813 protein-coding genes, 11 tRNA genes, 1 other RNA gene, 4 pseudogenes, 4 riboswitches and 1 other annotated feature (2 of these 834 only partly in view) are annotated in these 922,746 nt (G+C 65.9%); of the genes and pseudogenes, 390 read left to right on the forward strand and 439 right to left on the reverse strand.

What is annotated here, in order from left to right; translation table 11 throughout:
• Both paoC and HMP09_RS03990 read left to right on the forward strand, forming a co-directional pair.
• Positions 1-242: the end of an aldehyde oxidoreductase molybdenum-binding subunit PaoC gene (gene paoC / locus HMP09_RS03985; RefSeq protein ID WP_176499286.1), read on the forward strand. 1,951 nt of this gene lie to the left of the window's left edge; 242 of the gene's 2,193 nt are visible here — the last part of the coding sequence; the start codon falls outside the window, past its left edge; its stop codon occupies positions 240-242.
• A gap of 90 nt (positions 243-332) precedes the next feature.
• The gene (locus tag HMP09_RS03990) at positions 333-1,292 is read left to right on the forward strand and encodes an NAD(P)H-dependent flavin oxidoreductase (RefSeq protein WP_176499287.1); all 960 of its coding nucleotides are present in this window, start codon (positions 333-335) and stop codon (positions 1,290-1,292) included.
• Between the two features lie 30 nt (positions 1,293-1,322).
• Here HMP09_RS03990 and poxB read toward each other — a convergent pair whose 3' ends face one another.
• Complete coding sequence (gene poxB, locus HMP09_RS03995) at positions 1,323-3,071, reverse strand: ubiquinone-dependent pyruvate dehydrogenase (protein WP_176499288.1); 1,749 nt, start codon at positions 3,069-3,071, stop codon at positions 1,323-1,325.
• Between the two features lie 208 nt (positions 3,072-3,279).
• Between poxB and HMP09_RS04000 the strand changes: the two genes are divergently transcribed.
• The 4 genes from HMP09_RS04000 to HMP09_RS04015 all read left to right on the forward strand — a co-directional run bounded on the left by HMP09_RS04000 (position 3,280) and on the right by HMP09_RS04015 (position 8,051).
• Positions 3,280-5,841 (forward strand): glycoside hydrolase family 3 protein, encoded by a 2,562-nt coding sequence (locus tag HMP09_RS04000; protein WP_176499289.1) that lies wholly within the window; start codon positions 3,280-3,282, stop codon positions 5,839-5,841.
• 159 nt (positions 5,842-6,000) lie between these two features.
• Positions 6,001-6,372 (forward strand): hypothetical protein, encoded by a 372-nt coding sequence (locus tag HMP09_RS04005; protein WP_232090653.1) that lies wholly within the window; start codon positions 6,001-6,003, stop codon positions 6,370-6,372.
• A gap of 142 nt (positions 6,373-6,514) precedes the next feature.
• Positions 6,515-6,655, forward strand: a complete 141-nt coding sequence (locus HMP09_RS04010) for a hypothetical protein (RefSeq protein WP_176499291.1) — start codon at positions 6,515-6,517, stop codon at positions 6,653-6,655.
• Positions 6,656-6,668: 13 nt separating this feature from the next.
• The gene (locus tag HMP09_RS04015; protein ID WP_176499292.1) at positions 6,669-8,051 is read left to right on the forward strand and encodes a PepSY-associated TM helix domain-containing protein; all 1,383 of its coding nucleotides are present in this window, start codon (positions 6,669-6,671) and stop codon (positions 8,049-8,051) included.
• 8 nt (positions 8,052-8,059) lie between these two features.
• Here the strand turns inward: HMP09_RS04015 and HMP09_RS04020 are convergent, their stop codons facing one another.
• The 6 genes from HMP09_RS04020 to HMP09_RS04045 are packed head-to-tail and all read right to left on the reverse strand — an operon-like array spanning position 8,060 to position 18,334.
• Entirely contained in the window at positions 8,060-9,151 is a 1,092-nt protein-coding gene (locus HMP09_RS04020) for a glycosyl hydrolase family 8 (protein ID WP_232090654.1), read from the reverse strand.
• A complete protein-coding gene (gene bcsD, locus HMP09_RS04025) occupies positions 9,141-9,587 on the reverse strand; it encodes a cellulose biosynthesis protein BcsD (protein ID WP_176499293.1) in 447 nt (148 codons plus the stop codon). The genes HMP09_RS04020 and bcsD overlap by 11 nt, the downstream gene beginning before the upstream one ends.
• 5 nt (positions 9,588-9,592) lie before the next feature.
• Positions 9,593-12,979 (reverse strand): cellulose biosynthesis protein BcsC, encoded by a 3,387-nt coding sequence (locus HMP09_RS04030; RefSeq protein WP_176499294.1) that lies wholly within the window; start codon positions 12,977-12,979, stop codon positions 9,593-9,595.
• Positions 12,976-17,328 carry a UDP-forming cellulose synthase catalytic subunit gene (bcsA, locus tag HMP09_RS04035; RefSeq protein WP_176499295.1) on the reverse strand — a complete coding sequence of 1,451 codons (4,353 nt, stop codon included), beginning with the start codon at positions 17,326-17,328 and terminating at the stop codon, positions 12,976-12,978. The genes HMP09_RS04030 and bcsA overlap by 4 nt, the downstream gene beginning before the upstream one ends.
• Positions 17,325-18,041: a cellulose synthase operon protein YhjQ/BcsQ gene (locus tag HMP09_RS04040; protein ID WP_176499296.1), complete on the reverse strand. Its 717-nt coding sequence runs from the start codon at positions 18,039-18,041 to the stop codon at positions 17,325-17,327. The genes bcsA and HMP09_RS04040 overlap by 4 nt, the downstream gene beginning before the upstream one ends.
• Positions 18,041-18,334, reverse strand: a complete 294-nt coding sequence (locus HMP09_RS04045) for a hypothetical protein (protein WP_176499297.1) — start codon at positions 18,332-18,334, stop codon at positions 18,041-18,043. The genes HMP09_RS04040 and HMP09_RS04045 overlap by 1 nt, the downstream gene beginning before the upstream one ends.
• 753 nt (positions 18,335-19,087) lie before the next feature.
• Here HMP09_RS04045 and HMP09_RS04050 point away from each other — a divergent pair.
• Genes HMP09_RS04050 through HMP09_RS04060 form a run of 3 tightly spaced genes read left to right on the forward strand, consistent with a single transcriptional unit; the run spans position 19,088 to position 24,154 of the window.
• Positions 19,088-20,677 carry a ShlB/FhaC/HecB family hemolysin secretion/activation protein gene (locus HMP09_RS04050; RefSeq protein ID WP_176499298.1) on the forward strand — a complete coding sequence of 530 codons (1,590 nt, stop codon included), beginning with the start codon at positions 19,088-19,090 and terminating at the stop codon, positions 20,675-20,677.
• A 56-nt stretch (positions 20,678-20,733) separates the two neighbouring features.
• Positions 20,734-23,451: a two-partner secretion domain-containing protein gene (locus HMP09_RS04055; RefSeq protein WP_232090655.1), complete on the forward strand. Its 2,718-nt coding sequence runs from the start codon at positions 20,734-20,736 to the stop codon at positions 23,449-23,451.
• Position 23,452: 1 nt separating this feature from the next.
• A complete protein-coding gene (locus HMP09_RS04060) occupies positions 23,453-24,154 on the forward strand; it encodes a L,D-transpeptidase (RefSeq protein ID WP_176499299.1) in 702 nt (233 codons plus the stop codon).
• A 137-nt stretch (positions 24,155-24,291) separates the two neighbouring features.
• On the opposite strand, the gene HMP09_RS04065 is transcribed toward HMP09_RS04060, so the two are convergent.
• Positions 24,292-24,867: a prolyl hydroxylase family protein gene (locus tag HMP09_RS04065; RefSeq protein ID WP_232090842.1), complete on the reverse strand. Its 576-nt coding sequence runs from the start codon at positions 24,865-24,867 to the stop codon at positions 24,292-24,294.
• 624 nt (positions 24,868-25,491) lie between these two features.
• Between HMP09_RS04065 and HMP09_RS04070 the strand changes: the two genes are divergently transcribed.
• Positions 25,492-25,935, forward strand: a complete 444-nt coding sequence (locus HMP09_RS04070) for a hypothetical protein (protein WP_176499301.1) — start codon at positions 25,492-25,494, stop codon at positions 25,933-25,935.
• A 208-nt stretch (positions 25,936-26,143) separates the two neighbouring features.
• Here the strand turns inward: HMP09_RS04070 and HMP09_RS04075 are convergent, their stop codons facing one another.
• On the reverse strand, positions 26,144-27,058 hold the full coding sequence (locus HMP09_RS04075; RefSeq protein WP_176499302.1) for a hypothetical protein: 915 nt from the start codon (positions 27,056-27,058) through the stop codon (positions 26,144-26,146).
• Positions 27,059-27,150: 92 nt separating this feature from the next.
• Positions 27,151-28,380 carry an MFS transporter gene (locus tag HMP09_RS04080; protein WP_176499303.1) on the reverse strand — a complete coding sequence of 410 codons (1,230 nt, stop codon included), beginning with the start codon at positions 28,378-28,380 and terminating at the stop codon, positions 27,151-27,153.
• A 100-nt stretch (positions 28,381-28,480) separates the two neighbouring features.
• Here HMP09_RS04080 and HMP09_RS04085 point away from each other — a divergent pair, with 100 nt between their 5' ends.
• From HMP09_RS04085 to HMP09_RS04095, 3 genes are all read left to right on the forward strand, one after another.
• Positions 28,481-29,389, forward strand: a complete 909-nt coding sequence (locus tag HMP09_RS04085) for a LysR family transcriptional regulator (protein WP_176499304.1) — start codon at positions 28,481-28,483, stop codon at positions 29,387-29,389.
• 69 nt (positions 29,390-29,458) lie between these two features.
• Complete coding sequence (locus HMP09_RS04090) at positions 29,459-30,232, forward strand: glucose 1-dehydrogenase (protein WP_176499305.1); 774 nt, start codon at positions 29,459-29,461, stop codon at positions 30,230-30,232.
• Positions 30,232-31,128 carry a glycosidase gene (locus HMP09_RS04095; RefSeq protein WP_176499306.1) on the forward strand — a complete coding sequence of 299 codons (897 nt, stop codon included), beginning with the start codon at positions 30,232-30,234 and terminating at the stop codon, positions 31,126-31,128. The genes HMP09_RS04090 and HMP09_RS04095 overlap by 1 nt, the downstream gene beginning before the upstream one ends.
• 45 nt (positions 31,129-31,173) lie before the next feature.
• On the opposite strand, the gene HMP09_RS04100 is transcribed toward HMP09_RS04095, so the two are convergent.
• Complete coding sequence (locus HMP09_RS04100) at positions 31,174-31,395, reverse strand: hypothetical protein (RefSeq protein WP_176499307.1); 222 nt, start codon at positions 31,393-31,395, stop codon at positions 31,174-31,176.
• Between the two features lie 232 nt (positions 31,396-31,627).
• Between HMP09_RS04100 and HMP09_RS04105 the strand changes: the two genes are divergently transcribed.
• Positions 31,628-32,125 carry a DUF2141 domain-containing protein gene (locus HMP09_RS04105; protein ID WP_232090656.1) on the forward strand — a complete coding sequence of 166 codons (498 nt, stop codon included), beginning with the start codon at positions 31,628-31,630 and terminating at the stop codon, positions 32,123-32,125.
• Positions 32,126-32,129: 4 nt separating this feature from the next.
• Here HMP09_RS04105 and HMP09_RS04110 read toward each other — a convergent pair whose 3' ends face one another.
• Positions 32,130-32,270 carry a hypothetical protein gene (locus HMP09_RS04110; RefSeq protein ID WP_176499308.1) on the reverse strand — a complete coding sequence of 47 codons (141 nt, stop codon included), beginning with the start codon at positions 32,268-32,270 and terminating at the stop codon, positions 32,130-32,132.
• The gene (locus HMP09_RS18350) at positions 32,267-33,460 is read right to left on the reverse strand and encodes a TonB-dependent receptor domain-containing protein (protein ID WP_232090657.1); all 1,194 of its coding nucleotides are present in this window, start codon (positions 33,458-33,460) and stop codon (positions 32,267-32,269) included. The genes HMP09_RS04110 and HMP09_RS18350 overlap by 4 nt, the downstream gene beginning before the upstream one ends.
• 75 nt (positions 33,461-33,535) lie before the next feature.
• Here HMP09_RS18350 and HMP09_RS18355 point away from each other — a divergent pair, with 75 nt between their 5' ends.
• Positions 33,536-33,976, forward strand: coding sequence for a sensor histidine kinase (locus tag HMP09_RS18355; protein WP_232090658.1), 441 nt, complete (start codon positions 33,536-33,538; stop codon positions 33,974-33,976).
• 21 nt (positions 33,977-33,997) lie between these two features.
• On the opposite strand, the gene HMP09_RS04120 is transcribed toward HMP09_RS18355, so the two are convergent.
• Complete coding sequence (locus HMP09_RS04120; RefSeq protein WP_176499310.1) at positions 33,998-34,801, reverse strand: SirB1 family protein; 804 nt, start codon at positions 34,799-34,801, stop codon at positions 33,998-34,000.
• Between the two features lie 111 nt (positions 34,802-34,912).
• Here HMP09_RS04120 and HMP09_RS04125 point away from each other — a divergent pair, with 111 nt between their 5' ends.
• Complete coding sequence (locus HMP09_RS04125) at positions 34,913-35,497, forward strand: glutathione S-transferase family protein (protein ID WP_176499311.1); 585 nt, start codon at positions 34,913-34,915, stop codon at positions 35,495-35,497.
• A gap of 180 nt (positions 35,498-35,677) precedes the next feature.
• Positions 35,678-37,639, forward strand: a complete 1,962-nt coding sequence (locus HMP09_RS04130) for a putative bifunctional diguanylate cyclase/phosphodiesterase (RefSeq protein ID WP_176499312.1) — start codon at positions 35,678-35,680, stop codon at positions 37,637-37,639.
• Positions 37,640-37,647: 8 nt separating this feature from the next.
• Here the strand turns inward: HMP09_RS04130 and HMP09_RS04135 are convergent, their stop codons facing one another.
• From HMP09_RS04135 to HMP09_RS04175, 9 genes are all read right to left on the reverse strand, one after another.
• Positions 37,648-38,559 carry a crotonase/enoyl-CoA hydratase family protein gene (locus tag HMP09_RS04135; protein WP_176499313.1) on the reverse strand — a complete coding sequence of 304 codons (912 nt, stop codon included), beginning with the start codon at positions 38,557-38,559 and terminating at the stop codon, positions 37,648-37,650.
• A gap of 43 nt (positions 38,560-38,602) precedes the next feature.
• On the reverse strand, positions 38,603-39,886 hold the full coding sequence (locus tag HMP09_RS04140; protein WP_176499314.1) for an aminotransferase class V-fold PLP-dependent enzyme: 1,284 nt from the start codon (positions 39,884-39,886) through the stop codon (positions 38,603-38,605).
• On the reverse strand, positions 39,886-42,294 hold the full coding sequence (locus HMP09_RS04145) for a TonB-dependent receptor plug domain-containing protein (RefSeq protein ID WP_176499315.1): 2,409 nt from the start codon (positions 42,292-42,294) through the stop codon (positions 39,886-39,888). Before HMP09_RS04145 ends, HMP09_RS04140 begins: the two co-directional genes overlap by 1 nt.
• Before the next feature lie 132 nt (positions 42,295-42,426).
• Positions 42,427-44,580, reverse strand: a complete 2,154-nt coding sequence (locus HMP09_RS04150) for a TonB-dependent receptor (protein ID WP_176499316.1) — start codon at positions 44,578-44,580, stop codon at positions 42,427-42,429.
• 109 nt (positions 44,581-44,689) lie between these two features.
• Positions 44,690-45,658 carry a FecR family protein gene (locus HMP09_RS04155; protein ID WP_176499317.1) on the reverse strand — a complete coding sequence of 323 codons (969 nt, stop codon included), beginning with the start codon at positions 45,656-45,658 and terminating at the stop codon, positions 44,690-44,692.
• 140 nt (positions 45,659-45,798) lie between these two features.
• Positions 45,799-46,323 carry an RNA polymerase sigma factor gene (locus tag HMP09_RS04160; protein WP_176499318.1) on the reverse strand — a complete coding sequence of 175 codons (525 nt, stop codon included), beginning with the start codon at positions 46,321-46,323 and terminating at the stop codon, positions 45,799-45,801.
• 257 nt (positions 46,324-46,580) lie between these two features.
• The gene (locus HMP09_RS04165) at positions 46,581-46,844 is read right to left on the reverse strand and encodes a hypothetical protein (RefSeq protein ID WP_176499319.1); all 264 of its coding nucleotides are present in this window, start codon (positions 46,842-46,844) and stop codon (positions 46,581-46,583) included.
• Positions 46,835-48,025 carry a glycosyltransferase gene (locus HMP09_RS04170; protein ID WP_176499320.1) on the reverse strand — a complete coding sequence of 397 codons (1,191 nt, stop codon included), beginning with the start codon at positions 48,023-48,025 and terminating at the stop codon, positions 46,835-46,837. The genes HMP09_RS04165 and HMP09_RS04170 overlap by 10 nt, the downstream gene beginning before the upstream one ends.
• On the reverse strand, positions 48,012-48,803 hold the full coding sequence (locus HMP09_RS04175) for a DUF2334 domain-containing protein (RefSeq protein WP_232090659.1): 792 nt from the start codon (positions 48,801-48,803) through the stop codon (positions 48,012-48,014). Before HMP09_RS04175 ends, HMP09_RS04170 begins: the two co-directional genes overlap by 14 nt.
• Before the next feature lie 236 nt (positions 48,804-49,039).
• Between HMP09_RS04175 and HMP09_RS04180 the strand changes: the two genes are divergently transcribed.
• From HMP09_RS04180 to HMP09_RS04200, 5 genes are all read left to right on the forward strand, one after another.
• Positions 49,040-49,963 (forward strand): hypothetical protein, encoded by a 924-nt coding sequence (locus tag HMP09_RS04180; RefSeq protein ID WP_232090660.1) that lies wholly within the window; start codon positions 49,040-49,042, stop codon positions 49,961-49,963.
• Positions 49,960-50,466, forward strand: a complete 507-nt coding sequence (locus HMP09_RS04185; protein WP_176499321.1) for a DUF2141 domain-containing protein — start codon at positions 49,960-49,962, stop codon at positions 50,464-50,466. Before HMP09_RS04180 ends, HMP09_RS04185 begins: the two co-directional genes overlap by 4 nt.
• 101 nt (positions 50,467-50,567) lie before the next feature.
• Positions 50,568-51,596 (forward strand): endonuclease/exonuclease/phosphatase family protein, encoded by a 1,029-nt coding sequence (locus HMP09_RS04190; RefSeq protein ID WP_176499322.1) that lies wholly within the window; start codon positions 50,568-50,570, stop codon positions 51,594-51,596.
• 94 nt (positions 51,597-51,690) lie between these two features.
• A complete protein-coding gene (locus HMP09_RS04195; protein ID WP_176499323.1) occupies positions 51,691-53,673 on the forward strand; it encodes a beta-N-acetylglucosaminidase domain-containing protein in 1,983 nt (660 codons plus the stop codon).
• A 36-nt stretch (positions 53,674-53,709) separates the two neighbouring features.
• Positions 53,710-54,042 carry a GCN5-related N-acetyltransferase gene (locus tag HMP09_RS04200; protein WP_176499324.1) on the forward strand — a complete coding sequence of 111 codons (333 nt, stop codon included), beginning with the start codon at positions 53,710-53,712 and terminating at the stop codon, positions 54,040-54,042.
• 64 nt (positions 54,043-54,106) lie between these two features.
• On the opposite strand, the gene HMP09_RS04205 is transcribed toward HMP09_RS04200, so the two are convergent.
• A complete protein-coding gene (locus HMP09_RS04205) occupies positions 54,107-54,799 on the reverse strand; it encodes a DsbA family oxidoreductase (RefSeq protein ID WP_176501565.1) in 693 nt (230 codons plus the stop codon).
• A gap of 164 nt (positions 54,800-54,963) precedes the next feature.
• On the opposite strand from HMP09_RS04205, the gene HMP09_RS04210 reads away from it, so the two are divergent.
• Positions 54,964-55,308 (forward strand): MmcQ/YjbR family DNA-binding protein, encoded by a 345-nt coding sequence (locus HMP09_RS04210; RefSeq protein ID WP_176499325.1) that lies wholly within the window; start codon positions 54,964-54,966, stop codon positions 55,306-55,308.
• A 260-nt stretch (positions 55,309-55,568) separates the two neighbouring features.
• A complete protein-coding gene (locus HMP09_RS04215) occupies positions 55,569-57,005 on the forward strand; it encodes an NAD-dependent succinate-semialdehyde dehydrogenase (protein ID WP_176499326.1) in 1,437 nt (478 codons plus the stop codon).
• Positions 57,006-57,068: 63 nt separating this feature from the next.
• Here the strand turns inward: HMP09_RS04215 and HMP09_RS04220 are convergent, their stop codons facing one another.
• Both HMP09_RS04220 and HMP09_RS04225 read right to left on the reverse strand, forming a co-directional pair.
• Complete coding sequence (locus tag HMP09_RS04220) at positions 57,069-57,338, reverse strand: DUF3253 domain-containing protein (protein ID WP_176499327.1); 270 nt, start codon at positions 57,336-57,338, stop codon at positions 57,069-57,071.
• A 17-nt stretch (positions 57,339-57,355) separates the two neighbouring features.
• The gene (locus tag HMP09_RS04225) at positions 57,356-58,366 is read right to left on the reverse strand and encodes an SDR family NAD(P)-dependent oxidoreductase (protein WP_176499328.1); all 1,011 of its coding nucleotides are present in this window, start codon (positions 58,364-58,366) and stop codon (positions 57,356-57,358) included.
• Positions 58,367-58,457: 91 nt separating this feature from the next.
• Between HMP09_RS04225 and HMP09_RS04230 the strand changes: the two genes are divergently transcribed.
• The 14 genes from HMP09_RS04230 (at position 58,458) to HMP09_RS04295 (ending at position 71,718) form a co-directional block, all read left to right on the forward strand.
• Positions 58,458-59,345, forward strand: coding sequence for a LysR family transcriptional regulator (locus HMP09_RS04230; RefSeq protein ID WP_176499329.1), 888 nt, complete (start codon positions 58,458-58,460; stop codon positions 59,343-59,345).
• Positions 59,346-59,549: 204 nt separating this feature from the next.
• On the forward strand, positions 59,550-60,365 hold the full coding sequence (locus HMP09_RS04235; RefSeq protein WP_232090661.1) for an MIP/aquaporin family protein: 816 nt from the start codon (positions 59,550-59,552) through the stop codon (positions 60,363-60,365).
• Between the two features lie 28 nt (positions 60,366-60,393).
• Positions 60,394-61,881 (forward strand): glycerol kinase GlpK, encoded by a 1,488-nt coding sequence (gene glpK / locus HMP09_RS04240; RefSeq protein WP_176499330.1) that lies wholly within the window; start codon positions 60,394-60,396, stop codon positions 61,879-61,881.
• Positions 61,878-63,371 (forward strand): glycerol-3-phosphate dehydrogenase, encoded by a 1,494-nt coding sequence (gene glpD / locus HMP09_RS04245; protein WP_176499331.1) that lies wholly within the window; start codon positions 61,878-61,880, stop codon positions 63,369-63,371. The genes glpK and glpD overlap by 4 nt, the downstream gene beginning before the upstream one ends.
• A gap of 160 nt (positions 63,372-63,531) precedes the next feature.
• Complete coding sequence (gene rpsU / locus HMP09_RS04250) at positions 63,532-63,732, forward strand: 30S ribosomal protein S21 (RefSeq protein WP_031393196.1); 201 nt, start codon at positions 63,532-63,534, stop codon at positions 63,730-63,732.
• A 787-nt stretch (positions 63,733-64,519) separates the two neighbouring features.
• On the forward strand, positions 64,520-65,227 hold the full coding sequence (locus HMP09_RS04255; RefSeq protein ID WP_176499332.1) for a response regulator transcription factor: 708 nt from the start codon (positions 64,520-64,522) through the stop codon (positions 65,225-65,227).
• Positions 65,196-66,779 (forward strand): sensor histidine kinase, encoded by a 1,584-nt coding sequence (locus HMP09_RS04260; protein WP_176499333.1) that lies wholly within the window; start codon positions 65,196-65,198, stop codon positions 66,777-66,779. Before HMP09_RS04255 ends, HMP09_RS04260 begins: the two co-directional genes overlap by 32 nt.
• A gap of 72 nt (positions 66,780-66,851) precedes the next feature.
• Positions 66,852-67,220, forward strand: coding sequence for an HPr kinase/phosphorylase (locus tag HMP09_RS04265; RefSeq protein ID WP_232090844.1), 369 nt, complete (start codon positions 66,852-66,854; stop codon positions 67,218-67,220).
• 10 nt (positions 67,221-67,230) lie between these two features.
• Positions 67,231-68,145: an RNase adapter RapZ gene (rapZ, locus tag HMP09_RS04270; protein WP_176499335.1), complete on the forward strand. Its 915-nt coding sequence runs from the start codon at positions 67,231-67,233 to the stop codon at positions 68,143-68,145.
• Positions 68,146-68,160: 15 nt separating this feature from the next.
• On the forward strand, positions 68,161-68,568 hold the full coding sequence (locus tag HMP09_RS04275; RefSeq protein WP_176499336.1) for a PTS sugar transporter subunit IIA: 408 nt from the start codon (positions 68,161-68,163) through the stop codon (positions 68,566-68,568).
• Positions 68,565-68,840, forward strand: a complete 276-nt coding sequence (locus HMP09_RS04280) for an HPr family phosphocarrier protein (RefSeq protein WP_176499337.1) — start codon at positions 68,565-68,567, stop codon at positions 68,838-68,840. Before HMP09_RS04275 ends, HMP09_RS04280 begins: the two co-directional genes overlap by 4 nt.
• 107 nt (positions 68,841-68,947) lie before the next feature.
• A complete protein-coding gene (locus tag HMP09_RS04285) occupies positions 68,948-69,763 on the forward strand; it encodes a TrmH family RNA methyltransferase (RefSeq protein ID WP_176499338.1) in 816 nt (271 codons plus the stop codon).
• Between the two features lie 105 nt (positions 69,764-69,868).
• Positions 69,869-71,368, forward strand: a complete 1,500-nt coding sequence (locus tag HMP09_RS04290) for a L,D-transpeptidase family protein (protein ID WP_232090663.1) — start codon at positions 69,869-69,871, stop codon at positions 71,366-71,368.
• A gap of 11 nt (positions 71,369-71,379) precedes the next feature.
• A complete protein-coding gene (locus HMP09_RS04295) occupies positions 71,380-71,718 on the forward strand; it encodes a hypothetical protein (protein ID WP_176499339.1) in 339 nt (112 codons plus the stop codon).
• Between the two features lie 40 nt (positions 71,719-71,758).
• On the opposite strand, the gene HMP09_RS04300 is transcribed toward HMP09_RS04295, so the two are convergent.
• Both HMP09_RS04300 and HMP09_RS04305 read right to left on the reverse strand, forming a co-directional pair.
• Positions 71,759-73,231: a SulP family inorganic anion transporter gene (locus HMP09_RS04300; RefSeq protein WP_176499340.1), complete on the reverse strand. Its 1,473-nt coding sequence runs from the start codon at positions 73,229-73,231 to the stop codon at positions 71,759-71,761.
• A 68-nt stretch (positions 73,232-73,299) separates the two neighbouring features.
• Positions 73,300-73,355 (reverse strand) — a sequence feature (sul1 is cis-regulatory element that is thought to sense ions involved in sulfur or methionine metabolism; They are found in Alphaproteobacteria).
• Positions 73,356-73,519: 164 nt separating this feature from the next.
• The gene (locus HMP09_RS04305; protein WP_176499341.1) at positions 73,520-73,951 is read right to left on the reverse strand and encodes a DUF488 domain-containing protein; all 432 of its coding nucleotides are present in this window, start codon (positions 73,949-73,951) and stop codon (positions 73,520-73,522) included.
• Positions 73,952-74,039: 88 nt separating this feature from the next.
• Between HMP09_RS04305 and trmFO the strand changes: the two genes are divergently transcribed.
• Positions 74,040-75,407 (forward strand): methylenetetrahydrofolate--tRNA-(uracil(54)-C(5))-methyltransferase (FADH(2)-oxidizing) TrmFO, encoded by a 1,368-nt coding sequence (gene trmFO / locus HMP09_RS04310; protein WP_176499342.1) that lies wholly within the window; start codon positions 74,040-74,042, stop codon positions 75,405-75,407.
• Here trmFO and HMP09_RS04315 read toward each other — a convergent pair.
• Both HMP09_RS04315 and HMP09_RS04320 read right to left on the reverse strand, forming a co-directional pair.
• Entirely contained in the window at positions 75,343-75,810 is a 468-nt protein-coding gene (locus HMP09_RS04315; protein ID WP_176499343.1) for an EF-hand domain-containing protein, read from the reverse strand. The two genes, trmFO and HMP09_RS04315, sit on opposite strands and share 65 nt — an antisense overlap.
• A gap of 66 nt (positions 75,811-75,876) precedes the next feature.
• Positions 75,877-76,530 carry a hypothetical protein gene (locus HMP09_RS04320; protein WP_176499344.1) on the reverse strand — a complete coding sequence of 218 codons (654 nt, stop codon included), beginning with the start codon at positions 76,528-76,530 and terminating at the stop codon, positions 75,877-75,879.
• Between the two features lie 151 nt (positions 76,531-76,681).
• On the opposite strand from HMP09_RS04320, the gene HMP09_RS04325 reads away from it, so the two are divergent.
• From HMP09_RS04325 to HMP09_RS04335, 3 genes are read left to right on the forward strand one after another with little or no spacing between them, the layout of a single operon-like run.
• Positions 76,682-78,400, forward strand: coding sequence for a TadE/TadG family type IV pilus assembly protein (locus HMP09_RS04325; RefSeq protein ID WP_176499345.1), 1,719 nt, complete (start codon positions 76,682-76,684; stop codon positions 78,398-78,400).
• 5 nt (positions 78,401-78,405) lie between these two features.
• The gene (locus tag HMP09_RS04330; protein WP_232090846.1) at positions 78,406-78,996 is read left to right on the forward strand and encodes a TadE/TadG family type IV pilus assembly protein; all 591 of its coding nucleotides are present in this window, start codon (positions 78,406-78,408) and stop codon (positions 78,994-78,996) included.
• On the forward strand, positions 78,993-79,646 hold the full coding sequence (locus HMP09_RS04335; protein WP_176499347.1) for a TadE/TadG family type IV pilus assembly protein: 654 nt from the start codon (positions 78,993-78,995) through the stop codon (positions 79,644-79,646). Before HMP09_RS04330 ends, HMP09_RS04335 begins: the two co-directional genes overlap by 4 nt.
• A 37-nt stretch (positions 79,647-79,683) precedes the next feature.
• Here the strand turns inward: HMP09_RS04335 and HMP09_RS04340 are convergent, their stop codons facing one another.
• Both HMP09_RS04340 and pdhA read right to left on the reverse strand, forming a co-directional pair.
• Complete coding sequence (locus HMP09_RS04340; protein WP_176499348.1) at positions 79,684-81,111, reverse strand: pyruvate dehydrogenase complex E1 component subunit beta; 1,428 nt, start codon at positions 81,109-81,111, stop codon at positions 79,684-79,686.
• On the reverse strand, positions 81,111-82,163 hold the full coding sequence (gene pdhA / locus HMP09_RS04345) for a pyruvate dehydrogenase (acetyl-transferring) E1 component subunit alpha (RefSeq protein ID WP_056048766.1): 1,053 nt from the start codon (positions 82,161-82,163) through the stop codon (positions 81,111-81,113). The genes HMP09_RS04340 and pdhA overlap by 1 nt, the downstream gene beginning before the upstream one ends.
• Before the next feature lie 395 nt (positions 82,164-82,558).
• Here pdhA and HMP09_RS04350 point away from each other — a divergent pair, with 395 nt between their 5' ends.
• From HMP09_RS04350 to HMP09_RS04360, 3 genes are read left to right on the forward strand one after another with little or no spacing between them, the layout of a single operon-like run.
• A complete protein-coding gene (locus HMP09_RS04350) occupies positions 82,559-83,911 on the forward strand; it encodes an MFS transporter (RefSeq protein ID WP_176499349.1) in 1,353 nt (450 codons plus the stop codon).
• Positions 83,908-84,828, forward strand: a complete 921-nt coding sequence (cysK, locus tag HMP09_RS04355) for a cysteine synthase A (RefSeq protein ID WP_176499350.1) — start codon at positions 83,908-83,910, stop codon at positions 84,826-84,828. Before HMP09_RS04350 ends, cysK begins: the two co-directional genes overlap by 4 nt.
• Positions 84,825-86,141, forward strand: a complete 1,317-nt coding sequence (locus HMP09_RS04360) for a cell wall hydrolase (RefSeq protein WP_232090666.1) — start codon at positions 84,825-84,827, stop codon at positions 86,139-86,141. Before cysK ends, HMP09_RS04360 begins: the two co-directional genes overlap by 4 nt.
• 76 nt (positions 86,142-86,217) lie before the next feature.
• Here the strand turns inward: HMP09_RS04360 and HMP09_RS04365 are convergent, their stop codons facing one another.
• From HMP09_RS04365 to hisI, 4 genes are read right to left on the reverse strand one after another with little or no spacing between them, the layout of a single operon-like run.
• On the reverse strand, positions 86,218-88,020 hold the full coding sequence (locus HMP09_RS04365; protein WP_176499351.1) for an acyl-CoA dehydrogenase C-terminal domain-containing protein: 1,803 nt from the start codon (positions 88,018-88,020) through the stop codon (positions 86,218-86,220).
• Between the two features lie 3 nt (positions 88,021-88,023).
• Positions 88,024-88,476, reverse strand: coding sequence for a MerR family transcriptional regulator (locus tag HMP09_RS04370; protein WP_055876115.1), 453 nt, complete (start codon positions 88,474-88,476; stop codon positions 88,024-88,026).
• A 32-nt stretch (positions 88,477-88,508) separates the two neighbouring features.
• Complete coding sequence (locus HMP09_RS04375) at positions 88,509-88,994, reverse strand: hypothetical protein (RefSeq protein WP_176499352.1); 486 nt, start codon at positions 88,992-88,994, stop codon at positions 88,509-88,511.
• Positions 88,991-89,353, reverse strand: a complete 363-nt coding sequence (hisI, locus tag HMP09_RS04380) for a phosphoribosyl-AMP cyclohydrolase (RefSeq protein WP_176499353.1) — start codon at positions 89,351-89,353, stop codon at positions 88,991-88,993. Before hisI ends, HMP09_RS04375 begins: the two co-directional genes overlap by 4 nt.
• Before the next feature lie 133 nt (positions 89,354-89,486).
• On the opposite strand from hisI, the gene purF reads away from it, so the two are divergent.
• Both purF and HMP09_RS04390 read left to right on the forward strand, forming a co-directional pair.
• Positions 89,487-90,944, forward strand: a complete 1,458-nt coding sequence (gene purF, locus HMP09_RS04385) for an amidophosphoribosyltransferase (protein WP_176499354.1) — start codon at positions 89,487-89,489, stop codon at positions 90,942-90,944.
• Positions 90,945-90,960: 16 nt separating this feature from the next.
• Positions 90,961-91,671, forward strand: a complete 711-nt coding sequence (locus HMP09_RS04390; protein WP_176499355.1) for an SDR family NAD(P)-dependent oxidoreductase — start codon at positions 90,961-90,963, stop codon at positions 91,669-91,671.
• Positions 91,672-91,755: 84 nt separating this feature from the next.
• Here HMP09_RS04390 and HMP09_RS04395 read toward each other — a convergent pair whose 3' ends face one another.
• The 3 genes from HMP09_RS04395 to HMP09_RS04405 all read right to left on the reverse strand — a co-directional run bounded on the left by HMP09_RS04395 (position 91,756) and on the right by HMP09_RS04405 (position 95,538).
• Positions 91,756-93,039: an SAM-dependent methyltransferase gene (locus tag HMP09_RS04395; protein WP_176499356.1), complete on the reverse strand. Its 1,284-nt coding sequence runs from the start codon at positions 93,037-93,039 to the stop codon at positions 91,756-91,758.
• Between the two features lie 199 nt (positions 93,040-93,238).
• The gene (locus HMP09_RS04400; protein WP_176499357.1) at positions 93,239-94,600 is read right to left on the reverse strand and encodes a cryptochrome/photolyase family protein; all 1,362 of its coding nucleotides are present in this window, start codon (positions 94,598-94,600) and stop codon (positions 93,239-93,241) included.
• Between the two features lie 20 nt (positions 94,601-94,620).
• Positions 94,621-95,538, reverse strand: coding sequence for a histone deacetylase family protein (locus tag HMP09_RS04405; protein ID WP_176499358.1), 918 nt, complete (start codon positions 95,536-95,538; stop codon positions 94,621-94,623).
• Positions 95,539-95,596: 58 nt separating this feature from the next.
• On the opposite strand from HMP09_RS04405, the gene HMP09_RS04410 reads away from it, so the two are divergent.
• The 5 genes from HMP09_RS04410 to HMP09_RS04430 all read left to right on the forward strand — a co-directional run bounded on the left by HMP09_RS04410 (position 95,597) and on the right by HMP09_RS04430 (position 99,632).
• A complete protein-coding gene (locus HMP09_RS04410) occupies positions 95,597-96,091 on the forward strand; it encodes an RNA pyrophosphohydrolase (RefSeq protein WP_176499359.1) in 495 nt (164 codons plus the stop codon).
• Between the two features lie 84 nt (positions 96,092-96,175).
• Positions 96,176-97,045: a DUF481 domain-containing protein gene (locus HMP09_RS04415; protein WP_232090668.1), complete on the forward strand. Its 870-nt coding sequence runs from the start codon at positions 96,176-96,178 to the stop codon at positions 97,043-97,045.
• 40 nt (positions 97,046-97,085) lie between these two features.
• Positions 97,086-98,291, forward strand: coding sequence for a hydrolase (locus HMP09_RS04420; protein WP_176499360.1), 1,206 nt, complete (start codon positions 97,086-97,088; stop codon positions 98,289-98,291).
• Positions 98,288-99,304 (forward strand): arginine N-succinyltransferase, encoded by a 1,017-nt coding sequence (locus HMP09_RS04425; RefSeq protein WP_176499361.1) that lies wholly within the window; start codon positions 98,288-98,290, stop codon positions 99,302-99,304. The genes HMP09_RS04420 and HMP09_RS04425 overlap by 4 nt, the downstream gene beginning before the upstream one ends.
• A 109-nt stretch (positions 99,305-99,413) precedes the next feature.
• Entirely contained in the window at positions 99,414-99,632 is a 219-nt protein-coding gene (locus HMP09_RS04430; protein ID WP_176499362.1) for a hypothetical protein, read from the forward strand.
• A gap of 9 nt (positions 99,633-99,641) precedes the next feature.
• Here the strand turns inward: HMP09_RS04430 and HMP09_RS04435 are convergent, their stop codons facing one another.
• Together HMP09_RS04435 and cobU are read right to left on the reverse strand one after the other, a co-directional pair.
• The gene (locus tag HMP09_RS04435) at positions 99,642-100,379 is read right to left on the reverse strand and encodes a Crp/Fnr family transcriptional regulator (protein ID WP_176499363.1); all 738 of its coding nucleotides are present in this window, start codon (positions 100,377-100,379) and stop codon (positions 99,642-99,644) included.
• 323 nt (positions 100,380-100,702) lie between these two features.
• Positions 100,703-101,257, reverse strand: a complete 555-nt coding sequence (cobU, locus tag HMP09_RS04440; RefSeq protein ID WP_176499364.1) for a bifunctional adenosylcobinamide kinase/adenosylcobinamide-phosphate guanylyltransferase — start codon at positions 101,255-101,257, stop codon at positions 100,703-100,705.
• A gap of 94 nt (positions 101,258-101,351) precedes the next feature.
• Here cobU and HMP09_RS04445 point away from each other — a divergent pair, with 94 nt between their 5' ends.
• The 3 genes from HMP09_RS04445 to HMP09_RS04455 are packed head-to-tail and all read left to right on the forward strand — an operon-like array spanning position 101,352 to position 104,720.
• A complete protein-coding gene (locus tag HMP09_RS04445) occupies positions 101,352-102,326 on the forward strand; it encodes a threonine-phosphate decarboxylase (protein ID WP_176501570.1) in 975 nt (324 codons plus the stop codon).
• The gene (gene cbiB, locus HMP09_RS04450) at positions 102,319-103,263 is read left to right on the forward strand and encodes an adenosylcobinamide-phosphate synthase CbiB (RefSeq protein WP_176499365.1); all 945 of its coding nucleotides are present in this window, start codon (positions 102,319-102,321) and stop codon (positions 103,261-103,263) included. The genes HMP09_RS04445 and cbiB overlap by 8 nt, the downstream gene beginning before the upstream one ends.
• The gene (locus tag HMP09_RS04455) at positions 103,251-104,720 is read left to right on the forward strand and encodes a cobyric acid synthase (RefSeq protein ID WP_176499366.1); all 1,470 of its coding nucleotides are present in this window, start codon (positions 103,251-103,253) and stop codon (positions 104,718-104,720) included. Before cbiB ends, HMP09_RS04455 begins: the two co-directional genes overlap by 13 nt.
• On the opposite strand, the gene cobS is transcribed toward HMP09_RS04455, so the two are convergent.
• The 5 genes from cobS to cobO all read right to left on the reverse strand — a co-directional run bounded on the left by cobS (position 104,685) and on the right by cobO (position 108,545).
• Positions 104,685-105,398 (reverse strand): adenosylcobinamide-GDP ribazoletransferase, encoded by a 714-nt coding sequence (gene cobS / locus HMP09_RS04460; protein WP_176499367.1) that lies wholly within the window; start codon positions 105,396-105,398, stop codon positions 104,685-104,687. The two genes, HMP09_RS04455 and cobS, sit on opposite strands and share 36 nt — an antisense overlap.
• Positions 105,395-105,964 carry a histidine phosphatase family protein gene (locus HMP09_RS04465; RefSeq protein WP_176499368.1) on the reverse strand — a complete coding sequence of 190 codons (570 nt, stop codon included), beginning with the start codon at positions 105,962-105,964 and terminating at the stop codon, positions 105,395-105,397. The genes cobS and HMP09_RS04465 overlap by 4 nt, the downstream gene beginning before the upstream one ends.
• On the reverse strand, positions 105,961-106,974 hold the full coding sequence (cobT, locus tag HMP09_RS04470; RefSeq protein ID WP_176499369.1) for a nicotinate-nucleotide--dimethylbenzimidazole phosphoribosyltransferase: 1,014 nt from the start codon (positions 106,972-106,974) through the stop codon (positions 105,961-105,963). The genes HMP09_RS04465 and cobT overlap by 4 nt, the downstream gene beginning before the upstream one ends.
• Entirely contained in the window at positions 106,971-107,378 is a 408-nt protein-coding gene (locus tag HMP09_RS04475) for a DUF1636 domain-containing protein (RefSeq protein WP_176499370.1), read from the reverse strand. Before HMP09_RS04475 ends, cobT begins: the two co-directional genes overlap by 4 nt.
• A 172-nt stretch (positions 107,379-107,550) precedes the next feature.
• A riboswitch (cobalamin riboswitch) is annotated at positions 107,551-107,746 on the reverse strand.
• A 193-nt stretch (positions 107,747-107,939) separates the two neighbouring features.
• Complete coding sequence (gene cobO, locus HMP09_RS04480) at positions 107,940-108,545, reverse strand: cob(I)yrinic acid a,c-diamide adenosyltransferase (RefSeq protein ID WP_176499371.1); 606 nt, start codon at positions 108,543-108,545, stop codon at positions 107,940-107,942.
• Positions 108,546-108,600: 55 nt separating this feature from the next.
• Here cobO and HMP09_RS04485 point away from each other — a divergent pair, with 55 nt between their 5' ends.
• Positions 108,601-110,217, forward strand: a complete 1,617-nt coding sequence (locus tag HMP09_RS04485; RefSeq protein WP_176499372.1) for an NAD(P)/FAD-dependent oxidoreductase — start codon at positions 108,601-108,603, stop codon at positions 110,215-110,217.
• 354 nt (positions 110,218-110,571) lie between these two features.
• On the opposite strand, the gene HMP09_RS04490 is transcribed toward HMP09_RS04485, so the two are convergent.
• From HMP09_RS04490 to HMP09_RS04525, 8 genes are all read right to left on the reverse strand, one after another.
• Positions 110,572-111,249 carry a peptidylprolyl isomerase gene (locus tag HMP09_RS04490; protein WP_232090670.1) on the reverse strand — a complete coding sequence of 226 codons (678 nt, stop codon included), beginning with the start codon at positions 111,247-111,249 and terminating at the stop codon, positions 110,572-110,574.
• 374 nt (positions 111,250-111,623) lie between these two features.
• A complete protein-coding gene (locus HMP09_RS04495) occupies positions 111,624-111,929 on the reverse strand; it encodes a UBP-type zinc finger domain-containing protein (protein ID WP_176499374.1) in 306 nt (101 codons plus the stop codon).
• Positions 111,926-113,584: an FAD-dependent oxidoreductase gene (locus HMP09_RS04500; RefSeq protein ID WP_176499375.1), complete on the reverse strand. Its 1,659-nt coding sequence runs from the start codon at positions 113,582-113,584 to the stop codon at positions 111,926-111,928. The genes HMP09_RS04495 and HMP09_RS04500 overlap by 4 nt, the downstream gene beginning before the upstream one ends.
• Entirely contained in the window at positions 113,581-114,963 is a 1,383-nt protein-coding gene (locus tag HMP09_RS04505) for an FAD-containing oxidoreductase (protein WP_176501571.1), read from the reverse strand. Before HMP09_RS04505 ends, HMP09_RS04500 begins: the two co-directional genes overlap by 4 nt.
• Positions 114,960-115,589, reverse strand: coding sequence for a DUF4126 domain-containing protein (locus HMP09_RS04510; protein WP_232090672.1), 630 nt, complete (start codon positions 115,587-115,589; stop codon positions 114,960-114,962). The genes HMP09_RS04505 and HMP09_RS04510 overlap by 4 nt, the downstream gene beginning before the upstream one ends.
• A gap of 20 nt (positions 115,590-115,609) precedes the next feature.
• The gene (locus HMP09_RS04515) at positions 115,610-116,137 is read right to left on the reverse strand and encodes a RidA family protein (protein ID WP_176499376.1); all 528 of its coding nucleotides are present in this window, start codon (positions 116,135-116,137) and stop codon (positions 115,610-115,612) included.
• Positions 116,138-116,205: 68 nt separating this feature from the next.
• The gene (locus HMP09_RS04520) at positions 116,206-118,776 is read right to left on the reverse strand and encodes a TonB-dependent receptor plug domain-containing protein (RefSeq protein ID WP_176499377.1); all 2,571 of its coding nucleotides are present in this window, start codon (positions 118,774-118,776) and stop codon (positions 116,206-116,208) included.
• A 259-nt stretch (positions 118,777-119,035) separates the two neighbouring features.
• Complete coding sequence (locus HMP09_RS04525) at positions 119,036-120,643, reverse strand: flavin monoamine oxidase family protein (RefSeq protein ID WP_176499378.1); 1,608 nt, start codon at positions 120,641-120,643, stop codon at positions 119,036-119,038.
• Positions 120,644-121,041: 398 nt separating this feature from the next.
• Here HMP09_RS04525 and htpG point away from each other — a divergent pair, with 398 nt between their 5' ends.
• Positions 121,042-122,946, forward strand: a complete 1,905-nt coding sequence (htpG, locus tag HMP09_RS04530; RefSeq protein ID WP_176499379.1) for a molecular chaperone HtpG — start codon at positions 121,042-121,044, stop codon at positions 122,944-122,946.
• A gap of 46 nt (positions 122,947-122,992) precedes the next feature.
• On the opposite strand, the gene HMP09_RS04535 is transcribed toward htpG, so the two are convergent.
• The 8 genes from HMP09_RS04535 to lepA all read right to left on the reverse strand — a co-directional run bounded on the left by HMP09_RS04535 (position 122,993) and on the right by lepA (position 133,654).
• On the reverse strand, positions 122,993-123,604 hold the full coding sequence (locus HMP09_RS04535) for an ATP-binding cassette domain-containing protein (protein WP_176499380.1): 612 nt from the start codon (positions 123,602-123,604) through the stop codon (positions 122,993-122,995).
• The gene (gene modB, locus HMP09_RS04540; RefSeq protein WP_176499381.1) at positions 123,594-124,283 is read right to left on the reverse strand and encodes a molybdate ABC transporter permease subunit; all 690 of its coding nucleotides are present in this window, start codon (positions 124,281-124,283) and stop codon (positions 123,594-123,596) included. Before modB ends, HMP09_RS04535 begins: the two co-directional genes overlap by 11 nt.
• A complete protein-coding gene (modA, locus tag HMP09_RS04545) occupies positions 124,284-125,042 on the reverse strand; it encodes a molybdate ABC transporter substrate-binding protein (RefSeq protein ID WP_176499382.1) in 759 nt (252 codons plus the stop codon).
• Between the two features lie 79 nt (positions 125,043-125,121).
• Complete coding sequence (locus HMP09_RS04550; protein WP_176499383.1) at positions 125,122-128,490, reverse strand: polysaccharide deacetylase family protein; 3,369 nt, start codon at positions 128,488-128,490, stop codon at positions 125,122-125,124.
• 245 nt (positions 128,491-128,735) lie between these two features.
• Positions 128,736-131,021, reverse strand: a complete 2,286-nt coding sequence (locus HMP09_RS04555; RefSeq protein WP_176501573.1) for a TonB-dependent receptor domain-containing protein — start codon at positions 131,019-131,021, stop codon at positions 128,736-128,738.
• 212 nt (positions 131,022-131,233) lie between these two features.
• Positions 131,234-131,521: a type II toxin-antitoxin system RelE/ParE family toxin gene (locus tag HMP09_RS04560; RefSeq protein WP_197942481.1), complete on the reverse strand. Its 288-nt coding sequence runs from the start codon at positions 131,519-131,521 to the stop codon at positions 131,234-131,236.
• Positions 131,503-131,691: a type II toxin-antitoxin system RelB family antitoxin gene (gene relB / locus HMP09_RS18655; protein WP_443026441.1), complete on the reverse strand. Its 189-nt coding sequence runs from the start codon at positions 131,689-131,691 to the stop codon at positions 131,503-131,505. Before relB (HMP09_RS18655) ends, HMP09_RS04560 begins: the two co-directional genes overlap by 19 nt.
• Before the next feature lie 142 nt (positions 131,692-131,833).
• Positions 131,834-133,654 (reverse strand): translation elongation factor 4, encoded by a 1,821-nt coding sequence (gene lepA, locus HMP09_RS04565; RefSeq protein WP_176499384.1) that lies wholly within the window; start codon positions 133,652-133,654, stop codon positions 131,834-131,836.
• A gap of 122 nt (positions 133,655-133,776) precedes the next feature.
• On the opposite strand from lepA, the gene HMP09_RS04570 reads away from it, so the two are divergent.
• A tRNA-Pro gene (locus HMP09_RS04570) sits at positions 133,777-133,853 on the forward strand.
• A gap of 114 nt (positions 133,854-133,967) precedes the next feature.
• On the opposite strand, the gene HMP09_RS04575 is transcribed toward HMP09_RS04570, so the two are convergent.
• Both HMP09_RS04575 and HMP09_RS04580 read right to left on the reverse strand, forming a co-directional pair.
• The gene (locus HMP09_RS04575; protein ID WP_176499385.1) at positions 133,968-134,402 is read right to left on the reverse strand and encodes a DUF1465 family protein; all 435 of its coding nucleotides are present in this window, start codon (positions 134,400-134,402) and stop codon (positions 133,968-133,970) included.
• A gap of 142 nt (positions 134,403-134,544) precedes the next feature.
• The gene (locus HMP09_RS04580) at positions 134,545-134,706 is read right to left on the reverse strand and encodes a DUF465 domain-containing protein (protein WP_176501575.1); all 162 of its coding nucleotides are present in this window, start codon (positions 134,704-134,706) and stop codon (positions 134,545-134,547) included.
• A gap of 298 nt (positions 134,707-135,004) precedes the next feature.
• Between HMP09_RS04580 and HMP09_RS04585 the strand changes: the two genes are divergently transcribed.
• Entirely contained in the window at positions 135,005-135,160 is a 156-nt protein-coding gene (locus HMP09_RS04585) for a YdcH family protein (protein WP_176499386.1), read from the forward strand.
• Between the two features lie 62 nt (positions 135,161-135,222).
• On the opposite strand, the gene HMP09_RS04590 is transcribed toward HMP09_RS04585, so the two are convergent.
• The 4 genes from HMP09_RS04590 to HMP09_RS04605 form a co-directional block, all read right to left on the reverse strand.
• Positions 135,223-135,612 carry a PilZ domain-containing protein gene (locus tag HMP09_RS04590; protein ID WP_176499387.1) on the reverse strand — a complete coding sequence of 130 codons (390 nt, stop codon included), beginning with the start codon at positions 135,610-135,612 and terminating at the stop codon, positions 135,223-135,225.
• Positions 135,613-135,675: 63 nt separating this feature from the next.
• Positions 135,676-136,146, reverse strand: coding sequence for an RNA polymerase-binding protein DksA (dksA, locus tag HMP09_RS04595; protein WP_176499388.1), 471 nt, complete (start codon positions 136,144-136,146; stop codon positions 135,676-135,678).
• Positions 136,147-136,820: 674 nt separating this feature from the next.
• The gene (locus HMP09_RS04600; protein ID WP_176499389.1) at positions 136,821-137,501 is read right to left on the reverse strand and encodes a hypothetical protein; all 681 of its coding nucleotides are present in this window, start codon (positions 137,499-137,501) and stop codon (positions 136,821-136,823) included.
• A 91-nt stretch (positions 137,502-137,592) separates the two neighbouring features.
• Positions 137,593-138,033: a host attachment family protein gene (locus HMP09_RS04605; protein ID WP_176499390.1), complete on the reverse strand. Its 441-nt coding sequence runs from the start codon at positions 138,031-138,033 to the stop codon at positions 137,593-137,595.
• 253 nt (positions 138,034-138,286) lie between these two features.
• Between HMP09_RS04605 and serS the strand changes: the two genes are divergently transcribed.
• From serS to HMP09_RS04630, 5 genes are all read left to right on the forward strand, one after another.
• A complete protein-coding gene (gene serS, locus HMP09_RS04610; protein ID WP_176499391.1) occupies positions 138,287-139,564 on the forward strand; it encodes a serine--tRNA ligase in 1,278 nt (425 codons plus the stop codon).
• Entirely contained in the window at positions 139,564-140,328 is a 765-nt protein-coding gene (gene surE, locus HMP09_RS04615) for a 5'/3'-nucleotidase SurE (RefSeq protein WP_176499392.1), read from the forward strand. The genes serS and surE overlap by 1 nt, the downstream gene beginning before the upstream one ends.
• A complete protein-coding gene (locus HMP09_RS04620) occupies positions 140,328-141,476 on the forward strand; it encodes a M23 family metallopeptidase (protein ID WP_176499393.1) in 1,149 nt (382 codons plus the stop codon). Before surE ends, HMP09_RS04620 begins: the two co-directional genes overlap by 1 nt.
• Before the next feature lie 238 nt (positions 141,477-141,714).
• Positions 141,715-142,953, forward strand: coding sequence for a tyrosine--tRNA ligase (gene tyrS, locus HMP09_RS04625; protein WP_176499394.1), 1,239 nt, complete (start codon positions 141,715-141,717; stop codon positions 142,951-142,953).
• A 107-nt stretch (positions 142,954-143,060) separates the two neighbouring features.
• Positions 143,061-143,378 (forward strand): PilZ domain-containing protein, encoded by a 318-nt coding sequence (locus tag HMP09_RS04630; RefSeq protein WP_176499395.1) that lies wholly within the window; start codon positions 143,061-143,063, stop codon positions 143,376-143,378.
• Positions 143,379-143,382: 4 nt separating this feature from the next.
• Here the strand turns inward: HMP09_RS04630 and recG are convergent, their stop codons facing one another.
• Entirely contained in the window at positions 143,383-145,434 is a 2,052-nt protein-coding gene (gene recG, locus HMP09_RS04635) for an ATP-dependent DNA helicase RecG (protein ID WP_176499396.1), read from the reverse strand.
• Positions 145,435-145,506: 72 nt separating this feature from the next.
• Here recG and HMP09_RS04640 point away from each other — a divergent pair, with 72 nt between their 5' ends.
• Positions 145,507-145,773 carry an FAD assembly factor SdhE gene (locus HMP09_RS04640; protein ID WP_176499397.1) on the forward strand — a complete coding sequence of 89 codons (267 nt, stop codon included), beginning with the start codon at positions 145,507-145,509 and terminating at the stop codon, positions 145,771-145,773.
• Between the two features lie 120 nt (positions 145,774-145,893).
• The gene (gene mfd, locus HMP09_RS04645; RefSeq protein WP_176499398.1) at positions 145,894-149,364 is read left to right on the forward strand and encodes a transcription-repair coupling factor; all 3,471 of its coding nucleotides are present in this window, start codon (positions 145,894-145,896) and stop codon (positions 149,362-149,364) included.
• Positions 149,365-149,533: 169 nt separating this feature from the next.
• On the opposite strand, the gene HMP09_RS04650 is transcribed toward mfd, so the two are convergent.
• The 5 genes from HMP09_RS04650 to HMP09_RS04670 form a co-directional block, all read right to left on the reverse strand.
• Positions 149,534-150,160: a CC0125/CC1285 family lipoprotein gene (locus HMP09_RS04650; protein WP_176499399.1), complete on the reverse strand. Its 627-nt coding sequence runs from the start codon at positions 150,158-150,160 to the stop codon at positions 149,534-149,536.
• A gap of 123 nt (positions 150,161-150,283) precedes the next feature.
• Complete coding sequence (locus HMP09_RS04655; RefSeq protein ID WP_176499400.1) at positions 150,284-150,700, reverse strand: secondary thiamine-phosphate synthase enzyme YjbQ; 417 nt, start codon at positions 150,698-150,700, stop codon at positions 150,284-150,286.
• A gap of 304 nt (positions 150,701-151,004) precedes the next feature.
• Positions 151,005-153,743, reverse strand: coding sequence for a preprotein translocase subunit SecA (gene secA / locus HMP09_RS04660; RefSeq protein WP_176499401.1), 2,739 nt, complete (start codon positions 153,741-153,743; stop codon positions 151,005-151,007).
• A gap of 98 nt (positions 153,744-153,841) precedes the next feature.
• Positions 153,842-154,132, reverse strand: a complete 291-nt coding sequence (locus tag HMP09_RS04665) for a hypothetical protein (protein ID WP_176499402.1) — start codon at positions 154,130-154,132, stop codon at positions 153,842-153,844.
• Positions 154,133-154,146: 14 nt separating this feature from the next.
• Positions 154,147-155,001: an energy transducer TonB gene (locus tag HMP09_RS04670; protein WP_176499403.1), complete on the reverse strand. Its 855-nt coding sequence runs from the start codon at positions 154,999-155,001 to the stop codon at positions 154,147-154,149.
• A gap of 74 nt (positions 155,002-155,075) precedes the next feature.
• Between HMP09_RS04670 and argJ the strand changes: the two genes are divergently transcribed.
• Positions 155,076-156,302, forward strand: coding sequence for a bifunctional glutamate N-acetyltransferase/amino-acid acetyltransferase ArgJ (gene argJ, locus HMP09_RS04675; protein WP_176499404.1), 1,227 nt, complete (start codon positions 155,076-155,078; stop codon positions 156,300-156,302).
• Positions 156,303-156,357: 55 nt separating this feature from the next.
• On the opposite strand, the gene trxA is transcribed toward argJ, so the two are convergent.
• From trxA to HMP09_RS04710, 7 genes are all read right to left on the reverse strand, one after another.
• The gene (gene trxA, locus HMP09_RS04680) at positions 156,358-156,681 is read right to left on the reverse strand and encodes a thioredoxin TrxA (RefSeq protein WP_176499405.1); all 324 of its coding nucleotides are present in this window, start codon (positions 156,679-156,681) and stop codon (positions 156,358-156,360) included.
• A gap of 64 nt (positions 156,682-156,745) precedes the next feature.
• A complete protein-coding gene (gene addA / locus HMP09_RS04685; RefSeq protein ID WP_176499406.1) occupies positions 156,746-160,189 on the reverse strand; it encodes a double-strand break repair helicase AddA in 3,444 nt (1,147 codons plus the stop codon).
• Positions 160,173-163,133, reverse strand: coding sequence for a double-strand break repair protein AddB (addB, locus tag HMP09_RS04690; RefSeq protein WP_176499407.1), 2,961 nt, complete (start codon positions 163,131-163,133; stop codon positions 160,173-160,175). Before addB ends, addA begins: the two co-directional genes overlap by 17 nt.
• The gene (locus HMP09_RS04695) at positions 163,126-163,881 is read right to left on the reverse strand and encodes a nucleotidyltransferase family protein (protein WP_232090679.1); all 756 of its coding nucleotides are present in this window, start codon (positions 163,879-163,881) and stop codon (positions 163,126-163,128) included. Before HMP09_RS04695 ends, addB begins: the two co-directional genes overlap by 8 nt.
• Positions 163,878-164,858 carry an aminoglycoside phosphotransferase family protein gene (locus tag HMP09_RS04700; RefSeq protein ID WP_176501577.1) on the reverse strand — a complete coding sequence of 327 codons (981 nt, stop codon included), beginning with the start codon at positions 164,856-164,858 and terminating at the stop codon, positions 163,878-163,880. The genes HMP09_RS04695 and HMP09_RS04700 overlap by 4 nt, the downstream gene beginning before the upstream one ends.
• Entirely contained in the window at positions 164,855-165,298 is a 444-nt protein-coding gene (gene tsaE / locus HMP09_RS04705) for a tRNA (adenosine(37)-N6)-threonylcarbamoyltransferase complex ATPase subunit type 1 TsaE (RefSeq protein ID WP_176499408.1), read from the reverse strand. The genes HMP09_RS04700 and tsaE overlap by 4 nt, the downstream gene beginning before the upstream one ends.
• Positions 165,299-165,422: 124 nt before the next feature.
• Entirely contained in the window at positions 165,423-167,798 is a 2,376-nt protein-coding gene (locus HMP09_RS04710; protein WP_176499409.1) for a PAS domain-containing sensor histidine kinase, read from the reverse strand.
• A 315-nt stretch (positions 167,799-168,113) separates the two neighbouring features.
• On the opposite strand from HMP09_RS04710, the gene HMP09_RS04715 reads away from it, so the two are divergent.
• Positions 168,114-171,155 carry a TonB-dependent receptor plug domain-containing protein gene (locus HMP09_RS04715; RefSeq protein WP_176499410.1) on the forward strand — a complete coding sequence of 1,014 codons (3,042 nt, stop codon included), beginning with the start codon at positions 168,114-168,116 and terminating at the stop codon, positions 171,153-171,155.
• A 388-nt stretch (positions 171,156-171,543) separates the two neighbouring features.
• Here the strand turns inward: HMP09_RS04715 and ahcY are convergent, their stop codons facing one another.
• Together ahcY and HMP09_RS04725 are read right to left on the reverse strand one after the other, a co-directional pair.
• Positions 171,544-172,965, reverse strand: a complete 1,422-nt coding sequence (ahcY, locus tag HMP09_RS04720; RefSeq protein WP_176499411.1) for an adenosylhomocysteinase — start codon at positions 172,963-172,965, stop codon at positions 171,544-171,546.
• Positions 172,966-173,188: 223 nt separating this feature from the next.
• Entirely contained in the window at positions 173,189-173,749 is a 561-nt protein-coding gene (locus tag HMP09_RS04725) for a YqgE/AlgH family protein (RefSeq protein ID WP_176499412.1), read from the reverse strand.
• Positions 173,750-173,858: 109 nt separating this feature from the next.
• On the opposite strand from HMP09_RS04725, the gene HMP09_RS04730 reads away from it, so the two are divergent.
• The 3 genes from HMP09_RS04730 to HMP09_RS04740 all read left to right on the forward strand — a co-directional run bounded on the left by HMP09_RS04730 (position 173,859) and on the right by HMP09_RS04740 (position 176,553).
• Positions 173,859-174,338 (forward strand): peroxiredoxin, encoded by a 480-nt coding sequence (locus tag HMP09_RS04730; protein WP_176499413.1) that lies wholly within the window; start codon positions 173,859-173,861, stop codon positions 174,336-174,338.
• 185 nt (positions 174,339-174,523) lie between these two features.
• Positions 174,524-175,975, forward strand: a complete 1,452-nt coding sequence (locus tag HMP09_RS04735) for an AMP nucleosidase (RefSeq protein ID WP_176499414.1) — start codon at positions 174,524-174,526, stop codon at positions 175,973-175,975.
• A gap of 77 nt (positions 175,976-176,052) precedes the next feature.
• Positions 176,053-176,553: a hypothetical protein gene (locus HMP09_RS04740; RefSeq protein WP_176499415.1), complete on the forward strand. Its 501-nt coding sequence runs from the start codon at positions 176,053-176,055 to the stop codon at positions 176,551-176,553.
• Between the two features lie 240 nt (positions 176,554-176,793).
• Here the strand turns inward: HMP09_RS04740 and HMP09_RS04745 are convergent, their stop codons facing one another.
• The 3 genes from HMP09_RS04745 to HMP09_RS04755 all read right to left on the reverse strand — a co-directional run bounded on the left by HMP09_RS04745 (position 176,794) and on the right by HMP09_RS04755 (position 184,261).
• Positions 176,794-177,570, reverse strand: a complete 777-nt coding sequence (locus HMP09_RS04745) for an alpha/beta fold hydrolase (protein ID WP_176499416.1) — start codon at positions 177,568-177,570, stop codon at positions 176,794-176,796.
• Positions 177,571-177,712: 142 nt separating this feature from the next.
• The gene (locus tag HMP09_RS04750) at positions 177,713-182,698 is read right to left on the reverse strand and encodes a beta strand repeat-containing protein (RefSeq protein ID WP_176499417.1); all 4,986 of its coding nucleotides are present in this window, start codon (positions 182,696-182,698) and stop codon (positions 177,713-177,715) included.
• 537 nt (positions 182,699-183,235) lie between these two features.
• On the reverse strand, positions 183,236-184,261 hold the full coding sequence (locus HMP09_RS04755) for an aspartate-semialdehyde dehydrogenase (protein ID WP_060525559.1): 1,026 nt from the start codon (positions 184,259-184,261) through the stop codon (positions 183,236-183,238).
• 476 nt (positions 184,262-184,737) lie between these two features.
• Between HMP09_RS04755 and HMP09_RS04760 the strand changes: the two genes are divergently transcribed.
• Entirely contained in the window at positions 184,738-185,241 is a 504-nt protein-coding gene (locus HMP09_RS04760; RefSeq protein WP_197942457.1) for a YcxB family protein, read from the forward strand.
• Between the two features lie 83 nt (positions 185,242-185,324).
• Here HMP09_RS04760 and HMP09_RS04765 read toward each other — a convergent pair whose 3' ends face one another.
• From HMP09_RS04765 to HMP09_RS04770, 3 genes are read right to left on the reverse strand one after another with little or no spacing between them, the layout of a single operon-like run.
• Entirely contained in the window at positions 185,325-185,816 is a 492-nt protein-coding gene (locus HMP09_RS04765; protein WP_269473608.1) for an MgtC/SapB family protein, read from the reverse strand.
• Positions 185,783-185,992, reverse strand: a complete 210-nt coding sequence (locus tag HMP09_RS18530; protein WP_269473609.1) for an MgtC/SapB family protein — start codon at positions 185,990-185,992, stop codon at positions 185,783-185,785. The genes HMP09_RS04765 and HMP09_RS18530 overlap by 34 nt, the downstream gene beginning before the upstream one ends.
• Positions 185,993-186,046: 54 nt before the next feature.
• Complete coding sequence (locus HMP09_RS04770) at positions 186,047-188,383, reverse strand: S9 family peptidase (RefSeq protein WP_176499419.1); 2,337 nt, start codon at positions 188,381-188,383, stop codon at positions 186,047-186,049.
• Positions 188,384-188,600: 217 nt separating this feature from the next.
• On the opposite strand from HMP09_RS04770, the gene HMP09_RS04775 reads away from it, so the two are divergent.
• Both HMP09_RS04775 and HMP09_RS04780 read left to right on the forward strand, forming a co-directional pair.
• Positions 188,601-189,278 (forward strand): DUF6975 family protein, encoded by a 678-nt coding sequence (locus HMP09_RS04775; protein WP_232090681.1) that lies wholly within the window; start codon positions 188,601-188,603, stop codon positions 189,276-189,278.
• Between the two features lie 67 nt (positions 189,279-189,345).
• Entirely contained in the window at positions 189,346-190,200 is an 855-nt protein-coding gene (locus HMP09_RS04780) for an AAA family ATPase (RefSeq protein ID WP_128452841.1), read from the forward strand.
• Between the two features lie 50 nt (positions 190,201-190,250).
• Here the strand turns inward: HMP09_RS04780 and HMP09_RS04785 are convergent, their stop codons facing one another.
• Positions 190,251-190,679, reverse strand: coding sequence for a hypothetical protein (locus tag HMP09_RS04785; RefSeq protein ID WP_176499420.1), 429 nt, complete (start codon positions 190,677-190,679; stop codon positions 190,251-190,253).
• A gap of 385 nt (positions 190,680-191,064) precedes the next feature.
• Here HMP09_RS04785 and HMP09_RS04790 point away from each other — a divergent pair, with 385 nt between their 5' ends.
• From HMP09_RS04790 to HMP09_RS04805, 4 genes are all read left to right on the forward strand, one after another.
• Positions 191,065-191,628: a CHAP domain-containing protein gene (locus HMP09_RS04790; RefSeq protein ID WP_176499421.1), complete on the forward strand. Its 564-nt coding sequence runs from the start codon at positions 191,065-191,067 to the stop codon at positions 191,626-191,628.
• Between the two features lie 175 nt (positions 191,629-191,803).
• Positions 191,804-193,717, forward strand: a complete 1,914-nt coding sequence (locus tag HMP09_RS04795) for a CocE/NonD family hydrolase (protein ID WP_176499422.1) — start codon at positions 191,804-191,806, stop codon at positions 193,715-193,717.
• Positions 193,718-193,729: 12 nt separating this feature from the next.
• Positions 193,730-194,908, forward strand: coding sequence for a vWA domain-containing protein (locus HMP09_RS04800; RefSeq protein WP_176499423.1), 1,179 nt, complete (start codon positions 193,730-193,732; stop codon positions 194,906-194,908).
• Between the two features lie 84 nt (positions 194,909-194,992).
• Positions 194,993-195,313 (forward strand): hypothetical protein, encoded by a 321-nt coding sequence (locus HMP09_RS04805; protein WP_176499424.1) that lies wholly within the window; start codon positions 194,993-194,995, stop codon positions 195,311-195,313.
• Positions 195,314-195,582: 269 nt separating this feature from the next.
• On the opposite strand, the gene HMP09_RS04810 is transcribed toward HMP09_RS04805, so the two are convergent.
• A complete protein-coding gene (locus HMP09_RS04810) occupies positions 195,583-196,671 on the reverse strand; it encodes an anhydro-N-acetylmuramic acid kinase (RefSeq protein WP_176499425.1) in 1,089 nt (362 codons plus the stop codon).
• Between the two features lie 94 nt (positions 196,672-196,765).
• On the opposite strand from HMP09_RS04810, the gene rimO reads away from it, so the two are divergent.
• Positions 196,766-198,118: a 30S ribosomal protein S12 methylthiotransferase RimO gene (rimO, locus tag HMP09_RS04815; protein WP_176499426.1), complete on the forward strand. Its 1,353-nt coding sequence runs from the start codon at positions 196,766-196,768 to the stop codon at positions 198,116-198,118.
• Between the two features lie 94 nt (positions 198,119-198,212).
• On the opposite strand, the gene HMP09_RS04820 is transcribed toward rimO, so the two are convergent.
• The gene (locus HMP09_RS04820; RefSeq protein WP_176499427.1) at positions 198,213-198,359 is read right to left on the reverse strand and encodes a lmo0937 family membrane protein; all 147 of its coding nucleotides are present in this window, start codon (positions 198,357-198,359) and stop codon (positions 198,213-198,215) included.
• A 163-nt stretch (positions 198,360-198,522) separates the two neighbouring features.
• Here HMP09_RS04820 and HMP09_RS04825 point away from each other — a divergent pair, with 163 nt between their 5' ends.
• Both HMP09_RS04825 and HMP09_RS04830 read left to right on the forward strand, forming a co-directional pair.
• Positions 198,523-199,914: a serine hydrolase domain-containing protein gene (locus tag HMP09_RS04825; protein WP_176499428.1), complete on the forward strand. Its 1,392-nt coding sequence runs from the start codon at positions 198,523-198,525 to the stop codon at positions 199,912-199,914.
• A complete protein-coding gene (locus tag HMP09_RS04830) occupies positions 199,911-201,293 on the forward strand; it encodes a leucyl aminopeptidase family protein (RefSeq protein ID WP_176499429.1) in 1,383 nt (460 codons plus the stop codon). The genes HMP09_RS04825 and HMP09_RS04830 overlap by 4 nt, the downstream gene beginning before the upstream one ends.
• A 119-nt stretch (positions 201,294-201,412) precedes the next feature.
• Here HMP09_RS04830 and HMP09_RS04835 read toward each other — a convergent pair whose 3' ends face one another.
• Both HMP09_RS04835 and tpiA read right to left on the reverse strand, forming a co-directional pair.
• Positions 201,413-202,111, reverse strand: coding sequence for a hypothetical protein (locus tag HMP09_RS04835; protein WP_176499430.1), 699 nt, complete (start codon positions 202,109-202,111; stop codon positions 201,413-201,415).
• A 154-nt stretch (positions 202,112-202,265) separates the two neighbouring features.
• On the reverse strand, positions 202,266-203,009 hold the full coding sequence (gene tpiA, locus HMP09_RS04840) for a triose-phosphate isomerase family protein (protein ID WP_443026442.1): 744 nt from the start codon (positions 203,007-203,009) through the stop codon (positions 202,266-202,268).
• Positions 203,010-203,214: 205 nt separating this feature from the next.
• Between tpiA and HMP09_RS04845 the strand changes: the two genes are divergently transcribed.
• Positions 203,215-205,167 (forward strand): peptidylprolyl isomerase, encoded by a 1,953-nt coding sequence (locus HMP09_RS04845; protein WP_176499432.1) that lies wholly within the window; start codon positions 203,215-203,217, stop codon positions 205,165-205,167.
• 7 nt (positions 205,168-205,174) lie between these two features.
• Positions 205,175-206,665, forward strand: a complete 1,491-nt coding sequence (locus HMP09_RS04850; protein WP_176499433.1) for an anthranilate synthase component I family protein — start codon at positions 205,175-205,177, stop codon at positions 206,663-206,665.
• 111 nt (positions 206,666-206,776) lie between these two features.
• Here HMP09_RS04850 and HMP09_RS04855 read toward each other — a convergent pair whose 3' ends face one another.
• The gene (locus HMP09_RS04855) at positions 206,777-207,181 is read right to left on the reverse strand and encodes a hypothetical protein (RefSeq protein ID WP_176499434.1); all 405 of its coding nucleotides are present in this window, start codon (positions 207,179-207,181) and stop codon (positions 206,777-206,779) included.
• A 200-nt stretch (positions 207,182-207,381) separates the two neighbouring features.
• Here HMP09_RS04855 and HMP09_RS04860 point away from each other — a divergent pair, with 200 nt between their 5' ends.
• The 4 genes from HMP09_RS04860 to moaC are packed head-to-tail and all read left to right on the forward strand — an operon-like array spanning position 207,382 to position 210,209.
• Positions 207,382-207,978 (forward strand): anthranilate synthase component II, encoded by a 597-nt coding sequence (locus HMP09_RS04860; protein WP_176501579.1) that lies wholly within the window; start codon positions 207,382-207,384, stop codon positions 207,976-207,978.
• On the forward strand, positions 207,975-208,967 hold the full coding sequence (gene trpD / locus HMP09_RS04865) for an anthranilate phosphoribosyltransferase (RefSeq protein WP_176499435.1): 993 nt from the start codon (positions 207,975-207,977) through the stop codon (positions 208,965-208,967). The genes HMP09_RS04860 and trpD overlap by 4 nt, the downstream gene beginning before the upstream one ends.
• Before the next feature lies 1 nt (position 208,968).
• Complete coding sequence (gene trpC / locus HMP09_RS04870) at positions 208,969-209,745, forward strand: indole-3-glycerol phosphate synthase TrpC (RefSeq protein ID WP_176499436.1); 777 nt, start codon at positions 208,969-208,971, stop codon at positions 209,743-209,745.
• Positions 209,742-210,209, forward strand: coding sequence for a cyclic pyranopterin monophosphate synthase MoaC (gene moaC / locus HMP09_RS04875; protein WP_176499437.1), 468 nt, complete (start codon positions 209,742-209,744; stop codon positions 210,207-210,209). Before trpC ends, moaC begins: the two co-directional genes overlap by 4 nt.
• Positions 210,210-210,321: 112 nt before the next feature.
• Here the strand turns inward: moaC and HMP09_RS04880 are convergent, their stop codons facing one another.
• Positions 210,322-211,056 carry a TonB family protein gene (locus HMP09_RS04880; protein ID WP_176499438.1) on the reverse strand — a complete coding sequence of 245 codons (735 nt, stop codon included), beginning with the start codon at positions 211,054-211,056 and terminating at the stop codon, positions 210,322-210,324.
• A 424-nt stretch (positions 211,057-211,480) separates the two neighbouring features.
• Between HMP09_RS04880 and HMP09_RS04885 the strand changes: the two genes are divergently transcribed.
• A complete protein-coding gene (locus HMP09_RS04885) occupies positions 211,481-212,662 on the forward strand; it encodes a molybdopterin molybdotransferase MoeA (protein ID WP_176499439.1) in 1,182 nt (393 codons plus the stop codon).
• Between the two features lie 68 nt (positions 212,663-212,730).
• Positions 212,731-213,402, forward strand: a complete 672-nt coding sequence (gene lexA / locus HMP09_RS04890) for a transcriptional repressor LexA (protein WP_176499440.1) — start codon at positions 212,731-212,733, stop codon at positions 213,400-213,402.
• On the opposite strand, the gene HMP09_RS04895 is transcribed toward lexA, so the two are convergent.
• Entirely contained in the window at positions 213,393-215,507 is a 2,115-nt protein-coding gene (locus tag HMP09_RS04895) for a ComEC/Rec2 family competence protein (protein WP_176499441.1), read from the reverse strand. The two genes, lexA and HMP09_RS04895, sit on opposite strands and share 10 nt — an antisense overlap.
• Positions 215,508-215,647: 140 nt before the next feature.
• Between HMP09_RS04895 and gltX the strand changes: the two genes are divergently transcribed.
• Genes gltX through HMP09_RS04910 form a run of 3 tightly spaced genes read left to right on the forward strand, consistent with a single transcriptional unit; the run spans position 215,648 to position 218,590 of the window.
• Positions 215,648-217,078 (forward strand): glutamate--tRNA ligase, encoded by a 1,431-nt coding sequence (gene gltX, locus HMP09_RS04900; RefSeq protein ID WP_443026443.1) that lies wholly within the window; start codon positions 215,648-215,650, stop codon positions 217,076-217,078.
• A 25-nt stretch (positions 217,079-217,103) separates the two neighbouring features.
• Complete coding sequence (locus HMP09_RS04905; protein ID WP_176499442.1) at positions 217,104-218,387, forward strand: citrate synthase; 1,284 nt, start codon at positions 217,104-217,106, stop codon at positions 218,385-218,387.
• Positions 218,387-218,590: a hypothetical protein gene (locus tag HMP09_RS04910; RefSeq protein WP_176499443.1), complete on the forward strand. Its 204-nt coding sequence runs from the start codon at positions 218,387-218,389 to the stop codon at positions 218,588-218,590. Before HMP09_RS04905 ends, HMP09_RS04910 begins: the two co-directional genes overlap by 1 nt.
• On the opposite strand, the gene HMP09_RS04915 is transcribed toward HMP09_RS04910, so the two are convergent.
• From HMP09_RS04915 to HMP09_RS04925, 3 genes are read right to left on the reverse strand one after another with little or no spacing between them, the layout of a single operon-like run.
• Positions 218,552-219,946, reverse strand: coding sequence for a sensor histidine kinase (locus tag HMP09_RS04915; protein ID WP_176499444.1), 1,395 nt, complete (start codon positions 219,944-219,946; stop codon positions 218,552-218,554). The two genes, HMP09_RS04910 and HMP09_RS04915, sit on opposite strands and share 39 nt — an antisense overlap.
• On the reverse strand, positions 219,943-221,040 hold the full coding sequence (locus HMP09_RS04920) for a DUF2336 domain-containing protein (RefSeq protein ID WP_176499445.1): 1,098 nt from the start codon (positions 221,038-221,040) through the stop codon (positions 219,943-219,945). Before HMP09_RS04920 ends, HMP09_RS04915 begins: the two co-directional genes overlap by 4 nt.
• 35 nt (positions 221,041-221,075) lie before the next feature.
• Positions 221,076-222,257 carry a hypothetical protein gene (locus tag HMP09_RS04925; protein ID WP_176499446.1) on the reverse strand — a complete coding sequence of 394 codons (1,182 nt, stop codon included), beginning with the start codon at positions 222,255-222,257 and terminating at the stop codon, positions 221,076-221,078.
• A gap of 456 nt (positions 222,258-222,713) precedes the next feature.
• On the opposite strand from HMP09_RS04925, the gene HMP09_RS04930 reads away from it, so the two are divergent.
• Positions 222,714-224,834, forward strand: coding sequence for a hypothetical protein (locus HMP09_RS04930; RefSeq protein WP_332103265.1), 2,121 nt, complete (start codon positions 222,714-222,716; stop codon positions 224,832-224,834).
• A gap of 97 nt (positions 224,835-224,931) precedes the next feature.
• Complete coding sequence (locus HMP09_RS04935; protein WP_176499448.1) at positions 224,932-225,711, forward strand: SDR family oxidoreductase; 780 nt, start codon at positions 224,932-224,934, stop codon at positions 225,709-225,711.
• A 34-nt stretch (positions 225,712-225,745) separates the two neighbouring features.
• Here the strand turns inward: HMP09_RS04935 and HMP09_RS04940 are convergent, their stop codons facing one another.
• The 29 genes from HMP09_RS04940 to gap all read right to left on the reverse strand — a co-directional run bounded on the left by HMP09_RS04940 (position 225,746) and on the right by gap (position 252,956).
• The gene (locus HMP09_RS04940; RefSeq protein WP_176499449.1) at positions 225,746-226,027 is read right to left on the reverse strand and encodes a DUF1467 family protein; all 282 of its coding nucleotides are present in this window, start codon (positions 226,025-226,027) and stop codon (positions 225,746-225,748) included.
• 4 nt (positions 226,028-226,031) lie between these two features.
• Positions 226,032-227,669 carry a ribonuclease J gene (locus HMP09_RS04945; protein WP_176499450.1) on the reverse strand — a complete coding sequence of 546 codons (1,638 nt, stop codon included), beginning with the start codon at positions 227,667-227,669 and terminating at the stop codon, positions 226,032-226,034.
• 62 nt (positions 227,670-227,731) lie between these two features.
• Complete coding sequence (locus HMP09_RS04950) at positions 227,732-228,508, reverse strand: type III pantothenate kinase (protein ID WP_176499451.1); 777 nt, start codon at positions 228,506-228,508, stop codon at positions 227,732-227,734.
• 10 nt (positions 228,509-228,518) lie between these two features.
• Positions 228,519-229,250: a biotin--[acetyl-CoA-carboxylase] ligase gene (locus HMP09_RS04955; protein ID WP_176501581.1), complete on the reverse strand. Its 732-nt coding sequence runs from the start codon at positions 229,248-229,250 to the stop codon at positions 228,519-228,521.
• Between the two features lie 2 nt (positions 229,251-229,252).
• Positions 229,253-230,698 (reverse strand): NADH-quinone oxidoreductase subunit NuoN, encoded by a 1,446-nt coding sequence (nuoN, locus tag HMP09_RS04960; protein WP_176499452.1) that lies wholly within the window; start codon positions 230,696-230,698, stop codon positions 229,253-229,255.
• The gene (locus HMP09_RS04965) at positions 230,698-232,230 is read right to left on the reverse strand and encodes an NADH-quinone oxidoreductase subunit M (RefSeq protein WP_176499453.1); all 1,533 of its coding nucleotides are present in this window, start codon (positions 232,228-232,230) and stop codon (positions 230,698-230,700) included. The genes nuoN and HMP09_RS04965 overlap by 1 nt, the downstream gene beginning before the upstream one ends.
• A complete protein-coding gene (nuoL, locus tag HMP09_RS04970) occupies positions 232,230-234,335 on the reverse strand; it encodes an NADH-quinone oxidoreductase subunit L (protein ID WP_176499454.1) in 2,106 nt (701 codons plus the stop codon). The genes HMP09_RS04965 and nuoL overlap by 1 nt, the downstream gene beginning before the upstream one ends.
• A 5-nt stretch (positions 234,336-234,340) precedes the next feature.
• A complete protein-coding gene (gene nuoK, locus HMP09_RS04975) occupies positions 234,341-234,598 on the reverse strand; it encodes an NADH-quinone oxidoreductase subunit NuoK (RefSeq protein ID WP_055878754.1) in 258 nt (85 codons plus the stop codon).
• A gap of 175 nt (positions 234,599-234,773) precedes the next feature.
• Positions 234,774-235,385 (reverse strand): NADH-quinone oxidoreductase subunit J, encoded by a 612-nt coding sequence (locus HMP09_RS04980; RefSeq protein WP_176499455.1) that lies wholly within the window; start codon positions 235,383-235,385, stop codon positions 234,774-234,776.
• A gap of 119 nt (positions 235,386-235,504) precedes the next feature.
• Positions 235,505-235,990, reverse strand: a complete 486-nt coding sequence (gene nuoI / locus HMP09_RS04985; RefSeq protein WP_176499456.1) for an NADH-quinone oxidoreductase subunit NuoI — start codon at positions 235,988-235,990, stop codon at positions 235,505-235,507.
• Positions 235,987-237,033, reverse strand: a complete 1,047-nt coding sequence (nuoH, locus tag HMP09_RS04990) for an NADH-quinone oxidoreductase subunit NuoH (RefSeq protein ID WP_176499457.1) — start codon at positions 237,031-237,033, stop codon at positions 235,987-235,989. Before nuoH ends, nuoI begins: the two co-directional genes overlap by 4 nt.
• A complete protein-coding gene (gene nuoG / locus HMP09_RS04995; protein ID WP_176499458.1) occupies positions 237,030-239,024 on the reverse strand; it encodes an NADH-quinone oxidoreductase subunit NuoG in 1,995 nt (664 codons plus the stop codon). The genes nuoH and nuoG overlap by 4 nt, the downstream gene beginning before the upstream one ends.
• Positions 239,024-240,325 (reverse strand): NADH-quinone oxidoreductase subunit NuoF, encoded by a 1,302-nt coding sequence (nuoF, locus tag HMP09_RS05000; protein ID WP_176499459.1) that lies wholly within the window; start codon positions 240,323-240,325, stop codon positions 239,024-239,026. Before nuoF ends, nuoG begins: the two co-directional genes overlap by 1 nt.
• Positions 240,325-240,993, reverse strand: a complete 669-nt coding sequence (locus tag HMP09_RS05005; RefSeq protein ID WP_176499460.1) for a complex I 24 kDa subunit family protein — start codon at positions 240,991-240,993, stop codon at positions 240,325-240,327. Before HMP09_RS05005 ends, nuoF begins: the two co-directional genes overlap by 1 nt.
• On the reverse strand, positions 240,993-242,222 hold the full coding sequence (locus tag HMP09_RS05010; RefSeq protein WP_443026461.1) for an NADH-quinone oxidoreductase subunit D: 1,230 nt from the start codon (positions 242,220-242,222) through the stop codon (positions 240,993-240,995). The genes HMP09_RS05005 and HMP09_RS05010 overlap by 1 nt, the downstream gene beginning before the upstream one ends.
• A 2-nt stretch (positions 242,223-242,224) precedes the next feature.
• Complete coding sequence (locus HMP09_RS05015; protein ID WP_176499462.1) at positions 242,225-243,073, reverse strand: NADH-quinone oxidoreductase subunit C; 849 nt, start codon at positions 243,071-243,073, stop codon at positions 242,225-242,227.
• Positions 243,070-243,633: a NuoB/complex I 20 kDa subunit family protein gene (locus tag HMP09_RS05020; protein WP_056478875.1), complete on the reverse strand. Its 564-nt coding sequence runs from the start codon at positions 243,631-243,633 to the stop codon at positions 243,070-243,072. Before HMP09_RS05020 ends, HMP09_RS05015 begins: the two co-directional genes overlap by 4 nt.
• Entirely contained in the window at positions 243,624-243,998 is a 375-nt protein-coding gene (locus HMP09_RS05025) for an NADH-quinone oxidoreductase subunit A (RefSeq protein WP_176499463.1), read from the reverse strand. Before HMP09_RS05025 ends, HMP09_RS05020 begins: the two co-directional genes overlap by 10 nt.
• A 566-nt stretch (positions 243,999-244,564) precedes the next feature.
• Positions 244,565-245,377 carry an inositol monophosphatase family protein gene (locus HMP09_RS05030; protein WP_176499464.1) on the reverse strand — a complete coding sequence of 271 codons (813 nt, stop codon included), beginning with the start codon at positions 245,375-245,377 and terminating at the stop codon, positions 244,565-244,567.
• Positions 245,378-245,478: 101 nt separating this feature from the next.
• Positions 245,479-246,042 carry an elongation factor P gene (gene efp / locus HMP09_RS05035; protein ID WP_176499465.1) on the reverse strand — a complete coding sequence of 188 codons (564 nt, stop codon included), beginning with the start codon at positions 246,040-246,042 and terminating at the stop codon, positions 245,479-245,481.
• A gap of 87 nt (positions 246,043-246,129) precedes the next feature.
• Positions 246,130-246,735 (reverse strand): M23 family metallopeptidase, encoded by a 606-nt coding sequence (locus HMP09_RS05040; RefSeq protein ID WP_176499466.1) that lies wholly within the window; start codon positions 246,733-246,735, stop codon positions 246,130-246,132.
• 4 nt (positions 246,736-246,739) lie between these two features.
• Positions 246,740-247,753, reverse strand: a complete 1,014-nt coding sequence (locus HMP09_RS05045) for a L,D-transpeptidase family protein (RefSeq protein ID WP_443026444.1) — start codon at positions 247,751-247,753, stop codon at positions 246,740-246,742.
• A 64-nt stretch (positions 247,754-247,817) separates the two neighbouring features.
• A complete protein-coding gene (thiE, locus tag HMP09_RS05050) occupies positions 247,818-248,507 on the reverse strand; it encodes a thiamine phosphate synthase (RefSeq protein WP_176499467.1) in 690 nt (229 codons plus the stop codon).
• Positions 248,508-248,582: 75 nt separating this feature from the next.
• Entirely contained in the window at positions 248,583-249,503 is a 921-nt protein-coding gene (locus HMP09_RS05055; RefSeq protein ID WP_176499468.1) for a class I fructose-bisphosphate aldolase, read from the reverse strand.
• Between the two features lie 20 nt (positions 249,504-249,523).
• The gene (locus HMP09_RS05060) at positions 249,524-249,850 is read right to left on the reverse strand and encodes a type II toxin-antitoxin system PemK/MazF family toxin (RefSeq protein WP_176499469.1); all 327 of its coding nucleotides are present in this window, start codon (positions 249,848-249,850) and stop codon (positions 249,524-249,526) included.
• Complete coding sequence (relB, locus tag HMP09_RS05065) at positions 249,847-250,110, reverse strand: type II toxin-antitoxin system RelB family antitoxin (protein WP_176499470.1); 264 nt, start codon at positions 250,108-250,110, stop codon at positions 249,847-249,849. Before relB (HMP09_RS05065) ends, HMP09_RS05060 begins: the two co-directional genes overlap by 4 nt.
• Before the next feature lie 48 nt (positions 250,111-250,158).
• Positions 250,159-251,349 carry a phosphoglycerate kinase gene (locus tag HMP09_RS05070; protein WP_176499471.1) on the reverse strand — a complete coding sequence of 397 codons (1,191 nt, stop codon included), beginning with the start codon at positions 251,347-251,349 and terminating at the stop codon, positions 250,159-250,161.
• Entirely contained in the window at positions 251,346-251,813 is a 468-nt protein-coding gene (locus tag HMP09_RS05075) for an MOSC domain-containing protein (protein WP_197942482.1), read from the reverse strand. Before HMP09_RS05075 ends, HMP09_RS05070 begins: the two co-directional genes overlap by 4 nt.
• Positions 251,814-251,945: 132 nt before the next feature.
• Positions 251,946-252,956 (reverse strand): type I glyceraldehyde-3-phosphate dehydrogenase, encoded by a 1,011-nt coding sequence (gene gap / locus HMP09_RS05080; protein WP_176499472.1) that lies wholly within the window; start codon positions 252,954-252,956, stop codon positions 251,946-251,948.
• Positions 252,957-253,100: 144 nt separating this feature from the next.
• Here gap and HMP09_RS05085 point away from each other — a divergent pair, with 144 nt between their 5' ends.
• The 4 genes from HMP09_RS05085 (at position 253,101) to HMP09_RS05100 (ending at position 254,595) form a co-directional block, all read left to right on the forward strand.
• A complete protein-coding gene (locus HMP09_RS05085) occupies positions 253,101-253,349 on the forward strand; it encodes a hypothetical protein (RefSeq protein ID WP_232090685.1) in 249 nt (82 codons plus the stop codon).
• The gene (locus HMP09_RS05090) at positions 253,349-253,657 is read left to right on the forward strand and encodes a cell division protein ZapA (RefSeq protein ID WP_176499473.1); all 309 of its coding nucleotides are present in this window, start codon (positions 253,349-253,351) and stop codon (positions 253,655-253,657) included. The genes HMP09_RS05085 and HMP09_RS05090 overlap by 1 nt, the downstream gene beginning before the upstream one ends.
• Before the next feature lie 207 nt (positions 253,658-253,864).
• On the forward strand, positions 253,865-254,398 hold the full coding sequence (locus tag HMP09_RS05095) for a 5-formyltetrahydrofolate cyclo-ligase (RefSeq protein WP_176499474.1): 534 nt from the start codon (positions 253,865-253,867) through the stop codon (positions 254,396-254,398).
• Positions 254,395-254,595, forward strand: a complete 201-nt coding sequence (locus HMP09_RS05100) for a DUF2842 domain-containing protein (protein ID WP_176499475.1) — start codon at positions 254,395-254,397, stop codon at positions 254,593-254,595. Before HMP09_RS05095 ends, HMP09_RS05100 begins: the two co-directional genes overlap by 4 nt.
• A 239-nt stretch (positions 254,596-254,834) precedes the next feature.
• On the opposite strand, the gene HMP09_RS05105 is transcribed toward HMP09_RS05100, so the two are convergent.
• From HMP09_RS05105 to HMP09_RS05120, 4 genes are all read right to left on the reverse strand, one after another.
• A tRNA-Asp gene (locus HMP09_RS05105) sits at positions 254,835-254,911 on the reverse strand.
• A gap of 85 nt (positions 254,912-254,996) precedes the next feature.
• Positions 254,997-255,073 (reverse strand) — tRNA-Asp (locus HMP09_RS05110).
• A gap of 54 nt (positions 255,074-255,127) precedes the next feature.
• Entirely contained in the window at positions 255,128-256,276 is a 1,149-nt protein-coding gene (locus tag HMP09_RS05115) for an AI-2E family transporter (RefSeq protein ID WP_176501584.1), read from the reverse strand.
• 475 nt (positions 256,277-256,751) lie between these two features.
• Positions 256,752-258,458 carry a class I adenylate-forming enzyme family protein gene (locus tag HMP09_RS05120; RefSeq protein WP_176501585.1) on the reverse strand — a complete coding sequence of 569 codons (1,707 nt, stop codon included), beginning with the start codon at positions 258,456-258,458 and terminating at the stop codon, positions 256,752-256,754.
• 193 nt (positions 258,459-258,651) lie between these two features.
• On the opposite strand from HMP09_RS05120, the gene HMP09_RS05125 reads away from it, so the two are divergent.
• From HMP09_RS05125 to HMP09_RS05145, 5 genes are all read left to right on the forward strand, one after another.
• Positions 258,652-259,872, forward strand: coding sequence for a serine hydrolase domain-containing protein (locus HMP09_RS05125; protein ID WP_176499476.1), 1,221 nt, complete (start codon positions 258,652-258,654; stop codon positions 259,870-259,872).
• 97 nt (positions 259,873-259,969) lie between these two features.
• Entirely contained in the window at positions 259,970-262,000 is a 2,031-nt protein-coding gene (locus HMP09_RS05130; RefSeq protein ID WP_176499477.1) for a 3-hydroxyacyl-CoA dehydrogenase NAD-binding domain-containing protein, read from the forward strand.
• Between the two features lie 127 nt (positions 262,001-262,127).
• On the forward strand, positions 262,128-263,309 hold the full coding sequence (locus tag HMP09_RS05135) for an acyl-CoA dehydrogenase family protein (RefSeq protein WP_176499478.1): 1,182 nt from the start codon (positions 262,128-262,130) through the stop codon (positions 263,307-263,309).
• Between the two features lie 94 nt (positions 263,310-263,403).
• Entirely contained in the window at positions 263,404-264,531 is a 1,128-nt protein-coding gene (locus tag HMP09_RS05140; RefSeq protein ID WP_176499479.1) for an acyl-CoA dehydrogenase family protein, read from the forward strand.
• A 73-nt stretch (positions 264,532-264,604) separates the two neighbouring features.
• Complete coding sequence (locus tag HMP09_RS05145) at positions 264,605-265,492, forward strand: acyl-CoA thioesterase (RefSeq protein ID WP_176499480.1); 888 nt, start codon at positions 264,605-264,607, stop codon at positions 265,490-265,492.
• Positions 265,493-265,510: 18 nt separating this feature from the next.
• Here HMP09_RS05145 and HMP09_RS05150 read toward each other — a convergent pair whose 3' ends face one another.
• Both HMP09_RS05150 and HMP09_RS05155 read right to left on the reverse strand, forming a co-directional pair.
• Positions 265,511-267,193 carry an amidohydrolase gene (locus HMP09_RS05150; RefSeq protein WP_443026445.1) on the reverse strand — a complete coding sequence of 561 codons (1,683 nt, stop codon included), beginning with the start codon at positions 267,191-267,193 and terminating at the stop codon, positions 265,511-265,513.
• A complete protein-coding gene (locus tag HMP09_RS05155) occupies positions 267,193-268,047 on the reverse strand; it encodes an NAD(P)-dependent oxidoreductase (RefSeq protein ID WP_176499481.1) in 855 nt (284 codons plus the stop codon). Before HMP09_RS05155 ends, HMP09_RS05150 begins: the two co-directional genes overlap by 1 nt.
• 57 nt (positions 268,048-268,104) lie before the next feature.
• Between HMP09_RS05155 and HMP09_RS05160 the strand changes: the two genes are divergently transcribed.
• Together HMP09_RS05160 and HMP09_RS05165 are read left to right on the forward strand one after the other, a co-directional pair.
• A complete protein-coding gene (locus HMP09_RS05160) occupies positions 268,105-269,364 on the forward strand; it encodes a threonine ammonia-lyase (protein ID WP_176499482.1) in 1,260 nt (419 codons plus the stop codon).
• A 127-nt stretch (positions 269,365-269,491) separates the two neighbouring features.
• Positions 269,492-270,268 carry an arginyltransferase gene (locus HMP09_RS05165; protein ID WP_176499483.1) on the forward strand — a complete coding sequence of 259 codons (777 nt, stop codon included), beginning with the start codon at positions 269,492-269,494 and terminating at the stop codon, positions 270,266-270,268.
• Between the two features lie 72 nt (positions 270,269-270,340).
• Here the strand turns inward: HMP09_RS05165 and HMP09_RS05170 are convergent, their stop codons facing one another.
• The 4 genes from HMP09_RS05170 to HMP09_RS05185 form a co-directional block, all read right to left on the reverse strand.
• The gene (locus tag HMP09_RS05170) at positions 270,341-271,150 is read right to left on the reverse strand and encodes a transglutaminase family protein (protein WP_176499484.1); all 810 of its coding nucleotides are present in this window, start codon (positions 271,148-271,150) and stop codon (positions 270,341-270,343) included.
• Positions 271,150-272,085 (reverse strand): alpha-E domain-containing protein, encoded by a 936-nt coding sequence (locus tag HMP09_RS05175; protein ID WP_056048449.1) that lies wholly within the window; start codon positions 272,083-272,085, stop codon positions 271,150-271,152. Before HMP09_RS05175 ends, HMP09_RS05170 begins: the two co-directional genes overlap by 1 nt.
• Positions 272,085-273,605: a circularly permuted type 2 ATP-grasp protein gene (locus HMP09_RS05180; protein ID WP_176499485.1), complete on the reverse strand. Its 1,521-nt coding sequence runs from the start codon at positions 273,603-273,605 to the stop codon at positions 272,085-272,087. Before HMP09_RS05180 ends, HMP09_RS05175 begins: the two co-directional genes overlap by 1 nt.
• Before the next feature lie 226 nt (positions 273,606-273,831).
• The gene (locus tag HMP09_RS05185) at positions 273,832-275,880 is read right to left on the reverse strand and encodes a protein-disulfide reductase DsbD family protein (RefSeq protein WP_176499486.1); all 2,049 of its coding nucleotides are present in this window, start codon (positions 275,878-275,880) and stop codon (positions 273,832-273,834) included.
• Between the two features lie 165 nt (positions 275,881-276,045).
• Between HMP09_RS05185 and HMP09_RS05190 the strand changes: the two genes are divergently transcribed.
• Complete coding sequence (locus HMP09_RS05190; RefSeq protein WP_176501587.1) at positions 276,046-277,626, forward strand: alkaline phosphatase family protein; 1,581 nt, start codon at positions 276,046-276,048, stop codon at positions 277,624-277,626.
• A 76-nt stretch (positions 277,627-277,702) separates the two neighbouring features.
• Here the strand turns inward: HMP09_RS05190 and HMP09_RS05195 are convergent, their stop codons facing one another.
• Complete coding sequence (locus HMP09_RS05195; protein ID WP_176499487.1) at positions 277,703-278,623, reverse strand: right-handed parallel beta-helix repeat-containing protein; 921 nt, start codon at positions 278,621-278,623, stop codon at positions 277,703-277,705.
• Positions 278,624-278,862: 239 nt separating this feature from the next.
• On the opposite strand from HMP09_RS05195, the gene HMP09_RS05200 reads away from it, so the two are divergent.
• The gene (locus HMP09_RS05200) at positions 278,863-280,071 is read left to right on the forward strand and encodes a cation:proton antiporter (RefSeq protein WP_176499488.1); all 1,209 of its coding nucleotides are present in this window, start codon (positions 278,863-278,865) and stop codon (positions 280,069-280,071) included.
• A gap of 131 nt (positions 280,072-280,202) precedes the next feature.
• Here HMP09_RS05200 and pspF read toward each other — a convergent pair whose 3' ends face one another.
• Complete coding sequence (gene pspF / locus HMP09_RS05205) at positions 280,203-281,240, reverse strand: phage shock protein operon transcriptional activator (protein ID WP_176499489.1); 1,038 nt, start codon at positions 281,238-281,240, stop codon at positions 280,203-280,205.
• 171 nt (positions 281,241-281,411) lie between these two features.
• Between pspF and HMP09_RS05210 the strand changes: the two genes are divergently transcribed.
• The 10 genes from HMP09_RS05210 (at position 281,412) to HMP09_RS05255 (ending at position 284,899) form a co-directional block, all read left to right on the forward strand.
• Positions 281,412-281,555: a hypothetical protein gene (locus HMP09_RS05210; protein WP_176499490.1), complete on the forward strand. Its 144-nt coding sequence runs from the start codon at positions 281,412-281,414 to the stop codon at positions 281,553-281,555.
• 52 nt (positions 281,556-281,607) lie between these two features.
• Positions 281,608-282,273 (forward strand): phage shock protein PspA, encoded by a 666-nt coding sequence (gene pspA / locus HMP09_RS05215; protein ID WP_176499491.1) that lies wholly within the window; start codon positions 281,608-281,610, stop codon positions 282,271-282,273.
• Between the two features lies 1 nt (position 282,274).
• Complete coding sequence (pspB, locus tag HMP09_RS05220) at positions 282,275-282,571, forward strand: envelope stress response membrane protein PspB (RefSeq protein WP_176499492.1); 297 nt, start codon at positions 282,275-282,277, stop codon at positions 282,569-282,571.
• A 1-nt stretch (position 282,572) separates the two neighbouring features.
• Complete coding sequence (gene pspC, locus HMP09_RS05225; RefSeq protein WP_176499493.1) at positions 282,573-282,953, forward strand: envelope stress response membrane protein PspC; 381 nt, start codon at positions 282,573-282,575, stop codon at positions 282,951-282,953.
• 65 nt (positions 282,954-283,018) lie between these two features.
• Complete coding sequence (locus tag HMP09_RS05230) at positions 283,019-283,261, forward strand: hypothetical protein (protein ID WP_176499494.1); 243 nt, start codon at positions 283,019-283,021, stop codon at positions 283,259-283,261.
• Positions 283,262-283,278: 17 nt separating this feature from the next.
• Positions 283,279-283,584, forward strand: coding sequence for a hypothetical protein (locus HMP09_RS05235; protein ID WP_232090856.1), 306 nt, complete (start codon positions 283,279-283,281; stop codon positions 283,582-283,584).
• Positions 283,585-283,617: 33 nt separating this feature from the next.
• Positions 283,618-283,929, forward strand: coding sequence for a hypothetical protein (locus tag HMP09_RS05240; RefSeq protein WP_332103266.1), 312 nt, complete (start codon positions 283,618-283,620; stop codon positions 283,927-283,929).
• Positions 283,926-284,168: a hypothetical protein gene (locus HMP09_RS05245; RefSeq protein WP_176499496.1), complete on the forward strand. Its 243-nt coding sequence runs from the start codon at positions 283,926-283,928 to the stop codon at positions 284,166-284,168. Before HMP09_RS05240 ends, HMP09_RS05245 begins: the two co-directional genes overlap by 4 nt.
• 12 nt (positions 284,169-284,180) lie before the next feature.
• Positions 284,181-284,420: a hypothetical protein gene (locus HMP09_RS05250; RefSeq protein ID WP_176499497.1), complete on the forward strand. Its 240-nt coding sequence runs from the start codon at positions 284,181-284,183 to the stop codon at positions 284,418-284,420.
• A 71-nt stretch (positions 284,421-284,491) separates the two neighbouring features.
• Entirely contained in the window at positions 284,492-284,899 is a 408-nt protein-coding gene (locus tag HMP09_RS05255) for a SufE family protein (protein ID WP_176499498.1), read from the forward strand.
• 16 nt (positions 284,900-284,915) lie between these two features.
• On the opposite strand, the gene HMP09_RS05260 is transcribed toward HMP09_RS05255, so the two are convergent.
• Both HMP09_RS05260 and HMP09_RS05265 read right to left on the reverse strand, forming a co-directional pair.
• Positions 284,916-285,320 (reverse strand): (2Fe-2S) ferredoxin domain-containing protein, encoded by a 405-nt coding sequence (locus HMP09_RS05260; protein WP_232090687.1) that lies wholly within the window; start codon positions 285,318-285,320, stop codon positions 284,916-284,918.
• The gene (locus HMP09_RS05265) at positions 285,305-285,844 is read right to left on the reverse strand and encodes a J domain-containing protein (RefSeq protein WP_176499499.1); all 540 of its coding nucleotides are present in this window, start codon (positions 285,842-285,844) and stop codon (positions 285,305-285,307) included. Before HMP09_RS05265 ends, HMP09_RS05260 begins: the two co-directional genes overlap by 16 nt.
• 215 nt (positions 285,845-286,059) lie before the next feature.
• On the opposite strand from HMP09_RS05265, the gene HMP09_RS05270 reads away from it, so the two are divergent.
• Both HMP09_RS05270 and HMP09_RS05275 read left to right on the forward strand, forming a co-directional pair.
• Positions 286,060-287,640: a SulP family inorganic anion transporter gene (locus HMP09_RS05270; protein ID WP_176499500.1), complete on the forward strand. Its 1,581-nt coding sequence runs from the start codon at positions 286,060-286,062 to the stop codon at positions 287,638-287,640.
• The gene (locus tag HMP09_RS05275; RefSeq protein ID WP_176499501.1) at positions 287,637-288,275 is read left to right on the forward strand and encodes a carbonic anhydrase; all 639 of its coding nucleotides are present in this window, start codon (positions 287,637-287,639) and stop codon (positions 288,273-288,275) included. Before HMP09_RS05270 ends, HMP09_RS05275 begins: the two co-directional genes overlap by 4 nt.
• A 46-nt stretch (positions 288,276-288,321) precedes the next feature.
• Here HMP09_RS05275 and HMP09_RS05280 read toward each other — a convergent pair whose 3' ends face one another.
• The 3 genes from HMP09_RS05280 to HMP09_RS05290 form a co-directional block, all read right to left on the reverse strand.
• The gene (locus HMP09_RS05280) at positions 288,322-290,355 is read right to left on the reverse strand and encodes an energy transducer TonB (protein ID WP_176499502.1); all 2,034 of its coding nucleotides are present in this window, start codon (positions 290,353-290,355) and stop codon (positions 288,322-288,324) included.
• A 58-nt stretch (positions 290,356-290,413) separates the two neighbouring features.
• An RNA gene (gene rnpB, locus HMP09_RS05285) (RNase P RNA component class A) lies at positions 290,414-290,803 on the reverse strand.
• An 84-nt stretch (positions 290,804-290,887) separates the two neighbouring features.
• Positions 290,888-291,577: an N-acetylmuramoyl-L-alanine amidase gene (locus HMP09_RS05290; protein WP_176499503.1), complete on the reverse strand. Its 690-nt coding sequence runs from the start codon at positions 291,575-291,577 to the stop codon at positions 290,888-290,890.
• A gap of 253 nt (positions 291,578-291,830) precedes the next feature.
• On the opposite strand from HMP09_RS05290, the gene dcd reads away from it, so the two are divergent.
• Complete coding sequence (gene dcd, locus HMP09_RS05295; RefSeq protein WP_055878967.1) at positions 291,831-292,385, forward strand: dCTP deaminase; 555 nt, start codon at positions 291,831-291,833, stop codon at positions 292,383-292,385.
• Positions 292,386-292,865: 480 nt separating this feature from the next.
• On the opposite strand, the gene HMP09_RS05300 is transcribed toward dcd, so the two are convergent.
• The 5 genes from HMP09_RS05300 to HMP09_RS05320 all read right to left on the reverse strand — a co-directional run bounded on the left by HMP09_RS05300 (position 292,866) and on the right by HMP09_RS05320 (position 296,039).
• Positions 292,866-293,225: a tetratricopeptide repeat protein gene (locus HMP09_RS05300; RefSeq protein WP_176499504.1), complete on the reverse strand. Its 360-nt coding sequence runs from the start codon at positions 293,223-293,225 to the stop codon at positions 292,866-292,868.
• 243 nt (positions 293,226-293,468) lie between these two features.
• Positions 293,469-293,897, reverse strand: coding sequence for an ExbD/TolR family protein (locus tag HMP09_RS05305; RefSeq protein WP_176499505.1), 429 nt, complete (start codon positions 293,895-293,897; stop codon positions 293,469-293,471).
• Positions 293,898-293,943: 46 nt separating this feature from the next.
• Complete coding sequence (locus HMP09_RS05310) at positions 293,944-294,420, reverse strand: ExbD/TolR family protein (RefSeq protein ID WP_176499506.1); 477 nt, start codon at positions 294,418-294,420, stop codon at positions 293,944-293,946.
• Between the two features lie 93 nt (positions 294,421-294,513).
• Entirely contained in the window at positions 294,514-295,308 is a 795-nt protein-coding gene (locus HMP09_RS05315; RefSeq protein WP_107961979.1) for a MotA/TolQ/ExbB proton channel family protein, read from the reverse strand.
• Between the two features lie 53 nt (positions 295,309-295,361).
• Positions 295,362-296,039 (reverse strand): energy transducer TonB, encoded by a 678-nt coding sequence (locus HMP09_RS05320; RefSeq protein WP_176499507.1) that lies wholly within the window; start codon positions 296,037-296,039, stop codon positions 295,362-295,364.
• 274 nt (positions 296,040-296,313) lie between these two features.
• Here HMP09_RS05320 and HMP09_RS05325 point away from each other — a divergent pair, with 274 nt between their 5' ends.
• Positions 296,314-297,159 carry a hypothetical protein gene (locus HMP09_RS05325; RefSeq protein ID WP_332103267.1) on the forward strand — a complete coding sequence of 282 codons (846 nt, stop codon included), beginning with the start codon at positions 296,314-296,316 and terminating at the stop codon, positions 297,157-297,159.
• An 80-nt stretch (positions 297,160-297,239) separates the two neighbouring features.
• Here the strand turns inward: HMP09_RS05325 and HMP09_RS05330 are convergent, their stop codons facing one another.
• Both HMP09_RS05330 and HMP09_RS05335 read right to left on the reverse strand, forming a co-directional pair.
• Complete coding sequence (locus tag HMP09_RS05330; protein WP_176499509.1) at positions 297,240-297,515, reverse strand: Rossmann fold domain-containing protein; 276 nt, start codon at positions 297,513-297,515, stop codon at positions 297,240-297,242.
• 5 nt (positions 297,516-297,520) lie between these two features.
• Positions 297,521-297,892 carry a dihydroneopterin aldolase gene (locus HMP09_RS05335; RefSeq protein WP_176499510.1) on the reverse strand — a complete coding sequence of 124 codons (372 nt, stop codon included), beginning with the start codon at positions 297,890-297,892 and terminating at the stop codon, positions 297,521-297,523.
• 171 nt (positions 297,893-298,063) lie between these two features.
• Here HMP09_RS05335 and HMP09_RS05340 point away from each other — a divergent pair, with 171 nt between their 5' ends.
• Genes HMP09_RS05340 through HMP09_RS05355 form a run of 4 tightly spaced genes read left to right on the forward strand, consistent with a single transcriptional unit; the run spans position 298,064 to position 300,975 of the window.
• Positions 298,064-298,591 (forward strand): GNAT family N-acetyltransferase, encoded by a 528-nt coding sequence (locus tag HMP09_RS05340; protein ID WP_176499511.1) that lies wholly within the window; start codon positions 298,064-298,066, stop codon positions 298,589-298,591.
• A gap of 43 nt (positions 298,592-298,634) precedes the next feature.
• Entirely contained in the window at positions 298,635-299,201 is a 567-nt protein-coding gene (locus HMP09_RS05345) for a DUF1285 domain-containing protein (RefSeq protein ID WP_176499512.1), read from the forward strand.
• Positions 299,198-299,794: a CoA pyrophosphatase gene (locus tag HMP09_RS05350; RefSeq protein ID WP_176499513.1), complete on the forward strand. Its 597-nt coding sequence runs from the start codon at positions 299,198-299,200 to the stop codon at positions 299,792-299,794. Before HMP09_RS05345 ends, HMP09_RS05350 begins: the two co-directional genes overlap by 4 nt.
• Positions 299,785-300,975, forward strand: coding sequence for a CCA tRNA nucleotidyltransferase (locus HMP09_RS05355; RefSeq protein WP_176499514.1), 1,191 nt, complete (start codon positions 299,785-299,787; stop codon positions 300,973-300,975). Before HMP09_RS05350 ends, HMP09_RS05355 begins: the two co-directional genes overlap by 10 nt.
• On the opposite strand, the gene HMP09_RS05360 is transcribed toward HMP09_RS05355, so the two are convergent.
• Positions 300,972-302,645: a putative bifunctional diguanylate cyclase/phosphodiesterase gene (locus HMP09_RS05360; protein WP_176499515.1), complete on the reverse strand. Its 1,674-nt coding sequence runs from the start codon at positions 302,643-302,645 to the stop codon at positions 300,972-300,974. The genes HMP09_RS05355 and HMP09_RS05360 overlap by 4 nt on opposite strands.
• 65 nt (positions 302,646-302,710) lie before the next feature.
• Entirely contained in the window at positions 302,711-304,960 is a 2,250-nt protein-coding gene (gene parC, locus HMP09_RS05365; protein ID WP_176499516.1) for a DNA topoisomerase IV subunit A, read from the reverse strand.
• A 125-nt stretch (positions 304,961-305,085) separates the two neighbouring features.
• On the opposite strand from parC, the gene HMP09_RS05370 reads away from it, so the two are divergent.
• From HMP09_RS05370 to purQ, 6 genes are all read left to right on the forward strand, one after another.
• On the forward strand, positions 305,086-306,006 hold the full coding sequence (locus HMP09_RS05370) for an alpha/beta hydrolase family protein (protein ID WP_176499517.1): 921 nt from the start codon (positions 305,086-305,088) through the stop codon (positions 306,004-306,006).
• Positions 306,003-307,217, forward strand: a complete 1,215-nt coding sequence (kynU, locus tag HMP09_RS05375; RefSeq protein WP_176499518.1) for a kynureninase — start codon at positions 306,003-306,005, stop codon at positions 307,215-307,217. The genes HMP09_RS05370 and kynU overlap by 4 nt, the downstream gene beginning before the upstream one ends.
• Positions 307,218-307,504: 287 nt before the next feature.
• Positions 307,505-308,140, forward strand: a complete 636-nt coding sequence (locus tag HMP09_RS05380) for a hypothetical protein (protein WP_232090692.1) — start codon at positions 307,505-307,507, stop codon at positions 308,138-308,140.
• Positions 308,141-308,323: 183 nt separating this feature from the next.
• Positions 308,324-309,103 carry a phosphoribosylaminoimidazolesuccinocarboxamide synthase gene (purC, locus tag HMP09_RS05385; protein WP_056050712.1) on the forward strand — a complete coding sequence of 260 codons (780 nt, stop codon included), beginning with the start codon at positions 308,324-308,326 and terminating at the stop codon, positions 309,101-309,103.
• Positions 309,104-309,334 (forward strand): phosphoribosylformylglycinamidine synthase subunit PurS, encoded by a 231-nt coding sequence (gene purS / locus HMP09_RS05390; protein WP_176499520.1) that lies wholly within the window; start codon positions 309,104-309,106, stop codon positions 309,332-309,334.
• 13 nt (positions 309,335-309,347) lie between these two features.
• Positions 309,348-310,016: a phosphoribosylformylglycinamidine synthase subunit PurQ gene (purQ, locus tag HMP09_RS05395; protein WP_176499521.1), complete on the forward strand. Its 669-nt coding sequence runs from the start codon at positions 309,348-309,350 to the stop codon at positions 310,014-310,016.
• A 103-nt stretch (positions 310,017-310,119) separates the two neighbouring features.
• On the opposite strand, the gene HMP09_RS05400 is transcribed toward purQ, so the two are convergent.
• Positions 310,120-310,875, reverse strand: a complete 756-nt coding sequence (locus tag HMP09_RS05400) for a queuosine precursor transporter (RefSeq protein WP_176499522.1) — start codon at positions 310,873-310,875, stop codon at positions 310,120-310,122.
• Positions 310,876-310,936: 61 nt separating this feature from the next.
• Between HMP09_RS05400 and HMP09_RS05405 the strand changes: the two genes are divergently transcribed.
• The 5 genes from HMP09_RS05405 (at position 310,937) to HMP09_RS05425 (ending at position 315,699) form a co-directional block, all read left to right on the forward strand.
• A tRNA-Arg gene (locus HMP09_RS05405) sits at positions 310,937-311,013 on the forward strand.
• A 360-nt stretch (positions 311,014-311,373) separates the two neighbouring features.
• Positions 311,374-312,543 carry a fumarylacetoacetate hydrolase family protein gene (locus HMP09_RS05410; RefSeq protein ID WP_176501588.1) on the forward strand — a complete coding sequence of 390 codons (1,170 nt, stop codon included), beginning with the start codon at positions 311,374-311,376 and terminating at the stop codon, positions 312,541-312,543.
• A gap of 21 nt (positions 312,544-312,564) precedes the next feature.
• The gene (locus HMP09_RS05415; protein WP_176501589.1) at positions 312,565-313,332 is read left to right on the forward strand and encodes an SDR family NAD(P)-dependent oxidoreductase; all 768 of its coding nucleotides are present in this window, start codon (positions 312,565-312,567) and stop codon (positions 313,330-313,332) included.
• Position 313,333: 1 nt separating this feature from the next.
• Positions 313,334-314,224 (forward strand): SMP-30/gluconolactonase/LRE family protein, encoded by an 891-nt coding sequence (locus tag HMP09_RS05420; protein ID WP_232090694.1) that lies wholly within the window; start codon positions 313,334-313,336, stop codon positions 314,222-314,224.
• Between the two features lie 59 nt (positions 314,225-314,283).
• Positions 314,284-315,699, forward strand: a complete 1,416-nt coding sequence (locus tag HMP09_RS05425; protein WP_176499524.1) for a sugar porter family MFS transporter — start codon at positions 314,284-314,286, stop codon at positions 315,697-315,699.
• A 770-nt stretch (positions 315,700-316,469) separates the two neighbouring features.
• Here the strand turns inward: HMP09_RS05425 and HMP09_RS05430 are convergent.
• A complete protein-coding gene (locus HMP09_RS05430; RefSeq protein WP_443026462.1) occupies positions 316,470-318,182 on the reverse strand; it encodes an IlvD/Edd family dehydratase in 1,713 nt (570 codons plus the stop codon).
• Between the two features lie 154 nt (positions 318,183-318,336).
• On the reverse strand, positions 318,337-319,422 hold the full coding sequence (locus tag HMP09_RS05435) for a LacI family DNA-binding transcriptional regulator (RefSeq protein ID WP_176499526.1): 1,086 nt from the start codon (positions 319,420-319,422) through the stop codon (positions 318,337-318,339).
• Between the two features lie 453 nt (positions 319,423-319,875).
• On the opposite strand from HMP09_RS05435, the gene HMP09_RS05440 reads away from it, so the two are divergent.
• Entirely contained in the window at positions 319,876-321,429 is a 1,554-nt protein-coding gene (locus tag HMP09_RS05440) for an aldehyde dehydrogenase (NADP(+)) (protein ID WP_176499527.1), read from the forward strand.
• A gap of 260 nt (positions 321,430-321,689) precedes the next feature.
• Positions 321,690-324,833: a PAS domain-containing protein gene (locus tag HMP09_RS05445; RefSeq protein ID WP_176499528.1), complete on the forward strand. Its 3,144-nt coding sequence runs from the start codon at positions 321,690-321,692 to the stop codon at positions 324,831-324,833.
• A 470-nt stretch (positions 324,834-325,303) separates the two neighbouring features.
• Here HMP09_RS05445 and HMP09_RS05450 read toward each other — a convergent pair whose 3' ends face one another.
• Positions 325,304-326,899: an isocitrate lyase gene (locus HMP09_RS05450; RefSeq protein ID WP_176499529.1), complete on the reverse strand. Its 1,596-nt coding sequence runs from the start codon at positions 326,897-326,899 to the stop codon at positions 325,304-325,306.
• A 258-nt stretch (positions 326,900-327,157) separates the two neighbouring features.
• Between HMP09_RS05450 and HMP09_RS05455 the strand changes: the two genes are divergently transcribed.
• From HMP09_RS05455 to HMP09_RS05475, 5 genes are all read left to right on the forward strand, one after another.
• A complete protein-coding gene (locus HMP09_RS05455) occupies positions 327,158-327,739 on the forward strand; it encodes an SRPBCC family protein (protein WP_176499530.1) in 582 nt (193 codons plus the stop codon).
• Positions 327,739-328,917, forward strand: coding sequence for a zinc-dependent alcohol dehydrogenase (locus HMP09_RS05460; protein WP_176499531.1), 1,179 nt, complete (start codon positions 327,739-327,741; stop codon positions 328,915-328,917). The genes HMP09_RS05455 and HMP09_RS05460 overlap by 1 nt, the downstream gene beginning before the upstream one ends.
• An 11-nt stretch (positions 328,918-328,928) precedes the next feature.
• Complete coding sequence (locus HMP09_RS05465; protein WP_176499532.1) at positions 328,929-329,714, forward strand: SDR family NAD(P)-dependent oxidoreductase; 786 nt, start codon at positions 328,929-328,931, stop codon at positions 329,712-329,714.
• A gap of 35 nt (positions 329,715-329,749) precedes the next feature.
• Positions 329,750-330,235, forward strand: coding sequence for a DUF4142 domain-containing protein (locus HMP09_RS05470; protein WP_232090695.1), 486 nt, complete (start codon positions 329,750-329,752; stop codon positions 330,233-330,235).
• Positions 330,236-330,358: 123 nt separating this feature from the next.
• Positions 330,359-332,029, forward strand: a complete 1,671-nt coding sequence (locus HMP09_RS05475; protein WP_176499533.1) for a formate--tetrahydrofolate ligase — start codon at positions 330,359-330,361, stop codon at positions 332,027-332,029.
• A 139-nt stretch (positions 332,030-332,168) separates the two neighbouring features.
• Here the strand turns inward: HMP09_RS05475 and HMP09_RS05480 are convergent, their stop codons facing one another.
• The 12 genes from HMP09_RS05480 to HMP09_RS05535 form a co-directional block, all read right to left on the reverse strand.
• A complete protein-coding gene (locus tag HMP09_RS05480; protein WP_176499534.1) occupies positions 332,169-334,055 on the reverse strand; it encodes an XrtA/PEP-CTERM system amidotransferase in 1,887 nt (628 codons plus the stop codon).
• Complete coding sequence (xrtA, locus tag HMP09_RS05485) at positions 334,056-335,531, reverse strand: exosortase A (protein WP_176499535.1); 1,476 nt, start codon at positions 335,529-335,531, stop codon at positions 334,056-334,058.
• Entirely contained in the window at positions 335,528-336,805 is a 1,278-nt protein-coding gene (locus HMP09_RS05490) for a glycosyltransferase (protein ID WP_232090696.1), read from the reverse strand. Before HMP09_RS05490 ends, xrtA begins: the two co-directional genes overlap by 4 nt.
• Positions 336,802-337,839: a FemAB family XrtA/PEP-CTERM system-associated protein gene (locus HMP09_RS05495; RefSeq protein WP_176499537.1), complete on the reverse strand. Its 1,038-nt coding sequence runs from the start codon at positions 337,837-337,839 to the stop codon at positions 336,802-336,804. The genes HMP09_RS05490 and HMP09_RS05495 overlap by 4 nt, the downstream gene beginning before the upstream one ends.
• Entirely contained in the window at positions 337,836-338,663 is an 828-nt protein-coding gene (locus HMP09_RS05500; protein ID WP_176499538.1) for an XrtA system polysaccharide deacetylase, read from the reverse strand. Before HMP09_RS05500 ends, HMP09_RS05495 begins: the two co-directional genes overlap by 4 nt.
• Positions 338,664-338,727: 64 nt before the next feature.
• Positions 338,728-339,801, reverse strand: a complete 1,074-nt coding sequence (locus tag HMP09_RS05505) for an ExeA family protein (RefSeq protein ID WP_176501591.1) — start codon at positions 339,799-339,801, stop codon at positions 338,728-338,730.
• A 13-nt stretch (positions 339,802-339,814) separates the two neighbouring features.
• Complete coding sequence (locus HMP09_RS05510; RefSeq protein WP_176499539.1) at positions 339,815-341,491, reverse strand: hypothetical protein; 1,677 nt, start codon at positions 341,489-341,491, stop codon at positions 339,815-339,817.
• Positions 341,491-342,567 (reverse strand): AAA family ATPase, encoded by a 1,077-nt coding sequence (locus HMP09_RS05515; protein ID WP_176499540.1) that lies wholly within the window; start codon positions 342,565-342,567, stop codon positions 341,491-341,493. Before HMP09_RS05515 ends, HMP09_RS05510 begins: the two co-directional genes overlap by 1 nt.
• Before the next feature lie 3 nt (positions 342,568-342,570).
• Positions 342,571-344,094 (reverse strand): XrtA system polysaccharide chain length determinant, encoded by a 1,524-nt coding sequence (locus HMP09_RS05520; protein ID WP_176499541.1) that lies wholly within the window; start codon positions 344,092-344,094, stop codon positions 342,571-342,573.
• A gap of 10 nt (positions 344,095-344,104) precedes the next feature.
• Entirely contained in the window at positions 344,105-344,749 is a 645-nt protein-coding gene (locus HMP09_RS05525; protein ID WP_176499542.1) for an XrtA/PEP-CTERM system exopolysaccharide export protein, read from the reverse strand.
• 140 nt (positions 344,750-344,889) lie between these two features.
• Positions 344,890-346,116: a pyridoxal-dependent decarboxylase, exosortase A system-associated gene (locus HMP09_RS05530; RefSeq protein ID WP_176499543.1), complete on the reverse strand. Its 1,227-nt coding sequence runs from the start codon at positions 346,114-346,116 to the stop codon at positions 344,890-344,892.
• Positions 346,113-347,636 (reverse strand): acyl-CoA ligase (AMP-forming), exosortase A system-associated, encoded by a 1,524-nt coding sequence (locus tag HMP09_RS05535; protein ID WP_176499544.1) that lies wholly within the window; start codon positions 347,634-347,636, stop codon positions 346,113-346,115. The genes HMP09_RS05530 and HMP09_RS05535 overlap by 4 nt, the downstream gene beginning before the upstream one ends.
• A gap of 77 nt (positions 347,637-347,713) precedes the next feature.
• Here HMP09_RS05535 and HMP09_RS05540 point away from each other — a divergent pair, with 77 nt between their 5' ends.
• The 3 genes from HMP09_RS05540 to HMP09_RS05550 are packed head-to-tail and all read left to right on the forward strand — an operon-like array spanning position 347,714 to position 349,433.
• Positions 347,714-347,992 (forward strand): acyl carrier protein, encoded by a 279-nt coding sequence (locus HMP09_RS05540; protein ID WP_176499545.1) that lies wholly within the window; start codon positions 347,714-347,716, stop codon positions 347,990-347,992.
• An 11-nt stretch (positions 347,993-348,003) separates the two neighbouring features.
• Positions 348,004-348,660, forward strand: coding sequence for a hypothetical protein (locus HMP09_RS05545; protein ID WP_232090697.1), 657 nt, complete (start codon positions 348,004-348,006; stop codon positions 348,658-348,660).
• Entirely contained in the window at positions 348,657-349,433 is a 777-nt protein-coding gene (locus tag HMP09_RS05550) for a hydrolase 1, exosortase A system-associated (RefSeq protein WP_176499546.1), read from the forward strand. Before HMP09_RS05545 ends, HMP09_RS05550 begins: the two co-directional genes overlap by 4 nt.
• 135 nt (positions 349,434-349,568) lie before the next feature.
• Here the strand turns inward: HMP09_RS05550 and trxB are convergent, their stop codons facing one another.
• Positions 349,569-350,537 (reverse strand): thioredoxin-disulfide reductase, encoded by a 969-nt coding sequence (trxB, locus tag HMP09_RS05555; RefSeq protein ID WP_176499547.1) that lies wholly within the window; start codon positions 350,535-350,537, stop codon positions 349,569-349,571.
• Between the two features lie 125 nt (positions 350,538-350,662).
• On the opposite strand from trxB, the gene HMP09_RS05560 reads away from it, so the two are divergent.
• Genes HMP09_RS05560 through fdhD form a run of 3 tightly spaced genes read left to right on the forward strand, consistent with a single transcriptional unit; the run spans position 350,663 to position 354,251 of the window.
• The gene (locus HMP09_RS05560) at positions 350,663-352,951 is read left to right on the forward strand and encodes an FdhF/YdeP family oxidoreductase (RefSeq protein WP_176499548.1); all 2,289 of its coding nucleotides are present in this window, start codon (positions 350,663-350,665) and stop codon (positions 352,949-352,951) included.
• A 23-nt stretch (positions 352,952-352,974) separates the two neighbouring features.
• Positions 352,975-353,463, forward strand: coding sequence for a molybdenum cofactor guanylyltransferase (gene mobA / locus HMP09_RS05565; RefSeq protein WP_176499549.1), 489 nt, complete (start codon positions 352,975-352,977; stop codon positions 353,461-353,463).
• Complete coding sequence (gene fdhD / locus HMP09_RS05570; RefSeq protein ID WP_176499550.1) at positions 353,460-354,251, forward strand: formate dehydrogenase accessory sulfurtransferase FdhD; 792 nt, start codon at positions 353,460-353,462, stop codon at positions 354,249-354,251. Before mobA ends, fdhD begins: the two co-directional genes overlap by 4 nt.
• A gap of 31 nt (positions 354,252-354,282) precedes the next feature.
• Here fdhD and HMP09_RS05575 read toward each other — a convergent pair whose 3' ends face one another.
• From HMP09_RS05575 to HMP09_RS05600, 6 genes are all read right to left on the reverse strand, one after another.
• Positions 354,283-355,071 carry a formate/nitrite transporter family protein gene (locus tag HMP09_RS05575; protein WP_176499551.1) on the reverse strand — a complete coding sequence of 263 codons (789 nt, stop codon included), beginning with the start codon at positions 355,069-355,071 and terminating at the stop codon, positions 354,283-354,285.
• Positions 355,068-357,440 carry an FdhF/YdeP family oxidoreductase gene (locus tag HMP09_RS05580; RefSeq protein ID WP_176499552.1) on the reverse strand — a complete coding sequence of 791 codons (2,373 nt, stop codon included), beginning with the start codon at positions 357,438-357,440 and terminating at the stop codon, positions 355,068-355,070. The genes HMP09_RS05575 and HMP09_RS05580 overlap by 4 nt, the downstream gene beginning before the upstream one ends.
• 180 nt (positions 357,441-357,620) lie before the next feature.
• Positions 357,621-357,697, reverse strand: a tRNA-Met gene (locus HMP09_RS05585).
• Positions 357,698-357,763: 66 nt separating this feature from the next.
• On the reverse strand, positions 357,764-358,273 hold the full coding sequence (locus HMP09_RS05590) for a 2'-5' RNA ligase family protein (protein ID WP_176501593.1): 510 nt from the start codon (positions 358,271-358,273) through the stop codon (positions 357,764-357,766).
• A 187-nt stretch (positions 358,274-358,460) separates the two neighbouring features.
• On the reverse strand, positions 358,461-360,359 hold the full coding sequence (locus tag HMP09_RS05595; RefSeq protein WP_232090858.1) for a potassium transporter Kup: 1,899 nt from the start codon (positions 360,357-360,359) through the stop codon (positions 358,461-358,463).
• 258 nt (positions 360,360-360,617) lie between these two features.
• Positions 360,618-361,058 (reverse strand): Lrp/AsnC family transcriptional regulator, encoded by a 441-nt coding sequence (locus HMP09_RS05600; RefSeq protein WP_176499553.1) that lies wholly within the window; start codon positions 361,056-361,058, stop codon positions 360,618-360,620.
• 127 nt (positions 361,059-361,185) lie between these two features.
• Here HMP09_RS05600 and ald point away from each other — a divergent pair, with 127 nt between their 5' ends.
• The gene (ald, locus tag HMP09_RS05605; RefSeq protein WP_176499554.1) at positions 361,186-362,292 is read left to right on the forward strand and encodes an alanine dehydrogenase; all 1,107 of its coding nucleotides are present in this window, start codon (positions 361,186-361,188) and stop codon (positions 362,290-362,292) included.
• A gap of 50 nt (positions 362,293-362,342) precedes the next feature.
• The gene (locus HMP09_RS05610) at positions 362,343-362,561 is read left to right on the forward strand and encodes a DUF3072 domain-containing protein (RefSeq protein ID WP_056405507.1); all 219 of its coding nucleotides are present in this window, start codon (positions 362,343-362,345) and stop codon (positions 362,559-362,561) included.
• A gap of 105 nt (positions 362,562-362,666) precedes the next feature.
• Here HMP09_RS05610 and HMP09_RS05615 read toward each other — a convergent pair whose 3' ends face one another.
• The 20 genes from HMP09_RS05615 to HMP09_RS05710 form a co-directional block, all read right to left on the reverse strand.
• Positions 362,667-363,392: a tetratricopeptide repeat protein gene (locus tag HMP09_RS05615; protein ID WP_232090703.1), complete on the reverse strand. Its 726-nt coding sequence runs from the start codon at positions 363,390-363,392 to the stop codon at positions 362,667-362,669.
• A complete protein-coding gene (locus tag HMP09_RS05620; protein ID WP_176499555.1) occupies positions 363,308-363,724 on the reverse strand; it encodes a cytochrome c-type biogenesis protein in 417 nt (138 codons plus the stop codon). The genes HMP09_RS05615 and HMP09_RS05620 overlap by 85 nt, the downstream gene beginning before the upstream one ends.
• Positions 363,725-363,825: 101 nt before the next feature.
• Positions 363,826-364,353: a DsbE family thiol:disulfide interchange protein gene (locus HMP09_RS05625; protein ID WP_176499556.1), complete on the reverse strand. Its 528-nt coding sequence runs from the start codon at positions 364,351-364,353 to the stop codon at positions 363,826-363,828.
• Positions 364,350-366,263 carry a heme lyase CcmF/NrfE family subunit gene (locus tag HMP09_RS05630; protein WP_176499557.1) on the reverse strand — a complete coding sequence of 638 codons (1,914 nt, stop codon included), beginning with the start codon at positions 366,261-366,263 and terminating at the stop codon, positions 364,350-364,352. Before HMP09_RS05630 ends, HMP09_RS05625 begins: the two co-directional genes overlap by 4 nt.
• Entirely contained in the window at positions 366,260-366,706 is a 447-nt protein-coding gene (ccmE, locus tag HMP09_RS05635; protein ID WP_176499558.1) for a cytochrome c maturation protein CcmE, read from the reverse strand. The genes HMP09_RS05630 and ccmE overlap by 4 nt, the downstream gene beginning before the upstream one ends.
• A gap of 97 nt (positions 366,707-366,803) precedes the next feature.
• Positions 366,804-367,529: a heme ABC transporter permease CcmC gene (gene ccmC, locus HMP09_RS05640; RefSeq protein WP_176499559.1), complete on the reverse strand. Its 726-nt coding sequence runs from the start codon at positions 367,527-367,529 to the stop codon at positions 366,804-366,806.
• 170 nt (positions 367,530-367,699) lie between these two features.
• Complete coding sequence (locus tag HMP09_RS05645; protein WP_176499560.1) at positions 367,700-368,749, reverse strand: Leu/Phe/Val dehydrogenase; 1,050 nt, start codon at positions 368,747-368,749, stop codon at positions 367,700-367,702.
• Between the two features lie 112 nt (positions 368,750-368,861).
• A tRNA-His gene (locus HMP09_RS05650) sits at positions 368,862-368,938 on the reverse strand.
• A gap of 64 nt (positions 368,939-369,002) precedes the next feature.
• Entirely contained in the window at positions 369,003-369,728 is a 726-nt protein-coding gene (gene gspN, locus HMP09_RS05655; protein ID WP_176499561.1) for a type II secretion system protein N, read from the reverse strand.
• A complete protein-coding gene (gene gspM / locus HMP09_RS05660; protein WP_176499562.1) occupies positions 369,725-370,201 on the reverse strand; it encodes a type II secretion system protein GspM in 477 nt (158 codons plus the stop codon). The genes gspN and gspM overlap by 4 nt, the downstream gene beginning before the upstream one ends.
• Complete coding sequence (gene gspL / locus HMP09_RS05665) at positions 370,198-371,292, reverse strand: type II secretion system protein GspL (protein WP_176499563.1); 1,095 nt, start codon at positions 371,290-371,292, stop codon at positions 370,198-370,200. The genes gspM and gspL overlap by 4 nt, the downstream gene beginning before the upstream one ends.
• Positions 371,289-372,287 carry a type II secretion system minor pseudopilin GspK gene (gene gspK / locus HMP09_RS05670; protein WP_232090704.1) on the reverse strand — a complete coding sequence of 333 codons (999 nt, stop codon included), beginning with the start codon at positions 372,285-372,287 and terminating at the stop codon, positions 371,289-371,291. Before gspK ends, gspL begins: the two co-directional genes overlap by 4 nt.
• Entirely contained in the window at positions 372,274-372,969 is a 696-nt protein-coding gene (gene gspJ, locus HMP09_RS05675) for a type II secretion system minor pseudopilin GspJ (protein ID WP_176498636.1), read from the reverse strand. The genes gspK and gspJ overlap by 14 nt, the downstream gene beginning before the upstream one ends.
• Positions 372,966-373,301: a type II secretion system minor pseudopilin GspI gene (gene gspI / locus HMP09_RS05680; protein WP_232090706.1), complete on the reverse strand. Its 336-nt coding sequence runs from the start codon at positions 373,299-373,301 to the stop codon at positions 372,966-372,968. The genes gspJ and gspI overlap by 4 nt, the downstream gene beginning before the upstream one ends.
• 40 nt (positions 373,302-373,341) lie before the next feature.
• Positions 373,342-373,812, reverse strand: a complete 471-nt coding sequence (locus HMP09_RS05685) for a GspH/FimT family pseudopilin (protein ID WP_176499565.1) — start codon at positions 373,810-373,812, stop codon at positions 373,342-373,344.
• On the reverse strand, positions 373,787-374,239 hold the full coding sequence (gene gspG, locus HMP09_RS05690) for a type II secretion system major pseudopilin GspG (RefSeq protein ID WP_443026446.1): 453 nt from the start codon (positions 374,237-374,239) through the stop codon (positions 373,787-373,789). The genes HMP09_RS05685 and gspG overlap by 26 nt, the downstream gene beginning before the upstream one ends.
• The gene (gene gspF, locus HMP09_RS05695) at positions 374,236-375,462 is read right to left on the reverse strand and encodes a type II secretion system inner membrane protein GspF (protein ID WP_176499566.1); all 1,227 of its coding nucleotides are present in this window, start codon (positions 375,460-375,462) and stop codon (positions 374,236-374,238) included. The genes gspG and gspF overlap by 4 nt, the downstream gene beginning before the upstream one ends.
• 120 nt (positions 375,463-375,582) lie before the next feature.
• Entirely contained in the window at positions 375,583-377,124 is a 1,542-nt protein-coding gene (locus tag HMP09_RS05700; protein ID WP_176499567.1) for an ATPase, T2SS/T4P/T4SS family, read from the reverse strand.
• A gap of 98 nt (positions 377,125-377,222) precedes the next feature.
• Complete coding sequence (gspD, locus tag HMP09_RS05705) at positions 377,223-379,442, reverse strand: type II secretion system secretin GspD (protein WP_176499568.1); 2,220 nt, start codon at positions 379,440-379,442, stop codon at positions 377,223-377,225.
• Positions 379,439-380,221: a type II secretion system protein N gene (locus HMP09_RS05710; protein WP_332103268.1), complete on the reverse strand. Its 783-nt coding sequence runs from the start codon at positions 380,219-380,221 to the stop codon at positions 379,439-379,441. The genes gspD and HMP09_RS05710 overlap by 4 nt, the downstream gene beginning before the upstream one ends.
• A 179-nt stretch (positions 380,222-380,400) precedes the next feature.
• On the opposite strand from HMP09_RS05710, the gene HMP09_RS05715 reads away from it, so the two are divergent.
• Positions 380,401-381,057: a prolyl hydroxylase family protein gene (locus HMP09_RS05715; RefSeq protein WP_176499570.1), complete on the forward strand. Its 657-nt coding sequence runs from the start codon at positions 380,401-380,403 to the stop codon at positions 381,055-381,057.
• Positions 381,058-381,249: 192 nt separating this feature from the next.
• On the opposite strand, the gene HMP09_RS05720 is transcribed toward HMP09_RS05715, so the two are convergent.
• Together HMP09_RS05720 and HMP09_RS05725 are read right to left on the reverse strand one after the other, a co-directional pair.
• Entirely contained in the window at positions 381,250-384,057 is a 2,808-nt protein-coding gene (locus tag HMP09_RS05720) for a TonB-dependent receptor domain-containing protein (protein WP_176499571.1), read from the reverse strand.
• 130 nt (positions 384,058-384,187) lie between these two features.
• Entirely contained in the window at positions 384,188-385,816 is a 1,629-nt protein-coding gene (locus HMP09_RS05725; protein ID WP_176499572.1) for a hypothetical protein, read from the reverse strand.
• A 318-nt stretch (positions 385,817-386,134) separates the two neighbouring features.
• Between HMP09_RS05725 and HMP09_RS05730 the strand changes: the two genes are divergently transcribed.
• Entirely contained in the window at positions 386,135-386,470 is a 336-nt protein-coding gene (locus HMP09_RS05730) for a DUF6481 family protein (RefSeq protein ID WP_176499573.1), read from the forward strand.
• Between the two features lie 291 nt (positions 386,471-386,761).
• On the opposite strand, the gene HMP09_RS05735 is transcribed toward HMP09_RS05730, so the two are convergent.
• The 7 genes from HMP09_RS05735 to lon form a co-directional block, all read right to left on the reverse strand.
• Positions 386,762-388,225, reverse strand: coding sequence for an efflux transporter outer membrane subunit (locus HMP09_RS05735; protein WP_176499574.1), 1,464 nt, complete (start codon positions 388,223-388,225; stop codon positions 386,762-386,764).
• On the reverse strand, positions 388,225-389,841 hold the full coding sequence (locus HMP09_RS05740; protein ID WP_176499575.1) for a DHA2 family efflux MFS transporter permease subunit: 1,617 nt from the start codon (positions 389,839-389,841) through the stop codon (positions 388,225-388,227). The genes HMP09_RS05735 and HMP09_RS05740 overlap by 1 nt, the downstream gene beginning before the upstream one ends.
• A 1-nt stretch (position 389,842) precedes the next feature.
• On the reverse strand, positions 389,843-391,015 hold the full coding sequence (locus tag HMP09_RS05745; RefSeq protein WP_176499576.1) for an HlyD family secretion protein: 1,173 nt from the start codon (positions 391,013-391,015) through the stop codon (positions 389,843-389,845).
• A complete protein-coding gene (locus HMP09_RS05750) occupies positions 391,012-391,650 on the reverse strand; it encodes a CerR family C-terminal domain-containing protein (protein WP_176499577.1) in 639 nt (212 codons plus the stop codon). Before HMP09_RS05750 ends, HMP09_RS05745 begins: the two co-directional genes overlap by 4 nt.
• A 358-nt stretch (positions 391,651-392,008) precedes the next feature.
• Positions 392,009-392,083: transfer RNA gene (locus HMP09_RS05755), tRNA-Val, on the reverse strand.
• Positions 392,084-392,297: 214 nt separating this feature from the next.
• On the reverse strand, positions 392,298-392,570 hold the full coding sequence (locus HMP09_RS05760; protein ID WP_055872709.1) for an HU family DNA-binding protein: 273 nt from the start codon (positions 392,568-392,570) through the stop codon (positions 392,298-392,300).
• 129 nt (positions 392,571-392,699) lie between these two features.
• The gene (gene lon / locus HMP09_RS05765; protein WP_176499578.1) at positions 392,700-395,093 is read right to left on the reverse strand and encodes an endopeptidase La; all 2,394 of its coding nucleotides are present in this window, start codon (positions 395,091-395,093) and stop codon (positions 392,700-392,702) included.
• Between the two features lie 251 nt (positions 395,094-395,344).
• Here lon and HMP09_RS05770 point away from each other — a divergent pair, with 251 nt between their 5' ends.
• The 3 genes from HMP09_RS05770 (at position 395,345) to HMP09_RS05780 (ending at position 397,766) form a co-directional block, all read left to right on the forward strand.
• Positions 395,345-397,069 carry a M1 family metallopeptidase gene (locus HMP09_RS05770; protein ID WP_176499579.1) on the forward strand — a complete coding sequence of 575 codons (1,725 nt, stop codon included), beginning with the start codon at positions 395,345-395,347 and terminating at the stop codon, positions 397,067-397,069.
• Positions 397,070-397,185: 116 nt separating this feature from the next.
• Positions 397,186-397,383, forward strand: coding sequence for a hypothetical protein (locus tag HMP09_RS05775; protein ID WP_176499580.1), 198 nt, complete (start codon positions 397,186-397,188; stop codon positions 397,381-397,383).
• Positions 397,380-397,766, forward strand: coding sequence for a c-type cytochrome (locus HMP09_RS05780; RefSeq protein WP_176499581.1), 387 nt, complete (start codon positions 397,380-397,382; stop codon positions 397,764-397,766). Before HMP09_RS05775 ends, HMP09_RS05780 begins: the two co-directional genes overlap by 4 nt.
• 4 nt (positions 397,767-397,770) lie before the next feature.
• Here HMP09_RS05780 and HMP09_RS05785 read toward each other — a convergent pair whose 3' ends face one another.
• Positions 397,771-398,895 (reverse strand): calcium:proton antiporter, encoded by a 1,125-nt coding sequence (locus HMP09_RS05785; RefSeq protein ID WP_176499582.1) that lies wholly within the window; start codon positions 398,893-398,895, stop codon positions 397,771-397,773.
• 99 nt (positions 398,896-398,994) lie between these two features.
• Between HMP09_RS05785 and HMP09_RS05790 the strand changes: the two genes are divergently transcribed.
• Entirely contained in the window at positions 398,995-399,453 is a 459-nt protein-coding gene (locus tag HMP09_RS05790) for a hypothetical protein (protein WP_176499583.1), read from the forward strand.
• 717 nt (positions 399,454-400,170) lie between these two features.
• Here HMP09_RS05790 and clpX read toward each other — a convergent pair.
• The 5 genes from clpX to HMP09_RS05815 form a co-directional block, all read right to left on the reverse strand.
• Positions 400,171-401,436 (reverse strand): ATP-dependent Clp protease ATP-binding subunit ClpX, encoded by a 1,266-nt coding sequence (gene clpX, locus HMP09_RS05795; protein ID WP_031396414.1) that lies wholly within the window; start codon positions 401,434-401,436, stop codon positions 400,171-400,173.
• Positions 401,437-401,559: 123 nt separating this feature from the next.
• Complete coding sequence (locus tag HMP09_RS05800; RefSeq protein WP_056411324.1) at positions 401,560-402,249, reverse strand: ATP-dependent Clp protease proteolytic subunit; 690 nt, start codon at positions 402,247-402,249, stop codon at positions 401,560-401,562.
• A 258-nt stretch (positions 402,250-402,507) separates the two neighbouring features.
• On the reverse strand, positions 402,508-403,434 hold the full coding sequence (locus tag HMP09_RS05805) for a glycosyltransferase family 2 protein (RefSeq protein ID WP_176499584.1): 927 nt from the start codon (positions 403,432-403,434) through the stop codon (positions 402,508-402,510).
• 324 nt (positions 403,435-403,758) lie between these two features.
• Entirely contained in the window at positions 403,759-405,414 is a 1,656-nt protein-coding gene (gene tig / locus HMP09_RS05810; RefSeq protein ID WP_176499585.1) for a trigger factor, read from the reverse strand.
• A gap of 69 nt (positions 405,415-405,483) precedes the next feature.
• Positions 405,484-405,568, reverse strand: a tRNA-Leu gene (locus HMP09_RS05815).
• A 123-nt stretch (positions 405,569-405,691) separates the two neighbouring features.
• Here HMP09_RS05815 and HMP09_RS05820 point away from each other — a divergent pair.
• Positions 405,692-405,847 carry a hypothetical protein gene (locus HMP09_RS05820; RefSeq protein ID WP_176499586.1) on the forward strand — a complete coding sequence of 52 codons (156 nt, stop codon included), beginning with the start codon at positions 405,692-405,694 and terminating at the stop codon, positions 405,845-405,847.
• A 9-nt stretch (positions 405,848-405,856) separates the two neighbouring features.
• Positions 405,857-406,087 (forward strand): hypothetical protein, encoded by a 231-nt coding sequence (locus tag HMP09_RS05825; protein ID WP_176499587.1) that lies wholly within the window; start codon positions 405,857-405,859, stop codon positions 406,085-406,087.
• A gap of 16 nt (positions 406,088-406,103) precedes the next feature.
• Here HMP09_RS05825 and HMP09_RS05830 read toward each other — a convergent pair whose 3' ends face one another.
• The gene (locus tag HMP09_RS05830) at positions 406,104-406,760 is read right to left on the reverse strand and encodes a hypothetical protein (protein ID WP_176499588.1); all 657 of its coding nucleotides are present in this window, start codon (positions 406,758-406,760) and stop codon (positions 406,104-406,106) included.
• A 170-nt stretch (positions 406,761-406,930) separates the two neighbouring features.
• Between HMP09_RS05830 and HMP09_RS05835 the strand changes: the two genes are divergently transcribed.
• Positions 406,931-407,578 (forward strand): retropepsin-like aspartic protease family protein, encoded by a 648-nt coding sequence (locus HMP09_RS05835; protein ID WP_232090707.1) that lies wholly within the window; start codon positions 406,931-406,933, stop codon positions 407,576-407,578.
• A gap of 215 nt (positions 407,579-407,793) precedes the next feature.
• On the opposite strand, the gene gatB is transcribed toward HMP09_RS05835, so the two are convergent.
• From gatB to gatC, 3 genes are read right to left on the reverse strand one after another with little or no spacing between them, the layout of a single operon-like run.
• On the reverse strand, positions 407,794-409,275 hold the full coding sequence (gene gatB / locus HMP09_RS05840; protein ID WP_176499589.1) for an Asp-tRNA(Asn)/Glu-tRNA(Gln) amidotransferase subunit GatB: 1,482 nt from the start codon (positions 409,273-409,275) through the stop codon (positions 407,794-407,796).
• A 1-nt stretch (position 409,276) separates the two neighbouring features.
• Complete coding sequence (gene gatA, locus HMP09_RS05845) at positions 409,277-410,761, reverse strand: Asp-tRNA(Asn)/Glu-tRNA(Gln) amidotransferase subunit GatA (RefSeq protein WP_176499590.1); 1,485 nt, start codon at positions 410,759-410,761, stop codon at positions 409,277-409,279.
• Positions 410,761-411,063, reverse strand: coding sequence for an Asp-tRNA(Asn)/Glu-tRNA(Gln) amidotransferase subunit GatC (gene gatC / locus HMP09_RS05850; RefSeq protein ID WP_128453046.1), 303 nt, complete (start codon positions 411,061-411,063; stop codon positions 410,761-410,763). The genes gatA and gatC overlap by 1 nt, the downstream gene beginning before the upstream one ends.
• 387 nt (positions 411,064-411,450) lie before the next feature.
• Between gatC and HMP09_RS05855 the strand changes: the two genes are divergently transcribed.
• Together HMP09_RS05855 and ruvX are read left to right on the forward strand one after the other, a co-directional pair.
• Positions 411,451-412,560 carry a DUF3089 domain-containing protein gene (locus HMP09_RS05855; protein WP_176499591.1) on the forward strand — a complete coding sequence of 370 codons (1,110 nt, stop codon included), beginning with the start codon at positions 411,451-411,453 and terminating at the stop codon, positions 412,558-412,560.
• Positions 412,557-413,024 (forward strand): Holliday junction resolvase RuvX, encoded by a 468-nt coding sequence (gene ruvX, locus HMP09_RS05860; protein ID WP_055872724.1) that lies wholly within the window; start codon positions 412,557-412,559, stop codon positions 413,022-413,024. The genes HMP09_RS05855 and ruvX overlap by 4 nt, the downstream gene beginning before the upstream one ends.
• Here ruvX and HMP09_RS05865 read toward each other — a convergent pair.
• On the reverse strand, positions 413,021-414,505 hold the full coding sequence (locus HMP09_RS05865; RefSeq protein ID WP_176499592.1) for a hypothetical protein: 1,485 nt from the start codon (positions 414,503-414,505) through the stop codon (positions 413,021-413,023). The genes ruvX and HMP09_RS05865 overlap by 4 nt on opposite strands.
• A gap of 186 nt (positions 414,506-414,691) precedes the next feature.
• On the opposite strand from HMP09_RS05865, the gene HMP09_RS05870 reads away from it, so the two are divergent.
• On the forward strand, positions 414,692-415,678 hold the full coding sequence (locus HMP09_RS05870) for an aspartate carbamoyltransferase catalytic subunit (RefSeq protein WP_176499593.1): 987 nt from the start codon (positions 414,692-414,694) through the stop codon (positions 415,676-415,678).
• Positions 415,675-416,895 carry a dihydroorotase gene (locus HMP09_RS05875; RefSeq protein WP_176499594.1) on the forward strand — a complete coding sequence of 407 codons (1,221 nt, stop codon included), beginning with the start codon at positions 415,675-415,677 and terminating at the stop codon, positions 416,893-416,895. Before HMP09_RS05870 ends, HMP09_RS05875 begins: the two co-directional genes overlap by 4 nt.
• A gap of 72 nt (positions 416,896-416,967) precedes the next feature.
• Here HMP09_RS05875 and HMP09_RS05880 read toward each other — a convergent pair whose 3' ends face one another.
• The gene (locus HMP09_RS05880; RefSeq protein ID WP_176499595.1) at positions 416,968-418,284 is read right to left on the reverse strand and encodes an SPOR domain-containing protein; all 1,317 of its coding nucleotides are present in this window, start codon (positions 418,282-418,284) and stop codon (positions 416,968-416,970) included.
• A gap of 212 nt (positions 418,285-418,496) precedes the next feature.
• On the opposite strand from HMP09_RS05880, the gene HMP09_RS05885 reads away from it, so the two are divergent.
• The 3 genes from HMP09_RS05885 (at position 418,497) to HMP09_RS05895 (ending at position 420,388) form a co-directional block, all read left to right on the forward strand.
• Entirely contained in the window at positions 418,497-419,522 is a 1,026-nt protein-coding gene (locus HMP09_RS05885; protein WP_176499596.1) for an SPOR domain-containing protein, read from the forward strand.
• Positions 419,523-419,546: 24 nt separating this feature from the next.
• Positions 419,547-419,759, forward strand: coding sequence for a hypothetical protein (locus HMP09_RS05890; protein WP_176499597.1), 213 nt, complete (start codon positions 419,547-419,549; stop codon positions 419,757-419,759).
• Between the two features lie 146 nt (positions 419,760-419,905).
• Positions 419,906-420,388 carry a hypothetical protein gene (locus tag HMP09_RS05895; RefSeq protein WP_176499598.1) on the forward strand — a complete coding sequence of 161 codons (483 nt, stop codon included), beginning with the start codon at positions 419,906-419,908 and terminating at the stop codon, positions 420,386-420,388.
• Positions 420,389-420,535: 147 nt separating this feature from the next.
• On the opposite strand, the gene serB is transcribed toward HMP09_RS05895, so the two are convergent.
• The gene (gene serB, locus HMP09_RS05900) at positions 420,536-421,417 is read right to left on the reverse strand and encodes a phosphoserine phosphatase SerB (protein ID WP_176499599.1); all 882 of its coding nucleotides are present in this window, start codon (positions 421,415-421,417) and stop codon (positions 420,536-420,538) included.
• Between serB and miaA the strand changes: the two genes are divergently transcribed.
• The 6 genes from miaA to leuA all read left to right on the forward strand — a co-directional run bounded on the left by miaA (position 421,410) and on the right by leuA (position 428,823).
• The gene (gene miaA / locus HMP09_RS05905; RefSeq protein ID WP_176499600.1) at positions 421,410-422,339 is read left to right on the forward strand and encodes a tRNA (adenosine(37)-N6)-dimethylallyltransferase MiaA; all 930 of its coding nucleotides are present in this window, start codon (positions 421,410-421,412) and stop codon (positions 422,337-422,339) included. The two genes, serB and miaA, sit on opposite strands and share 8 nt — an antisense overlap.
• A gap of 82 nt (positions 422,340-422,421) precedes the next feature.
• On the forward strand, positions 422,422-424,182 hold the full coding sequence (gene ilvB / locus HMP09_RS05910; protein ID WP_176499601.1) for a biosynthetic-type acetolactate synthase large subunit: 1,761 nt from the start codon (positions 422,422-422,424) through the stop codon (positions 424,180-424,182).
• Entirely contained in the window at positions 424,182-424,697 is a 516-nt protein-coding gene (gene ilvN / locus HMP09_RS05915) for an acetolactate synthase small subunit (protein WP_031395186.1), read from the forward strand. The genes ilvB and ilvN overlap by 1 nt, the downstream gene beginning before the upstream one ends.
• A 96-nt stretch (positions 424,698-424,793) precedes the next feature.
• Positions 424,794-425,813, forward strand: a complete 1,020-nt coding sequence (gene ilvC, locus HMP09_RS05920; RefSeq protein WP_176499602.1) for a ketol-acid reductoisomerase — start codon at positions 424,794-424,796, stop codon at positions 425,811-425,813.
• A gap of 552 nt (positions 425,814-426,365) precedes the next feature.
• Positions 426,366-426,971 (forward strand): YceI family protein, encoded by a 606-nt coding sequence (locus HMP09_RS05925; RefSeq protein WP_176499603.1) that lies wholly within the window; start codon positions 426,366-426,368, stop codon positions 426,969-426,971.
• A 193-nt stretch (positions 426,972-427,164) separates the two neighbouring features.
• Positions 427,165-428,823: a 2-isopropylmalate synthase gene (gene leuA, locus HMP09_RS05930; RefSeq protein ID WP_176499604.1), complete on the forward strand. Its 1,659-nt coding sequence runs from the start codon at positions 427,165-427,167 to the stop codon at positions 428,821-428,823.
• Positions 428,824-428,865: 42 nt separating this feature from the next.
• On the opposite strand, the gene HMP09_RS05935 is transcribed toward leuA, so the two are convergent.
• The 4 genes from HMP09_RS05935 to folE all read right to left on the reverse strand — a co-directional run bounded on the left by HMP09_RS05935 (position 428,866) and on the right by folE (position 431,347).
• Entirely contained in the window at positions 428,866-429,543 is a 678-nt protein-coding gene (locus HMP09_RS05935; protein ID WP_176501600.1) for a type 1 glutamine amidotransferase domain-containing protein, read from the reverse strand.
• Positions 429,544-429,649: 106 nt separating this feature from the next.
• Positions 429,650-430,006: a dihydroneopterin aldolase gene (locus tag HMP09_RS05940; RefSeq protein WP_176499605.1), complete on the reverse strand. Its 357-nt coding sequence runs from the start codon at positions 430,004-430,006 to the stop codon at positions 429,650-429,652.
• Positions 429,999-430,757 (reverse strand): SDR family NAD(P)-dependent oxidoreductase, encoded by a 759-nt coding sequence (locus HMP09_RS05945; RefSeq protein ID WP_176499606.1) that lies wholly within the window; start codon positions 430,755-430,757, stop codon positions 429,999-430,001. The genes HMP09_RS05940 and HMP09_RS05945 overlap by 8 nt, the downstream gene beginning before the upstream one ends.
• A complete protein-coding gene (gene folE, locus HMP09_RS05950) occupies positions 430,757-431,347 on the reverse strand; it encodes a GTP cyclohydrolase I FolE (protein ID WP_176501601.1) in 591 nt (196 codons plus the stop codon). The genes HMP09_RS05945 and folE overlap by 1 nt, the downstream gene beginning before the upstream one ends.
• Before the next feature lie 250 nt (positions 431,348-431,597).
• Here folE and HMP09_RS05955 point away from each other — a divergent pair, with 250 nt between their 5' ends.
• Complete coding sequence (locus HMP09_RS05955; RefSeq protein ID WP_176499607.1) at positions 431,598-434,558, forward strand: TonB-dependent receptor; 2,961 nt, start codon at positions 431,598-431,600, stop codon at positions 434,556-434,558.
• 1,530 nt (positions 434,559-436,088) lie between these two features.
• Here the strand turns inward: HMP09_RS05955 and fghA are convergent.
• From fghA to HMP09_RS05970, 3 genes are read right to left on the reverse strand one after another with little or no spacing between them, the layout of a single operon-like run.
• A complete protein-coding gene (fghA, locus tag HMP09_RS05960) occupies positions 436,089-436,922 on the reverse strand; it encodes an S-formylglutathione hydrolase (RefSeq protein ID WP_176499608.1) in 834 nt (277 codons plus the stop codon).
• Positions 436,922-437,305 carry a VOC family protein gene (locus HMP09_RS05965; protein ID WP_176499609.1) on the reverse strand — a complete coding sequence of 128 codons (384 nt, stop codon included), beginning with the start codon at positions 437,303-437,305 and terminating at the stop codon, positions 436,922-436,924. The genes fghA and HMP09_RS05965 overlap by 1 nt, the downstream gene beginning before the upstream one ends.
• Positions 437,306-437,314: 9 nt before the next feature.
• On the reverse strand, positions 437,315-438,421 hold the full coding sequence (locus tag HMP09_RS05970; RefSeq protein ID WP_176499610.1) for an S-(hydroxymethyl)glutathione dehydrogenase/class III alcohol dehydrogenase: 1,107 nt from the start codon (positions 438,419-438,421) through the stop codon (positions 437,315-437,317).
• Between the two features lie 119 nt (positions 438,422-438,540).
• On the opposite strand from HMP09_RS05970, the gene HMP09_RS05975 reads away from it, so the two are divergent.
• From HMP09_RS05975 to HMP09_RS05985, 3 genes are all read left to right on the forward strand, one after another.
• Positions 438,541-438,744, forward strand: coding sequence for a DUF2945 domain-containing protein (locus tag HMP09_RS05975; protein WP_176499611.1), 204 nt, complete (start codon positions 438,541-438,543; stop codon positions 438,742-438,744).
• Positions 438,745-438,791: 47 nt separating this feature from the next.
• Positions 438,792-439,052, forward strand: a complete 261-nt coding sequence (locus tag HMP09_RS05980; RefSeq protein WP_133031946.1) for an SWIB/MDM2 domain-containing protein — start codon at positions 438,792-438,794, stop codon at positions 439,050-439,052.
• 171 nt (positions 439,053-439,223) lie between these two features.
• Positions 439,224-439,300, forward strand: a tRNA-Arg gene (locus HMP09_RS05985).
• Between the two features lie 36 nt (positions 439,301-439,336).
• Here HMP09_RS05985 and HMP09_RS05990 read toward each other — a convergent pair.
• Entirely contained in the window at positions 439,337-440,002 is a 666-nt protein-coding gene (locus tag HMP09_RS05990) for a UPF0149 family protein (protein WP_176499612.1), read from the reverse strand.
• Positions 440,003-440,232: 230 nt separating this feature from the next.
• Here HMP09_RS05990 and treF point away from each other — a divergent pair, with 230 nt between their 5' ends.
• From treF to HMP09_RS06005, 3 genes are all read left to right on the forward strand, one after another.
• Complete coding sequence (gene treF, locus HMP09_RS05995; protein WP_176501602.1) at positions 440,233-441,774, forward strand: alpha,alpha-trehalase TreF; 1,542 nt, start codon at positions 440,233-440,235, stop codon at positions 441,772-441,774.
• Positions 441,775-441,846: 72 nt separating this feature from the next.
• Complete coding sequence (locus HMP09_RS06000) at positions 441,847-442,731, forward strand: exonuclease domain-containing protein (RefSeq protein ID WP_232090708.1); 885 nt, start codon at positions 441,847-441,849, stop codon at positions 442,729-442,731.
• Between the two features lie 131 nt (positions 442,732-442,862).
• Positions 442,863-444,482 carry a carboxylesterase/lipase family protein gene (locus HMP09_RS06005; protein ID WP_197942458.1) on the forward strand — a complete coding sequence of 540 codons (1,620 nt, stop codon included), beginning with the start codon at positions 442,863-442,865 and terminating at the stop codon, positions 444,480-444,482.
• A 15-nt stretch (positions 444,483-444,497) separates the two neighbouring features.
• Here HMP09_RS06005 and HMP09_RS06010 read toward each other — a convergent pair whose 3' ends face one another.
• Together HMP09_RS06010 and HMP09_RS06015 are read right to left on the reverse strand one after the other, a co-directional pair.
• Entirely contained in the window at positions 444,498-445,610 is a 1,113-nt protein-coding gene (locus HMP09_RS06010) for a lactonase family protein (RefSeq protein WP_176499613.1), read from the reverse strand.
• Positions 445,611-445,676: 66 nt separating this feature from the next.
• Entirely contained in the window at positions 445,677-448,754 is a 3,078-nt protein-coding gene (locus tag HMP09_RS06015) for a glycosyl hydrolase family 28-related protein (protein ID WP_176499614.1), read from the reverse strand.
• 170 nt (positions 448,755-448,924) lie between these two features.
• On the opposite strand from HMP09_RS06015, the gene HMP09_RS06020 reads away from it, so the two are divergent.
• From HMP09_RS06020 to HMP09_RS06035, 4 genes are all read left to right on the forward strand, one after another.
• Positions 448,925-449,539 (forward strand): gluconokinase, encoded by a 615-nt coding sequence (locus tag HMP09_RS06020; protein ID WP_443026447.1) that lies wholly within the window; start codon positions 448,925-448,927, stop codon positions 449,537-449,539.
• Positions 449,540-449,610: 71 nt separating this feature from the next.
• Positions 449,611-450,495, forward strand: coding sequence for an alpha/beta hydrolase (locus HMP09_RS06025; protein ID WP_176499615.1), 885 nt, complete (start codon positions 449,611-449,613; stop codon positions 450,493-450,495).
• Positions 450,495-451,592: a Gfo/Idh/MocA family protein gene (locus HMP09_RS06030; protein WP_176499616.1), complete on the forward strand. Its 1,098-nt coding sequence runs from the start codon at positions 450,495-450,497 to the stop codon at positions 451,590-451,592. The genes HMP09_RS06025 and HMP09_RS06030 overlap by 1 nt, the downstream gene beginning before the upstream one ends.
• Entirely contained in the window at positions 451,592-452,083 is a 492-nt protein-coding gene (locus HMP09_RS06035) for a cupin domain-containing protein (protein ID WP_176499617.1), read from the forward strand. The genes HMP09_RS06030 and HMP09_RS06035 overlap by 1 nt, the downstream gene beginning before the upstream one ends.
• Here the strand turns inward: HMP09_RS06035 and HMP09_RS06040 are convergent.
• From HMP09_RS06040 to bla, 3 genes are read right to left on the reverse strand one after another with little or no spacing between them, the layout of a single operon-like run.
• The gene (locus HMP09_RS06040; RefSeq protein ID WP_176499618.1) at positions 452,062-453,003 is read right to left on the reverse strand and encodes a DUF979 domain-containing protein; all 942 of its coding nucleotides are present in this window, start codon (positions 453,001-453,003) and stop codon (positions 452,062-452,064) included. The two genes, HMP09_RS06035 and HMP09_RS06040, sit on opposite strands and share 22 nt — an antisense overlap.
• Positions 453,000-453,653, reverse strand: a complete 654-nt coding sequence (locus HMP09_RS06045) for a DUF969 domain-containing protein (protein ID WP_176499619.1) — start codon at positions 453,651-453,653, stop codon at positions 453,000-453,002. Before HMP09_RS06045 ends, HMP09_RS06040 begins: the two co-directional genes overlap by 4 nt.
• Positions 453,654-453,658: 5 nt before the next feature.
• Positions 453,659-454,495: a subclass B3 metallo-beta-lactamase gene (bla, locus tag HMP09_RS06050; RefSeq protein WP_176499620.1), complete on the reverse strand. Its 837-nt coding sequence runs from the start codon at positions 454,493-454,495 to the stop codon at positions 453,659-453,661.
• A gap of 139 nt (positions 454,496-454,634) precedes the next feature.
• Here bla and HMP09_RS06055 point away from each other — a divergent pair, with 139 nt between their 5' ends.
• From HMP09_RS06055 to HMP09_RS06070, 4 genes and pseudogenes are all read left to right on the forward strand, one after another.
• Positions 454,635-455,903, forward strand: a complete 1,269-nt coding sequence (locus tag HMP09_RS06055; protein WP_176498995.1) for an IS256 family transposase — start codon at positions 454,635-454,637, stop codon at positions 455,901-455,903.
• Between the two features lie 257 nt (positions 455,904-456,160).
• Positions 456,161-456,598 (forward strand): thermonuclease family protein, encoded by a 438-nt coding sequence (locus tag HMP09_RS06060; RefSeq protein ID WP_197942459.1) that lies wholly within the window; start codon positions 456,161-456,163, stop codon positions 456,596-456,598.
• 247 nt (positions 456,599-456,845) lie between these two features.
• A complete protein-coding gene (locus HMP09_RS06065; protein WP_176499621.1) occupies positions 456,846-457,085 on the forward strand; it encodes a hypothetical protein in 240 nt (79 codons plus the stop codon).
• Positions 457,086-457,313: 228 nt separating this feature from the next.
• A pseudogene (locus tag HMP09_RS06070) lies at positions 457,314-457,967 on the forward strand (ArdC family protein); the annotation flags it as partial.
• Positions 457,968-458,048: 81 nt separating this feature from the next.
• On the opposite strand, the gene HMP09_RS06075 reads toward HMP09_RS06070, so the two are convergent.
• The 3 genes from HMP09_RS06075 to HMP09_RS06085 are packed head-to-tail and all read right to left on the reverse strand — an operon-like array spanning position 458,049 to position 461,196.
• Complete coding sequence (locus tag HMP09_RS06075; RefSeq protein ID WP_176499623.1) at positions 458,049-459,044, reverse strand: tyrosine-type recombinase/integrase; 996 nt, start codon at positions 459,042-459,044, stop codon at positions 458,049-458,051.
• The gene (locus HMP09_RS06080) at positions 459,041-459,985 is read right to left on the reverse strand and encodes a tyrosine-type recombinase/integrase (RefSeq protein WP_176499624.1); all 945 of its coding nucleotides are present in this window, start codon (positions 459,983-459,985) and stop codon (positions 459,041-459,043) included. The genes HMP09_RS06075 and HMP09_RS06080 overlap by 4 nt, the downstream gene beginning before the upstream one ends.
• The gene (locus HMP09_RS06085; protein WP_176499625.1) at positions 459,985-461,196 is read right to left on the reverse strand and encodes a tyrosine-type recombinase/integrase; all 1,212 of its coding nucleotides are present in this window, start codon (positions 461,194-461,196) and stop codon (positions 459,985-459,987) included. The genes HMP09_RS06080 and HMP09_RS06085 overlap by 1 nt, the downstream gene beginning before the upstream one ends.
• Positions 461,197-461,323: 127 nt before the next feature.
• On the opposite strand from HMP09_RS06085, the gene HMP09_RS06090 reads away from it, so the two are divergent.
• From HMP09_RS06090 to istB (HMP09_RS06125), 8 genes and pseudogenes are all read left to right on the forward strand, one after another.
• Positions 461,324-461,968 carry a hypothetical protein gene (locus HMP09_RS06090; RefSeq protein ID WP_176499626.1) on the forward strand — a complete coding sequence of 215 codons (645 nt, stop codon included), beginning with the start codon at positions 461,324-461,326 and terminating at the stop codon, positions 461,966-461,968.
• Positions 461,969-461,973: 5 nt separating this feature from the next.
• Entirely contained in the window at positions 461,974-462,411 is a 438-nt protein-coding gene (locus tag HMP09_RS06095; protein ID WP_176499627.1) for a hypothetical protein, read from the forward strand.
• Between the two features lie 215 nt (positions 462,412-462,626).
• A pseudogene (locus tag HMP09_RS18250) lies at positions 462,627-462,923 on the forward strand (zincin-like metallopeptidase domain-containing protein); the annotation flags it as partial.
• Between the two features lie 119 nt (positions 462,924-463,042).
• On the forward strand, positions 463,043-465,148 hold the full coding sequence (locus HMP09_RS06105) for a ParB/RepB/Spo0J family partition protein (protein ID WP_176499628.1): 2,106 nt from the start codon (positions 463,043-463,045) through the stop codon (positions 465,146-465,148).
• Positions 465,149-465,236: 88 nt separating this feature from the next.
• On the forward strand, positions 465,237-465,479 hold the full coding sequence (locus tag HMP09_RS06110) for a DUF6117 family protein (protein ID WP_042441029.1): 243 nt from the start codon (positions 465,237-465,239) through the stop codon (positions 465,477-465,479).
• A gap of 87 nt (positions 465,480-465,566) precedes the next feature.
• The gene (locus HMP09_RS06115; RefSeq protein WP_197942460.1) at positions 465,567-469,250 is read left to right on the forward strand and encodes a strawberry notch-like NTP hydrolase domain-containing protein; all 3,684 of its coding nucleotides are present in this window, start codon (positions 465,567-465,569) and stop codon (positions 469,248-469,250) included.
• Between the two features lie 105 nt (positions 469,251-469,355).
• Entirely contained in the window at positions 469,356-470,879 is a 1,524-nt protein-coding gene (gene istA, locus HMP09_RS06120) for an IS21 family transposase (protein WP_176499629.1), read from the forward strand.
• The gene (gene istB / locus HMP09_RS06125) at positions 470,869-471,648 is read left to right on the forward strand and encodes an IS21-like element helper ATPase IstB (protein WP_176499042.1); all 780 of its coding nucleotides are present in this window, start codon (positions 470,869-470,871) and stop codon (positions 471,646-471,648) included. The genes istA (HMP09_RS06120) and istB (HMP09_RS06125) overlap by 11 nt, the downstream gene beginning before the upstream one ends.
• 82 nt (positions 471,649-471,730) lie before the next feature.
• Here the strand turns inward: istB (HMP09_RS06125) and HMP09_RS06130 are convergent, their stop codons facing one another.
• The 11 genes from HMP09_RS06130 to mutL all read right to left on the reverse strand — a co-directional run bounded on the left by HMP09_RS06130 (position 471,731) and on the right by mutL (position 482,100).
• Positions 471,731-472,006, reverse strand: coding sequence for a tyrosine-type recombinase/integrase (locus HMP09_RS06130; RefSeq protein WP_443026448.1), 276 nt, complete (start codon positions 472,004-472,006; stop codon positions 471,731-471,733).
• Between the two features lie 164 nt (positions 472,007-472,170).
• The gene (gene istB, locus HMP09_RS06135; RefSeq protein ID WP_176495471.1) at positions 472,171-472,911 is read right to left on the reverse strand and encodes an IS21-like element helper ATPase IstB; all 741 of its coding nucleotides are present in this window, start codon (positions 472,909-472,911) and stop codon (positions 472,171-472,173) included.
• A gap of 13 nt (positions 472,912-472,924) precedes the next feature.
• The gene (gene istA, locus HMP09_RS06140; RefSeq protein WP_176495470.1) at positions 472,925-474,451 is read right to left on the reverse strand and encodes an IS21 family transposase; all 1,527 of its coding nucleotides are present in this window, start codon (positions 474,449-474,451) and stop codon (positions 472,925-472,927) included.
• A gap of 187 nt (positions 474,452-474,638) precedes the next feature.
• On the reverse strand, positions 474,639-475,202 hold the full coding sequence (locus HMP09_RS06145; RefSeq protein ID WP_443026449.1) for a tyrosine-type recombinase/integrase: 564 nt from the start codon (positions 475,200-475,202) through the stop codon (positions 474,639-474,641).
• 247 nt (positions 475,203-475,449) lie between these two features.
• On the reverse strand, positions 475,450-477,006 hold the full coding sequence (guaA, locus tag HMP09_RS06150) for a glutamine-hydrolyzing GMP synthase (protein ID WP_176499630.1): 1,557 nt from the start codon (positions 477,004-477,006) through the stop codon (positions 475,450-475,452).
• 164 nt (positions 477,007-477,170) lie between these two features.
• Positions 477,171-477,593 carry a 50S ribosomal protein L17 gene (gene rplQ / locus HMP09_RS06155; protein WP_176499631.1) on the reverse strand — a complete coding sequence of 141 codons (423 nt, stop codon included), beginning with the start codon at positions 477,591-477,593 and terminating at the stop codon, positions 477,171-477,173.
• 171 nt (positions 477,594-477,764) lie between these two features.
• The gene (locus HMP09_RS06160) at positions 477,765-478,835 is read right to left on the reverse strand and encodes a DNA-directed RNA polymerase subunit alpha (protein WP_176499632.1); all 1,071 of its coding nucleotides are present in this window, start codon (positions 478,833-478,835) and stop codon (positions 477,765-477,767) included.
• Positions 478,836-478,932: 97 nt separating this feature from the next.
• Positions 478,933-479,322 carry a 30S ribosomal protein S11 gene (gene rpsK, locus HMP09_RS06165; RefSeq protein WP_031395237.1) on the reverse strand — a complete coding sequence of 130 codons (390 nt, stop codon included), beginning with the start codon at positions 479,320-479,322 and terminating at the stop codon, positions 478,933-478,935.
• Positions 479,323-479,406: 84 nt separating this feature from the next.
• On the reverse strand, positions 479,407-479,775 hold the full coding sequence (gene rpsM / locus HMP09_RS06170; protein WP_056015521.1) for a 30S ribosomal protein S13: 369 nt from the start codon (positions 479,773-479,775) through the stop codon (positions 479,407-479,409).
• A 154-nt stretch (positions 479,776-479,929) separates the two neighbouring features.
• The gene (locus HMP09_RS06175) at positions 479,930-480,175 is read right to left on the reverse strand and encodes a hypothetical protein (protein WP_176499633.1); all 246 of its coding nucleotides are present in this window, start codon (positions 480,173-480,175) and stop codon (positions 479,930-479,932) included.
• 122 nt (positions 480,176-480,297) lie between these two features.
• Positions 480,298-482,100, reverse strand: a complete 1,803-nt coding sequence (mutL, locus tag HMP09_RS06180) for a DNA mismatch repair endonuclease MutL (RefSeq protein ID WP_176499634.1) — start codon at positions 482,098-482,100, stop codon at positions 480,298-480,300.
• 151 nt (positions 482,101-482,251) lie between these two features.
• Here mutL and HMP09_RS06185 point away from each other — a divergent pair, with 151 nt between their 5' ends.
• The 6 genes from HMP09_RS06185 (at position 482,252) to HMP09_RS06210 (ending at position 488,220) form a co-directional block, all read left to right on the forward strand.
• Entirely contained in the window at positions 482,252-483,295 is a 1,044-nt protein-coding gene (locus HMP09_RS06185; RefSeq protein ID WP_055878614.1) for a rod shape-determining protein, read from the forward strand.
• A 106-nt stretch (positions 483,296-483,401) separates the two neighbouring features.
• Positions 483,402-484,274 carry a rod shape-determining protein MreC gene (gene mreC / locus HMP09_RS06190; RefSeq protein WP_176499635.1) on the forward strand — a complete coding sequence of 291 codons (873 nt, stop codon included), beginning with the start codon at positions 483,402-483,404 and terminating at the stop codon, positions 484,272-484,274.
• Positions 484,271-484,801, forward strand: a complete 531-nt coding sequence (locus tag HMP09_RS06195) for a rod shape-determining protein MreD (protein ID WP_232090709.1) — start codon at positions 484,271-484,273, stop codon at positions 484,799-484,801. The genes mreC and HMP09_RS06195 overlap by 4 nt, the downstream gene beginning before the upstream one ends.
• Positions 484,798-486,867: a penicillin-binding protein 2 gene (gene mrdA / locus HMP09_RS06200; RefSeq protein WP_176499636.1), complete on the forward strand. Its 2,070-nt coding sequence runs from the start codon at positions 484,798-484,800 to the stop codon at positions 486,865-486,867. Before HMP09_RS06195 ends, mrdA begins: the two co-directional genes overlap by 4 nt.
• A 13-nt stretch (positions 486,868-486,880) precedes the next feature.
• Entirely contained in the window at positions 486,881-487,987 is a 1,107-nt protein-coding gene (gene rodA / locus HMP09_RS06205; RefSeq protein WP_176499637.1) for a rod shape-determining protein RodA, read from the forward strand.
• 157 nt (positions 487,988-488,144) lie between these two features.
• Positions 488,145-488,220, forward strand: a tRNA-Lys gene (locus tag HMP09_RS06210).
• Between the two features lie 114 nt (positions 488,221-488,334).
• On the opposite strand, the gene HMP09_RS06215 is transcribed toward HMP09_RS06210, so the two are convergent.
• From HMP09_RS06215 to HMP09_RS06245, 7 genes are all read right to left on the reverse strand, one after another.
• Entirely contained in the window at positions 488,335-489,369 is a 1,035-nt protein-coding gene (locus tag HMP09_RS06215) for a tyrosine-type recombinase/integrase (protein ID WP_176499638.1), read from the reverse strand.
• A gap of 4 nt (positions 489,370-489,373) precedes the next feature.
• Positions 489,374-489,721, reverse strand: coding sequence for a MarR family winged helix-turn-helix transcriptional regulator (locus tag HMP09_RS06220; protein WP_176499639.1), 348 nt, complete (start codon positions 489,719-489,721; stop codon positions 489,374-489,376).
• Between the two features lie 150 nt (positions 489,722-489,871).
• Positions 489,872-490,150, reverse strand: a complete 279-nt coding sequence (locus HMP09_RS06225; protein ID WP_176499640.1) for a hypothetical protein — start codon at positions 490,148-490,150, stop codon at positions 489,872-489,874.
• 8 nt (positions 490,151-490,158) lie between these two features.
• Complete coding sequence (locus HMP09_RS06230; protein WP_176499641.1) at positions 490,159-490,362, reverse strand: hypothetical protein; 204 nt, start codon at positions 490,360-490,362, stop codon at positions 490,159-490,161.
• Between the two features lie 4 nt (positions 490,363-490,366).
• Entirely contained in the window at positions 490,367-491,335 is a 969-nt protein-coding gene (locus HMP09_RS06235) for a hypothetical protein (RefSeq protein ID WP_176499642.1), read from the reverse strand.
• Positions 491,335-491,892, reverse strand: a complete 558-nt coding sequence (locus tag HMP09_RS06240; protein ID WP_176499643.1) for a collagen-like protein — start codon at positions 491,890-491,892, stop codon at positions 491,335-491,337. Before HMP09_RS06240 ends, HMP09_RS06235 begins: the two co-directional genes overlap by 1 nt.
• Complete coding sequence (locus HMP09_RS06245) at positions 491,892-492,338, reverse strand: phage adaptor protein (protein WP_176499644.1); 447 nt, start codon at positions 492,336-492,338, stop codon at positions 491,892-491,894. The genes HMP09_RS06240 and HMP09_RS06245 overlap by 1 nt, the downstream gene beginning before the upstream one ends.
• A 79-nt stretch (positions 492,339-492,417) precedes the next feature.
• On the opposite strand from HMP09_RS06245, the gene HMP09_RS06250 reads away from it, so the two are divergent.
• Positions 492,418-493,568, forward strand: a protein-coding gene (locus tag HMP09_RS06250; RefSeq protein ID WP_176499007.1) for an IS3 family transposase whose coding sequence is annotated in 2 segments (ribosomal slippage) — positions 492,418-492,682 and positions 492,682-493,568 — 1,152 coding nt in all. Because the reading frame shifts where the segments join, the coding sequence is not laid out codon by codon here.
• Positions 493,569-493,995: 427 nt separating this feature from the next.
• Here the strand turns inward: HMP09_RS06250 and HMP09_RS06255 are convergent.
• Complete coding sequence (locus HMP09_RS06255; protein WP_176499645.1) at positions 493,996-495,306, reverse strand: toprim domain-containing protein; 1,311 nt, start codon at positions 495,304-495,306, stop codon at positions 493,996-493,998.
• A gap of 161 nt (positions 495,307-495,467) precedes the next feature.
• Positions 495,468-495,917 carry a hypothetical protein gene (locus tag HMP09_RS06260; protein WP_176499646.1) on the reverse strand — a complete coding sequence of 150 codons (450 nt, stop codon included), beginning with the start codon at positions 495,915-495,917 and terminating at the stop codon, positions 495,468-495,470.
• A gap of 580 nt (positions 495,918-496,497) precedes the next feature.
• Here HMP09_RS06260 and HMP09_RS06265 point away from each other — a divergent pair.
• Positions 496,498-496,644 (forward strand): hypothetical protein, encoded by a 147-nt coding sequence (locus HMP09_RS06265; protein WP_176499647.1) that lies wholly within the window; start codon positions 496,498-496,500, stop codon positions 496,642-496,644.
• A gap of 651 nt (positions 496,645-497,295) precedes the next feature.
• Here HMP09_RS06265 and HMP09_RS06270 read toward each other — a convergent pair.
• Positions 497,296-497,616: a hypothetical protein gene (locus tag HMP09_RS06270; RefSeq protein WP_176499648.1), complete on the reverse strand. Its 321-nt coding sequence runs from the start codon at positions 497,614-497,616 to the stop codon at positions 497,296-497,298.
• A 593-nt stretch (positions 497,617-498,209) separates the two neighbouring features.
• Between HMP09_RS06270 and HMP09_RS06275 the strand changes: the two genes are divergently transcribed.
• From HMP09_RS06275 to HMP09_RS06295, 5 genes are all read left to right on the forward strand, one after another.
• Positions 498,210-498,608 (forward strand): hypothetical protein, encoded by a 399-nt coding sequence (locus HMP09_RS06275; protein WP_176499649.1) that lies wholly within the window; start codon positions 498,210-498,212, stop codon positions 498,606-498,608.
• Between the two features lie 136 nt (positions 498,609-498,744).
• Positions 498,745-498,915: a hypothetical protein gene (locus HMP09_RS06280; protein ID WP_176499650.1), complete on the forward strand. Its 171-nt coding sequence runs from the start codon at positions 498,745-498,747 to the stop codon at positions 498,913-498,915.
• A 1,460-nt stretch (positions 498,916-500,375) separates the two neighbouring features.
• Positions 500,376-500,600, forward strand: coding sequence for a hypothetical protein (locus HMP09_RS06285; RefSeq protein WP_176499651.1), 225 nt, complete (start codon positions 500,376-500,378; stop codon positions 500,598-500,600).
• A gap of 69 nt (positions 500,601-500,669) precedes the next feature.
• Entirely contained in the window at positions 500,670-500,891 is a 222-nt protein-coding gene (locus tag HMP09_RS06290) for a hypothetical protein (protein ID WP_176499652.1), read from the forward strand.
• 267 nt (positions 500,892-501,158) lie between these two features.
• On the forward strand, positions 501,159-501,368 hold the full coding sequence (locus tag HMP09_RS06295) for a hypothetical protein (RefSeq protein ID WP_232090710.1): 210 nt from the start codon (positions 501,159-501,161) through the stop codon (positions 501,366-501,368).
• 179 nt (positions 501,369-501,547) lie between these two features.
• On the opposite strand, the gene HMP09_RS06300 is transcribed toward HMP09_RS06295, so the two are convergent.
• The 7 genes from HMP09_RS06300 to HMP09_RS06330 all read right to left on the reverse strand — a co-directional run bounded on the left by HMP09_RS06300 (position 501,548) and on the right by HMP09_RS06330 (position 511,619).
• Complete coding sequence (locus HMP09_RS06300; protein ID WP_232090712.1) at positions 501,548-503,830, reverse strand: TonB-dependent receptor; 2,283 nt, start codon at positions 503,828-503,830, stop codon at positions 501,548-501,550.
• Between the two features lie 175 nt (positions 503,831-504,005).
• Complete coding sequence (locus tag HMP09_RS06305; protein ID WP_176499654.1) at positions 504,006-505,133, reverse strand: nucleoside hydrolase; 1,128 nt, start codon at positions 505,131-505,133, stop codon at positions 504,006-504,008.
• Positions 505,134-505,220: 87 nt separating this feature from the next.
• Complete coding sequence (locus HMP09_RS06310; RefSeq protein WP_176499655.1) at positions 505,221-507,557, reverse strand: xanthine dehydrogenase family protein molybdopterin-binding subunit; 2,337 nt, start codon at positions 507,555-507,557, stop codon at positions 505,221-505,223.
• Entirely contained in the window at positions 507,554-508,540 is a 987-nt protein-coding gene (locus HMP09_RS06315; protein ID WP_176499656.1) for an FAD binding domain-containing protein, read from the reverse strand. The genes HMP09_RS06310 and HMP09_RS06315 overlap by 4 nt, the downstream gene beginning before the upstream one ends.
• Positions 508,537-509,043, reverse strand: coding sequence for a 2Fe-2S iron-sulfur cluster-binding protein (locus HMP09_RS06320; protein ID WP_176499657.1), 507 nt, complete (start codon positions 509,041-509,043; stop codon positions 508,537-508,539). Before HMP09_RS06320 ends, HMP09_RS06315 begins: the two co-directional genes overlap by 4 nt.
• Before the next feature lie 133 nt (positions 509,044-509,176).
• On the reverse strand, positions 509,177-510,442 hold the full coding sequence (locus HMP09_RS06325; protein WP_176499658.1) for an arsenic transporter: 1,266 nt from the start codon (positions 510,440-510,442) through the stop codon (positions 509,177-509,179).
• A gap of 52 nt (positions 510,443-510,494) precedes the next feature.
• A complete protein-coding gene (locus tag HMP09_RS06330; protein ID WP_176499659.1) occupies positions 510,495-511,619 on the reverse strand; it encodes a metallophosphoesterase family protein in 1,125 nt (374 codons plus the stop codon).
• Between the two features lie 271 nt (positions 511,620-511,890).
• On the opposite strand from HMP09_RS06330, the gene HMP09_RS06335 reads away from it, so the two are divergent.
• The gene (locus tag HMP09_RS06335) at positions 511,891-513,174 is read left to right on the forward strand and encodes an MFS transporter (protein ID WP_176499660.1); all 1,284 of its coding nucleotides are present in this window, start codon (positions 511,891-511,893) and stop codon (positions 513,172-513,174) included.
• Between the two features lie 12 nt (positions 513,175-513,186).
• Here the strand turns inward: HMP09_RS06335 and HMP09_RS06340 are convergent, their stop codons facing one another.
• Positions 513,187-514,743, reverse strand: coding sequence for an amidase (locus tag HMP09_RS06340; RefSeq protein ID WP_176499661.1), 1,557 nt, complete (start codon positions 514,741-514,743; stop codon positions 513,187-513,189).
• 121 nt (positions 514,744-514,864) lie between these two features.
• A complete protein-coding gene (locus tag HMP09_RS06345; protein ID WP_176499662.1) occupies positions 514,865-515,770 on the reverse strand; it encodes an SDR family oxidoreductase in 906 nt (301 codons plus the stop codon).
• A 97-nt stretch (positions 515,771-515,867) separates the two neighbouring features.
• Between HMP09_RS06345 and HMP09_RS06350 the strand changes: the two genes are divergently transcribed.
• Positions 515,868-516,707, forward strand: a complete 840-nt coding sequence (locus HMP09_RS06350) for a helix-turn-helix transcriptional regulator (RefSeq protein ID WP_176499663.1) — start codon at positions 515,868-515,870, stop codon at positions 516,705-516,707.
• Positions 516,708-516,735: 28 nt separating this feature from the next.
• Here the strand turns inward: HMP09_RS06350 and HMP09_RS06355 are convergent, their stop codons facing one another.
• On the reverse strand, positions 516,736-519,369 hold the full coding sequence (locus HMP09_RS06355) for a PAS domain-containing protein (RefSeq protein ID WP_232090714.1): 2,634 nt from the start codon (positions 519,367-519,369) through the stop codon (positions 516,736-516,738).
• A gap of 585 nt (positions 519,370-519,954) precedes the next feature.
• The gene (locus tag HMP09_RS06360; RefSeq protein WP_176499664.1) at positions 519,955-520,239 is read right to left on the reverse strand and encodes a CsbD family protein; all 285 of its coding nucleotides are present in this window, start codon (positions 520,237-520,239) and stop codon (positions 519,955-519,957) included.
• A gap of 399 nt (positions 520,240-520,638) precedes the next feature.
• On the opposite strand from HMP09_RS06360, the gene cysD reads away from it, so the two are divergent.
• Genes cysD through HMP09_RS06375 form a run of 3 tightly spaced genes read left to right on the forward strand, consistent with a single transcriptional unit; the run spans position 520,639 to position 524,239 of the window.
• A complete protein-coding gene (gene cysD / locus HMP09_RS06365; RefSeq protein ID WP_176499665.1) occupies positions 520,639-521,544 on the forward strand; it encodes a sulfate adenylyltransferase subunit CysD in 906 nt (301 codons plus the stop codon).
• Positions 521,544-523,493, forward strand: a complete 1,950-nt coding sequence (cysN, locus tag HMP09_RS06370; protein WP_176499666.1) for a sulfate adenylyltransferase subunit CysN — start codon at positions 521,544-521,546, stop codon at positions 523,491-523,493. The genes cysD and cysN overlap by 1 nt, the downstream gene beginning before the upstream one ends.
• Positions 523,490-524,239, forward strand: coding sequence for a 3'(2'),5'-bisphosphate nucleotidase CysQ (locus HMP09_RS06375; protein WP_176499667.1), 750 nt, complete (start codon positions 523,490-523,492; stop codon positions 524,237-524,239). The genes cysN and HMP09_RS06375 overlap by 4 nt, the downstream gene beginning before the upstream one ends.
• Before the next feature lie 13 nt (positions 524,240-524,252).
• Here HMP09_RS06375 and HMP09_RS06380 read toward each other — a convergent pair whose 3' ends face one another.
• The gene (locus tag HMP09_RS06380; protein WP_176499668.1) at positions 524,253-524,510 is read right to left on the reverse strand and encodes a hypothetical protein; all 258 of its coding nucleotides are present in this window, start codon (positions 524,508-524,510) and stop codon (positions 524,253-524,255) included.
• A 39-nt stretch (positions 524,511-524,549) separates the two neighbouring features.
• Positions 524,550-525,431: an aldo/keto reductase family oxidoreductase gene (locus HMP09_RS06385; protein ID WP_176499669.1), complete on the reverse strand. Its 882-nt coding sequence runs from the start codon at positions 525,429-525,431 to the stop codon at positions 524,550-524,552.
• Between the two features lie 94 nt (positions 525,432-525,525).
• Between HMP09_RS06385 and HMP09_RS06390 the strand changes: the two genes are divergently transcribed.
• The 4 genes from HMP09_RS06390 to HMP09_RS06405 all read left to right on the forward strand — a co-directional run bounded on the left by HMP09_RS06390 (position 525,526) and on the right by HMP09_RS06405 (position 529,454).
• Entirely contained in the window at positions 525,526-526,434 is a 909-nt protein-coding gene (locus HMP09_RS06390) for a LysR family transcriptional regulator (protein ID WP_176499670.1), read from the forward strand.
• A 58-nt stretch (positions 526,435-526,492) separates the two neighbouring features.
• Complete coding sequence (locus tag HMP09_RS06395; RefSeq protein WP_232090716.1) at positions 526,493-527,215, forward strand: response regulator; 723 nt, start codon at positions 526,493-526,495, stop codon at positions 527,213-527,215.
• The gene (locus HMP09_RS06400; RefSeq protein ID WP_232090720.1) at positions 527,212-528,609 is read left to right on the forward strand and encodes a sensor histidine kinase; all 1,398 of its coding nucleotides are present in this window, start codon (positions 527,212-527,214) and stop codon (positions 528,607-528,609) included. The genes HMP09_RS06395 and HMP09_RS06400 overlap by 4 nt, the downstream gene beginning before the upstream one ends.
• A gap of 80 nt (positions 528,610-528,689) precedes the next feature.
• Positions 528,690-529,454 carry an EF-hand domain-containing protein gene (locus tag HMP09_RS06405; protein WP_176499672.1) on the forward strand — a complete coding sequence of 255 codons (765 nt, stop codon included), beginning with the start codon at positions 528,690-528,692 and terminating at the stop codon, positions 529,452-529,454.
• A gap of 26 nt (positions 529,455-529,480) precedes the next feature.
• Here HMP09_RS06405 and HMP09_RS06410 read toward each other — a convergent pair whose 3' ends face one another.
• The 3 genes from HMP09_RS06410 to HMP09_RS06415 form a co-directional block, all read right to left on the reverse strand.
• On the reverse strand, positions 529,481-529,963 hold the full coding sequence (locus HMP09_RS06410) for a Spy/CpxP family protein refolding chaperone (RefSeq protein WP_176499673.1): 483 nt from the start codon (positions 529,961-529,963) through the stop codon (positions 529,481-529,483).
• A gap of 34 nt (positions 529,964-529,997) precedes the next feature.
• On the reverse strand, positions 529,998-530,174 hold the full coding sequence (locus HMP09_RS18360; protein ID WP_232090721.1) for a hypothetical protein: 177 nt from the start codon (positions 530,172-530,174) through the stop codon (positions 529,998-530,000).
• 174 nt (positions 530,175-530,348) lie between these two features.
• Complete coding sequence (locus HMP09_RS06415; RefSeq protein WP_176499674.1) at positions 530,349-530,957, reverse strand: isochorismatase family protein; 609 nt, start codon at positions 530,955-530,957, stop codon at positions 530,349-530,351.
• A gap of 84 nt (positions 530,958-531,041) precedes the next feature.
• Between HMP09_RS06415 and pncB the strand changes: the two genes are divergently transcribed.
• Both pncB and HMP09_RS06425 read left to right on the forward strand, forming a co-directional pair.
• Positions 531,042-532,346 carry a nicotinate phosphoribosyltransferase gene (gene pncB, locus HMP09_RS06420; RefSeq protein WP_176499675.1) on the forward strand — a complete coding sequence of 435 codons (1,305 nt, stop codon included), beginning with the start codon at positions 531,042-531,044 and terminating at the stop codon, positions 532,344-532,346.
• 158 nt (positions 532,347-532,504) lie between these two features.
• Positions 532,505-535,450 carry a TonB-dependent receptor plug domain-containing protein gene (locus tag HMP09_RS06425; protein ID WP_176499676.1) on the forward strand — a complete coding sequence of 982 codons (2,946 nt, stop codon included), beginning with the start codon at positions 532,505-532,507 and terminating at the stop codon, positions 535,448-535,450.
• A 178-nt stretch (positions 535,451-535,628) separates the two neighbouring features.
• On the opposite strand, the gene HMP09_RS06430 is transcribed toward HMP09_RS06425, so the two are convergent.
• Positions 535,629-535,967, reverse strand: a complete 339-nt coding sequence (locus tag HMP09_RS06430) for a DUF2794 domain-containing protein (protein WP_056057761.1) — start codon at positions 535,965-535,967, stop codon at positions 535,629-535,631.
• A 13-nt stretch (positions 535,968-535,980) separates the two neighbouring features.
• The gene (epsC, locus tag HMP09_RS06435) at positions 535,981-536,673 is read right to left on the reverse strand and encodes a serine O-acetyltransferase EpsC (RefSeq protein WP_176499677.1); all 693 of its coding nucleotides are present in this window, start codon (positions 536,671-536,673) and stop codon (positions 535,981-535,983) included.
• 162 nt (positions 536,674-536,835) lie between these two features.
• Here epsC and HMP09_RS06440 point away from each other — a divergent pair, with 162 nt between their 5' ends.
• On the forward strand, positions 536,836-537,603 hold the full coding sequence (locus HMP09_RS06440; protein WP_176499678.1) for a sulfite exporter TauE/SafE family protein: 768 nt from the start codon (positions 536,836-536,838) through the stop codon (positions 537,601-537,603).
• 115 nt (positions 537,604-537,718) lie between these two features.
• On the opposite strand, the gene HMP09_RS06445 is transcribed toward HMP09_RS06440, so the two are convergent.
• Together HMP09_RS06445 and HMP09_RS06450 are read right to left on the reverse strand one after the other, a co-directional pair.
• Positions 537,719-538,237 carry a carboxymuconolactone decarboxylase family protein gene (locus HMP09_RS06445; RefSeq protein ID WP_176499679.1) on the reverse strand — a complete coding sequence of 173 codons (519 nt, stop codon included), beginning with the start codon at positions 538,235-538,237 and terminating at the stop codon, positions 537,719-537,721.
• A gap of 130 nt (positions 538,238-538,367) precedes the next feature.
• Positions 538,368-538,913 (reverse strand): peroxiredoxin, encoded by a 546-nt coding sequence (locus HMP09_RS06450; protein WP_132738959.1) that lies wholly within the window; start codon positions 538,911-538,913, stop codon positions 538,368-538,370.
• A 148-nt stretch (positions 538,914-539,061) separates the two neighbouring features.
• On the opposite strand from HMP09_RS06450, the gene HMP09_RS06455 reads away from it, so the two are divergent.
• The 3 genes from HMP09_RS06455 (at position 539,062) to HMP09_RS06465 (ending at position 541,569) form a co-directional block, all read left to right on the forward strand.
• Positions 539,062-539,964 (forward strand): hydrogen peroxide-inducible genes activator, encoded by a 903-nt coding sequence (locus HMP09_RS06455; RefSeq protein WP_176499680.1) that lies wholly within the window; start codon positions 539,062-539,064, stop codon positions 539,962-539,964.
• A 160-nt stretch (positions 539,965-540,124) separates the two neighbouring features.
• Positions 540,125-540,760 carry a fasciclin domain-containing protein gene (locus HMP09_RS06460; RefSeq protein WP_232090723.1) on the forward strand — a complete coding sequence of 212 codons (636 nt, stop codon included), beginning with the start codon at positions 540,125-540,127 and terminating at the stop codon, positions 540,758-540,760.
• Between the two features lie 137 nt (positions 540,761-540,897).
• The gene (locus tag HMP09_RS06465) at positions 540,898-541,569 is read left to right on the forward strand and encodes a fasciclin domain-containing protein (protein WP_176499681.1); all 672 of its coding nucleotides are present in this window, start codon (positions 540,898-540,900) and stop codon (positions 541,567-541,569) included.
• A gap of 376 nt (positions 541,570-541,945) precedes the next feature.
• On the opposite strand, the gene HMP09_RS06470 is transcribed toward HMP09_RS06465, so the two are convergent.
• Genes HMP09_RS06470 through pgsA form a run of 3 tightly spaced genes read right to left on the reverse strand, consistent with a single transcriptional unit; the run spans position 541,946 to position 543,203 of the window.
• Positions 541,946-542,395, reverse strand: coding sequence for a molybdenum cofactor biosynthesis protein MoaE (locus HMP09_RS06470; protein WP_176499682.1), 450 nt, complete (start codon positions 542,393-542,395; stop codon positions 541,946-541,948).
• Positions 542,392-542,649, reverse strand: coding sequence for a molybdopterin converting factor subunit 1 (gene moaD, locus HMP09_RS06475; protein WP_176499683.1), 258 nt, complete (start codon positions 542,647-542,649; stop codon positions 542,392-542,394). Before moaD ends, HMP09_RS06470 begins: the two co-directional genes overlap by 4 nt.
• A 2-nt stretch (positions 542,650-542,651) precedes the next feature.
• Positions 542,652-543,203, reverse strand: coding sequence for a CDP-diacylglycerol--glycerol-3-phosphate 3-phosphatidyltransferase (gene pgsA / locus HMP09_RS06480; RefSeq protein WP_176499684.1), 552 nt, complete (start codon positions 543,201-543,203; stop codon positions 542,652-542,654).
• Between the two features lie 115 nt (positions 543,204-543,318).
• Between pgsA and HMP09_RS06485 the strand changes: the two genes are divergently transcribed.
• Positions 543,319-544,641 carry an MFS transporter gene (locus HMP09_RS06485; RefSeq protein WP_176499685.1) on the forward strand — a complete coding sequence of 441 codons (1,323 nt, stop codon included), beginning with the start codon at positions 543,319-543,321 and terminating at the stop codon, positions 544,639-544,641.
• A 45-nt stretch (positions 544,642-544,686) separates the two neighbouring features.
• Here the strand turns inward: HMP09_RS06485 and HMP09_RS06490 are convergent, their stop codons facing one another.
• Positions 544,687-544,851 carry a hypothetical protein gene (locus HMP09_RS06490; RefSeq protein ID WP_176499686.1) on the reverse strand — a complete coding sequence of 55 codons (165 nt, stop codon included), beginning with the start codon at positions 544,849-544,851 and terminating at the stop codon, positions 544,687-544,689.
• A 195-nt stretch (positions 544,852-545,046) separates the two neighbouring features.
• Here HMP09_RS06490 and HMP09_RS06495 point away from each other — a divergent pair, with 195 nt between their 5' ends.
• Entirely contained in the window at positions 545,047-546,165 is a 1,119-nt protein-coding gene (locus HMP09_RS06495; RefSeq protein ID WP_176501612.1) for a DUF47 family protein, read from the forward strand.
• 162 nt (positions 546,166-546,327) lie between these two features.
• On the forward strand, positions 546,328-547,326 hold the full coding sequence (locus HMP09_RS06500; RefSeq protein WP_176499687.1) for an inorganic phosphate transporter: 999 nt from the start codon (positions 546,328-546,330) through the stop codon (positions 547,324-547,326).
• A 123-nt stretch (positions 547,327-547,449) separates the two neighbouring features.
• Here the strand turns inward: HMP09_RS06500 and HMP09_RS06505 are convergent, their stop codons facing one another.
• The gene (locus tag HMP09_RS06505; RefSeq protein WP_332103271.1) at positions 547,450-547,896 is read right to left on the reverse strand and encodes a phasin family protein; all 447 of its coding nucleotides are present in this window, start codon (positions 547,894-547,896) and stop codon (positions 547,450-547,452) included.
• A gap of 131 nt (positions 547,897-548,027) precedes the next feature.
• On the opposite strand from HMP09_RS06505, the gene HMP09_RS06510 reads away from it, so the two are divergent.
• The 7 genes from HMP09_RS06510 (at position 548,028) to HMP09_RS06540 (ending at position 557,132) form a co-directional block, all read left to right on the forward strand.
• Positions 548,028-549,329 (forward strand): UDP-glucose dehydrogenase family protein, encoded by a 1,302-nt coding sequence (locus HMP09_RS06510; RefSeq protein WP_176499688.1) that lies wholly within the window; start codon positions 548,028-548,030, stop codon positions 549,327-549,329.
• A 64-nt stretch (positions 549,330-549,393) separates the two neighbouring features.
• The gene (locus tag HMP09_RS06515) at positions 549,394-550,008 is read left to right on the forward strand and encodes a TetR/AcrR family transcriptional regulator (protein WP_176499689.1); all 615 of its coding nucleotides are present in this window, start codon (positions 549,394-549,396) and stop codon (positions 550,006-550,008) included.
• 348 nt (positions 550,009-550,356) lie between these two features.
• Positions 550,357-550,755, forward strand: a complete 399-nt coding sequence (locus HMP09_RS06520; RefSeq protein ID WP_176499690.1) for a hypothetical protein — start codon at positions 550,357-550,359, stop codon at positions 550,753-550,755.
• Entirely contained in the window at positions 550,752-552,029 is a 1,278-nt protein-coding gene (locus HMP09_RS06525) for an efflux RND transporter periplasmic adaptor subunit (protein WP_443026450.1), read from the forward strand. Before HMP09_RS06520 ends, HMP09_RS06525 begins: the two co-directional genes overlap by 4 nt.
• 132 nt (positions 552,030-552,161) lie before the next feature.
• Positions 552,162-555,341 carry an efflux RND transporter permease subunit gene (locus tag HMP09_RS06530; RefSeq protein ID WP_176499691.1) on the forward strand — a complete coding sequence of 1,060 codons (3,180 nt, stop codon included), beginning with the start codon at positions 552,162-552,164 and terminating at the stop codon, positions 555,339-555,341.
• Positions 555,342-555,352: 11 nt separating this feature from the next.
• The gene (locus tag HMP09_RS06535) at positions 555,353-556,765 is read left to right on the forward strand and encodes an efflux transporter outer membrane subunit (protein WP_176499692.1); all 1,413 of its coding nucleotides are present in this window, start codon (positions 555,353-555,355) and stop codon (positions 556,763-556,765) included.
• 91 nt (positions 556,766-556,856) lie between these two features.
• Entirely contained in the window at positions 556,857-557,132 is a 276-nt protein-coding gene (locus HMP09_RS06540; RefSeq protein WP_176499693.1) for a hypothetical protein, read from the forward strand.
• A 22-nt stretch (positions 557,133-557,154) separates the two neighbouring features.
• On the opposite strand, the gene HMP09_RS06545 is transcribed toward HMP09_RS06540, so the two are convergent.
• The gene (locus HMP09_RS06545) at positions 557,155-557,412 is read right to left on the reverse strand and encodes a hypothetical protein (protein ID WP_056489263.1); all 258 of its coding nucleotides are present in this window, start codon (positions 557,410-557,412) and stop codon (positions 557,155-557,157) included.
• A 161-nt stretch (positions 557,413-557,573) separates the two neighbouring features.
• Here HMP09_RS06545 and HMP09_RS18535 point away from each other — a divergent pair, with 161 nt between their 5' ends.
• On the forward strand, positions 557,574-557,702 hold the full coding sequence (locus tag HMP09_RS18535) for a hypothetical protein (RefSeq protein ID WP_269473610.1): 129 nt from the start codon (positions 557,574-557,576) through the stop codon (positions 557,700-557,702).
• 47 nt (positions 557,703-557,749) lie between these two features.
• A complete protein-coding gene (locus tag HMP09_RS06550) occupies positions 557,750-558,802 on the forward strand; it encodes a lactonase family protein (RefSeq protein WP_232090725.1) in 1,053 nt (350 codons plus the stop codon).
• Here the strand turns inward: HMP09_RS06550 and HMP09_RS06555 are convergent.
• The 7 genes from HMP09_RS06555 to HMP09_RS06585 all read right to left on the reverse strand — a co-directional run bounded on the left by HMP09_RS06555 (position 558,799) and on the right by HMP09_RS06585 (position 565,063).
• Positions 558,799-559,074, reverse strand: coding sequence for a hypothetical protein (locus HMP09_RS06555; RefSeq protein WP_232090727.1), 276 nt, complete (start codon positions 559,072-559,074; stop codon positions 558,799-558,801). The genes HMP09_RS06550 and HMP09_RS06555 overlap by 4 nt on opposite strands.
• A gap of 133 nt (positions 559,075-559,207) precedes the next feature.
• Complete coding sequence (locus HMP09_RS06560) at positions 559,208-560,752, reverse strand: DHA2 family efflux MFS transporter permease subunit (protein WP_176499695.1); 1,545 nt, start codon at positions 560,750-560,752, stop codon at positions 559,208-559,210.
• A 289-nt stretch (positions 560,753-561,041) separates the two neighbouring features.
• The gene (locus HMP09_RS06565; RefSeq protein WP_176499696.1) at positions 561,042-562,205 is read right to left on the reverse strand and encodes an efflux RND transporter periplasmic adaptor subunit; all 1,164 of its coding nucleotides are present in this window, start codon (positions 562,203-562,205) and stop codon (positions 561,042-561,044) included.
• Positions 562,202-563,611, reverse strand: a complete 1,410-nt coding sequence (locus tag HMP09_RS06570) for an efflux transporter outer membrane subunit (RefSeq protein WP_176499697.1) — start codon at positions 563,609-563,611, stop codon at positions 562,202-562,204. Before HMP09_RS06570 ends, HMP09_RS06565 begins: the two co-directional genes overlap by 4 nt.
• Positions 563,608-564,078, reverse strand: coding sequence for a MarR family winged helix-turn-helix transcriptional regulator (locus tag HMP09_RS06575; RefSeq protein WP_176499698.1), 471 nt, complete (start codon positions 564,076-564,078; stop codon positions 563,608-563,610). The genes HMP09_RS06570 and HMP09_RS06575 overlap by 4 nt, the downstream gene beginning before the upstream one ends.
• A 223-nt stretch (positions 564,079-564,301) precedes the next feature.
• Positions 564,302-564,670, reverse strand: coding sequence for a hypothetical protein (locus HMP09_RS06580; RefSeq protein ID WP_176499699.1), 369 nt, complete (start codon positions 564,668-564,670; stop codon positions 564,302-564,304).
• Between the two features lie 243 nt (positions 564,671-564,913).
• A complete protein-coding gene (locus HMP09_RS06585; protein ID WP_176499700.1) occupies positions 564,914-565,063 on the reverse strand; it encodes a hypothetical protein in 150 nt (49 codons plus the stop codon).
• A 130-nt stretch (positions 565,064-565,193) separates the two neighbouring features.
• Here HMP09_RS06585 and HMP09_RS06590 point away from each other — a divergent pair, with 130 nt between their 5' ends.
• Positions 565,194-565,556 carry a hypothetical protein gene (locus HMP09_RS06590; RefSeq protein ID WP_176499701.1) on the forward strand — a complete coding sequence of 121 codons (363 nt, stop codon included), beginning with the start codon at positions 565,194-565,196 and terminating at the stop codon, positions 565,554-565,556.
• Positions 565,557-565,789: 233 nt separating this feature from the next.
• Positions 565,790-568,474 (forward strand): aconitate hydratase AcnA, encoded by a 2,685-nt coding sequence (acnA, locus tag HMP09_RS06595; protein ID WP_176499702.1) that lies wholly within the window; start codon positions 565,790-565,792, stop codon positions 568,472-568,474.
• 550 nt (positions 568,475-569,024) lie between these two features.
• Here the strand turns inward: acnA and HMP09_RS06600 are convergent.
• The 10 genes from HMP09_RS06600 to HMP09_RS06645 form a co-directional block, all read right to left on the reverse strand.
• Positions 569,025-569,894 (reverse strand): S-methyl-5'-thioadenosine phosphorylase, encoded by an 870-nt coding sequence (locus tag HMP09_RS06600; protein ID WP_176499703.1) that lies wholly within the window; start codon positions 569,892-569,894, stop codon positions 569,025-569,027.
• A 10-nt stretch (positions 569,895-569,904) separates the two neighbouring features.
• Positions 569,905-571,296, reverse strand: coding sequence for an amino acid permease (locus HMP09_RS06605; RefSeq protein ID WP_176499704.1), 1,392 nt, complete (start codon positions 571,294-571,296; stop codon positions 569,905-569,907).
• A gap of 228 nt (positions 571,297-571,524) precedes the next feature.
• Positions 571,525-571,878 (reverse strand): HesB/IscA family protein, encoded by a 354-nt coding sequence (locus HMP09_RS06610; RefSeq protein WP_176499705.1) that lies wholly within the window; start codon positions 571,876-571,878, stop codon positions 571,525-571,527.
• Between the two features lie 136 nt (positions 571,879-572,014).
• The gene (locus tag HMP09_RS06615; protein ID WP_176499706.1) at positions 572,015-572,476 is read right to left on the reverse strand and encodes an SUF system Fe-S cluster assembly protein; all 462 of its coding nucleotides are present in this window, start codon (positions 572,474-572,476) and stop codon (positions 572,015-572,017) included.
• On the reverse strand, positions 572,473-573,687 hold the full coding sequence (locus HMP09_RS06620) for a cysteine desulfurase (RefSeq protein WP_232090729.1): 1,215 nt from the start codon (positions 573,685-573,687) through the stop codon (positions 572,473-572,475). The genes HMP09_RS06615 and HMP09_RS06620 overlap by 4 nt, the downstream gene beginning before the upstream one ends.
• Positions 573,684-574,760 carry a SufD family Fe-S cluster assembly protein gene (locus HMP09_RS06625; RefSeq protein ID WP_176499708.1) on the reverse strand — a complete coding sequence of 359 codons (1,077 nt, stop codon included), beginning with the start codon at positions 574,758-574,760 and terminating at the stop codon, positions 573,684-573,686. The genes HMP09_RS06620 and HMP09_RS06625 overlap by 4 nt, the downstream gene beginning before the upstream one ends.
• Complete coding sequence (sufC, locus tag HMP09_RS06630) at positions 574,757-575,500, reverse strand: Fe-S cluster assembly ATPase SufC (RefSeq protein ID WP_176499709.1); 744 nt, start codon at positions 575,498-575,500, stop codon at positions 574,757-574,759. The genes HMP09_RS06625 and sufC overlap by 4 nt, the downstream gene beginning before the upstream one ends.
• Complete coding sequence (locus HMP09_RS06635; RefSeq protein WP_176499710.1) at positions 575,494-575,793, reverse strand: hypothetical protein; 300 nt, start codon at positions 575,791-575,793, stop codon at positions 575,494-575,496. The genes sufC and HMP09_RS06635 overlap by 7 nt, the downstream gene beginning before the upstream one ends.
• 17 nt (positions 575,794-575,810) lie before the next feature.
• Positions 575,811-577,301: a Fe-S cluster assembly protein SufB gene (sufB, locus tag HMP09_RS06640; protein ID WP_176499711.1), complete on the reverse strand. Its 1,491-nt coding sequence runs from the start codon at positions 577,299-577,301 to the stop codon at positions 575,811-575,813.
• A 124-nt stretch (positions 577,302-577,425) separates the two neighbouring features.
• Positions 577,426-577,854 carry an SUF system Fe-S cluster assembly regulator gene (locus HMP09_RS06645; RefSeq protein WP_176499712.1) on the reverse strand — a complete coding sequence of 143 codons (429 nt, stop codon included), beginning with the start codon at positions 577,852-577,854 and terminating at the stop codon, positions 577,426-577,428.
• A 264-nt stretch (positions 577,855-578,118) separates the two neighbouring features.
• On the opposite strand from HMP09_RS06645, the gene HMP09_RS06650 reads away from it, so the two are divergent.
• The 3 genes from HMP09_RS06650 to HMP09_RS06660 all read left to right on the forward strand — a co-directional run bounded on the left by HMP09_RS06650 (position 578,119) and on the right by HMP09_RS06660 (position 583,016).
• Complete coding sequence (locus tag HMP09_RS06650) at positions 578,119-579,162, forward strand: quinone-dependent dihydroorotate dehydrogenase (RefSeq protein ID WP_176499713.1); 1,044 nt, start codon at positions 578,119-578,121, stop codon at positions 579,160-579,162.
• A 95-nt stretch (positions 579,163-579,257) separates the two neighbouring features.
• On the forward strand, positions 579,258-581,000 hold the full coding sequence (ggt, locus tag HMP09_RS06655) for a gamma-glutamyltransferase (RefSeq protein WP_176499714.1): 1,743 nt from the start codon (positions 579,258-579,260) through the stop codon (positions 580,998-581,000).
• A gap of 231 nt (positions 581,001-581,231) precedes the next feature.
• Positions 581,232-583,016 carry an AMP-dependent synthetase/ligase gene (locus tag HMP09_RS06660; protein ID WP_176499715.1) on the forward strand — a complete coding sequence of 595 codons (1,785 nt, stop codon included), beginning with the start codon at positions 581,232-581,234 and terminating at the stop codon, positions 583,014-583,016.
• 155 nt (positions 583,017-583,171) lie between these two features.
• On the opposite strand, the gene HMP09_RS06665 is transcribed toward HMP09_RS06660, so the two are convergent.
• Positions 583,172-586,090, reverse strand: coding sequence for a M16 family metallopeptidase (locus HMP09_RS06665; protein WP_176499716.1), 2,919 nt, complete (start codon positions 586,088-586,090; stop codon positions 583,172-583,174).
• A gap of 274 nt (positions 586,091-586,364) precedes the next feature.
• Between HMP09_RS06665 and HMP09_RS06670 the strand changes: the two genes are divergently transcribed.
• The 12 genes from HMP09_RS06670 (at position 586,365) to HMP09_RS06725 (ending at position 596,980) form a co-directional block, all read left to right on the forward strand.
• The gene (locus HMP09_RS06670) at positions 586,365-587,102 is read left to right on the forward strand and encodes an aspartyl/asparaginyl beta-hydroxylase domain-containing protein (RefSeq protein ID WP_176501616.1); all 738 of its coding nucleotides are present in this window, start codon (positions 586,365-586,367) and stop codon (positions 587,100-587,102) included.
• A gap of 194 nt (positions 587,103-587,296) precedes the next feature.
• Positions 587,297-587,869 (forward strand): NifU family protein, encoded by a 573-nt coding sequence (locus HMP09_RS06675; protein ID WP_056050182.1) that lies wholly within the window; start codon positions 587,297-587,299, stop codon positions 587,867-587,869.
• Positions 587,869-588,462: a malonic semialdehyde reductase gene (locus tag HMP09_RS06680; RefSeq protein WP_176499717.1), complete on the forward strand. Its 594-nt coding sequence runs from the start codon at positions 587,869-587,871 to the stop codon at positions 588,460-588,462. The genes HMP09_RS06675 and HMP09_RS06680 overlap by 1 nt, the downstream gene beginning before the upstream one ends.
• Before the next feature lie 123 nt (positions 588,463-588,585).
• Positions 588,586-589,203: a tRNA (adenosine(37)-N6)-threonylcarbamoyltransferase complex dimerization subunit type 1 TsaB gene (tsaB, locus tag HMP09_RS06685; protein ID WP_176499718.1), complete on the forward strand. Its 618-nt coding sequence runs from the start codon at positions 588,586-588,588 to the stop codon at positions 589,201-589,203.
• A complete protein-coding gene (locus tag HMP09_RS06690) occupies positions 589,203-589,691 on the forward strand; it encodes a GNAT family N-acetyltransferase (RefSeq protein ID WP_176499719.1) in 489 nt (162 codons plus the stop codon). The genes tsaB and HMP09_RS06690 overlap by 1 nt, the downstream gene beginning before the upstream one ends.
• A gap of 74 nt (positions 589,692-589,765) precedes the next feature.
• Positions 589,766-590,188, forward strand: a complete 423-nt coding sequence (locus HMP09_RS06695; RefSeq protein ID WP_055873135.1) for a Fur family transcriptional regulator — start codon at positions 589,766-589,768, stop codon at positions 590,186-590,188.
• A 44-nt stretch (positions 590,189-590,232) separates the two neighbouring features.
• A complete protein-coding gene (locus tag HMP09_RS06700; RefSeq protein WP_232090734.1) occupies positions 590,233-590,910 on the forward strand; it encodes a lysophospholipid acyltransferase family protein in 678 nt (225 codons plus the stop codon).
• Positions 590,911-591,220: 310 nt separating this feature from the next.
• Positions 591,221-592,492, forward strand: coding sequence for a tRNA (N6-isopentenyl adenosine(37)-C2)-methylthiotransferase MiaB (miaB, locus tag HMP09_RS06705; RefSeq protein ID WP_232090735.1), 1,272 nt, complete (start codon positions 591,221-591,223; stop codon positions 592,490-592,492).
• A gap of 408 nt (positions 592,493-592,900) precedes the next feature.
• Complete coding sequence (locus tag HMP09_RS06710; protein ID WP_176499721.1) at positions 592,901-593,905, forward strand: PhoH family protein; 1,005 nt, start codon at positions 592,901-592,903, stop codon at positions 593,903-593,905.
• Positions 593,906-594,028: 123 nt separating this feature from the next.
• A complete protein-coding gene (ybeY, locus tag HMP09_RS06715; protein ID WP_176499722.1) occupies positions 594,029-594,538 on the forward strand; it encodes an rRNA maturation RNase YbeY in 510 nt (169 codons plus the stop codon).
• A gap of 8 nt (positions 594,539-594,546) precedes the next feature.
• A complete protein-coding gene (locus HMP09_RS06720; protein WP_176499723.1) occupies positions 594,547-595,446 on the forward strand; it encodes a hemolysin family protein in 900 nt (299 codons plus the stop codon).
• A gap of 205 nt (positions 595,447-595,651) precedes the next feature.
• Entirely contained in the window at positions 595,652-596,980 is a 1,329-nt protein-coding gene (locus tag HMP09_RS06725) for a PQQ-dependent sugar dehydrogenase (RefSeq protein WP_176499724.1), read from the forward strand.
• Between the two features lie 208 nt (positions 596,981-597,188).
• Here HMP09_RS06725 and HMP09_RS06730 read toward each other — a convergent pair whose 3' ends face one another.
• Positions 597,189-597,749, reverse strand: a complete 561-nt coding sequence (locus tag HMP09_RS06730) for a pyridoxamine 5'-phosphate oxidase family protein (protein ID WP_176499725.1) — start codon at positions 597,747-597,749, stop codon at positions 597,189-597,191.
• 49 nt (positions 597,750-597,798) lie between these two features.
• Between HMP09_RS06730 and HMP09_RS06735 the strand changes: the two genes are divergently transcribed.
• Positions 597,799-598,044, forward strand: coding sequence for a type II toxin-antitoxin system CcdA family antitoxin (locus HMP09_RS06735; RefSeq protein WP_176499726.1), 246 nt, complete (start codon positions 597,799-597,801; stop codon positions 598,042-598,044).
• A complete protein-coding gene (locus tag HMP09_RS06740; protein WP_176499727.1) occupies positions 598,045-598,341 on the forward strand; it encodes a CcdB family protein in 297 nt (98 codons plus the stop codon).
• Here HMP09_RS06740 and tldD read toward each other — a convergent pair.
• Together tldD and HMP09_RS06750 are read right to left on the reverse strand one after the other, a co-directional pair.
• Positions 598,338-599,765: a metalloprotease TldD gene (tldD, locus tag HMP09_RS06745; RefSeq protein WP_176499728.1), complete on the reverse strand. Its 1,428-nt coding sequence runs from the start codon at positions 599,763-599,765 to the stop codon at positions 598,338-598,340. The two genes, HMP09_RS06740 and tldD, sit on opposite strands and share 4 nt — an antisense overlap.
• A gap of 18 nt (positions 599,766-599,783) precedes the next feature.
• The gene (locus HMP09_RS06750; RefSeq protein ID WP_031393477.1) at positions 599,784-600,017 is read right to left on the reverse strand and encodes a zinc-finger domain-containing protein; all 234 of its coding nucleotides are present in this window, start codon (positions 600,015-600,017) and stop codon (positions 599,784-599,786) included.
• Between the two features lie 292 nt (positions 600,018-600,309).
• Here HMP09_RS06750 and HMP09_RS06755 point away from each other — a divergent pair, with 292 nt between their 5' ends.
• From HMP09_RS06755 to HMP09_RS06770, 4 genes are all read left to right on the forward strand, one after another.
• Positions 600,310-601,248 (forward strand): ABC transporter ATP-binding protein, encoded by a 939-nt coding sequence (locus HMP09_RS06755; protein WP_176499729.1) that lies wholly within the window; start codon positions 600,310-600,312, stop codon positions 601,246-601,248.
• Between the two features lie 146 nt (positions 601,249-601,394).
• Positions 601,395-601,808, forward strand: a complete 414-nt coding sequence (locus HMP09_RS06760) for a hypothetical protein (RefSeq protein WP_176499730.1) — start codon at positions 601,395-601,397, stop codon at positions 601,806-601,808.
• 469 nt (positions 601,809-602,277) lie between these two features.
• Entirely contained in the window at positions 602,278-603,855 is a 1,578-nt protein-coding gene (gene nadB / locus HMP09_RS06765) for an L-aspartate oxidase (RefSeq protein ID WP_176499731.1), read from the forward strand.
• A gap of 118 nt (positions 603,856-603,973) precedes the next feature.
• Entirely contained in the window at positions 603,974-605,110 is a 1,137-nt protein-coding gene (locus HMP09_RS06770; RefSeq protein ID WP_176499732.1) for a serine hydrolase, read from the forward strand.
• Positions 605,111-605,228: 118 nt separating this feature from the next.
• Here the strand turns inward: HMP09_RS06770 and HMP09_RS06775 are convergent, their stop codons facing one another.
• From HMP09_RS06775 to hflK, 5 genes are all read right to left on the reverse strand, one after another.
• Positions 605,229-606,458, reverse strand: a complete 1,230-nt coding sequence (locus HMP09_RS06775) for a M20 metallopeptidase family protein (RefSeq protein ID WP_176499733.1) — start codon at positions 606,456-606,458, stop codon at positions 605,229-605,231.
• 175 nt (positions 606,459-606,633) lie between these two features.
• Positions 606,634-608,280: a helicase HerA-like domain-containing protein gene (locus HMP09_RS06780; protein ID WP_176499734.1), complete on the reverse strand. Its 1,647-nt coding sequence runs from the start codon at positions 608,278-608,280 to the stop codon at positions 606,634-606,636.
• A 110-nt stretch (positions 608,281-608,390) separates the two neighbouring features.
• Positions 608,391-609,950: a Do family serine endopeptidase gene (locus tag HMP09_RS06785; RefSeq protein ID WP_176499735.1), complete on the reverse strand. Its 1,560-nt coding sequence runs from the start codon at positions 609,948-609,950 to the stop codon at positions 608,391-608,393.
• A gap of 101 nt (positions 609,951-610,051) precedes the next feature.
• Positions 610,052-610,918, reverse strand: a complete 867-nt coding sequence (gene hflC / locus HMP09_RS06790; RefSeq protein ID WP_176499736.1) for a protease modulator HflC — start codon at positions 610,916-610,918, stop codon at positions 610,052-610,054.
• A complete protein-coding gene (gene hflK, locus HMP09_RS06795) occupies positions 610,915-612,048 on the reverse strand; it encodes a protease modulator HflK (RefSeq protein WP_176499737.1) in 1,134 nt (377 codons plus the stop codon). The genes hflC and hflK overlap by 4 nt, the downstream gene beginning before the upstream one ends.
• 70 nt (positions 612,049-612,118) lie before the next feature.
• Between hflK and HMP09_RS06800 the strand changes: the two genes are divergently transcribed.
• The 5 genes from HMP09_RS06800 (at position 612,119) to HMP09_RS06820 (ending at position 614,894) form a co-directional block, all read left to right on the forward strand.
• Positions 612,119-613,069, forward strand: coding sequence for an Mrp/NBP35 family ATP-binding protein (locus tag HMP09_RS06800; RefSeq protein ID WP_176499738.1), 951 nt, complete (start codon positions 612,119-612,121; stop codon positions 613,067-613,069).
• 98 nt (positions 613,070-613,167) lie between these two features.
• The gene (locus HMP09_RS06805; protein WP_176499739.1) at positions 613,168-613,596 is read left to right on the forward strand and encodes a CoA-binding protein; all 429 of its coding nucleotides are present in this window, start codon (positions 613,168-613,170) and stop codon (positions 613,594-613,596) included.
• A gap of 58 nt (positions 613,597-613,654) precedes the next feature.
• Positions 613,655-613,990 (forward strand): hypothetical protein, encoded by a 336-nt coding sequence (locus tag HMP09_RS06810; RefSeq protein ID WP_176499740.1) that lies wholly within the window; start codon positions 613,655-613,657, stop codon positions 613,988-613,990.
• 9 nt (positions 613,991-613,999) lie between these two features.
• Positions 614,000-614,419, forward strand: a complete 420-nt coding sequence (locus tag HMP09_RS06815) for a hypothetical protein (protein ID WP_176499741.1) — start codon at positions 614,000-614,002, stop codon at positions 614,417-614,419.
• Positions 614,420-614,432: 13 nt separating this feature from the next.
• The gene (locus HMP09_RS06820) at positions 614,433-614,894 is read left to right on the forward strand and encodes a hypothetical protein (protein ID WP_176499742.1); all 462 of its coding nucleotides are present in this window, start codon (positions 614,433-614,435) and stop codon (positions 614,892-614,894) included.
• Positions 614,895-615,137: 243 nt separating this feature from the next.
• Here the strand turns inward: HMP09_RS06820 and HMP09_RS06825 are convergent, their stop codons facing one another.
• Positions 615,138-616,427, reverse strand: a complete 1,290-nt coding sequence (locus tag HMP09_RS06825; RefSeq protein WP_176499743.1) for a homoserine dehydrogenase — start codon at positions 616,425-616,427, stop codon at positions 615,138-615,140.
• Between the two features lie 91 nt (positions 616,428-616,518).
• Between HMP09_RS06825 and HMP09_RS06830 the strand changes: the two genes are divergently transcribed.
• The gene (locus tag HMP09_RS06830; RefSeq protein ID WP_176499744.1) at positions 616,519-619,266 is read left to right on the forward strand and encodes a [protein-PII] uridylyltransferase; all 2,748 of its coding nucleotides are present in this window, start codon (positions 616,519-616,521) and stop codon (positions 619,264-619,266) included.
• A 162-nt stretch (positions 619,267-619,428) separates the two neighbouring features.
• Here the strand turns inward: HMP09_RS06830 and HMP09_RS06835 are convergent, their stop codons facing one another.
• The 4 genes from HMP09_RS06835 to HMP09_RS06850 all read right to left on the reverse strand — a co-directional run bounded on the left by HMP09_RS06835 (position 619,429) and on the right by HMP09_RS06850 (position 626,344).
• Entirely contained in the window at positions 619,429-622,356 is a 2,928-nt protein-coding gene (locus HMP09_RS06835; RefSeq protein ID WP_176499745.1) for a TonB-dependent receptor, read from the reverse strand.
• Between the two features lie 412 nt (positions 622,357-622,768).
• On the reverse strand, positions 622,769-623,299 hold the full coding sequence (gene infC, locus HMP09_RS06840) for a translation initiation factor IF-3 (RefSeq protein ID WP_176499746.1): 531 nt from the start codon (positions 623,297-623,299) through the stop codon (positions 622,769-622,771).
• 100 nt (positions 623,300-623,399) lie between these two features.
• On the reverse strand, positions 623,400-625,391 hold the full coding sequence (gene thrS / locus HMP09_RS06845) for a threonine--tRNA ligase (RefSeq protein ID WP_176499747.1): 1,992 nt from the start codon (positions 625,389-625,391) through the stop codon (positions 623,400-623,402).
• 137 nt (positions 625,392-625,528) lie between these two features.
• Positions 625,529-626,344, reverse strand: coding sequence for an LD-carboxypeptidase (locus HMP09_RS06850; protein WP_176499748.1), 816 nt, complete (start codon positions 626,342-626,344; stop codon positions 625,529-625,531).
• A gap of 52 nt (positions 626,345-626,396) precedes the next feature.
• Between HMP09_RS06850 and HMP09_RS06855 the strand changes: the two genes are divergently transcribed.
• The 6 genes from HMP09_RS06855 to HMP09_RS06880 all read left to right on the forward strand — a co-directional run bounded on the left by HMP09_RS06855 (position 626,397) and on the right by HMP09_RS06880 (position 630,627).
• Entirely contained in the window at positions 626,397-627,806 is a 1,410-nt protein-coding gene (locus HMP09_RS06855; protein WP_176499749.1) for a glutamate ligase domain-containing protein, read from the forward strand.
• 25 nt (positions 627,807-627,831) lie between these two features.
• Positions 627,832-628,086, forward strand: coding sequence for a DUF6356 family protein (locus HMP09_RS06860; protein WP_176499750.1), 255 nt, complete (start codon positions 627,832-627,834; stop codon positions 628,084-628,086).
• Positions 628,087-628,278: 192 nt separating this feature from the next.
• Positions 628,279-628,695 (forward strand): hypothetical protein, encoded by a 417-nt coding sequence (locus HMP09_RS06865; protein WP_232090736.1) that lies wholly within the window; start codon positions 628,279-628,281, stop codon positions 628,693-628,695.
• Positions 628,692-628,901: a helix-turn-helix transcriptional regulator gene (locus tag HMP09_RS06870; protein ID WP_176499752.1), complete on the forward strand. Its 210-nt coding sequence runs from the start codon at positions 628,692-628,694 to the stop codon at positions 628,899-628,901. The genes HMP09_RS06865 and HMP09_RS06870 overlap by 4 nt, the downstream gene beginning before the upstream one ends.
• A gap of 215 nt (positions 628,902-629,116) precedes the next feature.
• Entirely contained in the window at positions 629,117-629,872 is a 756-nt protein-coding gene (locus tag HMP09_RS06875) for an alpha/beta fold hydrolase (RefSeq protein WP_176499753.1), read from the forward strand.
• Positions 629,869-630,627 carry a hypothetical protein gene (locus HMP09_RS06880; protein WP_176499754.1) on the forward strand — a complete coding sequence of 253 codons (759 nt, stop codon included), beginning with the start codon at positions 629,869-629,871 and terminating at the stop codon, positions 630,625-630,627. The genes HMP09_RS06875 and HMP09_RS06880 overlap by 4 nt, the downstream gene beginning before the upstream one ends.
• Positions 630,628-630,671: 44 nt before the next feature.
• Here the strand turns inward: HMP09_RS06880 and HMP09_RS06885 are convergent, their stop codons facing one another.
• Positions 630,672-631,784: a fatty acid desaturase family protein gene (locus HMP09_RS06885; RefSeq protein WP_176501618.1), complete on the reverse strand. Its 1,113-nt coding sequence runs from the start codon at positions 631,782-631,784 to the stop codon at positions 630,672-630,674.
• A gap of 176 nt (positions 631,785-631,960) precedes the next feature.
• Here HMP09_RS06885 and HMP09_RS06890 point away from each other — a divergent pair, with 176 nt between their 5' ends.
• Positions 631,961-633,112, forward strand: coding sequence for a GNAT family N-acetyltransferase (locus HMP09_RS06890; RefSeq protein WP_176499755.1), 1,152 nt, complete (start codon positions 631,961-631,963; stop codon positions 633,110-633,112).
• Positions 633,113-633,156: 44 nt separating this feature from the next.
• Here the strand turns inward: HMP09_RS06890 and HMP09_RS06895 are convergent, their stop codons facing one another.
• From HMP09_RS06895 to HMP09_RS06925, 7 genes and pseudogenes are all read right to left on the reverse strand, one after another.
• Complete coding sequence (locus HMP09_RS06895) at positions 633,157-633,483, reverse strand: hypothetical protein (RefSeq protein ID WP_176499756.1); 327 nt, start codon at positions 633,481-633,483, stop codon at positions 633,157-633,159.
• On the reverse strand, positions 633,484-634,272 hold the full coding sequence (locus HMP09_RS06900; protein WP_232090740.1) for a transporter: 789 nt from the start codon (positions 634,270-634,272) through the stop codon (positions 633,484-633,486).
• On the reverse strand, positions 634,269-635,039 hold the full coding sequence (gene xth, locus HMP09_RS06905; RefSeq protein ID WP_176499758.1) for an exodeoxyribonuclease III: 771 nt from the start codon (positions 635,037-635,039) through the stop codon (positions 634,269-634,271). The genes HMP09_RS06900 and xth overlap by 4 nt, the downstream gene beginning before the upstream one ends.
• Before the next feature lie 6 nt (positions 635,040-635,045).
• A complete protein-coding gene (gene erpA, locus HMP09_RS06910) occupies positions 635,046-635,384 on the reverse strand; it encodes an iron-sulfur cluster insertion protein ErpA (RefSeq protein ID WP_176499759.1) in 339 nt (112 codons plus the stop codon).
• Between the two features lie 234 nt (positions 635,385-635,618).
• Positions 635,619-636,215: pseudogene (locus tag HMP09_RS06915) on the reverse strand (M23 family metallopeptidase); the annotation flags it as partial.
• Positions 636,216-636,669: 454 nt separating this feature from the next.
• Positions 636,670-637,122, reverse strand: a complete 453-nt coding sequence (locus HMP09_RS06920) for a peroxiredoxin (protein WP_176499760.1) — start codon at positions 637,120-637,122, stop codon at positions 636,670-636,672.
• Positions 637,115-639,799, reverse strand: a complete 2,685-nt coding sequence (locus tag HMP09_RS06925; protein WP_176499761.1) for a bifunctional [glutamine synthetase] adenylyltransferase/[glutamine synthetase]-adenylyl-L-tyrosine phosphorylase — start codon at positions 639,797-639,799, stop codon at positions 637,115-637,117. The genes HMP09_RS06920 and HMP09_RS06925 overlap by 8 nt, the downstream gene beginning before the upstream one ends.
• A gap of 76 nt (positions 639,800-639,875) precedes the next feature.
• Between HMP09_RS06925 and HMP09_RS06930 the strand changes: the two genes are divergently transcribed.
• Positions 639,876-640,058 (forward strand): hypothetical protein, encoded by a 183-nt coding sequence (locus tag HMP09_RS06930; protein WP_176499762.1) that lies wholly within the window; start codon positions 639,876-639,878, stop codon positions 640,056-640,058.
• Between the two features lie 32 nt (positions 640,059-640,090).
• Here HMP09_RS06930 and HMP09_RS06935 read toward each other — a convergent pair whose 3' ends face one another.
• The 3 genes from HMP09_RS06935 to HMP09_RS06945 form a co-directional block, all read right to left on the reverse strand.
• Positions 640,091-640,738 carry a sigma-70 family RNA polymerase sigma factor gene (locus HMP09_RS06935; RefSeq protein WP_176499763.1) on the reverse strand — a complete coding sequence of 216 codons (648 nt, stop codon included), beginning with the start codon at positions 640,736-640,738 and terminating at the stop codon, positions 640,091-640,093.
• Positions 640,739-640,834: 96 nt separating this feature from the next.
• Positions 640,835-640,972, reverse strand: coding sequence for a hypothetical protein (locus HMP09_RS06940; protein ID WP_176499764.1), 138 nt, complete (start codon positions 640,970-640,972; stop codon positions 640,835-640,837).
• Positions 640,973-641,045: 73 nt separating this feature from the next.
• Positions 641,046-641,849, reverse strand: a complete 804-nt coding sequence (locus HMP09_RS06945; RefSeq protein ID WP_107953735.1) for a response regulator — start codon at positions 641,847-641,849, stop codon at positions 641,046-641,048.
• A 209-nt stretch (positions 641,850-642,058) separates the two neighbouring features.
• Between HMP09_RS06945 and HMP09_RS18365 the strand changes: the two genes are divergently transcribed.
• From HMP09_RS18365 to HMP09_RS06960, 3 genes are all read left to right on the forward strand, one after another.
• Positions 642,059-642,286 (forward strand): NepR family anti-sigma factor, encoded by a 228-nt coding sequence (locus HMP09_RS18365; RefSeq protein WP_232090744.1) that lies wholly within the window; start codon positions 642,059-642,061, stop codon positions 642,284-642,286.
• Positions 642,287-642,372: 86 nt separating this feature from the next.
• On the forward strand, positions 642,373-643,914 hold the full coding sequence (locus HMP09_RS06955) for a sensor histidine kinase (protein WP_176499765.1): 1,542 nt from the start codon (positions 642,373-642,375) through the stop codon (positions 643,912-643,914).
• A gap of 301 nt (positions 643,915-644,215) precedes the next feature.
• On the forward strand, positions 644,216-644,350 hold the full coding sequence (locus HMP09_RS06960; protein WP_056055798.1) for an entericidin A/B family lipoprotein: 135 nt from the start codon (positions 644,216-644,218) through the stop codon (positions 644,348-644,350).
• Between the two features lie 96 nt (positions 644,351-644,446).
• Here HMP09_RS06960 and tatC read toward each other — a convergent pair whose 3' ends face one another.
• From tatC to HMP09_RS06985, 5 genes are all read right to left on the reverse strand, one after another.
• Entirely contained in the window at positions 644,447-645,229 is a 783-nt protein-coding gene (tatC, locus tag HMP09_RS06965; protein ID WP_176499766.1) for a twin-arginine translocase subunit TatC, read from the reverse strand.
• Positions 645,230-645,302: 73 nt separating this feature from the next.
• Complete coding sequence (gene tatB, locus HMP09_RS06970; RefSeq protein ID WP_176499767.1) at positions 645,303-645,839, reverse strand: Sec-independent protein translocase protein TatB; 537 nt, start codon at positions 645,837-645,839, stop codon at positions 645,303-645,305.
• Between the two features lie 38 nt (positions 645,840-645,877).
• Positions 645,878-646,123: a Sec-independent protein translocase subunit TatA gene (locus tag HMP09_RS06975; RefSeq protein ID WP_056055794.1), complete on the reverse strand. Its 246-nt coding sequence runs from the start codon at positions 646,121-646,123 to the stop codon at positions 645,878-645,880.
• A gap of 35 nt (positions 646,124-646,158) precedes the next feature.
• Positions 646,159-646,785 carry an SMC-Scp complex subunit ScpB gene (scpB, locus tag HMP09_RS06980; protein ID WP_176499768.1) on the reverse strand — a complete coding sequence of 209 codons (627 nt, stop codon included), beginning with the start codon at positions 646,783-646,785 and terminating at the stop codon, positions 646,159-646,161.
• Positions 646,782-647,504, reverse strand: a complete 723-nt coding sequence (locus HMP09_RS06985) for a segregation and condensation protein A (protein ID WP_176499769.1) — start codon at positions 647,502-647,504, stop codon at positions 646,782-646,784. Before HMP09_RS06985 ends, scpB begins: the two co-directional genes overlap by 4 nt.
• A 106-nt stretch (positions 647,505-647,610) precedes the next feature.
• Here HMP09_RS06985 and HMP09_RS06990 point away from each other — a divergent pair, with 106 nt between their 5' ends.
• Together HMP09_RS06990 and map are read left to right on the forward strand one after the other, a co-directional pair.
• Complete coding sequence (locus tag HMP09_RS06990) at positions 647,611-647,817, forward strand: ParD-like family protein (protein WP_176499770.1); 207 nt, start codon at positions 647,611-647,613, stop codon at positions 647,815-647,817.
• A 1-nt stretch (position 647,818) separates the two neighbouring features.
• Complete coding sequence (map, locus tag HMP09_RS06995) at positions 647,819-648,592, forward strand: type I methionyl aminopeptidase (RefSeq protein ID WP_176499771.1); 774 nt, start codon at positions 647,819-647,821, stop codon at positions 648,590-648,592.
• A gap of 150 nt (positions 648,593-648,742) precedes the next feature.
• On the opposite strand, the gene nagZ is transcribed toward map, so the two are convergent.
• From nagZ to HMP09_RS07010, 3 genes are all read right to left on the reverse strand, one after another.
• Positions 648,743-649,744 carry a beta-N-acetylhexosaminidase gene (gene nagZ, locus HMP09_RS07000; RefSeq protein WP_176499772.1) on the reverse strand — a complete coding sequence of 334 codons (1,002 nt, stop codon included), beginning with the start codon at positions 649,742-649,744 and terminating at the stop codon, positions 648,743-648,745.
• 198 nt (positions 649,745-649,942) lie between these two features.
• Positions 649,943-654,034 (reverse strand): translocation/assembly module TamB domain-containing protein, encoded by a 4,092-nt coding sequence (locus HMP09_RS07005; RefSeq protein WP_176501620.1) that lies wholly within the window; start codon positions 654,032-654,034, stop codon positions 649,943-649,945.
• Between the two features lie 74 nt (positions 654,035-654,108).
• Positions 654,109-656,115, reverse strand: coding sequence for an autotransporter assembly complex protein TamA (locus HMP09_RS07010; protein WP_176499773.1), 2,007 nt, complete (start codon positions 656,113-656,115; stop codon positions 654,109-654,111).
• A 132-nt stretch (positions 656,116-656,247) separates the two neighbouring features.
• Here HMP09_RS07010 and HMP09_RS07015 point away from each other — a divergent pair, with 132 nt between their 5' ends.
• Positions 656,248-656,448 carry a hypothetical protein gene (locus tag HMP09_RS07015; RefSeq protein WP_176499774.1) on the forward strand — a complete coding sequence of 67 codons (201 nt, stop codon included), beginning with the start codon at positions 656,248-656,250 and terminating at the stop codon, positions 656,446-656,448.
• Positions 656,449-656,736: 288 nt separating this feature from the next.
• Here the strand turns inward: HMP09_RS07015 and HMP09_RS07020 are convergent, their stop codons facing one another.
• From HMP09_RS07020 to nadC, 3 genes are read right to left on the reverse strand one after another with little or no spacing between them, the layout of a single operon-like run.
• Positions 656,737-657,462 carry a ribonuclease T2 family protein gene (locus HMP09_RS07020; RefSeq protein ID WP_176499775.1) on the reverse strand — a complete coding sequence of 242 codons (726 nt, stop codon included), beginning with the start codon at positions 657,460-657,462 and terminating at the stop codon, positions 656,737-656,739.
• Entirely contained in the window at positions 657,459-657,893 is a 435-nt protein-coding gene (locus tag HMP09_RS07025; protein ID WP_176499776.1) for a hypothetical protein, read from the reverse strand. The genes HMP09_RS07020 and HMP09_RS07025 overlap by 4 nt, the downstream gene beginning before the upstream one ends.
• A gap of 52 nt (positions 657,894-657,945) precedes the next feature.
• Complete coding sequence (gene nadC / locus HMP09_RS07030) at positions 657,946-658,797, reverse strand: carboxylating nicotinate-nucleotide diphosphorylase (RefSeq protein WP_232090746.1); 852 nt, start codon at positions 658,795-658,797, stop codon at positions 657,946-657,948.
• 165 nt (positions 658,798-658,962) lie between these two features.
• On the opposite strand from nadC, the gene HMP09_RS07035 reads away from it, so the two are divergent.
• Complete coding sequence (locus HMP09_RS07035; protein WP_176499778.1) at positions 658,963-659,115, forward strand: hypothetical protein; 153 nt, start codon at positions 658,963-658,965, stop codon at positions 659,113-659,115.
• Positions 659,116-659,184: 69 nt separating this feature from the next.
• On the opposite strand, the gene nadA is transcribed toward HMP09_RS07035, so the two are convergent.
• The 6 genes from nadA to HMP09_RS07065 all read right to left on the reverse strand — a co-directional run bounded on the left by nadA (position 659,185) and on the right by HMP09_RS07065 (position 662,884).
• Positions 659,185-660,168 carry a quinolinate synthase NadA gene (gene nadA, locus HMP09_RS07040; protein ID WP_176499779.1) on the reverse strand — a complete coding sequence of 328 codons (984 nt, stop codon included), beginning with the start codon at positions 660,166-660,168 and terminating at the stop codon, positions 659,185-659,187.
• Between the two features lie 15 nt (positions 660,169-660,183).
• Positions 660,184-660,909, reverse strand: a complete 726-nt coding sequence (locus tag HMP09_RS07045) for a DUF4230 domain-containing protein (protein ID WP_176499780.1) — start codon at positions 660,907-660,909, stop codon at positions 660,184-660,186.
• Entirely contained in the window at positions 660,891-661,748 is an 858-nt protein-coding gene (locus HMP09_RS07050; protein WP_176499781.1) for an MBL fold metallo-hydrolase, read from the reverse strand. Before HMP09_RS07050 ends, HMP09_RS07045 begins: the two co-directional genes overlap by 19 nt.
• A gap of 245 nt (positions 661,749-661,993) precedes the next feature.
• A complete protein-coding gene (grxD, locus tag HMP09_RS07055) occupies positions 661,994-662,317 on the reverse strand; it encodes a Grx4 family monothiol glutaredoxin (RefSeq protein ID WP_056057434.1) in 324 nt (107 codons plus the stop codon).
• Between the two features lie 11 nt (positions 662,318-662,328).
• Positions 662,329-662,559: a BolA/IbaG family iron-sulfur metabolism protein gene (locus tag HMP09_RS07060; RefSeq protein ID WP_056057430.1), complete on the reverse strand. Its 231-nt coding sequence runs from the start codon at positions 662,557-662,559 to the stop codon at positions 662,329-662,331.
• 1 nt (position 662,560) lies between these two features.
• Positions 662,561-662,884: a DUF1476 domain-containing protein gene (locus HMP09_RS07065; protein ID WP_176499782.1), complete on the reverse strand. Its 324-nt coding sequence runs from the start codon at positions 662,882-662,884 to the stop codon at positions 662,561-662,563.
• A gap of 161 nt (positions 662,885-663,045) precedes the next feature.
• Here HMP09_RS07065 and HMP09_RS07070 point away from each other — a divergent pair, with 161 nt between their 5' ends.
• Entirely contained in the window at positions 663,046-663,189 is a 144-nt protein-coding gene (locus HMP09_RS07070) for a hypothetical protein (RefSeq protein WP_176499783.1), read from the forward strand.
• A gap of 23 nt (positions 663,190-663,212) precedes the next feature.
• Here the strand turns inward: HMP09_RS07070 and HMP09_RS07075 are convergent, their stop codons facing one another.
• From HMP09_RS07075 to HMP09_RS07120, 10 genes and pseudogenes are all read right to left on the reverse strand, one after another.
• Positions 663,213-664,211, reverse strand: a complete 999-nt coding sequence (locus tag HMP09_RS07075) for an NADPH:quinone oxidoreductase family protein (protein ID WP_176499784.1) — start codon at positions 664,209-664,211, stop codon at positions 663,213-663,215.
• A complete protein-coding gene (leuD, locus tag HMP09_RS07080; RefSeq protein ID WP_176499785.1) occupies positions 664,174-664,803 on the reverse strand; it encodes a 3-isopropylmalate dehydratase small subunit in 630 nt (209 codons plus the stop codon). Before leuD ends, HMP09_RS07075 begins: the two co-directional genes overlap by 38 nt.
• Positions 664,804-664,915: 112 nt before the next feature.
• Positions 664,916-666,352: a 3-isopropylmalate dehydratase large subunit gene (leuC, locus tag HMP09_RS07085; RefSeq protein ID WP_443026451.1), complete on the reverse strand. Its 1,437-nt coding sequence runs from the start codon at positions 666,350-666,352 to the stop codon at positions 664,916-664,918.
• 191 nt (positions 666,353-666,543) lie between these two features.
• On the reverse strand, positions 666,544-667,425 hold the full coding sequence (locus tag HMP09_RS07090) for an alpha/beta hydrolase (RefSeq protein ID WP_176499786.1): 882 nt from the start codon (positions 667,423-667,425) through the stop codon (positions 666,544-666,546).
• Positions 667,425-668,106 (reverse strand): annotated as a pseudogene (locus HMP09_RS07095) (glutathione S-transferase family protein). Before HMP09_RS07095 ends, HMP09_RS07090 begins: the two are co-directional and overlap by 1 nt.
• The gene (locus HMP09_RS07100; RefSeq protein ID WP_176499787.1) at positions 668,106-668,741 is read right to left on the reverse strand and encodes a 3-oxoacid CoA-transferase subunit B; all 636 of its coding nucleotides are present in this window, start codon (positions 668,739-668,741) and stop codon (positions 668,106-668,108) included. Before HMP09_RS07100 ends, HMP09_RS07095 begins: the two are co-directional and overlap by 1 nt.
• Positions 668,741-669,052 (reverse strand): DUF5076 domain-containing protein, encoded by a 312-nt coding sequence (locus HMP09_RS07105; RefSeq protein WP_176499788.1) that lies wholly within the window; start codon positions 669,050-669,052, stop codon positions 668,741-668,743. The genes HMP09_RS07100 and HMP09_RS07105 overlap by 1 nt, the downstream gene beginning before the upstream one ends.
• Entirely contained in the window at positions 669,052-669,930 is an 879-nt protein-coding gene (locus HMP09_RS07110; protein WP_443026463.1) for an HAD family acid phosphatase, read from the reverse strand. The genes HMP09_RS07105 and HMP09_RS07110 overlap by 1 nt, the downstream gene beginning before the upstream one ends.
• A gap of 53 nt (positions 669,931-669,983) precedes the next feature.
• Positions 669,984-670,694 (reverse strand): CoA transferase subunit A, encoded by a 711-nt coding sequence (locus HMP09_RS07115; RefSeq protein ID WP_176499789.1) that lies wholly within the window; start codon positions 670,692-670,694, stop codon positions 669,984-669,986.
• Between the two features lie 216 nt (positions 670,695-670,910).
• Positions 670,911-671,810 (reverse strand): SMP-30/gluconolactonase/LRE family protein, encoded by a 900-nt coding sequence (locus tag HMP09_RS07120; RefSeq protein ID WP_176499790.1) that lies wholly within the window; start codon positions 671,808-671,810, stop codon positions 670,911-670,913.
• A 122-nt stretch (positions 671,811-671,932) separates the two neighbouring features.
• Here HMP09_RS07120 and HMP09_RS07125 point away from each other — a divergent pair, with 122 nt between their 5' ends.
• Complete coding sequence (locus tag HMP09_RS07125; RefSeq protein WP_176499791.1) at positions 671,933-673,579, forward strand: thiamine pyrophosphate-binding protein; 1,647 nt, start codon at positions 671,933-671,935, stop codon at positions 673,577-673,579.
• A 288-nt stretch (positions 673,580-673,867) separates the two neighbouring features.
• Here HMP09_RS07125 and alaS read toward each other — a convergent pair whose 3' ends face one another.
• Complete coding sequence (gene alaS / locus HMP09_RS07130; protein ID WP_176499792.1) at positions 673,868-676,510, reverse strand: alanine--tRNA ligase; 2,643 nt, start codon at positions 676,508-676,510, stop codon at positions 673,868-673,870.
• A gap of 267 nt (positions 676,511-676,777) precedes the next feature.
• Complete coding sequence (locus HMP09_RS07135) at positions 676,778-678,046, reverse strand: M24 family metallopeptidase (RefSeq protein WP_443026452.1); 1,269 nt, start codon at positions 678,044-678,046, stop codon at positions 676,778-676,780.
• Between the two features lie 72 nt (positions 678,047-678,118).
• Here HMP09_RS07135 and HMP09_RS07140 point away from each other — a divergent pair, with 72 nt between their 5' ends.
• The gene (locus tag HMP09_RS07140) at positions 678,119-679,456 is read left to right on the forward strand and encodes a dicarboxylate/amino acid:cation symporter (RefSeq protein ID WP_176499793.1); all 1,338 of its coding nucleotides are present in this window, start codon (positions 678,119-678,121) and stop codon (positions 679,454-679,456) included.
• Between the two features lie 138 nt (positions 679,457-679,594).
• Here HMP09_RS07140 and HMP09_RS07145 read toward each other — a convergent pair whose 3' ends face one another.
• The 6 genes from HMP09_RS07145 to HMP09_RS07170 all read right to left on the reverse strand — a co-directional run bounded on the left by HMP09_RS07145 (position 679,595) and on the right by HMP09_RS07170 (position 687,569).
• Positions 679,595-680,230 carry a glutathione S-transferase family protein gene (locus HMP09_RS07145; protein WP_176499794.1) on the reverse strand — a complete coding sequence of 212 codons (636 nt, stop codon included), beginning with the start codon at positions 680,228-680,230 and terminating at the stop codon, positions 679,595-679,597.
• Between the two features lie 35 nt (positions 680,231-680,265).
• Positions 680,266-681,102: a class I SAM-dependent methyltransferase gene (locus tag HMP09_RS07150; protein ID WP_176499795.1), complete on the reverse strand. Its 837-nt coding sequence runs from the start codon at positions 681,100-681,102 to the stop codon at positions 680,266-680,268.
• 708 nt (positions 681,103-681,810) lie between these two features.
• Complete coding sequence (gene recA / locus HMP09_RS07155; protein ID WP_176499796.1) at positions 681,811-682,884, reverse strand: recombinase RecA; 1,074 nt, start codon at positions 682,882-682,884, stop codon at positions 681,811-681,813.
• Positions 682,885-683,219: 335 nt separating this feature from the next.
• On the reverse strand, positions 683,220-684,176 hold the full coding sequence (locus HMP09_RS07160) for a 4-(cytidine 5'-diphospho)-2-C-methyl-D-erythritol kinase (protein ID WP_176499797.1): 957 nt from the start codon (positions 684,174-684,176) through the stop codon (positions 683,220-683,222).
• 305 nt (positions 684,177-684,481) lie between these two features.
• Positions 684,482-685,900, reverse strand: a complete 1,419-nt coding sequence (locus HMP09_RS07165) for a tetratricopeptide repeat protein (RefSeq protein ID WP_232090748.1) — start codon at positions 685,898-685,900, stop codon at positions 684,482-684,484.
• A 7-nt stretch (positions 685,901-685,907) separates the two neighbouring features.
• Positions 685,908-687,569 (reverse strand): electron transfer flavoprotein-ubiquinone oxidoreductase, encoded by a 1,662-nt coding sequence (locus tag HMP09_RS07170; RefSeq protein ID WP_176499798.1) that lies wholly within the window; start codon positions 687,567-687,569, stop codon positions 685,908-685,910.
• Between the two features lie 140 nt (positions 687,570-687,709).
• Here HMP09_RS07170 and HMP09_RS07175 point away from each other — a divergent pair, with 140 nt between their 5' ends.
• The 4 genes from HMP09_RS07175 to HMP09_RS07190 all read left to right on the forward strand — a co-directional run bounded on the left by HMP09_RS07175 (position 687,710) and on the right by HMP09_RS07190 (position 691,458).
• Entirely contained in the window at positions 687,710-688,480 is a 771-nt protein-coding gene (locus HMP09_RS07175) for a uracil-DNA glycosylase (protein ID WP_176499799.1), read from the forward strand.
• Positions 688,477-690,348 (forward strand): lytic transglycosylase domain-containing protein, encoded by a 1,872-nt coding sequence (locus tag HMP09_RS07180; RefSeq protein WP_176499800.1) that lies wholly within the window; start codon positions 688,477-688,479, stop codon positions 690,346-690,348. Before HMP09_RS07175 ends, HMP09_RS07180 begins: the two co-directional genes overlap by 4 nt.
• A 4-nt stretch (positions 690,349-690,352) precedes the next feature.
• Positions 690,353-690,880: a molybdenum cofactor biosynthesis protein B gene (gene moaB / locus HMP09_RS07185; RefSeq protein ID WP_176499801.1), complete on the forward strand. Its 528-nt coding sequence runs from the start codon at positions 690,353-690,355 to the stop codon at positions 690,878-690,880.
• A 329-nt stretch (positions 690,881-691,209) separates the two neighbouring features.
• Positions 691,210-691,458, forward strand: coding sequence for a hypothetical protein (locus HMP09_RS07190; RefSeq protein ID WP_176499802.1), 249 nt, complete (start codon positions 691,210-691,212; stop codon positions 691,456-691,458).
• A 71-nt stretch (positions 691,459-691,529) separates the two neighbouring features.
• Here HMP09_RS07190 and HMP09_RS07195 read toward each other — a convergent pair whose 3' ends face one another.
• Complete coding sequence (locus HMP09_RS07195) at positions 691,530-691,712, reverse strand: hypothetical protein (protein WP_176499803.1); 183 nt, start codon at positions 691,710-691,712, stop codon at positions 691,530-691,532.
• A 172-nt stretch (positions 691,713-691,884) separates the two neighbouring features.
• On the opposite strand from HMP09_RS07195, the gene HMP09_RS07200 reads away from it, so the two are divergent.
• Together HMP09_RS07200 and HMP09_RS07205 are read left to right on the forward strand one after the other, a co-directional pair.
• Positions 691,885-692,568, forward strand: a complete 684-nt coding sequence (locus HMP09_RS07200; protein ID WP_176499804.1) for an outer membrane protein — start codon at positions 691,885-691,887, stop codon at positions 692,566-692,568.
• A gap of 43 nt (positions 692,569-692,611) precedes the next feature.
• Positions 692,612-693,682: a PA0069 family radical SAM protein gene (locus HMP09_RS07205; RefSeq protein ID WP_176499805.1), complete on the forward strand. Its 1,071-nt coding sequence runs from the start codon at positions 692,612-692,614 to the stop codon at positions 693,680-693,682.
• A gap of 263 nt (positions 693,683-693,945) precedes the next feature.
• Here the strand turns inward: HMP09_RS07205 and HMP09_RS07210 are convergent, their stop codons facing one another.
• Complete coding sequence (locus HMP09_RS07210; protein ID WP_176499806.1) at positions 693,946-694,305, reverse strand: VOC family protein; 360 nt, start codon at positions 694,303-694,305, stop codon at positions 693,946-693,948.
• A gap of 154 nt (positions 694,306-694,459) precedes the next feature.
• Positions 694,460-695,995, reverse strand: a complete 1,536-nt coding sequence (locus HMP09_RS07215; protein WP_176499807.1) for an aminoacyl--tRNA ligase-related protein — start codon at positions 695,993-695,995, stop codon at positions 694,460-694,462.
• 237 nt (positions 695,996-696,232) lie between these two features.
• Between HMP09_RS07215 and HMP09_RS07220 the strand changes: the two genes are divergently transcribed.
• Positions 696,233-697,093: a DMT family transporter gene (locus HMP09_RS07220; protein ID WP_176501625.1), complete on the forward strand. Its 861-nt coding sequence runs from the start codon at positions 696,233-696,235 to the stop codon at positions 697,091-697,093.
• 131 nt (positions 697,094-697,224) lie between these two features.
• On the opposite strand, the gene HMP09_RS07225 is transcribed toward HMP09_RS07220, so the two are convergent.
• The 7 genes from HMP09_RS07225 to glmU all read right to left on the reverse strand — a co-directional run bounded on the left by HMP09_RS07225 (position 697,225) and on the right by glmU (position 706,142).
• Positions 697,225-697,737, reverse strand: coding sequence for a CcdC protein domain-containing protein (locus HMP09_RS07225; protein WP_176499808.1), 513 nt, complete (start codon positions 697,735-697,737; stop codon positions 697,225-697,227).
• 142 nt (positions 697,738-697,879) lie between these two features.
• A complete protein-coding gene (gene gcvPB / locus HMP09_RS07230) occupies positions 697,880-699,454 on the reverse strand; it encodes an aminomethyl-transferring glycine dehydrogenase subunit GcvPB (RefSeq protein ID WP_176499809.1) in 1,575 nt (524 codons plus the stop codon).
• Entirely contained in the window at positions 699,451-700,821 is a 1,371-nt protein-coding gene (gene gcvPA, locus HMP09_RS07235; RefSeq protein ID WP_176499810.1) for an aminomethyl-transferring glycine dehydrogenase subunit GcvPA, read from the reverse strand. The genes gcvPB and gcvPA overlap by 4 nt, the downstream gene beginning before the upstream one ends.
• Positions 700,822-700,934: 113 nt before the next feature.
• Positions 700,935-701,306 carry a glycine cleavage system protein GcvH gene (gene gcvH / locus HMP09_RS07240; RefSeq protein WP_176499811.1) on the reverse strand — a complete coding sequence of 124 codons (372 nt, stop codon included), beginning with the start codon at positions 701,304-701,306 and terminating at the stop codon, positions 700,935-700,937.
• 1 nt (position 701,307) lies between these two features.
• Positions 701,308-702,540, reverse strand: a complete 1,233-nt coding sequence (gene gcvT / locus HMP09_RS07245; protein WP_176499812.1) for a glycine cleavage system aminomethyltransferase GcvT — start codon at positions 702,538-702,540, stop codon at positions 701,308-701,310.
• Between the two features lie 47 nt (positions 702,541-702,587).
• A riboswitch (glycine riboswitch) is annotated at positions 702,588-702,693 on the reverse strand.
• Between the two features lies 1 nt (position 702,694).
• Positions 702,695-702,798: riboswitch (glycine riboswitch) on the reverse strand.
• Positions 702,799-702,993: 195 nt separating this feature from the next.
• The gene (glmS, locus tag HMP09_RS07250; protein WP_176499813.1) at positions 702,994-704,817 is read right to left on the reverse strand and encodes a glutamine--fructose-6-phosphate transaminase (isomerizing); all 1,824 of its coding nucleotides are present in this window, start codon (positions 704,815-704,817) and stop codon (positions 702,994-702,996) included.
• Between the two features lie 23 nt (positions 704,818-704,840).
• Positions 704,841-706,142: a bifunctional UDP-N-acetylglucosamine diphosphorylase/glucosamine-1-phosphate N-acetyltransferase GlmU gene (gene glmU / locus HMP09_RS07255; protein ID WP_232090861.1), complete on the reverse strand. Its 1,302-nt coding sequence runs from the start codon at positions 706,140-706,142 to the stop codon at positions 704,841-704,843.
• Between the two features lie 179 nt (positions 706,143-706,321).
• Here glmU and HMP09_RS07260 point away from each other — a divergent pair, with 179 nt between their 5' ends.
• Both HMP09_RS07260 and HMP09_RS07265 read left to right on the forward strand, forming a co-directional pair.
• Complete coding sequence (locus tag HMP09_RS07260; protein ID WP_176499815.1) at positions 706,322-707,005, forward strand: HAD-IA family hydrolase; 684 nt, start codon at positions 706,322-706,324, stop codon at positions 707,003-707,005.
• Positions 707,002-707,361 carry a hypothetical protein gene (locus HMP09_RS07265; protein WP_176499816.1) on the forward strand — a complete coding sequence of 120 codons (360 nt, stop codon included), beginning with the start codon at positions 707,002-707,004 and terminating at the stop codon, positions 707,359-707,361. Before HMP09_RS07260 ends, HMP09_RS07265 begins: the two co-directional genes overlap by 4 nt.
• Here HMP09_RS07265 and HMP09_RS07270 read toward each other — a convergent pair.
• From HMP09_RS07270 to HMP09_RS07285, 4 genes are read right to left on the reverse strand one after another with little or no spacing between them, the layout of a single operon-like run.
• Positions 707,358-708,335, reverse strand: a complete 978-nt coding sequence (locus HMP09_RS07270) for a nucleotidyltransferase domain-containing protein (protein ID WP_176499817.1) — start codon at positions 708,333-708,335, stop codon at positions 707,358-707,360. The genes HMP09_RS07265 and HMP09_RS07270 overlap by 4 nt on opposite strands.
• Positions 708,332-709,192, reverse strand: coding sequence for an HprK-related kinase A (locus HMP09_RS07275; protein WP_176499818.1), 861 nt, complete (start codon positions 709,190-709,192; stop codon positions 708,332-708,334). The genes HMP09_RS07270 and HMP09_RS07275 overlap by 4 nt, the downstream gene beginning before the upstream one ends.
• Entirely contained in the window at positions 709,189-709,464 is a 276-nt protein-coding gene (locus tag HMP09_RS07280) for an HPr-rel-A system PqqD family peptide chaperone (RefSeq protein ID WP_232090751.1), read from the reverse strand. Before HMP09_RS07280 ends, HMP09_RS07275 begins: the two co-directional genes overlap by 4 nt.
• A gap of 4 nt (positions 709,465-709,468) precedes the next feature.
• Complete coding sequence (locus tag HMP09_RS07285; RefSeq protein WP_176499819.1) at positions 709,469-709,900, reverse strand: hypothetical protein; 432 nt, start codon at positions 709,898-709,900, stop codon at positions 709,469-709,471.
• 321 nt (positions 709,901-710,221) lie between these two features.
• Here HMP09_RS07285 and HMP09_RS07290 point away from each other — a divergent pair, with 321 nt between their 5' ends.
• The 9 genes from HMP09_RS07290 (at position 710,222) to HMP09_RS07330 (ending at position 719,149) form a co-directional block, all read left to right on the forward strand.
• Positions 710,222-711,448 (forward strand): ATP-binding protein, encoded by a 1,227-nt coding sequence (locus HMP09_RS07290; RefSeq protein WP_176499820.1) that lies wholly within the window; start codon positions 710,222-710,224, stop codon positions 711,446-711,448.
• Positions 711,449-711,494: 46 nt separating this feature from the next.
• Positions 711,495-712,553 carry a substrate-binding domain-containing protein gene (locus HMP09_RS07295; protein ID WP_176499821.1) on the forward strand — a complete coding sequence of 353 codons (1,059 nt, stop codon included), beginning with the start codon at positions 711,495-711,497 and terminating at the stop codon, positions 712,551-712,553.
• 295 nt (positions 712,554-712,848) lie between these two features.
• Positions 712,849-714,225 (forward strand): phosphate ABC transporter permease subunit PstC, encoded by a 1,377-nt coding sequence (gene pstC, locus HMP09_RS07300; protein WP_176499822.1) that lies wholly within the window; start codon positions 712,849-712,851, stop codon positions 714,223-714,225.
• Positions 714,226-714,301: 76 nt separating this feature from the next.
• Positions 714,302-715,516, forward strand: a complete 1,215-nt coding sequence (gene pstA, locus HMP09_RS07305; protein WP_443026464.1) for a phosphate ABC transporter permease PstA — start codon at positions 714,302-714,304, stop codon at positions 715,514-715,516.
• A complete protein-coding gene (gene pstB / locus HMP09_RS07310) occupies positions 715,516-716,295 on the forward strand; it encodes a phosphate ABC transporter ATP-binding protein PstB (RefSeq protein WP_132738279.1) in 780 nt (259 codons plus the stop codon). Before pstA ends, pstB begins: the two co-directional genes overlap by 1 nt.
• A gap of 14 nt (positions 716,296-716,309) precedes the next feature.
• The gene (gene phoU, locus HMP09_RS07315; protein WP_176499824.1) at positions 716,310-716,999 is read left to right on the forward strand and encodes a phosphate signaling complex protein PhoU; all 690 of its coding nucleotides are present in this window, start codon (positions 716,310-716,312) and stop codon (positions 716,997-716,999) included.
• On the forward strand, positions 716,999-717,691 hold the full coding sequence (phoB, locus tag HMP09_RS07320; protein ID WP_055873047.1) for a phosphate regulon transcriptional regulator PhoB: 693 nt from the start codon (positions 716,999-717,001) through the stop codon (positions 717,689-717,691). The genes phoU and phoB overlap by 1 nt, the downstream gene beginning before the upstream one ends.
• A 116-nt stretch (positions 717,692-717,807) precedes the next feature.
• The gene (locus HMP09_RS07325) at positions 717,808-718,137 is read left to right on the forward strand and encodes a hypothetical protein (RefSeq protein WP_176499825.1); all 330 of its coding nucleotides are present in this window, start codon (positions 717,808-717,810) and stop codon (positions 718,135-718,137) included.
• Between the two features lie 97 nt (positions 718,138-718,234).
• Positions 718,235-719,149, forward strand: coding sequence for an SDR family NAD(P)-dependent oxidoreductase (locus HMP09_RS07330; protein ID WP_176499826.1), 915 nt, complete (start codon positions 718,235-718,237; stop codon positions 719,147-719,149).
• Between the two features lie 102 nt (positions 719,150-719,251).
• On the opposite strand, the gene HMP09_RS07335 is transcribed toward HMP09_RS07330, so the two are convergent.
• Positions 719,252-719,884, reverse strand: a complete 633-nt coding sequence (locus HMP09_RS07335) for a S24 family peptidase (protein ID WP_232090753.1) — start codon at positions 719,882-719,884, stop codon at positions 719,252-719,254.
• 114 nt (positions 719,885-719,998) lie between these two features.
• Here HMP09_RS07335 and HMP09_RS07340 point away from each other — a divergent pair, with 114 nt between their 5' ends.
• From HMP09_RS07340 to HMP09_RS07355, 4 genes are all read left to right on the forward strand, one after another.
• Positions 719,999-720,175 carry a hypothetical protein gene (locus tag HMP09_RS07340; protein WP_176499827.1) on the forward strand — a complete coding sequence of 59 codons (177 nt, stop codon included), beginning with the start codon at positions 719,999-720,001 and terminating at the stop codon, positions 720,173-720,175.
• A 2-nt stretch (positions 720,176-720,177) separates the two neighbouring features.
• A complete protein-coding gene (locus HMP09_RS07345) occupies positions 720,178-720,498 on the forward strand; it encodes a hypothetical protein (RefSeq protein ID WP_176499828.1) in 321 nt (106 codons plus the stop codon).
• Positions 720,499-720,565: 67 nt separating this feature from the next.
• Complete coding sequence (locus tag HMP09_RS07350) at positions 720,566-721,750, forward strand: acyl-CoA dehydrogenase (RefSeq protein WP_176499829.1); 1,185 nt, start codon at positions 720,566-720,568, stop codon at positions 721,748-721,750.
• A gap of 130 nt (positions 721,751-721,880) precedes the next feature.
• Positions 721,881-723,032: a CaiB/BaiF CoA transferase family protein gene (locus tag HMP09_RS07355; protein WP_176499830.1), complete on the forward strand. Its 1,152-nt coding sequence runs from the start codon at positions 721,881-721,883 to the stop codon at positions 723,030-723,032.
• A 79-nt stretch (positions 723,033-723,111) separates the two neighbouring features.
• On the opposite strand, the gene HMP09_RS07360 is transcribed toward HMP09_RS07355, so the two are convergent.
• On the reverse strand, positions 723,112-724,407 hold the full coding sequence (locus HMP09_RS07360; protein ID WP_176501628.1) for a sugar MFS transporter: 1,296 nt from the start codon (positions 724,405-724,407) through the stop codon (positions 723,112-723,114).
• A 106-nt stretch (positions 724,408-724,513) separates the two neighbouring features.
• Here HMP09_RS07360 and HMP09_RS07365 point away from each other — a divergent pair, with 106 nt between their 5' ends.
• The 6 genes from HMP09_RS07365 (at position 724,514) to HMP09_RS07390 (ending at position 730,913) form a co-directional block, all read left to right on the forward strand.
• A complete protein-coding gene (locus tag HMP09_RS07365) occupies positions 724,514-725,059 on the forward strand; it encodes a (2Fe-2S)-binding protein (protein WP_176499831.1) in 546 nt (181 codons plus the stop codon).
• Between the two features lie 421 nt (positions 725,060-725,480).
• Positions 725,481-726,494, forward strand: coding sequence for an RcnB family protein (locus HMP09_RS07370; protein ID WP_176499832.1), 1,014 nt, complete (start codon positions 725,481-725,483; stop codon positions 726,492-726,494).
• A 183-nt stretch (positions 726,495-726,677) separates the two neighbouring features.
• Complete coding sequence (locus HMP09_RS07375; protein ID WP_232090756.1) at positions 726,678-727,361, forward strand: prolyl hydroxylase family protein; 684 nt, start codon at positions 726,678-726,680, stop codon at positions 727,359-727,361.
• Between the two features lie 597 nt (positions 727,362-727,958).
• On the forward strand, positions 727,959-729,710 hold the full coding sequence (gene recJ / locus HMP09_RS07380; protein ID WP_176499833.1) for a single-stranded-DNA-specific exonuclease RecJ: 1,752 nt from the start codon (positions 727,959-727,961) through the stop codon (positions 729,708-729,710).
• 47 nt (positions 729,711-729,757) lie between these two features.
• Positions 729,758-729,832 (forward strand) — tRNA-Glu (locus tag HMP09_RS07385).
• A 223-nt stretch (positions 729,833-730,055) separates the two neighbouring features.
• Complete coding sequence (locus HMP09_RS07390; RefSeq protein WP_176499834.1) at positions 730,056-730,913, forward strand: oxygenase MpaB family protein; 858 nt, start codon at positions 730,056-730,058, stop codon at positions 730,911-730,913.
• A 4-nt stretch (positions 730,914-730,917) separates the two neighbouring features.
• Here HMP09_RS07390 and HMP09_RS07395 read toward each other — a convergent pair whose 3' ends face one another.
• Positions 730,918-731,247: a hypothetical protein gene (locus HMP09_RS07395; RefSeq protein WP_176499835.1), complete on the reverse strand. Its 330-nt coding sequence runs from the start codon at positions 731,245-731,247 to the stop codon at positions 730,918-730,920.
• A 169-nt stretch (positions 731,248-731,416) separates the two neighbouring features.
• Between HMP09_RS07395 and HMP09_RS07400 the strand changes: the two genes are divergently transcribed.
• The 4 genes from HMP09_RS07400 (at position 731,417) to HMP09_RS07415 (ending at position 735,866) form a co-directional block, all read left to right on the forward strand.
• Complete coding sequence (locus HMP09_RS07400; protein WP_176499836.1) at positions 731,417-732,145, forward strand: NUDIX hydrolase; 729 nt, start codon at positions 731,417-731,419, stop codon at positions 732,143-732,145.
• A 5-nt stretch (positions 732,146-732,150) separates the two neighbouring features.
• Complete coding sequence (locus tag HMP09_RS07405) at positions 732,151-733,140, forward strand: SPFH domain-containing protein (protein ID WP_176499837.1); 990 nt, start codon at positions 732,151-732,153, stop codon at positions 733,138-733,140.
• Positions 733,140-734,033, forward strand: a complete 894-nt coding sequence (locus tag HMP09_RS07410; protein ID WP_176499838.1) for an NAD(+)/NADH kinase — start codon at positions 733,140-733,142, stop codon at positions 734,031-734,033. Before HMP09_RS07405 ends, HMP09_RS07410 begins: the two co-directional genes overlap by 1 nt.
• Positions 734,034-734,252: 219 nt before the next feature.
• Positions 734,253-735,866 carry a family 43 glycosylhydrolase gene (locus HMP09_RS07415; protein WP_176499839.1) on the forward strand — a complete coding sequence of 538 codons (1,614 nt, stop codon included), beginning with the start codon at positions 734,253-734,255 and terminating at the stop codon, positions 735,864-735,866.
• Positions 735,867-735,882: 16 nt separating this feature from the next.
• On the opposite strand, the gene HMP09_RS07420 is transcribed toward HMP09_RS07415, so the two are convergent.
• Together HMP09_RS07420 and HMP09_RS07425 are read right to left on the reverse strand one after the other, a co-directional pair.
• A complete protein-coding gene (locus HMP09_RS07420; protein ID WP_176499840.1) occupies positions 735,883-736,875 on the reverse strand; it encodes an alpha/beta hydrolase in 993 nt (330 codons plus the stop codon).
• A gap of 78 nt (positions 736,876-736,953) precedes the next feature.
• Entirely contained in the window at positions 736,954-739,956 is a 3,003-nt protein-coding gene (locus HMP09_RS07425; RefSeq protein WP_232090757.1) for a TonB-dependent receptor, read from the reverse strand.
• A 347-nt stretch (positions 739,957-740,303) separates the two neighbouring features.
• Between HMP09_RS07425 and HMP09_RS07430 the strand changes: the two genes are divergently transcribed.
• Positions 740,304-740,645 carry a cupin domain-containing protein gene (locus HMP09_RS07430; RefSeq protein WP_176501632.1) on the forward strand — a complete coding sequence of 114 codons (342 nt, stop codon included), beginning with the start codon at positions 740,304-740,306 and terminating at the stop codon, positions 740,643-740,645.
• Here the strand turns inward: HMP09_RS07430 and HMP09_RS07435 are convergent.
• The 6 genes from HMP09_RS07435 to HMP09_RS07460 all read right to left on the reverse strand — a co-directional run bounded on the left by HMP09_RS07435 (position 740,642) and on the right by HMP09_RS07460 (position 747,626).
• Complete coding sequence (locus HMP09_RS07435) at positions 740,642-742,201, reverse strand: carboxylesterase/lipase family protein (RefSeq protein ID WP_176501631.1); 1,560 nt, start codon at positions 742,199-742,201, stop codon at positions 740,642-740,644. The genes HMP09_RS07430 and HMP09_RS07435 overlap by 4 nt on opposite strands.
• Positions 742,188-743,195, reverse strand: a complete 1,008-nt coding sequence (locus tag HMP09_RS07440; protein ID WP_176499841.1) for a sugar kinase — start codon at positions 743,193-743,195, stop codon at positions 742,188-742,190. Before HMP09_RS07440 ends, HMP09_RS07435 begins: the two co-directional genes overlap by 14 nt.
• 132 nt (positions 743,196-743,327) lie before the next feature.
• Complete coding sequence (gene kduD, locus HMP09_RS07445; RefSeq protein WP_176499842.1) at positions 743,328-744,083, reverse strand: 2-dehydro-3-deoxy-D-gluconate 5-dehydrogenase KduD; 756 nt, start codon at positions 744,081-744,083, stop codon at positions 743,328-743,330.
• A gap of 117 nt (positions 744,084-744,200) precedes the next feature.
• Complete coding sequence (gene kduI / locus HMP09_RS07450) at positions 744,201-745,043, reverse strand: 5-dehydro-4-deoxy-D-glucuronate isomerase (protein ID WP_176499843.1); 843 nt, start codon at positions 745,041-745,043, stop codon at positions 744,201-744,203.
• Positions 745,044-745,055: 12 nt separating this feature from the next.
• On the reverse strand, positions 745,056-746,498 hold the full coding sequence (uxaC, locus tag HMP09_RS07455) for a glucuronate isomerase (RefSeq protein ID WP_176499844.1): 1,443 nt from the start codon (positions 746,496-746,498) through the stop codon (positions 745,056-745,058).
• Between the two features lie 90 nt (positions 746,499-746,588).
• Positions 746,589-747,626 carry a LacI family DNA-binding transcriptional regulator gene (locus HMP09_RS07460; RefSeq protein WP_176499845.1) on the reverse strand — a complete coding sequence of 346 codons (1,038 nt, stop codon included), beginning with the start codon at positions 747,624-747,626 and terminating at the stop codon, positions 746,589-746,591.
• Between the two features lie 94 nt (positions 747,627-747,720).
• Between HMP09_RS07460 and HMP09_RS07465 the strand changes: the two genes are divergently transcribed.
• From HMP09_RS07465 to HMP09_RS07505, 9 genes are all read left to right on the forward strand, one after another.
• Positions 747,721-749,199, forward strand: coding sequence for a UxaA family hydrolase (locus HMP09_RS07465; RefSeq protein WP_176499846.1), 1,479 nt, complete (start codon positions 747,721-747,723; stop codon positions 749,197-749,199).
• A 455-nt stretch (positions 749,200-749,654) separates the two neighbouring features.
• Positions 749,655-750,452 carry a 2-keto-4-pentenoate hydratase gene (locus HMP09_RS07470; protein ID WP_176499847.1) on the forward strand — a complete coding sequence of 266 codons (798 nt, stop codon included), beginning with the start codon at positions 749,655-749,657 and terminating at the stop codon, positions 750,450-750,452.
• A 24-nt stretch (positions 750,453-750,476) separates the two neighbouring features.
• Positions 750,477-751,793 (forward strand): MFS transporter, encoded by a 1,317-nt coding sequence (locus HMP09_RS07475; protein WP_176499848.1) that lies wholly within the window; start codon positions 750,477-750,479, stop codon positions 751,791-751,793.
• 104 nt (positions 751,794-751,897) lie between these two features.
• Positions 751,898-755,725 (forward strand): LamG-like jellyroll fold domain-containing protein, encoded by a 3,828-nt coding sequence (locus tag HMP09_RS07480; RefSeq protein ID WP_176499849.1) that lies wholly within the window; start codon positions 751,898-751,900, stop codon positions 755,723-755,725.
• Positions 755,726-755,879: 154 nt separating this feature from the next.
• A complete protein-coding gene (locus HMP09_RS07485) occupies positions 755,880-757,322 on the forward strand; it encodes a DUF885 family protein (RefSeq protein ID WP_176499850.1) in 1,443 nt (480 codons plus the stop codon).
• Positions 757,323-757,514: 192 nt separating this feature from the next.
• Entirely contained in the window at positions 757,515-758,021 is a 507-nt protein-coding gene (locus tag HMP09_RS07490) for an RNA polymerase sigma factor (protein WP_176499851.1), read from the forward strand.
• A gap of 8 nt (positions 758,022-758,029) precedes the next feature.
• Positions 758,030-758,944, forward strand: coding sequence for a FecR family protein (locus tag HMP09_RS07495; RefSeq protein WP_176499852.1), 915 nt, complete (start codon positions 758,030-758,032; stop codon positions 758,942-758,944).
• Between the two features lie 108 nt (positions 758,945-759,052).
• Entirely contained in the window at positions 759,053-761,968 is a 2,916-nt protein-coding gene (locus tag HMP09_RS07500; protein WP_443026453.1) for a TonB-dependent receptor, read from the forward strand.
• Positions 761,968-763,404: a histidine-type phosphatase gene (locus tag HMP09_RS07505; RefSeq protein WP_176499854.1), complete on the forward strand. Its 1,437-nt coding sequence runs from the start codon at positions 761,968-761,970 to the stop codon at positions 763,402-763,404. Before HMP09_RS07500 ends, HMP09_RS07505 begins: the two co-directional genes overlap by 1 nt.
• On the opposite strand, the gene HMP09_RS07510 is transcribed toward HMP09_RS07505, so the two are convergent.
• The 3 genes from HMP09_RS07510 to HMP09_RS07520 form a co-directional block, all read right to left on the reverse strand.
• On the reverse strand, positions 763,290-764,360 hold the full coding sequence (locus HMP09_RS07510) for a PepSY-associated TM helix domain-containing protein (RefSeq protein ID WP_176499855.1): 1,071 nt from the start codon (positions 764,358-764,360) through the stop codon (positions 763,290-763,292). The two genes, HMP09_RS07505 and HMP09_RS07510, sit on opposite strands and share 115 nt — an antisense overlap.
• A gap of 1 nt (position 764,361) precedes the next feature.
• The gene (locus HMP09_RS07515) at positions 764,362-766,518 is read right to left on the reverse strand and encodes a TonB-dependent receptor (protein ID WP_232090758.1); all 2,157 of its coding nucleotides are present in this window, start codon (positions 766,516-766,518) and stop codon (positions 764,362-764,364) included.
• Positions 766,519-766,711: 193 nt separating this feature from the next.
• Positions 766,712-767,620, reverse strand: coding sequence for a LysR family transcriptional regulator (locus HMP09_RS07520; RefSeq protein WP_176499856.1), 909 nt, complete (start codon positions 767,618-767,620; stop codon positions 766,712-766,714).
• A gap of 86 nt (positions 767,621-767,706) precedes the next feature.
• Between HMP09_RS07520 and HMP09_RS07525 the strand changes: the two genes are divergently transcribed.
• From HMP09_RS07525 to HMP09_RS07540, 4 genes are all read left to right on the forward strand, one after another.
• Entirely contained in the window at positions 767,707-768,741 is a 1,035-nt protein-coding gene (locus HMP09_RS07525) for an aldo/keto reductase (RefSeq protein ID WP_176499857.1), read from the forward strand.
• An 11-nt stretch (positions 768,742-768,752) separates the two neighbouring features.
• Positions 768,753-769,952, forward strand: coding sequence for an MFS transporter (locus HMP09_RS07530; RefSeq protein WP_176499858.1), 1,200 nt, complete (start codon positions 768,753-768,755; stop codon positions 769,950-769,952).
• 305 nt (positions 769,953-770,257) lie between these two features.
• Positions 770,258-771,433 (forward strand): alpha-hydroxy acid oxidase, encoded by a 1,176-nt coding sequence (locus HMP09_RS07535; protein ID WP_176499859.1) that lies wholly within the window; start codon positions 770,258-770,260, stop codon positions 771,431-771,433.
• A gap of 82 nt (positions 771,434-771,515) precedes the next feature.
• The gene (locus HMP09_RS07540; RefSeq protein WP_176499860.1) at positions 771,516-773,003 is read left to right on the forward strand and encodes a CYTH and CHAD domain-containing protein; all 1,488 of its coding nucleotides are present in this window, start codon (positions 771,516-771,518) and stop codon (positions 773,001-773,003) included.
• Between the two features lie 87 nt (positions 773,004-773,090).
• Here the strand turns inward: HMP09_RS07540 and HMP09_RS07545 are convergent, their stop codons facing one another.
• Complete coding sequence (locus HMP09_RS07545; protein WP_232090759.1) at positions 773,091-774,131, reverse strand: alkaline phosphatase; 1,041 nt, start codon at positions 774,129-774,131, stop codon at positions 773,091-773,093.
• A 471-nt stretch (positions 774,132-774,602) separates the two neighbouring features.
• Here HMP09_RS07545 and HMP09_RS07550 point away from each other — a divergent pair, with 471 nt between their 5' ends.
• The 4 genes from HMP09_RS07550 (at position 774,603) to HMP09_RS07565 (ending at position 779,707) form a co-directional block, all read left to right on the forward strand.
• The gene (locus tag HMP09_RS07550; protein WP_176499862.1) at positions 774,603-777,110 is read left to right on the forward strand and encodes a TonB-dependent receptor; all 2,508 of its coding nucleotides are present in this window, start codon (positions 774,603-774,605) and stop codon (positions 777,108-777,110) included.
• Between the two features lie 14 nt (positions 777,111-777,124).
• The gene (locus HMP09_RS07555) at positions 777,125-778,186 is read left to right on the forward strand and encodes a phosphatidylinositol-specific phospholipase C1-like protein (RefSeq protein ID WP_197942462.1); all 1,062 of its coding nucleotides are present in this window, start codon (positions 777,125-777,127) and stop codon (positions 778,184-778,186) included.
• 129 nt (positions 778,187-778,315) lie between these two features.
• On the forward strand, positions 778,316-778,732 hold the full coding sequence (locus tag HMP09_RS07560; RefSeq protein WP_176499863.1) for a VOC family protein: 417 nt from the start codon (positions 778,316-778,318) through the stop codon (positions 778,730-778,732).
• Positions 778,733-779,005: 273 nt separating this feature from the next.
• Positions 779,006-779,707: an OmpW/AlkL family protein gene (locus HMP09_RS07565; protein WP_232090760.1), complete on the forward strand. Its 702-nt coding sequence runs from the start codon at positions 779,006-779,008 to the stop codon at positions 779,705-779,707.
• Between the two features lie 56 nt (positions 779,708-779,763).
• Here HMP09_RS07565 and HMP09_RS07570 read toward each other — a convergent pair whose 3' ends face one another.
• Together HMP09_RS07570 and cydD are read right to left on the reverse strand one after the other, a co-directional pair.
• Positions 779,764-781,389 carry an amino acid ABC transporter ATP-binding/permease protein gene (locus HMP09_RS07570; RefSeq protein ID WP_176499864.1) on the reverse strand — a complete coding sequence of 542 codons (1,626 nt, stop codon included), beginning with the start codon at positions 781,387-781,389 and terminating at the stop codon, positions 779,764-779,766.
• Positions 781,386-783,062 (reverse strand): thiol reductant ABC exporter subunit CydD, encoded by a 1,677-nt coding sequence (cydD, locus tag HMP09_RS07575; RefSeq protein WP_176499865.1) that lies wholly within the window; start codon positions 783,060-783,062, stop codon positions 781,386-781,388. The genes HMP09_RS07570 and cydD overlap by 4 nt, the downstream gene beginning before the upstream one ends.
• A gap of 121 nt (positions 783,063-783,183) precedes the next feature.
• On the opposite strand from cydD, the gene HMP09_RS07580 reads away from it, so the two are divergent.
• The 4 genes from HMP09_RS07580 to HMP09_RS07595 are packed head-to-tail and all read left to right on the forward strand — an operon-like array spanning position 783,184 to position 786,854.
• A complete protein-coding gene (locus HMP09_RS07580; RefSeq protein WP_176499866.1) occupies positions 783,184-784,785 on the forward strand; it encodes a cytochrome ubiquinol oxidase subunit I in 1,602 nt (533 codons plus the stop codon).
• A gap of 14 nt (positions 784,786-784,799) precedes the next feature.
• The gene (gene cydB / locus HMP09_RS07585) at positions 784,800-785,939 is read left to right on the forward strand and encodes a cytochrome d ubiquinol oxidase subunit II (RefSeq protein WP_176501636.1); all 1,140 of its coding nucleotides are present in this window, start codon (positions 784,800-784,802) and stop codon (positions 785,937-785,939) included.
• A 26-nt stretch (positions 785,940-785,965) separates the two neighbouring features.
• Positions 785,966-786,088: a cytochrome bd-I oxidase subunit CydX gene (gene cydX, locus HMP09_RS07590; RefSeq protein WP_176499867.1), complete on the forward strand. Its 123-nt coding sequence runs from the start codon at positions 785,966-785,968 to the stop codon at positions 786,086-786,088.
• Positions 786,089-786,143: 55 nt separating this feature from the next.
• On the forward strand, positions 786,144-786,854 hold the full coding sequence (locus tag HMP09_RS07595) for a Crp/Fnr family transcriptional regulator (RefSeq protein ID WP_176499868.1): 711 nt from the start codon (positions 786,144-786,146) through the stop codon (positions 786,852-786,854).
• A gap of 101 nt (positions 786,855-786,955) precedes the next feature.
• Here the strand turns inward: HMP09_RS07595 and HMP09_RS07600 are convergent, their stop codons facing one another.
• Positions 786,956-788,050 (reverse strand): CaiB/BaiF CoA transferase family protein, encoded by a 1,095-nt coding sequence (locus HMP09_RS07600; protein WP_232090761.1) that lies wholly within the window; start codon positions 788,048-788,050, stop codon positions 786,956-786,958.
• 262 nt (positions 788,051-788,312) lie between these two features.
• Here HMP09_RS07600 and HMP09_RS18370 point away from each other — a divergent pair, with 262 nt between their 5' ends.
• From HMP09_RS18370 to HMP09_RS07630, 6 genes are all read left to right on the forward strand, one after another.
• Positions 788,313-788,588: a hypothetical protein gene (locus tag HMP09_RS18370; RefSeq protein WP_232090762.1), complete on the forward strand. Its 276-nt coding sequence runs from the start codon at positions 788,313-788,315 to the stop codon at positions 788,586-788,588.
• A 182-nt stretch (positions 788,589-788,770) separates the two neighbouring features.
• Positions 788,771-789,163 carry a barstar family protein gene (locus HMP09_RS07610; RefSeq protein WP_176499870.1) on the forward strand — a complete coding sequence of 131 codons (393 nt, stop codon included), beginning with the start codon at positions 788,771-788,773 and terminating at the stop codon, positions 789,161-789,163.
• Positions 789,164-789,299: 136 nt separating this feature from the next.
• Entirely contained in the window at positions 789,300-790,283 is a 984-nt protein-coding gene (locus tag HMP09_RS07615; RefSeq protein WP_176499871.1) for a LacI family DNA-binding transcriptional regulator, read from the forward strand.
• A 111-nt stretch (positions 790,284-790,394) separates the two neighbouring features.
• Entirely contained in the window at positions 790,395-792,896 is a 2,502-nt protein-coding gene (locus HMP09_RS07620) for a TonB-dependent receptor domain-containing protein (protein WP_176499872.1), read from the forward strand.
• A gap of 14 nt (positions 792,897-792,910) precedes the next feature.
• On the forward strand, positions 792,911-794,713 hold the full coding sequence (locus HMP09_RS07625) for an alpha-amylase family glycosyl hydrolase (protein ID WP_176499873.1): 1,803 nt from the start codon (positions 792,911-792,913) through the stop codon (positions 794,711-794,713).
• A gap of 175 nt (positions 794,714-794,888) precedes the next feature.
• Positions 794,889-796,217: an MFS transporter gene (locus tag HMP09_RS07630; RefSeq protein WP_232090763.1), complete on the forward strand. Its 1,329-nt coding sequence runs from the start codon at positions 794,889-794,891 to the stop codon at positions 796,215-796,217.
• Positions 796,218-796,317: 100 nt separating this feature from the next.
• Here HMP09_RS07630 and HMP09_RS07635 read toward each other — a convergent pair whose 3' ends face one another.
• A complete protein-coding gene (locus HMP09_RS07635) occupies positions 796,318-799,350 on the reverse strand; it encodes a TonB-dependent receptor plug domain-containing protein (protein WP_176499874.1) in 3,033 nt (1,010 codons plus the stop codon).
• Positions 799,351-799,731: 381 nt separating this feature from the next.
• On the opposite strand from HMP09_RS07635, the gene HMP09_RS07640 reads away from it, so the two are divergent.
• The gene (locus HMP09_RS07640) at positions 799,732-801,495 is read left to right on the forward strand and encodes a retropepsin-like aspartic protease (RefSeq protein ID WP_176499875.1); all 1,764 of its coding nucleotides are present in this window, start codon (positions 799,732-799,734) and stop codon (positions 801,493-801,495) included.
• 52 nt (positions 801,496-801,547) lie between these two features.
• Here HMP09_RS07640 and HMP09_RS07645 read toward each other — a convergent pair whose 3' ends face one another.
• The 8 genes from HMP09_RS07645 to HMP09_RS07685 all read right to left on the reverse strand — a co-directional run bounded on the left by HMP09_RS07645 (position 801,548) and on the right by HMP09_RS07685 (position 809,739).
• On the reverse strand, positions 801,548-803,224 hold the full coding sequence (locus HMP09_RS07645; RefSeq protein ID WP_176499876.1) for a GMC family oxidoreductase: 1,677 nt from the start codon (positions 803,222-803,224) through the stop codon (positions 801,548-801,550).
• A gap of 63 nt (positions 803,225-803,287) precedes the next feature.
• The gene (locus HMP09_RS07650; RefSeq protein ID WP_176499877.1) at positions 803,288-804,121 is read right to left on the reverse strand and encodes a sugar phosphate isomerase/epimerase family protein; all 834 of its coding nucleotides are present in this window, start codon (positions 804,119-804,121) and stop codon (positions 803,288-803,290) included.
• Positions 804,118-804,699, reverse strand: coding sequence for a gluconate 2-dehydrogenase subunit 3 family protein (locus tag HMP09_RS07655; RefSeq protein WP_176499878.1), 582 nt, complete (start codon positions 804,697-804,699; stop codon positions 804,118-804,120). The genes HMP09_RS07650 and HMP09_RS07655 overlap by 4 nt, the downstream gene beginning before the upstream one ends.
• Positions 804,696-805,868, reverse strand: a complete 1,173-nt coding sequence (locus HMP09_RS07665) for a hydroxypyruvate isomerase family protein (RefSeq protein WP_232090764.1) — start codon at positions 805,866-805,868, stop codon at positions 804,696-804,698. Before HMP09_RS07665 ends, HMP09_RS07655 begins: the two co-directional genes overlap by 4 nt.
• A gap of 13 nt (positions 805,869-805,881) precedes the next feature.
• Complete coding sequence (locus tag HMP09_RS07670; RefSeq protein ID WP_176499880.1) at positions 805,882-806,268, reverse strand: c-type cytochrome; 387 nt, start codon at positions 806,266-806,268, stop codon at positions 805,882-805,884.
• Positions 806,265-807,431: a Gfo/Idh/MocA family protein gene (locus tag HMP09_RS07675; RefSeq protein WP_197942464.1), complete on the reverse strand. Its 1,167-nt coding sequence runs from the start codon at positions 807,429-807,431 to the stop codon at positions 806,265-806,267. The genes HMP09_RS07670 and HMP09_RS07675 overlap by 4 nt, the downstream gene beginning before the upstream one ends.
• Positions 807,428-808,492: a sugar phosphate isomerase/epimerase family protein gene (locus tag HMP09_RS07680; protein WP_176499881.1), complete on the reverse strand. Its 1,065-nt coding sequence runs from the start codon at positions 808,490-808,492 to the stop codon at positions 807,428-807,430. The genes HMP09_RS07675 and HMP09_RS07680 overlap by 4 nt, the downstream gene beginning before the upstream one ends.
• A complete protein-coding gene (locus HMP09_RS07685) occupies positions 808,489-809,739 on the reverse strand; it encodes an MFS transporter (RefSeq protein WP_176499882.1) in 1,251 nt (416 codons plus the stop codon). Before HMP09_RS07685 ends, HMP09_RS07680 begins: the two co-directional genes overlap by 4 nt.
• Positions 809,740-809,864: 125 nt before the next feature.
• On the opposite strand from HMP09_RS07685, the gene HMP09_RS07690 reads away from it, so the two are divergent.
• On the forward strand, positions 809,865-810,878 hold the full coding sequence (locus tag HMP09_RS07690; RefSeq protein WP_176499883.1) for a LacI family DNA-binding transcriptional regulator: 1,014 nt from the start codon (positions 809,865-809,867) through the stop codon (positions 810,876-810,878).
• An 85-nt stretch (positions 810,879-810,963) separates the two neighbouring features.
• On the opposite strand, the gene HMP09_RS07695 is transcribed toward HMP09_RS07690, so the two are convergent.
• The 6 genes from HMP09_RS07695 to HMP09_RS07720 all read right to left on the reverse strand — a co-directional run bounded on the left by HMP09_RS07695 (position 810,964) and on the right by HMP09_RS07720 (position 822,968).
• Positions 810,964-813,291, reverse strand: coding sequence for a GH92 family glycosyl hydrolase (locus HMP09_RS07695; RefSeq protein WP_176499884.1), 2,328 nt, complete (start codon positions 813,289-813,291; stop codon positions 810,964-810,966).
• A 21-nt stretch (positions 813,292-813,312) separates the two neighbouring features.
• A complete protein-coding gene (locus HMP09_RS07700) occupies positions 813,313-814,743 on the reverse strand; it encodes a glycoside hydrolase family 125 protein (protein WP_176499885.1) in 1,431 nt (476 codons plus the stop codon).
• A 14-nt stretch (positions 814,744-814,757) separates the two neighbouring features.
• Positions 814,758-817,127, reverse strand: a complete 2,370-nt coding sequence (locus tag HMP09_RS07705) for a GH92 family glycosyl hydrolase (RefSeq protein ID WP_232090765.1) — start codon at positions 817,125-817,127, stop codon at positions 814,758-814,760.
• Positions 817,124-818,302 (reverse strand): glycoside hydrolase family 43 protein, encoded by a 1,179-nt coding sequence (locus HMP09_RS07710; RefSeq protein WP_232090766.1) that lies wholly within the window; start codon positions 818,300-818,302, stop codon positions 817,124-817,126. The genes HMP09_RS07705 and HMP09_RS07710 overlap by 4 nt, the downstream gene beginning before the upstream one ends.
• Complete coding sequence (locus HMP09_RS07715; protein ID WP_232090767.1) at positions 818,302-821,400, reverse strand: TonB-dependent receptor; 3,099 nt, start codon at positions 821,398-821,400, stop codon at positions 818,302-818,304. Before HMP09_RS07715 ends, HMP09_RS07710 begins: the two co-directional genes overlap by 1 nt.
• A 368-nt stretch (positions 821,401-821,768) precedes the next feature.
• Complete coding sequence (locus HMP09_RS07720) at positions 821,769-822,968, reverse strand: ROK family transcriptional regulator (RefSeq protein ID WP_176499886.1); 1,200 nt, start codon at positions 822,966-822,968, stop codon at positions 821,769-821,771.
• 389 nt (positions 822,969-823,357) lie between these two features.
• Here HMP09_RS07720 and HMP09_RS07725 point away from each other — a divergent pair, with 389 nt between their 5' ends.
• The 7 genes from HMP09_RS07725 (at position 823,358) to HMP09_RS07755 (ending at position 831,000) form a co-directional block, all read left to right on the forward strand.
• A complete protein-coding gene (locus HMP09_RS07725; RefSeq protein WP_176499887.1) occupies positions 823,358-825,676 on the forward strand; it encodes a GH92 family glycosyl hydrolase in 2,319 nt (772 codons plus the stop codon).
• Between the two features lie 73 nt (positions 825,677-825,749).
• Positions 825,750-827,675 (forward strand): CocE/NonD family hydrolase, encoded by a 1,926-nt coding sequence (locus HMP09_RS07730; protein WP_176499888.1) that lies wholly within the window; start codon positions 825,750-825,752, stop codon positions 827,673-827,675.
• Positions 827,676-828,165: 490 nt separating this feature from the next.
• A complete protein-coding gene (locus HMP09_RS07735; RefSeq protein WP_176499889.1) occupies positions 828,166-828,492 on the forward strand; it encodes a hypothetical protein in 327 nt (108 codons plus the stop codon).
• Positions 828,493-828,546: 54 nt separating this feature from the next.
• On the forward strand, positions 828,547-828,912 hold the full coding sequence (locus HMP09_RS07740) for a CsbD family protein (protein ID WP_176499890.1): 366 nt from the start codon (positions 828,547-828,549) through the stop codon (positions 828,910-828,912).
• Positions 828,913-828,922: 10 nt separating this feature from the next.
• Entirely contained in the window at positions 828,923-829,165 is a 243-nt protein-coding gene (locus tag HMP09_RS07745; protein WP_176498637.1) for a PAS domain-containing protein, read from the forward strand.
• Positions 829,162-829,305, forward strand: a complete 144-nt coding sequence (locus HMP09_RS07750) for a hypothetical protein (RefSeq protein WP_176499891.1) — start codon at positions 829,162-829,164, stop codon at positions 829,303-829,305. The genes HMP09_RS07745 and HMP09_RS07750 overlap by 4 nt, the downstream gene beginning before the upstream one ends.
• Positions 829,306-829,428: 123 nt before the next feature.
• The gene (locus HMP09_RS07755) at positions 829,429-831,000 is read left to right on the forward strand and encodes a phospholipase D-like domain-containing protein (protein ID WP_176499892.1); all 1,572 of its coding nucleotides are present in this window, start codon (positions 829,429-829,431) and stop codon (positions 830,998-831,000) included.
• 243 nt (positions 831,001-831,243) lie between these two features.
• Here the strand turns inward: HMP09_RS07755 and HMP09_RS07760 are convergent, their stop codons facing one another.
• Positions 831,244-832,590 carry a DUF3999 family protein gene (locus HMP09_RS07760; protein ID WP_176499893.1) on the reverse strand — a complete coding sequence of 449 codons (1,347 nt, stop codon included), beginning with the start codon at positions 832,588-832,590 and terminating at the stop codon, positions 831,244-831,246.
• Positions 832,587-835,559 carry a DUF2339 domain-containing protein gene (locus HMP09_RS07765; protein ID WP_176499894.1) on the reverse strand — a complete coding sequence of 991 codons (2,973 nt, stop codon included), beginning with the start codon at positions 835,557-835,559 and terminating at the stop codon, positions 832,587-832,589. The genes HMP09_RS07760 and HMP09_RS07765 overlap by 4 nt, the downstream gene beginning before the upstream one ends.
• A 204-nt stretch (positions 835,560-835,763) precedes the next feature.
• Between HMP09_RS07765 and HMP09_RS07770 the strand changes: the two genes are divergently transcribed.
• From HMP09_RS07770 to HMP09_RS07790, 6 genes are all read left to right on the forward strand, one after another.
• The gene (locus HMP09_RS07770) at positions 835,764-836,954 is read left to right on the forward strand and encodes a glycosyltransferase family 4 protein (protein ID WP_176499895.1); all 1,191 of its coding nucleotides are present in this window, start codon (positions 835,764-835,766) and stop codon (positions 836,952-836,954) included.
• A gap of 177 nt (positions 836,955-837,131) precedes the next feature.
• On the forward strand, positions 837,132-839,330 hold the full coding sequence (gene glf / locus HMP09_RS07775) for a UDP-galactopyranose mutase (protein ID WP_176501643.1): 2,199 nt from the start codon (positions 837,132-837,134) through the stop codon (positions 839,328-839,330).
• Positions 839,327-841,390 (forward strand): glycosyltransferase, encoded by a 2,064-nt coding sequence (locus tag HMP09_RS18255; RefSeq protein ID WP_197942465.1) that lies wholly within the window; start codon positions 839,327-839,329, stop codon positions 841,388-841,390. The genes glf and HMP09_RS18255 overlap by 4 nt, the downstream gene beginning before the upstream one ends.
• Entirely contained in the window at positions 841,383-842,483 is a 1,101-nt protein-coding gene (locus HMP09_RS18260; protein WP_197942466.1) for a zinc-dependent alcohol dehydrogenase, read from the forward strand. The genes HMP09_RS18255 and HMP09_RS18260 overlap by 8 nt, the downstream gene beginning before the upstream one ends.
• Positions 842,480-844,738 carry a glycosyltransferase family 4 protein gene (locus tag HMP09_RS07785; RefSeq protein ID WP_176499896.1) on the forward strand — a complete coding sequence of 753 codons (2,259 nt, stop codon included), beginning with the start codon at positions 842,480-842,482 and terminating at the stop codon, positions 844,736-844,738. The genes HMP09_RS18260 and HMP09_RS07785 overlap by 4 nt, the downstream gene beginning before the upstream one ends.
• A gap of 100 nt (positions 844,739-844,838) precedes the next feature.
• Positions 844,839-845,219, forward strand: coding sequence for a hypothetical protein (locus HMP09_RS07790; protein WP_232090771.1), 381 nt, complete (start codon positions 844,839-844,841; stop codon positions 845,217-845,219).
• Positions 845,220-845,282: 63 nt separating this feature from the next.
• Here HMP09_RS07790 and HMP09_RS07795 read toward each other — a convergent pair whose 3' ends face one another.
• Both HMP09_RS07795 and wrbA read right to left on the reverse strand, forming a co-directional pair.
• A complete protein-coding gene (locus HMP09_RS07795) occupies positions 845,283-845,798 on the reverse strand; it encodes a YciE/YciF ferroxidase family protein (RefSeq protein ID WP_176499897.1) in 516 nt (171 codons plus the stop codon).
• A 109-nt stretch (positions 845,799-845,907) separates the two neighbouring features.
• Complete coding sequence (gene wrbA / locus HMP09_RS07800) at positions 845,908-846,510, reverse strand: NAD(P)H:quinone oxidoreductase (protein WP_176499898.1); 603 nt, start codon at positions 846,508-846,510, stop codon at positions 845,908-845,910.
• A 236-nt stretch (positions 846,511-846,746) separates the two neighbouring features.
• On the opposite strand from wrbA, the gene HMP09_RS07805 reads away from it, so the two are divergent.
• Positions 846,747-847,775, forward strand: a complete 1,029-nt coding sequence (locus tag HMP09_RS07805) for an IS110 family transposase (RefSeq protein WP_176498987.1) — start codon at positions 846,747-846,749, stop codon at positions 847,773-847,775.
• A 305-nt stretch (positions 847,776-848,080) separates the two neighbouring features.
• Here the strand turns inward: HMP09_RS07805 and HMP09_RS07810 are convergent, their stop codons facing one another.
• The 3 genes from HMP09_RS07810 to HMP09_RS07820 all read right to left on the reverse strand — a co-directional run bounded on the left by HMP09_RS07810 (position 848,081) and on the right by HMP09_RS07820 (position 851,173).
• Positions 848,081-849,013 carry an IS5 family transposase gene (locus HMP09_RS07810; RefSeq protein ID WP_176499899.1) on the reverse strand — a complete coding sequence of 311 codons (933 nt, stop codon included), beginning with the start codon at positions 849,011-849,013 and terminating at the stop codon, positions 848,081-848,083.
• Between the two features lie 316 nt (positions 849,014-849,329).
• Entirely contained in the window at positions 849,330-850,358 is a 1,029-nt protein-coding gene (locus HMP09_RS07815; RefSeq protein WP_176498987.1) for an IS110 family transposase, read from the reverse strand.
• A gap of 95 nt (positions 850,359-850,453) precedes the next feature.
• Positions 850,454-851,173: a pirin family protein gene (locus tag HMP09_RS07820; protein ID WP_176499900.1), complete on the reverse strand. Its 720-nt coding sequence runs from the start codon at positions 851,171-851,173 to the stop codon at positions 850,454-850,456.
• A 305-nt stretch (positions 851,174-851,478) separates the two neighbouring features.
• Here HMP09_RS07820 and HMP09_RS07825 point away from each other — a divergent pair, with 305 nt between their 5' ends.
• The 5 genes from HMP09_RS07825 (at position 851,479) to dinB (ending at position 857,904) form a co-directional block, all read left to right on the forward strand.
• Positions 851,479-852,384 carry a LysR family transcriptional regulator gene (locus tag HMP09_RS07825; RefSeq protein ID WP_176499901.1) on the forward strand — a complete coding sequence of 302 codons (906 nt, stop codon included), beginning with the start codon at positions 851,479-851,481 and terminating at the stop codon, positions 852,382-852,384.
• Between the two features lie 248 nt (positions 852,385-852,632).
• On the forward strand, positions 852,633-854,351 hold the full coding sequence (gene mqo, locus HMP09_RS07830) for a malate dehydrogenase (quinone) (RefSeq protein ID WP_176499902.1): 1,719 nt from the start codon (positions 852,633-852,635) through the stop codon (positions 854,349-854,351).
• Positions 854,352-854,741: 390 nt separating this feature from the next.
• A complete protein-coding gene (locus HMP09_RS07835; RefSeq protein WP_176499903.1) occupies positions 854,742-855,833 on the forward strand; it encodes an AI-2E family transporter in 1,092 nt (363 codons plus the stop codon).
• 152 nt (positions 855,834-855,985) lie between these two features.
• On the forward strand, positions 855,986-856,687 hold the full coding sequence (ctrA, locus tag HMP09_RS07840) for a response regulator transcription factor CtrA (RefSeq protein WP_176499904.1): 702 nt from the start codon (positions 855,986-855,988) through the stop codon (positions 856,685-856,687).
• 131 nt (positions 856,688-856,818) lie between these two features.
• Positions 856,819-857,904 (forward strand): DNA polymerase IV, encoded by a 1,086-nt coding sequence (dinB, locus tag HMP09_RS07845; RefSeq protein WP_176499905.1) that lies wholly within the window; start codon positions 856,819-856,821, stop codon positions 857,902-857,904.
• Between the two features lie 24 nt (positions 857,905-857,928).
• On the opposite strand, the gene HMP09_RS18375 is transcribed toward dinB, so the two are convergent.
• From HMP09_RS18375 to HMP09_RS07860, 4 genes are all read right to left on the reverse strand, one after another.
• On the reverse strand, positions 857,929-858,705 hold the full coding sequence (locus HMP09_RS18375; RefSeq protein ID WP_232090773.1) for an ATP-binding protein: 777 nt from the start codon (positions 858,703-858,705) through the stop codon (positions 857,929-857,931).
• Entirely contained in the window at positions 858,696-859,778 is a 1,083-nt protein-coding gene (locus HMP09_RS18380; protein ID WP_232090774.1) for a HAMP domain-containing protein, read from the reverse strand. Before HMP09_RS18380 ends, HMP09_RS18375 begins: the two co-directional genes overlap by 10 nt.
• Positions 859,778-861,688: a putative bifunctional diguanylate cyclase/phosphodiesterase gene (locus HMP09_RS07855; protein ID WP_176499906.1), complete on the reverse strand. Its 1,911-nt coding sequence runs from the start codon at positions 861,686-861,688 to the stop codon at positions 859,778-859,780. The genes HMP09_RS18380 and HMP09_RS07855 overlap by 1 nt, the downstream gene beginning before the upstream one ends.
• 87 nt (positions 861,689-861,775) lie before the next feature.
• Positions 861,776-862,690: an ROK family protein gene (locus HMP09_RS07860; protein ID WP_176499907.1), complete on the reverse strand. Its 915-nt coding sequence runs from the start codon at positions 862,688-862,690 to the stop codon at positions 861,776-861,778.
• Between the two features lie 166 nt (positions 862,691-862,856).
• Here HMP09_RS07860 and HMP09_RS07865 point away from each other — a divergent pair, with 166 nt between their 5' ends.
• Positions 862,857-863,465, forward strand: a complete 609-nt coding sequence (locus HMP09_RS07865; RefSeq protein WP_176499908.1) for a Dps family protein — start codon at positions 862,857-862,859, stop codon at positions 863,463-863,465.
• Between the two features lie 99 nt (positions 863,466-863,564).
• Here HMP09_RS07865 and HMP09_RS07870 read toward each other — a convergent pair whose 3' ends face one another.
• Positions 863,565-864,167, reverse strand: a complete 603-nt coding sequence (locus tag HMP09_RS07870; RefSeq protein ID WP_443026465.1) for a hypothetical protein — start codon at positions 864,165-864,167, stop codon at positions 863,565-863,567.
• 158 nt (positions 864,168-864,325) lie between these two features.
• Between HMP09_RS07870 and ispH the strand changes: the two genes are divergently transcribed.
• From ispH to rnhA, 3 genes are read left to right on the forward strand one after another with little or no spacing between them, the layout of a single operon-like run.
• The gene (gene ispH / locus HMP09_RS07875; protein WP_176499909.1) at positions 864,326-865,282 is read left to right on the forward strand and encodes a 4-hydroxy-3-methylbut-2-enyl diphosphate reductase; all 957 of its coding nucleotides are present in this window, start codon (positions 864,326-864,328) and stop codon (positions 865,280-865,282) included.
• 1 nt (position 865,283) lies between these two features.
• Complete coding sequence (gene thrB / locus HMP09_RS07880; RefSeq protein ID WP_176499910.1) at positions 865,284-866,234, forward strand: homoserine kinase; 951 nt, start codon at positions 865,284-865,286, stop codon at positions 866,232-866,234.
• The gene (gene rnhA, locus HMP09_RS07885; RefSeq protein ID WP_176499911.1) at positions 866,231-866,695 is read left to right on the forward strand and encodes a ribonuclease HI; all 465 of its coding nucleotides are present in this window, start codon (positions 866,231-866,233) and stop codon (positions 866,693-866,695) included. Before thrB ends, rnhA begins: the two co-directional genes overlap by 4 nt.
• A 2-nt stretch (positions 866,696-866,697) precedes the next feature.
• Here the strand turns inward: rnhA and HMP09_RS07890 are convergent, their stop codons facing one another.
• Both HMP09_RS07890 and HMP09_RS07895 read right to left on the reverse strand, forming a co-directional pair.
• Positions 866,698-867,783 (reverse strand): NAD(P)/FAD-dependent oxidoreductase, encoded by a 1,086-nt coding sequence (locus HMP09_RS07890; RefSeq protein WP_176499912.1) that lies wholly within the window; start codon positions 867,781-867,783, stop codon positions 866,698-866,700.
• Entirely contained in the window at positions 867,780-868,733 is a 954-nt protein-coding gene (locus tag HMP09_RS07895) for an alpha/beta fold hydrolase (protein ID WP_176499913.1), read from the reverse strand. The genes HMP09_RS07890 and HMP09_RS07895 overlap by 4 nt, the downstream gene beginning before the upstream one ends.
• A gap of 78 nt (positions 868,734-868,811) precedes the next feature.
• On the opposite strand from HMP09_RS07895, the gene HMP09_RS07900 reads away from it, so the two are divergent.
• The 8 genes from HMP09_RS07900 to HMP09_RS07935 all read left to right on the forward strand — a co-directional run bounded on the left by HMP09_RS07900 (position 868,812) and on the right by HMP09_RS07935 (position 876,525).
• Complete coding sequence (locus HMP09_RS07900) at positions 868,812-869,285, forward strand: A24 family peptidase (protein WP_176499914.1); 474 nt, start codon at positions 868,812-868,814, stop codon at positions 869,283-869,285.
• 49 nt (positions 869,286-869,334) lie between these two features.
• Positions 869,335-870,375, forward strand: coding sequence for a Flp pilus assembly protein CpaB (gene cpaB, locus HMP09_RS07905; RefSeq protein WP_176499915.1), 1,041 nt, complete (start codon positions 869,335-869,337; stop codon positions 870,373-870,375).
• A gap of 1 nt (position 870,376) precedes the next feature.
• The gene (locus HMP09_RS07910; RefSeq protein ID WP_232090777.1) at positions 870,377-872,065 is read left to right on the forward strand and encodes a type II and III secretion system protein family protein; all 1,689 of its coding nucleotides are present in this window, start codon (positions 870,377-870,379) and stop codon (positions 872,063-872,065) included.
• Between the two features lie 47 nt (positions 872,066-872,112).
• Positions 872,113-872,748: a CpaD family pilus assembly protein gene (locus HMP09_RS07915; RefSeq protein WP_176499916.1), complete on the forward strand. Its 636-nt coding sequence runs from the start codon at positions 872,113-872,115 to the stop codon at positions 872,746-872,748.
• Complete coding sequence (locus HMP09_RS07920) at positions 872,745-874,034, forward strand: AAA family ATPase (RefSeq protein ID WP_176499917.1); 1,290 nt, start codon at positions 872,745-872,747, stop codon at positions 874,032-874,034. The genes HMP09_RS07915 and HMP09_RS07920 overlap by 4 nt, the downstream gene beginning before the upstream one ends.
• 67 nt (positions 874,035-874,101) lie before the next feature.
• Complete coding sequence (locus tag HMP09_RS07925; RefSeq protein ID WP_443026454.1) at positions 874,102-875,076, forward strand: type II secretion system F family protein; 975 nt, start codon at positions 874,102-874,104, stop codon at positions 875,074-875,076.
• Positions 875,077-875,086: 10 nt separating this feature from the next.
• Positions 875,087-876,079: a type II secretion system F family protein gene (locus tag HMP09_RS07930; RefSeq protein ID WP_176499918.1), complete on the forward strand. Its 993-nt coding sequence runs from the start codon at positions 875,087-875,089 to the stop codon at positions 876,077-876,079.
• Between the two features lie 53 nt (positions 876,080-876,132).
• Positions 876,133-876,525 (forward strand): hypothetical protein, encoded by a 393-nt coding sequence (locus tag HMP09_RS07935; protein ID WP_176499919.1) that lies wholly within the window; start codon positions 876,133-876,135, stop codon positions 876,523-876,525.
• A 75-nt stretch (positions 876,526-876,600) separates the two neighbouring features.
• Here the strand turns inward: HMP09_RS07935 and HMP09_RS07940 are convergent, their stop codons facing one another.
• From HMP09_RS07940 to HMP09_RS07960, 5 genes are all read right to left on the reverse strand, one after another.
• Positions 876,601-876,951, reverse strand: coding sequence for a hypothetical protein (locus HMP09_RS07940; RefSeq protein ID WP_232090864.1), 351 nt, complete (start codon positions 876,949-876,951; stop codon positions 876,601-876,603).
• A gap of 33 nt (positions 876,952-876,984) precedes the next feature.
• A complete protein-coding gene (pnuC, locus tag HMP09_RS07945; RefSeq protein WP_176499921.1) occupies positions 876,985-877,542 on the reverse strand; it encodes a nicotinamide riboside transporter PnuC in 558 nt (185 codons plus the stop codon).
• Positions 877,539-878,672 carry a phosphotransferase enzyme family protein gene (locus HMP09_RS07950; RefSeq protein ID WP_232090779.1) on the reverse strand — a complete coding sequence of 378 codons (1,134 nt, stop codon included), beginning with the start codon at positions 878,670-878,672 and terminating at the stop codon, positions 877,539-877,541. The genes pnuC and HMP09_RS07950 overlap by 4 nt, the downstream gene beginning before the upstream one ends.
• A 1-nt stretch (position 878,673) precedes the next feature.
• A complete protein-coding gene (locus HMP09_RS07955) occupies positions 878,674-880,887 on the reverse strand; it encodes a TonB-dependent receptor (protein ID WP_232090781.1) in 2,214 nt (737 codons plus the stop codon).
• A 144-nt stretch (positions 880,888-881,031) separates the two neighbouring features.
• A riboswitch (TPP riboswitch) is annotated at positions 881,032-881,141 on the reverse strand.
• A gap of 299 nt (positions 881,142-881,440) precedes the next feature.
• A complete protein-coding gene (locus HMP09_RS07960) occupies positions 881,441-881,776 on the reverse strand; it encodes a hypothetical protein (RefSeq protein ID WP_176499922.1) in 336 nt (111 codons plus the stop codon).
• 230 nt (positions 881,777-882,006) lie between these two features.
• Between HMP09_RS07960 and HMP09_RS07965 the strand changes: the two genes are divergently transcribed.
• The 4 genes from HMP09_RS07965 to HMP09_RS07980 all read left to right on the forward strand — a co-directional run bounded on the left by HMP09_RS07965 (position 882,007) and on the right by HMP09_RS07980 (position 885,480).
• On the forward strand, positions 882,007-882,363 hold the full coding sequence (locus tag HMP09_RS07965; protein ID WP_232090782.1) for a GNAT family N-acetyltransferase: 357 nt from the start codon (positions 882,007-882,009) through the stop codon (positions 882,361-882,363).
• A gap of 133 nt (positions 882,364-882,496) precedes the next feature.
• On the forward strand, positions 882,497-882,640 hold the full coding sequence (locus tag HMP09_RS07970; protein ID WP_176499924.1) for a hypothetical protein: 144 nt from the start codon (positions 882,497-882,499) through the stop codon (positions 882,638-882,640).
• Positions 882,641-882,672: 32 nt separating this feature from the next.
• Positions 882,673-884,178 carry a deoxyribodipyrimidine photo-lyase gene (locus HMP09_RS07975; RefSeq protein WP_232090784.1) on the forward strand — a complete coding sequence of 502 codons (1,506 nt, stop codon included), beginning with the start codon at positions 882,673-882,675 and terminating at the stop codon, positions 884,176-884,178.
• A gap of 96 nt (positions 884,179-884,274) precedes the next feature.
• Positions 884,275-885,480, forward strand: a complete 1,206-nt coding sequence (locus HMP09_RS07980) for an MFS transporter (RefSeq protein ID WP_197942467.1) — start codon at positions 884,275-884,277, stop codon at positions 885,478-885,480.
• Positions 885,481-885,497: 17 nt separating this feature from the next.
• Here HMP09_RS07980 and HMP09_RS07985 read toward each other — a convergent pair whose 3' ends face one another.
• The gene (locus HMP09_RS07985; protein ID WP_176499925.1) at positions 885,498-888,524 is read right to left on the reverse strand and encodes a glycosyl hydrolase family 28-related protein; all 3,027 of its coding nucleotides are present in this window, start codon (positions 888,522-888,524) and stop codon (positions 885,498-885,500) included.
• Positions 888,525-888,751: 227 nt separating this feature from the next.
• Positions 888,752-889,012 (reverse strand): helix-turn-helix domain-containing protein, encoded by a 261-nt coding sequence (locus HMP09_RS07990; RefSeq protein WP_232090785.1) that lies wholly within the window; start codon positions 889,010-889,012, stop codon positions 888,752-888,754.
• A 305-nt stretch (positions 889,013-889,317) separates the two neighbouring features.
• Here HMP09_RS07990 and HMP09_RS07995 point away from each other — a divergent pair, with 305 nt between their 5' ends.
• From HMP09_RS07995 to HMP09_RS08005, 3 genes are all read left to right on the forward strand, one after another.
• Positions 889,318-890,664, forward strand: a complete 1,347-nt coding sequence (locus HMP09_RS07995) for a GntT/GntP/DsdX family permease (protein ID WP_232090786.1) — start codon at positions 889,318-889,320, stop codon at positions 890,662-890,664.
• On the forward strand, positions 890,654-891,376 hold the full coding sequence (locus tag HMP09_RS08000; RefSeq protein WP_197942468.1) for a FadR/GntR family transcriptional regulator: 723 nt from the start codon (positions 890,654-890,656) through the stop codon (positions 891,374-891,376). The genes HMP09_RS07995 and HMP09_RS08000 overlap by 11 nt, the downstream gene beginning before the upstream one ends.
• A 192-nt stretch (positions 891,377-891,568) precedes the next feature.
• Entirely contained in the window at positions 891,569-894,553 is a 2,985-nt protein-coding gene (locus HMP09_RS08005) for a TonB-dependent receptor plug domain-containing protein (protein WP_176499926.1), read from the forward strand.
• 284 nt (positions 894,554-894,837) lie between these two features.
• Here the strand turns inward: HMP09_RS08005 and HMP09_RS08010 are convergent, their stop codons facing one another.
• The 6 genes from HMP09_RS08010 to HMP09_RS08035 all read right to left on the reverse strand — a co-directional run bounded on the left by HMP09_RS08010 (position 894,838) and on the right by HMP09_RS08035 (position 905,584).
• Positions 894,838-895,890, reverse strand: coding sequence for an SMP-30/gluconolactonase/LRE family protein (locus tag HMP09_RS08010; RefSeq protein WP_176499927.1), 1,053 nt, complete (start codon positions 895,888-895,890; stop codon positions 894,838-894,840).
• Positions 895,883-897,376, reverse strand: coding sequence for a tryptophan halogenase family protein (locus HMP09_RS08015; protein WP_176499928.1), 1,494 nt, complete (start codon positions 897,374-897,376; stop codon positions 895,883-895,885). The genes HMP09_RS08010 and HMP09_RS08015 overlap by 8 nt, the downstream gene beginning before the upstream one ends.
• A gap of 7 nt (positions 897,377-897,383) precedes the next feature.
• Positions 897,384-898,382, reverse strand: a complete 999-nt coding sequence (locus HMP09_RS08020) for a cupin-like domain-containing protein (protein WP_232090787.1) — start codon at positions 898,380-898,382, stop codon at positions 897,384-897,386.
• Between the two features lie 35 nt (positions 898,383-898,417).
• Complete coding sequence (locus tag HMP09_RS08025; protein WP_232090790.1) at positions 898,418-899,152, reverse strand: SapC family protein; 735 nt, start codon at positions 899,150-899,152, stop codon at positions 898,418-898,420.
• Between the two features lie 347 nt (positions 899,153-899,499).
• Positions 899,500-902,694: a TonB-dependent receptor gene (locus HMP09_RS08030; protein WP_176499930.1), complete on the reverse strand. Its 3,195-nt coding sequence runs from the start codon at positions 902,692-902,694 to the stop codon at positions 899,500-899,502.
• Between the two features lie 520 nt (positions 902,695-903,214).
• Entirely contained in the window at positions 903,215-905,584 is a 2,370-nt protein-coding gene (locus HMP09_RS08035) for a glycoside hydrolase family 3 N-terminal domain-containing protein (protein ID WP_176501656.1), read from the reverse strand.
• A 154-nt stretch (positions 905,585-905,738) separates the two neighbouring features.
• Between HMP09_RS08035 and HMP09_RS08040 the strand changes: the two genes are divergently transcribed.
• Both HMP09_RS08040 and HMP09_RS08045 read left to right on the forward strand, forming a co-directional pair.
• Positions 905,739-907,859, forward strand: coding sequence for an alpha-glucuronidase family glycosyl hydrolase (locus HMP09_RS08040; RefSeq protein WP_176499931.1), 2,121 nt, complete (start codon positions 905,739-905,741; stop codon positions 907,857-907,859).
• On the forward strand, positions 907,831-910,050 hold the full coding sequence (locus tag HMP09_RS08045; RefSeq protein WP_232090792.1) for a GDSL-type esterase/lipase family protein: 2,220 nt from the start codon (positions 907,831-907,833) through the stop codon (positions 910,048-910,050). The genes HMP09_RS08040 and HMP09_RS08045 overlap by 29 nt, the downstream gene beginning before the upstream one ends.
• A 44-nt stretch (positions 910,051-910,094) precedes the next feature.
• On the opposite strand, the gene ppdK is transcribed toward HMP09_RS08045, so the two are convergent.
• The 3 genes from ppdK to HMP09_RS08060 all read right to left on the reverse strand — a co-directional run bounded on the left by ppdK (position 910,095) and on the right by HMP09_RS08060 (position 916,372).
• The gene (gene ppdK, locus HMP09_RS08050; RefSeq protein WP_176499932.1) at positions 910,095-912,758 is read right to left on the reverse strand and encodes a pyruvate, phosphate dikinase; all 2,664 of its coding nucleotides are present in this window, start codon (positions 912,756-912,758) and stop codon (positions 910,095-910,097) included.
• A gap of 91 nt (positions 912,759-912,849) precedes the next feature.
• The gene (glyS, locus tag HMP09_RS08055) at positions 912,850-915,306 is read right to left on the reverse strand and encodes a glycine--tRNA ligase subunit beta (protein ID WP_176499933.1); all 2,457 of its coding nucleotides are present in this window, start codon (positions 915,304-915,306) and stop codon (positions 912,850-912,852) included.
• Positions 915,307-915,532: 226 nt separating this feature from the next.
• On the reverse strand, positions 915,533-916,372 hold the full coding sequence (locus tag HMP09_RS08060; RefSeq protein WP_176501658.1) for a glycine--tRNA ligase subunit alpha: 840 nt from the start codon (positions 916,370-916,372) through the stop codon (positions 915,533-915,535).
• A gap of 215 nt (positions 916,373-916,587) precedes the next feature.
• On the opposite strand from HMP09_RS08060, the gene HMP09_RS08065 reads away from it, so the two are divergent.
• From HMP09_RS08065 to HMP09_RS08080, 4 genes are all read left to right on the forward strand, one after another.
• Complete coding sequence (locus HMP09_RS08065; RefSeq protein WP_176501659.1) at positions 916,588-917,454, forward strand: TraB/GumN family protein; 867 nt, start codon at positions 916,588-916,590, stop codon at positions 917,452-917,454.
• Positions 917,455-917,671: 217 nt separating this feature from the next.
• Positions 917,672-918,370 (forward strand): 50S ribosomal protein L25/general stress protein Ctc, encoded by a 699-nt coding sequence (locus HMP09_RS08070; RefSeq protein ID WP_176499934.1) that lies wholly within the window; start codon positions 917,672-917,674, stop codon positions 918,368-918,370.
• A 224-nt stretch (positions 918,371-918,594) separates the two neighbouring features.
• Positions 918,595-919,164 (forward strand): aminoacyl-tRNA hydrolase, encoded by a 570-nt coding sequence (gene pth, locus HMP09_RS08075; protein ID WP_176501660.1) that lies wholly within the window; start codon positions 918,595-918,597, stop codon positions 919,162-919,164.
• The gene (locus HMP09_RS08080; protein WP_176499935.1) at positions 919,161-919,766 is read left to right on the forward strand and encodes a TIGR02466 family protein; all 606 of its coding nucleotides are present in this window, start codon (positions 919,161-919,163) and stop codon (positions 919,764-919,766) included. The genes pth and HMP09_RS08080 overlap by 4 nt, the downstream gene beginning before the upstream one ends.
• 253 nt (positions 919,767-920,019) lie before the next feature.
• Here HMP09_RS08080 and HMP09_RS08085 read toward each other — a convergent pair whose 3' ends face one another.
• Positions 920,020-921,084 (reverse strand): NAD(P)-dependent alcohol dehydrogenase, encoded by a 1,065-nt coding sequence (locus HMP09_RS08085; protein ID WP_176499936.1) that lies wholly within the window; start codon positions 921,082-921,084, stop codon positions 920,020-920,022.
• Positions 921,085-921,434: 350 nt separating this feature from the next.
• On the opposite strand from HMP09_RS08085, the gene ychF reads away from it, so the two are divergent.
• Entirely contained in the window at positions 921,435-922,532 is a 1,098-nt protein-coding gene (ychF, locus tag HMP09_RS08090) for a redox-regulated ATPase YchF (RefSeq protein ID WP_176499937.1), read from the forward strand.
• 18 nt (positions 922,533-922,550) lie between these two features.
• Here ychF and HMP09_RS18385 read toward each other — a convergent pair whose 3' ends face one another.
• A protein-coding gene (locus HMP09_RS18385; protein WP_232090795.1) for an excalibur calcium-binding domain-containing protein crosses the window boundary here: on the reverse strand, positions 922,551-922,746 show its final stretch. The gene runs 206 nt beyond the window's last position; only the last 196 of its 402 coding nucleotides appear in the window; its start codon lies beyond the right edge, outside the window — the gene reads right to left on this strand; its stop codon occupies positions 922,551-922,553.

The raw sequence follows: 922,746 nt of genomic DNA on the forward strand, positions 1-922,746 counted from the left end.
ATTTCGTCAATCACGACCTCGCCGAATATCATGTCCCCGCGCACGCCGACATTCCGATGCAGGACGTGTTCTTCATGGACGAGCTGGACGAGAAGTCCTCGCCGATGAAGGCCAAGGGCATCGGCGAGCTCGGGCTGTGCGGCGTCGGCGCAGCGATCGCCAACGCGGTCTACAATGCGTGCGGCGTCCGCGTCCGCGAATATCCGCTGACGCTCGACAAGGTGATCGGCAAGATGGTCTGATACCCTGCCCTCCATCCGGCCGGAACACCGGTCGGATGGAGGGCGAAACCGGCTCTGGCGCGCACGATTGGGTTGCGCTAGAAAACCTGCATGACCGTACCCGCCATTCTAAAAAACCTGCGACTCCCCGTCATCGGGTCACCCCTGTTCATCATTTCCGGACCGGAACTGGTGATCGCGCAGTGCAAGGCGGGTATCGTCGGGTCGTTCCCGGCACTCAACGCGCGTCCGCAGACGCTGCTCGACGAATGGCTGCACCGGATCACCGAGGAATTGAGCGCCCACAACCGCGCCAATCCCGATCGCCCCGCCGCCCCCTTCGCGGTCAACCAGATCGTCCACAAGTCGAACGACCGTCTCGAAAGCGACCTCGCGACCTGTGCCAAGTGGCAGGTGCCGATCGTCATCACCTCGCTCGGCGCACGCGAAGACCTGAACACTGCGGTGCACGGCTGGGGTGGCATCACGCTGCACGACGTGATCGACGACCGTTTCGCGCGCAAGGCGATCGAAAAGGGCGCGGACGGGCTGATCGCGGTCGCGGCCGGTGCAGGCGGTCATGCGGGTCGGCTATCGCCGTTTGCGATCATCCAGGAAATTCGTCAGTGGTTCGATGGCCCGCTCGCGCTATCGGGCTCGATTGCGACCGGGGACGCGGTGCTGGCGGCGCAGGCGATGGGCGCCGATTTCGGCTATATCGGCTCGCCGTTCATCGCGACGACCGAAGCGAATGCGGACCCAGCGTACAAGGACGGGATCGTTGCAGGCAAGGCCTCCGACATCATCTATTCCAACCTCTTCACCGGCGTGCATGGCAATTACCTGCGCGCGTCGATCCAGGCCGCGGGGATGGACCCCGACAACCTTCCCGAGGGCGATCTGAAGACGATGGACTTCGGCGGCGGCAACGGTTCGAAGCCGAAGGCTTGGAAGGACATCTGGGGCTCGGGCCAGGGCATCGGCGCGGTGAACAAGGTGGAAAGCGTTGCCGACCGCGTCGATCGCCTCGAACGCGAATACCGTGCGGCGCGGGCCCGTCTTTCGCTCTGACGAACCTGACACCGCCAAATTTCGGCTTGCTCAGAACAGACGCTTGAGCAGGCCAACATTGGTCTTGCCCAGTTCGACCACTTCGTCCCCGCGCCCGCTGATGACCGCCTTCGCCATGTAGAGCGTGAAGCCCCTCATCTGCTCCAGCGTGATCTTCGGCGGCATCGATAATTCGGTCCGGGCGGTAACCGCATCGAGCAACGCCGGTCCGGGATGCGCCAGCACCTCGCGGATACCCGCTTCGACGTCACCCGGATCAGTGACGCGTACGCCGTGCAGCCCGATCGCCCGCGCCATCGCCGCAAAGTCGGGGTTGTCGAGCGCGACGCCAGTCTCGACCAGGCCCGCTGCCTTCATCTCCATTTCGACGAACCCCAGCGTCCCGTTGTTGAAAACGATGATCTTCACCGGCAAGCCGAGTTGGCGGACCGTCAGCAACTCCCCCATCAACATCGCCAGCCCGCCGTCGCCCGACAGCGTCACCACCTGCCGCCCAGGGTAGGCTGCCTGCACGCCGATCGCCTGCGGCAACGCGTTGGCCATCGATCCGTGGTTGAATGATCCGATCAACCGTCGCCGCCCATTCATCTTAAGATAGCGCGCGGCCCATACCGTCGGCGTCCCGACGTCGCAGGCGAACACGGCATCGTCTGCCGCCTGCTCGCTCAGGACGCGTGCGACATGTTGCGGATGAATGACGCCACTGCCCGGTGTTCCGTCCGCGAGATCGTCCAGCCCCTCGCGCGACTTCGCATAATTTTCGCGCGCCGTTTTCAGGAAGCTGCCGTCGCGCCCGCTTGTCAATTTCGGGATCAGCGCGGCAAGCGTCGCCCCGACGTCGCCGACCAGCCCGATATCGATCGCCGTTCGCCGCCCGAGATTTTCGGGGATCAGGTCGATCTGCGCGACCTTGGCGTTCTCCGGATAGAATTGCCGATACGGGAAATCCGTCCCCAGCATCAGCAGCACGTCGCACGCCATCATCGCGTCGTAGCCGCTGGAAAAACCGATCAGCCCCGTCATGCCGACGTCATAGGGGTTGTCGTATTCGACAAACTCCTTGCCGCCCAGCGCGTGCACGATCGGTGCCTGCAAAATTCCTGCAAGCGTGACGAGTTCGGTATGCGCCGTGCGGCAACCGCGCCCTGCCAGGATCGTCACCTTCTGCGCGCCGTTCAAAAGCGCGGCGAGTTCGGCGATGTCGGCGTCCGCTGGTACCGTCACCGAAGGCGGCGGCAAGAGAGCACCCTTCGACCGTGCCAGCGTGCCCGTGGTCGACCGCAGCGCGACATCGCCCGGCATCGCGACGACCGATACTCCGCGGTGACCAACCGCCGCGCGGATTGCTGTCTCCAGCGTCCGCGGCATCTGGTCCGCGTCCGAGATAGTCTCGCAATACACGCTACATTCGCGGAACAGCGCTTCGGGTCGCGTTTCCTGGAAATAGTTGGAACCGACCTCGCCGCTCGGCACCTGCGCCGCGATCGCCAGCACCGGCACGCGCGTCCGATTGCAGTCGTAAAGCCCGTTGATCAGATGCATGTTGCCGGGGCCGCAGGATCCGGCACATACCGCCAGCTTGCCCGTCAGTTGCGCCTCCGCTCCTGCCGCGAAGGCCGCGGCTTCCTCGTTGCGAACGTGGATCCACTCGATCTTGCCCTGTCGCCGCAAGCTGTCGGTCAGGCCGTTTAGGCTATCGCCAACGACGCCGTAGATCCGCTCGACGCCGGCCAGATGCAGCGTCTCGGCAAACAGGTCGGCGATAATGGTCTTGGACATGAGCAACTCCGGACAGTGGCGAAAACCACGCATCGCCGGTGGCGGCAACGGCGGGTGGCACTCAAACGCGCTCCGGTATCATCGGGGTGCAAAACCTAAGTTCGGGCAATCAATGCGCGGTCGCAAAATGCATGATGCGATCGCCCGCGAACCGGGTATCAGGGCAACCGGGGTTGGAACGCGATAACGCGCCATTGGGGAGAGTAGCATGTCGGGAGGTCTATCGCCGTTCGCGATCGCGCTTGTATTGCAGTCGGTCGCAGCGCCGGTCCCGACACGGTCGGCACCAGCATCACCTCCGGCATCGCCCGCCCCATCAGCTACACCATCCGCGATTGCCCACCCTGGCATCTGGCCAACAGCCAGTGCGCGCCCGTTGCGCGACCCAAAGGTCGAGGCGCGGATCGACGCGATCATGAAAACCATGACGGTCGCGGACAAGATCGGTCAGCTGATCCAGGTCGACATCGCCAGCATCACGCCCGCAGACCTGCGCATCTACAAGATCGGCTCGATCCTCAACGGCGGCAACTCGGGGCCCGGCGGCAACGACCTTGCGCCGCCCGTCGAGTGGTTGAAGCTTGCCGACGCGTTCTACGATGCGTCGATGGCGCGCACCGACGGCCGCCCGGCGATCCCGGTGATCTGGGGTACCGATGCGGTCCACGGCAACAACAACATTCCCGGCGCCACGCTCTTCCCACACAATATCGGCCTCGGCGCTGCGCGCGACCGCGACCTGATGCGCGAGATCGGCCACGTCACCGCGGTCGAGACCGCCGCAGCCGGCATCGACTGGACCTTCGCCCCCACCCTGGCCGTCGTCCGCGACGATCGCTGGGGCCGCACGTACGAGAGCTATTCGGAAGAACCACAGATCCAGGCCGACTATGCCGGCGCGGTGATCGAGGGCGTCCAGGGCAAGGTCGGCACCAAGGAATTCCTCGCCCCCGACCGCGTCATCGCGACGACCAAGCACTTCCTCGGCGATGGTGGTACCGGCGGACGCGACCAGGGCGACGCTCGCATCACCGAAACCGTCCTGCGCGACATTCATCTCGGTGGCTATCCCGCCGCAATCGAAGCCGGCACGCAGTCGGTCATGGCCAGCTTCTCCAGCTGGAACGGCGCCAAGATGCACGGCAACAAGAGCCTGCTGACCGGCGTCCTGAAGGACAGGCTTCACTTCGACGGCTTCGTGGTCGGTGACTGGAACGGTCATGGCCAGGTCGACGGCTGCACGAACGAGAGCTGCGCCGCGGCGATCAACGCCGGGCTCGACATGTTCATGTATTCGGGCAGCGGGTGGAAAGCGCTCTACGACAACACGTTGAAGCAGGCGCAATCGGGGGAGATCGCAGCGGCGCGGCTGGACGACGCCGTCCGCCGCATCCTGCGCGTGAAAATCCGCGCCGGTACGTTCGACAGGGGCCGTCCGTCGTCGCGCGCGTTGGCCGGCAAGATGGATCTCATCGGTGCTGCCGACCACCGCGCCATCGCGCGCCGTGCAGTGCGCGAATCGATGGTCCTGCTCAAGAACGAAGGCGGGCTACTCCCGCTGAAGCCCTCCGCCAACATCCTCGTCGCCGGTGGCGGCGCGGACAACATCTCCCAACAGGCCGGCGGCTGGTCGCTGACGTGGCAGGGCAGCGGCACGACCAACGCCAACTTCCCCAATGCCGAGACGATCTGGTCGGGCATCGACAGCGCTGTCAAGGCAGCGGGCGGCACCGCGACGCTGTCGGCAGACGGCAGCTTCGCCAAGAAGCCCGATGCGGCGATCGTCGTATTCGGCGAACAGCCCTATGCCGAGTTCAAGGGCGATCGCCCGAACCTGGAATACAGCCCTGAGGACAAGTCCGACCTCGAACTTCTTCGAAAACTGAAGGCCCAGGGCGTGCCGGTCGTGGCCGTGTTCCTGTCGGGTCGTCCGCTGTGGGTGAACGCCGAACTCAACGCCGCCGATGCGTTCGTCGCGGCGTTCCTGCCGGGCAGCGAAGGCGGCGGTGTGGCCGACGTCGTGTTTCGCAAGAAGGGCGGCAGCGTCGCCAACGACTTCCGCGGAAAATTGAGCTTCTCCTGGCCGAAGCGCCCGGACCAATACGTCCTCAACCGCTCCGATCCCGGCTACGACCCGCTGTTCGGGTTCGGCTACGGTCTCAGCTACGCCAAGTCGGGCACCGTCCCGCGGCTCGACGAGACCCGGCCCGCCGGCATGGCCGCATCGTCCAACGGCACGATTTTCGGCAAGGGGCGTGTCCCCGAAGGCTGGGGGATCACGCTCGTCGAGCAGGGTCAGAAGGTTCGCTTGCTTGGCGTCACCGCGACGACCACGACCAAGCGCCTGACCGTCTCCGCTGCGGATCGCCGCCGCCAGGAAGACGCGCGGGCGTTCGTCTGGACCGGCGGTCTTGCCGAAGCCCGTATCGAGGCGTCCGGCCCGCTCGACCTGACGCGGGAGAGCAACGGCGAGCTCAGCCTCGTGATGGACGTCCGCGTCGATCGTGCCGCAGGCGGCCCCGTTACGCTTGGCATGGTCAGCAACGATGGCAAGGCGGTGATGGTGCCGATCACCAGAGCGTTGGCGGTGGCAAAGCCCGGTAACTGGCAACAGGTGATCGTACCTCTGCAATGCTTCGCCAAGCGCGGCGTCGACATGACCCGCGTCACGTCACCCTTTGCGATCGCCACCGAAGGCAAGCTCGCGCTGTCGATCTCCGATGTAAAGATCGACTCCGCTCCTGTCCCGATGACCACATGCGGTGACTGACATACCGCCTTTACCTGACAACGTCTCCGGCCGGGAGGACCGTTCGTCCACGTGACAGGGCGGCGATCGGTGCGTAGGTCGTCCAGCGTGGTCACCGTCCGTTCCCTTTTACTTAAACATCGCACCTTTGCGACGTGGGTGCTCGTCTGTGCGATGGCAATGCGGATCCTCGTACCCGCAGGATTTATGCCGGTCGTCTCCGCAAGCGGCGTGATGATCGAGATTTGCGTCGGCACGGTACAGGCGCCGATCGGCGTAACCAAGGCGATGCCAACGGCGATGGTACCCGCCATGACGATCCACGGCATGGCGCATCATTCGGACAAGTCGGATCGCTCGGCTGCGGACATGCCTTGTGCTTTCTCCGGCTTGACCGCACCGTCGATGGCCGCCGCCGACCCGGTACTACTCGCGATCGCGATCGCGTTTATCACTGGTATCGTCTTCCGCTTGAGAACCGCAGCGTCGATCGCTGCGCATCCGTATCTTACACCCCCTTTGCGAGGTCCCCCGCCCTTCCCCGCCGGCTGATCCGTCGGTCTGCGTACAGGCTCGATCACGACGCTTCGGCTGATCCGTCACGTCGCCGGATCGACCACGGCCCGCGCAGCACCGCACGCGAGGCGGCCACCAGTGTCTTCATACAATGGTCGATGCGTCGATCAGCTATCGGATGACGGCGCAAGCGTCGGTCTCGATCCATTGCCGCACCCTGACCGACGCGTTCTACGGCGCGTATTTCCGATACCCGACGCCCAACGTGTACGTCGGCTCGCCACGCGGCGGCGAAATCGCGCTTTCCACGCAATTCTGAGCAAGGGTCCCAGATGGCATTTACCAGTTCGGTCGATCCGAAAGCCTACCGCGCGCTGTGGCGTTGGCATTTCTATGCCGGCCTTATCGTCGCGCCCTTCCTGCTGATCCTGGCCGTCACCGGCTCGATCTATTTGTTCAACGACGAGATCGACGATGCGCTGTATCCGGCGCAACGCTTCGTCGCGGTCCATGCGGTCCAGGTGCCGCCGTCACTGATGATCCATGCCGCGTTGAAGGCTCATCCGGGGACAGCGACGCGCATCGACCTGCCGGGCGCGCCCGACCGTGCGGCGGTCGTCTTCGTGACGCCCGACCACGGCGAGCCGCTGCGCGTGGCAGTAGATCCGGGAACGAGCCATGTGCTCGGCGCGACGATCTATGCCCGCACGCTCGTCGGTTTTGCGGAGGCGATACACGGATCGCTGACGCTCGGCACGGTCGGGGACCGGATCGTCGAGCTTGCCGCGTGCTGGGCGCTCGTCCTGATCGTGACCGGGCTGTATCTGTGGTGGCCGCGAGGACGCGGCGGGCTTGGCGGTATCGTCTATCCCCGGCTCAGCGCCAGTGGACGCCTGGTCTGGCGCGACCTGCACGCGGTGATCGGGGTCTGGTCGGTCGCCTTAATCGGGTTCCTGTTGCTGACCGGCCTCCCCTGGGCCGGTATCCAGGGCGAGCTGCTCAACCGCGGCACCGCGGCGCTCGGTATCGGTTATCCCGCATCGAACCGCACGCAGAATACGCCGGTGAGCGTGTCGATGAAGACCGCGCTCGGCGAAGCACCCTGGACGATGGAACGCGCGCCGATGCCGACAACCGCCGCGACGGCGGCACATGCCGGGCATGCGGGCCACGAGATGACGATGGCGGTCCGCGACGACGCGGCAGTGGCAGGGATCGACCGGATCGCAACCTCCGTGAGGCGCGACCACCATATCGCCGGTGCCTATCGCCTGTTCCTGCCAAGCGGCCCGACCGGCGTCTACACCGCCTACACCTATCCCGATCAGCCGCAGGGGCAGCGTACGCTGTACTTCGATCGCTGGACCGGCGGGCTGATCCGCGAAGTCGGCTACCCCGATTATGGCTGGGCGGCGAAGGCGATCGAGCTCGGCGTCCAGCTACACATGGGCAATTACTTCGGGCTCGCGAACCAGCTCGTGATGCTGACGACCTGCATCGCGATCGTGCTGCTGGTCATCAGCGGCGTCGTGATGTGGTGGAAACGCCGCCCCAAGGGCCGCCTTGCCGCGCCCGCCCGCGTGCCCCCTACGAGGATCAAGGGCGCGGTCGCCATCCTGACCGCCGCAGGGGTGCTATTCCCGATTCTGGGGGTGTCGGTGATCGTGATCTTCCTGATCGACCGGCTGGTCCTGCTGTTTGTCGCGAAGCGATAGCCGAACGATCAGGGGAACGCCGCGGCGAGGCATTGCAACGCCGCCGCGTAATAGTCGCTCGCGAGCGTACCGGGAGCCCGCGTACCGAGCGCGCGGCTCACTACCGCGCGACCACCCAGGGACAGCGGGTATTCGGCGGACTGCTCCGACACCACGTCGATCCAAGCCGGGATCCGTTCCACGGGCATCGATCGCCACCAGGTTCGAATCGGCTCGACCAGTGCGGTCCGGCCCGACACGCTGGCGAACAGCGGCACGCGGATGGCGTCGAAGCCGAACCGTGGCGGCTTGTCCGCAGCCGGTGCGATCGCGCCGGTGTTCGAGACGTCGATCCAGTCGGTCGGCAGGCGGTGCGCGCCGAACCGCGCCGCGGCGATCAACGCCTCACCGTCGGTGATCACCCGCCGCCAGACCGCCGCGTTGCCGGTCTTCGCGAACAGATCGAGCGCGGGCCAAACATAGTAGCAGGGATTGATCGTCGTGCGCGCCGCCGTCGAGAACCCGTCCAGCCCCGGCAGCAGGAGCATCCGCCCGCCCACCGTCTTGACGAGTCTGGTGGATATCGCCTCGACGATAGCGCGCGACCGCGCGGCATAGCGGGGATCGCGCCAGCGGTTCGTCGCCTTCGCCAGCGCATAGGCGATGAGCAGGTCGCCATCGGTCGCGTTGTTGCGATCGGCAACGGGATTGGCGGAACGCGGGTCGTAACGCCAGACGTAGAGCGCAACGTCGGGACGAGCGAGTTTCGCTTCGGTCCAGCCAAGAATCTTGTCGAATGCAGCGCGGTCGCCGGCGGCCTGCGACAGCAACAGGCCATAGCTCTGGCCTTCGCTGTGGCTGACGCCGCCATTGCCGTTATCGACGATCCGGCCGTCGTCGGCCATGAACCGTTGCTTAAAGACCGCCCAGTTCACGCCGTTCGCTGCGCCGGTCGCAGGCAGGGTCCCTGGTTCGATTGCCGCGCTGTTCTCGGTCGTGCTTTTCCCGGCCGCGGCGTTTTCTGTGGTAAGTGTTCGGTCGTCCGGTGCGCGTGCCTTGCTGCATCCGGCGATGGCCAGACCGGCCATTCCCGCCATGACGTGTCGACGATCAACGTCCATGCTTCAGTCGTGCCTCCGTATCGCTCCACCACAGGGTGCGCGTCGTAAGATTGGCGCCGCTGCCGAGCGTATGCAACCAGGCGTCATAAGCTCCCTCCAGTAACGGCCTTAGGGTCTGTTCAGTTGCACCGCCGAGCACCGGCGCCAATCGCCGGGCAAAGCCGGTGTGCGTAATCAGCAGGCCGTCCTCGGCAAGCTCGAACCGCACTTCGCCGCAGTCATGCTCGCGCCACAGCCGGTTGATCGCCGCGGCGAGCGCCGCGATGTCCTGCGCGTCGCCGACCGGATGCGCCGCAGCGATCCGTGCGCCGACCGCGCGGAAGAATGCACGTCGCTGCGCGGTGGTGGCGCCGCCGCCGACCTCGGCAACGATGCTGCTCAGCAATAGCGAAGCGGCCGTGGTTTCGGTTGCGTTGTCGGTGGACCATTCAGTCATCGCGTTCATTTGGCTCCCCCCAAGGACTGGCGCAATTCGAAAGTCGATCGGTAGTCGTCATACGTCCCGAACGTGTTGGCGCTGGCCGAGGCGCCGATCCGGGTGTTTGGGTTCAGGCGATAGAACAACGATCCATCCGCCGAAAAGGCGAAACCAGTGTTGCTCAGGCTATCATAGTAAGAGCGCACGTCGGTGTTTCGTGCTTTCAACGCATCGAGTTCGGCCTGTGCTGTTGGGTCGGTCGGATAGATCGGCGCGCGATCCTGTTCGAAGCTCTGATAGCCTGGCGCAACGCCCAGGCGCCCCTCCCACCGCGTCGAATTATACGCGTAGCGGATGGGCAGGCTCATGCTCAGGAAGCTTTGCGGGCTGAAATAGCCGCCATGCCCGTAGGTGAAGTAGTTCTGGTTGTTGTCGAACGCCTGCCAGTTGAGGTTGAGGCCGCCGGTCAGCGTCGAATGCCCGTCGCGGTACAGCGGCAAATAGCCCCCGGCGTTCGCCTGGTACCCGCGGTTCCTGCGGACGTTCTCGCCGGTATAGCGATAGCCGGAGACATCGGCGTAGACGCCAGTGCCTTCGTCATCCCAGGAAAGCGAGGCACCGCCGCCAGTCCGCATGACCTGACCCCAGCGTTCGCCCGTGACGGGATCGCGCGTGCCGGCATAGGATACCACGCTGTCGGTGACGGGCTCGCGCTTCACCCAGCCTTGCGCCGACACCGTGCGCGAGATCTTGGGCTTGGCGGTGAAGCCCCACGTCACGTCGGTATTGTCGAACCCGATCGGCGTCGACCCGACCTCGATCCGAACGCCGGGGCTGTCATACGAGGCGGCGACCGCGACGCCGGACGCATGCTGCGTATCCGCCTGGACCAGTTCGGAAGGCAATGCATTGACGATCCCTCTGGCCTCGGGCGTCGCATTGCGGCCGAACCGAGCAAGCGCAGAGCCGGTCGGGCGGCCGGAGTCGATCACGACCGGTGTTGCCGAGACGGAGACGCGGCCGCCAGCGACGCCGGTGGAGAGCGTCGCGGTACCCGACAATTCGCGCAGTTCGCTCAACCCGGTCTCGCCCGAGCGTTCGCGGAAGCCGAGCTTCATTTCCGCGCGTGGACCCGTGTCGTCGCTCAAACGCGCAATATCGTCGCGCAGGCGGATGAGCGTGGCATCGCCGCCAGCAACGCCGGCCTGCGGCACCGCGCCGTTCGAGGACGCATAGCCGCCCGGCGCGGAGCCGCCCGGTGCAAAGGCTCCGGGCGAAAAAGCCGCCGGTGTCGGAACGCCCGTCGAGCCGGCGCCGTATCCGGGCGCCACAGTGAACGCCATCGGGGCCGAAGACCGTCCGGGCGTCGAAGCCGGGATCGGTCCTGCGCTGAGGGCGAACGGGTTGGTGGCGACGATGGGTGCCTGTTCGGCTTGACGGAAGGGATTGCCCGAGCCCATGCCCGCGGCGAACGGATTGGCGCCGCTCAGCGGGGCACCTGTTCCGGAACGCGCGGCATAGGCAGCCTCGGCGCGACGCAAATAGCGTTTTGCCGCCCCTCGGTCGCCGCGGGCCTGCTCCATCTGCCCGGCAGCGGCGTAGATCTCGTAATCGTCCGGGTAGGCGGACAGCGCGCGGTCGACGGTCGCGGTGGCGACGTCGTGATTGCCGCCCGCACCTGCGCTGCCGATCAGGCCGATCAGCGCGCCCTTGTCCCGCGGATTTGCCGCAAGCACCATCTGGTACGTCTGCGCCGCCTGCGAGGGCATGTTCCCCGACTGGTACAACCGACCGAGCGCGCCCAGCACGTCGGCATTGCCCGGCGCCGCGGTCCACGCCTGTTGCAGCAGGTCGAACGCCTGCGCGTTCTGACCGGCGAGCCGCATCCGGTCCGCCTGCGACGACGCCGCGATGCCCTCGAGCCGGGCAATAGCCGGCGCCGCGGACGCGGATCCGGCCGATGCCGTCCGCGCGCGATCGATCGCGCTGGCGACCGCGGCATCCTGCCCGGTCCGTGCCAGCACGCGGACGATCGGATCGTAATCCGCCGCCGTCGCCGGGCTCGCGGCGAGTGCGCGCTCGGCCAAGGGAACCGCCCCGGCCTGATCGCCCAGATCGTTCAGACCGCCCGCGATCGCTGCCATCGATGCAGCGCTCAGCGACGGGGTCGTACCGATCTGGCGCAGCGTCGCGATCGCTTCGCCGCCACGGCCCTGCGCCGCGATCGCCTTGGCGCGCGCCACGGCAGCGTCGACGGCGATCTGCGCCTCGAAACGGCGGATCGCCGGCGTCTTCTGCGCTTCGGTCAAGCGCGACAACAACGACGTCGCCTGCGCCTGCCGACCACGCTCGTTGTGGAGCATCGCCGCGGCGTAGAGCGCGTCGGCGGTACCGATCGTCTGGATCGACTGGATCAGCGCCTCCGCCTCGGGCGCGCGTCCCTGCCCGATCATGTACCGCGCATATTCGTAGCGGATCCACGGGTCCGCCGGATCGAGCATCAGCCCGCGCTGGAACAGGGCATTCGCCTTGGCAGGATCGCCGTGCGTCGCGGCCTGCAACGCGTCGTTGCGCACCACGCGGCTTTCGAGCTGCGCCGGGCTGCCGCCGGCCGACCCCGCCTGGCGGGCCAGATCAGCCGAATCCGCATAGCGGCCCTGGCGTTCGTAGATGTCGGCCAGCAACGCCAGCGCGGGTCCGCGATCCTTGACGCCGGTACGTGCGAGCGCTTCGGCCTGGGCCTGCGCACCGACGACGTCGCCGGCCGCAAGCCGCGAACGCGCGTCGTCGAGCCCGGCGTAGAATTGCGCGGACGACAAGGCTTCCGACCAGCGCGCCCGGTTGCCGCGTGCCGAGGCTCGCGACAGGAGTTCGGCAGACTCTGCGAAACGCGACTGCCGCAACCGGACGACGCCAAGGCCCCCCGCCGCATCGGCATCGTTGCGGTTGCTGGCAAGCGCGGCCTCGAACTGGCGTTGCGCCTGCGCGAGATCGCCCTGGTCGAGCGAACGGAAACCCGCCGCGCGCGCATCCCCGCCGCGATCCGACGGTGTCGGTGCGGCTGCCCTGCGTGCCGGGGCCGGTACCGTGCGCGATGCGGTCGCTGGCGCGGGTCCGGGGCCGGTCATGCTCGCTGGAGCCTGCGCGGGCGCCGTGCTCGGTCGTGCGGCCGGTGCCGGCGCTGGTGCACTCGATGCCGACAACGCGCGACGGGCTTCTGCGTTCGACGGATCGATCGCGAGCGCGCGGCGATACGCGGTCCGCGCCAGATCGGCGCGGCCTCGTGATTGCCAATACCGCCCCTGCTGGACGAGTGCGCCAACCCCGGCGACCTGTGCCACCACGGGCTGGACGAGGAGCGGCGACGCGATCCCCGCGGTCAGCAGCGCAATCGTCGTGAAACGGATCATGCCTTGTCCTCCGACCCGAGCCGGCGACGCTGCTGACGCACCAGCAGAAGATACAGCGGTCCTGCCAGCAGCAGCGCGATCAGCAGCCCGCTCAAGGCCATCAACAACGGTCGCTCGCTGAACCACCAGCCGATCCGCATCCAAACCGGCAGCGATCCCGACCAATAGGTCTGGCCGACCGCGAAGCTGCGCATGCCCTCGCCATTGGTCACCGACAGGTCGCCTTGCACCTGCGCGTTGATCCGCTGTTCGGCGAGACCCTGGACGAGTTCGGGCAGATCGGCGGTATTGGTGCTCAACACCGCCACCACCGTCCGTGCCGCATCATAAGGCGAGCGGAAACTGACGAACCCGTCGAAACGCTCGGCCGTGGTCAGGAACGCGTTGGTCTCGCCGACATCGTTCGCACCATAGGGCGAGATCAGGCCGAAGACGCGCTCGACCGGCGTGCGCTCGGCCACGCGCAGGCTGCCATTCTCGATCCGCATCGGCGCACCGGCGAACAGCGCGGTCGCGCCCGCGGTCCGCGGAATGCCGATGACCAGCACGTCATGACCCTCGAGCCGGTCGCCATCGGCGGCCTGCGTGACGGTCACGCCCGTCGTCGCGGCCCCCGTCGAGTCGCCGAAGCGCCCCATCATCGCGAGGAACGCCTCGACGATACCCAGGTCGGGCGAAGCGGGCACCACGACGACGGTCTCGGCGAGGTCGGGGCTGATCGTGAACGGATAGCCTGCGTTCGCGAAGGTCGCCAGGCTCGGCATCCGCTGTGCATGATAGGCGTGCGTCAGGTCGATCGCGCTGTCGGGATCGATCGCGACGCGGACGTTCTCGGGCAATGTGCCCTCGCACCTCTTCTTGTTGCCGAGGATCAGGTTGTAATCGAAGATCAGCTCGTTCTGGCCGAACAGATTATAGTTGGGCAGTTCGACTTTGGCGCGCGCCTGGCTCGACGACGCGCCGTCCTGACCGCCGATCAGCGCCGTCCACCACGTCGCACCGGCCAACGGCAACGTCCTGAGATACTGGTTGTTGATCGAGATATCGAGCCGCGACGCGCGCCGATCGAGCCACGGCGCGGACGGATAGCGATAGCGCAGGTCGAGCGACGCGCCGCCCCGCGGCCAGAAGAACAGGTCGGGCGCGGTCCGGAACGCAGCCGTTAGCGGGCCTGGCGGAAGGCCGACGCCCTGCAACGCGCGGGGGTCCATGATTTCGCCCAGTTTGACGGCACGATCGGAGCGGAGCCAGCGCGGTGCGGCGTAGCGCGCATAGGTCGGGATACGGACACCGTCGAACGACGCCCCCGCACCACCGATCGTGCCGCGCCCGGTCGCGAGCGCCGCCGCGGCAAGCTTCAGCTCGCGCTCGTCGCGGCCCATCACCAGCAGCAGCTGGCCGAAACCATCGAACGGATTGCGCATCACCAGCGCCGATGGCCCGGTGATGTTCGGCACGTAGCTACCGACGCGCATGCCGGGACGCAGGAATACGATCGCGTTGCCGCGCGGGATGCGGCCATAGCTCGGCTTGAACGCGAACCCGCGATAGCTGGCCAACTGCCCGAACCACGATGCGACACTGGCCGCGGCTTCGAGCTCGCCGTTGGAGGGCGCCGCGCCGAACACAAACGGCAGGTTGAGCGGCAGATTGTCCGCACGATCGAAGAACGGCGATGGCAGCCGGGCAAGGTCCGGTCCGAGCGGCAGTCGCTGGATCGTCAGGTCGAGCGCCGAACGCGTATTGCTGACGTTCGCCCAGAGCGAGCTGTGGAACGGGTCCTCGCAATCGCGCGTGTAGTGGCCGATCAGGCGCAGGTTGAGCTGGTTGTCGCCCGGCAGGAACAGCGCGGGATTGACCGCCATGGTGAGTTGCTGGCCGCCGGCGCCGTCGGGCGTGAGCCGAACCGTGCGGACGACCTCGCCGTTCAGGATCACGACAAACTGGCTGAGATCGGGCAGCAAAGCCGGCGACCAGGCCAGCGCGAGCGTCAGGTTGGCCGCGGTCACGACCTCGTTGCTGCGAAGGCCGAACGGGATCGCGATCTCGCCGCGGGTGCCCGCAAGGCGGATCGCGCTACGGATACGCAGGTCGCGGAACGTGAGGCGTTCCTGGCGGATACCACCCGTCGTCTCGGGCGCCGATACCGGAACCACTGCCGCCTGCGCGGCCACAGGCTGCGGCAGGCCGACGCTCATCACCAGCGCGGCGGCGGCAAGCGATGCCGTCGCAGCCTTTAGCCGGCTCCGTTCGCGACGACGTTCCGCGCGGTTGATGCCGAGCAGGCGCTTCAGCGTGACGAGATCAACGACCAGAATGTCGCGGAGCGAGCGCAGGGTCGAGACCGGACGCCGCGGCGCCTCGGGCTCCCAAGCATCGTTGCGACCCATGACGGCGCGGACGAGTTGACGTAATTGAAGCATGTCGAGTTCCAGAAACCGCATGGTGGCCATGGTCTTGTCGACGCGTAGCGTCTGGACCGGGAGCGTGAGGATCTCATCACCCATTGGCAACGCGACGTGCGTCACCGCGCGGTCCGCGAGCGTCACGCCGGGGGGCGCCGTAATCGCGAGCCCGCCCATCGACAGATCGATCGTCTCCGAATCGACGACGTGGCCGTCGGCAAAATAGAGCGTCGCCGGCAACTGTACGGGGATGCGGATATATTCGCGGACCTGTCGCGTCTCGCGCGCGACCGACACGGCAGCGAGCAGGATGACGAGACTGAAGACCGCCCACACCGTGTTCAGCACCAGCGTATCGCCCTGGATGTTGAACAGGTGCGCGAAGAACACATATTTGACGACGCCGAACACTATCCCAAACAGCACCAGCCCGATGCAGATCAGGTGCGGACGCGCGGTCGCGGTATCGAAATGCGTCTTGTCGAGCAGCGAGCCCTTGTCAGTGACGTTGAACTTGCCGCCATGCGGCCGGAACAGCGTTACGACGGTCGGCCGGACGAGGTGGAACGCGAGGATCGTCTCGTACACTTCGCCCCAGAACGGCCGGCGATCGCCACCCTGCAACCGCCCGCCCGAAACCTGCGCGCAATAGAGATGTGCTGCGGCATAGGCGAAGATCATGCCTGCAGAAGCGTGGATGATGTTCTCGCCAAGGATCAGGTACGCCAGCGGACTGGTCAGGAAGGCGATGCGCGGCAGCGGAAACTGGAAATGCAGCATCGCATTCAGGTAACAAAACCGCTGTTGCAGGCTCAGCCCGCGGCCGAACAGCGGATTGTCGATGCGCAGGATTTGCGTCATCCCTCGCGCCCAGCGGATACGCTGGCCGATGTGCAGCACGAGCCGCTCGGTCGCGAGCCCGGCCGACAGGCGTATGCCGAGATACGCGGTCGACCAGCCCATGCGTTGCAGGCGCAGCGCGGTATGCGCGTCCTCGGTGACGGTCTCGAACGCGAATCCGTTGGTGTCGGCGAGCGCCTCGCGGCGGATGATCGCGCACGATCCGCAGAAGAAGGCGGCGTCCCACAGATCGTTGCCGCGCTGGACCGCGCCATAGAAAAGGTCGCCCTCGCCCGGCAGGTCGCGGACCGAACCCAGGTTGCGCTGGACCGGATCGGGCGAGTAGAAATGATGCGGTGTCTGGACGAGCGCGAGTTTCTTGTCGCGCTGGAACCAGCCGACCGTCATCTGCAGGAACGCCCGCGTCGGCACGTGATCGCAGTCGAAGATCGCGATCAACGCGCCTTCGGTGTTCGACATCGCCGCGTTGAGGTTGCCCGCCTTGGCATGGTTGTTGTCAGCGCGCGTGATGTAGCCGCAGCCGACAGAGCGCGCGAACGCGCGGAATTCGGGGCGGCGGCCGTCGTCGAGCAGATACACGCTATACCGATCGCGCGGGTAATCCATGTCGAGCGCCGCGATCACGGTCGTCCGGACGATCTCCAGGCTTTCGTTATAGGTCGGGATATAGACGTCGACGGTCGGCCATTCGTGCGGCTCGCCCTGAGGCTCGACCGACTGGCGATCGAGCGGCCATGCGGTCTGGAGCACACCGAGCGCGAGGATCACCCAGGCATAGAGTTCGGCAAGGTACAGCCCTAGGCCGAGTACGGTGCCAAGCGCGCTTTCGAATTCGAGCGTCGCGGTGGTCCGCCAGAACAGATAGCGCGTCGACACGACCAACGACAGCAAGGCGAGCACCAGCGTCCCCCGACGCGATTTCGACCGGCCGAGCACGATCGCGCCCAGGATCGAGACCCCGGCAAAAATCCACTGCGACTTCAGGTCGAGCGGCACCGTCACGACGACCAGCGTCAGCAAGGCAGCGACGACGATGCCGAGCGTATCGGCGCGAAACGCCTTGCGGACCGATCCGCGCGTCATTCCGCTGGCTCCGTGGCCGCGACGAGGCCGCATCGGGCCTCGATCGCGATGGTCATCGCGGCGAGATCGGGGAGTACCACGCTCTGCTTGGCGTAGCGCGCAATCGGCTGGAACGATGACAGCGCCTCGTTCACCGCCTCGTCGCGGCGGACCGTCGCGATCAGAGCGTCGCCGAACAGCGCGCGCAGGAAGATCTGCGAATGGCGCGACAGTTTGCGCGTGTCGTCGACCTGGTTGAGCACGAAGACGGTCTGTTCGAGATCGATCGTCGGCGTCCCCGGCTGGACCTTCGTCAGGGCCGCGAGCGACGTTGGCTGCGGCACGAGCGCGCAAAGATGCAGCGCGGCGTGCGGCAACAGGCTGGTCTTCAGCGCGAGGTCCGCCGAGGCCACGTCGGCCAGCACGATCCGCTGGCTATCGAACGGTGACGCGCCCGAGCGCGCGATCAGGCGCCCGAACGCGCCGCTCTGGACGGCAGCATAGCCCGACAGCAATTCGACGCCATCGACGACGATACCTTCAGTCGTGGCATCGGTCATCGCCGGAATTTCCTGCGCGGGCAGCATCCCGAAGAACAGCTTCAGCGCATCGGCGTGCGTGAAGTCGATCGCGGAGACATCATGTCCCCGTGCGGCCAGGCCGAGCGCAAGACGCGCCGTCAGAAACGTAGTTCCAACGCCGCCGACCGGCGAATGACACAGGATCAACGGCATCAACGGCGCTCCGCATTGTCGTCGGAAAGGCCGGACAGGAACGCGCGCAGGCTGCCGCCCTGTCTCTGGCCGGGCTCGCCGCGGGCCGACATGTCGTCGTAATCGCTCAGGAAATTCCTCACGGGCGCCTTATCCACAGACGCGCGTTCGGCACGGCCGACGACCCGCTCGTCTTCCAGCAACGCGGCGAACAGAGGCCATGGCTCGACATCGGCAATGGGGTCGGCGAACTGGCGATACTGGAAATCACGCTGTCCCAGTCTCGCTAATAGTGCCTTTGCATCGGGTCGCATCTGGAACTCCTTGTCGTCAGACCCTCCCCCAAAAACCCCATCAATTGGTTAATACTCACGATGATTTATCTACAATCAAAAGAATACCATGTGCAGCACGGGTGGAAAAATCACTTAGTATCGAAGCGTTACGGGAATATTTTGAGCAAGATACGAGAGACGGTACCAGCAAAACCTTGGCGCCTCACCTTACGTGCAACCGTTTTTGATCGCGGGACATACGCGCGCTGATCGGTCCTGCGACCGGGTTGGCGATCGATTCGCCTGACCCGGTACGCATATCAATTCTGTTACAACCAAAATTGCTCGCAATTTTTAGGGACCGTCGAGAAATCGAACGGCGGTGAATTGTAATTATATGACCGGTAAATCAGGCATTTAACGCGCCTCCAATTTAAAATTTAACTTGCGGTTAATCTGAATCAGGTACACAGATCAAGAGAGTTGGAGCTGATCAATCGGCGCGACCGCCGCGACGGACCATTTGAAGTCCGAGCTAGCTAGTCGCACGCAGATACCGTGGGACCGACAATAGTCGAGCCATATCAGCTTCCAAGTCTTCGTCCTCGCTTAGGGCGCACTAACCTTTCCTCGAACGGCTCCCGCTGCTGCGGATGGGAGATCCGTGCCTTCCATCCGCGGTGACTTTCGAGGTGTTCATGTACAAGTCGACCCTATGGGCCGCTGCGCTTGCGGCCGCGAGCCCGGCTGCCTTGCTGATTTCGACGCAATCGGCGCTGGCGCAAGGTTCCCGTGGGTGCAGGTGGGCAACTCCAGCAGATTCCTCCGACTCCGCTCAACGACACGCCCGCGCCCGATTTCGGGTTCGAACGCAAGACACCCGTCGTCGTTGCTGCCACGGGTGGCCCCAAGACGCTCGTCCGGTTGCTGCGCGTGACCGGTGCGACGCTGTTTCCCGAAGCCGACTTGATCGCCGCGTCGCAGTTCACGCCGAACAGCGAACTCGACCTGTCGGACCTGAAGACGCTCGCGGCGCGGATCACGTCCTATTACGCCAGCCGCGGCTATTTCGTCGCGAACGCCTACCTCCCCGAACAGGACGTACGGAGCGGCGCCGTCACGATCGCAGTAATCGAAGGCCGTTTCGGCGCAGTCGGCGTGAAGAACGAGTCGCGCCTCTCGGATAGCGTTGCGAACGGCATTCTCGCCGGGCTCGACGTCGGCGACCCGGTCGCGGTCGCACCGCTCGAACGTCGCTTGTTGATGCTGTCGGACCTGCCCGGCGTACGCGTGCAATCGACGCTGAGCCCCGGTACCGCGGTCGGCACGTCGGACCTGCTGGTCGACATCACGCCCGGCCAGAGCATCACCGGCAGCGTCGAGGCCGACAATGCCGGCAACCGCTACACTGGCGCCTATCGCGTCGGTGGGTCAGTCAACTGGAACAACCCGACCGGCTCGGGCGATGTGCTGAGCCTGCGCGCGCTGACGTCGTTCTCGGGGCTGGCATACGGCCGCGCGTCGTACCAGGCGCCGATCGGCCAGGTCACGCTGGGTGTCGCGTTCGCGCATCTCGACTATTCGCTCGGCAAGGAATTCGACAGTCTCGACGGCAGCGGCAACGCCGACGTTGCCAGCGTCTATGCCAGCTATCCGCTGATCCGGTCGCGCGACAGCAATCTGTACGTGACCATCGGCGGCGACGTGAAATGGTTCGAGGACCGGATCGGCATTGTCGACGTCACCAGCTACCGCCGCGCGCAGGTGATCACGGCTGGGCTCAGCGGCGACGAGCATGATACGCTGCTCGGCGGCGGCTGGAGCGCGTATTCGCTCAGCTATTCGGTCGGCAATCTCGATATCCGCGGCGCCTATGAACGCTCGGTCGACGCGCTGACCGCGCGCACCGACGGTCGCTACGGGAAGCTGCAGTTCAGCCTTGCGCGGTTGCAGACGATCGCCGGCCCGCTGTCGCTGTTCGCCTCGGCGCGCGGGCAGATCGCGTTTAGCAACCTCGACATCTCCGAGCGGATGGAGCTGGGCGGCGCCTATGCGGTGCGCGCCTATCCCGAGGGCGAAGCGTATGGCGACCAGGGTTATGTCGCCACCGCCGAGGCGCGACTGGCACTGCCGCAAGTCGTGCCGGGTGCGCTCCAGCTGTTCGGGTTCGTCGACGTCGGCGAGGTCGATTACGTCAAGCACCCGTATTTCGACGGATCGAACCACGCCAAGCGCAGCGCGTACGGCGCCGGGCTAAGCTGGGCGGGACCCTATGGACTTGCCGCCAAGGCGACCTACGCACGCAAGCTCGGCGACGCGGATGCGACGTCCGCTCCCGACAAGTCGGGCCGTGCCTGGTTCCAGGTTTCGAAGACCTTCTGACCGCACCCTTCGCCCCCGAATTTTGCGGCCATCCGCCGCCACCAAGGATACCGCAAATGACCCCCATCCCCTCGTCGATCAGAAACACCAGACGCCCCGCTCCCACGGCCACGCGCATGCGGCGCGGCGGGTTGTTCGGCACCACCGGTCTTGCGCGGTTCGCATGGCTGATCGGGTTCAGCCTCGCCGGCACCGTGGCGGCACGGCCGGTCGAGGCGCAGACGCTGCCGACCGGCGGTGAGGTCGTGGCTGGCCAGGCGAGCATCGCGACCGGCACCAAGTCAGTGACCGTGACGCAGACCAGCGACCGCGCGGCGATCAACTGGCAGTCTTTCTCGATCGGCAAGGGCAAGAGCGTTGTCTTCGACCAGCCGGGCAGCAGTTCGGTCGCGCTGAACCGCGTGCTGGGTACGGACCCTTCGGTCATTCTCGGGAATCTGTCGGCGAACGGCAAGGTGTTCCTGGTCAACGCGAACGGCATCCTGTTCGGCCAGACCGCGAACGTGAACGTCGGCGGACTTGTCGCCTCGACGCTGAACATCTCCGATGCCGATTTCCTTGGCGGCAAGAATAGTTTTGCCGGCACCAGCAACGCGTCGGTGCAGAACGACGGCCGGATCACCGCAAAGAACGGTTATGTCGCGCTGCTCGGCGCGAACGTCGGCAACGGCGGGACGATCAAGGCGAACTTCGGCACGGTCGTGCTGGCGGGTGGCGAGGCGATCACGCTCGATGTCGCGGGCGACGGGCTGCTCAACGTCGCGGTCGACAAGGGTGCAGTCGGCGCGCTGGTCCGCAATGGCGGGCTGATCCGCGCGGATGGCGGCAAGGTCGTGATGACCGCGCAGGGCGCCGGCGACCTGCTCCACACCGCGGTCAACAATACCGGCATCGTCGAGGCGCGCACGCTGCAGAACCGCGGCGGCACCATTCTCCTGCTCGGCGACATGAAGACCGGCACCGTCAGCCTCGCCGGGACACTCGACGCGAGTGCCCCGGTCGGCGGCAATGGCGGCTTTATCGAGACGTCGGCGGCCACCGTCAACGTGGCGGACAGCGCCAAGGTATCGACCTTCGCACGGTCCGGCGCGACCGGCATGTGGCTGATCGATCCGCAGGATTACGTGATCGGCGCAGGCGGCAATATCTCGGGCGCCACGCTGTCGGCGCAGCTCGTGACGACCAGCATCACGATCAGCACGATCCCCGCGGCGGGCGACACGACCACCGGCAATGGCGACATCTTCGTCAACGACGCAGTCGCGTGGACCGCGTCGGGCGTGCCGACGACGCTGACGATGAACGCGTTTCGCGACGTCAACATCAACGCGCCGATCACCGCGACCAACGGCAACATCGTCGCGTGCTGCGGCCGTGACGTAAACGTCAACGCCGACCTGACGACGACCAACGGCAGCATCCTGCTGAACGCCGGGCGCAACGTGCAGGTGTTTCACGCGATCACCACCACTGATGGCAACATCGCGTTGTGCGCAGGGCATGACGTGATGATCGATGCTGCGGTCACGCTCACCCGCGGCACGACGATCCCCGCCCAAAGCCTGGGCTTGCCGGTCGGGCTGACGCTGATCGCCGGGTCCGACGGCACCGGGCCGGGCGTCAACGGCGGCACGATCGTGTTCTCCGCGCTGTCGCCACCGACCACGGTCACCGCGGCGCCGGTGTCGATCAACTACAACCCGGTCTCGTACACGACGCCGACCGACTTCTCGACCGAGTTCGTCCTGACCGAAGGCGCGGCGATTACCCAGCGCATGCTGCTGTTCCCGACCGCCCAGAAGGTCGCCGACGGCACCAATACAGCGGTGCTTAGCGGGTTCAACACCAACGCTACGTCGGGAACGCCGACCGGCGTCTCGCTGGTCGCCGGCCCGAACGCGACCGCGACGTTCGACAGCACCGGCGAAGGCACGGGCATCGGCGTCAGCTTCAGCGGCTACACGCTGACCGGCGCCAACGCGGACCAATATGCGCTGGCGAGCTCGTGCTGTGTCGCCGGGTTCCGGACGACCGGGACGATCACGGCGGCTCCAGCACCGGCCCCGGCTCCAGCGCCGGCCCCCGCTCCGGCACCGTCGCCAGCGCCTGCTCCAGCACCAGCGCCCGCTCCGGCACCAGCGCCCGCTCCGGCACCAGCGCCGGCCCCGGCACCAGCACCGGCGCCCGCTCCGGCACCAGCGCCAGCTCCAGCACCAGCTCCGGCACCGGCACCAGCGCCTGCTCCGGCACCAGCGCCCGCTCCGGCGCCAGCACCTGCTCCGGCGCCAGCGCCTGCTCCAGCACCGGCGCCTGCTCCAGCACCGGCACCGGCACCAGCACCGGCACCTGCTCCAGCGCCTGCTCCGGCACCGGCACCAGCGCCTGCTCCGGCACCAGCGCCTGCTCCGGCTCCAGCACCGGCACCAGCGCCTGCTCCGGCACCAGCGCCTGCTCCAGCACCGGCGCCTACGCCTACGCCTACGCCTACGCCTACGCCTACGCCGACTCCCACACCCGTGCCGGACTTGCCCAACGCCACGCGGCCGCTCCTCGACGTGCCGCCCGTCCCGGTTCGTGTTCCGACGCCGCCGACGATCGATATCGTCGAGGGTGGTGTGACCTATCCGGCGCCCGAGCGTCCCGGGTTCGTAATCGTCGAAACGCCCGACACGCCGCCCGTGCAGCCCGTTCAGCCGCTGTTCGTGCAACCCACGCCGCCGACGCCGACCGCACCAGTCGTCCCGGTCTATCCGCGCAAGCAGGCGCGCCATTGATATGATCGATGGCCAGCGCCGGCGCGTGACGCGGCGAGCAAACCGGCGCGTCCGTCTCGGGCTGCTCGCCCTCGGGATCGCGGTCGCGTCGCCGGTGGTGGCGCAGCCGGCGACCCAGACCACGCCCCAGACCACGGATGGCGCGCAGTTCAAGGGCGAGTCGGTTTCCGCCGACGCGCGCGCTACGGCAAACTGGGTGGCGGCATCGCACGACAATCACGCGCTGCCGTTCGTCATCATCGACAAGGTGAATGCGAAGGTGTTCGCGTTCGACGGCGCTGGCCTGTTGCGCGGTGCGGCGCCCGCATTGCTCGGAATTGCGCGTGGCGACGACAGCGTGCCGGGGATCGGCCAGCGCAAGCTCGCGACGATCACGCCGCCGGAGCGCACCACGCCCGCGGGACGGTTCCAGGCGTCGCTCGGTCGCGATTTCGAGCAGGACATATTGTGGATAGACTATGACGCGGCGCTGTCGCTGCACCGAGTGATCAAGGGGCGGCGCGTGGACGACCGCGCCGGGCGGCTCGCCTCGCCGAGCCCAAGCGACAACCGGATCTCCTATGGCTGCGTAAATGTGCCGCCGGGGTTCTACGACGGGGTCGTGAAGCCGCTGTTCACCGGGACTGTCGGGATCGTCTACATCCTGCCGGAGACGAAGCCGTTGCGCAGCGTGTTCGCCGTGCCGATGCGCGCCGAAGGCTGATCCTCCCTTTGCAAGAGGGTGGCTGGCACTGGCCCGACAGAGGGGAGGACACCAAACGGGCGTGATCGCGCCCTCCCCCTCCGTTGCCTGAAGGCGCCACCTCCCCCTTGCGGGGGAAGATTAATCAGCTTGGCGCTTCACTGGCACCAAGGGCGTTCGCGGTACCATTTCGTCAGAACGTATTTGACGCCCTGCTCGACGGGCATGCCTTGGTGGAGCGACCCCGGGTTCGGCGCACCATAGTCGTCCATATTGTTCCAGATCACGAGATTGCCCGCTTTCGGCGCGATCATCACGCCCGCGGTCGGGTAATTCGTCCGCCCCCCCGCTTCGGGTTCGTTGAGGAACGTCATCGCCGACCAGGTGCGCTGGCCGCCCATCGTCACCTGGTCCAGCCAATAGGGCTGCCCGGTATCGAAGAAGTCGTGATGCGGCTTGAACTCCTGCCCGACCGCATAACGCTGCCCCTGCAAGGCCTCACCATAGCGCGGCTCGAGCCCGGTGAGCAGGTCGAGCTTGGTCTCGACTGCGGTAACGGGCGCAGGACCGGGATAGAGATAACAGGTTTCACTGGTGCGATGCGACGAGACCGGCGCATCGCCCACGACTGGCGACGGCACCCGGTTGGCGTCGATGAGCGCGATCAACGCGGCACATTCGTCGAGCGTCAGAAAGTCGCGGACGATGTAAAGCTCCATGCCGTTCGCGGGCATCCGCACAGCACCGGGATAGCACAGTAGCTGATCGCGAATCTGCGCAGCGGAATCCGCCCTGCCAAGCGCCTCGATCTGACCGTCGCGTCGATCGGGAAATCCGGTGTCCGGGACGGCGCATGAAACGTCGAGATTGGCCATAAAGTCCGCACCGCTCCTGATACTCGGCAGGTAGAGTATGATGCTGATTTTTAAAGTAGATTAAGTTTTTTACAAGCTGCATCCTTTGGCGCGGATCGACGTTTCTCCTGTACGACCAACACAGGTTAGGCCGGTGGCGCGACTACATCGCGAACTGTTGCTCTCATGGATGCGCGTAAGTCGCACCTACCGAAGAGTTCGTAAACATCCCCCTCTGCTGCCGGCGTGAGCTCTGGATGACGCTATTTTATCGACATCGGCGGAGACTAACCATGAACCCGAGATTTCTCGTGGGCGCTGGACCGCGGTTCGGCGTGCATTTTCCCTTGCAGGACCAACGCGTTTCGCAGCGCATCAAGGACCGGCAAACCGAGCGCTTTCGGTAAGCACGCGCGGGTCGCGCGCTGAACGCGAGCCCGACCCACGGAAATCTTATCAATTCTACTCTTACTCGTCCTCGCGCCTCGCGGGGCCCGGATAGTCATGCTTAAAAATCTTCTCGCCGGCGCTGCGGCGTCGCTGCTCGCGGTCCTTCCACAACCCTCGACCGCCCAGACCGTGGTATTGCCGGGTGCGCTGTTGCTCGCGGGCTACCGCGCCACCTGCGGACCGGTCGACACGATGATCCAGCCGATCGACGACATCGCCGCCGCCTATAAGGGCCGCATCATCCTCCACCCGCGCGTCCTCGACTTGCCGCGCGCACAGCAACTCTTCTGGTACACGCACGAATGCGCGCACCAGATCTTCGGGCCAGGCGAAGCCGCCGCGGATTGCTGGGCCGTGCAGCAGGGGAAGATCCAGGGCTGGCTCACGCGAGACGAACTGACGAAGCTGGGCGGGACGATGCGCTATTATCCGGGTGACGCCACACATACCGACGGCGCGGCGCGGGTCGTGGCGATGGATGCCTGCTTCGCACGATAGGCGGAATGGGCACGCGATCGCTCACCGCATATCGAACACGATCATCGTAGAACTTTAGTCGGTCCGCGAATGCTCACGGCAATGGTCGTGCGACTGTCGGGCACTATCGCGGCGGCCGACGATCATCCCGTCCTCCGTGTTACCCACAGGCGCGCCGATCGATCACGATCTGCCGCGCGCCTGAACCCATCCGCTGGCGTCGATGCCTCTAGACCGAGCCGGTCCGCATGAGGCTGCGAACGTCATCCGTAACCTGGTTGTTGGCGCCGAGCCGCTCGATCAACTGCGCCGGACGGCTCCCGCGCAGGCCAGCGGTCGTCAGCTGCGTGTCGCGGACATAGGTGTAGACGCCACTGACCGCGAACGCCTGGACATACGCGATATGCGCCGACTGTGCAGCCTGCGTCGCCACGAACGTCTCGGAGTCGAAGAAGGCACGGCGTGTGAGCGGGGTTTCGAATGCCAGTTCGACCACCGCGATCAAGGCACGTTCGGCAGGCACGCTATGATCGACGTTGGGCGCGGGCGGCGCGGGCGCGGCATTGTCGTAGCGGTCCGGCAGGTGCAGGCGCAGTTTGAGTACCGCCGGGTCCGCCGCCAGCGTCTCGGCGAAATCGGTCATGAACGTGCCGAAGGCGTCCGCATCGTCGCTCGCCGCGCCGAAATGGACGTGGATCCGGTCGAAGCCGTCGTCGCCATTGGGGATGGGATCGGCGATGCGGTCGACCAGCGTGCGCGAACCGTCGGGCAGCGCATAGGCGACGGTAGCCGCGAACATGTTCTGTTCGTCGGCGAACAGGATGTGGCTGGCGGCGTTGAACACGTCCTGATCCGCCTTTGATGCGAAGCCAATCTCGACTCCGCCATCGAGCTCGTAATCCGCAAACGGCGAGATCCCGTCGATGACCGGCCAGAGATGCGCGTCCTGTTCGCGGTCCAGATGGTTCTGGACGTACCAGCCCAACCCCGGAATGCGTGAACACAGGGGACCGTGGACGTCCCGCCAATAGGTCGCGAAAACCTCATGCGGGACGCGGGGACGGCGCAGCACTGTCGTGTAGCTGTTGATGACGATGCTGGCATCGCGCTCGGCATAGTCGGTCGTGGTCGAGACTTTGGGCATGATTGTGTTCCTGATCGCGGAAAAAGATCGAACGTTCGAAGGCGGGGTGCAGGGCCAGCGCGGGAGAGGGAATGTCCGCGTGAACCCGATCGTTACCCGGTGCTGCGCGACTGCAGACGGTTGACCACCGGCGTGACGAGCACCGCAAGGATCGCGATCGCGGCGGCGACATAGCCGACTGCGCCCAGTCCGAGATGCTGGATCACCGAGCCGCCGATAATCGCACCGAGACCGATGCCGGCGTTCGCCATCGACACGTTGAGCGTGCCGGCCAGCGCCTGCGCGTGGCTCGCCGACTGCATCACGCGGACCTGGCAGATCGGGTAGAGCGCAGTATTGGCGATGCCCCAGACGGCGAGCGCCACCGCGAGCCAGGCATGCGAGCCCGCGACCAGCGTCGTCGCCGCCATGCCGACCGCCAGCACCAGCGACGTGATTGCCGTCACCAGCAACGGCCCGCGACCGACGAACTGTCCGCCCAGCCAGTTGCCCGCAAGACCGACGATGCCGAAGCCCATCAACCACCAGCCCACCTGCCCCGCCGGGATATGCGCGATCTGCTCCAGCGTGTCGGCGAGATAGGTATAGGCGGTGAACATCGCGGTGAAGACGATCACCGACAGCACGACGTTGCCGAGGAAATACGGATCCTTCAGGATGCGCGCCTGTTCGGCGAGCTTCACGCGCGCCGGCCGTGCCAGCGTCGGCATCACGACAAGCAGCAGCACTGCCATCAGCAGCGACAGCCCCGACAGTCCCCAGAACGTCCCGCGCCAGCCGAATGCTGTCGATGCGAGCGTACCGAGCGGAATCCCGAGCACCATCGCGCCGGAAATGCCGAGATAGACGTTCGCGACGGCCTTGCCCGCCTTTTCAGGGCCTGCGAGTTCACCCGCGGTTTCGCTCGCCGTGCCCCAGAACACCGGGAGTGCAAGCGCCGGCAGGAACCGCGCGAGGCCCAGGATCCAGATATCGGGTGCCGCCGCGGCCAATGCGTTCGCGGCCGCGAAGATCACGAGGATCACGACGAACAGCCGCTTGCGTTCGAAATGCGACAGCATCGCCGTCAGGAACGGTCCTGCGAGCATCACCGTGAACGCGAAGAGCGTCACGAGCTGGCCGGCGACGGTGATCGAGATGCCCAGGTCGCGCGACAGGCTCGGGAGCAGGCCGACGATGATGAACTCGGTCGTGACGATCACGAAGGCGGAGATCGCCAGCAGCAGCACGGCCAGGCCATGCCCTGCGGACTTCGCGCTGGGTGGTGAGGCGAGCGGTGAGGCGGGCGGCGCGGCATTAAGAGGACGAACGGGGGACGACATGGGCAAGCTCCTGTAGCTGCCGTCTGTACGCGCGACAAAAACAGGCGTCCTGCGGCATGTTTTCGCGTATGGCGGGACAATAATTCCAGAATGGATGCGCATGATCCCCTCCGAACGGCTCAAGGGCATCGAAGCCTTTGTCTCCACCGCCGACGCCGGCAGCTTCACCGCGGCCGGCGTCCGGCTTAACCTGACCAACTCGGCGGTCAGCAAGAGCGTCGCTCGGCTGGAAGCGCGGCTGGGTAGCCGGTTGTTCGAACGCACCACGCGCCGGCTCACGCTTACCGATGTCGGCGCCGCCTTCTACGAAACCTGCGTCCGCGTGCTCGACGACCTTGCCGACGCCGAAGCTGTGCTCGCGGCGCACCGGTCGGAGATCGTCGGGAGACTGAAGGTCGACGTGCCGATCGCGTTCGGGCGGATGCAGGCGATGCCGTTGTTGCTCGCCTTTGCCGAACGCCATCCCAATTTGCGCCCGAGCATCACCTTTACCGATCGGAAGATCGACCTCATCGAGGAGGGCATCGACGTCGCGATCCGGATCGGCGCGTCGGAGCCGTGGGCGGACAATCTCGGTCACCGCCATCTCGGCAGCGAGCGCGTCATCATCTGCGCCGCGCCCGCCTATCTTGCACGGCGCGGGACACCGTTATCGGCGGACGATCTCGCTCGGTTCGACTGCGTCCTCTACGGGCGCAGCGACGGCAGCACGATCAAGTGGCGCTTTGCCGACGGCACCGGCGGTATCGACGAGCGCACGATGGATGGCCGCATCGTCCTCGGCAGCGCAGAGGCTCAGGTCGGTGCGGTCAAGGCTGGTTTCGGTATCGCGCAACTCGCGACCTGGCTGATCGAGGACGAACTGGCGCGCGGCGACCTGGTCGAGGTCCTTCCCGAACTCGCGACCGCCGGGCTGCCGCTGCATCTGGTGTGGCCACGACGGCGGCAACTCAGCCCGAAGGTGGATGCTCTGCTGGATGCGCTGACCAGCGGCCTGCGGATCGCATGACGGCGAGGTGAAAAGCGCGTCATCCCGCCAAATCCTGCAACTCGCAATGCCATCGCCGGTTGAGGACGGATGACCCTCTTCAACGATCAAATCGCCATCGTCACCGGCGGCGAGTCCGGGATCGGCGCTGCCTGCGCCAAGGCCCTGGGCGAGGCCGGCGCGCGCGTCGTCATCACCTATTTCAAGGACGCGGCCGCGGCGCAGGCGGTATGTGCGGCGATCGGCGGCACCGACCGCGCGATCGCCGTCCAGGCCGACGTCAGCGACGAGGCGGCGATCGAACACCTGTTCACGCAGGCGGAAAGCGCGTTCGGCACGGTCACGTTGCTAGTGAACTCGGCGGGCCTGAACATGAGCGGCGTGATGCTCGTGGACATGGAACTCACGCAGTTCGACCGGGTCATCCGCTCCGATCTGTACGGCCCTTTCCTCACCTGCCGCCGCATGGTGCGCGCGCTCGAAGACAAGGATGCCAAGGGTCGGATCGTCAACATCTCGTCGATCCACGAACGCGCACCGCGCCCCGGCGGCGTCGACTATGATTCCGCGAAGGGTGGCCTGTCGCAGCTGACGGCGACGCTGGCGCTCGAACTCGCACCCAAGGGCGTTGCGGTGAACGGGGTCGCGCCGGGCATGATTCTGACGCCGATGAATCAGTCCGCGCTCGACCATCCGCAGGAACTCGCCGCCAAGGAAGCCGCGATCCCGTGGAAGCGCGCCGGACGGCCCGACGAGGTGGCGTCGCTGGTGACGTTCCTGCTGTCGCCCGCCGCGGATTACATTACGGGCACGACCGTGACGATCGACGGCGCGCTGTCGCTGACCGTCGCGCAGGGCGCGTGATGATCACCTACGCCGTCGAGCAACTCGACACCGTCACGATCTCGGCCACATCGGTGATCGACGGCATGGACCTGATGAGCCCGTTCGTGTGGCAGGAAGGCGACCTCTACCGGATCATGGTCCGCGGCGTTCCGCACCCGCTCGGGCCGCACGACCCGACCGGAATCATCGCCCGCGGCGAGAGTCGCGACGGCCTCTCGTTCACGATGGACCCCGGGCTCGCGATCACCCCCGGTCCCGGCGCGGAGGACATGGGTGGGTGCGAAGACCCGACCGTCCTGGTGACGCCCGATCACGAATACCTGATCTATTACACCGGCGTCGATGCGGACCGCGCGCAAGGCTGCATGATCCTTGCCGCGGGCCATGACCTGACCGCGCTGGTAAAAGAGGATCTGGTGCTCAAGGCGCCGCCCGGCGAGGGCAACATCAAGGAAGCCACGCTGGTGCAGACGAGTGCCGGCGACTGGCGACTGCTTTACGAATACGCGGCGAACGGCGCCTCGCGGATCGGCATGGCCGGCGGCCCGACCGCGAAGGGTCCGTGGACCGTGCTGCCCGATCCGTTCGGTATCCGCGAAGACAGCTGGGACAATTGGCATTTGTCGACCGGGCCCATCTGGCAGGCGGAGGGCTCCGACTCGGTCATGTTCTACAATGGCGCGACGCACGATGCGCGCTGGAGGATCGGCTGGATCAGCTTCAGCCCGGACTTCGCGCGGGTCACCGGACGCGGTCTGGAACCGCTGCTCGTGCCGCCGCCTGCACTGAGTCGCGAGGCAACCGATATCGCCTTCGCCGCATCCACCGTCGCGGATGGTGACCGGATCGCACTCTATTATTCGCTGGAGGACAGGATGCTGCGACGCGCGCTGATCGGACGATACAGCCGCTGACCGCATTAAGGGTCGCGGACGGCACGCCGTCCGCGACCCCCCGTTTTACCCGTGGGCGCGGGCGGCGGCCTTCTGTGCGCGCGCCTGCTTGACGTAGTGGTGATGGGCGGCGACGCACCCGATGGCGGCACCGGCAACCGCATGCCCCTTGCCGACGAAATGCCCACCGACGCCACCGGCAGCAGCACCGCGGATGCAGCCCTTCGCCAAGACGGGGGACGCCGTCATCGCGAGGAGCGGGAGAGCAAGCAGGGGAATGAAGCGCATGTGGGTATCCTTGAAAGCACTACAGGGAGACCTGAAATACCGCTCAAGCCGCCATCGTGTTCCGTGAGAAATGCGTCATGTTCGAGATAGGGTCACCGCTCGAACACAGCGCAAGCTGTCCTCGCTAAGATATTGAAGAGCAAGCGATCTTGCTGCGAACGACAAGTCCGCCCGCCCGGACACGCTGCGCTGGCGTTGCATCCCGATCCGAAAAAGCCGAAAGCTCTGAACCATGATTGCCCTGTATCTCGCTGCGTTGTCGATGACGCCGAACGCCGCCATGAAACCGACCGGGCCGGACGCGGCGAAATGCACGGCGGGTAGCACCCATTCCGCCATGCTCGTCGTCGTCGCGGGGTTCAAGGCGCGCACCGGCACCGTGCGCGTCCGCACCTTCGGCGGAGCGCCCTCGACCTATTTCGACAAGAAAACAGCGCTGTTGCGGACCGAAGTTCCGACGCCGCGCGAAGGTCGGGTCGCGATCTGCATGCCCGTCGATCGGCCAGGCATCTACGCGGTCGACGTCCGTCACGACATCAACGCCAACGACAAGACCGATCGCAGTGATGGCGGCGGGGCGTCCGGCAACCCGCACGTCACGCTGTTCGACATGCTGTTCTCGCGCAAGCCCGATCCGAAGATCGTCCAGGTCCGCGTGGGATCGGGCACGACGGTCGTGCCGGTCACCCTCACCTATTTGCAAGGCGGATCGCTGCAACCGATCCGCTGAGCGATCACCAGCCGATCGCGCCGCCCAGCCTGAACGTGCGGGGGCGTAGTGGCGTGTATTCGTTGCGTGCCGCAAGCGCGAACGGGTTGCCGCCGGCAAAGCGATCGCCTTTCACGTCGAACAAATTCTCGACCGTGGCGGTCAACGGGACGGTGTTCCTGGTCCATGTGCCGCCGAGGTGCGTGCTGCCATATTCGCCCTGCGCAATGTCGAGTGGCGCCTGCGTCCCGACGGTCGAGCGCCCGACATAGCGCCAACCGGCATCGACGCTCGCGCGCGCCGCGGTGCCGACCGACCATTCATAGCCAATGTCCCCGAGACCGCGAAGGGCGGCGTGTTGGGCAAGCGAGCGCCGACCTGCCGCCGCAGTGCCGGATCCGGATCGGTGACGCGCGTCTCGTTGAGGAACATCGCCATGTCGATCCGGAGGCCGGCCAGTGGAACCCAGTTGGCGCTCGCCTCCAGCCCGTAGATATGACTGTTGCCGAGATTGGTGGTGAACGGAAAGCCGGATCGATCGACCAGGTCCGCCTGGATATGCCGCCAGTCGGTCAGCGATGCGCCGATCGATGCGGCAAGCCCCAGCGGCCCCTGCCGCTCCCTGCGCAGGCCGATCTCCGCGACGTGGATGGTATCGGGAATGAGGTCGGCAACACGGCCGACGCCCGGCGCCACGGTAACGCCGCCGGTCCGAAAACCCGACTGATAGCGCGCATAGGCCGCCAGCGTCGGGGTCAACAGCCAGGAAGCACCAAATGTCGGATCGAGCCGGGTCGAACTGCGCCCGCGGATGTAGGTCGTCGTCTTCAGCCTCGCGATCGGATCGCCGTCGGTGCGCTGGTGCGTCAGTCGTGCGCCCGCGGTGATGGTCAACGCCGGGCTGATCGCGATCCCTGCTTTGCCGAACACCGCGGCATCCCGCGTCCGGTTGGTGACGCCGACGATGTCGCGCAACCTGTCGGGCGCACCATAGCGGCGCGCATACGCATCGCGCGCGTGAATGAGCGCGACACCGATCAGCCAGCCGGCGCCGTTCGGCCTTGCGCGGGACAGCCGCGTCTCGTGCGAGAACAACCGGCTGCGCTCGTCGGTGTCGTAGGCGATCGGCGTATCCGGCCGGATCGGTCGCGTGGCGTCGAACCGGCTTTCCGCATCGCGGTGGACGAACCCGGTCGCCGAGACGAGGTGCAGCCCGTCTTCCCAACGCCTGTCGACGACGACACGCCCGAGGAAATATTGCTGGGTGAACGGCTGGGCGAGCAGCGACGCGCGCGACAGCGGCGCCATGCCGCGCTCGGCATATTGCAGGTCGGGGGCGGTCACGTTCTGGATCACGGCGCCCGCGTCGATCGTCCACCCGCTTGCCGGAACGACGCGGACGTCCAGGCGTCCGCCCGACGTCGTCTCGCCGTGCTCGCCGAAGCCGTCGTGGCGCAGCGTGCACCTGCCATCCTTGCTGGCGGTCGCAGCATCGCGCTGGAAAACCTGTCAACGCTATCGACACCGCGCCAAGGCTATCCTGGCGCGATCACCCTCGCGCTGGAAAACCTCGTCGACAATGCCGTACGCCATACGCGGACGGGTACGACCATCATCGTCCGCGTGAACCGGGATGGCAGCGTAAGCGTCCTCGACGACGGCGAAGGCATTCCCGTCGAGCATCTGACCCGTCTGAAGGAGCGGTTCTGGCGTGCCGACGGGCCCCGTTCCGAGGGCTCTGGCATCGGCCTGTCGATCGTCGACCGCGTCGCGCGCGCGCGCCACGGCATCCTGAACATCAGCCCGCGGGCCAGTGGCAGCGGACTGGAGTTCCGGATGACCTTGGGGTTGTCCGATCGGCTCGCGTCGTAAAACGCGGGCCGATCGGCATCGCTAGGTGGAGGGCAGAGACCCCAGCGTATCGGTGACGCGTCGCCGCAGATCGGGATCGCGCGTGATCTCCAGCATGGCGCTCAAGCTGCCGCGCGCGGCCGTCACATCGCCATCGACCAGTTCCAACCGTGCGCGCTCCCACCACGCATGCCCATAGGCGGGGGCCATCAAGGTCATCCGCGTATACAGCTCCAGCGCGCGTCGGCCGAACCCTGCCTGCTCGGCGCGCGTCGCCTGGTTCAGCAGCAGCCGCACCAGGATCGCGCGGTTCGGCATCGTCGCGACGTGGTTCACCGCGGCGGCAGGCCCGCTCTGCGATGCGAGCACCAGGGCGGCCAGCGCCTCGCGGTCGACGCGGATCCCGCCCCTAAACGGATCGACGATCACGGGTGACGCTTCAGCGCCGACCATCACCAGCACGTGCCCGGGGACATCGAGCGCGTCCGCCGTCCATCCGACCCGGCGTGCCGCGCCCACATAGAGGATCGAGAGGCTGACCGGCAGGCCGCGACGCCGGTCGATGACGCGGATCAGGTCGGCGTTGGCGGGATCGTCATAGGTCTCCCGGTCGCCGACGAAGCCGAACTCCTCGCCCACCACCTCCGACAGGCTGTCGGCCCGGGCTTCCGCGGTAACGGCGTTGCGGCCGACCGTATCGAGACGCGTCGCCACGGCATCGATCAGCATGCGGTAGGGGGCCGGGTCGACACCTGCATGATCGAGCAGCGCGAGCGACAGTGCGGCCTCGTCGAGAATGATGTCGTCCTCGTCGAGGAGACCGAGGCGGATCAGGTTTTCGTTCATCCACCGGAGATGGGTGCGCGCGCCGACGCTGCAATGCGGCCGCACGAGATTTGACCGGGCGCAGCTATCGGCGCGTTTGCGCGTTCATCAAGACCAACGTGGAGACCATCGATGAAGCTCTATTATTCCCCCGGCGCATGTAGCCTCGCCGATCATATCGCGCTGCATGAGGCCGGCCTTTCGTTCGAGCATGAGAAGGTCGATCTGAAGGCCAAGCGTACCGAAAGCGGTGTCGATTACACGACGATCAATCCGAAAGGGTACGTGCCCGCACTGACGCTCGACTCCGGTGAGACGGTGACCGAGAATATCGCGATCCTCGACTGGATCGCGCATCAGGACACTGCACTCAAGCCCGGCGGCACGATGGGGCATACCCACCTGCTGGTCGCGCTCGCCTATATTTCGACAGAAATCCACAAGAGCTTCAAGCCGTTCTTTTCCGGTGGCAGCGACGCGGAGAAGGCGAAGGCCAGCGAGACGATCGTCAAGCGGCTGGGGTATCTCGCCGACACGATGCAGGGCGAGTATCTGCTCGGCGACACGCTTAGCGTAGCCGACTGCTATCTGTTCGTGATGCTGTTGTGGGCAGCAAAGAACGCAATCGACGTGCCGGCGCCGCTCGAGGCATTCCGCGAGCGGATGAAGGCACGCCCGGCGGTCCAGAAGGCGATGACGCATGAGGGGCTGATCTGATGCAGACGGGCGTCGCGGAAGGCGGTCACGATGTATCGATCGACCCCACGCGATGCCCGTGATCCTCGTCCGGGCGCTTCAGCGTAACGATGCGATCATGCTCAAGAAGATGCGTGCCGGACGACGTCCGCTTATACTTTATTGGTTTCTTTTCCGATTTCGCCGTCCATGGACGGTCGCATGAGTGGCTTAATCTCTCGCCTCAGACAGTTGCGGCATTCCGATCAGGCGATCGCCGCGTCGGTGCGGGCGACTTTGCTCGAATCTCTCTATGCCTCGCCGCAGTCGCTGGTCATCGGTGCACTCACCAGCAGTGGCATCACCGGGATCGTCGCGATCGTCAGCAGCAATCGCTGGCTGATCGCCTGCGCGGTGGCGATCGCCCTCGTTGCGGGGATCCGAGTGATCGACGTGATCAGGCGACGTCGGCAGCCACGCCGAGCGAAACCGTCGAAAAACAGCTGGGCGGGACGGCAGGAGTTTCTCTATCGCTCGGGCGCGCTGGGGTATTCGGCGCTGCTCGGCACGTTCGGGTTGCTGACGCTGATCCATAGCGACGATGGCGTCCTGCAGTTGCTCGCAGTGACGACGACGATCGGCTACGCGGCGGGGATTGCCGGCCGCAACGCCGGTCGACCGTGGATCGCGCTGTCGCAACTGTGCTTTGCCTCGTTACCGCTGACGGTGGGACTGATGATATCGCTGCAGCCGCTCAAGATGGCGCTGGCGGCGGTGATCGTCCTGTTCGTGGTCGCGATGATGGACATCACCTTGCAGACCTATGGCGTCATCCTGAAGGCGACCCTGGTGTCGCGCGAGAAGGCGGCGCTCGCCGAGCATCATGCCGCCATCGCGCGTCGTGACGACCTGACGGGCGTGGCCAACCGGACCGCGTTCCGGGAATGGTTCGAGGCGCGGTTGCAGGCCCTGGGCGACGGCGACGGGCGTCTGGCGATCTACTGGATCGACCTGGACCGGTTCAAGGAGATCAACGATTCGTTCGGGCATCTGGCCGGCAATGCGCTGCTGGCGGGGGTAGCGCAGCGGCTCGATGCGGCGTTCGGTGCGACCGGGATCGTCGCGCGGCTCGGCGGCGACGAGTTTGCGGTGATCCGCGACGTCGACCAGCAGATCGACGCCGTCGCGACGGGCGAGCAGATCATCGGGCTGGTCGAACAACCGGTCCATCACGACGGACGCGCGCTGTGTGTCGGTGCGTCGCTCGGCATCGCGATCGCACCGACCGACGGCATCGACGCGGACACGTTGTTGAAGAACGCGGATCTCGCTTTGTACCGGGCGAAAGACAGCGGCCGTGGCCAGATGCGCTTCTACGAGCCGCTGATGGACGAGAAGATCGAGCGCACTCGCGATCTCGGCGCGGAAATGCAGGGCGCGCTCGAACGCGGCGAGTTCCACCTGATGTTCCAGCCGATCTTCGACCTGACGGGCGAACGCATCCTGTCGTGCGAGACGCTGCTGCGCTGGACCAACCGCCGCTTCGGCGTGATCTCGCCGGCGGAGTTCATCCCGATCGCCGAGGACAATAGCCTGATCGTGGTGATCGGCGGCTGGGTGATCCGCGAAGCGTGCCGGATCGCCAGCGGCTGGCCCGCGGACGTGACCATCGCGGTCAACCTGTCACCGATCCAGCTGCGATCGGCAAACCTGCCGACCGTCATCATGAGCGCGCTGGCCACCAGCGGCCTTGCGGCGGACCGGCTCGAGCTTGAGGTGACGGAGTCCGTTCTGCTCGAAGACATCGATGCGTCGCTGGCGGCGCTGGACGCGATCAACCGGCTCGACGTCCGGACCACGCTCGACGATTTCGGGACGGGATATTCGTCGCTCAGCTATCTGACCAAATTCCCGTTCCAGACACTGAAGATCGATCGATCGTTCATCGCGGACCTGGAGCAAAGCCCGGCATCGGTCGCGATCGTCCAGACCGTGATCGAGCTGGCAGCCAAGCTGGGAATGCAGACGGTGGCCGAAGGGGTCGAGACGCACGCGCAGCTCGACCAGCTGCGGCGTACCCGCTGCGACGCGGTACAGGGTTTCCTACTGGCACACCCGATGCCGGCAAACATGATCGCGAGCATGCTTGCCGGCGCAGGCTTCAAGGCACAGGGACAGTCCTGAACATCTGGTTATGCGGCCTTGTCGAGCAACCGCGTCTGCGCACCGACAAGGCGGCGCATCAGTTTCAGATCGGCCTCGCTAAGCCGCAGCGCGGCGTCCGCCCACAGGTCGACGACGACCTCGAGCTCGCCGAGCGGCAGCGGATTGACTGACCGCGATGCCGCGTAGATTGCGCAGTGGCCGCTGTGACGGCGGCGGTTCTGGCGAATATAGCGTTCCACTTCGGCGCGGCCCTCGCCCGGGTCGGCCAAGGCGTGGACGATACCGAGGTCGTACAGCTCTTCGGCCGTGTACGATCGCCCGCTAAGGATCATCTGTTCGGCCCGTGCCGTTCCCAGGCGCCGGGACAGGAAGCAATGGGCGCCCATCCCCGGGAACAGGCCGAAATTGGTTTCCGGCAGGCCAAAATGCGTGCCCCGCTCGGCGATCACGACGTTGAACGACAGCAACGCCTCGAACCCGCCGCCGAGCGCGTCGCCCTCGACCAGGCCGATCGTGATGATCGGCTGGTCGAGGCTCCGCATGTTGCGGTGCAGGATCTGCACGCATGCGCGGCCATAGCGGACTAGCGCATCGCGGTCCTGGTTGCGGATATGCGCCGCGAACAGATCGAGGTCGCCACCCAGCGAGAAGACCCCTGGAAAGCGCGATCCCAGCACCAGATACCGGATCGGCATGGCGCCCGAAGATCGCGCGGCGGCAATGTCGGTCTGCCACTGATCGAATTCGGCGAGCAGCCTCGGATTGAAACTCGGTCGCGTACTCTGCCGCATATAGGTCCACAGCGTCTCCAGCTCCGGATCGAACCGGGTTTCGAGATCGACGAACTCGAACGGACGCCGCTCGGGAGCGGCCGTCAAACTGTGGATCGAGACCTCATGAGGCTGAGGACCACTGTCGGGATAGGATTTGAGGATCATTACAACGTCCTTTTCACGCGCAGCGGAGTGCTGCGCGAAAAGGTTACGTCGGTTTCGATCCATAAGACGGAGATTCTACGATCGCGCGTACCGCCTTCGCCAACGCGTCCATGTCGGCCATCGTGTTGAAGAGTGCGGGCGTGACGCGGACGCAGGCCCCGCCGGCGGGCCCCTCGCGGTGGACCGTGAATATCCGGAACCTCTCGAGCAGGGCAGCCGACACCGCAACGTTCTCCGCCGTGCTCGTCCTGCCGCGGATCCGAAACGACGTGATGCCGCCGTGCAGCGTGGGATCGTCGGGCGTCAGGATCTCGATGCCCGGTATCGTCCTGACCTGATCGACCCAACGATTGCGCAGCGCGGCGAGACGACCGGCACGACGCGCGCTGCCGATCCGGGCCTGGAAGGCGAGCGCCGCGGGCACGGTAAGCGGCGCGGCGAAATCGACCGTGCCGGTATGGATGCGCGCCTGGATCGTGTCGCGGTCGGACGCCGGATTGGCCGGGTCGCGGTCGATCGCGGACAGCGCGGCGCGCCGAATATGGATCGCGCCGACTCCCAATGGTGCGCCGAGCCATTTGTGGCAGTTGATGCCGACATAGTCACAGTCCAGATCCGCCAGCGTCATGTCGAGCTGGCACCAGCTGTGCGCGGCATCGACGATCGTCGCGATGCCCCGCGCGCGCGCCATCGCGGCGATCTCGCGGACCGGCAGGACGAGGCCGGTGCGGTGGCTGAGATGCGTGAGCAGGATCAACTTGAGGCGCGGGTTCGCCGCCATCGCCGCGGCATAGGCATCGATCAGCGATTGGCGCGTCGCGGGCTGTGGCAACGTGATCCGCATCACCGATACGCCGCGCCTTGTCGCAAAGCTGTCCATGCACGCCTGCATGCTGTCGTAATCAAGGTCGGCATACAGCACGGCATCGCCCGGCGTCAGGCGGTTATAGCCCAGGATCAACGCCTTGAGCGCCTCGGTCGCGTTGCGGGTGAACGCGACCTCGTCGGGCGGGACCTGCAAGGTTGCCGCCAGCGCGTCGCGTGCGCGCATCCAGTCGGCGATCATCCCGCGGCGCGTATAGTAGCTGGTATCGCGGTTCACGCGCTCGACGTTGCGTGCATAGGTATCGAGCACGGGGCGGGCCATCATGCCCCAATTGCCGTTCTCCAACTGGATGACCTCGCGCGTGACGTCGTATTGCGACGCTATGCCTTTCCAGAAGGCCGCCTCGTCGACCGCCTCGGGCGGAGAGGCCCCTGCCCGCGCCGCCATCGGCAAGGCAGCGGCACCCGTCAGGAACACGCGGCGATCGACGAACTGCGCCATCAGAACTTCATCCCGACACGGACGTAATATTGACCGCCATCGGTGTCGTACGGCGCGTTCCGCGAGTAGATCAGCCCGCGAACGGCCTGGTTGGTCGCCTCTGCCGGATAGGTGTTGGCGACGTTCTCCGCGCCGACGCGCAAGGTGAAATGCTCGTCGAACCGGTAGCTCGCCGATACGTCGAACAACGCGATCGAGCCGAACCGCTGGAACAGTTCCCCGGTCGCGTTGCCGGTGACATCGGTCCACGCCCCGTAATAGCGTCCGCGCGCCAGCAACGACACCGCACCGATGTCGTAGCCGAGCGTCGCGGTGCCGTTATGCTGGGGCAGGCGCTCTTCGAAGATGCGGCGTTGGGTGTCGTTCGGGATCGCCGCGCTGACACCGCTGCGCACCTTGGTCTGGTTGTAGTTGTAGGCGAGGCTGAGGCTCGCGCGGCCGGGTCCGACGCCGTGCGCATAAGCGAGTACCGCATCGATCCCGCGCGTGCGCGTGTCGAAGTCGTTGGTGAAGTACGAGACCGCTGTGAAACGCTGCGGGTTGGCGAAACTTGCCGGGACCGCGAACGTCTGCGACTGACTGAAGCGGTTGTCGACGTCGATCTGATAGACGTCGATCGAGCCGGTCAGCCCAAACCGGCTCTGGAAGGTGAGCCCCGCCGTCGCGGTCTTCGACGTCTCCGGCGTCAGCGGCTTGGCACCGAGCGCGATCGCGAGCGGATCGCTGGGCGACAGGCGGCCTTGGTTGAAGATCTGGAGCGTCGTGGTGTCGAGCCCTTGCGTGGTCTGCGACGTGTTCAGCTGTGCCGGGGTCGGCGCGCGAAAACCGGTCGAGTAGGTCCCGCGTGCGGCGATGCCCTTGACCGGTTCGAACCGCGCCGAGAGCTTGTAGTTGAAGGTATCGCCGAACGCCGAAAAATCTTCGTAACGGCCGGCGGCCCCCACCGTCACCATCTCGATCGGCTGCCATTCGAGATCGAGATAGCCGGCATAGCTGGTCTGGTCGAACGTCCCTGCAAGGCTCGGGCTGAAACCAGGAAAGCCGTTCGAATTGGGCGCAAGCCCGCTCGCCGCACCTGCACCGATGGCATAGGATGCCGGATCGCCTGCCGAGACCTGATAGGTTTCGCGACGCCGTTCCGCGCCGAACGCGACGTTGACGGGATGCGCGGTGCCGACCGGCAGGCGGTAGACAAAGTCGGCGTTGAGATTGAACTCGCGCTGTTCGAGCCGGCCAAGATAGAAGCTTGTCGGGCTTGCCGTCCCGAGCGAGGCGTTCAGGCTTTCGGCGAGCGTATAGGCGATGCGGCTACGGCCGACCGCGGCGGAAAGGTCGTAGCTGAAGCGGTCGCTGAGATCGCCGCGAAGCCCGCCATCGGCCTGATAGTCGCTGAACGTCGTGCCGAACCGCGGGGTGAACCCGACCGGGTAGATGCTGCGGAACGAGAAACCGGGAAACGCGCTGCTGGTGTTGTAGACGCTGCCCGTGCCGGCGGGATTGCGCCAGTTGAAGTCGGTGACGCCCTCGCCCTGTTGCGCGGTGCCGAACAGGTAGAGCGTCGCGGCATCGGCAAGTGCGTAATGCGCGTCGATCGCACCGCGGATGCGCTCCTCGTCAGGTTGACCCCAGCGTTGCACGGGGTTGGCCACGACCAGGGTCGGGTTGGCCGCCTGGAATGCGATGGCGTCGGGCCGCTGGCGGGTCCGCGACGTTGCTTCCGAATGATCGTATTCGCCGGTGACGACGATCGCGCCGCGGTCGCCAAGCGCGATGCCACCCCGCGCGCCGGTCTGATATTCCTTGCCATCGCCTTTGTAATATTGCGAGACTTGCCCGAACGCTTCCATGCCGGCGGTGTCGTCGAGGATGATGTTGACGACGCCGGCGATCGCGTCCGAACCATATTGTGCCGACGCGCCATCGCGCAGGACCTCGATCCGCTTGATCGCGAGCGAGGGAATACCGGCCAGATCGGGCGCCTGCGCACCGCGCGTCCCGAGCAAGGCCGACCGGTGATAGCGCTTGCCATTGACCAGGACGAGCGTCTGGTCGGCGGACAGTCCGCGCAACGTCGCCGGGCGGACGAACGCCTGGCCGTCGGCCGCCGGAAGACGCTGGACGTTGAACGACGGCAACAGCTGCGCGAGCGTATCAGATAGGTCGCCCGAGACGCTCGATCGCACCGCGTCGCCCGACAGGACATCGACCGGGGCGAGCGTATCGAACTGAGTCCGCGAGCGATCGCGCGTACCGGTAACGACGATCAGGCTGTCCTCCGCAGCTGTGTCGGTGGCGGCAGCGGCGGGGGACTGCGGTGACCCCTGCGATGTCGTCTGCGGAGACGTCTGCGCAACGGCCGACGAACTGGCGATCAGCGCGATCAACGCGCTGCCGGTGAGAAACTTCATGATGCCCCTGGGGTTGCCGACTTCGATCCGCCGGTTCGCCAGGACAGCTAGGCGCGGGGTTTTTCGTGTTGATGACGGAACGGATGCACTTTGATGACAGCGTCATGGTCGATCAAGGCCGCTTACACACGGTCACAGTCCGACGGAAAGCCGCAGGGTCATGGCCCTTGGCCGGATCGGAACCGTCTGGTTGCTGGTGGCCAGCGTGAACGGGTTGCCGAAGCCGAAGCTGTTGCCGCGGCCGTCGAGCAAATTGGTGATAGTGATCGACCATCGCCACGCGCCGCGGTCGATCGTCGCACCGGTATCGATCGTCGCGTAATTCCCCGCGGGTCGATCGAGCAGCGGGTCGAAGCTCAGGCGCGTACGGCCGGTATAGCGCGCGGCCGCGTAGAGCGTCGCCGGTAAGCCGAACACGACGAGGTTTCGCGTTGCCGCCAGTCGCGCCGATATGTCGGGCACCACGGGCAGCCGTCGGTCGTCGCGGTCGAGGCTGGTGTTCGACGACGGGGATGTCAGCTGCGCACGTTGCAGGGTCGTGCCGAAATCGATCATGGTCTGCGACAGCGTCAGGACTCCACCGAGTTCGATCCCGTAGTTCACCGCGTTACCGGCATCGACGGTACCGAGCAGCCCGTCGGCGCCGACGGTATCGCTGCGCAGATGCTGCCACGCGGACCCGAACAGCGCGCCGTGCACAGCCAGCCGGTCTCCCGCGACCCGCAGCCGCCAGCCAAGCTCCAGGCTCAGGAGTTCGTCACCGGGTATCCGGGCATTGGCCGGGTTCGCGGTACGACTGATCCCGGCGGGGCGTACCGCGCTCGCATAGCGTAGCCAGACGAGACCCAGGTCGTCGCGGTGCCAGCTGAGCGTGCCACTCGGGGTCACGCCGATCCGATTGGCCTTCACCCGACCGGGCGCCTGTTGTTCGAGATGGCTCGAGGTCGAGAAGGCGCGCAGCCCCAGCTTGAAATCGAGCGCGCTGCTCAGACGCTGCGTCCCCTCGCTGAACAGCGCAAGGTCGGTGACGTCCTCCTCGTCGCGCCGCGCGGCGATCGCGTTGCCGAGGACCGACGTGAAGCGGCCGTCGAGCAGGCTCGTCGAATGCAGGATGGTCGCGCCGATGATCCACGGATGCCGCGCGGTCGGATCGCTAAGCCGCACCTCTTGCGACAGCAGGCGCGCCGAACGATCCTCGGCATAGGCGACGGGCGCGGCGACGCCGAGGGTCAGCGCCAGGATGCTGGCATCGTAGGTACTGCCGAACTCCTGGTCGACATACGCCGTCGTGGCCTGCGCCTCGAGCTTGCCGATCGGGCCGCGCAGGGTAAGCGCTGCCGATGTGAAGTCGTTGTCCTGCGGTTCGGCGATCCCGGTGGCGCGCGACAGGCCATTAGTCGCGTACTGGCTGTCACGCGCGTCGATCCGCTGCGCGACGCCGCTCAGGGTCGCGGACCATCCGCTGCCGATCGCCCATCGCAGCGCCGCACGGCCGCCGGTTCGCCGCGTACGGTTCACGTCGCGTCGATCGCGCCCGGTATCGTCGATCCAGCCGGGCATCGTCTCGACCCAGCCCGAGGTTCGCAGCACGACCTTGCCGGTGACGATCGGCAGGTTGAGCATTCCCTCGACCGCGCCACCGACGGCGCCGTTGTTGATGCCCGATCCCTCGACGGCGACGGTGCCCGCAAGGCGATCGAGGTCCGGCACGGCGGTCACGACACGAACCACCCCGCCGAGCGCACCAGTGCCGTAGAGCGTGCCCTGCGGTCCGCGCAAAACCTCGATCCGGTCGACATCGACGAGCCTCAGGTCGGGATCGGGCGAGGAATAGCCGATCCGCGCATCGTCGAGATACAGGCTGACGAGCGACTGGCTCGTGCCGTTGAACGCGCTGTCGGCGACGCCGCGAAGGAAGATCCGGTCGCGGCCCGGGCCGAGGTTCGTGGAGAAGGCACCGTCCGTGGTCGCCATCACGTCGGTCAACCCACGCCGCCCGGCCAGTCGACCGAGCGCCTGTCCCCCGGCGATGCTGATCGACGCGGGAAGATCGGACAATCGTTCGTCGCGCTTGCTGGCGATGACGACGATATCGCCCGTCGCGAGCACTCCGGCGTCCGTGGCCGGCCGTGCGCGCGTGGGGGGCGGTTTTGCCAGCAGGGCTTCGATCCGCCACGTGGTCGGATCCACCTGCACCGCGCGCAGCCTGGTTCCAGCCAGTATCCGGCGCAGGGCCTGCTTGACATCGGTCGCGTGGTCGATGCGGCGGACGTTCAGAACGGGCAAGCCACCGGCCATCCCAATCGATATTCCGGTCTGGCGAGCGAGCGCATCGAGCGCCGAACGCAGCGTACCAGCCGGAATCGTGATCGTACGCCGGGTGGCCGATGGTCGTTCAGCGTGCGCCGGCGGCACCAAGATGCACGACGCCGTCAATTCGACGAGTGCGTATCGGCAGGACCGCCCGAAGCTGCTCGACGAGCCGCGATCCATCACCAATCGTCAACACCCCGGAAAAGCGCAGGTTCGCGGCCGACGGATCGACCGTCAACGGGCTGTCGGCATACCGCGCTATGTCGGCGACAACCAGCGACAATGGCGCGCCGTCGTAATCGAGCCGACCATCGGTCCAATCGGATACACGCGCCGGATCGACCGGTCGCCGCTCGGCGATCTGCTTGGCAGGGACGATGTCCAGTATCTGTCCGCCGTGCACCGTCGTCGCATCGGATGGCGCACCGCCGACCGGCGTGACGCTGACGCTGCCCTCTGCGACCGTGACGGCAACGCGGCCCCGCGCGCTGACGACGTCGAACCGCGTCCCCATGTCGCGGATCTCGTACCCTGCTGCGCGGACCAGCAGCACGCGCGATGGATCGTGGCGCACGGTAAAATTCGCCGCGCCCCGGCCGATCTCGATGACCGGGCTATCACCGCCGCTGACCGAAACGTGCGATCCGCGGTCGATCTGCATCCCGCTGCCATCGGCGAGCGTGACCGATCGGGTTTCGGTTCGACCCGTCTCATACGCTTGCGCCGCATCGTCACCCGACGGTGCCACGAGCAACAACGCCAGCCCGGCCGCCAGCGCACCACTGGTCCCGATCGCTGCCAAGCGCCACCGACCGGAACGCGGGATGGCACCAGCGGCGTTCGCTGAATCGTCGTTGGCGGGCAGACGAGCCGTGATCGCGAGTGCAGCTTGCGCGATCTCCGCGTCGAGCAGCGCGACGTCATCATAGGCGGCGCGGTGCAAAGGATCGAGCGCAAGCCACTGGCCGAACCCGTCCCAATCCATGTCGGGCGCGTCCAGACGCGCATGCCAACGCGCCGCCGTGTCGATTGCAGAGTGCGTATCACTCATGCTTCCTCCTTTCCGGCGGATGCCCCCCGCCTGCGTCAATCCCGGCGCCATGACGCCTGATCGTAAAATATGATTGCCGCGCATATCCGTTCGGCTGATAGACGCCGCCGGGCATCGCGAACCGCAGCCCCTGCGCTAAATCATTCATCGAGCGCCTTTCGCAAATGCCGAAGGGCCACCGCGACGTGCTTTTCGACGGCACTGCGCGAGATACCGAACTCGGCGGCGATGTCGGCATGCGACACGCCGTCGATCCGGTGACGACGAAAGACGCGCATGGCGCCTTCGGGTGGCCCGGACAGCGCGGCTGCCAGACGATCGATCCGTTCGCGCCCGGCCACCGTGTCGAATGCGGAGGGGGCGTCATCGACCGCTTCCGTGCCGACGATCGCCGTCGTCGCCTCGACATAGCCCGAGTCCCGACGCTGGCGGCGACCGTTTGCACGGACCCGGTCGAGCACGATGTTCATGCCGACGCGGTGCAGATAGGCCAGCGGGTTGGCGATCGGTCCGGCCGCCTGTCCCGGCGAGCCTTGCGTTTTGCGTTCGAGTGAAGGCTCACCCACGTGCAGCCAAATCTCCTGGACGACGTCTTCCGCTTCCGCGACGCTGCCGGTCCGCCCGGTGAAGAACCGGACGAGCTGGTTGCGGTTCGCCGCGAGCACCGCCGAAAGGCCTGCGTTCTGGGTCGTGTCGGCGTCGGCTACGGCTCGCCTCCGAAGGTCTTCGGCACTGTTAGACCGCAAGGGCCAGTGAGACGCATGCCATCGACGCCCCACTCCGTGCCGCTTTTGCCTGCGTCTCGAAGAGATGTCGCCCGGAAACAGCCAGATATCGCTCAAGTAATTTCAGCGGCCCGTGCCGACGAGGTAGTCTGGGGTCACCGACATGACCTTCGCCACCATTTTGCGATCCAGCATGGTCAGGACAGCAAACGGCCTATGGCGCCTGTGGCGGCATTAAAACCCCGGACGACGACCACCATGCCGACCAGCAGCGCGGACGCGGGCAAGGCGAGATAGAAGAGCGGGCAATGCCAGGCCGACCGGTCCGCCACGACCGCGCCGACGACCCGCCCGTCGCCGCTGAAGTCGCAACCCGGATCTTCGGCTGCACCCCATGGGCACACGATGCGCGATGCTGCGATCGAGGCGCTTTTGGGCAGCGGGATGGCGATCACCGGCATGAGACCTGCCCCGTCCGACGCTGATCCCCGACATATAGGGACAGTAGCGCATCGAAATGATCGTCCATGGTTCGCACCGGACGGGTCTTGGTCCGCACGAACGCGCTTTGGCGGGGACCGGAGCGGGCGACCGAGAGGATCGCCTCGGACGCCGCCTGTGCATCGCTCGACCAATACAGAACGCCGCCGGATTTGCGCGCGAGGTCGGCAGCGCCACCGCGATCTGGCGCGATCAGCGGCAGGCCCGATGCGATCGCTTCGGCGGCGACGAAGCAGAAGGTTTCCGCCTCGCACCCGTGGATCAACGCATCCGCACTTGCCATCATCCGCGCGAGCGCCGCGCGATCGGTGGTCGGCTCCAGCAGCCGGACGTGCGGATTGCCGTCGATAGCCTCGATCACCGGACGCTGGCGCGATCCGCCACCGACAATGACGAGGCCTACCGGTGCTTGCGCCCCCGCCATGGTGACCGCCTGCGCCACCATCGGCCAGCGCTTTTCCGGCGCATGGCGTCCAACGCCGATCAGCAGCATCGCGTCTTCGGTTAGCCCACACAGCGCCAGCATCTCGCGCCGCACGGCCCTGTCGCGCAGTGCCGGCGAGAACTGGCCGGGCTCGACGCCCATCGGGTCGGTCAGGACCTTTTGCAGGCCGCCCTCGCGCAACCGAGTGCTGAGGCTGTCGCTCGCGCTGACGACCATGTCGAAGCGCTGGTCGAGGCGGCGCAGATGGCGCCAATACCAGTCGAACGCGCGGTCGATCGTCTGCGTCGACGCAACGCCACCGAACCAGCGATAGGCATAGGCCGCCAGCGGATCGGCATGCGCGATCAGTGCGAGGCGAGCCCTGGCGCCGCGTTCGCTCTTCCAGTCCGCAACCATCGACGCGCTCCGCCACGGCGACGATACTTCGACGAGATCCGGATCTTCTTCGTCGAGGACGCGGTGGAGCGCCGGTCGATCGGAGAAATAGCGGTAGGACCGGTCCAGGGGGAACCGCGGCGACCGGATCCAGCGTATCCGCGCGTTCGGCCCGCGACGTTCCTCGCCATCGCGCTCGCCAGGGGCGACGACCACCATTTCGTGCCCGCGGTCCGCGAAGGCGACGAGCTTGCGATCGACATAGGTTCGGACACCGCCTCCGCTGGGCGTGTAGAAGGCGCAGACGTCAACAATCTTCATGGCGGCCCTCCCCTTCCGGCATCAGATCGGCGTAGCGCGACACCGTGCGGCGTCCCGCCAGAGACCGGATCGTCCGATTGATACTGCGCATCAACGACTCCTTCGTGACGTCGCCGGGATGCACCGCCACTCGCAGCGTCGGGAACCAGTCCGGCATGGCCCGAGCCGTCGCGGCAACCGCGAGCGAACTGGCGGTGCGCGCCGGGGAACGGCTGGCCCAGGTGACGACGGGGCCGCGCGCGACGATCGCGTCGGTCGCCGGGCGCCAGACCCGGAAATGGTCCTCCGCGAGCGCGAAATCGCACGCTTTCAACGCCGATATCGCACCCGGACCATAGAGCCAGGCGGGCGCGATGAAGCCGGCGACGGGCCCGCCGATTGCTTGTTCGACCATCTCGCGCCCGGCCCGCATCCGGTACTCGGCCTCGTCTGCGCTGAGCCCCAGGAACTCCCCCTCGCCCGCGGTCATGTAGCGCGCCTTCATCGTCGCCGCCGCGCCGCGATGCGCGCTGGTGTCGCGGTGGAACCAGCCGTGGAGGAACATCTCGACGCCTGCATCTGCCCATTGGCGCAACCGGCGCGCGAACGCCGGCGTCCGGTCGAGCGGCGCTGCACCCCAGTGATCGGGGACGACGAGCATCGCGAAACGCGGACCGCCAAGGATCCCGCCGATCATCTCGGCGAGCCGCTCGACGGGCTCGGCAAACGCTGGCGAAACGTCATGGATCGACACGATGAGGCGCCGGTCGGCCGAAGGGGGGCGCAGGGCCATCGCCATGGCGTTCACGATACGGGTCCGAGCGGCTTTGGTACACACATGCCCCGGAGACGGCACCGGACGATCCGAACCGCAGTCCGCCAGAATTATTTTTTGTGACGCCTCATTCGGGCTGCGGATGCCGCGATGCGGTGACGTCCAGAGCCCATGACACATCCTGGCTCTTCCGCCGTCGCTGCATCGCTGCGCCCTGGAAACCCCATCGCCGGTCCGACCGCCGTTCGATGGAGAATGACATGAGCGACGCGCTTCACCGCGTCGCCCTGCCCGCCTCCACGCTACCGCTGAAGACGATCGAGGTCCGCAAGGGGATCGTCGCCTGCGGCCTGACGCCGCTGTTGTCCGCGGCGATCCTGGTCGCGGCGTTGTGGCAGCTTCGGTATCTCGACGTCCGCGGCGTGATCGCGATGGTGCCGCGGTCGCCGCTGTTCTGGCTGCTGTTCGCAGCTGGCTATCTCGCGCTGCCGGCGAGCGAATGGGTGATCTATCGCCGGCTGTGGAACCTGCCGCCGCGCGGTTTCCTCGCGCTGTTGCGCAAGCGGATCAGCAACGAGATCATTGCGGGCTATTCGGGCGAGCTGTATTTCTACGCCTGGGCGAGGCGCCATGCGTCGTTGGTCGGGACGCCGTTCGGCGCGATCAAGGACGTGTCGATCCTGTCAGCGGTCGTCGCCAATGTCTGTACGCTGGTGCTGGCCGCGGTCAGCTGGCAGTCGCTGGTCGCGCTGAACCTCGGCACCGATGCCAAGGTGATGATCGTGTCCGCCGCAAGCATCGCCGTGCCGTCGTTCGTCGCGCTCGTGATGCGCAAGCGGCTCTTTACGCTGCCCCGCGACGAACTGGGTCGGATCGCGATCATCCACCTGTTGCGGATCGTCGCGACGACCGTCCTCGCCGCCGCGCTCTGGGCGGTTGCGCTACCCGCTGCACCGCTCGCCTGGTGGCTGGTGCTGGCGACATTGCGCCTGCTCGTCTCGCGCCTGCCGCTGCTGCCGAACAAGGACATCGTCTTTGCCGGCCTCGTCGCGTTCACCGTAGGGCAGGCCTCGAATGTCGCGGCGATGCTGACGATGATCGCGGCGCTCTGGCTGGTGACCCACCTTCTGCTCGGCGCGACACTGACCGCAGTCGAACTTCTCAATCCGGAACATGACCGATGATCGTCGCTCTTCTGGCGCTGGCCACCACGCCGATCGCCTCGACCCCTGCGCTAGGGACCGCAGCGGCGCAGTGCCGACCGCATGAGACGGGACCCGCGATCGTCGTGACCGTCGAAGGACTGAAGGATCGCGCGGGCAAACTGCGCGCCGAGGTCTATCCCGCGGTCGAGGGCGAGTTCCTGGCCGACGACAATGTGCTGGTGGCGCAGGGCAAGACGTTTCGCCGCGCGGTAATCGCGGTGCCGGCGGCCGGTCCGGCGCGGCTGTGCCTGCGCGTTCCGGCCGAGGGGGCGTACGCACTCAGCGTCGTCCATGCGCGCAGCGGCGGACATGGGTTCAGCCTGCTCCACGACGGAATCGGCTTTGCCGGCAACCCGCGGCTCGGTCACTCCAAGCCGAGTGCGGAGGCGGCGCGGATCGTCGCCCATGCCGGGATCACGCCGACGACCGTGGTGATGAACTACCGAAGCGGACTATTCTCGTTCGCGCCGCTCAAACGCTGACGCGGACATACGCGCGGTCGACGACCGAAATTTCGCCGAGGCCGGTGCGGGTTCGGCCGGGTCGTGGCGTCTCTTACCCAAATACAGGAATTGGATCGCCAATGGTTTCGCGTCGTCTCGGTCGGTTTGCCGTTTCCCTCGGGCTGTTCACAGCGGCCGCGTCGCCCGCGACGGCGAGCCTGCCGGAGTCGACGGTATCGGTCATGACCTACAACGTCCACGGCCTGCCGTGGCCGATCGCGGAGCATCGGACGGCGTCATTGTCGGCTATCGCGGCGCGGCTTCGCGCGATGCGGGCCGCGGGGCATCAGCCCCGGATCGTCGCGCTGCAGGAGGCGTTCGTGCCCGATGCGAAGGTGATCGGGACCGCCGCCGGCTATCGCTACATCGCGTTCGGCGCATCCGCCGACGCCGCCGCGACCGCCGAGACGTCCACCGACCGCAGCTTCGTGTCGGCCGGCAGCATGTTGCGCGGCGAACAGGTCGGCAAGCATGTCGACAGCGGGCTCGCAATCTTCTCCGACTACCCGATCCTGGCGGTGCGCCGGATCAGCTATCCCGTCTGCGCCGGCTACGACTGCCTCGCCAACAAGGGGGCGATGGCGGCGATGATCGCGGTGCCCGGCCTGGCGGGACCGGTCACCGTGATCGATACGCATCTGAACTCGAACGGTGCCACCGGCGTGTCCGAGCCCCGCGCGCTCTACGCCTATAGGCGCCAGATCGACCTGTTGAGCGCGTTCATCGGGTCGATGGAACGCCCGCACGAAACGGTGCTTGTGGCAGGGGACTTCAACGTCGGGCAGGATGTCGCACGGCGGACGTATTTCGCGCGGCACATGTTCGGCGGGCCGATGCAGCTGACCGCCGGCGAGCAGCGGTGCCGGTCGATCCCGACGTGCCTGGTCACGCAGCGCGCCGACGTGGCGACCTCGACCGGTCGCGCAAAGGACTGGCTGATGTACCGGTCCTCGGACGCGCTATCGGTGAAGCCGGTCGCGTTAAGTGCGCCGTTCGGCCGCGCTGGCGACAACAGCATGCTGTCCGATCACATCGGCGTGATGGTCCGCTACAAGCTCGACGGTACCGCCGTCCGCCCGAAAATGGCCGCGATGCTCGCCAGCCGCTGAGGGTCGCGAGCGGCCGTTTGCCGTGCGGCTTGCGGTCGTCCGGTCGCTACCGTATCCCGGGTTTCATAATACCATTATGATACCGGAGATGAGCATGACGCAACAGATGGGCAAGTTCGGCCTTGTGCCCTCGCTGCTGGTTGCCGCGAGCCTGGGAAGTCTGGCAGCGGGGTCGGCATCGGCCGATCCGGTGACGATGCCCGAGGTGTTCCCGGCACCGACTTCGATCGCGCTCGGGTCGGGAACGATCGCGCTGGGGCGTTCGGTATCGCTGATCGCGGCACCCGGCGTCGATCCCGACACCGTCGCGCTCGTCCGCACCATCCTGACGGCATCGGGCGTGGAGACGATCACGACCGCCCGGCGGCTGCCTTCCGCAATCGACGGGGCGTATGTCGTACTCGGCACCGGAGCCGCGCCGATCGTCCGCGATGCGCTCGCCCGCAGCCGCGCGGTGGCCGACGGCCATGCCGAGGGCTACACGATTGCGAGCCTGGCCTCGGCATCGGGCGGCGTCATCACGCTGGCCGGTCACGACGCGGATGGCCTGTTCCATGCTGTGCAGACGTTTCGCCAACTTGCCCGGCGGTCGACGATCCCAGCGCTGGTGATCCAGGATCATCCCGCGATGCCGATCCGGGGCACGATCGAGGGCTTTTACGGTGCACCATGGTCGATGGCGGACCGTACCAAGCATCTCGACTTCCTCGCCACCGTCAAGGCGAACACGTACGTCTACAGCCCGAAGGACGACCCGTATGCGCGCGATCGTTGGCGGGAGGCGTATCCAGCCGCGACGCTGAAGGCGCTGGGAACGCTCGCGATGACCGCGCGGCGCAATCATGTCGACTTCGTCTACGCGGTGTCGCCGGGGCCGTCGGTCTGCTTCTCCGATCCCGCTGACGTGCAGGCGCTGGAGCGGAAGTTCGACGCGATGCGATCGATCGGCGTCGGCAGCTTCTACGTCGCACTGGACGACATCGAATATACCAAGTGGAATTGCGAGAAGGACAAGGCGGCGTTCGGTCCGTCGGGCGCAGAGGCGGCGGGCGTCGCGCAGTCGCACTTGCTGAACGCAGTGCAGGCGAACCTGTCCGCCAAGGATCCTACGGCTCGAGCGCTCATCATGGTGCCGACCGAATATTACGACGCGAAGGAAACCCCGTACAAGGCCGCGCTGCGCAAGCATCTCGATCCGCGCATCGTCGTGCAGTGGACCGGTACCGATGTCGTGCCACCGGCGATCTCGATCCCCGATGCGAAGGCCGCGACCAAGGCGTTCGGCCGCAAGACGCTGTTGTGGGACAATTATCCGGTCAACGATTATGCTCAGACCACGGGCCGGCTGTTGATGGCTCCCTATGCGCGGCGTGAGGCCGGCCTGTCGGGCGAGTTGACCGGCATCCTGTCAAACCCGATGAACCAGGAGGCCCCGAGCCGCCCGGCGGTGACCGGCGTGGCCGCGTTCGGCTGGAACGACAGCGCGTATGACGCGGAGCGGACCTGGCATTTCTCCGCACGCGAACTCGCCGGCGGCGACGAGCGGGCGACGAAGGCATTGCTGACGTTCTTCGATACGCAGCACATGGCGCCGACTTTCGGCAGCCAGCCCTGGCAGGAACAGGCGCCACGATTGAAGTCGGTGCTGGACGGGCTCCGGGAGTCGCTGTCCGGCGGCGATGCGGCGTCGCGACGTCAAGCGATCGCGGACTTGACCGAGCACGCGGACGAGATTGCGACCGCGCCCGACATCATCCGGTCCGGGACGGTCGATCCCGGCTTTGCAGCACAGTCGCGGCCATGGCTGGACGCGATGCAACGTTGGGGGCGTGCGCTGCAGTTGACCGCCGCCGGGCTAGACGCGGCCGACCGTAGCAGCAGCGCCGCAGGACGGTATTTTGCGGATGCCAAGCGGTTGGCGGTCGAGGCCTCGGCGATCCAGAGCATTCCCGGCGCGACGCGGTTCGACGGGCCCATCAAGATCGCCGATGGCGTGCTGGACCGGTTCGTCGCGGATGCGCCGACGCTGATCGCATTCGATCGGGGAGAGGCGACCGCGCCAGCACACGACCGGTAAGAGATACTTTTCCGAGGTTTCAATCGTTCGACGGGAATGGATACAGCCGACCGTCCTGCCACCGAAGCCCGCTGGCTGGAACTGACACGCGAGATACTGCCGGCGGCCGCGCCTGCACGCCGCTGGCCGGTGCGCGCCGATCATTGCTTCCAGCGCATCTTTCTCGACAATGCGTGCGATGGCGTCTGGTACGATCGCGTACCGCGCCGACCGGCCTATGCTTATGCTGACCGCGTCATCCTCGACAAAGCTGTTGCACTCGCCGAAGCAGCGCTGACCGGCAAGACAGACCTAGTCGAGCTGAACCGACGATCGCTCGCATGGCGGCAAGACCGAAAGTCGAAAACCGCTCGAACACAACTGTATTGACCAATGTAGTCGGCACTTGACCCGCCCCCCGGAGCGATCATTCACCCGGGGGGCCGGTCGATCGTCAGGGTCGGGCTGGGCCAGACCCGAGGCTAGGCGATCCGGCCGCAGCAAAGCTGGATGCGATCTGGCGAAGCGCCTCCTCGAACACCGCGACCGACTGGCCGCCGGAGATTAGGTGCCGGTCCTCGATCACGATCGCGGGGACGGCGTTGATCCCGCGCCGACGCCAAAGGTCCTCGTCCCGGCGAACCTCGTCGGCATAGCGTCCCGAACGCAGCACGTCGTCGGCCGCAACGGGATCGAGACCGGCCTTCACGGCGGCGTCGAGCAGGACCTCATGATTGCCGGGATCGACGTTGTCGGTGAAATTCGCGGCAAACAGCGCGTGCTTCAGTCTTGCTTGCCCCCCTTCGATGCCGGCCCAGTGGAGCAGCCGATGCGCATCGAACGTATTGTAGATCCGGCTCTCTTCGGTCATCGCCATCGTGAACCCCAGCTCGGCGGCGCGACCGGCGATCATGGCGCGGTTGGCGGCCGACTGTTCCGGCGTCGACCCGTATTTCTGCGCGATATGCTCGCCAATATTCTGACCGCCAGCCGGCATCGTCGGATTGAGCTCGAACGGCTGGAATGCGATATCAGCGTCGAGCACGTCGGCCGACCGCGCCAGCGCTTCCTCCAACGCGCGCAAGCCGATGACGCACCAGGGGCAGGCGATATCGGATACGAAGTCGATCTTGAGATGCACGGTCATAACGGTCTCCAGCGCGGCGGGGATCGCGACCCCGAACTCTTCGTCCATAGCAGCCTCGCTGGTCGAGCGAACCGTGTTCGCGGCGTGCCGTTCCAACAGCGCCAATGATTGCTGAAGTCGAGGAACCCGATATACCCGTCGATTGCGAAGGATGAGGGTGCGTGATGAGGGATTGGAACGCCGTCGTCGCGGCGGGTCTTGCACTGCCGGGTGTCGAACTCGGCACGACATACGGCCAGCCGGCGTTGAAGGTTCGCGGCAAGATGATTGCCGCCACAACCGCGCCGGAGCCCGGCAGCTTCGTCCTGCACGCTTCCGTCGACGACAAGGCCATCCTGATCGACACCGACCCCATGACGTTTTGGGAAACCGATCATTATCGCTGCTGGCCCGCCGTCCTCGTCCGATATGGGACGCCTGCGACCGACCGTATCGAGGGACTGCTGGCGCGCGCCTGGTGGGATCGTTCGAGTGTCGCCGAACGTAAGAGATACGGCGGGCGCCCCTGATCGCTTCCGCAGTGCCCGGCCCCCCCGGTCCCCTGCCCCCCAGGTCCCCTGCCCCGACGGTCGCCGCGGGAATTCGCTTGAACGACCGATCCCAAGGCATGACATAGCGTCTGCACCGTGCCCGACGGTCATGCGGTATCGCGTTGATCGGTCGACCTGCGGCCTCCGGTGCGCAGTGGTGCGGCGCGGGCTTCGCGCCGACCAGGCGATGCGCGCGTTCGACGTGCCGCGTCGCTACCCGCCATCGACGGAGACGATCAATGACTACCGCCTACGACACGAAACTCGGGCTCTACATCGCGGGCGAATGGCTCGGCGGCGACGGTCGCGATACGCGCGACGTGCTCAACCCGGCGACCGGCGCAGGCCAGGCTGCGCTGCCGCTCGCCAATGCCGCCGATCTCGACCGCGCACTCGAGGCGACGCAGCGCGGGTTCATCGCCTGGCGCGCCACGCCGCCGGAAAAACGCGCCGCGATCCTGACGCGGACGGCGCAGTTGCTGCGCGAACGGGCCGAGCATATCGCGCGCATCGCGACGCTCGAACAGGGCAAGATCCAGGCCGAGGCGAAGGGCGAGGTCGCGTTTGCGGCGGCGCTGCTCGATTTCCATGCTGCCGAGGCGCAGCGCATCTATGGTCGCGTCCTGCCCCGTCCGTCGGGGACTCGCAGCATGGTCCTGCACCAGCCGGTCGGACCGGTCGCGGCATTCTGCGCATGGAACTTCCCGATCATGAACGTCGTGCGCAAGATCGCGCCGGCGCTGGCGGCAGGCTGTTCGATCATCATCAAGCCGTCCGAGGAAACCGCTGGTAGCGCGGTTGAAGTGCTGCGGTGCTTCCAGGATGCCGGGCTTCCGGGTGACGTCGCGCAATGCGTGTTCGGCGTGCCCGACATGGTCTCGCGTCATCTGCTCGCATCGCCGATCACGCGGAAACTGAGCTTCACCGGGTCGGTGCCGGTCGGCAAGGCGTTGATGAGGCTTGCGGCGGATACGATGATGCGGACGACGATGGAGCTTGGCGGCCACGGGCCGGTGCTGGTGTTTGACGACTGCGACCTGGACAAGACGCTCGACACGCTGGTCGCGCACAAGTTTCGCAACGCGGGCCAGGTCTGCGTCGCGCCGACCCGCTTCCAGGTGCAGGACGGCATCTACGACCGCTTTGCCGCCGGTTTCGCGGAACGCACCCGCGCGCTGAAGATCGGCGACGGCATGGATTCGGCGAGCCAGATGGGACCGATGGCCAACGCGCGGCGCCCGGATGCGATCGCCGAACTCGTCGGCGATGCGACGAGCCACGGCGCCAAGCTGCTGGCGGGCGGCGAGCACGGCACGGACGGCGGGTTCTTCTTTCAGCCGACCGTGCTGTCGGACGTGCCCTTGTCCGCGCGGGCGATGAACGAGGAACCGTTTGGCCCGGTGGCGCTGCTCAGCCGGTTCGGCACCGACGAGGAGGCGATCGCCGAGGCGAACCGCCTGCCGTTCGGGCTGGCCGCCTATTGCTTCACCGAGAATGGCCGACGCCAGAACATGCTCGGCGATGCGATCGAGGCTGGCATGATCGCGATCAACAACGTCCGCCTCAGCTATCCCGACAGCCCGTTCGGCGGCGTGAAGGACAGTGGCCATGGATCGGAAGACGGCCCTGAAGGCGTCGCCGCGCATCTGATCACCAAGGCCGTTCACATCAGCTGACGCAAGGCACGGCGGTCGTACGGCGGTGGGTTCGACCGCCGCCGTACGACCGTCGGATGCCATTCATGGATCGCGCGCCCGTCTGATCCGATAGGGTCCGGCGCGAGCTTCGAGCGGTTGCCCTTTCCAGCTCAGTCGGACCCGACCGTCGATGACGAGCTGATCGATCGCCGCGTGGACGGTCGGCATCACGTCCCGCCAGTCTATCTGATCCCCCCCGGCACTGCGCGCGGTGGCGAGAGCCCGCGCGACCTCGCTCGGGCAAACCGTCGCGCCGGGCGCGCGTGCGGCGAGGAGCGCGAGCGTGGCATCCTGTGCTTTGGTGTCGGCCATCTGCGTCATCGCTCCTGCTACCTCCCCATGCCCGTCGCCGCGGCAAGGGCCATATTACCAGCGTCAACGACCTGAGCCGGTGCCAGGCAACGCATGGCAGTCAGTGTTTGACGAACGGCGCGGTCCAACGGCGTGTTCGGTTCGGATCCAAGCACGGCTGTCAACTTTGCATTCATAAGGCGAACCGGCTGGTCCCAGAGATACTTCATCTCCATCACTTCCCGCAGCATCGGCACGAACGGCGAAGCGAGCCGCATCATCCACCACGGGGTTCGCCGGACCGGGACTGCGGGGTCGCCGAGCACGCGGCAGAGCGCGTCGACCATGCGCGTGCCGTCGGGATCCCATATGCCCTCCATGTGGAAGGTCGCGAAGGCGTCGAGACCGTCGGTTTCGATCAGCCGTATCATCGTCTCGGCCACGTCGGGAAGATAGGCCCATTGATGACCGACTCCGCGTCGACCGGGATAGGTAATCGCGGTCGGCCGCTTGCCCTCCGCCACCACCTGGCTGAACCAGGTGTTCGCGGCGTCTGGACCGAAATAGTCGCCGGCGCGCACGATGAGCACGCGCCCCGCCCCGGTTTCGGCAAAGGCGCGCAGACGCTGCTCCATCGCGACGCGAATGGCGCCTTTGCGGGTACGGGGGTGCTGCGGTGCATCCTCCGTCAGGGTAGGGAATGCGTCGGGACCGTAATTATACACGGTGCCCGGCAACAGGATCGTGGCGCCGTTGGCGCGCGCCGCCGCGATCGTGTTGTCGATCATCGGCAGCACCAGCGTGCCCCAGTTGCGATAGCCGGGGGGGTTCACGGCATGGACGATCAGCGAAACGCCCTCGGCGGCGGCAGCGACATCGCTGGCGATCATTGCATCCCCCTGCCGCCAGTCGAAGCCGTGCCTTGCCGTCACGCCTTCCGGGTTCCGGTGCAGCGCGCGCACCTCCCAGCCGCGCGACGCCAGCACTCGCGCGACCGCATTGCCGATCCCTCCCGTTGCACCCAATACCAAAGCGACTTTGCGTTCCATGTTTCGTCTCCACTGCGTGTGAGACAAGAAGTGCGACCGCGGCCGATAAAACGAAATTGCCGATATGCGTGGACCGGCTATACGGCAATGCATGAACGGATCGCCAAGCTGGGATCTCTACCGGACGTTCGAGGCGGTGTTGCGCACCGGCTCGCTATCGCAGGCTGCCCGTTCGCTGGGGCTCACGCAGCCAAGCGTCTCCCGGCATATTGACGCGCTGGAACGCGCTGTCGGGCGCGACCTGTTCGTGCGAACCCAGCGCGGATTGACCCCGACCGCAGCGGCACTCGAGCTCAAGCCCTATGCGGATTCGCTCGCCGCCACCTCGGCCGCGTTGCTGCGTACCGCGGCCGGGACCGCGGGCGCGATAGCAGGGACGGTTCGGGTCAGCGCGAGCGAGGTCGTGGCTGCGGAACATTTGCCGGCCATGCTGGCGCGCCTGCGGTCACGCCATCCTGCGCTGACGTTCGAGATTTCGGCCTCGAATGTGGTCGATGACCTGTTGCAGCGTCAAGCGGACATTGCCGTGCGCATGACCCAGCCCGTCCAGCAATCGCTGATCGCACGGAAGATGGCACCGATCGCGATCGGTCTTTATGCCCATGCCGCCTATCTGGCACGACGCGGTACCCCCGGGACGCTGGGCGACCTTGCCGATCACGACCTGATCGGTTTCGACACCGAGACACCGGCGATCCGTGCCTTTACCGAGAGGTTTCCCGCGCTGCGTCGCGGCGCCTTCGCGTTGCGTATCGACAGCGACGTCGCGCAGCTCGCCGCGATCCGCGCCGGGTTCGGGATCGGCATCTGCCAGACACCCATCGCCGAGCGGCACCCGGATTTCGTGCGCGTGCTGCCCGATGCGTTCGCGATCGACCTTCCCGTGTGGATCGTGATGCACGAGGATCTCAGCACCAGCCCACGCTGCCGCACGGTGTTCGACGCACTGGTCGCCGAGTTCGCATCGCTCCCGCGGTGACGCCGCCGCAGTCCGGCGGGCCGGATCGCGGCCTCGGGAGTATAAATTAACGTTACGTCGCCCCCGGCTGATGCAAGTATGTCCGCAACGAACGCGAGAGGTCGACGGCTTGGCCGATTCGGCGTCCAATCAGGAGAGCAGGATGCCAGTCGACCAGGCGAGACCGTATCCGCGCGATCGGGCGTCGATGTCGAGGATCGGGACATGCCGATGACCCCGCAGGCGAAAGCCTATCTTGGCGAACTCATCTCCGAAGCGGTCGCGATCTGCATCGTCATGACGTTCGGCCTGTCGGTTGCGGCGATGTACACACTCTATGATCCCAGTCCGTACAAGACCGCCTATTGGGGGGTCTGCATGACCTGGGGCATGGCAGTCTCGATCTCGATCTACGTCACCGGCGCGGTCTCGGGAACGCATGCGAACCCCGGCGTTACGCTCGCGCTGGCGCTGTACCGCGGCTTCCCGTGGAAGAAGGTCCTGCCCTATTGGTGTGCGCAGCTGATCGGCGCGTTCCTCGGCGCGGCCATCGTCTATGCGCTGTATTACAACGTCATCGATCACTTCAACGCGACCCAGCAGCTGACCCGGGGCGGCGGCGGCGGTGCGGGCATTTTCTTCACCGCACCCGGTGTCGCTGTGACGACGATGAAGGGCTTCATCGACGAGATCATCCTGACCGCGATCCTGGTCTTCGGGATCTTCGCGATCACCGACGAGTTCAATACCATGGCCCCCCAGGCGAATTTCGGTGCGATCGTGATCGGGCTGCTGGTTGCCGTGATCGGTGCTTCGATGGGCTATCTCGAGGCTTGGGCGATCAATCCGGCCCGTGATCTGGGACCGCGGACTTTCGCGTGGCTGATGGGGTGGGACAAATCGGCGTTTCCCGGCGTCGGCAACTACTGGTGGGCGCCGATCGCAGGCCCCTTAATCGGTGCGGTCATCGGTGGTGGCCTCCAGCATCTGCTGATCCGGCCGTTCCTGCCCCGCGACAAGCCCGTCGCCGGCCCGCAATGATTTCCGTACCGACGAAGGAGTGCAAGGCGTGACCGACACTATCATCCTGGCGATCGACCAGGGCACGACTTCGACCCGGAGCATGACGTTCGGCACCGACGGCGTCCCGCGCCAGACCGTCCGCCGCGAGTTCGCGCAGCATTACCCGCAATCGGGCTGGGTCGAACATGATGCCGAGGATATCTGGCGCGACACGGTCGAGACGCTGAAGGACGCCGCGGACGCGGACGGAGGTAAGGTCGCCGCGATCGGCATCACCAACCAGCGCGAGACGGTGGTGGTGTGGGACCGCGAGACCGGCAAGCCCGTCCACAACGCGATCGTCTGGCAGGATCGCCGTACCGCCAAGCTGTGCGCGGACCTGAAGGCGGACGGTAACGAACCGCTGGTCCGCGAACGGACCGGTCTGATCCTCGACCCCTATTTCTCGGGGACGAAGCTCAAATGGATCCTCGACAACGTCGAGGGTGTTCGTGCTCGCGCCGACCGGGGCGAACTCGCGTTCGGGACGATCGACAGCTTCCTGCTCTGGCGGCTGACCGGCGGCAAGGTCCATGCAACCGACGCATCGAATGCATCGCGCACGCTGCTGTTCGACATCCACAAAGGCGCGTGGGATCCGGATATGCTGCGAATGCTCGACATTCCCGAAAGCTTGCTGCCTGCGGTCAAGAACAACAGCACGATCTTCGGTGAAACCACCCCGGACCTGCTCGGCAGGTCGGTGCCGATCGGCGGGATGGCGGGCGACCAGCAGGCTGCAGTGGTCGGCCAGGCCTGTTTTCAGCGCGGCGATGCCAAATCGACGTACGGCACCGGCTGTTTCGTGCTGCTCAACACCGGCAAGGAGGCGGTGACCAGCAAGAACGGCATGCTGACGACCATCGCCTATCAGCTCGACGGGGAAATTACCTACGCGCTCGAAGGGTCGATTTTCGTCGCCGGTGCGGCAGTGAAGTGGCTGCGCGACGGCCTGGGGCTCATCAACCGCGCCGCGGACACCAACGACATGGCGACCAAGCTCGACGGCAATGGCGGCGTCTACATGGTGCCGGCGTTCGTCGGTCTCGGCGCGCCGCACTGGGACCCTGACGCGCGCGCCAGCATCACTGGCCTCACCTTCGCCGCGACCGGATCGCACATCGCCCGCGCGGCGCTCGAGTCCGTAGCCTATCAGACGACCGACCTGATGAACGCGATGGTCGCCGACGGCGCGCGCGATGCTCGCCAGATCCGCGTCGATGGCGGGATGGCGGCGAACGACTGGTTCTGCCAGTTCCTCGCGGACATGCTCGACACCGACGTGGTTCGCCCGGCCAATATCGAGACGACGGCGGCGGGTGCCGCGTTCCTTGCCGGCATGGCGGTCGGGATCTGGAACGGTCCCGACGACATCGCCGGAGCCTGGAGGGAGGATCGAACGTTCAGCCCGGTGATGAAGACCGACGACCGAACGGCCCTGATGGCGGGGTGGCAGGACGCCGTTGATCGAACGCGTTCGAGGACCAAGGCATGACCAGCAATACCGGATCGGATAGCAACGGATCAAGCGACGTCGACCTTCTGGTCATCGGTGGCGGGGTGAACGGCACCGGGATCGCCCGCGATGCCGCCGGTCGCGGATTGACGGTGATGCTGGTCGAGCAGGATGACCTGGCCGCGCATACCTCGTCAGCGAGTTCCAAGCTGATCCATGGCGGCCTGCGCTATCTGGAAATGTACGAGTTCCGGCTGGTGCGCGAAGCCCTTGAGGAGCGCGAGAAACTGCTCGATATCGCGCCTCACCTCATCCGTGGCATGCGTTTCGTCATGCCGCTGGCGGATGGCATGCGCCCGGCCTGGCTGATCCGGATCGGCCTGTTCCTGTACGATCATATCGGCGGCCGCAGCCGACTGCCCAAGTCGATCGGCGTGCGACTCGATCAGACGGCATGGGGCAACGGACTGAAGCCGGTAAAACGGGGGTTCGTCTATTCGGACGGCTGGGTCGACGATGCACGGCTGGTGGTGCTCAACGCACTCGATGCCGCCGAGCGCGGCGCCGACATTCGCACGCATGTGAAGTTCGAAGGCGCGACGCGCGAGGCGGACCGGTGGGTCGCCACGCTGGGCGACGGCAGCATCGTCCGCGCACGCGCCATCGCCAACACGTCCGGTCCGTGGGTCGGCAAGGTCCTGGACAACATGCCGGCGGCGCACCACGAGCCGCCGCCGCGGCTGGTCAAGGGCAGCCATATCGTCGTGCCCCAGCTGTTCGAGGGGGATCACGCGTTCATCTTGCAGAACGACGACAAGCGGGTGATCTTCGCGATTCCTTACCAGGACAACCTCACGCTGGTCGGCACCACCGACAAGCCGTTCGACAGCGATCCGTCCGCGCCGACCATCGACCCCGACGAGACCGAGTATCTCTGCGCCAGCGTGAACCGGTATTTTACGCGCCAGACGAAACCGGCCGACGTCGTGATGAGCTATTCCGGGGTACGTCCGCTTTTCGACGACGGCAACGCGAACGCGTCCAAGGTCACGCGCGACTATGTCCTGAAGCTCGGCACGGCCGATGCGCCTCAGCTATTGTCCGCGTTTGGTGGCAAGATCACAACCTATCGCCGGCTTTCCGAGCACGCCTTGCAGGAACTTGCGCCATTCCTTCCGCCGATGGCCGAAGCCTGGACCCACGATGCGCCCTTGCCCGGCGGCGACTTGCCGCCCGGCGGGATCGCGGCGTTCGCCGAGTCGGTGGGTAGACGCTGGCCGTTTCTCGATGCCGCAACCGTGCTGCGTATGTCGCATGCGTATGGCACCCGAATCGATGCCGTGCTCGGCGACGCGACCAGTATCGAAAACCTCGGCCACGGCCTTTCGACGCGCGAAGTCGACTATCTCATAAACACGGAATGGGCACGCTCCGTCGATGACATTTTATGGCGACGGACCAAGCTCGGCATTCACGGAGGCGCCGCGCTGCACGACGCCGTTGCCGCGTATCTCGGCCGCCGCGCTTAGGCAAAAGACGCGGTATAGACCATCCACGCATCCGCCATCACGGCGGGAGAATCGTCATGCGGCACGACAAGGTCGATATTTGCGCCTTGGCTTTTGCGCATCCCCCCCATAAAGCGACGCTGACCGTCAAAACACCATGATAGCCGAGAGCCGAATTCGAATGCAGATCATCGTCCGTGACAACAATGTCGACCAAGCCCTCCGCGCGCTGAAGAAAAAGCTGCAGCGGGAAGGTGTTTATCGCGAGATGAAGCTGCGTCGCCATTATGAGAAGCCGTCGGAGAAGCGGGCTCGTGAGCACGCTGCCGCAGTGAGTCGTGCGCGCAAGGCCGACCGCAAGCGCGCAGAGCGCGATAATTAATCAGCCTGAAATAGGTTGATTGCCATGAGAATGGCGGCCGGCGGTGAAGCTTTTTAGGAAGTTCTAACGCCGGCAGTTTTAGATTAGGCATCGCCGCGATCTTCTTTGAAGGTTGCGGCGATCGCGTTTGCTCGGGCATCGCGCGCCGGTTAATCTCGTGTTTCAATCGGTGAGCCGAACAGCAACCGAAACCCTCGACATGGTGCCGACCCCGACCCCTCGGTTGGGAGATCCAGCATAGTCCGCTCGTGCAACGGTAGACCCATGATCCCGGCCCGAATGCGAACGAACGGATTAGCGAACTCCGCTAGTTCCAGCATTGGCATGTTGCCGGGAATCCCGGGATCAGTCGATTGCCAGATCCTTGGTGCGGATAGCGTAGGGCGGGCAGTATACTCCGTTCGGATCGGTGGACTTAGCTAGCACCGATCCTGCATTGACGACGCAGCCTTCGTGCACGGTCACGCCGGGCTAGATGGTCACGTTGGCACCGATCCAGCACTCCCCTCGATCACGACCGGACGTTGGTCCGGAAGCAATGGCCGGGGTCTGGAAGCGATGTCCGGCATCTGGTCGGCAAGGTTGTGGACGCTGGCGTAGAGCGAGGCACGCTCGTTAACCGCGACGTTCGCCTGGACGTCGTGCTGCCAAAGTTCCTTTTACCGGGGACCGAAGAGTTGACCTTGGCTGGACGCCCGCTCGCAAGGCTGGCCGCTACGGTCTTAGTTGAGTAGCGGCGCGGTTTGGCCTACGCCCGCAAGCCAACGACCGAGGCAGACGACCCCAGATGACGGCAACGATCGCGCTGGTCGACGACGACCGCAACATCCTGACCTCCGTGTCGATCGCGCTACAGACCGAAGGCTTCGTCACGCGCGTCTATTCGGACGGCGAGACCGCGCTCAAGGCGTTGACCGACAATCCACCCGACCTTGCGGTTTTCGACATCAAGATGCCGCGGATGGATGGGCTCGAATTGCTTCGCCGGCTGCGCGAGAAGAGCCAGATCCCGGTGATTTTTCTCACGAGCAAGGACGATGAGCTCGACGAGGCGCTCGGGCTCGCGATGGGCGCTGACGACTATATCGCCAAGCCGTTCTCGCAGCGGCTGCTGATTGCCCGGATTCGCGCGATCCTGCGACGTACCGAACTTGCGCAGTCGCCGGGGACGGAAACGGAAGCGGAAGCTGCGGGGCCGCTCGACCGCGGGCGGCTGAGCATGGATCCGGCGCGGCACCGGACGTTGTGGGGCGGCGAGCCGGTCACGCTGACGGTCACCGAGTTCATGATCCTCGAGACGCTCGCGCAGCGTCCCGGCATCGTGAAGACCCGCAACCAGCTGATGGATGCGGCGTACCAGGATGATATCTATGTCGATGACCGGACAATCGACAGCCACATCAAACGACTCCGCCGCAAATTCAGGCAGGTCGATCCCGCGTTCGACGCTATCGAGACATTATATGGTGCCGGGTATCGATTTTCTGAGGAATGAGCTCGGCGTCGACGGGCGCGATCTCACGCTGCGATGGTCGGGACAGATCTCGCTCACGCGACGCATCCTGGCGGTCAACATCTTCGCACTGTTGCTGCTGGCGGGCGGGTTCTTCTACCTCGATTCGTATCGCAGCCGAGTCGTCGACAACCGCGTCGCGCAGACCGCGCGGGAGGCCCGACTTATCGGCGAGGCGATCGCCGCGGTCGATCCGGCGCTGCGCGATCCACTGGTGCTAAGGCTCGCCCGTGACACGGGCTCGCGAATCCGGCTGTTCGACGCGGCAGGACGGACGATCGTCGACAGCCGATCGCTAGGCCTGCGCAACTTCGTGCTGATGGATCCTGACAAGGAGGATTGGGACCAGACGATCGCCCGGTTCCTCGACGCGGCGATCGACGTCGTCGTGATGGCCCCCCGGCCGCCGCTCTACCGCGAGCGTAGTGGTACGCAGCAATGGCCCGACGTGGCCGCGGTACGGGGACGCAGTCTCGTTTCGACGACAGTCTGGCGCGCGCCGGACCGCACCCCCGTGCTGACCGCCGCCGCCCCGCTTCGTGCGGGCGGGGTCGTGATGACCACGGTCAACGCGCGCGACATCACGAAGACCGTGCGGATCGAGCGGTTCCGGCTGAGCATGGTGCTGCTGGGCGTATCGATAGTCTCGATTCTGTTGTCGCTGTTCCTCGCCCGCACGATCGTCCGTCCGCTCCGTCGTCTTGCGCGGGCGGCGGTGAGAGTGCGGTTGGGACGAGCCCGCGAAGTCGTCGTGCCCCGCCTTCCCTCCCGCCGCGACGAACTCGGCATGCTCGCCCGCGCGCTCTCGGACATGAGTCTGGCGCTCAGGGCACGGATCGACGCGACCGAGGCGTTTGCAGCCGACGTCACGCACGAGATGAAGAACCCCCTCGCCTCGCTCCGGTCGGCGGTCGAGGGGCTGTCGCGGGTCAAGGATCCGGCGCTTCAGGCGCAATTGCTCGCGATCGTCCGCGACGACGTGCACCGGCTTGACCGCCTGTTGTCCGATATCTCCGAGGCGTCGCGACTCGATGCGCAGCTGAGCCGCGCGAAGTTCGAGCCGGTCGATATCACCGCGATGATCGATGGGCTGGTCGCGCAGCGCGAAGCCAGGGGGGTCGAGCGCGGCATTCGCCTGAGATTCGACCGCAATCCGGACGGCCGCACGGTCATACTCGGCGAAGGCGCGAGGCTGGAACGTGTGTTCGAGAATTTGATCGACAACGCCCTGTCCTTCTCGCCCGACGCCGGCCTGATCGCGATCTCCACGATCATCGCGGGAGAGGATCTGGTCGTGCGCGTCGAGGACGAAGGTCCCGGCGTGCCCGAGGACGCGCGCGAGGACGTGTTCAACCGGTTCCATTCGGTCCGGCCCGACAGCGAGACGTTCGGCCAGCACTCCGGGCTCGGCCTCGCGATCGCGCGGACCATCGTCGACGGCCATCAAGGTGCGATCTTCGTCGAATCGCGCGAGGACCGCCTTGATGGCGCACGCTTCGTGGTAACCCTACCACTCGCCGACATGCCGGAGTAAGGGGGCGTCGTGGTCGTCCCCCCTTCCGACAGGCTCCACGCCACGACAGTCGCGATCGACGGCGTGGCGGTGATGATCGAAGGCGCGTCCGGGTCCGGAAAGTCCGACCTGGCACTGCGCCTGATCGACCGCGGGGCGATCCTCGTCAGCGACGACCAGACGCTGGTGGTGCGCTCGGGCGAGACCTTGCTCGCGCGGGCACCGACGACGATCGCCGGCTGCATCGAAGTTCGCGGGATCGGCATCCTCGCCATGCCCTGTGTCGAGGACGTTCCGGTCGGCTTGGTCGTTCGCATCGACAGCCCGGTAGATCGCATGCCCGAACGTCGTCTGCGAACCATTGCCGGGATCGACGTTCGCCAGGTCGCGGTCGATCCTGTCGAAGCCTCCGCCCCGATCAAGGTCGAACTCGCATTGCGCAATCCGGAGCCCCTAGAATGACGCATTCAAGATGACACGGCCCAAGGACATCCTGCTCGTCACCGGCATGTCGGGCGCCGGCAAGTCAACCGTGCTGAAAACGCTGGAGGATCTCGGCTGGGAAGTGGTCGACAACCTCCCGCTGCGGCTGCTCGACCGGTTGCTCGACACGCCGCTTCCCGAAGGATCGACCGCCGATTCGCAGCCGCTCGCGATCGGGATCGGCGCGCGGACGCGCGACTTCGATCCCGAACGGATCGTCAGCCGCATTCGGGACCTGCGCGACCAGCATGCGCTCGAGATCGGGATGTTGTTCCTCGATTGCTCGGGCGCCGAACTCGAACGCCGCTATTCCGAGACTCGCCGTCGCCACCCCTTGGCGCTCGACCGTCCTGCGAACGACGGCATTGGTCGGGAACGCGAATTGCTGGCGCCGCTTCGCGACTGGGCGAACCGCCTGATCGACACCACCGACATGACCGCCAACGAACTCGCGCAGCAGATCCGCGCGAGCTTTGCAGGCGGCGAACGCGGCGCGCCGACGTTGTCGATCCGATCGTTCGGATTCGCGCGTGGTCTGCTCCGCAACGCCGATCTCGTGTTCGACATGCGGTTCCTTCGCAACCCGCACTGGGACCCCAGGTTGCGTCCCGGCACCGGGCTCGACGCCGACGTGTCCGCCTACATCATGGACGACCCCGCCTATGAAGCCGCGGTGAGTCGGATCGAGGAACTGCTGATCCTGCTGCTTCCGCGCTACCGGGCGGAAGGCAAGTCGTACGTCACCGTCGCGTTCGGATGTACCGGAGGGAGACACAGATCGGTCCACGTCGCCGACCGCGTGGCGCGACGGTTGCGCGACGCGGGATTTTCGCCCAGTATCGCACACCGCGACCTGGGGGCCGCTCCACAAGATGCGCTCGAAGGATCACCGGTCGTCTTATGAGTATGAAACGCTGACATGATCGGCCTAGTCCTGGTAACGCACGGTCGATTGGCCGAGGAATTCGTTCGCGCGATGATCCACGTCGTTGGTCCGCAGGAACGCGTCGCGCCGATCGCGATCGGTCCCGATGATGACATGGAGGAGCGCCGCGCGGATATTGCGGCCGCCATCCAGGACGTCGATGTCGGTCGTGGCGTGATCGTGCTGACCGACTTGTTCGGCGGTACCCCGTCCAATCTTGCGATCTCGCTGATGGAGCGCGGGCGGATCGAGGTGATCGCCGGCATGAACCTCCCGATGCTGATTCGGCTTGGTTCGGCGCGCAAGTCGATGACTGTCGTCGCGGCGGTGGCAGCCGCGCGGGAAGCGGGACGCAAATATATCTCGGTCGCGTCCGAGGTTCTGGGCGAAGCTGCGGCGTGAACGAGGTTTCGCGCACCGTGCAGATCACCAACCGTCGCGGGCTCCATGCGCGCGCGAGCGCCAAGTTCGTCACGCTCGCATCCGCGCATCCGGTCGAAGTCAGCGTGACCAAGGACGGGTCGGATCACGTCACCGGCACCTCGATCATGGGCCTCATGATGCTCGGCGCGGCGATGGGCGACGCGATCACGATCAGCGCGAAGGGCGACGGCGCGGAGCACACGGTCGCCGCGCTTGCAGAACTGGTCGAAGCAAAATTCGGCGAGGATTGACCGCCTTTCCCCCCGCCCGCTTGCGGGAGGCATCGGGGGAGGGCATGAGCGACGACGTGTTTACAAACCCCGCCCCCAACCCCTCCCGCTCGCGGAAGGGGCGCTAGATGCCCCGCGAGATAACCGCGTTTTCGAACCCGCTGATCAAGTATGTCCGCGATCTGCGCGACAAGCGACATCGGCGTGCGGCCAAGCAGTTTTTGGCCGAGGGCCTGCGCATCCTTACCGAAGCGCGCGAGACGGGACGCCTGCCGCGCACCTTGTTTTACGCCGCGGCAAGCGCAAACCACCCCCTTGTCCACGCGCTGTCAATGGATGTCGAAGATGCCGGTGGCGATTCGATCCAGACCACGCCGGATATCCTTTCGAAGCTGTCCGGCAAGGACAACCCCCAGGCGGTGGTCGGCGTGTTCGACGAGTTCGACGCGACGCTCGAAGACCTGGATCGCACCACCTCCGGCATCTGGCTGGTCGCAGAACGCCTGCGCGATCCGGGCAATCTCGGCACGATCCTGCGCACGGGCGATGCAGTCGGCGCAGGTGGGCTGATCCTGATCGGCGAGTCGGTTGACCCGTTCTCGGTCGAGGCGGTCCGCGCGAGCATGGGCGCGCTGTTCACGATTCCCGTGGTGAAAACCGAGTGGGCGCCGTTCCAGGCCTGGCTGCGCACCGGGCCCGGGCAGCTTGTCGGGCTGAGTCTCGACACCGAAACGGATTACCGGGCGGCGACCTATACCGGCCCAACCTTCCTGCTCACCGGCAACGAAGCGCAGGGCATGCCCCCCGAAATGGCCGAGGCCTGCGACGTGCTCGTGAAGATCCCGATGCTCGGCAAGGCGGACAGCCTCAATGCCGCCGTCGCGACGGCTGTGATGGCTTACGAAGTGCTTGCCCGGCAGGGAAAATCGCAAACTCTCGGTTGAACCGACGAATTTGGCCCGTTTGGCGATGCTTAGCGAGTCCGGTTCAGCTAAGGGAGAGCTATGACGTGCGATAGCGTCGACCAGATACGGCAAGACAGGACGATTATGGCGCGCGGTTTCGACGAAGGACGTTTCAAGAACGGCATGATGCGATCGGCGATTGCGATTGTCGCAACGCCAATGCTGATGGCCACACCGCTGTTCGCACAACAGGTAACGCCGCCCACGGTCGTACCTACAGTACCTACGGCCATGCCGACGCCGACACTGGCTCCTCCGGTCATCACCGTACCGCCCTTGAATGACACGCAGGCAGCCTTGCTCGACAAGCTGTTAAATGGCGACATCGTTGCGCAGGGCCTGAAGTCCGCCGCCACGGTATCGACCAGCGCGCCGAGCAAGGACGAACTCGTCCGTGGGGCGCTCGACCATGCGCGTGCGGTGCATGCCGGTCGTCTCAGCGGTGCCGATTTCCAGAAGGATTGGGGGTTGCGCCCGCCGGCCTATGATCCGACCCCTGCGTTTGCCGACGCCGTCCGGCTTGATCGGATTGCGGCATGGTTCGCATCCTTGCCGCCTCCCTATGCCGGGTATGACGGTCTGCGGAAGGGCCTCCAGAACTACCGCTCGATCGCTGCCGCGGGCGGCTGGTCGCCTCTGGCGTCGGGCCCCGATTTCACGATCGGTGCGTCCGGCCCACGCGTGATTGCGCTTCGCAAGCGTCTCGCGGTCGAGGACAAGGACGTCTCGACCAGTGGCGACGAGTTCGACTCCGCCCTTGTCGATGCGGTGCGTCGTGCGCAACGGCGCTACGGCCTGAACCCCAGCGGCATCGTCTCGACCCAGACGCTGGCTGCGCTCAACGTATCGGCAACCGACCGCGTGCGTCAGATCATGGCAAACATGGAGCGGTGGCGCTGGCTGCCGCAGGACCTGCCGCGTGACCGGATCCAGGTCAATATCGCCGCGGCGGTGCTCACCGTGTTCGACGGCGACACCCCGGTGCAATCGATGCGCGCGGTCACCGGTCGTCCGGGCGACGAGACGCCGATGCTTTCGTCGACGATCCACAGCATCGTCATCAACCCACCCTGGAACGTGCCGACGTCGATCGCGACCAAGGAATTGTGGCCGAAGGAAAAGGCCAACCCCGGCTATTTCAAGCGCAACGGCATCAAGGTGATCGACGGCACGCGGTTGCAGCAGCAGGCCGGCGACCAGAGCGCGCTGGGCCGGTTCAAATTCGATTTCGCCAACGACTATTCGGTCTATCTCCACGACACGCCAAGCCGTGCGAAGTTTGCAAGCTTCAGCCGGCTTGCGAGCCATGGCTGCGTTCGCCTTGAAAAGCCTGCCGAACTTGCCGACCTGCTGCTCAAGGGCGATCCGTCATGGACCCCAGAAATGGTCGACGCCGCAGTGGCGAAGGGCGACACGGTCCGGGCTCGCCTGACCAAGCCGGTGTCGGTATATCTGCTATACTGGACTGCATTTGCCAGCGGCAACGGCCAGATGAACTTCCGCGCCGATCCCTATGACTGGGACGGCATCCTCGCTTCCAAGATCGAGGCGCGTACGGCGCGCCAGACGATCGCCGCTCGCTGAGAGGATCAGACATGACGATTTCCACGCGTACCCGCACCGCCATTGCCGGCGGTCTGCTCGCCGGCATGGCGCTCGCCGGTTGCTCGCGTTCCGAGCCCGAGCAGCCGCCGACGGACTCCAACATGGTCGAGGACACCGGTGTGACCGAGTCCGAGGCGGCAGCGCCTGCGCCGGTCGAAGCCGCGCCGGTCGAAGTCGCGCCCCCCGCGCCGGCAGTGGTCGAACCGCCACGCGAAAAACCGGTCGCGCCGGACGAGCAGATGCTCGACGATGCCGACGCGACCGGCATGACCGCGCGCGTCACGCGCGACGAGGTACCGACCGAGAACGAGGACGCGCCTCAGCAGTAACGGCGGTGGCTCCGGCGGTACCAACCCCGGAGCATCGACCCTAGATCTGGGCGGACAAGCCCGGCGCGTGGCGATCGACCAGCGTTTCGCTTGCAGCGTTCAGGCCGATCACTTCGACCTCACGGCCGTGGCGGCGCAGTTTGCGTACGACTTCCTCCAACGCGCCTACGGCTGTGACGTCCCAGAGGTGCGCATTGGTCAGGTCGATGCGGACGGCGCGCGCCGTCTCTCGGAGATCGAAGCGATCGGAGAAGATGTCCGCGCTAGCAAAGAAGATCTGCCCGCTTACCCGGTAGATACGCGTGTCGCTTACCACGTCGTGGTCGATCTCCACGTCCATCAGCCGCGTCACCTTCCACGCGAAGAACACACCGCTGAGCAACACCCCCACGCCGACGCCGAGCGATAGATCGTGCGTTGCGACGGTGACGACGACGGTCGCGACCATCACCGCGCTCGACATCTTGGGATGCCGCGCCAGATCGCGGAGCGATCCCCAGGAGAACGTGCTTATCGACACCATGATCATGATCGCGACCAAGGCCGCCACGGGTACCTGAGCGACCCACGGTCGCAACGGGACCATGACGATCAGCAGGAATACGCCGGCGACCATGGTCGACAGCCGTCCGGTCCCACCATAGCGGACATTGCCGACGGTCTGGCCGATCATCCCGCATCCGGCGATGCCGCCAAACGCGCCTGCCGCGATGTTGGCGAGGCCGAGGCCGGTGCACTCGCGCGCCTTCGAACTGGTGGTTTCGGTGAGGTCGTCCACCACGCTGGCAGTCATCATCGATTCAAGCAGGCCGACCGCGGCCATCGCGAACGCATAGGGTGCGACGATCCGAAGCGTGTCCCAACTCATGGGAACGTCGGGCAGCCCGAACGTCGGGAGCGAGTCCGGCAAGCGGCCTAGATCGCCGACCGTCTTCAACGGCATCGGGAACCACATTGAGACTGCCGTCAGCACGACGATGCAGATCAGCGGCGACGGGATCGCGCTGGATATCCGCGGGACGAGATAGATGATCGCAAGCCCGGCGGCGATCATCGCATAGGCCTGCCAGCTGACGCCGACCATCTGCGGCAATTGCGCCGAGAAGATCAGGATCGCGAGTGCGTTGACGAACCCGGCATGGACCGATTTCGAGACGAACCGCATCAGCACGTCGAGCTTTGCAAGCCCGAACGCGATCTGAAGCGCGCCCGCGAGCATCGTCGCGACGAGCAGATAGTGCAGTCCGTGCGCATGGACGAGCGCGGCGGCAACCAGCGCGACAGACCCTGCCGCGCCGGAGATCATCGCCGGACGTCCACCGGCAAAGGCGATGACGATGCCGATCACGAAGGACGCGAACAGGCCGACTTCGGGGTCGATTCCGGCAACGAACGAGAAGGCGATGACTTCGGGGATCAGCGCGAATGTGCCCACCATGCCGGCGAGAACGTCACGGCGTGCAGCCGTCCGGCCGCTGAACCATTCGGTCCGGTAACGAGAAAATGAGGTCATAGATATGTCCGCATAGGACGCCGGAACCGTGGCAAGTGCGCGGGCGGTTGATTTCAAAGGCGTCGGTGCGTTGTCCGGCGGATCGGCGGCCGGAATAGCCACCCGGAATTGCACCGGGTCCAAGCGAGTAGGCGCAACCTAGCGCCGGTGGTGCTGCATTGCAATATCACGGGTAGACACCTCCCGCCCTCAGTCATCCTGACGAAAGTCAGGATCCAGGGTTACTCGACGCGCCGCTCCTGGCTCTGGACCCTGACTTTCGTCAGGATGACGGAGGGTTGGTGCGGTCTACGTGAACAGATCCACGACCTCGGCCCCCTCGCCCACCGCCTGCAACAGCAATGTTCGGTGGCAATGACACGGGTCGCGCTCGTAGCAGAGCAGCGCACTCGGCTTCTCCGCCGCGAGCCCGAGCATGATCGCCGCCTGCGCCTGCGCCTCGGGCAATTCGAGTTGCTCGTCGTACACGGCTGTCAGGGTTGCGACGTCGCCCTTCTTCGCCGCATCGCGCCCACGCTTTGGCGTGCCCAGCGCCTTCAGATGGACGTAATCGACCCCCGCCTCGCGCAGCGACGCCGCAAGCGACGTCTTCGAGAACCCCGGTCGCCGCGACAGGGGGAGCGCGCGGACGTCGATCACGCGCTCAACCCCGGCCCGCGTCAGCGCCGCGAGAAAGTCCGTCATCGTGGTGGCTTCATAGCCGATCGTGAAGATCTTCATTAGGACGAAGTGGGAGTCCCCCGCCGTCGAGACAACCGCGGACACGACAACCGCTGACACGACAGGCTTCCCGCGCTATCTGGCCGGAATGACCCATGATATCCATGTTATCGGCGGCGGCCTTGCCGGTTCCGAAGCCGCCTGGCAGCTCGCCGAGGCCGGCCTCAAGGTGCGCCTCTCTGAAATGCGCGGCAGCGGCGAAGAAACGCCTGCCCACCAGACCGACGGCCTCGCCGAACTCGTCTGCTCGAACAGCTTCCGCTCGGACGATGCCGAGAGCAACGCGGTCGGCCTGCTCCACCAGGAACTGCGTACGCTCGGCTCGCTGATTATGCGCCAGGCGGACATCCACCGCGTCCCCGCCGGCTCTGCGCTCGCGGTCGACCGCGACAATTTCTCGAACAGCGTTACGGAGGCGATCGACCAGCACCCGAACATCACGCTCGTCCGCGAACGCATCGACGCGCTCCCCGACGGACCTACGATCATCGCGACCGGCCCGCTGACCGCGGCGTCCCTCGCCGCCGGGATCGGCGCCGAGACCGGGCGCGAGGCGCTGGCGTTCTTCGACGCACTCGCGCCGATCGTCCATCGCGACTCGATCGACATGGACACGGCGTGGTTCGCTTCGCGCTGGGACAAGGGCGAGGGCAAGGATTACATCAACTGCCCGATGGACAAGGACCAGTATCTTGCCTTCCATCAAGGCCTGATCGACGGCGAGAAGACCCCGTTCAAGGAATGGGAGAAGGACACGCCCTATTTCGACGGCTGCATGCCGATCGAGGTGATGGCCGAACGCGGCGTCGATACGCTACGCTATGGCCCGATGAAGCCCGTCGGGCTCGACAATCCAAAGACCGGCCGCTGGCCGCACGCCGTCGTCCAGCTTCGGCAGGACAATGCGCAAGGTACATTGTGGAACATTGTCGGCTTCCAGACCAAGATGAAGCACGCCGACCAGGTCCGCCTGTTCCGTACCATTCCCGGCCTCGAAAACGCCGAGTTCGCGCGATTGGGCGGACTGCACCGCAATACCTTCATTCGCTCGCCGGAACTGCTCGATGAAACGCTGCGACTGAAGTCGCGCCCGAACATCCGTTTTGCCGGCCAGATCACGGGTTGCGAAGGCTATATCGAGAGCTGCGGCATCGGCATGCTCGCGGGACTGTTCGCTGCGGCCGAACTCACCGGCAAGACGCTGAACCCACCACCGTATGCGACGGCGCTCGGCGCGCTGCTGGGCCACATCACCGGCGGTGCCGAGGTCGAGACCTATCAGCCGATGAACGTGAACTTCGGACTGTTCCCGCCGATCCCTGGCCGGACCAAGAAGACCGACCGCAAGCGGATGTACACCGATCGCGGTCGCACAGCGCTCGCAGAATGGCTCAGCTTTCCTCCGCAACAGCCTGAGGCGGTGGACACTTCGCCCGAGCTGGCCCCTTCCGCTTGACCGCCGTCGTGGCAAACTCCGGGGCCGTCATCGCCCCGGATTTGTCGCGGTCGGCGTCCGCGAACTTGGTCGTCGCCTTCACCGCCCATTCGTCGAACGACAGCTTGCCGTCGCCGTCCACGTCCAACCGCGCGTAAGCCTTGCGCCGCTGGACGAGATATTCCTCCCGCGTGATCTTCGCATCGCGATCCTTATCGTAGCGATCGAACCGCTTCTGCTCGCGCGTCCTGTCTGTCGCCTCGGGCGCTGTGTCGGGCAGCGGATCGGATGCCACCGCGCCAGTCACCTGGGCCATCGATTGCGCCGGTAGCACCGGTCCCGGTCGCGCCTTTCCACTGAACACCATGAACCCCGCCGCGATCAACGCGATCAACGCCGCCCCACCCGCCAGATATCGCCACATCGCAACTGCCCCCACCTGCAAAGCCTGCATGCTACGCCTCGGCGACGACGATCCCCATGCGATTGGTCAGTATCCGGTCAGTCTATGCCAGGCCAACCGGCCCACGCGCTGCGGGCTGCCCGGCGGCGGCGGCGGTACGGACATGTCGAACCGCGCGGTCAGGGCCATCGCTCCCAACACGCGGGCGCGCCCCGGCCAACGCCCGTGCATCGCCTCGTCGAGCACCATGATCGCTCGCGATCGTGCAGCCTCCCGGTCGGCGGCGTCGCTCAGCCCGCGCGCCAGGTCCGCGAGCGCCCAGCCCTCGCCGGCCGCACCGATCCGGTCGTCGCTAGTCGACAGCAGCACACCCGCCAGCTCGAACAGCCGCCGCCCGCGATCGCGCGCAAACCGGGCTAGCGCGGCGGCATCGAGTATGGGTTCAAGCAACACGTCCCACCCATCGGTCAGCGTCGCCAGCATCGCGCCCGATACACCGCCAGGCAGGACGGAGCGCTGCAGGGCGCCCAGGACGGGTTCGGCGGGCGCTGGCGCGGTATCGAGCCGTCCGAGTGCCTCGTACCACCAGGTCAGCCGCATCTGTCCCACGAGCGGCTCGCGTGTGGACCGCAAGATCGCCGCGAGCGTGTCATCCAATGCGAACATTGCGTCGAGAGCGGGGCGTACCGCGACGTCGGCATAGCTCAACGCCAGTTGGCGATCGGGATCGAGGCGAGTCATGCCGCGCTCGATAGCGTGGCGGCATGCAAACCGCATCCCCGTTACACCGCCGTCTCGACGGTTAATGTGACGGTAACCATGTATCTTGTGCAGCGCTTACCGGATCGGGGAGCAAGGACGGACGATACTACCGCGTTGAGACAGGACGATAATGAGCGCCAAGCACGGCCAGAGACGATCCCGGCCGACAACCTTTCTTGGGCGGCTGCGCACCGATGTCCGCGGCAATACGCTGATGATCGTAGCCTTCGCCATGATGCCGCTGATCGCGATGGTCGGATCGGGGCTCGACATGGCCCGGGCCTATGTGGCGCGAGACCGGTTGCAGCAAGCGTGCGACGCGGGATCGCTGGCGGCACGGCGACTGCTTTCGGGTCCGACCTTGACGACGGCGGTGGATACGGAGGCCAAGAACTACTTTAATTTTAACTTTCCACAGACCTCGTTCGGCACGGCCGCCTTCACGCCGGTCGTCAGCGTCCCTTCGACGGGTACGGTAAAGATCACTGCCGCGACGACGATCCCGACCACGATCATGAAGCTGTTTGGTTTCAACACGTTGAGCCTGTCGACGAGCTGCTCGGCGACACAGGATTTCGTCGGTACCGACATCATGCTGGTGCTCGACATGTCGGGGTCGATGAACTGTCCGACAAGCCGGCCGAACGATGCCTGTAACGAGATCGAACAGCCCGGGTCGAAGATGCAGGCGCTGCGCGATGCCTCGGCATCGCTGTACGACACACTGAAATCGGCGCAGGATCAGTTGCACGCCAACAACTTGCGTCTGCGGTACGGGTTCGTGCCGTACAACGCCACGGTGAACGTGGGTAAGCAGGTCTACGCCGAAAACCCGAACTACATCCGCGACAGCGCGCCGTATCAAAGTCGGACGCGCACCGCAGGACCGGCGACGAGTTCGCAGGGCACGTGCAACTTGTATGAAGGGAACTGGTCATCCAACGGGTATTGGACCTCGGATGGCACCTGCTCCAACTATTGGACGTACCGGCAAGTGACGCTGGACACGTCGGCGTTCAAGACCGGAGCGTCGGTCCTGACCCCGGGCGGCTCACCAAGTTCGAGCCGATCGCAGTGGGCAGGATGCATCGAAGAGCGCCAGACCGATAATAGCGCGATCGATGGCGGGTCGGCGACGACGGCGCCTGGCAGCGCATTGGATCTCGACGTCACCCTGCCGCCGACCAGCACTGCCAGTCGCTGGATTCCCTGGTGGCCGAACGCCGAATTCAATCCGGACACGCGCGACGAATATACCGATCCGAAATATTGCGCGAGCGCGGCGAGCCGGCTGAAGGAGTATTATAACGACAAGACGGCGTTCATGACGTACATCAACAACCTGAAGCCCTTGGGCGGGACCTATCACGATATCGGCGTGATATGGGGTGCACGCTTCATTTCGCCGGACGGGATCTTTGCTTCGACAAACCCCGTGACTAACGATCAGAATGATCCTGACAACCCAAAAGTGCTTCGTGGGTTTAGTATCCGTAAATACATGATATTTATGACGGATGGTGATCTTTCGCCATACCTCTCCGTCTACACGACCTACGGCGCCGAAGAACGCGACAAGCGTGTGCTGGGAACGTCGACCGGTACGACGGCGCAGCTCGCGGCCGAGCAGTTGCAGCGGCATCTGCAGCGGTTTCGGATGGCGTGCAATGCGGCGAAGAGCGAGGGCATCCAGCTCTATGTCATTGCGTTCTCGACCACGTTGACCGCCGACATGGAGAATTGTGCCACGACCAAGGCCATGGCCTCCGGCATCACGACCGCGCCGGCGTTGATCGCCAAGTTCCAGGAGATCGGCAGCAAGATCGGGTCGCTGAGGATCAGTCAGTGACCACGATGTCGCATCAATTCCGCGCTCTCCGGCGGGACACTCGGGGGGCGACGATCGTCGAGTTCGCGATCATCATTCCGGTGCTGGTCGGGCTGCTGCTGTCGATCCTTGAGATCGGCTATCAGGGCTATGTCACCGCGGTCGTCCAGGGGGCCCTGTCCAAGGCTTCGCGGCAGGTGACGGTCGGCGGCCGGACCGCCGCGGACGTGGTGGCCACGATCAAGTCCGAGGTGCAGGGCGTCGTTCCCGCGCAGTATGTGACGGTGTCGACCCGGCGCTATTACAACTTCTCCAACGTCGGCAAGCCCGAGAAGATCACGTCGGACACCGATCCCAAGGGGGTGTTCAATCTCGGCGACTGTTACGAGGACGCGAACAACAATGGCAACTACGACTTAACGCCCGGCGATACCGGCGTCGGCAGCGCGGACGACATCGTCTATTACACCGTCAACGTCGTCTATCCGAACCTGACTCCAGTCGGCGCGCTCCTGTCCTGGGCCCCGACCCGAAGCGTCGCGGCGACCACCGTGATCCGCAACCAGCCCTTCACCTCGCGTGCGGAACCGACGACGATATGTACCAAGGCACCATGACCCGGCTCCACGCCTTCGCGCGCCGATTTCGGGGCGACGTCCGCGGCCTTGCGCTGATCGAGTTCGCGATCGCGGCGCCGGTGCTGATCACGCTGGGGTTGGCCGGCGCAGAGGTCATGAACATGGCGCTCGCGGTGATGCGCGTGAACCAGATCTCGACTGCGATCTCCGACAACGTCGCCCGGGTCCGCGATTCGATCGACGAGTCGGACGTCAACGAGGCTTTGCTGAGCGCCAAGCTCATTGGCACCGGGATAGGCTTCGGTACCAACGGGCGCGTCGTCGTGTCCAGCGTCGAGCCCAACGGCAAGGACGCACCCAACACGGGTCAGTATATCCGCTGGCAGCGCTGTACGGGAGCGCTGAACATCCCCGACTCGCAGCCGAAATATGGGACGCAAGGCAAGGGCCAGAACGACAATGTGCTCCCTTATATGGGCAGCAGCGCGCGTCGGATCGTCGCTGGCTCCGGGTCCGCGCTAATCTTCGTCGAGGTGACCTACCGGTATCAACCGCTGGTCTCTTCGCAGTTCTTCGGAACGCCAACGCTGCGTTCCGAGTCCGTCTACAACGTGCGCGAGCGCAATACGCAAGTGCTGGCGGCCGTGCCGGGCACTACTGCAAGCGTCTGCACGACCTACGCGGCATAAGGACACCGGCCGGGATCACCCGACCGGTGCGTTAAGATTACTTGTAGGTGACCTTCTTCACCGCCTTCACGACCTTCGCGACGTCGACGAGCATCAGCTTTTCGAGGTTCGCGGCATAGGGCATCGGCACGTCTTCGTTCGTAACACGCAGCACCGGGGCATCGAGATCGTCGAAACCGTGCTCCATCACCACCGACACGATCTCCGACGCGATCGAGCAGGTCGCCCAATTCTCTTCAACAATGATCATGCGGTTGGTCTTGGCGAGGCTTTTCAGCACCGTCTCGGTGTCGAGCGGACGCAACGTGCGTAGATCGATGACCTCCGCGTCGATGCCCTCCTCGGCGAGCTTGTCGGCGGCTTCGAGCGAAATGCCGACTCCGATCGAGTAGCTGACGATCGTCACGTCCTTGCCCTCGCGGACGATCCTCGCCTTGCCGATCGGCAGAACGTGGTTGTCGAGCTTGGGAACGTCGAAGCTGCGACCGTACATCAGCTCGTTCTCGAGGAACACGACCGGATCCTCGGTGCGGATCGCGGCCTTGAGCAGACCCTTGGCATCCGCCGCGTCATAGGGCGCGATCACGATCAGGCCGGGAACGCTGGCATACCACGCCGCGAAGTTGTGCGAATGCTGCGCACCCACGCGCGACGCCGCGCCGTTCGGACCACGGAACACGATCGGGCAGCGCATCTGACCGCCCGACATGTAATTGGTCTTGGCCGCCGAGTTGATGATGTGGTCGATCGCCTGCAACGCGAAGTTGAAGGTCATGAACTCGACGATCGGACGAAGGCCACCCATCGCCGCGCCCGCACCGATGCCGGCAAAGCCGTATTCGGTGATCGGCGTGTCGATCACGCGACGGTCGCCGAACTCGTCGAGCAGCCCCTGCGTGACCTTGTACGCGCCCTGATACTGCGCGACTTCCTCGCCCATCACGAAGACGCGGTCGTCCTCGCGCATTTCCTCGGCCATCGCATCGCGCAGTGCCTCACGGACGGTCGTCTTGACCATCTCGGTGCCCTCGGGGATCGCCGGGTCGGAGATGCCGACCTTCTCGGCTGACGCGACGAGCTGCTGCGTGCCGCTCTCGGCCTTGGCAGGCGAAGCGCCCTCCGGAACCGGCGGCGCTTTGTCGTCCGACGGCGTCTCCTTCGGTGCGGCGTTGACCGCATCGCCCGAGCGTGCCTCTGCAGGCTTGGCGTCGCTCGCGCTCTCGCCCTCTTCGAGGATCGTCGCGATGACGGTACCGACCTTCACATTGTCGGTGCCCTCGGCCACGCTGATCGAGCCGATCGTACCTTCGTCGATCGCCTCGAACTCCATCGTCGCCTTGTCGGTCTCGATCTCGGCGAGGATATCGCCCGACTTGACGCTGTCGCCTTCCTTGACGAGCCACTTGGCCAGCGTGCCCTCTTCCATCGTCGGGGAGAGCGCGGGCATTTTGATCTCGATCGCCATCAGTACTTCTCCACCAGAACGTCGGTGTAGAGCTCGGCAGCGTCCGGCTCTGGGGTCTGTTCGGCGAAATCGGCGGCTTCGTTCACGATTTTCCTGATTTCCTGTTCAAGGGACTTGAGGTCCGCCTCGGTCACGCCCTGCGCGTCGAGCAGCTTCTTCATGTGATCGATCGGATCCGACTTGTCGCGGACCGCCTGAACCTCGTCGCGCGTGCGGTACTTGGCCGGATCGGACATCGAGTGGCCGCGGTAGCGATAGGTCTTCATCTCGAGGATGACCGGACCCTTGCCCGCGCGGACCCAGGCGAGTGCCTCCTCGGCTGCACCGCGGCAGGCCAGCACGTCCATGCCATCGACCTGGATGCCGGGAATGCGGAAGCTCTCGCCGCGGCGATACAGCTGGTCCTCGGCCGAGGCGCGATTGACGCTCGTGCCCATGGCGTACTGGTTGTTCTCGATCACGAAGATGATCGGGAGCTTCCACAGCTCGGCCATGTTGAAGCTCTCATACACCTGGCCCTGGTTCGCAGCGCCGTCGCCGAAATAGGCCATGCAGATGCCGCCGTCGTTCGAATATTTGTGCTTGAACGCGAGGCCGGTGCCCAGCGACACCTGCGCACCGACGATGCCGTGACCGCCATAGAATTTATGCTCGGTCGAGAACATGTGCATCGACCCGCCCTTGCCCTTCGAGATACCCGAATTGCGTCCGGTCAGCTCGGCCATGATCACCTTCGGGTCGATCCCGTAGGCGAGCATGTGGCCGTGATCGCGGTAGCCGGTGATCACCGAATCGGTCTCGCCGTTCAGCGCGGACTGCAGGCCGACCGCGACCGCCTCCTGCCCGATATACAGATGGCAGAAGCCACCGATCAGGCCCAAGCCATAGAGCTGGCCGGCTTTTTCCTCGAAACGGCGGATCAGCAGCATCTGCCGATACATTTCGAGGAGTTCGTCCTTCGACGCCTCGTACGGCTTTGGTTCGGCCGGTCGTTCGCGGTTCGTAATCGGCGGTTCGGCGATTGCGCGTGCTGGTGGGGGGGTCTTGGCCACGATGTGGGAAACCTCGTTTTCCGTAGGGGAGTTGAGGGAGCCTATAGGCGCGGACGGGGCGGAACATCAATTCCCGTCTGGGGTATGTTGGTTTGAGGGGTGCGGGATGTGGTCGAGGCGTGTCGCGTATGATGTTCGCAAGCGTTTCGTCCACATAGGCGCACCTCCCCGGCGAAGGCCGGGGCCCAGTTGGGAGGTCGGAGTAACGACACGCATTTCCCGGTTGGCGACGTTGCCCAGCTGGACCCCGGCCTTCGCCGGGGAGGTACTGCAGTGTTGAGGTGCCAAAGTAGCACGCGTAGTGCGGGGAAGGTGTTCGTTGGGTAGCCACTATCACCACCCCAAGCAAAGCTCCGGTTGCCCTCCCCGTTCGCCGCAGCCTAAAGCCGCAGCCGATGGCTCCCACGACAGACCCGCACCAGCATCCCTTACGGCTCGCCAATTTCCGCGCCTATTGGCTGTCCCGCTTCACCGGCACGATCGCGGTCAGCGCGATGTCGATCGTGATCGGGTGGCAGGTCTATAACATCGCCCGCGAGACGATGGACATCCGCCAGGCGGCCTTCATGCTCGGCATGATCGGGTTCGCACAGTTCGTCCCGCTGTTCCTGCTGACCCCGATCACCGGGCTCGTCGCGGACAGCTTCGACCGGCGTTGGATCGTCCGCGGTACCACGACGCTGCTCGTGCTGACGGCTGCCACGCTCTGGCTGCTGACCTGGACCGGCCACCTGACGCTCGGCGTGCTGTTCGTCGCGGCCGTCGCGTTCGGCGTGGCGCGCGCTTTTTCCGGCCCGGCCTATTCCGCGCTCGCGCCGAACCTCGTCCCCCGCGCCGTCTTGCCGACCGCGATCGCGGTAAGTTCGATCGCGTGGCAGGTCGGCACGATCGCCGGGCCGAGCGTCGGCGGGCTGCTGTACGCGATCCACCCCGAAGTCGCGTACGGCGTCGCGACGCTGCTCTTCCTCGTAGCGCTCGTCTTCATGTTTATGATCGGCCCGGTACCGCAGCCCGCCGCGCAGACTGATCACCGCCCGCTCGCCCGCATCATCGAGGGCTTCACCTATGTCCGCCGCAACCGCCTCGTGCTCGCGACGATCACGCTGGACCTGTTCGCGGTGCTGCTCGCGGGTGCGACCTCGCTGCTCCCGGTCTATTCGCGCGACATCCTGCATGTCGGCTCGCAAGGGCTGGGTGTACTGGCAGCCGGCATGGGCATCGGTGCCGCAGTCACCGCAGTGTGGTTCTCGATCCGTCCGATGAGCACCAATGTCGGCGTGAAGATGCTGATCGCGGTCGTCGTCTTCGGCCTTGCGATCCTCACTTTCGGCGTCGCGACCCCGATCGTAAATCTGCTCGGCCTGACGCCCGGCACGATTGCTGGCATTCCGGTCCAGCCAGCCTTCGTCCTCAGCCTCGTCGCGCTGATCGTCGCCGGTGGCGCGGATATGATCTCGGTCTATGTCCGGCAGTCGCTGATTCAGCTTCACACGCCCGATGCGATGCGCGGCCGGGTCAGCGCGGTGTCGCAGCTCACCATCTCCGCCTCGAACGAACTCGGCGAATTCGAGAGCGGCGTCATGGCATCGCTGCTCGGGCCGGTCGGCGCGGTGGTGTTCGGCGGCGTCGGTGCTATTGCGATCACGATCGGCTGGGCGCGCCTGTTCCCGGAACTAGGGCGCGCGAAAACCTTTGACCCGCCAGAGATACTAGAGACCGAACCTCAGCACGGAGAAGCCAAGCCATGAAGGTCAACTCGATCCTCGACACGATCGGCAACACGCCGCATGTCCGCCTGTCGAAGCTGTTCCCCGACTCCGAAGTCTGGGTGAAGTCCGAGCGCTCGAACCCCGGCGGTTCGATCAAGGACCGCATCGCGCTCGCGATGATCGAGGCAGCGGAGAAGGACGGCCACCTCAAGCCCGGCGGCACGATCATCGAACCGACCAGCGGCAACACCGGCATCGGCCTCGCGCTCGTCGCCGCGGTGAAGGGCTACAAGATCGTCCTCGTCATGCCCGAGAGCATGTCGATCGAACGCCGCCGGCTGATGCTGGCGTATGGCGCGACGTTCGACCTGACCCCGCGCGAGAAGGGCATGAAGGGCGCGATCGAGCGTGCGAAGGAACTCGTCGAGCAGACGCCGGGCTCCTGGATGCCGCAGCAGTTCGAAAATCCCGCGAACATCGCGGTGCATGTCGCTACGACAGCACAGGAAATTCTCGCCGACTTCCGTGACACGCCGATCGACGTGATCATCACCGGCGTCGGCACCGGTGGACATATCACCGGCGTCGCCGAGGCGCTGAAGACGGAATGGCCGTCGCTCAAGGTCTATGCGGTCGAGCCCGCCGCCTCGCCGGTGATCGCAGGCGGCCAGCCCGGCCCGCACCCGATCCAGGGCATCGGCGCGGGCTTCATTCCGGTGAACCTGCACACCCAGGCGCTCGACGGCGTGATCGAAGTCGACGCCGCGGTAGCCAAGGACATGGCACGTCGTTCGGCCACCGAAGAGGGCATGCTGGTCGGCATCAGCTCGGGCGCGACGCTGGCCGCGATCCTGCAGAAACTGCCAGACCTGCCCGACGACGTCCGCGTCCTGGGCTTCAACTACGACACCGGCGAGCGTTATTTGTCGGTGCCGGACTTCCTGCCCGAACAGTGACGACCGCTCTCTCCGCGCGCGGCACCTGGGTGCTGCGCGCCAGCCTCATCGGCATTTCCGGTCTGGCGATCGTCGGGCCTGCGCTCGTCGTCGCCAACGCGCCCATCATCGTCCAGGCGCCCAAGCGGGTGAAGCTCCCGCCGGGTCGGGTCGTGCCGCAAGCCGAACTCCCCGTGGTCGAGCCCGTCAAGTTCGTCGATCTCACCCCCGACGACGCGCGCGCGTTCAACGCGACCGTGCCCTTCTCGACCGATCCCAACCCGGCCGCACGACCGTTCCGCTTTGCCGGCGGCCCGGAGGATCTGGCGCGCGCGACCGACTGCATGGCGGCCGGGATCCTGTACGAGGCCGGCGACGATACGCTTGGCGAGCGTGCGGTCGCGCAGGTCGTGCTCAACCGACTGCATCACCCGGCGTTCCCGAAGACGGTGTGCGGCGTGGTGTTCGAAGGGCAGGACCGTTCGACGGGTTGCCAGTTCAGCTTCAGCTGCGACGGCGCGCTCACGCGATGGCACCCGACCGACGACGCGTGGCGCCGCGCGCGTGAGGTTGCGGCGGCCGCGCTCGGGGGCGCGGTGTTCAAGCAGGTCGGTTATGCCACGCACTACCATACCGATTGGGTCGTGCCCTATTGGCAGTCGAGCCTCGACAAGATCACCGCGGTAAACACGCATCTGTTCTTCCGCTGGTCCGGCTGGTGGGGCACGCCCCGGGCCTTTGGCCGCCATCCCGAGACCGTCGAACCGGTCATCGCTCAGCTCGCTGGTATCTCCGACGCACACAAGACGGGCGCAGCGCTGGCCGAAGTGGACGCCGCTCTGGCCGAGGCATCCGCCGCAATGGGCTTCGCGGCGACCGCCGACTCTACCGGTGCGCCCGCTGCGCCGATCGAGGGCGATACGATCCTCGTGACGCTCCCGCGCGGCCAGACCGCCGAGGCCTTGCCCGCGATGGCGGCGCAGGCGTGCGGCGACAAGCAGTTCTGCCGCTACATGGCGTGGACCGACGGAACCAAGAAGGCGACCTCGATCCCGCTCGATCTCGCGCAGATGGCGGCGCTCAGCTTTAGCTACATGCGCGATCGGGCGAGCGACTATGAACGCCCGCTCTGGAACTGCCGCCAGTTCAAACGCGCGGATACGACCCAGTGCATGCCGATGCGCGCGACGATGACCGCCGTGCCGTCACCGGCCACTGTCGTACCGGCTACCCCTGCCGCGACGGCCGACCTCAACGGGGTCCGGCGCAAACCTGGAGTAGCAGCGCCTGTACCAATGACCCCGCCCGCCCCCGCCGCGGCGGTCGCCAAGTAGGGACGCTCTGCCCCTTCCCGGAGGAAGGGGGGGAAGACAGTAGGGGCGGATCGCGTCAGCGATCCGCCCCTGATCGTTAGGCTGCCATGAACATTTCGGGCGGCAGCGCCATCAGCGACTCGGCACCGCCCTCGATCTTGCGCCGCAGCGCGCCCGCATCCGGCAGGATCCGCTCGGCATAGAAGCGCGCCGTCACCAGCTTGGCATCGAGGAACGCCGCCTCGCCCTCGCCCGCCGCCTTCAGCGTGGTCGCGGCAACCGCCATCCGCAGCCACATCACGCCGACCGCGACGATGCCCATCAGGTGCATGTAGCTGACCGCGCCCGCGCCGACATTCTCGGGGTTCTTCATGCCGTTCGCCATGAACCACATCGTCGCCGCCTGAAGCTGGCCGTTCGCCTTCTCCAGCGCCTCGGCGAACGCCGCCGTTGCCGGATCCGCCTTTGCCGCTGCGACGTCGTCCGCGACCAGCTTGAAGAAGGCCTGGATCCCGCGTCCGCCATTCTGCGCGAGTTTCCGCCCGACCAGGTCCATCGCCTGCACGCCATTGGTGCCTTCGTAGATCATCGCGATCCGCGCATCGCGGACGTATTGCTCCATGCCCCATTCGGCGATGTAGCCGTGGCCGCCATAGACCTGCTGCGCGTTGGTCGCGATGGCATAGCCCATGTCCGTGCCATAGCCCTTGATGACCGGGGTCAGCAGGCTGATGATGTCGCCGGCCAGCTGGCGCTCTTCCTCGGTCTCGGCGCTATGCTCGAGATCGGCTTGGAGCGCGGTCCACAGGATCAGCGCGCGCAGGCCCTCGGTCAGCGACTTGCCCTCCATCAGCATGCGGCGGATGTCGGGATGGACGAACAGCGTGTCGGCCTTCTCCTGCGGCTCCTTGGCGCCGGTGAGCGCGCGGCCCTGGCGACGGTCCGTCGCGTACTGGACCGCGTTCTGGTAGGCGACTTCGGCCACGCCGAGGCCCTGGAGCCCGACGCCAAGGCGTGCCGCGTTCATCATGATGAACATCGCCGCGAGACCCTTCATTTCCTCGCCAACCAGCCAGCCGGTCGCCGAATCATAGTTCATCACGCAGGTCGAGTTCGCGTGGATGCCCATCTTGTGCTCGATCGAGCCACAGGTGACGCCGTTGCGCGCTCCGAGCGAACCGTCCTCGTTCACCAGCACCTTGGGCACCACGAACAGCGAAATGCCCTTCGAGCTGTCCGGCGCGCCGGGGGTCTTCGCCAGCACGAGGTGAATGATGTTGTCGGTCAGGTCATGCTCACCGCTTGAGATGAAGATCTTGGTGCCGGTGATCGCGTAGGAGCCATCGCCCTGCGGCTCGGCCTTGGTGCGGATGAGGCCCAGATCGGTGCCGCACTGCGGCTCGGTCAGGTTCATCGTCCCGCCCCATTCGCCGGACACCATCTTGGGCACGTACATCGCCTTCTGCGCATCCGAGCCCTTAGCGATCAGCGCGGCGATCGCGCCGTGAGTCAGGCCGGGATACATCGCGAACGCCATGTTCGATGAGATCATGTACTCCTGGAACGCAGTCGACACGACGTGCGGCATCCCCTGCCCGCCATATTCGGGCTGATTGCCCAGCGTTGCCCAGCCGCTCTCGACATACTGCTTGTACGCTTCCTTGAAGCCGTCGGGCGTCGTGACCGAACCGTCCTCATGCCGCGTGCACCCCTGCTGATCACCCGACAGGTTCAGCGGGAACAGCACTTCGGCGACGAACTTGCCGCCCTCTTCCAGCACCGCGTCGACGACGTCGGGCGAGGCTGCATCGAAGCCGGGCAGATTGGAATAGCGTGGCAGGCCGACGACATGCTCGAGGACGAAACGCGTGTCACGGACGGGGGGCGTATACTGGGGCATGGTTTATCCTTGGTTATCCTGGGCGCGGCTGACTTCGAGAAGGGCCACGAAACTGGTGAGTTCGTCGATGGCGAGATCGATATCGCGCTTCTGCGCGGTCAACAGCGCGATCCGTGCCTGGCTGCGCTCGATCACGACCTGGCGCTGCGCACGCCGGCCGTCGCCGAGATCGTAGAGATCGATCATCTCGCGGATCTCGCCGAGGCTGAACCCGACCCGCTTGCCGCGCAGGATCCATGCGAGCCGTGCGCGATCGCGATGCGAATAGATACGCTGCGTGCCACGACGCTCGGGGCCGATCAGGCCCTCGTCCTCGTAGAACCGCAACGCGCGCGCGGTCACGTCGAACTCGGCCGACAGGTCGGAAATCGTAAAGCTCTCACGGTCGTGCCGCGGCTCGATCACCGCGTAGGATTCAGGAGAGACCCGGGAGTGAGGAGATGCACGTGTCGCCATCCCCGAATACGTAACTCTCGTTTACGTCAACGTCAATTGCCGCAAAGCAACTTTCCGCCCGATGACCGTAGCGTCGCGGCCTCCGATCGCGATTCGCTCAACCGGTCGACGGTCACCGCCGCCAGCGAGGCGCGCCCGGTGCACAGCGCCTCGCATGCCTCGGGTACGTCGGCGGGAAACACGATCCGGTCGCCGTCGAACCGCGCATCGAACGTGCACGCGCCAAAGGCGAGCTTGAGCGCATTGCCCGACCACTCGACGGTCCCCGACGCCGCGCACGCCTGGTCCTCGCCATACTCGACGCTGACGCCGATCCGGCTCGTCTTACCGGTCCCCACGACACATACGCGGTCGGTATCGCGCGCCCAGGATCCCTGTAGCGGTGCGTTGGGATCCGGCACGATACCCGCCGTCTGCGCGGCCGCCTCGAGCCGCGCACCCGCACTGTCCGCGACCGCGTTCGACGGCTTTGTTCCGCAGCCGCCCAGTGCGAGGCCGAGCAGCAGCACACGCTTCATTCGGCGGGCACCAACCTATCGCCCTCGATCCGGCGGAAGAAGCAGGTGCGCGCGCCGGTATGGCACGCCGGTCCCGCCGCATCCGCGATCACCCACACCGCGTCCTGATCGCAATCGATCCGCAGTTCGGCGACGCGCAGCACGTTCCCCGACGTCTCGCCCTTCCTCCAGAGCGTTTCCCGGCTCCGCGACCAGAAATGCGCCTCGCCGGTCGCCTGCGTCTGCGCCAGTGCCTCGGCATTCATATGCGCGACCATGAGCACGTCGCCCGATACGCGATCGGTAACGACCGCGGTCAAAAGTCCGGCGGAATCGAATTTGGGATCGAGCGTGAGGCCCGTGTCGCGGCTGTGTGTCATGCTGCGGATATACCCGAAACCCGCGTCGATGCGACCGTCCCGCGCGCAACGATCCGCGCAACGTTATTACAAACAGGCGACAAACGCGGGAAGCGCTCGTATAGGGCAGCCTCCGCACGACGTGAGATCCGGCATGCTGACGACAAACCCTTATGACGACGACAAACTTCGCGAAGAGTGCGGGGTGTTTGGCGTCTCGGCCACCGAGGGCGCGGCTGCGCTCGTCGCGCTTGGCCTCCATGCTTTGCAGCACCGCGGGCAGGAAGCTGCCGGGATAACCACCTTCGACGGCGCCAATTTCCACACGCACCGCGCGATGGGCCATGTCGCGGGCAATTTCGATCGCGACGACGTGATCCGTGCCCTTCCCGGCACCGTCGCCTGCGGTCATGTCCGCTATTCGACGACGGGCGAGACTGCGCTGCGCAACGTCCAGCCGCTCTATGCTGAGCTGTCGACCGGCGGCTTCGCAATCGCGCATAACGGCAATATTTCCAACGCGATGCGGTTGCGTCGCGAGCTCGTCCGGCGCGGCTCGATCTTCCAGTCGACCAGCGATACCGAGACGATCATCCATCTCGTCGCGACATCGAACTATCGCACGCTGCTCGATCGCTTCATCGATGCGCTCAAGCAGATCGAGGGCGCGTATTCGCTGATCGTGATGACGCCCGAGGGGATGATCGCCTGCCGAGATCCGCTTGGCATTCGTCCGCTCGTCATGGGCAAGCTCGGCGACGCGGTGATCTTCGCGTCTGAGACCGTCGCCCTCGACGTCGTCGGCGCCACCTTCGTCCGCGCGATCGAACCCGGCGAGCTGGTCATCGTCCAGGGGGCGGAGATCCGCTCGATCCGCCCGTTCGCGCCGATGGCAGCGCGGCCGTGCATCTTCGAGTGGGTGTATTTCTCCAGGCCGGATTCGATCGTTGGCGATCACTCGATCTATTCGGTGCGGAAAGCGATCGGCGCGCAGCTCGCGATCGAATCGCCCGTCGATGCCGATCTGGTCATTCCGGTCCCAGATTCGGGCACGCCTGCGGCGATCGGCTATGCGCAGCAGTCGGGTATCCCGTTCGAGCTCGGCATCATCCGCTCGCATTATGTCGGCCGCACATTTATTTCGCCGGGCGACAAGGTCCGCCACCTCGGCGTGAAGCTCAAGCACAACGCCAACCGTGCGCTCATCAAGGGCAAACGAGTCATCCTCGTCGACGATTCGATCGTCCGTGGCACGACCTCGCTGAAGATTGTCGAGATGATGCGCGAGGCGGGCGCCGCCGAAGTCCATATGCGGATCGCCAGCCCGCCGACCCGGCACTCCTGCTTCTACGGCGTCGACACGCCCGAGCGCGAGAAGCTGCTCGCGGCAAAGCTCGATCTTGGCGGGATGACCGGCTTCATCCACGCCGACAGCCTCAACTTCATCTCGATCGACGGCCTCTACAAGGCGCTCGGCGAGGCGAAGCGTGCGGATGTCCGCCCGAAATATTGCGATGCGTGCTTCACCGGCGATTACCCGACCACGCTGACCGATCATGACGAGGGCGCCGAAGTCGACCAGTTCGCGATGCTCGCCGAACGCGTCATCTGATACTCGCGGAGTTTACATGACGGACAAGCCTCTCGAAGGCCGGCTGGCCTTGGTCACCGGTGCCAGCCGCGGCATCGGCGCGGCCACCGCGATCGCACTGGCAGCAAAGGGCGCGCACGTCGTCCTGACCGCGCGGACGCCGGGGGGCCTCGAAGAGGTCGAGGCGACGATCCACGCGGCTGGCGGCTCGGCAACGATTGCTCCGCTGGATCTGGCGGAAAGCGAAGCGATCGCCCGGCTTGCGACGGCGATCGGCGACCGCTGGGACGCGCTCGACATTCTGGTCCTCAACGCGGGCATGCTCGGCTCGCTGTCGTCGGTCCCGGCGATCGATCCCAAGGAAATGGCGCAGGTCCTGACCCTCAACGTGAGTGCGCAGGCGGCGCTCATCACGGCGTTCGATCCAATGCTGAAAAAGGCGAAATCGGCACGCGTAATCGGCGTGACGTCGAGCGTCGGTCGCAAACCCCGCGCGTATTGGGGCCTGTACGGCGCATCGAAGGCCGCGTTCGAAACTCTGCTAGGCGCTTATGGCGACGAGATGGCCGAGATCAGCGCGATCCGCACCGCGATCGTCGACCCCGGCGCCACGCGTACGAAGATGCGCGCGCGCGCGTATCCGGGCGAGGATCCGAACTCGGTCAAGGAGCCGACCGTGGTGGCCGCCCGGATCGTGGCGTTGGCGATCGACGGCTTCGGGGCCGGCCATTTCGAACGGGTGAACTGATCCTCCCCCGCCAGGGGGAGGTGTCGCCGAAGGTGACGGAGGGGGAGGACACGGAACAGACGTTCCCCGTCACCGCCCGCTCCGTCAGGCTGTGCCTCCCACCTCCCCCTGGCGGGGGAGGACTTTCTTCTTAACCAGCGTGACCTGCGCGACATCGATCCCGCCGCCGAGGAACCCACCCTCGCAATACATCAGATAGTAGCGCCACAACGCCACGAACCGCGCGTCGAACCGCGCCGGCAACCGCCCCTCGGCAACCGCGGCGTCGAACGCGACCCGCCACCGCCGCAGCGTCTCGGCATAGTGGAGACCGAACCCGCGCCGGTCCTCCCAGACCAACCCCCGCGCCTCCGCCAGCGCGCGAAACCGCGGCTCGGACAGCAGCATCCCACCCGGAAACACATAGCGCTGGATGAAATCGACGCTGCGCGAATAGGAGTCGAAGATCGCATCGTCGATCGAGATATACTGCAACGCCGCCCGACCGCCCGGCTTCAACGCGCGCGCGATCGCGTCGAGATAGACCGGCCAATATTCCTCGCCGACCGCCTCGACCATCTCGATGCTCGCGACCGCGTCATACGTCCCGGTGACGTGGCGATAGTCGGTCAGCGCCACGCGAACGCCGTCGAGCCCCGCCGCCGCGATCCGGTTGTCGACCTGCCGTTTCTGCTCGGTCGACAGCGTCAACGCATGCACGCCTACCCCCGCGCGCGCCGCCATTTCTGCAAACGATCCCCAGCCGCAGCCGATCTCGAGGATCGTATCGCCAGCCCGCGCGCCGGTCCGGTCGAGGATCGCGCGCAGCTTCCTCGCCTGCGCCGCCGTATGCGGCTCGGCGCCGTCGATCGGTTCGGCGAAGATTGCGCTCGAATAGGTCAGGCTCGGATCGAGCCACGTCTCGTAGAAATCATTGCCGAGGTCGTAATGCGCCGCGATGTTCCGGCGCGAACCTGTAGGATCGTTGCGCCGCATCCGATGCCAGGCGCGCGCGGCCAGTCGCACCACGCCACCCGACCGCGCCGAACTCCCCAGCGTATGACGGTTGCGCATGAACAGGTCGAACAGCGGCACCGGGTCGGGGCTCGACCAGTCGCCGGCGGCCCAGCCCTCGTACCAGCCGACCGATCCCGCCGTCGCGAGCCGGACCAGCGCGCGCCAGCGATGTACGATCACCACCGGCATCGGCCCCGGCGCGCGTCCGCCGATCAGCCGCCGCGTGCCGTCGGGAAGTCGCGCCTCGATCCCCCCGCTCGCAAGCCCCGCGTCGATCCGGTCGAGCAACCGGTGGAAGACCGGCGCGACTAGGCGCGCGACCGGGGACACCTGCGCGGCAGGAAGATCGTCGAAAGCGGGAACGGCAGTCATCGCGGCGCTCCATGCAACAGGGGCGCGAGCGAGGAAAGAGGGCGGCGTCAAACTGACGATTATGGCGCTGGATGGACGAGTGCCGCCCCCCCTTCATCGTCATCCTGACGAAAGTCAGGATCCACATCCAAGGAGGTCGGCGCCCGTTACTCTGGATCCTGACTTTCGTCAGGATGACGGAAGGGCGTTTGGCAGTCCATCAACGCGCGTGCCGTCCAGCCTCTAGCGCGCGCTCGCGCCCTTCGCGGTGCCCGACAATCTTCGCCGGATAATCGCGCGGTCGACAGCCGGATTGGTCCGGATCATGGATCGCCCCGCCCGAGACTTTGGCTAGTTCGGGCACCCATTCCCGAATGTAATCCTCCGCGTCGAACTTCTCCGACTGCGACAACGGCGCCATGATCCGCCCGAACATGTTCGAATCCACCCCGGTCCCGGCCACCCATTGCCAGTTCACCGCATTATTCCCGTAATCCGCATCGACCAGGCAATCCCAGAACCAGCGTTCCCCCTCGCGCCAGTCGATCAGCAGATGCTTCACCAGGAAGCTCGCGGTGATCATCCGGACGCGGTTGTGCATCCAGCCGGTCGTCCAGAGCTGGCGCATCCCGGCATCGACGATCGGATAGCCGGTCCTGCCCGTCTGCCACGCCTTCAGGTCCGCGTCGGCATCCTTGCCCGATCGCCAGGGCAACTTGTCGAACTTAGGCCGGCCGTTCGCCTCTCCGTAATCGGGCATCGTCAACACGACGCCATCGGTGAAGTCGCGCCACGCCAGTTCCTTGCGGAACGTCGTCGCGTCGCCGTGCCCGTCGACCGCATGCCACACCGTCCGCGGCGATATCTCGCCGAAATGGAGATGCGGTGACAGGCGCGACGTACCCTCGATCGACGGCATGTTGCGATCGACGTCATAGACCTCGACGATCGGCGCCATCGCCTTTGCGTTCTTCAACGCCTGCGCTTCGCCCGGCGTCCAGTCGGCAAACCCCGCCGACCAGTCCGGCTTGGTCGGCAGCAGGTTCCAGTCCGTCAGCGTCTCGCTCTTCGGCCAACTCGACGGCGCCGCGATCGTCCGTGGCACGGGCTCGGGCTCGCCCGGCGGCATCATCTGGTTGAGCGCCTTCCAGAACGACGAATAGACCTTAAACTGGCCGCCCGAGCCCGTCCTTACGTCCTCGACGCGCGCAAGATGATTGCCGTCATGTAGGCACAGTCGATCGCCGAGCGCTGCCTCGGTCTTGCGCCACCATGGTTCGTAATGCCGGATCGCATGAACCTGCGCGGCGCCGGTTTCCTGCATTAGCGCCTTCAGCACCTCGACCGCATCCCCGCGTCGCAGAACAAGCTTCGATCCCTTGTCGGCCAGCGCCTTGGCAAAGGCGTCGAGCGTATGGTGCAGCCACCACCGCTGCGCCCCGCCCATCTTCCATGTCCCCGGCGCGTCGTCATCGAGCACATAGACCGGGATCACCGGTCCGGCGTGCGCGGCTGCGATGAGCGCGGGTTGATCGTGAAGGCGAAGGTCCTGGCGAAGCCAGAGCAGCGAAGGTGTCGTCATCGCATGTTCAATGCACGAAGCTACAGTCCGGCGTCACCCGCGGCGGCAAAAGTTTCGCCCAGCGTCATGATCGCCGCGACATGTCGTTCGGCAATCGCCATCGCATCCTCGCCATAGCCGCCGCCGACCGTACTCGCGAGCGGCACGCCCCGTGCGATCGCCATGCCGGCAACCAGCTGCTCCCGCCGCGCGAGACCGTCCAAGGTGAGCGCCAGCCGCCCGAGCCGATCGCCTTCGAACGGATCCACCCCTGCCTGATATAGGATTAATTCCGGCTGAAACGCGTCAAGCAACGGCAGCAGGGTCTCCTCTAGCGTCGCCAGATACTCATCGTCGCCGACCTTGTCCGGCAACGGGACATCGAGCGTCGATCGCGCCTTTCGGACGGGAAAATTTTTCTCTGCGTGGATCGAATAGGTCGCGATCTCCGGCCGTCCCGCGAGCAGTGCCGCGGTTCCGTCGCCCTGGTGCACGTCGCAATCGACCACAAGAACGCGCGCCACGCGGCCCTCGTCGATCAACCGCGCCGCCGCCACGGCCAGATCATTGAACACGCAAAACCCGGCACCGGTATTCGCCAGCGCATGGTGGCTCCCGCCCGCCGTATTCGCTGCGAACCCGTGCTCCAGCGCAAGGCACGCCGCGAGCCACGTCCCGTGCGGCACGATCGCCGCGCGCGATGCCACCGCCGTGGTCACCGGAAACCCGATCCGCCGCTCCTTTTCCTTCGGCACGCGCGCCTCGAGGACTTCGGCAACGTAATCCTCGTCGTGCACCGCCTCCAGCCACGCAGTCGGCGTAGCCTCCGCACGGTGCCACGCGACCGCATCCTCCTTTTCGAGCAGCAGGTCGCGGATCAGCCCGTTCTTGTTCCAGCGATAGGTCGAGCGCGCGGGGGCCGGTGTGACATAGTCGGGATGGTGGACGACATGGATCATGCTCCGTAGGTAGGAGCGCGCTACCCCAGCCCCAAGCACCTGCGTTGCGGAGACGAATTTGACCGACGTTTCGAGCCTGCCCTACCGCCCGTGCGCCGGGATCATGCTGATCAACGCCGAAGGCAAGGTCTTCGTGGGCCAGCGCAACGATTCGCCGTTGGAGGCGTGGCAGATGCCGCAGGGCGGGATCGATCCCGGCGAGGACGCCGAAGCCGCAGCACTGCGTGAACTCGGCGAAGAAACCGGCGTCATGCCGGACAAGGTGGAACTCGTCGCGGAAGCCCCGGGCGAATTCGTCTACGACCTCCCGCCCGAACTGCTCGGCAAGGTCTGGAAGGGCAAATGGCGCGGCCAGACGCAGCGTTGGTTCCTGTACCGCTTCCACGGCACCGACGCCGACGTGAACATCGCCACCGAGCATGAGGAGTTCCGCGCGTGGCGCTGGAGCGATCCTGCCGACCTGCCGCGATTGATCGTTCCGTTCAAAAAGGCCCTCTACGAACAGGTACTCGCCGCCTTCGCGCCACATCTCGGCGCAACCGGGAAGCGCTGAGCGGTTCCCAATCCGCTACGCTGCCGTTACGGAACGGCTGTGCGCCGCTTATCACCTCTTCTCCCCCTGCTCGTTTGCGCGCCGTTGCTGCTGGCGAACGCGCCCGATCCGCAATCGGTGATGATCCCCGAGACGATCCGCGCGATGCTCGACGCCGCGCTGGAGGCGGGCAACGAGGCCGACGTCAATACGATCGCCAAATACGCACGCGCTGCCGATCCGCTCAGCGGCGATGCGGTGCTGGCGATCGCGGAGAAGTGGAAGGCCGATCGTGCAGCACAGCGCACGCAGGTTATCCGCCAAGCCAGCTTCCTCGACCTATGGAGCGGCAAGGCGGAGGTCGGCGGGTACCTGACGACGGGCAATTCCGACACGGCCGGCGGCACCGCAGTGCTCGATCTCAACCGCGAAGGTCTTCGTTGGCGCCAGAAATTCCATGCACAGGCCGACTACCAGTCGAACCAGAACGTGACGACGCGCGAGCACTATCTCGCCTCGTACGAACCCAACTATAAGATCGACGACCGCGCCTATATCTACGGTGTCGCGCAGTATGAAGGCGATCGGTTCCTCGGCTATTTCAACCGCTATTCGACCTCGGTCGGTGCGGGCTACAGCGTGATCAAGACCGCGGGGACCAAGCTCGATCTCGAACTCGGGCCAGCGTATCGCTACACCGAATTCACCGACGATACCGAGCAGAGCAGCATCGCCGCGCGCGGCACCGCAAACTTCAGCGTGCGGATCCTCAGCGGGCTCTCGATCAGCCAGGTCGCGTCCGCCTATGTCCAGCGCTACAACAGCACGCTCAGCGGCACGACCTCGCTCAACGCCAAGTTGATCGGGCCCCTGTCCGCCGCGCTATCGTACAGTGTGCAGTATGAAAGCGAACCGCCGGTCGGCTCGGTCTCCACCGACACCACCAGCCGCGCATCACTGGTCTACAGCTTCTGACGCTGTTCCCACACGCGCCTGGCATCGCTAGGGTCGCGTGATGAGGGGACTTACACCGATAGAGCGCGATGCCGTCGACGCGGCGGGCGCGGCACCGATGCTGGCACAGGTCGAGGCATGGGCGGCCGTCAACAGCGGCACGCGCAACCTCGCCGGGCTGGCGACCATGGCCGGATTGCTTGGCGACGCGTTCGCGAGCCTGCCGGGCGAGATCACGCTCGTCGAGCCCATTGCGGTCGACAGCGTCGGCACGGACGGCAGCGTGTCGTCGATCGAGCACGGCAAGCATCTTCATCTGATCGTCCGCCCGGAAGCGCCAGTCCGAATGCTGTTCACCGGCCACATGGACACGGTCTATCCGGTCGATCACGCATTCCAGTCACTCCGCTGGCAGGACGATGGTCGGCTCAACGGCCCTGGTGTCGCCGACATGAAGGGCGGCCTGGCCGTGATGCTCGCCGCGCTTCGGGCGGTCGAGGCGAGCCCTGTCGCCGACCGCATCGGCTATGACGTCGTGATCAACTCGGACGAGGAAACCGGTTCCTTTTCGTCCGCCGCTCTGCTGGCGCGCGCGGCGCGCGGAAAGATCGCCGCGTTGACCTACGAACCCGCGCTCGCCGACGGGACGCTCGCCGGTGCACGCGGCGGCACGGGGAATTTCTCGATCATCGTGCACGGTCGAAGCGCGCACGCCGGTCGCAATCCCGAGGACGGGCGCAACGCCATCGTTGCCGCCGCGGATATCGCGGTGCGCCTGGCGAAGGTCCGCGGGCCCCGCCTCGCGGTGAACCCCGCCCGGATCGAAGGTGGCGGCCCCAACAACGTCGTTCCCGACCTCGCCATCCTACGCATCAACTTCCGCCCCGCCACGCTCGACGAGATCGCCCGCGCGCAATCCCACATCGACTCGGCGATCGCGATGGTCGCCGCCGAGCACGACGTCCGCGTCGAAGTCCATGGCACTTTCAACCGCCCGCCCAAACCGATCGACGACGGCGCCGCGCGCCTGTTCGATCTGGTCAAGGCATCCGGCGCGGACCTCGGTCTCGACATCGCCTGGAAAGCTACCGGCGGCGTCTGCGATGGCAACAACATCGCGGCTGCCGGCGTGCCCGTCGTCGACACGATGGGCGTCCGCGGCGGCGCAATCCATTCGACCGCCGAGTTCATGATCCCCGACAGCCTCGCCGAACGCGCGGCGCTGTCGGCGGTCACCATATTGCGTATTGCGGAGGGCCGCTTGTGAGCTTCAGGATCCGGGCCGCGGTCGACGACGACCTTCAGCACCTTTACGAAATGGCCAAGCTCACGGGCGGCGGGTTCACCAATCTGCCCCCCGATCGCCGCGCGCTGACCGCCAAGCTCGAACGCAGCCACGCGGCGTTCGCGCGCACCGACGGCCCGGTCCAGGACGAACTGTTCGTGCTGATCCTCGAGAATATCGAGACGCAGGAAGTCCGTGGCACCTGTCAGATCTTCACGCAGGTCGGGCAGAGCTATCCGTTCTACAGCTACCGGATCGGCCAGCTCACCCAGCATAGCCGCGAACTGAACCGCACCTTCCGCGCCGACATGCTGTCGCTCGCCACTGACCTCGAAGGCGCCAGCGAGGTTGGCGGACTGTTCCTCCACCCGGGCGAACGCGCAGGTGGCCTGGGGCTGTTGCTCGCGCGCAGCCGCTATCTCTTCATCAAGATGCACCGTTCACGCTTCGCGGACCGCATCCTCGCCGAATTGCGCGGTGTGATCGACGAGGCGGGCGGCTCGCCGTTCTGGGACGGACTCGCCGGACGGTTCTTCGGAATGAATTTTCAGGACGCGGATCAGTTCAATGCGATCAACGGCCACCAGTTCATCGCCGACCTAATGCCCAAGCACCCGATCTACACCGCCATGCTGACCGAGACGGCACGCGCTGCGATCGGCTTGCCGCATCCGTCCGGCCGCGCGGCGATGCGAATGCTGGAGAACGAGGGCTTTGCCTTCGAGAACTATGTCGATATCTTCGACGGCGGCCCGACGATGACGGCGCGCACCGATCAGGTCCGCTCGATCGCCGACGCGCGCGACAACCGCGTGGTGGCGATCGGCGGCGATGACGGCAAGGACGCGCTGGTCGCAACGGGCCACCTGGCCAACTTCCGTGCGGCGTTCGGCAAGGTCCGTGCGACGGACGACGGCGTCATGTTGGACGAGCATTGCGCGCGCACACTGGGTGTTCGCGACGCCGACCGGGTCACGCACGTCGCGCGGATCTAACGGCGACGTGGCACAGAAATACGTCGGGTTAATTTACAGTTAACTACGTTCCGCCACGTCGAAACGTTGGATATTCACCGCTGGTACGGATCTTGCTTAGACGTTTGCCATGTGGACCCGGTTTGCGCGCCTCTTCGTCATCAAGACCAAGTTCGAGGCTTTTCTCGTCATCTACGGCCTAGGCGTCGGGGCGGTCGAACGCGGTATGCATTATCTGGAGCAATATCCCGGATACGGCGGCTGGCTCCTGTTCGCGGTCTGCCCGATCGCGGTGTTCATGGCGGGTGGGCGGATCATCGATTCGGTCGACCACGCACGAGATCGGTAGGTCGAGCGGCTAGGTCGTCTGCTGCGCCAGATGCAGGTAACGGCTCGAGAAATCCGCGAGTTCGCGCAGCGCGTCCCATCGCGGAAAGCTGATCCGGCGACGATTGCGACCGATCAGCCCGTCAGCCTCAAGCGACTTGATCGTCCGGTTCACGTGCACCGCCGTCAGCCCTAGCGCATCGCCGAGCTGCTCCTGGCTCATCGGCAATTCATAGCCGTCGGCGCCGGTAAGCCCTTGCGTATCGAGACGGATCGCGAATTCGCACAGGAAATGCGCCAGTCGCGACCGCGCATCGCGCCGACCGATATTGAGGATCCATTCGCGAAAGATCGAGGCCTCGACCAGCGTGTTGACGAAGATCGCGTTGCCGATCGCCGCGCGGTTGCGCGCTAGTTCACGCAACGCCGATCGCGGGATCGTCGCGATCTCCGCGCGGGTGAGCGTCTGGACGTTGTGGTCCGCGACGTCGAGGAACAGGTGCTGGAAGTCGAGCGGCTCGCCCGGGATGTGGAGCGACACGATCTGGCGCATGCCATCGCCGGTCAGCTTCTGGCGATACGCAAACCCCGACAGCAGGACGGCGCATTGATCCGGCGCGTCGCCTTCGCGTACAAGGTAGGAGGACGGCTCGAACGTGCGGATCGTGTACGGCAGCGCGAGCAATGCGTTGCGGTCACCGTCGCCCAGCACCGCGTGCGTTTCCAACTTCCGAACCATCAGCGCCAGGGGGCTAGGCGTCGTAGCCATAAGTGTAATCCCGCAGAAATCGGGGCGGGAGCACATGCATCTCTCGGTCGCCAGAGCCCAGAAATCGGCTGGCGATCCGCCCTTTTAACATAGCTCGCGCAAAATGGGATAATTAATGTTTGAGACGCTCGATCTGACCCAATTAATTTTCGGATTGCGTAAATAAAAGATAGATTATTTATTTGGCGGTTGGCTGAACACGATAGCGAAGTTTGGCCAATCAGAAACGAGATCAGGTTTTTCCAGCAAACAAATGGTTATTTTTATTCTCAGTGAATAGCCGATATTCCGAGCAATGCCGTCCGATAGTCGCCGCGAGATACTCAATCACTGAGAGGCATCTTCCAGCGCTGCACCAATCCGGCCATGACATTGTCGACAGAATCAACCTGTGCCGCGATCCGCTGATGGAGCGACCCCGCGGCATCCCGGAAACGTCGCGCCAAATGATTGTCCGGCACGATCCCCAATCCGACCTCGTTCGAAACGAGGATGACGCGGCCTTGCAGCCGGGCGATCGTCTCGACCAGATCGTCCACGCGGGCCGCGATGGCCTCGTCAGCGAGAAGCAGGTTCGACATCCACAGGGTCAGGCAGTCGACCAGCATCACCACGTCCACGCCGTCTTCGCGCGCCAGCGCGTCGCCGAGTGCCAGCGGAGCCTCGACGGTCCTCCATCGATCGTCGCGATCGGCGCGGTGGCGCGCGATCCGGTCCTCCATCTCGCCGTCGAACGCCTGCGCGGTCGCGATGTAGACGAGCCGCGTCTGGTCCGTCGCCGCGGCCTCGGCCAAGGCCTGCGCGTGGCGGCTCTTGCCCGAGCGCGCGCCGCCCAGCACGAACAGGCTTTTCCCGAACGGCGTTCCGACCGATTGCATCCCACCATCTCCTTCGTGCTTGCTCCGCATGCCCGGAATGACGATGACGCTCGGAAGATCAAGCGAAAGCCCGCGAGTTCGAGTGAAAGACGGTATGAACGCGCTGCGCATCCACGGTGGACGGATCGACCTTGCCGCCGCCCGCTATCCGAATGCGCCGCGCCCCTGGCTCGACTTGTCGACCGGCATCAATCCGTGCCCCTGGCCGATCGAAATCGCGCCGACGGTCGATCTGCATAGCCTCCCCTCGCCCGCCGCGATCGCCGATCTTGAAGCCACGGCTGCTGCCGTATTCGGCACGACCGCGGACCGGGTCGTTGCGCTGCCCGGCAGCGAACTCGGCCTGAGAACGCTCACCGCGCTCGACCTGCCGACCCCCGCCCGATTCATCGTGCCGAGCTATGCCACGCACGCCGAAGCGATCGACCGCTCCGTTCCGATAGCGCGGGATGCGATCGATACCGTGACGGACGGCACGCTGCTGCTGGCCAACCCCAACAATCCCGACGGCCGCCGCGACGTGCCGCAACGCCTGCTCGATATCGCGCGCAACGGCGCCTTCCTGATCGTCGACGAAGCGTTCGCAGACGTAGCGCCGGACTCGAGCATCATCCCCCTGCTCCGTCCCACGGACCGCGCGATCATATTCCGGTCGTTCGGCAAATTCTTCGGCCTGCCCGGCGTGCGACTCGGGTTCATGATCGCCCCGCCGGAACACGTCTCCGCGATGCGACAGCGGCTCGGCAGTTGGCCTATTTCGGGGCATGCCGTGGCCTATGGCACCGCCGCCTACCAAGACGCCGACTGGATCGCCGCATCGCGAGTCTCTATCCTCGACCGTGCCACCAGGCTGGACGTGATGCTGGCACGCCATGGCCTGCAAGCCCGCGGCGAATGCCCACTGTTCCGGCTGATCGAGACCGACGCGGCGCAAGCGCTGTTCGAACGGCTGGCGCAGGCCGGCATCCTGACGCGCACGTTCGATCACGCGCCGTGCTGGCTGCGGATGGGGATCCCCGGCACCGATGCCGCCTTCACGCGGCTCGACGAAGCACTCGGCGATGGCTGAGCCGGTCGCGGTCCTGGCGATCATCATCGACGCAGCGATCGGCTGGCCGGCACCGCTCTATGCGCGGGTCGGTCATCCGGTCGGCGGGTTCGCGCGCATGATCGGCTGGGCCGAAACTCGGTGGAACCGTCCCAAGCTATCGGACGCGACACGCCGCGCCGCCGGTGTCGTCACGACCGTCGCGCTCGTCGCCGTAGCGACTGCGGTCGCGCTTTGTGCGACCGCAGTCGCGCGCCTCGTGTTCGGTCCGGTGGCGTGGATCGCGATCGGCGCGATGGCGGTGCCTGGCCTCGCGATCCGCAGCCTATACGATCATGTCGCACCGGTCGCGCGCGCGCTGGAAACCGGTGACCTCGAAACCGCGCGCGCGCGCGTCGCGATGATCGTTGGTCGGGACGTCGCAACGCTCGACGAAGCCGGCGTCGCGCGCGCCGCGATCGAAAGTCTGGCGGAAAGCGTTTGCGACGGCGTCGTTGCGCCGCTGTTCTGGCTGCTGGCCGCCGGACTGCCGGGTCTATGGGCGTATAAGGCGATCAACACTGCCGACAGCCTGATCGGGCACCGCGAGGAACGATGGCGCGCGTTCGGCTGGGCTGCCGCCCGCACCGACGATCTTGCCAACCTGATACCGGCGCGGGTGAGCGGCGTAGTGTTGTGTACAGCGGGGTGGCGCGTTGCAGGGTGGCGGACGATGCTGCGCGATGCGGGTAACCACGCCTCGCCCAACGCCGGCTGGCCCGAAGCGGCCATGGCGGGCCTGCTAGGCCTTCGTCTTGCCGGGCCGATCGCCTATGACGGGGTCAGCGTCGCCAAGCCCTATATTGGCGACGGCCGCGTGGACGCGACCGCAGCCGACCTCCGCGCCGCGCTCGGCATCTATCGCCGCGCCTGCGTGCTTTTGCTCGTCATTGCCGGGGGGATCGCATGGGCGCTCTGATGCTTCAGGGAACCGGGTCGGACGTCGGCAAATCGGTGTTGGTCGCGGGATTATGCCGCGCGTTCGCCAATCGCGGGCTGTCGGTCCGTCCTTTCAAGCCCCAGAACATGTCGAACAATGCCGCCGTCACGGCCGATGGCGGAGAGATCGGTCGTGCCCAGGCGACGCAGGCGATCGCGTGCCGCGTCGCGCCCAGCGTCGACATGAACCCGGTCCTGCTCAAGCCTCAGGGCGATCGCACGTCGCAGCTGATCGTCCGCGGCCAGGTGCGCGGCACGCTGGCCGCAGCGCGCTGGCGCGAGGGGCGCGAAGGGCTGCTGGTAAACGTGCTCGACAGCTTCGAACGGTTGTCGTCCGGCTGCGATCTCGTCGTCGTCGAAGGCGCAGGCAGCCCGGCGGAGATCAACCTGCGTGCCGGGGACATTGCCAACATGGGCTTCGCGCGCGCCGCGAGCGTGCCAGTGGTGCTGGTCGGCGATATCGACCGCGGTGGCGTGATCGCGGCGATCGTCGGCACGCGCGCGGTGATCGACCCGGCCGACGCGGCGATGATCCACGGCTTCCTGATCAACAAGTTTCGCGGCGACCCCGCGCTGTTCGACGACGGGTATCGCGCGATCGAAGCGCGGAGCGGGTGGCGGGGCTATGGCGTCGTGCCGTGGCTAGCCGATGCGGTGAGGCTGCCGAGCGAGGATGCGGTGATCCTCGAACGACCTGCCGCCAGTGCGCAGCGCCGGGTCACGATCGCCTGTCCGATCACGCCGCGGATCGCCAATTTTGATGACCTCGATCCGCTTCGGCTCGAACGCGGCGTCGCGGTGGTGATGGTACCGCCCGGCACCCCAATCCCGGACGTCGACATGATCGTGCTCGCGGGATCGAAGGCGACGATCCCGGATCTCGCCTTCGTGCGCGCGCAGGGATGGGACATCGACATCCATGCGCATCATCGTCGCGGCAAGCCCGTGCTCGGGCTTTGCGGCGGGTATCAGATGCTCGGTCGCAGTATCGCCGACCCGGACGGGATCGAGGGGCCGGCGAGCCGCGTCGAGGGGCTAGGGCTGCTCGATGTCGACACGGTTCTTACCGGCCACAAGACGCTGGAGCGAGTTCGCGGCCGGGCACGGGGCGCGTCTTTCGAGGGCTATGAGATGCACATGGGGGCGACCACCGGGCCAGCGACCGCCCGTCCGGTCGGGCACCGTGCCGATGGCAGTCCCGAGGGTGCGACGAGTGCGGACGGGCTGGTGTCGGGCAGCTATGTCCACGGTCTGCTCGCGCTTGCGGAGCAGCGCGCGGCGTGGCTGGCCCGGTTGGGTGTCGCGGGCAGCGGGCCCGATCATGCGGCCTCGATCGATGACGCGCTGGATGCGATCGCCGCGACGCTCGAGCGGCATGTCGACTTGGACGCGCTGCTAGCGCTAAGCGAGCGCGCGGGCCACCGCGAGCGCGACTAACAACCCGGTTTCGACGATCTCGATCCCGGCACCATGCGCGTCGCCAGTCACCCCACCGAGCGTCCGCCGCAACCATGCCGCGACGGCCACCGCTACGAGCGGAAGGGCAAGCAGCGCCGGTACTGCGACGGCAGCGAGCGCGAGTAGCAGGCCCCACCCGAGCAGGTCGCGAGGGCGGACCGCGCCGGCGACCGCTGCGCCGAGGCCACCGGGCCGGAGTGGCGGCAACAGCTTCGACCAGAGTAGCGGCCCCATCCTCGCGGCGAACGGTACGAGGATCAGGGGCCAGTGCGGTCCGATCGCATGCAACAGCACGAGCTTGGCGAGCATCTGCCCTACGATCGCGACGACGCCGAAGCTGCCGATATGCGGATCGGCCATGACCGCGAGCAGCCGCGTCCGATCGCCATGTGCCGCGCCGAGCCCGTCGGCGAGATCGGCGAGACCGTCGAGATGCAGCGCACCGGTGACCGCGATCCACACCAGTAGCGCGGCACAGGCGCCTGTCCACGGATCGACCAGCGCGCCCAGCCAGCCGGCGACTGCGACGATCGCGCCGATCGCCAGGCCGACGACGGGATAGAAACGGATCGCCGCGGCGAAATCCTCGGCGCCGCTATCGACGCGCGGCATCGGCAAGCGAGTGAGGAACCCGAACGCGACGATCAGCCGTCTCACGTCGCCAGCCCGACGATCTGCACGGTCCGCGTCGGGCCCGGCCAGATCCGTAGCGAGACAAGCGCAGCATAAGGGAGGTCGAATGCCCATATCTGCCGCCGATCGAACCCGCACAACGCCGCGAGTGCCGCGCGGATCGTGCCACCGTGCGTTACGACCAACGTCGATCTTGGCGGCACAGCGGCAAGGGCCTGCGCGACACGGGCCTGCAACGCGGACCAGCGCTCGCCGTCGGGGGGCGGCGCGGCGTCCGGATCGTCGTAGAAGGCGGCCAGTCGGGTTGGGTCGATTGCCGCCGGGGCCAGCCCGTCCCACGCGCCGAAATCCAGTTCCCGCCAACGTGGATCGGTCTCGACCGCAACGCCTCGCAGCTCGCCGATGGCCTGCGCACAGCCGCGCGCGCGGATCAGGTCGGATGCCTCGATCCGGTCGATCTCAAGCCCGCTGGCCCGCGCTAAACAGGCTGCGATCCCCGCCTCGGTCGCCGGATCGTCGGTTCGCCCGAGGAGCCGCCCCGCCACCGCCGGCGCACCGTGCCGCATCAGATACAGCATGTGCGCGCTCACGCCGCGGAAACGCCTGCCTCGGCGAAGGTCGCCATCTCGGCGTGCACCGCCAATGCGGCGCGGACAAGCAACGTCGCGGTCGCAGCGCCGCTACCCTCGCCCAGCCGCATCCCGAGCGACAGCAATGGAGCGAGGGCCATGTGCTCCAGCAGGCGCTGGTGTCCCGGCTCGGCCGAGACGTGTCCCGCCAGGCAATGCGCGAGGATGTCGGGGCACGCTGCCGCCAACGGCGCGACCGCTGCACAACAGATGAACCCGTCGAGCATCACCGGCACACCCGCCAACCGCGCGGCAAGCACCGCGCCCGCGATCGCCGCCAGCTCGCGTCCGCCGAGCCGCCGCAGGATCTCGAACGGCGTGCCCAGCCCGTCGCGGTGCAGCGCGAGCCCCTCGTCGACGACCGCGATCTTCCGCGCAATACCCTCGTCATCGACGCCAGTGCCCGGCCCGACCCAGTCGCGTGCCGACCCGCCGAAGCTCGCCAGACACAGCGCGGCGGCAGTGGTCGAGTTGCCGATTCCCATTTCGCCGAGGACGACCAGATCCGGCGCATCGGCGACTGCCGCCGCGCCCGCGTTGATCGCCGCGAGGCACTCGTCCTCCGACATCGCCGGGGCTTGCGTGAAGTCCGCCGTCGGCTGGTCGAGATCTAGCGAAACGATCTTGAGGTCGAGCCCCGCGGCGCGCGACAGTGCGTTGATCGCCGCGCCGCCCGCCTGAAAATTGGCGACCATCTGGGCTGTGACGGAGGCCGGAAACGCACTCACGCCGCGCGCGACGATGCCGTGATTGCCAGCGAACACCACAGCACTGCCGCGATCGAGCCGGGGCAGCGGGTTGCCCTGCCAGCCAGCCATGAACACCGCGATATCCTCCAGCCGCCCGAGCGACCCCGGCGGCTTCGTCAGATCCCCCTGCCGGGCGATCGCGGCGGACCGCGCCGCCGCGTCGGCCCGCGGCAATCCGCGCAACGCCGCCAGAAACGCGGCGGGTGTCGCAAACGCGGTCATTCGACCAGGAACCCCTCCGGCGGAGTCCGCGTGATGAAATGCCCTTTCACACCCTGCGGCCATTGCTTGAACGGCACCTGGCCGAATGCGCTCTCGCCGTAGAGCTTCGCGTAATCGAGGATCGCCCGCGCAGCATCCTCGGTAGCCTCGAACCGGCCGAGCACATAGCCGACCTTGGCAGGCGCGCGCAGGTGGATCGTGCAGAAATCCTGGCACGCGAACAGGCACGGCATCTCCTGCACCGCGACCCCGGCATATGCCGGATCGGTCGCCTGCACGGCCTTCAACGCGCTGACCAGCCGGGCGCCGCCGCGCACGCCGTCACCGTCGTCGCGCGCGTCGGCGGAATGGCGGCACGTGTTGCACGCGACCACCGCGACGCCGTCCTCGACCGGCTTCAGCATGTCCGTTCCCGGATGATCTCAAAACATATCACTATTGGCATAGGAACCCCTTCGGACAGTCGGTCCCGCACCACGCGAAGGGCAAAAGGCGCACGCCTCCAGCCTTTGCGCGACACGAAGCGATGTCGTCGCTCGGGGTGTTACCCGTCCGTTCGGCGCACCCTGGCCGGACGAAAGACGACCGCGACAGGCAGGTCTCCTGGCTCGCGGGTCAACGCCGTCCGCGCCGCCTTCTCGGGAGTATCCCAATGGCATGTGGCACGATGGCTCGCCGCGTACAGTTGCAGGGGCAGCCGGGTGTTTCCCGTTCCCATTTTCATTCCCCTCAGCGTTGCCGCCTCGGGAAAACCTGTCGCGGGTCGAGCGATACGCGGGCGGAAGAGGCGACGCAAGACACGGGCAGTATCCTTAGGACACGCGCCAGCATGTCCCACCCACCCCCGTCATCCTGACGAAAGTCAGGATCCAGGGTAACGAGCGCTACCCTCTTTGGCTCTGGATCCTGACTTTCGTCAGGATGACGGAGGACGGATGACGGACGTCGACGATCGCGGCGCGCCCCTAGAACTCCACCCCCAGCTGCGCCTTCACGCCCGACCGGAACGGATGCTTCACCTGCGTCATCTCGGTCACCAGGTCCGCCATCTCGATCAACGCATCCGGCGCGTTCCGCCCAGTCACCACGACATGCGTCATCTCGGGCTTGGCCGCCAACACCGCGAGAACCTCGTCGACGGGCAGATACTCATACCGCAACACGATGTTCAGCTCGTCCGCCACGACCATGGCATACGACGGATCCGCGATCATGCGCTTGACCTCGTCCCACGCCTCGCGCGCCACCGCGATGTCGCGCGCGCGATCCTGCGTATCCCAGGTGAACCCCTCGCCCATCGGCTTGAATTCGCACAGCACGGGAAACGCGTCGAAGACCGCCTTCTCGCCCGTCGCCATCGCGCCCTTGACGAACTGGACGACGCCGACTTTCCGGCCGTGCCCGATCATCCGCACCGCCATGCCGAAGGCGGCGGTCGACTTGCCCTTGCCCTTGCCCGTGTGGACGATGATCAGCCCCTTCTCGATCGTCTTGGTCGCGACGATCCGGTCATGGACCTCCTTGCGCTTGGCGCTCTTGGCATTCTGCTCGTCATCGGTCCGCATGATCATGTCCTCTCCCGCTCCCCGATGGCGGATCGCGCCGCGCGGCGCTAGAGCGTGCCTCATGCTCCGCATCACCGACCTCAAGCTGCCGCTCAACCACGCCGACGAGGCGCTCCCCGCCGCGATCCGCGACCGGCTGCGCGTGACGCCGCGCGACCTGATCCGCTACACGATCGCGCGGCGCGCGCACGACGCGCGCGACAAAATGGACATCCAACTCGTCTATTCGGTCGACGTCACGCTGAAGAACGAGGACACTGTCCTCACCCGCTTCCGCAAGGATCGCCACGTCCAGCGCACCCCCGACACCGGGTATCGCTTCGTCACCAAGGGCGGCCCGAGCTATACCGGCCCGCGCCCGGTGGTCGTTGGCGCAGGGCCCTGCGGCCTGTTCGCAGGACTCATCCTCGCGCAGATGGGGTTCCGCCCGATCATCCTCGACCGCGGCAAGGTCGTACGCGAGCGCACCAAGGACACATGGGGCCTCTGGCGCAAGAGCGTCCTCAACCCCGAATCCAACGTCCAGTTCGGCGAAGGCGGCGCCGGCACCTTCTCCGACGGCAAGTTGTGGAGCCAGATCAAGGACCCGCGCCATCTCGGCCGGAAGGTCCTGACCGAGTTCGTCAAGGCCGGCGCGCCCCCCGAAATCCTGACCGAAGCGCATCCGCATATCGGCACGTTCCGCCTCGTTACCATGGTCGAGAGCATGCGCGAGACGATCGAGGCGCTCGGCGGTGAATACCGCTTCTCGACCCGCGTCGACGGTCTCGACGTCGTCGAAGAGGGAGGCGTGCGCCAGCTTCGCGGCCTCCACCTGAGCACCGGCGACTATCTGGAGGCCAACCACGTCGTCTTCGCAGTCGGCCACAGCGCCCGCGACACGTTCGAGATGCTGCATGCCAAGGGCGTGCACGTCGAGGCCAAGCCGTTCTCGATCGGCGTCCGCATCGAGCATCCGCAGTCGTGGATCGACGAAGCGCGGTTCGGGCCTTGCGCCGGCCACCCCGATCTCGGTGCGGCGGCGTACAGCCTGTCGCACCACTGCAAGAACGGCCGCACCGTTTACAGCTTCTGCATGTGCCCGGGTGGCACCGTCGTCGCCGCGACCTCCGAGGAGGGGCGCGTCGCCACCAACGGCATGAGCCAATATTCGCGCAACGAACGCAACGCGAACTCCGGCATCGTCATCGGCATCGACCCCGAGCGCGACTATCCCGGCCACCCGCTCGCCGGGATCGAGTTGCAACGCCACTGGGAGTCGCGCGCCTATGTTGCGGGCGGGTCGAACTACAAGGCGCCTGCGCAACGGATCGGCGACCTGCTCGCGGGGCGCGCGTCGACCGCCCTCGGGTCGGTGGTCCCGTCGTACAAGCCGGGCGTGCATATGACCGATCTGTCGGAATGCCTGCCCGAGTTCGCGATCACGGCGTTGCGCGAGGCTCTGCCAGCATTCGGGCGCGAGATTCCCGGCTATGACCACCCCGACGCAGTGCTTACCGGCGTCGAAACACGGACGTCGTCGCCGGTGCGGATCACGCGCGGCGACGATTTCGTAAGCCTGAACACGGCGGGCCTGTTCCCGGCGGGTGAAGGTGCGGGTTATGCGGGGGGCATCCTGTCCGCCGCGGTCGACGGTATTAAGGTGGCGGAAGCGGTCGCGCTTAGCCTGACGGCGTAAGTCGGACGCTGCTTGTTCCCGCGCGTGGGCGAGGTCCACGAGCCACAAACGTTCGCGTTCGCACCCGGAGCTCCCGCCTTCGCAGACGGACGCGGAAGGCTGCGACACTAAGGTTTGGGCCTGATCATCATGACCACACTCACGGCACCTCCCCGGCGGAGGCCGGGGTCCAGTTGGGGTACAGAGGTGACTGCGCGAAGCGTCCGCTAACCTAGGCCTTCGCAACCGGGCCCCGGCCTCCGCGAGCGAAGCGCAGGAGTGTTACGCCGGTTACATTTGAAGGCTGCGACGTCGTTCGAGCCCCTCGACCTTGGCTCTGCCAACGCCCTTAAAACGAAGACCCGCCGCCCATACTTACTTCCGCCGCTGCGGCGCTGTCTCGATCAACCATGCGCGCGGCAACCCCGTCGGCTTTGCCCCCCCGTCGAGCCGTCGCGCACTGACCAAAGCGACCCGCTTCAGGATCATCTGGTCCTTGAACGCATCCATCCCGCCGCCCGTCGGCTTGGCGAGGATACGCTTCACCACATCCATTCCGGCGACGACATGCCCGAACGCCGCATAACCGGGATAGCCTGCGCGCGCGTCCATCGCTGGCGCCGGCCCGACCGTGATGAAGAAATTCCCGCCAGCCGACGCCGGCGTCATTCCCCGCGCCATCGATATCGTCGCGTCGAGATGCTTGATGCCGGTCATCGCAGTGGTCTCGAGCGGGAATGGCGGCAGGATCCGCCGCGCATCGGTGCGGATCCCCGCCTGGATGAAGCCGAGCTTCGGTGCCGACTTCTGGCGGCTTGCGCGGTAGAAGTCGGTCCCGTCGAACCGTCCGTCATCGACATACGCCAGGAAATTCGCGGTCGTCTTCGGCGCGTGGCGCGCGTCGAGCGCCAGCAGGATCGGCCCCTCCGACGTGACGATGCGGACGCGGACAAACCCCGGCTTCGGTCCCGGTTCGACGCGCTGTGCCGACCGTTTTACCGGGCTTGCCGATCCGGCGGTCGCCAAAGCCGCAACGGTCACGAAGCCTATCATCAAACGTCGCATTTCGATCACTCACGCCTTTACCGATCGTGGCCGGCTAGCCGTCCGTCTGCGGAGTGGCAAGCGCATGGGACGTGCGATGATTGGGCCGGACTGGCAATTGCTGACTCAACACGCTGCCGGTTTGGCAGCGTGTTGAGGCTCCCACCAGCCAGCGCCTCCCCGGCGGAGGCCGGGGTCCAGTTGGGAAACGCCGCTGATGGAGTTTTGTGCTATGTCACTCCGGTCGTGCCAACTGGGCCCCGGCCTCCGCCGGGGAGGCGATCTGGTTGAGTGGTGCGTCGCGACATCTTCCATGGGCGATAAATCTGCTCACGACGTTCACTATAGCCGCATCTCTGCAACTGAAGCATCTTCGCGCATCCTCAAACATAGCGCGGTATCGGCCCGACCTGCGGCGTCTGGTCCGGAAGCTCCACCATCGTCTCGTCGACGAAGCACCAGCCCCAGCCCTCCGGCGGGTCGTAGCCCTCGATGATCGGATGCTGCGTCGCGTGGAAGTGCGCGGTCGCGTGGCGGTGCGGGGAGTCGTCGCAGCAGCCGACATGGCCGCACGCGCGACACAGCCGCAGATGCACCCATTCGCTGCCCATCCGGAGGCACGCCTCGCAGCCCTTCGCGCCCGGCGTTACGCGGCGAATCGTTTCCCTATGCGTGCATCCGTCGGTCATCCCGCGCGCCTTTCTGCCATGTCGGCCAATATCGTGTGAATCTGTGCGACCACCGCCGCGCCTTCGCCGACCGCTGCCGCGACGCGCTTGGTCGAGCCCGCGCGCACGTCGCCGATCGCGAACACGCCGGTGCGGCTCGTCTGCAACGACAGCGCGGCGCCGCCGGTGACGATGAACCCCTTGTCGTCCGTATCGACGCAGCCCTTGAGCCAGCCTGCATTGGGGTCCGCACCGATGAACAGGAACAGGTGTCGCATCGCGCACCGCGTCTCCGCGCCGTCGCTGCGTTGGCGGAAGATTGCTGCGGTCAGCCCGGTCGCGCGCTCCCCCTCCAACCCGACGATCTCGGTGCCGACGCGGATCGTCACGTTGGGCAGCGCGGCGATCCGGTCGATCAGGTATTTCGACATTGTCGCGGCCAGCGGCCGGCGCACGATCAGGTGCAGATGCTTCACGCGCGGCGCGAGGAACGCCACCGCCTGCCCCGCCGAGTTGCCACCGCCGACGAGCGCGACCTCTTCGCCCTCGCACAGCCGCGCTTCGATCGGCGACGCCCAATAGGACACGCCGGCGCCCTCGAACGCCGCCAGGTCGGGGATGTCCGGCCGCCGATAGCGCGCGCCCGACGCCACGATTACCGTCCGCGACCGGACCCGCCGATCACCTGGCAATTCGAGCGCGAGCGGATCGCCCGCCGGCCGATCCTCGTCGCAATCGAGATGCGCGACGGTCAGCGGGATCGCGATCTCCGCCCCGAACTTCAGCGCCTGGTTGAACGCGCGGCCCGCCAGCGCCTGCCCCGATATGCCGGTCGGGAAGCCCAGGTAATTCTCGATCCGCGCCGACGCCCCGGCCTGCCCGCCGATCGCGCGCTCGTCGAGCACGATCACCGACAATCCTTCCGACGCGGCATACACCGCCGCCGCCAACCCCGCCGGCCCCGCGCCGACGATCGCGACGTCGTATACCGTGTCCGGATCGAGATCGGGCGTGATCCCAAGGCAGGCCGCGACCTCGATATCCGACGGTTTTTTCAGCACCGTACCATTCGGGCAGACCACGAGCGGCAGATCGCGCGGTGCGACCCCGGTCCGCTCAACCAATGCACGCCCCTCGTCGTCCGATGCCGCATCGAGGACGATGTTCGGATAGCCCGACCGGGTGAGAAACCCTTGCAGCCGGACGACGTCGGGACTGTACGGCAGGCCGACGATCACCGTCCCGCCACTGCCCTGCTCGATCAACCCGACGCGGCGCAGGATCAGGGCGCGCATCACGATCTCGCCGACATCGGCCGAGCCGACCATCAGCGCGCGCAGATGCGCCGGATCGAACGGCAGCGCGGTGCATCCCCCAGGGCCGGCGGTGCCACCCGCGAGCGTCGGGCGACCAGCGAGCTGGTTGACCTCGCCCGTCAGCTGTCCCGGGCCATGCGTGGTGATCGGCGCCTCGTGGCTCAGACCGTCGCGGCGGACGACGTCGATCGTGCCCTCGAGCACCAGCCAGGCGGCGACTCCCTGCTCGCCGATCGCATAGACCTGTTCGCCGGATGCGAACACGCGCGCCGGGCCGCTCGCGAAGCGCTTCGCCGTTTCCAGTTGCTCGGCGTTGAGCACGGGAAACATCTGGTGGTCGCGCGCGCCCAGATCGCTCATGGGCGCGATACCGGTTCGAGTCCGAGCAGCAGCGTCGGGATCAGTTCGGACACGGTGGGGTGGATCGGCACCGCCCAGCGCAGCGCTGACACCGGCTGATCGGCGTTCATCATGTCGAGGATCCCGTGGATCGCCTCGTCGCCGCCCGTACCCAGGATCGCCGCCCCCAGGATCCGCTGTGTCTCCGCATCTGCAACGATCGTCATGAACCCCGTGGTCTCGCCTTTCTCGACGGCGCGGCCGACGCGCGTCATGGGCCGCTTCGCAACCAGGATCGGTCGCCCGGTCTTTGCCGCCTGCGCCTGCGTCATGCCCACCCGGCCAAGCGGCGGATCGATATAGAGCGCATAGCCGACCAGCCGCTGGCTCAGCGTTCGATCGCCACGGTCGAGCAGGTTCGCCGCGACGATCTCGAAATCATTATAGGCGGTATGCGTGAACGCGCCGCGACCGTTGCAATCGCCCAGCGCCCAAACGCCTGGCACGTTGGTCTGCAACATGTCGTCGACGGTGACATAGCCCTTGGCGTCGGTCTCGATCCCGGCGAGGTCGAGACCGAGGTCGTCGGTATTGGGGCGCCGGCCGACCGCGAGCAGCACGTGGCTGCCGATCACCTTCGGATCGCCCGCTCGGCAATCGACCGATACCGCGACACCGTCCGGATGGCGCGCGAACGCGACGCAGTTCGCGTCGGTGCGCACCGTTATCCCTTCGTCCTCCAGGATTTCGCGCACCGCATCGGACACCTCGGCGTCCTCGTGCGCGATCAGCCTTTCGCCGCGCTCGACCACCGTCACCGCTGCGCCGAACCGCCGGTACATCTGCGCGAACTCGAGCCCGATATAGCTTCCGCCGACGACGACGAGATGCTGGGGGATCTGCTCGAGCGCAACCATGTCGGTGTTGTCGAGATGCGGCACGTCGCCGACGCCGGGCATGTCCGGTACGCTCGCCCGGCCACCGACGTTGAGGAAGATACGCGGCGCGGTCATGTCCTCGCCGTCGACCGCGATCGTCCGCGGTCCTGTGAAGCGGGCGTGTCCGCGCAGAAACGTGAGGCCCGCCATGCCCTCGAGCCAGCGTTCGTTGCCCGATCGTGCATCCATCACGACCTTGCGCGCGCGGGCTGCGACCGCGGGCATGTCGACCGTGACCTCGCCGGTGGCGATCCCGAAATCCGACGCGCGCCGCGCCAGATGCGCGGCATAGGCGCTCGCCACCAGGGTCTTGGTCGGCATGCAGCCGGTATTGACGCAGGTCCCGCCGACCAGCTTGCGCTCGATCAGCGCGACCGTCATGCCCGCGGCGGTAAGGCGCCCTGCCAGTGGTGGTCCGGCCTGCCCGGCACCGACGATGATCGCGTCGAACGTCCGCATCAGATCGACACCACCACGAGCACCGCCAGGATGATCGCGACCGCATCCTCGATCAGTGCGGCTGGCCGATCGTTGCCGAACGCCGACGCCAGTCGCGCGCGCGACGCCGCCCCGCCATAGATCCCGACGACCGCACCGACCAATCCGAGCACGAGCCCCGGCACCGGCGCACCGATCCCGTAGCCGACGGCCGCCCCCGACGACCCGCCCGTGAGCAGCCGCGCGGCGAACTGCGACGGCACCTTGCGGCTCGGCGTAGACGGCAGCTGATCGGTGACGAGTTCGATCGCCGCCAAAAGGGTAAATATCCACGGCGTGAACCGGTAGCCAAGGAACGCCAGCCACGTCCCCTGCAAGGGCAGCGTCCCCCTGCTCGCGGCCCAGGCGATCGCGGCCGGCGCCATCATCGCGCGCAACCCCGCGACGATGCCGATGACGACGGCGAGGATCAGCCCGTGCAAGAGCGGGGGGACGAGCATGGCAGTCTCCGATCCGGTGTGTCCGACATCGTCCCACGCACCGCCACGACCGTCAATTCGCGTCGCATCCGATCTGGCATAGATGCCGTCGCCATAGTCTCCGCGATTACAACAGGACCGGAACAACCGCCTGATATCGAACGCGAACACGAGCCGATCCTCGCGCAGTTTTATTTCGCCGCGGTCGCCTCGATCTCGACCAGGAACGCCGGCCCTGCGAGTGCCGCAACCTGCACGGTCGACCGCGCGACGGTGTTCGGGTTCTCGGCCGTCCCAAAATACATCTTGAAGGCGTCGTTCATGCCCGCAAAATCCATCTTGCCGCCGAGCTTAGGATCGCCGGCGACGAACACGGTGAGCTTGATGATGTCGCGCATCGCATAGCCCTGCGCCGCCAGGATCGTCTTGATCTTCGCAAAGACGCTAATCGTCTGCGTCTTGGTATCGCCGAAATCGGCGATCGTCAGTTGGGCGGGCGGCGTCTTGCTGGCCGGATCGATCGGCGCTGCCAGCTGCCCGCTCAGGTACAGCATCTTCGCGCCCGCAGGGACTGTCACGCCCTGGAGGATCAGCCCGGGCGGGGTGTTGGCGTGCCGGACAATCGCCGACTTGGCATCCGCAGCCATCGCCGCGCCGGGCAGTGCGAGCATCGTGCAGGTCACCACAGCCAAGGCAATGGTCTTCGTCGTTATCGTCATAGGTCTCTCTCCCGGTTATCCAAGCACATGGTTCGGGCGCGGCGGGGTGTGGCGCCGCGCCCGATCTCTCAGAAGCTGACGTTCATGCGCGCATAATAATAGCCGCCGTTGATCCCGTACGGGCTGAACGTCAGCGGCGCGTCGAGCTGGTTGCCGCCGCCGACCAGAGTCGCATTGGTCGTACCCGGCACCAGGCCGAGCGTCGGCGATTTCTTGTTGAAGACGTTGTTCGCGCCGATCGACAGTTCGAGGTCGTCTGTCGCCTTGAAGTTCAGTTCGACGTCGCCGATGAACGCGGTCCCGATCGTCTGCTTGTAGAACGTGCCACCGTCCGGGCTGTATCTGGCCGAGCTCTTCCCGTAGACCGTACCACGCAACGTCATCGAGAATTTGTCGATCGAATAGAAGGTCGAGCCGATCACCTTCACCCGCGGCGACGCGGTCTCGATATTGGCGCGCGCGCCCGCGTCGAACAACGGCACCGTGATCGTCTGCCCGAGGACGTTGACCAGCGGTGGCGCCGCCATGACCTTGGTGATCTTGGTCTGGTTGTAGTTGCCCGACAAGGTCCAGGTCGCGTTGCCATAGTCGCCGAAATCGGTCGCATAGCTGGCGACGATATCGACGCCGCGGGTCCGGGTATCCGCACCGTTGGTGAAGATGTTGATGCCGGTCTGCGTCACCGTCGGATCCAGGACGTTGCCGTTCGCGCGGATCGCCGCCGTCACCACGGGGAAGTTGACGTTGACCGGCGCGGTCGCACCACCCCCGCCGAACAGCGACCCCGTGCCGAGAATACGGTCATCGATCTTCACCTGATACGCATCGATCGTGATCGTCAGGCGCGGCACCGGCCTGATGACCGTACCGAGGCTGTAGTTGGTCGATTTCTCAGGCTTCAGATTGGCGAAACCGAGCAGCTTTGCGGCTGCCGAATTGGCCGGCAACTGCACGAACGCGGACGTCGGCGAGACGTTAGTCGCGGAGTAGAACGACTCCGCCAGCGTCGGTGCGCGGAACCCCGTCGAGAAGGTGCCCCGCAGCGCGAACGCGTCGGAGAAGTCGTAGCGCGTCGTCCCCTTATAGATGAACTTGCTGCCGAAATCGGAATAATGCTCGTACCGGCCGGCGACATCGACCTTCCAGCCCTCGATCGGCATCAGCGCAACATCAACATAGGCCGCCTGAGAATTCCGCCCGTTGACGCCCGCATCCGAACTGCGGAAGCCGGGATAGGACTGTCCACCTTCCTTGTAGGTCGAGGCGGCATCGCCCGCACCGATCTGATAGACGTTCTTGCGATATTCGCCACCGAAGGCGAGGTTGATCGGGGCCGCCATCCCGGCCTCGATCTCATGCGTGAAATCAGCGTTGGCGGTGAACTCGGTCGACTTGAAGAAGCCGTTGTAGAAGGTCGTCGGGGTAAAGCCTGTATCCGCATAGAGCGACGCGTTGGCTGAGTTGACAGTGTAGATCTCGTTCTTGTCCTGGCCGAACGTCGTCGACAGGTCGTAATGGAACCCACTGGCGTCGCCGCGAAGGCCGCCGGTGAACGCCATATCCTCTTCGCGAATCTTCTCGCGTGGGGAAAAGCCATTGACCGGGCTGTCGCCTTCGGGATCGAAATAGGTCGTGACGCCGGCCACCGTGCGCGACACGCGGGTCGGTACGCGGACATTCTCGTACGCGCTGGCGATGCGCCGCGAATAGGTGCCGAAGCTGTACGCCTCGATACCGCCGAAATCATAGGCCGAATTATACTGGAGGTTGATGAGGCGGGACTGCGCATCGCCGCTGATCTTGTTGACATAGGGGAAGTCAGACATCCCCGGATAGAGTTGTTGCTGAAGCGCGGTGATCGACGGCGTCGTCGCGCTCGTCAGCAGCTTGCCGTTGATGTCCGTAACGCGGCGATCGAGCCCGCCGACCTGCGTGAAGTCGTGATAGCGATAGAAGCCGGTAACGTTGATGAAGCCGCTTTCGCCGACCTTGGTCGCAAGGTGCAAACTCCCGCCATAGGTGCGGCCGCCGGTGTCGTAATTCTCGCCTGCAGTCACCGAAGCGTCGCCGCCTTCCTTGTCGTCCTTCAGGATGACGTTGATGACGCCGGCGATCGCGTCCGAGCCATATTGTGCGGCGGCGCCGTCCTCGAGCACCTCGATGCGCTTGATCGACGCCGGCGATATGAGGTCGAGATCGGCGGTCGCCGCGCCCTGATACGGTCCGCCGAGAACGGCAAGGTTCGAGGTGCCGTGTCGTCGCTTGCCGTTGATCAGGACGAGCGTGTGGTTCGGGCTGAGCCCGCGCAACCGCGCGGACAGCGTGAGGTTGGCGGTGTCGCCGCCGAACGCCTGCGCGGTGAACGACGGTACGAGCTGAGTCAGCACCTGGTTGAGGTTGGGCTGGCCGACATGGCTCATCAGTTCGGCGTCGAGCACCTTGATCGGTGCGGCACTCTCGGCCGCGGTGATCCCCGTCGCGCGCGTGCCGGTGACGATGATGTCGTCGGGTATTTCGGTCGATCCCGTCTGGGGATCGGTCACGGCGACCGACGCGGTCTGCGCGAAGGCCGTCATATGTCCGGCGCTGGCGAGCGCCACGATGAGGGCGCCGCGTGAAATGGTGGTGACGGTCTTCATAAGGTTTCCCCCCTTATTGTTGAGCGCCTTCAGCCATCCTCTAATAATATGGATGATCTAACGTCATCTCTTCATGTCTATCCGCACCACGAAACGTGGCTTCTTAGTATCTCTATCAACATCTGTGAATTGACGAGCTTGGTAAGGATTGTCCGTGGCGCATCACAAGGCAACTGATTCGGGGATAGCTTCATACCAAGCATGAACTATTGTTCATTGTGTCACCAATATGCAACGTTTCGACACAGGTTGCTCAGACTTAGGCGACACGCCGCGTACGGTCCGACCCCGTTGCGGCCCTGTTGGCGCCCTGTGCCGCGACCCGCCTGGCCAGCGCCATGACCTGGCCTTGGGCGGACTGGATGCCCCCTTCCTGCCAGCCCGGCGTCTGGCTGAGCGCGGCGGACGCGAAATAGACGCGGCCGTCGGGCTTCTGGAGCAGGCGGAACTCGGGCGTATCGATATGCCCTTCCTGCCGCCCGTTCGCGCTGCCCGCATTCCAGTCGGGCCACGGCCCCAGGCTGTACGGAATCTTGTGCCAGTTCACCGCGATGCCGTTGACCAGATCGCCGCCATGCCCCGGATGCAGCCGGTCGATCACGCCGCGGGAGAAAGCGATCTGCTCGGCGATCGGGCGCTTGGCGAACTCGGCGGCATTGGGTCCCGACGAATAACAGCCCAGGATCATCCCGCGTGCAGAATGGAGGCCGGCCGACGGATACCAGATCAGCGTGGTAGGGCCGCCGACGAACGAAATGCCGCCATAGATCTGCTCGCGTTCCCAAAAGCGCGGGCTTTCGAACGCGACCTTGTTCGAATGATCGTAGACGACTCCGGCGATCGTCCTCTTCAGGGCGGGCGAGAAGTCGGTATCGATCGTCGCCAGGACCGGGAAAGGGATCGTGCAGATGACGTAATCGGCCTTCACGGTGTCGACCACGTCGCTCGCCTTGTCGCGGTAGACCACGTCGACGCCGCGCGCGGTGTGACGGATTTTGGTGACTTCGGCGCCGCGGATCGCAGGGCGACGCAGGTTGCGATCGAACCCGGCATGGATCCGGTCCATGCCGCCGACCGGCTCGAACATCGTCGCCTGCATGTAGAGATTGTCCTCGAACAGCGTCATCGGCAACCGCTCGTTCGCCAGCAACTGATCCATCGGTACCGCGCTGCCCGCCGACGAGAAGGTGACGCCCGCCCCCGGTGCGGTCCCGAACCCCGATCGCTCGGTGCCCTCAAACGTATAGTCGGTGCCGAGATCGCCATAGGCTTTCAGAAACGGCAGCAATTTGACCTTATCGGCCGCCGTCACCGACTGATCGAGCGCACCCTGGTTGATTGCCTTCGCCAACAACTCCGCGATGTGGCCGCGCATGTCGTTGATCGCGGTCCGCATGCGAATCTTGCTGCCGTTCTCGCCCATCACATAGGCCGAGCGGCTCGAATTGACCTCCACCTCCAGCGGGACATCGAACTTTTTCGCGTACCCGATCAAGCCCTGGTGAAAGCTCGGGATCCGCGCCGGTCCTGCGTTGAAGTAAATCCCGTCGGAGAATTTTGCGGTCTGCGTCTGTTCCCCGATCATCTCGATCTTGTCGCCGTCGCGCACCGTCCAGGCGCGCCCGCCGACCCGCTCGCGTGCTTCCAGCAACGTGACCTGGAAGCCCACCTGTTCGAGTTCGTAGGCCGCCGTCAGACCGGCGATACCCGCACCCAGCACGACGACGTGCGTCCCCTTGCCCAATGTCGGCGTCAGCGTCGTGAGCGCTTCGGCATGCGACGTTCCGATCAACCCTTCGGTCAAGCCCAGCGCTTGCATCGCGCCGAGCGTCGCCCCCAGCCCTCCCATCAGGCCAAGTCGTCGCAAGATGGTCCTGCGTGTAATCGTGGTGTGTGTAGTCATGAGGCCCCCCGAAACGGCAAGCCTTCCCAGGGCTTGCCGGACGTCAGAACACCGCCGGGTCCAACCCGTCAGCGGCCTCGCAGGAACATCATCCCCCGCTCAATCCCGATGGACGCCGAACCTTAAGCCGAAAGGAACACATCGTTCCTTTCCGCGCCAAAATTCGACACGTTGCATCTTTTGATTGAACGATTCGGATTGAACATTGCTTTGCGATGTAACGCAAATGAAATCTTGGTTGACGGAACCAAACGGTCTTCCCGCGTCCGCGTCATGCCCGGTCCATCTGCGGGCCTTGAATTCCAGTCGTCCGCCGGCCAATTCTCGGACTGATCCTTTCACCACGAGACCTCCCACACCCTATGACCACCGAAACCGCTCCAGCGCCCGAGACGTCCATCCCCGGAACGCATGCCTTCGAGGCCGATGTCGCGCGGTTGCTCCACATGATGGTGCACTCGGTCTATTCGGATAAGACCGTATTCCTGCGTGAACTGATTTCGAACGCAGCCGATGCCTGCGAAAAGCTGCGGTACGAGGCGTTGCGCGCGCCCGAGTTGCTTGGCGACGAGACTCGCCTGGCGATCGCGATCACGCTCGATCCCGAAGCGCGCACGCTGACGATCGAGGATAACGGTATCGGCATGACCGCCGAGGACATGGGCGACGCGCTCGGCACGATCGCGCGCTCGGGCACCAAGGCATTCATGGACCGGATCGCGGCGTCAAGCGGCTCCGACGGCGCACAGCTGATCGGTCAGTTCGGCGTAGGCTTCTATTCCGCGTTCATGGTCGCATCGAAGGTCGACGTGATTTCGCGTCGTGCTGGTGCTGACACCGCCTCGACCTGGTCGTCGGACGGCCTCGGCACCTATACGATCGCGGATGTCGCCACCGCCGACGCCCCTGCCCGCGGCACGCGCGTCGTGCTCCATTTGCTCGAAGATGCGACCACGTACACCGACCGCTTCACCGTCGAGCGCCTGATCAAGGACCAGTCGGGCCACGTGCCCGTGCCGATCACGCTGCGCGAAAAGCCCGACGCGGATCCGGTCGACATCGCCGACGGCGCCGCACTATGGACCAAGCCGAAGGCGGATATCTCGGAAGAGGACTATGCCGACTTCTACCGCAGCGTGTCCGGCCAGTATGACGAGCCCGCGCTGACGCTCCATTACCGCGCGGAGGGGCTGCATGAATACACGGTGCTGGCCTATGTGCCCGGCGCCAAGCCGTTCGACCTGTTCGATCCCGATCGCAACGGTCGGATGAAGCTGTACGTCAAGCGCGTCTTCATCACCGACGATGCCGAGGTCCTACCACGTTATCTCCGCTTCATGCGCGGGCTTGTCGACTCGTCCGACCTGCCGCTCAACGTCTCGCGCGAGATGATCCAGGAAAGCCCGATGCTCGCCGCGATCCGCAAGGGCGTGACGGGCCGCGTGCTTGGCGAACTCGACAAGCTCGCGACGCGCGATGCCGAGGCGTATGCGAAGATCTGGGAGAATTTCGGCGCGGTCCTTAAGGAAGGGCTGTACGAGGATTTCGAACGCCGCGAAGCGCTGCTGAAGCTCGCGCGCTTCAAGACCACGACGTCGGCCGGTGCCTGGCGTTCGGTTGCCGACTATGTCGGGGCGATGAAGGAGAACCAGACTGCGATCTATTACGCGGTCGGCACCGATCTCGACCGCCTCGAAGCCTCGCCGCAGCTCGAAGGATTCCGTGCGCGCGGAATTGAAGTGCTGTTGCTGCCGGACTCGGTCGACGGGTTCTGGGTGACGGCCGGCATCGATCACGACGGTAAGCCGTTCAAGTCGGTGACGCAGGGTGCCGCCGATCTCGGGCTGATCCCGCTGGTCGATGGTGGCGAGCAGCCGACGGCCGATGCCACGCCTGAGGTCGCGGACTTCATCGCATTCGTGAAGACGACGCTAGCGGATGCCGTGTCCGAGGTCCGCGCGTCCGAGCGGCTGACCGACAGCGCGGTCTGCCTGGTCGCGTCGGACAGCGGAATGGACCGTCAGCTCGAACGCATCTTGGCGGCAAGCGGTCAGGCGATGCCGGCGGCCAAGCCCGTGCTCGAGATCAACCCGCGCTCGGCGTTGATCGCCAAGCTGGCAGCGCTCGGCGAGGACGAGACGGCGCTGCGCGAGGACGCGGCGCATCTGCTGTTCGACGAGGCGCAGATCGCCGATGGCGAGCGTCCGATCGATGCGCGGGCGTTTTCCGCGCGGCTTGCGCGGCTGTTCACGCGGGCGCTCGGGTAAGCGGATGACCGTCTCCCCGCCCAGCGCGGTGGGGAGACGGTACGCGCTACATCCGGACGACACGCGTCCCGATCCGTTCCGCCTCGGCAGGGTCGTGCGTCACCATCAGGATCGGCAGCTTCAGCACGTCGCGAACGTGTTCGATCGCCACGAGAACTTCCTCGCGTCGGGCACGATCCAGTGACGATAGCGGTTCGTCGAGAAGCAGGAAGCGCGGGCGGCTGAGCAGCGCGCGACCGATCGCGACGCGCTGCGCCTCGCCGCCCGACAACGTGCGGGGCCAGCGATCGAGGAGGTGGCCGATGCCGAGGAAGCCGATCCGCTCCTCGAACGGGCCGTGCACGCGGCCGGCGCCGTAGAGCAGGTTCGCCCGCACGCGCAGATGTGGGAACAGGCGCGCGTCCTGGAAGACATAGCCGGCCCGGCGGCGCTCGGGGGGCACGTCGACGCCACCGGGCGTGGCTGCATCGAACAGCGTGTCGCCGTCGATCGCGATCCGGCCGCGGTCGGGACGGAGCAGTCCGGCGACCATGTTGAGCACGCTGGACTTGCCGATGCCCGACGGGCCGAACAGCACGGTTGCCCCCTCGCCTGCCTCCAGCGTCAGCGCCACCTGCGCATCGCCGAGACGCTTCTCGATATCGATCTCAAAGGACATGCAGACCCCTCCCGGCACGTCGCGTCAACAGTTCCGACGCGATCAGAGCGACAAGCGACAAGCCTACGGACACGCACGACAATCGCCACACCAGCGCGTCGGCGCCGGGTTGCTGGAGCGCGGAATATATCGCGAGCGGCAGTGTCTGCGTTTCGCCGGGTACATTGGAGACGAAAGTGATCGTCGCGCCGAACTCGCCGATCGATCGCGCGAAGCCGAGTACGGCGCCGGCCAGGACGCCTGGGACGCTGAGCGGCAGGGTCAGCGTCCAGAATACGCGCCATGGTCCTGCGCCCAGCGTTCGCGCAGCATTCTCGAGCCGACGGTCGACTGCCTCGATCGAGATCCGCATCGCCCGCACCATCAGCGGCAGAGCCATGACGCCGGCGGCGATCGCGGCACCGGTCCAGCGAAACAGCACGGTCACGCCGAACCCGTCCTGTAGCCACGCGCCGATCGGGCCATTGGGTCCGAAGGCGAGGAGCAGAAGCCACCCCGTGACGACTGGCGGCACTACCAGTGGCAAATGGATCGCCGCGTCGACCACGAACTTGCCCGGAAAGCGGACGCGCGCGAGCAGCCATGCCAGCGCGAACGCGATCGGCAAGGTCACTGCCATCGCGACGCCGCCAACCTTTAGCGACAGCGCGACGATCCCCCATTCGGTCGGACTGAGCATCTAGCGCGCGGAAAACCTGTAGCGGACGAAGATCGCCTTGCCCGCGGGCGAGACGAGGAAGCGGCGAAAACCCTCGGCGTCCGGGTTCGTCGACGTCTTCAGCCGTGCGATTGGATAGGTGATCGCGGGATGCGTGGCCTCGGGGAACACGCCGGCGATCCGGACCTTGGCGGACGCCTTGGCATCGGTCGCGTAGACGATCGCAAGCGGCGCGGCCCCGCGCTCGACTAGCGCCAGTGTCGCGCGGACATTCTCCGCGCGCACCACCTTCGGCGAAACCTGGGCCCAGACGCCGAGCTTCTCCAGCGACGCCTGTCCGTATTTGCCAGCCGGAACTGCGGTATCGGCCATTGCCAGCGGTCCTGCCGTCAGTACGCGAACAAGAGCGGCAGGCGGGCGCACCGGGATCCGTACCGTGCTACCCACCGGCGCTGCGACGACGAGGCGGTTGCCGAGGAACGTGACGCGGGTGCTGGCGACGATGAGGGTCTTCTTGGCAAGTTCATTCATCCAATCCTCGTCCGCCGACACGAACAAATCCGCCGGCGCGCCGGCCTCGACCTGCCGGGCGAGCGCCGACGACGCCGCGAACGAGATCGTTGGCTTCATATGACCTTTTTTCGCCCAGGCATCGGCAGCCGCAGTCATCGATTCCTGCAACGATGCGGCCGCGAGCACCAGCGGTGGACGCCGCTGTGCGTGCGCTCCCGTCGCCCCGAAGCTGACGGCTACCATCAGTGCCGACGTCAGATACCGCATACCGCTTGCCTCTCGATCCCTGCGCATACCGATATATAGCGCTGGGCCATAACGCTAGCCGGTTCGATATGTTGCGCGCCTAGTTGGCCGTGACCCGCCCGGTTCGCGCGAGCTTCCCCCAGCCGACCAGCGGCCCCCGCAGCGCCTGTGCGATCGCCTTCAGCACGACATAGTACATCACCTGGCGATAACCGATCCGCTGCGGGATCAGCAGCCACAGCAGCCGCCAGCGTTCCTTGCGCTCCAGCGCGAATGCGATGGTCGCGGCGAGCAGGTCGATCGCCGTGAAGATGAGCCAATAGGCCAGCATCGTATAGACGTCGTGGCTGGTCTGCTCCCAGCCATGCGCCTGCACCGCGACATAGGTCGAGGCGAAACTGACCAGCAGCGCGAGGTCGATAATCGGCGAGATCGAGGCGAGGATGATCTGGAACACGATCGCCTGCGGCAACCCGACCCAGCCGAGCCCGCGCGGCTGTGACCGACCGATCGCCGAGCGATGCTTGTATAGGCATTGCAACGTCCCGAACGCCCAGCGAAACCGCTGCTTGGCGAGCGCACGCATTGTCTCGGGTGCTTCGGTCCAGGCGATTGCGAACTGGTCGTATTGCACCGTCCAGCCATGCCGCTGGATTGCGATCGTGAGGTCCTGATCCTCGGCAAGCGTATCGTCGGGATAGCCGCCCACGCTGCGGATCGCCGCCAGCCGCCACGCGCCGACCGCGCCCGGAACAACCGTCATCGCGTTCAGCCGCGCGAGCGCACGCCGTTCGAGGTTCTGCGCGGTGATATATTCGAGCGCCTGCCATTTGGTGATCAGGTTGACGCGGTTGCCGACCTTGGCATTGCCGGCGACCGCACCCAGTTTCGGATCGTCGAACCAGCGGGCCAGACGCGCGATGGTCATCGGCTCGAACTGGGTATCGGCATCGAGCGCGATTACGATCTCGCCGCGCGCCAGTTCGAGGCCGCGGTTGAGCGCGCGAGCCTTGCCGCCATTCTCCAGCGTCAACAAGCGGACACGATCGTCGTCCGCGAACGCCTCGGACACGACGCGGCTGGTGCCGTCGCTCGATCCGTCGTCGATCACGATCACCTCGATCGCGACCTCCGCGGACGCGAGCACGCCTTGTACCGCGCGGACGATCACGCGTTCTTCGTTGAACGCCGGGATCATCACCGTCACGAACCGTGACGGATCGATCGCCGGGAACACCGTCTTCAGTTCGCGCCGGGCCTGGATCAGCGCGAGCGCCGACAAGGCCAAGGCGCGGATGATGCCGATCGTGATCGCGATGCCGAAGATCCAGCGCAGCGCGACGACGATCCCGCCGAGCGCGCTGAACAGGGCAAGATCGGCGACGGCTGCGACGCGATCGCTCGACGAGATCACCGGCATTGCCGCATTGCGCGACAGGCCTGCGAGCGTCGAGACGGGCACGAAGCTGTAGCCCATCGCACGCAGTCGCTCGATGATGATCGGCAACGCGGCGACCGTTTGCGCACGATTGCCGCCGGCGTCGTGGAGCAGGATGACGTTGCCGCTGCGCTCCGGGTTGCCCGCCTCGACGCCCGCGATCGTGCGGTCGATGATCGCCTGCACGCCCGGCCGCTTCCAGTCGTCGGGGTCGACGTGGAGGCCGACCGAGATGTAGCCGCGCTGCTGCGCTTCGAGCGCCGGGACAATCTCGTCCGCGGTGCTCGGCTCGGCGTCGCCGAAATAGGGCGCGCGGAACAGTCGGAGCGAGCGGCCGGTAAACGCCTGGAATAGACGCTGCGTGGTGTTCAGCTCGTACTTCACCTGCCGCTGAGAGACGTTGGCGAGGTTGGGATGCGTATAGGTGTGGCTGCCGATCTCATGGCCTTCGCGGACCATCCGCTCGAGCAGCAGCCGCTCGGTCAGCGCATTCTCGCCGATCACGAAGAACGTCGCGGGCGCATGTTCGCGCTTGAGGATGTCGAGGATCTGCGGCGTCCATTCGGGATCGGGCCCGTCGTCGAAGGTCAGCGCGAGCTGTTTCGGGCGATAGCCGGTTCGCACCACGACATAGGGTGATGGCATCCGCGTGAAGTTAACGTCAGCGATCGTCCCGTCCTTCGCCGGCACGGCGTCGCGGATGCCGGTCACGGGCTCGGCGGCGATCTTCAAGATCTCGCCGCTACCCTCGATATCGACATTGGTGCCCGCCGGCATCGCGTCGATCGCATCGGGGACCGGCAGCTTCCGGTGATCGCGACCCCAGATCAACCAGAGCCCCGGGTCCTCGGAGCCGAGCCGCCACAGCGCGACGCTGCCCAGGCCGGCCTTCTGCAGGAAGGCGATCTGGTTGTACGCCGACGCCGCATCGAGCAGCCAGACCTGGTGCTGCACGCCGCCTTCCGAGTAAGCGAAGCTGCTGTTGCCGCTAGCCTTGTCGAAGGTCGGCATCGTGCCGGAGTCCGCGGCGTTCTGCCACGCCTCCTCGACGTCGAGCGCATCGCCGTTGCCGCTGTCTGCGCCGGCGTGCCAGTCATAAGCGTAGGAGCCGATCGCGACGACGAGCTTGGCTGGCGGGATGCCGCGCGCGGCATCGGCGACCATGCGCGCGAACCAACGCTGCGACGCAATCGGACCCGCTGCGCCGCTCGTCTCGTGCTCGTCATACGCCATCAGAAAGATCTTGTCGGTCACCTTGCCATAGGCAGGCAGGTTCCAGTCGGGGTTCGCCACTGGCGCGGCGATCGCGACGACCCAGCCGCGTGGCGCGAACCGCGCGCGTGTCTCGGCGAGGAAGGCGCGGTAATTGGGTTGTGCCGACGCGGGCAGGTCCTCGAAATCGTAGAACACGCCTCCGGCACGGTTCGCGCTGAGGAACGGGACGAGCTTGTCGAGGAACGCCGCGCGCGCCTTTGGATCGGCGAACAGCGCCGCGCTTCCGGTACCGTCCCAATTCCCGTCGACCGCGTTCTGCACCATCGGCAGGATCATCGGACGGTGGACCGCTTTGTTGAGGATATCCCGGCCGGCCTGGTCGCGGAACACCGTGATCCGGTGATCCTTGCCGGTGATGGAGACCCAGCCGGGAATCAGCCAGTCGAGCTGCTCGACGTGCCGCGCAAGACTGGCCGTACTCGCCTCGTCCCATGGCGCGTGGAAGGCGATCGCGAGCTGCGGGTTGGCGCCGTTGCCGACGCCCGGCTTGGCCGCGCTCGTCCCGAACAGCTGCTTGGCGTAGTAATTCAGGTCGCGCCGGGTCTCGCGAAGGATGCCACCGCGCGGTGCCGGCAGCTTGTGGAGCGCTGGGTGCTCGGGCTCGATCGGCAGCAGCGGCGCGGTCGGCACTGCGCCGATCGAGACGGCAAACACCGCGATCGACAGCAGCAGCAGGGCAATGAAGGCGGCCACGCCAAAGGCGAACCGCCGACGTCGGCGGCCGCTGGCATCATAGAATATGGGATTGAGCGACATGGAGCGAGTATCAACCGGCCGAAGGAAAACGGCAACTCGCCGCAACATTGCGCTACAATGTCGTTCGCACGCGCGCTGCTGAATAATGCGTCACGCGTAGTTTAGAGACGGATGTCGAGCCCGCTCCATCCCCTCCTGCATGCAGGAAGGGGACCGAGGCGTGGGCCCGGCTTGAACGAACGCCGCCGCCGGGGATAGCGCGAGCTTACCCCCGCCCCCCCGCATGCGGGGGGGGAGACGTCAGATCAGCGGAACTTGCCGCTGAGCGACACGCCGATGATGCGCGGTTCGTTAAACACCGCCGCCATGTAGTTCTCGATCACGCCCTTCAGGTTCTTCTCGCCGGTGATGTTGCGCGCGAACACGGCCAGCTCATAGGCATCGTCCGGCGCCGCGTAGCCGATCTTCAGACCACCCTCGAAGTTGCCGTTCGCGGTAAATTCCTTGGTCTTGTAGAGCACGAACTGCGTATAGCCCTGGATATTGAAGTCGCCCGCGATGAACGCGCGACCGCCATTGCCCAGCGGCTGGTCATAGCGCGCATTCAGGTCGACATTGTATTCCGGCGCGTTCGGCAGCGGGTTGCCGTCGATCTGCGCGAACGTGTTGGCGCCCACCTTGATTGTTGGATCCTGGACGGTGCAGACTACGATATTGTTCAGAATGCAGACCTGCGCATAGACGTTCTTGTCGCGGATCTTGCTGTGCAACAGGCTGAGGCCTGCGCCCAGCGTCAGGTTCGGCACCGGCTTCCAGTTCGCCTCGGCCTCCATGCCGTACGCATCCGCCTTGTCCGCGTTGAACAGCACGCCGTTGCCGTTTACGTCGTTGCCGTTAAGCTGGATGTCCTTGACGCGGTAGGCGAAGACCGTCGCGTTCAGGCTGAGCGTGTTGTTCAGCAGGCGGCTCTTGACGCCACCCTCCCAAGACAGGATCGTTTCCGACTTGGCGGTGGTGAAGTCCGAATTGAACACCGCCGACCGGCCCTGGATCGTCGGCCCACGGAAACCTTCGGCGACGCGCGTGTACAGGCTGACGTCCGGGCTCGCCTGATACAACAGGCTCGCATCCCAGCTTGGCTTGGTCGCCTTCAGGGTCACGTCGGTGCGGCCCTTATAAGTGACGCCGTTGGTCACCGTGTTCGCCGTCTTGAGCAGTTCCGTGCGCTTCTTGTCCTCGGTGATCCGTCCACCAGCACTGATCGTCAGCTTCGGCGCGATCTCGTAGCTGACCTGGCCGAAGCCTGCCCAAGACGTATTGACGTCATGCAGGCGCACCCAGTTGTTCGGGTTCGGCTGCGTGCCGTTCAGGTCGGGCGCCGTTAGGAAAAATGCGCGCTGATAGAAGTCGGTGATATCGCGGCTGTCGAAATACAGCCCACCGATCTGCCAGTTGAAGCGTCCACCCGGCGTTCCGGCCAACCGTACCTCCTGCGACCATTGATCGAGGTCGCGGATCTGCCCCTGGCTCTGGCCGTAGGATGGACGACCCGCGAAATTGACCGCCGCACCGCCATCGGTGTCGCCGCGGCTGAAGCCCGAAGTCGTCTCGTATGCAGTGATCGAGGTCAGCGCGGCCGGACCGAAGTCGTAGGTCGCGCGCGCCGAGCCGCCATAGGTGTTGTAGCTCTGCGGGTTGTCGTTCGCTTCGTCGTATGAAACCGTATTGCGCGGCTCGGCCGACACGTCGTTCGAGCCCTTCTTGAGCGCGCCACGGTGAAACAGCGTCGAGGTGCCGTCATACCAGCGCGCGTGGCCCGACAGGTCGAGCGTAAAGCGCTCGCCAGGAGTCAGCGCTAGCTGAACGCGGACGTTGCGATCGTCGAAACCACCCATCGCGTCCTTGCGCGGCGTCGCGGTGTTGTCGAGGCTGGTGCCTGCGAAGACGTTGTCGACATAGTTCTCGCGGTGCTGGATCAGCGTCGACAGGCGGATGGACAGCAGATCCTTGATCAGCGGGCCACCGACACCGGCGTCCAGGCTGACGCTGTTGTACGAGCCGACCGAGGCCGAGGCACGGCTCTCGAAATCGTTGGTCGGCTTGTTCGTATCGAACTTGATGATGCCGGCGGTGGTGTTGCGCCCGAACAGCGAGCCCTGCGGCCCGCGCAGCACTTCTACCTGCCGGACGTCGAACACCGGGTTCGACTTCAGCACGACATGCTCGAGGATCACGTCGTCCTGGATGACCGTGACCGGCTGCGAGGCGCCGAGATAGAAATCGATGTTGCCGAGACCGCGGATGTAGAAGCGCGGGAAGATGCGGCCGGTCGTCGATTCGACGTACAGGCCGGGGACACGACCCGACAGCGCGAGCAGCGTGTCGTCACCGCCGGCGGTGTAGGCGCGCAGGGCGTCGCCCGACGCGACGCCGACCGACAGCGGCACTTTCTGGAGGTTCTCGGAGCGACGCTCGGCAGTCACCACGATCTCGCCGAGCCCTTCCTCGGGTGCGGCCTGCTCCTGAACGGGGGCTGCCTGCGCGAACGCGGCGGATGCACCCACAACCGAACCAAACGCGACGCCGAGCATCAGCGCCGACTTAACGACCGAAATCTTCACGATGATATTCCCCAATCGTGCGGCGCCGTCCCTGACGACCGGCCGCACATCCCAATATGCAACGCCGCAGCGTGTCCTCGACCGCCCTCCCCGGACGGCACGACGACGCCTCGCGACGCTCACTCCCCGGGCCGGCGATTAGGCGGGGATTGTGTTGGTATGATGACAGTTGGTGACGAAGATCACGGGTAGTCGCGACGTGCATGCACGACGTTGACGATCTCGATCGTGTCCGGCGCAATCCGATAAATCATGAGATAATTGGAATGCACGACGGCTTCGCGCGTGCCATCAGCCCTGCCTGGGCGGTACATGGAGGGATGGTCGACGAGACGGGTGGCGCAGGCGTCGATCGATATCGATAGGCGCAATGCCGCGTCCCTATTATGGGTCGCGATATAGTCCAGAATCGTAATGGCATCCTCGATCGCTTCAGGGCGCCAGAGCAGCTTCAGCGATCTCCGCCTGATCGATCGATCGCCGCCAGAGCGGCTTTCATGGCAGCCACCGCCTCCTCATGCGCGATCGATGGGCGAGGGTCCGCCAAGGATCGCGCGACCTTTTCGCGTAGCCAGCGATCATAGGCTTGTGCCGAGATAGCGGGTTCCGACTCCGAAGGTTTGGACGAGACTTGCGCCATAAGCCGAGCTTAGGCCTGTCGCCACGGATTGCAACGCGGAGGCGCCGCGGCAAAGCCGCGTCGTTGGACGACACGACCGAGTACGAGCTCGGTCGGTCGCCGCCCGGCTAGACGCTTATCGTCGTCCAATCAGAGCTTTGCCTCAGGCGTCGTCGCCCATGCGCAGCGCGGCGATGAACGCCTCCTGCGGGATGCTGACCGAGCCGTATTCGCGCATCTTGAGCTTCCCCTTCTTCTGCTTTTCGAGGAGCTTCTTCTTGCGGCTCGCGTCGCCGCCATAGCATTTGGCGGTCACGTCCTTGCGCATCGCGCTGATCGTCTCGCGCGCGATCACCTTGCCGCCGATCGCCGCCTGGATCGGGATCTTGAACAGATGGCGGGGGATCAGTTCCTTCAGTCGCTCGACCATGCCGCGTCCGCGCACTTCGGCGGTGCCGCGGTGGACGATCATGCTGAGCGCGTCGACCGGCTCTTCGTTGACCAGGATACCCATCTTGACGAGGTCACCCTCGCGGTAGCCGATCTGGTGATAATCGAAGCTGGCATAGCCCTTGGACATCGACTTCAGCCGGTCGTAGAAATCGAACACGACCTCGTTGAGCGGCAGTTCATACGTCGCCTGCGCGCGGCCGCCGACATAGGTCAGGTTCTTCTGGATGCCGCGACGATCCTGGCAGAGCTTCAGGACACTCCCGAGATATTCGTCGGGAACATAGATCGTCGCCTCGATCCACGGCTCGCTGATCGTCGCGATCTTGTTCGGCTCGGGCATGTCGGCGGGGTTGTGCAGCTCGATATGCGTCGTGCCCGCAGGATCGGGGTGGGTCAGCTCGATCTCGTACACCACCGACGGCGCGGTCGTGATCAGGTCGAGGTCGTACTCGCGCGTCAGTCGCTCCTGGATGATCTCCAGATGCAGCAGCCCGAGGAACCCGCAGCGGAAGCCGAAGCCCAAAGCCGCCGACGTCTCCATCTCGAACGAGAAGCTCGCATCGTTCAGCCGCAGCTTGCTGATGCTCTCGCGCAGCTTCTCGAACTCGGCGGCATCGACCGGGAACATCCCGCAGAACACCACCGGCTGGACTTCCTTGAAGCCCGCCAGAGCCTCGAGCGCAGGCCGCTTCGCATCGGTAATCGTGTCGCCGACACGAGTCTGCGCGACCTCTTTGATCTGCGCGGTGATGAAGCCCATTTCGCCCGTGCCGAGTTCGGTCAGCTGCTCGATCTTGGGGCGGAAACACCCGACCCGGTCGACCAGATGCATCGTGCCGGTCTGCATGAACTTGATCTGCTGGCCCGTCTTCAGGACGCCGTCGATCACGCGGACGAGGATGACGACGCCGAGATACGGATCGTACCAGCTGTCGACCAGCATCGCCTTCAGCGGCGCCTCGGGGTCGCCGCTGGGCGGCGGGATCTTGGTGACGATCGCCTCGAGGATGTCCTCGATGCCGATCCCCGACTTTGCCGACGCAAGCACCGCGCCGGACGCGTCGATGCCGATCACGTCCTCGATTTCCTTGCGGACCTTCTCGGGCTCGGCGGCGGGGAGGTCGATCTTGTTGATGACCGGCACGATCTCATGATCATGCTCGATCGACTGGTAGACGTTGGCAAGCGTCTGCGCCTCGACGCCTTGCGCCGCGTCGACCACGAGCAGCGCGCCCTCGCATGCGGCGAGGCTGCGGCTCACTTCGTAGGCGAAGTCGACGTGGCCCGGCGTGTCCATCAGGTTGAGGACGTAATCGAGGCCGTCCTTGGCGTGGTACGCAAGACGCACGGTCTGCGCCTTGATCGTGATTCCGCGCTCCTTCTCGATGTCCATATTGTCGAGCACCTGCTCGGACATTTCGCGCGCGGTCAGGCCGCCGGTCTGCTGGATCAGCCGATCGGCGAGCGTCGACTTGCCATGGTCGATATGGGCGATGATGGAAAAATTGCGGATGCGGTCGAGCGGAGTCATGGCGCGCTCCTAGCAGCGACACTGCGCGGGGGATAGATCGCCACGACACGCAACATGCGGCACGCGATAATTGTCTTGCTCGCCACCGATGTCGCGGCTAGGGGGCTCACCGGCAATGTTGTCGGGGCGTGGCGCAGTCTGGTAGCGCACTGGTCTCGGGGTCCAGGGGTCGTAGGTTCGAATCCTATCGCCCCGACCATTGCCGATTTTACGGGGTGAGTTTGCCCCTTCCCCGAACCCAAACTCTCCTTACGATCACCTAGAGACGTCAGCGCCTACGGTCCGGCGGGTCGCCGGAACGACGCTCGACGGTCTAGAACGCGTTTGCGATCCGCTTGTGCAGCGTCCGAACCGGGCTTGCGATGACCGCGGGCCTGCCCTGCGCCTCGTCCATCAACGCCACGCGCCGATGCAGATCCATGCTGGCCCCGATCAGGTCGCGCGCTCGCGCAGGCAGCATCGCCAGCAAGGCAGCGTCGGTCGTCGGCGCATCGCCCAGCCGTCGCTCGGGGTCGAGCGCATCGCGCGCGCGCAACTCGCCGGACTGAACCGCGCGCTGCGTGAGCAACCAGGCGATGACGTGCATCAACCGCGTCGTGACCTTCAGCGATTCACAGCTGAAGCTGACCCGGATCAGTGGATCGAGTGCCTCGCGTTCGACGCGGCCAGCCTCGTCGAAATAGGTTCGCGCCTCGTCGGCCAGCGCCATCGCTTCGGTGTACAGCGCGTCGATAAGCCGGCGCTGCATCTGCGATTCATATCCGGCGTGGGTCATCACGGCGGCAAATGACACACTGACCCAAGACCATCCAGAGTAGTTAACGCGTCGGTAACCATTACCTGTCCCAAAATGCGCCAGTACGTGCACATCCCAGTTCAGCGCGTTGCAATCAGGCGATAATATCCGGGATCAGCAGGTCTTCCAGCGACGCAATCTCGTCGCGCAGCCGCAATTTCCGCTTCTTGAGCCGCGCCATCTGTAACTGTTCAGGCGTCGAAGCCAGCGCCAGCGCAGCGATCGCGTCGTCGAGATCGCGATGCTCGATCCGCATCGAATCAAGTCGAACTCTGGTCTGCGCGTCGTCCACTGGTCCCCCGATCGCTACCGTCGTGTTTGGTGCCCTTAGCAAACGCAGCGCATCGCGCGAGCACGAAACCGCCCTTCCGTGTCGCGCCTGCGCCGAAAACGCCTGAGGCAAGCAACCGCGTTGCACCACGTACGGTTGCCGCTCGAACGGTCCGTCGCGCCAAATCGTTCGACCAATCGATTTGGTCCATTTCCGATGAAGACATTTCGATGACGGAGTGGTTTACTCCGCTCCCCAACCCGAATGCAGGAGGCAACCCACCATGCAGACGACTCATCAGACAGCCCTGGAAACCAAGCATGCCGTGCTGGATCAGCGGATCGCCGACGAAACGCATCGTCCGCTCCCCGACGCGAACCTGCTGGCGAGCCTGAAGAAGCAGAAGCTGCGACTGAAGGAAGAGATCGTCAGCCTGTAACGGTCGCGATACCGCTCCCCCGTCGATCCGCACGGGTCGATCCGGGGAGCGACATGCCGATGCTATCGCGGCTTAGGATTGCGTAAGGCGTACGTGCTGTCCGACGCCTTCGCGATATGGACCGGCGCCAGGGATTTGGCCCCGCTCGACGGTTTACGGACCAGCAGCGGGTCTACCGGCGAATCGAGCGATATGCCCATCCGCCCCTCGGTGCACCATGCGACAGTACCGGCGACGTCGCCAATCCCGCGCAACGTCACCGTGACCGGCGTCCCGACGTCGACGACCTTGGCGAGTTCGGCCATCAGTCCTGTCTCGGACAGGTTACGGACCCTGGCCTCGCGTACAATATCCTCGGTCCCGATCCGCACCTGCGCGACCAGCAACAGGCTGTCGCGCTCGCGCTGTCGCCGGTTCTCGTTACCGCCGGCCGACACGGTGTCCACGCTCATGCCGCGACCGATTTTACCATGATCGAACACAGCATGCCTTCTCTTCCCCGTCAGTGGGCCCGATCAATCCTCGCGCGACACCTTCTCGTTACGCTCGTGCCGTTCCTGCGCCTCGACCGTCATCGTCGCGATCGGACGCGCCTCGAGCCGCGCTAGGCTGATAGGCTCGCCGGTGACTTCGCAATAGCCGTATTCCCCTTCGTCGATCCGGCGAATCGCCGCCTCGATCTTGGAAACGAGTTTGCGTTGACGGTCCCGCGTCCGCAGTTCGATCGACCAATCGGTCTCGCTTGATGCGCGATCGGTGAGATCGGCCTCGCGCAAGGAATCGACCTGCAACTGGGAAAGCGTTTCCTGCGACTCCCGAAGGATCGACTCCTTCCACTCCTGAAGCTTGCGGCGGAAATAGGCCTGTTGCTTCAAGCTCATGAACGGCTCGTCCGCGTCTGGACGATAGCCCTCTTCGCCGCTGTCGTTGGCGGCATCTCGACTGGATTTCCCGGTATCGTCCACACGATTCATTACGGTCGCCATACCACTCTCCCTCTGGCCCCGTCGTATCAGCCTCGCTGATTTCCAGGGACCGCCCCCAAATGGTGAAAGCGCCTATAGTCTCACGCGCTGGGGACCACAAGCGACAGGACTTGCGCATTCTGCCGGCGAACCGACATTTTATTGCGGCCGCGGCGGTATCAATTTCACGCGGGTTGTCGGATCATGCGTGTCGCGGCGGTGGCCCCGGCCCGCGGGCCTGTGTCCCACCCCGGCACGTTAAGCATGAGGGACGCATTCAACGCTAAGTTAACCCTCGTTTAACCAACGTGAATGTGGTTAAGCTACTTGTGCTTAACACTTTGTCTTGCAGTTAGTCGGATAGCAGATTCGAATACTGCGGATGGGGATCCGGCAACACAAGGGTGCCGGCAACAAGAGAGTGACGATATGTCGGTGAGGATGGCCCTGGCGAAATTGTGCGCGTGTGCGTGTGGTGGCGCCCTGATCGGCGGCGGTGCCGTGCATATCGCCGAGCGCCCGCAGCGAACCGCGAATACGAAGCGCGTCCTGGTCAAGCGAGTCGCGCGACCCCAGGTCGCTGCCGTGACTCGACCGCGCGTGCGCCGCGTCGTCACCACGACTCGCCAGACGTGCGCGCCCACGGTGGTGACGGTCGCGAACGCAGCGCCGGTGCCGGTGCCGGTGGGCGATGGCTATATCGGTGGCGGCGGCGCGGGCCCTGCACCGGTCGCTGTCGGCGGCAGCGGCGGGTTCTTCGGTGCGCCTGGCGGCCTTGGCGGCGGTTTCGGTGGTGGCTTTGGCGGCGGCTTCGGGGGAAGCGGCGGCTCGGGCGGGAGCATCGTGATCTCATCGACGTCGAGCGGCGGGTCGACCTCCACCGGCGGATCCTCGACGAGCAGCGGCGGATCGTCGACCAGCACGGGCGGCGCGACGATTTCCAGCACATCGTCGACCGGCGGATCGAGCGGCAACGTGTCGTCGGCGTCGGGCGGATCGAGCGGCGACGTCTCGTCCTCGACCAGCAGCGCATCGTCGGCGTCGTCGGCATCCTCCGCGTCCTCGGCCAGCAGCGGCAGTTCGTCGGGGTATGGATCGAGCAGCAAGGGGTGGGGATCGAGCGGCGGCTGGAACTCGACCGGTGGCTGGAGTTCGAACGGATCGTCGGGCAGCTCCGCGTCGTCGGGAAGCAGCGGCTCGACCGGGAGCGGTTCGAGCGCAAGCAGTGCCAGCAGCGCGTCGAGTGCGAGCAGCGCCAGCTCGGGCGGCAGCACGGGGTCCAGTGGCGGCGCACCTGCGCCCGTTCCCGCACCCCCGATGGTGTTGCTGTTCGGTGCGGCAGCGGCGGCGCTGGTCGCACGCAAGCGTTTCGCCAAGCATAAGGCGGTCGCCGCTTAAAGGCCGGGTTACCGCATAGAAAAGGCCCCGCCGGACATGCGCCGACGGGGCCTTTCTCGTATCTGTAGTTCAGGCGTTCTGGAGCGCCTTCTCGATGTCCTTAATCGGATGCCCGGTCAGGTCCTTGTCGAGCTCGCCCTTGAGACGGCTGCTGACTTCCTTGTGGTAATGCTTGCGCAGTTCGCCGAGCGTCTTCGGCGGCGCGACGATGATCAGCGAGTCGTAGGCGTTCTTCAGCGCACCGGTCTTCAGGAAGTCGGCGGCGTCAGCGGCGAAGCGATCTTCCTCGATCTGGTGGAAATCGGTCGGTTCCACCGAACTCTGCACGCCGCCCTGCGGCGACGAGGCGCGGCCTGCGGAGTCGGTCGCCTGATCGCGCGTGGCGGGGTTGTCCTGCTCCTGCGCCTTTTCGACCACGAGATTGGGGAACTCGTTGTCGCCCTCGTTGCGCAGGAACAGCATTTTCCGGCCGTCCGCGACGAGCACGACGGAGTTGTGGGGAAGATGCATGCGGGTTTCTCCTTTTCGCTATGCGTATGGTGGATGAACGCGCCGCGCCGCGCGGAGGTTGCGCCACGCTTCTGATCCTACCCCGCCAGGGGGAGGTGGCTGGCTCTTGCCAGACGGAGGGGGCGGTAAATGACAACCGGTGTTCCGTGCCCTCCCCCTCCGTCGCCTTCGGCGCCACCTCCCCCTGGCGGGGGAGGATTGCGAGGGTGCACGCCGCCTTGCGTACGCGTGCCCGCCTCGCCATAGCCCGGCCATGCACGACATACGCCTGATCCGCGACGATCCCGCCGCTTTCGACGCCGCCCTCGCCAAGCGGGGTGTGGCACCGCAGTCCGCATCGTTGGTGACGCTCGATGAGCAGCGCCGCGCGACGATCGCGGAGTCGCAGACCGCACAGACGCGGCGCAACGAACTGTCGAAGGCGATCGGCCAGGCCAAGGCTCAGAAGGACGAGGCCAAGGCGCAGGCGCTGATGGCCGAGGTCGCCAGCCTGAAGGACGCGCTGCCTGCACTGGAAGCGGAAGAAGCGCGGCTGGGTGGCGAACTCCAGGCCATGCTCGCCGCGATCCCGAACCTTCCCGCGAACGACGTGCCGCAAGGGGGCGGCGAGGACGACAACGCACTGGTCCACACCCGCGGCACCCCCAAGACCTACGCCTTCGCCGCACGGGAGCACGACGCGATCGGCCCTGCCCTCGGTCTCGATTTCGAAACCGGCGCAACGATGTCGGGCGCGCGCTTCACGCTGGTCCGCGGTGCTGCCGCCAAGTTGCAGCGGGCCCTCGGGCAGTTCATGCTCGATCATGTCGCGGACGCCGGGTTCGAACAAGTCTCGCCGCCGCTGCTCGTCCGCGACGAAGCGGTGTTCGGCACCGGCCAGCTGCCCAAGTTCTCCGAGGACCTGTTCCGTACCACCGATGGTCGCTGGCTCATTCCCACGGCGGAGGTCAGCCTCACCAACATCGTCCGCGAACAGATATTGAGCGAGGGCGAACTGCCGCTGCGCTTCACCGCGCTGACGCCGTGCTTCCGCTCCGAGGCAGGCGCGGCGGGGCGCGATACACGCGGCTATATCCGCCAGCATCAGTTCGACAAGGTCGAGATGGTCTCGATCGTCACCCCCGACATGTCCGAGGCCGAGCATGAGCGGATGACCGCGTGCGCGGAAGGCGTGCTCGATGCGTTGCAGCTGCCGTTCAGGCGGATGCTCCTATGCACCGGCGATATGGGCTTCACCGCAGCACGCACCTATGATCTCGAAGTCTGGCTGCCGGGCCAGGCGCGCTATCGCGAGATCAGCAGCGTCTCGACCTGCACCGATTTCCAGGCGCGGCGGATGAACGCGCGCTATCGGCCCGAAGGCGAGAAGGGCACGCGGTTCGTCCACACGCTCAACGGTTCGGCACTCGCGGTCGGCCGCACGCTGGTCGCGGTGCTGGAGAATTACCAGCAGGAGGACGGTTCGGTCGCGGTGCCGGCGGTGCTGCAGCCGTATCTCGGCGGACTGATCCTGTTGGAGCCGAAGCGCTGATGCGGATCCTGCTGACCAACGACGACGGCTATCATGCGCCCGGGCTCAAGGTGCTGGAGACGATCGCCCGGACATTGTCGGACGATATCTGGGTGGTGGCGCCCGCCGACGAGCAATCGGGCGCCGGCCATTCGCTGACGCTGTCGCGACCGATCCGCGTGCGCAAGCACGGCGAGAAGCGCTATGCGGTCGCGGGTACGCCGACCGATGCGGTGATGATGGCGCTGGCCAAGATCATGAAGGACAGCCCGCCCGACCTGATCCTCTCGGGCGTCAACCGCGGCGCGAACCTGGCCGAGGACGTGACCTATTCGGGTACCGTCTCGGCGGCGATGGAGGGCGCGCTGGGCGGCATCCGGTCGATCGCGCTGAGCCAGATCTACAGCCGCGAAGGCATGGGCGACAGCGTGCCGTTCGAAGCCGCCGCGGCGTGGGGCGAACGCGTGCTGCGCCCGCTGGTCGACGCGCCGCTGGCGCCACGGACGCTGGTCAACGTGAACTTTCCTGCCGGCCCGGCCGATGCGGTCAAGGGTGTGCGCGTCGTCGGCCAGGGCTTGCGCGATTATGGCCGGTTGCAGATCGTCAGCAACACCGATCCGCGCGGCTATGAGTATCACTGGTTTGCGCTCGGCCGGACCGTCGAGACGCCCGCGCCTGCGACCGATCTCGAAGCGACCGCCGCCGGGTATGTGTCGGTAACGCCGCTGCACCTCGACCTGACGCATGTCGAGTCGATGGACATGCTCGCACAGGCCTATCGTTGATGCGGCGTGCGGGTGTCCTGGCTTCTCTGGCGACGCTCGCGCTGACCGCATGCATTCCGAAGGTCGATCACCCTGCGGGCTACGGTACCGCGTCGCAACGTCCCTACCGGGGTCCCACGCCCCGCCGCGACGATCCGCCCCGCGAGCGTGACGATACCCCGCGCGAGAATCGGCCGCGCGACGACAGGCTGCCGCAGGACATTCCCGGACGCGATACCGGCGAGGTCACCACCCTGCCCGCCCCGCGCCCCGCCTGGGAAGCACGGCCGGTCAGTGCAGATGCGAAGACTATTCCCGACACCACCTACGTCGTCCGGCCCGGCGATACACTGAGCCGCGTAGTCGATCGCAGCGGCGCCAGCCTAGAGACGATCGCGCGCGCGAACGACCTCGAATCGCCCTATGCTCTCCGCGCCGGCCAGCGTTTGCAGATCCCCGGCGGTCGCTATCATCAGGTGCGGCGCGGCGAGACCGGCATCGCGATCGCCCGCGCCTATGGTGTCGAATGGTCGCGAATCGTCGCCGCCAACGCGCTCGTCGAACCGTACGTGCTCCGCGCCGACCAGCGCATCCAGATCCCCGGCGAGGCGAACGGCGGCACGGCCAGCGCCTCGGAGCGCGCGCGGGCGTTCACGCTCGACATCGACGACATCCTGACGGGCGGCGAACCCGCACTCGCCAGCAACCAGGCGCCGGCAAGACCGATCGCGACGCCGCGGCGCGTGCTGCCGTCCAACGCCGTCGTCACCGCGCCCGCACGTCTGGCGAGCGGCGGATTCCTGTGGCCGGTCGACGGCAAGGTCGTGAAACGCTTCGGCCATGGTGCAAGCGGCGAGCGCAACGACGGCATCAAGATCGCCGTACCGGTGTCGACCCCGATCCATGCGGCGGCGGACGGCGTGGTCGCCTATGTCGGCGACGGCATCGCCGCGCTGGGCGGACTGGTGATCGTCAAGCACGGTGGCGGCTGGACGAGTGTGTACGGCCACGCGTCCAAGCTGCTGGTGCAGCGCGGCCAGAGCGTCAAGCGCGGCCAGACGATTGCGCTGTCGGGCGATACCGGGTTCGCGGATCGGCCGGAACTTCACTTCGAGCTGCGCAAGGGGCGGACGCCGGTGGACCCGTCGTCGCAACTGCCGCGGAGCTAAGCGGGGCGGAATTTGCTTCCGACGCACTTCGCCAAGGTCCGTCATCCTGACGGAAGTCAGGATCCAGGGTTACAGGCGCCGGCGTTGATGGCTCTGGATCCCGACTTTCGTCAGGATGACGGTTGGGATGCGATGACGGTTGGGATGCGATGACGGTTGGGATGCGATGACGGTTGGGCGTGACGATGACCGCGTAGCCGGGATGACGGACCGGGAGGCGCATGCTAGTCGCGCATCCATGACCTACCAGTCCGACCTGCTCACCACGCTGACCTCGCGCGGCTATGTCCACCAGATGACCGACGCGACCGCGCTCGACGCGCTTGCCGGCAAGCAGGTCGTGCCCGGCTATATCGGCTTCGACCCGACCGCACCGTCGCTCCACGTCGGCAGCCTCGTCCAGATCATGCTGCTGCGCCGGCTCCAGCAGACCGGGCACAAGCCGATCGTCCTGATGGGCGGCGGCACCGGCAAGATCGGCGATCCGAGCTTCAAGGACGAAGCACGCAAGCTGCTCGGCGAGGACGGGATCAAGGCCAACGTCGCCTCGATCCGGCGCATCTTCGAACGCTTCCTGACGTTTGCGCCTGAAGGTGAAGCGGGCGGCCCCACCGACGCGGTGATGCTCGACAACGCCGAGTGGCTCGATGCGCTCGAATACATCCCGTTCCTGCGCGACGTTGGCCAGCATTTCTCGGTCAACCGGATGCTCGCGTTCGACTCGGTCAAGCTTCGGCTCGACCGGGAACAGTCGCTGAGCTTCCTCGAATTCAACTACATGATCCTCCAGGCATACGACTTTCTCGAACTCTCGCGCCGCGCCGAGTGCCGGTTGCAAATGGGCGGATCGGACCAGTGGGGAAACATCGTCAACGGCATCGAGCTGTCGCGCCGGATGGACGGGACCGAAGTCTACGGCGTCACCACGCCGCTGATCACGACCGCGGACGGCGCCAAGATGGGCAAGACGATGTCGGGCGCGGTCTGGCTGCACGAGGACCAGTTGCCGCACTTCGACTATTGGCAGTTCTGGCGCAACACCGACGACCGCGACGTCGGCCGCTTCCTGAAGCTGTTCACCGACCTGCCGCTCGACGAGATCGCGCGCCTGGAAGCGCTCGAAGGCGCGGAGATCAACGCCGCCAAGATCGTCCTTGCCAACGAAGCGACCGCGATGTGCCGCGGACGTGAAGCCGCGGAGCAAGCCGCGGACACCGCGCGGAAGACGTTCGAGGAGGGCGCGTCAGGCGATTCGCTGCCGAGCTACACGGTCGCTGGTGGCTCGATCGGTATCGTCGAGGCTCTGGTCGGCCTGGGCTTCGTCGCCTCCAACGGCGAGGCCCGCCGGAAGATCGCCGAGGGTGCCGTGCGCGTCGATGGCGAGGCCGTCCGTGAGCCTGCCGCGAGCATCGACGTTGCGGCGCCCGTCCGGCTCAGTCTCGGCAAGAAACGACATGGGATGCTAACCCCCTCGTAATAGACGCATTCTCGTTTCAAAGAACGCCGCGTTAAGTATCACGGTTCGTAGCGGGTTCATGCCGCGCCGCGTACACGGGTGGGATGGTTATTCCAGGGGAACGATCGATGCCACGCTACGCAACGGCCGTTCGCGATGCGCGCGGCGAGCCGCGCGACGAAGTCCTGCATCGTACGCATGCGCTGGATGGCGACGGGCATCCGGTGAAGCTCGTGCTCGTCAACATGTCCGCCAACGGCCTCATGGCGCGGTGCGACGGCGATCCGGCCGCGGGTGAGCGATTGCGGATCCGCCTGCCGATCCTTGGCTATGTCGACGCGGTCGTCCGCTGGTCGCTCGGCGGGCGGATCGGCTGCGAACTCGAACGGACGATCCCGCTCGCCGACTATTACACGATGCTCACCGTGATGATGCGCAACAGCTGACGGCTTAGCCAGAGCGGAGCAACGCCACGCCGGCGTCGCGATCGAACAGATAGAGGGCGGTGCGTGCCGCCTGCCCGCGCGGTCCCTCCAACCCGCCGTCGCGATCGATCAGCAGGCGCGCGTCGTCGTGTGCGCATTGCAACAGGTCGGCCATCATGTCGGGCGTCGCGAGCCGGAACGCCATCTCGCCCGACTGCTTCGTGCCGAGCAGTTCGCCCGCGCCACGCAACCGCAGATCCTCCTCGGCGATCCGGAATCCGTCGTTGGTCTCGCGCATCAGCGCGAGGCGTGCGCGCGACGTCTCGCTGAGCGACGATCCGCGCATCAGCAGGCAGATCGACCGGCCGGTGCCGCGCCCAACCCGCCCGCGCAGCTGGTGAAGCTGGGCAAGGCCAAAGCGGTCGGCATGCTCGATCACGATCAGCGTCGCGTTGGGCACGTCGACGCCGACCTCGATCACCGTCGTCGCGACCAGCACGGCGGTGCGCGCGGCGGAGAATTCCGCCATCACCGCGTCCTTCTCGGCAGGCTTCATCCGGCCATGGACAAGCGCCACCTTGTCGCCGAACCGCGCACGAAGGACCTCGGCACGCATCTCGGCGGCGGCGAGGTCGCTCTTCTCGCTCTCCTCGACCAGCGGGCACACCCAATAGGCCTGGCCGCCATCCGCCAGATGTCGGCCGAGCGCGTTGACCACGTCGTCGAGCCGGTCCTCGGAGATCACGCGCGTCTCGATCGGCTGGCGGCCTGGCGGCATCTCGTCGAGACGGCTGACGTCCATCTCGCCATATTGCGCGAGCGTCAGCGTGCGCGGGATCGGCGTCGCGGTCATCGCCAGCAGATGCGGCGGCGCGACGCCCTTGGCCTGGAGCGTCATCCGCTGTGCGACCCCGAACCGATGTTGCTCGTCGACCACCACCAGCGCGAGGTCCTTATAGGCGACCGCATCCTGGAAGATCGCGTGCGTGCCGACGAGGATATCGATCTCGCCGCTCGCCAGCGCCATCAACGTCGCCTCGCGCACGCGGCCCTTGTCGCGCCCGGTGAGCACGCCGACCTCGATCGGCAGGCCGGCGAGCGTCTTTCGGAGCGTTTCGTAATGCTGGCGCGCGAGGATCTCGGTCGGCGCGAGCATCGCCGCCTGCGCGCCCGCCTCGACCGCGATCAGCATCGCCATCGCCGCGACCAGCGTCTTGCCCGAGCCGACATCGCCCTGCAGCAACCGGAGCATCGGCGCGGTCTGCGCCAGATCGCCCTCGATCTCCCCCACCGTCCGCGATTGCGCGCCGGTCAGCGTGTAGGGCAGTTTGAGCATGCCCCGCAGCCGCCCGTCGCCGTGGAGCGCGCGCCCCCGCCGCTTGCGCGTGTCGGCGCGGACGAGCGTCATCGCCAGTTGGTTGGCGAACACCTCGTCATAGGCCAGCCGCTCGCGCGCCTTGGCGTCCGACGGGTCGGCGTGGATACGCGCGAGCGAGTCGTGCCAGCCCGGCCATTCGCGTTTCGCCTTCAGCCCCGGCTCGATCCATTCGGCGAGATCGGGCGCGCGCGCGACCGCCTGCGTCGTCAGCGCCGCCAGCCGCCGCGAGGTCAGCCCCTCCGACAGCGGATAGATCGGCTCGCGCTCGCGCAACTCCTCGTCCTGCTCGACGATGTCGGGATGGACGATCTGGAGTTCCTGGCCATATTCGTCGAGCCGTCCCGAGACGCGCTTGGCCTCGCCGATCGGCAGCAGCTTCTTCGCCCAGCCAGAACTGCCGCCGAAGAAGACGAGGCTGACATAGTTGCCCTGCTCGTCGGTCGCCTGCACGCGCGTCGGACCCCGGCCGGCGCTGACGCGGTGCTCGCGCGCGGTCAGCGTGATCACGATGATCCGCCCGGCATCGCTCGCCATCAGCTCGGTGCGCGGCACCCGATCGACATAGCCGGTCGGCAAATGGAAGGCGACGTCGACGACGCGCGCAAGCCCGAGCCGGTCGAGCGGCTTGGCGAGCGCAGGCCCCACCCCTTTCAGGACGAGGGTTTCGGCGAACAGCGGATTGAGGATTTCGGGTCGCATGACTATCTGCTCCCTATAGCCCAGCCGACGCCCGCCGCCAGCGGTCGCCGGTCAATCGGCGTTGGAGATATGATGGACCACGAAACCCGCCTCAAGCGCCTGGGCTTCCGCAGCTCGCACCGCGGCACGCGCGAAGCCGACATGATGATCGGTGGCTTCTTCGAAACCTATGGACGCACCTGGACGCCCGAACAGCTCGACTGGTTCGAGGCGCTGCTCGAGGAGCAGGACGTCGACATCATGGGCTGGGCGATCGGCTCGATCGCGTGCCCGCCCGAATGGAACGGCCCGATGATGCAGGCGATGCGCGACATCAATTACGTCACCGTCGTGAAGTAACGCCGAGTAGCACCTCCCCGGCGAAGGCCGGGGCCCAAATGGTGGGCGATCGTAATTGACCGCAGTCCGCCGTTACGAACACCTCTCCAATTGGACCCCGGCCTTCGCCGGGGAGGTAATATGCCAGATCTGAACACGATCCTCTCCGCGACGACCCCGCTGACGCTGTCGGGCGTACCGTCGGGGTTCCAGCCGTCACTGCTCGCCGACCTCGCGCGCGCGGCCAAAACGCGCGCGGTGTTCATCGCACCGGACGATGCAGCGATGCGCGCGATTGCCTCGACCGCAGCGTTCTTCGCGCCCGATCTCGAGGTTCTGGGCTTCCCCGCCTGGGACTGCCTCCCCTATGACCGCGCCTCGCCCACGTTGCGTGTCATGGCCGAGCGAGTCGCCGCGCTGCAACGCCTGCAAGGCAAGCCGAAGGGTCCGCAGCTCCTGCTGACCACCGCCAACGCCGCGACGCAGCGCGTGCTGACCCCGTTCCGCATCCGCCAACTCGTCGCGCGGCTCGCGCCCGGCGAGCGGATCGGTCGCGACACGCTCGCCACTTTGCTCCAGGCGAACGGCTATGTCCGCACCGACACCGTCCACGACCAGGGCGAATATGCGGTGCGCGGCGGGATCGTCGACCTGTACCCGTCGGGCGAGGACCACGCGCTGCGCCTCGACTTCTTCGGCGACGAGATCGAAAGCGTCCGCACCTTCGATGCCGCCGACCAGCGCACCACGGGGCGGATCGACGGCTTCGTCCTGCTCCCCGCCTCCGAAGCGCTGCTCGACGAGGACTCGATCAAGCGCTTCCGCACGCGCTACCGCGACTCGTTCGGCGCGACCGCAACGGGTGACCCGATGTATCAGGCGATCTCCGAAGGCCGGCGGATCGCGGGGATGGAGCATTGGCTGCCGCTGTTCGAGGAGAAGATGGCGACGCTGTTCGACCATCTCGGCGCCGACGACGTGGTGGTGCGCGACAACGGCGTCGCCGCTGCAGCGGAAAGCCGGCTCGAAGCGATCGCCGACTATTACGAGAACCGCAAACGCGCCGAGGCCGCGCAGCCCGGCAGCTACCGCCCGTTAACCGCTAAGGCGCTCTATCTCGACGCGCAGGAATGGTCGGGCGCGACCGAGGCGTTCGCCGCGCACGTCACCTCGCCCTTCCACGAGCCGACTAGCGCCACCGTGCTCGACTTCGACGTCGACGGCCCGCGCGATTTCGGTCCCGAACGCGCGGCGCAGGCGAACATCTACGAAGCCGTCGCCGACCACGTTGAGAAACTGCGCAAACAGGGTCGCAAGCCGATCCTTGCCAGTTACTCGATCGGCGCGCGCGAACGCCTGGGAAGCCTACTCGCCGATCATGGGATGAAGGGCGGCAAGCACGCCGAGACCTGGCAGGACGCGCTCGGCATCGCCGACACCGCCAAGAGCTTCGGCGTCGCGCTGATCGTCCTGCCCCTCGATCACGGCTTCACCGCGCCGGGGATCGCGGTTCTCACCGAGCAGGACATGCTCGGCGACCGACTCGTCCACCGCAAGAAGCGCAAGAAATCCGCCGACGCGTTTCTCGCCGAGCTCGCGACGCTGACGCCGGGCGATCTCGTCGTCCACATGGACCACGGCATCGGCCGCTATGAGGGGCTGACCTCGATTCCCGTCGGCCAGAGCCCGCATGATTGCGTCGCGCTCAGCTATGCCGGCGGCGACAAATTGTACGTGCCGGTCGAGAATATCGACGTCCTCTCGCGCTACGGCTCGTCGGAGGAAGGCGCATCGCTCGACAAGCTCGGCGGCGAAGGCTGGCAGCGTCGCAAGTCGAAGATGAAGGAGCGGATCCGCGAGATCGCCGGCGAACTCATCGCGACCGCCGCCGAACGCGCGCTGCATCCGGGCGACGTGCTCGAACCCGACGCCAGCGGCTATCCGAGCTTCGTCGACCGCTTCCCTTACGAGGAAACCGAGGATCAGGACCGCGCGATCGAGGACGTGCTGGGCGATCTGGCGGCGGGCAAACCGATGGACCGTCTGGTGGTCGGCGACGTCGGCTTCGGCAAGACCGAGGTCGCGCTGCGGGCGGCGTTCGTCGCGGCGATGGGCGGCAAGCAGGTCGCGATCGTCTGCCCGACGACGCTGCTCGCACGCCAGCATTACAACAATTTCGTCGCGCGCTTCGAAGGCTTCCCGATGAACATGGGCCGCCTGTCGCGACTCGTCACCGCGAGCGAGGCGAAGGCGACCAAGGAGGGACTGGCGAACGGCACGATCGACGTCGTCATCGGCACGCACGCGCTGCTCGCGAAGACGATCGACTTCAAGCGATTGGGGCTCGTCGTGGTCGACGAGGAGCAGCGGTTCGGCGTGACGCACAAGGAGCGGCTGAAGGCGCTCCGGGCGGATGTCCACATGCTGACGCTGACCGCGACGCCGATCCCACGCACGCTGCAGATGGCGATGTCGGGGATCCGCGAGCTGTCGGTGATCCAGACCCCGCCGGTCGATCGCCTCGCGGTGCGGACGTACATCATGCCGTTCGATCCGGTCGTGCTGCGCGAGGCGTTGCTGCGCGAGCATTATCGCGGCGGGCAGAGCTTCGTCGTCACGCCGCGCGTGGCGGATCTGCCCGAAATCGAGGAGTTCCTGCGTGAACAGGTGCCCGAGATCCGCTTCGTCGTCGCGCACGGCCAGATGTCGCCGACCGAGGTCGAGGAGCGCATGTCGGCGTTCTACGACAAGAAGTTCGAGGTGCTCGTCTCGACCACGATCATCGAGAGCGGGATCGACATCGCGTCGGCCAACACGATGATCGTCCACCGTGCCGACCGCTTCGGCCTCGCCCAGCTCTATCAGCTGCGTGGGCGGGTCGGCCGGTCGAAGACGCGTGCCTATGCGTATCTGGTGACGCCGCCCGAGCGGCAGATGACCGTCACCGCGGAAAAGCGCCTGAAAGTACTTTCCGATCTCGATTCGCTTGGCGCCGGGTTCCAGCTCGCCAGCCACGATCTCGATATCCGCGGCGCGGGCAACATGCTCGGCGACGAGCAGACCGGGCATATCAAGGAGGTCGGGTTCGAACTCTACCAGGCGATGCTGGAGGAGGCGATCATGGACGCCAAGGCGGGCGGCATGACGTCCGGGCGCCCACGCGATTTCTCGCCGCAGATCACGGTCGACGCACCGATCCTCATCCCGGAGCACTATGTCCCCGATCTCGACCTGCGGATGGGGCTGTATCGCCGGCTGAACGATCTCGACGAGGGACAGGAGATCGAGGCGTTCGCCGCCGAGATGATCGATCGCTTCGGCCCGCTGCCGGATGCGACCGAGAACCTCATCAAGGTCATCGAGATCAAGCTGAACGCCAAGAAGGCGTGCGTAGCGAAGATCGACGTCGGCCCGCGCGGCGTGCTGGTGTCGTTCCACAACGACACGCCGCCGAATATCGACAAGCTGCTGGCCTATGTCGAGCGCTTGAACGGCGTCGCGCGGTTGCGGCCGGACAGCAAGCTGGTCCTGCAACGCGCCTGGGGCGACCCGAAGGCGCGGCTGCACGGTGCGCTGCAATTGTCGAAGGGACTGGCAAAGGCGGCGGGGTAACGCCTGCCCGGGCATGGTGCGGCCCGTTCTCCTGCGAACGCAGGAGCCAGGGTTACGCACGCCGCCGTCTGCAATCCTGGATTCCTGCGTTCGCAGGAAAACGGTAGACATGAAAAGAGCCGGCTACCTTCATAGGTAACCGGCCCTTTTCGCCGTCTAGAATAGTGGCTTACTTCGGCAGCACGACACTCGGCCCGATGCTGTCCACCACCTTGCGCGCATCGAACGCACGGATGTTGTCGCGTGGGATCGGACCCTTGCGCATCACGATCTCGGCGGTCGCCTCGTAGCGATCGATCGTGCGGACATCGAAGTCGTTGCCCCATGGTCCGCCACCGAAGCCGCCATAGCCGCCGCCGAACCCGCCGCCAAAGCCACCATAGGGGCTCCAGTTACGCCAGCCGAAGCCGCGGCCGTAATAGCGCCAGGACGGACCCCAATAGCCGCCGAAGCCGCCGTAACCGAACCCGCCGCCGATCCCCGGCGTCGAGTAGGTGCGCGACTGGAGATTGGTGTCGCGGTCGGCCATCAGATAATAATCAAAGCCGTTCTGCAGCGTCAGCTCGGCGGCGCGGAAGAACAGGTACCGCTCGACAGTGTCGCGCGACGTGACGCTGTTGCCCGCGAAGCTGACGAGGAAGCGGCCCGGTTCGACCTGGCGATCGCTATAGCCGGTGCGGCTGAACCCCTGGCCAGTCGCCGGCCGATAGGTGGTCTCGGTCGCGCATCCGGCCAGCAGCAGCGCGCCCGTTGCGAGCGCTGCCAATGCGACCTTGCGACCCGGTGTCTTAAACATGGTGTCGTCTCCGTTCGCGGCGAATGCGGCGAAACGCCGCTTATTAGCCGTCAGTTGTGGAACGGTTGATGAACGACATCGCTCCCATGCGCCATCTCGTTGACGCATTTTTCATGTTCCGCGTCAGGCGCCGATCACGTGAAGCGCGATCGTGCGAAGGTGCGGGCGGCGGCGGTGCTCGAACAGGTAGATGCCCTGCCACGTGCCCAGCGCGAGTCGACCATCGATCAGCGGGATCGAGAGCTGGACCTGGGTCAGCGCGGTGCGCAAATGCGCGGGCATGTCGTCCGGGCCTTCGTCGTCGTGGAGATAGTCGCGGGACTCGGGGGCGATGCGCGCGAAATAGGCTTCGAGATCGGTGCGGACTTCGGGCGCCGCGTTTTCCTGGATGAGAAGCGACGCCGAGGTGTGCCGGCAGAAGATCGTCAGCAGGCCTTCGGTGAGACTCTGGTCGCGGACCCAGCGGGCGATTTGCTGGGTGACGTCGACAAGGCCTTGGCGGGTGGTGTCGATGGTTAGGATCGTGGTGGCTTGGCGCATGGGGTCCTAACGATCGGTCCGGAGGGTTGCTCCGCCGTTCCCCCGCTAAGGCGGGGGTCCAGGAGCCCCGAGCGGCATCGCCCGTAACCCTGGACTCCCGCCTTCGCGGGAGAACGGGAGGGAGGTTGGCATTACATTAACCACCCCAGCGGATATTTCACCACCCCGGCGGAGGCCGGGGCCGAGTTGGGGGACGGCGCTGACTGCCGGTACGCTTCGTTACTGCGACCTTCCCAACTGGGCCCCGGCCTTCGCCGGGGTGGTGCAAGCTGGGACGTTGGAGCGTCCGGTCACTCGGCTTTGCTCAAACAGCCCCGTGGCACTGCTTATACTTGCGTCCCGACCCGCACGGGCACGGCGCATTGCGGCTGACCACGCCTTCCCAGTTCGCCGGATCCTCGCCGATATCGGCCTCCTGCGGCTGCGCGATCTGCAATGGCGGCATCGTCGACGTGATGTGGCCGCGCGTGCCCCCATCGAAATCATTCGAATTGTCCTCACCCGTGAACGGGTCGAAATGCGTCGTGATGAAGTCCGGCAGCTCGGGCAGCCCGACCGGCGCCTGCATCTGGAACTGGGCGTGCGCGATCGTTTTGGTCACATCCTCGCGGATCGTCTCGAGCATCCGCTGGAACAGCGAGAACGCCTCCTGCTTATACTCGTTGATCGGCGTCTTCTGCGCGTACGCGCGCAGGTGGACCACCTGGCGCAGCGCATCGAGCGTCGCCAGATGCTCCTTCCAGTGATGATCGAGATTCTGCAACAGGATCGACTTCTCGACCGACGTCCACGTCTCGGTATCGAGATCCGCGGATTTCTGCGCGACCGCCTCGTCGGCCATCGTGCGGATACGCTCTTCCAGAACCTCGGGATCGACCGACTCCTCGAGCAGCCACGCATCGATCTGCGGCTCGAGGTTGAGCACCTCGGCGAGCCGCGTCTTCATCCCCGCGACGTCCCACTGCTCGGGGTACGAGTTGGGCGGGCATGCGTCGCCGACGATCACGTTGACCGTCTCCGCACGCATGTCGGTCACCACGTCGCCGACCGTATCGGCATCCATGATGTCGGCACGCTGCTCGTAGATGACCTTGCGCTGCTCGTTCATCACGTCATCATATTCGACGACCTGCTTGCGGATGTCGTAGTTGCGCGCCTCGACCTTCTTCTGCGCAGTCTCGATCGCCTTCGACAGCCACTTGCTGCCGATCGCCTCGCCATCCTCGATGTTGTTGCGCATCATCTTGGCGAACAGCGTGTCCGGCCCGAATATCCGCAGCAGATCGTCGTCGAGGCTCAGATAGAAGCGCGACAGACCCGGATCGCCCTGACGCCCCGAACGCCCGCGCAGCTGGTTATCGATGCGCCGGCTCTCGTGCCGCTCGGTGCCGAGCACGAACAGACCGCCCGCGGCGAGCACCGCCTGCTTCTCCGCCTCGATCTCGATCGTGATCCGCGCCGCTTCGGTCTCGTATTCGGGCGTCCCCTCGACCAGCTCCGGATGCTCGTCGAGCATGCGGAATTCGAGGTTGCCGCCGAGTTTGATGTCGGTGCCGCGGCCCGCCATGTTGGTCGCGATCGTCACCGCCGACTTGCGCCCGGCCTGCGCGACGATGTGCGCCTCCATCTCGTGGAAGCGCGCGTTGAGCACCTTGTGATCGACGTTCTCGCCGACCAGGAACTCGCTCAGCATCTCCGACTTCTCGATCGACACCGTACCGACCAGCACCGGCTGGCCCAGCTCGGCGTGATGCTTGATCTTCTTTGCGATCGCCGCGAACTTGTCGCGCGTATCCTTGTAGAACTCGTCTTCCTCGTCGACGCGCTTGACCGCGACGTTGGTCGGGATGCTGACGACGTTGATCTTGTAGATGTCGTAGAACTCGGCCGCCTCGGTCGCCGCGGTGCCGGTCATGCCGCCGATCTTGGGATACATGCGGAAATAGTTCTGAAACGTGATCGAGGCCATCGTCTGGTTCTCGGGCTCGATCTGGACGCCCTCCTTGGCCTCGACCGCCTGGTGCAGGCCGTCCGACCAGCGCCGGCCGTCCATCATGCGACCGGTGAACTCGTCGATGATGATGACCTTGCCGTCCTTGACGATGTAGTCGATGTCCGACTTGAACATCACGATCGCGCGCAACGCCTGATTGAGGTGATGCACGACCTGCGTGTTCTCGAAGTCGTACAAATTCTGCCCCTCGAGCAGCCCCGCCGCCTCGAGCATCCGCTCGACCTTCTCGGTGCCGTCCTCGGTGAGGATGATCGTCTTCTGCTTCTCGTCCTTGTCGTAGTCGATCGGATCGAGCTGCTTCACGACCGCGTCGACCTGCATGTACAGCTCGGACTTGTCGTCGGTCGGGCCGGAGATGATCAGCGGCGTACGCGCCTCGTCGATCAGCACCGAATCGACCTCGTCGACCACCGCGAAGTTGAAGGCGCGCTGCGTCATCGCGCTGCGCTCATACTTCATGTTGTCGCGGAGATAGTCGAAGCCGAACTCGTTGTTGGTGCCGTAGGTGATGTCCGCGGCATAGGCGGCGCGACGTTCCTCGTCCGACAGGTTGGGGATGATGACGCCGATCGTCATACCGAGGAAGGTATAGACCTGCCCCATCCACTCGGCATCGCGCGCCGCGAGGTAATCGTTGACGGTGACGACGTGGACGCCGTCGCCGGGCAGTGCGTTCAGATAGGTCGCGAGCGTGGCGACCAGCGTCTTGCCCTCGCCCGTGCGCATCTCGGCGATCTCACCGCGGTGGAGGACGATGCCGCCGACCATCTGCACGTCATAGTGGCGCTGCCCCAGCACGCGGTGCGCGGCCTCGCGGACCGTCGCGAACGCCTCGGGCAGCAGGTCGTCGAGCTTCTTGCCCTCGGCGAGACGCGCGCGGAACTTGACCGTCTGGCCCGAGAGTTCGTCGTCCGACATCGCATGAAGCGACGGCTCGAACGAGGCGATCTTAGCGAGGATCGGGTTGAGCGACTTGACGTACCGGTCGTTGGACGAACCGAACAGTGATTTGGCGAGGCCACCGAACATGGGCAGAATTCCTGGATATGAGACGCGGCGGCACGCTTTGCGCCCGCACGCGGAAAAATAGGGAGCGGCCCGCAGGCCGAAGGGTCACGCGCCCGACGCTATTCGCGCCGACGGTCCGCCCAGATCGGGGTGTTGCCGACGTCGATAGTGCGCAACGTCGCGGAGACGGCAACGTCCTCGAGCGAAGCGAGCGCCGCAACCGGCCGCACCGCCACCTTCGCCACGGCGACGACGGTGGCCTGCGCGCAGATGCTGCCCTGCGCCACCGCCTGCGCCGACTGCCCACGCACACCGGGTACCGCGCCGGTCAGCGCGGACAGGAGGGCGGAAAGGAGAAGCAGCAGGTTCATGCGGGACCGGCTGTATGCGAACACGTCGTCAAGGTCCATCCGTCGTCAGGTGATCATTTCCCGAAGAGCCGATACGCGACGCGCACGCGGTCCTGCACCTTGATTGGCGCACCCTGATGCTTGGTGAAGCGTTCGCTACCCTCGCACAGGTCGACCGCTTTCGCATCCGCATCGTCGGTCGACGCGTCGACGAGCGTGGACACCGGCGTACAGGCGGTGCGCGTGCCGTCCGGTTGTACCAGGAACTCGCTACCCGTGTCTTGGAAGACCGTCATTCCCTCCGGCATCGGCCCCGACAGCGGCGCGGCCTGGCCGATGATCCGGTCGATCAGGACCATGACTTCAACATCGCCCGGTGGCGATACCGCGGGATCCCCGCCGAACATGGTCGCGAACATCTCACGAAACCCCGCACACATCGTCGTCGCGTCGACCGCGACGTTGGCGGGCAGGTCACGCAGTTCGCAACTTTTGATCGCCGCCTTGTTGGACAGCAGCAATGTCAATTTCTGTGCCGCGTTTTGCAGCGGGCTGATCGGCGCTTCCGGCAGGACCCATCGAACCTTCAGGTCATATGAGCCGGCAACCGGTCTGCCCGCGGCATCGCGCGCCGGAGAAAAAGACGTCGTGCGCCCGGTGATAATCCGACAGGTCGCCGCATCGAGCGACATCGACTTGGAGGACGTTACGATCCGGCAGCCTGTCACCGCACCCTGCGGATCGATCGCCAAGGCCGCTACCACCATGCCGTCTTCCTGCATGGTGGCAGCCGCCGGCGGATACGCGTCCGGCCCGAACAGCGTCGCCAGTTCGGACAGCGGCTTCGGCTCCGCGCGCTCAGGCGCTGCTTCCGCCGGCAGTCCGCCTGCGAACAGCGCCAGGACGGCAAACGCCCAATATCCCCGCACCGACAAATCCCCCAAATGATCCGGCGCGCAATCAAGCCGTTGCGGCGATGCGGCACAAGCGGCAAATGGCGGACATGACCGAGTCCACCTCCCCGCTCGCCCTCCCCTTTCCTTCGGCTCCTGCCATCGACGGCGTCGCGCTGCATGTCGCCCGGGCGCGCTACAAGGCGTGGGACCGCTGCGACCTGACGTTCGTGACGCTCGAACCGGGGACCGTTGTTGCGGGCGTGCTGACGACGAGCAAATGCCCGTCGCCCGAAGTCGAGTGGTGCCGCGCGGCGCTGACGCTGGGGCAGGCGCGCGCGCTGGTAGTGAATGCGGGCAATTCGAACGCGTTTACCGGGTCACGTGGCCGGGCGGCCGTCGAGGCGATCGCGGCGCGGACCGCGGCGCATCTCGGCTGTCAGCCTTCGGACGTGTTCGTGTCGTCGACCGGGGTGATTGGCGTGCCGTTGCCGATCGACAAGGCCGAAGCCGGGCTGGATGCCGCCTTTGCCGCCGAACCCTGCGGCTGGGAGGATGCCGCCGCGACGATCATGACGACCGACACCTTCACCAAGGGCGCGGTGACGACCGCGGTGATCGGCGACCGGACGGTGACGCTGGTCGGCATCATCAAGGGCTCTGGGATGATCGCGCCGGACATGGCGACGATGCTCGGGTTCATCTTCACCGATGCCGCGGTCGAGCCGGAGTTCCTGCAGGCCGCGCTGTCGAAGGCGAACGCGCCGAGCTTCTCGTGCATCACGGTCGACAGCGACACGTCGACCAGCGACACCGTGCTGGCCTTTGCGACCGGCAAGGCAGGGAATGCGGCGTTGGCGGACGATGGCAGCGTCGGCGCCGACGCGTTCCGTGCGGCACTGGCGGACCTCTGCCACCAGCTGGCCCTGCTCGTCGTTCGCGACGGCGAAGGCGCGCAGAAGCTGATCAAGATCCAGGTGACCGGCGCGGAGAGCGACCGCAGCGCACACCGCATCGCGATGAGCATCGCCAACTCGCCGCTGGTGAAGACCGCGATCGCCGGCGAGGACGCGAACTGGGGGCGCGTCGTCATGGCGGTCGGCAAGGCCGGCGAACCCGCCGATCGCGACATGCTGTCGATCCGGTTCGGCGATACGCAGGTCGCGGAAGGTGGCCTAGCGCTCAGCGGCTATGACGAGGCGCCGGTCGCTGCGCACCTCCAGGGCCACGAGGTCGAAATCGGCGTGGATTTGGCGCTAGGCGAAGGCCGCGCTACCGTGTGGACGTGCGATCTGACGCACGGATACATCGCGATCAACGCCGATTATCGGAGCTGATCGCTACCGTGCCGTCACCCGGCGCTAGCCTGAGTGACGGCGTGGCAGCCTTTCCTTAGGCGAGTTCACCCTCGAGCCAGGCCTTGAGCCGGCCCTTGGGCTCGGCGCCGACCTTGGTCGCTGCCGGTGCGCCTGCCTTGAACAGGATCATCGTCGGGATGCCGCGGACGCCGTACTTGCCCGGCGCGTCGGGGTTCTCGTCGATGTTGAGCTTGGCGATCGTCACCTTCTCGCCCAGTTCTTCCGAGATTTCCTCGAGCGAGGGTCCGATCATCTTGCACGGGCCGCACCACTCCGCCCAGAAATCGACGAGCACGGGCCCGTCCGCGTTCAGGACGTCCGCATCGAAGCTGGCATCGGTAATCTGCTTGGTCGCCATCGTGAATTCTCCTTCGTTGAACGCAATCTAGGGTCGCGCGCGTGTCCGCTCAACCACCGAGGCGCTAGCTTTGCTCCGCGGGCCGATAGTGGGGCTTGTTCGCGGCCAGCGTCGCATCGCTCAGCACGATCAGCCGCGGCCCCGCGGTGTACAGCAACGCCGCCTCGACCGACCGCCCCGGAAAGATCACGCCCAGCGCCTCGGCATAGGCCGCCATCTGCTTCAGATGGTAATCGGGCACGTCGTCCAGTCCGCCCGGCGCGCGCCGTCCGGTCTTGAAGTCGACGACCCGGATCCGGTCGGCCTCGATCAGCAGGCGATCGACCGTGCCCGACACGACGATGCCGTTCGGCAAGGTCGCCGCAATCGGCGCCTCGGCCAGCGTATCCGCGCCGAACAGCGCGGCAAACCGCGGATCGTCGAGCACCGCGACGACGCTGCGCACGATGTCCCCGCGCGCCGCCGCATCGTCGACGCCGCCCGCCTTCGCCAACCAGCGATCGGCCGCGGCGACGCGATCGGGGGCGGCAACCGCCGGCAGCCGCTCGAACAGCGCATGGATCAGCCGGCCCCGCTCCGCCGCGACTCGCATCGCAGGCGTCGGCGGCGGATCGGAGACGGCGTCATCGCCCAGCGCGGACGGCGACAAGGGGCGCGGCGGACGCGCCTCGACCGGCGCCGGTTCGTGCGCCCAGGCCGGGAGATGCGCGTCCGCCGGACGTTCCGCCAATGCCGACGCCTTGGCGCTCACCGCCGGCTGAGGCTCGACCCCGACGAAACGCCGTTCCTCGCCGCTACCCTCCGCGGAAGGCGGCACATCAAGCGCGGTCAGCGCACGGTTGGCCGCCGCGTACCAGCTATTCTCCGGCGGCACGCCCTTCGCGCGAGTCCCGAGCGCCCCCGCGATCACCAGCCGCTCCTCCGCGCGCGTCGCGGCGACGTAGAAGAGCCGCCAATGCTCCTCGAGTTCTCGCTGCTCGGCCGCAGACACCACCGCATCCAATGGCCCGCCGCGTTCGGTTGCGCGCGGGCGGAACACGGGGATCGGCGCCGCGCCGGGCTCGGGCGCCCATTTCAGGATCGACCGCGGTGCCGCCGACGGGTCCGCGGTCGCATCGGCGAGGATCACCAACGGCGCCTGCAACCCCTTCGCACCATGCGCGGTCATCACGCGGACCGCATCGAGCGGCGCGGACGGATCGCGGACGATCTCGACGTCGCCGCGATCGAACCAGTCGAGGAAGCGCTGCAACGACGGCGTCGTCGTGCTCTCGAACGTCAGCGCGGCGTTGAGCAACTCCTCGATCGGATCGCGCGCCTCGGTCCCCAGCCGCCGGATCAGTTTCCGGCGACCGTCGAGCGGGCCGGACAGCAGTTCCTCCAGGAACTGATACGGCGTGGCGATGTCGGCGCGCGCGAGCATCGACAGCAACGGCGCGAGCCGCGCAGACGACTGCGTGCGTTGCAGGTGGCGCCAGAGCGGCCCCGCCTCGCGTGGTGCCGCCGCCATGAGTTCGTCCTGCGTCCACCCGATCAACGGCGAGACGAGCAGCGCCGCGACGCTCAGATCGTCCTCGGGCTGCAAAACGAAGCGGATCGTCGCGAGCAGATCCTGCACCGCCAGCGGCGCGTTCAGCCGCAGCCGGTCGACACCCGCCACCGGCACGCCCTCGGCATAAAGCCGCGCGACGATCAGCGAAGCGAGGTCGCCGCGCCGCTTGACGAGGATCATCACGTCCTCGGGCCGAAGCCTGCGCCCCTTGCTCTCCAGCATCAGCCCCGTATCGGACGCGAGCCAGCGCTTCACCGCGCGCGCGATGTCGCTGGCGAGCTTGCGCACCGCGTCGTCGACCCAGCCCTCTTCGTCGTCCTCGCTGCCGCCTGCCGAGACTGGCGGCCATAGCGTGACGGTGCCGGGGCCGGCGACTTCGCTCGCGTGGCGCTCGACCTCGCCCGCGATGCCGAGACCCGGCTCGCCGATCGCGTCGATCGCGGCGTCGACGAACTCCAGCACGGTGCGCGTCGACCGGAACGAATGCCGCAGCGACAACCGCGCGAGGGGCAACCCGCGCTCCTCCTCGGGCCAGTCGTCGTCGCCCAGCGCTTCGCTCGCCCGACCGCCGAAATACTGTTCGGCGGCCTGGAAATTGAGCGGGTCGGTCCCCTGAAACCCGAAGATCGCCTGTTTGTAATCGCCGACCGTGAACAGCGTCCGCGTCGACGGCGCGTAGATGCCGCGGCCGACGAAGAACTCGTCCGCCAGCGCGCGCACGATCCGCCACTGGTGCCCGTTCGTGTCCTGCGCCTCGTCGATCAGCAGATGCTCGGTCGCCTGGTCGAGCTTGTAGCGCACCCATTCGCCGATCCCCGGCTGGTCGAGCAACGCCACCGTCGTCGCGATCAGATCGTCGAAATCGACCGCGCCAGCCCGACGCTTGGCCTGCGCATAGGCGCGCGCGTAATCGCGCCCGACCTCCAGTCCGTCGGCGAGCAGATCGCAATACACCGCGCGCTGGACCATCGACAGGACGTCGGTGCACGCCTCACCCAGATCGCGCGCGAGCACTTCGTAATCGGGATCGGCATCGATCAGCTTCTTCGACGCCTTGCGCTGCGTGCCCGTGCCGGTCAGCACGACGCTGGCGAGATCGGACAAGGTCGCGGCGCGATCCTCGGAGTCGAGCCAGCGCTGCACGGTCGTCGCCGCCGCGAGCCCCGTGGCCGTCCCCCAGGCGCGATTGGCCGCCGCGATCCGCGCGATCGCATCGAGATCGAGCGCGTCGCACCACTCCGCGATCGCCTCGTCGATATCGCCCGACGGCAGGCCGAGTTCGCGACGCAACCACGGCTGGATCCCGACCGGCAGCGCCTCCAGCGCAGGCAGCGCACGAGCACACGCCAGCAGGAACGCCTCCGCCCCGCCCTCACCCATCCGCAGCGACAGGCGGCCGACGATCTCGACCGGGCGTTCGCGGCCGTCGCGCTCGGCGTCGGACAGCATGCCGGCGAGCGCTTCGCGGGCGAGCCCGGCTTCCTCGCGCGCTTCGAGCGGACGGAAGCCGGGCGTGAGGCCAGCCTCGACCGGGAACGCGGCGAGCAACCCCTGGCAGAAGCCGTGGATCGTCTGGATCCGCAGCCCCCCGCCCGGCGCGTCGAGCACCTTGGCGAACAGCGTGCGCGCGCGATCCTGTTGCGCGGGGCTACCCTCTTCCCCCAACGCCTGCAAATCCAGGAACAGTTTCGGCCCCGGCATCCGCACCCACGCGGCCAGCCGCCCGTTGATCCGCTGCGCCATCTCGGCCGCGCCCGCCTTGGTGAAGGTCAGGCACAGGATCGCGCCCGGATCGACACCGCGCAGCAGCAGGCGGAACACGCGCGCCGCCAGCACCTGCGTCTTGCCGGTGCCCGCCGACGCGGAAAGCCAGACGTGCGACGCGGGGTTGCTGGCGTCAGCCTGCGCGCCCTTCAGCCGGGGCAGCGTGGCGAGCGCATCACCGCTCACGGCCATACCATTCGTCGCGGCGCATCAGCTGGTCATACTCGGCATAGGGGGCGTATTCGGGGACGAGTTTCGCGGTGAACGCCGCGCTGCCCGTCAGCCATTCGCCGACGACTTCGGTGAAGTTGTGCGCGGCGATCGACGTGAATTCGGCGGTCGGGATCTTGTCGCGCTTGCCCTCGGGATCGACCGGGCTCTCGATATAGCCGAACGCGTCGCGCTTCTTGCCGAGCGACCAATATTCGAACGCGCCCGCGGTGCCCGACACGTCGGCGAACCCGCCGCGCTCGGCGATGAGGCCCAGAAGCCCGAGCTGCAGGCTGTAACCGGCGCGCACCGCGGTCGGCGACGGCGGCTTGCCGGTCTTGTAGTCGATCACCGCGAGGCGCCCGTCGGGGAGGCGGTCGATCCGGTCATAGCGGCCCGACAGCGTGACGCCGGCAATGTCGATCTTGCCCTTGCCCTCGGCACTCGCGACGGTGCGGCCGTCCTCGCCCTGCGTGACGATCGCGCCCGCGATCCAGTCGATCGCCTCGAGCAGCCGTGGTTGCCACAGCGCGCGCATCATCGGATGCGTCCGCTCGTCGTCGAGCATCGCCTTCGCGCGCAGCCGCAGCGTGTCGACGGTGCAGCCGTCCTGCTTCCACCATTGCTCGAGAATGTCGTGGACCGCGGTGCCGCGCCACGCCGCGCTCGGATCGGCATCGACCGGATCGAGCGGCATCAGCCCGAGCACGCGGCGTGCATAGAAGGCATAGGGGTCGGCCTTCAGACGATCGACCTCGGTGACGGAAATCGCCTTCGGACGGAGCAGCGCCGGCGGCGAAGGCGCGGGGCGATCGGCGGGCAGATGCTCGCCCGGATCGTCGAGCGCACGCGTCCAGCCTTCCAGCGCCGACGCGCGCTCGAACCGATCGCCCGCAAGCGCCTGCAACCGCAGCCAGAGCCGCGACGCCAGCGCCGGCGACTTCGCATCGCGGCGCGCGCGGGTGACGACGGCACGCGGCGCGCCGAGCGCCTGCGCGAAATCATGTGCTGCCGTGCCGACACGCCGTTCGAGACCCGGCAGGCCGAGCTCCATGCGGATCCGCGGCGCCAGCCACGGATCGGGCGCGGGCCGACCCGGCCACACGCCTTCGTTCAGACCGCCCAGCACCATCACGTCGGCGGTCTGCAACCGCGCCTCGATCAGACCGTAGATCGCCAGCCGCGGATGCCCGCCCGGCGCCGGCCGCACCGCGACCTCGTCGAGCAGCGTGCGTAGCAATTGCGGCACCTCGCGCGGATCGACGCGGGGCGGTCCGGCGGGCGCTTCGGCTTCCAGATCCGCGAGGAACTCCGCCGCGGCGCGGCCCGCGAGCCCCGACCAGAGGTTGTCGCCGCACAAGGTCTGCGCCGTCTCGCGCAGGCAGGCGAGCACCGACGCCAAGGGCTGCGGCCCCTGATCGAACGCGCCGGCCAGAGGCGTCAGCAGCGGCTGGACGTCCGCCCACCACGTCGCCGCGGTGCCCTTGCGCTCGTCGAGATGGCCAGCGATCCCGTCGAGCCCGGCCGCGGGTCGCGGCCCGCGCAGCCGTCGGTCGAGCGCACGCGCGCCGTCGAGCCATAGCAACCGATCCTCACCGCTGCGCACCAGCGGATGCTTGAGCAACGCCAGCAACGCGAGCGGCGAAAAGCGCTGCGCCGCCGCCTCCGCGAGCGCGAGCAATAGTGTCCCCGGCGGCAGGATCGACAAAGGCCGCCCCGCGCTGTCGTCGATGCCGATTCCCCACCGCCCGAGATGCGCCGCCACCCGCCGCGCGAGCGCACGATCGGGCGTGACCAAAGCCGCGGTCCGCTCGGGCACTTCCAGCGCCTCGCGCAGAACCAGCGCAATGGCCTGCGCCTCCTCCGCGGGCGTCGCGAGTTCGGCGGCGGTCACGCCCTTCAACCGGCGATCCTCGGCTGCGATCTGCGTCCATTTGCCCGTGAAATCCGCAGGCGCCAGCGCGTTGGCGATCGCCCGCCCGCGCGCGGCGTCGGCGTCGTGCCCGCCGCCCTCGCGCCAGGTCTGCACCTCGCCGCGCGCGACGCTCATGCGCAGGAGCATCAGCTTCGCATCGAACTGCGGATGCGTCTCGATCGAGCGGCGCGTAAGCCCGGTCACCGGATGCGGATCATGCGGGCCGAGCGCGTCCCATTCCTCGTCCGGCAGCGCCAGATCGAGCCCGGCGAACACCACCATCCCGTGGGGCATGTCGGCGATGCAGCGTAGCAGCCGTGCCACCGCCGGCGCGGAATCGGTCACGCCCGCCGCGCACACGATCCCGGCTGGCGGCGCGTTCCGCCAGCGTTGCGCGAGCCGGTCGAGCAGCGCCGAGCGCCGCGTCGCCGCATCGATCCGCTCCAGCCGCGCGAGTTCGCCCGGCCAGCGTTGCAGCACGATCTCGAACGTCGCCAGCGCGCGGCGCCAATGCTCGGTCAGCTCGGGGCCCAGCTCGATATCGCGCAACCTGGTCGGCGGCACCTCCTCGACAAGCAGCTGGTCGAGCGTCCGCGCGAGTTCGCCCGCGAGCCGCACGGCTTCGGCGGCATCGACCGGATGGCCTTCGCGCGCGCGTTCTTCGGACACCAGCCGCGCGAGGATCATCCGCCGCTGATAGGGCGGCACCGCGGGCAGCGGCGGATCGATATCGTCCGCCGGATCGAGCGCGGCGCCGACCGCCTCGCCCATCTCGGGATCGCCCAGCGCCACCAGCCGCGGCAACACGAGGCCACCGCCGCTCGCGCGCACGAACGCCTCGGTCACCGCCTTCACCGCGCGGTTGTTCGGCAGCACGACCAGCGCACGCGCCAGCGCCAGCGGATCGCGCCCCGCCTGCCGCATCAGCCCGGCGACCAGCGCATCGGCAAACGCCCGGTGCGCGGGGATCGTGTACAGCGTCGGACGACCCGCCGTGGCGCTATCAGCCATCCGCGAGGATCGCCTCGGTCCGCGGGATCGCGGCGGGCGTACCAACGTCGAACCACAGGCCCTGATGGACCTGGCCGTACGCGCGGCCCGCCGCGATCGCTCGGTCCCAGAACACGTTGGTCGAGAACGGCCCCTCCGGCCAGTCGGCGATCAGCCGCGGGTGGAGCATCTGGATGCCGGTATAGGCGAACGGCGCGAGCCGGCCGGATTTGCGCCGCCCGCTGATCCGCCCATCGGCGGCGAGATAGAAGTCGCCCGGCCCGCGGTGATTATGCGCCCGCGCGAGCGGCACCATCAGCAGCAGCGCGTCCATCGTCGCATCGTCCCAGCGCGACGCGAGCAGCTTGATCGCGTCGACCGGCCCGTCGATCCACAGATTGTCGCTGTTGACCACCAGCACCGGCGCATCGCCGAGCAGCCCGCGCGCCTGGACGAGCCCGCCGCCCGTCTCCATCAGCATCTTCCGCTCGTCGGAGATCACGACGTCGATCCCGTCGAACCGGTCGGTGACATGCGCCTCCAGCGTATCCGCCAGGTAATGCACGTTGACGACCGCGCGCTTGATCCCCGCGGCCTGTAACCGCTCGAACACGTGATCGATCAACGGCTTGCCTGCGACCTTGACCAAGGGCTTGGGTCGCGTCGCGGTGAGCGGCCGCATCCGCTTGCCCAGGCCCGCCGCCATCACCATCGCCGTCTCAGGCACCGTCCCGCGCGGGACGGGGCGGATCGTCTGCTGGCGGGTCACGCGCCGAGCGCCAGCGGATCGCCGCGCAACGCGGGCGGCACGTTGGCCGCGAACCACGCCTTTACCGGCGCCATCACCGGCTGCGCCAGATCACGCTCCAGATAGGTCCACACCCGCGGGCACATCGTCGCGTAATGCGGCTTGCCGTCCCGCTTCCACAACCGCGTGAAGATGCCGAGGATCTTGGCGTTCCTTTGCGCGCCGAGCACGTGATACGCGTTCATGAAGCCCTCGTCCGTATCGGTGGCGGCGCGGTATCGGTCGAGCATCGCCGCCTCGACCGTCGGGTCGACCGTCCGCCGCGCATCCTGCAACAGCGATACGAGGTCATAGGCCGGGTGTCCCGCGAGCGCGTCCTGGAAATCGAGCAACCCCAGCGACCGCTCCGGCCCGACCAGCATCAGATTTTCGGCATGATAATCGCGCAGCACGGTGACCGGCGTGTCGGCGATCGCGTGGTCGAACACCGCCTCCCACGCGGCGTCCCAGCCTGTGCGATCGGGCGCGATCCCGACCGCCGGGCAATACCATTCGACGAACAGCCCCGCCTCGCGCTTCAGCACCGCCCGATCATAAGGGGGGACGGGTCCAGCCGGCTCCGCGCGCAACCGCACCAGCAGGTCGATCGCCGGCGCGTACAGAGACAGTTCCTCGTCCGGCGCGGCGTCGACCGCCTCGCGCAACCGATCGTCGCCAAAATCCTCGATCAGCACGAGCCCCTGGTCGAGATCGCACGCCAGGATCGCCGGCGCCGCGAAATCGCGCGCGACCAGCCATTCGGCGACGGCGATGAACGGCCGCGGGTCTTCATGCGGCGGCGGCGCGTCCATCAGGATCGCCCGACGCCCCCCCTGCTCGGCGCCATCCACGGCGCGGAAATAGCGCCGGAACGAAGCGTCGCCCGCGACCGGAAGGATCTTCGCCCCTCCCCAGCCATGAGCGTCGAGAAAAGCGGCGGCGCCAGGCGGCGGGGTCATGTCGGCCATCGCGACCTCCAAGCTTCCGGCACGCCGATAGTCAAGCCGCGCGTGCCATCCGGCTCGATCGTCAGGCTCAGCCGAAGCGCATCGGGCCAATAGTCCGGCCCTGCGCGCTCGGGCCATTCGACCAGCAGCAGCGAATCGTAGCGCGCATCGTCGAGCGCGAGTTCCTCGATCTCGGCGGGGTCGTCGATCCGGTACAGGTCGACGTGCATCACGGGAAAGCGGACTTCGGGCGGCTCATAGGGCTGGACGATTGCAAAGCTGGGCGACGGCGCCTCGCCGGCAAGCCCGAGCGCCGAGAGCAGCCCGCGCGCGACACTGGTCTTGCCCGCACCGAGCGTGCCTTCGAGCGTAACGACGTCGCCGGGCCGCACGCGCTCGGCCAGCAGGGCGCCGAATGCTTCGGTCGCTTGTGGATCGGGTAAAAGGATCATGTGCACGAGCCCTCTCCCCCTCGGGGAGAGGGTTGGGTGAGGGGCTGTTCCAAGCGGAGCGCTGCTTGGCAACCCCTCACCCCGACCCTCTCCCCGCAGGGGAGAGGGAGCAGAAGTTGCGCGCTCATCGCCGCGGCAATTCGACGGTGATCAGCGTGCCCGCCCCAGGCTCCGACACCAGTTCGATCGTCCCGCCATGCGCTTCCACGAACTGCTTGGCCAAAGGCAGCCCGAGTCCCAGCGCCCGATCCCCCATCGGCTTCGACTCCGCAAACCGGTCGAACGCATGCGCCACCGCCTCCGCATCCATCCCCACCCCGTCGTCCGACACCACGATCCGCGCCGAGGTCGCATTGCCGTCGGTGTGCAGTAGCACGCGCCCGCCATCCTGCGTCGCCGCCACCGCATGCCGCAGCAGATGCTCGACGACCTCCTTCAACCGCTTCGGATTGCCGTTCACCCGCCCCGTCGACCGCGCCACCTCGACCGCGAAGTCGAGCTTGCGCCGCTTGGCCGACGGCAGGATCGTCTCCGCCGCCGCACGCACCGTGGTGGCCAGATCGACGTCGCTGCGATCCGTCTCCGCGCGGTCGCTCTCCGCGCGCGTCAGGTCGAGCACGTCGTCGACCAGCAACCCGAGCCGCTCGACGGACTCCAGGATCGCCCCGACATAGCCCTCGGCCTGCGGCGTCATCGCGCCCGCATACCCGCCGTGCAGCATCTCCGCGAACCCGCTGATCGACGTCAGCGGCGTGCGCAATTCGTAGCTCATGTTCGCGACGAACGCGGTCTTCACCTTGTCGGCCGCCTCCAGCGCATCCGCACGGTCCCGCAGCGCCTGCTCCGCACGGCGGCTGTCGGTGATGTCGAGCATCGTGAACAGCGCGTTCCCATCGGGCAGCGGCACACCGGCGAACTCGAAATGGCGCCCGTCGGCAAACGCGACGCGCCCGCCGCGCTGCTGTCGCTCGACCGTCGCGGAGCGCACCAGATCGGGGATCAGCGCCGAGCGGCCGGGGGTGAGCAACTTGCCCCCCGCCGCCTCGGCAAACGCATCGACACGCGGGTGCGAGGCGAGGAACTCTTCCTCCAGCCCCCAAAGCAGCCGGAACCGGTTGTTCCAAAGCTGCAACCGGCCATCCGCCGCAAACACACCCAGTGCCTCGAACAGGTTGTCGAACGTCGCCGTGCGCACCCGCAGCAGCGTGTCGCGCGCGCTGGCGAGCTGGACCTGCTCGGTGCGATCCTCGAAGATCAGCAACAGGCCACCATCGGGCAGCGGCTGCGCGACCACGCGGAGGTGCGTTCCACCGCGCAGGTGCCAGTTCTCCTCCATCGCGCCGCCGCCCGGCGAGCCGCCCTGCGCCCCGCCGGTCTGCATGAACCAGTCGCGCCGCTCCGCCTTCCAGCTGGGGAAGTCCCGCACCTCGGGCAACCGGTTCGCCTCGCGCATCCGCTCCAGCACGCGGTCGAACTCGGGCCGGTCTGCGAGCCATTCGCTGCGCATCGCGAACATACGTCGGAACGGCTGGTTGCAGAACACGAGCGAGCGATCGCCGCCGAACTGCGCCACGCCGGCGGACAGGCGGTCGAGCATCGCGCGCTGCGCCTCGGCAAAGCGTTTCGCCCCCGATCGCGCCTGCTCCAGTTCCTCGATATCGATCGCGAACCCGGCGACCCCGCCGCTCGGCAACGGCACGTCGTAGATCTGCAACGACCGCCGCGCGCCGTCGATCGTCGCCGGCAGGACCTGCTGATGCGGCCGTCCCTGCTCGCGCGCCAGCGCGGCACCCGCGAGAGGCCCGCCGCGACCCGAGCCCTCGACCAGTTCCAGGCCGCGCGCGACGACATCCGCCGCATCGCGCCCCTCGACCGCGTCGACATAGGCCGAGTTCACCATTGCCAGCCGCAGGTCGGTCGCGCGGTACCACATCGGCATCGGTGCCGCCTCGATCAGCCCGGTCAGCGAGTCATACGCCGATCCCAACCGGTTGGTCTCGGCGCCGAGCCGCGCAATCTCCGCCTCGCTGTCGGTCGCATCGAACGCCCAGAGCAGCACCGCCCCGGTCGCCCCCATCTCGCCGGGCGCGCGTCCACCCCGAAACGTGATCGCCCGCGTCGAGCCCTGCAACCGCACCGACCGCACGAACGCCCGACCCGACCGCTGCGCCGCCGTGACGTCGGCGATCAGCCGCGCCGCATCGTCGGGGGACAGCCCCGTGCCGCCGGCCGCAAGCTCGGCGATCGACCGCGGCGGCGCCTCCAGCCCCAACCAGTCCGCCATCCGCTGCGTCATCTCGATCCGCCCGCCCGAGCGGATCACTGTGACGAGCGCCGGCGACCCATCGAGGACCGTCTGCAACTGCTTGCTGGTCTCCAATACTCCCGCCGCATCAACACGCGCGCGCAGGCCAAGGAAAACGAGAATGCCGCCGGTAGCGACCAGCATCAGCAAAAGCGCGCCCGTCAGCACTGCCGCTCCGAGGCCGAGCGTGATCATCGTGGAGCGAATAAGAGACGGAGCGAGATCATCTCCCCCGTCTAAGCGCCCCGATGCCGATGGGAAAGACAGATGGCAAATGGCACCCGTATTTCCGACTTCTGTCTGCCCCCGCAGCCGTTCGGCATGCGGCCCCCATCGCCAATGTCTCCAACGTTGCCAAACTGTTGCAAGGAAGAAACACTACGCAATAATCGTTCGCGGCCTACCGCAAGATAATGGCAGAAGTCATGTCCCAGCTCTAGGCAGTCTCGCATTGACGAACGACAGCCTCCTTGTCGTTTCGCCCGAACCGCAAGCCAGGACTTCACTAGAATGCAAACATATCGCCGCCGTTTGCTCGCCACGACGTTGTTCGTGGGTGCCGTTGCCCTCGCCGCTCCTGCAGTTGCTCAGGTTGCCCCGACGGAAGCGCCCGCCACCGACCCGATGGTATCGCAGCCGCCCGTCGATCAGGCGACCGCTGCGCCGCAAGCTGCACCGCAAACCGAAGCGCCCGCGGGCGATATCGTCGTAACGGGTTCGCGCATCGCGTCGCCATCCGCGACCGCCGCCTCGCCGCTGCAGAGCGTCGGCATCACGCAGATCCAGCAGTCGGGCGTGATCAACGTCCAAGACGTGCTGCTCCAGAACCCGGCATTCGGCACGCCCGGCGTCAGCCGCACGAATTCGAGCTTTGCAACGCAAGGCGCCGGCATTGCGACGGTAAACCTGCGGAATCTCGGCGATGACCGCACACTGGTGCTAGTCAACGGCCGCCGCTTCGTTTCGGGCCTGCCTGGCAGCAACGCGGTTGATCTGAACGTCATCCCGACCCAGTTCCTCGAGCGGGTCGACGTCCTCACGGGCGGCGCATCTGCGGTCTATGGCTCGGACGCGGTCGCCGGCGTCGTCAACATGATCTACAAAACCAAGTTCGACGGCGTCCAGCTCGACGGTCAAGTTGGCATGTCGCAATATGGCGACGGCTTTGACCGCCAGCTCAACGGGCTGGTCGGCAAGAACTTCGCCGACGGTCGCGGCAACATCATGCTATTCGGCGGCTATTCCAAGCAGGGCACCGTCTTGAAGCGCGACCGCTATACCGAAGCCGGTTCCAGCGCGGTCGACTCCACCAGCCGCGGCGCCTATGTAACGGGCAACGACGCTGACCTGTTCACCCCCGAGCGGCCGTATCTGTCGGGCTTTGCACCGCAGGGCCGCTATTACGCCGGCGACAGCACCTTCACCTATGGCCAGGACGGCGCGCTGCGTGACTGCGTTTCGACCAATGGCACCGCAGGTTGCGCCAACGCCGATGGCACCGCCGCGGGTCCGGACGGCTTCAACCGGTCGAGCTTCCGCTACCTCGCCGTCCCCGTCGAGCGGTATGTCGCTGCGGGACGCGCCAATTTCGAAGTCGCCCCGGCCCTGAACCTGTTTCTCGAAGGCAATTACGCGAAGACCAAGGTCAGCACGGTGATCGAGCCCTTCCCGCTCGATTCGACCTTCAGCAACCCGCGCAATTCGGGTCAGATCCCGATCCAGACGGTCGTCGGCGGCATCACCTATCGCAACCCCTATGTGCCGACCGCGATCTTCAACGCGGCGACTGACACTGACGGCGATGGCCTGAAGGACATCTACTTCGACCGCCGCCTCTCCGATTTCGGCGCGCGCACCAGCAGCGTCACCCGTGACGTCTTCCGCATCGCGGGTGGCGCGAACGGCAAGTTCCTGGACGATCGCTTCAACTACGAAGTGTACGGCATCTACGGGCAGACCAAGGAAGACCAGATCGGCAGCGGTCAGTTCAACACGGCGAACTTCTTCCAGGCGCTGAACTCGTACCAAGATCCGGCAACCGGCCAGATCGTCTGTGCTGACCCCGCGGCACGCGCCGCAGGCTGCGTACCGGCAAACATCTATGGCGCAGGCGCGCTCTCGCCGGCGGCGTCGTATCTCGCCGTGCCAACTACGCTTAGCACAAAGGTGACTCAGACGGTTGCCGGCGGCAACGTATCGGGCAAGCTGTTCTCGTTGTTCGGTGCGGACCCAATCGGGTTTAGCGTCGGCACCGAATATCGTCGCGAGAGCAGCCGCAACGACTTCGATCTGCTCACGCAGCAGGGCCTGAACGGTAACAACGCGCTGCCGTCCACCGCCGGTCGCTTCCATCTCTGGGAAGGGTTCGCCGAAGTCGTCGCGCCGATCGTTCAGGATCGTCCATTCTTCCAGTCGCTCAGCGTCCGCGGCGCGATCCGGGTGTCCGACTATTCGACCGTGGGCACCACCTACAGCTATAATTTTGGCGGTGAATGGGCACCGATCGACGACATCCGCTTTCGGGTGATGCAGGCGCGTTCAGTCCGTGCACCGAACATCAACGAGCTGTTCCAGGCGCCGCAGCAGGACTTCCCGAGCGTCAACGATCCCTGCATCGGCGTGACCGCCACGACGGCGGGCACGCTCGGCGCCTCTTGCCGCGCGGCACCTGGCGTGCTGGCGAACATTGCCGCCAATGGTGGCAAGTTCACCGCGAACCAAGCCGACGTCCAAGGCGTCACAAGCTTCGGCGGAGGCAACCCAAACCTGAATGAAGAGAAGGGCGATTCCTTCACCGCAGGCGTCGTCATCAACCCGCGTTCGATCCGGGCTCTGCGCAATCTGGTCGTCACGGTCGATTACTTCAACATCCGTATCAAGGATGCGATTGTCCAGACGCCTCTGCAGTACATCCTGAACCAGTGCTACGAGCAAGGTGCCACGGACTATTGCAGCCAGATCACGCGCCGCGCAGGTCCATTGGGGCCGAACAGCGCAGGGTCGCTGGACCAGCTGACCAACAGCTTCCTCAACAGCGGCGGCGTGAAGACTCAAGGCATCGATACGGTCATCACCTATCGCCAGGACCTGACCGATATCGGTCTTGCCGGCACGCTCGGGCTGCGCGGTTCATACACCCATCTGATCTCGGGCTACACCGTACCGCTACCCGAAGCCGATCGCGATTATTTCGCCGGCGAGATCGGCGCATCGCGTGACCGGTTCACGACCAATGCGTCCTACGACATCGACGGCGTCGGCCTCACGATGACGGGTACCTGGATCAGCCAGGCCAGCCTGGACGATCAGCTGACCGGTGCCCGCCCGGGTACCAATCCGCTCTACCGTGTGCGTCCGCAATTTTACCTCGACTCGCAGATCCGTTTCCAGACCAACGACGGGTTCGAATTCTATATCGGTGGGTCAAACCTGTTGAACAATAAGCCCCCCTATCTCGCCGACATCGGCGCGTCGGCAGGTCAGGATACCGATGCCGGCACGTACGATGCGCTCGGCCGTCGCTATTATGCGGGTGTCCGGATCAACTTCTGATCCCTCCGCACGATCATCCTAGGAAGGGAGCCGGAAGCGGCTCCCTTTTTTTTTGTTCTGGACGGCCGACCGGGTAATGCGGTGTAGCGATCGAGCGTCCACCGCGATGTCATCGCGCCAATACCGGTGGACTTCGACGAATTGGAATTAACGCGAAGGCGCGAAGGCGACGAGGCCGACAATCGATCCGCTCGTCCTTGGCATACTGGCGGCTTCGCTTTCGGTTGGTATCGCCTGCAGCGCTGCCTGCCTGCATGCCTCCTTTCCCTGCTTTGCGCATTTGCGTGAACACCCACTTGGTCATCCGCAAGCTAGCTAGCCCGGACGCAAAAAGGCCGCGCCCACCGGATGGTGAACGCGGCCCTTTACGCAGCGATCGTGCGAACGATCAGTAGCGGTAATGGTCCGGCTTGAACGGCCCCTCGACCGGCACGCCGATGTAGCCGGCCTGCTTGTCGGAGAGCTTTGACAGCTTCACGCCGAGCTTCTCAAGGTGGAGCATCGCGACCTTCTCGTCGAGGTGCTTTGGCAGGACGTACACTTCGTTCTTGTAGTTCTCGCCCTTCGTCCAGAGTTCGATCTGCGCGAGCGTCTGGTTGGTGAACGAGGCCGACATGACGAACGACGGGTGGCCGGTGGCGCAGCCGAGGTTCACGAGGCGACCCTTCGCCAGGATGATGATCTGCTTGCCGTCCGGGAACTTCACCAGGTCGGTGCCGGGCTTCACTTCGGTCCAGTCGTAGTTCGACAGCGCGGCGATCTGGATCTCCGAGTCGAAGTGACCGATGTTGCAGACGATCGACATCGGCTTCATCGCCTTCATGTGATCGGCGGTGATGACGTCGGCGTTGCCGGTCGCGGTGCAGAAGATATCCGCGCGGCTGACGGCCTCTTCCATCGTCACGACCTCGAAGCCCTCCATCGCCGCCTGCAAGGCGCAGATCGGATCGACTTCGGTGACCATCACGCGCGCGCCGCCGTTGCGGAGCGACTGCGCCGAGCCCTTGCCGACGTCACCGAAGCCGGCGACGCAGGCGACCTTGCCGGCGAGCATGACGTCGGTCGCGCGACGGATCGCGTCGACCAGCGATTCCTTGCAGCCGTACAGATTGTCGAACTTCGACTTGGTGACCGAGTCGTTGACGTTGATCGCCGGGAACGGCAGCTCGCCCTTCTTCGCGATCTCGTAGAGGCGGTGAACGCCCGTGGTGGTCTCTTCCGAGACGCCCTTCAGGTTCTTGACCGTCTCGGTGAGGTAGCCGGGGTTCTTCGCGACATACGCCTTCAGCGCACGCTGCATCTCGACCTCTTCCTCGTTCTCGGGCTCGGGCATCGTGTGGCCGGCTTCGAGCTTGGCGCCCCAGAGCGCGAACATCGTCGCGTCGCCACCGTCATCGAGGATGATGTTGGCGGTCTGGCCCTCTACGTCGCGATCCCACGAGAAGATGTCGCCGACATAGTTCCAGTAATCCGCGAGGCTCTCGCCCTTGATCGCGAACACCGGCACGCCGGTGGCGGCGATCGCTGCGGCGGCATGGTCCTGCGTCGAGAAGATGTTGCACGTCGCCCAGCGGACGTCGGCGCCGAGCGCGGTCAGCGTCTCGATCAGCACCGCGGTCTGGATCGTCATGTGCAGCGACCCGGTGATGCGCGCGCCCTTGAGCGGCTGCGACGGACCGAACTCGGTGCGCAAGGACATGAGGCCGGGCATCTCGGTCTCGGCGATGTTGATCTCGGCGCGGCCGAAATCGGCGAGGCTGATGTCGGCGACGACGTAATCGGTCTTCGCGCGCTCTAGCGTGGTGGCCACGAGGATATCTCCTGGGAATAATCTTTGATCGGCGAGCCTCATGCCCGTGCCGGATGCCGTGCCCTGTAGGGGATCGGAGGGTTCAAATCAAATATAAAGATATCTTTATATGTTGGGTTGGGCGCGCTGCTTACTCGTGTTCTCCTGCGAACGCAGGAGCCCAGGACCAAGCAGGACAGCGTTCTTTACCCTGGGCTCCTGCATTCGCAGGAGAACGGAAGCGTCAGGCCCGCCCCGTCTCCGCCACCAGCAACCGAGGATCGACCCCGGCCTGCGCGAACGCGTGCGTCCAGCGGTCGTCGGCATCGGTATCGAACAGCAGGCCGGTGTCGCCGACCACGTTGAACCAGCCCGGCCGCGAGAGCTCGCCCTCCAACTGGCCGGCATCCCAGCCGGCATAGCCCAGCGCCACCACCCACTGCGACGGCCCGCGCCCCTCGGCGATCGCGCGCAGCACGTCGACCGTGCTCGACAGCTTCCACCGCCCGGCGACGTCGACGCTATCCTGGCCGCCCCAGTCGGACGAGTGCACCACGAACCCGCGGCGCGGCTCGACCGGGCCGCCGAAATGCACCGGTGCGTTGGGCGCGTCGCCGGGCGCGATCCCGAACTGTTCGAGCAGGTCGTGGAAGCCAAGCCCGTCGATCGTCGCCCCCAGCCCGATGCCGATCGCGCCATTCTCGTCATGGCTGCACATCGCGATCACCGCGCGGGCAAAGCGCGGGTCGCTCATCCCCGGCATCGCGAGCAGGAATTGTCCGGAAAGAAAGGCCGTCTTGTCCATGCGTTGGAACATAGCGGCGCAGACGGGCGCCCGCCACGCTTGAAATACGTACGCCTGAGTCCAAGGTACGGCTCGCGCGCGACCACCGCGCGGCGACAGGAGATTTCAGATGACGATCAGCGTCGGCGACCGGCTTCCCACCACCACCCTCGTCAAGGCAACGGCAGACGGCCCCGACCAGGTCGATACCGACAGCTTCTTCAAGGGCCGCAAGGTCGCGCTGTTCGCGGTTCCCGGCGCGTTCACGCCGACCTGCTCGGCCAAGCACCTTCCCGGCTTCGTAGAGAAGGAAGCCGAGCTGAAGGCCAAGGGCATCGACGAGATCGCCTGCGTCTCGGTCAACGACGCGTTCGTGATGGGCGCCTGGGGCAAGTCGGCGGGCGCCGGCGACATCACGATGCTCGCGGACGGCAACGGCGATTTCGCCAAGGCTGTCGGGCTGACGATGGACGGCTCGGGCTTCGGCATGGGCACGCGCAGCCAGCGTTACTCGATGCTCGTCAACGACGGCGTCGTCGAGCAGCTCAACGTCGAGGCCCCCGGTGAGTTCAAGGTGAGCTCGGCCGAGCACCTGCTCAGCGAGATCTGACCTCTTTGAATCCTCCCCCGCCAGGGGGAGGTGGCTGGCCTTCGCCAGACGGAGGGGGAGGAAAAGGAAACCTCGGTTCCGTGTCCGCCCCCTCCGTCACCTTCGGCGACACCTCCCCCTGGCGGGGGAGGATTTGAAAAAGCCGCAGTCTTGCCACCGTAACCTCCGCCACCTAACACTGCGCGATGACACTCGCATCCGACCTCGTCGCCGACCTCGACCGCCTCTACCGCGCCTCCGTCGACCGCCTCCAACAGGCCATGAGCGCCTATATCGCGGACGGCACCGTCCCCGATCCGGTCAGCCGCACCGATGGCTCGTTCGCCTATCCCGAGATCCGGCTGACCTATAAGGGCGGCGTCGACCGTCCCACCCCGCTGCGCTCGTTCGGCCGCATGGTCACGCCCGGCGAGTACAAGATCAGCGTCACCAAACCTGCGATCTTCGCCGAATATCTGATCGAACAGCTCACCTTGCTGATCGAGGATTACGACGTCACCGTCGAAGCCGTCGAAGGCCGCCAGGAAATCCCGTTTCCCTATGTGATCGAACCCGGTCACGCGCTGAGCCTCGACGAAGTATCCGCCACCGAATTGTCGCGCCACTTCCCCGCCACCGAGCTCGCGCATATCGGCGATGAGATCGCCGACGGTATTTGGGTCGCGCAGGACGATACGCGCCCGCTCGCGCTGTTCGACGGCCTGCGCACCGATTTCAGTCTCGCGCGCCTGCGCCATTACATGGGCACGCCCGCCGAGCACGCGCAGCGCTTCGTGCTGTTCACCAACTATCACCGCTATGTCGACGAGTTCGTCCGCTGGGCCGGGACACAGCTTGGGCCCAAAGCTGATGGAACGCCTAGCCGCTTCACCAGCCTGTCGGGCGCGGGCGGGATCACGATCTCGTCGGGCGACGACATCGACAAGATCATCTCCGACAGCGCCTGGCGCCGCCACCAGATGCCCGCCTATCACCTGATGGCGGACGACCGCACCGGCATTACGCTGGTCAACATCGGCGTCGGCCCGTCGAACGCGAAGACGATCTGCGACCATCTCGCGGTGCTCCGCCCCGAGGCGTGGCTGATGATCGGCCATTGCGGCGGTCTGCGCCCCAGCCAGCGGATCGGCGACTACGTCCTTGCGCACGCCTATCTGCGCGACGACCACGTCCTCGACGACGTCCTGCCGCCCGAAATCCCCGTGCCGGCGATCGCCGAAGTCCAGGTCGCGATGGCCAAGGCCGCCGAGATCGTCTCCGGCCAGTCGGGCGAAGAACTCAAGCGCCGCCTGCGCACCGGCACGATCGTCACCACCGACGATCGCAACTGGGAACTGCGCTATTCGAAGTCCGCACTCCGTTTCTCGCTGTCGCGCGCGGTCGGCATCGACATGGAATCGGCGACGATCGCCGCGCAGGGCTATCGCTTCCGCGTGCCCTACGGCACGCTGCTGTGCGTCTCGGACAAGCCGCTCCACGGCGAGCTGAAGCTGCCGGGCCAGGCCAACCGCTTCTACGAGCGCGCGATCAGCGAGCATCTGCGGATTGGGATCGAGACGTGCGAACAGCTCCGCCTCGAGGGTGCCAAGCTGCATAGCCGCAAGCTGCGTGCGTTCGACGAGCCGCCATTCCGATAAGGCGTTCCGGTAAAAACCGGAGCGGATCGTGCGGGAATGCGTTACGCTTCCGGAATCATTGCTGAGGGAATATAGCCGTGGCCGACACCGACACGCCCGATACGGAAGCAAAGAAGCCCATCACGCGCCGCCGCGCGCCGCGCAAGACCAGCGCGCCGAAGGCGGCTCCGGCGGCGACGTCGTCGACGAAGCCGGTTGCTTCCAAGTCCGTGCCGGCTGCGAAACCGCTCTCGGACAAACCTGTGGCTGCCGCGACGCTAAAGCCCGCAGCCAAGCCTACGCCAAAGCCACGCTCGACCAAGCGCGCTACCCCCCGCCCGGTTCCGGCGCGCAAGGCGACCGCGCCGGTCGTGGCTGCCAAGCCGCCGGAAAAGACTCGCGGCAGATGGGGTGCCGCCGCGATTTTCAGCACCGTTGCCGTCGCGAGCGCGGCAGTGGGCGCGCTCCTGACGTTGCGGGGCAGTACGCCCAGGGCTCCGCTCAAGCCGAAAGGCAAGCATGCGCATCAGGCCGACGGGACGGACTCTTCGAAGTCGTTCGACGCCGGCATCGCCGATCCGGGGACGGTCCCCGAGTAAACCGCTTCTACCTCACCACCCTGCAAAGGCCGGGGGCCAGTTGGAACGTCTTGGGTGGGTAATCGCATCGCGTCTTTACCGCCGTCCCCCAACTAGACCCCGGCCTTCGCCGGGGTGGTGAAAAATGGGGAGTACCGCCCTCTCCCGTTCCCCCGCGGAGGCGGGGGCCCAGCTCAAACCACGGCCATGACGTAAACCCCGCCCCCTCGCCTTCGCAGGTGAACCCAAAGGGAGCAAACCTCAGCGCGCGAGGAAGTCCGCGATCGCCTGGCCGAGCTCCGGCTTCACCACAGCACTCATATGGCCGCCGGGAGTCTCGACATACGTCCCATGCGGCAGGATCGCGGCCAGGTCCGGTGCCGAACCATTGTCCCGATCCTCCCCGCCGCACACCACCAAGGTCGGCTGCTGGATCGCCTTCACGGACTCCAGCGGCGTGTCGACGAAGGTCTCGAGGATGCCGAGCAACGCGACGGGATCGCCCCCGGTGGTTTTCAGGAACGCCTCGGCAAGCCACTCCGGCGTGCCCTGCACATGCTGTCCGAGCTTGGTCAGGATATTCCGAAAATGGCCGGCGCGCCGCGACGTCTGGGTCAGCCCTTCGAGACCCATGCCGGAGAAGATCACCCGCCGCGGTGTCGCCCCCGTCGCCAGCATCCGCGACGTGGTCCGCGCACCCAGCGAATAGCCGCCAAGGTCATAATCCGTCAGCCCCAGGTGCGCGATCAGCGCATGGCCGTCCTGCGTCAGCGCATCCGCCGGATACGCCTCCAGCCCATGCGGCTTGTCGCTGTCGCCGTGCGCGCGCAGGTCCGGCATGATCACCCGGAAGCCCTTGGCGGCGATCTTCGCGGCGTGGCCGTAGCGGATCCAGTTGGTTTTCGCGTCGGAGAAATAGCCGTGGATGAGCACCACCGCGCGCCCCTCGCCGACTTCGCGCCACGCCAACCGCGTGCCGTCGAAGCTTTCGAAAAACTGGGTATCGCTCGGGGTGCTGGCCACGGTCACATCCTGCATTGGTTCGCCGCCAATTCGTAGCCACCGCCGCTCAAGTCAACCCGCGCGCCTTTCCGCGCTGCATTCCAGCGTCGAGCGAACCGGCCCCCCAAACGAAAACGGGCGACCCGAAGGCCGCCCGTTCCAGCGTCGGAGACTGGGATCAGAACTGATAGCCGATCCCGCCCGATGCCCCCGCGCGCCCCTGCGAGTCGTAGGAGCCGCTCAACTTTACGACGGTATGCCCGTCGCTGAACGCCTTGGACATGCCGACCGCGACGGCCGACTGGCCGGCATAGGTGCCGCCGCCCATCGCGATCATTCCCTTGCCGGCTTCATAGGCCTGCGGAAGGCCGGCTGCTGCCAGCGCGTTGGACGTCCCCGCAAAGCTGTCCCGGCGGACGTTGCGAAGGTCGAAGTTGAGCGCCGCGATCCGTCCGTCGGTATAGGCGTTCGCCTGCGTCACCGCGGAGTTGATGCCCGAGTTCAACTGCCCGACATTGACCGCATCGGTGGTCGAGGTCCCCGCCGCGACGTTGCTCAGCAAGGTCGCCTGACCGCCTGCGTTAAACGTCACGTTGGTACGCGAAGGCCCGTATTGCACCGAGTTGCTGCCCAGCGCGAGTGCGCTGTCCGCCGTACCCTGTGCGGTCGCGACCGCCTGGTTGGTGGTGTAGAGCTGTCCACCATTCACCGCCTGCGTGGACCCCGCCGCGACCGTCCCGGCGGCAACGTTGCCGATCGTCACCGGCGCGGCTGCATTCCCCCCGGCGAGCGTCACGGTGTTCGTCCGCACGCCGTTCGCATCGGTATCGTACGACACCGCGTTCACCGCCGTCAGCGCCAGCGCATAGACCTGGCCGCCATTGACCGCGTCGGTCGAACCCGCCGCGATCGATCCGCCGGCGACGTTATGCAGCCCGACCGGTGCCGCCGTCGCACCGACCAGCGTCAGGTCGTTGGTGGGCGTGCCGCCATTGGGCGTCGTCGGGCTGCCGGGGTTCGAATATTGCACCGTGCCGATCGCGCCGTTGTTGATAGCGTCGCCGAGATTGGTGACGGCGGTGCTGACATTGGTCACCGAGGCGTCGAGATTGGCGACGGTATCCCCGAGGTTGGTGACCGTGGTCGAGAGGGTGCTCACCGTATTGCCGAGATTGGTGATCGCTGTGGTGTTCGAGGCGACCGCCTGGTTGGTCGCGTTGAGCTGCGCGCCGTTCACCGCGTCGGTCGATGTGGCGTTGACCGCGCCCGCCGCGACATTGCTGATCGTCGTACCGCCCGCCCCGGCGAGCGTCACCGAGGTCTGTGCGGCATTGTCGTAGCTCACGCTGTTCGCCGCCACCTGGCCGATCTGCCCGCCCACGCCGGCCAGCGCATCGCCGACATTGGTATAGGTCGCGCCATTGATGACGTAGCTCGGGCCGGTGATCGCGCCGGTCGTGACGTTGTACGCCGCACCACCGCCGAGGCTCGTGACGAACGCGCTGCCCAGCGTGTTCGAGACACCGCGCAACTGCGCGACGTTGACCGCGTCGGTATCTTCGCTGCCCGCGCCCACGCCGGTGATCTGGCGTGTGCCGAGCGGTGCGAACACCCCGGTGGCGGGATCGACATAGTTGGCCGTGCGGGCAATCGCGATCTCGCCGATCGAGGATTGCGCGCCGGCGACGCCGAACGCGGTGTAGTTGGCGACCCCACCCCGCAACGTCGAGGAGGCGCTGCCCAGCGCGACGCTGTTGTCGAGATTGGCGATCGCGCCTGCGCCAAGCGCGGTCGAGGCGAAGCCGGTGGCCGACGAGAGCGTGCCGAGCGCGGACGAACCGAAGCCGGATGCAACGGAGCGTTCGCCGACGGCAAGCGTAAAGTCCGCCGTGGCCAACGCGGTCGTGCCCAGCGCCGTCGAGTTCAGCCCGCTCGCGACCGAGTTGTTACCGAACGCCGCGGCAAAGTCCCCGGTGGCGGCGCTGGCGTTGCCGACCACCAGCGTATTGATGCCATTGGTCACGATGTCCGACCCGAAGGCGAGCGAGCCGGCTCCGTTCACCTGGTTGCGGTTGCCGACGGCCACCGCGCCAAGACCGTTGATGACGTTGTTCGTGCCGATCGCGATCGTCCCGTCGCCCGTCGCCTGGTTGGTCTGGCCGATCGATACCGAACCGTTGCCGGTGGCGAAGTTTGTATCGCCCAGCGCCACCGCGCCGATCCCCGTTGCCTGGTTGTCGCGGCCAAGCGCGACCGCGCCGTCGCCGGTCGCAATATTGGGATCGCCGATCGCCACCGCGCCGTCACCGGACGCGATATTGGCGAAACCGATCGCCACCGACTTGCCGGCGATCGTGCTGGATCCGTCGCCGATCGCCACAGATCCCGCGCTGGAGGCGACCGTGTTGCGTCCCGCGGCGATCGAACCATCGGCACTGGCGATGGCGTTCGGACCGATCGCCGTGGAGTCGGTGCCCATCGCCTGCGAATCCGCCATGACCGACGTCGCGTTGAAATAGCGCAGGTCGGTGCCTGGCGACATGCCACCGATCGATGTCTCGATCGCGGACACGGCACCTTGCACGCTGCCATAGGTCGTGCCGCCATAGAGGATGCCCGCCGTCACCGCGCCGGTGCCCGGGTCATAGATCGAGCTCCCGCCGAGTGCGGAGGCAAGGCTGCTGCCCAGCCCGAACAGCTGCCCGCCATTGACCGCATCCAGGCTACCGGCGCCAAGCGCACCCGCAGCCACGTTGGTGATGCGCTGTGCCGCTCCACCACGGTTCGCATTGAACGCCTGAAGCGTGCTGTCGTACAACAAGGCGTCGGTCCGAAGCCCCGTAACGTTGGTATTGAGGTTCGCGATATTGGTCGTGTTGACGCTGACCGCATCGTTGGTGGCCCCGAGCTGTGCGCCGTTCACCGCCTCGGTGCTGCCCGCGCCGAGCGCGCCGGCCGCGACGTTGCCGAGCACCACCGGCGCGGCCCCTGCCCCCCCGAAGGTCACGCGCGAGCGGCTCAGATCGTCATATTGCACCGCCAGCCCGTTCAGCGTGCCGACCTGCCCGGAGACCAGCGCCAGCTGACCGCCATTGACCGCGTCGGTCGAGCCCGTCGCAACCACCCCGTCGGCGACGTTGTGCAGCGCGACTGCGCCGGCTGCACCGCCAACCAGCGTCGCATCGTTCGACGGCACGCCCCCGTTGGGCGTCGTCGGCGTTGCCGCGTTGGAATATTGCAGCGCACCGATCGCGCCATTGGCGATGGTCGTCGTGAGGTTCGTCACGTTGGTGTTGGTTGCGAACAACTGGCTGCCGTTGACCGCATCAGTCGATACCGCGCCGAGCGTACCCGCGGCGACGTTACCGATCGCCACCGGAGCAGCACCGGTGCCGACCCCGCCCAGCGTGACGCGAGCGCGCGTCGCGTCGTCATACTGGACCGACAGCGCCGCAAGGGTGCCGACCTGGCCGGTCACCGTGGCGAGCTGCCCGCCATTCACCGCGTCGGTCGATCCGGCGGCGACGGTGCCGTCGGCGACATTGTGCAGCGCCACCGCGCCCGGAGCCGCACCCACGAGCGCGACGTCGTTGGTCGGCACCCCGCCGTTCGGAACGGTTGGCGTCGCGGCGTTCGTGTATTGCAGCGCGCCGATGCCGCCATTGGTGATGCTGGTCGTCAGGTTGGTCAGCACGGTGTTGGTATTGGTGACATTGGTGTTGGTCGCGAACAGCTGGCTGCCGTTGACGGCTTCGAGCGAGGTCGCGCCGAGCGTACCTGCCGCGACATTGTCCAGCACGACCGGGGCCGCCCCGGTGCCGAGACCGCCCAGCGTCGCCCGCGCGCGCGTCGCATCGTCATACTGCACCGCCAGCGTGGCGAGCGTACCGACCTGCCCGGTTACGGTGGCCAGCTGACCGCCATTGACCGCATCGGTCGACCCGGCGACCACCGTCCCGTCCGCGACGTTGTGCAGACCGACGGCGCCCGGCGCCGCCCCGACCAGCGCGACGTCGTTGGTCGGAATGCCACCGTTCGGCACCGTCGGCGTCGCGGCGTTGGCATATTGCACGGCACCGATCGCGCCGTTGGTGATGTTGGTCGTCAGGTTCGAGACGTTGGTGTTGGTCGCAAACAGCTGGCTGCCATTCACCGCGTCGGTCGAGGTCGCGCCGAGCGTCCCTGCAGCGACGTTGCGAAGCGCGACGGGTGCCGCGCCCGCGCCGACGCCGCCGAGAGTCACGCTGGTCCGGCCGGGATCGTCATACTGGACCGCACCGCTCGCGACCGTGCCGATCTGCGCTTGGACGCCGGTGAGCTGCGCGACGTTGACCGCGTCGGTTGCCGCGGTACCGGCCGCGACGTTGGTGATCTGGCGTTCTGCCCCCGCTGCACCAACCGAGACTTCGCCGGCTGAGTTCTGGGCGGTGGCAAGCCCGATCGCGGTATAGCCCGTCGCGGCCGGGCGCGTCGCGACGCTGCCCGCGCCCAACGCTACGCCGTTCGCTGCGGTCGCCGTGGCACCCGTACCAAGCGCGATCGCGCCGGTTGCGTTGGCGCCGACACGCGACTGGCTGCCAAACGCGATCGCGCCCGAAGCACCCGCTTCCGTCCGTGCCGAATTGCCGAACGCGATGGCGTTGGGATCGGCCGCGAAGGCCTCAAGCCCGGTCGAACCGAGACCGGTGATCCGATTGCCGCCGATCGCGATGCCCGCAGGACTACGAAGCGTGAAACCATCGGCCTGGGAATCGCAGCGGTCCGCGGGACCGACGAGCAGGCCGTTGCTGTTGACCACCTGAAGCGTGATCGGTGCGCCGTTCGCAGCGTTGGTCAGGAGACCGGCCGTATCGATGCTGAGCGGCGGCGTCGTCAACGTCGGCAAGCCGAGGATCGGCAAGGCCACGACACCCTGGACGCTGCCCAGGATCGGATTGATCGTGCCCTGGATGGGCGTGACGATGCCGTTCACCACCGGGCGCAATATGTCCGTCACCACCGACCGCGGCAGGCTGACGCCCGAGCACGCGCCGACGATGTTGGGCGGTGGCGCGACCTGCGCCGTGGCCGACTGCGCCGCGAACAGCGACGTCGTCGCCAACCCGATCAGCGAGACGCCATTCCGCAAGCTCCGCAGGGCGCGGACATGGGTTGGCGACTTCACGGCAGGACATGCAGCGATGGCCTTGGCGCCAAACGGCGTCACGGCGTCTCGATCTTGCGGGCGAACAAACGCGTTGGACATCAAACAACCTCCACTGACGACTGCAACAGCAGTTCGGACTTTCCACATCGCCAAATTCTAGATCCGGCTTTCGGAACGGGAGGATGTTCGCCCCTGTAATACTAACAGTCTGTTACCGTAATAAATAAGATCGGCACGGGAACAGACTTCGCTAAGCCTCGTTATTTGACAGTACTTCAAATCGAAACGATTTTGTTTCAAAACCGTTTTTGTTGTATTGTGCATAATCAGGTTTGAGATGCTCTCATCGACACATGCCCTATCGTTAACGGGTAAACCCAAACTGAGCGCTATCCATATCTGACGCAAAAATCGCAGCAATGTGGTTCGATCGATGCGCCGGCCTGCTGGCGCTTGCCACGCCGCGCGAATCGGAAAACCGCGCCGCCACACTGGGTGACGACGCGGTTTTGATCAGCTTTAAATGAGTGATGAAGGGCAGTTTGCCCCGACCGGTTACGCCTTCTGGAGATGCCTACGCCCGAGCAATTCGGCGATCTGCACCGCATTCAGCGCGGCGCCCTTGCGCAGGTTGTCGCTGACGCACCACAGGTTGAGGCCGTTCTCGACGGTCGGATCCTCGCGCACGCGGCTGATGTACGTCGCGAAGTCGCCGACGCATTCGATCGGCGTGATGTAGCCGCCGTCCTCGCGCTTATCGACCAGCATGATGCCGGGCGCCTCGCGCAGGATATTCTGCGCCTCCTCGGCCGAGATCTCGTTCTCGAACTCGATGTTAATCGCTTCCGAATGGCCGACGAACACGGGCACGCGCACGCAGGTCGCGGTGACCTTGATCTTCTTGTCGAGGATCTTCTTGGTCTCGACCACCATCTTCCACTCTTCCTTGGTCGAACCGTCGTCGAGGAAGCTGTCGATATGCGGGATCACGTTGAACGCGATCTGCTTGGTGAACTTCTTGGGCTCGGCCGGATCGCCGACGAAGATGTTGCGGCTTTGCTCGAACAGCTCGTCCATCCCGGCCTTGCCCGCGCCCGAGACCGACTGATAGGTCGAGACGACGACGCGCAGGATCTTCGCCGCGTCGTGCAGCGGCTTGAGCGCGACGACCATCTGCGCGGTCGAGCAGTTCGGGTTGGCGATGATGTTGCGCACCTTGTAGCCGTCGATCGCCTCGGGGTTCACCTCGGGCACGATCAGCGGCACGTCGGGGTCCATGCGGTAGAGCGACGAATTGTCGATCACGACGCAGCCCGCAGCGGCGGCGATCGGCGCGTAGACCGCGGTCCCCTCGGAGCCGATCGCGAACAGCGCCATGTCCCAGCCATTCCAGTCGAAATGCTCGATGTTCGTGCATTTGATCTGCTTGCCGGTGTCGCCATAGTCGACCATCAACCCCTGGCTGCGCGACGACGCGACGCAGGCGATCTCGTCGGCGGGAAACTCGCGCTCCGCCAGGATATTGAGCATCTCGCGCCCGACATTGCCGGTCGCCCCTGCGACCACCACCCGATAACCCATGTATAAACTCCGATTGGACTTGGCCGCGCAGTACCGACGTTGCGCGGGCAGGTCCAACGGCTTTCGGCTTGTTGCGTGGATAGCCGGGGTTTGGGGTGGCGCGAGCGCGTGCAATGGAGCGTCGTTTGCACGCTCGCTCAAAAATGCCCCCACCCCGGCGAAGGCCGGGGCCCAGTTGGGGGACGGTGCTGACTGAGCGCATCCCATCGTTACTGCGACCTTTCCAACTGGGCCCCGGCCTTCGCCGGGGTGGAGCCGGTTGAGCGGTGAGAGTCTTTGCAACTCGCGCTACCGAATTGGGCTTTCAGCGGGGCGAACGCCTGAGATTGGTGGCAAGCGGACGTTGTCATGAAGCGACTTTGATGCAAACTTAGGTCGACGTGGCAAACGGCTCCTCGCGTTCGCTGCAGAGCCGCGTGGGGGAGAGCAGGGTGGAAACTACGGGCGTTTTGGTTGCCGGGGAAAGCTCCGCCGCAATGGCCTATGTCAAGGCCCGGCGAGGCTTGTCGCCACGGCAGACCATGTTAATCCTCGTAATCTGCATGTGCGCCTTAGGCGTCTCGGTGGGGGCATGGGCGTCCGGTTCATGGCTGGTCGCCGTGTTGCCGGTGGAGTTCGCCATCGTCGGTCTCATGGTGGGAGGGCTCATAGTCCGCCTCGCGTCGGCGCCTTTAATGCGCAGGGCGCTCACCGAGCGGGGTCAGACCTACGAACAGCAACTTACTTTCCGGCTCACGCCCGAAGCCATAGTCTATGATTTGGCAGACCTTACAATGACCGCGCGCTGGTCCTGCGTCACGGACCTCTATCTGACGCGGAAATATTGGGTGTTCCTAGTTCAGAGCAGCGCGATGGTGCTGCCGCGTCGCTTCTTCGCTACTCGCGAGCACGAGCGAAATTTCATCGCCCAAGCCATGTCTCTGATGCCCTCAGCCGCACAAGACCGCAGCCCAGACGCAGCCAAAGTTCTGAAGACTTGATACGAGCCGGTCGATGACCGCTATTGGGCGATTGCAGACTCTGGCAACGTCGCCCCAAACATCACCCAGCCAAACGCCCTCCGTCAGTCATGCGTCCTAGCCTGCAACGTCGCATGCTCCACCTTGTGGACCTTCGCCAGGTAATCCGTAATCGCATCCAGCTCCTCCGAGGGCACGTTCGTCGCCACCAGAGTCACCGCGATCACCACCCGGTCCTCCCCCCGCGCGGTCACGTCCAGTTCCGCGACCTGCAGCTGCGCAGCCTCGAGATGCTCGACCACCAGATCGCCGATCGGCCCGGCATCGGCCGCCGCCGCGGTCACCATCACGCTGTAGGTGGCCTCGATCGTCCGCCCCTCGGTCGGGATCCGGTTGATCCCGTCGACCAACGGCCGGAGCGCGGTGTTCGCCAGCAGCACGACCAAGGTCAGCAACCCCGCCTCCGCAATCATGTCGCTACCCGCGCAAGACCCCACCGCCGCCGAGCACCACAAAGTCGCCGCGGTATTCAAGCCGCGGACGTTCATCCCCTCCGTCATGATCACGCCCGCGCCGAGGAAGCCGATCCCCGACACGACCTGGGCGATGATCCGGATCGACTCGACATCCCGCCCAGCCGCTGCCCGAGATCGACAGACGCCGCCGACCCGAGCGCGACCAGCGTGTTCGTCCGCAATCCGGCGGTCCGCTGGCGATATTGCCGCTCCGCCCCGATCAGCGTCCCGAAGACGAACGCGGCAACGTAACTCACCAGCGTGTCCAGGAACGGCTAAAGGTGAAACGTCTCGACGAACCGCACCGGCGTTTACTTCCCCGAAACGGGTGCCGCGGCCGGTGCAGCCTCCGGAACCGGCTTGTCCTTCACCGTCCGGTCGAGGAAGTTCAGGATCGTCCCCCAGACATGCTCGCTGATCCCCGGCCCCGACACGCGATGCGTGTAACCGGGGTAGAACATCATCTCGAACGGCGTCGCGGTCGCCTGCATCCGCGCGGCAACCTTGGTCGAGTTGTCGAGGAACACATTGTCGTCCGCCATGCCGTGGATCAGCAGCAGCGGATCCACGATCCTGTTAGCGTCCTCGACCGCCGCGGACGTGGAGTAGCTCGCCGGATCCTTCGCCGGATCGCCCAGATACCGCTCGGTATAATGCGTATCGTAGAGCTGCCAGTCGGTCACCGGCGCGCCCGACACGGCGGCGGCATAAACGCCCGGCGTCTTCTCCAGCATCTTGAGCGACATGTATCCGCCATAGGACCAGCCATAGGTCGCGATCTTGCTCGGCTCGACGAACGGCAGCGACTTCAGGTAGTTCGCGCCCGACAACTGGTCCTCGACCTCGACCGTGCCCATCGCATGGTAGATCTGGTCCTCGAACGCCTTGCCGCGATTATACGAGCCGCGATTGTCGATCTTGAAATAGATCCACCCGCGATCGACCAGATATTGCGGCAATCCGCCCTGCCAGCCGCGCGTCACCTGCTGGCCGGTGCCGGGGCCGCCATAATGTTCGAAGAACACCGGGTATTTCTTGCCGGGCTCGAGCGGCGGGGTGATCATCTCGTAATAGAGCGTCATCCCGTTCTTGGCCTTCAGCGTGCCGAACTTGGTCTCCTGATGGCTCGACAGATACGGGTAATAGGGATGCCCCTCGACCACCGCATTCTCGTTTATCCACGAGAGCCGCTTGCCCGTCGCGTCCGCCAGATAGACCTGCGTCGGCTGCTTGGGGTTAGAGCGCGAGATGATGAACCGGCTCGCGGCCGCGTCCATCGTCGCGCTGTTCCACCAGCCCGCCTCGGTCAACTTGGTAATCACGTTCGGCTTGGCGACGTCGACCGAGTAGAGCTGCTGCTCGAGCACGTCGTCCTTGTTGCCGAGGAAGAACAGGCGACCCTTGGCCTCGTCCACGCCCACCAGATCGGTGACGACCCAGTTGCCCTTGGTCAGCGGCGTCCACTTGCCCGCCGCGAACCGGTAGAGCTGGCCGTAGCCGGTCCGCTCCGACCGCCAGATAAGGCTGCCGTCCTTGAGCACATGATAGGCGTCGGACAGGTTGAGCCAGCTCTTCACCCCCGATTTCTCGGTGAACAGCACGGTGGCCTTGCCCGTCGCCGGATCGACGCGGAGCATCTCCAGCAGCTTCTGGTCGCGGCTCTGGCGCTGCACCAGCAGCATGCGACCATCCGGCGTCCAGTCGACCCGCGCGAGATAGATGTCGGGGTTGGTGCCGAGATCGACCTTCACCTGCCCCGAGCCGTCGGGCTTCATGACATAGAGGTCCACCAGCACGTTGGGCGTGCCCGCGGCCGGGTAGCGCTGCTCGTAGACCTTGGTGCCCGTCGCGCCGATCGACGCGCGCGTCGCGGTGTGGACCGGCGCCTCGTCGAACCGCTCGACCGCGACATAGCGCTCGTCGGGTGACCACCAATAGCCGGTGCGGCGATCCATTTCCTCCTGCGCGACGAACTCCGCCTCGCCGAAATGCACCGTGCCGCCGCCGCCCGTCGTCACCGCGCGCGCGTCGCCGCCAGCGAGTGGCTGCACGTACACGTTCTGGTCGCGGACGAACGAGACGAAGCTGCCCTTGGGGCTCACCACCGGGTTCAGCTCGCCGCCGGGCGTGTTGGTCAGCCGCGTCACCTTGCCGTCGAGGCCGGCGAGATACAGGTCGCCATCGAGCGGCACGAGGATCGACTTGCCGTCGGGCGCCCAGTCATAGGCGACGATCCCCTTCTGCCCGCCGATCCGCGCGCGCTCGCGCTGCATCTTCTCGGCCTCGGTGAGTTCCGCGCCGCTGCCGACCGTCTTCGAATCGACCAGCATCCGGGCCTGACCCGTCGCGGTGTCGACCGCCCAGAGATCGAAGCGCTCCTTCTCGTCGGCGCGGTTGCGCAGCGACGTCAGCAGCGTGCCGTCCGGCGACAACCGCACCGCGCGCGGTTGCGATCCCGACAGGTCCGGGTTGCCGAACACGCGCGCCATGGTCAGGTCGCCGGGCTTGGCCGCTTCGATCGGGCGCATGGGCGAAGGGGCCGGCGCCGCGGCGGGGGCAGCGGGTGCGGCCGGCGGCGTGACCTGATCAGCGGCCATTGCGGCGGTTCCGACCGAAGCAAGTGCAAGCCCGAGCAACCATGTGCGCATCCTGTAGTCTCCGTGGAATCATCCCGCCGGATACCGCCCGGCAGACCCGAAAATGTTCGGTCGCGCGTTATCGCGACGCGGCGGGCCGGCGTAAAGGGCACATCCACCGACCACGGGCAGAATGACCGCCGCGTATACTTCGTCTTTACGTCCTTCGTTTACGCAGGGTGCTACATCGTCGCGGATCGAGCTTTCCGTGGTGCAGCACGGCCGGGGAATGATGGTTTCGAACGCGGGCATACACGGCGGGGAGCCGGGTGAGCGGAGCGCGTGGGACGCGCTCGTCGCGCTCGCGGAGGCGGACGGCAGCGCGTCGCACCCGCATCAGGCGCGGCTGATCGCGGGTGGCCCCGGCCAGCGCAACCTGTCCGACGCGGTCCATGCGCTGTGCGCGGTCCACGGCGACCATCCGGGCCTGATCGCCGACGTGCTGGCGCGCGCCGTGCAGCCCGAGGCATCCGACTGGCTCGCCATCGCGTCCAGCGGCTTTGCGGACGAACGCACCTATCTCGCGCACCTCACTGCCGCCGTTGGGCCCCTCCCCTCGACTCCCGGCCAGGCAGAGACCGAGTCGGCTCTGGTCGGGGAACGTCACGCGCTCGAAATGCTGGCCCGGTCGGAGCGCCGCGGGTGCGCCACCGGGGCGGTCGCTTCGCTGCTCCATGACTGGCACGCGATCCGCCGTGTGCTCGATGCCGCCGCCGAGCGGTTCGGGGTCGCAATACCCCCGCTCACGATTCCATCCGAGACCGATACGGCTGCCATCATTGCCGATCTCGGCGCATCGCCTGGTTGCCAGCGTGCGATCCTGTTCGGCGCGCAACAACTCTTCGCGCAGCACCGCTGCCTGTGGTCGCTGCTCGAAGCACGATCGAGCGCCCGCGGCGACCTCTAACCCGCTTGCGTCGACCGGCAGTGTCCCTCTATCCATACCCGGTATTCAGAACCGGACGGGACATCGCATGAAGCGCTTCGAGGGCACCCAGAGCTACGTCGCGACCGACGATCTGAAGGTCGCGGTCAATGCCGCGGTCACGCTGCGCCGCCCGCTGCTGATCAAGGGCGAACCCGGCACCGGCAAGACCGTGCTCGCGTACGAGATCGCCAAGGCACTCGGCGCGCCGCTGATCGAGTGGAACATCAAGTCGACCACCAAGGCGCAGCAGGGCCTGTACGAGTATGACGCGGTCGCGCGCCTGCGCGACGGCCAGCTCGGCGACGAACGCGTTCACGACATCGGCAACTATATCCGCAAGGGCAAGCTGTGGGAGGCGTTCACGCAGCCCGCGCCGCCCGTCCTGCTGATCGACGAGATCGACAAGGCCGATATCGAGTTTCCCAACGACCTGTTGCAGGAACTCGATCGGATGGAGTTCCACGTCTACGAGACCAAGGAAACCGTCCGCGCGGTCGAGCGCCCGATCGTCATCATCACCAGCAACAACGAGAAGGAGCTGCCCGACGCGTTCCTCCGCCGCTGTTTCTTCCACTATATCAAGTTCCCCGATCGCGGCACGATGCAGGCGATCGTCGACGTCCATTTCCCTGGCATTCAGAAGATCCTGGTCAGCAAGGCGATGGACCTGTTCTACGACGTCCGCGACGTGCCCGGCCTGAAGAAGAAGCCGAGCACAAGCGAGCTGCTCGACTGGCTCAAGCTGTTGCTGCACGAGGACATGCCGCTCGAGGTGCTCCAGAACCGCGACCCGACCAAGGCGATCCCCCCGCTCCACGGCGCGCTGCTCAAGAACGAACAGGACGTCATGCTGTTCGAACGCCTCGCCTTCATGGCGAAGCGGCAGAAGAACCAGGGGTAGCTTGGCAAATCGGCGGCGTGCGTTCGCGCCGCCGGTTCGCGTCACCCCGCTCAGCCGACGTTGGCACCGGTCGGGATATAGTCCAACGCGAGATGCGGGATCGTCACCGGACCACGGAAGTTGAACCGCGTCACGGTTGCCGGGTCGGGTATCCACAGCTTCTTGCCCAAAGTCACCAGATACTGGGCGGGCGACGTCACGCTGACCGCGGTAAAGGAACCCGAGGACAGCGCCGGTCCTCGCGGCATTTCGCTGACTAGATAGTCGCTGATGATGATGTCGTTCCAGTTGTTGAAAACGGTGTTGAAGGTCTCCCCGTCGGGAATTGGGAACAGCTGCCCCCACATCGCCAGATATACCGCACCGCCACCGGCGTTCGAGGCGATCCGGCTGCCGTCATATTGCTTCCAGTTGACGGTTCCGGCCAGTAAAGCCTGCGCCGTATCCGCACCCATCTTCTCGCTGATGTCGATAGTCATCGCCGGAATCCCCTTCTGTTCTGATCGCACTATTGCAGATCAGCATTTTCTGGGATCAGCCGATGACTTCGGGAGAGCCGTGCGGTGATCCACACGCGCCTATTAGTCTTCGCGAAGAGTTCGAGTAACGTTCGACTCCACCAGATCGGAGGCAAATCCGGGATGCGACGATCTATTGGCAACGGTGAGGAAATAGAATTGTGCGTTTATCGATAGTGCGACGAAGTCCGGCACCCATGTTTAGTCCGAAGCGGTTGAGTCTCGTGCCGCCTTCCCGCGCACACCTTTTGCGAAACGCGCCGACCTGCCTCAAAACCAAGGTGAGCCCCGCCGTTAACCAAAGCTCGCAACCGACCGGTCACCCGGCACGCGCTACATCCAAGGCATGAAGCGACTTCCCCGAACGCTCCTCAGCCTCGCGATTGCAGCCTTAGCTGCTGCCGGCGCGCAGGCCTCGCTGCTCAATTATGTCGGCGAGTGCGTGCCGTTCGCGCGCGCCGCGTCGGGGATCCAGATCTACGGCAACGCCTGGACGTGGTGGAGCCAGGCGGACGGCAAGTACGAACGCACGCACAAGCCCAAGGAAGGCGCGGTCATCGTCTTCGCCAAGACGGCCCGCCTGCCTTTCGGCCATGTCGCCGTCGTCAGCCGCGTCGTCGAGAAGCGAGTCGTCATGCTCACCCACGCCAACTGGTCTCGCCAGAACGGCGAGCGCGGCCATGCTGAACAGGACGTCACGCTGTTCGACGTCTCGCGCAACAACGACTGGAGCGACGTGAAGGTCTGGTACAAGGACGTCGACGGTCTCGGCGGCGGGATCTACCCGGTCTACGGCTTCATCTACGGTCACGCGCATGCCGCCGCCGAACTCACCAGCCGCAACCCCGATTACGTCGGCGCGCTGATCGACGCCTATGTCCCGGGCAGCGGCGAACCCATCGGGCGGTAGCCCCGCCACGTACTCTCCCACTCCGTCATCCTGACGAAAGACAGGATCCAGAGCCACGAACCGCGCGCCCCTTTACCCTGGATCCTGACTTTCGTCAGGATGACGGCGCGCGTGGTGTTGCCGACACCCGCAAAACCGTGCCACCACCGCACCCGAAAAGACGGTGAGGATGACGATGCGGTTCAAGGCTTTCACGACGATCACGCTGGCACTGCTCGCTACGTCCGCGCCCTCGATCGTCGGGGCGCAGAAGGAAAAGGCCCCGCCCCCCGGCGGCGACATCCCCGCCAAGTTCGTCCCCGCGAACGCAAGCTTCGATTTCGACCGCCGCGAGGTCGACATCCCGATGCGCGATGGCGTCACGCTCCACGCGGTCATCGTACAGCGCAAGGGCCTCACCGACGCGCCGATCCTGCTCCAGCGCACCCCCTACAACGCCGAGAGCGTCGCCAGCCGGTCGTCGAGTTCCAGCGGCGCGATGACCCTGCGCGCGTCCGACGCGATGGTCTTCGACGCGGGGTATATCCGCGTGTTCGAGGACGTCCGCGGCAAGAACGGTTCGAACGGCGCCTATATCAACGAACGCCCACTGATCGGCCCGCTGAACACAACCAAGGTCGACCACTCCACCGACGCGTACGACACGATCGACTGGCTCGTGAAGACCCTCAAGAACAGCAACGGCCGCGTCGGGATCATCGGCGGCAGCTATGACGGCATGATGGCGGCGATGGCGCTGGTGAACCCGCACCCCGCGCTCAAGGCCACGGTGCCGATGAACCCGGTGATCAACACGTGGAAGGGCGACGACGATTTCCACGGCGGCGCCTTCCGCCAGATCGGCTACGATTATTACTACACGCAGGACGCCGCCAAGGGAGAAGCCGGCGACCTGTGGCGCGACTCCTACGACGATTACGACACGTTCCTGCGCGCAGGATCCGCCAGCGCGTTCGTGAAGAGCCGCGGGCTGGAGCAACTCCCCTTCGTCCGCCGCCTCCACGATCACCCGGCGTACGACGCGTTCTGGCAAGGACAGGCACTCGAGACGATCCTCCCCAAGCAGAAGCAGACGGTGCAGACGCTCTGGGTCGCCAGCCAATGGGACCAGGAGGATATCTACGGCGCGATCGCGGCGTATGAGGCGGTGTCGAAGGTCGATCCCGACCACGTCAATCACCTCGCGCTCGGCCCCTGGGCGCATGGCGGCGCGAACGGCGACGGCTCGACGCTCGGCGCGATCCGCTTCGATGCCGACACTGCGCTCTGGTTCCGCAAGAATGTCCTCCTGCCGTTCCTCGACGGCGCGCTGAAGACCGGCGGCACGCCCGCGCCGCTTGCTCCCGTCACCGCATTCCAGACCGGCGCGAACCAGTGGCAGACGCTCGCCGGCTGGCCGAACTCGACCACCACGCAGAAGCTCTATTTCCAGCCCGCCAGCGGCCTCGCGGCCACCGTTCCCACGGCCAACGGCCATGACGACTATATCTCCGATCCCGCCAAGCCGATCCCGTACCGCCTGCGCCCGATCCGCCCGACCTACGCGACCGGCTCGACCTGGCGGCAATGGCTGGTCGACGACCAGCGCCCGTTCTCCGATCGCACCGACGTCCTCACCTACCAGACCCCGCCGCTGACCAGCCCGGTCGCGATCGCCGGCGCGCCCGTCGCGGACCTGATCGCCAGCACCACCGGCACCGACGGCGATTTCGTGGTGAAGCTGATCGACGTCTACCCGGCGGAATATTCCGACAAGCCCGACATGGGCGGCTACCAACTCGCGGTCTCGATGGACATCCTGCGCGGCCGCTACCGTGACAGCTTCGAGACGCCGAAGCCGATCGTCGCCGGCCAGCCGACGCATTTCCGCGTCGTCCTGCCCAACGCCAACCACGTCTTCCTCCCCGGCCACCGCATCATGGTGCAGGTCCAGTCGAGCTGGTTCCCACTCTACGACCGCAACCCGCAGACCTATGTCCCCAACATCTTCGACGCGAAACCCGCCGACTATCGCAAGGCCACGATCAGCGTCTTCCACTCGGCCGCCCAGCCCAGCGCGATCGAACTGCCGATCGCAGTGGCGAAGTGAGGAAATGAACCGATGTTCCTGAACTTCCTCGACGAACTGCGCAGCGCCGGCATCCCCGCCAGCCTCAAGGAGCACCTCATCTTGCTGGAGGCGCTCGACGCCGAGGTGATCGAGCGGACGCCCGAGGATTTCTACTACCTCTCCCGCGCGGTGTACGTGAAGGACGAGGGCCTGCTCGACAAGTTCGACCAGGTCTTCGCCAAGGTCTTCCGCGGCCTCGCCACCAGCTACGGCACCGCCCCCGGCGAGGTGCCCGAGGACTGGCTGAAGGCAGTCGCCGAGAAATTCCTGAGCCCTGAGGAGATGGCCGCGATCAAGTCGCTGGGCTCGTGGGACGAGATCATGGAGACGCTCAAGAAACGTCTCGAGGAGCAGAAGGAACGCCACCAGGGCGGCAACAAATGGGTCGGCACCGGCGGCACCAGCCCCTACGGCAATGGCGGCTACAACCCAGAGGGCGTCCGCATCGGAGGCGAAAGCACGCACAAGCGCGCGCTGAAGGTCTGGGACCAGCGCGAATTCCGCAACCTCGACAACACCAAGGAACTCGGCACCCGCAATATCAAGATCGCGCTGCGTCGGCTGCGAAGGTTCGCGCGCGAGGGCGCGGCGGACGAACTCGACATCGACGGCACGATCTCGGGCACTGCGCGGCAGGGCTATCTCGACATCGTGATGCGCGCCGAGCGCCGCAACGCGGTCAAGCTGCTGCTGTTCCTCGACGTCGGCGGCTCGATGGATCCGTTCGTGAAGCTGTGCGAGGAGCTCTTCTCGGCGGCGACCACCGAATTCAAGAACCTCGAATTCTTCTACTTCCACAATTGCCCGTATGAGGGCGTGTGGAAGGACAATACGCGCCGCTTCGCCGAACGCACGCCGCTGTGGGACGTGCTCCACAAGTTCGGCCATGATTACAAACTCATCTTCGTCGGCGACGCGTCGATGAGTCCGTACGAGATCACGCATCCCGGCGGCTCGGTCGAGCATTTCAACGAGGAGCCGGGCGCGGTGTGGATGCAGCGGCTGACGACGACCTATCCGTCGGCGGCGTGGCTCAACCCGGTGCCAGAGGCGCAATGGGGCTATTCGCAGTCGGTCCGGATCATCCGCGAACTGATGACCGACCGGATGTACCCGCTGAGCCTTGCCGGGCTGGACGACGCGATGCGCGAGCTGACGCGGAAGCGCTGATTTTACGGCTTTACCGTCGACCGTAACGGAACCGTCACGGACCCGATCGGTTAATGTGCATCACTCAATTTCGAGGAATGCCCGATGTCGTCGATCCCCAATTCCGCCATGCCGCACGCCAAGGTCCATCACGACGAGGACGAGCAGCAGCCCAAGGCGGACAAGAACACCACGCCGGCGAGCGACTGGGTCGAGGATGCGACCGACGCAGCCAAGGCCGGCCTCGCGACCGCGACCGACGCCGTGAAGACGCACCCGAAGACCGCGATCGCCGTCGGCGCAACCGTCATCGCGGGTATTGCCGCAGCATTTGTCGCACCGGCATTGCTGGCCAAGGACGCCGACAAGAAGGCGCCGACGCCAGCAGATCCGAAGCCCAAGGGCAAGGGCGGCAAGAAGGCCTGATCTCTTACCCCCGGCGGAGGCCGGGGGCAGGACAAGCGCGGTACATCCGTGCCCCGAAACTCCGGCGCATTATCTACCACCGGCGATGGCCGGGTCCAGGTGGGAAGATCAGCATAACGAGGGACGGTCCTCCGGTACCGCCGTCCCCCAACTGGGCCCCGGCCTTCGCCGGGGTGGCGTGCAGCAAATGCCTGTTCTCCCGCGAAGGCGGGAGCCCAGCCTGAAGCCCCGCCTTCGCGGGAGAACAATCTGGGAAGATTCGGCCCGGCCTAAACCCGGTCCACCACCCCACCGACGATCGCTTCCGGCACCCCCGTCGTCCCCGGAAAGCTGATCGGCAGCCTCCGCAGAGTCCGCACCGCCATATAGGCGAAACCCTCGGCCTCCAGCGCATCGCCGTTCCACCCGAGCGCATCGGTCGGCTCGACCGCCAGCCCGGTCCGCTCGGCAATCATCGCCAGCATCGTCGGATTGTGCCGACCGCCGCCCGCCACCAGCAGCCGCACGGGCCGCGCCGGCAAATGCCGCAACGCCTCCGCCACCGTCGCCGCGGTGAACGCGGTCAACGTCGCCGCCCCATCCGCCGCCGACAGCCCCCGCGCCGGCTGGATCGTGAAATCGTTGCGATCGAGCGACTTGGGCGGTGGCGCATCGAAGAACGGGTGATCGAGCATCGCCGTCAGCACCGTCTCGTCGACCCGCCCCGTCGCCGCCAACGCACCGCCCGCGTCATAGCGCGCACCGGTTTCCGCCTCGACCCAGCTGTCGATCAATCCATTCGCGGGCCCGGTATCGAACGCCACCAGCGCCTCCGCCCCGCCGGGAATGAAGGTGATGTTCCCCACCCCGCCGAGGTTGAGCACCGCGACCGGCCCCTCCAGCCCCGCCGCCAGCGCCGCATGATACACCGGCAGCAACGGCGCGCCCTGCCCGCCCGCCGCCACATCCGCCGAGCGGAAATCCGACACCGTGGTGATCCCCGTCGCGCGCGCCACCGCGGCACCATCACCGATCTGCCACGTCCAGCGCCGGTCGGGTCGGTGTGCGATCGTCTGCCCGTGAAAGCCGATCACGTCGACATCCGCCGCCGCCACACCCGCATCCGCCAGCAATTTGTGCACCGCAAACACATGCGTCCGCGTGACGAGGTCACCCGCGGCCATCACCGGCGGGCTCGCGCGCGGCCGCTCGAACGTCAGCGCCATCCGCGTCGCCTCCGCCAGTTCGGCGCGCGCCGCATCCGAATAGGGCTCGCCGCGAAACGCGATCGGACGGACGAACGCCTCGCCGTCGGTTTCGATCAGCGCGGCATCGATCCCGTCGAGCGACGTTCCCGACATCAGTCCAATGGCCAGCATTCCGGTTCCTTCCCGCGCAATCTTGTTACCCATGCCGGATGCAATTTGGCGCGCCTAGAAAAAACCGAACTTTGCGCCTATGTGCGCGGGCTTCATGGCAACAACACTCCCCTCCCCGCCCAAGATCGGCATGGTCTCGCTCGGCTGTCCGAAGAACCTCGTCGACAGCGAGCGGATCCTCACGCAGCTGCGCGGCGACGGCTATCAGATGTCGCCCGACTATGCCGGTGCCGACATCGTGCTCGTCAACACCTGCGGCTTTCTCGATTCGGCGAAGGAAGAAAGCCTCGAGGCGATCGGCGAAGCCATCGCCGAGAATGGCCGCGTCATCGTCACGGGCTGCATGGGCAAGGAAGCCGACGCGATCCGCGCGCGCTTCCCGCAAGTCCTCGCGATCTCCGGCGCGCATGAATATGAGCAGGTCGTCGGCGCGGTCCACGAGGCGGCCCCGATGCCGCCCTCGGCGTTCCTCAACCTGATCCCCGACGCCGGCCTGAAGCTGACGCCGCGCCACTACAGCTATCTGAAGATCTCGGAAGGCTGCAACCACCGCTGCTCGTTCTGCATCATCCCGAGCCTGCGCGGCGATCTCGTCAGCCGCCGCCCCGACGCGATCCTGCGCGAGGCGGAGAAGCTGGTCGAAGCAGGCACCAAGGAACTGCTCGTCATCAGCCAAGACACGTCGGCCTACGGCGTCGACCTGCGCCACGCCAGCTGGCCGGTGAAGACCGGCGGCCCGATGGCGCGCGGCGAAGCGCGCGAGGTGCGCGCGCACATGACCGACCTGTCGCGCGAGCTCGGCAAGATCGCCCCCTGGGTGCGCCTGCATTACGTCTACCCCTACCCGCACGTCGATCACGTCATCCCGCTGATGGCGGAGGGTCTGGTGCTGCCGTATCTCGACATCCCGTTCCAGCACGCCGCGCCGTCGGTGCTGCGCCGGATGAAGCGCCCCGGCAACGACGCGAAGGTGCTCCAGCGCATCCACAAATGGCGGGAGATCGCCCCCGACATCACGATCCGCTCGACCTTCGTCGTCGGCTTCCCCGGCGAGACCGAGGAGGATTTCCAGTATCTGCTCGATTGGCTCGACGAGGCGCAGCTCGACCGCGTCGGCGCATTCCGCTTCGAACCCGTCGAAGGCGCCGCGGCGAACCTGCTGCCCGACCATGTGCCCGAAGAGCTCAAGGAAGAGCGCTACGCCCGCATCATGGAAAAGACCGCAGCGATCTCCGCGGCCAAGTTGCAGGCGAAGATCGGTCGTACGCTGGACGTGATCATCGACGTAGTCGACGAGGAAGGCGCGACGGGCCGTTCGAAGGCCGATGCGCCCGAGATCGACGGCGAGGTCTTCCTGCGCGACGCCGGTCATCTGACGGTCGGCGATATCGTACCGGTCAAGATCGAGGACGCTGACGACCACGATCTCTACGGCGTGCCGGTATAACTCCACTTACTGTTCTCCCGCGAAAGCGGGAGCCCAGGATACCAAACGCTACCGCCCGTAACCCCGGACTCCTGCGTTCGCAGGAGAACGGAAGTCAGACGACGCTGCGCCCAGTGAACAGCTTGATCAGCACGACGACCACGGCGACGACCAGCAGGATATGGATGAGTCCGCCTGCGACATGGAAGGCGAACCCGGCCAGCCAGAGGATCAGCAGGATGACGGCAATGGTATACAGCATGGTTGAGTCCCCTCAGAAGTGACGGGCTCCCGGCCCCGCCATAAAACGCTGCCGAATTGATCCATGTTCCGTCACTATTTCCGCCATAGTCTAACCCGTTCTACCAGCGCGGAATTAAAATCATAGCGTTGCACCGACGCGCCGCTTCTGCTTCGTTGCGGGGATGTTGATCCGCCTTCTCGCCGTCGCCGCGCTGCTGCCGGCTCCCGCCCTCGCCCAATCACTCACCCCCGCCGAGACCGCGCAGATCGACACGCTCGTCGCCGGCGCGCTCGGTGACACCGGCGTGCCCTCCGCCTCGATCGCGGTGGTGCGCGGCGGGCGGATCGTGTTCGCAAAGGCGTATGGCAAACCCTCCGAATCGATCGCGACGGCGGACCCGAAACTCCCCTATCAGATCGCCTCGATCTCCAAGCAGTTCACCGCCGCCGCAGTCCTGCTGCTCGAGGACGAGGGCAAGCTGCGGCTCGACGACACCGTCGCGAAGTATATCCCCGGCGTCACCGGCGGCGACCGCATCACGATCCGCCAGTTGCTCAGCCACACCTCGGGCCTGCAGGATTACTGGCCGCAGGATTACAGCTTCGCCGCGATGGCCAAGCCCGTCACGCCGCAACAGATCATCGACCGCTGGGCCAAGAAACCGCTCGACTTCGCACCCGGCACGCAGTGGCAATATTCGAACACGGGCTATGTCGTCGCGGGGATGATCGTCGAGAAAGTCTCGGGGCAACCGCTGCTCGGCTTCCTCCAGCAACGTATCTTCAAGCCGCTCGACATCCGCGCGCTCGATCAGGACAAGGCGATCGGCAAGGCCTTCCCACAAGGCTATGGCCGCTTCGCGCTCGGCCCCGTCCGCGCCGAGACGCCCAGCGCCAACGGCTGGCTCTACGCCGCCGGCGAACTGTCGATGAGCGCCGAAGACCTCGCCAAATGGGACGTTGCGCGCCTCAACCGCACCACGCTCCCCGCCGACGACTGGGCCGCGCAGGAAACCCCGGTCAAACTCGCCGACGGATCGAGCAACGGCTATGGCCTGGGCGTCTTCACGGGTGCCGCGAACGGCCGCCGCTACGTCGAGCATAGCGGCGAGGCGGTCGGTTTCCTGTCCGAGAACACCGTCTATCCCGACGACAAGGCCGCGATCGTCGTCCTCACCAACAGCTGGTTCAGCGACGCGACAGGCCGCATCGCTGCGGGCATCGCGAAGATCGTGCTGCCGGCGCCGTCCGCCAGCGTGGAGGATACCGCCGCCCTAACCCGCGCCCGAGCCGTATACGACCAGCTCCGAACCGGCACGCTCGACCGCAAGGGGCTGACCGAAGACGCCAACTATTACTTCAAGCCCGTCGCGCTCGCCGACTACAAGACCAGCCTAAGCGCGCTCGGCGAGCCCACCGCATTCGCACAAACCGGCAAGACCCGCTTGCGCGGCGGCTTCGTCAACCGCACCTATCGGATAACCTATCCCGACCGCACGCTCTCGCTCAGCACCTATGCCGAACCCGGCGCGACCGGCCGATACGAACAACTCCTGGTGGCACCTGCACAATGACCGACTTCGCTCCGATGCTGCAACCCGACCGCGGCCAGCCCGCGCGGACGATCCACGTCGTCCATCCCGACGCGTATGACAGCTGGCTCGGTACGCAGCCGCAGCGGGTCCGCACGACCGTCGCCGCGCACCGGCTGACCGGAAAAGCGGGCGACCGCGCCGTCCTCCCCGGCGACACCGCGGACGACTGGTCGATGCTGCTCGTCTGCAACGAGGCGGTGACGTCGCCGTGGCGGATCGCGTCGCTCGGCGCCTCGCTGCCCGCGGGGACCTATCGCCTCGCCGACGGCCCGGTGGGCGCCGCCGGGCTCGGCTGGATGCTCGCCCAGCATCAGTTCACGCGCTACGTGAAGCCCGAGCCGATGGGCGCACGCGTGCTCCTGACCGCGGACGCCGCACAGATCGACGAGACCGTGCGTCTCGCCGAAGCCACCGCGCTCGTCCGCGACCTCGTCAACACCGGCGCCTCCGACATGGGCCCCGCCGACCTCGAAGCCGCCGCCGAGACGCTCGCCAAGCGCCACGGCGCGACCGTGACGGTCACGCGCGGGGATGCGCTCGCGACCGGCTACCCGATGATCCACGCCGTCGGACAAGCCGCGAGCAAGGACCGCGCGCCGCGCCTGATCGAACTCGAATGGGGCGACCCCGCGCACCCGCGCATCGCGCTGGTCGGCAAGGGCGTGACCTTCGACACCGGCGGGCTCGACATCAAGCCGTCCGCCGGCATGCGGCTGATGAAGAAGGACATGGGCGGCGCCGCGCACGCGCTAGCACTCGCGAGCCTCGTGATGGCCGCAAAACTCCCAGTCCGCCTCCACCTCCTGATCCCCGCGGTTGAGAATTCCATCGCCGGCAACGCCTTCCGCCCCGGCGACGTGCTGGCCACACGCCAAGGCCTGACGGTCGAGAACACCAACACCGATGCCGAAGGCCGCCTGGTCCTCGGCGACGCTCTCACCAAGGCGGGCGAGAGCAACCCCGCGCTGATCCTCGACTTCGCCACGCTCACCGGCGCGGCGCGCGTCGCGCTCGGCCCGGACCTGCCGCCGCTGTTCACCGACGACGAGTCGCTCGCCGCCGACCTGCTCGCATCCGGCATGGAGCAGACCGACCAGATGTGGCGCCTGCCACTCTGGAACGCCTATGACGACATGCTGAAGTCCGACATCGCCGACATGGTCAACGCCCCCGATGGCGGCTTTGCCGGCGCGATCACCGCCGCGCTGTTCCTCCGCCGGTTCGTGCTCAAGGGAACCGCCTGGGCGCATCTCGACGTGTTCGCCTGGCGTCCGTCGGCGAAACCCGGCCGGCCAAAAGGCGGTGAGGCCTATGCGCTGCGCGCCACCTTCGCGATGCTGGCAAAGCGGTTCGGCTAGCCCGTTCCCCCGCGGAAGCGGGGGTCCAGGGTCGCGCGTGTTGTCCTGCGAGATCCTGTTCCCCCACCTCTGAGGCGGAACAGGATCCGGTGCCGAACGCCTCAGCAGAGGCCAAAGCCTTACCCCGCGGCGAACTGCCCGAACGGCAGCAACTTGTCCGCCAGCGCCCTCGTTGCGTTCGCGTCGCCCGCCCGCAGCGGCACCAGCACCGCCGCCGCGGCCTTGCGCACATACCCGTCGATCGCGGTCGGCGCAGGCGCCTTGCTGGCGGTCTCGACCAGCGCCCGTCCCCGCGCATCGTTCGGGTCCAGCTCCAGCCGCAACAGCCCCGCCAGCCCCGCAAACATCGCACGATTGCCACCCAGCGCCACCGACCGATCCAGCGCCTGGAACCCGGTGACCTTCTGAGCGCCCGCCACCGCACGCCCGACGAACCGTCCGAGCTTCGCGATCACCCCGACATGCCACGCACCCAGCGCCGCCTGCGCCTCGGCATTGCGCGGATAACGAACGACCAGCGCCTCATATTGTTTGCGCGCCGCAATCGCCTCGCTCCGGTTGCCAAGCAACTTGGCGCGGTACCCGTTCGCCATCGCCTGCATGATCGCCGCCTCGGCATCGTTCGGCGAACGGCTGAGTGCCTGCCCCGCCGCCGCCGCTGCCCGGTCGATCCGCGCCAGCGCGACGCTGCGATCGCGGTCGACGAACCCGGCTTGCGTCAGCAACTCCCGCGGGGTCTCCGCGTGCGCCGCGATGGGACATACGACCGCGCTCGCGATCAACGAGGCACTCACGCAACCGGCAAACCACCTGGCCATATCAACCCCCCGCACCGAAGTTATCCGATCAACGCCCGGTCGTCGAATCATCAACCGACCATAAGACCGCCATGTTTATCGAGACTTAACACGCCCCGCCGGCGATCCGGATCATAAACGTCCAGATCCGGATCAAGATCGACCGGACCGCGTGTCACAACCCGGCAGCAGCCTCGATGATCGGCACGAACTTGTCCGCGGTCAGGCTCGCACCGCCGACCAGCGCCCCATCGACGTTCGGCGTCGCCAGGATCGCCGCCGCATTCGCCCCCGTCACCGATCCGCCGTACAGGATCCGCACCCCAGCCGCCGCGTCGCCGATCAGCATCCGCAACTTCGCGCGCGCGATCGCATGGATCGCCGCGATCTCGTCCAGCGTCGGCGTGCGCCCCGTCCCGATCGCCCAGCGCGGCTCGTACGCCAGCGTGAACCAGCTCCCATCCGCATTGTCCGGCACCGACTTCTCGATCTGCGCCTGCACCACGCGTTCGGCACGATCCGCATCGCGCTCCGCCTCGGTCTCGCCGCAGCACAGGATGACGTTCAGCCCCTGCCGACGCGCCGCCGCCGCCTTCGCCCACGCGTCGTGGCTCGTCTCATGCTGGTCCGCGCGCCGCTCGGAATGACCGACGATCGTGAACGACGCACCGACTTCCTTGACCATCGCCGCGGACACGCATCCGGTATGCGCTCCCGACTCCGCCTCGTGTACGTCCTCCGCACCGATCGCCAGCCCAGGCACGCGCTGCGATGCCGCGTCGATCAGCGTGAACGGCACCGCCACCTCGACATCCACGCCCAGCGCAGCCTCGGCCGCGGCCGCGATCGTATCGAGCTCGGCGAGCGCTGCCCGCGACCCGTTCATCTTCCAGTTTCCCGCCACCAGCTTACGCCGCATCACTGTCTCCCAAATGTTTTGCCCAGCGATAGCGCAGCACTCGCGCCACACAACCCCAGCCGCGCTGAAGCGCCTGACCTGAAGCGCCGCCCTGAAGCGCCGCCCTGATGTGCCGACGTGATGCCCCGACTTGGAAAGGGCGTCTTGAAGAGGGAGGCCCCTCACCGTAAAGCAATCGCGTTCTATCCCTGTCGATCGGCCGTCCATGCTCGCTTTCTTCCGCCGTCTTACCCATTCACGGGTCGGCGTGATCATCACCTTCCTCGTGCTCGGCGTGATCGCGCTCGCGTTCGCGGCGGGCGACGTCACGGGTCTCAGCTCGATGACCGGCGGCGCCGGCATCACCGGCGGCGACGTCGCGAAGGTCGGCAAGTCGGACGTGACTGCCAACCAGCTGAAGACGCAGGCGCAAACCGAGATGGAGGGCTTCCGCCAGCAGCAGCCGACGCTCGACATGGCGACCTTCGTCAACCAGGGCGGCTTCGACGGCACGCTCGACCGGATCATCTCCAGCATGGCGCTCGAACAATTCGGCCGCGCGCAGGGCATGGTCGTCAGCAAGCGCGCAATCGACGGCCAGATCGCCAGCATCCCCGCACTGCAGGGCCCGACCGGCAAGTTCGACGAGAATCTGTACCGACAGGTGCTCGCACAGCGGAAGCTCACCGACGCGCAGATCCGCAGCGACATCGAGCGCGACACCTTCGCGCAGCAACTCACCGTTCCCAGCACCGGCGCGACCCAGGTCGCGAGCCAGCTCGCCCTGCCCTACGCATCGCTGCTGCTCGAAAAGCGCACCGGCACGATCGGCTTCATCCCTGCTGCCGTCGTCCCCGCCGGCCCCGCGCCGAGCGAGGCGGACGTGAACACATTCTATCAGCGCAATATTGCGCGCTATACCGTCCCCGAGCGTCGCGTCGTCCGCTACGCAATCATCACGCCAGAGAGCGTCAAGGCACAGGCCGTCCCCACCGACGCCGAGATCGCCAAGACCTATCAGCAGGATAGCGCACGCTATGCCGCGACCGAGAAGCGTGACGTCACGCAGGTCGTCGTCGCCGACCAGGCCGGCGCCGCTGCGATCGCCGCCAAGGTGAAGGGCGGCACGAGCCTAGCCGACGCAGCCCGCGGTGCCGGCCTCGAAGCCTCGACCCAGGCGGGCGTCGAGAAGGCCGCCTATGCCGGCACCACGTCGGCACAGGTTGCTGAGGCCGTCTTCGCCGCCGCCAACGGCACGGTGATCGGCCCGGTGCGCACGCTGCTCGGCTGGACCGTCGCCAAGGTCGACAAGATCGAGAAGGTCGCTGCGCGTTCGCTCGATCAGGTGCGAGGCGAGATCGCCGCCGCGCTGGGCATCCGTAAGTCGGCCGAGGCGCTCTCGGCGATTCACGACAAGATCGACGATTCGCTGTCGAACAACGCGACGTTCGACGAGGTCATCGCCGACCAGAAGCTCCAGCCGGTCACCACGCCCGCGCTGACCGCGAACGGAGTCGATCCGGACGCGGCGACCAAGCCCGACCCGGCGCTCGCACCGCTCGTCGCCGCGGCCTTCCAGGCCGCCGATGGCGACGGTCCGCAGCTGGTCCAGGTCGGCACCGATGGTGGTTTTGCCGTCGTCGCGCTCGGTCGGGTCGTCCGGTCGGCACCGCGTCCGCTGGCGCAGGTTCGCGCCGTGGTGCTCAAGGACGTGACGGCCGACCGCGCCCGCCAGGCCGCCCGTCGCGTCGCCGGCGAAGTGCTGGCACGCATCAACAAGGGCATGCCGATCCAGCAGTCGCTGGCGCAGACCAAGCTGCCGATGCCGCCCGCACGCACGCTGACCGCCGCCCGCGCGCAGCTCGCTGCCGATCCGCGCGGTGCGCCGCCCGCACTCGTGCTGATGTTCAGCATGGCGCCGAACACCGCCAAGACACTCGCCGCGCCCGACGACAGCGGCTGGTTCGTCATCAAGCTCGACAGCGTCCAGAGCGGCAACGCGACTGGCAACGATGCGGCGATCAAGGCTGGGCGCGGCAACATCGCCCGCTCGGTCGGTCGCGAATATGTCGAGCAGTTCGCCAAGGCGGTTCGTGCCGATGTCGGCGTGAAGACCAACCCGGCCGCACTCGCGCGCGTCCGTGCCGACCTGCTCGGCCAGGGCGGCTCGGGCAACTGATCGTCCGATGAGCGCGCGTGAAGCACTCGCCCAGGGGCGTCCCGCGCTCGTCTGGCGTCGTCAGGTCGCCGACACCGAAACGCCGGTCGCCGCGGCGCTGAAGCTCATCGAGCCGGGGCGTGGCGATTTCCTTCTCGAATCGGTCGAGGGCGGCGCGACACGCGGCCGCCACAGCCTGATTGGCCTCGCGCCCGACCTGCTGTTCCGCGCCTATGGCCACAACGCCGAGATCAATCGCCACTGGGCGACCGACCGCGACACGTTCGAGCCTTGTCCCGTGCCGACGCTGGACGCGTTGCGCGCGCTGGTCGCCGAATGCCGCGCGGACGTTCCCGCCGAACTGCCCCGCGCGCTGGCCTGTCTGGTCGGCTATTTCGGCTATGAGACGATCGGCCTTGTCGAGACCTTGCCGCAACCGACGGTCGACCCGCTCGGCCTGCCCGACATGATCTTCGTGCGCCCGACCGTCGTCCTGGTGTTCGATCGCCTGGCCGACGCGCTGTACCTGGTCGCACCGGCCTGGCCCGATCCGGCCCGCAATGCCGACACGATCGTGACCGAGGCGGAAGAGCGCCTCGACGCGGTCGCGGCGAAGCTCGCGAGCACCCCCGTCCCCGCACCCATCCGCGCCGACGTCGCCGAACCCGCCTACACGCCAGCACTGCCCGAGGGCCGCTACGGCGAGATGGTCGCCGCCGCGAAGGACTATATCCTCGCCGGCGACATCTTCCAGGTGGTGCTCGCGCAGCGCTTCAGCACGCCGTTCGCGCTGCCGCCGTTCGAGCTCTACCGCTCGCTGCGCCGCATCAATCCCTCGCCGTTCCTCTATCACCTCGATCTGCCCGGCTTCGCGCTGATCGGCTCGAGCCCCGAAATCCTCGTCCGCGTCCGCGACGACGAAGTGACGATCCGCCCGATCGCCGGTACGCGCCCGCGCGGCAAGACCGCCGCCGAGGACGAGGTGAACCGGATCGGCCTGCTCGCCGACCCAAAGGAGCGCGCGGAACATCTGATGCTGCTCGATCTCGGGCGCAACGACGTCGGCCGGGCGGCATCGCCCGGCTCGGTGCGCGTGACGGCCAGCTACGGCGTCGAATTCTACAGCCACGTCATGCACATCGTCTCGAACGTCGTCGGCACGCTATCGCCCGACAAGGACGCACTCGACGCGCTGTTCGCCGGCTTCCCCGCCGGCACCGTCAGCGGCGCGCCGAAAGTCCGCGCCTGCCAGATCATTGCCGAGCTGGAACCCGAACGGCGCGGCGCGTACGCCGGCGGCGTCGGCTATTTCTCGCCCGACGGTTCGATGGACTCGTGCATCGTCCTGCGCACCGCGGTCGTGAAGGACGGCACCATCCACGTCCAGGCCGGCGCCGGTATCGTCGCCGACAGCATCCCCGAATACGAGCAACGCGAATGCGAGGCCAAGGCCGGCGCGATCCTCGCCGCCGCCCGCGAAGCGGTCAGCCGGGCAAAGGCCCCCGGCTTCGGGCAGTAGACCTTGTCATCCTGACTAAAGTCAGGATCCAGGGCCACGATGGTCGACATCCGTTACCCCGCGCCCTCACTTTCGTGAGGACGCGGGACGACGTAACTATTCCTTTGCAGCTTACGGCTGCGTATTCGACTCGCTGGCCGAAGCACGACGCTCCGCGGCAAACGCCTGGTTCCGCTGCATGGCGCACCCAGACTGCCCCCCGGTGCCGACCGGCGAACACGTATCGGGCAGGCCACCCGCCACCCGTCCGACCTGGTCCATCGTCGCCGCGCGGTTCACCCAGCTCTGGTTCTTCGCCGCGATCGGCTTGTCGTCGCGCAGCTGCTTGGGGATGCGATACGGCTGCTCGAGCGTCGAACACACCACGATTTCGCCGGCGGTCGACTTGGGGCAAGCCTGGTTACCGGTCAGCGTCACGCTGCGGATGCGCTGCGGCGGCGTGTCGACCTGTGCCTCCTGCGCGGCGGCCATGGCGGGAAACGCGATCAGTGCGGCGAGGACGGCGGTACGAAACATCGAGTAAGCTCCTTTGAAGTGACAACGTCCGCCAGTCGGCATGGCTCCACCCTGAATGATCTGCAGCGGCGTGACGACGGCGACGCCCGCGGCGTGCTGCCCCACCTGTCTGACCCGCCTGCCGATACGGTGTAACATGGTCCTCGCGGTACAGAGTGCAACACCGTTGCATGCCCCTGCGCATCGGCTATGGCGACGCCATGATCCTCGTCGTCGACAATTACGACAGCTTCACCTGGAACCTCGTCCATTACCTGATGGAACTGGGCGTCGAGGTGGAAGTCGTCCGCAACGATGCGATCTCCGCCGGGCAGGCTCTGTCGTCGGGCGCGGACGCGTTCCTCATCTCTCCCGGCCCCTGCACGCCGACCGAGGCAGGCGTCAGCCTCGATCTCGTCGCCGCCTGCGCGGACGCTGGCAAGCCGCTGCTCGGCGTGTGCCTCGGCCATCAGGCGATCGGTCAGCATTTCGGCGGCAAGGTCGAGCGCGGCGGGCTCATGCACGGCAAGACCTCGCCGGTGCTCCACGACGACACCGGGCTATATGCGGGTCTCCCATCGCCGTTCATCGCCACGCGCTATCACTCGCTGATCGTCAACGCCGTGCCCGATACGCTGGTGGTGAACGCCACCGCGCAGGACGGCACGGTGATGGGCTTCCGCCACAAGACACTGCCGATCCACGGCGTCCAGTTCCACCCCGAAAGCATCGCCACCGAGCACGGCCACGCGATGCTCGCGAACTTCCTGAGAATGGCCGAGATCCCGGTAAAGCCGCGCGAAGGCTTGGAACTGTGACGACCACCACGCTTCTGCCCGATCCATCCTCCCCGCTCACGCGCGAATCCGCCCGCGAGGCGTTCGCCGACATCCTAGACGCACGCGCCAGCGACGATGCGATCGCCACCTTCCTCACCGATCTCGCGACCCGCGGCGAGACCAGCATCGAGATCGCCGAAGCCGCACGCGCGCTCCGCAACCGGATGCTCCCGATCGACGCCCCTGCCGGCGCGATCGACGTCTGCGGCACCGGCGGCGACGGTCACCACACCTTGAACGTCTCGACCGCGGTCGCACTGGTCGTCGCAGCGACCGGCGTCCCCGTCGCCAAGCACGGCAACCGCGCCGCCTCCAGCAAGGCGGGCGCCGCCGACACGCTGGAAGTCCTCGGCCTCGACATGGACCGCGCCGGCGCCACCGCCGAGGCCAGCCTCAACGACATCGGCATCGCCTTCCTGTTCGCCGCCAACCACCACCCGGCGATGAAGCGCATCACCCCGATCCGCCAGCGCATCGGCAAGCGCACGATCTTCAACCTGATGGGCCCGCTCGCCAACCCGGCCGGGACCACCCGCCAACTGATCGGCATCGCCCGCCCAGACTACGTCACGCTCTACGCCGACGCACTCGAACAGCTCGGCACGCAAGCCGCGCTCGTCGTGTCCGGCGAAGAAGGCCTCGACGAACTGTCGGGCGCCGGCCCCAGCATCGTTGCGTCCGTCGGCAGCATCGCGCTCCCAACAAGCATCGCCCCCGAGGACGCCGGCCTCACCCGCCACGCCATCACCGACATCCGTGGCGGCGACGCGCATCACAACGCCGACGCGCTCCGCCGCCTGCTCAAGGGCGAGACGGGCGCGTACCGCGACGCCGTCCTGCTCAACGCCGCCGCCGCCTTGATGGTCGCCGGCACCGTCCCCACCCTCGTCGATGGCGTGGCAAAAGCCGCCGCCGCTCTCGACACCGGCAGCGCCGACGCGCTGCTCGCCCGCTGGATCGCCTACTGACATGACCATGCTCGACCGTATTCTCGAGACCAAGCGCGCCGAAGTCGCCGCGCGCAAGGCCACCACCTCGCTCGCCGATATCGACGCCGGGATCGCCCGCATGTCGAAACCGCGCGGCTTCCGCGCCGCGCTCGATGCGAAGGCCGGCTATGCGCTGGTCGCCGAGGTCAAGAAGGCCAGTCCCTCAAAGGGCCTGATTCGCGCCGATTTCGACCCCGTCGCGCATGCCCGCGCCTATGAGGCCGGCGGTGCCGCCTGCCTGTCCGTCCTGACCGACGAAAAATGGTTCCAGGGAGCCGACGCGTACCTGACCGCCGCGCGCGACGCGGTGTCGATCCCGGTCCTGCGCAAGGACTTCATGGTCGATCCGTGGCAGGCGACCGAGGCGCGCGCGATCGGTGCCGACTGCATCCTGATCATCGTCGCTGCGCTCGACGACGTCCAGATGGCCGAGATCGAAGCCTCCGCGCTCGAATGCGGCATGGACGTGCTGGTCGAGGTCCATGACGCGCACGAGATGGAGCGCGCTCTGAACCTCAAGTCGCGGCTCATCGGCGTCAACAACCGCGACCTGCGCGACTTCACCGTCGATTTCCAGCGCACCTACGACCTCGTCGGCAAGGCGCCGAAAGACTGCACCTTCGTCGCCGAGAGCGGCCTGACGACCCGCGCCGAACTCGACGCGATGGCCGAGCACGACATACGCTGCTTCCTGATCGGCGAAGCGCTGATGCGCCAGGACGACGTCGAAGCCGCGACCCGAGCGCTGGTAGGATGACGGGCCTCACGCACATCGACGAAGCCGGTGCGGCGAGGATGGTCGACGTCGGCGGCAAGGCGGTCACCGCCCGCGAGGCGGTCGCCTCCGGCCGCATCACCATGTCCGCCGAAGCCGCCGCCGCGATCGGCGCCGGCACCGCGAAGAAGGGCGACGTCCTGGCGGTCGCGCGCGTTGCCGGCATCATGGCCGCCAAGCGTACCAGCGACCTGATCCCGCTCTGCCACCCGCTACCGCTAACCAAGGTCGAGATCGACCTCGTGGTCGACACAACCGGCGTCACCGCCACCGCGACCGCCTCGACTGAAGGCAAGACCGGCGTCGAGATGGAAGCCCTGACGGCTGCAACCGTAACCCTCCTGACGATCTACGACATGGCCAAAGCGATCGACAAGACGATGGTCCTCTCCGACATCCGCGTCCGCGCCAAATCCGGCGGCAAATCCGGCAACTGGACCGCATAACGACAAAACCCTCTCCCCAACGGGGAGAGGGAAAGACGCCGAAGGCGGCGAAGGGTGAGGGCACGCGAGGCAATACCCAAGGGGTAGGAGCCGCACCCCGACCGCAAGGGTTCTAGTCTTCGATCGTCCAGTAGTGATCCTGCACGATCGTCGACTCCACCGGCCGCCCCGCTGCATCCAGCGATGGATCATAGCGAAGCCGCTGCTCGATCAACCGGCAGGTCAGGCTGTCCAGCACCCCGCTCCCGCTCGACCGCGTCACCCGGCAATCCGACACACGCCCGCTCACCTGGACGACATAGCGGACTGAAACCACGCCACGAATACCCGTTCTCGGCGCGTCGCTCGGGTAATCAGAATCCTTCAACCGCCCCTTGCGCCACCGCGGCGGCGTTTCCTCGCCACCCCCACCGTCCCCATCACCATAGCCGCCGCTCCCGGTGCCGTTGCCGATCCCGCCACTCCCAGTCCCCGGCCCGCGCACATCCGAAGCGCCAGCGGTCGCCTGCGCGCCCAACCCGGCCTTCTCCGCAACCACGACCGGCGGCGGCACCATCACCGGCACCACCGGCGGCGGCGCCACGACCTCGGTCGCCTTCGACTTCAGATTGGGCGGCGACGCGGCGCCCTGAGGCTTGCGACTGGGCGACGGGCGTGGCCTGACCTTCTCGACCGGCGGCGGAGGCGGTGGCGGCGCCACGCCGAACACCTTCAGCGCGTCGGTAACGGCAGCCGGCATCGGCACGACCAGCCCATTGAGCAGTGCATAGCCAAGCACCCCCGGCAGCAGGACGGCCCCAACCGCCGCGCCGATCCTGTCTCTCGTCCGTGGCTGGGTAACCGTCATCCTATTGATCTGGTGTCTCATTGCGCGCCAGAAAAGCCCCTTGCCGCATGAACGGAAGCTGGCCGGCGGCGCCACAAACCCCACCCCGGCGAAGGCCGGGGCCCAGTTGGCACGGCTCAGCTAATAACGAGCGACGTCCGCCCAACCGTGTTTCCCCGCGAAGGCGGGAACCCAGCCTGGGCTGCCGCCTTCGCGGGAGCACAAGGCGGCTGTAGCCAACGTCCGATACACCGGATCGCCGCTCCCCCCCGGCGCCACAACACCTGTCCTACACGCCAAACCGATGGCACAGCACGGAACATACCGCGGCACCCCGCGCTTCCCCTCACGAGACGACCCCAAAGCGCGAACCGCCAAACCGCTCCCAGCGTCTATACTTTCTATACTTCACTTTTCAGAACCGCCTAAAAACAGAGCCTTAAGCATGACCCTAGTCCCCGTCGCCGAAGCCCAGACCCGCCTCTTCGCCATGGCCCCTCGCGTGGGCAGCGAGACTGTGTCGCTGCGCGAAGCCGCCGGCCGGTGGGCCGCCGAGGACATTCTCGCTCGCCGCACGCAGCCGGCGGCCGACCTCTCGGCGATGGACGGCTACGCGATCCGGTTCGCCGACCTTCCCGGCCCCTGGACCGTCATCGGCGAAAGCGCCGCCGGCCGTCCCTTCACCGGCAAGGTCGCTCCCGGCGAAGCCACCCGCATCTTCACCGGCGCGGCAATGCCCGAAGGTGCCGACACCGTGATGGTCCAGGAAGAGGCCGAACGTGATGGCGCGACCCTGATCCTGGCCGGCGAAGGCCCGCCGACGTTCGGCCGCAACACCCGCCGCAAAGGGCTCGACTTCTCGACCGGCACTAGGCTGATCGCCGCCGGCGACCGCCTAAGCCCCGCCCGCATCGCCGTCGTCGCGACCGGCGGGCACGGCAGCCTGACCGTCAACCGCCGCGTCCGCGTCGCCGTCGCCGCCACGGGCGACGAACTCGTCCCCCCCGGCACGACCACCGACGGCGTCGCACTTCCCGAATCGAACGGCGTCATGCTCGCCGCGATGCTCGCCGACATGCCCGTCGACGTTATCGATCTCGGCATCCTCCCCGACAATCTAGAGATCCTGCGCGAGGCCTTCGCGAGCGTTCAAGCCGACCTGCTCGTTACCACCGGCGGCGCCTCGGTCGGCGATCACGACCTTGTCCGCCCGGCGATCGAAGCCGCCGGCGGCCGAATCGATTTCTGGCGGATCGCCCTGCGCCCCGGCAAGCCGATGATGGCGGGGCGGATCGGCGAGATGATGGTGCTCGGCCTGCCCGGCAACCCGGTCTCCGCGTTCGTCACCGCCGCGCTGTTCGTGAAGCCCGTCGTCGCGCACATGGCCGGCGCGCGCGATCCGCTCCCTCAGTCGACCCACGCGCTGCTCGGCGAAGACCTGCCCGCCAACAATGCGCGCACCGACTATCTCCGCGCCGAGCTCCGCGACGGCAAGGCCTATGCCTCGACCATCCAGGACAGCTCGATGCTGCTCACGCTCGCGCGCTCGACCTGCCTGATCGTCCGCGCCGGCAACGCCCCGGCGGCCAGCGCAGGCGAATCGGCGGAAATCCTCGTGATTGCGTGATACGGGCGCTTGACGGCGTTAATTATGTTCCATAGAAGTTCCCAGTCTGTTCCGGACGGAGAACCGCCATGCTCACGCGCAAGCAGCACGAACTCGTCTGCTTCATCAACGATCGCCTCAACGAAACCGGCGTCTCGCCGTCGTTCGAGGAGATGAAGGACGCGCTCGACCTGAAATCGAAGTCGGGCGTCCACCGTCTGATCAGCGCGCTCGAGGAGCGCAACTTCATTCGCCGCCTGCCCAACCGCGCACGCGCGCTCGAAGTGTTGCGCATGCCGGAGCGTGCCGAGAAGAAGGTGCCGTCAAAGGCGTCGAACGTAAAGCCCGCGCCGGTCGCCGCACCGCAGCCCGCGAACGACGTCGTCGAAATCCCTCTTCACGGGCGCATCGCCGCCGGCGTCCCGATCGAGGCGTTCGAGGGCAGCACGATGCTGGCCGTTCCCGCGGCCCTGCTCGGCACCGGCGAACATTACGCGCTCGAAGTCTCCGGTGATTCGATGGTCGAGGCCGGCATCCTCGACGGCGACTATGCGCTGATCCGCCGCACCGAGACCGCCCGCGACGGCGAGATCGTCGTCGCCTTGATCGAAGAGAGCGAAGCCACGCTCAAATACTTCCGCCGCGAAGGCGCCATGGTCCGCCTCGACCCTGCCAACCGTGCCTATGATCCTCAGCGCTACGCCCCCGCGCAGGTCCGCGTGCAGGGCAAGCTCTCTGGAATCCTCCGCCGCTACGACTGAAGTGCTGGGACATGGCGCGGCCTGAACGCATGCACGGTGCGTTCGAGCAATGGCGGATGTCGCCAAGGGTGACGGTCGCCGGCATTCAGGATCGTCACGACCGTCCCCGTCCCCAAGTTCAACGCAACGCCGCCCGTCCGCCGAAGCACGCGGCGATCCAGTTTCAACCACCGTGGCACGCAGCGTTTCGGCAGACCACGTTCGCTGACGACGATATCGGCGCTGCGACACGCGGCGATGAACGCGGCGATCGGCACCATGTAAGCGCTTCGCGTCGCCAGGATCCGCCACGTCCGTCCCCGCGCCACGATATCGGTGACGCACAGATCGCGGCTGCACCGCGCATCGGGTTGGTCCGCGAGCAGCAGCGGTTCCCCATCCACCCCGCCATTCTCGGCCAGCATGTCGCGCGTATAATCCCCCGCCCGGTCGCGCAGCATCGCCAGCCCCGCCGCCGTCCGAACCGCGACATGGCGCCCGTCGCCCGTCACGAGAACGTCCGGTGGCGGCGTCATGAGCGCCCAGATCGCACCAGCAGCCAACGGCATCAGCCCGAGCCGTCGCCACCGCGTCCGCCACAGCGCGATCCAGATGCCGCCGACGATCATCAGCGCAAACGCCGCCGTCGGCATCGCGGGCAAGGACCGCACCGAGCCCGGCGCGCTGGCAACTCCATGCGCCAGCCACAGCAGCGCATCGAGCGATCGCTGCACCAGCCACCAGATCGGCGCACCAACGCCGGCTGCATCGAGCAGCAACGCCAGCGCCTCCAGCGGCATCACGACGAACGTCGTCAGAGGAATCGCAATGATGTTGGCGAACGCGCCATACAATCCAGCCTTGTGGAAATGATACACCGCGATCGGCATCAGCGCGACTTCGACCAGCAGCCCCGTCAGCAGCAGCGACGCGACACCGCGCGCGACCTTGCGCCAGCGTCCTTCGTCGTGAGGACCGAAGAACGCCCGGATTGCGGGATGTTCGTGCAGCGCCATGATCGCGGTGATCGCGGCAAACGAGAGCTGGAAGCTCGGCCCCGCCGCCGATTCGGGCAGGACCAGCATGACGCACGCCGCCCCCGCCGCGACGAGCCGCAAGGTCATCGCCTCGCGACCTATAGCCAATGCCGCCAGCACGAGCAGCGCGGCCACGCACGACCGAATCGTCGGAACCTGGCTGCCGGTCAGCAGCGTATAACCGATCGCCGCCGCCGCACCCGCTACGGCCGCGATCAATGGCAGGCGCGCATGCAGCGCCAGCCACGGACTGAGCGCCAGCAGACGCAACACGATCAACATCGTCGCCGCGACCGCTGCTGTGATGTGCAGGCCGCTGACCGACAGCAGATGCGCGAGCCCCGCGCGACGCATGGCCTCCGAATCCTCTTCGCTGATCGCCCCGACATCGCCGGTCGCGAGCGCCGCGGCGATACCGCCCGCACTGCCGTCCAGTCGCGATACGATATGGTGCGACAGCGCGACGCGGATACCCGCCCCCGATCCGTTCGGCGTCGTCACGACCACCGGTGCGAAGCCGCGCCCCGTTGCGCCGATCCCGCCAAACCACGCGACGCGCGCGAAGTCGTAGGCGCCCGGGACTGCGGGGAGCGGCGGCGGCATCAAACGAGCCCGAAGATGGACCACCGCACCGATGCCGAGCAGCGTCGGCGCATCCGCCTCGGCCAGATTGACACGGACGCGGTACGGCAACGCGACGTGCTGCCCGTCCGTCTCTACACCTTTACCGACCGGCAACACCGTCAACCGGACGAGCTTGCGCGCCACCAGCGGTTCGACCGCCTCGACCTTGGCGGAAAAACGCGCGATCGTCGGACCGGCCAGCACCGGCCGCGCCACCGATTCAGACCGTACCCAGATCAACCCGAGACCAAGCGCGCCCGTCAGCAACCCGGTCGCCAGCGCGCGTGCCGCACGTCCGCCCTGCCCCATGGCCAAGCACGCCAACCCGCTCGCCACCAACAGCAAGATCGCCACGCACCAGGCGGCAGAGTCCGGCAGGGCGAACCACAGCGCGATTCCCGCGCCCAGCATCACCGGCAGCCACAACACCAGTTGGTCGCGCTCCGCCTCGAGCCAGCGCTCCATGGCCAGCCCAACGACAGCCCCCCATCGCGGCACGCCCATTTGTCGCCGCCAAGGACGCATGCTAGGGGCGGCGACGGCTGTCATGGCCATCGGTTTTCTATCGTTTCTCCATCGTTTCTTCAGTCTGGGAGCACCCGCGGTTGGGCGCAATATCTGAAACGGGCACCGCCAATTCGGCTGCACCCGTGGTTACCCGTTTCGCTCCGTCGCCGACGGGGTTCCTGCATCTTGGCGGCGCGCGCACAGCGCTGTTCAACTGGCTGTTCGCAAAGGCGAAGGGGGGTAAATTCCTGCTGCGGATCGAGGATACCGACCGGGTCCGCTCGACCCAGCCGGCGATCGACGCGATTCTCGACGGGATGCGCTGGCTCGGGCTCGAGTGGGACGGCGACGCGGTCATGCAGTTCGCCGGCGCCGATCGCCACGCGCAGGTCGCGCACGAGATGATCGCCAACGGCCATGCCTATCGCTGCTATATGACCAACGAGGAAATCGCCGCGATGCGCGCTGAGGCGCAGGCGGCCAAGAAGCCGCTGCGCATCCGCAGCCCATGGCGCGACCGCCCGGCAAGCGAGGCCCCCGATCTTCCCCACGTCGTCCGCCTGCGCGCACCGCAGGAAGGCGCCGTCACGATCGAGGACCGAGTCCAAGGCGCCGTTACCGTCCGCAACGAAGAGATCGATGATCTCGTCCTGCTCCGCTCGGACGGCACGCCGACCTATATGCTCGCGGTCGTCGTCGACGATCACGACATGGGCGTCACCCACGTCATCCGCGGCGACGATCACCTCAACAACGCGTTCCGCCAGCTGCCGATCTACCGCGCGATGGGCTGGCCCGAACCAATCTACGCGCACATTCCGCTGATCCACGGCCCCGACGGCGCCAAGCTGTCGAAGCGTCACGGCGCGGTCGGCATCGAGGCGTATCGCGACGAGATGGGCATCCTCCCCGAGGCGTTTGACAATTACCTGCTCCGGCTCGGCTGGGGCCATGGCGATGACGAGATCATCAGCCGCGCGCAGGCGGTCGAATGGTTCGACCTGTCGGGCGTCGGCAAGTCGCCGTCGCGCTTCGACCTGAAGAAGCTCGAGAACCTCAACGGCCACTACATCCGCGAAGCCGACGACGCGCGTCTGGCGCAGTTCGCTGCCGACCGGATCGGTCACGACCTCCCGACCGGCGGACTCGATCTTCTGACTCGCGCAATGCCCGTTCTGAAGCCGCGTGCCGCAAACCTGAACGAGCTGGCCGAAGGATCGAATTTCCTGTTCAGCCAGCGTCCTTTGGCGATGGATGACGCCGCAGCGAGCCTTTTGCAGGGTGAAGCGAGCGCTATTTTGGTCAATGCCCATGCCGAACTTGACGCGCTCGACAAGTGGGATACGGAGGCGCTCGAAGGCGCGGTACGGCGCGTGGCCGAAGCGCGGGGCGTCAAGCTCGGCCAGGTCGCACAGCCGCTTCGCGCCGCGCTGACGGGACGCAAGACGTCACCGGGAATATTCGATGTGCTCGACCTGCTCGGGCGCGACGAGAGCCTCGGTCGGATCGCCGACCGAATGGCTAGCTGATAAGATTTCGAGGAAGGATACAAGCATGAGCGAGACCGCAACCCTCAAGGTCGATGGCAAGGATTTCGATTATCCGGTGATGTCCGGAACGGTCGGACCCGACGTCATCGATATCCGCAAGCTGTACGCGCAGACGGATAACTTCACCTATGATCCGGGCTTCACGTCGACGGCGTCGTGCCAGTCGAAGCTGACCTATATCGATGGTGACGCCGGTACGCTGCTGCACCGCGGCTACACGATCGGCGAACTGGCCGAACAGTCGAACTTCATGGAAGTCGCCTATCTGCTGCTTAACGGCGAACTGCCGAGCGCGGACGAGCTGGCGAATTTCTCGAACACGATCACGCGTCACACGATGGTGCACGAGCAGCTTGCGCAGTTCTTCCGCGGCTTCCGTCGCGACGCGCACCCGATGGCGATCCTGTGCGGTGTCGTCGGCGCGCTGTCGGCCTTCTATCACGACTCGACCGACATCCACGATCCGGCACAGCGGGTCATCGCGTCGCACCGCTTGATCGCCAAGATGCCGACGATCGCCGCGATGGCGTACAAGTACAGCGTCGGCCAGCCGTTCGTCTATCCGGACAACACGCTGAGCTACACCGGCAATTTCCTGCGCATGACGTTCGGCGTCCCGGCGGAGAAGTATGTGGTGAACCCGATTGTCGAAAAGGCGATGGACCGTATCTTCATCCTTCACGCCGACCACGAGCAGAACGCGTCGACCTCGACCGTCCGTCTTGCCGGCTCGTCGGGTGCCAACCCGTTCGCGTGCATCGCCGCCGGCATCGCCTGCCTGTGGGGGCCCGCGCATGGCGGCGCCAACGAAGCAGCGCTCAACATGCTGCATGAGATCGGTACCGTCGACCGCATCCCCGAGTTCATCGCCCGCGCGAAGGACAAGAACGATCCGTTCCGCCTGATGGGCTTCGGTCATCGCGTCTACAAGAACTACGATCCGCGCGCGGCCGTCATGCAGACGACCGTCAAGGAAGTGCTCGGCGAACTCGGCGTCACCGACCCCGTGTTCGACGTCGCGATCGAGCTCGAGCGTCTGGCGCTCAATGATCCGTACTTCATCGAGAAGAAGCTGTTCCCGAACGTCGATTTCTATTCGGGCGTGATCCTGTCGGCGATCGGCTTCCCGACCTCGATGTTCACCGTCCTCTTCGCGCTTGCCCGCACCGTCGGCTGGGTCGCGCAGTGGAACGAGATGATCACCGATCCCGACCAGAAGATCGGCCGTCCGCGCCAGCTGTACAGCGGCCCGACCGCGCGTGACTACGTCCCGATGGCGTCACGCTGATGAAGACGCTCCGGCCGATCCTGATTGTCGTCGGCGTGCTCTGCGCGCTGATGGGTCTGCTCTGGATCGGCCAGGGGCTCGGATACGTCCATTGGCCGCAGTCGAGCTTCATGCTCGACCAGCGGCCATGGGCAGATCGCGGCGCATTCCTCGCCGCGTTCGGTTTAGCGTTGATCCTGGTGGCGCGCCGGATCCGCCGGTAACGTCAGGACGAACCGCGCGCCTTCGCCCGGCGCGCTCTCGATCGTGAGATCCCCCTTCATTGCCCGCGCCAGACGCCGCGCAATGTACAGGCCGAGGCCATTGCCGCCGGCCTCCGACGGATCGACCCGCTCGAACTTCTCGAAAATGCGGACCTGATCCTGGGGCGCTACACCCTTCCCCTTGTCCGCGACCACGACGACCGCGTGGGTTTGCGTTCGCGTCACGGTGACGATCACCTGCGCCCCGCGTGGCGAATAGCGCACCGCGTTGCCGACGAGGTTCACCAGGATCTGCAACACGCGCCGGAAATCGCCCAGCGCGGCAACGCGCACGTCCATTGCTGGGCGCGTGATCGTGACATCGGCATTGGCGGCCCGAACCGACAACAGCCCGGCCGCCCGTCGCGCCACATCGGCGAGGTCGATCGGCTCGAGCACAAGCGCAAAATCGGGCCCTTCGACGGCCTGCAGATCGACGAGGTCATCGACCAGTTCGAGCAGATGCCGCCCGGCACTCGCGATATCTGCCGCATAGTCTGCATAATCGCCTTGGACGGGGCCATCCGCCTGCGCGTTGATACTGTCGGCGTTCGCGACGATCCGCGCGAGTGGCACCCGCAACGCCTTGTCGAGGCCACGCGTGAAGGTGGGCGACAACGTCTCGGTCGGGACCGAAGGGGTCGGCCCGTCTTCGGTCACCATCCGCGCGGCACCGACGAACCCGGCAAAGTCGCCCGCAGCATCGTGGCGAACATTGGCCGTCAGCGTCACCGCCCGCCCGGAGCTGCGCAGCCGCGCCGGCTGCGCCGTCATCGGGCGTCGCCGTGCGAGCGAATCCAGAATCGGCAACGCCCCATCCGCGCCGGTATCGAGGGAAAACATCGCCGTCAGCGGCTGGCCGAGCAACGCGAACGCGTCGAACCCATGCTTCGGCCCCGCATCGAGCGTGACGAACGTCAGCCGCAACGCGGAATCCGTTTCCCACCGCCAATCCGTATCGCTGCCATGAAAATCGTCCTGCGTATCGGGCGATGGTCGCGCCGGCCGCCACGCCGCGATCTCGCGCCAGCCGCTGACCGTAAGCCGGACGTTCTCGCCATCGGGCTGAGCCCGCACCCATAGGTCGACATCCGTCTCGTCGTCCGCGACGACCACGGCGCGCGACACGACGATCCCCAGGCGACGCGCCAGCCGCGCGATCGTCGCAAGCTGCGGCACGGCCAGCGGCGCACCGCGCATCCCGCCCGCCCGCTGGTTCAGCGCGACCAGTGGCGGGTCCGCAAACGACAGCGAACCGTCGGGTGCGACGATTGCATGCGCGATCGGGCTTTCGGTGGAGGGGTCGAACACGCTCATCGCCGATCCGTACGCGCCAGCGCACGTAACGCCATCCGAAAATCACGGTTCAACGCCAGCGGCGCGAGCGACGCGCGCGCATCCTCGACGCCGACCGACACGATCGCATCGAGCGCATCCGCGAACGCCTCGATATCCCGTCGCGGATCCGCCTCCGACAGCGCAAGTCCGATCCGTGCGATCGTCGGCCGATCAAGATCGATCGCCCGCAGCGCGAGCCAGAGCCGATCGCCCTCCGGGTCCAGCGTGATGGCGCGCGCCTGGTCGAACGCGATGCCGATCGCATGCGCCAGCACCGCCACGAACAGCGACAAGCGTCGGTCGCCGATCGATTCGACCAGCACCGCGGCAAGCTCGTTCGGTCGCGCATCGAGCGCACCGGCAAGCCGCGTCGCGACCGCATCGGGACGCTCGCCCTCGTCATGCGCCGCCAGACTGCGCTGCGCCGCATCGGTGATCGCCCGGTCGCTCTCCCGCGTCACTGACGTCAGGCCGTCGCGCACCGCCGCCGCCACCCACCAGACTAGTCGGTGATGCAGTTCGGCCGGCAATTCGCTCCCCCCGACCGCCCCCTGCTCGTTCGCCACTCGCCGCCGACTTTCCGCCGCCAGCAGGGCCGAGGCGGCCGATGCAACCACGCTGTCCGGCACCCCCGCCAGCCTCACGAGCAAACTCGCCTCGTCGGGTTCGGCGACCTCGACCGGGAGCGACGCGGCGATCAGGTCATGCCGCACCCGCGCGATGAGTTCGTCCATGAGGTCTTCGTCGCGGAGCAGTCCAGCGCGTGTCAGCCGGTCGAGAACGCCCCCCGCCCGGGCCCTCAGCATCGCCTCGCCAGCCTGCGTCGCACCACCGCCCGCGAGCAATCGCGCCGCGTGCCGCCGGATATCCCATTCGATCGCACCAACGATCGCACCGAGGACCTGCGCGAGCATCAACCGCGTCCGGTCGTCGAGCCGTGCGTCCGCGTCGAGGAAGAAGTCCGCGATCGTTCCCGTCAGCCGCGCCTCCGCGCGCAGGCGCGCATCCTCCGCTCGCGCAACGGGATCATAGGGCGACACGAAGTCACGCACTGGGTCTGGACCGACCGACATGATCCCGTGCTTAGCCCCCGGACGTTAAGGTCCGCCTAAGGCGTCCGGCGAAGTCGCTCGATTACGACGGCCAGCGTGGCGGTCGCGTACACCGCGGTCACGCCGAGCCCGAAGACCGGAAACCCCAGGATCGCGAACAGCGCGACGATCAACAGATAGGCGGTCGGGCTTCCCCACCAAAGCTGCTGATCGCGTTCGAGGATCGCACGTTCGGCCAATGTGCCGATCGCGACGAGCGCGGTACCGATCGCCAACGCGGTGTTGTTCCCGGCATACCCGCTCACGAAGAACGCGAAGACCAGGATCGATGCCGCCGCCACGCCGCCGATCGCCAGGGTCTGCCCACCGGCCATCGGCGCATCGTCGCGCAGTCCGCTCAGCACGGAGCCCAGCGCCAAGGCTATGCACCCGACGAGCGACACGATCAGGCCGACCGACGGGAGTCCGACGCCGATCGTGACCAATCCGGCAACGCCCAGCGCGGCACCGACCGCCCCGACCGTCGTGCCGGCCGCACCACGATCGACCAGCAACGGCAACGCCAGCCGCGCGATCGGCGCCAGCACGAACCGGTCGAACCAGCCGCGCCGGCCCGACACGATCGTCATCAGCACGGCGCGCCCGCGTTCCTCCAGCGTGCGTGCCTGCCGCTCGATTCCGTGGCCACCGCGCACCGCATCGGTCGGCAACAGCACGTGCGCCGCGCGCGACTGCACGGCAAACCGCAGCAGCGAAGACTGGAGGTCGTAATCCTGCGGTAAGCCCGCCACTTCCGCGATCCGGCTCGAACTCAGCCGTGCCACACCGGCCCATGCCATCTGTCCGCCCACACGCTCGAACCCTGGCCCCGCATCGCTTTCGGGTACGACGAGCAGGCAGTCGCCGTCCTCGACCGCCATCGCCTTGACGATGGCGTCGGTGGTGACGAGCCCGTCGCCGAGCATCAGAACCGGTGCGAGCGGGTGAAGTTTCTCACCCGCTTCCATGGCCGATCGTACCGTGTCGACGCTGACGCCGCGGCGCCCGATCCGGTTGATCGCACCCAGCAATTCCGGCGTCATCCGCGCGACGACGATAATGATCTGCGAAACACCGGCGGCGATTAGCAACCGCGCCTGGTATTCGATCAACGTCACCCCGCTGAAGGGCAAGGTCGCAGCAAGACGATCGGGACGATCGTCGGCGTCGTGAATTGCAAATAATAGGCCGGCAAGCATCGCAGGCTGTTAGGCGGTACGCGTCGTCCTGCAAAGCCCGCGTTCGGCCAAACCGCCCTGCGTCAAGGCTCGGCTGGGCGTTACGGACGCAAAACCGTGCGGCGAAGTTCCTCAAATCGTCAGTACCGCGTCACTGTCGATGCGCGCCCCCCCGGCCAGGTCCGCGATACAGCAGGACCGCACGCCGTGCCGCCCTGCTTACCGGACGGATGAACGCGCGAAGATCGCATCATCCGTTTTGTCCGGCTGCAATCCATGATACTTCCGCAGTTCATGAACGGGGGTTCGTCAATGATCGGGTTTCGCGCGTCGGCAGCCAATGCCCATCCCATTCGCGCGGATATCGTGATGGATCCGGTGATAGAAGACATGTCCGACACCGCCACTGAGCCTAGTTTCGACCAAGCGTATCAGGAGCCTGCGCCCGAACGCGGTTCTTTATATGTTGGTATCGCGGTGGCGATCATAGCCGTCTGGCTGGTCGCCATGCTCTGGATTGCGCGCGGATCACTCGCGACGATCGCGCCCGTCGCGTTGGTTCAGTTCATCGCCGCACTGTGCAGTGTCCCCGCGCTCGTCGGCATCGTCTGGCTGCTCGCGATGCGGACCAGCCGCGCCGAGGCACACCGCTTCGGTATCACCGCGCAGGCGATGCGCGACGAGGCCGCGAGCCTGGAACGCACCGTCGCCGCACTGTCGAACACGATCGACGCCAACCGCCAGCACTTGGCCGAACAGCTGGATACGCTGATGGCGATGGGCGGCGGCGCGACCGAACAGCTCGCGGCGATCGGCCGCGGCATGGTGTCCGAGATCGATCAGGCGGCGGCACATGCGCGCAATCTCGCTACGTCGACGGCCGGCGCGCAGACCAGCCTCGGCGTGCTGATTGCCACTCTGCCGCGCGCGCAGGCCGATATCGATGACGTCGCCAAGCGCCTCGAACGCACCGGTCTGTCCGCCAGTGAACACGCCGCCGCGCTCGACGCGCAGATCGTCGCGCTTGCCGAACGCGGTCGCGATGCCGACACGATGGCCAGCGGTGCCGCGCAACGCCTCGCTGCACACATCGTCCGCATGGAAACCACCAGCCAGACCGCGGGCTCGCATCTCGAATCGGTCACCGGCGGCATGTCCGCCACGGTCGACGCTTTGCTCAACCGCACCGCCGACGCCGTCGACCACTCGCGCCGGGGCATTGCGGCGCAGGGCGAGGCGATGCTGGCGATGGTCGGCGCGAACCAGGCGACGCTCGACAGCGCCGCACGCGATAGCGCCGAAGCGCTCGCTCGCCGTATCGCCACTGTCGAAGACGCGATCGAACGCGTCGCGATCCGCCTCGACCTGCAACGCAGCGCCGGCGACCGGATCGTCGATGATCTCCACACCGGGCTGGGCGAGGTCGAGGCACGCATCGAACTGCTCCACCGCCATGGCACCGAGCGGACGCAAGACCTTGCCGCAACGATCGGCGCGCTCGGCGGCTCTGCCGACGCGATGACCGAAGCGCTGCGGGCCGGCGACGACATGGCGCACCGGACGATCGCGACGACCGAAACGCTGCTCGTCGCGCTCGATGCCGCTGCGCGCGAGATCGACGAGACCATGCCCAAGGCACTCAGCCGCCTCGATTCGCAAGTTCTCGCCAGCAAGACCATCGTCGTCTCTGCACGTCCCGAACTGCTCGCGCTGGTCACCGCGGCGGAGAGCACGCACGACGCGATCGAGGCGATTGCAGGTGTCATCGGCGAACAGCGCCATGTGCTCGACACGCTGTCGACCGACCTGCTCAACACGCTCAACACCGGTCGCGCGAAGGCAGATGCGCTGGGCCAGATGGTCGACGAGGCGATCGGCCGTACGCAGCATTTCGCCGAAGACGCCGCGCCGCAGTTGATCGAGGCGCTCCACCGGGTCCGCGAAACCGCTGCCGTCGCTGCCGACAAGGCCCGCGAGACGCTATCAAAGGTCATTCCGGAGGCCGCAGCCGCGCTTGAAGCCGCCAGCGCAGACGCGATGCGTCGCGCGACGAACGACACCGTCGAACGCCAGGTCAAGGCGCTTACCGATGCGACCGGCGTCGCGGTCGACGCGGCCACCGGCGCGACCGAACGCCTTGCGCGCGAAGTCCAGGCGATCGTCGACCAGACCGCGATCGTCGAGACGCGGCTTCAGGACGCGCGTGCGGAACGCGAAGACGCGGACCAGGACACGTTCGCCCGCCGTGTCTCGCTGCTCATCGAATCGCTTAACTCCGCCTCGATCGATATCACCAAGGCGATCGCGCCGGAGATATCCGACAGCGCCTGGGGCGCGTATCTCAAGGGCGACCGCGGCGTCTTCACGCGGCGCGCCGTCCGTATCCTCGACGCTAGCGAAGTCCGCGAGATCGCCGGCCTCTACGACGAGGACGAGATTTTCCGTGAGATGGTCAACCGCTACATCCACGACTTCGAAGCGATGCTCCGCACGATCCTGACGCAGCGCGACGGCTCGCCGCTCGGGGTGACGTTGCTGTCGTCGGACATGGGCAAGCTGTACGTGGCGCTGGCGCAGGCGATCGAGCGGCTGCGCTGAGCTGGACGGGAGTCTTCGACATGATCCAACGGCACCGCTGACGCGGCCCCTCGCCAGCGGAGCCATCCGCAGACCGGACTCAAGTTTCGAGGCTCTCATGCCAAGACTGAACACCAAGATTTGCGTTATCACCGGCGCCGCGCGTGGCATCGGCCGCGCGATCGCCGAGCGCTTCCATGACGAAGGCGGTGTCGTCATCCTCACCGATATCGACGAAACCGCTGGCGCAGAGGCGGCGGCGGCGATCGGCTGCCGGTTCCAGACGCTCGACGTCCGCGAAGAGATGGACTGGCAACGCCTCGCGGAAGTCGTTCCCGTCGCCGACATCGTCGTGAACAATGCGGGCGTCACCGGCTTCGAGCACGGGATGGTCGCGCACGATCCCGAACATGCGACCCTCGCCGCGTGGCGCGCGGTCCATACGGTCAATCTCGACGGCACGTTCCTCGGCTGCCGCTACGCGATCGGTGCGATGAAGGCAGCCGGCACGGGCTCGATCATCAACATCTCGTCGCGCTCCGGGCTGGTCGGCATCCCCCTCGCCGCGGCCTACGCGTCGTCCAAGGCGGCGATCCGCAATCACAGCAAAACGGTCGCGCTCTATTGCGCGCAGCAGGGCTGGAAAATCCGCTGCAACTCGATGCATCCCGCGGCGATCCTGACGCCGATCTGGGAACCGATGCTCGGGACGGGGCCGGATCGGGCCACCCGGATGGCTGCGCTGGTGACCGATACGCCGTTAAAGCGATTCGGCATGCCCGACGAGGTCGCCGCGGTCGCCGTCATGCTCGCGTCCGACGAAGCGACGTATATCACGGGCACGGAGATTAATATCGATGGCGGCCTATTGGCAGGCTCGGCCGCGTCGCCGGGGTAGGCCGGACTATAATTCCCCGATGGCGGGGGAGGATTTATCGCGTCACCATGTTCCCACGGTCGAACAGGTCGACGCTCTGCGGCGTGATCCACCCGTAATAATAGTTCAGCTGGAACAGCACGAACAACACCGTCGCCACGACGGTCACTCGCCACGCCGTCCGCCCCGAGCGAAACTCGTGCGGCGCGCTTTCGGCTTGGCCGGGGACGAGTTCGCCCCCGGCTTCACGCGTCGTGCGGACGCCGAACGGCAGGACCAGGAACACCGAGAACGACCAGAACAGGACGTAGATCGCGAGGGCCGAGGTCCAACGCACGGCCTCAGCCCTCGATCAGCAGGACGTCGACGATCGGCTGCTTGCCGGTCCAGCGCTTGGCTACCTTGCGCACCGCGAGGCGGATCTGCTCGCGCATCTTCTCGCTATCGCGCTTACCGCCGCGCACCGTGACGGCCGCCGCCTGGACTGCATCAGCAATGAACGCCGCGCGGTCTTCCTCGACCGGCACGCCCTGCACGCGGACCTGCGGCTGGCCGACCATCCGACCGTCCTTGCCGAGCGCCGCCGCGACCGAGATCTGGCCGTTGATCGCCAGCTTCCGCCGCTCGCTCAGCGTCGCGCCGTCCGCCGGCAAGATCACGTCGCCGTCGAGCACCAGGCGCCCGACCGTCGCATTACCGATCTTCGCCGGGCCCTTGGGCGCCAGGCGGATGATGTCGCCATTGCTCTGGACGATCGCGCGAGGAATGCCCTGTTCGAGGCCGAAGCGCGCATGCTCCATCATATGGCGCATCTCACCGTGCGTCGGCACCAGCACGTCAGGCCGCAGCCAGTCGTACATCTGCGCGAGTTCCGGCTGACCCGGGTGACCCGAGACATGGACGTGCGCCTGGCGCTCGGTCACCATGCGGATGCCCTTGGCCGCCAGCGTGTTCTGGATGCGCCCGATCTGGACCTCATTGCCCGGGATCTGCTTCGACGAGAAGATCACCGTGTCGTCGGCGTCGAGCGTGATCGTGTGGCTGCCATTGGCGACGCGCGCCAATGCCGCGCGCTCCTCGCCCTGGCCGCCGGTGGCGATGATCAGCACCTTGTTCTTGGGCAGGCGCATCGCTTCGTCGGGGCTGATCGTGTCGGGGAAATCCTTCAAATAGCCCGTCGCGCGCGCAACCTTGATGATCCGGTCGAGCGAGCGTCCGGTCACGCACAACTTGCGCCCGGTTTCCTTCGCGACTTCGCCAAACGTGTGCAGACGTGCCGCATTCGACGCGAAGCTGGTGATCATCACCCGGCCCTTGGCCTTGCTGACCTCCTCGAACAGTCCCTTGCGGACCGTGCTCTCGCTGCCCGATGCAGTGGTATTGAAGATGTTGGTCGAATCGCAAACGAGAACGTCGACGCCCTTGTCGCCGATCGCCATGAAGCCCTCGGGCTTGGTCGGGTTGCCGATCACCGGGTTGGCATCGAGCTTCCAGTCGCCGGTGTGGAACACGCGACCATAAGGCGTGTCGATGAGCAGCGCGTTCGCCTCGGGGATCGAATGCGACATCTCGACAAAGGTGAAGCCAAACGGCCCGAGCTGGAAGTTGCCGCCCATCGGGATCATCTTGAGCTTTACGCGGTTGGCGATGCCCTCTTCCTCGAGCTTGCCGCGGATCAGCCCCATCGTAAACGGGGTCGCGTAGATCGGTACGCCAAGGTCTTCGGCGAGATACGGCAGCGAGCCGATATGATCCTCATGCCCGTGCGTGATGACGATGCCGAGAAGGTCATCGATCCGGTCCTCGATAAAGGACAGGTCGGGCAGGATCACGTCGACGCCGGGATATTGCGGATCGGCAAAGGTAATGCCGAGATCCACCATCACCCACTTGCCCTGGCAGCCGTACAGGTTGACGTTCATGCCGATTTCGCCGGAGCCGCCTAGGCCACAGAAAAGCAGTTCGTTCTTCGGAGTCATTGATTACTTTCAGGATTACACAGGAATATGGCCCTCAGGCCGGTGGCGCGAGCCAAATGGCCCTAGATATGGTGACGGTCCCACATCATCGCCAGCCCCTGGATCGTCAGGTCGGCTTCGATGACGTCGAACACGTCGGTCTGTTTCTCGAATAACGTGGCAAGGCCGCCGGTCGCGACGACCTTCACGGGGCGGCCGATCTCGCGCTTCATGCGCGCGACCAGCCCCTCGATCATCGCGACATAGCCCCAATAGATGCCGATATGCATCTGCGACACGGTGTTGAGCCCGATGACGCTGATATCGGTCGGCGCCTCGATCGCGATCCGCGGCAGCTTGGCAGCCGCGGTGACGAGCGCGTCGAGCGACAGGTTGATGCCCGGCGCGATGATCCCGCCCTTGTACGCGCCGCTATAGTCGACGACGTCAAACGTGGTCGCGGTGCCGAAATCGATGACGATCAGGTCGCCGGGGTGCAGCGCATGCGCCGCGATCGTGTTGACCGCGCGGTCGGCACCGAGCGACGCCGGCTCGTCGACGTCGATCGCGATCCCCCATTCGACCGGGGCATGTCCCGCGATCAACGCCTCGGTGCCGAAATATTTGGACGCGAGCACCTGGAGATTGTGTAGCGCGCGCGGGACGACGGTGGCGACGATTACGCCCTTGACTGCGGTGCGATCATGCCCGCCGAGCTGCATCAGCTGGCTCAGCCACACCGCATATTCGTCCGCCGTCCGCCGCGGGTCCGTCGCGATCCGCCAGCGCGCGACGATTTCGCCGCTCTCGACGAGCGCGAATACGACATTGGTATTGCCGGCATCGATCGCGAGCAGCATCAGCGGGGCCTCAAAGCAAGAAGACGTCGGCAGCGTGAATGACACGCCGCTCACCAGACGCCAAGCGGAGGATGAGCGCGCCATCGGTATCGAGCCCGACGAACAGGCCATCGATGCCGCTCCCGTCGGGCAGGCGGGCGGTCAGCGCGGTGCCGGCAGGATGCGCGCAGTCGACCCAGCGCTCCCGCACCGGCGCAATGCCTTCGGTGCGCCAGCGACCGATCCACCGCGCGACGCTGTCGGCGAGAATATCGAGGAACATCGCCGGATCGACGTCCACGCCATGCGCCGCGAGGTCGGTCGTCGCGCGGTCGGCAAGATCGGGATGATGCGCGATATTGACGCCATAGCCGACGATCACCGCATCATCCGCGCGTTCGAGCAGGATGCCCGACAGCTTGGCGTCCGCGAGCAACAGGTCGTTCGGCCACTTGAGGACCAGCGTGGCACTCGCGTCGGTCGTGCCCTGGCAGATCCCCGCAACCAGGAAAGTCGACACGGTCTCCTGAAGCGCAACCGCGGCGACCAGCGCAAGGCTGGCGGCCGGCGGGTCGGTCGGGCGCAAGCGGACGAGCGTGCTCGCGTACAGGTTACCCTCAGGCGACTGCCACTCGCGGCCGAGACGCCCCCGCCCCCCAGTCTGCCGGATCGCACGCAGCCAAAGACCATCCTCGGCCCCGCCCCGTGCAAGCTCCAGCAGGTCCGCGTTAGTCGATCCTGTCTCCGCGACGGTTCGGATGATGCTCAGAACAGCGCCCGTGCGGCCGCCATCGTCCACGCGCCAAGCACGGGGATGAGGAGGTAACCGGCCGGCGAGACGAACACGGCGGCGACGGCGACAAGGCCGCCCTCGACCTTGCTCTCCATCGGCGCGAACGCCGGAGCCGGATCGTCGAAGTACATCGTCTTGACGACGCGCAGGTAATAATAGGCGCCGATCACCGAGGCGGCGATGCCGACAACTGCCAGCGGGAACAGACCGGCGTCGACCGCCGCGCTGAACACCGCGAACTTCGCGTAGAAGCCGAACAGCGGCGGGATGCCAGCCAGGCTGAACATGAAGATCGCGAGCGCCGCTGCGAGCGCGGGCTTTGTTCGTGACATGCCCGCGAGGCTGTCGATCGTCTCGATCGGCTGGCCATCGTCGCCGCGCATCTGCACTACGACCAGGAACGAGCCCAGCGTCATAGCGACATAGATCGTCAGGTACATCAGCACGCCCGACACGCCCTCCGGCGTCCCCGCCGCAAGCCCGACCAGCGCGAAGCCGACATTGTTGATCGACGAGTAAGCGAGCAGCCGTTTGATGTTGGTCTGGCCGATCGCGGCCACCGCACCCAGGACGATCGACGCGAGCGCCGCGAAGATCACGATCTGGCGCCACTGGTCGGTCGCCGGGCCCATCGCATCGACCGCTACCCGCACCGCCATTGCAAGCGCCGCGACCTTGGGGGCCGAGGCGAAGAACGCGGTAACGGGCGTCGGTGCGCCCTCGTACACGTCAGGCGTCCACATGTGGAACGGTACCGCACTGATTTTGAACGCGAGCCCTGCGAACACGAACACCAGACCGAACAGCAAGCCCAACGACTTGGTGCCGGCATAGGCATCGGCGATGCCCGAGAACAACGTCGTACCGCTGAACCCGTAGACCAGCGAGATGCCGTACAGCAGGATGCCGCTGGCAAGCGCGCCGAGCACGAAGTATTTAAGGCCCGCTTCCGCCGACCGTCCGTCGCGCCGCATGAAGCTGGCGAGGACATAGGCGGCAAGGCTCTGTAGCTCGAGACCGACATAGAGAGTCAGCATGTCGCTGGCCGAAACCATGATGCCCATGCCGCAGGCCGACAACAGGATCAGCACCGGATATTCCGGGCGCAGATCGTCGCCGTGCGAGCGCGCGAAGAAGCTCGGCGCCATGATGATCGCCACCGCCGAGGCGATGTAGATCAGCACCTTAGCGAACGCCCCGAAGGCGTCGGCACGGTACAGGCCGTCGAACGCATAGCCGCCCGACGACGCCGGACCGACCAGCGCGATCCCTGCGCCCACCAGGACGAACACGGATGCGATCGACACGGCGCGCGTGGACTTGTCCCCGCCCCAAGCCGAAACGAGCATCAGCGCGATCGCCCCCAGCGCGAGCACCAGTTCGGGCAACGTCATTGCAATATTAGCGGCGTAGTTCATCAGTGTGCCTCCCCGTGCGCGGCGTCATGCACGGTGGCGGGCTTCCCCGCAGTTGGGTTCGAATCGCTGGCGGGCTTGGCGCGGTCGACGCGGGCGACCAGCACGCTGACGTCCTTGCGCATCGGTGCCAGGAAGCTCTCCGGATACACACCCATCCACAGCACGACGGCCGCGATCGGGGCGAGCAACCAGAATTCGCGTGCCGACAGATCGACCATCTCGCGAACCTCGTCCGACTTGATCTCGCCGAACACCACGCGACGGTACAGATACAGCATATACGCAGCACCAAGGATGATGCTGGTCGTGCAGAGCAAAGCGGTCCAGGTCGAGACCTGATACGTGCCCATCAGCGACAGGAACTCGGCGACGAAGCCGCTCGTGCCCGGCAGCCCGATCGACGCCATCGTGAAGAACAGGAACAGGATCGCATAGCGCGGCATGTTGATCGCGAGGCCACCATAGCGCGAGATCTCGCGGGTATGGAGCTGGTCGTAGATCACGCCGACGCACAGGAACAACGCACCCGATACCAGCCCGTGGCTGAGCATCATGATCATCGCGCCCTCGATACCCTGCCGGTTGAACGCGAAGAGGCCGATCGTGACGATCGCCATATGCGCGACCGACGAATAGGCGATCAGCTTCTTCATGTCCGACTGCACGAGCGCGACGAGCGACGTGTAGATCACCGCGACCGCCGACAGGCCAAATATCAGCCAGGTCAGCTGGCCCGACGCTTCGGGAAACATCGGCAGCAGGAAGCGCAGGAAGCCGTATCCGCCGAGCTTCAGCAGCACGCCCGCCAGGATAACCGACCCTGCGGTCGGCGCCTGGACGTGCGCGTCGGGCAACCAGGTATGAACCGGCCACATCGGCATCTTGACCGCGAACGACGCGAAGAACGCCAGCCACAGCCAGGTCTGCACATGCGCCGGGAAGTCGTAGTTCATCAGCGCCGGGATGCTCGTCGTGCCCGCGGTCTTCGCCATGTAGAGCATGGCAATGAACATCAGGACCGAGCCGAGCAGCGTGTACAGGAAGAACTTGTACGACGCGTAGATCCGGTTCGCGCCACCCCAGATGCCGATGATCAGGTACATTGGGATCAGGCCGGCTTCGAAGAACACGTAGAACAGGAACAGGTCCTGTGCCGCGAACGTGCCGATCATCAACACTTCGGTGAACAGGAACGCGGCCATGTACTCGGGGACCCGCGTCGTGATCGAGCGCCAGCTGGCACCGATGCAGATCGGCATCAGGAACACGCTGAGCATGATCAGCATCAGCGCGAAGCCGTCGATGCCGAGCGACCAGCCGAACGGGCCGAAGATGCCGGGGGCATGCTCGACGAACTGCCACTGCGCGCCGCCGATATCGTAGTTCATCCACAGCATGATGCCGAGAACGAAGTCGACAAGCGTCGCCGCCAGCGCGAGCATCCGTGCCATGTTCGCCGAAACGAACAGGCACGCGACCGCTGCGATCATCGGGACCGCGATCAGGACGGAGAGGATAGGAAAGCCGGTCATTACAGTCCGATCGCCCAGGTTACGGCTGCGGTCAGGCCGATCAGCATGACGAAAGCATAGGTGTAGAGGTATCCCGTCTGGAAGCGGTTGGCGACGCGCGCGCCGATCTGGACGACCCAGGCCGAGCCGTCGGGCCCGAACCGGTTGATCGTCTTCTCGTCGCCACGGTGCCACAGGAAGCGGCCGATCGCGAACGCCGGACGGACGAAGATCAGGTCGTACAGCTCGTCGAAATACCACTTATGCAGCAGGAAGTCGTAGAGCACGCCGAACTGTTCGACGACCTTGGCCGGGAACGTCGGTGCCTTGATATAGGCGTACCACGCGGTCAGCAGGCCGAGCAGCATGGTGATCGTCGCCGACAGCTTGATGAGCAACGGCACGCCGTGCATCTCGTGCATGAGATGTTCGCGGAACGCGAGCGCGCCTTTCCAGAACTCTTCGCCCGAACTGGGCTCGATGAAGTAGCCGTGGAACACGAAGCCAGCCAGCACCGCACCGATCGACAGAACGATCAGCGGGATCAGCATCGGCAGCGGGCTCTCGTGGGGGTGATACCCGCCGTCACCCTCGGCAACCGCATGCGCGGCGTCGTGATGATCGTGCGGCGCATGCCCTGCGTCCTCGGCCTTGGCCGGGTTCGCGTGATGGTCGTCCGCATGATGCGCGTCGTGCGCATGGTCGTCATGGCCGTGAGCATCGTGAAGCGCATGCTGGATATGCTCCGACGCGGCCCAGCGCGGCTTGCCCCAGAAGGTCAGGAACATCACGCGCCACGAATAGAAGCTGGTCAGCAGCGCGACGAGCACACCGACGAACCACACGCCCGGCTGACCCGCAGCCCAGCTCGCTTCGATGATCGCATCCTTCGAATGGAAGCCGGCAAAGCCGATCGCGGTGTTGCCGAAGATGCCGGGGATGCCGACGCCGGTGATCGCGAGCGTACCCGCCATCATGCCCCAGAACGTTACCGGGATCTTCTTACGCAGCCCGCCATAATAGCGCATGTCCTGCTCGTGGTGCATCGCATGGATGACCGAGCCGGCGCCGAGGAAGAGCAGCGCCTTGAAGAACGCGTGCGTGAACAGGTGGAACATCGCCGCGCCGTATGCGCCCACACCGGCTGCGAAGAACATGTAGCCGAGCTGCGAACAGGTCGAATACGCGATCACGCGTTTGATGTCGGTCTGGACGAGGCCGCAGGTCGCCGCGAACAGGCAGGTCGCGGCACCGACCGAGGTGACCACGGTCAGCGCGACCGGGCTCATCTCGAACATCGGCGACAGGCGGCAGACCATGAAGACGCCGGCGGTGACCATCGTCGCCGCGTGGATCAACGCCGACACCGGCGTCGGGCCTTCCATCGCGTCCGGCAGCCAGGTGTGCAGGCCGAGCTGCGCCGACTTGCCCATCGCGCCGACGAACAGCAGCAGGCAGAGCACCGTCATCGTGTCGAAGCGGTAGCCGAGGAAGCCGAGCGTCGCGCCGGCCATGCCGGGTGCGGCCGCGAGGATCTCGGGGATCGAGACCGTGCCGAACACCAGGAACGTGCCGAAGATACCAAGCATGAAGCCCAGATCGCCGACGCGGTTGACGACGAACGCCTTGATCGCGGCGGCACTGGCGGACGGCTTGCGGAACCAGAACCCGATCAGGAGGTAGGATGCCAGACCCACGCCTTCCCAGCCGAAGAACATCTGTACCAGGTTGTTCGCGGTCACGAGCATCAGCATCGCGAAGGTGAAGAGCGACAGATACGCGAAGAACCGCGGCTGGTCGGGATCCTCGTCCATATAGCCCCAGCTATACAGATGGACGAGCGCCGACACCGAGGTGACGACCACGAGCATCACCGCGGTCAGCGCATCGACCCGCAGCGACCACGCGACGTTCATGTCGCCCGAATGGATGAAGTCGAGCAGCGGCGCGACGGTCGCGGTGCTCGTGCCCGAGAGGAAACCGATGAAGATCGGCCAGGACAACGCGCACGAACCGAACAATGCGGCCGTGGTGACGAGTTTCGCCGGCACGTTGCCGATCGCGCGATTGCCGAACCCGGCAATGATCGCGGCCAGTAACGGCAGGAAGACGATAAGCTGGATCAACCGTATTACCCCTTCATCCGGTTGACGTCGTCGACCGCGATGGTGCCGCGACCGCGGAAATAGATGACGAGAATGGCGAGGCCGATCGCGGCTTCACCCGCGGCGACCGTCAGCACGAACATCGCGAACACCTGTCCGACCAGATCGTGGAGGAACGCCGAGAACGCGACGAGATTGATGTTCACCGCCAGCAGGATCAGCTCGATCGCCATCAGGATGACGATGAGGTTCTTGCGGTTCAGGAAGATGCCGAGCACCCCCATCGTGAACAGGATCGCCGCGACGACCAGATAATGGACGAGACCGATCGTCACAGTTCGACTCCTACTTCGTCATGCCGGGCTTGTTCCGGCATCCACCGGTCCGCAAGCTCAGCAGCCGATGGATCAAGCGCAACAGTGGCCCCCGGAACAAGTCCGGGGTGACGGAGGGAAGCGATCATATCTCGACGCCCCCGCCAACGGTTGGCTGGGCGTTGCGCGTGGCATCCTGCGGACGCCGCGCGTTCTGGCGGCTGATGTTCTGCGCCTTGACGCCGCCACGCTGACGGTGAGTCAGCACGATCGCACCGATCATCGCAACGAGCAGAACAAGCCCTGCCCCCTCGAACACGAACAGATAGCGCGTGTAGAGCAGGTTCCCGATCGCCTGGATGTTGGGCACGGCGTCGTCAATCGGCGCCGCACGACGTGCCAGCTGGATTGGCCCGGTGCTCCAGGCCCCGATCGCGATCATGACCTCGGCGGCCAGCGCCACGGCGAGCGCGAGACCGATCCCGAAATAGCGGGCAACGCCGGCGCGCATCTCGGTGAAATCGATGTCGAGCATCATGACGACGAACAGGAACAGCACCGCGACCGCACCGACATACACGATGACGAGCAGCATCGCGATGAACTCGGCACCGACCAGGATCATCAGGCCCGCCGCGTTGAAGAACGCGAGGATCAGCCACATCACCGAATGGACCGGGTTGCGCGACGCGATCGTCAGCGCACCGCTGAGGACCACAACGAACGCGAAGAGGTAAAAGGCTAGGGCCTGGATCACAGCATCACCGTCACCGCAGCGAAAGCTGGGGTCTTTGCGTTGGTGGGCGCGCCCGCGTGGCACGAGATCCCAGCCTGGGCTGGGACGACGGAGGTAATCTGTATCATCGTCCGGCGCGCTTAACGGTACGGCGCATCGGCGGCAAGGTTCGCCGCGATCGCGCTTTCCCAACGGTCGCCATTATCGAGCAATTTCGACTTGTCGTAGATCAGCTCTTCGCGCGTCTCGGTCGAAAATTCATAGTTCGGCCCCTCGACGATCGCATCGACCGGGCACGCCTCGGCGCACAGGCCGCAGAAGATGCACTTGGTCATGTCGATGTCGTAGCGCGTCGTCCGGCGCGAACCGTCGTCGCGTGGCTCGGCCTCGATCGTGATCGCCTGGGCGGGGCAAACCGCCTCGCACAGCTTGCACGCGATGCACCGCTCTTCGCCATTGGGATAGCGACGCAGCGCATGCTCGCCCCGGAACCGCGGCGACACCGGGTTGCGCTCGTACGGATAGTTGATCGTCGCTTTCTCCTTGAAGAAATAGCGAAGCGTCAACGCGTGCGCCTTCACGAATTCCCACAGGGTAAACGACTTGATGATCTGAGCGACGCTCATGAACCCACTCCAACACGCATCAGCATCAACACGCCCGACACGAGGAAAACCCAGAACAGCGAGACGGGCAGGAAAATCTTCCAGCCGAGCCGCATCAGCTGATCGTAGCGATAGCGCGGCACGGTCGCCTTCACCCAGCTGAATAGGAAGAAGAAGAACAGGATCTTGGCGAACAGCCAGATGATCCCCGGCACGTAATAGAGCGGCGCCCAGTCGACCGGGGGCAGCCAGCCGCCCCAGAACAACGTCGCGTTGAGCGCGCACATCAGCAGCACGTTGGCGTATTCGCCGAGCCAGAACAGCGCGAACGACATCGACGAATATTCGGTCTGATACCCGGCGACGAGCTCGCTCTCCGCCTCGGTCAGATCGAACGGTGCGCGCTGCGTTTCGGCCAGTGACGAGATGAAGAACATCACCGCCATCGGGAACATCAGCGGATTCAGGATATACCCGTTAAAGAACCAGACGTGCGACTTCTGCGCCATCACGATCGCCGAAAGGTTGAAGCTGCCAGTCCACAGCACGACCGAGATCAGGATGAAGCCGATCGCGACTTCATACGACACCATCTGCGCGGCGGCACGAAGCGCCGAGTAGAACGGATATTTCGAGTTCGACGCCCAGCCCGACAGGATGATCCCGTATACGCCAAGCGACGACGCCGCGAGCACGTAGAGCAGCCCGACATTGATGTCCGCGAGGACGACGCCGACGCCAAACGGCACCACCGCCCACACGATCAGCGCGACCGTGAAGGTGATGATCGGTGCCAGCAGGAACAGGGTACGGTTGGCGGCTGCAGGAACGATCGTCTCCTGCAGGAACACCTTCAGACCGTCGGCAAAGCTCTGCAGCAGGCCGAACGGACCGACGACATTGGGGCCGCGACGCAGCGCCATCGCCGCCCAGATCTTACGATCGGCATAGATGATCATCGCGACCGCCAGCATCAGCGGCAGGGCGATCACGAGGATGTCGATGATCGTCGCGACGAAATACGCCCAGTTATAGCCGAGCGAGGATTCGAACCAGGAGATCATTCGGCCGCCTCCGCAAAGTCTTCCCCGTGGAGAAGTTCAGCCGAGCAGCGCTGCATCGTCGGCGATGCGCGGCAGATCGCGTTGGTCAGGTAGAAGTCCTTGATCGGATAGCCGGCGAGAACGCCCTGCCCTTCACCGTCGAGCGACGGCACGGACCAGTCGAACGTCGCCAGCGCCTGATGACGCAGCGCAGGAACGGCCGTGTACATCTCTTCACGAAGCCCCTCGAAACTGTCGAACGGCAGCGTGTGGCCGAGCGTGTCGGACAGCGCGCGGAAGATCGACCAGTCGTCGCGCGCATCGCCGGGGGCGAACACCGCACGCTCGCCGCGCTGAACGCGACCTTCGAGATTGACCCACGTCCCCGACTTCTCGGCATAGGTGACACCCGGCAGGATGACGTCGGCAGCCGCGGCACCCTTGTCGCCGTGATGCCCCACGAACACCTTGAAGCCCGCGAACTGACTGAAATCCACCTCGTCCGCGCCGAGGAAGAAGCCGAGCTTCGCCCCCATCACGTCGGCGATCCCGCCCGTCTGTGCATAGCCGAGCATCAGCCCGCCCATCCGCGAGGCCGCCATGTGAACGACATTGAAGCCGTTCCAATCCGCCTTCACGAGACCCAGCGTGTCGACGAGCTTCAGTGCAGCCGCATGGCCACCCTTCAGCGCGCCGCCACCGACGATCACCATCGGGCGCTCCGCTTTCGCGAAAGCCTCAGTCACCGCCTCGGGCAGCTTACCGAGCAGCGCCAAATCGTCGCCGAGCCACTCGGCCTTGTACGTCAGGTCCGTCTCCGGCCCGATCGCGAAGACCTTCGCGCCCCTCTTGATCGCCTTGCGCACCCGCGTGTTCACCAGCGGCGCTTCCCAGCGCAGGTTGGTGCCCACCAGCAGGATCGCGTCGGCACGTTCGGTGCCGGCGATCGTCGTGTTGAAATTCACCGCGGCGATGCTCGACGTGTCATAGGCCATGCCGGTCTGGCGGCCTTCGAGCATCGTCGAGCCCATCTTCGCGAGCAGCGCCTTCGCGGCATACATCGTCTCGCAATCGACGAGATCGCCGGCAACCGCAGCGACGCTGGCGCCAGCGTCCACCGCCTTGATCGCCGCAAAAGCCTCATCCCACGTCGCGGGGACGAGCTTGCCGTTCACGCGGACATAGGGCTTGTCGAGACGACGGCGCACGAGACCGTCGATCGCGTGGCGCGTCTTGTCGGTCGCCCACTCCTCGTTCACGTCCTCGTTGATCCGCGGCACGCAACGCAGCACCTGGCGACCACGGCTGTCGAGCCGGATGTTGGTGCCGACCGCGTCCATCACGTCGATCGTCAGAGTCTTGCGCAACTCCCAAGGCCGAGCCTCGAACGCGTACGGCTTCGACGTCAGCGCACCCACCGGGCACAGATCGACGACGTTGCCGCTCAGCTCGCTCTTGACCGCATTTTCGAGATACGAGGTGATCTGCATGTCCTCGCCGCGGAAGATCGCACCGATCTCCTCGACGCCGGACACTTCCTCGGCGAACCGGATGCAGCGCGTGCACTGGATGCAGCGGGTCATCACCGTCTTCACGATCGGACCCATATATTTCTCGGTGACCGCGCGCTTGTTCTCGTCATAGCGCGAATGGCCGCGGCCATAGGCGACCGACTGGTCCTGAAGATCGCACTCGCCGCCCTGATCGCAGATCGGGCAATCGAGCGGATGGTTGATCAGCAGGAACTCCATGATGCCCTCGCGGGCATTCTTGACCATCGGCGAGTTGGTGAAGATCTCCTGCTTGTCCGCCGCCGGCAGTGCGCACGACGCCTGCGGCTTGGGCGGACCAGGCTTCACCTCGACCAGGCACATCCGGCAATTGCCGGCGATGCTCAGGCGCTCATGATAACAGAAACGCGGGATCTCCTTGCCGGCAAGCTCGCACGCCTGCAGCACGGTGGCACCCTGCGGCACCTCGATCTCTACGCCATCGACTTTGACTAAGGGCATTACTCTGCGGCTTCCATCATCGGCGCGGTGTCGCCACCACGCTCACGGATACGGCGTTCCATCTCGGGGCGGAAATGCTTGATCAGTCCCTGGATCGGCCACGCTGCGGCGTCGCCGAGCGCGCAGATCGAGTGACCCTCGACCTGCTTGGTGACCTGCTGGAGCATGTCGATCTCGGACAGTTCGGCGTCGCCGGTCCGCATCCGCTCCATCACGCGCCACATCCAGCCGGTGCCCTCGCGGCACGGCGTGCACTGGCCGCAGCTCTCATGCTTGTAGAAATACGAGATGCGGCTGATCGCGCGGACGATGTCGGTCGACTTGTCCATGACGATGATCGCCGCGGTGCCGAGGCCCGAGCCGACCGCCTTCAGGCCGTCGAAATCCATCGCGCAGTCCATGATCTGCGCGGCGGGCACCAGCGGCACGGACGAGCCGCCCGGGATCACCGCGAGCAGATTGTCCCAGCCGCCACGAATGCCACCGCAATGCGTCTCGATCAGGTCGCGGAACGAGATGCTCATCTCTTCCTCGACGACGCACGGCTTGTTAACATGGCCGCTGATCTGGAACAGCTTCGTACCGCGGTTGTTCTCCGCGCCGAAGCTGGAGAACCACGCCGCACCACGCCGCAGGATCGTCGGCGCGACGGCGATCGACTCCACGTTGTTGACCGTCGTCGGGCAGCCATAGAGCCCGGCACCTGCCGGGAATGGCGGCTTCAGCCGCGGCTGGCCCTTCTTCCCCTCGAGGCTTTCGAGCATCGCGGTCTCTTCGCCGCAGATATACGCGCCGGCACCCCGGTGCACGAACACGTCGAAGTCGTAACCCGACCCGCACGCATTCTTGCCGATGAAGCCGCGATCATACGCCTCGGCGACCGCTGCGAAGAGCGTCTCGGCCTCCCGGATATATTCGCCGCGAATGTAGATATACGCGGCGCGCGCGCGCATCGCGAACCCGGCGATTAGCGCACCCTCGATCAGCTTGTGCGGATCGTGGCGGATGATCTCGCGATCCTTGCAGCTGCCAGGCTCGGATTCATCGGCGTTGATGACGAGGAAGTTCGGCCGGTCGGGCTTCGGCTCCTTGGGCATGAACGACCATTTCGTGCCGGTCGGGAACCCTGCCCCGCCGCGGCCACGCAGACCCGACGCCTTCATCACGTCGATGATCGCGTCCTGGCCTAGCGCCATCAGGTCCTTGGTATTGTCCCAATCGCCGCGCATGATCGCTGCGTCGACATTCCACGGCTGGAAACCGTAGAGATTGGTGAAGATGCGGTCCTTGTCGGCGAGCATCAGGCCCACTCCCCCCGGTAATCGTGGTTCGCGTCGACCATCGCCTTCAGCGAAGTCGGGCCGCCTTCGGGGCAGCTCGCACGCCGACCGAATTGCGGACCCGGTGTCGGGTGCCCGCCATTGGCCAGCGCCTCGAGGATCTCGGTCGTCTTGTCGTAATCGAGATCTTCGAAATTATCATCGTTGATCTGAACCATCGGCGCATTCGCGCACGTGCCGAGGCACTCGACCTCAGTCAGCGTGAACATGCCGTCCGGCGTCGTACCGCCCTTGACCAGACCGCGGTTCTTGCACGCCGCCAGAACGTCGTCCGACCCGCGCAGCATGCACGGCGTCGTGCCGCAGACCTGCACATGGAAGCGACCGACCGGCGCCAGATTGAACATCGTGTAGAAGGTCACGACCTCGTACACGCGCATATACGGCACACCGATCGCCCGCGCGACGAACTCGATCACCGGCACCGGCAACCAGCCCTGCGTCTGCGTTTCCGCACCGACCTGGCGCTGGGCGAGGTCAAGGAACGGGATCGACGCCGACTGTTCGCGACCCTTCGGGTAGCGACCGAGGATTTCGTTCGCCTTCACCTGGTTTTCGTCCGTCCACGCGAACGAGCCCCAGCGTGCGCGGGTCTCGGCCTCGTCGGGAATTTTCGGAGCTTCAGCCATTAGCGGTCACACTCACCAAAAACGATATCCATCGCGCCGAGGATCGCGGTCGTATCCGCCAGCATGTGGCCCTTCGCCATGAAGTCGAATGCCTGCAGATGTGAGAACGCGGTCGGCCGGATCTTGCAGCGATACGGCTTGTTGCTGCCGTCAGCGACCAGATACACGCCGAACTCGCCCTTGGGGCTCTCGGTCGCGACATAGACATCGCCGGCGGGCACATGGAAGCCCTCGGTGTAAAGCTTGAAGTGATGGATCAGCGCTTCCATCGACTGCTTCATCTCGGCACGCTTGGGCGGCACGACCTTGCGATCGAGCGACGCGATCGGCCCTTCCGGCATCTCGCGCAGGCACTGCTTCATGATCCGCGCGGACTGACGCACTTCCTCGACGCGCACCATGAACCGGTCATAGCAATCGCCGCGCGTGCCGACCGGCACCTCGAAGTCCATCTTGGCGTACACATCGTAGGGCTGCGACTTGCGCAGATCCCAGGCGATGCCTGAACCACGGATCATCGGGCCGGAGAAGCCCCATTTGATCGCGTCGTCACGGCTCACGACCGCGATGTCGACGTTGCGCTGCTTGAAGATGCGGTTGTCCGCGACCAGCGAGATCGCGTCCTCGAACAGCCGCGGCAGGCGCGTGTCGAGCCAGTCGCCGATATCGGCGAGCAGCTTGAGCGGCGCATCCTGGTGCACGCCACCGGGACGGAAATAGTTGGAATGCATGCGCGCGCCAGATACGCGCTCGAAGAAGTTCATGCAGTCTTCGCGGATCTCGAACAGCCACAGGTTGGGCGTCATCGCGCCGACGTCCATGACGTGGCTGCCGAGGTTCAACATGTGGTTCGAGATGCGCGTCAGCTCGGCGAAGAACACCCGCAAATACTGCGCGCGCTCCGGCACTTCGAGGTCGAGTAGCTTCTCGACCGCCAAGACCCAGCTATGCTCCATACACAGCGGCGAGCAGTAATCGAGGCGATCGAAATACGGCAGCGCCTGCGTGTACGTCTTGTACTCGATCAGCTTCTCGGTGCCGCGGTGAAGCAGCCCGACATGCGGATCGACCCGCTCGACGATCTCGCCATCGAGCTCCATGACAAGGCGCAACACACCGTGCGCCGCGGGATGCTGCGGACCGAAATTGATCGTGTAGTTCTGGATCGTGACGTCGCCGGTCGTCGGATCGGCAGCGTCGGCTTCACCGAGAAGCTCTTCGACATACAGACTCACTGGTTCTGTCCTCCGCCCTTGGTCGGAATGACATCCGACTCCACGGGCTTGTCCCGCTTTTGGTTGCCCGGATCGGGCTCGCCAGCACCGCTTTGCCCGGTGTGCTGAACGTCCTTCTTGGCATAGGGCTCGCTGGGCGCGGTCGGCACCTTGGTCGGCGTCTGTGCAGCGTCCGCTTTGGCGATCGCGTCGGCCGACAACGGCGTCTGTGCGCCCTTCGCCTGCGGCAACGCACCCTTCTCGTCACCCGGCAGAACATACTCCGCGCCCTCCCAGGGGGACATGAAGTCGAACGTGCGGAAATCCTGTGCCAGCTGCACCGGCTCGTACACGACGCGCTTCGCCTCTTCCGAATAGCGCAGCTCGACAAAGCCCGTCAGCGGGAAGTCCTTGCGCTGCGGATGGCCGCGAAAGCCGTAATCGGTCAGGATGCGACGCAGGTCCGGGTTACCGCTGAACAGCACGCCGTACATGTCATATACTTCGCGCTCGAGCCAACCCGCGACCGGCCAGATGCCCGTCACCGACGGCACCGGCTTTTCCTCGTCGGTCGCGACGTTCACACGCAACCGGTGATTCCGCGTCAGCGACAGCATGCAATAGACCACCTCGAACCGCTCTGTGCGATCCGGATAATCCACGCCGGCGATCTCCATGAGCTGCTGATAGGCAAGCCCGGGCGTATCGCGCAGCGCGATCATCGCATCATACAGATCCTCGCGGCGAACGTGCAACGCGACCTCGCCGACATGGTCGACCGCGTCGAGCAGCATGCCGCCAAGCGCAGCGCGTGCCGCGTCGATCACACCGTCGTTCGACGCATAAGCTGGTGCGGGTGCCCTCACCGTTCGATGCTCCCGGACCGCCGGATCTTACGCTGCAACTGCATGATGCCGTAGAGCAACGCTTCCGCGGTCGGCGGGCAACCGGGGACATAGATATCCACCGGCACGATCCGATCACAGCCACGCACGACGCTGTAGCTATAATGATAATAGCCGCCGCCGTTCGCGCACGATCCCATCGAGATCACGTATTTCGGCTCCGACATCTGGTCGTAGACCTTGCGCAGTGCCGGTGCCATCTTGTTGCACAGCGTCCCCGCGACGATCATCACGTCCGACTGGCGCGGGCTGGCGCGCGGTGCGGCGCCGAACCGCTCGAGATCGTAGCGCGGCATGTTGACGTGGATCATCTCGACCGCGCAGCAGGCGAGCCCGAACGTCATCCACCACAGCGAGCCGGTACGGGCCCACTGAAACAATTCCTCGGTCGAGGTGACCAGAAAACCCTTGTCGGTCAGTTCACCGTTGAGGCCGTCGAAAAACCCCTGGTCGGGCGGCACGATGGCGCCACCGCCGGCGGGTGCCAGCAAACCATTTTGGGGCGTGAGCTCTACTCCCAATCGAGTGCTCCCTTCTTCCATGCATAGGCGAGGCCGAGGGCCAGTTCGCCGATAAAGACCATCATCGAAATCCACGCGGTCCAGCCGAGCGTGAAGACCGAGACGGCCCAGGGATACAGGAACGCCGCCTCGAGATCGAAGATGATGAAGAGGATGGCGATCAGGTAGAAGCGCACGTCGAACTGGCTGCGCGGATCTTCGAATGCGGGAAAGCCGCACTCATATTCGCTGAGCTTTTCAGGCGTGGGCTTATGCGATCCGGTCAGCCGCGAGACGGCCATCGGCAGGAACACGAACGTGCTCGACAACGCGATGGCGATCCCGAGGAACAGGAGGATCGGAAGATAGTGCGACAGGTCGACCAAATTGCTTCTCGCAAGTGCGAACGGAACGGGGCCGCTTTAGGCCGATGGGGGGTGATGGGCAAGGCGTGGAGGGTGTGAGAATCACTCGCAAGTGGAGGGACTGGGTTAGTGGAAACATGCGTTACCCGGCGTGCCTGCTTGCTACCGCCAACGCTTGCTGAATGGGCACAACGCACCGTCACCACGAAGTAGTACCTGGAGCCCCGACGCCAGCAGCCAGCCGTCGGAGAGAATACGCAACGGGTGTCGAAATGAGTTAGGCGCGGCGGAATGGGGCAGATCGTGCCCGATCTCACAATCCTCCCCCGCCAGGGGGAGATGTCGCCAACGACGACGGACGGGGCGGACACGGAACAGACGTTGGCTAGTTACGCCCTCTGTCAGGTGAACGCCTGTCCACCTTGCGGGGGAAGATACGAGGACGCTCTATTCCCCGTCATCCTGACGAAAGTCAGGATCCAGAGCCAACAGGGTTACCGTCTGAAACCCTAGACCCTGACTTTCGTCAGGATGACGGAGGAAGCGTTCCGATCCGCCCTGGATACCACCGTCACGATCGTCAGGCGTTAGCGCAGCGCGCCGGCGACCAGCTTATGCAGCCGCGAGTGCAGCGCATCGTTCGCCGCAAGGAACTCGTTGCGCTCCATGGCCCGATCACCACCACGGAAGTCGGTGACGAAACCGCCGGCTTCCTTCACCAGCAGCATCCCCGCTGCAACATCCCAAGGCTTCAGGTTCGATTCCCAGAACCCGTCGAACCGGCCAGCAGCCAGCCAGGCCAGATCGAGCGCTGCCGCGCCAAGCCGCCGGATCCCCGCAACCTCAGGCGCGACCGCGCCGAAGATCCGGCTCCACTGCGCAAAGTCGCCATGCCCGAGGAACGGGATCCCCGTGGCGATCAGCGATTCGGACAGGTCGCGACGCGACGACACGCGAAGACGCTGGTCGGTGAGCCACGCGCCCCGGCCCTTCTCGGCCCAGAAGCTCTCGTCGGTCAGCGGCTGATAGACGAGCGCGGTCGTCACCTCGCGCTTGCCGTTCGGCAGCGGCTCCTCGACTGCGATCGAGATGCAGAAATGCGGGATGCCGTGCAGGAAGTTCGACGTGCCATCCAAGGGATCTACGATGAAGCGTGGCTTGTTCGGATCACCCTCGACCTCGCCGCGCTCCTCCATCAGCATGCCCCAGTCGGGACGCGCGTGGCTCAACTCTTCGAAGATCGTCTGCTCGGCACGCTGGTCGGCTTGGCTGACGAAGTCGGCCGGACCCTTGCGGCTCACCTGGAGCTGCTGGACCTCGTTGAAGTCGCGACGCAGGCGCGGCGCGGCCTTGCGGGCAGCGCGCTCGATGACGGTCATGATGCCGGAATGGCTGGGCATTAAAAATCTCCACCTCTCCACTTGGAAGAGGGCGGGTTGGTGTTCCCAGGAAAGTGGCGCGATAACGCAGCCAGCACTCACCCTTCTTCAAATCGCGACGGTTAGTCCGCGCGTCTTACATAGGTCTGCTCGTACACGTCGACCACGATCCGCGTGCCCGCACCGATATGCGGCGGGACCATCACGCGGACGCCGTTCTCGAGCACTGCGGGCTTGTACGACGACGACGCGGTCTGGCCCTTCACGACGGCATCCGCCTCGACGATCATCGCCTCGATCGTGTCGGGCAGCTGGACCGAGATCGGCCGCTCTTCCCAGAGCTCCATCACCACGTCCATGCCGTCCTGCAGGAACGCGGCGGCGTCGCCCAGGATATCGGCATCGAGCGAGATCTGCTCGTAGTTGATCTTGTCCATGAAGGTGAGCATATCGCCTTCGCGGAACAGGAACTGGAAGTCGACGGTCTCGAGCCGCACCTTCTCGACGCTCTCGGCGGAGCGGAAACGGACGTTGTTCTTGCGGCCGTCGATGAGGTTCTTCATCTCGACCTGCATATATGCACCGCCCTTGCCGGGCTGGGTGTGCTGAATCTTGACGGCGCGCCAGATGCCGCCCTCATATTCGAGGATGTTGCCGGGACGAATCTCGACCGCGTTGATCTTCATGACCGATTCCTGCTGGAAAGAGCTAGGGGCCGTCCGCAAAGCATCGCCGTGGAGGCGTGGCTCTGCGGAAACCTGAAGCGGCGGGCTTTAGCGGGCGCGCTCGCGTCCGGCAAGCAGTGGGTACGGGTTCACATTCTCGCCCTGCCACCAGCGCTCGCCCGGCTGCATCTTGGTCAACCCGAAATGCAGGTGGTAATTGCCCGCCCCGGCATCACCGGTATCGCCGACATAGCCGAGCGTGTCGCCCGCCTTAACCGCCATACCCTCGCGGATACCGGCCGCGTACCCGGCGAGATGCGCATAATAATATGTCCACCGCCGATCGGGGGAGCGGACGTAGAGCGTGATCCCGCCAAGCCCGCTCTGGAAGAGCTTCTCGATCCGCCCAGGCGCGGCCGCGACGACCGGCGTTCCGCCCGCCGCCATAATGTCCGTCCCGTGATGGCCGCGCAGACCGCCGCCACGTGCATCGTTCCAGCTGTCCGCAATAGCCTTCCGCAAAACGCCGGCCACTGGCACGGCCAGCGCGCCGGCCGTCACAGGATCGGCAGCGACTTCGGCGAAAGGCGCTGGCTTGCGCCAAGGCACGCGCCGCTCGATGCCGCTACCGCTGCTGCCGAACGACACCATCGAGGCGAACGCGCCGACCACTACCACGATCAACCCGAGAATGATCCAGAACGTCCGCGTCATCGCCTCAGGCCTGGAAGACGGCCTTGGTCCCCGGCTTGATCATCATCGACAGCCGTGCCGCATCCCAGTTGGTCAGGCGAATGCAGCCATGGCTTTCCGCGCGCCCGATAGTCTCGGGATTCGGCGTCCCGTGAATCCCGTAATGCTCCTTCGACAGGTCCATCCACACGACGCCGACCGGACCGTTCGGCCCCGGCGGCAGCATTTCCTTCTGCTGCCCCTTCTTCGAATCCCAGAAGAGCGCCGGGTTGAAGTGGAACTTGGGGTTATAGTCGGACCCCTTGATCGTCCACGTGCCAAGCGGCAGCGGATCGTGGCTCGAGCCCATGGTCGCGGAGAACTGCGCGATCAGCTTGTCGTTGGCATCGAGCACGCGGAGCACGCCATCGGACTTGTCGACGACGATATGATCCGCCTGCGGCTGCTTCGCATCCACGTTGAGCGTGGTGAGCGTCGCGATCCAGTCGGGCTTCAGCTTCGGATCATAAGCGCGCGAGGTCGGCACCGCATCGGGCACCACGATCTTTGCGCCCGGAGTCAGCTTCGTCGTCGGCGAATTCAGCGCCACGATTACCGCCGGCGTCGTGTGGAACATCTCGCCCAACTTCTCCATGACGGTCTTGTAGCCGAGCGACGGGAGTTCGGCCTGTTTGGCGGGATCCTTCGGGAACGGATTGACGAACGGCCCCGCCAGCATCTCCGGCGTCAGCGCAACCGTTACGGTCGGCCGCGCGGCGCGGTATGGATACAGCGCCTGCAACGTCCGCGCGTCCGGTTTGCCGGTGACCGGCAACCCCTTCGACTCCTGGAATCCCTTTAGCGCAGCAACCAGCGACTGCCCGCCGCGGCCGTCGAGCACGCCCGGCCCGAAGCCGAGATGGTCGAGGATCACCTGGACGTGCAGCACGTTGCGGTCGATCGGGACGGATTTGGCTGGCGCCGCCTGCGCCAAAACGGGCGACGTGACACCCAGCAGGCAGGCCGCCAAAACCGAAGCCTTCATCGCAAATGCCGTCATGCCATTACCCCAAACCGTTACGCTACTGCATCAAACGGTCGGGACGACGGTTGTTTCCAACGACTCAACGCTTCGCAAGAACCTCGCCGAACGCCTTGATCGCCGCGACTTCGTCACCGGCCCAAACGGCGCTCGAGACGGCAATGAAGTCCGCTCCGGCCGCCACCAGCGGCAAGGCATTCTGCGGATTGATCCCGCCGATCGCGACGCACGGCATCTCGAACAGCGTTGACCACCAGGACAGGATCACCGGCTCGGCCCTATGCTCGACGGTCTTCGTGGTGGTCGGATGGAACGCGCCGAACGCGGCATAGTCGGCCCCGGCCTCGCCCGCTTCCATCGCCAGGTGGCGGCTGCCGTGACAGCTGACTCCGATCTGCGCGTTGGGCCCGAGTTGCGCCCGCGCCTCGCGCGGATCGCCATCGTCCTGCCCAAGATGGACGCCGTCCGCATCAAGCCGCTTGGCGAGCCCGATATCGTCGTTGACGATGAACGCGACGTCGCGCTCGGCACAGATCGCACGCAACGGCTCGCCGAGCGCGGCCGCGGCATGCTGGTCGATGTCCTTCACCCGGAACTGGAACGCCGCAACCGGGCCGGCGTCGAGCGCTCGTGCCAGACGTTCGGGGAAGTCGCCGCCGACGTCGAGCGGCGACACCAAATAGAGCTGGCAGGCCGGCCGGCGCATGTCGCGACGGAAATTCTCGGCGAAATTGGGATCGAGCGGGCCCAGCGGATCTTCGAATTCGGTCATATCCGCCCCCTAGCCGCTCGCGCCTGCCACGTCACCCCAGCGCAGGACCGGGACGACGCGCAGGCCGACCGCAGCTTATTCCTCGTTCTTGTAGATGCGGATGATCCGGTCGAGCATCGCCAGCGCCTCGTCACGCGGACGCTGGAAGGTGTTGCGGCCGATGATCGAGCCGTTGCCGCCACCGTCGCGAATGTTGCGTGCGTCCTGGAAGATCGCGTCCTCGCCCTTCGACGCGCCGCCCGAGAAGACGTTGATGCGACGTCCGGCAAAGCTCGACTGGACGACGTGCTTCACGCGGTCCGACTGCTTCGACCAGTCGGTGCCGGCATATAGCGGCTTGGCTTCCTTCTGCTCGATATGCGCGGTCGGCAGTTTGGTCTTGATGATGTGCGCACCGAGCAGCGCCGCCATGTGCGCGGCATAGGCACCGACGTCGAGCGCCAACTCGCCGTCCTTGGTCAGCTCGCCACCGCGCGGATACGACCAGATGACCGTCGCGATGCCGACCGACTTGGCCTCTTCGCTCAGCTCGCGGATTTCCTCGACCAAGTCGAAGAACTGGTCCGCACCCGGATAGATCGTGAAGCCGATCGCCGCCGACCCAAGCCGTACCGCGTCCGACACGGTCGCAGTCACCGCCTGGTCGATCGTCGTCGCCCAGCTGTTAGAGCTGTTGCACTTCAGGATCGTCGGGATTTGGCCAGCGAACGTATCCGCTCCCGCTTCGAGCATGCCGAGCGGGGCTGCATAGGCGCTGAGGCCCGCATCGATCGCGAGCTGATAGTGGTAATGCGGATCGTAGGCCGCCGGGTTGACCGAGAAGCTGCGCGCCGGGCCATGCTCGAAGCCCTGATCGACCGGTAGGATGACGAGCTTGCCGGTGCCGCCGAGCTTGCCCTGCATCAGGATCCTCGCGAGGTTCGCCTTCACCGCCGAACTGGTAGCTTCATACTTGTCGAGAATAGTCTTGATTTGCGGAGTGATTGTCGAGGTCATGGTAAATCCTTTTCTGATTTTCAAAGGGCTAGCCAACGGCGAAGTGCCTGATCGACCGCAAACATTACTTCGTTGGAGGCGGCGCCAATCCTCTGCCCGATCCGCTCACGCCAGATCGCCTGCAGGCGATCGACTTCGACCTCGCTATCGCGGTTCAAACCGCTCTCAGCTTCGGCGGCGATCGCCACCCGATAGAACGCGTCGCCGGTAATATGGCTGGTTATAGGACAGATCGTGAGGGCGGGATGGAAATCGTTAAACGCATTGGCTTGTACAATCAGGCCCGGGCGAGTCTTGCTTGAAAAATCGCCACGGCCGATCATCGATACGATGTCGCCGCGCTTCATTCTGCCGCGTGCTTCTTGGGCAAATCGGTAAGTAAATCTTCGGCAGCGGCAAGATCGGCCCACTCCCAGTCGTCGCTCGTGCGAACACGTGCCTCAGCCCGTAATGACTGCCGCTTGGCCTCCGCCAGGAAAGCCTCGTCGTGACGCTCTACATACCGGCGCACGGCTTCGCGCGCGATGTCGCTCTTGCTGCGCCCCTGCGTGCGCGCCACTGCGGCAAGCCGCTCTTCCAAATCGCTATCGAGCCTGACGCCGAGCATCCGAGTCTCCGTTTAACATGTTAAACATAGCTCGGATGCCGGCGCGTTTCAACCGTGGAGCGCGGCGACCCCAGGAAGATCCTTGCCTTCCATCCATTCCAGGAACGCGCCCCCCGCGGTCGACACGAAGGTGAACGCGTCCGCGACACCGGCATGGTTGAGTGCGGCGACCGTATCGCCGCCGCCTGCGACCGAGACGAGCGAGCCGCCCTCGGTCAGTGCCGCCGCGGTCCTTGCGAGGGCAACGGTCGCCGTGTCGAACGGCGGCGTCTCGAACGCGCCGAGCGGACCGTTCCACACGAGCGTGCGGCAGTTCTTGAGCACGTCGCCAAGCGACTCGACCGCGGCCGGGCCGACGTCGAGGATCATCTCGTCGGCGGCGACTTCATGCACGTTGACGGTCCGCGTTACGGGGTTGGGCTTGAACTCCTTGGCGACCACGACGTCGTACGGCAGGTGAACGGTGCAGTTGGCTTTGTCCGCAACTTCCATGATCTCTTCACAAACGCTCGCAAGCTCATGCTCGCACAGGCTTCTACCGACATCGACACCACGCGCAGCAAGGAAGGTGTTGGCCATGCCGCCGCCTATGATCAGATGATCGACGCGGGTGACGAGATGCCGCAGCACGTCGAGCTTCGAAGACACCTTGGCACCGCCGACGACGGCCGCGACCGGATGCTCGGGGGAGCCCAGCGCCTTCTGGAGCGCATCGAGCTCGGCCTCCATCGCGCGACCGGCAAAGGCCGGGAGGACGTGCGCGAGCCCCTCGGTCGACGCATGCGCACGGTGCGCCGCAGAGAAGGCATCGTTGACGTACAGATCACCGAGGCTCGCAAAGCGAGCGACGACGGCCGCGTCGTTGGTCTCTTCACCACCGAAGAAGCGCGTGTTCTCGAGCACCGCGATATCACCCGGCTCCAGCGTCGCGACCGAGTCCTCGGCGCCTTCCCAGTCGATGTACCGCACTTCGCGACCCAGCACTTCGCTATACGGCTTCACGACCTGCGACAGCGAGAAGTCGGGGCTCGGCTTGCCCTTGGGACGGCCGAAATGCGCGAGGACGAGGACGATCGCGCCCTTGTCGGAGAGTTCGCCAACGGTCGCGACGGTCGCGCGTAGGCGGGTGTCGTCGGTCACCCGGCCCTCTGCCATCGGCACGTTGAGGTCTTCGCGGACGAGGACGCGCTTGCCCCGGACTTCGCCCATATCATCGAGCGTCTTGAATGGCTTGCTCATGGTTCTTCGATCCTGATCTCATCACCGACGGCAATGACGCCGCCCATCAAAACTCGGGCACAGGCCCCGCCCCGCCAGTCCGGCGTGAGCGCGGCAAACAATCCTGGCGCCAGCGCGTCCATGCGGTCGCAGGGGTCGGTGTGGCGCGTAATCTCGAGCACCACATCCGCACCGATGCGGAGCCGCATGCCCGGTATCTGGGGAAGGTCGAAGCCGTCGACGAGGAGGTTCGCGCGGCGGTCTTGCCAGGGGAAATCGGCGCCGACCTCCGCCATCGCCGCAGCCCAGTCGCCGCGCTCAAGCAACGTGACCTGCCGCCGCCCCTTGCCGCCGGGCTTCACCCGACCGCGAAAATCGCCGTCGAGGCCGGACTCAACGGTGATCCCGGCATGGTCGAGGACCTCCATTGGCCCCTTCGCGCGCGCACGGCGGGCGATGCCGGCGATCGTGCCAACCATTTTCATCGCCTGGGCCTGGGCCTGGGCCACCGCCCCTCCCCGTTCGTGTCGAGCGCAGTCGAGACACCAGCCGTCACGGTAGGCGACTTCTCGACTGCGCTCGAAGCGAACGGAAGAGGGGGAGCATAGATCGAAGGCTCAGATGAACTTCGCCATCGCCGTGGCGGTATCGACCATGCGGTTCGAGAAGCCCCATTCGTTATCGTACCAGCTGACGACGCGGACGAGCTTGCCGTCGATCACCGCGGTCTCCAGGCTGTCGATCGTCGACGACGCCGGGGTATGCTGGAGATCGATCGAGACGAGCGGCTCGTCTGACCAGTCGAGCACGCCGACCAGCGGACCGCTCTCGGATGCTGCCTTCAGCACCGCGTTCACCTCTTCACGCGTCGTGTCGCGCGACGGGGTGAAGGTCAGGTCGATCAGCGAGACGTCGGGCACGGGGACGCGGATCGCCGAGCCGTCGAGCTTGCCCTTCAACTCGGGGAGCACCTCGGCGACGGCGCGCGCGGCGCCCGTCGTGGTCGGGATCATCGACATCGCGGCCGCACGCGCGCGACGCAGGTCCGGGTGGATCTGATCGAGGATCTTCTGGTCGTTGGTGTACGCATGCACAGTCGTCATCAGCCCGCGCTCGATGCCGATCGCATCGTTCAGCACCTTGGCGACCGGCGCGAGGCAGTTGGTGGTGCACGACGCGTTCGAGACGATCGTGTGCTCGGCGGTCAGCTTGTCGTGGTTGACGCCGTAGACGACGGTCAGGTCGACGCCCTTGCCCGGCGCCGAGATCAGCACCTTCTTCGCGCCCGCATCCAGATGCTTCTGGCAGCTCGCCTTGTCGGTGAAGAAGCCGGTGCATTCGAGGACGATATCGACGCCCAGCTCGGCATGCGGCAGATTGGCGGGATCGCGCTCGGCGGTGACGCGGATGCGCTTGCCGTCGACGACCAGCTCGTTGCCCTCGGCCGAGACCTCGCCCGGATATTTGCCATGGACGCTGTCGCGCTTGAACAGCCAGGCGTTCGACTTGGCGTCGCCGAGATCGTTGATCGCGACGAGTTCGAGGGCGCCGTTCGACTGTTCGAGTACCGCGCGGGCGACGAGCCGGCCGATGCGCCCGAAACCGTTGATCGCAACCTTGACCGTCATTGCTGTCTCTCCGCTAGCACCCGCGAGTCCGTTCCGGGCGCGCAGCCTTTGCGGGGCGGTGGGGCGCCCTGTCAACACCGTGGATCGCGGATCGGCGCGGCGAAACTGACTTGTCGCACACCCCGGCCATGCTATCTCGACTGGATGCCAGATACTCCAGACACGATATCGGATCGGGCGTCCGCCCCGACGCCAGAGACGACTCCAGAGACGATCGCGGATACGGCGGCGGTCGACCGGATCGACGCCGCGATCATCCGGATCGAGGCCGCGATCAACGCCCGCACCCGCAGCGGCGACGCGCTCGCCAAGCGCCACGCGGCCCTCAAGGCGCGGATGGCCGAAGCCGTCGCGGCGCTCGACGACGTCATCACACGCGGGAGCCCCAACTGATGGCCCAGGTCATGCTCGATATCGGCGGCCGCCCGCATGCCGTCGCCTGCCGCGATGGCGAGGAGTCGCGCGTCCGCTTGCTCGGCGCGATGCTCGCCGAACGCTGGCCGATCGCGGACCGTGCAGCGGGCGGCCTGAGCGCCGAGCGCGCGATGCTGTTCGTCGCGCTGATGCTCGCCGACGACCTTGACGAAGCCGCGCATCGGCCGCCCGAAGGCTCGGCAGTTAGCGAGATCGCGCTGACGCGGATCGCCGATCGTCTCGAAGACCTTGCGGAGGCCCTTGAGCTGAGCCCCCCGAACGCCTAGATTGGCGGTGGCGGGTTCTGCCCGGTACGAGCCTTTATTATCCCTGAGGCTATTCATCATCCATAGGGGGCTGTCCCTGTTAGGATCCTGGTCCGAAGCACATGGTCCCCACCTGACGTACCGTGCGTCAGTGGATAACCCGGCACACGGCCATGGTGGGCCCGCCACATCACCATTTTGCCCCCGATATCACTGGGTCGCCCGCACATGACCGACAAGAGCGTATTGAGAGCCTCGCTCCGCGCTGCGCGGGAAGCGTATCCGCCTGTCGAGATCCCGGTGCCGCCGGCGTTTCTGACACCGTTGAAGCCCGGACTGACCGTGGCATCCTATGTCCCGTTCGGCGGAGAGGCCGATCCATCGCCCTTTGCGCGCGCCGCTGTCGACGTCGGGTGCGTGATCGCCCTCCCCCATGTGGTCCGTCGGTCTCTACCCATGCGGTTCCTCTCCTGGGCTACCGAGGCCGCGCTAATCGCGGGACCGTTCGGGCTGCATCAGCCGGCTGAGGACGCGGCCGAGCTCGCGCCTGATATCATCCTGACGCCGCTCGTCGGCTTCGATCGCCATGGCAACCGAATCGGCCAGGGCGCTGGCTATTACGACCGCGCCTTCCTGGCGCACCCGAATGCCTGGCGCGTCGGCATCGCATTGTCGATACAACAGGTCGACAACCTCGCCCCGGACCCGTGGGATGTCCCGCTTCACGCCATCGCCACCGAACGAGAATGGATCACGCCATGATGCCAACCTGGCGCAAGCCTGTCGGGATGCTCGGCATCCTGCTTCTGATCCTCGTGTGGTGCGTGGCGATCGTGAGCCTGTCGAACATTGTCGGCGGCTGGCACTGGCTCGCGCAGCTGGTGTTCTACGTGTTCACCGGCCTGATCTGGATCGCGCCGTTGAAACCGGTACTGCGGTGGATGGAGATCGGGCGGTAACAAGGCACCCGCCCGCCTCTCTTCCGTTCGTCCTGAGTAGCCATCGAGTAGTCGCCGCAGGCGGCGTATCGAGAGGGCGTATCGAAGGACAGGTTGGTGCGCGATGACCATGCTTCGATACGAGCCCTCGATACGCTTCTGACGGAGCTACTCGGTCTCTACTCAGCACGAACAGTATGTGGGAGGAATGCTCGCAGCACTACTAAATCTGGAAAGGGTCTCGGCCACCCATTACAGGGTGGCGCGAGTGACGGGACTCGAACCCGCGACCTCCGGCGTGACAGGCCGGCGCTCTAACCAACTGAGCTACACCCGCATTCCCAATGACGAACCCTAGCGACCCGTGGGCCACAGCGGAAGGCTCGTCAAAACCTCAACACTCTCTCGAACCATCGAAACGATGGCGCGAGTGACGGGACTCGAACCCGCGACCTCCGGCGTGACAGGCCGGCGCTCTAACCAACTGAGCTACACCCGCTGAAACAGCGTGGAGGCGGCAACTAGGCGAGGGTTCGGATACCGTCAACCCCAATTATCCGCCAGTTTCGCGCTGGGGCTCGGACGGGTCGCCGCGGCGGCGATTGCGTCCGGTCTTCGGCTGCACCAGCGTGCCGTGCTCGAACAGGAAACCGGCGATATCGGGCTTGCCTGCCGCCTTTACTACCGTCTGGATGATGATCAGCAGCGGCACCGCCAGCAAGGCGCCCGACGTGCCCCAGACCCATCCCCAGAAGCTTAGCGAGATCAGGATGAGCAGCGGGCTGATCGTCAGCCGGTGTCCGACCACGAACGGCGTGATCGCGTTCGCCTCGACCAAATGGAGCCCGTACATCAGCGCCGGCGGCAGCATCGCCATCCAGATGTCGGAGAACGTCATCAGGCCACCCAACGCGAGCAGGAACGCGCCGATGACCGGACCGAAATACGGAATGTAGTTGAGCAGCGCGACGATCCCGCCCCACATCGCCGGATACGGCATGCCGATGAACCACAAGGCGGTTCCCGTGATAATCCCAAGCATGATGTTGATGAGCGTGATCGTCCCCAGATAGGCGGACACGTCGTCGACGATATCCTGGATCACCCGCGCGGTCGCCATCGCCCCATCGAAGCTGGTCCGGCCGGTGATCGTCTCCCGCCGCATCCGCGTCCACCCCGACAGGAAGAAGAACACGATCAGCACGCCGAACAGAAACTGGACGATCACCGCCGGCGCGGAGGTCGCAGCGACTTCGAGGATCGACCCTGGAGCCGCGACACCTGCGGTCGCCGGCTGCTTGATCGGCGTCGACGCGACCTGCCGCAGCGTCTTGTTCACATATTTCTCGAGACTCGAATAGAGATCGAGCAACGGTGCAAGATTGCTCTGGATCCGGTCCAACCGCGTCGGCAGCAGGCGGAAGAAATCGGTCGCGGGCACGAGGATCGCGGCGATCGCGATGTTCGCGGCGATCAAAAACACCAGAATGCACAGGATCGCGGCCAGCGGCGACGGTACGTGACGCCGCTCGAGCCATTCGAGCACCGGCACGAGCGCGACCGAAATCACGAGCGCAATCGTGAGCGGAAGAAAGAACTCGGCGCCCGATTTCAGCGCGAACGGGATGGCGAGGATAAGCCCTACCCCGGCCGTCAGCGTCAGCGCCGCCAGCAACCGGTCGCGGCGCTGCGCGATCCGCATCGCGTCCTCGACCCCGACCGCGATCGGCAGCCCGAACGCACTTTCGGCCGGCGGACCTTCCGCAACGGCGCCGCCCCCGCCGGGCGGCTGGTTCGTTTCGTGGCGAAGACCCTCGTCCGTCATGGCAATTCCTTTGCCACTCCATCCCGTAATCGCGGCACGCTGACAAGCATGCCGAAGGGCACGTCCGCGCCTCCGCAAAAGAAATCTTCAGTTCGGGGGATCGCACCGGGCCAGCCGCAGCGAGGTCGGTCGATTAGCAGGTAACTATGTTGGAATAGGGTCAAAGAATATCGCCGTCACGGATCCGTTCGGTGCCTAAACCGCTCGAACCAGCACCGGTCCGCAACCCGGGGCAGCCCCCATCCCTTGTTCTCCCGGGAAGGCGGGAGCCCAGTCTGGATCCCCGCCTTCGCGGGGAAACATGCCTTGTTCTATCATTGTCAGTGACGACCGGTTCCAGGGTGCACCCACTCTACGCCGTCATCCCGACCGGATCCTCGAACAGTACCTGCAAGTCCTTTTTCAGGATTTTCCCGTTCGCGTTCCGCGGCAGAGTCTCGTGCACAAACCGGACCGCGACGGGAGTCTTGAAGGCCGCCAGATGCTGTCGGACCCAGCCCTGCAGTTCGGCCTCGGTCGTCACCGCGCCAGGCGCCAGGTGCACGACCGCCGCCGGCTCCTCACCGAGTATCCTGTGCGGGATGCCGATAAGCGCGGCGTCGGTGACCGCGGGGTGGGCGTACAGGACATTCTCCACTTCGCTCGAGTAGATGTTCTCGCCGCCGCGGATGATCATGTCCTTCGCGCGGTCGACGATGTAGCAGAATCCTTCGTCGTCGAGGCGGGCGAGGTCGCCGGTGCGCACCCAGCCATCGACGAAGGTCGCAGCCGTCGCGTCGGGCTTGTTCCAATAGCCCTTCACGATCATCGGCCCGCGCGCCCAGAGTTCGCCGACCTCGCCTACCGGCATCTCGGTCACGCCGTCGTCCGCGACGATCTTCAGGTCGGCAGCCGCCACCGGCGGCCCCGCGCTGGTCGGCCGGTTGAGATAATCCTCCCCGCCGTGATGCGTGACGGTCGCCATCGTCTCGGTCATGCCCCAGCCATTGCCGGGCATCGCGCCAAACTCGGCATGGATCCGCTTCACCAGCTCGGGTGCCGCGGGCGCGCCGCCATAAGCGATCGATTCGATCGACGAGAGGTCGTATTTCGCACGGTCGGGATGTTCGAGCAGCTGCCACGCGATCGTTGGCACGCCGCCGGTGACGTTGACCTTCTCGCGCTCGATGATCTCCATCGCCCGAATCGTGTCCCATTTTCGCATGAAGATCATCGTGCTGCCAGTTGCGATCACGCCCATCATGCCCGCCGAGCAGGCGGTGACGTGAAACAGCGGGATCACCGTCAACGTTACGCGCGGCGTCGGCTCCGGCGGTGCCTCGCCGCGTCGCAGGAACGAGCGCGCCGACGAATAGCCGCCCGACAGGATGTTCGACATCATGTTGCGGTGCGTGCCGAGCGCACCCTTCGGTGCGCCGGTGGTGCCGCTGGTGTAGAAGATCGTCGCATCGTCGTCGGGCGCGATCGTCGCCTCGGGCAGGCCGACATCGGGCAACGCCGCCCAGTCGTGCGGTGTGCCGACCACGTCCTCCAGCCGCGTGGCAATCCCCGTCAGCGGTTCGGCAGCGCGCGCCACGAACACGTGTTCCAGGCCCGGCAGCGTCGCATACGCCGCCTCCAGCCGATGATGCCGCTCGTCGTCGGTGATCAGCACGCGGGCGCCCGAATCGGCGAGGCCGTATTCCATCTCCGCGCCGGTCCACCATGCGTTGAGCGGCACCAGGATCGCGCCGATGCTTGCGCCTGCGAAGAACGCGACCGGCCATTCGGGCAGGTTGCGCATCGCCAGCGCAACGCGGTCGCCGGGGCCGATTCCCAGCGCTCGCAACCGGTGCGCCAGCGTCGCAATTGCCCGATAATTCGCCTCGTAGGTGACGCGCTCGTCCTCATAGGCCGTGAACACGCGATCGCCATGCGCGCGCGCCGCCTCGGCCAGCCAACGCAGCGACGGCGGCGCGTTCTTCCAGATGCGAGTCTCGATGCCGTTGATCGTCAGCGTCTCCATCTCGAACTTCGCGCCAGGCGCAGTCAGCATACGCTCGGCCTCGGCAAGCGACATCGCCGGCCAGGAGGGATCGAGTGCGATGATCGGTTCGCTTGCCAAGACCGGTTGACTCCAGAGTTGAATTTCGGGTTTGGCTTATCGCCTGTTCGAAGACAGGTTATAGTTGATTCCTGCCGCACTCAAGGCAATAGAGGCACCAAGTTCGAACTAGGGGTATGGAGCGGGTCATGGTGGGAACGATCGAATCATGAAAATCGCCGAGCCCGGCGCGCAGGGCTTCGACGCAAGCCGATTGGCGGCGATCGATACGCTGCTCAAGACCCGCTACGTCGATTCGGGCAAGCTGCCGAACGCACAATTGCTGATCGCGCGCGACGGCGAGATCGTGCATTTCTCGCATGCGGGCGCGGCGCGCCAAGGCGGCAAGGCGGTCGACGAGGGATCGCTGTTCCGGATCGCGTCGATGACCAAGCCGATTACGTCGGTCGCGTTCATGATGCTGGTCGAGCAGGGCCTCGTCGCGGTCGATACGCCGGTCCACCATGTGCTGCCCGAGTTCAAAGCCATCGGCGTCTATGACGGCGGTGGCGGCGGCGTGCCGTTCGTGACCAGGCCGACCGCCGAGCCGATGCGAATGATCGACCTTCTGCGTCACACCGCTGGGCTGACATACAGCTTCCAGAACCGCTCGAACGTCGATGCCGCCTACCGCGAAGGCAAGATCGAGAGTTGGCACGGCGGTCATGATCTCGACGGCTTCATCGGCGCGCTGGCAAAGATCCCGCTCGAGTTCTCGCCGGGTACCGCGTGGAATTATTCGGTCGCGACCGACGTTCTAGGCGCGGTCGTGCAGCGCGTGTCCGGCCTGCCGCTCGACCAGTTCTTCAAGAAGCGCATCTTCGCGCCGTTGAAGATGGGCGATACTTTCTTTCAGGTTCCCACCGACAAGCTCGACCGTCTCACCGATTGCTACACGCTCGCGCCCGGTAAGGGTCGCATCATGTACGACCGCGGTGCTGAAAGCGCTTGGAGCCGGCAGCCGAAGCTCGTGTCCGGCGGCGGTGGCCTCGTTTCGACCGCGCTCGATTATCACCGGTTCAACACGATGCTGCTGAACGGCGGCGAACTCGACGGCGCGCGCATCCTCGGGCGCAAGACGCTCGACCTGATGACGCAGAACCACCTGCCCGGAAAATCCGATCTCGCGTCGATGTCGAAGTCGTTGTTCAGCGAGGCGTCGAACGCGGGCACCGGGTTTGGGCTCGGATTTGCGATCACGGACGATGTGGCGAAGACGATGGTGCCGGGGTCGAAGGGCGAGTTCTACTGGGGCGGGATGTTCTCGACCGCGTTCTTCGTCGACCCCGTGGAGCGCCTGTCGATGGTGTTCATGACGCAGCTTTCGCCGAGCAGTTTCTATCCCATCCGTCGCGAACTGAAGACGATGATCTACGCCGCGATGACCTGAGTTTCCGTTCTCCTGCGCACGCAGGAGTCCAGTATCACACAGGGCTGCCGACGTGGCCCTGGGCTCCTGCTTCCGCAGGAGAACAAGGAGAAGATTTATGACCAGCCCGATCCGCACCGAACGCCATGACGACGTCCTCGTGATCATCTCGAACAACCCGCCGGTCAACGCGCTCGGTGCCGCGGTCCGCCAGGGCCTCGAAGCCGCGATCAAGGACGGCGTCGCCGACGACAGCATCGCCGCGATGGTGATCCGCTGCGACGGGCGGACGTTCTTTGCGGGCGCCGACATCACCGAGTTCGGCAAGGAGATGGTCGAGCCCGGCCTGCCCACCGTCGTCGACATGATCGAGGCCTCGTCGAAGCCAGTGGTCGCTGCGATCCACGGCACCGCGCTCGGCGGCGGATGTGAAGTCACGCTCGGCTGCCATTACCGCGTCGCCGTCCCGTCCGCGAAGATCGGCACCCCCGAAGTGAAGCTCGGCCTGCTCCCCGGCGCCGGCGGAACGCAGCGGATTCCGCGGATCGCGGGCGTGAAACTCGCGCTGGAGATGACCGCGAAGGGTGATCCGATCTCGGCGAAGAAGGCGCTCGAAGCCGGCCTGATCGACAAGATCGTCGGCGAGGACTCGCTTGAAGCCGATGCCGTCGCTTTCGCCCGCGAGATCGCGACCAAGCGCCCCCTGCCCCGCGCATCCGAGAAGACCGCACAGGCCGACCCCGACGCGGTCGCGGCGTTCAACAAGGAAAACGCGCGTCGTTTCCGTGGCTTCGAGGCGCCTCTTGCCAACATTGCTTGCATCGAAAAAGCCTCGGACGGCTCCAGCTTCGCAGACGGCATCGCGTTCGAGCGCCAGCAATTCATGAAGCTCATGATGGGCAACCAGTCCGCCGCGCAGCGCCACATCTTCTTCGCCGAACGCCAGGCCGCCAAGATCGATGACGTCCCCGTCGACACCAGGCTGCGCGAGATCAAGCGTGTCGGCGTGATCGGCGCCGGCACGATGGGCGGCGGCATCTCGATGAACTTCCTGTCCGCCCGCATCCCCGTCACGATCGTCGAGATGCAGCAGGACGCGCTCGACCGCGGCACCGGCGTGGTGCGCAAGAATTACGAGGCGACCGCCGCCAAGGGCCGGATCAAGCCCGAGCAGGTCGAGCAGGCGATGGGCGCGCTGAAGCCGACGCTCGACTTCGCCGATCTCGCCGAATGCGACCTGATCATCGAGGCGGTGTACGAGACAATGGAGGTGAAGAAGGAGATCTTCACCAAGCTCGACGCGATCGCCAAGCCCGGCGCTATCCTGGCGTCGAACACCTCCTATCTCGACATCGACGCGATCGCCGCCTGCACGAAGCGGCCGCAGGACGTCGTCGGGATGCACTTCTTCTCGCCCGCCAACGTGATGAAATTGCTGGAGGTGGTCCGCGGCGACAAGACCGCGGACGACGTGCTGGCGACCGTCATGGCGCTCGCCAAGAAGATCAAGAAGGTCGCGGTCGTGGCCGGCGTCACCTACGGCTTCATCGGCAACCGCATGCTGATGCCGCGCCAGGTTGAGGCGACCAAGCTGCTGCTGGAGGGCGCGAGCCCCGAGCAGATCGACAAGGTCCATGTCGCGTTCGGCATGCCGATGGGGCCGTTCCAGATGAGCGACCTCGCCGGCGTCGACATCGGCTGGCACCGCGACCCGAGCCGGATCGAGAACATCCGCGACGCGCTCGCCGCCGAAAACCGCTGGGGCCAGAAGACCAAGGCCGGCTTCTATGACTATGACGAGAAGCGGACGCCCTCGAACTCGGCGCGCGTGACGCAGATCATCGACGATTTTCGCGCCAAGTCGGGCGTGACGCCGCGAGAGATCAGCGACGAGGAGATCGTCGTGCGGACGCTCTACACGATGGTCAACGAAGGCGCGCTGATCCTCGAAGAGGGCAAGGCGCAGCGGGCGTCGGACGTCGATGTGGTCTGGATCTATGGCTATGGCTGGCCTGTGTACCGCGGCGGTCCGATGTTCTGGGCGCAGTCCGAGGGCTTGCCGAAGGTCGTGGCCGGGCTGGAGAAATACGGCTTCACCGTTGCCAAGTCGTTGAAGGATGCAGCGGCAAGCGGCGGAAAGATCAAGTAACTTCTGCCCCCTCTCCCCTCTGGGGAGAGGGTCGGGGTGAGGGGCAGCCCAGCAGTGCAGCACCCGGAACAGCCCCTCACCCCAGCCCTCTCCCCTTTCGGGGAGAGGGAGCAAGACGGAGAGCGACATGACCGACCTCGATACCTTCCGCACCGAAACCCGCGCCTGGCTCGCGGAAAATTGCCCGCCCGAGATGCGCAAACCGGTTCGCTCGGAGGACGACGTCTGCTGGGGCGGGCGGCAGTTCACGCCGTCCACGCCGGCGCAGAAAGAGTGGCTCGATGCGATGGCCGCCAAGGGCTGGACCGTGCCCGACTGGCCCAAGGCCTATGGCGGTGGCGGATTGACGCCCGCGGAGACGAAGGTCCTGCGCGAGGAAATGGCCGCAATAAAGGCGCGCAACCCGCTCAATTCGTTCGGGATCTCGATGCTCGGGCCGGCATTGCTCAAATACGGCACCGAGGAGCAGAAGCTCGATCACCTGACCAAGATTGCGCGCGGCGAAATCCGCTGGTGCCAGGGCTATTCCGAGCCGAACGCAGGGTCCGACCTCGCCGGGCTCGCGACGTCGGCGGAGGACAAGGGCGACCATTATCTCGTCAACGGCCAGAAGGTCTGGACGTCCTATGCCGACAAGGCCGACTGGATCTTCTGTCTCGTCCGCACTGACAAGACGTCGAAGCAGGGCGGGATCAGCTTCGTGCTGTTCGACATGGCCTCGCCCGGCGTCACTACCAAGCCGATCCTGCTGATCAGCGGCAACTCGCCCTTCTGCGAGACCTTCTTCGACAATGTGAAGGTGCCCAAGGTCAACCGGGTCTACGAGGAGAATAAGGGCTGGGACGTCGCCAAATATCTGCTTGGCCACGAGCGCGAAATGATCTCGGGCATGGGCCTCGCCTCGAGCGGCGGCAATCCGCTGATCGACGGCGCGATCGCCACCGTCGGGCTTGACCATAACGGCCGCCTCGCCGACCCGCTGCTGCGCGCCTCGATCGCGCTGTTCGAGGTTCGGGCGAAGGCGTTCGGGGCGATGTCCGAGCGGTTCATCGATGAGCTGAAGGCGGGCAAGGCGCATCCGGCGCAGCCCAGCATGATGAAATATTACGGCACCGAGCTAAATAAGGGCCGGTACGAATTGATGATGGCGGCGGGCGGGTCGGATGCGCTCGAATGGGACAGCGACCGGTCGCGGGGTGGAGCTATTCCGCGGTCGTGGCTGCGGACGAAGGCGAACTCGATCGAGGGCGGGACGAGCGAGATCCAGCTCAACATCATCGCCAAGCGGATTTTGGAACTGCCGGCCTGACCTTTTACCGTTCTCCCGTGAACGCGGGAGGCCAGATTCACGAACGCTGCGCGCGGGGCTCCTTGGCCCCTCGCCTCCGCCGGGGGGAACCAGAATGCCATTGTATCTAGATGACGACCAGACCGTCCTGCAGGACACGATCCGCGACTTCGTGGCCGAGCATGCGCCGGTCAGCCACATGCGCGCGTTGCGCGATGCCGACGACGCGACCGGCTTTTCGCGCGACCTGTGGAAGCAGTTCGCGGAGATGGGTTTTACCGGCATCCTGATTGGCGAGGACCAGGGTGGGCTCGGGCTCGGCCATGTCGAGGCAGGCGTGGTGCTCGAGGAGATCGGGCGGAACCTGTCGCCCTCCCCGTTCCTCTCCACCGCGGTCGCGGCGGTCGCGGCGCTGAAGGGCACCGGGCAGGCCGAGCGCTGGTTTCCGGGCATCATTGCCGGCGAGACGATTGCAGCGCTAGCGATCGACGAGGGCGCCAAGCACCGCGATATCGTGGCGATGACGGCCGAGCGATCGGGCAATGGCTTCAAGCTGACCGGCGCGAAACGGTTCGTGACGCACGGCCACACCGCCGACCTGATCATCGTCGCGGCGCGCACCGGGGGAAGTGCCGACGACACCGACGGCATCACCTTGTTTGCCGTGCCGAAGGATGCCGCCGGGCTGACCGCGAACGCCGAACGGCTCGCCGATTCGAGTCTCGCCGCGCGGCTGGAGTTCGACGGCGTCGCGGTCGATGCGGACGCGGTGATCGGCGAGGTCGATGCGGGCCGTACGCCACTCGACCGCCTGCTTCGCGCCGGCCGGACCGGAGCGTCGGCGGAACTGCTCGGTGTCGGCGGCGGGGCGATGGACATGACGATCGGGTACATGAAGGAGCGCAAGCAGTTCGGGACGCTGATCGGCAGCTTCCAGGCGCTCCAGCACCGTGCGGCGCATCTCTATTCGGAGATGGAGGTCGCGCGCGCCGCCGTCCTCAAGGCGCAACAGCTGCTCGACCAGGGCAGCGAGCGGGCGGACGAGGCGGTGTCGGTGGCCAAGGCGATGACCGCGCTGGCGACGACGCTCAGCGTCCAGGAAGGCATCCAGATGCACGGCGGCATCGGCATGACCGACGAATATGATATCGGCTTCTACATGAAGCGCGCGCGGGTGCTGGCCGAGATGTTCGGGGATGCAAACTTCCATGCGGACCGGCTGGCGGTAGCCGCCGGGTATTGACCGTAGGTTGTACCCCCGCGAAGGCGGGGGCCCAGACTGGGCACCCGCCTTCGCGGGTGAACACGGAGGTCAGATGGACTTGAATATCGCGGATACGTCGCCCGAGGCGCTTGCCCAGGGTCTCGTCGACCTGCTCGAGATCGAGGAGGTCGATACCGATCTGTACGTCGGCAAGCGTCAGCCCGGCGGCGTCGGTCGCGTGTTCGGTGGGCAGGTGATCGCGCAGGCGTTGCAAGCCGCGCAACGCTCGACCGAAGGGCCGAAGGCGGCGCATTCGCTGCATGCGTATTTCATGCGCCCGGGCAACGAGGATTATCCGATCGTCTTCCGCGTGGTGCGCGATTTCGAGGGGCGGAGTTTCGCCACCCGACGCGTGATCGCGATGCAGAAGGGGCAGCCGATCCTCAACATGGCGGCGTCGTTCCAGATGCCCGAAGAGGGGCTGCACCATCAGCACGCGATGCCCGACGTGCCGGCGCCCGAGACGCTCCGCTCCGACCGCGACCTGCGGCTGGAGACCATCGACGGCATCCCCGAGAAATTTCGCGCGCACATGCTGCGCTGGCGGCCGATCGAGGTGCGCCCGGTCAATCCGCGCAGCTGGATCGACCCTGCGCCGCAGGAGCCGCACTACGCCAACTGGTTCCGGCTCGTCGCGCCGATCGGCGACGATCCGGCGATGCACCGCGCGATCCTTGCCTACGCGTCGGACATGGCCCTGCTCGGCACCGCATTGCTGCCGCATGGCAAGAATTGGATCACGCCGGGTCTGCAGACCGCCAGCCTCGACCACTCGCTGTGGCTGCACGAGGATTTCCGCGCGGACGACTGGCTGCTCTACGCGTGCGACAGCCCCTGGTCCGGCCATGCGCGTGGCTTCAACCGCGGCAAGATCTTCGCGCGCGACGGCCGCCTGGTAGCGAGCGTCGCGCAGGAGGGCTTGATCCGGATGCGCCAGTAACCGCGGGAGTAACTGCGGTTACTTGCGCGTCCAGACCTTTTCCCCGCCGATCCACGTCTCATCGACCTTCGTGGCGCGCAGGTCGGTTGGCGACGCCATTGTCGGGTCGCGGTCAACGACGATGAAGTCCGCCCGCTGGCCCGGCGCGAGCGCACCGAACTGCTTCTCCGCAAACCCGGCATAGGCCGCCGCACCGGTCATCGCCCACCACGCCTGTTCGCGCGTGACGAGTTCCTGTGGCTGCCACCCGCCCTGCGGCTGCCCATCGGCATCCTGCCGCGTAAACGCCGCGGCCCAGGTCGCGAACGGATCGGGCTTCTCGACCGGGAAATCGGTGCCGAAGGCGAGCTTCGCGCCGTTGGTCAGCATCGATTTCCACGCATAGGCACCCGCCAGCCGGTTCGGCCCGAGCCGAGCCTCGGCCATCGTCCGATCGCTGGTCGCATGCGTCGGCTGCATCGAGGCGATCGTGCCGAACTTGCCGAAGCGCGGCAGGTCGACCGGATCGACGACCTGCGCATGCTCGATCCGCCAGCGGCGATCGCCGGTATAGGTCTCGCTCTCGACCTGGATCGCGTCGAGTACTTCCTGATTGGCCTTGTCGCCAATCGCATGCACGGCGACCTGGAACCCATCCATCGCCGCGCGGCTCATCTGGTTCTGAAGCTGATCATCGGTAAGGAAGCCGAGCCCCGACTGACCCGGCGCGTCGGCATAGGGCTTCAATAGCCACGCGCCGCGCGAGCCTAGCGCACCGTCGGCATACAGCTTCACGCCGCCCATCCGCAGGCGGTCGTTGTACAGCCACGGCGTCGGACCCTTGCCGCCGATCCGGCTCGCGGTCTCGACACCCATCGCGTAGCTCATGATTCGGACGCGCAACCCGCCGATATCCGCCATCCGTCGATACGTCAGCCAGTCGTCCAGCGACGTGCCCATGTCGGCCACCGCGGTGACGCCGTAGCCGAGCAGGATTCGTTGCGCGGTGAGGAACGCGGCATCGCGCTCCTTGGGAAGCGGCTGGGGAACAACCTTCTCGACCAAGGCCTGCGCACCGTCGACGAACACGCCGGCAGGTGCGCCGCCAGTCTTCTCGATCCGCCCGCCCGCCGGCGACACGGTCGATCCGGTCACGCCAGCCTCGCGCATCGCCTCACGGTTCGCCCAGCTGGCATGGCCATCCGCGCGCGACAGCCAGATCGGGTGACCGCCGGACACGGACTCCAGGTCGGCGGCGGTCGGGAAGCGACCCAGCCCCCACGCCTCCTGGTTCCAGCCGCGGCCCAAGACCCATTTGCGATCGGGGTTACCGGCGATGTACGCGGCAATCCGCGACTTCGCCTCGTCCAGCGACTTGGCCATCGAGAGGTCGAGCGACAGCGCCCCGAAGCCCAGTTCGAGAACATGGCCATGCGCGTCGATGAAGCCCGGCAAGATCGTCTTGCCGCCCATGTCGACGCGCCAGTCATACAACGGCTTGCCAGCGTTCTTCTTGAGTTCCTTGCGGCTGAGCTTGGGAGCTTCCTCGCCCGGCGGGACGAGTCGCGTGACGCGGCCGTCCTTGTCGATCAGGATCGCCTTGAAGTGCACCATGCGGCCGGTGTCGGTGATGGTCACGCCGTTGACGTTGTCGACGATTCCGTCGGCCAGCGCCGGTGTGGAAAGCAGCGCGATCGCAGCCGCGGAAAGCATCAGACGCATCACTTGGGCAATCTCCGTACCAGCGCGCTCGTATCCTGCCGCGCGCCACCCATTGCCTGAACATCGGCATAGAATTGATCGACCAGCGCCGCGACCGGCAGCACCGCGCCGTTGCGTCGCGCTTCGTCCAGCGCGAGCCCCAGATCCTTGCGCATCCAGTCTACCGCGAACCCGAAGTCGAACTCTTCCTTCGCCATCGTCGGCCAGCGATTGACCATCTGCCAGCTCTGCGCCGCGCCGCCGGAGATCGCCTCGAACACCTTGTCGAGATCGAGCCCGGCGTTTTGCGCGAACCTGATCGATTCGGCGACGCCCTGGATCACCCCGGCGATCGCGATCTGGTTGCACATCTTGGTCGTCTGGCCCGCGCCGGCCTCGCCGACATGGACGATCCGTGCCGCATAGGCCTGCATGAACGGTTCGGCCTTCGCCATCGCCTCGGCCGAGCCGCCGCACATGATCGATAGCTTGCCGTTCTCCGCGCCGGCCTGCCCGCCCGACACCGGGGCGTCGACGACCAGCGCCCGCTCGCCCGCCAATCGCCGCGCGATCGAGGCCGAGACGGTGGTGTGATCCACGAACACGGCGTCGTCGTGCATCGTCGCGAAGGCGCCGTCCTCGCCTAATGTGACCAACGCCAGATCGTCGTCGTTGCCGACGCACGTGAATACGGCATCGGCTTCTTTCGCGGCGGCGGCCGGCGTGTCGGCGACCTTGCCGCCATATTTATCGGCCCACGCCAAGGCCTTGGCCTTTGTCCGATTATAGACGGTGACGTCGTGCCCTGCCGTGGCGAGGTGCCCCGCCATCGGCGCGCCCATGACGCCGGTTCCGATGAATGCCAGTTTTGCCATAGCGTCCGCGCATAAGCGGTGTTTCCCACGCGCGCCAGATGGTCTAGCGGGTCGGACATGGCTCCCCTCGCTGCCGTAGCGGCACCCACCCTCCCCGTCTCGATCGACGACGTCCGCGTCGCGCACGACCGGATCCGCGACTCGATCGTCCGCACGCCGACGCTGATCAGCAAGACGCTGAGCAAGATGACCGGCGCGACGGTGTATCTGAAGTTCGAGAATCTTCAGTTCACCGCGGCGTACAAGGAGCGCGGCGCGCTCAACACGCTGTTGCAACTGTCGGCCGAAGCCCGCGCGAAGGGCGTCATCGCCGCCTCGGCGGGCAATCACGCGCAGGGGCTCGCCTATCACGCCAACCGGCTCGGCATCCCGACGACGATCGTGATGCCGACGAACACGCCGACCGTGAAGGTCATGCAGACCGAAGGGCACGGCGCCAACGTCGTGCTGCACGGCGAAACGTTCGACGCGGCCTATGCGCATGCCCGCATCCTCGAGGGCGAGTGCGGCTTCACCTTCGTCCACCCGTTCGACGATCCTCGCGTCATCGCCGGACAGGGCACCGTCGCGATCGAGATGCTGGAGGACGTGCCGCAACTCGATACGCTGGTTATCCCGATCGGCGGCGGTGGCCTCATCTCGGGCATGTCGACGGTCGCGCAGGCTTTGAGCGAAGCGCCAGGTGGTCATCCGATCGAGGTCGTCGGCGTCCAGGCCGAGCTGTTCCCGTCGATGTACAACCGTATCAACGGCACCGACATGGCCTGTGCCGGCGATACGCTGGCCGAGGGTATCGCGGTCAAGGAGCCGGGTGCGATCACCTCGAAGATCGTCGCCGAACTGGTGGACGAGATCGTACTGGTCAGCGAGCGCAGCCTCGAGGAATCGGTCAGCCTGTTGCTTCAGATCGAGAAGACAGTGGTCGAGGGGGCTGGTGCTGCCGGGCTCGCCGCGTTGCTGTCGCATCCCGAGCGGTTCGCGGGGAAGACCGTCGGCATCGTGCTGTGCGGCGGCAATATCGACACACGGCTGCTCGCCAACGTGCTGTTGCGCGATCTGGCGCGGTCGGGACGGCTCGCGCGGTTGCGGATCCGGTTGCAGGACAAGCCGGGTGCGCTGTTCCACGTCGCGCGGATCTTCGACCAGGAACGCGTCAACATCATCGAGATCTATCACCAGCGCGTCTTCACGACGTTGCCGGCGAAGGGGCTGATTACCGACATCGAATGCGAACTGCGCGACCGTGCGCATCTCGACCGGCTGGTGGGCGCGTTGCGGGCCGGCGGGTATGAGACATCGACTGTCGAACTGGCGTGATCTCATTCTGATACGGTGATTTACCGCGTTAACCGACATTCGTGGTAAACCGATTGCAGGTTCGCGCGAGACGGCCATATACGAAACGACGCGGCTGATCGCGCCTGCCTGAAGGACTCTCCGCTCGGTGACTGCGCCCTTTCGTTTCCCGCGCTTCTTCGTCACCAGCCCCGCGCCGTGCCCGTATCTGCCGGATCGTCAGGAGCGCAAGGTGTTCACCGAGCTGACCGGTCCGCATGCGAACGAGCTTAACGATGCGCTCGGCCGGATCGGCTTTCGTCGGAGCCAAGGCGTCGCGTATCGACCGTCCTGCGCCGGATGCACCGCGTGCGTATCGGTCCGCGTGGTGACCGATGAGTTCGTGCCCAACGCGACGCAGCGCAAATTGCTGAAGCGGCTCGGCGATATCGAGGTGACCGCGTGCAAGGCGTGGGCGACCGTCGAGCAGTTCCAGTTGCTCCGTCGCTATCTCGGCACCCGCCATCCCGGCGGCGGCATGGCGGGGATGGACGAGGACGACTACGCGGACATGATCGAGCATTCGCCGGTCAACTCGGTGATCGTCGAGTATCGCGAGCCGCGCGTCGACGGCGTGCCGGGCGCGTTGATCGGTGCATGCCTGACCGATCGCCAGGCGGACGGACTGTCGATGGTCTACAGCTTCTTCGCGGCCGACGATGCACGGCGGCCGGGCTTCGGCAACTTCATCATCATGGACCACATACTGCGCGCACGCGATGCCGGGCTGCCGTTCGTGTATCTCGGCTATTGGGTAAAGGGCTCGCCGCGGATGGAGTACAAGACGCGGTATCGGCCGCTGGAGGTGCTGGGTCCGGCGGGGTGGCGGCGGCTGGAGGATGCGGACATCGTGGCGCCGCCGGAGCGGGTTGCGGTTTTGGTCTGAAGTCGGGGAACTCGTCGATCTCGCTCACAGGTGCCCCAGCACCGAAATCCGTCGCTTCGCGGGGAGATACGCTTAGTCCTCGCGGTGCACGACCACATCGACGTCGAGTTCTTCGCCGCCTTCGCCGAGTCGCGAGCCTGCTACCGGCGCTGCGCCTGCCGCATCGAGCGCCATCGCGACGCGGACGTAATGTTCTTCCGGCGACATCCCCGTGCAGGGATCGAACCCGACCCAGCCTAGCCCATCGACGAACGCCTCGGCCCAACCATGCGGGGTCGGCAGATGGACCACCTCGTGATCGTTATGGTGATAGCCCGACACATAGCGCGCGGGCGCACCTAGCGAGCGGGCGGCGACCGCGAACATCTGCGCCATGTCGCGCGGCGTGGCGCTATCCATGCGAAACGCGGCAGCGGCCGTGCGACCCGGCGCGGGACGCCCGGCATCGAAGGCGAAGCGCGCGTGGAATGCCCGGTTCAGCCGATGCAACGCGCCGATCCGGTCGCGCGCATCCATGGCGGCATTGGCGGCGAACTTCGCGATCGCCGTGTCATGGGCAGTCGCCTCGGTGGACCGGAGGAACAGCGCGGGCGGAAGCGTTTCGTGCACGCCGTGCAGGACGCCGTCCGAGTGGCTGGTCAGCACCTCGCCCTTCACGGTGATCTCGATCCCGTCGACTGGCCCTTCGGCGTACAACATCGTCACGGCATTGCCGAAACCGTCACGGCCGGGCCGCAGCCGCGCGTCGCAATCGACGTCGATCCGCCATGACGCAACCGTCTGGTCGTGCGTATTTTCGGGCGTCAACCGAAGCATCTGCACCAACCGCCCCTGCGGCTGGGTGAAGCGGTAGATCGTGTGGTGATCGATCGACAGGCGCATCAGAGGAACTTGAACTGGCGGCCGATCGCGCCGTGCAGCAGCGCGTTCTCGGCGATGAATGCCTGGAGATACTGGTGCAGACCGGACGCGATGACCTCGCCTGAACGGGTCTTCGCCATCCGCGATGCGCGCATCCGGGCCATGCGGTCAGCCTCGCCGTGATTGCCCGTCCGCTTGGCGAGCAGGTTGAGCACGTCGACCGTCTCCTCGACCGATGCGGCAAGACTACGAGGCAGCTCGGACCGTGCCAGCAGCAGGTCGATGACGTCCGCGGGTCGAAGCCCGTCATTGTAGAGCCAGCGATAAGCGGTGACCGCGGACACCGTCTGGAGGATCGTCGTCCACTGGTCGCGGTCGATCGCGCCGCCCAGACGCTCGCCCTCGGGCAGCAGGATGTGATATTTGACGTCGAGCAAGCGCGCGGTGTTGTCCGCGCGCTCGACCGCCTGGCCAAGCCGGATGAACCACGTCGTCTGGTTGCGGAGCATGCGGTGGACCGCACCTTCGAACCCGCGCGTCTCGTTCTTGACCGCTTCGACCAGGTTCAGCTGCGATGTCGTGCTGCCGGGCGTGGCGCGGTTCTCGAACAGCAGCCACGCGCGATTGATCGCGGTCCACGCCTCGCGGGTCAGCGCGGTGCGGACCGCTTTCGCATTATTGCGCGCCATGTCGAGGCAGCGGACGATCGATCCAGGATGGCTCGAATCGAGCGTCAGGAACCGAACGACATCGCGCTGCCCTATCTCCACGCCGGTCGCGGCAAAGGCCTCGTCGGTTTCGGTGACGGCCAGCGCGGAGGCCCAAGCGGCATCGCCCGAGGGTTGCGAGGAGAGCACATCGAGGCGAACGGTGGCCTCGACCAGCCGGGCGATGAAGTCGGCGCGCTCGAAATAGCGACCGAGCCAGTAGAGCGACGATGCGGTGCGCGACAGCATCACGAATTCCCACCGGACGTCTGTGTGCCCAGTGTCTGCGTCATGCCGCCCATCGTCTGTGACATGCCGCCGGCGTTCATCCGCTGCGACTGGTCTTTCATGAGCACGAAGCTGTCCTTGGTCCCGCCACCCTGGCTGGAATTGACCACCAACGATCCTTCCTTGAGCGCGACGCGGGTCAGGCCGCCCGGGACAACCTGTACACCCTTCGAGCCCGTAAGGACGAACGGGCGGAAGTCGACGTGCCGCGGACTGAGGCCGCCTTGCGCCATCGTCGGGACGGTCGACAGCGCGAGCGTAGGCTGTGCGATGTACCGGTGCGGTTCGGCGATGAGCGCGGCGCGGAAACTCTCGATCTCCTGTTTCGACGCGGTCGGTCCGACGAGCATGCCATAGCCACCGGAGCCGTCGACCAGCTTCACGACGACGTCTGCGAGGTTGTCGAGGACGTACTGCAGCGCCTGCGGTTCGCGGCAGCGCCAGGTTTCGACGTTGCGCAGCTTGCACTCACCACCCGAATAGAATTTCACGATGTCGGGCATGTAGCTGTAGATTGCCTTGTCGTCGGCGATGCCGTTGCCCGGCGCGTTCATGATCGCGACGTTGCCAGCGGCGTAGGCTGCGATGAGCCCCGGAACGCCGAGCGCTGAATCCGGACGGAACACGAGCGGGTCGAGATAATCGTCGTCGATCCGGCGGTAGATCACGTCGACCTTCACGCGGCCGGCGATCGTCCGCATCCAGACGACATCGTCGTCGACCACCAGATCGGCGGCTTCGACGAGCTCGATCCCCATCGAGTCCGCGAGGAAGCTATGCTCGTAATAGGCCGAGTTATAGTGGCCGGGGGTCAGTAGAACACAGGTCGGGTTCGAGCCGGTGCCATGCGGCGCGACCGACTTCATCGTCTCGAGCAACAGGTCGGGATAGCTGTCGACCGCCGCGACCCGGAACTCGCGGAAGAGTTCGGGGCATAGCCGCAGCATCGCCTCACGGTTCTCCAGCATGTAGCTGACGCCCGAAGGCGTGCGCGCATTGTCCTCGAGCACGAAGAAATCGTCGGGGCCGGTACGAACGAGGTCGATCCCGCAGATATGCGCCCAGACACCGTGCGGCGGGCGGATGCCGGCGATCTCGGGACGAAACTGTGCGTTGCCGAGCACCAGGTCCTCGGGAAGGACGCCCTCCTTCAGGATCCGCCGTTCCCCGTAGATGTCGTCGAGAAACGCGTTGATCGCCTCGACCCGCTGGACGAGCCCATCGGACAGCCGCGTCCATTCGTCATGCAGGAACACACGCGGGACGATATCGAACGGGATGATCCGTTCGGCCGCTTCGTTCTCGCCGTAGACGGCGAAGGTGATGCCGAGCTGCCGGAACGTCGTCTCGGCCGCTTCCTGACGACGGCGCAGTTCGGCATCGGGCGTATCCTCGATCCACGTGCCCAGTGCCGCCAGTTCGGGGCGGGCGGTCGTGTCGCCCGGTGTCCCCATGATCTCGTCGAACGCTTGTTTCCCCATCGAAACGGTCAATTCCCCATCAAGCGTTGCGGTTCCATGCTGCAATGCTTTGTTGCGACACACAAGGTGTTCCGTGGAACAGTCCCCAGATCATTCTCCCCCGCCAGGGGGAGGTGGCACCGCAAGTGTCGGAGGGGGAGGACACGGAACAGAGGTTTTCCTTTCCTCCCCCTCCGTCTGGCAAGTGCCAGCCACCTCCCCCTGGCGGGGGAGGATTGCGAGCGGCTTAGGCGCCCAGCCCTTCGAGCACGCCCGGTGTCAGGACTTGCGGGAGGACGGTGGGTGCGGCGGCGCCCGGCGCGTAATACAGGTAGAGCGGCACACCGGCGCGATTATGGGCCTGGATGAAGCGGCCCATTACCGGGTCGCCATCGGTCCAGTCGCCGATCAAAGCCGCCACCTTGTGCTTGGCGAACGCATCGCGGACGCCGGCCGTGTCGATCGCCGCCTTCTCGTTGACCTTGCAGGTCAGGCACCAGTCGGCGGTGAAGTACACGAACACCGGCCGCTTTTCAGCGCGCAGTGAGGCCAGCCTGGCTTCGGTGAACGCCTCGTCGCCGGTGGTCGCGATCTTGGCGGATGCAGGCGGCGTTTGCGCGATCAATAGCGCGCTGCCGACGAACACGACGGCCAATGCGACCTGCGCCGCGACCCCGAACGCCTTGCCCTTGCGCTGGCGCGTGCCGCCGATCCAGAGGACCACGCCGACGGCCAGTACCGCGATCAGCGCGAGGGTCAGCGCTTCGACACCAGTCTGGCGGCCGAGCACCCAGCCGAGTGCGATCGCGGTCAGGAACATCGGCACCGACAGGACGTGGCGGAACGTCTCCATCCAGACACCGGGCTTGGGCAACCAGCGCCGCCACGACGGAATGAACCCGATCGCGAGGAAGGGGAGCGACAGGCCGATGCCAAGCCCGCCGAACACCGCGAGCGCCGCCGGCCATGGCAGCACCAGCGCCGCACCGAGCGCCGCCCCCATGAACGGACCCGTGCACGGCGTCGCGATGAACGCCGCCAGCGCGCCGGTCGCGAACGCACCGCTCGCACCGCTCTCGCCGGCGAAGCGCGGCGTCGGCACCTCGAACAGCCCGGCAAGGTTGAACGCGATCGCCGCGCTCAGCAGGAGCAGGACGACGATCGCCGCGGGATGCTGCAACTGGAACGCCCAGCCGACCGCCGAACCACCTGCACGCAGCGCCAGGATCGCGGCCCCGAGCCCGAGGCAGACCAGCACGACGCCCGCGGTATAGGCCAAAGCCTCCCCGCGCGCGTCCTGCTCGCTCGCACCGCCGCGCGCGAGGCTTAGCGCCTTGAGGCTCAGGATCGGGAACACGCAGGGCATGATGTTGAGGATCAGCCCGCCCAGCACCGCACCTGCAAATGCGATCAGTGCTGTCAGCCAAAGGCTCTCGCTGCTCGCGCTGGTCGCGCCGCTGCCGACGGCACCGCCGACCACGCCGGGCGTGGCCTTGACGCTAAGCCCTTGGCCCTCGCCGATCCGCAAAACCCCTTCGATGGGGCCGCCCGTCTTGGCGTTCGCCGCGACCTTCGTTTCGATCGTCAGCCTGTCGCCGTCGCGCGTCACATTCTGCGCCGCGCCATTCTCGATCGCATCGGTCGTGACCGGGAAGAAATAGGCCTTGTCGGCCTTTGCGTTCGCCGGGAACGGCACGGCGATCCGCATCGTCCCGCTGCTCGCCGCATAGGTTGCTTTGGAATCGAGCGGTTTCGGGATCGCCTGTCGCCAGCCGGCGAACGCCGCCGCCTGCGATGGCGCGCCGTCACCGATCGTGAGGTCGAGTGACAGCGCCTTCTCCTCCGGCACGCAGATCGTCGCGGAGCAGACGAGGTAGCTCGTCTTCAGGCGGATCGGTAATTTCGTTCCGGCCGCCAGCCCTGCCGGGACCTGGATCGTCACGAGCGGCGCATAGGGCGCCTCGTAGACATAGTTCATCAGGCCCGCGATGAGCAGCGTCGTCGGCACCGGCCATTCGGGATCGCCCGCCTTCGCGCCCGCGGGCAGGGTCCAGTCGAACGTCGCCGGAAAGCCCGCGTCGCCGGGGTTGCGCCAATAGCCATGCCAGCCCTTTTCGGGCGTTGTCGCAAGCGCGATCGTCAGCGGTGCGCCGGCCCTGGGGTGATCGCTTTCCGCGACCAGCGTCATCATCAGATGCTGGCTGGAGCCATTCAGTGATTCCGCGAGCGTGGGCGCACTTGCCAGTCCGCAGACGGTCAGCAAGACCGTCATCAGGACGCAACGTAAACTGCGCATGGCCATCCTTGTTTCGTTCATCGCGCAAAGCCATAGCGGTGACCTTGTCGTATTGCACTTCAAAGCGACGCCCTCGCTCGATGGTCGTTGCTGGCTAAAGGACTGTTCGTGAAAGCACTTATCGCCGCGCTCCTGTTGACCTCGGCCGCTTCGGTGTCCGCCCAGATGGCGCCGCCTGCCCCCGCCTCCGCACCAACGCCGACCACTCCGCCGAAGCTGATCGTCGCGATCTCGGTCGACCAGTTCGCCGCCGACCTGTTCCAGCAATATCGCAACCATTATACCGGCGGCTTCACGCGGTTGCTGAACGGCGCGGTGTTCCCGAGCGGGTATCAGAGCCATGCCGCGACCGAGACGTGCCCCGGCCACTCGACGATCCTGACCGGCATGCGGCCTGCGCATACCGGGATCATCGCCAACAACTGGGTCGACCAGCGCGCCGGACGGCCCGACAAGGTCGTCTATTGCTCGGAGGACGAGCGCGTCACCGGCACCACGCACGAGAGCTACACCGTGTCGGACATGCATCTGAAGGTGCCCACGCTCGGCGAGATGATGAAGGCGCGCGATCCGCGAACGCGGTCGGTCTCGGTCGCGGGCAAGGATCGCGCGGCGGTGATGATGGGCGGCCACAAGGTCGACGAGCTCTGGTGGTGGGACGGCAAGACCTATGTCTCCTACGCCGGCCGCGCGGTGCCCCCAGCGGTGCAGCGCACGCGCGACGCGGTCGCCGCGCTGATCGCCAAGCCGCAGGCGGCACTCCCGCTGCCCGGCTATTGCGCTGGCGTGAACCATCCGATCGTGATCGCCGGCAAGACGTACGGCCAGGGCCGTTTCGAGCGCGAGGCTGGCGACGCCAAAGGCTTCCGCGTGTCGCCGGCGTCCGATGCGGCGGTGTTCGCGATGGCGGCGGCGCTGGTGCAGGACATGAAGCTCGGCAAAGGCCCGCAGACCGACATCATCGATATCGGCGCATCGGCGACCGATTATATCGGCCATACCTATGGCACGCAGGGCTCGGAGATGTGCATCCAGATGGCCGAGCTCGATCGGACATTGGGCGATTTCTTCAACGTGATGGATGAAACCGGGGTCGATTACGAGGTCGTGCTGACCGCGGACCACGGTGCACACGACGCGACCGAACGCCAGCAGCAGCGCGCGATGCCGATGGAGGCGCATATGGACGAGAACGTGCTCGCCAAGCAGGTCGGCACCGCGATCGCCAAGGATCTGGGGCTGCAGGGCAGCGTGCTGCTAGGGACCGAGGGCGACGTCTATATCGACGATACGCTCCCGGCGAAGACGCGGGCCAAGGTGCTGGTCGAGGCGCTGCGCCGCTATCGCGCGATGCCGCAGGTTGCCGCTGCCTTCTCGGCCGCCGAGATCATGGCTACGCCGATGGCCAAGACCCCGCCCGAGACCTGGACGCTGATCGAGCGGGCGCGCGCGTCGTTCTACGAAAAGCGATCAGGCCAGCTGGTGGCTTTGCTCAAGCCGCGGGTGACGACGATCGTCTCGCCGGCGGGGGGCTATGTCGAGACGCACGGATCGCCCTGGGATTACGATCGCCGCGTGCCGATCCTGTTCTGGCGCAAGGGCATGACCGGGTTCGAGCAGCCCTTGTCGGTGGAGACGGTGGATATCGTGCCGACGCTGGCGGCGACGATCCGGTTGCCGGTGAGCGGGCTGGACGGGCGCTGCCTCGATCTCGATCCGGGCGCTGCGAGCACCTGCCCGAGCTGAGGGAGGTTTCGCTCCTTACCCGTCATGCTGACGAACGTCAGGATGACGGGTAAGGTGTTGGTCAGGGCAGGATCGCCTAGCGCGTTTCGAACGGCCGCAACCCGGCTCCCAGCCGGTTCGCCCCGATCGCCAGCCGGTCATGGCTGTAATCGGCGACGAACGCCGGACTCGTGCTATCCCCCGGTGCCAGTCGCGCGTCGTTGCCGTCCACGCGCAACCCGGTCGACCGATACGTCTTCGCCTCCGCGGCGACCACGATCAGCCCGGTGTGGTTCTCCTTGTTGCGTCCCTGCACGAAGGTGTTGCGCGCGATGAGGCCGGTCGCGCCTTCGGGAAGGTCGATCATGTAGTTCGTCTTGCGCCCGGCCGTGTCGTCGAAGCTGTTGTCGGCGATCGACACGGTCGGCACGCGCAGCTTGACATAGTGCCCGCCCGTCCCGCGCTCGAACCGCGAATTGGTGATCGTCACGCTGCCTTTGTTGGCGAGGTAGATCGCGTGCGAGCAGCCCGGCGACTCGTCGCACTGACCAAGCCCCGCGAAGGTCGAATGGTCGATGACGATCGTCTGCGCGGTCGGTTCGCCACCGAGAATACCTTCCTGGCTGTCGAGGAACATCGCGTTGGTGACGGTCAGGTTGCCCATCTCTGTGCGGATGCCGGCGCCGTTGCCGTCCGCCACGCGGTAGCCGCGGAACACGAGGCCATCGACGACCGAACCCTGCCCCCGCAAGACCAGCGCGGCCTTGTCCTCGCACGCCACGGCCTCGAAGATCGCGGTGCCGGGCTTGACCGCCTTGAAGGTGATGTGGCCACCGGCCTGGACCGCGCATTGCCGGTACGTGCCAGGTGCGATCAGGATCGTCGCGGTGCCCATGCGGATCGACGATACCGCGTCCTGCAGCGTCGCGAACCCCTGCCCGTTCACGGTGAATGGCGCAGACCCTTGCGCGAACGCGGGAACGGCGAACAGCGCGAACGCCAGCAACGATCGTTTCATTCGAAGATGCTCCTTCGCCGGCATCTGCGGCGCTGGCTCCATGATCGCACGGAACGCGGACGTTCGGCGAGCCGATCCAGACGCGCAGTCGACGCCTGTCCCGAAATGACGCAGCGCTAGAGACCTGTCCGCGATGGGCGGATCATCGCGTCCGGATATTGCCGTACCTGCGTCGACCGAATATTGTCGCGACCGAAACAAAGCCGGCGGGGGGAACCGATCGGCGCCGGGGGATCTGCATGCACGCCATGACGCCGACGGAGGTCTTCCTCCTCGCGCTACTCATCATCTTCACCATGCCCTATCTCGTGTGGCGGCTTGGGCGGACCGATTACTGGGCGCCGCTGGTGGTCGTGCAGATCTTCGGCGGCATCCTGCTCGGGCCGGGCGTTCTCGGCGCTGCGTATCCCGATTATTATGCGACGATCTTCACGCCGGCCACGCTGGGCTCGCTTAACGGCATTGCCTGGTGGGCGGTGATGCTGTTCGTGTGGGTCGCGGGTATCGAGCTCGACCTCGGCGAAGCGTGGAAACGCCGCGGCGAGACCGGGGTGACCGCCGGCCTCGCGCTCGCGGTACCGCTGATCACCGGCAGCATCGCCGCGGTGCTGATGCTGCGCTATCCAGGCTGGCGCGGGCCGGATGGTGCGACGTGGCAGGTGGTGCTGGGCATCGGCATGGCCTGCGCGGTCACGGCGCTGCCGATCCTCGTGCTGTTCCTCGAAAAGCTCGACGTCCTGCGCGAGCCGATCGGTCAGCGGATCCTGCGCTATGCGAGCCTCGACGACATCGCGATCTGGGGTGTGCTGGCGCTGATCCTGCTCGACTGGGAGCGCGTCGGCCGACAGGGCGGGTTCCTCGTCGGGTTCGCGATCGCGACGCTGTTGGTGCGCAAGCTCATGGCGCGGATCGAGGAGCGCGATCGCTGGTATGTCAGCCTGATCTGGCTTGCGGGCTGCGGGTTCGCGGCGGACTGGGCGGGGCTGCATTTCATGGTCGGCGCGTTCCTGTCGGGCGCGGTGCTCGATGCGAAATGGTTCACGACGGCGAAGATGGACCAGTTCCGCCACTTCGTGCTGCTCGCAGTGATGCCCGTGTTCTTCCTGTCGACGGGCCTGAAGACGCAGTGGGCGGTCGGTGGCTATGCGGTGTTCGGCGCGGCGGCGTTGCTACTGCTCGCCTCGGTCGGCGGCAAGCTCGCGGGGGTTCACGCCGCCGGGCGGATCCTCAAATGGCGACCGGGCGAGGCGTCGGCGATCGGCTGGCTGCTGCAGACCAAGGCGCTGATCATGATTATCTTCGTGAACATCCTGTTGGATAAGAAGATCATCACCAACGAGACGTTCACCGCGCTGCTGCTGATGGCGTTGGCGAGCACAATGCTGACCGTGCCGGTGGTCGCGCCGAAGTTGAAGAAGCTGGCGGGGCTGGTGCGGCGGAGCGCATGAGAGGCGGCGCAGCGCTGACCAAACCTCCGTCATCCTGACGAAAGTCAGGATCCAGGGTTACGGACGTGACGCATTTGGCTCTGGATCCTGACTTTCGTCAGGATGACGGGGCTAGGGATGACGGCGGTACCTCACGCCCCTGCGTTGAGCAGGTCGTGGCGTTTAAGGGCGTGGCGGAGCTGGTCGTAGCTCAGGCCCAGTGCCTCGGCGGTGGCACGCTGGTTGAAGCGGTGTTCGGACAGCGCGCGCGAGAGCAGGTCGCGCTCGAAGCGGGATACGCGGGACTTGAAGTCCGAGGGACCTTCCTCGCACGCCACCACCGGATCTTCACCGTCATCCGCTTGCGCCGCGGGTGGAGCCTCTACAGGAGGTTTTGGCGCGGTCGAGGCGCCGGGGCGGTGCGGGGACTGGAACGGGTCGATCTCGATCGCGTCGATCGGCCCGACCTTCTCCCAGCGGTATACCGCGCGCTCGACCACGTTGCGGAGTTCACGCACGTTGCCGGGCCAACGATACGCAATCAGCGCGTCCATCGCGGCCGGGCCGAAGCCCTCCCAGCGTTCCCGCCCCAGTTCAGACGCCATTCGCCGGCCGAAATGCTCGGCGAGCACCACGACGTCACCGGTTCGCGCGCGAAGCGGCGGCAAGGTCACCACCTCGAACGACAAGCGGTCGAGCAGATCCGCGCGGAATTCGTGCCGGTCGACCTTGTCCGGCAGGTGCTCGTTGGTCGCGGCCACGATCCGCACGTCGACGCGCATCGGCCGCGACGATCCGATCCGGGTGATCTCACCATATTCGACCGCGCGCAGCAGCCGGTCCTGCGCAGCCATCGACAGCGTGCCGAGCTCGTCAAGGAACAAGGTCCCTCCGTCCGCCTCCTCGAACCGCCCGACCCGCGCCTTGGTCGCGCCGGTAAACGCGCCGGCCTCATGCCCGAACAATTCCGCCTCGATCAGCGTCTCGGGCAGCGCCGCGCAGTTCATGATGACCAACGGTTGGTCCCACCGCGGCGAGAGGCGATGCAGGCGCTCGGCGACGAGTTCCTTGCCCGTCCCGCGCTCGCCGATCACCAGCACTGGGCGGTCCAGCGCCGCGGCCCTGGACGCGCGTTCGAGCGCCGCCATGAACGTGCCGGACTCGCCGATGACCTGTGTGGTTCGATCCATGGCGAAGATGTGGCGTGAATTCCCAACTCTTGGCAAGCCTGCGGCACCAGCCCCGCCGTCGAAATCGCGCAAACCCCTGCAATCCCATCCTTTTCGAAACTGGCACGACAGATGCAATGCTTCAGGCAACCCGCCGAATAGCGGAAACGACCATCCTAAAGGGGACCCACCATGTTCAACACCAACATCGCCCGCACCGTCACCGCCGCCCTTTGCACCATCGTCGTCAGCGCAACCTGCGTGCTCGGCGCGGTCGGTCCCGCCATCGCAACCAATGCAGCCCCCATCGCGGCAACCACCGCAATCGTGGCATAAGACTCCCGACGCTCGCCGAGAGCCTCGGGCCGACCCCTGGAGTAAGAATTACATGGGCATCTTTTCCCGCACCCGCGACATCGTCGCCGCCAACTTCGCCGATCTCATCGAGAAGGCCGAAGACCCGTCGAAGATGATCCGCATGATCATCCTCGAGATGGAGGAGACTCTGGTCGAGGTTCGCGCCTCCGCCGCGCGCACCATCGCCGACCAGAAGGAGATGCGCCGCCATATCTCGAAGCTGGAGCAGCTTCAGGACAACTGGACCGAGAAGGCCGAGCTGGCGCTGAGCAAGGACCGCGAGGATCTTGCCAAGGCCGCGCTGGTCGAGCGCCAGAAGGCGTTCGACATGGCCGAACAGCTGAAGGCCGAGGTCGGCGTGCTCGACGATGCGCTTCGGGCGTCCGAAGAGGACATCGCCAAGCTGCAGACCAAGCTGCGCGAGGCGCGCACCAAGCAGAACGCGGTGCAGACCCGGCTCGAGAGCGCGAACAACCGCACCCGGCTGCGCGAGATGTACAACGGCCCGAAGACGCACGAGGCGTTCAGCCGCTTCGACATCCTCGATCGCCGCGTCGACGAGGCCGAGGGCCGCGCGGACGCGATGCGGCTCGGGGTCGTCAAGACGCTCGAAGAGGAAATCGCCGAGCTGCGCAGCAACGACAAAGTCGATGCTCAGCTCGCCGCCCTCAAGGCGCGCATGAAGAAGGACGATTGAGATGAACACCGTACTCGTATGCGCGACCATCTTCGTCGGGCTGCCGTGGGTCATCCTCCACTACGTCACCAAGTGGAAGACCGCGCCCAAGATCACGGACGAGGACGAGAGGCTGCTCGACGAGATGCAGATGCTCGCACGTCGTCTCGAAGACCGGGTGATGACCGTCGAACGGATCATCGCGGCCGACAATCCCGACTGGAAGCCAGGCCTCGGAACCGCCCAGTCGGACTCACCATACCGGCTCGATCGCGACAGCGACCGCCAGGCCGGCAGCCCATTCGAACGGAGGAACTGACATGTCCGGCAGTCGCACGCAGTTTTACCTCGACAAGCAGAATGCCAAGTTCAAGGGCGTATGCTCCGGGATAGCCGATTATACGGGCGTGGATATCACACTCGTCCGGGTCGCCATGGTTGTTCTCGCGTTCGCCACCAGCGGCTGGATCATTCTCGGCTACTTCGCGACCGCATGGTTGGCCCCTAAGAAGCCGACCGGCCTGTACGACACGCCCGACGACGCGAAGTTCTGGCAGGGCGTTCGCTCCAATCCGAAGCGCTCGACCGCCGAGGTTCGCAGCAAGTTCCGCGACATCGACCGCCGTCTCGCCGACATCGAGACGCACTACACCAGCCGCTCGAGCAACAGCTTGGCGGCAGAGATCGACAGCCTGCGCTGAGACGCGGCGTCGATCGTAAAGGGGGAAATACCATGCCACCGGAAGTTGGATTTATACTCGGCACGATGTTTGGTGTGGTCGCAACGCTGCTGATCCAGGCCTTTGGCCGTCGCAAGGCACGGATCGCAGTCAAGGCCGCCAACAAGGATGCGGAACGCAGCATCGCGCTGCTCGACAGCGAGAATGCCCGTCGCACCGGCCAGATCGACCGCTTGCAGGAGCGGATCCAGGTCCTCGAACGGATCACCACCGATCCCGCCGAGCGTACCGCCCGTGAAATCGAGGCGCTTCGCCTCCAGCCGAACTGAGGGATCGAACGATGGATATGGGTTGGATGGTACCGGTCGGCGTGGTGGGAGCGATGAGTGCATCGCACGCCTTCCGGACATGGGTTCGTGCCAAGCATGGCTACCCGCTGGAGGATGAGAAGGGTAGCAAGCGGGGTGCACTCGGCTATCGTGGCGGCACGGGTCCGGACGATCAGCGGAAAGTCGAATTGCTGAGCAACGAGAACGAACGCCTGACCGGACAGGTCTCCCGCCTCGAGGAACGGATCGCGGTCCTCGAACGCATTGCCACCGATCCCGCCGAGCGCACCGCTCGCGAGATCGAAGCACTCCGCGATCGCTGAGGAACATCGATCATGGATGGATTCACGGTTTTCATGCTCGCCATCGTCTGTGTCGGCGTCCCAGTCACGCTCGGTATCGGCAGCGAGATGTTCAAGGGCTGGTTGCGACACAAGGAAACGATGGCCACCGCGCTGAATGCGCAGACCGCGGAAAAAGCGGCGCAATACGCCGCTCACACGGAACGTCTCGAACAGCGGGTCCGCGTGCTTGAACGGATCGCCACCGATCGCGGCATCGGCATCGCCGACCAGATCGAACAGCTCCGTGCCGAACCGACCCTGCCCCCACCGCCGGTCGCGCTGACAGCGCAAACCGCACGCCTCGCCGAAGGAGAAATACGATGAACCCCTTTTCGATGGTCGTTTGCATCGTGCTGATCGTGATGGTCGCCAAGGTGCTGACCGCTCGGTACCGCGCGATGGGCGACGCCCCGGCAAACCCGGTCGAAAGCACCGACGCGCTGCGGCTACGCGAAGAGGTCCAGCAAATGAAGGAGCGTATCCAGGTCCTGGAGCGCGTGATCACCGACAACCACAAGAGCGTCGATCTCGACAGAGAGATCGAGCGGCTTCGCGACCGCTAAGAGGAGGCGGACATGATCGAACCTAACGTCTACATCACCTTGGCGCTGGCGAGCCTTGCAGGGCTCGCGATGATCGTCGCTGGCGGCCTGGCCGGATGGCGCGGCTGGCTCTCGCTGCGGCGACTGGAACTGGATCACGCACAGGACGGCCGCATGCCCGTCGCGGTGTCGACCGGATCGCGGATCGAGATCGCCGACCTGAAGGAGCGCATCAAGAAGCTGGAGGCGATCGCCGCCGGGGTGGACCTCTAAACGCATGTTCCCCCGCGAAGGCGGGGTACATGGTGTTGAAGCGCTACGTGCGAACCGCTACCGATCCCGCCATGGCCACCCTCACCGACATCCGCGAGGAATATGACTTCCTCGAACCCGACGATCGTTACCGCCTGCTGATCGACCTTGGTCGTGAACTGGAGCCGATGCCGGACGCGCTCAAGACCGATGCGACGCTGGTGCGGGGGTGTTCGGCGTCGGTGTGGGTGTATCCGACCACGCAAGACGATGGCCGGCTGCATTTCCTGGCGGATTCGAATGCCGCGATCACGAAGGGGATCATCGCGCTGGTGTTGCTGACGGTGCAGGATCAGCCGCCGGGCGCGATCGTCGCGACCGACATCAAGGCGGAGCTGGCGCCGTTCGATCTAAGCAAGCAGTTGAGCTCGAACCGGACGCAGGGGATTCCGAACATGATCGCGCTGATCCGGGAGACGGCGGAGCGGTACGCGGATTAGCGCGAAGACCGTGCCCTCACCCTTCCCACCCGGCCAGCGCCGGCCGGGCCCCTTCCCTCTCCCCGGCGGAGAGAGGGCGAGACGCCGAAGGCGGCGAGGGTAAGGGCACGCTAGGGTCGGTAAGGGTCGCGACGACGTCTTCAACGTCGGCACCCGCCGGTACCAACATCCACCGGTCCGGCCGTGCCCCGTCCACCATCACCACCGCATTCTTCGGACATACGCCGAGGCACTTCACCTCGACGACGCCGCGGTCCGCCTTGCGGCCCTTCTTCAGCCCAAGCCCCTTGCGCAAAAGCTTGACCAGCGGCGTGCTGCCTTTGTCGCCGAAGCCGCCGCCGATCTTCTTCGAACATTTGCCGCAGACCAGCACGCTTCCTTGCCAGCGGCTGGCCAGAACGCGGATCACGCCGGTTTCCATGTCCGCTGGTCTTCGGCCACCTTCAGCACCTCATACGCGGCCTGCACGCCCTGGAACCGCGTCGCCGCATCCTTGTCGCCAGGCCGCACGTCGGGATGGTTCGCCTTGGCCATCCGGCGCCAAGCCGCGCGCACGTCCTCGAACGTCGCGTCGGGTTCCAGGTCCAGCACCTCGAGCGCGCGCATCTCGTCGCGCGACCGGCTGCCGTCGCCGGACCCCGCCCAAGCATAATGTTTGGGATCGGTATAGCCGTCCGCCGTACGCGTCTCCGCCGCCTCGCGCTCGGCCGCTTCCTCCGCGCTGAGCCCCTCGAAGTAATTCCAGCCGCGGTTATATTCACCTGCGTGATGCATGCAGAAATACCACCGGTCGGGGCTGTTGGGCGATTTGGGTGCCGGACAATTGCCGGGCTCGTTGCAGCCATGCCGGTCGCACAGCCGGACCGTCACCGCCTCGGTGCTCGCGCCATAGGCGCGCCAGCGCGGAAAACCCCAGTCGGACGAACGTGTAGTGCTTCGAGCCATAGCGGCCCGAGATAGGCGTCCCTACGGACAACGCAACCATAGGCGACGATCAAGAGATACCGCGGATCGTCCGACAATCTGCCGCGGTGCAACATTCCGCCTTGAGTCAGTCACCATTCATCGATTACTGAACATGAACTATTTGTCATGTGGCATGGATAGACGCGTCCGGGTCGGACGTATTCCCAGCCGACACCTCAGCGACAGGAGCATCGGTGCCGACTCTCATTCCAAAGCTTACCACATGGCGCGCGGATCTTCCCGCCTCCATCGTCGTCGCGCTCGTCGCGCTGCCCCTCTGTCTCGGCGTCGCGCTCGCGTCGGGTGCGCCGCTGTTCGCGGGCATCATCTCGGGGATCGTCGGCGGTATCGCGGTCGGCCTGTTCTCGAAGTCGCCGCTGTCGGTCAGCGGCCCCGCCGCCGGCCTGACCGTGATCGTGCTCACCGCGATCGAGAGCATGCCGAGCTACCAGATGTTCCTGATGGCGGTCGTGCTCGCGGGCGTGCTCCAGATCTGCTTCTCGCTCACCCGCGCGGGCATCCTCAGCGAATTCGTGCCGTCGTCGGTCATCACCGGGATGCTTGCCGCGATCGGCCTGATCCTGATCCTCAAGCAGATCCCGCACGCAGTCGGGTTCGACCGCGAGGCCGAGGGGATCTTCGAATTCTCGACGGCGAACGGCATCAACACCTTCTCGCGGATCCTCGACAGCCTCAGCGCGGCCGTCACCCCCGGCGCGATCCTGATCGCCTCGGTCAGCCTGGCCTTCCTGTTCTGGTGGGACGGCGCCAAGCCGAAGAACGGCCCGTTGCGCTTCGTCCCCGGCCCGCTGGTGGTCGTGCTGATCGGGATCTTCGGCAACATGCTGCTCGGCGCGGTGAAGCCCGAATGGCAGCTGAAGGCGACGCATCTCGTCCAGGTGCCGATCACCGAAACGCTGTCGCAATTCCCGTCGCTGTTCACCTTCCCCGACTTCTCCGGCATCACCATGGGCGTCGTCTGGACCAGCGCGGTCACGCTCGCGATCGTGGCCAGCCTCGAATCGCTGCTGAGCGTCAAGGCGGTCGACGAGATCGACCCGCGTCGCCGCTCGACCGACAAGAACTGGGAGCTGATGGCGCAGGGCGGCGGCAATATCCTGTCGGGCCTGATCGGCGGGTTGCCCGTCACCTCGGTGATCGTGCGTTCGTCCGCCAACGTCGATGCGAAGGCCGAGAGCAAGCTGTCGACGATACTGCACGGTTTCTGGCTGCTTGCCAGCGTCGCGCTGATCCCGGCGGTGCTGAACCTGATCCCGCTGTCGGCGCTGGCCGCGGTGCTGATCGCGACGGGCTACAAGCTGACCAAGCCCAAGCTCTACACGGAGCGATTCAAGCAAGGCTGGACGCAGTTCATCCCGTTCGTCGTCACGGTCGGCGCGATCCTGTTCACCGACCTGCTCGAGGGCATCGTGATCGGCTTGGCGGTCGGCTTCGTGTTCGTCGTCGCGCGCAACTTCCGTACCGCGATCACCTTTGCCTGCCACGACGAGGACTGCCTCGTCCGCGCCCGCCGCAACCTCTACTTCATCCATAAATACGAATTGCAGAAGTCGCTCGACCGGGTGCCGGACAATGCCAACCTGCTGATCGACCTGTCGTCGACCAGCTATGTCGATCTTGACAACGTCGACATCATCAACGCGTTCATCAAGGGCGCTGCGTATCGCGGCATCACCGTACTGATCCGCGGCGATCTGGCGCTGCGCACGGTGAAGCTGATCAACGCCCCCCAGACCGAGGTTCGTTTCGCATGAGGCAGTACAAGCAACTCCTGCTCGCCAACAAGGCGTGGGCGGCCGAGATCATCGAGGAGAGCGCCGACTTCTTCCAGCGCCAGCTGGTCGGGCAGAACCCCGAATTCCTTTGGATCGGGTGTTCGGACAGCCGCGTCGGCCCGGAACAGATGACGATGACGCCGCCGGGTAACATGTTCATCCACCGCAACATCGCCAACCTGGTCAAAGACGACGACACGAACCTGATGTCGGTGCTGCAATATGCGGTCGACGTGCTGGGCGTGCGGCACATCATCATCTGCGGTCATTATGCGTGCGGTGGGATCCGCGCGACGCTCGACGGCGGCACGACCGGCCCGGTCGACGACTGGCTCAGCACCGCGCGCTGCGTCCTGCACGACCATGCCGACGAGATCGACGCGCAGCCCGACCGCGAGCAGAAGGTCAACCGACTGGTCGAAGTCAACGTCCGCGACCAGCTCGTTCGCCTCGCGCGCACCGCGACAATCCAGGGTGCGTTTGCCCGCGGGCAGGAAGTGCTGCTCCACGGCTGGGTCTACGACATCCGCGACGGGCTCATCAAACCGATGATGGAGATCGATTCGACCACCGTGCTCGAAGACATCGGGCGGCCGGACAAGGTGCTCATGTAAGCCTGCCGGCGCCTACCCATGGTGGTGGGTAGGCGCCGGCGTAATGTCACGACGCGCGGTGTGCCGATTCGGGCAGCAGAAACTTGATCCGGGTCGTCGTGGCGCCACATCCCAGACCACCGCCGGGTCGATAGGTCTTCGCGTATTTCGCCCGGGTGAAAAACTTCGTGCCCGCTTCCGAGAAGATGAACGGTGGATAGCTCAGCAGCGCGCGCTGGTTGATGACGTTGCCGTCCGCGCCGATGTCGAACTGGACTTGAGTCCACCCCTCGAACCCCCACCGCATCGCTTCCATCGGGAACGCCTCCGATCCCGGCTTGGATACCATCTTGGGCGGCGCGTCCATGATCGCGCACTGACTTGCGGTCAGGCCGCTCGACGCGAACGTCGCGCGCGCAGCATCGATCTGGCCGTTGCGCTCTTCAATCGATGCGATCCGGATCAGCGCACCGACGCGCAGCGGATCGTTGGACTTCAACGCCTTGTCGTCGGCCACCTGGCGCAGGGTCACGATCGCCGTGTCGTTCTTTTCCGACTTTCGTGTCCGCGCGACGGCACCATCGACCATCATCAGCCTGATCGCGGCGCGGGCCTGCGGATCGTTGGCATAGACGGGTTCGGACACCATAGGAGTCAGCGTCCGTTCGAATACCCCCGGCCTCCAGATATCGGTCACCGCATCGACGCGTCCCGGCAGGTCGAAGTTCAGTCGCGCACTCGGCGGCGCATCGTTGGCGACCGCGATCGCCAGACCCCGGGCAGCCAAGGCCGCACGCTCCTCCCGCGCAACGGTGGGATTGTTCGTCAGACGATAGATCGCGGCAAGCGTACGCAGCCCCTTGGGCGACTGCGCGGTCGCCGATGCCAGTTCGGCACGCTGCCCGGCCAGCGCGGCCGCTTGCGAACCGGTCGGTTCGGGCGCAACCGCGACGCCCTTGCTGGAGAGCCACTGCTCCAGGACTCCGTCCAGCCCGTCGCCGATCGACGGACGCTCGAACGCCGTGGAACAGCGCATCTCGACCCGCACGTGATAGCGATAGAACGGCGGAATCGCCTGCACCTGCTCGGCAGGCCATGACCATCCCTTGACCGCGCGCGCGAACTCCAGCGCGACCTGTCCGCCACCAGCGGCGTAGATCGGCACCGCCTGGTCGATCGTTCCGTCGGATGCGATGTTGAATTCGACCACCGCGACGTCCTGCGGCTTGAGCCCGGCATCGCCGCCGCAATCCGGCGAACGCATCTCGGCGGCAGGGTCGAACGATCCCTTCACCATGCGCCCTGCACCGGTATAGGCCATGTACCGCCGTGCCTCGTCCGCATTGCCGCTCAGGAGGAACGCGATTGCGGCGTCGGACCGCGCGGAGGCATCCATGATGTCGACCTTGTCCGTTTCGAGACCGCCGAGAAGCCTGATCGCCTGCAACGCGCTGGCGCGGGCGCCGGCGATATCGCCAGTGTTGAGCTTGAGGAGGGTCCGCTGGCGCGCGAACCGCGCAGCGACGCTCTTGTCGAGCTTCACCGTGCCGATCAGCGCGTCGCTGCGTGCCAGGGTCGCCGCCGCAGCGGTGGGATCGATGAAGATCTGCGCGGTGACCAGCGCCAGCATCGCGCCGAGCTTGTCGGAGGTACTGATCGCGCTCGACTCCGCCTGCTGCAGCGCGGTCACGGCGCCCGCATAATCGAGCGTATCGGTTGCAACCTGGCCCAGGATCAGGAAAGCGCGGGTCCGGTCTTCCGCAAGACTGGCATCGTCCGCCGGAAGCAAGGCGAGTCCCGCCCGCGCGGCCTTGACCGATTCGTCGGCGCGGTTCAGCGCGAACAGCGTCGGTGCCTTGCGGACCAGCACGATGCCGTGGCTGCGCGACCCGGCCTTGGTCCGTGTCTCCAGCTTTTCCCACGCTGCCAGCGACGCCGCACGATCGGGCTTCGCATCGAGCGCGGTTGCTGCGTCGAAATCCTGTTGGATCGTTGTCGATGGTGGCGTGGAAGGCGGCGTCTGGGCACCAACCGGCACCAGCCCGGTCGCCATCGCCAGCGCGCCCGCACTCGATAGCGCAATCCTCTTGATCCGCATCATATCCCCCACGTCGCACCCCACGCTTTACGTGCGCGCAGTCTGCAATGGTTCGGGGAAGGATGCCAGAGGGTCTGTAAGCCGGGTTCTGTCCATTTCCGACCCTTCGGTGCGGAAGTTAGGCGACCATTCCTCTAGGACGACGGTTGCCCGCCGCCTCAAGCAATCAACCCGGGTGACGAGCTGAAACGAAGCCCATGTGCCACCCCTATTCGATCTTGCTCCCGGTGGGGTTTGCCGTGCCGCCCCTGTTACCAGACGCGCGGTGCGCTCTTACCGCACCCTTTCACTCTGACCGCCCCGGCTTGCGCCGAGGGTTGGCCGTCTGCTCTCTGTGGCACTTTCCCTGAGGTCACCCTCGCCGGGCGTTACCCGGCACCGTCGTTTCGCGGAGCCCGGACTTTCCTCGCGGATGCCATTACAACACCCCCGCGGCCGCCCGACCCTCTGGCGAGCGAGGCCCTAGCGCGGGCGGGTGCGATGCACCACCGTTTTTAGCGAGCGCGATCAACCTGCCTCACCAGCGGGAGGATGATCAGTCGTCGCCCATCGGCTTGGGAAGCAGCAACGCCAGCAGGATGCAGCGACACTCGGCATCGACCTCGCCGTCGACCAGTTCGGGGCGGAAGCGGCGCTGGAACGCCATCGTCGCCGCCATCCGGTTCTCGACGTCGTAGCCGAATCGTTCGAGTGCGAGGCAAAAGCCGCCTTCGGTCCAGCCCGGATCCATTAAGTTCCGGGTCGGGCGCGGCAACGCCAGCCGTCGCCGCGCCAGTTCGTGCCAGGGGAACAGTTCGCCCGGATCGCGTTTGCGGGTCGGCGCGATATCCGAATGGCCGACGATGTTGCCGCGCGTGATCTCATGCCGGTCCTTGATCTCGGCGACCAGCGCAACGACCGATGCGATCTGCTCGGGCGGGAACGGGCGATAGCCGAATTCATGGCCCGGATTGACGATCTCTATGCCGACGCTCGCGGAATTGACGTCTTCGACATCGCGCCAATGCGACTTGCCCGCATGCCAAGCCCGCTTGTCCTCGGCGACCATCCGCAGGACCGTGCCGTCTTCCTCGACCAGGTAATGCGACGACACCTTCGCCTCGGGGTCGCGCAGACGGGCGATCGCCGATGCCCCGTCCTGCATTCCCGTATAGTGCAACACGATCATCGTGATGGGCAGCGAACGATCGTCGAAATTGGGTGACGGAGTCTCGATGAACTTCAAGCCAGCTTCCCTCGTAGCCACCGGGCCAGCACCGACGGCGCAGTCTCGATCGCGGTCTCGATCTCGGTCTCGATCGCGGCGATCGTGACGGCGCATTGTGACGGCACTGCCCGGACGCATCAATAGCCAACGCACGCGGGCGGGGACTGGGGTCCGAGAAAGCAGGACGAGCCGGGATCGCACGTGATTCGCCTCGCGCCTCTTGCCGTCTGGCCGCATCCGCGCGAAAGCCGCTCGCGAAAAGGGAGTTGCCATGTCCGTGATGTCCGACCGCTGGATCCGCGAGCGCGCGCTGGGCGATGCGATGATCGAACCGTTCCACGAGGCGCAGCGCCGCGACGGGTGCATATCGTACGGGCTATCGTCCTATGGGTATGACGCGCGTGTCGCGGACGAATTCAAGATCTTCACCAACGTCGACAGCGCGATCGTCGACCCCAAGGACTTTGCCGCGAACAGTTTCGTCGATCGCAAGACCGACGTCTGCATCATCCCGCCGAACAGCTTCGCACTTGCCCGCACCGTCGAATATTTCCGCGTGCCGAGAGACGTGCTGGTGATCTGCCTTGGCAAGTCGACCTATGCGCGCTGCGGGATCATCGTCAACGTGACGCCGCTGGAGCCGGAATGGGAGGGGCATGTGACGCTGGAATTCTCCAACACCACGCCGCTGCCGGCCAAAATCTACGCCAACGAGGGCGCGTGCCAGTTCCTGTTCCTCAAGGGGAACGAGCCCTGCGAGGTGAGCTATGCCGACCGTGCGGGGAAATATATGGGCCAGCGCGGGGTGACGCTGCCGCGGCTTTAGGGTTTGGGGTTTGGGGTTCAAGCGAGCCAAGGCGGATGGACGCGGAGGTTTGAGTCCGTCCTATCGTTGCTCCCGACCGGCCGAAGCTCGCGTCTGCGGTCTCCCGTCCCCGCAGATGATGTGTCTGACATCTGAATGCACGGTATGCATCGCATCTCCCCTCGCAACCTTCCCGGCGAAGGCCGGGGTCCAAGTGGGAAGGTCTGAGTAACGACTCTCGCCACTCCGTTGGCGGCGTTCCCAATTGGGCCCCGGCCTTCGCCGGGGTAGTGCAGTGTAGTGCAGTGCAGTGCGTACTGCGCCATCGTGGCGAGGTGCGTAACAAGCAAAAGCGTCAGCCCGTGCCGGTCTTGTCGTCGATATCCTACCGACCGTCCCCCTCGTGTTTCCCCGCGAAGGCGGGGACCCAGACTGAGCTCCCGCCTTCGCGGGAGAACAAGAAGAGGCATCCCATCCGCGATCACGAACGCCGGATCACGCTCAGCGAGTCGCGATCTGCTGTGATTGCCGGGCGAGCGCGCGGCTCGCCAAGTCGTGCGACGACACCACCGCGCCCGACGGCAGATCCATGGCGACCGGGGGCCGCTCCAGCACCGCGGCATACAGCGCGCGTGCTTCCGAGTCGCGACCGGTGCGGTGATACACCGAGGCAAGGTTCAGCATCAGTTCGGGGCGCTGCGGAAAGATCCTCCGCTCCGCGACGATGCGCTGTTCCGCCGTAGACAGGTCACCCGCCGCGATCGCCGTATAACCAGTGCGATCCACCGTTGTGGACTGGTCCGCCAAGGCCGGCGTCGCGGCGCCCAGGGTTGCGAGAACGAACAGAACGGTCTGGCGCATCATCCATCTCCACTGACCTTCGCGTTTCGGAAGGTTTCACTTTTGTGACAACGGTGTGTCACTTCGATGACTGTGGCACAAGTACATTGATCAAGTTCGCCCAGCCGTAGGGCCCGTCCCTGTCGATATATCCCAGCACGCTCCGCTGCTCGGATCCCGCCGCCGTCCGGCCCGCTCGCGCAACGAAAAAGGGCGGCCCCGGAGGACCGCCCTTTGGACGTTCGTTACTGTACGCAGTGCAGCCTAGAAGGCGTTGCGATACTGCTCGTTGCCGATGAAGCCGAGCTTGGTGATCGCGGACCGCTTGATCACGGCCAGCGTGCGATCCACCACTTCATACTTCGATTCCGGATCGGGCTGGAAGTGGAGTTCGGGCTCGGGCGACATGCCGGCGGACTGATCCAGATACTGGCGCAGGGTCACCTCGTCGACCGGCGAACCGTTCCAGGCAACCGTACCAGCAGGATCGATCGAGATCTTGTTCTTCTGCGGATCGACCGGGTTCTGCGGCTGGTTCTTGCTGTTGACCGGAAGGTCGACCTTGACCGCATGCGTCTGGATCGGGATCGTGATGATGAACATGATGAGGAGAACGAGCAGGACGTCGATCAACGGCGTCATGTTCATTTCCATCATCGGCGCGCCGTCTTCTTTGCCGCCGCTCATTGCCATTTTATACTACTCCTAAATACGTCCGATCGGCCATCAGCGTTCGGCATCAGCGTTCGGTGGTGCCGCCGGGAGGCGGTTCGGAGATGAAGCCGACGCGGGCGAACCCGGCCTGCTGCATCGTGTAGATCGTGGCGCCGATGCAACGATACGGTGCGTTCACGTCACCGCGAATATGCGCCTCGGGCAATTCGAGACCAACCGCGTTGACACCGCCCTGACGTGCGATCTCCGCCTTCAGCTTGTCGACGGCGCGCTGCAGCAACTCTTCATGCGTAACCGGCGAAAGACCCCAGAACACTTGGCACTGACCACCGGCGGACGTTACCGACAGCGAGACGTTCTCGGGCTTGGTCATCGTCGGATCGAAGCGAACATCCGGCAGCTTCAGCTGCACGGCCTGCACCGCGACGGTCGTCGTCACCAGGAAGATGATCAGGAGCACGAGCATGACGTCGACCAGCGGCGTCGTATTGATGTCCGATATCGAACTCTCGGTGGAATCGCCACCAACACTCATCGCCATGTGCGAACTATCCTATCCATATAATCGCCACCGGAACCGCCGGCGGCAATGAAGCGGGGCCGCTGCGAACAGCAGGCCCCGCCTTTTCGCGTCTTAGTTAGCGCGCGGTACGCCGCCGGTCTGGCCGGCAGTCGTGGTCGTCGTGACGGGCTTGGCCGGAACCGGCTTGGCGCCCGATGCGATCGACGGACGCACGGCGCCGTTCGAAGCAAGGAAGCCCAGCACGTCGTTCGAGAAGGCCGACAGGTCCTCAGCGATCGACTTGTTGCGGCGCTGCAGCCAGTTGTACGACAGAACGGCAGGAACCGCGACGACCAGACCGAGTGCGGTCATGATCAGCGCTTCGCCGACCGGGCCTGCGACCTTGTCGATCGATGCCTGGCCCGATGCGCCGATCTTCACGAGCGCGCGGTAGATGCCGATAACCGTACCGAACAGACCGATGAACGGCGAAACCGAACCGACCGTCGCGAGGAAGGCGAGACCGCCACCCAGCTTCGAGTTGATCGCGGCTTCCGAACGCGCGAGCGAACCGTGCAGCCAGTCATGCGCCTCGACCGGATCGGTCAGCTTCGAATGCTGCTCCTGAGCAGCCAGACCGTCGTCGACGATCTGCTTGTAGGCCGAGTTCTTCTCGAGCTTGGCCGAACCTTCGCGCAAGGAGTTCGACGACCAGAAGGCCTGACGGACGCGCTTGCCCTGGCCAATGATCTTCTGCTGCTCGAACAGCTTCGAGAACAGAATGTAGAACGACACGACCGACATCAGCACGAGAATGCCGAACACGGTCTGCGAGATCAGGCCGCCTTCGCGGAGTGCGGCTTGCAGGCCGTACGGGTTGGCGTCGGCTGCGGCGGGTGCTGCCGCTGCAAGAATGGTGGTGATCATGTTCGCTTAGTCCTCTGACTGAATTTTATCTGGTGCGGTTGACGGTAGGTGGATCAATCTTCTGGCAGGACCCACCTGATGTTCAGCTGATACGACGACGTCATGGCGTTACCATTCTCGTCCTTGGCCGGGGTGAAACGCACCTTCGCCTTGGAGATCCGGCAGGTCGCGTCGTCCAGCGTCGTATTGCCGCTGGACGACGTCACCGAACAGTCGGACACGCGACCATCCGTACCGATCGTCAGCTTCGCCGAAACACGTCCCTGAGCACCCTCGCGCTGTGCCGACGGCGGATAATTGTCCGCGCCGAAATACTGCCCTGGGTTACCCTTCAGACCAGCAGCCTGCGACACGCGCGGTGCCGGCGGTGCAGCCGGTGCCGGCGGTGCCGGCGGCGACGGCGGTGCCGTCGGCTGGAACCGAGGGATGATGCTCGACGTCGTCAGCGCAGGCGCTGGTTGCGGCGTGACCACGACAGGCGGCGGCGTCACGACCGTGGTCGGTGGCGGCGGCAGGTTGGGCTGGTCAGGCGGCGGCGGCGGGGGCTCGTCGGGCGGAGGCGGCGGCGGTGGCGGCTCCACGTCGAACGTCGTCATCTTTTCTTGGGCCTTTTTCACGTACTGGTACGCGAGGCCCGTGACGAAAGCGTAGCCCAAGGCCGCATGAATCAGCGCGACGATGACGATCGCGACGATTTTGCCTCCGGACATCTTCTGGTCAGTATAGGCCATTCAGAAACGACACTCCCTTAATCTGCCTGCTCCGTACGCATGGTTCGTACTCGGTACGCGACGCATACGTCTGCCGTTGGCCGGAATAACCACGGGGCAGTGCCCAAGTCCTATCGCCACGTACTGCGACACGCAAACGCTTTGTCAGACGCAACAAACGTACAACCGTTCGATGGCAGAATTATTTCTGTATCGTTCAGCTTGCGTGGCGTAGCCTGATCCCATGAATCGTCTCCTTCACGTTACGGCTTCGGCCCTATCCATCACCTTCGCTGTGGCGCCTTTCGCTGCCGTTCATGCCCAGGTTTCACCCCAGGTTTCCGCCGATAATGAGAGGGTTTCGCCGGGTGCGGTGCAGCGCGATGCGGTTGGTGGCATTGGATATTCCGACATTGCGGACCTCGTGCTGGCCGCGCCGGTCATCGCCGATGCGACCGTCCGATCGACGACGAAGATCAAGCCAGCCGAGGCACCGGATCTCGCAGCGGGTCATGTCAGACTATATGTCGAGGTCGACGTCACCGCGCTGGTTCGCGGTGCGGACGGGTTGCCGCCGCGAATCGGCTATCTGCTCGACGTGATGCCCGATGAGGCCGGCCGCGTGCCCAAATTCAAGAAGGCTCGCGTGCTGATTTTCGCCCGACCGGTGCCCGGCGCAGTGAACCAGGTCCAGCTGGTGGCGCCCGACGCGCAACTGGACTGGACGCCGACCGCGGATGCGCGCGCACGAAAGATCGCCCGCGATGCGCTCGCCAGCGACGCCCCCCCGGTCATCACCGGCGTCGGCAACGCGTTCCACGTGCCGGGCGCGCTGCCCGGCGAGGGCGAGACCCAGATCTTCCTGACCACGGCGGACCAGCGCCCCGTATCGCTGTCGGTGCTGCGGCGTCCCGGCGAGCAGCCGCGCTGGGCGGTCGCGCTGAGCGAAATCGTCGACGAGTCGGCTGCGCCCCCCGCCCAGGAGACGTTGCTCTGGTACCGGCTGAGCTGTGCGTTGCCGCAGGCCTTGCCGGAGAAAAGCACAGGATCGCTGGAGGCGGCGGACGCGACCATCGCTCGCGAGGACTATGCGTTCGTCCTGAATGCGCTCGGGCCGTGCGGGCGGACTCGCAAGAGCTAGGCGGATCGACGGTCGGCGGAGCCTGACGAATCTCCGCGGTCCTGACGAAAGTCAGGATGCGGGGATGTGGTCGCTACCCCTCAGCCCAATTCGAGTAGCTGCCCGGTGGTCGATGGCGCGTTTTCAAGAAACGTCACGGCGGCCTCCACGTCGGCCGGATCGGCGCCTTCAGGCGCCACGACCGCATTCACCCGAACCGCAGGTGCCAGTTCGATCGCGAGTGGCCCGATCGCCGCCCGCGCCTGCGCCATCGCCAGCGGATCGAAAGTCGCCGGGATCAGCACGACTCGCGATCCGCCCGCCACGCCGCGCACGAGCGTCGCGATATCCCCACCCCGTTCGAGTATCAGCAGCACGCGGATCAGCGGCGATGGCGGACGAGCGTCACGCCGATCGCCTCGTCGGCTTCGGCGATCGCCAGCTTCACGATCTTCACCATCACCCGCAGCACGCGCGCATCCTGCAGGAACAGCGTCTCGCAGATATGGTCCGCGACGCCTTCGATCAGCGTGAAATGTACGCCCGGCGGCAGCGCCGTAGTCGCGGCGTTCTTGAGGTCGAGATAGTTCTTCGACGCCGACAGCGGCGTATCCGGCGCGAATCGCTTCGGGCAGACCATGTCGACGGTCAGCGAGATCCGCAGCGGCTGCGGCAAATGCGTCTCTTCCGAATAGATGCCGGTCAGGACCTGCACTTCGAGATCGTGGACTTCGAGTTGAAGACTGTCTTCCATGGTCGCGCCTCTAGCAGACGTACGGCGAGAAGAAAGGCGTGGCTTCGCGCGGAACCGCACAGATGAAGGGTGGCACCGGCGTCGGTCCGGTTATCCTTGCGTTCAGCGTCGCCGGGGCTAAAGCGCGCTGCCCTTCGCGTTTATACGGCGCATTCGGGGCAGGAGATGCCGTTGATCACTCTCGTCCCCCTTGCCAACATCAACCCGACCGCGGTCGAGATGCTGCTCGATGCCGCCTTCGGCCCCGACCGGTTCACGCGCACGGCCTACACGATCCGTGGTGGCGCCAAACCAGTCGCCGCGCTCAGCTTCGCCGCTGTCGAGGATGGCACGCTCGTCGGCTCGATCCAGTGCTGGCCGATCGCCCTGGTCGCCGAGGACAGGATGGTGTCCCTGATCATGCTCGGCCCCGTCGCCGTTGCGCCCGGTCATCAGGGCGACGGCATCGGTCGCCGCCTGATGGCCCAGGCGCTCGATGCTGCGACTGGCGAAGGCCTCGACCATGCGCTCATGCTGATCGGCGACCCCGAGTATTACGGCCGCTTCTTCGGCTTTTCGGCGGAGCGCACCGGACGCTGGAACGCGCCCGGCCCGGTCGAGCGCCACCGCCTGCTCGCGCGCGGCGATGCGGTGCCGGACAACGCCGGGATGCTGGGGCCGCGCCTGGCAGAAAGCATCCGGGCCACCGCATCCGCATAAGGCGCCGCTTTACCTCGGCCCCCTCCCCGCCTAGTCCGCCGCCATGCCCATGGATTCCATTCCCGATATCGCCTCGCTCAGCCTCGCCGAGATCGCCAAGCTCGTCGAAGAAGCAAAATTGCCGCCGGTCGAGAAATGGAACCCGACGCACTGTGGCGACAGCGAGATGCGGATCGCGCGTGACGGCACCTGGTATCACCAGGGGTCACCGATCGGCCGTCCGGCGATGGTCCGACTGTTCTCGACGATCCTGCGTCGCGAGCCCGACGGCAGCCACGTCCTCGTCACGCCCGTCGAAAAGCTCGATATCGAGGTCGAGGACGCACCGTTCATCGCGGTCGAGATGAAGGCCGAGGGCATCGGTCGCGAGTCGAAGCTCGCCTTCCGGCTCAACACCGGCGACCTGGTCACGGCAGGCCCCGAGCATCCCTTGCGCTTCGTCGAGGATATCGATGGTCCGCGCCCCTATCTCGCCGTGCGAGGCGGGATGGAGGCGCTCGTCGTCCGCTCGGTCTATTACGAACTTGCCGAGCGCGCGATCGCCGACGACGCGACGCCGGCTGGGCTGTGGAGCGACGGCGCGTTCTTCTCGCTGGAGCCCGCTGCATGAGCCTGACGGAACGGCTGACCGCGGCGCTGGCGAAGGGCGCCGGGTCGCACATGATCCTGCTGACCGGCGACCAGCATGACGGCGATCTCACCGCCGCCGACACGCTGCTGCCCGCCGCGGTCCTGATCGCAGTGACCGACCGCGCCAATCCCGGCGTGATCCTGACCCAGCGGACCGATACGATGAGCCGCCATCCCGGCCAAATCGCGTTCCCCGGCGGCCGGATCGATCCCGGCGAGGACATCGTCACGGCCGCCCTTCGCGAGGCCGAGGAGGAGATCGCACTGCCGCGCGATCAGGTTCGGGTGATCGGCGAGGCCGACAGCTACCGTACCGTCACCGGGTTCCAGGTGACGCCGGTGATCGGTATCATCCCCCCGGACCTGGTCTTTACGCCTAGCGAAGCCGAAGTCGCCAGCGTCTTCGAGGTCCCGCTCGCATTCCTGCTCGACGACGCGAACCATGTCGAGGCGACGCTCGAATGGCAGGGCCACGACCGGCATTATTACGAGATCATGTGGAACGAGCGCCGCATCTGGGGCGCGACCGCCGCGATGATCGTCAACCTCGCGCGTCGCCTGAGATGGTCTTGATACTCCCCGGCGCATCGTGGCGCGACCGCGAGGGCCTCGACGCACTGACCAAGGTGCTCGGCGCAGGTGGCGCAGGTGGCGACGGCGAATCGCGCTTCGTCGGCGGCGCGGTACGCGATACGTTGCTCGGGATCGACGTCGCCGATGTCGACATCGCCACCCGCCTGCCCCCGCAGGAGGTGATCGAACGTCTGCAGGACGCCCGGATCAAGGCGGTTCCGACCGGCCTCGCGCACGGCACCATCACAGCCGTCACCGCCGCGGGTCCGATCGAGGTGACGACCCTGCGTCGCGACGTCTCGACCGACGGTCGTCACGCGATCATCGCCTATACCGACGACTGGCGCGAGGACGCGGCACGACGCGACTTCACGATGAACGCACTCTATGCCGATCCGGCAACGGGCGAGATCTTCGACTATTTCGGTGGCCTCGACGATCTCGCGGCACGGCGCGTCCGCTTCATCGGCGACCCGTTGCAGCGGATTGCCGAGGATCATCTGCGGATTCTCCGCTTCTTCCGCTTCCACGCACGGTTCGGCACGACGATCGACGCGGCAGGCCTCGACGCGTGTACCGCGCGTGCCAACGACCTGATGGCGCTTTCCCGCGAACGCATCGCTAGCGAAGTGCTCAAGCTGCTGGTCGCCGCCAACGCGGTCCCGGTCGTGGCACTGATGGTCGAGCGCGGCATCTTCCGCGCGGTGCTGCCCGAGATCGACGCTGCGGGAGCCGCGCGTCTTGGCCTCCTGGCCGAACGCGAGACGGACGCCGGTATCGCGCCGGACCCGATCCGTCGGCTTGCCATGGCGATCGCGCCTGCTGCGGCCGAAGCGGTCGGCGCGCGACTGAAGCTATCCAATCTCGACCGCAAACGTCTGATTGCCGCCACCGCCGGCCCCGGTGAAGAAGGTCCGCGCGCACTGGCCTATCGCGTCGGCGTGCCCGGAGCGATCGACCGCCTGTTCATCGCGGGCGCGGACGTATCTGCCATCAAGGACTGGACGCCGCCCGCGTTTCCGTTCTCCGGGGGGGCGCTGGTCGAACGCGGACTTCGCAAAGGTCCGGATGTCGCGGCAATGCTGCGCCGGGTCGAGACGCAGTGGATCAAGGAGGGGTTTCCCGACGCGGGACGCGTGGCAGCCATCGCCGACGCACTGGTGGCCGCCGTCTCCGCCTAGTTCGGTGTAACGCCGGGCTGGATCATCGCATACGCCGCATCCGCCTCAAGCGGCCGCGCGTAGAAATACCCCTGCCCATACGTACAACCCAAAGCCGCCAGGGTCTGCGCGAGCTCGTTCGTTTCGATCCCCTCGGCCGTCGTCCGCATCCCGAGCGCCTGCGCCAGGCTCAGGATCGCCCGGACGATCGACACCTTGTCGCGGTCCGCCAGCATCCCGGTCACGAAGCTGCGATCGATCTTGAGGATGTCGATCGGCAGCTTCTGGAGGGAGGCCAGATTCGAATAGCCGGTGCCGAAGTCGTCCATGGCCAGGTTCGTGCCAAGCGCCTTCAGCGCGTGCATCGTAACCGCTATCCGGTCGGGGTCCGACACGATCGCGCTTTCGGTGAGCTCGAGCGTGAAACGGTTTCCGGCCAGCCCCGTCGAGTCGAGCGCGGCCTGTAGCACCGGCGCGATCGCATCGCGCTGCAGCTGGATCGCCGAGAGGTTCACCGCCAGCCTCACGCCGCATGGCCCGCCACTCGCGGCATCCCAGCGCGCCAGCGTGTGCGCCGCCTCCTCGATCGCCCATCGACCCAGGGGCACGATCAGTCCCGACTCCTCGGCAACGGCGATGAATTCGGTCGGCGAATGTTCATGCCCGTCCTGGTCGGTCCAGCGCGCCAAGGCCTCGAACGAGACGATCCGACCAGTCGCGAGATCGCAGATCGGTTGATACGCCAGCCGCAGGTCGCGGTGCTCGATCGCGCGTCGCAGCGCGGTCTCCATGCCGAATTGGGCGCGAGCGATCGCGAAATCCTGGACCTGGTAGAATTCGGCGCGACCGCTGACCTTCGCACGCTTGACCGCGAACTGCGCGTGGCGGACGAGCTCGACGCTGTCGCCGGACTCGTCCGCGCCAAAGGCGATGCCGACCGAGCACTCGACGCTGATCTCGTAATCGGTCAACCGGAACGGCGTCGTCAGCGTCCGGTGGATCCGATCGGCCAGCCCCTGCGCCTCCTCCCGATCATTATCGATCGACATCAGGATACCGAATTGATCGCCACCGATCCGCGCCAGCGTGTCCCGCCCGCGCAGCGCACCCTTGATCCGACGCGCGACGGTGATGAGCAGTTCGTCGCCCGCCAGCGAGCCCAGGCACGAATTGAGCCGGCCGAACCGATCGAGATCGATCGCCAGCACCGCGCTCGCCGCATGATCCTCGATCTCCTCGATCAGGTCTGCAAACCCGTCGCGGTTCAGCAGACCCGTCAGGCTGTCGGTCGTCATCTCGCGGCGCAGACTGCGCTCGGTCTGCACCTGCGAGGTCAGGTCGATGAAGCTCACCGTACACCGATCGCGAAACCCGGGATCCGATCGCGCGATCGTGACGCGATAGTGTCGACAGTCGATCTCGTCGCCCATGACCCAGTCGAAATCGGACCGCGTTTGCTGCGACGCAAGAAACGCGCGGATCTGATCGCCGAGTTCGACGATCATCGGCGAGCGCTCGGCAACGACGCCGAACCCCGCCAGACGATAGGCACGGTTCATGGCCAACAGCTCGAACTGCCCGGCGTTCAACACGACGTGGACGGCGGGGATCGGCACGAGTTCGAGCCCGCGCGCAACCATATCGCTCGTCACGATCGGCCTTGCAGTCTCTTCGAGGGCGGGCAATGGCATCCCCCCCGGTACCGCGCGTTCGTTAAGAGGCTCTGAAGGACCCTTTATGGGGTCTTTCTCATCCATTATCCGAACCGATTGTCGCGCGGGAAGCCGGTCGGCGGCATCCGGCCCGCAGCACCGCGCGCCGCGCGCCATGGCCCCAGGTCCGATTCGGTCCGGGTCCGCCCGGTACCCCCGCCCATCGCCCAACTCAACCCGTCCGCGAACACGAACGTGATCGCATCCGCCAGCCCGCCATCCCTGTAGCGCTGCAACTGCAGCCCCTGCCCGCGCGTCATCTCGACCAGCTCGGCCAGCGGAAACACGAGCATCTTGCGGTTGTCGCCGATCGCCGCGACGTAATCGTCGTTGGGGCCGATCGGGCGGACGATCTTCAGCTGCGCTCCCGGCCGCGGGGTCATCACGGTCTTGCCCTTGCGCGTCTCGGCGATCACTTCGGCGCTGCTCACCGAGAAGCCACGGCCGTCGGTCGCCACCACCAGCAGTTTCGGATGCCGGCTCGCGGGCAGTAGCGCGACGATGCCGACGCTGCCGTCGAGGTCGATCATCGCGCGCACCGGCTCGCCGAAGCCGCGCCCGCCCGGCAGCTTGTCCGCCGCCAGCGTGTAGAACCGCCCGTTTTCGGCCGCGAGCAACAGCTTGTCGGTCGTCTGCGCATGGAACGCGAAGGCAGGGCCATCGCCTTCCTTGAACTTCAACGCCTCCAGGCTCGCCAGGTCGTTGTGCCCCTTCATCGCCCGGATCCAGCCGCGCTGCGACAGGATCACGGTGATCGGCTCGCGCTCGATCATCGCTTCCAACGGGATGTCGCGCGTCGGCGCATGTTCCTCGATCGTCGTCCGGCGCTTGCCGAGCACCGTCTCCAGCCCATAGCGATCGCGGATCTTGGCCATGTCGCGCTTCATCCGCGCGCGCTGCTTCTTCGGGTCGGCCAGCAGCGCGGCGAGCGTCGCCTGCTCCTTGTCGAGCTTGTCGCGCTCGGTCTTGATCTCGAACTCTTCGAGCCGCCGCAGGCTGCGCAGCCGCATGTTCAGGATCGCCTCGGCCTGGCGATCGGTCAGCGCGAACTCGGCGATCATCACCTTCTTAGGCTCATCCTCGGTGCGGATGATCTCGATCACGCGGTCGAGGTTCAGATACGCGATCAGATAGCCGTCGAGCAGTTCGACCCGGTCGGCGATCTTGGCGAGCCGATGCTCGGTCCGCCGGCGCAGCACCACGAACTGGTGATCGACCCACGCCGCCAGCGCTTCGCGCAGGGACATCACGCGCGGCGTGCGATCCTTGTCGAGCACGTTGAGGTTGAGGCTCACCCGCGTTTCGAGGTCGGTCAGCCGGAACAGCCCGTCCATCAGGATCTGCGGATCGACCGTGCGGCTGCGCGGCTCGAGCACGATACGGATCTCGGTATCCGATTCGTCGCGCACATCGGCAAGGATCGGCAGCCGCTTGGCGTTGATTAGATCGGCGATCTGCTCGATCAGCTTGCCCTTCTGCACGCCGTACGGGATTTCGGTGACGATCAACTGCCAGCCGCCGCCCTTTTCGCGCTCGGTCTCCCAGCGCGCTCGTACGCGAAAGCCACCGCGCCCGGTCGCATAGGATTCGCGGATCACCGCGGGCGGATCGACGACCAGACCACCGGTCGGGAAGTCGGGGCCCTTCACATGCTCCAGGATCGCCGCATCGTCCGCGTCGGGCGTATCGATCAACACGATCGCCGCCTCAAGCAACTCGGCGGCGTTGTGCGGCGGGATGCTCGTCGCCATCCCGACGGCGATGCCGCTCGCACCGTTCGCCAGCAGATTGGGGAACAGCCCCGGGAACAGCTCGGGCTCGTGATCCTCGCCATTATAGGTCGGGCGATACGCGACCGCGTCCTCGTCGAGCCCGTCCATCAGGTCGATCGCGACCTGAGTCAGCCGCGCCTCAGTATAGCGATAGGCGGCCGCGTTATCGCCGTCGATGTTGCCGAAATTGCCCTGCCCGTCGACCAGCGGGTAGCGCATCGCGAACGACTGCGCCAAGCGGACCATCGCGTCATAAACCGACTGGTCGCCATGTGGATGGTACTTACCGATCACGTCGCCGACGACGCGCGCGCACTTCTTGTACCCCTGCGCCGGGTCGAGCTTGAGCAGTCGCATCGCCCAAAGAAGGCGCCGATGCACCGGCTTCATCCCGTCGCGGACATCGGGGAGCGACCGCGCGGTGATCGTCGATAGCGCATAGACGAGGTACCGCTCGGACAACGCGCTGTCGAACGGGGCATCGACGATGGAGTCGAACGGGTCTTTGAAATCGGTGGCCATTGCCGCCAGCGATAGCAGTCAGAAACGAAACGATCAAAGCATGAACGTGCAGCGCGTCCCCCGCGCGCGCAGGCGGGGCGATATGCCCGCATGACGCGGCCGATCCCGCCCGCTACACCAACGCAATGATCCGCCTTGCCTTTCTCGCGTTCGCCGCTCTGTCCACGCCAGTCGTGGCGCAAAATTCCACAGCCCCACCGCCCAAGCTGCTAACATGGCCAGACCTGACCAAGCGGCCGAAACCGGTGCCCGATGCGACCGTCGACTATGGCACCGACCAGATGCAGAAGGTCGATGTCTGGCTGCCCAAGGGCAAGGCCAGGGGACCGGTCCCGGTGGTAGTGATGGTCCATGGCGGTTGCTGGACGACTAGCATCGCCGATCGCAGCCTGATGAACTGGATCGCCGACGACCTTCGCAACGCCGGCATCGCGGTCTGGAACATCGACTATCGCGGCGTCGATCGCATCGGCGGCGGCTATCCCGGCACGTTCGCCGACGCGGCGATGGCTACCGACCAACTCGCCGTCAACGCGAAGAGGTTCAACCTCGACACGCGCCGCGTGCTCGCGATCGGCCATTCGGCGGGCGGCCACCTGGCCTTATGGCTCGCCGCCCGCCGGAAGCTCGCCGCGTCGAGCGCGCTCTCCACGGCGCACCCGGTCCGCATCCGCCACGTCATCAGCCTTGGCGGCCTGCCCGATCTCGAAGCCACGGCTGCAAACGCGGACAATGGCTGCGGCACCGACGTCGTCGCGAAGCTCGTCGGTACGCCCACCCCGCAGCATCCGGACGTGTATGCCGACACCTCGGTCCCGCGCCTCCTGCCGCTCGGCGTGAAGCAGGACCTGATCAATGGCCGCGAGGACCGGATCATCCCCTTCGTCATGGCCACCGACTATGTGGCCAAGGCCAAGGCGGTGGGTGACACCGCCATGCTCCACACCATCCCCGCGACCGGCCATGTCGAACTGATCGCGCCTGAGACGCCCGCATGGGCCGACGCCAAGCACCTGATCCTGTCCTATTTCGGGAAAACCAAGTGACCCTCGAAGACGCTCGCCTGCTCGACGCGACCGACCCGCTCGCCGGGTACCGCAACCGGTTCGCCCTTCCCGACGGCGTGATCTATCTCGACGGCAACTCACTCGGCGCGCTCCCCAAGGCGACCCCAGCCGCGCTCGCCGACGTCGCCACGCGGCAATGGGGCGAGCGGCTCATCCGCAGCTGGAACGAAGGCTGGATCGATGCGCCCCAACGGATCGGCGCCAAGATCGCACCCCTGATCGGTGCGGCCGCGGACGAGGTCATCATCGGCGACACGACCTCGACGCATCTGTTCAAGGCATTGGTCGCCGCTCTGCGCAGCACCCCGAACCGCCATACGGTCCTCAGCGAAGCCGGCAACTTCCCGACCGACCTGCACATCGCGGAAGGTGCAGTCGCCTGCGTCCCCGGCGCGCGACTGAAGGTGGTCGCGCGCGAAGACCTCGCCGACGCGCTCGACGACGACGTTGCGGTGCTTCTGCTCACGCACGTCCACTACAAGACAAGCGACCGCTTCGACATGGCCGCCTGGACAACACGCGCGCACGATGTCGGCGCAATGATGCTCTGGGACTTGAGCCACAGCATCGGAGCAGTTCCCATCGACCTAAACGGCGCGAATGCCGATCTCGCGGTCGGCTGCACCTATAAATACCTCAACGGCGGGCCCGGCGCGCCTGCGTTCCTCTACGTCGCCAATCGCTGGCAGGACGCATTGGCCAGCCCGTTGTCCGGCTGGATGGGCCACGCCGCGCCGTTCGCGTTCGAGGATGCCTACCGCCCCGCGCCCGGTATGAAACGCTGGCTCGCCGGCACGCCTGCGATGCTCTCGACCGCCGCACTGGAGACCGCGCTCGATCTCTGGGTCGACATCGACCAGCATGCCGTTGCCAAAAAGAGCGCGGCACTCTTCGATATCCTGGCCGCCGCCGGCGATGCGCTGGGCCTCGCTTGTGTCAGCCCCCGCGATCCGGCCAAACGCGGCAGCCATATCAGCTTCCGCCACTCGCACGCCTATGAACTCACGCAAGCCCTCATAGCGCGCGGCGTCGTCGGCGACTTCCGCGACCCCGACATCCTTCGTTTGGGCCTGACACCCTTGTACCTGAGCCATGAGGACGTTTGGCGTGCAGGCGAGATAGTGCGCGAGACGATAGAATCCGAACGCTGGCGCGACCCCGTCTACGCGCAACGGCTCGCCGTGACCTGAGCACGCTTGACGGTATATCCTAGCTAATCGATAGTGTTTCGATCGATTACGGGAGACTATCGATGAAGTGGTTTGTGACCGGCGTTATCGCGTTATCCTTGGCGGGGTGCAGCAAGGGCCCTGAAAGCAGCGCGGGAGAGCCTGATATTGCAGGCAATTCTGTTGCTGGAGTCGCATTCGACTATAGCTATGACCTGGCACTTCCCTCGTCCCGGATCTCGGATCTTCAGGAGGAGCATGCCCGTTCCTGCGAACGCCTTGGCGCAACACGCTGCCGCATAACGGGATTGCGTTACACGGTCGGGCAACAAGGTGACGTCAGCGCAAGCCTGTCGGTCAAGATCGCCGCCCCCTTGGCACGCGCTTTTGGTCGAGCTGGCGTGAAGCAAGCGGAGAGCGTCGGCGCGACGTTGACGGGTGCTGATATCAGTGGAACCGATGTCGCTACGGCCGCAGCGGCGACCGCAACCGAGCGGACGGACGTCGCGACCGAACGCGCTCGGATCGACCGCGAGCTGGCACGCATCGATCTATCCCCTCGCGAACGGGCCGAACTCCGCCAGCAACAGGCGATGGCGCTGGGTCAGGCCACGACGGCGGCTGCGACCGCAGCCGGACAGCGCGACAGCCTCGCCAACACGCCGATGTCGTTCGACTATACGACAGGACGGGGGACAGGCCTGGTCGATCGTCTGCGAGACGCCGGCGACACCGCGCTGGGCTCGATCGGCCTGACCGTCACGGCACTGCTCTGGGTCTTGGCCGCACTCGGTCCGCCGCTGGTCGTGATCTTGCTGGGCGTCCTGGTTTGGCGGCGCTGGATCCAGCGTTGGTGGACGAAATTGTCCGCGCGCGTCGATCGTCGACTCAGCGGACCGCTCGCGACGAACCGTGACGCCATGTCGTCCCCCTCTCAGCGGTGACGTCCCAGCGATGACGTCGCAATGAAGGCGGTGGGCAGTTTTCAGGGGGCCGTCATGCGCCGCGATTGCACCCCCCGCACCCTTCGCCTATAGGCGCGGCCTATTCCGGCCTCGGCTTCGCGATGCTTTTCGCGTAGGCCGGGGCCGCTCGATTTTCACCGCTTGATTTCCAGGGGACCGCGCATGGCTCGCCGCCGCCAGATCTACGAAGGCAAGGCCAAGATCCTCTATGAGGGTCCCGAGCCGGGCACGCTGATCCAGTATTTCAAGGACGACGCGACCGCGTTCAATGCCCAGAAAAAGGGCACGATCAACGGCAAGGGCGTGCTCAACAACCGGATTTCCGAGCACATCTTTACGCTGCTCGATCATATCGGCGTGCCGACGCACTTCATCCGCCGGCTCAACATGCGCGAGCAGCTGATCCGCCAGGTCGAGATCGTCCCGATCGAGGTCGTCGTGCGCAACGTCGCCGCCGGCTCGATCTCGACCCGCCTCGGGATCGAGGAGGGCACCAAGCTGCCCCGCACGATCATCGAATATTACTATAAGGACGATGCGCTCGGCGATCCGATGATCTCCGACGAGCACATCGCCGCGTTCGGCTGGGCGAGCCAGGAGGAGATGCACGACATCGCCGACCTCGCGATCCGCGTGAACGATTTCCTGTGCGGGCTGTTCGCCGGCGTCGGCATCCGCCTCGTCGACTTCAAGCTCGAATTCGGTCGCATCTTCGACAACGACTTTGGTCGCATCATCCTCGCCGACGAGATCAGCCCCGATGGCTGCCGCCTGTGGGACATGGAAACCAACGAGAAGATGGACAAGGATCGCTTCCGTCGCGATCTCGGCGGCGAAGTCGAGGCCTATCAGGAGGTTGCACGCCGCCTTGGCCTGTTGCCCGAAGGTGCGGACAACGCCGTCCTCGACCTCGAAAAGCATCGCAAGAACCGGGGCAAGTAAATGAAACTCAAGGTTTTCGTGACATTGAAGCCCGGCGTACTCGATCCACAGGGCCGGGCAATCCACCATGCGCTGGGCAGCCTCGGCTTCGAGGGCGTGCAGGACGTCCGCCAGGGTAAGCTGATCGAGATGGAAGTCGCCGACGATACCGACGACGCGACGATCGACGGCATGTGCCGCAAGCTGCTCGCCAATACGGTGATCGAGAACTACCGGGTCGAGCGGGCATGAAGGCGGTATTGTCATGAAGACTGCGGTCATCGTCTTCCCCGGCTCCAACTGCGACCGCGACATCGCCGTCGCGCTGGAGGCGGTGACCGGCGTCAAGCCGCGCATGGTCTGGCACGCTGATGCGGACCTGCCGGCGGACGTCGGGCTGGTCGCGGTGCCCGGTGGCTTCTCGTACGGCGATTACCTCCGCTCGGGCGCGATCGCGGCACGATCGCCGATCATGCGTGCGGTCGTCGAACAGGCCAGCAAGGGCCTGCCCGTGCTCGGCATCTGCAACGGCTTCCAGGTGCTGACCGAGGCGGGGCTGCTCCCCGGCGCGCTGATGCGCAACGAGGGGCTGAACTTCGTCTGCCGCGACGTCGCGCTGACCGTCGAGACCGCGCAGTCGACCTTCACGGCGGGCTACAAGGCCGGCGAGCGCGTGTCCTTCCCGGTCGCGCATCATGACGGCAATTATTTCGCCGATACCGAGACGCTCGACCGTCTCGAAGGCGAAGGCCGCGTCGCGTTTCGCTATGCTGAAAGCGTCAACGGCTCGGCGCGCAACATCGCGGGCCTGGTCAACGACAAGGGCAACGTACTGGGCATGATGCCGCATCCCGAGCGGCGCGTCGAGGCCGCGCACGGCGGTACCGATGGCCGACGCCTGTTCGAGGGTCTGATGGAAGCGGTGGGCGCCTAACCCTTACCCGTTCCCCCCGCGAAAGCGGGGGCCCAGGATACCACCCGCAGCGCTCGTAACCCTGGACTCCCGCCTTCGCGGGAGAACGGATGGGGCGCGAGACTCAAACCCGAGTCCGGAACGGCGAGAAGTCCGTCCCCTCGTCATACACGTCGACCCCCTCGGCGCGCTTGAGCCACCCGACCACCAGATAGGTCAGCGGCGTGAGCAACACCTCCCACGACACTTTGAGCAGGAACTGGCTGACCATCACCATCAGCATCGCCTCGACCGGCCAATCCGGCGCGCCGTAGAAAGCGAGCGGGTAAAAGATCAGGCTGTCGAACGCCTGCCCGACGACCGTGCTGCCGATCGTGCGCGTCCATAGCATGCGCCCCCTGGTCCAGATCTTCATCCGCGCGAGCACGAAGCTGTTGGCGAATTCGCCGACCCAGAAGGCACAGATCGAGGCGAATACGATCCGCGGCACCTGTCCGAATACGGACTCATACGCCGCCTGCCCCGTCCACCCGGCGTCGGGCGGCAGCGCGACAACGACCGCGGACATGAACACCATGAACAGCATCGCGCCGAACCCCGCCCAGATGCAGCGTCGCGCATACGCATAGCCATAGACTTCGGTCAGGACGTCTCCGATCACGTAGCTGACCGGAAAGAACAGAATGCCAGCGCCAAACGGCCAAGCACCGATGAACGGCAGGTCGATGACCGCGCGCTTGCCCGCACCGATCACGTTCGACAGCAACAGGATCGTGACGAACGCCGCCATCACGAAATCGAAATAGCGAAACTGCACGCCGCCGACCGCGCTTGCCGTAACCGGCTCAGGCCCCTGCGCGTGATCCGTATGAATATCCATGACCGGCGTTATGATCGAGGTTCCAAGCCTGCACAATCCGCGCTAGTCGTCGCCGCAGCGCGCGCCCGTAGCTCAGCTGGATAGAGCAAGGAGCTTCTACCTCCTCGGTCGGGGGTTCGAACCCCTCCGGGCGCGCCAATTCCCGACAGCCTACCGTGCCACCTGTACTGATCGCGGTCGCCGCCTGCCGTCCGAGTCCGGCGAGGTCGGGCTTAAACGCGGCCAGCTAGCGCTCGGCACGCGTCAGCAGCGATTATGATACCGATATCATTGGTCATGGCGGCTGGGCCGCAACAGACCTTGCCCGGACCGGCCTGATCGATCGACAGCATTACCATACAGGCAAACTGTGACTTTTCATTTGTAAGACGAATAATGTAGATTTACTGGTATCGAACATAGTGACGCTAATTCGTTGGGGGGACAGCGTTGCGATTGAGGGCTTGACGCTGTCGCTACGCAGAATACGGTACCGCTAACAAGTCTGGAGGGGATTACATCGTGGAGATCGCATTCGCATCGGCGTGGGCATTGCCCGCCGATTGGGAACAGGCGGCGTTGCTTGGTCGAGTCGACCTAGGCGAAGGCCCCACCCCGGTGATCGTGCAGAGCGGTCGCGTGTATGACATGTCCGCTATCGCCCCGACGGTCGCCGATCTGATCGCGGGCGGAAATTTCGATACCACCGCCGGCACCGATCTCGGCCATCTGGACGCGCTGCACCTTTCCCCCGCAGCCGATGCGAAGACGCGGCTGTTGAGTCCCATCGACCTGCACGTCGTCAAGGCATCGGGTGTCACCTTCGCGGTGTCGGCACTCGAGCGCGTGATCGAGGAGCGCGCCCGCGGCGACGCCTCAGCCGCAACCGCGGTGCGCGCCCGACTCGAAGAGCGTGTTGGTGGCAGCATCCGCTCGGTCGTGCCCGGCTCCTCCGAGGCGGCCGCGCTGAAGGCTGCGCTGATCGAAGACGGCATGTGGTCGCAATATCTCGAGGTCGCGATCGGCCCCGACGCGGAGATCTTCACCAAGGGTCCGACGCTGTCGACGATCGGCTGGGGTGGCGAGATCGGCATCCGCTCCGACTCCACCTGGAACAACCCCGAACCGGAGGTGGTGCTCGTCGTCGACAGGTCCGGCAAGACGGTCGGCGCAGCGCTCGGCAACGACGTCAACCTGCGCGATTTCGAGGGGCGTTCCGCGCTCCTGCTCGGCAAGGCCAAGGACAATAACGCGTCCTGCTCGATCGGGCCGTTCATCCGCCTGTTCGACGAAAGTTTCGGCATGGACGATGTTCGCGCCGCGCAGATCGCGCTGACGATCGAAGGCGCGGACGGCTACCGCCTCGAAGGCAGCAGCTCGATGGACCAGATCAGCCGCGATCCCGAGGAACTCGTCCGCCAGGCGATGAGCGAGCATCAGTATCCCGACGGTTTCGTGCTGTTCCTCGGCACGTTGTTCGCGCCGACACAGGACCGCGACGAGCCGGGTCGTGGCTTCACGCATGCGGTCGGCGACGTCGTGACGATTTCCAACCCGAAGCTGGGCGCGCTGGTCAATCCGGTGACGACGTCGAAGGACGCCGCACCTTGGAACTATGGGATTGGCGACCTGATGCGCAATCTCGCCAGCCGGGGCCTGCTCGGACATACCAAGAATCAAGGGGCGTAACGCGTGTTGCAGAAGACCGAAATGGCCGACCAGACGGCGATCTATCCAAGCCTGAAGGGCAAGCGTGTCCTGATCACCGGTGGCGCGTCGGGGATCGGTGCCGGTCTGGTCGAGGCGTTCGCCCGCCAGGGTGCGCATGTCGCATTCGTCGACATGGCCAAGGACGCGGCGGAGACGTTGATCGAAACGCTGACGCCCGACGTCGCGACCGCGCCGATCTTCCTGCCGCTCGACCTGCGCGATATCGAGGCGCTGAAGACGACGGTCGCGACGATCGAGGATCGCCTCGGCGGGATCGACGTGCTGATCAACAACGCGGCCAACGACGATCGCCACACGATCGAGGAGATCACGCCCGCCTATTGGGACGAGCGGATGGCGACGAACCTGCGCCACCTGTTCTTTACCGGGCAGGCCGTCGTGCCGTCGATGAAGCGCGCCGGCGGCGGCGTCATCCTGAACTTCGGTTCGATCTCATGGCATCTCGCCTTGCCCGAACTGCTGATCTACCAGACCGCCAAGGCCGGCATCGAGGGCATGACCCGCGCGATGGCGCGCGATCTTGGCGGCGACGGCATTCGCGTCAACACGATCGTCCCCGGCAACGTCGAGACGCCGCGCCAGCTGAAATGGTACACGCCCGAAGGCGAGGCCGAGATCATCGCGGCGCAATGCCTAAAGACCCGTGTCCAGCCTGCGGACGTCGCCGCGCTGGTCCTGTTCCTGGCCTCGGACGATGCGCGGATGTGCACCGGCCACGACTATTTCGTCGATGCCGGGTGGCGCTGAGATGAGCCGCGAGCTCCCTGTCGCGATCACCGCGCAGAGCATCTGCGACGTCGGCGCGACGCTCGGCGAAGGTCCCATCTGGGTCGCGCGCGACGCAGCGCTCTGGTTTGTCGATATCAAGGCGCCGCATATTCACCGCTTCGATCCGGCGACGGGCACGCTGGACACCTGGGACGCGCCCGACCAGACCGGCTGGGTGATCCCTGCCGACGACGGCGCCTTCCTCGCCGGGGTTCGCGGAGGCCTTCACCGGTTCGATCCGGCGGCCGGCACGTTCGACAAGATCGCGACGGTCCACGCAGAAACGCCTGGCAACCGCCTCAACGACGCCGCGCGTGATCCCACGGGCCGAATCTGGTTCGGAACGATGGACAATGCCGAGTCCGAAGACACCGGCCATGTCTATCACTGGCATGGCGGCGAACTGACCAAGACGGACATCCCGCCCGTGGCGATCACCAACGGCCCCGCGATCTCGCCCGACGGCAGCACGCTGTATGCGGTCGACACGCTGGGCAAGCGCATCCATGCCTATCCGATCGACGCCGCCGGCAATGTCGGCGAGCCGCGCCTTTTCCTGACGATCGGCCCCGACGATGGCCACCCCGATGGCGCGATCTGTGATTCCGAGGGCGGCGTGTGGGTCGGGTTCTTCGGCGGCTGGGCGGCACGCCGGTTCGCGCCGGACGGCAGCTGCACCGACATCGTCCACTTCCCGGTCTCGAACATCACCAAGATCGCGCTTGGTGGCCCCGACGGTCGTACCGCCTATGCGACGACCGCCGCCAAGGGCCTCGACGACGACGCGCGCGCAGCCCAGCCGCTGGCCGGGAACCTGTTCACCTTCCGCGTCGCCGTACCCGGCGTGCCGGTCGATCCCATCACCCTGTAACGCCCACCAATTTCACGACAAACGCCGCCGTCAGAGCGTCGTCACGGAGAGGAAAACCAATGACATTAGCGGCAGATTCCGCGCCCCAAGTGAACCGAGCCCTGATCGCGATGATCGTCATCGTCGCGACCATCGGCGGGTTCATGTTCGGCTATGACTCAGGCGTCATCAACGGCACGCAGGCGGGCCTCGAGAGCACGTTCGCGTTGTCGTCGCTCGGCACCGGTTTCACGGTCGGCGCGATCCTGATCGGTTCGTCGGTCGGTGCGTTCATGGCCGGGCGACTCGCCGACAATCTCGGCCGTCGCAACGTCATGATGATCGCTGCGGTGCTGTTCATCGTCAGCGCGCTCGGCGCGGGCGCCGCGACCTCGGCGACGATGTTCGTGCTCGCGCGCATCGTCGGTGGCCTCGGCATCGGTGCCGCCAGCGTGCTCGCGCCGGTCTACATCTCCGAAGTCGTCCCCGCCAACGTGCGAGGCCGGCTTTCGAGCGTGCAGCAGATCATGATCATCACCGGCCTGACCGGCGCGTTCATCGCCAACTGGTATCTCGCCCGCATCGCCGGCTCCTCGACCGCGTTGTTCTGGCTCGATTATCCGGCATGGCGCTGGATGTTCTGGATGCAGGTCATCCCGGCCGCGATCTACCTCGTCACGCTGTTCCTGATTCCCGAAAGCCCGCGCTTCCTGGTCCTCAAGGGCCGGTACGACGAGGCGCAGGTCGTTCTCACGCGCCTGTTCGGTGCCGCCGAAGCCACGCGCAAGGTGGCGGAGATCCGCGGCTCGCTGTCGGTCGATGCGCACCGCCCCAAGCTGTCCGACCTGATCGACAAGGCGAGTGGCAAGATCCGCCCGATCGTCTGGACCGGCATCGGCCTCGCGATTTTCCAGCAGTTCGTCGGCATCAACATCGTGTTCTACTACGGCTCGGTGTTGTGGCAGTCGGTCGGCTTCAGCGAGAGCGACGCGCTGCTCATCAACATCCTGTCGGGATCGCTGTCGATCATCGCCTGCCTGCTCACCGTCGCGCTGGTCGACAAGATCGGCCGCAAGCCGCTCCTGCTGATCGGTTCGGCCGGCATGACCGTCGCGCTGGCGATCGTCGCGATCTGCTTTGCCAGCGGCGCGATCGTCGAGGGTTCGCTGCATTTGTCGGATCGCAACGGCCTGATCGCGTTGGTCGCGGCCAATGCGTATGTCGTGTTCTTCAACCTGAGCTGGGGCCCGATCATGTGGGTGATGCTCGGCGAGATGTTCCCGACGCAGATCCGTGGTTCGGGTCTGGCCGTCGCGGGCTTCGCGCAGTGGTTCGCCAACTTCACGATCTCGGTGAGCTTCCCGACGATGGCGATCTCGCTCGGCCTGTCGGTCACCTACGGCTTCTACGCACTGTCCGCGTTCGTCTCGTTCTTCTTCGTCTGGAAGATGGTGTCGGAAACGCGCGGCCGCGAGCTGGAAGACATGGTGGGATGATGTTGACCGCCGGACCGCGATTTCGGTCGGGGTCCGGCGATAGTAGCGCGTCATGCCGACCTTCCCTGCCGCGTGGCTAGATCGGAAGGCCAGCGAAACCAGTTTCTAAGCGTTACCCCAGCGAAGGCCGGGACTGAGGTGGAAAGGCCGCCGCAATGGCGGGCGTTTCTCCTTTAGCAACGTTCCCCAACTGGGCCCCGGCCTCCGCCGGGGAGGTGCTTTGGGTGATGGTGCCGGTCCACGACACCGTGCTTTCAGGCGCTCAGCCGCCCCTCTCGGTCGCCTTCAGCATCATCCGACCCTGATCCCGTTCTTCGTCACTCCCGCCCATGACCGTCACCCCAGCGAAAGCTGGGGTCTTTGACGTGGCGCGCTACGCTTGCCCCATGGTGATATCCCAGCATTCGCTGGGATGATGGGCGTGAGGGGGGCGTGATTGGGATGGACACGAGGGGTGACAGTCGCGTGTGACACGGACGTGTGCAGAACGGCACGTGCGCCACATGCGTGCGGGACACGTTCGTGCCGAAAACTCATGCAAGACATACGCTTGGGAGATGCGATCGTTCGGATCAGCAGCGAGCGAGGGCCGCAGCCTTTCGGGCGGTCTTGCGCCACCTCATCCGTCATTCCCGCAGAGACGATAAACCATATTGGCTGACCGTTGCGAGCGTATCGAAGGGCTCAAACTTTCTGGGCGCCCGACCGCGTGACGTGACGTGACGATCAGCCATATGGTGGCGAGGCATCAAGCCCCGCCCCCCCGAACCTTAGTGATTATGCCGAGGCGTCTTCGCCGAAATCCCGCGATACTTCACGGCGAAGTCCAGCACGCCGCCCTCGGCGAGTTGCCCGGTCTTCTCGCGGTATAGTTCTTCCCATGGCGTATGGCTCTCGGGCACCGGAGGCAGCCCCTCGCCCTTGCGCCGCACGATCTCGTCCGGTTCGACGAGCGCGTCGCACGTCCCCGCAACCAGATCGATCCGCACCACGTCGCCCGTCCGGATCCAGGACAGGCCGCCGCCGACTGCACTTTCGGGCGACACGTTCAGGATTGAAGGACTGTCCGACGTCCCCGACTGCCGCCCGTCGCCGAGCGTCGGCAGCGCCAGCACGCCGCGCTGGATCAGCGCGTCGGGCGGCTGCATGTTAACGACCTCCGCCGAGCCCGGCCACCCGATCGGCCCTGCCCCACGGATGACGAGGATACAGCCCTCGTCGATCTCCAGCGCAGGATCGTTGATCCGGTGGTGATAATCGTCCGAACCCTCGAACACGATCGCCCGCGCCTCGAATCGATCCTCGGCCCCCGGCGTCGACAAATACCGCGCACGGAACGCCGGCGAGATCACCGACGTCTTCATGATCCCGAAGTCGAACAAATTGCCCTTGAGCACGAGGAACCCCGCCCGCTCCATCATCGGCGCATCGAACGGCTTGATCATCTCTCGGTCGCGCGTCTCGCGGCCCGCGATGTTCTCGCCGATGGACCGCCCCGTGACGGTGAGACATGACGTGTCGAGCTTCCCGCCCGCGATCAGTTCGTGCAGCACCGCGGGCACGCCACCCGCACGGTGAAAGCGCTCGCCGAGATACTTGCCCGCTGGCTGCATGTTGACCAGCAACGGCAGGTCGTAGCCGTGATCGGACCAGTCCTCCGGGTACAGCGTGACGCCGGCGTGCTGCGCCATCGCCATGATATGCGGCTGCGCGTTGCTCGACCCACCGATCGCGCTGACAACCCGAATCGCGTTCAGGAAGCTCTCGCGCGTGAGAATTTTGGACGGCCGCAGATCCTCGTACGCCATCTCGACGATCCGCCGGCCGGTCTCGTACGCCATCTGCCCGCGCTCGCGATAGGGCGCCGGGATTGCCGCGCAGCCTGTCAACGACAACCCCAGGGCCTCGGCGACCGCGTTCATCGTCGAGGCGGTGCCCATCGTGTTGCAATGCCCAGCGGACGGCGCACTGTCGGTAGCGCGGTTCAGGAACTCCTCCTCGTCGATCTCGCCCGCCGCGAGCTTGCGCCGACTGCGCCAGATCACCGTTCCCGAGCCGACCAGTTCGCCGTCGTGCCAGCCGTCGAGCATCGGCCCGCCCGACAGCACGATCGCCGGGATATCGACGGTCGACGCCGCCATGATGCCCGATGGCGTGGTCTTGTCGCAGCCGGTGGTCAGAACCACGGCATCGATCGGATAGCCGTAGAGCGTCTCGACTAGCCCGAGATAGGCAAGGTTGCGATCGAGCGCCGCGGTCGGCCGCCGGCAATTCTCGAAGATCGGGTGAACCGGAAACTCCATCGCAATGCCGCCGGCGTCGCGGATGCCGTCACGCGTCCGCTTGGCGAGTTCGAGATGGATGCGGTTGCAGGGGGAAAGGTCGCTGCCCGACTGCGCGATGCCGATGATCGGCCGCCCCGAGCGCAGCTCCGCGGGGGTCAGCCCGTAATTCATGAAGCGTTCGAGATAGAGCGCGGTCATGTCCGATCGGGCGGGATCGGCGAACCAATCGCGCGATCGGAATGGCTTCACCGGTACACGGTCCACTGCAAACTCTCCTGAACGCCGCTCAATTATTCGATGGGAGCGCTACCGCGGCGGTCGTCAGTCGGTCAAGCGCCAGTCGATGCTAAGGTTAAACGCGCGAGGGTGGTCGACGGCGCGGCGCGGCATCGGACTGACGGCGCACCAGCGTGTACTCAAGGACGACGTGACCGTTTGCATCCTTGCCGCCGCCGCGGCGATTGAAGATCGCGGAGACCAGCAGTTCCACCGCTGCGCGCGACATATCGGCGATCGGCTGGTGGATCGTCGTCAGTTCGGGCCAGATCGTCGTCGCGAGCGCACTATCGTCGAACCCGCATACCGTCAGATCGCCCGGCACGTCGAGACCGCGACGATGCGCGACCGCAACGCTTGCCGCCGCCATGTCGTCGTTGCTCGCGAAGATCGCGGTGGGCGGGTTTTTCGCATCGAGCAGCAGCTCGGCACCATCGAGGCCGGAGCGATAGGTGAACAGCCCACCGACCACCAACGACTCGTCGGGCGCGAGACCGGCATCAGCGATTGCCGCGAGATACCCCTCGTGACGCAGGCGGCTCGCGGTCTGGTTCGGGTTGCCGATGATGAAACCGATCCGCGAATGGCCGAGTTTCACAAGATGCTCGGTCATCGCGCGCGCGGCTTCGAAGTCGTCGATCGTCACGGCGGCCGACCCATCCGGCGGCGATCCGGTCGCGACGACCACGGTCGGCACGCCGGCTTCCGTCAGCACATCGAGCACCGCGCGCGAATCGCAGAGCGGCGGGGGCAGGATGACGCCGTCGATCCCGCTTTCGATCATGTGCCGTGCCACCTCGATCTCGTGATCGCCGATGTCGCATTTCTCGACGATCAACTGCACGTCGCTGCGGCTCGCCTGTTCAAGGCTGCCGACCAGGAATTCGCTCAGATACGCCGCGCTCGGGTTGCTGTAGAGTAGGCCGATCCGCATCTGACCGCCGCCGGCCAGGCTGCGTGCGGCACGGTTGGGTGCGTATCGCAGCGTGTCGATCGCGGTGTTGACCGCCTCGCGCGTCGCCTCCCGGACCTTGGCCTCGCCATTGATGACGCGCGAGACGGTCATCGGGGAAACGCCTGCGAGAACCGCGACGTCTGAAATGGTAGGCGCACCGCTTCTGCGGCCCGAAGTGTTGCGCGGCTTGCGCGTGGCGAGGCTCATGTCACGCTTTTTAGCAGGATATCGCAACATTATCAGCATGCAATCTTGATCGACGTGGTCGTATACTCAGAGAACATCGTTCACAGCTGTTCGCTCTTGCGTGTTATCGCTCCCACGATTAGTCGGACAACTACGGTGTGCCGTCGCATGCGAGCCAGACGTCAGTCAGGCCCTACACGCAGCGGCATATGTCGTATGGGGGGACGAGCGCGTGCACCACGATCTGATCCGTCCGTGCGCTTCAGGCCTGACATCGATGTCACGCTCGATGTCACATTGCCGTTTCGCAACCGCGGCCAGGCCCTGGACCGTGATCCGCAGGCACACCACATTGGATCCGCGGTTCGGGCCTGATGGCGCGACCTGGATGGCCGACGCGCATTTTGGCCAACGATTTCCCGACGCACCGCCGCTCTGGTCGGCGCGTCTTTCGATTTGATTTGGAGAACTGACATGGACGGTACCTTCCCGATCGGCGCGCGCGCCGTCAGCAGCGACGTCACCTTCCTGGCGATCGATCCGTCGACGGACGCGAAGATCGAGCCCGCCTTCGCGGTATCGAGCGAAGCCGACGTCGCTGAGGCGTGCACGCTTGCCGAAGCCGCCTTCGATATCTTCCGCGAAACCGACCCCGAGACCCGCGCGACTTTCCTCGAGACGATCGCCGACGAGATCGAGGCGATCCACGAACCCCTGGTTGCGCGCGCGATTCAGGAAAGCGGCCTGCCCCGGCCACGCCTCGAAGGCGAACGCGGTCGCACCACCGGCCAGCTTCGCCTGTTCGCCAAACATCTCCGCGCCGGCACCTGGGCATCGGTCATCATCGACGAAGCCCAGCCCGATCGTAAGCCCGCCCCCCGCGCCGATCTGCGCCAGCGTCGGATCGCGGTCGGCCCGGTCGCGGTGTTCGGCGCCTCGAACTTCCCGCTCGCCTTCTCGGTCGCAGGCGGCGACACCGCCTCCGCGCTTGCCGCCGGTTGCCCGGTCGTCGTCAAGGGGCATCCCGCGCATCCCGGCACGTCGGTGATGGTCGGCAAGGCGATCCAGGCCGCGGTCGCCAAGTGCAGCCTGCCCGAGGGCGTGTTCTCGCTCGTCCAGGGTCCGGCGAACGAACTCGGCGCAGCGCTCGTCAAGGACGCGCGCATCAAGGCCGTCGGCTTCACCGGCTCGCGTGGCGGTGGCCTGGCGCTGGTCGCACTCGCCGCGGCCCGCCCCGAGCCGATCCCGGTCTATGCCGAGATGAGCAGCGTCAATCCGGTGATCCTGTTCCCCGCCGCCCTCGCGGCGCGCGGCGACGCGCTCGGCAAGGCCTATGTCGGTTCGCTGACGATGGGCTCGGGTCAGTTCTGCACGAACCCCGGCATCGTCGTCGCGGTCGACGGCCCTGATCTCGATACCTTCGTCGAAGCCGCTGCCGCCGCACTGGCCGAAGCCGCGCCACAGGTCATGCTGACCCCCGGCATCCACGCGAGCTACGACGAAGGCGTCGCGGCGCTTGCCGGTAACGACGCGGTCGAGACGCTCGCACGCGGCACCGAGGCCGAGGGCGCAAATCGCGGTCGCGCCGCGCTGTTCTCGACCACCGGCAAGGCGTTCGTCGCCGACCCGGCGCTGTCGCACGAAGTGTTCGGTGCGGCGTCGATCATCGTCCGCTGCGCCGATCTTGCCGAGGTCCGCCAGGTTCTCGAACAGGTCGAGGGCCAGCTGACGATCACGCTGCAGATCGACGAAGGCGATTACGCCGAGGCCGCGACGTTCGTGCCCGTTCTCGAGCGGAAGGCCGGTCGCATTCTAGCGAACGGCTGGCCGACCGGCGTCGAGGTCGCCCCGGCGATGGTTCATGGCGGCCCCTTCCCCGCCACCTCCGATCCGCGCACGACCTCGGTCGGCACGGCGGCGATCGAGCGCTTCCTGCGTCCCGTCTGCTATCAGGACCTGCCCGATGCGCTGCTGCCCAAGGCAGTCAAGCACGACAACCCGCTCGGCCTGCCGCGTACCGAAGGCTGATCGACTCGGCGTGATAACGGAGGAAGCTTTCGTACGGCACCCCCCTTCGCGGGGAAACATCCCCCCCGTGGCCGCGCCACCGCCGTCACCATATTTCTCCCCCCGCCAGGGGGGGTGACGCCGAAGGCGACGGAGGGGGAGGACACGGAGCTCCGTCTAGCGATGCCAGCCACCTCCCCCTGGCGGGGGAGGATCGTTCTCCCCTCCCCCAACCATGCGTAATCATTGACACGCGGGCACCACAAACCCACTAGTCCGACATGACAAAATCAGGCTCGTCGCCCACCTCGTCGCGCACCATTTCCCTGCCATCCGATCTCGGCAGCTACATCGACGAATTCACCGACGCAGGACATGGCGACGCGGCCACGATCGTCCGCGCCGCGCTCGAACAGATGCGCGAGCGGGGCACCTTGCCAAAGCCTGCCGAAATCCTGATCGGTGGCGGCGAATGCGGGATGCTGGTCCGACAGCGCGACTGGAGCGCGACCTCGCTGGGGCCGATCGATTCCTGGCCCGCCGAACTCCGGGTCACGCTCGCCAACATCCTCAATTCACCCGTCGCGAAGGTGGTGATGTGGGGGGCGGACCACATCATGCTCTACAATGACAGCTATCGTGCGGTCGCTGGGGACCGCCATCCCGCCGCGCTTGGCAGCCCGGTTGCGACCGCGTTTCCCGAAGTTTGGGACTGGAACCGTGCGGTGCTCGACTCGGGCTTCCGCGGCGAGACCGTGGCGTACCGCGACCAGCCGATCCTGTTCCAGCGCCCCGACGGCCCGGAAACGCTGACGCTCGACCTGTTCTACACGCCCGTCTACCAGGCCGGCAGTTCCGTCGGCGGTGTCCTGTGCACGATGGTCGACAATAGCGGCCGGGTCGAAGCCGAGCACCGCCTCGCCGCCAGCGAAGCCGAACTTCGCCACGTCACCGACGCCGTGCCGATGCTCATCTCGTACGTCGACCGCGACCACATCTACCGTCTCGCCAACGCGCAGTACGACGAGTGGCTTGGCGTGGCGCCGGAGTCGATGATCGGCAAGTCCGTCCGCGAGGTGCTCGGCGACGCGGTCTACCAGGATCGCCGCGCCTCGTTCGATCGCGCATTGGCCGGCGAAAGCTTCATCGCGCAAACCGTGTTCCCGCACCGCGATGGCCGCCCGCGTCGCTCCGAATTCCGCTATGTCCCCCATGTCCAGGCGGACGGCTCGATTCCCGGCATCTACATCCTCGGCATCGACGTCGAGGAACGCGCCGAACGCGAAGCCGCACTCGGAATCAGCAACGGCCGCTTCCGCACCGCGATGGACGCGGTCCACGGCGTGCTCTGGACGAACAGCCCGGACGGCCGGATGATCGGCGAGCAACCCGGCTGGGCGACGCTCACCGGTCAGTCGATCGACGCATACCAGAATTTCGGCTGGGCCGATGCGATCCATCCCGACGATGTCGCATCGACGATCAAGGCATGGACCGCGGCCGTCCTGAACAAGTCGATGTTCGTGTTCGAACACCGCGTCCGCCGCCATTGCGGTACCTGGCGCACCTTCGCGGTCCGCAGCCTGCCGATCCTCGACGCGGCCGGCGAGGTGATCGAATGGGTCGGCGTCCACACCGACATCACGCATCAGCGCGCCGCCGAAGCGGCCTTGCGCGAGCAAGCCGAAGCACTCGCCCGTCAGGTCCGTCACCGCGAACGTGCCGAGGATCAGCTCCGCCAGCTCAACGAGACATTGGAGGCACGCGTCATCGCCGAGATCGGCGAGCGCCGCCAGGCCGAAGCCAAGCTCGCGCAATCGCAGAAGATGGAGACCGTCGGCAAACTCACCGGCGGCGTCGCGCACGACTTCAACAATCTGCTCCAGGTCGTGTCGGGCAATCTCCAGCTGCTGGGCAAGAACCTTGCCGGCAACGAGCGCGCCGAGCGCTGGGTCGCCAACGCGATGGCCGGCGTCACGCGCGGGTCGAAGCTCGCCTCGCAACTGCTCGCGTTCGGGCGTCGCCAGGCGCTCGAGCCGAAGGTGGTCAACGTCACGCGCTTCGTCCGCGGGATGGACGACATGCTGCGCCGCGCGATCGGCGAGGGCGTCGAGATCGAGACCGTGGTCGGCGGTGGTCTGTGGAACACCTTCATCGACCCCGCGCAGATCGAGAACGCGCTCCTCAACCTCGCGATCAACGCGCGCGATGCGATGGAGGGCCAGGGCAAGCTTACCATCGAACTCGGCAACGCGCATCTCGACGACAGCTATGCGCGCAGCCACGACGAGGTCGAGGCCGGGCAGTACGTCCTGCTCGCGGTGTCCGATACCGGCAGCGGCATGAGCCCCGAGATCATCGAGCAGGTGTTCGAACCGTTCTTCTCGACCAAGAGCGAGGGCAAGGGGTCAGGCCTAAGCCTGTCGATGGTCTACGGCTTCGTCAAACAATCCGGCGGCCATGTTAAGATCTATTCGGAAGTCGGCGAAGGCACGACGATCAAGCTCTATCTGCCACGCGCGATGGAAAGCGAAGATGTCGAAGTCGTCGCCGATGCCGGTCCGATTTGCGGCGGCACGGAGACGGTGCTCGTCGTCGAGGATGATGACGAGGTCCGCGCGACCGTCGTCGAACTGCTGACCGACCTCGGCTACAGCGTCCTGAAGTCGGTCGACGCGGCCAGTGCGCTGAACGTTGTCGAGAGCGGCGTGCCGATCGACATCCTGTTCACCGACGTTGTGATGCCCGGAACGCTGAAAAGTCCGGAACTTGCGCGCAAGGCCAAGGAACGCCTGCCAAACCTCGCCGTGCTGTTCACGTCGGGCTATACCGAGAACTCGATCGTCCATGGCGGCAAGCTCGATGCCGGCATCGACCTGTTGTCGAAGCCATATTCGCGCGAAGCCCTGGCACGGAAATTTCGCGACGTGCTGGCCAACCGGCAGCGTAGCGACTCGGCTGCCGCCACGGTTGCGCGCGATGCGCGCGTCGACGCGGAGCGGCGACTGGATGCATCGGCGCGCCGCATGGTGCTGCTGGTCGAGGACGACGAGATGATCCGCGCGAACACCGCCGAGATGCTGCAAGCCAGCGGCTTCGTCGTGGTCGACGCGGCGAGCGCGGAAGACGCGATGACCGCGCTCCAGACTGTGCCGATCGACGCGCTGGTGACGGATGTGAACCTCCCGGGGATTTCGGGGCCCGACTTCGCACGCACCGCCAGGGTGCTGCGGCCCGGTGTGGGAATCGTCTTCGCGACCGGCGACACGGCGTCCGTCGCCGACCAGACCGATGCGATCATGCTGGAGAAGCCGTACGGATTGGATGCGTTGGCGGCGGCGGTGCTGGCGTCGCTTGGGGAGACGGCGCTGGCGGAGCCGTTGGCAGCGACCGCTGCGGCGGACCGGGTGAGCCAGGCGAACTAGGGTCCGCCCTGCCACCGATCCTCCCCCGCCAGGGGGGGGGTGGCTGGCTCTTGCCAGACGGAGGGGGAGGAACGGGAAACGAACGTTCCGTGTCCTCCCCCTTCCGTCACCTTCGGCGACACCTCCCCCTGGCGGGGGAGGATTGCAAGAAGACGGCCGGGTTGCCTTCTGTTTTCGCCGTGGCGAGCCGCCGATAGGCTCGCACGGAGATCGGATCGCGCCATACCCACCACGCACCTCCCCGGCGAAGGCCGGGGTCCAATTGGGGCACGTTACTGATTTAGGCGGCGCATCGTTGTCCTGATCTAGCAGCAAGGCCACGACTCAAGCCCGGAAGGATGTGATCTCGTTCCCCAGGTTTCCCGCCAAACACGCGCCGCGGCAAAGCCGCGTCGTCGGACGGGGCTGCTGGCCCCGCCGGCGGGGCGTGATGCCAGGTCCGCGCCGGAGCTTTCGCTCCGGCTTGGGCATCACGCGGCGAACTGGTTCATCGTATTGTGCGCGCCGCCGGCCTTCAGTGCAGCTTCGCCGGCAAAATACTCCTTGTGATCGTCGCCGAGGTCGGAGCCGGACATGTTCTGGTGTTTCACGCAGGCGATGCCCTCGCGGATTTCCTTGCGCTGGACGCCCTTCACATAGCCGAGCATTCCAGCGTCGCCGAAATACTCCTTGGCGAGATTGTCGGTGCTGAGCGCCGCGGTGTGATAGGTCGGCAACGTGATGAGGTGGTGGAAGATCCCCGCGCGCTTGGCCGAGTCCGCCTGAAAGGTGCGGATGCGTTCGTCGGCTTCGTCGGCCAGTTTGGTCCCGTCGTAATCGACGCTCATCAACCGCGCGCGATCATAGGCCGAGACGTCCTCACCCGCCGCCGACCAGGCATCGAACACCTGCTGGCGGAAGTTCAGTGTCCAGTTGAACGACGGCGAGTTGTTGTACACGAGCTTGGCGTTCGGCACGACCTCGCGGATGCGGTCGACCATGCCGGCGATCTGTTCGATGTGCGGCTTCTCGGTCTCGATCCACAGCAGGTCGGCGCCGTTCTGTAGCGATGCGATGCAATCCATGACGCAGCGATCCTCGCCCGTCCCCGCACGGAACTGGAACAGGTTCGACGGCAGGCGCTTCGGTCGCAACAGCTTGCCGTCGCGGTTGAGGATGACGTCGCCGTTCTGCGCGGTGGTCGGATCGATCTCCTCACAATCCAAATACGAGTTATACTGGTCGCCCAGATCGCCCGCTGCCTTGCTGACCGCAATCTGCTTGGTAAGCCCTGCGCCCAGCGAGTCGGTGCGCGTGACGATGATGCCGTCCTCGACGCCGAGTTCGAGGAACGCGTAGCGGCACGCGCGGACCTTCGCGAGGAAGTCCTCGTGCGGCACGGTGACCTTGCCGTCCTGATGACCGCACTGCTTCTCGTCGCTCACCTGGTTCTCGATCTGGAGCGCGCACGCCCCCGCCTCGATCATTTTCCGCGCGAGCAGGTATGTCGCCTCGGCGTTGCCGAAGCCCGCGTCGATGTCGGCGATGATGGGGACGACGTGCGTCTGGTGGTTCTCGATCGCGTTGAGCAGGCGCTTCTCCTCGATCTCGTTGCCGGCGGCGCGGGCCGCATCGACATCGCGGAACATCATGCCGAGTTCGCGCGCATCGGCTTGGCGCAAGAACGTATAGAGCTCCTCGATCAGCGCGGGAACGCTGGTCTTCTCGTGCATCGACTGGTCGGGCAGCGGGCCGAACTCGCTGCGCATCGCCGCGACCATCCACCCGGACAGATAGAGATACCGGCGATCGGTCGTGCCGAAATGCTTCTTGATGCTGATCATCTTCTGCTGCGCGATGAAGCCGTGCCAGCAACCCAGCGACTGCGTGTAGTTGGCCGGGTTCGCGTCATAAGCCGCCATGTCCTTGCGCATGATTGCCGCGGTGTAACGCGCGATGTCGAGCCCGGTGGTGAACCGGTTCTGGAGCCGCATGCGGGCAACGGACTCAGGCGAGATCGCGTCCCACGTGCCGTTCTGATCGGCGATCAGGTTGGTCAATTGGGTGATGTGGGTCTGGTAGGTCACGGGCGATCCTCGTCTGCTGCTGCGATGATCGTCGTGTAGGTATGTTTACATCCCTAAGGGGCCAAAACGTCCCGATAATGGCGTGTTCGTGTAACGAACCCGCGACACACGATGATATGCTGTAAACTTCGTGACACGAGGCAACCGCCACCCACTCATAATGTCCTGATCGATATCAAGCCTGCGCAATTCGATGCCAAAGCGGTGGAACATAGGTCTTCTGCCAAGGTTAACAGATCTCGCAGACAGGAGACGATGATGACTGAAAGCGATCCAAGAGATGATGCGCCGCTAAGCACGTCCAAGCGTAGCGACGCCGTCGTCGACGCGACCCAAGATCTGGCCGACGGCAAGGGAAACAGCATCGTTGCCCGGGCTGTCACGATCAATCGCCCAGTTGGCGAACTGTTCGCCTATTTCCGGGACTTCGCGAACCTGCCGACGTTCATGGAGAATGTCGAACGCATCGAGGTCCTCGACCAGCGTCGCTCGCACTGGGTGGTCAAGGGTCCGGCCGGCAAATCCTATGAATGGACGTCGGCGATCACCGACGAGGCGACGGACAGCTTCATCGCATGGTCGTCCGAAGAGGGCGCCGACGTCGCGAACAGCGGCCGGGTCGAGTTCCGCGATGCCGGTGCGCGCGGCACGGTCGTCACCGCAACGATTCTGTACGATCCACCGGGCGGCGTGATCGGCAAGCTGATCGCCAAGATGTTCCAGCGCGAGCCCGCGATCCAGGCGCGCCGGGACCTGCGTCGGTTCAAGCAGTTGATGGAAACCGGCGAGATCGCGACCGCGGCGATGAACCGCAAGCAGCATGAAGAGGAACTCGTCTGATGCGCGCTCTGGCATGGCACGGTAAGCACGACGTCCGCGTCGATACGGTCGACGATCCCGAGATCGTCAATCAACGCGATTGCATCATCAAGGTCACGGCGACCGCGATCTGCGGCTCGGACCTGCATCTGTACGATGGCTATATCCCGACGATGCAGGCCGGCGACATTCTCGGCCACGAGTTCATGGGCGAAGTCGTCGAAGTTGGCGCCAAGTCGACGCTGAAGAAGGGCCAGAAGGTCGTCGTCCCGTTCACGATCGCATGCGGCAGCTGCTACCACTGCGGCAAGCATCAATATTCGGCCTGCGACAACGGCCTTCCCGCGGACAATCAGGACATCGCGCAAGAGCTTTACGGCCAGCCGATGTCGGGGCTGTTCGGCTATAGCCACATGACCGGCGGCTATGCTGGCGGCCAGGCCGAATATGTCCGCGTACCGTTCAGCGACGTTGGGCCGATCGTGATCCCCGACGGTGTCGATGACGAGAAGGTTCTGTTCCTCTCCGACATCCTGCCGACTGGCTGGATGGCGGCGGAGAACGCGCAAATCGAGCCCGGCGATACGGTCGCGGTCTGGGGTTGCGGCCCGGTCGGGTTGTTCGCGGTCCAGTCTGCGTTCCTGATGGGCGCCGAGCGGGTCATCGCGATCGACCACTTTCCGCATCGGCTTGAGCTTGCGAAGAAGTTCGGTGCCGAGACGATCAATTATGAGGAGAGCGCGGTCTACGAAGCGTTGATGGTCATGACCGGCGGGATCGGCCCGGACGCGGTAATCGACAGCGTTGGACTGGAGGCGCACGGCTTCTTCGTCGACAATGTCCTCGACCAGATCAAGGCCTCGACTTTCCTCGGCACGGATCGCGCGCATTCGATCCGGCAGGCGATCATCGCGTGTCGCAAGGGCGGGCGCGTTTCCATGCCGGCGGTCTATGGCGGGTTCATCGACAAGTTCCCGCTCGGTGCGCTCATGGAGAAGGGGCTGACGCTCAAGACCGGCCAGACGCACGTCCAGCACTACATGCCCGCGCTGCTCAACGCGATCATGGAGGGCAAGATCGATACGACCTTCCTGATCTCGCACCGGATGGATTTGGAGGACGCGCCCAAGGGCTATGACATGTTCAAGAACAACCAGAACGAAGTGACGAAAGTCGTGCTGAAGCCCGGCTTCAATTGAGGATCGCTGACATGGCTGATAAATTCGCAATCATTACCGGTGCCTCGACGGGCATCGGCTTCGAACTCGCCACGCTTGCGGCAAAGGATGGCTACGACATTCTCGTCGTGGCGGACGAGCCGCTGATCGATGCTGCCGCGCAGGACTTCAAGCAGTTCGGCACCGACGTGCAGGCGCTACAGGCCGATCTGTCGACGATCGCGGGCGTCGACGAACTTCTGGCAGCGACCAACGGCCGGACGGTCGATCTGGTCTGCGCGAATGCCGGGCGCGGGCTCGGCCAGGCGTTTCTCGACCAGGATCTGGCGGAGTGGCGCAAGGTCGTCGATACCAACGTCGTCGGCACCGCGTATCTGTTGCAGAAGATCCTGCCGCCGATGGTCGCGCGGAACGCCGGCAAGGTGCTCGTGACCGGGTCGATCGCAGGCTACATACCCGGCGCGTTCCAGGCGGTGTATAACGGCACGAAGAGTTTCGTCGACAGCTTCGTCGCGGCGATCCAGAACGAGATCAAGGATGCGGACGGCGTCACGCTGACCAACCTGATGCCCGGCCCGGTCGATACCGAGTTCTTCGACCGCGCGCACATGCTCGACACCGATGTCGGAACGGACCCGAAGAAGAGCGACCCGGCAGACGTCGCCAAGGACGGCTGGGACGCCCTCATGTCCGGCAAGGCGGCCGTCGTGTCGGGCTGGAAGAACAAGATCCAGTCCGCGGTCGCCAACGTCACGCCCAACGCCGTACTCGCCGAGATGCACCGCAAGATGGCGGAACCCGGCACCGCGAACGACTGAACGACTGAACGACAAGTTCAACAGGAGAGAAGACCATGACACGATTTTTGACTGCCGCCGCCCTGATCGCGCTGCCGATCGCCGCTGTATCGGCCCAGGCGCCGATGCCCGCATCGACCTATGTGATGAAGGCCGGCGCCGGCGACCTGTACGAGAAGACGTCGAGCCAGATCCTGCTCGAGACGACCACCAATCCGAAGCTCAAGAGCTTCGCGCAGATGATGATCACGGATCACACCAAGAGCACGGAGGACGTGAAGGCCGCGGCGATGGCTGCGAACGTCAAGGTCGCACCGCCGAAGCTCGATCCGATGGGCGCGAAGAACGTCGCGGCGCTTCGTGCGGCAAAGGGTACGGCGCGCGATCGCCTGTACGTGACGCAGCAGAAGGCAGCGCATGCCAAGGCTCTGACGTTGCAGCAGGGCTATGCGGACAAGGGTACCGTGGCAGGGCTGAAGACGGTCGCGGCCGGGATCGCGCCGGTCGTCCAGACGCACATCACCGAACTGCAGACAATGTAATCACGCACCGTTTGATTGTTTACCCACTACAGACGGCGCCCGCCTTGAAAAGCGGACGCCGTTCTGCGTCCGGGCTATCCAACGGTCTGGAAAGCTGTCCCCGGCCCCGCTAGGTCGGAGCGCATGGAAACCGATATCGCCATCGCCCGCAGCGTCGCCCTGCGCCCCATCGTCGCCATCGCGGACAGCCTGCGCATTCCCGACGACGCGATCGAGCCTTACGGTCGGTACAAGGCGAAGATCTCGCTCGAATGGCTGAACGCGCGCACGTCGACGGCGAACGGTAAGCTCATCCTCGTCACCGCGATCAATCCGACCCCGGCGGGCGAAGGTAAAACCACGACTTCGATCGGCCTCGCCGACGCGCTGCGCCATACCGGGCGCAAAGCCGTCCTCGCCCTTCGCGAACCCTCATTGGGGCCGTGCTTTGGAACCAAGGGTGGCGCGACGGGCGGCGGTCGTGCGCAGGTCGCGCCGATGGAGGACATCAACCTTCATTTCACGGGTGATTTCCACGCGATCACGGCAGCCCATAATTTGCTGGCGGCGATGATCGACAACCATATCCACTGGGGCAATGCGCTCCAGATCGACGTACGCCGCGTGGTCTGGCGCCGCGTGCTCGACATGAACGACCGTGCACTGCGCGACATCGTCCAGTCGATCGGTGGAGTGGCCAACGGCTACCCCCGCGAATCGGGGTTCGACATCACCGTTGCCTCCGAAGTGATGGCGATCCTGTGCCTTGCTGACGACCTCGCGGACATGGAGCGGCGGCTCGGCGATATCGTCGTCGCCTATACCCGAGACCGCACGCCGATCACCGCGCGCGACCTGAAAGCCGACGGCGCGATGGCCGTGTTGCTGGCGGAGGCGATCAAGCCCAACCTCGTCCAGTCGCTGGAGGGCACGCCCGCGTTCCTGCACGGCGGGCCGTTCGCGAACATCGCGCATGGCTGCAACTCGGTGATCGCGACCCGGGCGGCGCTGTCGCTCGGCGATTACGTCGTGACCGAGGCGGGCTTCGGTGCGGACCTTGGCGCGGAGAAGTTCTTCGACATCAAATGCCGCCAGGCTGGGCTAGCGCCCGATGCCGTGGTGATCGTTGCGACGGCGCGCGCGCTGAAGATGAACGGCGGCGTTGCGAAGGCTGACCTGGGGCGTGAAGACGTCGAGGCCGTGCAACGCGGCGCGGTCAATCTCGTCCGGCACATTGAGAATATCCGCCAGTTCGGCGTGCCCGCAGTCGTCGCAATCAACCATTTCTACACGGACAGCGACGCCGAAATCGCCGCGATCGTTGAGGCCGCCGCGCAGCACCGCTCGCGCGCGATCCTCTGCCGGCATTGGGCCGAGGGCGGTGCCGGGGCGGTCGAACTGGCCGATGCGGTCGCCGAGCTTTGCGACACGCGCGGCGTTGGGTTCGCGCCGATCTATGGCGACGAACTCTCGCTGTTCGACAAGATCGATACCGTCGCCCGCCGCATCTACCGCGCCGAGCACGCCGTCGCCGAGCCGAGCGTGCTCGCGCAGTTGAAGCGTTGGGAGGATGCCGGCTACGGCCACCTGCCCGTCTGCCTTGCCAAGACGCAGTACAGCTTCTCGACGGACCCTGCCCTGCTCGGCGCGCCGACCGGGCATATCGTGCCGGTACGCGAAGTCCGCCTGGCGGCGGGTGCCGGGTTCGTGGTGGCGATCTGCGGCGAGATCATGACGATGCCGGGCCTGCCGCGCGTTCCCGCCGCCGAGGCCATCCGGCTCAATGACGAGGGTTTGATCGAAGGGTTGTTCTGAGGCCCTATCCTCCCCCGCCAGGGGGAGGTGGCTGGCCCTTGCCAGACGGAGGGGCGGAAAGGGGAACGTCGGTTCCGTGTCCGCCCCCTCCGTCACCTTCGGTGCCACCTCCCCCTGGCGGGGGAGGATACTTAAGCCCCTACCCGAACATCCGCTTCATCGCGCGTTCGAGCATCACGAACTGCCACAAGGTCCTGCCGTGTTCCGCACGGCCCATGCGGTGCTCGTCGGCGATCCGCGCGATCGTCGCCATGTCGAACCACCCTGTCTCACCCAGCATGCGCGACTTGGCCAGTGCGGTCGCCTCGCCTGCCAAAGCGCCGCGGAACCAGGCGCTGATCGGCGTCACGAAGCCCATTTTCTGCCGATAGAGGATCTCGCGCGGCAGATACGGCTCCATCGCCTTTTTCATCAGCCATTTGCCCTCGCCGTGCCGTAACCGCATGGCGGCCGGCAGGGTGGCGCAGAATTCGACAAGGCGGTGATCGAGCAGCGGCTCTCGCGCTTCGAGGCCGACCGCCATGCTGGTGCGGTCGACCTTGGTCAGGATATCGCCTGGCAGCCAATGCTTGACGTCGGCATATTGCGCACGGTCGATCGCGTCGCGCGCGGGCGCATTCGCCATCGTCGCGACATAGCGGTCTTCCGCGCGGTATCCACCGAGCTTTGCGCGAGCGCCGGCGTTGAACAATTGCGCGCGGAGTTCCGGCGTGGTGACGCCGACCGAGCGGGCATAGGCCTCGCCACCGCCCTGCGCGAGTGCGAGCAGCGTCGATTTCGCGCGCAACGGCCGCGGCGCCCAGTCGGCCTTGGGATACCAGCGACCGAGCGTTCCGAAGACGTCGGCGCGGAGATGCGAGGGCAGCAGGCCGCGGACGCGCTCCTCGACCGACTGGAACTTGTAGCGGCGGTATCCGGCGAGGGCTTCGTCCGCCCCGTCCCCCGACAGCGCGACGGTAACGCTCTCGCGGGCCAGCGCGCAGACCTGATAGGTGGCGAGCGCAGACGCGTCGGCAAAGGGTTCGTCAAAGCTCGCGACCAGCGTGTCGATCAGCCCGAAATCGCCCGACTGGACGACGCGTTCGCGGTGATCGGTGGCAAAGCGACGCGCGACCGTGTCGGCATAGCTACGCTCGTCGTGCCCGGCCTCGTCGAACCCGATCGTACAGGTGCGGACCGCCCTCGGGCTCGCCTCGGCCATCAGGGCGACGACCGCAGAGCTGTCGACCCCGCCCGACAGGAACGCGCCGAGCGGCACGTCGGCGACCATCCTCGATCGCACCCCCGCACGCATCCGGTCGACCAGTTCCTCGCCCAGCGCCTTGGTGGAACCGGTCGCGCGATTCGAGAAGTCGATATCCCACCATTTGCGCGGCTGCGGGACCGACCTGCCGCGCTCGACCAGCAGAAAATGGCCTGCCGCCAGCTTCTTCACCCCTGCGACCATGCAGGCGTCGTCGGGGACGTACCCGAAGGCGAGGTAATCCTCGACAGCGCCCAGATCGGGAACCCGCCGGAGTTGCGGATGCGCCAGCAGACCCTTCAATTCGGACGCGAACGCCAGCGATCCGTCGGCCAGCTCGACATAATGGAGCGGCTTCACGCCCATCCGGTCGCGCGCGAGGAACAGCGTGTGCGCGACAGTATCGTGGATCGCGAAGGCGAACATCCCGTTCAGCCGGTCGAGCATCGACGGCCCCCAGGCGCGCCACGCGTGCAGCAGGACTTCGGTGTCGCCGGCCGTGCGGAAGATCGCGCCCTTGCTGGTCAGTTCGTCGCGCAGTTCGGCAAAGTTATACACTTCGCCATTATAGGTGATCGTCAGGCTGCCGTCGGACATCGGCTGCGGCGAGCCTTCGAGGTCGATGATCGACAGGCGGCGATGGCCCAGGCCGACACCGGGCGCGGTCCAGATGCCGTCGCCGTCGGGACCCCGGTGCGACAGCGCGGCGAGCATCGCGTGGACGCGGTTGGGGTCGACCGGCTTGGGAGTCCCGGGGTGGAAGATCCCGGCGATGCCGCACATCTAGCGCATCCCCGCAGCGTGATCGGCGACCGGCGCGATGGGTCCGAGCGCACCGAGGAAGCGCGCGATCGGTCGCGGATCGCCACCTTCGACCGACAGGTGGATCGCCACCGCGCGTTGTGGGCCGCCGAGCAGTCGCGCCTTCATCGTCTCGATCTTCACCAGCGTTTCGTCCTGCGTGGTCGTGTCGCCGACCCGGTACCACGTCGCGACGATCCGCTCTACGGGGCCGGGCGCCGTGATCCGCATGACGCTGCCGCCGTCGATATTCGGCAGATCGGCGACGCGGACCCAGCGATCCTCCTCGCGCAGAACGCCGGTACCATAGGCGATCAGTTCCTTGCCTTCGTGCTGGCTGCCGAAGACCGCGATGCTCATGTCGACCTGCGCACCCGAAGCATCGGCGTAGCGGCCGAACAGATAATGGTCCGCGCCGGGATAATAGGACGTCCACGGCGCGCGCCTACTGACGGGGACGCGGTGCCAGCCGGCGATCTCGGGGAGGTCGATATGCGCAGGGAGTAGCTGGGCGCGACCGGCGATCGCAGCGCTCCAGGCGGGGAAGGCCGCGACCGTAGCGAGCACCAACGCGGTGGCGATGGCGAAATCGGTCCGGTGGCGCGGTATGGCCTGGAGACGCGCGGGGTCGAAAGCGGGGTCGTCGGGCGCGCGATCGAACCAGCGCCAGCCGATCGCCAGCACGCCTGCCATGACGAGCGCGAAGAATATCCAGCCATAGACGATATGGTCGAGCCCGGTCGCAGCCTCGACCGAAGTGAGGTCCGCTGCCCAGATCGTGCCGAACGCGCGGAAACCGTTGGCGATGACGGGAACGACGACCGACACCGCGAGGAACACCGCGCGGCGGCGCCGCGACACGAAACAGAGATTGGCGACGAGCACGCCGAACGCGACCATCGCGATGACGAACTTCGCCCCCGAACAGGCCTCTGCCACCTCGAAATAATAGCGGCCGGCGTGGATCAGCACGCCGTCGACGACCGCGGGCACGCCGACCAGGTGCAGCAGCGGCATGACGATCGCGACCGTCACGGTTTGCAGCGGCGGTTCGATGCCTTCGCCGAACGGCACCAGGAAGACCGCATAGGCGAGCGGAAAGAGCAGCCCGCGCGCGACATTGGGGCCGAGGATAGTGAGGATCGCGCCCTGCAGCATCATGACGAGCCCGAGTTGACGCGCGAAGCCGACGGAGGCGGCATCGCCCATCAGCCAGCCGAACCCACCGGCCGCGACCAGTGCGAGGCCGGGCCACCAGCCGGTCGGGGTCAGTCGGGCCAGCTCGGCGCGGCGTTGCCAGACGAGCCATGCGATCACGGGGCCGATGAAGAGGCAGTGACCGAAGGTGGTGCTCGTCCACCAGATATGCGCGAGATCGGCGACGTCACGTCGGAAGGTCAGCAGGATCAGCACCGCGACCACCGCGAGCGCAAGGCCGTGACGGCGCCACGGCGTCATGCCGGCAGGCCGAGCAGCGCGTCCAGCGGTGCAAGACGTGCGTCCCAGCCGTAGCGGCGAATCACCTGCGTCCGCGCCGACTGGCCGAGCGTTGCAGCGACGTCGGGAGCTTTGAGCAGATCGCAGATGCGGTCTGCGAAGTCCTGCGCGGTGGTGGCGACGCGGATCGTGTCGGCATGGTCGATGCCCTGCGCCGCGTCGGCGGACGCGACGACCGGGCGGGCCATCGCCATCGCCTCGAGCACCTTGTTCTGGATGCCGCGCGCGAGTTTGAGCGGGGCGACGCAGACGTTCGCAGCGGCGAGCCAGCCTCGGACGTCGTCGACCGCGCCGGTAACCGTGACGTGATCGCTCGCCAGAGCGCGCACGGCCGCGGTTGGTGCACGGCCGACGATCGCGAAACGGGCGGGATGGCGGTAGCGGACAAGTGGGAGGATATCGCGTGCGAACCACGTCACCGCGTCGATGTTGGGACGGTAGTCCATCTGGCCGGTGAAGACGATGAGGGGTAAGTCATGCTGCTCCCCCCCGGCGCAGGCCGGGGCCCGATTGGGGAACGTAGACAACGAAGGATTGCGCGCCGCTACTGCGACTTCTCCAATTGGGCCCTGGCCTGGGCCGGGGTGGTGGCTTGGGTCGAGGGAGCTTGTAGCAGGATCGAACGTTGCCGAATCGATCCCGTTCTCGACCGCGAGCACGCGCCCGATCGCGCCGCCGGCGCGGAACAGCGCCGCCTCCGCCTCGCTGACGAATAAGCTGGCCGACACTCTGCCCGCGACCTCCCGCTCGAACGCGCCCAGCAGGCGTGCCTCGCGGCGCATCATCCAGCGCATCGGCCCCCGCGCGTCATCGGCGAAACCCGCGAACTTGGCGGAGTCGACGTCGACGAAATCCATGACCACCGGCGGACCGTCCAGCGGCAGATACTGCGCCATCTGTCCGGAGAAACAGTAGACAGCACGGACTTCGGGCAACACGCGAGCGACGGCCGCCTGCATCGCAGCGCTCGCGAAGGCAGCCAGCGATACTGGTTTCCCAGACGCGAGTGCCTCCACCGCAGCCCGTTTCTGCGACTTGCCGCGTGGCAGGATCGCGCAGCTCGCCAGCATATCGGTGAACACCGGCGGCAGATCCAGGTCGGCGGCGTCGTCGGCAAACGCCACCAGATGCACCGGCGTGCGCTTCGCCAGATACTGGAGGATGTGAAAGCTGCGGATCTTGTCGCCGCGGTCGGGCGGAAAGGGGACGCGGTGCGCCAGGAATAACAGGCTCACCCCAGGCCTCGGGAGATCCATGGTCCTGCTGCATTGGCCGCCCAGAGGGGAAGCGTCTTCCACGTCCGCACCATCAGCGCGTATTTGGGATTGAGCGGGTTCACGTCGCGCGCCGGCCCGTTGCTGCGCTTGGCATAGACACGCGGTTCGGGCGTGAAGCCCCAGTTCTTCTTGAACGCCGCCGCACCCGTGCCGGTCTTCGAACGGCCAAAGTCGAACCGTGTACACCCGCGGGCGCGCGCATGCGTCATCAGTGCGAAATACATCCGATCATTGGCGCGCAAGCCGCGGGCCGCATCGGTCCCACCACCCCAATAGGGATAGACGGTGCCGCCGAAATACAGGCTGAGGACGCTTGCCACGGCCCTGCCCCGATGCCGAACCGTGAGAACATCGGCATCCATCACGCTCGCAACGCTACGGAAAAGCTTCGCGGGAAAAACCGGCGTGCCGAGGTTGCGGACGGATTCCGCATAGACCCGGTAATGCTCGGCCAGCAGCTTGCGATCGTTGCCAATGACGACCTCAAGGTCGAAGCCGAGCGCGCGACGGACTTCGGCACGCTGTTTTCGGGGGATTGCGAGCAGTTCCGCATCGTCGTCGGCCGCCAGATCGCGCACGAAGCCCAGATAGCTGGTGTCGTCGCTGTCCCAACCGCTCGGCGCGGGACCTCCGCGTAGCTCGACCGAGGGGCAGCCGATCTGCAAGGCCAAGGTCCACGCCCCCGCCGACAGCGCCTCGACGGCACCGCCCAAGACGCCGCCATCGACCCCGAACCCGGTCGAGACGAGCGCGCGTCCGAACAGGGCTGAGCGCATCTCTGTCAGGGGAAGCACGCCGACGATGGCGCCGTCGCGCTCCGCAACCAGATAATGGGCGCGCTGGCCGCATCCGTCCTGCACCGCCCGGCTCCAGGCCGGCAGGTGAAACGGCGTCGCGCCATCCGTCGCCTCGACGAACGCCGTGATCCGCGCATGCTCGTTCGGATCGCGAAGGTCCGCCTCGCGCACGCCGACGGGCATCGGCGCGGTCACGCCAGCCGCGCCGCTTCGCGTGCAACGACCGTATCGACCCTGCCCCATGCGTGGCGACCGAGGAGTCCGCGCAACTTGCCCGCCATCGCGCCCAGCCGCGAATAATGGCGGATCTTCGAGCGCATCGGTGCCGCCGCGACACGCGGCTGCGCAGGGTCGATTTCCCACGGATGGAAGTAGAACATCGCCGGGCGGTCTTCGCGATTGACCTGGCGAACCGCGAGATCGGTGATCGCCGCGGGGAGCAGGCGAAAGAACCCGCCGCCGGTGGCGAGCTTGCGCTCGCCGAACTTGGCGACCGTCACGGGGACTTCGATCAACGCGCTGTCGGCGAGCGGCTTGAACCCGTAGCGCGGCGCGTCCAGCCAGCCGTAATGATCATGCTTCACCGGCGCGACGCTGGAGGAATAGGCATAGCCCGCCTCGGCGAGTTCGACATGCGCCCAAGGCGTACGCTGGTCGATCGAGAAGCTCGGTGCGCGATAGCCGGTGACCTTCGCCCCCGCCGCGTCCTCGATCGCCGTCCGAGCGCGCGCAAGGTCGGCGCGGAAGACCTCCGGCGTCATCGTGAAGACGCGCTGGTGGTCCCAGCCGTGACTGGCAATCTCATGGCCGGCATCGACGATCCGGCGGATCAGCGCGGGATAGCGGTGCGCGACCCAGCCCAGCGTGAAGAACGTCGCTTTCGTACCGCGCTCGGCGAACAGCGCAAGAACCGCGTCGGTGTTGGCCTCGACGCGCGGCTGAAGTGTGTCCCAATCGGCCTTGTCGATGACGTTTTCGAACGCGCCGACCTGGAACCAATCCTCAACATCAACAGACATGCCATTGATAACAGGCCCAGTGATGATGGGGCCAGCGGTGACGGAGCCATCGAGTACGCGCATGTCAGGCAGCATCATGCCAGGCGGCCACGCCACGGATCGGTGCGTATTCCGGCTTGTCGTTGTCGCTCTCGACCCAGTCGACCAGCAACGTCAGCACGCGACGGAGCGCCTTGTCCTGCATCTCCACGCGCGCCTCGAGTTCGACGAGCCGCTCCTCGATCGCGGGGTCGGTGCGCGGCACCTCGTCACGCGGCGTCGCGGCGGGTTCGCGCGGTTCGTGCGCGCTAGGAGCGCCCTTCCCCCGGTCATGGGCGAGCATCGGCAGGTCGCCCTCCAGATCGCGCTGGACGGCCCGGACCGCGTCACCGTCGATCACCGTGAGCTCGTCGATCGCAGCGTGCAGCATCACGCGTCCGGCCAGCTGGTTCAGGCGGCGGGGCACGCCGGCCGACCCGGTAAAGAACGCCGCGAACGCGTCCTCGGTGAAATCGGGATTCCCCGTCCAGCCGACCACCGTCAGGCGGTGCGCGATATAGTCGGAAACCTCATTCTCCTCCATCGGGTCGAGATGGTGGATCGCGATCACGCGCTGGCGAAGCTGTTCGAGGCGCTCCGAGCCGTGCAGACGATCGCGGAACTCGGGCTGGCCAAGCAGGACGATCTGCAACAGCGCATGGCCGCCGGCCTGGAAGTTCGACAGCATCCGCAGTTCTTCGAGCGCATCCACGGGCAGTGCCTGAGCCTCGTCGACGATCAGCAGAGTCCGCTTGCCGGTGCGCGCGACCGCGTGCAGCCCGCGCTCGATCGCGGTGAGCAGTTCGGCCTTGCTCAACCCCGCCGGCTCGACCTGCAGGTCGGTGGCGACGATCCGCAACAGATCGTCGGCCTCGATCGCGGTCGACACGAGCTTGATCGCGTTCAGCCGCTGATGGTCGATCGTGTCCATCAGGTGGCCGACGAGCGTCGTCTTGCCCGCACCGATATCGCCGGTGATGACGATGAAGCCCTCGCCCTGCGCCAGGCCATAGCCGAGATACGCCATCGCCTTGCGGTGAGTGGCGGTCTCGAACCAGAATTTGGGATCGGGGGTAAGCTGGAAGGGCCGTCCCGTCAGTCCGTAATGTTCGTCGTACATCTGCTGTTCGCCTTCAGAACTGGTACCGCGCACCGACCAGCGCCTGCGCCGACCAGTCGCTGTCGAGGTCACCGACCTTGAAGCTGTAAAGCCCGAGCGACGCGGTGGTGCCGAGACGCCCGAAATTGTGAAAATATGTGCCCGTCCCGCCATAGGACCAGACGCCGGTATCGCCGGTGATATCGTCGACGCCGCTGTCGTAAAAGTTGACGAACAGGTCGGCGCTGACACCGGAGACCTGGGTCAGCTTACGGGTGTAGAATAGCTGGCCGTAATAGCTTTCGTCGTCGAGGCCGGCGACGACCAGCCCGGGGGCCAGCCGCGGCGCGTAGAGCTTGCGGTTTGCATAGCCGATACCCCCGCCCCAGGTGGAACGTCCGCGCGTCGCGCTGATCACGCCGTCGATCCCGCGGGCGCGGTAGCTCGCGGTCGAGATCGACTGGAACACGTCGTTGAGGCAGCCGCCCGGTTGCGCACCGCTGGCGCCGAACACGCAGCCGTTGAACTGCTGGCCGAAGCCCTGCTGGTTGCCCGTCAGGAAGCTGGTCGGGAGATTGCCGATGCCGGTCCGAAGCTGACGGCCGAACGTCTGCACGCCGTCATACACGTTGACCGCGAGCCCGACCGATTGCGACGCCTGATAGGTGGCGGTGCCGGTATAGCTGAGCGATCCGTAGCGGCGCCCGACATGCCCCTCGACCGAGGTGCGGCGATTGGGACGCCAGACCACGCCCGCGTCGTAGTAGATGCCGTCGGTCCGATAGGCGACGCGACGCGGCGATGCCGCGTTGGTGACGAAGCGGCCGTCGCGATCGAGCACGGGCGTGCCGGTCGCGTCGACGACCGCATCCTTCTGGCTCGTCTCGATCTTCTCGTAACCGACGCCGGCGGTGAGCGCGACATAGGGCGAGATCGGCTGGAGGATGTCGCCGCGGCCGTAATAGCCCTCGTAACGCTGTTTCAGCTGGCTGGCGGTCTCACGATCATACGCGCCGCTGACGGTGACGCCGAAGGGAGCGATCGCGCCGGGGCGTACCGAGGCGCTGGCCGTCACGGTGTTGCCGATCGAATCATCGTAATAATCGAGCCGCTGCCCGCCCAGGCCGGCATCGCCGAACGTCGGGGTGTCGACCTTGGTATAACCCAGCCGATAGTTCGCGTTCAGCGTCACCGGGCCGGCGATGCTGGTGAAGCTGGGGCCGGCATAGACCGAATAGATCTGGCTGACGTTGCTGACGTTGCCGACGAGGATGCCGGGTGCGGCCCCACGGATGTCGGACCGCGACCGGGTGGCGATCCCGGCGCCTTCGAGCGTGAGGCTCGGCGTGATGCGCGCATCGACGCGCGCGAGGCCGGAATGGATGTCGTCGTCGCCGAGCCGTTCGCCCCAGCCGAAACGATGCTCGTACCGATAGCTGACCTGCCCGGTAATGCGTTGCGTCTGGACCGCCGCGTCGACGCCGGCGGCAAGGCTGGTATAGGTCAGCACGTCGCCGCCGTTGAGGTCGGCGGACAGCGTCTGACTTGCCTCGACATACGGATTGATCGTCACGCGGCGCGCGGGTTGCGCGGGTTGCGCGGCCGGAGCGGTCTGCGCGACGACGGGCGTGGCGGGCAGAGTCGCAAGCACGCAACCGCCGACGACCAACGCCAGCGTCCGGGCCTTCGACCTGGTGTGGGGTGTCCGCATCACGACGCTGCATGCCCGTAATAGCTGCCGAACCGCGCACCGCCCTGGACGAACGACACGGCGTTCAGCACGAGCTGGATATGCTCGCATCCGTCGAGCAGGTTCACCGCAGCCCGCAGTTCGTTCTCGGGCGTGTGGTCGGCGCGGACGACGAGCATCACCTGCCCTACCCGCATCGCCAGCACCGACGCCGGCGAGGCCGCCAGTGCAGGCGGCGAATCGAAGATCACGATGCGTCGCGGATTGGTTTCGAGCAGGCGCGCGATCACGGATTTGGTCCGTGCGCTGGCGAGCAGTTCGGTGTCCATACTGGTCTTGGACCCGGCGGGCAGGATCGAAAGATGCGGCACGTCGGTCTGGATGACGAGGTCCTCGACGTCGATCCGCGTATCGCCGAGCGCATCGAGCAGGCCCGGGCCATCCGTCAGGCCAAGCTGCGCGACGACATCGGGCTTGGCGACGTCGGCATCGACCAGCAGCACTTCGGTATCGCGCTCGGCCGCGATCGACAGCGCGAGATTGATCGCACAGAACGTCTTGCCGTCGCCGGGACGCGCCGAGCAGACCAGGATCATGCGTGCCTTGTCGGCGCTCCCGCCCTCCGCGATACGTGCGCCGGTGATCAGCAACTGCCGCTTGATGAGGCGGAACTCCTCGGCAAGCGGGCCGACCGGCGCCCCGGGGACGATCATGCCGCTCGCCGCCAGCATCCCGCGATCGATCCGCGCGGTGTCGGACGATTCGTCGGGCAGGTAGAATTCGTCGGGAAACTCGTCGCCGATCGGCGCGCGCAGTTCCTCGGGGATCGCGAGGAAGGTCGGGTCGACGAACGCGTCCGACGGCTCGGCCTCCGCTGCGGAGACCGGCGACGCGGACGGTATCTCGTCAAATGCCGTCTCGGGCATTGGCGGATCGATCTCCGGCGTCTCGACCACGGGCGTTACGGCCGCGGGCGTCTCGACCTGTGGCGGAGTCGGCACGACGGTACCGCGCAACCGGGCGTGCGCATTGAAATCATACACCTTGGCCGCTCGTTCGAGCAGCGAGGGTTCGCGATCAGGCTTCGTCACGGTCATCCCCTATGCCGCCAGACCGCGCTGGAGGATCTCGACCCCCAGCAACAGGACATACGCAGCGCCCAGCGCGGCCGTGCCGCCCAGGAACATCTTCAACTTTGCGCGACGCTGGCCGGATTGCACGCGCGTCACCACTTCACCGATCGAGCCGATCACCGGCATGCCTGCCGCCTTTTCGAGTCGCGCGGTCGTCGCGAACGTGGTCCGAAGCTTCCCCATCGCGAAGGCCGCACCGATCCCCGCCGCGAGTCCCGCGATCAGAACCCCCGTGAGTAGCAGCAATCTGTTCGGCGCGCTCGGCTTGCTCGGCATCGTCGGCGGATCGATCACGCTGAACTTGACGTGATCGGTCTGCGACTGTGCCTGGCCGACGATCGCGGTCTGCTCGCGCTGCTTCAGCAGCTCGTCATACTGGTCCTTGAGCACCTGATAGTCGCGATCGATCGAACCCTGCTCGGCGGCAACCTCCGGATCGCCCGACAGCTTCGAGTTGAGCAGGTCGAGGTCGCCCTGCAACTGGCTCCGCCGCATCCGCAGCGAGGCGACCGTGGCCGTGCGATCCGCCACCATCGACTGGAGCGAGGCATAGAGCGGGTTCTGCGCGCTGCCGCCCGCACTGCCACCCGCCAGCGGCTCGCTGCGCGCCGCCGCTGTCGCCGACGCGAGCTGGCTCTTCAGCGCGACCACGTCGGGATGGTTCTCGGTATAGCCACGTGCGCGCGCATCAGCGAGCTGGCCCTGGATCGCCTGGAGCCGCGCGCGCGCCGGGCCCGCCGCGCCTGCGACACCGCCGGTACCGGGGACCGTTGCCGGGGTTCCGGCCATCTGGCCCTGCACCGCGGCAAGGCTCGACTGCGCGGCGGCAAGATCGCCGTCGACCTGCGACATCTGCGACCGCGCCGCACCGATCCGGTCGCTGACCGAACCCGTACCGGGCAGCGCGCCCAGATAGCGATTCTGGAAGTCGGCACGCTTGGCCTCGGCATCGGCGAGCTGCTTTTGCCGCGAGGCGAGCTGCTGGTCGAGGAAGGTCAGGCTCTGCGTCGTCTTCGAGCGATCGCCCGCCAGGTTCTGCTCGACGAACAGGTCGATCAGCTTCTGCGTGATCTGCCGCGCGAGCTTCGGCGTCGCCGCGCTGGTCGTGATCTGAAACAGGTTATCCTGCTGCGACGCGATCTTGATGTTCGGGGCCAGCGCCGCGACCCGGTCGGCGACATCGCGGTCGCTCGACACGGTGTTCGCAAGATCAGTACCGCGCACGACCTTTTCGAGGTTCACCGCCGAGATCAGCGTGGTGCGGATCGTATCGACGGTCATCGGCACGCTCTGCGGCACGCCGTCCATGTTCGACGGCAGGATCGTCTGCATCTGCACGAACACGCGCGCGGTCGAATCGTAGCGGCTCGGGATCTGCGACACGACCAGCCAGCCGAGCACGCACACGCCCCATGCCACGCCGAGCGCCAGCCAGCGCCGCGTCCAGATCGCGTGAAGCGCGATCCGCACCTCGTCGTAGATCCCGTTCATCCCGCGTGCCTCAGAACATCGATTCGGGGATGATGATCACGTCGCCCGGCGCGAGGCGGACGTTGGCCGACGAATCGCCCTTCTTGAGCAGGTTGTTGATCTGCAAACCGAACTCGGTCTGCTTGCCGGTCGTGCGATCGTAGCGCACCAGCCGCGCCTTGTTGCCCGCCGCATACTGGCTGAGACCGCCGACCGCGATCATCCCGTCGAGCAGCGTCATGTTCGCGCGGTACGGGATCGACGCCGGCTTCTCGGTCGCACCGACGATGCGGACCTGCTGGCTGTAGGTGCCGCTGAAATTCTCGACGATCACCGAGACGATCGGGTCCTTGATATACGCCCCCAGCGCCTTCTTGATGTCGTCGCTGAGCATCGCGGGCGTCTTGCCGACCGCGGGCATGTCGTTGATCAGCGGCGTGGTGATCCGGCCGTCGGGACGCACCTGGACCTTCGAAGACAGCTCGGGATTGCGCCAGACGAAGATATTGAGCTGATCGAGCGGTCCGATCACATATTCCTCGCCCGGCAATTCCTGCTTCGCGACGAACGAGGCGGGCGGCAATGCCGGGGGCGTGCTGCCGGTCGTGCACGCGCCGAGCGTGGTCGCGGCAAGGCCTAGGGTCAGCAGGGATTTCGATACAGATCCGGAACGCATGGGTAACTTTCTCCTGGCGCCGCACCGTCCATCGGTTGCCCGACGGGCGGCAAACTCAGCCTTCGCTATGCAAGTAACAGGTGAAGATAGCGTTAGGAGCGCCCCGTAACCATGCCCCGCCAAGGCACTGCAACTGCGCCTTATAAACGAGTAACGATCTCGGACGCCGGAGGATGCCCGAGAAATGCGGTCGGGCTTGCGCTGGCCCCGTAGGCACCGGCCATGAAGATCGCGATGAGATCACCGACTTCGACCGGTGGCAACGCGATCTTGTCGCCGAGGCGGTCGAGCGGCGTACAGAGCGGACCGACCACGGACACGGTTTCGGTCGGTGCGTCGCCCATGCGCGCGGCGACAGCCAGCGGATAGTTGCGGCGCACTACGGTGCCGAAATTGCCGCTGGCGGCAAGCTGGTGGTTAAGGCCGCCGTCGACGACGACGAAGGTCTCGCCCTGGCTCTGCTTCACGTCGATGACGCGGGTCAGGTACACGCCCGCCTCCGCCACGAGCCAGCGGCCGAGCTCGATCGCAAACCGCGTTTCACCCAGGATCGCCGGACGCGCCCCGAGGGCCTCCGCCAGCGCCTCGCCGACCCGTTCGACCTCGAGCGCCACGTCTCCCGAAAAATACGGCACGCCGAAACCGCCGCCGAGATTGACGAGCGGAGGCGGCACGCCCGCCTCTTCCGCCAACCGCGCCGCAAGCGCGATCGTCGCGGCCTGCGTCTCGACGATCGCGCCGGCATCGAGTGCCTGGCTGCCCGCATAGATATGAAACCCACGCCAGTCCGCACCGGCCGCGACGATCGCCCTCACGAGTGCCGCGGCACGCACGGCATCTACCCCGAACGGCGACGCGCGCCCCCCCATCCGCATGCCCGAGCCGCGCAGTTCGATATCGGGATTCACGCGTACCGCCATCCGCGGCGTGAGGCCGAGCCGATCGCCGATCGCGAAAGCCCGCGCAGCCTCGCCTTCCGATTCGACGTTCAGCGTCGCGCCGGCGGTGATCGCCGCCGCGAGTTCGTCGTCGCGCTTGCCTGGCCCCGCGAAACTGATCGACCCGGCGGGTTTGACCGTCATGGCCTTTTCGAGTTCGCCCGACGAGGCGACGTCGAGACCGTCGACCAGCGGCGCTATCGCAGCGAGCAGGTCGGCATGCGGATTCGCCTTGATCGCGTAATGAAGGTCGATGGCCGGCATCGCCGCGCGAAAACGGGCGATACGGGCGGTGACGATTGCCATGTCGTAGACGAACAGCGGTGTGTCACCGGCGTGCGCGGCCCAGTCGTCAGCCGTCCGTCCGCCGAGTACCAGCGGTCCCGATTGCTTGGCAAACTCGAGCGGAAGAGCACCCATCGGTTTCATGATGCATCCCCCTCCGTGTTCCTTATCTCGGACGCGATAGCAGACCTGTCGAGTTTCCCATTGGCATTACGCGGCAATTCGTCTCGCCAGAGATATGCACACGGTTGCATGAAGCTCGGCAACGCCGTCCGCAGCCGCGCCCGCAACGTCGCCTCGCCATTCGCGTCGCCGGCCAGCATCACCACGATCGCCTGCCCCAGCCGCTCGTCCGGCACGCCGACCGCGACCGCCTCCCGAGCCTCTCCCCCCGCCAGCACCGCTTCCTCGATCTCGAGCGGACTGATCCGGTTACCCGCGCTCTTGATCATCTCGTCGTCTCGCCCGACGAACCGCAACAACCCATCCTCTCCCTCGATCACGGTATCCCCCGACCACACCGCCATTCCTACTCCGTTGGGTGCAGGCCGAAACCGTTGCGCGGTCCGCTCAACGTCCTGCCAATAGCCCTGCGCGACGAGAGGCCCCGCATGCACCAATTCCCCCGCCTCACCCTGCGCCGCGCGCATCCCGTTCGGCTTCACGACCGAAACCTCGGCAAACGGGATGGCTCGCCCCATCGCATCGGGGTGCGTGTCGATGAGCGCCGGGTCGAGATAGGTCGACCGGAAGGCCTCGGTCAGCCCGTACATCGCGTACACGTCCGCCGCCGGAAACCTCTCGCGCAGGCCGCGCACCAGCCGGGGCGTCAGTGCGCCCCCCGAGTTGGTCAGCCGCTTCAACCGCGCCGCGGTCTCTGCTGGCCAGTCCGCCTCCAGCAACTGCATCCACAAGGGCGGCACGCCCGCCAGCGTCGTTGCCCCGACCCGCTCGACCGCCTTCACGACGTCGCGCGCAACCAGATAGTCGAGCGGCGCCACCGACGCCCCCGCCGCCCATGTCGAGAAGAGCTGGTTCTGGCCATAGTCGAACGACAGCGGCAGCACGCCGAGCACCCGGTCTTCGGGCTCCAGCCTCAGATACTGCGCGACGGAAATCGCGCCAAGCCACAGATTCGCATGGCTGAGCATCACGCCCTTCGGCCGGCCGGTGGACCCGGACGTATAGAGGATCGCGGCTAGGCTGTCGGTGGCCGCATCGGACGGCCCCATCATCGCATTCCCTCGCGAGAGCAGCAGACGGAGGTCGGCCTCCTCCACGATCGCGCACCCGATCGGCACGTCGCTACCGTCCAACGTAGCTGCCCGCGCTTCCTGTGTCACCAGCAACCGGGCACCACTATCACCCAGGATATGCGCAACCTGTGCCCGCCGCAGCAGCGGATTTATCGGCACATGCGCCAGCCCCGCCCGCGCCACAGCGAGCGGCATCAGGCAGGCGACTCGCGTCTTCGGCAGCCACGTCGCAACCCGGTCGCCTGCGATGAGCCCTCGGCCAGCAAGCCACCCTGCCAGCGCCCCGACGCCCGTCTCGAGTTCGGCAAACGTCATCACGCCGGCCTTGTCGATCAGCGCGACGGCGTCGGCGGCGCCACGCAGCGCAAGATGGTCGATGGGGTACGGAACGGGGTCGAGCACGATCATCCGTCCCTAATAGCGCCAAGCCGTTGCCGAATTCACCCCCACACGCTAGCGGGGCCGGGTTCGTAACCGTTCAGGCGATGCTCGTGATCTTCGAAGGTACTTCCCAAGTCGAAACGACGGTACGCGCCGTCCTTGCCGATATCCTCGGCCTCAGCGCCGACCGAGTCGCCGCGTTCACGCCCGACACGCCGCTGTTCGGCGCGCTGCCCGAACTCGATTCGATGGCGGTGGCCAGCGTGCTGACCGAACTCGAGGACCGGCTCGGCATCCTGATCGAGGACGACGAGATCGACGGCGAGATGCTCGAGACGTTCGGTGCGCTCGTCCAGTTTGCCGCGACCAAGGCGCTGGTCTAGCCTCTGCCGGGATGACCGGCCTCCGCTTCCAACACTATGACTGGGCGGGCGGGCGCGAGGCGATGCTGCGGTTCGGCCCCGATACCGGCCCGATCGTTCTCGCCGCGCTGCCGCTGTTCGAGGAAGCGAACCGGACGCGGCAGTTCGCGTGCACGATCCTGCGCGCGCTCGCCGGGTATGGAATCGGCAGCGTCCTCCCCGACTTTCCCGGCACCGGCGAAAGTATTGTCGCCACCGCCGACGCGACAGTCTCCGACCAGCGCCAAGCCTATATCGGGCTGGCACAGCAGCTTGGCGTTGATACCTATGCACTTTCGATAAGAAGCGGCGCTTTGCTTGACGGCGATGCGACGCTGGCCGGTCGCTGGCAACTTTCACCGCAATCCGGCGAGGAACTCGTCCGAGACCTCGAACGCGCGCGGGCCGCGGCCGGCAAACCCGAAGGCGAATATGCGGGCAATCGCCTGTCCCCCGAGCGGCTCGCCGCGTTGCGAGACGCCGTGCCACGGGGTGATGGACGATGCCGGATCATACGCCTCGAGACGGATCCGCGGGTGGCCGACGCGACCTATCCCGGCGCGCCGCTTTGGCGTCGATCCGAACCGGATAACAATATAGAGCTCGCCCAGAAGCTTGCTGCCGATATCGCGCACTGGATCGCAGCATGAGGCGGTTCGTCGCGGTCGTGTGCGAGGGTGAGACGCTCGCCGCCACGCTGGACGAGGCGGACGGGACGACGGGGCTGCTCATCGTATCCGGCGGCAACGAGATCCGTAGCGGCGCGCATCGCGGAATGGCGGATCTCGCCCAGAGGCTCGCCGCTACGGGCACGCCAGTATTCCGCTACGACCGTCGCGGTGTCGGCGATTCGACGGGTGATAATCGCGGATTTCTCAGCGCCCAACCCGACGTGGTCGCGGCTGCGACTGCGTTTCGCAACGCAGCACCGCATGTCACGCGCGTCGTCGGTTTCGGCAACTGCGATGCGGCTAGCACGCTTGCGCTGTTCGGGCGATCGGCGGGGATCGATCGGATCGTCCTCGCCAATCCCTGGGTCATCGAACCGATCGACGACCTCCCCCCCGCCGCCGCCATCCGCGCGCGTTACGTCGATCGGTTGCGCGATCCTGGAACTTGGCGACGTGCCATCAGAGGACAGGTCAGCGTGACGAAGCTTATCAGAGGCTTGAGACGGATTACTGCCACGAAAGCCGAGGAACAGGCGCCCCTGGCGACCCGGGTGCTGACTGCGCTTGACGACTGGCGCGACGACGTCGCGATCATTCTTGCGAGCGGCGATGCAACCGCGATCGCGTTTGCCGCGGAGTATCGCGGCGGTGCAAGCGTGACGCGACTGGAGACGGCGTCCCACAGCTTTGCCGGGGCGGAGAACGCAGCCGCGCTTCATGCCGTGATCGCCGCCGCCATTGCGCGGCAATAACTATCCGTCATCCTGACGAACGTCAGGATCCAGAGCCATGAGCGTTATCGTCTGGAACTCTGGATCCTGACTTTAGTCAGGTTGACGGTGGAAGGGTCGTCCTGACGAACGTCAGGATGACGGCGTAAGTCAGTGTTACTCGGCGGCTTCGGCCAGCTCGGCGAACTCGGCGGCCGCAAGGAAGCGCTCGGCGTCTAGCGCTGCCATGCAGCCCGTCCCCGCCGCGGTCACCGCCTGGCGGTACACCTTGTCCGCGACGTCGCCGCACGCGAACACGCCCTCGACGTTGGTGCGGGTCGAACCGGTCTCGACCGCGATATAGCCGTCCGAATCAAGTTCGAGGTGCCCGCGGAACAGCTCGGTCGCCGGATGATGGCCGATCGCGACGAACCCGCCATCGACCGCGAGGCGCGAGCGCTCGCCCGTCACCGTGTCCTCGAGCTCGAGCGCGACCAGCCCGGCATTGCCGCCGCCATCGACGAACTCGCGGACGTCCTTGTTCCAGAGCACCGTCACGCCCTTGTGCGCGAACAGGCGCTCCTGGAGGATCTTCTCCGACCGCAGCGAATCGCGGCGGTGGATCAGCGTCACGTCGGGCGAATGGTTGGTGAGGTAGAGCGCTTCCTCGACCGCGGTGTTGCCGCCGCCGATCACCGCGACCTTCTTGCCGCGGTAGAAAAAGCCGTCGCAGGTCGCGCAGGCGCTGACGCCCTTGCCCTTCATCGGCTCCTCACTGTCGATGCCGAGCCACTTGGCCTGCGCGCCCGTCGCGATCACCAGCGTGTCGCCCTCATAGACGTCGCCGCTGTCGCCGATCAGGCGGAACGGGCGGCTGGTGAGGTCGACCTTCACGATCGTGTCCCACATCATTCGCGTGCCGACATGCTCAGCCTGCGCCTGCATCTGCTCCATTAGCCACGGGCCCTGGATCACGTCCTTGAAGCCGGGGTAGTTCTCGACGTCGGTCGTCGTGGTCAATTGGCCGCCGGGCTGGATGCCCTGCACGACGATCGGCGCCATGCCGGCCCGCGCGCCATAGATCGCGGCGGAGAGGCCGGCCGGGCCCGAGCCGAGGATAAGCATGCGGGTGGTATGCGTCGTCATCGTGATTCCTTGGAGATTCCAACCCCATCTAGGCGATCGGCACCCGGATTTGAACCGTCGGTAAATCTGTTGGCCTTGCATCGAAAGCTTTGCCGCTTCGTTCGGGTACAAAAGCGGAGATGACCATGAGCGACGACCGGACCGTAGAGATCGAGAACTACACGGCACCAGCAGGCGGCTGGGGATCGATGAAGTCGCTGGTAGAGATATCCGCGCGCGAGAAGGTCGGGCCCGAGGTGATCCGCGAGCTCGCCCGCCAGAACAAGCCCGACGGCTTTGCGTGCGTCAGCTGCGCCTGGGGTAAGCCGGCGCACCCGCATGTCGCTGAATTCTGTGAGAATGGCGCGAAGGCGACCGCGTGGGAGCTGACCTCGTTCCGCGTCACGCCCGCCTTCTTCGAACAGCATACCGTCAGCGAGCTGATCGGCTGGAAGGATTATGATCTCGAACAGGCCGGACGCCTTACGCACCCGCTGAAATACGATGCGGCGACGGACAAATATGCCGCGTGCAGCTGGGACGAGGCGTTCGCCGGGATCGGCGCCAAGCTGAAGACCTATGATCCGACCAAGGTCATCTTCTACGCCTCGGGCCGTGCCAGCCTCGAGACGTCGTACATGTATAGCCTGCTCGCGCGGATGTACGGCAGCCAGAACCTGCCCGACAGCTCGAACATGTGCCACGAAACGACGTCGGTCGGACTGAAGTCGGCGATCGGCTCGGCGGTGGGGACGATCCACCTGTCGGACTATGAGAAGTGCGACGCGATCTTCTACTTTGGGCAAAACCCCGGCGTGAACAGCCCGCGGTTCCTGCATCCGCTGCGCGACTGCGCGAAGCGCGGCGTCGAGATCGCCGTGTTCAATCCGCTCAAGGAGCGCGGGCTGGAGAAATTCCAGGATCCGCAGAATCCGATCGAGATGGTGACGGGCAAATCCACGCCGATCGCCTCGCAATATCACCAGCTGAAGACCGGCGGCGACGTCGGCGCGATCATGGGGATGTGCAAATACCTGATCGAAGCCGACGACAATGCGAAGCGCATCAACGGCCTGCCGGTGCTCGACCACGCATTTCTCGCCGAGCACACTACCGGGTTCGAGGCGTTCGCCGATGTTGCGCGCAGCACCGACTGGGCCACGATCGAGCATGAAAGCGGCCTGGCCCGCACCGAGATCGAGGCGGCGGCGAAGGTCTATGCCAAGTCGAAGGCGGTGATCGCGGTGTACGGCATGGGGCTGACGCAGCATGTCGGCGGAATCGACAACGTCCATATGGTCGTCAACCTGATGCTGCTGCGCGGCAACATCGGCAAGCCTGGCGCGGGCATGGGCCCGGTCCGCGGCCATTCGAACGTGCAGGGCCAGCGTACCGTCGGGATCACCGAAAAGCCCGAACTCGCGCCGCTCGATCTGTTGGCCGAGCAATATGGCTTCGAGCCGCCTCGCGAAAAGGGCTGGGACACGGTCGAAGCGTGCGAGGCGGTCCTGGACGGCACCGCGCAGGCGTTCATCGGTCTTGGCGGCAATTTCGTACGCGCGATCCCCGATCATGCGCGGATGGAGCCGAAATGGCGCGGGCTCGACCTCACCGTCCACATCGCGACCAAGCTCAACCGCTCGCATTTGCTGCCCGGCGAGACTTCGTACCTGCTCCCCTGCCTCGGCCGGATCGAGACCGACATGCAGGGCACCGGCCCGCAGAGCGTGTCGATCGAGGATTCGTTCAGCCAGATCTACGGCTCGAAGGGCAAGGCGACGCCCGCGGCCGAGACGCTGCTGTCCGAGCCGGCGATCGTTGCCGGGATCGCCAAGGCCACGCTTGCTCCCAATCCGAAGCTCGATTGGGATGCGTGGGTGCGCGACTATGCGCGCGTTCGCGATGCGATCGAGGTAACGTATCCGGAGCTGTTCAAGGACTTCAACGCGCAGATGTTCACGCCCGGCGGCTTCTGGAAGGGCGTACCGGCGGCACATCGCGAGTGGAAGACGGAGAGCGGCAAGGCGGAGATCAACATCCCGCAGGCACTCAACGTGACCGGGTTCGAGGAAGCCGAGGGGCGTTTCCGCCTGATGACGCTACGGTCGAACGACCAGTTCAACACGACCGTCTATGGCTATCACGACCGATTCCGCGGCGTGAAGGGCACGCGCGACATTGTGTTCATGAACCGCAGCGACATGATCCGCATGGGCATCACCGATGGTGATGACGTTGATCTGGTCGGCGACGCAGGCGGCAATTCGGATCGTCGGCTGAACAAGCTGCGCGTGGTCGAATATTCGATCCCCGAGGGCTGCCTGGGGGCCTATTACCCCGAGTGCAACCTGCTGATGCCGGTCGCGCATCACGCGCGCGAAAGCCATGTTCCAGCCGCGAAATCGGTGCCGGTGCGGATCGAGAAGACCCGCTGAGCGGCCAGCGCATCCTCGGCGTCGTGCTCGCCGGCGGGCAGTCGTCGCGCTTCGGGTCCGACAAGGCGCAGGCGGTGTTGCACGGGCGCGCGCTGGCGGAGCATGCGCGCACTTTGTTGGCGCCGCATGTCGAGCGCGCGGTGATCGCCGGGCGGGACGGGACTATCCCCGACAGGCCCGGTCCGGGCCTCGGGCCCCTGGGCGGCATCGCCGGCGCGCTCGACCATGCCGCCGGGCTGGGCTTCACCTCCGTGCTGACGATCGCTTGCGACATGCCTTACCTGCCCGAGGGGTTGCTGATGGCGTTGGCGCGCAGGGCGTCGGCCTATTGCCCCGATGCGCCGGTTCTCGGGCATTGGGAGACACGGTTGCTCGAGACCCTGCTGACCCATATCGAGACCGTGCCGCGCCGTTCGGTGCGGGGGTGGGCGGACGCGATCGGCGCTTGTCCGATCCCGGCGGGGGCGCCGATCCCGAACGTCAATACGCCGCAGGACCTCGATACCCTATGACGACTTCGCGCACGCAAACGGTCAAGATCCTGCGGCCTGACTCGATCACCGCGGGCGAACGCGCGATCGCGGTCGAGGTCCCCGTTGCGATCGAGATCGACGGGCTTGGCTATGCGGTCATGATGATGACGCCTGCCGATCTGGCCGAATTCACGACCGGATTCCTGCTGACCGAGCGGCTCGCCGACAGCGCCGACGACGTACGCGACATCGATATCTTCGAGGCGGAGGCGGGCTGGATCGTCCGCGTCGGGCTGTCCGATCGGTGCAAGGGGCGGATCCACGACCGCGTCCGCCACCGCACCAGCGACACGAGCTGCGGGCTATGCGGGATCTCGGGGCTCGAACAGCTCCGCAAACCCGTCCCCAGGACGCCGCCAAAGCCCGACACGCCTGTGAACGCGCTGTTTGCCGCACTCGGTGGGCTGCGCGCGCATCAACCTCTCAACGCCGCTACGGGCGCCATTCATGCGGCGGCCGCGTGCGATCGTGAAGGCCGGATCGTTGCCGCCTATGAAGACGTCGGGCGCCACAACGCGCTCGACAAGCTCATCGGCGGGCTGGCGATCACCGCCGAGCCGATCGACGGCTTCATCCTCGTTACCTCGCGGATCAGCTTCGAGATGGTCGACAAGGCGCTGATCGCCGGCACGCCGATGCTGGTTGGCATTTCCGCGCCGACCAGCCTGGCGATCGATCATGCGCGCGAGCACGGCCTTACCTTGCTCGCGCTCGCCCGCAGCGACGCGATCCTGGTCGTCAACGATCCGTGGAACGTCTTCGCCTAGCCGCAAGCGGTGCGGCCAGGCAAAGCGACGCTTACTTCGCGGCGAGAACCGCGTCGGTCTTTGCGGCGGCGAGATAGCCGCCGACGACGAACACCAGCCCGCCAATGATGTTGCCGAGACTGACGATCGCGAGATTGCGGATCATCCCGAAAATATCGATCGACGAATGCGGGACGAGCAGGCCCAGCGTCAGCGCCGTCATGTTGGCGACCGAATGCTCGAACCCGGCCGCGACGAACGCCAGCAGGATCCACGCCATCGCGATGCACTTGGCAGCGTCGCCGGTCATCCGCGCGGCTGTCCAGATCGCCAGGCAGACGAGCCAGTTGCACAGGATCGCGCGCGCCAGCAACGCGACCGTGCTGGCCTCGACCTTGTGCTGGACATAGGCATGGAACATCGTGTCGGCGTTCGCATAGATCGCCCCGCCACCGCCGGCGGCAAAGATGACCGACAAGATGATCCCGCCGACCAGGTTGCCAATCCAGACGACGAGGATGAGCTTCAGGGCATCGGCGACGCTGACGGTCCGCTTCGCCAGACCGAAGCCCAGGTACATCACATAACCAGTGAACAGTTCGGCCCCGGCGAACACGGTCAGGATCAGCCCGAGCCCGAAGGTCGCGCCCATCACCAGCGGGCGGACGCCGGGCTCGAGCCCCGAGCCCGTGCTGAGCGCTAGGATCATCGCGATGCCGATGTAGGTGCCGGCGAGGATCGCGCCGGCGAAGAAGCCACCGGGAGAGCGCCGCAGCGCCTCCGCCTTGGTCGCCGCGAGGGTCGCATAGGTGTCGATCGTCGACGAATAACCGGTGCTCATGCGTGTACTTTGCTCTCGTGGCCGACGATGCCCGCGCGTACTACGCCGCGATCCGACCCCATGTCGGCGGCGGCGGGACGGACGGTCACCGGGATGGATTTGTAGGACGGGGTGAAACTCTGCGGATCATGGTCCTCGAGCGCGATCAACGGCTGCGTCTCGGGGTAATAGGAGGCGACGCAGCCGTCAGGCAGCGCATAGCGCACCAGCATCAGCTTCTGGACGACGCGGTCGGGCCGGGCGAACTGGAGGGCCGTCGCGATATCAACGACATCGCCTTCCTTGTGCCCGAGCCGCGCCATGTCGCGCTCGTTCATGAACAGCACGTCCCGCCGCCCGAAGACGCCGCGATAGCGATCGTCGAGGCTGTAGACGGTGGTGTTGTACTGATCGTGCGCGCGCAGCGTCGTGAGCCGCAGCACGTCCGGATCGCCCGCGGTCTCGTCCTGCTCGATGCCGGCGGTGACGATGAAGTTCGCCTTGCCGCTCTCCGTGTTCCACTCGCGCATCGCCGCCGAATTGGGGAGGTGGAAACCGCCCGGCTTGCGGATCCGCGCGTTGTAATCGGCAAAGGCGGGGAAGACCGCCTCGATCTTGTCGCGGATCAGGCTGTAGTCGCCGACATAGGCGTCCCAGTCGATCGCGACCGGCGCATGGCCCTTGGCGGCGAACGTCGCCTTGGCAATCTCGCCGACGATCCAGATCTCCGACTTCACATTCTCACCGGGCGGCATGAGGAAGCCGCGCGAGGCGTGGACCATCGACATCGAATCCTCGACCGTCACCGCCTGCTGGCCAGTCGCCTGCATGTCGAGTTCGGTGCGGCCGAGACACGGCAGCACATAGGTCGCCTTCGCCATCAGCAACTGCGTGCGGTTGAGCTTGGTCGTGATGTGAACCGCGAGATCGAGGTTGCGGAAGCCCTCCGCGCACGCCTGCGGGTCGGACGAGGCGATGGCGAGATTGCCGCCGAGGCAGACGATCGCCTTGGCCTTGCCGTCGCGCATCGCGGCGATGCTCTCGACGACCGAATGGCCATGCTCGCGCGGCGGCTCGAACCCGAACACGTCGCGCATGTTGTCGAGCAGCATCGTCATCGGCCGCTCGGTGATGCCGACGGTGCGGTCGCCCTGCACGTTGCTATGACCGCGCAAGGGGCAGATACCCGCGCCGGGGCGGCCCATGTTGCCGCGCAAAAGCATAAGGTTCGCGATCTGCTGCACGTTGCTGGTGCCCGTGCGGTGCTGCGTGACGCCCATGCCGTAGCAGCAGATCGTCGCCTTTGACGCTGCATAGATCTGCGCGACCTGTTCGAGATCACTGCGCGTCAGACCGCTTGCCTGCTCGATATCCACCCATTCGCTGATCGCGAGATCGGCGATATAGTCGTCCAGCCCGGCGGTATGCTCGGCAATGAACGCGTGATCGAACGCGGGTTCGGTACCCGACGCCTTGGCCGCCTCGTCGAGCGCGAGCAACGCCTTGGCGATGCCCTTCAGCGCCGCCGCGTCGCCGCCGACCTTCACCTGATAATAGCTGGTCGCGATCGGCGTCGCCGACATCGTCGCCATCTCGACCACCGATTGCGGTGATTCGAAGCGTTCGAGCGAGCGTTCCTTGAGCGGGTTGAATACGATGATCTTGCCGCCGCGCTTGGACACTTCGCGCAAGGTCGCCATCATCCGCGGATGGTTGGTGCCGGGGTTGTGGCCGATCGACAGGATCAGGTCGGCGTGATCGAAATCCTCGAGGCTGACAGTCCCTTTGCCGATCCCGATCGACTTGGGGAGGCCGACCGAGGTCGCCTCGTGGCACATGTTCGAGCAATCGGGGAAATTGTTGGTGCCGTACATCCGGACGAACAGCTGGAACAGGAACGCGGCCTCGTTCGAGCAGCGCCCCGAGGTGTAGAATTCGGACTGATTGGGGTCGGGCACGGCGGCGAGGCCTGCGCCGATCTCGCGCATCGCGTCCGCCCAGCTCACGACCTCATAATGATCCGTCGCGGCATTGTAGCGAAGCGGCTCGGTCACGCGGCCCTGGTCCTCGATCCAGTGATCGCTCTGCTTCCAGATGTCCGACACGCTATGCTTGGCGAAGAAGTCCGAGCCGATCGTCTTCGCGGTGGACTCCCAGGCTACGGCCTTCGCGCCATTCTCGCAGAATTCGAACGACGAGGTATGTTTGGGGTCAGGCCATGCACAGCTCGGGCAATCGAAGCCGTCGGGCTGGTTCGACTTGAGCAGCGTCTGGCCACCGCGGACGACGATCTGCTGCGCCTTCAGCGATACGGCGACGGCCTTGAGCGCGCCCCAGCCGCCGGCCGGTCCCGTGTAATCGGTGATCCCATCAGGGCGTTTGTCACGCATACTCGTCTCTCCCGTACCGCCGACCGCCCACACGCACCAAAAGCGCGACAAGAAGGCTGACCATTAACGTATGGCAATAGAACCACAGTTTCGGATTGCGAAGACGAGTTTCCCGCACTCGGTGATCGGATATGTCGGTCTGAAGATGCGGACTGGGGACGCCGTGCGCACCGTCCGAAATGGTAGCGAAGGAGGGACTTGAACCCCCGACCCCAGGATTATGATTCCCGTGCTCTAACCAACTGAGCTACTTCGCCGTACCGTCCGTCAGGGAAGCGTTCTTCCCTGCGAGGCGCGGCCTATAGGAAGCGGTTTCGAGGCGGTCAAGCGAACATGTGCCGGGAAATCGCTTCCCACGGTCCGCCGCGGTACCACCACGCGCCAAGACCGGCGATTTCGACGTCCTTCGGGGCGAAATCGCGCTGCAGATTGCCGAGCAGGAGTTTGGCCACCTGCGGGCTGACCTTGTTCTGGATCGTGACGTGCGCGCGCCAGCCGCCGGCGTCCTGCGGGGTGAGCATGCCGGTGAACGCGTCGGCGAGCCGCGCGCGGATGCCGACCAGATCGGGGGACTCGATCCGGTAGGCGACTCCGCGGCCGAGCGACATGAGGCCGCCGACGCGGGCCTGCGGCGCGCGAATGCCGCGCGTCTCCTGGTTGAGACGGTGCTTCAGCTCGTCGAGCCCCGACGGTGGCAGGTGATGGAACAGCGTCAGATGCGCATCGAGCTGGTTGCGCTCGGGCGGGAAGTGCTCGCGGCGCATCGCATCGAAGAACGCGGTGTCTTTCCGGCCGAACAGGGCCGTGACGATAATCGGTGCCACTTCGGTCATGGCCGTCGTCATAAAGACACCGCCCCGGCGGAGGCCGGGGTCCAATTGGGAAACGTCGATGGCGCAGGTTGCGCTTCGTTACTGCAACCTTTCCAATTGGGCCCCGGCCTCCGCCGGGGAGGTGCGCCTGTACGACTGTGAGGTGTGCCGAACGCGCGGAGCGGAACGGGATGGACCGAATACGCCATCAGATCTCGATCTGGCTACCGAGTTCGACCACGCGGTTGGTCGGCAGGCGGAAGAACTCCATCGCGCTTTCGGCGTTGCGCAGCATCCACGCGAACAGCTTTTCGCGCCAGATCATCATGCCGGGCTTGTCCGACGCGAGCAGCGTCTGGCGCGACAGGAAGAAGCTGGTGTCCATCATCTTGAAGTCCGCGCCGCAGTTATGGACCTGGCGCAACGCTGCTGGCACATCGGCATCCTCCATGAAGCCATAGCGCAGCACGAGGCGGTGGAAGCCGCTGCCGAGCTCCTCGCGGACCGCACGGTCGTTGGCGGGCCAATAAGGCTGGCTGACGATCTTGACGGTCAGCAGGATCACCCGCTCGTGCAGCACCTTGTTGTGCTTGAGGTTGTGGAGCAGCGCGTGCGGCACGCCGTCCGCGGTCGAGGTCATGAACACCGCGGTGCCGGGTACGCGCGACGCCGAACTGGCGGCCGAGCCGATGAACACCTTGATCGGCATCGCGGCCTCATGCATCCGGTCGATCATCAGCTGCCGCCCCTTCGACCAGGTCGTCAGGAAGGTGAAGATGATGAAGCCGACCAGCAGCGGGAACCAACCGCCGGCAGGCACCTTGGTCAGGTTCGCCGCGAAATAGGCGCCATCGACCGTGAAGAAGATCGCCAGCAGGGGGATCGCCGCGATCTTCGGCCAGTTCCAAAGGCGGAACAGCACGACGCCGAGCAGACAGGTGTCGATAAACATCGCGCCGGTCACCGCGATGCCATACGCGCTCGTCAGGTTCGACGAGGTGCGGAAGAACAGCACGAGCAGGATCACCATCACCATCAGCGCACCGTTGACGAGCGGGATGTAGATCTGCCCCTCGGTCGACGCGCTGGTGTGTTCGATGCGAAGCCGCGGGATGAAGCCGAGCTGGATCGCCTGCTGGGTCACCGAGAACGCACCGGAGATCACCGCCTGCGACGCGATCACCGCGGCCATCGTCGCGAGGATGACGAGCGGGAGCTGGAGGCTTTCGGGCGCGAGATTGTAGAACGGGCTGACGAGTGCGGCCTGGCCGTCGCGGGACAGCAGCGCGCCCTGCCCCATATAGTTCAAGATCAGCGCGGGCAGCACGAAGAACAGCCACGAGATGCCGATCGGCTTGCGCCCGAAATGGCCCATGTCCGCATACAGCGCCTCGGCACCGGTGACCGCGAGCACGACCGAGCCCAACGCCAGGAAGGCGCGCTCGGGATCGATGATGAAGAACTCGACGGCGTAATGCGGCGACAGCGCCCAGAGCACCCCGGGGGTCTGGATGATACTGAGGATGCCCAGCACCGCGATGACGCTGAAATACACCAGCATGATCGGCCCGAACACGAGGCCGATCCGCGCCGTGCCGCTCTTCTGGACCCAGAACAGCCCGATCAGGATCACGATCACGATCGGCAGCACCAGCCCCGCAAACGCCGGCGCGGCGACGGCGAGGCCCTCGACCGCAGACAGGACCGACACCGCAGGGGTAATCATGCTGTCGCCGTAGAACAAAGCGGTCGCAAATACACCGAGCAGGATGATGCCCTTGCTCCAGCGCCGCGTCTTGGTCTTGCCCGAGACGAGCGCCAGCAGCGCGAGACTGCCGCCCTCGCCCTTGTTGTCGGCACGCATGATGATGATGACGTATTTGACCGTCACGACGATCATCATCGACCAGAACATCAGGCTGATAACGCCCATGATGTGCGCCGCGTCGAGCGCGAGCTTGTGATGGCCGGCGAAGGTTTCGCGGAAGGCGTAGAGCGGGCTGGTGCCGATATCGCCGAAGACGATACCGATTGCGCCGAAGGCGAGCTTCAGCATGCCGTCCGAGTGATGATGCCCCGTCTCGGGATCGAGACTGGCGGGTGGCACGGTCGAGGCCGCGGCGGTCTGATCGACGCTCACTGGACGGTGAATCGACCCGGAAGTGCAGCAATCATCATCGAATTTCCGATTTCACCCTGTGCCCCAAGCGCGCGCATTTAGCATGGGGGGCAGAGGGCGGCAACGGCGGGACGATTAGCGTGGATTAACCGGGGCTGATCACGCCTGTTCTCCTGCGCACGCAGGAGCCCAGGGTAACGGGCGATACCGCTCTTGATCCTGGATTCCTGCGTTCGCAGGAAAACTTCAACGGGTGACGACTTCACGGATGACGAAATGCGACGCTAGACGCGTGACACCGGGGAGTTGCGACAGCGTCTCGCGGTGGATGCGCTCGAACGTCTCGCCGTCGCGGATCTCGACATGGAGCATGTAATCCGCCTCCCCGCTCATCAGGAAGCATTGTACGACCTGCGGGCAATCGACGATTTCCGCCTCGAACGCCGCCATCGTTTCCTTGCGCTGGTCGCGCAGCGTCACGTTGACCAGGACGATGCTCGGGTCGCCGCGCGCAGCCCTCGACAACACGGCACGATAGCCGGTGATCGCACCGCTATCGCGAAGCTGCGCGACGCGGCGATGCGCGGCGCTCGCGGAAAGACCGACCGCATCGCCAAGTTCGGCGCTCGTCAGGTCGGAATTGGCGGCAAGCAGGTCCAAAATCCTGCGCTCGATCGTGATGCTCAAGATAATCCCGTTTTCGCTGCGATAGATGCAATCATCGTGCAGTTCCGCTACGCTACCGCCACGAGTTTGCGAACCCTTCCCGTCCAAGGCGAGCTACTATCGCGCAAACGATAATGGAGTGGAATCAATGCGCGTCGGTGTCCCCAAGGAAATCAAGAATCACGAATATCGCGTCGGCCTGACGCCGCCTTCGGTCGCCGAGCTGGTCGCGGCCGGTCACGAGGTTGTGGTCGAGACGCAGGCCGGCTCGGGGATCGATTTCGAGGACCAGGATTATGTCGACGCGGGTGCGACCATCCTGCCGACCGCAGCTGCGGTGTTCGCGGGCGCGGACATGATCGTGAAGGTCAAGGAGCCGCAGCCGGGTGAGATCGCGATGCTCGAACCACGCCATCTGCTCTTCACCTATCTCCACCTCGCCGCCGACAAGCCGCAGGCCGAGGGCCTGATGAAGTCGGGCGCGACCTGCATCGCCTACGAGACGGTCACCGACCATCGCCGCGGCCTACCGCTGCTCAAGCCGATGTCGGAAGTCGCGGGCCGCATGTCGGTACAGGTCGGCGCGCATTATTTGGAGAAGGAACAGGGCGGACGGGGCGTCTTGCTCGGCGGCGTTCCCGGTGTCGCGCCGGCGAAGGTCGCGATCCTCGGTGGCGGCGTGTCGGGCGTCAACGCCGCGCAGATGGCGGTCGGCATGCGCGCCGACGTGACGATCTACGACATCTCGAACGATCGCCTTGCCGAGCTCGACATGTTCTTCTCAAGCCAGATCAAGACCGCCTATGCCTCCAAGGCGGCGATCGCCGCGGGGGTGAAGAACGCGCATCTCGTCATCGGTGCCGTGCTGGTCCCTGGTGCCGCTGCACCCAAGCTCGTCACGCGCGAGATGCTCAAGACGATGAAGCGCGGTTCGGTGCTGGTCGACATTGCGATCGACCAGGGCGGGTGCTTCGAGACGTCGCACGCCACAACGCATGAGGACCCGGTGTTCGAGGTCGACGGCGTCATCCATTACTGCGTCGCCAACATGCCCGGCGCGGTCGCGCGTACCTCGGCATTCGCGCTGAACAACGCGACGTTGCCGTTCGCGTTGAAGCTCGCCAATCTGGGAGCCGAAGCGGCGATGAAGGCCGATGCGCATCTCGCCAACGGGCTGAACGTCTACAAGGGCAAGATCGCCTACAAGGCGGTCGCGGATGATCTAGGTTTACCTTACGAAGCTTGGGTTGGCTGATCGGGAACGGATACGGAACATGCGTGTTGGACAGGGGAAAGGAATTTCCAATGTCCGACACCCCGAACCCCAAGTCCGAACCGTTCTCGAACGCCGAGAAGGATCCGCACGACTGGACTACCGGTGATGAGAAGATGACCGGTGCACAGGCGAGCTACCTCAAGACGCTGTCCGAGGAAGCGCATGAGGAATTCGACGAGTCGCTGACGAAAGCCGATGCGTCGCTTAAAATCGACGAACTTCAGGGAAAGACCGGCCGGGGGCAGTAATCCCTCCGGCTCCCTTTCTCCGCCAATCTAGCAAAATCAGGATCCCGAGCCACTCAGCATAATGAGTTTGGTTCTGGGTCCTGAATTACTCCCGGGATGGCGGAGTTATTGTTGAACCGCTCCTGCATCTTGCATCGCCAGGAACCGGTCCAGTAACGCGAGCCGCGTGGCTATTTCACCGCGGTACGAAATACTGGCTGGCGTCAGCGCCAGCGCCTTCGCCCAATACGGCCGCGCGGTCGCGAACTCCCCTGCCCTGACATAGGCCAAGCCCAGGAAAAACGGCGGTGCAGGATGCTTCGGCGCCAGCCGCATTGCCTGCTGGTACGCGAACAATGCCGGCGGCGAGACCTGATTGCCGTCATGCGCGGCTAGCGCGTTGGCGAGCCCCGTCCACAACACCAGGCTCTTTGGCGCGACACGGATGCCACCTATCAACACCTGAACAGCCGCCCGTCGTTCGCCGATCCGGGTCATTGCGTCCGCTGCGACCAGATACGCCGCTGCGCCCGTATACCGCTCCAGCATCTGGTCGCGCAGTTCGAGCATCGCGCCATCGTCGGGCGTGGGCGCCGGCCCGGTCGACACGTCATGGCCGGCAAGCCCCGGCTGCCCCTGCCACGCATACCCCGCTGCGCCGAGCATGAGTGCCGCAGCGACCATCGTCCAAAGAACGCGGTTCACCTTCAACACCGCGAGCAGCGCAAATGCCCCCGCACCGATCGCGGCCAGCCACACATATCCCATCAGCGCACCTTCCGGCGAAAACTCGACCGCGCGATCCAGGCACCGATTGCCAAAAGCAGGATCGGCGCGAACCACAACGGCCATGTCAGTCCCGACAAGGGCGGATCATAGGTCACATAGTCCCCGTAGCGCGACACCAGCCAATCGCGGATCGAGGCGGGCTTCTCCCCCCGCTCGATCCGTTGGCGGACGAGCGCGCGCATGTCGGCGGCCATGTCGGCATCGCTGTCCGCGATCGACTGCCCCTGGCAGACAAGGCACCGCAACGTTTCCATAAGCGCGCGCGCGGAGGCTTCCTTGGCGGGGTCGGCGAGCTGGACGTTCGCGTAATGGGCGGGCGGGGTGACGGGCTGCGCTGCGGCTGGCGCAATGCAGAGCAACAGCGCCGCAAGAAACTCCCCTCCCGCTCGCGGCAAGGGTCGGGGGAGGGCATGACGCAAACGCGCGCTCGGTAAGCGAGAAGAAGCTCCTCCCCTAACCCCTCCCGCAAGCGGAAGGGGTACTAGGTGACGCCTGCTCACCGCGCATCCTTCACGGCCTGGGCGATCTCAGCCACATTTTCGGGCCGGATATCGCCGATGATCTGCTTCACGACGATCCCGCGACCGTCGATCACGAACGTCTCGGGCACGCCCGACGAGCCCAGCGCCAGCTGAACCTGGCTCGCTTTGTCGCTGCCGATCCGCTCGTACGGATCGCCGTTGCGGCGGAGGAAGCCCGCGATCGCCGGCGCAGTGTCACGGATCGCGATCGCATCGATCGGGACGCCCATCGCCTTCAGGCCCATCAACTGCGGAACCTCGGCGATGCAAGGAATGCACCAGCTGGCGAAGACGTTAAGCAACCGCGGCTTGCCCTGTCGGAACGACGCGCTGGTCAGGCCCGGCTTGCCCGGAACCATCGCTGGCAACGCAAAATCGGGGAGCGGCTTGCCGACCATCGCCGAACGAACGGTTTTCTCGGCGGGCCGGAACAGCCCGCTCGCGACCACCGCGAACAGCAATGCGAAGATCGCCAGCGGCGCCCAGAGTGCGAGCCGCTTCATGCCCAGTGCGTCCGCATCGCGGTACGCCGTTCACGCCTGACGCGGCCGAGCAGCGACAGCGCGCCACCCAGCGCGATCAGCACGCCGCCGAACCAGATGAGCGTCACGAACGGTTTCCACCAGAGCCGGAGCTGCCACCGCCCCTGCCCGTCCGGCTGGCCGAGGACGGTATAGAGCTGGCCATCGAGCACGGTCAGGATCGCCGATTCGTTGGTGCTGGTCGGCGGGTTGGCGAAGAACCGGAGCTGCGGGCGGAGGATGCTCGCGCTGCTGCCTCGGGTTGCGGTCAGCCGCGCTTCCAGGGCCGACCAGTTCTCCCCGATCACCGGCGAGATGCCGTCGAGTGTGACGGTATAGGGCCCGACGCGCGCCGGTTCGCCCGCGCGTACCGCGACCAGCGTCTCCTTGGTGAACGCGCTGTCCGATGCCATTCCGGCGAGGCTGACCGCGATCCCGAGATGCGCGATGACCATGCCATAGGTGAACAGCGGCGTGCGCCGGAGGTTGCGTTTCCACAAGGGCGCGACGCTGGCGACCGCCAGACCGGCGGCGAGCGACAACCCTGCCCACGGGAGCACACCTGGCCAGACGAACAGCAAAGCGATCGCCGCAACCACCGTAGCGCCGATCGGCAGCATCACACGGCCGAGCACCGCCTTCGCGTCGTCACGCCGCCAGCGCAGCAACGGCCCGACCGCCATCACGGCAACCAGCAGCAGCGCGATCGGCCCTGCCGCCTTGTTGAAGAACGGCGGGCCGACCGAGAGCTGTACGCCGAAGCTCGCCGCGACGATCGGGTAGAGCGTGCCGATCAGGACGATCCCGAGGATCACCGACAACAGCAGGTTATTCGCGACGAGACCGCCCTCGCGGCTGACCGGATCGAAGGTCGTGCCCGCGCGGACGGTGCCGATCCGCGCGGCGAACAACGCGAGCGCGCCGCCGATGTAGATGGCGAGCAGGGCGAGGATGAAGGCGCCGCGCTCCGGATCGACCGCGAACGCATGGACGCTCGTCAGGATGCCCGAGCGCACCAGGAACGTGCCGATCATCGACATCGAGAACGCGACGACCGCCAGCATGATCGTCCAGGCGCGCAAGCCATCGCGGGTCGCGAGCACCGTCACCGAATGGAGCAAGGCGGTGGCGGCGAGCCACGGCATCAGCGACGCGTTCTCGACCGGATCCCAAAACCACCAGCCGCCCCAGCCGAGCTCGTAATACGCCCAGTAACTGCCCGCGGTGATGCCGAGCGTCAGGAATATCCATGCGATCAGCACCCAGGGCCGCATCGCCTTGGCGAACGCCGGCCCGACGTCGCGGGTGACCAGCGCGCCGACCGCGAACGAGAACGCGACCGAAAGGCCGACATACCCCGTGTAGAGCGTCGGCGGATGGAACGCCAAGCCGGGGTCCTGCAGCAGCGGGTTGAGCCCGAGCCCGTCGGGAGCAGCCGGATTGAGCCGCGCGAACGGGTTCGAGGAGAAGAGCAGGAACGCGTAGAAGCCGAGCGCGATCGTCGCCTGTGCGCCAAGCGTGGCGGTCAGCGTGCGTTCGGGCAACGAGCGTTCGAAGATCGCGACCGCACCGCCGGCGAGCCCGAGGATCGTCACCCAGAGCAGCATCGAACCTTCGTGGTTCCCCCATGCGCCGGCGAATTTGTAGAGCCAGGGCTTGGCGGAATGGCTGTTCTCGACGACCAACTTGACCGACATGTCGGAGTCGAGGAACAGCTCGATCAGCAGCGCCATTGCCAGCAATGCCAGCAAGCCCTGGACAATCGCCACCGGCCGCACCGCCGCAGCAACATCGTCGCGACCGCGCGCGATGCCGATCGCCGCCATGACCAGTTGTAACGCCGCCAGCGCGCCTGCGAACCAGAGTGCGGCGAGACCTGCTTCGGCGATCACTGTTTCGCGTCCGGTTCGAGGGACTTGGTCTCGTGCATCTTGCCGGCCATCTCCGGCGGCATGTATTTCTCGTCGTGCTTGGCGAGCAGGTTCGACGCAACGAAGCTGCCGTTCGGCCGGAACTGGCCTTCGGCGACGACGCCCGATTTCTCGCGGAACAGGTCGGGGACGATGCCGGCGAAGACGACTGGCGTGGTCGCCTGCCCGTCGGTGACGACGAAATGCACGGTGATGCCGTCCGTGGCGCGCTGGACCGAACCGCCTTCGACCATCCCGCCGAGCCGGACCGCGCGACCGAGCGGCAGGCCGTCGCGGCGCACGTCGGACGGCGCGTAGAAGAACGCAGCCTGATCCTTGAGTGCCGACAACGCGAGCAGCCCCGCAACGACAACCGCGCCGAGCGCCAGCAGCGCCAACGTCAGGCGTTGATGCTTGGCCTTCACTTCTCCGCCTTCCGCATCGCCAGATAGCTCAGCAGCGCGATAATCGCGCCGCCCCCCAGCGTCACCACGTATGCAGCAGTCACGAACGGCCAGGGGTTCATGATCTGGCCATCCTGCGCATACGGGCTTCGGTCTTCGCGACTGCCAGCATTGTCCGCATCCGCATCAGCACGATGCCCGCGAACACGAACGTGAACCCAGCGAGCATGATCGGCAGCGGCCACAAGATCGAACCCGCGATCGTCGATTGCGTGAGGCCGATGCTCGGCCCCTGGTGCAGCGTGTTCCACCACACCACCGAATAGCGGATGATCGGCAGCAGCACCGATCCGGCGACCCCGTACAGCGCCGGCACGCGGCCATCGCCGCCCCGGTCGGCATCGGCCTTCGCGAGCGCCATGTAGCCGAGATAGACGAAGAACAGCAGCAGCATCGAGGTCAGCCGCCCATCCCATTGCCACCACGTTCCCCAGGTCGGCCGCCCCCAGATCGACCCGGTCATCAGGCAGAGCGCGGCGAACACCGCACCGGGCAGCGCAATCGCGCGTGCGGCGACGCTGGCGAGCGGATGCCGCCAGACGAGGAACATGATGCTGGAGATCGCGATCCCGCTCCATCCGCCCATGCCGAGCCATGCGGCGGGGACGTGGATGTAGAGGATGCGGACGGTCTCGCCCTGGAGGTAGTCGGGCGGGGTTTGCGTCAGGCCCGCCCAGCAGCCGATCGCAACGAGCACGACGCCGGCCCAGAAGAGCGCGGGTGTCAACGGCTTGGCGATCTTCAGGAAGCGCGCGGGGTTTGCGAAGGCGTGTAGGGTGGCCACTGGGGACAGCCATTATGGCAACATGGCGAGGCTGTCACCTCGGACTTAAGCCACTCTCCCCGCGGGAGATAGGAATGCCCTCGTCCCCTGCATGCCGTCATCCTGACTTTCGTCAGGATGACGGAGGTGAGCGAAGCACCACCGCTCAACAGGAAGAAAGGTTGCCCGGCTCAGCGGCCGATGAGGCGCTTTGCGATCGAATCCGCCACGTCCGACGCCGGCTGGCCGGTGCGGTCGCTTTCGTTCCAGACTTCGATCAGGCGCTCCGGAATGCGCGCGATCCGCGCCTTGACCTCGGCCTCGTCGCCGTGACCCAGATACTCCAGCCCAACGTTGATGATCCCGCCTGCGTTGATCACGTAATCCGGCGCGTACAGGATGCCACGATCGTGCAACCGCCCGCCATCCTCGCGGACGCTCAGCTGGTTGTTCGCGCCGCCCGCGACCACCTTTGTCTTCAGCGCGGCGATCGACATCTCGGTCAGGATCGCGCCGAGCGCGTTCGGGCTGAAGATATCCGCCTCAGTCGTCAGGACCGCCTCGGCGGCAACCGCGGTCGCGCCAAGTTCAGCGGCGAGCTTCTGCGCGCGCGCCTCGTCGACATCGGCCAACGTCAGCACTGCGCCGTCCTTGGCGAGCAGCCGCGCAAGCCCGCCGCCGACCGAACCGACGCCCTGGATCGCGACGCGCACGCCCTTCATGTCGGTCGCGCCCAGCCCACGCTGTGCCGCCGCCTTCACGCCGAGATAGATGCCGAGCGCGGTGTACGGCCCGGGATCGCCACCCGCAGCGCCGCTCGCGACCGGCAGGCCGGAGACGTAGCGCGTCTGCGTCGCGATCACCTTCATCCGCTCTTCGGACATGCCGACGTCTTCCGCCGTCACATAGCGCCCGCCGAGCGAATCGACCGCGCGGCCAAACGCCTCGAGCTGTGCCGTAGTGACGATGTCGCCGGGCTTGGCCGCGAGGACCACGCCCTTACCGCCGCCGAGTTCCAGGCCCGCCATCGCGTTCTTGAAGCTCATGCCGCGCGACAGGCGCAGCGCGTCGGTCACCGCGCGACCGTTATCGGCATAATGCCAGAACCGCGTGCCGCCCGCCGCCGGCCCGAGCTTGGTCGAGTGGAGCGCGATTACCGCACGCAGGCCCGATTCGGGATTGGTGAAGGCATGAACGCCCTCGTGGTCGTCGAAATCGGGAAGGTCCCAAACCGCTGTCATCGCCGGCTCCTGAGGAGAATAAAATTACCGGGAAGCGAAATATTATTTTCTCGGGGGTTTTACCAGCCCAAAGCGCCCGCATTGCAGGGGCTTGTCGAAAATAACGAAATAATGGGGCGACCGACGGGACTTGAACCCGCAACATCCGGCATCACAAGCCGACGCTCTAACCAATTGAACTACGACCGCCGCGTAGGCGTCGCCCCTAGCGGGGGTCGTCGCCATCCGTCAACCGCCGACTTGCACAAATCTGTCAAAAACGTCCTTCGATCGCGAGCCGGTACCCATTTGGTCCCGCCACGAACCCGGCCTGTTCGAGCTTTTGCACAGCCAGCGGGTCGGAGGGGCGCAGCGACAATTCGGCGCGGTAGGTGCCTGCGCCTTCGATCCTGAGCGCGATGCTTTCCGTCCCCGCTTGGCTCGCCAACGGCAGCAGTAACGAAGTGCCGTCGCAGCGCGCGGTGCCACTTACCGACTGCGGCAGGGTGATCCCGCCGACGTCGCCTGCCAGCGTCGCACGGACGCGACCCTCGGCGGCCTCGCACTGGCCGTCGCGGAAGCGGACCGACACGTCGTCGAGATCGAGCGCGGCAACGGGGACCGGTGCAAAAACGCGACCGGTGGCGACGGTGGCGGTCATGTGATCGACGCCGAAGCCGTGACGGCTGACGCTTGCCGATCCGCGAATGGGTTTGGCGGACAGTGTTTCGGGACCGGCGAAGACGATCGTCGCACGGCCGACCAGCAGGGGCAGAGGCGACAGCCTGGCGTGAAGGTCGCCCAGTGCGAGATCGCCGAACCGTGCTTCGGTCAGCGTCGCGCCCCAGATCGTCCCCGACACGCGCCGCGCGACGAGCCCTTCGTCACCGACGCCGACCCAACCGAGCACCGCGCGCATCGGCAGGAAGACGATCAGCGCGATCAGCAGCATCCCGCCGAACAGCGCGGCAGGCCCGGTGCGCAGTCGGATCCGCCTCATGCCGCGCGCGCCTTCAACGTGAGCGCGACGGCGACGGTCTTGTCGTCCTTGTCGGTCATCGCCACCGAATCGACGAGGATCCCGAGCCGCTCGAGCCGCGCGAGCCACGCCGTCAGTGCAGCAGGACGCGCCGACTGGATGCCGACCCGCACCCGGCTCGCCCCGTCCTGATCGAGCGAGGCCAGCGCGAAACCGGCCTGGTCCGCCTCGGCGCGCACGACGTCGGCCAACGTACCGGTCAAGGGCGTCGCGCGCGTCCGCTGTATATCCCGCAACGTCGCGACCTGGGCCCGCGTCTCGCCGAGCCGCGTCACCGCGTCGGCATGCCGCTCACGCGCGCTCGACAGGCCATCGCCGACCGGACGGATGATTACCGCCCACAGCAAGGTCAGCACTGCGAGCGCGGCCATGACCAGCAACAGCCGCCGCTCCCGGAGCGAGCGCCCTTCGAACCACGTCCTCAGTCCGGTCATCGTCCGCTCCCCGATGCTGGACTAATCGTGAGTTCGCCGGTCACGCGACCGGCGGCGGCCTGGAACACGCCAGCGCGGACCGAGAAGCCTGCGACTTCGAGCGCGCGCTTCAGGTCGGTCGCCAGCGCTTCCCGCTCGACCGCCACCGACAGGCGCAAGTCGCCGTTCGCCTGGAAATCGAGCGCCGTGACTTCGGTGCCGGGCGTCGCGCGCACCGCCGCGAAGACCGCCGCGGTCGTGGTGGTGAAGCCGAGCCCTGGCCCTCGAACGCGCGACAGGCGTTCGTCGAGCTGGCGACTAGCGTCGACCACCGTCTCGCCGCGCGGCAGGCCCGTGACGGCGACCGTGTTGGCCTCGGCTTCCAGGGCATCCGCGCCGAAACTATATTTGGCGATCCGCACGAGCGAGATGGCAAGCGTGACGGCAAGGATCGTCAGCGACAGCACCGCCAGTCGCCGGATCAACCCCCAGTCGATCGCAAACCGTCGCCGTCGAGCGAACGGTCCCTGCCGCAGGTCGAGCGGCGGCGACATGGCGGCGGTGACGATCGCGGCCTCCAACGTGTCGCGGTCGATGGTCGTCGGCGCAATGCCGCTGGTCACCAGTTCGGTCAGCCGCGCCTCGTCGGCGAACCCGCTCGACGTACCGCGCACTACGCCGCTTCCGGCAAGATCTGCGCGCGCATACCCCTCCTGGGGGCGCGGGAGGAGCATCGGTGCGGGAATGACCGCGACCGGATCGACGCCGGCTTGAGCCAGCATCCGCAGCCAGTCGCGCATCGTCGCGGCACCGACCACGCCGATCGGCCTGTCGCTCGCGCCTTCGTCACCGACCGCGACATGCAGCTCGGCAAGCGGCGACGCGCTCGCCTCGCTCGCCAGAATACGCGCGGCTGCCGTCGCCTGCGCCGCCGATCGCGAGGGCAGCTCCGCCCAATGCAATGTCACGGCATCGGCTGGCGCCACCGCGATCGTCTCGTCGTCCGCGGCGAGGTCGGGGATACCCGCCCCCTCCCCAACGACGCGCGCATCGACGACGCGCATCCAGCGATATCCGGTCTCGCCGGCGGGAAGGAACAGCAAAGTCGTCATGATGGCTCGCCCCATTGCCGTGATACGAGCTGCGCGGGAAGCCGGTTCGCGTCGATCAGCGCACGTTCCTGCATTTGCGTCGACCCCAGCGTCACGTCGATATCGAGCGTGAACCACGTCGACAGCACCTGCGCGTCAACGCCAGGCGCGATATTGGCGGCGCCGAGCAGCGACGCGCCCTTCTGCATCTCGTCGAAGGTCGCATAGCCCTGCACCGGTCGACGCAGCAGCAATTGCTGGGCGCCTCCAACCGACAGCGTATCGGGATACATCATCGCCAACAGCACGCTCTGTTCGGGAAGCAGCGTGTTCACGTTGATCGGCGCGGGCCTGGCGAACGGCAGCGTGCAGATCCACGGCCGGATCTTCGCGTAGATTTCGGGCGTCATGCCGGCGATCGCGCGCAGTTCGCTGGGGTCGCTCATCAGCGTGCCGGCGGTGCGATACGCCGGATCGCGACCCAGATACGCGCCGTCCTCCGCGCCCATCGGCTGCTGATCCTGGTCGCTGTCGATCCAGTCCGTCGTGCCCGCTGCGACCTGTTCGGCGACCTGGACCGGCACGTCGAGCAACCGCATGAGCCGGACGAACTGCGGTCGCACCTCGCCGCGCGCGACGTACACGCCCGGCGTCGTCATGCCGACGAGGGAATTTAGGTTGAAGCAGTTGGCACCGTCACGCACCCGCGCCGTAGCGAAGCCACCCGGCACCGGCAGGCCGAACGGCGTGTTGCTCCAGCCGCCGGCCAACGTGACTCGGCTCGGCTTTGGCGCGAGCAGGTTGGAGACGCGGGTCAGCGCCATCGTCTCCGCCGCCAGCGCATAGGCACGCGCCTGCTCGCCGGTCGCGGCGTTGCTCGCGAGCCGGGTCGACAGCCGGAGTTTCTCCAAGGCGGCGCCGGCCATCACCGCAATGATCGCGACGAGCATGAGCACGGTCAGCAGCGCCGCACCCCGTTCTCGCCCACGTCGGAGTCCGAAATCAGGTGCGCGCACCGGGCGTCTCCTGTCCCGGAGGTGTGGCCGGAGTACCCGGCGGTGGCGTGGTGGCGGGACCACTTCCGTCGGATGGCGCCGGGATATAGCTTGTGCCGACGAGGAACATCTGGCGGAACTCGGTCCCGTCTTCGCGCTGGACGCGCAGTTCCATCGCGTCGGGCAGCGGCCTGCCACTCGCGCCGTCCCAGCGATCGCTCCAGGCGCCGGCGATACGATAACGCAGTCCGACCTGACGAACCTTTGCGAGCAACGCCGCAGGCGGCAGCGGTTGCGCGCCGTCGACCATCGGATAGGCGATCCGCTGGAGCGTCCCCCCATCGACGCGGTAGGCGACCTTCTGCATGCTGGACCGCGCCGCGCCGTCGATATTGCTCCACCCTGCACGGACGAGGCGCAGCATCGGCGTCACGCCCGACCCGCTCTCGCCGATGAACGCGGGAACGCTGGTACCGCCCTCGTCGCGGCTGGAGCGATTCGACGCCTGGGCGAGATCGGCGGACAGTATCGACACGGTCCGGGTCAGCGCGCTGATGTCGTCCAGCTTGGCGCCGGTCGCGCTCTGCGCCTTCACGCTGAACGACAGGATCGCGACACCCGCCGCCGCGATCATGCCGAAGATCATGAGCGAGACCATGACTTCGACGAGCGTGAAACCGGCTTCGGTTTTCGCATGCGTCACATGACCATCCGGGGTGCCGGTCGCACCATCGTCAGGCGGCCGAGTTGCGTGCCGGTCCGGTCCGCGACGGCAACGTCGATCCGCAGTACGCTCGATCCGCCGAGCGCGCTGACCTGCCGCGTCCATGTCCAGGCCTGGCCGCCGTTCGTCTCGACACCCGTGGTCCGGCCTGCCGTCGGTGGCTGCGCGCTGGAGACAGCGTCGATCGCGACGTTGCGCGCGACCATCTGCGCGACCAGCGTCTCGTCGAGGATCGAGGCGCCGCGAATCGTCGCGCTCTCCAGACGCACGAGCGCCATCGCCGCCAAGCTGAACACGGCCAGCGCGACCATGATCTCGATGAGGGTGAAACCCCGTTCGCCAGGGGGCGGCTCAGCCCGCATCGGCGCGCACGCTGCCGTCTGCGTCGATGTGGACGGTCGCCGCCACCCCGCCGCGGTCGAGCCGGATCTCGGCAGGCCGATCGACCAGGCCGGTCGGGTCGAACGTGACGCGCAGGCGACCGCTGGTGTCGCCGATACTCGCCCTGGTGCCGTCGTTCCAGCGCTCGACCCGCATCGGTTTCTCCGCGATCGGTGTCCAGCCGCCGGCCAGCCGCCGGTCGAACCCATAGCCACCACCACTGATCCAGACGCTGACTGGACGCGCCTCGACGATCGCCGAATCATGCGCGGCGCGCGCGCGCAAGGCAAAGCGCGTTGCCTCGTCCAGCACGCGGCCGCGCGGGTCCGGCATGACCAGCATGGCGACCGCAGAGGCAAGGCCGATGATCGTGACGACGACCATCAGCTCGACCAGCGTGAAGCCGCGCTCACGCCTATTGCCAGCTGCCGATATCGGCATCGATCCCCTCGCCGCCTTCCTTGCCGTCCGCCCCGAAAGTCCAGACGTCGGCCTCTCCGTGTGCGCCGGGCGAGGCATAGAGATATGGGCGACCCCAGGGGTCGTTCGGCAGCTTCTTGAGATACCCGCCACGCTGGTAGCGCGAGGGATCGGTGAGACCGGCGGGTGCCGAGACCAGCGCGTTCAGCCCCTGCGTGGTGTTGGGGAAGGTCATGTTCTGGAGCTTGTAGAGCTCCAGCCCGCCCTCGATCTGCGCGATGTCGGCCTTCGCCTTCTGGATCCGCGCGGTGTCGCCCGAGGGCAGCACGTTGAGCGCGACGATGGTCGCGAGCAGCCCGATGATGACGATCACCACCATCAGCTCGACAAGCGTGAAACCCGCTTCACGACGCTTCTTTTTCTCTTCCGGACGCATACGAAACCTCATTGGCCTGCCAGCGTGTTGAGCTGGAGGATCGGGAGCAGGATGGATAGCACGATCGTCGCGACGATGCCGCCCATCACGACGATGATCAGCGGTTCGAGCAGCGACAGTGCGGTGGCGGTGAAGCGGTCGAATTCGCGTTCGAGATAGTCGGCGGCGCGCTCGAGCATCTCGTCGAGGCGACCGGCCGCTTCGCCCGATGCTGCGAGATAGGTCAGCAGCGGCGGGAAGACGCCCGCGCGACGCATCGCGGCGGACAGGCTGCCGCCGCCGCGGATCGCCTCGACGATCTGGTCCGAGGCAAGCCGCAGCCGGCGATTGTGGATCGTGCTCGCGGTGAGGTTGAGCCCGTCGAGCAGCGGCAGGCGGCTGGCGACCATCGTGCCCAGCGTGCGCGCCATGCGCGCCGCGTGAAGATCGCGCAGCAGCCGCCCGAGCAGCGGGATACGGAGCAGCCAGCCGTCGAAGGCGAGCCGGATCGTCGGGTCCTTGAGCGCCTGCCACCCGCCCAGCGCGGCGAGCCCGACGACCAGCAGCATCACCCACCAATAGCCGACCAGAAATGCCGAGAATGCCATGACCATCCGCGTCAGCAGCGGGAGCTGCTGCCCGACCGTGTCGAACTGCTCGACCACCTGCGGGACGACAAACATCATCAGCGCGGTGACGACGCCCAGCGCGACCAGCGCGAGGATTGCGGGATAGGCGAGCGCGGTGATCAGCTTGCCGCGGATCTCGGCCTGGCGTTCGAGCAAAGCGGCGAGCCGGTCGAGGATCGTCGGCAGCGAACCCGAGCTTTCGCCCGCCGACACCATCGCGCGGTAGAGCGGCGGGAAGCTTTTCGGCTCGCGCGCCATCGCGTCGGCGAGGCGGCGGCCCTCGACGACGCCGGCATGGACGTGCTGGACGATCGCGCGGACGCTGTCCTGCTCGGTCTGGCGGGTGATGGTGCGGAGCGATTCCTCGAGCGGCGAGACGCGGTTGAGCGTGGCGAGCTGGCGCGTGAACAGCGTGAGGTTCTTCCCCGACATCTTCGGCGTGCCGAGCTGGAGACCGAAGAGCGGGCGGCCCTTGGTTGCCTGTGGCGGGGCGCCAGGGGTGATCTTGACGACGTACAGCTTGCGCGCGTCGAGCGTCGCGCGCGCGACGTCGATGTCCGTAGCGGCGACGTGACCGCGGCGTTCGGCGCCCTTCGTATCGATCGCGAGATAATCGAAGTCAGCCATGCGGAAGACCCGATGGCACAGATATTCCGTTCGTTTCGAGCGCAGTCGAGAAACGGGCACCACGCGCGGGGACAGTGGTTTCTCGACTTCGCTCGAAACGAACGGGAATTTGTGGTGGCATCATGCCTCCGCCACTTCCGGTGCGACTTCGGTGGTGTCGCGGCGCGAGACGCGGACAGCTTCTTCAGCCGTCGTCTGCCCCGACAGGACCAGATCGCGCGCCGACTGCGCGAGGTTCGGCGACTTTGCGAAGGCGTGCGCGGTGATCTCGGACTCGTGCCCGTCGGTGTTGATCAGCCGGCGGATCGTGTCGTCGATGCGGACCGCCTCGAACACGCCAATGCGGCCCTTGTAGCCGGTCTGGTTGCAGTCCTCGCAGCCTTGCGCGACGTAGACCACTGCGTCCGGGGCGATGCCGAGCAGCGGCGCGACCGTATCAGAAGCGGGCACGGCCTTGCGACAGGTGGGGCATAGCCGGCGGACGAGGCGTTGCGCGATCACCGCGCGGAGCGTGGACGCGAGCAGGAAGCTCTCAACCTTCATGTCGCGCATGCGCGTGATCGCGCCGATCGCGTCGTTGGTGTGAACCGTCGACAGCACGAGATGCCCCGTCAGCGACGCCTGCACAGCGATCTCGGCGGTCTCGCGGTCGCGGATTTCGCCGACCATGACGACGTCGGGATCCTGGCGCAGGATCGCGCGCAGCCCCGCCGCGAAGGTCAGCCCGACCTTCGGGTTCACCTGCGTCTGGCCGACGCCGTCGACCGCATACTCGACCGGATCCTCGACGGTCAGGATGTTGCGGCTGCCGTCGTTGAGCAGACGCAGCGCCGCATAGAGCGAGGTGGTCTTGCCCGAACCGGTGGGCCCGGTGACGAGGATGATGCCGTTGGGTTCGCTCAGCGCTTCGTTGAGCAGCGCGAACAACGCGGGCGGCAGGCCGAGCGCTTCGAGGTCGATGCCGGCATTCTCCTTGTCGAGGATACGCAGCACCACGCGTTCGCCGGCGCGACTCGGCAGCGTCGAGACGCGGACGTCGAGCAGCTTGCCGCCCAGCGTCAGCCCCATGCGGCCGTCCTGCGGCACACGGCGCTCGGCGATGTCGAGCCGCGCCATGACCTTGATGCGGCTGACCACGACGGGCGCGACGTTGGGGGGCATGCGCAGCGTCTCGCGTAGCACGCCGTCGATCCGCATGCGGACGACCAGGCCGCTCTCATACGGCTCGATATGGATGTCGGACACGCCGTTGCGCGCGGCGTCGGCGATGATGCCGTTGATGAGCCGGATCGCGGGGGCGTCGTCGGCGGTGTCGAGCAGATCCTCCGCAGTCGGCATGTCGCCGGCGAGCAGGTCGAGCTCGTCGCCCATCCCGACCGCGGCGAGCGCATTGGCCTGGCCGTCCATCGCGTAGACGTTCGAGAGGAGGCGATCGAAGGCGATCTGTTCGACGAAGCCGACATCGAACGGCCGACCGAGATAGCGGCGGAGTTCGAGCAGGACCTTGGGGTCCGCGCCGGCGCGCATCGCGATCGTCAGGTGCGCGTCGGTGTCGGTATGGTCGACGACGACGCCGAACTTGCGCGCGAAGGCGTAGGGGATGGTGATCTGGGGAAGGTCGGCCACCGTTGAGTCCCCCCCCCGGCGAAGGCTGGGGTCCATTTGGGCAACGGGCTCGATCGAGTCGAGGGGTTCGCCCAATTGGGCCCCGGCCTCCGCCGGGGGGGTGACGAGATTAGCCGGGAAGCCTTCGCGGATGATCATTTCTTCGGCCGCACGACCATCGTCGAGGTACGCACCGGCACCGCGATCCGGGGGTCCTCGATGCTGCCGGGAATCGGCGCCGACGGGATCGGCGGTGCGGCCCCCATGTAATCGCGGACGAGCTGGTCGATCGACGGCTCCGCCCCCGGCTCCTGCAAGCCCTGTTGCAGGCGGACATAGCCATAACGCTGCTCGGTCAGCTTCCGACTGTCTTCCGCGGTGCGCAGGATGGTCGGGCGGATGAAGATCATCAGGTTGGTCTTGGACCGCTGCTTGGCCTTTGACGTGAACAGATGGCCGAGCACGGGAATGTCGCCGAGCAGCGGAATCTTCTCGATCGTGCGGCGTTCATTGTCGTCGAGCAGGCCACTGATGACCGCGATCTGACCGTCGTCGACGGTACGGACGGTCTCGACCTCGCGCTTGTTGAGGATCAGGTCGCTATTGTCGCTCGATACCGGCCCCGCGATCGAGCTGACTTCGAGACGCAGGTTGAGCTTCACAGTGCCGCTCGAGTTGACCTGCGGCCGTACGGTCAGCTCGATCCCGACATTCTGGCGCTGCGTGGTGCGGAAGGCGTTGTCGAAATTGGCGCTGAGCGCCTGCCCCGTGGTGATCGGGATTTCCTGCCCGACCAAGCTGTGCGCCTCCTGATTGTCGAGCGTGACGAGGTGCGGGACCTGGAGCAGGTTCGAGGTCGTGTCGCTCTTCACCGCGTTGATGATCGCGCCGAAGAACGTGCTGCCGATCTTGCCGCCGAACCCGCCAAACCCGCCGGTCGCGGCGAGAATCGACTGGATAGCCGATTGCTGCAGCGCGTCCGCTGCCGCATTGGGCGTGTTCGTTTCGGTGCGCGTGCCGTCCGGCGCGACCACCGTCGTGCCGTTTCCGCCGATCGAGCGCGCGCCGATCGCGCCGGCGATCTGCAGGATGTTGGGCGCGGAGTTCGAGAAGGTCGACGCACCGAACGCGCCGCCGCTGGGATCGCCGACGATGAACTGCGCGCCGAGCGTGCGCGCGGTCGTGTCGGACACTTCGGCGACGATCGCCTCGACCAGCACCTGTTCGCGGCGCGTATCGAGCTGGCGGACGACCTCGTTCAGCTGGCGCTGGATCTCGGCGGGCGCGGCGATGACGATCGCGTTGGCGCCGGCAAAGCGCGTGACGACCGCGGCGGTCTTGCCGCCCGCCGCAGTGATCGCGGCCTGCCCCGATCCACCGCCCCCGCCGCTCGGCGACGGCCTGGACTGCGGAACCTGAGGCTGCGAGAAGTTCGATTGTCCGCCGGACGCCCCGTTGGTGCTGCTCGATCCGAAGTTCGAGCGCGACAACGCGGTCTGCACGGGCTGCGTCGGCGTCTGGCCGACGAGTTCCTGCAATACCGGCAGCAACTGTTCGGCATCGGCGTTCTCCAGGAACACGACCTTGATCTCGGTGCCATTGCGCGCCTTCTGGTCCAGATCGGCGGCGACCTGCGCAAGGCGGGCGACGGTGGTCGGATCGCCGCGCAGCGCAACCGCGTTCGAGCCCTCGACCGCGACCACGGAGGCGCTCGGGCCGGAGGCGGCGCCCCCGCCCTGCCCGCCTTGACCGCCGCCCGTACCGGCGCCGATCAGGCCCTGAAGCGCAGTGGCGATCTCCTTCGCGCTGGCGTTCTTGAGCGCCACGACGCGCGTGGAGGACGTGTCGGTGTCGATCCGGCGGAGGACCTCGCGGATGCGGCGGATGTTGTCGGCGAAATCGACCACGACGAGGCTGTTGCCGCCGCGGTTCGCGCTGACCGAGCCCTGCGCGCTGACCAGCGGGCGCACCGTCTCGACCGCGGACTGCGCGTCGATTGCGCGGAGGCGGATGATCTCGGTGACGTAGCTGTTGCGCGCGGCACCCGCCACGCCGATCCGGCTCGGCTGCGAGGCGGCGTTGTCGAGCGGCTGGACGCGGAACGCACCGCCCGATGTCGGCACCGCGACAAGGCCGTTGGCGCGCAACGTCGATAGGAATATCTCGAAATATTCGGAGCGGCTGAGCGGGCGATCGGTGACCACCGTCACCTTGCCGGCGACGCGGTTGTCGATAATGAACGTGCGCCCGGTGACCTTGGCGGCGTCCGCGATGAACGCGCGGATGTCGGCGTCGCGGACGTTGAGCGTGGTCTGCGCATGGACGCCTGCCGCCAGCGCGAGCGCGACGACCGGACCGAGAAACAGTTTTTTCATTTAGGGGGCGCGATCGTGATGGCGAGCGGCAGGGTATCCTGGCCGCGTTCTACGGTGATGGGGACGTTGCCGCCGCCCGCGAAATCCTTGGCGATACGGTCGAGATCGCCGGGGCCGGAAACGGGCCGCCCGCCGATCGACGTGACGACATCACCATCCTTGAGGCCTGCCGAGCGAAACGCGTTGCCCGAACCCTGCGACCGGACCGTGAGCCCGCTGATGCGCCCGCCGTCGATCCGCGGGATGAAGCCGATCTCGCTGCGCAACTGCGCGACGGGGATCCCGACGACCGGCGCAGCCGCCGCGGTTGCACCGGCCGGCGCCGCGCCCGGAACGACCGGCGTGACGGATCCCGATTGATCGAGGAACAGGTCTTCGTCGGCGCCACCGCGGTCGATCGTGACATGGTCGAACGCAACCGCCTTGAGGCGCACGCCAGGCTGGATCTCGTCACCGACTGCAACGCTCTGCTGGACGCCGTCAGGACCGGCGATAATCGCGGAGCTGCGGCCCATCGCCTCGTCCATCCGCGTGCCGAACAGGGTCAATTGCAGCGACGTGACGGTAGCGGGCGCTCCCGCGACTCCGCCAAGGCGGAAAAACGGATCGAAACCGCGCAGGATATCGGCAGGCGACCCGACCACCACCGGCGTGGCCGGGCGCCAGTCGCCGAGTGGCGTGATCGGCGTCACGACCGTCCACGCCAGCCGCGCGCACTGCACCGCCAGCCCGGCAAGCAGCGCGAGTTCGACTACAGTATAGACATTCACGACCGGCATACGCCGCAAGATACGGCGCGCCCGCGCGTCCAGCTTCAATCGCATCCGCGACCCACCCCATTTTCCCGCATCTCGTCGCGTAGGCATGCCATGTTACAATTCCGCGTCAATGGCTTGCGCATCAATGGCCCACATTCCGATGGGGTAGCGCTCCGGCGCGGGGGTTGGCAGAAGGCCGCATGTCCGATCTTCTCCCGTCCTGCGGCTCCGGCCTGCCCCCCGAACCGGTCATCGCGCGATTGTCGGTACCCGGCGTGCAGCGGGTGCCGAGTGCCAAGCTCGATCTGTTCGTGCGCAAGGACTTCCTGCCGCCGGACCTGTGCGCGGCGTTGATCGCGCGGATCGATGCCGTCCGGCGGCCGTCGACGATTTCCGATTCGAACGGCGATGCGAGCTATCGGACGAGCGAGACGGGCGACCTGTCTCCGCTTGATCCCGTGGCGATCGAGGTCGAGCGCCGGATCGCCGCACTCACCGGCCTCGACCCGGTGCACGGCGAACCGCTCCAGGGGCAGCGCTACGCAGTCGGGCAGGAGTTCAAGGGTCACACCGATTATTTCGAGCCGACCGGCGTCGATTATCAGCGCTATTGCGGGGTCGCGGGCAATCGCACCTGGACCGTGATGATCTACCTCAACCAGCCGGACGCGGGCGGCGCCACGCGGTTCAAGGCGATCGACAAGATCGTTCAGCCCGAGACGGGCAAGCTGCTCGCGTGGAACAACAGGCGGGCAGACGGCAGCATGAACCCGGCGACGCTGCATCACGGGATGAAGGTGCGGTCGGGGGTCAAATACGTGATCACCAAATGGTTTCGGGAAAAGCCCTGGGGCTGAGGTGACAGCATGTCGCCCGCTACAATCCTCCCCCGCAAGGGGGAGGTGGCAGGCACTTGCCTGACGGAGGGGGCGGAAAGGGAAACCGCTGTTCCGTGCCCTCCCCTCCGTCGCCTTCGGCGCCACCTTCCCCATGCGGGGGAGGATTGCTTCGCGGCGTTCGCCGGGGAGGTTCCCTTCTCGCCCCTGTCCTCAGAACGTCGTGCTGATCCCCAGCGTGAACACCTGACCCAGATTATACCGGTTGATGTATACCTGGTTGCCGTTCTCGAACGTCTGGCCCTCGGTAAAGCGCGTCTTGGTAAGGTTGCGCGCCTCGGCCTTCACCTCGAACTTCGCGCCGCGCAGTTCGACACCCTGGCGGGCGACGAGGTCGAGGCGGATGCCGGGCTTCTCGATGATGTCGGGCAGGAAGCCCGTGCCACCGAGGTTCGACGGGCCGCGGTTGGTCACGCGGTCGCTGGCGTAGTTGAACAGCAACGTGATCTGCGACAGCGACTTGGTATCCTCCAGCCCGAGCTGGACATTGACCAGGTGATCCGACTGGCCGGTGAGCGGCGCGCCGTCGCGGAAATTGCCCGTCGCTGGCGCGAACCCGGTCTGGCAACCCGCCACCTTGGTGGTCTGGTCGACGACGTTCGGAACGCAGGTCCCGTCCACCGTGATCGACGACTGCGTATAGGTGTAGTTGGCAATGAACAGCAGGCGGCGCGTCGCGAAGAAGTCGCTGCCGAGCGTGTCGAGCGGCACGTACTTCTGGAACTCAACCTCGCCGCCGTACAGCTTGGCCTTGGGCAGGTTGGTGAAGCCGGTCTGGAGACGATCGTCCGCGCCGGTGTAGAACCCGACCTGCTCGATCGGCTTGTCAATCCGCTTGTAGAACGCGCCGAGCGTGAAGCGCTGATCGCGTGCGAAGAACCATTCGTAACGCGCATCGAGATTGTAGAGCTTGGTATCGCGGAGCAGCGGGTTACCGAAGAACAGGCGATCCGATTCGGGATCGCGGAACTGCTGCGGTGCGAGCTCGCGGAACTGTGGGCGCGAGATCGTCTTCGACGCGCTGGCGCGAAGCTGCATGTCGGGCGCGAAGTTCCAGGTCAGCGTCGAGGCCGGCAGGAAATAGTCGTTCTTCAGCCGCGTCGCCGTCGTGCCGATCGGGGTAACCCGCTCGTCCGCCGTCTCGTAGCGCACACCGATCGTCGCGCGAACACCGTCGGTCGCCTCGGCCTCGGCCTGGACGTAGCCCGCATGGATCCGCAGCGACGCGTCATACTGATACGCGCCGAGCGGGGTGTTGAACTGCAATTCGAGCGAGTTCAGCGGATCGTTGGTATCGATCGCCAGCAGGTAATCCGGCCGAAGCAGATTGTACGGATAGCCCGGCGCGGTGCCACCCCCGCGCGGCGTCTGGTAATTGAACTGCAGACGCGACGACGTCCGCTTCGTATCCGAGTAGAAATAGCCGGTCGACAGCGTCATCGGCCGTTCGGTCGACAGCTTGTACGCGGCATCTGCCTGCCCGCTGTAGAGGTCTTCCTTCAGTTCGCTGAAGATGATCGATGCGAACGGCGAGAAGCGCTGCGTCACCTGATACGCACCGTTGCACTGCGCGCCGCCGGTGCCGTTCGACTCCTGCACGGTGATCGGCTGCCCGGTCGTGGTGGTGTTCGAGCAGAGATAGTCGAACTGGCGTTCGTACGGCGCATTACGCTTCGAATTGGCATAGGCGCCGCGGACGTCGAGCGTCAGCGCGTCGATCGGCTTGAACGCACCGACCAGCTGGCTCTCGAACAGCTGGCGTTCGAACCAGTTGGTGTTCTGCTGGAAACGCAGGCCGCTCGAGTTGTTGTAGGTGGTCGCGGCCGATCCGCGCGCCTGCTTCAACGTGTCGTGGATATAGACGTTGGTTAGCTTGATGCTGTTCTCGCCAAACTCGTAGCCGACGCCGATCAGCGCGTTGGCGACGATCCGGTTGTCAGTCAGCAACGTCTGGAAATCGTTGCGGAGCAGACCCTCGTTGGTAACCGAATCCTGCTGCGTGATGCTGCGAGTGCGGAAGGTGTTGCTCGCGCTGACCGAGGCGATAACGCCGAGACGGCCCGAACCGATGTCGAACACCGAACCGCCGCTGATCTCGCCCGAGAAATTGGCGGGCAGCTGGTTGTTGCGCTGGAGCAGCGAGGTCGAGGCGTTGCTGAGCGTCGCGGCCTGTGCGGCCGAGATATTGCCGGTGCCGCTCGGCGCGTTCTTGATGAAGCTCGGCACTTTCCGCGTGCCGTCGTCGAAACCGATCCAGTCGGCGTCGCCGCCGTAATAGGTGTAGCCGAGTTCGCTGGTCGTCGCGGTATCGGCCGAGACCGAGCCGCCGAACGACAGGAAGTTCTTGTCCGGGATCGCCTTGGTCGTGAGGTTGATCACGCCGCCGCCGAATTCGCCGGGATAGTTCACCGAATAGGTCTTCTGGACCAGCGCCGACCCGACGATCGTGGTCGGGAAGATGTCGAGCGGGACCGAACGACGCAGCGGCTCGGGGCTCGGCAGTGGCGAACCGTTCAGCAGCGACGACGAATAGCGATCGCCAAGGCCGCGAACGTAGACGAAGCCGTTGCCGACGATGCTGAGACCGGTGACGCGCGACAGCGCGCCGGCGATGTCGCCTTCGCCGGTGCGCGCGATGTCCTCGGTCGACAGGATCGACACGACCTGCGGAGTCGCGCGGACGAAGTTCGGGATGTTGCGGCCGACGACGACGATGTCCTCGCCACCATTGGGATCATAGCCTGGCGTCGACACTTCGGCCTGCGCACCGGCGGCCTCTGCACCGGCAGCCTGAGGCGCCGATGTGTCTACCGGCGTCGAGGTCGGACCGGTCTGCGCCGTCGAGGCGGGTGGCGATGCGGCCGGAGCCGGTGCGGCGCCACCCGTTTGGGCGAGCACCGCGGGCGCGACCAGCTGCGAGGTCAGGAGAAGTAAGGTGGCATAGCCGAAGCGCGTTTGCATGGCCGAATATCCAGATCAGGAGTCTATGGGCAAATGCCGGGGCGGTCGTCGAACCACCCCGGCATCGCTGCTCACATCATCGACCGCCACAGTTGGCGAGGCGGCCGACTAAGGGGACGACTGCGAACCGTTACCGGCCGTTGCAGTTGAAGTAGACCGACGTGAAGATCGGCGGACCCTGGTCCTGCTTCGCAGCATCGGCGGCGCGGATCGTCGAGCGATCGGCCTGGCTGGCTTCCTGCGCGATCAGGTTGAGGCAGGCGACCGTCGCCGGCGTCTTCACGATGCCGTTGATGAAGCGCATGTCCGAGCCACCACGCTGGCGGATCGCGGCCGGCGCAAGTGCGGTCTGCAGGAACGTGAAGTTCGAATACTGACCGAAGGTACGCGGCAGCAGGTCCTCGGCACCGTTCGAGTCGATCTCGGTCGAGAACGAGTCGGCGGTTGCACCCAGCAGGCGCTGTGCGGCGATGATGAACTGCATGAAACCGCGATACCCGTTGTCGATATCGTAGCCGTCGTCGTCCGCGCCGGTGACCGCGAAATACTTGATGTTCGTGGTGCCGCCGAAGATCTCGATGCCGTCATCGGCCGAGTTGTGGCTCTGGACGTGATCGATCGTCGTGCCCGAACCGGTGCCGCCCAGCGTCAGGCCCTGAAGCTCGTTGCCGTCGCTGATCGCGATGCCGCTGTAGCGGATCTGGACATACTGCATCGTGCCGCTGTTGTCCGCGGCGGTCGGGCCACCGTAGAAGCGACCGGTGACGCCTTCGATCGCCTGCTGGCAGGTCGTGCTGGTGCCGCCCGCATTGTTCGGACCGGTACCGGTCGCGCAGACCGCGACGGGGGCGCGGCCGAGCAGGATGATCCCGCCCCACTGGCCCTGCGTCGCATCGCTGACGCCGTTGGCGGTCAGGTTCTGCTGCGACGTGAAGATGATCGGCGCATCGCGCGTACCGACGGCGCTGATCTTCGACCCGCGGTTGACGAGCAGGAGGTCGGCAGTGACTTCGGTCGAGTCCGCAGCGACCACCACGCCCGGCGCGATCGTCAGCGTGACGCCGGTGTCCGCACCAGTCGTGCCGACATCGGCGCCGACTTCGGTCTGGCCGCGCAGGCGATAGAATACGCCGGCGATCTTCGGCAGCGTCAGGCTGGACGAGATAACGGTCGGCAGGCGGCAGGCGCGGAACGTCTGGACCAGGCCGTCGTCGATCGTGCCGGTCGGGCACGCTGCGGCGGAGCCACCAGCGCCGACGGCAGGAACCGCGGTGCAGCTGGCGGTCGTGCTGCCGCCGAACTGTGCCGAAGTCGAGTTGCAGGTCCAGCCCTGGAACGCGGTGTCGGTCGGGCCGTTCAGCGCGCCGACGAAGTTCGTGCTGGTGAAGAACGCGTTCAGCGACGACGGATCGGTCGCGGTCGTGGCGGACGTCGCGGCGGTCGGGTAGATGCCGGTCAGGACGTTGGTGCCGCTGACGTTGTTGTTGGTGCCGGCGTTGACGATCGCGAGCTGCTCGTCGGCGCTGATCGTGATCGCACCGCTTGCGATACCACCCGAGGTCGAGGCGAACTGAGCGGCGGTGATCGCCGATGGAGTCGGCGTCGGCGTGGACGGCGTCGGGGTCGGCGTTGCCGGCGGGGTGATGATCACCGTGCCCGCGCCTGGCGAAGCGACGTCGTCGGCACCGCCGCACGCGGTGAGTGCGAGGCAGGCCGTGCCGGTCAGCAGGATCGTGCCGAGGCGAGTAAAGCTGGTCATGCGAAGGACTCCCGAGTCGTACCGTTGTTTGTTCGGATCGACCCAGGCTCCCCCCTGTCGACCGTCACATGGCGGTTAGGCTGGACAGATGACGCCGCGATGCGATTTCAGTTACGCTTGCATGACGATGATATGACGGTTCGATGACTAACGATGGGGCCATGCGCAGTCGCGGGTTGAAAACCGCGCTATCGAACACATCTCTTCCGATCCGGCGCGCGATGATTTACAGGCGCACCCAGCGTCACCGCTCCCAAGACCTCTGGCGCATCCCTGCGTTCGGACGCCAGACCATCATTACAGGATTATTCGACGACAATGGCCTCTTTCAAGGACCCCAGTTTCCAGGACCGCACGAGCAGCGCAGCCGCCGCCAAGCAGAAGGCGCTCGAAGCGCTTCGTGCCAAGCCGCCGATCGACGAAGCCGTCGTCGCCGAACGCCTTGCCGCGCGCGAAGCCAAGGAATTGGCCGAGCGCGAGAAGCGCGCCGCCAAGCGTGCTGCAGAGGACGAGGCCAAGGCGGCGAAGAAGGCCGAGGCCGAGGCCGCTGCTGAAAAGAAGCGCGAGGCCGAAGCCAAGGTCGAGCTGACCGACGCCGAGAAGAAGGCGATCCGTGACGCGAAATATGCGGCGCGGAAGAACAAGAAGAAGTGATAAATGGGGCGGTCATGATGCCGCCCCGCTACGGCGACGTTACAAGCGGCTTGCCCAACTGAGAACGCCACCCCGGCGAAGGCCGGGGTCCAGTTGGAAAGGTCGCGGTAGTGACGCGCAGCGCTCAACGGGCGATGTATCCCAACTGGACCCCGGCCTTCGCCGGGGTGGCGCCAGCAGAACCAGTTCCCCAACGTCCTTGTTCTCCCGCGAAGGCGGGAGCCCAGACTGTTCTCCCGCCTTCGCGGGCGAACAGTTGAGTGGCGATGACGGACGGGTCGAGAGCGACCCCTACTCCGCCTGCTCCCAACCGCCCCCCAACGCCTTGAACAGCGCTACCGTCAGCTGGCGCAGCTGCGCATCGCTCGCGACACGCTGCTCGCGCGCGGCCAGCACGTCCGTCTGGGCATTCAGCAGCGTATCCTGTGCCACGAACCCGGTGCGGTACTGCGACTCCGCGGCGTTCGCGCTGCTCTGCGCATCGACCACAGCGCGCTGCAACGCTGCATTGCGACGCCGTTCGGCGGCGATCTGCGCAAGCGGATCCTCGACATCGCGCAACGCTTGCAACACTGTCGAGCGATAGCGGAGATACGCCTGCTCGCGATCCTCCTCGCGTGAATTCACGGTCGACTTGCGCCGGCCCCAGTCGAGCAACGGAAACTCTGCCGCGCCGCTTGCGGTCAGCTGGAGGCTGTCGCCCGAGAACAGATTGCCGAGCGCAGTCGAGATCAGCTGGCTCATGCCGGTCAGGCTGAACTTGGGATACATGTCCGCGACCGCCACGCCAATATCCGCGGTCGAGGCAGCCAGGTCGCGCTCGGCCGCACGGACGTCAGGCCGACGACGCAACAGCTCGGAGGGCAGGCCCGCCGGGATCGCCGGTACACCAAGCGGTACGACCGACGGCGCGGCGAGTTCGGTCATCAACGTCGCGGGCGGCTCACCGAGTAGGATCGCCAGCGCGTGCATGCGGACATCGACATCGGCGCGGACCGGCTCGGCGCGCGCCTGCGTCGAGGTGATCGAGGCGCGCTGGCGCGTGACGTCGATCGGCGGGACGAGGCCGACCTTGGCGATGTTGCCCGCGATCGTCAGCGCGCGTTGCTGGTTGGCGATCTCGCCCTCGATCGTCGCAAGCTGCGCCTGGTCGAGCCGCAACGCGAAATAGGCCTGCGCGACTTCGGCGGCGAGTGTGACCGCCGCGTCGCGCTTCGACCAGACCGCCGCCTCGGTCCGCGCCCGCGCACCCTCGGTGCTGCGTCGGACGCCGCCGAACAGGTCGAGCTCCCAGCTAGCGTCGAACCCGACGGAATAGGTCGTGATCCCACTGCCGGGCAATGCGATACCACCGGTCGAGCCGGTGCCGCCCGCCCCCGTGCCACCGCTGAACGCGCGCGCGATCGACGAGAGGCCGGCGTTCTTGCTGAACTCGATATGGCTCGGGCTTGCGCTCGCGTTGACGCTGGGCAGCCCCTGGGACCGCGCAACGATCTCCTGCAGTCGCGCCTGGCGCACGCGGGAGGCGGCAATGGCGATGTCCGGATTGCCCTTAAGCGCGCGCTCGACAAGGCCGTCGAGTTGCGGATCGCCGAACGCCGACCACCAGCGTGCCGGATCGACGGTCGCGCCGACCGTGGCTTGCGGCCCGACGAACGCGGGCGGCACGGCCATTTCGGGCGCGACGTAATTCGGGCCGACGGTGCACCCCGCGAGCAGGGCCGCAACCGCAACCACCATGAACCGCGCACGCATCAATGCATCCCTCCCGAGGGGGCGCCGCCGGTCTTGCCGGAGCGCATGAATAGAACCAGTGGCGCGACGACCAGCACGACCACCATCATCGCGCGGAACACGTCGAGGAAGGCGAGCATCGTCGCCTGCCGCTGCATCTGGCTGTAGAGGACCGCAAGCGGCGTGGTGGAGGGATCGCCCTGCCCCGCAAACGCGCCCGCCGCCTTCTGCATCCAGTCGTTGTAGTTCGGATCGAGTGGATTGAGCGTCTGGGTCAACTCCGACTGATGCCGCTGCAACCCACCGGCAAGCTGCGTCTGCGCGAAGCAGATGCCGATCGTGCCCCCGAGATTGCGCGAGACGTTAAGCAGACTCGACGCCTGCGCGGTCTGCGTTTGCTTGAGGCCAACATAGGCGATCGCGTTGATCGGCACGAACAGGAACGGCAGCGCCATCGCCTGGAACAGCCGCGCGAACGCCGCATCGGAAAACGCGATGTCGGCGGTCAGGTGGCTCATGTTCCACAGCGCGAACGCCTGTACCAGCAATGCCGGGAACAGGAGGAAACGGACGTCGACTAGACCGCTCAACCGCCCTGCGAACGGTACCATGACGAGCGTCGCGAGGCCGCCCGCGGTGAGCGCCAGGCCGGCGTCGAGCGAGCTGTAGCCGAGCACCTGTTGCAGCATCTGCGGGATCAGCTGCGTCGTGCCGAACAGGATCATGCCGGTGACGCCCATCACGCCGATCGTCAGCGCGAAGTTGCGGTTCTTCATCAGCTTGAGATCGATCACCGGGTCCTTGTGGTTAAGTTCCCAGACGACGAGGCTGATCAGCGACACCGCGGCGATGATCGCCGACATCACGATGAAGCCGCTGGCGAACCAGTCCTCGCGCTCGCCGCGATCGAAGGTGAGTTCGAGGAAGCCCAGCCCAAGCGCCACCAGCGCGACGCCGACATAGTCGATCGTCAGGCCGTTCTTGAAGCGCTCGTCACGGTCCTTCTTCACCTGGTCCGGCTCGTCGACCAATGCCTCGACCAGGAACCAGGCGAGGATGCCGACGGGCACGTTGATCAGGAACACCCAGTGCCAGCTCGAATATTCGACGATGTACCCGCCGAGCGTCGGCCCGAGCACGGGGCCGACGACAACGACGATCGCGAACGCGGCGAACGCCATGCCGCGTTGCTTGGGCGGAAACGTATCGGCGAGGATCGATTGCTCGACCGGCGCTAACCCGCCGCCGCCTATCCCCTGCAGCACGCGAGCGACGACGAGCGTCCCGATGTTCGGCGCCAGGCCGCATAGGAGGGAAGCAAACGTGAACAGTGCGATCGACAGCAGGAAATAGCGCTTCCGCCCGATCGCGTCGGACAGCCAGCCCGAGATCGGGATGACGATCGCGTTGGCGACGAGATAGCTGGTCAGCACCCACGTCGCCTGGTCGGTGGTGATCGACAGCCCACCCGAGATATGATCGAGCGCGACGTTGGCGATCGAGGTGTCGAGCACCTCCATGAAGGTCGGGATCGAGATGATCGCGACGATCAGCCACGGGCTGTGCTTGCCCGCCGCCGACCGGCTCGGCGACCAGCTATGGCCGCCGCCCGCGTCGACCTTAGCGGCCTTCGCCACCTCAGCGGACCTTGACGGTCGGCACCACCGACATGCCGGGGCCGATCGGATAGCGCTTCGGGTCGGGCCCGTTCTTCACGTCGAACACGATCCGCACGGGGACGCGCTGGACGACCTTCACGTAATTCCCGGTGGCATTCTGTGGTGGGAGGAGCGCGAACGCCTGGCCTGCGCCGCGCTGGATGGAATCCACGTGCCCCTTGAACTCGATTCCCGGATACGCGTCGACGTGGATGTCGACGGGCTGGCCGATCTTCATGAGCGTGAGCTGCGTTTCCTTGAAGTTCGCAGTGACCCACATCTTGTCGGGGACGATCGCCATCAACTGCGTGCCCGGCGCGACATAGGAGCCGATATTGACCGAGCGATTGACCACCTGCCCCGCGACCGGCGCGGTCAGGCGGAGGTCGCTGATGCTGACGTTCGCCTGGTCGACCAGCGCGCGCTTGGCATCGATCACTGATTCCGCCGCGCCGACCTGCTTCCGCGCGACCGTGATCTGTGCGGTCGCGGTATCGATCTGCTCGCGGGCTTGTGCTGCATCCGCGGCGGTCTGGCGGGCGGTGGCGCGTGCCTGGTCGAGCTGCTGGCCTGCGACCGCGCTCGGATCGAGCCGCAGCAACGCCTCGTAGCGCGCAAGATCCTGCTGCGCCTTGACCGCGGCCGCCATCGGAACACGAGCCTGGGCCGCGGCCTGCTGGCGCTGCGCCTCGGCGGCGGTAACCTGCGCCTGTGCCTGCGCGAACTGTGCGCGCGACTGCTGCTCGTTGGCCTGCGCCTCGGCGACCTGTGCGTCGCGACCCGACGCCTTGATCACCGCGAGCAGCCGGCCGGCCTCGACATGGCGGTTGTCGATATCGGCGACCTGCACCAGCGTGCCCGCGACCTGTGGCGCAAGCCGGACGATGTGCGTGTCGACGAACGCGTCGTCGGTCGATTCGAACTGCCGCGCGTGCAGCCAGTACAGCAGGCCGCCGATAATGAGACCGCCGACGACGATGACGAGGATGATCCAGAACAGCGGCTTCTGGAACACCGACGGCTTCTTGTCGTCGTCGGACTCCTCGGACTCATCCTGCTGTTCGGTCTCGGACTGTTGGTCCTCGCCGTTCGGATCGCGCTTGCGGTCCTCGTCGTCATGGTCGGTGTCGGAATGGTTCGTCTGGTCGGTCATGCCTGGCCCTGTTCTTCAGCACGCATCGAATCGAGGATGGCGTCGATATTGGCGTCGATCCGCGCTTTGATATCGAGAATGTCGGAAGCCTCGAGCGTGTCGCGCTCGAGCAGTTTGAGGCACGTCGCGCGGTTCGCCCGCAGCGTAATGACCTGCCCCATCAAGGTGATCGTCGCGATCCGTGCCGCGCGGACCTTGGCGTGCCCTGTCGCGATGCAGACCAGGTCGCCGAGCTTGCGGACCATCTGGCCCATCACGCCGCTGTAGATCCGCTCGAACGCCTCGCCCGGGTTCATCTGTTCGCGCAGGACGAACAGCGTCCAGTCAGCGCTCTCCGCGCTGGCCATCTTGTCCGCGAGCCGACCGAGGATGCGGTGGATCTGCGCGCGCGCACCCTCTGCGTCATCGGTGGCGATCTCGTGCGCGAGTTCGAGCGGATCGCCCATCACCGCGGACATGCGCTCGGCGATCCGGTCGGCGGCGGCGAGATACAAGCCCTCCTTGCCGCCGTAATGATAGGTGATCGACGACATCGCGGTGCCCGCCGCCGCGGCGATTCCGCGCGTGCTGGCGCCCTCTAGGCCCTTGGCACCGAATTCGCTGATCGCGATATCTAGGAGTCGGGACTGAACCACGCGGCGGTGTTTAGTTCGATCGAACGAACGGACCTAATGAACAAAGTGTCATGATCTGCGTCGAGGACAAGATCGGAACACGCCGTCACGCGTCATCCGTCACCCCTCACCCGCCACCCGCACCCGTGATCCGTCATCCTGACGAAAGTCAGGATCCAGAGTAATTGGCCGCGATCCCGTGCGGCTCTGGATCCTGACTTTCGTCAGGATGACGTAGTATTGGGAACTCAGGATGCCAGCGTATCGGGAATTCAGGATGACGGGGTATCTGGAACAACGCGCCCGCAAAAGTCGCGACGCCTGACGCACGGCACATACAGAAACGCCGGCCTCTTCTGCGAAGAAACCGGCGTAAATCTGGTGGGCGCGACAGGGATTGAACCTGTGACCCCACCCGTGTGAAGGGTGTGCTCTACCGCTGAGCTACGCGCCCGAAACTCGTTCGGAAGCGGGCCTTTAGGCATGGGACGGCCGCCTGTCCAGCCCTTTAGTGGTCATCACCTCGATCCTCCCCCGCCAGGGGGAGGTGGCGCCGAAGGCGACGGGTGGGGAGGACACGGACCGCAGGGTATCGCGTACCGCCCCTTCCGTTTGGCATGCGCCAGACACCTCCCCCCTGGCGGGGGAGGATTATACGCCGTTCAGGCTTAGTTGACCGCGTCCTTTAGCCCCTTGCCGGCCTTGAACTTCGGCTGGGTAGAGGCCTTGATCGTCATGGGTTCGCCGGTGCGGGGATTGCGGCCGGTCGACGCCTTGCGCTTCGAGATCGAGAACGTGCCGAACCCGACCAGGCGAACCTCGTCGCCCTTCTTCAGCGATGCCTCGATCGCCTCGAATACCGCCTCGACCGCCTTGATCGCGTCGGCCTTTACGAGCCCGGACGTATCAGCGACCGTTGCGATAAGCTCCTGCTTGTTCATGTGTATCCCCCGGGAAAAACTCGAATCGGCCGCGATGGACTCGCGACCGCAGTCAGCGCGCAATAATGCGGCGGCTCCGTCTGCTGTCAAACGAAACCGCCGCTTCATCGCTTACGATCCAAACATGGATCAGTGGTGAAGGCTACCCCCGACCGGCGCGATCGGCGCCGGCGGCAATGCCGCAAGCTCATCCGCATCGGTCCACTCGATCGCCTCGAGCGGCTCGGTCAGCGCCAGACGCAGCACCTCGTCGACATGGCTGACAGGGATGATCTTCAGCCCCGCCTTGATGTTCGCCGGGATCTCCGCGAGGTCCTTCTCGTTCTCCGCCGGGATCAGCACCGTCTCGATACCTCCGCGAAGAGCGGCCAGCAGCTTCTCCTTGAGGCCACCGATCGGCAGAACGCGGCCGCGCAGCGTGACCTCGCCAGTCATCGCCACCTCGCGTCGGATCGGCACGCCGGTCAGCGTCGAGACGATCGACGTGACCATGCCGATCCCTGCCGACGGGCCATCCTTCGGCACCGCGCCCTCGGGCAGATGGATATGGATATCCTTGCGCGCGAACAGGCTCGGCTTGATCCCGTAGCTCGGCGCACGTGCCTTGACGAAGCTGAACGCGGTCTCGATCGATTCCTTCATCACGTCGCCGAGCTTGCCGGTGAGCTTGGCCTGCCCCTTGCCCGCGACCGTCACGCTCTCGATCGTCAGCAACTCGCCGCCGACCTCGGTCCAGGCGAGCCCGGTGGCCGCACCGATCTGATTCTCGGTCTCGCCGAGGCCATGACGATATTTCTGCACGCCGGCATACTCACCGACATTCTCGGGCGTGATCGTAACGCTGGTCGTCTTGTTCTCGAGGATCTGGCGCAACGCCTTGCGGCACAGCTTGGCGATCTCGCGCTCGAGCGTACGGACGCCCGCCTCACGCGTATATTGCTGGATGAGCGTGCGAAGCCCCTCCTGAGTCAGCGTGAACTCGCCCGGCTTCAGACCGTGCGCCTCGATCTGCTTCTCGACCAGATGGCGCTCGGCGATCTCGACCTTCTCGTCCTCGGTATAGCCCTCCAGTCGGATGATCTCCATGCGATCGAGCAGCGCCTGTGGCAGGTTCAGCGAGTTCGCGGTGCACACGAACATCACGTCCGACAGGTCGATATCGACCTCAAGATAATGGTCCTGGAACTTGCCGTTCTGCTCCGGGTCGAGAACTTCCAAAAGCGCAGACGCCGGATCGCCCCGGAAATCCTGGCCGAGCTTGTCGATCTCGTCGAGCAAGAACAACGGGTTCGACGTGCCGGCCTTTTTCAGGTTCGTCACGATCTTGCCCGGCAGCGAGCCGATATAGGTGCGGCGATGGCCACGGATCTCGGCTTCGTCGCGCACGCCGCCAAGCGACTGGCGGATAAACTCGCGCCCCGTCGCCTTCGCGATCGACTTGCCGAGCGAGGTCTTGCCGACACCGGGAGGGCCGACGAGGCACAGGATCGGCCCCTTCAGTTTGTTGGTACGGGCCTGCACCGCGAGATACTCGACGATCCGGTCCTTGACCTTCTCGAGCGCGTAATGATCCTCGTCCAGCGTCACCTGTGCGGCGGCGATGTCCTTCTTGATCTTCGACTTCTTGCCCCAGGGGAGACCGAGCAGCACGTCGAGATAATTGCGCACGACGGTCGCCTCGGCGCTCATCGGCGCCATCGTCTTGAGCTTCTTGAGCTCGGCGGTTGCCTTGCCGCGCGCTTCCTTGCTCATCTTGAGCGTCGCGATCTTCTGCGTCAGCTCGGCGATCTCGTCGCCTTCGCCCTCGCCATCCTCGTTGCCGAGCTCGCGCTGGATCGCCTTCAACTGCTCGTTGAGATAATATTCGCGCTGCGTCTTCTCCATCTGGCGCTTGACGCGGCTCTTGATCTTCTTCTCGACCTGCAGGACGCCCAACTCGCCCTCCATCGCCGTCATCGCCATTTCGAGACGCTTGGACGGGTTGGTCTCGACCAGCATCGCCTGCTTCTCGGCAACCTTGATCGCGATGTTGGCGACGACCGCGTCGGACAGCTTCGACGCGTCCTCGATCTCCGACATCTGCACCGCGGTCTCGGACGCGAGCTTGCGGTTGAGCTTGGCGTAATTCTCGAACTGGTCGACCACCGAGCGCATCAGCGCGGTGACTTCGGCACCCTCGACCTCGGCATCGGCGACCGGCTCGACCGTCGCGGTGAGAAACTCGCCGCTCTCGTCCAGCGTCTCCAGCGTCGCGCGCTGCTTGCCCTCGACGAGCACCCGGACAGTGCCATCGGGCAGCTTCAACAGCTGCAGGACGGTCGCGGTGACCCCCATCGAGTACAGGTCGTCACGCGCGGGATCGTCCTCGGCGGGATCGACCTGCGCGACGAGGTAGATCTCCTTGTCCGCAGCCATTGCCGCTTCGAGCGCGGCAACGGACTTATCGCGACCGACAAACAGCGGCACGATCATGTGCGGGAAGACGACGATGTCGCGAAGGGGAAGGACGGGGTACTGGGTCATGAACGCTCCGGTGGGTGCCTGCATGGGGGCATAATCTACCGCTTATATGGTGAGGATACGGCGTCCATCAATCGGTTGGCGGTGGTTAGGGGTTTTGGTGCGTTACCCGAGCCTAGCAGTTCTCCTGCGAACGCAGGAGTCCAGGGTAACGGGCTGCAGCGTTTGAGACCCTAGGCTCCTGCGTTCGCAGGAGAACCGAAGATGCTGGATCGCACTTGTATGCGCGCCGCCCAAGCGCGACAATGCCGGACATGATCTCCCGCCTTCTCCTTGCCGCCAGTGCCACCGCGCTTCTCGCCGCCGCCCCGCTTCCCAAGAAGGGCGAACCGGCGATCACCGCGCAGACGCAGCGGTCCGGCGGCGTGCTGACACCCGAGCAGACCGCGCTCACGTTCGACAGCGCGGACCTTGCGTTCGAGGTGCTGCCCGAGACGGAAAGCTTGAACGGCGTCGCCACGTTGGTCTTCACCGCAAAGGCCCCCCTCACCCGCCTGCCGATCGACCTCGATCGCAATTTGCCGGTCAGCGCGATCGCGATCGACGGCGTGCCGCTCGCGCCGACGGCGTGGAGCAATCCCGAGGGCCGCTTGACGATCACGCTCCCCAAGCCGGTCGCGGCCGGCGGCAAGGTCACTGCGAAGATCACCTATGGCGGCACGCCGCATGTCGCGGTGAAGGCGCCTTGGGACGACGGGATGGTCTGGTCGAAGACGCCCGATGGCCGGACGTGGTTCGCGACGACCGCGGAAGGCTATGGCTGCGACCTGTTCTGGCCGTGCCTCGATTTCCCGACCGGCAAACCCGCGTTGGTCACGCTTCACATCACCGTGCCGAAGGGATTGAAGGCACCATCGAACGGCGTGCTGCTCGGCGTCGACACGCTGACGGACGGCCGGACGACGTGGAACTGGCGCGCCAAGCATCCCAACACCTACGGCGTCGCGCTGAACGTCGGGCCGTATGAGGAAATCAGCGGCACCTACAGGAGCCGCTACGGCAACAGCATCCCGATGTATTACTGGTACCTGCCCGGCGAGAAGGCGCAGGCGCAAAAGCTGTTCGCCGAATTCGCGCCGACGCTCGACTTCTTCGAATCGCTGATCGGCCCCTACCCGTTCGGCGACGAGAAGCTCGGCGTTGTCGAGACTCCGCACAAGGGCATGGAGCACCAGACCATCAACGCCTACGGCAACGACTATGCCAAGGCGCCGGAAGGGTTCGACTGGCTGTTCCAGCACGAGTTCGCGCATGAGTGGTTCGGCAATCAGCTGACCGCGGCGAACTGGGACGATTACTGGCTGCACGAGGGATACGGCACGTACATGCAGCCGCTCTATGGCCAGTGGCGCGAGGGGCGCGCGCGCTATGCGGCGATGATGCAGGGCGAGCGCACCTCGATCATGAACCTGAAGCCCATCACGCAACAGCGCATCACCACCGAGGAAGAGGTGTACGAACTCGACAAGGGCGGCGCGGGGCAGGACATCTACTATAAGGGCTCGTGGATGCTCCACACGCTGCGCGCCCTGATCGGCGACAAGGCGTTCTTCGATGTCACGCGGCTGGCGGTGTACGGCCGCACGGATCCCAAGCCGGGTAATTTTACGCCGCGATTCGGATCGACAAAGGAGTATGAAGCGCTCGTCCGCAAGGTAACGGGGAAGGAGTATGGCTGGTTCTTCGACGTGTATCTCCGCCAGGCAGCCCTCCCCGACCTGGTCGAGACCCGGACCGGAAACATGCTGACGTTGGCGTGGAAGGTGCCGGGCAACGGCGCGTTCCCGCTGCCGGTTCAGGTGCAGTTCGACGGCAAGACGCGGACGCTGCCGATGACCGGCGGGAAGGCGAGCCTGTCGGTCCCGGGGAGGGCGCATGTGGTGATCGACCCGGACGCGCTGGTCCTCCGCCGCAGCATCGCACTCGAAGACGTAGCCGCCTGGAAAGCCGCGCAAGCCGCAAAGGGCAAGCCACAATGACCACGCCGCCGTTCCCCCGCGAAGGCGGGGGCCCAGGGTTCCAAGAAACACCGCCCGCGACTCCTGGGCTCCTGCGTTCGCAGGAGAACGGCCCGTGGATTTCCCGCGCGGCAGAGATGGCCGCGATCTTCATGGTCGGCGACGGCCTGATCGGCCTGCTCCAGCCGCGTCGCCACGTCGATCTCTGGAAGGCCGACGCGCTGGGCACGGAAAAGCTGGTATCGCCCTTCGTCGACCGCCCCGGCCGTCGGCGTCTCTACGCGGTGGTGCAGATCGCCGCGGGCCTCGCCTTGGCGGCTCGCCAGAGACCATGAAGGTCACGGGCTGGCCCTTGCTAGCACTGGCGCTCGCCGGATGCGGCGCGGCGCCGGACGCGGCCTCGACCAGCCAGATCGCGCACGGCGAACGCGTCTTCCGCCGCTGCACCGCATGTCACACGATCGGGCGCTATGCGGGCGATACCGATGGCCCCAACCTCTACGGCGTACTGGGCGGACCGATCGGCGAGCGCCGCCCACGCTTTGCCTATACCGCCGGGCTGAAGGCACTCGGCGGAACGTGGGACGCCAAGCGGATGGACCAATGGCTCGCCAACCCGCGCCGGATGGTCCCCGGCACGACGATGGCGTTCGCAGGCCTCCCCGACCCGAAAGACCGCGCCGACGTCATCGCCTATCTGGCGACGCAGGGCCCCTGACGCGTCACGGCACCACGGTCGTGAACAGATAGGCGGCGAAGATCACGAGATGGACGACGCCCTGCAAGACGGTCGTCCGCCCCGTGCCCAGCGACAGCGTGGCGACGAACAGCGACAGCGCGAGTAGCGTCATGCTCTTCGCGTCGATCCCCAGCGCGAGCGGCAGGTCGAGGACCAGCGACACGATCGCCACGCTGGGGATTGTCAGCCCGATCGTCGCCAATGCAGAACCAAGCGCGAGGTTGAGACTCGTCTGCAACCGGTTGCGACGTGCCGACTTGTACGCGGCCAGGCTCTCGGGCGCGAGTACCAGCGCGGCGATCACCACGCCGACCACGGTCAGCGGCAGGCCGGCTCCGAGCACTGCCGCCTCGATTGTCGGCGACAACGTCTTGGCAAGTAGCACCACCGAGACGAGCGCCACGAGCAGCGCGGCGAATGCGATCCCCGTCGCGCGACGCGACGGCGGCGCGGCATGATCGTCCTTGTCGTCGGTCGAGGGCAGGAAATAGTCGCGGTGGCGCACCGTCTGCACCAGCACGAATGTCCCGTAGAGGATCAGCGAGACGACCGCGACGAACATCAGTTGCGACGCCGCATAGGTCGGACCCGAGGTCGACGAGGTGTAGTTCGGCAGCACCAGCAACAGCACCGCCATCGCCGCGAGCACGCCAAGCGCGGCGGTCATGCCCTTCAGCGTGAAGCGTTGCTCGTGATGCCGCACCGCGCCCGCGAGCAGGCATAGGCCGATGATGAAATTCAGGATGATCATGATCGCCGCGAACACGGTGTCGCGCGCCAGCGTGGTCGCATCGCCCGCGTTCGAGAGCATCAGAGAGACGATCAGCGACACCTCGATCACCGTAACCGCGATCGCAAGGACGAGCGTACCGAACGGCTCGCCGACCTTGTGCGCTATCACCTCGGCATGATGCACCGCCGCCAGCACGCTGCCGATCAGCACGATCACCGCGGCGGCGGTGCCCAGCGCACCCATCTTGGCCAACCCCACGAGAACCGCGACAAGCCCCAGACCCGGCGCGACGAGCGTCCAGATCGGAAGCGCCAGCCGGTCGGGCATCGTTTCTGCCACATGGTCGTTCTGGCGGTCGGCCACTTCGATCGTCATGCATGCTCCCTCGTTTCACTCACCCAACGAATGCGCGACGACCGATAAGGGTCCGGGTAGGGCGATTGTGCGGGGGCCGGGTTCGGGTAGATTGGCCGGATGCTGCCCCCCGATCTCCGCCAAACGCTCGTCATGGTGGCGCAGGCGATGCGCAACGCGCGCGATCCATGGTGGGTGATTTCCAGCGCGGCGGTCGCGCTTCACGGCGTGGCGTTGGTCACGGTCGGCGACGTCGATGTGCTGACGAGCGTCGAGGATGCCCGGCGCGTGATGGCGCGACTGGGGGTCGGTCCGGCGAAAGATGCAGGGAGCGCGATGTTCCGGTCGGCGGTGTTCGGCCAGTGGACGGCCCCGCCACTGGTGGTCGAGATCATGGCCGGGTTCCATGTCGCGACCGCGGCGGCGTGGACCGAGGTGGCTCCGAGAACGCGCGTGCCGATCTTAGTCGAAGGGGCCACCGTCTATGTGCCCGACCGGCAGGAACTGGCCGAGATGCTCACGCTGTTCGGGCGTCCGAAGGACTATGAGCGGCTTCGGCTGCTAACCGCGCAATCCTAGCGGCAAACCCGTCCCCGCCCTTCCAAGGGGAGGGAGGATGCGTCGCAACACCCCACCCTCCACCGTCATCCTGACAAGAGTCAGGATCTAGAGCCAAACAGGCCTGCGATTGGTACCCTGGATCCTGACTTTCGTCAGGATGACGGACGGGGGTCTACGAATGGGCTCGCTCCCCAAACAAAACGCAGCGCGGATCGTCCAAAGCCCTTCCCCAAACCCACAGGCCGTTACGCCACGTCGCCAGTCTTCGTCTTCTCGCCAGGGAAGCCGATAGGGCACGTGTGCGCCACCCCTATCCCCGCCGTCATCCTGACGAAAGTCAGGACCCAGAGCCAGAAAGACCGGCGCTCGGTACCCTGGGTCCTGACTTTCGTCAAAATGACGGAAGGGGGGTCGAACGGCGAGTTTCGCCCCGAACGAAAAAAGGGCCACGATCGCCCAACGCCCTTCCCGAATCTCGAAACGACAGGCCGTCACGCCACGTCGCCGCTCTTCCTCGTCTAGGCACAAGGGGCGACTAGGACACGCGCGCGCCACCACATCCCCATCGTCATCCTGACGAAAGTCAGGATCCAGAGCCAAACGCGCCTACGCTCAGTACCCTGGGTCATAACTTTCGTCAGGATGACGGACGGGGGTTTGATCGGCGAGTTCGCGCCCCAAACGAAAAGGGCGCCGATCGCTCGACGCCCTCCCCAATCGTAAACCGCTCGAGCGTTACGCCGCGTCGCCGGCCTTCTTCTTCTCGGCATAGACGCGGATCGGTTCCTTGCGGCCTTCTATCACGTCCTTGTCGATCATCACCTCGTCGACGCCGTCCATGCCGGGCAGGTCGAACATCGTGTCGAGCAGGATGCTCTCCAGGATCGAGCGAAGCCCGCGCGCACCGGTCTTGCGTTCGATGCCCTTTTTGGCGACCGAGACCAAGGCGTCGTCGGTGAAACCGAGCGCGACGTCCTCCATCTCGAACAGCTTCTGGTACTGCTTGACCAGCGCGTTCTTAGGCTCCTTCAGGATCTTCACCAGCGCGTCGACATCGAGATCCTCGAGCGTCGCGATCACCGGCAAGCGACCGACGAACTCGGGGATAAGGCCGAACTTCAGCAGATCCTCGGGCTCGACAGACTTCAACGTCTCGCCCGTCTTGCGCTCGTCCGGTCCGGCGACATACGCGCCGAAGCCGATCGACTTGCCCTGCAAGCGATCGCCGATGATCTTCTCGAGACCCGAAAACGCACCGCCGCAGATGAACAGGATGTTGGTCGTGTCCACCTGCAGGAATTCCTGCTGCGGATGCTTGCGGCCACCCTGTGGCGGCACCGAGGCGGTGGTGCCCTCCATCAGCTTGAGCAGCGCCTGCTGCACGCCCTCGCCTGACACGTCGCGCGTGATCGAGGGGTTCTCGGCCTTGCGGCTGATCTTGTCGATCTCGTCGATATAGACGATCCCGCGCTGCGCCCGCTCAACGTTATAGTCGGAGGCCTGGAGCAGCTTGAGGATGATGTTCTCGACATCCTCGCCGACATAGCCGGCCTCGGTCAGCGTCGTAGCATCGGCCATCGTGAACGGCACGTCGAGGATGCGGGCGAGCGTCTGCGCGAGCAAAGTCTTGCCGCAACCCGTCGGCCCGACGAGCAGGATGTTCGACTTGGACAACTCGACATCTGCACCCTTGGCGCCGTGGTTGAGCCGCTTGTAGTGATTGTGCACCGCCACCGACAGGACGCGCTTGGCGCGCTTCTGGCCGATCACATAATCGTCGAGGACGTCGCAGATCTCCTGCGGAGTCGGCACACCGCCGTCCTTCTTGGACACCAGTGCCGACTTCGTCTCCTCACGGATGATGTCGTTGCATAGCTCGACGCACTCGTCGCAGATGAAGACCGTCGGCCCGGCGATCAACTTGCGGACCTCGTGCTGCGACTTGCCGCAGAACGAGCAATAGAGGGTGCTCTTCGAGTCGCCACCGCTCAGCTTCGTCATTCAATCACCTCTCGCGCATGTCGGTGCACGTGCCGTTTCCGGGGCCGCTACCGTAACGTACCCCGGAGTTCCTACAATCAAATAAACCGGCGGGACGTACGATTCGCCCCGTGCCGGCCCCGCTCAAGCGGGTTTCGCGGTATCGTCAGCCGGTGCCGGACGCTTGTCGAACACTTCGTCGACCAGGCCGAAATCCTTCGCCTCGTTCGCTTCGAGGAACGTATCGCGGTCCATCCGGCGCTCGATCTCTTCGATCGGCTGGCCGGTATATTGCGCGTACAGCTCGTTCATACGCTTGCGAATCCGCAGGATTTCGCGCGCCTGGATCTCGATGTCGCTGGCCATGCCCTGAGCGCCGCCCGATGGCTGATGGATCATGATCCGCGCATTGGTCATCGCGACGCGCATGCCGGGCTCGCCGCTCGCGAGCAGGAAACTGCCCATCGACGCGGCCTGGCCGATGCACACCGTGCCGACGCGCGGGCGAATGTACCGCATCGTGTCGTGGATCGCCATGCCCGCCGTTACGACGCCGCCCGGCGAGTTGATGTACATGAAGATATCCTTCTTCGGGTTCTCGGACTCGAGGAAGAGCAGCTGTGCGGTAATGAGCGAGGCCATGCCGTCCTCGACGCCACCGGTCACGAAGATGATGCGCTCGCGGAGCAGGCGCGAGAAGATGTCGAACGAACGCTCGCCGCGGTTCGACTGCTCGATGACGATGGGAACCAGGCCTGCTTGCGTCTGCTGCAGGCCGAGTCCGGCGCTGGCCAATGGGCTAGCAAAGTCGCCGGTCTCGAACGGATTGTGCATGGAAATCTCTCTTATGCCCCAGTGAACCGCCAACATCGGCGCTCGCAACGGGGAGTTCAAGCCCTGCCCACCTCCGCCCCACCGGGGAGAAGCCGCCCCAGGCGCAAGCCCAACGATCCTCCCCCGCCAGGGGGAGGTGGCGCCGAAGGCGACGGAGGGGGCCGACACGGGACAGCGGTTTCCCTTACCTCCCCCTCCGTCTGGCTAACGCCAGCCACCTCCCCCTTGCGGGGGAGGATTACAGGAGAAGCGAGCGAGTCAGACTCCGGGGGCGGGATAGGCGAGATAGGCCAGCCGCCGTACTTCGCGACGACCGCGGACGACGGTATCTAGGATGAGGCCGGTAAAGACGTTCAGCGCTGCGAAGATACCCAGCCCGGTGATCAGGATCGCGGTCGGGAAGCGCGGGACCTGGTGGATCTCGATATAGGTCAGCACCAGCGGGATGCCGAGAACCAGCGCCAGCACCGCAAACGCCCCACCAATGACCCCGAAGAACCAGAGCGGCCGCTCGATCCGGTACAGCGTCACGATCGTCCGCAGGATCCGCCACCCGTCGCCATAGGTGCTAAGCTTCGATTCGGACCCCTCGGGCCGCGCATAATACGGCGTCTCGACCTCGCCGATCGGCATCTTCAGCTCGAGCGCATGGACGCTGATCTCCGTCTCGATCTCGAACCCCGCCGACAACGACGGAAAGCTCTTCACGAACCGCCGTGAGAACACGCGGTAGCCCGACAGGATATCGGTGAAGCTGCGCCCGAACAGCCGCGCGAGCATCCCCGTCAGCAGCGCGTTGCCGAACCGGTGCCCGCGCCGATAGCTTTCCTGAACCTGGCTGATCCGCGAGCCGACGACCATGTCCAGCTGTTCGTCGAGCACGCGCGCCACCAAAGCCGGCGCGGAGGCCGCGTCATAGGTCGCGTCGCCATCGGCCATCACGTAGATATCGGCATCGATGTCCGCGAACATCCGCCGGACGACCGCGCCCTTGCCCTGGATTCGCTCGGTACGCACCACGGCGCCTGCCGCGCGTGCGACATCAACCGTCCGATCGGCGCTGTTGTTGTCGTAGACGTAGAGGGTGGCGCCGGGCAGCGCGGCGCGGAACCCCGCCACCGTCTGCGCGATCGCTGCCTCCTCGTTGTAGCACGGCAGCAGGACGGCGATTCGAGGTTCGATCATGCCCTGCCCTGCGCAGTTGGCGACGGTATCGAAGATCGAACAGCGGGCAAAACTTCAGTCACCGAAACCATCCCAAAACGCACGTCCCCGGCGGAGGCCGGGGTCCAGTTCGGGAAGGTCCATAACGAAGCTTTGCGCGTCGTTACAGCTACCTTTCCAACTGGGCCCTGGCCTCCGCCGGGGAGGTAGTTTGATGGAGCACCAATCTTGACCCGCTCCGTCACCCAGGACCTCGTCCGGGGTCCACCGCCCCGCATACTCATCGGCTTGAGAGCATGCGGACTAGTGGATGCCGGGACGCGCCCGGCATGACGGAAGAAGCCTTTACGCCTCCGTCTTGGTGGGTGCCTTCTTCGCCCGCGGCTTCTTCACCGGTGCATCGGCAGCTTCGGTGCCCTCGGCATTCTCAGCTGCAACCGGCGACGATTCGGTCACCGCGGTCTCTGCCTCGACCGGTGCCGCCTTCTTCTTGGCAGGCGCCTTCTTCGCAGGCTTGGCATCGTCCGCCGTGTCCGAAGCCTGTGCCTCGTCCGTCATGGTCTCGTCCGCAGCAGCCTCGTCAGAAGCAGGCTTGGCCTTTTTGGCGGCAGCCTTCTTCTTCGGCTTGTGGTTGTCGTGATCATGCGTGTGCGTGCCGCTGGCGAACCCGTCCTCGCTTTCGATCGCAGCCTCGAGCTCCTCACGCGTCGCTTCGCGATCGGTAATCTCGGCTTTCTCGAACAGGAAGTCGACGACCTTGTCCTCGTACAGCGGTGCGCGCAGCTGGGCGGCCGCCATCGGCTCCTGCTGGATGTACTGCATGAACTGCTGGCGCTGCTCGGCCGGATACTGCTGCGCAGCCTGGGCGAGCAGACGCTGCATTTCCTGGTTGGACACCTCGACGCCGTTCGCCTGACCGATCTCGGACAGCAGCAGGCCGAGGCGCACGCGACGCTCGGCGATCTTGCGGTAATCGTCGCGCTCGCCTTCCATCTCGGCCATTGCGGCCTCGGGATCGGCTTCGTGCGTGGCTTCGTGCTGGAGCTGCGACCAGATCTGGTTGAACTCGGCTTCCACCATCGACGGCGGAACCTCGAAGTCGTGACCCTCGGCGAGCTGGTCGAGCAGCTTGCGCTTCATGTGCGTGCGCGTGAGACCGTTATGCTCCTGCTCGATCTGACCCTTGAGCAAGCCCGTGAGCTGCTCGAGGCTCTCGAGACCCAGCGACTTCGCGAGATCCTCGTCGATCGCGCTCTCGCCCGCGGTCTTCACCGACTTGACGGTGATGTCGAACGTCGCCGGCTGCCCCGCAAGCGACTTCTCCTGATACTCCTCAGGGAAGGTCACGTTCAGGACCTTGTCGTCGCCGGTCTTCACGCCGACGAGCTGGTCCTCGAAGCCGGGGATCAGGCGACTCGCGCCGAGCTCGACGCCCATGTCGGTGCCCGTGCCGCCGTCGAACGCGACGCCGTCGGCGGTCTTGCCAACGAAATCGACGGTGACGAGGTCACCCATCTTGGCGACATAGTCGTCAGCGGCGTCGTCCCACTTCTTCTGCTGGTCGGCGAACTTCTGGAGCTGCTCGGTGACCGCCTCGTCGGCGACGGGCACGGTCAGGCGCTCGAGCTTGATGCCGTCGATCGCGGGTGCCGGCACCTGCGGCAGGACTTCCATCTCGACCTTGACGACCGCGTCATTGCCGAGGTCATAGCCGTCTTCCAGCTCGACCGAAGGCTGCATCGCGGGACGCAGCTGCCTTTCGGCGACGAGCGTCTGGACGCCCTCCTGGATCGCGGCGTTCACCGCGTCCTGCGTCAGCGCCGGGCCGTGCATCTTGCGGATGAGGTTCGCCGGCACCTTGCCCGGACGGAAGCCCGGCATCTTCATCTGCGGCGCGAGGCGCTTCAGCTCGACATCGACCTTGGCATCGATATCCTTCGCGGTGATGGTGAGGGTGTAGGCGCGCTTGAGGCCCTCGTTCAACGTCTCGACAGTCTGCATGTCCGGCCTTTGTCTAAAAGAGCATTCGGGAAAAATTCGTCTGGGTGTCGCCCCGCCCGAGCGGCGGAGTGGTGCGGGCGAAGGGACTCGAACCCCCACATCTTGCGATGGCAGGACCTAAACCTGCTGCGTCTACCAGTTCCGCCACGCCCGCACAGGACATCGCCGTAGCGGGCGCGTCTATACCAACGTTGTATCCCGGGGCAAGCACGCATGGCAACACGACGGGCAACTACACGTGATCGCACGCGTTGATGCGGAAGAAGGAGAGAGCATCATGGCTACCCAACCCCCCGCAGAATTCCCGACGCCGAGCCAGCCGGCAGAGCCGACGACGCCGCCGCCGGAGTTCAGCCCGCCCGCCCCAGACGTCGATTATCCCGATCCAGGCCCGCCCTCGACCGACCCCGCCCCCATTCAGCCCGAATTCTGAGGGATCATCATGACCGACCCCAAGCCTTCCACGCATGCCGGCACCGATCCGGATACGCGTCCCGAGGATCGTGACACGGATACGCGCAGCGACATCGAACAGGCCGTAGCGTCGCGATCCGACGCGGTCGAACGCGGCGACGGCGGCGCCGAGCCTGAAACCTTTACAGACTCAGGGCTCCCCGACGGCGTCGGCGGCACCGGTGGCGTAACCAAGAACCAGGATGCGGACGCTCAGTAACGACGCCAAAGCGCGTTCAGGATTGCGGCAGATGGTGGCCGGCGCGATACGCGTCGACCGCCATCAGCATGGCGGCAATCTCCGCGGTCGACAGCATCAGGATGCGCTCGCCGCCCGCCTTTGCCGTCACTTTGAATTGCCATGCCGTCATTACGCCGGGCGTATAGCGTTCCGCTTGCTGCCTGAGCACGGACCCCGCGATTCTCAAGCCGATCGTTTCGGATCGGGGACAGATCCATCCGCGACGACACACGGTCCGCAACCGCGCGATCCGGTCGACGCGGGCCGACAGCGGGCCGCCAGTCGCTTCGTAGGTCGCGCTGTCCCAGTGCGCCCAGGTATAGGCGCGATATCGGATCGACACATACACCTGGTAACTGACCTGGCCCGTCGTCTTGTCGATGAACGCCCGCAGGAACACGTCGTCGGGCGCGTGACCACCGAACGACCGGTGTTCGATGAACCCGTCGGTGGTGGTGAGGGTCGCAACCCTGTCGAGTGCATCGTCGGACAACGTCGTCCGCGCCTGAAACGCCGACGGAGTCATCAGGCGGAGCCGATCGAGGTCGTCCCGATCGGCGGTCACGATGGGGAACATTGCAGCATGGCTGGGCGCGACCAGCCCGATCGCGCCTGCCAAGGCTATCGCCGCATAGCTACCGTGCTTCGCCATATCTCGCCCCCCTTCGGTCCGCGCGGCACAGGGCATAGCGCCTGCGACATGCGCGGGCGACGACAACCCGGACCGTTCTCGACCGTCTCGCCGCCGACCGCCTGCACGACGCAAAAACTGGTCAGCCTCGATACAGCCTGACGCCGCTACTATGTTCACGTTTCACTCTATTGCCCAAGGACCCGCCGATCTTCTCCTTTCCTGATTTCGCCCAGCATCAGACGCTCTATGGCGCGATCGCCATCGCGGTCCTCGTGCTGGTCGTCGCACAGCGCATTCCGATCATCCGCACGCTCGTAAATACCGCGATCACGCTTGCCCTCGTCGCGCTGCTATTCGTGGCGATCGGCCAGCGTAGCCAGTTCGATCCCTATCTGGGCAAGATCGCCAAGCTGCTCCGGATCGACGACCAGCAGGTCGTCGGCGGGGAGGTGCGGATTCGCATGTCGCCCGACGGGCATTTCTGGGCGCGGGCGCGGATCGATGGGGTCGAGCGCCGGTTGCTGATCGACAGCGGCGCGACGATCACCGCGCTGTCAACGAAGACCGCGGCGGCGGCGGGGATCGATGCGCGGCCGAGCGTCGTGCCGATCGTCCTGCAGACCGCCAATGGCGCGATCCCCGCGCAATCGGGCAAGATCGGCGAGCTAAAACTGGGCGCGATCGTCGCGCGGGATCTGCAAGTGGTGGTGTCGCCCGCGTTCGGGGATACCAACGTGCTGGGGATGAACTTCCTGTCGCGCCTCGCGTCATGGCGGGTCGAAGAAAATGTGCTGATCCTGGTGCCGCATCATCCGCAGAAGGTGGATGGCGCGTAACGGCGGGCTAGGCACGTTCTCTAGCCCCTACCCTCGCAATTGCCACCACCCCGGCGAAGGCCGGGGAGGCGCAGATAAAAGGGCTGCACCTTGACCGTTCCCCCGCGAACGCGGGGGCCCAGGAATCAAGCAGCGCTACGCTCCGTTACCCTGGACTCCCGCCTTCGCGGGAGAACAAGAATCTGCGGGATAAGGGATAAAGTACGGCCCCCCTTTTAAGGCGCCACCGACTCCCCAAGCGCCGTCTTCAGCACCTCGTTCACCACGGCAGGGTTAGCCTTCCCCCCCATCGCCTTCATCGTCTGACCGACGAAGAACCCGAACAGCTTGTCCTTCCCGCCACGATAATCCGCGACCTTGTCCGCGTTCGCAGCCATCACGTCAGCGATGACCTTCTCGATCGCGCCCGTATCGCTGGTCTGCTTCAACCCGCGATCCTCCACGACCTTCGCCGCGCCGTCGCCGGTCTCGAGCATCACCTCGAACACCTGCTTGGCAAGGCTCCCCGACAGCGTACCGTCGGCGATCAGCCCGAGCAGTTCCGCCGCCTGCGCGGGCGACACCGGCGAATTAGAAATATCCTTGCCCGTCCGGTTAAGCGCGCCGAACAGTTCCGACGTCGTCCAGTTCGCCGCCGCCGCCGGCTTCACGCCCGCATCCAGCAACGCATCGAACCAGCGCGCCGCTTCGACCTCGGCAGTCAGCACGGTCGCCTGATACGCGGTGATTCCAAGCGCCTCGTACCGCGCGCGCTTCGCATCCGGCAGTTCGGGCAGCGACGCGCGGCATTCCTCGAGGAACGCATCGTCGAGCACGAGCGGCAACAGGTCGGGATCGGGGAAGTAGCGGTAATCATGCGCATCTTCCTTCGACCGCATCGAGCGCGTCTCGTTGCGATCGGGATCGTAGAGCCGCGTCTCCTGCTGGATCTTGCCACCCGCCTCGAGCACTTCGACCTGGCGCTTGGCCTCCTGCTCGACCACCGCCATCACGAAGCGCACCGAATTGACGTTCTTGGTTTCGGTCCGCGTGCCGAGTTCGTCGCCCTCTTTGCGCACGCTGACATTGACGTCGGCGCGCATCGAGCCCTCTTCCATGTTGCCGTCGCACGATCCGACATAGCGCAGGATCGATCGCAGCTTCCGCAGGTAAGCCCCTGTTTCGGCAGGCGATGCGAGATCGGGCTTCGACACGATCTCCATCAGCGCCACGCCCGAGCGATTGAGATCGACATAGCTCTGCGTCGGATGCTGGTCGTGCATCAGCTTGCCGGCATCCTGCTCGACATGGATCCGCTCGACGCCGATCCGCTTGCCGGCCGCATCAGGGTTCTTGTCGTCAAGGCTGATGTCGATCGCGCCTTCGCCGACGATCGGATGATAGAGCTGGCTGATCTGATAGCCCTGCGGCAAATCAGCGTAGAAGTAATTCTTCCGGTCGAACCGCGACCATTTGTTGATCTGCGCCTCGATCGCCATGCCGGTGCGGACCGCCTGGCGGATGCATTCGCGGTTCGGCACCGGCAGCATCCCCGGCATCGCCGCATCGACCAGCGAAACCTGCGTGTTCGGCTCCGCGCCAAACGCAGTGGCCGCGCCGGAGAACAGCTTGGCGTTCGACGTCACCTGCGCATGGACTTCGAGGCCGACCACGACCTCCCACTCGCCGGTTTCGCCCTGGATACGATAGTCGCTCATATTACCACCAAGCCTCCGGCCGCGCCGTAAATCCTGCCCGCTGTTCGATCGCGAGGCCTGCGTTGAGCACGCCTTGCTCGTCGAGCGGCTTGCCGATGATCTGCAACCCGAGCGGCAGACCGTGGTGATCGAGGCCACCCGGCACCGACATCGCGGGCAATCCGGCCAGCGAGGACGGCACGGTGAAGACGTCGTTCAGATACATCGCGATCGGATCGGCCGACTTCTCGCCAAGCGCGAACGCCGCCGAGGGTGCGGTCGGAGTGAGCAGGACGTCGCACGTCTCCCACGCCTTCTCGAAGTCACGCGCGATGAGGGTGCGGACCTTCTGCGCCTGCGTGTAGTACGCGTCGTAGAAGCCGGCCGACAGCACATAGGTGCCGATCATGATGCGGCGCTTCACCTCGGGGCCGAAGCCGTCGGCGCGCGTCGCCGCGTACATGTCCTGCAACCCTGCCCCCGCCGGCAGGTCGCGGATGCCGTAGCGCACACCGTCATAGCGCGCGAGGTTCGACGACGCCTCGGCCGGCGCGATGATGTAATAGGCGGGCAGTGCGTATTTGGTGTGCGGAAGCGAGACCTCGACGATCGTCGCGCCGGCATCCTTCAGCCAGTCGATGCCCTGCTGCCAGAGCGCCTCGATCTCCTCGGGCATGCCGTCGACGCGATACTCCTTGGGAATACCGACGCGCAGGCCATTGAGATTGGAGGACAAACCCGCTTCCCATTTCGGCACGTCGAGCTGCAACGAGGTGCCGTCCTTGGCGTCGAACCCGGCCATCGCCTCGAGCAAAATCGCGCAATCCTTCACGTCGCGCGCCATCGGCCCGGCCTGGTCGAGCGACGAGGCGAACGCGATCGTCCCCCAGCGCGAGCAGCGGCCATAGGTCGGCTTGATGCCCGAGATGCCGGTGAAGGCGGCGGGCTGGCGGATCGAGCCGCCGGTGTCGGTGCCGGTCGCACCGGGGCACAGCCGCGCGGCGACCGCCGACGAGGAGCCACCCGACGACCCGCCCGGCGCGAGCGCGGCGTTGCCGCCGTCGTTGCGCTTCCACGGTGAGATCACGTTGCCGAACGCCGACGTTTCGTTCGACGAGCCCATCGCGAACTGGTCCATGTTCAGCTTGCCGAGCATCCCCGCGCCTGCATCCCACAGGTTCTGCGAGACGGTCGACTCATAGGTCGGCGTGAAGCCTTCGAGGATATGGCTCGCCGCGGTCGTCGTGACACCCTTCGTGCAGAACAGATCCTTCATGCCGATCGGCACGCCGGCCAGCGGCTTGAGCGTCTCGCCGGCCGCGCGCGCAGTGTCTGCGGCGGCGGCGGCGGCGATTGCGTGTTCGGGCGTCTCGACCAGAAACGCGTTCAACGCCTTGGCTTGGCTGACTTTTACGATGAACGCGTCGGCGACTTCGCGGGCTTTGAAGGAGCCGTCGCGCACACCGTCGCGAATGCCGGCGACGCCCAGATCAGTAAGGTCGGTCATTATTCGATCACCTTCGGCACGGCGAAGAATCCGTGTTCGGCCACCGGCGCATTGGCCAGCACCTGCTCGCGGATGCCGCCGCCGGTCAGCGGATCGGCGTTGACGACGTCGTCGCGCAACCGCAGCGTGTTGGGGATGACGGCGGTCATCGGCTCGACGCCGGTCGTATCGACCTCGCCCAGCATCTCGATCCAGCCAAGGATGTTTCCGAGTTCCGGCGCCATGCGGGCGGCGTCCTCGTCGGTGATCGCGATGCGCGCAAGGCTCGCGATCCGCTTCACGGTTGCAGTATCTACGGACATGGCGCTCGGCTAGCACCGTGCGGCGCGGGGGCGCAATATGTTTCCCGTCCGAGATGCAATCCTCCCCCGCCAGGGGGAGGTGGCGCGAAGCGACGGAGGGGGAGGAAAGGAAAACGCCCGTTCCGTGTCCTCCCCCTCCGTCTGGCAAGTGCCAACCACCTCCCCCTGGCGGGGGAGGATCGATGGGAGCGGCAACCCCGCCCCCTCCAGTTCCCCCGCGGAGGCGGGGGCCCAGGATTACAGCCAGGATTACAGGCGGTATCGTTCGAGATCCTGGGCCCCCGCCTCCGCGGGGGAACAGCTTCCCTCGACGAACAAGAACGCGCCCGTTGCAACCGTCCCCAGCTTGCGGCACGGGAGCCACACCGCCTGCACGGAAGGTCCCGCTTGGCCCGCAAGTTCCTCTATTTCGTCGCCGCGATGATCGTTCTCGCGATCGCCGCGCTGCTCGCCTACCGCCTGTTCGGGACCGACATGATCCGCATGGCGATGGTTCCGCGCGCCACGTTCGAGGCGCAGCGCGAAGCCCCGCGCAACATCTATGCGCGCAAGATCATGTGGCTCGCGCGCCCCGACGCGCCCGGCAACCCCGCGCTCTGGACGCCCCCCGGCTACACGCCCGGCCAGCGCGGCACCGGCGCGGCGATCTTCTTCATCCACCCGACATCGTACATCAACCGCGACCATTGGAACGCGCCGATCGACGATCCGGAGACCAACGCACGCGCCGAACTCTTCCTCCGCGGCCAGGCGAGCGCGTTCAACGAGGCCGGCGACATCTGGGCGCCGCGCTATCGCCAGGCGACGTTCGGCGCGTTCCTGACCAGCGCCGCCGAGAGCGAACGCGCGCTCGCGCTCGCCTATGGAGACGTATCTGCGGCGTTCGACCGCTTCCTGAAGGAAGTCGGCCCGACCCGCCCGATCATCCTCGCCGGCCACAGCCAGGGCGGCGCGCACCTGACCCGGCTGCTGCGCGACCGGATCGCGACCGACCCGAAACTGCGCGCGCGGATCGTGGCCGCCTATGTCGTCGGCTGGCCCGTCTCGCGCGCGACCGATCTGCCGCGCATGGGCCTGCCCGAGTGCCGCACCGCCGATCAGACCGGCTGCATCCTGTCCTGGGAGAGTTTCGCCGAGCCCGCCGATCCGTCGCTGATCGTCGACGCCTATGACGCGACGATCGGGTTCGACGGCCGGCCCCGCAAGGGCACGCCGATCGTCTGCACCAACCCGCTGACCGGCACCGCCGACGCCGCCGCGCCCGCGACCGCCAACCTCGGCACATTGGTCCCCGCCGCCGATCTCGCGACCGCGACGATGGCGGTCGGCAGCGTGCCCGCGCGCTGCGCCGACCGCGGCTTCCTGCTGATCGGCGACGGACCGAACCTCGGGCCGTACGTGCTGCCGGGCAACAACTACCACGTCTACGACTATAGCCTGTTCTGGGCGAACGTCCGCGCGGACGCCAACCGCCGCCTGAAGGCCTTCGCCCAATGATCACGCTCTCCGCCGCGCAGTTCCGCGACGCGCTCCCCGATGGCGGCCGGCTGATCGGCCTCGACGTCGGCACCAAGACGATCGGCACCGCGCTGTGCGACGCGGGCTGGAGCTTCGCGAGCCCCGCGCTGCTGATCCGCCGCACCAAGTTCCAGAAGGACAAGGCTGCACTCGCCGAGATCATCACCGCGCAGAAGGTCGTCGGCCTCGTCATCGGCCTGCCGATCAACCTCGACGGCAGCGAAAGCCCGCGCTCGCAATCCACGCGCGCGTTCGCGCAGAACCTCAAGGACATGGGGCTGCCGATCCTTCTCCAGGACGAGCGCTGGTCGACCGTCGCGGTGACGCGCACGCTGATCGAACAGGACGCCAGCCGCGCCAAGCGGGCCGAACTCGTCGACAAGATGGCCGCCGCCTACATCCTCCAGGGCGCGATCGACGCACTGGTGACCGCGCAAATCTAGCGCACCACCCGGTAGAGCGTCGACTCGCCGTTGGTCCAGGATACGCGCAAGTCGGAAGCCTTCGCCGCGCCGGGCGGAAAGCCGATCGTCCACACATACGAAAACGCGTCGCGCGGAAAACGGGCGATGGCCGCGTCGAAATCGGATCCGAACGTGCGGCACAGCTTCGGCAACACGATCTGCGAGGGATCAGTAAGGTACGGCGCGGCCTGTACGTAACGGATGTGGAGGAGTTGCTGCCCCTCCAACGCCCATTGTGCATTGGTGAAGACATCGCGGCGGACGATCGCCATGCCCGGCAGCGCATCGCGTCGCAGATCCGACCAACTATTGCCACACGGTCGCTGGACCAGCGACAGGACTGCAGCTCCCTGCGGAATATGCGCGATCGCGGCGAGTTCGCGCTGCTGCTCGCCCGATCGCTCGACGAAACTGACGGTCGTGCCGACCAGCCGTAGCATCAGGAATGCGGTTCCGGCGATCGCCAGCGCTCTCGCGAATCGCAAGTCGCCGGTTGGCGGCAGGATGGCGAGAACCGCCAGCATCGCGACCGCGGGGGCCATCCGCATATCGACATAGGCGCCGCCCATCATCAGTCGCGGCAGTATCGCGAACGCCGCAAGGCATGCGAGCGCCGGCCAACCGAGTACCGCGGAAAAACCCAGTTTCCGGCTACGTGCCGCAAGGTACAACACCGCGACCAACAGCATGGCCGAGGCGACGTCGAACAGCCGCCAGCGATCTCGCAGGATCGAGATCGCCCAGCGCAGCTTGGCCGTTCCGTCGAACCAGTCGGCCGCACCCAGCCCGGCCGCCCCGCCCCCGGCAGGTGCCTGCAATGCCGAGACGATCATGACGATCAATGGCAACGCCAGCGGCAGGCAGCGAACCGCCACCGTCACCAACGCGGCAAGCCAGCGCCGCCCGTCGCGCCGTAGCTGCGCCAGTTCCGCCGCTGCTGCCATCAGTCCGAGCATGCCCCAGCCGAAGCTGTGCGCGATCCACACCACGAAGGCGATCGGCATGAACAGGACCGCCCTCGGCAGCAACCGATCCTGTCGCCCGAGGCGTATCCACAGTGCGAACGCACAGAACGCCAACGCCTGCGACAGCGCGAAATTCACGAAGCCGAACTGGAACGGCCATGCGTAGGCGAGCGGGAGCGCGAAGATCGCGGTCGGTGGTATCCGACCGTGCACTTCGCGCGCCGTCCACAGCAGTCCAGCGACGGTCAACATCGGGATGGCGATCACCGCAAGCTTGGTCGCCGGTTCGAGGCCGAGCCATCGCGCCAGCGCCGGGACCAGCAGATCCATGCCGAGATTGGGCACGAGCGCCCAGTGATAGGTGTAATAATGCTGGAGATCGGGGGACGTCGGCAACGCCGTGGCGATGTGCCAGCGGCCCATATGCCCCGGCAGGTCGCTAAGGGGTGGTAGCGCAGGCCACAGCAGCGGAGCGGCAGCGGAAAGGATTATCACCAGGGCAAACCACGGCGTTTCCCACCATCGGCGCTCTACCGTTTTCGCTCCCGCCTCGTACATCGTTCCCCCTGTCCGCCGACGGCATCGCATGGCCGCGCTAAATTCGGGTTAACCATGCGGTTCGGCGCGAAGGATGGCGGGACGCTTGCCCCCTGCCCTCGCGGCCACTATCCCGCGGCTTTAATGCGAACCTCAGATCACCGCCCCGCCACCCTTATCGAAGGCGGCGCCGTCTTCCCGCACCGGCATCTCACCGGCATCGACGGGCTCCAGCCGCACGAGATCGCGTTCCTGCTCGACGAAGCGGAAACGTGGGTCGGCGCAAACCGCACGCACGCCACGCCCGACAAGCGGCTTGCCGGCCTCACGCAGATCAATGCGTTCTTCGAGAACAGCACGCGCACATTGCTGTCGTTCGAGATCGCGGGCAAACGGCTGGGCGCCGACGTCGTCAACATGCACGCCGCGCAGTCGAGCGTGAAGAAGGGCGAGACGCTGATCGACACCGCCATGACGCTCAACGCGATGCGTGCGGATGTGATCGTGATCCGGCACATGTCGTCGGGCGCGGTGCGGTTGATCGCAGACAAGGTCGATTGCCCGGTGCTGAATGCTGGCGACGGGCGGCACGAGCATCCGACGCAGGCGCTGCTCGATGCGCTGACCATCCGGCGGCGGAAGGGCTCGATCGCGGGGCAGCGCGTCGTGATCTGCGGCGACCTGCTCCACAGCCGGGTCGCGCGATCCAACATCCTGGCGCTGACGGCGCTCGCCGCCGAGGTGCGCGTCTGCGCGCCCTCCACGCTGATGCCGCCGATGATCGAGCGGATGGGCGTGCGCGCGTTCACCGATTTCGACGCGGCGCTGGAGGGTGCGGACGTGGTGATGATGCTGCGGTTGCAGAACGAGCGGATGGATGGGGCGTACGTGCCCTCCACACGCGAGTATCGGCTTCGCTACGGACTGACGCTCGACCGGTTGGCGAAGGCAGCGCCCGACGCGCTGGTGATGCACCCCGGCCCGATGAACCGCGGCGTCGAGATCGACTCCGCCGTCGCCGATCACGCGCGGTCGGCGATCACCGAGCAGGTCGAGATGGGCGTGGCCGTCCGCATGGCGTGCCTCGACGTATTGACCCGCAGAGCGCGCGGCGTGGAGGGCTGGGCATGATCCTCGCACTCACCAACGCGACGCTCGCCTGCCCGGTCGGCGGCCTGTCGAAGGGCAATGTGCTGGTTCGCGACGGCGTGATCGTCGCGACCGGGATCGTCGATATTCCGGCCGATGCCGACATCGTCGACTGCGCAGGCAAGACCGTGGCACCGGGGATCGTCGATCTCGGCGTGGCGAAGGTCGACCGCGCCGCCTTCCGCGCTGGCGGGATCGTCCGGATCGGTCTCATGCCCGACCAGTCGCCGGTGCTCGACGACCCCGGGATCGTCCAGCGCGCCGCGTTGATCGGCAAGCCCGACCTCTGGATCCACCCGATCGCCGCCGCCACGCGCGGACTCGAAGGCCATGATCTCGCCGAGATGGCGATCTGCGTTTCGGCAGGTGCCAAGGCCGTCGGGACCGGCAAGCACTGGATCGCCGACAGCGGCGTGATGCGGCGCGTGCTGGCCTATGCGCGCGATCTCGACGTGACGGTGATCGCGCATGCCGAGGACGGCGGACTGACGGCTGGCGCGGTCGCGACCGAGGGTGAGACGGCGACGCGGCTCGGGTTGCCCGCCGCGCCTGCGGTTGCGGAAGCACTGGCGATCGCGCGCGACCTGATGCTCGCCGAGGATACCGGCGCGCGCATCCACATCCGCCAGGTGACGACGGCAGCGGGGTTCGACCTCATCCGCGCCGCGAAACGTCGCGGTGTACCCGTAACATGCGGCATCACGCCCGCGCATCTGCACCTGTCGGAAATCGCGGTCAGTGATTTCCGGTCGTTCGCCTTGCTGTCACCGCCACTGCGGGCCGAAAGCGATCGCCGTGCAGCACTCGAGGCGATCGCCGACGGTACGATCGACGTGTTGTGTTCGGGTCACGAGCCGCGCGGACCGGAGGAGAAGCGGTTGCCGTTCACCGATTCGAGCAGCGGCATGGCGGGGGCGGAGACGTTGTTGCCGCTGTCGTTGATGCTGGTGCGCGACGCGTTGCTCACGCTGGAGCGGCTGTTCGCGCTGTTGGCGCGTAACCCGGCGCGCGTGCTGGGCTTGGATACGGGGACGCTGGAGGTGGGCAAGCCTGCCGACCTGATGCTGTTCGACCAGCAGGCGCCGTGGCAGATCGTCGGGGAAGCGTTCCTGGCCGCGGCCGGGAATACCCCGTTCGACGGGCTGCCCGTGCAGGGCCGCGTGCTGCGCGTGTGGAAGGGTGGCCGCGAAGTTCGGTGAAGGCCGCACCACCCCGGCCTGCACCGGGGTGGCGTCTATCGAAGCGGTGAAACGAACACCGCCAGCCCTCCCCTACCGCGATGCCAACTGCATCCCAGGCTTGCGCACCCATTGCGCCATCGCATCGCCCGCATTCATCCGGACGAAGCAGGCGCCCCCCTGGGCGCGGTATTGGCGGCACATCGCATTCGCCGCCGAGCGACTGAACCCGCCGACCGAGAGGCGATAGAAATCCTCGCCCTTCGCCTTGAACGTCATGCCGTTCGGCGCATGGCCGGCGAGCATCGCGAACCGGCGCGAGGCGCGGCTCCAGGCGTCCTTCGCCACGCTCGCGCTGTCGAACGCGCCGAGCTGGACGTACCAAATGCCCGTCGCCCTTGCCTTCACCTCATAGGCCGCGGTCGCCATGCCGCGTCCTGACGACGCGGGACCGGCCGCGACCTTGACGGGCCCGACCGCGGGACGGATCATCATCGCGGGCAACGCCTGGACGACTTCCTGCCGTTGGCCGAACGACACTTTCGAGACGCCGGCGACGGGCGCGGATGCGATCTCCACTGGAGCAGCGTTCGCCGGTGCGAAGACCGTATCCGCCACCGCCAAGGCTTGCTGCGGCGAACCCGGCGTCATCGGCGTGGCAGCATTCAGTGCCAGCGCCGCGGGTTGCCCCGCATCCGCCACGGCCCGAACGCCGAGCAGGCTCGCGACCTGATCCGACGCCGTCGCCGGCTGTGCGAACGTCGCCCATTGCTCGAGGCGCGTATCGACGTCGGCCGGCGCCATGTCCGCCGCCGCGACCACGCGTGCCTCCTGCCACCGACCCGCGAGCGCGAAGCTCAGTGCTAGATTCTGCCGAACCTTGGCGCTCGTCTCGGGCGACCGCGCGACCTCGGTCAGCAGCGCGATCCCGCCCGCGGTATCGCCTGCCAGCGACAGCGCCAGGCCGCGATCCTGTGCCGGGATAATCGCAGCGTTAGCCTCCAGCGTACGCCGCGCCGCCTGCCAGTCGCCGGTCGCGACCTGCGCAAGCGCGAGGTTCAGCGCGGCCTTGCCGTTGGTCGGCGACAGGTGCAGCGTATCGGCGAACGCATGCGCGGCCGAGGCGAATCGCCCGCCCTGCAAATAGCTCTGGCCAAGCAGCATGCGATAGTCGGCTCGCTGTGAAACCAATGCCACCGCACGCTCTGCATAGCCGATCGCGACGGTGCCTTCGCGCCGGGCGAGCGCAGCCTGCGCCCTGCCCGCATCCGCGGCCGCATCCTTGGCCGCCAGCGCCCCGCTGCGATCGCTGGCCGAGGCGACGCTGCCACCGTTGGCCGCACAGCCGACCATCGTACCGCCGAGCAGGAGCGCGGAGATGCCGCCCACGAGAAGCGCGCGCGTGGTCATCGGGGTGATCCCTGTTTCAATGCAGACGCTCGAACGCACATAATCCCGACTCCCGGTGTTCGCGAACGAAGTGCCATGTCGGATTGAAGAAGCGGTTAACGCGACTTCATAACGACTTAGCATTGGACGAGCGTGGACCGAACGAACGGTCATCCTTTGCCTTGCGCCGCGAACGGCGGCATGGTGGCGACGAGACGACATGGGGTACGGCGATGACGGTTGGGCGTAAGCTTCTGGTGGGTGCGATCGCGGCGGGCGGGATGCTGGTTGCCGCGCCAGCGTTCGCCGATGTGAAGGCCGGCGTGGATGCCTGGGCAAAGGGCGAATATCCGCGCGCGGTCACCGAATGGCGGCCTCTCGCGGTGGCAGGGGATGCCGATGCGCAGTTCAACCTTGCGCAGGCGTACAAGCTGGGGCGCGGCGTACCGCTCGACACCGCGCTCGCCGAAAGCTGGTTTCGCAAGGCGGCGTTGCAGGGGCATCTTCAAGCCGCGGACAATTACGGACTGGCGCTGTTCCAGTCGGGCAAGAAGTCGGACGCACTGCCCTGGCTGCAAAAGTCGGTCGCGCGCGGTGAACCGCGGGCGCAGCTGGTGCTGGGAACGATGTTGTTCAACGGCGACGGCGTGCCGCGTGACTTTCCGCGCGCCTATGCCTTGATGTCCCGCGCATCGGCGTCCGGGTTGCAATCCGCATCGCAGACGCTGGCGCAGATGGATCAGTATATCTCCCCGACGGACCGCGAAAAGGGCACCGCGCTGGCCCAGCAATATGCGTTGCAGTCGACGCCGGATGCCCCACCGCGCTCCTCGTCGGGGCCGCGCTTCTCCGACCAGGCCACGGCGTCTCCTGTGCGTACCGTGGACAGGCCGCGTCCGGCGAACCTACCGCCGAGTTCGCTACCCGCGCGTATCCCGGGACCGACGCGAGAGCCGGTGCCGAAGCAGGCGCAGTCGAAGCCGGCTCCCGTCAAGGCTGCGCCGGCCAGATCGGTCGCGGCAAAACCCGCGCCCGCGCGCGCCACGGGCAATTGGCGCATCCAGCTCGGGGCGTTCCGCGATCAAGGCAATGCCGAGACATTGTGGAACAGGGTCCGCGGCAAGCTGCGCGGCGCGCAACCTTATTATGCGAAGGTCGGCGCAGTAACGCGCCTCCAGGCGGGTGGCTTCGCCTCGAAGGCCGACGCAAACCGTGCCTGTTCGACGGCAGGCGTGCCGTGCGTCATCGTCGCGCCGTGACCTGAATTCCAGAAAGGATTCGTGATGCTGTTCCTGACCCTGGCCCTGCTGTCGACCGCGCCGACCTGCACCGACGTCCAGCAGCAATGCCGCGCATGTCCGACCAAAGGCAGCGTGCAGGGATGCTCAAGCGTTGGCATCGCCTGCCAGCCCCATCGTCGGATTTGCGAACCTGCGTCCCCAGCCAAGGGATCGGCGCGGCCGGACACCCGCAGCGTGGACAAGAAACCCCGCTAGCATCCGGGCTGCCGGGCCTCTGCACGCTATCCGGTGCGACGATTTTTCCGGCGCATCGTCAGCCACGAACGGGCTTCTGGCGCTGCGAACGGGATCGAACCGGCCGACTGGTCGTTTCGTTTCGACATCGACCGGGAGCTAGATGCATGATTTCGAAGACCTTGGCGCTGGCACTTGCCGGCGCAACGCTGTTGGCCGCGTGTTCTGGCAAACAGCCTGCGACGACCAATACCGACTCATTGGCGGATAACGGTGTCTCGCTGCGCAACCTCGCCGAGACCGACGTTGCCGTGCCCAAGCCGGAGCAACTGACGGTAAAGGGCCGGCTCATCCCGACCCCCTCGGACCCGACTTCGCGCCACTTCCTCCTGCGCGAGCGCAAAGCGGCAAGCGGCACGATCATCGCGATCCTACGCCAGGAGCATGACGGCAAGGTTGCCTATGCGCGCACCGAAACCGATTGCGCCAACCGCCTGTTCCACGTCCTCGGCGTCGGCCCGAACCGCGCGCTGGTAGAAACCAACACCGCACATGACGGCCCGCTGCGCCCGATCAAGGGCCTGCCGCTGCGCGAGGAACTCGCGACGTACGTCTGCGAAGCAAGCGGTACGCCGCTAACCAAGGGTTGAGGCCATCTAATCGGCGTTCCTGAACTAACGCCGATTCCCAGCATTGACGCATCATTCTATCGTCATCTTGGGCTCGATCCAGGATCCAGAGCCACGCAGCATGGCGTCCGTGGCTCTGGAACCTGACTTTCGTAAGGATGACCGGCTTTAGTCCAAGACCCAGTGGCGCTTGGCGATACCTTGCGCATAGAGCAGCGCCGTCAAGTCGCCATGATCCACCCGCGCCGCCGCCGCCGCCGCCACGATCGGCTTCGCGTGATACGCCACCCCCAACCCCGCAGCCTCGATCATCGCCAGATCGTTCGCGCCATCACCCACCGCGAGCGACTCCTCCACCGCGATCCCCCGCTCTGCGATCGCCGCGTTGAGTGTCGTCAGCTTCGTGGCGGACCCGACGACCGGCTTCGTCACCGTCCCCGTCAGCACGCCACCCGCAACTTCGAGCACGTTCGCGATCGCGCGATCGAAGCCGATCGCCTTGGCCACCGGCTCCGCGAACCGCGTGAAGCCGCCCGACACCAGCACCGCCAGCGCCCCGCGCGACCGGATCGTCCGCACCAGCGGCTTGGCGCCCGGCATGATCGTCACGCGCTCGGCGAGACAACGTTCGATATCGCTTTCCGCCAGCCCCTTGAGCAGCGCCACGCGCGCATCGAGCGCCGCCTCGAAATCGAGTTCACCGCCCATCGCGCGTTCGGTGATCTCCGCGATTTGCGGCTTGATGCCCGCATAATCCGCGAGTTCGTCGATGCATTCGACGGTGATCATCGTCGAATCCATGTCCGCGACCAGCAGCGTCTTGGTCCGCGTGAGGCTCGATTGCACGACCACGTCGGTGCCGGCGAACGCGCCCTCTAAAGCAGCCCGCGCCGCATCGGGCGCCATCCCGAAGATCAGGTCCGCCGCCTCGCTCTCGTCGATCCAGCCGCTGATGCCCGGCGCGCAGCCCGCATCGCGCAACCGATCCATCGCGGTCGAAATATCGCCCGCGGTCAGCGTGCCCGAGGCTATAAGCGTTGCCGTGAACATATCGTATCTCCCGAAGGTCGCGCTCATCGCAGGGCCGACCGCGAGCGGCAAGTCCGCGCTCGCGCTTGCCATCGCCGCGCGCCACGACGGCGTCGTCATCAACGCCGATTCCGCGCAGGTCTACGCCGATCTCCGCATCCTCACCGCGCGCCCCTCGGCCGAAGAGGAGGCGAGCGCCCCGCACCGCCTGTTCGGCCATGTCGACGCCGCCGACGCGACCTATTCCGCCGCGCGCTGGGCTGCCGAGGCGACACACGCGATCGACGCCACGGTTGCCGAGGGCAGACTGCCGATCCTGGTCGGCGGCACCGGCCTCTATGTCCGCACGTTGCTCGACGGCATCGCCCCCGTCCCCGCGATCGCCCCGGACCTTCGCGAGCAGATCCGCGCGCTTCCCGTCGCCGAGGCGCATGCAGCCCTAGCGCTGCTCGATCCGCCCGCCGCCGCGCGGCTCAACGCGGCCGACACGACGCGCGTCGCGCGCGCGCTCGAGGTCGTCCGCGGCACTGGTCGCACGCTCGCCGACTGGCAGACCGAACGGGGGGGCGGGATCGGCAACCGCCTCGACGTCCGCGCACTGATCCTCATCCCCGACCGCGACTGGCTGAACGCCCGCATCGGCCAGCGCTTCGCCGAGATGGCCGAGACCAGCCGAGCCGAAGTCACCGCGCTTCTAGCCCGCACCGACATCCCGCAGGACGCGCCGATCCGCCGCGCGATCGGCGTCCCCGAGATCGCCGCGCTGGTCCGCGGCGAAACCTCCATGACCGACGCGATCGCGGCCGGATCGCTCGCCACGCGACGCTACGCCAAGCGCCAATATACATGGCTCCGACACCAGCCCCCGGCCGCCTGGACCCGCACGGACGCGCTCAATTTTCCAACGCGCTTGCAGCAATTTGAAACTATATTGCTCAAATGATGTTTGACACGCATCTTTTATATCGGTAGCCGGCCCCTCCACGAGGCGCTAAAGGCTGCCCGTTCGCAAAGGAATAGACGTGATGACCGAGAAGAGTGGAGCCGATATCCTGATCGAGGCGCTGTGCGATCTCGGCGTGGAGGTCGTGTTCGGCTATCCGGGTGGCGCCGTGCTGCCGATCTACGACGCGCTGTTTCGCCACAATGCGGACGGCGGCCGGATCAAGCACATACTGGTGCGCCACGAACAGGCGGCGACGCACGCGGCGGAGGGCTATGCCCGCTCGACCGGCAAGCCCGGCGTGGTGCTCGTGACATCGGGGCCCGGCGCGACCAACGCGGTCACCGGGATCACCGATGCGCTGATGGACTCGATCCCGATGGTCGTGATCACCGGCCAGGTGCCGACCGCGCTGATCGGTACCGACGCGTTCCAGGAAGCCGATACCGTTGGCATCACGCGCCATTGCTCGAAGCACAACTACCTCGTGAAGGATCCCGCCAAGCTCGGCGGTGTGATCCACGAGGCGTTCCACATCGCCACCTCGGGGCGTCCGGGGCCGGTGGTCGTCGACATTCCCAAGGACGTGCAGGTCGCCACCGCGCGCTACACCAAGCCGGGTCCGATCCAGCACAAGACCTATCGCCCGCAGGTGAAGGCCGACCAGTCGCAGATCGAGCAGCTCGTCGACATGCTCGCCGCGGCCGAACGTCCGATCCTGTATACCGGCGGCGGCATCATCAATTCGGGCCCGGCCGCGAGCCAGTTGCTGTGCGAACTCGTCCGCATCACCGGCGCGCCGGTGACGTCGACGCTGATGGGCCTCGGCGCCTATCCCGCGTCGGGTCCGCAATGGCTCGGCATGCTCGGGATGCACGGCACGTACGAGGCCAACATGGCGATGAACCAGGCCGACCTCGTCGTCGCGCTCGGCTCGCGCTTCGACGACCGCGTGACGGGGCGGCTGGATGCGTTCAGCCCGAACTCGCGGAAGGTCCATATCGACATCGATCGCTCGTCGGTGAACAAGACCGTGCGCGTCGACCTCGGGATCATCGCGGACGTCGGCCATGCGCTCGAGGACATGATCCGGATCTGGAAGAGCCGCCAGCATCCCAAGCCCGACACGACCGAGTGGCAGGGCCGGATCGCCGAGTGGCGCGCGAAGAAGTGTCTCGACTTCCCCGAGACCGACCCGAACGCGATCATGCCGCAGCGCGCGATCCGGGCGCTGTTCGACGCGACGCACGCCCAGTCGCCGATCATCACGACCGAGGTCGGCCAGCACCAGATGTGGGCCGCGCAGCATTTCGGCTTCGAGAAGCCGAACAAGTGGCTGACCAGCGGCGGTCTGGGCACGATGGGGTACGGCCTGCCCGCCGCGATCGGCGCGCAGCTCGGCAACCCGAACGCGCTGGTGATCGACATCGCCGGCGAGGCGTCGATCCAGATGAACATCCAGGAGCTGGCAACCGCGTCGCAATACCGGTTGCCGGTGAAGATCTTCATCCTCAACAACCAGTATATGGGCATGGTCCGCCAGTGGCAGGAGCTCACCTATGAGAGCCGCTATGCCGAGAGCTATTCGGATTCGCTGCCCGATTTCGTGAAGCTGGGCGAGGCTTACGGCTGGAAGGGCATCCTGATCGAGACGCGCGACCAGCTCGACAGCGGGATCGCGGATATGCTCGCCCATGACGGGCCGGTGATCGTCGACTGCCGCGTGTCGCAGCTGACCAACTGCTTCCCGATGATCCCGAGCGGCGCGGCGCATACCGACATGATCCTGCAGGCGAACGAAGTGTCCGGCACGATGGACGACGAAGCGAAGGCGCTGGTTTGATGCATATTTCCCAGGAAAAGGCCGAGCGGCATACGCTCGCCGTGATCGTCGACAACGAGCCGGGCATCCTCGCCCGGATCGCCGGCCTGTTCACCGCGCGCGGCTATAATATCGAGAGCCTGACCGTGTCGGAGATCACCGCCGACAAGGCGGTCAGCCGCATCACGATCGTCACCAGTGCATCGCCCGCGACGATGGAGCAGATCCTAGCGCAGCTCGACCGGCTCGTCCCCGTCCACAAGGTCACCGACCTGACCGCACAGGGCGCGCACGTCGAACGCGAGCTGGCGCTGGTCAAGGTGCGCGGCACCGGCGACCACCGCATCGAGGCGCTGCGGCTCGCTGACGTCTACCGCGCGCGCGTGGTCGATGCGACGACGTCGAGCTTCGTGTTCGAGGTCACCGGCGGGATCGACAAGATCGACAAGTTCGTCGAACTCATGGGCGAAGTCGGTCTGATCGAAGTCGCCCGAACTGGCATCGTCGCGATCGCCCGCGGCAAAGAGCCGGCGTAACACCCTCTCCAAAGTTTTGTTCTCCCGCGAAGGCGGGAGCCCAGCCTGGACCTCCGCCTTCGCGGAGGGACACTCCCTATTGAAAGGACTCCTCCAATGCGTGTCTATTACGATCGCGACGCCGACCTGAACCTGATCTCGACCAAGAAGATCGCGATCGTCGGTTACGGCTCGCAGGGCCATGCGCATGCGCAGAACCTCCGCGATTCGGGCGTCAAGGACGTCGCGATCGCACTGCGCGAGGGCTCGGCCACCGCCAAGAAGGCGATCGAGGCGGGCTTTGCGGTCAAGTCGAACGCTGAAGCTGCCGCCTGGGCCGACATCGTCATGATCCTCGCGCCCGACGAGCATCAGGCGGCGATCTACGCGACCGACCTGCACGACAACCTCAAGCAGGGTGCGACGATCGCGTTCGCACACGGCCTGAACGTGCATTTCGGCCTGATCGAGCCACGCGCCGATCTCGACGTCATCATGATCGCGCCCAAGGGCCCCGGCCACACCGTGCGCAGCGAATATGTCCGCGGCGGCGGCGTGCCCTGCCTGATCGCGATCGACCAGGACAAATCAGGCAACGCGCACGACATCGCGCTGGCGTACGCTTCGGGCGTCGGCGGTGGTCGTTCGGGCATCATCGAGACCAACTTCCGCGAGGAATGCGAGACCGACCTGTTTGGCGAGCAGGCCGTGCTCTGCGGCGGCATCACCCACCTGATCCAGGCCGGGTTCGAGACGCTGACCGAAGCCGGCTACGCGCCCGAGATGGCCTATTTCGAGTGCCTGCACGAGACCAAGCTGATCGTCGACCTGCTGTATGAGGGCGGCATCGCCAACATGCGCTACTCGATCTCGAACACCGCCGAATATGGCGACATCACCACGGGTCCGCGGATCATCACGTCGGAGACGAAGGCCGAGATGAAGCGCGTGCTGGCGGATATCCAGTCGGGCCGCTTCGTCAAGAACTTCATCCTCGACAACCGCGCCGGCCAACCCGAGCTGAAGGCCGCGCGCAAACAGGCGCTGGCGCATCCGATCGAGAAGATCGGCAGCGAACTGCGCGGCATGATGCCGTGGATCGGGAAGAATGCGCTGGTCGATAAAGCCAAGAACTGACTTCGTCAGTCTTGGCTTTATCGACCGGCCGGCACGACGGAGCCCGCCCATAGGGCGCGGCTTCGCCGTGGCCGACGGGCGGGCGTGGGGAATATGCTTCGGTTTGCCCCACACCCTTCACTCCACCCCGGCGAAGGCCGAGGTCCAATTGAAAAGGTCGTAGTAAAGGAGGACAATCCTCCGTTACCGCCGCCCCTCAATTGGGCCCCGGCCTTCGCCGGGGTGGTGGCGTTTTGGGGGTAAGCGCTCCTATCAACAGCCACTCCTCCTACACCACTCCCGTTCCCTGCTACCCTCGCTCTCGCTCTCGCTAATCTCGCTCCCGCTACCCTCTTCCCCCAGCCACTCTAGTTCCCCCGCGAAGGCGAGGGCCCAAAATTCCGGGCGGTGATCGTGGTTTAGCCGGGCCCCCGCGTCCGCGGGGAACAACAGCGAGCGTGGCTTCCCCCAAAAGCTCCCCACCGACCCAAATCCGAAACACAGCGTTGGCATAACGCCGTTTGACGCAACGCAGCCGCTCGGCCAGCATCGCGCATCAAACAGGAGACTCCCATGCGCCTAGTCCTAGCCACGATTCTCGCCCTCACCGCAGCGCCCGTATTGGCGCAGACCGCCGCCGTCCCCGGCGCCCCCGTCAAGGCCCGCGTTGCCGACGGCACCTATGCCGTCGACCCCAACCACACGCAGGTGACGTGGCAGGTCAACCACATGGGCTTCTCGATGCTCGAAGGGCAGCTCGGCGCGTCTGGCGGCAGCATCATGATCGACCCGGCCAAGCCGAATGCGACCAAGGTCGAAGTCTCGTTCGCGATCGACCAGCTTTCGGTCACCTCGGCACCATTCGCGGGCCATCTGAAGTCGAAGGACTTCTTCGACGCCGCGACCTACCCGACCGCCAAGTTCGTCTCGACCAAGGTCGTTGCGACAGGCGACAAGGCGACGATCACGGGTAACCTCACGCTCAAGGGCGTCACCAAGCCGGTCGTGCTGCAGGCGACGTTCGTCGGGGCGGGCGACAACCCGATGAACAAGAAGCTGAACTTCGGCTTCCGTGCGACGACCTCGATCAAGCGCAGCGATTTCAACATCGGCGCTTATGCCCCCGTAGTGTCCGACAAAGTCGACCTGACGATCAACGCGGCCTTCGCTGCGCAATAATACCTATGCGTACCCTATCGCGCTGGACATTGAGCGTGTCCGCGCGATAGGAAAGACGCAATGACTCACGGTCGCCTCCTGCTGCTTCGACTTACGCGCCCTTAGGCGCGCCGATCGTTTGCGTGGTGGCCAGCCCCCGCGCCTCGCGCCTAAGGGCTGACCCGAACGCTCCCGATCACGAGAGACACGAGCCATGCTGCGCGACCCATCGACCAAGTACCGACCCTTCCCGCAAATCGACCTGCCCGATCGCCAATGGCCGTCGAAGACGATCGTCAAGCCGCCGCGTTGGCTGTCGACCGATCTTCGCGACGGCAACCAGGCGCTGATCGATCCGATGGATGCCGAAAAGAAGACTCGTTTCTTCGACCTGCTCTGCAAGGTCGGGCTCAAGGAAATCGAAGTCGGCTTCCCAAGCGCCGGCGCGACCGAATTCGATTTCATCTCCGGCCTGGTAAAGACCGGCCGGATCCCCGACGACGTATCGATCCAGGTGCTGACACAGTCGCGCCGCGACCTGATTGAGACGAGCTTCGCCAGCCTCGTCGGCGCGAAGACCGCGATCGTCCACCTCTACAACGCGGTCAGCCCGGCGTGGCGCAAGATCGTGTTCGGGATGGACCGCGCGCAGGTGAAGCAGATCGCGATCGACGGCGCCAAGGTGCTGCGCGACGAAGCGGCCAAGCAGCCGAACGTCCGCTGGCAGTTCGAATACAGCCCCGAGACCTTCTCGACCGCCGAACTCGATTTTAGCCTCGAGGTCTGCGAGGCGGTGATGGACGTCCTGATGCCGACGCCCGACACCCCGATCATCTTCAACCTGCCCGCCACCGTCGAGTGCGCGACGCCGAACATCTATGCCGACCAGATCGAATGGTTCGGCCGCCACATCCGCAATCGTGACGCGGTCGCGATCAGCCTGCACACGCATAACGATCGCGGCACCGGCGTCGCCGCCGCCGAACTCGGCATGATGGCGGGCGCGGACCGGGTCGAGGGCTGTCTGCTCGGCAATGGCGAGCGCACCGGCAACTGCGATCTCGTGACCGTCGCGCTCAACATGTACACGCAGGGCGTCGACCCGAAGCTCGACCTGTCGGACATCGACGGCGTCGTGAACACGGTAAACTATTGCACCAACATCCCCGTCCATCCGCGCACGCCCTACGCCGGCGACCTCGTCTTCACCGCGTTCTCGGGCAGTCACCAGGACGCGATCAAGAAGGGCTTCGCGGCGCAGGAGGCGAAGAACGACACGCTGTGGGAGGTCCCCTATCTCCCGATCGACCCCGCCGATCTCGGCCGCAGCTACGAAGCGGTGATCCGCGTCAACTCGCAGTCGGGCAAGGGCGGCGTCGCCTGGGTGATCGAGCAGGACAAGGGGCTCAAGCTCCCCAAGCGCCTCCAGGCCGATTTCAGCCGTCACGTCCAGGCCTATGCCGACGAGACCAGCCGGGAACTGAACGCGGCGGATATCTGGAGCCTGTTCGAGCGGACCTACATGCCGCAGGCGGACGATCGCGTCGAATTGCGCGACTATGAGGAAAGCGGCACCGCCGGACAGCGTGTCTTCATAGGTCGCGTCGCGATCGACGGCGAAGAGCGCTCCATCTCGGGCCGCGGCAACGGTCTGATCTCTGGCGTGATCGCAGCGATCGCGGAGTCGACCGGCCCGACGCTCGACGTCGTGGACTATAACGAGCACGCGATCGGCCACGGCGCGGACGCGCAGGCCGCAGCCTATGTCGAATGCCGGACCGGAGCTGGCAAGACGGTCTTCGGCGTCGGCATGGACACCGACATCGCGACCGCCTCGGTCCGCGCCGTCCTCAGCGCCGCCAACCGCGCCTGACACCGAAACGAGCGGCCACCGGTCAAGCCGGTGGCCGTTCTCTCAGGCGAGCTTAGCCAGCAGCGTCTTTGCCGCTTCTTCCGACGAAGCGGGGTTTTGCCCGGTGATCAGCAAGCCGTCCTCGACGACGTGCACGCCCCAGTCCGCCGTCTTCGAATAACGGCCACCCTGCTGCGCGAGCATGTCCTCGACGAGGAACGGCACGATATCGCTGAGCCCGACGGCCGCCTCTTCGGTATTGGTGAAGCCCGTGACCGTCTTCCCCTTCACCAGCGGCGAGCCATCGGCCGCCTTTACGTCGCGGAGCACGCCGGGCGCATGACAGACCAGCGCGACGGGCTTTCCCGCGCTGATGGTCGACTCGATCAGCGCGATCGATGCCTTGTCGTTGGCTAGGTCCCAGAGCGGGCCGTGTCCGCCTGGATAGAACACCGCGTCGAAGTCGGCGATCTGCATCTCGGAAAGTTTCCGCGTGTCGGCGAGTGCCGCGCTGGCCTCCGTATCCCCTTCGAACCGGCGCGTAGCATCGGTCTGCGCGTCGGGCTTCGCGCTGCTCGGATCGAGCGGTGGCTGGCCACCGGCGGGCGAGGCGAGCGTGATGGTCGCGCCGGCATCCTTGAACACGTAATAGGGCGCGGCAAGCTCCTCGAGCCAGAAGCCGGTCTTGCGGCCGGTATCGCCGAGATCGGCATGCGAGGTTAGGACGACGAGAATGTTCACCATAAGTCTCCGGATGGGGGGGGATATGGGGAGGGAACGAACCGGCTCCAGGATCGGCGCCGCTCACGGGAACCAAATGCGCCCGGCCGTGGGACTATCGCCCCGACTAGACGAGGCGTTGCCGCACGATCCGACACCCGATCGCGGCATCCGGATAGATATCGGTCTTCATCGTCTCGATCTCGACCCGTCTCACCCGTTCGTCACCCAGGCAAAGCGCGGCGATCGCCTCGCACAGCGTCTCTTGCAACGCGAACGGACGCTCCGCTGCCATCGCCAGGATCCCCGCGCGGACGAAATCATAATCGAGCACTTCCCCGATCGCGTCCTCGCCGAGCGGCCCGGGATACACCACGGTCATCTCGACCGAGACGACCACGCGCTGCGGCGCCACCTCATGCGGGTGAATCCCGAGCCGCATCATCACCTCGAGCCCGTCGAGGATCGTCGTGAACTCAGCCATGTCGCCCCTCGAACATAACGTCGCCATCGCGCGTCAAAAACCGCTGCCCGCAATCGACGAACAGATTTTGCCCCGTCACCCCCTGCGCGGTCAGCAACCACGCGACCGCGTCCGCGACCGCCTCCGCACCGACCGGTCGCTTGAGGAGATTGTCGCTCGCGACCGCCGCAAAATCCGCCTCGCTCTGGTCGCCACTCGGCAGCGTCAGTCCCGGCGACACCGCGTTGACCGCAATGCGTGGTCCCAGCGCCTGCGCGAGCATCGTCGTCGCCCCCTCAAGCGCGATCTTCCCGCAGCTGTACGAGAAGAAGTCCGGGTTCAAATTGGCCACCTTCTGGTCGAGCACATTGACCACCGCGCCCTTCGTCACATCGTCCTGCGAGGCGAGCGCAGAGGCCAGCAGCACCGGCGCCCCGCAATTGATCGCGCCCAGCTCGGCAAACAGCACCGGATCGACGCTCGGCGGACGATCGAACGCGAACCGCGAGGCGCAGTTTACCAGCCCGTCGATCGGTCCGCCGATCGCGCCCCGCGCTGCCGCGAATAGGTCGCCGATCGCCGCCAGGTCGCCCAGGTCGCCCGCGACCGCCGCGGCACGCCCGCCCTCGCCGACGATCTCGCCAACCAACGCGTCCGCCTCGTCCGGCGAGTGCCCCTGGTGCACGACCACCGCATGCCCGTCAGCCGCCAGCCGCCGGACGATCGCCGCGCCCAGCCGCTTCGCCCCCCCCGTGACCAGCACGGTCCGCATCAAGCGCCGCGCCCCATCAGCGACAACACTTCCTTGCGGCTGCGCTCGTCGTCGCGGAACACGCCCATCATCCGGCTCGTAACCATCGTCACGCCGGGCGTCCGCACGCCGCGCGCCGTCATGCAGGCATGGCTCGCCTCGATCACCACCGCGACGCCTTGTGGCTTGAGGTTTTCCCAGATGCAGTCCGCCACCTCCGCGGTCAGCCGCTCCTGCACCTGCAACCGCCGAGCGAAGCCGTGCAGCACGCGCGCAAGCTTCGAAATCCCGACGACATGGTCGCGCGGCAGGTACGCGATGTGCGCCTTGCCGATGATCGGCGCCATGTGATGCTCGCAATGCGACTGGAACGGGATGTCCTTGAGCAGCACGATCTCGTCATAGCCGCCGACTTCCTCGAACACGCGGTCGAGATGCTGGGCCGGATCATCGCCATAGCCCGCGCAATATTCCTTCCACGCACGTGCAACACGACGCGGCGTGTCGAGCAGCCCCTCGCGGGTGGGATCGTCCCCCGCCCAACGGATCAGCGTACGGATCGCGGACGCTACGTCTTCGGGCACAATCACCTTGCCGTCGGGACCCAGCATATCCTTGCCGACCGGCTGCCCCTCGGACCCATCCAGTTCATCCCGCATCGCAACACCCTTTATCAGCATACCCAAACATCAGAACATGGGTCCTTATTTGCAACTGTTTCATTTCAGCAACGCGGCGTAAATCCCCGTAATCGGGACTTCAAAAGCGTTGACGGTTGATTTTTTTGGTCGTTACTTCGCCATACCTGAAAAACGAAATCGTGAATCGGCATAGACCGGCACGATCGGGGAGAGGACTGACATGGCAAAGTTCGAATTGCTCGCCGCATCGGCGATGATACTCCTGTCGATTGCGCCGGCAATGGCACAGACTGCCACCACGACATCGGCTGAAAACACCGCCCCGACCAACGGGCCCGGCCGGGAAGCCCCTTCGACGCAGACGACGCAAGCCGACACGCCCGCCAGCGCCTATGCGTCGCAGGATATCGTGATTACCGCGCAACGCCAATCGCAGCGTTTGCAGGATGTTCCGATTGCTGTGAGCGCTTTCACCGCTGACAACCTCGCCAAACAGCAGATCGTCAACCCGAGCGCGCTCCAGCAGTCGCTGCCCAACATCACCTTCACCAAGACCAACTTCACCACGTCGAGCTTCACGATCCGGGGGATCGGCGATCTGTGCACCGGCGCGACCTGCGACACCGCGACCGCGATCCACGTCAACGACATGCCGCTGGTGACGACGCGCCTGTTCGAGAGCGAGTTCTTCGATCTCGAGCGGATCGAAGTGCTGCGTGGGCCGCAGGGCACATTGTTCGGCCGCAACGCGACATCGGGCGTGGTCAACTTCATCTCGGCCAAGCCCGACCTCACCGGGATCCATTCGGCCGCCGAGTTCGAATACGGCAATTACGATTCGAAGCGCGTAAAGGCGATGTTCAACCTGCCCTTCACCGACACGCTGGGCATCCGAGTCGCGGGCACCTATCTCAACCGCGACGGCTATACCAAGAACCTGTATGACGGCCGCGACATCGATGGCCGCGATCTTTATTCGGTCCGCGGCACGCTGTCCTGGGAGCCGACCAGCGCCACCCGGATCGACCTGATCGGGTCGTATTTCCGCGAGAAGGACGATCGCTCGCGGTTGCAGAAACAGCTGTGCCACCGCGACCCGACCGGGATCCTCGGCTGCCTGCCCGACCGGCTTGCGAACGAAACCGCGAACGGCAATTCGACGCTCGCCGCCGTGCTCAGCTCGAGCGAGTTCTTCGCGGTCAACAACCCCGCGCTCGCGCGCTTCGGCCTCCAGAGCCTGTACGGCCAGGATACCTATACCGGCGTCGTCAATCCCGCCGACGTGCGTACCGTATCGCTGGACTACAGCCCGACCTATTTCGCCGAAGAAGAACAATATACCGCCAAGATCTTCCATGATTTCGGCCCGGTCAGCCTGAACTTCACCGGCGGCTATACGCGCAACGTCGTCGACAGCGGCACCGACTATAATCTCGCGGTAGAGAACCCGCTGACCAACAATGTCGGGCTCGCCACGCTCAACGCGCTCGCGCGCACCGGATCGCCGTTCGCCTTCCTCAGCGGGGTGCGGCAGACGTTGATCCCCAACGGTCCGGCAGGCGGCGCGTGCCAGTCCACGGCCGATCCGAACAATGTCGGCATCTATGGCGGCAACTCGATCGGCTGTTACCCGCAAAGCCTCGACTTCGATCGCTCGCGGCAGAAGAACCGCCAGTATTCGGCCGAGGCGCATCTCGACAGCAGCTTCGACGGGATGTTCAACTTCCTGCTCGGCGGCATCTATGTCGACAGCAAATCGACCAACACCGATTATTTCGTCAACGCGTTCGGGCTCGATTACGCCTCGGGCATCCTCGGCTCGGCGAACGCGGCGGGGCTCGGGCTGCCCGCGGGCAACGGCTATTTCCTGTCGACGCCGTTCTATCGCAACAGCGATACCGAGTTCCGCCTGAAATCCTACGGGATCTTCGGCGAGACCTATTTCAAGTTCACCGACAAGCTGAAGCTGACCGTCGGCTTGCGCTACAATCACGACAAGAAGACCGACGAGGCGCGCAACCTCGCGCTCAACGTGCTGACGCCGATCGGCGCCACGGGCATCGAACAGGGTCTGAACTACGGCACGGTCGATTTCGACCCGAACCTGCCGGGGCGCCAGGAGTTCGCCAATGCGCAGGTCAGCTTCTCGCGGCTTACCGGGCGCGCGGTGCTCGACTACCGGATCACCGAGAACAATCTGCTCTACGCCTCCTATTCGCGCGGCTATAAATCGGGCGGGATCAACCCGCCGCTCCTGCCGATGTTCAACGTCAGCAGCACGTTCCTGCCCGAGCAGGTCAACGCGTACGAGATCGGCTCGAAGAACACATTTGGCGGCGGCCAGTTCAGGCTCAATCTGACGGGCTTCTATTACCAGTACAAGAATCTGCAGCTGAGCCGGATCGTCGCGCGCACCTCGGTCAACGACAACGTCAACGCCGATATCTACGGCGTCGAGGCCGAGGCGATCATGAGCCCGATCCCGGCGTTCGTGGTCAACATGAATGCGAGCTATTTGCATTCGAAGGTGTCGAGCGACAAGTTCCTGGTCAACCCGCGCGACGTGTCGGGCGGGCGTGCGGACGCGGTGATCATCAAGGACATCACCAACGCATCGAACTGCGTCGTCGTGCCCAACGTGGCGGGCAACGCGGCGCTGTCGAACGGCTACGTCGCGGCGGTCAATAGCGCAGTCGGGCTACGCGCGCCGACCGCGATCCCGACGGTAGGGGCGACCGGCGCGTTCGGCATCTGCTCGGCGCTGGGCGCGAACGCGGCGGCGAGCGGCGTGTCGGTGCTCGACGGCGTGACCACCAACATCCGCGGCAACCGCCTGCCCCAGGCGCCGACCTATAAATGGTCGGTCGGCGCGCAGTACACGATCGACTTCGCCAACGGCATCAGCCTCGTTCCGCGTGCCGACCTCAACTATACCGGCGGGTTCGCGGCGAGCATCTTCAACACCGCGATCGACCGCATTCCGGGCTATGCCGTGGTCAACATGCAGGTCCAGCTCAACGCCCGCGAAGACCGCTTCTACGTCCGCGGCTTCGTGCAGAACCTCGCCAACAACAATGCGATCACCGGGCAATATGTCACGGATCAGTCTGCCGGCCTGTTCACTAACATCTTCACGATCGAACCACGGCGCTACGGCGTAGCGGCCGGCTTCAAGTTCTAAGCCTCACACTCTGCGGGCTGCGGCCCTGACAATCCTCCCCCGCCAGGGGGAGGTGGCGCGAAGCGACGGAGGGGGAGGACACGCAACGGGGGTTTCCCTACCCGCTCCCTCCGTCTGGCAAGAGCCAGCCACCTCCCCCTGCCGGGGGAGGGTCTCACGCTGCCGCAATCATTCCCAAAAGCAACCAAGCGCCATCTGCGTCCTCCTCGAGGTAAAGGCTAGCACGTCCCCTCAGTCCGTCCGTCATCCTGACGAAAGTCAGGATTCAGGGTTACACACGCTACACTGCTTGGCTCTGGATCCTGACTTTCGTCAGGATGACGAAGCGGGCGGGCGCAACCGTCCAGACCGCCAACGCCCCCCCCCGGGGGAGGTGGCGCGAAGCGACGGAGGGGGAGGACACGCAACGCAGGTTTCCCTCCCCTCCCCCGCCGTCTGGCAAGAGCCAGCCACCTCCTCCTGACGGCAGAGGATCTCACGCCGCCGCAATCATTCCCAAAAGCAACCAAGCGCCATCTGCGCCCTCCTCGAGGGAAAGGCTCGCGCATCCCCTCAGTCCGTCATCCTGACGAAAGTCAGGATCCAGGGTTTACACACGCTACGCTGCTTGGCTCTGGATCCTGACTTTCGTCAGGATGACGAAGCGGTCGAGCGCAACCGTCCAAGCCGCCAACAATCCTCCCCCGCCAGGGGGAGGTGGCGCGAAGCGACGGAGGGGGAGGACACGCAACACAGGTTTCCCTACCCTCCCCCTCCGTCTGGCAAGAGCCAGCCACCTCCTCCTGGCGGGGGAGGATCTCACGCCGCCGCAATCATTCCCAAAAGCAACCAAGCGCCATCTGCGCCCTCCTCGAGGGAAAGGCTCGCGCATCCCCTCAGTCCGTCATCCTGACGAAAGTCAGGATCCAGGGTTACACACGCTACGCTGCTTGGCTCTGGATCCTGACTTTCGTCAGGATGACGAAGCGGTCGACCGCAACCGTCCAGACCGCCAACGATCCTCCCCCGCCAGGGGTAGGTAGCGCGAAGCGACGGAGGGGGAGGACACGCAACGGGGGTTTCCCTACCCTCCCCCTCCGCCTGGCAAGAGCCAGCCACCTCCTCCTGACGGGAGAGGATTTCACGCCCCTCCCGTCATCCTGACGAAAGTCAGGATCCAGGGTTACACACGCTACACTGCTTGGCTCTGGATCCTGACTTTCGTCAGGATGACGAAGCGGTCGAGCGCAACCGTCCAAACCGCCAACGATCCTCCCCCGCCAGGGGGAGGTAGCGCGAAGCGACGGAGGGGGAGGACACGCAACACAGGTTTTCCTACCCTCCCCCTCCGTCTGGCAAGAGCCGGCCACCTCCTCCTGACGGGAGAGGATTTTCACGCCCCCCCCGTCATCCTGACGAACGTCAGAATTCAGGGTTACGCAGGCTGCGCTGCTTGGCTCTGGATCCTGACTTTCGTCAGGATGACGGAGTGGGAGGGGGCAACCGGAAAACGGGCCACGGCTCCCTCCAGCCCCTCAACGAGACCCGACGCTACCCCAACCGCTCGGCATGCCAGGCGACATGATCACCCATGAACGTCGAGATGAAGTTGTAGCTGTGATCATACCCCGGCTGCATCCGCAGCGTCAGCCCGATGCCCGCTGCCGCGCACGCCTCCGCCAGCAACGCCGGCTTCAGCTGCTCGGCAAGGAAGCCATCCGCATCGCCCTGGTCGACCAGGATCTCCCCCACCCGCGCGCCATCCGCGATCAACGCGCACGCATCGTACGCCCGCCAAGCCATCCGATCCGGCCCAAGATACCCGCCAAGCGCCTTCTCGCCCCAGGCGCACTGCAACGGCGCCACGATCGGCGCGAACGCCGAGACACTCCTGAACCGATCCGGATTGCGCAGCGCGGTCGTCAGCGCGCCGTGCCCGCCCATCGAATGCCCCATGATCCCCTGCCGGCCCATATCCGCCATCGGAAACTCCGCCGCGATCAGCGCGGGCAGTTCGTCCTCGACATAGGACCGCATCCGGAAATTGGCCGCCCAGGGCTCCTGCGTCGCATCGACGTAGAAGCCCGCGCCCTTGCCAAAGTCGTACGCCTCGTCATCGGGCACGTCGTCGCCGCGCGGCGAGGTATCGGGCGCGATCAGGATCACGCCGAGCTCGGCGCAGGCGCGGCGATACTCGCCCTTGTCCATGACGTTGGCATGCGTGCAGGTCAGCCCCGACAGGAACCACAGCACCGGCAACCGCGCGCCGCCGTCATGCGGCGGCACGTAGACCGCGAAGGTCATGTCGGTGCCGGTCGCGGTCGAGGCGTGGCGGTACACGCCCTGGACGCCGCCATAGGCCTTGCTGGTGGAGACGGTCTCCATCACGCGACCCGGTGCAGCGCGCAGATCTTGTTGCCCGACGGATCGCGCAGATACGCCAGATACAGCTTCCGCCCGCCGGTCGCCTCGCGCACGCCGGGGGGATCCTCGCAGGCGGTGCCACCATGCGCGAGGCCGGCCGCGTGCCACGCATCCGCCGCGTCGGTCGAGGCCGCCGCGAACCCCATCGTGCTGCCATTCCCGTGGCTGGCGGGGTGACCATCGATCGGCTTGGTCAGCAGGAATCGGCCCCCGTCATGCGCGTAGATCACCCGCCCCCAGTCATCGACGACGCCATCGGGCACGCCGAGTGCGCCCAGCGCCGCGTCGTAGAACGCCTTCGATGCCGCGATATCGTCGGCGCCGAGCATGATGTGCGTGAACATGGCCGCTCCTCAGTAGATCACGACGGAGCGGATGCTCTCGCCGGCGTGCATCAGGTCGAAACCCTTGTTGATCTCGTCGAGCGTCAGGCGGTGCGTGATCATCGGGTCGATCTCGATCATGCCGTTCATGTACCAGTCGACGATCTTGGGCGTATCGGTCCGCCCCCGCGCGCCGCCGAATGCGGTGCCGCGCCAGTTGCGCCCGGTGACGAGCTGGAACGGCCGCGTCGAGATTTCCTTGCCCGCCTCGGCCACGCCGATCACGATCGACGTGCCCCAGCCGCGATGGCAGCATTCAAGCGCCTGCCGCATCACCGTCGTGTTGCCGGTCGCATCGAACGTATAGTCCGCGCCGCCGTCGGTCAGCGCGATGATATGCGGCACGATGTCGCCCACATCCTTGGGGTTGGCGAAATGCGTCATGCCGAAGCGCCGGCCCCACTCCTCGCGGTCGGGGTTGATGTCGACGCCGACGATCATGCCCGCGCCTGCGAGCTTGGCGCCCTGGATCACGTTCAGCCCGATCCCGCCGAGCCCGAACACGACGACGGTATCGCCCGGCTGGACCTTGGCCGTGTGCACGACCGCGCCGACCCCCGTCGTCACGCCGCAGCCGATATAGCAGCTGGTATCGAACGGCGCGTCCTCACGGATCTTGGCGACCGCGATCTCGGGCAACACGGTGAAGTTCGAGAAGGTCGAGCAGCCCATGTAATGGAAGATCGGTTGGCCCTTGTAGCTGAACCGCGTCGTGCCGTCGGGCATCAGCCCCTTCCCTTGCGTCGCGCGGATCGCGGTGCACAAATTGGTCTTGCCGCTGAGGCACGACTTACACTGGCGACATTCGGGGGTGTAGAGCGGGATCACGTGATCGCCGACCGCGACGCTGGTCACGCCCGCCCCGATCTCGCGCACGATGCCGGCGCCTTCATGGCCCAGCACGCTCGGAAACAACCCTTCCGAATCAAGCCCGTCGAGCGTGTAGGCGTCGGTGTGGCAGATGCCCGTCGCCATGATTTCGACGAGAACTTCGCCGGATTTCGGTCCCTCGAGGTCGAGTTCGACGATCTCGAGCGGTTTTTTTGCCTCGAACGCAACGGCGGCGCGGGTCTTCATCGGTCGGTCTCCTTGATTGCCGCCCTGATGCCTCGCGCCTCGCCCCTCCGCAACCCGCCGCCGATGCAACCAATCGCGCATTCCCGCGGTTGATCGTTGCAAATCAAGGAGATGGCGCGATGAAGGATCCGAAGAAGGGCGACGAGGTGACCTGGAAATCGCACGGCGGCGAAGCGCACGGCACCGTCGAAAAGAAACAGACCAGCGACACAACGATCAAGAGCCACACCGTCAGGGCCTCCAAGGAAGACCCGCAATACATTGTAAAGAGTGACAAGGGCGGCAAGGCAGCGCACAAGGCGGACGCGCTCACCAAGGCGTGACCACGCGCGCAGTGCCCAACGCACGCACGCAACAGGAAGGAATGCTTATGGCTACAGCTCCCAAGACCGGCGGCATCCACGCCCCCGTCCAGCCCTCTCCCGAGCTCGGCGAGATCGTCGGCAACGACCGTCTGCCGCGCAGCGAAGTGATCAGCAAGGTGTGGGTCTATATCAAGGCCAACAACCTCCAGAACCCTGAGAACAAGCGCGAGATCCTCGCGGACGAGAAGCTGAAGAAGGTTTTCGGGCGTGACAAGTGCACGATGTTCGAGATGAACAAGTACATCTCGCAGCACGTCAAGGCCTAACAGCCAGCACTGCACGGCAAGCGGCGGCGGGGATTCAAGCGATACCCGCCGCCCTTGATCGAACTCAGTCGGTGGTTCGATTACCGCCATTGCCGCAACGCTATGGCGTACGGCCGGACACTAGCCCCGAGCTTGATCGTCCCACCCAACCGGCGTAATGCCCCAGCCGATGCCCCCGTAGCTCAGCCGGATAGAGCGACGGTTTCCTAAACCGTAGGCCGCGTGTTCAAATCTCGCCGGGGGCACCAGCTTTTCCTTCGCAGGCGATTGCCGGTTTCCGCGCCTTATCCGCAGCACCGTTTGGATTTCCTGCCCGAGCCGCATGGACACGCGTCGTTCCTGCCGACCTTCGTCGACGGAGCGGGTGTCGGCGTCCCGGCTGATGCCTCCATATTTCGCGCATGAGCAGCATGGAGTTGCAGAACGGCGGCGACGATCCGCGCAGGTGCGTCTGCGTCGACCGCGTTGATCTCGACACTGTCGAGCGTGGTTTCGTTGGCGACAATCGCGATCAGCGACAGGATTTGCGCCACGGCACCCGCAGTCTCGGGATCGGTATCGTCACCCATCGCGGTCCAGCTGTCCGGCCTGAGCGCCACCGCTTCGGCGAAACCGTCGATCCAGGCCTCCCAGAGCACGTCGCCATTGCGGTCGTCGATATCGAAGATCGGCTGGGGCTTGCCACGGGTCAGGTCGCGGACGATCTCGGCATAGCGCGCCATCACCGCATCGACGAACCACCGGACGTCGGCGGGATCGTCGAACGGCGGATTGTCGCTGTCGTCAGAGCCCCAGATGCACTGGAGCCACTCGCCCTGCGGGATCGTATCGGGGCTGACCGCCAAGCCGGTCAGGAAGCCGTCGAGTTCGGTCAGCAGCATCGGCTCTTCGAGCGGCAGATCGGCGAGCGCGCCGTCGAGACGTCGGAAACGGGAGGGAAGGTTTTTCATCGGTTTGGGTCGGCTGCCTTGGAAAGATCCGTTGCGTCATAGCCTGGAGGTGACGTGCGCTGCCAGCAACGAGTGGTGCCACGCCTCCCCGCACCGGACGAGAGCGGAGTCGCGTGCCGCTTGCCTCGTCCGGCGGATCCGCTCATGGCGGCGGGATCGCCGACCAGACCGGGAATCCGCACGTGATCAGAGCCCTTTGCCGTTTTGCCGCGCTGGCATCGATCGCAACGATGGCGCCTGCCCAGACCACCCCGTCCTCGTCCGTACGATCGCCCGCCGACCTTTACGGACCGCTGTTCGACGCCGTGCAGCACGGCCATGTGTTCGCCGACGGGAAGACGTTCGTGGATGCCGTACCCAAGCGGGCGACGGAGGCGATCATGGCGGAATATGCGCGGGCGAAGCCCCGCGATGCCGCGGCGCTGAAGGCGTTCGTGCTCGCCAATTTCGTCGTGCCCGGCGAGAATGATCGCGGCGCGGGCGATCTCAGGACGCATGTGCGCACGCTCTGGCCGCAGCTCGTGCGCCAACCGGCGGAACCGGTCGCGGGCAGCTCCGCGCTGCCCTTGCCGGCACCCTATGTGGTCCCCGGCGGGCGCTTCCGCGAAATCTATTACTGGGACAGCTATTTCACGATGCTCGGGCTGAAGGTCGATGGCCAGCAGCCGCTCGTGGAGTCGATGCTGGAAGATTTCACCAGCCTGATCGAGCGATACGGCCATATCCCGAACGGGACCCGGACCTATTATCTCAGCCGCTCGCAGCCGCCTTATTATGCGCTGATGCTCGATCTCTCGACCAACACAGACCCCGCGGTGACGAAGCGCAGGCTGGCTGCGCTGCGGGCCGAACATGGCTTCTGGATGAAGGGCACGACGTGCCTCGCGAGGCGAACCGCCTGCCTGCGCGTGGTGCGGATGCCCGATGGCAGCGTGCTGAACCGCTATTACGACGACCGCGATACGCCGCGGGACGAATCCTATGCCGAGGACGTCGAGACCGCGGCCAAGGCGGCGCCCCGGCCCGCAGCGGACACGCAACGCAACCTGCGTGCGGGTGCGGAAAGCGGATGGGATTTCAGCTCGCGCTGGCTCCGCGATCCGCGGTCGCTGGCGACGATCCACACCACCGACATCGTACCCGTCGATCTCAACAGCCTGTTATGGGCGATGGAGCGCCGAATCGCCGAACGCTGTCGTACGGCGCACGACAGCGCTTGCGCGACCGCGTTCACGACGCTGGCGACCAAGCGGAAGACCGCGATCGACCGCTATCTCTGGCAGGCCGATACCGCACGCTACGCCGACTGGGACCTGTCCACGCGCACGCCGACCGCGAGCGTCAACGCCGCGATGGTGCACCCGCTGTTCGTCGGCCTTGCGTCACCCGCCCAGGCAAAGGCCGTCGCGGCGACGGTGCGCACCTCGCTGGTGGCGGAGGGTGGATTGCGGACGACCACGCTGAACACCGGGCAGCAATGGGACGAACCCAATGGCTGGGCGCCGCTGCAATGGGTGGCGATCGCCGGACTGGAGGCGAACGGCGAACCGCTGCTCGCCAGGGATATCGCCAAGCGCTGGCTGGGCACGGTCGGTGCGGCCTATGCCGAGACCGGCAAGATGCTCGAAAAGTATAATATCGAGCAACGTACGCCGGGCGGCGGCGGCGAATATCCGGTGCAGGACGGCTTCGGCTGGACGAACGGCGTCACCAGCGCGATCCTCGATCGCTACCCCGACCTTGCACGCCAGGCCCCGCGTCCGGCGCAGTAGGGGCCCCGCCACACGCGATCGTTCCGACGGCGATGGTTGCTTACGGCACCCGGCGCCACATATGGACCTGCAATGCTCGACCCCACGCCCGCCAGCCTACCCGACGACGCCGCCATGCTGTCACCCGATTTCGTCGTCATCGACGTCGAGACGGCATGCTCGCGCGTCAGCAGCATCTGCCAGGTCGGGATCGTTGGGTTTTGCGACGGCCGCGAGATCTTCGAATATGAGACGCTGGTCGATCCCCGCGACGAGTTCAACATCTTCAACACGCGCATTCACGGGATCACGGAGCATCACGTCACGGGTAAACCGTGCTTTGCCGACATTCACGGCATCGTCGACGGCCATTTGTCGGGCCGGACGACGGTGGCGCATTCCTATTTCGACAAGGGCGCACTCGCCGCCGCCTGCCGTATCCATGACCGCCCCCCGATCGAGACGGTCTGGCTCGACAGCGTCCGCGTCGCGCAGCGCGCATGGCCCGATCTGACGAGCCACCGACTGGGCGGCCTCGCGCAATATCTCGGGATCGCGCACAAGCATCACGACGCGTTGAGCGATGCGCGCGCCGCCGGCTGGGTGATCGTCAAGGCGATCGACCATACCGGCATCGCGCTCGACGAATGGCTCATGCCACCGCGCAAACCCGGCCCTGCCCCACGCCCCGCTGCTGCCGGACCGCTCAGCGGCGAACGTATCGCGCTCCTCGGTGAGCCGCGTGACGGGCGGCTTGCAAGTGCGATCGCCGCGCTTGGCGGACGTATCGTCTCCGCGGTCGGCAACACCACGACGATGCTCGTCATCACCGGGCGCGCGCCGTTCAGCTATTCGGTGCGCAACAGCGGTGCGTATCGCCGTGCCGAGCAGTATCGGCGGCTCGGCGGGACGATCCGCGTGGTTTCCGAGGTCGAACTCGACCTGCCGGCTCTCGCGGCCGGCTCTGCCGCCGCCTGACCAGGCACAGTATCTCCTCGAATAGCTGAGCACCGACGCGTTTCCGGCCGCATGCCGCCGAACCGCGCGCGCCGCCTTGGCAAATCCCGGACAAGGTGCGACCATCGTCGCAGGCGACAGCGGAGGACGATATGCGGTTGGCGACTTGGGGAATGACGGTCGGTCTGCTCGCCGCACCGGCAACGGCGCAGCGCGTGCAAGTCGCGAGCGGCGCACTTGAAGGCACGCATGTTGCGACCGTCGCGACGCCGGTCGATGCGTATCTCGGCATCCCCTATGCGGCGGCACCGATCGGCGCGTTGCGGTGGCAGCCACCGCGACCGGCTGCGCAATGGACCGGCGTGCGTAAAGCCGACCGGTTCGGCGCGCGCTGTATGCAACAGCCTCTGTTCGCCGACATGAAGTTCCGCTCGCCGGGGATCAGCGAGGATTGTCTGACGCTGAACGTCTGGGCGCCGGCCGGTGCGAAACCGGGCGCGCGGCTGCCCGTGCTGTTCTACATCCACGGTGGCGGCGCGATCGCAGGCGACGGGTCGGAACTGCGCTATGACGGTGCGGCGATGGCGCAGAAGGGCATCGTCGTCGTGACGATCAACTATCGGCTCGGCGCGTTCGGATTCCTCGCGACCAGCACGCTGGCCGCGGAGTCACCGACGCATTCCGCCGGAAATTACGGCCTGCTCGATCAGGCTGCGGCGCTCGCCTGGGTCCGCCGCAACGCCACCGCCTTCGGAGGCGATCCGGCGCGGATCACGATCGGCGGCGAGAGTGCGGGATCGATGTCGGTCAGCGTGCTGATGACCTCACCGCTCACCCGCACGCACTTCGGAGGGGCGATCGGCGAGAGCGGTGGCGTCCTGCCGCCGACCTTCCGTCCAAAGCCGCTCGCGCAGGCGACGAAGGACGGCGACGCGTTCGCGACCACGGCTGCGGCGGGCGCCGGGGCTGCGGCGAGTGCCGGGGTTGGGGCTGGCGCGGAGCCGCCGTCGCTCGCCGCGCTGCGCGCGATGCCGGCCGAGGCTTTGCTCGCGGCACAGGGTGCGCAGCGATTCCGCGCGGACTTCATCGTCGACGGACAGTTCCTGACCGAGCCGCCGATCGATACCTACACGGCCGGGCGCGCGGCGCGCGTGCCGTTGCTGGTTGGCGCGAACTCGCAGGAGGGCAGCTGGACGAGCATTCTTGCCGGGCAACCTCCGACGGTGGCGAACTATCGCGCGGGCGTCGCCAAGCTCTTTGCCGATGCGGATGCACTACTCGCACTGTACCCGGCGACGACGGACGCCGACGTGCCGGTCGCAGCGACGGCGCTGGCGAGCGACGCGTTTCTCGGCGCGTCGACATGGCAGTGGTTCGACCTCCAGCGTCGGACGCGTCAACCGACCTATTATTATCATTTCGCGCATCCCCGCCCGGCCGCGCTGCCGCCGCTCACCAACCCCGATGTTCCACCGATCGGGGCAGTGCACAGCGCCGAGATCGAGTATGCGCTGGGCAACCTCGACACGAACCCGGCCTATGCCTGGACGCCGGAAGACCGCCAAATTTCGGCGGTGTTCCAGGGGTATTTCACCGCCTTCGTCAAGACCGGCAATCCGAACGCAGCGGGCTTGCCGGCGTGGTCGCCTGCCCCGTCCGCGGGGGGTGTCATTCCGCGCCAGGTCGTCGACGTCCGGACGCGCTCTGAACCGTTCGTCGAACAGGCCCGCTACGTGGCGGCGACGCCGCTGCTCGAACGCCGGGTGCCCTGAACGCGCGGACGCAGGCTAGATCTGGCCGACGAACACCGCGCCCGGCACCGTCACAGTCTGTCCGGTGGCGGTCAGTCGGCCATCGCGTTCGATCCGGAATATCGCCAAATTGCCGGACCGTTCGTTGCCGACCATGACGCGGCGCTGTGCTTCGAGAACCAGCAGGAAGCGCGGCCAGTTGCCGCCGCTGGGGATATGCTGGAGCAGGCTCGGCACGCCCGACGCATCGAGTGCGAAGACGGCGACGCTGTCATGCCCGCGGTTCGAGACGTAGAGCCGTCGTCCCGTTTGGTCGATCGCGATATGCGCGGCCTGCGACGCGCCCTCGTATCCGCACGGCAGCGTCGAGATCGTGTGGCGGGTCGTAAAGCTGCCGTCCGGGCGCGCGTCGAGCAGGATGACCGCGTTGGACAGTTCGCACACCACATAGGCAAGCGGGCGGCGTGGATGGTGGACGAGGTGGCGCGGCCCTGCGCCCGGCGGCGCACGCCACGCAGCGACCGGCTCGGCCAGCGTTCGCGCCTGCGGATCGAAGCGATAGGCGAAGATCGTGTCGGTCCCCAGATCGACTGAATGTAGCCATCGGCGATCGGGGCTGAAGCCGACCCAGTGCGCATGCGGCCCCTCTTGCCGGGCTTTGTCGGGGCCGTGGCCTGTGTGGCGGAAGATGACGGGTTCGCCTGGCGTACCGGTACGCGCGTCCAGACGGTGGAACGCGACGCTGCCGCTCGAATAATTGGCGACCGCGAGACACGCGCTGGCGCGGTCGATCGTGACGTAACACGGGTCGGCGCCGGCCGTGGCGGCGGTGCCGCGGTGCGACCAGTCGGGCGCATAGGCCGCAATCTCGCCCGCGGCCTTCTCGCGGACGAAATAATACGCGCCGCCCGGACCGCCACCCACTCCGAACGAGGCGTCATCGATGCCGGATACGGGCGTGCCGACCTGCCAGGTGTCGCGACCAGGGTCGAACGCGATCGGGTACACCCCTTTGCCGCCCTCACGCGCGTAGGTGCCGGCGATCAGCCGAACCATTCGACTGGCACCGCCCGCTGCCATCGCCGGGAAGGCGATCGTGGCCGTCATCGCGGTCAGGGCCGACCGTCGTGTTATGGTCCAGTCGGTCATGCCCGTTCCTTCGCTGCTATCGGCGGTGTCATGCGTCAGCGGCTCGGCCGAGGCAACGAACCCCGCTCAGGTTTCGACCGCGTAGAGCGCGTGGTGCGTCAGGATGAACAGGGTGCGTCCGGTCGTGCCGCCGAAGATCAGTTGCAGCGGGCGCGCGGGAACGTCGATCCGTGCCGTCTCGCGGCCGTCGGCGTCGTGCACGAACACCTGGCCGTTGGCGATATAGACGCGGCCGTCCGGTCCGACCGCGACGCTTTCGCCGCCGCGGTTGGCGAACGGCTTCAGGTCGGTGACGCTGCCGCCTGCGCCGACCACCCCGCTATAGGTCTTGGCTTCGGAGCCGTTGCTCACGAACACGCGCTCACCGATTTTGGTCTTCACGAAGCCATAGGTGTCGAGGGCGTCCGAAAAGCGCCAGCCGAGATGGTTGGGTGGCCCCTGCTGGACGGTGCGATAGGCGGGCAGCACCAGCGACCCGTCGGGCGAGACATACTCGCGGGGCTTCGGCACGGCCATGTCGCGCACGAACATCTCGCCCAGCGTCGTGAACCGGTACGTCGCCGAATCGATCTGGTCATTGAACTCGCCATTGACCCAGAAATTCCCCGGCACCACCACCCCAGAATCGCGGTGCGCGGCGACCGGCGTGGAAGCGATCACGGCGATGCTGTCGGGGTCGCCCGGCTTGATGCTGTAGACCGTCCCCGCCGCGCCATCGGACGATAGCACCATGAGGGTACCCGAGCGATCGACCGCGAGATTGACCGGCGCGACGGGCGCGTCCGCAGCGACAGACAGCCCATCGCCCGCCGTCCAGCCGTAGATACGATGCGTATCGTGCTCGACGAAGTAGAGCTTGCCCTTAGCGTCTACCGCAGCGCCTGCAATCGAGTAGAACCCGTCTTCCAGCTTGCGAACGACCGGACCGGTAGCGGTGGCGGTGGCGATCGGCGTAGCGCGGCGCTTCACGTCCAGCACCGCAAACTCGCGCTCGCGGACCTCCTGCCCGCTGGTCATGTCCTGGACCGCGTTCTCGTACGGGAATTTGCTCGCGCGGAGATCGGTGCCGCAGCCGTCCGCATCGCAAAACGCCAGCCCGCTCTCGCCGTTCACGTGCACGTTGCGAAAGCGGATATCGTCCGAATTGTAGATCCGTACCGCCGAGGGCGCAGGCTGGAGCGACCGCGTGACGCGGTAGGCGTGATAGTTGGCGAACAGGATGTTGCTCGAATTGCGGACCTCGAGCGACACCGCGTTGCGGCTTTCTCCCGCCTCTTCCTCGGTCTGCGGCGCGAGGAACTCCCAGTTCTTCACGCCGTCCAGAACGATCTCGGCGCGCGCGTGATGCTCCGCGGACATCTCATACACATGGCCCGGCGTGCTGGTGTTCGAGACGTGGAGGCCGGCGGCAGCGAAGGTGTTGGGGGTCCACAGGTTGCTGAACGTGCCGCCGCCGCCATCGGTGACCGAGAGGCTCGCATATTGCCCGTCCCAAAGCTTGCGCGGATCGGCGTCGCCGGTGTGGTTTGCGTTGTACGGGTCGATCCGGCTGCCGTCGGCGCGACTTGTGCCATGGCCGCCGTGGAAGCGGACGTCGTCGACCAGCGAGTCCGCGCCGGCCTTCCATAGCAACGCGGTCGCGCGCGGATTGATGCCGCCGGTCGTCAGGCCGATGCCGGAGACGATCGCGGCGCCACCCTTGGCGCTTTCGATAAGGCCTTTGACAGGACCCATGCCGCGAAAGGCGGGCGTGTCGTCGGCAAGCACGATCTGGGTCATGTCCGGATGCAGGCCTATTAGCACCGTGTCGGGCCGCAGCGTCAGCGTGTCGGAAACGCGGTAGAAGCCGGTCGGGAAATAGACCACGCGGTGCGCGTCGATCGCGCGCTGGATCGCGACGGTATCGTCGGTCGCGTCGTCACCCTTCGCACCCGTGCTCCGGACGTCGAACCATTGCGCGACGGGCGGCAACGACCGGATCGCAGGCGATATACGCTTGGGCATCGCGGATATCGGCGCGGCGTCGACGCGCGTCTCGTACTTTCCGGTCGCACCGAGACCCGGCAGCGTCAGGCCGTAGGTAAACGCCTTGACCCGGTATCTCGCCCCCTGACCGGCCACGGTCTTCCCGCTGTCGCGGAACCGCGCGAAGATCGGCACGGCGTTGGCCACGGCGTTCTGGAAACCGATCTGCGTGTAGACGTTGTCCTCGTTGCTGATGACGATAGCGGCATCCGAGACGTTCTCGAACCGGACATCGCGGCCCCATAGCCAGTCGCCATAACCGCGGTCGATCTCGATCCCGACGGGCACGTTGCGAATGCTGGTGTTGAGGAGCGTCAGCCCGGCCTCATGCTCGCGGATCGCGGCGTCGCGCTGGCCTTCGAAGGACGAATCCAGCAACGTATATTGCCATGCGGGCGAGGTCTTCTCGCTGAGGATGCCGTACCGCCCGCCGAAGAAGCGCAGATCCTGCCCGACATTGCCGACCTGATAGACGCCCGCCAGCCCCGAACCGATATGGAAGTCGACATGGCTGAGATACGCGTGCTGCGCCAAGTGGAACCGGACCGCAGTGGCAGCTGGGTTACCGTCGCCGATCTCGAAATCGACGTTGCTGAGTGCCGAATAGAACGTCCCAGAATTGGCATCGGCGATGGTGGTGTCGAACGGTACGCTGGTCCGCGGCGGCACCGGGACCTTTGGCGGTGCGCTGCGACTGTCGGCACGCGAGCCGGTGAAGAACAGCATGTTCGCCACCCCGGCCTGGAAACCGGGGGTCGCGTCGCCCAGCGTTATGGTGGGTCGCGTCTTGCCGATCCCGAACACGCGCACGCCAGGCCAGACGAAGATCGTCCGCGAGATGCGGTAGCGGCCGGCTGGCAGGAAGACGATGCCCTCGCCGCCGTTCGCGCTTGCCGCGCGATCGATCGCGGCCTGGATCGCAGCGGTATCGTCGGCGCGACCGTCCCCGCGCCCTCGTACCGTTACCGCACGCGGATCCGCCGGCGCGATGACGAACGCGGACTGGGACGAAGACTGGGACGAAGATTGCGACGAAGACTGGGAGGGCGAGGCCGAACGCGGTGCTGCCAGTGCCGGGGCGGTCGTCCCGAGAAGAGCGATCGCTAGTGTCAGTTTCACAGGCTCACCCGAGATTGGTGTGGAACGCGCCGGACGACGTCCGCCCGTCTCCACCGCAGGTAATCCCCGACACGACCTTCGGCGATCACGACCAAGGTCGTAGTAGGCGATCCCGCGTGCACGGACGATAGACGGTGACGAACCGACCGCGCCCAGCTTATGGAGAGCCCGTGCCTCCTTCCCCCGAACCCACCCGAAATCCGTCCAACGACGCGCCGCGCGTTGCCGTCCCGCCCTATGCGGTCATCGTGATGGGCGTTAGTGGCAGCGGGAAGTCGACGCTGGGGGCCGCGCTTGCGCGACACCTTCACTGCGATTTCCTCGAAGGCGATTCCTTCCATAGCGCCGAGAGCGTCGCGAAGATGCGGTCGGGCCAGCCGCTCGACGATCAGGATCGCTGGCCCTGGCTCGACCGGATCGCGGCAGGGTTGGGCGATGCGGCCCGGACGGATGGCGCCGCCGTTGCCGCATGTTCGGCGTTAAAACGCGCCTATCGCGATCGCCTGGCGGAGGCGGTCGGCATGCCGTTGCTGTTCGTGTTCCTCGATACGAAGGACAGCGGAGAACTCGCGAGACGGCTGGTCCACCGCACGGACCATTACATGCCAGCCACCCTGCTCGCGAGCCAGCTCGAGACCTTGGAAGAACTCGGTCCCGACGAGCGCGCCATAACGCTCGATGCGGAGGATGCACCCGATCGGCTCGCCGCCGAAGCGCGTGCGTGGATCGGACACGAGATGGCCGACGCTGCCGATGCACCGGAACACGCACGACGAAGGTCGTAATAGCCAATCCGGCGGACATGGCCGACACTCGCGGCCAGTAAGCGCACCGGTGTGCGGTTCGAGGATCGTTGATGTCACGACGCGGTGCTTTCGCCCTGATGCTGGTCGCAGCGCCCGCCGCCGCGCAACAGGCGCCGATAGTCATGCTCTGGCCCAACGGCGCGCCTGGGTCCGAAGCCCGCCGGACCGAAGCCGAGACGGTGAAGGACAGCTATGTCAGCAACGTCCACGCCCCATCGCTGACGATCTACCGCCCCGCCCCGAGCCATGCCAACGGTGCCGCAGTGATCGTGGCGCCCGGTGGCGGTCACCGCATGCTGGTATGGATCAACGAGGGCGAGGTGCCGGCAAAGACGCTCAACCGCTACGGCATCACGACGTTCGTGCTGAAATATCGCCTCGCGCGTGATCCCGGCTCGCCTTACGAAATCGAGCGCGACGCGGCAGCCGATCTGCGCCGCGCGATCCGGTGGGTCCGTTCGCACGCGAGCGACTATGCGATCGATCCTGCCCGGATCGGCGTGATGGGCTTTTCGGCAGGCGGCGAACTCGTGTCTCTGGTCACGGACAACCCACCGCCGACCCAGCCGCCGGCGGATGCGATCGACCGCGTGAGCGCACGTCCGGACTTCCAGATCCTGGTCTATCCGGGGCCGCTCGGGACGCCGGCCAGGGCTCCCGCAGGGGCACCGCCCGCGTTTCTTGTTGCAGGGTCGCTCGACCAGTGCTGCGCGACATCGGCGATGACGCTCTATTCGCAACTTCGCAGCGCGGGCGTTTCGGCCGAGCTGCACCTCTACGCCGATACCGATCACGCGTTCAATCTCGGCACGCGATCGGAGCGCATCTCGATCCAACATTGGCCCGATCGGCTCGCGGACTGGCTCGCCGATGGGGGCTGGCTCATCCCGCGTGGATCGAGGAAGATCCCCCCAGTCGCTCGAAAGGAACCCTGATGGAATTTGGCAGGCGTGATCTCCTGGTCGCCGCGGCGACGCTGGCCGCCACGTCGAGCGGCGTGGCCTGCGCGGCGCCCGATCGAAAGCTTGGCTATGCGGTCGTCGGTCTCGGCTATTACGGGTTGCAGACGATCCTGCCCCAGTTCGCCAATTGCGCGCATTCGCGCGTGACCGCGCTGGTCAGCGGCGACCGGACCAAGGCGCTAGCGACCGCAGCCAAATACGGCGTGCCCGAGCGTTCGATCTATACCTACGCCGATTTCGACCGCATCCGCGACAATCCCGACGTCGACATCGTCTATGTCTGCCTGCCCAATTCGATGCATGCCGAATACACCATCCGCGCCGCCAAGGCCGGCAAGCACGTGATGTGCGAGAAGCCGATGGCGATCTCGGTCGCCGAATGCGAGGCGATGATCCGCGCGTGCAAGACTGCGGGCAAGAAGCTGATGATCGGCTATCGCTGCCATTTCGAGCCATTCAACCTGGAGGCGATGCGGCTGGCCAAATCCGGTGCGGCGGGCAAGATCCGCTACGTCCGTTCGGAACACGGTTTCGTCCAGGGGGATCCGAACAAATGGCGGCTGAAGCGCGCGCTGTCGGGCGGCGGCTCGCTGATGGACATGGGCATCTACAGCCTGCAGGCCGCGCGCTACATGACCGGCGAGGAGCCGATCGCGGTCACCGCACGCGAATCCACCGACCGTCGCGATCCGCGCTTCCGCGAGGTCGAGGACATGATCGAATGGACGCTCGAATTCCCGTCGGGGGCAATCGCCGGCTGCCAGTCGATGTACAGCGCCAACCAAAACCATATCCTGCTGATGGGCGACAAGGGACGCATCGAGCTGGAGCCGGCGACGCGCTATGACGGTAACCATATGTGGACCGGCCGCGACGGTCGCGAGACCGCGATCACCAGCCCCCCGCCCGGCCCCGGCAAGACGCAGTTCGCGGGGCAGCTCGATCATCTGGCGGAGTGCATCCTCGATGGACGCGAACCGATCGTCTCCGGTGAAGAGGGACTGCGCGACATGCGGATCGTCGAGGCGATCTACCGGTCCGTGCGCGAAGGTCGGACGGTGAAGCTGTGATGCGGCCGTTGCTTGCCTTGGCCGTTGCGCTCGTTGCCGCCTCCGCCCTACCAGCGCAGACCGCGAACGACCCCACGAGCTTTGCTGCATCGGCGGAGATCGGCCCGCGGATCGTTGCGCTCGAAAAGACGATGAAGCCGGGGCAAGGGTTCGCCTACGCGCCGCTGGTTCAGGCCGACGGGACGAGCGCCGCGCTCGAATATTGGAAGGCACCGGGCAAGCCTGCGGTGCATCCGGACGAGGCCGAATACGCGACCGTGATGGCGGGTTCGGGGACGCTCGTGTCGGGCGGTACGCTGGTCGCGCCCAAGCTGCGCTTTCCAGGGCTGGTCGAAGGCGACCAGATCGAGGGTGGGACGACGCGGAAGCTCGCGGTCGGCGACGTCTTCCTGATCCCCGCGGGGGTGCCGCACTGGTTCGGCATCGATGGCAAGCTGGTCCTGCTTGGGACCAAGATCAGGACGTCAGGTCAGCGGAAGCCCAACCAGTAGAGCAAGCCGATGTTGACGGCGAGAAGAGGCAGCGCGGTCGGTATCTGCGCGCGAATGACGGCGTTCTTGTTCTTCAGCTCGAGCAAGGCGGCGGGGACGAGGTTGAAGTTCGCCGCCATCGGCGTCATCAGCGTGCCGCAGAACCCGCTGAGCATCCCGATCGCCGCCACGACCGCCGGGTCGCCGCCATAATGGCGCACGAGCAGCGGGATACCGATCGCCGCGGCCATCACCGGGAACGCGGCGAATGCGTTGCCCATGACCATCGTGAACAGCGCCATGCCGAGCGTATAGGCAAGGACCGCGCCGATCAGGCTGCCCTCCGGGATCGCATGGCCGGCGAGGCTGCCGACGACGTCGCCGACGCCGGCGAGCGCGAAGACGGCGCCAAGGCTGGCGAGCATCTGCGGAAGGACGGCGGCCCAGCCGATCGCGTCCATCAGCCGAACACCCTCCGCGAGCGGCGTGGCGATGCGAGGGCGAAACCAGACCTGCAGGACGAGCAGCGCGATCAGGACGCCGCAGGTCAGCGCGACGAGCGTTGCCTGTTTCGGGTCGACGAGGCTCGGAACCGCGCGGAAGAGCGCTGTACCGCCCAGTGCCGCGGCGGGGATGATCAGCGCGGGCAGGAATATCCGGTTACCGAACCGGGCGGCTTCGTCGCGTCGTTCGTCGGGCGTGGTAGTGGCGCGTCCCCCGCGGCCCACCGCACCCGAGCCGGCGATCGCGACGAGAATGAGGACCAGGACGCCATTGCCGACGTCGCCGATGCTGTTCCCGAACGCGAAACTCATCGCCAGCACCGCGTAGAAGGCCGCATTGCCGAAGCGTTTCGGGTTGGCACGATCGGTAGCACTCAGGATCGCGAACGCGGCGAACATGATGCTTGCGACGGCGTAGATGAAGCCCGTGCCGATCACCGCGCCCGCGCCAGCCGGCGATCAAGCAACCAGAGGCGGAAGCCGTGGATCAGCAACGCGGCGATCGCGGTGGGTATCGCCCATATCGAGAGGTGAAGCGGCTGGATGACGATGCCGTAGCCCTCCAGCACGCCCTTCATCAGCAGGATCGAACCGATCGCGATGAAGATGTCTTCGCCGAAGAAAAGTCCGATATTATCGGTTGCCGCAGCCATGGCCGGGATGCGGTCGCCTCCAGGCGCGATGCCTTGCGCTTCGGCAGCGGCCTCTGCCATCGGCGCGACCAGCGGGCGGACTGTCTGCGCCGGACCGGCGATCGAGGTCAGGCCGAGCGCTGCGGTAAGCTGGCGAAACAGCAGATAGCCGATCAGCAGCCGCCCCACCGTTGCGCCCCGGAGCTTGCCTATCGCGAGCCTTGCGCGTTCCTGAAGCCCGTGGCGTTCCAGCATCCCGATCACCGGCAGCACGATGTAGATCACCGTCACGTAACGGTTCTCGTTAAACGCTTTCCCGAACGCAGCGAGGATCGCGAGCGGTGTGATCCCCGCGGCCAGGCCGGTGACGAGCGCGGACACCGCGACGACAAGCAGCGGATTGAACCGGAGCAGGAACCCCGCGACGATCACCGCGATGCCGCACAAGACCAGCATTCGGTTTAGCGTGACTGCTTGGCGAGATCGGTGTCGAACGCGACCTTGGCCTTCGCCACGATCTTCGGGAGCAAGGTCGGATCGACAAACGCGGTCATGTCCCCAGCCGCACGGCGCTTGCCGCGGGCGATCACGTCGGCGAGTTCGGGGTGCGACGGGAGGACGATGTCGGCGTGCAGCGTGCCGAGCATCGCGATGCTGCGGCGATAATCGGCGACGATGCCGGGATAGGCGCGGTTGCCGATCAGGCGATTGCCGGCGACGCTGACGCTGCACGGGAACACGACGTCGAGCGGACGCGGCCTGGCGGGGATCCGCATCGTCCAGGTCGTGCAGCCGGGCGTGTGGCCGGATGTTGCCCGCGCGGTCAGCGTGGTGGTGCCGAGGGTTACCGTCTCGCCATCGCGTACCCCGCGATCGACGGGGACGGGCGGGAAGCGGATGACGCCGTAGTTGGTTTCGCCCGGTGGCACGCCGGTTTCGAGGGCGCGGACGTCGCGCGTGCCGGCGATGACGCGCGCGCCGGTCGCCCGCTTGAGCGCAGCTACGCCGGCGGCATGATCGGCATGGGCGTGGGTAACGAGGATCAGCTTCACGTCGCGCAGGCGGACGCCCGCTGCGGCGATGTTGCGCTCGATCATGCCGGCATTCTCGGCGAGCGTGCCGTCGATCAGGATGGCACCGGCGCTGGTGTTGATGAGGTAGGCCGCGATGCCTTCGCTACCGACATAGGTGATCGGGCCGGCGACGGCGAACGGCGCCTGCGGGCGCGTCCAGGCCGGCGGATCCGCCGCTCCGAGCAGGAGCGGTGCGCCGGCGGCTATCGCCAGCGCACTGGCCAAGGATTTCGCGCGAAGGCTCAGCGATCCTCCCCCGCCAGGGGGGAGCTATGTTGGAAAATGGGTGACGGTGGAGGATTGAAGGCGGCGTATCGAGGCGGGTGATGAGCCTGCCGGAACCTCTCAAGGAGAGCGATACGCCATGACCGATACTACCAACGTCGTTCAATTTCGCCAGCCCGATGATGTCGACGATCCGTTGACCGAGGTGCTGCGTGCCGGAGCTCGCCGGCTGCTTGCGCAGGCGGTGGAACTGGAGGCCGAGGCGTTCCTGGCGGCGCGAGACGACCTGCGACTACCCGATGGACGGTCGCGCCTGGTGCGCCACGGGCACGGGCCAGAGCGTCAGGTCCAGACCGGGATTGGCCCGGTGCCGGTGTCGCGCGTGAAGATCCGTGATCGCGGGGGGGCCGAGGAAGGGGAGCGTGTGCGCTTCTCGTCGGCAATCCTGCCGCGCTGGGCACGGCGGACCAAGAGCCTGGATGCGCTGCTGCCGGTGCTGTATCTGCGCGGGGTTTCGACCGGCGATTTTCAGGAGGCGCTCACGGCGCTCCTTGGCAAGGACGCGCCCAACCTTTCGCCGGCGGTGGTCGGTCGGCTCACCGCTGAATGGCAGGTCGAATACGAGCACTGGCAGGCGCGCGACCTATCGGCCCGCCGCTACGTGTATGTGTGGGCGGACGGCGTCTACCTGCAGGCGCGGATGGAGGATCATTCCGAGTGCATGCTGGTGCTGATCGGCGCCACGCCTGAGGGCAGGAAGGAACTGGTCGGCTTCCAGGTGGGCGTCCGTGAAAGCGCTCAGAGCTGGCGCGAGCTGCTCGTCGAGGTGAAACGGCGCGGCCTCGCAATCGCACCCGAGATCGCGGTGGGCGATGGCGCACTCGGCTTCTGGAAAGCGCTCGACGAAGTCTGGCCCAGCACGCGCCACCAGCGCTGCTGGGTGCACAAGATCGCCAACGTACTGAACAAGGTGCCCAAGTCGGTGCAGCCTGCAATAAAAGCTGACCTGCGCGAGATATATAGCGCGCCTGAGCGCGCAGCGGCGGAGAAGGCGATCGCCGTCTTTGTCGAGAAATATAGCGCGAAATACACCAAGGCCGTCGAATGCCTGACCAAGGATCGCGAGAGGCTGCTCACCTTCTTCGACTTCCCCGCCGAGCACTGGGACCATCTGCGGACGTCGAACCCGATCGAGAGCGTGTTCGCGACCGTGCGCCACAGGACGGTGCGTACCAAGGGCGCGCTGTCACCAAAGACGGCACGCCTCATGGTCTTCAAACTCGTCATCGCCGCGTCCAGGAAATGGCGCCGGCTGAAGGGCGAGAACCAGTTGCCCAAAGTCGTCGCTGGTGTCACATTCCGTGACGGCACCGAAGTCGTCGACGGCCAATCAACCCGCGCCGCCTGATCGCCTCGTCACCCAAATTTCGGCATAGCTCTATGGGAGGGCGAAGGACGCTCATTCCGATACCCTGTCACCTACATCCGCGACGGCAAGGAGGAGAAGCGCAAGTCGCGCGTCGATGATCTCGAGCCCGAAGCGCTGATCACCGGCCACTACAAATTCGGCGCCAACGAACTAAGCATCCACCGCGCCCTGGTTCGTATCGTCGACATGCTGAAGGCCGATTATGGCCTGACGATTCCCGCACCCGAGGATCCCGCATGATTGCGGCGCGCCGTGTGCTGAGCCCACCAGCGTTCATCCTCTGCGCCTTTGCCTTCTCGGTGATGGCGACGCCCGCCCGGGCGGACCCCTGCGAAGGTCGCCTGCCATCTCAGCCGGGGCAGCAGTTTTCGGGAACGGTCCGCTATGTCGGTGACGGCGACGGGCTGTGCGTTGGCAATTCCAGCGATCCAAACACCTGGATCGAAGTGCGCTTGGCGGACTTTGACGCGCCCGAACTTCACTCCCCTGATGGCCGCCTGTCCAAATCGCTCCTCGAGCGGGTTGCGTTCGGTCAGAATGTAACTTGCGAGGCGCGGCGCGGGCGGCGTGGCCGCGTGATCGTTTTCGACCGGGTGATCGCCGTCTGCCGCGTCCATGGCCGCTCGATCGGCGATCTACTCCGCGCGCGGCACGCGCCAGAAGGCGGCAACTGATCGTCGAACCTCGATCAGGAATGGTCTGAGTCCGAGGGGGGAATGCCTTCCCCTGCGGTCGAGCCGAACGTCTCGTCCGACCCCTTCTGCGGGGAGCACCCCGCAACGCCCCCGCGGTGACAACCAATCCTGACGGTGGAATCCATTCGCAGCAACATGCGTTGTCTCTGACCGTCAGAATGAGACTCACGCGACGAAACCCACGCTTCAGGCACATCTGCTCGAACGCGCCGCGAGTTTCCTCGTCATGGCCGATCACGTCGCCGAACCTGAAGCCCGGCTTTGCGGAGAACCGCTTTTACAGAATGTCGGCTATGCGCTCGAACTCGGGCTCAAAGCGCTCCTTGTTGAGCGGGGATGGGACGACGATCGCTGCCGCATCGAGGTGCGGCATGACATCGCCAAGGCCCTCGGCGAAGCCGCGAAGGTCGGATTTGTACCAGCGCATCCCGACCTTGCCGCCCTGATCGCCACTATCAGCCCCTAATACAAGCGGCACGGACTGTCCGAATTGGTGGCCACCGGCGGCTTGGCGATGTCGCCCGATCAGGTCTTGGCCGTGACGCGGAGCCTGCTTGATCAGGTCCGCGTGTCGGTCACTAGGTAGCTGACGGATCCGCCGGCCCACATAAGAGGGAGAGGGCTGCGGCTGTCGCCGTGACGGGTTTTGAAGGTCGAGAGAGGTTTTCTGGCCGGCCCGTCGCGGAGATACGCGATGACACGCCCAGCTTCCAAAGGCCATGCCCGAGTCCAGCGCTCGAACATCTACGACGAGATCACCACCAAGATTATTGCCGAGCTGGAGGCAGGCCGCCTCCCCTGGGTCCAGCCCTGGGGCTCGAGCACGGTATCGGCGCCACTTGCTATGCCGCGGAACGCCGCGACCGATCGTGGCTATTCCGGCATCAACGTCCTGATCCTCTGGGGCGCGGTGGTCCAACATGGCTTCGCCACGCAAGGCTGGCTCACCTTTCGCCAAGCTATGGGGCTGGGCGGCAATGTCCGCAAAGGCGAACACGGCACCACCGTCGTCTATGCCGATCGCTTCATCCCCGATGACGAGCGTCGCCGGGCACAGGACAATGGTGACGATCCAGCCGCCATTCCCTTCCTCAAGCGCTTTACCGTATTCAATGTCGCCCAATGTGAGGGCTTGCCCGACGGGCTATCGGCGCCGCCCCCACCCATTCCCGAAGGTCTGATCGTGCCAGAGGTCGAGGCGCTCATTCGTGCCAGCGGCGCCGACCTGCGTCTGGGCGGAGACAAGGCCTTCTATGCACCGGGTCCCGATTTTATTCAGATCCCCAGGCCCGAGGCCTATTTCGAGCCGATCAACTGGCATCGCACGGCCCTGCATGAGCTGGGGCATTATGCCGCCCGCCGGATTATGCCGCATGGCTGTGCAGAACGGCAGATTCTTGCGGCAGAACCATGCGGCAGGTCGGCATAATCAGAGGGCTTCGAGCCAGGCGAGCAGTTTGTCGTCTGGCCGGAAGCGACCTGGGCGGGTTTCGGGTGTGGCGACGCTGGCCAATGCTTTTTCCTTGAGCCGCATATCGGCATGGATGTAGATTTGCGTCGTCTCGACGGATTCGTGTCCGAGCCAGAGTGCGATGACCGACTGGTCAACGCCATGATGGAGCAGTTCCATCGCCGTGCTGTGGCGCAGGGTATGCGGGCTCACCCGTTTCCCGACCAAACTCGGGCATGAACGCGCGGCGGTCAGGCAGTGCTTGCGGACCAGATGTTCCAAGGCATCGCGAGAGAGCGGATCGCCGCGGATAGACGGGAACAGTGCACCATCATCGTCACCGCGCCGTTCCTTCAACCAGTTGTGCAACGCCTTGGCCGTATCGCGACGAAGCGGTGTGCAACGTTCCTTCCTGCCCTTGCCTAGGCAGCGGATGTGCGCACCGGTGCCCAACTGGACATCCCTGCAGCGCAGCCCGATCAGCTCCGATGCCCGGAGGCCAGTTTGCACGGCTACGAGCAACAGGATGTGATCTCGACGACCAGTCCAGGTCGATCGGTCGGGCGCGGTCAGCAATGCCGTAATCTCCGCCCCATCGAGGAACGTGACCGTCCGCTTAACGTAACGTTTGTCCGGTAGGGTGAGGATCCTTTGACAGTGCAGCAACCACTCGGGTTCGTTCATAGCGACGTAACGGAAGAAGGATCGGATCGCGGCGAGCCGGGTGTTGCGGCTTCGCGCCCCGTTACCTCTCGATGTCTCGATATGGACGAGGAAGTCGCCGATCACCTGTACGTCAAGGTCAGCGATGCCGAGCTTCGTAGGCGATTTCCCCGAACGTGCGCTCGCAAAGCGGATAAGCAATCGGAACGTGTCTCGATATCCCGCGATCGTGTGATGGCTTGCCTCCATCTGGGTGCAAAGGCGGTCAGTGAAGAAGCGCTGGAGCAGCGCCGCGAACGTCATGCTGGTCATGACCGCACCTCCCCATCATGACCGTCGGCGATCCGGGATGACGCGAGTTCCAAGAGTTCCGGAACGGCCTCGATGTACCAATAGGTGTGTTCTGGATTGGAATGGCCAAGCAATGTGGTCAGCTTGAACATCTCGCGTGCGGGATCCTTGCCGGACCTGTACCAGTCGATCATTGTTTGCGCGGCAAAGCTGTGCCGCAGGTCGTGGATACGGGGGCCGTGGCCATGGCGCCCCTCGACCTGAGGCTCGCGCAGGCCGATTCGCTGACAGACCTGTGCAAAGTTATAGCGGGCACCGCAGTCGCCGAGCCGTACTCCGTCGCACTTGACGAAGAACGGAACCGGCGTCCTGCCGAGCAACCGATCCCTTTCCGCAGCAAAGAAGCGCAGCCGCACGGTAGCACTGTCGTGAACGGGAACCAGGCGTTCCTTGCCGAGCTTTCCAAAGCGGATATGGACGATACCGGTATCGAGATCGACGTCGCCGGTGTCGAGGCTCAGCGCTTCATTGATCCGCATGCCCGTCACCGCGATCAGCCCGAACAGGGTCGAGCAGGTCAAGCCACGCATGCCGTATATCGAGGGAAGTCGTGCAGCTTCTTCGACGATGGCGATGATCTGCGCATCGGTGAAGATGTAGGGGTGTGTTCTACAATAACGGTAAGGGATCAGGCCACGGGGTAGCACTTCGTGGGCGGCATCCAGGCCATGCAGCCATTGGCTGAACAGGCGCACCATGATGAAGCGTGCGCCCCACGTCGAACGCCGGGCCTGGCCGAACACCGCCTGCCAGCGCAGGAACAGATCGACGGTGACATGAGTGGCGCCCTGACCATCGGCATATTGTACGAAGCGGCGCAGTACCCGTTCAGCCGTTGCGAGATCATAGCCCAGGCTGCGTCTGACGCTGATATAACGGTCGAGTTCATGAGCGAGAGTCATCACGCTTCTCCCGCCGTCGGCCAAGGCTTCGCAATCGACCGGAGGCCGTCGATATCGAGCTTCGCATAGATCATCGTCGATGCGCGCGACCGGTGCCGCAGCATGTCGCCTATCTCATCAAGGGATGCGCCGTTGCGCACCATGTTTGTCGCCAGGCTGTGGCGCAGGACGTGCGATCCTACGTAAGGACCCGGTGGCGTAACACCGGTCGCGGCGAACGCATCCTTCAGGATATCGTTGATGACCTGGCCATTCTTGAACGGACCGTTCGGCGCCCGCAACGAGACGAACAATGTCCGCGATGCCGATACACGCTCCTGGCGGATATAGCGCGCGACCGCTTCCCCGACGTCCGATGGGATTGGCAGACGATCATGGCGGTGCCCTTTGCCTCGCACCAACAACTCACCGGCTCGCCAGTCGATATCCTCGAGCCGGACGGCGATCACCTCAGGCGCCCGCAGCCCGAGCCTGGCCATCAGCAGAAGCATCGCATGATCGCGCAGCCCATGTTTCGGATTGTCGCGGACACACGCCAGAAGGGCCTCGATCTGCTCCGGCGACAGGAAGCGTGGCAGTCTCGTATCCCAGCGATGGGCGACAGTCGGTACGCTCAGCGCAAGGTTGGTTCCCGTGACACCCCGCTGGAACAGATATTGGAAGAACGTCCTCAAATGCGTGGCGGCGCTCTTGTCGCGATAGGGTGCCTTTCTACCGACCAGATGTTGAAGGAAGGACACCACATCAGTCGGGCTGATCGCCGCCAGATCCGTTTCGCGGTCACTGAACCGGTGGTCGAGGAACCGGTCGGCGAAGCGCCAGCAATGATAGATCGTGCGTGGACTCAATCCCCGTTGCCGTAGCAGATAATCTTCGTAATCGAAGCGCAACGTTTCACGAGCGATCTGCCCCGGTGTCGCGATCGGCGCTGGAACCACTCCGCTCTCGATCAGATGGGTAACGAAGCGCCGCGCGATATTCTGGCACTTGTTCGGTTCGCGCCGCTTGCGCTCGTCGCTGCGGACCAGATCGGCCGCCCGTTCTACCGCTATATCCGCTAACGATATCCCGGCTGCCTCGATCAAGGATACCAGACGGTTCAGCAAGACCCGATAGGTCTTCATCGTTCGTGGCTTGTAATTTTCGGCGGCCAGCCGGACCATGAACGTCCCAATATGGTGGTCGAGTGAAGCGTGGGTGATTTTTGGCATTTGGCGTGCTCCTCGGTGTGGAAACACGATCCGACCCTTGCCGCCGCCCCGGCCGCAAGATTATTGATATGCTGTCGTCGTCCGATCACGGCATGATGATCATGATTTTTGTTCTGCCGGGATGGATATGAAGAAGGCGACCACGACACCGAGCAATAGAAACGCGCAGGCGCTGCTGGAGAAGCACCGGTCTCCGGTGCCGTTCCACGAGGTGCGCACGCGTTTCCTGGGTAATATCGCAACCCCCGCGATGTCCGTCGCGCCATTGCAGGTCATCAAGAATCTATGGGGCGGCGAACTTCCGGCCTTCGACAGTATCGACGAAGTCAACGAACTGCTCGATGCGCTGGTCCAGGGGCTCTGGAACGACCTGACCCGGCATCAGAAGCGCGGTCAGCCGTTTCGACTGACCCGGATGCCCGCGGAGCCAACCGCAGCTAATCTGGGTCGACACGGTCTCGTTCGTATCCAGGAACTGGACGGCTTCATCGAAGGGCTGTTCAATGGCGAGGACGCCATCGATCTCCCCGAGCGGGCACATGAGGCCGTCCGCCATCTTGCCGAACTGCGCGCCATGATGGCAGGGATCTGCGAGCTGGTATCCCGCGACCCTGTGGCCGATGACCGGAACCAACTCGACATAACCTTCAGGCATTTGCGCGAACTGACGCGAATCATGGAGACAGAGATCCACGAGGCGGTGCTATCCTGCACGCGCGCGCGCCGCCAGATGCTGGACGGTATCTTCACCGAGAAGCCGACGGTGCACTGACGCTGATGCAGCCCGAAGACCAACTCCGCGACAAGCTGCGCAAGATCGAAGCCCTCTACGCTGGCGCCAAAACCGCCGGTGAGAAGTCAGCGGCCGGTGCTGCTGCAGAACGCATCAGGCTTAAATTCGCGGATGCCAGCAAGACGGAACGGGTCGAGGAGTTCAAATTCTCGATCCCCGATCCATGGTCCCGCCAGCTCTTCACCGCCTTGTGTCGTCGCTATGGCATCAAGCCCTTCCGCTACACGCGGATGCACCGCCAGACTGTTATCATCCGTGCCCCGGCCAGCTTCGTCCAGATGACGCTTTGGCCCGAGTTCGAAGAACTGAGCGGCGCACTCACCGCGCATCTTCACGAGATCACCACGAAAATCATCCGCGAGGAGGTGCATGAAGCCACTCAGGATGCCGAAGAGATGAACGAACCGCGCCAGCTGGGGTGAGAGCTTTGCGCTCAGGTGCCAATGCTACCCGATCATGAGCGCTGCAAAGCTGTCCGGCAAGAATTCACCTTGGCCGATCGTTACCAAGTCCGTGACGCGACGCCTTTGATTATGCCGGAATGCGGCGTGGTTCTGCCGCAAGAATCTGCCGTTCTGCACAGCTATGCGGCATAATCCGGCGGGCGGCATAATGGACGTTATGCCGATATCGGCATAACGGCCATTGGTCGGGCCATCCCGGACGCCTCGCGCGCGACCTGAGCGGTGGCTTCGGGTCGAAGGCCTATTCGCGCGAGGAGCTCGTCGCCGAAATGACGTCGGCCTTCTGCTGCGCGAGCCTCGGCATCGCGCCGACCGTGCGCCATGCCGATTACATCGGCGCCTGGCTCGACGTCCTGCGCGAGGACAATCGCGCCATCGTGCGCGCGGCGAGCGCGGCCTCCAAAGCGGCGGACTACCTCCTCGCCTTCGCGCCCAGTGCGGCACGGGAGGAGGATCGGCAAGCGGCGTGACCTCGCCCGCTGCGCGCCAGCTCGGCCGGAGTTCAGGAGAGTAAGAGGGTCGAGACGGACTTCGTGACGGGTCAGGGTCGAGAGAGAGGCTCCCGGCCGCCCGTCACGGAGAACATCCCATGACCCAGGCTTCCCAGAAAATCGTCCTGTCCCCCTCGCGGGACATCCCCTTCAACAAGCTCGTGCTGAGCCAGTCCAATGTGCGCCGGATCAAGTCCGGCGTCTCGATCGAAGATCTTGCCGAGGACATTGCACGACGGACCCTGCTCCAAAGCCTCAACGTCCGCGCGGTCGTCGATTCCGAAGGCAATGAAACCGGCATGTTCGAGGTGCCGGCCGGAGGTCGGCGCTATCGTGCGCTCGAACGGCTCGTGAAACAGAAGCGCCTGTCGCGGACAGCACCCGTGCCCTGCGTCATCCGCGAGAGCGCGGACATCTCGGCCGAGGAGGATTCGCTCGCCGAAAACAGTCAACGTGAGCCGCTGCATCCGCTCGACCAGTTTCGTGCCTTCCAGACCCTGCGCGAACAGGGTCAAGGCGACGAGGCAATCGCGGCGCGCTTCTTCGTCACGCCGGCCATCGTTCGCCAGCGCCTCAAGTTGGCGTCCGTATCCGACCGGCTGCTCGCCCTCTACGCCGAGGACGAATTGACCCTGGACCAGCTGATGGCCTTCACCGTCACCAACGACCATGCGCGCCAGGAACAGGTCTGGGAGGCGCTCGCGCGCAACCCCTACAAGGAAGCCTATCAGATCCGGCGCATGTTGACCGAAGGCGCCGTGCGCGCTTCCGATCGACGTGCACGTTTCATCGGCGCGGAGGCTTATGAAGCCGCAGGCGGCGACATCTTACGTGACCTCTTCCAGACCGATGACGGTGGGTGGTTTCAGGATCCGGCGCTTCTCGACCGTCTGGTCTCAGAAAAACTCGCGGCGGCTGCGGAGACCGTCGCCGCCGAAGGCTGGAAGTGGATCAGCGCCGACGTCGGTTTCGATTACGGACACACGCGCGGACTCCGCGTCTTGCCCTCCACCAGCTCGCTGACCGATCAAGAACACGCGACCTACGAGGCGCTCAGCCAGGAGTATGCGGCGCTTGAGGAGACCTACGCCGAGGCCGAGGAGCTGCCCGACGAGGCCGACCAGCGCCTTGGAGAAATCGAGGCCGCGCTCGAAGATCTCCAGAACCGACCGGCGCTGTTCGATCCGGCTGACATCGCGCGGGCGGGCGCCTTTGTCAGCCTCGACAGCTCTGGCAGCCTCAAGACCGAACGCGGGTTTGTGCGACCGGAGGACGAAGCAGAAGCCGAGCCGGATGCCACCCGTGGCGATACGGATGATGTCGTCGAGCCTTCCGAGCCCGATGCCGGCATCCAGCGCGCCGTCATCACGATCGGCGGTGCAGCCCAGCCCGCCGGCGAAATCGACGAGGATGACGACACCATCAAGCCGCTGCCCGAGCGGCTGATGACCGAACTGACTGCGCATCGGACGCTGGCATTGCGCAACGCAGTGGGTGCCGACCCCGCCACGGCCTATCTCGCCGTCCTTCATGCCCTCGCGTTGAAGACGTTCTACCGCTTCAGCACCGCGACGTGCCTGGAGATCGAAGCCAAGCACTCCGCCTTTGGTCACCAGGTGCCTGGCCTCAACGACACAGCGTCGGCGCAGGCGATCACCGCGCGCCATGCGAGCTGGTCGGATCAGCTGCCTCAGGACCCCGGTGCCTTGTGGCAGACGTTGACGACCTTCGATACGGATCGACGCGGGGGACTGTTCGCCCACTGCGTCAGCTTCAGCATCAACGCCGTCCACCAGTCCTGGAACCAGGGCGACAGGATGAAACATGCTGACGCTTTGGCGCAGGTCGTCGATCTCGACATGGTCGCGGCAGGCTGGACCCCGACGGTCGAATCCTACCTCGGCCGCGTCACCAAGCCGCGCATTCTGGAGGCTGTTCGCGACGGCAAGGGTGATCGCGAGGCCCAGCTCATCGAGCACCTCAAGAAGGGCGATATGGCCAAGGAGGCCGAACGGCTGCTGGCCGGTTCAGGCTGGCTGCCGGAGCCGTTGCGCACCGCAACCGATCAACCCGTCTTGCTCGAACCGGACGGATCGGAGCCCGAAGCGCTGCCGGCTTTCCTGACCGCTGACGAGGATGACGAGGCCGGAGCCTCCGACCCCGAGCCGGCTGCAGGGTTTGAGCACGCCATCGCCGCTGAATGAAAATCGCGGGGCGGCGTTCGGCCGCCCCGCTCCATTCCCACCTTTCGGCCCGCCTTCTGCCGGGCCTTTCCTTTGTCAGGAGCTTGCCATGCCGATCCCCGACCATGCCTCCCGCAATTTCCAGACCCTGCTACAGGCCGCCCGCAATGATGATCTGGCCCTGATGGAATGCTTAGACGCCGAGACGCGCGAGCTGCGCTACGTCCTTTGCGCCGTAGGCCGAGACGGCGAAGACTATGTCTTCACGCCGTTCGGCCATCTCGCGCCCGGCAATCCGTTCGACGCCTATCTGCCTCCGGCCGATGGCGGCGGCTTTGCCGAAACAGAGTGAGAGGGGGGCCGGGAGGGGGCGAGCCGGTGCGGTCGAGAGAGAGCGCCGATCGGCTTGCCCTCCTCCTGCTCTCCCGGATGACCCGCCATGACATCAACCGCACTCGCGTCCCCAACGCTCACCGTGACAAGCCGCGCGCCGGCCAATCGCGCCCTGGCGCTCCACCGCGCCGCTCTGGATCTCCTTCCCACCCTGATCGCGGGCACGGCGCTCAATGCCCGCGCCCTTCGCACCACTATGGAGGCAGCGTTTGGCGGATCGGACGCCCAAGGGCTGTGGACCTGGAAGGACGCTTATGAGGCGTGCGAAGCGGCGCAGATCGCGTTCCTGCACCGATTTGGACCGGCGCTGTGCGGCCGTCCGGCCAGTTCGCAGCTTGCCGTGGTCAGCAAGATTGCCGGCCTGCTCCCCACCCACACCCGACGCTCAATCGAAAGCGAGGCGCTCCAGCAATTCTCGACGCCCTTGCCCCTTGCATGGGTCGCGGCACGCGCAGCCATGATCACGCGGGGTGATCTTGTTCTGGAGCCATCAGCCGGGACCGGATTGCTTGCCATCTTCGCTGAGCTTGCTGGTGCCGAAGTGGCGCTTAATGAATTGGGCGAAACCCGCGCTGACCTTCTCGGTCATCTCTTTTCGACCACGGTCGTCACCCGGTTTGACGCCGCCCACATCCATGACCATCTCGACGCCGGGCTGCTCCCGAGCGTCGTCCTCATGAATCCGCCCTTCTCGGTCGCCGCGCAGGTCGAAGGCCGCGTCGCCGACGCGGCCCTCCGGCACATCAACTCCGCCCTGGCCCGTCTCGCCGAAGGCGGTCGCCTGGTCGCCATCACTGGGGCGAGCCTGTCCCCCTACGATGCAGCATGGCGCGATGCGTTTATCGACCTTCAGGCGCGGGGCCGAATCGTCTTCTCCGCCGCGATCGACGGCCGTGTCTATGCTCGGCATGGTACAACGACCGAAACGCGCCTGACCGTGATCGACCGTCTCCCGGCCGATGACCCATCATGCTTCCCCGTCACACCCGGCATGGCGTCCAGTACGACCGAGCTTCTGGCCTGGGTCGACAATGCGATTCCCGCGCGCCTGCCCATGAGCGCCGCTTTTACGCCGAGCCGCGTCTCCGCAAAGCCGGCTATGCGGAAATCCGTTGCGTCACCTGCACGATCTGCGTCGCAATCGATCGACCCCGCCGCCGTGCCGCTGCGCTATTCCGTGGTGGACTGGTCCCAACCCGCAGCCGATCGGATCACCGAGGCTCTCTATGAAGGCTACGGACTGCAATCAGTGGCCATCGATGGAGCTTGCCCCCATCCGACGCCGCTCGTGCAGTCCGCGTCCATGGCTTCTGTTTGCCCACCGAAGCCGAGCTATGTTCCGCTTCTGCCTGAGGACCTGGTCGAAGCCGGCCTTCTATCCGATGCCCAGCTTGAAACCGTCATCTATGCGGGCGAAGCCCATGATGGCCAGTTGGCAGGCGCCTGGACAGTCGATGCAACCTTCGACCAGATCAGTGCCGCGCCTGAAAATGCCAACGGCATGGTCCGATTTCGCCGAGGCTTCATGCTCGGCGATGGGACGGGCGCGGGCAAGGGCCGCCAAGTCGCCGGCGTCATTCTCGACAATTGGCTAAAGGGCCGTCGACGCGCGCTGTGGGTCTCGAAATCCGACGCGCTCCTTGAGGACGCCCAGCGCGACTGGTCGGCCCTCGGCCAGGAACGGCTGTTGGTGACGCCGCTCTCCCGCTTTCGCCAAGGTGCGCCCATCCGACTGGAGGAAGGCATCCTTTTTACCACCTATGCCACGCTACGGTCCGACGAACGCGAGGGGAAGGTTTCACGCGTCCGACAAATCGTCGACTGGTTGGGCTCCGATTTCGACGGGGTCATCGTGTTCGACGAATCCCACGCCATGCAGAATGCCGCAGGCGGCAAGGGCGAACGCGGCGAGCAGGCCGCGTCGCAGCAGGGCAAGGCTGGCTTACGCCTGCAACATGCGCTTCCCGATGCCCGCGTACTCTACGTCTCGGCGACCGGCGCGACGACGGTTCACAACCTCGCTTATGCCCAACGGCTCGGCCTGTGGGGTGGCGACGACTTCCCGTTCGCCAGCCGCGCCGAGTTCGTGCAGGCAATCGAGGCCGGCGGCGTCGCCGCGATGGAAGTGCTCGCCCGCGACCTCAAGGCGCTCGGCCTCTATGCCGCTCGCTCGCTGTCCTACGAAGGGGTCGAATATGAGATCGTCGAACACCGGCTGACAGCCGAGCAAACCGGCATCTATGACGCCTACGCCGGCGCGTTCGAGATCATTCACAACAATCTGTCGGCCGCGCTTGAAGCCTCCAACATCACAGGTGCTGGGCCGGATGGTGGAACCAAGACGCTGAACGCTCAGGCCAAGTCCGCAGCGCGGTCTGCCTTTGAGAGCGCCAAGCAGCGATTCTTCAATCACCTGATTACCGCCATGAAGACCCCGACGCTGATCGCGGCGATCGACCGTGACCTTGCCGAAGGTCACGCCTGCGTCGTCCAGATCGTCTCCACAGGCGAAGCCTTGCTCGAACGGAGACTCGCCGACATTCCGACCGAAGAATGGGGCGATATCGCCGTCGACATCACCCCGCGCGAATATGTCCTGGACTATCTGGCGCACTCGTTCCCAACCCAGCTCTTCGAACCCTATACCGATGGCGAGGGTAACCTGTGCTCGCGGCCGGTGATGCGCGATGGCCAGCCCGTGCAATGCCGCGATGCGCTCGAACGCCGCGATCGTCTCATCGAGCATCTCGGCGCACTGGCTCCGGTGCAAGGCGCGCTCGATCAGATCGTCCAGCGGTTCGGCACCGAGCAGGTCGCCGAAGTCACCGGACGGTCCCGCCGCGTCGTCGCCCGCATCGGCGCGGACGGCGAACGGCGTCTGTGCGTGGAAAATCGTGCGGGCAGCGCCAACCTGGCGGAGACCGCTGCGTTTCAGGACGATGACAAGCGCGTCCTCGTGTTCTCCGACGCGGGTGGCACGGGCCGGAGCTATCATGCCGACCTTGGCGCCAGGAACAGGCGGCTGCGCATTCACTATTTGCTCGAGGCAGGCTGGAAGGCGGACACGGCCATCCAGGGGCTCGGGCGCACCAATCGCACCCACCAGGTTCAGCCGCCCATCTTCAGGCCGATCTCGACCGACGTGAAAGCGGAAAAGCGGTTTCTATCGACCATTGCGCGCCGGCTCGACACGTTGGGCGCGATTACCAAAGGACAGCGGCAGACCGGCGGACAGGGTCTGTTCCGTGCCGAAGACAACCTCGAAAGCGCCTATGCCAAAGCGGCTTTGCGCCAGCTCTACACACTGCTCCTGCTCGGCAAGGTGCCGGGCTGTACGCTGCAACGGTTCGAGGACGCCACGGCCCTCAAACTAACCGATCGCGACGGCACCCTGCGCGAGGAACTGCCGCCAATCACGCAATTTCTCAACCGGATGCTGGCACTGACCATCGACCTGCAAGGCACAATCTTCGACGTGTTCGAAGGTTTGCTCCGCGCCAAGATCGAAGGTGCGATCGCCGCCGGCGTCTATGATCGCGGCGTCGAGACCATCACGGCGCACTCGCTCCGCGTCACCGAGCGCCGCACGCTTTATACCCACCCTGCGACAGGCGCCGAGACCCAGGTCTTTACGGTCGTCGAGCGAAACCCGACCCGGCCGATTTCACTTGCCGAAGCGGTTGAGCGCGGTGCCGACCGCGACTGCCGCTTGTTGATCAACCACTGTTGATTTCCACTGAGAGCTGACCCGGAGAAGGCATAAATTTCCACCGAGAAGTGACCCGTGTCTCAACCTCACCCCGGCAGGCTGTCGGGGGATCAAGGAGTGATAGACATGGCGTTACTGAGCGTGATCCGGCGCTGGGCATTCCGGGACGGGATGTCGATCAGGGAGATAACCCGACGTACGGGGCTGTCGCGTAACACGATCCGCAAATACCTGCGGTCGGACGCGGTGGAGCCGAAGTTCGAAGTGGTCGACCGGCCGAGCAAGTTGGATCCGTTCGCCGACCGGCTATCGGGATGGTTGAAGACGGAAGCTGGCAAATCGCGCAAGCAACGGCGTACGGGCAAGCAGATCCATACCGACCTGGTCGTGCTGGGCTATGACGGGTCCTACAGTCGGGTAGCGGCCTTCATCCGGGCGTGGAAGGCCGACCGTCAGGTCCAGGAGCAGACGACGGGCCGGGGCACGTTCGTGCCGCTGGTGTTCATGCCCGGCGAAGCCTTTCAATTCGACTGGAGCGAGGACTGGGCCATCCTGGGCGGCGAACGGGTGAAGCTGCAGGCAGCGCACACCAAGCTGTCGCACAGCCGGGCGTTCATCGTGCGAGCGTATCCGCTCCAGACCCACGAGATGCTGTTCGATGCGCACCAGCATGCCTTTCGGGTGCTGGGCGGAGTGCCGCGGCGCGGGATCTACGACAACATGAAGACCGCGGTCGACCGTATCGGCACGGGCAAGGCGCGGCAGGTCAACGCGCGGTTCGCGGCGATGGCGAGCCACTATTTGTTCGAACCCGAATTCTGCAATCCGGCATCGGGCTGGGAGAAAGGTCAGGTTGAGAAGAACGTCCAGGATGCGCGTCGCCGGCTGTGGCAGCGACTGCCCGAACTTTCCGACATTGCTGCGCTCAACGCATGGCTGGAAGAGCAGTGTATCGCACAGTGGGCACAGATTCCGCACGGCAACCTTCCCGGCACCGTTGCCGAGGTATGGGCGCAAGAAGTGGCGGACCTGATGAAACCGGGGCGCCCGTTTGATGGCTTCGTCGAACATACCAAGCGGGTATCGCCGACCTGCCTCGTGCATTTCGACCGCAACCGTTACAGCGTCCCGGCTTCCTTCGCGAACCGGCCGGTGAGCCTGCGGATCTACCCTGAGCGCATCGTCGTGGTCGCGGAAGGGCGCAGGGTGTGCGAGCACGCCCGGGTGATCGACCGGGCGCACAGCTCGCCAGGACGGACTATCTACGACTGGCGCCATTATCTGGCGGTGGTTCAGCGCAAGCCGGGTGCCATGCGAAATGGTGCGCCCTTTACCGAATTGCCCGACGCCTTTCGGAAATTGCGCGAGCGATTGCTCAAGCACGCGGGCGGCGACCGGGAGATGGTCGATATCCTGGCACTGGTGCTCCAGCACGACGAACAAGCGGTGCTGTGCGCGGTCGAACTAGCGCTCGAGGCCGGCGTCGCCACTAAAACCCACATTCTCAACATCCTGCATCGGCTGGTCGACGGCAAGACCGCCAGCGTCACGCCCATCGATGCCCCACAGGCGCTCGTCCTGCGACGTGAACCCCAAGCCGATGTCGGCCGCTACGACACGCTTATGAAGGAGGTGCGCCATGCGTCATGATCCCGCCAGCGCCGCGGTCGTTGTCATGCTGCGCGATCTTCGCATGTACGGCATGGCCCAGGCCGTAGGCGACCTCATCGAACAAGGCGCGCCTGCCTTCGATGCGGCCGTTCCCATCCTGTCTCAGCTGCTCAAGGCCGAGATGGCGGAGCGCGAAGTCAGATCCATCGCCTACCAGATCAAGGCTGCAAAGCTGCCGGCGTACAAGGATCTGACCGGCTTCGATTTTACCTCCGCCGAAGTCGACGAGACCATGGTTCGCCAACTCCATCAGGGCGATTTCATCGACGGCGCCGATAACGTCGTCCTGATTGGTGGCCCCGGCACCGGCAAGACGCACATCGCTACCGCGCTCGCTGTGCAGGCCATCGAGCACCGGCGCCGGAAGGTCCGGTTTTTTGCCACCGTCGACCTGGTCAACGCGCTCGAGCAGGAGAAAGCCATGAACAAGGCCGGGCAGCTCGCCGAGCGCCTGCTTCGCCTCGATCTCGTCGTCCTCGACGAGCTGGGCTACCTGCCGTTCAGTTCCTCGGGCGGCGCCATGCTGTTCCACCTGCTCAGCAAACTCTACGAGCAGACCAGCGTCATCATCACCACGAACCTCAGCTTCAGCGAATGGGCCGGCGTCTTCGGCGACGCCAAGATGACAACCGCGCTCCTCGACCGCCTTACCCACCATTGCCACATCGTCGAGACCGGCAACGACAGCTTCCGGTTCCGCGTCCGGTCCGAGGCCGACAAACCGAAAAAGGACAAAGCCTCACCTTGACCCGCAACCCCGCGGGCATGACATGAACCCTTCGACGCGGGTCACTTCTCGATGAAAACTCCGGGTCAACTCTCAGTGAAAATCAACAGTTATGCGCCTTGGATCGCTTCATGCGCTCCTTGGGGATCGTCCACACGGCGTTCTCGAAGTCGACCTCGTCCCAGACCGCATCCTGCAGCTCGCTCTTGCGCACCATTGTCAGCAGGAAGAGGCGCATCCCGAGTCGGATCGTTGGCAGCGTCGCCACATGGTCGAGCTGCTTGAGCATCACGCGAATTTCTGTCGGCGACAGCGAACGGTCCTTTGGAACGAACGTCGCGATCGAGGCGGGTCCGACATCGTCGGCCGGATTGGCCACCTTCTCGCCGTGCAAGATCGCAAACCCGTAGATCTGCTTGCTGATTCCGACGAAGTCGCCCCCCGTTTCCGAGATGATCGCGCCCCCTGATTCCGAGATGATGTCGCCCCCCGGAAGCGGGGCCTTGTCGGCAATGATCGTTGTTGTTTCGTTCGGTGCTTACGTCAAGCGATCTGGCTGGTTTTCGCACGCCGCATGCTATCGCCATCGAGGTCGAGCCGATGGGCGTTGTGGACGAGGCGATCGAGGATCGCGTCGGCATAGGTCGGATCCGCGATCACCTGATGCCAACTGGCGATGGGCAGCTGGCTGGTAACGATCGTCGAGCGCCGCCCGTAGCGTTCTTCGAGGATCTCGAGCAGATCGTGGCGCGCGAGTGCGTCGAGCGGCTCCAGGCCCCAGTCGTCGAGGATGAGTAGCTGCACGCCGCCGAGCTTTCGCAGCAAGCGTTCGTGACGACCATCCCCGCGGGCAAGCGCGAGGCTGGTGAACAGCTTGGGGACGCGCTGATAGAGCACCGAGCGATCGTCGCGGCAGGCCTTGTGACCAAGCGCGCAGGCAAGCCAGCTCTTACCGACCCCGGTGGGTCCGGTGATGACCAGATTGTCGTGTGCGGCGATCCAGTCGCCGACCACGAGCTTCACGACCAGCGCGCGGTCGAGCCCGCGGGGTTTGCGATAATCGATGTCCTCGGGCGAGGCCTGATGGCGCAGCTTGGCGAACCGCAGCCTGGCGGCAAGCTTGCGATCGTGGCGGACACCCCATTCGCGGTCGAGGAGGAGTGCCAGCCATTCGGGATGGGTAAGCCGATCCGCTTCGGCATTGGTGGCAAGTTCGTCAAACGCCCTGGCCATACCGGCCAGGCCCATTTCGTTCAGCCGATCAAGGGTCGGATGTGCGAGCATCGTCGTGTTCCTTTCAGTGATAATAGCGTGAGCCCCGGATGTTGGGATGATCGACCGGCGGGCTCTCAACCGGAGGCGATGACGGGATCTGGTCGAGGTTCTTGTCGAGGATCGATCTGACCGAGCCGTAGGTGAGCGCACCGATATCGAGCGCGCGCGAACAAGCCGCTTCGATCCGCTTGGCACCGAAGCTGCGCGTCATGCGCATGATGCCCATACAGGCCCGGAAGCCCTGCTCGGGATGGCGCCGTTCGACGAGGATCTTCTCGCACAGCAATGCCGTACATGGCCCGATCGCGGTCGCATCGCGCGCGATCCGCTCCACGGTCCAGTCGGCAAAGCGCCGGTGCGACGAGGGCATATGCTCCGGGATCGTGGTATGGCGGCCATTGCCCGAGCCGCGCATGTGCGCGGCGATCCGCTCGCCCTTGTGGAACAGCTCGATGGTCGCCGCGGTGATCCGCGCTTCGATCGGCTCGCGTGCGAAGCGGTATGGGACGGAGTAATAATGCCGCTCGATCTCGACGTGATAATCGAGTCCCGCGCGCCTGCGCCGCCATTCGGCGTAGACATAGGGCTCGGCTGGCAGCGGCTTCAGCGCGGGCCGGTCGATCTCTTCGAACAACTGACGACGCGTCTGCCCAACCCGGCGCAGCACGCGCCGATCGTTCAGCTCGGCAAGCAACCCGGCGATCGCGGCGTTCAGTTCGGCCAGGCTGTAGAAGATCCGACGCCGAAGGCGTCCGAACAGCCAGCGCTCGACGATCAGCACGGCAGCTTCTACCTTTGCCTTATCGCGCGGGCGGCGCGGCCGCGTCGGCAGCACCGTGCTGTCGTAATGCGCCGCCATCTCGGCATAGCTGCGGTTGACCTGCGGATCGTAAAGACAAGCCTTGATCACCGCGACCTTCGCATTGTCGGGCACGAACAGCGCCGGCGCACCGCCGAACATTGCGAGCGCGCGCGTGTGCGCCGCCAGCCAGTCGGGCAGCGTCTCGGTCCAGCTTCCCTCGGCATAGGTCAGGCTGGACGCCCCCAGCACCGCCACGAAGATATGCGCGTCACGCACTTCGCCCGTCAGTCGGTCGATCACCACCGCGATCTTGTCGCCCGCATAATCGACGAACAGCTTGTCACCCGGCGCATGGTTCTGCCGCATCGTAACCGGCAGCTTCATCGCCCAGCCGCGATACAGGTCGCAGAATCGGCTGTAGCGATAGCCGGTCGGATGCTCGGCGATATACTCGTCCCACAACACCTGCAGCGTGACATGTTTGCGCTTCAGCTCGCGATGAACTTGCGCCCAGTCGGGTTCGGGACAGCGGCGGTGGCCGGTCTTCTTGCCCGCATCGCGGTAAAGTGATGCCTCCAGCGCAGCATCGCCGAGCGTCTCGTCCAGCGGCCATCTCAGTCCCGCATCCGCGACACGCTTCAAGGTCGCCCGCACCGTCGAGGGCACCGCACCCACGCGCAGCGATATCGCCTTGTATCCCAGCTCCTGTTCGAACCGGTATCTCATCATCTCGCGGACACGTCGCATACTCACCCTTCCCGCCGGCATCATTCACTCCTTCGGACAGACCCAAAGGAGCGACGATAACCCTGCCGGCGATCCCGGTCCGACCCACCCCGCAAGGGGGCGACATCATCTCGGAATCCGGGGGCGACTATTTCTCGGAATCAGGGGGCGGCATTATTTCGGAATGAGGGGGCGGCTTGCCTCGGAATCAGCAGATCTGCTTAAGGATGTCGCGGACATGGATCGCAGTCGCCGGAGCGCCGCGATCGACGATCTTACCGCAGTGGGCGCGCAGGTCATCCGGCGTAATTTCTGTCAGCAGCCGATTCTTCCAGACTGGGAGAAGCTCTCGTTCGAAGATCGAACGCCGCATCGCGCGGGTGCTGTCCGCCATCGGTGCCTTCACCAACCAGCGCTCACCAAATTCACCGAAGCTCTTCGCCTCCTTGATCCGGCGTTTGTCGCGTTGCTTTTCCTGGGCCGGGGACCTGCCTTCAAAGACTGCACGCTTGGCGTCGATCGTCGCTTCACGGGCTCGCGCGAGCGACAAGCCGGAGGGACCGTACTTCCCGAGCGTCAGCGTCTCACGCCGCCCATGCAGCCGGTAGTCCAGCCGAAACGTCAATGTCCCCGAGGTTGAGACTTGAACATAAAGGCCGTCACGGTCCGTGACCTTGTAGGCTTTTTCCCGTGGTTTCAGGTTCTTAAGGGCAACATCGGTGAGCATACCGACCTCCTCTACGCAAAATACCGTCAGGCGATTTTCGGCCATTTTCACCGACATTATCGCTTGATTTACAATGGGTTAGTGCGGAAAAAATACCGTCACTGGCTTCAATACCTCTGACGGTATCGCCAGATTAGGCCAAGTGCAAGTTTGCCGGATACCGTCACGCATGACGCCAGGGCCAACCGCTGCTCCGCGATTGACCCCGATAGATAACGTAAGATAATCTTTTTATTTCAGTGCCTTGATGCAGCAATGCCGATTGATCGCGATAGCCAAAAATAGCCCCGAATCATTCCCACTCGATCGTGCCGGGCGGCTTCGACGTATAGTCGTACGTCACCCGGTTGATGCCCTTCACCTCGTTGATGATCCGGGTCGCGACGCGCGGCAGGAAGTCGCCGGGGAACTGGAACGCCTGCGCGGTCATGCCGTCGGTCGAGGTGACGGCGCGCAGCGCCAGCACGTTGTCATAGGTGCGGCCATCGCCCATCACGCCGACGCTGCGCACCGGAAGAAGCACCGCGAACGCCTGCCAGATCGTGTCGTACAGCCCCGCCGCGCGGATCTCCTCGAGATAGATCGCGTCGGCTTTCCGCAGGATGTCGCAACGTTCCTTGGTGACCTCGCCGGGAATGCGGATCGCGAGGCCAGGCCCTGGGAACGGGTGACGGCCGACGAAGATCTCGGGGAGCCCCAGCTCACGACCCAGCACGCGGACCTCGTCCTTGAACAGCTCGCGCAACGGCTCGACGAGCTTCATGTTCATGCGCTCGGGCAGACCACCGACATTGTGGTGGCTCTTGATCGTCACCGACGGACCGCCAGTGAAGCTGACGCTCTCGATCACGTCGGGATATAGCGTCCCCTGCGCGAGAAACTCCGCACCGCCGAGCTTCTTCGCCTCGGTATCGAACACGTCGATGAAGGTCTTGCCGATGAACTTGCGCTTCAGCTCGGGGTCGGTGATCCCGGCGAGGCCGCTCAGGAAAAGCTCCTCAACGTTCACGTGGATCAGCGGGATATTATAGGCGCCGCGGAAGAGGCTGACGACCTGCTCGCTCTCGCCCGCACGCATCAGGCCGTGATCGACATAGACGCAGGTGAGCTGCTCGCCGATCGCCTCGTGGATCAGCACCGCGGCCACCGCCGAATCGACGCCGCCCGACAGGCCGCAGATCACGCGGCCCTTTCCGACCTGAGCGCGGATTTCAGCGATCTTGGTTTCGCGGAACTCCGCCATCGTCCAGTCGCCGCTGAGCCCGCAGACGTGGCGCGCGAAGTTCGCGATCAGCTTTCCGCCGTCGGGGGTGTGGACGACCTCGGGGTGGAACTGCACGCCGTAGAAGCGCCGCGCCTCGTCGGCGACGATCGCATAGGGCGCGCCAGTCGAGGTCGCGACAGGGGTGAAGCCCGGCGGGATCGCGTCGACCTTGTCGCCGTGGCTCATCCAGACCTGATGGCGCTCGCCCTCCGCCCAGAGGCCGTCGAACAGCGCGCACGCCGACTTGACCTCGATGAACGCGCTGCCGAACTCGCCGCCATCGCCCGAGACGATGACGTTGCCGCCGAGCTGCGCGGACATGACCTGCTGACCGTAACAGATGCCGAGGATCGGTATGCCCGCCTCGAAGAAGCGCTGCGGCACGCGTGGGGAATTCTCCGCGGTGACCGAGGCGGGACCACCCGAGAGGATAATACCCTTTGGCTGCATCCGGTCGAACGCGGCCTCGGCCGACTGGAAGGGGGCGATCTCGCTATAGACGCCGGCCTCGCGCACGCGGCGGGCGATCAGCTGGGTTACCTGGCTGCCGAAATCGACGATGAGAATGCTGTCTGGGTGCTCCATGTCGGGCGCATAGCCGGATGGGACCCGTAACGAAAGAGGCCGCGCCTCCCGGATGGGAAACGCGGCCTTTTTAGTGTCACCCGTTTTCCTGCGAACGCAGGAACCCAGGGTAACGGACGATAGCGCTTGTGATCCTAGGCTCCTGCGTTCGCAGGAGAACAGGCTCAGGCCGCTTCGTTGTAATCCTCGTCCGACATCGCCGGACCCGAATCCTGGCCCTTCGCCGAGACGTCGCGGTCGACGAACTCGATGACGGCCATCGGCGAGGCGTCCGACATGCGGATGCCAGCCTTGATGACGCGGGTGTAACCGCCGTTGCGATCCGCATACCGGGTCGCCAGAACGTCGAACAGCTTGATCAGCTGTGCGTCGTCGAGCAACCGGCCGTGCGCGAGACGACGGTTGGACAGGCCACCCTTCTTCGCGAGCGTGATCAGCTTCTCGATGTAGGGACGCAGTTCCTTCGCCTTGGCGACGGTGGTGGTGATCTGCTCGTGCTTGATGAGCGCGGCGCTCATGTTGCGGAACAGAGCAAGACGGTGGGCCGAGGTCCGCTGAAGCTTACGGCCGCCTACGCGATGGCGCATGTTTAATACCTTTTCGTTCGTTCAGGGGCCGTATGAGGTACCCGGGAGCTGGTGGGGACGGTGGCCCACCCGAATATCCGTCATCCCAGCGAAAGCTGGGATCCAGGGTAAAACACGTTCCGTCCGTAACTCTGGATCCTGACTTTCGTCAGGATGACGGACGGGAGTGCCTTACCCCATTATCTCTTGCTCGAGCTTCTTGGCCATCTCTTCGATGTTCTCAGGTGGCCAGCCCGGGATTTCCATACCCAGGCGAAGACCCATCGACGACAACACTTCCTTGATTTCGTTCAAGGATTTGCGACCGAAGTTAGGCGTACGCAGCATCTCGGCCTCGGTCTTGCCGACCAGATCGCCGATATAGATGATGTTGTCGTTCTTGAGGCAGTTCGCCGAACGCACCGACAGCTCCAACTCGTCTACCTTCTTGAGAAGGTACCGGTTGATCTGCTGGGTGTCGCCAGCCGGCTCCGCACCACCGGCAGCGGGTGCTGCCTGGCCGATCGGGGCCGACGAACGCGTCACCGACGAATCGTCGAAGTGGACGAACAGCGCGAGCTGGTCCTGGAGGATGCGACCGGCATAGCCGACTGCGTCTTCCGGGGTGATCGTGCCGTCGGTTTCGATCGTCAGCGTCAGCTTGTCGTAATCCAGGTCCTGACCGACGCGGGTCGGGTCGACCTTGTACGATACCTGCCGCACCGGCGAGTACAGCGCATCGACCGGGATCAGACCGATCGGCGCATCGGCCGGACGGTTGGCGGCTGCGGGGACATAGCCCTTACCGATGTCGGCGGTCAGCTCCATGTTGAGCGTCGCACCCTCATCGAGGTGGCAGATCACGAGATCCTTGTTCATGATCTCGATGTCGCCCGAGACGGCGATGTCGCCGGCCTTGACTTCACCCGGACCCGTTGCCGAGAGCTGGAGGCGCTTGGGCCCCTCGCCCTGCATGCGGATCGCGATCTGCTTCACGTTGAGGACGATGTCGGTCACGTCCTCGCGGACGCCTGCCAGAGACGAGAACTCATGCAGCACGTTCTCGATCTTGATCGAGGTGACGGCCGCGCCCTGCAGCGACGAGAGCAACACGCGGCGCAGCGCGTTGCCGAGCGTCAGGCCGAAGCCCCGCTCGAGCGGCTCGGCGATGAAAGTCGCCTTGCGCTTGGTGTCGCCACCAGCCTTTTTCTCCAGGCCGCTGGGCTTCTTGAGTTCCTGCCAGTTCTTTGCGTTGACAGACACATGCTTCCCCTAATTTGGGGGCCGGCGAACGGGTGTGTCCGCCGACCAATAAAATACACCCGTGCGGCGCGATCAACCGCGCACGGGAGGCGGAGAATCAGACGCGACGACGCTTCGAAGGGCGCACGCCGTTGTGCGGGATCGAGGTCACGTCGCGGATCGACGTGATCTGGAAACCGACTGCCTGAAGTGCGCGCAGTGCCGATTCGCGACCCGAGCCGGGGCCCTTGACCTCGACTTCGATCGTGCGGACGCCGTGCTCGGCGGCCTTCTTGCCGGCGTCTTCCGCTGCGACCTGGGCCGCGTACGGAGTCGACTTGCGCGAGCCCTTGAAGCCCATTGCGCCGGCCGACGACCACGAGATCGCGTTGCCCTGGGCATCGGTGATCGTGATCATCGTGTTGTTGAAGCTGGCATTCACGTGAGCGACGCCAGAGGTGATGTTCTTGCGCTCGCGCCGCTTAATGCGCTGAGGTTCGCGTGCCATGGTGTATTTCCTGACCTGTATCTGCGTGACGCCGGGCGGCCCGTTGGGACCAGCGCCGGCGGAGTAATCCCTTGAAAAAGTGGATTACTTCTTCTTGCCGGCAATCGGCTTGGCCTTGCCCTTGCGGGTGCGCGCATTGGTATGCGTGCGCTGGCCGCGGACCGGGAGGCCCTTGCGATGACGCAGGCCACGATAGCAGGCGAGATCCATCAGGCGCTTGATGTTCATCGAGGTCTGGCGGCGCAGATCGCCTTCGACGGTGTGATCGGCGTCGATCGTCTCGCGGATGTGCAGGACTTCCTGGTCGGTCAGGTCCTGGACGCGTGCGGTGTCGGCAATGCCGAGCTTCGCGACGATTTCCTTGGCCTTGGTCGAACCGATGCCGTGAATGTAAGTCAGCGCGATCACCACGCGCTTGTTGGTCGGGATATTAACACCCGCGATACGTGCCATGAACTTGGTTCTCCTGCTCCACGGGCGTCGGCATGGCTGCACGAAGCCCATCTCCTAGCGATGAACCGAAACGCACGATAGCGACGAACGCAAACAAGCGCCGCCGGAACCGTCGTGTCGGGGAGGGCTCAGGTAGGCGCGGGCGAACGCGCTGTCAAGCTAGCGGTTCCGCTCCGTGCGCTGGACTGTAGCGCATCTTGAGCCAACGGCGGAACGAGACGATCGTCCAAATCATCTCGACCACCCCGAACGGCCACGCGCCCTGGAGGAAACCGTAGATAGAGCCGAGCACGCACCCGAACGCGAAGCCGAGCGTCCACCAGTGCGAGCCGGCTTCCTTGGCGTAGCATAGCAAGGTGAACGAGACCGCGGCTAGACCGAATAACGAGAGAGCATCCATATCCGACCCATGCCCCGGACCGGCGCCAAAGGCCATGTCGGGCGCGCAATGCTATGTGACCGTTAATCCGTCAGGACAGCGACGCAACCCGCCCACCAACGCCACGCGTCGCCTTGCCCCCCCTACTTCCGCCCGAACAGCTTCTCGATGTCGCCGTGCGCGAGCTTCACCCAAGTCGGGCGACCGTGGTTGCATTGGCCGGAGTGCGGCGTGATTTCCATTTCGCGGAGCAGGGCGTTCATTTCGGGGACCGACAGGATGCGGCCGGCGCGGACGGAACCGTGGCAGGCCATCGTCCCGGCCACCGCGTCGAGGCGCTCCTTTAGGGAGAGAGCTTCGTCAAAGGCGGCGAGCTCGTCGGCGAGGTCGGTAACGAGGCCTTTGGGATCACTTTGGCCGAGCAGCGCCGGCGTCGCGCGGACGAGCATCGCGTGCGGGCCGAAGCGTTCGAGGTCGAGACCGAACTCCGACAGTTCTTCGGCGCGCGCTTCGAGACGGTCGCACGCGGATTCGTCGAGCTCGACGACCTCGGGGATCAGCAACGCCTGGCTCGCGATCGTCCCGCCGGTCAGCGCCGCGCGCATGCGTTCGAGGACGAGGCGTTCGTGCGCGGCGTGCTGGTCGACCAGGACGAGCCCGTCCTCGGCTTCGGCGACGATGTAGGTCTTGGCGACCTGGCCTCTGGCCACGCCCATCGGGAAGGATGCGGTTTGCGGCGGGGGCGTCCAGGCGGGCTCGGCTCTTGCCTGCGGGGGAGCGGCGAAAAACGTCGGCCGGGCGTCGTTGCCGGCGCCGTAGTGGCGGTTTTCTAGCGGTAGTCTTTGGGGCGTGCCCTCACCTTCCCATCCGCTTTGCGGACGGGCCCCTTCCCCTCCCCCGGGGGGAGATGAGCTTTCTTGCTGCCACATCGACAGCGCGAAGTCGGAGGCACGCTGGCTGCGGTGGCCTGCGGCATCGAGCGCGCGGCGGAGGCCCGAGACGATCAGGCCGCGGACCATTGCCGGATCACGGAAGCGGACTTCGGTCTTGGCGGGGTGGACGTTGACGTCGACCTGGTCGGTCGGGATGTCGAGGAACAGCGCGACGACGGCATGGCGGTCGCGCGGGAGCATCTCGGCATAGGCGCCACGGATCGCGCCCATCAGCAGGCGATCCTTCACGGGCCGGCCGTTGACGAACAGATATTGATGGTCGGCGATGCCGCGGTTGTAGGTCGGTAGGCTCGCGACGCCGCCGAGTAGGAGACCTTCGCGTTCGAGATCGATCGCTACCGAATTGTCGGCGAGCGCGCGGTCGGTGAGCGTCGCCACCCTGCCCGGCCGATCCTCGACCTGCACCGCCGAAAGCGCGCGGCGGCCGTCATGCTCCAGCGTGAAGCCGATATCGGGCCGTGCCATCGCGAGGCGACGGACGACGTCGAGGCAGGCGGCATATTCGGCGCGCGGCGAACGCAGGAACTTGCGGCGGGCGGGCACGCGCGCGAACAGGTCCTCGACCACGACGCGCGTGCCGGGCGGGAGCGCGGCGGGGCCTTCGCGCGCGACTTCGCCATTGTCGACGGTCCGCGCCCAGCCCTCCGCGCCCCGTATCCGGCTTTCGATCGTCAGCCGCGCGACGCTCGCGATCGAGGGCAACGCCTCGCCGCGAAAACCGAGCGTCACGACCGATTCGATATATTCGTCGGGCAGCTTCGAGGTGGCATGCCGTTCGAGCGCCAGCGCCATGTCGGCGGGAGTCATTCCGCAGCCGTCATCGGCGACTTCGATCCGCGACGTGCCCCCTTCCACGAGGAGAATCGCGATGCGTCCGGCGCCCGCGTCGATCGCGTTTTCGACTAACTCCTTCAACGCGCTGGCGGGTCTTTCCACCACTTCACCGGCGGCGATGCGATTGACGAGATGCTCTGGGAGACGCCGTATTGACATGAGTTTGCGTCTAGACCAAGCGACGGCATCCCGCGACCCGCAAACGCCCGCTTATTAGGCACCCGGTGCTCGAAAACACCGGCGGGGCCCGCGAGATGATGTGTGCGAAATGCCGCCCGTCCGGCGGCCAGGATTACGGGACCCTGATTGAATGGCCTTCTACTCGCGTTTCTTCAAGTTCATGTCGCACGACATGGCGATCGACCTCGGCACCGCGAACACCGTCGTCTACGTCCGTGGCCGCGGCATCGTCCTGAACGAGCCGTCGGTGGTGGCCGTCGAGACGATCAACGGGATCAAGCGCGTCAAGGCGGTCGGTGACGACGCCAAGATGATGATGGGCAAGACGCCGGGCAACATCGAGGCGATCCGCCCGCTTCGCGACGGCGTGATCGCGGACATCGACGTCGCCGAGCAGATGATCAAGTACTTCATCCAGAAGGTGCACGGGCCCCGCAAGTTCGCGCGCTGGCCCGAGATCGTGATCTGCGTGCCGTCGGGTTCGACCAAGGTCGAGCGCCGCGCGATCCGCGATGCCGCGTCGAACGCGGGTGCCTCGCAGGTCTGGCTGATCGAAGAGCCGATGGCGGCGGCGATCGGCGCCGACATGCCCGTCACCGAGCCGATCGGTTCGATGGTCGTCGATATCGGCGGCGGCACGACCGAAGTCGCGGTGCTGTCGCTTCGCGGCCTAGCCTACACGACGTCGGTCCGCGTCGGCGGCGACAAGATGGACGAGGCGATCGTCTCCTATGTCCGACGCAACCATAACCTGCTGATCGGCGAAGCGACTGCGGAGCGGATCAAGAAGGAGGTCGGCATCGCCAAGCCGCCGGTCGACGGCATCGGCATGATCATCCAGATCAAGGGCCGCGATCTCGTCAACGGCGTGCCCAAAGAGATCCAGATCAACCAGGGCCAGATCGCCGAGGCGCTCAGCGAGCCGGTCGCGACGATCGTCGAAGGCGTCCGCGTCGCGCTGGAGAACACCGCGCCCGAGCTGGCCGCAGACATCGTCGACCAAGGCATCGTGCTCACCGGCGGCGGTGCGTTGCTGCAGGGGCTCGACGAAGTGCTGCGCGACGAAACCGGGCTGCCGGTGACGGTCGCCGAGGACCCGCTGACCTGCGTCGCGCTAGGCACCGGCCGCGCGCTCGAGGATCCGTTGTTCCGCGGCGTGCTGATGAGCGGCTAACAGGTTGTTTTTGCTTTAAGACACGCGAACACGAAATCGCGCCGTCCGAGTCGCAGGGGATCTGGCCCTCGCGGTTCGGCGGCGCCCGAGACAGGGGGACAGGCGCATGGCGCCAGCCCGCGACCGGCGCACGGGGTTTTCCCGGCGACGGCAATATGGTGTGTTCATGGGCTATGTGCTCGCCGTCGCTGGAGCGGTGGTGGGCCTGGTGCTGCTCGTCGCGTCGATCTTCAATCCGCCGGCGTTTTCGGCGTTGCGGATGGGCGTTGCGGGGGTGACGACGCCGGTATCGACGGGCCTCGCGACGGTCGGGTCGTCGGTCTCGGGCATCCCCGATGCGATCGGCAATTACTTCTTCGTAAAGCAGGAGAACGTCGCGCTGCGCGCCGATCGCGAGCGGACGCGTGCGCTGCTGATGCGCGCGCGGACGATCGCCTATGACAATCGCCGCCTGCGCAGCCTGCTGGCGATCCGCGATCGGTCGCCCGATCCTGTCGTGACCGCACGCCTGGTGAGTTCGAGCGCGTCGAGCGGCCGGCGCTACGCGCTGCTCAATGCGGGCCGGTGGAGCGGCGTGCTGCCCGGCATGCCGGTGCGCGGGCCCGACGGCCTGATCGGGCGCGTCGTCGAGACCGGGCCGAACGCGGCCCGCATCCTGTTGCTCAGCGACGGCGACAGCATCGTCCCCGTCCGCCGCACGCGCGACGGCCTGCCCGCAATCGCGGCGGGGCGCGGCGACGGGATGATCGACATCCGATCGGTCAACGCGACCAACGTCCGTTTCGACGCGGGCGACCTGTTCGTGACGACCGGCACCGGCGGCATCTATGCGCCCGGCGTTCCGGTCGCGCGCGTGACCAAGGCGGGGTCGGATTCGGTGATGGCGCGGACCTTCGCCGACCCCGACACGCTCGACTTCGCGCTGGTCGAGCGGATGTTCATGCCCGTGCCGCCACCACGCCCGGTCGCGCAACAATGAGCCGCCCCCGCGTCGTCGACAGCGTCGATTACAAGCCGTTCGAGACCAAGCTGCCCGCGAGCCGCGCGCGGATCATCCCGTGGCTGACGGTGATGGCCGGATCGCTGGTGACGATCATCCCGGTGGTCGCGACGATCCCGTTGCTGCCACCATTCGGACTGGTCATGCTGCTCGCGTGGCGGCTGCTCGCGCGGTTCGCATTCCGACCCTGGGCCGCCGCACCGCTCGGCTTCTTCGACGATCTGGTCAGCGGGCAGCCGCTCGGCAGTTCGGTACTGCTTTGGTCGCTCGCGTTCGTCACGATCGACATGATCGAACAGCGCCTCGCGTTCCGCGACCATTGGCAGGACTGGCTGATCGCGAGCGGGCTTATCGCACTGTGCATCATCGTCGGCCGCTTCATCGCAGTCCCGGTCGGAGCGCATGTCGACACGATCATGATCGCGCAACTCGCCGTCACGATCCTTATGTTCCCCCTCGCCGCGCGCATTGTCGCGGCGATCCAGAACAAGCGCGGCGCCGAATGAGGAATACGCGCATCGTCACCGAGATGTCGCAGGCGTACAGCTTCTCGCGCCGGGCCTGGATGCTGGGCGCGGCGCAAGGGTCCGTCGGGCTGCTGCTCGCGGGCCGCATGGCATGGCTGTCGGTCGCGCAGAACGAGCGCTACACGGCGTTGTCCGAGAGCAACCGCGTGAACATGACTCTGCTGCCGCCACGCCGCGGCTGGATCGTCGACCGCCACGGCGTGCCGATCGCCAACAACCGCACCGATTTCCGCGTCGACATCATCCCCGACCGCCTCCGCGACAAGGAGCGCGTGCTGCCGCTGCTCGGTCGCATCCTGCAGTTGCCACCCGAAGAGATCGAGCGGATCGCGATCGACCTCGAGCACGCTGCCGGGTTCCAGCCCGTGCAGGTCGCGGAGAATCTCGATTGGGAGCGGTTCGCCGCAGTCAGCGTTCGCCTGCCCGAACTGCCCGGCGTCGCCCCCACCCGCGGCTTTGCGCGCAGTTATCCGGCAGGCGCCGCGGTCGCGCATCTGACCGGCTATGTCGGTGTGCCCAATGCCGAGCAGTATAAGAAGACGCGTGACCCGCTGCTCGTCACGCCCGGCTTCAAGCTCGGCAAGGACGGGCTCGAAAAGATGCTCGAGACCGAGTTGCGCGGCGTCGCGGGCGCCAAGCGCGTCGAGGTCACCGCGCGCGGCAAGCTGGTCGCCGAACTCGCGACCAAGCCCGACGTGCCCGGCAAGACCGCGCGGCTGACGATCGACGTCGGGCTGCAGGAGTATGCCGCGCGGCGGCTCGGCACCAATTCGGGCTCGGTCGTGGTGCTCGACTGTCGCACCGGCGAGATGCTCGCGATGGTGTCGATGCCGGCCTATGATCCGAACAGCTTTTCGGACGGGATCAGCCATCTCGAATGGCAGATGCTCAGCGACGACGATCACGTGCCGCTGATGAACAAGGTGACGCAGGGGCTGTATCCGCCGGGCTCGACGGTCAAGCCGATGAACGGGCTCGCGCTGATGAACGCAGGCGTCGATCCGCTGGCGCGCGTCAATTGTTCGGGGGCGATGCGGCTCGGGACCAGCGTGTTCCACTGCCACAAGAAAAGCGGTCACGGCCCGCTCGATCTCAAGAACGCGATCATGCAGAGCTGCGACATCTATTTCTACGAGATGGCGCGGCGGGTCGGCTACAACGCGATCGCGCCGGTCGCGCGCGTGCTGGGGCTCGGGCAGAAGTTCGACCTGCCCTTCTCGACGCAGCGCTACGGCACGGTGCCCGATCCGGCGTGGAAGCTGAAGAAATACAAGCACGACTGGACCGTCGCGGATTCGCTGAACGCGTCGATCGGCCAGGGCTATGTGCTCGCCAATCCGTTGCAGCTGGCGGTGATGGCCGCGCGCCTCGCGTCGGGCCGCGCGTTGCAACCGAGCATCCTCGCCGACCATGTCCACCGCGACTCCCCTGCCCTCGCGATCGATTCCGAGCATCTCGCGCGCGTCCGCGATGCGATGTTCGGCGTGATCAACCAGGGCGGCACCGGCGGCGCGGCCAGACTACTGATCCCCGGCGTCGCGATCGCAGGCAAGACCGGCACCGCGCAGGTCCGCCGCATCACCATGGCGGAGCGGCGTTCGGGCGTGCTCAAGAACGGCCAGTTGCCGTTCAAGATGCGCGACCATGCGCTGTTCATCGGTTTCGCCCCCGCCGACAATCCGCGTTATGCGCTCGCGGTGGTGCTCGAGCATAACGGCCATACCGTCCGCAATCTCGACACGCCGATGATCGGCCGCGACATCATGACCTATATGCTCGACCGCGAGCGCGCGCTGAAATCGCTCGCCGAGGTCGAACCGACCTGGGGCGGCGACATCCGGACGCGGATGGCCGCGACCGCGGACGCCTATCGCAAGGCGCAATCCGCGCCGCCCGCGGCGATCGCCACCAAGACCGACGCGATCGTGCCCAGCGACGCGCCAGCGGTCGAGAACGCCACCGACATGGCCAACGCGACGCAGGAAGCCCTGACGGCGCCCGGCGCCACCGTCGCCGAGGATGATTCAAGGGACCGCCAGCCGTGACCGAGCGCAGCCGATGAACCGTATCGTCCCCGAACCGCTCGCCAAGCTGCCGTGGATGGTGATCCTGCTGGTCATCGCGATCGGCTGCTTCGGGCAGGTCGTGCTCTATTCCTCGGCGGGTGGATCGCTGCACCCCTGGGCGCTGTCGCAGGGCATCCGCTTCTTCGTGCTGCTCGCGGGCGCGATCGGGCTGTCGTACATCCCCGAGCGGGCCTGGAAGGCAGCCGCGCTGCCCGCCTACACGCTCATCGTGCTGTCGCTGATCGCGGTCGAGGTTCTCGGCAAGGTTTCGGGCGGCTCGCAGCGCTGGCTCGATCTCGGGTTCATCCGGTTGCAGCCCTCCGAGTTCATGAAGCCCGCGATCGTGCTGGCAGTCGCGAAATTCTACGACATGCTCCCGCCCGGCGAGACGCGGCGGTTCGGCGGCGTCTGGCCCGCGGCGCTGCTGATCGGCGTACCCGCGGCGATCGTGATGAAACAGCCCGATCTCGGCACCGCGCTGATGATCTGCTCGGGCGGCGCAACGGTCATGTTCCTTGCCGGCGTGCCGTTGCGACTGTTCGTGGGCGGCGCGATCGCCGCGGCGGTGGCGATCCCGCTGGCGATCAACTTCGCGCTCCACGACTACCAGCGCAACCGGATCCTGATCTTCCTCGATCCCGAGAGCGATCCGCTCGGCACCGGCTATCACATCAGCCAGTCAAAGATCGCGATCGGCTCGGGCGGTATCTGGGGCAAGGGCTTCCTCCAGGGCACGCAGAGCCATCTCGACTATCTGCCCGAGGGTCATACCGACTTCGTCTTCGCGACGATGGCGGAGGAATGGGGGCTGGTCGGCGGCTGCCTGCTGATCCTCGCCTTCCTGCTGGTGATCCGCTGGGGCATCGAGGTCGGCCAGCGCGCACAGACGCGCTTCGGCCGGCTGACCGCTGCGGGCCTGGCGACGACGATCTTCTTCTACGTCGCGATCAACCTGATGATGGTGATGGGCCTCGCCCCGGTCGTCGGCATCCCGCTGCCGCTGGTCAGCTTCGGCAGCTCGGCGCAGATGACCGTGCTGCTGTGTCTGGGCATCCTGATGTCGATCGATCGCCAGAACCACAAGACGGTCGGCTGGTAAGCCCAAAATCTGGGCTAATCGGCAAAAAGACGGCGTTTTTGACGAAAACGGACTCGGATCGACGAAAAGGGGGTTGCGGCCTCAGATGAGTCTGCTAACAGCGCGCCTCCAGCAGCGGGGCGCCACACCAGGGCGCCACTAAGAACCGCCCCGGAATGGACGCATAGCTCAGTTGGTAGAGCAGCTGACTCTTAATCAGCGGGTCCTTGGTTCGAGCCCAAGTGCGTCCACCACATCTCACGGAAAACTGCCATTTTCTGGCACCCCCGGAGGCCCCTAAAGTTGCGATATACCCCACCCCAGGGGGACGCTGGGGGGACGTTAGAAACGGCGGTTTTCGGCCAGTTTTAGTCGTCGTCGGCTAGGTACTTCCCCCTCTTCGCCAGGGCGGCTTGGAGGTTTTTCGGCTTCACATGCGCGTACCGTTGGGTCGTTTCGAGCCGAGCGTGGCCGAGCCACTCCTTGATGACCAGGATGTCTACGCCTGCATCCACGAGGCGCGTCGCGCACGTATGGCGGCAGATGTGGAACACGAAGTCCTCGTCGCCCTCCAGGCCCATGCGGAGCGCCATGCGATCCCACCAGGAGCGCAATCCCCGCTTCGACGGCATGGAACCGTCCACGATGAGGGACCGGAGCATCTCAGTCGTCTCAGGGGCCATCGGCACCGTGCGGGGCGCGTTGGTCTTCGTCTTCCAGAGGTGCAGGCGGTCGCCGTTGATCTGGTCGATCTTGACGGTCATCAGCTCCCCACGGCGGCACCCGGTCTCGATCGCCACCTTGATGAGCTTCCACATGCCCTCCTGGCCCTTGCCGAGCAGGTAGGCCTTCATCTCGCGCTCTTCCTTCTGGGTCACCCAGCGGATGCGACCGGGGACCTTGGCACGCCATGAGAACTTGATGCCCATGAAGGCTGGGCGGCTCATGTACTCGCGGTCCGTAGCCCACTCCAGGAACGAGCGGAGGTGCGAGAGGTAGCGGTTGACCGAGGAGTCCTGGAGGCCCCGCTTCGACAGCTCGTCGGCCACCTTGTCGATGTCCACCGTCTTGATCGTGTCGAGGCCTACCGCGTTGCCCAGGATGAGTCCCATCTCGCGCATGTGGGCCCAGGCGGTGTCCTCTTGGACCTGACCGCGCCAGAGAGCCCCCGAGGCCGTCTTGGTGACCGAAGCGATGCTGTGGGTCGGAGCGACCGGGAGAACGAGAACGGCGCTGTCTGCCCCCTCCCCGCGCCCCCAGGCGGCCTTGACTGCCTTCTCGTCGTTCTGGGCCTGTAGGAGCGTGTCGTGACGCTTGCGGTAGCGGAGGCCCCGCCCCTGTTGCAGTTCAACCCGGAAGCGCCCTGTGAGCACTCCGGCCTTCTTTTCGGCATAGATCGGCATGAGCCTAGTCCTCCATAATGTCTGCGAGTGTATTTCTGAAGAGTTTGCCCCGAGGTGTGAGGGTGTAGACGACGGATCGAAGGTTGGTCGGGTCCACCGTCCGCAGGAGGAGCCCGTAGCCCGGAGCGCCCGTACGGAGCGTTTCCGACAAATCGAGTAGATGCCGAGACATCGTTGACTTGCTGGCCCCCGTCAGGTCCGCGAGTTCCACCACGCCCTTCCCTTGGTTCATGCAGACCTTCACGAACGTGTGGGCGATCTGCACCGGGATGGTGTCGTCGATGCTAGAACGGATTGCGGTCAGGAAGCGGTCTGAGCGGCGTAAGCCTTTGGTCATCTTGTCGTCGGTCATGGAGATATTCCTCTAACGGGACTTACGCTCCACATCCCGCTAAACTCCGCAAGTGTGGAATGTCAACAGGTATGGAGCGTATCAGGTAGGGTCAACGAGAACGAAAAAAGAACCCGCAAATAAATGCAGGCTCTTTTGGGGCAAGATAGGTTAGCCAAACAGCTTCGAAAAGTGGTCAGCGATGAACGGGATGATAGCCAAGGCCGCCGCACCTACAGCAGCTAGGGTCGCAGTGCGAACCTTAGCCGAAGCGATGTCAGCGGTATTGGTCGTCACCTGGGCGTCCAATGTCGCGATCTGCGTCGTGTGGAAAGCGAAGGTTTTGTCGATCGCCGCGTGGGCCTCGTTGTGGCCGTCGAGTTTTGTCTCGATACGCACCATTCGGTCCCGAAGGTCCAAGATGTGCGGGAAGGTGATGGGGTCGTCCATTGGGGCCTTTAGGAGGGCATGATGAGTTCGCGGCGCCGAGCGGCGGTAGCGATGGTGAGGGGCGGCCCCTCGATGATGTACTGGCGCACCTTGGCCACCGAGAGGAGCCACGGGGACCCCTCGACCACACTGTGGCGGGCCTTGTAGACCACGATGATCCCAGGGGGCCCTTCGACTGCGAACTGGCGTGCCTTGGGGACTTTGAGCGCCATGCGGTTACTCCGTCGCGGTCAGCCCGAAGGGCACGTTGATGTTGCCGACGCCATCCCAAGCGAGACCCGTCGAGGGGTCGCGGTCGAACACGGTGACAGCGCCAGCGTACCCTGGGCCGACATTGAAGTTGAAGGGAGCCGAGTAGACGGAACCGCCGATGCTCAGGGTCGCCTTCGCGTTCCTCGGGACAGCGCCACCATCGTTGCGGATGCGGGCTGCAACGGAGACCGCCTTGACGACGTTGCCGGTAGGCGTGGGCGACAGGGCGTTCGCATTGAACAGGATGGTGGCGCCGGTCGTGGACGTGTTGATCGCGTCCGCATCTTTGTTCGTCCCCTCGTCTACGTCCCGGTAGCTACCCGTCCAGCCCGCGTTCGATGCGTCGGCATTGGGGACCCGAAGGCGCACCGTGTGACCGATCGTGTTGTAGGTGGCGATGATCGCGCCGGAGTACCGAGTGTACCGCGAGGCGTTGCCGTCGATTGCCGACTGGAGCCGGATGCGGTTGATGCCTGCAAGCTGGCTCGTGTCCAACCCTGCCTGCTCCACAACCGTCACCCCGTTCACGCAGAAGGACAGCCGACCAGCCGAAGGGTGGGCCACGACGCGGATGTCGTAACGATAAGGGGCGCCAGTCGCGACGATGTCGCCAATCGGGACCCATGCGCCGTTCCGCTTGATGTTCAGCCGAACCTTGTCCTGGCCCTCCCCGTTGATCTGAACGACCTCGGCGTCTGCCTCGTTGAACATGATGACGCCATTGCGACCCCCAGCTCCGGTGTTGTCGACTTCGACATGGAACCAGAACGAGTTGAGGGCCACGCGGTCACCCGATGCAGGATCACGGGGGATGCAGTCCGCGAAGAAGGGCTGTTGACTGCCCTCGAAGGACACAGCGCCCTCGCTGTCCCCTGCGCCTGCGGGTGACGTGACGTAGCTCTCGACGCCTCCGCCGATAAAATAGGTGGCCATTACAGCTCTCCGGTAAATGTGATGCGGACCCGACCGATCGCGACGTCGGGCTCCTCAGGGGCCGTGAGGGACACGACGTCGCCAGGGACCAGCGGGATCGCGTTGGGGCTGCTCGTGGCAAGCGTCGCCACGCCGGTATCGAGAACTGTCATGGTGCCGACCGTAAGGCCGTTGAGGCCCACGGTAGCGACCCATAGGCCCTCCGGGGGCGCACCGCAGCTTGCGACCGACCCAGCGAACTGAGCGCCCATCGTGCAGGCGGTGGCGACGACGTGGTCGAGGAGGATTTCGGAAGGCTGGATGCCGTCGATGGCGTAGGTGCCGAAGCGATAGGCCGCGTTCTTGCCATCAGTGCCGTCGATGCCAGCAGTGCCGTCGATGCCGTTGGTTGCCGGGGGGCCGGTCTCGCCGCGCTCTCCTTGGTCACCGCGCTCTCCTTGGTCACCGCGTGGGCCGACGTCGCCCTGCTTTCCGGTGTCGCCCGTGTCGCCCTTGGGCCCGCGCAGGTCGCCGGTCTCGTCGTCACCGTAGAAGCTGGTGCTCGTGAAGTCGTTCATTAGTAGTCGCCTCGGCCGCTGACGCGGCCCATGTTGGTTTTGCCCGACCACTTCTCGCTAAGGTCTTGGGACAGGATAGCCTCAACGAGGCTGTCGGACTTCGACTGGAACGAGAGGACGTACTGGTCTTCCATCTGGAAGTAGTTCGCCGCCAGGGCCGCTGCTGCGTACACCACGGCGCTGAAGCCCGACTGGGACCAGACGTTCTCGTCTTCGTCCGTGAGGAGCGGCAGGGTCTCGGCGTAGTAGTGGAGGAACACCGTGGTGCCCGGTGCCGGATACGGCTTAATCATCCAGGACTTGCCGGTCTTGATGAACACTTCGGGGCGCCCGGTGGGACACTGGGAGAAGAAGTCGTCCTTGGAGACCAGCCGGAGCGTGCCGTCAGTCGTGAAGATGTCGATCGTCTCAAGGTACTGCGAAGGGATCGTCAGCGAGTTCCGCACGCCGTCCCAGTCGGAAAGCTCCAGAAGTGGACTTGCTTCAGAAAAGTGGAGAGTTTTCCTGAGATGAAAGGTGAACTCGATGACGAAGCAGCGACGATTTACGAAGGAATTCGAGGACGAGGCGGTCCGGCTGGTGGCGACCAGCGGGCGTACGCAGCGTGCGGTGGCGGAGGATCTGGGCGTTGGCCTGTCTACGCTGGTACGCTGGATCGGCCGTCGTCGTGATCGATTGATGGAGATGCCCGGCGAGGCGCCGCAGGCAGATATGGCTGCCGAGTTGAAGCACCTTCGGCGGGAGAACGAGATCCTCCGACAAGAGCGCGACATACTGAAGCGGGCGACCGCTTTTTTCGCCCGGGAGGGAAGTCGATGAGGTTCGCGCTCGTCGATCAGGCGAAGAAGGATTTCCCCGTACACCGCCTTTGCCAAGTGCTCGGCATCAGCCCGAGCGGCTATTTCGCGTGGAAAGATCGACCTGCCAGTCGGCGTCAACGCGACGATATGGTGATGCTGGCGCATGTCCGTTCTGCGTTCGCGCTGTCGAACGGCACCTATGGCAGCCCGCGTATGACACGCGAGTTGCAGGATGATGGCTTCGCCATCGGACGCAGGCGCACGGCGCGACTGATGCGTGAGAACGGCCTACGGGGCCGGCAGAAACGCCGGTTCAAACGAACGACCGACAGCGAGCACAGCTGGCCGATCGCACCGAATATCATCGACCAGGATTTTACTGCAACGGCACCCAACCAGAAGTGGGGCGTGGACATCTCGTATGTCTGGACGCGGGAGGGATGGCTCTATCTGGCCGTGGTCATCGACCTCTTCTCCCGACGTGTGATCGGTTGGGCCGTCGGCGACCGGCTGCACCGTGATCTGGCGCTCGCCGCGCTGCGCAAGGCCCTCGTCATGCGGCGTCCGCCTGAAGGGCTCATCCATCACTCGGACCGCGGCAGTCAATATTGTTCGGTGGATTACCAGGCCGAGCTGCGCCGCCACGGCATCCGTATCTCCATGTCGGGAAAGGGAAATTGCTACGATAATGCGATGGTCGAGACGTTCTTCAAGACGATCAAATCCGAGCTCGTCTGGCGCACCGTCTTCTATACCCGCGACGAAGCCGCACAGGCCATTGCCCGCTATATCGACGGCTTCTACAACCCCGTCCGGCGCCACTCCGCGCTCGACTACATCAGCCCCGCCCAGTTCGAACGAACTGCGTCACGCTGAGCAAATGCCTCTCCACTTTATCGGGGCAAGTCCACCGTGCTCCAGATGCTCAGGGCAATCTGGGTTACTGCGGCGAGGCACCAGTAGACCCGAGACGGCGCGTAGGTGACGCCGTCCTTGGTCGTGAGCAGGTCTGAGACGAACGCCCGAGCCTTACGGAACCGGCGGCAGGCCATCAGTTCAGGAGGGCTGCAGCCGGAGCGCCCGAGGGCGGGGTCACCGCGGGGAGCGTTGCCGACGTGACAGGCGCCGGAGCTTGGTGATCTGGTCGGTCAGATTACGGACGCGACAAAGCAGCTCCGCGCACTCATCGTGCGAGAGGGTGTTGGGCATTGGTGTTCCTGGAGCGTCTCGCTGGACGCTGTGGTGGTTGGGTTAGATGTCGAGGTTCGTGCGGGGCTGGAACCCGGTCGGGGGCGCGGCGCCTTCAGGCTCCACGGGGAACTCGCACTCTTCGAGCTGGCCGGTGTCGGTCTGGTACTTGAAGCACATGGAGTTGCCCCCTGGCCTTGGTGTCTCCTGCGATCAGGGCCTCGCGGGCGTCGTTGTAGCCGGGGACTTCGCCCCAGAACGCCTTACCGGGCGGGAGGAGCGCGGCGGCCCGTTTGACCCACTCGCGGCCCGTGTCGTCGGCGTCGAATACCAGCACGATCTTGTCGAACTGGTCGAGCCACTCGTACCATTCCTTGATAGTCTCCTCGGAGCCCTTCGCGCCGTTGGGGAGCGATACGGTCGCGTACTTGCCGCCAGTGACCTGGAAGTAGGCAGCGGCGTCGCCCTCCCCTTCCCAGATGACGATGGACCGGCGATCGGTGCCTTGGGTCCATTTGTGCATCAGGTACAGCGGGGCGACCTGGGAGCCCTTGGCGTTGAGGCCCACGAGCAGCTCGTCCGCTTCGCCCGACTTGATCGCCTCCTTGATGAGCTTCTGGTGCTCGCGGCTGAAGGTCTTCACCAGCGGGACCGTGCGGGACAGGTTGGGCGAGAGGTACGCGCCGCTGTCGAAGCGCTCCCAGGCGCGGGGCTTGGTCACCATCGGCTTGAGGACCGGCTGGAGCCATGCGGCCCTCTCGGCCATCGTGGCCAGGACGCCCAGCGCCTCGTCGGTCAGGACGATCACGGGAACGGTGCCGCGGTAGTCCTTGATGACGCCGCGCTCGAAGAGGGGCGAGACCGCGGTCAGGACGCAGTTGATGATGACCGAGCCGACGATCACCTGGGTCCGCGAGGTCCAGTTCAGGGCGACCTCCAGGTCCGCGGTGAGGTGCTCGTGGCGCGAGCGGTTCACTGACTCCTTGGCCTCACCCTCGGCCAGCCGGAGGAAGCGCTTGGCCGCCTTCGGGTCCTTCTCCTGGATCGCCAGGGCTTCGCACTCCACCTCGACCAGACGGCCCACGGAGGCAGCGAGGCTGGTGAGCGGCAGGTCCTTGGCGGCGCCCATGAACGTCTTGGACAGGGCGCCGTATGCGATCACGTCGGGATCGACTTCCTTGAGGGGCGCGAGGGCGGCGCTGGGGCGGCCCTTCTGCCCGCTGGCGGTGGCGACCCAGGCCTTGATGGCTTCGGCCACCAACGGGATAGCGCCCCGGATCATCTGCTGAACGTCAGCGCGGCGATCGAATCCTTCGCGCAGCGCCTTGGCGTTCTGGCCTTCGAGGTACTTCGAGTACCCGGCGAAAGCGCCTTCTTCCTCACGGGCCTGCTGGAGCGCGAGGGTGTCGAGGGTCTGGATGGTCATGGCTAATGTTCCTCGATTGTTGCACTTGTGTTCTGTCCGCATAACTAGACGGTCCCGTTCTGTGGATCAATAGGCTGTCGAACAGCGCCACCAAAAACGGGATGAGTTGAGTCCCCCTCTACCGGACCAAGTGCGCCCTTTTCAGCGCCTTGCGGGAGGGGTCAGCACAAATAGCGAATGTGCCACATTATCCGTGGGTTGGGACCGTCCACGTTCGCGGACAGTCCCCGATAGGCGCCATTGGTTCGAGCCCAAGTGCGTCCACCATCCACCTTGAAGATAAACGATTTCTCGGTGCCCGAGCATCGTTCTGCCGACATGTTCCGACACGGTCTTCCGACAAAATTGGATTTATCTCCGCTCGGCATAGGTAGCCGGTTGGTGGACTCATCCTTCTGGTACAGCTTGTCCGCGACCGTTGCGTCGACCTTGGACGCCATGCGCTTACCGAGCTGCGGCTGGCCGGCCTTCGCCTCGAACGCGACCGGCATGTCCATGAGGGGCTTGTTGTCCTTACGGGTCTTCGCCTTGTTTTTGGTGAAGCGCCCCTGCTCGCGGTACCGCTGGAAGAGCCAGGCGACGCTGCCCTCGGCGATACGCCCCTGCCCCAACTCGCCGGTCCGCCACTCGCGCAGCGCCTAGTTCAGCGCGGCGCCCCTCGCGTGTACCTCGCCAGGTCGCTGCCGAGCGCTGTCGAGATCACCGGGCACGCTTGGCCATGACGCACGGCAGACGTCAGCTTACCGTTCTTCGAATCCTTCGTCGGTCGCGCCCAGGCTGAGAGCTCGAAATAGTAGCGGGCCTTGTCGGCAATGAGCCTTATCGGCCGGACGTATGAGGACAGTCGCGCGAACGCCATCCGTCGAACTCGATCGCGCCATCCTCCGCAGCGGCGAACAGGCTCCGGACCGCAGCGTCCAAGGATAAGCGGGCGGCAATCGCCGCACCGCGAGGGCCGCACTTGCAGAAGCGAACGGTACCGCGGCGTTCCTATTCCACGCAACTGCGCTTTAGCCACGTCGGTGTAAGCGAGCGCCATCTCGCGGGCCATAGCTACCGGCCAGTCAGCCGGCCGCTTGAGTGCCGGGCCCATCAGTGGATGCTCCCGAAGGTTGTCGTTAGATAGGATGGCGGCCCGAAACCGGCACACGGCCGTCGCGCGTTCGAACTGTTGCACCAGAGGAGGGGATCATGACTGACGGCAAGCAAACCGCCCCGAGCACAGCTAACTTTAAGGATACCGCGAAAATGAGCGCCGACGCTGGCATCGCGGACGAAAGCGCTGCGTACGAGCAGGCGATCGAAGGTGACGACGACAAGGTTGCCGAGGGTCAATAGAAGTCGACAGACGACGGCGGCGGCACGAGCAAGACCGACTAAACGATGACCTGATGTCGCGGTGGGCGGAACAAACCCGGTGCCGCGACACTCCAGCGCTACTGGATTCCATACCAACGACGCGTCCAGATCGGACCGACACTGCCGCATATTAATCTGATCTACCGCAATAGGCGGTACAGCCACGGTCTCAGGGGGATGGAAATCGATGGATTGTCCGTGGATAGAACAGGCGACGTTGCGACGCCCCCCCGCCCTTCATCCAGCGGCAACCAGAGAGCGACCGGTGTTGTTCCGCAGGACCGCGGATGAAGCAACGGACAGGTTTAGATGCCGCCGTTGCTCTCCGAATCGAACCGCGAATGCCTGTGCCGTACCCATTTCAAGAGCTTCTCCGTCGACTATTATTGTCACAAAAAGTCTATGTTCGGCAAGCGGCACGACGTCTAGCCACGACCCGGTAACGAGGCCAATCGTCGATTGGAATGACTTCGGGCCTCGCTCTAAAAGTCAACGTTGGATGGCGGCGCTGCGTATCCCCACAACGGATCATGCAGCGCCGCACAAACACGCTATACGAAATAATCCAAAGCTTCCGCAGAGCAGGCGGTGTCCACTCTCACCAATAAAACTTTACTATTGGACCGACTTCTATCGTTCGACCGTCGACAACCACGGTAGATATCGAAGCGACGCGGCAATCACGAACGGCCAAAACCATGTTGCCGCTGCGTCGCCCAACGTATCTGGCCACTGCCACACGCCGTGGGCCGGACGGTCGATAACCTCGTTGCCGACTTCAAGGACTACCAAACTCACGAGCGGCAGGCGCGACGACAATGGCTTACGCAGCAGGATCGCCGTCAGCAGCCATAATAGTAACCCGGCATAGGTATGCGCAAACTTATCTCTGCTTGGTAGAGAGTGACCGATAAGCTTGATGATCATTTCATAGTGGCTGACGATGAACATATGCCCGCTCTGTAAAGCGGTGGTTGAACCAATCGACTAAAATAATGTTCATTTTGGATCGTCGACCCATATTATCACGGATACGCGGATGACGATGCCGCGTCACGGCGCTGCGCTCTCCCTCCAAGTTCATCCAGCGCCGCAGACATTTGGTCTGGCGTTCGCGTTCGGCACTTAATGCAAGTTAGCTTGCCGGGACAATAATTACTTTTCACGAAGCGGTGCCCGCCAGTTAAGTTACACAAAATGCGTCGAATTATACACATAAACTAGCTCCCGAAACAAACCTGCTGAATATTAGGGATTACGCACGACTCATATTGATCGTGAAACAATGACGCAAAGTGATGTTGGTTTCAACTTGGCGTTCGTTACATTGACTTGGCACGAGGACTCCAATCATGAAAAACAATAGGTTCGGGACCCGAGTGGTCGCGGAATTGATGACGCAGGACCGCGAAAGACAATGTAAGTTATGTTGTTCAGGCCGTCGGCTGCGGCAAATGACGATCGCGCCACCCAGCTTCAACGGGCGCGAGTGGCTTGTTGTCGTGAACCTCGCAGGGTAAAATGCTGGCTTCATCATCTCGACGATGCTCGCGCTCGAGATGGCCCGAGACAGTTGGCGGAACTGGTCGATCGACACGCTGAACCACCCGGTGACGGTGTGGCGCATGTGTGGCGAAACGGTCAGCGGCGCCAAGGCGATCCGCTTCGGTTCAGCCCCCATGGTCCTATGGTGCCGAGACCCTCAGCACGCCGCGGCGACGGCATGGCTCCTGACGTTCCAGCGCATGACCGACCCGATTGCGTTCACGCTGAGGCTGCTGACCTTAGCGATGTTCGAGGTGTCCGGCAGGGGAATGTCCGAGCACCTGGAGCGGCAGCCCCTGCCACTTCGCATCTGGGCGAAGCGAAAGCAGGTTCGATGCCCGGCCTGCATCGCCCTGTTGAGCCTGATCGCTGCGATCGGCGCTGTGAGCACGCGCTAATGTAGCGCTTCATTGCGACCGCCGGCGCGGCGCCACCGGTGGCGACTACCGCCATCGCACGGGATAAAGGCGCGATCGTCGCGGAGAGCGTCCTGCGATCGACTACTTCCTCGGATACCCGTTCGAAACGTGCAGCATGATTGCTGGCATCTGCGCACCCTTCCTCGACATCTACATGATTACGGAAGACGTCGCTCAGTCGCGCGATACGGTAATCAGCCATCATCGTGCCGTGCTCGGCGACGATCGCTCTGGTGATCCGAAGGTCTTGATGAGTCACTCGACGGGAAGTCGGCGACGAAACTGAGGATCGTATCGATGTCATCGGCGGTGACACCCGCCTCCTTGTCGATGATGTCGCCCGGCCTCCAAGAGGCGCGAAAAACGCTAGCACGACTGACAGCGCCTTTGAGGTTAAGCGCTTGTACCATAAGCAGAGCCTATGCGCGGTCGACCGATTCGGGCAAACTATTCAAATGAAACTCACTCTGCTCATCCTAGCCCTTGCTCCCGGCGACGCACCTGCATCATCCTCGGCTCGATCGGCTTGGGAAAGCTGCCTTCAGTCATCTGCACAAGTCGAGAGTCTTGGTTCTGGCAGCGATGTTACCGTAGCAGTGAAGGCGTTGTCGACGTGTTCCACTAATAAGGACCGGTACGTTAAAGCGTTGATCCGCGGAGCTATCGGCACGTCTCCCGGTGGGCAGTCACCGGCTAGTCAGGCCCTGCAGCAGGTCACCCTGGACCAGAGAGAACTAACCATTCGGCTGATAGCGTTCATACGCAAGCTTCGGCAGCAGCCCTAGACAGGGCGGGCGAACCCGCAACCTCAATCGTCGGCATAGACGTCCCGACGACGACAAATTGAAGAGCAACAGGCGCATGGAGTGCATGCTCTGAGCCCATGACGACCTGGTCGAGCTCCGCCTCGAGCCGACCGACCTGTTCGAAGCAAACGCAGTTACCATCTTCAGCGATCGCAGCACGCAACTGGGCTATGTCAGCGCCGAGCGCGCGTCGCTAATCGGCGAGCGGATCAAGGAAGACGACGCGACCGTGATCTTCCAGGCGATTCAAGGGAACGGGGGCTATATCCGGATACGGTTCGGAAGCGGGTTACCTACCCTGTGCCATCCGGTCTCTTATTTCCTGAAGTCGACTCCACGGCGCTCGACGAAGCTTGGCGGGCATCGCACAATTTACCCAAGCAAGGGACGGTTGGGCGCTTCAGCCATTTTTATCTAGCTAGGTGTCACAGCCGCGGGAAACACAAGGAGTCCGCTCAGCCTTGAACCGCGCGACATCGATTGGTCCACCATTCTCGCATCCTGCCCGCTCGACCTAGTAACATTAGTCGCGCGATCGAAAGAACTCGGGTGTCCGACGGCGCGGTTGGCAACCATCGCGGCAACCGGCACCTTTCGATGATGCTAGGCGGGAGAGCTTGGTATTGAGTCCGCCGCTCTTTCGGGCACTTACGATTTGGCCGGTTATGGCCTTGCCAGGCTGTTGGGTCTGGCTGAGTGATCGTCACTAAGGGCCATGGCCTAGCGGCAAATCGACTATGTGACCCTGTTCAGACGGCGGTGGCGATCACTTGCCCAGCTGCTACCGTACGGCATGGCACCGGAAGGGGGGAATCGCCTGTCCGATTTGCGGTTCGTCGTGCGGTGAATAACGGCGACCGCATATGGAGCCGAACTGGTCTGGACGGCGACGTGATGACGGGCCACGACCGCCGTCTACCGGGGGCCGGGAGACGATATCGTGTTGAAGACCATGTGGAACATGCCCGCCCGGCTGATGCGGGAAAACGCTGCCAACGACGACGAGGCAGACGCTGAAGACGCCCTGGCGAGCGGCTCGCTGCAAGAGATGGTCGAGGCATTCGACGAATATGACGACGCCGAGGCACAGAATCTGTTCATCACCTGCGCCGGCCGCGATCGACCGATCACATGGACCGAGGTACGCGACCTGCGCCGATCGTAGAATGGTGCGATGGACACGGCGGCACGGGACGCTACTGACGGACGAAATCCCCGCCGACGAGTATCCGACATGACAGCGACGATCATCACCCCCAGCGGCCCCGGCGCGATGGAGGCCGGCCTTGTCCTCGACGAGGATGGCCAGCGGTTCGTCGTACTCACCTTCAAGGAGCCCAAAGGTGAGCCGACCTTGGTCACGTTCACCGTGCCGATCTTCCAGAACTATGTCGAGCACCTCGTGCGTACGGCAAAGGCCGCTGGCGAGGAGGCCAATTGGGGCATTCCCGGTTGAAGGCTCCATATGGTTCGACGCGAACGGCGTGGCACGAAGTACCTTAACCACCGCAATCGTTGTTTTGCGAACCGTCCAAGTCACGGGACTGATGACACGGGGTATTTGTCACTCGTGCATTGTGCAGAACCAGCGCTGCACTGCACGCGCAGGAACCATCCTATGTTAAAACCGTTGTGGCGGGGCGGCCGAACCGGCTTGTACATGAGAGAATGACTTATGATTAAAACATGGATTCTTGGCGCTTCGGCCATTGCAATGACGGCAATGCCTGTCGCAGCCATCGCAGCACCCGCAGGCGCGAACTCGGCGGGGTCGCTTTCGCTGGCACCGGCAGTTCGTGCAGGCACGTCGGCCAAGAAGTCGAGCAAGCTTGCGGGTCAGAGCATCATTCCGATCATCATCGGCGTCGGCATCGTCGCTGGCGTTGCTTATCTGATCGTCGATCACGAAGACGACAATTCGGACAGCAACTGACTGTCTGGGCCGGTGCCAACGCACCGGCCCATCCTTTTAACGTACGAGATGATCGCGGGACGGACGCCTCAGCGCGTGTCCCGCTCCTTACCAGAAGACGAGCTACGTTCACGCTATCCTGTCCGTTCTAACGCGGCAACCCGCGTATCGGTATTGCGACGGCGTCGACGGTTTCATCCTCAGAACGCAACCTTGAACTGACCGCCGATGATCCGCGGCTCGTTGATCATGCCGGTCGGGTTGTTGAAGTCGATCGCGCTGATGCTCCGGTACTGGTTGGTGATGTTTCGAACGAACGCGCCGACCTCATACCCCTGCGGCGATTTGTAGCCGATTTTCAGGCCGCCCTCGAGCGACGACTTGCCGGTGAATTCGATCGCTTCGTACAGGAAGAAGTTAATGCGGCTGCGATAGACCCAGTCGGTATAGGCATAAACCTCGCCGCCATTGGCGAGAGGGATCCCGTAGCGCGCGGTCCAGTTGGCGATCCACCGCGGCGCCTGGGAAAGATCGTTGCCGTCGATCACCGCGAACCCGTTCACGATCGGATCGAGCACGGTGCAGGTCGCGCACACGCCGACACCGATGTTCCGATCGCGGATTTCGGTGAAGTTATAGCTGCCGCTCGCGGTCAGCGTCAGTTCGGGGAGCGGCCGTGCCTCGAACTCGCCTTCGACGCCGTAGCCGATCGCCTTGTTCGCGCTGATCAGCCGTGCTGAATTGCTGCTGCCGCCGACGGCGGTGATCTGCAGGTCCTTCGTGCTGTACCAATAGGCGTCGAGCGAGAAATTCACCTTCCGATCGAGCAACGTGCCCTTGAACCCGCTTTCGCCCGAGAAGGTCGTCTGCTTGGGCGCAGTGCTCTGGACGCTGCCGAAGGTCACGCGGTCCTGGATCGCGGGGCCCTGATAGCCGGTCGCGAGCCGCGAATAGACGTTGATCGCAGGCGTCAGTTCATAGGTCGCACTCGCGTCCCAGGTGACGTTCGATCCGCGCACCACCGCACGCGCCGGCAGCGTGTCGCTGATCCCGGTGCCAGGGATCGGCGCGGTAACCAGGTCGTTGCGATAGTCGTGCGAATAGCGGACGCCCGCGCGTAGCGTCAGCAGTTCGGTCGGCTTGGCCTCGATCGAGGCGAAGGCACCGTAATTCTCGTTGCGATTGTCGTGGAAGACGTCCTGCGTCAGATCGGTCGCGCGCGAACCGGTGCCACCGAACGCATAGTCATATTGGTGATAGCGCAGCGTCTGGTGGAAGTAATACAACCCGCCCTGCAAGCGGATGCCGTTCATGTCCTCGCTGGCGTAGCGCAGTTCCTGGCTGAACTCCTTCGGCTTGGTCAGGCCGCCGGTGTTCGACGGGAACAGCCCGACGCCGATCGCGCCGATCGTGCCGCCCGTGAACGGATAGCTGTTGCCGCCATCGACATCGCCGGTGCTCTCGACCTTGGCCTGTTCATAGCCCGTGACCGAATAGAAGGTGCCGATGCCGTCGAGGTGATAGTCGAGGCGCAGGTTCGTGCCCCACTGCGTCAGGCTCTGGCTGGTATAGCCGTCGAGCGTGACGTGCTTCGGGTCGAAGCCGGTGTTGAAGTCGTTGGTGCCCGGCTTGAACAAGCCGGCGCGGAAGATGCGCGGCGAGCCGGTAAGGTCGCGCACATGGACGTTCAGCAGCGCGTTGAAATTGCTGCTCGTATAGCCGAGCTGGAAGCGGCCGGCGACATCGCGATAGCCTTCGAGCTTGCGATCCGCATTGCCTGTCGCCGAATCGTTGTTCACCCAATCGTCGCGCGACTGGATGATGCCCGACGCGCGGAAGGCGAAGCCGTTGCCGATCGGCAGGTTCAGCGCCGCCTCGCCGTTGATGGTGTTGTACGTCGCCCAGGATCCGGTCGCGTAGCCGGAGACCTTGTCGGGGTTCGGCTTGGCGGAATCGATCTTCACGACGCCGGCGGGCGTGTTGCGGCCGAACAGCGTGCCCTGCGGACCGCGAAGGACTTCGACGCTTTGCAGATCGAAGACCGGGAACGACTTCAGCATCGGGTTCTCGAGCGCGACATCGTCATACACGACCGACACCGGTTGCGCGGCGTTCGGGTCGAAATCGGTGTTGCCGAGACCGCGGATGTAGAAGCGCGGGAAGGTGCGGCCGAACGACGATTCGACCTGGAGGCTCGGCGTACGACCGGCGAGGAAGCGGATGTCGAGGCCGCTCGAATTGAGCACGTCGAGCTTCTCGCCGCTGATCGCGGTGACCGCGAGCGGCACGTCCTTCGACGATTCGCGGCGGCGGGTCGCGGTGACGACGATCTCGCCGACGCCCGGCTCACTGGCTTGATCGCCGACATCTTGTCCCGTTGCCGCCTGAACCTGCGCGACGGCGGGTGTGGCAAAGGCCAGTAACGGCGCGCTGGCGGCCAGCAGGCGGGCGATGGCAGACGTACGAACGGGCAAGCGAATCATGGATGGTCCCCCCTTGGGTTTCGAACATCCTCCGGCGTCGATCCGTGTGACCCGGATCCGTCACCGATCGGTAACACCGCTGTAACGTGCCGCAATAGGCGCAGTTAAGTACGACGCATTTTTGCCGGGCACCGCGACATCTTTGCCCCACTCGGCGCGGCGGCCACGCTGACCGTCAGCGCTTCAGCGGTCGCCTGTAGAGCGCGCGCATCGCCGCTTCGATCTTGCCGCGGTCGACGCGAAGCACGACGGTTTGCGCGCGTTCGCCGAGGTGCGGCCGATACGCGTCATGCCACGACAGCGTATCGCCGTATCCGGCGGTCTGGCTCGTGTCGAAATCGATGTAGAGCGTCTCGCTGCGTGTAACGATCGACGGCGCCAGCCAGACCATCGCGGCGATCTCGTCCCACATCGGAAACCCCGGTTCGAGGCCGGTCTGGAGCGCATCGGTAAGCATGGTATGCGCGGACCTCAGGTCTTCAAGGAAACCGCGCGTCCACTGCGTCCCGGTCGACGGATCGATCGGGACCATCGTCACCTTCGGCCACGCGCCGTGTGCCATGATCCGCGCCGCCTCGGGATCCCAGCGGATGTTGAACTCGCGGCGCGGCATGTTGATGAACTCGCGCGCGAACGCGGCAGCGGCGGGCGTGTCGATCGCCTGCTGCGGAGCAAGGCTGCCGCCCATGTAGACGAGTTCCTTCACGTTCGCGGCAAAGCTCGGGTCGAGGCTTTGGGCTATCGCGATGTTGGTCATCGGACCGGCGGCGAACAGCGTGATCTGGTGCGGATGCGCGCGGACCATCCGGACCAGGAACGCGGCGGCGATCTCGCCGGATGGTTTCGTGACGGGATCGCCGATAGGCAGGGTTGGCACGACCGAAGGCGACGGCATGCCTGGGGTCGGCTGGCCCGTGCTGGCGGATTCGGGTTCGGTCCATGGCCCCTTGAACTCGAGCCGGCCGTACAGCCCCTCCCACCGCTTGGTCGCTTCCTGCGTGTTGAGCAGCGGGTAGGTCGCGCCCGGCACCACGGGCACGTCGGTACGCCCGAGGATCTCGACGGTCCGCAACGCATAGGCCGTCGCGGTATCGCGCCACACCGAACCGCTGGTCGTGGTGATCCCGAGCACCTCGACATCGGGCGCCTGAAGCAGCAGCGCGGGCGCACCGTTCAGGCCGACGACGTCGTCATCGATCAGAACGAGCCGCTTGGCGGTCGCGTCCTGTGCCGAGACCGCGACGGGCGTGGCGAGCGAGAGCAGCGCGACAAGGCGTGCCGCGGAGACGAAACGAAAGGCCATCGCGCACCCCTTCCCTGCCCGATCGGTGAGCCCGTCACGCCGCTCGATAGAGTCGATACCGGGCGAGACTGGTAGTACGCTTTCCGATCAGATCAGCACCTTGTCCAGCGTGATCGGCAGGTCGCGCACGCGCTTGCCGGTGGCGTTGAAGATCGCATTCGCCACCGCCGCCGCGACGCCGGTTATGCCGATCTCGCCCACGCCGTGTGCGCCCATCGGCGTGTGCGGGTCGGCGATGTCGGTCCAGATCACGTCGATTTCGGGCACGTCGAGGTGCACGGGCATGTGATATTCGGCGAGGCTCGGGTTCATGATGCGGCCGTTGCGCTCGTCGAACTGCGTTTCCTCCATCAGCGCCATGCCGAGTCCCATGATGATTCCGCCGCGGAACTGGCTGCGCGCGGTCTTGGGATTGAGGATGCGGCCGCAATCGAACGCGCCCAGGAAGCGGCTGACGCGAGTCTCGCCGGTCACCGCGTTGACGCGGACCTCGCAGAACAGCGCACTGTGCGAATGCATCGACCAGTGCATCAATTCGAGCGGTTGCGACGCCTCTTCGCTGACGACCACGTTCTCGCGCTGTGCCCGCGCAAGGATCGAGACATAGCTCTCGCGCCGGGTCGGATCGTCGAGCTTGGTCAGCCCGCCATCTTCGCTTCCGACCTCGTCGGGCGACAGTCCGGCAAGAGGCGAGTCGTTGCCCGCGAGCTTCAGCAGCTCGGCCACCAGCGCATGATGCGCGGCGATCACCGCCGCACCGATCGCGGCGGTCTGCTGCGATCCACCCGCCAGAATTGCACCGGGAATTATCGAATCGCCATAGCCGATCGAGACTTGGTCGAGCGGCAGCCCCAACCGGTCGGCGGCGACCATCGCGGTCGTCGTCGCGGTGCCCATCCCCATCTCCTGCGCGGCGACCTCGACCAGCGCATGACCATCACGACGCAGGGTGATCCGCGCGGCGGCACCCGGCATGCGGTAATAGGGATAGGTCCCGGTTGCGCAGCCCATGCCGACCAGCCACTCGCCGTCGCGACGGGTGCCGGGCTCGGCGCTACGCTCGTGCCAGCCGAACCGCTCCGCGCCGCTGCGCCAAGCCTCGACGATATGCCGCGACGAGAATGGCAGGCCGGACGTCGGATCCTTGTCGGGCTCGTTGCGGATGCGCAGCGCTATCGGGTCCATCGCGAGTTCGATGGCCAGTTCGTCGATGGCGGATTCCAGCGCGAAGGTGCCGACGGATTCGCCCGGTGCGCGCATGAAGGTGTTGGCGAGCATGTTCATCGTCACGGTCTCGACCGACAGCTTGAAGCTGTCCGCGGCATAACCGCCGCGCGTGCCGAGGATGAACGGCTCGGGCATGTTGTTGTGCGGAGTCATCGCGGCGATGCCGGTGTGGACCAGCGCCTTGAAGCGACCATCCGCATCCGCGCCGATCGCGACCCGCTGCTCGGTCAGCGTCCGGCCACCGACGATCCGGTACACACCCTCGCGCGACAACGTGATCCGTACCGGTCGGCCAGCCAGCTTGGCAGCCGCCGCGCCGAGGATCTGGTGATCCCACAGGCATTTGCCGCCGAACCCACCCCCGACGAACGGCGAGGTCAGGCGCACCTGCCCCGCCTTGAGGTCGAACACGTCCGCGATCGTCTGTGCGGCTGCGGTGACGAGCTGGCTCGCGTCGTGAACCACTAGGTCCTCGCCGACCCACGCAATCGTCGCTGCATGCGGCTCGATCGCGTTATGCGTGTGCGGTGGCGTGCGATAGACGTGATCGACCGAGTGTGGCGCCGCCGCCAGCATCGCGTCCGCATCGCCGATCTCGTTCAGCAGCGGCTGGCCCATGAACAGCCCCGGCTGCGGGCCGGCGGCCTTCGCATCCGCAAGCGACGTCGTCGACGGTTCGGCCACATAGGTCGCCACGATCAGCGATTTCGCGTGATCGGCCTCTTCCTGCGTCTCCGCCAGCACCACAGCGATCGGCTGGCCGTTCCAGTGGACACGGTCGTCCTGCATCACCGGCAAGTCCGCCGGTCCCGCCGCGGTCGGCGAAGACCCGAACACCGCCGGCTTGTTCATTCGCGGCGCGTTGCGATGCGTCATCACCAGCACGACGCCCGGCGCAGCCTCGGCCGCAGCGGTATCGATCGCAGCGATCCGCCCGCGCGGGATCGTCGCATAGGCGAGCGCGGCGTAGACCATGGCTTCCAGTGGAAACTCGGCCGCGAACGGTGCCGCGCCGCGCACCTTGAGCGTACCGTCGAGCCGCGACACCGACGTGCCGATCAACCCGTGCTGCTGGCGGATGAGCGGGTCGGGCACGCCGCCCGGAATCCAGCTGTCGGGGGCAAGCGGCACCAGCTTGCTCATCGCGCCCTGTACCAGGCCCTGCGCGGTTTCCTTGACGGTATCGACGATGCTCATGCTGCTGCTCCGGCAAGGTCGCCAAGAACGGCGACAAGGGTGCGCTTGGTCAGTTCGATCTTGAAGCCGTTGTCGCGCAGCGGCACGGCGTCCGCCAATTCTGCGATGGCCGCGGCACGGAACGCCTCTTCGGTCGCGGGACCGCCCCGCAACGCAGCCTCCGCCTTCGACGCGCGCCACGGCCTGTGCGCGACCCCGCCGAGCGCGATCCGCACGTCCCTGACGAGGCCGCCCTCGATTTCCAGCGCCGCCGCGATCGAGACCAGCGCAAAGGCGTAGCTCGCGCGGTCGCGCACCTTGCGATAGGTCGAGGTGGCAGCAAATTTCATTGGCGGCAGTTCGATCGCGGTGATCAACTCGCCCGGCTCCAGCACGGTATCGAACTCGGGATGGTCGCCCGGCAGGCGATGAAGCTCGACGAACGGCAACGTTCTCGCGCCGCCGTTGCCCTGCAAATGCACCGTCGCATCGAGCGCGGCGAGCGCAACACACATGTCGGAAGGGTGCGTGGCGACGCACGCCGACGACGCACCGAGAATGGCGTGCCCGCGCGTGAACCCTTCGATCGCGTCGCAACCCGATCCCGGCGCGCGCTTGTTGCAGCGCGATCCGTCGGTGTCATAGAAATAGGTGCACCGCGTCCGCTGCAGCAGATTGCCGCCGACCGTCGCCATGTTCCGGATCTGCGCCGATGCGCCGGCCAGGATCGCGCGCGACAGGACCGGATAGTGCGTCCGCACCGCGACATGCTCGGCGAGCGCGGTGTTGCGGACCGCCGCGCCGATCATCAACCCGCCGCCCTCGGTTTCCTCGATCTCCCGCGACAGGCCCGTCACGTCGATGAGCGCGGTCGGTCGTGCGACGGTCTCGCGGATCAGGTCGACCAGGTTGGTACCGCCACCAAGATACGCAGTCGCGCTCGACTGCCCGAGCCGCAGCGCATCGGCCGCGTCCTCGGCCCGCGCAGAGGTAAAGGGGGTCATGCCGCCATCTCCGCTTCGACGGTTTGGCGGATCGCGTCGATGATCCCGTTATGCGCGCCGCAGCGGCACAGATTGCCGCTCATCCGCTCCTGCAATTCCTCGCGGGTCAGCGTCACGTCGGCGGTGAGATCGGCGCTGACATGGCTCGGCACGCCGCGCTTCGCCTCCGCCGCCATGCCGATCGCCGAACAGATCTGGCCGGGCGTGCAATAGCCGCATTGGAAGCCGTCATGATCGATGAACGCCTGCTGCAACGGGTGCAGCGTATCGCCGTCCGCCAGCCCTTCGATCGTGGTGACCTGTCGCCCGTCATACTGCACCGCAAGCGCGAGACAGGAGACGATCCGCTCGCCATCGACCAGCACCGTGCACGCGCCGCACGCACCCTGGTTGCAGCCCTTCTTCGTACCCGCGAGATGCAGCCCTTCGCGCAACAGGTCGAGCAGCGACACGCGGGGATCGTCGGGCAGCGCAACCGCCGACCCATTGACTAGTATCGGCATCGCTACTCTCCAGTTCAGCTCGCGGTGTCGTTGCGACCGCGTGATCCGTATTCAGTACCGAACGGTATAGTCTGCCGGATGCTGGTCTGCCAAGCGCCGCGTGATGCGAATTTCGCGGACCCGGTGCGGTGCCTCAGCCGACGAGCAATCGCGCGCCAAGTGCCGCGAAGAGCGCGGGCGGCATGACGACCGCGCCGACCTTGAGGAACCGCCAGAAGCCGACGTCCTCGCCCTCACGGCGGATCGCGGTGAGCCACAGGATGGTGGCGAGCGACCCCGTGATCGACAGGTTCGGCCCCAGGTCGACGCCGATCAGCAAGCCGTCGGTGACGATCTGCGGGACGTGCGCCTGTTGCAGCGTGGTGCTGGCGATCAGGCCCGCTGGCAGGTTGTTCATCAGGTTCGATCCGAACGCCAGGATCGTTCCCGCGACGCCCGCGGTCGTCGACGGCGACTGCGCCGCACCCGCGGCCAGACGACTCGCCAGCATCGCGATCACGCCAGTGCTCGCCAGCGCCTCGACCAGCACGAACAGCCCGGCGACCAGCGGCAGCACCGCCCAGGACACCGAGCGCAGCGTGGGCAATGGCGACGTCCGCCCGCCGATACAGATCGCGGCCATCGTCGCGATCCCGGCAAGGCAGGTCGGCAGGCCCAACTCGTGGCCCCGTGCCGAGGCTGCAATCAACAGAACCGCCGTCGCGACGATCCCGCCGAGCGCGATCTTCCCGCCCCGCGACAGTGTCCCGGTCTCGACGACGGTCTCGCACTGCCCCGTGAGCCGCTCGCGCTCGACCCAGCGCAGGACGAGGAAAGTCACCCCGATCGACAGCAAGGACGGGAGCGCGAACGACGCCATCCATGCACCGAGCGACGGCATCGCGCCGCCGTACAGCACGAGGTTCGCAGGGTTCGAGATCGGCAGGACGAAGCTCGCCGCGTTGGCGATCAGCGCGCACGCGAACAGCATCGGCAACGGATTTGCTTTCGCCTTCTTGGCCGCGGCATAGACGGCAGGCGTCAGCACCACCGCCGTCGCATCGTTCGACAGGAAGGTCGTGACGACGATGCCGACGCCGAAGACCAAGGCGAACAACCGGCTGGTCGACCCGTTCGCCAGCCTGACGGCGTGTTCCGCCACCCAGTCGAACAACCCCTGTTCCCGCGCGACTTCCGACAGCAGCATCATGCCGATCAGGAACAGATAGACGTCGCTACCCTTCAACACCGCGCTCCACGCGGCACCGGGCGACATCAGCCCGAACGCGAGCAATGCCGCCGCGCCCGCGACCGCCCAGACCGCTTCGGGCAGCTTGAACGGACGCGTGATCACGCCGAAGGTCGCGACGAAGCAGATCGCCCAAATCGCATAGGTCGCTAGCGCGGCATGACCATTCATGCCGCGACCGTCCGGGTCGTTGGGCGCCGTCCGGGCTGCATCTTGCGGTTAATCACCAGTCGAGTCCGTTCTTGTTCGGGCCGCGTTGCGCGCCGTCGATACCGCGATCCGGCCAGGCTCCGACCGCGTGCACGTCTCGCCCTAGCGCGACGGGCGGGTTGCGCTTGGGTTTTGCCGCGCCGTTGCGAACGAGGATTTCGATGCGATCCTCCCCGGCACCGCTGCGGACGCTTATGCGGTGAAGACCATCGGCCAAACCGCTCAGTGTCGCTGTCCAGACCGCAGACATATCGCCAGACCGGGTCATCGCGATCTCCTCGCCCGCGTCGATCCAGATCGAGGCCGCCGCCGCCGTCCCGAGAATCTTTGCCCGGACCACGACGGTGCCGCCGGGCACCGCGTCGGCGCGCGCCGGATCGGTCATCAGGCGGCGGTCGACGGGGCTGGTGATCTGGACGAGCGGCCAGGGATCGTCGATCGCGTGGAACCGCCAACTCGGTATGCCATCGTCGAGCGTGACTAACGAGAAACCGGGTGCGCCCTCTTCGATCTGGCCGGTCGACCGGGTCGCGCCATAGATCACGCGCCTGTCGTTCAGCAGCTCGTTGTAATGGGTATGGCCGGTATCGACGAACGCGACGCGGTGCGCGGCGAACAGCCCGGCGACACCGTCGGGATCGTCACGCAGGTCGCCGGGATAGGCATGCATGAACACCGCCACCAGTTCGCCCGCGACGGTCGCACCACTCAACTCGCGTTCGATCCAAAGCCGCTGGTCGGGATCGATCCGGAAGTCCGGACCGCCCTTCCCCGCCGACACGATGTCGAGGAACAGGCAGCGATAGCCGGCAATCGTCTCGGCATAGGGGGCCATCCGGCGTGCGATCGCGCGCATCGCCGTCAGGCAGCCGGGTTCGAAATCATGGTCGCCTGCAAGGACGTGCCATGCCCCGGGCCATTCGGTCATCGCCGCCGCAATCCGCGCATATTGATCCTGCGTTCCGTGGTTCGCATTGTCGCCCGGTAACAGCGCGAAGTCGATCGCATCGCTCATGCCAGCGCCGCCATGGTCGCGCGCCACCGCCATCAGCGCGCGAAACCGCGACAGTCCTTCATACCCATCTGCTTCGTCCACATGCAGGTCGCCAAAGTGTATCCAGGTCAGGCTTCCTGCCATTCCAATAGCCTTTTAGTATTGCGCCCGATGGACGCCGAGTGTTCGCCCATAGCGAGACTGGAAGACCATCGTTCCGTGACATTTTATTCATGATTCGAACCTGAACCAGCGCGTTCAGTTTCGGTTTAGCTTTTGAGATCATGGGAGATTTGCAACCAGACTATATTTAAGCCTCGGCGAAACTTTCGATCGGCCGGCAGCTTTAGCGACACAACATCCGTCGTTCCTCGAACGCCGCCGGGTGCCGGACACGGACTTGCAGGAACTTTCGATGGCAACCACGATGGATACGGTCCCGACTAAAGGCGCGAGCGACCGGAAAGACGGACAGTCGCCGCGCGGCGGTGCGCCGACCAGGACGCTCGATGCGCTGAACTTCTTCCTTGCCGACGTTCGCGACGGGCTCGGGCCGTATCTCGCAATCTATCTCCTCGCGGTGCGCGGCCCGGCGCATGGCTGGAACGAGGCGACCGTCGGCATGATCCTGACGATCGCCGGGATCGTCGGCCTGATCTCGCAGACCCCCGCCGGCAGCCTGATCGATCGCGCCAGGAACAAGCCCCGGATCGTCATGATCGCCGCGCTGCTCGTGACGCTCAGCAGCATCTCGTTGCCGATCGTCAGTGGCTTCACCGCAGTCGCGGTCACGCAGTCGATCGCGGCGGTCGCAGGCGCGGTGTTCGCGCCGGCGATCTCGGCCATCACGCTCGGCCTTGTCGGCCCGAAGCTGTTCGCCAAGCGCGTCGGGCGCAACGAAGCCTTTAATCACGCGGGCAACGCGGTGTCGGCGGCGCTCGCGGGCGTGCTGGCCTGGAAGTTCGGACCGGTCGTCGTCTTCTACCTGATGGGCGCGCTAACGGTTGCGAGCATCGTGACCGCGTCGCGGATCGAGAACGACGACATCGACAATGCGGTCGCGCGCGGTCTCGATTGCGAACCCGAGGATGATTGCGAGGAGCCGAGCGGCTGGAAGGCGCTGATCGAGAACAAGCCGCTGATGATCTTCGCGGTCACCGCCTTCCTGTTCCACCTCGCCAATGCGGCGATGCTGACGTCCGTCAGCCAGTTGCTCTCACGCACCGTGGGCAAGGATCAGGCGACCTCGCTGACCGCCGCCTGCATCGTCGCGGCGCAGCTGGTGATGGTGCCGGTCGCGATCGTCGTCGGGCGCAATACGGAGAAATGGGGCACCAAGCCGCTCTTCCTCGTCGCATTCGCGTTCCTCGCGGCGCGCGGTGCGCTGTACACCGTGTCGAACGATCCGTGGTGGCTGGTCGGCGTACAGGCGCTGGACGGCATCGGCGCCGGCATCTTCGGGGCGCTGTTCCCGGTCGTGATCGCCGACCTGACCAAGGGCACGGGGCGCTTCAACGTCAGCCAGGGCGCGGTCGCCAGTGCGCAAGGCCTGGGTGCCGCGCTGTCGGCCACGCTCGCCGGCGCGATCATCGTCTGGTCGGGCTACACGGTCAGCTTCCTGACGCTGGCGACCATCGCCGGCCTCGGGCTGGTGCTCTATCTGGTCGCCATGCCCGAGACCAAGAAGAAGGCGGGGTAAGCCCCCCGCACCTCACCGATCGACAGCGATGCTCGGCAAATACTGCGGCGCAGACCTGGCCTTGGCACGCTGTTCATACGCATAGCCGGCGCGCAACACTGTCTCGTCGGCGTTCCTGGTTGCGATGAAGGACAGGCCGACGGGCAGGCCCCGAACGAGACCTATCGGGACCGTCAGATGCGGGTAGCCGGCGACCGCGGGCAATGTCGCCGCGGACGGCCCCGCATACGTATCGCCGTAGACGGGGTCAGTCAGCCATGCCGCGTCATAGGTCGGCTCGACCAGGATCTGCGCGCGCGCGCTGCGCAGCATCGCGTCGATCCCCTGCGCGCCCGCCAGCCGCAGCGATGTCGCGCGCGCGGTCTTGTACGCGGGATCGTCGAGCCCCTTGGTCTTGTCCGCGTCTTCGAACAGTTCCTGCGCGAAGAACGGCATTTCGGTCGCCGCGTTCGCGCGATTGAAGGCGATTACCGCGGTTAAAGTCTTCGTGGCGACCGCGGGCGGCGTGGTCGCGAGATAAGCGTTCAGGTCGGCCTTGAGTTCGGTTTTCAGGACCATGAGTTCCGCTTCGCCCAAGCCGTCCAGCTTTGGCGCCTTCACCTCGACCAGCACGGCGCCCGCTGCACGAAGCACGTCGAGCGCCGCGTTATAGCGGACGACGAGATCCGCCGACATGGCATCGGGCCGGACGATTCCGACTCGCATGCCGGACAGCGCCCCGGCTGAAAGCCCCGCGGCATAATCCTTGGTCACCGCACGCGCCGTCACGCGGTCCGCCGGGTCCGCCCCGACCATGCCCGACAACAGGATCGCGACGTCGGTCACGCTGCGCGCCATCGGCCCCGGCGTATCCTGGCTGTGGCTGATCGGTACGACGTGCGTACGGCTGACCAGACCGATTGACGGCTTGAAGCCGACCAGCCCGTTCAGCGACGACGGGCACACGACCGACCCGTCGGTTTCGGTGCCGACCGCCGCAGCGGCGAAACTCGCGGCGACCGCGGCGCCCGACCCCGACGACGAACCGCACGCGGTCCGGTCTAGCGCATAGGGATTGCGCACCAGGCCGCCGACCGCGCTCCAGCCGCTCATCGAATGGGTCGATCGGATGTTGGCCCATTCCGACAAATTGGTCTTGCCGAGGATGACCGCTCCCGCGCGCCGCAGATAGGCGACCATCGGCGCGTCCCGGCGGGTCATGTTATCGCGCAGCGCCAGACTGCCCGCCGTCGTCGGCAGCGGATCCGCCGTCTCGATATTGTCCTTTATGAGGATCGGGATGCCGTGCAGCGGACCGCGCACACGCCCCGCCTTGCGTTCGGCATCGAGCGCCCGGGCTTGTGCAAGCGCATCGGGATTGACCGCAATGACGCTGTGCAGCGCTGGTCCCTTGCGGTCCATCGCCGCGATCCGGGCGAGATAGGCCTGGGTGATGTCGACGCTGCTGGCTGCACCGTCGTTCATCAGCGCCCTCAACCGGTCGAGCGACACCTCTTCGACGACCACCGACTTGGCGAGGACGGGCGTAGCGACGCAGGCGAGCAGTACCGCAGTGATGAAACGACGCATGAGACCCCCGATAGACGATGCCGCAGGATGGTCCCAAGCCGCGCACCGACGCAAGCGGCATCTGCTCGAGGCGCATCCCGCTGACGGCACGCGATAATTTGCCGCCAGCGGGAATGCTCGGTCAGGCCGCGACGAGGCTCGGCGCGTAGTCCATCGCTTCCAGATCGGCGATCAGCCCCGGCCCGGTCGGGTTCCAGCCGAGTTGCGCGCGCGTCCATTCGCTGGTGGCCAGCATGTCCAGCGAGGCGAACATGCCGAACCAGCCGAAATGATCGTTCGCCTGTTCCTGCGTCAACGATAGCGTCGGCAGGCCGAGCCCGGCAGCGACGACCTCGGCGATCGCGCGCGCGCTGACGCCCTGCTCGGCAACAGCGTTATACCGCGCGCCCTTCTCGCCCTTGTCGAGAACGAGCGCGTAGAGCTTCGCGACATCCAGCACGTGCGCCGCGGGCCAGCGATTGGCGCCCTCACCGACATACGCGACCACGCCCTTCTCGCGCGCGATATCGATGTAGGGCGTGATCAAACCCTGCTTGACGGTGTCGTGGACCTGCGGGAGCCGCATCACACGCACGTCGAGGCCCGCTTCCAACAGCACCTGCCCCGCCTTTTCCGACGCGATCCGCGGATTGGGGTGATCGAGGTTGAACGCGGACTCGAGGGCAGGCGTGCCTGGGCCGGTATCGCCGATCCCGGTACCCGACGTGATGACCAAGGGCCGATCGCTCCCCTTCAGCACGTCCCCCATCGCGGCGATCACGCGGCGGTCTTTTTCGCAATTCGCGACGAAGTTGGTGAATTCGTGATCGAAGGCGGTGTGGATCACCGCGTCCGCCTGCTCAGCCCCGCTACGCAGGCTGTCGAGATCGCCGAGATCGCCGCGATGGACCTCGGCGCCCGCCGCTTCCAGCCCGCGCGCTCCGGCATCCGACCGGGTAAGACCCAGAACCTGATGCCCTGCGCCCAACAGTTCCGGCACGATACGCGACCCGATGAAACCCGTCGCACCCGTCAAAAATACTCGCATCCGAACTCTCCGATATTGTCCGGGGCAAGACTTGGGCGTAGTTCGATACCTGTAAAAGTAGTGACGTTATCATGGTATAATCATCAACAGGATGGCGATGTCTATCGAGACTGAAAACGCGCTTGGCACGTTCCTGCGTGATCGCAGGGCACGCATGGACCCTGCCGCGTTCGGGTTCGGTGGCGGACGGCGCCGGACGCCAGGCTTGCGCCGCGAGGAAGTCGCCCAGCGCGCGAACATCTCGCCGACCTGGTACACTTGGCTCGAACAGGGTCGGGGCGGCGCGCCGTCGGCGGATGTACTGAACCGTATCGCCGGCGGCCTGATGCTGACCGAGCCGGAGCGCGAGCACCTTTTCGTGCTCGGTCTCGGCCATCCGCCCGAAGCGACCTATCGCGCGTCCGACGAAGTCACGCCGCGACTGCAGCGCGTGCTGGACGCGCTGGAATACAGCCCGGCGATCGTCAAGACGCCGACCTGGGACGTCGTCGCGTGGAACACGGCGGCGGCCACGCTGCTGACCGATTATGCGACGCTGCCCCGCGACCAGCGCAACAGCCTGCGGCTGATGTTCACCAATGCGAGCATCAAGGCGGCGCAAGAGGATTGGCTCAACGTCGCCCGCTATGTCGTCGGTGCGTTTCGCGCCGACGCCGCGCGCGCCGGCGCAGGCGCCGAGATCGCACAACTGGTCAATGAACTGTCGCGGCTCAGCCCCGAATTCGACGCCTTATGGCGCGATAACAACGTCGCACGGCACGCGGACGGATTGAAGCGGCTTCATCACCCGGTACACGGGCTGCTCGAACTCGAATTCTCGGCCTTTGCCGTCGATGGTCGACCGGAGCTCGGAATGATCGTTTATAATCCGGCAACCCCAGAAACCGCACAGCGTATCCGGGCACTGATGACGCCGACCGAACCGGCGACCGCGTAACCCTCCGGAGTATTGCGGTCAGCGATCCTTACTCCTTGGAGCTGCCCGACGTCCTGTCGGCACCGGCCCAGCCTGCCGCCTTGCGCAGCACGCGTGACAGCTGCTCGACCGAATAGGGTTTGTGGAGCAGTTCGAACCCGTGCGTGCCGTCCTGTGCGAGGATATTGCTGTATCCTGACGTCAGCACCACCGGCAGGTTCGGATGCTCGGCACGGATCGCCTTGCCGAGCTCGATGCCGTTGATCCCCGGCATCACCACGTCCGAAAACACGATATCGAAGCGCGCGGCGTCCTTGCTCAGTTCGGCCAGCGCTTCTTGCGCGTTGGCGGCCCAGACCGTGACATAGCCTAGTTCGGCGAGGGACTGGGTCGTGAACGTCCCGACTTCCTTGTTGTCCTCGACGACGAGCACACAGGTTCCGTGACCGTCGGCCAGGGTCTGGACCGCATCGTCGTCGGCGACCCGGTCACTCTCGTCGACTTCGGGCAGATAGAGCGTGAAGGTCGCACCTTCGCCCGGCGGGCTCTCGACGATGATGTCGCCCTCGGACTGCTTGGCAAAGCCGAACACCTGGCTGAGGCCCAGGCCGGTACCCTGTCCGACGCCCTTGGTCGTGAAGAACGGCTCGAAGATCCGCTCCAGTTTCTCAGGCTCAATCCCCGACCCGCTATCGGTCATCGAAATCGCGACATAGCGTCCGAGTACGGCCGGATGCGAGCGGACCGGCGGGATCGACGTCGCGTGGCGCACGGCGATCCGGATGTTGCCGGCCCCGTCCATCGCGTCGCGTGCGTTGACCGCCATGTTTACCAGAGCGGTATCAAGTTGGCTGGGATCGACACTGGTGAACAGCGGCGTTTCGGGCAGATCGATATCGATCACGATCCGCGATCCGGTCAGCGTCCCCAGCATATCGGCAATCACGCGCAGGCTGTGGCCGACATCGATCACTTCGGGCTTGAGTGCCTGTCGCCGCGCAAAGGCGAGCAACTGTCCGGTCAGTTTCGCAGCACGGTCCGCGGTGTCTGAAATCGCGTCGATATAGCGTTCGCGACGTTCCGCGCTCAGATCCGGACGCTTCAGCAGGTCGGTCGCCGATCGGATGACGGTCAGCAGGTTGTTGAAGTCATGCGCGACGCCGCCGGTGAGCTGGCCGACCGCCTCCATCTTCTGCGACTGGCGCAGCGCGTCTTCGGCATGCTGGAGTTCGCCCGTGCGCGCTGCGACCTGCTGTTCCAGCGACGCGGCGAGCGCCGCGAGTTCCTGCTCCGTGCGCCGGCGCTCGGTCGCGATCCGCGTGCGCTCCGCAACTTCGCGAACGAACCCGACCTCGTCTTCACGCCAGCGTCGCGTACGATCGCTGACGACGTAAAGCATCGCCACGAGCCGCCCATTTTCCATGATCGGCATGTTGATGATCGCACGCGCGCCCAGCGTTTCCAGCGCGACGGCAGACGATTGCGTCCGCGGATCGGTTCGCGAATCCTCGACACAGACTTCCTCGCCGCGTTTCAGATCGTCGATATAGGACCCATAATCCCGCAACGCGAAACTTCCGACCAGCGGCTGGACATTGGGTGCACTCCAGTCGCGCAGGATGGTGATCGTTTCGGAGTCCAGGTCGATCTCGCCGTAACCGACGCGGCTGACGTCTATGGTCTTGCCGATAATCCTGGCGGTCGCGGACGAGATATCCTCCGGCTGCTCGATATCGCGGAAGACGTCGCTCAGTTCGACGAGCGCCGCGCGCATGGTCTCGCCGCGACGCTGGTCGGTGATGTCGGTCGAGACGCCGGCGATCCGCAACGCCTCTCCCTCGGTATTGAAGAAGGGTTGGCCGCGCGAGGCGATCCAGCGCAATTCGCCATCGCGGCGATAGATACGGTAGACCACGTCGTAGTCGGTACCTTCCGTGACGCAGCGACGGACTTCTGCGACGCTTTTCGCCCGGTCCTCAGGATGGATTGCCTCGAGCCGATCCTCGTAGGTGAAGGGTTCGTGGCTGGGCCAGCCGAATATTTCCTTGCACGTCTCGGAAGCCGTCAGCTGCTTGCTGGCAATCTCCAGGCTCCAGGTGCCGAAGCGTGCCGCCTTCAACGTGAACGCTAGTTCCCGCTCCTGCTCCTGCTGCATCCGCAATCGATCGGTCAGCTCGGCCAGGAGCGCGGCATTGCTCGATTCGAGCCCCTTCAGCCGTTCGCGCTCGATCGTCACGTCGACCTGGCTGGCAAAGAAATATGCGAGCACGCCTTCGGTATCGAAGACCGGTGCCAGCAACAGGCGGTTCCAGAACCGTTCGCCGTCCTTGCGGTGGTTCTGGATGTCGATCTCGATCGGCCTGACCTGCCGCACTGCCTCACGGATTTTGTCGACGGTCGCGGGATCGGTCTCTGGCCCTTGCAGGAATCGACAGTTGCGGCCGAGTATCTCGGCACGACTATACCCGCTGAGACGACAGAATGCGTCATTCGTGAACACGATCGGGTTGTCGGGCAATCGCGGATTGGTGATGATCATCGGCATCCGCGTGGCGCGTACGACCGCGACGAACGGATCGGTGCCAACGTCCTGCGCGATCAACTCGGCAGCGATGCGTTCGGCATCCGCCGTCATCTTGGGAGCGCCGTCGACCGAGCGATCGGTTGTGTCAGTCAAAGCCATCTACCCGTCGGTTGTCGCGTTACCGCCGACGTTTAGGAGAGTGTCCGCCTTACCGCAACGTCGCCGGCTACAACCTGAGGTAATTCAACACAGTAGCATGCCACTCGTATCATTTTGCGCTGACCGTCAGGACGAAACTCAAGCACGCGAGAGGAATGTATCTTCTAGATAAAACACTTCAGCTTCCGGAGAGCCAGGCGGCCAGCGATACCCTACGTTATCGGGGCGGTGGCATACGGACGTGGATATCTGCGGCAGAGGGTATGATCCGTGTTTGCGGCGATGCCATCCGCCGCCACCCCGATCGCATCACTATGCATGCGATGCCGATGGCTAAGACCGCCAAACCCGGTTTGATCGCGCGGCGCAGGCTATGGCCGGCGCTAGGCGTGTTCCAGATCTGGTCCCAGTCGTCCTCCGACCGGTGATCGCGGTGCGCCGGAATCGCGCCTAATTCTGAATCGAGGTCGTAGTCGGTGTTACGCGCCATGCGTGGCTCCGAAGACGGAGATAGGGTGCCGTCGCAACACGCGGAACGGTCTTGGCGGCGACGGGTGCCGTGCACACCCGTCGCCATCCCATTGCTTACTTGCCGCGTAGCGTATTAATCAGTGCGATCCCGAGGACGCCGGCAACCGCTGCTGCGGCGAACGGGCGCTCCTTGGAAAACTGGCGGACATAGTCGACCAGCGGACGGATATTCTCTTCGACGACATCCTTGGCCTGACCGACGGTCTTCTGAACCGTCCCGGACAGCTGATCCGCGACGCCTTCGCTCTGCAGCGACTTGTCACCGAGCGCGCCGCCAAGGGTTTCCTTGATCTTGCCGCTGGTGTCGGTTGCAGCGCCGCTAAGGGTATCGGTGTTCATGGCTGATCTCTTTTCAAATGGTGGAAGACGGGGCTTCAAACGAGAAAGCTGGAAGAAATATCCCGTTCCTCGCAAAGCCAGTGGAAAACGTCACAAGTGCGACGGCGACACTGCCTAGATCCGAGTGAACCGGGGCGTCGCGTTGCCGATAGTCACAACCCTCCGACCCTCGGATGTTTCCGTAGTATTCCGAGACCCCGCTCCAGGTATAAATTTACTAGCTGAGGCCTCGTGCGCATGCGCGATGCGTTGCCTCGCCCACCGACTGGTCTAGGCGAAAGCACGCATGGCCGGCGGCGACTTTGCCGGGCATGAGATAGCGAAGCGTTCCCCGACCGAAGAATGCATTGATTGCCGAGACCGCCCCGCGCCGGGCAAACGGCGCCGCGGAGACATATCATGGCGAAGACACTCACCCATCTGGACCGGCTCGAGGCGGAGGCGATCCACATCCTGCGCGAAGTCGTCGCCGAGGCCGACAAGCCGGTTATGCTGTATTCGGTCGGCAAGGATTCGGCGGTGATGCTGCACCTTGCGCGCAAGGCCTTCTATCCGTCGCCCCCGCCCTTCCCGCTGCTGCACGTCGACACGACCTGGAAATTCCAGGACATGTACCGCCTGCGCGACCGGATGGCGGCAGAGAGCGGGATGGAATTGCTGGTCTACCGGAACCCCGAGGCTGCTGCGCGGGGGATCAATCCGTTCGACCACGGCGCGCTCCACACCGACATGTGGAAGACGGAGGGCTTGAAGCAGGCGCTCAACCTTCACGCGTTCGATGCAGCGTTCGGCGGCGCGCGGCGCGACGAGGAAAAGTCGCGCGCAAAGGAACGCATCATTTCGTTACGCACCGCCACGCATGGCTGGGATCCGAAGAACCAGCGGCCCGAATTGTGGAACCTGTACAACGCGCGAAAGTCCAAAGGCGAGAGCATCCGGGTGTTCCCGATCTCGAACTGGACCGAGCTGGACGTCTGGCAATATATCCAGCTGAACGATGTGCCGATCGTGCCGCTCTACTATGCCGGCGTGCGCCCCACGGTGGAGCGCGACGGGATGCTCCTGATGGTCGACGACGACCGCTTCCGCCTCGAACCCGGCGAGGTGCCCGTCGACCGCTCGATCCGCTTCCGCACGCTTGGCTGCTACCCGCTGACCGGCGCGGTCGAGAGCACGGCCTCGACGCTGTCCGAGATCATCCAGGAAACGCTGCTGACCACCACCAGCGAACGCCAGGGTCGCGCGATCGACAAGGATGCCGGCGGCGCGGGCATGGAGAAGAAGAAGCAGGAGGGCTATTTCTGATGAGCGACATCGCAACCCAGGAGTCTGCCTACCAGACCGAAGCGCTGATCGCCGAGGATATCGATGCGTATCTCGACCGGCACCGCAACAAGACGATGCTGCGGTTCATCACCTGCGGGTCGGTCGACGACGGCAAGTCTACGCTGATCGGCCGGCTGCTGTACGACTCCAAGATGATCTTCGAGGACCAGCTCGCAGCGCTCGAAGCGGACAGCAAGCGCGTCGGCACGCAGGGTGGCGCGATCGACTTCGCGCTGCTCGTCGACGGGCTCGCAGCGGAACGCGAACAGGGGATCACGATCGACGTCGCCTACCGCTTCTTCTCGACCGAAAAACGCAAGTTCATCGTCGCGGATACGCCCGGCCACGAACAATATACGCGCAACATGGTGACCGGCGCATCGACCGCCGACCTCGCCGTGATCCTGGTCGACGCGCGCAAGGGCGTGCTGACCCAGACCAAGCGACACAGCTACCTCGCGCACCTGATCGGTATCCGGAACCTGGTGCTGGCCGTCAACAAGATGGACCTGATTGGGTATGATCAGGCGCGCTATGACGAGATCGTGGCCGACTATGCGGCGTTCGCGCAAAACATCGGTATCACGGCGTTCACGCCGATGCCGATCTCGGGCTTCAAGGGCGACAACATCTCGATCGCGTCCGAGACGATGCCCTGGTATGCCGGACCGACGCTGATGGAGCATCTCGAAGCGGTCGATGTCGATGTCGACGTCGACCAGGCCAAGCCGTTCCGCATGAGCGTGCAGTGGGTCAATCGCCCCAACCTGGATTTCCGCGGTTTCTCCGGCCAGATCGCCGCCGGCACGGTCAAGCCGGGCGATGCGATCCGCGTGCTGCCCGGCGGCAAGACCTCGACGATCAGCCGGATTACCACGCTCGACGGCAATCTCGACGAGGCCGTTGCCGGGCAGTCGGTCACGTTGTCGTTCGCCGACGAGATCGACTGTTCGCGCGGCAACGTCATCGCTGCATCCGACGCCCCGCCCGAGACCGCGGACCAGTTCGAGACGACGATCGTCTGGATGGACGACGAACCGCTGATCGTCGGCCGCTCCTATTGGCTGAAACTCGGCACGCAGATGGTGTCGGCGACGGTGCGCGAGCCGAAATATCAGGTCAACGTCAACACGATGGAACGGCTCGCGACCAAGACGCTGGAGTTGAACGCGATCGGCGTCGCGGAGATCACGACGGACCGCGCGATCGTGTTCGAGGCCTATGCGCAGGAGAGTGCGCAGGGTCCAAGGGCACCGAACAAGGTGCTCGGCGGGTTCATCCTGATCGACAAGATCACCAACGCGACCGTTGCCGCGGGGATGGTCCATTTCAGCCTGCGCCGCTCGCAGAACGTCCACTGGCAGGCAACTGACATCGGCCGCGAGGCGCATGCCGGGCTGAAGAACCAGAAGCAGGTGGTGCTGTGGTTCACCGGCCTTTCGGGTGCGGGCAAGTCGACGATCGCCAACGAGGTCGAGAAACAGCTCAACCTGATGAACCGCCACACCTTCCTGCTGGACGGCGACAATATTCGGCACGGGCTGAACAAGGATCTGGGCTTTACCGAGGCGGACCGGATCGAGAATATCCGCCGCGTCGGCGAAGTGGCGAAGCTGATGGCGGACGCCGGGCTGATCGTCCTTACGGCGTTCATTTCACCGTTCCGTGCCGAGCGCGACATGGTACGATCGATGCTGCCGGCGGGGGAATTCATCGAGATCTTCGTCGACACGCCGCTCGATGTGGCGGAAGGTCGTGACGTCAAGGGGCTCTACAAGAAAGCGCGGGCGGGCGATTTGAAGAACTTTACCGGGATCGACAGCCCTTACGAGGCGCCGCTGAACGCGGAGATCCGCGTCAAAACGGTCGAGATGACGCCGGTCGAGGCCGCCGCGTTCATCGTTCGCCAGATCATGCCGCTCAAGTGACGGTCATCGAAAGCGACGTCCGTCTCGCCGAGCGCCTCGCCACCGAGGCGGGCGAAATTTTGCTCGCGTTGCAGAAAATCAGTGGGCTGACCGGCAAGGATCTCGGCAAGGCGGGGGACGAACAGGCCAACACCTTCCTCATGCGGATGCTGCGCGCGGCGCGGCCCGAAGACGCGATCCTGTCCGAGGAAGAGAAGGACAGTGGTGATCGGTGTTCGGTGCGGCGCGCGTGGATCGTCGACCCGCTCGACGGCACGCGCGAATATGGCGAGGGGCGAACCGACTGGGCGGTCCACGTCGCACTCGCGATCGATGGCGTCGCGACGGTCGGCGCGGTCGCGTTGCCCGGGCTCGGGCTGACGCTGAACTCGGGTTCGCCGAAGCCGCTGGAGCCCGCCGGCGATCCGCTCCGCATGCTCGTCAGCCGGACGCGGCCCGCGCGCGAGGCGGTCGCGGTCGCCGAGACGTTGGGCGCGACGCTGGTGCCGATGGGCTCGGCGGGTGCGAAGGCGATGGCGGTGGTGCGCGGCCAGGCCGACATCTACCTCCATACCGGCGGGCAATATGAGTGGGACAATTGCGCGCCGATCGCCGTCGCGCAGGCGGCGGGGCTCCACGTCAGCCGCGTCGACGGATCGCAGCTCGTCTATAATTGCGCCGATCCGTATCTGCCCGATCTTCTCATCTGTCGGATGGAACTGGCGGCGCAGGTGCTCGAACTCGTGAAGGCGTTGCCGCCCGCCTGAACGGCGGACGGGATCAGCCGTCGGAGGCCACCAGCGCGACGAACTCGAAGTCATAGCGCTGCCAGCCGCGTTGCGCTGCCGCCTCGGCGAGTGCGTTGCGCTTCTTCTTCGCCTCGCCGAGCGACTTGGTGTGGCCCCAGAATATCTCGGTCTTGCCGTTCGCCAGCACCGCGACGATCCGCCAGTAATGCGTGAACGGCGTCGCGGTCGGACCGATCGTCTTCACATAGCCGTCGGGCAGCGTCGCGGTGAGGTAGCGTTTCCTGGCCATCCTGCTGTCGTTAGCCGCCCGAGGCTCGGACGGAAATGCCTAGTCGGGCGAGGCGCCCGTGCCGATCCGATCGAGCGTGGCGATCGCGTCGGCGGGCAGCACGATCGCCCCCGCCGCCAGGTTCTCTTGCAGATGACCCAGCGACGACGTACCCGGGATCAGCAGGATGTTGGGCGAACGCTGCAACAACCAGGCAAGCGCGACCTGCATCGGCGTCGCCTCCAGGTGGCGCGCGACGTCCGACAGCGCGGTCGACTGCAAGGGCGAGAACCCACCGAGCGGGAAGAACGGCACATACGCGATCCCGGCCTCGGCGAGATCGTTGACCAGCGCATCGTCGTCGCGGTGCGCGAGATTATACTGGTTCTGCACGCAGGCGATGGTCGCGATCGACCGCCCCTCGGCCACCTGCGGCGGCGTGACGTTGCTCAAGCCGATATGGCGGACCAGACCCTGGCGCTGGAGATCGACGAGCGCCGCGAGCGGCGCGGCGATCGAGCCCTCGGCGGGGCCATGCGCATCGAACATCGCGCGGAGATTGACGATATCGAGCGCGTCCAGCCCGAGATTGCGTAGATTGTCGTGGACCGCGTTCGCCAGCGCCTCAGCCGAGAAAGCAGGATTCCAGGAGCCGTCGGGCCCCCGCCGCGCGCCGATCTTCGTGACGATCACGAGGTCGTCCGGATACGGATGCAGTGCCTCGCGGATCAGGCGATTGGTGACATGAGGGCCGTAGAAGTCGCTCGTGTCGATATGGTTCACGCCGGCCGCGACAGCCGCGCGCAGTACCGCGAGCGCCGCGTCGGGATCCTTTGGCGGTCCGAACACTCCGGGGCCAGCAAGCTGCATGGCGCCGTAGCCGAGACGGTTGACGGTGCGGCCTGCGAGCGGGGCGGTGGTGGTGATGCCGTGCGTGTTCATGATCCGGTCCTCCGAAGTGTAGCCTTCATATGGACCGCGCCGGCTGTTACGATAACGCGGCAGTATCGGCACGGGCTGTTCGGGAACACGTACAATGGCAGTGGATGCAGGCGATCTCTCCGCGTTCGTGACGGTCGCGCAGGCGGGCGGCTTCCGCGACGGTGCGCGGATCAGTGGCGGTAGCGCGTCGGGGCTGAGCGAGGCGGTGCGGCGACTGGAAGCGAAACTCGGCGTGCGACTGCTCAACCGGACGACGCGAAGCGTGGCGCCGACCGAAGCCGGTGCGCGCCTGCTCGACCGGCTCGGGCCGGCACTTGCCGAAGTCGACGCGGCGCTGGACGTCGTCAACGGCTATCGCGATTCGCCGTCCGGGCCGTTGCGGCTGAACGTGCCGGTCAGTGCCGCGCGGTTGGTTCTGCCCAGCATCGTCCCCGCGTTCCTGGCGGCCTATCCCGACATACAGCTGCACGTGGTTGCGGAAGACGGTTTCGTCGACATGCTGGCGGCGGGGTGCGATGCCGGCATCCGCTACGACGAACGGCTGGAACTGGACATGATCGCGGTGCCGATCGGTCCGCGCGAGCAACGGTTCGCGACCGCGGCATCGCCCGACTATCTGGCCCGTCGGGGCATGCCCCTGCATCCCCGAGACCTGCTCGATCATGCGTGCATCCGCGGCCAGTTCGCAAGCGGTGCCATGGACGATTGGGAGTTCGAACGCGACGGCGAGATCGTCAAGGTCGCGACGACCGGCCCCCTGATCGTCCGGATCGGCGCGGCAACCGATCTCGCGGTCGACGCGGCGTTGGCGGGGACGGGGATCATCCACCTGTTCGAGGACTGGCTGCGGCCGCACCTCGACAGCGGTGCGTTGCTGCCGGTGCTCGAACCATGGTGGCAGCGCTTCTCCGGACCGTTCCTGTATTACCCGGGACGGCGGCATCTCCCTGCCCCGCTGCGCGCGTTCATCGATTTCGTCGCGGCGAGGCGCACGGAGACATGATTCGCGTCCCACCGCCACCGGAAATATGCCGAACACACTTGCACCGCAGGACAGCGCGATGATCCCACGCCCCGTGCCCGACCCCGCAAAACCCGTGCTGCTGGTGGTCGACGACGACCATATGATCCGCACGCTGCTGGCCGATAGTCTGGGGATGCACGGCTATCAGGTCGAGACCGCGACGAATGCGCAGGAAATGGACGGCGTGCTTGCGCGGTCTGCGGTGTCGCTGATCCTGCTCGACGTGATGATGCCGGGCGAGGACGGGCTGTCGGTATGTCGTCGGCTGGCGCGGACGGGGGCGCCGCCGGTGGTGATGCTCAGCGCGCTGGGCGACGAACCCGACCGGATCCTGGGGCTGGAGATCGGCGCGAGCCATTATCTGTCCAAGCCGTGCAGCCCGCGCGAGATCCTCGCGACGGTACGCGCGGCGTTGCGCGCGCGCGAGATACAGGATGCGGGCGACAGTCGCGCCTTCGGGTTTCTCGGCTGGCGTGTCGATTTCGCGGCGCACGAGCTGTTCGATCCCGACGGTACGCTGATCGACCTGACCGACGGCGAGTTCGCGGTCCTGCGCGCGTTCGTCGAGCGGCCGCGGCGGGTGTTGGCGCGCGACGCGTTGCTCGAGGCGGCACGCGGCCCGGACACCGACGCGTTCGACCGCGCGATCGACGTGCAGGTCAGCCGGTTGCGCCGCAAGCTGCGCGCGCGCGACGACGAGATCATCCGGACGATCCGCAACGAGGGCTATTACTTCGTGCCGCGCGTGGTGCGCCTGTGAGGTCCGACGACACGATGCCCGACGAGACGGTGGGAGGCAGCAGGATCGACCTGCCGATGCGCCGCAACCCACAGCGATCCTGGCCGATGTTCCTGCGCATCTTCGTGCTGGGGCTGACGACCGTGTTGCTTGTCCAGATCCTGAACTTCGCGATCGTGTTGCTGATGCCGCCGCCCCGGCCGCAGATCTTCACCGTGAACCGGGTCGCCGCGGTCGCGCGGACGGGACGCGATCCGACGGGATTGCTGAAGGTGGAGTTAGTGACGGGACCGCCCCGCCCGACCGACAATCCGCGCGACGCCCACCTTGCCGAGTCGATCGCGGCGGACCTCGGCTTGCCGCGCACCAAGGTGACCGTCGAGACCGAGCGATCGGCGATGCCGTTGTTCGCCGGGGCGCTTCGGCCCCCGATGCCGATCGGCATGGGACGTCCGTCGCATATGCCGCCATCGTTCGAAAACGCGCTGTTCGGCCCGTTCGTCGTGTCGATCGAGACGCCGAGCGGTCGGTGGCGCGTGATCCGGCCGACGCACAGCACGATCGGCCCCTGGCGAATGCGCATCGTGCTGTGGTTCCTGGTCGCGCTGGCGGTCGCCGCCGCCGTCGCATGGGTGATGGCGCGCCGTGTCGTCAGGCCGATCGGACTGTTCGCCGCCGCCGCCGAACGGCTCGGTCGCGATCCGCGCGCCGAACCGCTGCCGATCGTCGGCCCGCCCGAGATCGCCGAGGCAGCGACCGCGTTCAATCTGATGCAGGAGCGGCTGAACCGCTATGTCGAGGATCGGACCACGTTGATCGCGGCAGTCGCGCATGACCTGCGCACCCCGTTAATGCGGTTGTCGCTACGGCTCGAAAAGGCGCCCGAAGACATTCGCACGGCAAGCGAAGGCGACATCCAGGAGATGAGCCAGCGGATCGGGGCGGCGATGGCGTTCGTACGCGACATGACTCGGCACGTCCGCCGGCAAAGACTCGATCTCCGGTCGCTGGCCGAGAGCGTCGCAGATGACTTTGCCGATCGCGGCGATGCGGTGGCGTTGCATCCGGGCGCGCCGCTCGCGCTGGAGGGCGACGCGCCGTCGTTGAAGGCGCTTCTCGCCAATCTGGTCGGCAACGCGGTCAAATATGCCGGGCACGCCGAAATCGAGGTGCGCCGCGAAGGCGGGATCGCGATCATCGAGGTGGCCGATTCGGGCCCGGGCATGGCGCCGGTCGATCTGGCACGTGCGTTCGAGCCGTTCTTCCGCGCTGAACAGTCGCGCAACCGCGATACCGGCGGCAGCGGGCTTGGCCTTGCCAGCGTTCGCGCAGTGGCGCGCGCGCATGGTGGCGATGCGACGATCGAGAACCGGCCGGGCGTCGGGCTGCTCGCGCGCGTGACGTTGCCGATCTGAGCCGAGCGGAACGCTGGCGCCGAAACATCCCGGCAACGATCCGCGCGTCAAACGGATATCACGGCATTTCGGGAGATTGCATGCGTAGCGTCCTCTACATCGGCATCGCCGCCGCACTGGCGGCCTGCTCCGCACAGACTCCGCGACCGCAGACGTCGCGGCCACCATCCGGGCACGGTCCAGCGCGAGGCCGGGGCCAATTGTTCATCAGCCCGATGGGCGAGCCGTTTCGTGCGTCGCTGAAGCCGGGTGCGGCGCAGGACCTGTGGTTCGCGGGGGCGGACACCGATAGCGACGGGCGGATCACGCTGGCCGAGTTTCAGCATGACGCGGCGCGGTTCTTCGTGGCGCTCGATCGCAGCAAGGACGGCGAGATCGATCCCGACGACATCGCCTATTACGAGAACGTCCTCGTCCCCGAGATCCGCGTGGCGTCAGGCGGGCGCGGGCCGCGGTCCGACGGCGGCGAGCGAGGTCGCGGCGGGGGTGGTCGGCGCGGTGGCGGCCCCGGCGGGGGCCCCAGCGGTGGCGGATCCGGCGGTCAGGGCATGCAGTTCGGCAGCGGCGACGGCAAGACGAGCGCCGCCATCGTCCACGAACGCATTGGCGCGGCGCGGTTCGGCTTTTTCGACCTGCCCGAGCCGGTCATATCGGCCGATGCGAACCTCAACCGGGGTATCGATACGGGCGAGTTCGCAAAGGCCGCGGCGACCCGGTTCGCGGCGCTCGACAAGAACCATGACGGCGCACTGACGCGTGGCGAACTGCCGCGCGCGGGTGGCGAAACGTGGCGTAACGGTGGTGACGAACCGACCATTCCGCCGCCGGAACGCCGCGAACACTGAGGTCGCGGCGTCGTCTCAGGCAAAGCTTACGGCCGCGATGGCATGCCATTCATCACCGGTGGCGGTGGACCATGCGGGCCCGTACCCTGTCGCAGCCGCATCAGCGCATCGAACGCCTGACGCTGCGCCGGATCGAGCGCGTCATAGAAGCTTCGCGCGGCCGCGATGCGCCCGGCATCGTCGGCCGAACGCCGGGCGGAATCCTGGGTCATGCGATCGAGACGCTGGGCAAACCCTTCCGGCGCGGTACCCGGCCTTGGCCGCGCATCGTCGTGCGCAGGCGCAGGCGGCGCCGTCGACTGCAGGAACGCCGTCAGCGCGGGACGCTGTGCGGGCCGCAGGTTGAGCAACAGCGCCATGTCGTCCGCCTCGCGCGCCTGCATCGGGGCGATCATCTCAGGCGGGGGCCCACGGTGCGCATCGCTACCGCCGCGTGGTCCTTGCGCAAACGCCGGCAGCGTCAGCACCGCCAAACCTACCAATGCGCCAGGCAAAATCGTCAGCCTCATCGTCATCCCCCTTCTGGTAAAAGATCTGCCTGGATCAGCCGAGCAGACCGGACACGATCCATCGGCGGCTGACCGCGGACTTTACGATTGCAGCACCGCAGCATCGACAGGCCGAGCGTTGGATCGGCTCGCCCTTCACGTCGCGGTGCCGGGATCGGGGCAGGTGGCGGCCGATCGCACAGCCGCCTGATCGTGATACCAGTGTCTGCATGCCGACTCCCCTTGCGCGGCGACCGTCCAAGGATCGCGCCGCTGCGTTGGCAGCCGATGTTGTCCGTGATGTTTCGGCATGGTTGCGACCGCCGTTTTCCCAGCGGCTGCGTCAAGGGAGTTCAGGTAGCCGTCGCGGCGGTTTCGGCATTCAGTGCCAGGCGATCCCGTCGTCCTATGCAGCAACGTCGATCGACTGGACGATCAGCCCGGCCCCGGCAAAATCGTCCGCTGCAACCGCATCGATCTGACGCTCGATACCGCGCGTGAGCCCCGCCGGCACGGTCACCGCGAAGCCCCGTGCCAGCAAGCCGTCGACCGCCCATCGAACGCAGTAATCCGCCGCGACGCCGATGACCGTGACATCGGTAACGCCGTTCGCCGCCAACGCCGCGAAGAACGCCTCGCGCTCAATCGTCGGCCTACTTGAATTCCGCGCATCCTCGATCGCAAGCCCGGGTTCGGCCCACATGTCGAACACGCCCTTCTCGATCCGCCATGCCGGGATTGCCGGGTCGACCAGCGCGACGTCGAGCATGTTGCCCCAACCCTGCGCGCCCTGGACACAGTGGATCGGAAACATCTGGGCCTCGGGCGAGGCGGCGTAGGTCTCGACGAAATGCGTGTCGAACGTAAACAGGACGCCGGCAACTTCGGCGGGCTCGAGCGTCGATAGCCAAGCCTGCATCGGCACCACCAAACCCTCCGCGCCCGCGACGCTCAGCGCGCCCTCGCCCGCCATGAAATCCCACTGCGTGTCCACTACGACCACGAACCGCGTCATCGCCCGTCTCCTTTGGCTGCTGCTTGACACACTCGCGTCTTCTCGGACACCCGCAGCGTCGACGCAACGCAGGAGCCCGCGCGCATGGCCGTGACAGATATCGCCACCCGGACGTACAACCACAATTTCCGGCTCGATCCGATCGTGCGCAGCCTGCTCGATACCGATTTCTACAAGCTGTTGATGTTGCAGATGATCCGGCAGGCGTATCCGGACGTCCATGCCACCTTCGCGCTGATCAACCGGACCAAGACCGTGCGGCTCGCCGAGATCGTCGACGAGGACGAACTGCGCGCGCAACTGGATCACGCGCGGACGCTGCGGTTCGCGAAGAAGGAGCTGATCTGGCTGGCGGGCAACAGCTTCTACGGCAAGCAGAAGATGTTCGGGCCGGAGTTCCTCGCCTGGCTCGCGGAGTTCCAGTTGCCCGCCTACGACCTGCGCAAGGTCGACGGGCAGTATGAGCTGCATTTCGAAGGACCGTGGAGCCACACGACGATGTGGGAGATCCCCGCACTGACGATCATCAACGAACTGAAGTCGCGCGCGGCCCTGCGCGACCGCGGCCGGTTCGCGCTCGACATCGTCTATGCGCGCGCCAAGGCGAAACTGTGGGAGAAGGTCGAGCGGTTGCGCGAGTTGCCCGACCTCATCCTGTCGGATTTCGGCACGCGGCGGCGGCACGGGTTCCTGTGGCAGCGCTGGTGCGTCGAGGCGCTTAAGGAAGGGCTCGGCGACCGCTTCATCGGCACGTCGAACGTCTTGTTGGCGATGGATGCCGACCTCGAGGCGATCGGCACGAACGCGCACGAACTGCCGATGGTGACCGCCGCGCTGGCCGAGAGCGACGCCGAACTCGCCGAGGCGCCGTACCGTGTGCTCGAGCATTGGCGGCAACATTATAACGGCAATCTCCTGATCGCGCTGCCCGATGCGTTCGGGACGACGGCGTTCCTGCGCAACGCGCCGCACTGGCTGGCCGAATGGACCGGCTTTCGCCCCGACAGTGCGCCCCCGATCGCGGGTGGCGAGCAGATCATCCGCTGGTGGGAGGAGCAAGGCGTCGATCCAAAGACCAAGCTGCTGATCTTCTCCGACGGGATGGATATCGACACGATCGAGCAGACCTATCGCCATTTCCACGGCCGCGTGCGGATGAGTTTTGGCTGGGGGACCAACCTGACCAACGACTTCCGCGGCTGCGATCCCGACGGCGCGGCGGCGCTGGAGCCGATCTCGCTGGTCTGCAAGGTGATCGCGGCGAACGGGCGTCCGGCGGTGAAGCTGTCGGACAATCCGGCCAAGGCGACCGGCGAACCCACGGAGATCGCCCGATACCTCCGCGTATTTGGCGAAGCGGATCGCGCCGCAGCGCCCGTGCTGGTCTGATGGCAGCCGTGTCCTGCGCGCAACATGCAGGACATAATTCGCAACAAAGTTATCGTGTCGCGCAATCTTTCCTTGCTTCGTTACGCACCTGATCCATCATCCGCACACATAAGATAAAAGAGCGGATGTTCATGGGGCGCGGACAAGGGGAAAAGTTCATGCGTGGGTTCAAGACGTTCAACAGCGCGGCCAACAGCGCGGGCAACAGCGCGGCCAGATATGCCGGCGCCAGCGGGTTGGCATTGGCAGCGATGCTCGCGGCGATGCCGGCCTTCGCGCAATCGGTAACGACACCGGCCGCCGAGGGCGTGCAGGCCGCCGACCCGACCATCGACCAGCCTGGCGGGGACGAAATTGTCGTGACCGGATCGCGCATCCGCCGTAGTCCGCTCGACCAGCCATCGCCGGTCGTCACGGTCGATGCGGAATCGATCCAGCGGACCGGGCTTTCCTCGGTCGCCGACGTCCTCCAGCGGCTACCAAGCGCGGCCGGCGGGCTGAATTCGAAGGTCAACAATTCGGGTAACATCGGCAATCCGCCCGACGGTGGCGGCGTCGGTGCAGGGTCGGCCGAGATCGACCTGCGCTATCTCACCGCCAAGCGGACGCTGGTGCTGGTCGACGGTCTGCGGTTCGTCAACGGCGCATCGGCGAGCGGCATTCCCTCGACCGTCGATCTGAACACAATCCAGGTCGGATCGATCGAACGCATCGAGGTGCTGCAATCGGGCCAGTCGCCGCTCTACGGCTCGGACGCGTTGGCCGGCGTCGTCAACATCATCACCAAATCATCGCAGAAGGGCTTGAAGGCCTCCGCGCAGTTCGGCACGTTCCGCCAGGGCGACGGGCATACGCAGGACTATAACGTCAGCTACGGCATCCAGGCGCCGCGGACGAGCGTGGTGTTCGGCGGCAGCTATGTGAAGCAGGAATCGGTCAGCACGCGTGATCGGTCGATCTCGCAGTTTCCGAATCCCGGCCAGTTGGCGTGTAGTGAACCAATCGGTGGCTGTTCGGGCGCGACCCCCAATGGATTCTTCCAGGTCGGTGGCCGAAACCTGACGCTGAAGTCGGCCCCTATCCTCGGGCGGCCGCGCTACGATGCCGCCAACCCGACCGGCCCGAACAGCGATTTCAAGGAGTTCACCTCCGCCGACCGCTTCAACTTTTCGCCGTTCAACTATTTCCTGACCCCGTCGGAGCGCTACGGTTTCTTCGTCAGCGCCAAGCAGGAACTCACCGACACGGTGAACCTGCGCGTCAAATTAAACTATACGCGGCGTAATTCGCAGAACCAGGCAGCATTCCTGCCGCTCGTGATCGGGCCGGATGCCGGCAACGGCAATTTGCTCGACACCATCTCGGTCGACGCGACCAACCCGTACAACCCGTTCGGCTACACGCTGTCAGCAGGCGGCGCGGGCAATGGTCCCGCAAACTACTCGACGGTGCGTCGTCGCCTCGTCGAGGCTGGCCAGCGGACCTATTCGCAGACCGTCGACACGATGTCGGCGACCGCAACGCTCGATGGCTCCTTCAACGTCGGCGGCCATAAATTCTATTGGGACGTCAACGCGGTCCTCGGCTTCAACGACGCCAAGCAGTTGTTCACGGGCAACATCAACGCGGCCAATCTCGCCCAGGCGCTCGGCCCCGTCGCGAACTGCACCGGGGCCTGCGTACCGTTCAACATCTTCGGTGGCGCAGGATCGGTAACACCGGCGATGCTCGGCTATATCGCGTTCGACGAGCGCGCGCGCAGTTCGCAGAGCCTGGAGGACTACACCGCCAACATCTCTGGCGACCTGTTCGACCTTCCCGCCGGCGCCGTCGGTCTCGCAGCGGGCTACGAGCACCGCGTCCAATATGGCAGCTTCACGCCCGATCCCCTGATCACGGCGGGGCTCGGCGCCGATATCCCCGCGCAACCGGCGCGTGGCCACTTCAACTCGGACGAAGTCTATGCCGAGCTGCGCGTGCCGCTGATCCACAACACGCCGCTCATCCAGTCGCTCGAGATCGGCGGCGCGGTGCGACATTCGAACTATTCGATCAGCGGCAGCAACACGACCTATACCGGCAGCGGCCTGTGGAAGCCGTTCAGCGACCTGCTGTTGCGCGCCTCCTATGCACAGGGGTTCCGGGCGCCCAGCATCGGTGAATTGTTCGGCGCGGAATCGCGGTCCGACGCAGCGATCGACGATCCCTGCACCAACGTCGCCGGATCGCCGTTCCAATCGTCCGCGACCGTCCGCGCCAACTGCATCGCCAACGGCGTGCCGGCGAACGGCAGCTATCAGGAGCCGAATGGCGGACAGCTGAGCGTGCTGACCGGCGGCAACGAGGCCTTGAAGCCCGAGACGTCGCGGACATGGCTGTTCGGCGCGGTGTATGCGCCGAGCTGGGCGCGGACCAGCGGGATCGCCAGCCAGCTCAGCATCGAGGGGAATTATTACGACATCAAGGTCGACGATGCGATCGCGGCGACCGACGCGACGCTGACGCTCAGCCGCTGTTCGCAGGCGGCGGACGCGCTCAGCTGCGCGGCGATCAGCCGGACGCCGAACGGGATCATCTCGCGCATCAACGCGCAGTTGCAGAACATCGGCGGCATCCGCACCCGCGGCGTCGACGTGACCGCGGTCTATCGCTCGCCGCAGACGTCGGCGGGCACGTTCGGGCTGTCGCTCAACGGCAACATCCTGTTGAAATACGCCGAGAGCTTCCCGGCGACGGTGGGCTTCACCACGACAAACTACCAGGGGACGACGCGCGGCTCACCCGAGCAATCCTATCCGAAGTTCAAGGGCAATGCGGTCGTCGACTGGGACATCGGCATGGCACGCGCCTCGTTCACCGGCCGCTATATCAAGAGCGTGAAGGAAGCGGACGGCAAGACGCTCGACAACACCTTCTACGGCGACGTGCAGGTTACGCTCGCGCCGGGTTGGCTGGAGAACCGGCTGGGGCTGACGATCGGCGTGAACAATGTGTTCAACCAGGACCCGCCGGCCTGCTTCAGCTGCACCGGGCCGAACTACGACCCGACCACGTACGACGTGCCGGGGCAGTTCGGGTATATCCGCCTGTCGTGGGGACTTTGATCTAGCCTTGTCCCGTTCGATTACACCTGACTAACCAATTACCGTTCCCCCGCGAAAGCGGGGGCCGAGGAGCCAAACGCGGTAACGTTTTTGATCTTGGGCTCCCGCTTTCGCGGGAGAACGGCGTTAGCGTATTCGGGAGCGATGCGCTCACGCATCGACAACGCGGCTTTCCGCTTTAGTCCTCGACGAGCTTCATGAACCGCCGCTCGACCGGGGCGAGCACCGGCCCCAGTTCGTGCCCGCGCTTCACCACCGCGCCGCCCTCGCCGATCAGCGCCCACATGCCCTGCTTGTTGCGCAGTGCCGGGCGTTTCTCGATGCGGAACTCGGGTCGTTCGGCAGCGCGGCGAAAGGCGGCGAAGACCGCGGCGTCCTTGCCGAGATCGATCGCATAGTCGCGCCAGTGGCCCGCTGCGACCATCCGGCCGTAGAGATCCAGAATCCGGTTCAGCTCGAGCCGTTCGAAGCCGACCTGCGTCGCCTTGGACGGCGTCGGGAAGGGTACGACGCCCATCAGTTGTCACTCATCATGCGCGGTCGCGACGGTCCTCTGGATGTTCCTCAGCGATCAACGCGTCGAGGCGCTTGCGCATCGTCTCGAGCTCGCAGCGCATGATCTCCATCTTCTGCGTGGCAGGATCGAACGCCTCGCTGCACGGAGTGCCATAGGGCACGAACCGCGGCATTTCGGGAGCGTTGCCGCCTTCGATCGTCGTCGCGCGCGCGGGAATGCCGACCACCGTCGTGCCCGCCGGCACGTCGCGCGTGACGACCGCGTTGGCGCCGACGCGTGAGCGCTTGCCGAGCGTGATCGGCCCGAGCACCTGCGCGCCCGAGCCGATGATCGCACCGTCGAGGATAGTGGGGTGGCGCTTGCCCTGGACGCCATTGTCGGGGCTGGTGCCGCCGAGCGTGACGCATTGGTAGATCGTGACGTCGTCGCCGATATCCGCGGTCTCGCCGATCACAACGAAGCCGTGGTCGATGAAGAAATTGCGGCCGATCGTCGCGCCGGGATGGATATCGATCGCGGTGGTGAAGCGCGACCAGTGATTGACGCAGCGCGCGAGAAAATAGAATTTCGACCGGTACAGCCTGTGCGCTATACGGTGCCAGCCTAGCGCCCATACGCCGGGATACAGCATGATCTCGGCGCGCGAATGCGGCGCCGGGTCCCGTGCGCGGATCGAATTCAGATAGGCCAGTAATCCGCTCGACATGCGCAGTCCCCTTAGCGATCTGCGTATCTAGGGCATCGAACGGTCGATTTCCAGAAGCGTGCGGGTGGCGCTCAATCGATCCAGGAGATCGGGGTAAAGCCTATCTTTGTTGTCGGATAAGGCCGTCCGTTGCAGGTTGGCGGCGATAACGAGAGGATAAAGATGTTCGACCTGACGACCGTGAGCTTCGAGACGCTGCTGCCGTTCATCCTGGTCGGGTTCGCTGCGCAGATCGTCGATGGTGCGCTCGGCATGGCGTTCGGGGTGATCTCGAACACGCTGCTATTGTGGGTCGGCGTACCGCCGGCCGCCGCGTCGGCAGGCGTGCATACCGTCGAGACGTTCACCACCGCGGTGTCGGGTATCAGCCATGTGCTGCACAAGAACGTGAACTGGACGCTGTTCCTGCGGCTGATGATTCCGGGCGTGATCGGCGGCGTGCTGGGTGCGTATGTGCTGTCGAACATCGATGCGAGCACCGCCAAGCCGTTCATCCTGGCCTATCTGACGTCGATCGGCGTGTACCTACTGTACCGTGGCCTGCGTTATCCGCCCAAGCAGAAGGAGCCGAAGATTGTCGAGCCGCTGGGGCTGGTCGGCGGGTTCCTGGATGCGGCGGGCGGTGGCGGCTGGGGGCCGGTGGTGACGTCGAACCTGCTCGTCCAGGGGGCCGCACCCCGCACGACGATCGGGACGGTGAATACTGCGGAGTTCTTCCTGACCGCAACGATCTCGGCGACGTTCATCACGCAGCTCGGCTGGGCGGCGTTTACGCAGGCGACGGTCGGGTTGCTGATCGGGGGTGTCCTGGCGGCACCGTTCGGGGCGATGCTGGCCAAGCGCGTGCCGGCCAAGACGCTCATGGTGCTGGTCGGCGTGATCCTGACGATCACCAGCCTGTTCGGGCTGTACCGCGCGATCTGGCACTAGAGTAATTTCCGTCATCCTGGCGAAGGCCAGGATCCAGAGCGGTGAGCGTTACCGCTTTTGGCTCTGGATCCTGACTTTCGTCAGGATGACGGAATTGGTAGTAAGAGGCGTCAGTTCACAGCGTCGCGTGGACCGTCGCGACCGCAGCCATCACCGCGCCGACGCGGACCGAGGTCTGGATCGCCTCGGCGGTCACGCCCGCCTTCTTCAGGATCTGCTCGTGGCTGTCGATGCACATGCCGCAGCCGTTCATCGCCGACACGGCCAGGCTGAACAGTTCGAAATCGACCTTGTCGATGCCGGGCTGGCCGATCACGTTCATGCGCAGCTTGGCGGGCATGTTGCGATATTCCTGGTTCCCGGCGAGATGCGTGAACCGGTAATAGACGTTGTTCATCGCCATCACCGCCGCCGCCGCGCGCGCCGCATTGGCCGCCTCGGCGCTGAGCTTGGGCGCGCATTCGGCTTCGGCCGCCTCGACAAGCGGCTTGTAGCCCGAACCGTGCGCGCAGGTCAGCAGCAGGCCGTATTTGCGCTGATCGGTCAGATGCGTCTCGTTCAGCAGCGAGCCGACGTTGAGACGGATGTCCTTGGCGTAATCGGGCAGCGTGCCCGCGAATTCCTTGAGCGACATGATTTTACTTCTTTCTGCTCCCCTTCCGCCTGCGGGAGGGGTCAGGGGAGGGACTGGAGACAAAAAGAGAGGGCGGCCCAGATGGACACGCCCTCCCCCAACCCCTCCCGCAAGCGGGAGGGGAGTTTACTTACGCGGCGAGCTGGAGGACGTCGTCGCCCTTGTTCCAGTTGCACGGGCACAGCTCGTCGGTCTGCAGCGCGTCGAGCACGCGGAGCGTCTCGGCAGGGTTGCGGCCGACGTTCAGGCCGTTGACCTGGACCGCCTGGATGACGTTGTCCGGATCGATGATGAAGGTCGCACGGAACGCGACATGCTCGTTCTTGTCGACGATGCCGAGCGCGTCGGCGAGCTTGGCGCCGTTATCCGCCAGCCACGGGAAGTCGGCTGCGGCAAGGTCCGCGTCCGACTTGCGCCAGGCGAGGTGGACGTGCGCGGTGTCGGTCGACGCGCCGATCAGCACGGCGTCGCGGTCTTCGAAATCGCCGCGGATGTCGCTATAGCCGACGATCTCGGTCGGGCAGACGAAGGTGAAGTCCTTCGGCCAGTAGAACAGCACCTTCCACTTGCCGGGATAGGCCGTCGTCAGGTCGAGCGTCTCGCCGGCGGGGAGCGCTGCGACGCCCTGCTGGACGGGGATGGTCATCGAGGGGAACTGGTCGCCGATGGTCAACATGATGGAAGCCTCCTGGGAAAAATCTTGGCTCCAGGCATCCTCAAGCGCGGCGGTTGTCCCGCTCGGTCGTTGTGCAATGCGGTATAAGAGGGGTGGTTTAATCGATCCAACGCTCTATTTATCATCTGATGATCGATAGAGGCGATTAATGGCTGCGACCTACCTACCTACGTTGAAACAGTTGCAATATCTGGTTGCGCTGAAGGACCACGGTCATTTCGGACGCGCTGCCGAAGCGTGTTTCGTGACGCAATCGACGCTGTCGGCGGGCCTGCGCGAGTTGGAAACGCTGATCGGCGTGGTCCTGGTCGAGCGGACGCGACGGGTCGTACGGTTCACGCCGCTGGGCGACGGGATCGCCGACAAGGCGCGCCGTGTGCTGCGCGAGGCGGAGGAACTGGGCGACATGGCGCGTGCCGCCGGGCGGCCCTTGTCAGGCGACATGCGGATGAGCGTCATCCCAACGATCGCACCGTTCATGCTGCCCAGGATCCTCCCGCGGCTGCGGAAGGATTATCCCGACCTGAAGCTGTTCCTGCGCGAGGAGCCGAGTGGTCCGGCGTGCGAAGGGCTGCACAACGGCCGGACGGACTGCGTGCTGCTCGCTCTTCCCTATGCATGCGGCGAGGTGACGTCGGAAACCTTGTTCGAAGACCGGCTGTTCGTAGCCTATCCATCCGGCGAGGAGCCGACCGCGTTGCCGGCGATCCCGGCGTCGGCGATCGACGAGACGCGGCTGTTGCTGCTCGAGGACGGGCATTGCCTCAAGGATCATGCGCTCGGCGCGTGCAACCGCCCGGAATTGCGCGCGGAAGCGACGATGCTCGGCACCTCGCTGCATACGATCGTCCAGATGGTCGACAACGGGCTCGGCATCACGATGCTTCCCGAAATGGCTCTGAAGGCGGGGATTCTCGACAACACTAACATCACCGCAAGGCCGCTCGACGAGAAGAATGCGGTGCGGCGGATCGCGCTCGTCTGGCGCCGCGCCAGTCCCCGCGAAAAGGACTTCCGGTTGATGGCGAAGGCGCTGGCGGACGTTCAGTAGACGCCCTCGCCTTCTCCGCCGCTTCTCCGCGAAGAACGTAGTGACCGTCGAGCCTGTGGCCAGCCCCGTCCATCCCATGCCCCGGGTCGCGATCGGCACGGATGCGCAACCAACTCGGCCTTCGATCGTATGTTTCCCAGTTCCCGCTGGAGATCGAACGATGTCGAAGACGCTTCCACTGCTGCTGATGACCAGCGCGCTGGCACTCGCCGCGTGCAGCGGCAAATCCAAGGACGACGTGGCCAGTGCGTCGACTAATCCTGCCGACACCGGCGCGCTGGCCGTGCCGAACGGCCCACCCGCAGTCGCCAATCCGACCGTCGGCGGCGTGCCGATGATGGCGACCCGGACGATCGTAGACAACGCCTCGGCCGCACCGAACCTGTCGACGCTCGTTGCCGCGGTGAAGGCCGCTGGCCTGGTGCCAACCTTGTCGGGTCCGGGGCCGTTCACGGTGTTCGCGCCGACCAATGACGCGTTCGGGCGGCTTGCGCCCGGCATGGTCGACACGCTGCTGAAGCCCGAGAACAAGGCCTCGCTGACCAAGGTGCTGACCTATCACGTCGTGCCGGGCGTCGTGACCGCGGACGATCTGCGCCAGCGGATCACAGCCGGTGGCGGCACCGCGACGTTGACGACCGTTGAGGGCGACCCGATCACCGCGACGCTGGTCGGGGCGGTCATTACGCTGACCGACGTTAACGGCAACAAGAGCTATGTCGAGACCGCGGACGTGCGCCAGTCGAACGGAGTCGTCCATGTCGTCAACGGTGTTATCGTGCCTAAACTGAGCTGAACGGCACGGCGTTTCGCTCGACTCGTCCCGGCCCTGCCGCGGCTTGTCGGGCAAAACGTTGAACCGCGTCACGCACGATACCTATTTTTTACTGCTAGAATTCCCGCCTGTCCCATCCATCATCTCCGGAGCTACAGATGACTTTCAAGACCAACCTTTTCCTTGCTACCGCATCGACGCTGCTGCTTGCGGCTGGCGCGACCGCCCAGATGACGACCGCTCCGGCAACGACCCCGGCAGCGCCGGCAACTACGGCCACGACCGCGCCTCAGACTGCCACGACCGCGCCGCAGACTGCCACGACGGCACCACAGGCTGCACCGGCAGCACCCGCTGCTTCGACGGCCGCCCCGACGATGACGATCGCTGCCGCATTGCCGACGTTGCCGAACCGTGCGACGCTGACCAAGCTGGTAACCGCGGCCAAGCTGCAGACCACGCTCGCAGGCCCTGGCCCCTTCACGGTGTTCGCCCCCAGCGACGAAGCGTTCACCCGCCTGCCGGCCGGTGCGCTCGATACGCTCATGAAGCCTGAATCGGCGCCTACGCTTACGACGATCCTCAAATACCATGTCGTTGCAGGCGCGGTAACGGCAGAGCAGTTGAAGGCGCAGATCACCGCGGGCGGCGGCAAGGCCACGCTCACGACGCTCGCCGGTCAGCCGCTGATCGCGTCGATCGGTCCGAACGGCAACATCGAACTGACCGATACCGCAGGGATCAAGTCGTACGTCGACACGGCCGACATCAAGGCAACGAACGGCGTCGTGCACCTGACCAACGGCATGAGCGTTCCGAAGCTTGGGTAATTAAAACGCTCGGTTAGTGCGTTTGCGGGCCGCTGTCTCTTCGGGAGGCGGCGGCCCGAATTGCATTTACCCACTACAAGATTGTTTCCCCGCGAAGGCGTGGCCCCCGACCGAGCTCCCGCCTTTGCGGGAGACCATGTTTTCGGGCTGGTTTAGGCTAGCGTCTCGAGCGAACTGGTCAGCTCGGCAATTCACGTCAGCCAAAACCACCTCCCCGGCGAAGGCCGGGGTCCAATTGGCAAGGTCCATGTAACGAGGGGCCGTCCAAAATTACAGACGTCCCCCAATTGGGCCCCGGCCTTCGCCGGGGAGGATCAAGGCTGGGCAGTATGATCGACATGATCCGGGGATGACGAGACAAGTCGGCCCCGAGCAGTCAGCTATCCCGCTCTTCCCACCGCGCCGCCGCTGCATGATCGCCGTCCCGCGCCTCGACCCACTGCGCGTCAGCACCGCGCGTCTCGCGCTTCCAGAACGGCGCGTCGGTCTTCAACCGATCGATAAGATACGCACACGCCTCCAACGCCGCGCCGCGATGCGCCGCGGCGGCCGCGACGAAGACGATCCGCTCTCCCGGATGCATCGGACCGACGCGGTGGACAATGATTGCCGCACTCAGCCCCCAACGCGCGATCGCGGTCTCGGCAACCTTGTGAAGCGCCGCCTCGGTCGCCCCAGGATAATGCTCGAGCTCAAGCGTGGCGACCCCGTCGTCCGCCCGGACCAGACCGGTAAAGGTCGCGACGGCCCCGGCTCCAGCCGCCTCGGCCCGGATCATCTCCGCGGCGATATCGATCGCCGATTGCTGGACCGAGATATGGATCATCCGCCCGTTACCGGCGGGAAGATGGCGATTTCCTGCGCGCGGCCGATCGGCGTGTCGAGCGCTACGAAATCCTGATCGATCGCAGCGCGCAAGCGGGCGCGGTTCTCGAACGCACCCGCGTGCGCGGGGCTCGTAGCGGCCAGCCAGTCGACCAGATCGGCAACCGTCACCACCGAAGCGGGCGGCTCGACCGTTTCCTCACCCGTGCCGATCCGCTCGCGCACCCAGGCGAAATACACCATCCGTATCGTCATGATCAGTCCATGTGCTTCAGGCCGACGCGGAGATAATCCCAGCCGGTCAGCAGCGTGAGGACGGCCGCGCCCCACAGAGCGACGATCCCGACCGTGTGGACCCAGACCATCTCGGGCACCGCGCCGCCGAGGATGATTCCGCCGAGCGACACGAGCTGCAGAGTCGTCTTCCACTTGGCGAGCTGCGATACGGGCACCGAGACCTGCACCTGCGCCAGGAATTCGCGCAGGCCCGACACCGCGATCTCGCGCAGCAGGATCACGAGCGCGGCGATGACGTGGATGCCGGGGATATCGCGAGTCCCGACCAGGATCAGGATGACCGCAGCGACCATGATCTTGTCGGCGATCGGATCGAGGAAGATGCCCAGCCGCGAGACCGCACCGCTGGAGCGCGCGAGATAGCCGTCGAAATAATCGGTAATGCCCATCAGGCAGTACAACACGAAGGCGATGCCATAGCCCGCCTCCCAATCGGGCCACCACAGGAACCAGACCAGCAGGGGCACCGCGACGATCCGCGACAATGTCAGGAGATTAGGCAAGCTTAGCACTCGTCACCTCTATACCGGTCGGTCGCGGGGCGAAACTGGTTTAAGCGTTGGCGTCGGAATGACGCTAGGCTAAGGGTTTGCGGTATTTTCGCAACGATCAGGGCTATTTCCCGTCATGCTCAATGCCCTTGGGTTGCTGAAGCAACGTCGCTTCCTCCCCCTGTTCACCACCCAGTTTCTCGGTGCGTTCAACGATAACCTGTTCAAGACGTCGATGGTCCTGTTCGCCACATATGCGGTCTTCAACGACCCGAAGATGGAGGCGAACTTCAACGCGCTGGCGACGGGACTCGGCATCCTGCCGTTCTTCCTGCTGTCCGCGCTCGCGGGGCAATTGGCGGACAGCCACGATAAAGCGCGAATCATCCGGATCGTGAAGACGGTCGAGATCGGCATCATGCTGCTCGGCGCGACCGGGCTGATGGTCGCGCGCGCCGGCCATCCGTCGCTGGGGATCGGGTTGATGCTCGGTGCCGTATTGTGCCTCGGCGTCCATTCGACGTTCTTCGGGCCTATCAAATACGCGATCCTGCCGCAGCATCTCAAACCCTGCGACGTGCTCGGCGGTACCGGGCTGGTCGAGGCGGGCACCTATCTCGCGATTCTGTTGGGCACCGTGACCGCGGGCTGGATCCCGATCGAGGGTGCCGCCGCCAGCGTGCTGATCGTCGCGGTGATCGGCTGGTTCTCCGGCCGCCAGGTGCCGCCAGCGCCACGCGAAGGCCCACCGCTGAAGCTCGACTACAACCCGTTCACCGCGTCGTGGCGGTTGATCAGCGCGACGCTGCACATTCCGCGACTATTCCTGGCGATCATCGCGATCAGCTTCTTCTGGACGATCGGCGCGGTGCTGATCATCGTCTTCCCGCCGCTGGTCAAGAACGTGCTGACCGCCGACGAGCGAGTCGCAAGCTTCGTGATTGCGGTATTCTCGGTCGGGGTCGCGATCGGATCGGTGGTGATCAATTCGATGCTGCGGGGTCGTATTTCCGCCAAGTTCTCGCCCGCATCGGTAGTCGCAATGGGCGGGTTCGTCGTGCTGTTCTCGTTCCTCGCGCGCAACTGGACGCCGGCGCCACCAGGCCAGTTCTACGATTGGGCGGGCTTCATCCACCAGCCCGGCGCGATCCCCGTATTGGGGACGTTGCTGGCGATCGCAATCACGGGCGGGATGTTCGTCGTGCCGCTCTATGCATTCCTGACGACCACCGTCGAGAAGGACCAGACCGCGCGTACCGTGGCCGCGAACAACGTCGTGAATTCGGGCGCAATGACGATCGGATCGATCCTCGTCATCGGCATCACCGCTATGGGCGTGACGCCCGAGGACATGCTGTTCCTGGTCGCGGCGATGTGCCTCGTGTCGGCATGGCTGGCGCAGAAGCTGCACCGCGCTTGTGACGACGACGCGATAGGCTGTTCGCAGACGCTGAGGTAGTAGGCGGACGCCAAATCCCGTTTGCCCTGCGCGAACGGGACCCTGTTAGAAAATGAAGCTGTAAAAGCAGGTGAAAAACGCCGCGAAGCTGAGGAGGAACAGCTTCACGTCCTGGTCGTCGTTCGTCGCGCTGGCGACCACCGGTGGCGGCAGCGAACGCCGCAGCGGATGGCGGGCGGCTTCGTTGATGAGAACTAGGCGTCTGGTCATGATGAAAACGTTAACGTCGCATTTACCAATCCGACCAGTGGCAAAAGTGGTTAAGGTTGGGGCGTCCGGCAATGGGACAGAAATGCGCCGATGGCAGTGGCAGTGAACGCCGCCGCCGAACCGCTATCCTTGCGCAGAAACGGAGTATAAGCTCCGGTCTTTCCCCGCGATTCTGCGGGCGCGAGGACCCTGACCATCCAGCAGATTGCGGCACTTCCCTATGTGATCGACACCGACGGCCATGCCCGCGTGATGCTGATCACCTCACGCGATACCGGGCGCTGGGTGATCCCCAAGGGTAATCCGATCGTCGGTCTCGCCAGTCACGAGGCGGCGGCGCAGGAGGCGTATGAGGAGGCCGGCATCCGCGGCATTCCCTGCCCCTCGTCGGTCGGGCAATTCGCGTACCGGAAACGCCGCCGCACCGGGCGGTACCGCGACATGATCGTGACGGTGTTTCCGCTCGCCTTCGTCGAGCAGGTCGAGGACTGGCCCGAGCGTCATCAACGCGACACACGCTGGTTTACGCTTGATCGCGCCGCAGACGCTGTCAATGAGCCCGGCCTGAAGGCGCTGATCGCTGCCTTCCGCGAGCCGCCGATCCCGGCGTCGTTCGCGCAACGTATCTTACCCGTCGTGCGCACGAGTGCGAAAAGGAGAATTCCGATGCTGGGCTGGTTCCAGTCGCTGATGCCGAAGCAGGGACGGTTCTTCGAACTGTTCGACGCGCATGCCGCGACCCTGGTCGCCGGTGCCGATGCGCTCGCACGCCTGCTCCACGGCGAAGGCTCGATCGAGGGGCAGATCGCCGAGATCGTCAAGCGCGAGCACGAGGCCGACGATATCACGCGCGAGGTGTTGCAGGACGTCCGCCGCGTGTTCGTGACGCCGTTCGACCGCAGCGCGATCACCGACCTGATCGGCGTGATGGACGACGCGATCGACCAGATGAACGGGACGGCGAACGCGATCGCGCTGTACGAGGTGACCGAGTTCTCAGCCCAGATGCGCGACATGGCGGGCATCATCGTCGAGGCCGCGCGGATCACCGCGGAGGCGATCCCGCTGCTCCGCTCGCTCGGCACCAATGCGGGCCGGCTGCACGACCTGACCGCGCGGCTGATCCAGATCGAGGGTCATGCCGACGACATCCACGACACCGGCCTGCGCGCGCTGTTCCAGGCCTCGAAGATCAGTGCGGACCCGATGACGTTCATCGTCAACCGCGAGATCTACAGCAGCCTGGAAAAGATCGTCGACCGCTTCGAAGACGTTGCGAACGAGATCCAGGGGCTGGTCATCGACCATGCTTGATGTGTTTCGCGGGCGTGTAGCGGATCGCACACGCCAATCTTGTTCCCCCGCGAACGCGGGGGCCCAGGAATCCCGTGCACGGCGCCGATTGGGACCCTGGGCTCCCGCCTTCGCGGGAGAACAGGCTGGGTGGGTCCTGCGTTCGGGCGAAGGCGGACGCGCATGATCCTCTCCCTCCCGCTCCTCATCGGCCTTATCGGCATCGCGCTGCTGTTCGACTTCCTGAACGGCCTGCACGATGCGGCGAATTCGATCGCCACCGTCGTCTCCACGCGCGTCCTGAAGCCGCAATATGCCGTCCTATGGGCTGCGTTCTTCAACTTCATCGCGTTCGCGGTCTTCGGGCTGCACGTCGCGCAGACCGTCGGCACCGGGATCGTCCAGGCGCATGTCATCGATGCGCAGGTGATCTTCGCCGCGCTGATGGGGGCGATCGCGTGGAACGTCATAACCTGGGTGCTCGGCATCCCGTCGAGCAGCAGCCATGCGCTGATCGGCGGCCTGCTCGGTGCCGGCATCGCCAAGATCGGCTTCGGTGCGATCGTGTGGAGCGGCGTGATCAAGACTGTCGTCGCGATCTTCGCCTCGCCCGCGATCGGGCTGCTGCTCGCGCTCGTGCTGGTGCTTGCCGTCGCCTGGACCAGCCTGAAGCTCACCCCGCTCGGCGTCGACAAGCGCTTCCGCAAGCTCCAGCTGATCTCTGCCGCGCTCTACTCGCTCGGTCACGGCGGCAACGACGCGCAGAAGACGATGGGGATCATCGCCGTACTACTCTATTCGCAAAAGATGCTCGGCGGCGAATTCCACGTGCCCCTATGGGTCGTTCTGTTGTGTCAGGCAGCAATGGCGCTCGGCACCTTGTCGGGTGGCTGGCGCATCGTCCACACGATGGGCTCGAAGATCACGCGCCTGACGCCAGCGCAGGGGTTCTGCGCGGAAACCGGCGGCGCGATCACGCTGTTCGCCGCGACCTTCTGGGGCATCCCGGTGTCGTCGACACATACCATCACCGGCTCGATCGTGGGGGTCGGTGCCGCGCGGCGCCTATCCGCCGTTCGTTGGAACGTCGCCAGCAACATCGTCGTTGCCTGGACGCTCACCCTGCCCGCGGCGGGACTGATCGGTGCAGGGACGTATCTGCTCGTCGGTTGGTTCGTTTAAGCCAAGAAATCGTCAAGGCTGTCCGCCGCCGTGTCCGTCATATCGACGGAGCGGCGGCGTTCTTGCTCGTCCGTACGCCGCTCCACCCCGTGGCGTGGAGCAACGCACCGTTCGCGGCGCCGCTTACTTCGGTCCGTCGCCGCGCAACGGCGCGACCGCATCCTTGCCGAACTTCATGATCATCTCGCCGATCTCACGCGCCTGGCTCATGCTGCGCTGGCTCTGCTCGCGCAGATAATCGCCCTGGATCTTCATGACCTGCGTCAGGTCCTTCGCGCTGGCCGCGTCGCGCATCGCCGCGAACGCCTCGCGCGCATTCTGCTCGGCCTGGTCGATCATTGCCTTGCCGATCGTCGCGCCGCCCTCGGCGATCTTGCCGCCGGACTCCTTCATCGCCTCGCCCGCGTGCCGCGCTGGATCGGCGATCTTTTCGGAAAAGGCATCGCGTGCCTTTTCCGCATTTTCGCGCATCGTGTCCGCCGCGCCCTTGGTTGCCTCGGCTGCGCGGTCGGTCGCCGCCTTGCTCGCGGTCGCACCGTCATCGACTGCCTGTTTGAAGTCGTCCGCCATCGTGTCGCTCCTGTGTTGCGCTGCCGTTTGGTCGCGGTTTCAACCGGTGTACCCCGCATTGGTTGCGCCTGTCAGCTTGCACGCGCGCGCTTTAGTCTCGATAGGTCGCGCGGCTATTACGGGGAACGTCCATGCGCATCACGATGATCGGTTCTGGCTATGTCGGCCTAGTGTCCGGCGCCTGTTTTTCGGATTTCGGGCATGACGTGATCTGCGTCGACAAGGACCAGTCGAAGATCGACGCGCTGCATGCCGGCCGCATGCCGATCTTCGAACCCGGCCTCGACCAGCTCGTCGCGTCGAACGTCGCCGCGGGTCGGCTGACCTTCACCACCGATCTCGCCAGTGCGGTCGCCGGCGCCGATGCGATCTTCATCGCAGTCGGGACGCCGTCGCGACGCGGCGATGGTCACGCCGATCTGAGCTACGTGTTCGCCGCGACCGAAGAGATCGCCGCCGCCGTCACGGGCCCGACCGTCGTCGTGACCAAGTCGACCGTCCCCGTCGGCACCGGCGACCGTGTCGAGGCGATCCTGCGCGAGAAGCGTCCCGATATCGACGTCGCGGTCGTCTCCAACCCCGAATTCCTGCGCGAGGGCGCCGCGATCGGCGACTTCAAGCGTCCCGACCGGATCGTCATCGGTACCGAGGACGACCGCGCCAGGCAGGTGATGCGCGACGTCTACCGTCCGCTCTACCTCAACGAATCCCCGATCCTGTTCGTCGGCCGCCGCACGTCCGAGCTGATCAAATATGCGGCGAACGCGTTCCTTGCGACCAAGATCACTTTCATCAACGAGATCGCGGATCTGTGCGAGGCGGTCGGCGCCGATGTGCAGGACGTGTCGCGCGGGATTGGTCTCGACAACCGGATCGGCAAGAAATTCCTCCATGCCGGCCCCGGCTATGGCGGCTCGTGCTTCCCCAAGGACACGCTGGCGCTGTTGAAGACCGCGGAGGATTACCAGACGCCGGTCCACATCGTCGAAGCGGTGGTGAAGGTGAACGACAGCCGCAAGCGCGCAATGGGGCGGAAAGTCCTGCAAGCACTGGGCGACACGCCGCGCGGCAAGACGGTCGCGATGCTCGGCCTGACGTTCAAGCCGAACACCGACGACATGCGTGATGCGCCGAGCATTGCGATTGCGACCGCGCTGGCGGACGCGGGCGTGACGGTCCGGGCGCACGATCCCGAAGGCATGGGGCCGGCCAAGGCGATGATGCCCGACCTGGTCTATTGCGCCGATGCCTATGACGCGGCCGAAGGGGCCGACGCGGTCGTGATCGTGACGGAATGGGATGCGTACCGCGCGCTGGATCTCGCGCGGCTCAAGCGCGTCATGGCCGGGCCGGTGATGGTCGATCTGCGCAACGTGTATCAGCGTGCCGACGTCGAGCAGGCCGGCTTTGCCTACACGGCGGTCGGTCGGTGAGTACGCCGAGCAACATATTCCACTCACTGGACCTTTTGCGTGTTCTCACTATATACCGAACGGTATGAATAGGCTTTGCACGCTCACCGCCCCCAAGGGCCGCCCCCGCGAGTTCGATCTCGACAAAGCGCTGGCGGGTGCGTTGCGCGTGTTCTGGCGCAACGGGTATGAAGGCGCGTCGATGGCCGAACTGACCGCGGAGATGGGGATAACCAAGCCCAGTCTCTACGCGGCGTTCGGCAACAAAGAGGCGCTGTTCCACAAGGCGCTCGACCTCTACGAGCGTGAGAAGCTGGCCTATATGACGTCCGCACTCGAGGCGCCGACCGCGCGCGCCGTAGCGGAAAGGCTGTTGCGCGGTGCGCTCCAGATGCAGATGAGCACCTGCGATCCCAAGGGGTGCCTGAGCGTTATCAGCAGCGTCGCGTGCAGCGCTGAAGCCGAGCCTATCAAGGCGGAGGTCGCCAAGCGCCGGGCGTCGTCCGAGGCGGCGCTAATGCGCCGGTTCGACGAAGCCCAAGCTGCGGGCGAATTCCCGGAGGGTCTCGAGTCGCATGCGTTGATGCGGTATCTGTTGGCGATCATGCAGGGGCTGTCGATCCAGGCGGGTTCCGGCGCGACCTGTGTCGAGTTGAACCAGCTTGTCGAGACCAGCCTGTCGGTGTGGCCGACCAAGTAAGCTGGTCGGTCCTCCGACATAAAAGTCACGGTGCGTTACGGTCGCGATAAAAAATACCGAGCGGTACAAAAGTCTGTTGACTGGATGAACCTCAGGTTTATATACCGACTGGTATCGAAGCTCTCTCCTAGTTCGGACGGGGCAGCCGGGGACACAAACCCATGACCACGGTTCAAACCTAATACCGGGAGGCTTCGGCCAACCGAATTCTCGAAAATTTCAAGCGGGCAAAGCGCGGCATCACGATGTGCCGGCAACGACCGCGCATACCTTGCGACCAGCTGCCGTCGGTGGATCATCCCCCGACGAAGGCGAGCGCTTGCCCACGATCAAAAGGGGGGAAATCCCATGGCTTATCTCGACCTCGACAACATGTTCGCTTCGCCCGTCACGAGCCGCGCCCAGACGGTCTCCGCCCCTGCGCCGACCGGCTTTTCCGCACTGGAATGGAGCGTCATCGCACTCGCCAAGCGCGATACGTTGCGCAGCCTCGCCGGCCCGAGCCGCATGTCGCGGGCCATGGGCAGCCTGTTCGGCCTGAGCACGGCGTCACGGCTTGCCGATCCTAGGCTGGAGGCGTTGCGGCGGATGGCCGTGTACGCGTGGCGCCGCGGCTTCGCGCTGCCGATGGCCGAGATCCAGGGCTTCCTCGCCGCCGGCTTCGTCGAGGCGCAGATCGAAACGCTCGTCGAGAGCGTCACGGGCATGCGCGTCGGCGCGCAGCAGAAGCGGAGCATCGCAGCGTGAACCAACTTACCACGATCACGGCCGCGAACGACGCCGATGTCGTCGCGACGCCGCCCGCCGGCCGGCATCGACGGCCCGCCTGGCAGCGCGGCGCGATGGTACTCGTACCGGTCGCGTTGCTCGGTGCGGTCGGCGTGAAGCTGTTCGATCATCCCGACGCGGCGATGGCTGCCCCCCCGCCCGCCTCGGTCACGGTGGCGTCGCCGCTGGTGCGACAGGTCAGCGAGTGGGACGATTATGTCGGCCGGTTCGCGCCGAGCCGCAGCGTCGAGATCCGGCCGCGCGTGGCGGGCGAGGTCACCGGCGTCCACTTCCACGACGGCGATATCGTCCGCAAGGGACAGTTGCTCTTCACGATCGATTCGCGCCCGTTCGCCGCCGCGCTGGCCGAAGCGCACGCCAACGTCGCGAGCGCGAGGAGCGCCCTGTCGCTCGCGCGTACCGACCTCGGCCGCGCGCAGCGACTGGTCGCCGACGAAGCCGTCTCGGCGGGTGAGGTCGACGCGCTGCGCGGCAAGCTCGAAGCCGCCACCGCCGCGCTCGCTGCCGCGCAGGCCCGCGAACGCGCCCGCGCGCTGGACGTCGGCTTCACACAGGTTCGCGCGCCCATCGGCGGGCGCATCTCCGATCGCCGCGTCGATGCAGGCAACCAGGTCGCGGGCGGCGAAGGCACCGGCGGCACCGTGCTGACGACGATCAACGCGCTCGACCCGATCTACTTCACCTTCGACGGGTCGGAGGCGCTCTACCTCAAGACGCAGCGCGCCCGTCAGCCGGGTGCGGCCCCCGCCGCGGTCGAGATCCAGCTGCAGGACGAGACCGAGCATCGCTGGAAGGGCAAGCTCGACTTCACCGACAATGGGCTCGACCAGCGCTCGGGCACGATCCGCGGCCGCGCGGTGATCGCCAACCCGGGCTATTTCCTGACGCCGGGCATGTTCGGCAACATGCGGCTCGCGAGCGCGGGGACGCGACAGGCGTTGCTGGTGCCCGACAACGCGGTGCAGACCGATCAGGCGCGGAAAGTGCTGCTGACGGTCGATGCGAAGAACGTCGTGAGCCAGAAGCCGGTCGAGCTCGGCCCGGTGGTCGACGGCCTGCGGATCGTCCGCTCGGGGATCGGCCCGAACGACCGGATCATCATCACGGGTACGCAGATGGCGATGCCCGGCGCCACGGTCGCACCGAAGGCCGGACGGATCACGGTGGCGGCGAATGCGGCCGCACCTGCATCGGTCCAGCCCATCTCGGGCGAGGCCACGCTCGCCAAATAACGTCCGTCATCCTGACGAAAGTCAGGACCCAGAGTTCGACACGTCCCGCTGAGTAATCCTGGGTCCTGACTTTCGTCAGGATGACGGGTCGTGCTCGGCTGGGCGGATCGCCCCTCTACCGAGGAAATTCCCATGCGCTTCTCGCGCTTCTTCATCACCCGGCCGATCTTTGCGGGCGTGATCGCGGTGATCATCACGATTGTCGGCGCGATCGCCTATATGGCGCTGCCGGTGTCGCAATATCCCGACATCGTCCCCCCCACCGTCACCGTCAGCGCGACCTATCCGGGCGCGTCGGCGGAGACGGTCGCCGAAACCGTCGCCGCGCCGATCGAGCAGGAGATCAACGGCGTCGACAACATGCTCTACCAGTCGTCGCAATCGACCGGCGACGGCAAGGTCACGATCACCGTCACCTTCAAGATCGGCACCGACCTCGATGCCGCGCAGGTGCTCGTCCAGAACCGAGTCGCAGTCGCCGTCCCGCGCCTGCCCGAGGACGTCCAGCGATTGGGCGTCGTCACGCGGAAAACCTCGCCCGACTTCCTGATGGTCGTGAACCTCGTCTCGCCCGACAACTCGCTCGATCGCGGCTATATCTCCAACTACGCGCTGACTCAGGTCCGCGATCGCCTGTCCCGCATCGACGGCGTGGGCGACGTGCAGTTGTTCGGCGCGCGCGATTATTCGATGCGCGTCTGGATCGACCCCGGCCGCGCCGCCGCACTCGACCTCACCGCGGGCGAGATCGTCGCGGCCCTGCGCGCGCAGAACGTCCAGGTCGCCGCCGGCACGCTCGGCCAGCCACCCTACGACAAGGGCAACAGCGCCTTCCAGCTGAACGTCGAGACGCAAGGCCGCCTGACCGACCCCAAGCAGTTCGCCGACGTCGTCATCCGCACCGACGCGCAGGGCCGCCAGGTCCGCGTCTCGGACGTCGCGCGCGTCGAGCTCGGCGCGCAGGATTACGGCGCCAACACCTATCTCAGCGGCAAGCCCACGGTCATCGCCGCGGTCTTCCAGCGCCCCGGCTCGAACGCACTCGGCGCCGCACAAGCCGTCACCGCCGAGATGGAGAGCATGTCGAAGCGCTTCCCCAAGGGCCTCGAATACAAGGTCATCTACAACCCGACCGAGTTCATCGCGCAGTCGATCGACGCGGTGAAGCATACCTTGTTCGAGGCCATGATCCTCGTGGTGCTCGTCATCCTCGTCTTCCTGCAGAAATGGCGCGCGGCGATCATTCCGATCGTGGCGATCCCGGTTTCGCTGATCGGCACCTTCGCGGTACTCGCGGCGGCGGGGTACAGCCTCAACAACCTGTCGCTGTTCGGCCTCGTCCTCGCGATCGGCATCGTCGTCGATGATGCGATCGTCGTGGTCGAGAATGTCGAGCGCAACCTCGAACACGGGCTATCCCCGCTGGAGGCGGCGCGGACGTCGATGGACGAAGTGTCGGGTGCGCTCGTCGCGATCGTGCTCGTGTTGTGCGCGGTGTTCATCCCGACGGTGTTCCTCACCGGCCTGTCGGGCGCGTTCTACCGCCAGTTCGCGGTAACGATCTCGACCGCGACGATCATCTCGCTGCTCATCTCGCTGACGCTGTCGCCCGCGCTCGCGGCGATCCTGCTCAAGCCGACCGCGCCTGCGGATTCGGGCAATCGGCTGACCCGCACCGTCCGCCGCGCAGGCGATGCGTTCAACCGCGGGTTCGAGCGGATGAGCGACCGCTATGGCCGCGTCACGCAACGCCTCGTCACCGCGCCGAAGCGGATGATGATCGCCTATGCCGCGCTGATCGCGGTCACGGTCGGCGTGTTCATGGTCACCCCCTCGGGCTTCGTGCCGGCGCAGGATCAGGGCTACTTCCTAACCGTCATCCAGCTTCCGCCCGGCTCGTCGGTCGAGCGCACCGATGCGGTGATGCAGAAGGTCGCCAAGCGCATCCTGCCGCTCGCGGGCGTCAAGGGCGCGGTCATGCTCGCAGGGTTCGACGGCCCGTCGCAGACGCTCGCGCCCAACAGCGCCGCCGCCTACATCCCGCTCAAAAGCTTCGCAGAACGCAAAAAGCTCGGCGTCACGCTCGCCAGCATCATGGCGGAGTCGCAGAAGGTCACCAGCGACATTACCGAGGCACGCCTGCTAATCGTCCCGCCACCGCTGATCCAGGGCATCGGCTCGGCCGGCGGCTACCGCCTGATGGTGCAGGACCAGGGCGGCCACGGCTATGCCGACCTCGGCAAGACGAGTTACGACCTGATCGGCAAGGCGAACCAGACCAAGGGCTTGGCGCAGGTCTACACCTTCTTCGACACCGCCACGCCGCGCATCTTCGCCGATGTCGACCGCGCCAAGGCCAATCTGCTAGGCGTTCCCCCGGAGCGCGTGTTCGAAGCGTTGCAGGTCTATCTGGGCTCGGCGTTCGTCAACGACTTCAACCTGCTGGGGCGCACCTACCGCGTCACCGCACAGGCCGACGCGCCGTTCCGCAACACCACCGCGGACATCGCCAACCTGAAGACGCGCTCCAACTCGGGTCAGATGGTCCCGATCGGCTCGGTCTCGACCTTCAGGGACAAGACCGGACCGTACCGCGTGGTGCGCTACAACCTGTTCCCCGCGGTCGAGGTCGATGGCGATACGGCGAAGGGCTATTCGTCCGGCCAATCGCTGGTCGCGATGGAGAAGCTCGCCGATGCGTCGCTGCCCGCCGGCTATGCGCATGAATGGACCGGCATCGCCTACCAGCAGAAAGCGGCGGGCAGTACGGCTGCACTCGTCTTCGGCATGGCGGTGGTGTTCGTCTTCCTCGTGCTCGCCGCGCAATATGAGAGCCTGACGCTGCCGCTCGCGATCATCCTGATCGTGCCGATGTGCCTGTTGGCCGCGATGACCGGCGTGAACCTGCGCGGCATGGACAATAACGTCCTGACGCAGATCGGTCTGGTCGTGCTGATTGCGCTGGCCGCCAAGAACGCGATCCTCGTGGTCGAGTTCGCCAAGCAGGCCGAGGAACAGGATGGCCTAACGCCCGTCGAGGCTGCGGTGCGCGCGGCGAAGGACCGGTTGCGGCCGATCCTGATGACGAGCTTCGCGTTCATCCTCGGCGCAGTGCCGCTGGTGATCGCGACCGGTGCCGGCGCGGAACTCCGCCAGGCACTCGGCACCGCGGTGTTCTTCGGGATGATCGGCGTGACCGGGTTCGGTCTGCTTTTCACTCCTACCTTCTACGTCGTCGCGCGTGGGCTGGCGAAGCGGTTCGAAAAACGCCGCCCTGCCCCTGCCGCCCCGACGCTTCAGCCAGCCGAATAAGGACGAACCCGATGAAGTCCGCTCTCCTCGCGAGCCTCTCGGCGCTGACGCTCGCCGCGTGCGCCGCCGGCCCCGACTATGTCGCGCCGATCACGCCACCCAAGGCGGCGGCGTCGTTCGTCACCGCCAACACTGCCACCACCACGACCGCGCCCGACAACGACTGGTGGCGGATGTACCGTGACCCCGTCCTCGACGGCCTCGTCGCGGACGCACTCGCCGCGAACACAGACCTGCGCGTCGCGGTCGCGCGGCTCGACAGCGCCCGCGCGTCGCTGCGTGGCGCCAAGACCGACCGCGAGCCGCAGGTGAACGCCAGCGGCAGCGGCAACTATGCCCGCACCTCGCAACTCCAGAACCTGCCCGGCTTCGACCGTGAGCGCGCCACCTACGATGTCGGTCTAGACGTCAGCTACGAGGTCGATCTCGCCGGCCGCGTCCGCCGCAACGTCGAGGCTGCGCGCGGCGATGTCGGTGCGGCGCAGGCCGATGCGGACGCCGTGCGAGTCTCGATCGTCGCCGCCACCACGCGCGCCTATGTCAACGCCGCCTCGTCCGCCGAACGCCTCGCGGTCGCCCGGCGCATCGTCGAACTGCTCGAGAAATCGAACACGCTGACCGGCAAGCGCGTCGACGCAGGTCGCGCCGCCCGCCTCGACCAGGTCCGCATCGCCGCACTCCGTGATCAGCGTGCCGCGCTCATTCCGCAGATCGAAGCCGAGCGTCAGGCCGCACTCTTCCGTCTCGCCACGCTCACCGGTCGCACGCCGCAGGACCTGCCCGCCAGCGCCGGCGCACGCACCACCACGCCACGTCTCGACCAGCCGATCCCGATCGGCGACGGCGCGACCTTGCTCGCGCGCCGCCCCGACGTGCACGCCGCCGAACGCCGGCTTGCGGCGGCCACCGCGCGGATCGGCGTCCAGACATCCGCGCTCTATCCGCAGATCTCGCTCGGCGGCTCGATCGGTTCGACAGCGACCAACATCGGCGACATCTTCACCGGTGGCCCCATCCGCTGGCTGCTGGGACCGCTCCTGAATTGGTCGCTCAACCAGTCCGCCGCGCGCGCGCGTATCGCGGGCGCAGAAGCCGACACGCGCGGCGCACTCGCCAATTTCGACGGCAGCGTCCTCACCGCGCTCGAGGAAACCGAGACCGCGCTGTCCAACTATGCCCGCGAACTCGATCGCCGCACGCAACTGCAATCCGCGCACGACAATGCCGCCACCGCCGCGCGCATCACGCGCGCCCGCCAGCGTGAAGGCCAGATCGACTTCCTCGACGTCCTCGACGCCGAACGCACGCTGGCGGATGCGGACACGGACCTCGCCGCTGCCGACGCGCGCATCGCAGGAGCCCAGGTCGACCTGTTCCGTGCGCTGGGTGGTGGCTGGCAGGCGCCAAGCCGCCCTGCCATTTGACGTAGATACATCCGGAACCGATGCGTTAACCACCATAATACTGTAAGGAGAAACTAAAGTAGATTAAGTCTGACAACGAACGGACCGCAGTATGACCGACGACATCGAGCAGACGGATACGAACGCCGCCGCGTGGCGTGATCGGGTCACGTACCACGAAGACCGGGCTGCGCAGGAGCGGGTACTTGCCGTTTCCGCGCGCTCGGATGCGGCATACACGGCGCATCGAGTGCTGAGCGAGCGACATCTTCAGCTCGCGGCGACGGCCGAACTCGTCGCGAGAATGCCGGATGCCGAACCACCGCGAAGCTCGTCGCTGGAGCAGACCGGCGACCTGATCCGCAGGAGCTACGGCGATGTGGAATAGCGGCCCAACCGACCGCGGAATGTCAGGCGATGTCGGCCTTGCCGAGATTGATCTTGTCGTAGAGCGCGAGCAACGCGGTTACTTCCTCGACCACGGTCTCCTGCTCGGCCCGCCAGCGCGCGGTGGCGTCGTGCGACGGAATACCGTCCTGGCCGTCATGCAGGGTAAAGCCCTGGTCGATCAGCCAGATCGCATCGCTCGCCCGCGACCGCTGTCGTCGCAGGTGATAGACCCATTGCTCGATTATCCCCGAAGGTACCAGTCTATCCAGATCGCCCATGGCGCCGCGGTAGGCCAACGTCGATGGCAATACCAGCCTCGCGAGAGGTCGCCGCAACATCGCCGGGTCGCGGCGGATATCGGCGTCGACGGTATCGTGAAATCCAGCGGCAATATCGTCGGCGCAGCACGGTGGTGATGGACTTCCTATCGCACCCTTCGGTGATCGAACGTCGCATGGATGACCAGTCGGTGCTGGCCCTGCGCGCGCCGACCCCGATGATCGCGAGGATGCATGAGGAACTCGCGTTGCTCTACCGCGAACAGCTGATCGCGCTGCTCAGGCCCTGAACCGAATTCGGATGGGACCGCGGGTCGCCCACGGTTAGAAGCGGCGCATGACCTCGACCGACACCCTGTCCGATCCCGAAACCACACGATCGCTCTGGATCGGCACCTATGCCGGCGGCGATGGCGCGGGCGTCCATCCGCTCAGCATGGACCGCAGGCTCGGCGCGCCGTACCCGGACGCGCTCAACGCATCGTTCGGCACATATTCGTCGCGGTTCGATCTCCATTACCTGGTCGACGAGCAGGATGAGGGCGCGCTCGGCGTGCATCGGCGCACTGCATCCGACTGGGTCCGCCTGGCACATGTCCCGGTCGACGGGGGGGCCCCGTGTCACGTCGCAATGGATCGCACGCAATCCTGCGTCGCGACCGCGAACTATACCAGCGGCAGCGTCTCTCTGTTCAGGCTCGATCCGGCAAGCGGCCTGCCGATCGGCCGACCGGCGGTGCACGCCAATAGCGGCAGCGGCCCCAATGCCGAACGCCAGCAATCGCCGCATGCGCACTGGGTCGGTTTCGGTCTCGACAACCGGTTCCTGTATGTTGCGGATCTTGGTACCGACGAAGTGCTCGCCTTCGCGGTCGATGTGGAACGGGGAACGATCGGCACGTCACGGACAGCGTTCAGGGCCGCGCCCGGATCGGGACCGCGTCACCTGCTGTTCCACGCGCGGCACCCGCAATCGGCCTATCTCGCCTGCGAACTCGACAGCACGCTCGCCGCGCTGGACGTCCAGGGCTCGGATTTGAAGTTTCGGACTTCCGTATCGACCCTTCCTGTAGGCTGGCGCGGCGCGAACATCGTCGCGCATATCGATGCCAACTCTGCGGGCGATCGGCTCTACGTCTCGAACCGCGGCCATGACAGCATCGCGGTCTTCGCGCTGAACGACGGCGGCGACCCGACACTCCTCCAACATGTCGCAAGTGGAGGTGCATCGCCGCGCGCCTTCATGCTTCTCGAAGAGGAGCGCCGGATGATCGTCGTTCACGAACGCGATCAGCGCGTGACGATGCTCGATATCCTGCCGGACGGGACGCTCGCCCCGACCGATTTCGCGGTGCATGTCCCCGGCGCGGCGTATGCCTTCGTCGCTTAGCTGACGCTGGCGATCAGCAGCGTGAGTTCGGTGCGGACCGGGTTGTCGTCGATACGGATCGGCTTCACCGCGCGGCGCTTGACGGGGTAGGATGCACGCACCGCGTCGCACAGGTCCTGGACCGGAACGCGGACGCAAGCGCCTTCGTCGCAGACCAGCCGAGGCGTGCGGATCGTCTGGATGCACGTCACGGGCGCACCGGCCCAGGCTGGCGCCGCGCTCGACAAAAGGCATGCGGCTGCGATCCGCAAGACGGTGTTCTTGGTCATCATGGTATCTGGCCCCCCACAGGCAGTTCTTATCTGGTGAAGCGACCGTTAGGGGGCAAGTGGTTGCAATAACGTTTCAATCGGCGGGCAATCGCACGGCGGCCCGTCGGTCGTAAGGAAACGACACGCAAACCGATCAGTCGGCCGAGATCGGCCCTTGTGGAGGACTGGCACGCCGCGTGAACCAGACGATGATCACCATCGCCAGGCACAGCCACGCCGAGACGCGGAACAGGTCGGTCGATGCGAGCAGATACGCCTGCGCGACCATCTGCCGCGTGATCGCGCCTGCGGCCTGCACGTCGGTCAGGCCCATCCGCGTCAGCGCACCCTGCGCCATCTGGTACGGCGAACCGGTGCCGATCGCCTCCGACAACCGGCTCTGGTGCAACGTCTCGCGGCGATCCCATGCCGTCGTGATGATCGACGCGGCGAAGCTGCCCGAGGTAATGCGCGCGAAGTTCGAAATGCCGGTTGCCGAGGGCAGCCGTTCCGCCGGGATCCGATCGAGCGAGATCGTCAGCATCGCGAGGAAGAACGCGCTCATCGCGATCCCCTGCACCATCAGCGGCAGCATCAGGTCATAGAAGCTCGCCCCCGTCGTGTAGCCCGAGCGGAGGTAATAGGAGTAGCCGAACGACGCGAACGCCACGGTGGCCAGAATGCGGGCGTCGATCTTGCCGCTCAGTCGCGCAACGAACGGCGTCAGGATCACCGCCACCGCGCCAGATGGTGCGGCGACCAGCCCGGCCCAGGTCGCGGTGTAGCCGAGCTGGGTCTGCAGCCAGAGCGGCAGCAGCAGCGTGTTGGCGAAGAACACCGCATAGCCGAGGCAGAACGCGATCGTCCCGATCGTGAAGTTGCGGCTCTTGAACAGCGACAGGTTCACCGCCGGGTTGGCGTCGGTCAGCTCCCATATGATCCAGCCGATGAAACCGATCGCCGCGACGACGGCGGCAATGACGATCCGGTCGGCGGCGAACCAGTCGTCGTTCTTGCCGAGATCGAGCACGATCTGCAGGGCGCCGACCCAGATCACCAGCAGGATCAGGCCGACCTGATCGATCGGCAGCTTTCGCGTCGGCGTGTCGCGTTTACCGAGCTTGTTCCAGCACACGAAGGCGCAGAACATCCCGAACGGCACGTTGATGAGGAAGATCCAGCTCCAATGGTAGTTGTCGGAAATGTAGCCGCCCAGGATCGGCCCCATGATCGGCGCGACCAGAGTGGTCATCGACCAGATGCCGAGCGCGGTGGAACGCTTGTGGACAGGGAAGATTGCGATCAGCAGCGCCTGGCTGCCGGGAATCATCGGCCCGGATACCGCGCCCTGGAGAATCCGGAAGCCGATCAGCGAGGGGAGATCCCACGCGATCCCGCACAGGAACGACGCGATCGTGAACAGGAAGACGGACACGCAGAACGTCCGCACCACGCCGAACCGGCCCATCAGCCACCCGGTCAACGGCACCGCGACTCCGTTGGCGACCGCAAACGCGGTGACGATCCAGGTCGAGTTGTCGCTGGAAACGCCGAGATTGCCGGCGATCGTCGGGAGCGAGACGTTGGCGATCGTCGTGTCGAGCACCTGCATGAAGGTGCCTAGCGCGAGCGCGAACGCGGTGAGCGCGAGCGAGCCGCCGACAAGGGGGGCGGGGCCGGCGCCGGAAGGGGCTGCCATCAGGTGGCGCTCCGTTCAGTAGGGTAGACCCCAACCAAGCTACTACCCCGGCGAAGGCCGGGGCCAAGTTGGGAAACGCTGTTGATGGAAGACGGCGCGTCGTTACGACCACCTTGCCAACTGGGCCCCGGCCTCCGCCGGGGTGGTGCGGGACTCGAGGACAAGCCCACCAACAAGCTCGTTTCCCCGCGAAGGCGGGGACCCAGACTGGGCTCCCGCCTTCGCGGGAGAATAGGGAGGGGAGCGCCGGCATCAACCCGGCATGACGGGAGCGGACGGCGCGCAATCATCACCGGTTAGCCGCGATGATCTGGCGGATCTTCGCATCGACCGCGGCATCCCCCTGCCCGGTCGTCAGCCCCTTATACGCCGCGACCGCAGGCCGCCCGACCATCGTCCCTGACTTGTCCGCAGTATCGACGATCGCGTTCACCGACAGCCCGACGCGCAATGGATTACGCCGCAGCTCTCCCTTGTCGAGCGCGATGCGCACCGGCACGCGCTGGGTGATCTTGATCCAGTTACCGCTGGCGTTCTGCGGCGGCAGCAGCGCGAACGCGTTGCCGCTGCCCGCGCCCAGCCCGACGACATGGCCGTGATACACCAGGTCATCGCCATACATGTCGGCGGTCACCGTCGCCGCCTGCCCGATTCGCAGGTCGCGCAGCTGGGTCTCGCGGAAGTTCGCGTCGACCCACACCCGGTCGAGCGGCACCACCGCCATCAGCGGCATCCCCGCCGACACCTGCTGCCCGAGCTGCACGGTCCGTTGCGCGACCACACCGTCGATCGGCGCGACGACGTGCATATGGCTGCGCGTGATCGCCGCGCGACGATACGCCGCGATCGCTGCCAGCACCGCCGGGTTGTTCGACACCGTGGTGCCGACAACGCCGTTGCGGGACTGCGCCTGCTGGCTGCGCGCGAGTTGCAGCGTCGCGCTGGCCACCTTCACCTGATCCGCGGCGTGGCTCAGTTCCTCGCCCGAGATCGCGCCCTCAGCCGCCGCCCCACGACGGCGCGCAAGATCGTTCCGCGCGCGCGCCAGTTCGGCTTCCGCCTGCACGACCGCCGCCCCGGTCTCGTTGACCTTCGAAAAGTCCGACCGCGTCGCGCGCACCGCTCGCGCAAGGTCCGCTTCGGCCGATGCGACACCGACATCGGCGGTCGCCGCATCGAGGTCGATCAGCGGCTGCCCCGCCTTCACGACCTGCGTATTGTCGGCATGGATCGCAGTCACCTGCCCAGGATCGCGCGCGGTAATCGCCACCACGTCACCCGCGACATAGGCATCGTCGGTCTCCTGTTCGGGCGCGGCGAGCAGGAAGTGGAACACCGCCCACACGATCGCGCCGATCACGACGACCGCGCCGAGGATCGTCAGCGCGCGCTTGCGTGCGCGCGGATTGCCGGCCGGAGCAGCGGCGGGCGCCGGCGTTTGCGTATCGGTCATCGCGTCATCCCCTGAAAATCATACCCACCACCCAGCGCCAGCACGAGCTGCACGCGCTGTTGCGCGGCATCGGCAGCGAGGTCGGCATCGGCCTGTTCGGCGGCCAGCGTGCGGACGTCATTGTCGACGAGATCGAGCCGGCTATCGAGGCCACTCGACACGCGGATCGCGTTCAGCCGCCCGGTCTCGGCATAGCCGCGCACCACCTCGCGTTGTCGCTGCCTGTCCGCGTCGAGCGCCCCGATCCGCGCAACCGCGTCGCCCGCCTCGCGCACCGCGCCGATCACCCGGTCGTTATAGTCCGCGGTCGCCAGATCGAGCGCGGCGGTCGCGCCTGCAAGATCCGCCTTCAACCGGCCATTGTCGAAGATCGGCAAGTGGAGCGCCGGCCCGACGCCGACCGTGCCCGCATCCAGCGAAAACAGATTGCCGAGCCCGACCGCCTGGAACCCCGCCAGTGCCGCCAGATTGACGTTCGGATAGAACGCCTTCCGCGCGACTTGACGCCCGGCGGCCGCGACCTCGATCCGTGCCTGCGCCGCCGCGATATCGGCGCGCCGCGCGAGCAGGTCGGCAGGCACGGTCTTCGGCAAGGGCAACGCCGCGTCGAGCCGCAACGCGGTCGCACCGATCGTCGCCGGATAATCCGCGCCACGCCCAGCCAGCGCCGCCAGCGCGTTCTTCGCGAGCACCTGCGCCGCCTGCGCGCGCAGCAACGCCTGGCGCGCCTGCGCCAGTAGCGTCGTCGCGGCCTGCGCGTCGAGCTTGCTCGCCAGATTGTTGCGGATCCGGACGTTCACCAGCCGCAGCGAGTTCTGGCGCGTCGCGATCGTCCGCTGTGCGATGCCAGCCTGCGCCTCGGCGCGTTCGAGATCGATATAGGTCTGCACCACCGCGCCCGACAGCGCCATCCGCGCCGCCGCGACGTCGAGCGAGGCCGCGCGCACCGACGCCCGCGCGCCCGCGATCGCCGCCTTCTGGCGCCCGAACAGATCGAGGTTCCAGCTGAGGTTCGCCGCGGTCGATCCAACGAACCGCGTCGACCCCGCATAGGGCGGGGGGATCGTGTAGCGACCGCTCAGCCGCGCGAGCTGCTCCTGCGCGTCGAGCGTCACGTCGGGGCCATTGTCCGCTCGCCGCGTCGACAGCACCGCCTGCGCCTGCGCGACCCGCGCCAGCGCCGCGTCGAGCGACGGACTGCCCGCCACCGCCTCGCGCACCAGTCGATCGAGCTGCGGATCGCCGAACGACCGCCACCAGTCGGCCGCGATCACCGGCGCCGCATCCGGCGCCAACCCCAGCGCGGTCGTCGATACCGGCTCCACGACGGTCTTGGACGCCGGGATCGCGCACCCCGCCAGCAGCCCGGCCACCGTCATCGAGGCAAGGAGAAAGCCCGTCTTCATGCTCGGCGTCCTTCAGTCAAAGCATCGTCCAGCGTCGTGCGGAGTTTCTGCATCAGTTCGATCAGCATCTCGATCTCGGTGCGATCCCAGCCCGTCAGCAGAGTATTCCAGTATTCGATGATTCTATCGCGACACCGGATCGCGACCGCTTCGCCATCGGGCGTCAGCTCGAGATTGAGCACCCGCCGGTCATCACTCGCCCGCGACCGCGTCACCCAGCCGTTTTGCTCCATCACATCGACCAGCCGAGTCGTCGCGCCCTTGTCGTGCGACAGATCGCGCGCAAGGTCGGCGCACGTCGCCGCACGGCCCGCCATCATCGACATGAGCGCTGACCACTGCGTGCCCGACAAGCCCTCCGCCGCGAACACCGGCTCGATCAGGCTCTGGCCGATCTGATGGATCCGCCGCGCGAGGTAGCCGAGCGAACAGTCGGGCCCGAATTCCGATGTAGTGTAGAACGCCATGTCGTTGCCATGGCAACCATTGCCCAGGCAGTCAATTGCACGTTTTGCAATCTGGGGTGATGAAGACAGGTGCTCACAAGACGTTCAGGCAATGTGTAATGCTGTGAGGATCGACGCGAATGGCAGTTCGACGCCCCCTCCGCACCCACGCCGTCATCCTGACGAAAGTCAGGATCCAGGGTAACCGAGGACCTCCCTTCACGGCACTGGATCCTGACTTTCGTCAGGATGACGGACTGGCAAGCCACGAGTTCGCGCAAGCACGCTCGCCAATACGAAAAAGGGTCACCCGCACGAGCGGATGACCCCTTTGCATTCCAGCGATCCAGGACGCCCCGATCAGAACCGGATCTTGATCGAGCCCTTGTACGACTGGTTCGATACGTCCTTGCGCTCGACGGTGGTGTCCGCACCTCGCGATGTCCGTGCTGGTCTTCTGCGCGATCGCCTCGACGATCTTGCCTTCGCCGACCGAACCCGGTGCGCTCTTTGCGGCAACCGCGCCGCCGGCCGCCGCGGCCGTAGTCGCCGCATTGGCCGGAACCGGCTTGCCGTCGACGATGATCTGGTAGTTCGGATCCAGCGCGGTCACTCGGTGCGACGCATCGGTCCACAGGCCGTCGCCGGTCCTGGTCTATGCATAGCGATACGGGGTGTTGGCGGCGATATAGTCCGAGAACAGATAGAGCGGCTGATAGAAGCTGGTCTTGCCATAAGCGCCGAACGGCTGCGCGTTGACGTTGTAAGATTGTCACCAACCGACCGATTTGGGCCATTCGCCGTTGCACCGCGCCGTCAGCAGCAAGGCGCCGTTCAGCGGCCGAACATGACCTCCTCAGCCTTGAGCCGGGGGCGTCTTCGCCAGTTCGTCCAGGCAGTGCGCGAGCAGCGCCGCCATCATGAATTGCTTCTGCCCATCAGCGATCGCCAATGCGTGCTCGATGGCTGTTCGCAGCATATTGGTATCGTCGCTATCATCGCCCATGGCCCGTGTTCGCCGCTGACGCGATCCGGTGCAATGCGCCAAGTTATTACGCCGCTACACAACCTATGTTAGCCGCGAAATTGCGTCATTTTTGCTGGCACGGCGCAAGTGTGATCTGCCATGTTAGCGCATGGCAATCGACACCGACTCGGCGCGCACGGCGGAAAATCTCCTGACGGTGCGCGGCATGCGCGGGGACATATTCCCCAGCGAGATCTTTGACGAGCATGCCTGGAACATGATGTTGCGGCTGTTCGTCGCCGAAGCTGGCAACGAGCCAGTTACCGCAACCGACCTGATGGCGCTGACGAAGACGCCGCCGGCCGTGGGCGAACGCTGGCTCGCGCATCTCGTGGCCGACGCTCAGATCGAGCCCTATTCGGAGGGCGGTCTAATATCGCTGACCCGTGCCGCGGTCGATCGTATGAACATGTTCCTGCACCGCGCCGCCGGCATCCACGAAAGCGATGGTCCGGCCGAGACGGCAGCCTGATCACCGGCCCGCTCTGCCGCTCGCCAACGCCAATGCCAGTGCCAATGCCAATGCCGATGCCAACACGGAATAACCGGTCCACGGCGTCCCCGCACCCTTCCCCGATGCCTTCCCCCTTGCTAAGGCCCCTTCGGTAACAGCATTTTTCGCTCGGATCCCGACGCGCCCGCGTGGCCTATATGGCTGCTTTCCCCTCGGCGCCCGGCGGCCCGACGCCCACGGGAAGGACCCCTATGACTGCCATTGGCCAGGATACCCTCAAGACCCGCACCAGCCTGTCGACCGGCGGCAAGTCGTACGACTATTACAGCCTCGCCAAGGCGTCCGAACAGCTCGGCGACATCAGCCGCCTGCCCTTCTCGATGAAGGTGCTGCTCGAGAACCTGCTCCGCTTCGAGGACGGCGTGACGGTCACGCGCGAGGACATCCAGGCGATCGTCGACTGGCAGAAGGAGCGTCGCAGCGACCGCGAGATCCAGTATCGCCCCGCGCGCGTGCTGATGCAGGATTTCACCGGCGTGCCTTGCGTCGTCGATCTCGCGGCGATGCGCGATGCGATGACCAAGCTCGGCGGCAACCCCGAGAAGATCAACCCGCAGGTCCCCGTCCATCTCGTCATCGATCACTCTGTGATGGTCGACGAGTTCGGCACGCCGCAGGCGTTCCACGATAACGTCGACCTGGAATATGAGCGCAACATCGAGCGTTACGAGTTCCTGAAATGGGGCAGCAAGGCGCTCGACAATTTCCAGGTCGTCCCCCCCGGCACCGGCATCTGCCACCAGGTGAACCTCGAATATATCGGCCAGGCCGTCTGGTCTTCGGCATCGTCCGGCGATCACGGTGATGGCACGATGATCGCGTACCCGGACACGCTGGTCGGCACCGACAGCCACACGACGATGATCAACGGTCTCGGCGTGCTCGGCTGGGGCGTCGGCGGGATCGAGGCCGAGGCCGCGATGCTCGGCCAGCCCGTGTCGATGCTGATCCCCGAAGTCGTCGGCTTCAAGCTGCTCGGCAAGCTGAACGAGGGCATCACCGCCACCGATCTGGTGCTCACCGTCACGCAGATGCTGCGCGCCAAGGGCGTGGTCGGCCGCTTCGTCGAGTTCTTCGGCCCAGGCCTGTCGTCGATGACGCTCGCCGACCGTGCGACGATCGCCAACATGGCGCCGGAATACGGCGCGACCTGCGGCTTCTTCCCGATCGACGATAAGACGCTCGATTACATGCGCCTCACCGCGCGCTCGGACGAGAATGTCGAGCTGGTCGAGGCCTATGCCAAGGCCAACGGCTTCTGGCGCGACGAGAACGCCGAGGACCCCGTCTTCACCGACACGCTCGAACTCGACATGGGCACCGTCGTCGCCTCGCTTGCCGGCCCGAAGCGCCCGCAGGACCGCGTCAGCCTCAACAAGGTCGACGAGGTGTTCAACAGCGACCTCCACAAGCTGTACCACAAGGAGCAGCCCGCGCGCGTCGCGGTCGAGGGTCGCGAGCATGACATCGGCGACGGCGACGTCGTGATCGCCGCGATCACGAGCTGCACCAACACGTCGAACCCGTCGGTGCTGGTCGCCGCTGGCCTCGTCGCACGCAAGGCGAACGCTTTGGGCCTCAAGTCCAAGCCTTGGGTGAAGACCTCGCTGGCCCCCGGTTCGCAGGTCGTCACCGACTATCTCGACAAGGCGGGCCTCACCGCCGACCTGAATGCGCTCGGCTTCAACCTCGTCGGCTATGGCTGCACCACCTGCATCGGCAATTCGGGTCCGCTGGCCCCTGCCATCTCGGCGGCGATCAACGAGAACGACCTCGTTGCCGCGTCGGTCCTTTCGGGCAACCGCAACTTCGAGGGCCGCGTGTCGCCGGACGTCCGCGCCAACTTCCTCGCCTCGCCGCCGCTCGTCGTCGCCTATGCGATCAAGGGCACCGTCACGACCGACATGATCGAGACGCCGCTGGGTCAGGGGTCCGACGGCCAGGACGTGTATCTGCGCGACATCTGGCCGACCAACGAGGAAGTCCGCAGCACGATGGACGCGAACATCGACGCGTCGATGTTCGGTGCGCGCTACGGCGACGTCTATGCGGGCGACGCCAAGTGGCGCGAGATCGACGTCACGGGGTCGGACACGTACCAGTGGCGTGCAGGGTCGACCTATGTCGCCAACCCGCCCTACTTCGACGGCCTGTCGATGACCCCCGCCCCCGTGCAGGACATCATCGACGCCAAGCCGCTCGCGATCCTCGGCGATTCGATCACCACCGATCACATCTCGCCCGCCGGTTCGATCAAGGCGGACAGCCCCGCCGGCCGCTTCCTCCAGGAGCATCAGGTCAGCAAGGCCGACTTCAACAGCTATGGCGCCCGTCGCGGCAACCATGACGTGATGATGCGCGGCACCTTCGCCAACATCCGCATCAAGAACGAGATGGTCCCCGGCGTCGAAGGCGGCATGTCGAAGTATGACGGCGAGGTCATGGCGATCTACGACGCGGCCATGCGCTTCAAGCAGGACGGCACGCCGCTCGTGATCGTCGCCGGCAAGGAATATGGCACCGGCTCGTCGCGCGACTGGGCCGCGAAGGGCACGAACCTGTTGGGCGTCCGCGCGGTTATCACCGAGAGCTTCGAGCGTATCCACCGTTCGAACCTGGTCGGCATGGGCGTGCTGCCGTTGCAGTTCGCCGAAGGCACCGATCGTAAGACGCTCGGCCTCGACGGCTCGGAAACGTTCACGATCCTCGACGTGGCGAGCATCCGCCCGCGTCAGGACGTGACGGTCAAGATGACCCGCGCCGACGGCACGAGCGAGACGTTCCAGACCAAGTGCCGGATCGATACCGTCAACGAGCTGGAATATTTTCTCAACGGCGGCATCCTCCAGTACGTCCTCCGCAAGCTGGCCGCGTAAGCGACTGCCGTTACCCCGGTGCGATCCGGGGGACGGCAAAGGCCTCAACCCCTCGATCCTCCCCCGCAAGGGGAAGGTGACGCTGAAGGCGACGGAGGGGGAGGATGCGGAACACAGGTTTCGCTTACCGCCCCCTCCGGCGGGCAAGTGCCTGCAACCTTCCCCTGGCGAGGGAGGATCTGCAGCGCGGCAATTTCGGAAACAGTCGGCGCGGTAACGAGCCGTGATTCTCCCGCCTAATCCCAAGCAGAAAAAGGCGGGGCGATCGCAAGGATCGCCCCGTAGTTCAGGGAGAGGACCGGGACAGGGGAGACCCGGTCAAGTCGCCGCGCACAGGGGGAGAGGAGCGGCGACGCACTCTCCTTCGTCCCGATATGTTGCAGCGATGTGTCGAACGCGACGAATGACGAACTTTTCACCGAACCCAGCCCGAATTCTATACGCTTAGCCCCAATCCCCCCTGTCAGGAGCGGCGCCCCGGCGCTTACCAAGCGGCAACCCGCAGTCGACCTCTGCGTCGCTGCGTGCCCCTCCGAAGAGGGGGTACAGTTCACACCGAAAGCGCCCGCCCCGCCACTGCATCCAGCTTCGCCAACATCGCAGGATCCCGAGCGTCCCGCGCGGTGATGATCGCGCTATCCAGGCAGATATCGATCGGCGAGCCGTCCCGCTCAACCGGCAGCGACCGCAGCAACGCCATCACCATTGCCCGCGCCTTGGCCGCGTTCGCCCCCAATTGCGCCACGACCTGCGCGACATCGACGCCCGCCTCGTCCTCGCGCCAACAATCGTAATCCGTCACCATGCCGACCAGCGCGTAGGGAAGCTCCGCCTCGCGTGCGAGCTTTGCCTCGGGCATCGCGGTCATGCCGATCACGTCGCAACCCCATTGCCGGTAAAGGCGGCTTTCGGCCCGCGTGGAGAATTGCGGGCCTTCCATCGCTAGATAGGTGCCGCCGTCGTCGACCTGTGCGCCGGCCTCGCGCGCGGCGTCCGCCGCGTAGCGCGAAAGCCGGGGACATACCGGGTCCGCCATCGAGACGTGCGCGACAAGGCCGGTGCCGAAGAAGCTCGAGACGCGGCCCTTGGTGCGGTCAATGAACTGGTCGACGACAGTGAAGCTGCCGGGCGGGCGTTGCTCAACCAGTGACCCTACCGAGGACACGGCTAAAACATCGGTCACGCCGAGCCGCTTCAACGCGTCGATGTTCGCGCGGGCGTTGAGCTCGGAAGGGGAGATGCAGTGCCCTCGACCATGCCGTGGCAGGAACGCGACGCCGACATGCCCGACACGCCCGGTATAGATCGCATCGGACGGCGCCCCCCACGGCGTCTCCACTATCTGCCAGCGGCCGTCCTCGATGCCGTCGACCGCGTACACCCCCGAGCCGCCGATGATCCCGATCATCCAGCCGCTCATGCCGCACCCCTCACTCGGCCAGCGCCCGCGGCCGCGCGTAGACGAAGTAGATCGCCAACCCGAGCACGTTCCAGAGCCCGAAATACAGCTGCGTCTTGGAGGGCAGGCTAAAGAACAGATACAGGCACCCGAGGATGCCGATGACGCCCACCAGCGTCGCGGCGGGCGCGCGGAACGTGCGCACAGCATCGGGCGCACGGCGGCGCATCACCAGCATGCACGCACAGACCGCGACGAACGCGGCGAGCGTGCCGGCGTTGGCAAGCGCGGCGATCTCGGCGAGCGGCAAAAGGCCGGCGATCACCGCGACAATCGCCGCCGTGATCCAGGTTATCCGCACTGGCGCACCGCGCTTCGACACCTTGGCGAGGCCAAGCGGCAGCAACCCGTCACGCGCCATCGTGAAGAAGATCCGGCTCTGGCCGAACAGGAACGCGAGCAGCACGGTCGGTAATGCGACGACTGCGGAGGCGCCGAGGAAGGTCGCGAACCCTGGCCGTCCGATCTCGCGCAGGATCAGCGCGAGCGGCTCGGCGGAGCCGGCGAACCGCGTGTACGACAGCGCGCCCACCGCCGCGACCGCGACGAGGATGTAGATCGCGATGCACGCCACCATCGATCCGACGATGCCGATCGCCAGGTCGCGGCCGGGATTCTTCGTCTCCTCCGCCGCAGTGGAGATCGCGTCGAAGCCGTAGAAGGCGAAGAAGATGATCGCCGCCGCCGCCATCACGCCGCGCTCTGCACCATCGGGCTGCACCGCCTTGGGGAAGCCGTAGGGCATGAACGGGTGCAGGTTGGCGCTGTTGAAATAATGCAGCGCGATGAACACGAACACGGTCAGCGCGATCATCTTCACGCCCACCAGCACCGCGTTCAGCGTCGCACTTTCGCGCGTGCCGAAAGACAGCACGCCCGCGACGACCGCGATGATCAAGATCGCGGGCACGTTCAGGATGCCGCCAAGCTCGGGACTGAGCGTCAACGCTTCGGGAAAGCCGAACGCGCCGCGCAGCAGTGGCGCGGCATAGCCCGACCAGCCCACCGCGACGGTCGATACGACCAGCGAATATTCGAGGATGAGGCTCCAGCCGATCACCCAGGCGATCAGCTCGCCGAGCACGACATAGCTGTAGGTGTAGGCGCTGCCCGACGCGGGGATCATCGTCGCCATTTCGGCATAAGCGAGCGCGGCGCAGGCACAGATCCCGCCCGCAATGACGAACGACAGGATAACAGCGGGGCCGGCGAGCCCTGCCCCGACGCCGATCAGCGTCAGAATGCCGGTGCCGACGATCCCACCAACGCCCATCGCGACCAGATGCGGCCACGACAGGGTCCGCGCGAGCTGATGCTCGGGCGGCTGCTCGGTGACGATTTTTCGGCGAAACAGACTGGCCAACGTATATCCCCTCTTCTCGGCGGGGGAGTGGCACAGGAGAGGACCGGCAAGCAAGGCACAGGGTCGTTGCTCACGTCGTCGAAGCTGCCGCCCGGCATGCTGGGCTTGTCCAAGGGTGACGGAGATCAGCGTTGCCCTGTCTCGACCCGATCCCTGTTCTCCCGCGAAGGCGGAAGCCCAGTCTGTGTACCCGCCTTCGCGGGGACACATGCTAACTGGCGCATAAGTTCAGACGGTAAAGCTTTCACCGCATCCGCATGCGCCCTTGGCGTTCGGGTTCTGGAACACGAAGCCGGCCGTGAAGTCGTCCTCGACCCAGTCCATCGTCGAGCCGATCAGATACAATATCGACCCGCCATCGACGAACAGCGTGCCGCCGGGCGTGTCGATCCGCTCGTCGAAAGGCTTGGCTTCGCTCACGTAATCGACCGAATAGGCTAGCCCCGAACAGCCGCGCTTCGGCGTCGACAGCTTGACCCCGATCGCATCCCCCGGCGCGCGCGCCATCAGGTCGGCGATCCGCGCGTGCGCCGTCGCCGTCAGGTTCAGCGCCGCCCGCCGTGCTCGTAATGTCGTCGCCATGATCGTCGTCCTTCCTTCTCCCCTCCCGCGAGCGGGAGGGGCCGGGGGTGGGCTCCCGGCCAGCCATTCGAACCGTCGTCCGCGAGGAGAGCGTGCACGCCCCTGCCCCATTCCGCATCCGGGAGGGGAAACGACGTTACAGCATGCCCAATTCGAGCTTCGCCTCGTCCGACATCTTCTGCGGATCCCAAGGAGGATCCCAGACCAGGTTCACTTCCGCGAACCCAACGCCCGGCACCGACCCGACGCGCATCTCGACCTCGGCGGGCATAGACTCCGCGACCGGGCAGTTCGGCGTCGTCAGCGTCATCGCGACCACCGCATGCCCGTCCTCGGTCACCTCGACGCCGTAGATCAGCCCCAAATCATAGATGTTCACCGGGATCTCGGGATCGTAGATCTCCTTCAGCGCATCGATGATCGCATCGTACACCGCGCCGCCGGGCTCGCCGGGCGAATCCACCTGCGGCTTCTGCGCCAGGAAACCCGCGAGGTAATCGCGCTTCCGCTCGGCGTCGGAATCCGTATCCATCACCACGCGTGCCTTAGGCGGCGATGCGACGGCATCCACTTCCTCGATCTCGAACCGATCGCTCATCCAAAAATCCTCGTTACTCGTTCGATCCCGCGCACTAACGCGTCCACGTCGGCGGGACCGTTATACACGCCAAAACTCGCGCGCGCCGTCGCCTCGACGCCCAGCGCCTCCATTAGCGGCTGCGCACAGTGATGGCCCGCACGGATGGCGACGCGCTCTTCGTCCAATATGGTCCCGATGTCGTGCGGATGAACCCCTTCGATCGTAAAGCTCACGATCCCCGCGGACTCCGCCGGGCCATAGAGCCGGACCGAATTGATCCCGGACAGCGCCTCGCGCGTCGCGGTCACCAGCGCCGTCTCGTGCGCATGGATCGCGCCAAGTCCGATGCTCTCGACATAGTCGATCGCAGCATGCAGCCCGAGCGCGCCGACGATATGCGGCGTCCCCGCCTCGAACCGTCCCGGCGCCGGCGCGTAGGTGGTCCTGGCGAACGACACCTTGTCGATCATCGACCCGCCGCCCTGGTAAGGCGGCATCGCCTCTAGCAGCTCGGGTTTCGCCCACAGCACGCCAACACCGGTCGGGCCGTAGAGCTTGTGCCCGGAGAAGACGTAGAAATCGCAGCCGATCGCCTGAACGTCGACCGCGATCCGCGGCACCGACTGGCATCCGTCGAGCAGGATCTTCGCCCCGACCGAATGCGCGATCTGCGTCGCGCGCTTGGCGTCGAGCACCGAGCCGAGCACGTTCGACACATGCCCGAGCGCGACCAGCTTGTGCGCCGGCGTGATCATCCGCTCCATCGCATCGAGATCGATGCAATGGTCCGCCGTCAGCGGCAGCACGTCGATCGCGACGTCGCGCGCTTCGGCGATCATCTGCCACGGCACGATGTTCGAATGATGCTCGAGCATCGACAGCAGGATACGGTCGCCCGCCTTTAGCTGCGTGCCCGCCCAGCAAGTCGCGACGAGATTGATTGCCTCGGTTGCGCCGCGCACGAACACGATCTCGTCGGGCGAGCCTGCGACGATGAACCGCGCGACGGCCTTGCGCGCCGCCTCGTACGCGACAGTCATGTCGGCCGAGCGCTGGTACACGCCGCGGTGCACGGTGGCATAGGTCTCGCCGTACGCGCGCGTGATCGCGTCGACCACGACCTGCGGCTTCTGCGCGGTCGCAGCGGTATCGAGATACGCCCAGCCCTCGGGGATCGCCGGGAAGTCCGTGACCCGGTCGAGCGGCCGCCTTTCAAGCGTCAGCGTCACAATGCCGCCTCCAGCCATGCGTCCGCGTCCGCGACGAACGCGTCACGCACCGTCTCATCCGCGATCTGCGCGAACGCATCGCCGACGAAAGCGCGCGTCAGCAGCGCCTGCGCCTTGGCATGCGGGATACCGCGGCTCTGCATGTAGAACAGCGCACGCTGGTCGAGCTCACCGACCGTCGCGCCGTGCGCACACTTCACGTCGTCCGCGAAGATCTCGAGCTCGGGCTTCAGGTTGACCGTCGCGGTCCGCTTGAGCAGCAACCCGCGCAACGACTGAACGCCGTCGGTCTTCTGCGCATTGCGCGCCACCTCGACGCGCGCCGCGAGGCTCGCCGTCGACGTGTCAGCCGCGACCGCGCGCCAGATCTGCTTGCTCTGCCCGTTCAGCGCCGCATGCCGCACCGACACTGCGCACTCCTGCTTCTGCGCCTTCCGCGTCAGCAACGCGCCGCCATATTCGGCAAACGCATCGTCACCCGACACGGTGATCGCGCCGTCGATCCGCGTCCCCGCATCCCCCGCGCCGAGCACCGTCACGATCAGGCTCGCCTCCGCGTCGACATCCGCCTCGTCCCGCAACGACACGAAGCCGCTCGCCTGGAGCAACCGCACCGCGCGCGTCAGCTTCGCGCCCACGCCGAGCGTCATCCGCGTCGACCGGTTCGACCAGCCGGTGCCGACATAGGTCTCGACGACCGACGCCTGCGCACCGCCCGCCAGCACGATCTCGGCGGGAAGCTGGTTGTCGCCCCCGGTCGAAATATGGACTATCTGGATCAGCTCCGCCGAAGCGTTCGCATCGACGCGCAGCGACCAACCGTGGCCGGTGGTACGACGGCCAAGCACGTGCTCGCCACCCTCGAGCGCCGCGATCGCGACATGGCGCAGATCGCTCCGCCCCGCATCGAGCACGCCATCGACGAACACCGCGCGCGCGCCCTCCAGATCGAGGAACCACGCGCCCGCCAGCGCCTCGCCGCGCGGCAGCCCGGCCGCCGCGGCGATCGCCGCCGGATCACCCCAGCGCCATGATTCCTCGCGCGTCGAGGGAAGGTCGAGCAGCATCGTCATGCGGCGATCCCCACATAGCCTTCGCTCTCGAGCTGCTGCGCCAGTTCCTTGCCGCCCGACCGGACGATCCGCCCGTCGGCGAGCACATGGACGAAGTCCGGCTCCACATAATCGAGCAACCGCTGGTAATGCGTGATCAGCAGCACCGCCTTGTCGGGCGCGCGCATGATGCGGTTGATGCCGTCGCCGACGACGCGCAGCGCATCGATGTCCAGCCCTGAGTCCGTCTCGTCGAGGATCGCGAACTTCGGGTTGAAGATGCCCATCTGGACCATCTCGTTGCGTTTCTTCTCGCCGCCCGAAAACCCGACATTCACGGGCCGCTTGAGCATGTCATAGTCCATGCCGAGCAGATCCGCCTGCCCGCGCGCGAGCTTCAGGAACTCGCCGCCGGACAAGGCCTTCTCGTCGCGCGTCGCGCGCTGCGCATTGAGCGCCTCGCGGAGGAACTGGACGTTCGACACGCCGGGGATCTCAACCGGATACTGGAAACCGAGGAACACGCCCGCCGCGGCGCGCTCATGCGCCTCCAACTCGAGCAGGTCGACGCCGTCGAACGTCACCGCACCTGCCGTGACCTCGTAACCGGGCCGCCCACCGAGCACATAGCCCAGCGTCGACTTGCCCGCGCCGTTCGGCCCCATGATCGCATGCACTTCACCCGCATTCACGGTGAGCGACAGGCCCTTGAGGATTTCCTTACCGTCGATCTCGGCGTGGAGGTTTTCAATTTTCAACATGTTCTTGCGACTTCTTCCGCGAGTTGATTACGATCAGTCTGTATTTCCATACAGAGCGAGGCGAGTGGGTGGGCAATATCGTTGGCATTTTCGATAATAGTTCGGCCGATCCCTGCCGACATGCCTTCGAAACAACCCTTGGAACCACGCTCCAGTTCGTTTTTGATCACAACCATCTGAGTGATGAGTTGTTTTGCACCGCGCCGGGGCATGAAACGCGATAGCGTTTCGTCGGCAATGCCCGAGTCGATGCGGTTGAGGCCCGAGAGCGCTGACTTGACCTTCTCCAGCAACAGATCACGATCGACTCTCACCCCACGCTCCCCTCAAGCGAAATCCCCAGCAGCTTCTGCGCCTCGACCGCGAACTCCATCGGCAGCTGCTGCAACACTTCCCGCGCGAAGCCGTTGACTATCAGCGCCACCGCCGCCTCCGCATCCAGCCCGCGCGACATCGCGTAGAACAGCTGGTCCTCGGAGATTTTCGACGTCGTCGCTTCGTGCTCGATCTGCGCGGACGGGTTGCGGACCTCGATATACGGCACGGTATGCGCGCCGCACTGATCGCCGAGCAGCAGGCTGTCGCACTGGGTGAAATTCCGCACACCCTCCGCGGTCGGCGCGACGCGCACCAGCCCGCGATAAGTGTTGTCCGAACGCCCCGCGGAAATCCCCTTCGACACGATCGTCGAGCGCGTGTTCTTGCCGAGGTGGATCATCTTCGTGCCGGTATCTGCCTGCTGGCGATTGTTCGTCACCGCGACCGAATAGAACTCCCCGACCGAGCCATCGCCCAGCAGCACGCACGACGGATATTTCCACGTGATCGCGCTGCCGGTCTCGACCTGAGTCCACGACACCTTCGAATTCTTGCCCTGGCACAACGCGCGCTTGGTCACGAAGTTGTAGATCCCGCCGACGCCGTTCTCGTCGCCCGGATACCAGTTCTGCACGGTCGAATATTTGATCTCGGCATCGTCGAGCACGACGAGTTCGACCACCGCGGCATGCAGCTGGTTCTCGTCGCGCATCGGCGCGGTGCAGCCTTCGAGATAGGAGACATACGACCCCTTGTCGGCGACGATCAGCGTGCGTTCGAACTGCCCGGTATTCTCGGCATTGATCCGGAAATAGGTCGACAGCTCCATCGGGCAACGCACGCCCTCCGGAATGTAGACGAACGTGCCGTCGGAGAAGACCGCCGAGTTGAGCGTCGCGAAGTAATTATCACGCTGCGGCACGACCTTGCCGAGCCACTTTTTGACGAGCTCCGGATATTCCTTGATCGCCTCGGAGATCGACCGGAAGATCACGCCCGCGGCCTCCAGCTCCTTGCGGAAGGTGGTCGCGACGGAGACGCTGTCGAACACCGCATCGACCGCGACGCGACGCTTGGGCGTGCCGTCCTCGTTCAGCGGATCCTCGACGACGCCGGCCAGCATCTTCTGCTCGCCGATCGGAATGCCGAGCTTTTCGTAGACGCGCAGGATCTCGGGATCGACCTCGTCGAGCGAACCGAGCTTCGGCTTCGCCTTGGGCTCCGCGTAATAATACGCGTCCTGGTAATCGATCGGGGGCACGTTGAGCTTCGACCAGTCGGGCGCGTCCATCGTCTGCCACAGCGCGAACGCCTTCAGCCGCCAGTCGAGCATCCACAGCGGCTCGCCCTTCTTGGCGGAGATGAAGCGGACCGTGTCCTCGGACAGGCCCTTGGGCGCGAATTCCTGTTCGATGTCCGAGGAGAAACCCCACTCGTACGTCTTGTTCGCGGCGGCATAGGCCTCTGCGTTCCGGGTAGCCATCATTCCATCTCCGCCGCGGCGCGGCTCTCTAAAAACTCTGCGATCTCTGCGCCTCTGCGCGAACAAGACATTTTGCGCGCGGAGGCGCAGAGACCGCGGAGAAAGGGGTTTGGCGCTGCGCGCGTCATGCGGGCACCGGCGAATTCGGGACTTGCGAAAGACTGGCCAGCGTCACGCCAGCGAGCGCGCCACGGACCGCGCCGTTGACCGCGTTCCAGTGCGGCTTGACGCGGCAGCTCTGGTCGATGCAGCAATCCTGCGACGCGCCGTCGACACACGCAGTCAGCGCGATCGGGCCCTCGACGGCCTCGATGATATCGGCGAGCGAAATCATCGCCGGCGGTCGCGACAGCCGGAAGCCACCGCCAGTGCCACGCGTGCTCTCGATCAGCCCGGCAGCAGACAGCCGGCTTACCAGCTTCTGCACGGTCGGCAGTGGAACGCCGGTCTCCTCGCTCAGCAGCGTTGCGTTCAACCGCGCGATGCCACCGCAATGACGCGCTGCAGCACTCATCATCACGACGGCATAGTCAGCTAGGCTGGAAAGACGCATGGTGGCTTTGAAATCCAATCCGACCGATCTGATCCGATTGGTCAGATGGGCTTTGTGCGGTGCATCGTCAACCCGTGGAGCCGTGCTAACGACTCGCAACTTGTGGGCCGGTTTTCTACGCGGTGCCTGCCCCGCATCCTTGACTTCCCCCCTCCCCGGAAGGGAGGGGCTGGGGGTGGGTCGGCTAGTTGGCGATGGCAGCGCGTATCCCACACCGACCCACCCCCAGCCCCTCCCTTCCAGGGAGGGAAGCAAGGATGAGCAATGGCCTTCTACCACCCGATCCTGTTCCGCCTCGACGCCGAACGCGCGCATAGCCTGACGATCGCCGCGCTCGCCGCATGGGGTAAGGCAGGCATGCCGCTCGCTCCCAACGTACCGAGGCTCGCGACGCGGGTAGCCGGGATCGAATTCTCCAACCCGATCGGACTGGCGGCGGGCGTAGACAAGGACGGCCGCGCGATCGCCGGGTTCTTTGGGCTCGGCTTTGGCAGCGTCGAGATCGGCACGCTCACGCCGCTCGCGCAACCCGGCAATCCGAAGCCGCGTATCTTCCGACTTCCCGCGGACCGCGCGGTCATCAACCGTCTCGGCTTCAACAATGGTGGCCTCGACGCGGCGCTCTCCCGCGCTTGCTCAACCGCGAACAAGGGATCGGGCGGCAAAGGCGTGCTCGGCATCAACGTCGGCGCCAACAAGGACGCCACTGATCGCACCGCGGACTATGTCCACGGGGTGACTCGCGCCGCGCCGCACGCCGACTACATCACCATAAACATCAGCTCCCCCAACACCCCCGGCCTACGCGACCTCCAGCATGGCGCAGCGCTGCGCGACCTGCTCGCCGCCTGCACCGCCATGAAGAGTGACACGCCGATCTTCCTCAAGGTCGCCCCCGACCTCGAACCCGCCGACATCGACGACATCGCCCGCGCCGCGCTCGACAACCGCATCGATGCCCTGATCGTCAACAACACGACGATCTCTCGTCCCGGCTTGCGTTCGGCCCAGGCCAAGGAGACCGGCGGACTGTCCGGCGCCCCCCTCGCTCCGCTCGCTCGCCAGCGCCTCGCAGATTTTCGCAAGGCGACCGGCGCAGCGATCCCCCTGATATCCGTCGGCGGGATGGACAGCGGCACCGAAGCCTATGCCCGCCTCCGCGCCGGCGCGAGCCTCGTCCAGCTTTATACCGCGCTGGTCTACGAGGGCCCGGGCCTGCCCGCCCGCATCCTGCGCGAGCTGGACGCGCTGCTGACCCGCGACGGCTTTGCGAGCGTCGCCGACGCGGTGGGGGTCGACGCCCGCTAGGCTCTTACTGTCGTCATCCTGGGTCGAGCCCAGGATGACGGAGAGTTTGCGGCGATGCCTTGCCTCATACTCGAACCGCGTTACGCTCACTGGCGATGAAGACCTCTCTCCTAGCACTCGCCCTTCTCGTCCCAACCGCCGCCACAGAGGCGCGCCGACCTGCCCCCGCCCCCGCAAAAGACCAGGGCATGGTCAGCGCCGCAGACCCCCGCGCGGCGGCCGCCGGCGTCGAGATCCTCCGCGCCGGCGGCAGCGCCACCGATGCGGCGATCGCGACGATGCTCGCCCTCAATGTCGTCGAGCCGCAGAGCTCGGGGATCGGCGGCGGGAGCTTCTGGGTCTCGCACGCCGCCAGCGGCGCGCTCAGCACGATCGACGCACGCGAAGAGGCCCCTGCCGCCGCCGATGCGCGCTGGTTCTACGCCCCCGACGGCACCCCGCTGAGCCACAACGACGCGGTCCCCGGCGGCCGCAGCGTCGGCATTCCCGGCGCACTACGCGGCATGGCGCTCGCGCACCGCGCGTCAGGCAAGCTCGCCTGGGCGCAACTATTTGCCCCTGCGATCCGCCTCGCGACCAACGGCTTCCAAGCCTCCCCGCGCCTCGTCAACGGCATGAAGACCTATGGAGACCACGTCACGCCCGAGACGCGGAAACTCTTCTCCGCCCCCGACGGTTCGCCGGTCGCGATCGGCGCTACGATCAAGAACCCGGCCCAGGCGGCCCTCCTCCAGCGCATCGCCACCCAAGGCCCCGACAGCTTCTACGTCGGTCCCGAAGCGCAGAAGATCGTCACCGCGGTCAACACCGCCGCGCGCAACCCATCGAAGATGACGCTCGGCGACCTCGCCAGCTACGACGCCAAATCACGGCCGCCAGTCTGCGTCAAATACCGCGTGTACCGGGTCTGCGGGATGGGCCCGCCCTCGTCCGGCGGCATCACCGTGCTGATGATCCTCAAGCAGCTCGAACGCTTCGATATGACCAAGCTCGGCAAGGACAGCGCGCAGGCCTGGCATGTGTTCGCCGAATCCTCGCGCCTTGCCTACGCCGATCGCGACCTGTACGTCGGCGATCCCGATTTCGTCCGCGTACCGGTGCACGGCATGCTCGACGCCAAGTATCTCGCGTCGCGCTCGGCCATGATCTCCCCCACCACGACGATGGCGACCATCGCGCCTGGCTCGCCCCCCGGCGCGCCCGCCCGAACCCGCGCGCCGGTCAGCGAAGTGCCCGGCACTACCGACATCGCCACCGTGGATGCGCGTGGCAACGTCGTCGAGGTGACCACCACCGTTGAGGGCTATTTCGGCTCCGGCATCACCGTCGACGGCACCGTCCTCAACAACCAGCTGACCGATTTCGACATCGTCCCCGAGAAGGACGGTGCCCTCGTCGCCAACCGCGTCGAGGGCGGCAAGCGGCCGCGCAGCTCGATGAGCCCGACGATCGTCTACGGCCCCGACGGCAAGGTCCGCCTTGCCGTCGGGGCCGCGGGCGGCTCGACGATCATCGCCCAGGTGGCAAAGGCGATCATTGGCGTGGTCGACTGGAAACTCTCCGCGCAGGACTCGATCGCGCTCGGCCTACTCTATGCGCCCGGTCACGTCGCAGCGGCAGAACAGGGCACCCAGCGCGAGGCGATGGTCCCCGCGTTGCAGGCACTCGGCGAGACCGTGCAGGTCGCGGCGTTGGGCCTGAAGGCGAATGCGATCGAGCGCGTCGGCGGCAAATGGGTCGGCGCGGCGGATCCCCGCAGCGAAGGCGTCGCGATGAGCCAGGACGGCACGGTCACCCAGATCATACGCGTCGGCGCCCTCCAGCGCGCGCCGGAGTAACGACCAAACTGCACCTCCCCGGCGAAGGCCGGGGTCCAGTTGGGCAAGCTTGCTGATTGATGTTTGCGCGTCGTTACTGCGACCTTTCCAACTGGGCCCAGGCCTCCACCGGGGAGGCGTTCTACCCGGGTGCGGATGGGGTTGAGCCCCCGCCGGTTATGACGCACTAACCGTCCAACGCTCAGAATCGCCTCGCACAAGACGCAATGGCACAGCGCCCAGGGAGAGAGAATGCCTCGCCAGCTCGAACGATTCCCGAACCTCGTCACGATGTTCTTCGCGCGCGCCGCGGAGAAGGGCGATGCGCCGTTCCTGTGGACCAAAACCGGCGGCACGTGGGCGGCGACAAGCTGGGCGGATGCCGCGCGCCAGGTCGCCGCCCTCGCCACCGCGCTCACCGCGATCGGCCTCAAGCGCGGCGACCGCGTCATGCTGGTCGCCGAGAACCGCCCCGAATGGTGCCTCAGCGATCTTGCGATCATGGCGGCGGGCTGCGTCACCGTGCCGACCTACGTCACCAACACCGAACGCGACCACCTGCATATCATCGAGAATGCGGGCGCCTGCGCGATCATCGTCTCGACCGCGAAGCTCGCCAAGACTCTGCTCCCCGCCGTCCTCCGCTCGAACCAGGCGCACACGGTGATCGGGCTAGAGGACATGAAGGTCCCCGCCTCGATCGACTTCCACAACTGGCACGCGCTGATAGCGGCGCACCCGACCACGGCTGAAACCGCCGCCGCGCGTGCGGATTTCGAACGCGACGACCTCGCCTGCATCATCTACACGAGCGGCACCGGCGGCGCACCGCGCGGGGTGATGCAGCACCACGGCGCGATCCTCCACAATTGCGCCGGCTGCGCGGCGGTGATCTCGGAGGATTTCGGCTGGGACGACGAGGTCTTCCTGTCGTTCCTCCCCTTGAGCCACGCGTACGAACACACGGGCGGCCAGCATTTCCCGATCTCGCTCGGCGGTCAGATCTATTACGCGGAAGGCCTCGAAAAGCTCGCCGCCAACATCGAGGAAACCCGCCCGACGATCATGTTCGTCGTCCCCCGCCTGTTCGAGGTCCTCCGCACGCGCATCTCGAAGACGATCGAGAAACAGGGTGGCGCGTCCGCCTATCTCCTGCGCCAGGCGCTCGACATCGGTGGCAAGCGTTACGCGGGTCGTCTCCGCCTGATCGACCGCCCCATGCAGGCCGCAGTCGCCACGCTGTTCAAGCCCAAGATCTCGAAGAAGTTCGGCGGCCGCCTGAAGGCGATGATCTCCGGCGGCGCACCGCTCAACCCCGAGGTCGGCCTGTTCTTCGAGGCACTCGGCCTCACCTTCCTGCAAGGCTATGGCCAGACCGAAGCCGCGCCCGTCATCTCCTGCAACCGCCCCAAGGCCGGCGTCCGGATGGACTCGGTTGGCCCACCGCTCAAGGACACCGAAGTCCGCATCGCCGAGGACGGCGAGATCCTGGTCCGCGGCGAACTGGTCATGCACGGCTATTGGCGCAACGACGCCGAGACCGCGAAGGTGCTGAAAGACGGTTGGCTCCACACGGGCGATATCGGCGAGGTCGACGACCGTGGCCGGATCCGGATCACCGATCGCAAGAAGGACCTGATCATCAACGACAAGGGCGACAACGTCGCGCCCCAGAAGGTCGAGGGCATGCTGACGCTCCAGCCCGAGATCGCGCAGGCGATGATCGCCGGCGACAAGCGACCGTACATGGTCGCGTTGATCGTGCCAGATCCGGAGTGGACGCAGGAATGGTGCGCGGGCAACGGCGACGCCTGCAGCTTCGCACGGCTTGCGGAGAACAGCGAGTTCCGGACCGCGTTGGGCGCGGCGGTCGAGCGCGTGAACAAGGAGCTGACGGTCACCGAACGCATCCGCCGCTTCGTGCTCGCGGACGGCCCCTTCACGATCGAGAACGAGCAACTGACGCCGAGCCTCAAGATCCGCCGCCACGTCCTCAAACAGACCTACGGCGAAAGACTGGACGCCCTCTACTCATAATTCCCTCGCCCCTACGGGGAGAGGGAGGGGCCCGCGCTTGCGGGTGGGAGGGAGAGGGGGAGTGAGGCTCAGGACGCTAATCCCACCTCCCCTCACCCTTCCGTCGTCAAGTGGCTCCTCCCTCCCTCTCCCCTGCAGGGAGAGGGACTAGGCGGTCACTTCTTCACAGCAGCCGGCACGACCGCCATCGTCCAGTCCTTTTCCGGCCGCAGATACTTTGCCGCGGTCGCCTGCAACTCTACCGGCGTGGTCGCCACCAGATCGCTCGCGATCCGCTGCGTCGCCGCGATCCGGCGTGGGTCGAACGTCGCCCCACCCAGCTGCTGCAACCAGAACTGGTTCCCGGTCGAGGCGCGCAGGATATACTGCCCCATCGGCTTCTTGATCCGATCGAGTTCGTCCGCCGCGATCGGCGTCGACACCAGCTCGGCCGCGATCTGCCGCGCGATCTGGAAAAAGAACGACACCTTGTCCGGCGCGACCTGCCCGATCGCGACCATCCGCCCGCCCGTCGCCATCCCGACCGGCCACTGGCTCGACACGTTGGGGCTGTAGCTTGCGCCCGCCGCCTGCCGCAGTCGCTCGAACAGCCGATCGCTGAACACCTGCGCCAGGACGTCGAGACGGCGCGCCTCGACGATGTTGTCGATCCCGCCGCCGGTCGGCCAGGCGATCACCGCCGCCGCCTGGTTTTCAGGCCCGGTATGCGCACGCATCACCGGCGTCGCATTATGCGCGGGGAAGCCGACCGGCGCACCGACCGTCGACACCGCCGTCCGCGGCTTCATCGCGCCGAACGACTTGGCGACTGCCGCAATCGCGTCCTCGGTCTTCACGTCGCCAAAGATCGAGACCTCGATCGGTCCGGTCTTCAGGATCGGTTCCCAGAATGCGCGGAAGTCCTTGGCATTCAGCGCTTCGACGGTCGGCTTCGACGGCGTCCCCCAACGTGGGTCGCCCGCGCGCAGCAAACCTTCGAGATCGCGCGACAACACGCCGTCGGGCGACGAATCATAGCCGGCAAATCCAGCCAGCGCGGCCACCCGGGCCCGCGCGACCGGCGCCGGATCCCAGGCCGGGACCGCAAGCTTGGCCGCCATCAGCCGCAGCTGATCGGCATAATCCGCCGGCGACGTGATCGCGCTGAGCGTGAACGCATCGTCGTCGATCCCGAAATCGAGTCCGATCCGCCGACCCGCCGTCAGCTGATCGAGATCGCCCTGGTCGAGCTTGCCGATACCACCCGCGACGAGCGCCAGATCGCCGGCCCAGGCCGGCGTCGGCCGGTTCGACGGGATCGCGGTATAGCCGCCCCCGAAGCGCACGCGCACATAGACGCGCCCGGTCTCGCCCGCATTGGGGAACAGCAGCACGCGCGTGCCGTTGGCGAAGTTCACCTGTTCCATGTCGAACGCGGTGATCTTCTCGCGGCTGGCGACCGTCCCCGGCTTGCCGAGCGACGGCAACTTCGAGAAATCGACCGCCGCCTGCGCCCGGCGCTTGCCCGCCAGCCCCGAAACGTCCGCCTTCAACGCCGTCGCCAGCTTGTTCGCAGCCCCCGCATCGGGCGTCTGCGTATTCACGAGCGCACGCGTGGCCGTGCCCTCGAAGATCGCCTTGCTCGACGCCAGCAGCGTGGCAGGCGTGAACATGCCCTTCGCCTTGGCGTCCTGCAGGATCTTGTACGAGGTTTCCGGCCCCGCCACCGTCTCGCGGATGTCGAGCGCGCCGACCATGTCGTCCGCCTGCTTCGACCCGGCCTCGACCTTAGCGGTCTCGACGCTGGTCCGCATGATCGTGTCGAAATCGGCATATTCGCGGTCGACTTCGGCCTGGCTCGGCGCGTTGGTCTGCGCGTCGGCGATCACCGCGCGGACGTCTTTCAGCGCGGCCTCCCAGTCGGTGCCGATCGGCACGATGTTGACGCTGGTCAGGTTCGCCGAGCGCGACACGTCGTCGATCGACACGCCCGACTGGAGGAAACTGCCACCCGCCCGCGCACGCGTTTCGAGGCGGCGACTGATCAGGCGGGTCGCGAGCACGTCGACCAACCGCTTCTGGTTCATGATCGCGGTGTCGTCCTTATACTCCCAGGGGCGGACGACGCCGAGCGTCACCACCGCCGGGATGGCCGGCTCGGCGATCGTCGCGGAGACTGGCGCCTTCGCGTCGGGCTTGCCGAAGCTCGGCGCAGGCGTGACCGGGCCGATCCCCTTCCAGTCGGCGAAGTTCTTGACGATCAAACGACCGAACAACGCCGGATCCATGTCGCCCGAGATGATGACGACGGTGTTCTCGGGTCGATACCAGCGATCGTGGAACGCCTTGACGGTAGCGCCGGTCGCGGCCTCAAGGGTCTTGATGTTGCCGATCGGCGAGCGATCCGCGAGCGGCTGTCCGGCGAAGAAGGTCGCACGAATCGCATCGCCGAAGCGCACCTGCGGCCCCGGCTGCTCGCGCTGTTCCGCCAGCACGACGGGCCGCTCGGCGGTGACCGACGCATCGGTGATCGTTGGCTTCTCCATCATGCCCGACATGATCTTCAGGCTCTCATCGAGGCCAGATTCAGTTGCCGATGGCAGGTCGAGCTTGAACGTGGTCGAGGTCGGTGTGGTCTGCGCGTTGGTGTCCGAGCCGAAGGTCGCGCCAAACCGCTGCCACACCCGCTTGGCCTCGCCGTCCGGCACATATTCGGAGCCGCGGAACGACAGATGCTCGATGAAATGCGCGAATCCGCGTTCGCTGTCGGTTTCGTTCAGCGATCCCGCATCGATCCGCACGCGCACCGACACCTGGCCCGGCGGCACGCCGTTCTTGCGCACCGCAAAGCGCATGCCGTTGGGCAAGGTCCCGAACTTCCACTCCGGGTCCCGGGTAAGATCGCTGCCCTTGTAGAGCCACGCGGTCGTATCGACACCCGGCAGTTCGGGAAGCGTCGGCGCCTCCTTGGCCCCATCCTTGGACGAGGTTGAAGCGGCCTGTTGCGTTGCCATCTGGCCGCTTGCCGGAATGGCCAGCCCAAGCACGAGGGGGAGCAGGACGGGAGCGCGATACAAGCGCGAGTAAGACACCATCGCGCACCTGTAGCGGTCGCGGACGTCGCTCGCCAGTGCCCTGCCTTCGTACCGGGCGTGCGGATGCCATCATTTCGTCCAACACTGCCGGTATATCGTGTCCAAACAAGGGGATCGGCGCCGCAGCGTGCCAGGATACAGGGTAGAGATGACGGTCGAAGCCGAACTGGGGCAGTCTTCATTGTGGCGGGAATCGGGCGTAATAGGCGCCCAGCGTGGCGTTCGCGTGCCCGATCTCAACGTCATCTCCGGCGCGCCCAAGCCCGGCGCGCCGATGGTCGCCGAATTCAATCGCCCGCTCATCATCCGCGCCGGCAAGCATCTGCGCGGCGTGTTCGACCGGATGATCGCGTCGTCCTCGCTGGTCGCCAACGATCCCGTACTCGATGTCCGCGACTTCGCCTGGACCGCGGACCTGCGCGAGAACTGGGCCGAGATCCGCGACGAGGCGGTGCGCGTGGCGCTGCAAGGCGAAGCATCGCCCAGCCTCGCGACGATCTCGCCCGATCACCGCTCGATCGCCGAAATCGACAAGTGGCGCTCGTTCTTCCTCTACGGCTACGGCTACCCGATCGAGGAGAGCCTCGCGCGCTGTCCGCGTACCGCCGCCGCCGTCGCGCGCATCCCCGGTCTCAACAGCGCGTTCTTCTCGATCCTGGCGCCGGGCACGCATATTCCCGAGCATCGCGGCGTGACCAAGGGGCTGATCACCTGCCATCTGGGCCTGATCGTACCGCGCGACGGCGACGTCCGGATGCGCGTCCACGATCGCACCGTCCGCTGGGCGGAGGGCGAGACTCTGGTGTTCGACGACACCTACCAGCATGAGGTGTGGAACGACACGAGCGGGACGCGGGTGGTGTTGCTGATCCAGTTCGAACGCCCGTTGCGCAACCCGGGCAAGTGGATCGCCGACCTGTTCCTGGGGATCGTGCGCCGTTCGGCATTCGTCCAGGATGCGGTGCGCAACATCGGCAGCTGGAACGCCGCGGTGAAACAGCTCGACGTCTGAGCTTTCCCCAGGCGCCTATTCCTAGCTCCTGCACCTCCGTCACAACAGCTTTCGCTAGGGTGACGGACCGTTGGATTGGGGTGGTACCTCAAGCGTGTCCTCCCTTACCTAATCGAGCCTTCCCGCATCCCGGGAAAGAAACCGTTTCCCGTTCCGCGCTTGATCCCCTGCCCCGGTCGGGCCACATGCGCTGCATGCTTATCGAAACGGAATCCACCCCGAACCCCTCGACGCTGAAGTTCCTGCCGGGACGTACCGTCATGGACGCCGGCACGCGCGACTTCGCCACGCCCGAGGAAGCCGAGACCAGTCCGCTGGCCGAGGCGATCTTCAACCTGGGCGACGTGACCGGCGTGTTCTTCGGCCGCGACTTCGTGTCGGTGACCGCGGGGCCGGGCGTCGCCTGGTCGGACCTCAAGCCCGACGTGCTCGCGATCCTGCTCGATCACTTCTCGGCCGCGATGCCGCTGTTCAAGCCCGCGCGTGCCGGCTTCTCGGTGCCGTCGGACGAGCCGGCTCTGTCGGACGACCCCGCCGATGCGGATATCGTCGCTCAGATCCGCGAGCTGATCGACACGCGCGTACGCCCTGCGGTGGCGAACGACGGTGGCGATATCGTTTATCGTGGCTTCGACAAGGGCAAGGTGTTCCTTCAGTTGCAGGGCGCCTGCGCCGGCTGCCCGTCGTCGAGCGCGACGCTCAAGAACGGCATCGAGCAGCTGCTGAAATACTACGTCCCCGAAGTCACCGAAGTGAGAGCCGTCTGATGCGCGGGAAACTCGACGATACCGTCCTAGATGCCGTCTTCCGCGATGCCCGCAGCTATAATGGCTACACCGACCAGCCGGTCGCCGAGGCGGAGCTGCACGCGATCTGGGACCTGATGAAGTGGGGCCCGACATCGGCCAACCAGCTCCCCGCGCGGCTGATCTGGGTGACCAGCGATGCGGCCAAGCAGAAGCTGGCGGATGCGTGCAGCGCACAGAACCAGCCAAAGATCCTCAACGCGCCGGTGTCGGTGATCATCGGCATGGATACCAATTTCCACGAGCATTTGCCCGAGCTGTTCCCGCACGCCGATGCGAAGTCGTGGTTCGACGGCAATGCCGAACTGCGCGAGGCGTCCGCCTTCCGCAACTCGACGTTGCAGGGCGCGTATTTCATCATCGCCGCGCGGATGCTCGGGCTCGATACCGGACCGATGTCGGGCTTCGACGCAGGCAAGGTCGATGCGGCGTTCTTACACGACACGCCCGCGGTGCGCACGAACTTCATCTCGACGCTCGGCTACGGCGATCCCGCGACGATCTACGGTCGCTCGCCGCGTCCCGATTTCGGGAAGTTCAACACCATCGCCTGAGTGGGAGAGACCTGCTCCCTCTTCCCTGCGGGGAGAGGGTGGGGGTGAGGGGCCGTTGGGAAGGACGGCGCTCGCGGCGCCCCTCACCCTAACCCTCTCCCCGAAGGGGAGAGGGAATAAGACATGCGCACGTTAGTAATCGAAACATCCACCACCGCCTGTTCGGTCGCCCTCATCGAAGGCGGCGCCGTCATCGCGCGCGCGCATGACGTGGTCGGTCGTGGCCATGCCGAACGGCTCATCCCGATGATCGCCGAACTCCCCAATGGTGGCCGCGCCGACCGCATCATCGTCGACTGCGGCCCAGGCAGCTTCACCGGCGTCCGCGTCGGCATCGCCGCCGCGCGCGGGCTTGCGCTCGGCTGGGGGGCGGAGATTGCGGGCTTCTCTTCGCTCCCGCTGATCGCCGCCGCCGCTTTTTCAAAGCGACCAACCCACGATATTGCGGTGGTCATGGAAGGCGGGCATGGCGAGGTCTTCATGCAGGCCTTTGCCGCCGATCTGTCGCCGCGAACCGACATGGTATCGCTGAAGCCCGAGGCCGCGCTCGCGGCGCTGGCGGGCCGGCGTGCGGTTGGCAACGGCGTCCGCTGGCTCGCGGCGCTCGATGACAGCCTGGATCTCACCGAAGCACTGCCCGATGCAGCCGCCGCGATCCTGCTCCCGGCGGAACTGACCGCGCTTGCGCCAAGCCCGATCTATGGCCGGGCCCCCGACGCCAAACCCTCGGTCCCGAAATAATGGCCACGCGGCAAGCGGCTACACGCGCCGTCACGCTCCGCACCGGCGATGCCCGCGATCTCGCGATCGTCGACGCGTTGATGACCGAGGCGTTCGACCCGCGCTACGGCGAAGCGTGGACGCGCAGCCAATGCCTCGGCGTGCTTGCACTGACCGGCGTCCACCTCACGATCGCGTTCGTCGACGATTTCCCCGCGGGCTTCACGATGACCCGATCGGTCGCAGACGAAGCCGAGTTGCTGTTGATCGCGGTCACCCCGGACTATCGCCGCCGCGGCGTCGGCACCGCACTGATCCGCGCGGCGATCGCCGATTGCTCGGTCGGCGCGATAGTGAAACTCCACCTCGAAGTCCGTGCCGGTAACAGTGCCGTCAAGATGTATGCTACACACGGCTTCACCAAGGTCGGCGAGCGCCGAGCCTACTATCGCGGCAAGACCGGCGTCGCGTATGACGCACATACATATTCGAAAGATATCAACAGCTAAGGCTTATTGCGAGTCACTATCCCTTTTCGCAACAGCGCGAACGTCCTACATGGGGTGCAACTAGGGAATGACACATGCCGCGCAAGATCGATCTGGAAGCACTCTGCAACGAGAAGGGCCTGCGCATCACCGAGCAGCGCCGAGTCATCGCGCGCGTCTTGTCCGAGGCGGACGACCATCCCGACGTCGAGAAGGTTTATGAGCGCGCGTCGCAGATCGATCCTGGCATTTCGATCGCGACGGTGTACCGCACCGTGCGGTTGTTCGAAGAAGCCGGCATCCTCGACCGCCATGATTTCGGCGATGGCCGCGCACGCTACGAGCCTGCGCCCGAAGCGCATCACGATCATTTGATCGACGTCGAGAGCGGCAAGGTGATCGAATTCGTCGATCCCGAGCTCGAGCAGCTGCAAAAGGCGATTGCGGAGAAACTGGGCTTCCGGCTCGTCGACCACCGCATGGAACTCTACGGCGTCGCGCTCGCCCGCAAGGACTGAAGGCGATCGGCCGGATACGACTTGCCGCGCGACTGACGGCGCTGGTGCTGGCGCTATTACTGGCGCTTCCGGTGCACGGCGCATGGCGACTGTTCGGGCGCAAGTCGCCCTGGCCGCCGCGGTTCTTGGGGACGGTCGCGCGGATTGTCGGCGCCCGTCCTCATGTGGTCGGAAAGCCTCTCCGCCATGACGTCGTGTTCGTCTCCAACCATCTCAGCTGGATCGACATCCTGCTCCTGGCCGGCGCGACCGGCAGCGCGTTCGTCGCAAAATCGGAACTGCGTACGGCGCCACTGGTTGGCTGGCTTTGCACGCTCAACCATACGATCTTCGTCTCTCGCGCCGACCGCATGGCCGTAACCGCCCAGATCGCCCAGATCCGCGACGCGCTTGTCGCAGACTGGCCCGTCACGTTGTTCCCGGAGGGCACGACGAGCGATGGCAACATCCTCCTCCCGTTCAAGGCTGCGCTGCTGGCGGCGCTCGATCCGCCGCCGCCCGGCGTCCGCGTGCAGCCGGTCCGCATCGACTATGGCACAGCGACCGGCGAACTCGCATGGGTCGGCGACGAACTCGGCCAACACCACGCCGCGCGAGTCCTGAAACGCAAGGGCAGCTTCACGGCTACGCTCAACTTTGCCGAACCCTTCGACCCGGCGAATTATGGCGACCGCAAAGCCATAGCCGCCGAAGCCCGCCGCCGCATGGAAGCGCTCGGATAGCGTGTTTCCCGGCGAAGGCAGGGACTGAGTCTGGACTCCCGCCTTCGCGGGAGAACAAGAGAGGGAAGCTCCACCCATCCCAGATCCAAACACCACCCCGGCGAAGGCCGGGGCCCAGTTGGAAAGGCCGTTGTAACGGAGCGCCGTCCTCAGTTAGCGACGTTCCCCAACTGGGCCTCGGCCTTCGCCGGGGTGATACCTGCTGGGAAAGCCGGCCCAACAACGCCCCCTCCCCCTGCCCGCGCAAACTTGGTAAGGCGCTCGCATGTCTCCTCCCAAAACCTTCCACGTAAAATCTTTCGGCTGCCAGATGAACGTCTATGACGGCGAGCGCATGGCCGAGCTGATGGCCGCGCAGGGCCTCACTCAGGCCGATGCGGTCGACGCCGACGTCGTCGTCCTGAACACCTGCCACATCCGCGAGCGCGCCACCGAGAAGGTCTATTCGGACATCGGTCGCCTGCGAAAGGACCAGCGCCGCAAGTCCGGCAAGACGCCGATGATCGCGGTCGCCGGCTGCGTCGCGCAGGCTGAGGGCGAGGAGATCTTCACGCGCGCCAAGGTCGATATCGTCGTCGGGCCGCAGGCCTATCACAACCTCCCCGACCTCGTAGCGAAGGCCGCCGCGGGCACGCCCTCGCTCGACACCGACATGCCGCTGCTGTCGAAGTTCGGCGCGCTGCCGGCGCGGCGGAAGGTCGCGCCGTCGGCGTTTCTGACCGTGCAGGAAGGCTGCGACAAGTTCTGCACCTATTGCGTCGTCCCCTATACGCGCGGTGCGGAGATCAGCCGACCGTTCGCGGCGATCGTCGACGAGGCGAAGGCACTCGTCGATGCCGGCGCGCGCGAGATCACGTTGCTAGGCCAGAACGTCAACGCCTGGTCCGAGAATGAGCGCGGCCTCCACGACCTGATCCACGACCTCGACCGCATCACCGGGCTCGCGCGAATCCGCTACACGACCAGCCATCCCAACGACATGACGCAAGGGCTAATCGACGCACACCGCGACGTCGAGAGCCTGATGCCGTTCCTTCACCTCCCCGTACAGGCCGGCAGCGACCGCGTGCTGAAGGCGATGAACCGGTCGCACACGCGCGACTCTTATCTTCGCCTGCTCGACCGCGTCCGCGCAGTGCGCCCCGACATCGCGCTGTCGGGCGACTTCATCGTCGGCTTCCCCGGCGAGACCGATGCCGAGTTCGAGGACACGCTGAGCCTGGTCGACGCGGTCGGCTATGCGCAGGCCTACAGCTTCAAATACAGCCCGCGCCCCGGCACCCCCGCAGCGTCGATCGTCGAGCAGGTCCCCGAGGACGTGATGGACGAGCGTCTCCAGCGCCTCCAGGCCGCGCTCAACCGAGACCAGCATGCCTTCAACGCTGCGACCGTAGGCCGGACCTGCTCGGTCCTCCTCGAACGCGCGGGAAAGCTGCCCGGCCAGCTGATCGGCAAGTCGCCCTGGCTGCAGTCGGTCCACCTAATCGGCAACCATGCGATCGGCGACCTGGTGGAAGTCACCCTCGCCGCCGCCGGCCCCAACTCCCTCACCGGCGTGGAACGCATCGCGGAAGCCGCTTAGACTGCTTTCCGATCCTCCCCCGCAAGGGGGAGGTGGCAGGCGCAGCCTGACGGAGGGGGAGGAAAGGGAAACCGCCGTTCCGTGTCCTCCCCCTCCGTCGCCTACGGCGCCACCTCCGCCTGGCGGGGGAGGATCGAACGCCCCCGCCCGAGGCCACACGGCAACACCCGATCACCTTCCGGCAGCCCCCCGCGATTTCGCTGTCCCCCACCGAAATCCCCTGCCACACTCGCCCCCGATGCAGCTTCGCCCACGCGACTCGAATCATCTCCACGCAGGCGCCCCGGCGCCGCTTGAACGCGCGGGCTCCCATGCTCATCTCTGGTCGGACGCCATCCCAGGCGTGACGCGTGCCGGCTCGACCATACCCGATCACCGATCCGACACGCCTGCCCCCGAAAGGACCGCATGAGCCGCAAACCCGTTCCCGCCCAGTCCGGTGACCGCGCCCGAGTCGAACTGCTGTTCGACAAGCCTCAATTGCTCGTCAGGCTCTTCGGCCAGTACGACCAGAACCTGGTAGCGCTCGAAAATCGCCTCGGCGTCTACATCACTGCACGAGGGAATAAGATCGGCCTGGAAGGCACCGCCGAACAGGTCGCCAAGGCCCGCGACGTACTTCACGACCTCTATGCCCGCATCCAGCGCGGCGAGGATGTCGATACCGGCCTGGTCGATGCCTCGATCGCGATGGCTGACGAGCCCGTGCTCGAAGGTATCATCCGCGCCGATGCCGGTGGCGGTGCCGCACCGCCGATCATGATCCGCACGCGGAAGAAGACGATCGTGCCGCGCACGCCGGCGCAGGCGCATTACATGCGCGAACTGACCAACAACGACATGATCTTCGCGCTCGGGCCGGCAGGTACGGGCAAGACCTATGTCGCCGTCGCACAAGCCGTGCAACAGCTGATCAACGGCAGCGTGCAACGCCTGATCCTCTCGCGTCCCGCGGTCGAAGCCGGCGAACGCCTCGGCTTCCTCCCGGGCGACATGAAGGAGAAGGTCGATCCGTATCTCCGCCCGCTCTACGATGCGCTCTACGACTGCCTCCCCGCCGAGCAGGTCGAACGTCGCATCGCGAGCGGCGAGATCGAGGTCGCGCCGATCGCCTTCATGCGCGGCCGCACGCTGGCCGACGCGTTCGTCATCCTCGACGAAGCGCAGAACACCACGCCCGCGCAGATGAAGATGTTTCTCACCCGCTTCGGCCAGAACAGCCGCATGGTGATTTGCGGCGATCCGAAGCAGGTCGACATCCCCGGCGGCGTGGCGGCGTCTGGTCTCGCGGACGCGGTCCGGAGGCTCGAGGGCGTCGAGAGTATCTCGATGTGCCGCTTCACCGTCGGCGACGTCGTCCGCCACCCGATCGTCGGCCGCGTCGTCGAAGCCTATGAGGGCAGCGACGCCTGACCCCGCGGCGGCTGTCCCGGATAACCCGGGATAGCCGCCGGGCCATCCGCATACCGTAAAGGGTGCGGAACTTTGCCTTATGTGTAATGATTTCGCCCTGACGTTTCCGCCGGAAGGACCCGCATGCTCGAAATCGCGCTCTCTTCGGAGGCTCCCTGGCCCGACCAGGACTGGGACGGCCTCGCCCAGCGCGCCGCGACCGCGGCGATCGAGCGCACGCCGCACGGCCAGTTGCTGACCAGCGCAGCCACGGTCGAGATCTCGTTCCGGCTCGCCTCGGACGATGAGGTGCATACGCTCAACAAGCAGTACCGTCAGAAGGACAAGCCGACCAACGTCCTGTCCTTCCCGATGGTGCAGGCCGACCTGCTCGAAACCATCACGCAGAATTCGGACGATGGCGAAGTCCTGCTCGGTGACATCATACTCGCGCACGGCGTCTGCGTCGCCGAAGCCGCTGAGCGCGGAATTTCGGTCGAGGATCATGCGATGCATCTGATGGTGCATGGAACGCTGCATCTGCTAGGCTATGACCATATCGATGATGACGAGGCGGAGGGCATGGAGCAGATCGAGCGCGATGCGCTCGCCGCGCTCGGACTCCACGATCCGTATCTTATAACAGAGGACTGACGACCACGATGGCCGATGGCCCCAATGCCGGTAACGGCGATAGTAGCGACAGTATCTGGCGCGGGCTCAAGGGCCTGATCTTCGGTGCTCAGGACGAATCCCTTCGCGACCAGCTCGAGGACGCGATCGACCGGCACGAGGGTGATCCCGCTCCCGATGCCAAGGGCGATCTCACTCCCCTCGAGCGACAGATGGTCCGCAACCTGCTGCATTTCAGCGAGCGCGATGCCGGCGACGTCGGCGTGCCGCGCGCGGACATCATCGCGGTCGAGGAAGACACGCCGTTCGCCGACCTCGTCAAGCTGTTCGCCGAAGCGGGACACAGCCGCCTGCCCGTCTACCGCGACAACCTCGATACGATCATCGGCATGGTCCACATCAAGGACGTCTTCAACATCCTGGCGACCGGCGCAGAGCATCCCACGTCGATCGCCGGGCTGATCCGCGAGCCGCTCTACGCGCCGATGTCGCGCGGGGCGCTCGATCTGCTCGCCGACATGCGGCAGAAGCACGTCCACCTGACGATCGTGCTTGACGAATATTCCGGCACCGAGGGGCTCGTCACGTTCGAGGACCTGATCGAGGAGATCGTCGGCGAGGTCGAGGACGAACATGACGAGGCGCCTCAGGTGCTGATGACGCCGATCGAAGGCGGCGCCTGGGACGCCGACGCCCGCGCTGAACTGGAGGATGCAGCCGAGCTGATCGATCCGCGACTGGCGGAGGTCGATGGCGATATCGATACACTCGGCGGGCTCGCGGCCCTGCTCGCGGGGCATGTCCCGCAGATCGGCGAGTGCGTCGATCATCCGAGTGGGTGGAAGCTGGAAATAACCGACGCGGACGAGCGCCGCATCAACCGGTTGCGTCTCCATCCACCAGTGGTTCCGGTCGAGGACGACGACTGACCCCTTCATGGAAGGGCGAAACCCCGCGCCCGTCCACCCTCGGCTCATCCGTCAACCCAGCGAGGTCCGGATCTCCCGGATGAAGCCTCCTGACCGTTTCCCGCGTATCCCGACTTTTATTGGGAGGAAGCAGGGCGAGTGATGGGATGACGGAGAGGTTGCCGTGACCATTGCCCCAACACCCTCGCCGCCCTAATCTCTCCTCATGCGCAAACACATCCTCATCGTCCTCGGCCTGATCCTGATCGTGATCGCCGCGGGTGTTACGTATCTGGCCTGGCCCGATACCGCCGAACTGTCGGTCGACCAGGTCGCGGGCAAGCTGCCCAAGATCACCGATCCCCGCATTCAGACGATCCCGACCGTCAAGGTGGCGAAGGTCGTCGGCTGGCAGAATGGCGCAACGCCGACCGCCGCCGCCGGGCTCAAAGTCCAGCCGTTCGCGACCGGCCTCGACCACCCGCGGTGGATGTACCGCCTCCCAAATGGCGACGTGCTCGTCGCCGAGACGAACTCGCCGCCGCGCGAAGGCGGCGGGATCACCGGCTGGGTAATGAAGGTGTTGATGGGCCGCGCCGGCGCCGGCGTGCCGTCGGCCAACCGCATCACGCTGCTGCGCGACGCGAACGGCGACGGCGTAGCGGAAACGAAGTCCGTGTTCATGACCGGGCTCAACTCGCCGTTCGGCATGACCCTGCTCGACGGCCAGCTCTACATCGGCAACACCGACGCGCTGGTCCGCGTGCCCTATGTCGACGGCCAGACCAAGATCACCGCCAAGCCCGAGCTCGTCGTCAAGCTCAATCCGGGCGGCAATCACTGGGCGCGCAACGTCATCACAGCGGCGGACGGCAAGACGCTGTACGTCGGCGTCGGCTCATCCTCGAACATCGCCGAGAACGGCATGGACGCGGAGAAATACCGCGCGAACATCCTGCAGGTCTGGCCGAAGGACAAGAACTGGCGGATCTACGCTGCGGGCCTGCGCAACCCGAACGGCATGGCGATCAACCCCAAGTCGGGCGGCCTGTGGACCGTCGTCAACGAGCGCGACCAGCTCGGGTCCGATCTCGCACCCGATTACCTGACGCAAGTCGAGTTCGGCGATAACTTCGGCTGGCCCTGGTATTATTGGGGCGGCTATCCCGACAGCCGCGTCGAGCCGAAGAACCCTGCGCTCCAGCAATATGCCAAACGTCCCGATTACGCGCTCGGACCGCACGTCGCAGCGCTCGGCCTGACCTTCTCGGCCGACGCCAAGCTCGGCGAGAAGTTCGCCAATGGCGCGTTCGTCGGCGAGCATGGCTCGTGGAACCGCAAGCCGGTTTCGGGCTACAAGGTCGTGTACGTACCGTTCGGCGATACCGGCTTTCCTGAGGCGAATGCGAAGCCCGTCGATGTGCTCGGCGGCTTCCTGAACAAGGACGGTGACGCGCAGGGCCGCCCTGTAGGCGTCATTACCGACAAGACCGGCGGGCTGCTGGTCGCGGACGACGTCGGCAACGTGATCTGGCGGGTCAGCGCTGGGCGGTAGAAGGCGGAACCGCCCGTACCGGTCATCGCAAGGTAGCTTAGGACAAGTCCTATAGCCAAGCCCCTCCCCGGCGAAGGCCGGGGTCCAGTTGGGAAGCGGGCGTGACGACGGTCTCCGCCTCGTTACATCGACCTCTCCAACTGGACCCCGGCCTCCGCCGGGGAGGTGCGATCGCTAAGGATATAGCCCACAGGCAAATGTCAGGAGGTTAAGTTCCGCCACTGTCCGGCAACACCGTACCAAGCCGAACCGGCAACCCGTCGATGCTCGCGACGGGTCCGGCCAGTTCCTCGACCCGCTCGGCCTGGGTCTGCTTGGCGTGGTATTTCGACAGGGTCTGACGCTCGCGCTCCAGCGTCATGAACGGCACGCCCCATCCGCAACTCGTCTGCACCTCGCCAACTGCAATCACGAAGATCTGCCGTGTCCCCGGCAGCGGCGTGAACCGCGCATATAGCGCCGCCCATTCCGCGTCCTGCGGCAGCACTGCGCGACCCGTGCCATAGATGCGGAAGATCAGCGCGGGCTGATCGAAGGCGCAGAACATGATCGTGATGCGCCCGTCCGCGGCCAGATGCGCGTTGGTCTCGTTGCCCGATCCCCCGACGTCGAGATACGCGACGGTGTTCGCATCGAGCACGCGAAAGCTGTCCATGCCCTTTGGGCTGAGGTTGATCCGCGCGCCTTCCGCCGCCGTCGCAACGAAGAACACCGGTTGCCGCGCGACGAAATCACGGTGCTCTTCGGTGAGCGCGGGGAAGAATTCCATCGATCAACTCCGAATTGACGCGCGTCACATCCACGCATATCTTGTGCGCATGAAGCATGATCCCATTGCTACCGGCAAGCGCAAATCGGTCAACATGTCGGTCGATACCGGCATCGTGGCCGCCGCGAAAGAAGCTGGCGTCAACCTGTCCCGGGTCACCGAAGCCGCGCTCCGAGACGCGATCAAGATCGAGCGGGAGCGGCGGTGGAAGGATGAGAATCGAGCGTGGATCAACGCGCACAATCGATGGATCGACGAGAACGGAATTCCGCTGTCAAACCTTGAGACGCTCTGAGTGGCGCAATTCGATATCCATTCGATCGCGAGTCATGGCTTCGTCGTGGACTGCCAGAGCGATCTTTTGAGCGACTTACGCTCGCGGATCGTTGCCCCGTTACGCAAGCCGGACGAACCATCTGTTTTGCAATCCAGGCTCAATCCGCTCGTGAAGGTGCATCAGACGGACTATCGGGTTGCGATCCAGTTCTTGCGCGCCGTCGATAGTCGACTGCTGGGCGAAAAAATCGGTTCGCTACTCGATTACGAGTATGACGTAAAAGCCGCGATCGACATGGTAGTCAGCGGACTTTAAGCCGCGGTCCCGCCGACCGTAAGCCCGTCGACCAGCAACGTCGGCTGCCCAACGCCGGCCGGCACCGACTGCCCGCCCTTGCCGCAGATCCCGATGCCCTCGTCGAGCGCGAAGTCGTTGCCGATCCCGCGGACCTTGGTCAGCGAACTCGGCCCGTCGCCGATCAGCGTCGCGCCCTTGATCGGCGCGCCCAGCTTGCCGTCCTCGATCAGATACGCCTCGGTGCAGCTGAACACGAACTTGCCCGACACGATGTCGACCTGCCCGCCGCCGAACGCCTTGGCGAAAATGCCTTTCTTCACGCGGCTCAGCAGCTCGGCGGGATCGTCGTTGCCCGCCTTCATGAAGGTGTTGGTCATCCGCGGCATCGGCGCGTGCGCATAGCTTTCGCGGCGGCCGTTGCCGGTCGCCTCGACGCCCATCAGCCGCGCGTTGAGCCGGTCCTGCATATAACCCTTGAGGATGCCATCCTCGATCAGCACCGTTTCGCGCGTCGGCGTACCCTCGTCGTCGATCGTCAGCGACCCGCGGCGATCCTGGAGCGATCCGTCGTCGACCACGGTCACGCCCTCGGCCGCGACGCGCTCGCCGATTCGCCCCGAGAAGGCCGACGTGCCCTTACGGTTGAAATCGCCCTCGAGCCCGTGGCCGATCGCCTCGTGCAACAGGATGCCGGGCCAGCCATTGCCGAGCAACACGGTCATCTCGCCAGCAGGCGCTGCGACCGATTCGAGGTTCACCAAGGCCTGTGACAGAGCCTCGTCGATCGCGCGGTTGTACGTCGCGGGCTCGAACAGGTCGTTGTAGAGATAGCGGCCGCCGATCCCGTAGCTACCCGTCTCGCGGCGGCCGTTCTGCTCGGCGACGATCGACACGTTTAGGCGGACCAGCGGGCGCACGTCGGTCGCGACGAAGCCATCGGCGCGGACGATCTCGACCACCGACCACGTCCCCGACAAGCTCACCGACACCTGCGCCACGCGCGGATCGCGCGCACGTGCGGCGGCGTCGATCGTCTGGCACAAATTCACCTTGTCCGCGAACGGCACGAGGTCGAGCGGATCGGCGGCGGTGTAGCGGCGCTGGTTGGTGCCCTGCGGCGGGCCGGCCTTGGCAGCAACGCCCGGCTCGATCAGCGCCATCGTCTCGGCGGCGCGACGGATCGCGGCGGGGGTCATCTCGTTGGAATGCGCGAACGCGGTCATTTCGCCCGACACCGCGCGCAGGCCGAAGCCCGAGCTCGTATCGTAGGACGCGGTCTTAAGCCGGCCATCGTCGAACCCGAACGCCTCGGCCTTGCGATATTGGAGATAAAGCTCGCCGTCATCGGCCCTGGCCAGCGCCTTGGCGGTCAGCGCCTGCGCCTGCTCGGGGTCGAGCGTATCGCGGTAGAGGAACGAACGGGGGTCTGCTGCTATCGTCATCCGATAGATATAAGGGGCTTAGCGCCCGGCGCCATCCCCGTGATCGCGCAAGGTCGACTGGTCCGCGCCATCAGCGGCCCCGCCGACGAGGATGAAGCGCCGGTCGCAATAGCCGCAATCGACATAGCCGGTCTCGTCGATCTGCAACCAGACGCGCGGATGGCCGAGCGCTGCGCCGCCGGGAATGTCGGTGGCGCCATCGCAGGCGACGCGGGCGTGGGTGACGCGGGTGGTTTCGAGCGGCGGATGCATGCGCGGTCGATAGCAAGCGCGTGGCGGACGGGCAATTGCTTCTTCTTGTCCGTCTGTTCTGGGGGAGAAGGAAGAATGGGTTCGCGCGGAGACGCGGAGGCGCGGAGGTGTTGCGCGTGTCGCGCAGCGACCTTCTCAATCACATCCGGCGACGCAGAAAGTGCCGGCAGTGATGTCTCCCGACCGAAAAGCGGGACGCAACACCTCCGCGTCTCCGCGCCTCCGCGTGAACCAAATCTTCTTTAAAGCATGAGGGGATGACCCACACCCCCCGCCCCGCTATGCCGCAGCCATGACCGAAGCCGCGATCGCCATCTCGAATCTCAGCAAGACCTATGCCCCCGTCGGCACCGCCCCGCCCAAGCGCGCGCTCGACGGCGTGACGTTCGACGTGCCGCGCGGCCAGATCTTCGGGTTGCTCGGCCCGAACGGCGCGGGCAAGTCGACGCTGATCAACATCCTGGCGGGCCTCGTCAACAAGACCGATGGCAGCGCGGCGATCTGGGGCTTCGACACCGACGACCATCCGCGCAACGCCAAGGCCTCGATCGGGATCGTCAACCAGGAGATTCTGTTCGACCCGTTCTTCTCGCCGTTCGAGACGCTCGAGATTCAGGCCGGCCTCTACGGCGTCCCCAAGGCGAAGCGCCGCACGATGGAATTGCTCCGCGCAGTCCATCTCGAGGACAAGGCGCACGCCTATGCCCGCACGCTGTCGGGGGGCATGAAGCGCCGCCTGATGGTCGCCAAGGCGATGGTCCACTCGCCCCCCGTCCTCGTCCTCGACGAGCCGACCGCGGGCGTCGACATCGAACTGCGCCAGCAGCTCTGGACCTATGTCCGCAGCCTCAACGCTGCCGGCGTGACGGTCGTCCTCACCACCCACTATCTCGAGGAAGCCGAGCAACTCTGCGACCGGATCGCGATCATCAACAACGGCCGGCTGATCGCCAACGAGCCGACGCGCGAGTTGGTCGGCAAGGCGCAAGAGAAGATCGTCGCGGTCACCGTCGACCGCGACGTCGCGCAGATCCCCGAAAACGCCTGCTTCCAGAAGATCGCGCTCATGGGCACGCGCACGCTGGAGATCACCTATGCGAAGGACCGCGTCAACGCCGGCGAAGTCCTCGCCGCGATCCAGGGCGGCGGCTTCGGCATCGTCGACGTCTCGACCAAGGAACCCGATCTTGAAGACGTCTTCCTCAGCCTCACGCGAGCGGCAAACGCCTGATAGGAAACTCGCGTAGACCGTAGAAGTTCGTTGGTTCAATCTTCAGTCGTTGATGCAAAAATCAAAAGTTTTGCATCAACGACGGTCCAGAGGCCTGCGTGGAAGCGCGCGATTGCGGACGTTCGATCATGGTGGCAGTTTGAGCTATGAGCACCCGATATCAGCAATTGAGAGCGGCTGTAGCGAACCTTGCAGCGCCTGCTGATTTGCAGGCGACCTACTTGGACGGCATTTTCGTTTTATGCACGGGGGGTGGGAGCGCTGAAGGGTACGGCAATATCGAACTTGTTGAAGAGTTCTACGACATTTTTCTGGCTCGGAATCATATGTTTGAATTTGAAGAGATCAGACCGTCTGAGGTCGAGGCCGTAATAAAACTTGATAAGATTTTGAGTTTGATATGTGCAGAGCAGGACGACAGGCTTTGGGCGCGAGAGGCGTTGTTTAGTGACGAACGTTGGACGAAAATTCGGTCATACGCATCGAAAGTTCTCAAGGAACTTCCGGACGAGCCACGCGAGAGCGACTACACGCGGGGCTTAAGTGGGGGCGACAGCTAACTATCAGTTTCCGCCCTCGTGATGCAAAACTCACAGGTCTTACATCACCAACAATTCTCTTGAAATCGAGTGGCTTGCGCGATGCAAAATTCTGATGCGGTTGCTGTGAACAGGGCGATGCGCATTTCGGGAGGTTGGAATCGAAGGAATAGATACGGCAAGCGATGCTCGGTAGACCCAACACCAGCTCGACGCTTCCCCAGATCGATCGGCCCGGCAATGCCCTGGATCAACGCCGGCGCTCTCCCCCCTGTCCTACACCCCCGCTTTTATGCCACAGCGACATCATGCAGGTTCGTCTTCCCCTTTCGCCCGGCCGTCCCGCGTCGAGCGCCGCATCGTTCGGTCCGCTTGACCGCAATGAGACCCCAATACGATCGCGCCAGCGTCTACACTTTCTATACTTCACTTTTCGAAACGCCCTTCGAAACATGCCTAAAGGTCTGATTTTGAACGACGGTCTGTCCGCATGACCAGCGATATCCTGATCGTCGGCTCCGGTGCCGCCGGGCTGACCGCAGCACTGAACCTCGCCGAGCGATTCACCGTCACGGTGCTTGCCAAGGGCGCGCTGAACGAGGGGTCGACTGCGTGGGCACAGGGCGGGATCGCCGCGGTGCTCGAACCCGGCGACACGTTCGAGAACCATGTCGAGGACACGATGGTCGCCGGCGCCGGGCTCAACGACCGCGCGATCGTCGAGATGGTGGTCGAAGGCGCCCCCGCCGCGATCGAGCGCCTCACGCATCTCGGCGTGCCGTTCGAGACGGAGGGGAACGCGCTGCACCTGACACGCGAAGGTGGCCATAGTCATCGCCGCATCGTCCATGTCGCCGACGCGACCGGCTGGGCGGTGCAGGAGGCGCTGCAAAAGGCCGCGGAGGCGCATCCGAACATCACGCTCGTTCCGGACCAGATCGCTATCGACCTTGCGACCGGTCGCCACGAGGAACGCTATTCGGGCGCCGGCAACGTCTGGGGCGTCTATGCGGTCGACCGCAACACCGAGCGTGTCGCGCTGTACACGGCGCGCGCGACGATTCTGGCGACGGGCGGCGCGGGGCGGACCTATCTGTTCTCGACCGCGCCGCGCGGGGCGACCGGCGACGGGATCGCGATGGCGTGGCGGGCGGGTGCGCGCGTCTCGAACATGGAGATGATGCAGTTCCACCCGACCTGCCTCTACAATCTGGAGGTCAAGAATTTTCTGATCACCGAGGCGGTGCGCGGCGAAGGCGGGCGGTTGATCAACCCGTCGACCGGCAAGCGCTTCATGACCTATTACGACGCTGCGCGGATGGAACTCGCGCCCCGCGATATCGTCGCGCGCGCGATCGACGCGGAGATCAAGCGCTATGGTCTCGACTATGTCCATCTCGACATCAGCCATATGCCCGCCGACTTCATCCGCCACCACTTCCCGAACATCCACGAGAAGCTGCTGACGGTCGGCATCGACATGACGACGCAGCCGATCCCCGTCGTCCCGGCTCAGCATTACACCTGCGGCGGCATCGTGATCGACGAACACGGCAAGACCGACCTGCCCGGGCTGTACGCGGCGGGCGAATGCACCGAATCCGGTCTGCACGGCGCGAACCGGCTGGCGTCCAACTCGCTGCTCGAATGCTTTGTGTTCGGCGAGGCGGCGGCAGACAGCATCGCCGCCGCATGGGACAGCCTGCCCCCGCCCCCGCCGATCCGCCCCTGGGACGAAAGCCGTGTCACCGATTCCGACGAAGAGGTGGTGATCAAGCAGACCTGGACCGAGATCCGCCGGTTCATGTGGAATTACGTCGGCATCGTCCGCACCACCAAACGGCTCGAACGCGCGCAGCACCGGATCAAGCTGCTCAACGACGAGGTTGCCGAATATTACCAGCATTTCCGCGTCACGCCCGACCTGATCGAACTGCGCAACCTGCTCCAGACCGCCGAGCTGATCGTCCGGTCGGCGCTGCACCGGCATGAAAGCCGCGGCCTGCATTTCACGCTCGATTATCCCGAGACGTTGCCGGACGCGATCGACACGGTTCTCGTTCCCTGAGTTCGTACCACTTCGGCGCATCCCCGGCGCGCTTCACCGCACCGGGGCTCGGCAGCGGTTTCACACGCGGAATCAACGGATAAGGATCGATGCTTCAAGACGGGGCGAACACCACATCATGACACCGGCGAGTTCGCTCAAACGTCTTCTGGCAACCCCAAAGCTGTGCATTACTTTCGGCGCCTTGGTCGGTACCGCGCTGGCCGGATGCGGATCGGCTTCACGACCTACCCCGCCGGCGGTCGCACCCGTGCATCAGAATGAGGGCTTCGTCTCGATCCCGGTGCCGCCGCCCCTGCCGCGTACCGCGCGACCGGCGCCTGCCAATTTGGTCAACGCGATCGCCGAATTGCAGAGCGGGTTCCAGGGCCGGGCTGGCATCGCGGTGCGCGCGGTCGACGATGGCTGGACGGTCGAGGCCGGTGGGCGCCAGTTGCTGCCGCAGCAATCGGTCAGCAAGCTGTGGGTCGCGATGACCGTGATGGACCTGCGCGACCAGGGCAAGATCCGCCTCGACGAGCCGATCATCGTCCGCCCGCAGGACCTCACGCTGTTCCACCAGCCGATCGCGATGCTCGTCAAGGGCGACGGCTATCGCACGACGGTCGGCGACCTACTCACGCGGGCGCTGACGCATAGCGACAATACGGCGAATGACCGGCTGCTTACGCGCGTCGGCGGGTCGGCCGCGGTGCGGTCGATGATCGCACGCAAGCAGCTGGGTGCGATCCGGTTCGGGCCGGGCGAACGGCTGTTGCAGAGCGGGACCGCCGGGCTGACGTGGCAGCCCTCCTATGCGGTCAATGGCGGATTCCTGACCGCGCGCAACCGGCTGTCGCCGGCGGTGCGCGAGGCGGCGCTGAACGCGTATGTGCGCAATCCGCCCGACGGTGCTGCGCCGATCGCGATCGCCGATGCCATCGCGCGGCTGGCCAAGGGGGATCTCCTATCCGAGACCTCGACGAAGATCCTGCTCGACACGATGGGCCGGTCGGTCACGGGTCGTGCCCGCCTGCGCGCGGCGCTGCCTGGCGGGTGGGAGATCGCACACAAGACCGGCACGGGGCAGGATCTCGGCCGGCGTAACGCGGGCTTCAACGATGTCGGCCTGCTCACCGCGCCCGACGGCCGGCGCTATGCGATCGCGGTGATGATCGGCGACACGATCCGGCCGATGCCCGAGCGGCAGAAGCTGATCCAGAATGCAGCGGCCGCGGTGGCGCAATATGCGGCCACCACGCGGCCGTTGAACTGACCTTCACAGCCCCCCCGTCATCCTGACGAAAGTCAGGATCCAGAGCCAGATACGGCGTCGCCGGTAATCCTGGATCCTGACTTTCGTCAGGATGACGGCGTGGGGGATGCAGCGCGGCTCAGTCGAAGCCGTTCGTCAGGAACCGCTCCGCCACCGCGCAGTGCATCGCGATCCCGTGCGCCATCACCCGCTCGTCGATCGTCATCTTGGTGTTGTGAAGCGGCGGGTTGGTGCGCGGGTCGCTGCCCTCGGGCGCCGCGCCGATGAACGCCATCGCGCCGGGGAGCTTCTGGAGCACGTACGAGAAATCCTCCGCGCCCATCATCGGCGGCATCACCTGATAGGCGCCCTCGCCGCCAATCGCGGTCGCACACGCCTTCATCAGATCGGTCGCGCGCTCGTCGTTGACGGTGACCGGATAGCCTTCCTCGATCGTCGGCATCCCCACCGCGCCGTGCGCAGCGGCGATGCCCTCGACCATGCGGATGAACGCCGCGCGGACCTGTTCGCGCGTCCGCTCCGACAGCGTGCGCATCGTGCCGAGCATCTCGACGGTCGACGGGATGACGTTGTGCGCGGAGCCTGCGTTGAGCTTCGTGATCGACAGCACCGCGGGGTCGGTGACCGCCACCTGCCGCGCGACATAGGTCTGGAGCGCGGTGACGATCTCACACGCGATCGGCAGCGGATCGAGGCAGTCGTGCGGCATCGCGGCATGCCCGCCGCGCCCGGTAATCGTTGCGCGCAGCGTGTCGGTCGACGCCATCAGAGTGCCCGCGCGGCTGACGACATACCCCATCGGCATGTTGGGCGAGATGTGCAGCGCGAACCCGGCCTCGGGCAGCGGCGCATCGAGCAGGCCGTCGGCGATCATGTGGCGGGCGCCGTGATGCCCCTCCTCGCCCGGCTGGAACATGAAGACAACGGTGCCAGGCAGGTCGTCGCGGCGTGCGCACAAGGCTTTCGCCGCGCCGACCAGCATCGCGGTGTGCGAATCATGCCCGCAGGCGTGCGTCGCGCCGTCGATCTTCGAGGCGAACGGGAGCCCGGTTTCCTCCTGCATCGGCAGCGCGTCCATGTCCCCGCGCAGCAGGACGGTGCGCCCGTTGCCGCCCGCCGTGCCGCCGCGCCCGCCGCGCAGGATCGCGACGAAGCCGGTGGTCGAGGTGCCTTCGCGAATCTCGAGCGGGAGGCCGGCGAGCGCGGCCTTCACCTTGTCCGAGGTGCGCGGGCAGTGGAGGCCGACTTCGGGGTCGGCATGGATCGCGCGGCGGAGCGTGATCGCATCGTCGAGGCTGTCCTCGCCGATGCTGGCCCAGTCGGTGGCGGATTCGAGATCGAGGGACATGGTTTGGCTCCTTGAACGGCTTGACCACCACCCCGGCGAAGGCCGGGGCCCAATTGGGAATGTCGATGTAACGGAGCGCCTCCCGACGTTACCTCCGTTCCCCAATTGGGCCCCGGCCTCCGCCGGGGTGGTATGTTTGTTTGGGGGGCAGCCCGCCCCCTATCACGTTGCTAGTCTACCCCCGGAACAGCCCGCCTAAAACCCCGCGCAGCACCGTGCCGACCAGGCCGCCGCTCGACGACGACCGCCGGCGCGACGTCGTGCCGAACACCTGTTTGCCGATCTCGTTCGCCACCTGCCGCCCGATCGAAGAGCTTGCCGCGCGCGTCGCGGAGGTCGCCATCTTCGTCCAGGGCGAGTTCGCCGCCTCGCGCTCGGCCTCGCGCTCCTGACGATCCGCCTCGCGCTGCTCCGCGACCCGCGCGCGCTCGGCCTCCTTGGCCGCCTTAGCCTCGAGCTTCGCCTGCGCCGCCGCCGCCTTCTCCGCCTCGGTGGTCGCCTTCGCCTCGGCCGCCGCGGCGCTCGCCTCCTCGGTTTTCGCCGCGAGCAATTCCTCCGCCGATTCGCGATCGACCAGCGTGTCGTATTTTGCGCCGATCGCATCGGTCTCGATCATCACTTTGCGCTCGGCGGGCGTGATCGGTCCGACGCGCGACGCGGGCGGCTTGATCAGCGTACGCTCGACCGGAGTCGGCGCGCCGTCGGGCTGGAGCAGCGACACGAGCGCCTCGCCGACCTTCAGCTCGGTAATGATCGTGGCGACATCGACGCCCGGATTGGCGCGGAACGTCTCCGCCGCGGCGCGCACCGCCGCCTGATCGCGCGGCGTGAACGCGCGCAGCGCATGCTGGACGCGGTTGCCGAGCTGACCCGCGACGGTGTCGGGAATGTCGATCGGGTTCTGCGTGATGAAATACACGCCCACCCCCTTCGATCGGATCAGCCGAACGACCTGTTCGATCTTCTCGAGCAGCGCCTTGGGGGCCTCGTCGAACAGCAGATGCGCCTCATCGAAGAAGAAGCACAGCACCGGCTTGTCGGGATCGCCGACCTCGGGAAGATGCTCGAACAGCTCGCTCATCAGCCACAGCAGGAAGGTCGAATACAGCTTGGGTGAAGCCATCAGCTTGTCGGCTGCGAGGATGTTGACGATCCCCCGACCACGATCGTCGACGCCGATGAAGTCGTTCATCTCCAGCGCGGGCTCGCCGAAGAAACTCTCCGCGCCCTGCGTGCGCAGCTGGAGCAGCGAGCGCTGGATCGCGCCGATCGACTGTTTCGACACGTTGCCATAGGTGACCGTCAGCTCGTCGGCGCGGCCCGCGCACTCGGTCAGCATCGCCTGCAGATCGTCGAGATCGATCAGCAGCAACCCTTCCTTGTCGGCGACGTGGAAGGCGATCGTCAGCACGCCCTCCTGCACCTCGTTCAGGTCCATCAGCCGCGACAGCAGCAACGGACCCATCTCGCTGATGGTGGTGCGGATCGGATGCCCCTGCTCGCCGAACAAATCCCAGAACTGCACCGGATTGTCGGCATAGGCCCAGCTATCGTCGCCGATCGCCTTGGCGCGCTCGGCAAAGCTCGCATGCGTCTCGGCGGTCGGCGATCCGGCCATCGCGAGCCCCGACAGGTCGCCCTTCACGTCGGCGACGAAGCACGGCACGCCGTTCGCCGAAAACCCCTCGATGATCCCCTGCAACGTCACCGTCTTGCCGGTGCCGGTCGCGCCCGCGATCAGGCCGTGGCGGTTCGCACGCTTCAATTCCAGCGTCTGCGGCTTGCCCTCCACGCTCGCGCCGATGAAGATGCCGTTGCTCATGCTGTCGTCCTTTGTAGTCGGCGCCGACCCTAACCGCGTGCGCCGCAAAGAAAAAGGACCGCCGCTCGGGGGAGCGACGGTCCTTTCAGGCTAATCGTGACGGTCGTGGATTACTTGATCTTGACCGGCAGGAACTGGGCCGGGCTGCGTCCACGCTTGACCTGCAACAGGACCTGCGGGCGACCAGCCGTCTTAGCGACGTTGACCGCGTTCTGGACGTCGACCGCGGTGCGGACGGGCGAGCCGTTGACCGAGATGATGACGTCGCCGCGCTTCAGCTTGCCGAACGCATCACTGGTCTGCGCGACAATGGCGATGACGACGCCCTGCGTGCTCGCCTCGACGCCCACTGCCTGTGCGATCGCCGGGGTGAGCGGCTGGACGCCGATCCCAAGCGCGGCGCCGGCCGTCGGTGCGGCGGGGGTGGCGGAATCGTCACCGTCATCGCCGTCGTCCGTGCCGAAGCCCTGCGCGTCGCCGCCGACCACAGCGGCCAACTTCTCTGCGCTCGGACGCGGCACGACGACCACGTTGGCGACGACAGGCTTGCCGTTGCGCAGGATGTCGAGACGCGCGGTCTGGCCAGGCTTCACGTTCGAGACGAGGTAGGACAGCGACTGGTCGACCGTCACGACCTGCCCGTTCACCTTGGTGACGACGTCGCCCGCGCGCACGCCGGCCTTTGCCGCCGGGCCGCCCGCGGTCACGTCGTTGATCAGCTCGCCCTGGTTCTTGGCGATGCCGAGTGCAGCTGCGGTATCCTCGTTGATCGTGCCGCCCGGCTGCAGCTGGACGCCGATATAGCCGCGCTCGATCGTGCCGCCCTTCATGAAGGTGGCGATGATCGGCTTGGCGACGGCCGCGGGGATCGCGAAGCCGATACCGATATTGCCGCCCGACTGGCTGAAGATCTGCGAGTTCACGCCGATCACGTTGCCGTTCAGATCGAACATCGGGCCACCCGAGTTGCCCTGGTTGATCGACGCATCGGTCTGGATGAAGCGGTCATACGCACCGCCCTGGCCGGTGACGCGGTTGATCGCCGAGACGATACCCGCGGTAACGGTGCCGCCCAGACCGAACGGCTCGCCGATCGCGACGACCCAGTCGCCGACGCGCGCGCCGTTCGAATCGCCGAACTTCACGAACGGCAGATTGGCCGCATCGATCTTCAGCAGCGCGAGATCCGATTCCTGATCCTTGCCGATGACCTTGGCGACATATTCCTTCTTGTCGCTCAGCGTCACCGTGATCGAATCAACCGTCGCGCCCTGCGCGCCCGGCGAAATCACGTGGTTGTTGGTGACGACATAACCGTCGGGCGAGATCAGGAAACCCGAGCCGAGCGAGGCACCCTCGCGCTTAACTGGGGCGCCACCCTGACCGCCGCCGCCGCCCATGCCGCCGAACAGGTCGCCGAACGGCGTGCCCGCGAACGGATTGGCCTGCTGCTTCTGGACGATCGTCTGCTTCGTCGAGATGTTGACGACAGCGGGCTGGAGCCGCGCGACCATGTCGGCAAAGCTCATCGGCGCGCCGGGCTTGGGGGAGACGGCCTGGATCGCGCCCGGCTCGTTCTGTGCGACCTGCGCACCGCTTGGCTGGAGCGCGAGCGTGGCGGTCGCACCGCCGAGGAGAAGAGCACTGGTAATGGCGTAGGCGTAACGCACTAGATGTTGTCCTCTCGTTTCATCAATCGAAACAGATCACCGTTAGGCAGGCCGTCCTGAATGATGCTTGAATATGAACGGCGTTCAAAGGTTCCGCAGGCTTAACGCCCGCGGCCTTCGAATTCCCTCAGATAGCTGTTGTTCGGCGAAAGAATGATCGACGTCGACCCTTCGGGTGCCGCCCCGCCATCTGCACCGAACGTGTGCCGGTACGACTGCATCGCGCGGTAGAAATCGTAGAAGTCGGCATCCTTGCCGAAGCTCTCGGCATAGATCTTAGCCGAATCCGCGTCGGCCTGCGCGCGGACGATCTGCGCCTGCTTCTGGCCTTCTGCGCGGATCGTGATCGCCTCCTGCTGGCGGGCGCTCGACATGCGCTTGAGCGCGCTTTCTAGCGGCAGGCCGACAGGCAGGTTCGCCTGCTTGATGCGGACATCGACGATCTCGACGCCGTACTGGCTGGCGACGCGCTGCAGACCCTTCTGGATATTGTCCATCAGCTCGGAGCGCTCGGGGCTGAGCAGTTCGACGAAGCGTCGCTTGCCGAGCTCGTTGCGCAGCGCAGACCCGAGGATTGGGCGCAGCTGATCGGGGATCCGATCCTCGCTGCCCACCGCGTTCCGCATCTTGCGCGGATCGACGATCCGGTAGCGCGCATAGGCATCGACCTCGAGCCGCAGCTGGTCGGTCGACAGCACGAGCGTGTTGTCGAGTTCGAGATCCTGCACACGCTTGTCGATCCAGACGATCCGGTCGACGAACGGGATGCGCGCAATAAGGCCTGCGCCGGTCTGGCCGAACGGCGTGTTGGGCTGCCAGGCGTTCACGGTGCGGATCGGCTGGCCGAAGCGCAGGATCACCGCCTGCTTGGTCTCGGGGACGATCGCGAAGGTCGATGCGGCCAGGATGACCAGCAGCAGCGCGACAATGCCGGCCACGATCGGACTGCGGAAACTCACGGCGTTCACTGGGCAGCTCCAGACTGGGGGGCAGCCGCCGCCGCGGCCGGCGCTGGCGTCGCCTGGACCGCCTCGGGATTCGGCAGACGCTTGGCATTCGACAGCGGCAGATACGGCACCACTCCGCCCGGCGTTTCGACAATCGTCTTGTCGCTCTTGGCGAGCACCGCCTCCATCGTCTCGTAATACATACGGCGACGCGTCACTTCCGGGGCGAGCTTATACTGCTCGTACACCTTGTCGAACGACGCGGCTTCGCCCTGCGCCCGCGCCACGACCTGCTGCGCATAGGAGCGCGACTGGTTGAGGTTGGCGATTGCCTCCTGTTGCGCAGCCGTGACGGCGTTGAAGTCCTCGACGATCCGGGCGGGCGCGGCGGCTTGCTTGATCGCGACGCCTTGAATGCGCACACCCGACTTGTAATCGTTGAGGATCTGCTGAGTCAGCTCGGCGACGCGCTGCTCGATTACGGTACGCCCCGTCCCGATCGCCTGGTCGAGCGTGGTCGTCGCAACCACCGCACGCATCGCGCTCTCGGCGGCAGCGCGGACGGTGTCGTTCGGCTCGGCGAGCTGGAACACGTAATCGCGCGGATCGGCGATGTCCCATCGAACCGAATAGGCGAGGTCGATGATGTTCTGGTCGCCGGTCAGCGTCAGATTCTCGCCATCGCCGACGGGGAAATTGTCGGTGCGGATCTTCTGGACGTCAACCACGGTCACGTCGGCGATCGGCGCGGGCATCGTCAGGCGAATGCCCGGGTCGAGCGTGCCGGCATATTTCCCGAAATAGCTCACGACGCCACGCTGCTGCGGGCCGATCTGGTGAATCGAGGTGAACAGGATCCAGACGACCACGATGATCGCGACGCCGATCGCCCAGAGCGCGCGGGCGTTGGCGCCCGACGGCAGGCCGCCAAAGCCGCCATTGCCGCCACCACCGCCGCCGGAGCCCCGCGCCTTGCGCAGGAATTCGTCGAGCGCAGTGGGCTTTGCCGTAGCCTTGCGGCCACCCGGCGGTTGCGCCCAGGGGTTGCGAGGGCCGCTGTTACCGTCGTCGCCCGAACCGCCCCAGGGGCCTTTCGGTGTTTCGGTGGCGAGGATATCGGGGCGCTGGAACCAGCGCGAGAAGATCGTCATACTAACCTTTATAGGTAGGCGCGGGAGGAAAAACAGTGCCAAGCGCCCTTAGCGGCCCTATCTGGCCCGCATGATCGACATCGAAGCGGTAAAGGCGGCGGTTGCCGCAGTGGCAGGCAAGCGGGCGACCGTTCGGATGGAAGGGACGCGCGCGGGCATCATCATCGATGCGACCGGGCTCGACCCGCAGGCGCGCGATGCGCTCGAGGCGACCGTCCGCATGGCGGCGACGCAGCCCGGCGTATCGGAAGTGCGGATCGCAGTGACCGCCGAACGCTCGACGCGCAGGTTGATCGCGGTCGCCAGCGGAAAAGGGGGGGTCGGCAAGTCGACACTTGCCGCCAATCTCGCCATCGCGATGTCGCGCGCCGGTCGTCGCGTCGGCCTGGTCGACGCCGATATCTATGGGCCGTCACAACCCCGCTTGATGAACGTCGAGGGCACGCGGCCGACGGCCAAGGACAAGGTGCTCGATCCGGTCGCGACCCCATACGGCGTGCCGCTACTCTCGATGGGACAGCTCGTCGAACCGGGCAAGGCGATTGCGTGGCGCGGGCCGATGGCGGCAGGCGCGCTCGGCCAGCTGGTCGAAGCGGACTGGGGCGCGACCGATACTCTGGTGCTCGATCTTCCGCCCGGCACCGGCGACGTGCAGCTGACCATGGTCCAGAAATACCGGCCCGCAGGGGCCGTGATCGTCTCGACCCCGCAGGATCTCGCGCTGATCGACGCGCGTCGTGCGATCGACCTGTTCGAGAAAGCCGGGATTCCGATCATCGGCCTCGTCGAGAATATGGCGGGCTATGTCTGTCCGCACTGCGGCGAGGCGTCGGACCCGTTCGGCCATGGCGGCGCGGAAGCCGCCGCGCGCGAGCTCGGCATCCCGTTTCTGGGCCGCGTGCCGCTGACGATCTCGATCCGCACGTCCTCCGATGCCGGCACGCCGCCGGCTGCGAGCCCGGACGATACTGTGTTCATGCCAATTGCGGCTCAAGTCGTCGCATGGCTCGGCACCCTGTGAAACCGGCGAGCGCGATCAGCGTTGTCTGATTACCGGTCGTACCCAACGCGTAGAGTTGCGGTACGAGCGGACCAGGTTTCCCCGAAGAGGAGGCATCGATGCCGCTGACCGCCGATGCCGATATCAAGACCCTGCTCGAAGGTGCGCGCACGATCGCGATGATCGGTGCCTCCGACCGTCCCGATCGGCCCTCCTACGGTGTCATGGCCAAGCTGCAGGCGCATGGCTACCGAGTCATCCCCGTCAATCCGCAGATCACCGGCGAGCACATCCACGGCGAATTCGTCTTCCGCGAACTGTCGCAGCTTGGCGACGCGATCGACATCGTCGACATCTTCCGCAACTCGGCCGCCGCTGGCGAAGCGGTCGACCAAGCAATCGCAGCCGGAGCCAAGGCCGTCTGGATGCAGCTGGGCGTCGTCAACGAAGAAGCAGCGGCTCGCGCCGAAGCCGCCGGACTACAGGTCGTGATGGACCGGTGCCCGGCGATCGACATTCCCAGGCTCGGGGTCACCAAGATCGAGTAATGACGCTTGCCCCGGCAGACGATCGCGGCCAGTCTGCGTGTCTGTCCGGGAGGCGTCAATGCTGGTCATGCTGTTGCCGATACTGGTCGAGGACCCGCTGATCGCGACCGCGAAGGCACGTATGGCGGCCGAGCGCCCCTGCCCCACGATCGTCGACTCAACCGACATCACCGTTTGCGGCATGCGGACCGCAGACCGGTTTCGCGTTCCGTTCGTCGTCCATGACGCGGGTGATCCCAAGCATGAAAGCGTTCGTAACGAGCGCACGCGCCTGTTGCATCGTACCTCGCCGCTCGACGATCTCAGCCCGTTCCAGGTCGGCGGCGGTATGGCGGGCGTCACCATGACCGTCGGTGGCGAAGGCGGCACATCGTTTCGCAAGCCTTCGCCGTAGGGATTCCGGATGATCGCCATCATCGTCTCTGCCCTTCTCCAGGCGGCCGCTGTCTCTGCGGTACCGCCCGTTCCGCAGCGGTTCTCGATCCTCGTCGACCCGTGTGCCACGCAGACGCAGAACGGCAGCGAGATCGTCGTCTGTGGCAAGTCCGCGACGGTGACCCCGCGTCTGCCAATGCGCGACGACCGTGGCCCTCCTGATCACCCGGTCGCTTCCAATCCCGAACTCAGTGCCGTCCGCGCACTACAGCTTGAGAACACGCCCTGTGCGGCAAGCCAATGGGGGTGCCAGGTGGGCTTCGGGCCGCCGATCGTGCCGATTGCAAAGGCTGCGGTGGGATTGATCAAGAGCGCGCTCGCGAAGAAACCCGACAAGCGCGGCCGCGTGCCGATCGACCTCGATGGTCCCGCCGGCACCGTGAACTAGGCCTGGGCCTGCCATGATCCTGCTATCGATCCTGCTTCAAGCCGTTGCCCCGACTGCGCCGATCGTCGCACCGCCGCTTCAACGCTGGTCGATCCTCAATCCGCCCGCCTGCCCTGGTTCCAGTCCGACCGAGGTCGTCGTCTGCGGTGGGAAGGGCGCTGCCGAGCAACGCCTGCCCCTGCCCGGCGAACGCCAGCCGCAGGATCGACCACGCCAATCCACCGGCGACCCTCGCGCGGCGCTCGACAATGCCGGGCCAGTGTGTCCGCCGGGAGGGTGCACCGGGGTCGATCTGCTGACGGTTCCAGTCGTGCTGATCCGCGGTGTGGGCGCCCTGATCGATCCGCATAGCTGTTGCGAGAATGGCGAGGGAAAGGACGCTATGGCGCTGGTTCGGGACGTCGGGCGGAAGTTTCGGAAAAAGCCGGACACGTCGAACCGCGTACCGATCGTGCTGGAGGATCCGGCGAAGTAAATCAGCGTTCCCCGCGGACTGAGCCAGCATGTTTCCCCGCGAAGGCGGGGACCCAGTCTGGGCTCCCGCCTTCGCGGGAGAACAAGGCGGGTTCGCGTTGTTGTCCTCCACCTCGGCGAAGGCCGGGGCCCAGTTGGAGGACGGCGCTAACTGAACGCACGTGTCGTTACTATGGCCTTTCCACCTGGGCCCTGGCCTTCGCCAGGGTGGTTGACGTTGAGTAAGACGGTCTGCCCCCTCGCCTCAATCGAGAATGTGCATCCACATCGGCTGACCAACCAGACTCTGCGATCCCCGCAACTTCTCCAGCGCCTGCGCGATCGAGCGTTCCGGGCTTTCATGCGTGACGATCGCGACCAGCACGCTGCCATCCGAAATCGCCCCGCGCTGGATCAGGCTCTCGATCGACACGCCTGCATCGCGCATCGCCGCCGCGATCTCGGCCAGCACGCCGACCCGGTCCGCCACGGTAAAGCGCAGATAGGCGCGTCCGCGTCGTTCGCCGCTGTCTGACTTGGGCGCAGCGGTAAGCGATGCGACCGGCATCGCGAACGGCGGGCCGAACTCTCCGCGGGCGATGTCGATCAGATCCGCAACAACCGCGCTCGCCGTCGGTCCATCGCCCGCGCCGGCGCCCTGGAACAGCAACCGGCCGACGAAATTACCCTCGGCTACGACGGCGTTGAGCGATCCGGTGACGTGTGCCAGCGGATGATCGATCGGCACCAGATGCGGATGCACACGCTGGAACAGCCCGTCCGTCCCCGCTTCCGCGAGCCCGAGCAGCCGCACGCGGTAGCCGAGCGCGGCCGCTTCGGCGATGTCCGCGCCCAGCAGATGCCGGATGCCGCTGATCGCGACGTCGTCGAACGCCGGCTGCGTCCCGAACGCTACCGCAGCCAGGATCGACAGCTTGTGCGCCGCATCGACGCCATCGATGTCGAAACTCGGATCGGATTCGGCGAACCCCAGCGCCTGCGCCTCGGCGAGCACCTCGGCGAAATCGCGGCCTTCCGATTCCATCTTCGACAGGATGAAATTGCAGGTGCCGTTGAGGATGCCGTAGACGCGCGCGATCTCGTTCGCCGCGGCGCCTTCGCGCAGGCCCTTGATTACCGGGATCCCACCCGCGACCGCCGCCTCGAACTTCAAAGCGACCCACGCGGCTTCGGCCGCCTGCGCCAGCTCAAGCCCGTGATGCGCGATCATCGCCTTGTTCGCGGTGACGAAATTGCGTCCCGCCGCCAGCGTGCTGCGCGCCAGCGTCAGTGCCGGGCCGTCCGACCCGCCGATCAGCTCGACCACGACGTCGGCGCCCGGCTGCTTCGCCAGCGCAGTCGTGTCGTCGACCCACGCGAACCGCGACAGGTCGACGCCGCGGTCCTTGCCGCGGTCGCGCGCGGAGACCGCGACGATCTCGATCTCGCGCCCGGCCCGCCGCGCGATCAACTCGCGGTTCGCATCCAGCAATCGGATCACACCGCCGCCAACGGTCCCGAGCCCGGCAAGGGCCACACGCAATGGTTCGCTCATTTTCGTCCTCCACTCGCGCGTCCGGTTACGTTTCGCGGGCAGTTTGCGCAATCCTGATGACGCACGGGCGTTACGCCCCTATCTGAACATCATGTCCGGCCGTTTCGATCACCTCCCCAACCGTCGCACGATCATCGATCGCCGCGCCGTCGCCGAAACCATCGCCGCCTTGGAAGGCGTGGACGCAACCGCACTTCGCCGCGATGCGACCGCACTGCTGAAGACTGCGTTGGAGAAGGGGCGGATCGAGGTCGAACGTCGTTTGATCGAGCACCCGTCGCGCGGATTGGAAGCGTCCAGCGCACAGGCCTATCTGATCGATGCGCTGCTCCGCATCCTGTTCGATTTCACGACGCAGCGTCTCTACCCCCTGCCTAACCCGACGATCGGCGAGCGGCTGACGCTGATCGCGGTCGGCGGCTATGGCCGAGCCGAGATGGCGCCGCATTCCGATGTCGATATCGGCTTCCTGACGCCCGGCAAGCAGACGCCCTGGGCCGAGCGGGTGATCGAATCGATGCTGTACGCGCTATGGGATCTCGGCCTGAAGCTTGGCCAGTCCAGCCGCTCGCTCGACGAAATGGTGCGCCAGGCCAAGGCCGACGTTACCGTGCGCACCGCGCTGCTCGAGGCGCGGTTCGTCTGCGGCGACACCGAGCTGTACGAACAGGCCTCGCACCGCTTCAAGACCGAGGTCCAGGCCGACACCGCGCGCACTTTCATCGCCGACAAGCTCGCCGAACGCGATGCGCGCCACCGCAAGATGGGCGACACGCGCTACGTCGTCGAGCCCAACGTCAAGGAGGGCAAGGGCGGCCTGCGCGATCTCCACGCGCTGTTCTGGATCGGCAAATATATCTACGACGTCCAGCGGGCCGCCGAACTGGTCGAGGTCGGGTTGTTCACCAAGGCCGAATATCGCCTGTTCCACCGCGCGGACAATTTCTTCCAGGCGGTGCGCTGCCATCTCCACAGCATCACCGGCCGCGCCGAGGATCGCCTCACCTTCGACCTGCAACGCGAGATTGCTGACCGGATGCGATTCTCCGATCGCCCCGGCAAGTCGAAGGTCGAGCGGTTCATGCAGTTCTATTTCCTGCAGGCGAAGACCGTCGGCACGCTCAGCGGCGTCTTCCTCGCGCATCTCGACGAGAAGTTCGCCGCGCGCGGACGGCGCTTCGGCCTGCCGACGATCCGCCGCTCCCCACGCAAGCTCAACGGCTTCGTGCTCGATCGCGGCCGGCTTGCGCTGCCGAGCGACGACTTCTTCCAGGCCGATCCCGAACGCCTGATCGAGATCTTCCAGCTCGCCGACAAGCATGGCGTCGAGATCCACCCGCTCGCGATGCGCGCCGCCGCGCGCGACGCAAAGCTGGTCGACGACGTCCGCACGAGTCCGACCGCCAACGCGCTGTTTCTCGACGTGCTGACGTCCCCGCGCGATCCCGAACTCGTGCTGCGCTGGATGAACGAGGCGGGGGTATTCGGCCGGTTCGTGCCCGACTTCGCGCGCGTCGTCGCGCAGATGCAGTTCGACATGTACCATCACTACACCGTCGACGAGCACACCATCCGCGCGATCGGGCTGCTCGCGCGGATCGAGAACGGCGTGCTGAAGGAGGATCATCCGCTCGCCAGCGCGATCTTCGAACAGATCGTGTCGCGGCGCGCGCTGTACGTCGCGGTGCTGCTGCACGACATTGCCAAGGGCCGTGGCGGGGATCATTCGATCCTGGGGGCGGAGGTCGCACAGCGGCTGTGCCCGCGCTTCGGGCTGACGCCGGCGGAAACCGAGACCGTTACATGGCTGGTCCGCTGGCACTTGCTGATGTCGGCGACCGCGTTCAAACGCGACCTTAGCGACTTCAAGACGATCCTCGACTTCTGCGACGTGGTGCAGAGCCCAGAGCGGCTGCGGCTACTCCTCACGCTGACGATCGTCGATATCCGCGCGGTCGGTCCGGGCGTGTGGAACGGCTGGAAACGCCAGCTGCTCGGCGATCTGTACGAACTGGCGGAAGAAGTGCTGCGGCTGGGTCACAAGCAGAAGGGCCGTGCCGAGAGGATCGCGGCCAAGCAGGCGCATCTTCGCGACGAACTCGGATGGAGCGAGGAGGTGTTCGCAACGCTCGTCCACCGCCTGCCCGAAGCCTATTGGATCGCCGAACCCGAGGACGTGCTCGCGCACAACGCACGCTTCCTCGCGAGCACCGGCGATGCCCAGCTCGCGATCGACGCACATGTCTATCCAGGGCGCGGCGCGACGCTGGTGACGATCTACGCGGCCGATCATCCCGGCCTGTTCTACCGCATTGCGGGGGCAATCCACGTCGCCGGCGGCAATATCATCGATGCGCGGATCCACACCACGCGCGACGGGATGGCGATCGACAATTTTCTCGTCCAGGATCCGTTCGGACGGCCTTTTGATGAATCCGGCCAGTTGGCGCGTCTTAAAACGGCGATCGAAGACGCGCTGGCGAATCGCGGCAAGCTCGCTGATCGTCTGGTGGCAAAACCCCTGCCCCGGACGCGCGCGGAGGCGTTCGACATAGTTCCAAATGCGCTGGTCGACAACAAGGCGTCGAACCGGTTCACGGTGGTCGAGGTCAATGCGCGGGATCGGCCGGCGCTGCTCAACCAGCTCGCCAATGCGCTGTTTCAGTCGAAGGTGACGATCCACTCCGCGCATGTCGCCACCTATGGCGAGCGTGCGGTGGACACGTTCTACATCACCGATCTGACGGGCGACCGGATCACCCAGCCTGCGCGGCTGAGGACGCTCGAGCGCAGATTGCTGGCGGCGGCGGCCGGCGAAGAGATCGATCTGGCGGCGTAAGCGGCCCCGTTCTCCCGCGAAAGCGGGAGCCTAGGGTACCGAAACGCAGCGCTTGTGACCCGGGACTCCTGCGTTCGCAGGAGAACCGCCGAGCCACTTTGAGACACGAAAAAGCCGACCCGCAGAGACCTGCGCGCCGGCTCTTCACGTAAGGCTACCCGATCAGAAGCGCGAGCGCAGCGTCAGGCCGTAGGTGCGTGGCTCGGCAAGGAAGGCCGAGTAGAGCGCGTTGCCGGTGCCGCCATAGGCAGCGACGTTGGCCGATGACCCTGCGCCCTGGAACGGCGTGTTGAACGCGACCTGGATGTAGTTCTTGTTGAACACATTCTGCGCCCAGAACTCGAGCGCCCAGATCTGGTCCTTGCCGCGCAGACCGACGCGGGCGTTGACGACGGCGAACCCATCCTGCTTCTTCTCGGGCGCCAGATCGGACCCCGTGTTGTAGTCGGAAGACAGGCGGCTATCGACATAAAGCAGACCCGACAGGCCGTTCCTGCCGATGTCCGGCGTCCAGGCGAACGACGTGGTGACGACGTTCTTTGGCGCGTTCGACAACTGGCTGCCCGGGAGCAGGAAAAGCGAACGGTCGAGCGCCTCGCCGGTGGTCGAGCTGCCTACCAGGTTCTTGCGGGCAAACGTGTCGGCATAGGTGTAGCCTGCGGTGAAGGTGACCTGCTTGATCGGCGACATCGTTGCTTCGAGCTCGACACCCTGCGAGATCACGCCCGCCTTCTTCGCCCGGTCCGGGGCGCAGGTGCCGGTCTGCGCACCGGTGACGGGGTTGAAGCCGTTATCGCTGTCGAGACCGTTGAGGTTGTCCTTGCAGCCCTGAACATTCTGCACGACGAAGATCGAGCCGTTGAACGTGTTGAGCTGGAAGTCGGTGAATTCCTGGCGGAACGCAGCGACGTTCAAGGTAAACTGGCGCGTGTTGAACTTCGCACCGATCTCGTAATTGTTCACCTTCTCGGCATTGAACCGGAGGCCCGGCGCATCGGCGTCGCTGCGCGCCGAGAGCACGCCGTTGACGCCGCCCAGATCGGACCGGTCGAGGTTGTAGCCGCCCGCCTTGTAGCCCTTGGCATAGGAGGCATAGGTCAGCAGCTTGGTGAACGGCTTCCACGAGAGGACCGCGGTGCCGGTGAACTCGCCGTCGCCGAAGCTGTCGTTCAGGTTCAACGCGTTCAGCGCCGTGCTCGAATTGCCCGTGCAGGTCAGCGTCACGATCCCCTGCGCAAACGCCGTTGCGGCGCTCTGCGACTGAGTCAACGGTGCCAATGCGGCCTGCTGGATCGGGCAGACGCTGTTGCTGTTCTTGAACGCAGCGTTGAACTTCTTGGTTTCGTGCGTGTAGCGAAGACCGCCGGTCAGCGACAATGTGTCGGTCAAGTGCAGGATGTTGTGCGTGAAGAACGCGTAGTTCTCGCTCTTCTGCCGGTAGATCGAGCCCGAATCGCCGACGTTGTTCACACCGCCGCCAAGCCCGGGACCACCCGTCAGGCGATCGAGCGCAGCGGTAATAAGGCCGCCTGCGGAATTCGCTCCGCCAAACGCGCCGGTGATCGTCGCGCGCCCCAGCGCGCTCATGCAGCCCGGGTTGTTCTGGTTCTGCAACGCGGCAACCGGGCTGACCGTCGCAACGAGGCGGCACGCGGCGAACTGGCCGTACTGCGATCCGAACTTCGCGTTGTCGACGAGCTTCAGAGTCTCCTTCGAATAGAAGCCACCGACGAGCCAATCGAGCTTGTCGTTGAACAGCGAGCCCTGCAGCCGCGCTTCCTGCGTGAAGGTATGGAACTGACGATAGGCGTTTCCGTCGTCGGCACGGTTCGTCAGATCGATATTGGTATAGTCGATGTCGCTGACATTGCCCGACTTGTATTCGCGATACGCGGTGATCGACGTGAAGGTGGCGCCGCCCAGATCCCAGTCGGCCTGCACCGAGCCACCATAATCCTTGGTCGTGTTGCGATAGGTCTGGCCCGGCGTCACCGCCACCTGCCGGCTGTACGGATCGGCCTTGCTGCCCGCGAGCGGGAACACCGCGCCCTGGCGACGCAGGATATCGACGATGCGGTTGCTCGCATTGTTCGTGACCGCGCCGTCGGCGTTGACCGTGCCAAAGAACGGCGCGACGCCGGCGGCATTGGCGGTTGGATCGGTCGTCTCGACCTGGCTGTAATAAACCGCGCCGCAGCAGCTTTCCTTGCGATGCGAATAATCACCGATCATCCGGAAGCTCAGGCGATCGGTCGGATTGAACAGCAACTGGCCGCGGACGAAGTAGCGATCGCGGTCATTGATGCGGCTTTCGGAGCCGTTGGCGGCGGTCACGTTCTTGTAGAACCCGTCGCGCTTCACATAGACGCCGTCGACGCGGAAGGCGAGCTTCTCGGCGATCAGCGGTCCAGTGATGCCGGCGGCCAGGCGCTTCTGGTCGTAATTGCCGTAGGTCGCCTCGGCGTTGCCGTGCCAGTCGAACTCGGGCGAGCGCGTGATGATGTTGATGAGGCCCGCCGACGCGTTGCGACCGAACAGCGTTCCCTGCGGCCCACGCAGAACCTCGACCCGGTCGATCTCGCCGAGTTCGTTGAGGCCGACACCGGTACGACTGCGATAGACACCGTCGATGAAGACCGCGACCGAACTTTCGAGGCCGGGATTGTCGCCGACCGTACCGATTCCGCGAATACGCGCCGATGCGTTCGATTCGTTGCCCGTCGATGAGATCAGCAGCGACGGCGCGAGCTGGTTGAGCGAGCGAATGTCGCTGCCGCCCGAATTCTGCAGCGCGGCCTGGCCGACCGCGGATACCGCGATGGGTACGTTCGACAGACGCTCCGAGCGACGGGTCGCGGTGATCACGATGTCGCTCGAGTTGCCGGTCTCGCCGATCGCGCTGGCAGCACTGGCTGCGCGCGTCGTGTCGGCGTCGGTCGCGCCGTTCGTCTGACCCGCGACCGAGGCATTGGCGGTCCCCTGCGACGGCGTCGCCTGTGCTTCGACGGTGGAAGTCGCCTGCTGAGCGAACGCCGGTGTGACGATCGCAACGGTCGCAACGGCGGACAACAGATATGCGGTCATACGCATCGGCATTCTCTCCCTGGACGTGTCCGAATGTTTTCGAACTTATGGTTTGGACGTTAGGTAGAGATATATAGCCACGAACGTCTAGTGATTTCCGCATACGGAAAGAGATTTTTGAATAGTGTGTCTCCAAATCGTCACAGAGTGGCAGGCACCAAACCCTAGTTTCAAATCGCAACTATTCTACCGAGCGGACTGCTAGCGCTCTCACGGGATCCTGCTCGCCACCTCGCACCGGAGGTGTGCGCCTCGCCTAAGATCGGCGTCCATCCGCAGACCGACATGGAACCGACCCCTCGCTACAGGCAGGGACTGTAGGTCGACGACCGACGGAGCACATGAAAAAAGCCGGCCGATCCCAAGGGACCGGCCAGCCTATCAAACGTATCGTGTAACGGCCGCAGCCGCCGCGTCGTTACTTCGGCGCGAGCACCATCAGCATCTGGCGGCCTTCCATGCGCGGATACGCCTCAATCTTGGCGATCTCCGCAACGTCGTCCTGGACGCGCTTCAACAGGTTCATGCCGAGCTGGCCATGGCTCAACTCGCGACCGCGAAAGCGCAGCGTGATCTTGACCTTGTCGCCCTCGCCGATGAAGTCGTTCACCTTCTTCATCTTCGTGTCGTAATCATGGTCGTCGATGTTCGGACGCATCTTGATCTCCTTGATCTCCTGCGTCTTCTGCGACTTGCGTGCGAGGTTCGCCTTCTTCTGCGCCTCGTACTTGAACTTGCCGACATCGAGGAACTTGGCGACGGGCGGATCGGCGTTAGGCGACACCTCGACCAGGTCGAGGCCGTGCTCGGCTGCCTGCTCGATCGCTTCGCGCGTAAACATCACGCCCAGATTCTCGCCCTCGTGATCGATCACGCGGACCTTCTGGCTCTGGATGAATTCGTTGAATCGCGGGCCGTTCATTGCGGGCGTCTGCATCGGCCGGCGCATCGTGGGAGGACGTATGGGGGTTGCTCCTGAAGTTTCTGACAAAGTATTTGGGCCGGCATATAGCGCAAAAACGCGTGCTCCGATAGCCGGCCCTCTAAGGTCACATATCGGGTGCGCGCGCCTCGTCCGCAAGACGCATGATCGCCTCGTCGAGCGTCAGGATGGTCTGCGCCTGGCTGCCGAGCGTGCGCAGCGCGACCTTGCCCTCCTCAGCCTCGCGCTTGCCGACGACGAGCAGGTTGGGCACCTTCGCCAGGCTGTGCTCGCGCACCTTGTAGTTGATCTTCTCGTTGCGAAGGTCGGTCTCCACGCGAATCCCGGCCGCTTTGAGCTTCGCCGCGACCTCGATCGCATAGTCATCGGCATCCGACACGATCGTCGCGACGACTGCCTGCACCGGGGCGAGCCAGAGGGGGAAGCGGCCTGCATGATGCTCGATCAGGATGCCAAGGAACCGCTCGAACGTGCCGAGAATCGCGCGGTGGAGCATCACCGGCCGGTGCCGCTCACCATCCGCACCCACATACGACGCGTCGAGTCGCTCGGGCAGCACGCGGTCCGACTGGATCGTACCGACCTGCCACGTCCGGCCAATCGCGTCGGTCAGGTGGAATTCTAGCTTAGGCGCATAGAACGCGCCCTCACCCGGCAGCTCCTCGAAATTCGCCTTGATCGTGTCGCTCAAGCCCGACTGCATCACCGCCTCGCGCAGTTCCGCCTCGGCCTTGTCCCACATCGCGTCTTCGCCGAACCGCTTTTCCGGGCGCAGCGCGAGCTTCACTGCATAATCCTCGAAGCCCAGATGCTTGTAGACGCTGTCGAGCAGCTCGCAGAACTTGCGCACCTCCTCGACCAGCTGGTCCTCGCGGACGAAGATATGCGCGTCGTCCTGCGTGAACTGGCGGACGCGCATGATGCCGTGCAGCGCGCCATGCGGCTCGTTGCGGTGGCAGCAGCCGAACTCCGCCATCCGGATCGGCAGGTCGCGATACGACTTGATTCCCTGCTTGAAGATCAGGACGTGCGCCGGGCAGTTCATCGGTTTGAGCGCCATCAGGTCGCCCTCGCCCGACAGAATTGCACCCTCGTCCTCTGCGTTCGGGATCTCGTCGGGTACGACGAACATGTTCTCGCGGTACTTGCCCCAATGGCCGGACTGTTCCCACTGCTTGGCGTCCATCAGCTGCGGCGTCTTCACCTCGGCATAGTCCGCAGCATCGAGCCGCCGGCGCATATACGCCTCCAGCTGGCGCCACAGCACGAAGCCGTTGGGATGCCAGAACACCGAGCCCTGCGCCTCGGACTGGAGGTGGAACAGGTCCATTTCCTGCCCGATCTTGCGGTGATCGCGCTTGGCCGCCTCCTCCAGCCGGAACAGATGCTGGTCGAGCTGCTTCTTGTTGAGCCAGCCAGTGCCGTAGATGCGGCTGAGCATTGCGTTCTTCTGGTCGCCGCGCCAATAAGCGCCGCTCACGCGCGTCAGCTTGAACGCAGCCGGGTCCAGCTTGCCGGTCGACACCATGTGCGGCCCGCGGCACATGTCGAGCCACTCGCCCTGGCGATAGATCGTGAGCTCCTCGCCCTCGGGCAGCTCGGCGGCCCATTCGGCCTTGAACGTCTCGCCCTGCTCGGTCCAGCGGTCGATCAGCTGTTGGCGGCTCCACACCTCGCGCAGGAACGGCTCGTTGCGGGCGATGATCGCGCGCATCTCAGCCTCGATCGCGGGCAGGTCCTCGTCGGTGAACGGGCGGTCCTTCGGCGCGAAGTCGTAATAGAAGCCGTCGTCGGTCGCCGGCCCGAACGTGATCTGCGTGCCCGGGAACAGGTGCTGCACGGCTTCGGCCATGACGTGCGCGAGATCGTGGCGCACGAGTTCGAGCGCATCGGCCTCGTCACGCGCGGTCACCAGCGCGAGGTTCGTGTCCCCCTCGAACGGACGGCTGAGATCGCGCACCTGGCCGTCGATCCGCGCGGCGAGCGCCGCCTTGGCGAGGCCCGGCCCGATCGCCGCGGCGACGTCTGCGGGCGTAGTCCCGGGCGCAACCTCGCGGACGGAACCGTCGGGAAGCGTAATGCGGAACATGGCGGACATGGGGAACTTTCTCGTATTGGAAGAACGGCGCTTATGCCGTCGCGGGGCCGATATAGGCAACCCGCCTCGCACGACACCCCCCTCCCGTCATCCCGACGAAAGTCGGGACCCAGGGCCAAGCAGCACCGTCCCCCGGATCAAACCACCCCGAACGGCACGACCCGGTTCGCCTGCGTGTGTCCGATCTCCGCGCGCCCCAGATACGGCACACCCATGTCGCGGCTCCAGCGCACCATCATGTAGTCGAGCGTCTCGCCCCAGGGCGGTTCATTCTCCTGCACTGCGGTCACCGCGCCGAGCCGTAGCCCCGCAATCCCCTTCAGCTGCGTGGCGTTGGCGACTTTGAACAGCATGCGGTCGATCGCGTACATTGGCTCGGACACTTCCTCGACGATCAGCACGTGATCGGTGAGGTCCGGCAGCCACGGCGTGCCGATCAGCGAGGTGAGGATGCTGAGGTTGAACGCCGCCGACGGCTGCCCGCCCAGTCCGGGTTCGAGCCCTGTGCGATCGCCGCGCACCATCCAGCCAAGCGACCGCGCGACCGTCGCTTCGCCGTCGTGGCGGTTGATGTCACTGACCATCGGGCCGTGGATCGGCCGCCCGATCCGCCGGGCATAGAGTGCACCGAGCAGGAAACCGACGTCGGAATAGCCGAGATACGTCTTGTGACGCGCGGCGCGGCCGAGTTCGGGCATCACCATCGCCAGGATACGGTTCGAACCATAGCCGCCACGCAGGAACCAGATCGCATCGAACGTCGGATCATTGGCATATTCGAGGAACGCCGCCGCACGCCGCATGTCGGAGCCGGCAAAATGGCCGTCGGTTTCCAGGCATTGCGGGTGGAAGACGAGCGCGACCTCGGGGAACGCGGTGGCCGCATAGGCGGTGATCTTGGCGATCGCCGCGGGATTGGTCCGGCTCGACGCGGCGAGCACACCGATACGCATTGTTCGTCTTCCCGACCTTGCCCCGTTACCCAACCGCCCATATCGCGGCGCGATGGAAATCAGCAAATCTTCATTCGGGCCCTGTTTCTTCGTCGGCATCGGTGGCTCGGGCATGATGCCGCTCGCGATGATCCTCGCAGGCCGCGGCGCGACCGTCGCCGGCTCGGACCGCAACCTGGACCAGGGCCGCGTTCCCGCAAAGTTCGACGACCTTGCCGCCAAGGGCGTCGCGCTGTTCCCGCAGGACGGCAGCGGCATCGTCTCGGCCGACCAGTTGGTCATCGCCTCCGCCGCGATCGAGGCGAGCGTGCCGGACATGATCGCGGCCGATGCACTCGGCTGCACCCGCTCGACCCGTGCGGCGATGCTGGCATCGCTGTTCAACGATAGCCGGTTGCCGATCGGTGTCGCGGGGACGAGCGGCAAGTCGACCGTGACGGGCATGATCGGCTGGATCCTCCACGCCGTCGGGCGCGATCCGACTGTGATGAACGGGGCGGTGATGAAGAACTTCGCCACCCAAGACGCGCCGTTTGCGAGCGCGTTGGTCGGAGAGGGCGATGCGTTCGTGAGCGAAGTGGACGAAAGCGACGGCTCGATCGCCAGCTATGCGCCGAAGATCGCGGTGCTCAACAACGTCAGCCTCGACCACAAGTCGCTCGATGAACTGCGCGTGCTGTTCGGGGACTTCGTCGCAAAGGCCGAGACCGCGGTGGTGAACGCCAACGATCCGGATGCCGCAGCGCTCGCCGCGCGGCTCCCGCGCGGTCGGGTGACGACGTTTGCGATCGATGCATCGGCCGATCTGCGCGCCGAGAACCTGAAGCCCGAGCCCTTCGCGATTTCCTTCGACATCGTGTCGCGCGGCGTGCGGACGCCGGTGAGGCTGGCAGTGCCGGGCCGCCACAATGTGTCGAACGCGCTCGCCGCGATCGGTGCGGCGATGGCGGCGGACGTGCCGCTCGGCGATGCGGTCAAGACGATCGCCGGGTTCACGGGTCTGCGCCGCCGCTTCGACCTGGTCGGCGAGGCTGGCGGGGTCTCCGTGATCGACGATTTCGGACACAACCCGGACAAGATCGCCGCGACGCTCGACACGCTTCACGCCTTTCCCGGTCGGTTGCTGTTGTTGTTCCAACCGCACGGCTATGGCCCGTTGAAGGTCATGGGCCGAGAGCTCGTCGCCACGTTCGTCGACCGGATGGCGGAGGACGATATCCTCGTCCTCCCCGACCCGGCCTATTACGGCGGGACGGTCACGCGCGAGGTCACCAGCGCGAACATCGTTGAACAGATCGTCGCCGGCGGCCGGGACGCGAGGCATATTGCCGACCGGTCGGACGCCGCCGCCGCGCTGGTCGCTGCGGCGCGTCCCGGGGACCGTATCGTGGTAATGGGCGCGCGAGACGATACGTTGAGCGTGCTGGCCGCGGGGATGGTCGACGCGTTGGCCGCCACCTGATATAGAACGCGTCAGGAGACCGCCCATGTTTCGCCGCCTGTTCCTCGACCATCCAGCCACCGTCGGCGAGAGCTACCTCGAGCATTTCGGCGTCGCCGGGCGCTTCGGCGTGACGATGATCAAGGGCGGGCTCGGCGCGCTGGTGCATGCTTTCGTCCCCGCGCTGTGCAAGACGCGCGGCAGTGACACGGTGGCCGAACTCCACCGCCAGATGGTGCTGAAGCGCGGCGCCGTGGCCGCCGACCAGGCGCAGATGAAGACGGTCGAATTCATCATCTGACGCGTGGTGGACGAACGCTGAAAGCGCTCCACTCAAAGAAAAATCAGGTAAAGTTAGGCCAAGAGCAGGTTCGCTCGGGCCGAGACCTCGGACGTCCAATCGACAGGCCCGCTTGTCATTCTGTAAAGTGTCATTGACATTTCGTCCTGCTGCTATGTAAAGTACGCTTGTCCTCATAAAGGGAGACTCGCTATGCTCACTATGCGCCAAGCCAACCGCCGCTATCTCAATCGGTTCATACCCAGCATGACCTGTTACGCAGTCTTTCTGCTGGGATCGAACATGATCGAGGCTGCCTACGCGCCAACCGGTGCAGCGCTCATCGCTCTCGCGATCTTGCCAGCCCTGCCGATTATCGCCGTCATCTGGGCGATGGGGATGGCAATCGTCGAACAGCCCGACGAGTATGTGCGCGCCAAGCTGATCCACGCCATGCTGATCGCGACCGCGGTGATGTTGTCGGTCATGACCGTGTGGAGCTTCCTCGAAGATACCGGCGCGGTGCCGCACAAACCCATCCACCTCGCCTTTCCGTTGTGGTGCGCCGGATTGCTGATCGGTCAGTCCTGGCTCTGGGCGCGCGACCGGTTCGCCGGCCTTGAGGCATGAAGAACCGCCTCAAGATCCTGCGTGCCGAGCGGGATTGGAGCCAAGGCGAGCTTGCCGACCGCCTCGAGGTCTCGCGCCAGAGCGTCAATGCAATCGAGACGGGCCGCTATGATCCGTCGCTGCCACTTGCGTTAAAGATCGCCGAACTGTTCGACCTCGCCATCGAGGATATTTTCACCAGCCCGTCGAAGCTGCCTGCGGCATGATCGCGCATCACAAGGCCGCCTCGCCGTCACTGCCGTCACGCTGAGGGTCGTCCCCAATCGCGGCGCGAGCCATGCGCAGAAGGCCTAGGCGACTGCGCGTCACGTTCGTCGAGATCGGCGATGCGGCGTAATTCGTGGTGCTCGAGTCAGCCGGTCGTGTTCCAGGCTGCACTCGACGCCTTTCTCCGGCGCTGAGGGGCAGCTAAGGTATCGGCATGACCGACACCGCTACGCCGCCCGCACCGACGCCTCCCGCCAAGGAGCGCCCTCGCCTCGCCTATCACCATAGTCCCGGTACCGGACCGACGATCGTGTTCCTGTCGGGCTACGCCTCCGACATGGCCGGGACCAAGGCGGTGACGCTCGAGGCGTGGGCGAAGTCGGAGGGCCGCGCGTTCCTGCGGTTCGATTATGGTGGCTGCGGGCAAAGCGAAGGCGCGTTCGAGGACCAGACTTTGGTCGACTGGCGCGACGACGCGCTGGCGATGATCGACGCGCTCGTTGAAGAGTCGGCCATCCTGGTCGGGTCGTCGCTGGGCGGGTGGCTGATGCTGCTGGCGGCAAAGATGCGCCCCGATCTGGTGAAGGGGCTGGTCGGGATCGCGCCCGCGCCCGATTTCACCGACTGGGGCTTCACCACCGACGAGAAGATGGCGCTGCTCAGCAATGGCCGGATCGAGCGCAAGAACTCCTATGGCCCCGAGCCGACCGTCTACACCCGCGCGTTCTGGTCGTCGGGCGAGGCGAACCGGCTGATGTTCGGCGAGATCGCGTTCGATGGCCCGGTCCGACTGGTCCAGGGTCAGCGCGATCCAGACGTGCCATGGCACCGTACCGCGCGGCTTGCCGAGCTGTTGCGTTCAGCCGACGTGCAGACATGGCTGGTCAAGGACGGCGATCACCGCCTGTCGCGCGATAGCGACATTTCCCTTATCATCCGGGCGGTCGAGGATGTGATCGCCGCCCTATGATCTTGCCGTTATTGCTTGCCGCCGCGCAGGCCGCCGCCCCCGGTCCTGCCGCCGGCCCCGTCGATGCGCCAGGCGATCGGTTCGCCCGGTGCGTCGCCCTGACGCAGAGCGATCCCGCCGCTGCACGCGCGGAGGCTGGGCGCTGGCGAATCAGCGGAGGACGGTATTTCGCTCGGCAGTGCGCAGGGCTTGCTTTCGCCGCCGAAAAAAACTGGCCGTCCGCGGCCGGCGAGTTCGAAGAGGCGGCGCGGGAGGCTCAGCTCGACCGGGACACGCGCGCCGCCAATTATTTCGCGCAGGCCGGCAACGCTTGGCTGGCCGCCGGTCAGCCGGCAAAGGCGCGCGTCGCGCTGGATTCGGCGCTCACCGCGGGGTCGCTGACCGGACTGCCGCTGGGGGAAGCACAGCTCGACCATGCCCGCGCGCTGGTCGCGGCAGGCGAGCTGGACGCAGCGCGCAGCGATCTCGATCTTGCGCTGACAACGGCGGGCGACGATCCGCTCGCATGGCTGCTGTCGGCGACACTTGCGCGGCGGATGAGCAATCTGCCGCGTGCCAAGTCGGATATCGCTCAGGCGTTGAAGCGCTCGGCGGACGATGCGTCCGTACAATTGGAGGCCGGCAACATCGCCGCGCTGTCAGGTGACGAAGCGGCCGCGCGGGAAGCGTGGGGAACTGCCGCGAGACTGGCGCCGACGACCGATGTCGGACGAAACGCGGTCACGGCGCTCAAACAGTTCGACGCGGTAAAATAACACAGCCTTCGGGCCGGTCGTTCGCGACCGGCCCGACATGTCGTTCAGCGGCGGACCATCGTGCTCCGCGCGATCTTGCTGACCAGACCCGGCAGCCCCGGATAGCTCGCCTTGTGATACGGCGACAGCGCATCGAGTTCCGCGGTGATGCGTCGATGAGCCTCGCCCAGCGCGTGATAGGGCAGACCCGGCAGCAGGTGGTGCAACGCATGGTAGCGCAGACCCACCGGCGCCCAGAGTGCGGGAAGCAACGCCGGCGGCGGCACGTTGACCGTGTCGAGATACTGCGCGGTCACCGTCATCGGCTCGCCATCATTTTCCCACAGATGCGCGACCAGCGTACGGACCTGGTTGAGCACAGCGAACGCCGACGCGACGGCGAAGATCGTCACGAACGCGCGCAGCGGCAGCACGCCGGTTGCCGTAATCGCGATCAACGTGATCGCCCACAGGCTGGCAGCGATTTCCAGGCGATCCCAATACGCCTTTGCTTCGCCATCGGGCGCGCGACGGCGGAACTGCGGGTTGATCGCGAGCGCCGAGTAGCGCTCGACAATGATCGTCCGCAGCTTCGGCGACAGCAGAGAGATCGGTGACAGGATCGCGAACCGGATCAGCAGCGCGATCGGCGCAAGCGCCGACACGACGATGAACAGCGGCAGCGTCCACGGCTTCATAAGGGCGAGCGGGAGATATTCGGGATCCTCGACCGTGCCGTAACGGGTCTTGGCGTGATGGAGATTGTGGACACCCTCGTACATGAACGACGGCGTCAATAGCGGCACGCCGACGAGCACGTTCCAGCCGAGCCGGAAGTTCGGAACCGACGCGTGCTTCATGTGGCTGACTTCGTGAATGAAGCTCAGACCGCGATAGAGACCCAGCATCGCGATGACGCCTGCAACAACCATCACCGGGACCGACGTCGAGGTGGCAGCCACCGCGAGTGCGCCGTAGCCGACCACCATAGACGCGATCAGGTCAGCCCAGTAAATTGCCGCACGCGGCTTCACCAAATCGCGAGTCAGATCGGCGGCTGCGCGCAACATCGCCTTGTCATCGGCAACGCGCTCCACGCCGCTCCCTGCACGCGGCGAACCCGCGGGAGTGGAGGCTGGAGCGGCCGTGCCGCGAGCGAGGCTGAGCGAAGTGTCCATGGGCATATCCATTGCCTGAAGATAGTGGCGGCACCGTGGCATTTACAGGTTGCGCAGGGCTACGGCGCCAGAGGAAACCCGATCACTCTGACCGGCTGTTGCGATGATGCATGTGTCCCTCGCCTTTACCCGCTGTGCTGGGTAGACACGCGCGACTGCGTATTCGGGAACGACACATGGCTAACCTCATCATTCGACCGGTCGAGACCAAGAAGGACCGCAAGATCTTCATCGATCTGCCGTTCCGTCTCTATGCCGACGATCCCAATTGGGTGCCGCCGTTGAAGTCGGAAGCGCTCGGGCTGATCACGCCCGAGAAGAACGGCTGGTTCAGCCATGCCAAGGCGCAATTGTTCCTCGCCGAGGAAGATGGCCGCGTAGTCGGACGTATCTCCGCGCATATCGATACGCTGGCGCTGACGATGCCGCCTGAGCAGGGGTTCGGCCCCGGCGTCGGCCAATGGGGCCTGATGGAAGCGGAGCGGCAGGACGTGTTCCAGGCGCTGCTGCAGCGGGCCGAGGCGTGGCTGCGCGAGCAGGGCATGACGCGGGCGATGGGGCCGATCAGCATGTCGATCTGGGAGGAGCCGGGCCTGCTGATCGACGGCTACGATCATCCGCCGACGATCATGATGGGCCATGCCAAGCGTGAATATCGCGGCTGGATCGAATGGGCGCAGTACCGCCCGATCAAGCAGCTGATGACCTATGAAGTCGACGTCACGCGCCAGTTCCCGCCGATCGTCCAGCGTATCATCAAGTCGGGCGAGAAGAATCCGCGCATCACCGTCCGCAATGTCGACAAGACCAAGTTCGAGGAGGAGGCGGCGATCATCCTGTCCATCCTCAACGATGCATGGCGCGACAATTGGGGGTTCGTGCCCCTGACCCCTCCCGAGATCAAGGACGTCGGCGTGAAGCTGAAGCCGATCGTCTTCAACGACCTGATCCGCATCGCCGAACTGGACGGCAAACCCGTCGCGTTCATGATCACGCTTCCCGACCTGAACGAGGCGATCAAGCCGCTGAACGGGAGCCTGTTGCCGTTCGGCTGGGCCAAGCTGTTGTGGTGGCTGCGCAGACCCAAGGTCCGGACGGTGCGCGTCCCGTTGATGGGGGTGGGGAAGGAGTTGCAGGCGTCGCGCATGGCGAGCCAGCTGGCCTTCATGATGATCGAATATATCCGCCGCGCATCGGTCGAGCATTACGATGCGAAGCGTGCGGAGATCGGCTGGATCCTGGACGACAATCAGGGGATGCGCTCGATCGCCGAGACGATCGAGAGCCGGGTCAACAAGGTGTATCAGGTGTACGAACGGGTGCTGTAAGCGCAGGCCGCTTTTTCGGCATCCTGACGGAAGCGGATGCGCCCCTACTTCCGCTTCCCCTTGCCGAACGGAATTTTAAAGGTCACCGCGACCCCCTGCCCGATCGCGCCGGGCAACTCGGTGCGGATCGCGTGGAGATTACCCGTCCCACTCCCGGGCAGCCGGAACGACAGCGGGTCGCCCCGCGGCGGCTGGACCTGTACGACGAGCGTCGCCAGCCGCTGATCGCTCGGATGGGCGCAGACGATTACCTCGCCATCGGGATCGGTCTGGACCGGACACGGCACCGCCAGCCGAGCCGGTCGCTTGCGCAATTCCGGCGGGAGGGGCGGACCGGCTACCGCCTGAAGCAGGAGCAGGCCGACCAGCATCTAGAACCGCCGGGAAATGCCAGCATACACCCGCGCATCCGGCGTATTCGCATTCAACCCTGCCGCGCCGAATATGTCGAACTGAAGATCGTCGTTCGCCATCCAGGCCAGCGACAGCGCCGCCACCGCCTGCGTCTCATGCCCCTGCGGATCGTCGTCGCGCAACGCCTGCATCTCACCGGTCAGCGTGAAGGCCTTGTCGAGCTTGAACGACAGACCGGCTGCCGAACTATAGGCGAGATGCCGGCCATTGCCGTCCTGGTCGACCGCCGCATCGATCTCCGGCGTCAGATCGAGCGAGACGGTGTCGGAAAGTTCGTACGTGACGGGGACGAGGAATCCCGCGCCCCAGTCGCCGGCACCGATCGCCGAGCGGCCGACCGGCAGCGTCACGAACGGCAGCACCGCTACCGACAAGCCTGCGCCATCGGGATTGAAAAGGTTCGCTTTCATGCCGAGCGACACATCGCCGACGCCGTTGACCGAATCGACCCCGGCCGAATCCCGCAGTCGATCATGTCCGAGCGGTGTCCAGCCGATCCGAGCCTCGATCCTTTCGCTCACGCCGACGCGAACCAGCGTATCGCCGAACAGGATCGTGTCCTCGCGCGAGCCCGGCTGGTCGTCGCGCGTCCAGTCCGCGATCGACGTTTCGACCGAAATCTTGCCGGGCGCGATCGTGCAGGCGGGCGTATTGATCCCCGGCCGATCGGGGCAATATTCGCGGTCCTGCGCCGCGACGGCGCCGGAAAAACTCGCCAAGGCGATACCAAGCAAAAGCCGCCTCATCGCAACCGTACCCATGTCGGAGCGTGGTCGCTCGCCTTCTCGAGGCCCCGATACGCCTTGTCGACGCCGGCATCGATCATCCGATCGGCCGCCTGCGGGCTGAGCAGCAGGTGATCGATGCGGAACCCGGCGTCACGCTGCCATGCGCCGGCCTGGTAATCCCAAAACGTCCACACCCCGCCTTTCGGAAATTGCGTGCGAAGCGCGTCGGTCCAGCCCTGCGCGACAAGCGCGCGGTAATGCTCGCGACTTTCGGGCTGCATCAGCGCGTCATCCTGCATCGCCCGGACCGAGAAGGTGTCGTCGTCATTGGCGATGACGTTATAGTCGCCAGCGAGAATGGTCGGCTTCTCCTCCGCGAGCAGAACGCGCGCTCGGGCGGTGAGACGGTCCATCCAGCGAAGTTTATACTCGAATTTCGGCCCCGGCTGCGGGTTGCCGTTGGGAAGGTAGAGCGCCGCGACGATCAGGCCGTCGATCTCCGCTTCGATATAGCGGCTATGCTCGTCCTCGGGTTCGCCGTCGAGCCCACGCTGGCGCACGACAGGCGTGCCGCTCTTTGCGAGAATCGCGACGCCATTCCAGGCCTTCTGCCCGTGCCAGACAGCGCCATAGCCAGCGGCTTCGATGTCGGCGATCGGAAACGTGTCATCGCTCGACTTGAGTTCCTGAAGACAGACGATGTCGGGCTGATCTTCGGTGAGATACTCGATCAGTCGCGGCAACCGCGCCTTGATGCCGTTGACGTTGTACGTGACGATTTTCATGGAGCGTCAGACCGAGAAGCTGGAGCCGCAGCCGCAACCCGACGCGGCATTGGGGTTCTCAACCTTGAACGCAGCGCCGGCGAGCGATTCGACGTAATCGACCGCACAGCCGCGGACGAGATCGATGCTGACGCTATCGACGACGAGCTTCACGCCGTCATGCTCGGCGATCACGTCGTCGGATTCGACCGAATCGGCGAACCCGAACGTATACTGGAACCCGGAACAGCCACCGCCGTCGACCGAGAGACGCAGGATTGCCGGCTTCCCCTGCTTGACGGCGATCGCCGCGACGCGCGCCGCGGCGGAAGGGGTGAGGATGATGTCTTGAACCAGCGTTGCCATGCGCTGGAGATAGGAGGTTGCGCTATCCGCGGCAACCTTGGGCTCGAGGGCACGCGCGCGCAGTGCCGGTCACTCTCGAGCAAAGCCGAACGTGAAGCCCTCCCAGAGCCTTAACCGTCGTCCCAGCGAAGCCGGGGATCTCATACATGAGCCCGTCCTCGCGGATCGATGTCCCGGCGTTCGCCGGGACGACGGGGGTGTGATCGATATCGGCGTGCCCGCCTGCGTCGACGGTCAGTCCTGTGCGGCGGGGCCGCCCGTCGAAACCGGGATCGCGTTGACCGAGCGGTCCTGCGCGGCGAGCAGATAATCGGCGGTGGTCAGGAACGGTACCGGGTTGACCGCGTGACCGTCGATGCGGACTTCATAATGGAGATGCGAGCCCGTCGAACGGCCGGTCGAGCCCATCAACGCGATCAACTGGCCGCGAACGACGCGGGCATTGTCGCCGACGAGGATCTTCGACAGATGGCCGTAGCGCGTCGCGATGCCCTTGCCATGGCTGATCTCGACCATGTTGCCATAGCCGCCCTGGCGACCAGCGTGCGCGATGATGCCATCGGCGGTCGCGTAGATCGGCGTGCCGATCGGGCCGGGAATGTCCACGCCGGCATGCATCGCCGCCGTACCGCGGAACGGATCGGAGCGGATGCCGAAATTGCTAGTGAACGAGAGCAAGTGGACCGGCTGCACCGACGGGATCGCGATCACGCCCTGCTGCGTAGCGTCGAGCTTCTTCCAGGTCTGGAAAAGCGTGCGGAACTGCGCGTCGGCGCGAAGATCGGCGGTCGCTTCCTCAGCGTTCGCGGCGATCATCGGACCACCGGTAGCAGCGATATGATGCGTGAGATTGGCGTTGGTGGCCGGCCCGGCGACCTGAGCTTCGGCGATGGCGCCGGAAGCGGTCATGCCCACCACCGAAGCGGCGATCGCCAACCGGCGGAACATGAACGGAATAGACACCACGGACACGGCCTTGAGGCGCGTCACGATGGCTGCTGCGGTAAATTCGACCATTGGTCCCCGACACAAAAATACAGGGCCGCTCGCTTCAAGACGGACGGCTCCGAAACTCTGTCCTGACTCGCAGCCCCTCCGCGCACCAGACATTCTGGTTAGGCCGGATACCGCCGTGCCGAGCAAGAGTGCCGCGTCATCGGCGCGGCGGAGCGGCAGGTTGTTGCGGCGAGTTGATGCAAATCGAGACGATCGTCATGGAACAGGTTGCGGACTACGACATCGGCCGCGAACTTTCGGCGAATCTCCGACCTTTACCGCAGGCTGTTCAAAGCGCCTTTGCGGCGGTCAGGACCGCCTCGGCATGCCCCGACACGCGAACCTTGCGCCACGCCTTGGCCAGCGTGCCGTCGGCGCCGAACAGGAACGTCGCGCGCTCGATCCCCATATATTTGCGGCCGTACATCGCCTTCTCGACCCACACCCCGAAAGCCTCGCACGCGACTCCTTCGACATCGCTTGCAAGGCGGACCGCAAGTGCGTGTTTTGCCATGAATTTCGCGTGCGACGCCGCACTGTCCCTCGACACGCCGATGACGGTGACGCCGGCCGCGACGAACGCGTCGGAAAGCGCGGAAAAATCCTTCGCTTCGGTGGTGCAGCCAGCCGTGTCGTCCTTCGGGTAGAAATACACCACCAGCGGCGCTTCGAGGCTTGCCAGCGAAACCACGGCGTCATCGATCGTGACCGAAACGTCGGGAATCTTCGAACCGTCATTCATCCTGCTCTCCCGTCACCTGCGCCCAGAACTGGCGGACCTCCTGCCGTGTCGATTCGAGCGTGGCAACCACCGCCGCCCAGTCCGTCACGCCGATCGCGCGGGCGATGAGATCCTCCGTCGCATGCCCGGGCGGCGCGGCATCCGGCGCGACGAGCCGCAGCGTCACTAGCAACCGCGTGAGGATGTCGTGCGCCGGACGGAGCGTTGGCGTGACGAGCCCGTCACGGATCAGCGCATCGATCGCGACGCCGAGATTTGGATCGAACCCGGTCTTGTTCACGAGCTGAACGACATGGATCGCGAATTCGAGATCGACTAGCCCACCGGGGAGCAGCTTGGCATCGAGCGCCCCCTTGGGCGGCTTGTGCGCAGCCATGTCGCTGCGCATCGTCCGTGCGTCGGCGAGCACGTCACGCGCCGGTCGGTCGCCCTCGAGCACGCCGCGTACGATCGACGCCACTGCAGCCCGGGCATCGGTCGATCCGAACACCGGGCGGGCCCGCGTGAGCGCCATGTGTTCCCAGGTCCAGGCCTCCTCGCGCTGGTAACGGGCGAAACTGTCGAGCGTGACGACCAACGGCCCCTGCCCGCCCGACGGCCGCAACCGAGTATCGATCTGATACAGCGGGCCTGCCGCCGTCGCGACCGACAGCGCGCCAGTCAGCCGCTGCGCAAGGCGATTATAGTAGAGTGTCGCGCCGAGCGGCTTCGGCCCATCGGACTCGGCGGCAAAATCGCCCGTGAACAAATAGATGAGATCGAGATCGGACGCATGCGTGAGCATTGCGCCGCCCATCCGACCGAGCGCGAGTACGACCAGTTCACTGTCCGGGACGCGGCCATGGACCTTTGCGAATTCCGCAATCGTCGCGCTTGCGAGGACGCCGATCGCCGCTTCCGCGACCCGTGCATAGCCCGCCGCGACGTCGAGCGGATCGGACGCGCCCGCGACGATCTGCGCCCCGAGCGCGAAACGCAGTTCGCCGACGACACGGCGGACATGATCGAGTCGGGACTGATAGTCGCCGTCCACCTCGCCCGCGCGCATGACAGCTTCGAGCGCGGCGACGTCGCCGACCGGTTCGAACGCGGTCGCGTCGATCAAACCGTCGAGCAGGTCGGGGCGGCGTCCCAGATCGTCCGCGAGCGTCGGCGCGTGGCTCAGGATGGCGGCAAGCAGGATAGCCAGGCCCGGCCGCGCCTCGAGCAGCCGGAAGATGTTGATCGCGCTCGGCAGGCGTTCGAGCAGCGCATCCAGGCGTAGCAGCGCGGCTTGGGGAACCGGCGCAGTTGCCAGCGCGGGCACGAGCGTCGGCAATACCGCCTCCAATGCCTCCCGCGCGGCTGGGCTGCGGAGCGCGGGATATGCACCGCCCCGCCACGCCTCGATCCGTCGCCGGGCCGATTCGGGATCGTCGAAGCCCGCCGCGGCGAGATCGGTTTCCAGCGTCACCGCGTCATGCGAGAAAGCGGGGCGGACGGTATCGTCGAGCGCGTCGTAGATCCGGCCGGTCGCCGTGACGCGGGGTTCGAGCAGGGCCAACAGCGCGCCGGCATCGTCCAGCCCGTGCAGTTTGGCCACGCGGTCGAGCGCTTCGCCGGTCGGCAATGCGTGCGTCTGGCGATCGTCGATCATCTGGACGCGGTGTTCGATCGTTCGGAGCAGCGTGTAGCCGTCGATCAGCGCCGTCGATTCGTCGGTGCCGATCCATCCTGCCTCGGCCAGTCGCGCGAGCGCATCGCGCGTGGCGGGCGCGCGTAGCGACGGATCGCGGCCGCCATGGATCAGCTGGTGGATCTGCGCGAAGAACTCCGCTTCGCGGATGCCGCCCCGGCCGCGCTTCAGGTCGTAGCCGGGGCCGAACGCCTGGCCCTGGCTATGGTGATCGCGAATGCGGGCGGAGATGCCGCGAATCTCGCCGATCGCGCCGAAATCGAGCGCGCGACGCCAGACGAACGGCCGGATCGCGTCGAGAAACCGTTGGCCTAGCGCGATATCTCCAGCGGCTGCGCGTGCGCGAATGAAGGCGGCGCGCTCCCACGGCAGCGCCTGCGCCTCGTAATAGCCGATCGCCGCATCGACCGGCAACGCGATCGGCGTGATCTCGGGCGACGGCCGCAACCGAAGATCGACTCTCAGGACATACCCGTCGCCGTCGCGGGCCTGAAGCAGTTCAACGACGCGCTTGCCGATCCGGACGGCCGCCTCTTCCGGCTCCTCGCGCGGACGGCATGGCAGCGTCACCGGGTCGAACAACAGGATCGGATCGATATCGGACGAATAATTAAGTTCGCCGCTCCCCTGCTTGCCGAGCGCGATTGCAGTAAAGCCCATGGGTTCGGCGCCGGGTGTGCGTTCCTCGATCGCGGTGCGGATCGCGGTGTCCAGCGCATAGTCGGCAAAGCGAGTCAGCGCGCTGGTGACCGCGGTAAGATCGAGAATGCCCGCAAGGTCGCCGATTGCGACGTTGAGCGCCATCGCGCGTCGCTCGATACGCAGACGGCGGGCAATCGGCATGTCTGCTTCGGCGCTCGACACCGACAGATCCAGTTTTCCCATCGCCAGCGATCGCGCCAGCGCCGGTTCTCGGTTGAGGACCAACCCCAGGAATGGCGACCAAAGTCGAGCGCGGTCGAGCGCGGCGTTTATCGCCAGTTCAGGTGAGACTAAAGTCATGTGCCATCGCTATAATCGGCTGTCACAGCGTGTCACGATAAAGCAACGAAAACGCTATTCGGCCGTTGTAGCGGACATGACTTACGCATTTCTCACGATCAGGCGCGAAGAGACCGGCCAGCAGGTCGTGCGACGCCCCCGCGCCACCGACGTGATCGGGCAAGCGTTGCGCGGCGCTTTCGAGGACGCACCGTCCTTACCCGACGACATGATGACAATGCTGCGTCGATTGGACGCGATGCCGCACCGCTTGAATTGAGCGATCCGGCCTTCTCCTACGGAACGTAGCTCTCAGCGACCGCGGCTCAGCTCTTCGACATCACCCATGATCGAATCGAGCGCAGTCTTACTCGTATCGGTTTCATGATCGCGGCGCGACGGCAGTGACCCATCGGTCAGGATCGTCTCGAGTGCAACGCGGCCCCGCGCCACTCGGCTCTTGATCGTGCCGACAGCCACGCTGCAGATCTCGGCAGCCTCCTCATACGCAAAACCACCCGCACCAACGAGGATCAACGCTTCACGCTGCGGCTGCGGCAGATGCATCAGCGCACGCTGCATGTCGCCAAGTTCGACGTGGCGGTCCTGGCTGGCAGGCGCGGCGAGGATGCGATCGGCGACCAGATCGTCCCACTCGCCCTTGAACCGCGCGCGACGCATCTGCGACAGATACAGGTTGCGCAGGATGATGAACGTCCAGGCGCGCATGTTCGTCCCGGCCTGGAACCGGAGCCGTGCGGCCCACGCCTTGAGGAGCGTTTCCTGAACGAGATCGTCGGCAAGATCGCGGCTGCCCGAAAGGGAGCGCCCGAATGCCCGCAGATGCGGGATCACCTGAGCAAGCTGCACCTTGAACTCGGCATCCGACAAGGAAACATGCTCGACCGGCTCGACAACGGTCTCGATCTCGTCGTCCACGGGCGAAGCAGGCTGGGTCATGGTAATCCGATCAATCCCGATAAAACACTGCCGTGCGTCGACGACAGACATAAGCATACGCCGCGGAAAATACCAGCGACGCACACATAATCCAGCTTAGCGCAGGATTAGAAAACCAAAGATAACAATGACCAAGACCAGGGAGATCGCCAGGATGTACCGGGTCATGTGCGGCGTGGCGCCCGCCCGTGCAGCATCGGTATCGATATGAATTGGTTTGTTTGGATCAGCCATAACCACCAAACTCGCGAAAAACGTTTTGGGTCCGTAACCGTCTTGCAGTCACGGACCCGGTACGTGCCGCCGCTTAGGCAGTCGGTACGGTCGCCTGGTCGAAGAACAGCGCCTGGCTGATCGCAGCCTTGACGGTCGACCGCTGGAAAGGCTTGGTGATCAGGAACGTCGGCTCGGGCCGCTCGCCGGTAAGCAGACGCTCCGGGAAGGCAGTGATGAAGATCACCGGGACCTCGAATTCGGCCAGGATATCCTTGACCGCGTCGATGCCCGAGCTGTCGTCGGCCAGCTGGATGTCGGCAAGCACGAGGCCGGGACGCATTTCCATCGCCAGGGCGACGGCCTCGTCGCGGGTGACCGCGACGCCGGTCACGTCGTGCCCGAGATCGCGCACGATCGTCTCGATATCCATCGCGATGATCGGCTCGTCCTCGATGATCAGGACCTTGGCGCGGGTCTGGTTCTCGATCTCGGACAGCGCGTCGGCGACCAGGTCGTCGACCTCGCTGGTGTCGACCTCGATCAGGTACGCCGCATCCTCAGGCGTGAAGCCTTCCATCGCGGTCAGCAGCAAAGCCTGACGCGACAGCGGCGTCATGCGCGCCAGCCGAGCGCGCGCAACCGCCTCGTGACCCTCGGAATCGGTCGCCGTCTCGTCCGCGACCTCGTCGAAGTTCGCCGAATTCCAGATCGCCTGGAACATGCGGTACAGGCCCAGGCGCGGATCGACGTCGCGGGGGAATTCCTCCGGCGCGGCGACGATCGCCTCGAGCGTGGCGCGAACATATTTGTCGCCGTGCATCTGGCTGCCGGTCAGGGCCCGGCCGTAGCGCCGCAAAAATGGAAGGTGCGGTGCAAGTTGCTGTCCAAGAGACATGGGTAACGAATACTCCCTGATCCTACGCGGCCCCTCATGTGTCGGGTGGCTCGCGTCATTGCAATGGTGTCGGTCGAAAATGCCCCGTGTCGACGCCATCGTGCCAATTATCGTACACGATCGAACGGAGATGCGTATTTTTCGCTCGAATGTGGAACAATCCAGATGCTATTTGGTTTCACGAGCATCTTTAGCGAGTGTGTAGTCCGGTGCCCAAGGGGCGCAGTTTTGCGCGTCATCACATATTGGTTTGCGTCGTGCAGGGGGAAGTTTTGAGTTTGGGCCACGACACGGAGAAGACAGTGCCTGCAGCGAAGCCCGCCAAGGTTCCTGATAAGGACCAACAAATGGGTTCGGCACTGCGCTCGGTTTATCAGAAGACCGTGGACGAAACGATCCCGGACGACCTTCTCGAACTCCTCGGCAAGCTGGACTGACGGTGGGCCGCGAGCCCACGGCCCCCGCCCCCGATATCACTTCCTCGGAGCCGGCACCGTCGAGTGACCGTCGATTGCTGTCCGCGATGGCCAGATTACCGACGGGTGCAAAGCTTTTCCTGATCATCAGCGCGGCGTTGCTGCCATTGGCGTTGATCGCGGTGTTCGCGACGTTGCAGACGACGCGTCTGGCCGATGCCGAAGCGCGGGCGCGCTTGCGCGTCACCGCCGACGAGAGTGCCAGAGCGATCGCCATCGAACTCGTGGGCGACATGACGGCGTTGCGCGTTGCTGTGAACGCGCTGGGAACCGACCCCGCGGATGCACCGAGTTGCGCGCGCGCCCAGGGCGTGTTCGCGCAGCAATCCTCCGCTGGTACGCGCTTCATTATCTCAGATCGTGCCGGCCATGTCCTGTGCGGCGTCCCGCTGCCCAATCCGGTGACCGTGCGGCAGGAGAACATGCCCGTCGCCGCGGCGATCGTACCCGATAACGGGCTGATCCTCGCTATCTCCGGCCCGAGCGGCGACACGTCCGCCCGCGCCTACTTCCCCCGCGCCTTCCTCGAAAAGATCGGGCGCCCGTCGACCCGCGCATCCGCGTTCAGCAGCGCGATCGTGCTCGACGAGGACGCGCTGCACCTCGAGACGATCGCCGACGAGCGGCCGCTCGATCGCATGGAGACGATGCGAACCGAACTCGGCGTCGCTGGGCTCGCCTTGCGGACGAGCATCCGCAGCGCGCCGGTGACGTCGTCGCTGATCGTGGCCATGCTGCTGCCGTTGCTCATGTGGATCGCCGCGGCGAGCATCGCGTGGTTCGTGGTCGACCGGTTGCTCATCCGTCCGCTCCGCCGGCTGCGCGGCGCGGTAGCCGCCTTCACCCCGGGCGAGGAGCTCGACTTCGGCACCGTTCATACCCTGCCCGCGCAGGAGATCCGCGAGCTGGGCGAAACCTTCCAGTCGATCAGCCGGACGGTTGCACTGCACGAGGCCGGTCTCGCCGACGGGCTCGTGCGCCAGACCAAGCTCACGCGCGAGGTCCACCACCGGGTGAAGAACAACCTCCAGGTGATTTCCAGCCTGATCAACTTCCACGCCCGCAGCGCGCCCAGCGCAGACGCCACGGCTGCGTATTCGTCGATCCAGCGCCGCGTCGATGCGCTGGCCGTGGTTCACCGCAATCACTTCGCCGAACTCGAGGAAAACCGCGGGCTGAACCTGCGCACGATGATCGGCGAGCTCTCCGCCAATATTCGTGCGACTGCCCCCGATCGCTCGCACGGCCTGGGCATCACGCTCGATATCGATCCGTACCTTGTCAACCAGGACGTCGCGGTCGCGTTGGCGTTTCTGGTGACGGAAACGATCGAACTCGCGACGAGCTGCGACCCAGCGGCACAGATCCGGATCGTGGTGAAACCTGCCGACAAGCTTGCCGACAAGCCGGATAGGGCATTGCTGCGTGTCGTGTCGCGTGCACTGGTCGAGAGCGATGCGTTCCGCGAGGCCCTGTCGCGCTATGGTCGCGTAATGGAAGGCCTTTCACGCCAATTGCGGTCGCCGTTGCACCATGACCCCCTGGTCGGCGCCTATGAGATCGCGTTCGCCATTACGGGTCGCGACTAGCCGCGTCCGGCAAACGCTGTGATCCAAATCAAACGATGCAATTAATTGACTGGATTCGAAGAAAAGCGGGAACCGACTATCGCCGTTGCCGTTCTACACTTCGGATAGCGACTTTATGCCCCCCGCTCTCGCTATCCAGAACACAGGCCCGGTAGCGCACCCTCCCCCCCCTGGTGCGTCACCGGGCCTTTATTCCAAAAATTTCCGTTTCCTGCTGAGCGTTGGTTCCGTAAGCGGAACGAATGGCGTGCCCGAACATTCCACCAGCGGTGGCATTCAAGCCCTTCTAGGAGGAAGTATCATGCGTAAGTTGGTTGGACTGGCGATTGTGGCCAGCGCGTTGATGGTGTCGGCATGCAACACGGTCGAAGGCGCAGGCAAGGACGTGGCCTCGGCGGGCAAGACCGTCGCGAAGACCGCGGACAACGCCAAGTAAGCCGTTGCGCTTATGGTAATGATACGGGGCCCGGTGCACATGCACCGGGCCCCGTTTTCGTATCCGCTTGGGTTTCAGGTCGAAGCAGGCGCTACGTCAGCTCTCGACGATGTCGGTGGCGTCGCCCTCTACGGCCTTGGCCTTCGCCCGGCTGCGCTCGGTGAACCAGATGCCGATAAGCGCGAGTTCGTACAGGATCACCAGCGGGATCGCGAGCAACAGCTGAGACCCGATGTCCGGCGGCGTCAGTACCGCTGCGATCGCGAACGCCGCGACAATCGCGTAGCGCCGCGCACCGATCAGTTGCTTGCGCGTAACGATCCCCGCGCGCTCCAGCAGCATCAGCAGGACCGGCAGCAGGAACGAGATTCCAAAGCCGAACAGGAACTGCATCGTGAACGACAGATAATTGCCGATCGCCGGGAGAGCCTCGCGGTGGATACCGCCGACCATTCCGTCGAAGCCGAGCAGGAAGTGCAACGCCATCGGGATCGCGACGTAATAGGCCATCGCGGCGCCGGTCAGGAACAGGACCGGCGTGGCAAGAATGAACGGCAACAGCGCGCCGCGTTCCTTCTTGTAGAGACCCGGCGCGACGAACTGCCATACCTGGTTTGCGATCACTGGGAACGACAGCATCATCGCGGCGAAGAACGCCACCTTGATCTGGACGAAGAACGCCTCGAAGATCTCGGTATAGATGACCTTGTTCTGTCCGGCCGCAAGCAGCGGGTGAACGAGAAAGCCGAATATGTTCTCGGCAAAGTACATCGCTACCGCGAACGTCACGACCAGCGCGGCGATGCAGTAAAGCAACCGCCGCCGCAGCTCGATCAGATGGTCGAGCAAGGGTGCCCGGCTTTCGTCGATCTCGCTCATGTCTGGCTTTCGGCAGTGTAGGGGGCGGTCATGGGCGTTGCGATGATGCCCTGTTCACTCATGCCCTGTCGGATCATGATGACGCCACGTCGGACTTGCCGGTCTTGTCGTCAGGATGACGCACGGTCGACCCTGACGTATCCAACGGCGAATCGAACAGGTCCGCGCCGCGATCGGCGACCGGATGGTGATCCTGCTCGGACGCCACCGGCGACGTGTGACTCGGCGCGGCGGCAACCACCGGCTTCTCGACCATCACCGGCTCGCTCGTATGATCGTCGGAATAGTCGGTGGACCGATAATCCCGCCGATGCTCCTCGGTCTCCGGCGAATGCACGACCTGCGTGGTATCCGCCGCCGCGTCGGCGCCAGTCTGCGGGTGTTCGCGCATGATGCGTTCGTTTTCCGACGCCCAGCGCTTCTCCATCTCTTCGAGTTCGGCCTCGCGGACCATCGAATCGAAGCCCGAGCGGAACTGCCGTGCGACGCCCCGCGCCTTGCCGACCCAATAGCCGACCACGCGCATCGCTTTGGGCAGATCCTTGGGACCGATCACGACAAGCGCGACGAAGGCCACGAGCAGAAACTCGGAGGGCGCGATATCGAACATTCAGCCGCGCCTATCTAGGGTCGTCAACTCTGCCGGCTTCAGGCAGGACGGTCGTCACGGACGCGATTGCCGTCGCGATCGAACGCGGGATCGGCCGTCTTCTGCGCCTCGATCCGGGCCGACGGCTTGGCAGGCGTCTCGTCGTCGTTCTCGGACATGCCCTTCTTGAAGTTCTTCACACCCTTGGCGACGTCGCCCATCAGGTTCGAGAATCGGCCACCGCCGAGAAGGAGGATCGCGACGACCGCGAGAACGAGCAAGTGAATCGGGCTAAAACCGCCCATGGCAATTCTCCTGGAAACTGAACCCTATCTAGGCCTCATCCGGCCGCTTTGCCAGCGATCTTGCCATGCTCCGCGCCATCCTCCCCGCGATCCCCGTCATGCCCCTCGCCGTCGTCGAGCCGGTCGAAGGCAAGATCGACCGGATCAAGCAGTCCAGCGGCGCGCAAATCGTCGATTCCCGGCAGGTCGCGGCGGCTCTGGAGGCCGAAATGGACGAGGAATGCCGGGGTCGTCGCGAACATCAGCGGACGTCCCGGCACTTCGCGGCGCCCGGCTGGCTTCACCCAGCCCGCTTCCATCAGGACATCGAGCGTCCCCTTGGAGATCTGTACGCCGCGAATCGCCTCGATCTCGGCGCGCGTCACGGGTTCGTGATAGGCGATGATCGCCAGCGTCTCGATTCCTGCGCGGCTGAGACGGCGCGGTTCCTCGCGGTCCCGGCGGAGCATGTGCGCCATGTCGGAGGCGGTCTGGAACTGCCAGCGGTCGCCGCGTCGAACGACGTTGATACCGCGACCGGCATAGTCGGCGGTCAGTCGGTCGAGGGCCGCGCGGACGTCGCCGGAGTCGATATGCGCGCGGATCGCATCGATCGTCAGCGGCGCCTCGGCCGCGAACAGGACGGCCTCGACGGCGCGTATGACATCGTTGGGCGGAGTCACGCGCGGGCTCTCAGATACAGCGGCGCGAAGGGTGACGCCTGCCGCAGCTCGATTCTGCCCTGTCGCGCGAGTTCGAGTGCCGCGACGAAGCTCGACGCCAGCGCGGATCGCCTCAGACGCTCGCCCGCTTCGGGCAGGAAGCTTTCGATCACGCTCCAGTCGATCCGCTCGCCGACCAGCATCGACACACGCTCGAGCGCCGCCTCCAGCGTCATCACCTCGCGGTCGGCAACGACGTGCATCACCGGTCGCGTCCGCGCGGTAATGCGACCGTAGGCAGCGATCAGGTCGAAAATCTCAGCCTGCCAGGACGTCTTGCGTACCGTCCGCAACCCTTCCGGTGCCCCGCGCAGGAACACGTCGCGCCCGGTCCGGTCGCGCGCCACGAGCCGCGCGCCGGCTTCCCGCATCGCGCTCAGCCTTTCAAGCCTCAGTTGCAGGCGTAGCGCGAGCTCCTCGGGATCGGGCTCCGCGAGCGGATCGCGTGGCAGCAACAACGCCGACTTCAGATAAGCGAGCCACGCCGCCATCACGAGATAGTCCGCGGCGAGTTCGAGCTTCAGCGCACGCGCCGAGTCGACATACGCCAGATACTGCTCGACCAGCGCGAGGATCGAGATCTTCCGCAGATCCACCTTCTGCCCGCGTGCAAGCGACAGCAGCAGATCGAGCGGCCCCTCCCATCCGTCGAGGTCCAGGGTCAGTTGCGCGTCGTCCATCGCGGGACGCTACAGTGCGCGCCGCCGGGCATCCAGCCATGACGTTTGACGCGTCGTCATACGAACCGTATACGTTCCATATGGTCGACATGGTATTGGGGATGGTATGGGTATCGTGAAGATCGACGACGCGCTGCACGAGGACGCGCGGCGCGCGAGCCAGGTCTTGTGCCGCTCGATCAATGCGCAGGCCGAGTTCTGGATGAAGATCGGCATGCTCGCCGAGGCCAACCCGACGCTCTCGTTCAACGATATCGTCACCGCGCAACTCGCCGCGGCCTCGTTCCGCGTCTGCGACACTGCAGCTGCCTGAGATGGTAAAGACGCCGGCCGAACTGGCACTGATGCGCGTATCGGGCGCATTGCTCGCCTCGGTTTTCGAGATGCTCGACGCGCAAGATCTCGCGGGGCGGTCGACGCTACAGGTCAATGACATGGTCGACCGCTTCATCACACACACCCTCGCCGCACGGCCCGCGAGCAAGGGGCAACATGGCTTCGAATACGTCCTGAACAGTTCGATCAACCACGTCGTCTGTCACGGCGTGCCGAGCGCGCATGACGTCATGCACGATGGCGACATCGTCAACCTCGACATCACTTTGGAGAAGAACGGGTTCATCGCTGATTCCAGCAAGACGTACGTGGTCGGCACCCCGCCGCCCGCCGCCAAGAGCTTGGTGCGGGTCGCGCAGGAGGCGATGTGGCAAGGCATTCGGCAGGTCCGGGCGGGCGCGCACCTTGGCGACATCGGCTTCGCGATCGAGCGACATGCGAAGAAGAACGGCTATTCGGTGGTCCGCGACTATTGCGGCCACGGCATCGGCCGCGAGATGCACGAGGACCCAGAAGTGCTCAATTTCGGGCGCACAGGCACGGGCATGATGCTGCGCGAGGGAATGGTCTTCACGATCGAACCGATGATCAACCAGGGCACGCGGAAGGTCTCGACCGAGGATGACGGGTGGACGGTGGTAACCGACGACGGCAAGCTTTCGGCGCAGTTCGAACATACGGTGGCGGTAACGAGGGACGGCGTCGAGGTGCTGACGTTGCGGGAAGACGAGCGGGCGCGGGGGTTGGCGTAATGTGTGAAGGCCACCCCGGCGAAGGCCGGGGCCCAATTGGGGGACGTTGCTAACTGACGTTGCGCGCCGTTACCTTGACCTTTCCGGTTGGCGAGCGGCCTCTGCCGGGGCAGTGAATTACGGAGCGCGCTCTACTACCCGCAAGTCATTTCAAACCCGCGCCAGCAACGTATCCCGCGTAGCAATTAGCGCCGCGAAGTCGCCCTTACCCGTCCCGACCGACGCCATCGCCCGATCGAGCCGATCCCGCGACGCCTCCGAAATCTCCCCCAGGCGTCCCGCGATCTCGACCATCTCGTCCATGCGGGCCCAGCAGTCGAGCACGAGATCGCAGCCGGCCGCGATCGCACCTGCGGCCTTGTCGCCCGCGGTCCCGGACAGCGCCTTCATGTCGATGTCGTCGGTCATCAGCAGCCCGTCGAAGCCGATCCGCTGGCGGATGATCCGCTCGATCACGATCGGCGACAGCGTCGCGGGGCGATCGGCGTCCCAAGCATCGAAGACGATGTGCGATGTCATCCCCATCGGCGCCCGGGCAAGTGTACGGAAGGGTTCGAGGTCGATCTCCAACTCCGCATCGGTCGCAGTGACGGTCGGCAGGTGATGATGCGTGTCGACTTTCGCCCGGCCATGACCTGGCATGTGCTTCACCACGCCGACGACGCCGCCCTCTGCCAGTCCCTCCAGCGTTGCGCGGCCGAGCGCCGCCACCCGCATCGGGTCCGACCCGAACGCACGCGACGCCACCGCTTCGGTCGTGTCGGACTGCGACACGTCGAGCAGCGGCGCGCAGTCGACCGTGATGCCGACCTCGCTGAGCATCACCCCCAGGGCCTGCCCGTTCGCGCGCGCCGCCTGGATCGCGGTCATGGGCGCGCGCTCATACGCCGCGTCGAACACCGGCCCCGCCGGAAACGCCGGCCATTCGGGCGGGCCCATTCGCGCCACGCGCCCGCCCTCCTGGTCGATCAGGATCGCGAGATCGTCGCGTCCAGCCAGCGCGCGCAATGAATCCGTCAGCGCGCGGACCTGCGCGCGGTCGACGATGTTGCGCTTGAACAGGATGTAGCCCGCTGGCTCGCACGCGGCGAAGAACGCGCGCTCGGCAGCCGTGAGGACGAGGCCGGACAGGCCGAAGATGACGGGCTTCATGACTGGGTCCTAAACCGAAAGCCTGCCCTTACCGTGCAGCCGGGCAAGGGTCACCTCCCCGGCGCAGGCCGGGGCCCGGTTGGGGGACGAAAATACCCAAGGAATGTCCTGCGTCACGACGGCGTTTCCACCTGCACCCCGGCCTTCGCCGGGGCGGTGCTGCCTCGCAGGGATCGGATCCGAGCAATGGAATGTCCCTTAATAATCCTTCGACACGCGCACGTTCACGCTCTGGCGGCCGAGCGTCGAGATGCTCGACAGCAGCGACAGCCAGCGCGTGACCTGGAACTCGACCTGGGTCGCCGAATAGCCCTGCCCGTCGGTGACGATCTCCGCATACAGCCGGCGCGTGACGTATTTGCCCGCCGCGATCGACGTCCCCTGCCCGGTCTGCGGATCGGCAGGCAGGATTCGCAGCCGGTCGAGCCCTGCGGCGCGACGCACCGCGTTGATCGGGTTGAGCCCGCTTCCGCCGCCCTGCAACGCCGCCACCGCCGCCGCCAGCTGCAACGCCTCGGGCGCCGACAAATTGGTGATCGAGGTGCCGAACAGCAGCCGCGACAGCAGCTCGTCCTCGGGCAGAGCGGGCGTGCTGGTGAAGCCGATCTCGGGTTTCAGCGCATAGCCGGTCACCCGGATCGACGCGCTGAGCCCGGTCGAATCCGCATTCGCCTCGATATCGAGCGCGGGGTTGGCCGGCACCTGTCCGTCGAACCGGATCACGCCGCGCGACAATTCGAACTGCCGACCGGCGAATTCGTAATCGCCGCGGATCAGCGTCGCGCGGCCGGTGATCGCGGGGTTCTCGGGCTGGCCGGCGATCTGGAGGTTGGCGGACCATTCGCTGGTCAGCCCCAGGCCGCTCACCATCACCTGGTTCGGCGCGCGTGCCTTGACTGCCAGCGTCCAGGGCTTGGTCCGCGCCTCGACCTCCTCGCCGCCGTCGGGCAGGTTGATCTCGCGGATGTTGAGCTGCGGCACCGCGCTCGCGGCGGTCGCCTGGCCGAGGCGATAGCGGCTCTTGTCGAGTACCACGTCGCCGGCGATCGTGCCGCCCGAGCCGTTCGACTTGAACGTCAGCGGCCCGGACACGGTCGCGCCGATATCGTCGCGGTTGATCATCACCGCCTTGTCGGCCTGCAGCGTCAGGTCGAGGCCGACCCCGTTGGCGGCAGCGAACTCGAACTGGCCGGTGCCGGTAACGCGCCCGCCCTTGCCCGCGTCCGCGCCGAACCGATCGATCACGAGCCGCGAACCACCGAAGCGGCCGCTCGCCTGGACGTTGGACAGCACGGTACCGGTGGTCGCGCTCTCGATCCGCGCGCCGTTTGCCTGGACGATGCCGCGCAGCGTCGGGTTGGCGAGCGTGCCGACGACGTCCGCACCGATCGCGACCGGGCCCGACAGGTCGAACAATTCGACCCCGGTGAGCCGCCAGAGCGTGTCGGCCGGGCCGCTGTACCGCAGCTGCCCGAACAGGCGCGCGTTGATGATGCGCGCGGCAAGGTCGCCCCCTCCGGAATTGGGCCCCAGCGGCGCAAGCTGCGCCTGGGCGCGGCCGATCGCCTTGCCGCCCGACGCGATCACCGCGCGCACCCCAAGCTTGTCGGGCGATAGCACCGCGGCGACGCCGACGTCGATCGGACGCGACGACAGGACGAGGCCGGCGCGGGCGAGACCGCGTATGGTGAGGTCGGCCTTGCCGGTCGGCGCGGCACCGTTCGCGGTGGCGAAGTTGAGGCGCCCCGACGCCGAGCCGCTGAGCCCGAGGCCGGGATAGCCGATGTCGAGCAGGGCAAGCGGCATCCGCGTCAGACTTGCATCGATCGCGGTGGTGGTGCCGGTGAACAGCCCGCCGACCTGCGCCTCGCCGCCGCCGAAGCTGAGCTTGGTCGGCGCGAGGTGCCAGCCGTCCTCGGCCTGCGTCAGCACCGCGGGCGTGAGCAGTTTCAGCGGGCGGCCATCGAGCGTGCCCTGCGCGGCGATCGCATAGCTGTTGGCGGTGACCTGCGTGACGCTCTGGATATCGAACGCGCGGCCGCGGGAGCCGGCGATCGATGCCTTGATCGTGCCTATCCCGCCTCTGAGTGACGCCGCGCCGTTGAACCGTGCGAGGCTGAGCGCGCCGTGACGCAGGCCGAGGCCGGTCGCGGTCGCCTCGATCGAGGTGCCAGCGGGATCGAGCAATGTGACGAAATCGAGCTTGCCCTGGCGCAGCGCGACGGTGTCGAGAGTCGCGGCCTTGGCGGCGAGATGGCCTTCGATTCGCTGGATGGTGCCGACCGGACGAAACAGGAGTTCGCCCGAGATACCGCCGCCCGCGACCGCCAGTTGTCCGTTGAAGCCGCCATCGACCACCGCGATGGAACCGCTGGCCTTGGTACCGGCGACGTTCAACGCCGCGACCTGGATCGTCGCGCCGGCGCCCGGCGGCAACAGGATCGCGCCATTGGTCGTGAACGGCCCGAGCCGCGATCCGCCCGCCGCAGTGAACGCGAAGCCCTGCGGTGTCGGATCGAGATGCGCGCGGACGTTCGTCAGGCCGAGCGTCGCATTGGGACTGGCGAAGACGAGGTCGAGCGTCGGCTTCTCGATCTGGCCGTCGAGTTTCAGAGTCACCGGACCATATGTCTGCTGGCGCCCGCCGCCCTCGAAGTGGAACGTCCCGTCGCGCCTGCGATAGCCGTTGCCGGTCAGGCGGATCTGCGGCGCGGTCAGCACGAGGTTGGTGAAGTGCAGCACGCCGTCGGTGGTGCGTTCGAGATTGGTGGTAATCCGCGGCAACCCGCCCGCCAGGCTGCGGAAGAACGCGTTGTCGAGCCGCACCATCTGCGCGCTGCCCTGGCCGATCACGCGCGTGCCGTGGCGGTTAGGGCCGGGCACGACGCGCAGCGTGGACTTGACGTCGACGATGCCGAGGCCGGGGATCAGATACCGCCCAAGCCCGCCGTTGATACCGACCTCGAACTGGCCGTTGCGCAGGTCGACCGCCAGATTGATGCTGCCGGCAAGCTTGTCCGACCGCAGCCGCAGTGCGTCGCCGGTCAGCAACGTCGGCGTCACGCGGAGCAGTCCGTCGACCGACAGGTTGCGCAGGATGCCCCCCGCCACGCTGCCGACCCCCGTCACGCGCGCCGCGGTAAAGCGGATCGGGACCGTCACGGGCGCCGCGGACAGGCGCCCCTTGCCCGCGGCGTGCGCGTCCTCGAACCCGGTCTGATCGAATGCGAACCGGCTGGCGTCCAGGCGGTAGTCGAACGCCGCGGTCGCGAACGGCCCGTCAAGAATTGCGCGGAGTTCGACCATCGCCCCGCTCATGTTGTCGAACAGCGCGGGCGGTTTCAGTAGCCGCGCCTTGATCCGCACGTCGCGGTACGCGTTGGCGCCGAGATCGATGATGCCCGTCGTATCGACCGCGATCGCCGGCGTGCGCAGCGACACCGCGCCGTCGAGCCGGCGGTTGGCGAACGTCGCGCTGCCGTTAACGAGCACGCGCGGTGCGGTCAGCCGTTGCAGCCGCCCCTTCAGCAGCGGCGACGGCGCGAGCGTACCCGACAACGTGTAGCGCCCCGCAACCTGGGCGAGCGCGAGGTCGACGACGCGGGTCGTCCCGATCATGCTGTTCGCGCGGCCGCTCCATTTCGCCCAGCTGCCGTCGCCGGTGACCGCGAGCGCGACCGGGCCCTTCGCCTTGACCATCCGCGCGAGGACACCGTTGGCCGCCCCCTTTGCGGCGACGTCGATGTCGAAGCAGTCGCGCGCAGGCTCCGCATCGATCCGCAGCTTCAGATCGTCGCTGCCGGCAACGCGGGCTTTCAGGTCGACCAGCGCGCGGCCCGAGCGGATATCGGCGCGCCCGTCGAGCGTCCCGATCCGCTGCGTCCCCAGCACGCGCTTCGCCAGCGTCAGCCGCCCGACCGACAGCTGGCCGATATGGATATCGAAATCGGGCAGGATCGGGCCACGGGTCTGTGACGGGCGAGTCCGCGGCGTGTGCGTCAGGATCGCGCGATCGACGATCAGCCGCTGAATTTCGAGTCGGTTCGAGAACCAGTCGAACGGCGACCAGTCGAGGGTGACGTTGGGCGCCTGGAAGACGAGGCCCTCCAGATCGTACACGCGCAGATCGATCAGCCGGGTATCGCCGTACAGCGACCCGTCGATCCGTCCGACGGTGAAACGCAGCCCGTTCGCGGTCCTGATGGCCGCGATGCGATCCGCCACGAAGCGGTGGCCGATGCCGGTGTCGACGATCAGCAACGCCGCGCCGACGATCGCGACCAGCGTCATCACCGCGCCGATGATCCACCGCCACCACGCGATCCGACGCTTGCGAAGCGGCGGCTCCGGTACGAAATCGTCGCTCAAAACGCCTGCCCCAGCGACACGTACACAGCGATGCGGCTGTCACCCGGTTGCGGGTTGATCGGCGTGCCGACGTCGAGGCGGATCGGGCCGAAGTTAGAATAATAGCGCACGCCGATTCCGGTGCCGTATTGCAGCCCGGTGAACTTGGGCAGCGGCGAGGTGTAGATATTGCCCGCGTCGAGGAACGGCACGATCCCGAAACTGCCCAGGACGCGCACCCGCGCCTCGATCGAGAATTCGGTCAGGCTGCGCCCGCCAATTGGATCGTTGTTGGGATCGCGCGGACCGATCGCCTGATAGCCATAACCGCGCACCGACGCGCCGCCGCCCGCATAGAAGCGCCGCGACGGCGCCACCTGATCGCGCGGCGCGCCCACTATGGTGCCGAGCCGGGTGCGCGCGGCGAGCACCACGCGCTCGCCGAACGGCTGGTACACGCTCCCATCGAACTGCGTCCGCGCATACCCGAACACCGAGCCCTGCAGCGACACCTCGGGGCTGAGCCGCCCCCCAAGGCGGAAGCCCTTGGTCGGGTTGAGCAGATCGTCCGAGCCATCGTAATTGAGGCTGGTCGGCAGCGCGCCGATGAAGAACGTGCGGCGGCGTGGCGCGCCGGTCGACAGGATCACGTCGCGCTCGTCCGACGCCAGCAGTTCGGCACCAACCGACCACGTCCAGGTCTTCTGGAAGAAGATGTTGGTCTGCCGCTCCAGGCTGCCCGCGAGCGAGAACGTCTTGGCGTCATAGGCGTCGCGGTTGGTGTGCACGCCGGACGCCTGAAGCGTCAGCACCCGGTCGCGCGCCTGGAAATTGTTGCGCCGGAACACGATCGAACCAAGCTGTTCCTGCGTCCCCAGCACGCCGCGCAGCGTCAGCGCACCTTCGGGTGGAAACAGGTTGCGGTGCGTCCAGCTGAGTTCCGCGCGCGCGCCTTCGCCGGTGCCGTAACCGAGCTCGCCTGCGACGGTATGGGGTGGCGCAGGGTCAAGCTTCACCGCGACGTCGACCGTGTCGGGCGTGCCCCCCTGCACTGGCTTCAGATCGACCGAGGACACCAGGCTGGTCTGGATCAGCGCGCGGCGAAGATCGTCGAGCTTGGTCGCGTCGTACAGGTCGCCGGGCGAGAATCGCGCAATCTCCGCCACATGATCCGCGTCGAACACGCGGTTGCCGGGCAGCGCGATGACCTGGCCGAATTTTCGCGCGCCGCCGGGCTGTACCGACAGGTCGAGCGTCGCGGTGCGCGTGGCGTGATCGACGACGATCGCCGGATCGCCGACCTTGGCGAACGGAAAGCCCTCCCGGCCGATCTGCGTCGTTAGCTTGGCCTGCCCTGCGACGATCGCATCGGAGTTGACAGGATCCTCGGGCTTCACGCCGAACGCGGTCACGAGCTCCGGTGCCTTGTCACCCGCCGCGGCGATGCCGTCGATCGTCACCCCCTTGAACGTGTAAAGCATGCCCGGAGTCGCCGACAGAACGACCATCGGCTTGGCGCCAGGCTCGACCCGCGTGACGACGGTGGCGTCGTAATAGCCCTGCGCACGAAGCAGGCTGTTGAGCAGGTCGGCGTCCTCGCGCGCCCGGCGATCGAGTTGCGCGGCGTTGGCGGCTTGGTGATCGTTCGCGTCGAGCGTCGACAGTGCAGCGAACCGCTGGCGCAACAGCGCGTCGTCGATGCCGCCGATGCCGTCGATCCGCCAGACGTAGCGGCTCTCGGCATTGGCATCGACGGCAGCGATGGTGGCCGCCGGGTCCATCGGCGATGCCGCGAGATCGGGCCAGGCGACGCCGATATCTGGCAGCGCAGCGAGCGGGGAATTGGGATCGAGCGATATCGGCGTGTCGGCGGTCGCTTCCGCTTGCGAATTGGCGGGGATCTGGGCGGGAGCAGGCGCGGCTTGTGCGCCTGCGGCTGGCACGCCCGCACCCGATACCGCACCGGCTGTCGTCAAAACGAAAAAGGCGGCGGCCGGCCCGGCTCGCCCGACGCGGAATACCATGTTCGGCTCCTAGCCGGGCTTGTCGTTCCGGAACAGTATCTAACGCCGTATTTCTGCCACGTTTCATCCGGGTACGGGAACAGCCCTTGCGTGTGGCTGGCGTCCAGCGGCGGCGCATGGCAAGGCATGATCATGCCCGACCCGAATTCCCGCGACACCCTGCCCCCCCCCCACAAGGATCCGAGCGCTGCGGGCGGGTTCCTCGTTGCGCTTGGCATGCTCGGCGGCGCGGGAATCGGCTTTGCGATCGGGCAGGCGACGCCGGGGTTTCTGATCGGGACCGGCGTCGGCGTGCTGGCCGCGGTGTTGGTTTGGGTGCGGGACCGGCGGTAACCGACGCTCACCCACCTATCCGCAGGCCTATCCGCCCGCCTTTCCGCAAGCCTTCCTTCTAACTTCCGTCCGCCTTTCGGCAGACCTTCCGCCAGCCTTCCGCTCGTCCCGAGCAGCTGTCGGGTAGCTGTCGAGTAGCTCCAACGGAGCGTATCGGGACGGCGTATCGAAGGACGGGTTGTCGCAAGTCTATACGCGCCCTCGATACGCTTCCCGCGGCTCTACCCGGTCGCTACTCGGCACGAACGGGTCTCGGTGAAGGGTCTTGTTACGCCAATCCCGTACCGACTACCGGCTCCCGCGCCAGATCTGAAGCGGCGCGCTCGGGTTCAGCCCCCCCTGATGCACCGGGCAGCGGCGGTAGCGAAAGCGGCGGTCGAGACAGATCCAGACCTCGTCGAGCCAACCCTGCTTCGACGCAGTGACTCGCATCATCTCCGCCTTCAGGCCGGGATTGACGCCCGCCATCGCCGCAGCGAACCGCCCTGCCGTCAACGGCGCGCGCGACAAGGCATCCATGTCGGGATAGCGGAGCTTGCCGTACAGCCCGGCCGACTGGTTGAAATACTTGGCGGGACGGTAGCCGGGCATGCAGGTGCCGTGCTTGGCCCATTCGTGCTGGAGTAGTTGCGCGGACGGCGTCGTGCACAGATGCGCGCGGATCACCGTCGGCGGCACGAACTGCGCCGCACGACAATATTGTGGCCAGTCCTTGTCGACGCCGTCTGGCCAGAGCCCGTGGAGCGTGAACCCGAACCGGTTGCCCGAACCGCACTGGAAGGCCGATCCTGCGCGGTCGCCATTGTCGCGGCAATATTGCGGCGCCCAGGTGATCGCGAGCGTGTAGCTGCCGATCGGGATATCGCGCTTCGGCTGGCTTTCGGACGGCAGGTCCGGGCGGACGCGCTCGACCGAGGCCGGGGTCGAGCATTGATAGGCCTGCGCCTGCACGACGCTCGGTACCGCGATCGCCATCGCCAGCGCAACAGGGCCCAGGGTCAGTCTGGAGATCATGCGACGGCTCCTTCGTCGGTATCCGTATCAAACCAGGCTTTGCTGGCAGGCAGGAAGAGGTGGACGGTGGCCGCGACGTAGAGCGCGTTTGCGATCAGCGCGAGGACCGTCGCGGTGCCGAGAATGGCGCTTCCGGTGGCGAGCGCGCCCAGTGACTGGACGGCGGCGTACGCCGACAAGGCGGCAAGGACGACCACCACCCATTTGGCGACGACGCTCGGCGCGCGCGCGGTGAAATACCAGAGCAGGACCGTCACCGCGATCCCGATGGCCTGGAACGTCGGCAATATCCACGTCGCCTTGGCCAGGATCGGAGTGGCGGTGACGATCGTCTCGCGCTCCGTCCAGGTCATCGCCGTGACGACCGAATCCAGTATGAACGCCGCCCAGTAGAGCCGTTCGTAGCGAACGATGGCAACCGGCCTGATCATGGTCCTACTCCCTGACCTGGCCAGCCGAAGACCCGCGCCGGATATGGCGGAGCTATTCGGCGGTCGCGAAGTCCAACCCTATATCTGCCGCAGGCGCCGACTGCGTCAAGCGGCCGACCGACACATAGGTGACGCCTGACTCTGCAATTCCGCGGATCGTATCGAGGTTGACGCCGCCCGATCCCTCTGTCGGAACGCGACCGGCGACGCGTGCCACGCCCTCGCGCAACGTCGCCGGCGGCATGTTGTCGAGCAGCAGGTGCGTCGCCCCCGCTACGAGTGCCGGCTCGATCTGGTCGATCCGGTCGACCTCGACGATGATCTGCGCGATGCCCGCAGCCTTGGCCCGCCGGACCGCTTCGGCGACACCACCGGCGACCGCGACGTGATTGTCCTTGATCATGGCCGCATCCCACAGCCCCATGCGGTGGTTCTGCGCACCGCCCATCCGGGTCGCGTATTTTTCCAGCAGGCGCAGGCCGGGAATCGTTTTGCGGGTGTCGAGCAGGATCGTGCCCGTGCCCGCGATCGCATCGACATAGGTCCGCGTCATCGTCGCGATGCCTGACAGATGCTGGACGGTGTTGAGCGCCGACCGCTCAGCCGTCAGCATCGCACGCCCTGCCCCTTCGAGCCGCATGAGTTCGGTGCCGGCCGCGACCTGCTGACCGTCGGCCACGAGGCGTTCGATCCGCACGTCCGGGTCCAGCGCGCGAAAGAACGCCTCGGCGAGATCGAGGCCGGCGACGACGATCGGATCGCGGCTGTCCATGACGCCGGTGAACCGCGCATCGGCGGGAATGACCGCGGCGGAGGTGATGTCGCCGATCGTACCGAGATCCTCAGCGAGCGTCGCTGCGACGAAGGCGTCGATATCGAACGACTCGGGCAATGCTGTCTTCACCTGTCGTCTCCGGATCATGCGTCGAGATATGCTCGGGGCGCGGTGCCAAAAAACGCGCGGCGCGACCAGTGACTTCACACGTCATTCGCCTGAACGAATTATTTTCCGCGATTGGAACAATTCGAAACGTCGTGGGTTGGCCGGTCACTACCCGAGGATATTTTGATGCCCACCACGACGATGGCCGATACCGCACGCCTGCACGCCCTGCTCGACGAAGCGCTTGCTTTGGCCGACGCGCTCAACATGCCGCTTGCTGCCATCCACATCGACGAGGCACTCGCCCAGTTGAACGCGGCCGACGAAACGGCGCTTTGAGCCTGTCGTGAGATGACCGTGTCGGGCCGGGATCATCCAGCCCGATCGACGACCGTCCGGGCTCAGCCGTTATTGCGGCCCGAGATCACCTTTCCCGACCGTGTTTGACGCCATCGACAACATGCGGTCGAGGCTCTTCTTCGCCTGTAGCCGAAGCCCCTCCTCGATCTCGATCCGCGGCGCCAGATCGCGCAACGCGACGTACAGCTTTTCCAGCGTGTTGAGCGCCATGTACGGACAGATGTTGCAGTTGCAGTTGCCGTCAGCCCCCGGCGCACCGATGAAGCGCTTGTTCGGCAACGCCTTTTCCATCTGGTGGATGATATGCGGCTCGGTCGCGACGATCAGCGTGTCGCCCGGCATCGCCAGTGCGTAATCGAGGATACCGCGGGTCGACCCGACATAATCGGCGTGATCGAGGATGATTGGCGGGCATTCGGGATGCGCCACCACAGGCGCACCGGGATGCTGCGCCTTGAGCTTCATAAGCTCGGTTTCGCTGAACGCCTCGTGGACGATGCAGACGCCCGGCCACAGCAGCATGTCGCGGCCGGTTTTGCGCGCGAGATAGCCGCCGAGATTGCGGTCGGGGCCGAAGATGATCTTCTGCTCGGGCGGGATCTGCGCGAGGATCGTGTCCGCCGACGACGACGTGACGATGATGTCGGAGAGCGCCTTCACCTCGGTCGAGCAGTTGATGTAGGTCAGCGCGATGTGATCCGGATGCTTGGCGCGGAACGCGGCGAACTGCTCAGGCGGGCAGCTATCCTCCAGGCTGCACCCGGCGTCCATGTCGGGAAGCACGACGATCTTGTCGGGCGACAGGATCTTGGCGGTCTCGGCCATGAACCGCACGCCGCAGAACGCGATTACGTCGGCGTCGGTGGCAGCGGCCTTGCGCGACAGATCAAGGCTGTCGCCGACGAAATCAGCCAGATCCTGAAGCTCGGGCTTCTGGTAGTAATGCGCGAGGATGACCGCGTTCTTTTCCTTGCGGAGGCGCTCGATCTCGGCGCGAATGTCGATGCCGGCGAAGTTCTGGTTCAATTCCATGATCGTATCCCGAGTTTAACGCCTATTCCCTAGCACGTCCTGCAACGAGCGCGAGGTATCCCAGCGTTCGGTGTTCGCGACCGGCTCGTCGGCAAAGCGCACCGCGACGCTCGCATCGATCCCGGCGGCGCGCAGCGGCATCGCGAAACTGCGCTCGACCGCACGGCGCGTCGCGTCGCGCGCGAGCTTGATCATCGCGGGCTCGCGCGCCTGGCGGATCAGCTCGATCTGGCCGGCGCGGCGGTTGGCGGCATCGAGGCGCTTCTCGGCGTCGGTGAACGTATTCAGCACGCCGCCCGAGCCATATTCACGGACCGCGTTGAGATCGACCTGCGGGCCATCGGCTTCGACCGCGGGAAGGCGCACGGACAGCGTCTTGGTCTTGCCGTCCCACGCGACGTCCGACTGGGTGAGCTTGGCCATGTCGACTTCGTAGCGCACCATGCCGGGCATGATCAGCGTCTTCTCGGTCGTGAAGCCCAGCTGCGACTGTTTCGAGGTAACGACGGCGACGTAGCGCGCGGCAAACGCCGATAGCCGGTTCTGTTCGCGCAGACCTTCGAGACTGGCGCTTGCGATCGTCGTCGGATCGGGCGTGAGGCGGTCGCTGACGTAGCGCTGTACGCCCCAGAGCACGAGGAGGCCCGCGAGTACCAGGATCAGGACGACGCCCACGGCCTTGGCCAGAAACGACGCCACGCCGCTCTTGCGTACGGGTTCGGTCACGCTGTCGTTCGCCATGTCTCGCCTTCCTCGATAACCAGTCCACGGGTTTGTAGATCGTAGAGGTGCGCCAGCACCGAACGCGCGGCCGCGGGCACGAGCTGTGGGCCGAGACCGACATACATGCGCTCGACCATCGCCGGGATCGCCATCGCGCCTTCGCGGAGAAGACGCAGGATCTGCCCCTCACGTTGCTTGCGGTGGCCCAGCATGCCACGGACGAGGCGTTGCGGCTTGTCGATCGCCTCGCCGTGACCGGGGTAATAGACTCGGTCGTCGCGCGCCATGAGCTTTTCGAGGCTCGCCATGTACGCCGTCATGTTGCCATCGGGTGGCGAGACGATCGTCGTCGACCATCCCATCACGTGATCGCCGGAGAACAGCGCCTTCGTCTCGGGGAGCGCGAAGGCGAGGTGGTTCGAGGTGTGGCCAGGCGTCGCGATCGTCTCCAGCGTCCAGCCCTCGCCAGTCACCATATCGCCCTCTGCAAGAACGCGATCGGGCGCATAGGCGGCATCGAACGACGCGTCGGCCCTCGCGCCGCCATCGGCAAGGTCGAACGGCGCGGCGCCGACGATCGGCGCGCGCGTGATAGCCTGGAGCGGACGCGTCGCAGGACTATGGTCGCGGTGGTGATGCGTGACGACGATCGCCGACACGGTACGCCCATCGATCGCTCGCACCAGCGCAGCGATATGGTCGGGATCGTCGGGACCGGGATCGATCACGACAAGGTCGGTCCTGCCGACGATATGGGTCTGCGTTCCCGTATAGGTATAAGGGGAGGCGTTGGGCGCGAGCACGCGTACCACGAGCGGCTCGAGCTGGATCGGGATACCGGTCGGATGCTCAGCCATGTATGCGAAATGGCGGCTCAACGCGGCGATGGCAAGGTCTCGATTGGAGGTGAGCCTGTCGGAAACTCTTACAGATCGGGGCCGAGCAGATCCGCGATTAACTATCGGACGTCAGCAAACCAGCGAACGGGCGTTTCTGGCATGGACCCTGCAGATCTTGCCCTGTCACCGAACGCAACCGCGTTCACAGGGTGGATCGGTCGCTTCCCCTCCGGTCTCGCGACGATCCACCCACCCGGCTCCGATCAGTTGGCCTTCTGCGTCTCGAACAATTGCGCCAGTTCGCCGCTCTCGTACATTTCCATCATGATATCTGAGCCGCCGACGAATTCGCCGTCGACGTAAAGTTGCGGGATCGTCGGCCAATCCGAATAGCTCTTGATACCCTGGCGGATACCCTGGTCCTGCAAGACGTCGACGCTTTCGAACTCGACCTCGAGGTGGTTCAGGATCGCGATCGCGCGGCTGGAAAAGCCGCACTGCGGGAACAGCGGGCTGCCCTTCATGAACAGGACGACGGGGCTGGCTTTGACCAGGGCGTCGATACGGGCGTTGGAATCGTCGGTCATGTCTTCGGTCCTCAGGAAATTGCAGTCGTAAGCTGAAGTGCGTGCAGGACGCCGCCCATCCGACCGCCGAGCGCGGCATAGACGGCCTGGTGCTGCTTTACCCGGCTCATCCCGGCAAAGCTGGCAGCGGTGACCTTGGCCGCGTAATGATCGCCGTCACCCGCGAGATCGGTGATCTCGACCTGGGCATCGGGGATCGCGTCCTTGATCATCGTGGCGATATCGTCGGCAGCCATCGGCATATCAATGCGCCTCCAGCAATTGGCGACGGGCCTCGATCATCTGCTGCGCAAGCGCGCGACGAACGGTGGCCTCGTCATGATCGAGACCGGCGGCGGTCAGGTCGCCGACGAGCTTGCGCACGACATCGTCGTCGCCCCCACCTTCCATATCGGCGTGCACGAGCGCGGTGGCATAGGCGTCGGTCTCTTCGGGGGTGAGCTGCATCTCATGCGCCGCCCAGCCGCCGAGCAGGCGATTGCGACGCGCCGTAATCCGGAAGGCCATCTCTTCCTCGCGCGCGAAATGCGCCTCGCTGGCGCGTTCGCGGTCGTCGAAGTTGGTCATTGCGCGGGTCCCCGTTCAGCCGTGTCGTCGACCCCGAGATAGGTCGCACGAGCCCCCTGCGCAACAATCGACGGAAACGTGCAAAAACTGCTGGAACAATGCCGGGGTTGTAACGATATATAAGTCAGTCACGTGACACAGTGCACGGACAGGAGAGTGATATGTCGACCCTATCCCAGCTGCCTTCCGTTCCCCTGACCAGAGCGCGTGCCACGCCGCCGGTCGTGCACGGTCTCGCCTACGGGATTTTCGCGTCGATGGCGATGTGGGGCGCGATCGCCGCCATCGCGTACAACGTCTTTTGACCCTCTGGTAGAGGCGGCTGCGCTTAGCCGACCTCTACGACGAGCTTCCCGATAGCATTACGTGCCGCCATCTTCGCAATGGCCTTGCCGCCGTCCTCGAACGCGAATGTTTCGGTAACGCGCGGCGCGATCTTTCCTGCTTCCCACAGGTCGAACAGCGTCCCGATATGTGCCTGGTTCGCCTTCGGATCGCGAGCTGCGAACGCCCCCCAAAAGACCCCGCAGACGTCACAGCTTTTCAGCAACGTAAGGTTGAGCGGAAGTTTCGGGATACCGGCGGGGAAGCCTACCACGAGGTACTTGCCCTCCCAGGCAATCGAACGCAGAGCGGGCTCCGCATAGTCGCCGCCGACCGGATCGTAGATCACGTGAGCGCCATCGCGACCGACCGCTGCCTTGAACTGCTCGGCAAGCGCCTTCGACTGGTTCTTGTCGAACGGGGCACGCGCGTAGATCAACGTCTCGTCGGCCCCCGCGGACTTGGCAGCGGCCGCCTTCTCCTCGGACGAAACCGCGGCGACGACCTTTGCGCCGAACGCCTTGCCGAGCTCGATCGCCGCGAGCCCCACGCCGCCGGCTGCACCGAGAACGAGCAACGTCTGTCCCGCCTTGATGTGGCCGCGGTCGAGCAGTGCGTGGATCGTCGTGCCGTAGGTGAGGATCAGCGATGCTCCCTCGGCGAAGCTGCGGCCTTCGGGGAGGCGGTAGAGCTTGGCGGGGTCGGCGATGACCTGCTCGCACAGGCCGCCATGGCCGAGCATCGCGATGACGCGGTCGCCAACCGCCCAGCCGGCAACGCCTTCGCCGATCGACGCGATCGTGCCGGCGATCTCGCCGCCCGGCGCGAACGGGCGCTCGGGCTTGAACTGGTATTTGTCCTCGATGATAAGGACGTCGGGGAAGTTGATCGCGCAGGCTTTGACCGCGACGACGACCTGTCCTGGGCCGGCCACCAAATCGGGCAGCTCGACCATTTCCAGAGTTTCAGGTCCGCCGACTGCCTTCGACACCAATGCTCGCATACCCGCTCTCCACCGTCGTCCAGGGGCGATTCGATGCGACCGCCTCCTCGAATTTCGAAATCTGGGTATCCCTTGCCAGCGTCAGGCCGACCTCGTCCAGCCCTTCCATGAGGCATTGACGACGGAATGCGTCGAGTTCGAAGGTGAAGCGATCCTGGAACGGCGTGGTGACGGTCATCGTCTCGAGATCGACCGTGACAATCTGGTCCTGCGCGACCTCAATCAGGCGGTCGATCGCCTCCTGGGGCAGCACGACGGGGACGATGCCGTTCTTGAACGCGTTGCCCGAGAAGATGTCCGAGAAGCTCGGCGCGATCACCGCGGTGATACCCATGTCGGCGAGCGCCCAAGCGGCGTGCTCGCGGCTCGACCCGCAGCCGAAATTATCGCCCGCGATCAGGATCGGCGACCCGGCATAGCGCGGGTCGTCGAAGATATTGCCGGGTTGCGCCCGAACCGTCTCGAACGCGCCGCGGCCGAGGCCGGTGCGCGTGATCGTCTTCAGCCAATGCGCGGGAATGATGACATCGGTGTCGATGTTCTTCGCGCCCCACGGATAGGCGCGGCCCGAGACGGTGGTGACGGGAGTCATCGCTGTTCCGTGCGCTCCGGCCCCGTATGATCCGGAGTCGTGCGTGCCGATGCGACATAGGCCGCGACGCCGCTGAGCATTGCGCCCGCCGCCAGCAATACGAAAACCTTCTTCACGCTATTTCCCCCATCAACTCTCTGACGTCGCTCAGCTTGCCGGTCACTGCCGCCGCTGCCGCCATCGCGGGTGATACCAGATGCGTGCGCGCTCCGGGACCCTGTCTGCCAACGAAATTACGGTTCGACGTGGAAGCGCAACGCTCCCCCGCAGGGACTTTGTCCGGGTTCATGGCCAGACACATCGAACAGCCCGGCTCGCGCCATTCGAACCCTGCCGTGATGAAGATCCGATCGAGCCCCTCGGCTTCCGCCTGCCGCTTGACCAGCCCCGATCCGGGGACGACGAGTGCGCGCACCCCGTCGGCGACATGGCGCCCGTCGGCGATCGCCGCGGCGGCGCGCAGGTCCTCGATCCGGCTGTTGGTGCAGCTGCCGATGAAGACGTGCTGGATCGTAACGTCGCGCATCGCGGTGCCCGCGGTCAGCCCCATGTAATCGAGCGACTTCTGCGCCGCCGCCTGCTTGGCGGGGTCGGCGAAGCTCGACGGTTCGGGAACGACACCAGTGATCGGGACGACGTCCTCGGGGCTGGTGCCCCATGTCAGGCCGGGCGCGATGTCGGCGGCGTCGAGCACGACGGACTTGTCGTAGCGCGCGCCGGGATCGGTCGCGAGGCTGCGCCACCAAGCGACGGCCTTGTCCCAGTTCTCGCCGGTCGGCGCCATCGGGCGGCCTTTGAGATAGGCGAACGTCGTATCGTCGGGCGCGATCAGGCCCGCGCGCGCGCCCGCCTCGATCGACATGTTGGCGATCGTCAGGCGGCCCTCGATCGACATCGCGCGAATGACGCTGCCGGTGAATTCGATGACGTGGCCGGTGCCGCCCGCTGCGCCGATCTTGCCGATGATCGCGAGGATGACATCCTTCGGGCTGACCCCGAAGCCGAGTTCGCCATCGACGCGGACTTCCATCGTCTTGGCCTGCGACAGCAGCAGCGTCTGCGTGGCGAGGACGTGCTCGACCTCGCTGGTGCCGATCCCGAACGCAAGCGCGCCGAGCGCACCATGCGCGGAGGTATGGCTGTCGCCGCAGACCAACGTCGCGCCGGGAAGCGTAAAGCCTTGCTCGGGGCCGACAACGTGGACAATGCCCTGCTCGGCGGCGGTCGCATCAATATAGTCGATGCCGAACTCGGTCGTATTGCGGCGCAGCGCGTCGAGCTGTTGCGCGCTTTCGGGATCGGCGATCGGCAGGACACGCCCGGCGGCGTCCTTGCGCGGCGTCGTCGGCAGGTTGTGATCGGGGACGGCAAGCGTCAGGTCGGGACGGCGGACTGTCCGCCCAGCGACGCGGAGGCCTTCGAACGCCTGCGGACTGGTGACTTCGTGGACGAGGTGACGGTCGATATAGATCAGGCAGGTGCCATCGTCGCGGCGTTCGACGACGTGCGCGGCCCAGATCTTTTCGTACAGGGTTTGTGGAGTTGCCATGATGGGGGCGCGGTAACCGAAAAGGGGTGCAAGGCCAAGGTTCGATGTAATTTTCGGTCGTAAGAATGCGGCGGTAGGGCGTATGTCGGCCTTGATCCGTCATCCTGGCGAAAGTCAGAATCCAGTGTTACAGGCGCCGTCTTTCGCGGCTCTGGTTCCTGACTTTCGTCAGGATGACGGAGGGGGCGCGACTAGCGGGCAGGCATCGCCGCGTTCAGGAACGCCACGCTGTCCGCCAGCACTGGCGCCTTCCCGCGAAACGGCTTCGACAGCGCCATCGCGACGTTCTCGTGGCTCAAACCCGGGTAGTCGATGTGCGTAACCGGCGCCCCAAGCGCCTTCAGCCGCGCGGTGAGGTTGATCGCGTTGTGCGGCTTGACTTGCGTGTCATTACCGGCGGTGATCAACAGCATCGGCGGGGCGTCGGCGCGCGCAAAGTGGATCGGCTGAGTCATCACCGGGTCGGCCGCGCCCTGCATCGCGTCGATCGCGCGTTTGGCGGTGAAGGGGTAGAAGTCGTACGGGCCGCACAAACCGACCGCGGCCTTAATGATATGCGGGTCGACGCCCTCCGCCTTCAGCCAGCGCTCGTCGAGCGTCAGCATGGCGACGGTATACGCGCCTGCGGAGTGGCCGGCGACGGCGATGCGAGTGGGGTCGCCGCCCGACTGCGCGATGTGGTCGCGCGTCCACTTCACCGCTTCGGCGCCGTCCTGGAGGAAGGCGGGGAAGCGCACGTCGGGGACCTTGCGGTAATCGGGCATGACGACGACGTAGCCCGCCTTCGCATAAGCGCGCGCCGCGAACGCATAGGCGCCACGCGAGCCGTGGACCCAGCCGCCGCCATACCAGAAGATCAGCACGGGCAGGCCGGTCTTCGTACCACCAGACGGCCGCCAGACATCGAGCGTCTGGCCATGCGTGCCGAAGGGAACGCCTTCGCGAACGCGCGCTGTTCCGCGCCCGCCACCCATCACGCCGTCGAGCACGCTGAGCGTGCCCGGCCCCGCGGTGAACGCCGTGCCTGCGATCAGGATCACGATGAGCACCAGTACGATTGCGGCGCGCTTCATCAGCGGCGGAAATCCGCGGTGATCGATCCGCATGTGGCAAGATCAGCCTCGTGGCTCTCCTCGCGCCAGGTTTCAGCGAGCGCGGTCGCCTCCCATTCGCGCATCGCCGGATGAGCGATGATCCGCTCGACCCAGGCCAGACCGGCGGGGCCGACATCGATCCCGTACGTCCGCACGCGGAACGCGACGGGGGCGAAGAAGGCGTCGACCGCGGTGAAGTCGGTGCCGGCGAGCCATGGCCCGCCGAACCGGTCGAGCCCCTGCGCCCAGAGTTCGGTAATCCGCGCGACGTCGTGATCGAGCGCTTCGCTGCCGGGAGCGGCGTCGACGCGGACGCCGACGTTCATCGTCCGCTCGTTGCGGAGCGCGGAGAAGCCGCCATGCATCTCCGCAGTCGCGCAGATCGCCCACGCGCGCGCCTCGGCATCGGCTGGCCACACGCCGTCATGGCGCTCGGCGAGGTAAAGGACAACGCCGAGCGAGTCCCACACCGTCCGCGTGCCGTCGATCAGCACTGGCACTTGTCCCGTTGGCGAGAAGGCGGAATGCGTCGTAATTGACCGGCGCCAGGAACGGCTCGATCCGATCCTCGAACGGGATGTTGAGTGCGGTCATCAGCAGCCAAGGCCGCAGCGACCAGCTTGAATAATTCCGGTTCGCGGTGATGAGGGTATAGGTCATCAAGCGGTGTAGCGCGCCGTGGTCTTCGCTGCGACCTCGTCCGCAGTTACGCCCGGCGCGAGTTCGACCAGCGTGAACGGGCTGTCGTGGTCGGGGCGCTGGAACACCGCAAGATCGGTGACGACCATGTCGACCACGTTCTTGCCCGTCAGCGGCAGCGTGCACGAGGGGATGAACTTCGGCGTGCCGTCCTTGGCGGTGTGGTCCATGACGACGATGATCTGCTTGACGCCCGCGACCAGATCCATCGCGCCGCCCATGCCCTTGATCATCTTGCCCGGGATCATCCAGTTGGCGATGTCGCCGCCCTCGCTGACCTCCATTGCGCCAAGCACCGTCAGGTCGATATGCCCGCCGCGGATCATCGCGAAGCTGTCGGACGAGCTGAAATACACCGACGAGGGTAGTTCGCTGATCGTCTGCTTGCCGGCGTTGATCAGGTCGGCGTCCTCTTCACCCGCATAAGGAAACGGACCGATCCCGAGCATCCCGTTCTCCGACTGGAGCGTGACGGTCATGCCCTCGGGGATATTGTTCGCGACCAACGTCGGGATGCCGATCCCGAGATTGACGTAATAGCCGTCCTTCAGTTCCCTGGCGGCGCGCGCGGCCATCTGGTTGCGATCCCACGGCATCAGTTGATCGTTCCTTCCTGGATGGTTGAGATGGTCGTGAATTGTTCGCGCAACTCCGTACCGACGCCGTCGACGATCGCCTGCAACGCGGCATCCTCGTCGATGCCCCAGGTGGCCGCATAGGCGCGCGCGGCGTGGCGGATCGTGTCGGCGAGGAGATAGCCGAACACCGTCGGATCCTCGAGGATACCCGCGTCGATCAGCACGTTGCTGCCCGCATTGTTGGTGATCCAGATGCGCGCGACCTCGACCGATTCGTCGGTCAGCGCGGCGCCTGCATCGAGTTTGATCGCATTGGCGTGATCGGCCATCAGCGCATACCTCCACTCGGTGCCCATTGGACGTTGGGCGGGAACACATCGTCACGCGAGCCTTTCAGCGCGGTGCCGTAGACGGGGTTGGGCAGCACGAACCACCCTGCCCCCCATTTGGCGGTGATCCCGGCCGACTGCACCACGGCGCGACGCGCGGCGGGGGTCTGGCCTGCGTTGAACAGGTCGCTGAAATCGCCGAGCTGGTCGCCGCCCATCGCGACGACGCAGTATTTCGCGGCGATCGTCGCGCGGCGGCCGTCCTTCTTCGCACCGGTCGCATCGTCGCCCGACAGGAACAGCGTTTCGCCGTGGCGCGCGGGGCCGAGCCCTGCACCCTCGATCGCGGCTTGCGTCTGTGCGGCGTTGGCGGCGGAGCGGTTGGTGTTGAAGACGACGGTCACGCCCATCGCGCGGAGTTGCGTCAGCGCCGCCAGCGCGCCGGGGACGGGCGCGACCTGTTTGATGCCGGTCCGCTCCCACGCCTGCCAGCGCGCATCCGACCACAGCTGGCCTGACGCGGCGTCAAATTCGAAGCCGAGGTTGAGCAGGACGGTCTCGTCGACGTCGAACACGGCCGCTTTCGGCTTAGTGCCGCACGCGGTCCAGCTGGGCGCGGCGATCGACGCGCCGGGTGCGAGGACGACCGATACCGGCGTACGCTGCGCGCGGACGTACCCGACGAGCGCGTTCCACGCCTGGATGCTGACCGCGGCGGCCTCGCCCGAGGCGTAGAGATACTGCATCCCCGCGGGGACGCCGTCGACCGTCACGGGCACCGCGGCGGTCGGTGTCGCGGCGATCGATGTCGGCGCGGACACGCTGACGCAGCCCTGCAACACCAGTGCCCCTGCGAACGCAGGGGCCCAGGATACCAGCCGCAACGCCCGCGACCCTGGACTCCTGCGTACGCAGGAGAACCGAGAGTGTATCACGCCGAAACCCGTTCGCGGACGGTGCGGAATTCGATCTGCTTGTCGTAGGGCGCGCCGACGATCATCCGCTTCACATAGATGCCCGGCAGGTGGATCGTGTCGGGATCGAGGCTGCCTGTAGGAACGATCTCCTCGACCTCGGCGACGCAGATCTTGCCCGCGGTGGCCATCGGCTGGTTGAAGTTGCGCGCGGTCTTGCGGAAGATCAGGTTGCCGCTCTCGTCCGCTTTCCAGCCCTTGATGATGCTCAGGTCCGCGCGGATGCCGCGTTCGAGGATATAGTCCTGCCCATCGAAGCTCTTCACTTCCTTGCCTTCGGCGACCAGCGTGCCGACGCCGGTCTTGGTATAGAAGCCGGGGATGCCCGCGCCGCCGGCCCGGCAGCGTTCGGCTAGCGTGCCCTGCGGACAGAACTCGACCTCGAGTTCGCCGCTCAGATATTGCCGCTCGAACTCCTTGTTCTCACCGACATAGGACGAGATCATCTTCTTCACCTTGCGCGAGCGGAGCAGTTTACCCAGCCCCTGCCCGTCGATCCCGGCATTGTTGCTGGCGATCGTCAGGTCCTTGACCCCCGAGGTCTCGATCGCGTCGATCAGCCGCTCGGGAATGCCGCACAGCCCGAAACCGCCCGCGCAGATCGTCATGCCGTCGAACAACAGGCCTTCGAGAGCCGTCGCCGCATCGGTGTAGCGCTTGTTCGCCATGCATCCTCCTCAGGTATTTCGCCTCGCATAAGCCGGTGGTTCGCGCTCGGCAACGGGCGTCGGAGGACATCGGCGCTGATCGATCCTCCCCCGCCAGGGGGAGGTGGCGCCAAAGGCGTCGGAGGGGGAGGACACGGAACAGCGGCTTCCCTTTCCTCCCCCTCCGTCAGGCAGGCGCCTGCCACCTCCCCCTGGCGGGGGAGGATTGAACCGTTCTCAATACGCGAGCTTCAACCCCGGCCGCTTCCACCGCGTCTTCACCAGCCGGCCGCTGCCCGAACAGGTGATGTACGCGTCCATTCCATCCGCGCCGCCCCAGCAGATGTTGGTGGTGAACGCATCGTCGGTGGCGACGAACTCGACCAGCTCGCCCGCCGGCGAGATCACGCTGATCCCGCAGTCGCCGATCGTCGCGACGCAGATGTTGCCGCCATCCTCGACACCGAGCGAGTCGAAGAACTTGTAGCCGGCGGGGCGGTAGAGCGGCGTTCCCGCGGCGCTGGCGACCTTGCCCGGCGCGACGATGTCGAACGCCATCAGCCGGCACGTGAAGGTTTCCGCCGCGTACAACCGCGTCCCGTCGGGCGAGAGGCCGATGCCGTTGGGATTTTCGCTGGGGAAGATCACTTCCTCCAGATGGCTGCCGTCGGCCTTCGCGTAGAAGATGCCGGTAATATCGCGCGCGCGATCGCGCGATTTGCCGTGATCGGTGAACCAGAAGCCACCGTGCGAATCGAAGACGATGTCGTTCGGACCGCGCAGCGAGCAACCGAAGTCGCCGTCCTTGTAGAGCGTCTCGACCGCGCCGGTGGCGATATCGATCCGTTCGATGCGGCCGCCCGAATAGTCGTGCGGCTGGCCGTGCGGAGTCAGGAAGCCGTTCGCCTCGCGCCACGCGAAGCCGCCGTTGTTGCAGCAATACAGCTTGCGGTCGGGACCGATCGCGAGCCCGTTGGGGCCGCCACTGGGTTCGGCGACCGTCGTCTTGGTGCCATCGGACGCGACGCGGGTGATGCGACCGGCGGCGATCTCGACGAGGATGACGCTGCCATCGGGCATCGCGACCGGGCCCTCCGGAAAGCGCAAGCCGCTGGCGACGGTGATGAAGTCGGTCATGATCCTCTCCTGGCACGAGTCGGGTTCGGCCCCGGCTTCGTGAACGCGGCGAGAGTAAGCGAGATCGTCGCCAGCGCACGACGTTTCTCGACTTCGCGCGAAACGGACGGCAGAATGCCGCGATGATCACACCACGCACCGGCGGCCGCATCCTGGTCGACCAACTCGTCGCACAGGGATGCGACCGGATCTTCACCGTACCGGGAGAAAGCTTCCTCGCCGTCCTCGATGCGCTGCACGACACGCCGGCGATCGACCTGGTGGTGTGCCGGCAGGAGGGCGGCGTGGCCTATATGGCGTGCGCGGACGGGACGCTGACGCACCGGCCGGGCGTGGCGTTCGTGACGCGCGGACCGGGCGCGACCAACGCGTCGATCGGCGTGCATGTCGCGATGCAGGATTCGCAGCCGATGATCCTGTTCGTGGGCGATATCGACCGCGGCACGCGCGACCGCGAGGCATTTCAGGAGATCGATTTCCAGGCGATGTTCGGAGCCGTCGCCAAATGGGCGGCGCGGATCGATGATGCGCGGCGCATCCCGGAATATGTCGCACGCGCCTATGCCACCGCGATGTCGGGGCGGCCGGGACCGGTGGTGCTCGCGCTGCCCGAGGATATGCTGCTCGACGTGGTGGAGGCGGTCGATCGGCCGCGCGTCGAGCGCGTGGCGCAAGGCTGCGACGCCGATACGATGGATCTGCTCGCGGATCTGCTGACGACGGCGGAGCGCCCGGTCGCGATCGTCGGCGGCGCGGGCTGGGACGTCGCCGCGTCGGGCGCGTTCTCGACCTGGGCGGACCGTAACGGCGTGCCCGTCGCAGCGGCGTTCCGGCGGCAGGATGCTATTCCCAACGATTGCCCGGTGTGGGCGGGCAATCTCGGCTATGGCCCCAATCCGAAGCTGGTCGAGCGGGTAAAGGCGGCTGACCTCTTGCTCGTGGTCGGCCCGCGGTTGGGCGAGGCGACGACCGATGGCTATGCGCTGATCACGCCCGATCATCCGGGCCAGCGGATCGTCCATGTCCATCCCGATCCGGACGAATTGCAGCGTGCCTACCATGCGGACGTAGCGGTGTGCGCGGGGATGGCGGAGTTCGCCGAGGCGTTGCTGCTGCTCGACCTGCCGCCGCGCACGGCCGGGCAGGAGGCGCATGCCGAGTGGCTGGACTGGTCGACGCCGCGCCCGCGCGATCTGGCGATGGATCTGGGGCCGTGCGTGACCGCGATGCGCGAGCGGCTGCCCGCGGATGCGATCCTCTGCAACGGCGCGGGGAATTATTCGGGCTGGTGGCATCGCTACTGGGCCTATGCCGGGCCGGGAACGCAGCTCGCGCCGACCGCTGGGGCGATGGGGTATGGCGTGCCGGCAGCAGTCGCCGCATCGCTGCGGCATCCCGAGCGGACGGTCGTCGCGCTCGCGGGCGATGGGTGTTTCCTCATGAACGGGCAGGAACTGGCGACGGCGGTGGCGCACGGGGCGGACATGCTGGTGCTCGTCGTCGACAATGGTGGGTACGGCACGATCCGGATGCACCAGGAGCGCGAATATCCGGGGCGTGTGTCCGGGACGGCGCTGCGCAATCCGGACTTTGCCGCGCTCGGGCGGGCTTATGGGTGCTGGGCGGAGACGGTGACGCAGACGGGCGATTTCGTCGGGGCGCTGGACCGGGCAATGGCGCGCGGCGGGGTGCGGATGCTGCACCTGGTGACGGATATCGAGGCGATTACCGCTGGAACGACGCTGGCCAAGGTGCGCGGGGCGGGGTGATCCTAGGCTGGTGATACCGCCACTACCCCACCCCAAAGCTCCACCCCGGCGAAGGCCGGGGCCCAATTGGGGGGACGGCAGTAACGACGGACGGCCCTCCGGTACATCGACCTTCCCAATTGGGCCCCGGCCTTCGCCGGGGTGGTGGTGGTGCTAGTGCAGCGGTTTATCATCACTGTTCCCCCGCGAAGGCGGGGGCCCAGGGTACCAGGCGCTATCGGTACTTAGCTGGGCCCCCGCGTCCGCGGGGGAACGGCACGGAGCAGAAAGCCCGTCAGCCGTCAGCCGTCAGCCCGCCAGCGCCGCCCGCACCGCGGCCACCGCATCCGCCGCCTTGTCCCCATCAGGGCCACCGCCCTGCGCCATGTCGGGCCGGCCACCGCCGCCCTGCCCGCCGAGTGTCGCGACCGCGATCTTCAGCAGGTCCACCGCATTGTGGCTCGCGACCAGATCCGCGGTCACGCCAACCGCGACCGAAGCGCGATCGTCGTTGATCGCAACGAGCATCGCTATCCCCGACCCCAGCCGCTGCTTGGCCTCGTCGACCGCGCCGCGCAGGCCCTTCGCCTCGAAGTCGTTGAGCACCTGGCCGATGAACGCCACACCGCCGACCTCTTCGGGGCCCGCAGCCTCACCAGCGCTGCCGCCGCTAAGCGCCAGCGCCTTCTTCGCATCGGCGAGCTCGCGTTCGAGGCGGCGGCGGTCTTCGAGCAACGACGCGACGCGCGCCGGCACCTCATCCGGAGTCGACTTCAACACGGCCGCCGCCTCGCGCAGGCGATCGTCGCGGCCGGTCAGATAGGCGCGCGCCGCCTCGCCGGTCAGCGCCTCGACGCGACGCACGCCGCTCGACACAGCACCCTCGCCAACCACCTTGAACAGCCCGATATCGCCGAGCGCGGTCACGTGCGTGCCGCCGCACAACTCGATCGAATAGCTGCCCTCGTCGGTCGACCCCATCGACACGACGCGGACCTCGTCGCCGTATTTTTCGCCGAACAGCGCCATCGCGCCCATCGCGATCGCGTCGTCGGGGGTCATCAGCAGCGTCGTCACCGCGCCGTTGCCGCGGACCTGCGCGTTCACGTCGGCCTCGACCTGCGCGATGTCGGCGGGGGTCATCGCGACCGGCTGCGAGAAGTCGAAGCGCAGGCGGTCGGGCGCGACGAGGCTCCCCTTCTGCGCGACGTGCGTACCGAGGCGCTCGCGAAGAGCCTCGTGCAGCAGATGCGTCGCCGAATGGTTGGCGCGGATCTGCGCGCGGCGCGCGACGTCGATCTGGAGCTTGACGGACTCGCCGACCTTGATGCCGCCCGCATCGACGATCGCATGATGAACGAACACGCGGCCAAGCTGCTTCGACGTCTCGGTAACCGTCGCGCGCAGGCCAGCGTCGGTGGAGATATGCCCGGCATCGCCGACCTGCCCGCCGCTCTCGCCGTAGAAGGGCGTCTGGTTGACGACGATAGACACCGTATCACCCGTCGTCGCATGGTCGACGCGCGCACCGTCCTTGACCAGCGCGACGACCTCGCCCTCGCCGGTGTCCGACGCATAGCCGAGGAATTCGGTGCCGCCGGTCTGCTCGACGATGTCGAACCAGATATCGTCCGACGCCTTGGCGCCCGAGCCCTTCCAGGCGGCCCGCGCGGCGCGCTTCTGCTCGGCCATCGCGGTGTCGAAACCGTCCCGATCGACCGAAATGTTGCGTTCGCGCAGCGCGTCCTCGGTCAGGTCGTAGGGAAAACCGAACGTGTCGTAGAGCTTGAACGCGACGTCGCCGGCCAGCGTGCCGCCGGTCATCTCCGCGGTCGCCTCGTCGAGCAGCTTCAGCCCCTTGTCGAGCGTCTGGCGGAAGCGCGTCTCCTCCTGCTGCAACGTAGCCTCGATCAGCGGGCGGGCACGCGACAATTCGGGATAGGCGGCGCCCATCTCGGTGACGAGCGCGGGGACCAGCCGGTGCATCAACGGCTCCTTCGCGCCGAGGATATGCGCGTGGCGCATCGCGCGGCGCATGATCCGGCGCAGCACGTACCCGCGGCCTTCGTTCGCGGGCAGCACGCCGTCCGCGACCAGGAAACCCGCGGTGCGCAGATGGTCGGCGATCACGCGGTGGCTGGCGGTGTTCGCGCCGTCGGTCGCGGTATGCGTCAGCGCGCCCGACGCTGCGATCAGCGCCTTGAACGTATCGGTGTCGTAATTGTCGGTGACGCCCTGCATCACCGCGGCGATGCGCTCGAGCCCCATGCCGGTGTCGATCGAGGGCTTTGGCAGGTTGCCGACGATCTCGGCATTTTCCTGCTCGTACTGCATGAACACGAGGTTCCATATCTCGACGAAGCGGTCGCCGTCCTCGTTGGGGCTACCGGGAGGGCCGCCGAAGATATGGTCGCCGTGATCGTAGAAGATTTCCGAGCATGGCCCGCACGGCCCGTTGTCGCCCATCGACCAGAAATTGTCCTTGGTCGGGATGCGAATGATGCGGTGCTCGGGGAGCCCCGCGATCTTCTTCCAGAGATCGAACGCCTCGTCGTCGGTGTGATAGACGGTCGCGGTCAGCTTATCCGGCGACAGGCCCCATTCCTTGGTCAACAACGTCCAGGCGTGGGTGATCGCCTGTTCCTTGAAATAATCGCCAAACGAGAAATTGCCGAGCATTTCGAAGAACGTATGGTGCCGCGCGGTGTAGCCGACATTGTCGAGATCGTTGTGCTTGCCGCCCGCGCGAACGCACTTCTGCGACGAGGTGGCGGTGCTGTACGGCCGCGATTCGAGCCCGGTGAAGACGTTCTTGAACGGCACCATCCCCGCATTGACGAACATCAGCGTCGGGTCGTTCTGCGGCACGAGCGGCGCGGAGGGCACGATCTGGTGCCCCTGCGAACCGAAATAGTCGAGGAAGCCGCGGCGGATGTCGTTGGTCGATGTCATCGCCGGGACTTAGGCGAGCGCGGCGGTTCGCTCAAGTAGAGGTGTGTGGGGGGCGTGAGCGCCCGCCGTCGCGGGAGAACAGGGAAGTGCTGCCGTTCGGTAGAGGCCCCCACCCCGGCGAAGGCCGGGGCCCAGTTGGGGGACGGCACTAACGAAGGATCGCGATCCGTTATTTCCACCTTTCCAACTGGACCCCGGCCTTCGCCGGGGTGGTGGCGTTGGTGGGGTGGCGGCGGTAGTGGCGGTGGCGCTGTTCATGGGGCGTGCCTAGCCCATCGGCGCGTCGATCGATCTAGGCGGTTCGCTGAACCACCGCGGCCCGGCGTCGGTCATGTGGAAGCAGTCCTCGATCCGGACGCCGTACTTGCCCGGCGTGTAGATCCCCGGTTCGTCCGAGAAGCACATCCCCGCCGCCAGCCTAGTCGTCTCGCCGTGGACGAAGTTGACGGGTTCGTGGCCGTCCATGCCGATCCCGTGCCCGGTGCGGTGCGACAGGCCGGGGAGTGTGTAGCCCGGACCATAGCCGAGCGTATCGTAATACCGCCGGACCGCATCATCGACGCTGCCCGCGGTCGCGCCGATCCGGGCAGCGGCGAAGGCGACCTGCTGGCCGCGCGCAACCTGATCCCAGGTCTTGCGCTGGTCGGCGGTCGCGGCGCCGTGCACCCAGGTGCGCGAGACGTCGGACTGATAGCCCTGCACGGTGCAGCCGCAGTCCATCAGCACGACCTGCCCATCGGCCACGCGGTGGATCTCGCGGCTGCCGTGCGGATAGGCGGACGCTTCGCCGACCAGCGCCATCGAGAATTCGGGCGCGCCGCCCAGTGCTTTCGTCGCGGCGGTCATCAGCGCGCCGATCTGCGGGCCGGTCATGCCCTTCTCGACGCGTGCGTGCGTCCAGCGATACGCGGCGAGCGTGACGTCGGTCGCCGTCTGCATCAGCGCGATCTCGGCGGCCGTCTTGATCATCCGGCTGGCGCGGACAACGGGATCGGGCGACACGATCCTCGCCCCCGGCAGCACGCGCGCGAGACCGGCATAGGCGAAATAGCGGACGTCGGCCTCCAGCCCGATCGGCAACGCGGCGAGTTTGCGGTCGCGCAAGAACCCGGCCACGACGCGCAGCGGATCCTCGTCCTCCTGCCACACGCGCACGTCGGCGGGGACGGCGAGCGTCTCGCGCACCGAGGGCTCCTCGAAGAAGGGCGTGACGATGCACGGCGTTCCCTCGACCGGAATCACCGCCAGCGTCAGCCGCTCGCTGGTGTGCCAGCGGACGCCGGTGAAGTAGATCATCGACGATCCGGGCTCGATCAGCACCGCACCGATCCCCGCCGCCTTCATCAACGACTGCGCGCGGACCAGCCGCGCGGCGCGCTCGGTAGCATCGATCGGCTTAGCCGTCCGGGTGATGTCGGACAGCGCGGAAAGGTCTGGTTCGGCGGCGCGCAGGAGTGCGCTAATGGACAGCAAAGGCGCCGCGGCGGCGAGGCCGAGCAGCGTGCGGCGCGAAGGCGTAAAGGCGGTCATCGACATCGCCGGACGATAGGGTGCTTGACCCGAGCGCCGCAATCCCCTTCCCTTGCGCACGAAATTCGGGAGCGATTAATGGCCAAGCGGCTAACCTATTACATCTTGCTGGGGCTGGTCGCGGGTCTGGTCGTCGGCTGGATCGTCAACGCGTCGATCGACGACGGCACCGCAGCCTCGGCCGCGCGGCTGAAGGACATTGCCGGCTATTTCTCGATCGTGACGTCGCTGTTCCTGCGGCTGATCAAGATGATCATCGCCCCCCTGGTCTTCTCGACGCTGGTCGTCGGCATCGCGCATATGGGCGACACCGGCGCGCTCGGGCGGGTGGGCTTGCGCAGTCTCGGCTGGTTCGTGTGCGCGTCGCTGTTGTCGCTGACGCTCGGCATGATCCTGGTCAATCTGCTTCACCCGGGCGTCGGCCTCGCGCTGGCGATCCCGCCGGCCACCGCGTCGAGCGGGGTCGATGCCGCGGCGTTCGATCTCGCCAAGTTCATCGCGCACATCGTACCCGATTCGATGATCGCGGCGATGGCGGACAACGAGATCCTCCAGATCGTCGTCTTCTCGGTGTTCGTCGGCGTGGCGATCACCGCGGTCGGCGAGAAGGCCGCCCCCCTGGTCAAGGCGATCGAGGCGCTGGTCGCGGTGATGCTCCAGATCACCAATTACGTGATGCGGTTCGCACCGTTCGCGGTGTTCGCCGCGGTGACCGCGACGCTTGCCGAGCGCGGCCCGAGCATCCTCGGCGATCTCGGCTATTTCATGCTGTGCTTCTATCTGGGGCTCGCGCTGCTGTGGGCGATGCTGATCGGGATCGCGTTCGTGCTGATCGGCCCGCGGACTCGGTTGCTAGTGCGCTATATCCGCGATCCGTTGATCCTCGCCTTCTCCGCCGCGTCGTCGGAGGCGGCGTATCCGCGGACGCTGGAGGCGCTCGACCGGTTCGGCGTGCCGCCGCGGATCGCCAGCTTCGTGCTGCCGCTGGGCTATTCGTTCAATCTCGACGGGTCGATGATGTACATGACGTTCGCGTCGCTGTTCATCGCGCAGGCCTATGGCATCCACATGCCGATCGGGCAGCAGATCGCGATGCTGCTCGTGCTGATGGTGACATCGAAGGGGATTGCGGGCGTGCCGCGTGCGTCGCTGGTGGTGATCGCCGGCACGCTGTCGATGTTCAAGATCCCCGAGGCGGGGATTCTGCTGATCCTCGCGGTCGACCATTTCCTCGATATGGGGCGCTCAGCGACCAACGTGATCGGCAATGCGGTCGCGGCGACGGTCGTCGCGAAATGGGAGGGCGGGCTCGACGAGCGCGAGCCGGCCGACCGGGACTTTCCGCATGCACCGACCGGGCATGGGCCCAAGACGAATATCGACAGCTTCGACAAGATCGGGCCGGGTCAGGGTTGAGGCTGCCAAAGTTTAACTAACTCCGTCATCCCAGCGAAGGCTGGGATCCAGAGCCACAATCGGGCGCGCTGGTGGCTCTGGATCCTGGGTCGAGCCCAGGATGACGGGAGGTTAGAGGCGGAGGCGTTACCTAGTAGCTCACGCGTATGCGTAGGGGCCGCCCTTCTTGAGCCCGGCCTGATATGCCGGCCGCGCGTGCACCTTGGCGAGCCACGCGATCGTTGCTGGGCGGGACTCGTTCATGCCGCCGCGGCTGCGCGCGGCTTCGAGCGGGAAGCTCATCATGATGTCGGCGGCAGTCATCTCATTGCCGGCGAACCACGGGCGCTGCGCCAGTTCGGATTCGACATAGTCGAGATGGACGTCGATCATCGGCTGGATCTTCTTGACCGCGACCTTGCCCATGATCGGGATGCGCGCGAGGACGAGCTTGAGTAGCAGCGGCGGCATCATCGAGCCTTCGGCGTAATGCAGCCAGAAACGGTAGCGCAGCGCGTCAGCGCGGTTCGCGGGCGCACCGAGTTTGCCGTCCGCTTTGTCGACGAGATATTCGACGATCGCGCCGGTCTCGGCGATGACTTGGCCCCCTTCGACATCGGTGTCCTCGATCACCGGCGACTTGCCGAGCGGGTGGACCTTCTTGAGTTCGGGCGGCGCAAGCATGGTCTGCGGGTTCCGCTCGTAGCGCTTGATCTCGTACGGGAGGCCGAGTTCCTCGAGCATCCACAGGATCCGCTGCGATCGCGAGTTTTCGAGGTGGTGGACGATGATCATGCTGGCTCCCCTGCTCTTCTATCCCGCCGACGCGCTTATCCGGCCGCGGTGCGCGCCGTCCAGATCCAGGCGACGGCGGGAAATTCCACCGTGTCGTCGATGCGGTGACGGTCACAGACTTGGGTGAGACGCGCGATGTAGTGCTCGCGTTCCTCGGGCGCCGAGTCGCGGATCGCGGATGCCGCGGGGCCGATGCGGCGGAAATAGTCGACCGCGTCGGCGACCGGGTCGGGCCCGCCGCCGGCGCGATAGGCAAAGTCGATGCGGCGCGGCGGTTCTGCATGCCAGCCCGCGTTGGCGAGGATATCGGCGACATGGCCGGGGTCGGCGAACGCGAACGGGCCGGGCGCGGTCGTCGCCGGCGCGTCCGCGTCGCCACCGGTAGCGGCAATGGTTTCGGTGGCCCAGCGATTGGCGGCGCGCTCGGCGAAACACGAGAAGACTAGGGTCGCGTCCGGCGCGGCGGCGGCGGCGAGCGTGGCGAAGGCGGCGACGGGGTCGGCGAAGAACATGACGCCGTGGCGCGAGACGTAGAGATCGACCGGGGCGTGGTGCGCAGCGGCGACGGTGATGTCGGCGCATTCGAACTGCGCGTTGGTTTGGTCGCCGGCGCGTTGCCGGGCGGTCTCGATCAGCGTGGGGGAGAGATCTATCCCGGTGACGGTCGCGTTCGGGAGGGCGTGCGCGGTGGCCATCGTGGTCGCGCCCGCGCCGCAGCCGATGTCGATGACGTTGGCTGTTTGGGGTGAGGCGGCAGCGAGGATCGCGGCGTTCAGATGCGGCGTGAGGGTGGCAAAGCTGCGATCGGTGCGGCGCCATTCCTCGGCCCAGACGTCGCCAATCCTGCCAGTCCAGTCAAAGCCTGTGGTCATCAGCGGGGCGCTTCATGCTTGGGGTTCGGGGGCGTTGGGGGAGTGAAGTATAGAAAGTATAGACGCTCGCGCGGGTTCTGCGTCGAGCGATTTCTGCCGCCGCGGTAGTTCGCGCATCGTTGTTTCCCCGCGAAGGCGGGGATCCAGTCTGAGCTCCCGCCTTCGCGGGAGAAGATCGGAGTGGGAGCGCTGGGATATATTGGCGGTTGCAGCGCACGCCGGAACTTGGGTTGTCTGAGCAGTTGATTTGAGAGGCCGTGCCAATTGAGCCCGGCCTCCGTCCAGGTAGCGCGAGCTTGGAGTGTCGCGGCATTCGATTTGCGAGGCAATCCCGATTGGGCCCCGGCCTCCGCCGGGGTGGTGCGGACTCGGGTTGTCATGGCAAGAGATTTTGTAGGCCATCTCAGCGGGGCTAGCCCTCCGCCCGGGTGGCGCGAACTTGGGTTGTCGTGGCAGTTGATTTGAAAAGCCATCCCAGTTGCGCAGGGTCTCCGCGCTGTTGGCCCGACATTGGGGTGTCGGGGGGCTCGATTTGATAGGCCTTCCCACCTGGGCCCCGGCCTTCGCCGGGGTGGGGGCGGGTTTGGAGGCGGTGCCGTTCCTCGCACGCCCTCACCCTCCCATTGCAAGGGCAATGGGTCCCTCCCTCTCCCCCGAGGGGAGAGGGTGAAGGGGTCCCCCCGTTTCCTGTCGGGGAGACGGGTGGACTTAGACGTCGTCGCCGTCTTCGGGGCCGGCCATCATTTCCTCGGCGACCTTGTCGGTGCGCGCACGGATCTGCTTTTCGAGGCGGTCGGCGGTTTCGGGGTTGTCCTTGAGGAAGGTCTTCGAATTCTCGCGACCCTGACCGAGACGGACGCTATCGTAGCTGAACCACGCGCCCGACTTCTCCACGAGGCCTGCCTTCACGCCGAGATCGAGGATCTCGCCGAGCTTCGAGACACCCTGCCCATACATGATGTCGAACTCGACCTGCTTGAACGGCGGCGCGACCTTGTTCTTGACGACCTTCACGCGCGTCTGGTTGCCCGTCACCTCTTCGCCGGCCTTGATCGCGCCGATGCGGCGGATGTCGAGGCGGACCGAGGCGTAGAACTTCAGCGCGTTGCCGCCCGTCGTCGTCTCCGGGTTGCCGTACATCACGCCGATCTTCATGCGCAGCTGGTTGATGAAGATCACCATGCAGCGCGATCGGCTGATCGAGCCAGTCAGCTTGCGCAACGACTGCGACATCAGGCGCGCCTGGAGGCCGACATGGCTGTCGCCCATCTCGCCCTCGATTTCCGCGCGCGGCACGAGCGCGGCGACCGAATCGACCACGAGCACGTCGATCGCGTTCGAGCGGACGAGCGTATCGACGATCTCGAGCGCCTGCTCGCCGGTATCGGGCTGCGACACGATCAGCTCGTCGATGTTGACGCCGAGCTTCTTGGCATAGACCGGGTCGAGCGCGTGCTCGGCATCGACGAACGCGGCAGTGCCGCCACCCTTCTGCGCCTCGGCGATCACGTGGAGCGCGAGCGTGGTCTTGCCCGAGCTTTCCGGCCCGTAGATCTCGATCACGCGGCCGCGCGGCAGGCCGCCGACGCCGAGCGCGATGTCGAGCCCGAGCGAGCCGGTCGAGATGACCTCGACCTGCATCGTTTCCTTGGAACCCAGGCGCATCGCCGAGCCCTTGCCGAACGCGCGGTCGATCTGCGCGAGCGCGGCGTCGAGCGCCTTCTGGCGGTCGTTGGTTGCGGTTGCCATGCCGGTGTCGATCACTTTCAGATTAGCGGCCATTGATAAGCTCCCATCGCTAAAGCAAGCGCGCGTGCCATTCAACGCGTCAAACGCCATGTATTCTCTTTGTTCTCCTGGAACAAGTGCGGAACATCGGGTTTGTGCAAAAAGGGCCGGGTTTCGTAGCAGCCACCGAGTTGCATACTCGACATCTGCGGATGCGCTGCATGGTGGATCCCGGAACGAGTCCGGGATGACGCGATGGGCTGGGGAAAGTTTGGTCGAGAACGGCTCGGGTTGCTCGGGCATGGGTTCGCAGCGGTCGACTTGATCGGCGCGCTTGAGATGCGTCCAGGAGGAGCGGTTGCGATCGTGGCTCTGGATCCTGACTTTCGTCAGGATGACGGAGCGCAGTGAGAGGTGAACCAGGCGAGCGTCGTGGCGAGCGTCCACCAGCCGCGGGCTTGTGCGGCGGTTGCGGTGGCGTCCCTGGCTTCGGCGGTCTCGAAAAGGGCGAAGCAGGTGGCGCCGGAGCCGGACATTCTGGACAGCAGGACGTCGTGCGCCGCGTCGAGCAGCGCGCGGACGTCAGCGATGACCGGGGCCGACGCCAGCGCGGAGGGCTCCAGATCGTTGCGGCCTGCCGTTGCACGCGTGAGAAGGTCGCCTTCGGGGATCGGACCGCGATCCTGCCCGTCCCAATTCTTGAAGACGGCGGCGGTCGAGACCGCGACGCCGGGATTTACCAGGAGAAGCGGCGTGCCGGACAGGCCTTCGAGGTTTGTAAGGGTGTCGCCCTTGCCGGTGCCGAGCGTGGTGCGGTTGGCTAGGCACGCGGGGACGTCTGCGCCGAGCTTCGCGGCGATGGCGTGCAGGCGCGCATCGGTGGCGGCGATACCGTGGAGGCGCACAAGCGCGCGGAGCGTAGCGGCGGCATCGGCCGAGCCGCCGCCGATGCCCGAGGCGATGGGGAGGTGCTTTTCCAGCGTTATCGCGTGACGGGCGTTCGGGGCGAAGGCGGCGGTGAAGGCGTCGGCGGCGGCAGTCACGAGGTTGCCGTACCAAGGGGCATTGCCCACGACCGTGTGTGACGCGCGTGGCGTGTCGTCATTACCCTCCCCCAACTGGGCCCCGGCCTCCGCCGGGGTAGTGTCGGGGGGAGTCAGGAGCGCAGCGGCGAAAGGGCCGGTGATGGTGAAGCTGTTGGTCTGCGCGGCTTCGACGGTGACGGTGTCGCCATCGGTGGCGAAGGCGAAGAGCGTTTCGAGCTCGTGATAGCCGTCGGGGCGGCGGTGGCGGACGTGGAGCGCCAGGTTGATCTTCGCAGGCGCGGGTTCGGTGGTGGCGGGCATCGGGGGTCTCGGGGTTTGGCGGGTCGGGGACTGGCTTAGCGGACGGAGGGGCCCTGGCAACGCTGTGCGACGTAATCGCCAACATCCGTCATCCTGACGAAAGTCAGGATCCACAGCCAGGCACGGCAGCGTTCGTTACTCTGCGTCGTGACTTTCGTCAGGATGACGGAGGGGGGGCGCGCACATGGCGAGGTCTGGGCGAGGGGCGGGCCAAGTGCGGGCGTCGTTATGGTCACTCCCGCCGTTCGCATCGCCCTCACCCTGCGCATAGCTGCGATGCGGGCCGTTCCCGATAAGAGAGCAGGTCAGCGGCGCGCTTTCGGCGGAAGGCCGTTGGCGATCTTGGCGGTCAGCCGCGCCGTGTCGCTGGGTTCGGCGGTCAGCACCGCGGCGCGCCAGGCGTAGCGGGCTTCGTAGCGTCGACCGACGCTCCAATAGGCGTCGCCCAAGTGGTCGGCGATTTCGGCGTTGGTGGGCTCGGCCTGCACGGCGGTTTCGAGCAGCGGCAGCGCGCGCGCGGTGTCGCCGGAGAGATGGTAGGCCCACCCCAGCGAATCGGTGATCGAGGCATTGGTCGGATCGAGGCGCGTGGCGCGTTCGAGCAGCCGGATCGAGGCGGGGATGTCGTCGGCATGCTCGACTTGCGCGAAGCCGAGATAGTTGAGCGCAAGCGGCTGCGCAGGGCCGCGCGCGACGGCTTTTTCGAGCGCCTCGCGGGCTTCGGGCCAGCGCCCGGCCTGATCGAGCGCGCCGCCATATTGCAGCCACGCTGCCCAGCTGCCGCCCGTGTCGCCGTCGGCGGCGATAACGCGCTGATAATACGTGGCCGCCTCGGCGGGGTTGCCGGTGGTCAGAAGCAGATCGGCATAGCGTTGCCAGTCGGCGGCTCCCGCCCCCGGCTGGTCGACGCGGTTCTTGGCGGCGGCGAGCGCTTCGCCGTCGCGGTCGGCGTTGGCGAGAATGTCGATACGCTCGGCGGCGGCGGCCACGGCGGAGGGGCCTTTCGGGTCGATCTCGTCGAGGACGGCGAGCGCGCGGTCGACGATCTTGGTGCGCGCAAGCGCGTCGGCGAGGAGCACGCGCGCGCCGTCGTAGCGCGGGTCGGCGCGCAGCGCGGCCTGCGTCAGGGCGATCGACAGCGGCGAAGGTTCGCCCGCCGCGAGGTCGCTGGCGAGGCGCGCGAGCAGACGCGAGACGCCGATCGCGAGCGGTTGTCTGGCCGGCGCCGCGGCGATCAGCGTCCGGGTTTCGGCGGCGAAGCGGCTGGCGACCGGGTCCTTCGCGGCGGTGGCAAGCGACGGTTCGGGATCGCGGCCTTCGGCGTGCGCAACCCAGGCGTAGAGCGAGGGCGCGAGGACCACGAGCGGCCCGGCGGCGAGCGTGGCGATGGCGGCACTCGCGGCCTTGGTATCGCCCTGTCGCGCGGCGTCGGCGAGCGGGAGCAGCGCGGCATCGGCGGGGGCAACGCCCGCCTTGCCGAGGACCGCGGCGGCGCGCGTGGCGAGCGCCATGTCGCCCGCCTCGAGCGCTTCGCGGTAAGCGCGGATCGCGACGACGGGATCGGCGGGCGATGCCGTCAGCACCCTGGCATAGCTGGCGGCGGCGAGGTCCGGTCGTCCCGCCGCGTCGGCAGCGCGCGCTTTCAGATACGCGGAGAGATCACTCGTCCCGGCCGTGGCGCCAGCCGTTGCGGGAGCCGCCAGGACGAGACCAAGTGCGAGCAATACGGGCTTACATGTTGGGATAATTGGGGCCTCCGCCGCCCTCGGGTACGACCCAGTTGATATTCTGGGTCGGGTCCTTGATGTCGCAGGTCTTGCAGTGGACGCAGTTCTGCGCGTTGATGACGAACTTCGGATCGCCTTCTTCGACGCCCACCACCTCGTAAACGCCGGCCGGGCAATAGCGTTGCGCAGGCTCGTCATACATCGGCAGGTTGTAGGTGATCGGCACCGCCGGATCCTTGAGCGTCAGGTGGACCGGCTGATCCTCCTCGTGATTGGTGTTCGAGATGAACACCGACGAGAGGCGATCGAAGGTGAGGACGCCGTCGGCCTTGGGATACGCGATCGGCTTGACCAGATCCTTGCGCCACAGGCTTTCATGATCGGGATGATGGTGCATCGTGAAAGGCACCTTGATCCCCAGATGCTCGAGCCACATCGTCACGCCGGCAAGCCCCGAACCGACCAGATCGCCGAACTTCTTGACCAGCGGCACGACGTTGCGGACGACCGACAGCTCCTTCTTCACCCACGATTTTTCGAACGCCGCTGGATAGGCGGCGAGTTCGTCATGGCCGCGCTGCGAGACGATCGCCTCGACCGCGGCCTCGGCGGCCATCATGCCCGACTTCATCGCGGTATGCGTACCCTTGATCCGCGGCACGTTTAGGAAACCGGCGCTGTCGCCGATTAGTGCCGCGCCGGGCATCACGAGCTTGGGGATCGACTGCAGCCCGCCATCGCTGATCGCGCGTGCGCCGTAGCTGACTCGCTTGGCGCCCTTGAGCAGCGCGGCGATCTCGGGGTGCGTCTTCCAGCGCTGCATCTCGTGGAACGGCGAGAGATGCGGGTTGGTGTAGTTGAGCCATGTGACGAAGCCGATCGAGACCTGACCGTTCGCCTGATGATAGATCCAGCCGCCGCCGTTCGAACCGTCGGTCTCGGTCAGCGGCCAGCCCTGCGTGTGGATGACGCGGCCGGGGCTGTGGAGCGCGGGATCGATGTCCCAGAGTTCCTTGATGCCGAGGCCGTAGACCTGCGGATCGCTGTCCTTGGCGAGGTCGAATGTCCGGATCAGTTCCTTGGTCAGGTGGCCGCGGCAGCCTTCCGAGAAGAAGGTGTATTTGGCGTGGAGTTCGAGGCCGGGGGTATAGTCGCCCTTGTGCGTGCCATCGCGCGCAACGCCCATGTCGCCGGTCGCGACGCCCTTGACCGAGCCGTCGTCGTTGAACAGGATTTCGGCGGCGGCAAACCCCGGGAAGATCTCGACGCCGAGCTCTTCCGCCTTGCCCGCGAGCCAGCGGCACAGATTGCCGAGGCTGCCGGTGTAGGTGCCCTTGTTGTGCATGAACGACGGCGTGACGAAGTGCGGCATCTCGCTCTTCTTCGTCTTGCTGAGGATCCAGTGATGGTTCTCGGTCACCGGCACTTCGGCGAGCGGGCAGCCATCCTCGCGCCAATTGGGCAGCAGCTCGTCGAGGCTCTTCGGATCGATGACCGCGCCCGACAGGATATGCGCGCCGACTTCGGAACCCTTTTCGAGCACGCAGACGCTGATCTCCGCGTCCTTTTCGGCTGCCATCTGTTTGAGACGGATCGCTGCCGAGAGCCCCGCCGGGCCTGCGCCGACGATCACCACATCATAGGGCATCGATTCACGTGTCGTCATCATCGTCTCCCGGGGGATGTCCCCTATAGCCCAGTCTATCCGCCCCTGCCCTTCGTTCGGGCTCGGGCCGGCACCGTCTTGTCCAATATGGCGATTGCGCGAGTTGACCGCCACGTCAACCGTGCAGCATAGGTTACCTTGTGGGGGCGGACCAAACCATCGACTGGCGAAACGCCGCGGCGAGCGCGCTCGACTGGTGGCACGAGGCTGGCGTCGACACGCTGGTCGGCGACGTCCCGCGCGACTGGTTTGCCGCGCCGGAGCCGTTGGTCGTGCCTGCGACTACGCCTGCCGCGCCGGTCGTCGCGCCGTCCGCGATGCCGCTCCTGCTGGCGGATTTCCTCGCGTGGCGAAGCGGCGCGCAGGTCCCCGAGGCGGACTGGAGCGGGGTTTCGCTGGCGGCGATCGGGCCCGCTGACGCTACGGTCATGGTGCTTGTCGATTGCCCGGACCGGGATGACGGCGATGCGGGCGCATTACTCAGCGGCGCATCGGGGCGGTTGCTCGACCGGATGCTCGCCGCGATCGGTCTGACGCGCGACGAAGTCCACCTTGCGGCGGTCTGCGCAAAGCGGCCGACGGCGGGGCGGATCCAGAGCGAGGTCGAGGAGCGGCTCGCGGAAATCGCCAAGCATCACATCGGCTTGGTCGCGCCGCAGCGGTTGCTGATCCTCGGCAATGCGGCGAGCCGTGCGATCCTCGGGACGGAATTACAGGCAGCGCGTGGGCGTTTGCACGGGTTTAACCATAAGACTGCACAAACGAAGGCCGGTGACGCGTCGGATATGACGAGCGTGGTCGCGAGCTATCATCCGCGGTTTCTGATCGAGAAGCCCGCGGCCAAGGCTGAGGCCTGGAAGGATTTGCAGATGCTGATGGGCGAACAGATGTCGCAAAAGGGCGCACGATGATTCGGACTCTTGCTATCGTTCTCGGGCTGAGCGCCCTCCGCCTCCCGGCGCTGGCTGCGACCGTCGCGAATGAGCCTGCCGGCGATGCGAGGCTTGGCTCGACGCAGTTGGTAGGCGCGCCGACGCTGGAGCAGATCCCGGACCAGCTCGATGCCGGCCAGCGCGAGGCGTACAAGACGGTGTTCGCGGCGATCCGCGACGGCAAGTGGACCGACGCGCAGATCGGGCTCGACACGATGAAGCCCGGCCCGCTGCACGCAATCGCGCGCGCCGAGATGTACACGGCCAAGGGCTCGCCCAAGGTCGAAATGGAACCGCTCGTCGCGTTGCTCAACGAAGCGCCCGAGTTGCCCGAAGCCGAGCAGATCTCGCGTCTCGCGGCGCTGCGCGGTGCGGTCGGCCTGCCCCCGCTACCGGTCGCGCAGCGGCTGATCTGGCAGGACGGCGCGCCGCGTCGCGTCCGCGCGAAGAGCCTCAAGGGCGACATGATCGCCGCGGATCTGGCGATCAAGATGCAGCCTTACGTCAAGGCGGACATGGGCCGCGAGGCGCAGTCGCTGCTCGAAAGCACGCCCGGCCTCACCCCCGAGGCGCTGACCGAGTGGCAGCAGAAGATCGCCTGGATCTATTTCCTCCAGGGCGACGATTCGAACGCGCGCATGATGGCCGCGAAGGCGCAGGACGGCGTCGGCGACTGGGCGGTCCAGGGTCGCTGGGTCGGCGCGCTGTCGGCATGGCGGCAGAACGATTGCGCTAATGCGGAGACCGGGTTCGAGGGCGTCGCAGCGCGGGCGGGCGACGTCGACCTTCGCGCAGCGGCGCTGTACTGGGCGTCGCGCGCGGACATGGTGTGCTCGCGCCCCGACAAGATCGAGGGTCGGCTGAAGGCGGCGGCGCAGTTCAGCGAGAGCTTCTACGGCCAGCTCGCACGCCAGCAACTGGCGATGAAGGACAAGGGGACGTCGGTCGGCGGGCTCGTCGCCAGCGACTGGAAGGTCGTCGGCAAGCGCCCGAACGTGCGCGTCGCCGCAGCGCTGGTCGAGGTTGGCGAGACCGATCTGGCCGATACGGTCATCCGCCAGCAGGCCAAGATCGGCGACCCGCGCGAATTCAGCAACCTGGTCCGCGTCGCCGAGGCGCTGAGCCTGCCCGCGACCACCGTGTTCCTCGCGCATAACTGCCCGCAGGGCGTCACGTCGACCGCCGAGGCGCGCTATCCGACGCCGAACTGGACGCCCGACAGCGGCTGGCACATCGACAAGGCGCTGGTCTATGCGCACACGCTCGAGGAATCGCGATTCCGCAATACCGTGAAGAGCCCCGCCGGCGCTTACGGCCTGATGCAGATCATGCCCGCGGCGGCGACCGACTTCGCACGTGAGCGCGGCACCGCGATCGACATGAAGGCGCTGACCAAGCCGTCGACCAACATGGCGATCGGCCAGCGCCATCTGGAGCGACTGCGCGACATGGCCGGCGTTACCGGCGGGCTGCTGCCCAAGGTGATCGCGGCGTATAATGCGGGGCCGCGTCCGGTCGGCGACTGGAACGCGATCGTCCACGATAATGGCGATCCGCTGCTGTATATCGAGAGCATCCCGTACTGGGAGACGCGCGGCTACGTGACCACCGTGCTGCGCAATTACTGGATGTACGAGGCGCAGGGCGGCAAGAAGGCATCGACCAGCCGCAATGCGCTGGCGCAGGGCATGTGGCCGCGCTTCCCCGGCCTGCCGGGGGCGACCGCGGTGCGGATGGCCGCCAAGCCGTACACCCAATATCACCCGAACGTGACGCCGCTACAGGCGACGGTTGCGGTCAATGCGAGCATCGGACCGCAGTCCACCACCGTTACGCGCGCGGACTAGGGTCATGCCGATCGATGAGAGCCGGACGTTCCTGCCAGTCCGCATTGCCGTGCTGACGGTGTCGGACACGCGCGGCCTGGCCGAGGATCGCTCGGGCGATACCTTGGTCGCACGGCTGACCGAGGCCGGCCACCTGCTCGCCGACCGTCGGATCGAGAAGGATGACGTCGAGACGATCGTCGCGCGACTGCATGCCTGGATCGACGATCCCGAGGTCGACTGCGTGATCACCACCGGCGGCACCGGCGTGACGGGGCGCGACGTGACCCCCGAGGCGATCGAGCAGGTCGCCGAGAAGATGATCCCCGGCTTCGGCGAACTCTTCCGCATGCTCAGCTACCAGACGATCGGCACCTCGACCGTCCAGTCGCGGGCGTGCGCCTGCGTGTCGAAGGGCACGTATATCTTCGCGTTGCCGGGCTCGACCGGCGCGGTGAAGGACGGCTGGGACGGCATCCTGCGCGACCAGCTCGACAGCCGTCACCGCCCCTGCAACTTCGTCGAACTGATGCCGCGACTGCTGGAACGCTGACGATTCCGCAGCGTGCGCGGATGTCTTCTGCCCGCCCTGCATGAGCCGATCCCACGATCAGCTAGGGTTGCGCCCGTCCTCGTTTAACGAGAAACGGCAACCGGGCCGCGAGGCGACTTCACCTTCCCCAAGTTTTCGCGGTTTTCACCAACTAATAGTGTGAGTTTCGCCCGGTCATACCCGAGCTCTACCAATACGACCTGGCGGAAAACCAGGCAATTCGAACGGCTTCATCGCGGTGTGGCACTGTATTATGCAACTGGCATGGTCGGTGCATTGGTCAAGATGCCGCCCAACCGGGTGCGCCTACACCAGTGAAGGACGCCGAAATGACCTCGATCATCCTGAAGAGCTTCGCGCTTGCTACCGTTCTCGTGGCCAGTGCACCCGCCTTCGCGGCACCAGCCTCGTCGCCGCAGAAGACCGCGCTGAAATACGACGCGAAGACGCAGAAATATTGCCTGACCGAAGTCGCAGCGACCGGCAGCATTATCGGTCGCACGACGTGTCAGACCGCCAAGCAATGGTCGGCCCTCGGACTCAATATGCCGAACACGACCTTGCTCGCACAGAAGTGACCAGCACTGCGCGGCTCGTCGGGATGGCGGGCCGCGCGCGGCACACCGCAGCGCATCATTGCCGGGAGCCGTCAGCCCTTGGCGGCGTGGATCAGGTCGACGAGCTGCTTGTTGATCGATGCGCCGTGCAGGTGGAGATGCACCGCATCATATCCCTCGCGTCGCAGCCGTTGCCGCAAGTCGTTGACCGAGTTGCAGGCGCCCGATCTCGCCAGTTCGAATGCCCGCTCCACCGTGGTGATCTGTCCCGTCATCGTTCCGCCCTAGTCGCTATCCCGAGGCGCGGCGAGCGCTCATTCTTACCTGTCGTAATTGCCTCGAAAATGGATGCAATCGGGCAATTTTAACGCGGTGGAAGGACCCCGCATCGCACAGGGGCACTGCAACGGTCCGCGAGCAGGCGCGGATCGATCAAGGGTGGTTCACATGCGTACAGTCACGATTATCGCAGCACTTTCCGCGGCCTATGCCACGCCGGTGCTGGCACAATCCATTCCCATGCAGGACGGTGGCCCTGAATATGGCGCGGTCGAAAAGGTCAGTGGCCTGCGTATCGAGCCGCGGATCGGATACGACCGCGTCATTACCGAGCTCAATGTCGAGACCGCGACCGACTCGGCCGGCGTGCGCGAGGGCAAGAGCGGCGTCACCTATGGCGGCGAAGTCGGCTACGACACCGTCGTCAACGCGGGCACCGTGCTCGGCATATATGGCGGCATCGACGGGTCGAGCGCCGAACAGTGCTTCCCGGACGGGTTCGGTGCGCAGACGTGCCTGAAGCCTGGCCGCAACCTGACGGTAGGCGTGCGCGGCGGCTATCTGCTCAACCCGACGACGTTGCTGTATATCAAGGGTGGCTATTCGAACGGGCAGATCCGGTTCGATTACACGGACCCCCAGTTCCCGCAGGACAATGTCCGCGCCTCGGACACGCTCAGCGGCTTCCACGCCGGTGCGGGCGTGCAGGCAGGGTTCGGCCGCAACTTCTACGGCAAGCTGGAATATGTCTACACCGACTATAACGGCTATGAGGTCGTCGACGGCCGTGACAAGGTGAGCCTAGACTTCAGCCGGCATCAGGTCGTCGCGGGGCTTGGCGTTCGCTTCTGATTTCGTTCTTGCTATGTTCCGTGGCGGTGCCTAGTTTCGACTGATGAAACAGGCCCGTCCGGTTCGTGGTGCGACTCGCAATGACGAAAGTCGGCGGTTCAACATGCCGCAGACCGAGGCGGATGGCGACTGGCTCGACATGCGCGAAGGGATCGACGGGATCGCGCCCAAGCTGTGGACAACGGTGACCGTGGAGACACCGCGAACGATCATCAGCCGCAACGCGTCGCCCGACGTGCCGTTCGATCGCTCGATCAATCCGTATCGGGGGTGCGAACACGGCTGCATCTATTGTTTCGCGCGACCGAGCCATGCGTTTCACGATCTGTCGCCGGGCCTCGATTTCGAGAGCAAGCTGTTTGCAAAGCCCTCCGCGGCAGCATTGTTGCGCACGGAACTGGGGAAGCCGGGCTATGCGGTCGCGCCCATGGCGCTGGGGACGAACACCGATCCGTACCAGCCGATCGAGACCGACTGGCGGATCACCCGCGGCATCATCGAGGTACTGAGCGAGACGGATCACCCGCTGACGATCACCACCAAGTCGGACCGCGTGGTGCGCGATATCGACCTGCTGGCGCCGATGGCGGCGAAGGGACTGGCGGCGGTGGCGATGTCGATCACCTCGCTCGATCCGAAGGTGGCGTCGACCGTCGAGCCGCGCGCGCCGCATCCCGAGCGCAGGCTTGCGGCGGTGCGCAAGCTCGCGGACGCAGGCGTGCCGGTCTACGTATCGATCGCGCCGGTGATCCCCGCGATCACCGATCATGAGATCGAGCATCTGATCGCGCGGGCGGCGGAGGCCGGGGCGACGCGGGCGTTCTTCATTCCGGTGCGGTTGCCGCACGAGGTCGCGCCGCTGTTCCGCGCATGGCTCGACGAGCATTTCCCGGATCGCGCGGGCAAGGTGATGGCGACGATCGCGTCGTTGCGCGGCGGCAAGGACAATGATCCGAACTTCTTCACGCGGATGCAGGGCCAAGGCCCGTGGGCGGCGCTGCTGGGGACACGATTCCGGATCGCGTGCGCGAAACATGGACTCAACCGGGAACGCGTCGCGTTGCGGAACGACCTGTTCCGCGCGCCGAGGGGACCTCAGGGGGAGCTGTTTTGAAGGAGTGCCGGGTTCGCGCGTCGAACGCCGACCTCTGCCAGACAGGCGGAATGGCAAGCGTTCACTGGACTATTCTGGCCTAGCCCCCTCCCTGGAAGGCGTCGGGGGCGGATCGGCTTCCGCAAGGTTTGATTGCTGCGAATAACTCAGCGCCCGGCCCCTCCCTTTCGGGAAAGGGTGACAATCTTTTCGCTGGTCGCGTCGAAATGGCGATATCCACCCTAGACCCGTTGCCACACACCAAACCGACGTCGAGTGCGGTGTCAGGCAGGATCGTCGGGTTGCCAGAGTTCGATCGGGTTGCCTTCCGGATCTTGGATGCGGGCGAAACGGCCGTAACCGGGCATGTCCCATTCCGGATCCGTTATCACCGCGACCCCCGCCGTGCGGAGCGTCGCGATGAGGCTATCGATATCGTCGACGCGCAGATTGAGCATCCAGGGGCGATCCGTCGGGAAATAGTCGGCGTCGACCGCGAACGGCGCAAAGACGCTCGGTCCGGCCTGTGTCTCCCACGATCCATACGGCACCGACCCGACGCCGAGATGCTCGACATACCACGCACGAATCGCCTCCGGGTCTCTTGCCCGGAAGAAGAAACCGCCGATCCCCGTCACGCCCATGCCTGCCCCCCTACGGTCGACTCGCCCACGCGGTTGCGACGATACCAGACGGGGAACCACATCGCAGCGGACAGACCGGTCCACTTTGGTTGCTCCGTGGCATGGCGTGTACAGGCCAATGCCAGGGCTCGGCGGACGCAACCGATCAGCGCGTTTAGTAGGCGCGGCCGATCAGGATCCGCTCCACCGCGGGTTCGCCGGTGAAGATGCACGCGCCGTCGTCACATCCGGTCTGACCCATCGGCGCGTTGCGGATCGTGAGCTTCAGCGCCTTCAACCGTTCGACGACCGTGTCGAGCGCGGCACCAGTGGGCTTGGACCAACGGACATCGACCCAGCCGGGGTTCTTCACGCCGTCTGCGAAATGCGCTTCGACCGCGGCGAAGTCGTTGGCGGGGACGATGTTTGCCTTCACCCGGTTCATCGATTCGACGTGGAGCGTCGCCTGGACGTCGTGCAGCATGCCCGAGACTTCACTCACGAACGTGTCGCGCGCGACGGCATTGCTGGCGAGCTTGCCGTCCTCGCGGTAAAGCGAATCGCGGCGGATCACGGTGACGTTGCCGCCGGCGACGTCGCGGCCGCCGACTTCGATGACGATCGGGGCGCCTTTCTTGACCCAGCCCCAGCGCTTGGTCGCGGTCTTGGCAGGCTTGAGGTCGAGCAGGACGCGGACCGGTTCGCCGAGCGCGGACTGTTTGGCGAGGTCGGCCTGAAGCGCCTTGCAATAGTCGACGATCGCCGCGTCCTCGGGGACGTCGCGCAGCATCGGCACGATCACGACCTGCCACGGTGCGATCATCGGCGGCACGCGCAGGCCGTCGTCGTCGCCGTGAACCATGATGACCGCGCCGATCATCCGCGTCGACACGCCCCAGCTGGTGGTGTTGCAGAACTCGAACTCGCCGCCCGCATTCTGGAAGCGGATGTTCTGCGCGGTCGCGAAATTGGTGCCGAGAAAATGCGAGGTGCCCGCCTGGAGCGCCTTGCCGTCCTGCATCATCGCCTCGATCGAATAGGTCGCGACGGCGCCGGGGAAGCGCTCGTTTTCAGGCTTCTCGCCGGCGATCACGTGGAGGCCGAGGCACTCCTCGGCGAAGTCGCGGTACACTTCGAGCATCTTGAGCGTCTCGTCGCGCGCCTCTTGCGGCGTGGAATGCGCGGTGTGGCCTTCCTGCCAGAGGAACTCGCTGGTGCGCAGGAACATCCGCGTGCGCATTTCCCAGCGGACGACGTTGGCCCATTGGTTGATCAGCACGGGCAGGTCGCGCCACGACTGGACCCAGCGCGCGAACGCCGCGCCGATCACCATCTCGGAGGTCGGGCGCACGACCAGCGGCTCCTCAAGCTTGGCCTCGGGATCGGGGATCAGGCGACCATAGCCGTCGGCCTTCAAGCGGTGATGCGTGACGACCGCCATTTCCTTGGCGAAGCCGTCGACGTGTTCCGCCTCCTTTTCGAAATAGGAGAGCGGGATGAAGAGCGGGAAATAGCAATTCTCGTGGCCGGTGGCCTTGATCCGGTCGTCGAGCAGGCGCTGGATCCGCTCCCAGATGCCATAGCCCCAGGGGCGGATGACCATGCAGCCGCGGACGCCGGATTCCTCGGCGAGATCGGCCTCGGAGATGACGGCCTGGTACCAGGCGGAAAAATCCGCCTCGCGGGTGACGGGGAGTGCGCGCTTTATCATGGGGTGCGCTTATCGCGAACGCGGTGCTTCGTCACCCCATGCTACCGCTCCTCCCCCGTCATCCTGACGAAAGTCAGGACCCAGGATACCACCCGCACCGCTTTTCGCTCTGGGTCCTGACTTTCGTCAGGATGACGGGCGTGTGTAGCGGGATGGCGGACGTTTGGGGTGGGAGGACGGCCGCGGTTTGCGTAGACGCCCTTGGTGACCACCGACCGCATCCTTCCCGCCATCGGCATGCGATTGCTGTCCGTCGTGATCTTCGCGCTGATGAACACCGCGATCAAGCTGGCCGAGCGGCACGGTGCGAGCGTGTCGGAGATCCTGTTCTTCCGCCAGTTCGGCGCGTGCGTGCTCGTGTCGGGTGTGATCTTCGCCGGCCCCGGCCTGCCCTCAATCGCGACCAAGCGCCTGCCTGCGCACATCGTTCGCGCGGTCGTCGGGCTGTCGGCGATGGCGTTCACCTTCAACGGGATCGTCGCGCTGCCGTTGGCCGAGGCGACGACGATCGGGTTCACGGTGCCGGTGTTCGCGACGATACTCGGGGCTCTCATCCTGCGCGAGCCGACCGGGTGGCATCGCTGGGCGGCGGTGGCGACGGGGTTCGCCGGCGTGCTGATCGTCGCACAACCCGGCGGCGAGCATTTCCCCTTATGGGGCGCCGGCTGCGCGCTGGCGGGCGCGTTCGGGACGGCGAGCGTGTCGATTTTGCTGCGCCAGATCGGCAAGACCGAGAGCGCGCTGACGACGGTGTTCTGGTTCTCGGCGCTGTCGCTGATCCCGCTGTCGGTGTTCTACGCGCGGGCGGCGCAATCGCATGATCTGGTGGCTTGGATCTGCCTGGCGAGCGTCGGGATCTTCGGTGGCTTGGCGCAGATCGCGATGACGACCTCGCTGCGGCTCGGGCCGGTGTCGGTGGTGGTGCCTATGGATTATTCGAGCTTGTTGTGGGCGACGGTGCTCGGCTGGCTGGTGTTCGACACGCTGCCGGCGGAGGCGACCTGGGTGGGCGCACCGATCATCGTCGCGAGCGGGCTGTATATCGTCTGGCGCGAGCATGTCCGGCGGCGCGAGGAAACCGAGCAGGTGATTGCTTGAGGTCGTAAGCGAAACTTCATCGCACAGTCATTCCCGCGGAGGCGGGAACCCAGACTGGCTGACCTGTCGGGCAGATTACCACCGCTTGCCAGTATGGGTCCCCGCCTTCGCGGGGATGACGATGGTGAGCGCTACCCAGCCCGTGCCGTCTCGAGCAGCCGCTTCGCCCGCAGGTACATTTCGATGCGTTGCGTGGTGAACAGGCCGAGCCCGAGCGCCACGAGCATGTCGGTGACCGCGAACGCGTCGAGGTGCAGCGCTTGCCCATCGCCGATCACCGCGCGCGCGCCGGTGCGGACCGCGACGATCGCGACCAGGAACAGCACCGCCGCCGGCGACGAGGCGATGTTGAGCGCATGGCTGTCGGGATCGACGGTGATCCGCATCATCTTGCCGCGCTGCCAGCCGAGCGCCGCGCCCATCGCCAAGGCGATCGAGCAGAACAGCCAGGCGAGGCCCTGCGGCGGGTACATCGTGAGCATGTAGACCGCGGCCGCGGCATAGATCGCGGGAAACACCCAGAGGCGTTCGAGCTTGAGCGGCTTGACCACGCTCATCCGGCGCCAGCGCACCGCGAATACCACCGCGATGATGACGGCCGTGATCGCGTAGCTGATCCAGCCTTGTGCGTCTTGCGCCTGCATGTGTCTTGGCCCCCACCCTGTCCGGGCGGAGGCTAGAGCGGTTGCGGGTCGCTCGGCAATCCGTTTTCCTGCGCACGCAGGAATCCAGGGTTACGCAGAGCAGCGTTCGGGACCCCGGGTTACTGCGTTCGCAGGAGAACGGTTACTCCGCCGCTTCAGCCAGCGGCGCCGGCTCCTTCCACACCAGAACCGGCTTCCGCGCCGCAAGCGTCTCGTCGAGGCGCGCGCGGGGGGCGAAATGCGGCGCGGTCTTGAGGCTCGGGTCACCGGCCTTGGCACGTTCGGCGACCGAGCGGAGCGCGGCGATGAACTGGTCCAGCGCGGCCTTCGATTCGGTCTCGGTCGGCTCGACCAGCATCGCGCCGTGGACGACGAGCGGGAAATACATCGTCATCGGGTGGAAGCCCTCGTCGATCAGGCCCTTCGCGATGTCGATCGTCGAGAAGCCAGCGGCGAGGCCGGAATCCGAGAACAACGCCTCGTGCATGCACGGACCCGACGGACCGAACGGCGCGTCGAGCGTGTCGTCGAGGCTGCGCAGGATGTAGTTCGCGTTGAGCACCGCATCCTCGGACACCTGGCGCAGGCCGTCCGCGCCGTGGCTGAGGATGTAGGTCAGCGCGCGCGTGAACATGCCCATCTGGCCGTGGAACGCGACCATCCGGCCGAAGCTGCCGGCGTGATGCTCGCCCGCGGTTTCCTCCTCGACCAGGACGAACTGGTCCCCCTGCTCTTCGACGAAGGGCAGCGGCGCGAACGGCGTCAACGCCGCCGAGAACACCACCGGACCCGAGCCGGGACCGCCGCCGCCATGCGGGGTCGAGAAGGTCTTGTGCAGGTTGATGTGCATCGCGTCGATGCCGAGGTCGCCCGGCCGGACGCGGCCGACGATCGCATTGAAGTTCGCACCGTCGCAATAGACGTAGCCGCCCGCCGCATGCACCGCGTCCGAAATCTCGCGCATGTCGCGCTCGAACAGGCCGCAGGTGTTGGGGTTGGTGATCATCACGCCTGCGACGTCGGGGCCGAGCCGGGCCTTGAGCGCTTCGGTGTCGACGCGGCCCTCGGCGGTGGCGGGGATATCCTCGACACTATAGCCGGCGAACGCGGCGGTGGCGGGATTGGTGCCGTGCGCGCTCTCGGGGACGAGGATGATCTTGCGCGCGCCTTCGCCCTTGGCTTCGAGCGCGGCGCGGATCGCGAGGACGCCGCACAGTTCACCGTGTGCGCCCGCCTTGGGGCTCATCGCGACCGAGGTCATGCCGGTGAGCGTGACGAGCCAGTGCGCGAGCTGGTGGATCACCTCCAGCGCGCCCTGTACCGTGTCGACCGGCTGGAGCGGGTGGACGTCGGCGAAGCCGGGCAGCCGCGCCATCTTCTCGTTGAGGCGCGGATTGTGCTTCATCGTGCAACTGCCGAGCGGGAAGAAGCCGAGGTCGATGCCGTAATTCTGACGCGACAGGCGCGTGTAGTGGCGGACGGTTTCGGGCTCGGACAGACCGGGCAGACCGATCGGTGCCTTGCGCGTCAGGGCGCCGAGCATGTCATGCGCGACATCGCCCTCGCCAAAATCGACACCCGTCGTCTTCGCGTCGCCGATCTCGAAGATCAGCGCCTCTTCCAACATCAGCGCCTTGTTGCCGGTGACGCTCGCAGGGACGCCGCCGGTGTTCGCTTCGGGCGACGTCGGACGCCATCCGCTCTGGTTGATGCTCATGCCAGTATCTCCCCAAGGACGGTGGACAGTGCGGTGGCGAAGGTTTCGACGTCTTCCGCGGTGGTCGTCTCGGTCACGGCAACGACCAAGCCATTGGCCAGCGCATCCTTGCCCGGATAGAGCCGACCGAGCGATACGCCCGCCAGGATGCCGCGATCCGCCAGCGTGCGCACGACCGGGCGTGCCTCGACCGGCAGCTTCAGCGTGAATTCGTTGAAGAAGTGCGTGTTGAGCAGCTCGACCCCCGGGATTTCCGCGAGCCGCCGCGCCGCGTGGACCGCACCCGCATGGTTTACCCCTGCGAGCCGACGCAGACCCGCTTCGCCGAGCAGCGTCATGTGGATCGAGAAGGCCAGCGCGCACAGGCCGGAATTGGTGCAGATGTTCGACGTCGCCTTTTCGCGGCGGATATGCTGCTCACGCGTCGACAGCGTGAGCACGAAGCCGCGGCGGCCATCGGCGTCGACCGTCTCGCCGCACAGGCGGCCGGGCATCTGGCGGACGTACTTATCCTTGCAGCCGAACAGGCCGACATAAGGCCCGCCGAACTGGAGACCTACGCCGAGCGACTGCCCCTCGCCGACGACGATATCCGCGTCCATCTCGCCGGGCGAGGCGATCGCGCCGAGCGCGACCGGCTCGGTGACGACCGCGATCAGCAGCGCCTTCTTGGCGTGGCACGCGTCGGCGAGCGGGCGGAGGTCGCCGATCCGGCCGAGGATATCGGGATATTGGACGACGACGCACGACGTATCGTCGTTGATCTTCGCGATCAGCCGGTCGAGGTCCATCTCGGGCACCAGCCGCGGATCGGTGGTGTCGAGCACGTCGCCGGTGAACTTGGCCATCGTCTGCGACACCGAGACGTAATGCGGGTGAAGCCCGGCCGACAGGATCGCCTTGCCGCGCTTGGTGATGCGACGCGCCATCACGATCGCCTCCCAGCACGCGGTCGAGCCGTCATACATCGAGGCGTTGGCGACGTCGGTGCCGAGCAGCCGCGCGACCTGAGTCTGGAACTCGAACAGCATCTGCAGCGTACCCTGCGCGATTTCCGGCTGGTACGGCGTGTAGGCGGTCAGGAACTCGCCGCGCTGGATCAGGTGATCGACGCTGGCGGGGACGTGATGCTTGTACGCGCCGCAACCGAGGAAGAACGGCGCTTCGCCTGCGGTGAGGTTTTTCTTCGCGAGCGCCGACATGTGGCGTTCGACCGCCATTTCGGACGCGTGCATCGGCAGGTCGCGGACGGGGCCGTCGAGGCGGGCAGCCTCGGGGACGTCGACGAACAGCTCGTCGATCGTCGCGGCGCCGATGACGGCGAGCATCGCCGCGCGGTCGGGCTGGGTCAGGGGAAGGTAGCGCATTCTAGTCTCCTCCCCCCCCGTTTACGGGAGGGGTCGGGGGAGGGAATGAGGCGGGGAACGACTGTATAAGCCCCTCCCCCGGCCCCTCCCGCAAGCGGGAGGGGAGCAGCGACTTAAAGCCCTTCGACGAAGGTCGCGTAGGCGGCTTCGTCCATCAGGCCGTCGAGTTCGCTCGGGTCGCTGAGCGTCAGCTTGAAGAACCAACCGGCGGCTTCCGCGTCCGAGTTCACCAGGCTCGAATCGTCGGTCAAAGCCGCGTTGCCCTCGATGACGGTGCCCGAGACCGGCGAATAGACGTCCGACGCGGCCTTGACCGACTCGACGACCGCGGCTTCGTCGCCCTTGGTCAGCTGCTTGCCCGCTTCGGGAACCTCGACGAACACGACGTCGCCGAGCTGGCTCTGCGCGTATTCGCTGATACCGACGGTGCCGACAGCACCGTCGACATCGACCCACTCATGATCCTGCGTGAAAAAACGGCTCATATCACTTGGCTCCTGCGCGGACGTAGCGGTGGGGAATGAAGGGCATCGCGGTGACGGTCGCGGTATGGACCTTGCCGCGCTGTGCGATCTCGATGCGGGTGCCCGGCGCGGCGAGCGCGAGCGGCACATAGGCCATCGCGATCGGCTTCCCGAGCGTCGGCGCGAAGCCGCCGCTGGTCAGGCGACCGATCGTCGCGCCGGTATCGTCGATCACCTCGGCGCCTTCGCGGGCGGGCTGGCGGCCCTCGACGATCAGGCCCACTCGCTTGGTGGCGGGGCCATGCTCGCGCTCGGTGAGAATGCGCTCGGCACCGGGAAAATCGGCGGCTTCGCGGCGACGCTTCGACAGCGCGAAGCCGAGATCGGCCATCACCGGCGTGATCTCGGGATCGAGATCGTGGCCGTAGAGCGGCAGGCCGGCTTCGAGACGCAGCGAATCGCGCGCGCCAAGACCGATCGGTTTGATCTCGGGGAGCGTCAGCAGCGCGTCGGCGAAGGCGACGGCGTGGTCGGCAGGGATCGAAATCTCGACGCCGTCCTCGCCGGTATAGCCCGAGCGGCTGATCCAGACCGGAACGTCGTTCCAGTGGAACGCGCCCGCGGTCATGAACACGAGGCCGTCGACACCGGGGACGATTCGCGCAACCGCCGCGACCGCTTTCGGGCCCTGCACCGCGAGCAATGCCTGGTCTTCGAGGATGTTGATGGTGACGTCGTCGGGCAGATGCTCAATCAGATAGCTGACATCGTCATATTTGGTCGCGCCATTGACGACGACGTAGAAGCTGCCGCCCGCGGTCGGCGACGGGTGGAGCGGATCGTACGCCTCGGGCTCGACGTCGGACGCGGAGAAGGGCGACGGCTGATCGTCGGGCAGCCGCGTTGCCATCAGGTCGTCGAGGATGCCGCCGTCCTGCGCGAGCAGCAGCGAATAGCGCATCTTGCCTTCGCCCAAGCCCGCGATGTCGCCCGGCAGAACGGTTTCGAGCGCGTGCGCGACGCCTTCGCCGGAGAAGACGAGCTGGCCCATGTGGCTGACGTCGAACAGGCCGGCCGAGTCGCGCGTCCAGGCGTGTTCGGCCATGATGCCTTCATACTGGATCGGCATCTCGTAGCCGGCGAACTCGACCATACGAGCGCCCTGTGCGCGGTGCCACGCGTCGAGCGGCAGTGGCAGGATCTCGGGCTCGACGTAATCGTCGGCCTGATCGATGATGCTGGCGTAATCGCTCATGCTCGTCTCCGTCGAAGGGGCGCGCGGCACCCGGTGGTGCTGCGATCCGAACCCCCTCTGTCACGGGACCTGAGAGCTTTCGCGGCGGACTTGTCCAGCGCTTACCCCTTCGGTGGCCCTCGACTTACGTCAGGACGCTTTCCAGAGTGTCGATCAGCCCCGCGCGGTCTCTGGTGCCTGAGAGATTCCGGGGTGGTTGCTCCTTCGGCGGTTCCTTTGGTCCTCAAAGGACCGGAAACGCTCTCCCGCGCGGTGCCATGCCGGTTGCCCGACATCGACGCCGCGAGTTGTGACGCGGCGCACAATTTTAGTCAATCGAGCGTTTGGGGTTCGGCGAGAAATCCGGCCTTTGCCGTTCCCCCGCGGAGGCGGGGGTCCAGGGTCCCAAACGATATCGGTTATGACCCTGGACTCCCGCCTTCGCGGGAGAACGGCAAGTTAGTGCGCCGAAGTCTATTCCACCGTCACGCTCTTCGCCAGATTGCGCGGCTGGTCGACATCCGTCCCCTTCAGCACCGCCACATGATACGCCAGCAACTGCACTGGTACCGCGTACACCAGCGGCGCGATCAAGGGGTGGACCTTGGGCATGGTGATCGTCGCCATGCAGCCCTCGCCCGCCGCCTGGATGCCGTCATAGTCCGAGATCAGCACGACCTTGCCGCCGCGCGCCATGACTTCCTGCATGTTGCTGACGGTCTTGTCGAACAGCGGCCCCGACGGCGCGATGACAATGACGGGCACGTGCTCGTCGATCAGCGCGATCGGGCCGTGCTTCATCTCGCCCGCGGCATAGCCCTCGGCGTGGATATAGCTGATTTCCTTCAGCTTCAGCGCGCCTTCGAGTGCCAGCGGGTAATCCGTCCCGCGGCCGAGATACAGCACGTCGCGCGCGCCGGCGATGTTGTGCGCCATCGCCTCGATCGCCTCGTCATAGGCGAGCGCGCCGTTGAGCGCGGCGGGTGCCTCCGACAGATGCCGAACGATCTCGCGCTCCTGCTCCTTCGACAACAGGCCCTTCGCGCGCGCCAAGTTCGCGGCCAGCGCAGCGAGCACCGCGAGCTGGCAGGTGAACGCCTTGGTCGAGGCGACGCCGATCTCGGGCCCGGCATGCGTCGGCAGCAGCAGGTCCGCCTCGCGCGCCATCGAGCTGGTCGGCACGTTGACGACGACCGCGATCTTCTGCCCCTCGGCCTTGGCGTGGCGCAGCGCCGCGAGCGTGTCCGCCGTCTCGCCCGACTGCGAGATGAACAGCGCGAGCCCGCCATCCTCCATCACCGGCGCGCGGTAGCGGAATTCGGACGCCACATCGAGGTCGACGGGCACGCGCGCGAACTGCTCGAACCAGTATTTCGCGACCATGCCGGCGTAGAAGCTCGTCCCGCATGCGACGATCGTCACGCGCTTGATGGTCGACAGGTCGAATTCGGGGATCGGCAGCGAAACCTCGCCCTCCATCCGCTTCAGGTACGAGCGGAGCGTCTGCGCGACGACGATCGGCTGCTCGTAGATCTCCTTGAGCATGTAATGCTTGTGATTGCCCTTCGAGATCACCTCGCCGGTGATTCCCGAGATCGTAATCGCACGCTCGACGGGCGTATTGTCACGATCATAGACCTGCGCGCCGTCGCGGGTCAGCACGACCCAATCGCCTTCGTCGAGATACGCGATCCGCTGCGTCAACGGCGCGAGCGCGAGCGCGTCGGAGCCGAGATACATCTCGACCTCTCCGTGGCCGACGACCAGCGGCGAACCGAGCCGCGCGCCGATCAGCAAATCGGGATGCTGGCGGAACAGGATCGCGAGCGCGAACGCCCCGTGCAGCCGGGGCAGCACGTCGCGGACCGCCGATACCGGGTCCATCCCCGCCTCGACCTTCTCGCTGACAAGGTGCGCGACGACTTCGGTGTCGGTCTCGCTCGTAAAGGTGCGGCCGCGTGCGATCAGTTCGTCGCGCAGCGGCTTGAAGTTCTCGATGATGCCGTTGTGGACGACCGCGACCTCGCCGGTGGCGTGCGGGTGCGCATTGTTGGTGGTCGGGCCGCCGTGCGTCGCCCAACGGGTATGCGCGATACCGGTCTTGCCGGGCAGCGGATGCGTGGCGAGTTCGTTCGCCAGATTGACGAGCTTGCCCGACGCGCGCCGACGCTCGATCGCGCCGTCATGGCCGGTCGCGATCCCGGCCGAGTCATAGCCGCGATATTCGAGCCGCTTCAGTCCGTCGAGCAACCGGCCCGCGACATCGTCGCCGCTCAGAATTCCAACGATCCCACACATTCGATCTTACTCCAGAAACGCGCTTATCGGGCGGCCTTGCGGGCTATCATCTTCTCACGGAACCGAGCGGCCCAACCCGACTTGGCAACCTGCAGTGGCCGGACCAGCGCCAGCGCATCGGCCTCGACATCCTCGGTCAAAACCGATCCCGCCGCGACGATCGCGCCTGCGCCGACCGTGACGGGCGCGACGAGGGCCGAGTTCGAGCCGATGAATGCGCCTGCGCCGATCACGGTGCGGTATTTGAAATAGCCGTCATAGTTGCAGGTGATCGTCCCCGCGCCGATGTTCGCGCCGGCGCCGATGTCCGCATCGCCGATATAGGTTAGGTGGCTGACCTTGGCGCCTTCGCCGACGATCGCCTTCTTGATCTCGACAAAGTTGCCGACCTTGGCGTCGGCGTGCAGGTCTGCGCCGGGGCGGAGGCGAGCGAACGGGCCGACGTTCGCGCCCTTGCCGACCGAGGCACCCTCGATGTGGCTGAACGCGTGGATCGTCGCGCCGTCTTCGATGCGAACGCCGGGCCCGAACACGACATTGGGTTCGATCACGACGTCGCGGCCAAGTTGCGTGTCGTGCGCGAACCAGACGGTGTCGGGTGCGATCAGCGTGACTCCGTCGGCCATGGCCTGTGCGCGGCGCGTCGACTGCCATGCGCCTTCGACGCTGGCGAGTTCGCCGCGACTGTTGACGCCGGCGACCTCGTCCGCGCCGGTTTCGATGACGGCGGACGCGCGGCTGTCGGCGCCTGCCAGCCCGACGATGTCGGTAAGGTAATATTCGCCGGCCGCGTTGTCGTTGCCGAGTCGATCGAGCAGCGCGAACAGGTCGGTCGCGCGCACTGCCATCAGCCCGGAATTGCACAGCGTCACTGCCCGTTCCGCCTCCGACGCGTCCTTATACTCGACGATCCGGTCCATCCGGCCCGCGGAGTCGGCGATGACGCGACCATAGGCGCCGGGTACTGCGGGACGAAAGCCGAGCACGACGACGGCGGGCGTGTCGTCGCCGTGCAACCGGTCGATCATCCGCTGCATCGTCGCGGCTGTGACCAGGGGCACGTCGCCGTAGAGGATGAGGACGTCGCCCTCGAACCCTGCCAGTGCTTCGCGCGCCTGTGCCACCGCGTGGCCGGTGCCGAGCTGCTCGGCCTGGAGCGCGGTGGAAATCCCAAGCGGCGCGACCGCCGCTTCGACCTGTTCGCGCCCTGCCCCTGTCACGACGACGGTCTTCGCCGGATGCAACGCCGCTGCGCTTGCAACGAGATGAAGCAGCATCGGTCGCCCGGCGATCGGATGCAGGACCTTGTGGAGATCGGATTTCATCCGCGTACCCTTGCCCGCGGCGAGGATCACGACTGCGATAGGATGGGCCAGGGGATGGGCCAGAGGATGGGCTGGGGGACGGGCTGGAATCGGTTGGTCGATGGAATGCGTCGTCATGGAAGGATCGCTGCCACGAAAGCCTTGCCAGTTCCATAGTCTCGCTGGCAGGCCCCCACCCAATGACGCATTTTTTATTCGATATCGTCGGGTTCGACCTCGACGGCACGTTGCTCGACACCAGCGGCGACCTGGCCGCCGCGGTCAACCATGCGCTTGGTCTGGTCGATCGACCGCCCCTTGCCGTCGAGCAGGTCAAGCCGATGATCGGCGGCGGTGCACGGCACATGCTCAAGCAGGGCCTGACCGCGACCGGCGGCTATGACGAGGCGATGCTCGACACGCTGCATGCCGCGCTGCTCACCTATTACGAGGCGAATATCTGCGTTCTGACAAAACCTTATCCGGGTGCAATCGACGCGCTGGACACGTTGGCAGCGAAAGGCGTGACGCTCGGGATCGTCACCAACAAGATCGAGCGGTTCGCGCGGATCGTGCTGGGCGACCTCGGGCTGACCGATCGGTTTGCGTGCATCCTGGGCGGCGATACGCTTGCGGAGTCGAAGCCCTCGCCGGTGCCAATCCACGCGATGGTGACGCGGTGTCGGGAAAGCGGGGGCGGCGGAGGACGTGCCGCGTTCGTCGGCGACTCGATCTTCGACATCCAAGCCGGGCAAGCGGCAGGCCTGCCGACGATTGCGTGCAGCTTCGGTTTCCTCATGCAGCCTGTGGCCGAGCTTGGCGCCGACGCGGTGATCGACGGTTTCGACGACCTCGTCCCGACGCTCGAAAGGCTCGGCGCATGAACCGGGCCGTTCTCACACGCGTCGCGCTGGTATTGGCCGTGGTGTTCGCGGTGACGATGGCGCTGCTGCCGAAGCCGCCACACATGCCGATCGACCAGTTCGGCGACAAGTTCGGGCATATGCTCGCCTTTGCGACGATGGCGTTGCTGGCGGCGCTGTCCTATCCGACCGCGCGACTGTCCCGGATCGGCGAGCGGCTGTCGTTCCTGGGCGCGTTGATCGAGGTGCTGCAGGCGATCCCGTCGCTGCACCGGGACTGCGACATTTACGACTGGATCGCCGATACGGTCGCGATCACCGTCGTGTTGCTGATCGTCTGGGCCGTCCGGCGCACGCGTGGCGCGCGGCTTAACTAAGCCTTGCGCCATTTCGTCCAGAGGTGGCGGATGAGCATGGCCGGCGGCATGCGCAGCCAGTGCGAGCGGACGTAGAAGGCTAGCCGGGTGATCGGCCGGATCGGCCTGCCCCAATCGTCGCGCGCGGTGATGCGGCGCAGATACAGGCGATCCAGGCCGTGCGCAGGACGGTCGCCGAACACCGCGGCGACCAGACGAAGCGACCGCGAAACCTCGCGCTGCAAACCGTGACGACGCGCTTCGGCATCGAGGTCTTGGGTGCCGAACTCGTTGACCAGACAGTGGATATCCCAAAGGTTGCGAAGCCCGCCGGCAAGATCGCCATCGGCGAACAGGTGCGCTGCGGCATGGATCAGCATCCCGTTGGGCGAGAGCGTCCGCAGGCCCTTCTCGAGCGCCACGCTGCCCTCGATCAACGCCGCCGCATCGGGCGTGATCCGCGCGGTCAGCGGCAGGATCGTGTGGTGGACGTCGATCATCCGGTCGCGCTCGCGGTGGATCAGCGGCGGGAGCTCGTGCATCCAGCGGCGATAATAGACGTCGTCATACGGGTCGGGCTTCACCCATTCCCAGCCCGCGGCGAGCAGCGCCGTCTCGACCGCGCCGATCGATGCACGCGGCACCAGTATGTCGAGATCGCCGATCGCGCGGCCCTGCCCCGCCGACAGACCCGCCGCGACGAACGCGGTGCCCTTCAGCAGGATGACCGGGCAATCGACCGCAGACAGCGCACGCCGCGCCATCTCGGCTTCCCACAGCGCGGCGCGGCGGCCGTGTTCGGCAGCGGCGCGTGCGTCGGCGAGGATCGCCGTCACTGCGCCCGGCAGCGGCAAGCCATCGAGTCGCATCGCCAGCGTGCCGATCAATTGCTCCGCCCGCGCCATCGCCAGCAGCGCGGTCCAGCCGTCCCCGTCGAGCCCGACGATGCTGGCCGGATCCGTGAGCGCGCGCGCGAGGATGCGAGCATCGTTCACAAGGCGGCCCACAAGGCCTCGACCTGCTCGATCGCGCGCGCGCCGTCCGGATAATCGATCGCGACCGAAGGAACGTCCGCGATCAAACCCGTCAGCGCACGGAAGCCCGCCTCGCCCAGCGCGACATAATTGGTCGAGGCCTGTGTCATCCGCACGAACGCCTCGGCAGGCGGGACCGGTCGCGTCTCCGCGTCGAAGCCATAGCGTGGAAACACGAGCAGCGCCGGCACAGCCGGGGTATCCATCGCCGCAATCGCGCGCGCGTCAGGGACCATATGGCGGATGTCGCCCTTCGGCGTCGCCGGCATCAGCGGCCCCATCCGCGCATCCGGCCACGCTGCCTCGGCCGCCGCGATCGCCGCGTTCTTCAGGCTGACCAGCCGGGGAAACGCGTGGATCAGCCCGGTCAGCGGATCCAGCAACGCGAACTCGTCCCCCATGAACCGCCAGCCCTTCGCGGCAAGCAAGGTCGCCAGCGTCGACTTTCCCGCCCCCGAAATCCCGGTCATCAACAGCGCCCGTCCATCGCGCTCGACCGCGGACGCGTGGAGCAGCAGATACCGCCGCGCGCCCAATGCCATCTGGAGGTTCATCGCCATTTCGGCCGCGAGCAGCCCCTGGCGCAACGGCAACGGTGCGGCTTCGGGGAGCATATAGTCGCCACCGATCTCCACGGACGGCCGCACGATCCTGCGCCAGGGGCGGCGCGCGAACAGCCGGACGGTAAAGTCGGGCACGCCGTCCTGCGGCTTGGGATAGTCTCGATACAGCGTCTCGAGGTCCGCGATCGGCGCGCGCCAGTCCGAGCCGATACGAAAGCCGACGGGGCCTATCCTTACCAAAAAGGCATGTCTCATAAGCTCTCGACGAGCCCGGCTTCGATCAATTCGTCCAGCCGGGCCGTCAGGGCCGCACGATCCGCGTCTTCGAGATCATAGTCGTGCCCGAGACGGTCCAGTAGGGCATCGAGCGACAGTCCGTCCTCGCCCAATGCTTCCAGGATCTGCGGCGCGGGCTCGGTCAACAGGTGCGTGATGCCCGATGCACGGTGATAGACCGCGGTGAAGGCATCGAGCGGCGCGATCAGCAGGCCTCCACCGGGTGGCCCTCGGAAGATCGGATCGGGCACGGCGTCAGCCGCGCGGCATCTGCAACGATGCGAAGCAGGTGAAGCCGCCCCGGCCACGCTGCAACCGGCGGATGTATTTGACGTAGGCGCGGCTGCGTTCGGAATCGGTACCGGGCAGCGTGCTGCCGCTGGCCATTGCCCGCTTGACCTCTTCGCCCTTGAACGGGCGAGTCGAGGGCGGGAATGCGCCCTTGGTGCGTGCCGGGACGACCCTGCCGTCGGCGTCGATATAGCTGCCCGCGCGGCCCGGATCGGGAACGGGGATCTCGCAGTTCAGCACCGAGCCCGCGGTCTGCGCGAGCGCCGGACGGATCGACACGACCGCCCCCGCACCGACGGCGCCGAGCACCAGGATCCGGCGGCGGGTTGGCACGCTGGGGTGCGCATCGGTGTCCGGGCTTGGCGCCTGGCTCTGATTGGGTTGCGTGTCGTCCATGGTTTCCCTGCTAGACCACAGCCCTTTCACAATCCGGAAGTCCTGACAATATCGCTGTTTCGGCTGCGTCGGGAGCGTGCCGAAGCAGGACGGCTTGACGCTCCGCTCGATGCGCTACGAGACCCGTCGTCCTGACGAAGGTCGGGACCTCCTGTGACGAACGTCGAAGCGTGTGGCTCTGGATCCTGACTTTCGTCAGGATGACGGAGAGGATGACAGTGCCGGGGGAACGGCGTGGCGCCACTCAACGGACGATACCGGTTTGTGCCGCACCACTGTATGGCGCGGTGCTGGACGTCGATTTCGTCCCAGGAGACCGCAATGCTTTCCGGATTTGGCCTGCGTACGTTTTGGGCGATCGTCGTCGTCGTCATCGCTGCTGCAGCGGTGTTCGCGCTCACGCGCGATGTGCAGGGGGCGATCGTCGCGCTGGTCGGCGGGATCGCCGCGGCGCTGGTCGCCGCCGGCACCGGCGACGAGGCGCCGGCCCCCGATGATTCGACGAGCGTTTCACCGTCGGTGCTCGACGACGTGCTCGACGCGATCGTCGCGCCGGTGATGCTGGTGCAGGACGGCCGCGTGGTGGTCGCGAACCGGGCCGCGCGAATGTTGCTGGGCGCGCATATTCTCGGCGAGGACGCGCGCGTCGCGATCCGCCATCCTGCCGCCGCCGAGCGACTGGGGACGCCCGGCCCGATCGACGGCGAGCGGCCGATCGAGCTGGTCGGGCTCGGCACCCGCGACCAGCGTTGGGAGATGCTGCTCAGCGAGACGTCGGAGGGGCAGCGCATCGTCCACTTGGTCGACCAGACCGGCAATTATGCCGCCGAGCGGATGCGAATCGATTTCGTCGCCAATGCGAGCCACGAACTGCGCACGCCGCTCGCGTCGATCCTGGGGTTCATCGAGACGCTGCGCGACGAGGCGGGCGAGGATGCCGAAGTCCGCGCGCGCTTCCTGAAAGTCATGGACGACGAGGCGCGGCGGATGCAGCGGCTGGTCGAGGACCTGATCTCGCTGAGCCGGATCGAGGCGGAGAAATTCCGCCTGCCCGATCAGGCAGTCGATCTCGCACAACTGGTCGAGGATACGCGTGAGGAGCTGGCCGACGCGGCGGGCGATCGCGGTCAGGATCTGGTCGCGACGATCGATCCGAATCTCGCCGCGGTATCGGGGGATCGGGTGCAGCTGTCGCAGATGCTCCACAACCTGATCGGCAATGCGATGAAATACGGGCGCGCGGGCACGCCGGTGACGATCGAACTGAAGCGCGACGATGCCGGGATGATCCGGCTTTCGATCCGCGACGAGGGCGATGGGATCGCGGCGGTGCATATCCCGCGGCTGACCGAGCGCTTCTACCGGGCCGATGCGGGGCGCAGCCGATCGCTGGGCGGCACGGGCCTGGGACTGGCGATCGTCAAGCATATCGTCGAGCGTCACCGCGGGCGGCTCGATATCGCCAGCCAGGTCGGCGTCGGGACGATTGTTTCGGTCGTCCTGCCGCCGAGCGGCGGGGCCACCAAAGCCGGTGTCATAAAAGGGTAACCCAACTGTCACACAGGAGCGTCTTTAGTACCGCTAAGGCCGGTGCATGACGGGAATTCTGGTGCAGCGGTGTGTTCTTCTTGGCCTGGTCGGGGCCCTTGCCGCGTGCGTCGATCAGGCGAATGGCGGCGGTGCGGGCTCGCGTGACCAGATCACTGCGGTTGGGTCCTCGACCGTCTATCCGTTCACGACGATGATCGCCGAACAGCTCGTCGCGAATGATCCCGGTGCCAAGGCGCCGGTGATCGAATCGACCGGCACCGGCGCGGGGATGAAGCTGTTCTGCGCCGGGATCGGCGCAGCGCATCCCGATATCGAGGACGCCTCGCGCCGGATGAAGGCGAGCGAGTACGCCGCGTGCGCGAAGAACGGCGTGCGCGACGTGATCGAGATCCAGGTCGGGATCGACGGCATTGCCTTTGCCGAGGCCAAGAACGGCCCCAAGATGCAGCTGACACCGACCGATCTCTACAAGGCGCTGGCCGCCAATCCGGGCGGCAAGCCGAACACCGCCCGCGTCTGGCGCGACGTGAACCCGGCGCTGCCCGCGGTGCCGATCCAGGTGTACGGCCCGCCCGCGACCAGCGGGACGCGCGATGCGCTCGCCGAACTGATCCTGACCAAGGGCTGCGAGGACAGCGATCCTTCGGCCAAGCCGCTCGCCAAGTCGGATCCCGATGCGCACAAGGCGCTCTGCACGCGCGTTCGCGAGGACGGCGTGTATGTCGATGCGGGCGAGAACGACAATCTGATCGTCCAGAAATTGCAGTCCAACCCGAACGCGATCGGCGTGTTCGGCTACAGCTATCTCGAAGAGAATAAGGACGACGTGAACGGCGTGTCGATCTCGGGCGTCGCGCCGACCTACGCGTCGATCGCGGACAATGCGTATCCGGGGTCTAGGCCGCTTTATATCTATGTTAAGAAGGCGCACCTGACCGCGATCCCGGGTCTGCGGAATTTGCTGAAGCTGTATGCGGCGAACTGGGGCGTGACCGGACCGCTGGTGAAACGCGGGCTGATCGCGGCCCCGGCGGCGATCCAGGCGCGGTCGGCGGCGATCATCGCGAATGAAACGGTGCTGGATCCGGCGGTGTTGTCGTGATGGGTTTGTCGCGCAACCGCGCTGCCTTCCTAGTTCCCCCGCGAACGCGGGGGCCCAGGGGCCAAGCAGGCTATCCGAACTTAGCTGGGCCCCCGCGTCCGCGGGGGAACGAGAGTTTTGCGGTGATCTCATCACTGCCAAACGCCACCACTTATCCCAAAGCCACCACCCCGGCGAAGGCCGGGGCCCAGTTGGGCAACGCTCCATTGGCTGATGCCGCGCTCCCCTACCTCGACCTCTCCAATTGGGCCCCGGCCTCCGCCGGGGTGGTGCTTATGGACGGGCGAAACCTGTAATGTCCGCCATCGCGCTCCTCTTCCTCGTCATCGGTCTCGGCCTGATCGGCTGGCTCACCGCGCGCGTCCGCGCCACGCGCTTTCGTGCGCTCAGCACCGCGCGGTTCAGTTCGCTCCCTGCGCACCATGGCTGGTACGTCGCGCTGTGGACCACGATCCCGCCGCTGATATTCCTCGTGGTCTGGTCGATGACCGCGCCCGCACTCGTCACCGAGGCCGTGCTCGCGACCCCGGCGGCGATCCAGCTCCCCCCGCCCGGCTTCGACCGCGCGTCGATCCTGTCGGAAGCGCGTAGTCTCGCCGAAGGTCGCAGCTTCGGCGCGTTCCACGGCCTCGCGCGCACGCTCGCGCCGTCCTACGCCGCCGCGCAGACGCGTTACGACTGGATCGCGACCGCGCTTGCGCTGCTGCTCGCCTTCGCCGGTGGGGCCTTCGCCTTCACCCGCGTCAAACCCGGTTTCGGCGCGCGCACGCAGATCGAGCGCGTCGTCATGCTGCTGCTGCTCGGCGCGTCGCTGATCGCGATCCTGACCACGGTCGGCATCGTCGCCTCGCTGCTGTACGAATCCGCGCGGTTCTTCTCGGTCGTGCCGATCACCGACTTCCTGTTCGGCACGCACTGGAGCCCGCAGGTGATCGACGCGCGCGATCCGGGTGCGTCGCTCGGCGCGGTGCCGCTGTTCTGGGGGACGTTCTTCATCGGCGCGGTGATCGCGATGATCGTCGCGATCCCGTTCGGCCTGATGAGCGCGATCTACCTCACGCAATACGCCAAGCCGACCACGCGCAAGTGGATGAAGCCGATCCTCGAGATGCTCGCGGGCGTCCCGACCGTCGTCTACGGCTATTTCGCCGCGCTTACCGTCGCCCCCGCGGTGCGCGATTTCGCGGTGTCGATCGGGATCAGCTGGGCCTCGTCCGAGAGCGCGCTCGCCGCAGGGCTGGTGATGGGCATCATGATCATCCCGTTCGTGTCCTCGATGGCCGACGATTCGATCGCCGCGGTGCCCTCGTCGATGCGCGACGGCAGCCTCGCAATGGGCGCGACCTCGTCGGAGACGATCCGCCGCGTGCTGCTCCCGGCCGCGCTGCCCGGCGTCGTCGGCGGCGTGCTGCTCGCCGTATCGCGCGCGATCGGCGAGACGATGATCGTCGTGATGGCGGCGTCCGGCGTCGCCACGCTGACGCTCAACCCGTTCGCCAGCACCACCACCGTCACCAAGCAGATCGTCGACCTGCTGACCGGCGAGGCGGAGTTCGACAGCCCCAAGACGCTCGCCGCGTTCGCGCTCGGGCTGACGTTGTTCGTCGTCACGCTCCTTCTCAACATCGTCGCGCTGCGCGTCGTCAAACGGTACCGCGAAGCCTATGACTGACACGCTCGTGCCCTCACTGCAGACCAGCGGCGCGGAGCCGGTGCGCCGCGTGCCGACCGACTGGACGACGCAGGCGATGCAATCGCGGATCCGCCGCCGTTACGCGTCCGAGCGCCGCTTCCGCTTCGCCGGTCTCGCCGCGGTATGGCTGTCCGCCGCTTTCCTCGCCTTCCTGCTGTTCTCGATGCTGAGCCAGGGCGCGAGCGGGTTCGTCGAGACGCGCGTCGCGCTCCCGGTCGATCTCGCCGCGGCCAAGCTGCCGATCGAGCCCGCGCGGCTGGCCGGACGCGGGGCCGACCTAGCGCTCGCCGGCGCCGGTCTCGAAGGCACCGTCCTGGCCGCCGCGAGCACCGCCTACGGCAAGGATGGCGCCAACCTGCTATCCGACGGCGCGTGGGCGGTGGTCCGCGACGCGATCAAGGCCGATCCGTCGCTGCTCCAGCGCAAGACGGTGTTCGACGTCCCCGTCTCCAGCCCGATCGACGTCGCCGCCAAGGGCAACGGCACGCGCGATGCCGAGGCCGTCGTTGCGCGGCTGAAGGCGCGCGGCGTGCTGACGCGCGGGTTCAACGCGGGCTTCCTGACCGCGGCGGACTCGAACGACGCCACGCGCGTCGGCATCTGGGGGGCGTTCAAGGGATCGCTGCTGACGATGGTCGTCACGTTGCTGCTCGCCTTCCCGATCGGCGTGCTGTCCGCGCTGTATCTCGAGGAATATGCGCCCAAGAACCGCTGGACCGACCTGATCGAGGTGTCGATCAACAACCTCGCTGCGGTGCCCTCGATCATTTTCGGGCTGCTGGGCCTCGCGGTGTTCCTGGGCACGTTCGGCATGCCGCGATCGGCGCCGATCGTCGGCGGGCTCACGCTTGCGCTGATGACGATGCCGGTGATCGTTATCGCCGGGCGCAACGCGATCAAGGCGGTCCCGCCGTCGATCCGCGATGCCGCGCTCGGCGTGGGCGCATCGCCGGTCCAGGTCGTGTTCCACCACGTCCTGCCGCTCGCCCTGCCCGGCATCCTGACCGGCACGATCATCGGCATGGCGCGCGCGCTCGGCGAGACCGCGCCGCTGCTGATGATCGGCATGCGCGCGTTCATCGCCGCGCCGCCGTCGGGCCTGAACGATCCGGCGACCGTGTTGCCCGTCCAGATCTTCCTGTGGTCCGATCAGGTCAGCCGCGGCTTCGTCGAAAAGACGTCGGCGGCGATCATCGTCCTGCTCGTCTTCCTGCTCGCGATGAACGGCGTCGCGATCTACCTCCGTAACCGATTCGAGACACGCTGGTGATGAATTCCAAACCCAAGACGCCGGTCCTGAAAATGACCGCGCGCAACGTCTCCGTCGCGTACGGAAGCAAGCTGGCGATCGATAACGTTTCGATCGACGTCGACCAGGACGAGGTCGTCGCGTTCATCGGCCCATCGGGCTGCGGCAAGTCGACCTTCCTGCGCACGCTCAACCGCATGAACGACACCGTCGCCAGCGCGCGCGTGACCGGGGAGATCAAGCTCGACGGCCAGGATATCTACTCCCCCGACATGGACGTGGTGCAGCTCCGCGCCCGCGTCGGCATGGTATTCCAGAAGCCGAACCCGTTCCCGAAATCGATCTACGAGAACGTCGCCTACGGCCCGCGCATCCACGGGCTGGCGGGCGCGAAAGCCGACCTCGACAGGATCGTCGAGAAGTCGCTGCGGCGCGCCGGTCTCTGGGACGAGGTCAAGGATCGCCTCTCGGACAGCGGCACAGCGTTGTCGGGCGGCCAGCAGCAGCGGCTGTGCATCGCGCGCGCGATCGCGGTCGATCCCGAGGTCATCCTGATGGACGAGCCGTGCAGCGCCCTCGATCCGATCGCGACCGCCAAGATCGAGGAGCTGATCCACGAACTGCGCGGCCGCTATGCGATGGTGATCGTCACGCACAACATGCAGCAGGCCGCGCGCGTCAGCCAGAAGACCGCGTTCTTCCACCTCGGCACGCTGGTCGAATACGGCAACACCTCCGACATCTTCACCAATCCCCGCGAAGAGCGGACCAAGGATTACATCACCGGCCGGTACGGCTGAGTGGAGGACCACGCATGAACACGCATACGGTCAAGGCCTTCGACAACGATATCGGCGAGCTCCGCGGGTTGATCTCGCAGATGGGCGGGCTCGCCGAGGACGCGATCGACAAGGCGATGCAGGCGCTGCAACGCAACGACATTGCGCTCGCCGAACAGGTGCGCGCCGCCGACAAGCAGATCGACATGATCGAAGCCGAGGTCGAGCGGCTCGCGGTGCGGATCATCGCGTTGCGCGCGCCGATGGCGGTCGACCTGCGCGAAGTGGTCGCCGCGCTCAAGATCGCGGGCGTCGTCGAGCGGATCGGTGACTACGCCAAGAACATCGCCAAGCGCGTGCCGATGATCGAGAGCGAGCACCGGATCGAACCGATCTCGATCCTGCCGGCAATGGGCCGGATGGCGAGCGAGATGGTCCACGACGTGCTCGACGCGTTCGCCGCACGCGACCCCGAGGAAGCCGTCCGCGTGGTCGAATGCGACAACGCGCTCGACGATTTCTACGACAGCATCTTCCGCACGCTCGTCACCTACATGGTCGAGAACCCCCGGACGATCGGGCAGGTCGCGCATCTGCTGTTCGTCGCCAAGAACCTCGAGCGGATCGGCGATCACGCGACCAATGTCGCGGAGATGGTGTATTTCGCCGCGACCGGCACGCAGATGGTCGATCGCGAACGCGGCATAAAGAAGGAGCAGGCATAATGGCACGCGCAAAGATGCTGCTGGTCGAGGACGATGCCGCCCTCGCCGAACTGCTGGTCTGGCATTTCAAGCGCGAAGATTTCGAGATCGCGCACACGCCGGATGGCGAGGAAGCACTCCTGCTCGCCAAGGAGAAGGTGCCCGACATCGTCCTGCTCGACTGGATGGTCGAGGGGCTGTCGGGGATCGAGGTGTGCCGCCGCCTGCGCCGCGCGCCCGAGACGCAGAACGTGCCGATCATCATGCTCACCGCGCGCGGTGAGGAAGAAGACCGCGTCCGCGGGCTCGAGACCGGCGCCGACGATTACGTGACAAAACCCTTCTCGCCCCGCGAACTCGTCGCCCGAGTCGGCGCGGTCCTGCGCCGCGTCCGCCCCGCGCTCGCCGGCGAAGCGCTGAGCTATGCGGACATCGAGATGGACACGGTCGGCCACAAGGTCCGCCGCTCGGGCGAAGTCGTCTCGCTCGGACCGACCGAGTTCCGTTTGCTCAAGCATTTCCTCGAGCATCCCGGCTGGGTGTTCTCGCGCGAGCGGCTGCTCGATGCGGTGTGGGGCCATGACAGCGACATCGAAAGCCGCACCGTCGACGTGCACATCCGCCGCCTGCGCAAGGCGATCAATGTCGGCGAGCGCCCGGACATTATCCGCACCGTCCGTTCGGCAGGCTATTCACTCGATACGGGGGGATAAGGACTCTGTCCCGCGGTGGGGCGAATGGAATCGGATGCGAAACGAAGGACCCAAGCGCGACTTAGTGCGTTCAGACGTCGCGCTACCAAAATGGTGCACCCATTTAGGAGATTTCCATGAAGTCCATACTTCTCGCCGCCGCCGCTCTTCTCGCGTCGCCCGTGATCGCTCAGACCACGCCGCCGGCAGACCCCGCCGCGCAGACCGCGCCGGCCGATCCCGCGATGCAGGCGCCGCCGGCGGATGCCGCAGCACCGGCCGATCCCGCAATGGCAGCCCCGGCCGATCCGGCAGCAGCCCCTGCAGCACCCATGGCCGCTCCGGCGCCTGCCGGTGGCGTGACGTTCGGTCAGCCGACCGTGACCCCGCCGACGCCGGCACCGGCCGAGTATCCGGTGTGCTCGAAGACGGTCAAGGACGGCTGCCGCAACCGCGGCGGCAAGTAACTGACATCCATGCAGGCGGCGGACCATCCGCCGCTTGCACGGCCAGCTTTACGTTCTAGGAAAGGCGCTCCAACTATAAGAGAGGAGCGCCTTTTCCATGTCCGGAAACTCTGGGTCCATTCGCTTTGACGACAAGGTGGCGATCGTCACCGGCGCAGGCGGCGGTCTCGGTCGCGAATATGCGCTCGAACTCGCCCGGCGTGGCGCAAAGGTGGTCGTCAACGATCTCGGCGGCTCGCGTGACGGCACCGGCCATTCGGACGCTGCCCTGAAAGTCGTCGAGGAAATCGAGGCGGCCGGCGGCGACGCGATGTCGAACGGCGGCAGCGTCACCGACTATGACCAGATGGTCGAGATGGTTGCAAAGGCGTCGGAGAAATGGGGCGGCGTCCATATCCTGATCAACAATGCCGGCGTCCTGCGCGACAAGAGCTTCGCCAAGATGGAACCCGCCGACTTCAAGTTCGTCGTCGACGTCCACCTCAACGGCTCGGCCAACGCCACCAAGGCGGTATGGGACACCATGCGCGCGCAGAATTACGGCCGCATCCTGATGACCGCGTCGTCGACCGGTCTTTACGGCAATTTCGGCCAGGCGAATTACGGCGCGGCCAAGCTCGGCCTTGCCGGCCTGACCAAGACGCTCGCGATCGAGGGCGCGAAGAACAACATCAAGGTCAATACGATCGCGCCGACCGCGGGTACGCGGATGACGCAGGACATCTTCCCCGAGGAAGCGTTCAAGGCCTTTTCGCCGGACAAGGTCGCGCCGGCGGCGGTATTCCTCGTATCGGAGGACGCGCCCACCAACATGATCGTCGGTGCCGGCGCGGGTGTGTTCCAGGCGGCGTACGTGACCCTGACGCAAGGCATGCTGCTGACCGGCGAAGACCTTTCCGTCGAAGGCGTCGCGGCGAACTGGGAGGCGATCATCGACCGCGCCGGCGAGATCGTTCCGCAGTCTGGCTCGGAGCAGTCGATGACCATTCTGAGCAAGTTGCAGGGACGCTGACCATCGGCTCCCCGCGAAAGCGGGGGCCCAGGACCACGGACGTGATCGCCTGTAAACTTGGGCGTCCGCTTTCGCGGGAGAACGGAACGGGGGAGCCCCCCCTCAGCGCGGTTCGCGCATCTGCCAGACTACCCTGCCAATGACCGCGATTGCTCCGTCCGGCACGACTGCCGCGTCGGGGTTGTCGCTCGTCGCAACGAACGCTCCCCGCACGAGCGCCACCCGCTTCACCATCACCGCATCGTCGATCCGGATGACGTACACGCCGCCCTTCGCGCGCGGCGTGCGGTCCGCGGTGTCGACTACGATATGATCGCCGTCGAATAGTCCCGGCTCCATCGAACTGCCACGGACGCGGATGATCGCCGCCTGCCCGTCCTTCAATCCGAGCGTCCGCGCGAGGCCGGGATCGAGCGTGTCGGTGCCGAGCACGATCTCGCCATCGACCAGCGCGCCGGGGCCGGCCGATGCCGCGACAGCGAGCCTTTGGATGCGGAACCCTGTCGGTCCGTCAGTGGGCGCGCCCAGCATTGCCTCGCTCACACCCAGATATTGCGACAGCAATCGCCGGTCGCGTTCGCCAAGTATGCGCGGCGATCCGCGGCGGACATATTGCTGGAGATACGCCGCGTTGCGCCCGAGCATCGTCGACAACGCCGCGAGACTGTCGCCACGCGCTGCCGCAAGCGTCGCGAGCGCGGTTCTTGGATCGGGATCGGACACGGTTCTAGCCACGACCGAACCCTAGCGTAGGAATTTTCCTAGACAAGTAGGATTTCCAGGAACAGATCGAGAACACAGGCCGAGACTCGGGCAAGGACTCGGGCCAAGTGACAGGAAGGAGCGACCATGTCCGTTCTCATCAAGATCGATCGATATCTGCGGCTGACCGGCATGCCGACGTCCAAGTTCGGCCGGTTGGCGGTCGGCGATCCGCGACTGGTCCACGACCTCCGACTCGGCCGCCAGCCGCGCGCGCCGATGGTGGCGCGGATCGAGACCTTCATCGAACGGCACGGGTCGTGAGGATGGACGCGCTCCGCGGCCCCGATGCGGGAACGATGCTGGTCCGTGCACTTCGCGGCCATGCGATTGCGGCAGAGCTGACGATGCACGTCGAATCGATCGCGTGCACGCCCTGGGCGAGCGCGACCTTCGTCGGCACGCTGCACCGGCTGACGATTGCGGCGGTTCCCGTACCCGGTCTTCGAGGCTGGATCGAAAGCCTTCCCGATGCGGAGTTTGCCATGCGCGGGCACATCGTCGCCGATCTCGTGGTCGATCGCGTCGAGACGATCGGCGAGCGGGAGCATGTGACGATCGCGGTGCTGACGCTGATCGACGCGTAAACCGTTCGTCAGGGGTGGACTTTCGCTTGCCGAGACACGAAGTCGGCGGTCAACGAAGGAGATGACGATGGCCGGGATGGGCAAGTTCGACTGGGCGGATCCGTTCCTGCTCGACGATCAGTTGAGCGAGGACGAGCGGATGATCCGCGACACCGCGAAGGCGTATGCAGACGACAAACTCGCGCCGCGGATCATCGACGCGTTCCAGCACGAGCATACCGATCCCGCGATTTTCCGCGAGATGGGCGAACTCGGCCTGCTCGGGCCGACGATCCCTGAGGAATATGGCGGCGTCGGTGCGTCCTATGTCGCTTATGGTCTGGTCGCGCGCGAGGTGGAGCGGATCGACTCCGGCTATCGCTCGATGATGTCGGTGCAATCGAGCCTCGTCATGTACCCGATCAACGCGTTCGGCTCCGAGGAGCAGAAGAAGAAATATCTGCCCAAGCTCGCGACGGGCGAGTGGATCGGCTGTTTCGGGCTGACCGAGCCCGACGCGGGCTCCGATCCGGGCGGCATGACGACGCGCGCGAAGAAGACGGCCAATGGCTATGTTATCTCGGGCGCCAAGACGTGGATCTCGAACTCGCCGATCGCCGACGTGTTCGTGATCTGGGCGAAGTCCGACGAGCATGGCGGCGGCATCCGCGGCTTCATCCTCGAACGCGGCATGAAGGGGCTGGAGACACCCAAGATCGAGGGCAAGCTGTCGCTCCGCGCGTCGATCACCGGCATGATCATGATGGACGAGGTCGAGGTCGGCGACGACGCGTTGCTGCCCGACGTGCAGGGCTTGAAGGGGCCGTTCGGCTGCCTCAACCGTGCGCGCTACGGGATTTCGTGGGGTGCGCTCGGCGCGGCCGAGTTCTGTTTCCATGCCGCGCGGCAGTACGGCCTCGATCGCAACCAGTTCGGCACGCCGCTCGCCGGACGCCAGCTCTACCAAAAGAAGCTGGCCGACATGGAAACCGAGATCGCGCTCGGGCTGCAGGCGTCGTTGCGCGTCGGTCGCCTGATGGACGAAGGCCGGTTCGCGCCCGAGATGGTCTCGATCGTCAAGCGCAACAATGTCGGCAAGGCGCTCGATATCGCCCGGATGAGCCGCGACATGCACGGCGGCAACGGCATCTCGGGCGAGTATCAGGTGATGCGTCACATGATGAACCTCGAGACGGTCAACACTTACGAGGGCGCGCACGACGTCCACGCGCTGATCCTCGGCCGCGCGATCACGGGTATCGCGGCGTTCTAGTGATAGGTCACGTGCTTGCTTCCCACCCCGGCGAAGGCCGGGGCCCAATTGGGATACGTGCGTTGGCTGATGCTGCGTATCGTTACGCCGACCTTTCCAATTGGGCCCCGGCCTTCGCCGGGGTGGTAGTGTGAACGTAGAAACCAAACCCACCCCCCTCGCCGGCCTGAAAATCGTCGAACTCGCGCGCATCCTCGCCGGGCCGTGGGCGGGGCAGGTCCTCGCCGATCTCGGCGCCGACGTCGTCAAGATCGAGAGCCCCGCCGGCGACGACACGCGCAGCTGGGGCCCCCCGTTCATCGACAACCCCGACGGGTCACGCGACGCCGCCTATTTCCACGCCGCCAACCGCGGGAAGCGCTCGGTCGTCGCCGACTTCACCACCCCCGAAGGCCAGGCCGTCGTCCGCGACCTGATCGCCGACGCCGATGTCGTCATCGAAAATTTCAAGGTCGGCGGGCTCGCCAAATACGGGCTCGAATACGCTACGCTTTCGGCGATCAACCCGCGCCTCGTCTATTGCTCGATCACCGGCTTCGGCCAGGACGGCCCCTATGCCCCCCGCGCGGGCTACGACTTCATCGTCCAGGGCATGAGCGGGATCATGGACCTGACCGGCGAGCCCGACGGCGCACCGCAAAAGATCGGCGTCGCCTTCGCCGACATTATGACCGGGCTGTATTCGGTAATCGCGATTCAGGCCGCACTCGCTATGCGCGAACGCACCGGCCGCGGACAACAGATCGACATGGCGCTGCTCGACACGATGACCGGCGTGCTGGCCAACCAGGCGATGAACTGGTTCGCCAGCGGCGTCTCGCCGACGCGGGTCGGCAATGGGCATATGAACGTGTGCCCCTACGCCGTCTTCCCGACGAGCGATGGATGGTTCATCCTAGCGGTCGGCAACGACGGCCAGTTCCGCCGCTTCTGCGACGCGTTGGAGCTGCCGGAGATGCGCGACGACCCGCGGTTCGCAACCAATGCCGGACGGCTCGCCTTCAAGGACATCTTGTTCGCTGGCATCGAGGCGGCGACGTCACAGGTGCCGAAGCTCGCGTTGCTCGCGCAGCTGGGGGCGGTCGGCGTGCCAGCCGGGCCGATCAACACCGTCGCGCAGGCGTTCGACGATCCGCAGGTGATCGCGCGCGGAATGGCGATCGACGTGGCGCGCCCGGACGGGTCGATGGTGCCCGGGCTCCGCACGCCGATCCGCTTCTCCGACGCCGATCTCGCGACCGGGCGCGCGGCGCCGATGCTGCCAAAACACCCGTCATCCTGACGAAAGTCAGGATCCAGAGCCACATACGCTAGCGGTCGTGGCTCTGGATCCTGGGTCGAGCCCAGGATGACGAATGGGTTCAGGCGATGGCCTCAACCACCGGCTTCCGCGCATACACCCCATAAGCCAGGATCAGCGCGTAGCAGATCGCCGGGAGCAGCAGCGCGAAGTGCAGGCTGCCCGACTTGTCCGCGAGCATACCCGTCAGATACGGGATGATCGCGCCACCGACGATCGCGGTCGCGATGACGCCCGACCCTTCGGCCGCGCGCTTGCCGAGACCTTCGGACGCAAGCGAGAAGATCGTCGGGAACATCACCGCGTTCATCAGACCGATCGCCAGCAGCGCCCAGCCCGAGAGCGCGCCCTCGGTGTTCGCCGAGATCAGGATCAGCGCCAGCGTCCCCGTCGCGACGCCCGCGAGCACCTTGCCCGGCGAAACCTTGTTCAGCACATACGCGCCGATGAACCGGCCGACCAGCGCGCCGCCCCAGTAGAACGGCACATGCTTGCCCGCCGCGACGTCGCTCAGGCCCATGACGCTCGGCTGCATCAGATAGTTCACGATCAGCGAGCCGACCGCGACTTCGGCACCGACGTACAGGAAGATGCACGCCGCCCCCAGCGCGAAGCGCGGGCGCTTGAGCAACGTGAAGGCGTGGAAGATGCTGCCGGTCTGGTCCTGCTCCTCGTTGAGCCGGTTCCGCCTGGTCCATACGACCGCCGCGACGATCAGCAGCGCGATCGCGAGGCCGATATAGGTGTGCACCACGGTGCTCGACGATTCGCTGCGATACGCGTCGAGTGCGGCACCGGTGAGCTTGGACGAGTCGACCGTCGCGAGCCCGCCGAGGATCAGCGCAGAGCCGACATACGGGAAGATCGTCGTGCCGAGCGAATTGAACGCCTGCGCGAACGTCAGCCGGCTCGACGCGGACTTGGGATGGCCGAGCGCGGAAATCAGCGGGTTCGCGACCACCTGCACCACGGTGATACCGGCGCCGAGCACGAACAGCGCGAACAGGAACATGCCGAAGCTCGCCTGCCCGGCCGCGGGAATGAACAACAGGCAGCCCGCGGTCATCGTCACCAGGCCGATCGACGCGGTGCGCATATAGCCGGCTTTCCGCACGATCGCCGCGGCGGGGATCGAGAACAGCGCATAGGCGAGGAAGAACGCCGACTGGACCAGCATCGCGGTCGCATGGTCGAGCGTGAACAGCTCCTTCATCTTCGGAATGATGATGTCGTTCAGCGAGGTGATGCCCCCGAAGATGAAGAACAGCGCGAACACGAACACGCGCAGGTCGGGCGCGTCATAGCCGTGGCTGGCATCGCCGCCGGCTGCTGCGGTGGATTTGGTATCGACGTGCATCGTGTAGCGCCCTCTCGCGGTATTATTGCGCGCGACATAAGCCGGGGTGGCGACGCGTGGCAATGCCGCGTGGTGCGATCCCGCGCCGCGGGCTAGGACGGCCGGCATGAGCCGCTTCACCGTCAACGACGAACCGATCGAATATAAGCTCGATCCCGACACGCCGCTGCTGTGGGCGCTGCGCGATGCGTCGAACCTGACGGGGACGAAATATGGCTGCGGCACCGGGCAGTGCGGCGCGTGCACGGTCGATATCGACGGGCGCGCTGCGCGCAGTTGCCGCGTGCCGATCGGCTCGATCGAGGGGACCTACGTCACGACGATCGAGGGACTGTCGCGCGAGCGCAATCATCCGGTGCAGCTCGCCTTCATCGCCGAGGCCGTCCCGCAATGCGGGTTCTGCATCCCCGGCATGGTCATGGCAGCCGCGGCGTTGCTGGCGCGCAATGCGAATCCGAGCGAGGATGCGATCCGCGCGCAGATCACCAATTTGTGCCGGTGCGGGGTGTATCCGCGGGTGGTCGAGGCGGTCCAGCGCGCCGGGCGGGCGGTGCGCGGGGAAGAGGTCATCCCCGCGGGGCCGAGGCCGGGGATCGATCCCGCTGATTCCGCGCGACTGGTACCCGCGCTGGTCCCGCCGCCGGCGCGGTAACGCGTGCCTGCGAGCTAACAAAAGCATGTTCTCCTGCGAAGGCGGGAGTCCAGTCTAGGCTCCCGCCTTCGCGGGAGAACATGGAGCAGCGAGACGTGCGGTCCGCGATTTCGGCACGGCCGGCCAATGTCAGTACACGGGCTGGCATCAGGATATCGGCCACAGTTGGTGGAGCACCACCCCGGCGAAGGCCGGGGCCCAATCGGAACGTCCGCAGTAACGAATCGTGCGCTTCGTTACCTATCATCCCCAGTTGGACCCCGGCCTTCGCCGGGGTGGATATGTTTCGACAGGTGCCAGGTATCCCAACCCAACCTGTCTAATCGCTGACGAACCCATTCAGCCTCCCAACACCCCGCAGCGCCTAGACCCGACACATCATAGGAGCCGGCTCGTGCGCCGGCAGTCGAGGACGACGGCGATGACGGGCAAGTTACTCAAACTCTTGATGGCAGCGTCGGCCCTGGTACCGGCCACGACGATCGCGACCGCTGCCAATGCGCAACAGGTCGACCAGGACCGCGGCGATCGTGGTGACCGTGGCAACGATGGTCCGCGCCAGGATCGTAGCCAGCGCCCTGAACGCGGCGACCGTGGACCGCGCCCGGACGGCCAGCCCTTCCAGCAGCAGCGGCCCGATCGCCCGGCCGCCCCCAACCAGGGCCAGCCCCAAGGCCAGTTCCAGGCACAGCGCCCGCAACGCGCCGATCTCGGCGTTCAGGCACAGGTCCGCGGCGATCGCCCGGATGGTCGCGGCCGCCCCGACTGGAACGGGCAGCGTGGCAATGGCCAGGGCTGGAACGGCCAAGTCTGGAATGGGCAGAACCGCCCCGGCCCGCAAGCCGTTCAGGATCGCGGCGACGGGAATCGCGGCCCGGGTCGTCCCGGCTTCGATCGCGGCAACCAGCAGGCGGATCGCGGCCAGTTCGATCGCGACGGACGCGGTGACTGGCGCAATGGCGGACGCAATGACGGGCGGCCAGACGCTCGGCCCGACAACCGCGGCGACTGGCGCAACGGCGGTCGCGACGGCTACCAGAACCGCCAGCCCAACCGCGCGTACGGCAACGTCCAGGGCTATGGCCGCGGTGGCTACAACCAGGGGCGCTACAACCAGAGCGGCGCTTGGAACCGCGGCTGGCGCAACGACAACCGCTACGCCTGGAGCAACTACCGCGCGTCGAACCGAGGCGCCTATCGCCTCCCGCGCTACTATGCGCCGAGCGGCTGGGGGTCGGGCTATCGTCGCTTCGGCGTGGGCTTTTCGCTGAACAGCATCCTGTACAACCAGAATTACTGGATCCAGGACCCGTACACCTATCGCCTGCCAGAGGCGTACGGCCCGTATCGCTGGGTGCGCTATTACAACGACGCGTTGCTGGTCGATCTCGACAGCGGCCGCGTGGTCGACACGGTGTACGACATCTTCTGGTAAGCGCCGGCCACCAAAAACGATCCTCCCCCGCCAGGGGGGGTGGCAGGCGCCAGCCTGACGGAGGCGGCGGTAAGCGACACGTGTGTTGCGCCCCCTCCGGCACCTTCGGCGACATCTCCCCCGTGCGGGGGAGGATGCGTGCGGCCCCTTGCGTTTCGGGTCGAGTTCGCCAAATCCTGCGGCGTGGGTATCTTTTCAAAAGCCAAGAAGGTCGATCCGGCCATGGCGCTCCGCCAGACCGCCGGATCGCAGGTTGCCGCCCGGCTCGACGCCAACCCGGCGGTGCAGCGCATCGCGATGGCGACGGTCCAATTCTATTACCAGGCCGACTTCCTCGATCCCAAGACCTGCAAGCAGCTGATCGGGGTGATCGATTCGAAGCGGCGCCCGTCGACCTTGCTGTCGGATCGACCGAACAGCAATTTCCGGACCAGCGAAAGCTGCGACATGGATCGCTGGTCCCCCGAGGTGCAGCCGACCGACGAGGCGATCGCGACGTTGCTCGGAATCGACCTGCTCCACGGCGAGACGATGCAGGGACAGCGCTACGCCCCCGGCCAGCAATTCCGCGCGCATCATGACTATTTCCACGAGTCCGAAAGTTATTGGGCCAAGATGCAGGAGCAAGGCGGCCAGCGCACCTGGACCGCGATGGTGTTCCTCAACGACGTTCCCGAAGGCGGCGCGACCTGGTTTCCACAGGCGGGCATCAAGATCGCGCCGAAGCGCGGCATGCTGCTGGCGTGGAACAACATGAACACGGATGGGACGCCCAACGGCCTGACGCTGCACGAGGGCATGCCGGTCATGGAGGGCGTGAAGTACATCGTTACGAAGTGGTTCCGCGAGCGCCCCTGGATCAAGTGAGCGCCCTCCCGATCCTCCCCCGCCAGGGGAGGTGACGCCAAAGGCGACGGAGGGGGCGGACACGGCACAGCGGTGATCGCCAACCGCCCCTCCGTCAGGCTGACGCCTGCCACCCCCCCTGGCGGGGGAGGATCGCGCCAGCGCCTCCGTGGCCCCGCTAGACACGCCCGCTTCCGTACCCGCTCCGCTCGCGCCCCTACCCCCGTTCGTCCCGAGTAGCCGTCGAGTAGCTGCAACGCAGCGTATCGAGACGGCGTATCGACGGACAGGCAGGCGCATGGAACCCTGCTTCGATACGCGCCCTCGATACGCTTCTACGAAGCTACTCGGTCGCTACTCAGCACGAACGGGGTTTGGGGACTGCCCCTTCCGCGACCCCGTCCCCTTCCGCTACATCGCCTCGTCCCCGCCGCCGCCCCCGTCCCCGTCCCCACCCCCGTTCGTCCTGAGTAGCCGTCGAGTAGCTGCAACGCAGCGTATCGAGACGGCGTATGGAAGGGCAGCTTGTACTCGGAACGCCCCCGGCATGACGGACGTGATTGGCCTCGGCACGTGCTCCCCGCTCGACAATCCCCCCGCAGCCACTACCTCCACGCCATGACAGTTCTCGGCGTAACCTCTTCGATCCTCGGCCAACCCTGGCGCTGGCGCGCGCTCGCGGCGGACGGGCGGGACGGCTTTACCGGCGACGACCTCGTCACCACGCTTCTGCTCGCGCGCGGCTGCCCCCGCGACGCGCTCGACGCGCACCGCACCCCCTCGATCCGCGCGTTCATGCCCGACCCCTCGATCTTCCGCGACATGGACCGCGCCGCCGAGCGGCTCGCCGATGCGGTGCAGGCGCAAGAACAGGTCGCGATCTTCGGCGACTATGACGTCGACGGCGCCACCTCCGCCGCGCTGATGGTCCTGGTCCTGCGCGATCTCGGCGTCGAAGCACGCCCCTACATCCCCGACCGCCTGCTCGAGGGCTATGGCCCGTCGGGCGAAGCGCTCGTCCGGCTCGCCGCAGAGGGCGCCTCGCTGATCGTCACGGTCGATTGCGGCGCGCAGGCATTCGACGCGCTCGACGCCGCGCGCGACGCAAACGTCGACGTGATCGTCATCGACCACCACAAATGCTCGACCGCGCTGCCGCACGCGCTGGCGCTGGTGAACCCGAACCGCCTCGACGAGACCGAGGGCGCCGCGCACGGCCATCTCGCAGCGGTGGGCATGTGCTTCCTCGCCGCCGCCGCACTCGTCCGCACACTGCGCAACCGCGGTTTCTTCAAGGACCGCGCCGAGCCCAAGCTGATCGACCTGCTCGACATCGTCGCGCTCGGCACCGTCGCCGACGTCGCGCAGCTGCGCGGGCTCAACCGCGCGTTCGTGGCGCAGGGCCTGAAAGTCATGGGCGCGCGCAAGAATATCGGCGTCGCCGCGCTGATCGAGGCGTCGCGGCTCACGCGCAACCCGACCTGCACCGATCTCGGCTTTGCGCTCGGGCCCCGCATCAACGCCGGCGGCCGCGTCGGGCGCGCCGACCTCGGCGTCCGCCTGCTCACCACGCAGGACCCCGACGAAGCGCGCACGATCGCCACCGAGCTCGACCGCCTCAACGAGGAACGTCGCGCGATCGAGACCGCGGTGCAGGAGGCCGCAGACCTGCTCGCCAGCCGCGACCGCGCCGTCGCGGTCGTCGCCGGCCATGGCTGGCACCCCGGCGTCATCGGCATCGTTGCCGGACGGCTCAAGGAAAAGCTCGGCTGCCCCGCGATCGTCATCGCGATCGACGAGAACGGCATCGGCAAGGGCTCGGGTCGCTCGATCCCCGGGGTCGACCTCGGCGCCGCGGTGATGGCGGCACGCGAACACGGCCTGCTCGTCGCCGGCGGCGGCCACGCGATGGCCGCGGGCCTGACGATCAGCGAGGCGGCGATCCCCGCCTTCACCGACTTCCTCGAAGAACGCCTCGCCGCCGCCGTGGAGCGCTCCAATGGCGACCGCGCGCTGCTGCTCGACGCAGTCTTCGCGGCGGGCGGGGTCAACCCCGGCCTCGTCGAATCGATGGAGGCCGGTGGCCCGTACGGCATGGGTTGGCCCGCTCCGCGCGTCGCGATGGGTCCGGTGCGCGTCATCAAGGCGGATATCGTCGGCAACGGCCACGTCCGCACGATCGTCGCGGGCGACGACGGCCGCAGCATCAAGGCGATGGCCTTCCGCGCCGCCGAATCCGCACTAGGCCAAGCGCTCCTGGGCGCTGCGCCGCATCGCAAACTCTGGTTGGCCGGCCGCGCGAAGATCGACGACTGGTCCTCGCGCCCTTCGGCAGAATTACACGTCGAAGATGCCGCCTGGGCCGATTGAGGGGTTGACGCATCAGCGGCTTCCTTTTAGGCGCCTCCAACCACGCAGGCCCCTTCGTCTAGCGGTTAGGACGCGGCCCTTTCACGGCTGAAGCACGGGTTCGATTCCCGTAGGGGTCACCAATGGCGGAAATCAGCCGTTAGTGGCTTTCTGGTGGTTACTGCTCACTTCCATATATGCGACTAGTTTGCCGCCGGTGTTTGGGCACACGCAGTTGAGACATGCAACGCCATCGAAGCGGTCGCACGATGCCGACGGCGAGACGTCCCTGTTCGATCGCCCAACCCCAGCATTTCGATGATCTATCGGCCGTTGCTAAATACGGGCTCGGGCGTTCGGCATGGCATGAACCACGACCTGTCATCGATCCGCGACCAGACCAAGATCGGCATCGTTCGGCAGGTCCAGACGCTGTTTAACGATCAGGCACGCGGCGAGGAGCCCGTGAAGCGAAGCGATCATGCACTGTTCCTGCCCGATTCCATGATCTGGCGCGTGCATGGCGACGTGGTCAGCATGATGGTAGGCGGCGTGTCCGCGCTGCTGCTCCAGATGCTGCATCCTGCGGTCCTCGCTGGGGTTTGGGACCATTCGAACTTCCGGACCGATATGCTCGGTCGGCTGCGCCGCACCGTCCGATTTATCGCGGCGACCACCTATGGCGAGCGCACGGAAGCCGAGGCGGCCATAACGCGAGTCCGCGCAGTCCACGCGCACATCGGCGGCGCGCTTCCCGACGGAACGCGCTACCGTGCCGACGACCCCGCATTATTGGCCTGGGTCCACGTATCCGAGGCATGGTCCTTCCTGGCCGCTTGGCAGCAATACGGGGATCGTCGACTTACGCGGGCGCAGGAGGATCTGTATTATGCCGAGTTTGCGAACATCGGCGCCGCACTGGGTGCCGACTCTCTCCCCCGGAACCGCGCGGGCACGCATCATGCGCTCCGTGCGATGCAGCCGGCGCTGGTAGCGAACGGTCGCACGCGCGAGGTCGCGCGGCTGGTGCTCGATCAGGCACCGAACAGCCCTCTGGCAATACCGCTTCAACGGATCGCCGTGCAGGCGGCGGTAGACCTTCTCCCGGACTGGGCACGCCGGATGCATGGCCTGAGCGCGTCGCCGATACTCATGAAGCCCGTCATTCGGTCCGGTACGCGACAGATGGCGAAAACATTGCGCTGGGCGTTCAACAGCAACTGACTCATCAGACCCAAGACCACAGGCTAGTCGACAGTGTGGGTCCGCAGATCGTCACGCCCGCTCTACGACGACCTATCCTTTTCCGATTCTCGCGCTTCTTGATATAGTCGCGAGCCTCCCTCGCACCGTCCTCGGATGATTTGCATATTTTGATCAGCATATCGTCTTCCGATTTGCTCCAGCCCCGTCTCCTCGACTCCGAACGCAACGTCTCAGCACGAACCTTACCGTCGAGATCGCTGTTGGCGGTGCAGATATTGATGATTTCGATCGGGTCCGCACCAGAGAAAAGAGATGGAGCCTGCGCCAGCATGATCGCCGCGAGTATCGTCACATCACTGTACCTCGTTAGATATTAGACCGGCTCTCGCGACCCTATCCCGGTTCGTCTTCCCCGATCTACGCCTCCTGCCGCCCGCTGTCAGCGGAGCTGAAGGCGGTAGCGCTTGACATATATCCATATGGCGCATTAGTAATATGCACATAGGATATATGGGTGTCAGATGAACGAGACGGAATTCCTCGATGGATATGATCCGCATCGGTACGAGCGCCCGTCGGTCGCAGTCGATCTGATCCTGACCAGCGTCGTCGATGGAAAGCCGGCGGCCTTGCTGATGCAGCGTTCCGAGCATCCATGCCTTGGCGCATGGTCGCTGCCCGGTGGTTTCGTCGGGATCGACGAGAGTCTGGATGCCGCCGCCCATCGCGTGCTCGCCGACAAGGTGCGGATGGCGGACGCGTATGTCGAGCAGCTCTACACGTTTGGCGCAGTCGAACGCGACCCGCGCACCCGGGTCGTCAGCGTCGCGTATTTCGCGTTGCTCCCCCCTGCGCGCTTCTCCGCCGCGCTGAAGGCCGCGCCCGATCTGTCGCTGGCCGAACTGATCGTCCCGTGGTCCGGCGAGACCGGTGGCCCGGTCGGCGCACGGTCGCAGGACGGCGACGCGCTGCCGCTGGCATTCGACCATGCCGACATGCTGGGGCTCGCGATGCTGCGACTGCGCGGGAAGCTGGATTATTCAAACGTCGCCTTCGCGCTGCTGCCCGCGCGCTTCACGCTGCGTGCGTTGCAGGACGTCCACGAGGCGATCCTGGGGCGGTCGCTCAACAAGCCCGCCTTCCGCCGCCGAATGCTCGCCACGAACACGCTGGTCGCGACCGGCGAACGCGAGACCGGCGCCTCGTTCCGCCCGGCCGAACTCTTCCGCCACCATTCGATACAGGAGTAACCATCATGGCTTCGATCAAGAACCTCGGTTTCCTCGCACAATTGCGCAGCGATGCGAGCAACCACGTCATCCGCTACCGCAGCGGCAAGGTCCGGCAGAGCGGCCGCGGGCTGGTCTTCTGGTTCCGCCCGGAGACCGCGAGCATCGCCGAACTGCCGATGGACGACCGCGAAATGGCGGTGTTCGTCAAGGGCCGCAGCCAGGATTTCCAGAGCGTGGCGATCCAGGGCACGCTGACCTGGCACGTCGCCGACCCCGAACTGCTCGCCTCGCGCGTCGACTTCAGCCTCGGACTGCTCACCGGAGCCTATAAGAGCGAGCCGATCCAGCGGATCGAAACCCGCCTCGCCGGGCTCGTCAACCAGGCAGCGCTGCAATATCTCGCGCAGGGCTCGGTGCGCGCGCTGCTCGACGCCGGTCCCGAGCCGCTGCGCCATCAGCTCGAGGCGGCGCTTGCCACCGATCCGGCGCTGAACGAAATCGGCATCGCGGTTACCGCGGTCCGCCTGACCAACCTTGCGCCATCGAGCGAACTGGAACGCGCGCTCCAGACCCCGACGTTCGAGGCGCTGCAGCAAAAGGCCGACCAGGCGACGTTCGAACGCCGCGCGCTCGCGGTCGAGAAGGAGCGCGCGATCGCAGAGAACGAGCTTGCCAACCGCACCGAACTCGCTCGCCGCGAGATGCTGCTCATCACGCAAGAGGCCGAGAACGCCCGCAACCGCGCAACCGGCCTCGCCGAGGCGCAGCAGGTCGAGGCGGGGGCGGAAGCCGAGCGTATTCGCACGGTCGAGAGTGCCAAGGCGGAAGCGGAACAGGCGCGGATGACGATCTACCGCGACCTGCCGCCCGGCGTGATGCTCGGGCTTGCCGCGCGCGAACTCGCGGGCAAGCTGGATACGATCGAGCATCTGAACATCACGCCCGACCTGCTGGCGACCGTTCTCGGGGAATTCCGGAGTGCCGCGGCTGCCCCGACTGCGCTGCCCCGCTGATGGCGACCAACGCGCCCCGCGCGGTCTTCGTCACGCGCGAGACCGACTATGACCTTCTGCTCGCGCGGCATGCGACGCGCGGGCAGGCAAAGTTCTTTCTCGAAACGCGCGGCCAGGACATCGACGTGATCGAGGATCGGCACCGGCGCTTCCACGCCACGTTGCACCAAGCCCGCTCGCGCGTCCCCGACGACTGGCGCCAGGCAAGTGTGGCACGTGCCGACCTCGACCGGTTCCTGTTCGGACCCGAGGACGTGATCGTCGCCGTCGGGCAGGACGGCCTGGTCGCCAACGTTGCGAAATATCTCGATGGGCAGCCCGTGGTCGGCCTCAACCCCGCCCCCGATCTGTACGATGGCGTTTTGGTGCGCGTGCCGCTCGCCCGCCTATCCGCGCTGTTGCCTGCGTGCGTCGCGGGTGCGGCACCGGCCGAGCAGCGGACGATGGTCGAAGCGCGGCTGGATACCGGCGAGCGGCTGCTCGCGCTGAACGAGGTGTTCGTCGGTCATCGCAGCCACCAGTCGGCGCGCTACCGGATCACGTGCGGCGACCGCGCCGAGGATCACTCGTCGAGCGGGCTGATCGTCGCGTCGGGGACGGGCGCCACGGGCTGGGCACGCTCGATCATGGAGGCGACGCATGCCGCGCTCCCGCTCGATCCGCAGGAGCGCGCGGTCGGCTTTTTCGTGCGCGAACCCTTCCCCAGCGTGGCGACCGCGACCTCGCTGCGTGCCGGCAAGCTCGCGGGCCAGCCGCTCGCGGTGACGTCGCGGATGAACGACGGCGGGGTGATCTTCGCCGACGGCGTCGAACAGGATTTCTTCGCCTTCGACTGGGGCCGCGGCGTGACCATCGCACCCGCCACCCGTACGCTGCATCTCATCACCGGTTGACGACGCATGGTTGCTAGCGCCGACGTCGCGGTGCGGAACCGCGCCGTTGGACGCAGTTCGCGTGCCGTATCGCGGTAAGTCGGGAAGGCTGACGTCTGCCGATCAAAGAGGGCTGGACGACGGTGCGCTGGATTTCGGCCTCGATCGATCTAGAGTGACCGCCTCATACCGACCGTCTCGAACTTCGGTCACGACGACGCATCAGGACAGGACACGCCAATGGGTTATAGCCGCCGTGAGACGTTCGGACTGGCATTGGCGGGCGGCGCGGTAGCACTTGCTCCGCCTGCCCCGTCCGCCGCGCAAACGCCTAAGCCCGATCCGCGCGTGCAGCCGTTTATTGGCGATTGGCGGCGCGGCTTCGAAGGCCAGCGCGTGGCCGACCTTGGCGATGGCCGCTTCCTTAATCCGTTGATCGCGGGCGACCATCCCGATCCCGCCATCCTGAAGGACGGGGCGGACTATTACATGACGTTCTCCAGCTTCGATTCCTATCCGGGGCTCACGATCTGGCACAGTCGCGACCTGGTGAACTGGCAGCCGCGCAAGGCTGCGCTGACCAAGAACATCGGCTCCGTCTGGGCGGTCAGCCTGGAGAAACACGATGGCCGGTACTTCCTGTACATTCCGGTCAAGGCCAAGCCGAACGCGATCCACGTGATATGGGCCGACCATATCGACGGCCCCTGGTCCGATCCGATCGACCTCGGGTTGCCCAACCATATCGACCCCTGCCACGCCGTCGGTGAGGACGGATCGCGCTGGTTGTTCCTGTCGGGCGGCGACCGCATCCGGCTCGCCGACGATGGCCTGTCGACGGTCGGCAAGGTCGAGCACGTCTATGATCCGTGGCGCTATCCCGACACCTGGGACGTCGAGGGCTTCAGTCCCGAGGGGCCGAAGATCACGCGCCATGGCGGCTGGTTCTATATGATCACCGCGGTCGGCGGCACCGCCGGGCCGCCGACCGGACACATGGTGATCGTCGCCCGCTCGCGCTCGATCCACGGGCCCTGGACCAACGACCCCGCCAACCCGGTGGTGCGGACCGTCAGCACTGACGAGAAATGGTGGTCGCGCGGTCATGCCAGCCTCGTCGAGGCGCCCGACGGCAGCTGGTGGTCGGTCTATCACGGCTTCGAAAACGGCTATTGGACGCTCGGGCGGCAGGCCCTGCTCGATCCGATCCGCTGGACCGCCGATGGCTGGTTCGCGATGACCGGCGGGGACCTGTCGACGCCTCTCGCCAAACCGAAAGGTGGCGCCGCGCTGCCCCACGGCCAGCCGCTCTCCGACGACTTCCGCACGCTGCACATCGGCAGCAAATGGAATTTCTTTCGGCCAGGGCCCGCCGAGCGCGATCGAGCCCGCGTTGAAAGCGGTGCGCTGATCCTGAAGGCCACCGGCACCGCACCTGTGGATTCGTCGCCGTTGATGCTGATCGCCGGCGACCAGGCCTATCGGTTCGAATGCGATATCGAGATCGGGGCGGGTGGCACCGCAGGGCTCGTGCTGTTCTACGACGACAAGCTCTATTGCGGGCTAGGCTTCGACGAACACCGCTTCGTCACGCATCAATATGGCAACGAGCGTGGGAGACCGGCCAATCCGCACGGACGCCGCATGCGGATCCGGATCACGAATACGCGCCACATCGTCGCGATCCATACCAGCGGCGATGCGGGCAAGACATGGCAACGCTTCGATCGTGGCATGGAAGTGTCGGGCTACCACCACAACGTCCGCGGCGGGTTCCTGATGCTGCGCCCCGGCCTGTATTCGGCCGGCAGCGGAGACGCACGCTTTCGCGACTTCCGGTACGAAGCCCTCTGACCCCGACGCGCGGCCTTCACCCAAGGCCGTGCGCGCGCGCCCATTCCTCGAACAGCGTCGGCCATCGCGCCGCTGGCTTGCCGACCGCTTTGCTCATGCCGAAGCCGTGCCCGCCGGTCGCGAACAGATGCGTTTCCACCGCCACGCCGGCGCGTACCGCAGCCGCGCGAAACGCCAGCGTGTTGTCGACGGCGACGCTCCGGTCGTCTTCGGCGTGGACCAGGAAGCAGGGCGGCGTCGCCGACGTCACGTTCGACGCGGTCGAATGCGCCTGCTCCAAGGCCGGCGTCGGCGAAGGCCCGAGCAACACTGCGCGCGATCCGGGATGGGCGAGCGGCAACGTCATCGATTGCACCGCATATATCAACGCGGCGACATCAGGGCGGGCACTCAAGGGGTCCGCGGCATCGACCGGCGGGTAGGTCTGTTGCGCGAACCTGGTGGCGAGGTCGCCGCAGACATGCCCGCCGGCTGAAAACCCCATTGCCGCGACACGGTCGGGCCTGATCCCGTACAGGCCAGCGCGTGCGCGGATCAGCCGCATGGCACGCTGCGCATCGGACAAGGCGACGTCCGGGCCGGCCGCCCAGCCATCGCCGGGCAAACGATAGAACAGCACGAACACCGTCCAGCCGCGATCCGCCAGCCAGCGTGCGATCTCATACCCCTCGCGGTCGACGACGATCCGGACATAGCCGCCGCCCGGCATGACCAGCATGGCCGATCCGTTCGGCTTGGCCGGCCGGAACACGACCATTCGCGGACGGGCGATGCCGTGGACGGCGCGATCGGTAGCATCGGTGCCTTTCGTCCTGTCCTCGACGACCTCGACCAGTAAAGTCGCTGGCGCGCCCGGTGCCCCTGCCGGCCAGAGATCGATCGTTTCGCTCGGATCCGGCAGCCTCGGCCCCCGTCCTCCGACGCGCGCGGGTGGCGGCGTCTGCGCATCGACGCCGACCGAAAGACCAACCGCCAACGTTCCGAGGATTGCATTTCGACGATCGATCATGCGCTTCGGCCCATCAAAAAAAGGGGCGCACTCCGTAAGGAATGCGCCCGAGGAGAGGAGAGACTATGGTTGGTGCACCTACATCTTGAAGCGCGCGCCAACGAGGAAGGTGCGGCCGAAGTGATTATTCTCGTAGTTCCGGTTCGCGTCGAGATCGGTGTACCGGCTGCGATAATTGTCGGTCAGGTTCGTCCCCTCGACCGAGACCTCCACCGCCGGCGTCAGCTTGTAGCGCATCGACGCATCGACGTTGGTGGTCGCGCCATAGCCCTCGAACAAATTGCCGGTCGCCGACGCCCCGTCGATATACGGGCTGCGATAGCTGATCGATCCGCGTGCGCTGAACTTGGCGTCCTCGTAATAGAGCGTGCCGTTATACGCGCGCTTCGACAGGCCATAGAGCGTCGCCGAGCGGGTCGTGTTCGGCAGGGCGCCGAGCGTGCCGCCCGGCTGGACGATCGTCGTCGCCGGACCACCTTGCGAATAACCGGCGCTCGAATCGACGAACGTCGCGTTGGCCAGCGCACCGAAGTTGCGCAGGAAGCCGGGCAGGAAGCGGAACGTCGTCTGGAGCGAGATTTCCGCGCCCTTCAGCGAGGCACCCGTGCCGTTGATCGGCGAGGTGATCTGCCACAACTGCCCTTCCGGAGCACCGGCGGCCGGCGAGCTTGCTGGGATGACCGACAGCGGCAGGCCGGTCGATGCGAACGTCCCGCTGCGCGTCGCCGAGACCGGGAAGCTCTCGACGTTCTTCTTGAATAGCGCGACCGAGAAGATCGACTGCGGTGCGAAATACCATTCCGCCGAGATGTCGAACGCGGTCGCGCGGAATGGGTCGAGCTGCGGGTTGCCGAAGGTCACGCGGTAGTTGAAGCCGTCGACCGAACCGCCCGGCGTCAGGCTGCCCAGGCTCGGCCGCGTCAGCACCTTGGCGATCGCGCCGCGGATGATGACGTCCTCCGCCGGGAACAGCGCGACGTTGATTGCGGGCAACCAATCGTCATAGCTGCGACCGACCGTTGCGGGGGTATTGACGGTCACGCCACCGACGGTCGCCGAGGACAGCCCGGTCGAGCGCTGCTTGGTGTGGACGTACCGAATGCCGGCATTGGCGGCGTAGCGCAGGCCGAGGATGTCACCCTTCACGTCGAACTCGGTATAGCCGCCGGTGACCTGCTCGGAGACGCTGCGGGTATCGCCGACCAGCACGGTCGCCGGACGGTTGTACAGCCCTGTATAGGCCGCCGACGCATCGATGTTCGGGATCAGGAAGCTGGTCGTCGTCCCCGACGGCTGGCCTGCGTTGCCGAGGTTGAAGATCTCGCCGAGGCTGCCGGCGGGGAAGCCGTACACCGCGGTCGGCCCGAACAGCGTGTTCGGCGAACAGGTCAGCGTCCCCAGCACGACGTCCTTGCCGCCCGCGTTGGGACAGACGACCGCATCGCGCGAGAAGCCCTGCGTGTCGAAGGTGAACTTGCGGTACAGCCCGCCCGCCTTGATCTGGAACCCTTCCGCCACGTCCCATTCGGTCCGCAACTGCGCGGTGCGGAACTTGTTGACCGTTTCCGACGGTCGATCGCGGATTTCCGCCAGCTGGAAGTTCGCCGGATCGGTGACGCTGGTGCCGAAGGTGAGCGTCGGGCGCTTCATGTCGGTATAGTCGTAGCTATACCCTTGCGCGTCGCGGTCGTCGAACACGAAGGTCGTCTCGACCGGGATCGTCGCGTCCGACTTCGAGATGCCGCCCATCAGCGTGAAGCGCAACTTGTCGGTGACGTCCTGATCCCAGCTGCCGCCGATCTGGTAGAATTCGGTCTGCGACTTGCGCAGATAATGCTCGGTCCGCACCCAGGCGTCGTTGAGCGTCGCCTTGATCAGGTTGTTGTTCGCATCGATCGTGTAGTTGCTGATGTCGATCGATCGCTCGTTCGAGCGCAGCAGGACCTCGCCCCATTTCTCCTCGCGGGTTTCCTTGAACCGCGAATACAGCCCGTCGATCGAGATCTTGGTGGATTCGCTCGGCGCCCACTGGACGCTGCCGGTGATCCCCAGCCGCTCGCGCTCGTGCCGGACCGAACCGTAGCGCGGGATACGCGGGTGGAAGGCGAGCGCGGCCGCGGTGCAGGCCGTGCTGGGCACATAGACGCCGCCGCGGTTCTGCGTCGTGTAGCAGCGCGTGCCATTGACCGAGTCGAACGGTGCCTGTGCCCAGCGCACGCTGTTGTTGCCGAGCTCGAAATTGTTGGTCTTCGAATAGGCAGCGGAGGCAGCGACGCCGAACGTGCCGTCCGCCGACTTCCACGACAGCAACCCGGCGAGGCGCGGTCCGAAATTCTTGCTGAGGTCGTTATAGCTCGCCTGAGCCGACCCGACCGCCGTGAAACCGACCTTGCCGCCCAGCGGGTTGCCCGTGTTCAAATCAACCACCGCGCCCAGCGATCCTTCGTCGAGCGAGGCCTCCGCGGTCTTGTGGACGACGATCGAGTTGAACAGTTCGGAAGCGAACACGTTGAAATCGAACGCACGATCACGGTTCGAGCTGGCGCCGTCGGTCGATGTCGCGACCGTCTCCATGCCGTTGACGCGCACCCGCGTGAACTGCGCGCCGAGGCCACGCACGGTGATCGCACGCCCTTCGCCCGCATCGCGCTGGATCGATATGCCCGGGATACGCTGGAGCGACTCGGCGAGGTTCTGATCGGGGAACTTGGCGATATCCTCGGCGACGATCGCATCGACCGCGGCGACGGACTGGCGCTTTACGTTGAGTGCCGCGTCGAGCGACTTGCGGAAGCCCGTGACGATGATCTCGGCAGTCTCGTCCGCCGGTTGCTCAACGTCGGGCGCAGTCTGCGGCGCGGTCGTCGCGGCCGGATCGGCCTGCGTACCCGCTGGAACCACCGCGGTCTGAGCCGGCGACGGATCGACCTGGGCCGGCGTTCCCGGCGTCACGCTGTTGGGGATCTGCGCCGCCTGTGCCGACGCGATCGAAGGAAGGGCGAGCGCGAGAACCAGACTGCCCGCGGATATGCCGCCGAGCCAGCGCATCCGTCGAGTCGCAACCGTTGCTTGAACTTCCATTGCATCCACTCCCCATTCGGCCGTTGCCGATGACACCGGTTGCGCGCTCGACGTCCCGCCGCTGCGCCACCGACCTGATGATTTTGGAGAGTTGGGCCCGTTATCGACCACGGCGGCACCCGATCCTCTCCCGAAAAGCCAGCTCTTGCTGATCCTTCCACGGTCCCTTGTCTGCCTAGGTAACCGGTGTCAGAACAATGTCGCATGATCTTTGGCGTGTCAACATGCCGTGTCACGAAGCGCGCAAAGCAGGAGCTGCATGGATGAAAGTGCTGGAAATCGCCGCTCTCGCCGTCGCGATCACGCTATCGGTGGCGGCGCGCGCGCAGCAGCCCGCAGCGCGGCCCATGGTCATCATCGACGAGGCCGATACGATGCGCCGCGAACCGCCCCCACACGGCGCGATCGGCTCGAGCACCGCCTATCGGATCAGCGACGCCGTACCCGGCCGAACGATGGAATTCCGCAAGCGCGTGCTGCATCCCGGCAGTGCGATCGGCCTTCACCGCATCGCGCATGACGAAGTGTATTACGTGGTGTCGGGCACCGGCGCGGTCTCGTCCGGCGGCGCGACACGCCCGGTGAGCACGGGCATCGCCGCCTATCTGTTCGACGGCGAGACGGTAGGCATCCGCCAGACCGGCAGCGAACCCCTGGTGTTGATCATCGCCTATCCGATTCCCCGTTAAGTCCCAGGCTGGATATACGGTACGCGAGCGAACAATTCCCGCTCCCAGCGACGCGGATCGTCCTCGATACCGGACCGCGCGTCGAAGATCATCGTCGACCGCCGCGCCCGATCGTAACGCGGCCAGTGCGACGCCCCCGCATGGTCGGGATCGCCGGACATCGCGAACGCGACGAAGCTGTCCTGCATCGCCTTCGACGCCGCCTGCGCATCCGCCGCCGTACCGGTCTGCGATCCGGTTGCCCCCAGAGTGCCGAACACCAGCGGAATATCCATCGTATGGAACGCACCACGCCGTGGATCCGTCCGCGAGGCGAAATCCACCTGATAGACCCAGGTTGCCGTCCCCGCATCGGCGCGCGCCTCGGCCTCGATCACCTGCCCGCGCCAGCTCCGCCCCGCCGTCGTCGCGCCATAGAATATGTCGGTCGGCGACCAGTCCGGATAGCGCGCGCGGTACTGCGCCACGACCCATTCGGGCAGGATGTCGATCTTCAGTTCGGGCGCCATCCGCGCCGCGAGGTTGCTCCAGTCGAGCCCTTTCATTTTGGGAGAGTCGGGCCCGATGAACCCGCGCGTCTCGTCATGCGTGTTGCCGAGCATCATCGGTATGCGATTCCCGAGCGGGTTCGCATCCGGCCAGAACGGGTGGCGCGTGAGCCACATCATGTCGAGCACCGGCCCGAAATACACGCCGCCCCCCATGATCGGATCGGTCGCCGACAGCGCCTCGACGAGCGTCGCGACCGGCATCGCGAGCAACGGCGCAAGGTCGGTCTCGGCCACCCCCAGCTTCGCCAGATAGGCGCGCGCACGTGCCGTCGCGTTGAGCGGCCCGGATGCAGTCACCTGCTGCCCGCTCATCGTCGCGGCGCGGTGGAACAGGCCGGCGGCGGCGGGCATCCCCATCATCGTCGCGATCTTTGCCCCGCCGCCCGACTGGCCGAACACCATGACGCGGGAGGGATCGCCGCCGAACGCCGCGATGTTGTCGCGCACCCATTTCAGCGCGAGGATCAGGTCGAGCTGCCCGGCATTGCCGCTGTCGGGAAACCGCGGATCGAGCCGCGCGAGGTACAGATAGCCCAGTGCGTTGAGCCGGTGGTTCACCGTCACGACCACGACATCGCCGCGTGCCGCCAGCGCGTGCCCGTCATTCTGCGGATCGGTGACGCTGCCGTTCGAATAGGCGCCACCATGAATATAGACCATCACCGGCTTCTTCGCGCGGCTGTCGGTGTCGGCGGTCCAGACGTTCAGGAACAGACAGTCCTCTGACTGGGGACCATAAGGGCCCGACTGTGGACAGACCGGTCCGAAATCGCGCGCCGGTCGGGTTTGTCCGGGCATCGCCACGGCGACCGGCGCACGAAACCGATCGGCGCGACCGTAGCGAATGCCTTTGAAGGCCAGGATCTGCCGATCGGCCGTCCCGACGAAATCGCCCGCCGGCGCGCGAACCGCGAGCGAGGACGCCGCCCGACCGCCGGACGCCAGGATCAGCGCCGCGCCGCCGCCCAGGGCACCGCGCCGAGTCCAGCCGTCAGCGGCGGACATCGAGCCCACCGGCAAGATACGCATCGATATCGGCCTGTCGGAACAGGCTGGCGTCACCGGGCAGCGAGTGTTTCAGCGCGGCGAGCGCCAGCCCGATCCGCGCGACGTCGCCGATGTCCGCGCCCGATCGCATCCCGTGCAGCACCCCCGCCGCGAATGCGTCGCCGCCGCCGATCCGGTCGACGATGCCGGCCAGCACCACCTCGTCGGTCTGCACATGCGCGGCGCGCGTATCGATCCGCGCCGACAGCCGGTGGAGATCGACATGCTCGACATGCCGCGCGGTCGACGCGATCGTCTGCAACCGCGGAAACGCATCGAACGCCGCCTCCGCCGCCTCGCGCCGCCGGTCCTCCGCATCTCCCGAAAAGTCGCGGCCCAGCAGGAGGGCTATATCGCGGTGGTTGCCGAACATCAGATCGGCATGGGCGACCAAGTCCGTCAGGATCGCGCGCGGGTCGGAGTCCCAGCGTTCCCAAAGCTTGCCGCGCCAATTGCCGTCAAACGAGACAGGGATGCCGCGCTGCGTCGCCGCTTCCACGGCGGCAAGCGCGCTCTGTGCCGGCACCGGGCCAAGCGCAGGGGTGATGCCGGACAGGTGGAAGCGATCGACGCCCGCGAGCAGCGTATCCCAGTCCCAGGCATTCGCCGGCGCCTCGGCGAACGACGACCAGGCACGGTCGTAGATCACTTCCGTCGCGCGCAGGCCCGCGCCCGAGGTCACGAAATACAGCCCCATCCGCTCGCCACCGACCGTGATCGTCGAGGTGTCGACTCCATGCCCGCGCAACGTCGTGATCGCGGCGCGGCCAAGGTCGTTATCCGGCACCATCGTCGCCATGCCGACGTCGTGGCCGAGCCGTGCCAATTGCGTGACGACGTTTGCCTCGGCACCGGCGACCCATACGTCGAGCTTGGGCGTCTGCAACAGCAACTCGCGCCCCGGTGGCGAGAGCCGCAGCATGATTTCGCCGAACGCCAGAAACTTAGTCATATCGCCTCTCTTCTAGGTCCTCCCTGGAACAGGGATACGGACCACTGCCCTGACGGGGGGGGGGTACGACCGCTACTCCCGCGGAAGCCCCTCCGTCAGCCTATGGCCGCCACCTCTCCGTGCCGGGGAAGATTACCGTGCCAGCCAGCCGCCATCGACGGCAAGGATATGCCCCTGGACGTAGTTCGCTGCCGCCGACGACAGGAACACCGCCGCCCCGCCGAGATCGGACGCCTCGCCCCATGCGCCTGCGGGAATACGGTCGAGGATCGAACGGTTGCGTGTCTCGTCCGCCTGTAGTGCGGCCGTGTTGTTCGTTGCGATATAGCCCGGCGCGATCGCGTTGACGTTGATGCCCTTGCTCGCCCATTCGTTCGCCAGCAGCTTGGTGAGGCCGCCGATCCCCGACTTCGACGCGGTATAGCTCGGTACGCGGATGCCACCCTGGAACGTCAGCATCGAGGCGATGTTGACGATCTTGCCCGATCCTTGCGCGATCATGTGCCGGCCGGCGGCCTGACACAGGAAGAACACCGACTTCAGGTTGGTGTCGATCACCACGTCCCAGTCGGCTTCGGTGAAGTCGACCGCATCGGCGCGGCGGATGATGCCGGCATTGTTGATCAGGATGTCGAGCCCGCCCAGCTTGGCGATCGTCTCGTCAACGACACGCTGGACCGGTTCGATCGTCGATAGATCGGCCGAGACGATCTCCGCCTTCCGCCCGAGCGCCCGGATCTGCGCGACGGTATCCTCGGCGGGGGTCCGGCCGACGCAGGCGACGTCGGCGCCAGCTGCAGCGAGTGCGAGCGCGATCGCCTGGCCGATGCCGGTGTTCGCGCCGGTGACGATGGCGACCTTGCCGGTCAGGTCGAAGGGATTTTTCATGGTTGCTCTCTCGTTCCCCTCCCGCCTGCGGGAGGGGCTAGGGGAGGGGAAACGCGAGCCGACGCCTGCGGCACCGCCCTCCCCCGACCCCTCCCGCAACCGGGAGGGGAGAAGATGTTACGCCAGCTGGCAGATATCCAACACGTTCATGTCGGTATAATCCTGGTTCTCGCCGGCCATCGCCCAGATGAACGCATAGGCCTTGGTGCCCGAGCCCATATGGATCGACCAGGGCGGGCTGATCACCGCTTCCTCGTTCGCCATGACGATGTGGCGCGTCGCCTCGCCCTCGCCCATGTAGTGGAACACGCGATCCTTCTCGAGATCGTCCAGCTCGAAGTAGAAATAGATCTCGCTGCGACGCTCATGGATGTGCGGCGGCATCGTGTTCCAGACGCTCCCCGGCTTCAGGACGGTCAGCCCCATGACCAGCTGCGCGCTGTCGCAGATGCCCGGGATGACCATCTGGTAGATCGTCCGCTCGTTCGACTCCTCGAGCGAGCCACGCTCCAGCGTCGTCGCATCGCCGACCGAGATCACGCGCGTCGTGAACGCCTTGTGCGCCGGGCACGACGCCAGATAGAAGCGCGCGCCGTCGCCGGAGAACTGCACGTCCTTGGCGCCCATCGTCACGTACAGGCAGTCCTTGTTGCCCAGCGTGAAGGTCTCGCCATCGACGGTGACGGTGCCTGTGACCTTGCCGACATTGACGACCGCAAGCTCGCGGCGCTCAAGGAACGGATGGCCCGCGGCCGATGCTGGCTCGGCCTGGTCGGGCAGCTTCACGCTACCGCTGGCGACGGCGACGCCGCCGATCACGAAGCGCTCGGCATGCGTGTAGTTGAGCACGCACTCGCCGTCGCGGAACAGGTCCTGGATCAGGTACCGGTCGCGCAGTTCGTCGTTGGAGACGCACTCCATCATGTCGGGGTGCGTGGCGTAATAGGTGCGGTCGTACATGGTCAGCTCCGGTCAGGCCGCTTGCGCAGCGAAATGGGGTTCATCGATACGGTAGGCGCGGCGGACGAGGCCGCTCGTGAGTTCATGCGCGAGGTCAGCGGCTTCCCAATCGGCCAGCCGATGCTCGGCGACCAGTTGCGCCAGGAACCCGCAATCGATCCGCCGCGCGACGTCGTGCCGCGCCGGGATCGAGAGGAACGCCCGCGTGTCGTCGTTGAAGCCGACGGTGTTGTAGAAGCCCGCGGTCTCGGTCGTCATCTCGCGGAACCGACGCATCCCCTCGGGACTGTCGTGGAACCACCAGGACGGCCCCAGCTTCAGGCACGGATAATGCCCGGCAAGCGGCGCCAACTCCCGGGCGTAGGCGCTCTCGTCGAGCGTGAAGAGGATGATCGACAGCCGCGTGCTGGTTCCGAACCGATCGAGCAGCGGCTTCAGCGCGTGCACGTAATCGGTCCGCGTCGGGATATCGGCACCCTTGTCGCGACCGTGGCTCGCGAACAGCCCGGCATTGTGATTGCGCGACGATCCCGGATGGATCTGCATCACCATGCCGTCCTCGACCGACATCGCCGCCATCTCGGTCAGCATCTGCGCGCGGAAGAGTTCGGCGTCCGCCGGCGTCCAGTCGCCGCGCGTCACCTTGGCGAACAGTGCCTCCGCCTCGACGCTGGACAGGTTCGCGGTCGCGGCGGTCGGATGGCCGTGGTCGGTCGCGGTCGCCCCTGCCGCGCGAAAGTCGGCGCGGCGTTTGCGGTGAGCGGCCAGATAGCCCTTCCAGTCGTACACGTCCTCGCCGGTCAGCGCGGCAAAGCGCACCATCGCCGGCTTGAACGCCTCATGCTCGACGTCGATCACGCCATCCGGGCGATAGGTCGTGACGACGCGTCCGTTCCAGCCCGATTGGCGGATGCGGCGATGTGCGGCGAGATCGTCATGCGCGCCCTCGGTCGTCGCAAGGAACTCGATCCCGAACCGGTCGAACAGCGCGCGTGGCCGGAAGGCGTCGGAGGCAAGCTTCTCACCGATGATGTCGAAATACAGATCCGCGGTCGACGCTTCGAGGGCGACGTCGATCCCGAGCACGTCGGCAAACACATGATCGAGCCACAGTCGCGACGGCGTGCCGCGGAACAGCGTATAATGCTCGGCGAACAGCGTCCACGCCGCGCGCGGGTCGGTCGCGGGCGTGCCGTCCAGCCGCGGGATCGCCAGCGCATCGAGATCGACGCCCTGGCTGTAGAGCATCCGGTAGAGATAATGATCGGGCGCGAGCAGCAGCGACGTCGCGTCGGTCCAACTGGCATTGTCCGCAAACCAGGTCGGATCGGTATGCCCGTGCGGGCTGACGATCGGCAACGCCGCCACCTCGGCGTACAGTGCGCGCGCGATCGCTCGCGTCGCCGGTTCCGCCGGGAAAAGGCGGTCCGGATGCAGTTCCAGGGCCCTTGCCATCGTCCATCCTCCTTGCCGCTTCGCGCGATCGTCGGTCGATCTGGTAACCGGTGTCAGCTGATCGCGCAACCGGCATTTCCGGCGATCGGCTTACGTCTCCGCATCGGCCGGTGGCGAAACCGACGCGCGCCGGATCAATGTCGACAGGAACAGCGACGGCTCCTCGACCAGATCGCTGCCATCGTCGGCCCCCGCGATCAACTTCAACGCGGCCGAGCGGGCCATCGACGCGATCGGCCAGCGCACCGTGGTCAGCGGCGGCCAGACATGCGCGGCGATCGGCGTATCGTCGAAGCCGATGATCGACAGGTCGCGCGGGATGTCGAGCCCGCGTTGCCGCGCGGCGTGGATTATTCCCGCCGCCATCTCGTCGTTGGACGAGAAGATCGCGGTCGGTCGCGGCATCACGTCGAGCAACCGTTCCGCCGCGACCAGCCCGGATTCGAACGTATAATTGCCGTCCGCGATCATGCTGCGCGGCAAGGCGATCCCCGCCGCGGCCAGCGCGTCCTCGAACCCCAGACGCCGCTCGCGCGCCGACCGGAACCCATGCGGCCCCGCGACGAGCCCGATCCGGCGATGACCTTGCTCGATCAGATATTCGGTAGCGGCCCGCACCGCCTCCCGGTCGTTCGACGCGACCATATGGTCACTGTCATCGATAACCGCAGACCCCATCCGCACATACCGACAACCGATTGAATCGCAAAGCTTAGCGACCGAATCATTCTCGCTGACCGGTGGCATCAGGAGCACGCCGAACAGCCGCTGCCGCTCCAGGAAATGCCGCAGATCGTCGAGCATCGTCGCCGATCCGCGATCGAGCGGCCGCACCACCATCTCGAACTCGGTCCCTTGCAACGCCTCCAGCATGCCCTGCTGCACGTTCAGCACGGTCTGTGCATTGGGATTGTCGTGCACCAGTCCGATCAGGAAATTGCGCCGTAGCGCCAGCGCGCGTGCCTGCGGGTTGGGAATATAGCCCAGTTCACCGATCACGTCCTCGACCCGTTTGCGCGTATCGTCGTTGAGCAGCGGCGATCGGTTGATCACCCGGCTCACCGTTTTCTTGGAGACTCCGGCGATCCGGGCAACGTCGTTGATCGTCGGCTGACCGGTCTTTTGCATTACAAAGGCATAGCCCGACCCGATCGTGCCGTCTTGCGGAAAAGCCGTTGCCGGCGCATAATCTTGACACCGGTTACCGATATAAGAGGATGCGATGGTCAGGGCTTTGAGAGTCGATCCGCGCGACGGCGTGGCGACACTGCTCCACGATGCGCTGGCCGGCGACGTCGTGGCAATAGGCGACGACGCGTTGGTCCTCAGCGCCGATATCGGACGCGGTCACAAGGTCGCGCTGGCCCACATCGCGGCAGGCGAGCCGGTGCTGAAATACGGCTTCCCGATCGGCACCGCGACGCAGCCGATCGCCGCCGGCGCGCACGTCCATTCGCACAATCTCAAAACGGGTCTCGAAGGCACGCTCGCCTACCGGTTCGATCCGGTGGACACCGCATCGGCCTCCAGCACATCCACGGCCACGTTCGAAGGCTATGTCCGCGCGAACGGCAGCGTCGGCACGCGCAACGAGATCTGGATCCTGTCGACCGTCGGCTGTGTCGCGCGTACGGCAGAGCGTATCGCCGCCAAGGCCGCCGCGCTGGTCGGCAATGATGTCGACGGTGTCCACGCCTTCACGCACCCACATGGCTGCTCGCAACTCGGCCAGGATCTGGAGGGTACGCGGACGATCATGGCGAGCCTCGCCTGCCACCCCAACGCCGGCGGCGTGCTGATCGTCGGGCTGGGCTGCGAGGAGAACCAGATCAAGGCGTTGCTCGCGACCATCCCGGCATCGCGCCACGGCATGATCCGGACGCTGACGACGCAGGCCAGCGGCGACGAAATCGCGGAAGGCTGCGCGCTGGTTGCCGAACTCGCCGCGCTGGCGACGGCGGAACGCCAGACGGTCGGGCTCGAAAAGCTCGTCCTCGGGGTCAAGTGCGGCGGATCGGACGGCCTGTCCGGCCTCACCGCCAACCCGCTGGTCGGCCGAATGAGCGACCGCGTCACCGCGGCAGGCGGTCGCGTCCTTGTTACCGAGATCCCTGAAATCTTCGGCGCCGAACAGATGCTGATGAACCGTGCGGCGAGCGCACCCGTGTTCGACCGGATCGTGCACATCGTGAACGATTTCAAACGCTACTTCCTCGATCACGGCGAAACGGTGTCGGAGAACCCCTCGCCCGGCAACGTCGTCGGCGGCATCACCACGCTCGAGGAAAAGTCGCTCGGCGCCGTCCAGAAAGCCGGTCGTGCCGCGGTCGCGGACGTGATCGACTATGGCGCCCGTATCCGGCTCGACGGGCTCACGCTGCTCGAGGCACCCGGCAACGACGCGGTCTCCTCGACCGCGCTGGCGGCGGCGGGGGCGACTGCGATCCTGTTCACGACCGGCCGCGGCACGCCGCTCGGCTTCCCCGTGCCGACGATCAAGATTGCGTCGAACACCGATCTAGCCACCCGCAAGCCCGGCTGGATCGATTTCGATGCGGGGGCGGTGCTGGAAGACGGCTTTCCGGCGACCGAAGAGGCACTGCTGGCGTGTATCATGCGGGTTGCATCGGGTGCCGAGACCGCTGCGGAGCGTAATGGCGAACGCGAGATCGCGATCTGGAAGCGTGGCGTAACGCTCTAAACCGACGTTCGTTTGCGAGCCCCGCAACCGTACCAAGCCCGAAAGCGCGCCCAGTTGGCGGCATCGGCATCGTCCATTTCGCCCAGGCGCCGCCTAACGCGCGCTCTAGGCGAATGATATCGAGGATCTGCTCGCGCGCGATTCGCGCTAAGGAATTGACGCGGTTTAGATGACCGCGGGCGGCACGATCGTTGCCCCCGCCAGCGACGGGCTGACCGCATTGTCGGTAGAGGGGAGCGCCGCGGACATCGTCATGCATCTGACTGGCGAAAGTCTCTGCATTCCTCGCCAGGTGGTGGGAAACGGGTCATTGATCACGGCGCCCGGCCGCGCCGCGATCGACGCCCCTGACGAAACCCGAGCCTTATTGCTCGCGGGCCGAGCACAGACGCTTGTCAATGACACCGGTTTCCCATACGCTTCGGCAAAATAGAACGATACAATAGGAGGGGTTCTTGGCGGCACAGCCGAACACGACCGACAACACGACACGGATCGCCAGGACCTTCGTCGAGGCGCGCCGAGACGGTAAGGTCGTTCCCGAATTTCCCGGCGACGTGCCGGCCACGCTCGACCAGGGCTATGCCGTGCAGGATGCGGCGCTGCTGCTCGCGGAGGGCGTCGTCGCCGGCTGGAAGGTCGGCCGGATCAACCCGCCCCTCGATGGTATCGACCGCCTGACGGGACCGATCTTCGCCGATCAGGTCGTGACGGCCAGCGCGCTTCCGGTTGCGATGCCGGTGTTCGCGCAAGGGTTTGCCGCCGCGGAGGCCGAGTTCCTGCTCCGGCTGGGCACTGCGCCCGACCCCGCCAAGTCGACCTATACGATGGACGAGGCACGCGCGATGGTCGACGCGGTGCATGTCGGAATCGAGATTGCGAGTTCGCCCTTTCCCGGCATCAACGCGCTCGGGCCGACCGTCACTGTGTCCGATTTCGGCAACAATAACGGCTTAGTCGTCGGCACGGATGCCGAGGGTTGGCGGGATGGCGACATCAACGACTGGCCGGTCGAACTGTGGATCAACGGCGCGTTGATCGGAGCCGCGACGGGTGCCACGATGCTCGACGGGCCGTTCGGCGCGGTCCGGTACCTGCTCGAGCACATGGCGGCGCGTGGTATCGCATTGTCGCCGGGACAATGGATATCGACCGGCGCAGTCACCGGCGTTCATCCCGTTGCGATCGGCGACCGGGTCGAGGCGCGCTTCGACGAACGGTTCGCCGTCCACTGCACCATCAAGGCCCGCTAGAGGCTGCTTTTAGGAGAGAGGCCAATGGCGAGCACGAACATGCCTGAGGTGGGCGCGGGCGCCGGGATCGCGACCGGCGATGCCGGCATAGGTGGTAAGATCGGCCGGTATCGCTGGCTGATCTGCAGCCTGTTATTCGCCGCGACCGCGATCAACTACGTCGACCGCCAGATGATCGGCGTGCTAAAGCCGACCATCTCCGCCGAACTCGGCTGGAACGAGACGACCTATGCCGACGTCATCTTCTGGTTCCAGGCGGCCTACGCGATCGGCTATCTGAGCTTCGGCCGGATCGTCGACGTACTGGGTGCGCGGATCGGGTATTCGGTCGCCTTTGTGATCTGGACGCTCGGCCACACGCTATGCGGGTTCGCCGGCAACGCGTTCCAGTTTTCCGCCGCGCGCGTCGTGCTCGGCCTGGGCGAGGCGGGCAATTTCCCCGCGGGCATCAAGGCGGTCTCGGAGTGGTTTCCCGCCAAGGAACGCGCGTTCGCGACCGGCGTGTTCAACGCAGGCGCGAATATCGGCGCGGTCATCACGCCGCTAATCGTCCCGATCATCACGATCGCGTTCGGCTGGCGAATGGCGTTCATCATCACCGGTGCGATCAGCCTGATATGGCTGGTCGCGTGGATCGCGATCTATCGCCGCCCCCGCGAAGTGGCGAAGCTCTCACCCGCCGAACTCGCGCATATCGAGAGCGACCCGGCCGATCCGGCAAAGAAGATCGGCTGGCTCAAGCTGCTCGGCTACCGCGAGACCTGGGCCTATGCTTTGGGCAAGTTCCTGATCGATCCGATCTGGTGGCTGTTCCTGTTCTGGACCCCCGACTTCCTCGCCAAGACCTATCATCTCGACCTCAAAAGCTTCGGCCCGCCGCTGGTTGCGATCTATCTGCTGTCGGACCTGGGCAGTGTCGCCGGCGGCTGGTCGTCGTCGAAGTTGATGAAGCGTGGCCATTCGGCCAATTTCGCGCGGAAGATCACGATGCTGGCCTGCGCCTTCCTGGTCATGCCGATCTTCTTCGCGCAATATGTCGACAATCTCTGGCTGGCGGTCGGGATCGTCGGGTTGGCGACGGCGGCGCACCAGGCGTTCTCGGCGAACCTCTACACGATCCCGTCGGACATGTTCCCGCGCGGGGCGGTGGGATCGGTGGTCGGAATAGGCGGCACGGTCGGTGCGATCGGGGGCATGATGATGGCCAAGTTCACCGGCTATATCCTGCAGACCACGGGCAGCTACACGCTGATCTTCGCGGTTGCCGGCAGCACGTATCTGATCGCGATCACCGTCGTACATCTGCTGTCGCCGCGCCTAGCGAGGGTGAACGCGGACTAGGTCCGCCCTTCCTTGTTCTCCCGCGAAGGCGGGAGCCCAGTCTGGGTCCTCGCCTTCGCGGGAAGACAGTCTTGAGACGCAGTGAGAGCTAGCCAAATCGCGCAATGCCGATTGGCCCCAAGGAGAAAGCCGTGAAGCGTTTCGCCACTTCGTCCGTCCTCGCATTGGCAGTCGCCAGCATCGCGCCCGCCGCCGCACAGGACGCGTTCGGGCTCCTCTTCCGCGCCTCCGCCGACAAGAGCCTCGCCGCCGACTACGCAACCGGCGACCCCGTCCCCAATTTCCGCAGCGGCGTCGACATCACGCCCGATGGCGCGATCGGCGGTGCCGCACGCTGGGCCGACGACGGCTATGTCGCCTGGAAAGCCCCCGGCAACATCCGCGCCGACCGCGGCACGCTTGCCTTCTTCTGGCGGTCCCGCACCCCCGTCGGCGAAGCGCCGTTCGTGATCTTCCGCACCGGGTTCGCCGACCATTCGAGCTGGGACATGGCGTTCCTGCGGATCGACTGGAACGGCCACGGCTTCGACGCCTTCGTCACCGATGCGAACCTGTCGCGCATCCGCGTGTCATGGACGATACCGCAAGCGCAGACCGCCGACGCCTGGTCGCACATCGCCTTCGCCTGGGATGAAACCGTCGGCGTGCAACTCTTCGTCAACGGCACGCTGGTCGCCCGGAAGGATCAGAAGGCGGACCTCGACAGCGGCCTCGACCAGTTCGGTCTCGCCGGCCGCGTGATGTCCCCGCACCAGGTCCAGAGCCGCTACAATTTCATGCGCGGGTCCGACCTCGACGAGATCCGTGTCTACGACCACATGCTCGCTGTGGTCGATGTCGCAGCGCTCGCCGGCAAGCGCGAACCTTCCCCCGCGCCCGCATCCGACCCCGCCGCCAAACGCACCGCATGGCTCCACCGCTACGGCTGGGACAAGGCCGCCCCGCCCGTCCTCGACGCCCCCGTAACCCGCGTTCGAAAGGTCGAATTCGCCGACGCGAAGGATCTCAAGCAATGGATGTGGAAAGGCGTGGACGGCATTGCCGAAACGACCTGGCCCGGCGTCTACAACCGCTCCCGCCTGCCCGGCCGCGACGATTATTTCGAGCTGCCCGACTGGAATACCTATGTCGAAGGCGGCAAACGCTATGATTTGACGATTCCGCCCGGCGAACGCGTCAACCGCGTCGAAATTCGCGGCGCAGCATATGGACGCCTAGACTGGAGCAGCGGCGGCAAGACCTCGCTAATCGCCACCCGCCCGCAAGGCCCAGTCCGGACCGTCGACCAGTTCGCCCCTCGCACCGGCGGTACGCTGAGCTTCACGAACACGATGCAGGAGCAACCGATCCAGGAACTCTGGGCCTATGACATCGGCGAGGGCACTGAACCCGCGGGCAGTTTCAAGCTGTCCTACACCATCGATGCCGCTGCCTCCCCCAATCTGGCCGCGCTCGCTCCCCTCAACACCTACATCGCCGGCCGGTTCGCGCCCGACGAGCGCAGCAGTGTCGTCGCGATGCCCGCCGCCGGCCTCAAGGCCGCCGTCGGCGCTGGCACAGGCGGCGCATCCGGCGCCCCCGTCCGCCACAAGGATGCCGCCCCGATCGTCCATATCCTGATCCCGGCAAGCTTCGGTGACGCCCTGCCCGACCGCCCGCTCGCCCGCGCCTTCGACTATGGTTGGCAGAATCTCAATGACGGCCTCGACGGTATCGCCATCGACATCCCCGCGCTGAAAACCAGGCCCAACGCCGCCGGCCTGATCGCGCTGAACATCCGCGTGAAGGACCCGATCTGGCCCGGTCGCGACATGATCGACCTCTCCGTCTCGGTCCGACCCAACGAAGCGCGCACGATATGGCTCGACCTGCGCGACCGCGTCCTTCCGAACGACAGCCTCTATCTGACGATCGCCAGCGCCGCGCCCGACTTCGACGCCGCCGCGCTCGACGGCGCCAAGATCCGTCTCGTCTTCAAAGCCCGCGCCGCCGCCCTGCCCGAACACATCGCCGACCGCATGGCACAGGTGAAGGACAATTGGGGCTTCCTGGTCGAGGAACACACCGCGTCCAAGCGCGCCGGCCTCTACCAGCGCCTCTTCGCCGACATCTCGGACCTGCTTCGTGTCGACCCGGACAATGCGCGGGCCCGTGCCTATTGGGCGGACATCAATTATCGCCCCGAGAACCTGCCCACCTTCGTGCAGCCCGTCCCGCCCGCAGGCGTGCCGCTCTGGGCCTTCCGCCAACTCGAAGACCTGAAACGCGTCCGCCAGTTCGTCACCTGGTGGATCGACGAGCGCCAGGTCCCGTACGGCGATTTCGGCGGAGGCCTTTCCGACGACACCGACCTGACCCAGCAATGGCCCGGCCTCGCGCTGATGGGTGTCGAGCCCGACAAGATCAACGCCTCGCTCCGCGCGCTGTCGGACGCGGTCTACAAGAACGGCATGATCGTGAACGGCCTCGGCTATATCACCGCCGACGAGCTCCACGCGTACGAAGAGGGCCTGAACAGCAACGCCGAGCGCCTCTATCTCAACTGGGGCGAGCCGAAGGCGGTCGAGCGCCTGATGGACACCACGCGCGCCCTCCAGACCGTCATCCTCAGGAACCCCGCCGGCCACCTGCACTTCGCCAGCAACTGGTATGGCGGCCGCAAGATGTACCGCGAGGGCGCGTGGGAATGGCAGAAACCCTATGCCTTCACCGTCATGCATGGTCCGATGCTGGTCGGTCTCTACAATGCCAATCCCCTCGCCCGAGGCCTGGTCACAGGCGTGATCGATGGCTGGATGGCGCATGGCAAACAAGCCCCCGACGGCAACTGGAGCTATCCCAACGAGATCAACTGGCGCACCGATGCCGAGCGAACCGGCGACGGCGGCGGCATCACCACGTCGTTGCAGGCGAGCTGGGCCGCGTGGCGCTATACCGGCGATGCGAAATACCTCCGCCCGATCGACGCGCGCCTCGCCAAGGCCGGCCCTGGCGCGCTTGCCGAGTTCAACGAGAACGCCTTCGATGCACTCCCCGGCGGCGCAGCGGCGCGCACGAAACTGGCGGCGAGCAAGTCCGGAGACCCGTTCGCGCGCTACACCGCCTGGGCCGCAACGGGCGACACCGCGCCGCTCGAGTCACTCCACGCCGACGCGATCGCCGACAAGGCGCAACACATGGACATGTACACCGAGGGACATTGGTGGAGCGACCGCGTCGACCAGCCCAGCGAGATCCTGCAACGCGAACGCCTCGGCGGCATCGCGCTGCGCCGCAACCAGAGCTGGCCCGGCAACACCGTGAGCTGGCGCTTCGCCGAACCGGGCGCGGCAGAGCGCGTCGCGATCCTGCTGCCGGGTACTACCCCGACTAAGTTCCGCGTGATCGCGTACAACACCACCGATCACGCCCAGCATGCGACGATGTCGACCTGGACCGTCACCGCAGGCCGCTGGTCGATGCAGGCGTCGAGCAGCGCCGACGGCGGCAAGACGGTCGCGCCGATCGGCGGAGCGCAGGCCATGACGCTCGAACGCAGCGCTGCCACCGACGTCGCGTTCGCACCCGGCACGACGGTGCTCGACTTCGCCTTGGTCGAGGCCGGCGCTTCCGTGGACGAGCGCGCCGACCTCGGCATCGGTACGGACGACGTGGTCGTGAAGGCGCGCAGCGTCGCCGTTACGGTACACAGCCTTGGCGCGAAGGCCGCGCAAGGCGGCCGCGCGGACCTGGTCGACGCGACGGGCAAGGTCGTTGCCACCACGAGCCTCCCCCCGCTAGCCGCTCCGCTCGATCTTCGGCCCAAAGTCGCGACGGTGAAGCTGACGGTCCCGACGCGCGTCGATCCCGCAACGCTGACCGTCCACGTCGCGCTCGCCGATGACGAGCCGGAGATCACCCAAGCCAATAACCGCGTGGCATTGCCCCGATGATGCTCCCCCCGCCTCGCGCCGTCTCCGCGGCCTCTCCCCAAACCGTCCGTTCCGAGCGAAGTCGAAGCACCGCCTCATGGGACACCCCCTTCGACTTCACGCAGGGCGAACGGCAAGCGGGCGCGTTCGTTCGGCGCCGACGGAAGCGTGGCCAATGACCCAAACCCGGAGAACCATACTCATCGGGCTGACAACATCCGCCTTTGTCCCCGCAACGATCCGCGCCCAATCCACCACGCCGATACGCCAAGCCCTCGATGCAGCCGCGGCAACCGATCCGGACGAAGCGCTTCGCCTGCTCGCCCCCTTCGACGCCCATTCCCTGCAACCGAGCGACGGCCTCCACCTGACCACGGCGCGCGCGGGTCTCGCGATCGACGCGGCTATCGCCCGGTCCTCGTTCGGCCGCACCGGACGCAGCCCCTACCGCGTGACTCCCACGACCGGTGCCTGGAAGGCGGCACATCCCGATGCGACCAGGATAGACGCGGACACCGCCGCGATCCTCGCCGACGCAGCAGCGGGTATAGTCCTTCCCCGCCTGTCTCTCGGCCGCACGCTCGACGCTCTTCGAGCCGCCCCCGCAAACCCCGCAATCGACCGGCAGATCGCCGCACTAGAAAGTCTTCGCGACACCGCCCCTTCCGCGCCCGGGGTCGGACGGTTGCCGGGCGGCGCGGACTGGTACGCGCTGCAACTTCAACGCTCGCTGGGCGCCATGACGCCAGCCTATGCCGAACGCCGGCTCTTCCTCGAACTGCGCCGCCTTCACGCCCGCGCTGCGCATCTGTTCGACCAGATCGGTGCGTCCAAGGGTACGATCGCGGCACGCTACGCCAAACTCTGGCGCGAGGCGCGCTTCCTCTACCCCGACACCGACGCTGGCCGGACCGAGGCCATCACCGACATGAACCGCATGCTCGCCGCCGCGCGCGCCAATATCCTGGCCGCGTTCGGCCAACTCCCGCCCTGGTGCCTGAACGCCAGCGCCCGCGCGCTGTCCCAGCAAGACATCGCTATCGGTCGCAGCGGCTATCGCGAGCTCCCGACCCCGACCCGCCCCGGCGCCTATGTCGTCGACCTCAAGGACATCCGCCGACGTCCCCGCTGGACGCTGCCGAGCGTCGTGGCGCACGAGTTGCTCCCCGGCCACATGATCCAGCTCGGCCTGGAAAGTGCCGCCCCGCCTCACCCGCTCCGTATCGAATATGCGTCGTCCTTCGTCGAAGGCTGGGGGATCTACGCCGAGCAACTCGCGGAGAAAGCCGGCGCCTATGCCGACCCGTATGACGCGCTCGGCCACACCCATTGGCTCCTGTTCCGCGTCGCCCGCGCGCTCGTCGATCTCGGTATCCACCTGCACGGTTGGTCGATCGAGCAAGCCCGCGACTGCCTTGCCGAATGGCAAGGTGAACCCGCCTATTTCGCGCCGTTCGACATCGAACTCGCGCGGATCCCCCTCGAACCGGGCACGCGCGTTGCAGAGGCGATGGCCTGGCTGGCAATGGCCGACAACAGCCGCAACAGATCGTCGGCCGCCTATCATCGCAGCCTATTGCTCCTGGGGCGAAAGCGAATTCCATCGTCGTACGCATAGATTCGAAACGACCCGAACCTACCCTATGATGGATCATACCAGTTCGTCTTGAATGCTGTCATAGCGTCTGAACGCCGGACAAGATGGCGTTCATGAGACGGGCGCAGGGTGGGGTCAGGCCGCCCCTGGTGTCACCGATCCGTCCCTGCGACGTCATCAAACTGTACCCGCATGCCCATACCGGGTGGGCGGATGACGACGTCCGATCTTATGACGACCGATGCGGGACCCAGTCGCCTGTGGGCGGGGTGGTCGCGGTTGCGCGCGCAGGTCGAGCGGATGACGCGGCGGGCTGATGGCGAGGACCTGCTCCACGATGCCTATGTCAGCATGGCGGGGCTGGCGAGCGCCCCGCGCAACGACGAGGCGTTCCTGGTCCATGCCGCGGTCAACCGGGGTCGCGATGCGTTTCGCCGGGAGGCGGTGCGCGGGGCGTGCGAACCGGTCGAGGCGATCGACTGGTTGCGCGATCCCGCCCCGATCCAGGACGAGGTGATGATCGCCAGCGCGCGGCTAGCACGGGTCCGCGAGGGCATCGACCGGCTGACGCCCAGGACCCGCGAGATATTTCTGATGCAGCGGCTCGACGGGTATAAATACCGCGAGATTGCCGAGCGGCTGGACATCAGCCAAAGCGCGGTCGAAAAGCACATGGCCAAGGCAATGACCTTCTTGGCCGATTGGACGGAGGGTTGGTAAGTTTCGCGATGCCCGGCCGCCGTTCCCCGAACAGCTTCGATACGCACCGGGCAGCCAGCAACCGAACCGCGGCCGAGTGGATCGCGCGGCTCAACGCCGATGACGCCACCGCGGACGACGCGGCGGAGTTCCGGCGCTGGCTCGCCGCGAACCCCGATCATGCCGAGCGGTTCGAGCGCGCCACCGATCTGTGGGACATGGTGCCGGGGACGACGCCGTCGCGGGCGCCGGTGACGCGGCGCCGGGCGATCGCCGGGCTCGTGGCGCTGACCGCGACGACGGCAGGCGGTAGTTTCGCGTTCCAGGCGGCCTATGCGGCCACACCGTACGAGACGGGGATCGGCGAGCAGCGCCGGATCGGGTTGCAGGACGGCTCGTCGATGCTGCTCGATGCGGCGACCCGTGTACGGGTGATCGCGACGCCGACGCGGCGGCGGCTCTGGCTTGCGCGCGGTCGGGTCGACCTGACCGTGGCGCCGCTGACCATGCCGTTCACGATCGACGCGGGCGGCGGCGACATGACCGCGGCGGCTGGGCGGTTCGACCTGCGCCGCGACCGCGACGACCGGGTGGTGGTGACGGCGATCGAGGGCAGCGCGGCCGTGACGACGACCGGTGCCGCGCGGCGGCTGACCGGTGGCGAGCGTCTGCGCGAGGGCCGGATCGATCGCCCCGACCTTGCCGCGACGCAGGCCTGGACCAGCGGCCGCGCGGCGTTCCACGAGGATACGCTGACCGCGGTCGCCGAGGAAGCCAACCGCTACAGCGCGACGCGGCTGGTGATCGCCGACCCGGTGGCGGCCGAATTGCGCGTCAGCGGGATGTACCGGATGGGCGACAATGTCGCGCTGGGCCGGTCGCTCGCGGCTCTGCTCGCGTTGCGGGTGCGGACGATGGAGGGCACGGTCCTGCTCGGCGGATAAATTTCGCCGCGGTTCGCCGCAATTCGCCGTGGGGGGGTGGGGTAGATCGATCCTCGCCCGTCGAGGAGGTGCGGCATCATCGCCGCCTTCCTTGGGGGGATGAACACCGTGATCACCAATCGCCGGCGCCTGCGCCGATCGTTCGTGCTGGGCGCCGCCTGCGCCGCGCTGTCGACCAGCTTCCTGGCCACCGTGGCTACCGCGCAGGCGCGTGTCGTAACCGTTCATCTCGCAGCACAACCGCTCGGCAAGGCGCTCGAAGCACTCGCTCGCCAGAGCGGCACCGACATCCTGTTCACGCCCGCCGCGGTCGCCGGGATGACGGCCCCCGCGCTCAACGGCACGATGGTGCCGCACGCCGCGGTCGAGCGCCTGATCGCCGGCACGCGGCTCACCGTGCGGCGCGAGCCCAATGGCGCGTTGCTCGTGTCGGCCGCCCTCGTCGGCGCAGCACCGCAAACGGTGGCGACCGACGCCCCGCAAAACGACGCCGCCGAGCCCGGACCCGAGATCGTCGTCACCGGCTATGCGAGCAGCCTGACCACCGCACTCGCGCAGAAGCGCAAGGCGACCAACGTCATCGACGTCGTCAAGGCGGAGGATATCGGCAAGTTTCCCGCACAGAACATCGCCGAGGCGCTCCAGCGCGTGCCCGGCGTGTCGATCGTCCGCGATCGCGGTGAAGGCGTGTTCGTCCGGATCCGCGGGCTCGGCGCCAATTTCCAGGTTGTGACGCTCAACGATCGCTCGGTCGCGGTGAACGAGAACGTCCGCGACAGTGGCCAGAGCGGCCGCCAGTTCCGCTTCGATACGTTGCCCTCCGAACTCATGTCCGCAGTCGAGGTGATCAAGAGCCCGCGTGCCAGCCTCGACGAAGGCGGCATTGGCGGCACCATCAACCTGCGCACCTTCCGCCCACTCGACCTGAAGAAGCCCGTGCTCGCACTATCCGCGACCGCCAGTTCGCCGCGGCTAGCGGATGCGGTCGATCCGCGGCTGTCGGGGATGGCGAGCTGGGCGAGCCCCGACGGCAAGTTCGGCGCGCTGATCGCCGGTGTCTATGACGAGCGCACCACGCGCCAGGATCGCATCACCGGCGTCGGCTGGGCGGATGGCAAGATCGATACCGACGGCAACGGCTCGCTCGACAGCGCGACGATCCTGATCCCCACCGCCATCCGCCCGACGCTCGAGCGCGAGAATCGCGACCGCATTGGCATCAACGGCGCAGTCCAGTGGAAGCCCGACGACCGGTTCGAGCTGAACGTCGACGGGCTGTGGAGCCGGCTGAACGTCGCCTATGACGAGCTGACCTATTCGGCGGCGGACGGCTCCAACCTGCCGCGTGGGATCGTACCGGGTAGCGCGGTGATCGAGAACGGCGTGCTGACCGGCGCGACGACGACCGCCTCGACCACGCAGATCGGTCGCGAGACGTCGGTGCTGCAGTACAAGAACTGGCTGTTCGGCACGAACGCCAAGTGGCAGGCCGGCGGCTGGACGATCGCCGCGGATGGCAGCATCGGCCAGGCCTATTCGAACACGCCGGAGCCTATCTACCGTACCCGCCTGCTCGGTACGGTCGGCGCGACGACGTTCGATTTCGGCAAGGCGGGCGATCGCCTGCCCGACGTGACGCTGCTGAACGCGGACCTGTCGAACCCGGCGCTGCTGCCCGGACGGCGGATCGAATACCGCGTCAACGATTCGAAAGACCGCGAGCGTGCCGCCAAGCTCGACGTGACCCGCGATCTCACCGGCGTGGTCAGCGCGCTGCATGCCGGCGCAAAATACCAGAAGCGGACGCGCGCCTATGATCGTCGCGACATCAACTTCACCAGCGGCATCACAGGCAAATATTTCGACGCGAGCTATTTCGTGCCGTTCCCGGTCTACGACTTCCTGGATGGCGCCAAGGGCGACCTGCCCACGACCTGGGCAATGCCCGATCCGGCCAAGTTCCTCGCCGCCGCCACCGGCAAGGAGGCACTGCTCGCCGCCCCGCTCGCGCGCGGCGATCTGCGCAACAGCTATGCGATCGGTGAGGAGATCCTGGCGGGCTACGGCATGGCCGACTTCGCGTTTCCGCTCGGCGGGGTCGCCGTGCGCGGCGATATCGGCGTCCGCTATGCCCGGACGCGCCAGACATCGTCGGGCTATGCCGATGACGGCAAGGCCGCGCTGCCGGTCAGCTACGAGAAGACCTATGACAATATCCTGCCCTCGCTAAACCTGGTCGCCGAGGTCTCGCCCAACCTCCAGATGCGGTTCGCCGCGTCGAAGGTCATTACCCGGCCATCGCTGGCCGACCTGGCACCGCGGCTGACGATCAATTCGAGCCCGACCGTCCTCACCGCGGTCGGCGGCAACCCAGAACTCAAGCCGTTCGAGGCGTGGCAATATGACGGCACGGTCGAATGGTATTTCGCGCCGGGAAGCGCGCTGGTTGGCGGTGTGTTCTACAAGGACATCACGACGTTCGTCTTCCAGCAGACTCGCGACTTCATCCTGGACGGCCAGACCTATCGCCTGACCGCGCCCAAGAACGGCGGCGACGCCTATGTCGCAGGGATCGAGATCGCGTATCAGCAGCTGTTCAAGATGCTGCCCGCGCCGTTCGACGGCCTTGGCGCGCAGGCGAACTACACGCACACCAAGACCGGCGGCACCTATGCGCTGGCGACCGGCGGCACGTTCCGCGATGCGCTGGTCGACGTCGCCAAGGACAGCTTCAACCTGACCGCCTTCTACGAGAAGGAGCGCGTCGGCGCGCGGGTGAGCTACAGCTGGCGCGGCAACGTGCTGCGCGACGTCGGCGGCGCGGGGCTCGCCGCCAACAACGACAGCGCGTTCGGCAGCCTCGATTTCGACATGTCGTACAAGGTGACGCCGAGCGTAACCTTCGTCGTGCAGGGCATGAACGTCGCCGGCGGCGTCCAGTGGCAATATGTCCGCGACAACCAGTTCGCGGGCTATACCGATTACGGGCGCACGTTCACCGCAGGCGTCAGGGCGAAGTTCTGATGCGGATCGCAGCGCTTGCGGCCAGGCTCGCGCTGGCCGTCTCGTGCACGATGGCTGGCGGGGCGGCGGCACAAACCGGGCCGACTTCGCCGCCCGCCCAGGACACGCTGGAACGCGTCGTCATCGTCATGCGCCACGGCGTGCGCAGCGCGATGTCGAGCCCGGAGGAGCTCGGCCGCTACAGCCGCCGCGCATGGCCGCGGTTCGCGGTACCGCCGGGCTATCTGACCGCCAATGGCGCCACGCTCGTGACGATGCTCGGCGGCTGGTATCGCGAGCATTACCGGCAGATGGGGCTGCTCGGCGCGCGCGACTGCGCGGTCTATTACTGGGCCAATCACACCCAGCGGACCGAGGCGACCGCAACCGCGCTCGCCCAAGGCCTGACGCCCGGATGCAGCGCGACGATCCATCAATCGGCGGCAGCCCCGGATCCCCTGTTCGAGGCGCCACAGACACCGCTCGCCCCGCTCGATCCGCAGCGGATGCTGGCGGCGATGTCCGCACGGGTCGACGGCAACCTTGCCGCATGGGACGCGCGACAGGGCCCCGATCGCGACCGGTTCGAGGCGCTGTTGCTCCAATGCCGCCGTATCCCCTGCTCATCGGTCGAACGGACCAAGGTGCAGCGCCGGCTCGGCGATACGCCGACCGCGATGCGGATCGGCGCCAGCGGCAAGCCGGACCTGACGTCACCCAGCCTGCAAGTCGCCGGGATCGCCGAGAGCCTGGTGATGGCCTATGCCGACGGGCTCGCCTTCCCGGGGTGGCGCGGGATCGATGCAGCGACGATCGGCAGGGCGCTGGTCGTGCACGGTGCCGGCATCGACCTGCGCACGCGCACGCCGGAGGTCGGCCGCCAGACCAGCAGCTACCTCGCGATGCGGCTGCTCGCGACGCTCCAGCGCGGCGCCGGTGCGATCGCCTTGGCCGATCCGATCGGCGACGCGGAGAAGATCGTCGTCCTCAGCGGGCACGACGGCACGGTGACGATGCTCGCCGGGCTTCTCGGCCTGAACTGGAAACTGCGCGACTACGCCGCGGGCGAAGCCGCACCGGGCGGCGGGCTGGTGCTGGAACTCTGGCGGCGCGGCGCGGATGGCCAGCAGACGGTCCGCGTCCGCTATGTTGCGCAGACGCTCGACCAGATGCGCTATCGCATCCCGCTGCTGGCGAACGCTTCTCCCGATGCCGTTACCATTCCCATAGCCGGTTGTGCCGAGCCTTGTCCGCTATCCAGCTTCACGACCTATGTGCTGGAGAGAGTGGCAACTGCCGGCGGCGATGTATCTCGCGGTGCCGCCGATGCCGGGGATCGGCGTCAGCGATCTGCCCGCACTTTCCGCCGAGCCGGCCGCTTGAACCAGAAGCTCCAGACGCTCAACGTGCCGAGCAGGCCCAGCGCGAGACCCGACAGCGTCATCACCAGCCGATAGCCGAGCCCGCCGACCTTGGCGGCGTGCAGCGGATACAGGATGTTGTACGCCGCCACGACATTCGACAACGCGCCTGCATCGCGCGCACGGATCAGACGGCCGTCATCGGCCGCAAACCACAGTGTCGTCCGCCCGTTCGGCAACCATTCCTGCGGCCGCCTCATCCGGATCGTGATGAGGCTGCTGTCCTTGCGCGGCAGCGACACGCTGCGCAGTTCGGCATCGGGAAAGCGCGCGCGCGCCGCGACGATCATGCCCTGCCAGTCGAGATGACGGGCGAGCGCGACCTTCGGCCCCTTCGGTGCCTGCAACGCCGTATCGATCTCCGCCGGTGCGCCGGGTCCGAGGAAGAGCGCGCTGATCGGCCTGAATACGAGCGTCGCGCCGGTCAACAGGGAGAGGATCAGCAACGGCGCCGCGACGATTCCCAGATCGCGGTGATGCCGGACGATCGCGGGCCGACTGAGCCGCTTGGGCAAGGGCCGGAACGCAAACGTCTTGCGCGTCCGCCACCACAGGATCGTGCCCGTGACCACGAAGAGCAGCCCCGCCACGCCCGCGATCCCGATGATCGTCTCGCCGGTGTCGCCCGAAAACAAATGATGGTGCAGGTCGAACAGCCACAATTCGGGCCGCGCCCATTGCGACTGCCACTGGCTGACGATGGTGCCGGCCTGGTCGGCATAGGCCCCTGCCCCCTTGCCGAAATCGAGCCGGTCGAGCCCGAGATTGGCGTTGGCGAAGGTGATGCTCTGCGGCCGTGTCGCGGGCTCCGCCATCAGTCGCTCGGTGGTCGCGGCGAGGATGTGCGTGGTCTGGATCTGCGCATCGCCGGCGTGCGGCAGCATGATCCACGCATCGCGGTGCACCAGGATCGCACCGGTCAGCCCGAGAAGCGCGAGGACCAGCCCCAGGAACCCGCCGGTCCAGCGATGCAGGGTATCGAGCAGTCCCATCCTAGAACCTGACGTCCCAGCCGAGCGTGAAATTACGTCCGCGCCCCGCAAAGAAATGCGCGTTGTCGGTCGGTCGCACCGTGTCGCTGTAATAATCGATGTAGAAATGATCGAAGACGTTCTGCGCGCTCAGCGTCAGCGCACCGACGGGCAAGGCATAGCGTATGCTGGCGTCGGTGACGTTGTACCCGCCGAAATCGTTCGCCGCGGGCAGCCCCTCATATTTGCGCGACAGATAGAATTGCTGCTGTACGCGGGCGGACACCTTCCCGCGTACATAGCTCGCGGCGAGATTGAGGCGATCGGGCGAGATGTTCGCGCCGTCCAGATCGATATCGACCTTGCCGTCGTCGTTCGAGTCCGTGCGCCCGACGAGATGCGCGAACCCGGTCGACAGCGTCAGCCCCGGCACTGGCATCCGCGCCTCGAGATTGACCTCGATCCCCTGGATCTCGACCCGCTGGCGTTGTGCTTCATACGCGCCGCCGGTGAACACCAGCACCTGCCCGCGCGTGCTGGTCGACCAGAAATAGGTCGCGCTCGCGTTCATCGGCCCGCGCTTCACCTCGACGCCGAGTTCGCGGTTGTTCGACACGATCGGCGCGATGTCGACATAGGTATCGAGGTCGACCCCGTCGCGGTTGATCGCACGCGAGATGCGGCCGACATCGGGCACGGTATACCCTTGCGCATAGCTGCCATAGGCGCGGATGCCGGGGATCGGCTCGACGATGACGCCGCCGTTGAACAGCGCCTTGCTGAAGCTCGGGCTGCCGCCGGCGACCGCATGGCTGCCATAGGAGGCGAGCGTCGTGTAATCGTCGATGACGATCTTCACATTCTCGTAGCGTGCACCACCCGCGATGCGCACGACCTTGTCGAACAGCGCGAGGTTGACCTGTCCGAACGGTGCGAGGCTGCGAAAGTCGGCGGGCGGCACCCAGACGCGGTCGGTCGCGATCAGGCGTTGCTCGGTGCGATCGTACAGCGCATCGAAGCCAAGCGTCGCGGTCAGCGCCTCGAAGCCGGGAATGCCGCGCTCATAGCTGAACTTGCCGCCATATTTGCGCGAACGGTTCTGTGACTGATCGAACAGCTGGCCGATCGGCGCGAGCCGCACGTCCTGGAACGTCGCGATCGGCGCGACCTCGCCGCCGAACGTATCGCGCGACCGGTTGAAGAAGATCTGGGTGACGAGGTTGCCACCCCACAGGTCGGGATCGGTCAGCGACAGCGCGAGGCTTTCGGTCCGGTTCTCGGCAGGGTCGCCCGGCGGCGTGCCGCGCACCGACGTCGTCGGCAGGTTGATCCGGAAATTGCCGTTGCTGGCGATGTAATTGCCGCCGCCCTTCAATTCGAAGCGGTTGGCGATCAGGTCGATCCGCGCGGTGTCGGTCAGCGCATAGCCGGCGCGCGCGAACACCGACCAGCTGCGCGAATCCTGCGTCTCGCCCTGAGTCAGGTCAGTGCCGACGCGGTTGCCGTTCCCGTCGTAGAACGCGCCGCGCTTGTCGTACGCAGCCCCCGCCATCACGTCGAAGCGTCCCGATTTCCACGCGAGCAACCCGGCGACCTTGCCGCCATTGCCGTCGCCGCTGAAACCGGTGTCGGTCGTGCCCTGGACCAGCGCGCGGCCCGACAGGCCTTCGGTGCGCGGCGGCTGCACGGTCACCTGGTTGACGATCCCGCCGGTGCCGCCGATTCCCTGCAACGCGTTCGACCCGTAGATCAGTTCGACCCGGTCGATGAAGAATGGATCGATCGTGAAGCCGTCGCGCGATCCATCGCGCAGCGGCGTCGACTGCGGAATGCCGTTGATGGCGTAGAGCGGCGAGCGGCCGCGCAACGTCTCGCCCGCGCCCGACAGCTTCTGCCGCGTCGGCGAGAAGGACGGCGTCAGGTTCGACACCGCATCGACCACCGAACCACCGATCGCGACCTGCTGATCGAGCGCCGCACGGTCGATCACGTCGATCGTCAACGGCAGCGCGTTGGGCGGCAGGATGCTGCGCGTCGCAGTCACGATGACATCGGCAGGGACGTCCGAAGGGCGACCGTCGGTATCATCCCCCGCCGGCGTGACTATGGCCTGCGCGCAGACCGGCGGCGCCATGCCGACGATCGGCCAAGCCAGGATAGTAAGAAGTCCAAACCGCATCATTGTCCCCTGAATGGGGGTGCCCGTACCCGCACTCGCCCGCTAATGCAAATCGTTCGCATATTCGCATACTGAAGCTGGGGTACTTTCGAGCTCGGCGAAATGCGGCCGGGACAGCAGCGATGTACCGGTCGGACATCTAGGAAGGACGTCCTCGCGCGAAGGTCGATGGCCGCGCGCCCACATCCCGCCGTCAATCGGCGAGACGGTCGGCCAGGAAGTCGACGAACGCGCGGACGCGCGCGGGTGTCTGGCTCCCACCGACGAACACGGCGTGGATAAGCTCGACGTCGCCGGGATTGAACGCCTCCAATATCGGCACCAGACGCCCGGTGGCGATGTCGTCGACGACGCTGAACGCGCCCACGCGCGCCACACCGACGCCAGCGACGGCAAGCTGGCCGAGGGTCTCGCCGTTATTGGCTTCGACATTCCCCCTCACCGACAGCACGATGTCCTCACTCCCCCGGCGGAACGGCCAGATCGGCTCGGCACGGCGAAAGTTGAAGTTCAGACAATTGTGAGCGTGGAGGTCCTCCGGAACGGTCGGCGTACCATGACGCGCCAGATAGTCCGGCGCGGCGACGATCACGCGACCGCTTTCGCCGAGCTTGCGCGCGGTCAGCAGGCTGTCGGCAAGCGCGCCGAACCGGATCGCGACGTCCGCCTGTCCGGCGGCGATATCGACGATCCCGTCGCTCAGCGCGATATCGATGAGGATATGTGGATAGAGCGTGGCGAATTCCCCGAGCAGCGGTACGACACAGAGCCGGCCATGCGACAGCGCGGCGCTGATCCGCAACCGCCCGCGCGGAGCCCCCTGATCCGCGAGCTGCTGTTCGGCATCGTCGAGATCGGCAAGGATGCGTCGCGCCGTCTGGAGATAGGCCTGCCCCTCTGCCGTCGGCGTCAGCGCCCGGGTCGATCGCAACAACAGCCGCACACCCAGCCGCGCCTCGATCCGATCGATCGACCGCGCGACGGCGGAAGGCGTCAGGCCCAGCGCCCGCCCGGCGGCGGAAAAACTGCCGGCGCGCATCACCGCCGCGAATATCTCCAGCGCCCGCGCGCGATCGGCTCCCATCCCCAGCTTTGCATCCATGTCAAAAGTCCTTCGCGGCATGGCCTGGTTATCGGGGATGGCGACATAGGTCATCTATGATCCGACACGATATTTAGGAAGCACGCATGGACTATCGGCAATTGGGATCATCGGGGCTGCGCGTCCCGGCTTTGAGCTTGGGCACCGGAACCTTCGGCGGTACGGGGCCCTTGTTCGGCGCCTGGGGCCAAAGTGACGAGGTCGAAGCGCGCCGGCTGGTCGATATCTGCCTGGAGGCAGGTGTCACGATGTTCGACACCGCCGACGTCTATTCCAACGGTGCATCCGAAACGGTGCTGGGTGCCGCGATCAAGGGACGGCGCGATGCGGTCCTGATCTCCACCAAGACGGGCTTGCCGATGGGCGACGGGCCGCAGGACTGGGGCGCATCGCGTGCGCGGCTTATCCGTTCGGTCGAGGCGTCCCTGCGTCGGCTCGGCACCGATCATGTCGACCTGCTCCAGCTTCACGCGTTCGACGCATCCACGCCGGCCGAGGAAGTGATGGCCACGCTCGACATGCTCATCGCGGCGGGCAAGGTGCGGTATGCCGGAGTCTCGAACTATCCCGGCTGGCAGTTGATGAAGGCGCAAGGCATCGCCGACCGCAACGGCTTGCCGCGTCTCGTCGCGCACCAGGTCTATTATTCACTGATCGGCCGCGCCTATGAGGCGGACCTGATGCCGCTTGGCGCCGATCAGGGCATCGGCGCGCTGGTGTGGAGTCCACTCGGCTGGGGCCGCCTGACGGGCAGGATCGGACGCGACCGGCCGATCCCCGCGGGCAGCCGGCTGCACGATACCGAGCAGTTCGCGCCACCGGTCGAGACCGAACACCTCTACCGCGTGATCGACGCGCTCGAACGCGTCGCGGTCGAGACGGGCAAGACCGTGCCGCAGATCGCGATCAACTGGCTGCTCCGCCGTCCGACCGTTTCGTCCGTCATCATCGGCGCGCGCAACGAGGCGCAGTTGCGCGACAATCTGGGTGCCGTCGGCTGGGCCCTGTCGCCCGATCAGGTCGCGGTGCTCGATGCGGCCAGCGCGCAGCTGCCACCCTATCCGCACACCCCGTACCACCAGCAGGAGGGCTTTGCCCGCCTGAGCCCGCCACTGGTCTGAGGACGCAGAACATGAAATTCAATCCAGGCTTGCTGGCGCTTGCGATCGGCGCGTTCGGCATCGGCGTCACCGAATTCGCACCCATGGGGCTGTTGCCGGTCATCGCCAGCGACCTCGGCGTATCGATTCCGAGCGCCGGATTGCTCATCAGTGCCTATGCGCTGGGGGTCGTGATCGGCGCCCCGCTGATGACGCTGACCACGGGGCGCGTTCCCCGGCGGACGCTGCTGATCCTGCTCGCCGGCATCTTCACGGCGGGTAACGTGCTGGCGGCGCTGTCGGGCAGCTACGGCATGCTGATGGCGGCACGAATTTTGACCTCGTTCAACCACGGCGCCTTCTTCGGTGTCGGCTCGGTCGTCGCCGCCAGCCTCGTACCGGCCGATCGCCGCGCAGGCGCGGTGGCCGCGATGTTCATGGGACTGACGCTCGCGAATGTGATCGGGGTGCCGATTGCGACCTGGGCGGGCGAACATCTCGGCTGGCGCGCCCCCTTCTGGGGGGTGTCCGTGCTGGGCGTCGCGACGATGGCAGCGCTCCGGCTGACTCTGCCCGCGCTCCCCGCGCCGCCCCATGGCAATGCGATGGCCGAGCTTCGGGTGCTCACCCGCGCGCCGGTACTCGCCGCGCTCGGCCTGACGGTCGTCGGGTCCAGCGCGATGTTCACGGTCTTCACCTACATCACGCCGATCCTGCGCGAGGCGACGCACGCCTCGCTCGGGTTCGTCACCGCGATGCTGGCAGTGTATGGCGTCGGGCTCACGGTCGGCAATGGGTTGGGCGGACGCTTCGCCGATCGCTCGGTCGACCGGACGCTGGTCGTCACGCTGGCGTCGCTCGCGCTGATCCTGGTCGCCTTCGCGGTTCTGATGCCATTCAAAGTGCCGACCGTCCTCCTGGTCTTCCTGTGGGGCGTCGCAAGCTTCGCCCTGATCCCGCCGCTTCAGGTTCGCGTCATTCACGCTGCCGGCGATGCACCCAATTTGGCGTCGGCGATGAATATCGGCGCGTTCAATCTGGGCAATGCGATCGGTGCGGCACTGGGTGGCGGCGTGATCGCAGCGGGTCTGGGATATCCTGCCGTGGCGCTGGCTGGTGCTGCCGCGTCGATACTGGGGCTGGTTGCCGTGATCGTCAGCGTTCGCAGGCAATCCGCGGGACGTCCTACGCAATTGCCCGTGCCCGACAAGCTCGCCGCCGATCGGGCTTAGCTCAAGACGCAGCCGAGCACAGTCTGTCATTGCCTGCGCACAGCCAAACCGTTTGTCGATCCGCTCCCGATGCGCGCAGCCTGTTCTGATCGCTCCGGCAGATCTCGGCGCGATGATGTGGTCGGCACGCGCCTCCGTCCGCATCGGCCATCCCGGCAAACGGGAGGCTCATGGCGCGAGGAGACGGGCATGAAGACGGCATGGATGCCGGGGCTGATCGTGGCCGGTACGTCGCTCGGCCGTCCGAGCAAGCGCGTTGCGCTGCGTGCAGGCGACATCGGGCCGAGCGTCCTCCGAGGCCGGACATGACGCGCCTCGAACGTGCGAACAACGTCGCCGACCTGCGCCTGATGGCGCGTCGTCGGCTGCCGCGGCCGATCTTCGACTATATCGACGGCGGCGCCGACGACGAGGTTACGCTGCGTCGCAATGTCGACGCTTTCGCAGATTATGAGCTAATCCCCGACGTCCTGAACGACGTATCGAAAATTCGGACACAGACCATTGTCTTCGGACAGCCGTCGCGTTGGCCGCTGATGCTGTCGCCCACCGGGCTGACCCGCATGTTCCACGGGCATGCAGAACGTGCCGTGGCCCGTGCAGCAGCGCGCCATGGCCTTCTCTACAGCCTCTCGACGATGGGTACCACGCGGCTGGAGGACCTCGCGCAGGCGTTTGCCGGCCCGAAGGTCTTCCAGATCTATATCTTCAAGGATCGCGGCCTGACCGCCGAGTTCGTGGCGCGCTGCCGCGACGCCGGCTTCCACGGGCTTGCGCTGACGGTCGATACGCCTGTCGCCGGCAACCGGGAGCGCGACCGGGTGAGCGGACTTTCACTGCCGCCGAAGCTGACGCTGCGGTCGTTGCTCAGCTTCGCACGCCACCCGTCCTGGTCGATCCCTGCGCTGACCGGCTCCAAGTTCGATCTCGCAAACGTCAGCCACAAGGTCGATGCACTGGCATCGGGGCCGATGAGCCTGTTCGACTATATCGGCGGTCAGTTCGACCGGTCGGTCGGCTGGCGCGATGTCGAGTGGCTGGCCCGCGAATGGAACGGGCCGCTCGCGATCAAGGGCGTGATGACGCCCGAAGACGCACGCCGCGCGATCGGCTCGGGAGCGACCGGTGTGATGGTCTCCAATCACGGCGGGCGTCAGCTGGACGGGGCCCCCGCCCCGATCGACCAGATCGCGGCAGTGCGAAACGCCGTCGGCGACGGACCCGACGTGATTTGCGACGGCGGGATCAGGCGCGGTTCGGACGTGGTCAAGGCGCTCGCCTTGGGGGCGACCGCGTGCTCGATCGGGCGCCCTTATCTGTATGGCCTGGCGGCGGCGGGGGAGCCGGGCGTCGATCGCCTCCTGACGCTGCTGCGGGAGGAATTCGAGCGCACGCTGACGCTTGCGGGGATCAACGACATCGCCGACCTTTCCCGCCGCCACGTCCGCAGTCGGCCGACCGGGCGGGTTTACGCACCGTAACAGCGCCGAGGCAGAGCGAGAGTGACGATCGCGCGCAAGCACGACCGGCGGATACATCCGATCGATGAACGATTGTCCTTAGATGAGCATCGAAACCACAAAGACGCTGTCGTCCGGCGACGCACCCGACGAAATCGAACTGAAGCTCGAAATCGATTCCGACGCGGTTGATCGATTAGACACAACCGACATACTGCGGAATATTACCCCAAAGATCGTCCATCAGGTCTCGGCGTATTTCGACACGCCGGACCAAGCCCTTCGCACAGCCGGTCTCTCGCTCCGGGTACGGACGACGGACGGAAGACATGTTCAAACAACCAAAGTCACGCGCGGCGCGACGGCCGGGCTGTTTGCTCGGCAAGAATGGGAACACGACATTGCAGGCCCCGAGCCGGAACTCGGCGCCGGCTCGCCGATCCATACGCTGGTCGCACCCGGGACTCTCGGACGGATAAAGCCGGCATTCACGGTCACGATCACCCGGCGACAATGGGTGATCGTGCATGACGGCGCGACGGTCGAGCTTGTCGCCGATACCGGTTTCGTCACGGCGGGCGACCGCGAAACGGCGGTATCCGAACTCGAACTTGAACTGAAAGGCGGTTCTCCCAGCGCCATTTTCGCATTGATACACAGGCTCGGCAGCGAAATACCGCTTCGACTTGGCGTACTGACGAAAGGGGAGCGGGGGTATCGCCTGATCGAACCAGCGAGATTGGGCGCGATCAAGGCCGAGCGCCTGGACCTGGAAGCGGGCACGTCCACCGCCGAAGCGTTCGCCCAGATCGTCGGCACGTGCCTGCGGCACTTCCGTCTCAACGAGACCATCCTGCGCCGCGCGCCTGATCCCGACGCCTTGCATCAAGCGCGGGTCGCCCTGCGGCGTCTCCGGTCCGCGCTGTCGATCTTCAAGACCGTCGTCGCTGACGACCGCTTCGCGCATCTCGCGAGCGAGTTGAAATGGTTGGCCGGATCGCTTGGCCCCGCGCGTGATCTCGATGTCCTTCGCGAAAGGCTCGGCAAGGCCGCGAATGCGAAGATCGACGCGGCGCGCGGCGATGCCTACACGGCCGCGCTGGCTGCACTGGAGTCGCAACGTACGCGCGATCTGATGATCGCCATGGTCGAATGGACAGCGTTAGGCGCCTGGCGATTGCAGCCGTTGGACCGGGAGAAGCTGGAGACGCCGGCCGTTGTCTTTGCCAGTGAAACGATCGGCACCTTGCGCCGGCGGCTAAAGCGGCGCGGCCGCGATCTTGACCGGCTCGACGATGACGCCCGCCATCAGGTCCGGATCACCGCCAAGAAGCTGCGATACGCCACCGGGTTCTTCCGCAGCCTGTACCCGGACAAACGCTCCCGTCGCCGGTTCAAGACGTTCACGCAGCATCTGGGAACCTTGCAGGATCATCTCGGCGCACTGAACGATCTGGCGACGGCGCCGGCGTTGCTCGAGCGTTTCGGCCTCGACCAGGACACGCCGCCGTCCTCCATCGAACGGGATAGCATCCTGTCCGAAGCAACGGCGACGTACGGCGCGCTGATCAACGCCAAGCGCTTTTGGTAAGATGCCGCGCGTGCGGTGATCAGGGCGGATGTTCGCTGCAGCTGCGGTATCCACGGTCGATAACGCGGCCTGCCTAAGTCGGACCGCTCAGGAGTCCTTGGTCCATCCGATGGCGTTCATGATGATGTCGAACAGATGCGTGTTCGCGAAAAAGCCGTGGACCGTTTCGGCCCCGGGCCCCGAGGCCGCGGCGACGACTTCCTCGCCGGTATGCGTATCCTGGACCGAAATCACGTCGTTGCTCGCGATCGTGGCGCCTGGTTTGGCAGCGGCCGCGGCAAATTGTTCGGCGAGCGGTCGGTCGCGATCGCCGCCCGACATGCGCAGGCCAAAGCTGTGGTCGGCGGTGAACAGGATGAGCGTGTCCTTGCCCGCAAGCGCGGTGACGCGGCGGATCATGTCGTCCATCTCGATGACATGGCGCAGCCCGGCCTTCGGATCGTCGGTGTGCATGTCCCATTCGACCATCAGGAAATAGCCCTTGGGGTTCCGGGCAAGTTGGCTGATTGTCGCCTCGACGGCCGGTAGCGGCGCGTAATCGTCGTCGCGCAATACAGCGGCCCGTGCGGCGGTGCGAACCAGCGTCGGGTCCGAACCGAAACGGTATCCCGCCTTGGCAAAGGCCTGCTCAGGCGTCTGCTGAACCTTGCCAAAGGCCGCGACTGCATCCTTGCGGCCTTTGCCGATCAGGATATCGACGCCGTTGCCGAAGCGCGGCGCCAACATCTGGCGGAATATCTCGTCCTTGTCCTTGCGCGACGCGACATGGGCGTAACAGGCCGCCGGGGTTGCATCCCAGATCGGCATGTTCGTGATGATCCCGGTCGACAGGCCATGTTGCTCGGCATATTCGAGGAACGTCTTGACCGGTTTCACCCCGCCGCTCGAGCCCGACGGCACGACCGACACCATCGCGTTATCCGTCTTCCGCCCGGTCATGATCGCCGTCATGCCCGCACCGGAGTCCGTCACCCATCGGTTGAGCGACGCGGTATCGGACAAGCCGACATGCGGCATCGACTGGATGAACAGGGATTGCGGTCGATCGTGCGCGAGAATGCCCGCCGCATTGAGGGTCGGCAGGCCGCCGGCATCACCCAGGAACACGATGACGTTGCGCGGCTTCACGGGTCGCGTTTGCGCGGACGCCCCGCCGATCGCGACCAGACCGGCGACTAGAAAGCACGCTGCCCGTACACCGCTACGCAAGATGCGCGCGGAGGTGCCTCGCTGGGGGCTTGCGGTTCTTGTCATTGGTCGAGTCCCTGACTGGTAACGTGTTCGAGCGGCGATAAGCGACTGAGGACTGGCCGGCGTCAAAGCGGTCGAGCGCCACGTTTTCCTGACCAACCTTGGTGTTCAATTCGTTCTGTGAGTTGTCGCTACAGCGAGCATCTTACCCATTTGTGACAGCAGCGTTCGCGATCCCGCTGCAAAACCGCCCCCCATAATCGCCACCATGAACGGCATGGGTCATCATGCAGTCACTTAATCTACATCAGACAGTAATGAGCCCGTAGTCCCGCCGTCATCGCCGGGCCCCATAGCACTGCCGACACGTCGGCCGGCAAGGCCGGGACAAATTGGGGTTCGATTACCATGCAGACGATCACCATGCTGCGGGCGACCGCGGCGTTGATGGCCATTGCCGTCGCTACCAACCCCGCCGACGCACAATCCGCGCCGGTCACGCAAAGCGACCCTTCGCCGGCGTCCGATGCCGTCGCCGGCGAGGAGATCCTGGTCACCGGCCGCCTGGGCACCGTCGCGCAGAAGAAGGTCGACGCCAGCTATTCGATCACCACGATCAGCGAAAAGGACCTTCGCGAACGCGCGATCGGCAATCTGGCCGAGGCGATGCAGCAGATCCCCGGCGTCTGGGCGGATTCCTCGGGCGGCGTCGGTGCGAACAACACGCGCGTACGCGGCATCCCGCGCGGCGGATACGAGTCGCTCGCGGTGTACGAGGACGGCCTGCCGATCCAGCATGATCCCGGCATCAACTGGATCAACGTCGACCAGTTCCTGCGCATCGACGAGACCTATTCGGGGATCGAGGCGGTTCGCGGTGGCCCCTCCTCGATCTTTGCCGCCAACGCGCCTGGTGGCCTCGTCAACTTCATCCCGCGCAAGGGCACGCCGCAGGTCAGCGGCCTGCTCAAGCTGACGACGTCCGACTACGGCCAGATCCGCGGTGACGCCTGGCTCGGCGGACCGATCGCGGACGGCTGGCGCTTTTCGGTCGGCGGCTATTACAACAAGGACCAGGGCATCCGCGATCCGGGGCCGGCGGCGAACAATGGCGGCCAGGGCCGCGTGCTTATCTCGAAGGACTTCGCGCGAGGGAGCATCTCGTTCGGCGTGAAGTACATGGAGGACAACAACTTCTTCTTCGATGCCATCCCGCTGGTGCGCAACGGCGACGATTTGAAGCCGCTCGCGCCGTTCAACGGCCATGACGATACGCTGACCGGACCGCAGGACGGTCGCGTCCAGATCAAGACGCCCGACGGCATCCGCAAGGCGCAGTTCAACCTGTTCAACCAGACGAGCGACCTGCAGTTCACGCTGAAGGGCAATACCGCGTTCGACGACGGCACGACGATCAGCGGCGGGTTCCGCTATCGCGACTCCACCACCGATCGCAACGCGCGCGGATTGAACAGCCTCAACACGCAGGCCGCGCAATTGTCCTCGGTCCGCGCCAATGCGGTCAAGGCGTTTGCAGCACGCGGTGCGACCGACGTGCGGCTGGTCTATAACGACGACGGCAGCGCGTACGGCGCCAATGCGAACGGCAACGGCCTGGTCGGCGTCAACACCTTCCAGTCGATCCAGAACCCGATCAAGGAAACCATGGGCCTGATCGAGCTCGGCCATGTCTACGAGACCGGGATCGGTCGCCACGACGTGAAGCTCGGATTATACGGTACCACCGCGGACTGGGCGCATGATCGCAACGACGGCGTCGGGCTGACCGAAGTCGCACCGAACGCACGCCTGCTCGATATCGTCGCCGTCAACGCCGGCGGGCAGGTCGTCGGACGCGTCACCGACACCGGCATCCAGCGCTACGAGGCGCGGTTCGCGCATTCGTTCGGGGGTTATGAGGATGTCGCATTCTACATTTCCGACGAATGGCAGGTCACGCCGAAGCTGCGCGTCGATGGCGGCTTCCGCTACGAGACGATCTGGATCCACGGCTATTCGGAAGGCGTGAAGAGCTTCAACCTCGGCAATCCCGATACGCTCGCCGACGACAACGTGCTGTACGGCTCGGACGTATTCAACCGCTTCGACCCCAAGTTCAGCGACCACAGCTACACGATCGGCGCCAACTGGCAGGTCATGCCAGAGGCGGGCATCTTCGGCCGCTACACCAGCACTTACCGCCTGCCGCAGATCGGCCAGTACCGCGACAACGTGCTGCCCACCGGCATTCGCAGCCAGTCGATCGAACAGGCCGAGGCGGGCGTGAAGTTCCAGAAGCCGTGGGGCAGCCTGTACGCGACGCTGTTCTACAATTCGTTCAAGGACGTGCAGTTCACCAACACCTATATCGACCCGGCGTCGCTGCGGATCGTCCAGGAGATCTATTACGGCGACGTCAGCACGACCGGAGTCGAGCTGGAAGCGAACCTGAAGCCGGTACCCTGGTTCGACGTCTCGGCAACCGCGACGTACCAGGAGCCGAAGTTCAAGAACTACACCTACAACACGATCGTCGCCGGCGCGCCCGTCACCACCTCGTTCGACGGCAACCGCCCGTCGAGCATGCCGAAGGTGATGGCGAGCATCCGCCCGCGCGTCGCGCTGAACGGCGGTCGCCTCCGCGTGCTGGGCGAATGGCGGTATGAGGGCGACAAGTTCAACGACGATTCCAACCTCGTGAAGCTGCCGGCGTTCTCGGTGTTCAACGCGAGCGCGGAGCTGGACGTGACGCAGAACGTCACCGTGCAGGTCAAGGGCACCAATTTGTCGAACGCGCTCGGGCTGGGCCAGGGCGGCGGACAGCAGCTCGTGCCGGGCGCGGCGGACGGTGCGGTGATCCTCGCGAGACCGATCTTCGGCCGCGCGGTGCAGGGTTCGGTGTTGTTCAAATTCTGATCGGGAGAGTATTCGTGAAGCGAACGATCGTGGCGGGGCTGACCCTCGCATTTCTAACGCAGACAGCCGCCGCACGCGACACCGCACCGCCGCTGCGGATCAACGATGTTGCGGTGATCGGCACGCACAACAGCTACAAACAGCCGATGCCCGCCGCGACGATGGCGAAGGTCCGGGCGGCCGATCCGGCGATGGCCGATGCGCTCGATTATTCGCACCGCAGCCTGGGCGAGCAGCTCGACGCCGGCGCGCGGCAACTCGAGATCGACGTGAATTACGACCCGCAAGGCGGCCATTACGCGCGCGGCTCGACCGATCCGAAGCTCAAGCGGCCGGGCTTCAAGGTGTTGCACATCCCCGGCATCGACAACGCCTCGAGCTGCGTCCTGCTCACCGAATGCCTCGCGGTCATCCGCGACTGGTCGGCAAAGCATCCGCACCACGTACCGATCCTGCTGATGTTCAACGCCAAGGATGAACGCAACGCCGCGCGAGGCGGGATCGATGCGCTGCCGTTCGACGAAGCGGCGTACGATGCGCTCGATGCGGAAATCCGCTCGGTGATGGCGCCGGCCAAGCTGATCGTGCCCGACGACGTGCAGGGCCGCTATCCGACGCTGCGGGAGGCGGTGCTGGCGAACAACTGGCCGTTGCTGGAGGCATCGCGCGGCAAATTCCTGTTCGCGCTGGACGAGCCCCCCGCCAAGGTCGCGGTGTATCGTGGCAAGCGGCGTTCGCTTGAGGGACGCGTGTTCTTCATCAACACCGACGAAGCATCACCCGCCGCGGCGTATCTGACGCTCAACGACCCCGTCCGCGATGCAGCACGCATCCGCCGCGACGTCGCCGCCGGGTTCATCGTCCGCACCCGCGCCGATGCCAACACGCGTGAGGCGCGCGCCGACGATACCGTCCCGCGCGACACCGCCCTGGCAGGCGGCGCGAACTACGTCTCGACCGACTATCTCTGGCCCGATCCGCGCTTTGCCGGCGGTTATCACGTCGCCCTGCCCGGCGGGCTGGTCGCCCGCTGCAATCCCGTGCGCCGTCCAAAGGGCTGCGGCGATCTCGATTAAGCGTGCCAAGTGATCCGTACGGCCACTGTCCCGGATACACTCTGCATTGACGACGGATAACGCTGAAAAGTGCATAGTCTGCACGCCGGCCGAGTCGTCGGTCGCCGTTCCGACGCGAGGAGCACTGCGATGCCCAAGATGATCTTTCTCAACCTGCCGGTCGCCGACGTCGCGGCATCGACCGCCTTCTATGAGGCGATCGGTTTCGTGAGGGACGCCCGGTTCAGCAACGAGCAGGCGTCGTCGATGGTCTGGTCGGATGCGATCTACGTCATGCTGCTCGCCAAGCCCTTCTTTGCGACATTCACCGAGAAGACGATCGTCGACGCGGCGACCAACTCCACCGGACATTATGCGCTGTCGTTCGATAGTCGCGACGCGGTTGATGCGATCACGCGGGCGGCGATCGAGGCGGGCGGACGCGAGTTGCACGAGGCGCAAGACCTGGGCTTCATGTACAGCCGCGCCTTCGATGATCTCGATGGCCATGGCTTCGGGCCGTTCTGGATGAACCCCGCTGCCGTCGAGGAAGGCCCCCCCTCGTGATGACACTGCATCTCCCCGTTTCCCCTCGGGACGGGGACTGTTTCGACGGTACGATCCAGCACTGCAACGAGCACCACGGCTGAGATAGCTCGACGACACGTACGCTCGTCCAAGTCTCCTGAAGCACACAGAAAGACCGCCGCGGCGTCCGCGTCCCGTAGCGCCAGCTGGCGCGTAGCCTTTGACCCGCGTCAACCCGATCCTTGTCCGTGATCAACGCCCTCATGGCCTCCCGCGCCTAGCGCAATGGCCTTGTACTACGGGAGCCGGACCATGAATGTGTTGATCAAGACCCTCGCCATCGGCGTAGCGTGCACGGCTATGGTCGCCGTCACCGCCCCTGCGCTCGCGCAGGCCGACCCGGTACCGCGCCAGGGCATCGCCGCCGGCGACGTGCTGTTGCGCGTCCGGACGATCCTGGTCGCGCCGAACGAGACATCGGGCAGCGTCCTGCCCGCGTTTCCCGGCGAGCATGTCCGCGTCGACAACAGCTTCATGCCCGAGGTCGATGTCACCTACATGGCGACAGATCACATCGGTTTCGAGCTGATCGCGTCGACTACCAGGCATCAGGCCAATGGCCGTACGGGTACGACCGGCTCGATCGGCAAGCTCGCCTCGACCTGGGTGCTGCCGCCGACGCTGACCGCGCAATATCACCTGAACCCGACGGGCAGGATCCGCCCCTATGTCGGTGCCGGGCTCAACTACACGATCTTCTGGAACGAGACCGCGTCGAAAGGGCTCGGCGCCGCGGTCGGCCCTACTGACGTCCGCATGAAGGACAGCATCGGCTGGGCGGCACAGGCGGGTGTCGATATCGACATCACGCCGCGGGTGTTCCTCAATCTCGACGTCAAATTCATCGACATCGATACGAGCGCGCGGCTGCGGACGACGGCGGCCGGCACGCAGCGCGTCGCGATCAGTCTCGATCCGCTCGTGTTTGGCGTTGGGCTTGGGATCCGGCTGTGATGGGCACGGCGACGCTTCCATGACCGTGCGCGACCCCGCCCCGTGTATCTGCAGCGTCAGGCGATTTTCGCTACAGGTCGGACGTCGATCGCCGCCGAGGCCGGGGCGACCGCAAGGTGGCGATCGCAGAGCGCAACCATCGCCGGACGGTGGCTGACCATCACGAGCCCCTGCCGTGTTCTGGCGAGCCGGGCGAACAGGCGCTCGGCGACCCGGCGTTCGGTGTCGCGGTCGAGGCCTTCGGTCGGTTCGTCGAGCAGCAACCACGGTGCCGGGACGAGACAGGCGCGGGCGAGCGCGAGGCGGCGCCGTTCGCCGCCGGACAGCCGCACGCCGTGTTCCCCGATCCAGCTGTCGAGGCCGTCCGGAAGCGCCTGGATCACGTCCGCCAACGCAACGTCGCCGAGAACCGCCCACATCGCGGTATCGTCGGCCAGCGGATCGCCCAGCGCGAGGGCGTCGCGGATCGTGCCGGCCAGCAGCGCTGCGTCCTGTGGTGCCCAGCCGAACGTCGCGCGTCGCACCGCCAGAGGAACGGTGGTGATGTCCCTACCGCCGATGAACGCCGTGCCCGGTTCCACCGTTCGCAAACCGAGCAGGCCTTCCACGAGCGTGGTCTTGCCGGTTCCCGATGCGCCGATCAAAGCGACTCGCGTGCCGGCCGGCAGGTGCGTCCCAAGCAGACCGATCGTCGGCGCCGTCGCGCACCCGGCCGGTTCGCCCTGTTCGACGATGCCCGGCAACAGGCCATTCAGCCGCGCCATGGCCTCGCATACCGCGCTGCGCTGCGCCAAACTGCGCAACACCGGTCCCGCCCCATCGATCGTCATCACCGCCGCCAGCGCGCACAAGGCGGCGATCGGTGCGCCCTCGGGTGCCGCGAGGACCAGAGCGGCGAGTCCCGCCACGCCGAGCGCGACCGCCTGGATGAACTCGAACCAGCCCGCCATGCCCGCCTGCGCGCGTTGCGCGTCCGCGAGGCGGAGGCTGCCCGCGTCGACCGCCGCCATCGCCTGCGCCTCGACCCCATAGCAGCGCAGCTCGGCGGCAGCATCGGCGACGCCGGCGAACATGTCCTTCAGGGCGCCACTCGCCCGCTGCACGTCGCGGCCCGGTGCATGGAGGCGTCGGGCGAGCAGGGTCGCCACCCCCATGAGACCGGCCAGGCACGCCACCACCGCAATCGCCGGTCGCCATCCTCCCAGGCCGCATAGAAGCAAGCCACTCGCGAGTGCTGCGATCATGCCGGGCACCGCAGAGAGCCGGACGAACTGTGCCTCGACGACGTTGACGTCCTGGACGATGCGGGCAGTCGCCTCGCCCTGGGTCAACGCCAGCGCATGAACAGCGGGACCGCGCGCCAAGCCCAGAAACAAGGCAGGACGGATGCGGGCGAGCGCGCCGAACGCCGCGTCGTGGCTGGCGAGCCGCTCGCCGTACCGCCCCGCGGTGCGAAGGATCGCGAGCAGACGGATGCCGGCACTCGGCAGCATGTAGTTGAAGCCCTGCGCGGCGATCGTCCCGGCAAGCCCGGCAACCGCGGCGGCGGTGATGAACCAGCCCGACAGCCCGAGCAGCACGACCGAGGCCATCGCGACGATCGCCGCATAGCCACTCGCACGCCACAGGCCGCGGCGTTGCCGCCTGCGCTCGTCGGCGATCAATGTCTCGAACGCGGTCATGCCGGTGCGCCCAGGTGGATCACGACATCGGCGATCGCGGCCAGCCGCGCGCTATGAGTCGCGATGATCGTCGTCCGGCCGGCACACGCGCGCTTGATCGCCTCGACCAGGCGCACTTCGGACTCAATATCCAGATGCGCGGTCGGCTCGTCGAGCAACAAGACGGGCGCTGGCTTCAACAGCGCGCGGGCAAGCGCGATCCGACGCCGTTCCCCGCCGGACAGCCCGCTGCCGCGTGCGTCGATCGCTGCGCCCAACCCGCCGCGTGCGAGCAGCATCGGCGATAGGCCAGCGATCCGTGCGACTTCCGCGATCCGCTCGACCGCGGCGCTCGGATCGGCGAGCGCGATGTTCCCGCCGATCGTGCCCGGCAGGATCAGCGGCGATTGGCCCATCCACGCGGTGATCGGCGCGATGCTGCCGATCGCGGCGAGGTCGACGCCACCGATCAGGACGCGTCCCTCGGACAAGGGCGCCAAGCCCAGGAGTAGATGCAGCAGGCTGGTCTTGCCGCTGCCCGACGGGCCGACCAGCACGACGATCATGCCGGGCCGAACCTCGAGCGAAACGCCGGACACCGCCGCGCGGTCCTGCCCCGCATAGCGGATCGAGACGGACTCGAAGCCTATCGTCGGCGCCGCCTCGGACCAGCGGGGCGTGATCAATGGTGGCACCACCTTGGCCGCCTCGACCGCCGCCAATCGCTCCGCCGCGGTCTCCGCGGCCTGTCGGTCGTGGTACGCCGCCGCCAGCCGACGCATCGGTGCATAGAATTCGGGGGCGAGCGCGAGCACGAAGAACGCGCGGCCGAGATCGAGCGTTTTGGGAACCGCGAACGGGAGCAGGCCCAGCAGGTTGAACCCCGCATAGACAGCGACCAGCGCGACCGACAGCGCGGCGAAGAACTCCAGCGCGCCCGACGACAGGAACGCGACACGCAACACGCGCATCGTTCGCCGCGCAAGGTCCTCCGACGCTTCGGCGAGCGCTGCGGCCTCGCGCTCTTCCGCACGGAAGGCGAGGATGATCGGCAGCGCGCCGATCCGATCCGCGAACAGCCCCGACAGCCGGGCCAGCGCGGTGAACTGGCGACGCGACGCATCCGCCGCCGCACCCCCCGCAAGGATCATGGCGGCGAGAAACGGAAGGAACGTCGCCATCAGGATCGTCGCTGCGATCGGGCTGGCGATGGCGGTGGCGGCGAGCACGATCAACGGTGCGATCGACGCTGCCATCCGCGCGGGCAGGAACCGCGCGACATAGCCGTCGATTGCATCGACCTCGTCCACCGCCGCGGTCATCAGCGTGCCGGTCGTCGCGTCCGATCCCGGCGTGCGGTGAAGCGCCGCCTCGACGATCCGCCGCCGCAACCGCGTCTTCGCCCGGTACGCACCGCTTGCGCCGACGCGCGCCGCCAGCATCGCGCACGCACCGCGGCCAACCGCCGAGGCCAATGCCAGCATTACCCAAGGCAGCATCGCCGCGACGCCGGCCGGAACCGCGACGACCCCGCCCGCCAGACCGGCCGCGAACCCGATCGCCGCAACGCTGTCGAGCAACAACAGGGTTGCCGACACGCGCGCGCCGCCGCCATCCGCGACCACGGCCTTCAGATACGCTTTCGACGCGCGCGCGCGCTGCTTCGAAACGTCGCGCTCGATTATACTGTCCATGCCCACCGCATTCGGGGCCGACGCCACGCGCGTCTTTGACCGCGGTCAATGTTCGCGCTGCCGCCCGCGGCTAGCCGGGCCTCCAGGCAAGGCCGTCGACGGCAATGTGGGGAGCATAAAAATGGACCTTGGGGTCATCGACCTGTCGCGGCTGCAATTCGCATTGACCGCGTTGTACCATTTCCTGTTCGTACCGCTGACGCTCGGGCTGTCGATGATGCTGGTCATCATGGAAGCCGTATACGTGATGACGAACCGGCCGATCTGGCGGGTGATCACGCGGTTCTGGGGGCGCATCTTCGCGATCAACTTCGTGCTGGGCGTGGCCACCGGGCTGACGATGGAATTCCAGTTCGGCACCAACTGGTCGTATTTCTCGCATTATGTCGGTGACATCTTCGGCGCGCCGCTCGCGATCGAAGGGCTGATGGCGTTCTTCCTCGAAGCGACGTTCGTCGGGCTGATGTTCTTCGGCTGGGAACGCCTGTCGAAACTCGGCCATCTGACCGTCACGTGCATGGTCGCGCTCGGCACCAATTTGTCGGCACTATGGATCCTGGTCGCGAACGGCTGGATGCAGAATCCGACCGGCGCCGAGTTCAACACCGATACGATGCGGATGGAGGTCAGCGATTTCGGCGCGGTGCTGTTCAACCCGATCGCGCAGGCGAAATTCGTCCACACCGTCAGCGCGGGCTATGTCTGCGCCGCGGTCGTGGTGCTCGGCATCTCCGCCTTCTGGCTGCTCAAGGGACGCTACACCGCGGTCGCGCGCCGTTCGATGACCGTCGCCGCCGCATTCGGCCTCGCCGGATCGCTGTCGGTCGTCGTTCTCGGCGACGAGAGCGGCTACGCGCTGACCGACAACCAGAAGATGAAGCTCGCCGCGATCGAGGCCGCCTGGCACACCGCCCCCGCCCCCGCCGGACTGACGCTGTTCGGTCTGCCCGACGTTGCCGCGCGCGAGACGCGCTACGAGGTTCAGGTCCCCTGGGTGCTCGGCCTGATCGCCACCCGCAGCCTCGACAAGGAGGTGACGGGCATGTCCGAACTGGTGCTCAAGGCGCAGGAGCGGATAACCTCGGGCGTCATCGCCTATGACGCGGTCGAGCATCTCAAGATCGACCGCACCGACGTCGCACAGCGCGCGCGGTTCGAGGCGCACAAGCGCGACCTCGGCTATGCGCTGCTGCTGAAGCGCCACGTAGCCGACCCGCGGACCGCCAGTCCGCAACTGATCGCCGCGACCGCGTGGGACGTGGTCCCCAACGTCCCGCTGATGTTCTGGAGTTTCCGGATCATGGCGTTCATCGGCTTCTTCATGATCGCGCTGTTCGGCACCGCGTTCGTGCTCACCTCGCTGCGGATGCATACCCAGACTCGCTGGTTCCTGAAGCTCGCCGTCATCGCGATCCCGTTCCCCTGGATCGCGATCGAGCTCGGCTGGATGCTCGCCGAGATCGGCCGCCAGCCCTGGGCGATCGAGGGCGTGCTGCCCACCTTCCTGGCCGCTTCGTCACTGACCCGAGGGGTGTTGTGGGCGACGATCGTCGGCTTCACCGCGATCTACGGTACGCTTGCGGTGATCGAAGTACGGCTGATCCTCGCGACGATCCGCAAGGGACCGTTCGAGCATGACGAGGATCCGAAGCCTGCGCCTGCCCATGTGGCCGCCCCCGCCCGCGCCCCCGCCCCCGCCCCCGCCCCCGCCCTCACCGCCTGACAGGAGACATGACGATGTTCGACTATGAAACACTCCGTCTGATCTGGTGGGCGTTGCTCGGCACGCTGCTGATCGGGTTCGCGCTGACCGACGGCTTCGACCTCGGGGTCGCCGCGCTGCTCCCGTTCGTCGGGCGCACCGATGCCGAGCGGCGCATGGTGATCAATGCGATCGGCCCGACCTGGGAGGGCAACCAGGTGTGGTTCATTCTCGCCGGCGGCGCGATCTTCGCGGCGTGGCCGTTCGTCTATGCGATCAGCTTCTCGGGCTTCTATTTGGCCATGTTCCTGGTCCTCGCGGCCCTGATCCTGCGTCCGGTCGGCTTCAAATACCGGTCCAAGCGGCCCGATGCCGCGTGGCGGTCGCGCTGGGACTGGGCGCTGTTCGTCGGCGGGTTCGTGCCCGCGCTCGTGTTCGGCGTTGCAGTCGGCAACGTCCTGTCGGGCGCGCCCTTCCGCCTCGACAGCGACCTGCGCGCGTTCTTCGACGGCAGCTTCCTCGGGCTGTTCACGCCGTTCACGCTGCTGTGCGGGCTGCTGTCGGTGGCGATGCTCGTCCTGCACGGCAGCGCGTGGCTGGCGATCAAGATCGAGCACGGCGCGGTGCATGATCGCGCCCGGACGTTCGGCACGGTCGCGGCGATCGCATCGCTCGCGCTGTTCGCGATCGGCTGGGCGTTTATGGCCTATGGCGACATCGGCTACCGCATCGTTGGCGCGGTCGATCCTTCGGGTCCGTCCAATCCGTTACGCACGACCAGCGAACTGGCTCGTGGCGGATGGCTCGCCAATTACGGCCTCTATCCCTGGATGATGATCGCCCCGGTGCTCGGCTTCGGCGGCGCGGTGCTTGCGCTGTTCGGTATCCGGCGCGGATCGGAGGGCGCTGCGTTCGCCGGGTCGTCGGCGTCGGCGGTCGGCATCATCGCGACCGTGGGGCTGTCGATGTTTCCGTTCATCCTGCCGTCGAGCATCGACTCGCATTCCAGCCTCACCGTCTGGAACGCGTCGTCGAGCGCCAAGACGCTCGGCATCATGCTGTTCGTCACCGTGGTGTTGCTGCCGATCGTGCTGGCCTACACCGCCTGGGCCTACAAGGTGATGTTCGGTCGCGTGACCGCCCAGGAGGTCGCGACCAATCCCGACTTCTACTGACCCCGCCTCACTAAGGACATCTGATCATGTGGTATTTCACCTGGGTGCTCGGCCTCGGACTCGCTATCGGCTTCGGCATCCTCAACGGCATCTGGCATGAATTCCACCTGCCGATCGACAACGATCTGGACGCAGCGGACAAGTCGTGACGGACGCGTAAAGAATTCGCGCGGATATCGGGGGCCTTCAGACTATACCGGGTCGATGGCCAACCCCGATATCTGCACGGACTGCGCGGTCCGCGACAAGGCCTTGTGCAGCAGTCTCAGCGACGGCGAGCTGAGTGCGCTGAATACCCTCGGCCGTCGTCGCACCATCGCGCGCGGCCAGACGCTGATCTGGGCGGGCGATGAGAGCATCATCTGCGCGAACCTGTTGTCGGGCGTGCTCAAACTGGTGGCGGCGACACCCGATGGTCGCGAGCAGATCGTCGGGCTGCTCTACCCCGCCGATTTCGTCGGTCAGCCCTATGCCGGCCAGGCCGATTTCACGATTACCGCATTGACCGAATCCGAGCTGTGCATCTTCCCGCGCGCTGCGTTCGAACGCGTGCTGGAGGATCACGCGCGGATGGAGCGGCTGTTGTTGCAGCGGACGCTCGCGGCGCTCGGCGTCGCGCGCACGCGGATGTTGTCGCTCGCGCGCCAATCCGCGCAGGAGAAGATCGCCGGCTTCCTGGTCGACATGGCGTTGCGCGCCACCGCGACCGGATGTCGCGCGACGCCGGACGGGCCGATGACGTTCGACCTGCCGCTCACGCGCGGACAGATCGCCGACGTGCTCGGGCTGACGATCGAGACTGTGAGCCGTCAGATGACCCGGCTCAGGACCGCCGGCGTGATCGCCCTCCCCGGCGGCCGCGCGATCACCATCTCCGATCCCGATGCGCTGCAAGGGCGCGCCGAAGCGGCCTGACCCACGCGCACGGGTCTGCGAACGCATCGGTACATTCCCTCCTCCGCGATGGATCGGTGAAGAGTTCGGGTTTCGCGTCCCGCTGTCGCTTCGCAAGCCCCTTATCGACTCTGCGGCCTTTCTGCCCACGCCTTCAAGATCGCGGCGCTATCGGTATTCTGCGCTGGCGCCCCCATGCCCGGCGTCGCGGAGAAGCGCGGAGCCGGCATCGGCTGCATCGGCCCGGCGGGTGCCGCGAAGGTTGCGCGGGCGCGGTTGTGGGGATGGTGGGGCGCTTCGGCAAGCGAGAGGACCGGCGTCACGCAGGCGTCCGTACCCGCGAACACCTCCGCCCAGTCGTCCCGCGATCGTTCCGCGAACCGCGTTGCGAAGGCGTGTGCCAGCGCCGGCCAGGCGGATCGGTCGAACTGGTCGATTGTGGTCGCATCCAGCGCCAGACCGGCGAGCAGCGCGGCGAAGAACGCAGGCTCGATCGCACCGACCGCGACATGTTTTCGATCGGCACACGGATAGGTCCGATAGAAGGGTGCGCCGCCGTCGAGCAGGTTCGCCGCGCGCATGTCGCGCCAATGGCCGGCCGCATGCATTGCGTAGAACATGCTCATCAACAGCGCGCTGCCGTCGGTCATCGCCGCGTCGACCACCTGCCCCGCCCCCGTCGTCCGGGCCGAAACCAGCGCCGCGGTCACGCCAAGCGCCAGCAGCATAGACCCGCCGCCATAGTCGCCGATCAGGTTCAGCGGCGGCACCGGACGGTCCGCCCCGCCGATCGCGTGCAGCGCGCCGGTAAGCGCGATGTAGTTAATGTCATGGCCCGCACTCCTTGCCAGCGGCCCGGTCTGCCCCCACCCCGTCATCCGCCCGTAGACCAGCGCCGGGTTGGCCGCGAGACACGCGTCGGGACCCAACCCCAGCCGCTCCATCACGCCCGGCCGGTTCCCCTCCAGCACCACATCGGCACGGGCGACGATCACCAGCGCGGTACCGCGATCCACCGCGCTCTTCAGGTCGAGCGTGATGCATCGACGCCCACGCCCCAGGATCGGCCCGTCGGCACTGGGACTCGGCGACCGCCCGGTCCGCGATATACGGACGATATCACACCCGAAATCCGCGAGGATCATCGCCGCCAGCGGCACCGGCCCTATCGCGTCGAACTCGACGACCCGGACGCCCGCCAGCGGCCCGCCGGTCACGTCCTTGCCTCGGCAAGCAGGCTGGCCTTGGCCCAATGCGCCTCGCCAATCCCGTAATAGCGTACCGACAGCGTCTGGTCCGGCCCGACCGCTTCCCCGCGACTCCGCATCCCGTCTCCCTCGCGTCCGCTTGTGCGGATCAGGCGACGATTGTGGCACGTCGTTCGCCCCCAGCATAGTCGCTCGCGACCAGCTTTCGCCAATCGGCTGAAACAGTGCGGTGTCCCTGACGGACCGCATTCCCCGCACAATCTCCCCCCCAATGCCGACGTTCGACCTATCGGTGCAACAGACCCTCGGGATCACGGTCGAGCGAGCCACCCTCTATGACACGACCATCATCATAAGTGACAACGGGACCCTCTCCTACGAGCATTGCGCCGACGTCACCCGTCACGACAAATGTCTCGGATTGGCAGAAGAACGCCCAGCCTACCGAGAGACGTCGTGCCTTGAGCGGCCCTCGCGCCAACGCCTCGCCTATCCGGCTTCCTCAACACGTAGAAAACTGTCGCTGGCATCTGTCACTGTCAGCTGATCTCGGAAAAAGCCAATCGGGGAGGGTTTGAAAACAGGTGAACGCCGCAGGTGAGACGATTGTTAGTCCGCCTGATAATATTGGTCGCCAAGCGGGACGCCGGCGCGATGACCCGCATGGTACCGTAGCGCGAATTTCGACACACCCTGTTGCGGGCCGTCGCGGGCATGGGTCTATGGGCCATGACGAAAACGTTCAGCATACTCGGTCGGAACATCCGCGACATCCCGAGCTTCTATAGCGAGATCAACCGGGTGTTCATGATCGGCGCAGAGTTTCGCCTCGGCGACAGCCTCGATGCGTTGAACGACCTGTTCTATGGCGGCTACGGCGCGATCGACGGACGCGAGCCCGTCCGTATCGTCTGGCATGACATGGCCGCAAGCAAGGCGACACTCGGCGCGGAGGCGACCCGTGCGTTTCTGGTTGAAAAACTCCGCCGTCCGGATGTGTTCAACATGGACCTGATCGAGGGGCAACTGGAAGCGCTCGACGGGGGCACGGGACAGACGTATTTCGAGATCATACTCCAGATCATCGGCGACCATCCGAACATCGCGCTCGTGGCGGCGTGAACGACGGCATCTTCACCGAGAAGGGCGAGGTCGGCGACACCGTTACGCCCGGCGTCGCGCCATCGGTGCAATTGCGGCCGCGCCATGCTGGCTGTACGCCCTGCCCAATCCCCCTCCCGACGAGCATCCCCCCGCCATGAAACTCGCCGATCTGGCCGCGCTAGCAGGCGTTTCGACCGCAACGGTGTCGCGCGCCTTGGCAGGACATCCGTCCGTCAATGCCCAGACGCGGGACCGCATTCGCGTGCTGGCGCGCGAGCATGATGTGCGGCCGAACCAGCTGGCCCGCAATCTGCGCCTGAAAAGCACAGGCGCGATCGGCCTGGTGCTGCCGCTTGGCCATGCGCGCACCCAGCATCTGACCGACCCCTTTTTCCTGTCGCTGCTGGGGTTCCTTGCCGATCTGCTGGTCGAGCGCGGCTATGACATCTTGTTGTCGCGGGTCATTCCCGATGCCGACGACTGGCTCGAACGCGTGGTCGACAGCGGGCGGATCGACGGGCTCCTGCTGGTCGGCCAATCGGATCAGTTCGACGTGATCGAGCGGGTCGCGCAACGCTATCGTCCGCTAGTGGTGTGGGGGGCGCACCGGGACGGGCAGCATCATCTGACGATCGGATCGGACAATGTCGCGGGCGGCGGAATGGCGGCGCGACACCTGATCGCACAGGGGCGCAAACGGCTGCTGTTCGTCGGCGACCCTGCCCCGCCCGAGTTCGCGGACCGGCTGGGCGGATTCGCGGCCGCGGCCGACGAAGCGGGATTGCCGTGCGAGATACTGGCGACGCCGATGACGCCGGAAGTGGTGCACGCGGCCGTCGCCGCGCGGCTTGCCACGGGCGCGATACCCGACGCGATCTTCGCAGCGTCCGACGTCGCTGCGATGAGCGTGCTGCGCGCGCTGACTGAGGCGGGAATAGACATTCCCGGCACGACCGCGGTGATCGGCTATGACGACGTGACGCTCGCCGCGCATACCTCGCCGTCGCTGACGACGATCCGCCAGGACCTTGAGATCGGGACCGAATTGATGGTCGACCGACTGCTCAAGCGCATTGCGGGCGAGCCGGCGGACTCCGCGATCGTCCCGCCCGTGCTGATCCCGCGACAGTCCGCCTGACACCAACCAACGCAGTCTCACAATCGATTGCAGGAATCGGTTGCAATCGATTGCGGAAGCAGTAGGAGGCGGTCTTGGGCTTCTGAGAAAGCCGCTCGCAGGGAGGATCGCATGAAAGTTCGTCACGCATTGCTGGCCGGCATCGCCGCCGCATCGTTCGCCACCGCAGGGGCTGCGCAGACCGCGCCGCAGACGGATCCGCAGGTCGACGCCGCCGCGGCGCCCGCCGCAGACGTCCCGCAGGACGACATCGTCGTGACCGCGGTCGCGCGCGGCACGAACCGGCTCAACACCTCGATCACGACCAGCTCGATCACGTCGGACGCGCTGGTCCAGCTCGCACCGCGCACCTCGGGCGAGCTGCTGCGCAACCTGCCCGGCATCCGCGTCGAGGCGTCGGGCGGCGACGGCAATGCGAATATCTCGGTGCGCGGCCTACCCGTCGCGTCGGGCGGCTCGAAGTTCCTGCAGCTGCAGGAAGACGGCCTGCCGATCCTCGAGTTCGGCGACATCACCTTCGGCAACGCCGACAACTTCCTGCGCGCCGATTTCAACGTCCGGACGATCGAGTCGGTGCGCGGCGGCTCGGCCTCGACCTTCGCCTCCAACTCGCCCGGCGGCGTCATCAACTTCCTGTCGAAGACGGGCGAGCAGGAAGGCGGCGCGTTCCAGCTGTCGAGCGGGCTCGACTACCGCGAATTTCGCGTCGACTTCGACCAGGGCGGCAAGCTGTCCGACTCGCTGACCTATCATTTCGGCGGCTTCTACCGGATCGGCGACGGTCAGCGACAGGTCGGCTATGACGGCGTGAAGGGCGGCCAGTTCAAGGCGAACATCACCAAGTCGTTCGGCGACGGCAGCTATGTCCGGCTGTACGGCAAGTATCTCGACGACCGCGCGATCGGCTACCTGCCGAACCCGGTGCAGGTGACCGGCACCAACAGCGATCCGACGTACACCAACCTGCCGAACTTCTCGATCAACAACGGCACGCTGCACAGCGGCAACATCCGCACCGTGCAAGGCCTCGACGGCAACAACCAGCTGACAACGCGCTCGATCGCCGACGGCCAGCATCCGGTGGTCTATTCGGCAGGGCTGGAGACGCAGATCCCGGTCGCCGACGGCTGGAACATCGTCGAGCGCTTCCGCTATTCGGATATCTCGGGCGGTTTCACCTCGCCGTTCCCGTCCGCGGTCGACTCCGCGCAGACGATCGCCAACGGCATCGGCGGTGCCGGCGCGCAGCTGTTCTACGCAAGCGGGTCGCAGGCGGGCCAGCGGATCGCCAACCCGGCGTCGCTCAACGGCAACGGCCTGCTCGCAAACGTCGTCCTGTTCGACGTCGACCTGAAAAGCCTCAACAACATCACCAACGACATCCGCCTCAACGGCTCGGTGCCGCTGGGCTCGGGAACGCTCGCGATCACCGGCGGCTTCTATGCGTCGCGCCAGGACATCAAGAGCGACTGGCTGTGGAATTCGTTCGTCCAGACCGTCGCCGATGACGGGCGGTCGGAACTCGTCGACATCCGCACCGCCGCCGGCGTGCCGGTGACGCAGGGCGGCCAGCAGAGCTTCTCGGCGCAAGGCTTCGGCAATTGCTGCCGCCGGTCGTACGATCTCGACTACACGACCTACGCGCCGTTCGCGCAGCTCGGGCTGGAGATCGGCCGGTTCAACATCGACGGCTCGCTGCGCTACGACTTCGGTCGCGCGCGGGGCAGCGTCGCCGGCGCCGATCTGGGTGCAGGCTTCGGCAGCGGCATCACGACGTTCGACATCAACGGCGACGGCGTGATCTCGGCCGCCGAGCGCCAGGTCGCGGTGATCCCGACGCGCCGCTCGCCGCTCAACTACAATTATGATTACCTGTCCTACTCGGGCGGCGCGAACTATCGCCTGACCGACAGCACCGCGGTGTTCGCGCGCTATAGCCGCGGGGGACGCGCCAATGCGGATCGCCTGTTGTTCGGCCCGTCGATCAACACGACCACCGGCGGCCTGACCGACGAAGGCGCGGCGGTCGATTTCGTCCGCCAGTTGGAAGGCGGGTTCAAGTTCCGTCACAATGGCCTGTCGCTCTACGCCACCGGGTTCTGGGCGCGTACCGAGGAGCAGAATTTCGAGGCGACGACGCAGCGTTTCTTCAACCGCGAATATGAAGCCAAGGGCGTCGAGCTCGAGGGTCGGATCGCACGCGGGCCGTTCTCGCTGTCGGCAGGCGGCACCTATACTGATGCCGAGATCACCAAGGATGTGCTCAACCCCGCGGTCGAGGGCAACCGCCCGCGGCGCCAGGCCAAGTTCATCTTCCAGGCGACCCCGCAGGTCGATATCGGCCGGCTGACCGTCGGCGCGAACGTGATCGGCACCACCGACAGCTTCGCACAGGACAACAACGTCCTGAAGATGCCCGGCTATACGCAGGTCAACGCGTTCGTGTCGGTGCGCCCGGCAGAGAACGTCACGCTGTCGGTCAACGGCAACAACCTGTTTGACGTGAAGGGCATCACCGAAGCGGAGGAAGGCGCGATCCCGACCAACGGCATCATCCGTGCCCGCTCGATCACCGGCCGGACGATCTCCGCCGCGGTCCGCGTCGGCTTCTGATCGGACCGGTGACCATGACACCATCCTCGACCGAGCGCCGCCTGGACGCGCTGGCCCCCCGCCTGAAACGACAGCTCGAACGGCTGTACGGGGCGGACAGGCTTGCGGCGCTCTGGCCGCGGATGGAGACGATCCTTCGCGACCGGGCGAGCGATCGACCAGCGGCGATGGTCGCGCTCGACGAGGCGCGGCTGGCCGATCCCGACTGGTTCGTGGCGCCCGACATGCTGGGCTATTCGACCTATGTCGACCGGTTCGCAGGCACGGTCGGCGGGCTGATCGACAAGGTGGACCATCTCGAGTCGCTCGGGGTGCGCTACCTTCACCTGCTCGCGTTGTTGAAGGCGCGCGAGGGCGACAGCGACGGCGGCTTCGCGGTCGCCGACTATCTGGCGATCGAGCCGCGGCTCGGGACGATGGCGGATGTCGAGCGGCTGGCGGCACGGCTGCGCGCCGGGCGGATCAGCCTGTGCGTCGACCTCGCGCTCAATCACACCGCGGACGATCACCCTTGGGCGAAGGCCGCGCAGGCGGGCGATCCGCACTACCGCGCCTTCTACCACGTGCTCGGCGACGACGAGGCGCAGGCCTATGAGGCCGCCCTCCCCGAGGTGTTCCCGACGACCGCGCCGGGCAATTTCACTACGGTCCCGGCGATGGGCGGACAGGTCTGGACGACCTTCTATCCGTTCCAATGGGACCTGAACTGGTCGAACCCCGAAGTCATGCTCGCGATCGTCGATACGATGCTGCGGCTGGCGAACCACGGCTTCGAGGCGTTCCGGCTCGACTCGATCGCCTTCCTGTGGAAGCAGCTGGGCACTGATTGCCGCAACCGGCCAGAGGCGCATTCCATCGTCCGGGCGCTGCGTGCCGCACTCGACATCGTCGCGCCGGCTACGCTGCTGAAAGCTGAGGCGATCGTGCCGACAGCGCTGGTCCCGCCCTATTTCGGCGCGGACGAGGGCGCGGACTGGAATGGCGGGTTCGAGCCCGAATGCCATCTGGTCTACAATAATTCGCTGATGGTCGCGGGCTGGGTCGCGCTTGCCGAACAGTCCGCCACGCTGCCGCATGCGATCGTCGAGGCGAGCGGCGGGCTGCCGCGCGGCGCCAACTGGCTGAGCTATGCGCGCTGCCACGACGATATCGGCTGGGGCGCGGTGATCGGCGATCTCGCCGGGATCGACGCGGACCCGGTCGCACGGTTGAAGACGGCCGCGCGCTTCCTCGAAGGCGGCGACGGCAGCTGGGCGCGTGGCGCACCGTTCCAGTCCGACGGATCGGTGCTGCACGGATCGAACGGGACGATGGCCTCGCTTGCCGGTCTCGAAGCCGCGACGGACGAGGAGGCGCGCGAGATGGCGTTTCGGCGGATCGCGCTGCTGAGCGCGCTGTCGATCGCGAGCGGCGGTCTGGCGACGACCTATATGGGCGACGAGGCCGGGTTGCTCAACGACACCGGGTATCTCGACGATCCCGAGCGGGCGCACGAAGGGCGCTGGCTGCACCGGCCGAAGATGGATTGGGCAGCGCTCGACGGTCCCGCCGCGCGGCGGATCAGTGGCGATCTGGACGCGTTGCGGGCCGCACGTATCGCGAGTGGCGGTGCCGGTTCGCCGACCGCGATCACGACGGACGCCCCTGCCCTGCTCGGCATCGGCTGCGGCAGCGACCGCGTGTTCCTGAACTTCTCCGACGCGGCCGTACATGTCGGTGGCTTGGCAGGTTGGCAGGATCGATTGTCGGAACAGGCTTGCGGCGACACTGTCGCCGTCGAGCCCTGGGGCGTCGTTTGGGCGAGTCCGGCAGGATGAGCGTGCAATTCTACAATCCTCCCCCGCAAGGGGGAGGTGTCGCCGAAGGTGACGGAGGGGGAGGACGCGAAACAGCGGTTGCTCTTTCCTCCCCCTCCGTCTGGCAAGTGCCAGCCACCTCCCCCTGGCGGGGGAGGATCGATCGGTTTGCGTCGAACCATCGCTTACAAAAGGCATGACGATGATGAACCTCGGCCTCATAACCAAACCCCGCCTCTCGCTGATGCGGCTGATCGAGATGAACCTCGGGTTCCTCGGCCTGCAATTCTCGTTCGGCCTGCAACAAGCCAACATGGCGCCGATCTACGGCTATCTCGGCGCCGATGAAGCGAGTTTGCCGCTGCTGTGGCTCGCCGGGCCGATGACCGGGCTGTTGATCCAGCCGCTGATCGGCGCGATGAGCGACCGGACCTCGACACGGATCGGTCGCCGCACACCCTATTTCCTGATCGGCGCGGTGCTGTGCAGCCTGTGCCTGCTCGCAATGCCGTACAGCCCGACCTTGTGGGTGGCGGCCAGCCTGTTGTGGGTGCTCGATGCTGCCAACAACGTGACGTTGGAGCCCTACCGCGCGTATGTCGGCGATCGCCTGCCCGACGACCAGCGTGCTGCCGGGTTCCTGACGCAATCGGCGTTCACGGGGCTCGCGCAGACCTTGTCCTATCTCGCACCGTCGCTGCTGGTGTGGATCGGGTTCAACAAGGACGCGATCGACGGCAACGGCATTCCCGACATTACCCGGATCGCGTTCCTGATCGGCGCAGTGCTGTCGCTGGCCACGATCCTGTGGTCGGTGCTGCGCGTTCCCGAGTTGCCCTTGCCCGAGGAGGAGAAGGCGCGGCTGGCGAAGGAGCCGCTGACGCTCGGCGGCACGCTGCGCGATCTCAGGACCGCGCTGGTCGAGATGCCGCGGCCGATGCGGCAATTGGCGATTGCGATGCTGTGCCAATGGTATGCGATGTTCGCCTATTGGCAGTTCATCACCTTCGCGGTCGCACGATCGCTGCACGGCACGTCGGATGCGAAGAGCGCTGCGTTTCGCGATACCGTGCTGACGGTCGGCCAGCTCGGTGCGTTCTACAACGCCGTAGCGTTCGTCGCGGCGATCGCGCTGGTGCCGTTCGCCCGCCACTGGGGTGCGAAGAGCGCGCACGCCGCGTGCCTGCTGGCGTCGGGCGTGGCGATGCTGGCGATCCCGGGCCTGCGCACCGAGGCCGCATTGTTCGTGGCGATGCTCGGCATCGGCATCGGCTGGGCGAGCATGATGGGCAATCCGTACATCATGCTGATCGACATGATCCCGCCCGAGCGCAACGGCGTCTACATGGGCATCTTCAACATGTTCATCGTGATCCCGATGATCATCGAGAGCCTGACCGTGCCACTATTCTACCATTCGGTGATGGGCGGCGAACCGCGCAACATCCTGTATCTGGGCGGTGCGCTGATGGTGTTGGGCGCGATCGCGACGACGCGCGTGACGATGCGCGAACCCTCCGCCTGAACCACACGCGCTGACCCGGTTTCGATCGGCGCAGGCAGGCTTGATACGAAAAAGGGGCGGCTCCTCACGAAGCCGCCCCTTCAAACGCGCTGGAGGGTGATCAGAACTTGAAGTTCGCACCTGCCCGGAACGTCCGCCCGATCAGACCGGCATAATGCCACGTGGTCAGATAGTTGGGCGAGCTGGCGTAGGAGGCCGGTGCGATCGGTGCGCGGGCGCCGAGGATGTTGCCGACGTTACCGAAGAACGAGAAGTCGTCGTTCACCGCCACCGTCGCGTTCAGGTCGACGTTGATGAAGCTGTTGACGTAGCAGAACCGATCGACGGGCACGCCCGCCTGCGACGACTTGTACAGGCTGTTGGCGCACGACGTGTCGAGGCTACCCTGGTCGGTAGCGACCGCCTTGATCCGACCGACATAATAGGCGGTTGCGGTCAGCGAGAACTTGCCGGCCGCGAGCGTGTTCTGCCAGTTGCCACGCCAGTTCGGCGTACCGTTGCCCGACGACAGATCGTACGGACCCATCGTGCCCGCGAATTTCTGCACGCCCTGTGCCGTGTGGCGATCATACTGGATGATGTAGGTCGCCTCGACCCGGCTGGTGAAGCGGATGCCGTCACCAAGCGGGATCCGCGCGGTCGCCGAGAAATCGAGGCCCGACGTCTTGTCGAAGTTCACGTTCACGAACGGCGCGTTGATGATCAGCAGGCGCGGCAGCGCGTTCGGGAACGCCGGATCGACGCCGTCGACCGTGTTGACCGAATAGCCCTGCCCGACGGCCGCAACGGCTGCGGTTGCGGCGGCCAGGTTCGACTGCTTGTAATAGGCGACGATCGCGTCGCCGGCGAGCGGGCCGTTGGCGATCAGGTTCGACTTCTTGACGTTGTAATAGTCGACCGTCGCGCTGAACCACGACGTCGGCTCGACGATGATGCCGCCGGTGAAGCTACGCGATGTCTCCGGCTTCAGGTCGGGATTGCCGACGAACCCGCGACCGACCGAATAGTTGAGGTTGTACGGGTTGCCGCCGGTGACGCAGGTGTTGGTGGCCGTCGCCGAGCCGCCGTGTGCCGCGCAGAAATTGCCCGGGGGCTGCGTGTTGACGAAGCCGGCATATTGCGACCGCGGACCGGATTCGGCGAAGGTCGGGGCACGGAACCCCTGCGAATAGGTGCCGCGAACCGCAAACTGGCGGATCGGCGTGAACTTGAATCCGACCTTCGGCGAGAAACGGCCAAAACCTTCCGAATAATGATCGTAGCGGCCCGACCCGTTGATCTCGAGGATGTCGAGCACCGGTGCCTGGATTTCGAAATAACCCGCCGACACGGTGTGCTTGCCGAACGCCGACGAGGTCGTGAGGCCGTAGGTGTCCAGCAATTCGTTCTGGTTGTTGTTGACCAGCGATTCACGCCGCACCTGGCCGCCGATGGCGACCATCAACGGACCGCCGGGCAGCTCGAACAGCTGCTTGGTGATAGCCGCATCGAGCGAGTACATCTCGGAATGCGACGGCGTGATCTTATCGGGCGAAACGAAGTCGCGCACCGCCTGCGAATTCTGCGACGGATTGACGAAGTTGTACGCGCCGGTGTTGATCGCGTTCAGCGTGTTGGCGATGTTCAGATAACCGCGCTGGACGATCTCCAGATTGTCGCGGGCGTAAACGCCGTCGACCTTCCAGGTCCAGTCGTCGCCGACCGTGCCGTGCAGGCCGCCCGCGAAACGGTACACTTCGTTGGTACGGTCGCTGCCCGCGTCGATGTCGCCGAACGAATAATAGATGCGCGCGGCGCCGGCAGCAGGCGTGTTGGCGTTTGCAGCAGCATAGGGGTTGTTCGGGTTGAGCTGGCGGCCGGGCGCGCCGGGAACCGCGCAATTGATGCCCGCGGTGCAGATATAGACCGGCAGGACGATGCCGGGGTTGCTCGACGCCAGCGACGGCGCGCCACCATAAGGCTGGGTATTACGCAGCGCGCGCGGCGCGTTGTTGATGCTGACATAGCTGTTCGAATAGCTGCCGGTCAGATAGCCCTCGACATTCTCCGCAAGACGCACGCTGATGCGCCCGTTGATCGAATATTTGCGCTGGAACGGGGCAAGCTGGAAATATTCGTCTTCCAGATTGTGCTTGCAGCCGACGCCGTTGGCGACACCGCTCTGGGTAAAGGTGCCGCGTGCACAATTGCCGAGGTTGAGCGTCGTGTAGTTGGCGTTCGCAATCGCCGTACCGCCGCTCAAAGGATTGTTGAGGTCGGATTGCGTGGTGCGAACGACGACGGCGTTCGGCGTCGCGGTGGTCAGCGAATTGTCCGCGCCGTTATTGTCGTTGCCGCCGATCGAGGTCAGATCGCGGTTGTTGTACGGGAAGCCACGGCTGTGGTTGCTGACGCGACCGTCCTGCTGGAATTCGCCGTTCAGATAGACGTTGAAGCCCTTGTCGGCATAATCGCCATAGCCGATCGTCAGGTTGGCACGCTGGCGCGCGGCATCGCCGTGGCTGCTGGCGCCCGCCTCGACCGTGCCGGCGATGCCGGTGAACTGCTTCTTGAGGATCAGGTTGACCACGCCGCCGATCGCATCGGCACCATAGGTCGACGAGGCGCCGTCCTTCAGCACTTCGACGCGTTCGATCAGGCTGAACGGGATCGAGTTGAGATCGACATAGGAATTATGTCCATCGTCGTTGATCGGAAAATTGGCCGAACGCAGTCCGTCGACCAGCACCAGCGTCGACGAGACGCCGAGACCGCGCAACGACACCGCGACGCCACCGGCCGAGAAGCCGCTCTGGAAGCCCACACCGATCGAACCGCCGCTATCGGCCGAGACCGAGCGGATCGCTTCGGCAGCCGTCGTGATGCCGGCCTTCGCCAGGCTGTCCGCGGTCAGCACCGTGACGGGCGACGGCGTTTCGGTGTTGGTCCGGCGGAACAGCGAACCGGTGACGACGATATCCTGCGCCGGATCCTGCGCAGGATCCGCCGCCTGGTCGGTCGTCGCCTCGACGGTACCAGCCGGCGCGGTCGGCGCGGTCTGGGCAAAAGCCGGGCTGCTCAAGCTCAGCAGAATGGCGAGCGGCGCAGCGCCGCAGCACAGACGGGTCGCGGTGGCGCGATTGAACGAACGCATGAAGTTTATCCCCCAGGTAACGATGATCGTGGCCGATTGCAGCGACACGCATCGGGCACCCCCCGGTGCCTTTGTGCCGCCTAAGTGTCCGATGCCGAAACCAATGTAAATTAGTCTGTCACCACGGAGTAACTTTATTACGTTTTGTTGCCTTTCCGCAACAATCGCCGACCGGGGGATGCGGACCAGCCCGATAAGGGCGAGCAAGGCCACATTCCCATCATCCTCGCTGGTCACGACGTTGGCGACCGTCGGCAATCGCGGTGGACGTCCCTGTCGACACAGCCCCTTTTCCGATCCACACCTGATCGCCGCTTGCGTACCGCGTATGATTGGATAGCCTCCTGCGAGAGGACCTAGAGTCGAAGACCGGAGACTTGCATGCGCGGATGGGCACGGGTTCGACTGGGTGCGGTCGCCGCATTAAGTGTGGCGACGACTGACCCGGCGCTTGCCGCGTGCAAGGTCGCAAAGATCGCAGAGCTGCCCGTGACCCTGATCGGTCGGCGCGCAATGGTCGACGCGAAGTTCGGCGCGCACGATACGCGGTTCATCGTCGATAGCGGCGCGTTCTACAGCACGGTCTCGCGTGCGTCGGCGGCGGAGTTCGGGCTGTCGAGCACCCCCGCCCCAGCCTGGTTCCGGCTTCGCGGCGTCAACGGCGACACATCCGCATCGGTCGCGAGCGCGAAGGACTTCTCGCTCGCCGGTCTGACGATCCCGCGGGTCAGCTTCATCGTCGGCGGCACCGATACGGGCACCGCCGGGCTGCTCGGCCAGAACATCCTCGGCCTTGCCGATGTCGAATATGACCTGCCGCACAGTGCGGTGCGCCTGATGCGGGTCGAAGGATGCGACGCTGTCGGGCTCGCCTATTGGGCCGCGGGAAAGCCGTTTTCGACGATTCCTCTCGAACGCGGCGCCACCGGCCCGTTCAAGCCGCACACCGTCGGCACGGTGCTGGTCAACGGCGTGAAGATGCGCGCGGTGTTCGATTCCGGCGCGCAGACCACCGTCATGACGCTCGCCGCAGCCAAGCGCGCGGGCATCACGCCGTCCAGCCCCGGCGTGGTCGCGGTCGGATTGAACTCGGGTATCGGCTCGAAGCAGCTCGCGACGTGGCGCGCACCGTTCGACACGATCGACCTGGGCGGCGAGGTCGTGCCGCACCCCAAATTCCAGATCGCCGACATCCGGATCGACGGCGACATGCTGATCGGGTTCGACTTCTTCCTGACGCACCGCATCTTCGTGTCGAACGCGAACCACCTGCTCTACATGACCTACGAAGGCGGCCCGGTCTTCGGGCTGACGCCGACCGGTGCGCGCACCACCGCGGGTGAGAAGCTGGACCTGACCGATACCGCCGCCATGCCGACCGATGCCGAGGGGTTCAGCCGACGCGCCGCGGTGTTCCTGTCAAAGCGCCGGACCGTCGAGGGTCTCGCCGATCTCGACAAGGCGGTGGCGATGGCGCCGAGCGAAGGGCGCTACGTCTATCTGCGCGCGCAGGCCCGTCTCGCGCACGGCCAGCTCCTGCTCGCCGCCGCCGACCTCGACAAGGCCGTGACTCTGATGCCCGACGACAGCGACGCTCGCCTGTTGCGCGCGCGCCTCCGCCTGATGAGCCGCGATCCCGATGGCGCGCGCGAGGACGCCAAGGTCGCCGATCGCGCGCTGCCGGCCGGATCGGATCGCCGGCTCCAGCTTGCCGGCCTCTACCAGAACCTGGATCAGCCCGAGCTGGCGATCGTCAATTACGACGCCTGGCTGAAGATGCATGGCGAGGATGCCGACCGGTCGACCGCGTATAACGGGCGATGCTGGGCTCGCGCGCTGCTCAACCGCGAGCTGGATCGCGCGCTGTCCGATTGCAACACCGCGGTGAAGCTGCGGCCCGGCTATGCTGCCTATCTGGACAGCCGCGCCCTGGTGAACCTGCGGCTCGGCAAGCTCGATGCCGCGCTCGTCGACTATGACGCCGCGGTCAAAGCCAACCCACGCAACGCGTGGTCGCTCTACACCCGGGCGATCGCCGAACGGCGCGCGGGCAAGACCGACGCGGCCGACGCCGACCGCAAGGCCGCGCTCGCGATCAACCCGAACGTCGCGAAGCGCGCGGCACGCTACGGTCTGGACGTCTGACCAGCGGCAAGGCGTGGGCGGGCCCTCTCGGCGCCCGCCCACGCAAAGATTGCTACGCCTTCCTGAGCGACTTCACCGCGTGATCGGCGGCGCGGGCGGTCAGCGCCATGAACGTCAGCGACGGGTTCACGCACGAAATCGACGCCATCTGTGCACCGTCGGTGACATAGAGATTGGACGCCGCGTGCGCCTGGCTCCATTCGTTGAGCACCGACGTGCGCGGATCGCGGCCCATGCGTGCGCCACCCATCTCGTGGATCGCGTCGCCGGGGACGTGTTCCTTCTCGCTGCTCGTCACGTTGGTCAGGCCCGCCCCCTTGAGCATCGCCTCGCCCTGCGCCCGCGCGTCGGTCATCATCTTCAGTTCGTTGTCGCGGAAGCGGACGTCGAAACGGACCAGGGGAACCCCGAACCGGTCGACCTTGCTCGCATGCAGCGACACGCGGTTGTCGGCATAGGGCAGGCACTCGCCGAACGCGCCCATGCTGAACCGCCACGGCGCGTATTTGCGCATGCCCAGCTTCATCGATGCACCAAACCCGACCGGCGCGGCGGGGTTGCGATACGCGCTCCCCTGATAGCCATAGCCGCGCTTGAAGCCGACACCCTCGTCTCCCCCGATGTTGCGGAAGCGCGGGATGTAGACGCCGCCTGGCCGACGACCGAATTCGATGAATTCCTCCATGCCGGGGATGTCGCCTTCGATCCCGACGCGGAAGATATGGTCCATCACATAGCGGCCAAGCGTGCCGCTCTCGTCGAAATAGCTCCGGTCGCTGCCCGGTGCGCGCGAATTGAGCATGATCTGCGTCGAGGCGATCGCCGACGCACAGAGGAAGACGAGATCGGCGTTGACGGTTTCCGCCTTGCCGGTCTTGGCATCGATATAACGGACGCCGGTGACCTTTTTCTGCGCCGCGTCGTACACGAGGTTGGTGACGACCGAGTCCGATTTCAGCGTCAGTCGGCCCGTCGCCCGCGCGGCCGGCAAGGTGACGGCCTGGGTCGAGAAATAGGCGCCGAACGAACAGCCATTGCCGCATTGGTTGCGGAACTGGCACTTGGTGCGGTTCTGGTCGGGCTTGTCCTCGGTCATGTTCGACAGCCGGGTGTTGATCAGCTTGCGGCCGGGGAACTTGGTTTCGAGTCCCTGCTTCAGCCATTTCTCCGCGACGTTCATCGGCATCGGCGGCTGGAACGCGCTGTCGGGCAGATAGTCCAGGTTCTCGCGCGAACCGGACACGCCAATATACTTCTCGACATAGCTGTACCACGGCGCGACGTCGTCATAGCGGATCGGCCAGTCGCCATCGATGCCGTCGCGCTTGTTCGCCTCGAAATCCGCAGGGCTCCAGCGGAAGCACCAACGGCCCCAGATCAGCGACTTGCCGCCGACCGCGCCGGGCCGGATCCAGTAGAACTTGCTGCCCTCGTCATAGGCATAGGGGTTCAGCCGGTCGTCATTGTGGAACTCGCGGTTGCTGGGCTGGACATAGCCGTGCTTACCGATGAAATAATCGCTTTCGATCAAGGCCTTGGGCATGATGTTGCGCGCCGGTACCTCGTAGGCGGGCTTGCCGTCATAAGTGTAGCCCTCGCCGTGCTCCACCATCTTGCCGCGGTCGAGCATCAGGACGCGCAGGCCCTTCTCGGTCAATTCCTTTGCAGCGAAACCGCCGCTGACGCCCGAACCAATTACGATCGCGTCGAACCTGTTGGTCTCAGCCATGATCTTCCTCTCCTAATACTCGAACTACTCGGTTGGAAACGGACCCGCTTAGAAACGCCCCGCTTAGAAACGAAGCGCGCGCAGCGTCCGGAAACTCGTGGTGATGTCGGGCAGATAGGGCGCGGGGGCCTGATCGTTCTCGACGTAGAAATGCCGCACGCCGGCGCTACCCTTCAGCTTGAACAGCGCGCCGAAGTCGACCGTGCCCGCGCCGACCGCCGCCATGCTGCGATCGGGCCGCATGTCCTTGACGTGGAAGGCGTAGAGGCGCTGTGACAGGCGGTCGATCAGCGTCGCCAGGTTTTCGCCGGCATGCAGCGCCCAGTAGAGATCGAGTTCGAGCTTCACGAGCGCCGGATCGGTTTCTTTGAGCAGCCGCTCGTACAGGCTGACGCCGCCTGGCTTGGTGGTGAACTCGAAATCATGGTTGTGATAGGCAAAGCCCAGCCCGGCCTTTTTCAGGTCGGTGGCGAACCGGTTGAAGTTCGGCAGCGCGGCGGTCCAGCCGGCGTCGTTGCGATGCTCGTCGGTCATGTATGGCAGCACGACCGTGGTCGCGCCAAGCGTCTTGGCCATCGCCACCGACTGGTCAAACCGCTGGAGCAGCGCGTCATAGCCGATATGCACCGACGGCGCGGTCAGCCCGAGCGTGTCCATCGTCCGGCGCAACTGCGCGTGGTCCATGCCCTCATAGCCACCGCCGCCGAATTCGACCTCGCGGTAGCCGATCTGCGCGACCTGCTTGAGTGTGCCGAACGGGTCCTTCGAAAAGATGTCGCGGATCGTGTAGAGTTGCAGGCCGATCGCCTTCAGCTGCACCGCGGAGGCGGTCGGCACGAAGGCGAGCGCTGCGACCGCACCGGAGCCGGCGAGCAGGTTTCTACGGCTGAGGATCATGCGGAATACACCTTGTTGACCTGAGAATAGGGGAACTGGCCGTTATACTCGCCCGGCACCGGCAGATATTCGCGCTCCTGCGTCATGCCGATTTCGGACGTGTAATAGCCGGTGACGACAAGCTGCCGGAACGCCTCGAAGAAGACGCCGCCGGACGGGATCTGGTCGTTCATCGCGAGCGTGAGCAGCGCATCCTGCTGCGCCGCGGTCGCCTTTGCGCCGGCAACCTTATAGTCCTTCAGGCTGCGCGCTTCGATTGCGTCGAGCCCGGCGAGGATCGGCACGCGGTCGGCAGGCGCCGCCCAGTCGGCGAGCAGTTTCTCGATATAGGCCGGCACGCCTGCGGCGATCGCGCCCGGCGTATCGGTGGTCGGCAGGACGCGTTCGCTGAGCGCGGTCATCAGCGCGCGCTGAGAGGCGGTGAAGACCGCGACGCTCGGCGGGCCTTCGCTGATGACGGGGATGCCCGCCGCCGCGCCGGGGGCCTGGCCGACACCCGCGGCACGCGCGATCGGCGCGAAGAGTGCGCTGCCGAACATGCCGACGACACCGGCAAGTGCTGTTCTGCGGTCGATCATTTACCGTCCTTTCCAAAGTCCTGCGCGATCGCCGCTTCGGTCAGCGGACGGATCCAGATGTTGCGAAACGATACCGGCCAAGCGTGATCATGCTGGATCGGCGCGGCATCGGCGTGTGCGGTATGGCGGGAGACCTGGCGCCAGATGGTGGTGCCGAGCATCGCCGGGTGGTTCTGGACGAGCACCCCGTTCGGCAGCGCGCTGACGATGCCAGACCGCTCGCTCGCTACCCTATGCGTCCTCGCCCTCATGTCGCGTCGATCTCGCGATAGGCGGCGACCAAGCGATCCTCGCCCGCGTCCGGCGATCGAGTTGCCATGCTCCATACCGATCACGCCGGTGTACCGCTTGGCCCGCAGCCATTTGACCACCGAGGCGAAGTTGATCTCGCCGGTCGACGGCTCGTTGCGGCCCGGATTGTCCCCGAACTGGATATAACCGATCTCGTTCCAGCAGGTGTCGAGCGTCGGGATCAGGTTCCCCGACTGGATCTGCTCATGATACAGGTCGGCGAGTATCTTGACCGCCGGACTGTTCGCTCCGCGCGCGACCGCATAGCCTTGCGCGATCGTCTGCATATAGACGCCGGGGTGGTTGGTCCGCGTGTTGAGCGGCTCCATTACCATCGCCGCGCCCGATGGCGCAACGATGTCGCCCGCGCGGCGCATGACGTCGATCACGCGCGCGGTCTGGATATCGACTGGCACCTTGGGGTCCATGAACCCGGTGACCACCGTCATCCGCGTCGCGTTCAGCCGCTTGGCGACGTCGAGTGCGCGGCGGATATCGGCAAGGAAGGCTTCGCGCTCGGCGCCGTCGTTCGCGCCGAGCAACGGCCGCGACTGCGACCATTTGGGCATGCTGGCGACGAACACGCCCATCGTCATGCCGCGCTGCGCCAGCGCCTTGGCCATCTGCTCCTGCTCGGCCACAGACCGCGTCGCCGCCTCATTGTCCTCCCATGCGGTGAACCCCTGATCGGCGGCGTAGGCGATCTGCTCGATCCGCCCCCCGCGGCTGGCGAAGCTGCCCTCGTGCGGCGCGTAGCCGAGCGAAAAGCGCGCCGCATTGGAAAGGCGGCGTTGCCCCGCGGCCATGCCCGGCGCCAGCGACGCGGCGGCGCCCGCCGCGAGTCCCCCCGCGAGCATTTTTCTGCGGGACAACGTCATGCGACGATCACCGTCATTTCGCGCCCTCAGCCTTCAGATACGCGATGATCGCCGCGCGCTTGGCGGCATCGGGCGTCGCGATCGGCATCCGCGTCCCCGGCACCTTCTTCTGCGGTGCGGTCAGATATTCGTTGAGCGTCTTCTCGTCCCAGCGCAGCTTCGACGCCTTCATCGCGGGGGAGTAGTTGAAGCCCGGCACCGCCGCGGCGGCACGGCCGACCACGCCGTACAGGTTCGGGCCGATGCCGTTGCGGCCACCCTTCACCACGGTGTGGCAGGCGCGACAGGCCGCGAAGGCGGGCGGGGACGCCGCAGTCGATTGGGCCGTCGTCGGTGCGGACACCGTAACCGCCGCAACCGCGGCGATGCTTCCCGCGACCAGAGCCATGAGCAACTTCATTCCGTGTCTCCCGAATCCATTAATGTCCATTTGCGGTCCGCGCCGGCGTTGGCGATCACCGCCTCGATGAACCGCATCGTCCGCAGTCCATCGACCACGCCCGGAAACCAGCGCCCCCCATCTTTCCGGCCATCGTTCCCGTCACCGCTGCGGATCGCCGAGGCGAATGCACGGTAAAGATTGGCGAACGCCTCGATATACCCCTCGGGATGACCGGCCGGTGTACGCACCAGCGTGGCGGTCGCGTCGAGCATGCCGGGGCCGCCGGTTCGCACGATCTCTGCCGGGCGGTCGAGCCAGCGCAGCGTCAGCGTGTTCGGCTCCATCTGCGCCCATTCGAGCCCGCCACGCTCGCCGTGGATGCGCAGTCGAAGCCCGTTCTCCTCGCCCGCCGCGACCTGGCTCGCCTTCAACACGCCGCGCGCGCCGCCTTCGAACCGCAGCAGCGCGCTGACGTCGTCGTCGAGCCGCCGCCCCTCGACATGCGTCGTGAGGTCCGCCGAAACCGAGTCCACCGACAGGCCGGACACATGCTCGGCAAGCTGGAACGCATGCGTGCCGATGTCGCCGAGACAGCCGCCAAGCCCGGCGCGGGCGGGATCGGTGCGCCATTCGGCCTGCTTGTTGCCGCCGGTGTCGATCGGTTGGCTGAGCCAGCCTTGCAGATATTCGACCTGCACCAGCCGGATCGCCCCCAGATCGCCTCGTTCGATCCTGGCACGCGCCTCTTCGATCAGCGGATAGCCGCTATAGGTGAACGCCAGCGCGAACCGACGGCCGCTCGCCTTGGCGGCGGCGGCAATCGCCTCGGCCTCGACGACGCTCATCGCCATCGGCTTTTCGCAGAACACGTGGAAGCCGGCCTCCAGCGCGGCGATCGCCATCGGCGCGTGGAGGTGGTTCGGCGTGACGATCGCGAGCGCGTCGATGCGCTGGTCGGCGGGCAATGCGCGTTCGCGTTCGATCATCGCGTCGAGCGACGGGTAAACGCGCTCCTCATCGAGCCCGAGCAGGTCGCCGGTCCGCGTATTGCGCCCGCCATCGGTGCTGAACGCGCCCGCCACCAGATCCCAGTCGCCGTCGAGCGCCGCCGCCATCCGGTGGACGGCACCGATAAAGGCGCCCTCCCCGCCGCCGGCCATGCCGAGACGGAGGCGTCTCATGCCTGTTCCTCCGGCAGTCCGAGCAGCTTGCGGATCGCGGTGCGATCGATGCCGCTGGCGGCGAAGTCGTCGAACGCGCGGTCACCCCGGCGGATGATGTGATCGCGGATGAACGGCGCGCCTTCGCGGGCGCCATCGTCCGACCGTTTCAGCGCGCACTCCCATTCGAGCACCGCCCAGCCGTCATAGCCATATTGCGCCATCTTGCTGAAGATGCCGGAGAAATCGACCTGCCCGTCGCCGAGCGAACGGAACCGGCCGGCGCGGTCCACCCAATTCTCGTAGCCGCCATAGACGCCGGTTCGCCCGGTCGGGTTGAACTCGGCATCCTTGACGTGAAAACACGAGATCCGGTCGTGATAGCGATCGATGAAGTCGAGATAATCGAGCTGCTGCAGCACGAAATGCGACGGATCGAAGAGCAGGCGCGCGCGCGGATGATTGTCGACTGCGGCAAGGAACCGCTCCCAGGTCGCGCCGTCATGGACGTCCTCGCCCGGATGCACCTCGAACGCGCAATCAACGCCCGCCTCCTCGAACACGTCGAGGATCGGAACCCATCGGCGCGCGAGTTCGGCAAAGGCTTCCTCGATCAGCCCGGCAGGGCGTTGCGGCCACGGATACACGTACGGCCATGCCAGCGCGCCCGAGAAGGTCGCGTGCGCGGACAGCCCGAGATTGGCGCTGGCGCGTGCGGCGAGCTTGACCTGCTCGACCGCCCATAACTGCCGCTCGGCGGGCTTGCCGTGGACTTCGGCCGGCGCAAAGCCGTCGAACAGCGTGTCGTACGCCGGATGCACCGCGACCAGCTGCCCTTGCAGATGCGTCGAGAGTTCGGTGACTTCGATGCCGTGCTTGGCCAGCCCGCCGCGAAGATCGTCGCAATAGGTTTGGCTCTCCGCTGCAAGCTTCACGTCGATCAACTGCGCATTGCACGGTATCTGGACGCCGACATAGCCGAGCCCGGCCGCCCACTGCGCCAATCCGTCGAGCGTGTCGAACGGCGCCTCATCCCCGAGAAACTGCGCGAGGAATATCCCGGGGCCCTTCATGCCGGTCATGCTGCGATCTTCCTGGTGTCGTCGCGGAACGTGAACTGGAACAGCAGCGCGATCACCGCGGCGGCGATCGCGGGGTACCACCACATATGCTGCCAGTCGGCGATGCTCGGCGACGCCGGCAATTGCGCATAGAGCAGCGCGCCGATCTGCGACCCGAGCAGCATCCCGACGCCGTAGGTGAACAGCGTCAGCATGCCCTGCGCCTGCGCGTTGACGCCCTTGGGAGTCGCGATCGTGCCGGTGTAGATCGCGCCGGCGACGAAGAAGAAGTCATAGCACACGCCGTGCAGCGCGACGCCGAGATACACCGCCCATAGCGACGATCCGCCGTCACCGATCGCGAACAAGGCATATCGCAACGCCCATGCTGCCATGCCGACGAGCAGCAGCGGCTTCACGCCGAAGCGCCGGTACAGCCACGGCATCGAGAACATGAACACCAGTTCGGACATTTGCCCAATCGCGAGCGTGCCGCCGACATTGCTGATGCCGGTCGCACCGACATAGGGCGAGGCATAGGCGTAATACATTGCCAGCGGGATCGAGATGAGCGTCGCGCACGTCATGAAGATCAGGAACGAGCGCTGCTTTAGCAGGCCGAACGCCTCGACGCAGAACACTTGGCGGAGGACGCTCTCGTCGCGCGGCGCATCCGCCGTCACGTTCGGCAGCGTGACGCTGTAGAGGCCGAGCGCGATCGACACGACGCCGGCGACGCGGAAGATCTCCGGACTCGCGGACAGGCCCGCCCAGCCGATGATCAGCCCCGCGGCGATCCAGCCGAGCGTGCCGAACGCACGGACGAACGGGAACTTGTCGGTCCGCTCGCCAAAGCTCTTCAGCGCGATCGTGTTCGCCAGGCCGACGGTCGGCATGTAGAGGATCATGTAACAGAGCAGCAGCCAGACGAAGGTCCGGCCATTCTCCGGTGTCACCAGCGACGGCAGCAAGAACAAGAGGACGCCGCCGATCAGGTGCAGGATGACCATCAGCATCCGCGGGCTGACGTAGCGCGCGGCCGCCATCCCGAGCAGGAACGACCCGACGATCGACGCGATCGGCCCGACCGAGAAGGCGTTGCCAATGAGGTTGCCGATCCCGACCGTCTGCATGACGAGGCCGAGCGTGACGGTCCAAGCGCCCCAGACGAAGAACTGCATGAACATCATCGCGCTCAGGCGTCCGGTCAGCAGCCCGCCTTCAGAGGCCACGCCTGTTACGGGGGGTGCAGTGTCTGCAACGGCCATTCGCTACCTCTCCGATCGCAGTTTTACTGCTTGTCGGACATGAAGCTACGAAGCCTGCGATCGAATGTAAAGGATTACATAGGATATATATCGACACTGCCTCCCACGCGATACATGACGCCCTTATGCCGACGATCATCGAAGTGGCCGCACTTGCCGGAGTCTCCACCGCCACGGTGTCGCGCGTGCTGAGCCGTCCCGAACAGGTATCCGAGGACACGCGCCTGCGCGTGCTCGCGGTGGTCCGCTCCTCCGGCTACCGGCCCAACGTCGCGGCACGCAGCCTGCGGACGTTGCGCGCCGCCAAGATCCTGCTGACAGTCCCCGATATCTCCAACGCGTTCTTCGCCAGCGTCATCCGCGGCGCCGAGGAGGCGGCGCGGGACGCGGGCTATTCGGTGGTGGTCGGCGACACGCGGCATGATCCCGAGGTCGAGGATCAATATGCCGAGATGCTCTCGCGTCGCGAGGTCGACGGGCTGATCTTCCTTGGCCACCGCCTGCCCGAGAGCCTCGCGCCGCTATTGTCGCGAAAAGGCGCCGCCGCGCCGATCGTCAACGGCTGCGAATACAGCCCCGACCTGGGCGTCCCCAGCGTCCACATCGACAATGCGGCCGCCAGCGCCGACGCGATCGCGCACCTGATCGGTCTCGGCCACTCCAGCATCGGCGTGATCACCGGCCCGGAGATCAGCCCGATCAGCCGCGACCGCCTCGCCGGCGCGATCGACGCCGCGGCCCTTGCCGGCCTGCGCGACAGCCTCCACATCCGGATCGGTGACTATTCCGCCGGCTCCGCCGTCGATCACACCCGCGATCTGCTGGCGCAGGACGTCACTGCGATCTTCTGCTTCAGCGACGAGATGGCGATGGGCGCACTCAGCGCGATCGGCGACGCGGGACTGATTTGCCCAAAGGACGTCTCCGTCATCGGCTTCGACGACCTTCCCCTCGCCCGCTATTTCCAGCCCCCCCTGACGACGATCGCCCAGCCCAAGGGCATGATCGGCCGCCGGACCGTCGATCTGCTCGTCGACATCCTTCGCGGCATCGACAGCACGTCCCGTCAGGTCACGCTGCAGCACGAACTCATCGTCCGGAACAGTACCGCCCCCCCGACGACACGGGGCGCGCCCTAAAGTCTGCGCAGCGACGATTCTGGCAAACCGGAGCCGCGGACCGAGCACCCGACTTGCAACACGACTCCTCGAGGGGTCTTTTAGTCTATCGCGGCTTCTGCTCGAACGACGGCGGACGGTCGGTCTTGGCGGTCCCGAACGCGGACGGTTTGGGTCCCATCGTGAACTCGAGTTCGCCACCGCGCGCGACATCGGCATGCGCGATCCAGTTCCGTGTCCAGGGCTTGCCGTTCCAGCTGACCGACTGGACATAGGGGCTGGCTGGCGCATTGCCCTTGGCGACGACACGCAAGGTCCGCCCCTGGCCCAGATCGACCTGTGCCGAATCGAACAGCGGCGAGCCGAAGACATAGACGCCACTGACCGGATCGACCGGATAGAAGCCAAGCGCGGAGAGGATGAACCACGCGCTCATCTGGCCGCAATCGTCGTTGCCGATGACGCCATCGGGCTCTGCCTTGTACATCTCGGTCAGCAGCCGACGCACCATCGCCTGCGTCTTCCACGGCGCGCCGGCATAGGCGTACAGATAGGCGGCGTGCTGGTCCGGCTCGTTGCCGTGCGCGTATTGGCCGACGAGACCGGTGATGTCGGGCGGCGCATTCTTGGGCAGTGTCGACGGCGCGGTGAACAGCGCGTCGAGCTTCCGCACGAACCCCGCATCGCCGCCGAACAGCGCGATCAAGCCATAGACGTCGTGCTGGTTGAGGAACGTCGCCTGCCACCCGTTCGCCTCGGTATAGTCGCGCTGCTTCTCGGGCTTGTGGCCGAGCTGGATCGGGTCGTAATCGGCCCACCAGCTGCCATCGGCAAAGCGCGGCCGGGCAAAGCCGATCTTGGGATCGATGACGTTGCGATAATTGAGGCTGCGCTTGCGAAGTGCAGCGGCATCGGCCTTGGCGCCCGCCGCGTCGGCGAGCACCGCCATCGCCCAGTCGTCATAGGCATATTCCTGCGTGCGGCTGACCGACTCCCAGGTCTTGTCCGCGGGGACGAAGCCGAGATCGTAATAGAAGCCGCGGCCGAGCGTGCTGTCGACGTCGGGAAAATTGCGATCGAACGCGCGGCTGCGGATCTGCGGCCAGGCCGCGGCGTAATCCGCCTCGATCCCCTTGCCACAGGCTTCGGCAAGCACCGACACCGAATGCCAGCCGATCATGCACGCGGTCTCGACGCCTTGTAGCGGCCAGACCGGCGATCCGGTCGGGCTCTGCACGGTCTGGCGGACGAGATCGCGCGTGAACTGCGCCGCCTTGTCGGGCTGGACGAGGGTCAGCAGCGGATGCAGCGCGCGATAGGTGTCCCACATCGAATAGGTGCTGAACGCGGGCTCGGCGGCGGTCGTCTGGTGCACCTTGCGGTCGAGCCCGACATAGCGGCCGTCGCGGTCGGTGAAGAGCGTCGGCGAGAGAAACGCGTGATACAGCGCGCTCGCCATGATCGTGCGCTGCTCGGGCGTGCCGCCATCGACGCGGACGCGGTCGAGTTCGCTCTGCCAGATGCGCGCGGCCGAGCGTCGCACCGTGTCGAACTGCCAGCCTGCCGCCTCGCCGTCGAGCGCCGCCTTGGCACCAGCGACGTCGACCGCGGAGATGCCGGTCTTGATCAGGATCGGTTCGCCACCCGCCTGATCGAAGAACAAGGCCACCTTCAGGCGGTTGCCGGCAACCCCCTTCGCGCCGGCCGGTGCAGGCGTGTCGTCGTCGCCGAAGAACTGGACGCGGTCGGGTTTGCGCGACAGCTGCATCGCGAAATGGATGCGCCGGCCCTTCGCCCAGCGGTGGACCCGGCGGCTGCCCGTCAGCATGCCGTCGGCTGACAGCGCCAGCGATGCCTCGTCGATGAGCGTGCCCTTGTCCCAGACGTCGAGGATCATGTGCGCGAAATCGATGAGGATGTGCCCCGGCCCTTGCGGGAAGCTGTAGCGCTGGTGGCCGGTACGCTCGGTCACGGTGAGTTCGGCGAGCACCCCCGATTCGAGCTTCACGCGGTAATAGCCGGGCTCGGCCAGCTCGTCGGTGAAGCGCTGGCGATAGCCCTCTTCGGGTTTGCCCAGCGCGCCGGGTGTCAGCTGCAACGGTCCGCGCGTCGGCACGACGAGGACGTCGAGCATGTCGCCGATCCCGGTGCCCGACAGATGCGTGTGGCTGAAGCCCATGATCGAGCCGTCGTCCTGGTGATAACCCGAACACGCATCCCAGCGGCTGTTGTCGGTGTCGGGGCCGAGCTGGACCATGCCGAACGGCAGCGACGGGCCGGGATAGGTGTGGCCGTGGCCACCGGTGCCGACGAACAGGTCGGGCTTCCCCGCGAGCGGCGCCTGCGCGGCCGCGGCATTGGTGACGGGCAACGCGGCGACGAGGCCCGCAAGCCCGGTGCCGGCGAGTACCTCGCGGCGGTTGGCGGTGGTCATGTGTATCTCCCGGAAATCATATCAGTAGCGCGCGGCGAGCAAAGCGGGCTTGCGGCGCTCGAGGTCGAGGATCAGTTCGCCGAACAGCCCGTTGGCCCAGGCGAACCAGCTACGCGTGAACTTGCCCGGGTCGTCCTTGTTGAAGGACTCATGCATGAACCCCGTGCCGCCGTGTGTCGCCTTCAGCCATGTCAGGCACTGGCGGATCACCGCGTCGTCATCGCTGTTCATCGCATGCGTGACGATCGACATCGGCCAGATCATGTCGAGGCCGATATGCGGACCGCCGATCCCGCGCGCGGCGGTGCCGGTGAAGAAATACGGGTTGCGGTCGCTCCAGGCCAGCGCGGCGGTGCGGCGGAACAGCGGGTCGGTGCGTTCCGCCGCGCCGAGCAACGGCAGGCCCGACAGGCTCGGCACGTTGGCGTCGTCCATGAAGATCGCGTTGCCGAAGCCGTCGACCTCATACGCCCAGACCTCGCCGCCCTGCCCATCCGGCATCAGGCCATGCGCCCGTAGCGCCGCCTCGACCTCGCTCGCCAGCGCCTCGCTATCTGCAGCGCCTGCCGTATCGCCGCGCGCCTCGCGCTGGACCGTCGCCAGCATGCGCAACGCCGACACCGCGAACAGGTTCGAGGGGATGAGGAACGGATAAAGGCACGCATCGTCCGACGGGCGGAACATCGAATGGATCAGGCCCACCTTCCGCGTCGGTGCGCCATAGCCCTCGAACATCAGCGTCTCGGTCGGCGAGACGTTCAGGCGCTGAAAATGATACGGTCCCTTGCCGTCCTTGCGCTGTTGTTCGCGGAAAGCGGCGACCGCACGGCGCATCGCCCGCGCCCAGAGATCGTCGAACGGCGTCTTGTCGCGTGTCGCGCTCCAATAGCCGTGCGCGAGCCGCATCGGATAGCAGAGCGAGTCGATCTCCCACTTCCGCTCGGCGACCCCCGGCTTCATCTCGGTCTGGTCGGCCCGCGCGCCGAGGTTCGACTTGGCGGTCGGATCTTCCATGAACGCATTGGCATAGGAGTCGATCAGGATGCACCGCGCCTGCCGTGCGATCAGCCCTGTAAACACGCGGCGCAGGGCGGGATCTTTGGGCGCAAGATGCACATAGGTCTGCATCTGCGCCGAACTGTCGCGCAGCCACAGCGCCTCGATATCGCCGGTGATGACGAACGCGTCGGGCTTGCCGTCCACCGTGCCGACCTTGACCGTGGTGTCGAGCGTGTTGGGGTAGCAATTCTCGAACAGCCAGGCGAGTTCGGGGTCGACGATCTTCGCCTTCACGCGGGCGATCTCGGCCTCGACCGCAGGGCTGACGAAACGGCGCTGCGCACGTGGCGGCCGCTTGCTTACGAGCGCCGCCGCGGAGGCCGCGCGCGGGAGATTGGCGGTGACGGCCAGCGCCGCCGCGCCGGTCATGACGTCGCGTCGACGAAAGCGCATTCCGGTTTCCATGCTCAACGTCCCGCCACCGGTGCGCTCATCGAAAACGGCACGTCGGCCTTCCCCGCGCCCCAGACGGTGTTCGGTGTCGGCCCCATGACGAACCGCAGCGTGCCGCCCTGCTGCAACGCCGCGCGAGTCAGCCAGGGCTTGTCGTGTGGGGTCCCGTTGAAGCTTGCCGACTGGATATAGACGTTGCCGGGTCCGTTGTTCGCCGCCTCGATCGTCAGGATCTTGCCGCCCGGCATCGTCAGCTTCACGGTCTGGAACAGCGGGCTGCCGATCGCATATTGCCCGACTGCCGGCGTGACCGGGTAGAAGCCGAGCGCGGAGAACACGTACCAGGCCGAGGTCTGGCCGTTATCCTCGTCGCCGGGATAGCCGTCGGGCGCGGGCGAGTAGAGCTTCGTCATCACGTCGCGGACGTGATATTGCGTCTTCCACGGTGCGCCCGCCCAGTCGTAGAGATAGGTCATGTGCTGGATCGGCTGATTGCCGTGCGCATATTGGCCCATGTCGACGATCTGCATCTCGCGGATCTCGTGGATGGTCTGCCCGTAATAGCTGTCGTCGAAGACCGGCGGCGTGGTGAAGATCGAATCGAGCCGCTTCACGAACGCCGCGCGCCCGCCCATCAGGTCGGCCAGACCCTGCACGTCCTGCATCACCGACCAGCTGTAATGCAGCGCATTGCCCTCGGTGAAGGCGTCGCCCCATTTGTACGGGCTGAACGGCGTCGACCAGCTGCCATCCTTGTTGCGGCCGCGCATCCAGCCGCTCTGCGTGTCGTAGAGCTTGCGGTAATTCTGCGCGCGCGTGGCATAAAGCTTCGCGTCCTCGGTCTTGCCGAGGGCCGCTGCAAGGCGCGAGATCGAGAAGTCGGCGGTCGCGTATTCGAGCGTGCGCGCGGCATTCTCGTTGATGCCGACGTCATAGGGCACGTAGCCGAGGCGGTTGTAATATTCGACACCCTCGCGCCCGACCGCACCGACCACCTTGCCCTTCTTGTCGACAGGCCGCCCCTGCGATGTCGTCGCGTTCTTGACCATCGCCTGGTACAAGGTCTCGACGTCGAAACCGCGCACGCCGTTCAAATACGCGTCGGCGATCAGGTTGGCCGAGTTCGATCCGATCATCACGTCGCGGTGCCCTGGGCTCGCCCATTCGGGCAGCCATCCGGACTCCTTGTAGGTGTTGACCAGCCCCTGCATGATCTCGCTGTCGCGCTCGGGATACATCAGCGCAAAGAACGGGAAGACCGCGCGCCACGTGTCCCAGAAACCGTTGTCGGTGTAGAGGAAGCCCGGGTGCACCTTGCCGTCATACGGGCTGTAGTGGACGGTCTGGCCCTTGGCATCGACCTCGTGGAACATGCGCGGGAATTGCAGCATGCGGTACAGCGCCGAATAGAAGATCCGGCGGTTGTCGAGATTGGGATCGGTGACCTGCACGCGGTCGAACTCGCGCTGCCAGATGGCCTTCGCTTTCGCCTTGGTCTGCGCGAACCCGTCGCCGCCGATTTCACCGCGCAGGTTGCGCTCGGCCTGGTCGAGGCTGATGAACGACGATGCGACCTTGACGCCGACCTGCTCGCCCTTGCGCGTCTTGAAGCTGACGACCGCGCCGACATGGTCGCCCTCGCGCGTCGGTGCCGCGGTAACCTGGCCCTTGTCGTCCCAGGTCTGGCTGACGGTGAAATCATGGTCGAATTCGGCGACGAAGTAATTGTGGAAATTGTCGGGTACGCCGCCATGGTTGTTGCGGACGTAGCCGGTGATGCGACGCTTGGCCTTGTCGATCGAGACCATCGAGCCGCCGGCATAGCCGTCGAGGATGATGTGCGCGTCGTTGCTCTGCGGGAAGGTGAAGCGGAACTGGGCGGCGCGGTTGGTCGGCGCGACCTCCGCCGTCACGTCGTAATCGGCGAGATAGACCTTGTAGCTGTACGGCCGGCTGTCCTCCGCCTTGTGGCTGTACCAGGACGCGCGTTCGTCCTCCTTCACCTTCAGCGCGCCGGTCGTCGCCATCAGCGAGAACGCGGCGTAATCGTTCATCCAGGGACTGGGCTGGTGCGTCTGCTTGATGCCGTTGATCTTGTTCGCGTCGTAGGTGTAGCCCCAGCCGCTGTTGGTCTTGCCCGTGACCGGCGTCCAGAAGTTCATCCCCCACGGCACCGCCACCGCGGGATAGGTATTGCCATACGACAAGGTGTAGTCGGAATCGGTGCCCATCAGCGGGTTGACCAGATCGACCGACGGCTGGTCCTGCGGCTGTACCTGCGCGCCGGGGGAAGCTTGCGCCAGTATCGGCGCGGGCGCGACGAGGGCGATCGAGGCGACCGCCGCTACCGTGCCGCGCAAGCCGGCGATCACCCTGTTTCTCACATCGCTCTCCCTGAAGATTGTGTCGGCGCTCGCGCGCCGATCGGTCGCGGCTGAACGCCCGCATTGGTCATCACCACCGGCTCGATCCGACCATCGACGGCAAAAATCATCCTGTCGATCGCGATCTGCCGATGTTCGCCGCGATCGGTGTCGAGCGGACGCCGGTGATAGGCGATGTACCAGTCGTCGGTACCAGGCACGTTGACGACCGAATGATGCCCCGCCCCGCGCGCGATGCGCAGGTCCTGCGACAGGATCTTGCCGCGCGGCGTGAACGGCCCGGTCGGTCCAGGCCCGGTCGCATAGGCGACGCTATAGTCCGGACCGGTCCAGCCGCCCTCCGACCACATCAGATAATAGACGCCCTTGCGCTCGATCATGAACGAGCCCTCGACATAGCCGGGCGGCGTCACTTCCTTGTATGTCGAACCGTCCGCGAACGGCAGGATGCGCTTCAGGTCGGGGCTCAGCCGGACGACGTTGCAATGCTTCCAGCCGCCGTAGAACAGGTAGACCTGACCGTCATGGTCGCGAAACGCGAACGGGTCGATCGGTTGCGCGCCGTTGTGGAACGCGCCGACCAGCGGCTTGCCGATCGCGTCCTTGAACGGACCGCCGGGCCGATCGCTGACCGCAAGGCCGATCCCGCCAAGCTCGGCATCGCTCTGAATGTCGTTGGCGCTGAAGAACATGTAATAGCGGCCGTTCGCCTGGATCACCGACGGCGCCCAGATCGCATAGGCCGCCCAGCCTGCGTTCCGCACGTCGAACACGTGGTCGTGCTTGGTCCAATGCACCAGGTCGGGTGACGAGAACGCATTGAAGAACGTCTGCATGCCGTAGGACGGCCGCACGGTCTTGCGCTGTCGGGCGAGCTTCTGCGCGGCCGAGAAACGACTGGTGACGTCGGGCTTGCCGTAATGATCCGAATAGGTCGGATAGATCCAGTAGCGACCGGCGAACACGCGGATCTCGGGATCGGCATACCAGCCGGGGACGATCGGGTTCGACGCACTCGCCAGCCCGCACATCATCAGCGCGGACGCGGTCAGCGCGATGCGTATCCCGCGCCGCCCGTGCGTCTCGCCCGCCCCCGGTGACGCGGCACTGCGAGAAAAGGGCGGGTAGCGCCGCGAAGGCGCTACCCGAGCGAGGAGACGATCATACCAGCTCATCAGAAGTTGAACGACACGCCCACATAGGCCCGCCGTCCGAAATAATTCCGGTACGTGAAGCGGTCCTTCGTATCGTTGCCGAGATGGCGGCTTTCCTCGGCCTTGGTCAGGTTGATCACCGAGGCGGTGAGGTTCAGCCGGTCGGTCAGCGCATACGCCGCGTTCAGATCGACCTGCGCATAGGGATCGGTGTATTCGTTCAGGCCCGACTGCAACCCGCCGACGACCTCGCCGCGCCGGTTGTACGATGCGCGCAGCAACACCTTGCCGTGTTCGTAGAAGACCGACGCATTGACCTGCGTCTTGGCGCTGCCGACCAGAGCGGACGAGCCGACCTTCTGGCCATCGAGCGTAACGTCCGCCACCGAGGTGTCGTTATAGGTGAAGTTGACCTGCGCCCCGAGACCGAAGGACAGCGTGTGCTGCGCGTACAGCTCGACACCCTGCGACCGCGCATTCGATCCGTTCGCGACGGTCGAATAAGGCTGGATCAGCTGCTGCGTTCCGTTGACGTCGCGCGTGACGTTGAGGACCAGCGGCACCACGAAATCGGAGACGTCCTTGCGGAAGAAGGTCGCGCCAAGCACCGAACCGCGGTGGAAATACCATTCGATGCCCAGATCATATTGCCACGCCGAGAACGGATTGAGGTCCGAATTGCCGCCGCTGCCCGACCAGCCGGCGAACTCGCCGAACTGGCCGCGATCGAACGCATAGGCGTCCGAGCGGAAGGTCAGCGACCGCTGCGACCCGAGATTCTCGAACGACGGCCGCGCGATGACCTTGGCGACCGCGCCGCGGACGAGGAGATCGGAGGTGACCTCGTACGACACGTTGAAGCTCGGCAGCCAGTCCGTATAGGTCTTCGACTGGTCGGCGCGCGTGTTGACGATCGTCTCGCGCACGCTCAGCGGCAGGACCTGGCAATTGCCGTCGGGGCCCAGCGGGCGGTTGGGATCGCTCGCGCCGCCGGGGCCGTTCACGCAGTAATCGTTGAGATATTGCAGCCGGTCGGAGGTGTTGCCCGACTGTTTCGTGTTGGCCATGCGGAGGCCCACGTTACCGCGGAGACCGCCGGTTCCGAAGTTTACCTGCGCATAGCCGGCGAAGACCCGCTCCCCCAGGGCGTAGACGAAGTCGGGCTCGTACACCCGCACCGCCTGGCCGTAGGTCGAGTTCAGGTACTTCAGATATTCGTCGAAGTTGATGCCGGGCACGACGTTGGCGTTGAAGCCGCCGTTGATGTTGCCGATCTGGTTCGCGTAGAAGAATTCGGGCCGGGCAACCGCGCCGGCGGCAGTATCCTGATAACGGAGCAAGGTCGCCGGATCGGCATACCAGTCGTTGCGACCCGTCTCGCGGCCGATCTTCAGGTCGCGCCATTTGCCGCCGATCTGCACCGATTTCAGGAAACCGTCGAAGCGCCGCGTCAGGTCGAGCTGCGCATAACGCTGGCCGAGGTCGCTGTTGACGAAGCTCGAGTTGGTCGAGCCGACGTCGATCTGCGCGATGCCGTTGCGGATGTTGTTCTGGATTTCGGGCGAGAACTCAAAATTGGCGATGCCGTTCGCGATGTCCCAGTTGCTGACCAGATTGCCGTTCTGCTCCTGTCCCGGTGTCGTCAGGCGCGGCTTGGCGGCGGCGCTGAACCGCACCGACGGGCCACCGCTCGACTTGGTCTTGCCGAGTTTCAGGACAGCATCGAAACGATCCTGGCTGTATTTGACTTCGGTCTCGAACGTGTTCGAAACCTGTTTCTCACGGCTGTAGGTACCGGCGATCTGCGGCGTCTCCATCGTGCACGGCGTCGCCCGCGCAAGACAGCCCGTCCCTGCCGCCGGCACTGCGAAGTTCGCCGACTGGAAGATCGTACCGCTCTTGTCGAGCGTCGCGCCGGTGAAGAAATTGTCGTATCCCCATTCCGGGATCTTCAGCATGTTCGAGGTGTAGTTGCTGGAATAGCCGAACCGGAAATAGTTCGCGGTGACGGTAACCGCGTCGAACGGCTTGAACTGCGCGGTCGCCTGGATGCCGTATCGCTCGCGCTCCTGGTCGAACACTTCGGCGTTGACCGACTGGGGCGCCCAATAGCCCGAATAATGCGTGCCATCGCGCGCGGTCGTGCCCTGGCCTGGCCAGTAGGAGATCGCATCATTGTTCGCGAAGGTCTTGCCGTCGACATCGGTCGCGGGCTTCAGGACATTGCCCTGGGCATCGCGGTCGCTCCACCACAGCCAGCTCTCGGACGAACTGCGCAATTCGCGGTTGGTGCGCTTTTGCCAGACGCCGCCGACCAGCAGGCCGAACGTCTCCTCCTTGTTCTTCCACGACACCTGTCCGCCAAGCTGCGGCTCGTACTTCTCGGTCGTATCCGAATACGTCCCTTCGGCGGAAACGAAGCCGGACCACGCAGGCACGTCGAACGGCCGCCGCGTGTTGAGGATGATGGTACCGCCGACACCACCCTCTTCGAGGCGCGCCTCGGGTGATTTATAGACTTCGGTGCTGGCGATGAAGGTCGAGGGCAGAAGTACGTAGTTGAACGACCGCTGCGGCTCGCCACTGTCGGCGCCGGCAAGGAAGTTACCGTTGAGCAAGGTAAGTGTCAGGCCCGACTGAAGCCCGCGGATACTGACGCGGCTCCCCTCGCCGCCGTCGCGCGTGATGACCACGCCCGGCACGCGCTGCAACGCATCGGCGACGTTCTTGTCGGGGAACTTGCCGACGTCTTCGGCCGTGATGACGTCGACGAAGGCGTTGGCTTCGCGCTTCTGGGTGAGGCTCTTCTCGATCGAGCGACGATAGCCAGTGACGACGATGTCCTGTGCTGCATCCGGAGCGGCATCCTGCGCCGATCCATCGGGTTGCGTCGTGCCGGCGGTCTGGCCAGACGGCGCCGTAGCGGTCGAGGCGGGCTGCGCCTGGTCGGAGGAAGCCGCGCTCTGCGCTGGCGCAGGGGAAGGCGCAGGGGAAGGCGTGGCCTGCTGTGCCTGCGCAGCACCGGCCAACGCCGCAGTAAGACTGACCGTCGCCAACAGGAACGACAACGGACGACGGCGACGCGCCATGCTCGAGCACGATTTTAAGCTTACGGTCATCAGACTTTCCTCTTCCTCGTGAGGATGCCTGCGCCCCCTCACTTACCCCTGCGAATAGCGCGCCTGCCCCCCGTTTTCGGTTGGGCCGTCCGGTTGAATCGGATCCTGTCGGCGTGCAGTCTCGACGCCCCTAATTGCCAATTGTAAAAGCAAATTGTCAAATAGATTGTTACGCTAGTTTTGGACCGTTACGGTCGTGCCTCGACGAATACCCGTCGCGACACCGATAGTCTGAGCGAAGACATCGGAAGGATTCAGGGCTTCTCTTGTGGGGTCGCGCGCAAACGACGACAGCCACCGCCTCGGCGACGCCAGGCGAACGGGGGTCCTTCAGGCGAGGATAGCGGTGCCGAATCCGGCGCGCGGCGTCAGTCCGCCGACGCGCCCGAATCCTTCCAGAGCGCCGCGGCCTTGGGCAGCAGGAAGTGGCTGAATGGCAGGATTGCCGCACCGACCGCCGGCGCATCCTCCGACAGTGCGGCACGACGAACCGGCGCGATCGCCGGAGCATCGGTCGCGTCCCGGATAAGATCGTTCACGCGCTCCGCCACCCGCTCCACCAACCGGCTCGGCAGGCGCCCGCCGATCAGGATTACCGCCGGGTCGATCAGGCAGTTTATCGCGTCGAGCGGCGTGCAGAGCGTGTGCGCCGCCCGCTCGATCCATTCATCGAGGCAGGTCTCGACGTCCGGTGCCCACGCCGCCTCGTGTAGCACCTGTCCGATTTCGAACCCCGAATGTGCCAGATGCTCGGCAAGCCCCGAGAGCGAGACGAGTTTCTGTACGGTTTCGCGCCCTCGCTTGCCGCCCCCGGCCGCCATGAACCCCAGCTCGCCGCTGCGCCCGTGCGTGCCGCGCACATACGCGCCATCGGCGACGAAACCGCCGCCCAGTCCCGACGAAACGAGGATGTAGAAGAAACTGCTGTAATTCTGTCCGAAGCCGAGCTGCATCTCGCCCATTGCTGCGGCGGCGGCATCGTTCTCGACGAACACTGGCAGCGACAGCGGCTTTTCGAACAGCGCCGCCATGTCGATCCCGTCCCATGCCGCATAGGCCGCCGGGCGTCCCGGCATCGCGACCAGCGCGAGGTCATCGGGTCGCGCCACGCCGATGCCGACCAGCTTGGCGGGATCGACCTTCGCACTTTTCAACATCGCGCGGACCGAGCGGCGGAAGAGATCACGGACGTCGTCGGGCAGCGCGAAGCTGATCTCGATCGACTTGCGTGCGAGGATCTGCGCGAGGAAATCGACCAGCACGATCGTGATATGGTCGCGGTCGATGTTGACGCCGATCGAATAGCACGCGTCGGCCCGGACGACGAGTTTGGTCGGCGGTTGCCCGCGTCCCCCGCGGCGCTGCCCCGCCTCCTCGATCATCCCTTCCTGCAACAGCCGCCGCGTGATGTTGGCGATCGCCGGCCCGGTCAGCCCGGTGATGCGCGCAAGATCGATCCGCGTCAGCGATCCGCCCAGGCGGATGGCATGCAGCGTCACGCGCTGGTTGTGATCGGCGGCGCGCTCGAGGTTGGTTCCCGACAGACGCGGCGGCGTTTGCAGTGTCATGCGGACCGATCATCCAGGCTGGAGAAAAGAACACGAAGCCGCCACCCGCCGCGACGTCGCGACTTCGGTACTGGCGATGAAGTGATCCCGCGATTGCGAAGGCTTGGCAAGCGCGTACTCTTGGCGCTCCGTGAACGCGCAGTGTCTCGCCCAGGTCTGAAGACCATCCCGTACACCCCCCCCGCTTCCAAACTGTTCGTTTGAATTATCCAATTTGATGTTCTAATCCACTTCTGCGGTTGCGCAAGAGCTGGCGATGAAGCCAGTCTGACGACCGAACGAATAGAGGGGATGCGCGCGACATGGTTCATTTGGCACCGGGCATGATCTCCCGCCTATTTCGCTTCGAACGGGTAAGCTCGAAGTCCATCGTCCCGCGATCGTGCCTCATGGGTGCGCTGCTCACCACGATGCTCGCCGGCCCTGCGTTCGCGCAGGAATCCGCCAGCCCAAGCGACGCGGTCGATCCGTTCATCGGCACGGGCGGCGAAGGGCATACCTTTCCGGGCGCCGTCGCGCCGTTCGGCATGGTGCAGTTGTCGCCGGACACCGACACCTCGTGCGTGATCCGCACCTGCTATGGCCACGCCGCCGGCTATCGCTTTGACGATCCGACGATTGAGGGGTTCAGCCACACGCATTTTTCGGGCGCGGGCCATTCCGACCTCGGCGACATCCTCGTCATGCCGGTATCGGGCGACACCGTGCCGATGGACCCCGGCACGCCCGCTGCCCCCGGCTATCGCTCGCGCTTTTCGCACGCCACCGAGGTCGCCACGCCGGGCTATTACGCCGTCACGCTCGACGGGCCGGGCGTACGCGCGGAAATGACGGCGGGGACGCGGATCGGCGTGCATCGCTACGCCTTCCCCAAGGGCAAGGCCGCGCACCTCGTGGTCGACCTCCGGTCGTCGCTCTACAATTACCCCGGCAAGATCCTGTGGTCGGGACTCCACCTGCGCGACGACGGCGTGCTCACCGGTTTCCGCGAGACGCGCGGCTGGGCGCCCGGCCGCAAGCTCTATTTCGCGATGCGGTTCTCGGCGCCCCTTATCGGCCACGCGCTGGTCAACCGCGAGAAGGACATCCCGTACAAGGGGTTCCAGGGCCCGGGCCGCGGCAGCGATGCCTTGGCGGAGAAGCTCGGCCAGGCACTTGAAGCGCGGCTCGATTTCGGCCCGCTCGACGCTCCGCTCGAGGTGAAGGTCGGGATCTCGGGCGTCGACGAAGCTGGCGCGCTCGCCAATCTCGACAGCGAGCCCGGTGGCTTCGACGCCGTCCGCGCCAGGACCGGACGCGATTGGGACGCCGCGTTGGGCGCGGTCCAGTTCAAGGCCGCGGCACCGATGCGCCGTATCTTCGCGACCGCCCTCTATCACAGCCTGCTCGCCCCCAGCGTGTGGAGCGACAGCGACGGACGCTACCGCGGCCCCGACGACCAGGTCCACCAGGCGTCCGGCTTCACCGTCCGCTCGACCTTCTCGCTCTGGGATACGTTCCGCGCCGAACATCCGCTGCTGACGCTGATCCAGCCGGAGAAGACCAATTCCGACATCGTCCGCTCGCTGATCGCCAGCCAGCAGCACAGCCCTGACGGCATCCTGCCGGTCTGGCAGTTCGCCGGGCGCGAGACGTGGACGATGATCGGCTATCACGCCGTCCCCGTCATCGCCGACGCGTATATGAAGGGCATTGGCGGCTTCGATGCCGACGCCGCGTTGCAGGCGATGGTCGCGAGCGCCGATCGCGCCGCCTATGGCGGGCTCGGCGAGTATATCCAGCGCGGCTACGTGCCGATCGACAAGGAGCCGGAGGCCGCGTCGAAGACCGTCGAATATGCCTATGACGACTGGACGATCGCGCGGATGGCGCGCCGCATGGGCAAGACCGACATTGCCGAGCGGTTCGAAAAGCGCGCGGGCAACTGGCGCAACAGCTTCGACGAAAAGTCCGGCTGGCTGCGTGCAAGGCTCGCGAACGGCACCTTCCGCACCCCCTTCGATCCGACCGCGATCAACTACGGCTCCGACTATACCGAGGGCAATGCGTGGCAATATAGCTGGTTCGTGCCGCAGGATCAGGCGGGGCTGTTCCGGCTGCTGGGCGGCGATGCGAAGACCGTCAGGAAGCTCGACGCAATGTTCGACTTCGACAATTCGAAGGTCGACTACAGCCATGCAGAAGATATCGCCGGGCTGATCGGCCAGTATATTCACGGCAACGAACCGAGCCACCACGTCGCCTATCTCTACAATTACGCCGGCGCACCGTGGCGGACGCAGGAGCGGCTCGGCCAGATCGTGCAAAGCCAATATGGCGCCAAGCCGGAGGGGCTGAGCGGCAACGACGATCTCGGCCAGATGTCCGCCTGGCTCGTCTTCACCGCACTCGGCTTCTACCCGGTCGCGCCGGGATCGAACGAATATGTCATCGGCCGCCCATTCCTGTCGCAAGCGACACTGGCACTACCCGGCGGCAAGCGGTTCGCGATCCGGACGGACAATCTGTCGGACGCCAATCCCTATATCCGCTCGGTCACGCTCAACGGCACGCCCCTCACCCGCAGCTATCTGCGCGACGCCGAGATCCGCCAGGGCGGTGAACTCCGCTTCGTGATGGCCGCGAAACCGAACAAGCTCTGGGGCAAGGGCGCAAAGGCCCGCCCGTTCTCGTCCTCGACCGCCGCTTCGATCCCAACGCGCAATTAAAGGCTGTCAGCGCGATTGCCCCCGCGCCCCGGTTGCGCCTAGCTTCGCCCCAACGCTTCCGGAGCCCGTTGCCATGACCATCAAATTCGTCCTGCTTGCCTCGATCGCGCTCGCCGCTGCCGCCACCGCGCAGGACAAGACCGCGCCTGTCGGTGGCGACATCCCCGCAAAGTTCGTGCCGCCGACCGCCGCGCAGGATTACGTCAAGCGCGAGGTGATGATCCCGATGCGCGACGGGACCAAGCTCTATACCGTCATCGTCTATCCCAAGGGCGCGACCAACGCGCCGATCGTCCTCACCCGCACGCCCTACAATGCGAAGGGTCGCGCGAACCGTTCGGACAGCGCAAGCATCCTCGCCACGCTGCCGCTCGCCGACGAGATGTTCGTCAAGGCCGGCTATATCCGCGTCTACCAGGACATCCGCGGCAAATACGGGTCGGAAGGCGCGTACGTCGTCACGCGGCCCGTCATCGGCCCGCTCAATCCGACCAAGGTCGATCACGTCACCGACGCGTACGACACGATCGACTGGCTGGTGAACAAGGCGAACCTGCCGGAATCGAACGGCCGCGTCGGCATGATCGGCTCGTCCTACGAAGGCTTCACGGTCGCGATGGCGCTGCTGAACCCACACCCCGCGCTGAAGGTCGCCGCGCCCGAGAGCCCGATGATCGACGGCTGGATGGGCGACGACTGGTTCCATTACGGCGCGTTCCGCCTGGCCAACATCGCGTGGCTGGGCAGCCAGACCGGCTATAAGGGCGCGGGCAAGGCACCACCCACCGGCGGCTATGACGATTACGACAATTTCCGCGAGGTCGGATCGGCGGGCGACTGGGCGAAGAAGTCCGGCTACGATCAATTGCCCTATTGGCAGCGGATGGTCTCGCATCCCGCCTATGACGGCTTCTGGCAGGGCCAGGCGCTCGACACGCTGCTCGCCGCCAATCCGTCGAACGTGCCGACGATCTGGGAACAGGGTCTGTGGGACCAGGAGGACATGTACGGCGCCATCACCGCATGGGAGGCGCTCAAGGCAAAGGGGAAACTCGGCAACAACCACCTCGTCATGGGTCCGTGGCGGCACAGCCAGATCAACCGCGAGGGCCGCAGCCTGGGGCCGTTCCAGTGGAATGGCGACACCGCACAGCAATTCCGCGAGGACATGCTGCTCCCCTATTTCAACCAGTATCTGAAGGACGGCCCGGCCGCGACGCTGCCCGCCGCCGCGATCTACAACACCGGCGAGAACCACTGGGACAAGTTCGCGACGTGGCCGCTCGCGTGCGAGACCGGATGCGCGTCGCCGCTGAAACCGATCTACTTGCAGGAAGGCGGCGCGCTCGGCTTTGGCAAGGCGACGACCGGCGGTGACAGCTATGTCTCCGATCCGTCGAAGCCCGTGCCGCATCTGCCGCGCCCGGTGAACTTCGGCGATGGCCGCTGGGGCGATTGGCTCGTCAGCGACCAGCGCGGGGTCGATGGCCGTCCCGACGTGATGACCTACACCACCGAAGCGCTGACCACGCCGGTACGCGTGTCGGGTGCGCCGATCGCCGACATCTTCGCCAAGACGACGGGCACCGATGGCGATTTCGTCGTCAAGGTCATCGACGTCTATCCGGCCGAGAACGCGACCGATCCGAAAATGGGCGGCTACGAACTGCCGATCAGCCTCGACATCTTCCGCGGCCGCTATCGCCAGAGCTTCGCCAAGCCGACCGCGATCCCGGCCGGGAAAGTGCAGGAATACAAGTTCCGCCTGCCGACCGTGAACCACGTATTCCAGCCGGGGCACAAGATCATGATCCAGGTCCAGTCGAGCCTGTTCCCGCTCTACGACCGCAACCCGCAAACCTTCGTCCCGAACATCTTCCTCGCGAAGAAGACGGACTATAAGCCGGCAACGGTGACGATCGTCCGCGGCGGCGCATCGGCGAGCGCAGTCTGGCTTCCGGTCGTACCCCTCGATCAATCCGCGGCCATGGCGAAATAACGGGCGCTAGGCCCCTCTCATTACAGGCGCCGCCGTCCGGCCAACTCGGCTGCGGCGGCGCTTCGTTACCTACCCGGAAGCACCAGACCCCGTCCCGCCAGACTGATCTTAGTACCGTATCGCCTAGTCGTTTCGGATCACGCACACCGGCCTGCGATGCCGTACTGCACGACGAGATCAGCGAGGGCCATGCCATGACGACGGTTCAAGACGACAGCCGCTTCCCCACCGATGACAGCGACGATTCACACTATTTCCAGCGTCGAGCCGAGTGGCACGAAAGCCGAGCCGAGGTCGCTGAGAATATGAGCACGCGGTCGCTCCACCTCCGATTCGCGCGCCTTTACGCAGCCCGTGCGAAATCCTGATATGGTACATTACAGCTAGTATCGACGCACAAAACTACCAGGAACCAAGGAGTTACTACTCGGTTTAAGCGTCCAGTCCCGTCGCGATACCCCGCATACGGCAAAATACTGGAGCAGCTCACATGATGCGCCTGACCGCCGCCGGGGCCCTGGCCCTGCTGGCGTCCATTGCCGGTTGCGCCACACCCGCGACGCGCATCTCGACCCGGCTTCAGCGTTACGGGCTCGATCCGTCGCGCTCCGATTGCGTCGGCGGCCGGCTCCAGGCGAACCTCTCGCTCGGCCAGTTGCAGCGCCTCGGTAAGGCTGCCGCGGCGTATCGCCAGGGCGACACCAACCCCGGGGTGCTCACCCCGTCCGACCTCATCCGCGTCGCCTCCGAACTTCGCGATCCGAAGATCGCGCTCGAAGTCGGCAAGGCCGCAGCCGGCTGCGGCGTGCTGCCGTAACGCGACGTCTTTCCCGAACGAAAACTCCCCGAACTTCAAACGCAAGGATCTGACATGAACAAGGACGAATTCCAGGGCGGCGCCCGCTATGTCGGCGGCAAGGTCGAGAAGGCCGTTGGCAACACCGTGAACAGCCGCGACTGGCAGGTCGACGGCGTCGTCGACCAGGTCGCAGGCGGCGCGCAGAACCTGTACGGTCGCGCAAAGTCGGCGATCGAGGATGCCGTCGATGGCGCCCCCGAGCTCGCCGACAAGATCGGCAGCGAAGCGCGCGAGGCCGGCGACCGTGCCGCCGACGCCGCCCGTCGCGCCGCCTCGACCGCGCAGGCATCGGCCAAGGACGCGCCCGTCCTCTGGGCGCTCGGCGCCGCCGCGATCGGCTACGGCCTGGCCTGGCTCGTCCACGGCCAGCGCGACTGATCCCGTGACCGTGGCGCCGCCCCTCAAGTCGCTTCGCGACTCCGCTGATCTGCGCCATCTGCGCCAGATCATCGCGGGGTTGGACGAAGGCGTCATTCTCGTCGATCCCGATCAGGACATCCTGTGGGCCAACACGGCCGCCGCGCCACCGCACGGCCGTTCGTTCGCTCGTCAGACAGGATCCATTGTCGCTGCCGGCCCGGTAACGGCGAGCGGCAAGGGCCTGATAGAAATACCAAGGGTACCGAGATGACCACGTCGCAGCAGGATCGTCGTTCGCTTCGCATCGCCATCGTCCGCGCGTTGCAACTTGCCGATGCCCAGGACGATCATCTCGTCGCGGCCTTGCTCGCGCAGGCGCTCGACGCCGCCGAGCATGTGCTCCCCGAGTAACGTAGCCGTGATGCCCGCACGTCACGAACAGTCTGTGATGATACCCGCAGCCGTTCGTCCATCCGGCGGTAAAACGCGACTCCGTGGGTTGGCTGATCGCGCCAAGCCTGCGATGGCAGCGCGATGACTTCGGATGCAACCCTGCTCGAGCCCGGTCGCAACTGCTGGCGGATCGAATCCGCGAGGCAGGCCACCGTCATCGTCGATGCCGACGATTATTTCAAAGCCGCCCGCGCGGTGATGATGAAGGCCAGGAAGCAGATCCTGCTCGTCGGCTGGGATTTCGACGCGCGCATCCGCTTTGGTGGCGGCGACGTCGACGATGGCGGTCCCGAGCGCGTCGGCGAATTCGTCACCTGGCTCGCGCGCCGCACGCCAGGGCTCAGCATCCATATCCTGCGCTGGGATACCGGCGCGATCAAGACGCTGTTCCACGGCCAGACGCTGTTGCGCATCGCCAAGTGGATCAAGGACCCGCAAGTCCACCTCCGCCTCGACGGCCATCATCCCCCCGCCGGCTCGCATCACCAGAAAGTGGTCGTTATCGACGACGACGTCGCATTCTGCGGCGGAATCGACATGACCGTCGATCGCTGGGATACGCGCGCGCACGCCGACGACGAACCGCGCCGCGTGGAACCCGATGGCTCGCCTTATGGTCCATGGCACGACGCGACGACGATCCTGCAGGGTCCCGTCGCCCTGGCGCTCGGCGACATGTGCCGTGGCCGCTGGGAAGTGTCCGGCGGCGGCGCGCTGGATCCGGTGACCGATGGCGCCGACTGCTGGCCCGATCATGTGAAGGCCGATTTCACCGACGTCGAAGTCGGCATCGCGCTCACGATTCCCGAAATGGCCGAGCAGGAGCCCCGCCACGACATCGAGGCGCTGTACGTCGACCTGATCGCCCGCACGAAGCGCGTCTTCTACGCCGAGAGCCAGTATTTCGCGTCGCGCAAAGTGGCCGAGGCGATCGGCAAGCGGTTGCGCGAACCCGACGGTCCCGAATTCGTGATCGTCCATCCGACCACGGCGGAAGGCTGGCTCGAACCGATCGCGATGGATTCGGCACGCGCGCGGCTGGTCGAGGCGTTGCGCGACCAGGATCCGCACAACCGGCTGCGGCTGTATCATCCGTTCACCGCGGGCGGGCAGCCGATTTATGTCCACGCGAAGGTGACGGTGGTCGACGACGAAGTCCTCCGCGTCGGATCGTCCAACTTCAACAACCGTTCGCTGCGGCTCGACAGCGAATGCGACGTCGTCATCGATGCGGCACGCGCGGGGAACGCCGATGCGCGCGACACGATCGCCAGCATCCGCAACGGCCTGCTCGCCGAACATCTCGACACGGACGCCGCGACGATCGAAGCGATGATCGCGGAGACCGGGTCGATCATCGCGACGATCGAACGGCTGCGCGGCGACGGCCGTTCACTCCGCCCGTACGAGGTCCCCGAACTCGATTCAGTGCGCGAGTGGCTGGCCGACAACAAGATCCTCGATCCCGAGGGTCCGGGCGAGATGTTCGAAGGACTGTCGGGCCGCAAGCCGCTGCTCAAGAACCTGCGCCCGCACCTTCACCGCGCCGACGGCAGCATCTCGCCGGTCATGGCCGCGGTCGCGGTCGGCGGCACCGCGGCCGGCATCGCGCTCATCGGCACGATGCTGTGGGGCCTGCGCACCAAGAAATGACCACGACGTCCTCCCCCGCTTTTTGGGGGGGGCTTCCGCCACGCCGCTCGTCCTCGAACGCCCTTTCGCCGAGCCAGTGGACTACGAACGGCACGAGGCTCGGCTAGAATAGCAGAGACAGGTTTGCCCACATCCAACGCCCGTCGACGCGCTCTACGACGGGAAACAAGTGATGGAGGTTGCCGACCGGACTGACGGACTTGGCCGCAGACATATGCGCACGCTCGCGTCCGATCTCCGGCATCACGCCGCGTCTCGGGGTTGCGCACGCTGCTGCCGCCAGAGCATCCAGGCCACACCCGCCAGCAACGCCGTCGCGGCGAGCAACACACCCCACAGGATGATCGTACGCGTCGGTGCCCCCGCTTCGGCGAGCGGGGACAGTTTCAGCGATCCGGTAGCAACCGCGCGCAGACGGGCATCACCCGCCGCCCCCTGCCGATCCCTAAGGTCGTCCGGCGCAAGGAACACGTCCTTAGCCCCAGTCCGCCCGGCCGACACCGTGAACGGCGCCGTGCCGCTCGTCAGGAAAAGCAGGCTGCGGTCCGCAAAGCCGAACCGCAATCGGGGCGCGCCGGTGAACCCCGCGCTGCGAGCATCAGCTTCGATCCGGATCGCGTGCGGCGACGCGCCGGACAACATGATGTCCCGCCCCCCATCGCTGTTCGCCACGCCTTGGCCGAGCAGCGTCCAGGGTTGCTCGCGGTCGTCGCGTCCGAGGATACGGACCGGGACGACGCCGTCCGTCTGCGTCGGTACCACGCGCAGGCGCGCGATCGGCGTCGCGAACGGTACCGCGAAGTCGATCACGCGCGCATTGCCGGACGCAGGCGCCGGCGCTTGAGCCTCGACCGTCTCGAACGCCGCCGTACCGTCCGGTCGCACGTCGAGCACGGCGTTGCGGATACCGACCGGGGCAAGCAGTCGGGACTCCGCGCGCCACGTGATCCTCAGATACTCGCGCGCGACGGCCGCACCGTCGAGCGGTACGATCGTCGACCGAGCGGCGTCGTTCGCGCGCCGATACACCGTCGCCTCGCCCAACCGCCGCCAGTCGCGCAGGTCGGAACTGGCTTCGACCGCCAGCGTGACCGGCTGCCCCACCGGTAGGTCTGCGGCGACGACGACGCGGTCCGCGCGCCCGGATACCCGCCGCGCGTCGAGCAGCACGCCTAGCAGCACCGGCGCGCCACCCGCCGTGACCGGTTCGCCGCGCACTTCGACAACCTGCGCCGCACCGCGCCCGTCAAGCCTCAGCGACACGCCCGACACCTTCAGCGCATCGGGCCCGCCCAGGATCGGCATCGGATCGAGCGACACATGGCCGACGACCGCGGATGCCGCTGCGCGTGCGATCGGCATCGCCCGACCCTTTGCGTCGAACACGCGCACGTCATGCCCGTCGCGAGTCTGCAATCCCGCCAGCACCGCAGCCGGCAGCGCGAGCCGCTGCAACCGCGCGCCCGCCTCCACCGACAGCGGAAAGCGCAACGCATAGCCCTCCGGATCGCCATCCGACCCCGCCGGCGCCGCCGCGAGCAGCAGAACGGCGCCGGCCCGCGCGGCCAATCGCCACCGAAACCCGCTCATGCCACCGCCCCGCGTTGCCCGTCGTCCGCCCCGGCCTTCGGTGGCAACGGCGCCAGATATCCGACCAGCAGCATCAGCATCCCGACCGCGGTAAACGCGATGATCCGCGCACCGCCGCCGGTCGCGTACAGGTCGACGACCAGCAGCTTGACGACGGTCGCCCCCAACAGGCTCGCTCCGGCCAGCCAGAGGCTGCGGGTCGCACGCCGGTGCGCGACGACCATCAGTGTCAGCGCGATCACCGTCCACAGGATCGCGATCCCCGTCTCGACCAGCGCATCGCCCAGCAGCGTATCCGCCGCCCACGCGACCCCCGCCAAATGATGCGCCGTCCGCAACCACGCGCCGTTCGCCGCGACGAAACCAAGCGCGGCGATCGCCAGCCAGATGCGCCTGCTCGCCAACAGCACAGCGCCCGCCGGTACCGTATCCGCGCCCAGCACCGCCCGCCGCCACAGCAGCAGCACGCCCGCCGCCAGCGCGACCATCACGTCGACCGGATTGAGCAGCGGCACGAACGGCAACGGCGCAGTATCGCCCGACGAAAACAGCGCGATCGCGACTGCGCCACCGAAGATGCCCAGCGCGATCGGCACCGCCGCCGTCCAGGCATAGGCCACCGCGTGGCGATCGAGCGGCCAACGCGCCATTGCCCGATCGCCGCGCAACGCCGGTCCCGCCCACAGCGTGAGGCCCGCAAGCACTGCCGCTGCACCCGCCAGGAACGTCACCTCGTCCCACGCCGTCGACCACAGCGCGGCGCGGTCGATCCCGAACCACAACATGTCGGCAAGCAGGACCACGGCAAGCCAGACGCCTGCGACATGGCTTGCGGACGCCACCAATCGCGTGCCCGGCGTCGCGACGTTGCGCCCCTCGTCGTAGCGCCCCTCGTCGTAGCGGTCGTCGCGGTCGCTACGGAACAGCATCCAGCCATGCACGGCGAGCGCGACGATCCACAGGAAACAGCCCGGCGACGACAGCACGGTGCCGCCCCGATCGGCCTGCACGAGGAAGCCGATCCACAACGCGCCCACGCTCACGCGCGCCGGCCACGCGGCGACCGGCCAGTCGCGGCGCCGCGCCACCGTCTGGAACGCCGCCGCGCTGACCAGATACGCGAGCATCGCCAACAGGATCTGCACGGTCGCGGAGAACACCGGCACGGGTGCCAATGATCGCTCGACCGCGGGATGAAGGCGCGTCGCCTCCATCGACCAGCCGATCCACCACGCCGCGAACCCGGTCAGGAACGCCGGCGTCGCGATCAACGCCTCGCCCCGCGCATAGGCCTGTGCAAGTCGCGTCTCGCCCGGCGCGATCAAGCCCTGCGCGAACCACGCCGTGGCGAACCAGCCGAGCGCCACCAGGATCGCACCAACGAACGCCGGGTTGGCGAACGGCAGTGCGGCGATGTTGTCGTCAAGCGCGACGAGATACAACAAGGTCGCGACGACCTGCAGCACCAGCCCGAACAGGCGCGGCATCCACCGCGCCTGCCGCATCCCGACCCAAAACGCGCCCGCGCCTTCCAGCGCCCATGCCGCCGAGGTCCAGCGCGCGCCGAGTGCAAGCGGGATCGCCATCGTGACGAAGCCGATGCCGATCGCCAGCAGCGCCTCGTTCATCATGCGCAGCCCGTCCTGCTGCCCCCTTTGCTGCCGGCTGCGGGCCACCAGAGAGACACCGAGATACAAGGCCGCAAAGCCCAATGCCGCGAACGCAGCACCGAACGGCCGGTCGCCGATCAGCGCCACTTCCAGCCCGAACCCAGCGAGCGCCGGCCCGAACAACAGCGTCGTATCGACCGCATTGCCGAACTTGCCCGGCGTCGCCCGCGTGTACAGCACCGCGGTGACGACGTAGATCAGCACCGAGACGATCAGGAATATCTGCGCGATCAGGAAATGCTCGGGCCGATACGCGGTCGCGCCCCACAGGCTTGCGATCCCGAACGTCGCGAAGAACCCGACCAGGTTCAGCACGCGCCAGGTCCATGCCCGGGCGATGAACAGGATCGCGAGGTTGAGGATCGTGCCATAGCCGAACAGGCCGAGTGCGTTGCCGCCGTCCCCGCCCAGCAACAGCGGTACCGCGAACCCGCCCGCGAACGCCGTCACCGCCAGCGCCTGCGATCGCTGCAACAGCGCCAGCGCACAGCCGAGCGCGCAGACCGCGATCATTAGCACGAACGCCGCGGACAGCGGTACGAGCGCGTAGAAGCGCGCCGCGCCGAATAGCGTCAGATAGATGATCGCGACACCGCCACCTTGCAGTGCCAGCGCGAAATCCGGACGTTTGGTCCGCGTGCGGAAGCCGGTTCCGAGCAGCGCGATACCGAACAGGCAGACCACCGTGAGACGGAACTCGATCGGGAACAGCCCCGCCGCCGCCGCATAGCTGGCAAGGAACGACAGCCCGACGAACAGGATGACGAGCCCGAGCCGGACGATCGTGTTGCCGCCGAACAGCCAGCCGCGCGCGGCCGCAATGCCGCTTGCCAGCCAGCCCGGCTCGCGCGGTTCGGCGGGGGCGGTCACAGACGCAGATCCACGGTCGCCCGACGGCGGCGAGCGCCAGCGGCGGTCCGCTGCCGTCGCGCCGCCCGTCGCGGTATCGAGATCGGTCGTTGCTTCACGGTCCGGTACGGCCCGGGGTGCGACCACCGCGACCGGCGGTTCGGCCGCCAACGGCGCGATCGATACCGGCGTCGTGCGGACCTCGGGCGCATCGGCAACACGGTCCGTGCGATAGCGTGGTGCGTCCGTCAGTTCGTCGACGCGGGCCCGCAACAGGGCGAGTTCCGCACTCAATACCGCCGTCTCGCGCCCGATTTCGCTGCGCATCGCCCGCTTCAAAACCCAGCCGATGCCCACGCCAATGATGCCGCCATAAAATATAGCGGCTTCCGAAAAGCTTCCCAGCACATAGCCTAGCAAAGCGCCGACCACCGCCATCCAGATTAGCATTGCTCGAACTATCCCCGCGTAGTCATCGACGTCTTTGCACTAACATGGCGCAAGCCCTGCCGCCGGTCGAGCGTGATTACGAATACGGGCCCGGACTAATTTTAAGCGGCATGATCCCGTTCCTCGATTTCGCCCGTTAAGCGCTTGCCCTGCAACGACAGGGTGCAGGATCAGGCGGGAGATAGCGATGCAGGGGGTACCGGCATGGTGGCGTTGAGCGAGCGGCGATCGGTCGTCGTCATCAGCGACTGGGTCGACGGCTGGCCCCCGGCGGATCCCTCCGCCGCGCCGCCCTCTCGGGACGGATCGGCATGGCGCACGCTCGACCCCGCGAGTTGCCCCTGGACGGGCGCCGCCGGTCACCGCGAGCCCGTCACGGGCGGATATCTTGAACGCCTTCCGCTCGCGCTGATCGCCGACGGCATCGTCGAGCAGGCCGAGATCTGGCATCACTGGCGCGGCGAAGGCGATCCGCCATTCCGCCGTGACAGCCCGGTGCTGGCGCGTCGCGCGTTCCGCCTCGATCACGACCATGCACCGTTCGCCTCCTCCGAGATGCTCGACTTCGTGCGGATTTTCGGCGCGCCGCACATCCTCGTCGTACTGGGCCTGGGCGTCGCGCCCGAATTGCTAGCGCTGTGTGCGAACAGCATCATCCTCTACAATTCGATCGATGCCCCCGCCTTGCGCGTGCCGCCGGAGGTCAGCGAACATTTCGATCTCGTCCTGACTGGCGCACAGTGGCAGTCGGACGAGGTCGAGGCTCGCCACCCCGGCATGCGCACCGCGGTCCTCCCGGTTGGCCCCGAATTCGCGGCGATCGACCAGTTCCGGCCGCTCGGCACGCCCAAGGATATCGACCTGATCTACGTCGCCGCCGCGCAACCCTATAAGCGCCACGACATCCTGTTCGACGCGCTCGCGCAGTTGCCCCGCGACGTGTGCGCGCTCTGCGTATTCGGCTATGGCGAGGATGCCGACGCACTCCGGCAACGCGCCCACGACCAAAACCTCTCGATCGAGTTCGTCGGGCCTCCGGGCGTGCCGATCGACGCGGTCAATCGCCTGATGAACCGCGCGAAGTTCGGCGTCGTGTGCGGCATCGACGACGGCGCGCCGGCGATCCTCACCGAATACATGCTCGCCGGCCTGCCCGTGCTCGCCAACGCCGGTCTGCGCTGCGGCTTGCAGTTCATAATGCCGGACACGGGAATGACCGCTTCGACGAACGGGTTTGCCGATGCGATCCTTGCACTGCGCGATATCTACGCCGAATTCCGGCCTCGCGACGCCGTGCTGGCGCGCTGGACGTGGCAGCATAGCGTTGGACGTTTGGGGGCGATTATCGAGGAAATACATGATGCAAAGCAATTACATTTGCATAGTCAGGTCTGAGGCGTGGGCTTAGGTTCGATCAACAACGCGGATGACCGCGGATTCGCGGATTGGAAGAGCGTGCACGGTATCGGACCTACCCCCAGCCTCGCCACGATCGATGAAGTCGCCCCGCCGCCGCTGATCTGTTTCTCGCATCTCCGCTGGGATTTCGTGACCCAGCGCCCGCAGCATCTGATGACGCGGTTCGCGCAGAACCAGAGCGTATTCGTCTGGGAAGAGCACATCCCGTGCGACCATCCGTTGCCGTTCCTCGAACACCACCCCTTCCCCGCCGACAACGTCATCGCGCTGCGCCCGCGCCTGCCCCATTGGTGGAATGCCGAGCAGGTCGAAACGGGCTTGCGGCACTTGCTCAACATGCTGGTCGCCACGAGCATTCGCGCGAAGCCCTTGCTCTGGTTCTACACGCCGATGATGCTCCCGTTCGCCGAGCATCTCGATGCCGCCGCCGTGATCTACGACTGCATGGACGAGCTGTCCGCATTCCGCTTCGCCGACCCCGCGCTGCTCGACCGCGAAGCGCGGCTGCTGGCCCGCGCCGACCTCGTCTTCACCGGCGGCTACAGCCTCTACGAAGCCAAGCGCGGCCGCCACCGCGACGTCCATGCCTTCCCCTCGGCCGTCGACGTCGCGCATTTCGCCCAAGCCCGTACCGGCACCATTGAACCCGAAGACCAGCGTCAAATCTCCGGCCCGAAGCTCGGATTCTTCGGCGTCATCGACGAACGCATCGATCTGGCCCTGCTCGACGCGGTCGCCGCCCGGCGGCCCGACTGGTCGTTCGTGATGATCGGCCCGGTCGTGAAGATCGACTCCGCGCATTTGCCGCGCCGCGCCAACATCCACTGGCTCGGCGGGCGCGGTTACGGCGAACTCCCCGCCTATCTGTCCGGCTGGGACGTCGCGCTGATGCCGTTCGCGATCAACGCCGCGACGCGCTTCATCAGCCCCACCAAGACCCCCGAATATCTCGCCGGTGGCCTGCCCGTCGTCTCGACGCCGATCGTCGACGTCATCCGCCATTACGGCGACGCAGCGGCGGTGGCGATCGCCGCCGACGCGACCGCGTTCGTCGCCGCCTGCGAAGCTGCCCTGGCCCTTCCCCGCGACGGTGCATGGCGCGACGACGCCGACCGCCTGCTCGCCACGCAATCCTGGGACCGCACGCAAACCGCCATGGCCACCGAGATCGACCGCATCTTGAGCGGTAAGAAATACGCTCCCGCCCCGAAACGCGAACGCTACGACACGCTCATCGTCGGTGCAGGGTTTGCCGGCGCGGTCCTCGCCGAACGGCTCGCGAACGACAGTGGCCAGCGCGTGCTGGTCGTCGACCGCCGCCCGCACATCGGCGGCAACGCGTATGACGAACATGACGCGGCCGGCGTGCTGATCCACCGCTACGGCCCGCACATCTTCCACACCAATTCCGCCGACGTGTTCGACTATCTCTCGCGCTTCACCAAATGGCACCCGTACGAACACCGCGTGCTCGCCAGCGTCGACGACAAGCTCGTCCCAATGCCGATCAACCGCACCACGCTCAACGAACTCTACGGCCTGTCGCTCGAGAACGACGCGGAAGCCGCAGCCTTCCTCGCCAGCCGCGCGGAATCGGTCGAGGACATCCGCACGTCCGAGGACGTCGTCGTCGCCGCGGTCGGCCGCGATCTCTACGAGACGTTCTTCCGCGGCTACACGCGGAAACAATGGGGCCTCGACCCGTCCGAACTCGACCGCGCCGTGACCGCACGCGTGCCGACGCGCACCTCGACCGACGACCGCTATTTCACCGACACATTCCAGGCGATGCCGGCCAACGGCTACACCCGGATGTTCGAGGCAATGCTCGATCACCCCGGCATCACGCTCGACCTCGGCGTCGAATATCGCGACGTGATCGACCGCGTCGATGTCGACCACATCGTCTTCACCGGCCCGATCGACGAGTATTTCGATTTCCGCTTCGGCAAGCTGCCCTATCGCAGCCTCCAGTTCCGCCACGAGACGCACGATGTCGCTGAGTTCCAGCCTGTCGCGGTCGTCAACTATCCCGACGAGACCGTGCCGCAGACGCGCATCACCGAATACAAGCATCTGACCGGGCAACTGCACGCCAAGACCAGCATCAGCTACGAATTCCCGAGCGCGGAGGGCGATCCCTATTACCCGATCCCCCGCCCCGAGAACCAGGCGCTGTTCAAACGCTACGAGGCACTCGCCGATGCGGAGGAAGGCGTGACCTTCGTCGGCCGTCTCGCGACCTATCGCTATTACAATATGGACCAGGTCGTGGGGCAGGCGCTCGCCACCTATCGCCGCATGGTCGCGAAGGCCGCCGTTCTCGAAACCCCCGTATTGGCCGCCGAATGACCCGCATCTGCCTGTTGACCGACAGCCGCGCCCCGTCCGGCGTCGGCGCACACATGATGACGCTCGCCGAGGGGCTCGACGCTGACGAGATCGTCGTCGCCGCGCGTGCCGGCACCGGCCTCCTCGAATATGCCGCGGCGAAAGGCTATGCGGTCAAGGCGCTCGACGACGATGCGGACCTCGCGCGCTGGCTCGGTCGCGCGGCGCCCGACATCGTCCACGTCCATGCCGGCATCGGCTGGGAAGGCCATGCCGCGGTCCGCGCCGCACACGCGGCCGGCGTGCCGGTGATCCGCACCGAACACCTCCCCTATCTCCTCACCGATACCGCGCAGCGCGACGAGCATCGCGAGACCTCGGCCGCGCTCGCGCGCCTGATCTGCGTGTCGGACGCGGTCGGCGACAGCCACCGCGCGGCCGGCGTCGATCCCGCTCTGGTCGCGACGATCCACAACGGCGTCGGCGCGCACAGACCCTCGCGGTCACGCGAAGTGCTGCGCGGCGAATGGGGCGTCGGCGATGCCCCCGTCCTGCTGATGGTCGCGCGGTTCGCCGAGCAAAAGGGCCACGCGCTCCTGCTCGACGCGCTGCCCGCGATCCGCGCCGCGCACCCGGACGTGATCGTCCTGCTCGCCGGCGAAGGCCCGCTGCTCACCCGGACCGCGCGCGCGATCGCCGCAAAAGGCCTGGCCGGCATCGTCCGCATGCTCGGCACCCGCAGCGACGTCGCCGACCTGATGACGCTTGCCGACCTGCTCGTCCTGCCGTCCGCGTTCGAAGGCCTGCCGCTGGTCGCGCTCGAAGCCATGGCCGCCGGTCTCCCCGTGGTCGCCACCGTCGCACCGGGCAATGCCGAAGCGATCGAGGACGGCGTCACCGGTCGCCTGACCGCCGCCGATCCGGCCAGTTTCGCCGACGCGGTCGTCACGCTGCTGGCCGACCGCGAGAGCCTGAAATCGATGGCGAGCGCCGCGATCGAACGCCAGCAAGATCTTTTCTCGGCCGATCGCATGATCGCCGACACGCGCGCGGTCTACGCCGCCGTTCAAGACCAACACACAAAGGGAGACGGCGTGGAGCGGACACGGATCGGGTTCATCGGCGCAGGCGGCATCGCCAATCGCCATTTCGGCGTGCTGGAGCAGTTCGACGACGTCGCGATCGTCGCGGTCGCCGACGTCGACATGGCGCGCGCGACCGAGGCCGCAGCCCGCTTCGGCGCCCGCGCGTTCGACGATGCGGCTGCAATGCTGGCCGCCGTCGAGCTCGACGCTCTCTACATCTGCGTGCCCCCCTTCGCGCACGGCGAACCCGAACGCCTCGCGATCGAGCACAAGCTCCCGTTCTTCGTCGAGAAGCCCGTTGCGCTCGACCTCGGCACTGCGGAAGACGTCGCGGCAGCCGTCGACCGGCTCGGCCTCGTCACCGCAGTCGGCTATCACTGGCGCTATCTCGATACGGTGGACGAGGTGAAGGCGCTGCTCTCCGCGACGCCCGCCCGCCTCCTGTCCGGCTATTGGCTCGACTCCACGCCGCCGCCGCGCTGGTGGTGGAAGAAGGACGCATCGGGTGGCCAGATGCTCGAACAGACGACGCATCTCGTCGATCTCGCGCGCTATCTCGTCGGCGACGTCGTCCGCGTCTATGGCCAGTCGGGCCATGTCGACCGCGCCGCCTTCCCAGGCCTCGACGTCGCCACCACCAGCACCGCAATGCTCACCTTCGCCAGCGGCGCGATCGCCAATTTCGCGTCCACCTGCCTGCTCAACTGGAACCACCGCATCGGCCTGCACCTGTTCGGCGAAGGGCTCGCGATCGAACTGACCGACCGTGACGTCATGATCGACATCGGCCGCGGCCGTCCGGTCCGCGGCACCGGCAGCGATCCAGTCGTGCTGGAGGATCGCGACTTCATCGACGCGGTCCGCGGCGGCGAGAACCGGATCCGCTGTCCCTATCCCGCCGCGCTCGAAACGCTCCGCCTGGCGCTCGCGATCGAACGCTCCGCCGCCGAAGGCCGCGCGATCGACGTCCGCGAGCGGGAGGTGGCGCATGTCTGAGTGGCGCCACGTCCGCTCGCTCGGCGTCGAACGGCCCGGCCAGGCCTATTTCTTCGGCTATGACGAAGCGCCTCCGGGGGACGGCCAGGTCCGGCTCGATCTGCTATACACCGGGTTTTCCGCAGGCACCGAACTCACCTTCGTCAAGAACAGCAACCCGTATCTCCATTCGCGCTGGGATGCAGGCCGCGGTGTGTTCGTCCCCGGCGAGCCGAGCGCGCACTATCCGGTGCCGTTCCTCGGCTACATGGAATGCGCACGAGTCAGCGACAGCCGGGTCGATGATTTCGCCAACGGCGATGTCGTCGGCACGGTGTTCGGGCACAAGACCGGCCACACCGCGGACCCGTTCAACGACCTGCTGACCAAGCTTCCGCCCGAGCTCGACCCGATCCTCGGCATCTATATCGGCCAGATGGGACCGATCGCCGCCAACGGCATCCTGCACGCCGATGTGGAACTGCTCGGACCCAATGTCGTCAACCTCGGCGACGGCATCCGCGGCCGCCCCGCGCTGGTGATCGGCGCCGGCATCGTCGGCATGCTGACCGCGCTGTTCGCCCAGGCAGCCGGCGCAAGCGAAGTCGTGATCGCCGACCCCTCGCCCTTCCGCCGCCTGCGCGCCGAATGCCTCGGCATCACCGCGATGACCGAGGACCAGGCCTGGGCCTACGCCAAGGCGCGCTGGCTCCACGGCGGCGACGATCGCGGCGCGGACGTCGTGTTCCAGACCCGCGCCGACGCCGCCAGCCTGCACGCCGCGATGCGCGCGCTGAGGCCGCAAGGCACGGTGATCGACCTCGCTTTCTACCAGGGCGGCGCGGACCGTTTGCGGCTCGGCGAGGAGTTCCACCACAACGGCCTCAACTTACGCTGCGCCCAGATCAACCGCGTACCCCGCGGGCTCGGCTTCCAATGGGACCGCCGTCGCCTCGCCAACGAGACGGTGAAGCTCCTCCTCGCCCGCGGCTCCGAAATCCGCGCGCAGCTCATCACGCATGTCGTGCCCTATGACGACGCGCCCGCCTTCATTGCGCGGCTGGTCGGCGAGCGGCCCGAATTCCTCCAGATCGTCTTCAAGGTCGGCGATTGAGCACCGCTTTTACCGCCGACGCCCGACCGATCCGCATCCTGTTCGTCTTCGCCTGGCTCGTCGTCGGCGGCGAGGAGACGGAGGTGCGGTTGCTCGCCCAGGCGCTCGATCCCACCCGCTACCGGATCGAGGTCATCGCCTGCTTCCGCAAGCATGGCATGCCCGAGCAGACGCACGCGCAATTGGAAGCGATCGGCGTGCCCGTCGACCGCACCCCCTATGCGCTCGGCTTCGACGAGACCGTCGCCTACCTCGCCAGCAAGCTGCCCGCGTACGACGTCGTCGTCTCGTGCCAGAACGTCGCGGACATCTACCCCGCGCTCGAACGCATGCACCTTCGCCCGCCGCTGATCGAGCATGGCGGCCTCGTCTCCGAAGCACTCGCCGGGCCCAAGCATTTCACCGCGCGCTATGTCGGCGTCTGCGCCTCGATCCGCGACGCCGCCGCCGGCCGCATGCCCGGTCGCGAACACCACGCGATCGAGATCCCGTCGATGGTCGACACGCGCGCCTTCGACCCCGCCCGACGCGCGCCCGTGCGAGCGGCGCTCGGCATCGCCGACGACGTGCCGCTGGTCGGCTGGCTGGGCCGGCTCGACCCGAAGAAACGCGTCGAGGATTTCATCGACGCCGCCGCGCTGGTCCACGCCCGCCACCCCCGCGCCCGCTTCGTCGTCATCGGCGGACCGGACGCGTTCATCCCCGAATACGCCGTCGCACTCCGCAACCGCGTGCGCGCGCTCGGCCTGGACACCGCGCTGACCTTCCTCGGCGACCGCGACGACGTGCCCGACCTGCTCGCCGCGCTCGACGTCTTCGCCTGGCTCTCCCGCGGCGAAGGCATGCCGCACGTCATCGCCGAAGCCGGCGCTGCGTGCCTCCCCGTCATAGCAACGCGAGACAACGGTTCCGAACAACAGATCGTCGATGGGGTCAGCGGTCTGTTCGTGCCGCACGAAGATCCGCCTTCGGTTGCCGCCGCGATCACCAAACTCATCGAAGAGCCTGCACGTCGAACTCGCCTCGGCACCGCCCTCCGCGCAAAAGTCGATAGCGAGTATGCCGTCGCCGCCGTTGTCCCCCGCTGGGAAGCCCTGTTCGCCGACGTCGTGGCCGACCGACCGCCTCTTCCCCGCGCGACCGGCCTCTTCCGCAGCGTCCTCCAGGGCGGCTTCGAATCCTCCACTCACCGCCGCGCGCACGACCGCAAGCGCGTCGACGTCATCACCGCCAGCCATCACGACACGCTGGCTGCGCACGACTATGCCGAACTCGCCAAGCTCGGCATCCTGACGGTCCGCGACGGCCTGCGCTGGCATCTGATCGAACGCGAGTCCGGCCTCTACGACTGGTCCAGCCTCGACCGCCAGCGCGACGCCGCCAAGGCGATCGGCACCGAAGTCATCTGGGACCTGCTCCATTATGGCTGGCCCGACGACATCGACATATGGACGCCCGCGTTCGTCGCCCGGTTCGCCGCCTTCGCCGCCGCCGCCGCTCGCCATATCGGCCCGGCCGCCGCGGGGGAGACGCGCTTCTACGCCCCCGTCAACGAGATCTCGTTCTTTGCCTGGGGCGGCGGCGATGCAGCCTATCTCAACCCGTTCGCGCGTGGCCGCGGCTATGAACTGAAGGTGCAACTCGCGCGCGCCTCGATCGCCGCGATGGAGGCGATCCTCGCGGTCGACCCCGCTGCGCGGTTCGTCCATGCCGACCCGGTCATCAACGTCATCACCGACCCCGCCCGCCCCAACGACGCCCCCGCCGCCGAAGGCCACCGCCTCGCGCAATACCAGGCGTGGGACATGATCGCGGGGAAAGCCTGGCCGCAGATCGGTGGTCGTCCCGGCCTGCTCGATATCGTCGGCGTCAATTTCTACCACAATAACCAGTGGATTCACGGCGGCCCGCCCTTGTCGTACGATCACCCCCTGAGCCGCCCGCTCCACGCGATCCTCGCCGACGCCTATGCGCGCTACGGCCGCCCGATCTTCATCGCCGAAACCGGGATCGAAGGCAGTGCCCGGCCAGCCTGGCTCCGCATGGTCCTGCGCGAGGTAGAGATCGCGCAATCGCTCGGCGTGCCGGTCGAGGGCCTGTGCCTTTACCCCATCCTCGATCACCCCGGCTGGGACGACGACCGCTACTGCCCCAACGGCCTGCTCGCCTGTTCGCCGGTCCTTGCGGAGCGCGTGCCGGATGCCGCGCTCGCGTCCGTCATCCGGCACGCGCAAGCGGCCGATATCCTGCGTTAACTCACGCCCAGATACTGATCGAGGTCGATACGATCGCGAGGACATTTCCGCCGCCACGTCGCGTTGACGGTTGCCACAAAGGCATGCGGAGAGAGATCACATGGCCGTTAAATTTGCAGGAACGATGAACGCGATCAATCGCGGACTCGACGCGACCAAGCCCACCAAGGGTGCCGACATGGTCGAGGATTGGGAAGCCGCGCTGGCCGATACCGAAATCTCCGGCGCCAAGGGCATTCTTCGCGACCTCGGCGCACTGCGCAAGCAGCTCGAGAAGGATACGCCCGACGCCGACCGCGTCCATGCGCTGCTCCACCGCCTCGGCGCCGCAACTACCAAGATCGCGGACAAGGCGGACAAGTCGCAGGACAAGCTGAAGGCGCTCGGCGAAGCGCTGACCGAAGCCGGTGAGGATGCGCCGGACGAGGAAGAGGACGTTGCCGCCGCCGCGAGCCCCAAGCGCGCTCGTAAGAAGGCCTGAACGAAAAACGGGCCGGCGATCGCAAGATCGCCGGCCCGTTGCTTTTACTCGGTCGCGAAGGGCTCAGGCGGTAACCGCCTCGGCCTTCGGATTGACCTTCGACGTCGCCATCGCGGTCAGCTTGTCGTCGGTCGCATATTCCTCGTCGAGCGTTTCCTTCAGGATCGCCGCGATCTCGCTGCGACCCAGCTGGTTCGCCCACGCGATCAGCGTACCGTAGCGCGTGATCTCATAATGCTCGACCGCCTGTGCCGACGCGATCAGCGCCGCGTCCAGAACCGCCTTGTCGCCGATCTCGCCTGCGACCTCATTGGCTTCCTTGATGATGCCGTCGATCGCCGGGCAGGTGACGGCCTTGGCCTTCTCGCCCAACAGTTCGAAGATCCGCTCCAGGCGGACGATCTGGCCTTCGGTTTCACGAAGATGCGTCTCGAACCCGGCCTTGAGGCCCGGCGCGGTCGCCTTGTCGGTCATCTTGGGCAGCGCCTTGGTGATCTGGTGCTCGGCATAATAGACGTCCTGCAACTGGTGCAGAAACAGGTCTTCGAACGTCGCGATGTCCTTGGAAAACAAGCCCATGATCATATCCTCGCATAGCTGGTGCACGCGAAGCGAAATGCTCCGGTGATGGGGAAACGCGCTTACCACAGGGTAAGTTTCGTCTCCCGAACCACCGAAGCCACGCCGGTTATGCGCTCAGCTTGGCTGCCGTCTCGGCGATGCGTTTACCCTGGTAGCGCGCGGCATCGAGTTCCTCGGTATGCGGCATACGGCTGCCGTCGCCGTCCGAGATCGTCGTCGCGCCGTAGGGCGATCCGCCCTTGACCTTGTCGACGCCCATCTGCGCCTGGAAGCCATAGTCGAGCCCGACGATCGTCAGCCCGTGATGCAGCAGGTTGGTGATGATCGAGAACAGCGTGGTCTCCTGACCGCCATGCTGGCTCGCGGTCGAGGTGAAGGCACCACCGACCTTGCCGATCAGCGCGCCGGAGAACCACTGGCCACCCGTCGTATCCCAGAACTGCGACATCTGCGCAGGCATCCGCCCGAACCGGGTCGGCGCACCGACGATGATCGCGTCATACTGCTCGAGCGCGGCGGGGCCTTCGATCTCGGGATGCGCGCTGTCGGTCTTGAAGTGCGCGGCCTCGACCACGGACTGCGGTGCAGTCTCGGCGACGCGGCGGATGTCCACCTCGGCCCCACCGGCACGTGCGCCCTCGGCGACGGCATCCGCCATCTGCTCGATATGGCCGTAGGACGAGTAATAGAGCACGAGAACCTTGGTCATAGGAAGTTTCCTTCTTGGCTCCCCCTCCCGCAAGCGGGAGGGGGCTGGGGAGTGGGCGCCCGGCTTGGGCAAGCGAGCCGGATCGAAGTGCGTATCTCCAACGATGGTTGCGGCGGCGGTGAGCGCGAGCCCGCCCCCTGCCCCCTCCCGCAAGCGGGAAGGCTTTGATGATGTAACCGCCCCCCGACGGCATTAAAGTGGAAACGGGGGTCTTCAACTGATGGAGGAGTGCGGTGATGTCGGAGATTGTTACGATCGGACTCGATCTGGCGAAGAGAGTGTTCCAAGTCCACGGGGCTGATGGAGCGGGTCATGCGATCCTGCGCAAGAAGCTGAGCCGGGATCAGTTGCTGCCGTTCTTCAGTACGCTTCCGCCGTGCACGGTCGCGATGGAGGCTTGCGGAGGCTCGCATTTCTGGGGGCGGAAGATTGCCCTTCTGGGCCATGAGGTTCGCCTGATCCCGCCGGCGTATGTGAAGCCTTTTGTGAAGCGGCAGAAAAATGATGCGGCGGACGCCGAGGCGATCTGCGAGGCGGCGCAACGCCCATCGATGCGCTTCGTGCCGGTGAAGAGCGAAGAGGTACAGGGAGCTGCCTCGGTGTTCCGGGTCAGGGAGTTGATGATCCGGCAGCGCACCCAGGCGATTAACGCCTTGCGCGGCCATTTGACAGAGTTCGGCAAGGTGGTGCCCAAAGGCGCTGCAAATATCTCCCGCCTGATTGCCATTGTGGATGATCCGGACAGCGGCCTGCCTGCTCAGGCTGTTGCGACATTCCGGGTGCTTGTCGACGCGCTCGTCGGCCTCGACGCGCAGATCGAGAAGCTGAACGCCGAAATCACCCATCGCGCTAAAGAGAATGAAGTCGCGCAAAGGTTGATGACGATCCCCGGCATCGGTCCCCTGATCGCCACAGCCATCGCGGTGCTGGCCCCACCACCGGAGACGTTCCGTCGCGGCCGCGATTTCGCGGCCTGGCTCGGCCTCGTGCCGCGACAACACTCAACGGGCGGCAAGCAACGCCTTGGGGCAACGACGAAGATGGGCGAGCGATCCCTGCGCCGCCTCCTGATCATCGGGGCCAACAGCGTCATCATCAAACGGAGTGTCCATCAGGCAGCTCGACCGGGCACCTGGCTGGCAGGAATGCTGTCGCGCAAGCCGTCGATGCTCGTCCGTGTCGCGCTGGCCAACAAGATGGCGCGCGTCGCCTGGGCGTTGATGATCAAGGGTGAAAGTTACCGGGCTCCGGCTGCGGCGGCATAAGCCGACCGTCAGTCGCGAGGCGTCGGAGCGTACGAGGGCAAGGAGCAGTTTGGCGCAACGGTCGTGAGACGGGGATCGGGAAAACCAGTTTGCAACAGAGTGCCTTCGAGCACGCGGCTTTGATCTGGACCCGACCTGCGAACACCATACGGGCCCGCGGCAGTTGTAAGGCCGCATCATGAGGCCGGACATATGTCAGCACCCGACACGCGCCACAACGAGTTTCAAAAACCCTCTTGCGTATGGGGCGGTTACATATGTTGCATAACGCCTCGAGAGCATGACCGCCCTTTTACTTGAAGATATTATGCGATGCGGACAGTGATCGGCGTTCCCATCTTGGAGAAGCGATTGAGGATTGCAGCACGGACTTTGAGCTCGGTGATCTGACGATCGAAGGTACGAGCCACAACGCGTTGGCTCAGGAGTTTGAAGCAGTGCATTTTGGTCTCGGCCAGACTGCGGCGATGATAGCCGCTCCACTTCTTCCAGATAGCGCGGCCAAGGCGCTTTGTAGCGCGTAGCGCTTCATTGCGACCATCGACGCCAGGACCGTCTTTCGTCCATGGTTGCCCGTTGCGACGGACCGGAATGACCGCCTCTGCACCACGTTTGGCAATGGCAGCATGGCACGCCCTTGTATCGTAAGCGCCATCTCCGCTGACGCTGAGTATCTGCTCGTCCTGCGGGATCTGCGCCAGTAGATTTGGCAGCGTCGGCGCATCGCCGACGGCATTCGTCGTGACTTCGATGGCCCGGATATCCAGCGTTGCCGCGTCGATCCCCAGATGCACCTTGCGCCACTGGCGGCGGTAGGAGGCGCCATGCTTGCGCGTCTTCCACTCACCTTCACCCGTCATCTTAATGCCTGTGCTGTCGACCAGAAGGCGCAGGCCGCCTGAACTAGGTCGCCCGCCAAGCTCGACGACCAACGTCTTCTGCCGTCGGCATAGCGTCGTATAATCCGGCACCGGCCAGTCCAGCCCGGCAAGCTTGATCAGGCTAGCCACCAACCCTGTCACTTGCCGCAAAGGCAGATTGAACAGCGATTTCAGCGTCAGGCAGAGCTCAATCGCGCTGTCCGAAAATCGCATCGGCCGACCAGGACGACCGCACGGCTTCGACAGCCAGTGCATCTGCGGATCAAACCAAATTTCCAGTGACCCGCGCCGCTTCAGCGCTGCATTATACTCCGGCCAGTTCATCGTGCGGTATTTCGGTGCGGCAGGTTTGGACATCGCGCCCATCTATCTCGCTCGATTCCCTCGGGGAATCCCCAGCGTCAGTTTTGCAACATATGTAACCGCCCCATACGCAAGAGGGTTTTTGAAACTCGTTGTGGCGCGTGTCGGGTGCTGACATATGTCCGGCCTCATGATGCGGCCTTACAACTGCCGCGGGCCCGTATGGTGTTCGCAGGTCGGGTCCAGATCAAAGCCGCGTGCTCGAAGGCACTCTGTTGCAAACTGGTTTTCCCGATCCCCGTCTCACGACCGTTGCGCCAAACTGCTCCTTGCCCTCGTACGCTCCGACGCCTCGCGACTGACGGTCGGCTTATGCCGCCGCAGCCGGAGCCCGGTAACTTTCACCCTTGATCATCAACGCCCAGGCGACGCGCGCCATCTTGTTGGCCAGCGCGACACGGACGAGCATCGACGGCTTGCGCGACAGCATTCCTGCCAGCCAGGTGCCCGGTCGAGCTGCCTGATGGACACTCCGTTTGATGATGACGCTGTTGGCCCCGATGATCAGGAGGCGGCGCAGGGATCGCTCGCCCATCTTCGTCGTTGCCCCAAGGCGTTGCTTGCCGCCCGTTGAGTGTTGTCGCGGCACGAGGCCGAGCCAGGCCGCGAAATCGCGGCCGCGACGGAACGTCTCCGGTGGTGGGGCCAGCACCGCGATGGCTGTGGCGATCAGGGGACCGATGCCGGGGATCGTCATCAACCTTTGCGCGACTTCATTCTCTTTAGCGCGATGGGTGATTTCGGCGTTCAGCTTCTCGATCTGCGCGTCGAGGCCGACGAGCGCGTCGACAAGCACCCGGAATGTCGCAACAGCCTGAGCAGGCAGGCCGCTGTCCGGATCATCCACAATGGCAATCAGGCGGGAGATATTTGCAGCGCCTTTGGGCACCACCTTGCCGAACTCTGTCAAATGGCCGCGCAAGGCGTTAATCGCCTGGGTGCGCTGCCGGATCATCAACTCCCTGACCCGGAACACCGAGGCAGCTCCCTGTACCTCTTCGCTCTTCACCGGCACGAAGCGCATCGATGGGCGTTGCGCCGCCTCGCAGATCGCCTCGGCGTCCGCCGCATCATTTTTCTGCCGCTTCACAAAAGGCTTCACATACGCCGGCGGGATCAGGCGAACCTCATGGCCCAGAAGGGCAATCTTCCGCCCCCAGAAATGCGAGCCTCCGCAAGCCTCCATCGCGACCGTGCACGGCGGAAGCGTACTGAAGAACGGCAGCAACTGATCCCGGCTCAGCTTCTTGCGCAGGATCGCATGACCCGCTCCATCAGCCCCGTGGACTTGGAACACTCTCTTCGCCAGATCGAGTCCGATCGTAACAATCTCCGACATCACCGCACTCCTCCATCAGTTGAAGACCCCCGTTTCCACTTTAATGCCGTCGGGGGGCGGTTACATCATCAAAGCCACGCGGGAAGGGGAAAAGCTTACTCCGAGTCTACCAGAACGATTTCGGCGTCTTCTTGAGCCGTGATCGTCACCGTCTGGCCGCCCTTCAGCGCCGCTCCGTCGCGGGCGGCAAAGGCGTCGTCGCCGATCGTGATCGCGCCGGTCGCCGGCACCAGGTACACGTGACGCCCATCGCCGACCGCATAGTCGACGCTGTCGCCGGCCTTCAGCGTCGCCGCCAGCACGCGGGCATTCGCACGGATCGGCAACGCATCGCCGTCGCCCTCGAACCCGCTCGCCAGCGTCACGAACTGGCCCGACCGCTCACCCTTCGGAAACGGCTTGGCACCCCAGCTCGGCGCGCCACCTTTACGCGAGGGCTCGATCCAGATCTGGAAGATCTTCTTCGTCTCGGGCTCCAGATTATACTCGGCATGGCGCACGCCGGTGCCGGCGCTCATCACCTGGACGTCGCCCGCCTCGGTCCGCCCCTTGTTGCCAAGCGAGTCCTGATGCGTGATCGCGCCGCTGCGGACATAGGTGATGATCTCCATGTCCTGATGCGGATGCGGCGGAAAGCCCGAGTTCGCTGCGATCTGGTCATCGTTCCACACACGGATCGCCCCCCAGCCCATCCGGGCCGGATCATAATAGTTCGCAAACGAGAAATGGTGCCGCGCATTCAGCCAGCCATGATCGGCATGGCCAAGGCTCTCGAAGGGGCGGCGGTCGACGGTGTTCAAGGTTGTGGTCGTCATGAGATGTCTCCACTGGTTGAACCCAAGATAGGCGCTGCGATTACCCCGTAAATAGAAACGCTGGAAACCGATCGTTTCGGTGACTATCGTGAGTTCGAGTTTACGGGCGATACCGATATTCGGTTTGCTGCAATCCTCCCCCGCCAGGGGGAGGTGGCGCCACCGGCGACGGAGGGGGAGGACACGGAGCAGACGTGGGCTCTTACCTCCCCCTCCGACTGGCAAGTGCCAGCCACCTCCCCCTGGCGGGGGAGGATTGCGGAAATTGACCATCTGCACAGCCTGGTCCTGTCGGAGACCCCCTTATGCGCCTGCCCGATCTCGAAGCCTGGGCGATCTTCGCCAGCGTCGTCGAGCACCGTTCCTTCAGCGCCGCCGCCGACGCGGTCGGGCTCAGCAAGGCGACCGTATCGAAGGCGATCACCCGGCTCGAAGCGCATCTCGGCCAGTCGCTCTTCCACCGCACCTCACGCCGCCTCGCGCTCACCGAAGCCGGCAAACCGCTCGCCGAACACGCCGCCCGCATTCTCGCCGAAGCCCGCGCCGCGGAAGAATCCGCGCACGACGCCGCCAGCGCGCATACCGGCCGGGTCCGCCTCGCCGCGCCGATGAGCTTCGGCGTCACCAATGTCGCCCCCATCCTCGCCGAGTTCCTCGTCGCGCACCCCGGTATCGAGGTCGATTTCCACCTGTCCGATGCCCGCGTCGACATCGTCGCGGAAGGCTTCGACATCGCGCTACGGATCGCCGAACTCCCCGACAGCTCGCTGCGCGCCCGCCGCCTATGCAGCATCCAGGCGCATACCGTCGCCGCCCCAAGCTATCTCGCCAGACACGGCACCCCGACGCACCCGGCGCAACTCGGCGAGCATCAGCTGGTCGGCTATTCGAACGTGATCGGCCCGTGGCGCTTCCACGGCCCCGGCGGCGCCGATGTCTCGGTGCGCCTCCAGGGACAGCTCACCGCCAACAGCGGCGAAGCGATCGTCCCCGCATTGATCGCCGGCCTCGGCATCGCCCGCCTCCCCGACTTCATCGTCGACCGGCATATCGCGTCGGGCGCGCTCGTCACGATCCTCGAAGACTGGGCGCCCGCCAAGATCGGCCTGCATCTTCTCACACCGCCGAGCCCGCTTCGCCCGGCCCGCGTCGAGGCACTGATCGACTTCCTCGCCGCGCGGCTTCGCGATCCGAACGGCGGGCAAGCCTAAAGCGGCGACCTTGCGCAAAACCGGGTCGGATGCCATGTAAGGCTCTGGATAGCCGCTCGAGTTTGCACCGCAGCGCCGTCCCAACGACACCCGATACCGGGATGAGGACTTTGAGCAGCGGCCGCGCTCAGTCGGTAGTTCGTGTATCGATTCCGTGATTTCCGCGTGGCTGACCCGACAATCCGGTTATGGATTCTCGTCGTCCCCGGCCTGTGTCGGGACAGCGGACCATGCCGAAACGAAGAGGCATGATCATGCGGCCAGACGCCAACGACAAGATTTCCCCAGGATCCTCGACCGGCGTTACCCGTCGCGGCCTGCTCGGCTCGGCGATCGTCGCGGGCGGCGCAGCGGCGTTGCCGATCGCGCACGCCGACGCCGCGACGACCGAGCGGACGGTCGACGTCCTCTTGATCGGCGGCGGCATCATGAGCGCCACCCTCGCGGTGCTGCTGCGCGAGCTCGAGCCGACTTGGACGATCGAGATGGTCGAACGGCTCGACAAGGTCGCCGATGAAAGCTCGAACGGCTGGAACAACGCCGGCACCGGCCACTCCGCGCTGTGCGAACTGAACTACACGCCGGTCAACGCCGCCGATGGCAAGGTCGAGATCGCCAAGGCGGTCGAGATCAACGAGCAGTTCCAGGTTACCCGCCAGTTCCTGAGCCATCAGGTCGATAGCGGCATCCTTGCCAATCCGCGCTCGTTCATCAACTCGACGCCGCACATGAACCTGGTGTGGGGCGATGCCAATGTCGCCTTCCTGCAAAAGCGCCACGCCGCACTCCAGGCGAGCCCGCTGTTTTCCGGCATGGAATTCACCACCGACCCAAAGCAGATCTCGCAGTGGGTGCCGGTGATGATGGAGGGGCGTGCGCCCGGCACGAAGCTCGCCGCGACGCGCTCCCCGCTTGGCACCGATTGCGACTGGGGCGAGGTCACGCGGCAATATATCGCGTCGCTCAACAAGCAGGACAATTTCACGCTGACCACCGGCCATGAGGTCCGCTCGCTCGAACGCGAGACGATCGGCGGCAAGAAGGCGCGCTGGCGTGTCACCGCGCGCGACATGAAGACCGACGAGAAGCAGGTCATCAAGGCGCGCTTCGTGTTCGCCGGCGCCGGCGGCGGCGCGCTGCCGATCCTGCAAAAGTCCGGCATCCCCGAGGCCGACGACTATGCCGGCTTCCCGGTCGGCGGCTCGTTCCTGGTCGCGGACAAGCCCGGGATCACGCACCGCCATCTCGCCAAGGTCTATGGCAAGGCCGCGGTCGGTTCGCCGCCCATGTCCGTGCCGCACCTCGACACGCGGTTCCTCGACGGCAAGCAGGCGCTGCTGTTCGGTCCGTTCGCGACCTTCTCGACCAAGTTCCTGAAGGAAGGCTCGTATTTCGATCTTCCGGCATCCGTGACGCTCGACAATTTCCGGCCGATGCTCGCGGTCGGCTGGGACGATTTCGACCTGGTCGAATATCTCGCCGGACAGCTCATCATGTCCGACAGCGACCGGCTGGACGCCCTGCGCGAATATTTCCCCGGCGCGAAGGACGGCGACTGGCGGCTGTGGCAGGCAGGCCAGCGCGTCCAGATCATCAAGCGCGATCCGGAAAAGGGCGGCGTATTGCGGCTCGGCACCGAGATCGTCGCGTCGAAGGACGGCTCGATCGCCGCGCTGCTCGGCGCCTCGCCGGGTGCCTCGACCGCCCCGTCGATCATGCTCAACCTGCTGAAGAAGGTGTTCCCGAACCATCTGGCAACGGCCGGGTGGCAGGCGAAGATCCGCGAGATCGTGCCGACCTACGGCGTGATGCTGAACGAGACCCCGGACGTCCTTGCCGAGCATTGGGCATCGACCGCCGACACGCTGCAACTCGCCATCCCCTCGCCGACTGTCGGCGTCGCAGCCGGGCCGCGCCCCGCGGCCATGCGCGTCAAGCCAGACCGCAGCCCCGACCTGGCGCTGTAAGCCAGACCCAGCATCACCTCACAAATCCTCCCCCGCCAGGGGGAGGTGTCAGGCACTTGCCTGACGGAGGGGGCGGTCGGCGGTAACCGCCGTTCCGTGTCCTCCCCCTCCGTCACCTTCGGCGACACCTCCCCCTGGCGGGGGAGGATCAGCCGCCGCAAAACCCGGAACGCACCTTAAGTCCTTGGAACGGCTGTCCTACGCACCGACGATCTGCCACGGTCGATCGATGAGCGATCCGACCGTCCAAACCCCGCAACGCCAAACCGGCCACGAACTGCCAGCGTCCAGCGATCGAACGCGACCTGCAAACATTCTCCCAGCGTCTATACTTTCTATACTTCACTCGGTTTCGCCTCGTACGGCGCCCGCCCGGCGGCCCGCATCCGCATGAACCGGCTGGCCCCCGACGCGGACGATTCGCGCTTTATTCGCCGCGTACTCCTGATCATCGTGATCGTCGCGGTCACCGCCGCACTCTACAAGGCGGGCAATCTCCTGATCCTCGCCTTCGGCTCGATGCTCGGGGCCATCGTCATCCACGCGATCGCCGATCTCTACCACGACCATCTCCGCGTACCGCGCAAGCCGGCGCTCGGTCTTGGCATCGCGACCGTGCTGGGCGTCATCGCCTTCCTCGTATGGTTGTTCGGCGTGCAGTTCCGCAGCCAGGTCAATGTGCTGATCGCCCAGACGCCGGCGTTGCTCGACCAACTTGCCGCGTATCTCTCGCAAAGCGCGGTCGGCGCAAAGCTCGTCGACGCGGTGCAACAGGCCTATGCCGGGTCGAAGGTCGCGCAGGACGTCGGCGGCCTGGTGACCGGCGCCGGCGAACTCGTGCTCAACTGCCTGTTGCTGCTGGTCGGCGCGCTGTTCTTCGCGGCCAACCCCAAGGTGTACGAGCGCGGCTTCCTGTTGCTCGTCCCGCGTTCGAAGCGGGCCGCGGTGGAGGATGCGCTGTTCGACGTCGGCTCGACGCTCCGGCTGTGGCTGGGCTCGTCGCTGATCCTCATGACGACGATGGGCATTCTCGTCGGCGTCGGGCTCTGGCTGTCGAACGTGCCCAGCGCCGCCGCGCTCGGGCTGCTCGCCGGACTATCCGAGTTCATTCCGTATATCGGCCCGACCGCGGCGATGATCCCCGCACTCGGCCTTGCCGCGACGCAGGGGACGTCGTCGATCGTCGGCACGCTCGTCACCTATGCTGTCGTGCGGCTGGTGCAGACCAATTTCATCACGCCGTACGTGCAGAACCGCGTGATCTCGATCCCGCCGGCGATCACGGTCTTCGCGATCATCGGTATCGGCACGATCTTCGGCCTGTTCGGACTGTTCTTCTCCGCCGCGCTGCTGGTCGTGATCTTCACGCTCGTCCGCAGCCTGTATCTGCGCGAAGTTCTCGGCGAGGATATCCCCAAGACCGTCCACCGGACGTTGCTCGGGCCAGACCTGAAACCGCGCCCTCCGGCCGAAGATTTGTAAGGAAATCAACCGCTCGCGGACAATCCTGCCGATTCGTCGCGTCAACCTTAGTCCGAAATTAACCTTTTGCCTTCAGATGTTGTGTGGTTAATGAATAGAAGTCGAGCGGCTGGCATGGGGTGTCGGACGGTCTCGCGAAGAGGGGACGACGCATGCGAGTGCTGCTGATCGAGGACGAGCCGACCACGGCCAAGGCTATCGAGCTGATGCTGACGACCGAAGGGTTCAACGTCTACATCACCGATCTCGGGGAAGAGGGCCTCGATCTGGGCAAGCTGTATGATTACGACATCATCCTGCTCGACCTGAACTTGCCCGACATGCACGGCTATGACGTGCTGAAGCGCCTGCGCGTCGCCCGTGTCGCGACGCCGGTGCTGATCCTGTCGGGCGTCAACGAGATGGACTCGAAGGTCCGCAGTTTCGGCTTCGGAGCCGACGACTACGTCACCAAGCCGTTCCACCGCGAGGAACTGATCGCGCGTATCCACGCCGTCGTCCGCCGCTCGAAGGGGCATAGCCAGTCGGTCATCCGCACCGGCAAGCTCGCCGTCAATCTCGACGCGAAGACGGTCGAAGTCGGCGGCAGCCGCGTCCACCTGACCGGCAAGGAATATGCGATGCTGGAGCTGCTTTCGCTCCGCAAGGGCACGACCCTCACCAAGGAAATGTTCCTCAACCATCTCTACGGCGGGATGGACGAGCCCGAATTGAAGATCATCGACGTGTTCATCTGCAAGCTCCGCAAGAAGCTCAGCCTGGCGTGCGATGGCGAGAATTACATCGAGACCGTCTGGGGTCGCGGCTATGTGCTGCGTGAGCCCGACGAGGTGCTCGAAGCCCAGGTCGCGTAACGCCCCAGTTTCCGGGCGCAGGAAGGCCGCGGCATCGGGGGGTGCCGCGGCCTTTCCTATTTTGGGGGGAGCGCCATTTGGTTGCGCGAACGCCCTGTATAGCCGCGCGCTGCCGTCCTATCTGGGGGGCGATGGCCGCTCCTCCTACCCAGCCGCCGGCGCAGCGCAAGGTGATCCATGTCGACATGGACGCCTTCTATGCGTCGGTCGAACAGCGCGACGATCCTTCGCTCAAGGGCCGGCCGGTCGCGGTTGGCGGGTCACGCGCGCGTGGCGTCGTGGCGGCCGCAAGCTACGAGGCGCGCGCGTTCGGCGTCCGCAGCGCGATGCCGTCGGTCACCGCGATCCGTAAATGTCCCGACCTCGTGTTCGTCCCGCCCCGGTTCGACGTGTACCGCGAAGTCTCGGACCGGATCCGCGCGATCTTCGCGGACTATACCGACCTGATCGAGCCATTGTCGCTCGACGAGGCGTATCTCGACGTGACCGAGGATATTCGCGGGCTCGGCACCGCGGCGGCCATCGCGGAGGAAATCCGCGCGCGGATCAAGGCGGATACCGGGCTCACCGCCTCCGCCGGCGTCAGCTACAACAAGTTCATCGCCAAGCTCGCGTCGGATCAGAACAAGCCCGACGGCATCTGCATCATCACGCCCAAGCGTGGTGCGGCGTTCGTCCAGTCGCTGCCCGTCAAACGCTTCCACGGTGTCGGGCCGGTGACCGCGCAGAAGATGGAACGGCTCGGCATCCTCACCGGCGCCGACCTCTACGGCATGACGCTCGCGTTCCTGCAGGCGCATTTCGGCAGCTATGCGGACTATCTCTACGGCGCGGCGCGCGGCATCGATCACCGGCCGGTGCGCGTCAACCGCGCCGCCAAGTCGGTCGGTGCGGAACGGACGTTCGAGACGAACCTGACCGCGGCGGAGGATCTGCGCGCGGCGCTGCACCGGGTGGCGGATGCGGCATGGGTGCGGATCGAACGGCACGGTACGCGCGGCCGCACGATCACGCTCAAGCTACGCCACGCGGACTTCCGCACGATCACGCGCGCTCGGTCCTCGCAGACGCCGGTGACCGACAAGGCCGCATTCCTGGCGGCAGGTCTCGACCTGCTGATGGCGCAACTGCCGGTACCCGACGGCGTGCGCCTGTTGGGCCTTACTTTGTCAGGCATCATGGGCGAAGATGACGAGGTTCAGCCAAGCCTGTTGTAGGTCTGCTCGGGCCGATCCGAAGGCTCAGTCAGCGTCGACGAGCGCGGCATCCGGCGCCAACAGCGTCAGGATCGCAACCGCGCCCTGCCCTGGCCCTTCGCTTTCCAGGCGCAGCGAACCGTGCATCGCGTTCACCGAATTGGCACACCAGTGCAGCCCAAGCCCGCCCGACTTGTGCGCTCGCGTGGAGAAGCCGCGGCGGAACAGCGTCGCCGCGACCGCGGGGGTGATTCCCTCGCCATCGTCGCGGATCTCGATCGTCACACGGTCATCGGCCTGCGCGATGGTCGTGACGATCGATCCGCTGCCGGTCCCGCGTGCGACGATCGATTCGGCCGCGTTGGCGAACAGATTGCCGATGACCTGGCTAAGGATCAGCCGGTTCGCCATGACGAGATTGGGACCCGCCGGAAACCCGAACGCGATCGATGCGCCGTCCAGATAGCGCACGATCGTCGCGTTACGCGCGATGATCGTCGTGACGTCGCAAATCTCCAGCGCGGGGCGTTCAAGCGCCGCCTGCTGCTGCTGCCCGATGATCTCCAGCACATGCCCCATCGCCGCGCGGCCGATGCTGAGTTCGTGGCGGGTCGATTCGCGGTTGGCGGCGTCCTCGTCGATCGCTGCCGTGACGAACGCGGCCAGCTTCTGGCGACGGTCGTCCGGAACGTCGCCGCGCGCGAGTTCGTCGAGCGCCCGATCGAGCATGCCGCGATCGATCGGTGGCGCCTGCGCGATTTCGCGACTGAGGATCGTACTGATCGGGTTCAGTGCGTTGCGGACATTGTGCATCACGGCCATCGCGCTTTCGGTACGCCCAGATCGAACGACTGTACGCCGATCTGTTCGCGCAGATCCCTTAACTGTCGCAACATCGCGTTGAAGTTGCGTCCGAGCGAACCGATTTCATCGCGTCGCTCATCCTCTTCGAGCAACGCGAGCGAGCCCGATGCGCGGACGCGTCGCATGTGATTTTCGATACGCAACAAAGGACGCAGAACGAGGTGCGCGATCACGCGGCGCAGGACGATAAGCACGAACAGCAGCAGCAGGATCGATCCGGCGACCGCCAACGCCAGCGTGCGCCGGCCGAGCCGCGATACATCACCCGGCAGGGCGAACCGGGTCGTCGCGACGGCGCGTCCATCGGCGCCGATCATCGGCACGACGATCGTTGCCCTCGACCCGCCGGAGGTCGTCGCCGCCGCACCGCCGGAACCGAGATCAATGGTCGCATCGACGCCCAACGCCTCGGAAATCTGCGCGGCGGTCAGCACGCGCGCGGTCGCGACATAGCCTTGCACGGTATCGGCATCGCCCGCCCGCCCCCTTCGCGCGACGCCGATCGCTGCGACACCGTGGCCCAGCCGCGCATAGAACCGGGTCGACTGCCGGCGGTCGAGCACGTGCGCGACATCGGTGCGACCGAGCAGCGCGACCCAGTGCTCCCGCAGGCTCGAAACGGCGGGTCCGCTCCATTTGGCGCGGACGACCCGACCGTCCGCGCCAATTTCGGCAAAACCATCCGCAGCGGGCGATCGCGTCGCCGGCGTCGTCCGACCAGCGGGCGCAGGCCGGGCGCCGGACAGCCCCGCGGAATGGCGGTACGCACGCGCCTCGGCCTGAACCTCGGCGGCGTATCTCGACAACATCGCGTGCGTCCGCTCGACCTGCCCGGCGATCGCGGCGTCTTGCAGCCTGGTAAAGCTCGGCGTGATGATCGACGCCAACAACACCGTGATCGCGACCGTCCCGCACAGCGCAACGACCGTCATGATCAGGACGAGCTTCGCGCCGAGCGACGTCGGCCGCCGCATCTTGCCGAATTGCCGTCCGAGTGTTGCCGGACCGCGCCCCATCCCGACGGTCGGCATCAGTTCATCATTCCGTTGCCCAATTGCCGCGGCGGCGTCGGTCCGTCACCTGCGATATCGTCCTCGCCGCCGAGATAGCGCGCGTTCGCCATGCCGAGTGCGATAGGCGCGGCGACCGGACGCGAGTAGAAATAGCCCTGGAAGTGGCTTGCCCCGGCCAGTTTCAGCGCCTGGACCTGTGCCTCTGTCTCGACTCCTTCCGCGATCACGCCCAGCCCCAGCGCGCGGCCCAGATGGATGATCGAGTGTACGATCGCCGCGCTCTCGCGCTCGCGGCCCATGCCGTCGATGAACGACCGGTCGATCTTCAGGCAATCGAGTGCGAACTTGCGGATGTTGTAGAGGCTGGAATAGCCCGTCCCGAAATCGTCGAGTGCGATCCGGAACCCCATCTGGCGCAGCTTGTAGAGCGTGTCCGCCGCCCGTTCGGCATCGTCGAAGATCGCGGTCTCGGTGATCTCGATCTGCAACCGCGCCGGCGCGATCCCGGCACGCTCGACGCTCTCCAGGATGTGCCCCACGAAATTGTGGCGGCGAAACTGGCGCGGCGAGAAATTGACCGAGACATACTGGCCGGGCCATTGCTTCACGACGTCGAGCGCTTCGCCCAGCACCCAGTCGCCGAGCTCGTGGATCAGGTTCGATTCTTCGGCGATCGGGATGAACGTGCTCGGGCTCATCGCGCCGTAATCGTCGGTGTTCCACCGGACGAGCGCCTCGAAACCGATCACCTCGACCGTGTCGCGCGCGACGATCGGTTGATAGACCAGGCTCAATTCGCCCTTTGCGATCGCCTGGCTCAGCCCATTCTCGACCCGCCGACGAAAGCGAATGCCCTCGTCCATGTTCTCGTCGAACAGGCGGACGATTCCGCGCCCGCCGCGCTTGGCGTCGTTGAGCGCGAGGTCGGATCGCCGCATGACGTCGACCGGGTCGCGCCCCTGCCCGCCTTCGCTGACGACCACGCCCGCCGACGCGCCGCCCTGCACTGAATTGCCGAACACCTGCAGAGTGACCGAACAGGCCGAGACGATTCGTTCGCAGGCCATGACCCCGGCCGCTTCGCTCGATGTCTCGAACAGAATGCCGAATTCATCGCCGCCAAGCCGGGCGACCAGCGCCTGGTCCGGTGCCGAGCGGTGCAGGATCGCGCAGACTTCGCGGATCAACGCGTCGCCCGCCAAATGGCCAAGCGTGTCGTTGACCAGCTTGAAGCGATCCAGATCGACCATGACCGTGGCGAACAATCCCGGCGCGCGCGTCCGCTCGGCAAGCGCGCGCAGGAAGGCGAGCCGGTTCGGTGCGTCGGTCAGCGAATCATGCGTCGCCATGTGGATTGCGCGACTCTCGTTCGCGGCGAGTTCCGCGCTCTGCTCCTTCAACTGCACCACCTGCGCAGCCAGCGTCACGCGTGCGGCCTTCAGTTCGCGGTCGATTTCCCACCGCTTGGCAAGTGCGGTCGCGGTCTGCGTCACCTCGGCGACCTCGAACGGCTTGGCGATGTAGAAGATCTTGTCGGCGGGGCCGGCGACCTTGCTGATCTCGATCGGCGAGAAGTCGGAAAAGCCGGTGACGATCACCAGATTGATCTCGGGATCCAGCGCCCGGATACGCTGCGCCGTCTCGCGGCCATCGATACCCGGCGGCATGCGGATATCGATGAACGCGACCGCGAAAGGCTCACCATTCGCCAACGCTCGCGCGACTTCCGCGACCGCGTCCAGGCCCTGGTGCGCATGCATCAGCGCAAAGCCGGCGGTGTCCCCGCGATGCGGCTCCAAGGCGGTCCCGCCGAACAGGTCGGCGGCCATCGCACCAAGCGCCTCGCCGCCTCCCGATCGCTGACCGGCGAAACTGCGCCGGTAGCTGTCGTGCATCGCTGGCTCGTCGTCCGCGATCAGAATGCGCATTGATACAGTTCCTCACCGGTCACCGCATTCGTGCCTTGCGGTACGCCAAGTGCCTTCATCGTTAAGAAGGACTTTAACTTAAATCGGTTAAGACGCTGTAAAAGATGTTTGTAACTTATGTCCAAGTGCTTGAGCACCCAGCACGATGGCGCCGAGCGGCCCGGCATTATTGCCCAGCGCAGGCGGGACGATGAACGTGTCGACCAGCGCGACCTCGGGCAACGTGATGTACCCGCCAAGGCTACGCGTCATCGCCGCCCGCACCCGCGGAAACAGGTGCGTCGAGCCCATCACGCCCCCGCCCATCACGATCCGGCGGGGAATCCCGGTCAGGACGAGCGTATGGCAAAGCTGCCCGAGTGCATCGGCGACGCTGTCCCAAACCGGATGCTCGGCAGGCGCCTCGTCGGCGGGGAAGCCGATCCGTGCCGCGATCGCGGGTCCCGCCACCAGCCCCTCGATGCACGCGCCGTGGAACGGGCAGTTGCCGATCCAGTCGTCGCCCTGGAGCCGCGCCGGACGAATATGGCCCAGCTCGGAATGCGTCAGGCCATCGACCGGACGGTTGCCCGCGATCATGCCTGCGCCGACACCGGTGCCGACCGTGACATAGGCGATGTCCGGCAGGCCCTTCGCCGCGCCCCAGAACGCTTCGGCCAGCGCCGCACCGACCACGTCGCTGTGGAAGCCGGTCGGCACGCCGTAGCGCCGGCTGAGCCGTCCGGCGATATCGGTCCCGGCCCAGCCGGGCTTCGGCGTCGAGGTGATATGGCCGTAATCCCCCGAATGGCGATCGATCGAAACCGGCCCGAAGCTCGCGATACCAATCGCCACGAACCCGCTCCAGCGGTCGAGCACCGCTTCGATCGCGGCCAGCGTCTCTTCCGGACGGGTCGTCGGAATCCGCACGGTTTCCTCGATCTGGTCGGGTCCTCGCGCAAGAATGCAGATGCATTTGGTGCCACCAAGTTCGATACCTGCGACCAGCGGTGCTTCCGTCATCCTCAACTCCCAACGCGTGAATGAGGCCCGCTTCCTTTGCCGAGCGCGTCCAGTCAAGAGCAGGTCGGTTATCGCGATCACGCTGAACGAGGATTTGATCTGCTGTCGATCCGCCCGATCGTGCGTTAGGCCTACTCGCGTTCACCCGAACAGACAGGAATTTCCAATGGCGAAGAAACCCGCAAAGCTGATCAAGGCAGACACCGACGTCTCGAGCGAGGCGCAGCCCCAGTACAAGGTCGAGTATCGCGAGATCCAGCCCTATGGCACGCTCAAGAGCTTGCCGATCGCGCTTGAGGACAATGCGCGCGCGCAGAGCGTCGCGACGTTGAACCAGGTGCTTGCGGACACGATGACGCTCCGCGACATGTACAAGAAGCATCACTGGCAGATGTCGGGTGCGACCTTCTATCAACTGCATCTGCTGCTCGACAAGCATTACGAGGAGCAGGCGGCGCTCGTCGACCTCGTGGCCGAACGGATCATGGCGCTCGGCGGCATCAGCATCGCGATGGCACCCGACGTCGCCGAGATGACGACGATTCCCCGCCCGCCCAAGGGCCGCGAAGACGTCCCGACGCAGCTCGCCCGCCTGCTCGAAGCGCATGAGATCATCCTGCGCCAGGCGCATGAGGGCGCGGAAGCCGCGGACGAGTCGGGTGACGACGGCACCAACGACCTGCTGGTGAGCAACATCATCCGCACGCACGAGCCGCAGGTGTGGTTCCTCGCGGAGCATCTGGCCGCGACCGAACTGATCCGCAGCGACAAATAACAATACGGCCTCCTCTTCACCGCGAAGAGGAGGCCGCATTTTCAAGCGAGCACGTATTTTCAAGCGAACATTGGCGCAGGCAGCACCAGCCCGCCGGACTCAGCGCGTGGCGTTGTACTTCAACTGATCGTCGGTCAGCTGGAACCCGACCAGCGCCTCGAAGCTCGCACGCAGCACAGCCTGCCGAACTTCGGGGGTGCTCAGCGGATCGACCGCGGCGTCCTGATCGCCCGCCTTGCGCCGGCGAGTCAGCTTCTCCCGAACATCTTCCGGCAACGTGGCCGCGGCGCGCGATATGGTTGCCGTCGTCGTGGCCGACGCCGATGCGAGTGCCTGTCCCGCGGCGAAGTGCAACGCCACCCGGCCGACTCGCTTGGCGACGACCGCGCTACCGCCGCGTACGACGGTGATGAAATACGGCACCGTCACGTCGCGGGCCGCATCGGTACGCGTGCGGCGCGCACGAACGTCGAAGGTGACGTTGGTGACGACCTGGTCCGTCGCATCGGCGCAGGTCGAGCGGACATTGGTCATGAACGCGGCGACGTCGATCGCCGACTGGTCGCGGCTGGCGATCGGATCGAACAGCGTGAGGTCGCCGGTCGCTGCCGGGATCGCGACGGGCGGGCAGACCGAACGCACCGCGGAGATGCCGCCGGTCGCATCGACTTCGCCCTTGCTGGCGCACCCGCTCAACAAGATCGCACACGCAGAAACGGCTAGGATAGGGGCTTTCACGGCGACGCTTACCTTCTCGAACGAGCGAAAGGGCCACCGCATGTCGCAAGCAGCCCCTGTCGCGGCGCACCATAGGAACCGGCTATCGTCCAGGCAAGCAATCGCGTAGAGGCTGATGCATCATGAGCCTAATCGACAAGCCGCCGCTCGAACTGTTGATCGCAGCACCCCGAGGCTTTTGCGCAGGGGTCGACCGCGCCATCCGGATCGTCGAACTGGCGATCGAGAAGCATGGCGCGCCGGTCTATGTCCGCCACGAGATCGTCCACAACAAGTTCGTCGTCGACACGCTGAAGGCGCAGGGCGCGATCTTCGTCGAGGAACTCGATGAGGTGCCCGACGGCGCCCCGGTCGTGTTCTCCGCGCACGGCGTGCCCAAGTCGGTGCCGCTCGACGCACAGAATCGCGGTCTCGAATATCTCGACGCGACCTGCCCGCTAGTGTCGAAGGTCCACCGCCAGGCCGAGCGACTGGTCGCGCAGGGACGACATATCGTGTTCATCGGCCATGCCGGGCATCCCGAGGTGATCGGCACGTTCGGGCAGGTGCCCGCGGGCGCGATGTCGCTGATCGAGACGGTCGAGGATGCCGAGGTGTTCGCGCCCGCCGATCCGGCCAACCTCGCCTTCCTGACGCAGACGACTCTGTCGGTGGACGATACCGCCGCCGTGGTGGCCACGTTGCAGCGCCGCTTCCCGCAGATGTTGCCACCGCGCGGCGAGGACATCTGCTACGCGACGTCGAACCGCCAGACCGCGGTGAAGGCGATCGCGCACAGCGTTGATGCGGTGCTGGTGATCGGCGCGCCCAATTCATCCAACTCGGTCCGCCTCGTCGAGGTCGCCGAGCGCGAGGGGACACCGGCGAGGCTGATCCAGCGCGCGAGCGAACTCGACTGGGATTTCCTGGCGGGCGTCGGCACGCTGGGGATCACGGCCGGTGCATCGGCGCCCGAATTGCTGGTGCGCGAGCTGGTCGACCGGTTGTCCGAACGCTTCACGGTCACCGAGCGCGAAGTCGAGACGAACCGCGAGACGATCGCGTTCAAGCTGCCGCGCGGACTGGAGGCGGCTGCCTAGCATGGCGGTCTATACGCAGGTTTCGGCGGAGGCGCTGGGCGGCTTTCTCGCGCGCTATGATCACGGCGAGCTTCTGTCCGCCAAGGGCATCGCCGAGGGCGTCCAGAACAGCAACTACCTCGTCGAGACGACGGCCGACCGTTTCATTCTGACGCTGTACGAGGAGCGCACGTCGACCGAGGATTTGCCGTTCTTCCTCGACATGCTCGATCATCTTGCCAGCGACGGCAATCCGGTGCCGCGCGCGCTGCCCGACCGGGACGGCGTTGCGATCCAGCAGCTGGCAGGGCGATCGGCGTGCCTGATCGAGTTCCTGACCGGCGTGTCGGTGTCGCATCCGACAGCCGCGCAGGCCTATGCCGCAGGTGCGGCGATGGGTCACATGCATACCAGCCTTGCTGGTTTCGCGCAGACTCGCGCCAACCCGCTCGGGGCCGATACGTGGCGGCCGTTCCTCGCGCGATGCGGCCGCGATATCGATTCGATCGCGCCGGGGCTGTACGACAGGACCGAGGCCGCGCTGACATCGGTTCTGGCGCAGTGGCCGCGCGACCTGCCGATGGCCGCGATCCATTCGGATCTGTTTCCCGACAATGTGCTGATGCTCGGTGACCGGGTGACCGGGGTCATCGACTTCTATTTCGCGTGCACCGACATCCGTGCCTATGACCTGGCGGTGATGCACACGTCCTGGGCGTTCGACGGCAATGGCGAGAATTACAATGCGCCGATCGGCAAGGCGCTGATCGATGGCTATGCCGGCCAGTTCGCGCTGTCCGACGCCGAGCGCGCGGCGCTGCCGATCCTCGCGCAGGGCGCGTGCCTGCGGTTCCTGCTGACGCGCGCGTGGGACTGGCTCAACACGCCGGCGGATGCGCTGGTGACGCGCAAGGATCCGCTGGCCTATTGGCGGCGGCTCGAGACGTATCTCAAGGGCGACCTGTTTGCATGACTGACGAAGCTGCCGTTTCCATCACCAAGGTCGAGATTTTCACCGACGGTGCCTGCAAGGGCAATCCGGGCCCCGGCGGCTGGGGTGCGGTGATCCGGATGGGCGCGCACGAGAAGGAGCTCTCGGGCGGCGAGTCGCCGACGACCAACAACCGGATGGAGATGACCGCGGCGATCGAGGCGCTCAACGCACTCACCCGGCCATGCGCGGTGACGCTGTACACCGACAGCAAATATGTGATGGACGGCCTGACCAAGTGGGTGAAGGGCTGGCAGCGCAACGGCTGGAAGACCGCCGACAAGAAGCCGGTTAAGAACGCCGAGCTTTGGCACGCGCTGCTGGCGGCCGTCGCCCGGCACAAGATCGAATGGCAATGGGTCAAGGGCCATGCCGGCCACCCGGAAAACGAACGCGCGGACAAGCTGGCGAGCGACGCCGCGGTCGCAGCCGGGCGCAAATAAGCTTAGAACCGCGCGGGCGAGTACCGTGCGGCATCGATCGCTGCGATCGCCGGGTCCGGACCGGTCCCGAGCAACAGACTGGCCGAGAGCAGCGCGGCGGCGGGGGCGGTCTGGATACCGAAGCCCCCCTGCCCCGCGCACCAGAAGAAACCCGGCATGGCGGTGTCGAACCCGAAGATCGGCAGGCGATCGGGCGCGAACGTGCGCAACCCGGCCCAGCGTCGCTCGACGGCGGCGACTCGCCAGTCGACAACCTGCTCGAACCGGTCGATCGCGATCGCCACGTCGATCTCTTCCGGTGCGGCGTCGCACGGGTCGGTCGGCGTTTCGTCATGCGGGCTCAGCCACAGCCGACCGCCGGGCTCGGGCTTGAAATAGAAGCGCCCGCCGAGGTCGGCGATATGCGGCATGCCGTCGGGCGCGCCGGGATCGGTGCGGAGTTGCGCCATCGTCCGGCGATACGCTTGTAGCCCAAGCGGGCGCACCCCGGCCCGGGTCGCGACCGCGTCCGCCCACGCACCGGCCGCGTTGACGATCGTCCGCGCCTCGAAGGCGCCCGCCTTCGTCTCGATCGTCCAGACCCCGCCGGCACGGGTCGCGCCCGCAAACGCAGCGTCGGTGACGAATACCGCACCCGCGCGGCGCGCGGTGGCGATGCTTTCGGCGTGCAGCGCGGCGACGTCGATATAGGCGCAGGTTGCTTCCTGTACGCCGAGCGTCCATCCGGGGCGGAGTCCGGGCACGAAAGCGGCAGGATCGACTCGCTCCAGGCGCACCGCGCTATTCGCAAACTCGGCAAGGAACATGTCCATCGCCGCTTCGTCCTCGGCGCGGCCGATATGCAGCGACCCGAGCGGCGCGAGATGCCCGCCTACCCGCAGCAACGGGCCGGAGGCCGTGGTCAGCGGCTGGATATCGGGCCCGCCATAGGTCTCCGACCAGAACGCCGCCGAGCGCCCGGTCGCGTGATAGCCCGGCGCATCCTCCGCCTCGAGAACCAGCACGCGCGCCTGCGACCCGATCGCCGCGGCAAGGCTCGCCCCCGCCATCCCCGCGCCGACGATCGCGATGTCGTACACGCGCGTCATCGTCCGCCTCCGCACGCATCCAGGAACGAATCGATCGCCGACAGCGCGCGGTTTCGCACCCCATCGGCCTCCCGCAGGATCTCATGCGCCGACTCCGGACCGAAGCGAACCACCTGCGCATCGGGCAGCCGTGCCGCAAGCCGCAGCGCGGCACGCGGATCGACCAGCTTGTCGGCCTCGGCGATCAGCATCAGCACGCGCGTCTCGATCGACCCGACCCGCGGATCGGTGGCGAGCGCCGCCGCCCCCGCGAACCCCTCGGCAAGCCACGCCCAGCTCGGCGGCCCCAGCACGAGTTCGGGATGCGCCGCCTGCCACCATCCCTCGTCGCTGTAGCGATCGGCGTCATGCGTCAGCAGGGACTGGCGCGAGGCGACCGATCCCGGCCGCTCGTTGCTGCGCCACGCCGCCCGTGCAGGGTCGCCGCGAGCCGCGATCCACCGCGCGATCCGCGTGCTGACTGCGGGCCCGAACGGTGCCTTCAGTCCGATCATCGGCGCGACTAGGATCGCCGCATCGGCATCGATCGATCGCGTGGCAAGCGCGCGCATCACCATCATCCCGCCCATCGAATGACCCAGCACCACGCGTGGTACGCCGTCGCCCGCCGCCTCCGCGCGCCAGTCCACCCAGAACGCGGCGAGGTCGGCATCGAAGACGCCATAATCGCGCGCATGGCCGACACGCGGATTGCCGGACAGCCGCCCGGAACCGCCCTGCCCGCGCCAGTCGAACGCGGTCACCGACCAGCCCTGCGCATGCAGGTGTGCGAATGTCTCGAGATACTTCTCGAAGATATCGCCCCGTCCCGTCTGGAACAGTATCCGCCCTAGTGGCGCCGATACAGGCCAGTCGAATCGGCGCAGTTTCCAGCCGTCGGATGCGGTCCAATGGCCGATGCGCGCATCGTCCGGAATCGTCCGGCGTACTGACACACTGTCCACCGTCACGCGCAAACCCGTGCCACCATTCGAAATTCTCCAGGGACGGTTACTTTTTCGAAAGCCATGTCCGTTAGGGCCTAGCCGATGGGGTGGAACATTGCTCTTCCAATTTTGATCTTGCTGCTCGGGGGACTCCTGGTCTCCGCGGGTATCGAGGACGCACGAACGCGCGAGATCGCGAACTGGAAGACGGCAGCGGTCGCGCTGCTGGCGCCGGTCTGGTGGTATGCCAACGGGCTCGATCCATGGCCGGACATGGCGCTTCAGATCGGCGTGGCGCTCGTCGTCTTCGCGCTGTTCCTGCTCGCGTTCCATTTTGGCATGATGGGCGGCGGCGATGTGAAGCTGATCGTCGCGCTTGCGTTGTGGCTGCCGTTTCCCGCGTTCCTGTCGATGCTGATGGTGATGTCGATCGCCGGCGGCCTCGTCACACTCGTCATGATGATCGAGCACCGCGCCAAGAAAAATAAGGGACAGATCGAAGTCCCGTACGGCGTGGCGATAGCGATCGCCGGCCTTCTGGCGCTTCGCGAACCACTCCTTAACCAGTTTCAATGATGCTTAACGGCGAAATACATTCGCGGCGCCTGAAAGGCACGATCTAGTCATGGATACACGCAAGATCATTTTGCTGGTCGGCGCGCTTATAGTCGCAGCCATCACGGCATTCTTTGCAAGAACGCTGATCGCCGGCAGTTCGGCGCCACAGGCCGGTGCCGTTGTCATCGCCGCGCCGGTCGTCGATGGCCCCGAAGTGCTGGTCGCGACCCGCTCGCTTCCGGTCGGCACGATACTCGACGCGAGCGCGCTGAAATTCCAGCCCTGGCCGAAGGAGCTTGTCGACAACGCCTATTACCTTCGCGACAAGACCGACCTGAAATCGCTGCAGGGTACGGTGGTGCGCAGCATCATCACCGCGGGACAGCCGGTCACGCAGGGCGCGCTGGTGAAGCCCGGCGATCGCGGGTTTCTTGCCGCCGCGCTCGGACCCGGCATGCGCGCGGTCACCGTTCCCGTCTCGGCGCAGGCCGCAGTCGCCGGCTTCGTGTTTCCCGGCGACCGGATCGACGTGGTCCTGACGCAGGAAGTCAAGGGTGGTGGCGACGGCGAGCCGCTCAAGGTTTCGGAGACGATCATGCGCAACATCCGCGTGCTCGCGACCGATCAGCGGACCGACAATCTGGTCGGGTCGGACGGCAAGACCGAGGTCAAGACGTTCTCCAACGTGACGATCGAGGCAACGCCGAAGATGGCCGAACAGGTCGCGCTCGCACAGACGCTCGGCTCGCTGTCGCTGTCGCTGCGGTCGATCGCGGACAATTCGGCCGAACTCGAGGAAGCGATCGCGTCGGGCGCGGTCAAGGTACCCGACGGCGCCGATCCGAAGGCAGAAAAGGCGATGCTGGTCCGCGTCGCCAGCCAGCCGGTGTCCGGCGCATCCAGCTATCAGACCGGCGCCGACGTCTCGCGCTATCAGCGCAGCACGGTGCCCGGCCGGCCACCCGAAAACAGCAGCGACACGCGTCCCATGCAGGTCATGAACAGCCCGCCGTCCGGCGGCGGCGGTGCCGTCGCAGTGCAGGGCCCCGCCGTCCGGGTCGCCCGCGGCAACGCAGTGACCGTCGTTCCGGTCGGGGGGAAGAATTAAGATGCGTATCTCGATGACGCGCCGCACGCCCCATCTGGGCCAGCAGCATGAGCCACAGGTCGGCCAGCAGCACGGCCAGCAGCACGGCCAGCAGCACGGGCGCCAATATGGGTGGCCGCTCGCGGTCGCCTTGATCGCCGCCGCCGCCGCGCCCTCTGTCCCTGCCCTCGCCCAGCGCGGACAAGCGCGTTCCCAGGCTGCGCCCTCGGGATTGCCCGTGGTGCAGGTCAACACGGGTCGCGGACGCCTCGTGACGCTGGCGCGGCCGATGAGCGACCTGTTCGTCGCCGACGACACCATCGCCGACGTCCAGGTCCGGTCGCCGACCCTGCTCTACGTGTTCGGCAAGAAGACCGGCGAGACGACGATCTCCGCGACCGCAAAGGGCGGCGCGGTCGTCTATGCCTCCACCATCCGCGTCGGCAACAATTTGGACTCCGTGCAGCAGATGCTCGGTCTGGCGATGCCCGAAGCACAGGTCGTCGCGACACCGATGAACGGGCTGATCCTGCTCACCGGCACGGTTGCAGCCCCTGAGGATGCCGCCGAAGCCGAACGGCTGGTGCAGGCGTTCGTCGGTGATTCGACCAAGGTCCTGTCGCGGCTGAAGACGGCGACCCCGTTGCAGGTGAACCTTCAGGTGCGCGTCGCCGAAGTCTCGCGGAGCTTCGTCAAGAACATCGGTGTGAACCTGACGAGCCGTGGTTCCGGCAACTTCCTGTTCAATATCGCGCAAGGTCGCCAGGGTGCGATTACAACCGTTCCGGGGGTCGTCGGCCTTCCCGGCAACCCGATTGACGCCAACGGCGCGTTGCCGGGCAATACGCTGTACCAATTTCCGCAGAAGGCGGGCATCGGCTCGACGATCGGCTTGGCCGGGCGCCTGCTTGGCATGGACCTGCTCGGCGCCATCGACCTCGGCGAAACGCTCGGCCAGGTGACGACGCTCGCCAACCCGAACCTGACCGCGCTATCGGGCGAAACCGGCACGTTCCTCGCGGGCGGCGAGGTTCCCATTCCGCTGGCGCAGGCGCTCGGCACGATCTCGGTCGAGTACAAGCAATACGGCATCAGCCTCGCCTACACGCCGACGGTATTGTCCGACGGTCGCATCTCGCTCCGCGTGCGGCCGGAAGTCTCGCAGCTCGACTACAACAACGCGGTCACGCTCAGCGGCACGCGCGTACCCGGCATCACCACGCGTCGCACCGAGACGACGGTCGAGCTCGGCTCGGGCCAGAGCATGATGATCAGCGGCCTGCTCTCGAACAGCCACAACAACAGCTACGACAAGACGCCGGGTCTTTCGAACCTGCCGATCATCGGCGCGCTGTTCCGCTCGAACGCGTTCCAACGCAACGAGACCGAACTGGTGATCGTGATCACGCCGTATCTCGTCAAGCCGGTCAACAACGCCAGCGACATCGCGCTGCCGACCGACGGCGTGCGGTCGCCGACCGATATCGACCGCGTCCTGCTGGGAACGCTGAGCGCCAGTAGCGGCGGCAAGCGTCCGGTCCCGACCGTGGCGCGACCGTCCTATGTTCCACCCTCGATCGGTGCGACCGCCCCGGCGATGCCCGTTCCGCGCAGCGATGTGCGCCGCAGCGAAGAGCCCATGTCCCCAGCCGTCGCCGGCAAGGCCAAGGGGAAGACCGCCGCCGTGCCTGCGCCGGGGTTCTCGAATTGAGCCGGCATAGCCTGCGCCGCTCGCGATCAACGTACCAAGGATATCCGATGATCACCAAATCGATCCTGCTAGCGTCCCTGGTCCCGGCGCTGTTGCTCGGCGGCTGCATGGGAACCGAGAATCGCGGTCGTGAATCGGTCCATCAGCCGGTCGTCAGCCGATCCGACTATGCGCTCGACCTAGGCGTATCCGGCGGTGCGCTCGCGCCGGGCGAACCGCAACGGTTGTCAGGCTGGATGAACGCGATGCGGCTCAGCTACGGCGACCGGGTCTCGATCGACGATCCCGCCGGCGAAGGGCCTGCCGCGCGCGACGCCGTCGCTGCGCTGGTCGGCGAATACGGCCTGTTGCTGAGCGACGATGCACCGGTCACGCCGGCCGCGGTCACGCCGGGCTCGATCCGCGTGGTGGTCAGTCGGATGCGCGCGAGCGTGCCCCGCTGCCCCGACTGGTCGCGCGATGCCACCAACGAGTTCGAATCGAACACGTCGTCCGACTATGGCTGCGCGATCAACAGCAACCTCGCGGCGATGATCGCCAATCCGGCCGATCTCGTCCGCGGCGCGACGCGCACGGAAACCAACGACGCCGCGGTCTCGTACAAGGCGATCCAGACCTATCGCAAGAAGCCGCCGACCGGGACGGCCGAACTTCCCGCAGCCCCGTCGGGAGCAAAACAGTGAACGCACCCTGGAAGCCCGCTGGCACCGCGCAGCGTGACCCCTTCATGGCCTATGTCTGCGACGAGACCACGGCGGACGCGTTGCGCCCGATCGCGACCGAACTCGGCTGGTCGGTCGACAAGATCCACAAGGGCGGGCTGCGCAACGCGATCCAGTCGCTGTCGGTCTCCGCATCGCCGCAGATCCTGTTCGTCGATCTCGCGGAGTCGGGCGATCCGCTGAACGACATCCACGCCCTCGCCGAAGTCTGCGAACCCGGCACGGTGGTGATCGCCGCAGGCCAGGTCAACGACGTCCGCCTGTACCGCGACCTGGTCGCCAGCGGGATCCAGGACTACCTGCTCAAGCCGCTCCATCCCGACATGCTGCGCGAGGCGTTCGTGCATGCGCAGCTGATGCTTAACGCGCCGAAGCCCGTCGACCTGTCGCCCGAGCGCCCGCATTGCTCGGTCGGGGTCGTCGGCACGCGCGGCGGGGTGGGCGCGTCGACGATCGCGACGTCGATCGCGTGGCTGCTCGCGGACAAGGAGAAGCGTTCGACGGCGTTGCTCGATCTCGACGTGCATTTCGGTACGGGTGCGCTCGGCCTCGATCTCGAGCCCGGCCGCGGCCTGACCGACGCGATCGAGAACCCAAGCCGGATCGACGGACTGTTCATCGAACGCGCCATGGTCAAGGCAACGGAAAACCTGTCGGTGCTCAGCGCCGAGGCACCGATCAGCGCGCCGGTGATTACCGACGGGTCGGCCTTCCACCAGTTGCAGGAGGAGATGCGCACGGCGTTCGAGTGCACCGTCGTCGATCTGCCGCGGGCGATGATGATCCAGCACCCGCATCTGATCAGCGACGTGAAGCTTGCGGTGATCGTCACCGACCTGACGCTGGCCGCTGCACGCGACACGATCCGCATCCTGTCGTGGCTGAAGACGAACGCGCCGCAGAGCGAGGTGTTCGTCGTCGCGAACCGCGTGCACACCGGCGGCAATCTCGAAATCAACCGCAAGGATTTCGAAGGCTCGATCGAGCGTAAGATCGATTATCTCGTGTCGTTCGACCAGAAGCTCGCGGCGCAGGCGGCAAAGCTCGGCAAGCCGATCGTCGAAGTCGGCAAGGCCAGCAAGACGATCGCCCCGATCGTCGCGCTCGCCAGTGCACTCGCCGCGGCGGTCGCGGACTGCGGTATCGACGGCCTAAAGGCCTCGCGGGGCGGATCGCTGATGGGCAAGTTCGGCGAACTCCGGGGACTGATGGCCAAGCGCACGCCGAAGCCGGGAAAGGCGAAATGACGCTACGCGTTCGAACGCACGCACCGGCGGCGGCGGCTGTCTCGCCGCGCGTCGGATGCGACCGCCGATGACCGACATGACATCGCTTCTCGTCGTGATGATCGGCGCCAGTGTCGTGCTCGGCCTGATCGTGTTCGCCTTTGCCGGGCCCTCGGCCAATCGCGCGCAATCCCGCCGGCTCGGCTCCGTGCGCGACCGGCACAGCGACGTCGTCTCGGTGGCCGACGCGCATATGCGCCGCATCTCGAACGCGCGCGATACCAAGATGGACGTGGCGTTCGGTCGCATCCTGCCCAACCCGGAGCAGCTCGCAAAGCGGTTGGCGATGACGGGCAAGGACTGGACGGTCGGCCAATATGGTCTGGCGACCGCGGGGATCGCGCTGGTCGTCGCGGTGCTCATGCTGTTCAAGGGCATGCCGATCCTGCTGGCGTTGCTGTTCGGTCTGTTCGTCGGGATCGGCCTGCCGCATCTCGTCGTCGGCAAGACGATCAACCGGCGGATCGGCAAGTTCACCGCAAAGTTTCCCGACGCGATCGAACTACTGGTGCGCGGCCTGCGCTCGGGCCTGCCGATCAGCGAGACGATCGGCGTCGTCGGCCACGAGCTCGATGGCCCGGTCGGCGAGGAATTCCGCTCGGTCAGCGACAAGATGAAGATCGGCCGAACGATGGACGCCGCCCTTCAGGAAACCGCGGACCGGCTCGGCACGCCCGAATTCCAGTTCTTCGTCATCACCATCGCGATCCAGCGCGAGACCGGCGGCAATCTCGCAGAGACGCTGGCGAACCTCGCCAACGTCCTGCGCATGCGCGGCCAGATGAAGCTGAAGATCAAGGCGATGTCGTCCGAATCGAAGGCGTCGGCGTACATCATCGGCGCGCTGCCGTTTATCGTGTTCGCGCTGATCTGGTTCATCAACGGCACCTACATGCAGCGGTTCTTCGTCGACGAGCGGCTGATGGCGATCGGCATGGGGGGCATGGTGTGGATGGCGATCGGCGCCTTCATCATGGCCAAGATGATCAATTTCGAGATCTGAGGGACTGACGATGGGCGAGACCGCCGGACCTACCCTGCTCGGGGTCGACGTACTCTGGGTCGCGACGATCCTGTCGGGCGTCGCCGCGTTCGCCGTGATGATCGCGATCTATGCGGTGACGACCGTCCGCGATCCGATGGCCAAGCGCGTCAAGGCGCTGAACGACCGTCGCGAGCAGCTGAAGGCGGGTATCACCGCCTCGACCAAGCGCCGCGCGAAACTGGTCCAGCGCAACGACGCCGCCGATCAGATGCGCGGCATCCTGTTGTCGATGAAAATGCTCCAGGACAGCCAGGTCAAGGCGGTCCAGGTCAAGCTTATGCAGGCCGGCATCCGCTCGAAGGAATGGGCACCGGCGGTGATCTTCGGCCGGCTCGTCCTGCCGATCGTGATCGGCGGGGCGATGCTCTACTGGGTCTACGGCACCGATGGTTTCGCAACCTGGGGCCCGCTGAAGAAATACGGTCTCGTCGCGATGAGCTTCATCCTGAGCTACAAGGCGCCCGACCTGTATCTCGACAACAAGATCAAGAAGCGCTCGGATGCGATCCGCAAGGGCCTTCCCGACGCGCTCGACCTGCTGGTGATCTGCGCGGAGGCGGGCCTGACCGTCGATGCCGCGTTCCACCGCGTCGCCCGCGAGCTTGGCCGCGCTTACCCCGAACTGGGCGAGGAATTCACCCTCACCGCGATCGAGCTGGGCTTCCTGACCGACCGTCGCAGCGCGTTCGAGAACTTCGCGTTGCGCGTGAAGCTGGACGCCGTGAAGGGCGTCGTCACAACGATGATCCAGACCGAGAAATACGGTACGCCGCTTGCGTCGGCGCTGCGCGTGCTGTCGGGCGAATTCCGCAACGAACGGATGATGCGCGCCGAGGAAAAGGCGGCCCGGCTGCCCGCGATCATGACCGTGCCGCTGATCCTGTTCATCCTGCCCGTGCTGTTCGTCGTCATCCTCGGCCCGGCCGCCTGCTCGATCTCCGACGCGCTGCTGAAGGGCTAGGCAACCGCAACGCGAGCGGATCGTTGAGCCCCCGTAACAGGAGGGTTTTTCCGATGCCGTTGTTTTCCACGCCCACGCAATTCGCCGCGCTTGCGCTGATCTTCATCGCCGGCTGGCTGTTCGGGTTGGCGAGCCATCCCGGTGGCAAGAAGTGGAAGGCGCGCTATCTCGCCGAGCGTGACGCGCACGCGGTCGCCAGGAAGGATGCCGACATCCGCGCCACCGCCGCCGAAAAGCGCGCGGTCGACGCCGAGCACGAGAATGCGCGCCTCGTAAAGGCCACTCCGGTTGCGCCGGTCGCCCCTGTGACGATGACCCGCGCGCCGGTCGAGGATCGCTCGATCTTCGTATCGCCCAGCACGCGTCCGGTCGCGGCATCGTCGGCGCGCCCCGCATACAATGCCGATGGCACCAAGCGCGGCTGGTTCGACTTCGACCGCCGCTGATCTCTACCGGCAGCCCGCTCCGTCGGGCGGGCTGCCGGCCAGTCCCTATCGATCCAGCCTCTACTGATCCAACCTCTACTGATAGTGCGCGATGTTCTCGAACCCGGTGTTCGTCTTCGCCATCTTGACCAGCTTTTTGGCGTAGGACCGCACATGCCGGTCGAAGCGCGTATCATTATAGACACCGCGCCAGATATATTCGTCACGCTCCAGTATCGCGGCAAGCGCAGCGGCAAACGCGGCCTGGCTATCCGCCACGCCCTTCCGGTTCATCAGCGAACAGACCATTTCCTCCGCCGACGCCTTGTCGCAGTCGTCCTGTAATTCGCGACCACCGCGCTCGGCGACGACCTGTTCGGATCGTGCGGCGAGACCCCGTGCGTCCAGCCACTTGCGGACCGCGTCGCTATCCCAGTCCTTCGTCATGTCCGCCAACGCCCGATCTCCGTTTCGCGCGCACTAGGTCGTGGCGCGCGCCCGCCAGCGCCGATATCCGATCACGGCCAGCACGACCATCGCCGCATAAAGTCCGGCAGTCAGCAAGAGGCCCTTGTACGCGAACATCGCGACATACAGGATGTCGACCGCAATCCAGAGCAGCCAGTTCGCCGCATGCCGTCGCGCGACCCAATATTGCGCGACCAGGCTGAAGCTGCTGAGCGTCGCGTCGGCCCATGGCAACGCGGCATTGGTGTAGTGGCTCATGAACCAGCCGATCACGACCGCCCCGACCGCTCCCGCGGCAAGGCCCGCAAGCGCACGCGATGGCCGCAACGGTTCGACGACGACGTCGCCGCTATCGACCTTGCCGCGCGCCCACGCCAGCCAGCCATAGACGATGGCGATCCCGAACACCGCCTGGAGAACCATGTCTGCATAGAGCCGCACGTCGAGGAACAGCTTGAAGTAGAGCGCACAGGCGATGAGATTGACCGGCCAGCACAGCATGCGGCGCGTGGCGGTCAGCCATATTCCGGTAAAACTGACGACCACCGCGACGATCTCGAGCGGCGTCATGACAGTGCGATCCGGCGCAGGAAGTCCTTGCCGGGCGGCGAGAAGAACCAATCGGCGTGGTCGATCAGATACCCGTCCCACGCCATCGCGGCGGACGCGGTATCCGCCACGACGCCGGTGAAATACTCGGCCTCCGACAGCGCGAATTCGACATGGACCAGCGGCAACAGCGACACGATCGCGGCGATCTCCGCACCGCTCAGCGGCAGCACGGTGGCATAGCCCGCCAACAGCGCCAGCGCCGTCTCGGGAACCGCGATCGCGTCGTCCGCCCCCTGCCCAAGATCCAGCCATCGCACCGCGGTCCGCTCGATCGCCGTCGCGATGTCGTGAATGGCGCTCGTCCGATCCGCCAACCCGAAGTCGAACACGGTCCGCACGGAACCCCCTCGCGTCCAGAGGAGATTGGAGGGATGCCAGTCGTTATGCGTCCACAGCGGCGGTTGTTTCGCGAGCAGCGACGACAGGTCGCCATCGGCCCGCTCGAACAGTCGGGCGAGCTGCGCTTGCCATGGACTTTCCGCAAGGAACGCGGCCAGCGCAGGGCGGGCGGCGACATACGCGCTCGCCGCGACCAGGGGATCCGCGGAAGGAAGTATCGTGAAACTCGCGACCAGCGGTTGTTGCCGCCGCGCTGGCGCATCGAACCCGCGCGCCGCGACGTGCAATTCCGCCAGCGCCACGCCCGCGGCATGGGCATGGTCGCGCGAGAGGAACGGCGTCCACGACAGCCGGTCGCGATACAGATCCTCGCCCGCCGCCTGTCGGTGCAACTCGTACGACCACGGACCGATCGCGACGGCGCTCGCCCCCTCTGCGGTCGCGATCACTTCGGGCACCGATACGCCCGCGCCAGCGAGATGCGCGATGAACGCATGTTCCTCGGCGAGCCCATCGACGGTGCGGACGTGGTGATGGTGGCGCTTCAGCAGGAACGCGCCGTTCGTTGTGTGCACCAGCGTCGCGGCGGAGAACGGTCGCGGGGAATGCCAGTGCAGCCCGGTCATCCGCCCCGCCGCCGGAAAATGCGTCAGCACCGCCTCGGCCTCGTCCGCAGCGATGGCGGGCCAGGTCGGCGCCTCCAGCGTCGTACCCATGCCGTGGACGAGATGCTTCAGCTGCGTCGCCACCTCAGAACGCCCGCGAGATCGTCGCCATGACCGCCGCACCACTGCCGACATAATAAGCGGGGGGCGAACCGGCGATGACCGTGCCGTTTCGGCCGATCGTATCCTGAGCGTTGGTGCTGACCGACTGAACGCCGGCAAGGACGTGCGGATCGGTGACGTTGATCGCGTTGACGCGCAGGTCGGTGCGCTTGCCGTCGAGCCAGTCCGCCAGGTGCATGCCGACCGATAGGTCGAGCGTCGCATAGCCCTTGATGCGTTCGTCGTTCATGAAGCTCGCATATTGCCGGCCGATATATTTCGACGCGACGCTGCCGAAAAACCGGCCGTCGTCGTAAATCCCGCCGACACCGAACTGGACGGCCGGGCTGGAGACCGCGTGCTTGCCCCTGGTCGGCAGGAAATCCGCACCGACCGGGAGATCGTCGTCGATCCGCGCGTGCAGATATTCGCCGGAAACGTACAGGCTGACACCCGCAACCGGGCGGTAGTCGATCTCCGCATCGACGCCGTACGAGGTCTGGCCACCGGCGTTGAGCGTCGCGTTCACCTCCGCACCGCCCTGGTCGATCACGGTGGCCAGCTGGCGGTTGCGGAACTTGTAGTGGAAGCCGGTCAGCGAGGCGGACAAGTGTTCCCCGATGAAGCGATAGCCGATCTCCTGCGACACCGAATATTCGTTCTTCAGCGCGTTCGTCCCCTGCACGACGACTTCGCCGCCATAATAGCTGTTGTAGAGCGTGAATTCGTTGGGCGTGCGGAAGTTGGTGGTGATGTTGGCGAACAGTTGCTGCCGATCGTCGAGACGGTAATGGATCGCGGCGCGCGGCAAGGCGGCGAAGCTGTCGTTGCGGACCTTGTCCTGCGGCCCGGGCAGATAATTGCGGCCATTGCGCAACACGTTCACGCCCTTGAACCCGGCATCGACCGTCAGCCGCGGCGTCAGCGCGATGCTGTCGGCAAGGAAGAAGCCCTTCGTCACCGTCACCGTGCGCTGGTTCTCATAGGCGAGCAGCCGCCCGTCGGCCGTGCGGATCGCCTTGGCACGGTATCCCCAGCGATCGGTCGGCGCGCCGTCCGCGTCGATCGACGTGTAGGATTGCGTGACGCGGTCGGTGCCATAGTCGAACCAGAGCCCCGCGGTAAGCGTGTGCACGCCGGTCTTGAAGGTCAGCTTGCTGACGTTGCCGGTCCGCATCTGGTCGCCGGTGTAGTTGCCGAGCACCGTCGCAACACCGTCGACCGCACCGGGCAGCGCGATCGGCTGAGCCAGCTCTTCCGTGCCGAGGAAGTTTCCTTCGGTGGTCAGCTGCGTCCCGTAGGGCGAGTTGCCATAGCCGAACTGGAGATACGTCGTGGTGTCGAGCGCGAGCCGGTCGGTCAGGACCAGATGCACCGGCGCGGAGGCATAGAGGTTACGGAACGGCGCGCGGTACAGGCGCCAGTAGTTGGTGTTCCCCTCCGTGTAGCGCGTGTCGTAGTTGAACCCGCGCCCCTGCGCGTTCCACTCGGCGAGCGTCGGGCTGGGATAGCTCGACGAATTCGCATCGTTGTACGAGAGCGCGAGGCTGGCGCGGTTGCCGGCGCCCCATTCGTTGAGGATCTTGGCGTCGATATGCTGGCGCGTGTCGTAGCCGGCACCGCGCCAATTGTCGGCACGCGTGTTCGAATAGGACAGGAACGCCTTCAGCCCGGTATTGCCGATCGTCCCGCTATCGACACGGAAGAAGCCGCGCCGCGCCGCGTAGCTGCCGAGCGACAGGTCGACGAGCGCCCCTGGACGCTCCTTCGGATCGTCGAGCGACAGCGACAACAGCCCGCCAGCCCCACCGAGCGTGGGTGAGTCGATATCGACCGAGCCTTGCGCGAGCGAGATACGCTTGAGGTTCTCGGGGTCGGCGAACTGCGACGGATAGGCGTAAAAATAGCCGATGTCGTTCTGCGGCGCGCCTTCCATCAGCACGCCGATCTCGTCCTGGCCGAGCCCCCGCAGCGTCAGGCTGGAACTGGTCGACAGCCCGTACGGGTCGCTCGACGCGACGTTTGCGCCGGGCAACAGCGTCACCAGCTGGAACGCGTTGAGCGTCGGCGCCTGCTTGACGATGAAGTCGGCGGAGATCGCACTCTGCGCACGCGGCACCTTCTGGTCGGGCAACAGCCCGGCCGGGTCCTGCTTGCCTACCACCCGGATTTCAGCAGGCTCGACCGGGTCCACCACGACCTGCGCGCTCGCTGACGCCGCAGCAAGGCTCGCCGACAGAGATAGGGCGACACACCCCAAAAGCCTGCGCTCGCGCCCGGCGGAAATCACACTTAGACCAGCACTGAAAAACGTCACGTCCACTCCAATCGGAGGGACGACGGGCCAGCCGCAGACCCTCCCTACGCCGGTATAAGCCGGATCAGGTTCAGCGGGTCATGGGCTGCTGCCCACCTCTCAGCCGCGCATCAGCGGCCCCCGGGGATGCACGCGGCTTAGGCGGTCGAACGGGTGGTGGAAAGGGCTAACGCGTTGATCTGGCGAGTGTGCCTCGCCGATTGCGCCGCTGCGCCCCAAGAGCCGCGCGAAAAACGGCGCGCAGCGGCCGACCTACCCAGAAAACATGCTGTGAAAACAAGGTAGGCCGACCGCCTCGGCAGCTCGATCAACGAGCACCGTCGGGGTCGGCAAGGGAGCGCCGACGCCGCAACGGTGTGACAGATACGTTACGGTGCGGCATTTAGACTCACCGCATCATGATTCTCGCCGCTGGCAGCAAAGGTCTGCGCGATCAGGCACGACCCTCGCGGCGCTTGATCTCGCCCAACACTGCCTCGGCGACCGGGTGGCCGATCTCGCCTCCCGACTGTTCGTACACGCCTGCGAGCTCCGCGTCGTTCGCACCCTGCAGCAGCGCATTCACCTCAGCGTTGAAATCGTCGACTTCGCCCGCGGCGGCATCGGCGGCGTCCTCGCTGGTCACGGCAGGTTCCTGTCCAGCGGCCGGCGCGTGCGCCATCACGGCATCCTGCTTGAAGACGTCGAAGGCCTCGGCCGCTTCGTTGCGTTCCTCGATGGCGATCTCGAGGCGAGTGAACAGGTCGAGTTGGGGTGCGGTGTTTTCCATGGCGCCAGCTTATCCGCGCGAACACGGTCCCGGCAACTCGTTCGGGCACGGTAGGAGCACGAAACGGGTCCTTACCCGGAATCTATATGATCCAGAGCAACTCGTGAGACTTCCTACCGGACTGTCCGTTCTATTCGTCAAGCGACCGGCCTGGACCCAGCGATCGGTTGCAGCAGGGAGAGAGCATGACCGCGATACGAGCCGCCCAACCCTATGACCTGTCCCGCCTGATGGCGTTCGATTCCTTCCCCGGAGACCGGATCGCGGAGATCGTCGAGCGCCGGATGCTGGTTGCCGAAGTGGACGGCGTGATCGCAGGCTATATCGCGTGGCAGACCGGCGGATGCATCGGCAAGGACTATGTCAACAAGCTGGTCGTCGATCCCGACTATCGCCGTCACGGCATCGCCCAATCATTGATAGCCGAACTGAAATCGATCCTGAACGGCAGGGTCTTCATTTCGACCGGCGCACACAACAGCGCAGCCGTCAGGCTTTTGGCGCTTACCAACTGGCAGTTGGCCGGGCAGATCGTCGGTTTACGTCCCGCCGAAGAACCGGAGATCTTCTACTACCGGGATTTGTGAGACGCGAGACCTGCCGATGTATCAGGTAGCAACACCGTCTTTCCAGAATTCATTGGGATGAGACGTTTATATTTTGCGATTAGTCGAAGAGACGACTTGTATAGTCCGACGTTGCGATCGATATAATTGAGACATGCCCCAACGGACGCTCAATCCCGATCAGCGGCTTCGCGAGCATCTCGAAGATGCCTTGGTGGAGGCGGATGCGCTCGGCCAGACCGTCGTCGCCGCGCTGATCTCCGAAGCGCTCGATGCAATGTCGTACGCCCGGCCGTAAGGGATCGTAGCGGGGCCCCGGTGTGTTGGGCCATGATGGTATCGCCGCTTCCGCAATCCTCGAACGTCCCGTCGCTGGCATCCTGGTCGGAGGCGCCGCGCGTTTGCCGCGTGAATGTTCGCGAAGTCCGGCCTGGCGGACGCTACGTCCTGTGCTGGCTGCAACAGGCGCTGCGCGCGCGGGACAATCCGGTGATCGACGCGGCGATCCGTCTCGGCAACGATCTTGGCCTGCCCGTCCTCGTCTATCACGGACTGCGCGAGGATTACCCCTATGCGTCCGATCGCCTGCACCGCTTCATTCTCGGCGCGAGCCGCGATCTGGCGCTGGACTGTCGCCAACGGGACCTCGCTTGCGTCCAGCACGTCGACCGCGCCGACGCGCGCGAAAAGGGTCTCGTCTACCGTCTGGCCGCCGACAGCGCCGCGGTGTTCGTCGAGGACCAGCCGACCTTCGTCGCGCGCTGGCAGTCGGACCGCGTCGCCGCCCGCACCGACGTCGCGATGTTCGGCGTCAACGCCGCATGCCTGGTACCCCCCGCGTTGCTGGGCGACGGTATCGGCTCGACCACCGCATTTCGCCGCAAGCATGAGGCGGTGCGGGCGGACTGGTGCGCGATCGCCGATCTCCCCGCCGCGGTCGCCGCGTATGACGGTCCCCTACCCTTCACGTCCGATCGACTCGAATCCTGTACCAATGCCGACCTGGACCGGCTGGTCGAGAGCGCGGCGATCGACCATTCGCTTTCGCTCAGTCCCGACTTTCCAGCTGGCCGCGACGGCGCGCTGACGAAGCTCGAACGGCTGATGGACACGGTGCTGCCGACCTATGCGACGACTCGAAACGATGCGACCAAGCCGGTCGGTGCGAGCATGCTGTCGCCCTATCTCCACTTCGGCGTGATCGGCCCGCGGGAGGTCATGGCCACCGTCGACGCCGCCGCCGCGCCCGCCGCCGCAAAGACCAAGTTCGTCGACGAACTTCTGACATGGCGCGAGTGGTTCCACTACCAGGCCCGCGCGCTGCCCTCACCCGAACGCTACGACCGCGTGTCCGACTGGGCGCGAGAGACGCTCGCAGCGCATGCGGCGGACCCGCGCCCCGATGTGGAAACGCTCGGCGACCTGCTCAACGGCACGACCACCGACGAGACCTGGAACGCGTGCCAGCGCCAGTTCCTGATCGACGGGTGGATGCACAACAACCTGCGCATGTACTGGGCCAAGCGGATCATCGCCTTGACCCCCGATCCAGAGACTGCGTGGGCCACCGCCTGTTACCTGAACGACCGGCTCAGCCTCGACGGGCGCGATCCGTCGACATACGGCAACATCGCTGCGTCGTTCGGTGCAGGGTCACCCGGCTGGGACGGGCCACCGATCTACGGCAAGGTGCCGACGCGCTCGGATGGATCGACCCGACACCGCGACGGCGGTCCCGACTGGCTTCGTGCCGCCGCGACGCGTACCGCACCGGAACCGACGCTGCCGTCGCGCCTGCCGTCCGCACTTTACCTTGAGGGCAAGCTGCCCATCTAACGCGAGCGCATCGCCGCTCCACCCTGCCGACCGCCCGACCCGTCCACCTTCACGCACGGCGCGCCCTTCAGGCAGCGTCGTACCCCGGAATTGACCATGACACCGACTGCGCAACACCGTCCGGAACCCAGAACGACGGGCTATGTCCTGACCAGCAGCGTGACGTTCGCGATGGCCGCCGCCGCCGGCGTCGCAGTCGCCAATATTTATTACAACCAGCCGATGCTCGGCGTGATCGAGAAGGACCTGCCCGGCAAGCTGTCCACGCTGATCCCCACCGCGACTCAGCTCGGCTATGCCGCCGGGCTGTTCTTCCTCGTGCCGCTCGGCGACCTGATCGAGCGCAAACGCCTGATCGTGATCCAGTTCGCGGTACTTGCCGCCGCGCTGGTAGCCGCCGCCGTCGCGCCCACCGCTGGCCTGGTCGTGGCCGCATCGCTGCTCGTCGGCATCGCCTCGACGGTCGCGCAGCAGATCGTCCCGCTGGCCGCCAACCTCGCTGCCCCGGACCGACGCGGGGCGACCGTGGGGACGGTCATGTCGGGGTTGCTGTGCGGCATTTTGCTCAGCCGAACGCTCGCCGGGTTCGTCGCCACGCATGCCGGGTGGCGCGAGATGTTCTGGCTCGGTGTGCCGATGGCGCTCGCGGTCGGCGCATGGATGGCGATCAAGCTACCGCGCAGCCAGCCGGCCGCCACCTTGTCCTATGGCGGTCTTCTCGCCTCGCTGCTCGGGCTGTGGCGGGAGTTCGGCGCGTTGCGGCTGGCGACCGTCACCCAGTCGCTGCTCTTCGCCGCGTTCACGGCGTTCTGGACGATCCTCGCGCTCCGGCTTCAGGAGCCGCGCTATGCTATGGGCGCTGACGTGGCGGGCCTGTTCGGCATTGTCGGCGCAGTCGGTATCTTCGCCGCGCCGATCGCCGGGCGGTACGCGGATCGCAAGGGCCCGCACCTGGTGATCGCGCTCGGCGCCGCGCTGACGCTGGTATCCTGGATCCTGTTCGGCGTGTGGACGTCGATCGCGGGCATGGTCGTCGGTGTCGTGGTACTCGATTTCGCGGTGCAGAGCGCGCTCGTCTCCAACCAGCACATCGTCTACGCGCTCCGCCCCGAGGCGCGGGCGCGGCTCAACACGATCTTCATGGGCGGGATGTTCCTCGGCGGTGCCGTCGGGTCCGCCGCCGCGACGCAGGCCTGGGCTGCCGCCGGATGGTTCGGCGTGGCCATGCTCGGCATAACGCTGACCGCGTCGGCGACGATGATCCAGGCGGTCAGTCTGGTTCGGCGCACGCGGGCGATCTGACCGATCGCCCGCCGCCGTCACAGTCCGATCGAGTATAGCGCGTGGTGGGCCAGAATGAACAAGGTGCGACGATCCGCGCCACCGATGACGAGTTGCAGCGGACGTTCCGGCACGTCGATACGGCGTAACAGCGTGCCGTCCGGCCGATAGACGAACACCTGGCCATTGGCGACGTAGAGATTGCCGGCGGCATCGCGCGTCGCGCTCTCGCCGCCCCGCGGGGCCACGACCTTGAGGTCCGTCACCCGACCATTTTCGCCGACCAGACCGCTATACGTGCGGTTCTCCGATCCGTTGGTCAGCACGACGCGTTCGCCCGTAGCAGCGGTGACGAATCCGTACGCATCGAGCGTATCGGACCAGCGCCAGCCCTGATGATCGTCCGGCCCCTGGTTCCACACGCGGAACGCGGGCAGGACCAGCGACCCGTCGGGCGAGACATAGTCCTGCGCCTTGGCTTCCCCCATCTTGCTGGTGAAGAAATCGGCGAGCGGTGGATAGTGATACGTCGTGGGATCGATCCGGTCGGCGAACTCGCCGTTCGCCCAGACGTTGACGGGAAGCACGGTCGCCGCATCGCGTCGCGCCTTGGCCGGCGTCGGTGCGATGACCTTCACATCAGCCGGCTTGGCCGGATCGATGCTGTAGACCGTCCCGTCTCGCCCGGCCGAAGACAGGACCAGCAGGTGGCCGGACTTGTCGACCGCAAGGTTGACCGCGTCGAGCGGCGCCTCCGCCACGATCGAAAGGCCTTCGCTCTTCGACCAGCCGTGGATCCGCTGGAAGCGGCGATCGATGAAGTACAGCTTGCCCTGCGCGTCGATTGCACCGCCGGCGATCGAATAGAATCCGTCTGCGAGTTTTTCGACGCCCGGCGTTTCCGGTATCGAGGCCGGTATCGAGGTCGGCACTGCCGTCGCGGAGACGGCCGGCACGTCGAGCTTGGCGAACTCGAGTTCGCGCACTTCCTGGCCGCGCGTCATGTCCTTGATCGTGTTCTCGAACGGGAATTTGCTCGCGCGCAGATACGTGCCGCAGCCCTTGGCATCGCAACTCGCAAACCCGCTTTCGGCGTTCACATGGACGTTGCGGAAACGGATATCGCCGGAATTGTAGAGCTTTACCGCGGCATCCATGGGCTTGATCGACCGCGTGACGCGGTAGCTGTGATAATTGGCGAACAGGATGTTGCGCGAATTCCGGATTTCGGTGGAAATCGCATCGACACCGTCGCGCACTTCCTGCTCGGTCTGCGGTGCCAGGAACTCCCAGTTCGCGACGTTGTCGAGCACGATCTCGGCGCGATAATGATGCTCGGCGGACAGTTCGTAGACATGGCCGGGGGTCTTGGTATCCGAGACCTGGAAGCCTGCCGAGGCCAGCGTGTTCGGCGACCAGATCGCCGCGAAGGTGCCGCCACCGCCGTCCGTCACCCAGATGCTGGGATGCTGCCCGTCGAAACGCGCGCGCGGATCGCCGAAGCCGATCGGGCTGCCCTTGGTCAGCACGGTGCCGCCGCCGCCCTGGATCTTGACGTCGTTGACCATCGACGCCTCGCCCGCCTTCCAGAGCAGCGCGGTTGCGCGCGGGTTCACGCCGCCGGTCCACAGGCCGAGCCCGGACACGATCGCGTTGCCGCCCTTCGCGCTTTCCAACAGCGCCTTGGGTCCGCCGACGCCCATATAGGCAGGGGTCTCGTCGGGCAGATAGAGATGCGTCAGGCTCGGGTGCAGCGAAATCAGGACGCTGTCGGGGCGTAGCTTGATCGTGTCCGTGACGCGGTAGCGACCGACCGGGAGATACAGCACGCGGTGCGTGTCGATCGCCCGCTGCAGCGCCACGGTATCGTCGGTGGTGTCGTCGCCCTTCACGCCGAGATCATGGACGTTCGCCCAGTCTCGGACGGGCGGCATTGCGCGTATAGCCGGCACGCGCCGGGCGGGCATCCGCGCGAGAGGTGCCCTCTGGATGTCGGTCGCATACGCGCCGATCGTGCCGAGCCCGGCCAGCTTCAGACCATAGGAAAAGTCGGCGACCCGGTAGGTCGGCCCCGCCGCCGCGACGGTCTTGCCGCTGTCGCGGAAGCGCGCGAAAATTGGCGTGTTGCTGGCCACCGCATTGTCGAAGCCGATCTGCGTGAAGACGCTGTTCTCGGCCGACACGATCACACCCGCCTGCGACACGTTCTCGAACCGGACGTCCTTGCCCCAGAGCGAGTCGGAATAGCCGCGGTCGATCTCGATCCCGACCGGCGTATCGCGGATCGCGACGTTGACCAGAGTCAGGTCGACTTCATGTTCGCGGATCGCCGCGTCGCGCTGGCCCTGGAACTCGGAGTCGAGCAGCGTGAACTGCCACGCGGGCGAGGTCTTCTCCGACATGATCCCGTAGCGACCGCCGAAGAAGCGCAAATTCTCGAACGCGTTGCCCGCCTGGTAGACGCCGGCAAGACCCGAACCGATGTGAAAATCGATGTGCCGCAGATAGCCGTGCTGCGCGACGCGAAAGCGGACCGCGACCGCCCCGGCATTGCCGTCGCCGATCCGGAAATCGACGTTGGACAGCGTGGAATAGAAAGTGCTCGACGTCGCATCGAAGATCGCCGGATCGAACGGAACGCTGGTCCGCGGCGGTACGGGCGCCTTGCCGACGCGGTACTGGTCCTCGCCCGTGAAGCTGACCATCGCCGCGACGCCCGATCCGAATCCCGCGCTGTTGTCGGCGAGAATGATTTCCGGCCGGGTCGCGCCGACGCCGAATACGCGGACTGCGGACCGGATGAAGATCGTGCGCGTGATCCGGTAGCGTCCCGACGGCAGGAACACGACGCCGCCATGACCGCCTGCCGCGGCGGCATCGATCGCCCGCTGGATCGCCGCGCTGTCGTCGGCGCGGCCATCGCCGACGCCTTTGACGGTGATCGCGCCGGGATCATCGGGCTGGGTGGCATAGACCGAGACGGACCTGGTCAGTGCCGCCGTCTTTGCAAAGCCCGGGCTGGCGACAAGAAGCGCCGTTCCGCAGAGCAGCCATTTCGCAACCATCACCCGTCTCCCGCCATCAGGACAGCAGCCCTACCGTTCATGCGCGTACGCATCATCTGCGACGAAGGTCGTATCTCAGGGAGCTGCCTTCTGATCCTCCCCCGCCAGGGGGAGGTGGCTGGCTTGCCAGACGGAGGGGGAGGAAAGGGTCACGTTTGTTTCGTGTCCTCCCCCTCCGTCGCCTCCGGCGCCACCTCCCCCTTGGCGGGGGAGGATCAAAGATTGTCTCAGATCGCGAGCGTCTGCGCGACGATCGCCGCCTGCGTCCGGTTGCGGACGTTCAGCTTGCGCATTAGCGCGGTCATGTGGACCTTCACGGTCGCCTCGGCGATGCCGAGATCGAACGCGATCTGTTTGTTGAGCAGCCCGGAATGGACGCCGCGAAGCACCCTGATCTGAGTCGGCGTCAATACGGCGCTCGTAACGGCGCTCGGAACCGCGATGTCCGCCGTCGCGGGTTGGCGCGTATCGCGTGCGGTCGCTTCCATGGTCATCCTCCCTCGTGCTTCGGCCCGGTATCGCGACGGTCGATCGTCGCAATGTCGTGGGTTGCGCTATCATCCAGCGATCCGCTTATACGGATTCGGTTGGACAGGTTTTGACTATGAGCCGCGTGTTCATACGCAATCAAGCCTTTTCTGTTGTAAGATCGAAAAGACCTGTCGTACAGATATGCGCTATCACAGCAGGCGAAGGCGCCGCTGAGCGACGGGAGGGGCCTGATGCCACACGCACCGGACACGCGTCCACGGATCGGACGGGCCACGTGCGCCCGAACGCGTACGTCACGCCTGTGATCAGCGCCGACATGCGGCTGGTGATCGCGGCCCTCGCCGGCATCGGGCTGGCCGTGGTGATGATCGTCCGCGGCCGACTCCATCCCTTTATCGGCCTGCTGTGCGGCGCGTTCACCGTCGGGCTGCTCGCCGGCCTGCCGCTGCCCGACGTGGCGAAGGCGGTGCAGAAGGGCGTCGGCGACATCATCGGCGGCACCGGGCTGGTCGTCGCGCTGGGCCTCTCGCTGGGCGCGATGCTGCATCTGTCGGGCGCCGCCGCCTCGCTGGCCAAGGCGGCGCTGCGGATGACCGGCGTCCAGGCGGCACCATGGGCAACGCTGGGCATCGCGATCGTCGTCGGGCTGCCGCTGTTCTTCGAGACCGGCCTCGTCCTGTTGCTGCCGATCGTCGTTGCCGCCGCCGAGGAGATGACCGGCAAGGACGGGGCGGCACGCGATGCGGCAAAGCTCAGGCTGATCATGCCGGCACTGGCGGGTCTGGGCGTCGTCCATGCGCTGGTCCCGCCGCATCCAGGCCCCCTGCTCGCGGTCGAGGCATTGGGGGCCAGCCTTGGCAAGACGATGCTGTACGGGATCGCGATCGCCATTCCGACCGCGATCATCTCCGGCCCGTTGCTGGCTAGGTTCACGACGCGCGGCGTGCGGCTGGAGGCGCCGGTGCTGCACGATCATGCGCTCGCGATCACGCCGCCGGCGCGGCGGCTGTCGCTGTTGATCGTGCTGCTGCCCGTGCTGATGATCGCGACTGGCGAACTGGGACAGATGATCCCCGGTCTCAAGGGTGCGGCTTGGCTGGTGGCTGCCAGCAACCCGGTGGTTGCGCTGCTGTTGACCAACCTGGTCGCCCTGCCGCTGCTGTTCGGCCGGCGGCTCCGCGATGCTGCGATCCAGAATGCGGTGTGGCACGAGACGATGGGTGCGGCCGGGGCGATCCTGCTCGCGATCGGCGCGGGCGGTGCGTTGAAGCAGGTGCTGGTGACCGCCGGCCTGTCCGACCTGCTCGCGCGCACCGTGCTGATGTATGCGATCTCGCCGCTGTTGCTCGGCTGGCTGGTCGCGGTCGGCATACGCCTCGCCGCCGGCTCCGCGACCGTCGCGACGATCACCGCGGTCGGCATCATGCCGGGCGTCGTCGCCAGCTCGGGCGTGTCCCCGGAACTCGTCGTGCTGGCGATCGGCGCGGGCTCCGTCTTCTTCAGCCACGTCAACGATCCGGGTTTCTGGTTGGTCAAAAGCTATGTCGGCACCAGCACCGCGGACACGTTCCGGACATGGTCGATGCTCGAGACATCGATCTCGGTGGTCGGCCTCGCGCTGGTCATGGCGCTAAGCTATGTCGTCTGACGATGCGCCAGCCCCCCATGAAAGCCCGGTCGTGAACGGCGGCGTGCGGCTGGCGGACCGGGCCTATACCGGGATCGTGCAGATCATCCTCGACGACGCGCTCGCGGTGGGCGACCGCTTACCCGCCGAGGACAAGCTCGCGGCGATGTTCGGCATGTCGCGCACGATCGTCCGCGAGGCGCTGGCGCGGCTGGCGTCCGACGGCATCACGCAGGCGCGGCGCGGCGCCGGATCCTATGTCAAACGGCGACCGTCGGAACGGCTCGGGTCGCACATGCCGATGGCGGACATCGCCGCGACGCTCGGCACCTACGAAGTGCGCTTCGTGCTGGAGGCGGAAGCGGCACGGCTCGCGGCACAGCGCCGGTCGCACCACCAGATGGACGCGATCGAGCGCGCGCTGGAAGCCTTGCGGACCGCGCTGCTGTCCAACGCGCCAGCGCATGACGAGGACTGGGTGCTGCACCGCACGATCGCCGAAGCAACCGCCAATGCGGCATTCCTGCCCGTCTTCGATCATCTCCGCGATGCGGTGATGCGGATCCTGCGCGCCGGCGTCGACATATCGCGTGCGCGCGCGCCCGATGTGATCAAGGCGATGATGGACGAGCACGACGCGATCGTCGAGGCGATCCGCGCGCAGGATGCGGACGGCGCGGCGCTGGCGATGCGCTGGCATCTGTCGCAGGGCCGCAAACGGCTTATGCCGTAACGACACCCGCCGTACCGCTTGCGACCTTGGTCGTAGATGTTACCGCGCCCAGGCTATTGTAGAGTGCCCCCACAATGACACGTTGCCAAGCCGACCAACGGTACGCGCCACGTGCAAGATGGGGACGGACGGATGCACAGGGTTACGCGCGGTCGGCGATCAGTCGGATCTTTCCATGTTAACGCAACCAGCATGATCGTGCTGGCCACCGCGCTGCTCTGCGCGCCTGCCGCAGCCCAGACCGCGGCCCAGACCGCGACCACGCCATCCGACCTGCCCGCCTCGACCCAATCGGCCGATCCGGCCGCGCCTCCGCAGACGCTGACGCCGCAGACCGCCGCAGACGATCAGGGCGCGACGGACAAGGACATCGTCGTCACGGGCTCGCGCATCACGTCGAGCGGTTTCAATGCGCCGACGCCGACAACGGTGATCGGCGAGGACCAGATCCTCAAGAACGCACAGCCCAACATCTTCAACGCGGTCGCGCAGCTGCCATCGCTGCAGGGATCGACCGGCGCCTCCACCGGCACGTTCAGCACGTCCAGCGGCACGCAGGGCCTGAGCTCCTTCTCGCTGCGCGGGCTCGGCCCGATCCGGACACTGACTCTGCTCGACGGCCAGCGCGTCGTCGGCGCCAACGTCTCCGGCGTCCCCGACATCAGCATGTTCCCGCAGTTGCTGGTCAAGCGCGTCGATGTCGTGACCGGCGGCGCATCGGCGTCCTACGGCTCGGACGCGGTCGGCGGCGTGGTCAACTTCATCACCGACACGCGCTTCACGGGCTTCAAGGCGAACGTCCAGGGTGGCATCACCAATTACGGCGACGACAAGCAGGCGCTGGTCCAGGCCGCGTTCGGCACCGCGCTGTTCGGCGATAAGCTGCACCTGATCGTCAGCGGCGAATATGACGACGAAGACGGCGTCGGCCCGGGCGATTTCGGCACCGACCTCGCCAAGGGTCGCGACTGGTACCGTGCCACCACGCTCGTCAACACCGGTCAGACCAACAACGGCCTGCCGCAGTTCAACTATCGCGACTATGCCCAGCCCTATCAATATGCCCGCTACGGCCTGATCAACAACGGCCCGTTGCAGGGCATCGCCTTCGACCAGAGCGGCGCACCGTATAATTTCAACTACGGCTCGAACGGTCGACCGACCGGCACTGGCGGCGTCACGAATTGCTTCCCCGCGAACAGCTTCTGCGTCGGCGGCGACCTGTCTGGCGCGCCGGGCTCGGGCGCATCGCTCAAATCGTCGCTCGAGCGGCTCAACGGCTTCGGGCGGATCGGCTTCGACTTCGCCGAGAACAACGAAGCCTATGTGACGGTCAACCTCGCGCAAGTGAAGACCAGCAACCAGCCGAGCCCCGGCTATAATCGCCCCAACCTGACCGTGCAGTGCGCCAACCCCTTCCTGCCGCAACTGGTCCGCGACCGCTGTGCGACCGCCGGTATCACGCAGTTCAACTTCGGCACCAGCAACGGCAATTTCCCCGATTCGCTGGTCCAGACGGACCGTCGCCAGTACCGCTTCGTCGGCGGGCTGAAGGGCAAGTTCGAGATCGGCAGCACGCCGTGGACCTACGACGCTTATTACGAACACGGTATCACGCTGGCGGCGATCGACGTCGACAATACCGTGTTACAGCCGCGCTACGTCGCCGCGACCAACGCGATCACGCTGAACGGCGCGATCGTCTGCGCTGATCCGGTCGCGCGCGCCGCCGGGTGCCAGCCGATCAACATCTTCGGCGGTGCGGTGCCGTCGGCATCGGCACTCGCCTATGTCACCCCTGCCAACGGACCGCTCCAGCGCACCAAGCTGACGCAGGACGTCGCCAGCCTCAACTTCTCGGGCGAACCGCTCAACCTGTGGGCCGGGCCGCTGTCGGTCGCGTTCGGTGGCGAATATCGTCGCGAATTCTACCGCGTCCACGGCGATCCCTATGGCGCGGGCGTCACCACGCTCAGCCCCAACAGCACCGCCTATCCCGCCGACCCGCTGTTGAACTCGGCGCTGGGCAGCAATTGGGCAGCGGGCAACTATAAGAACGGCCGCGGCAAGTACGAGGTGTACGAAGGGTTCCTCGAGCTCAATCTGCCCTTGTTCAACAGCGAGGCGATCGGTCGCGCCAACCTCAACGGCGCGGGTCGCGTGACGCATTACAGCACGTCGGGCACGGTCTGGGCGTGGAAGGCCGGCGGCACCTGGGATACGCCGCTCGACGGCATCCGGTTGCGTGCCGTCACGTCGCGCGATGTCCGCGCACCGAACCTGTCCGAATTGTTCGCCGCGCCGACCGTCACCACGCTGCCCAACTTCACCAACCCATTCCCGCCGGGCGGCGGCGTGCAGGCGTTCCAGAACACCGTCGGCAACCCCAATCTGAAGCCCGAAATCGCGCGCAATACCGAGGTCGGTATCGTCCTGTCGCACCCGTCCTGGGCACCGGGCCTCGGCTTGTCGTTCGACTATTACAAGATCAAGCTCGACGGCGTGGTCTCGACGCTGTCGCCCGACCAGATCGTCCGCTTCTGCTTCGAGGGCAATCAGGCGTTCTGCGGCGGCTTCGTGCTCAACAGCCCGACTCAGGGCGGGAATTTCATCAACGTCCAGCCGTTCAATCTCGCTTCGTGGAAGACCAGCGGGTTCGATATCGAGGCGAGCTATCAGTGGAAGAAGCCGCTCGGCATCCCCGGCAATTTCACGATGCGCGTGCTGGGCACGCATGTGAAGGAGTTCCTCGTCGACGCCGGGATCGCCGGTGTGGCCGTCGTGGACCAGGCGGGGGCAAACAACGGCGCGACGCCGGACTGGAAGTGGCTGGCGACGCAAAGCTACGACAACGACGTCTTCAGCATCAACCTGCAGGAGCGCTGGTTCTCGGACGGCGTGTTCGGCAACCAATATGTGGTCTGCACCACCGGTTGCCCGGCCTCGACCGCGAACAACCCGACGATCGACTACAACAAGATGAAGGGTGCGTTCTACGTCGACCTCGGGGGATCGGTGAACGTGACCAAGCAGGTCAGCCTGTTCTTCAAGGTCGACAATCTGTTCGATCATGACCCGGAGCCCGCGCCACAGACTAACACCGGGCTCGACGTGAACCCGGCACTGTACGACACGCTGGGTCGCTTCTACCGGCTCGGTCTCCGCGCGCGGTTCTGATCGCGTATCCCCCGGTAGATCTACCGCTACCGGGGGATTTCAATGCCGCAGGGCATGTCTGAACCCAGGGTTCTCAGAGCGTGACGGGCCCGAAGCCGCGACATCACCCAAGCGAACTCAAGCGACATTGCTATCCCTAAACGCCCCCTCTCCGGCGAAGGCCGTGGTCCAGTTGGGACAATCGAGGTCACGAAGGCGCGTCCGACGTTACCTCCGTTTCCAATTGGACCCTGACGTTCGCCGGTTCTTTCGCGAGACGTACGAGCCCCGCCGAGTTCCGGCGATCAGCCTCGGCCCTGCCATCCCTCACGCAGCGGCAGGCGCAGGACACGGTCGTTGGCCGTCATGTACAGCGCCCGCCCTCGTTCCCCGAACGCGCAGTTGGCGATCGGCGCACCGGTCGTCACCAACGCGAGCGGCTCCGCATCGGGCGTCAGGAACATCATCCCGCCGGGCACCGAACACACGAGCGTTCCGTCACGCGCGACCTTCATGCCGTCGGTCAACCCCGCCCCGCCCCGCGCCTTCATCGGCCTGGCATCGAGCAGCACCCTGGCATTGCGCACACCCTTGGCATCGAGGTCGTAGACCATGATCCGCGGCGCGGTTTCGTCCGACACCGACACGTAGAGCCGCGTTTCGTCGGACGACAGCGCGATGCCGTTCGGTCGAGTCAGGCTCCCTTCCAGCAGCTCGACCGCGCCACCCGGCTGCAGCCGATAGACGCCGTTCACCGCCAGTTCCTTCAGCGGCGACGCATCGCCTTCGGTCAGGCCGTACGGCGGATCGGTGAAATACAGCGTCCCGTCGCGCGCTACATGCAGGTCGTTCGGGCTGTTGAACCGCTTTCCCTGGTAGCGATCGACGATCGTCTCACGCCGCCGCGTGATCAGATTCACGCGGTCGATCGACCGTCCACCGCTGTTCGCGATCAACAACCTGCCCGCATGGTCGAGCGCGAGACCGTTCGCACCGGGCTCGCGGATCAGCTTCGGGTCGGTGCCGCCTGCCCCCGACGGATCGAGGAACGGAACGGCGGGTCCCCCCTTGTGCCAGCGACGAACGATGTTGGCGGGTGGATCGGAGAATAACAGATACCGTCCGGCCTCGACCCATAGCGGTCCCTCCGCCCAGCGGATGCCGGTCGCGATCGTCTCGACCCGCGCGTCGGGCGCAACCATCCGGTCGAACGTTGGCGACATCCGCTGGATGCGCGGCTCCACCGGCGCGTCCGCCAGGCCGGCACCGAATGCGGGCGCAGCGATCAAGGCCGCCGCACCCAGCAGGACGTCGCGGCGTCCCGGCCGGAACGCGTCGCCAGCGGCGCCCTCACGCATCGGCGGGGCAATAGGTGCGCAGGAATTCCTGATGGGTCGGCAGGACAGCGACCTGCCGGGCGATCGACGTTTTCATGTCTCCCAGGACCTGTCGCAGGCGGGGCTCTCCCATGATCCGACCCATCCGGTGGTGCTGGCGCGGCGACAGGCGCTGGCCCGTCATCACCTGCGCCCAGGAGGCGACACGAAAGATTTCCTCGCCGTCCTGATACGCCATGCCGCTCTCGCGAAACAGCGCGATCCGGTCGCCGAGCGTCTCCGGTATCGCCATCGTCCGACACGCATCCCAGAACGCGGTGTCGTCGCGCTCGGTCAACACATAATGCAACACGATGAAGTCGCGGATCCGCTCGATATCCGCGGCGGCCTGTTCGTTGAACCGTTTGGCGGTCGCGGCATGGCTGCCGTCGAACGGGAACACCTGGAGCAGACGCGTGATACCGATCATGGCGAGGTGGATCGCGGTCGATTCGAGCGGCTCGACGAACCCGCCCGCCAATCCGAGCGCAACGCAATTGCCGCGCCAGACGTCCTGCCGGCGGCCGGGCTCGAAGCGGATCAGCCGCGGCTCGACCATGACCTCGCCGTCCACTTCGGCGAGCAATTGCGCACGCGCCTCGTCTGCGGAGAGGTGCCGGCTGTCATAGACGAACCCGTTCCCAACCCGGTGCTGCAGCGGAATGCGCCAGCGCCAGCCGGCACCGTGCGCGATCGCCCGCGTATACGGCACCGCCGGCCCGACCGAGCGCGTCTGCGTGACGACCGCGCTGTCGGTCGGCAACCAATGCCGCCAATTCTCGAACGGCGACCCGAGCGTCTGCCCGATCAGCATCGCGCGGAACCCGGTGCAGTCGATGAACAGGTCGCCCTCGATCCGCTCGCCCGAGCGCAGGACGATCGCTGCGATATCGCCGCTCTCGCCGTCCTGTACTACGCGGTCGATAAAGCCTTCGATGCGGCGGGCGCCCGCACCTTCGGCGAGCGTGCGCAGATGTCGGGCATAGCGGCCCGCGTCGAGATGGTAGGCATAGCTCAGGTCCGGCGCGTTGCCGCCGATCGCGAACCGCGCCGCGTCGGCCGCTTGGAGTTCGAGGCAATAGTCCCCCAGGTCGCCGCCGAAGCCGTCTTCGCGCGCCTGGAGCCAGAAATGGTGAAACGCTCCCATCCAGGTGGACTGCCCGGTTTCGCCGAACGCATGAATGTAGCGATCGCCGATCCGCGCCCAATTCTCGAACGCGATGCCGAGTTTGAAGGTCGCGCCGGTCTCGGCCATGAATTGCTGCTCGTCGATCCCGATCAGCCGGTGGAACGCGCGCGCCGTCGGGATGGTGGACTCGCCGACACCGATCGTGCCGATCTCTTCGGATTCAACCAGCGTGACGTCGACCAGCGTGCCAAGCTGTCGCGAGAGTGCCGCGGCGGCGAGCCAGCCTGTGGTCCCGCCGCCCGCGATGACGACTCGATTGCGCTTTGGTGCGTCGGTCATGGCCGTCCTATCTGTTCATCCGTTGCAGGACCTGCGCGCGCAGCCGCCGTGCGGCGGTGTGGTCCAGCGTCGCCAGGGCACCCCGCGCATGCGGCGGCAGGTGGTCGCCGGCGCGCTCGCCGGGACCGAAGACGTAATAGTCGAACAGCTCGCGCCATGCCCGCTTCTCGCCTTCGGGACGATCGCGCAAGCTGAGCATCGCGTGGAGCAGAGTCGTCATCGGCGTATCGACGAACGCCGGTACGGCGTTCCACCAATAGTTGATCATGACGTTGAAGTCGTCGAGCGCCTCGACGCGGTGCCACCACAAGGCGGGGTAGACGAGGATGTCGCCCGGATCGAGCTCTGCGACCTGCGCCACGTTCAATGCGTCGCGGAAACCCGGATGACGGTTGTAATCGGGTTCGATGAAATCGACCATGCTGACGACTTGCCCGCCCGGCGTCGGTTCGAGTGGTCCTGGATACAGGTTCGCGACCTGATCGGGCGGGAACAGCGTGAATCGCCGCCGACCGACCAGCGGGCATGCTATGTTGTTCGACATGTCCCAATGCGCCGCCGCCGTCGTGCGGTTGCCGATCCACAGGCTCGCGAGCGGCACGCCGGAACCGGCCAGATCGCCCGTTGCCACGACGGGATTCTCACTACGCAAACCGGGGAAGAAGGTGTCGACATCGGTCGAGCCAAGATACACCGACGACGCCTCACCGCCGGCGATACCCGCGCGAATCCGCTCGAAATACTCGGCCAGCGGCGCACGCCCCGCCACGTAATTCATGCCCGTCAAGTGGTCATTATAAAAGAACCGCCCCCCAATCCCCCCCTCACCCACAAAACCGACGACTGGGCGTCCCGCATCGAAGCGCGACAGATACGCCATTGCTGTGTCTGCGCCCTGCCGTCCCGCTTCGACCAGCGGCAGATCGGTCGCCACGGCCTTCAGCACGACCGGCTGGCCCGCTTCGATCAGCGCGGCAAAGTCGATCTCGCCACGTTTCGCGCCCACGATTGTACGAACAGCCGGCAGAGTCGCGCGAGGTGTCACTGCGCTGCGAGCCGACTGGTCTTGCGTTCGATAAGGCTTGAGACGGTTCCAACCGACGCAATTGCAAAGACCGCGAGTTGAAGAAACCCGGGTCCGTGCAAGCGCGCCAAGGCAGCGCTATCCAGCGCGGCGAGCCGTTCAGCCGAAATCGTGTACAGGTCGTCGAGCGTATATTTGTTCGTCTCGTCGAGAAATATCTCGAGCGAGACGGGCTCGATCAGTCCCTCCGCTTGAAAGGCGTCGAACATCGCGTCGTTCACGATCACCCCGTCATGGATGCGGCCAAGCACGTCCGATACCGCATCGAGATACGGGCTGTTGCCGCCGTGCGGCAGGAACACGGGCGACCCCCGAACACCCGTGGCGCGGGGAACGATGCGCGAGGAATCGAGATCGATATGGATCATCGGTTCGCCTTGGCTACCGTCGTCGTTGCGCGTGAGGCCGATCGAGAAAGGGCCACGCTGATGGAGCGCCGGGATATAGCGCGCGTGCCAAACACCATCGCCGAGGAATAGATTCTCGTCACGATCGAGCCCCACCAACGCGACCGACTGGAACCGCCCATCTTCGGAACGTCGAAACAGGATCGGGTATTCGCGTTGGAGATCCTGCCATTCGGTCGGGAACACCAGCACCTGGTTCACGGCATCGCCGAACTCGGGACCATGGCCCGTTGCGACCGTCAAATCCTGGTGGTCGACGTTATTCAGAAGGACGATATTCGTCACGATGCGCCTTTCGAGATCCATGTGTCCGGTGCCACCCGCGTACCATGCAGAGCACCGTCGCGGCATGCAATCTGATGGCGGCGCGATTGCAGCAACGACGCGCAACACGTCTCACAGCTATCGCCCACCCTGGACCCGGACTTCCCTGGGACGTGCGATCCGGCCATCAAATGCCGTAGGTCGGAGACAATGGCAGTCATCAAAGGCCACACTACCGTGCCGCTGAAGTGATACCGCACGCCGTCCGCAGACCGATAATCTCGATATACCAGTGGTCTTGGTAGAGGCGCCAACCCTCCCCCGTAAGGAGGAGGGTTGGCGTGCCGCCGGTCCGGCACCGCATCCGCCTAGAAGCGGAAGCGCCCCCCGAGAAGGAAGCGGCGGCGCAGTTCCTGGCCGAACCAGAGTTCGCTCTCGTCGCGACCATAGGTGCGAAGCTTGGTCTCGGTCAGGTTGATGCCTTCGATCGATACCGCGAAGCTCGGCGTGATATCGTAGCTGATGTTCGCGTCGAGCTGTCCGAACGGCTTAGTGAACTCCGGATTTTTCGAATTGCCGCGATTGATTCCCGACAGGAACTTGTCGCGCCAATTATACGCGATCCGTGCCGACAGTCCGTATTTGTCGAAGATCAGCGTCGCGTTGAACGTATCTGACAGACCGAGCAACGCGAACTGGTTCTCCGTCGTTGGGCCCCCGATGTTGAACCCCACATCGCCGCGCACCAGCGTGTAGGCCGCGCTGACGCCGAAGCCGGTCGATCCGAAGAAATGCTGCCCCGCCGCCTCGAAGCCGTAGATTTCGGCATCCTTGTTGTTGATCGGCTGGGTCAGCTGGAACTGATAGAGAACATCGGTTCCGTTGGCGATGACGTCCCGGCTGCTGTTGATCTGCTTGACAAAATCGTCGTTCAGCGAGCGCGTCGTTGCGTTGTAATTTGCCTGGAACACCGTGGTCGCCGCGCCGATCGAGCCGGTCTGGTCGAGCAACGCCGTCAGTGCGAACAGATTGACGTCGCTCTGGTCGGCACCCAAGGCCTGCAACGCCGCCTTTGCTTGCCCCGAGCGCGTGCCCGCAGCCCCAGAGCTCGGGTCCCTCAGCCCGAACAGTGTGGTTGAGCTTTGCCCGTTACCGATGAAGTTGCGGACGCGCTTGTCGAACACGCCAAAGGACAAATAGCTGTCCGGTTTGTAGTACCATTCAAGCGACGCATCGAGATTGTCCGACTCCAGCGGGATCAATTTCGCGTTGCCCGATGATCCAGTCGCTAGTCCGCCATTGGCGATCGGCCGCGATGGTACGCCGACGCTGGTCGAGGTAAACAGATTGCTATATTCCGGCCGGGCGATCGTCTTGCTGAACGAGAGGCGACCGATCAGGTTGTTTTGCAGCTCTACCTGAAAATCCATCGAAGGCAGGAAGTTGTTGTATGTCCCGCTCTCCGTCAGGAAGCTGTTCTGGTTCGAAATCACCACGGTATAGTCGTTGTCCGAAACCCAGTTGATCGCAGCGGGTACGGCGACCAGCGATGTCGAGGTGGACTTGGTGTGCTCGTAGCGCACGCCGGCGACGAGCACCGCAGGCGACCGACCGAGCTCGCCCTTCCACGTAACCTGGCCGTAGGCCGACCAAATCTTCTCGCGGACACGGTTGTCTTCGGTGGCCGTGGTGCCGACCGGATTACCGGCCGTGGCGTAGAATGGCGACAGTATCGAGTAGATGGCAGCCGCATCACCGCGGAAGGCGGTCTGCGATTCCGGATCGTTGCCCGGATCGTAATGCTTGAACTTACATACCAAGCAGAACGCCTGCAGCGCGCCGGGTGCCAGTTTCTCGACATCGCCGGGGCTGGTAATACCCCAGTCGCCCAGCACCTGCTGCGTGGACGTCCGCGTTTGGTGCATGTTTGTATTGCGCAAATTGCCGCCGAAATCGAAGCGGCTACCGCCCCCGAGATCCCAGCCAAAATCGCCGCGCAGTTCCTTCACCCGCTGGTCCTGCGCAGACGCATAAGTGCGGCCGATTTGCGAGCCCACCTGGTTCACCGTCAGCGGACCGTTGAGCGTCACGTCCTGTACCGGAATAGCGCCGGTATAATCGACCGAATGCGCGGTCACGACGTTGGCGGCCATGCCGACCAAGGTCGAGCTGTTGCCATTGGGGTTGTCCGGGCGGCTCGATGCCTTGCTGTAATGGCCGTCGAGGTTGAACGTGAAGTTGTCGGTGATCTCCCATTTGCCGTTCAGGCCGAAATCTTGGATCCGGCTCTTCTGGCCGCGGTTCTGTGCCTCGAACCCTTCGTCCTTGGCGCCGTTGATCGTCTCGTGCAGGTAATTCGCGGTGGCGACCACGGGGTTAGCGTCGAACCGCACTTCGTCGAACGGCCGGCTGAACCAGTTGGACAGATCCGAGCGGATTTCCTTCTGCGTGTTCTGCGCGAACAACGCGTCCGCGGTCAGCGTCAGCGTCTCAATCGGCTTAAACTGGACCACCGCCTGGCCGTTTATGCGCTCGCGGCTGCCTTCTGCGTAGTGATAGCGGCTGTCGTTGGGGAACGCGACGAGCTGGTTCGCATTAGTCGGCGCGCCCGTGATCTTCGTGCTGCCATCGCCCTTAACGAAACCACCCGCCAGGAAATCGGTGTACGACTGGACGTTCCAGTCATTGGACGTCGCGGCGATCGAGGTGAAGTTGCGCTTCTGATAGCTGCCGAACAGGGAGACGCCGAACCGATCGGTCGGATCGGCCCAGCTAAGCACGCCGGACAATTCAGGGGTCACCTTCGATCCGCAATCGAGGCAGCCATTGGTGCTGGTGTCGTAGACGCCCTTCGCGCCGATGCTGCCGGTCAGGCCACCCTTGCCGTCCAGCGGGCGACGCGTGACGACGTTGATCGTTGCACCGATGCCGCCGGTCGGTACGGACGCGCGGCCGGTCTTGTAGACCTCCAGCGTACGAACGCCTTCCGAGGCCAGGTTCGAGAAATCGAACGATCGGCTGGCACCCTGCGCACTGTCGGAATTCTGGTCGCCGCCGACGACCTGGACGTTCGCGGTCGCAAGCTGACGGCCGTTCAGCGTGACGAGGTTATAGCTCGGACCGAAGCCGCGAACGGTAACGAGCGCGCCTTCGCCGTTGGTGCGGTTGATCGAGACGCCGGTGATCCGCTGCAGCGATTCGGCAAGGTTGGTGTCGGGGAACTTGCCAATGTCTTCTGCGGAAATGGCATCGACGATACCGGTTGAATTGCGCTTGATCGCGATGGACCGTTCAAGGCTGGCGCGGACACCGGTGACGACGATCTCGTTCTCGACCGCCGGCAATGCCGATTCAGACGACGGTGCGGTCTGTGGCTGGGTCAGCTGACCCGCCGTCGTCGAGGGATCCGCGGTCGTTCCCGGGGCCGTTGTCGGCTGAGCATTCGTGGCATCGGCGCCCGTCTGGGTTTGCGCCAATGCCGTTCCCGACACTGCGAGGCAGCTAGCCACTGCCAAAACGGATACCGAGCGCGCGAGCGCCGACGAAAGACTATCAGCCTTCATGTTCATCCCCCCTTGATCGCGGCCCTGATGCCCGCGGAAAACTCACGTCGATCATTGCCGACTGTGCGAGCGCTAACATATTCCATCGATGCACGTTGGCAAGCATCTTGGGGTAGTAGAGTTGCGACATCCCGGTTGCGGCAAAGCCCGTCAAAACGACGATTAAGGTTACTTGAACTACGCCAATGCATTGGCGCAGCGTTAAAAATGGTCCGAAAGACCATTTCGAGAGCATTGTGCTATTTCTGCGACACAGCCGCAAAATCGAAACCATATCGGGTTTAGTCGCACTTGGCGTGTCAAGTATCGGATTGGCAGCGAATCACGTGCAGCGACAAGGCCTGGTATTTGGCAAGCTCAGTACGGGAACACTTCACAGTCGATAGGCTTGCTTGACCACGTTGACTCGTCGTCCCCGCCGATTGTACCATCGTCGCAAGCAATCTTCCCCGTGACGAAATTGCGCCCCAGACAGGTGACGGCGACGCGGGCGGAATCGATTCCGAGCGTTGCGGGCCGTTCAGGCGATTTCGAGGGTGGCGGTTTTCAGATGCGCCGAATCGGGGCCAGCCATGATCGTGAACAGGCCGGGTTCGACGACCTCGCGCATGTCGACGTCCCACAGCGCGAACGCGTCAGGGCCGAGCGTGAAGCGCAACGTCCGCCGCTCGCCGGGCGCCAGCGTCACGCGTTCGAACCCCTTCAATTCCATCAGCGGCCGCGCCACCGACGAGACCTGGTCGCGGACGTAGACCTGCACGACCTCGTCGCCGGCACGTTGCCCGATATTAGCGACGTCGACCTCGACGCCGACGCTGCCCGCGACACCGATCTTCGCCGCCGAAAGCCGCGGCGCGCTCACCTCGAAGCGCGTGTAGCTGAGCCCGTGGCCGAACGGGAACAGCGGCGCCGTCTCCGCAAACAGATAGCCGCGCTGCGTCGATGGCTTGCGGTTGTAATAGAACGGCACCTGCCCGACTTCGCGCACCACCGTCACCGGCAGCTTGGCGCCCGGATTGATCCGCCCGAACAGCGCCTCGGCCATCGCCGTGCCGCCCTCCTGCCCCGGATACCAGCATTCCAGCACCGCATTGGCATTCGCCATCACGGTCGGCCAGCTCGGCGGACGCCCGTTGATCGCGGTCACCACGATCGGCTTGCCCAGCGCGTGGAGTGCTTCGAACAGCGCGTTCTGCTCGCCGATCAGGTCGAGCGTGGTGCGGTCGCCGAGATGGTTCGCCGAGAACCCCTCGCGGCTGGTCTGCTCGGTATCGCCGATCGCGAGAATGATCGTGTCGGCCCCGCGCGCGACTTCGACCGCCTCGGCGATCAGCGCGCGGTTCTTGGCCGGATCGGCGAGCAGCACCGCGTCCTGCGAGCGGTCCTCGCTCTGCGTGATGAAGACGCCCTGCGCATGGACGATGGTGGCCGCATTGCCGACCAGCGCGCGGACGCCGTCGAGCAGCGTGACGCTCTGCCGCGGCGGCGCGGAATAGCCACCCAATCGCACGATCGCGGCATTCGGACCGATCACCGCGATCTTGCCCTTGGGCGACAGCGGCAACGTACCGTCATTGGTCAGCAGGCATAGCGCTTTCCGCGCGCCCTCCAGCGCAACGCCCCGCGCCTCGGCATTCCCCGTAAGGCGGGCCGCGGCGCGCGCGTCGACCGCCGACTCCTCGAACAGTCCGGCGCGGAACTTCAATGCCAGCATCCGCGCGCACGCGGCATCCACCGCGGCGATCGGCACCGTCCCCGCGCGCACCTGCGCGGGCAGCGTCCGATACGCGATCCCGTCGGGCAGCGCGCTGTCGACCCCCGCCGCCAGCGCCAGCCGCGCCGCGCCGGCCACGTCGGGCGCGATGTGGTGGATCGTGTCGAGCTCCTCGATCGCACCATAATCGCTGACGATCGCGCCCGAAAATCCCCATTCGCCGCGCAGCACGTCGCCGAGCAGCCAGTGGTTCGCATGGCTCGGCACGCCGTCGATCTCGTTATAGGACGGCATGACCGCGCCGATCCCGGTGCGCGTCACGACCGCGCGGAACGGCGGGAAGAAGTTTTCGCGCAGTTCGCGCTCGCCGATCGGCGCGGGGCCGATATTGTTGCCCGCTTGGGGTTGGCCGTGGCCCGTCATGTGCTTCAACGTCGCAAACACCTTGCCGGGCGCGAGCGTCCGGCTGTCGCCCTGCAGCCCCTCGACCGCGGCGACGCCCATCTCGCCGCACAAATAGGGATCCTCGCCGAACGTCTCCTCGATCCGTCCCCAGCGCGGGTCGCGCGCGATATCGACGACCGGCGACAGCGACAGATGGCTGCCATGCGCGCGCACTTCGCGGCCGATGATCGCCTGCGCGCGCCGCATCAGGTCGCGATCGAACGCGCCCGCCATGCCGATCGCCTGCGGGAACATCGTCGCGTCGGGCGCCATGTAGCCGTGCAGCGATTCCTCATGAAAGATCACCGGGATGCCGAGCCGCGTGCCCCGCGCCCAGCGCTGGACCGCGTTGACGAACGCGATCGTCGAGGCGGAGCCCCGCCACTGCGCGCCGGTGCCGCCGGCGACGGCTGCGACCGACGGACCGCCGCGCTTGTCCGAGGGCCGAGTCACCTGGCCGAACCCTGCCGGATACGCCGCCGTCGCACGCGTCGGATCGAACTCGAGCCCGCCCGGAGTCATCACATCCGCCTTGGTTGCCCACAGGGAAATGGTCTGGCCAACTTTCTCCTCCAGCGTCATCCGCGCCATCAGGTCGCGCACCCGCAGGTCGACCGGTGCGCGCGCATCACGGTAGATCGGGAGCGCGGCCGCGGCCTGCGCGACACCGGGGATAAGCCCCGCGACGGACACCGATCCGAACAGCGCGAAAAGGTCGCGGCGGGTCGGCATGATGGCCGGCGCGGTCGCCATTGTCTTCGTGCCGGACACGTTTCTCTCCCAATGTTAAACGCGGCATTGCTGTCGAAGCCGTCGTCGTGATAGCGATAACATGGCTGATCATCTGCGATCCTGTCAATGTGGCGCGGAACGGCGGGAGAGGATTATGACGGCTTTCGGCCGATCGATCGGTACGTTCGCGCTGCTCTGTGCAGCGGTAATTGGTTTGACCGGACCAGCGCATGCCGAGGACGGGTACGACCTCTGGCTGCGATATCGGCCCCCCGCCACGACAAGCGCACGCGGTGCCTTGAAGATCGAAACACGCGGCGATACTCCCACCTTCCGCGCGGCCGCTGAAGAATTGCGGCGCTCGAATCTGTTCGCCACCGGCACTCCGACGATCCTGCTCGCAACTGCAAACGATCGCGACGTCGCCGCCCTCCGCCTGCCGCTCGCCTCGCTCGGCGACGAAGGCTACCGCGTCGGCCACGTCACGCTCGGCACTCGCCGTGTCCTGCTCATCACCGCCAACACTGATCGCGGGGTGCTCTACGGCAGCTTCGCGCTGCTGCGTCACCTCCAGACCGGCGGAAGCCTCGACCGGATCGACCTGACCTCGACCCCGCGCGTCCAACTGCGCGTGCTCAACCATTGGGACAATCTGGATGGCGTGGTCGAGCGCGGCTATGCCGGCGCCTCGCTCTGGGACTGGTGGACGCTCCCCGATTTCCGCGACCCGCGCTACACCGATTACGCGCGCGCCAACGCGTCGATCGGGATCAACGGCGCCGTCCTCAACAACGTCAACGCAAAGGCGGACAGCCTCACCGCGCCGTACATCGCCAAGGCCGCCGCGCTCGCCGACGTGTTCCGGCCCTACGGGATCAAGGTGTATCTGTCGGCACGCTTCTCCGCCCCGATCGAGCTTGGCGGACTCAAGACCGCCGACCCGCTCGACCCGCAGGTGGCGGCGTGGTGGAAGGCGAAGACCGACGAGATCTATCGCAGCATCCCCGATTTCGGCGGCTTCCTGGTCAAGGCAAACAGCGAGGGGCAGCCGGGGCCACGCGACTATCACCGCAGCCACGCCGACGGCGCCAACATGCTCGCCGCCGCGGTCGCGCCGCATGGCGGGATCGTGATGTGGCGCGCGTTCGTCTATGCCGAGACCGACCCCGAGGATCGCGCGAAACAGGCGTACACAGAGTTCAAGCCGCTCGACGGCAAGTTCGCGCCCAACGTCATCGTCCAGGTCAAGAACGGCGCGATCGACTTCCAGCCGCGCGAGCCGTTCCACCCGCTGTTCGGCGCGATGCCGAAGACGCCGCTGATGATCGAATTCCAGATCACCAAGGAATATCTCGGCTTTGCGACGCACCTCGCCTATCTCGGGCCGCTATTCGCCGAGACGCTCGGCAGCGAGACGATGCAGACGCCCGGCGAGACCGTCGCCAAGGTCGTCGACGGTTCGGTCGAGCATCATACGCTGACCGGCATGGCGGGCGTCGCCAATATCGGTCGCGACCGCGATTGGGCGGGCTCCACCTTCAACCAGGCGAACTGGTATGCGTTCGGCCGGATGGCGTGGGATCCGACGCTCGGCGCCGCCCCGGTGGCGCGCGAATGGGCGGCGATGACCTTCGCGCCCGCCCCCAAGATCGTCGATCCGGTGGTCGCGATGATGATGGGCTCGCGAGAGGCGGTAGTCGACTACATGACCCCGTTGGGCCTCGCGCACGTCATGGCGACGGGCCAACATTATGGCCCCGGTCCGTGGGTGATCGACCTCAAGCGCCCTGAATGGAACCCTGTATACTATCACCGCGCCGACAAGGCGGGGATCGGTTTCGACCGAACGAAGACCGGGAGCAACGCGGTCGCGCAATATGCACCCGGACTTGCCCGCAAGCTGGCTGCCCCCGCGACGACGCCGGAGCGCGAATTGTTGTGGTTCCACCATGTGCCGTGGACGTACCGGACAACCTCGGGTCGATCAGTGTGGGCGGAAATGGTCCATGATTACGATGCGGGCGTCGGCTACGTGGCCGGCATGCGTCGACAGTGGGACGGTGTGAAGACCGAAGTCGATACCGAGCGGTGGGCGAAGACCGCGACGTATCTTGCGGTCCAGGAGCGCGAAGCACGCTGGTGGCGCGACGCGAGCCTTGCCTATTGGATGTCGGTGAACGGCCTGCCGCTGCCGACCGGAGCGGCTGCGCCTGCGCACGACCTGACATGGTACAAGGCGCAGCGCTTTGCGTACGCGCCTGGCAATCCACAATAACGACCGCGCCGGACAGCGCTGGCACTGCCGAGAGGATGAGGACGCGATGATGAGACGGTGGCCGGTTGCGCTGGTGTTTGGCGCTCTGATCGTGACGGGCGCGAGTGCGCGGGACACTGCGCGGGCACCGGACACGCGTTGGATCGCAACCTGGGGGGCGTCGCAGATGATCGCCGAGGGCGACAATGCGCTCCCTGCCGATCGGGCTGGTGCGATCACGTTGCGCCAGATCGTGCGGGTCTCGGCCGGCGGCGAGCGGGTGCGCATCCGGCTCTCCAACGCGTTCGGCACGCGCCCACTCGCGATCGGCGATGTGCGCATCGCCCATTCGATCACCCCCGGTACGCCGCGGATCGAAGGCGACGCCCGGCTCACCTTCTCGGGGCGGCGCGACGCGGTGATCCCAGCCGGCGCGGAAGTCTATAGCGACCCCATCGCGTTCCACGTGGCAGCCGGTGCCGATCTCGCGATCAGCCTTTACTTGCCGGACGCCGCAAGCCCGCAGACGGGCCACCCCGGCTCCCGCGCGACGAGTTTCACGCTTGCCGGAAACGCGGTGACGGACGGGACGCTGGCGGGCGCAACGCCGACGACCCACTGGTATGCGCTTGCGGATGTGGAGGTCGGCGGGGCGCCGACTGCGGGGACGATCGTAACCATGGGTGACTCGATCACCGATGGTTACGGCGTTAAGCCCGAGCGCAACACCCGCTGGCCCGACGTTCTCGCCGCACGGTTGCGTGCAACCACGGCGACGCGAGCGATCGGCGTCGTCAATGCGGGAATCGGCGGCAACCGCGTGTTGCTCGACGGGCTCGGCCCCAATCTGCTCGCCCGTTTCGACCGCGACGTGATCGCCCGCAGCGGCGTGCGCTGGGCGATCGTGCTGGAGGGCGTGAACGATCTTGGCGTCCTGACTCGCGAGGCGCCTGCCACGCCTGCGCAACATGCCGCGATCGTTGCGCAGATCACAGCCGGCTTCGCGCAGATCGTCGCGCGGTCACATGCTCACGGGATCAAGGTGATCGGCGCGACGGTGATGCCGTTCGGCGGCAACACCTATTACCATCCCACCGCAGAGAACGAGGCCGACCGACAGGCCGTCAACACCTTCATCCGCACGTCAGGCGTGTTCGACGCGGTGATCGATTTCGACCGGGTGATGCGCGACCCGGCGCACCCCGATCGGCTGTCCCCGGCCTATGATTCGGGTGATCACCTGCACCCATCGGAGGCGGGCTATCGGACGATGGGCGAGGCCGTACCGCTAAACTTGTTTGACGGTTCGCGCACGCCTGCTCGGTCGCGATCGGTGATCGGGGTTGCAGCCCCCGTGTCGGTCGGCTCCGCGAGCCGCAGCGAGGACAGACGTCCGACCATCGCCATAACCTTCGACGACATTCCGGCGCATGGTCCGCTCGTGCAGGGGCAGACTCGGGTCGATGTGATACGGGCGATTACCGGGGCGCTGGCCGCGGCGCAGGCGCCGGCGTTCGGGTTTCTGAACGCGGGTTTCGGGCTGGATGCGCCGGATGATGCTGCGAAGGCGATCGCCGCTTGGCGCGCTGCCGGACTGCCGCTCGGCAATCACACTTATTCGCATGCCAATCTCGACACGGTGGGTGCGGCGGCGTTTGCCGCCGATGTCGGGCGGAACGAAGCGCCGCTCGGTGCAGCTGCGAAGGGGACCGACTGGCATTGGTTTCGGTATCCGTTCCTGTCGGAGGGAAGGTCGCCGGCGGTTCGCGACGCGGCTCGGGCCGATCTCAGGGCTCGGGGGTACCGGGTTGCGGCGGTGACGATGAGTTTCAACGATTTCAGCTGGAACCCGGTCTATGCCGCCTGCTCGGTCAAGCGGGATGCCGGGGCGATCGCCAAGCTGGAGGCGAGCTTTCTCGGCGATGCGCGGGCTGCGGCCTTGGCGGCGCGGGCGCGGGCCAAGGCTCAGCTGGGACGGGATATTCCCTATGTCCTGCTGATGCATGTCGGCGCGTTCGATGCGCGAATGTTGCCGAAACTGCTCGCGCTGTACCGCGAGATGGGGTTTCGGTTCGTGACGCTGCCCGAGGCGGAAGCCGATCCCTATTATGCGCGGGCGGTCGACCTTTCGCTGCCGGGGCCGACGCCGTCGCTCGCCGGCCCGCCTGCCCTGCCCGCACTCGCCGGTCCGCCGGCGGGGCTGTGTAGCTGATTGCCGCCCCTCTCTCCCGCGCATCGGGAGAGAGGGGGCTGGCATTACTTCCCGTTGAGTGCCGCCTGCGCTGCGGCGAGCCGGGCGATCGGGACTCGGTACGGGCTGGCCGAGACGTAATCGAGGCCGACCTTCTCGCAGAACGCGATGCTGGCAGGGTCGCCGCCATGTTCGCCGCAGATGCCGAGCTTGATGCCCGAGCGAGTCTTGCGGCCGCGTTCGGCGGCGATCTCGATCAATTCGCCGACGCCTTCGACGTCGATGCTGACGAACGGGTCCTTCGCGTAGATGCCCTGCTCGACATAGGCGCCCAGGAACCGCGACGCGTCGTCTCGGCTGACACCCAAGGTGGTCTGCGTCAGGTCGTTGGTGCCGAACGAGAAGAATTCGCCGACTTCCGCGATCTCACCGGCGCGCAGCGCGGCGCGGGGGAGTTCGATCATCGTGCCGACGAGATACTCGATCGTCCGGCCCTTGTCGGCGAACACGGCCTGCGCGGCCTTGTCGACGACCGCCTTCATCAGTTCCAGCTCGCGGCGGGTGGCGACCAGCGGGATCATCACCTCGGGGATCGGCGCCGCGCCCGACTTCTCCGCGACGTCGACCGCCGCCTCGAAGATGGCACGGGCCTGCATCTCGTAGATCTCGGGATAGGTCACTCCGAGACGGCAGCCGCGATGGCCGAGCATCGGGTTGAACTCGTGCAGCTCCGCCGCGCGGCGCTTGAGCGTGTCGATGTCGACGCCAGCCGCAGCGGCGACTTCCGCGAACTCCGATTCCTCGTGGGGGAGGAATTCGTGGAGCGGCGGATCGAGCAGGCGGATCGTCACTGGGAGCCCGGCCATGACCTCAAGGATCTCGGTGAAATCCTTGCGCTGTTCGGGGAGCAGCTTTTCGAGTGCGGCGCGGCGGCCCTTCTCGTCCGAAGCCAGGATCATCTGGCGGACGTTGGTGATGCGGCTGCTCTCGAAGAACATATGCTCAGTGCGGCACAGGCCGACACCCTCGGCGCCGAATTCGCGGGCGACGCGGCAATCTTCCGGCGTCTCGGCGTTGGCGCGGACCTTCAGGCGGCGGACCTCGTCGGCCCACACCATCAGGGTCTGGAAATCACCCGACAGTTCCGGCTGAACCGTGGCGACCGCGCCGATCATCACTTCGCCGGTGGTGCCGTCGATGGTGAGCAGGTCGCCCTCCTTCACCTCGCGACCGCCACAGCGCATGACCTTCGCCTTGGCGTCGATCGAGAGCGTGCCGGCGCCCGAGACGCAGGGGCGTCCCATGCCGCGCGCGACGACCGCCGCGTGGCTGGTCATTCCGCCGCGCGCGGTGAGGATGCCCTTCGCCGCGTGCATGCCGTGGATGTCGTCGGGCGAGGTTTCGGTGCGGACGAGGATCACGGCCACGCCGTCGGCGGCCTTCTTCTCGGCGGCATCGGCGTCGAACACGACTGCACCCGAGGCGGCGCCCGGCGATGCGGGGAGGCCCTTGGTCAGCACGTCGCGCGTCGCGTTGGGATCGAGCGTCGGGTGGAGCAGCTGGTCGAGCGCCATCGGTTCGACGCGCAGGATCGCCTCCTCGCGCGTGATCAGCCCTTCGTTCGCCATGTCGACGGCGATCTTGAGCGCGGCCTTGGCGGTGCGCTTGCCGGCGCGGGTCTGGAGCATCCAGAGCTTGGTCTTCTCGACCGTGAACTCGATGTCCTGCATGTCGCGATAATGGTTTTCGAGCGTGTCGAACACGTCGGCGAGCTGGCCGTACACCTCGGGCATCGCCTCTTCCATCGAGGCGGGCTTGGCGCCCGCGTCTTCGCGCGCGACCTTGGTGAGGTATTGCGGGGTGCGGATGCCGGCGACGACGTCCTCGCCCTGCGCGTTGATCAGGAACTCGCCGTAATAAGCGCGGTCGCCCTTGGACGGGTCGCGCGTGAACGCGACGCCGGTCGCCGAGGTGTCGCCCATATTGCCGAACACCATCGCCTGGATGTTGACCGCGGTGCCCCAGGCGGCGGGGATGTCGTTGAGGCGGCGATAGACTTTCGCGCGCTCGGACTGCCACGAACCGAAGACCGCGCCGACCGCGCCCCAGAGCTGGTCGTGGACGTCCTGCGGGAAGGGCTTGCCCCACTGCTTTTCGACGAGGCCCTTATATTCGGCGACCAGCGCGCGCAGGTCGTCGGCGCTGAGCTCCGTGTCGAGCGTGAAGCCCTGGTCTTCCTTGGCGATCTCGAGCGCTTCCTCGAACGCGCCGTGATCGAGCTCGAGGACGACGTCGGCGTACATCTGGATGAAGCGGCGATAGCTGTCCCATGCGAAGCGTGCGTCCTCGGACGTGGCGGCGAGGCCCTCGACGGTCTGGTCGTTGAGGCCGAGGTTGAGGACGGTGTCCATCATCCCCGGCATCGAGGCGCGGGCGCCGCTCCGGACCGAGACGAGCAGTGGATCGGCGGCATCGCCGAACTTTTTACCCGTGACGCCTTCGATGTGGGCGAGGCCGGTGGCGACCTCGTCGCGCAGGCCTTGCGGGAACTGGCCGCCCTCGTCGTAATAGACCGCGCAGAAATCGGTCGAGATCGTGAAGCCCGGCGGGACCGGCAGGCCGATCGACGCCATCTCGGCCAGGTTCGCGCCCTTGCCGCCGAGCAGGTTCTTGTCGCCCTTGCCGCCATCCGAAACACCGCCGCCGAAGCGGTACACATATTGGGTCATGGTCGGTCCTCTAAGTGCTTGTTTTCATTAGCAGGGCAAAAGTGAAGTATAGAAAGTGCAGACGCTGGGAAGCGTCTGCACTTCACTCCAGTCAGCCCTCGATCTTCGAAAAATCTGCGACATTGTGCACTGCGGTGCGGACTCGCTCAAGTAGCGCGAGGCGGGCGGAGCGCTTGGCGAGATCGGCATCGTTGACGATAACGCTATCAAAGAATGCGTCGATCGGCGCGCGCAGCGAGGCGAGCGCGGCCATCGCGGCGGCGAAATCCTCGGCGGCGATCGCGGTAGTGGCGCGGGGTTCGGCGGAGTCGAGCGCGGTCATCAGCGCAGCCTCTGCCGGTTCGGGCGTGTAGGACAGCGCTTCCTGCTCGCCTTCTGCTGTTCCCTCGCGAACGCGGGGGGCCAGGCCCGCACCCTCCCGGTGCTCGCCGCCGCTGAGTCCCTGGGCCCCCGCGTTCGCGGGGGAACCGGAAGGGGCTTCCTTCTTCAGGATATTGGCCGCGCGCTTGTAGCCGGCGAGCAGGTTCGCGCCGTCCTCGGTGGTCACGAACGCCTGGAGCGCATGGACGCGCGCGAGCAGACGGACGAGATCGTCCTCGCCGCCAAGCGCGAACACCGCGTCGATCAGGTCGTGCCGGACGCCGGCTTCGCGTTGCTGGACCTTGAGGCGGTCGGCGAAGAAGTCGAGCAGCTTTCTTGCCGCTATATCCGCTCGCTTGCCAAACTTCTCAAGCTCTTCTTCGGACCGTGCGCGTGCAATAATTTCTGCGCGCGTACGCTCAAACTCATCTTCCTTCATTGCATCGCCAGCTGCGTGGCGAGCCTTAACTAAATCATCAAAGCGCTTGGCCCATTCCGCGCCAGTTACCACTGCAGCAACACGAGCCATACTCAACGATGCAGGACGCCCGATTGAGAGTCTAATGCTACCCTTCTGGAGCAACTCGATGATGCCAAGCGCAGCGCGCCGCAGCGCAAAAGGATCTTTCGAACCGGTCGGCAACAAATCGGCCACGAAAAACGAAGATATCGTATCCAGCTTGTCCGCCAAACTCACCGCCACCGTCACCGGGTCGGTGGGGACGTCGTCGCCCTGCCCGACCGGCTTGTAATGGTCGCGGATCGCGGCGGCGACGGCGGGGTGCTCGCCTTGGGCTGCGGCGTAGTAGCCGCCCATCAGGCCCTGGAGCTCGGGGAACTCGCCGACCATGCCGGTGACGAGATCCGCCTTGGCGAGACGTGCGGCGCGTTCTGCGAGGCCTGCCAGTTCCGCGCGAGCCTCGTCCGTCAGTTCTGCACCGCCCCGGCGGAGGCCGGGGTCCAACTGGGAAGGCTGGTGTGACGACGGACCGTCCTCAGCCAAGGCGCCGTCCCCAATTGGGCCCCGGCCTTCGCCGGGGTGGTTGGAACTGTGGGATGGGGCCGAAGTGACGATGCCCTCTTCGACCAGCCAGCGCGCGAGTTTGGCGACGCGGTCGACCTTGTCCGCCACAGTGCCGAGCTTTTCGTGGAAGACGATCTTTTCGAGCTTGGCGGCCTGCTCTTCGAGCGGCACCTTCAGGTCGGTGTCGTAGAAGAATTTCGCATCCGACAGACGCGCGGCGAGGACCTTGCGGTTGCCCTCGACGATCTTCGCGCCGCCGTCGTGCGCGGCGATGTTAGCGGTACAGACGAAGGCGTTGGCGAGCGTCCCGTCGGCGCTGCGGCAGACGAAATATTTCTGGTTTACGCGCGCGGTGAGCTGGATCACCTCGGGCGGCACGTCGAGAAACGCGGGGTCGAACTGGCCGAGCAGGGGAATCGGCCATTCGGTGAGCCCGGCATTCTCGGCGACGAGGCCCTCGTCCTCGATCAGTTCGAGCCCGGCCTGCATCGCGGCCTCGCGCGCGTGATCGCGGATCAGCGTCGCGCGCTCGTCGTGGTCGACGATGACGTGGCAGGCGCGCAGCTTCTCGACATAGTCGTGCGCGCCGCCGATCGTGATCTGGTACGGGTGGTGGAAGCGGTGACCGAGCGTAGCGGCGCCGCTCTCGATGCCGGCGATTTCGAACGGCACGATCGTCTCGCCGAGCAGCGCGACGATGCCTTGCAGAGGGCGGACCCAGCGCAAGCTTTCGGTGCTGGCCGAGGCGTCGCCCCAGCGCATCGACTTGGGCCACGGGAACGCGCGGATGATCGCGGGGATCGCTTCGGCGAGCACGGCGGCGGTGGGGCGGCCGGGCTTTTCGGTGACCGCGAACAGCGTGCCGCCGCGATCGACCAGCTGCTCGCGCGTGAGGCCGGTTTTGCGCAGGAAGCCTTCGAGCGCCTGCGGGGGGGCGGAGGTCTTGGGGCCCTTCACCTCTTCGGAGACCGCGGCGGTCTCGATCGGCAGGTCGCGCGCGATCAGCGTCAGGCGGCGCGGCGTCGCGTAGGTGACGAGCGCGCTGGTGGCGATCCCGGCCTTGGCGAGCTCGGTGGTGAACAGCTTGGCGAGGTCTTCACGCGCCTTCGCCTGCATCCGGGCGGGGATTTCTTCGGAGCGGAGTTCTAATAGGAAGTCGGTCATTTGGGTCCGCACGCGAAGAAGGGAGAATTTTGTTCACGCCGAGACGCGGAGACGCGGAGCAGAAAGGGAGAATGGCCTTCAGCGCTGCGCGCGGCTGTTCGACGCCGTAGGCGTCTCGCATCACCAAGCTGAATGCTGGGAGCACGAACGCAGAAATGCGACACGTCGCCTACCTTCTGCTCCGCGTCTCCGCGTCTCCGCGTGAACACACCTTCTAAAGAGTGCATCATGCGGCCCATCCGTGTTTGTCCATCCAGGCGGCGCAAGCGCCTTTGGCGAGGTCGCGGACGCGGCCCATATAGGCCTGGCGTTCGGCGACCGAGATCACGCCGCGCGCCTGCAGCAGGTTGAACACGTGGCTGGCCTTGATCGCCTGCTCGTAGGCGGGGATCGGCAGCGTGTGGTTCAGGCTGTTCTCGCATTCGGCGACGTGCTTGCGGAACTGGTCGAACAGCGAGTCCGTGTCGGCGACCTCGAAGTTCCACTTCGACATCTCCTGCTCGTTCTCCAGGAACACCTCGCCGTAGGTCACGCCGGCGTCGTTGAACGCGAGGTCGTAGACGCTGTCCTTGTCCTGGATATACATCGCCAGCCGCTCGAGCCCGTAGGTCAGCTCGCCCGCGACGGGCTTCATGTCGAAGCCGCCCATCTGCTGGAAATAGGTGAACTGAGTCACCTCCATGCCGTCGCACCAGACCTCCCAGCCGAGCCCCCACGCGCCGAGCGTCGGGCTTTCCCAGTCGTCCTCGACGAAGCGGATGTCGTGCTTCAGCATGTCGATGCCGATCGCGGCCAGGCTGCCGAGGTAGAGTTCCTGGAGGTTGGCGGGCGAAGGCTTCAGGATCACCTGATACTGGTAATAATGCTGGAGCCGGTTCGGGTTCTCGCCGTAGCGGCCATCGGTCGGGCGGCGGCAGGGCTGGACGAACGCGGCGTTCCACGGCTTCGGCCCGAGCGCGCGCAGCGTCGTGGCGGTGTGGAAGGTGCCCGCGCCCATTTCCATGTCGTAGGGCTGCAGGATCAGACACCCGTGCTCGCTCCAATAGTCATGGAGCGTGAGGATCATGCGCTGGAAGCTGAGAGGCTTTTTCAGGGGCTGGGTCAGGTGCTGGGTCACGGGCGGGCTTTGGCGGATGGGGGTGCGCGAGGCAAGTGGTGCGTTACGGTGGGGCGTCCTACATGGGGGCGACCAACGATAAGGATGCCCTGGCCTTGAAGCTGTTTTCGAAGATCGTCTCGTTCCGTTCCGCCCCGTTCCGGTCGACTCTGTCTGCAATGGCGATGGCGTTCGCCCTCCCCGCCTGTGCGCAGGTCGCGCCGAAGCCCGTGCAGGCCGCCAACGGTGCCGATCCGGCTTTGTGGGTGGTAAAGGACAAGGACACGACGATCTATCTGTTCGGGACGATCCATGTGCTGAAACCCGGCATGACGTGGTTCGACGAGGCAGTGAAGACCGCGTTCGACCGGTCGCAGCAGGTGGTGCTCGAGCTGGTGATGCCTGATCCGGCCAAGATGCAGACTTTGGTCATGGCGAGCGGCGTGGCGAAGGACGGGCCGACGCTGACCGAGCAGCTGCCCGCGGACAAGCGCGCGGCGTATGCGAAGGCGGTGACCGATCTGGGGCTGCCGGCGAATGCGTTCGATCGGTTCCGGCCGTGGCTCGCGGCGACCAACCTGTCGATCGCGCCGCTGTCGAAGCTGGGGTATGATTCGGCGAACGGGCCGGAGCAGGTGATCACCGCGGCGGCGAAGGCGGCGGGCAAGCCGGTGATCGGGCTGGAGACGGCGGAGCAGCAGCTGGGCTATTTCGGCGGGCTGTCGCAGAAGGCGCAAATCCAGTTTCTGGGGAGCACGATCGACGAACTGCCCAAGCTCGAGAGCACGATGGCGACGATGGTCGACGAATGGGCGAAGGGCGATCCCGAGGCGCTCGCGCGCGAGATGAACGACAGTTTGAAGGACTCGCCCGAGGTGGCGAAGGTGTTGCTGGTGGATCGTAACGCGCGCTGGGCGGAGTGGGTGAAGACTCGGCTCGGGACGCCGGGGACGGTGTTCGTGGCGGTGGGTGCGGGGCATCTGGCGGGGCAGGACAGCGTGCAGGCGCAGTTGGCGAAGCTTGGCGTGAAGGCGGAGCGGGTTCGGTATTGAGGCCCTCGTCATCCTGACGAAAGTCAGGATCCAGAGTCATAGACGTGGCACCAGTAACCCTGGATCCTGACTTTCGTCAGGATGACGGAGGAGTGTTTGGGGCTGCTCGGGTGATTGCAATTCACCCCATCTTCCGCTATGCGCCCGCGCTTCCGGTCCATGGTCATCCCTGGAGGCGTGGGCGGGAAGAACAACAAACGAGTTTCGGAGAATACAGATGAGCGACCAGTTGACGCTCGCAGCCGAGACGCGTGACCGGGTTGGCAAGGGAGCCTCCCGGGCGCTGCGTCGTGATGGCCGCGTGCCTGCCGTGATCTACGGCCTGAACAAGGAACCCACCTCGGTTCACCTCGAGGAAAAGGCGCTGATGAAGGCGCTGATGACCGGCCACTTCATGAACTCGATCGTGATGGTCAACGGCATCCGCACGCTGCCGAAGGACGTGTCGTTCCACCCGGTCTCGGATCGCCCGATCCATGTCGACTTCCTGCGCATCGGCGAGCATTCGACCGTGACGGTCGCCGTGCCGATCGTGTTCGAGGACGAAGACGACGCGCCGGGCATCAAGAAGGGCAAGGGCGTCCTCAACATCACGCGCCACGAGGTCGAGCTGGTCGTCGACGCATCGGACATCCCGAGCGAGATCACGATTTCGCTCGCCGGCATGGAGATCGGTGATTCGATCCACATCAGCGACGTGAAACTGCCCAAGGGCGCCGTGCCCGCGATCGACGACCGCGACTTCGCGATCGCCACGATCGTGCCGCCGACCGTCCCGACCGTCGAGGACGAAGAGCTCGAGGCAGAGGTCGCCGAGGCGCAGGCTGCCGAGGCTGCTTCGGATGAAGAGCCGGTTGTCGAGCCTAACGACGATAACAACGACGACGACAAGATCACCACGCAGAAGCACGACTAAGCGATTGGTCGCCTCGTCTTCGGATGAGGCATGCGACGTGATCTGGCGGGCGGGAAAGCTAGGGCTTTCCCGCCCGTTTCGTTTTAAGGGCGTGCCCTGCCCTGCTGTTCCCCCGCGAAGGCGGGGGCCCAGGATCAAGCAGCGCCATCGCCCGCTACCCTGGGCTCCTGCGTGCGCAGGAGAACGGCGTATGCGGCTACCGCGTTATTTTGGAGAATACCGACGTGCAGATCTGGGCGGGACTCGGCAATCCGGGGGCGCAATATGCGATGCACCGGCACAATGTCGGGTTCATGGTCGCCGACGCGATCGCCGAGGTGCACGGCTTCGGCGCGGTCAAGAAGCAGTTCCAGGGGTGGACGCAGGAGGGCCGGATCGGCTCCACGAAGATCCTGCTGCTCAAGCCTGCGACCTTCATGAACGACAGCGGCCGCGCGATCGGCGAGGCGCTGCGCTTCTACAAATTGGGCGTCGAGGCGCTGACGGTGTTCCACGACGAGCTCGACATCGCCCCCTTCCGCGTCAAGGTAAAGACCGGTGGCGGGACCGCGGGACATAACGGGCTGCGCTCGACCGATCAGCATCTGGGGCCGGACTTTCGCCGCGTGCGCCTCGGGATCGGGCATCCGGGCCACAAGGATCGCGTCACCGGATACGTGCTCGGCAATTACGCCAAGACCGAGATCGAGCCGCTGTCCGACATGCTCGGCGCGATCGCCGCGGAGGCGGCGTGGCTGGCGGCGGGCGACGACGTCCGCTTCATGAATGATGTCGCTGTGAGGATGCAACCATGACCACCCGTTCGCTGTTCGCCACACGGTTCTACGAGGCCGATCTCGGCGATGACGATTTGGTCGAGGAACTGGAGGACGCGGCGCTCGAACTGTCCAAGGCCGATCGCGCGGGTGTCGCTTGGTCGAAGGCGCATGGCTATCGTGGGTACACGTCGTACGCGTCGCTGAACGACCTGCCGTTGCGCGATCCGCGGTTCGGCGATCTGGTGCGGTTGCTCAACAAGCATGTCGCGCAGTTCGCGAAGGATTGCGCGTTCGATCTGGGCGGGCGGAAGCTGAAGCTCGACAGCCTGTGGGTGAACGTCCTGAAGCCGGGCGGCGCACATTCGGGGCATATCCATCCGCACAGCGTCGTGTCGGGGACGATGTACGTGACGATTCCGGAAGGCGCGGGCGCGCTGAAGCTGGAGGATCCGCGGCTGCCGATGATGATGGCCGCGCCGACTCGGCTGGAGGATGCGCCGGAGGATCTGCGGACGTTCGTCTATGCGGTGCCGAAGCCGGGGAGCGTGTTTCTTTGGGAGAGCTGGCTGCGGCACGAGGTCGTGCCGAATGCTGCGAAGGGCGAGCGGATCAGCATCAGTTTCAATTATCGGTGGTGAGGGGGCCCTCACCCTCTGTCATCCTGACGAAAGTCAGGATCCAGAGCCAAGCAGCGTAGGCGCCCGTTACCCTGGATCCTGACTTTCGTCAGGATGACGGGGGGGCGCTTCGGGATGACCAAATCTCCCGTTTTCCTGCGAACGCAGGAATCCAGGGTTACGGGGTTCGACGTTCTTGACCCTGGGCTCCTGCGTTCGCAGGAGAACCGCGGTTTGAGGGGGCGGCGTGCATAACACGCCGCCCCCTCCCCGATCAGGCCGCGGGCATCGACGCCATGTCGATGACGAAGCGGTACTTCACGTCGCTCTTGACCATGCGCTCATACGCCGGCTCGATCTCGTCCATCCGGATCATCTCGATGTCCGACACCAGGCCGTGCTCATTGCAGAAATCGAGCATTTCCTGCGTCTCCGCGATCCCGCCGATCAGCGAGCCCGCCAGCTGACGACGGCGGAAGATCAGGTTGCCGACCGAGGGCGACGGATGCGGCTCGGCGGGCACGCCGACCAACGTCATCGTGCCATCGCGCTTGAGCAGCTCGAGGAACGGGTCGAGATTGTGCGGTGCGGCAACCGTGTTCAGGATGAAGTCGAAGCTGTTCATATGCGCCACCATCGCATCGGCATCCTTCGACACGATCAGGTCCTTGGCGCCCAGACGCTTGGCGTCGTCGCGCTTGCCCGGCGAGGTCGAGAAGACATAGACCTCGGCGCCCATCGCGTTGGCGATCTTGACGCCCATGTGGCCGAGACCGCCGAGACCGACGATGCCGACCTTCTGGCCGGGGCCGACCTTCCAGTGCTTGAGCGGCGAATAGGTGGTGATCCCGGCGCACAGCAGCGGTGCGACCGCGGCGAGATCGCCTTCGGGATGCGAGACCTTCAGCACGAAGCCCTCGTCGACGACGATATGGTCCGAATAACCGCCGAACGTGTGGCCGCCGAGCACGGGATCAGGGCCGTTATACGTGCCGACAAACCCGGTCGTCTCGCAATATTGCTCCTCGCCGTCGGTGCAGGACGGGCACTGGCCGCAGCTGTCGACCATGCAGCCGACGCCGGCAATGTCGCCGACCTTGAACTTGGTGACGTCGTCGCCGACCGCGGTGACGCGTCCGACGATCTCGTGCCCCGGAACGCACGGGTACAGCGTGCCGTCCCACTCGCCCTTGGCGGTGTGGAGATCCGAGTGGCAGACGCCGCAGAACGCAATGTCGATCGCGACGTCGGTCTTGCCCGGCGCGCGGCGCTCGAAGCTGAACGGCGCGAGCGGCGTTGCGGGGGATTGCGCGGCAAAGCCGTTGGCGGTGGTGGTCATGCTATTCCTAAATTCTGACTGGCAGAGCGGGATATACGCACGGGGATCGAGATATCTACCGACCGGTACGGTAATTTTGCTGCATTGCGGCAATCGGGTGGATCGATCAGTCGGGCACCCATACTCCACCCCGGCGGAGGCCGGGGCCCAATTGGAAAGGTGGCAGTAACAGCGCGCAGAGCGTTGCCAGAGACGTCCCCCAATTGGGCCCCGGCCTTCGCCGGGGTGGTTCACCTCATCAACGTGGCGAATCGAGATACAGGCGCAGGCGTCCTTGCTGGCGTTCCTCTTCGCCCTGTCCTAAAGCGCCCGCATATTCTTATACCCCAATCTCAAACTGAAGGCATATCATGGGTTTTCGCTGCGGCATCGTGGGGCTGCCGAACGTCGGCAAGTCCACCCTCTTCAACGCGCTGACGCAGACGGCCGCGGCGCAGGCGGCGAACTATCCGTTCTGCACGATCGAGCCCAACGTCGGCAATGTCGGCGTGCCCGACAAGCGGCTCGACTCGCTGGCGAAGATCGCAGGCTCGCAGAAGATCATCGAGACGCAGCTGGGCTTCGTCGACATCGCCGGCCTCGTGCGCGGCGCGTCGAAGGGCGAAGGGCTCGGCAACCAGTTCCTCGGCAACATCCGCGAGGTCGACGCGATCGTCCACGTGCTGCGCTGTTTCGAGAATGGCGACGTGACTCATGTCGACAACAAGGTCGATCCGATCGCCGATGCCGAGACTGTCGAAACGGAACTCATGCTGAGCGATCTCGAAAGCCTCGAGAAGCGCGTCCCCAACCTCGCCAAGAAGGGCATGCAGGGCGACAAGGAGGCCAAGATCGGCGCCGCCGTGCTGGGCCAGGCGCTAGACCTGCTCCGCGAGGGCAAGCCCGCGCGGCTGACCGTGCCCAAGGACGAGGACGAGGCGCGCGTGTTCGCACAGGCGCAGTTGCTGACCGCCAAGCCCGTCCTGTACGTGTGCAACGTCGACGAGGGCGATGCTGCGAACGGCAATGCGCTATCGGCGCGCGTGTTCGAGAAGGCCGCGGCCGAGGGCGCCGAGGCGGTCGTCGTGTCGGCGGCGATCGAGGCGGAGATCGCGACGATGCCCGCCGAGGATCGCGGCGAGTTCCTGGGCGAGCTGGGGCTGGAAGAGACCGGCCTCGCGCGCGTCATCACCGCAGGCTACAAGCTGCTCCAACTGCTGACCTTCTTCACGGTCGGCCCGAAGGAAGCGCGCGCCTGGACCGTCCATGCGGGCGCGACCGCGCCGCAGGCCGCGGGCGAGATCCACGGCGATTTCGAAAAGGGCTTCATCCGCGCCGAGACGATCGCGTTCGACGACTTCATCGCGCTGGGCGGGGAATCCAAGGCACGCGAGGCAGGCAAGCTGCGCGCCGAGGGCAAGGCGTATGTCGTCCATGACGGCGACGTGATGCACTTCCTGCATAGTTGAGCGTTTGGCGGTGGCGGGTCAGCGATAGTCCTCGCAGGCTATCCCGTCGCCGTCACCGTCCATGCCGGCACGATAGCCCGGCTGGCCGCGGTAGAGCGGCGCGGCGCCCGCCGCTCGCACGTCGCGGCATCCGCCGTAATGCACCGCGCTTTCGGACGGGGCGCTGGTCGATTGGCGGGCCGGTGTCGACGATCCATAGGCCGGCCGATCGATA

Source organism: Sphingomonas sp. HMP9 (genome assembly GCF_013374115.1).
Lineage (GTDB): Bacteria > Pseudomonadota > Alphaproteobacteria > Sphingomonadales > Sphingomonadaceae > Sphingomonas.

Bases quoted from the DNA above. Each gene is read 5' to 3' on its own strand.
- HMP09_RS04200 (WP_176499324.1), top strand. From the start codon at position 53,710: ATGGATACAGCCGACCGTCCTGCCACCGAAGCCCGCTGGCTGGAACTG.
- HMP09_RS06290 (WP_176499652.1), top strand. From the start codon at position 500,670: ATGACAGCGACGATCATCACCCCCAGCGGCCCCGGCGCGATGGAGGCC.
- HMP09_RS04585 (WP_176499386.1), top strand. From the start codon at position 135,005: ATGCAGACGACTCATCAGACAGCCCTGGAAACCAAGCATGCCGTGCTG.
- HMP09_RS05310 (WP_176499506.1), bottom strand. From the start codon at position 294,420: ATGGCGATGAGTGTTGGTGGCGATTCCACCGAGAGTTCGATATCGGAC.
- HMP09_RS04105 (WP_232090656.1), top strand. From the start codon at position 31,628: ATGATTGCCCTGTATCTCGCTGCGTTGTCGATGACGCCGAACGCCGCC.
- HMP09_RS04125 (WP_176499311.1), top strand. From the start codon at position 34,913: ATGAAGCTCTATTATTCCCCCGGCGCATGTAGCCTCGCCGATCATATC.
- HMP09_RS06450 (WP_132738959.1), bottom strand. From the start codon at position 538,913: ATGTTGACCATCGGCGACCAGTTCCCCTCGATGACCATCCCCGTCCAG.
- HMP09_RS05005 (WP_176499460.1), bottom strand. From the start codon at position 240,993: ATGGCTGAAGCTCCGAAAATTCCCGACGAGGCCGAGACCCGCGCACGC.
- HMP09_RS04455 (WP_176499366.1), top strand. From the start codon at position 103,251: ATGGGCGCTCTGATGCTTCAGGGAACCGGGTCGGACGTCGGCAAATCG.
- HMP09_RS06535 (WP_176499692.1), top strand. From the start codon at position 555,353: ATGAAGTCCGCTCTCCTCGCGAGCCTCTCGGCGCTGACGCTCGCCGCG.
- HMP09_RS07860 (WP_176499907.1), bottom strand. From the start codon at position 862,690: ATGACGGAAGCACCGCTGGTCGCAGGTATCGAACTTGGTGGCACCAAA.
- HMP09_RS04155 (WP_176499317.1), bottom strand. From the start codon at position 45,658: ATGAGTGATACGCACTCTGCAATCGACACGGCGGCGCGTTGGCATGCG.
- HMP09_RS06575 (WP_176499698.1), bottom strand. From the start codon at position 564,078: ATGGCGTTCTACACTACATCGGAATTCGGGCCCGACTGTTCGCTCGGC.
- HMP09_RS05190 (WP_176501587.1), top strand. From the start codon at position 276,046: ATGGCGCCGCCTGCCCCCGCCTCCGCACCAACGCCGACCACTCCGCCG.
- HMP09_RS06175 (WP_176499633.1), bottom strand. From the start codon at position 480,175: ATGGATGCTCTCTCGTTATTCGGTCTAGCCGCGGTCTCGTTCACCTTG.
- HMP09_RS04195 (WP_176499323.1), top strand. From the start codon at position 51,691: ATGACGCAACAGATGGGCAAGTTCGGCCTTGTGCCCTCGCTGCTGGTT.
- istA (WP_176499629.1), top strand. From the start codon at position 469,356: ATGGCGTTACTGAGCGTGATCCGGCGCTGGGCATTCCGGGACGGGATG.
- HMP09_RS07540 (WP_176499860.1), top strand. From the start codon at position 771,516: ATGAGCATCGAAACCACAAAGACGCTGTCGTCCGGCGACGCACCCGAC.
- HMP09_RS07910 (WP_232090777.1), top strand. From the start codon at position 870,377: ATGCGTATCTCGATGACGCGCCGCACGCCCCATCTGGGCCAGCAGCAT.
- leuC (WP_443026451.1), bottom strand. From the start codon at position 666,352: ATGGCAACTCCACAAACCCTGTACGAAAAGATCTGGGCCGCGCACGTC.
- HMP09_RS07730 (WP_176499888.1), top strand. From the start codon at position 825,750: ATGACCATCAAATTCGTCCTGCTTGCCTCGATCGCGCTCGCCGCTGCC.
- tig (WP_176499585.1), bottom strand. From the start codon at position 405,414: ATGCAGACTGTCGAGACGTTGAACGAGGGCCTCAAGCGCGCCTACACC.
- HMP09_RS06515 (WP_176499689.1), top strand. From the start codon at position 549,394: ATGAATAGGCTTTGCACGCTCACCGCCCCCAAGGGCCGCCCCCGCGAG.
- HMP09_RS04855 (WP_176499434.1), bottom strand. From the start codon at position 207,181: ATGTTTCGTACCGCCGTCCTCGCCGCACTGATCGCGTTTCCCGCCATG.
- HMP09_RS04745 (WP_176499416.1), bottom strand. From the start codon at position 177,570: ATGCAGGATGTGACCGTGGCCAGCACCCCGAGCGATACCCAGTTTTTC.
- addA (WP_176499406.1), bottom strand. From the start codon at position 160,189: ATGGCCGTGAGCGGTGATGCGCTCGCCACGCTGCCCCGGCTGAAGGGC.
- HMP09_RS05235 (WP_232090856.1), top strand. From the start codon at position 283,279: ATGGGTTGGATGGTACCGGTCGGCGTGGTGGGAGCGATGAGTGCATCG.
- cysD (WP_176499665.1), top strand. From the start codon at position 520,639: ATGGCGAAGACACTCACCCATCTGGACCGGCTCGAGGCGGAGGCGATC.
- HMP09_RS07560 (WP_176499863.1), top strand. From the start codon at position 778,316: ATGCCCAAGATGATCTTTCTCAACCTGCCGGTCGCCGACGTCGCGGCA.
- HMP09_RS05095 (WP_176499474.1), top strand. From the start codon at position 253,865: ATGACCGACAAGAGCGTATTGAGAGCCTCGCTCCGCGCTGCGCGGGAA.
- HMP09_RS07070 (WP_176499783.1), top strand. From the start codon at position 663,046: ATGTCGACCCTATCCCAGCTGCCTTCCGTTCCCCTGACCAGAGCGCGT.
- HMP09_RS05460 (WP_176499531.1), top strand. From the start codon at position 327,739: ATGCGCGCTCTGGCATGGCACGGTAAGCACGACGTCCGCGTCGATACG.
- HMP09_RS04335 (WP_176499347.1), top strand. From the start codon at position 78,993: ATGACCCGGCTCCACGCCTTCGCGCGCCGATTTCGGGGCGACGTCCGC.
- HMP09_RS06305 (WP_176499654.1), bottom strand. From the start codon at position 505,133: ATGGCCTTTCGTTTCGTCTCCGCGGCACGCCTTGTCGCGCTGCTCTCG.
- glmU (WP_232090861.1), bottom strand. From the start codon at position 706,142: ATGAAATCCGATCTCCACAAGGTCCTGCATCCGATCGCCGGGCGACCG.
- HMP09_RS07810 (WP_176499899.1), bottom strand. From the start codon at position 849,013: ATGTCCAAACCTGCCGCACCGAAATACCGCACGATGAACTGGCCGGAG.
- HMP09_RS04255 (WP_176499332.1), top strand. From the start codon at position 64,520: ATGACGGCAACGATCGCGCTGGTCGACGACGACCGCAACATCCTGACC.
- HMP09_RS05440 (WP_176499527.1), top strand. From the start codon at position 319,876: ATGGACGGTACCTTCCCGATCGGCGCGCGCGCCGTCAGCAGCGACGTC.
- HMP09_RS06025 (WP_176499615.1), top strand. From the start codon at position 449,611: ATGTCACGACGCGGTGCTTTCGCCCTGATGCTGGTCGCAGCGCCCGCC.
- serS (WP_176499391.1), top strand. From the start codon at position 138,287: ATGCACGACATACGCCTGATCCGCGACGATCCCGCCGCTTTCGACGCC.
- HMP09_RS05455 (WP_176499530.1), top strand. From the start codon at position 327,158: ATGACTGAAAGCGATCCAAGAGATGATGCGCCGCTAAGCACGTCCAAG.
- ilvC (WP_176499602.1), top strand. From the start codon at position 424,794: ATGCGTGTCTATTACGATCGCGACGCCGACCTGAACCTGATCTCGACC.
- poxB (WP_176499288.1), bottom strand. From the start codon at position 3,071: ATGTCCAAGACCATTATCGCCGACCTGTTTGCCGAGACGCTGCATCTG.
- HMP09_RS05130 (WP_176499477.1), top strand. From the start codon at position 259,970: ATGACCAGCCCGATCCGCACCGAACGCCATGACGACGTCCTCGTGATC.
- rplQ (WP_176499631.1), bottom strand. From the start codon at position 477,593: ATGCGCCATCGCGTAGGCGGCCGTAAGCTTCAGCGGACCTCGGCCCAC.
- HMP09_RS06255 (WP_176499645.1), bottom strand. From the start codon at position 495,306: ATGACCATCCAGACCCTCGACACCCTCGCGCTCCAGCAGGCCCGTGAG.
- HMP09_RS06850 (WP_176499748.1), bottom strand. From the start codon at position 626,344: ATGCGTATCGGTGTGCTCGCCGCGTCGAGCCGGACCAATCCCGCGGCG.
- HMP09_RS06585 (WP_176499700.1), bottom strand. From the start codon at position 565,063: ATGGGCGATGATAGCGACGATACCAATATGCTGCGAACAGCCATCGAG.
- HMP09_RS08030 (WP_176499930.1), bottom strand. From the start codon at position 902,694: ATGAAGGCTGATAGTCTTTCGTCGGCGCTCGCGCGCTCGGTATCCGTT.
- HMP09_RS05955 (WP_176499607.1), top strand. From the start codon at position 431,598: ATGGCAAAGTTCGAATTGCTCGCCGCATCGGCGATGATACTCCTGTCG.
- HMP09_RS05575 (WP_176499551.1), bottom strand. From the start codon at position 355,071: ATGAGCACCGGTTATTCGTCGACGATCGACACCTATGCGACCCTCGCG.
- HMP09_RS06295 (WP_232090710.1), top strand. From the start codon at position 501,159: ATGCCTGTCGCAGCCATCGCAGCACCCGCAGGCGCGAACTCGGCGGGG.
- HMP09_RS04640 (WP_176499397.1), top strand. From the start codon at position 145,507: ATGGACCACGAAACCCGCCTCAAGCGCCTGGGCTTCCGCAGCTCGCAC.
- HMP09_RS07210 (WP_176499806.1), bottom strand. From the start codon at position 694,305: ATGGGCGTGACGGGGATCGGCGGTTTCTTCTTCCGGGCAAGAGACCCG.
- HMP09_RS07180 (WP_176499800.1), top strand. From the start codon at position 688,477: ATGATTCGGACTCTTGCTATCGTTCTCGGGCTGAGCGCCCTCCGCCTC.
- HMP09_RS05545 (WP_232090697.1), top strand. From the start codon at position 348,004: ATGACCGGCCTCCGCTTCCAACACTATGACTGGGCGGGCGGGCGCGAG.
- HMP09_RS05415 (WP_176501589.1), top strand. From the start codon at position 312,565: ATGGCCGACCAGACGGCGATCTATCCAAGCCTGAAGGGCAAGCGTGTC.
- acnA (WP_176499702.1), top strand. From the start codon at position 565,790: ATGACTGCCATTGGCCAGGATACCCTCAAGACCCGCACCAGCCTGTCG.
- HMP09_RS05610 (WP_056405507.1), top strand. From the start codon at position 362,343: ATGTCCGACACCCCGAACCCCAAGTCCGAACCGTTCTCGAACGCCGAG.
- HMP09_RS06530 (WP_176499691.1), top strand. From the start codon at position 552,162: ATGCGCTTCTCGCGCTTCTTCATCACCCGGCCGATCTTTGCGGGCGTG.
- HMP09_RS07425 (WP_232090757.1), bottom strand. From the start codon at position 739,956: ATGGAAGTTCAAGCAACGGTTGCGACTCGACGGATGCGCTGGCTCGGC.
- clpX (WP_031396414.1), bottom strand. From the start codon at position 401,436: ATGACGAAGCTGAGCGGTGGCGACTCGAAGAGCACCCTCTATTGCTCG.
- HMP09_RS06385 (WP_176499669.1), bottom strand. From the start codon at position 525,431: ATGAACACGCACGGCATCACCACCACCGCCCCGCTCGCAGGCCGCACC.
- HMP09_RS06185 (WP_055878614.1), top strand. From the start codon at position 482,252: ATGGCCTTCTACTCGCGTTTCTTCAAGTTCATGTCGCACGACATGGCG.
- uxaC (WP_176499844.1), bottom strand. From the start codon at position 746,498: ATGGCAAGGGCCCTGGAACTGCATCCGGACCGCCTTTTCCCGGCGGAA.
- fghA (WP_176499608.1), bottom strand. From the start codon at position 436,922: ATGGAGACCGTCTCCACCAGCAAGGCCTATGGCGGCGTCCAGGGCGTG.
- ctrA (WP_176499904.1), top strand. From the start codon at position 855,986: ATGCGAGTGCTGCTGATCGAGGACGAGCCGACCACGGCCAAGGCTATC.
- HMP09_RS05940 (WP_176499605.1), bottom strand. From the start codon at position 430,006: ATGGCTGAGTTCACGACGATCCTCGACGGGCTCGAGGTGATGATGCGG.
- HMP09_RS07520 (WP_176499856.1), bottom strand. From the start codon at position 767,620: ATGGATGCAAAGCTGGGGATGGGAGCCGATCGCGCGCGGGCGCTGGAG.
- HMP09_RS05345 (WP_176499512.1), top strand. From the start codon at position 298,635: ATGCCCATGGATTCCATTCCCGATATCGCCTCGCTCAGCCTCGCCGAG.
- HMP09_RS05070 (WP_176499471.1), bottom strand. From the start codon at position 251,349: ATGAGCAAGCCATTCAAGACGCTCGATGATATGGGCGAAGTCCGGGGC.
- HMP09_RS07515 (WP_232090758.1), bottom strand. From the start codon at position 766,518: ATGCGGTTTGGACTTCTTACTATCCTGGCTTGGCCGATCGTCGGCATG.
- HMP09_RS04325 (WP_176499345.1), top strand. From the start codon at position 76,682: ATGAGCGCCAAGCACGGCCAGAGACGATCCCGGCCGACAACCTTTCTT.
- HMP09_RS07195 (WP_176499803.1), bottom strand. From the start codon at position 691,712: ATGACGGGACAGATCACCACGGTGGAGCGGGCATTCGAACTGGCGAGA.
- HMP09_RS05175 (WP_056048449.1), bottom strand. From the start codon at position 272,085: ATGCTGTCGCGCACCGCATCGTCGCTCTACTGGCTCGGTCGCTATTTC.
- HMP09_RS04135 (WP_176499313.1), bottom strand. From the start codon at position 38,559: ATGATCCTCAAATCCTATCCCGACAGTGGTCCTCAGCCTCATGAGGTC.
- HMP09_RS04620 (WP_176499393.1), top strand. From the start codon at position 140,328: ATGCGGCGTGCGGGTGTCCTGGCTTCTCTGGCGACGCTCGCGCTGACC.
- HMP09_RS08070 (WP_176499934.1), top strand. From the start codon at position 917,672: ATGAGCGACCAGTTGACGCTCGCAGCCGAGACGCGTGACCGGGTTGGC.
- HMP09_RS18375 (WP_232090773.1), bottom strand. From the start codon at position 858,705: ATGGCCGTGATGCACAATGTCCGCAACGCACTGAACCCGATCAGTACG.
- HMP09_RS07735 (WP_176499889.1), top strand. From the start codon at position 828,166: ATGATGCGCCTGACCGCCGCCGGGGCCCTGGCCCTGCTGGCGTCCATT.
- ruvX (WP_055872724.1), top strand. From the start codon at position 412,557: ATGATCACGCTCTCCGCCGCGCAGTTCCGCGACGCGCTCCCCGATGGC.
- HMP09_RS06955 (WP_176499765.1), top strand. From the start codon at position 642,373: ATGGCCAGATTACCGACGGGTGCAAAGCTTTTCCTGATCATCAGCGCG.
- HMP09_RS04015 (WP_176499292.1), top strand. From the start codon at position 6,669: ATGGCATTTACCAGTTCGGTCGATCCGAAAGCCTACCGCGCGCTGTGG.
- surE (WP_176499392.1), top strand. From the start codon at position 139,564: ATGCGGATCCTGCTGACCAACGACGACGGCTATCATGCGCCCGGGCTC.
- HMP09_RS07900 (WP_176499914.1), top strand. From the start codon at position 868,812: ATGGGGTGGAACATTGCTCTTCCAATTTTGATCTTGCTGCTCGGGGGA.
- lexA (WP_176499440.1), top strand. From the start codon at position 212,731: ATGCTCACGCGCAAGCAGCACGAACTCGTCTGCTTCATCAACGATCGC.
- bcsA (WP_176499295.1), bottom strand. From the start codon at position 17,328: ATGACGCGCGGATCGGTCCGCAAGGCGTTTCGCGCCGATACGCTCGGC.
- HMP09_RS07045 (WP_176499780.1), bottom strand. From the start codon at position 660,909: ATGGCGAACGACAGCGTGACCGAACCCGTACGCAAGAGCGGCGTGGCG.
- HMP09_RS04235 (WP_232090661.1), top strand. From the start codon at position 59,550: ATGCCGATGACCCCGCAGGCGAAAGCCTATCTTGGCGAACTCATCTCC.
- kduI (WP_176499843.1), bottom strand. From the start codon at position 745,043: ATGTACGACCGCACCTATTACGCCACGCACCCCGACATGATGGAGTGC.
- guaA (WP_176499630.1), bottom strand. From the start codon at position 477,006: ATGGAGCACCCAGACAGCATTCTCATCGTCGATTTCGGCAGCCAGGTA.
- gspG (WP_443026446.1), bottom strand. From the start codon at position 374,239: ATGAGGTTTCGTATGCGTCCGGAAGAGAAAAAGAAGCGTCGTGAAGCG.
- mqo (WP_176499902.1), top strand. From the start codon at position 852,633: ATGATCATGCGGCCAGACGCCAACGACAAGATTTCCCCAGGATCCTCG.
- mfd (WP_176499398.1), top strand. From the start codon at position 145,894: ATGCCAGATCTGAACACGATCCTCTCCGCGACGACCCCGCTGACGCTG.
- HMP09_RS05210 (WP_176499490.1), top strand. From the start codon at position 281,412: ATGTTCAACACCAACATCGCCCGCACCGTCACCGCCGCCCTTTGCACC.
- gspI (WP_232090706.1), bottom strand. From the start codon at position 373,301: ATGGTCGCGCTGGCCGTGTTCAGCTTGGCGGCGATGGCGCTCGTGCGT.
- HMP09_RS04420 (WP_176499360.1), top strand. From the start codon at position 97,086: ATGAGGGGACTTACACCGATAGAGCGCGATGCCGTCGACGCGGCGGGC.
- HMP09_RS05550 (WP_176499546.1), top strand. From the start codon at position 348,657: ATGAGGCGGTTCGTCGCGGTCGTGTGCGAGGGTGAGACGCTCGCCGCC.
- HMP09_RS04905 (WP_176499442.1), top strand. From the start codon at position 217,104: ATGAGCGAGACCGCAACCCTCAAGGTCGATGGCAAGGATTTCGATTAT.
- HMP09_RS06460 (WP_232090723.1), top strand. From the start codon at position 540,125: ATGTCGAAGACGCTTCCACTGCTGCTGATGACCAGCGCGCTGGCACTC.
- HMP09_RS07625 (WP_176499873.1), top strand. From the start codon at position 792,911: ATGACACCATCCTCGACCGAGCGCCGCCTGGACGCGCTGGCCCCCCGC.
- HMP09_RS04500 (WP_176499375.1), bottom strand. From the start codon at position 113,584: ATGAGCGATCTGGGCGCGCGCGACCACCAGATGTTTCCCGTGCTCAAC.
- HMP09_RS04760 (WP_197942457.1), top strand. From the start codon at position 184,738: ATGGCCTATGTCAAGGCCCGGCGAGGCTTGTCGCCACGGCAGACCATG.
- HMP09_RS07525 (WP_176499857.1), top strand. From the start codon at position 767,707: ATGGACTATCGGCAATTGGGATCATCGGGGCTGCGCGTCCCGGCTTTG.
- HMP09_RS07485 (WP_176499850.1), top strand. From the start codon at position 755,880: ATGACCCAAACCCGGAGAACCATACTCATCGGGCTGACAACATCCGCC.
- HMP09_RS06560 (WP_176499695.1), bottom strand. From the start codon at position 560,752: ATGGCAGCCCCTTCCGGCGCCGGCCCCGCCCCCCTTGTCGGCGGCTCG.
- sufB (WP_176499711.1), bottom strand. From the start codon at position 577,301: ATGGCTACCCGGAACGCAGAGGCCTATGCCGCCGCGAACAAGACGTAC.
- HMP09_RS06325 (WP_176499658.1), bottom strand. From the start codon at position 510,442: ATGAATGGTCATGCCGCGCTAGCGACCTATGCGATTTGGGCGATCTGC.
- HMP09_RS07035 (WP_176499778.1), top strand. From the start codon at position 658,963: ATGCCCACCACGACGATGGCCGATACCGCACGCCTGCACGCCCTGCTC.
- HMP09_RS04535 (WP_176499380.1), bottom strand. From the start codon at position 123,604: ATGTCCTTTGAGATCGATATCGAGAAGCGTCTCGGCGATGCGCAGGTG.
- HMP09_RS06355 (WP_232090714.1), bottom strand. From the start codon at position 519,369: ATGGCTTTGACTGACACAACCGATCGCTCGGTCGACGGCGCTCCCAAG.
- HMP09_RS05280 (WP_176499502.1), bottom strand. From the start codon at position 290,355: ATGATGCGGATCAAGAGGATTGCGCTATCGAGTGCGGGCGCGCTGGCG.
- HMP09_RS04925 (WP_176499446.1), bottom strand. From the start codon at position 222,257: ATGCTTGCCGGCCTATTATTTGCAATTCACGACGCCGACGATCGTCCC.
- tatB (WP_176499767.1), bottom strand. From the start codon at position 645,839: ATGTTCGATATCGCGCCCTCCGAGTTTCTGCTCGTGGCCTTCGTCGCG.
- HMP09_RS04405 (WP_176499358.1), bottom strand. From the start codon at position 95,538: ATGATCCATGTCGTCCACCATCCCGACTATGTCACACCGGCCCCCGCG.
- secA (WP_176499401.1), bottom strand. From the start codon at position 153,743: ATGTTCGGTGGCCTCGCCAAATCACTGTTCGGTTCGTCCAACGACCGG.
- thiE (WP_176499467.1), bottom strand. From the start codon at position 248,507: ATGACCGAATTCGAAGATCCGCTGGGCCCGCTCGATCCCAATTTCGCC.
- HMP09_RS06875 (WP_176499753.1), top strand. From the start codon at position 629,117: ATGACCGACACCGCTACGCCGCCCGCACCGACGCCTCCCGCCAAGGAG.
- HMP09_RS04650 (WP_176499399.1), bottom strand. From the start codon at position 150,160: ATGTTTAAGACACCGGGTCGCAAGGTCGCATTGGCAGCGCTCGCAACG.
- trxA (WP_176499405.1), bottom strand. From the start codon at position 156,681: ATGGCGACCAAGCAGATTACCGATGCCAGCTTCGATGCGGACGTCCTG.
- HMP09_RS05540 (WP_176499545.1), top strand. From the start codon at position 347,714: ATGCTCGTGATCTTCGAAGGTACTTCCCAAGTCGAAACGACGGTACGC.
- HMP09_RS18370 (WP_232090762.1), top strand. From the start codon at position 788,313: ATGCCGACGTTCGACCTATCGGTGCAACAGACCCTCGGGATCACGGTC.
- kduD (WP_176499842.1), bottom strand. From the start codon at position 744,083: ATGAAAAATCCCTTCGACCTGACCGGCAAGGTCGCCATCGTCACCGGC.
- HMP09_RS06470 (WP_176499682.1), bottom strand. From the start codon at position 542,395: ATGATCCATATCTCGGTCCAGCAATCGGCGATCGATATCGCCGCGGAG.
- HMP09_RS05355 (WP_176499514.1), top strand. From the start codon at position 299,785: ATGGTCTTGATACTCCCCGGCGCATCGTGGCGCGACCGCGAGGGCCTC.
- glf (WP_176501643.1), top strand. From the start codon at position 837,132: ATGACGCGGTTCGCGCAGAACCAGAGCGTATTCGTCTGGGAAGAGCAC.
- HMP09_RS04485 (WP_176499372.1), top strand. From the start codon at position 108,601: ATGCTCCGCATCACCGACCTCAAGCTGCCGCTCAACCACGCCGACGAG.
- HMP09_RS04225 (WP_176499328.1), bottom strand. From the start codon at position 58,366: ATGGAACGCAAAGTCGCTTTGGTATTGGGTGCAACGGGAGGGATCGGC.
- pspF (WP_176499489.1), bottom strand. From the start codon at position 281,240: ATGGATCGAACCACACAGGTCATCGGCGAGTCCGGCACGTTCATGGCG.
- HMP09_RS07285 (WP_176499819.1), bottom strand. From the start codon at position 709,900: ATGGACGACACGCAACCCAATCAGAGCCAGGCGCCAAGCCCGGACACC.
- HMP09_RS05195 (WP_176499487.1), bottom strand. From the start codon at position 278,623: ATGAAACGATCGTTGCTGGCGTTCGCGCTGTTCGCCGTTCCCGCGTTC.
- HMP09_RS05520 (WP_176499541.1), bottom strand. From the start codon at position 344,094: ATGAACGGGATCTACGACGAGGTGCGGATCGCGCTTCACGCGATCTGG.
- HMP09_RS06895 (WP_176499756.1), bottom strand. From the start codon at position 633,483: ATGCTGGTCGGCCTGCTCCTGCTTCAGGCGGTAGCCGGTCCGCCCCTC.
- htpG (WP_176499379.1), top strand. From the start codon at position 121,042: ATGACCACCGAAACCGCTCCAGCGCCCGAGACGTCCATCCCCGGAACG.
- istB (WP_176495471.1), bottom strand. From the start codon at position 472,911: ATGCTCGCACATCCGACCCTTGATCGGCTGAACGAAATGGGCCTGGCC.
- HMP09_RS07755 (WP_176499892.1), top strand. From the start codon at position 829,429: ATGACTTCGGATGCAACCCTGCTCGAGCCCGGTCGCAACTGCTGGCGG.
- gcvT (WP_176499812.1), bottom strand. From the start codon at position 702,540: ATGAGCGATTACGCCAGCATCATCGATCAGGCCGACGATTACGTCGAG.
- HMP09_RS07350 (WP_176499829.1), top strand. From the start codon at position 720,566: ATGGCCGGGATGGGCAAGTTCGACTGGGCGGATCCGTTCCTGCTCGAC.
- HMP09_RS06695 (WP_055873135.1), top strand. From the start codon at position 589,766: ATGCCGCGCAAGATCGATCTGGAAGCACTCTGCAACGAGAAGGGCCTG.
- folE (WP_176501601.1), bottom strand. From the start codon at position 431,347: ATGCTGGGTCCCGACGGCAAGGTGATTGTGCCCGAAGACGTAGCGTCC.
- HMP09_RS06035 (WP_176499617.1), top strand. From the start codon at position 451,592: ATGCGGCCGTTGCTTGCCTTGGCCGTTGCGCTCGTTGCCGCCTCCGCC.
- moaB (WP_176499801.1), top strand. From the start codon at position 690,353: ATGCCGATCGATGAGAGCCGGACGTTCCTGCCAGTCCGCATTGCCGTG.
- HMP09_RS06405 (WP_176499672.1), top strand. From the start codon at position 528,690: ATGCGTAGCGTCCTCTACATCGGCATCGCCGCCGCACTGGCGGCCTGC.
- HMP09_RS06820 (WP_176499742.1), top strand. From the start codon at position 614,433: ATGATCCTGCTATCGATCCTGCTTCAAGCCGTTGCCCCGACTGCGCCG.
- HMP09_RS06275 (WP_176499649.1), top strand. From the start codon at position 498,210: ATGCTCGCGCTCGAGATGGCCCGAGACAGTTGGCGGAACTGGTCGATC.
- HMP09_RS06045 (WP_176499619.1), bottom strand. From the start codon at position 453,653: ATGCTGGTCTTGTGCGGCATCGCGGTGATCGTCGCGGGGTTCCTGCTC.
- HMP09_RS07865 (WP_176499908.1), top strand. From the start codon at position 862,857: ATGGCGAAGAAACCCGCAAAGCTGATCAAGGCAGACACCGACGTCTCG.
- HMP09_RS06900 (WP_232090740.1), bottom strand. From the start codon at position 634,272: ATGAGGCGGCTTTTGCTTGGTATCGCCTTGGCGAGTTTTTCCGGCGCC.
- HMP09_RS05350 (WP_176499513.1), top strand. From the start codon at position 299,198: ATGAGCCTGACGGAACGGCTGACCGCGGCGCTGGCGAAGGGCGCCGGG.
- cydD (WP_176499865.1), bottom strand. From the start codon at position 783,062: ATGGACAGTATAATCGAGCGCGACGTTTCGAAGCAGCGCGCGCGCGCG.
- HMP09_RS07390 (WP_176499834.1), top strand. From the start codon at position 730,056: ATGAACCACGACCTGTCATCGATCCGCGACCAGACCAAGATCGGCATC.
- HMP09_RS04700 (WP_176501577.1), bottom strand. From the start codon at position 164,858: ATGACCCCGCCGCCTGGCGCCGCCGCTTTTCTCGACGCTCATGGCTGG.
- HMP09_RS08085 (WP_176499936.1), bottom strand. From the start codon at position 921,084: ATGACCACCACCGCCAACGGCTTTGCCGCGCAATCCCCCGCAACGCCG.
- HMP09_RS06720 (WP_176499723.1), top strand. From the start codon at position 594,547: ATGGCCGATGGCCCCAATGCCGGTAACGGCGATAGTAGCGACAGTATC.
- HMP09_RS05875 (WP_176499594.1), top strand. From the start codon at position 415,675: ATGATCCTCGCACTCACCAACGCGACGCTCGCCTGCCCGGTCGGCGGC.
- HMP09_RS04175 (WP_232090659.1), bottom strand. From the start codon at position 48,803: ATGGCGATGGCCCTGCGCCCCCCTTCGGCCGACCGGCGCCTCATCGTG.
- HMP09_RS05615 (WP_232090703.1), bottom strand. From the start codon at position 363,392: ATGGCCGTTGTGGTTCGCGCCGATCCTGCTTTTGGCAATCGGTGCCTG.
- HMP09_RS05880 (WP_176499595.1), bottom strand. From the start codon at position 418,284: ATGACCACGCGCGCGCTTCTCGTGGGCGGCATCTCCGCGCTCCTGCTC.
- HMP09_RS05170 (WP_176499484.1), bottom strand. From the start codon at position 271,150: ATGCGCCTGTCGATCGATCACCACACGATCTACCGCTTCACCCAGCCG.
- HMP09_RS07925 (WP_443026454.1), top strand. From the start codon at position 874,102: ATGACCGACATGACATCGCTTCTCGTCGTGATGATCGGCGCCAGTGTC.
- HMP09_RS04835 (WP_176499430.1), bottom strand. From the start codon at position 202,111: ATGGCCAGGTGGTTTGCCGGTTGCGTGAGTGCCTCGTTGATCGCGAGC.
- HMP09_RS06110 (WP_042441029.1), top strand. From the start codon at position 465,237: ATGCCGATCCCCGACCATGCCTCCCGCAATTTCCAGACCCTGCTACAG.
- HMP09_RS07630 (WP_232090763.1), top strand. From the start codon at position 794,889: ATGACGATGATGAACCTCGGCCTCATAACCAAACCCCGCCTCTCGCTG.
- HMP09_RS04795 (WP_176499422.1), top strand. From the start codon at position 191,804: ATGCGGTTCAAGGCTTTCACGACGATCACGCTGGCACTGCTCGCTACG.
- HMP09_RS05980 (WP_133031946.1), top strand. From the start codon at position 438,792: ATGGCTACAGCTCCCAAGACCGGCGGCATCCACGCCCCCGTCCAGCCC.
- HMP09_RS04260 (WP_176499333.1), top strand. From the start codon at position 65,196: ATGGTGCCGGGTATCGATTTTCTGAGGAATGAGCTCGGCGTCGACGGG.
- HMP09_RS06855 (WP_176499749.1), top strand. From the start codon at position 626,397: ATGGAAATCAGCAAATCTTCATTCGGGCCCTGTTTCTTCGTCGGCATC.
- HMP09_RS07495 (WP_176499852.1), top strand. From the start codon at position 758,030: ATGCCCGGCCGCCGTTCCCCGAACAGCTTCGATACGCACCGGGCAGCC.
- HMP09_RS07770 (WP_176499895.1), top strand. From the start codon at position 835,764: ATGGTGGCGTTGAGCGAGCGGCGATCGGTCGTCGTCATCAGCGACTGG.
- HMP09_RS04330 (WP_232090846.1), top strand. From the start codon at position 78,406: ATGTCGCATCAATTCCGCGCTCTCCGGCGGGACACTCGGGGGGCGACG.
- HMP09_RS07750 (WP_176499891.1), top strand. From the start codon at position 829,162: ATGACCACGTCGCAGCAGGATCGTCGTTCGCTTCGCATCGCCATCGTC.
- tyrS (WP_176499394.1), top strand. From the start codon at position 141,715: ATGACCTACCAGTCCGACCTGCTCACCACGCTGACCTCGCGCGGCTAT.
- HMP09_RS06465 (WP_176499681.1), top strand. From the start codon at position 540,898: ATGACTTTCAAGACCAACCTTTTCCTTGCTACCGCATCGACGCTGCTG.
- cydX (WP_176499867.1), top strand. From the start codon at position 785,966: ATGTGGTATTTCACCTGGGTGCTCGGCCTCGGACTCGCTATCGGCTTC.
- gcvH (WP_176499811.1), bottom strand. From the start codon at position 701,306: ATGAGCCGTTTTTTCACGCAGGATCATGAGTGGGTCGATGTCGACGGT.
- HMP09_RS07645 (WP_176499876.1), bottom strand. From the start codon at position 803,224: ATGGCTGAGACCAACAGGTTCGACGCGATCGTAATTGGTTCGGGCGTC.
- HMP09_RS05560 (WP_176499548.1), top strand. From the start codon at position 350,663: ATGAGCGACGACCGGACCGTAGAGATCGAGAACTACACGGCACCAGCA.
- HMP09_RS05625 (WP_176499556.1), bottom strand. From the start codon at position 364,353: ATGAAGCGGCTCGCACTCTGGGCGCCGCTGGCGATCTTCGCATTGCTG.
- HMP09_RS06415 (WP_176499674.1), bottom strand. From the start codon at position 530,957: ATGACGCGGTTCGTGGTCGTAGTGGACACGCAGTGGGATTTCATGGCG.
- thrB (WP_176499910.1), top strand. From the start codon at position 865,284: ATGGCGGTCTATACGCAGGTTTCGGCGGAGGCGCTGGGCGGCTTTCTC.
- HMP09_RS04295 (WP_176499339.1), top strand. From the start codon at position 71,380: ATGACGATTTCCACGCGTACCCGCACCGCCATTGCCGGCGGTCTGCTC.
- HMP09_RS06815 (WP_176499741.1), top strand. From the start codon at position 614,000: ATGATCGCCATCATCGTCTCTGCCCTTCTCCAGGCGGCCGCTGTCTCT.
- alaS (WP_176499792.1), bottom strand. From the start codon at position 676,510: ATGACATCGACCAACGACATCCGCCGCGGCTTCCTCGACTATTTCGGT.
- modA (WP_176499382.1), bottom strand. From the start codon at position 125,042: ATGCGGTATCTGACGTCGGCACTGATGGTAGCCGTCAGCTTCGGGGCG.
- HMP09_RS06865 (WP_232090736.1), top strand. From the start codon at position 628,279: ATGCTCACTATGCGCCAAGCCAACCGCCGCTATCTCAATCGGTTCATA.
- cysN (WP_176499666.1), top strand. From the start codon at position 521,544: ATGAGCGACATCGCAACCCAGGAGTCTGCCTACCAGACCGAAGCGCTG.
- HMP09_RS05200 (WP_176499488.1), top strand. From the start codon at position 278,863: ATGCACGCCATGACGCCGACGGAGGTCTTCCTCCTCGCGCTACTCATC.
- HMP09_RS04320 (WP_176499344.1), bottom strand. From the start codon at position 76,530: ATGACTCGCCTCGATCCCGATCGCCAACTGGCGTTGAGCTATGCCGAC.
- HMP09_RS07365 (WP_176499831.1), top strand. From the start codon at position 724,514: ATGAGCCGCTTCACCGTCAACGACGAACCGATCGAATATAAGCTCGAT.
- HMP09_RS06960 (WP_056055798.1), top strand. From the start codon at position 644,216: ATGCGTAAGTTGGTTGGACTGGCGATTGTGGCCAGCGCGTTGATGGTG.
- HMP09_RS05370 (WP_176499517.1), top strand. From the start codon at position 305,086: ATGATCCGCCTTGCCTTTCTCGCGTTCGCCGCTCTGTCCACGCCAGTC.
- HMP09_RS04185 (WP_176499321.1), top strand. From the start codon at position 49,960: ATGATCGTCGCTCTTCTGGCGCTGGCCACCACGCCGATCGCCTCGACC.
- HMP09_RS18260 (WP_197942466.1), top strand. From the start codon at position 841,383: ATGTCTGAGTGGCGCCACGTCCGCTCGCTCGGCGTCGAACGGCCCGGC.
- HMP09_RS06800 (WP_176499738.1), top strand. From the start codon at position 612,119: ATGATCGACATCGAAGCGGTAAAGGCGGCGGTTGCCGCAGTGGCAGGC.
- HMP09_RS05315 (WP_107961979.1), bottom strand. From the start codon at position 295,308: ATGATCACCACCATTCTTGCAGCGGCAGCACCCGCCGCAGCCGACGCC.
- HMP09_RS06565 (WP_176499696.1), bottom strand. From the start codon at position 562,205: ATGACCGATACGCAAACGCCGGCGCCCGCCGCTGCTCCGGCCGGCAAT.
- HMP09_RS07580 (WP_176499866.1), top strand. From the start codon at position 783,184: ATGGACCTTGGGGTCATCGACCTGTCGCGGCTGCAATTCGCATTGACC.
- HMP09_RS07510 (WP_176499855.1), bottom strand. From the start codon at position 764,360: ATGGGACTGCTCGATACCCTGCATCGCTGGACCGGCGGGTTCCTGGGG.
- treF (WP_176501602.1), top strand. From the start codon at position 440,233: ATGGCGCCTGCCCAGACCACCCCGTCCTCGTCCGTACGATCGCCCGCC.
- HMP09_RS07815 (WP_176498987.1), bottom strand. From the start codon at position 850,358: ATGTCGGAGATTGTTACGATCGGACTCGATCTGGCGAAGAGAGTGTTC.
- HMP09_RS07025 (WP_176499776.1), bottom strand. From the start codon at position 657,893: ATGATCAGGCCGGTTGCCATCGTTCGCTACGAACGGCTCTACTGGGCG.
- HMP09_RS06540 (WP_176499693.1), top strand. From the start codon at position 556,857: ATGACCGACGACATCGAGCAGACGGATACGAACGCCGCCGCGTGGCGT.
- HMP09_RS06880 (WP_176499754.1), top strand. From the start codon at position 629,869: ATGATCTTGCCGTTATTGCTTGCCGCCGCGCAGGCCGCCGCCCCCGGT.
- HMP09_RS05780 (WP_176499581.1), top strand. From the start codon at position 397,380: ATGAAGGTCACGGGCTGGCCCTTGCTAGCACTGGCGCTCGCCGGATGC.
- wrbA (WP_176499898.1), bottom strand. From the start codon at position 846,510: ATGACCAAGGTTCTCGTGCTCTATTACTCGTCCTACGGCCATATCGAG.
- HMP09_RS06680 (WP_176499717.1), top strand. From the start codon at position 587,869: ATGCGCGGGAAACTCGACGATACCGTCCTAGATGCCGTCTTCCGCGAT.
- pncB (WP_176499675.1), top strand. From the start codon at position 531,042: ATGGCCGTGACAGATATCGCCACCCGGACGTACAACCACAATTTCCGG.
- HMP09_RS04275 (WP_176499336.1), top strand. From the start codon at position 68,161: ATGATCGGCCTAGTCCTGGTAACGCACGGTCGATTGGCCGAGGAATTC.
- HMP09_RS04885 (WP_176499439.1), top strand. From the start codon at position 211,481: ATGACCCTAGTCCCCGTCGCCGAAGCCCAGACCCGCCTCTTCGCCATG.
- HMP09_RS05975 (WP_176499611.1), top strand. From the start codon at position 438,541: ATGAAGGATCCGAAGAAGGGCGACGAGGTGACCTGGAAATCGCACGGC.
- HMP09_RS05300 (WP_176499504.1), bottom strand. From the start codon at position 293,225: ATGCGCCAGACCGTTCTGTTCGTTCTCGCAACCCTGGGCGCCGCGACG.
- HMP09_RS07550 (WP_176499862.1), top strand. From the start codon at position 774,603: ATGCAGACGATCACCATGCTGCGGGCGACCGCGGCGTTGATGGCCATT.
- HMP09_RS04145 (WP_176499315.1), bottom strand. From the start codon at position 42,294: ATGAAGTTTCTCACCGGCAGCGCGTTGATCGCGCTGATCGCCAGTTCG.
- HMP09_RS04805 (WP_176499424.1), top strand. From the start codon at position 194,993: ATGTCGTCGATCCCCAATTCCGCCATGCCGCACGCCAAGGTCCATCAC.
- HMP09_RS07135 (WP_443026452.1), bottom strand. From the start codon at position 678,046: ATGTCGATGACCGCCTTTACGCCTTCGCGCCGCACGCTGCTCGGCCTC.
- HMP09_RS06830 (WP_176499744.1), top strand. From the start codon at position 616,519: ATGTCCGGCCGTTTCGATCACCTCCCCAACCGTCGCACGATCATCGAT.
- HMP09_RS07990 (WP_232090785.1), bottom strand. From the start codon at position 889,012: ATGGAAGCGACCGCACGCGATACGCGCCAACCCGCGACGGCGGACATC.
- lepA (WP_176499384.1), bottom strand. From the start codon at position 133,654: ATGACTCCGCTCGACCGCATCCGCAATTTTTCCATCATCGCCCATATC.
- HMP09_RS07480 (WP_176499849.1), top strand. From the start codon at position 751,898: ATGCCGATTGGCCCCAAGGAGAAAGCCGTGAAGCGTTTCGCCACTTCG.
- HMP09_RS07405 (WP_176499837.1), top strand. From the start codon at position 732,151: ATGGCTTCGATCAAGAACCTCGGTTTCCTCGCACAATTGCGCAGCGAT.
- HMP09_RS04305 (WP_176499341.1), bottom strand. From the start codon at position 73,951: ATGAAGATCTTCACGATCGGCTATGAAGCCACCACGATGACGGACTTT.
- HMP09_RS06735 (WP_176499726.1), top strand. From the start codon at position 597,799: ATGAAGCATGATCCCATTGCTACCGGCAAGCGCAAATCGGTCAACATG.
- ispH (WP_176499909.1), top strand. From the start codon at position 864,326: ATGAGCCTAATCGACAAGCCGCCGCTCGAACTGTTGATCGCAGCACCC.
- HMP09_RS05715 (WP_176499570.1), top strand. From the start codon at position 380,401: ATGTCCGATCTTCTCCCGTCCTGCGGCTCCGGCCTGCCCCCCGAACCG.
- HMP09_RS07290 (WP_176499820.1), top strand. From the start codon at position 710,222: ATGCTTTCCGGATTTGGCCTGCGTACGTTTTGGGCGATCGTCGTCGTC.
- HMP09_RS07805 (WP_176498987.1), top strand. From the start codon at position 846,747: ATGTCGGAGATTGTTACGATCGGACTCGATCTGGCGAAGAGAGTGTTC.
- HMP09_RS04030 (WP_176499294.1), bottom strand. From the start codon at position 12,979: ATGATCCGTTTCACGACGATTGCGCTGCTGACCGCGGGGATCGCGTCG.
- HMP09_RS07295 (WP_176499821.1), top strand. From the start codon at position 711,495: ATGACGGGAATTCTGGTGCAGCGGTGTGTTCTTCTTGGCCTGGTCGGG.
- HMP09_RS05305 (WP_176499505.1), bottom strand. From the start codon at position 293,897: ATGGCAATGAGCGGCGGCAAAGAAGACGGCGCGCCGATGATGGAAATG.
- HMP09_RS07275 (WP_176499818.1), bottom strand. From the start codon at position 709,192: ATGAGACATGCCTTTTTGGTAAGGATAGGCCCCGTCGGCTTTCGTATC.
- HMP09_RS07505 (WP_176499854.1), top strand. From the start codon at position 761,968: ATGCGGATCGCAGCGCTTGCGGCCAGGCTCGCGCTGGCCGTCTCGTGC.
- HMP09_RS07535 (WP_176499859.1), top strand. From the start codon at position 770,258: ATGACGCGCCTCGAACGTGCGAACAACGTCGCCGACCTGCGCCTGATG.
- HMP09_RS06990 (WP_176499770.1), top strand. From the start codon at position 647,611: ATGGGTATCGTGAAGATCGACGACGCGCTGCACGAGGACGCGCGGCGC.
- HMP09_RS06670 (WP_176501616.1), top strand. From the start codon at position 586,365: ATGGTCGCCGAATTCAATCGCCCGCTCATCATCCGCGCCGGCAAGCAT.
- HMP09_RS04210 (WP_176499325.1), top strand. From the start codon at position 54,964: ATGAGGGATTGGAACGCCGTCGTCGCGGCGGGTCTTGCACTGCCGGGT.
- HMP09_RS04215 (WP_176499326.1), top strand. From the start codon at position 55,569: ATGACTACCGCCTACGACACGAAACTCGGGCTCTACATCGCGGGCGAA.
- HMP09_RS07940 (WP_232090864.1), bottom strand. From the start codon at position 876,951: ATGACGAAGGACTGGGATAGCGACGCGGTCCGCAAGTGGCTGGACGCA.
- HMP09_RS06625 (WP_176499708.1), bottom strand. From the start codon at position 574,760: ATGACGATGCTGCTCGACCTTCCCTCGACGCGCGAGGAATCATGGCGC.
- HMP09_RS06550 (WP_232090725.1), top strand. From the start codon at position 557,750: ATGACCTCGACCGACACCCTGTCCGATCCCGAAACCACACGATCGCTC.
- HMP09_RS06085 (WP_176499625.1), bottom strand. From the start codon at position 461,196: ATGCCAAAAATCACCCACGCTTCACTCGACCACCATATTGGGACGTTC.
- HMP09_RS05075 (WP_197942482.1), bottom strand. From the start codon at position 251,813: ATGAAAATGGTTGGCACGATCGCCGGCATCGCCCGCCGTGCGCGCGCG.
- HMP09_RS07665 (WP_232090764.1), bottom strand. From the start codon at position 805,868: ATGACGTTGTCCCGCAGAAAAATGCTCGCGGGGGGACTCGCGGCGGGC.
- gatA (WP_176499590.1), bottom strand. From the start codon at position 410,761: ATGACCGACCTTACTGATCTGGGCGTCGCCGGCATTCGCGACGGTGTG.
- HMP09_RS07340 (WP_176499827.1), top strand. From the start codon at position 719,999: ATGTCCGTTCTCATCAAGATCGATCGATATCTGCGGCTGACCGGCATG.
- HMP09_RS05275 (WP_176499501.1), top strand. From the start codon at position 287,637: ATGAGGCAGTACAAGCAACTCCTGCTCGCCAACAAGGCGTGGGCGGCC.
- ilvB (WP_176499601.1), top strand. From the start codon at position 422,422: ATGACCGAGAAGAGTGGAGCCGATATCCTGATCGAGGCGCTGTGCGAT.
- moaD (WP_176499683.1), bottom strand. From the start codon at position 542,649: ATGACGATACGGATGGTGTATTTCGCCTGGGTGCGCGAGCGGATCGGC.
- HMP09_RS04285 (WP_176499338.1), top strand. From the start codon at position 68,948: ATGCCCCGCGAGATAACCGCGTTTTCGAACCCGCTGATCAAGTATGTC.
- HMP09_RS05100 (WP_176499475.1), top strand. From the start codon at position 254,395: ATGATGCCAACCTGGCGCAAGCCTGTCGGGATGCTCGGCATCCTGCTT.
- HMP09_RS04290 (WP_232090663.1), top strand. From the start codon at position 69,869: ATGGCGCGCGGTTTCGACGAAGGACGTTTCAAGAACGGCATGATGCGA.
- HMP09_RS04920 (WP_176499445.1), bottom strand. From the start codon at position 221,040: ATGTCGGTCGGTCCAGACCCAGTGCGTGACTTCGTGTCGCCCTATGAT.
- HMP09_RS04495 (WP_176499374.1), bottom strand. From the start codon at position 111,929: ATGACCGACGGATGCACGCATAGGGAAACGATTCGCCGCGTAACGCCG.
- HMP09_RS07435 (WP_176501631.1), bottom strand. From the start codon at position 742,201: ATGTCCGCCGCTGACGGCTGGACTCGGCGCGGTGCCCTGGGCGGCGGC.
- HMP09_RS06665 (WP_176499716.1), bottom strand. From the start codon at position 586,090: ATGGTGTCTTACTCGCGCTTGTATCGCGCTCCCGTCCTGCTCCCCCTC.
- HMP09_RS06390 (WP_176499670.1), top strand. From the start codon at position 525,526: ATGGCAGTGGATGCAGGCGATCTCTCCGCGTTCGTGACGGTCGCGCAG.
- HMP09_RS06010 (WP_176499613.1), bottom strand. From the start codon at position 445,610: ATGACCGACTGGACCATAACACGACGGTCGGCCCTGACCGCGATGACG.
- grxD (WP_056057434.1), bottom strand. From the start codon at position 662,317: ATGACCGACGATTCCAACGCCCGTATCGACGCCCTGGTCAAAGCCAGC.
- istA (WP_176495470.1), bottom strand. From the start codon at position 474,451: ATGCGACGTGTCCGCGAGATGATGAGATACCGGTTCGAACAGGAGCTG.
- HMP09_RS04775 (WP_232090681.1), top strand. From the start codon at position 188,601: ATGATGGTTTCGAACGCGGGCATACACGGCGGGGAGCCGGGTGAGCGG.
- mrdA (WP_176499636.1), top strand. From the start codon at position 484,798: ATGAGGAATACGCGCATCGTCACCGAGATGTCGCAGGCGTACAGCTTC.
- HMP09_RS06730 (WP_176499725.1), bottom strand. From the start codon at position 597,749: ATGGAATTCTTCCCCGCGCTCACCGAAGAGCACCGTGATTTCGTCGCG.
- hflK (WP_176499737.1), bottom strand. From the start codon at position 612,048: ATGACGATCTTCTCGCGCTGGTTCCAGCGCCCCGATATCCTCGCCACC.
- HMP09_RS05515 (WP_176499540.1), bottom strand. From the start codon at position 342,567: ATGACCGTGACGAAGCCTGATCGCGAACCCTCGCTGCTCGAACGAGCG.
- nuoN (WP_176499452.1), bottom strand. From the start codon at position 230,698: ATGAACTACGCCGCTAATATTGCAATGACGTTGCCCGAACTGGTGCTC.
- bcsD (WP_176499293.1), bottom strand. From the start codon at position 9,587: ATGACTGAATGGTCCACCGACAACGCAACCGAAACCACGGCCGCTTCG.
- HMP09_RS04370 (WP_055876115.1), bottom strand. From the start codon at position 88,476: ATGGCGACACGTGCATCTCCTCACTCCCGGGTCTCTCCTGAATCCTAC.
- HMP09_RS08080 (WP_176499935.1), top strand. From the start codon at position 919,161: ATGACCACCCGTTCGCTGTTCGCCACACGGTTCTACGAGGCCGATCTC.
- HMP09_RS04100 (WP_176499307.1), bottom strand. From the start codon at position 31,395: ATGCGCTTCATTCCCCTGCTTGCTCTCCCGCTCCTCGCGATGACGGCG.
- HMP09_RS07065 (WP_176499782.1), bottom strand. From the start codon at position 662,884: ATGACCAACTTCGACGACCGCGAACGCGCCAGCGAGGCGCATTTCGCG.
- HMP09_RS04445 (WP_176501570.1), top strand. From the start codon at position 101,352: ATGAACGCGCTGCGCATCCACGGTGGACGGATCGACCTTGCCGCCGCC.
- HMP09_RS07090 (WP_176499786.1), bottom strand. From the start codon at position 667,425: ATGAAGCGCGCCGCAATCGTACTGGTGCTCATCGTGATCCTGATCGCA.
- HMP09_RS05895 (WP_176499598.1), top strand. From the start codon at position 419,906: ATGATTTCGAAGACCTTGGCGCTGGCACTTGCCGGCGCAACGCTGTTG.
- HMP09_RS04825 (WP_176499428.1), top strand. From the start codon at position 198,523: ATGTTGATCCGCCTTCTCGCCGTCGCCGCGCTGCTGCCGGCTCCCGCC.
- HMP09_RS06080 (WP_176499624.1), bottom strand. From the start codon at position 459,985: ATGACTCTCGCTCATGAACTCGACCGTTATATCAGCGTCAGACGCAGC.
- HMP09_RS04910 (WP_176499443.1), top strand. From the start codon at position 218,387: ATGAAGACGCTCCGGCCGATCCTGATTGTCGTCGGCGTGCTCTGCGCG.
- HMP09_RS05770 (WP_176499579.1), top strand. From the start codon at position 395,345: ATGATCTCCCGCCTTCTCCTTGCCGCCAGTGCCACCGCGCTTCTCGCC.
- HMP09_RS04070 (WP_176499301.1), top strand. From the start codon at position 25,492: ATGCTTAAAAATCTTCTCGCCGGCGCTGCGGCGTCGCTGCTCGCGGTC.
- HMP09_RS07615 (WP_176499871.1), top strand. From the start codon at position 789,300: ATGAAACTCGCCGATCTGGCCGCGCTAGCAGGCGTTTCGACCGCAACG.
- HMP09_RS08060 (WP_176501658.1), bottom strand. From the start codon at position 916,372: ATGATCCTCACGCTCCATGACTATTGGAGCGAGCACGGGTGTCTGATC.
- HMP09_RS04000 (WP_176499289.1), top strand. From the start codon at position 3,280: ATGTCGGGAGGTCTATCGCCGTTCGCGATCGCGCTTGTATTGCAGTCG.
- dksA (WP_176499388.1), bottom strand. From the start codon at position 136,146: ATGGCGACCGTAATGAATCGTGTGGACGATACCGGGAAATCCAGTCGA.
- HMP09_RS05800 (WP_056411324.1), bottom strand. From the start codon at position 402,249: ATGCACAATCCGTTCGAGACCGGCGACTTTGCTAGCCCATTGGCCAGC.
- mutL (WP_176499634.1), bottom strand. From the start codon at position 482,100: ATGTCAATACGGCGTCTCCCAGAGCATCTCGTCAATCGCATCGCCGCC.
- HMP09_RS04430 (WP_176499362.1), top strand. From the start codon at position 99,414: ATGTGGACCCGGTTTGCGCGCCTCTTCGTCATCAAGACCAAGTTCGAG.
- HMP09_RS04375 (WP_176499352.1), bottom strand. From the start codon at position 88,994: ATGAAGCGTGTGCTGCTGCTCGGCCTCGCACTGGGCGGCTGCGGAACA.
- gspD (WP_176499568.1), bottom strand. From the start codon at position 379,442: ATGAAAAAACTGTTTCTCGGTCCGGTCGTCGCGCTCGCGCTGGCGGCA.
- gap (WP_176499472.1), bottom strand. From the start codon at position 252,956: ATGACGGTCAAGGTTGCGATCAACGGTTTCGGGCGCATCGGCCGGCTC.
- HMP09_RS04045 (WP_176499297.1), bottom strand. From the start codon at position 18,334: ATGCGACCCGATGCAAAGGCACTATTAGCGAGACTGGGACAGCGTGAT.
- HMP09_RS04665 (WP_176499402.1), bottom strand. From the start codon at position 154,132: ATGGACCTTGACGACGTGTTCGCATACAGCCGGTCCCGCATGAACCTG.
- gcvPB (WP_176499809.1), bottom strand. From the start codon at position 699,454: ATGAGCATCAACCAGAGCGGATGGCGTCCGACGTCGCCCGAAGCGAAC.
- addB (WP_176499407.1), bottom strand. From the start codon at position 163,133: ATGGCTGATAGCGCCACGGCGGGTCGTCCGACGCTGTACACGATCCCC.
- tsaB (WP_176499718.1), top strand. From the start codon at position 588,586: ATGCGCACGTTAGTAATCGAAACATCCACCACCGCCTGTTCGGTCGCC.
- HMP09_RS05240 (WP_332103266.1), top strand. From the start codon at position 283,618: ATGCTCGCCATCGTCTGTGTCGGCGTCCCAGTCACGCTCGGTATCGGC.
- tsaE (WP_176499408.1), bottom strand. From the start codon at position 165,298: ATGATCCTTTTACCCGATCCACAAGCGACCGAAGCATTCGGCGCCCTG.
- HMP09_RS05925 (WP_176499603.1), top strand. From the start codon at position 426,366: ATGCGCCTAGTCCTAGCCACGATTCTCGCCCTCACCGCAGCGCCCGTA.
- HMP09_RS04755 (WP_060525559.1), bottom strand. From the start codon at position 184,261: ATGGGTTATCGGGTGGTGGTCGCAGGGGCGACCGGCAATGTCGGGCGC.
- erpA (WP_176499759.1), bottom strand. From the start codon at position 635,384: ATGGCAACGCTGGTTCAAGACATCATCCTCACCCCTTCCGCCGCGGCG.
- HMP09_RS05160 (WP_176499482.1), top strand. From the start codon at position 268,105: ATGGCTCCCCTCGCTGCCGTAGCGGCACCCACCCTCCCCGTCTCGATC.
- HMP09_RS07690 (WP_176499883.1), top strand. From the start codon at position 809,865: ATGCCGACGATCATCGAAGTGGCCGCACTTGCCGGAGTCTCCACCGCC.
- HMP09_RS07710 (WP_232090766.1), bottom strand. From the start codon at position 818,302: ATGAGCTGGTATGATCGTCTCCTCGCTCGGGTAGCGCCTTCGCGGCGC.
- HMP09_RS04040 (WP_176499296.1), bottom strand. From the start codon at position 18,041: ATGCCGTTGATCCTGTGTCATTCGCCGGTCGGCGGCGTTGGAACTACG.
- ppdK (WP_176499932.1), bottom strand. From the start codon at position 912,758: ATGACCCAATATGTGTACCGCTTCGGCGGCGGTGTTTCGGATGGCGGC.
- HMP09_RS07765 (WP_176499894.1), bottom strand. From the start codon at position 835,559: ATGCTAATCTGGATGGCGGTGGTCGGCGCTTTGCTAGGCTATGTGCTG.
- HMP09_RS04605 (WP_176499390.1), bottom strand. From the start codon at position 138,033: ATGCATCTTCCCCACAACTCCGTCGTGCTCGTCGCGGACGGCCGGAAA.
- HMP09_RS07325 (WP_176499825.1), top strand. From the start codon at position 717,808: ATGAAGTCCATACTTCTCGCCGCCGCCGCTCTTCTCGCGTCGCCCGTG.
- HMP09_RS04165 (WP_176499319.1), bottom strand. From the start codon at position 46,844: ATGCCGGTGATCGCCATCCCGCTGCCCAAAAGCGCCTCGATCGCAGCA.
- HMP09_RS07930 (WP_176499918.1), top strand. From the start codon at position 875,087: ATGGGCGAGACCGCCGGACCTACCCTGCTCGGGGTCGACGTACTCTGG.
- HMP09_RS05125 (WP_176499476.1), top strand. From the start codon at position 258,652: ATGAAAATCGCCGAGCCCGGCGCGCAGGGCTTCGACGCAAGCCGATTG.
- HMP09_RS05090 (WP_176499473.1), top strand. From the start codon at position 253,349: ATGGCCCAGGTCATGCTCGATATCGGCGGCCGCCCGCATGCCGTCGCC.
- HMP09_RS06545 (WP_056489263.1), bottom strand. From the start codon at position 557,412: ATGGGCGATCTGGATAGACTGGTACCTTCGGGGATAATCGAGCAATGG.
- dinB (WP_176499905.1), top strand. From the start codon at position 856,819: ATGGCCGCTCCTCCTACCCAGCCGCCGGCGCAGCGCAAGGTGATCCAT.
- HMP09_RS06645 (WP_176499712.1), bottom strand. From the start codon at position 577,854: ATGCGTCTTTCCAGCCTAGCTGACTATGCCGTCGTGATGATGAGTGCT.
- HMP09_RS06805 (WP_176499739.1), top strand. From the start codon at position 613,168: ATGCCGCTGACCGCCGATGCCGATATCAAGACCCTGCTCGAAGGTGCG.
- HMP09_RS06225 (WP_176499640.1), bottom strand. From the start codon at position 490,150: ATGGACGACCCCATCACCTTCCCGCACATCTTGGACCTTCGGGACCGA.
- tpiA (WP_443026442.1), bottom strand. From the start codon at position 203,009: ATGCGGCGTAAGCTGGTGGCGGGAAACTGGAAGATGAACGGGTCGCGG.
- HMP09_RS18380 (WP_232090774.1), bottom strand. From the start codon at position 859,778: ATGCCGACCGTCGGGATGGGGCGCGGTCCGGCAACACTCGGACGGCAA.
- HMP09_RS06770 (WP_176499732.1), top strand. From the start codon at position 603,974: ATGACACCGGCGAGTTCGCTCAAACGTCTTCTGGCAACCCCAAAGCTG.
- HMP09_RS06005 (WP_197942458.1), top strand. From the start codon at position 442,863: ATGCGGTTGGCGACTTGGGGAATGACGGTCGGTCTGCTCGCCGCACCG.
- HMP09_RS04965 (WP_176499453.1), bottom strand. From the start codon at position 232,230: ATGACCGGCTTTCCTATCCTCTCCGTCCTGATCGCGGTCCCGATGATC.
- HMP09_RS05045 (WP_443026444.1), bottom strand. From the start codon at position 247,753: ATGACGGCATTTGCGATGAAGGCTTCGGTTTTGGCGGCCTGCCTGCTG.
- HMP09_RS05720 (WP_176499571.1), bottom strand. From the start codon at position 384,057: ATGCAAACGCGCTTCGGCTATGCCACCTTACTTCTCCTGACCTCGCAG.
- HMP09_RS06505 (WP_332103271.1), bottom strand. From the start codon at position 547,896: ATGGCGGACGACTTCAAACAGGCAGTCGATGACGGTGCGACCGCGAGC.
- HMP09_RS07330 (WP_176499826.1), top strand. From the start codon at position 718,235: ATGTCCGGAAACTCTGGGTCCATTCGCTTTGACGACAAGGTGGCGATC.
- HMP09_RS07685 (WP_176499882.1), bottom strand. From the start codon at position 809,739: ATGGCCGTTGCAGACACTGCACCCCCCGTAACAGGCGTGGCCTCTGAA.
- HMP09_RS04830 (WP_176499429.1), top strand. From the start codon at position 199,911: ATGACCGACTTCGCTCCGATGCTGCAACCCGACCGCGGCCAGCCCGCG.
- HMP09_RS04555 (WP_176501573.1), bottom strand. From the start codon at position 131,021: ATGCTCGGCGTCGCGTTTGGTTCGGTTGTGGGTGCATCCGCCGCGTTC.
- HMP09_RS04735 (WP_176499414.1), top strand. From the start codon at position 174,524: ATGACACTCGCATCCGACCTCGTCGCCGACCTCGACCGCCTCTACCGC.
- HMP09_RS06410 (WP_176499673.1), bottom strand. From the start codon at position 529,963: ATGAGGCTGACGATTTTGCCTGGCGCATTGGTAGGTTTGGCGGTGCTG.
- HMP09_RS06650 (WP_176499713.1), top strand. From the start codon at position 578,119: ATGGCCTTCTACCACCCGATCCTGTTCCGCCTCGACGCCGAACGCGCG.
- serB (WP_176499599.1), bottom strand. From the start codon at position 421,417: ATGTTCACGGCAACGCTTATAGCCTCGGGCACGCTGACCGCGGGCGAT.
- HMP09_RS05250 (WP_176499497.1), top strand. From the start codon at position 284,181: ATGATCGAACCTAACGTCTACATCACCTTGGCGCTGGCGAGCCTTGCA.
- HMP09_RS04075 (WP_176499302.1), bottom strand. From the start codon at position 27,058: ATGCCCAAAGTCTCGACCACGACCGACTATGCCGAGCGCGATGCCAGC.
- HMP09_RS05885 (WP_176499596.1), top strand. From the start codon at position 418,497: ATGACGGTTGGGCGTAAGCTTCTGGTGGGTGCGATCGCGGCGGGCGGG.
- HMP09_RS04435 (WP_176499363.1), bottom strand. From the start codon at position 100,379: ATGGCTACGACGCCTAGCCCCCTGGCGCTGATGGTTCGGAAGTTGGAA.
- gatB (WP_176499589.1), bottom strand. From the start codon at position 409,275: ATGAGCGACTATCGTATCCAGGGCGAAACCGGCGAGTGGGAGGTCGTG.
- HMP09_RS07400 (WP_176499836.1), top strand. From the start codon at position 731,417: ATGAACGAGACGGAATTCCTCGATGGATATGATCCGCATCGGTACGAG.
- HMP09_RS06300 (WP_232090712.1), bottom strand. From the start codon at position 503,830: ATGATTCGCTTGCCCGTTCGTACGTCTGCCATCGCCCGCCTGCTGGCC.
- HMP09_RS06345 (WP_176499662.1), bottom strand. From the start codon at position 515,770: ATGCGAGTATTTTTGACGGGTGCGACGGGTTTCATCGGGTCGCGTATC.
- HMP09_RS07565 (WP_232090760.1), top strand. From the start codon at position 779,006: ATGAATGTGTTGATCAAGACCCTCGCCATCGGCGTAGCGTGCACGGCT.
- HMP09_RS06065 (WP_176499621.1), top strand. From the start codon at position 456,846: ATGGCCGATCACGTCGCCGAACCTGAAGCCCGGCTTTGCGGAGAACCG.
- tatC (WP_176499766.1), bottom strand. From the start codon at position 645,229: ATGAGCGAGATCGACGAAAGCCGGGCACCCTTGCTCGACCATCTGATC.
- HMP09_RS06825 (WP_176499743.1), bottom strand. From the start codon at position 616,427: ATGAGCGAACCATTGCGTGTGGCCCTTGCCGGGCTCGGGACCGTTGGC.
- sufC (WP_176499709.1), bottom strand. From the start codon at position 575,500: ATGTTGAAAATTGAAAACCTCCACGCCGAGATCGACGGTAAGGAAATC.
- HMP09_RS06920 (WP_176499760.1), bottom strand. From the start codon at position 637,122: ATGAATGACGGTTCGAAGATTCCCGACGTTTCGGTCACGATCGATGAC.
- HMP09_RS08015 (WP_176499928.1), bottom strand. From the start codon at position 897,376: ATGACCGACGCACCAAAGCGCAATCGAGTCGTCATCGCGGGCGGCGGG.
- HMP09_RS04120 (WP_176499310.1), bottom strand. From the start codon at position 34,801: ATGAACGAAAACCTGATCCGCCTCGGTCTCCTCGACGAGGACGACATC.
- HMP09_RS07980 (WP_197942467.1), top strand. From the start codon at position 884,275: ATGACACCGACTGCGCAACACCGTCCGGAACCCAGAACGACGGGCTAT.
- HMP09_RS05120 (WP_176501585.1), bottom strand. From the start codon at position 258,458: ATGTCGCTTGCCGAGGCCGAGCGTATGCTGACTGCGCCTGGCGCGAAG.
- HMP09_RS06985 (WP_176499769.1), bottom strand. From the start codon at position 647,504: ATGGACGACGCGCAACTGACCCTGGACCTCGACGGATGGGAGGGGCCG.
- HMP09_RS05820 (WP_176499586.1), top strand. From the start codon at position 405,692: ATGGCTACCCAACCCCCCGCAGAATTCCCGACGCCGAGCCAGCCGGCA.
- HMP09_RS06780 (WP_176499734.1), bottom strand. From the start codon at position 608,280: ATGAGCAACGGCATCTTCATCGGCGCGAGCGTGGAGGGCAAGCCGCAG.
- HMP09_RS05505 (WP_176501591.1), bottom strand. From the start codon at position 339,801: ATGTACGACGAACATTACGGACTGACGGGACGGCCCTTCCAGCTTACC.
- mreC (WP_176499635.1), top strand. From the start codon at position 483,402: ATGGCGCCAGCCCGCGACCGGCGCACGGGGTTTTCCCGGCGACGGCAA.
- HMP09_RS05400 (WP_176499522.1), bottom strand. From the start codon at position 310,875: ATGGATATTCATACGGATCACGCGCAGGGGCCTGAGCCGGTTACGGCA.
- HMP09_RS07225 (WP_176499808.1), bottom strand. From the start codon at position 697,737: ATGCAGGCGCAAGACGCACAAGGCTGGATCAGCTACGCGATCACGGCC.
- moaC (WP_176499437.1), top strand. From the start codon at position 209,742: ATGACGGGCCTCACGCACATCGACGAAGCCGGTGCGGCGAGGATGGTC.
- rnhA (WP_176499911.1), top strand. From the start codon at position 866,231: ATGACTGACGAAGCTGCCGTTTCCATCACCAAGGTCGAGATTTTCACC.
- HMP09_RS07005 (WP_176501620.1), bottom strand. From the start codon at position 654,034: ATGACGCTGGTCGCGATCGTCGGCGCGGCGTTGCTGATCGTCGACACC.
- HMP09_RS07200 (WP_176499804.1), top strand. From the start codon at position 691,885: ATGCGTACAGTCACGATTATCGCAGCACTTTCCGCGGCCTATGCCACG.
- trmFO (WP_176499342.1), top strand. From the start codon at position 74,040: ATGACCCATGATATCCATGTTATCGGCGGCGGCCTTGCCGGTTCCGAA.
- rpsU (WP_031393196.1), top strand. From the start codon at position 63,532: ATGCAGATCATCGTCCGTGACAACAATGTCGACCAAGCCCTCCGCGCG.
- purS (WP_176499520.1), top strand. From the start codon at position 309,104: ATGAAACTCAAGGTTTTCGTGACATTGAAGCCCGGCGTACTCGATCCA.
- HMP09_RS07150 (WP_176499795.1), bottom strand. From the start codon at position 681,102: ATGACCACAGGCTTTGACTGGACTGGCAGGATTGGCGACGTCTGGGCC.
- HMP09_RS06335 (WP_176499660.1), top strand. From the start codon at position 511,891: ATGGCAACCACGATGGATACGGTCCCGACTAAAGGCGCGAGCGACCGG.
- HMP09_RS06590 (WP_176499701.1), top strand. From the start codon at position 565,194: ATGGCAATCGACACCGACTCGGCGCGCACGGCGGAAAATCTCCTGACG.
- HMP09_RS06660 (WP_176499715.1), top strand. From the start codon at position 581,232: ATGCCTCGCCAGCTCGAACGATTCCCGAACCTCGTCACGATGTTCTTC.
- xth (WP_176499758.1), bottom strand. From the start codon at position 635,039: ATGAAAATCGTCACGTACAACGTCAACGGCATCAAGGCGCGGTTGCCG.
- HMP09_RS05700 (WP_176499567.1), bottom strand. From the start codon at position 377,124: ATGGACCCCAGCCTTCGCCGGGGGGGGGACTCAACGGTGGCCGACCTT.
- HMP09_RS06340 (WP_176499661.1), bottom strand. From the start codon at position 514,743: ATGCGTCGTTTCATCACTGCGGTACTGCTCGCCTGCGTCGCTACGCCC.
- HMP09_RS05525 (WP_176499542.1), bottom strand. From the start codon at position 344,749: ATGCGTTCCGGATCTGTATCGAAATCCCTGCTGACCCTAGGCCTTGCC.
- HMP09_RS07120 (WP_176499790.1), bottom strand. From the start codon at position 671,810: ATGACCGACTTCATCACCGTCGCCAGCGGCTTGCGCTTTCCGGAGGGC.
- pspB (WP_176499492.1), top strand. From the start codon at position 282,275: ATGAACACCGTACTCGTATGCGCGACCATCTTCGTCGGGCTGCCGTGG.
- ychF (WP_176499937.1), top strand. From the start codon at position 921,435: ATGGGTTTTCGCTGCGGCATCGTGGGGCTGCCGAACGTCGGCAAGTCC.
- HMP09_RS04230 (WP_176499329.1), top strand. From the start codon at position 58,458: ATGAACGGATCGCCAAGCTGGGATCTCTACCGGACGTTCGAGGCGGTG.
- HMP09_RS06075 (WP_176499623.1), bottom strand. From the start codon at position 459,044: ATGACCAGCATGACGTTCGCGGCGCTGCTCCAGCGCTTCTTCACTGAC.
- HMP09_RS05480 (WP_176499534.1), bottom strand. From the start codon at position 334,055: ATGTGCGGCATCGCCGGGATCTTCCACCCCGGGACTCCCAAGCCGGTC.
- HMP09_RS04085 (WP_176499304.1), top strand. From the start codon at position 28,481: ATGATCCCCTCCGAACGGCTCAAGGGCATCGAAGCCTTTGTCTCCACC.
- HMP09_RS07960 (WP_176499922.1), bottom strand. From the start codon at position 881,776: ATGGAAAACACCGCACCCCAACTCGACCTGTTCACTCGCCTCGAGATC.
- HMP09_RS06240 (WP_176499643.1), bottom strand. From the start codon at position 491,892: ATGAACGACTTCACGAGCACCAGCTTCTACGGTGACGACGAGACCGGC.
- HMP09_RS04060 (WP_176499299.1), top strand. From the start codon at position 23,453: ATGATCGATGGCCAGCGCCGGCGCGTGACGCGGCGAGCAAACCGGCGC.
- HMP09_RS06760 (WP_176499730.1), top strand. From the start codon at position 601,395: ATGAGCACCCGATATCAGCAATTGAGAGCGGCTGTAGCGAACCTTGCA.
- pstA (WP_443026464.1), top strand. From the start codon at position 714,302: ATGCAATCGCGGATCCGCCGCCGTTACGCGTCCGAGCGCCGCTTCCGC.
- HMP09_RS07725 (WP_176499887.1), top strand. From the start codon at position 823,358: ATGGGTGCGCTGCTCACCACGATGCTCGCCGGCCCTGCGTTCGCGCAG.
- HMP09_RS06315 (WP_176499656.1), bottom strand. From the start codon at position 508,540: ATGACCCCCTTTACCTCTGCGCGGGCCGAGGACGCGGCCGATGCGCTG.
- HMP09_RS04005 (WP_232090653.1), top strand. From the start codon at position 6,001: ATGCGGATCCTCGTACCCGCAGGATTTATGCCGGTCGTCTCCGCAAGC.
- HMP09_RS05475 (WP_176499533.1), top strand. From the start codon at position 330,359: ATGGAAACCGATATCGCCATCGCCCGCAGCGTCGCCCTGCGCCCCATC.
- modB (WP_176499381.1), bottom strand. From the start codon at position 124,283: ATGCTCAGTCCGACCGAATGGGGGATCGTCGCGCTGTCGCTAAAGGTT.
- HMP09_RS05055 (WP_176499468.1), bottom strand. From the start codon at position 249,503: ATGACCTCGACAATCACTCCGCAAATCAAGACTATTCTCGACAAGTAT.
- HMP09_RS07050 (WP_176499781.1), bottom strand. From the start codon at position 661,748: ATGGCTGAGCATCCGACCGGTATCCCGATCCAGCTCGAGCCGCTCGTG.
- HMP09_RS07720 (WP_176499886.1), bottom strand. From the start codon at position 822,968: ATGACACTGCAAACGCCGCCGCGTCTGTCGGGAACCAACCTCGAGCGC.
- HMP09_RS06195 (WP_232090709.1), top strand. From the start codon at position 484,271: ATGAGCCGCCCCCGCGTCGTCGACAGCGTCGATTACAAGCCGTTCGAG.
- HMP09_RS04790 (WP_176499421.1), top strand. From the start codon at position 191,065: ATGAAGCGACTTCCCCGAACGCTCCTCAGCCTCGCGATTGCAGCCTTA.
- thrS (WP_176499747.1), bottom strand. From the start codon at position 625,391: ATGTCCGCCATGTTCCGCATTACGCTTCCCGACGGTTCCGTCCGCGAG.
- HMP09_RS05830 (WP_176499588.1), bottom strand. From the start codon at position 406,760: ATGGCGAAGCACGGTAGCTATGCGGCGATAGCCTTGGCAGGCGCGATC.
- HMP09_RS05970 (WP_176499610.1), bottom strand. From the start codon at position 438,421: ATGAAGACCCGCGCCGCCGTTGCGTTCGAGGCAAAAAAACCGCTCGAG.
- HMP09_RS05825 (WP_176499587.1), top strand. From the start codon at position 405,857: ATGACCGACCCCAAGCCTTCCACGCATGCCGGCACCGATCCGGATACG.
- HMP09_RS07790 (WP_232090771.1), top strand. From the start codon at position 844,839: ATGGCCGTTAAATTTGCAGGAACGATGAACGCGATCAATCGCGGACTC.
- HMP09_RS07410 (WP_176499838.1), top strand. From the start codon at position 733,140: ATGGCGACCAACGCGCCCCGCGCGGTCTTCGTCACGCGCGAGACCGAC.
- dcd (WP_055878967.1), top strand. From the start codon at position 291,831: ATGTCCGTGATGTCCGACCGCTGGATCCGCGAGCGCGCGCTGGGCGAT.
- glyS (WP_176499933.1), bottom strand. From the start codon at position 915,306: ATGACCGACTTCCTATTAGAACTCCGCTCCGAAGAAATCCCCGCCCGG.
- HMP09_RS04140 (WP_176499314.1), bottom strand. From the start codon at position 39,886: ATGGCGCAGTTCGTCGATCGCCGCGTGTTCCTGACGGGTGCCGCTGCC.
- HMP09_RS08010 (WP_176499927.1), bottom strand. From the start codon at position 895,890: ATGCGTGAGGGCGCCGCTGGCGACGCGTTCCGGCCGGGACGCCGCGAC.
- HMP09_RS05785 (WP_176499582.1), bottom strand. From the start codon at position 398,895: ATGACGATCGAAGTGGCCGACCGCCAGAACGACCATGTGGCAGAAACG.
- HMP09_RS06265 (WP_176499647.1), top strand. From the start codon at position 496,498: ATGACTGACGGCAAGCAAACCGCCCCGAGCACAGCTAACTTTAAGGAT.
- HMP09_RS06940 (WP_176499764.1), bottom strand. From the start codon at position 640,972: ATGGCTGATCCAAACAAACCAATTCATATCGATACCGATGCTGCACGG.
- HMP09_RS05530 (WP_176499543.1), bottom strand. From the start codon at position 346,116: ATGAAACCGATGGGTGCTCTTCCGCTCGAGTTTGCCAAGCAATCGGGA.
- HMP09_RS04860 (WP_176501579.1), top strand. From the start codon at position 207,382: ATGATCCTCGTCGTCGACAATTACGACAGCTTCACCTGGAACCTCGTC.
- HMP09_RS04785 (WP_176499420.1), bottom strand. From the start codon at position 190,679: ATGACTATCGACATCAGCGAGAAGATGGGTGCGGATACGGCGCAGGCT.
- HMP09_RS05445 (WP_176499528.1), top strand. From the start codon at position 321,690: ATGACAAAATCAGGCTCGTCGCCCACCTCGTCGCGCACCATTTCCCTG.
- HMP09_RS04520 (WP_176499377.1), bottom strand. From the start codon at position 118,776: ATGAAGACCGTCACCACCATTTCACGCGGCGCCCTCATCGTGGCGCTC.
- ilvN (WP_031395186.1), top strand. From the start codon at position 424,182: ATGCATATTTCCCAGGAAAAGGCCGAGCGGCATACGCTCGCCGTGATC.
- HMP09_RS06030 (WP_176499616.1), top strand. From the start codon at position 450,495: ATGGAATTTGGCAGGCGTGATCTCCTGGTCGCCGCGGCGACGCTGGCC.
- HMP09_RS07695 (WP_176499884.1), bottom strand. From the start codon at position 813,291: ATGACCACCGCCAACCGCCGCGAGGTACTCGCCGGCACCGGGCTTGCG.
- HMP09_RS07075 (WP_176499784.1), bottom strand. From the start codon at position 664,211: ATGCGAGCATTGGTGTCGAAGGCAGTCGGCGGACCTGAAACTCTGGAA.
- HMP09_RS06215 (WP_176499638.1), bottom strand. From the start codon at position 489,369: ATGCCGATCTATGCCGAAAAGAAGGCCGGAGTGCTCACAGGGCGCTTC.
- HMP09_RS06885 (WP_176501618.1), bottom strand. From the start codon at position 631,784: ATGGACACTTCGCTCAGCCTCGCTCGCGGCACGGCCGCTCCAGCCTCC.
- HMP09_RS07430 (WP_176501632.1), top strand. From the start codon at position 740,304: ATGGTCATCATCGACGAGGCCGATACGATGCGCCGCGAACCGCCCCCA.
- HMP09_RS05150 (WP_443026445.1), bottom strand. From the start codon at position 267,193: ATGCGTCTGATGCTTTCCGCGGCTGCGATCGCGCTGCTTTCCACACCG.
- HMP09_RS05790 (WP_176499583.1), top strand. From the start codon at position 398,995: ATGCTGCCCCCCGATCTCCGCCAAACGCTCGTCATGGTGGCGCAGGCG.
- HMP09_RS04580 (WP_176501575.1), bottom strand. From the start codon at position 134,706: ATGCGGATCGAGCATCGCGATCTCGACGACGCGATCGCTGCGCTGGCG.
- HMP09_RS05245 (WP_176499496.1), top strand. From the start codon at position 283,926: ATGAACCCCTTTTCGATGGTCGTTTGCATCGTGCTGATCGTGATGGTC.
- HMP09_RS06395 (WP_232090716.1), top strand. From the start codon at position 526,493: ATGATCCCACGCCCCGTGCCCGACCCCGCAAAACCCGTGCTGCTGGTG.
- HMP09_RS04725 (WP_176499412.1), bottom strand. From the start codon at position 173,749: ATGGACAAGACGGCCTTTCTTTCCGGACAATTCCTGCTCGCGATGCCG.
- HMP09_RS04130 (WP_176499312.1), top strand. From the start codon at position 35,678: ATGAGTGGCTTAATCTCTCGCCTCAGACAGTTGCGGCATTCCGATCAG.
- HMP09_RS05185 (WP_176499486.1), bottom strand. From the start codon at position 275,880: ATGCGCAGTTTACGTTGCGTCCTGATGACGGTCTTGCTGACCGTCTGC.
- HMP09_RS06890 (WP_176499755.1), top strand. From the start codon at position 631,961: ATGGCTAACCTCATCATTCGACCGGTCGAGACCAAGAAGGACCGCAAG.
- HMP09_RS06430 (WP_056057761.1), bottom strand. From the start codon at position 535,967: ATGGGCGTCGTACCCTTCCCGACGCCGTCCAAGGCGACGCAGGTCGGC.
- HMP09_RS04340 (WP_176499348.1), bottom strand. From the start codon at position 81,111: ATGGCGATCGAGATCAAAATGCCCGCGCTCTCCCCGACGATGGAAGAG.
- phoB (WP_055873047.1), top strand. From the start codon at position 716,999: ATGGCACGCGCAAAGATGCTGCTGGTCGAGGACGATGCCGCCCTCGCC.
- nuoF (WP_176499459.1), bottom strand. From the start codon at position 240,325: ATGCTCGCCGACAAGGACCGCATCTTCACCAATCTCTACGGTTTCCAG.
- HMP09_RS04800 (WP_176499423.1), top strand. From the start codon at position 193,730: ATGTTCCTGAACTTCCTCGACGAACTGCGCAGCGCCGGCATCCCCGCC.
- HMP09_RS07595 (WP_176499868.1), top strand. From the start codon at position 786,144: ATGGCCAACCCCGATATCTGCACGGACTGCGCGGTCCGCGACAAGGCC.
- HMP09_RS07020 (WP_176499775.1), bottom strand. From the start codon at position 657,462: ATGATCTCCAGACTGACCCTGGGCCCTGTTGCGCTGGCGATGGCGATC.
- HMP09_RS04770 (WP_176499419.1), bottom strand. From the start codon at position 188,383: ATGCGCACATGGTTGCTCGGGCTTGCACTTGCTTCGGTCGGAACCGCC.
- HMP09_RS06445 (WP_176499679.1), bottom strand. From the start codon at position 538,237: ATGTCGCTCAAGGAATTCGCGGGCACGCTGCCCGATTACGCCAAGGAC.
- HMP09_RS07700 (WP_176499885.1), bottom strand. From the start codon at position 814,743: ATGCGCTTTCGTCGACGCGACGTCATGACCGGCGCGGCGGCGCTGGCC.
- HMP09_RS06310 (WP_176499655.1), bottom strand. From the start codon at position 507,557: ATGAGCATCGTCGATACCGTCAAGGAAACCGCGCAGGGCCTGGTACAG.
- HMP09_RS04915 (WP_176499444.1), bottom strand. From the start codon at position 219,946: ATGAGCGTGTTCGACCCCTCCACCGAAAGCCCGATCGCGCATGCAATC.
- HMP09_RS07140 (WP_176499793.1), top strand. From the start codon at position 678,119: ATGGCCAAGCGGCTAACCTATTACATCTTGCTGGGGCTGGTCGCGGGT.
- HMP09_RS05115 (WP_176501584.1), bottom strand. From the start codon at position 256,276: ATGCGGATCGCGCAGCGCCGCGACCGGTTGCTGGCGGCGCTGACGCTG.
- HMP09_RS04880 (WP_176499438.1), bottom strand. From the start codon at position 211,056: ATGACGGTTACCCAGCCACGGACGAGAGACAGGATCGGCGCGGCGGTT.
- HMP09_RS06810 (WP_176499740.1), top strand. From the start codon at position 613,655: ATGCTGGTCATGCTGTTGCCGATACTGGTCGAGGACCCGCTGATCGCG.
- ald (WP_176499554.1), top strand. From the start codon at position 361,186: ATGCGCGTCGGTGTCCCCAAGGAAATCAAGAATCACGAATATCGCGTC.
- HMP09_RS04945 (WP_176499450.1), bottom strand. From the start codon at position 227,669: ATGACTCCGAAGAACGAACTGCTTTTCTGTGGCCTAGGCGGCTCCGGC.
- HMP09_RS05030 (WP_176499464.1), bottom strand. From the start codon at position 245,377: ATGCCCAGCCATTCCGGCATCATGACCGTCATCGAGCGCGCTGCCCGC.
- HMP09_RS04010 (WP_176499291.1), top strand. From the start codon at position 6,515: ATGACGGCGCAAGCGTCGGTCTCGATCCATTGCCGCACCCTGACCGAC.
- HMP09_RS05730 (WP_176499573.1), top strand. From the start codon at position 386,135: ATGGCCTCTTTCAAGGACCCCAGTTTCCAGGACCGCACGAGCAGCGCA.
- HMP09_RS07640 (WP_176499875.1), top strand. From the start codon at position 799,732: ATGCGCGGATGGGCACGGGTTCGACTGGGTGCGGTCGCCGCATTAAGT.
- HMP09_RS06060 (WP_197942459.1), top strand. From the start codon at position 456,161: ATGATTGCGGCGCGCCGTGTGCTGAGCCCACCAGCGTTCATCCTCTGC.
- HMP09_RS04850 (WP_176499433.1), top strand. From the start codon at position 205,175: ATGAGCGCGCGTGAAGCACTCGCCCAGGGGCGTCCCGCGCTCGTCTGG.
- HMP09_RS07855 (WP_176499906.1), bottom strand. From the start codon at position 861,688: ATGCGCATTCTGATCGCGGACGACGAGCCAGCGATGCACGACAGCTAC.
- relB (WP_443026441.1), bottom strand. From the start codon at position 131,691: ATGGCGCAAGTCTCGTCCAAACCTTCGGAGTCGGAACCCGCTATCTCG.
- fdhD (WP_176499550.1), top strand. From the start codon at position 353,460: ATGACGACTTCGCGCACGCAAACGGTCAAGATCCTGCGGCCTGACTCG.
- nuoG (WP_176499458.1), bottom strand. From the start codon at position 239,024: ATGCCCTTAGTCAAAGTCGATGGCGTAGAGATCGAGGTGCCGCAGGGT.
- HMP09_RS04020 (WP_232090654.1), bottom strand. From the start codon at position 9,151: ATGGACGTTGATCGTCGACACGTCATGGCGGGAATGGCCGGTCTGGCC.
- cpaB (WP_176499915.1), top strand. From the start codon at position 869,335: ATGGATACACGCAAGATCATTTTGCTGGTCGGCGCGCTTATAGTCGCA.
- HMP09_RS05425 (WP_176499524.1), top strand. From the start codon at position 314,284: ATGACATTAGCGGCAGATTCCGCGCCCCAAGTGAACCGAGCCCTGATC.
- nuoI (WP_176499456.1), bottom strand. From the start codon at position 235,990: ATGAGCGTCGCTCAGATCATCAAGTCGTTTACCCTGTGGGAATTCGTG.
- HMP09_RS05465 (WP_176499532.1), top strand. From the start codon at position 328,929: ATGGCTGATAAATTCGCAATCATTACCGGTGCCTCGACGGGCATCGGC.
- pstB (WP_132738279.1), top strand. From the start codon at position 715,516: ATGAATTCCAAACCCAAGACGCCGGTCCTGAAAATGACCGCGCGCAAC.
- HMP09_RS06930 (WP_176499762.1), top strand. From the start codon at position 639,876: ATGACTTACGCATTTCTCACGATCAGGCGCGAAGAGACCGGCCAGCAG.
- HMP09_RS04655 (WP_176499400.1), bottom strand. From the start codon at position 150,700: ATGCGCCAAGCCACCACGATCCTAACCATCGACACCACCCGCCAAGGC.
- gspM (WP_176499562.1), bottom strand. From the start codon at position 370,201: ATGACCGGACTGAGGACGTGGTTCGAAGGGCGCTCGCTCCGGGAGCGG.
- gspF (WP_176499566.1), bottom strand. From the start codon at position 375,462: ATGGCTGACTTCGATTATCTCGCGATCGATACGAAGGGCGCCGAACGC.
- HMP09_RS04095 (WP_176499306.1), top strand. From the start codon at position 30,232: ATGATCACCTACGCCGTCGAGCAACTCGACACCGTCACGATCTCGGCC.
- HMP09_RS06320 (WP_176499657.1), bottom strand. From the start codon at position 509,043: ATGCCGATACTAGTCAATGGGTCGGCGGTTGCGCTGCCCGACGATCCC.
- HMP09_RS08000 (WP_197942468.1), top strand. From the start codon at position 890,654: ATGTCGTCTGACGATGCGCCAGCCCCCCATGAAAGCCCGGTCGTGAAC.
- pnuC (WP_176499921.1), bottom strand. From the start codon at position 877,542: ATGACGCCGCTCGAGATCGTCGCGGTGGTCGTCAGTTTTACCGGAATA.
- pspC (WP_176499493.1), top strand. From the start codon at position 282,573: ATGTCCGGCAGTCGCACGCAGTTTTACCTCGACAAGCAGAATGCCAAG.
- HMP09_RS07795 (WP_176499897.1), bottom strand. From the start codon at position 845,798: ATGGGCTTGTTTTCCAAGGACATCGCGACGTTCGAAGACCTGTTTCTG.
- HMP09_RS06835 (WP_176499745.1), bottom strand. From the start codon at position 622,356: ATGCGTATGACCGCATATCTGTTGTCCGCCGTTGCGACCGTTGCGATC.
- HMP09_RS06105 (WP_176499628.1), top strand. From the start codon at position 463,043: ATGACCCAGGCTTCCCAGAAAATCGTCCTGTCCCCCTCGCGGGACATC.
- HMP09_RS18255 (WP_197942465.1), top strand. From the start codon at position 839,327: ATGACCCGCATCTGCCTGTTGACCGACAGCCGCGCCCCGTCCGGCGTC.
- HMP09_RS06440 (WP_176499678.1), top strand. From the start codon at position 536,836: ATGTTCGACCTGACGACCGTGAGCTTCGAGACGCTGCTGCCGTTCATC.
- HMP09_RS07100 (WP_176499787.1), bottom strand. From the start codon at position 668,741: ATGCCGTGGGATCGCAACCAGATGGCCGCGCGCGCCGCCAGGGAACTG.
- rpsK (WP_031395237.1), bottom strand. From the start codon at position 479,322: ATGGCACGCGAACCTCAGCGCATTAAGCGGCGCGAGCGCAAGAACATC.
- relB (WP_176499470.1), bottom strand. From the start codon at position 250,110: ATGCTCGGCGTCAGGCTCGATAGCGATTTGGAAGAGCGGCTTGCCGCA.
- HMP09_RS05135 (WP_176499478.1), top strand. From the start codon at position 262,128: ATGACCGACCTCGATACCTTCCGCACCGAAACCCGCGCCTGGCTCGCG.
- cobT (WP_176499369.1), bottom strand. From the start codon at position 106,974: ATGACCGCGTTTGCGACACCCGCCGCGTTTCTGGCGGCGTTGCGCGGA.
- HMP09_RS05320 (WP_176499507.1), bottom strand. From the start codon at position 296,039: ATGGCCTATACTGACCAGAAGATGTCCGGAGGCAAAATCGTCGCGATC.
- HMP09_RS05535 (WP_176499544.1), bottom strand. From the start codon at position 347,636: ATGATCGTGCTCGACCCCGTTCCGTACCCCATCGACCATCTTGCGCTG.
- HMP09_RS05060 (WP_176499469.1), bottom strand. From the start codon at position 249,850: ATGAAGCGCGGCGACATCGTATCGATGATCGGCCGTGGCGATTTTTCA.
- HMP09_RS06690 (WP_176499719.1), top strand. From the start codon at position 589,203: ATGGCCACGCGGCAAGCGGCTACACGCGCCGTCACGCTCCGCACCGGC.
- HMP09_RS06055 (WP_176498995.1), top strand. From the start codon at position 454,635: ATGACCGATACTACCAACGTCGTTCAATTTCGCCAGCCCGATGATGTC.
- HMP09_RS07125 (WP_176499791.1), top strand. From the start codon at position 671,933: ATGATCACACCACGCACCGGCGGCCGCATCCTGGTCGACCAACTCGTC.
- pspA (WP_176499491.1), top strand. From the start codon at position 281,608: ATGGGCATCTTTTCCCGCACCCGCGACATCGTCGCCGCCAACTTCGCC.
- rodA (WP_176499637.1), top strand. From the start codon at position 486,881: ATGAACCGTATCGTCCCCGAACCGCTCGCCAAGCTGCCGTGGATGGTG.
- HMP09_RS05040 (WP_176499466.1), bottom strand. From the start codon at position 246,735: ATGACGCGGACGTTCTGGATCATTCTCGGGTTGATCGTGGTAGTGGTC.
- xrtA (WP_176499535.1), bottom strand. From the start codon at position 335,531: ATGACGCCGTGGCGCCGTCACGGCCTTGCGCTCGCGGTGGTCGCGGTG.
- HMP09_RS06235 (WP_176499642.1), bottom strand. From the start codon at position 491,335: ATGGCCACCTATTTTATCGGCGGAGGCGTCGAGAGCTACGTCACGTCA.
- HMP09_RS06615 (WP_176499706.1), bottom strand. From the start codon at position 572,476: ATGAGCGATCGGTTCGAGATCGAGGAAGTGGATGCCGTCGCATCGCCG.
- cydB (WP_176501636.1), top strand. From the start codon at position 784,800: ATGTTCGACTATGAAACACTCCGTCTGATCTGGTGGGCGTTGCTCGGC.
- HMP09_RS07935 (WP_176499919.1), top strand. From the start codon at position 876,133: ATGCCGTTGTTTTCCACGCCCACGCAATTCGCCGCGCTTGCGCTGATC.
- purF (WP_176499354.1), top strand. From the start codon at position 89,487: ATGCTGACGACAAACCCTTATGACGACGACAAACTTCGCGAAGAGTGC.
- HMP09_RS05805 (WP_176499584.1), bottom strand. From the start codon at position 403,434: ATGATCGAACCTCGAATCGCCGTCCTGCTGCCGTGCTACAACGAGGAG.
- HMP09_RS04550 (WP_176499383.1), bottom strand. From the start codon at position 128,490: ATGTCGCTCAATCCCATATTCTATGATGCCAGCGGCCGCCGACGTCGG.
- HMP09_RS07915 (WP_176499916.1), top strand. From the start codon at position 872,113: ATGATCACCAAATCGATCCTGCTAGCGTCCCTGGTCCCGGCGCTGTTG.
- HMP09_RS04180 (WP_232090660.1), top strand. From the start codon at position 49,040: ATGAGCGACGCGCTTCACCGCGTCGCCCTGCCCGCCTCCACGCTACCG.
- HMP09_RS07060 (WP_056057430.1), bottom strand. From the start codon at position 662,559: ATGCCGATGGCTGCCGACGATATCGCCACGATGATCAAGGACGCGATC.
- HMP09_RS06755 (WP_176499729.1), top strand. From the start codon at position 600,310: ATGACCGAAGCCGCGATCGCCATCTCGAATCTCAGCAAGACCTATGCC.
- recG (WP_176499396.1), bottom strand. From the start codon at position 145,434: ATGCGACCCGAAATCCTCAATCCGCTGTTCGCCGAAACCCTCGTCCTG.
- HMP09_RS04810 (WP_176499425.1), bottom strand. From the start codon at position 196,671: ATGCTGGCCATTGGACTGATGTCGGGAACGTCGCTCGACGGGATCGAT.
- HMP09_RS04055 (WP_232090655.1), top strand. From the start codon at position 20,734: ATGACCCCCATCCCCTCGTCGATCAGAAACACCAGACGCCCCGCTCCC.
- HMP09_RS05180 (WP_176499485.1), bottom strand. From the start codon at position 273,605: ATGGGGAAACAAGCGTTCGACGAGATCATGGGGACACCGGGCGACACG.
- HMP09_RS07985 (WP_176499925.1), bottom strand. From the start codon at position 888,524: ATGGTTGCGAAATGGCTGCTCTGCGGAACGGCGCTTCTTGTCGCCAGC.
- HMP09_RS05430 (WP_443026462.1), bottom strand. From the start codon at position 318,182: ATGACCGCGCTCTATCTCGAACGCTTCATGAATTACGGGCTGACCCCC.
- HMP09_RS06570 (WP_176499697.1), bottom strand. From the start codon at position 563,611: ATGAAGACGGGCTTTCTCCTTGCCTCGATGACGGTGGCCGGGCTGCTG.
- HMP09_RS05710 (WP_332103268.1), bottom strand. From the start codon at position 380,221: ATGCCGGTCGTGAATGTCTATACTGTAGTCGAACTCGCGCTGCTTGCC.
- leuD (WP_176499785.1), bottom strand. From the start codon at position 664,803: ATGACTCCCGTCACCACCGTCTCGGGCCGCGCCTATCCGTGGGGCGCG.
- HMP09_RS07760 (WP_176499893.1), bottom strand. From the start codon at position 832,590: ATGAGCGGGTTTCGGTGGCGATTGGCCGCGCGGGCCGGCGCCGTTCTG.
- HMP09_RS06485 (WP_176499685.1), top strand. From the start codon at position 543,319: ATGCTCAATGCCCTTGGGTTGCTGAAGCAACGTCGCTTCCTCCCCCTG.
- HMP09_RS04190 (WP_176499322.1), top strand. From the start codon at position 50,568: ATGGTTTCGCGTCGTCTCGGTCGGTTTGCCGTTTCCCTCGGGCTGTTC.
- HMP09_RS05155 (WP_176499481.1), bottom strand. From the start codon at position 268,047: ATGGCAAAACTGGCATTCATCGGAACCGGCGTCATGGGCGCGCCGATG.
- HMP09_RS04365 (WP_176499351.1), bottom strand. From the start codon at position 88,020: ATGCCCCAGTATACGCCCCCCGTCCGTGACACGCGTTTCGTCCTCGAG.
- HMP09_RS07260 (WP_176499815.1), top strand. From the start codon at position 706,322: ATGACGCATTTTTTATTCGATATCGTCGGGTTCGACCTCGACGGCACG.
- HMP09_RS06115 (WP_197942460.1), top strand. From the start codon at position 465,567: ATGACATCAACCGCACTCGCGTCCCCAACGCTCACCGTGACAAGCCGC.
- HMP09_RS07170 (WP_176499798.1), bottom strand. From the start codon at position 687,569: ATGACGACACGTGAATCGATGCCCTATGATGTGGTGATCGTCGGCGCA.
- istB (WP_176499042.1), top strand. From the start codon at position 470,869: ATGCGTCATGATCCCGCCAGCGCCGCGGTCGTTGTCATGCTGCGCGAT.
- leuA (WP_176499604.1), top strand. From the start codon at position 427,165: ATGCTGCGCGACCCATCGACCAAGTACCGACCCTTCCCGCAAATCGAC.
- HMP09_RS05590 (WP_176501593.1), bottom strand. From the start codon at position 358,273: ATGACCGAAGTGGCACCGATTATCGTCACGGCCCTGTTCGGCCGGAAA.
- HMP09_RS04090 (WP_176499305.1), top strand. From the start codon at position 29,459: ATGACCCTCTTCAACGATCAAATCGCCATCGTCACCGGCGGCGAGTCC.
- HMP09_RS04950 (WP_176499451.1), bottom strand. From the start codon at position 228,508: ATGCTGCTCGCGATCGATGCCGGCAATACCAATGTCGTATTCGCGCTC.
- HMP09_RS07370 (WP_176499832.1), top strand. From the start codon at position 725,481: ATGACGGGCAAGTTACTCAAACTCTTGATGGCAGCGTCGGCCCTGGTA.
- gspL (WP_176499563.1), bottom strand. From the start codon at position 371,292: ATGACGACTTTGCTGTTCCTTCCCGCCGGCGAGACCGGATATCGCTGG.
- HMP09_RS07650 (WP_176499877.1), bottom strand. From the start codon at position 804,121: ATGATCCTCAGCCGTAGAAACCTGCTCGCCGGCTCCGGTGCGGTCGCA.
- trpC (WP_176499436.1), top strand. From the start codon at position 208,969: ATGACCATGCTCGACCGTATTCTCGAGACCAAGCGCGCCGAAGTCGCC.
- HMP09_RS04475 (WP_176499370.1), bottom strand. From the start codon at position 107,378: ATGCTGAAGCCGGTCGAGGACGGCGTCGCGGTGGTCGCGTGCAACACG.
- HMP09_RS08065 (WP_176501659.1), top strand. From the start codon at position 916,588: ATGGCGTTCGCCCTCCCCGCCTGTGCGCAGGTCGCGCCGAAGCCCGTG.
- HMP09_RS07415 (WP_176499839.1), top strand. From the start codon at position 734,253: ATGGGTTATAGCCGCCGTGAGACGTTCGGACTGGCATTGGCGGGCGGC.
- HMP09_RS05420 (WP_232090694.1), top strand. From the start codon at position 313,334: ATGAGCCGCGAGCTCCCTGTCGCGATCACCGCGCAGAGCATCTGCGAC.
- rpsM (WP_056015521.1), bottom strand. From the start codon at position 479,775: ATGGCACGTATCGCGGGTGTTAATATCCCGACCAACAAGCGCGTGGTG.
- HMP09_RS04390 (WP_176499355.1), top strand. From the start codon at position 90,961: ATGACGGACAAGCCTCTCGAAGGCCGGCTGGCCTTGGTCACCGGTGCC.
- efp (WP_176499465.1), bottom strand. From the start codon at position 246,042: ATGAAGATCAACGCGGTCGAGATTCGTCCCGGCAACATCCTCGAATAT.
- gcvPA (WP_176499810.1), bottom strand. From the start codon at position 700,821: ATGCGCTACCTTCCCCTGACCCAGCCCGACCGCGCGGCGATGCTCGCC.
- HMP09_RS05745 (WP_176499576.1), bottom strand. From the start codon at position 391,015: ATGACCGACCAGACGAACCATTCCGACACCGACCATGACGACGAGGAC.
- HMP09_RS07190 (WP_176499802.1), top strand. From the start codon at position 691,210: ATGACCTCGATCATCCTGAAGAGCTTCGCGCTTGCTACCGTTCTCGTG.
- HMP09_RS07965 (WP_232090782.1), top strand. From the start codon at position 882,007: ATGGCGTTCGATTCCTTCCCCGGAGACCGGATCGCGGAGATCGTCGAG.
- HMP09_RS04170 (WP_176499320.1), bottom strand. From the start codon at position 48,025: ATGAAGATTGTTGACGTCTGCGCCTTCTACACGCCCAGCGGAGGCGGT.
- HMP09_RS04400 (WP_176499357.1), bottom strand. From the start codon at position 94,600: ATGACGACACCTTCGCTGCTCTGGCTTCGCCAGGACCTTCGCCTTCAC.
- HMP09_RS07460 (WP_176499845.1), bottom strand. From the start codon at position 747,626: ATGCAAAAGACCGGTCAGCCGACGATCAACGACGTTGCCCGGATCGCC.
- HMP09_RS04065 (WP_232090842.1), bottom strand. From the start codon at position 24,867: ATGCCCGCGAACGGCATGGAGCTTTACATCGTCCGCGACTTTCTGACG.
- HMP09_RS04895 (WP_176499441.1), bottom strand. From the start codon at position 215,507: ATGGAGCGCTGGCTCGAGGCGGAGCGCGACCAACTGGTGTTGTGGCTG.
- HMP09_RS07570 (WP_176499864.1), bottom strand. From the start codon at position 781,389: ATGACCGCGTTCGAGACATTGATCGCCGACGAGCGCAGGCGGCAACGC.
- HMP09_RS07970 (WP_176499924.1), top strand. From the start codon at position 882,497: ATGCCCCAACGGACGCTCAATCCCGATCAGCGGCTTCGCGAGCATCTC.
- HMP09_RS07635 (WP_176499874.1), bottom strand. From the start codon at position 799,350: ATGCGTTCGTTCAATCGCGCCACCGCGACCCGTCTGTGCTGCGGCGCT.
- glmS (WP_176499813.1), bottom strand. From the start codon at position 704,817: ATGTGTGGGATCGTTGGAATTCTGAGCGGCGACGATGTCGCGGGCCGG.
- HMP09_RS07975 (WP_232090784.1), top strand. From the start codon at position 882,673: ATGATGGTATCGCCGCTTCCGCAATCCTCGAACGTCCCGTCGCTGGCA.
- HMP09_RS04490 (WP_232090670.1), bottom strand. From the start codon at position 111,249: ATGATAGGCTTCGTGACCGTTGCGGCTTTGGCGACCGCCGGATCGGCA.
- HMP09_RS06510 (WP_176499688.1), top strand. From the start codon at position 548,028: ATGCGCATCACGATGATCGGTTCTGGCTATGTCGGCCTAGTGTCCGGC.
- HMP09_RS05260 (WP_232090687.1), bottom strand. From the start codon at position 285,320: ATGGAAACCGGCGTGATCCGCGTTCTGGCCAGCCGCTGGCAAGGAAGC.
- ybeY (WP_176499722.1), top strand. From the start codon at position 594,029: ATGCTCGAAATCGCGCTCTCTTCGGAGGCTCCCTGGCCCGACCAGGAC.
- HMP09_RS07740 (WP_176499890.1), top strand. From the start codon at position 828,547: ATGAACAAGGACGAATTCCAGGGCGGCGCCCGCTATGTCGGCGGCAAG.
- HMP09_RS07675 (WP_197942464.1), bottom strand. From the start codon at position 807,431: ATGAGACGCCTCCGTCTCGGCATGGCCGGCGGCGGGGAGGGCGCCTTT.
- ggt (WP_176499714.1), top strand. From the start codon at position 579,258: ATGAAGACCTCTCTCCTAGCACTCGCCCTTCTCGTCCCAACCGCCGCC.
- HMP09_RS06090 (WP_176499626.1), top strand. From the start codon at position 461,324: ATGAAGAAGGCGACCACGACACCGAGCAATAGAAACGCGCAGGCGCTG.
- cobO (WP_176499371.1), bottom strand. From the start codon at position 108,545: ATGATCATGCGGACCGATGACGAGCAGAATGCCAAGAGCGCCAAGCGC.
- glpD (WP_176499331.1), top strand. From the start codon at position 61,878: ATGACCAGCAATACCGGATCGGATAGCAACGGATCAAGCGACGTCGAC.
- HMP09_RS06870 (WP_176499752.1), top strand. From the start codon at position 628,692: ATGAAGAACCGCCTCAAGATCCTGCGTGCCGAGCGGGATTGGAGCCAA.
- HMP09_RS07820 (WP_176499900.1), bottom strand. From the start codon at position 851,173: ATGACGACCACAACCTTGAACACCGTCGACCGCCGCCCCTTCGAGAGC.
- HMP09_RS07465 (WP_176499846.1), top strand. From the start codon at position 747,721: ATGGTCAGGGCTTTGAGAGTCGATCCGCGCGACGGCGTGGCGACACTG.
- HMP09_RS05435 (WP_176499526.1), bottom strand. From the start codon at position 319,422: ATGAGCCTCGCCACGCGCAAGCCGCGCAACACTTCGGGCCGCAGAAGC.
- HMP09_RS04575 (WP_176499385.1), bottom strand. From the start codon at position 134,402: ATGCAGCGCCGGCTTATCGACGCGCTGTACACCGAAGCGATGGCGCTG.
- infC (WP_176499746.1), bottom strand. From the start codon at position 623,299: ATGCGCCGGCCGATGCAGACGCCCGCAATGAACGGCCCGCGATTCAAC.
- HMP09_RS04300 (WP_176499340.1), bottom strand. From the start codon at position 73,231: ATGACCTCATTTTCTCGTTACCGGACCGAATGGTTCAGCGGCCGGACG.
- HMP09_RS06610 (WP_176499705.1), bottom strand. From the start codon at position 571,878: ATGGCGACGACATTACGAGCACGGCGGGCGGCGCTGAACCTGACGGCG.
- HMP09_RS04220 (WP_176499327.1), bottom strand. From the start codon at position 57,338: ATGGCCGACACCAAAGCACAGGATGCCACGCTCGCGCTCCTCGCCGCA.
- nuoK (WP_055878754.1), bottom strand. From the start codon at position 234,598: ATGGGGGTGCTCGGCATCTTCCTGAACCGCAAGAACCTCATCGTCATC.
- recJ (WP_176499833.1), top strand. From the start codon at position 727,959: ATGACAGTTCTCGGCGTAACCTCTTCGATCCTCGGCCAACCCTGGCGC.
- HMP09_RS04515 (WP_176499376.1), bottom strand. From the start codon at position 116,137: ATGACGATAACGACGAAGACCATTGCCTTGGCTGTGGTGACCTGCACG.
- HMP09_RS05510 (WP_176499539.1), bottom strand. From the start codon at position 341,491: ATGCGGACACCCCACACCAGGTCGAAGGCCCGGACGCTGGCGTTGGTC.
- HMP09_RS06675 (WP_056050182.1), top strand. From the start codon at position 587,297: ATGCTTATCGAAACGGAATCCACCCCGAACCCCTCGACGCTGAAGTTC.
- HMP09_RS05725 (WP_176499572.1), bottom strand. From the start codon at position 385,816: ATGACCAGCTTTACTCGCCTCGGCACGATCCTGCTGACCGGCACGGCC.
- HMP09_RS04710 (WP_176499409.1), bottom strand. From the start codon at position 167,798: ATGATCACGCTCGGCCTCGGAGCGGCAGTGCTGACGGGCGCGCTTTTG.
- HMP09_RS06775 (WP_176499733.1), bottom strand. From the start codon at position 606,458: ATGTCCCTCGATCTCGAATCCGCCACCGACTGGGCCAGCATCGGCGAG.
- HMP09_RS06230 (WP_176499641.1), bottom strand. From the start codon at position 490,362: ATGGCGCTCAAAGTCCCCAAGGCACGCCAGTTCGCAGTCGAAGGGCCC.
- HMP09_RS06945 (WP_107953735.1), bottom strand. From the start codon at position 641,849: ATGTCTCTTGGACAGCAACTTGCACCGCACCTTCCATTTTTGCGGCGC.
- nuoH (WP_176499457.1), bottom strand. From the start codon at position 237,033: ATGATCTCCTGGTTCGAATCCTCGCTCGGCTATAACTGGGCGTATTTC.
- HMP09_RS06710 (WP_176499721.1), top strand. From the start codon at position 592,901: ATGAGCCGCAAACCCGTTCCCGCCCAGTCCGGTGACCGCGCCCGAGTC.
- HMP09_RS03990 (WP_176499287.1), top strand. From the start codon at position 333: ATGACCGTACCCGCCATTCTAAAAAACCTGCGACTCCCCGTCATCGGG.
- HMP09_RS06925 (WP_176499761.1), bottom strand. From the start codon at position 639,799: ATGACTTTAGTCTCACCTGAACTGGCGATAAACGCCGCGCTCGACCGC.
- HMP09_RS07220 (WP_176501625.1), top strand. From the start codon at position 696,233: ATGCGATTGCTGTCCGTCGTGATCTTCGCGCTGATGAACACCGCGATC.
- HMP09_RS05760 (WP_055872709.1), bottom strand. From the start codon at position 392,570: ATGAACAAGCAGGAGCTTATCGCAACGGTCGCTGATACGTCCGGGCTC.
- HMP09_RS05990 (WP_176499612.1), bottom strand. From the start codon at position 440,002: ATGAAAAACCTTCCCTCCCGTTTCCGACGTCTCGACGGCGCGCTCGCC.
- rapZ (WP_176499335.1), top strand. From the start codon at position 67,231: ATGACACGGCCCAAGGACATCCTGCTCGTCACCGGCATGTCGGGCGCC.
- HMP09_RS04935 (WP_176499448.1), top strand. From the start codon at position 224,932: ATGCCAAGACTGAACACCAAGATTTGCGTTATCACCGGCGCCGCGCGT.
- HMP09_RS04350 (WP_176499349.1), top strand. From the start codon at position 82,559: ATGGCTCCCACGACAGACCCGCACCAGCATCCCTTACGGCTCGCCAAT.
- gspN (WP_176499561.1), bottom strand. From the start codon at position 369,728: ATGAGGCGGATCCGACTGCGCACCGGGCCTGCCGCGCTGTTCGGCGGG.
- HMP09_RS07010 (WP_176499773.1), bottom strand. From the start codon at position 656,115: ATGGTATTCCGCGTCGGGCGAGCCGGGCCGGCCGCCGCCTTTTTCGTT.
- HMP09_RS06520 (WP_176499690.1), top strand. From the start codon at position 550,357: ATGGCTTATCTCGACCTCGACAACATGTTCGCTTCGCCCGTCACGAGC.
- HMP09_RS06145 (WP_443026449.1), bottom strand. From the start codon at position 475,202: ATGGCCGAAAATCGCCTGACGGTATTTTGCGTAGAGGAGGTCGGTATG.
- epsC (WP_176499677.1), bottom strand. From the start codon at position 536,673: ATGTCGAGCGGATTACTGGCCTATCTGAATTCGATCCGCGCACGGGAC.
- HMP09_RS05945 (WP_176499606.1), bottom strand. From the start codon at position 430,757: ATGCGGACCGTGCTGGTCACGGGGGGGGCGAAGCGGCTGGGCGCGGCG.
- HMP09_RS06360 (WP_176499664.1), bottom strand. From the start codon at position 520,239: ATGAACACCGATACCCTTAGCGGCGCTGCAACCGACACCAGCGGCAAG.
- HMP09_RS05230 (WP_176499494.1), top strand. From the start codon at position 283,019: ATGTTTGGTGTGGTCGCAACGCTGCTGATCCAGGCCTTTGGCCGTCGC.
- cobU (WP_176499364.1), bottom strand. From the start codon at position 101,257: ATGCAATCGGTCGGAACGCCGTTCGGGAAAAGCCTGTTCGTGCTGGGC.
- HMP09_RS07360 (WP_176501628.1), bottom strand. From the start codon at position 724,407: ATGCACGTCGATACCAAATCCACCGCAGCAGCCGGCGGCGATGCCAGC.
- HMP09_RS06600 (WP_176499703.1), bottom strand. From the start codon at position 569,894: ATGAGCGGCTGGATGATCGGGATCATCGGCGGCTCGGGGGTGTACGCG.
- HMP09_RS06555 (WP_232090727.1), bottom strand. From the start codon at position 559,074: ATGATGACCAAGAACACCGTCTTGCGGATCGCAGCCGCATGCCTTTTG.
- HMP09_RS07420 (WP_176499840.1), bottom strand. From the start codon at position 736,875: ATGATCGATCGTCGAAATGCAATCCTCGGAACGTTGGCGGTTGGTCTT.
- HMP09_RS06935 (WP_176499763.1), bottom strand. From the start codon at position 640,738: ATGACCCAGCCTGCTTCGCCCGTGGACGACGAGATCGAGACCGTTGTC.
- HMP09_RS07620 (WP_176499872.1), top strand. From the start codon at position 790,395: ATGAAAGTTCGTCACGCATTGCTGGCCGGCATCGCCGCCGCATCGTTC.
- HMP09_RS04395 (WP_176499356.1), bottom strand. From the start codon at position 93,039: ATGACTGCCGTTCCCGCTTTCGACGATCTTCCTGCCGCGCAGGTGTCC.
- HMP09_RS07475 (WP_176499848.1), top strand. From the start codon at position 750,477: ATGGCGAGCACGAACATGCCTGAGGTGGGCGCGGGCGCCGGGATCGCG.
- HMP09_RS04590 (WP_176499387.1), bottom strand. From the start codon at position 135,612: ATGAGCGTGGACACCGTGTCGGCCGGCGGTAACGAGAACCGGCGACAG.
- HMP09_RS05265 (WP_176499499.1), bottom strand. From the start codon at position 285,844: ATGGCTCGAAGCACTACACGTTCGTCCGACTGGGGTTTTCCGCGCTGG.
- HMP09_RS07610 (WP_176499870.1), top strand. From the start codon at position 788,771: ATGACGAAAACGTTCAGCATACTCGGTCGGAACATCCGCGACATCCCG.
- HMP09_RS06500 (WP_176499687.1), top strand. From the start codon at position 546,328: ATGATCCTCTCCCTCCCGCTCCTCATCGGCCTTATCGGCATCGCGCTG.
- nadA (WP_176499779.1), bottom strand. From the start codon at position 660,168: ATGGAATTGAACCAGAACTTCGCCGGCATCGACATTCGCGCCGAGATC.
- HMP09_RS07490 (WP_176499851.1), top strand. From the start codon at position 757,515: ATGACGACGTCCGATCTTATGACGACCGATGCGGGACCCAGTCGCCTG.
- HMP09_RS05965 (WP_176499609.1), bottom strand. From the start codon at position 437,305: ATGTTCACGCACATCATGCTCGGCGCCGACGATATCGCGGCATCGAAG.
- recA (WP_176499796.1), bottom strand. From the start codon at position 682,884: ATGGCCGCTAATCTGAAAGTGATCGACACCGGCATGGCAACCGCAACC.
- HMP09_RS08005 (WP_176499926.1), top strand. From the start codon at position 891,569: ATGATCGTGCTGGCCACCGCGCTGCTCTGCGCGCCTGCCGCAGCCCAG.
- HMP09_RS06455 (WP_176499680.1), top strand. From the start codon at position 539,062: ATGGCTGCGACCTACCTACCTACGTTGAAACAGTTGCAATATCTGGTT.
- HMP09_RS06750 (WP_031393477.1), bottom strand. From the start codon at position 600,017: ATGCATCCGCCGCTCGAAACCACCCGCGTCACCCACGCCCGCGTCGCC.
- HMP09_RS07825 (WP_176499901.1), top strand. From the start codon at position 851,479: ATGCGCCTGCCCGATCTCGAAGCCTGGGCGATCTTCGCCAGCGTCGTC.
- HMP09_RS06425 (WP_176499676.1), top strand. From the start codon at position 532,505: ATGCGTGGGTTCAAGACGTTCAACAGCGCGGCCAACAGCGCGGGCAAC.
- HMP09_RS05645 (WP_176499560.1), bottom strand. From the start codon at position 368,749: ATGACAGCGGTTTGGGACCTTCCCGATTTCGACGACCACGAGGGCGTT.
- parC (WP_176499516.1), bottom strand. From the start codon at position 304,960: ATGGCCACCGATTTCAAAGACCCGTTCGACTCCATCGTCGATGCCCCG.
- HMP09_RS05775 (WP_176499580.1), top strand. From the start codon at position 397,186: ATGGCCGCGATCTTCATGGTCGGCGACGGCCTGATCGGCCTGCTCCAG.
- HMP09_RS07015 (WP_176499774.1), top strand. From the start codon at position 656,248: ATGCCCGACCCGAATTCCCGCGACACCCTGCCCCCCCCCCACAAGGAT.
- HMP09_RS07115 (WP_176499789.1), bottom strand. From the start codon at position 670,694: ATGGCGAACAAGCGCTACACCGATGCGGCGACGGCTCTCGAAGGCCTG.
- HMP09_RS07680 (WP_176499881.1), bottom strand. From the start codon at position 808,492: ATGACCGGCATGAAGGGCCCCGGGATATTCCTCGCGCAGTTTCTCGGG.
- HMP09_RS05500 (WP_176499538.1), bottom strand. From the start codon at position 338,663: ATGTCTGTTGATGTTGAGGATTGGTTCCAGGTCGGCGCGTTCGAAAAC.
- HMP09_RS07160 (WP_176499797.1), bottom strand. From the start codon at position 684,176: ATGCCCGCCACCACCGAACCCGCGCCTGCGAAGATCAACCTGGCGCTC.
- HMP09_RS07440 (WP_176499841.1), bottom strand. From the start codon at position 743,195: ATGACTAAGTTTCTGGCGTTCGGCGAAATCATGCTGCGGCTCTCGCCA.
- HMP09_RS05140 (WP_176499479.1), top strand. From the start codon at position 263,404: ATGCCATTGTATCTAGATGACGACCAGACCGTCCTGCAGGACACGATC.
- HMP09_RS06860 (WP_176499750.1), top strand. From the start codon at position 627,832: ATGTTTCGCCGCCTGTTCCTCGACCATCCAGCCACCGTCGGCGAGAGC.
- HMP09_RS05580 (WP_176499552.1), bottom strand. From the start codon at position 357,440: ATGCGTGACAAACGCCCTGATGGGATCACCGATTACACGGGACCGGCC.
- HMP09_RS04315 (WP_176499343.1), bottom strand. From the start codon at position 75,810: ATGTGGCGATATCTGGCGGGTGGGGCGGCGTTGATCGCGTTGATCGCG.
- HMP09_RS07205 (WP_176499805.1), top strand. From the start codon at position 692,612: ATGAAACAGGCCCGTCCGGTTCGTGGTGCGACTCGCAATGACGAAAGT.
- HMP09_RS05145 (WP_176499480.1), top strand. From the start codon at position 264,605: ATGGACTTGAATATCGCGGATACGTCGCCCGAGGCGCTTGCCCAGGGT.
- HMP09_RS07145 (WP_176499794.1), bottom strand. From the start codon at position 680,230: ATGATCATCGTCCACCACCTCGAAAACTCGCGATCGCAGCGGATCCTG.
- HMP09_RS06380 (WP_176499668.1), bottom strand. From the start codon at position 524,510: ATGGCCAGGAAACGCTACCTCACCGCGACGCTGCCCGACGGCTATGTG.
- HMP09_RS05335 (WP_176499510.1), bottom strand. From the start codon at position 297,892: ATGGAAGACAGTCTTCAACTCGAAGTCCACGATCTCGAAGTGCAGGTC.
- gatC (WP_128453046.1), bottom strand. From the start codon at position 411,063: ATGTCCGTAGATACTGCAACCGTGAAGCGGATCGCGAGCCTTGCGCGC.
- HMP09_RS06490 (WP_176499686.1), bottom strand. From the start codon at position 544,851: ATGACCAGACGCCTAGTTCTCATCAACGAAGCCGCCCGCCATCCGCTG.
- hisI (WP_176499353.1), bottom strand. From the start codon at position 89,353: ATGACACACAGCCGCGACACGGGCCTCACGCTCGATCCCAAATTCGAT.
- HMP09_RS04630 (WP_176499395.1), top strand. From the start codon at position 143,061: ATGCCACGCTACGCAACGGCCGTTCGCGATGCGCGCGGCGAGCCGCGC.
- HMP09_RS07265 (WP_176499816.1), top strand. From the start codon at position 707,002: ATGAACCGGGCCGTTCTCACACGCGTCGCGCTGGTATTGGCCGTGGTG.
- tldD (WP_176499728.1), bottom strand. From the start codon at position 599,765: ATGACGATAGCAGCAGACCCCCGTTCGTTCCTCTACCGCGATACGCTC.
- HMP09_RS05685 (WP_176499565.1), bottom strand. From the start codon at position 373,812: ATGCCGATATCGGCAGCTGGCAATAGGCGTGAGCGCGGCTTCACGCTG.
- HMP09_RS07670 (WP_176499880.1), bottom strand. From the start codon at position 806,268: ATGAAGTTGCTCATGGCTCTGGTCGCGGGAAGCATCGCCGCGGTTGCG.
- HMP09_RS04780 (WP_128452841.1), top strand. From the start codon at position 189,346: ATGAAGCGCTTCGAGGGCACCCAGAGCTACGTCGCGACCGACGATCTG.
- HMP09_RS07105 (WP_176499788.1), bottom strand. From the start codon at position 669,052: ATGGCCGATCACGCCAATGCGATCAAACTCGATGCAGGCGCCGCGCTG.
- cysK (WP_176499350.1), top strand. From the start codon at position 83,908: ATGAAGGTCAACTCGATCCTCGACACGATCGGCAACACGCCGCATGTC.
- HMP09_RS04845 (WP_176499432.1), top strand. From the start codon at position 203,215: ATGCTCGCTTTCTTCCGCCGTCTTACCCATTCACGGGTCGGCGTGATC.
- trxB (WP_176499547.1), bottom strand. From the start codon at position 350,537: ATGACGACGCATACCACCCGCATGCTTATCCTCGGCTCGGGCCCGGCC.
- HMP09_RS06270 (WP_176499648.1), bottom strand. From the start codon at position 497,616: ATGTTCATCGTCAGCCACTATGAAATGATCATCAAGCTTATCGGTCAC.
- HMP09_RS04205 (WP_176501565.1), bottom strand. From the start codon at position 54,799: ATGACCGTGCATCTCAAGATCGACTTCGTATCCGATATCGCCTGCCCC.
- HMP09_RS05360 (WP_176499515.1), bottom strand. From the start codon at position 302,645: ATGCCATTGCCCGCCCTCGAAGAGACTGCAAGGCCGATCGTGACGAGC.
- HMP09_RS06000 (WP_232090708.1), top strand. From the start codon at position 441,847: ATGCTCGACCCCACGCCCGCCAGCCTACCCGACGACGCCGCCATGCTG.
- HMP09_RS06975 (WP_056055794.1), bottom strand. From the start codon at position 646,123: ATGGGCGGTTTTAGCCCGATTCACTTGCTCGTTCTCGCGGTCGTCGCG.
- miaB (WP_232090735.1), top strand. From the start codon at position 591,221: ATGAACGTCTATGACGGCGAGCGCATGGCCGAGCTGATGGCCGCGCAG.
- HMP09_RS05870 (WP_176499593.1), top strand. From the start codon at position 414,692: ATGCGAACCTCAGATCACCGCCCCGCCACCCTTATCGAAGGCGGCGCC.
- phoU (WP_176499824.1), top strand. From the start codon at position 716,310: ATGAACACGCATACGGTCAAGGCCTTCGACAACGATATCGGCGAGCTC.
- HMP09_RS06095 (WP_176499627.1), top strand. From the start codon at position 461,974: ATGCAGCCCGAAGACCAACTCCGCGACAAGCTGCGCAAGATCGAAGCC.
- HMP09_RS07530 (WP_176499858.1), top strand. From the start codon at position 768,753: ATGAAATTCAATCCAGGCTTGCTGGCGCTTGCGATCGGCGCGTTCGGC.
- HMP09_RS05470 (WP_232090695.1), top strand. From the start codon at position 329,750: ATGACACGATTTTTGACTGCCGCCGCCCTGATCGCGCTGCCGATCGCC.
- HMP09_RS06330 (WP_176499659.1), bottom strand. From the start codon at position 511,619: ATGGCAGGAAGCCTGACCTGGATACACTTTGGCGACCTGCATGTGGAC.
- purQ (WP_176499521.1), top strand. From the start codon at position 309,348: ATGAAGACTGCGGTCATCGTCTTCCCCGGCTCCAACTGCGACCGCGAC.
- HMP09_RS07715 (WP_232090767.1), bottom strand. From the start codon at position 821,400: ATGACCGTAAGCTTAAAATCGTGCTCGAGCATGGCGCGTCGCCGTCGT.
- map (WP_176499771.1), top strand. From the start codon at position 647,819: ATGGTAAAGACGCCGGCCGAACTGGCACTGATGCGCGTATCGGGCGCA.
- lon (WP_176499578.1), bottom strand. From the start codon at position 395,093: ATGACCCAGTACCCCGTCCTTCCCCTTCGCGACATCGTCGTCTTCCCG.
- HMP09_RS18360 (WP_232090721.1), bottom strand. From the start codon at position 530,174: ATGCAGACACTGGTATCACGATCAGGCGGCTGTGCGATCGGCCGCCAC.
- nadB (WP_176499731.1), top strand. From the start codon at position 602,278: ATGACCAGCGATATCCTGATCGTCGGCTCCGGTGCCGCCGGGCTGACC.
- cbiB (WP_176499365.1), top strand. From the start codon at position 102,319: ATGGCTGAGCCGGTCGCGGTCCTGGCGATCATCATCGACGCAGCGATC.
- HMP09_RS05735 (WP_176499574.1), bottom strand. From the start codon at position 388,225: ATGCGTGCGCGGTTCATGGTGGTTGCGGTTGCGGCCCTGCTCGCGGGG.
- nagZ (WP_176499772.1), bottom strand. From the start codon at position 649,744: ATGAAGCCCGTCATCTTCGGCCTGTCCGGCCTCGTCCTCACGGCTGCC.
- HMP09_RS05255 (WP_176499498.1), top strand. From the start codon at position 284,492: ATGGCCACCCTCACCGACATCCGCGAGGAATATGACTTCCTCGAACCC.
- argJ (WP_176499404.1), top strand. From the start codon at position 155,076: ATGACCGAGTCCACCTCCCCGCTCGCCCTCCCCTTTCCTTCGGCTCCT.
- HMP09_RS07655 (WP_176499878.1), bottom strand. From the start codon at position 804,699: ATGATCGACCGCAGAACAGCACTTGCCGGTGTCGTCGGCATGTTCGGC.
- HMP09_RS07890 (WP_176499912.1), bottom strand. From the start codon at position 867,783: ATGACGCGCGTGTACGACATCGCGATCGTCGGCGCGGGGATGGCGGGG.
- HMP09_RS04715 (WP_176499410.1), top strand. From the start codon at position 168,114: ATGCAAACATATCGCCGCCGTTTGCTCGCCACGACGTTGTTCGTGGGT.
- HMP09_RS06280 (WP_176499650.1), top strand. From the start codon at position 498,745: ATGATTGCTGGCATCTGCGCACCCTTCCTCGACATCTACATGATTACG.
- HMP09_RS07215 (WP_176499807.1), bottom strand. From the start codon at position 695,995: ATGATAAAGCGCGCACTCCCCGTCACCCGCGAGGCGGATTTTTCCGCC.
- HMP09_RS04820 (WP_176499427.1), bottom strand. From the start codon at position 198,359: ATGCTGTATACCATTGCCGTCATCCTGCTGATCCTCTGGCTGGCCGGG.
- HMP09_RS04265 (WP_232090844.1), top strand. From the start codon at position 66,852: ATGATCGAAGGCGCGTCCGGGTCCGGAAAGTCCGACCTGGCACTGCGC.
- HMP09_RS08040 (WP_176499931.1), top strand. From the start codon at position 905,739: ATGACGGCTTTCGGCCGATCGATCGGTACGTTCGCGCTGCTCTGTGCA.
- HMP09_RS06220 (WP_176499639.1), bottom strand. From the start codon at position 489,721: ATGACCGACGACAAGATGACCAAAGGCTTACGCCGCTCAGACCGCTTC.
- HMP09_RS06725 (WP_176499724.1), top strand. From the start codon at position 595,652: ATGCGCAAACACATCCTCATCGTCCTCGGCCTGATCCTGATCGTGATC.
- HMP09_RS06350 (WP_176499663.1), top strand. From the start codon at position 515,868: ATGTCTATCGAGACTGAAAACGCGCTTGGCACGTTCCTGCGTGATCGC.
- rimO (WP_176499426.1), top strand. From the start codon at position 196,766: ATGGCAACAACACTCCCCTCCCCGCCCAAGATCGGCATGGTCTCGCTC.
- HMP09_RS05085 (WP_232090685.1), top strand. From the start codon at position 253,101: ATGCCAGATACTCCAGACACGATATCGGATCGGGCGTCCGCCCCGACG.
- HMP09_RS04730 (WP_176499413.1), top strand. From the start codon at position 173,859: ATGACGATCAGCGTCGGCGACCGGCTTCCCACCACCACCCTCGTCAAG.
- HMP09_RS05890 (WP_176499597.1), top strand. From the start codon at position 419,547: ATGCTGTTCCTGACCCTGGCCCTGCTGTCGACCGCGCCGACCTGCACC.
- HMP09_RS08035 (WP_176501656.1), bottom strand. From the start codon at position 905,584: ATGCCGACCCGCCGCGACCTTTTCGCGCTGTTCGGATCGGTGTCCGTC.
- purC (WP_056050712.1), top strand. From the start codon at position 308,324: ATGGCTCGCCGCCGCCAGATCTACGAAGGCAAGGCCAAGATCCTCTAT.
- pstC (WP_176499822.1), top strand. From the start codon at position 712,849: ATGTCCGCCATCGCGCTCCTCTTCCTCGTCATCGGTCTCGGCCTGATC.
- HMP09_RS07345 (WP_176499828.1), top strand. From the start codon at position 720,178: ATGGACGCGCTCCGCGGCCCCGATGCGGGAACGATGCTGGTCCGTGCA.
- HMP09_RS04080 (WP_176499303.1), bottom strand. From the start codon at position 28,380: ATGTCGTCCCCCGTTCGTCCTCTTAATGCCGCGCCGCCCGCCTCACCG.
- HMP09_RS07835 (WP_176499903.1), top strand. From the start codon at position 854,742: ATGAACCGGCTGGCCCCCGACGCGGACGATTCGCGCTTTATTCGCCGC.